The organism is uncultured Sulfitobacter sp. (assembly GCF_947497275.1).
GTDB lineage: Bacteria > Pseudomonadota > Alphaproteobacteria > Rhodobacterales > Rhodobacteraceae > Sulfitobacter.
This window is the reverse complement of sequence record NZ_CANMFS010000001.1, coordinates 1-793,168: the sequence shown is the minus strand read 5'-3', so window position 1 is coordinate 793,168 and position 793,168 is coordinate 1. Positions and strand designations below refer to the sequence as shown.

Annotated in this window: 761 protein-coding genes, 14 tRNA genes, 1 other RNA gene, 17 pseudogenes and 1 riboswitch; of the genes and pseudogenes, 358 read left to right on the top strand and 435 right to left on the bottom strand. The window is 61.0% G+C overall.

All coding sequences use genetic code 11. From position 1 onward, the window contains the following. Positions 1–289 (top strand): annotated as a pseudogene (locus Q1A06_RS03940) (transposase domain-containing protein); the annotation flags it as partial. Continuing rightward, positions 275–883: a plasmid pRiA4b ORF-3 family protein gene (locus tag Q1A06_RS03935; RefSeq protein WP_299558876.1), complete on the top strand. Its 609-nt coding sequence runs from the start codon at positions 275–277 to the stop codon at positions 881–883. The pseudogene Q1A06_RS03940 and the gene Q1A06_RS03935, both read left to right, overlap by 15 nt. 211 nt (positions 884–1,094) lie before the next feature. On the opposite strand, the gene Q1A06_RS03930 is transcribed toward Q1A06_RS03935, so the two are convergent. From Q1A06_RS03930 to acuI, 11 genes are all read right to left on the bottom strand, one after another. Beyond that, positions 1,095–1,184 (bottom strand) — tRNA-Ser (locus Q1A06_RS03930). A gap of 67 nt (positions 1,185–1,251) precedes the next feature. Beyond that, positions 1,252–1,971 (bottom strand): alanyl-tRNA editing protein, encoded by a 720-nt coding sequence (locus tag Q1A06_RS03925; protein ID WP_299558828.1) that lies wholly within the window; start codon positions 1,969–1,971, stop codon positions 1,252–1,254. Beyond that, positions 1,968–4,424 carry a DUF3772 domain-containing protein gene (locus Q1A06_RS03920; protein WP_299558826.1) on the bottom strand — a complete coding sequence of 819 codons (2,457 nt, stop codon included), beginning with the start codon at positions 4,422–4,424 and terminating at the stop codon, positions 1,968–1,970. Before Q1A06_RS03920 ends, Q1A06_RS03925 begins: the two co-directional genes overlap by 4 nt. Further along, the gene (locus Q1A06_RS03915; RefSeq protein ID WP_299558824.1) at positions 4,421–5,455 is read right to left on the bottom strand and encodes a cysteine synthase A; all 1,035 of its coding nucleotides are present in this window, start codon (positions 5,453–5,455) and stop codon (positions 4,421–4,423) included. The genes Q1A06_RS03920 and Q1A06_RS03915 overlap by 4 nt, the downstream gene beginning before the upstream one ends. Positions 5,456–5,497: 42 nt before the next feature. Next, positions 5,498–6,604 (bottom strand): NUDIX domain-containing protein, encoded by a 1,107-nt coding sequence (locus tag Q1A06_RS03910; protein ID WP_366523484.1) that lies wholly within the window; start codon positions 6,602–6,604, stop codon positions 5,498–5,500. Positions 6,605–6,607: 3 nt separating this feature from the next. Continuing rightward, a complete protein-coding gene (locus Q1A06_RS03905; RefSeq protein WP_299558822.1) occupies positions 6,608–7,048 on the bottom strand; it encodes a TrgA family protein in 441 nt (146 codons plus the stop codon). A 33-nt stretch (positions 7,049–7,081) separates the two neighbouring features. Next, positions 7,082–8,290 (bottom strand): cyclopropane-fatty-acyl-phospholipid synthase family protein, encoded by a 1,209-nt coding sequence (locus Q1A06_RS03900; protein WP_299558820.1) that lies wholly within the window; start codon positions 8,288–8,290, stop codon positions 7,082–7,084. Positions 8,291–8,351: 61 nt separating this feature from the next. Next, complete coding sequence (locus Q1A06_RS03895; protein ID WP_299558818.1) at positions 8,352–9,776, bottom strand: deoxyribodipyrimidine photo-lyase; 1,425 nt, start codon at positions 9,774–9,776, stop codon at positions 8,352–8,354. A gap of 72 nt (positions 9,777–9,848) precedes the next feature. Further along, positions 9,849–11,072, bottom strand: coding sequence for an aminotransferase class V-fold PLP-dependent enzyme (locus Q1A06_RS03890; RefSeq protein WP_299558872.1), 1,224 nt, complete (start codon positions 11,070–11,072; stop codon positions 9,849–9,851). Positions 11,073–11,170: 98 nt separating this feature from the next. Then, positions 11,171–12,817 carry a BCCT family transporter gene (locus tag Q1A06_RS03885; protein WP_299558816.1) on the bottom strand — a complete coding sequence of 549 codons (1,647 nt, stop codon included), beginning with the start codon at positions 12,815–12,817 and terminating at the stop codon, positions 11,171–11,173. Between the two features lie 105 nt (positions 12,818–12,922). Then, on the bottom strand, positions 12,923–13,909 hold the full coding sequence (gene acuI / locus Q1A06_RS03880) for an acryloyl-CoA reductase (RefSeq protein WP_299558814.1): 987 nt from the start codon (positions 13,907–13,909) through the stop codon (positions 12,923–12,925). 733 nt (positions 13,910–14,642) lie between these two features. Between acuI and Q1A06_RS03875 the strand changes: the two genes are divergently transcribed. The 9 genes from Q1A06_RS03875 (at position 14,643) to Q1A06_RS03835 (ending at position 20,247) form a co-directional block, all read left to right on the top strand. Next, positions 14,643–14,996: a DUF4345 family protein gene (locus tag Q1A06_RS03875; RefSeq protein WP_299558812.1), complete on the top strand. Its 354-nt coding sequence runs from the start codon at positions 14,643–14,645 to the stop codon at positions 14,994–14,996. A gap of 5 nt (positions 14,997–15,001) precedes the next feature. Further along, positions 15,002–15,352, top strand: a transfer-messenger RNA (tmRNA) gene (ssrA, locus tag Q1A06_RS03870). 146 nt (positions 15,353–15,498) lie between these two features. After that, entirely contained in the window at positions 15,499–16,314 is an 816-nt protein-coding gene (locus Q1A06_RS03865; protein ID WP_299558810.1) for a sulfurtransferase/chromate resistance protein, read from the top strand. Next, positions 16,311–17,564 carry a chromate efflux transporter gene (gene chrA, locus Q1A06_RS03860; protein WP_299558808.1) on the top strand — a complete coding sequence of 418 codons (1,254 nt, stop codon included), beginning with the start codon at positions 16,311–16,313 and terminating at the stop codon, positions 17,562–17,564. Before Q1A06_RS03865 ends, chrA begins: the two co-directional genes overlap by 4 nt. A 79-nt stretch (positions 17,565–17,643) precedes the next feature. Continuing rightward, positions 17,644–18,144: a ClpXP protease specificity-enhancing factor SspB gene (locus Q1A06_RS03855; RefSeq protein ID WP_299558806.1), complete on the top strand. Its 501-nt coding sequence runs from the start codon at positions 17,644–17,646 to the stop codon at positions 18,142–18,144. A gap of 71 nt (positions 18,145–18,215) precedes the next feature. Further along, complete coding sequence (gene fumC / locus Q1A06_RS03850) at positions 18,216–19,607, top strand: class II fumarate hydratase (protein WP_299558804.1); 1,392 nt, start codon at positions 18,216–18,218, stop codon at positions 19,605–19,607. After that, positions 19,604–19,780 carry a DUF4169 family protein gene (locus Q1A06_RS03845; protein WP_299558802.1) on the top strand — a complete coding sequence of 59 codons (177 nt, stop codon included), beginning with the start codon at positions 19,604–19,606 and terminating at the stop codon, positions 19,778–19,780. Before fumC ends, Q1A06_RS03845 begins: the two co-directional genes overlap by 4 nt. Beyond that, positions 19,777–20,004 carry a ribbon-helix-helix domain-containing protein gene (locus tag Q1A06_RS03840; protein WP_299558800.1) on the top strand — a complete coding sequence of 76 codons (228 nt, stop codon included), beginning with the start codon at positions 19,777–19,779 and terminating at the stop codon, positions 20,002–20,004. The genes Q1A06_RS03845 and Q1A06_RS03840 overlap by 4 nt, the downstream gene beginning before the upstream one ends. A 15-nt stretch (positions 20,005–20,019) precedes the next feature. Continuing rightward, the gene (locus tag Q1A06_RS03835; RefSeq protein WP_299558798.1) at positions 20,020–20,247 is read left to right on the top strand and encodes an N-(5'-phosphoribosyl)anthranilate isomerase; all 228 of its coding nucleotides are present in this window, start codon (positions 20,020–20,022) and stop codon (positions 20,245–20,247) included. Between the two features lie 57 nt (positions 20,248–20,304). On the opposite strand, the gene Q1A06_RS03830 is transcribed toward Q1A06_RS03835, so the two are convergent. The 4 genes from Q1A06_RS03830 to Q1A06_RS03815 all read right to left on the bottom strand — a co-directional run bounded on the left by Q1A06_RS03830 (position 20,305) and on the right by Q1A06_RS03815 (position 24,676). Next, on the bottom strand, positions 20,305–21,198 hold the full coding sequence (locus Q1A06_RS03830; RefSeq protein ID WP_299558796.1) for a fructose bisphosphate aldolase: 894 nt from the start codon (positions 21,196–21,198) through the stop codon (positions 20,305–20,307). A gap of 79 nt (positions 21,199–21,277) precedes the next feature. After that, a complete protein-coding gene (locus tag Q1A06_RS03825) occupies positions 21,278–22,636 on the bottom strand; it encodes a cytochrome P450 (protein ID WP_299558794.1) in 1,359 nt (452 codons plus the stop codon). Next, complete coding sequence (locus Q1A06_RS03820; protein ID WP_299558792.1) at positions 22,633–23,856, bottom strand: hypothetical protein; 1,224 nt, start codon at positions 23,854–23,856, stop codon at positions 22,633–22,635. Before Q1A06_RS03820 ends, Q1A06_RS03825 begins: the two co-directional genes overlap by 4 nt. 67 nt (positions 23,857–23,923) lie before the next feature. Continuing rightward, entirely contained in the window at positions 23,924–24,676 is a 753-nt protein-coding gene (locus tag Q1A06_RS03815) for a cytochrome c biogenesis protein CcdA (RefSeq protein WP_299558790.1), read from the bottom strand. A 93-nt stretch (positions 24,677–24,769) separates the two neighbouring features. On the opposite strand from Q1A06_RS03815, the gene Q1A06_RS03810 reads away from it, so the two are divergent. Beyond that, complete coding sequence (locus Q1A06_RS03810) at positions 24,770–24,988, top strand: sulfurtransferase TusA family protein (RefSeq protein WP_299558789.1); 219 nt, start codon at positions 24,770–24,772, stop codon at positions 24,986–24,988. A gap of 79 nt (positions 24,989–25,067) precedes the next feature. Here the strand turns inward: Q1A06_RS03810 and Q1A06_RS03805 are convergent, their stop codons facing one another. Continuing rightward, complete coding sequence (locus Q1A06_RS03805; RefSeq protein ID WP_299558788.1) at positions 25,068–27,821, bottom strand: ribonuclease E/G; 2,754 nt, start codon at positions 27,819–27,821, stop codon at positions 25,068–25,070. A 553-nt stretch (positions 27,822–28,374) separates the two neighbouring features. On the opposite strand from Q1A06_RS03805, the gene Q1A06_RS03800 reads away from it, so the two are divergent. Further along, complete coding sequence (locus tag Q1A06_RS03800) at positions 28,375–28,668, top strand: hypothetical protein (protein ID WP_299558786.1); 294 nt, start codon at positions 28,375–28,377, stop codon at positions 28,666–28,668. 59 nt (positions 28,669–28,727) lie between these two features. On the opposite strand, the gene Q1A06_RS03795 is transcribed toward Q1A06_RS03800, so the two are convergent. From Q1A06_RS03795 to purC, 5 genes are all read right to left on the bottom strand, one after another. After that, complete coding sequence (locus tag Q1A06_RS03795; protein ID WP_299558784.1) at positions 28,728–30,062, bottom strand: sigma-54 dependent transcriptional regulator; 1,335 nt, start codon at positions 30,060–30,062, stop codon at positions 28,728–28,730. Positions 30,063–30,065: 3 nt separating this feature from the next. Continuing rightward, the gene (locus Q1A06_RS03790) at positions 30,066–31,832 is read right to left on the bottom strand and encodes an ATP-binding protein (protein WP_299558782.1); all 1,767 of its coding nucleotides are present in this window, start codon (positions 31,830–31,832) and stop codon (positions 30,066–30,068) included. Between the two features lie 35 nt (positions 31,833–31,867). Next, positions 31,868–32,536 (bottom strand): phosphoribosylformylglycinamidine synthase subunit PurQ, encoded by a 669-nt coding sequence (purQ, locus tag Q1A06_RS03785; RefSeq protein ID WP_299558780.1) that lies wholly within the window; start codon positions 32,534–32,536, stop codon positions 31,868–31,870. Continuing rightward, positions 32,536–32,766, bottom strand: a complete 231-nt coding sequence (gene purS / locus Q1A06_RS03780) for a phosphoribosylformylglycinamidine synthase subunit PurS (RefSeq protein WP_299558778.1) — start codon at positions 32,764–32,766, stop codon at positions 32,536–32,538. The genes purQ and purS overlap by 1 nt, the downstream gene beginning before the upstream one ends. Before the next feature lie 67 nt (positions 32,767–32,833). After that, on the bottom strand, positions 32,834–33,595 hold the full coding sequence (gene purC / locus Q1A06_RS03775; protein ID WP_299558775.1) for a phosphoribosylaminoimidazolesuccinocarboxamide synthase: 762 nt from the start codon (positions 33,593–33,595) through the stop codon (positions 32,834–32,836). Positions 33,596–33,789: 194 nt separating this feature from the next. Here purC and Q1A06_RS03770 point away from each other — a divergent pair, with 194 nt between their 5' ends. The 4 genes from Q1A06_RS03770 (at position 33,790) to Q1A06_RS03755 (ending at position 37,337) form a co-directional block, all read left to right on the top strand. Continuing rightward, a complete protein-coding gene (locus Q1A06_RS03770; protein ID WP_299558773.1) occupies positions 33,790–34,107 on the top strand; it encodes a DUF1476 domain-containing protein in 318 nt (105 codons plus the stop codon). Between the two features lie 500 nt (positions 34,108–34,607). Then, positions 34,608–35,627: a betaine--homocysteine S-methyltransferase gene (gene bmt, locus Q1A06_RS03765; protein ID WP_299558771.1), complete on the top strand. Its 1,020-nt coding sequence runs from the start codon at positions 34,608–34,610 to the stop codon at positions 35,625–35,627. Between the two features lie 133 nt (positions 35,628–35,760). Continuing rightward, the gene (locus tag Q1A06_RS03760; RefSeq protein WP_299558769.1) at positions 35,761–36,459 is read left to right on the top strand and encodes a B12-binding domain-containing protein; all 699 of its coding nucleotides are present in this window, start codon (positions 35,761–35,763) and stop codon (positions 36,457–36,459) included. Between the two features lie 242 nt (positions 36,460–36,701). Next, positions 36,702–37,337, top strand: coding sequence for a DUF1638 domain-containing protein (locus Q1A06_RS03755; protein ID WP_299558870.1), 636 nt, complete (start codon positions 36,702–36,704; stop codon positions 37,335–37,337). 76 nt (positions 37,338–37,413) lie between these two features. Here Q1A06_RS03755 and Q1A06_RS03750 read toward each other — a convergent pair whose 3' ends face one another. Continuing rightward, positions 37,414–37,827 carry a SufE family protein gene (locus Q1A06_RS03750; RefSeq protein WP_299558767.1) on the bottom strand — a complete coding sequence of 138 codons (414 nt, stop codon included), beginning with the start codon at positions 37,825–37,827 and terminating at the stop codon, positions 37,414–37,416. Between the two features lie 131 nt (positions 37,828–37,958). Between Q1A06_RS03750 and Q1A06_RS03745 the strand changes: the two genes are divergently transcribed. Beyond that, positions 37,959–38,486, top strand: coding sequence for a hypothetical protein (locus tag Q1A06_RS03745; protein WP_299558765.1), 528 nt, complete (start codon positions 37,959–37,961; stop codon positions 38,484–38,486). 15 nt (positions 38,487–38,501) lie between these two features. Here the strand turns inward: Q1A06_RS03745 and rnd are convergent, their stop codons facing one another. Genes rnd through purM form a run of 3 tightly spaced genes read right to left on the bottom strand, consistent with a single transcriptional unit; the run spans position 38,502 to position 41,367 of the window. Next, positions 38,502–39,659, bottom strand: a complete 1,158-nt coding sequence (gene rnd, locus Q1A06_RS03740; protein ID WP_299558763.1) for a ribonuclease D — start codon at positions 39,657–39,659, stop codon at positions 38,502–38,504. Between the two features lie 56 nt (positions 39,660–39,715). Then, positions 39,716–40,324: a phosphoribosylglycinamide formyltransferase gene (gene purN / locus Q1A06_RS03735; protein ID WP_299558761.1), complete on the bottom strand. Its 609-nt coding sequence runs from the start codon at positions 40,322–40,324 to the stop codon at positions 39,716–39,718. Further along, entirely contained in the window at positions 40,321–41,367 is a 1,047-nt protein-coding gene (gene purM / locus Q1A06_RS03730) for a phosphoribosylformylglycinamidine cyclo-ligase (RefSeq protein ID WP_299558759.1), read from the bottom strand. Before purM ends, purN begins: the two co-directional genes overlap by 4 nt. Positions 41,368–41,477: 110 nt before the next feature. Here purM and Q1A06_RS03725 point away from each other — a divergent pair. Continuing rightward, positions 41,478–41,554 (top strand) — tRNA-Ile (locus Q1A06_RS03725). A 444-nt stretch (positions 41,555–41,998) separates the two neighbouring features. On the opposite strand, the gene Q1A06_RS03720 is transcribed toward Q1A06_RS03725, so the two are convergent. Both Q1A06_RS03720 and Q1A06_RS03715 read right to left on the bottom strand, forming a co-directional pair. Then, positions 41,999–42,337: a hypothetical protein gene (locus tag Q1A06_RS03720; RefSeq protein ID WP_299558757.1), complete on the bottom strand. Its 339-nt coding sequence runs from the start codon at positions 42,335–42,337 to the stop codon at positions 41,999–42,001. 95 nt (positions 42,338–42,432) lie between these two features. Further along, positions 42,433–42,672 (bottom strand): hypothetical protein, encoded by a 240-nt coding sequence (locus Q1A06_RS03715; RefSeq protein WP_299558755.1) that lies wholly within the window; start codon positions 42,670–42,672, stop codon positions 42,433–42,435. Between Q1A06_RS03715 and Q1A06_RS03710 the strand changes: the two genes are divergently transcribed. Continuing rightward, positions 42,671–43,360, top strand: coding sequence for a hypothetical protein (locus Q1A06_RS03710; protein WP_299558753.1), 690 nt, complete (start codon positions 42,671–42,673; stop codon positions 43,358–43,360). The genes Q1A06_RS03715 and Q1A06_RS03710 overlap by 2 nt on opposite strands. Positions 43,361–43,503: 143 nt before the next feature. Here Q1A06_RS03710 and Q1A06_RS03705 read toward each other — a convergent pair whose 3' ends face one another. From Q1A06_RS03705 to Q1A06_RS03540, 34 genes are all read right to left on the bottom strand, one after another. Beyond that, positions 43,504–43,713 carry a hypothetical protein gene (locus tag Q1A06_RS03705; protein ID WP_299558751.1) on the bottom strand — a complete coding sequence of 70 codons (210 nt, stop codon included), beginning with the start codon at positions 43,711–43,713 and terminating at the stop codon, positions 43,504–43,506. 124 nt (positions 43,714–43,837) lie between these two features. Continuing rightward, complete coding sequence (locus Q1A06_RS03700) at positions 43,838–44,152, bottom strand: peptidoglycan-binding domain-containing protein (RefSeq protein WP_299558749.1); 315 nt, start codon at positions 44,150–44,152, stop codon at positions 43,838–43,840. A 258-nt stretch (positions 44,153–44,410) separates the two neighbouring features. Continuing rightward, positions 44,411–45,910, bottom strand: coding sequence for a Mur ligase family protein (locus tag Q1A06_RS03695; protein ID WP_299558747.1), 1,500 nt, complete (start codon positions 45,908–45,910; stop codon positions 44,411–44,413). A 296-nt stretch (positions 45,911–46,206) separates the two neighbouring features. Next, complete coding sequence (locus tag Q1A06_RS03690; RefSeq protein ID WP_299558745.1) at positions 46,207–47,022, bottom strand: peptidoglycan-binding protein; 816 nt, start codon at positions 47,020–47,022, stop codon at positions 46,207–46,209. A gap of 67 nt (positions 47,023–47,089) precedes the next feature. Then, on the bottom strand, positions 47,090–47,491 hold the full coding sequence (locus Q1A06_RS03685; protein ID WP_299558743.1) for a hypothetical protein: 402 nt from the start codon (positions 47,489–47,491) through the stop codon (positions 47,090–47,092). Next, a complete protein-coding gene (locus Q1A06_RS03680; protein ID WP_299558741.1) occupies positions 47,481–47,672 on the bottom strand; it encodes a hypothetical protein in 192 nt (63 codons plus the stop codon). The genes Q1A06_RS03685 and Q1A06_RS03680 overlap by 11 nt, the downstream gene beginning before the upstream one ends. Beyond that, positions 47,669–47,914, bottom strand: a complete 246-nt coding sequence (locus Q1A06_RS03675; RefSeq protein ID WP_299558739.1) for a hypothetical protein — start codon at positions 47,912–47,914, stop codon at positions 47,669–47,671. Before Q1A06_RS03675 ends, Q1A06_RS03680 begins: the two co-directional genes overlap by 4 nt. 41 nt (positions 47,915–47,955) lie before the next feature. Next, positions 47,956–51,474, bottom strand: a complete 3,519-nt coding sequence (locus Q1A06_RS03670; RefSeq protein WP_299558737.1) for a serine hydrolase — start codon at positions 51,472–51,474, stop codon at positions 47,956–47,958. Positions 51,475–51,614: 140 nt separating this feature from the next. Beyond that, positions 51,615–54,440, bottom strand: a complete 2,826-nt coding sequence (locus Q1A06_RS03665) for a hypothetical protein (protein WP_299558735.1) — start codon at positions 54,438–54,440, stop codon at positions 51,615–51,617. Next, positions 54,427–54,879 carry a hypothetical protein gene (locus tag Q1A06_RS03660; protein ID WP_299558733.1) on the bottom strand — a complete coding sequence of 151 codons (453 nt, stop codon included), beginning with the start codon at positions 54,877–54,879 and terminating at the stop codon, positions 54,427–54,429. Before Q1A06_RS03660 ends, Q1A06_RS03665 begins: the two co-directional genes overlap by 14 nt. Then, positions 54,876–55,463: a hypothetical protein gene (locus tag Q1A06_RS03655; protein WP_299558731.1), complete on the bottom strand. Its 588-nt coding sequence runs from the start codon at positions 55,461–55,463 to the stop codon at positions 54,876–54,878. Before Q1A06_RS03655 ends, Q1A06_RS03660 begins: the two co-directional genes overlap by 4 nt. After that, on the bottom strand, positions 55,460–56,098 hold the full coding sequence (locus Q1A06_RS03650) for a hypothetical protein (protein ID WP_299558729.1): 639 nt from the start codon (positions 56,096–56,098) through the stop codon (positions 55,460–55,462). The genes Q1A06_RS03655 and Q1A06_RS03650 overlap by 4 nt, the downstream gene beginning before the upstream one ends. A gap of 32 nt (positions 56,099–56,130) precedes the next feature. After that, positions 56,131–60,042, bottom strand: a complete 3,912-nt coding sequence (locus Q1A06_RS03645) for a phage tail tape measure protein (protein WP_299558727.1) — start codon at positions 60,040–60,042, stop codon at positions 56,131–56,133. A 2-nt stretch (positions 60,043–60,044) separates the two neighbouring features. Then, complete coding sequence (locus Q1A06_RS03640; protein ID WP_299558725.1) at positions 60,045–60,263, bottom strand: hypothetical protein; 219 nt, start codon at positions 60,261–60,263, stop codon at positions 60,045–60,047. Positions 60,264–60,346: 83 nt separating this feature from the next. Continuing rightward, positions 60,347–60,808, bottom strand: a complete 462-nt coding sequence (locus Q1A06_RS03635) for a hypothetical protein (protein WP_299558723.1) — start codon at positions 60,806–60,808, stop codon at positions 60,347–60,349. After that, positions 60,808–61,785 (bottom strand): phage tail tube protein, encoded by a 978-nt coding sequence (locus Q1A06_RS03630; RefSeq protein ID WP_299558721.1) that lies wholly within the window; start codon positions 61,783–61,785, stop codon positions 60,808–60,810. Before Q1A06_RS03630 ends, Q1A06_RS03635 begins: the two co-directional genes overlap by 1 nt. Continuing rightward, positions 61,782–62,222: a hypothetical protein gene (locus Q1A06_RS03625; protein WP_299558719.1), complete on the bottom strand. Its 441-nt coding sequence runs from the start codon at positions 62,220–62,222 to the stop codon at positions 61,782–61,784. The genes Q1A06_RS03630 and Q1A06_RS03625 overlap by 4 nt, the downstream gene beginning before the upstream one ends. Then, on the bottom strand, positions 62,222–62,890 hold the full coding sequence (locus Q1A06_RS03620; protein ID WP_299558717.1) for a DUF6441 family protein: 669 nt from the start codon (positions 62,888–62,890) through the stop codon (positions 62,222–62,224). The genes Q1A06_RS03625 and Q1A06_RS03620 overlap by 1 nt, the downstream gene beginning before the upstream one ends. Continuing rightward, complete coding sequence (locus Q1A06_RS03615) at positions 62,887–63,198, bottom strand: hypothetical protein (protein ID WP_299558715.1); 312 nt, start codon at positions 63,196–63,198, stop codon at positions 62,887–62,889. The genes Q1A06_RS03620 and Q1A06_RS03615 overlap by 4 nt, the downstream gene beginning before the upstream one ends. A gap of 3 nt (positions 63,199–63,201) precedes the next feature. Continuing rightward, positions 63,202–63,534 carry a hypothetical protein gene (locus tag Q1A06_RS03610; protein ID WP_299558713.1) on the bottom strand — a complete coding sequence of 111 codons (333 nt, stop codon included), beginning with the start codon at positions 63,532–63,534 and terminating at the stop codon, positions 63,202–63,204. 98 nt (positions 63,535–63,632) lie between these two features. After that, the gene (locus Q1A06_RS03605; protein ID WP_299558711.1) at positions 63,633–64,670 is read right to left on the bottom strand and encodes a major capsid protein; all 1,038 of its coding nucleotides are present in this window, start codon (positions 64,668–64,670) and stop codon (positions 63,633–63,635) included. Between the two features lie 59 nt (positions 64,671–64,729). Continuing rightward, on the bottom strand, positions 64,730–65,101 hold the full coding sequence (locus Q1A06_RS03600) for a head decoration protein (RefSeq protein WP_299558709.1): 372 nt from the start codon (positions 65,099–65,101) through the stop codon (positions 64,730–64,732). Between the two features lie 55 nt (positions 65,102–65,156). Then, the gene (locus Q1A06_RS03595) at positions 65,157–66,524 is read right to left on the bottom strand and encodes a S49 family peptidase (RefSeq protein WP_299558707.1); all 1,368 of its coding nucleotides are present in this window, start codon (positions 66,522–66,524) and stop codon (positions 65,157–65,159) included. A 4-nt stretch (positions 66,525–66,528) separates the two neighbouring features. Continuing rightward, on the bottom strand, positions 66,529–68,145 hold the full coding sequence (locus tag Q1A06_RS03590) for a phage portal protein (protein ID WP_299558705.1): 1,617 nt from the start codon (positions 68,143–68,145) through the stop codon (positions 66,529–66,531). Next, complete coding sequence (gene gpW, locus Q1A06_RS03585; RefSeq protein WP_299558702.1) at positions 68,142–68,369, bottom strand: gpW family head-tail joining protein; 228 nt, start codon at positions 68,367–68,369, stop codon at positions 68,142–68,144. Before gpW ends, Q1A06_RS03590 begins: the two co-directional genes overlap by 4 nt. Beyond that, positions 68,359–70,353 carry a terminase gpA endonuclease subunit gene (locus Q1A06_RS03580; protein ID WP_299558700.1) on the bottom strand — a complete coding sequence of 665 codons (1,995 nt, stop codon included), beginning with the start codon at positions 70,351–70,353 and terminating at the stop codon, positions 68,359–68,361. The genes gpW and Q1A06_RS03580 overlap by 11 nt, the downstream gene beginning before the upstream one ends. Continuing rightward, positions 70,353–70,817 carry a hypothetical protein gene (locus tag Q1A06_RS03575; protein WP_299558698.1) on the bottom strand — a complete coding sequence of 155 codons (465 nt, stop codon included), beginning with the start codon at positions 70,815–70,817 and terminating at the stop codon, positions 70,353–70,355. Before Q1A06_RS03575 ends, Q1A06_RS03580 begins: the two co-directional genes overlap by 1 nt. A gap of 370 nt (positions 70,818–71,187) precedes the next feature. Further along, positions 71,188–71,862 (bottom strand): hypothetical protein, encoded by a 675-nt coding sequence (locus Q1A06_RS03570; protein WP_299558696.1) that lies wholly within the window; start codon positions 71,860–71,862, stop codon positions 71,188–71,190. Positions 71,863–72,329: 467 nt separating this feature from the next. Next, a complete protein-coding gene (locus tag Q1A06_RS03565) occupies positions 72,330–74,192 on the bottom strand; it encodes a DNA primase family protein (RefSeq protein ID WP_299558694.1) in 1,863 nt (620 codons plus the stop codon). A gap of 4 nt (positions 74,193–74,196) precedes the next feature. Next, on the bottom strand, positions 74,197–75,033 hold the full coding sequence (locus Q1A06_RS03560; protein WP_299558692.1) for a DUF6551 family protein: 837 nt from the start codon (positions 75,031–75,033) through the stop codon (positions 74,197–74,199). Continuing rightward, complete coding sequence (locus tag Q1A06_RS03555; protein WP_299558690.1) at positions 75,011–76,156, bottom strand: hypothetical protein; 1,146 nt, start codon at positions 76,154–76,156, stop codon at positions 75,011–75,013. The genes Q1A06_RS03560 and Q1A06_RS03555 overlap by 23 nt, the downstream gene beginning before the upstream one ends. Further along, the gene (locus Q1A06_RS03550) at positions 76,153–76,464 is read right to left on the bottom strand and encodes a hypothetical protein (protein ID WP_299558688.1); all 312 of its coding nucleotides are present in this window, start codon (positions 76,462–76,464) and stop codon (positions 76,153–76,155) included. Before Q1A06_RS03550 ends, Q1A06_RS03555 begins: the two co-directional genes overlap by 4 nt. Further along, positions 76,457–76,798, bottom strand: coding sequence for a hypothetical protein (locus tag Q1A06_RS03545; protein WP_299558686.1), 342 nt, complete (start codon positions 76,796–76,798; stop codon positions 76,457–76,459). Before Q1A06_RS03545 ends, Q1A06_RS03550 begins: the two co-directional genes overlap by 8 nt. Beyond that, the gene (locus tag Q1A06_RS03540; RefSeq protein WP_299558684.1) at positions 76,795–77,442 is read right to left on the bottom strand and encodes an MT-A70 family methyltransferase; all 648 of its coding nucleotides are present in this window, start codon (positions 77,440–77,442) and stop codon (positions 76,795–76,797) included. The genes Q1A06_RS03545 and Q1A06_RS03540 overlap by 4 nt, the downstream gene beginning before the upstream one ends. Positions 77,443–77,741: 299 nt before the next feature. Between Q1A06_RS03540 and Q1A06_RS03535 the strand changes: the two genes are divergently transcribed. Further along, the gene (locus tag Q1A06_RS03535; protein WP_299558682.1) at positions 77,742–78,035 is read left to right on the top strand and encodes a hypothetical protein; all 294 of its coding nucleotides are present in this window, start codon (positions 77,742–77,744) and stop codon (positions 78,033–78,035) included. A gap of 503 nt (positions 78,036–78,538) precedes the next feature. Further along, positions 78,539–78,811: a hypothetical protein gene (locus Q1A06_RS03530; protein WP_299558680.1), complete on the top strand. Its 273-nt coding sequence runs from the start codon at positions 78,539–78,541 to the stop codon at positions 78,809–78,811. Between the two features lie 11 nt (positions 78,812–78,822). Here the strand turns inward: Q1A06_RS03530 and Q1A06_RS03525 are convergent, their stop codons facing one another. After that, positions 78,823–79,149: a hypothetical protein gene (locus tag Q1A06_RS03525; RefSeq protein ID WP_299558679.1), complete on the bottom strand. Its 327-nt coding sequence runs from the start codon at positions 79,147–79,149 to the stop codon at positions 78,823–78,825. Between the two features lie 90 nt (positions 79,150–79,239). On the opposite strand from Q1A06_RS03525, the gene Q1A06_RS03520 reads away from it, so the two are divergent. After that, complete coding sequence (locus Q1A06_RS03520; RefSeq protein WP_299558677.1) at positions 79,240–79,551, top strand: hypothetical protein; 312 nt, start codon at positions 79,240–79,242, stop codon at positions 79,549–79,551. Between the two features lie 164 nt (positions 79,552–79,715). Here the strand turns inward: Q1A06_RS03520 and Q1A06_RS03515 are convergent, their stop codons facing one another. After that, on the bottom strand, positions 79,716–79,928 hold the full coding sequence (locus tag Q1A06_RS03515) for a helix-turn-helix transcriptional regulator (RefSeq protein WP_299558675.1): 213 nt from the start codon (positions 79,926–79,928) through the stop codon (positions 79,716–79,718). 111 nt (positions 79,929–80,039) lie between these two features. Between Q1A06_RS03515 and Q1A06_RS03510 the strand changes: the two genes are divergently transcribed. Then, entirely contained in the window at positions 80,040–80,630 is a 591-nt protein-coding gene (locus Q1A06_RS03510) for a helix-turn-helix transcriptional regulator (RefSeq protein WP_299558673.1), read from the top strand. 9 nt (positions 80,631–80,639) lie between these two features. Here the strand turns inward: Q1A06_RS03510 and Q1A06_RS03505 are convergent, their stop codons facing one another. Beyond that, positions 80,640–81,083, bottom strand: coding sequence for a hypothetical protein (locus tag Q1A06_RS03505; protein ID WP_299558671.1), 444 nt, complete (start codon positions 81,081–81,083; stop codon positions 80,640–80,642). 179 nt (positions 81,084–81,262) lie between these two features. Between Q1A06_RS03505 and Q1A06_RS03500 the strand changes: the two genes are divergently transcribed. Together Q1A06_RS03500 and Q1A06_RS03495 are read left to right on the top strand one after the other, a co-directional pair. After that, positions 81,263–81,553, top strand: coding sequence for a hypothetical protein (locus tag Q1A06_RS03500; protein ID WP_299558669.1), 291 nt, complete (start codon positions 81,263–81,265; stop codon positions 81,551–81,553). Further along, a complete protein-coding gene (locus Q1A06_RS03495; RefSeq protein WP_299558667.1) occupies positions 81,550–81,885 on the top strand; it encodes a hypothetical protein in 336 nt (111 codons plus the stop codon). Before Q1A06_RS03500 ends, Q1A06_RS03495 begins: the two co-directional genes overlap by 4 nt. A gap of 11 nt (positions 81,886–81,896) precedes the next feature. Here Q1A06_RS03495 and Q1A06_RS03490 read toward each other — a convergent pair whose 3' ends face one another. Continuing rightward, on the bottom strand, positions 81,897–82,361 hold the full coding sequence (locus Q1A06_RS03490) for a hypothetical protein (RefSeq protein WP_299558665.1): 465 nt from the start codon (positions 82,359–82,361) through the stop codon (positions 81,897–81,899). Between the two features lie 160 nt (positions 82,362–82,521). On the opposite strand from Q1A06_RS03490, the gene Q1A06_RS03485 reads away from it, so the two are divergent. The 12 genes from Q1A06_RS03485 (at position 82,522) to Q1A06_RS03430 (ending at position 89,081) form a co-directional block, all read left to right on the top strand. Continuing rightward, positions 82,522–82,761 carry a hypothetical protein gene (locus Q1A06_RS03485; protein ID WP_299558663.1) on the top strand — a complete coding sequence of 80 codons (240 nt, stop codon included), beginning with the start codon at positions 82,522–82,524 and terminating at the stop codon, positions 82,759–82,761. Next, positions 82,758–83,081, top strand: coding sequence for a hypothetical protein (locus Q1A06_RS03480; RefSeq protein ID WP_299558661.1), 324 nt, complete (start codon positions 82,758–82,760; stop codon positions 83,079–83,081). The genes Q1A06_RS03485 and Q1A06_RS03480 overlap by 4 nt, the downstream gene beginning before the upstream one ends. After that, positions 83,078–83,293, top strand: coding sequence for a hypothetical protein (locus tag Q1A06_RS03475; protein ID WP_299558659.1), 216 nt, complete (start codon positions 83,078–83,080; stop codon positions 83,291–83,293). The genes Q1A06_RS03480 and Q1A06_RS03475 overlap by 4 nt, the downstream gene beginning before the upstream one ends. After that, entirely contained in the window at positions 83,290–83,601 is a 312-nt protein-coding gene (locus tag Q1A06_RS03470) for a hypothetical protein (protein WP_299558657.1), read from the top strand. The genes Q1A06_RS03475 and Q1A06_RS03470 overlap by 4 nt, the downstream gene beginning before the upstream one ends. Beyond that, a complete protein-coding gene (locus tag Q1A06_RS03465) occupies positions 83,598–83,783 on the top strand; it encodes a hypothetical protein (RefSeq protein ID WP_299558655.1) in 186 nt (61 codons plus the stop codon). The genes Q1A06_RS03470 and Q1A06_RS03465 overlap by 4 nt, the downstream gene beginning before the upstream one ends. 71 nt (positions 83,784–83,854) lie before the next feature. Further along, positions 83,855–84,370, top strand: coding sequence for a DNA translocase FtsK (locus Q1A06_RS03460; RefSeq protein WP_299558653.1), 516 nt, complete (start codon positions 83,855–83,857; stop codon positions 84,368–84,370). Between the two features lie 12 nt (positions 84,371–84,382). Beyond that, on the top strand, positions 84,383–86,224 hold the full coding sequence (locus tag Q1A06_RS03455; RefSeq protein ID WP_299558651.1) for a ParB/Srx family N-terminal domain-containing protein: 1,842 nt from the start codon (positions 84,383–84,385) through the stop codon (positions 86,222–86,224). Next, positions 86,224–86,586: an ASCH domain-containing protein gene (locus tag Q1A06_RS03450; RefSeq protein ID WP_299558649.1), complete on the top strand. Its 363-nt coding sequence runs from the start codon at positions 86,224–86,226 to the stop codon at positions 86,584–86,586. Before Q1A06_RS03455 ends, Q1A06_RS03450 begins: the two co-directional genes overlap by 1 nt. Continuing rightward, on the top strand, positions 86,574–86,816 hold the full coding sequence (locus tag Q1A06_RS03445; RefSeq protein ID WP_299558647.1) for a hypothetical protein: 243 nt from the start codon (positions 86,574–86,576) through the stop codon (positions 86,814–86,816). Before Q1A06_RS03450 ends, Q1A06_RS03445 begins: the two co-directional genes overlap by 13 nt. Beyond that, entirely contained in the window at positions 86,813–87,811 is a 999-nt protein-coding gene (locus Q1A06_RS03440; protein WP_299558646.1) for a phage Gp37/Gp68 family protein, read from the top strand. The genes Q1A06_RS03445 and Q1A06_RS03440 overlap by 4 nt, the downstream gene beginning before the upstream one ends. Positions 87,812–87,814: 3 nt before the next feature. Beyond that, positions 87,815–87,985, top strand: a complete 171-nt coding sequence (locus Q1A06_RS03435; RefSeq protein WP_299558644.1) for a hypothetical protein — start codon at positions 87,815–87,817, stop codon at positions 87,983–87,985. After that, positions 87,975–89,081: a site-specific integrase gene (locus Q1A06_RS03430; RefSeq protein ID WP_299558642.1), complete on the top strand. Its 1,107-nt coding sequence runs from the start codon at positions 87,975–87,977 to the stop codon at positions 89,079–89,081. The genes Q1A06_RS03435 and Q1A06_RS03430 overlap by 11 nt, the downstream gene beginning before the upstream one ends. A 717-nt stretch (positions 89,082–89,798) precedes the next feature. On the opposite strand, the gene Q1A06_RS03425 is transcribed toward Q1A06_RS03430, so the two are convergent. Beyond that, entirely contained in the window at positions 89,799–91,118 is a 1,320-nt protein-coding gene (locus Q1A06_RS03425; protein ID WP_299558640.1) for an ATP-binding protein, read from the bottom strand. Positions 91,119–91,162: 44 nt separating this feature from the next. Here Q1A06_RS03425 and Q1A06_RS03420 point away from each other — a divergent pair, with 44 nt between their 5' ends. The 4 genes from Q1A06_RS03420 (at position 91,163) to Q1A06_RS03405 (ending at position 95,819) form a co-directional block, all read left to right on the top strand. Beyond that, positions 91,163–92,071 carry an MBL fold metallo-hydrolase gene (locus tag Q1A06_RS03420; protein ID WP_299558638.1) on the top strand — a complete coding sequence of 303 codons (909 nt, stop codon included), beginning with the start codon at positions 91,163–91,165 and terminating at the stop codon, positions 92,069–92,071. Between the two features lie 80 nt (positions 92,072–92,151). Continuing rightward, positions 92,152–92,226, top strand: a tRNA-Asn gene (locus Q1A06_RS03415). A gap of 121 nt (positions 92,227–92,347) precedes the next feature. Continuing rightward, positions 92,348–93,751, top strand: a complete 1,404-nt coding sequence (locus tag Q1A06_RS03410) for a site-specific integrase (RefSeq protein WP_299558636.1) — start codon at positions 92,348–92,350, stop codon at positions 93,749–93,751. Between the two features lie 637 nt (positions 93,752–94,388). Next, the gene (locus tag Q1A06_RS03405) at positions 94,389–95,819 is read left to right on the top strand and encodes a Mob protein (RefSeq protein ID WP_299558634.1); all 1,431 of its coding nucleotides are present in this window, start codon (positions 94,389–94,391) and stop codon (positions 95,817–95,819) included. A gap of 184 nt (positions 95,820–96,003) precedes the next feature. Here Q1A06_RS03405 and Q1A06_RS03400 read toward each other — a convergent pair whose 3' ends face one another. Then, positions 96,004–99,903, bottom strand: coding sequence for an AAA family ATPase (locus tag Q1A06_RS03400; RefSeq protein ID WP_299558632.1), 3,900 nt, complete (start codon positions 99,901–99,903; stop codon positions 96,004–96,006). Between the two features lie 649 nt (positions 99,904–100,552). Between Q1A06_RS03400 and Q1A06_RS03395 the strand changes: the two genes are divergently transcribed. Both Q1A06_RS03395 and Q1A06_RS03390 read left to right on the top strand, forming a co-directional pair. Next, complete coding sequence (locus Q1A06_RS03395) at positions 100,553–100,786, top strand: hypothetical protein (RefSeq protein ID WP_299558630.1); 234 nt, start codon at positions 100,553–100,555, stop codon at positions 100,784–100,786. A gap of 15 nt (positions 100,787–100,801) precedes the next feature. Further along, entirely contained in the window at positions 100,802–101,314 is a 513-nt protein-coding gene (locus Q1A06_RS03390; protein WP_299558628.1) for a hypothetical protein, read from the top strand. Between the two features lie 67 nt (positions 101,315–101,381). Here Q1A06_RS03390 and Q1A06_RS03385 read toward each other — a convergent pair whose 3' ends face one another. The 4 genes from Q1A06_RS03385 to Q1A06_RS03370 are packed head-to-tail and all read right to left on the bottom strand — an operon-like array spanning position 101,382 to position 102,992. After that, positions 101,382–101,876: a hypothetical protein gene (locus tag Q1A06_RS03385; protein ID WP_299558626.1), complete on the bottom strand. Its 495-nt coding sequence runs from the start codon at positions 101,874–101,876 to the stop codon at positions 101,382–101,384. Continuing rightward, positions 101,876–102,577, bottom strand: coding sequence for a hypothetical protein (locus Q1A06_RS03380; protein WP_299558624.1), 702 nt, complete (start codon positions 102,575–102,577; stop codon positions 101,876–101,878). The genes Q1A06_RS03385 and Q1A06_RS03380 overlap by 1 nt, the downstream gene beginning before the upstream one ends. A gap of 5 nt (positions 102,578–102,582) precedes the next feature. After that, positions 102,583–102,822, bottom strand: a complete 240-nt coding sequence (locus Q1A06_RS03375) for a hypothetical protein (protein ID WP_299558622.1) — start codon at positions 102,820–102,822, stop codon at positions 102,583–102,585. Further along, positions 102,822–102,992, bottom strand: a complete 171-nt coding sequence (locus Q1A06_RS03370) for a hypothetical protein (RefSeq protein ID WP_299558620.1) — start codon at positions 102,990–102,992, stop codon at positions 102,822–102,824. The genes Q1A06_RS03375 and Q1A06_RS03370 overlap by 1 nt, the downstream gene beginning before the upstream one ends. Before the next feature lie 250 nt (positions 102,993–103,242). On the opposite strand from Q1A06_RS03370, the gene Q1A06_RS03365 reads away from it, so the two are divergent. Both Q1A06_RS03365 and Q1A06_RS03360 read left to right on the top strand, forming a co-directional pair. Continuing rightward, complete coding sequence (locus Q1A06_RS03365; protein ID WP_299558618.1) at positions 103,243–103,503, top strand: hypothetical protein; 261 nt, start codon at positions 103,243–103,245, stop codon at positions 103,501–103,503. 18 nt (positions 103,504–103,521) lie between these two features. Next, positions 103,522–104,034, top strand: a pseudogene (locus tag Q1A06_RS03360) (integrase core domain-containing protein); the annotation flags it as partial. Between the two features lie 105 nt (positions 104,035–104,139). On the opposite strand, the gene Q1A06_RS03355 reads toward Q1A06_RS03360, so the two are convergent. Continuing rightward, complete coding sequence (locus Q1A06_RS03355) at positions 104,140–105,552, bottom strand: PLP-dependent aminotransferase family protein (RefSeq protein ID WP_299558616.1); 1,413 nt, start codon at positions 105,550–105,552, stop codon at positions 104,140–104,142. 99 nt (positions 105,553–105,651) lie between these two features. Between Q1A06_RS03355 and Q1A06_RS03350 the strand changes: the two genes are divergently transcribed. Then, positions 105,652–105,885, top strand: a complete 234-nt coding sequence (locus Q1A06_RS03350) for a DUF1127 domain-containing protein (RefSeq protein ID WP_299558614.1) — start codon at positions 105,652–105,654, stop codon at positions 105,883–105,885. A 77-nt stretch (positions 105,886–105,962) separates the two neighbouring features. On the opposite strand, the gene Q1A06_RS03345 is transcribed toward Q1A06_RS03350, so the two are convergent. Then, a complete protein-coding gene (locus Q1A06_RS03345; RefSeq protein ID WP_299558612.1) occupies positions 105,963–106,421 on the bottom strand; it encodes a PaaI family thioesterase in 459 nt (152 codons plus the stop codon). A 57-nt stretch (positions 106,422–106,478) separates the two neighbouring features. Between Q1A06_RS03345 and Q1A06_RS03340 the strand changes: the two genes are divergently transcribed. The 6 genes from Q1A06_RS03340 to gluQRS all read left to right on the top strand — a co-directional run bounded on the left by Q1A06_RS03340 (position 106,479) and on the right by gluQRS (position 111,870). Beyond that, positions 106,479–107,264 carry an enoyl-CoA hydratase gene (locus Q1A06_RS03340; RefSeq protein ID WP_299558610.1) on the top strand — a complete coding sequence of 262 codons (786 nt, stop codon included), beginning with the start codon at positions 106,479–106,481 and terminating at the stop codon, positions 107,262–107,264. A gap of 97 nt (positions 107,265–107,361) precedes the next feature. After that, positions 107,362–108,696: a cytochrome c peroxidase gene (locus tag Q1A06_RS03335; protein WP_299558609.1), complete on the top strand. Its 1,335-nt coding sequence runs from the start codon at positions 107,362–107,364 to the stop codon at positions 108,694–108,696. A 53-nt stretch (positions 108,697–108,749) separates the two neighbouring features. After that, positions 108,750–108,899: a hypothetical protein gene (locus tag Q1A06_RS03330; protein ID WP_299558607.1), complete on the top strand. Its 150-nt coding sequence runs from the start codon at positions 108,750–108,752 to the stop codon at positions 108,897–108,899. 116 nt (positions 108,900–109,015) lie between these two features. Then, on the top strand, positions 109,016–110,353 hold the full coding sequence (gene trmFO, locus Q1A06_RS03325; protein WP_299558605.1) for a methylenetetrahydrofolate--tRNA-(uracil(54)-C(5))-methyltransferase (FADH(2)-oxidizing) TrmFO: 1,338 nt from the start codon (positions 109,016–109,018) through the stop codon (positions 110,351–110,353). A 39-nt stretch (positions 110,354–110,392) separates the two neighbouring features. Beyond that, entirely contained in the window at positions 110,393–110,992 is a 600-nt protein-coding gene (locus Q1A06_RS03320) for a methyltransferase domain-containing protein (RefSeq protein WP_299558603.1), read from the top strand. Continuing rightward, entirely contained in the window at positions 110,989–111,870 is an 882-nt protein-coding gene (gene gluQRS, locus Q1A06_RS03315) for a tRNA glutamyl-Q(34) synthetase GluQRS (protein WP_299558601.1), read from the top strand. The genes Q1A06_RS03320 and gluQRS overlap by 4 nt, the downstream gene beginning before the upstream one ends. Here the strand turns inward: gluQRS and hisI are convergent. Next, on the bottom strand, positions 111,867–112,223 hold the full coding sequence (gene hisI, locus Q1A06_RS03310) for a phosphoribosyl-AMP cyclohydrolase (protein ID WP_299558599.1): 357 nt from the start codon (positions 112,221–112,223) through the stop codon (positions 111,867–111,869). The genes gluQRS and hisI overlap by 4 nt on opposite strands. Positions 112,224–112,303: 80 nt before the next feature. On the opposite strand from hisI, the gene Q1A06_RS03305 reads away from it, so the two are divergent. Beyond that, positions 112,304–112,759 carry an iron-sulfur cluster assembly scaffold protein gene (locus Q1A06_RS03305; protein WP_299558597.1) on the top strand — a complete coding sequence of 152 codons (456 nt, stop codon included), beginning with the start codon at positions 112,304–112,306 and terminating at the stop codon, positions 112,757–112,759. 187 nt (positions 112,760–112,946) lie between these two features. On the opposite strand, the gene Q1A06_RS03300 is transcribed toward Q1A06_RS03305, so the two are convergent. The 5 genes from Q1A06_RS03300 to Q1A06_RS03280 all read right to left on the bottom strand — a co-directional run bounded on the left by Q1A06_RS03300 (position 112,947) and on the right by Q1A06_RS03280 (position 118,579). Further along, positions 112,947–113,075, bottom strand: coding sequence for a hypothetical protein (locus Q1A06_RS03300; RefSeq protein WP_299558595.1), 129 nt, complete (start codon positions 113,073–113,075; stop codon positions 112,947–112,949). A gap of 99 nt (positions 113,076–113,174) precedes the next feature. Beyond that, positions 113,175–115,265 (bottom strand): ATP-dependent DNA helicase RecG, encoded by a 2,091-nt coding sequence (recG, locus tag Q1A06_RS03295; RefSeq protein ID WP_299558593.1) that lies wholly within the window; start codon positions 115,263–115,265, stop codon positions 113,175–113,177. Beyond that, positions 115,262–117,403 (bottom strand): NAD-dependent DNA ligase LigA, encoded by a 2,142-nt coding sequence (gene ligA, locus Q1A06_RS03290; RefSeq protein ID WP_299558591.1) that lies wholly within the window; start codon positions 117,401–117,403, stop codon positions 115,262–115,264. The genes recG and ligA overlap by 4 nt, the downstream gene beginning before the upstream one ends. Positions 117,404–117,489: 86 nt before the next feature. Beyond that, positions 117,490–118,197 carry a response regulator transcription factor CtrA gene (gene ctrA / locus Q1A06_RS03285; protein ID WP_299558589.1) on the bottom strand — a complete coding sequence of 236 codons (708 nt, stop codon included), beginning with the start codon at positions 118,195–118,197 and terminating at the stop codon, positions 117,490–117,492. Positions 118,198–118,300: 103 nt separating this feature from the next. Then, positions 118,301–118,579, bottom strand: a complete 279-nt coding sequence (locus Q1A06_RS03280) for a DUF1153 domain-containing protein (RefSeq protein WP_299558868.1) — start codon at positions 118,577–118,579, stop codon at positions 118,301–118,303. Positions 118,580–118,707: 128 nt separating this feature from the next. Between Q1A06_RS03280 and mnmA the strand changes: the two genes are divergently transcribed. After that, positions 118,708–119,850, top strand: a complete 1,143-nt coding sequence (mnmA, locus tag Q1A06_RS03275; RefSeq protein WP_299558587.1) for a tRNA 2-thiouridine(34) synthase MnmA — start codon at positions 118,708–118,710, stop codon at positions 119,848–119,850. Here the strand turns inward: mnmA and lpxB are convergent. From lpxB to pyrH, 13 genes are all read right to left on the bottom strand, one after another. Continuing rightward, positions 119,847–121,019 (bottom strand): lipid-A-disaccharide synthase, encoded by a 1,173-nt coding sequence (lpxB, locus tag Q1A06_RS03270; protein ID WP_299558585.1) that lies wholly within the window; start codon positions 121,017–121,019, stop codon positions 119,847–119,849. The genes mnmA and lpxB overlap by 4 nt on opposite strands. Next, the gene (gene lpxI / locus Q1A06_RS03265) at positions 121,016–121,807 is read right to left on the bottom strand and encodes a UDP-2,3-diacylglucosamine diphosphatase LpxI (protein WP_299558583.1); all 792 of its coding nucleotides are present in this window, start codon (positions 121,805–121,807) and stop codon (positions 121,016–121,018) included. Before lpxI ends, lpxB begins: the two co-directional genes overlap by 4 nt. Continuing rightward, positions 121,807–122,589: an acyl-ACP--UDP-N-acetylglucosamine O-acyltransferase gene (gene lpxA / locus Q1A06_RS03260; protein ID WP_299558581.1), complete on the bottom strand. Its 783-nt coding sequence runs from the start codon at positions 122,587–122,589 to the stop codon at positions 121,807–121,809. The genes lpxI and lpxA overlap by 1 nt, the downstream gene beginning before the upstream one ends. Next, positions 122,586–123,056: a 3-hydroxyacyl-ACP dehydratase FabZ gene (gene fabZ / locus Q1A06_RS03255; RefSeq protein ID WP_299558579.1), complete on the bottom strand. Its 471-nt coding sequence runs from the start codon at positions 123,054–123,056 to the stop codon at positions 122,586–122,588. Before fabZ ends, lpxA begins: the two co-directional genes overlap by 4 nt. 74 nt (positions 123,057–123,130) lie before the next feature. Further along, entirely contained in the window at positions 123,131–123,739 is a 609-nt protein-coding gene (locus Q1A06_RS03250; RefSeq protein WP_299558577.1) for an OmpH family outer membrane protein, read from the bottom strand. Further along, positions 123,740–126,004 (bottom strand): outer membrane protein assembly factor BamA, encoded by a 2,265-nt coding sequence (bamA, locus tag Q1A06_RS03245; RefSeq protein ID WP_299558575.1) that lies wholly within the window; start codon positions 126,002–126,004, stop codon positions 123,740–123,742. 237 nt (positions 126,005–126,241) lie between these two features. After that, entirely contained in the window at positions 126,242–126,367 is a 126-nt protein-coding gene (locus Q1A06_RS03240; protein ID WP_299558574.1) for a hypothetical protein, read from the bottom strand. A 137-nt stretch (positions 126,368–126,504) separates the two neighbouring features. Beyond that, the gene (gene rseP, locus Q1A06_RS03235) at positions 126,505–127,857 is read right to left on the bottom strand and encodes an RIP metalloprotease RseP (protein ID WP_299558572.1); all 1,353 of its coding nucleotides are present in this window, start codon (positions 127,855–127,857) and stop codon (positions 126,505–126,507) included. Positions 127,858–127,861: 4 nt separating this feature from the next. After that, positions 127,862–129,034 (bottom strand): 1-deoxy-D-xylulose-5-phosphate reductoisomerase, encoded by a 1,173-nt coding sequence (gene dxr, locus Q1A06_RS03230; RefSeq protein WP_299558570.1) that lies wholly within the window; start codon positions 129,032–129,034, stop codon positions 127,862–127,864. A 3-nt stretch (positions 129,035–129,037) separates the two neighbouring features. Continuing rightward, positions 129,038–129,850 (bottom strand): phosphatidate cytidylyltransferase, encoded by an 813-nt coding sequence (locus Q1A06_RS03225; RefSeq protein WP_299558568.1) that lies wholly within the window; start codon positions 129,848–129,850, stop codon positions 129,038–129,040. A 10-nt stretch (positions 129,851–129,860) separates the two neighbouring features. Continuing rightward, the gene (gene uppS, locus Q1A06_RS03220) at positions 129,861–130,613 is read right to left on the bottom strand and encodes a polyprenyl diphosphate synthase (RefSeq protein ID WP_299558566.1); all 753 of its coding nucleotides are present in this window, start codon (positions 130,611–130,613) and stop codon (positions 129,861–129,863) included. Positions 130,614–130,704: 91 nt separating this feature from the next. Then, entirely contained in the window at positions 130,705–131,268 is a 564-nt protein-coding gene (gene frr / locus Q1A06_RS03215; protein WP_299558564.1) for a ribosome recycling factor, read from the bottom strand. A gap of 115 nt (positions 131,269–131,383) precedes the next feature. Then, on the bottom strand, positions 131,384–132,109 hold the full coding sequence (pyrH, locus tag Q1A06_RS03210) for a UMP kinase (protein ID WP_299558562.1): 726 nt from the start codon (positions 132,107–132,109) through the stop codon (positions 131,384–131,386). Positions 132,110–132,212: 103 nt separating this feature from the next. Here pyrH and miaA point away from each other — a divergent pair, with 103 nt between their 5' ends. From miaA to Q1A06_RS03185, 5 genes are all read left to right on the top strand, one after another. Further along, entirely contained in the window at positions 132,213–133,094 is an 882-nt protein-coding gene (gene miaA, locus Q1A06_RS03205; RefSeq protein ID WP_299558560.1) for a tRNA (adenosine(37)-N6)-dimethylallyltransferase MiaA, read from the top strand. Positions 133,095–133,209: 115 nt separating this feature from the next. Beyond that, positions 133,210–134,055 (top strand): AraC family transcriptional regulator, encoded by an 846-nt coding sequence (locus Q1A06_RS03200; protein ID WP_299558558.1) that lies wholly within the window; start codon positions 133,210–133,212, stop codon positions 134,053–134,055. A gap of 305 nt (positions 134,056–134,360) precedes the next feature. Then, positions 134,361–135,407: an ABC transporter permease gene (locus tag Q1A06_RS03195; protein ID WP_299558556.1), complete on the top strand. Its 1,047-nt coding sequence runs from the start codon at positions 134,361–134,363 to the stop codon at positions 135,405–135,407. Between the two features lie 15 nt (positions 135,408–135,422). Then, a complete protein-coding gene (locus Q1A06_RS03190; protein ID WP_299558554.1) occupies positions 135,423–136,889 on the top strand; it encodes an ABC transporter permease in 1,467 nt (488 codons plus the stop codon). 105 nt (positions 136,890–136,994) lie between these two features. Further along, positions 136,995–139,088, top strand: a complete 2,094-nt coding sequence (locus tag Q1A06_RS03185) for an ABC transporter ATP-binding protein (RefSeq protein ID WP_299558553.1) — start codon at positions 136,995–136,997, stop codon at positions 139,086–139,088. Positions 139,089–139,158: 70 nt separating this feature from the next. Here Q1A06_RS03185 and Q1A06_RS03180 read toward each other — a convergent pair whose 3' ends face one another. Together Q1A06_RS03180 and Q1A06_RS03175 are read right to left on the bottom strand one after the other, a co-directional pair. Further along, entirely contained in the window at positions 139,159–139,575 is a 417-nt protein-coding gene (locus Q1A06_RS03180; protein WP_299558552.1) for a hypothetical protein, read from the bottom strand. 161 nt (positions 139,576–139,736) lie between these two features. Next, positions 139,737–140,333, bottom strand: a complete 597-nt coding sequence (locus Q1A06_RS03175; protein ID WP_299558551.1) for a transglycosylase SLT domain-containing protein — start codon at positions 140,331–140,333, stop codon at positions 139,737–139,739. A 219-nt stretch (positions 140,334–140,552) separates the two neighbouring features. Here Q1A06_RS03175 and ssb point away from each other — a divergent pair, with 219 nt between their 5' ends. Both ssb and Q1A06_RS03165 read left to right on the top strand, forming a co-directional pair. Next, positions 140,553–141,011, top strand: coding sequence for a single-stranded DNA-binding protein (gene ssb, locus Q1A06_RS03170; protein WP_299558550.1), 459 nt, complete (start codon positions 140,553–140,555; stop codon positions 141,009–141,011). A gap of 9 nt (positions 141,012–141,020) precedes the next feature. After that, on the top strand, positions 141,021–141,326 hold the full coding sequence (locus Q1A06_RS03165) for a hypothetical protein (RefSeq protein ID WP_299558549.1): 306 nt from the start codon (positions 141,021–141,023) through the stop codon (positions 141,324–141,326). Between the two features lie 4 nt (positions 141,327–141,330). Here Q1A06_RS03165 and aroB read toward each other — a convergent pair whose 3' ends face one another. Further along, positions 141,331–142,443 (bottom strand): 3-dehydroquinate synthase, encoded by a 1,113-nt coding sequence (gene aroB, locus Q1A06_RS03160; protein ID WP_299558548.1) that lies wholly within the window; start codon positions 142,441–142,443, stop codon positions 141,331–141,333. Then, positions 142,436–143,032, bottom strand: coding sequence for a shikimate kinase (locus Q1A06_RS03155; protein ID WP_299558547.1), 597 nt, complete (start codon positions 143,030–143,032; stop codon positions 142,436–142,438). Before Q1A06_RS03155 ends, aroB begins: the two co-directional genes overlap by 8 nt. Positions 143,033–143,109: 77 nt before the next feature. Here Q1A06_RS03155 and Q1A06_RS03150 point away from each other — a divergent pair, with 77 nt between their 5' ends. From Q1A06_RS03150 to Q1A06_RS03140, 3 genes are read left to right on the top strand one after another with little or no spacing between them, the layout of a single operon-like run. Then, entirely contained in the window at positions 143,110–143,262 is a 153-nt protein-coding gene (locus tag Q1A06_RS03150) for a hypothetical protein (RefSeq protein ID WP_299558546.1), read from the top strand. Further along, positions 143,255–144,853: a hypothetical protein gene (locus tag Q1A06_RS03145; RefSeq protein ID WP_299558544.1), complete on the top strand. Its 1,599-nt coding sequence runs from the start codon at positions 143,255–143,257 to the stop codon at positions 144,851–144,853. The genes Q1A06_RS03150 and Q1A06_RS03145 overlap by 8 nt, the downstream gene beginning before the upstream one ends. Continuing rightward, a complete protein-coding gene (locus Q1A06_RS03140; RefSeq protein WP_299558542.1) occupies positions 144,850–145,809 on the top strand; it encodes a site-specific tyrosine recombinase XerD in 960 nt (319 codons plus the stop codon). The genes Q1A06_RS03145 and Q1A06_RS03140 overlap by 4 nt, the downstream gene beginning before the upstream one ends. Here the strand turns inward: Q1A06_RS03140 and Q1A06_RS03135 are convergent. Then, positions 145,764–146,582, bottom strand: a complete 819-nt coding sequence (locus Q1A06_RS03135; protein ID WP_299558541.1) for a metallophosphoesterase family protein — start codon at positions 146,580–146,582, stop codon at positions 145,764–145,766. The two genes, Q1A06_RS03140 and Q1A06_RS03135, sit on opposite strands and share 46 nt — an antisense overlap. A gap of 72 nt (positions 146,583–146,654) precedes the next feature. Here Q1A06_RS03135 and Q1A06_RS03130 point away from each other — a divergent pair, with 72 nt between their 5' ends. Continuing rightward, positions 146,655–147,977 (top strand): HlyC/CorC family transporter, encoded by a 1,323-nt coding sequence (locus Q1A06_RS03130; protein ID WP_299558540.1) that lies wholly within the window; start codon positions 146,655–146,657, stop codon positions 147,975–147,977. A 100-nt stretch (positions 147,978–148,077) separates the two neighbouring features. Here Q1A06_RS03130 and Q1A06_RS03125 read toward each other — a convergent pair whose 3' ends face one another. Next, positions 148,078–149,373: a DUF2254 domain-containing protein gene (locus Q1A06_RS03125; protein WP_299558538.1), complete on the bottom strand. Its 1,296-nt coding sequence runs from the start codon at positions 149,371–149,373 to the stop codon at positions 148,078–148,080. Between the two features lie 407 nt (positions 149,374–149,780). Between Q1A06_RS03125 and Q1A06_RS03120 the strand changes: the two genes are divergently transcribed. Next, positions 149,781–150,413, top strand: a complete 633-nt coding sequence (locus tag Q1A06_RS03120; protein WP_299558537.1) for a glycine cleavage T C-terminal barrel domain-containing protein — start codon at positions 149,781–149,783, stop codon at positions 150,411–150,413. A 4-nt stretch (positions 150,414–150,417) separates the two neighbouring features. Beyond that, a complete protein-coding gene (locus Q1A06_RS03115) occupies positions 150,418–151,023 on the top strand; it encodes a nucleotidyltransferase family protein (RefSeq protein ID WP_366523483.1) in 606 nt (201 codons plus the stop codon). On the opposite strand, the gene Q1A06_RS03110 is transcribed toward Q1A06_RS03115, so the two are convergent. The 3 genes from Q1A06_RS03110 to Q1A06_RS03100 all read right to left on the bottom strand — a co-directional run bounded on the left by Q1A06_RS03110 (position 151,016) and on the right by Q1A06_RS03100 (position 156,533). Beyond that, the gene (locus Q1A06_RS03110; protein WP_299558534.1) at positions 151,016–152,074 is read right to left on the bottom strand and encodes a Hint domain-containing protein; all 1,059 of its coding nucleotides are present in this window, start codon (positions 152,072–152,074) and stop codon (positions 151,016–151,018) included. The genes Q1A06_RS03115 and Q1A06_RS03110 overlap by 8 nt on opposite strands. Before the next feature lie 119 nt (positions 152,075–152,193). After that, positions 152,194–152,400, bottom strand: a complete 207-nt coding sequence (locus tag Q1A06_RS03105; RefSeq protein ID WP_299558532.1) for a hypothetical protein — start codon at positions 152,398–152,400, stop codon at positions 152,194–152,196. Further along, positions 152,397–156,533: a Hint domain-containing protein gene (locus Q1A06_RS03100; protein ID WP_299558530.1), complete on the bottom strand. Its 4,137-nt coding sequence runs from the start codon at positions 156,531–156,533 to the stop codon at positions 152,397–152,399. Before Q1A06_RS03100 ends, Q1A06_RS03105 begins: the two co-directional genes overlap by 4 nt. Before the next feature lie 1,045 nt (positions 156,534–157,578). Here Q1A06_RS03100 and Q1A06_RS03095 point away from each other — a divergent pair. From Q1A06_RS03095 to Q1A06_RS03085, 3 genes are all read left to right on the top strand, one after another. Continuing rightward, positions 157,579–157,815, top strand: coding sequence for a hypothetical protein (locus Q1A06_RS03095; RefSeq protein ID WP_299558528.1), 237 nt, complete (start codon positions 157,579–157,581; stop codon positions 157,813–157,815). Positions 157,816–157,921: 106 nt separating this feature from the next. Continuing rightward, positions 157,922–158,449 carry a hypothetical protein gene (locus tag Q1A06_RS03090; protein ID WP_299558526.1) on the top strand — a complete coding sequence of 176 codons (528 nt, stop codon included), beginning with the start codon at positions 157,922–157,924 and terminating at the stop codon, positions 158,447–158,449. A gap of 32 nt (positions 158,450–158,481) precedes the next feature. Beyond that, positions 158,482–159,114 carry a hypothetical protein gene (locus Q1A06_RS03085; protein WP_299558524.1) on the top strand — a complete coding sequence of 211 codons (633 nt, stop codon included), beginning with the start codon at positions 158,482–158,484 and terminating at the stop codon, positions 159,112–159,114. A gap of 2 nt (positions 159,115–159,116) precedes the next feature. Here Q1A06_RS03085 and Q1A06_RS03080 read toward each other — a convergent pair whose 3' ends face one another. Then, positions 159,117–160,034 (bottom strand): hypothetical protein, encoded by a 918-nt coding sequence (locus Q1A06_RS03080; RefSeq protein ID WP_299558522.1) that lies wholly within the window; start codon positions 160,032–160,034, stop codon positions 159,117–159,119. 142 nt (positions 160,035–160,176) lie between these two features. On the opposite strand from Q1A06_RS03080, the gene Q1A06_RS03075 reads away from it, so the two are divergent. Together Q1A06_RS03075 and Q1A06_RS03070 are read left to right on the top strand one after the other, a co-directional pair. Beyond that, complete coding sequence (locus Q1A06_RS03075; RefSeq protein ID WP_299558520.1) at positions 160,177–160,863, top strand: hypothetical protein; 687 nt, start codon at positions 160,177–160,179, stop codon at positions 160,861–160,863. Positions 160,864–160,902: 39 nt separating this feature from the next. Next, positions 160,903–161,820: a hypothetical protein gene (locus Q1A06_RS03070; protein ID WP_299558518.1), complete on the top strand. Its 918-nt coding sequence runs from the start codon at positions 160,903–160,905 to the stop codon at positions 161,818–161,820. A 639-nt stretch (positions 161,821–162,459) separates the two neighbouring features. Here Q1A06_RS03070 and Q1A06_RS03065 read toward each other — a convergent pair. After that, entirely contained in the window at positions 162,460–162,738 is a 279-nt protein-coding gene (locus Q1A06_RS03065) for a hypothetical protein (RefSeq protein ID WP_299558516.1), read from the bottom strand. Between the two features lie 94 nt (positions 162,739–162,832). After that, positions 162,833–164,728 carry an ATP-dependent zinc metalloprotease FtsH gene (ftsH, locus tag Q1A06_RS03060; RefSeq protein WP_299558514.1) on the bottom strand — a complete coding sequence of 632 codons (1,896 nt, stop codon included), beginning with the start codon at positions 164,726–164,728 and terminating at the stop codon, positions 162,833–162,835. Between the two features lie 166 nt (positions 164,729–164,894). On the opposite strand from ftsH, the gene Q1A06_RS03055 reads away from it, so the two are divergent. After that, positions 164,895–165,296: a hypothetical protein gene (locus tag Q1A06_RS03055; RefSeq protein WP_299558512.1), complete on the top strand. Its 402-nt coding sequence runs from the start codon at positions 164,895–164,897 to the stop codon at positions 165,294–165,296. Positions 165,297–165,509: 213 nt separating this feature from the next. Here Q1A06_RS03055 and Q1A06_RS03050 read toward each other — a convergent pair whose 3' ends face one another. Beyond that, positions 165,510–167,372 carry a heavy metal translocating P-type ATPase gene (locus tag Q1A06_RS03050; RefSeq protein WP_299558510.1) on the bottom strand — a complete coding sequence of 621 codons (1,863 nt, stop codon included), beginning with the start codon at positions 167,370–167,372 and terminating at the stop codon, positions 165,510–165,512. 390 nt (positions 167,373–167,762) lie between these two features. Between Q1A06_RS03050 and Q1A06_RS03045 the strand changes: the two genes are divergently transcribed. The 7 genes from Q1A06_RS03045 (at position 167,763) to Q1A06_RS03015 (ending at position 173,962) form a co-directional block, all read left to right on the top strand. Beyond that, positions 167,763–168,626: a DMT family transporter gene (locus Q1A06_RS03045; RefSeq protein WP_299558508.1), complete on the top strand. Its 864-nt coding sequence runs from the start codon at positions 167,763–167,765 to the stop codon at positions 168,624–168,626. A gap of 53 nt (positions 168,627–168,679) precedes the next feature. Then, positions 168,680–169,600 carry a DMT family transporter gene (locus Q1A06_RS03040; protein ID WP_299558506.1) on the top strand — a complete coding sequence of 307 codons (921 nt, stop codon included), beginning with the start codon at positions 168,680–168,682 and terminating at the stop codon, positions 169,598–169,600. A gap of 29 nt (positions 169,601–169,629) precedes the next feature. Next, positions 169,630–170,493: an ATPase gene (locus Q1A06_RS03035; protein ID WP_299558504.1), complete on the top strand. Its 864-nt coding sequence runs from the start codon at positions 169,630–169,632 to the stop codon at positions 170,491–170,493. 61 nt (positions 170,494–170,554) lie between these two features. Beyond that, on the top strand, positions 170,555–171,472 hold the full coding sequence (gene metA, locus Q1A06_RS03030) for a homoserine O-succinyltransferase (RefSeq protein WP_299558503.1): 918 nt from the start codon (positions 170,555–170,557) through the stop codon (positions 171,470–171,472). A 1-nt stretch (position 171,473) separates the two neighbouring features. After that, positions 171,474–172,442, top strand: a complete 969-nt coding sequence (locus Q1A06_RS03025; RefSeq protein WP_299558501.1) for an alpha/beta hydrolase — start codon at positions 171,474–171,476, stop codon at positions 172,440–172,442. Between the two features lie 40 nt (positions 172,443–172,482). Further along, a complete protein-coding gene (gene ppk2 / locus Q1A06_RS03020; RefSeq protein WP_299558499.1) occupies positions 172,483–173,352 on the top strand; it encodes a polyphosphate kinase 2 in 870 nt (289 codons plus the stop codon). After that, positions 173,345–173,962, top strand: coding sequence for a TetR/AcrR family transcriptional regulator (locus Q1A06_RS03015; protein WP_299558497.1), 618 nt, complete (start codon positions 173,345–173,347; stop codon positions 173,960–173,962). The genes ppk2 and Q1A06_RS03015 overlap by 8 nt, the downstream gene beginning before the upstream one ends. Before the next feature lie 25 nt (positions 173,963–173,987). Here Q1A06_RS03015 and Q1A06_RS03010 read toward each other — a convergent pair whose 3' ends face one another. From Q1A06_RS03010 to rplM, 3 genes are all read right to left on the bottom strand, one after another. Next, entirely contained in the window at positions 173,988–175,013 is a 1,026-nt protein-coding gene (locus Q1A06_RS03010) for an LLM class flavin-dependent oxidoreductase (protein ID WP_299558495.1), read from the bottom strand. A 118-nt stretch (positions 175,014–175,131) separates the two neighbouring features. Then, positions 175,132–175,635, bottom strand: coding sequence for a 30S ribosomal protein S9 (rpsI, locus tag Q1A06_RS03005; RefSeq protein ID WP_299558493.1), 504 nt, complete (start codon positions 175,633–175,635; stop codon positions 175,132–175,134). Between the two features lie 2 nt (positions 175,636–175,637). Continuing rightward, on the bottom strand, positions 175,638–176,099 hold the full coding sequence (rplM, locus tag Q1A06_RS03000; RefSeq protein WP_299558491.1) for a 50S ribosomal protein L13: 462 nt from the start codon (positions 176,097–176,099) through the stop codon (positions 175,638–175,640). A 238-nt stretch (positions 176,100–176,337) separates the two neighbouring features. Between rplM and Q1A06_RS02995 the strand changes: the two are divergent. Next, positions 176,338–176,861 (top strand): annotated as a pseudogene (locus Q1A06_RS02995) (integrase core domain-containing protein). A gap of 191 nt (positions 176,862–177,052) precedes the next feature. Here Q1A06_RS02995 and Q1A06_RS02990 read toward each other — a convergent pair. Then, positions 177,053–177,142 (bottom strand) — tRNA-Ser (locus tag Q1A06_RS02990). Positions 177,143–177,367: 225 nt separating this feature from the next. On the opposite strand from Q1A06_RS02990, the gene Q1A06_RS02985 reads away from it, so the two are divergent. The 8 genes from Q1A06_RS02985 to Q1A06_RS02950 all read left to right on the top strand — a co-directional run bounded on the left by Q1A06_RS02985 (position 177,368) and on the right by Q1A06_RS02950 (position 184,140). Beyond that, entirely contained in the window at positions 177,368–178,237 is an 870-nt protein-coding gene (locus Q1A06_RS02985) for an SPOR domain-containing protein (protein WP_299558489.1), read from the top strand. 31 nt (positions 178,238–178,268) lie between these two features. Beyond that, on the top strand, positions 178,269–179,423 hold the full coding sequence (locus Q1A06_RS02980; protein ID WP_299558864.1) for a D-alanyl-D-alanine carboxypeptidase family protein: 1,155 nt from the start codon (positions 178,269–178,271) through the stop codon (positions 179,421–179,423). Further along, positions 179,420–180,043, top strand: coding sequence for a dTMP kinase (tmk, locus tag Q1A06_RS02975; protein ID WP_299558487.1), 624 nt, complete (start codon positions 179,420–179,422; stop codon positions 180,041–180,043). The genes Q1A06_RS02980 and tmk overlap by 4 nt, the downstream gene beginning before the upstream one ends. A gap of 45 nt (positions 180,044–180,088) precedes the next feature. Next, positions 180,089–181,204 (top strand): DNA polymerase III subunit delta', encoded by a 1,116-nt coding sequence (locus tag Q1A06_RS02970; protein WP_299558485.1) that lies wholly within the window; start codon positions 180,089–180,091, stop codon positions 181,202–181,204. Between the two features lie 21 nt (positions 181,205–181,225). Then, the gene (locus Q1A06_RS02965) at positions 181,226–182,032 is read left to right on the top strand and encodes a TatD family hydrolase (RefSeq protein WP_299558484.1); all 807 of its coding nucleotides are present in this window, start codon (positions 181,226–181,228) and stop codon (positions 182,030–182,032) included. Then, positions 182,029–182,832: an MBL fold metallo-hydrolase gene (locus Q1A06_RS02960; RefSeq protein WP_299558482.1), complete on the top strand. Its 804-nt coding sequence runs from the start codon at positions 182,029–182,031 to the stop codon at positions 182,830–182,832. Before Q1A06_RS02965 ends, Q1A06_RS02960 begins: the two co-directional genes overlap by 4 nt. Positions 182,833–182,901: 69 nt before the next feature. Then, positions 182,902–183,831 (top strand): AEC family transporter, encoded by a 930-nt coding sequence (locus tag Q1A06_RS02955; RefSeq protein ID WP_299558480.1) that lies wholly within the window; start codon positions 182,902–182,904, stop codon positions 183,829–183,831. A 132-nt stretch (positions 183,832–183,963) separates the two neighbouring features. Further along, positions 183,964–184,140 (top strand): hypothetical protein, encoded by a 177-nt coding sequence (locus Q1A06_RS02950; RefSeq protein ID WP_299558478.1) that lies wholly within the window; start codon positions 183,964–183,966, stop codon positions 184,138–184,140. A 121-nt stretch (positions 184,141–184,261) separates the two neighbouring features. On the opposite strand, the gene Q1A06_RS02945 is transcribed toward Q1A06_RS02950, so the two are convergent. Further along, a tRNA-Leu gene (locus tag Q1A06_RS02945) sits at positions 184,262–184,345 on the bottom strand. A 123-nt stretch (positions 184,346–184,468) separates the two neighbouring features. On the opposite strand from Q1A06_RS02945, the gene Q1A06_RS02940 reads away from it, so the two are divergent. Together Q1A06_RS02940 and Q1A06_RS02935 are read left to right on the top strand one after the other, a co-directional pair. Beyond that, positions 184,469–185,047, top strand: coding sequence for a YqaA family protein (locus tag Q1A06_RS02940; RefSeq protein ID WP_299558476.1), 579 nt, complete (start codon positions 184,469–184,471; stop codon positions 185,045–185,047). Then, a complete protein-coding gene (locus tag Q1A06_RS02935; protein WP_299558474.1) occupies positions 185,044–185,505 on the top strand; it encodes a disulfide bond formation protein B in 462 nt (153 codons plus the stop codon). Before Q1A06_RS02940 ends, Q1A06_RS02935 begins: the two co-directional genes overlap by 4 nt. Here the strand turns inward: Q1A06_RS02935 and Q1A06_RS02930 are convergent. Continuing rightward, on the bottom strand, positions 185,502–185,927 hold the full coding sequence (locus Q1A06_RS02930; RefSeq protein WP_299558472.1) for an Lrp/AsnC family transcriptional regulator: 426 nt from the start codon (positions 185,925–185,927) through the stop codon (positions 185,502–185,504). The genes Q1A06_RS02935 and Q1A06_RS02930 overlap by 4 nt on opposite strands. A 108-nt stretch (positions 185,928–186,035) precedes the next feature. On the opposite strand from Q1A06_RS02930, the gene rocF reads away from it, so the two are divergent. Continuing rightward, positions 186,036–186,956 carry an arginase gene (gene rocF / locus Q1A06_RS02925; protein ID WP_299558470.1) on the top strand — a complete coding sequence of 307 codons (921 nt, stop codon included), beginning with the start codon at positions 186,036–186,038 and terminating at the stop codon, positions 186,954–186,956. 21 nt (positions 186,957–186,977) lie between these two features. Then, positions 186,978–188,021, top strand: coding sequence for an ornithine cyclodeaminase (locus Q1A06_RS02920; protein ID WP_299558468.1), 1,044 nt, complete (start codon positions 186,978–186,980; stop codon positions 188,019–188,021). On the opposite strand, the gene Q1A06_RS02915 is transcribed toward Q1A06_RS02920, so the two are convergent. Together Q1A06_RS02915 and dksA are read right to left on the bottom strand one after the other, a co-directional pair. Further along, positions 188,018–189,193: an FAD-dependent monooxygenase gene (locus tag Q1A06_RS02915; protein ID WP_299558467.1), complete on the bottom strand. Its 1,176-nt coding sequence runs from the start codon at positions 189,191–189,193 to the stop codon at positions 188,018–188,020. The two genes, Q1A06_RS02920 and Q1A06_RS02915, sit on opposite strands and share 4 nt — an antisense overlap. A gap of 123 nt (positions 189,194–189,316) precedes the next feature. Then, entirely contained in the window at positions 189,317–189,739 is a 423-nt protein-coding gene (gene dksA, locus Q1A06_RS02910) for an RNA polymerase-binding protein DksA (RefSeq protein WP_299558465.1), read from the bottom strand. 168 nt (positions 189,740–189,907) lie between these two features. Between dksA and Q1A06_RS02905 the strand changes: the two genes are divergently transcribed. The 4 genes from Q1A06_RS02905 to Q1A06_RS02890 all read left to right on the top strand — a co-directional run bounded on the left by Q1A06_RS02905 (position 189,908) and on the right by Q1A06_RS02890 (position 193,809). Beyond that, a complete protein-coding gene (locus Q1A06_RS02905) occupies positions 189,908–190,747 on the top strand; it encodes a MoxR family ATPase (protein ID WP_299558463.1) in 840 nt (279 codons plus the stop codon). A 321-nt stretch (positions 190,748–191,068) separates the two neighbouring features. Further along, positions 191,069–192,427, top strand: coding sequence for a DUF2927 domain-containing protein (locus Q1A06_RS02900; protein ID WP_299558461.1), 1,359 nt, complete (start codon positions 191,069–191,071; stop codon positions 192,425–192,427). 27 nt (positions 192,428–192,454) lie between these two features. Then, positions 192,455–192,622 carry an apolipoprotein acyltransferase gene (locus Q1A06_RS02895; protein WP_299558459.1) on the top strand — a complete coding sequence of 56 codons (168 nt, stop codon included), beginning with the start codon at positions 192,455–192,457 and terminating at the stop codon, positions 192,620–192,622. Continuing rightward, positions 192,622–193,809, top strand: a complete 1,188-nt coding sequence (locus Q1A06_RS02890; RefSeq protein WP_299558457.1) for a VWA domain-containing protein — start codon at positions 192,622–192,624, stop codon at positions 193,807–193,809. Before Q1A06_RS02895 ends, Q1A06_RS02890 begins: the two co-directional genes overlap by 1 nt. On the opposite strand, the gene Q1A06_RS02885 is transcribed toward Q1A06_RS02890, so the two are convergent. Continuing rightward, on the bottom strand, positions 193,799–194,257 hold the full coding sequence (locus Q1A06_RS02885) for a MarR family transcriptional regulator (protein ID WP_299558455.1): 459 nt from the start codon (positions 194,255–194,257) through the stop codon (positions 193,799–193,801). The two genes, Q1A06_RS02890 and Q1A06_RS02885, sit on opposite strands and share 11 nt — an antisense overlap. Positions 194,258–194,422: 165 nt before the next feature. On the opposite strand from Q1A06_RS02885, the gene Q1A06_RS02880 reads away from it, so the two are divergent. Further along, on the top strand, positions 194,423–194,851 hold the full coding sequence (locus Q1A06_RS02880) for an OsmC family protein (RefSeq protein ID WP_299558453.1): 429 nt from the start codon (positions 194,423–194,425) through the stop codon (positions 194,849–194,851). Between the two features lie 110 nt (positions 194,852–194,961). Beyond that, on the top strand, positions 194,962–195,645 hold the full coding sequence (locus Q1A06_RS02875) for a M48 family metalloprotease (protein ID WP_299558451.1): 684 nt from the start codon (positions 194,962–194,964) through the stop codon (positions 195,643–195,645). Between the two features lie 35 nt (positions 195,646–195,680). On the opposite strand, the gene Q1A06_RS02870 is transcribed toward Q1A06_RS02875, so the two are convergent. From Q1A06_RS02870 to Q1A06_RS02850, 5 genes are all read right to left on the bottom strand, one after another. After that, positions 195,681–196,226, bottom strand: coding sequence for an RSP_2648 family PIN domain-containing protein (locus Q1A06_RS02870; RefSeq protein WP_299558449.1), 546 nt, complete (start codon positions 196,224–196,226; stop codon positions 195,681–195,683). A 1-nt stretch (position 196,227) separates the two neighbouring features. Further along, positions 196,228–197,439: an RSP_2647 family RNA methyltransferase gene (locus Q1A06_RS02865; RefSeq protein ID WP_299558447.1), complete on the bottom strand. Its 1,212-nt coding sequence runs from the start codon at positions 197,437–197,439 to the stop codon at positions 196,228–196,230. A gap of 39 nt (positions 197,440–197,478) precedes the next feature. Beyond that, complete coding sequence (locus tag Q1A06_RS02860) at positions 197,479–198,171, bottom strand: DUF6778 family protein (protein WP_299558445.1); 693 nt, start codon at positions 198,169–198,171, stop codon at positions 197,479–197,481. Positions 198,172–198,319: 148 nt separating this feature from the next. Continuing rightward, positions 198,320–198,592, bottom strand: coding sequence for a hypothetical protein (locus Q1A06_RS02855; protein WP_299558443.1), 273 nt, complete (start codon positions 198,590–198,592; stop codon positions 198,320–198,322). Continuing rightward, positions 198,589–201,402, bottom strand: a complete 2,814-nt coding sequence (locus Q1A06_RS02850) for a glutamine-synthetase adenylyltransferase (protein WP_299558441.1) — start codon at positions 201,400–201,402, stop codon at positions 198,589–198,591. Before Q1A06_RS02850 ends, Q1A06_RS02855 begins: the two co-directional genes overlap by 4 nt. 241 nt (positions 201,403–201,643) lie before the next feature. Here Q1A06_RS02850 and Q1A06_RS02845 point away from each other — a divergent pair, with 241 nt between their 5' ends. The 4 genes from Q1A06_RS02845 to Q1A06_RS02830 all read left to right on the top strand — a co-directional run bounded on the left by Q1A06_RS02845 (position 201,644) and on the right by Q1A06_RS02830 (position 204,113). Beyond that, a complete protein-coding gene (locus tag Q1A06_RS02845; protein WP_299558439.1) occupies positions 201,644–202,072 on the top strand; it encodes a DUF2852 domain-containing protein in 429 nt (142 codons plus the stop codon). A 100-nt stretch (positions 202,073–202,172) separates the two neighbouring features. Beyond that, on the top strand, positions 202,173–202,598 hold the full coding sequence (locus tag Q1A06_RS02840) for an RDD family protein (RefSeq protein WP_299558437.1): 426 nt from the start codon (positions 202,173–202,175) through the stop codon (positions 202,596–202,598). Between the two features lie 84 nt (positions 202,599–202,682). After that, complete coding sequence (locus Q1A06_RS02835; protein ID WP_299558435.1) at positions 202,683–203,495, top strand: arginyltransferase; 813 nt, start codon at positions 202,683–202,685, stop codon at positions 203,493–203,495. A gap of 201 nt (positions 203,496–203,696) precedes the next feature. Further along, the gene (locus Q1A06_RS02830) at positions 203,697–204,113 is read left to right on the top strand and encodes a VOC family protein (RefSeq protein ID WP_299558433.1); all 417 of its coding nucleotides are present in this window, start codon (positions 203,697–203,699) and stop codon (positions 204,111–204,113) included. A 100-nt stretch (positions 204,114–204,213) separates the two neighbouring features. Here the strand turns inward: Q1A06_RS02830 and Q1A06_RS02825 are convergent. Further along, positions 204,214–204,775, bottom strand: a pseudogene (locus Q1A06_RS02825) (TRAP transporter large permease subunit); the annotation flags it as partial. 807 nt (positions 204,776–205,582) lie between these two features. Here Q1A06_RS02825 and Q1A06_RS02820 point away from each other — a divergent pair. The 3 genes and pseudogenes from Q1A06_RS02820 to Q1A06_RS21000 form a co-directional block, all read left to right on the top strand. Continuing rightward, on the top strand, positions 205,583–205,840 hold the full coding sequence (locus tag Q1A06_RS02820; protein ID WP_299558431.1) for a hypothetical protein: 258 nt from the start codon (positions 205,583–205,585) through the stop codon (positions 205,838–205,840). 369 nt (positions 205,841–206,209) lie between these two features. Then, positions 206,210–209,341 carry a hypothetical protein gene (locus Q1A06_RS02815; RefSeq protein WP_299558429.1) on the top strand — a complete coding sequence of 1,044 codons (3,132 nt, stop codon included), beginning with the start codon at positions 206,210–206,212 and terminating at the stop codon, positions 209,339–209,341. A gap of 420 nt (positions 209,342–209,761) precedes the next feature. Then, positions 209,762–209,959, top strand: a pseudogene (locus tag Q1A06_RS21000) (BRO family protein); the annotation flags it as partial. Positions 209,960–210,012: 53 nt separating this feature from the next. Here the strand turns inward: Q1A06_RS21000 and Q1A06_RS02810 are convergent. Beyond that, a complete protein-coding gene (locus Q1A06_RS02810) occupies positions 210,013–211,383 on the bottom strand; it encodes a tyrosine-type recombinase/integrase (RefSeq protein ID WP_299558428.1) in 1,371 nt (456 codons plus the stop codon). Between the two features lie 92 nt (positions 211,384–211,475). Beyond that, positions 211,476–211,559: transfer RNA gene (locus Q1A06_RS02805), tRNA-Leu, on the bottom strand. A gap of 153 nt (positions 211,560–211,712) precedes the next feature. Between Q1A06_RS02805 and Q1A06_RS02800 the strand changes: the two genes are divergently transcribed. After that, complete coding sequence (locus tag Q1A06_RS02800) at positions 211,713–212,234, top strand: Hint domain-containing protein (RefSeq protein ID WP_299558426.1); 522 nt, start codon at positions 211,713–211,715, stop codon at positions 212,232–212,234. A gap of 46 nt (positions 212,235–212,280) precedes the next feature. Here the strand turns inward: Q1A06_RS02800 and Q1A06_RS02795 are convergent, their stop codons facing one another. Then, positions 212,281–213,981 (bottom strand): NAD(P)H-hydrate dehydratase, encoded by a 1,701-nt coding sequence (locus Q1A06_RS02795; protein ID WP_299558424.1) that lies wholly within the window; start codon positions 213,979–213,981, stop codon positions 212,281–212,283. 165 nt (positions 213,982–214,146) lie between these two features. On the opposite strand from Q1A06_RS02795, the gene Q1A06_RS02790 reads away from it, so the two are divergent. From Q1A06_RS02790 to Q1A06_RS02775, 4 genes are all read left to right on the top strand, one after another. After that, a complete protein-coding gene (locus tag Q1A06_RS02790) occupies positions 214,147–214,485 on the top strand; it encodes a P-II family nitrogen regulator (protein WP_299558422.1) in 339 nt (112 codons plus the stop codon). Positions 214,486–214,529: 44 nt separating this feature from the next. Then, positions 214,530–215,936 (top strand): type I glutamate--ammonia ligase, encoded by a 1,407-nt coding sequence (glnA, locus tag Q1A06_RS02785; RefSeq protein WP_299558421.1) that lies wholly within the window; start codon positions 214,530–214,532, stop codon positions 215,934–215,936. Between the two features lie 394 nt (positions 215,937–216,330). Then, the gene (locus Q1A06_RS02780) at positions 216,331–217,134 is read left to right on the top strand and encodes a lytic transglycosylase domain-containing protein (protein ID WP_299558420.1); all 804 of its coding nucleotides are present in this window, start codon (positions 216,331–216,333) and stop codon (positions 217,132–217,134) included. 221 nt (positions 217,135–217,355) lie between these two features. Next, on the top strand, positions 217,356–217,784 hold the full coding sequence (locus tag Q1A06_RS02775) for a glyoxalase superfamily protein (RefSeq protein WP_299558419.1): 429 nt from the start codon (positions 217,356–217,358) through the stop codon (positions 217,782–217,784). A gap of 39 nt (positions 217,785–217,823) precedes the next feature. On the opposite strand, the gene Q1A06_RS02770 is transcribed toward Q1A06_RS02775, so the two are convergent. From Q1A06_RS02770 to Q1A06_RS02755, 4 genes are all read right to left on the bottom strand, one after another. After that, positions 217,824–218,552, bottom strand: a complete 729-nt coding sequence (locus Q1A06_RS02770) for a DUF3445 domain-containing protein (RefSeq protein ID WP_299558418.1) — start codon at positions 218,550–218,552, stop codon at positions 217,824–217,826. Between the two features lie 67 nt (positions 218,553–218,619). Beyond that, positions 218,620–221,730 (bottom strand): efflux RND transporter permease subunit, encoded by a 3,111-nt coding sequence (locus Q1A06_RS02765; protein WP_299558416.1) that lies wholly within the window; start codon positions 221,728–221,730, stop codon positions 218,620–218,622. Then, positions 221,727–222,905 carry an efflux RND transporter periplasmic adaptor subunit gene (locus Q1A06_RS02760; RefSeq protein ID WP_366523482.1) on the bottom strand — a complete coding sequence of 393 codons (1,179 nt, stop codon included), beginning with the start codon at positions 222,903–222,905 and terminating at the stop codon, positions 221,727–221,729. Before Q1A06_RS02760 ends, Q1A06_RS02765 begins: the two co-directional genes overlap by 4 nt. A 391-nt stretch (positions 222,906–223,296) precedes the next feature. Further along, a complete protein-coding gene (locus Q1A06_RS02755; RefSeq protein ID WP_299558414.1) occupies positions 223,297–224,451 on the bottom strand; it encodes an aminotransferase class I/II-fold pyridoxal phosphate-dependent enzyme in 1,155 nt (384 codons plus the stop codon). Between the two features lie 893 nt (positions 224,452–225,344). Here Q1A06_RS02755 and Q1A06_RS02750 point away from each other — a divergent pair. After that, positions 225,345–226,184 carry a bifunctional allantoicase/(S)-ureidoglycine aminohydrolase gene (locus Q1A06_RS02750; RefSeq protein WP_299558412.1) on the top strand — a complete coding sequence of 280 codons (840 nt, stop codon included), beginning with the start codon at positions 225,345–225,347 and terminating at the stop codon, positions 226,182–226,184. Positions 226,185–226,322: 138 nt separating this feature from the next. Then, a complete protein-coding gene (locus tag Q1A06_RS02745; RefSeq protein WP_299558410.1) occupies positions 226,323–227,309 on the top strand; it encodes a glyceraldehyde 3-phosphate dehydrogenase NAD-binding domain-containing protein in 987 nt (328 codons plus the stop codon). Positions 227,310–227,369: 60 nt separating this feature from the next. On the opposite strand, the gene Q1A06_RS02740 is transcribed toward Q1A06_RS02745, so the two are convergent. The 4 genes from Q1A06_RS02740 to Q1A06_RS02725 form a co-directional block, all read right to left on the bottom strand. Then, complete coding sequence (locus Q1A06_RS02740; protein WP_299558408.1) at positions 227,370–228,803, bottom strand: nucleobase:cation symporter-2 family protein; 1,434 nt, start codon at positions 228,801–228,803, stop codon at positions 227,370–227,372. A 72-nt stretch (positions 228,804–228,875) separates the two neighbouring features. Continuing rightward, complete coding sequence (locus tag Q1A06_RS02735; protein WP_299558406.1) at positions 228,876–229,361, bottom strand: ureidoglycolate lyase; 486 nt, start codon at positions 229,359–229,361, stop codon at positions 228,876–228,878. Continuing rightward, positions 229,358–230,770, bottom strand: coding sequence for an allantoinase PuuE (gene puuE / locus Q1A06_RS02730; RefSeq protein WP_366523481.1), 1,413 nt, complete (start codon positions 230,768–230,770; stop codon positions 229,358–229,360). The genes Q1A06_RS02735 and puuE overlap by 4 nt, the downstream gene beginning before the upstream one ends. 114 nt (positions 230,771–230,884) lie before the next feature. After that, positions 230,885–231,808 (bottom strand): LysR family transcriptional regulator, encoded by a 924-nt coding sequence (locus Q1A06_RS02725; RefSeq protein WP_299558402.1) that lies wholly within the window; start codon positions 231,806–231,808, stop codon positions 230,885–230,887. Between the two features lie 99 nt (positions 231,809–231,907). On the opposite strand from Q1A06_RS02725, the gene Q1A06_RS02720 reads away from it, so the two are divergent. After that, positions 231,908–233,143 (top strand): urate hydroxylase PuuD, encoded by a 1,236-nt coding sequence (locus Q1A06_RS02720; protein WP_299558400.1) that lies wholly within the window; start codon positions 231,908–231,910, stop codon positions 233,141–233,143. A 9-nt stretch (positions 233,144–233,152) separates the two neighbouring features. On the opposite strand, the gene cls is transcribed toward Q1A06_RS02720, so the two are convergent. Both cls and Q1A06_RS02710 read right to left on the bottom strand, forming a co-directional pair. Next, complete coding sequence (cls, locus tag Q1A06_RS02715) at positions 233,153–234,583, bottom strand: cardiolipin synthase (protein WP_299558399.1); 1,431 nt, start codon at positions 234,581–234,583, stop codon at positions 233,153–233,155. Beyond that, positions 234,580–235,443, bottom strand: coding sequence for an endonuclease/exonuclease/phosphatase family protein (locus tag Q1A06_RS02710; protein WP_299558397.1), 864 nt, complete (start codon positions 235,441–235,443; stop codon positions 234,580–234,582). The genes cls and Q1A06_RS02710 overlap by 4 nt, the downstream gene beginning before the upstream one ends. 347 nt (positions 235,444–235,790) lie before the next feature. Beyond that, a riboswitch (cobalamin riboswitch) is annotated at positions 235,791–235,998 on the top strand. A gap of 124 nt (positions 235,999–236,122) precedes the next feature. On the opposite strand from Q1A06_RS02710, the gene Q1A06_RS02705 reads away from it, so the two are divergent. The 12 genes from Q1A06_RS02705 (at position 236,123) to Q1A06_RS02650 (ending at position 245,743) form a co-directional block, all read left to right on the top strand. Next, the gene (locus tag Q1A06_RS02705) at positions 236,123–237,943 is read left to right on the top strand and encodes a TonB-dependent receptor (RefSeq protein WP_299558395.1); all 1,821 of its coding nucleotides are present in this window, start codon (positions 236,123–236,125) and stop codon (positions 237,941–237,943) included. A gap of 109 nt (positions 237,944–238,052) precedes the next feature. After that, entirely contained in the window at positions 238,053–238,802 is a 750-nt protein-coding gene (locus tag Q1A06_RS02700) for an ABC transporter substrate-binding protein (RefSeq protein WP_299558393.1), read from the top strand. Beyond that, positions 238,799–239,782 carry an iron ABC transporter permease gene (locus Q1A06_RS02695; RefSeq protein WP_299558391.1) on the top strand — a complete coding sequence of 328 codons (984 nt, stop codon included), beginning with the start codon at positions 238,799–238,801 and terminating at the stop codon, positions 239,780–239,782. The genes Q1A06_RS02700 and Q1A06_RS02695 overlap by 4 nt, the downstream gene beginning before the upstream one ends. After that, the gene (locus tag Q1A06_RS02690) at positions 239,779–240,537 is read left to right on the top strand and encodes an ABC transporter ATP-binding protein (RefSeq protein WP_299558389.1); all 759 of its coding nucleotides are present in this window, start codon (positions 239,779–239,781) and stop codon (positions 240,535–240,537) included. The genes Q1A06_RS02695 and Q1A06_RS02690 overlap by 4 nt, the downstream gene beginning before the upstream one ends. After that, on the top strand, positions 240,534–241,205 hold the full coding sequence (locus Q1A06_RS02685) for an adenosylcobinamide amidohydrolase (RefSeq protein WP_299558387.1): 672 nt from the start codon (positions 240,534–240,536) through the stop codon (positions 241,203–241,205). The genes Q1A06_RS02690 and Q1A06_RS02685 overlap by 4 nt, the downstream gene beginning before the upstream one ends. A 123-nt stretch (positions 241,206–241,328) precedes the next feature. After that, positions 241,329–241,958, top strand: a complete 630-nt coding sequence (locus Q1A06_RS02680) for a MotA/TolQ/ExbB proton channel family protein (protein WP_299558386.1) — start codon at positions 241,329–241,331, stop codon at positions 241,956–241,958. Further along, complete coding sequence (locus Q1A06_RS02675) at positions 241,958–242,335, top strand: biopolymer transporter ExbD (RefSeq protein ID WP_299558384.1); 378 nt, start codon at positions 241,958–241,960, stop codon at positions 242,333–242,335. Before Q1A06_RS02680 ends, Q1A06_RS02675 begins: the two co-directional genes overlap by 1 nt. Before the next feature lie 51 nt (positions 242,336–242,386). Next, positions 242,387–242,722 (top strand): biopolymer transporter ExbD, encoded by a 336-nt coding sequence (locus Q1A06_RS02670; RefSeq protein ID WP_366523480.1) that lies wholly within the window; start codon positions 242,387–242,389, stop codon positions 242,720–242,722. Then, a complete protein-coding gene (locus tag Q1A06_RS02665) occupies positions 242,719–243,555 on the top strand; it encodes an energy transducer TonB (protein WP_299558382.1) in 837 nt (278 codons plus the stop codon). Before Q1A06_RS02670 ends, Q1A06_RS02665 begins: the two co-directional genes overlap by 4 nt. A 245-nt stretch (positions 243,556–243,800) precedes the next feature. Continuing rightward, positions 243,801–244,535, top strand: a complete 735-nt coding sequence (locus tag Q1A06_RS02660) for a phosphatidylserine decarboxylase (protein ID WP_299558858.1) — start codon at positions 243,801–243,803, stop codon at positions 244,533–244,535. Next, complete coding sequence (locus Q1A06_RS02655; RefSeq protein WP_299558380.1) at positions 244,532–245,320, top strand: phosphatidylcholine/phosphatidylserine synthase; 789 nt, start codon at positions 244,532–244,534, stop codon at positions 245,318–245,320. The genes Q1A06_RS02660 and Q1A06_RS02655 overlap by 4 nt, the downstream gene beginning before the upstream one ends. Before the next feature lie 30 nt (positions 245,321–245,350). Continuing rightward, on the top strand, positions 245,351–245,743 hold the full coding sequence (locus Q1A06_RS02650) for a DUF4112 domain-containing protein (RefSeq protein ID WP_299558378.1): 393 nt from the start codon (positions 245,351–245,353) through the stop codon (positions 245,741–245,743). 27 nt (positions 245,744–245,770) lie between these two features. Here Q1A06_RS02650 and ndk read toward each other — a convergent pair whose 3' ends face one another. Then, on the bottom strand, positions 245,771–246,193 hold the full coding sequence (gene ndk, locus Q1A06_RS02645) for a nucleoside-diphosphate kinase (RefSeq protein WP_299558376.1): 423 nt from the start codon (positions 246,191–246,193) through the stop codon (positions 245,771–245,773). A gap of 181 nt (positions 246,194–246,374) precedes the next feature. On the opposite strand from ndk, the gene Q1A06_RS02640 reads away from it, so the two are divergent. The 5 genes from Q1A06_RS02640 to Q1A06_RS02620 all read left to right on the top strand — a co-directional run bounded on the left by Q1A06_RS02640 (position 246,375) and on the right by Q1A06_RS02620 (position 250,314). Beyond that, entirely contained in the window at positions 246,375–246,557 is a 183-nt protein-coding gene (locus Q1A06_RS02640; RefSeq protein ID WP_299558374.1) for a hypothetical protein, read from the top strand. 100 nt (positions 246,558–246,657) lie between these two features. Then, the gene (locus Q1A06_RS02635; RefSeq protein WP_299558372.1) at positions 246,658–248,520 is read left to right on the top strand and encodes an ABC-F family ATP-binding cassette domain-containing protein; all 1,863 of its coding nucleotides are present in this window, start codon (positions 246,658–246,660) and stop codon (positions 248,518–248,520) included. Continuing rightward, on the top strand, positions 248,517–249,158 hold the full coding sequence (locus Q1A06_RS02630; RefSeq protein WP_299558370.1) for a MarC family protein: 642 nt from the start codon (positions 248,517–248,519) through the stop codon (positions 249,156–249,158). The genes Q1A06_RS02635 and Q1A06_RS02630 overlap by 4 nt, the downstream gene beginning before the upstream one ends. A 52-nt stretch (positions 249,159–249,210) precedes the next feature. Further along, positions 249,211–249,792, top strand: a complete 582-nt coding sequence (locus Q1A06_RS02625) for a TIGR02281 family clan AA aspartic protease (protein WP_299558368.1) — start codon at positions 249,211–249,213, stop codon at positions 249,790–249,792. Positions 249,793–249,843: 51 nt separating this feature from the next. Next, on the top strand, positions 249,844–250,314 hold the full coding sequence (locus Q1A06_RS02620; protein WP_299558366.1) for a pyridoxamine 5'-phosphate oxidase family protein: 471 nt from the start codon (positions 249,844–249,846) through the stop codon (positions 250,312–250,314). Positions 250,315–250,333: 19 nt separating this feature from the next. Here Q1A06_RS02620 and Q1A06_RS02615 read toward each other — a convergent pair whose 3' ends face one another. Both Q1A06_RS02615 and Q1A06_RS02610 read right to left on the bottom strand, forming a co-directional pair. Next, positions 250,334–250,792 (bottom strand): DNA polymerase III subunit chi, encoded by a 459-nt coding sequence (locus Q1A06_RS02615; RefSeq protein WP_299558856.1) that lies wholly within the window; start codon positions 250,790–250,792, stop codon positions 250,334–250,336. Positions 250,793–250,797: 5 nt separating this feature from the next. Further along, on the bottom strand, positions 250,798–252,273 hold the full coding sequence (locus Q1A06_RS02610; RefSeq protein ID WP_299558364.1) for a leucyl aminopeptidase: 1,476 nt from the start codon (positions 252,271–252,273) through the stop codon (positions 250,798–250,800). A gap of 139 nt (positions 252,274–252,412) precedes the next feature. On the opposite strand from Q1A06_RS02610, the gene lptF reads away from it, so the two are divergent. The 7 genes and pseudogenes from lptF to Q1A06_RS02575 form a co-directional block, all read left to right on the top strand. Further along, the gene (lptF, locus tag Q1A06_RS02605) at positions 252,413–253,543 is read left to right on the top strand and encodes an LPS export ABC transporter permease LptF (RefSeq protein WP_299558362.1); all 1,131 of its coding nucleotides are present in this window, start codon (positions 252,413–252,415) and stop codon (positions 253,541–253,543) included. Further along, positions 253,540–254,637, top strand: a complete 1,098-nt coding sequence (lptG, locus tag Q1A06_RS02600) for an LPS export ABC transporter permease LptG (RefSeq protein ID WP_299558360.1) — start codon at positions 253,540–253,542, stop codon at positions 254,635–254,637. Before lptF ends, lptG begins: the two co-directional genes overlap by 4 nt. After that, the gene (gene lptD / locus Q1A06_RS02595) at positions 254,638–256,779 is read left to right on the top strand and encodes an LPS assembly protein LptD (protein ID WP_299558358.1); all 2,142 of its coding nucleotides are present in this window, start codon (positions 254,638–254,640) and stop codon (positions 256,777–256,779) included. It abuts the gene before it with no gap. Further along, positions 256,767–258,002 carry a peptidylprolyl isomerase gene (locus Q1A06_RS02590; protein ID WP_299558356.1) on the top strand — a complete coding sequence of 412 codons (1,236 nt, stop codon included), beginning with the start codon at positions 256,767–256,769 and terminating at the stop codon, positions 258,000–258,002. The genes lptD and Q1A06_RS02590 overlap by 13 nt, the downstream gene beginning before the upstream one ends. Next, positions 257,999–258,961, top strand: a complete 963-nt coding sequence (gene pdxA, locus Q1A06_RS02585) for a 4-hydroxythreonine-4-phosphate dehydrogenase PdxA (RefSeq protein ID WP_299558354.1) — start codon at positions 257,999–258,001, stop codon at positions 258,959–258,961. Before Q1A06_RS02590 ends, pdxA begins: the two co-directional genes overlap by 4 nt. Next, positions 258,958–259,800 carry a 16S rRNA (adenine(1518)-N(6)/adenine(1519)-N(6))-dimethyltransferase RsmA gene (rsmA, locus tag Q1A06_RS02580; RefSeq protein ID WP_299558352.1) on the top strand — a complete coding sequence of 281 codons (843 nt, stop codon included), beginning with the start codon at positions 258,958–258,960 and terminating at the stop codon, positions 259,798–259,800. The genes pdxA and rsmA overlap by 4 nt, the downstream gene beginning before the upstream one ends. A 276-nt stretch (positions 259,801–260,076) precedes the next feature. Next, a pseudogene (locus Q1A06_RS02575) lies at positions 260,077–260,265 on the top strand (IS3 family transposase); the annotation flags it as partial. Between the two features lie 153 nt (positions 260,266–260,418). Here the strand turns inward: Q1A06_RS02575 and Q1A06_RS02570 are convergent. The 3 genes from Q1A06_RS02570 to prfA form a co-directional block, all read right to left on the bottom strand. Next, on the bottom strand, positions 260,419–260,997 hold the full coding sequence (locus tag Q1A06_RS02570) for a DUF4167 domain-containing protein (protein WP_299558350.1): 579 nt from the start codon (positions 260,995–260,997) through the stop codon (positions 260,419–260,421). Positions 260,998–261,211: 214 nt separating this feature from the next. Next, on the bottom strand, positions 261,212–262,048 hold the full coding sequence (gene prmC, locus Q1A06_RS02565; protein ID WP_299558348.1) for a peptide chain release factor N(5)-glutamine methyltransferase: 837 nt from the start codon (positions 262,046–262,048) through the stop codon (positions 261,212–261,214). Then, a complete protein-coding gene (prfA, locus tag Q1A06_RS02560) occupies positions 262,045–263,094 on the bottom strand; it encodes a peptide chain release factor 1 (RefSeq protein ID WP_299558346.1) in 1,050 nt (349 codons plus the stop codon). The genes prmC and prfA overlap by 4 nt, the downstream gene beginning before the upstream one ends. A 51-nt stretch (positions 263,095–263,145) precedes the next feature. Here prfA and Q1A06_RS02555 point away from each other — a divergent pair, with 51 nt between their 5' ends. Continuing rightward, on the top strand, positions 263,146–263,460 hold the full coding sequence (locus Q1A06_RS02555) for a hypothetical protein (protein ID WP_299558344.1): 315 nt from the start codon (positions 263,146–263,148) through the stop codon (positions 263,458–263,460). Here Q1A06_RS02555 and Q1A06_RS02550 read toward each other — a convergent pair. The 4 genes from Q1A06_RS02550 to Q1A06_RS02535 are packed head-to-tail and all read right to left on the bottom strand — an operon-like array spanning position 263,386 to position 266,920. Further along, the gene (locus Q1A06_RS02550) at positions 263,386–263,799 is read right to left on the bottom strand and encodes a DUF1499 domain-containing protein (RefSeq protein WP_299558342.1); all 414 of its coding nucleotides are present in this window, start codon (positions 263,797–263,799) and stop codon (positions 263,386–263,388) included. The genes Q1A06_RS02555 and Q1A06_RS02550 overlap by 75 nt on opposite strands. A gap of 35 nt (positions 263,800–263,834) precedes the next feature. Beyond that, positions 263,835–264,788 carry an agmatinase gene (speB, locus tag Q1A06_RS02545; protein ID WP_299558340.1) on the bottom strand — a complete coding sequence of 318 codons (954 nt, stop codon included), beginning with the start codon at positions 264,786–264,788 and terminating at the stop codon, positions 263,835–263,837. Next, complete coding sequence (gene speB / locus Q1A06_RS02540; RefSeq protein ID WP_299558337.1) at positions 264,785–265,750, bottom strand: agmatinase; 966 nt, start codon at positions 265,748–265,750, stop codon at positions 264,785–264,787. The genes speB (Q1A06_RS02545) and speB (Q1A06_RS02540) overlap by 4 nt, the downstream gene beginning before the upstream one ends. Further along, positions 265,751–266,920: a M20 aminoacylase family protein gene (locus Q1A06_RS02535; RefSeq protein ID WP_299558335.1), complete on the bottom strand. Its 1,170-nt coding sequence runs from the start codon at positions 266,918–266,920 to the stop codon at positions 265,751–265,753. Positions 266,921–266,976: 56 nt separating this feature from the next. Between Q1A06_RS02535 and mazG the strand changes: the two genes are divergently transcribed. Continuing rightward, positions 266,977–267,789, top strand: a complete 813-nt coding sequence (mazG, locus tag Q1A06_RS02530; RefSeq protein WP_299558333.1) for a nucleoside triphosphate pyrophosphohydrolase — start codon at positions 266,977–266,979, stop codon at positions 267,787–267,789. Here the strand turns inward: mazG and Q1A06_RS02525 are convergent. Then, positions 267,786–268,673, bottom strand: coding sequence for a hypothetical protein (locus Q1A06_RS02525; RefSeq protein WP_299558331.1), 888 nt, complete (start codon positions 268,671–268,673; stop codon positions 267,786–267,788). The two genes, mazG and Q1A06_RS02525, sit on opposite strands and share 4 nt — an antisense overlap. Positions 268,674–268,782: 109 nt before the next feature. Between Q1A06_RS02525 and Q1A06_RS02520 the strand changes: the two genes are divergently transcribed. From Q1A06_RS02520 to Q1A06_RS02510, 3 genes are all read left to right on the top strand, one after another. Then, the gene (locus Q1A06_RS02520; RefSeq protein WP_299558329.1) at positions 268,783–269,724 is read left to right on the top strand and encodes a nucleoside hydrolase; all 942 of its coding nucleotides are present in this window, start codon (positions 268,783–268,785) and stop codon (positions 269,722–269,724) included. Next, positions 269,721–270,170: a GNAT family N-acetyltransferase gene (locus Q1A06_RS02515; RefSeq protein ID WP_299558327.1), complete on the top strand. Its 450-nt coding sequence runs from the start codon at positions 269,721–269,723 to the stop codon at positions 270,168–270,170. Before Q1A06_RS02520 ends, Q1A06_RS02515 begins: the two co-directional genes overlap by 4 nt. 100 nt (positions 270,171–270,270) lie before the next feature. Continuing rightward, positions 270,271–271,683 (top strand): protein adenylyltransferase SelO, encoded by a 1,413-nt coding sequence (locus Q1A06_RS02510; protein WP_299558325.1) that lies wholly within the window; start codon positions 270,271–270,273, stop codon positions 271,681–271,683. On the opposite strand, the gene Q1A06_RS02505 is transcribed toward Q1A06_RS02510, so the two are convergent. Beyond that, positions 271,680–272,564 (bottom strand): DMT family transporter, encoded by an 885-nt coding sequence (locus Q1A06_RS02505; protein ID WP_299558323.1) that lies wholly within the window; start codon positions 272,562–272,564, stop codon positions 271,680–271,682. The two genes, Q1A06_RS02510 and Q1A06_RS02505, sit on opposite strands and share 4 nt — an antisense overlap. Positions 272,565–272,686: 122 nt before the next feature. Between Q1A06_RS02505 and Q1A06_RS02500 the strand changes: the two genes are divergently transcribed. After that, positions 272,687–273,520 (top strand): tellurite resistance TerB family protein, encoded by an 834-nt coding sequence (locus Q1A06_RS02500; RefSeq protein WP_299558321.1) that lies wholly within the window; start codon positions 272,687–272,689, stop codon positions 273,518–273,520. 64 nt (positions 273,521–273,584) lie between these two features. Here the strand turns inward: Q1A06_RS02500 and Q1A06_RS02495 are convergent, their stop codons facing one another. Continuing rightward, the gene (locus Q1A06_RS02495) at positions 273,585–274,898 is read right to left on the bottom strand and encodes a DEAD/DEAH box helicase (RefSeq protein WP_299558318.1); all 1,314 of its coding nucleotides are present in this window, start codon (positions 274,896–274,898) and stop codon (positions 273,585–273,587) included. Positions 274,899–275,200: 302 nt separating this feature from the next. Here Q1A06_RS02495 and Q1A06_RS02490 point away from each other — a divergent pair, with 302 nt between their 5' ends. Next, positions 275,201–275,911 (top strand): NYN domain-containing protein, encoded by a 711-nt coding sequence (locus Q1A06_RS02490; protein WP_299558316.1) that lies wholly within the window; start codon positions 275,201–275,203, stop codon positions 275,909–275,911. Here the strand turns inward: Q1A06_RS02490 and Q1A06_RS02485 are convergent. Continuing rightward, positions 275,901–276,941, bottom strand: coding sequence for an AbrB family transcriptional regulator (locus Q1A06_RS02485; RefSeq protein WP_299558314.1), 1,041 nt, complete (start codon positions 276,939–276,941; stop codon positions 275,901–275,903). The genes Q1A06_RS02490 and Q1A06_RS02485 overlap by 11 nt on opposite strands. An 84-nt stretch (positions 276,942–277,025) precedes the next feature. Here Q1A06_RS02485 and Q1A06_RS02480 point away from each other — a divergent pair, with 84 nt between their 5' ends. Beyond that, positions 277,026–277,916, top strand: coding sequence for a DMT family transporter (locus tag Q1A06_RS02480; protein WP_299558312.1), 891 nt, complete (start codon positions 277,026–277,028; stop codon positions 277,914–277,916). A gap of 53 nt (positions 277,917–277,969) precedes the next feature. Further along, entirely contained in the window at positions 277,970–279,244 is a 1,275-nt protein-coding gene (gene eno, locus Q1A06_RS02475; protein WP_299558310.1) for a phosphopyruvate hydratase, read from the top strand. 74 nt (positions 279,245–279,318) lie between these two features. Here eno and Q1A06_RS02470 read toward each other — a convergent pair whose 3' ends face one another. Next, positions 279,319–279,747 (bottom strand): PRC-barrel domain-containing protein, encoded by a 429-nt coding sequence (locus Q1A06_RS02470; protein WP_299558308.1) that lies wholly within the window; start codon positions 279,745–279,747, stop codon positions 279,319–279,321. Positions 279,748–279,877: 130 nt separating this feature from the next. Here Q1A06_RS02470 and Q1A06_RS02465 point away from each other — a divergent pair, with 130 nt between their 5' ends. Continuing rightward, on the top strand, positions 279,878–280,405 hold the full coding sequence (locus Q1A06_RS02465) for a GNAT family N-acetyltransferase (RefSeq protein ID WP_299558306.1): 528 nt from the start codon (positions 279,878–279,880) through the stop codon (positions 280,403–280,405). Between the two features lie 56 nt (positions 280,406–280,461). Here Q1A06_RS02465 and Q1A06_RS02460 read toward each other — a convergent pair whose 3' ends face one another. Beyond that, positions 280,462–281,574: an anhydro-N-acetylmuramic acid kinase gene (locus tag Q1A06_RS02460; protein ID WP_299558304.1), complete on the bottom strand. Its 1,113-nt coding sequence runs from the start codon at positions 281,572–281,574 to the stop codon at positions 280,462–280,464. 87 nt (positions 281,575–281,661) lie between these two features. Here Q1A06_RS02460 and tyrS point away from each other — a divergent pair, with 87 nt between their 5' ends. The 3 genes from tyrS to Q1A06_RS02445 are packed head-to-tail and all read left to right on the top strand — an operon-like array spanning position 281,662 to position 284,584. Then, positions 281,662–282,912 carry a tyrosine--tRNA ligase gene (gene tyrS, locus Q1A06_RS02455; RefSeq protein WP_299558302.1) on the top strand — a complete coding sequence of 417 codons (1,251 nt, stop codon included), beginning with the start codon at positions 281,662–281,664 and terminating at the stop codon, positions 282,910–282,912. Positions 282,913–282,961: 49 nt separating this feature from the next. Next, positions 282,962–283,792, top strand: a complete 831-nt coding sequence (locus Q1A06_RS02450; RefSeq protein ID WP_299558301.1) for a GNAT family N-acetyltransferase — start codon at positions 282,962–282,964, stop codon at positions 283,790–283,792. 36 nt (positions 283,793–283,828) lie between these two features. Continuing rightward, positions 283,829–284,584 (top strand): SDR family NAD(P)-dependent oxidoreductase, encoded by a 756-nt coding sequence (locus tag Q1A06_RS02445; RefSeq protein WP_299558296.1) that lies wholly within the window; start codon positions 283,829–283,831, stop codon positions 284,582–284,584. Between the two features lie 3 nt (positions 284,585–284,587). Here the strand turns inward: Q1A06_RS02445 and Q1A06_RS02440 are convergent, their stop codons facing one another. From Q1A06_RS02440 to bamE, 3 genes are all read right to left on the bottom strand, one after another. Then, entirely contained in the window at positions 284,588–286,396 is a 1,809-nt protein-coding gene (locus tag Q1A06_RS02440; protein ID WP_299558294.1) for an ATP-binding cassette domain-containing protein, read from the bottom strand. Between the two features lie 35 nt (positions 286,397–286,431). Then, positions 286,432–287,154 carry a GNAT family N-acyltransferase gene (locus Q1A06_RS02435; RefSeq protein ID WP_299558292.1) on the bottom strand — a complete coding sequence of 241 codons (723 nt, stop codon included), beginning with the start codon at positions 287,152–287,154 and terminating at the stop codon, positions 286,432–286,434. A gap of 65 nt (positions 287,155–287,219) precedes the next feature. Further along, complete coding sequence (bamE, locus tag Q1A06_RS02430; RefSeq protein ID WP_299558290.1) at positions 287,220–287,684, bottom strand: outer membrane protein assembly factor BamE; 465 nt, start codon at positions 287,682–287,684, stop codon at positions 287,220–287,222. An 88-nt stretch (positions 287,685–287,772) separates the two neighbouring features. On the opposite strand from bamE, the gene Q1A06_RS02425 reads away from it, so the two are divergent. The 8 genes from Q1A06_RS02425 to Q1A06_RS02390 all read left to right on the top strand — a co-directional run bounded on the left by Q1A06_RS02425 (position 287,773) and on the right by Q1A06_RS02390 (position 293,727). After that, a complete protein-coding gene (locus Q1A06_RS02425; RefSeq protein ID WP_299558288.1) occupies positions 287,773–288,327 on the top strand; it encodes a DUF177 domain-containing protein in 555 nt (184 codons plus the stop codon). A 202-nt stretch (positions 288,328–288,529) separates the two neighbouring features. Beyond that, entirely contained in the window at positions 288,530–288,736 is a 207-nt protein-coding gene (gene rpmF / locus Q1A06_RS02420) for a 50S ribosomal protein L32 (protein ID WP_299558286.1), read from the top strand. Between the two features lie 42 nt (positions 288,737–288,778). After that, positions 288,779–289,858, top strand: a complete 1,080-nt coding sequence (gene plsX / locus Q1A06_RS02415; protein ID WP_299558284.1) for a phosphate acyltransferase PlsX — start codon at positions 288,779–288,781, stop codon at positions 289,856–289,858. Then, a complete protein-coding gene (locus Q1A06_RS02410) occupies positions 289,855–290,826 on the top strand; it encodes a beta-ketoacyl-ACP synthase III (RefSeq protein ID WP_299558282.1) in 972 nt (323 codons plus the stop codon). The genes plsX and Q1A06_RS02410 overlap by 4 nt, the downstream gene beginning before the upstream one ends. 46 nt (positions 290,827–290,872) lie before the next feature. Then, positions 290,873–291,223 carry an integration host factor subunit alpha gene (gene ihfA, locus Q1A06_RS02405; RefSeq protein ID WP_299558280.1) on the top strand — a complete coding sequence of 117 codons (351 nt, stop codon included), beginning with the start codon at positions 290,873–290,875 and terminating at the stop codon, positions 291,221–291,223. Positions 291,224–291,227: 4 nt separating this feature from the next. Continuing rightward, complete coding sequence (locus tag Q1A06_RS02400) at positions 291,228–292,439, top strand: MerR family transcriptional regulator (protein ID WP_299558278.1); 1,212 nt, start codon at positions 291,228–291,230, stop codon at positions 292,437–292,439. A gap of 67 nt (positions 292,440–292,506) precedes the next feature. Further along, a tRNA-Pro gene (locus tag Q1A06_RS02395) sits at positions 292,507–292,583 on the top strand. Between the two features lie 67 nt (positions 292,584–292,650). Further along, positions 292,651–293,727 (top strand): 2'-deoxycytidine 5'-triphosphate deaminase, encoded by a 1,077-nt coding sequence (locus tag Q1A06_RS02390; protein ID WP_299558276.1) that lies wholly within the window; start codon positions 292,651–292,653, stop codon positions 293,725–293,727. Positions 293,728–293,815: 88 nt separating this feature from the next. Here Q1A06_RS02390 and Q1A06_RS02385 read toward each other — a convergent pair whose 3' ends face one another. The 8 genes from Q1A06_RS02385 to Q1A06_RS02350 all read right to left on the bottom strand — a co-directional run bounded on the left by Q1A06_RS02385 (position 293,816) and on the right by Q1A06_RS02350 (position 301,244). Next, positions 293,816–294,046 carry a hypothetical protein gene (locus tag Q1A06_RS02385; RefSeq protein WP_299558274.1) on the bottom strand — a complete coding sequence of 77 codons (231 nt, stop codon included), beginning with the start codon at positions 294,044–294,046 and terminating at the stop codon, positions 293,816–293,818. 99 nt (positions 294,047–294,145) lie between these two features. Then, positions 294,146–294,751, bottom strand: a complete 606-nt coding sequence (gene scpB / locus Q1A06_RS02380) for an SMC-Scp complex subunit ScpB (protein ID WP_299558272.1) — start codon at positions 294,749–294,751, stop codon at positions 294,146–294,148. Positions 294,752–294,806: 55 nt separating this feature from the next. Next, positions 294,807–295,589, bottom strand: coding sequence for a ScpA family protein (locus Q1A06_RS02375; RefSeq protein ID WP_299558270.1), 783 nt, complete (start codon positions 295,587–295,589; stop codon positions 294,807–294,809). Beyond that, the gene (locus Q1A06_RS02370; RefSeq protein WP_299558268.1) at positions 295,582–296,601 is read right to left on the bottom strand and encodes a glycoside hydrolase family 3 protein; all 1,020 of its coding nucleotides are present in this window, start codon (positions 296,599–296,601) and stop codon (positions 295,582–295,584) included. The genes Q1A06_RS02375 and Q1A06_RS02370 overlap by 8 nt, the downstream gene beginning before the upstream one ends. Continuing rightward, the gene (locus Q1A06_RS02365; protein ID WP_299558267.1) at positions 296,598–297,551 is read right to left on the bottom strand and encodes an SPOR domain-containing protein; all 954 of its coding nucleotides are present in this window, start codon (positions 297,549–297,551) and stop codon (positions 296,598–296,600) included. Before Q1A06_RS02365 ends, Q1A06_RS02370 begins: the two co-directional genes overlap by 4 nt. 104 nt (positions 297,552–297,655) lie before the next feature. Next, on the bottom strand, positions 297,656–299,401 hold the full coding sequence (gene argS / locus Q1A06_RS02360) for an arginine--tRNA ligase (RefSeq protein WP_299558265.1): 1,746 nt from the start codon (positions 299,399–299,401) through the stop codon (positions 297,656–297,658). A 72-nt stretch (positions 299,402–299,473) separates the two neighbouring features. Further along, complete coding sequence (locus Q1A06_RS02355; RefSeq protein WP_299558263.1) at positions 299,474–300,076, bottom strand: hypothetical protein; 603 nt, start codon at positions 300,074–300,076, stop codon at positions 299,474–299,476. Further along, positions 300,066–301,244 (bottom strand): deoxyguanosinetriphosphate triphosphohydrolase, encoded by a 1,179-nt coding sequence (locus Q1A06_RS02350; RefSeq protein ID WP_299558261.1) that lies wholly within the window; start codon positions 301,242–301,244, stop codon positions 300,066–300,068. The genes Q1A06_RS02355 and Q1A06_RS02350 overlap by 11 nt, the downstream gene beginning before the upstream one ends. Before the next feature lie 106 nt (positions 301,245–301,350). Here Q1A06_RS02350 and Q1A06_RS02345 point away from each other — a divergent pair, with 106 nt between their 5' ends. From Q1A06_RS02345 to Q1A06_RS20995, 4 genes and pseudogenes are all read left to right on the top strand, one after another. Then, positions 301,351–301,674, top strand: a complete 324-nt coding sequence (locus tag Q1A06_RS02345) for an iron-sulfur cluster assembly accessory protein (RefSeq protein ID WP_299558259.1) — start codon at positions 301,351–301,353, stop codon at positions 301,672–301,674. Positions 301,675–301,742: 68 nt separating this feature from the next. After that, on the top strand, positions 301,743–302,525 hold the full coding sequence (gene xth / locus Q1A06_RS02340; protein WP_299558257.1) for an exodeoxyribonuclease III: 783 nt from the start codon (positions 301,743–301,745) through the stop codon (positions 302,523–302,525). Between the two features lie 190 nt (positions 302,526–302,715). Next, a complete protein-coding gene (locus tag Q1A06_RS02335; protein ID WP_299558255.1) occupies positions 302,716–302,916 on the top strand; it encodes a hypothetical protein in 201 nt (66 codons plus the stop codon). After that, positions 302,823–303,053: pseudogene (locus tag Q1A06_RS20995) on the top strand (superoxide dismutase family protein); the annotation flags it as partial. The gene Q1A06_RS02335 and the pseudogene Q1A06_RS20995, both read left to right, overlap by 94 nt. Positions 303,054–303,144: 91 nt before the next feature. Here the strand turns inward: Q1A06_RS20995 and Q1A06_RS02330 are convergent. The 4 genes from Q1A06_RS02330 to Q1A06_RS02315 form a co-directional block, all read right to left on the bottom strand. Beyond that, on the bottom strand, positions 303,145–303,729 hold the full coding sequence (locus tag Q1A06_RS02330) for an HNH endonuclease (protein WP_299558253.1): 585 nt from the start codon (positions 303,727–303,729) through the stop codon (positions 303,145–303,147). Between the two features lie 139 nt (positions 303,730–303,868). Next, entirely contained in the window at positions 303,869–304,534 is a 666-nt protein-coding gene (locus Q1A06_RS02325) for an alpha/beta fold hydrolase (RefSeq protein WP_299558251.1), read from the bottom strand. After that, on the bottom strand, positions 304,531–305,154 hold the full coding sequence (locus Q1A06_RS02320) for a DNA-3-methyladenine glycosylase 2 family protein (RefSeq protein WP_299558249.1): 624 nt from the start codon (positions 305,152–305,154) through the stop codon (positions 304,531–304,533). The genes Q1A06_RS02325 and Q1A06_RS02320 overlap by 4 nt, the downstream gene beginning before the upstream one ends. After that, positions 305,151–305,885: a precorrin-6A/cobalt-precorrin-6A reductase gene (locus tag Q1A06_RS02315; protein ID WP_299558247.1), complete on the bottom strand. Its 735-nt coding sequence runs from the start codon at positions 305,883–305,885 to the stop codon at positions 305,151–305,153. The genes Q1A06_RS02320 and Q1A06_RS02315 overlap by 4 nt, the downstream gene beginning before the upstream one ends. Before the next feature lie 122 nt (positions 305,886–306,007). Here Q1A06_RS02315 and Q1A06_RS02310 point away from each other — a divergent pair, with 122 nt between their 5' ends. Further along, the gene (locus Q1A06_RS02310) at positions 306,008–307,213 is read left to right on the top strand and encodes an MFS transporter (RefSeq protein WP_299558245.1); all 1,206 of its coding nucleotides are present in this window, start codon (positions 306,008–306,010) and stop codon (positions 307,211–307,213) included. On the opposite strand, the gene Q1A06_RS02305 is transcribed toward Q1A06_RS02310, so the two are convergent. From Q1A06_RS02305 to cysS, 5 genes are all read right to left on the bottom strand, one after another. Continuing rightward, positions 307,214–307,978, bottom strand: coding sequence for a squalene/phytoene synthase family protein (locus Q1A06_RS02305; protein ID WP_299558243.1), 765 nt, complete (start codon positions 307,976–307,978; stop codon positions 307,214–307,216). Beyond that, on the bottom strand, positions 307,975–308,700 hold the full coding sequence (locus Q1A06_RS02300) for a class I SAM-dependent methyltransferase (protein WP_299558241.1): 726 nt from the start codon (positions 308,698–308,700) through the stop codon (positions 307,975–307,977). The genes Q1A06_RS02305 and Q1A06_RS02300 overlap by 4 nt, the downstream gene beginning before the upstream one ends. 39 nt (positions 308,701–308,739) lie before the next feature. Then, the gene (locus Q1A06_RS02295) at positions 308,740–309,510 is read right to left on the bottom strand and encodes a hypothetical protein (protein WP_299558239.1); all 771 of its coding nucleotides are present in this window, start codon (positions 309,508–309,510) and stop codon (positions 308,740–308,742) included. 2 nt (positions 309,511–309,512) lie between these two features. Continuing rightward, positions 309,513–311,126, bottom strand: coding sequence for a citramalate synthase (gene cimA, locus Q1A06_RS02290; protein ID WP_299558237.1), 1,614 nt, complete (start codon positions 311,124–311,126; stop codon positions 309,513–309,515). 70 nt (positions 311,127–311,196) lie between these two features. Beyond that, positions 311,197–312,561, bottom strand: coding sequence for a cysteine--tRNA ligase (gene cysS / locus Q1A06_RS02285; RefSeq protein ID WP_299558235.1), 1,365 nt, complete (start codon positions 312,559–312,561; stop codon positions 311,197–311,199). 235 nt (positions 312,562–312,796) lie between these two features. On the opposite strand from cysS, the gene Q1A06_RS02280 reads away from it, so the two are divergent. Beyond that, the gene (locus Q1A06_RS02280) at positions 312,797–313,984 is read left to right on the top strand and encodes a pyridoxal phosphate-dependent aminotransferase (RefSeq protein WP_299558233.1); all 1,188 of its coding nucleotides are present in this window, start codon (positions 312,797–312,799) and stop codon (positions 313,982–313,984) included. A gap of 61 nt (positions 313,985–314,045) precedes the next feature. Here Q1A06_RS02280 and Q1A06_RS02275 read toward each other — a convergent pair whose 3' ends face one another. Next, the gene (locus Q1A06_RS02275) at positions 314,046–314,639 is read right to left on the bottom strand and encodes a porin (RefSeq protein WP_299558231.1); all 594 of its coding nucleotides are present in this window, start codon (positions 314,637–314,639) and stop codon (positions 314,046–314,048) included. 383 nt (positions 314,640–315,022) lie between these two features. On the opposite strand from Q1A06_RS02275, the gene Q1A06_RS02270 reads away from it, so the two are divergent. Continuing rightward, positions 315,023–316,561, top strand: coding sequence for a trimethylamine methyltransferase family protein (locus tag Q1A06_RS02270; protein WP_299558229.1), 1,539 nt, complete (start codon positions 315,023–315,025; stop codon positions 316,559–316,561). A 96-nt stretch (positions 316,562–316,657) separates the two neighbouring features. On the opposite strand, the gene Q1A06_RS02265 is transcribed toward Q1A06_RS02270, so the two are convergent. Further along, the gene (locus tag Q1A06_RS02265) at positions 316,658–316,906 is read right to left on the bottom strand and encodes a hypothetical protein (protein WP_299558227.1); all 249 of its coding nucleotides are present in this window, start codon (positions 316,904–316,906) and stop codon (positions 316,658–316,660) included. 245 nt (positions 316,907–317,151) lie between these two features. On the opposite strand from Q1A06_RS02265, the gene Q1A06_RS02260 reads away from it, so the two are divergent. Further along, positions 317,152–317,649, top strand: coding sequence for an RNA polymerase sigma factor (locus Q1A06_RS02260; protein ID WP_299558225.1), 498 nt, complete (start codon positions 317,152–317,154; stop codon positions 317,647–317,649). A gap of 85 nt (positions 317,650–317,734) precedes the next feature. Here the strand turns inward: Q1A06_RS02260 and sulP are convergent, their stop codons facing one another. The 5 genes from sulP to Q1A06_RS02235 all read right to left on the bottom strand — a co-directional run bounded on the left by sulP (position 317,735) and on the right by Q1A06_RS02235 (position 322,279). After that, the gene (gene sulP, locus Q1A06_RS02255) at positions 317,735–319,456 is read right to left on the bottom strand and encodes a sulfate permease (RefSeq protein ID WP_299558224.1); all 1,722 of its coding nucleotides are present in this window, start codon (positions 319,454–319,456) and stop codon (positions 317,735–317,737) included. A gap of 58 nt (positions 319,457–319,514) precedes the next feature. Next, positions 319,515–320,204 (bottom strand): hypothetical protein, encoded by a 690-nt coding sequence (locus Q1A06_RS02250; protein ID WP_299558222.1) that lies wholly within the window; start codon positions 320,202–320,204, stop codon positions 319,515–319,517. Between the two features lie 9 nt (positions 320,205–320,213). Next, a complete protein-coding gene (locus tag Q1A06_RS02245; protein WP_299558220.1) occupies positions 320,214–320,576 on the bottom strand; it encodes a TIGR01244 family sulfur transferase in 363 nt (120 codons plus the stop codon). Beyond that, entirely contained in the window at positions 320,573–321,454 is an 882-nt protein-coding gene (locus tag Q1A06_RS02240; RefSeq protein ID WP_299558218.1) for an MBL fold metallo-hydrolase, read from the bottom strand. The genes Q1A06_RS02245 and Q1A06_RS02240 overlap by 4 nt, the downstream gene beginning before the upstream one ends. 144 nt (positions 321,455–321,598) lie before the next feature. Beyond that, positions 321,599–322,279 (bottom strand): Crp/Fnr family transcriptional regulator, encoded by a 681-nt coding sequence (locus Q1A06_RS02235; RefSeq protein ID WP_299558215.1) that lies wholly within the window; start codon positions 322,277–322,279, stop codon positions 321,599–321,601. A 160-nt stretch (positions 322,280–322,439) separates the two neighbouring features. Here Q1A06_RS02235 and Q1A06_RS02230 point away from each other — a divergent pair, with 160 nt between their 5' ends. Beyond that, positions 322,440–323,360 (top strand): MBL fold metallo-hydrolase, encoded by a 921-nt coding sequence (locus tag Q1A06_RS02230; protein WP_299558213.1) that lies wholly within the window; start codon positions 322,440–322,442, stop codon positions 323,358–323,360. Further along, entirely contained in the window at positions 323,357–324,304 is a 948-nt protein-coding gene (locus tag Q1A06_RS02225; RefSeq protein WP_299558211.1) for an MBL fold metallo-hydrolase, read from the top strand. Before Q1A06_RS02230 ends, Q1A06_RS02225 begins: the two co-directional genes overlap by 4 nt. A gap of 47 nt (positions 324,305–324,351) precedes the next feature. Here the strand turns inward: Q1A06_RS02225 and Q1A06_RS02220 are convergent, their stop codons facing one another. The 11 genes from Q1A06_RS02220 to Q1A06_RS02170 form a co-directional block, all read right to left on the bottom strand. Further along, positions 324,352–324,789, bottom strand: coding sequence for a DUF302 domain-containing protein (locus Q1A06_RS02220; RefSeq protein WP_299558209.1), 438 nt, complete (start codon positions 324,787–324,789; stop codon positions 324,352–324,354). A gap of 66 nt (positions 324,790–324,855) precedes the next feature. Beyond that, the gene (locus Q1A06_RS02215) at positions 324,856–326,307 is read right to left on the bottom strand and encodes an FCSD flavin-binding domain-containing protein (RefSeq protein ID WP_299558207.1); all 1,452 of its coding nucleotides are present in this window, start codon (positions 326,305–326,307) and stop codon (positions 324,856–324,858) included. 3 nt (positions 326,308–326,310) lie between these two features. Then, positions 326,311–327,375: a c-type cytochrome gene (locus Q1A06_RS02210; protein ID WP_299558205.1), complete on the bottom strand. Its 1,065-nt coding sequence runs from the start codon at positions 327,373–327,375 to the stop codon at positions 326,311–326,313. Beyond that, positions 327,359–328,627, bottom strand: a complete 1,269-nt coding sequence (gene soxC / locus Q1A06_RS02205) for a sulfite dehydrogenase (protein WP_299558203.1) — start codon at positions 328,625–328,627, stop codon at positions 327,359–327,361. The genes Q1A06_RS02210 and soxC overlap by 17 nt, the downstream gene beginning before the upstream one ends. Before the next feature lie 67 nt (positions 328,628–328,694). Then, entirely contained in the window at positions 328,695–330,398 is a 1,704-nt protein-coding gene (soxB, locus tag Q1A06_RS02200) for a thiosulfohydrolase SoxB (RefSeq protein WP_299558201.1), read from the bottom strand. A gap of 94 nt (positions 330,399–330,492) precedes the next feature. After that, positions 330,493–331,338, bottom strand: a complete 846-nt coding sequence (soxA, locus tag Q1A06_RS02195) for a sulfur oxidation c-type cytochrome SoxA (RefSeq protein ID WP_299558199.1) — start codon at positions 331,336–331,338, stop codon at positions 330,493–330,495. A 25-nt stretch (positions 331,339–331,363) separates the two neighbouring features. Further along, positions 331,364–331,693, bottom strand: a complete 330-nt coding sequence (gene soxZ, locus Q1A06_RS02190) for a thiosulfate oxidation carrier complex protein SoxZ (RefSeq protein ID WP_299558197.1) — start codon at positions 331,691–331,693, stop codon at positions 331,364–331,366. Positions 331,694–331,713: 20 nt separating this feature from the next. Further along, the gene (gene soxY / locus Q1A06_RS02185) at positions 331,714–332,130 is read right to left on the bottom strand and encodes a thiosulfate oxidation carrier protein SoxY (RefSeq protein WP_299558195.1); all 417 of its coding nucleotides are present in this window, start codon (positions 332,128–332,130) and stop codon (positions 331,714–331,716) included. Between the two features lie 33 nt (positions 332,131–332,163). Then, entirely contained in the window at positions 332,164–332,637 is a 474-nt protein-coding gene (gene soxX, locus Q1A06_RS02180) for a sulfur oxidation c-type cytochrome SoxX (protein ID WP_299558193.1), read from the bottom strand. 115 nt (positions 332,638–332,752) lie between these two features. Beyond that, a complete protein-coding gene (locus tag Q1A06_RS02175; RefSeq protein ID WP_299558191.1) occupies positions 332,753–333,316 on the bottom strand; it encodes a thioredoxin family protein in 564 nt (187 codons plus the stop codon). 14 nt (positions 333,317–333,330) lie between these two features. Beyond that, the gene (locus Q1A06_RS02170) at positions 333,331–334,071 is read right to left on the bottom strand and encodes a cytochrome c biogenesis protein CcdA (RefSeq protein ID WP_299558189.1); all 741 of its coding nucleotides are present in this window, start codon (positions 334,069–334,071) and stop codon (positions 333,331–333,333) included. A gap of 70 nt (positions 334,072–334,141) precedes the next feature. Between Q1A06_RS02170 and Q1A06_RS02165 the strand changes: the two genes are divergently transcribed. The 3 genes from Q1A06_RS02165 (at position 334,142) to Q1A06_RS02155 (ending at position 336,011) form a co-directional block, all read left to right on the top strand. Further along, positions 334,142–334,510 (top strand): hypothetical protein, encoded by a 369-nt coding sequence (locus Q1A06_RS02165; RefSeq protein WP_299558187.1) that lies wholly within the window; start codon positions 334,142–334,144, stop codon positions 334,508–334,510. A gap of 65 nt (positions 334,511–334,575) precedes the next feature. Continuing rightward, positions 334,576–334,911 (top strand): metalloregulator ArsR/SmtB family transcription factor, encoded by a 336-nt coding sequence (locus Q1A06_RS02160; protein ID WP_299558185.1) that lies wholly within the window; start codon positions 334,576–334,578, stop codon positions 334,909–334,911. Between the two features lie 44 nt (positions 334,912–334,955). Beyond that, a complete protein-coding gene (locus Q1A06_RS02155) occupies positions 334,956–336,011 on the top strand; it encodes a YeeE/YedE family protein (protein WP_299558183.1) in 1,056 nt (351 codons plus the stop codon). Positions 336,012–336,033: 22 nt separating this feature from the next. Here the strand turns inward: Q1A06_RS02155 and Q1A06_RS02150 are convergent, their stop codons facing one another. From Q1A06_RS02150 to pdxH, 6 genes are all read right to left on the bottom strand, one after another. Next, entirely contained in the window at positions 336,034–336,462 is a 429-nt protein-coding gene (locus tag Q1A06_RS02150; protein ID WP_299558181.1) for a YqaA family protein, read from the bottom strand. Between the two features lie 295 nt (positions 336,463–336,757). Next, complete coding sequence (locus Q1A06_RS02145; protein WP_299558180.1) at positions 336,758–340,405, bottom strand: vitamin B12-dependent ribonucleotide reductase; 3,648 nt, start codon at positions 340,403–340,405, stop codon at positions 336,758–336,760. A 761-nt stretch (positions 340,406–341,166) separates the two neighbouring features. Then, positions 341,167–341,243, bottom strand: a tRNA-Pro gene (locus Q1A06_RS02140). A gap of 72 nt (positions 341,244–341,315) precedes the next feature. Further along, positions 341,316–341,720 (bottom strand): DUF192 domain-containing protein, encoded by a 405-nt coding sequence (locus Q1A06_RS02135; protein ID WP_299558178.1) that lies wholly within the window; start codon positions 341,718–341,720, stop codon positions 341,316–341,318. Positions 341,721–341,776: 56 nt separating this feature from the next. Beyond that, positions 341,777–342,325: a cold-shock protein gene (locus tag Q1A06_RS02130; RefSeq protein ID WP_299558176.1), complete on the bottom strand. Its 549-nt coding sequence runs from the start codon at positions 342,323–342,325 to the stop codon at positions 341,777–341,779. 78 nt (positions 342,326–342,403) lie between these two features. Then, complete coding sequence (pdxH, locus tag Q1A06_RS02125) at positions 342,404–343,009, bottom strand: pyridoxamine 5'-phosphate oxidase (RefSeq protein ID WP_299558174.1); 606 nt, start codon at positions 343,007–343,009, stop codon at positions 342,404–342,406. A gap of 308 nt (positions 343,010–343,317) precedes the next feature. Here pdxH and fabI point away from each other — a divergent pair, with 308 nt between their 5' ends. Genes fabI through trpE form a run of 6 tightly spaced genes read left to right on the top strand, consistent with a single transcriptional unit; the run spans position 343,318 to position 349,917 of the window. Next, entirely contained in the window at positions 343,318–344,124 is an 807-nt protein-coding gene (gene fabI, locus Q1A06_RS02120; RefSeq protein WP_299558172.1) for an enoyl-ACP reductase FabI, read from the top strand. A gap of 14 nt (positions 344,125–344,138) precedes the next feature. Further along, complete coding sequence (locus Q1A06_RS02115) at positions 344,139–344,741, top strand: LysE family translocator (protein WP_299558170.1); 603 nt, start codon at positions 344,139–344,141, stop codon at positions 344,739–344,741. Between the two features lie 5 nt (positions 344,742–344,746). Next, positions 344,747–345,280 (top strand): xanthine phosphoribosyltransferase, encoded by a 534-nt coding sequence (gene gpt / locus Q1A06_RS02110; protein ID WP_299558168.1) that lies wholly within the window; start codon positions 344,747–344,749, stop codon positions 345,278–345,280. Positions 345,281–345,311: 31 nt separating this feature from the next. Beyond that, complete coding sequence (locus Q1A06_RS02105; protein ID WP_299558166.1) at positions 345,312–346,529, top strand: aminotransferase; 1,218 nt, start codon at positions 345,312–345,314, stop codon at positions 346,527–346,529. A 33-nt stretch (positions 346,530–346,562) separates the two neighbouring features. After that, a complete protein-coding gene (locus Q1A06_RS02100) occupies positions 346,563–348,404 on the top strand; it encodes a peptidylprolyl isomerase (RefSeq protein WP_299558164.1) in 1,842 nt (613 codons plus the stop codon). A 1-nt stretch (position 348,405) separates the two neighbouring features. Next, a complete protein-coding gene (gene trpE / locus Q1A06_RS02095; RefSeq protein ID WP_299558162.1) occupies positions 348,406–349,917 on the top strand; it encodes an anthranilate synthase component I in 1,512 nt (503 codons plus the stop codon). Positions 349,918–349,920: 3 nt separating this feature from the next. On the opposite strand, the gene Q1A06_RS02090 is transcribed toward trpE, so the two are convergent. From Q1A06_RS02090 to Q1A06_RS02080, 3 genes are all read right to left on the bottom strand, one after another. Then, positions 349,921–350,820, bottom strand: a complete 900-nt coding sequence (locus tag Q1A06_RS02090) for an MBL fold metallo-hydrolase (RefSeq protein ID WP_299558160.1) — start codon at positions 350,818–350,820, stop codon at positions 349,921–349,923. Positions 350,821–350,932: 112 nt separating this feature from the next. Next, entirely contained in the window at positions 350,933–351,262 is a 330-nt protein-coding gene (locus tag Q1A06_RS02085) for a hypothetical protein (RefSeq protein WP_299558158.1), read from the bottom strand. Beyond that, positions 351,190–352,761, bottom strand: a complete 1,572-nt coding sequence (locus Q1A06_RS02080) for a divergent polysaccharide deacteylase family protein (protein WP_299558156.1) — start codon at positions 352,759–352,761, stop codon at positions 351,190–351,192. Before Q1A06_RS02080 ends, Q1A06_RS02085 begins: the two co-directional genes overlap by 73 nt. A 180-nt stretch (positions 352,762–352,941) precedes the next feature. Here Q1A06_RS02080 and Q1A06_RS02075 point away from each other — a divergent pair, with 180 nt between their 5' ends. The 7 genes from Q1A06_RS02075 (at position 352,942) to lexA (ending at position 358,412) form a co-directional block, all read left to right on the top strand. Next, complete coding sequence (locus Q1A06_RS02075) at positions 352,942–353,523, top strand: aminodeoxychorismate/anthranilate synthase component II (protein ID WP_299558154.1); 582 nt, start codon at positions 352,942–352,944, stop codon at positions 353,521–353,523. Next, the gene (gene trpD / locus Q1A06_RS02070) at positions 353,520–354,539 is read left to right on the top strand and encodes an anthranilate phosphoribosyltransferase (RefSeq protein ID WP_299558152.1); all 1,020 of its coding nucleotides are present in this window, start codon (positions 353,520–353,522) and stop codon (positions 354,537–354,539) included. The genes Q1A06_RS02075 and trpD overlap by 4 nt, the downstream gene beginning before the upstream one ends. Further along, positions 354,539–355,204: a uracil-DNA glycosylase gene (locus Q1A06_RS02065; protein WP_299558150.1), complete on the top strand. Its 666-nt coding sequence runs from the start codon at positions 354,539–354,541 to the stop codon at positions 355,202–355,204. Before trpD ends, Q1A06_RS02065 begins: the two co-directional genes overlap by 1 nt. Next, positions 355,201–356,013, top strand: coding sequence for an indole-3-glycerol phosphate synthase TrpC (gene trpC / locus Q1A06_RS02060; RefSeq protein ID WP_299558148.1), 813 nt, complete (start codon positions 355,201–355,203; stop codon positions 356,011–356,013). Before Q1A06_RS02065 ends, trpC begins: the two co-directional genes overlap by 4 nt. After that, a complete protein-coding gene (gene moaC, locus Q1A06_RS02055; RefSeq protein WP_299558146.1) occupies positions 356,013–356,486 on the top strand; it encodes a cyclic pyranopterin monophosphate synthase MoaC in 474 nt (157 codons plus the stop codon). Before trpC ends, moaC begins: the two co-directional genes overlap by 1 nt. Beyond that, a complete protein-coding gene (gene glp / locus Q1A06_RS02050) occupies positions 356,483–357,655 on the top strand; it encodes a gephyrin-like molybdotransferase Glp (protein ID WP_299558144.1) in 1,173 nt (390 codons plus the stop codon). The genes moaC and glp overlap by 4 nt, the downstream gene beginning before the upstream one ends. Positions 357,656–357,719: 64 nt before the next feature. Beyond that, the gene (gene lexA / locus Q1A06_RS02045) at positions 357,720–358,412 is read left to right on the top strand and encodes a transcriptional repressor LexA (protein WP_299558142.1); all 693 of its coding nucleotides are present in this window, start codon (positions 357,720–357,722) and stop codon (positions 358,410–358,412) included. Here lexA and Q1A06_RS02040 read toward each other — a convergent pair. After that, positions 358,406–360,451 (bottom strand): ComEC/Rec2 family competence protein, encoded by a 2,046-nt coding sequence (locus Q1A06_RS02040; RefSeq protein WP_299558140.1) that lies wholly within the window; start codon positions 360,449–360,451, stop codon positions 358,406–358,408. The two genes, lexA and Q1A06_RS02040, sit on opposite strands and share 7 nt — an antisense overlap. A 128-nt stretch (positions 360,452–360,579) precedes the next feature. Between Q1A06_RS02040 and gltX the strand changes: the two genes are divergently transcribed. The 4 genes from gltX (at position 360,580) to Q1A06_RS02020 (ending at position 365,093) form a co-directional block, all read left to right on the top strand. Then, positions 360,580–361,980: a glutamate--tRNA ligase gene (gene gltX, locus Q1A06_RS02035; RefSeq protein WP_299558138.1), complete on the top strand. Its 1,401-nt coding sequence runs from the start codon at positions 360,580–360,582 to the stop codon at positions 361,978–361,980. A gap of 137 nt (positions 361,981–362,117) precedes the next feature. Next, positions 362,118–363,413 carry a citrate synthase gene (gene gltA, locus Q1A06_RS02030; protein WP_299558136.1) on the top strand — a complete coding sequence of 432 codons (1,296 nt, stop codon included), beginning with the start codon at positions 362,118–362,120 and terminating at the stop codon, positions 363,411–363,413. Positions 363,414–363,788: 375 nt separating this feature from the next. Then, complete coding sequence (locus tag Q1A06_RS02025; protein ID WP_299558134.1) at positions 363,789–364,712, top strand: hypothetical protein; 924 nt, start codon at positions 363,789–363,791, stop codon at positions 364,710–364,712. Between the two features lie 75 nt (positions 364,713–364,787). Beyond that, a complete protein-coding gene (locus tag Q1A06_RS02020) occupies positions 364,788–365,093 on the top strand; it encodes a hypothetical protein (protein WP_299558132.1) in 306 nt (101 codons plus the stop codon). A 31-nt stretch (positions 365,094–365,124) separates the two neighbouring features. Here Q1A06_RS02020 and Q1A06_RS02015 read toward each other — a convergent pair whose 3' ends face one another. From Q1A06_RS02015 to Q1A06_RS01970, 10 genes and pseudogenes are all read right to left on the bottom strand, one after another. Then, a complete protein-coding gene (locus tag Q1A06_RS02015; protein ID WP_299558130.1) occupies positions 365,125–365,901 on the bottom strand; it encodes an enoyl-CoA hydratase-related protein in 777 nt (258 codons plus the stop codon). A 75-nt stretch (positions 365,902–365,976) separates the two neighbouring features. Then, positions 365,977–366,429 carry a cytochrome c-type biogenesis protein gene (locus Q1A06_RS02010; RefSeq protein WP_299558128.1) on the bottom strand — a complete coding sequence of 151 codons (453 nt, stop codon included), beginning with the start codon at positions 366,427–366,429 and terminating at the stop codon, positions 365,977–365,979. Next, positions 366,426–368,393 (bottom strand): heme lyase CcmF/NrfE family subunit, encoded by a 1,968-nt coding sequence (locus Q1A06_RS02005; protein ID WP_299558126.1) that lies wholly within the window; start codon positions 368,391–368,393, stop codon positions 366,426–366,428. Before Q1A06_RS02005 ends, Q1A06_RS02010 begins: the two co-directional genes overlap by 4 nt. Positions 368,394–368,462: 69 nt before the next feature. Then, the gene (locus Q1A06_RS02000; protein ID WP_299558124.1) at positions 368,463–369,035 is read right to left on the bottom strand and encodes a holin family protein; all 573 of its coding nucleotides are present in this window, start codon (positions 369,033–369,035) and stop codon (positions 368,463–368,465) included. After that, entirely contained in the window at positions 369,026–369,637 is a 612-nt protein-coding gene (locus Q1A06_RS01995) for a holin-associated N-acetylmuramidase (RefSeq protein ID WP_299558121.1), read from the bottom strand. The genes Q1A06_RS02000 and Q1A06_RS01995 overlap by 10 nt, the downstream gene beginning before the upstream one ends. A gap of 71 nt (positions 369,638–369,708) precedes the next feature. Continuing rightward, positions 369,709–370,152 carry a cytochrome c maturation protein CcmE gene (ccmE, locus tag Q1A06_RS01990; RefSeq protein ID WP_299558119.1) on the bottom strand — a complete coding sequence of 148 codons (444 nt, stop codon included), beginning with the start codon at positions 370,150–370,152 and terminating at the stop codon, positions 369,709–369,711. A 7-nt stretch (positions 370,153–370,159) separates the two neighbouring features. After that, positions 370,160–371,188, bottom strand: a complete 1,029-nt coding sequence (argC, locus tag Q1A06_RS01985) for an N-acetyl-gamma-glutamyl-phosphate reductase (RefSeq protein ID WP_299558117.1) — start codon at positions 371,186–371,188, stop codon at positions 370,160–370,162. 42 nt (positions 371,189–371,230) lie between these two features. Then, entirely contained in the window at positions 371,231–372,040 is an 810-nt protein-coding gene (locus Q1A06_RS01980) for an aspartate/glutamate racemase family protein (RefSeq protein ID WP_299558116.1), read from the bottom strand. 5 nt (positions 372,041–372,045) lie between these two features. Continuing rightward, positions 372,046–372,818, bottom strand: a pseudogene (locus Q1A06_RS01975) (1-acyl-sn-glycerol-3-phosphate acyltransferase). Positions 372,819–372,888: 70 nt separating this feature from the next. Next, a complete protein-coding gene (locus tag Q1A06_RS01970; protein WP_299558115.1) occupies positions 372,889–376,287 on the bottom strand; it encodes an indolepyruvate ferredoxin oxidoreductase family protein in 3,399 nt (1,132 codons plus the stop codon). 193 nt (positions 376,288–376,480) lie between these two features. Here Q1A06_RS01970 and Q1A06_RS01965 point away from each other — a divergent pair, with 193 nt between their 5' ends. The 3 genes from Q1A06_RS01965 to purL all read left to right on the top strand — a co-directional run bounded on the left by Q1A06_RS01965 (position 376,481) and on the right by purL (position 380,640). Then, on the top strand, positions 376,481–377,377 hold the full coding sequence (locus tag Q1A06_RS01965; RefSeq protein ID WP_299558113.1) for a LysR family transcriptional regulator: 897 nt from the start codon (positions 376,481–376,483) through the stop codon (positions 377,375–377,377). 425 nt (positions 377,378–377,802) lie between these two features. Further along, complete coding sequence (locus Q1A06_RS01960) at positions 377,803–378,273, top strand: hypothetical protein (RefSeq protein ID WP_299558111.1); 471 nt, start codon at positions 377,803–377,805, stop codon at positions 378,271–378,273. 207 nt (positions 378,274–378,480) lie between these two features. Next, positions 378,481–380,640 carry a phosphoribosylformylglycinamidine synthase subunit PurL gene (gene purL, locus Q1A06_RS01955; protein WP_299558109.1) on the top strand — a complete coding sequence of 720 codons (2,160 nt, stop codon included), beginning with the start codon at positions 378,481–378,483 and terminating at the stop codon, positions 380,638–380,640. Here purL and Q1A06_RS01950 read toward each other — a convergent pair whose 3' ends face one another. After that, the gene (locus Q1A06_RS01950) at positions 380,641–381,906 is read right to left on the bottom strand and encodes a VWA domain-containing protein (RefSeq protein ID WP_299558107.1); all 1,266 of its coding nucleotides are present in this window, start codon (positions 381,904–381,906) and stop codon (positions 380,641–380,643) included. Between the two features lie 73 nt (positions 381,907–381,979). Continuing rightward, positions 381,980–382,885: a MoxR family ATPase gene (locus Q1A06_RS01945; RefSeq protein WP_299558854.1), complete on the bottom strand. Its 906-nt coding sequence runs from the start codon at positions 382,883–382,885 to the stop codon at positions 381,980–381,982. Between the two features lie 248 nt (positions 382,886–383,133). Between Q1A06_RS01945 and Q1A06_RS01940 the strand changes: the two genes are divergently transcribed. The 8 genes from Q1A06_RS01940 to Q1A06_RS01905 all read left to right on the top strand — a co-directional run bounded on the left by Q1A06_RS01940 (position 383,134) and on the right by Q1A06_RS01905 (position 392,700). Further along, positions 383,134–384,186, top strand: coding sequence for a glycosyltransferase family 2 protein (locus Q1A06_RS01940; protein WP_299558105.1), 1,053 nt, complete (start codon positions 383,134–383,136; stop codon positions 384,184–384,186). After that, a complete protein-coding gene (locus tag Q1A06_RS01935) occupies positions 384,183–384,812 on the top strand; it encodes a hypothetical protein (RefSeq protein ID WP_299558103.1) in 630 nt (209 codons plus the stop codon). Before Q1A06_RS01940 ends, Q1A06_RS01935 begins: the two co-directional genes overlap by 4 nt. After that, positions 384,812–387,211, top strand: coding sequence for a glycosyltransferase family 2 protein (locus Q1A06_RS01930; protein ID WP_299558101.1), 2,400 nt, complete (start codon positions 384,812–384,814; stop codon positions 387,209–387,211). The genes Q1A06_RS01935 and Q1A06_RS01930 overlap by 1 nt, the downstream gene beginning before the upstream one ends. Next, positions 387,211–388,266 carry a glycosyltransferase family 2 protein gene (locus Q1A06_RS01925; RefSeq protein ID WP_299558099.1) on the top strand — a complete coding sequence of 352 codons (1,056 nt, stop codon included), beginning with the start codon at positions 387,211–387,213 and terminating at the stop codon, positions 388,264–388,266. The genes Q1A06_RS01930 and Q1A06_RS01925 overlap by 1 nt, the downstream gene beginning before the upstream one ends. A gap of 101 nt (positions 388,267–388,367) precedes the next feature. Further along, a complete protein-coding gene (locus tag Q1A06_RS01920; protein ID WP_299558097.1) occupies positions 388,368–389,306 on the top strand; it encodes a phosphoadenosine phosphosulfate reductase in 939 nt (312 codons plus the stop codon). A gap of 33 nt (positions 389,307–389,339) precedes the next feature. Beyond that, positions 389,340–390,371: a dihydroorotase gene (pyrC, locus tag Q1A06_RS01915; protein ID WP_299558095.1), complete on the top strand. Its 1,032-nt coding sequence runs from the start codon at positions 389,340–389,342 to the stop codon at positions 390,369–390,371. A gap of 13 nt (positions 390,372–390,384) precedes the next feature. Then, positions 390,385–391,062 carry an orotate phosphoribosyltransferase gene (locus tag Q1A06_RS01910; RefSeq protein WP_299558093.1) on the top strand — a complete coding sequence of 226 codons (678 nt, stop codon included), beginning with the start codon at positions 390,385–390,387 and terminating at the stop codon, positions 391,060–391,062. A gap of 141 nt (positions 391,063–391,203) precedes the next feature. After that, positions 391,204–392,700 carry a replicative DNA helicase gene (locus Q1A06_RS01905; protein ID WP_299558091.1) on the top strand — a complete coding sequence of 499 codons (1,497 nt, stop codon included), beginning with the start codon at positions 391,204–391,206 and terminating at the stop codon, positions 392,698–392,700. 168 nt (positions 392,701–392,868) lie between these two features. On the opposite strand, the gene Q1A06_RS01900 is transcribed toward Q1A06_RS01905, so the two are convergent. Then, positions 392,869–394,194 (bottom strand): dienelactone hydrolase, encoded by a 1,326-nt coding sequence (locus Q1A06_RS01900; RefSeq protein ID WP_299558089.1) that lies wholly within the window; start codon positions 394,192–394,194, stop codon positions 392,869–392,871. A gap of 136 nt (positions 394,195–394,330) precedes the next feature. On the opposite strand from Q1A06_RS01900, the gene Q1A06_RS01895 reads away from it, so the two are divergent. The 14 genes from Q1A06_RS01895 (at position 394,331) to Q1A06_RS01830 (ending at position 406,959) form a co-directional block, all read left to right on the top strand. Next, the gene (locus Q1A06_RS01895; RefSeq protein WP_299558087.1) at positions 394,331–395,119 is read left to right on the top strand and encodes a DUF1194 domain-containing protein; all 789 of its coding nucleotides are present in this window, start codon (positions 394,331–394,333) and stop codon (positions 395,117–395,119) included. Between the two features lie 45 nt (positions 395,120–395,164). Then, positions 395,165–396,199: an alanine racemase gene (gene alr, locus Q1A06_RS01890; RefSeq protein WP_299558085.1), complete on the top strand. Its 1,035-nt coding sequence runs from the start codon at positions 395,165–395,167 to the stop codon at positions 396,197–396,199. A 5-nt stretch (positions 396,200–396,204) separates the two neighbouring features. After that, positions 396,205–396,660 carry a paraquat-inducible protein A gene (locus Q1A06_RS01885; protein WP_299558083.1) on the top strand — a complete coding sequence of 152 codons (456 nt, stop codon included), beginning with the start codon at positions 396,205–396,207 and terminating at the stop codon, positions 396,658–396,660. A gap of 133 nt (positions 396,661–396,793) precedes the next feature. Then, positions 396,794–397,594, top strand: coding sequence for a DNA repair protein (locus Q1A06_RS01880; protein WP_299558081.1), 801 nt, complete (start codon positions 396,794–396,796; stop codon positions 397,592–397,594). Positions 397,595–397,669: 75 nt separating this feature from the next. Continuing rightward, positions 397,670–399,037, top strand: a complete 1,368-nt coding sequence (gene radA, locus Q1A06_RS01875) for a DNA repair protein RadA (RefSeq protein ID WP_299558079.1) — start codon at positions 397,670–397,672, stop codon at positions 399,035–399,037. A gap of 27 nt (positions 399,038–399,064) precedes the next feature. Continuing rightward, the gene (locus Q1A06_RS01870) at positions 399,065–399,622 is read left to right on the top strand and encodes a CvpA family protein (RefSeq protein ID WP_299558077.1); all 558 of its coding nucleotides are present in this window, start codon (positions 399,065–399,067) and stop codon (positions 399,620–399,622) included. Between the two features lie 75 nt (positions 399,623–399,697). Next, entirely contained in the window at positions 399,698–400,825 is a 1,128-nt protein-coding gene (locus Q1A06_RS01865; protein WP_299558075.1) for a PAS domain-containing sensor histidine kinase, read from the top strand. Between the two features lie 109 nt (positions 400,826–400,934). Then, complete coding sequence (gene purF, locus Q1A06_RS01860) at positions 400,935–402,419, top strand: amidophosphoribosyltransferase (protein ID WP_299558853.1); 1,485 nt, start codon at positions 400,935–400,937, stop codon at positions 402,417–402,419. 287 nt (positions 402,420–402,706) lie between these two features. Next, a complete protein-coding gene (locus Q1A06_RS01855; protein WP_299558073.1) occupies positions 402,707–403,099 on the top strand; it encodes a hypothetical protein in 393 nt (130 codons plus the stop codon). A 115-nt stretch (positions 403,100–403,214) separates the two neighbouring features. Next, positions 403,215–403,481 (top strand): pilus assembly protein PilZ, encoded by a 267-nt coding sequence (locus tag Q1A06_RS01850; protein ID WP_299558071.1) that lies wholly within the window; start codon positions 403,215–403,217, stop codon positions 403,479–403,481. Between the two features lie 41 nt (positions 403,482–403,522). Next, on the top strand, positions 403,523–404,173 hold the full coding sequence (locus Q1A06_RS01845) for an SDR family NAD(P)-dependent oxidoreductase (protein ID WP_299558069.1): 651 nt from the start codon (positions 403,523–403,525) through the stop codon (positions 404,171–404,173). A 61-nt stretch (positions 404,174–404,234) separates the two neighbouring features. After that, on the top strand, positions 404,235–405,020 hold the full coding sequence (surE, locus tag Q1A06_RS01840; RefSeq protein ID WP_299558067.1) for a 5'/3'-nucleotidase SurE: 786 nt from the start codon (positions 404,235–404,237) through the stop codon (positions 405,018–405,020). Continuing rightward, the gene (locus Q1A06_RS01835) at positions 405,017–405,679 is read left to right on the top strand and encodes a protein-L-isoaspartate(D-aspartate) O-methyltransferase (RefSeq protein ID WP_299558065.1); all 663 of its coding nucleotides are present in this window, start codon (positions 405,017–405,019) and stop codon (positions 405,677–405,679) included. Before surE ends, Q1A06_RS01835 begins: the two co-directional genes overlap by 4 nt. 59 nt (positions 405,680–405,738) lie before the next feature. Continuing rightward, on the top strand, positions 405,739–406,959 hold the full coding sequence (locus Q1A06_RS01830; protein WP_299558063.1) for a LysM peptidoglycan-binding domain-containing M23 family metallopeptidase: 1,221 nt from the start codon (positions 405,739–405,741) through the stop codon (positions 406,957–406,959). Between the two features lie 556 nt (positions 406,960–407,515). Here the strand turns inward: Q1A06_RS01830 and Q1A06_RS01825 are convergent. From Q1A06_RS01825 to Q1A06_RS01810, 4 genes are read right to left on the bottom strand one after another with little or no spacing between them, the layout of a single operon-like run. Beyond that, entirely contained in the window at positions 407,516–408,358 is an 843-nt protein-coding gene (locus Q1A06_RS01825; RefSeq protein WP_299558061.1) for an ATP-binding protein, read from the bottom strand. Next, on the bottom strand, positions 408,355–409,281 hold the full coding sequence (gene tatC / locus Q1A06_RS01820) for a twin-arginine translocase subunit TatC (protein ID WP_299558060.1): 927 nt from the start codon (positions 409,279–409,281) through the stop codon (positions 408,355–408,357). Before tatC ends, Q1A06_RS01825 begins: the two co-directional genes overlap by 4 nt. After that, a complete protein-coding gene (gene tatB, locus Q1A06_RS01815; RefSeq protein ID WP_299558058.1) occupies positions 409,278–409,760 on the bottom strand; it encodes a Sec-independent protein translocase protein TatB in 483 nt (160 codons plus the stop codon). The genes tatC and tatB overlap by 4 nt, the downstream gene beginning before the upstream one ends. Positions 409,761–409,765: 5 nt before the next feature. Then, complete coding sequence (locus Q1A06_RS01810) at positions 409,766–409,999, bottom strand: twin-arginine translocase TatA/TatE family subunit (RefSeq protein WP_299558056.1); 234 nt, start codon at positions 409,997–409,999, stop codon at positions 409,766–409,768. 196 nt (positions 410,000–410,195) lie between these two features. Here Q1A06_RS01810 and Q1A06_RS01805 point away from each other — a divergent pair, with 196 nt between their 5' ends. Beyond that, positions 410,196–410,861 carry a YafY family protein gene (locus Q1A06_RS01805; RefSeq protein ID WP_299558054.1) on the top strand — a complete coding sequence of 222 codons (666 nt, stop codon included), beginning with the start codon at positions 410,196–410,198 and terminating at the stop codon, positions 410,859–410,861. Here Q1A06_RS01805 and Q1A06_RS01800 read toward each other — a convergent pair. The 5 genes from Q1A06_RS01800 to Q1A06_RS01780 form a co-directional block, all read right to left on the bottom strand. After that, complete coding sequence (locus tag Q1A06_RS01800; RefSeq protein ID WP_299558052.1) at positions 410,849–411,217, bottom strand: Lin0512 family protein; 369 nt, start codon at positions 411,215–411,217, stop codon at positions 410,849–410,851. The genes Q1A06_RS01805 and Q1A06_RS01800 overlap by 13 nt on opposite strands. Further along, positions 411,210–411,560 carry a Lin0512 family protein gene (locus tag Q1A06_RS01795; RefSeq protein WP_299558851.1) on the bottom strand — a complete coding sequence of 117 codons (351 nt, stop codon included), beginning with the start codon at positions 411,558–411,560 and terminating at the stop codon, positions 411,210–411,212. Before Q1A06_RS01795 ends, Q1A06_RS01800 begins: the two co-directional genes overlap by 8 nt. 36 nt (positions 411,561–411,596) lie before the next feature. Beyond that, on the bottom strand, positions 411,597–412,685 hold the full coding sequence (locus tag Q1A06_RS01790; RefSeq protein WP_299558050.1) for an ABC transporter ATP-binding protein: 1,089 nt from the start codon (positions 412,683–412,685) through the stop codon (positions 411,597–411,599). A 116-nt stretch (positions 412,686–412,801) separates the two neighbouring features. Then, on the bottom strand, positions 412,802–414,118 hold the full coding sequence (locus Q1A06_RS01785; RefSeq protein WP_299558049.1) for a hypothetical protein: 1,317 nt from the start codon (positions 414,116–414,118) through the stop codon (positions 412,802–412,804). A gap of 349 nt (positions 414,119–414,467) precedes the next feature. Beyond that, the gene (locus tag Q1A06_RS01780) at positions 414,468–415,247 is read right to left on the bottom strand and encodes an SDR family oxidoreductase (RefSeq protein WP_299558048.1); all 780 of its coding nucleotides are present in this window, start codon (positions 415,245–415,247) and stop codon (positions 414,468–414,470) included. 143 nt (positions 415,248–415,390) lie between these two features. Here Q1A06_RS01780 and Q1A06_RS01775 point away from each other — a divergent pair, with 143 nt between their 5' ends. From Q1A06_RS01775 to Q1A06_RS01760, 4 genes are all read left to right on the top strand, one after another. Next, positions 415,391–416,401 (top strand): Hint domain-containing protein, encoded by a 1,011-nt coding sequence (locus tag Q1A06_RS01775; protein WP_299558047.1) that lies wholly within the window; start codon positions 415,391–415,393, stop codon positions 416,399–416,401. A 103-nt stretch (positions 416,402–416,504) separates the two neighbouring features. Further along, positions 416,505–418,124, top strand: a complete 1,620-nt coding sequence (locus Q1A06_RS01770) for a peptide chain release factor 3 (RefSeq protein WP_299558046.1) — start codon at positions 416,505–416,507, stop codon at positions 418,122–418,124. A 40-nt stretch (positions 418,125–418,164) separates the two neighbouring features. Then, on the top strand, positions 418,165–419,112 hold the full coding sequence (locus tag Q1A06_RS01765; protein WP_299558044.1) for a glycosyltransferase family 2 protein: 948 nt from the start codon (positions 418,165–418,167) through the stop codon (positions 419,110–419,112). Positions 419,113–419,236: 124 nt separating this feature from the next. Continuing rightward, positions 419,237–420,778, top strand: a complete 1,542-nt coding sequence (locus tag Q1A06_RS01760; protein WP_299558042.1) for a DEAD/DEAH box helicase — start codon at positions 419,237–419,239, stop codon at positions 420,776–420,778. Positions 420,779–420,860: 82 nt separating this feature from the next. Here the strand turns inward: Q1A06_RS01760 and Q1A06_RS01755 are convergent, their stop codons facing one another. The 25 genes from Q1A06_RS01755 to Q1A06_RS01635 all read right to left on the bottom strand — a co-directional run bounded on the left by Q1A06_RS01755 (position 420,861) and on the right by Q1A06_RS01635 (position 442,570). Further along, on the bottom strand, positions 420,861–422,528 hold the full coding sequence (locus Q1A06_RS01755; RefSeq protein WP_299558040.1) for a ribonuclease J: 1,668 nt from the start codon (positions 422,526–422,528) through the stop codon (positions 420,861–420,863). Further along, positions 422,528–423,304 carry a type III pantothenate kinase gene (locus Q1A06_RS01750; protein ID WP_299558038.1) on the bottom strand — a complete coding sequence of 259 codons (777 nt, stop codon included), beginning with the start codon at positions 423,302–423,304 and terminating at the stop codon, positions 422,528–422,530. Before Q1A06_RS01750 ends, Q1A06_RS01755 begins: the two co-directional genes overlap by 1 nt. Before the next feature lie 15 nt (positions 423,305–423,319). Beyond that, positions 423,320–424,054: a biotin--[acetyl-CoA-carboxylase] ligase gene (locus tag Q1A06_RS01745; RefSeq protein ID WP_299558036.1), complete on the bottom strand. Its 735-nt coding sequence runs from the start codon at positions 424,052–424,054 to the stop codon at positions 423,320–423,322. A 23-nt stretch (positions 424,055–424,077) separates the two neighbouring features. Further along, on the bottom strand, positions 424,078–425,517 hold the full coding sequence (gene nuoN, locus Q1A06_RS01740; protein WP_299558034.1) for an NADH-quinone oxidoreductase subunit NuoN: 1,440 nt from the start codon (positions 425,515–425,517) through the stop codon (positions 424,078–424,080). A 13-nt stretch (positions 425,518–425,530) separates the two neighbouring features. After that, positions 425,531–427,093 (bottom strand): NADH-quinone oxidoreductase subunit M, encoded by a 1,563-nt coding sequence (locus Q1A06_RS01735; protein WP_299558032.1) that lies wholly within the window; start codon positions 427,091–427,093, stop codon positions 425,531–425,533. Beyond that, positions 427,093–429,189: an NADH-quinone oxidoreductase subunit L gene (gene nuoL / locus Q1A06_RS01730; RefSeq protein ID WP_299558030.1), complete on the bottom strand. Its 2,097-nt coding sequence runs from the start codon at positions 429,187–429,189 to the stop codon at positions 427,093–427,095. Before nuoL ends, Q1A06_RS01735 begins: the two co-directional genes overlap by 1 nt. Before the next feature lie 4 nt (positions 429,190–429,193). Beyond that, positions 429,194–429,499 carry an NADH-quinone oxidoreductase subunit NuoK gene (gene nuoK, locus Q1A06_RS01725; RefSeq protein ID WP_299558028.1) on the bottom strand — a complete coding sequence of 102 codons (306 nt, stop codon included), beginning with the start codon at positions 429,497–429,499 and terminating at the stop codon, positions 429,194–429,196. A gap of 279 nt (positions 429,500–429,778) precedes the next feature. Then, positions 429,779–430,381: an NADH-quinone oxidoreductase subunit J gene (locus Q1A06_RS01720; RefSeq protein WP_299558026.1), complete on the bottom strand. Its 603-nt coding sequence runs from the start codon at positions 430,379–430,381 to the stop codon at positions 429,779–429,781. Beyond that, positions 430,378–430,800: a carboxymuconolactone decarboxylase family protein gene (locus tag Q1A06_RS01715; RefSeq protein ID WP_299558024.1), complete on the bottom strand. Its 423-nt coding sequence runs from the start codon at positions 430,798–430,800 to the stop codon at positions 430,378–430,380. The genes Q1A06_RS01720 and Q1A06_RS01715 overlap by 4 nt, the downstream gene beginning before the upstream one ends. Further along, complete coding sequence (nuoI, locus tag Q1A06_RS01710) at positions 430,797–431,285, bottom strand: NADH-quinone oxidoreductase subunit NuoI (RefSeq protein ID WP_299558022.1); 489 nt, start codon at positions 431,283–431,285, stop codon at positions 430,797–430,799. Before nuoI ends, Q1A06_RS01715 begins: the two co-directional genes overlap by 4 nt. Position 431,286: 1 nt before the next feature. Continuing rightward, complete coding sequence (nuoH, locus tag Q1A06_RS01705) at positions 431,287–432,327, bottom strand: NADH-quinone oxidoreductase subunit NuoH (protein WP_299558020.1); 1,041 nt, start codon at positions 432,325–432,327, stop codon at positions 431,287–431,289. A 6-nt stretch (positions 432,328–432,333) separates the two neighbouring features. After that, on the bottom strand, positions 432,334–432,708 hold the full coding sequence (locus Q1A06_RS01700) for a hypothetical protein (protein ID WP_299558018.1): 375 nt from the start codon (positions 432,706–432,708) through the stop codon (positions 432,334–432,336). 5 nt (positions 432,709–432,713) lie between these two features. Next, a complete protein-coding gene (gene nuoG / locus Q1A06_RS01695; protein WP_299558016.1) occupies positions 432,714–434,729 on the bottom strand; it encodes an NADH-quinone oxidoreductase subunit NuoG in 2,016 nt (671 codons plus the stop codon). 4 nt (positions 434,730–434,733) lie between these two features. Beyond that, on the bottom strand, positions 434,734–435,135 hold the full coding sequence (locus Q1A06_RS01690; RefSeq protein ID WP_299558014.1) for a DUF5333 domain-containing protein: 402 nt from the start codon (positions 435,133–435,135) through the stop codon (positions 434,734–434,736). Positions 435,136–435,264: 129 nt separating this feature from the next. Further along, positions 435,265–435,597, bottom strand: a complete 333-nt coding sequence (locus Q1A06_RS01685; RefSeq protein ID WP_299558012.1) for a hypothetical protein — start codon at positions 435,595–435,597, stop codon at positions 435,265–435,267. 180 nt (positions 435,598–435,777) lie between these two features. After that, complete coding sequence (locus Q1A06_RS01680) at positions 435,778–436,185, bottom strand: MAPEG family protein (RefSeq protein WP_299558010.1); 408 nt, start codon at positions 436,183–436,185, stop codon at positions 435,778–435,780. Positions 436,186–436,190: 5 nt separating this feature from the next. Beyond that, positions 436,191–437,486, bottom strand: coding sequence for an NADH-quinone oxidoreductase subunit NuoF (gene nuoF / locus Q1A06_RS01675; protein ID WP_299558008.1), 1,296 nt, complete (start codon positions 437,484–437,486; stop codon positions 436,191–436,193). Between the two features lie 5 nt (positions 437,487–437,491). Continuing rightward, entirely contained in the window at positions 437,492–437,716 is a 225-nt protein-coding gene (locus Q1A06_RS01670) for a DUF5337 family protein (protein ID WP_299558006.1), read from the bottom strand. Beyond that, positions 437,703–438,047 carry a hypothetical protein gene (locus Q1A06_RS01665; protein WP_299558004.1) on the bottom strand — a complete coding sequence of 115 codons (345 nt, stop codon included), beginning with the start codon at positions 438,045–438,047 and terminating at the stop codon, positions 437,703–437,705. Before Q1A06_RS01665 ends, Q1A06_RS01670 begins: the two co-directional genes overlap by 14 nt. A 39-nt stretch (positions 438,048–438,086) precedes the next feature. After that, positions 438,087–439,340, bottom strand: a complete 1,254-nt coding sequence (locus Q1A06_RS01660) for an NADH-quinone oxidoreductase subunit E (RefSeq protein WP_299558002.1) — start codon at positions 439,338–439,340, stop codon at positions 438,087–438,089. Between the two features lie 8 nt (positions 439,341–439,348). Then, positions 439,349–439,657, bottom strand: a complete 309-nt coding sequence (locus Q1A06_RS01655; RefSeq protein WP_299558000.1) for a hypothetical protein — start codon at positions 439,655–439,657, stop codon at positions 439,349–439,351. Beyond that, positions 439,654–440,877, bottom strand: a complete 1,224-nt coding sequence (locus Q1A06_RS01650) for an NADH-quinone oxidoreductase subunit D (RefSeq protein WP_299557998.1) — start codon at positions 440,875–440,877, stop codon at positions 439,654–439,656. Before Q1A06_RS01650 ends, Q1A06_RS01655 begins: the two co-directional genes overlap by 4 nt. A 112-nt stretch (positions 440,878–440,989) precedes the next feature. Continuing rightward, on the bottom strand, positions 440,990–441,595 hold the full coding sequence (locus Q1A06_RS01645) for an NADH-quinone oxidoreductase subunit C (RefSeq protein ID WP_299557997.1): 606 nt from the start codon (positions 441,593–441,595) through the stop codon (positions 440,990–440,992). Positions 441,596–441,620: 25 nt separating this feature from the next. Next, positions 441,621–442,121, bottom strand: a complete 501-nt coding sequence (locus Q1A06_RS01640; RefSeq protein WP_299558849.1) for an NADH-quinone oxidoreductase subunit B — start codon at positions 442,119–442,121, stop codon at positions 441,621–441,623. An 83-nt stretch (positions 442,122–442,204) separates the two neighbouring features. Further along, positions 442,205–442,570 carry an NADH-quinone oxidoreductase subunit A gene (locus tag Q1A06_RS01635; RefSeq protein ID WP_299557995.1) on the bottom strand — a complete coding sequence of 122 codons (366 nt, stop codon included), beginning with the start codon at positions 442,568–442,570 and terminating at the stop codon, positions 442,205–442,207. Positions 442,571–442,809: 239 nt separating this feature from the next. Between Q1A06_RS01635 and Q1A06_RS01630 the strand changes: the two genes are divergently transcribed. Beyond that, positions 442,810–444,123 (top strand): hypothetical protein, encoded by a 1,314-nt coding sequence (locus Q1A06_RS01630; RefSeq protein ID WP_299557993.1) that lies wholly within the window; start codon positions 442,810–442,812, stop codon positions 444,121–444,123. A gap of 86 nt (positions 444,124–444,209) precedes the next feature. Here Q1A06_RS01630 and Q1A06_RS01625 read toward each other — a convergent pair whose 3' ends face one another. The 8 genes from Q1A06_RS01625 to Q1A06_RS01590 form a co-directional block, all read right to left on the bottom strand. Then, positions 444,210–444,488: an enoyl-CoA hydratase-related protein gene (locus tag Q1A06_RS01625; RefSeq protein WP_366523479.1), complete on the bottom strand. Its 279-nt coding sequence runs from the start codon at positions 444,486–444,488 to the stop codon at positions 444,210–444,212. A 73-nt stretch (positions 444,489–444,561) separates the two neighbouring features. Continuing rightward, the gene (locus Q1A06_RS01620) at positions 444,562–445,410 is read right to left on the bottom strand and encodes a hydroxymethylglutaryl-CoA lyase (RefSeq protein WP_299558847.1); all 849 of its coding nucleotides are present in this window, start codon (positions 445,408–445,410) and stop codon (positions 444,562–444,564) included. Positions 445,411–445,497: 87 nt separating this feature from the next. Further along, on the bottom strand, positions 445,498–446,154 hold the full coding sequence (locus Q1A06_RS01615; RefSeq protein ID WP_299557991.1) for a glutathione S-transferase family protein: 657 nt from the start codon (positions 446,152–446,154) through the stop codon (positions 445,498–445,500). Continuing rightward, complete coding sequence (locus tag Q1A06_RS01610; protein ID WP_299557989.1) at positions 446,151–448,097, bottom strand: biotin carboxylase N-terminal domain-containing protein; 1,947 nt, start codon at positions 448,095–448,097, stop codon at positions 446,151–446,153. Before Q1A06_RS01610 ends, Q1A06_RS01615 begins: the two co-directional genes overlap by 4 nt. Positions 448,098–448,169: 72 nt before the next feature. After that, positions 448,170–448,397 (bottom strand): hypothetical protein, encoded by a 228-nt coding sequence (locus Q1A06_RS01605; RefSeq protein ID WP_299557987.1) that lies wholly within the window; start codon positions 448,395–448,397, stop codon positions 448,170–448,172. A gap of 59 nt (positions 448,398–448,456) precedes the next feature. Beyond that, positions 448,457–450,061 carry a carboxyl transferase domain-containing protein gene (locus tag Q1A06_RS01600; protein ID WP_299557986.1) on the bottom strand — a complete coding sequence of 535 codons (1,605 nt, stop codon included), beginning with the start codon at positions 450,059–450,061 and terminating at the stop codon, positions 448,457–448,459. Between the two features lie 423 nt (positions 450,062–450,484). Beyond that, positions 450,485–450,910 carry a DUF1622 domain-containing protein gene (locus Q1A06_RS01595; RefSeq protein WP_299557985.1) on the bottom strand — a complete coding sequence of 142 codons (426 nt, stop codon included), beginning with the start codon at positions 450,908–450,910 and terminating at the stop codon, positions 450,485–450,487. 3 nt (positions 450,911–450,913) lie between these two features. After that, positions 450,914–452,077 carry an acyl-CoA dehydrogenase family protein gene (locus tag Q1A06_RS01590; RefSeq protein WP_299557984.1) on the bottom strand — a complete coding sequence of 388 codons (1,164 nt, stop codon included), beginning with the start codon at positions 452,075–452,077 and terminating at the stop codon, positions 450,914–450,916. Positions 452,078–452,230: 153 nt separating this feature from the next. Here Q1A06_RS01590 and Q1A06_RS01585 point away from each other — a divergent pair, with 153 nt between their 5' ends. Then, a complete protein-coding gene (locus tag Q1A06_RS01585) occupies positions 452,231–452,698 on the top strand; it encodes a pyridoxamine 5'-phosphate oxidase family protein (protein ID WP_299557983.1) in 468 nt (155 codons plus the stop codon). A gap of 73 nt (positions 452,699–452,771) precedes the next feature. Here Q1A06_RS01585 and Q1A06_RS01580 read toward each other — a convergent pair whose 3' ends face one another. Together Q1A06_RS01580 and Q1A06_RS01575 are read right to left on the bottom strand one after the other, a co-directional pair. After that, positions 452,772–453,968: an aminotransferase class I/II-fold pyridoxal phosphate-dependent enzyme gene (locus Q1A06_RS01580; RefSeq protein WP_299557982.1), complete on the bottom strand. Its 1,197-nt coding sequence runs from the start codon at positions 453,966–453,968 to the stop codon at positions 452,772–452,774. A 3-nt stretch (positions 453,969–453,971) separates the two neighbouring features. After that, on the bottom strand, positions 453,972–454,643 hold the full coding sequence (locus tag Q1A06_RS01575) for an HAD-IA family hydrolase (RefSeq protein WP_299557981.1): 672 nt from the start codon (positions 454,641–454,643) through the stop codon (positions 453,972–453,974). Positions 454,644–454,784: 141 nt separating this feature from the next. On the opposite strand from Q1A06_RS01575, the gene glmU reads away from it, so the two are divergent. Both glmU and Q1A06_RS01565 read left to right on the top strand, forming a co-directional pair. Further along, positions 454,785–456,137, top strand: coding sequence for a bifunctional UDP-N-acetylglucosamine diphosphorylase/glucosamine-1-phosphate N-acetyltransferase GlmU (gene glmU / locus Q1A06_RS01570; protein ID WP_299557980.1), 1,353 nt, complete (start codon positions 454,785–454,787; stop codon positions 456,135–456,137). A 2-nt stretch (positions 456,138–456,139) separates the two neighbouring features. Then, complete coding sequence (locus Q1A06_RS01565; RefSeq protein WP_299557979.1) at positions 456,140–456,862, top strand: DNA alkylation repair protein; 723 nt, start codon at positions 456,140–456,142, stop codon at positions 456,860–456,862. 36 nt (positions 456,863–456,898) lie between these two features. Here the strand turns inward: Q1A06_RS01565 and Q1A06_RS01560 are convergent, their stop codons facing one another. After that, a complete protein-coding gene (locus Q1A06_RS01560) occupies positions 456,899–457,426 on the bottom strand; it encodes a hypothetical protein (protein ID WP_299557978.1) in 528 nt (175 codons plus the stop codon). A gap of 88 nt (positions 457,427–457,514) precedes the next feature. On the opposite strand from Q1A06_RS01560, the gene moaA reads away from it, so the two are divergent. From moaA to Q1A06_RS01545, 3 genes are read left to right on the top strand one after another with little or no spacing between them, the layout of a single operon-like run. Then, positions 457,515–458,522 (top strand): GTP 3',8-cyclase MoaA, encoded by a 1,008-nt coding sequence (gene moaA, locus Q1A06_RS01555; protein ID WP_299557976.1) that lies wholly within the window; start codon positions 457,515–457,517, stop codon positions 458,520–458,522. Positions 458,523–458,536: 14 nt separating this feature from the next. After that, positions 458,537–459,817 carry a 3-deoxy-D-manno-octulosonic acid transferase gene (locus tag Q1A06_RS01550; RefSeq protein WP_299557974.1) on the top strand — a complete coding sequence of 427 codons (1,281 nt, stop codon included), beginning with the start codon at positions 458,537–458,539 and terminating at the stop codon, positions 459,815–459,817. Then, positions 459,814–460,875: a glycosyltransferase family 4 protein gene (locus Q1A06_RS01545; RefSeq protein ID WP_299557972.1), complete on the top strand. Its 1,062-nt coding sequence runs from the start codon at positions 459,814–459,816 to the stop codon at positions 460,873–460,875. Before Q1A06_RS01550 ends, Q1A06_RS01545 begins: the two co-directional genes overlap by 4 nt. A gap of 11 nt (positions 460,876–460,886) precedes the next feature. Here the strand turns inward: Q1A06_RS01545 and Q1A06_RS01540 are convergent, their stop codons facing one another. The 4 genes from Q1A06_RS01540 to Q1A06_RS01525 form a co-directional block, all read right to left on the bottom strand. Then, on the bottom strand, positions 460,887–462,050 hold the full coding sequence (locus Q1A06_RS01540; protein ID WP_299557970.1) for a M20 aminoacylase family protein: 1,164 nt from the start codon (positions 462,048–462,050) through the stop codon (positions 460,887–460,889). Between the two features lie 159 nt (positions 462,051–462,209). Further along, positions 462,210–463,556 carry an FAD-binding oxidoreductase gene (locus Q1A06_RS01535; protein ID WP_299557968.1) on the bottom strand — a complete coding sequence of 449 codons (1,347 nt, stop codon included), beginning with the start codon at positions 463,554–463,556 and terminating at the stop codon, positions 462,210–462,212. A gap of 21 nt (positions 463,557–463,577) precedes the next feature. Continuing rightward, on the bottom strand, positions 463,578–464,741 hold the full coding sequence (gene argE, locus Q1A06_RS01530; RefSeq protein ID WP_299557966.1) for an acetylornithine deacetylase: 1,164 nt from the start codon (positions 464,739–464,741) through the stop codon (positions 463,578–463,580). Positions 464,742–464,767: 26 nt separating this feature from the next. Then, a complete protein-coding gene (locus tag Q1A06_RS01525; protein ID WP_299557964.1) occupies positions 464,768–466,600 on the bottom strand; it encodes an ABC transporter ATP-binding protein in 1,833 nt (610 codons plus the stop codon). Positions 466,601–466,947: 347 nt separating this feature from the next. Between Q1A06_RS01525 and Q1A06_RS01520 the strand changes: the two genes are divergently transcribed. The 4 genes from Q1A06_RS01520 to Q1A06_RS01505 all read left to right on the top strand — a co-directional run bounded on the left by Q1A06_RS01520 (position 466,948) and on the right by Q1A06_RS01505 (position 472,135). Then, positions 466,948–468,669, top strand: a complete 1,722-nt coding sequence (locus Q1A06_RS01520; RefSeq protein ID WP_299557962.1) for a peptide ABC transporter substrate-binding protein — start codon at positions 466,948–466,950, stop codon at positions 468,667–468,669. 102 nt (positions 468,670–468,771) lie between these two features. Next, on the top strand, positions 468,772–469,839 hold the full coding sequence (locus tag Q1A06_RS01515; protein ID WP_299557960.1) for an ABC transporter permease: 1,068 nt from the start codon (positions 468,772–468,774) through the stop codon (positions 469,837–469,839). Further along, on the top strand, positions 469,832–470,833 hold the full coding sequence (locus Q1A06_RS01510; RefSeq protein WP_299557958.1) for an ABC transporter permease: 1,002 nt from the start codon (positions 469,832–469,834) through the stop codon (positions 470,831–470,833). Before Q1A06_RS01515 ends, Q1A06_RS01510 begins: the two co-directional genes overlap by 8 nt. Before the next feature lie 216 nt (positions 470,834–471,049). Beyond that, the gene (locus tag Q1A06_RS01505) at positions 471,050–472,135 is read left to right on the top strand and encodes a YeeE/YedE family protein (RefSeq protein WP_299557956.1); all 1,086 of its coding nucleotides are present in this window, start codon (positions 471,050–471,052) and stop codon (positions 472,133–472,135) included. Here Q1A06_RS01505 and Q1A06_RS01500 read toward each other — a convergent pair. After that, a complete protein-coding gene (locus tag Q1A06_RS01500) occupies positions 472,071–473,354 on the bottom strand; it encodes a DUF3422 domain-containing protein (RefSeq protein ID WP_299557954.1) in 1,284 nt (427 codons plus the stop codon). The genes Q1A06_RS01505 and Q1A06_RS01500 overlap by 65 nt on opposite strands. Positions 473,355–473,565: 211 nt before the next feature. On the opposite strand from Q1A06_RS01500, the gene Q1A06_RS01495 reads away from it, so the two are divergent. Further along, positions 473,566–474,984 (top strand): MATE family efflux transporter, encoded by a 1,419-nt coding sequence (locus Q1A06_RS01495; RefSeq protein WP_299557952.1) that lies wholly within the window; start codon positions 473,566–473,568, stop codon positions 474,982–474,984. 285 nt (positions 474,985–475,269) lie between these two features. On the opposite strand, the gene Q1A06_RS01490 is transcribed toward Q1A06_RS01495, so the two are convergent. Further along, positions 475,270–475,491 carry a hypothetical protein gene (locus tag Q1A06_RS01490; protein ID WP_299557950.1) on the bottom strand — a complete coding sequence of 74 codons (222 nt, stop codon included), beginning with the start codon at positions 475,489–475,491 and terminating at the stop codon, positions 475,270–475,272. A gap of 56 nt (positions 475,492–475,547) precedes the next feature. On the opposite strand from Q1A06_RS01490, the gene Q1A06_RS01485 reads away from it, so the two are divergent. Both Q1A06_RS01485 and Q1A06_RS01480 read left to right on the top strand, forming a co-directional pair. After that, positions 475,548–475,982, top strand: coding sequence for a hypothetical protein (locus tag Q1A06_RS01485; RefSeq protein ID WP_299557948.1), 435 nt, complete (start codon positions 475,548–475,550; stop codon positions 475,980–475,982). Positions 475,983–476,350: 368 nt separating this feature from the next. Continuing rightward, positions 476,351–476,896 carry a hypothetical protein gene (locus Q1A06_RS01480; RefSeq protein WP_299557946.1) on the top strand — a complete coding sequence of 182 codons (546 nt, stop codon included), beginning with the start codon at positions 476,351–476,353 and terminating at the stop codon, positions 476,894–476,896. 281 nt (positions 476,897–477,177) lie between these two features. Here Q1A06_RS01480 and Q1A06_RS01475 read toward each other — a convergent pair whose 3' ends face one another. After that, positions 477,178–478,617, bottom strand: a complete 1,440-nt coding sequence (locus tag Q1A06_RS01475; RefSeq protein ID WP_299557944.1) for an NAD(P)(+) transhydrogenase (Re/Si-specific) subunit beta — start codon at positions 478,615–478,617, stop codon at positions 477,178–477,180. A gap of 13 nt (positions 478,618–478,630) precedes the next feature. Next, positions 478,631–480,205: a Re/Si-specific NAD(P)(+) transhydrogenase subunit alpha gene (locus Q1A06_RS01470; RefSeq protein ID WP_299557942.1), complete on the bottom strand. Its 1,575-nt coding sequence runs from the start codon at positions 480,203–480,205 to the stop codon at positions 478,631–478,633. 343 nt (positions 480,206–480,548) lie between these two features. On the opposite strand from Q1A06_RS01470, the gene Q1A06_RS01465 reads away from it, so the two are divergent. Then, positions 480,549–481,301: an SDR family oxidoreductase gene (locus tag Q1A06_RS01465; protein ID WP_299557940.1), complete on the top strand. Its 753-nt coding sequence runs from the start codon at positions 480,549–480,551 to the stop codon at positions 481,299–481,301. Positions 481,302–481,356: 55 nt separating this feature from the next. On the opposite strand, the gene Q1A06_RS01460 is transcribed toward Q1A06_RS01465, so the two are convergent. The 5 genes from Q1A06_RS01460 to Q1A06_RS01440 form a co-directional block, all read right to left on the bottom strand. Then, positions 481,357–482,136: a gamma-glutamyl-gamma-aminobutyrate hydrolase family protein gene (locus Q1A06_RS01460; protein WP_299557938.1), complete on the bottom strand. Its 780-nt coding sequence runs from the start codon at positions 482,134–482,136 to the stop codon at positions 481,357–481,359. A gap of 131 nt (positions 482,137–482,267) precedes the next feature. Further along, positions 482,268–482,693 (bottom strand): heme-binding protein, encoded by a 426-nt coding sequence (locus tag Q1A06_RS01455; RefSeq protein ID WP_299557916.1) that lies wholly within the window; start codon positions 482,691–482,693, stop codon positions 482,268–482,270. 88 nt (positions 482,694–482,781) lie between these two features. Next, positions 482,782–485,007 (bottom strand): malate synthase G, encoded by a 2,226-nt coding sequence (locus tag Q1A06_RS01450; RefSeq protein ID WP_299557914.1) that lies wholly within the window; start codon positions 485,005–485,007, stop codon positions 482,782–482,784. A gap of 131 nt (positions 485,008–485,138) precedes the next feature. Further along, the gene (locus Q1A06_RS01445) at positions 485,139–485,246 is read right to left on the bottom strand and encodes a DUF2256 domain-containing protein (RefSeq protein WP_366523487.1); all 108 of its coding nucleotides are present in this window, start codon (positions 485,244–485,246) and stop codon (positions 485,139–485,141) included. A gap of 123 nt (positions 485,247–485,369) precedes the next feature. Beyond that, on the bottom strand, positions 485,370–485,630 hold the full coding sequence (locus Q1A06_RS01440; RefSeq protein ID WP_299557911.1) for a hypothetical protein: 261 nt from the start codon (positions 485,628–485,630) through the stop codon (positions 485,370–485,372). Positions 485,631–485,779: 149 nt separating this feature from the next. On the opposite strand from Q1A06_RS01440, the gene pepN reads away from it, so the two are divergent. Next, positions 485,780–488,332, top strand: a complete 2,553-nt coding sequence (gene pepN, locus Q1A06_RS01435) for an aminopeptidase N (RefSeq protein WP_299557909.1) — start codon at positions 485,780–485,782, stop codon at positions 488,330–488,332. Positions 488,333–488,534: 202 nt separating this feature from the next. Further along, positions 488,535–488,969: a hypothetical protein gene (locus Q1A06_RS01430; protein WP_299557907.1), complete on the top strand. Its 435-nt coding sequence runs from the start codon at positions 488,535–488,537 to the stop codon at positions 488,967–488,969. Between the two features lie 8 nt (positions 488,970–488,977). On the opposite strand, the gene Q1A06_RS01425 is transcribed toward Q1A06_RS01430, so the two are convergent. Continuing rightward, complete coding sequence (locus Q1A06_RS01425; protein WP_299557905.1) at positions 488,978–489,784, bottom strand: transglycosylase SLT domain-containing protein; 807 nt, start codon at positions 489,782–489,784, stop codon at positions 488,978–488,980. A 250-nt stretch (positions 489,785–490,034) separates the two neighbouring features. On the opposite strand from Q1A06_RS01425, the gene Q1A06_RS01420 reads away from it, so the two are divergent. The 4 genes from Q1A06_RS01420 to gatB all read left to right on the top strand — a co-directional run bounded on the left by Q1A06_RS01420 (position 490,035) and on the right by gatB (position 495,611). Next, positions 490,035–491,411: a hypothetical protein gene (locus Q1A06_RS01420; RefSeq protein WP_299557903.1), complete on the top strand. Its 1,377-nt coding sequence runs from the start codon at positions 490,035–490,037 to the stop codon at positions 491,409–491,411. 166 nt (positions 491,412–491,577) lie between these two features. Further along, positions 491,578–492,795 carry an aminopeptidase P family protein gene (locus Q1A06_RS01415; RefSeq protein ID WP_299557901.1) on the top strand — a complete coding sequence of 406 codons (1,218 nt, stop codon included), beginning with the start codon at positions 491,578–491,580 and terminating at the stop codon, positions 492,793–492,795. Between the two features lie 161 nt (positions 492,796–492,956). Beyond that, complete coding sequence (locus Q1A06_RS01410) at positions 492,957–493,988, top strand: Hint domain-containing protein (RefSeq protein ID WP_299557899.1); 1,032 nt, start codon at positions 492,957–492,959, stop codon at positions 493,986–493,988. A gap of 111 nt (positions 493,989–494,099) precedes the next feature. Further along, on the top strand, positions 494,100–495,611 hold the full coding sequence (gene gatB / locus Q1A06_RS01405; RefSeq protein WP_299557897.1) for an Asp-tRNA(Asn)/Glu-tRNA(Gln) amidotransferase subunit GatB: 1,512 nt from the start codon (positions 494,100–494,102) through the stop codon (positions 495,609–495,611). Between the two features lie 3 nt (positions 495,612–495,614). Here the strand turns inward: gatB and Q1A06_RS01400 are convergent, their stop codons facing one another. Then, positions 495,615–496,043: a hypothetical protein gene (locus Q1A06_RS01400; RefSeq protein WP_299557895.1), complete on the bottom strand. Its 429-nt coding sequence runs from the start codon at positions 496,041–496,043 to the stop codon at positions 495,615–495,617. Positions 496,044–496,123: 80 nt separating this feature from the next. Here Q1A06_RS01400 and Q1A06_RS01395 point away from each other — a divergent pair, with 80 nt between their 5' ends. The 3 genes from Q1A06_RS01395 to Q1A06_RS01385 all read left to right on the top strand — a co-directional run bounded on the left by Q1A06_RS01395 (position 496,124) and on the right by Q1A06_RS01385 (position 497,923). Beyond that, on the top strand, positions 496,124–496,804 hold the full coding sequence (locus tag Q1A06_RS01395; RefSeq protein WP_299557893.1) for a YafY family protein: 681 nt from the start codon (positions 496,124–496,126) through the stop codon (positions 496,802–496,804). A gap of 87 nt (positions 496,805–496,891) precedes the next feature. Next, positions 496,892–497,368: a thioesterase family protein gene (locus Q1A06_RS01390; RefSeq protein WP_299557891.1), complete on the top strand. Its 477-nt coding sequence runs from the start codon at positions 496,892–496,894 to the stop codon at positions 497,366–497,368. 87 nt (positions 497,369–497,455) lie between these two features. After that, positions 497,456–497,923, top strand: a complete 468-nt coding sequence (locus tag Q1A06_RS01385) for a hypothetical protein (RefSeq protein WP_299557889.1) — start codon at positions 497,456–497,458, stop codon at positions 497,921–497,923. 2 nt (positions 497,924–497,925) lie between these two features. Here Q1A06_RS01385 and Q1A06_RS01380 read toward each other — a convergent pair whose 3' ends face one another. Then, entirely contained in the window at positions 497,926–498,183 is a 258-nt protein-coding gene (locus Q1A06_RS01380) for a BolA family protein (RefSeq protein ID WP_299557887.1), read from the bottom strand. 94 nt (positions 498,184–498,277) lie between these two features. Here Q1A06_RS01380 and Q1A06_RS01375 point away from each other — a divergent pair, with 94 nt between their 5' ends. The 5 genes from Q1A06_RS01375 to Q1A06_RS01355 all read left to right on the top strand — a co-directional run bounded on the left by Q1A06_RS01375 (position 498,278) and on the right by Q1A06_RS01355 (position 504,272). Beyond that, on the top strand, positions 498,278–498,904 hold the full coding sequence (locus tag Q1A06_RS01375; RefSeq protein WP_299557885.1) for a J domain-containing protein: 627 nt from the start codon (positions 498,278–498,280) through the stop codon (positions 498,902–498,904). A gap of 155 nt (positions 498,905–499,059) precedes the next feature. Beyond that, on the top strand, positions 499,060–500,046 hold the full coding sequence (cobS, locus tag Q1A06_RS01370; protein ID WP_299557883.1) for a cobaltochelatase subunit CobS: 987 nt from the start codon (positions 499,060–499,062) through the stop codon (positions 500,044–500,046). A 140-nt stretch (positions 500,047–500,186) separates the two neighbouring features. Then, positions 500,187–502,061, top strand: coding sequence for a cobaltochelatase subunit CobT (cobT, locus tag Q1A06_RS01365; RefSeq protein WP_299557881.1), 1,875 nt, complete (start codon positions 500,187–500,189; stop codon positions 502,059–502,061). 42 nt (positions 502,062–502,103) lie between these two features. Continuing rightward, entirely contained in the window at positions 502,104–503,894 is a 1,791-nt protein-coding gene (locus tag Q1A06_RS01360; RefSeq protein WP_299557879.1) for an aminopeptidase P family protein, read from the top strand. Between the two features lie 33 nt (positions 503,895–503,927). Beyond that, entirely contained in the window at positions 503,928–504,272 is a 345-nt protein-coding gene (locus Q1A06_RS01355) for a DUF427 domain-containing protein (RefSeq protein ID WP_299557877.1), read from the top strand. 7 nt (positions 504,273–504,279) lie between these two features. Here the strand turns inward: Q1A06_RS01355 and Q1A06_RS01350 are convergent, their stop codons facing one another. The 16 genes from Q1A06_RS01350 to Q1A06_RS01275 all read right to left on the bottom strand — a co-directional run bounded on the left by Q1A06_RS01350 (position 504,280) and on the right by Q1A06_RS01275 (position 520,649). Continuing rightward, positions 504,280–505,968 (bottom strand): chloride channel protein, encoded by a 1,689-nt coding sequence (locus Q1A06_RS01350; RefSeq protein ID WP_299557875.1) that lies wholly within the window; start codon positions 505,966–505,968, stop codon positions 504,280–504,282. An 84-nt stretch (positions 505,969–506,052) separates the two neighbouring features. Then, the gene (recN, locus tag Q1A06_RS01345; RefSeq protein ID WP_299557873.1) at positions 506,053–507,702 is read right to left on the bottom strand and encodes a DNA repair protein RecN; all 1,650 of its coding nucleotides are present in this window, start codon (positions 507,700–507,702) and stop codon (positions 506,053–506,055) included. Between the two features lie 37 nt (positions 507,703–507,739). After that, positions 507,740–508,612, bottom strand: a complete 873-nt coding sequence (locus tag Q1A06_RS01340; RefSeq protein WP_299557871.1) for an outer membrane protein assembly factor BamD — start codon at positions 508,610–508,612, stop codon at positions 507,740–507,742. A gap of 184 nt (positions 508,613–508,796) precedes the next feature. Then, positions 508,797–509,720, bottom strand: coding sequence for a UDP-3-O-acyl-N-acetylglucosamine deacetylase (gene lpxC, locus Q1A06_RS01335; RefSeq protein WP_299557869.1), 924 nt, complete (start codon positions 509,718–509,720; stop codon positions 508,797–508,799). 205 nt (positions 509,721–509,925) lie between these two features. Continuing rightward, on the bottom strand, positions 509,926–511,608 hold the full coding sequence (gene ftsZ / locus Q1A06_RS01330; protein ID WP_299557867.1) for a cell division protein FtsZ: 1,683 nt from the start codon (positions 511,606–511,608) through the stop codon (positions 509,926–509,928). A gap of 178 nt (positions 511,609–511,786) precedes the next feature. Further along, complete coding sequence (gene ftsA, locus Q1A06_RS01325) at positions 511,787–513,121, bottom strand: cell division protein FtsA (protein WP_299557865.1); 1,335 nt, start codon at positions 513,119–513,121, stop codon at positions 511,787–511,789. Continuing rightward, complete coding sequence (locus Q1A06_RS01320) at positions 513,118–514,008, bottom strand: cell division protein FtsQ/DivIB (protein ID WP_299557863.1); 891 nt, start codon at positions 514,006–514,008, stop codon at positions 513,118–513,120. Before Q1A06_RS01320 ends, ftsA begins: the two co-directional genes overlap by 4 nt. Then, positions 513,996–514,919, bottom strand: a complete 924-nt coding sequence (locus Q1A06_RS01315) for a D-alanine--D-alanine ligase (RefSeq protein ID WP_299557861.1) — start codon at positions 514,917–514,919, stop codon at positions 513,996–513,998. Before Q1A06_RS01315 ends, Q1A06_RS01320 begins: the two co-directional genes overlap by 13 nt. Before the next feature lie 86 nt (positions 514,920–515,005). Beyond that, a complete protein-coding gene (gene murB / locus Q1A06_RS01310; protein WP_299557859.1) occupies positions 515,006–515,923 on the bottom strand; it encodes a UDP-N-acetylmuramate dehydrogenase in 918 nt (305 codons plus the stop codon). Next, the gene (locus tag Q1A06_RS01305; RefSeq protein WP_299557857.1) at positions 515,920–516,201 is read right to left on the bottom strand and encodes a hypothetical protein; all 282 of its coding nucleotides are present in this window, start codon (positions 516,199–516,201) and stop codon (positions 515,920–515,922) included. Before Q1A06_RS01305 ends, murB begins: the two co-directional genes overlap by 4 nt. Before the next feature lie 4 nt (positions 516,202–516,205). Continuing rightward, complete coding sequence (locus tag Q1A06_RS01300) at positions 516,206–516,472, bottom strand: DUF2484 family protein (protein ID WP_299557855.1); 267 nt, start codon at positions 516,470–516,472, stop codon at positions 516,206–516,208. Further along, on the bottom strand, positions 516,469–516,720 hold the full coding sequence (locus Q1A06_RS01295) for a DUF2484 family protein (protein ID WP_299557853.1): 252 nt from the start codon (positions 516,718–516,720) through the stop codon (positions 516,469–516,471). Before Q1A06_RS01295 ends, Q1A06_RS01300 begins: the two co-directional genes overlap by 4 nt. Then, complete coding sequence (locus Q1A06_RS01290) at positions 516,717–516,971, bottom strand: hypothetical protein (RefSeq protein WP_299557851.1); 255 nt, start codon at positions 516,969–516,971, stop codon at positions 516,717–516,719. The genes Q1A06_RS01295 and Q1A06_RS01290 overlap by 4 nt, the downstream gene beginning before the upstream one ends. Next, complete coding sequence (gene murC, locus Q1A06_RS01285) at positions 516,968–518,383, bottom strand: UDP-N-acetylmuramate--L-alanine ligase (RefSeq protein WP_299557849.1); 1,416 nt, start codon at positions 518,381–518,383, stop codon at positions 516,968–516,970. Before murC ends, Q1A06_RS01290 begins: the two co-directional genes overlap by 4 nt. Continuing rightward, a complete protein-coding gene (gene murG, locus Q1A06_RS01280) occupies positions 518,380–519,483 on the bottom strand; it encodes an undecaprenyldiphospho-muramoylpentapeptide beta-N-acetylglucosaminyltransferase (protein ID WP_299557848.1) in 1,104 nt (367 codons plus the stop codon). The genes murC and murG overlap by 4 nt, the downstream gene beginning before the upstream one ends. Continuing rightward, positions 519,480–520,649 carry a putative peptidoglycan glycosyltransferase FtsW gene (locus Q1A06_RS01275; RefSeq protein ID WP_299557846.1) on the bottom strand — a complete coding sequence of 390 codons (1,170 nt, stop codon included), beginning with the start codon at positions 520,647–520,649 and terminating at the stop codon, positions 519,480–519,482. The genes murG and Q1A06_RS01275 overlap by 4 nt, the downstream gene beginning before the upstream one ends. Positions 520,650–520,827: 178 nt before the next feature. On the opposite strand from Q1A06_RS01275, the gene Q1A06_RS01270 reads away from it, so the two are divergent. Next, complete coding sequence (locus tag Q1A06_RS01270; RefSeq protein WP_299557844.1) at positions 520,828–521,457, top strand: hypothetical protein; 630 nt, start codon at positions 520,828–520,830, stop codon at positions 521,455–521,457. Between the two features lie 91 nt (positions 521,458–521,548). On the opposite strand, the gene Q1A06_RS01265 is transcribed toward Q1A06_RS01270, so the two are convergent. Further along, entirely contained in the window at positions 521,549–522,073 is a 525-nt protein-coding gene (locus Q1A06_RS01265) for a redoxin domain-containing protein (RefSeq protein WP_299557842.1), read from the bottom strand. A 110-nt stretch (positions 522,074–522,183) separates the two neighbouring features. On the opposite strand from Q1A06_RS01265, the gene Q1A06_RS01260 reads away from it, so the two are divergent. Next, positions 522,184–523,356, top strand: a complete 1,173-nt coding sequence (locus Q1A06_RS01260; protein ID WP_299557840.1) for an NAD(P)/FAD-dependent oxidoreductase — start codon at positions 522,184–522,186, stop codon at positions 523,354–523,356. A 134-nt stretch (positions 523,357–523,490) separates the two neighbouring features. On the opposite strand, the gene murD is transcribed toward Q1A06_RS01260, so the two are convergent. Further along, positions 523,491–524,900 (bottom strand): UDP-N-acetylmuramoyl-L-alanine--D-glutamate ligase, encoded by a 1,410-nt coding sequence (gene murD / locus Q1A06_RS01255; protein ID WP_299557838.1) that lies wholly within the window; start codon positions 524,898–524,900, stop codon positions 523,491–523,493. A gap of 57 nt (positions 524,901–524,957) precedes the next feature. Here murD and Q1A06_RS01250 point away from each other — a divergent pair, with 57 nt between their 5' ends. Next, positions 524,958–525,872 (top strand): glutaminase, encoded by a 915-nt coding sequence (locus Q1A06_RS01250; RefSeq protein ID WP_299557836.1) that lies wholly within the window; start codon positions 524,958–524,960, stop codon positions 525,870–525,872. A gap of 9 nt (positions 525,873–525,881) precedes the next feature. Here Q1A06_RS01250 and mraY read toward each other — a convergent pair whose 3' ends face one another. From mraY to Q1A06_RS01205, 9 genes and pseudogenes are all read right to left on the bottom strand, one after another. Then, entirely contained in the window at positions 525,882–526,964 is a 1,083-nt protein-coding gene (gene mraY / locus Q1A06_RS01245) for a phospho-N-acetylmuramoyl-pentapeptide-transferase (protein ID WP_299557834.1), read from the bottom strand. 60 nt (positions 526,965–527,024) lie between these two features. After that, a complete protein-coding gene (gene murF, locus Q1A06_RS01240) occupies positions 527,025–528,452 on the bottom strand; it encodes a UDP-N-acetylmuramoyl-tripeptide--D-alanyl-D-alanine ligase (RefSeq protein ID WP_299557832.1) in 1,428 nt (475 codons plus the stop codon). Continuing rightward, positions 528,449–529,930: a UDP-N-acetylmuramoyl-L-alanyl-D-glutamate--2,6-diaminopimelate ligase gene (locus tag Q1A06_RS01235; protein WP_299557830.1), complete on the bottom strand. Its 1,482-nt coding sequence runs from the start codon at positions 529,928–529,930 to the stop codon at positions 528,449–528,451. The genes murF and Q1A06_RS01235 overlap by 4 nt, the downstream gene beginning before the upstream one ends. A gap of 15 nt (positions 529,931–529,945) precedes the next feature. Beyond that, the gene (locus Q1A06_RS01230; RefSeq protein ID WP_299557829.1) at positions 529,946–531,742 is read right to left on the bottom strand and encodes a penicillin-binding protein 2; all 1,797 of its coding nucleotides are present in this window, start codon (positions 531,740–531,742) and stop codon (positions 529,946–529,948) included. Then, entirely contained in the window at positions 531,739–532,089 is a 351-nt protein-coding gene (locus Q1A06_RS01225; RefSeq protein ID WP_299557828.1) for a cell division protein FtsL, read from the bottom strand. Before Q1A06_RS01225 ends, Q1A06_RS01230 begins: the two co-directional genes overlap by 4 nt. Continuing rightward, positions 532,086–533,072 (bottom strand): 16S rRNA (cytosine(1402)-N(4))-methyltransferase RsmH, encoded by a 987-nt coding sequence (gene rsmH, locus Q1A06_RS01220; RefSeq protein ID WP_299557827.1) that lies wholly within the window; start codon positions 533,070–533,072, stop codon positions 532,086–532,088. Before rsmH ends, Q1A06_RS01225 begins: the two co-directional genes overlap by 4 nt. Positions 533,073–533,077: 5 nt before the next feature. Next, positions 533,078–533,581: a division/cell wall cluster transcriptional repressor MraZ gene (gene mraZ / locus Q1A06_RS01215; protein WP_299557825.1), complete on the bottom strand. Its 504-nt coding sequence runs from the start codon at positions 533,579–533,581 to the stop codon at positions 533,078–533,080. Between the two features lie 1,024 nt (positions 533,582–534,605). After that, a pseudogene (locus Q1A06_RS01210) lies at positions 534,606–535,221 on the bottom strand (DDE-type integrase/transposase/recombinase); the annotation flags it as partial. A gap of 240 nt (positions 535,222–535,461) precedes the next feature. After that, the gene (locus Q1A06_RS01205; protein ID WP_299557823.1) at positions 535,462–535,641 is read right to left on the bottom strand and encodes a hypothetical protein; all 180 of its coding nucleotides are present in this window, start codon (positions 535,639–535,641) and stop codon (positions 535,462–535,464) included. A 100-nt stretch (positions 535,642–535,741) separates the two neighbouring features. Here Q1A06_RS01205 and Q1A06_RS01200 point away from each other — a divergent pair. Then, positions 535,742–536,116, top strand: a pseudogene (locus Q1A06_RS01200) (IS110 family transposase); the annotation flags it as partial. Between the two features lie 65 nt (positions 536,117–536,181). Then, positions 536,182–536,359: pseudogene (locus tag Q1A06_RS01195) on the top strand (integrase core domain-containing protein); the annotation flags it as partial. A gap of 455 nt (positions 536,360–536,814) precedes the next feature. On the opposite strand, the gene Q1A06_RS01190 reads toward Q1A06_RS01195, so the two are convergent. Further along, positions 536,815–537,000: a hypothetical protein gene (locus Q1A06_RS01190; protein WP_299557821.1), complete on the bottom strand. Its 186-nt coding sequence runs from the start codon at positions 536,998–537,000 to the stop codon at positions 536,815–536,817. 884 nt (positions 537,001–537,884) lie between these two features. Here Q1A06_RS01190 and Q1A06_RS01185 point away from each other — a divergent pair. Beyond that, entirely contained in the window at positions 537,885–538,658 is a 774-nt protein-coding gene (locus Q1A06_RS01185) for a hypothetical protein (RefSeq protein WP_299557819.1), read from the top strand. Positions 538,659–538,660: 2 nt separating this feature from the next. On the opposite strand, the gene Q1A06_RS01180 is transcribed toward Q1A06_RS01185, so the two are convergent. Continuing rightward, on the bottom strand, positions 538,661–539,734 hold the full coding sequence (locus Q1A06_RS01180) for an Mrp/NBP35 family ATP-binding protein (RefSeq protein WP_299557817.1): 1,074 nt from the start codon (positions 539,732–539,734) through the stop codon (positions 538,661–538,663). A 529-nt stretch (positions 539,735–540,263) separates the two neighbouring features. Between Q1A06_RS01180 and Q1A06_RS01175 the strand changes: the two genes are divergently transcribed. Further along, positions 540,264–540,479: a DUF1127 domain-containing protein gene (locus tag Q1A06_RS01175; protein WP_299557815.1), complete on the top strand. Its 216-nt coding sequence runs from the start codon at positions 540,264–540,266 to the stop codon at positions 540,477–540,479. Between the two features lie 735 nt (positions 540,480–541,214). Here the strand turns inward: Q1A06_RS01175 and Q1A06_RS01170 are convergent. After that, positions 541,215–543,632, bottom strand: a complete 2,418-nt coding sequence (locus Q1A06_RS01170; RefSeq protein WP_299557813.1) for a UvrD-helicase domain-containing protein — start codon at positions 543,630–543,632, stop codon at positions 541,215–541,217. A gap of 645 nt (positions 543,633–544,277) precedes the next feature. Between Q1A06_RS01170 and Q1A06_RS01165 the strand changes: the two genes are divergently transcribed. The 5 genes from Q1A06_RS01165 (at position 544,278) to Q1A06_RS01145 (ending at position 550,723) form a co-directional block, all read left to right on the top strand. Continuing rightward, positions 544,278–545,423: an alpha-hydroxy acid oxidase gene (locus tag Q1A06_RS01165; protein ID WP_299557811.1), complete on the top strand. Its 1,146-nt coding sequence runs from the start codon at positions 544,278–544,280 to the stop codon at positions 545,421–545,423. Positions 545,424–545,601: 178 nt separating this feature from the next. Further along, positions 545,602–549,042, top strand: coding sequence for a pyruvate carboxylase (locus tag Q1A06_RS01160; protein ID WP_299557809.1), 3,441 nt, complete (start codon positions 545,602–545,604; stop codon positions 549,040–549,042). Next, positions 549,042–550,067, top strand: coding sequence for a Stealth CR1 domain-containing protein (locus Q1A06_RS01155; protein ID WP_299557807.1), 1,026 nt, complete (start codon positions 549,042–549,044; stop codon positions 550,065–550,067). Before Q1A06_RS01160 ends, Q1A06_RS01155 begins: the two co-directional genes overlap by 1 nt. Before the next feature lie 106 nt (positions 550,068–550,173). Next, a tRNA-Gly gene (locus Q1A06_RS01150) sits at positions 550,174–550,248 on the top strand. A 337-nt stretch (positions 550,249–550,585) separates the two neighbouring features. Next, positions 550,586–550,723, top strand: a complete 138-nt coding sequence (locus Q1A06_RS01145) for a hypothetical protein (protein WP_299557805.1) — start codon at positions 550,586–550,588, stop codon at positions 550,721–550,723. Between the two features lie 414 nt (positions 550,724–551,137). Here the strand turns inward: Q1A06_RS01145 and Q1A06_RS01140 are convergent, their stop codons facing one another. Together Q1A06_RS01140 and Q1A06_RS01135 are read right to left on the bottom strand one after the other, a co-directional pair. Continuing rightward, positions 551,138–551,491, bottom strand: coding sequence for a hypothetical protein (locus Q1A06_RS01140; RefSeq protein ID WP_299557803.1), 354 nt, complete (start codon positions 551,489–551,491; stop codon positions 551,138–551,140). Then, positions 551,491–551,730 (bottom strand): Lrp/AsnC ligand binding domain-containing protein, encoded by a 240-nt coding sequence (locus Q1A06_RS01135; RefSeq protein ID WP_299557801.1) that lies wholly within the window; start codon positions 551,728–551,730, stop codon positions 551,491–551,493. The genes Q1A06_RS01140 and Q1A06_RS01135 overlap by 1 nt, the downstream gene beginning before the upstream one ends. Positions 551,731–551,856: 126 nt before the next feature. Between Q1A06_RS01135 and hisB the strand changes: the two genes are divergently transcribed. The 5 genes from hisB to Q1A06_RS01110 all read left to right on the top strand — a co-directional run bounded on the left by hisB (position 551,857) and on the right by Q1A06_RS01110 (position 555,260). After that, positions 551,857–552,444: an imidazoleglycerol-phosphate dehydratase HisB gene (gene hisB / locus Q1A06_RS01130; protein WP_299557799.1), complete on the top strand. Its 588-nt coding sequence runs from the start codon at positions 551,857–551,859 to the stop codon at positions 552,442–552,444. 1 nt (position 552,445) lies between these two features. After that, the gene (gene hisH / locus Q1A06_RS01125) at positions 552,446–553,084 is read left to right on the top strand and encodes an imidazole glycerol phosphate synthase subunit HisH (RefSeq protein ID WP_299557797.1); all 639 of its coding nucleotides are present in this window, start codon (positions 552,446–552,448) and stop codon (positions 553,082–553,084) included. 343 nt (positions 553,085–553,427) lie between these two features. Then, positions 553,428–554,147 (top strand): 1-(5-phosphoribosyl)-5-[(5-phosphoribosylamino)methylideneamino]imidazole-4-carboxamide isomerase, encoded by a 720-nt coding sequence (hisA, locus tag Q1A06_RS01120; RefSeq protein WP_299557795.1) that lies wholly within the window; start codon positions 553,428–553,430, stop codon positions 554,145–554,147. A 49-nt stretch (positions 554,148–554,196) separates the two neighbouring features. After that, on the top strand, positions 554,197–554,958 hold the full coding sequence (gene hisF / locus Q1A06_RS01115) for an imidazole glycerol phosphate synthase subunit HisF (protein ID WP_299557793.1): 762 nt from the start codon (positions 554,197–554,199) through the stop codon (positions 554,956–554,958). Next, complete coding sequence (locus Q1A06_RS01110; RefSeq protein WP_299557791.1) at positions 554,955–555,260, top strand: phosphoribosyl-ATP diphosphatase; 306 nt, start codon at positions 554,955–554,957, stop codon at positions 555,258–555,260. Before hisF ends, Q1A06_RS01110 begins: the two co-directional genes overlap by 4 nt. A gap of 16 nt (positions 555,261–555,276) precedes the next feature. Here the strand turns inward: Q1A06_RS01110 and Q1A06_RS01105 are convergent, their stop codons facing one another. From Q1A06_RS01105 to rlmB, 3 genes are all read right to left on the bottom strand, one after another. Beyond that, a complete protein-coding gene (locus Q1A06_RS01105; RefSeq protein ID WP_299557789.1) occupies positions 555,277–555,744 on the bottom strand; it encodes a CoA-binding protein in 468 nt (155 codons plus the stop codon). Positions 555,745–555,978: 234 nt separating this feature from the next. Beyond that, positions 555,979–556,233 carry a hypothetical protein gene (locus Q1A06_RS01100; protein WP_299557787.1) on the bottom strand — a complete coding sequence of 85 codons (255 nt, stop codon included), beginning with the start codon at positions 556,231–556,233 and terminating at the stop codon, positions 555,979–555,981. Positions 556,234–556,296: 63 nt separating this feature from the next. After that, positions 556,297–557,073: a 23S rRNA (guanosine(2251)-2'-O)-methyltransferase RlmB gene (rlmB, locus tag Q1A06_RS01095; RefSeq protein WP_299557785.1), complete on the bottom strand. Its 777-nt coding sequence runs from the start codon at positions 557,071–557,073 to the stop codon at positions 556,297–556,299. A gap of 344 nt (positions 557,074–557,417) precedes the next feature. On the opposite strand from rlmB, the gene Q1A06_RS01090 reads away from it, so the two are divergent. Further along, positions 557,418–557,501: transfer RNA gene (locus tag Q1A06_RS01090), tRNA-Tyr, on the top strand. Between the two features lie 369 nt (positions 557,502–557,870). Beyond that, complete coding sequence (locus tag Q1A06_RS01085; protein WP_299557783.1) at positions 557,871–558,875, top strand: hypothetical protein; 1,005 nt, start codon at positions 557,871–557,873, stop codon at positions 558,873–558,875. 60 nt (positions 558,876–558,935) lie between these two features. Here the strand turns inward: Q1A06_RS01085 and Q1A06_RS01080 are convergent, their stop codons facing one another. Then, entirely contained in the window at positions 558,936–559,550 is a 615-nt protein-coding gene (locus Q1A06_RS01080) for a hypothetical protein (RefSeq protein WP_299557781.1), read from the bottom strand. Between the two features lie 256 nt (positions 559,551–559,806). On the opposite strand from Q1A06_RS01080, the gene Q1A06_RS01075 reads away from it, so the two are divergent. Both Q1A06_RS01075 and Q1A06_RS01070 read left to right on the top strand, forming a co-directional pair. Further along, positions 559,807–561,099 (top strand): O-acetylhomoserine aminocarboxypropyltransferase/cysteine synthase family protein, encoded by a 1,293-nt coding sequence (locus tag Q1A06_RS01075; protein WP_299557779.1) that lies wholly within the window; start codon positions 559,807–559,809, stop codon positions 561,097–561,099. A 159-nt stretch (positions 561,100–561,258) separates the two neighbouring features. Next, entirely contained in the window at positions 561,259–563,868 is a 2,610-nt protein-coding gene (locus Q1A06_RS01070) for a hypothetical protein (protein WP_299557777.1), read from the top strand. A 96-nt stretch (positions 563,869–563,964) separates the two neighbouring features. Here Q1A06_RS01070 and hppD read toward each other — a convergent pair whose 3' ends face one another. Then, on the bottom strand, positions 563,965–565,059 hold the full coding sequence (gene hppD / locus Q1A06_RS01065) for a 4-hydroxyphenylpyruvate dioxygenase (protein ID WP_299557775.1): 1,095 nt from the start codon (positions 565,057–565,059) through the stop codon (positions 563,965–563,967). 138 nt (positions 565,060–565,197) lie between these two features. Between hppD and Q1A06_RS01060 the strand changes: the two genes are divergently transcribed. Both Q1A06_RS01060 and Q1A06_RS01055 read left to right on the top strand, forming a co-directional pair. Further along, complete coding sequence (locus Q1A06_RS01060; RefSeq protein WP_299557773.1) at positions 565,198–565,653, top strand: Lrp/AsnC family transcriptional regulator; 456 nt, start codon at positions 565,198–565,200, stop codon at positions 565,651–565,653. Between the two features lie 27 nt (positions 565,654–565,680). Continuing rightward, the gene (locus Q1A06_RS01055; RefSeq protein WP_299557771.1) at positions 565,681–567,591 is read left to right on the top strand and encodes a cation:proton antiporter; all 1,911 of its coding nucleotides are present in this window, start codon (positions 565,681–565,683) and stop codon (positions 567,589–567,591) included. 10 nt (positions 567,592–567,601) lie between these two features. Here Q1A06_RS01055 and cobT (Q1A06_RS01050) read toward each other — a convergent pair whose 3' ends face one another. After that, positions 567,602–568,612 carry a nicotinate-nucleotide--dimethylbenzimidazole phosphoribosyltransferase gene (cobT, locus tag Q1A06_RS01050; RefSeq protein ID WP_299557769.1) on the bottom strand — a complete coding sequence of 337 codons (1,011 nt, stop codon included), beginning with the start codon at positions 568,610–568,612 and terminating at the stop codon, positions 567,602–567,604. 79 nt (positions 568,613–568,691) lie between these two features. Here cobT (Q1A06_RS01050) and cobS (Q1A06_RS01045) point away from each other — a divergent pair, with 79 nt between their 5' ends. After that, a complete protein-coding gene (gene cobS / locus Q1A06_RS01045; RefSeq protein ID WP_299557767.1) occupies positions 568,692–569,456 on the top strand; it encodes an adenosylcobinamide-GDP ribazoletransferase in 765 nt (254 codons plus the stop codon). A 63-nt stretch (positions 569,457–569,519) separates the two neighbouring features. Here the strand turns inward: cobS (Q1A06_RS01045) and Q1A06_RS01040 are convergent, their stop codons facing one another. From Q1A06_RS01040 to Q1A06_RS01020, 5 genes are all read right to left on the bottom strand, one after another. Next, entirely contained in the window at positions 569,520–570,032 is a 513-nt protein-coding gene (locus tag Q1A06_RS01040; protein WP_299557765.1) for a CarD family transcriptional regulator, read from the bottom strand. A gap of 282 nt (positions 570,033–570,314) precedes the next feature. Further along, positions 570,315–570,650 (bottom strand): ferredoxin FdxA, encoded by a 336-nt coding sequence (gene fdxA, locus Q1A06_RS01035; RefSeq protein WP_299557763.1) that lies wholly within the window; start codon positions 570,648–570,650, stop codon positions 570,315–570,317. Between the two features lie 52 nt (positions 570,651–570,702). Further along, entirely contained in the window at positions 570,703–571,092 is a 390-nt protein-coding gene (locus Q1A06_RS01030) for an RNA-binding S4 domain-containing protein (RefSeq protein ID WP_299557761.1), read from the bottom strand. Between the two features lie 12 nt (positions 571,093–571,104). Then, on the bottom strand, positions 571,105–573,924 hold the full coding sequence (locus Q1A06_RS01025) for a helicase-related protein (protein WP_299558845.1): 2,820 nt from the start codon (positions 573,922–573,924) through the stop codon (positions 571,105–571,107). Positions 573,925–574,017: 93 nt separating this feature from the next. After that, on the bottom strand, positions 574,018–574,575 hold the full coding sequence (locus Q1A06_RS01020; RefSeq protein WP_299557759.1) for a tetratricopeptide repeat protein: 558 nt from the start codon (positions 574,573–574,575) through the stop codon (positions 574,018–574,020). A 76-nt stretch (positions 574,576–574,651) separates the two neighbouring features. Here Q1A06_RS01020 and Q1A06_RS01015 point away from each other — a divergent pair, with 76 nt between their 5' ends. From Q1A06_RS01015 to Q1A06_RS00995, 5 genes are all read left to right on the top strand, one after another. After that, on the top strand, positions 574,652–574,942 hold the full coding sequence (locus Q1A06_RS01015) for an SCP2 sterol-binding domain-containing protein (RefSeq protein ID WP_299557757.1): 291 nt from the start codon (positions 574,652–574,654) through the stop codon (positions 574,940–574,942). Between the two features lie 12 nt (positions 574,943–574,954). Continuing rightward, the gene (locus Q1A06_RS01010; RefSeq protein ID WP_299557755.1) at positions 574,955–575,902 is read left to right on the top strand and encodes an alpha/beta hydrolase; all 948 of its coding nucleotides are present in this window, start codon (positions 574,955–574,957) and stop codon (positions 575,900–575,902) included. A gap of 56 nt (positions 575,903–575,958) precedes the next feature. Then, entirely contained in the window at positions 575,959–576,984 is a 1,026-nt protein-coding gene (locus tag Q1A06_RS01005) for a ligase-associated DNA damage response exonuclease (protein WP_299557753.1), read from the top strand. Then, complete coding sequence (locus tag Q1A06_RS01000) at positions 576,981–578,579, top strand: ATP-dependent DNA ligase (protein ID WP_299557751.1); 1,599 nt, start codon at positions 576,981–576,983, stop codon at positions 578,577–578,579. The genes Q1A06_RS01005 and Q1A06_RS01000 overlap by 4 nt, the downstream gene beginning before the upstream one ends. Before the next feature lie 78 nt (positions 578,580–578,657). Continuing rightward, the gene (locus Q1A06_RS00995; RefSeq protein ID WP_299557749.1) at positions 578,658–580,478 is read left to right on the top strand and encodes a M3 family oligoendopeptidase; all 1,821 of its coding nucleotides are present in this window, start codon (positions 578,658–578,660) and stop codon (positions 580,476–580,478) included. A 1,287-nt stretch (positions 580,479–581,765) separates the two neighbouring features. Here the strand turns inward: Q1A06_RS00995 and Q1A06_RS00990 are convergent. The 3 genes from Q1A06_RS00990 to Q1A06_RS00980 all read right to left on the bottom strand — a co-directional run bounded on the left by Q1A06_RS00990 (position 581,766) and on the right by Q1A06_RS00980 (position 584,312). Then, entirely contained in the window at positions 581,766–582,035 is a 270-nt protein-coding gene (locus Q1A06_RS00990) for a DksA/TraR family C4-type zinc finger protein (protein ID WP_299557747.1), read from the bottom strand. 144 nt (positions 582,036–582,179) lie between these two features. Beyond that, complete coding sequence (rpoH, locus tag Q1A06_RS00985; RefSeq protein WP_299557745.1) at positions 582,180–583,082, bottom strand: RNA polymerase sigma factor RpoH; 903 nt, start codon at positions 583,080–583,082, stop codon at positions 582,180–582,182. A 195-nt stretch (positions 583,083–583,277) separates the two neighbouring features. Then, positions 583,278–584,312, bottom strand: coding sequence for an RluA family pseudouridine synthase (locus Q1A06_RS00980; RefSeq protein ID WP_299557744.1), 1,035 nt, complete (start codon positions 584,310–584,312; stop codon positions 583,278–583,280). Between Q1A06_RS00980 and Q1A06_RS00975 the strand changes: the two genes are divergently transcribed. Then, positions 584,311–584,604: a DUF6476 family protein gene (locus Q1A06_RS00975; RefSeq protein ID WP_299557742.1), complete on the top strand. Its 294-nt coding sequence runs from the start codon at positions 584,311–584,313 to the stop codon at positions 584,602–584,604. The genes Q1A06_RS00980 and Q1A06_RS00975 overlap by 2 nt on opposite strands. A gap of 29 nt (positions 584,605–584,633) precedes the next feature. Here Q1A06_RS00975 and Q1A06_RS00970 read toward each other — a convergent pair. Both Q1A06_RS00970 and Q1A06_RS00965 read right to left on the bottom strand, forming a co-directional pair. Further along, positions 584,634–584,710, bottom strand: a tRNA-His gene (locus Q1A06_RS00970). 63 nt (positions 584,711–584,773) lie between these two features. Continuing rightward, positions 584,774–585,076, bottom strand: coding sequence for a GNAT family N-acetyltransferase (locus Q1A06_RS00965; RefSeq protein WP_366523478.1), 303 nt, complete (start codon positions 585,074–585,076; stop codon positions 584,774–584,776). A gap of 29 nt (positions 585,077–585,105) precedes the next feature. Here Q1A06_RS00965 and Q1A06_RS00960 point away from each other — a divergent pair, with 29 nt between their 5' ends. Then, entirely contained in the window at positions 585,106–585,342 is a 237-nt protein-coding gene (locus tag Q1A06_RS00960) for a hypothetical protein (RefSeq protein ID WP_299558878.1), read from the top strand. Then, positions 585,339–585,539 carry a DUF6324 family protein gene (locus tag Q1A06_RS00955; RefSeq protein ID WP_299557740.1) on the top strand — a complete coding sequence of 67 codons (201 nt, stop codon included), beginning with the start codon at positions 585,339–585,341 and terminating at the stop codon, positions 585,537–585,539. Before Q1A06_RS00960 ends, Q1A06_RS00955 begins: the two co-directional genes overlap by 4 nt. On the opposite strand, the gene Q1A06_RS00950 is transcribed toward Q1A06_RS00955, so the two are convergent. After that, positions 585,536–585,994: an MmcB family DNA repair protein gene (locus Q1A06_RS00950; protein WP_299557738.1), complete on the bottom strand. Its 459-nt coding sequence runs from the start codon at positions 585,992–585,994 to the stop codon at positions 585,536–585,538. The two genes, Q1A06_RS00955 and Q1A06_RS00950, sit on opposite strands and share 4 nt — an antisense overlap. 106 nt (positions 585,995–586,100) lie before the next feature. Between Q1A06_RS00950 and Q1A06_RS00945 the strand changes: the two genes are divergently transcribed. The 3 genes from Q1A06_RS00945 to Q1A06_RS00935 all read left to right on the top strand — a co-directional run bounded on the left by Q1A06_RS00945 (position 586,101) and on the right by Q1A06_RS00935 (position 588,619). After that, a complete protein-coding gene (locus Q1A06_RS00945; RefSeq protein WP_299557736.1) occupies positions 586,101–587,375 on the top strand; it encodes a hypothetical protein in 1,275 nt (424 codons plus the stop codon). Next, complete coding sequence (locus Q1A06_RS00940) at positions 587,372–588,133, top strand: hypothetical protein (RefSeq protein ID WP_299557734.1); 762 nt, start codon at positions 587,372–587,374, stop codon at positions 588,131–588,133. Before Q1A06_RS00945 ends, Q1A06_RS00940 begins: the two co-directional genes overlap by 4 nt. Positions 588,134–588,346: 213 nt before the next feature. Then, positions 588,347–588,619: a hypothetical protein gene (locus tag Q1A06_RS00935; RefSeq protein WP_299557732.1), complete on the top strand. Its 273-nt coding sequence runs from the start codon at positions 588,347–588,349 to the stop codon at positions 588,617–588,619. 350 nt (positions 588,620–588,969) lie between these two features. On the opposite strand, the gene nusB is transcribed toward Q1A06_RS00935, so the two are convergent. The 4 genes from nusB to Q1A06_RS00915 form a co-directional block, all read right to left on the bottom strand. Further along, positions 588,970–589,452, bottom strand: coding sequence for a transcription antitermination factor NusB (gene nusB / locus Q1A06_RS00930; RefSeq protein ID WP_299557730.1), 483 nt, complete (start codon positions 589,450–589,452; stop codon positions 588,970–588,972). A gap of 2 nt (positions 589,453–589,454) precedes the next feature. Further along, positions 589,455–590,006, bottom strand: coding sequence for a 6,7-dimethyl-8-ribityllumazine synthase (locus Q1A06_RS00925; protein WP_299557728.1), 552 nt, complete (start codon positions 590,004–590,006; stop codon positions 589,455–589,457). A gap of 3 nt (positions 590,007–590,009) precedes the next feature. Next, positions 590,010–591,131, bottom strand: a complete 1,122-nt coding sequence (ribB, locus tag Q1A06_RS00920) for a 3,4-dihydroxy-2-butanone-4-phosphate synthase (RefSeq protein ID WP_299557726.1) — start codon at positions 591,129–591,131, stop codon at positions 590,010–590,012. Positions 591,132–591,206: 75 nt separating this feature from the next. Next, a complete protein-coding gene (locus Q1A06_RS00915) occupies positions 591,207–591,794 on the bottom strand; it encodes a riboflavin synthase (RefSeq protein WP_299557724.1) in 588 nt (195 codons plus the stop codon). A 112-nt stretch (positions 591,795–591,906) separates the two neighbouring features. On the opposite strand from Q1A06_RS00915, the gene Q1A06_RS00910 reads away from it, so the two are divergent. The 3 genes from Q1A06_RS00910 (at position 591,907) to Q1A06_RS00900 (ending at position 596,485) form a co-directional block, all read left to right on the top strand. After that, positions 591,907–593,199, top strand: coding sequence for a capsular biosynthesis protein (locus tag Q1A06_RS00910; protein WP_299557722.1), 1,293 nt, complete (start codon positions 591,907–591,909; stop codon positions 593,197–593,199). A 112-nt stretch (positions 593,200–593,311) separates the two neighbouring features. Next, positions 593,312–594,442: a polysaccharide biosynthesis/export family protein gene (locus tag Q1A06_RS00905; protein WP_299557720.1), complete on the top strand. Its 1,131-nt coding sequence runs from the start codon at positions 593,312–593,314 to the stop codon at positions 594,440–594,442. A gap of 6 nt (positions 594,443–594,448) precedes the next feature. Next, positions 594,449–596,485 carry a capsular polysaccharide biosynthesis protein gene (locus Q1A06_RS00900; RefSeq protein WP_299557718.1) on the top strand — a complete coding sequence of 679 codons (2,037 nt, stop codon included), beginning with the start codon at positions 594,449–594,451 and terminating at the stop codon, positions 596,483–596,485. A 6-nt stretch (positions 596,486–596,491) separates the two neighbouring features. On the opposite strand, the gene ribD is transcribed toward Q1A06_RS00900, so the two are convergent. Both ribD and nrdR read right to left on the bottom strand, forming a co-directional pair. Further along, entirely contained in the window at positions 596,492–597,568 is a 1,077-nt protein-coding gene (ribD, locus tag Q1A06_RS00895) for a bifunctional diaminohydroxyphosphoribosylaminopyrimidine deaminase/5-amino-6-(5-phosphoribosylamino)uracil reductase RibD (protein ID WP_299557716.1), read from the bottom strand. 14 nt (positions 597,569–597,582) lie between these two features. Further along, positions 597,583–598,050, bottom strand: coding sequence for a transcriptional regulator NrdR (gene nrdR / locus Q1A06_RS00890; RefSeq protein ID WP_299557714.1), 468 nt, complete (start codon positions 598,048–598,050; stop codon positions 597,583–597,585). 190 nt (positions 598,051–598,240) lie between these two features. Between nrdR and Q1A06_RS00885 the strand changes: the two genes are divergently transcribed. Beyond that, positions 598,241–598,912, top strand: coding sequence for an SDR family oxidoreductase (locus tag Q1A06_RS00885; protein ID WP_299557713.1), 672 nt, complete (start codon positions 598,241–598,243; stop codon positions 598,910–598,912). Here the strand turns inward: Q1A06_RS00885 and Q1A06_RS00880 are convergent. From Q1A06_RS00880 to Q1A06_RS00840, 9 genes and pseudogenes are all read right to left on the bottom strand, one after another. Then, positions 598,909–599,325 (bottom strand): secondary thiamine-phosphate synthase enzyme YjbQ, encoded by a 417-nt coding sequence (locus Q1A06_RS00880; protein ID WP_299557711.1) that lies wholly within the window; start codon positions 599,323–599,325, stop codon positions 598,909–598,911. The two genes, Q1A06_RS00885 and Q1A06_RS00880, sit on opposite strands and share 4 nt — an antisense overlap. 10 nt (positions 599,326–599,335) lie before the next feature. Beyond that, positions 599,336–599,749, bottom strand: a complete 414-nt coding sequence (locus Q1A06_RS00875; protein ID WP_299557709.1) for a hypothetical protein — start codon at positions 599,747–599,749, stop codon at positions 599,336–599,338. A gap of 23 nt (positions 599,750–599,772) precedes the next feature. Further along, the gene (locus Q1A06_RS00870; protein WP_299557707.1) at positions 599,773–600,183 is read right to left on the bottom strand and encodes a hypothetical protein; all 411 of its coding nucleotides are present in this window, start codon (positions 600,181–600,183) and stop codon (positions 599,773–599,775) included. A 132-nt stretch (positions 600,184–600,315) separates the two neighbouring features. Further along, entirely contained in the window at positions 600,316–602,301 is a 1,986-nt protein-coding gene (rpoD, locus tag Q1A06_RS00865; protein WP_299557705.1) for an RNA polymerase sigma factor RpoD, read from the bottom strand. A 206-nt stretch (positions 602,302–602,507) separates the two neighbouring features. Beyond that, positions 602,508–604,493 (bottom strand): DNA primase, encoded by a 1,986-nt coding sequence (gene dnaG, locus Q1A06_RS00860; RefSeq protein ID WP_299557703.1) that lies wholly within the window; start codon positions 604,491–604,493, stop codon positions 602,508–602,510. A gap of 112 nt (positions 604,494–604,605) precedes the next feature. Next, positions 604,606–604,902 carry a hypothetical protein gene (locus tag Q1A06_RS00855; protein ID WP_299557701.1) on the bottom strand — a complete coding sequence of 99 codons (297 nt, stop codon included), beginning with the start codon at positions 604,900–604,902 and terminating at the stop codon, positions 604,606–604,608. A gap of 110 nt (positions 604,903–605,012) precedes the next feature. Then, positions 605,013–605,615: pseudogene (locus Q1A06_RS00850) on the bottom strand (2Fe-2S iron-sulfur cluster-binding protein); the annotation flags it as partial. 68 nt (positions 605,616–605,683) lie between these two features. Then, positions 605,684–606,244: pseudogene (locus tag Q1A06_RS00845) on the bottom strand (FAD-dependent oxidoreductase); the annotation flags it as partial. 151 nt (positions 606,245–606,395) lie between these two features. Continuing rightward, complete coding sequence (locus Q1A06_RS00840; protein ID WP_299558843.1) at positions 606,396–607,826, bottom strand: Glu/Leu/Phe/Val dehydrogenase; 1,431 nt, start codon at positions 607,824–607,826, stop codon at positions 606,396–606,398. 523 nt (positions 607,827–608,349) lie between these two features. Between Q1A06_RS00840 and Q1A06_RS00835 the strand changes: the two genes are divergently transcribed. From Q1A06_RS00835 to Q1A06_RS00825, 3 genes are read left to right on the top strand one after another with little or no spacing between them, the layout of a single operon-like run. Then, positions 608,350–609,774: a TadE/TadG family type IV pilus assembly protein gene (locus Q1A06_RS00835; protein WP_299557699.1), complete on the top strand. Its 1,425-nt coding sequence runs from the start codon at positions 608,350–608,352 to the stop codon at positions 609,772–609,774. Further along, positions 609,771–610,310: a pilus assembly protein gene (locus tag Q1A06_RS00830; RefSeq protein WP_299557697.1), complete on the top strand. Its 540-nt coding sequence runs from the start codon at positions 609,771–609,773 to the stop codon at positions 610,308–610,310. The genes Q1A06_RS00835 and Q1A06_RS00830 overlap by 4 nt, the downstream gene beginning before the upstream one ends. After that, the gene (locus tag Q1A06_RS00825) at positions 610,310–610,867 is read left to right on the top strand and encodes a TadE/TadG family type IV pilus assembly protein (RefSeq protein WP_299557695.1); all 558 of its coding nucleotides are present in this window, start codon (positions 610,310–610,312) and stop codon (positions 610,865–610,867) included. The genes Q1A06_RS00830 and Q1A06_RS00825 overlap by 1 nt, the downstream gene beginning before the upstream one ends. Positions 610,868–610,949: 82 nt before the next feature. Here Q1A06_RS00825 and Q1A06_RS00820 read toward each other — a convergent pair whose 3' ends face one another. Both Q1A06_RS00820 and Q1A06_RS00815 read right to left on the bottom strand, forming a co-directional pair. Continuing rightward, positions 610,950–611,477 (bottom strand): hypothetical protein, encoded by a 528-nt coding sequence (locus Q1A06_RS00820; protein ID WP_299557693.1) that lies wholly within the window; start codon positions 611,475–611,477, stop codon positions 610,950–610,952. 65 nt (positions 611,478–611,542) lie between these two features. Then, complete coding sequence (locus Q1A06_RS00815) at positions 611,543–611,818, bottom strand: hypothetical protein (protein ID WP_299557691.1); 276 nt, start codon at positions 611,816–611,818, stop codon at positions 611,543–611,545. A 437-nt stretch (positions 611,819–612,255) separates the two neighbouring features. Between Q1A06_RS00815 and Q1A06_RS00810 the strand changes: the two genes are divergently transcribed. After that, entirely contained in the window at positions 612,256–613,167 is a 912-nt protein-coding gene (locus Q1A06_RS00810; RefSeq protein ID WP_299557689.1) for a pirin family protein, read from the top strand. Positions 613,168–613,201: 34 nt separating this feature from the next. Here the strand turns inward: Q1A06_RS00810 and Q1A06_RS00805 are convergent, their stop codons facing one another. Then, entirely contained in the window at positions 613,202–613,792 is a 591-nt protein-coding gene (locus Q1A06_RS00805; RefSeq protein WP_299557687.1) for a TetR/AcrR family transcriptional regulator, read from the bottom strand. On the opposite strand from Q1A06_RS00805, the gene Q1A06_RS00800 reads away from it, so the two are divergent. The 4 genes from Q1A06_RS00800 to Q1A06_RS00785 all read left to right on the top strand — a co-directional run bounded on the left by Q1A06_RS00800 (position 613,791) and on the right by Q1A06_RS00785 (position 617,456). Beyond that, complete coding sequence (locus Q1A06_RS00800) at positions 613,791–614,189, top strand: hypothetical protein (RefSeq protein ID WP_299557685.1); 399 nt, start codon at positions 613,791–613,793, stop codon at positions 614,187–614,189. The genes Q1A06_RS00805 and Q1A06_RS00800 overlap by 2 nt on opposite strands. 84 nt (positions 614,190–614,273) lie before the next feature. Further along, positions 614,274–615,560, top strand: coding sequence for a homoserine dehydrogenase (locus tag Q1A06_RS00795; protein WP_299557683.1), 1,287 nt, complete (start codon positions 614,274–614,276; stop codon positions 615,558–615,560). Continuing rightward, the gene (gene recJ / locus Q1A06_RS00790) at positions 615,560–617,305 is read left to right on the top strand and encodes a single-stranded-DNA-specific exonuclease RecJ (RefSeq protein WP_299557681.1); all 1,746 of its coding nucleotides are present in this window, start codon (positions 615,560–615,562) and stop codon (positions 617,303–617,305) included. The genes Q1A06_RS00795 and recJ overlap by 1 nt, the downstream gene beginning before the upstream one ends. A gap of 76 nt (positions 617,306–617,381) precedes the next feature. Then, a tRNA-Glu gene (locus Q1A06_RS00785) sits at positions 617,382–617,456 on the top strand. A gap of 896 nt (positions 617,457–618,352) precedes the next feature. On the opposite strand, the gene Q1A06_RS00780 is transcribed toward Q1A06_RS00785, so the two are convergent. The 8 genes and pseudogenes from Q1A06_RS00780 to Q1A06_RS00745 form a co-directional block, all read right to left on the bottom strand. Further along, positions 618,353–618,658 (bottom strand): RcnB family protein, encoded by a 306-nt coding sequence (locus Q1A06_RS00780; protein ID WP_299557680.1) that lies wholly within the window; start codon positions 618,656–618,658, stop codon positions 618,353–618,355. Between the two features lie 95 nt (positions 618,659–618,753). Then, the gene (locus tag Q1A06_RS00775) at positions 618,754–621,870 is read right to left on the bottom strand and encodes an efflux RND transporter permease subunit (RefSeq protein ID WP_299557678.1); all 3,117 of its coding nucleotides are present in this window, start codon (positions 621,868–621,870) and stop codon (positions 618,754–618,756) included. After that, positions 621,867–623,150: an efflux RND transporter periplasmic adaptor subunit gene (locus tag Q1A06_RS00770; RefSeq protein WP_299557676.1), complete on the bottom strand. Its 1,284-nt coding sequence runs from the start codon at positions 623,148–623,150 to the stop codon at positions 621,867–621,869. Before Q1A06_RS00770 ends, Q1A06_RS00775 begins: the two co-directional genes overlap by 4 nt. Positions 623,151–623,293: 143 nt before the next feature. Next, positions 623,294–623,824 carry a hypothetical protein gene (locus Q1A06_RS00765; RefSeq protein WP_299557675.1) on the bottom strand — a complete coding sequence of 177 codons (531 nt, stop codon included), beginning with the start codon at positions 623,822–623,824 and terminating at the stop codon, positions 623,294–623,296. A gap of 658 nt (positions 623,825–624,482) precedes the next feature. Then, positions 624,483–624,644 (bottom strand): annotated as a pseudogene (locus Q1A06_RS00760) (integrase core domain-containing protein); the annotation flags it as partial. Between the two features lie 103 nt (positions 624,645–624,747). Further along, the gene (locus Q1A06_RS00755; protein WP_299557673.1) at positions 624,748–625,851 is read right to left on the bottom strand and encodes an ABC transporter permease; all 1,104 of its coding nucleotides are present in this window, start codon (positions 625,849–625,851) and stop codon (positions 624,748–624,750) included. Between the two features lie 3 nt (positions 625,852–625,854). Beyond that, complete coding sequence (gene rbbA, locus Q1A06_RS00750) at positions 625,855–628,596, bottom strand: ribosome-associated ATPase/putative transporter RbbA (RefSeq protein WP_299557671.1); 2,742 nt, start codon at positions 628,594–628,596, stop codon at positions 625,855–625,857. Next, the gene (locus Q1A06_RS00745; RefSeq protein ID WP_299557669.1) at positions 628,593–629,660 is read right to left on the bottom strand and encodes an HlyD family efflux transporter periplasmic adaptor subunit; all 1,068 of its coding nucleotides are present in this window, start codon (positions 629,658–629,660) and stop codon (positions 628,593–628,595) included. The genes rbbA and Q1A06_RS00745 overlap by 4 nt, the downstream gene beginning before the upstream one ends. Before the next feature lie 1,439 nt (positions 629,661–631,099). On the opposite strand from Q1A06_RS00745, the gene Q1A06_RS00740 reads away from it, so the two are divergent. The 3 genes from Q1A06_RS00740 (at position 631,100) to Q1A06_RS00730 (ending at position 634,329) form a co-directional block, all read left to right on the top strand. Then, entirely contained in the window at positions 631,100–631,846 is a 747-nt protein-coding gene (locus Q1A06_RS00740; protein ID WP_299557668.1) for a sugar transferase, read from the top strand. Between the two features lie 53 nt (positions 631,847–631,899). Further along, positions 631,900–632,883, top strand: a complete 984-nt coding sequence (locus Q1A06_RS00735) for a CpsD/CapB family tyrosine-protein kinase (RefSeq protein WP_299557666.1) — start codon at positions 631,900–631,902, stop codon at positions 632,881–632,883. A 186-nt stretch (positions 632,884–633,069) separates the two neighbouring features. Then, a complete protein-coding gene (locus Q1A06_RS00730) occupies positions 633,070–634,329 on the top strand; it encodes a DUF874 domain-containing protein (protein WP_299557664.1) in 1,260 nt (419 codons plus the stop codon). Positions 634,330–634,331: 2 nt separating this feature from the next. Here Q1A06_RS00730 and Q1A06_RS00725 read toward each other — a convergent pair whose 3' ends face one another. Next, the gene (locus tag Q1A06_RS00725) at positions 634,332–635,675 is read right to left on the bottom strand and encodes an oligosaccharide flippase family protein (RefSeq protein ID WP_299557662.1); all 1,344 of its coding nucleotides are present in this window, start codon (positions 635,673–635,675) and stop codon (positions 634,332–634,334) included. A gap of 90 nt (positions 635,676–635,765) precedes the next feature. Between Q1A06_RS00725 and Q1A06_RS00720 the strand changes: the two genes are divergently transcribed. After that, on the top strand, positions 635,766–636,992 hold the full coding sequence (locus tag Q1A06_RS00720; protein WP_366523477.1) for a glycosyltransferase: 1,227 nt from the start codon (positions 635,766–635,768) through the stop codon (positions 636,990–636,992). Here the strand turns inward: Q1A06_RS00720 and Q1A06_RS00715 are convergent. The 8 genes from Q1A06_RS00715 to Q1A06_RS00680 all read right to left on the bottom strand — a co-directional run bounded on the left by Q1A06_RS00715 (position 636,989) and on the right by Q1A06_RS00680 (position 655,589). Continuing rightward, positions 636,989–637,825 (bottom strand): glycosyltransferase, encoded by an 837-nt coding sequence (locus Q1A06_RS00715; protein WP_299557660.1) that lies wholly within the window; start codon positions 637,823–637,825, stop codon positions 636,989–636,991. The genes Q1A06_RS00720 and Q1A06_RS00715 overlap by 4 nt on opposite strands. After that, the gene (locus Q1A06_RS00710; RefSeq protein WP_299557659.1) at positions 637,822–640,341 is read right to left on the bottom strand and encodes a hypothetical protein; all 2,520 of its coding nucleotides are present in this window, start codon (positions 640,339–640,341) and stop codon (positions 637,822–637,824) included. The genes Q1A06_RS00715 and Q1A06_RS00710 overlap by 4 nt, the downstream gene beginning before the upstream one ends. Further along, positions 640,338–641,300 (bottom strand): hypothetical protein, encoded by a 963-nt coding sequence (locus Q1A06_RS00705; RefSeq protein WP_299557657.1) that lies wholly within the window; start codon positions 641,298–641,300, stop codon positions 640,338–640,340. Before Q1A06_RS00705 ends, Q1A06_RS00710 begins: the two co-directional genes overlap by 4 nt. 4 nt (positions 641,301–641,304) lie before the next feature. Further along, positions 641,305–642,006 (bottom strand): 4'-phosphopantetheinyl transferase superfamily protein, encoded by a 702-nt coding sequence (locus Q1A06_RS00700; RefSeq protein WP_299557655.1) that lies wholly within the window; start codon positions 642,004–642,006, stop codon positions 641,305–641,307. Beyond that, complete coding sequence (locus tag Q1A06_RS00695) at positions 642,003–646,481, bottom strand: MupA/Atu3671 family FMN-dependent luciferase-like monooxygenase (RefSeq protein WP_299557653.1); 4,479 nt, start codon at positions 646,479–646,481, stop codon at positions 642,003–642,005. Before Q1A06_RS00695 ends, Q1A06_RS00700 begins: the two co-directional genes overlap by 4 nt. Beyond that, positions 646,478–647,452 carry a glycosyltransferase family 2 protein gene (locus Q1A06_RS00690; protein ID WP_299557651.1) on the bottom strand — a complete coding sequence of 325 codons (975 nt, stop codon included), beginning with the start codon at positions 647,450–647,452 and terminating at the stop codon, positions 646,478–646,480. Before Q1A06_RS00690 ends, Q1A06_RS00695 begins: the two co-directional genes overlap by 4 nt. Before the next feature lie 5 nt (positions 647,453–647,457). Then, positions 647,458–653,868, bottom strand: coding sequence for a type I polyketide synthase (locus tag Q1A06_RS00685; protein WP_299557649.1), 6,411 nt, complete (start codon positions 653,866–653,868; stop codon positions 647,458–647,460). Between the two features lie 260 nt (positions 653,869–654,128). After that, positions 654,129–655,589 carry a hypothetical protein gene (locus Q1A06_RS00680; protein ID WP_299557647.1) on the bottom strand — a complete coding sequence of 487 codons (1,461 nt, stop codon included), beginning with the start codon at positions 655,587–655,589 and terminating at the stop codon, positions 654,129–654,131. A gap of 188 nt (positions 655,590–655,777) precedes the next feature. Here Q1A06_RS00680 and Q1A06_RS00675 point away from each other — a divergent pair, with 188 nt between their 5' ends. Continuing rightward, positions 655,778–656,524, top strand: coding sequence for a WecB/TagA/CpsF family glycosyltransferase (locus Q1A06_RS00675; RefSeq protein ID WP_299557645.1), 747 nt, complete (start codon positions 655,778–655,780; stop codon positions 656,522–656,524). Here the strand turns inward: Q1A06_RS00675 and Q1A06_RS00670 are convergent, their stop codons facing one another. The 8 genes and pseudogenes from Q1A06_RS00670 to Q1A06_RS00640 form a co-directional block, all read right to left on the bottom strand. Continuing rightward, positions 656,525–657,457 (bottom strand): glycosyltransferase, encoded by a 933-nt coding sequence (locus tag Q1A06_RS00670; RefSeq protein ID WP_299557643.1) that lies wholly within the window; start codon positions 657,455–657,457, stop codon positions 656,525–656,527. Next, positions 657,454–658,494 (bottom strand): glycosyltransferase family 2 protein, encoded by a 1,041-nt coding sequence (locus tag Q1A06_RS00665; protein WP_299557641.1) that lies wholly within the window; start codon positions 658,492–658,494, stop codon positions 657,454–657,456. The genes Q1A06_RS00670 and Q1A06_RS00665 overlap by 4 nt, the downstream gene beginning before the upstream one ends. 94 nt (positions 658,495–658,588) lie before the next feature. Next, positions 658,589–659,632 (bottom strand): GGDEF domain-containing protein, encoded by a 1,044-nt coding sequence (locus Q1A06_RS00660; protein ID WP_299557639.1) that lies wholly within the window; start codon positions 659,630–659,632, stop codon positions 658,589–658,591. After that, positions 659,629–660,216: a heme NO-binding domain-containing protein gene (locus Q1A06_RS00655; protein WP_299557637.1), complete on the bottom strand. Its 588-nt coding sequence runs from the start codon at positions 660,214–660,216 to the stop codon at positions 659,629–659,631. Before Q1A06_RS00655 ends, Q1A06_RS00660 begins: the two co-directional genes overlap by 4 nt. A gap of 87 nt (positions 660,217–660,303) precedes the next feature. Continuing rightward, positions 660,304–660,714 (bottom strand): annotated as a pseudogene (locus Q1A06_RS00650) (trimethylamine methyltransferase family protein); the annotation flags it as partial. Continuing rightward, a pseudogene (locus Q1A06_RS20990) lies at positions 660,701–660,847 on the bottom strand (trimethylamine methyltransferase family protein); the annotation flags it as partial. The pseudogenes Q1A06_RS00650 and Q1A06_RS20990, both read right to left, overlap by 14 nt. A 261-nt stretch (positions 660,848–661,108) precedes the next feature. After that, on the bottom strand, positions 661,109–661,816 hold the full coding sequence (locus Q1A06_RS00645; protein ID WP_366523486.1) for an HAD family hydrolase: 708 nt from the start codon (positions 661,814–661,816) through the stop codon (positions 661,109–661,111). After that, complete coding sequence (locus tag Q1A06_RS00640; protein WP_299557633.1) at positions 661,813–662,097, bottom strand: DUF3572 domain-containing protein; 285 nt, start codon at positions 662,095–662,097, stop codon at positions 661,813–661,815. The genes Q1A06_RS00645 and Q1A06_RS00640 overlap by 4 nt, the downstream gene beginning before the upstream one ends. Before the next feature lie 99 nt (positions 662,098–662,196). Between Q1A06_RS00640 and Q1A06_RS00635 the strand changes: the two genes are divergently transcribed. The 3 genes from Q1A06_RS00635 to Q1A06_RS00625 all read left to right on the top strand — a co-directional run bounded on the left by Q1A06_RS00635 (position 662,197) and on the right by Q1A06_RS00625 (position 665,118). Continuing rightward, entirely contained in the window at positions 662,197–663,627 is a 1,431-nt protein-coding gene (locus Q1A06_RS00635) for a diguanylate cyclase (protein ID WP_299557631.1), read from the top strand. Positions 663,628–664,028: 401 nt separating this feature from the next. Further along, on the top strand, positions 664,029–664,385 hold the full coding sequence (locus Q1A06_RS00630; protein ID WP_299558839.1) for a DUF983 domain-containing protein: 357 nt from the start codon (positions 664,029–664,031) through the stop codon (positions 664,383–664,385). Positions 664,386–664,410: 25 nt separating this feature from the next. Next, positions 664,411–665,118 (top strand): NUDIX hydrolase, encoded by a 708-nt coding sequence (locus Q1A06_RS00625; RefSeq protein ID WP_299557629.1) that lies wholly within the window; start codon positions 664,411–664,413, stop codon positions 665,116–665,118. Here the strand turns inward: Q1A06_RS00625 and Q1A06_RS00620 are convergent. From Q1A06_RS00620 to Q1A06_RS00600, 5 genes are all read right to left on the bottom strand, one after another. Continuing rightward, the gene (locus Q1A06_RS00620; RefSeq protein WP_299557627.1) at positions 665,115–666,032 is read right to left on the bottom strand and encodes a DMT family transporter; all 918 of its coding nucleotides are present in this window, start codon (positions 666,030–666,032) and stop codon (positions 665,115–665,117) included. The genes Q1A06_RS00625 and Q1A06_RS00620 overlap by 4 nt on opposite strands. A gap of 311 nt (positions 666,033–666,343) precedes the next feature. Beyond that, positions 666,344–667,813 carry a carnitine 3-dehydrogenase gene (locus Q1A06_RS00615; RefSeq protein WP_299557625.1) on the bottom strand — a complete coding sequence of 490 codons (1,470 nt, stop codon included), beginning with the start codon at positions 667,811–667,813 and terminating at the stop codon, positions 666,344–666,346. Then, positions 667,810–668,340, bottom strand: coding sequence for a lipocalin family protein (locus Q1A06_RS00610; RefSeq protein ID WP_299557623.1), 531 nt, complete (start codon positions 668,338–668,340; stop codon positions 667,810–667,812). The genes Q1A06_RS00615 and Q1A06_RS00610 overlap by 4 nt, the downstream gene beginning before the upstream one ends. After that, positions 668,337–669,248 (bottom strand): 3-keto-5-aminohexanoate cleavage protein, encoded by a 912-nt coding sequence (locus Q1A06_RS00605; RefSeq protein ID WP_299557621.1) that lies wholly within the window; start codon positions 669,246–669,248, stop codon positions 668,337–668,339. The genes Q1A06_RS00610 and Q1A06_RS00605 overlap by 4 nt, the downstream gene beginning before the upstream one ends. A gap of 109 nt (positions 669,249–669,357) precedes the next feature. Further along, complete coding sequence (locus Q1A06_RS00600; RefSeq protein ID WP_299557619.1) at positions 669,358–670,398, bottom strand: aldo/keto reductase; 1,041 nt, start codon at positions 670,396–670,398, stop codon at positions 669,358–669,360. 141 nt (positions 670,399–670,539) lie between these two features. Here Q1A06_RS00600 and Q1A06_RS00595 point away from each other — a divergent pair, with 141 nt between their 5' ends. Together Q1A06_RS00595 and metG are read left to right on the top strand one after the other, a co-directional pair. Beyond that, the gene (locus Q1A06_RS00595; protein WP_299557617.1) at positions 670,540–671,802 is read left to right on the top strand and encodes an MFS transporter; all 1,263 of its coding nucleotides are present in this window, start codon (positions 670,540–670,542) and stop codon (positions 671,800–671,802) included. A 51-nt stretch (positions 671,803–671,853) separates the two neighbouring features. After that, positions 671,854–673,566, top strand: a complete 1,713-nt coding sequence (gene metG, locus Q1A06_RS00590) for a methionine--tRNA ligase (RefSeq protein WP_299557615.1) — start codon at positions 671,854–671,856, stop codon at positions 673,564–673,566. Positions 673,567–673,702: 136 nt separating this feature from the next. Here metG and Q1A06_RS00585 read toward each other — a convergent pair. The 4 genes from Q1A06_RS00585 to Q1A06_RS00570 all read right to left on the bottom strand — a co-directional run bounded on the left by Q1A06_RS00585 (position 673,703) and on the right by Q1A06_RS00570 (position 675,870). Continuing rightward, positions 673,703–673,789, bottom strand: a tRNA-Leu gene (locus tag Q1A06_RS00585). A 180-nt stretch (positions 673,790–673,969) separates the two neighbouring features. After that, positions 673,970–674,536 (bottom strand): tetratricopeptide repeat protein, encoded by a 567-nt coding sequence (locus tag Q1A06_RS00580; RefSeq protein WP_299557613.1) that lies wholly within the window; start codon positions 674,534–674,536, stop codon positions 673,970–673,972. Positions 674,537–674,584: 48 nt separating this feature from the next. Continuing rightward, the gene (locus tag Q1A06_RS00575) at positions 674,585–675,061 is read right to left on the bottom strand and encodes an Lrp/AsnC ligand binding domain-containing protein (RefSeq protein ID WP_299557612.1); all 477 of its coding nucleotides are present in this window, start codon (positions 675,059–675,061) and stop codon (positions 674,585–674,587) included. Between the two features lie 161 nt (positions 675,062–675,222). Beyond that, positions 675,223–675,870 (bottom strand): hypothetical protein, encoded by a 648-nt coding sequence (locus tag Q1A06_RS00570; RefSeq protein WP_299557611.1) that lies wholly within the window; start codon positions 675,868–675,870, stop codon positions 675,223–675,225. A 68-nt stretch (positions 675,871–675,938) separates the two neighbouring features. Here Q1A06_RS00570 and Q1A06_RS00565 point away from each other — a divergent pair, with 68 nt between their 5' ends. Continuing rightward, positions 675,939–676,685 (top strand): rhomboid family intramembrane serine protease, encoded by a 747-nt coding sequence (locus Q1A06_RS00565; protein WP_299557609.1) that lies wholly within the window; start codon positions 675,939–675,941, stop codon positions 676,683–676,685. Beyond that, a complete protein-coding gene (locus Q1A06_RS00560; RefSeq protein WP_299557607.1) occupies positions 676,682–677,062 on the top strand; it encodes a GFA family protein in 381 nt (126 codons plus the stop codon). The genes Q1A06_RS00565 and Q1A06_RS00560 overlap by 4 nt, the downstream gene beginning before the upstream one ends. Before the next feature lie 11 nt (positions 677,063–677,073). On the opposite strand, the gene Q1A06_RS00555 is transcribed toward Q1A06_RS00560, so the two are convergent. Beyond that, the gene (locus tag Q1A06_RS00555) at positions 677,074–677,859 is read right to left on the bottom strand and encodes an inositol monophosphatase family protein (RefSeq protein ID WP_299557606.1); all 786 of its coding nucleotides are present in this window, start codon (positions 677,857–677,859) and stop codon (positions 677,074–677,076) included. 153 nt (positions 677,860–678,012) lie between these two features. On the opposite strand from Q1A06_RS00555, the gene Q1A06_RS00550 reads away from it, so the two are divergent. Then, entirely contained in the window at positions 678,013–679,053 is a 1,041-nt protein-coding gene (locus Q1A06_RS00550; protein WP_299557604.1) for an NADP-dependent oxidoreductase, read from the top strand. Positions 679,054–679,096: 43 nt separating this feature from the next. On the opposite strand, the gene Q1A06_RS00545 is transcribed toward Q1A06_RS00550, so the two are convergent. Next, positions 679,097–680,002 (bottom strand): LysR family transcriptional regulator, encoded by a 906-nt coding sequence (locus Q1A06_RS00545; protein WP_299557602.1) that lies wholly within the window; start codon positions 680,000–680,002, stop codon positions 679,097–679,099. A gap of 94 nt (positions 680,003–680,096) precedes the next feature. On the opposite strand from Q1A06_RS00545, the gene metF reads away from it, so the two are divergent. Beyond that, positions 680,097–680,963, top strand: a complete 867-nt coding sequence (gene metF / locus Q1A06_RS00540) for a methylenetetrahydrofolate reductase [NAD(P)H] (protein WP_299557600.1) — start codon at positions 680,097–680,099, stop codon at positions 680,961–680,963. A gap of 63 nt (positions 680,964–681,026) precedes the next feature. Next, entirely contained in the window at positions 681,027–681,509 is a 483-nt protein-coding gene (locus tag Q1A06_RS00535) for a PaaI family thioesterase (RefSeq protein ID WP_299557598.1), read from the top strand. A gap of 33 nt (positions 681,510–681,542) precedes the next feature. Here the strand turns inward: Q1A06_RS00535 and Q1A06_RS00530 are convergent, their stop codons facing one another. Next, entirely contained in the window at positions 681,543–682,625 is a 1,083-nt protein-coding gene (locus Q1A06_RS00530) for a DUF2235 domain-containing protein (protein WP_366523475.1), read from the bottom strand. Beyond that, complete coding sequence (locus Q1A06_RS00525; protein WP_299557596.1) at positions 682,603–684,900, bottom strand: xanthine dehydrogenase family protein molybdopterin-binding subunit; 2,298 nt, start codon at positions 684,898–684,900, stop codon at positions 682,603–682,605. Before Q1A06_RS00525 ends, Q1A06_RS00530 begins: the two co-directional genes overlap by 23 nt. A 456-nt stretch (positions 684,901–685,356) precedes the next feature. Between Q1A06_RS00525 and Q1A06_RS00520 the strand changes: the two genes are divergently transcribed. Then, a complete protein-coding gene (locus tag Q1A06_RS00520) occupies positions 685,357–688,512 on the top strand; it encodes a valine--tRNA ligase (RefSeq protein ID WP_299557594.1) in 3,156 nt (1,051 codons plus the stop codon). 56 nt (positions 688,513–688,568) lie between these two features. Here the strand turns inward: Q1A06_RS00520 and Q1A06_RS00515 are convergent, their stop codons facing one another. Then, positions 688,569–689,357, bottom strand: coding sequence for a crotonase/enoyl-CoA hydratase family protein (locus tag Q1A06_RS00515; protein ID WP_299557592.1), 789 nt, complete (start codon positions 689,355–689,357; stop codon positions 688,569–688,571). A 129-nt stretch (positions 689,358–689,486) separates the two neighbouring features. Here Q1A06_RS00515 and Q1A06_RS00510 point away from each other — a divergent pair, with 129 nt between their 5' ends. Both Q1A06_RS00510 and Q1A06_RS00505 read left to right on the top strand, forming a co-directional pair. Further along, entirely contained in the window at positions 689,487–690,590 is a 1,104-nt protein-coding gene (locus Q1A06_RS00510) for a pyridoxal phosphate-dependent aminotransferase (protein ID WP_299557590.1), read from the top strand. Between the two features lie 52 nt (positions 690,591–690,642). Next, positions 690,643–690,822: a hypothetical protein gene (locus Q1A06_RS00505; RefSeq protein ID WP_299557589.1), complete on the top strand. Its 180-nt coding sequence runs from the start codon at positions 690,643–690,645 to the stop codon at positions 690,820–690,822. On the opposite strand, the gene Q1A06_RS00500 is transcribed toward Q1A06_RS00505, so the two are convergent. Further along, on the bottom strand, positions 690,819–692,027 hold the full coding sequence (locus Q1A06_RS00500; protein ID WP_299557587.1) for an aminotransferase class V-fold PLP-dependent enzyme: 1,209 nt from the start codon (positions 692,025–692,027) through the stop codon (positions 690,819–690,821). The genes Q1A06_RS00505 and Q1A06_RS00500 overlap by 4 nt on opposite strands. Before the next feature lie 157 nt (positions 692,028–692,184). Between Q1A06_RS00500 and Q1A06_RS00495 the strand changes: the two genes are divergently transcribed. Next, complete coding sequence (locus Q1A06_RS00495) at positions 692,185–694,041, top strand: ABC transporter ATP-binding protein (protein ID WP_299557585.1); 1,857 nt, start codon at positions 692,185–692,187, stop codon at positions 694,039–694,041. 65 nt (positions 694,042–694,106) lie between these two features. On the opposite strand, the gene Q1A06_RS00490 is transcribed toward Q1A06_RS00495, so the two are convergent. Beyond that, a complete protein-coding gene (locus Q1A06_RS00490; RefSeq protein WP_299557583.1) occupies positions 694,107–694,853 on the bottom strand; it encodes a TIGR04283 family arsenosugar biosynthesis glycosyltransferase in 747 nt (248 codons plus the stop codon). A gap of 77 nt (positions 694,854–694,930) precedes the next feature. Between Q1A06_RS00490 and Q1A06_RS00485 the strand changes: the two genes are divergently transcribed. Continuing rightward, positions 694,931–695,674, top strand: coding sequence for a folate-binding protein (locus tag Q1A06_RS00485; RefSeq protein WP_299557581.1), 744 nt, complete (start codon positions 694,931–694,933; stop codon positions 695,672–695,674). Between the two features lie 65 nt (positions 695,675–695,739). On the opposite strand, the gene efp is transcribed toward Q1A06_RS00485, so the two are convergent. Then, positions 695,740–696,303: an elongation factor P gene (efp, locus tag Q1A06_RS00480; protein ID WP_299557579.1), complete on the bottom strand. Its 564-nt coding sequence runs from the start codon at positions 696,301–696,303 to the stop codon at positions 695,740–695,742. A 215-nt stretch (positions 696,304–696,518) separates the two neighbouring features. Between efp and Q1A06_RS00475 the strand changes: the two genes are divergently transcribed. After that, complete coding sequence (locus Q1A06_RS00475; protein ID WP_008228933.1) at positions 696,519–696,839, top strand: DUF6280 family protein; 321 nt, start codon at positions 696,519–696,521, stop codon at positions 696,837–696,839. 82 nt (positions 696,840–696,921) lie between these two features. After that, a complete protein-coding gene (locus Q1A06_RS00470) occupies positions 696,922–698,379 on the top strand; it encodes a cobyric acid synthase (RefSeq protein WP_299557577.1) in 1,458 nt (485 codons plus the stop codon). Positions 698,380–698,382: 3 nt separating this feature from the next. Here the strand turns inward: Q1A06_RS00470 and Q1A06_RS00465 are convergent, their stop codons facing one another. The 3 genes from Q1A06_RS00465 to Q1A06_RS00455 all read right to left on the bottom strand — a co-directional run bounded on the left by Q1A06_RS00465 (position 698,383) and on the right by Q1A06_RS00455 (position 701,859). Then, entirely contained in the window at positions 698,383–699,486 is a 1,104-nt protein-coding gene (locus Q1A06_RS00465; RefSeq protein ID WP_299557575.1) for a hypothetical protein, read from the bottom strand. A 225-nt stretch (positions 699,487–699,711) separates the two neighbouring features. After that, positions 699,712–701,145 (bottom strand): TolC family outer membrane protein, encoded by a 1,434-nt coding sequence (locus Q1A06_RS00460; RefSeq protein WP_299557573.1) that lies wholly within the window; start codon positions 701,143–701,145, stop codon positions 699,712–699,714. Between the two features lie 60 nt (positions 701,146–701,205). Beyond that, entirely contained in the window at positions 701,206–701,859 is a 654-nt protein-coding gene (locus Q1A06_RS00455; RefSeq protein WP_299557571.1) for a protein-L-isoaspartate O-methyltransferase, read from the bottom strand. Between the two features lie 198 nt (positions 701,860–702,057). Here Q1A06_RS00455 and Q1A06_RS00450 point away from each other — a divergent pair. Continuing rightward, a tRNA-Cys gene (locus tag Q1A06_RS00450) sits at positions 702,058–702,131 on the top strand. 61 nt (positions 702,132–702,192) lie between these two features. Here Q1A06_RS00450 and Q1A06_RS00445 read toward each other — a convergent pair. The 4 genes from Q1A06_RS00445 to dctP all read right to left on the bottom strand — a co-directional run bounded on the left by Q1A06_RS00445 (position 702,193) and on the right by dctP (position 706,541). Continuing rightward, positions 702,193–702,822 carry a tyrosine-type recombinase/integrase gene (locus Q1A06_RS00445; RefSeq protein WP_299557569.1) on the bottom strand — a complete coding sequence of 210 codons (630 nt, stop codon included), beginning with the start codon at positions 702,820–702,822 and terminating at the stop codon, positions 702,193–702,195. A gap of 374 nt (positions 702,823–703,196) precedes the next feature. Then, the gene (locus tag Q1A06_RS00440; protein WP_299557567.1) at positions 703,197–704,591 is read right to left on the bottom strand and encodes a TRAP transporter large permease subunit; all 1,395 of its coding nucleotides are present in this window, start codon (positions 704,589–704,591) and stop codon (positions 703,197–703,199) included. Then, positions 704,581–705,384, bottom strand: a complete 804-nt coding sequence (locus Q1A06_RS00435; protein WP_299557565.1) for a TRAP transporter small permease subunit — start codon at positions 705,382–705,384, stop codon at positions 704,581–704,583. The genes Q1A06_RS00440 and Q1A06_RS00435 overlap by 11 nt, the downstream gene beginning before the upstream one ends. Before the next feature lie 110 nt (positions 705,385–705,494). Continuing rightward, entirely contained in the window at positions 705,495–706,541 is a 1,047-nt protein-coding gene (gene dctP / locus Q1A06_RS00430) for a TRAP transporter substrate-binding protein DctP (protein ID WP_299557563.1), read from the bottom strand. 143 nt (positions 706,542–706,684) lie between these two features. On the opposite strand from dctP, the gene Q1A06_RS00425 reads away from it, so the two are divergent. Then, the gene (locus Q1A06_RS00425) at positions 706,685–707,479 is read left to right on the top strand and encodes a helix-turn-helix domain-containing protein (RefSeq protein WP_299557561.1); all 795 of its coding nucleotides are present in this window, start codon (positions 706,685–706,687) and stop codon (positions 707,477–707,479) included. Here the strand turns inward: Q1A06_RS00425 and Q1A06_RS00420 are convergent. The 14 genes from Q1A06_RS00420 to Q1A06_RS00355 form a co-directional block, all read right to left on the bottom strand. Then, entirely contained in the window at positions 707,469–708,266 is a 798-nt protein-coding gene (locus Q1A06_RS00420; protein ID WP_299557559.1) for an SDR family NAD(P)-dependent oxidoreductase, read from the bottom strand. The genes Q1A06_RS00425 and Q1A06_RS00420 overlap by 11 nt on opposite strands. Next, complete coding sequence (locus Q1A06_RS00415; RefSeq protein ID WP_299557557.1) at positions 708,266–709,180, bottom strand: CoA ester lyase; 915 nt, start codon at positions 709,178–709,180, stop codon at positions 708,266–708,268. The genes Q1A06_RS00420 and Q1A06_RS00415 overlap by 1 nt, the downstream gene beginning before the upstream one ends. 16 nt (positions 709,181–709,196) lie before the next feature. Continuing rightward, the gene (locus tag Q1A06_RS00410; RefSeq protein ID WP_299557555.1) at positions 709,197–710,468 is read right to left on the bottom strand and encodes a CoA transferase; all 1,272 of its coding nucleotides are present in this window, start codon (positions 710,466–710,468) and stop codon (positions 709,197–709,199) included. Next, positions 710,465–710,974: a MaoC family dehydratase gene (locus tag Q1A06_RS00405; RefSeq protein ID WP_299557553.1), complete on the bottom strand. Its 510-nt coding sequence runs from the start codon at positions 710,972–710,974 to the stop codon at positions 710,465–710,467. The genes Q1A06_RS00410 and Q1A06_RS00405 overlap by 4 nt, the downstream gene beginning before the upstream one ends. Continuing rightward, positions 710,971–712,242, bottom strand: a complete 1,272-nt coding sequence (locus Q1A06_RS00400; RefSeq protein ID WP_299557551.1) for an acyl-CoA dehydrogenase family protein — start codon at positions 712,240–712,242, stop codon at positions 710,971–710,973. Before Q1A06_RS00400 ends, Q1A06_RS00405 begins: the two co-directional genes overlap by 4 nt. Positions 712,243–712,244: 2 nt before the next feature. Further along, positions 712,245–712,748 carry a MaoC family dehydratase gene (locus Q1A06_RS00395; protein ID WP_299557549.1) on the bottom strand — a complete coding sequence of 168 codons (504 nt, stop codon included), beginning with the start codon at positions 712,746–712,748 and terminating at the stop codon, positions 712,245–712,247. A gap of 3 nt (positions 712,749–712,751) precedes the next feature. Beyond that, positions 712,752–714,185, bottom strand: a complete 1,434-nt coding sequence (locus Q1A06_RS00390; RefSeq protein WP_299557547.1) for an MmgE/PrpD family protein — start codon at positions 714,183–714,185, stop codon at positions 712,752–712,754. A gap of 889 nt (positions 714,186–715,074) precedes the next feature. Then, positions 715,075–716,259, bottom strand: a complete 1,185-nt coding sequence (locus tag Q1A06_RS00385) for a formate dehydrogenase subunit gamma (protein ID WP_299557545.1) — start codon at positions 716,257–716,259, stop codon at positions 715,075–715,077. A 78-nt stretch (positions 716,260–716,337) separates the two neighbouring features. Next, positions 716,338–716,931: a formate dehydrogenase FDH3 subunit beta gene (gene fdh3B / locus Q1A06_RS00380; protein ID WP_299557543.1), complete on the bottom strand. Its 594-nt coding sequence runs from the start codon at positions 716,929–716,931 to the stop codon at positions 716,338–716,340. A 12-nt stretch (positions 716,932–716,943) separates the two neighbouring features. Next, complete coding sequence (locus Q1A06_RS00375; RefSeq protein WP_299557541.1) at positions 716,944–719,937, bottom strand: formate dehydrogenase subunit alpha; 2,994 nt, start codon at positions 719,935–719,937, stop codon at positions 716,944–716,946. Between the two features lie 58 nt (positions 719,938–719,995). Further along, positions 719,996–720,187 carry a twin-arginine translocation signal domain-containing protein gene (locus Q1A06_RS00370; protein WP_299557539.1) on the bottom strand — a complete coding sequence of 64 codons (192 nt, stop codon included), beginning with the start codon at positions 720,185–720,187 and terminating at the stop codon, positions 719,996–719,998. 57 nt (positions 720,188–720,244) lie between these two features. Further along, the gene (locus Q1A06_RS00365) at positions 720,245–720,853 is read right to left on the bottom strand and encodes a molecular chaperone TorD family protein (protein WP_299557536.1); all 609 of its coding nucleotides are present in this window, start codon (positions 720,851–720,853) and stop codon (positions 720,245–720,247) included. Then, a complete protein-coding gene (locus Q1A06_RS00360; RefSeq protein WP_299557534.1) occupies positions 720,850–721,455 on the bottom strand; it encodes a DUF3306 domain-containing protein in 606 nt (201 codons plus the stop codon). The genes Q1A06_RS00365 and Q1A06_RS00360 overlap by 4 nt, the downstream gene beginning before the upstream one ends. Beyond that, positions 721,452–722,159, bottom strand: coding sequence for a DUF3305 domain-containing protein (locus Q1A06_RS00355; RefSeq protein ID WP_366523474.1), 708 nt, complete (start codon positions 722,157–722,159; stop codon positions 721,452–721,454). Before Q1A06_RS00355 ends, Q1A06_RS00360 begins: the two co-directional genes overlap by 4 nt. 145 nt (positions 722,160–722,304) lie before the next feature. On the opposite strand from Q1A06_RS00355, the gene Q1A06_RS00350 reads away from it, so the two are divergent. Beyond that, a complete protein-coding gene (locus Q1A06_RS00350) occupies positions 722,305–724,254 on the top strand; it encodes a 4Fe-4S binding protein (RefSeq protein ID WP_299557532.1) in 1,950 nt (649 codons plus the stop codon). On the opposite strand, the gene Q1A06_RS00345 is transcribed toward Q1A06_RS00350, so the two are convergent. After that, on the bottom strand, positions 724,248–724,517 hold the full coding sequence (locus Q1A06_RS00345) for a hypothetical protein (RefSeq protein WP_299557530.1): 270 nt from the start codon (positions 724,515–724,517) through the stop codon (positions 724,248–724,250). The two genes, Q1A06_RS00350 and Q1A06_RS00345, sit on opposite strands and share 7 nt — an antisense overlap. Positions 724,518–724,732: 215 nt before the next feature. On the opposite strand from Q1A06_RS00345, the gene Q1A06_RS00340 reads away from it, so the two are divergent. Genes Q1A06_RS00340 through Q1A06_RS00325 form a run of 4 tightly spaced genes read left to right on the top strand, consistent with a single transcriptional unit; the run spans position 724,733 to position 727,188 of the window. Beyond that, positions 724,733–724,927: a DUF6494 family protein gene (locus tag Q1A06_RS00340; RefSeq protein WP_299557528.1), complete on the top strand. Its 195-nt coding sequence runs from the start codon at positions 724,733–724,735 to the stop codon at positions 724,925–724,927. Between the two features lies 1 nt (position 724,928). Beyond that, positions 724,929–725,996, top strand: a complete 1,068-nt coding sequence (locus Q1A06_RS00335) for an Mrp/NBP35 family ATP-binding protein (protein ID WP_299557526.1) — start codon at positions 724,929–724,931, stop codon at positions 725,994–725,996. Beyond that, a complete protein-coding gene (locus tag Q1A06_RS00330) occupies positions 725,993–726,697 on the top strand; it encodes a biotin/lipoate--protein ligase family protein (RefSeq protein WP_299557524.1) in 705 nt (234 codons plus the stop codon). Before Q1A06_RS00335 ends, Q1A06_RS00330 begins: the two co-directional genes overlap by 4 nt. Next, positions 726,694–727,188 carry a DUF6505 family protein gene (locus Q1A06_RS00325; RefSeq protein ID WP_299557522.1) on the top strand — a complete coding sequence of 165 codons (495 nt, stop codon included), beginning with the start codon at positions 726,694–726,696 and terminating at the stop codon, positions 727,186–727,188. The genes Q1A06_RS00330 and Q1A06_RS00325 overlap by 4 nt, the downstream gene beginning before the upstream one ends. Here the strand turns inward: Q1A06_RS00325 and Q1A06_RS00320 are convergent, their stop codons facing one another. The 10 genes from Q1A06_RS00320 to Q1A06_RS00275 form a co-directional block, all read right to left on the bottom strand. After that, positions 727,189–727,992 (bottom strand): substrate-binding domain-containing protein, encoded by an 804-nt coding sequence (locus Q1A06_RS00320; RefSeq protein ID WP_299557520.1) that lies wholly within the window; start codon positions 727,990–727,992, stop codon positions 727,189–727,191. Beyond that, entirely contained in the window at positions 727,989–728,693 is a 705-nt protein-coding gene (locus Q1A06_RS00315; protein ID WP_299557517.1) for an ATP-binding cassette domain-containing protein, read from the bottom strand. The genes Q1A06_RS00320 and Q1A06_RS00315 overlap by 4 nt, the downstream gene beginning before the upstream one ends. Beyond that, entirely contained in the window at positions 728,690–729,394 is a 705-nt protein-coding gene (locus tag Q1A06_RS00310) for an ABC transporter permease (RefSeq protein WP_299557515.1), read from the bottom strand. Before Q1A06_RS00310 ends, Q1A06_RS00315 begins: the two co-directional genes overlap by 4 nt. Before the next feature lie 301 nt (positions 729,395–729,695). Further along, a complete protein-coding gene (gene nhaC, locus Q1A06_RS00305; RefSeq protein WP_299557513.1) occupies positions 729,696–731,222 on the bottom strand; it encodes a Na+/H+ antiporter NhaC in 1,527 nt (508 codons plus the stop codon). 88 nt (positions 731,223–731,310) lie between these two features. Then, positions 731,311–734,979 carry a bifunctional proline dehydrogenase/L-glutamate gamma-semialdehyde dehydrogenase PutA gene (gene putA / locus Q1A06_RS00300; RefSeq protein WP_299557512.1) on the bottom strand — a complete coding sequence of 1,223 codons (3,669 nt, stop codon included), beginning with the start codon at positions 734,977–734,979 and terminating at the stop codon, positions 731,311–731,313. Between the two features lie 256 nt (positions 734,980–735,235). Further along, positions 735,236–737,476, bottom strand: coding sequence for a phosphoenolpyruvate--protein phosphotransferase (gene ptsP / locus Q1A06_RS00295; protein WP_299557510.1), 2,241 nt, complete (start codon positions 737,474–737,476; stop codon positions 735,236–735,238). 177 nt (positions 737,477–737,653) lie between these two features. Continuing rightward, complete coding sequence (locus Q1A06_RS00290) at positions 737,654–738,892, bottom strand: aspartate kinase (RefSeq protein WP_299557508.1); 1,239 nt, start codon at positions 738,890–738,892, stop codon at positions 737,654–737,656. Positions 738,893–738,971: 79 nt separating this feature from the next. Continuing rightward, positions 738,972–739,616, bottom strand: a complete 645-nt coding sequence (locus Q1A06_RS00285; protein WP_299557506.1) for an SDR family NAD(P)-dependent oxidoreductase — start codon at positions 739,614–739,616, stop codon at positions 738,972–738,974. Between the two features lie 28 nt (positions 739,617–739,644). Further along, positions 739,645–740,055, bottom strand: coding sequence for a DUF1178 family protein (locus Q1A06_RS00280; RefSeq protein WP_299557504.1), 411 nt, complete (start codon positions 740,053–740,055; stop codon positions 739,645–739,647). Positions 740,056–740,114: 59 nt separating this feature from the next. Then, on the bottom strand, positions 740,115–740,591 hold the full coding sequence (locus Q1A06_RS00275; RefSeq protein ID WP_299557501.1) for an NUDIX hydrolase: 477 nt from the start codon (positions 740,589–740,591) through the stop codon (positions 740,115–740,117). A 110-nt stretch (positions 740,592–740,701) separates the two neighbouring features. Here Q1A06_RS00275 and modA point away from each other — a divergent pair, with 110 nt between their 5' ends. Genes modA through modC form a run of 3 tightly spaced genes read left to right on the top strand, consistent with a single transcriptional unit; the run spans position 740,702 to position 743,189 of the window. Beyond that, complete coding sequence (gene modA / locus Q1A06_RS00270) at positions 740,702–741,424, top strand: molybdate ABC transporter substrate-binding protein (protein WP_299557498.1); 723 nt, start codon at positions 740,702–740,704, stop codon at positions 741,422–741,424. Next, positions 741,421–742,113, top strand: a complete 693-nt coding sequence (gene modB, locus Q1A06_RS00265) for a molybdate ABC transporter permease subunit (RefSeq protein ID WP_299557495.1) — start codon at positions 741,421–741,423, stop codon at positions 742,111–742,113. The genes modA and modB overlap by 4 nt, the downstream gene beginning before the upstream one ends. Then, positions 742,110–743,189, top strand: a complete 1,080-nt coding sequence (gene modC / locus Q1A06_RS00260; RefSeq protein ID WP_299557492.1) for a molybdenum ABC transporter ATP-binding protein — start codon at positions 742,110–742,112, stop codon at positions 743,187–743,189. The genes modB and modC overlap by 4 nt, the downstream gene beginning before the upstream one ends. On the opposite strand, the gene Q1A06_RS00255 is transcribed toward modC, so the two are convergent. Together Q1A06_RS00255 and Q1A06_RS00250 are read right to left on the bottom strand one after the other, a co-directional pair. After that, positions 743,186–743,947: an EcsC family protein gene (locus Q1A06_RS00255; protein ID WP_299557489.1), complete on the bottom strand. Its 762-nt coding sequence runs from the start codon at positions 743,945–743,947 to the stop codon at positions 743,186–743,188. The genes modC and Q1A06_RS00255 overlap by 4 nt on opposite strands. A gap of 45 nt (positions 743,948–743,992) precedes the next feature. Further along, a complete protein-coding gene (locus Q1A06_RS00250) occupies positions 743,993–744,487 on the bottom strand; it encodes an N-acetyltransferase (protein WP_299557486.1) in 495 nt (164 codons plus the stop codon). Positions 744,488–744,568: 81 nt separating this feature from the next. On the opposite strand from Q1A06_RS00250, the gene Q1A06_RS00245 reads away from it, so the two are divergent. Beyond that, positions 744,569–745,174, top strand: coding sequence for a flavin reductase family protein (locus Q1A06_RS00245; protein ID WP_299557483.1), 606 nt, complete (start codon positions 744,569–744,571; stop codon positions 745,172–745,174). Positions 745,175–745,190: 16 nt separating this feature from the next. On the opposite strand, the gene Q1A06_RS00240 is transcribed toward Q1A06_RS00245, so the two are convergent. Then, positions 745,191–746,405 (bottom strand): GAF domain-containing sensor histidine kinase, encoded by a 1,215-nt coding sequence (locus tag Q1A06_RS00240; RefSeq protein WP_299557480.1) that lies wholly within the window; start codon positions 746,403–746,405, stop codon positions 745,191–745,193. A gap of 182 nt (positions 746,406–746,587) precedes the next feature. Then, a complete protein-coding gene (locus Q1A06_RS00235) occupies positions 746,588–748,267 on the bottom strand; it encodes a SulP family inorganic anion transporter (protein ID WP_299557477.1) in 1,680 nt (559 codons plus the stop codon). A 190-nt stretch (positions 748,268–748,457) separates the two neighbouring features. Between Q1A06_RS00235 and Q1A06_RS00230 the strand changes: the two genes are divergently transcribed. From Q1A06_RS00230 to Q1A06_RS00220, 3 genes are all read left to right on the top strand, one after another. Then, positions 748,458–749,330: an S-methyl-5'-thioadenosine phosphorylase gene (locus Q1A06_RS00230; RefSeq protein ID WP_299557474.1), complete on the top strand. Its 873-nt coding sequence runs from the start codon at positions 748,458–748,460 to the stop codon at positions 749,328–749,330. A 307-nt stretch (positions 749,331–749,637) separates the two neighbouring features. After that, the gene (locus Q1A06_RS00225; RefSeq protein WP_299557471.1) at positions 749,638–750,267 is read left to right on the top strand and encodes a LysE family translocator; all 630 of its coding nucleotides are present in this window, start codon (positions 749,638–749,640) and stop codon (positions 750,265–750,267) included. Next, on the top strand, positions 750,264–750,794 hold the full coding sequence (locus Q1A06_RS00220) for an adenine phosphoribosyltransferase (protein ID WP_299557469.1): 531 nt from the start codon (positions 750,264–750,266) through the stop codon (positions 750,792–750,794). Before Q1A06_RS00225 ends, Q1A06_RS00220 begins: the two co-directional genes overlap by 4 nt. 7 nt (positions 750,795–750,801) lie before the next feature. Here the strand turns inward: Q1A06_RS00220 and Q1A06_RS00215 are convergent, their stop codons facing one another. The 11 genes from Q1A06_RS00215 to coxB all read right to left on the bottom strand — a co-directional run bounded on the left by Q1A06_RS00215 (position 750,802) and on the right by coxB (position 760,698). Further along, a complete protein-coding gene (locus Q1A06_RS00215) occupies positions 750,802–752,232 on the bottom strand; it encodes an FAD-binding oxidoreductase (RefSeq protein WP_299557467.1) in 1,431 nt (476 codons plus the stop codon). A gap of 37 nt (positions 752,233–752,269) precedes the next feature. Further along, the gene (locus Q1A06_RS00210) at positions 752,270–753,100 is read right to left on the bottom strand and encodes an MBL fold metallo-hydrolase (RefSeq protein WP_299558833.1); all 831 of its coding nucleotides are present in this window, start codon (positions 753,098–753,100) and stop codon (positions 752,270–752,272) included. A gap of 58 nt (positions 753,101–753,158) precedes the next feature. Next, the gene (locus Q1A06_RS00205; RefSeq protein WP_299557464.1) at positions 753,159–753,743 is read right to left on the bottom strand and encodes a GNAT family protein; all 585 of its coding nucleotides are present in this window, start codon (positions 753,741–753,743) and stop codon (positions 753,159–753,161) included. Beyond that, a complete protein-coding gene (locus Q1A06_RS00200) occupies positions 753,743–755,005 on the bottom strand; it encodes a pitrilysin family protein (protein WP_299557461.1) in 1,263 nt (420 codons plus the stop codon). Before Q1A06_RS00200 ends, Q1A06_RS00205 begins: the two co-directional genes overlap by 1 nt. After that, positions 755,002–756,390: a threonine synthase gene (thrC, locus tag Q1A06_RS00195; RefSeq protein WP_299557458.1), complete on the bottom strand. Its 1,389-nt coding sequence runs from the start codon at positions 756,388–756,390 to the stop codon at positions 755,002–755,004. Before thrC ends, Q1A06_RS00200 begins: the two co-directional genes overlap by 4 nt. A 4-nt stretch (positions 756,391–756,394) precedes the next feature. Beyond that, entirely contained in the window at positions 756,395–757,075 is a 681-nt protein-coding gene (locus Q1A06_RS00190; RefSeq protein ID WP_299557455.1) for an SURF1 family protein, read from the bottom strand. Between the two features lie 96 nt (positions 757,076–757,171). Further along, positions 757,172–757,978: a cytochrome c oxidase subunit 3 gene (locus tag Q1A06_RS00185; protein ID WP_299557452.1), complete on the bottom strand. Its 807-nt coding sequence runs from the start codon at positions 757,976–757,978 to the stop codon at positions 757,172–757,174. A gap of 27 nt (positions 757,979–758,005) precedes the next feature. Continuing rightward, the gene (locus tag Q1A06_RS00180; protein ID WP_299557449.1) at positions 758,006–758,581 is read right to left on the bottom strand and encodes a cytochrome c oxidase assembly protein; all 576 of its coding nucleotides are present in this window, start codon (positions 758,579–758,581) and stop codon (positions 758,006–758,008) included. Then, positions 758,581–758,769 (bottom strand): cytochrome C oxidase assembly protein, encoded by a 189-nt coding sequence (locus tag Q1A06_RS00175; protein ID WP_299557446.1) that lies wholly within the window; start codon positions 758,767–758,769, stop codon positions 758,581–758,583. Before Q1A06_RS00175 ends, Q1A06_RS00180 begins: the two co-directional genes overlap by 1 nt. 1 nt (position 758,770) lies before the next feature. Next, the gene (cyoE, locus tag Q1A06_RS00170) at positions 758,771–759,706 is read right to left on the bottom strand and encodes a heme o synthase (RefSeq protein WP_299557444.1); all 936 of its coding nucleotides are present in this window, start codon (positions 759,704–759,706) and stop codon (positions 758,771–758,773) included. Positions 759,707–759,801: 95 nt separating this feature from the next. After that, positions 759,802–760,698, bottom strand: coding sequence for a cytochrome c oxidase subunit II (coxB, locus tag Q1A06_RS00165; protein WP_299558832.1), 897 nt, complete (start codon positions 760,696–760,698; stop codon positions 759,802–759,804). A gap of 167 nt (positions 760,699–760,865) precedes the next feature. On the opposite strand from coxB, the gene tldD reads away from it, so the two are divergent. The 6 genes from tldD to Q1A06_RS00135 all read left to right on the top strand — a co-directional run bounded on the left by tldD (position 760,866) and on the right by Q1A06_RS00135 (position 768,964). After that, complete coding sequence (tldD, locus tag Q1A06_RS00160) at positions 760,866–762,287, top strand: metalloprotease TldD (protein ID WP_299557441.1); 1,422 nt, start codon at positions 760,866–760,868, stop codon at positions 762,285–762,287. Positions 762,288–762,853: 566 nt separating this feature from the next. After that, complete coding sequence (gene dprA, locus Q1A06_RS00155) at positions 762,854–764,017, top strand: DNA-processing protein DprA (protein WP_299557437.1); 1,164 nt, start codon at positions 762,854–762,856, stop codon at positions 764,015–764,017. Positions 764,018–764,199: 182 nt separating this feature from the next. Continuing rightward, complete coding sequence (topA, locus tag Q1A06_RS00150) at positions 764,200–766,860, top strand: type I DNA topoisomerase (protein ID WP_299557433.1); 2,661 nt, start codon at positions 764,200–764,202, stop codon at positions 766,858–766,860. A 109-nt stretch (positions 766,861–766,969) separates the two neighbouring features. Further along, the gene (locus Q1A06_RS00145) at positions 766,970–767,536 is read left to right on the top strand and encodes a L,D-transpeptidase (RefSeq protein ID WP_299557430.1); all 567 of its coding nucleotides are present in this window, start codon (positions 766,970–766,972) and stop codon (positions 767,534–767,536) included. A 100-nt stretch (positions 767,537–767,636) separates the two neighbouring features. Continuing rightward, on the top strand, positions 767,637–768,341 hold the full coding sequence (locus Q1A06_RS00140) for a CoA transferase subunit A (protein WP_299557427.1): 705 nt from the start codon (positions 767,637–767,639) through the stop codon (positions 768,339–768,341). 2 nt (positions 768,342–768,343) lie between these two features. Next, positions 768,344–768,964 carry a 3-oxoacid CoA-transferase subunit B gene (locus Q1A06_RS00135; RefSeq protein WP_299557424.1) on the top strand — a complete coding sequence of 207 codons (621 nt, stop codon included), beginning with the start codon at positions 768,344–768,346 and terminating at the stop codon, positions 768,962–768,964. Positions 768,965–769,028: 64 nt separating this feature from the next. On the opposite strand, the gene Q1A06_RS00130 is transcribed toward Q1A06_RS00135, so the two are convergent. Continuing rightward, positions 769,029–769,859, bottom strand: a complete 831-nt coding sequence (locus Q1A06_RS00130; protein WP_299557421.1) for a lytic transglycosylase domain-containing protein — start codon at positions 769,857–769,859, stop codon at positions 769,029–769,031. Between the two features lie 359 nt (positions 769,860–770,218). Here Q1A06_RS00130 and Q1A06_RS00125 point away from each other — a divergent pair, with 359 nt between their 5' ends. From Q1A06_RS00125 to Q1A06_RS00050, 16 genes are all read left to right on the top strand, one after another. After that, positions 770,219–770,419: a hypothetical protein gene (locus tag Q1A06_RS00125; RefSeq protein WP_299557418.1), complete on the top strand. Its 201-nt coding sequence runs from the start codon at positions 770,219–770,221 to the stop codon at positions 770,417–770,419. 107 nt (positions 770,420–770,526) lie between these two features. Beyond that, complete coding sequence (locus Q1A06_RS00120; protein ID WP_299557415.1) at positions 770,527–770,724, top strand: hypothetical protein; 198 nt, start codon at positions 770,527–770,529, stop codon at positions 770,722–770,724. 128 nt (positions 770,725–770,852) lie between these two features. After that, on the top strand, positions 770,853–771,701 hold the full coding sequence (gene cpaB / locus Q1A06_RS00115; RefSeq protein ID WP_299557412.1) for a Flp pilus assembly protein CpaB: 849 nt from the start codon (positions 770,853–770,855) through the stop codon (positions 771,699–771,701). Positions 771,702–771,919: 218 nt separating this feature from the next. Continuing rightward, on the top strand, positions 771,920–773,359 hold the full coding sequence (locus Q1A06_RS00110; RefSeq protein ID WP_299557409.1) for a type II and III secretion system protein family protein: 1,440 nt from the start codon (positions 771,920–771,922) through the stop codon (positions 773,357–773,359). Further along, positions 773,346–774,044: an OmpA family protein gene (locus Q1A06_RS00105; RefSeq protein WP_299558830.1), complete on the top strand. Its 699-nt coding sequence runs from the start codon at positions 773,346–773,348 to the stop codon at positions 774,042–774,044. Before Q1A06_RS00110 ends, Q1A06_RS00105 begins: the two co-directional genes overlap by 14 nt. 275 nt (positions 774,045–774,319) lie before the next feature. Beyond that, positions 774,320–775,561 (top strand): AAA family ATPase, encoded by a 1,242-nt coding sequence (locus tag Q1A06_RS00100; RefSeq protein WP_299557406.1) that lies wholly within the window; start codon positions 774,320–774,322, stop codon positions 775,559–775,561. A 24-nt stretch (positions 775,562–775,585) separates the two neighbouring features. Continuing rightward, entirely contained in the window at positions 775,586–777,022 is a 1,437-nt protein-coding gene (locus Q1A06_RS00095) for a CpaF family protein (RefSeq protein ID WP_299557402.1), read from the top strand. Positions 777,023–777,034: 12 nt separating this feature from the next. Next, a complete protein-coding gene (locus Q1A06_RS00090) occupies positions 777,035–777,997 on the top strand; it encodes a type II secretion system F family protein (RefSeq protein WP_299557399.1) in 963 nt (320 codons plus the stop codon). A 15-nt stretch (positions 777,998–778,012) separates the two neighbouring features. Beyond that, on the top strand, positions 778,013–779,002 hold the full coding sequence (locus tag Q1A06_RS00085) for a type II secretion system F family protein (protein ID WP_299557396.1): 990 nt from the start codon (positions 778,013–778,015) through the stop codon (positions 779,000–779,002). Then, positions 779,002–779,583, top strand: a complete 582-nt coding sequence (locus tag Q1A06_RS00080; protein ID WP_299557393.1) for a tetratricopeptide repeat protein — start codon at positions 779,002–779,004, stop codon at positions 779,581–779,583. Before Q1A06_RS00085 ends, Q1A06_RS00080 begins: the two co-directional genes overlap by 1 nt. 71 nt (positions 779,584–779,654) lie before the next feature. Continuing rightward, positions 779,655–780,503, top strand: a complete 849-nt coding sequence (locus Q1A06_RS00075) for a tetratricopeptide repeat protein (protein ID WP_299557390.1) — start codon at positions 779,655–779,657, stop codon at positions 780,501–780,503. 3 nt (positions 780,504–780,506) lie between these two features. After that, positions 780,507–781,001 (top strand): prepilin peptidase, encoded by a 495-nt coding sequence (locus Q1A06_RS00070; protein WP_299557387.1) that lies wholly within the window; start codon positions 780,507–780,509, stop codon positions 780,999–781,001. A gap of 66 nt (positions 781,002–781,067) precedes the next feature. Beyond that, entirely contained in the window at positions 781,068–782,375 is a 1,308-nt protein-coding gene (locus Q1A06_RS00065; protein WP_299557384.1) for an ATPase, read from the top strand. Between the two features lie 429 nt (positions 782,376–782,804). Next, positions 782,805–785,258: a ligase-associated DNA damage response DEXH box helicase gene (locus Q1A06_RS00060; protein ID WP_299557381.1), complete on the top strand. Its 2,454-nt coding sequence runs from the start codon at positions 782,805–782,807 to the stop codon at positions 785,256–785,258. Positions 785,259–785,305: 47 nt separating this feature from the next. Further along, a complete protein-coding gene (gene pdeM / locus Q1A06_RS00055; protein WP_299557378.1) occupies positions 785,306–785,968 on the top strand; it encodes a ligase-associated DNA damage response endonuclease PdeM in 663 nt (220 codons plus the stop codon). A 3-nt stretch (positions 785,969–785,971) separates the two neighbouring features. Continuing rightward, positions 785,972–786,391, top strand: coding sequence for a PaaI family thioesterase (locus Q1A06_RS00050; protein ID WP_299557375.1), 420 nt, complete (start codon positions 785,972–785,974; stop codon positions 786,389–786,391). A 7-nt stretch (positions 786,392–786,398) separates the two neighbouring features. Here Q1A06_RS00050 and Q1A06_RS00045 read toward each other — a convergent pair whose 3' ends face one another. Then, the gene (locus tag Q1A06_RS00045; RefSeq protein WP_299557372.1) at positions 786,399–787,124 is read right to left on the bottom strand and encodes a LytTR family DNA-binding domain-containing protein; all 726 of its coding nucleotides are present in this window, start codon (positions 787,122–787,124) and stop codon (positions 786,399–786,401) included. 113 nt (positions 787,125–787,237) lie between these two features. Here Q1A06_RS00045 and Q1A06_RS00040 point away from each other — a divergent pair, with 113 nt between their 5' ends. Beyond that, entirely contained in the window at positions 787,238–787,636 is a 399-nt protein-coding gene (locus Q1A06_RS00040; RefSeq protein WP_299557369.1) for a DUF2306 domain-containing protein, read from the top strand. Here the strand turns inward: Q1A06_RS00040 and folD are convergent. Together folD and Q1A06_RS00030 are read right to left on the bottom strand one after the other, a co-directional pair. Then, on the bottom strand, positions 787,625–788,527 hold the full coding sequence (gene folD, locus Q1A06_RS00035) for a bifunctional methylenetetrahydrofolate dehydrogenase/methenyltetrahydrofolate cyclohydrolase FolD (RefSeq protein WP_299557366.1): 903 nt from the start codon (positions 788,525–788,527) through the stop codon (positions 787,625–787,627). The two genes, Q1A06_RS00040 and folD, sit on opposite strands and share 12 nt — an antisense overlap. Before the next feature lie 94 nt (positions 788,528–788,621). Beyond that, positions 788,622–790,298, bottom strand: a complete 1,677-nt coding sequence (locus tag Q1A06_RS00030) for a formate--tetrahydrofolate ligase (RefSeq protein ID WP_299557363.1) — start codon at positions 790,296–790,298, stop codon at positions 788,622–788,624. A 446-nt stretch (positions 790,299–790,744) separates the two neighbouring features. Between Q1A06_RS00030 and Q1A06_RS00025 the strand changes: the two genes are divergently transcribed. Further along, entirely contained in the window at positions 790,745–790,870 is a 126-nt protein-coding gene (locus Q1A06_RS00025) for a hypothetical protein (RefSeq protein ID WP_299557361.1), read from the top strand. A gap of 9 nt (positions 790,871–790,879) precedes the next feature. Here the strand turns inward: Q1A06_RS00025 and Q1A06_RS00020 are convergent, their stop codons facing one another. Continuing rightward, positions 790,880–791,467: an MOSC domain-containing protein gene (locus tag Q1A06_RS00020; protein ID WP_299557358.1), complete on the bottom strand. Its 588-nt coding sequence runs from the start codon at positions 791,465–791,467 to the stop codon at positions 790,880–790,882. Between the two features lie 649 nt (positions 791,468–792,116). On the opposite strand from Q1A06_RS00020, the gene Q1A06_RS00015 reads away from it, so the two are divergent. Beyond that, a complete protein-coding gene (locus Q1A06_RS00015) occupies positions 792,117–792,245 on the top strand; it encodes a hypothetical protein (protein WP_299557355.1) in 129 nt (42 codons plus the stop codon). 23 nt (positions 792,246–792,268) lie between these two features. On the opposite strand, the gene Q1A06_RS20985 is transcribed toward Q1A06_RS00015, so the two are convergent. After that, on the bottom strand, positions 792,269–792,574 hold the full coding sequence (locus tag Q1A06_RS20985) for an ATP-binding protein (protein WP_366523485.1): 306 nt from the start codon (positions 792,572–792,574) through the stop codon (positions 792,269–792,271). Between the two features lie 72 nt (positions 792,575–792,646). Beyond that, complete coding sequence (locus Q1A06_RS20980) at positions 792,647–792,829, bottom strand: ATP-binding protein (RefSeq protein ID WP_366523473.1); 183 nt, start codon at positions 792,827–792,829, stop codon at positions 792,647–792,649. A gap of 17 nt (positions 792,830–792,846) precedes the next feature. On the opposite strand from Q1A06_RS20980, the gene Q1A06_RS20975 reads away from it, so the two are divergent. Further along, on the top strand, positions 792,847–792,990 hold the full coding sequence (locus Q1A06_RS20975) for a hypothetical protein (RefSeq protein ID WP_366523472.1): 144 nt from the start codon (positions 792,847–792,849) through the stop codon (positions 792,988–792,990). A 100-nt stretch (positions 792,991–793,090) separates the two neighbouring features. Here Q1A06_RS20975 and Q1A06_RS00005 read toward each other — a convergent pair. After that, positions 793,091–793,168 (bottom strand): annotated as a pseudogene (locus Q1A06_RS00005) (transposase); the annotation flags it as partial.

The following is a 793,168-nucleotide window of genomic DNA, read 5'->3' as shown; positions in this document are numbered from 1 at the left end:
TACATCGCAAAATACTGGGACGGGCTTTGCCTGTTTCTGGCAGATGGGCGCATCGAGATGGACAATAACGTGGTCGAGCGCACCATCCGCCCCATTGCCCTGAACCGAAAAAAATGCACTCTTCGCCGGCCACAATGCCGGAGCGACAAACTGGGGAGTCATCGCTTCCCTGATCGAGACCTGCAAGATCAACGCAGTTGATCCGCACCCCTACCTGGCAGACACGCTCACAGCCATAGTAAACGGTCATAAACAATCCGGTATCGAAGCACTGTTGCCGTGGAATTACAACGGGTCATGTTGGAAGGGGAGCATTATCGAAATCAAGGTCACGCTTGAATATATCGAACCCGCCGTCACCCGCACCCTGCAGGTGCCCTCAGATATTCGCCTCGACCGCCTGCACCAGACGCTGCAGGCCGCAATGGGCTGGACCAACTCCCATCTTTACATGATCGAGGCAAAGGGTGCGACTTGGGGCACCCCCTATCCGGACTTTGGCGGTGATGACCTGCCCGCTGACAAAACAACTCTTGTTGAGGTACTGACAGACACCGGCACACGCAGCATCCGTTACATGTACGACTTCGGCGATAGCTGGGAACACAGGCTGCAAATCGGGGACTTCACCGATCCAAACTCAGGTAATCTATATACCCGCCTGACTGACATCTCAGGCCGATGCCCACCAGAAGACGTCGGTGGTCTCCCCGGGTACGAAAAGTTCCTGGACGCGATGGCCAAACCCAAGCATCCCGAACACGAGAACCTCAAAAAATGGTATGGTGGCCCGTTCGACCCAAACACGCCACCAGCAGACGAACAACGCTTCGAAGTGCTTAAGCTGGCAAAACGGTGGAAGCCGAAAAAGACGATCAACTGATCAACGTGGGGCCAAAGCACCGCTTACCATGTACTTAAAACCTGAATACCAAAATTGCGCAGGCTTCAAGTCTGGAAAAAATTTGCCCTAAGAGATCGCTCCCGGGCTTCCTAGCGCAGCGGCCAGTGCTCAGCACTACCCGCACAACCCTCGAAAACAACGGAAAAATTCGGCCATAGCAGGATCGGGAAAACGCTTTCGCGGGGGCAAGTGGCGGACAGACAGGGATTCGAACCCTGGAGACGGTCTCCCGCCTACACACTTTCCAGGCGTGCGCCTTCGACCACTCGGCCACCTGTCCGTGACGCGTCTTTAGCAAGGGAGCGCGGAACAGCGCAACCCCGAAAAGTGGTCGGTACTGCGCTAATTCAACTATCGAGATGCACGTAGATCCGGCGATTCATTCGGCCTTTCTTTTCGATCTTGCCAAGCCGCAGATGCCCTATTTCGCCGGTGCGGGCGACATGCGTCCCGCCGCAAGGTTGCAGATCAATCCAATCCGCTTCCTCGCCGATCCCCACAAGACGGATATCGCCCGCGCCGCGAGGCGGTTTGACCGACATCGTCTTGACCAGATGCGGTGCCGCGTCGAGTTCAGACTGCGTGATCCACCCGTCACTGACCCGGGCGTCCATTTCTACATAGGCGTTCAACGCTTCTTCGATGCCATCGCGGTCCTGCGGTGCATCGGGCATGTCGAGATCGAGGCGGCCGTGCGCTGCCGTGATCGCGCCGCCCGTGACGCCGAATGGCACGGCAACCGACAACAGGTGCAATGCGGTGTGTACCCGCATATGCCGATGGCGACGGTCCCAGTCGAGGTGCTGCATCACGACCGCCCCGACTGGTGGCAGCGCGACCGGTTCCGCCGGGACCAGGACAATGGCGCCCTTGTCGCCTTTTACCGCAGTGGCGATGGTATGACGTTCGCCTTTCCAGTCCAGCCAACCGCTGTCTCCGGGCTGCCCCCCGCCTTTGGGGTAGAACACGGATGCCTCCAGCACGATGCCGCCCTCGGCGGTGTGCGCCGTCACGCGGGCCTGAGCCTCGCGCATGTAAGGGTCACGCAGGAAAAGCGGCGCGGTCACGTCTCGCTTTCCCCGATCGAAAGGTCGTTTTGCGCCAACTGCGCGTCTGGCGCGTCGTCCTCTTGCGCGTCGTCGGGTTGTTCTTCGCGTTCCGGGGCGGAGTCGTCGACAGGCTTTGACGGGGTTTGCAGAACTTCCGGATTGCGCAACCAGACATCGCGCTGGGCAAAGGGGATCTCGATCCCTTCTTCGGCGAAGCGTCTGGCGATGGCATGGTTGATGTCGCTTTTGACGGCCATCATCCAATTGATGTCCCGCAGAAACATACGGATTTCGAACTCAAGCGCATCGGCACCGAAATTCAGCATCAGTACATTGGGCGGCGGGTTGATGAGCGCCATTGGCTGGTCCTCGGCAATCTCTTTGAGGATCGTCTCTACCTTGCGGGTGTCCGTGCCGTACGCGACACCCACCGGAATGATAACCCGGCCCACGGTATTGCCACGGGTATAGTTGGTGACAGTGCCGCTGATCAGATCGGAGTTGGGTACAATGACGTCCGTATGGTCGAACGTCTCGATCCGCGTGGACCGGACGGAAATGTCACGGACATATCCGGTATGCGCACCCACGTCGATCCAGTCGCCTTCGGAAATCGGTCGTTCGATCAACAGGATGATACCCGAAACGAAGTTGGAAACGATGTTTTGCAGGCCGAAACCGATCCCGACCGACAGTGCCCCTGCCACAATCGCGAGCGAACTGAGATCGATGCCGGCACCGGTAATCGCGGCGAGGGCGGCAAGAAAGATACCGACATACCCCAGACCCGACACAATGGCGTTCTGGCCACCCTTGTCGATCTTCGTTTTCGGCAGCACATTTGTCTTGAGAGCGCCCTGTGTCAGCCGCGTAATCAGGTAACCGCCGGTAAAGATAAGCGCGAATGCCAGAAAATCTGTGGGCGAGATGCGCGAGTTTCCAATGGCGAAGCCGCGGCGGAACGCAGCCCAGATTTCGGTCAGGTCCGCAACCCGTGCACCCCAGACCAATGCGAGTACCGGCATCACCAGCAAGATCAGGACCATCCCGAACAGGATCGACATCAAGGTGTCACGCGCCGCAGACCCCTGCCCCGTGATCACGCCGTACACATCCGCTGCGAACCGCTGCAGGGCAAGCACGAGGCCAAGCAGAACCAGCGACAGCACATAGGGATGCAACACGAACTCGGATGCGTTGAAGTATCCGGTGGCTTGCAGCAAGGGTGACGCTATGGCCACCCCGACCGCACCGGATCCAAGGCTGCGTACCATGCGCCCCAGCGTGCTGGCGCGGGTTAGTTCCGACTCTTCATTCTCGATCGTTTCCTTGCCGCATTGACGCAACAGACGCCCGATCCGGTAGACGAGATAGCTGATGACCACCGTGAAGGGAAAGGTGATGACAGTCAGTGCCGCACTGCCTGCATCATCCAGTTCAAGGATGCGGATCAGCAAACGTTCCACGATGAGAAACAATGTAATTCCGCCGACAAATAACCGGGCGTCGGCACGTTCCTTCGGGCCAAGTTCCAGCAGCGCGTCTTCTTCCTCGCGCGGGAATATCTGCTCCGAGACCCAGCGGAATCCCAGCATGATGCCCCCGAGGATCGGGATCAGCAGGATCAGCTCATCGCCCCGCCGCCCCAGATAACCGGTGGTGAGCGCGGCGAAACATAGCAAGGACAGGCCAACGAACGGCAGGAAAATCCGCAAGAGTGACACCACGAACCGCCAGATGCCCAGACCCCGGGCCTCGGCACGGCGCAGGCGCTGCACGATGAGCTTGGACCAGCGACGCCCCTGCAAGATCAGGACCAGTCCCGAAATCGTGGCAAACAGGATGACCGGCAGCCGTTTGCGCAATTCGGCCGCGCGCTCGGCGCCTTCCTCCAGCGTGACTGACCCGAACAACTGATTGAACGCGACGCCCAGTTCCGTGATTGCAGGCATCCAGTGCTGAGGATTGAGCGGAGATTCGACCACCTCGAAAAGCCTTTCGGCCTGACGTGTCCGAATGATCGTGTCGATCTCGCTGACCAATCCATCCGCACGGGCGTATGCGGCATCGGCCACCTGCACCGGAGCGGACAGCGTCGCCAGCTGCTCTTCGAGTTCGGTGCGTTGTGCGGCGATCTCTGCGGCCTCGGGTGCTGCATCCGCCCCTTCCGCAGGCGCCTCGCCTAATAACGCAAGCTGGTCGCGCAGGCTGGCGATCCGCGCCGAGTTTATCTGGCGCGCCTCGTTAAATTGCTCTCGGAAGGCCGCGATCCTGCCTCGCAGGGCTTCAAGTTCGGCGTCCGGTTTGGTGCTCGGCTCGTCGACGGCGGCTTCTGCCGTGGTGGCCAGCGACTGCCATGCCCCCATATCCACGCCCGGCAGGTCCTGTGCGGACACAGCACCGCCACCGACCCACACAACGAAGGCCAGCGCGACAATCAGCTGCCGCAGTACCGATGTGGGAAAGATCATACGTCCTCGAATACCGCTGGCAATTCGACGGGATCGCGGTCCAGCCATTCCGGCACGGGAAGCCCTTTTTCATGCAGGAAAGCGGGATTGAACAGCTTCGACTGGTAGCGTGTGCCGAAATCGCACAGAATGGTCACGATGGTGTGGCCCGGGCCCATCTCGCGGGCCATGCGCATGGCACCTGCCACATTCACGCCCGACGACGCACCCAGGCAGAGCCCTTCGTGTTCCAGCATGTCGAACACCACCGGAAGCGCCTCTGCATCGGAGATGTTATAGGCGAAATCAGGCGTCAATCCTTCCAGATTTTTCGTGATCCGAACCTGGCCTATTCCTTCCGCGATGGAAGATCCTTCCGTTTCAAGTTCGCCCTTCGTGTAATAGCTGTAGAGTGCCGCGCCATCGGGATCGGCAATACCGATCTTGACCCCCTTCGGCTGCAAAGCCATCGCTGTGCCTGCCAGCGTACCGCCGGAACCCACCGCGCAGATGAAGCCGTCGACATTTCCGTCGGTCTGCTCCCAGATCTCAGGACCTGTCATTTCAACATGTGCCTGACGGTTGGCGATGTTATCGAACTGGTTCGCCCAGATCACCCCGTTCTCACGCGTTTTCGCAAGCTGCTTGGCCAGCCGTTCGGAATAGTGCACGAAATTGTTGGGGTTACGGTACGGCGCTGCAGGCACCTGAACCAGTTCCGCCCCCGCAAGCCGCAGCATGTCCTTCTTTTCTTCCGATTGGGTTTCGGGAATCACGATCACGGTCCTGAAACCCATCGACGCGCCGACCAGTGCCAGACCGATACCGGTGTTTCCGGCGGTGCCTTCGACAATCGTGCCACCGGGTTTGAGATCTCCGCGCGCGATGGCATCGCGGATGATGAACAGCGCCGCGCGATCCTTGACCGACTGACCGGGATTGGCGAATTCGGCCTTGCCAAAGATGTCACAGCCGGTTTCTTCGCTGGCCTTGCGCAGCTTGATGAGCGGCGTCTTGCCCACAGCCTGTTCCAGATCACGCGCTACATGCATATCAGCCCCCAAAAATGTCCATCCATCTCTAGCGAAGCGGCGTCAGGATCTCAACCGTTTCCGGTGGTGCGCAAGCCAGTACGCAAGCAGCACGAGCGGGGTATTGGCAAGGTTTTGCCGCTCGGCCATCTCGATGAACCGGTCATAGGAAACAAGGTGCGAACGGATGTCCTCCGCTTCGTTTTCATTGCCCGCGACGCCTGCGCTGCCGTCGGGAAGTTCAGCCAGACCAACGAAGATGTGAAAGTAATCGGTGGTGCTGCCGGGGCTGGCATAGCTGCGCGCGACGCATTCGAGCGTCGTGAGGGTCAGACGCGCTTCTTCGCGGGCCTCCCGCCGCGCCGTGTCTTCCGGGATTTCTCCCGGATCGACCCGCCCTGCGATCGGCTCCAGCTGCCAAAGCTCTGGATCGCGGCGTCCCAAGGGGCCGACCCGCACCTGCTCGACCAGCATCACACGGTCGCGCACCGGATCGTAGGGCAAAACCAGTGCCGCGTCCGTACCGACAAGATAGGACCGCTCGACAGCTGGCGACATGCCCCCGTCAAAGCGGGCGTGGCGCAGGGTGACTTCGTCAAGCGCGAAAAACCCCGCATATACGCGTGCCTCACGGTCGAGGATGACCGAACCGTCGAGCGTCCCCTGCCCGGCCCGATACCCTTGCGCGAGAGTACGCGCCCAGGCGCGGGTCCGGATTTGCGGCAGCATCCGACCTACTTCTTCCCGGTCCCGCGCACCGAAATACCCCATCACTTCGCGCGCGGATCGGCACGACATATCGGACCAGTTGCGCACCCATTCCTCGAAACGCCACGGATCTGTCGGTGTCCAGCGGTCCGGCGCGCAAACATAGACCCGCGCCTGCGACCCGTCGGCGAGTGTCACGGACGTCAGGTCGTAGTCGAATCCGCCTTCGTAAAAATTCAGCCGTTCGAGGTCTTGATCCGAGAGTCCTTCGACGATCACACCGTCTGCTTCTGAGCCGCGTGCCGGCACAAGCGCGGGAAATGGCCCTTCCGCGACCGCACATGCCTCGTGGTGGGGCAAACACGCCGGGACGACCGTTTGCGCGTCTACTGATCGGCCCAAAACGACCTCGAGCAACGGCAGATGCCTGAGCGTACCGAAGAAGAAAAGCCTATGCAGCATGGCTCAGCGCCACGTGCGGGCCGCGTATTCCGTCAGCAGGCCCGCAGTTACGGCCCCCACCACGGCGGTGCCTAAGACCGGCAGGGTCGCGATCATCAATCCGAATTCCGAAGCGATCAAAAAGATCGCCGTGAGCGCCTCCATCACACCGTCATACCGGTTCCGCATTGCCAGACGAAACATTTCATAGGCGGAATGCGCCGCAAGGCCCCAGAGGATCAAGACTGCCGTACCCGTCACACCATTATTGATCGCAGGAACAATTCCGCGTCCGGCCCGCGGCCCCATTACAACCCATCCCACGACCAGTCCGATGACCGCGTTGACGTAATCAAACGCACCGAAATCAGTGCCTTCGGGCATAAGCGGTCGGATCAGTTGCGAAAGGATCCACGCCAGCGCACATAGACAAAGTGCGCCAACAAGTCTCGCGGCGGTGGGCATACGCAGATCCTTCCTCGACCGGTCAGGCCGCTGTCAGCCCGCTTTGCGCACAGTAATCTGGGTCACGTCACAATTTCCACTGTCAAATGTCGCTGCGCAGGAGGTGAGGTAAAAGTTCCACATGCGCTTGAACCGCTCGTCAAAGCCGAGTGCCGCGATCTGGTCCCACTTTTCGTTGAACGTCTCGTGCCAGCGACGCAGTGTGATGTCGTAGCTTTTGCCGAACTCGATGCTTTTGACAACGGCAAGACCCGCCTTTTCGATCTGCTGACGCAGAACATTGGGGCTGGGCAGCATACCGCCCGGAAAGATGTACTTCTGGATGAAATCGACACCGCGCCGGTACACGTTCCACCGCCGGTCAGAGACGGTGATGATCTGGAACGTCGCGGTCTTGCCGGGTTTGAGGCGGTCGCGCACGGTCTCGAAGTACACCGGCCAGTATTTTTCTCCGACCGCCTCGAACATTTCGATGCTGGCGATGCCGTCGTACTGACCCGTTTCGTCGCGGTAGTCCTGCAACTTGAACTCGACCAAATCGGAAAGCCCTGCCTTTTCAATGCGGTCCACGGCGTACTTGAACTGTTCTTCGCTGATCGTGAGACAGGTAACGCGCAGCCCGCGCGTCTTTGCCGCGTACTCGGCGAACCCGCCCCATCCGCACCCGATTTCCAGCACATGATCGCCCGCCTTGACGCCCATCTCGTCGACCATCGACTTGTACTTCTCTTCTTGCGCCGCTTCGAGCGATTGCTGCGGATCGGAGAAGATTGCGCTGGAATAGGTCATCGTATCATCGAGCCACAGCCCGTAGAAATCGTTCCCAAGATCGTAGTGGTACGAAATATTCCGTCGCGCCTGCTTTTTGGAGTTGCGTTGGAGCCAGAACCGCAACCGTTCGAAGTTGCGCACCAAAGACATGCCCGGGAATCCATCGTAGAGATCCTCGTTGTCCGCGTGGATAAAATCCATGAAGGCCTGAAGATCCGGTGTGCTCCACCATCCGTCGAGATAGGCATCGCAGAATCCCAGGTCGCCCTCACGGATCAGCCGTGCGAACAGGTCATCGTTGTGGATATCGAGTTCCGCAACCGGGCCCGGATTGAGCCCTTCGGCGCGGAAACGGCGACCGTCCGGCAAGACAAAGTCGATGCGTCCGTTTTGCAACTTGTTCGCCATGCCGAAAACCTGTGCGAAATAGCGCGGCAGTCCCGTCTGGCCGTCTGTACCTGTCAAAATCATGCGTCCTCCCAGCTCGCACTCCACGTGCGATGTCTATCCCGCCCCGGCGGTATGCGAAACATCAAAAATCTCTGGCCTCATAGGCCTGAAGCGCGCGCTTGCGTCCCGTGCCCACATCCACGACAGGATCGGGATATGGGTCGTCGGCCGACATCGACCACCGGCGCGGGATGGCGTCGAAATAACTCAGCGCGTCTTCATGCGGGTTCGCATGCCCCTCGGCAATCCAGCGCCTCGTATAGTCGCGGTTCTTATCGAATTTGTCGAGTTGGGTCACCGGATTGAAAACACGAAAATAAGGGGTTGCGTCAGGGCCAGAGCCGGCAGACCACTGCCAGCCCATCGCATTTGATGCCGGGTCCCAGTCAATCAGGCAGTCCTCAAACCACTTTTGACCGATCCGCCAATGGCACAGCAGGTGCTTGGTGAGATAACTGGCGACGATCATGCGTCCACGGTTGTGCATGCGACCGGTCACGTACATTTCGCGCATCGCCGCATCAACGAACCTGATGCCCGTGCGCCCCTGCTTCCATGCCTTCACCTCGGACAGTCTTTCGTCTTCGTTCCAGTCGAAGTGCTGCCATTCCTCACGCCAGTTGCGGTTCAGAATATGCGGCGAATGGTGCATCAGATGATAGGCGAACTCGCGCCAGACCAGCTCTTTGAGAAATGTCTCGGCACCGGGTTTGCCTTCTTCCAAGGCCCGCTGCCCCGCATGCCAGCACTGGTGAGGGCTGATCTCGCCCAACGCCAGATTCTCGCTCAGATTGGAGGTGCCGTCGACGCCGGGAAGATCCCGCGTTCTGTCATAGTCGGCGACTTTATGCGCCAGAAAGGTACCGAGACGGGACTGGGCCGCTTTCTCGCCGAGTTGGACAAACGGACGCACCACATCCGCACCGCGCATCATCGCGGCATCCATTTTCCAGTCCTCCAAGGTGTCCGAAGCCGGCCAATCAGATGGCGGCGGGATCTGCGACGGCGTCGAAAGCGGTTCTTCCACGCCGCTGTTCTTCACCGCATTCCAGAACGGCGTGTAAACCTTGTAATACCCGCCCGCTTTGGTCTCGACCGTCCACGGTTCGAACATCAGATGCCCCCCGAATGAACGCGCGTCGATTTCGCGGTCCCTGAGGGCTTCCTTGACATTGGTATCGCGTGCTGTGGCGTCCGGATCATAGGCGCGGGTCCAAAAGACGGCGCCAGCGCCGGTCTGCGCGATGAGCTTTTGCAGCTCATCCAGTGCGCTGTCGCCGCGCCGCAGGATCAATCGGCTGCCCTTGTCTGCCAACGCATCCGCAAAGCACCCCACGCCCAGCCCGAGCCTGAATTTCGGCGCTGCCGCCAATCCCTCGCTGAGCCTGTCGTGAATGAAAACCGGAATGACCGGTCTGCCGCTCTCACAGGCCGCATGCAGCGCCGGATGATCGCTCAGCCGCAGATCACGGCGAAACCACACAAGGATCGGGGACGTATCGCTCACAAGCTCTTCAACCTTCTGTCACTGCGCCGAATTCCACATTTAGGGCAGTCACGCACCGATCAAGGCCGAGTTTCACAAAACCGCATCAAGCGCCGTCAAAAGCTGGTCCATCTCGGCCTGTGATGTGTAGTGCGTGAAGCTGAGGCGCAATACGCCCGCGTTCGGGTCGACCCCCATCGCACCGAGCGTGCGGCTCGCGTAGAAATCTCCGCCCCCCGCCATAATACCGTGTTCCGCCAGATCCTCGGCGACTTCCACACCCGGACGCGCGAGCGCAAGTGCGACGGTCGGCGCGCGCAACCAGGCATCGAAAGGGCCGATCAGGCGCACCGAATTGCGATCCTTGATGGCACCTAGCAGCTGCTGCAACAGGTTCGTCTCGTGGCCGCGCATCAGATTGTGCACCGCCGCCCCCCGCCCGACCGGCGATGCGTCGCCTCCAACGTGATGGGCGTGAAGCGTATCTAAGTAATCCGCCATTCCCGCACAGGCCGCGATCTGTGCATGGTCGGGTCCGGCGGGTGTGAATCGTTTGTACAAGGTGCCCCCGTTGAAGTGATGCCCCTGGTTGGGCAGCAATTCCGCCAAGGTGCGCCGGATCACCATAAGCCCCTGATGCGGGCCGTAGGTCTTGTAAGCCGAAAACAGATAGATATCGGGTCCAAGCGATCCGACATCGACAAAGCCGTGCGGCGCATAGGAAACCCCGTCCACGCAGACATAGGCGCCTGCCGCATGGGCAAGTGCGGTGATCTCGATCACCGGATTGATCTCGCCCACCACGTTGGAGCAATGTGGGAAACACACCAACCGCACGTTTTCGTCCAGTATATCCTCAAGGTCGTCGGGATCCAAATGACCGGTTTCGGGATCGACCCGCCATTCGCGGATTTCGATCCCGCGGTCGGCCAGCCTGCGCCACGGTCCGGTGTTGGCCTCGTGATCCTGGTTCGTCACCACGATCGCCTCGCCCGGCGCCAACATCTGACCGAAGGCCTGTGCCAGAACGTAGGTGTTCTGCGTGGTCGACGGACCAAAGCTCAGTTCGTCGGTGTCGACACCCAAGAGCGCTGCCAACCGGCTGCGCGCTTCATCCATTTCGGCGCCGCCAAGGGCGCTGGCGGCATAGGGTGCATAGGGCTGCACCTTGCGTTGGGTGTAGAACCGCATGAGCCGGTCAACCACCGCCGCGCAGGTATAGGAGCCACCCGCGTTCTCGAAAAACGCCTGTTCGTTGAGCGAAGGCTCGGCGAAAGCGGGGAATTGCGCCCGTACGAATTCTGTGTCCAGCATCATCCCCAAAGGATCGTGCAACGCCGCAGCGTCGTCAAACACAAAAAAAACACGCCCCCGGCACAGGCAGGGGGCGTTTTCAATACATGCAGTCGTGCCGCTTACTTGATTTCGGCACGCTCGCTTTGCAGACCGCGGAAGATGCAATAGCACATCAGCACAAGAACCACGGTAAACAGCAAACCGGTCGAAATCACCATCGATTGAAGCGCGGCAAGCCCGCCCCCGATCAACAGCGCGATGGCCACGGCGCCCTCGAAGATGCACCAGAACACCCGCTGCGGCACCGGCGCGTCAACCTTGCCGCCCGCCGTGATCGTGTCGATCACAAGGCTGCCCGAATCCGACGAGGTCACGAAGAACACGATCACGAGGATGATCCCGATGAACGATGTAATCTGCGCCAGCGGCAGCACATCGAGCATCTTGAACAGCTGCAGCGGCAGATCCGCCTCCTGTGCACCGGTGTAGCCATCGTTCAGCACCTGGTGGATCGCCGTACCGCCAAAGATCGACATCCACATGACGCACACCATGCTTGGGATCAGCAAAACGCAGATCACGAATTCACGCACCGTTCGGCCGCGGCTGACGCGCGCAATGAACATGCCAACGAAAGGTGACCAGCTAATCCACCAGGCCCAGTAGAACGCGGTCCAGCCCTGGCTGAAGTTCATGTCCTCACGGCCAAAGGGATCGGCCAGCGCGGGAAAGAACTCGACATAGGCGACGAGACTGTCCCAGAAGAAGGTGATGAGGAATGCGGTCGGCCCGACGATCAGCGTGAACAATGCCAGCAGGCCGGCAAGCCCCATGTTGATCTCCGACAAGATCTTCACACCCCCGTCGAGCCCGCGCAGCACCGACACCAGCGCAACCGCCGTGATAACCGTGATCAGCACCACCTCGGTCGTTTTGCCGATCGGGACGCCGAATAGTTCGTTCAGCCCCGCGTTGGCCTGCGTCGCGCCAAATCCAAGCGATGTCGCCAGACCGAACAGCGTGGCAAACACCGCGATAATGTCGATGACATGTCCAGGCCATCCCCACACGCGTTCGCCCAGAATCGGATAGAACGCCGACCGGACGGTAAGCGGCAGGCCTTTGTTGTAGGTGAAGAGGGCCAGCGCCAGCGCCACGGTCGCGTAAATTGCCCACGGGTGCAGACCCCAATGAAAGATCGTCGCCGCCATGCCGAGCCGGATAGACCCGGCCTCGTCCCCGGTCGCGGCCCCCAGAGGCGCCCAATCGGTGCGCAGGCCATTTTCGCCTGCGGTGGTTTCACCGAAAGCGGTCGAAAAATGTGTCAACGGCTCGGAGACGCCGTAAAACATCAGGCCGATGCCCATGCCAGCCGCGAACAGCATCGCAAACCAGCCGACATAGGTGTAATCGGGCGCAGCATCCTTGCCGCCCAACCGGACAGACCCGTAGGGTGTTACGATCAACAGCAGGGTGAACAGCACCACCAGATCGGCAGCGCCGATCAGGAACCAGTCGAAGTTCTTCGTGGTAAAGTCGAACATGGCCGTGAAGGCCGTGTTCGCCGTCTCGGGAAGAGCCAACGTGAAGAACACGAAAGCCACGACGGCAAGGCCGGAAATCGCAAAGACCGGATTATGGATGTCAAATCCGAAACCAAGCATGGATCCGTCGACGTTGTCCTGCCCGATCTCATAGTCCGTCGATATGACATCGGAGGCACCGTCTGGTGCCGGAATGCCTTGATTGGCGGTTTCGTCGCTCATAGCCTACCTCCATGGTGGTCTGGAAAACGTGTCAGGCCGGCAGCATCTCACATACCGGCCCTTCGGCACAAGCAATTGACACCGCGAAAGGGCGTCGGCGCTCCGTTAGCCCTTCATATCGACAACGACACGTCCCTTTACCTGACCCTCGAGGATATCCGCCGTCAGCTTCGGCAGATCCGCCATCACTGCGGGCACCACCATCTCTTCGAGTTTGTCCATCGGCAGATCCTGCGCCACGCGCTTCCACGCCCGCAAGCGGTTGTCGTAGGGCTGCATCACGCTGTCGATCCCCAATAGGTTCACGCCGCGCAATAGAAACGGGATCACCGTCGCAGGCAATCCGGCCCCCCCGGCAAGACCGACAGCCGCCACGGACGCACCGTATTTCATCTGCCCCAGGACCCGGGCCAGCATGGCACCACCGACAGCATCCACACACCCGCCCCATGTTTCGCCCTCGAGCGGACGCTTGACCGTCTCGTTGAGTTCCTCGCGCGCTACGATCTGCGTCGCGCCAAGGGATTTCAGGTAATCCGACGTCTCGGGCCGGCCTGTCACCGCAGCGACTTCATGACCTAGATGCGCCAGGATCGCGACGGCCACCGATCCCACTCCTCCCGCCGCCCCGGTCACCAGCACCGGCCCGGATTTTATTCCGTGATCTTCCAGTGCCATAACGGACAACATCGCGGTAAATCCGGCAGTACCCACCGCCATCGCCTGCCTTGGTGTCAACCCATCGGGCAACGGAACCAGCCAATCCGCCTTTACCCGCGCCTTCTGCGCATACCCGCCCCAATGTGCCTCGCCCACGCGCCAACCGGTCAACACAACCTTGTCGCCCGGCTTGTACCGGTCGTCGGAGGACTGCTCCACCGTGCCTGCGAAATCGATACCCGGCACATGCGGATAGCTGCGTACCAATCCGCCGCCCCCCGGGCTCATGCACAATCCGTCCTTGTAGTTGACGGTCGTGTAGTCGACCGAAACCGTCACCTCGCCATGAGGCAGCTGGTCTTCCGAAATCTGGGTGATTGCGGCGGACGTATTGTCGTCATCGTCCTTGGTCACCAACAGCGCGTCAAACATCTCTATCTCCTTTTTCGGGGGATACCCCCCATTTCTTTTGGCCACAAATATCCCGGGGTCCGGGGCTGGCCCCGGCGATTACTCCGATATACGCGCCCTGCCCCGGCTCACCGCCTCACGCGCCCCTATCGCGGTCCCGTGAGGCGAAGCAATGCCGGGAATTACCGTGCATCAGGCGGACCATACCGATTGCGGCATTGGTGTCAAAGTCCGGAACTCACGCAACGGAAATGATCTGACCGGCCGCTTGTCATCTCCTAACAGGTTATCCGAAGTCGGCCGGATCACGGTCACCCGGCAGATGTCTCTTTGTTTGAGCAACACACCAAACCCTTACCCCTTCGCGAATCCGGGCCTCCCGAATACCGGATCGCAGGCGCGGGCGGAAAAGCACCATCGCGCCCCGACCCGTTTTACAGCACCCGGATCATTAATTTTGCCGCCGGTCTTCCAAAATCGGCATTCAAAAGCACCGCTCCGGCGGCATCCCACGCAGATTGGGTGGGGCGGCCATCCGGATCCGCCGCGCACTGGAGAGACTAGACCTTGTACCTTCTGCGCGCGGGCTGGCTTCGCAGAAAGATCGACAGGAACGCCGACCACGTCGACCTTCTGCATTCCCAAGTCGACGCCGAAGACTAGGTTACCCAATCTGGCCCTTGCTCCAACAGGTGCCACACCGCAATCAAGGAAAACGGGTGGCGTTGGTTCAGGACATCGAAAGGAAGAATGAATGGACATCGTTTTCTATATCAACATCGCATTGGCATTGCTGAGCATCGGCTTCGGGGCGCTGGGGTGGCTCGCGCCGCGCTACACAATGGGCACCCTCGATCTCAGCGACGGCGGATCGACCATGGGTGTGTCGGAAATCCGCGCGGCATCCGGCGCGCTTTTCGTCATGGTTGGCGTCGGTGCGCTGATCCTCAACACGCCCGCGTCCTATGCGATGATCGGCTTTGTCTGGGGCGGCGGCGCGCTGGGCCGCATCACATCTTTGATCCTCGACGGTCGAACCAGGCGCAAGTGGGTCTTCCTTGCCTGCGAAGTCGCGGTCGCGGCGGTGGCGTTGGTCATCAATCTCTGACGCAGCCACTTGAAAAGAGCGGCAAAGACTTCTATCTTTGAACTGTCCTTAGGGACTATGGACATAAACGCGCTCGTAATAAGCGGTTCGGACCCGGGGGCGGTACCCGGCGGCTCCACCAATCATCCTTCATTTGGGGATCATGGGGCCGAAACAGGATCGACGAACGTCTAAAGGGGTTATGCTTTGTCTCGGCTGTCTGCCACCGTTATCGGCGAAACATGTACAATTGCAAATGACAATCGTGCTCCAATGGCGATGGCCGCGTAAGCGACCGGAACTATTGAAAACTTAAGTCCTTGCGTTTAGCGACCCAAGGCGGGGTTCGCAGGTACCTGGCAACAGAAACCTGCACTTTACCTTCTCCTGACATCGATATGATCCCGTTGTTGACGACGCATCTGGTGCTGTGGCACTGTGCGTCCAAGGGGATCTGTCCGCGAACGCCCCGTGAGGCGCCAGCCGGAGGTTCGCATGCATCCAGTCAATCAGGATACATGCCATGCCGTCTCCGAACGAAATTCTTCCTGCCCAGCTCTTGCGCAAAATCGGATTGCCCGACGCACCCGCGTTGGTCGATGTATCCACGGATGTGGATTTTAGCGCCGATCCTCTGTTGATCCCAGGCGCATTCAGGCATTCCCACGCCGATATCGACGGGCTGCGGCAGTCCTTGGGGGACCGTGACGCGATCGTGATCTGCCAGAAAGGGCGCAAGCTGAGCCAGGGCGTCGCCGCTCTGCTACGCAGTCGCGGTTTGAATGCGCAATACTTGCAAGGAGGCAACCACGGATGGCGCGCGCATCGCGATGCGCCGCGGATACCCCTCGCCGCCGTGCCGGAGTTCGTGGATGGCGCAACATTGTGGGTCACGCGGCACCGGCCAAAAATTGATCGCATCGCTTGTCCCTGGCTGATCCGGCGCTTTGTCGACGCGCAGGCGCGTTTTCTTTTCGTCGCACCTGCCGAGGTCGAAAGCGTCGCCGACCGCTTCGAGGCAACTGCGTTCGACATCGAGGGCGTGTTTTGGTCCCACCGCGAAGAGCGGTGCACCTTCGACACGATGCTGGACGCATTCGGCCTGCGCACAAACGCGCTTGACCGGCTGGCCACCGTGATCCGGGGAGCAGATACCAATTCCCACGATATTGCTCCGCAAGCGGCAGGTTTGCTGGCGTTTTCCGTCGGGCTTTCCCGACAGTACCGCAACGACAACGCGCAACTTGAGGCGGGCATGGCGTTTTACGACGCGCTCTACCGCTGGGCGCGCGATGGATATGACGAAGGCCACGACTGGCCCGCCGGACACGGGCCATGATCCGCCCCGACCTGCCCGAATTCACGCGCATTTTCGGCCGCATCGGCGTTCTGGCGTTCGGCGGACCGGCCGCACAGATCGCTCTGATGCACCGCGAGTTGGTCGAGCAGCGCGGCTGGCTCAGCGAGCAGGGTTTCCTGCGCGCATTGGGCCTGTGCATGTTGTTGCCCGGTCCCGAAGCCATGCAGCTTGCCACTTATGCCGGATGGCGGCTGCGCGGTACTTGGGGCGGGCTGCTGGCGGGGCTGCTGTTTGTGCTACCGGGCGCTGTGGTGATCGCGGTGCTGGCGCTACTCTATGCCGTTTACGGCCAACTGCCGCCTGTACAGGCCGCGTTTGTTGGCATCAAGGCGGCGGTCATTGTCGTGGTGCTGCAGGCCCTGACCAAGGTCGCGGGCAAGGCGCTTGTCGGCGCCGAGGGTGCGGTGCTGGCAACGCTTTCGTTCGTAGCGCTGTTCGTTTTTGGCCTGCCCTTCCCGCTGATTATCGTAATGGCGGGCCTATGGGGTGCCCTGCGCGCAGGTTCGGCACCTGCGATGACAGCAGACCCGGCCCAACCGATGCAGAGTTCGGGCGCCCGCCCCTTGCGGGTGATTTTCCTGTGGGGGGCGCTGTGGGCGGCGCCGCTGGTTGCCGTCTGGCTGCTCGACGCGGCCTTCCTTCTCGAAGTGGGCCTTTTCTTTTCCAAACTGGCGATGGTCACTTTCGGCGGGGCTTACGCGGTACTGGGGTACATGACGCAAACCGTCGTGACCGACCTGGGGTGGATCACGACCGAGCAGATGATCGATGCGCTTGGTCTTGCAGAAACAACGCCCGGTCCACTGATTCTGGTGACCCAGTTCGTCGCCATGCTGGCCGGGTTTGTGCAGGGCGGCCCGACGAATGCGTTCGCCGCAGGACTTGTCGCGCTTTGGGTCACGTTCTGCCCATGTTTTCTGTGGATTTTCCTCGCGGGGCCGTTTCTTGACAGGATCAGCACTCAACCAAGACTTAGCGCGGCGCTGACGGCGATCACCGCGGCTGTCGTCGGCGTGATCCTCAATTTGTCATTGTGGTTCGCTTTGCACGTGATGTTTGCGGAGGTTGGCAGGCGCGCGCCGATCGCCCTGCCCCTGCCCGTCTGGCACAGTTTCGATCCGGTCGCCACACTGCTGATCGCGGTTGCCGCCATCCTGATGCTGCGCTTCAATCTGGGCTTTGTGAAAAGCATGATAATACTCGCATTTGCGGCGCTGGCACTTGGCTGATCCTACGCAGACGGCCCCCCTTTCGCTCCTTCCAAAAACGACTATGGTGGTGCAAACGGTTACACTTCGGGGGAACGACATGAGCCGCAGCATCGACTATGGCAACCTCATGCATGATGCCATGCGCAGCCTGATCCGCAACGTCCTATTGGATGTAGCGGACAATGGTTTGCCGGGTGCGCACCATTTCTTCATAACCTTTGATACCAGCCATCCCGATGCGGAGCTGGCGGATTGGCTGTCCGACCGTTATCCTGACGAAATGACCGTGGTCATGCAGCATTGGTACGACAATCTCGAAGTGACGGAGGACGGTTTTTCGATCACGCTGAATTTTGGCGATGCGCCAGAACCGTTGTATATCCCGTACGATGCGATCCGTACCTTCGTGGATCCGTCGGTAGAGTTCGGCCTGCGGTTCGAACAACAGGAAGAGGGCGCCGAATCCCGCACGGGCGACGCTAGTAAACGCACAGACAGCGAGACGCTGCCCCAGACCGAAGAGTCGCAGCTTGAAGTAGAGGAATCCCCCGCAAAGGCCGCCGAAATCGTTTCATTGGATAGTTTTCGTAAAACATAAGTTTGCGCAGGGGGCGGTCGCCCGCTAAACAGCCCCCTGACGTCATCAGACAAGATCAGGAGCGCCCGAACATGGCCGACACCCGCACCGAAACCGACAGCTTTGGCCCGTTGGAGGTCCCTTCCGACAAATATTGGGGCGCGCAGACGCAGCGGTCGATCATGAACTTCCCGATCGGATGGGAGACGCAGCCCGTCGCCATCGTGCGGGCGCTGGGGGTGATAAAGCAGGCCTGCGCACAGGCGAACATGGCGCAGGGATCTCTGGACGAAGACAAGGGCAAAGCCATCGTGCAAGCCGCAGCGGAAGTGGTCGAGGGCAAATTCGACGACAACTTCCCGCTCGTGGTCTGGCAGACAGGCTCGGGTACGCAGTCCAACATGAATGCCAATGAAGTCATTGCAAACCGCGCGATCGAAATCATGGGCGGTGTGATCGGCTCCAAGGATCCAGTCCATCCCAACGACCACTGCAACATGAGCCAGTCGTCGAACGATACCTTCCCGACGGCGATGCATATTGCAACCGCCACCACAGCACGCGACGTTCTACTGCCCGGCTTGAGAAAGCTGCATGCGGCGCTGCAGGCGAAGGTCGAGGAGTTCGACGGCATCATCAAGATCGGCCGTACGCACACGCAGGATGCCACGCCGCTGACCCTCAGCCAGGAATTCTCGGGCTATACGCATCAGGTCGCGATGAGCATCCGCCGGGTCGAAGACGGCCTTGGTCGAATCTATGAACTCGCCCAGGGAGGCACTGCCGTTGGCACCGGGCTCAACACGCGCGAAGGCTGGGCCGAAACGGTGGCCGCGAATATGGCGCACATCACCGGACTGCCCTTCGTCACCGCCCCGAACAAATTCGAAGCGCTGGCGGCGCATGATGCGATGGTCGAGGTTTCGGGCCACCTGAAAACGGTCGCTGCAAGCCTGTTCAAGATCGCCAACGACATCCGTCTGCTGGGGTCAGGCCCGCGCTGCGGTCTCGGCGAGCTGATCCTGCCGGAGAACGAGCCTGGATCATCGATCATGCCGGGCAAGGTGAATCCGACACAGTGCGAGGCGCTTACCCAAGTCTGCGCGCATGTGTTCGGTAACGACGCTGCGGTCGGCTTTGCCGGCAGCCAGGGCCATTTCGAGCTTAACGTCTACAAACCGATGATGGCCTATAACGTACTGCAATCCATGCAGCTCCTTGGCGACGCGGCGGCGGCGTTTACAGACAATCTCGTCGTTGGACTGCAGGCGGACGCCGACCGGATTGAAAAGCTGATGCGCGAGAGCCTGATGCTGGTCACAGCACTTGCACCTGAAATCGGATACGACAATGCGACTAAGGTCGCAAAGACGGCGCATAAAAACGGCACCACACTCAAGGAAGAAGCCGTCGCCCTGGGCTTTGTCGATGAAGAAACATTCGATCGCGTTGTGCGGCCGGAAAACATGATCGGTCCGAAATGAGCATGCCAACCAATCTGAACAAGATCCGAAAAGAGCGCGAACGCGCGGCCCGGCGCACCCGCGCAGATCAGAATTCGGTTCAATTCGGCCAGAGCAAGACGCAAAAGGAAACGTTGAAGGCGCGCGTCGAGCGGATTGCGCTGACCCTGGAAGGGCACAAGCGCGGAACATGAGCGCGCGGCCCGTGAAACACTCTGTAACATTGCACGGGCACCGCACGTCCATTTCTCTTGAGGCGCCATTCTGGGCAGAACTGCGTGAGATCGCTTTCAGGAAAGACATGCCAATCAACGCGCTTGTTGCGGAAATCGACGAGGCACGGGGTGTGGAAAGCGGGCTGGCCTCGGCCATCCGCGTTTTCGTCTTGCGCGCGTTAAAGGATCGTTTACCGAAATAAGTTTAGCGTAATGGAATGACGATCCCCGCACCGCTCTCCCCGGATATCTGGCTGCTGCATCTGTTCAGCGCCAAAGCAGCACGCGAGGGCGGTGTGATACGCCGCAAATCGCGTGACGTGGACCGATACGTAGGGCGTGACGCATTCGAATACGAACTCAAACGTCGCGGCTATCATGCGGTTGAAAACGCGGGCCAGATCATAATCTTCTGCAATCAAGAGCCAATTCGCGTGCTTCTATAGTCGATTTTTTCAAAAAAAATCGGACCGGAATTTTCTGAAAAATTCCGACCCGCACTCTTAGGCGATCGAGGCTGCGTAAATCTTGTCGATGTTGCGGCCTAAAGCGTCTTCGAACTCTGCGTCCGTCATCTTCACATTCAGACCTTCGGACAGGGCTCGACTGAAACTTGCGATCATCTTGTGATTTCGGCTCAGTTTTTCGCAAGCTTCATCCGTGGAATACCCGCCGGATAGTGCAACGACGCGAAGCACACGGGGATGATCCGCCGCGGCATCATAAAGGCCGGCCTTGCTTGGGATCGTGAGTTTCAAAACAACATCTTCGTTCTCCTCAAGACCATCAAGATGCTTGATGATTTCGGATTCGAGAATTTCCTCAGCGTCTGACTTTGTTGCGGAATCTATACTCACTTCCGGTTCCACGATCGGAACCAGACCGGCGGCGCACACCGTTTGGGCCACCTCGAACTGCTGCGCAACCACATCGGCGATGCCCTTCGGGTTCGCTTCGTGGATCAACGAGCGTTCTTTTGTACCGAAAATGCCCATTTCGTTGGCCCGTGCCAACAACCCGTCGAGATCGGGCATCGGCTTGAGCAACTGTACACCGTTTTCGATCTCGGCCAATCCTTTGTCGATCTTCAGAAACGGCACCACGCCGCGGTCTTCCCACAGCAGTTGCGCTGTCGGCTTGCCATCGATGGAATTGTTCATGGTCCGCTCAAACAGGATCGCACCGATGACTTTGTCAGACGTAAAGGCATCCGCCAGAATGATGCGGGACCGCATCGCGTGGACTGCGGCGAACATTTCTTCATCGCCGGCGTAGTCCGATGGCTCCACCCCGTAGAGGCTCAGCGCCTTCGGTGTCGATCCGCCGGATTGGTCCAAGGCGGCGATAAACCCGCGCGCTTTTGTCATCTGAGTGCGTTGCGCGTCCTTGATACCCATAAGAAGCCCTCTTTGCTCGTTCCTGATCTCCACGCCTAGTAAAGGATGATCCGCACCAAGGCCAGCGTGTTAGCGCGATCTAAAGCGTACGGCGCTCGATCCTGAGCCGGATCCCGTTTGCGGCACGCACAGTGAGATGCGCGACCGGTACGGGCGGCGGGCCCTGAGCGGGAATGACCCGGTACTCCCGCAGAATGCGGGACAGGAGCAACGGGCCCTCTATCATGGCAAATCCCGCTCCCGGACAAACGCGGGCCCCCGCGCTGAACGGAATGAACGCGTCGCGCTGGCAGGATTTTCCGTTCTGCGTATGCCAGCGGGTCGGGTCGAACCCGTCAGGATTGTCCCACAAGCGCGTATGCCGGTGCAGGTGCCACGGGCTTATCACCATCTGCGACGCCCGAGCAACGGACCTGTTGCGTATCCGTTCGGGGCACCTGTTTTCACGGACCATCATCGGGACGGGTGGATAGAGCCGAAGCGTCTCGCGAAACACATCGCGGCTCAGCCGCAATTGGCCCATCAAGGCAAAATCATCTTTGTCCAGCGCGTGTGCCTCTTCGGCCAGGCGGTCCTGCCATTCGGGATAGAGCGCCATTAGATAGAGCGCCCATGCCAATGCCGACGCACTGGTTTCATGTCCTGCTAGGAAAAATATCGCGACCTGGTCGACCATCTCTTCCGTGCTGAAGGTTTCTCCCGAAACCGGATCAACGGTTGTCATGATCTTGGTCGCGAGATCGTCGGGTGCTGTGTCGGCTGCGATCTGGGCTGCACGCTCGGTCGTCAAAGCCGCAATCAGTCGCCTGATCCGTGCCGCACTGCGTTTCGTGTCGCGCCGGAACAATCGCGGCAGCCAGGATGGCATCGGTAACAGTGCGGCTAGGTTCAGGATCGGTTGGCTGCGCTGGTAGGTCTTGAATTCCTCGAACACCTCGCGCGCGACCTCATCGTGGATCGGCAAGGAGAACAACGTGCGAAAGATCACATCGGCGGCGGCGTGGCTCGCCTCTCCCTCGATCTCGATCTCGGTGCCCACGCAGGTTTCAAGGCGCGCCGCCGCTGCTTCCGAAGCGGCCCACATGGCGCTGAACGCCTCGCGCAGACGCCCTCCTTCGAATGCGGGATCTATGATGCGCCTCTGCCGCTTCCATACGGCACCGTTCGTCACGAATACCGAGTTTCCCAACAGCGGGCGCAATCCCTCGCTTACGCGCTCCGATTTTGGGAAATCGTCGGGACGATCCTTTAGCACGGTTTTGACGATCTCAGGCTGGTTAATCAGATAACTGCGGAAAAACGGGGTTCTGAACTCCGCCATCCAGGCACGGTACAGCCGCGCGGGCTGCGCCGAGAGGATGTCACTGCGAAACAGGCGCGCATAGCGCCAGAGCGATACCCTGTCCGGCCGGCTTGGAGGCTTGGGGGGCTGGATCATGGTACGGTCGAGGTGAAGCGGTTCACCGGTCGCTCGATGCGCGATTTCGACGCCGTGCGATCAGCATAGCGGTCGCCGAGCGTCAGACCACCCGCCGTGATCCGGAAATAGTCATAGTCGCCGGGACGGTCGAACGCGCAAAGATACTGAAAATGAAGCCTGAAAAACCGCCAGCGCAGCTCTTTCCAGCGTGCGGCACTGAGTGTTTGGGTAAATGCCGCTGATATCACGAGCGGCCAGCGCTTGTTCGGTGGTGCAACGCCGCTGACGGCGACAGGGTCGCACAGCGCAAAGGCGCAACCGTCGCCGGGTGCGGTGACATCGACCCATGTGATCCCGTCTTGGATGCTCAGATACGCCAGATCGGCGCGCAATCGGTGTGCCTCAGGCAGGAACGACACCATCGGTACCACCTGCCCCAACGTTAGAAAGCCAAACGCAGGTCCCTGTGCTGGTACCCGATCCGCCCGGAGAAGATCCGACAATACCGATACGCCCAGATGCGCTCCCGACGAATGGCCGACCACGAGGACTTCATCAACATCGCTGCCGAGTGCCTGCGCGATGGCATCGGCGAACTCCGCCATGCGCGTTTCGAGCGCCGGGGGATTTGCGCCGCGTGTCGCAGCGCCGAATGCATAGTCATGCATCAGATAATAGGCGAACAATTTGCCATCGCGCCGTTTGAACCACCTCAGGACCTGCCACCCAATAAAGCCTCCAATCGCCACGGCTGCCAACCGGACCGCAAGATAATCCGAGATATACGCACCGAGCGCGGCGACACAAAAGACAACCGCCAGCGCGAGTGTGAGTTGCATAAGCAACATGGCGACCGGATACAGCGCCGCGATCACCGGCCCCTTGCGCAGTTGCATCAGACGCCACAACGCACCTGTGGAATTATAGATCCATGCCGTGCGAAGAAGCTGCACGTACGTTGCAAGGATCGAAGTGTTCATACTGTCGCGCACGATATCGGACCAAACCAGAACATCCACCGAAGTGTCCACATCAGAACCGTCGATCAACCCCTTGATATTCCATCCGTATATCTTTTCTCCTTGCCGCGCGGAAAGTGAGATATCATACCCAGACACAGCGGCCTGTGCCGCGGATTCAGTCCGGTAAAGCTCCCGGTAGCGGCGCGGGTGTATCGGGTCGTAGCCCGGAATGTAGAACACTCGCCGCGTCGCGACGGATCGGGAAGATCGGGTCATGGGCGGGATCAGGCCTGTGTTGCGCAAGCCCTACGCTAGCAAAGGTTTTCGACCAAAGTAAGGCCGCTTATCCCAGCGCACCAAGGGCCGGGAAGGTTTCGAGAAGCCAGAACGATAGGACCGAGAAACCACCCGTCAGCATCAGCAGGCCAATGGTCCACAGCAACAACCCCATAATGCGCTCGATCTGCTCCATATGCCGCTTCATCCATCCCATCGCGCCGCCAAGTCGCGGCAAGAAGGCGGCGACAAGCAGGAAAGGCAACCCCAACCCGATGGCATAGATGCCAAGCAGTGTAGTACCGCGCACGACCGATGCCTCGGACGCGGCCAGCGACAGGATCGCGCCGAGCTGTGGCCCGATGCACGGTGTCCAGCCAAAGGCGAACGCAAGGCCAAGGACATAGGCACCAAAGGCGCTGCCGCCCCTGTCACCTGCGTCCATCCGTGCTTCGCGGTCCAGAAAACCGATGCGGTAGACCCCGATAAAATGCGCGCCGAAAATCATCACGACGATCCCGGCGAAAGTATTGAGCCACCCCTGATACTGCAAGAACAGGCTCCCGATGGCCGACGCCGCGAAGCCCAGGAAGATGAATACCGTCGACAGCCCAAGCACGAAGAACAACGCGGCGGTCATAACCTTGCTACGACCAGCACGCGCCTGCGAAATATCTCCGATGGACACCCCGCTCATATACGCCAGATAAGGCGGCACGATCGGCAGCACGCAGGGCGACAGAAAGCTGATGATCCCCGCAACCAGGGCAACGGTCATGGCGGGCAAAAGGCTCGCGTCGATAAGGTCGATTCCAAACATGCCACACTGCTATACGCTGCACGCGGCAACGTCACCTGCTTGGGCGGTCACAAGAGTGTGGACAGGATGTAACAAGCATCCTACGTACGGGGTATGACCCATGATCTTGATGCCACCGGGCTTTTATGTCCGCTTCCGGTTCTCAAGGCGCGCAAGCGACTGCAGGCGCTGGGCGCCGGAGAACGTCTGCGGATGCGCGCGGACGATCCTGCTGCAATTATCGACGTGCCGCACTTTTGCGCGCAAAGCGGTCACTCGCTTATCGAGACGTCGCAAGAAGGCGAAGTGCAGATATATCTGATCGAAAAATGAGCCTAGACGGTCTTTACCATTGAACAAAAAAGGCAGGCCGCGATGGCCTGCCTTTCCTTTTGTCGTGCAACGATCCGATCTAGCGGCTGCCGAGAGACCACCAGCCCTTGCGGCGTGGCTTTTCCGACTTTGCGGTGTCGAGCTCGGCCTGCGATTCTGACGTTTCCTCGGGTGCACTTGCTGCGGTCGGGACTGCAACAGGCTCCGCGAGCGAGGGCTCTTCCTGTCGCGGCGTGTCCGGCGTTTCTGCCGCCGGTGTATCGTCAGGTTTCTGCGGCGCCTCTGGCACTGGTGCCCCATCTGACGCCGCCTCTTCAGACACCTCGACGCTTTTCTCAGGAGCGACCGGCGCATCTGCCTCCGGCTGTGTCACGGGAGCATCTTGCGCCTCCATCGCGACGGGCGTCTCTTCCGGTGCCTTCTCCACCTTCGCCTTCGGCTTGCGCGGTGCCCGCTTGCGCTTTGGTTTCTCCACAGGTTCGGCTGGGGCTTCGGCAGGCTCTTCGGATGCATCTGTCGATACGACCGCGTCCTCGCTGTTGGCTTCTGCCGCTTCTTCCTTCGGCTTGCTGCCGCGCGACCGTGACCGGCTGCGCGACTTGGGCTTCGGTTTTTCTGTCTCCGCTGCAGGCTCAGCGTCTGTTTCCGCGTCTTTCACAGCGGATTGATCCGATTTCGCGTCCTCTGATGATTCGTCGGAATCGTTCTCGTTGCCAGTGTACTCTTCGCTGCCATTCGACTTGCCGCCGCGACTCCGCCGCCGCCGCCGGCGCTTGCGCTTTGGCTTGTCGTCGGTATCTTCGCGGTCGGTGTCGGACGACGCGGCCTGCGCTTCGTGCGCCTGTGCGGCTGCTTCGTCCTCGTCCGCCTGCGCCGCTTCGGCTTCGTCGATCTGATCCATCAGGGATGTGTCGACGGACACCACATGTGCGGCAACCGGGGCAACGACGCGCGTCGCTGTCTTGAATTTCTCCAGCGAGAAATCAGGGCTCACCAGATGCGGATCACCTTCCACGCGGACGCTCAGACCATAACGGATTTCGATGTTCGCGATATGCTCACGCTTCTGGTTCATCAGGAAGTTCGCGATACCCACCGGCGCCTTGATCAGCACCTCCCGCGAGCGGTTGCGCGTGCCTTCCTCTTCGATGCTGCGCAGGATCGCGAGGGCAAGATTGTCGTCCGACCGGATCAGACCGGTGCCGTGACACGCCTGACACGGCTGTGTCGTTGCTTCGATCATACCGGGACGCAAACGCTGGCGGCTCATCTCCATCAGGCCAAAGCCCGAAATGCGGCCGATCTGGATGCGCGCGCGGTCGGTCTTGAGCTTGTCTTTCATCCGCTTTTCGACGGACGCGTTGTTCTTGCGTTCGTCCATGTCGATGAAGTCGATCACGATCAGGCCCGCGAGATCGCGTAGACGGACCTGACGCGCCACCTCGTCGGCCGCTTCGAGGTTGGTCTTGAGCGCGGTCTGCTCGATGGACCCCTCTTTGGTCGCCCGGCCCGAGTTCACGTCGACAGCCACCAACGCTTCGGTGACACCGATCACGATATAGCCGCCCGACGGCAACTGCACCGTGGGGTTGAACATGCCGGACAGGTACGATTCCACCTGATAGCGCGCGAACAGCGGCATCTGGTCTTCATAGCGCTTCACGTTCTTCGCGTGCGACGGCATGATCATCTTCATGAAGTCCTTGGCGATCCGGTAGCCGCGCTCGCCCTCGACGAATACCTCGTCGATGTCGCGGTTATACAGATCGCGGATCGACCGTTTGATCAGATCGCCTTCTTCATAGATTTTTGCGGGCGCGATGGATTTCAACGTCAACTCGCGAATTTGCTCCCACAAACGTTGAAGGTATTCATAGTCGCGTTTGATTTCGGCCTTCGTCCGTTTGGCCCCGGCGGTGCGTACGATCAGACCGGCGCCGCGTGGCACCTTGATCTCGTTCGCGATCTCCTTGAGCTTCTTGCGGTCGGCGGCGTTGGTGATCTTGCGGCTGATACCTCCGCCGCGTGCGGTGTTGGGCATCAGGACGCAGTAGCGGCCTGCGAGGCTGAGATAGGTCGTCAGCGCCGCACCCTTGTTGCCGCGCTCTTCCTTGACTACCTGCACCAGCAAAATCTGGCGGACCTTGATGACTTCCTGGATCTTGTAGCGGCGCGGACGCGGTTTGCGTACGGGGCGGATGTCTTCGCTGTCGTCCTCATCGGCGACGGATTCGATGTCGTCATCCTTTTCGGATGCCTCGACCGGATCATCGACATTGTCGTCCGAGCCGTTCTCGTCGTCATCCGCGTCGGGTGTCTCTACGGGCGTCTCGCGCACGCGCTCCATCGGGGACGATGCTTCGTCCTCGCGCACGGCGACCTCTTCCTCGTCGCCCAGATCGACGGTTTCCATGCCCTCGATCTCGGTCGAGGCCTTGGCGTCACCGGTATTGGCTTCCTCGGCCTTGGGCTTGGATCTGCTGCGCGAACGCGAGCGGCGCTTTGGCTTCTGCTCGTCGTCGTCTTTGGCCGCCTGTGCTTCGGCGAATGCACGCTCTTCTTCCAGCAGTGCTTCCCGGTCCGCTACGGGGATCTGGTAATAATCGGGGTGTATCTCGGAGAACGCGAGAAAACCGTGGCGGTTGCCGCCGTAATCCACGAAAGCCGCCTGAAGCGACGGCTCGACGCGCGTTACCTTGGCGAGATAGATATTTCCGGCGAGCTGCCGTTTGTTCTCGGATTCAAAGTCGAACTCCTCAACCTTGTTTCCGTCCACCACCACGACGCGGGTTTCTTCCGCGTGGGTGGCATCGATAAGCATTTTCTTAGGCATAAATCCATTTTGCATACGCGCGACCGCGCGGCCCTCCCGGGAGGAGCGGCACGGTGCGGTGTATGTCTTGTCAGGGCGATTGAAGACGCAGCGTCAGCAGGACCCGGCGGGCCCCACGGTAAACAGCTGGTTGCGTTTGCACGCGTCATCGCGGTTCTTCTCCGATGCGCGCAGCGCCAGTGCCGTGCACAGCCTCCGCCACATCCATTAAAACTGTGTTATCTCAGGCACTTGGCCATTGATTTCCATCAGCGTCTCATAAGCCGTTGCCGGCGTGATCGGTCCGTCGCGGCACGGGGGATCCCGGTGCGACAGCGAAACTCGTATGGCGGTTGTGCCGGACTTGCGTCCGACCCTCGCCCATCCCCCTAGTTAAAAGGAGCGGGCCGGCAAACACAATGGGCAATCTTTCCCCCGGCCCGCAAAAATCATGTCGCTTCCGATGCGGCGCGTGGGAATGGCCCCGCAACAGGCCGCGACATGTTGCCGCCCGCAGAATAAGGCAATAGTGTCAGTCCGTACGGCAAACCACTGCTGCTTATGAGGAGAAAATATGCGATACATTCTGCGCCCCGCCACGTTGCTCTGCGTGGCAACTCTTGCCCTTGCTGCCTGCGACCCGGCAGAGTTCGACTCCGATCCGGCTGTGCGCCGTGACGCACGCGCCAACCGGACCTGTGTGGATGCGGTCGGCAACCAGACAGGAGCCGGCGCGCAGTTGAATACCACACTGCCCATCGTCGAGATCAACCAGTACATCATCGACGTGCCCGCGCTTCAGGAACGCTGGATGTGCCGCACCGACGACGAAGGCACCGCGACCCAGCTTTACAAGATGGGCGGCTGAGCCCTCATGCGCAGGCGGCGGACGCCTGCGCACCCGTATTCTAGCCGCGCACCCGCCTTTTAAAGGTAATCGGACCGCTGAAGCTGGTATTTCGCCATTTTCTCGTTGAGGGTCCGGCGTGGCAGGCACAGCTCGTCCATGACACTGGCTATTGAGCCCTTGTGCCGACGCATCGTGTTGTCGATCAGCATCCGTTCGAACGCTTCCACATATTCCTTGAGCGGCTTGCCTTCGGTGGTCATCACCGGCTGCATTTCCTCATGATCGGACATCAATAGCGATGCAATCGTGCCCGAACCGCGACGCGATTGCAGCACCGCGCGCTCCGCCACGTTGATCAGTTGCCGCACGTTGCCGGGCCAGGGCGCCTGTAGCAGCTGCGCCGCCTCCTGCGCGCTGACCTGCGGGGCGTCGCAGCCGTACTCGTCCGCGAACTGCTCGCTCAGTCGGGTAAACAACGTCAGGATGTCCTCGCCGCGCTGGCGCAGTGGCGGTACGGTAATCCGAAGCGCCGCAAGCCGGTAGAACAGGTCCGAGCGCAAAGCATCTTCGGACGTGCGCCCTGCCTCCTGCAGGTTCGATATCGCGACGATGCGCGTCTCGGCGGGTGTGCCCTGCTCATTGATCGCCGACAATAGCCGTGCCTGAAGCGTTTCCGACAATGCCTCGACATCCTCCAGAACCAGTGTCCCGCCGCGCGCTTCCTCGATCGCGGGCAATTGCGCATCCTCGGGCTGCATCGGGCCGAACAGACGCTTGCGCAACGCGTCTTCCTCGTGCGCAGCACAGCTCACCAGCACGAATTTTTTGCCCGCGCGGCTGCCTACGGCGTGCAGCGCATGCGCCACCAGCGTTTTGCCGGTACCGGTTTCACCATCGATCAGGACATGGCCGTCCGCCTGCCCCAGATCAAGAATATCTTCACGCAGCCGCTCCATCACCGGGCTTTGTCCGATCAGCTTTTTCATCAACTGGCCGCCATCGCTCAATTCACGCCGCAGCGCGCGGTTGTCCATTACCAGCCTGCGTGCCGAGGTCGCCTTTTTGGCAAGCTCGCTCATCCGATCCGGGTTGAACGGTTTTTCCAGAAAATCGAACGCGCCCACACGCATCGCTTCAACCGCCATCGGCACGTCGCCGTGACCGGTGATCATGATCACCGGCAGCGCGCTGTCGCTGCCCATCAGCTTTTTCAGGAACTGCATCCCGTCCATGCCCGGCATCTTGATATCGGAAATGACAATGCCGGGATAATCCGGCCCCAACACCTTGAGCGCGTCTTCCGCGCTGCCGAAGGTTTCGGTGTCATATCCCGACAGCGCCAGCCATTGGCTGATCGACTGGCGCATATCCTTTTCGTCGTCGACAATCGCAATTTTCATCGCCTGGGCCATAATCTACTCCGCTGCCTGTGTCTCTAGTTCGCCGTCAAAGATCGGCAGTTGCATTTCAAATACCGCGCCGCCGTTCTGGCCGTTGCGGGCCGTCAGGCGCCCGCCCAGATCGCTCACGATGCCCGATGAGATGGCAAGGCCGAGACCTACACCATCACCCGGTTGCTTGGTTGTATAGAACGGCTCGAAGAGCGCGTCCAAGTCCTCGATCCCCGGTCCGTTGTCACGCACCGTCAGCGTGGCCGTCTCTCCTGCTGACAGAATGATCTCCACCTTAGGGTTCCGTTCAGATTTGGTGGCGTCGAGCGCATTGCGCAAGAGGTTCACGAGAACCTGTTCGATCCGCATCCGGTCGCCCAGCACCCGCACCGGATCTTCGGGCAAGATACGCACGATCTGCACCTGCCGCTGGCGCAACTGCGGCTCCATCATCGACAGGGACGAGGCCAGAGCGTCACCCATGTTGAACGGCGACAGCGCCTCCTGCCCCTTGCGTGCATAGGATTTGAGCTGCCGCGTGATGGCTCCCATTCGTTCTATCAGATCGTCGATACGCCCGAAAGAGCTGAGCGCCTCTTCGGGCCGGCTACGCCGCAGCAAGAGACGCGCGCCGGCCAGATAGGTCTTCATCGCGGCCAGTGGCTGGTTCAGCTCGTGGCTGACAGCGGCCGACATTTCACCCAGTGCGGCAAGTTTACTGGATTGCTCAAGGGTCTGCTCGGCCACCGCGAGGGTCTGCTGGACGCGTTTGCGTTCGGCGATTTCGCGCTGCAGCGCAGCATTGAGGGCGCGAAGTTCCGCAGATTCGCGCTGGAACAACGCGGCACGGCCTGCCGTTCGACGACTAAGCGCGTAGAACGTCAAGGCCAGCAGGATAGCAAACCCCATGACTTCGAGCGCGAGTACCCCGTTCACCCGCTCCCGTACGGAGGCGTAGGTTGTATAGGATACCATGCGCCAGCCACGAAAGTTGACCCGGGTTTCGAGCCGCATCACGGCTTCGCCCTGCAGATAGGCATCGGCCGGCAACGCGGTCCAGTCGGCGGTCGCCTGAATGGCCCGTTCTATGGCACTTTGCGGTGTCTGGTTCGCCAAGGCTTCTTCTTCCGTTCTGCCACGCCAGCGCGGCTCGGTGGCCAACAGGATCTCACCGTTGCTGTCAGTGACGATAACCGCATCAGAGATACCGGCCCATGCCCGCTCGAACTTCTTGAGATCGACTTCAGCCGCAATTACGCCGATGGTCGTGCCGCCATTCTGTATGCGCCGCGAATAGAAAAAGCGAAATCCGCCACCGTCCTGCGGTATCACGCTGAAAATCGTCGCATTGGAGCGGATCGCATCGACAAAGTACGGCTCGGATCGGTGCGCTGCGCCGATGCGGCTGCGGTCCGTCGCAGCCACCGTGCGTCCATCCGTGTCCAGCAGCAGCAACGATGCGGCACCGATTTCCTCTACGAAGGAGATCAGACGTTGGGTGGAAAGTGTATAATCCGCGCTCTCCAGCGCGGAGATCAGTGTAGGGTCTCGGCCCAGAAGCTGTGGTACGATGGCATTCTGGCGCAACTCCGCCAACAGGTTGCCGCCATAGAGCGCAATCCTGAGTTCTGCACGGTTGCGCGTTGCCTCGGTAAACCGATCTGTCAGCAATTTGTTGGTGACGGAGATCACGCCGATGGCCAACACTAAAAGCAGGGCAAGTGCTACACGCACCCGCCAGCTGATCGCTGCGGGAAGTCGGGGGCGTACGGTGGAAGGCGTGTCATCCATTGCCGCATCCTATCACGCGGACGCGCCACCTCAAGTCAGGCTGTCGTCAACGCGTTCGTCAATGCGCGGAAGAGCGCCGCTCCATCCGTCCCGCCGTGGCCCGCATCCGCGGCCCGCTCGGGGTGCGGCATCATGCCCAGAACACGGCGATTGGGCGACAGGATACCTGCGATATCGGCCTGCGCCCCGTTGGGATTCTCGGTATAGGTAAAGGCGATACGATCCTCGTCCCTCAGCTGCGCGAGGGTCGAGGGATCGGCAAAATAGTTGCCGTCGTGGTGCGCGATCGGAATGTCGATCACGTCGCCAGCATTGTATCCGGCGGTGAAATCGGAGGCCGAGGTTTCAACCCTGAGACCGACCGTCTTGCAGATATATTTCAGCTCTGCATTGCGCAGCAGCGCCCCCGGAAGCAGCCCGGTTTCTGTCAGCACCTGAAAGCCGTTGCAGATCCCCATGACGTAACCACCGCGCTCTGCGTGGGCGGCAACGGACTTGCAGATCGGTGAATTGGCGGCAATCGCGCCGCAGCGCAGATAATCACCGTAGGAAAACCCGCCCGGCACACCGACGATGTCGATGCCTGTGGGCAACGCGCTGTCCTTGTGCCACACCATCGTGACGTCCGCACCTGCCCGCTCGAACGCGACAGCGAGATCGCGGTCGCAGTTGGAGCCCGGGAAAACGACGACCGCTGCACGCATCAGGACATCTCCACCGAGTAGCTCTCGATTACCGTGTTCGCCAACAGCTTTTCGCACATCCGCTCGACGTCGGCCTGTGTTGCATCATCCGCGAGGTCCAGCTCGATCACCTTGCCCTGGCGCACGCCCTGCACTCCGTCGAACCCCATCGCGCCCAACGCGTGGCGCACTGCCTCGCCCTGCGGATCAAGAACACCTTTCTTCAACATTACATGTACCCGTGCCTTCATGGCAATTCCCCTACAGACTGGTGGGCTGCCCGGCTTCGGTTGGCCCTCAATTCGTGCACCGGCGGTGTCAGTTGATCAGCGTCGGTTTCGTCATCGGCGTCGAGGTCTTGGGCATCACGCCCAACCGCTTGGCCACTTCGGTATAGGCGTCGGTCAAAGACCCCAGATCGCGCCGAAAAACGTCCTTGTCCAGCTTCTGACCGGTCTCGATGTCCCACAAACGGCAACTGTCGGGCGAGATTTCGTCGGCGACGATCAGACGCTGGAAATCGCCGTCATAGACGCGCCCGACCTCGATCTTGAAATCGACCAGCCGGATCCCGACCGCCATCATGACACCCGACAGGAAATCATTGACCCGCAGCGCGAGGCTGAGGATGTCGTCCATGTCCTGCTGGCTGGCCCAGCCGAACGCGGCGATATGCTCTTCGGTGACAAGCGGATCCCCCAGCGCGTCGTCCTTGTAGCAATATTCGACGATCGGGCGCGGCAACTGCGTACCTTCGTCGATGCCCAGACGCTTCGACATGCTGCCGGCGGCGTAGTTGCGCACGATCACTTCGAGCGGAATGATCTCGACCTGACGCACCAGTTGCTCGCGCATGTTGAGCCGTTTGATGAAATGTGTCGGCACGCCGATCTGGTTCAGCCCGGTCATGAAAAATTCCGACAGGCGGTTGTTGAGAACCCCCTTGCCGTCAATCACGTCCTTTTTCTGGGCGTTGAACGCCGTCGCATCATCTTTGAAGTATTGGACGATCGTGCCGGGCTCCGGGCCTTCATAGAGAATCTTTGCTTTGCCTTCATAGATTTTCTTACGGCGGGCCATGGGCATCCCCTGTCTGCGCGCCGCGGGGGAGGTCCCGCGCGCTCTTGCGCCTCTCATAGTCCAACCATGCCGTTGCTGCAAGCGCGCTGCCCGTCCGCTTTTCCGGTCCGATCAGGCAATCGGTCCATGGCTTGCGTAGAGCGCGCGGTTAGCCCACATATAAGATAGATCAATGACGCTCAAAGGAGACAGGGATGAGCCAGTTTAACGAACGCGAAGAGAGCTTCGAGAAGAAATTCGCCCATGATGCCGAGATGCAATTCAAGGCGGAGGCCCGCCGGAACAAGCTGCTGGGTCTGTGGGCTGCTGACCTGATGGGAAAATCCGGCGATGAAGCCATTGAATACGCAAAAGAAGTCGTGAAGGCCGATTTCGAGGAAGCCGGACACGAGGACGTTGTCCGAAAGGTATCCGGGGATCTGGGCGACAAGGCTGACGAGGCGACCATCCGTGCCAAGATGGAAGCGCTGCTGATAGAGGCCAAGGCGCAGTTGATGACCGAACTCAAGTAGTTCGCCGAAACTTAGGCGAATTACCCCAGATCGACGCGCTTTTCGTGAACCGAATGGCGCGTCGTCGCGGGTTCGGGACGCCCGTCGACAGAATGGTGCCGGACGCGAACTCACGGTTGCCGGTGGCCTACCCGATCCTCACCGTCTGCCTGACGGTGCCGCGCTTACGGTCTATCGGACACCTTGAAGCACCGGCACACCGACATTTTCGACACAACAGCGGCTCCCGCGAGGGCCAGGCCGTCCAATGCCGCAGGGATCGCCTTGGCCCAATCTCTCGGTCCCGGTGCCTTTACGGTCAGGACCCCTCATGTTGCGCCTGCACAGCATCGCCTCTGCGAGCACGCGAACGAGTCTCTCAAGGAGGTCGCACAAAAAGTGCATTCTCTCGCATCGCTACCCGATCCGAATATGCTTCATGAACAACATGAAGATTATGAACTTGTTTTAAAAAACACTTCATGAAAGGAGACTGAATTCCTGATGCACGGAGCCGACCCATGACCGATCCGATGACCAAACTGCTCGCCCAGAAAGGTGTGCTGCTCGCCGATGGCGCGACGGGTACCAATTTGTTCAACATGGGGCTGATGTCGGGCGACGCGCCGGAGATGTGGAACACCCAATACCCCGAAAAGATCATCGCGCTCTACAAGGGCGCGGTAAACGCAGGGTCGGATCTGTTCTTGACGAACAGTTTTGGCGCAAATGCCTCCCGCCTGAAACTCCACAGCGCGCAAAAGCGCGTGCATGAACTCAGCCGCGTTGCAGCGGAACTGGGCCGTGAGGTCGCGGACACCGCGGGCCGGACCGTCATCGTCGCCGGATCTGTCGGCCCAACCGGCGAGATCATGGAGCCGGTCGGCACGCTGTCGCATGCACATGCGGTGGAAATGTTCCACGAGACGGCGGACGGGCTCAAGGCGGGCGGTGCCGACATTCTCTGGCTCGAAACGATCTCGGCCCCCGAAGAATACCGCGCCGCCGCCGAAGCCTTCGCGCTCGCAGGGATGCCCTGGGCTGGCACTATGAGCTTTGACACTGCGGGCCGGACCATGATGGGCATGACATCGGCCGGAATGGTCGAGATGGTGGAAGACATCGACAACGCGCCCGCCGCCTTCGGTGCCAACTGCGGTACCGGCGCGTCCGATCTACTGCGCACGGTGCTCGGTTTCACGGCCAAGGGTGCCCAGTTACCAATCATCGCCAAGGGCAATGCGGGGATACCGAAATACCACGATGGTCATATTCACTATGACGGCACGCCCGAATTAATGGGCACCTACGCCGTGATGGCGCGCAACTGTGGTGCCACCATCATCGGTGGATGCTGCGGCACGATGCCAAGCCATCTCGAGAAAATGCGCGAGGCGCTCGACACGACCCCGAAAGGCGCCGCACCCGAGCTTGAAGAGATCGGTGCCGCGCTGGGCGCCTTCTCGTCCGAAAGCGACGGGACCGATGGCGCAGGCCCTGTCCGCAGCCCGCGCCGCGGTCGCAGACGCCCCACCGGCTGAGCGGGCAGCGCAGAATCCGCCCCGGCAAGTCGCCCCCTGCCCGAGGCGTGTCGCAAATGCTCTAGTAAATTGATCAATGTCTGACAAAAGGAAGCGGAGCACAGCCACCGGCCCGCAACGCAAAGGGAAACTCATGTCCGAAGAAGACGATATCATCCTGTCGGAACTCGACGACGACGAACTGGTCCAGCAGATGTTCGACGACCTCTACGACGGGCTCAAGGAAGAGATCCAGGAGGGCGTGACGATCCTGCTTGATCGCGGCTGGTCACCCTACGACATCCTTACAAAGTCGCTCGTTGGCGGCATGACGATCGTAGGCGCCGACTTCCGGGACGGTATCCTGTTCGTCCCCGAGGTACTTCTGGCCGCGAACGCGATGAAGGGCGGAATGGCGATCCTGAAACCGCTGCTGGTCGAAACCGGTGCGCCGCGCGTCGGCAAAATGGTGATCGGGACGGTAAAAGGCGACATTCACGACATCGGCAAGAACCTCGTGTCGATGATGATGGAGGGGGCCGGTTTCGAAGTTGTGGATCTCGGCATCAACAACGCTGTTGAAGCATATCTCGAAGCACTCGAAACAGAAGGTCCCGATATTCTCGGCATGTCCGCACTGTTGACGACGACGATGCCCTACATGAAAGTCGTGATCGACACGCTGGTTGAACAGGGTATCCGCGACGATTACATCGTTCTTGTCGGAGGCGCCCCCCTGAACGCGGAATTCGGCAAGGCGATCGGTGCCGACGCCTACTGCCGCGATGCCGCCGTCGCGGTGGAAACGGCGAAAGAATGGGTGCAGCGCAAGCACAACAGCCCAAACGCCTGACTTCGGGCCGTCAAACGGAAACGGCCCGCTTTCGGCCCAGGGCCTTTTCCAGGCAGGCAGCACTGACTATCTAAGCAGAAAGGAGATCATATGCCGGTATCGACATTTCTCATGCTTATAGGAAGCGTTATCACTGTTTCGGCCCTGACCGTCTGGTTGCTGTCCACAGTCTCACTTCTCGGTTTCGCCGTGCTGCCGCCCGCCCTACTCGGCGCCGCCCTTCTGGCGCACCGATGGATGCGATGACTCCGCTGGATCAACACAGAGCCGCGCAGCCCGACGAGGTGACCAAGACCGCAGGCAATGTGCTGCTGATTGCCTGCGGAGCACTCGCGCGTGAGATTCTGGATCTGAAGGAGGCAAACGGCTGGTCTCATCTGGACCTGACATGCCTGCCTGCCGGCTATCATCTCCATCCTGAAAAGATCACGGCGGCTGTCGAACAAACGGTCAAGGAAAACCGCGCGTCCTACGACACGATCTTCGTCGTCTATGCCGATTGCGGCACCGGCGGCCTGCTCGAAGCCGCCTGTGCAAGGCTCGGCGTCGAGATGATTGCAGGCCCGCACTGCTACAGCTTCTTCGAGGGCAACGACCGCTTCGCCAAGATTAGCGAAGATGAAATCAGAGCCTTCTATCTCACGGATTTTCTCGTCCGCCAGTTCGACGCCTTCATCATCAAACCGATGGGTCTCGACCGCCACCCCGAATTGCGCGAGATGTATTTCGGCAATTACGAAAAGCTGGTCTATCAGGCCCAGACCGACGATCCTGCCCTCACCACCAAAGCCCGCGCCTGTGCACAGCGCCTAGGACTCGCATTTGAACGTCGCTACACCGGTTACGGTGATCTGCACAACACTCTGGCCCGTCTGTAACCTCCTATTTCTTTTGGCTGAAAATATCCTGGGGGAATTGGTCCGCAGGGACCAAGGGGGCAACGCCCCCCGCGCCTCATTCCACTGCGCGTGACGCTGTCTGTCGCACCCGCTCTACCATCGCGGTCAAACCGTTGGATCGCTGCGCAGACAGGTGATCATTCAATCCCAGCCGTCCCAACTCGGCACGCGCATCCACGGCGACAACCTGCTGCGGGGTCAACCCATTGTACAGCAAACGTAATACCGCAATCAAACCCGAAACGATCATCGCATCCGACGCCCCGTCAAAATGCAGTTTGCCATTGCGCATTTCAGAGTGCAGCCATACTTGGCTGGCGCACCCATCGACCTTTGTCGCCGGCACACACAACTCCGGCGCGAGCGGCGTCATAGCCTTGCCCTGGTCGATCACATGGCGATACCGGTCCTCCCAGTCCTCGAGAAACTCGAAATCCTCGACAAGCTCTTCGAATGCAACGGTGGCCATGAAATTCTCCTTTGGATCGTCGGGTGCTTCTGAGGTAGGCGGCGCACCGTCAAACGTCCACCCCCAACCTCTTCCCAAGCCCGCGTGGATGCGGTAGGTCTTGGCAAATACGAATAGTCTCGGCAGGTCCCATGCGCATTCCCCTCTCCGTTCTTCTTGTCGCCGCTCTGACGCTCGGCGGCTGCGCCGTGGTGCGCGACAGTGCCGTCAATCCGTTCAACTGGTTCGGGCGCAGCACTTCGGTGCCGGTTGCGGCTGGGGAACCGGCCGAAGCGACAAACCCCCTGATCCCCCAGCGCACTGGAATTCTATCGCGCCGCGACACCGAAGTTGACGCTTACGTCGGACTGCCCTTCGGCGAAGTGGTGGATATGACGATAGAGAAGATTCCAGAGGGCGCGATCATCCGCGTGACAGGCCGAGCGGCGCGGCAGGGTATCTACGCTGTGCAACTGACACCCGAAGACGAGGATCTGACTCCGATTGACGGCGTGCTCTCGTTCCGCCTCGAAGGTATCGAACCGGCGCGCAACCTGCCGCAGGGCGCGCCGCAGACCCGCGAAGTTGTCGTGGCCAGAAAGGTCACCAACCAGCAGTTGCGCGGTGTGGACACCATCCGGGTCGAGGGGCTGAGCAATGCGCGCGTCGCGCGCCGCTAGCGCACGCCCCGATTGCTAGACAGAAACGACTTTCACATCCGAACCAACCGCTGTCAGCGCGATCTTGCCGTCACACAGGCGCAACGCATCATCGCCAAAGACCTCGCGACGCCATCCAGCCAAGGCTGCAACATCCCGCTGGCCAGCCGCAATCGCATCCAGATCCGCCGCCGAAGCGACGAGCTTGGCTGCGACCGCTTCTTTCTCGGTCTTGGCCTTCAGCAGAACGCGCAGGAGATCCGCCAAGGCTGGATTGACCTGCAGCTTCTCACGGCGCAGATCCGGCTGCGGCAAATCGCCGTTCGGGCAGGCCAGTCCGGCTGCCACCGCTTTGAGAATGCCATCGGCAATCTCGCCCTTGCGCGCGTCCCGCAGCAAGAGCCGCGACCGGCCCAGCTCTTCGTGGTTCTTCGGCTTGTTCGACGCAAGCTCGACGAGTGCGTCGTCCTTGTACACCCGGTTGCGCGGTATGTTCCGCCCTTGCGCGTAATCCTCGCGAAACGCCGCCAACTCCCGCACGATTGCTAGAAACCGGCCCGAGTTCGTGCGCGTCTTTACCCTCTTCCACGCATCGCGCGGCGCGGTGATGTAGGTGTCGGGCGACGTCAATGTCTCCAACTCTTCGGCGACCCATTTGGCGCGCCCCGTCTGCTCCAGCTTCTGCGCAAGATATTCATAGATCTGGCGCAGATGCGTCACATCGGCCAGGGCATAGCTTTTCTGTGCTTCGGTCAGCGGGCGCCGCGACCAATCGGTAAAACGCGACGTCTTGTCGACAGGCTCCTTCGCAATCTTGCGCACCAGCGTTTCATACCCCGCCTGTTCGCCAAAGCCGCAAACCATCGCGGCGACCTGCGTGTCGAACAGGGGTTCCGGAAAAACCTGAGCATCGATAAAGAAAATCTCCAGATCCTGCCGCGCTGCGTGAAACACCTTGACGACCGATGTGTCGCGGAACAACGCGTAGAGCGGCTCCAGCGATATTCCCTCTGCCAGCGGATCGACCAGAACCGCGCCGCTGTCGTCCTTGCCCGGCATCGCCAACTGGACGAGACATAGTTTGGAATAATACGTCCGCTCACGCAGAAACTCGGTATCGACTGTAACGAAGGGGTGTGTGGCGGCTTGGCTGCAGTAATCGTGCAATTCCGAGGTCGTGGTGATTGTGCGCATGTGTCATTTTTCCTTGGCTCACCCAAGCGGTACAGAAACCGCAGAAGTTTGACCAGTCAGGTCTTTGTATTGTCCAAAAACAGCGGTGTCCGGTCGCCGGCGGCAAACCGGCGCAGGACCGCGGGATAGAGAAGGTGTTCCTGCTCCAATACGCGCGCGGCCAGCGTTTGCGGTGTATCACCGGCAAGGACCGGGATCCGCGCCTGCCCCAGTATCGGTCCGTCATCGAGCGCGGCCGTTACTTCGTGCACCGTACATCCATGGACAGCATCCCCCGCCTCAAGCGCGCGGGCGTGGGTGTTCAACCCCTTGTATTTTGGAAGCAGCGACGGATGAATATTGATCATCCGACCCGCCCATTGATCCGTGAACCCGGCGGTCAGCTTGCGCATGAACCCGGCAAGACAGATCAGGTCCGGCGCAAAAGGGGTCAGGGCCTCCGATATAGCGGCCTCGAAGGCCGCGCGATCCGGACCGTGGGGCCGGTGATCGACCACAACGGTTGGCACGCCGCGCTCTGTTGCGCGGGCAAGACCACCCGCATCTGCGCGATTGGCCAGAACGACACACGGCATCGCCGCGTGACCCGGGACTGCCATGTCGTCAAGCAAGGCCACCATGTTTGAGCCGCCGCCGGACACGAAAACCGCAACGCGGCGCATCAAACGAGATGGCCCTCATAGCGCACTCCGGCGCCGGTCGTGACACTGCCGATGGTAAAGACCGTCTCACCTGTTTCCTGCAGGATCCGCGTTGCCTCGTCCGCCTTGTCGGCAGGTACGACGGCCACCATGCCAATCCCCGCGTTGTAGGTTTTCAACAGTTCCTCTTCGTCCATGCCGCCATGCGCCGTCAGCCAGCGAAACACCGGCGGCAGATCCCATGCCCCCAGGTTGACCGTGGCCCCCAAACCGTCGGGCAATACCCGCGGTAGGTTTTCCGTCAGACCGCCACCCGTGATATGTGCAAACGCGTTGGCGCAACCCGCGTTCGCCACGGCAAGCGCCCCCTTGACGTAAAGCCGCGTCGGCCGCAGCAACACTTCACCCAGCGTACCGCCATTCCATGGGCAGGGGTCGTCCCATGCGAGGCCGGAATGCTCCACGATCACCCGCACGAGGCTGTAACCGTTGGAATGCACCCCCTCGCTTGCCAGCCCAAGCAAGACGTCGCCGGGTTGCACGTTGCGCGGCAGCGCCGCACCACGCTCCATCGCGCCGACGGAAAAGCCCGCGAGATCGAAATCACCCTCTGCGTACATCCCCGGCATCTCGGCCGTTTCCCCGCCGATCAGCGCACAACCCGACATCTGGCACCCCCGCGCGATACCGTCCATGATGCGCGCGGCCTGCTCTACGTCAAGCTTGCCCGTCGCGAAGTAGTCGAGAAAGAACAGGGGTTCCGCGCCCTGACACACCAGATCGTTGACGCACATCGCAACCAGATCGATGCCGACGCCGTCGACATTTCCGGTGTCGATGGCGATCCGCAGTTTGGTGCCAACCCCATCCGTGGCAGCGACCAATACCGGATCGTCAAAGCCTGCAGCTTTAAGATCAAACAGCGCACCGAACCCGCCCAGCCCTGCCATCACGCCTGTACGCTCCGTGCGCTTGGCAGCAGGTTTGATCCGTTCGACAAGCGCGTTGCCCGCGTCGATGTCCACACCCGCCTCGGCATAGGTGATACCGGTAGTACGCTCGTTCATCAAAATGGCCTCTGGCTGTAAGATTCCGTTCTGCACCTAGTCCATTCCCGACAAAGTCGCAACGCAAACCCTTGACGAGAGCCCAACGCCGCAATACTGCACATCACGGCGGGCCTGTAGCTCAATTGGTTAGAGCAGAGCGCTCATAACGCTTTGGTTGCGGGTTCAAGTCCTGCCGGGCCTACCATTTTGACCGCTAAATACTTGATAATAAAAACTTTATTGTGCCCCATGTTCCGAAAAGATGCCCCACGGGTTACAATGGGTTACAATGAAGGTGCCCCACGAAAACTTAATTTTTTTGTGCGCGAAGCTGAGAGTTTGAATCAGTCAACTTACCAGTTTCGCATGATCTTCGGATACTGAGATACGTGCGGCCAACCCGTGCCGCATTGACACCTTGCCGCCCGCTCGAAGTCGTGCTGCAGAATACCTTGCGGAAATTGGTCTGGATAGAGACGTGCGGTGTGTCCACACATCCAGCAGCGCACCTCAATGTGCGTGCAGTGTGCTGGGAAAAGGGGCGGCAGCTGAATTGTGGTGCTTCCTCTTGTAGATCTTCCGCGTTATCCAAAACAGATTGAGTAACGAAATGGCTCGTTTCTTTTACTCAAGGGACGCTTAGCGCTTCCTAAGTAGATTTGTGCTTGAGCAGACTACCGCCATGTTCGATGAACTCAGCCAGTTCATTCCGGGCGGCCTGATCAATCGACTTCTCAAATTTCATACCTACCTCAAGCGCATCGGCAAACACCGGCTTCCAGCTCATCGCATCAATCCACATTAGCGCCACGTCGGAAACTAATTCCTCAACATCAGCACCAAGCGGTGAACAAGACATATCCTCTGTCCAAGCAATCAATTCTTCATCATCATTCATAATCACTTCGCACAGCGAAACGCAGGCATCGGTAATACCCTCAAATTCAGTAACTCTTACAACTGGTTGATATCGCCAGACTGTTGCCATGATCATTTTCCTGATTTAGATCGCGGCGGCAGCGATCTTAACGCCCCCACCGCCGATCAGACCCGCCTACGAGGATCGTAGGAAGGTGTCTTAGTTCAAACGCTTTGGCGCCCACCCCAAATCTCAAGCATTTCCAATGCGGCATCCAGTGACGCGACCCGCGCCAAAATATTAATTCCGCGTCGTGTGTGATCGTGTCGGGTTTCAAATAAAAAGTAACCGCCAAATCCAAGGTGTTCTGCGCCGCTATCGATTATGGACTCTCGCGAGAGCTCTGAGATATGAATCGACCGATAGTTGTCAATTTTTGCAGTTCCAAGGTGTCCATCTTCCATGCCACGCTCCCCCGATATACCGCGTATTTCCGCGAATGATCTTGCCGCCTATATGGTAGCATCCGAAACCGCCAAGCAATCCATCATTAGGCGGAACTACGAACCACAGACTTTTGTTGTCACGCGCTACCAAGATGCACGCAGCGCGATCAAGGCACACTTATCAGATCTGGCAAGATCCCAGAATCCCCTAAATGAAGCTATACGCATGTTTGAACAGCGTGCAGATGATCCATCCGAGTCAGATACACGGCAAGATGACGCGCGGCAATCCATAGAGGTTTTGAACGGCCTTCGCGGCATGGGCAACCAACTCGGAAGGCATCAGTTTCACGACGCCGTAAGCTCCCAACCTAAGTTGATACTGGCGGGAGTTGAGGTTTCGGTTCGCGCCGATTTGTGGGTTTATGGTGAAAGCCGAGGCCAAGAGCAAGTCGGAGGTGCGATTTTCCGAATGACTCAAGACGTCGGCGGGAGGCGAGCAGATATGGGTCGCTACGTTGCAACCCTGCTGCGCATGCATCTTGACCAAAACAACCCGACCAATCGCGCGCCAGCAAATCGGCTGTGTATGGCGGTGGACGTGCGGCACGGTGAAGTATTCGCCGCGCCAAACTCAAACGCGCGGCGAATGAATGACCTTGAGGCCGCTTGTCGTGTTATTCACGCTCTTTGGGGTCAGGTATAAGCTACACAAAAAAGCGCCGCGCCCAGGTCAAAGGGCGCGGCGCATCGCTTTTCGACAGGCAAACGTCACAGCGATTTCAAGTGCTGAATATGAGCCTTTCCTAGTTTAGTTAAATGCGGCTGATCCCCGCCGCCGGGATTACATCAACCGATTGCTTTGGTCGCCCGCACCCGTCCGATCACAGCCAAGAGCGAGCCGCCTGCCGTCATCATCGCGGCCACAGCCTCAACTATCTGGGCCTGATCGGCCGGCGTGACGGTGTAACCCATCACGTTGACGCCCGCACCCACCAGCGCGATGCCTGCACCCCAGATTGTTTTCGATGCAAAAATGGATTTCGTTTCGTTCAGCATGTCGTGTCCTTTCGGGTTATTTGCGCGACAGCGCGACGATCACAGCCACCACGGCAGCGATCAGGATTGCGAAGATCAGGAGGGGGATGCCGATCGGGTCACCCATTAGCGTCATGCTCGAGCATCACGCGGCGATCTGTGCGAGCACCAGGACGGCCGCGTGTTCGGGGTCTCTCGATGGCGCATCGGCAGGAACTGAAGGAGTATCGACCGCAGCCGCGGCCTCCCCGAATGCCAGATCAGGCAATGCCTCCAGCCGAACCTGAATTGCCGCACGGGTGTTGCGCCCTGCGATGCTGTCAACTGGCAGCCCCGCCACGCCTTGAAACTGACGGACATTGCCCGCGCCGTAACCCAGCACGCGCAGCCCGATCTCGGTAAAATTCTCCAGCCGGTCGGACAGACCGTTATAGCCGCCGCTGATGATCTTCGTGACCATCTCAGGATCGCCTGCATCGGCGTACAAGACAGGGATGAGCTGATTTGGTCAACGGTCAATACGCAACCAAGAATGATACCGACATCGCCTTCGCCAGAAAACGCACAAATGCGCAGAACATCATTTTTGAGTTAGTGACCGGTCTGATCTAAGGCGGGTCTGTGAAGCGATGGGAATTCTAGTACTGCGTATTAGTTTAGATTTCATCCGAATAAATTATATGCCAAATTACTACAAAGCCGACATTTTCGGCGTGGATTACAATGTATCTGCGATGTTTAAGCGCAGCTTAGCGGCCTCCTGAAACGACGCAACTATTTCACGAAAACGTAATGGCGTAGACGCTTTCACTGCCAAAATGTCGCCATTGCGAAGAATAGGAAGAATGCGCTGCACAAGTTCATCGTTTGTGCTGCAATGCGCGCCCCGTTTGTTTTCAGGCAAAGCATTATGTAAATTCAGCATGTGATCGCCACGGGTAAAAACAAGATCAATATTGTTGCTGATAATGTTGCCGGCAAGATCGGCATGAATCCGGTCTGAATCTGGCCCTACGTGCAGTATGTCTCCAAGTACGGCAATTGTTCTGGTGGCACCCGTTGTACGCGCCGTTTCAGCTATCGTGGATAGGCAGGTCACTACCGATAAGGGCGTCGCATTGAAACTATCGTCCAAAATTGAAACCTGCGCCCCTTCAATTTCTAACTTTAGCAGTTTACTGCGGCCTTTAATACCATCCCAGTTGGACATCTCTGGCAAGATTTCATCCGGCTTGAAGTGGAAAAATTTCGCAACTGACCAGGCAGCAAGCACATTTTGCGAGATCGCCTTCCCCCTCATACGTAATGGGGTTTCGACCCTCTGTTTACCGTCTAGAAATGCTACATTACCGCCGTCAGGCGTGCTTTCATAAGAAAGAATTTGGCATGATGCGTTTGTCGCTTCGCCGTATGTAATAACGTTGGGTGTATGTCGCCGAGCCATTTTTATAGCTTCGGCAGCCAATGGCATATCCGCGTTTATGATTGCGGTTCCAAAGCGATTCAGACCAGTGAATGCCTGCCCTTTCAATGCCAAAACTTGCGCTAGGACTTCCGAATTATCTAAATCCTCGCTGTGACTTATCATATCGACATGAGAGACCCCCAAATGAGTGAATACCACTACGTGAGGACGTAAGATTTGCACAGTACTTGCGATACTTACATTCTTTTGCCCAAGACCTAATTCTGCGACATAGTAATCAGTATTAGGGTCTATAGAAGACAATTGCTCAAACACATGAGGTTGAAAGTTCCAGTTGCCGATGTTCGTAGCAACGCGCCCTTTTGCTTCAAGAATACTACTGATCAGACGTCGAGTAGTTGTCTTACCAACCGAACCCACAACAGCGACAATCCGTCCCGAAAAGCGCGCGCGTGCAGCTACTGCCAAATTTGCGATTGGCAGGGACTGAGGCGGTAAAAGAAAGATGGGCACCTTGCTCCAGCTCAGATCGGTCGCGGAGGCTAAACTGGCATTTAACACCAAGGCCCCACCACCATTGCGGCCCGATAACTGCTCACGTGCTTTGTCCAGTTGACGCTGGTTAAATATAATATTGATATAATTTGGAGAATAGGGAGGGTTTCTTCGTTCAGGTAACATCGCCCGAAGTCCTAGAGGTTTCCAACTGTTGCCAGGCCGTACCAACCACACACCTTGCAAAATTCTAATTAGTTCGTCAGGTGTCCAAAGCACTGGCAAAATCTCGCTCATTCTCTCATCCTTAAAATATTGACGACTTCTGCCGTTATTTAGCCAATGATTTTGATCAGAGCTAGTAGCTTTCTTGTTTACTTAAAGTTGAAGGCGCCGACAGCACGGTTGAGAATGAACGTCAGCACCACGCCAAGCGCGGCAATCACAGCGTTCAAAAACGCCTCTTCAGTCAGAAGCTTTGTGAGAATATCCATGTTAGTTTCCTTTCGGGTTATTTGCGCGACAGCGCGACGATCACAGCCACCACGGCAGCGATCAGGATTGCGAAGATCAGGAGGGAGATGCCGATCGGGTCAGCCATTGGCGTCATACTCGAGCATCACGCGGCCGATCTTTGCGAGCGCCAGGACGGCCGCGTGCTCGGGGTCTCTTGATGGAGCATCGGCAGAAACTGAAGGAGCATCGACCGCAGCCGCGGCTTCCTCGAATGCCAGATCAGGCAATGCCTCCAGCCACACCTGAATTGCCGCACGGGTGTTGCGCCCCGCGATGCTGTCAACTGTCAGCCCCGCCACGCCTTGAAACTGACGGACATCGCCCGCGCCATAACCCAGCAGGCGCAGCCCGATCTCGGTGAAATTCTCCAGCCGGTCGGACAGGCCGTTATAGCCGCCGTTGATGATTTTCGTGACCATCTCAGGATCGCCTGCATCGGCGTAGCGGTTCAGGTTGCGGGCCTCCCAGTACCAGATAGGGCCAAGCCCCTCCCACGGGTCCGTGTTCATCAGCTTGGGATCATCCAAAAAATCCGGCACCGTGACCGCCGCGCCCAGCCTCAGGCACCACTGGTAGAACTCGGTCGTGTTGTATCGGCCGGTGATCTGCGTCGCGGTGTAGCCGCGGAACTTACTGCCGTCTCCGGGCTGCGTGTTGCCCAGATCTGCGCGGCCCTCGTACCGGCTTTGCGCTGCCGTGGGGCCCCAGATTTCACGGTCGTACCGGTAGTCCATGCTCTCGTGGCCCAGCTGCGCCAGATAGTGGACCAAGCGGTGAGGACGCGTCAGCCCGGCCCCCTCACCGCGCGCCACCAGGCCCTCATAGACAGAGCCGAGATTGCTGTTAATCTGCACGCCTGTCACGCGGGCCAGATCGTCTTTCGAGAAGTGCATCGTCTTTCTCCCATGCTTGAGCCCCCCCCCTGCAGGCGGGGCATTTCGTTAGGGTTTTTGGTTGGTGTCAGTCTCGGCGGCGCAGGACGCTGGGAAAACGGCAGGGGTACGGATACCGGATCGCCGAGATGATGTTGTGCTTGCCCCGGTCGCGTTCGGGGATGGCGTGCAGCTTTGCCGACAGGAAGAGGTAGAACCCCGCAATCAAGAACGCGTCGGATGCGACGTTGACGTTCAGACCGCCAATTGCGTCCCGAAAGGCGGGCCAATTCTCGCCCGTCAAATACCTGACGTTCGCCCAATAGTTGCTGCGCATCACCGACCCGAAGATGATAAAAGTGCCGCCCCAAACCAGTCGCATCGCGACCGGGCGTGGACGCCGCCTGAACGTCGGGATGTAAGCCACCCCGACGAGGACACCCAAAACCAGCGACAACGACGCTGACACGTTGTAGAAATCAAACGTCATCACTCTTCACCTCGGCCTGCGCTATGCTTTCAATCTCGGCGAAAAGCTCCTGTTGCAGAGCTTCGCGCTTTTTCTCAAGAATTGCCGCCTGACGCTCGGCAGACGCGATTATCTCGGCAGCGTCCCGCACCCGCTTGCGGACCGGCTCGTGATCGTGACGCTTGCTCCAGAACCACATCATTTTGAGCCTTTCGAGACAGCCAGCGCCTTCACCATCCGCTCCATCGCCTCGATGTACGCAGCCTCCTGGTCGATCCGCTTGTACACACTCTCCTGCGACTGAGAGACAAGCCGATCCGTCAGCACGTCGATGCGCGACTGCGCCGCCTCCAATTGCTTGAGAAGCCGAGAGCGGTCGTAAACCATCGCAAAAAGCATCAGCCCAGCTGCGCCAAAACGCTCGAAAAGCCATTCAAAATCCACCTAGGTTCGTCCTTGCTTTACGTCTTCCCGGCCGCTCACGATCACTTGCGCACCGGACGAACGCCCGTCCAATCGTATCCATCGCGCACGGTTGCCAGCACCACGCGTGCGTCCGCATACCGCTCGGCATCAGATGCCGAAGACATCACGATCATTATCACTTCATGACCTCCCGGCATCGAGGCGTGTACGGCGAGGTTGCTACCCGCCGCCGTTGTGGTCCCGGTCTTGCCGCCCAAGATGTACGGGTCATCAATAATATCCACGGAGTGCAGAACGGTTTCCGTGCGAGGATCAGCGCCGGTCAACACGATATCATGGCTAAAACTGTCCCACCGCGCGAGAATGTCTGGGTATTCCAAAACTGCCATGAACATCCGCGCCATGTCGCGGGCGGTTGTTACCATCGAAGCGTTGTGCAGGCCGCTTGCATTTGTGAACACCGTTTCTGTCATGCCGAGCGCAGCGGCCTTACTGTTCGCTGCGGCCATGAAGTTCTCATAGTCCGTTCCAATGCCGCCAATCATCGCGCCGACACTCCGTGCAACAACAGTCGTTGTCACGTTTGAGGATGGCAGGAACATGTTATACAGCGCGTCCGACACAGTGATGATGTCGCCTGTTTCCAAATTGTTGCCAGATCCGCCAGTGGCGTCGTCGGCAATAACCGTGAAAGTAGCGTTCATGTCGCTCAGATTATCCAACATCACCATCGCTGTAATCGCCTTGGTCAGGGACGCAGGATACAGTTCCAGATCGGGAAATTCGTCGTACAGCGACACTTCGGAAATACCAACCGGGTTGAAACGGTTGAACACCATCACCGCATCGGCGGTCGTATCCACCGCCAGCGGTTCTTCTTTCGCGGTCGAGCGCCATTCAAGCCCCATCGCGGCAGCGGCCCAACCCCCGGCCAGGCGCAATTCTACCCCCGAAAGCGCTCGGTCAATCACCATCATTCGACCAAGCGCCTGGCCGGTTTCGTCGTACCCTGCCACAGCGACATCGCTGAAAATATATCCCGTGCCGTCATAGAGAGACGCAGGTCGCGTGAACGTGTCCACAAGCAGTCCGCCCTGCCACAACTCGGACGCGCCCGTGCCTTCGCGCAGCACCAGCGCGTAAGTGCTGGCCGTGCCGGGAACCTGCACAGCCGCGCGCGGTTGCCCGTTTTCACCCATCCCGTCCGCAGCGCCGTTGAGAAAGAAGTTGAACCGGCCCAAAGTTTCCGTCGCCCCGCTGCCGTTGTAGAGCGCGTTAGCCGTAATCTGCACCCGCCCCGCTTCGTCTGTCGCATGTTGCCAAATCACTGCCTTGCGTGCTGAGTTCGTCAGATCAAGAGAGAACACCAGCGTCATGTCACCAGTTGGTGGTAGCAACGGATCAAAGTTTTCAGGCCGCAATCTGCTTCCCGTGTTTGCAACGAGCGAAAACCGCCCAGAACTACGGCCCAAGCTAGGTGCGCGATTTGCCGTTGTAGGAACAAGGCGCACAGGCTCAGCCCGCAAACCGGATGCAAGGAAAACACGTTCGCCGAAACTCAGGTTCGAGTAGGTTCCCGGTGCGGTAAAATCCCACACGTCCCCCACGCTGTCAGCATCGAACAGGCTAATCGGGTTGTTGGCGTAATCAATTTCGACCAAAACATCCTTGGCCCAAGTCACACCCAAAGCATTTGCTGCCCACGCGCCAAGACCGTCCAGTTCCGCGCCTGAAAGTGCGCTTTCGATCACTGCGACACGTCCAAATATCTGCCCGCCCGCGTCATAGCTATCAACCGACGAGTGCGAAAACAGATACCCGGCACCGTCATACAATGCCGCAGGGCGCGTGAATGTATCAATCTTGCGTCCGTTCTGCCAAATTTCGGATGCCCCCGCACCGTCCCGTAGCACAACAGCAAAAACAGACGGTACGCCCAGCGGATGCGGTGCAGAGACTGGCTGTTCCCCAAAGCCGCCACCACCAGATGCGCCATTCAGAAAGAAGTTCAGCCGCCCGTCGACGTTAGAAAGACTTGATCCGTTGTACTGGCCGTTGGATGTGATCTGAACCCTGCCGGGGGCATCGTCCGCGTGCTGCCACAGCGTTGCCTTGAAGTCGGTTTCGGTAACGCTGTGTGAAAACACCAGCGTCATGTCGCCAGTTGGTGGTAGCAGGTTTCCGTCATCGGCAATCTTCAACCGCGTTCCGACCGCCTCGGATCGCGCCACGCGCCGCCCCCGGTAAATGTCCACTACCGGGCGACGGTCGGATGCTGTCGGAATCATGCCCGCACCACCCGCCGCGTCCGCAACCGCAGTAATGTCCACGTTGATCGCAACCGGCACTGCTGCACGGTTCGTAAAGTCGATCAGCGTTCCGCCGTGCTTTGCCGCCAGCGCATAGGGCAGCGCCGCTTCATCCGTCCGCAGTCGATCAGGCAACACGCTGGCATCTGTTCCGTCCGCCAGATCACTACGCAATCCGGCATCCAGCGCCGCGCCCAGAACTTCATCCGTTACGTCTAGAAACTCAACCTGCCCAACGCGCACTGATCCATCGGTCCCGAATGTCTGAACATAGGCCACGGCGTAATTCGCCGCTGACGGAATCACGTTGTCGGCCTGCGGCATGTCGAGCGACCATGTTTCCAAGGTCGGACGCCAGCGCCCACTTGCAACGCTGCGCGTATCTTCCGCAAGCGCGTCGCTGTCCAACTCGGCGAACGCACCACCTTGCCATGATACGCCAAACCGGATCGCATGTCCTGCCGGGTCCGCCGGATCGGTCGCGCGGATCACGTCAAAGATGGGCCGGTAAATGCGACCGGGTTCAATAGCGACGGGCTGTCTGGCCGCGACAGTGACCTCCGCGCCGGAAACTTCGACTGCACGGCCCAGCGTCGCGCTGTTGACGATTGATACGGCACTTACACCGCTCAAAGGTGCCTTACTCTGCGGTGCGCCTGTCAAATCGGCAGAGAACAGATCAACAGCCTCACCGGGACGCGCCAACGACGACTGACCGACAAACTGTGATGCGGCTACAAAGTCGTCGGTACTTGGTGCCTTGGCGAACACCGCTTGCACAAATGCAGTCGACGCGATCCGGCTTGAGTTGTCGGAGGTGGCGGCTGTCGTCGTGATCGGCGACCCCGTCAACGCAGCGGATGCGAGGAAACGCGCGCGCAGGTTGCCGACCTGCGTCTTGGTCAGCGCGTTGTCGTTCTCGCTGTCGATCATCACGACGGTGTCGGCGTCAGCCGGGATCGCCTTGCCCGCCACCCCATACGCCGCCGCGCCGACGTTTTCCGCGTTCGTGGCATGGCTGATCGCCAACGCGTCTACAATAACCTGAAGATCCGCAACGCCGGAATACGCCTGAAAAACCGCAGGAAGTTCCGCTGTCTTTGTCCAGGATGTGCCATCATAGAGGTAGACCCCCTTATTCTCAATGGTATCGGAAAGAACGAAGCCAGCGACAGGCGAAACCGTTGGGGTGATAGTATTCAAACCCGCAAGATTGTTCTTGAAATAGGGCGCGTGGCCGAGCGCAATTTGCCCTTGGATTTCATCCATGAGAGCGACGATCTGTGCCGGATCTGGAAGGTGCTCGTTGGAAATGGGAGAGCCACGCCAAATCAAGCTCGGTAGTTGTGCAACCATCGGGATTACCTCTTTATTCGGTTTTAGGATTGATTGGTGATCACGCAGACGCGCTATTTTACCAATTTGAGATGAGGACCACTCAACGGCCCTGCTTTTCCTTCATTCGAAATCGGGCGCAGCCAGTAGTACCGCTGACCGATTTCGAGACTTCCAGCCGGCTTATCGATAAGCCAGACCTGCGAAAGCTTGCCGTTAAAGTTATTGGACGATTGTAACCGCAGATGATGCGCACCCGCTGGCGCTACAAATTCCCCCCAGTAAACGCCGTCGTTTGAGGGCACATCCGGATTCAGCGGATCTACATCTGTTTCGCCATCTATCCGCAGACGAACGCCAGAAGAAGATACAACCGGCTTGTCGACGATCTGCATCCCCGCCCGGTATGTGATGCCTTCGACAAGAGTGATCGCTTGCTTCAGGACGGCCACGCCCCCCACACCGGCATGTTCGGCTGCGCTGTTCTGGATCGTGAAGCCAGGATGCTCAATTGTCCATGCCGCCGCGTCATCGAACCCCGGATCAGCAATCTGGGAGACAGCATCAACAGCGCCCCACCCGATCTCAAATTCTCCATTCGGCGCAACCGCTCGTAGCGTTCCCACTACGGTTGCTGTCGCAAAATCGCTAGTTTCGCTTGAAAGCAATTCGATTCCGGCAAGATTTGGATCGTCCTGCGCACTGCCGGCCGCATCTATACGGCCATACCCGCCGGTGAGGGCGACACCGATCAGCGCCAGCGCAGGAAGCCCCGTTGAACTGGGCTCCGATAAGTCTCCTCCAACTCCAGAAGAATTGACTGGCAGCCCCCAATAACTGTGCACACCTGCCGGAACATTCGCATCGGTCCACAGATCCTCTTTGCCTGGAAGCCCATATTCCACCCGAACAATCTCAGCGTCGTCCTCCGAAATCGCGCCCGTATAATCCTCAGGATAGTCTGCCCGAAAAATCTGGGTAGCATAATAGTTAGGATCGTTCGGGGCCATTATCTCCAGATCAATGTCCGGACCTGTGCGTTTCGCGGCAAACCGTCGCAATGCTGTAGGGGCGGCGCTATTCGCAACGGCGCGCACACTTATTGGCGCTTCGGGCGACCAACTGAGAGAGACGCGCCCCGCCGACGTTTTGTTGCGCACTTGTGCCTCGTACAATGCGCCGTCCATCAAGCCCGTGGCAAGGAATGTTGTCTGCCCTTCGCCGGCCGCGTATATTTTCCATTCGGGCACTCCGGCATCGACCGACCTGATCCGGATTTCCTGTCGAAAACTCTCGTCTTGCATCGGCCACTGGAATTCGATCGACGCGGAGCCTCCGCTTGATCCGGCTATCGAACCACTGAGACTCCCCACCAACGGCACGGCGTTGTCAGACGCCAGTGTTTCGTACTGTGGACGCGACGGCGATTGCGTGGCGGCATTGAATTCATGATCTGCCTGCGTGGTGGAAATCGCCTGAAAACCGTAGGACATACGGTCCTCGCCAATTACCAGCTTGCTCAATTCGACCACCAGAGACAAGCCAAGTTCTTCATGCTCAATGCGCGCAAACCGTTGCCCCATGAGGTACTTTCCCGACAGCTTCAGCCGCCCCGCCACTCCGAACTGTGCGCGCTCCACGGCGGCTGTGCGAACTGCAATTCGAACAGCCTGATCATAGTTGTCGACCCCAAACGTTGGAATTTCGCGGGTCTTCCGCTTGCTGGTTGCGTCGGCGATGAATGCACCCGTCGGTGTTTTTCGGTAAAGGTTTCCCGGCTCAACATACTGCGCGACGTATTGCGTGTTCGCGCCGATATCCAATCCTTCAGTGACCTGAAGCGATAGGAAGTCGGCATCTCGCAGTATAACCTCAGGTTCCTGCCATCTACCAACGTAGAAACCTACTTTTCCGTCTGGACGTTCGAACATGAAGCCGTCGCAAGCGGTCAGTAAAATGGTCTTCACTTGATCCCAGTCCTGATCGTCACTGAATAGCGCGTTGATTGTCCAGCGCCGCTGCGTCCCGCCCTCCGCGTTCGTCACCAGTTGATCGGAAACGTCCGCCTCAATCGCTACATCGTCCCAGTCGACCTCGCCCCCCAGCGTGTGGACTACTTCATGTGCAATGATCAAAGCCGCGTTGTCGGTATATTTATGGGTCTCATCGCGCGGATCCCAAATCTGATCGTGACCTTCAATGACAGGCGCATACGTCCAGATGTCACCTTTGGTGTAGACGTCCGAGAATTTCTTCGCGGACGTCCGTTTGGCAAACAGCGCGGCGTAGGCGAACCCTTCCATATCGTGAGCAGCAGTCCACTCCGGCAGACCGGCTACGAGAACAGGATCGGCTGCTTGGCCTGGCCGGCCGGTGTAAGGACGGATGCTTCCGTAATCGTCAAACGGCTCGGTCGTCACATCACCGTTCTCGTTAATTTCTACGAGATCGTCGTCGAAATAATGCTCTACGAACCCATTGATACTGTGAGATGCGACAATTACCGAATAATGCCGCCGGTCATCACGGAAAGTAGTGCATCCCATGACACCGCCATTACGCACCTTGCCATACACCCGCTCGAAATAGCTGATCGGCTTGGCATAGTTGACAATTCTGTCGCCGGGGTCTGTTGACTGTGGCTGGGGCGTCAGGGCGGTCTGCACCAGCGCGAAGCCGACCGACAGTACCAGCGATCCTAGTGATGTCGTAAAGAACGCCGCCGTTGCCGCGCCCGCAGCATAGGCGGCGCCGGCGCCCGCAGCGATAGAGACACCCGGCAGCGCGGTCGTCAGAAACCCGGCAAAAAAGCCTGCCAGAGGCGCGGCGGCAACGGGGGCTGGTGTTAAAATAGTTGAGCACAGCAATGCCGCTGCGAGCGCGGCCCTACGGATCTTCATAGCGCATGTCCCAAACGGCGATGGTTTCAATGATCGCGGGCCCAGACCTGAGTGTTGCGCCACGGGGATTGCCCTTCACAAGCCAGCCGCGCCCCAGCCACATTCCTCCGCAAGCCACGACACGCTCTCCGTCAATCGTCCGGATGAGGCCGATATCGCCTTTCACCGGTGCAGTAGTTTTGCGCAACAGCCCGCCTGCATCCTCAGCAATCCGACGGGTCGCAGTAAGCGGATCGCGCAAGAAGCCGGTTTCCTTCTGGCATGTGGCGGGACTGTCATAGGTAAACCTGATGTGGGCGGCAGGGTCGAAGCCGTGCACCCGCTCGAACCAATCGGCCAGACACAGCATACAGTCGTGCTCACCCCAGATCACAGGCAATGGCAGCCACCGGTGCGCCTCGATCATCAGCGGTGAATGTGTGCGCACGTCGTTCATCATCCCCACAGCTTCTCCTTGAAGTTTACGTCGCGGGGAATGTAATCCAGCGACGGATTGATCGACCCGGTTTCGGCGGAGTGATCGGTCGAGTTGTAGATGCGTCGTCTGGCATTTTTGCGATCGGCGAATGGTCCTTCAATCGACAGCGCGATAGTACGCTGCTGCTCTCCTTCTGCCCCGATTCGGACAGACCGCATCCGGCGACGCAGTACTTCGTGCGGCGGAAAAACCGGCGCTGTCATTTCGGAGTGGTCGTTGAAATACTGTTCATAGAGGATAATTTCACGGCCAATTACATAATCGGCACCCAGCGCCCGAATATCATCAACTAGCTTTGGTGCATCGGGGTCCTGGAAGAATGATACCGACAGCTCCCCCGAGGGCGCTGTTCCATTCATCGACACCTCCAGATCACCAGATGTGATCAACTGGGACCCCCACCAGGTGCGTCCGTTCACATCGACGAAGCGGCCCTCCGTTCCGAGGATGAAGCCAAACACGCCGTCAGGGGTGTCGATTGAAATAAGATCAAGCTTCAGCACCACATCGGCGCGGGGGTCGAATCCGTCTGGAAAAGCACTCATCTGTTGATCCACTCAACGAAAGAAGCGGTTGGGTTCGCTTTCAAATCTTTGCCGTACTCAGGGTTCCCCATCGTGTCCGTGTCGGCAATGAAGATACCTTTCGCGTCGAGATCGATCATCGCTTCCGCCGGGATGTTCTCGCGCAACGGCGTTTCCACGGTGATCACCTTCGTTCCGCCATCTTGCGACACGGAGGTCACGACATAGGGCCAGTCGTTGAAGCTTATATAGACCCCCTGCCGGACCGGGCGCGGTGCGTTGTCGTCATTGATTTCCAACGATGTCGCACCAGCAACGGCGGCAGTCAGGTTTGTGGCATAGGGGGCGTACCCAAAACCCTTGCCGGTGTTGAACCGTTTGCCGGTGCTGAACGGAAGTCCGTCGGGGTTGTGTCCATGAAGGCTGGGGGCGTAACTCAGCGCGTCCATCATCGGCACGCGAAACAACCCGACACGCCCACGCGCTGCCATCATGTGCGCGCGCCACTGCAAAATCGCATCTCCGCGCAAAAGCACTTCCGGTGAACCGATCCAGCGGGGAAACCGGTTGTATACGATCTGCTCGGTACTGTCGTTGCCACTACCAGCGGATTGGCCCCGCCAATCGATCCACCAGTTCACTTTCGTCACCCTCATCAAGCTGCGGGGGATCGTAATGATCAACCGGCTCAAGACGTGCCTCGCAGGTTCAGCATGTTACTACGGTCCATCAGCGTCATGTTTTGTGTTTTGGTGGTGACCTGATCCAGCCTGCTTGCTACATCCGCCGACTCGACGCGGACGGTTTGGCGGAAGTACGGGCTGGTCTCCGTCTTCACGTGGACCTGAGCCTGCGACGGACTGCTTGGATAGGATCCGCTACGGCTGCCGCCCATCATTCCGCCTGCGGAGAACGACAGATCATCCTGCGGGCGGGGAAGCCGGCGCTGCCGGATCGCCTCCATGAAATCGGCGCCATAGTAATCGACGGACGCGGAGGGCTGCATGAATTCACCTGCGGACGCCCAGATCGGGATGTTGTCCTGACGCCGCCCGCCGGCGCCCCGTATTCTGCCGCCCGGCATGCCACCATTTGCGAACCCTTCGATCGGGCCACCATCCGCTTTCTTCTTGCCGAACAGCGCCCCTACGATCGCCGTCCAGATGCCGCCACCGCCACCGCCGGTCGATGGCTGCAAAAGGCCGCTTAGGCTTTCGCCCAGATTGTCCCAGACCGGATCAAGAGCCATGTCCCAAAGCCGGTCGGCCATGAACCCGAAGAGATCCGCGAAGAAGCCTTTGAAACCCTCGCCCCCTGCCCGGAAGTTGTCGAATGCTGATTTGACCGCGTTCGTCGATCTTTCGATTTCGCCGATCTCTTCCTGCGTGCGGATGGTGCCGATCTCCTGTTCTTCAGAGCGGCGCGCGATGGCGTCGGCCTGCGCGTTGATCACATCGATGAGCAACCGCCCATCCGCCGTCAGCTGGGTCTGCACGTCGATGCCCGCGCGTTTTGCTTCGGTCATCCGCTCGTAGATGAAAAGCAGACGTGCCTGCTCGCCAGCGGTCTTGCCAGCCATTTCGTTTTCGAGGGCGAGCTGCGCCAGATGGTCATCCCCCACCGCGACCAACTGGGCCATCGTCTCCACTTCACGCTTTCGCGCATCCGCAGCTTCTCGTGCCACCTCATCGCTTCGTCCTGCTGCGGCCTCGACACCGATTCCTGAGCGAAAGACTTCAGCCTCCGCATTTCTGCGTCGACTATTTATTCCGCCATTGTCTGCGCGAAGATCGAATATTGAAGACGCAATCTGTTCGTCCGTGCCCAGCCTAACCGCCTCGACAATTCTTTTTGGCAGAGAGCCATAGTTATAAGCTACCGAAGTCAATACGGCCTGCTGCGCCGCATTGAACTGCCCGAACCTCTCAGCACCGACTTGACCGATGATTACCCTCTGGAATTCTCCAATCCGCCGGCGCAGATCACGGTTTGAATCTTCAACACTCACTCGCATACCGCGGGTGATTTTCAATATTGTTCCGTCGCTCAATTGGGTCGTATCTGACCCGTAACCAGCGCGATACACGGCCGGCCCCACACGATTGCCATTCTTGTCACGCGGGCCGTCGTCGTATGGCGTAGAACGGTACCCTTCAAAATTCCTCAAGAGCACTGCCGACGCCGAAACACTGTCTGATGCGCTTCCAGTTTGCTTTAGAATGGCATCGACTTCAGAAGTAATTGTCCGTTCGCCCGCAATACGGGAGGATGCATATTCATGATGCGCGGCCTTCATCTTGCTTAACGCTGACGACGCTTCGTTGATCCGATCCGTCGCGGTCTGTGCATCGTCGGCAGCTTCTGAGAGGACAGTTGGCCGACCGTCTGAATCCAGCGTCTCGCCAAAGTTATCCAGTGAGGTCGTAACGTCGTCGATACCACCTTCCAGCGCACCAACCTGCGCCACGATTTCGAGCAGGCCTTGCATGGCATCACTGCGAATATACGTCCCTGCCGTTGCTGCTCTTTCCAGCGAGGTTACCAGGGCACGGACACCCTCCATTCTGGCAATATCATCTTCGGCAGATTTAATTGCGCGCAACTCATCTTCGAAACCGCCAATCGCGTCTGCGTACTTGACCAGATCTGCGGTCGCCGCGTCGATATTCTCGAAGGTCTGGAAGCGATCGATAAGTTCACTGACTTCTGGACCCACTCCTCCGAGCCTGCGAAGCTCTTTCTCCAGCTCCGCGACCGATTTGCGACCTTCACGCACTTCCTGTAAAAAATCCGCCAATTCAGGAAACGCGGAGCTTACCTGCGATGCCTTCCTCAGAATGAATTCCTGTTGCCCCAGATCCTTCAAGAGCTGAGGGCGAAGCCCTGCCAGGTTCTTTTTAAGATCAGACAACGCGATCTGGCTAGCTGCACGGCCCTGTTTCACAAGCTCTTCGGTGGCGTCAGAAACCTCGCCTTTGAATTTCTTCTGCTCTTCCTTAGCGCGGCGAGTGGCAGCCTCGTATTCAGCCAGAGCATCCGTAGCGTTATCGGAAGCGGTGCCGGCATCATCAAGCGCATCGGACGTCTTATCGATGTCCAGCCCAAGTGAGAGGATGGAAGCGGCAGTTACAGCAAGCCCAAGAGGCCCACCGAGGGTTCCGGTCAGAACCTTTATGCCGACGCCCAACTTTGAAATGGGCCCAAGCGCCCGTGTCGCAGAAGTCCCGACACCACTCACCGCGCCAGCCAACTGAATATACGTCGCCCGCATGGCCACCGCCCGCGCGATCGCGATGTTGATGCCACGCCCCACGAGATACACTGTCAGCGCCTGCGCCACCCGCTCGACTACCTCTTCTACTTCTTCGAAGTTCTCGCTGAGGTATCGCAGGGCCGCTGTCAGACGGTCAGCGGCATCCTCGGCGATCTCAAGCCCGCCGTTCTCCGCGGCGCTCAGTTGCACAGCCTCCCAAGCTGCGGCGAGCTCTTTCAGGGCACCATCAAGGCCTTCCAGCCGCACCTGCGCCTGATCCTGCGCAGAGACTTCTTTGAGAGCCGCTGCGAGATCTGAGAACCCCGCGGCGCCGGTGTTCGCCAGCAAAAGCGCGGTTCGGATTGCGTCGGTCCCGAAGATCGTCTTGAGAGCTTCGTTACGGGCTTCTTCGGACAGACCGGCGATGCCTGCCTGCAATTCCCCCGCGATCTCGCCCATCTCCTTCATGCGGCCCTGCGTATCGAAGAACTCAAGGCCAAGTTCCTGCATGGCATCCCGCGCCTTGTCGCTGTCCGGCGTGAGCCGCTGCAGGAAGGTCTTGAAGCTGGTACCGGCGTCAGATCCGGAAGCGAACGCAGGCGCAGTCGCCGCGAGGCTTGTCAGGAAGTCGTCGATATCGACCCCAAACTGTCCCGCGACGCCACCGGCCTGACCAATGGCGAGCCGCAGGTCCTCGAACCCGAATTTGGACTTCAACGCCGCACCGGCCACCCGGTCCGCGATTTCCGGCAACGCCGCCGCCTCCAGATTGAACTGGGCCATCAGATCTGTCGCCAGATCGGCGCTTTTCGCAAGATCGCCGCCGAGGGCACCCGCGACGTTCAGGGTCGCATCCAACGCACCGCCAAGGATGGTTTCCACATCAAGGCCGTTCTTGGCCAGCACCTCGATCGCATCGGCAGCCTGTATCGCCGTGAAAGCGGTCGTTGCACCCATCTCCCGCGCGGCATCCTGCAGACGTTTCATATCACCTTCGGGGGCTTGCGTTGCGGCCTCGACCCGCTTCATCGCGGCCTGAAACTGCTTGCCTACATCCAGAGATGTCTTGCCGAATGCCACAATGCCGCTGACAAGCGCTGTCGTGCCCAGAAACCGGCTGAGCCGCATAATGGCCGGCAACTCGTTTGACACGCCTCTCAGCCCACCCTTCAGGTCCTTGGCGGCACGGTTTGTTGCTTTCAGACCCGCCCCGGCCGGTGTGGTTGCCGCCTGAATTCGTTTCAGCGCGCGCTCACCGGCAACCCCTGCCGATTTCAGATCGCGCTCAAGCTCACGATTGCCGGCGGCGGACAGGCGGATGATATAGTTGCGTCTGGTCGTGCTCATGCTCAATCCTTTTCGCGCCGCTGCTCGGCGGCCGCGATTAATCCAGCCTCCCAGTACGGGATAAACAGGGCCGCGATGTTCTGTGGGATGCCTCGCGCAAATAGCAGCGCAAGGCAGGCTTCGGCGTCGAGGGCTTCAAACCCGCCCATGCCGATCCGCGCCTGACGATAGATCGTGCCGGACGCTTCGATGAATGCACGCCCCTCGATGGAGCGTGGCAAATTAGTATCTTCGGGGCATGCGCCCTCGCCGCCAAACCTTGCACAGCTGTAACCGGGCGCATCCGCGCAGCCGGCACAATGGTTCAGCCCTCCGGTGTACCGGTATTTGGCGAGAGCGCGGAGCCTTTTCCCTCGGCGGTTACCGCGAGGTAGGGCGAGAGAAGCGCCTGTTGCAGTTGCTGCGCCGCACCCGGAAACATTTCCAGAAACTGGTCGATCGCTTCGCCTTCAAAGGGTGCTGCTGCCCCCTCTTCGGTCTCGACACCCTCCCATCCGACGCCGAAACGCCGCAACATCAGGCTCAGTTGCTTGCTTGCGAACAGACCTCGCGTCGCATCCTCAACCGCGATGGGCATGTCCTCATCGTCCAGCGCCTCAACATCCAGCGCCATAGCCGGTGGCAAGGCCCCTCGCGCGAGCCGCAGTGATGACGCTTCGACCTCCTTGTATTCCGCAAAGGTGAAAGGCGCGATCAGGAACACAACACCATAGCCGACATCGATGCGCCGCGAGATGCCGATCGATCTTGAAAGCCTAAGGGCCATCAGACCGGGTTCGCGTAGTTTTCAACGGTATTGCGCAACGTTGCGGTGAACAGGGATGCACCTGCCGCCGGGCGGTTTCCGCGCAAATTGAAGCTGCTGCTGATGATCCCGCGCCCTTCGATCGGAATACCCGTGCGCTCGATCCTCACGCTTGGCGAGCGCAGCTCGAGAGAATAGTCGGCACCCACCGCCCACGTGATCGCCAGATCGATTGCCGTCCCGCTCAGGGCACGGTCATACCAGGTGCGGTCACGGAAGCGGGCGTCAAGCGATCCCGTGACGCTCCACCGGCCCCAATCGATGGCCGCTGCCGTGGCCAGCCCGTTCAGGCTTTCCTGATCCGCTTCGCTACCGGAGTTCAAGGTGAGGCTTACCCCCGTGATAGCGGCGGTTTCTTGCGTGCCGACGAGACACTTGCCGGCAAACCCGACCGGCACCGGATCCACGGCGTAGGTCAGGGGTGTTGCATCGAGAGTATCCGCAACAGGCACCTCTGCGCGGCCGATCATGTTCATCGTCGCGCGGCCCCGCTCGCTGTTCTTGCGTGCCTGCACTTCGAAGCTGGTGGCGACAAGGCTGTCCTGGACGAAATGCTGATCCACACGCTTATGCGAAACGCACTGCGTCATGTACTGGAGCGTCGGTAGCGCCGCTGCCGTGAAGACATGCTGATATTTACCGGCAGAAAGCTCGGTCGTCACCGGCACTCCGAGAATGCTGCGCAGATGCCACCCGATGGAGTTGAGCCCCATTGGCACGACCATGTTGCCGCTCAGGTTCTGGAGCCCGCCAACCGCATCCCCGGGAAACGCATCACCGTAGATCGCTTCATCCTCGTTTAGTTCCTGACTCGGCGAGGTGTTGCAGCTGTAGAACGGCAGCGCATAAAACTGCCCGTCGCCCGCGCCTTCAGCAGCGCCGAAGCCGGTTTGGATACGGGAAAGAAGCTGTGCCTCGTCACCACGTGCATTGCTCATATCTGGATCTCCATTGGATTGATTGAGGTTTCGTAGAAAAGCGTGATCGTGATGACCCCGCCGAGAAGAGTTTCCGCGCCTTCCATCGGCACATCGTTGATTTGCTGAGGCGCGCTGAGATCGATGTAATCGACAAGCCCACCCAAAACGCTGCCGACGAGCAGGACACCGACGGGCCCAACCAGCTCGTCGAAAGCCGAACTGCGCTTCTGCGCCGTCTCGCCCTGCACAACGATCTCCAGATCGATTGGCCGCTGCCATTCGCGCCGGCCAGCGCCCAGCCGAAACCCCGTTTCCACCGGATCTTGCGGAACGAGGTTCAGCAGCCCCTCATCCGGGCAGCGACGTGGCAGCTCGTCCTGACGAGATACCGGTACTGCATGCCCGCCAAGCTGTGCCATGAGAGCCAGGACGACAGCCTCGTGACGTGTCGCCATTATCTGTGGCCCCTTTGATCCGAAAAGCGGATTTCTCTTTCGATCGCATCAGCCAATTCCCGGCTCTTCCGATCGGCAATTTGTTTTACACGGAGACGTTTCTTGAGGCGCACCTGACGCACTAGGAAGAACATCGGCACCGTCACGGTCCCGTATCCGGTTTCCCGGGCTCTCTTGCTTCGTGCTTGGACGAACCCGCCGCGCTTCCCTCTACTCTGACGCAGGCCGTCGACCACCAGCAGAGATACGCCGGAGACGCGGTAGACAAAGCGCAAGGCCCCAAACCGGTGCTCTGGAAAGTTCGACGGCGTGATCGGCTTGCGTCCCTGCCCGAACTTCGGGGCAGCGTCGGTCGGGATCGCGAGCCAGAAACCGTCCGCTGATCGAATGGTGGCTCCACGCTCGAAAGCGTCAATCAACTTCGGCGCTTTCGTTGAAACCGTCGCGGCGGCTCCGAGCGAGTAGCCATACTCGGGATATCGGTTGAGCCGCCATGATCTTGAAAGCCGCCGACCCAAGCCTGCCTGCACTACATCGGCGCGCAAATCGTCCTTCAGGAACTCCGCCGCATTGTGCATCCCGTTTGTCACGGCAACTTTCAGGTCTCTCAATTCATCTGCCATGAACTTTTCGAGATCGCCCTCAAGAGCAGCATTAAGACGGCTCATGGAGCTGAAACCTCAATCGTATCGAGACGCACTTTGAGCCGTCGCCGGTCCGGAATCCTGTAAGACTGGACCTTACGCAGAACGCCCGCGACAGATAGCAGGGTGTTTTTGCCAAACCCCGAGAAGTCGGCGGCACGAATGTCGAACACACCCGTTTCTTCGAGAACCTGCATGGAGCCGACCCTTACCATTTCGTCTGGCTGACTGGGCAACAAGCGAACGGGCTTGGCGGCACCTTCGGGATCCAGAATGGCGTCGATGCCCAACTTCGTGAACTGGACATCGACTGCGCGTTGAAAGACGGACAAGTCTTAGACGTCCAGCTGCTTCGCCGGGCCGCTTCCGCTCGTTTCGGCATCGGCCTTCGCCTTCGCGTCAGCATCGGCCTTCGCCTTCGCTTCGGCTTTATCCTTGTCTCCGCGACGATCCTTCGCGCGCTCCTTCTCGGCGGCATCGGCCGCTTCCTTATCGACAATCGCGCGTGCTTCCGCCGCTGCTTCCGCGGCGTCATCGATATCACCGCAACGGTCGGCCTTGATCTTCCGCGCGATATCCGAGGGAACGGGGCCTTTCCAACCGGCAGGCAGAGTGCGCGACCGGACTTCGTCCAGCGTGTAGGTGAAATCGTTGGTGATCTTTACCAAGCGGTCTTTTTTCTGTGACATTTCACATCCTTCTCGATGCAAGAATTGAAAGCGGCGCCCGCATGGGGCGCCGCAGGTGTATCAACCAGCCGCTGGACTTAGTTGGAGGTGGAACCCTCGACGAGAACCGCCGGGCGCATGCAGATCGGCATCGTCTGCATCATCACTTCGACATCGACGAAACGGTCTTCCTGCCGGTCCGGATGGATCTTGGAATAGAATTCCTGACCCGGCATATTCGTCATGCCCATATAGTCCGGCGACCCGTTGAACTGGCGGAACGTCTGGCGCGTGCCCATGGGGAAGAACTGAGCCTTTGCAGCCGGGATGAAGCTGCGCGTGACGACTGTGCCGTCTTCCTGCGGAACGCCCGCTTCGGCAAGATATTCCTTCCACCAGATCCCCTTGAACAGAAAACCCTTGGAAGTGGGATCACGCAGCGGATCACCGCCGTTTTCGTTCTGGTAGTGTTTGTACCGTTCCTTGAAGTCCGGATGCGATTCCAGCTTATCCGCGTATTCCGGGTGCATCAGGCAGCCGATGCCACTGGACACGTCACCGCGCAGGTTGAGCTTGATGTGACGCTCGACTTCCTTTGCCTTCACACCGATATCGGTGGTCGCGGTACCGAATACAAAATCGACGGATTTGCGTGTGATACCGAATTCGTCGTGCAGATCGAGAAGCTCGCTGCCGTCCGCGTCGAGAACCATACCCTGCAGCGCCCCGGCGCGCAGATATTCACGTGTCACGTCTGTGCTGCCGCGCAACTCTTCCTGACGGTCGGCGACTTCTGTCGCAACCTGCTTCAGCTCCGTCTCCGAACCAAACGCGCGGATGCCGTCGATGTCGTCGGCCGTGATCTTGGACTTGAGCGCAAATCGGGCTGTTTCGAACTTCTTCAGCTTGCGCTTGCCGCGCTGCTGACCTGGTACCGGCGTGCCGCGCGTCGAAGACTGCACCAACTGCAAATGCCCGTTCTGAAGTTCGATCGAGAATGCAACCCCCCGGATCGGTTTGGGAACGAAGATCCCCATCTCGCCGATTTCGCCCCACATGTTGGGCACGTCGCGGACGGCTTCCGAAAGCTCGATGGCCCGGAAAGCGTCATTTCTGAAAATATCGATATGGGCCATCAAACGGCTCCTTTGTGAAGTGTGGTTTCTGTCAGGCGCCTCAATGGCGCCAATCAGGCTCAGACGGCGATGATGCCTGCAGCCTTGAGTTCAGCGACGGCACCATCGCGGTGGGTCTCTGTGGTGAAGGCGGCATCGAACGTGAGCCCCCCGCGGCGCACCTGAGCTTGCCGCGCGATAACGACTGCATCCGTGACATCCGCATCTGCGGCGAGTGCTGGCGTATAAAGAACCGCTGCAGCGACTTCGGAGCCGTCAGCGGCAGTGTGGTCGCAGGCAACGAACTTTCCGGAAGCGGTGATCTTGCCCAGGACCGTACCCGGCTCGAGATCCGCGCCTGCGGCGACAACCACCTCGTCGCGGCTGTAAAAGCTGTGCTCTTCGAACAGCATGAAATCACCGGGCGTCTTGCCCTCTGTAAGTGTCGGCATTTCGTCTCTCCTTGCAAAATTGATCAGTCAGGTGGCTGAAAGCCAGATACCCTGTTCAGCTGGCGCGGCGGGCGCGCTGCGCGTCCTTGACGGGATTTGTGGAAGCACCTGCATGCTCGTCCGGCATATCGAGATCGGCAGCACCACCATTGGCGTCCATCGAAGCGGACAGGGACTGCGTTGCCGTGGCTTTCGGGGCGGCGTCGAGGTGTTTCTTCGCCGTCTCGGCGTCCATGTCGCTGTCAAAGGCGAAGCTTTTGGCCAGGTCTTCCCGGCCCTTTGCTTCTTCGCTGTTCAGGATGGCACCGATCCGCGCGCGCTCTTCTGACGCTAAAGGTTGCGCGGGTGCTGGTGCAGCCTGAGCGACCGGCGGGGTTGTGGGGGCTTCAGGCGCGGCGATGGGAGTGCTCCCAGTCGGAGCCGCTGTTGGTGTGTCCGCCTCTTTCGGCGCTGAGGTCTTGTCGGTCATGGGATCTTCCCCTCTTTGGTTGGATGAAAAACCGGACGGGCTTTCGGCGCGTCCATTTATTTGAGCGACGAAGCGCTCGAATGCGTCACGCGGATTGGCAACTTCGTCGACCAGCCCTGCTGCCAGTGCCTGCTGCCCGATGAAGCACCGCGCTTCGGTCTCAAGCGCCGCCGCAGCGGTGAGTGACGCTCCGCGCCCCGCCCCGACCGTCTCGGCAAAAATCTGGCGGAGATATTCGCATTGCTCTTCCATATCGGACCGGACGGAATCGGGGAGCGGCGCAAAGGGGTTCTCGTCGCCCTTGTGGGCACCGGCAGAGATGACCGAGACATTGATGCCCCGCGCCTCAAGCTGGCCGCTGTAATCCTTGTGCAGGCATATAACACCGATGGACCCTGCCCCGCCGGTCCGCGAGACCACGATCCTTTCGGCCTGTGAAGCGATTGCATAGGCAGCGGAATAGGCATGGTCGCAGACAAATGCATGTACGGGCTTGTCCTGCCCCACCTCGCGGATCAGATCCGCAAGGTCGAAGCACCCGGCAACCTGACCGCCGTAGCTATCGATTTCCAGTGCTATGCCGCGCACTTGACGAGACTCGGCCGCCGCCTCGATCTGCGCAGACAGTCCCTCGTAAGATGTCTCCCCTGAATAGCTTCCAACATATGAGCCGCGATGGATCAGCGTGCCTGTGATGGGAATCACCGCCACACCGTCGATCATACGAAAGGGTTCTGCCCGACCGCTGCGGATCTGTTCGCCGACGCGGTCGTCAAGGAGCGATATCTGGGGTCCGCGCGAAGGGGCTACTTCGGCAAAGCCCTCTACTCCCTCGATCTCGACATTCTGACCGAGAATGCGCGGGCCCAGCCCTTGCACGAACGAGATCGCTTTCGATGGCGCAGCCAGAAGCGGCGTGTGAAACACACGCGATGCGATGTTCGGATATTTCATGATGTCAGTCCTCTGGTGCCATCTGCGGGCCGCCATTGTGGCCAAGCAGCTTCGCGAAACTCTCAGCCATCGGATGCAACGTTCCCTCCGGCATATCGGCGATTTCTGCTTTGATCTGTTCGATATTGTCGGACCAGTCCGAACCGGTCAGCTCTGCGGCTTCTTCTTCCAGAGTGGAAAGGCCCAGAGCGGCGCGCAGCGCGGCAGCCTGCGCTTCCTTGACAGGATCGACAAACCCCTTGCCGGGCCCGATCCATTTGGCGCGGGTGTAAGCGGGCCAGAAGGCGTAGAATTCCGGCGCACCACTTGGCAGCTTGATGTGCCCGTCCATAATCATTTCTTCGAGCCATGCCATGAAATATGGCTGGCAGAAGCCCTGTGCGAAGGCGGTCCTCTTCGCCGTCCAGCCCCGCCAGATCTCGATCATCGCCGCCCGTGCACTGGAATAATTGGTCTTGCTCCAGTCGCTGGCCAGCTGCTCGTACGACATTCCGATGCCGGACGCGATCTGCCGCAGAACGGCACCTTCGAAATCCGCGAACTGAGCCGAGGGCCGCGCCGTCGGCACCATCCCGATCTCATCGTTCGGGTACAGCATTGAAAGCCGCGCACCGCCGATCTTGATGCCGCCGTTGTCCCCGTAGAACTTTTTGCGATCCACGTTCATGTCCATGACGGCGCTACCTTCGCCCTCACCGAACATCTCGTCGATCATATCCGGCCCCATGGGTGAGCGGATGAAGGCGGCGAGCACCGCATTTATCACTGCGGCTTGCAGCTCGACCTTGGAGTACTGCTGCTCCATGCGCAGCGTCTCGACGATCGGGGCCATCCGCGAGATACCGCGCGTCTGGCCATCGCGAAGCTTGTCATAAAAGTGGATAACCTGTGGGCGCCCGTTCTGCCCTTCTCGCCCGATCCTCTTCCAGGTCATACCGTCGACGCCGGACCAATCGGAGTTCGGGTGGCCCTGTCGGAAATGATACGCCAGAGCGACACCGTCGCGGCTGAGATCGATGCCGCCGCGACGGTGCTTTTCGTCCGCTGCGTTCCTCGGGTTGCACAAGAGATCCGGGTCGATAATGCGCAGGGTCGTTTTCGTCGGCCGCGATCTGCGCCAATTCACCAACCCCAGCGCCTCTCCTTCGACCACGTAACTGCGGTACGCCGTCCCGAACATCTGTGACATGGTCTGACTGCGCGTCGTGTCACAGAACTTGCGAGGATCATCGGCGTGACTGCGCCACTTCGCTTCGACTTCTTCCTTGAACTCCTTCGCCCAGGTTGGCGACAACCCGAGCAATCGCCAGTCCGGTTTGAGGAAGGGCCGGAAATTGCCGCCGATGATGCTGTCGACTTCTTTCGCGATCGCGCCGGCCGCCCAACCGTTGTTGCGCGACAGATCCCGAGTACGGGCCGAAACCATATCGCGCCCGCGCAGGACCTCGGAATCGGCAGCGGAATTGCCCGGATTGAAGCTTTGCATCGTATCGACATGACTGTCGCCGGCAACGTAGGGCGCCGCGCCGAACAGTCCGGCTTCCCTTGCGGCAGACGCCGCTTCAGGTGATTTGAACTTGACGGACCCCGCGCGCACGCGGGGATAGGAGTGCTTGCTCAAAACGAGACCCTCCGTGAGCGTGGCCGCTTACGCACCAGCCCAAGCTTCCCCTGCAACTCGCGAATGTAGGCGCGCAGACGATCTTCCGTCGTGCGGGTGTATTCCTGCATGTCGCCGTCGTACTCGACCCGTACAACCTGTGCGCCGGTGAGCAGCTCATGAAGAGCATCTTCAGCCTGTGTCAGCCGCGCCTGCCACTTTTCGATTTCGGCTTCAGTCGGCATAAGCGTTCAGCACCTCTGACAGGCGGCGCTTTTTCGGCGCGGCTTTTGGTTTGGATTGACCCGACACTGTCTGGCCATCGAACAAATCTGCCTGACTATCGGATGCCGGCGCCCCGCGCTCGGCTTCCAGAGCGTCCCATTGATCGTCCGTCAGCGACGCCCAGCCATGACGACGCGCAGCGGCTTCGGCGTAAAGTTCACAGTCAAGCGCTTCGTTGCGCCGGCCCGGTTCTGCCAACTCCCACTTTGCCGTCGTCGTGCCGGTCCGGGAACGCACCAGTATCTTCACTTCCGACGTGATCATCCGGTAGAATTCATCGCCGAGGCCCCGCGCGAAGTGGCAAAAGCCACGCTCGCTGGGATCGGACTGGCGCAACCAAGTGTAGAAGTTTGCCTTCATCATGGAGACGTTCAGCATGAAGCCCCGTTTCTGAAAGCGCTTTGCCTTGCCGTCTTTGCGCCGCTCGAACCGCATCGGCACCATGAAGGGGCCGTTCTGGGAGGATGAGCCCTTCACGCAGAGAACGCGGGTTGATGGGTATCTTTTGGCCCAGCTCCAAACATCGTCCGTGTACGCGCCAGTGTCGATCGACAGGCAATCGATCTTGTAGGACAGGCCCAACTGGGTTCGCCAGAGCTTAGCCATGATCGCGTCGAGGGCCTCCCTGCCCTGCTCGGTCGAGATGTGGTGCGGAATGACGATATAGTCGACGGTCCAACGCTGCCGCGCGCGCCCGAAGGCTTTCACGTGCACCTCGATCCGATCATCTTGGCAGTCGACCCCGGCGGTGACGAGGACACCGAGTGATGGCAGTATACCACGGTCGAGGATGGCCAGGCCGTTTTCCAACTCTTCGGCCTTCTCGGTCCGATCCCGCAGTGCCTCCCAGTCCGGTGCATCGGACGCCGTCTCATACGGCAGGCCCAGAACATCGTTCCAGAACGTTTGCTCTGTCTCGGCTTCGGCGCTTTTCGCGCCAGCCTCAAGGTTGCCATCAATGCGGGTCCAGCCCTTGAGTCTCGCATACTCGACCGCAATAGATGCCCAGTCCCGCTGCGGCGCGTACGCGCGCCATATGTGGAATCCGGGGTGATCGCCGCGCAGATTCTGCGGGACCCATCGCCCGCGCGCAATCATCTGCTCTTTGTGGCCATGCGTAATTGCACATCCGCATGCATCGCAGGAAAAGCATGCCGCGCTCAGTCTTTCCGGGTCGATGTTTGCTTCGAAGTTTTCCCACGTCAGCGGCGCGAAGTGATCACAGTGGGGACACGGAAGATGGAAGAGTCGCTGATCGCTGCGCGCATAGGCCGCCGTGATCCGGCAGGTGCCTTTGATTAGCGACGTCGAGATCCGCAGGACCTTGGCATCCTCGAACCCCGAGGCGCGGCTTTCCGCGAGCGCTTCGGGATCCCCCTTGTCTGTCATATCGAACTTGGCGACGTCGTCCATGATGACGAGGCGGCGGCTGGTACCGGTCAAATCCGCCGGCGATCCCGCGGAGGCGACCTTGAGCGATCCATTGCGCGACAACGTTTCCTGATTGAACGTGTTGTCGCGCTGATCGCCGCCGATCCCTTCACCAAATGTTTCCTTCAGGCTCATCGCCTGCCGCCGCATCGGCTTCCACTTGTTGTTGACCCACTCCGTTGCTGCGGAAGTGGTCGGGTGGACAACGAGGCTATCGAGCGGCGTGTACGCATGCCACGCGCCCAGGGTCGGGTTAATCAACGAAACCGTCTTGCCGATCTGGGCCGACCCCCGCACCGTCACCTCCCGGCAGGGATGTTCGGGCGAAAGTGCTTCATGGATCTCGCGCAGAAATGCAAAGCGGGTTGCGTCGAACGGACCCGGCATCGGGCTGCGCTCGTCAAACTCGATGTTCTCTTCGCACCATCTCGTAATGTCAGGTGGCGGTGGCGGCGCCATTGCCGCGGCCATTGCAGACGTGATGACGGACCGTGCGGAGGTCAGATACCCCATCAGATGTCAGCCTCCTTTTCGGCGTCACTCATTTCGATTACTTCGCCCTGCTCGGTCAGCAGCTGCGCGCGCTTGCCACGATGTTCCCGCCAGGTAGCGATGAGCAGCGCGCGTACCTCTTTGAAATCAACGCCGAGATCATCGGCGACCTTTCGGGCAGCCTGACGCAACACATTCTCGAACTGGGCAATCTCTTTGGCCAGCAGCTGCTGCGTCACCAGGTTTGTTTCCGACGCAAGCACAAAGGTTCCTTCATCCATCGCGTTGCGGCGACGCAGGGCGCGGGCTTCTTCCTGAGCTTTCTGCGTGCGCGCCATGTGATAGGCGTCATCATCCCCGTCGGAGAGCTTCGTGGCGCCGCTGCTCCTAGATTTATTTACCGGGCCCGCTTCCGGCGTGGTCAGGATCGATGCTGTTTTCGCACCGTTGCCCATCATCTGACCTTGATCGAGACGCTTGCCCAAAGCCTTTCGCACCTTGTTCAGATCAAACCGTCGCTGGCGACCATCCCCCGAATAGCACCCGTCCAGCTTTCCCTCGCTCACATATTGACTGATCCGACCACGCGAGAGCTTAAGCTCCGTCGCGAGCGCCGATGCAGTCAGGGTGGACATGTTGAGGGAACTCTTTCCAAGTACTTGTTTAGATTGGGTTTAGGCTTTTCCAAAGGTTTAGCGGGCAGAAACACACGCGCTATGCCGCCCCGTATAACGCCGCCCACTCAGGAGGGACCCGCGATTTTTTGAGATCAAACGCAAAGCGCCCGCTGAGGGTGGTCCTCGGCGGGCGCGAATGTCGTGCTGGCACCTTGTCTAGGGGGTCATCATTTATTCGTCAAACCTTTTCTTGCCACGGTCGCATCGGCGGCATCCTATCGGACAGCACCCAACGCGACAGATTGTCATAGATCTTAAAGGTTTGCCGTAGCTCCAGCAGCGCCAGACACCACTGCAAATAATTGCGCCTCGCCCGGTGCAGCTGGTGCGCAAGGTTGCTGTACGTCACCGGACACCATCTCACATCGACCCGCTTGGCCTTGCGACCACTCAGGTCAGTGACCTGACACAGCAATTCCGTGACACCCCATGTCCCGTGCATGTTTCGCCGCGTTGCCACCGGCACACACCGCGCGCGCGCGCCTACCATCGCATCCGGCACACGCCGCGTTCGGGCCAGCTCTGCGATCTGCAACGCCATACCACGGCCACCACACCCTTCCGGCAACACGGCCACCGCTGCCGCCACCAGATCCGCATCGGCATCCGGCAGCGACCGTCCGCCACCGTCCACACGACACCCCAGCATCCCGCGCTGGTGCACACGGTAGGCGTTACTGGTGTAGCCATAGCCAGCCGAGAGCGTACCCGCGTCCTCGAAGTCCACCGAGGCGCACTCATCGGCGAATGCCCACTCCAGAAGCTGCTGGATGCAGATCTCTTGGCGCACCCTGCCCTTGCTGTCTCTTCCCGCAACAACCGTCCCGCTCATCGCCTTTTGCCCCATCGTCATTGCCGCTTCCCCATATTTTGTGTTTCTCCCTACCCTCACAACTATCTGTTGTTTTCGTTTGAAAAAGGGAGGGTCTGAACGGTCTGAAAGTAAGAGAGAGGGGCTTGAGAATTGCGAAGAAGCAAAACCACAAGCCCATGAAAACCGGCGCAAAAATGGCGGATCACGGCTCGAACGGCCCGAACGGCCTGAAATGCCAAGTAATGCACGGAAACAACACCAACCCCCAACCCCCCTTATATCGCGCGCGCATGCGTTACCTCGCATCTCGGGCCGTTCAGGCCGTTCGAGCCGTTTTCGCAGCACAACCCCTTGTTTTTGCCGCGCTTCCCCAGACCCCCGTTCCGCTACTTTCGGGCGCATTAGGGCGCGGTCGGACCGGTCGGACCCATATTTTCGGAGAAAAAGTGTTGAGGGGTGCGGGGTTCGGGCGGGCGTTGCGGAGGCAGTGTGCATCCGCGAGACCATCAAACCGGATCCTCTTGACTGCCCGAGCTGGCGGTACGCGCGACCGGTCGGCCCTTGGCGTTGCGTGGTGCGCCGTCGAATGTGCGCGCGAACAGATCGGTGAACCGGATGCCGCGATAGCCACTGACGTGACGCTTGCCGGGGCTGAACAGCTTGCCTGTGTCAGGGTCGCGGTGCCTGTCGGCCATGCCCTTGATGCGGTTGGACACGGTGCGCTCGCCCCACATCCCTTCCCCGCGCATGTCAATCCACAGGTTGAACCCGTCGATCAGATCGCGCGCCGTTATGAAATCGTTCGGATCGCCGCTGACCACACAGGCATCCTTGAGGAACGATCCGATCGGGTCGCTGTCCTCGCGGTATCCCCTGGTCGCGTCGAGAACGGCATCAGGCTCTTGCAATCCGCCTTCAAGATAATCGATCAACCCTTCAACCAGCCAGTTAAGAATGCCCGACCGCTCCTCCCAGAGCTTCTTGCCAAGCGATTCATCTCGCTCCGCCGAAGGGATCTGCACGTCGAAGGGCACCAACAGGATGCGGCGCCAGATGCCGTCGTCTGTGCCGCGGATATCGGGCTTGTGGTTGCCGCTGATCGTCAGCTTGAACTGCGGGTGCACCTCGACAAAATCGGAGTGCAGTGCCCGCACGAGGATCGGCTCACCGCCGGTCAACTCCTTGATCATACCTTCCTGCAGGCGCTCGCCTTCCTCCGGCTCAGACGCGCGCACCAGGCGTGCACCGACAAGGGGGATGAGGTCCGGAGTTGCATCGCCACCACCGCGCCGGTTGCGGCCGGTCAGGCTTTCGATCTTGGCGGTTGCGGCATAGTCACCCATCATACGCGCGATCAGATCGATCAGAACCGATTTGCCGTTTGCGCCGGACCCGAAAAAGAACGCGAACTTTTGCTCGCCGACCAGGGCGGTCGTCGACAGTGCAAGCCATCGCTGCAAGAACTGCCGCATTTCGATGTTGGGCATGATCCGCTCAAGGAACGCCTCGAACTTCGGTGCCTTGGCCTTGGCGTCGTATTCCACCGGCATCAGCTTGGTGATGTAATCCTTGCGCTCATGCGGGTGCATCTCGACAGACGCGGTCTTGCCAAACTCCGTGCCGGGACCGCCGGCCACCTTGAACCGCAAGACGCCGCTCTGCGTGTTCACGGCCAGCGGATCGGCGTCCATATCATCGAGCGGTCGGGCCAGATCGACAGTCGCCTCAAGCAGCATGTTCTTCAGCGTGTTTGAGTTGCCGGCCGCGCGCGCTGCCGTCAGATGGCGCTGACGGCTGGATCCCCGCCCCCACAGAACATCGGTGATCTCCTGCAGCTTTGCCTTGATGTCGGCCTTCTGCGTGGTGAACTCTTCTTCGGTCATCCCATCGGGGCGCGGATCCAGTGCAGCCAATGCCTCACGCAGATCGCGCTGCTGGACGATCAGTCGCTGTTCGCGCGGCGTGCCCTTGAGAAACGGAATTTCGTTCTCCATGTGCAGCTGCACCTTCTGCGCATGCCGGCGGGTTTCGATCTCGTCGGGATCGCGCGCCCACCTGCACCCGTCCCATGTAAACCATCCGACACGCGGCACGGGCAATACATCCTCCCGGAAATAGAGCGCAAATCGTTGGCCGTTGCCGGTGTCGTTGAGCGGGCACAACGCCCCCTTGGCCTCGGGCGGCAAATCTTCTTCCGGGGTCCGGGGTGGCCCCTTGCCACCATCATCACCATCATCGTCGCGCGGCGGCGCCACGTTCTCATCCATACCGACAGAATCATCCGGCACGGTTGCTTTTAGCCCGTCGACCGGCGTCACGTCCTCTGCGGAGGCGAACTTGCCGCGCACCTTGTCAAGCGGATCGGACATATCGTCAGGCCGCTTTGTTCATGTGGGATTTGAGTAAAACCAAAACACTGTCCGCGAACAGCGCCTTGAAGGACTTGCCCCTGTTCTCGGGCAACTCCTGCACACGCCGCACCATCCGCGCGGTCTTGTCCAGGTCGTGCGCATCGAGAAAGGACGTGACGGCCTCGGACTGCGTCACGCCTGCCGTGATGACTGCCGGCACAAGCCCGTTCAGACCAAAGCCGTTGTAATAATCGACGATACCCCCAACCTTGCTCTGCCCGACGCCGGTCAGCACCGTCGCCAGCTGCGCGGCGTGCCCCTGCTCGACCAGCCGGCGCACGATCGCAACGCAATAAACCTCGCCCGGCTTCTTTCGGTCGGAACTCGCGTTGTAGGGCATCAAACGACATCCGGCCCGCGCGACAGCCGCATCACATTGCACGGCCCATGGTTCGAACGCGGCGAGCGCCGCCTTGAATATCTGGTTCTGTGACAGCGCGGTCACCGCCCCGTTGATCCAGCTAAAGGCCGCGGCCTCCTGCTCCAGCGTCAGGTCGGACACAACGGCCGGGACTTCGCGGATACCACACAGGGCAGCGGCATGGGTGCGATGCTGCCCGTCAATGATCGCGTACCGACCATCTTCCCGTCGCGACAACATCACTGGCGAGAATTTGGCCCAGTCGAAATGCTTGGCGATCTTGGCGATGTTGCGTTGCCCGGTACGCTCGATCGTACGTTGGTACCGCTCATCAATGACCATGTCCGCGATTTTCACAAAGCCGATCTCGGGTGTGCCCGCAACCTTCGTGCCGACAGGGTCCATTCTGCTGATATCAATCTTGCGTATCGCCATCATCGGTCTCCTCATTTGAATTTAACACATCATTCAGATCGACACCGGCGCCGGCATGTACGATCTGCCCCTTCAATCTCGGCACACGCGCCATGGCACGGCGCAGGCCGCTTTCCAGCTTGGCACGGGTGGCTTTGGGGTCGCTGTCGCCATCCTGTATGAAAATCAGCCGACGCACCCAGGGCGGGGGTACGAATGCGGTGTCGTCGGTCATGTCCGGCAGACCGGAGTGGCGCGTACCCTTGATCCGCTGCATCCGGCCCGACATGTTGCCCAGATCCACCCCGGCCCAATAGGCTGCGCTCGGCACCGGTGCCGCCGCCATCGCGGTCAGCGTCGTCTCAATCCCCTCACCCACGACCATCGTGTCAGTGTCGCGCGGCGTATGCAGCCGGATCGCACCGCCCTTTTTAGACCCCCGAACCAGCTTGGCCGGCAAATCCGCTCCGTCCTGCGTGATCTGCGCTTTTCCGTGTGGGGCTGCGGCCGAAATCCACGTCTGATGAACCGCCTCCAACATCCCGCCCGGCGCTTGAATCGCGGAAATCATGCAGGGTCCGCGATGGCAGGTAACCAGCTGGCCCGCGACCTTCTTGACATAGGGGTGATCGGGCAGCAGACGCAGCGCGCGCGGCACCTCCGGCATCATCGTTTCCGTGATTCCACGCGCCTTGAGGTACGCGCGAACCAATCCGCGATCGGCACCCTCGGAGCGCTGCCAGATCCGCTTGGCATCATCGATCGCGCGGCGGCGGTAGCGGTCCTGCTCTTCTGCCTGGCGGGCGGCGTCCGCTGCGGCCCGGGCGCGACGGCGTTGCAGCTCGGCGGGATCGATGTGCGCGGGTGCATCGCCACACAACCACTTGAGCGCGTCGGGGAACGACAGGTTCAGCACCTGCATCACCAGCGCGATCTGGTCGCCGCCCTTCACGTCGTCGCACTTGCGGCACTGGAATAGGTTGCTGCGCAGATTGATCGCAAACCGGTCCTTGCCGCCGCACAGGGGACAGGGCCCCACCATCTCGGCACCCTGCGCAATCAGCCCAGCGATGCCGATACGGTGAACGACTTCAGTCATAGGAATGCCCTTGGCGTCCATCACGCGAGGATCATCGGGGAAGTTCATTCCACCACCTTTAATTCATCCCGCAGCGCCTCGACGCGTGCGCCCGCCTGAAGGGCATAGTAATCGCGGACGGCAAGGCGCAGCGCGGCGGTGGCAGACGCCCGCCCGTGTGCCGATGCATCACATACCGCCGACGCCGCAGCCCGGATGGCAAACAGGCTTTGCACGCAGTAGCCGCACCGGTCGAGAACCTTGCGCAGCTCGCCAACCCACAGGTCGAAGTCGCGGGTGGACAGGTTTTCAAGCGCGAAATACGCGCTCACCGCCACCAACGCCTGCTGCGCCGGGATGTCCACAGGATCAGCCATGGCCGCAGTCCTTTCGCGTCGCCCATCCCTGCGCGGCGGCATAGCGGTCTGCAGCATCAAGCGCCGGTGCCGCATCGGGCAAGACGGTTGAAGCGGGTACCAGGTTGCGCGCGGCGGACTGCAACAGTTCACCCGCGAACAGGGGGTAGGCATCGACCGCCTCAAGAAAATCCACGACAGCCGCCTGCGCGTCAGGCAGATCCGCACACCATACATCCGCCGACGAGATCAGCTTGTCCTTGTCCTCACGCTTCAACCGTCCGGTTTTCGCCTTGAGCGCGACGGTAGTTGCCAACAGACCGAAGGCGATGACGGGGTTGCAGTCCTGTCTCATATGCTGGATCCAATCGTGCCGGTTTCATTGCCCCAGGCTGACCAGCCGGGGCGGTCGGTGCGTGAAAACACCTCGATGCGTTGCGCGTCGGGCATCAGCCCTTCGGCGGCGGCAAAACACTCTTCCGGCTTGCGGCTGTGCTCGCGCAGCGGGCCTTCGATGGTGATCGTGCCCATCGGCCACGCGCCGCCATCTGCCAGCGATTGCAGACCCTCGTCATAGGTGGGCAAGGTCGACCTTGTGCTCCGGGTGGTTTTCGGCTTGCCGATCGCCCCGATCAGGAACGGCTCGTTAGAGGACCGCAGCACGTAGCCAGTCCCGAACGCATCGCGCCCGCGCGTCGTGCGCTTGACCCATGTGCCGGCAGTCTTGAACGTGAACCCCCACGCAGCCATCACATCAATGGCCTGCGGCAGCATCGGATTGGTGGCCCAGAGCCACAGCAGACAGTTCTCGCCCGCCAGCCAACGCACCGGCAACGTCTTGATCCAGTCGAGATCCATACACAGATAATGCGCCGCCGGGTTCTTCGCCTCGCCCTTGGCGCTGAAATTATCGAACCGCCACGGCGGGTCCGCCATGATCAGATCAAAGCCCCCCGCAGGGCGCAGCGCGCGAAATTCGCTGATGATCTGGGCGGTCATCTGTATCGACCCACAGCCGAAAAGAGATCGGGAAATCCCTTAGCAACCAAATCACTCTGGCTCGGTGGAGATGTCAGTACGTCAGCCCGGCTATAAACGGTCTCTTGAGCGATCAGCGGTATAAAACACGGTGGACTCTGACATTGGATGTTGTGGTAATCTGGGTCACCGGATCGGGCTCGTGTTTGCAGCACACCCGATCCGGCTAGAGTAACCGCACCTCTGTAATGTGCGGGACCGCCGGCCCATGGGTTCTCGCAGAACCTATGGGCCACATCGCCACAAGGAGGATCTCCCTCATGGCAATTTCTAAACACGCCCTCACCGGCGTGCCTTTGAACGAAATCACAGTAAAACGCAAACAGCTTACGAGGCAAGAGGCCGTTACTGTTCACATCATGGCACACGAAGGTCATTCGTACACTGACATCGTGCAGCAGCTGGGAACAAACGCAAATCGTGTCGGCGAAGTTCGACGCGGCGAAGTTCATCCGGACTCGGCCAAGATCGCGCTGAACTTGCTTTTGGCCAAGAGAAAAGGGTTTGGTGGAGCGCGCACGAACAAGCGCCAATCGGGACATTCCCGAACCTGACGTAAGCATTGAAATAATCCTGCGGCGCGACAATCCGCGCCGCAGGATGGCCCTGGGGGAGCCGGGGGCATATTCGCGCGACCGCGCCCCCTTACGGCATGAAAGGCCTCTCAAGCCCCGCACGAATGGATAGAAGGTGCCGCGTGGACCAGCCGAACGCGCGACACCCCCCGCGATCCGGCGGCGGTCCCCACCAGCCGCCGGATCGATGCACATCGGGCGGGCTCCGGCGGAGGGATAAGTCCCGCCGGACCGCGGGGCGCGCGGCAACTCCAGCAGAACCAGCACCCCCTCCCGATGCTGCATGAGATATCCTGGAAGACCGATTGCTGGATTAAGGTCAGTCATTCTGCTCCGCCTTCCGATCTGAAAGACGATAAATCGTGCGAATCTCATCTCCGTCAGATTTGCGTACGAACTCAATTGCAGTGATCCGCCGCCCGAATCGACGTAGTATTGCCGCTTCATTGAACCCAACCGAGGGAGCCTTTGCCGTGCTATCCGTGTCAGACATACTGAAACTCCTCGACAAGGCGCCGATCTGGAAGACGCTGACCCAGACGCCAAAGCAAATTGCCGAACTGGAAGCGCGCGTTGCAGCGCTCGAAGCTAAACCCCGTGAGGCGGAGCACCTGCACACCTGCGGACAATGCGGTCAGCCCGCGAGCGTAACGGCGGTCAGAGATCACCCGACCTTCGGCGTGTTCGGAAAGAAGATACGCACCATCACTTGTCAGGCGGGCCATGCAATCGAATACGATTGGAAGCCTGAGTAACCCGCAGCCAATCATGCCGCTGCCCTCCACGCATCGTCGTGCAGCAAATACGCCGGCGCGGTTTGCGGGTGCAGCCGCAGCGCCATCGCGACAAATGCGCCGCGCGGCCCTGCTCCGTTCCACCACCGCCGCGCTGCCCGCTCCGTCACGCCGAACGCCAGCGCCACATCGGCGATGCAAGCGAAATGCGCGTGCAGATAGTCCCGCCACAGGTCCGGAAAATCCCGTTGCACCCGAAACGGCACAAAGGGGATCACCTGTCCGGACAAAGCTTCACTGGACGCAACCGGGCGATTCGCGCCACCTTCGGGGAACACCAGAATCGTGCAGCCCTTCATGCCGCACCCCCGATCAAGACAGAGGCGGGCCGCCCCGGACCAACAGATTGGCCCGCCTCCCCCAACCAGCCCCGAAAGGACCGGAAGACCATGAAATACAAAATTGAACCCAACGGTCTGATCAGCGACGAAGACGGCAACATCACAGCGGCCCAGAGAGACGGGTTTATTGTGGGCTCTGCCCTTTGGCCAACCATGCCGTACATCATTCTTCGCCTCTATCGTCAGACCGAACATGCACAGGGCCGGGAAAGCAGTCACACGGACGAAATACCAGCAAACCTGATTGATCAATTTGTTCTAACGTCGGACAACGCGCGCAAAATTGCGCGCGAAATTCTTCGAAAAGCTGACCAGGCCGACCGTGACCTTCAGACGGTGCTGAAACGCGGACCATCGTAGCTCCGGTGAGCGGAATGAGGTCCGGGGTCATGGCGACTTCTCAGACGTTTCAGCCTCGCGCAAGGGTCGTGTCGAGTCCGGCACGCCGTATTGCAACTCTGCGAGCACAGCCGCGTTCAGCCGGCCTTCTCTCATTTCGGGTGGTTCAGTGGATACGTTGTGCGTCATGGTGTGCCCTCATCTTTGTCAGAAACCTCAATCCAGCTTGAGGCCGGCACAGCACCGCAGGTTGCGCGCTCGATCCGAAACGCAAGATCGAGCGACGGGCGTTTTTTCCCGCGCAACAAGTCTGACAGGTAGGACGCGCTCACATCGATACGCTTGGCCCATTCGGCCTGATTGCAGTCTGACTGCGAGATAAACTTTTTCAGCATCATGCGAACGTTCTCTTACAGCGAACCATGATCAGTCAAGAGCAATATTCGTTTACAGCGAATATTCTCTCCTAGCTGATTTTAATTCTGATCCAAATTGGGCAAGCAACGAACATGGCACTCGACATCAGAACAGCACTTAAGGAACGCGGCAAAACCCAGGCGTGGCTCGCTGACGAAGTCGGCGTAAGTCGCGGGTACATGAGCGAGTTATTGTCGCAAAAGAAAAGCCCCTCGCACGAGCTACTACTCAAATTGGCAAGCGCTCTAAACGTGTCACCGGCCAAGCTTTTTGATGAAGAAAGCCCCATTCCCGAACCGGGCGAAACTGGCACCATGAGGCAAGGGTTCGCGGAAGCCGGAAGCGCGTGCTTGGCCCCGCCCGGCGCAGGACGTACAAGCCTTGCCGCGATCGCCTCAACGGTCAGACATTCGCAAAACTACATTGCGACCGAGACACTGCCGGTTTTCTTAATGCAGCGCGGCGATGTAATCACCGTCGACGCGGCGGCAAAGGCAAAGCCCGGCGATATTGTCGTGATTAATCAAGTTAATATGATAACAAATGAAAGCGTTTCCCACGTCGCGCGCTGGACTGGTCACAACTTTCTTCTGGGTGACCCCACAGCAAGCATACAGACCGACCATGATGTTCTAACGGTTTCAATAATGGGCGTGGTTAGAGGGCTAAGCCGGTCGATCTGAGAGACAGGCCTAATTCTCCAGTCCGTCAATGAACTTTCGCGCCTGATCAAGACTGACAAACTTTTCTCCCATCGCTACGAATAGGCTCCCGCTTGATGTGATGCGATGCCCCTTATGGACAGTTTCGCCATGTTCGATACGCGACGAGGGCTGCGCGCGTTTCGCAGTCGATATGGGCGCATCCTGCTGACCTAAGCCTGCGTTGGCCCGCTTCATCATCTCGACCATCTCCGAAACGGATTTTGCAGTGTCAATCTGTGCGCTTCCGATCTGAGCGAAAGCAACCAAGAGCACGCATGATACAACCCCTCCGAAAGCAAGCGCGATCGGCAACAGAGTGCCCATCGCGAATGCCATAATGATCCCGGCACAAATACCCAATGCCACGCCCAGCCAACCGATCACCTTTAGAAAGCCAAGAACGCTTTCCGGCAAAGAATAGTCTTTCCTCATTTCACTCTCCTTCTACGAGAACACTGGCCACACCGTGCGAACAATCCAACCCCTAAAATCTGCAATCCTCCCGATTGGTCGGGGCCGATTCGCAACTAAGTTCTCTGGTGGCGAACATTTCTCTTGACGTCTGAGTTCTCTGTCAGCTAATCGTTAGCTAATAGAAGCTGGAGGCTAACATGTACCGTACACCAACCCCCGAAGAAACCGCCCGCGACGTCGTCACCAACCCGAACGACTTCGCCGATCAACCCGCCGTGCGCGCCACCGCCTGGGCAATCCTGATGGAAGCGCGCGGCAAGACGGTCGATCTCGACCGCATGGGGATCACCGACAGCGAACCAAGCCAGCCCTTCGACGAGGATCGGCCCCACAGCCCTGCCCGCATGGCCCGCGTCTCCCGCACCACCCGCACCATCGCCCGCGCCAAAGGCTACTTCACCCGCCCCTTCGACGGAGACGCGGCATGAAACTGCAACCAGCAAGCGCCACACACAGGCAGACAGATAATGCAATGTGGGACTTCGCACACAAGCAAATGGTAAATTGCTGCGCCGCAATCTCCGACGAATTTAACGTCGCTCCAGTTACAGCCGTCGCGCTGATGGCAAACCACGCCGCGGCGAGCCTACGAACGCTGGATCGCGACGCCGCTTTGGCGTACCTGCGCGCCGCTTGCGATCACATCGAGCATCAGGGCAACGAAACTGGACGTGCCGCGTATGTCAGATACACAGCGGCGTTCGCACGACTGGTCGATGCCTCAAAGATGCACGACATGAAAGCGGAGGGGCGCGCGTGATCACGCTCAGCTCAACTCCCGAGCCCCTGCCGCGCGATCCTGACCTCTTCGGGCATCGTGAAGAGGTAGCGCAGCAGCATCAGCGTAAAGTCACGCGCGGGCTCGACATCTCCACGGCATTGGAAGTCGGCATCATCGTGCGTGGCAAGGTTCCGGCTCTCCTTGATCAACCTGATCCAGTCGATCATCGGGTCAGGAAGCAACCCGCTTTCCTCAAGCCGACCGAGCATCGGACCCAACATCTTGGGAGGGTTGTCGCCAAGCAGAGGCTTGATCGCGCGCTCGATTGCCTTGCCGTAGAACGTCGCGGCCGGATTGAAGAGCCCTTCGGCAAAACACCGCTCGGCATCCAGCAAAGCCGCCGCGACGTCGTTTGGAAGATGCTCGGGCGTCTCGGGGCGTGGAAACTCCGGATACTGATTTGCGATGTACGCTCCGTCCCACTCCCTGAGGACCTCCCCGCTAACACTATCCATTTCATGAAGACGGCGGAATCGGGTGTCAATTTGGCTGTCGTATTCTCCGACGATCACAATCAGCGAGGCGCTCTGGCACATCTCACAGAAGGCAAAGAATGCCACCTTGATACTTTCCCAATTTTCATACTCCCGCACGCGAAACGAGAGGTGCTTTGTCATGCAGTTTGAACAATCGGATTTGATAAATAGTGGCATTCAGCAGCGCCTCCGTCAGAGCCTCAGACACTGCAAAGCCCCCTCGGAAACCTTTGACGCAGTGCGCTCAATCTACATGTCCATCAAGGAAGATCAACGGGACCTGCTGCTCTTCAGTCTAGCGATCGAACTCGACGCGCGCATCTCGGCGCCAACCCCAAACCGCTTGCCACATGCGCGGAAGCAGGTGGTGCAGGAATGAACATCACCTTCCCAAGCGAGGACATCGCAGTCAGCACCCTGCGCGCCGTCGGGTTCAGCGTCGGCTGCGCGCACCGCAACGAGCCACGCGGCTTGATCGTCGGCGCGGTCGAGATTGCGAAATGGAAAACGCTGTCGTGCAAAGAGCGCAAGGAATGCCACGGCACCTATCAGATCGACGTGCACACCGGCCGCGTGACCGTCGCCCTGCGCGATCATTGCCCCGACGCAGCGGTCAAGGCGCTGCTGCTGCACCGCCGCAAGCTTGAGAGCGAGGACGGGAACGAACGGGACACCGACCCGGACGGGGCCCCAACATGACCGCGCCTGAGGATCCAATTCACGCGCGACTGATCGCCCAGGACCGCAAGATGCGCGCCGCCGTCGCCGTACTGCGCGACATGGTCCACGCCGACATCGACACGTTGGAAGCCGCTTGCACCACTATCGAAACCCACACCCGCAACGCCGATCTGCTGCGCCGGGTCGCTACGGCACGCGAGATCATCAAGCACGAAAGGAAACAGACATGAGCACGTTCCGCACGATCTTCGGCTGGCGACAGCAGCGTCGCCCCGCGCCACACACCATGAAATTCGACGTCAAGTTGCTGCTGACCGACGGCACGATTGAAACCGTCACCGTCGACATTCCCGAATGCACCCGCGCCCGCGATCTGCTCAGCGCCTGTGCGGTCGAGGTCTACGCCCGACACAACATCACGGGCGAGCTGTCACGCATCGGCGCAATCACCCAACGCCCGCTGCGCCACGGACGCGACATCTACCTCCCCGTCGAAGGCGAGGCCCCCGCGCACCTGCTCGGCAGCGCCGCACCATGACCCGCTTCACCGACCCTGCCGACCAGTTCGGATACGAAGCCGATCGTGAAGACTGCTGGGACTGCGGCGGCACCGGCGAGATCGAAGAATGCGCGTGCCTGTCCGTCGAGGACGTTTGCATGTGTGACGAACCAGAACCCCGATTTTGCCCCACCTGCGGCGGTCAAGGACACATCGGCTAAAACGCAGTCCGTCGCACCAATGTTGAACCGAACAACGACAGCGGGGGCCACAGACACCGAAAGGAACGAACGTGAACACACCATCCAACGATGCCGCCGAGATCCACAAGGCGGCAGAATTTTTCACTCAGACTGGCAAATGCTCGACCTCCGCACTCCAGCGTCATTTTGCGATCAGCTACAACCGCGCCGCAAGGATAGTTGAGGAGCTCGAAGAAGCGGGAATTGTGTCAGCACCAAACGACGTCGGCAAACGCTATCTGGCACAAACGCATATCCCAGAAACCATCATCAAGGCCGCGCAAAATTTGGCCGCGAGCGGCGCGTCCGTAAACAAGACCGATAGCACTCACCCTCATAAAAATCCTCGCGAAACTGGGTATTACTGGGCGAAGCTGATCCACCCTCACAATGAACCGGCGGGCGAAGATTGGAGGTCATCAGATTGGGAAATTGTCCAAGTCGATGAGAACTACGGCGAAGGCGAGGATGAATTTCGCGTTTACATGCTTGGAATTGAGGTCGGGCAACTGGTGAACGGTTTCATCTGGGGACCAGCCGTCACCGACAAAACGCCAACCATATAAAGGATCACCCCCATGAACGCCCACGTTTCCCAATCCGACCTGAACACCATTGCGCCGCTGGACGTGCTGTACCAGCACGGCTTCAACCCGCGCCAGAGCCATGACGCCGAAGACATCGCGGCACTCGCCCATTCCATCGCCGTGAACGGCCTGCTGCAGAACCTGAGCGGCTTTCGCGACCCGGCGCAGCAGTCGCAGGCGGCGGTCGGGATTGTGGCCGGTGGCCGCAGGCTCGCCGCACTCAATTACCTGCGCGACCACCCCGAAGAATTCGAGGACACGATCCTGATCGACTTCGAAGCAATCCCGGTCGTTGTGACCACCGATGCTGCACTCGCGCGCAGCTGGGCGGGAACCGAAGCGGCGACGCAGCGCCCGCTGCACCCGGCCGACGAGATCAAAGCCTATGCCACGATGGCCGATGCCGGCAGCGCGCCCGAGCAGATCGCGCGCGCCTTCGGATGCACAGTGCGCCACGTCCGCAAGAGGCTCAAACTCGCCGCCCTGCCCGCGCCCGCCCTGGACGCGCTGCGCGCCAACAAGATCACGCTCGACGTCGCGGCGATCCTGACGATGGCAAACAGCGAGGAGCAGTTCGGCGAGGTCCTCACGATGGCGCTGGAGCAGGATCACCACCCCCGCTACCTGCGCGACCAGATCACGCGCGGCAGCATCCCATCAACGGACCGCCGGGCAAAGTTCGTCGGTTTGGAACTGTACCAGATGGAAGGCGGCACCGTCGAAGAGGATCTGTTCGCGGAACGCTCGATGCTCCACGACGAGGCGCTGCTGGACCGCTTGTTCAATGAAAAGCTGCAGACCGCCGCCGCGCGCGTGAAAGGCGACGGCGGCTATGCCGAGGTCAAGACAACGCACGAAGTGCACATCCCCTACAACCTGACCGAAAACATGCGCCGAGCCGAACGGGTGCCGGTCGATTTGCCGGAGGCGGATCAGGCGGACCTTGACGCATTGCTCGAAGAGGGCCAGCAGCGCGAGCTGACCGATGACGAGTTTGCCCGCCTCGACGCGCTCGAAGAGCGTCAGGAGGGCGACTTCACCGCCGAAGACATCGCTGCTGCCACCGCCTTCGTCTACGTCGACCGCATGGGCGATCTGATCACGTCCGCGCCGTACCTCCCCCGCAACACCAAAGGCCCCGCCAGCGGCGCGAACGACACTGCCAGCCGCGTCCCGGACAAGCCGCCACTGACACAGACCGGGTGCGAGGATCTGCACAAGATCGAAGCGATAGCACTCCAGACCAAGCTGCTGGGCGAGACGGAGCTGGTGCTCGACCTGCTGGCTCTGCAACTGAGCCAAGGTTGGCCCGGCTACGCCAGCCCTTTCAACATCGCCCCGCACCGCACCGCGATCACGCCGGGGTCCGACGAGGAAACCCGCATCGATGCGCGGCTGACCGACGATACGACGCCAGAGACCGAAACGCTCGAAGAATTCCGAGCCCACGGCAAGAAGCACCGCAACAAGGTGCTGATCGAGGCGCTGGTGCGCGCGATGAACCTGCCGCACCACACCCCGACTATCGCGGCCGTTATGCGCGATCTCGGCGTGTCCCCGCGCGATGTCTGGACGCCCACCGCTGCCAACCACTTCAAGGCCTGCCGCCCCGAAGTGCTCGACAGCATCTGGCGCGACCTGAGCGGCACCGCAGACAGAGACGACGACGCGGACATGAAGGCGTTCCAGAAGCTGACGAAGGGCAAGAAGGCCGACGAGTTGGAAGCCCTGTTCAACGATGCCGGCTTTCAGGAAGCCAGGGGTCTCAGCCGCGCCCAGGTCGCCGCAATCGACGCGTGGCTGCCGGCCGAGCTGGTGCGGGAGGAAAAGTGATGCCGCGTAACATGTCCTTCGCCCTGACAACACAGCAGATCCGCGACCGGTCCAAAACCGTCACGCGCCGGTTCGGGTGGTGGTTCCTCAAACCCGGCGATGTCGTGAACGCCGTGGAAAAAGCGATGGGCCTGAGTCGCGGCGAACGAATGGTGCGCCTGTGCCAGATCCGCATCACCAGCGTCCGCTCCGAGCCGCTTGACGCAATCACCCCCAGCGACTGCCACCGTGAAGGGTTCCCTGACTTTGTCCCGGCAGATTTCGTCGGGATGATTACCAGCCACTACGGATGCCCGCCCGATAAGACGGTCAACCGGATCGAGTTCGAATACATCGAGGACCCATCGCAATGCCCAGCCTGATTACCCCAGACACGATCAGCTTTCGCGCCCACGTCAGCGAAGACGAGCTGCGCGAGCGGATGGCGCAAGAGGTCCTCGAACAGATCGGCGCCTTAAACGAGGATGGCAAGCCGGCGATTGGCGTTGAGGCAAAGGTTCGGCGGGGCACGGGCCGCACGGGTGGTTACACGATTGAGGTCACCGGCCCAGCCCCGGCGCGGATCATGCTCCCGAAAGGAGACGCGAGATGACCAAAATTGAATGGACCGAACGCACATGGAACCCCATCGTCGGGTGTAGCGTCGTAAGCCCTGGCTGCACCAGCTGCTACGCCATGAAAATGGCCGCGCGGATCGAGCGGATGGGCGGAGCGCCGCAGTATGACGGGACGACGAAAGACAGCCGTGCAGGCGCTGTCTGGACCGGCAAGGTCGCGCTGGCGGAAAAGGCGTTACTGGCACCCCTTAAACGCAACACGCCGACCACGTATTTCGTTAACAGCATGGGCGATCTGTTCCACGAGGATGTGCCGGATGAGTGGATCGATCAGGTGTTTGCCATCATGGCACTTTGCCCCCAGCACACGTTTCAAGTGCTGACGAAGCGCAGCGCGCGGATGCGGGAGTATGTCGACACAAAGCCTCCAGATGGCCAGCACCTGAAGCCAGCTCACATCTTTTCAGCCGGTGCACGCGCCGGCTTCTGGAAAAGCACTGCACCCTTTCACTGGCCCCTCCCCAACGTCTGGCTTGGCGTCAGCGCAGAGGATCAACAGCGCGCGGATGAACGCATCCCGGACCTTCTTGCCACCCCCGCCGCCGTGAGGTTCATCAGCGCCGAACCGCTGCTTCGCCGAATTGACCTGCTGCAACCACAATTTGGTGAGGTGTTCTGCAATGCAAAATGCAACGAGCACTGCCAAGCCCGTGGCGACGAAGAATGCCCGAAGTTCTTTGGCAAGATCGACTGGGTCATCGTCGGCGGCGAAAGCGGCAAGAACGCCCGCCCCATGCACCCTGACTGGGCCCGCAGCCTGCGCGACCAATGCGCCGCGGCTGGCGTGTCGTTCTTCTTCAAGCAGTGGGGGGAATTCGTCAGCGTCAGCGAGGTCGAGGGTGAAGGTTCACACTTCAAATTCCCGGATGGAGCGACCGTTCGGCGGATCGGCAAGAAAGCCGCTGGCCGCACTCTCGATGGTCACACACACAGCGAGACACCGAACATACGCACTTTGAAAGAAAGCTGACCCATGCCTGCCGCTCGCGCCTCTCAAGCCGTCATCAAGAACGCGATCAACGCCGCGAAAGAGTGCGGCATTGCCATTGGCGCGGTCGAGATCGGCAAGGACGGCAGCGTCAAGATCATTGCCGAAAGCGTCGTGCAGGGCTACCAAACACAGGAACCCAAATGTGAATGGTGACATGCGCGTCAAATTTCCCGGCCTCATGCGCGAGCCGTTGCCATCGGGCAGCGTGCGCTGGCGCGTGCGGCCCAAAGGCGACAAAAGCCGCAAGATCGCCCTGCCCTGCGGACCGGATCACCCGGACTTCAAGGCTCACTATGATGCCGCGCGCGCCGGCGGAATTCTAAACCCGGAGCCGGTGACAAAGAGCGAACGCGGCACCATGGCATGGCTGCTTGGGCTATACATCTCGCATCTGGAAATTCAGGTCGAAGCGAAAGCCGCCTCGCCCCTCACCCTGAAAGAGCGCCGCAACCTCCGGGACTTTGTCCTGTCGCAAAAAAGCGAACAGCAGAATTCCAAAGGCCGAACATACGCCGAATTACCGATGATGATACCGGCGTCCGAACTTGAGGCGTTCAAGGACCGCATGGCCAGCACCCCGGGAAAGGCGCGCAACGTCTGGAAGCTGCTGATCGCGGCATATGATTTCGGCGTGAACCGCCAGCATTGCACCGTAAATCCTGCCCGAGCCGTCAAGCGCCCGGTCTACAAAAGCGCGGGCGGCGCCACGCCCTGGACGACAGACGACCTTTTCGCTTTCAAGAACGCCCACCCCAAAGGAACGGCGGCTCACCTCGCGCTGACGCTGTTCATGTTTTCCGCCTGCCGGATCGGCGATGCGATCTTGTTGGGCCGCGCCCACGAGGAAAGACGGGCCGGGCAGCTTTGGCTTTCATGGACGCCAACCAAGAAAGGCTCTAAGCGGGTCGAGATCCCCGTGCTGCCGCCGCTGCTAGCCGCCCTGAACGCCCGCACCGTCATCGGCGGCACTTACCTTTTGACCGGCCACGCCCTTCCCTACAAATCGCCTGAGGGACTGCGCAACAAGATGCAGAGGTGGTGCGCAGAGGCTGGCATTCAGGGCAAGTCTTCACACGGAATCCGCAAGGCCGCCGGCCACCTGCTCGCCCTCAACGGCGCGACCCAGTATGAGATTATGGCCGTTCATGGGCACGCGAACGCATCGACATCACAAGTATACACCGACGGCGTCGAGCGCGCCCGTTTGGGTCAGATGGCAGCGTCCAAGTTGGCAGGCATGGATTGGTAAAAGTGCCCCACGCCGTTTCCACGTGGGGCACTTTTAACCGATATGTCCATAAAAATAAGGGACATTCGCGCGCTTATGTTAGTCCTGCCGGGCCTACCAAATTTCCAGTGACCTAGCTGGAACCGCCGATTTGCCGAAAAAGCCCAGTGAATCAGGTTTCGGATTTGGAGCAAACAAGGGACCAGACTACCTGCGGATCCGTCCTGCTCTTTGCACAACTTTTTCCTACCTTCTAAGATATTTGCTCCAAACCTAATATTCTTGAGTTCAGTTCTCCTGAACTGTACTCGGCTACATGTTGTCGAGAAGCGGATGGTCAGAATTCGTTCGGTAAATTCCTGCGCCGCATTTCGCAGGGCCAGAAGAGAACTTCCACGCACAGCGCAACCTGCTTGATATGGTTGCATGAAATGACGTTATAGGTCTTCGGTAAACCCAAGGCGGTTCTGGCCAATGTCCTTTATTTCTCCGACAGTTATGGAGCGTCTGGTGCGAACAAAAATTCCGCCAGCGCAAATCGTTACGAGGATGAATTTAATCCCGCTCAGCACACCCCTACATTGACGCGCGGCGTGCCGCGCACATCGAAAAACAAGGTCTAAACCGCCTCATCCGAGCCTCGCTCAGCCATTGCAAGTTGCTCGTCAGACCCATTTTGTTCGGGGGCGACGAATCAGGTCGGCACGTTAGCTTCAACCCGATTGATGAATCCAGAGCCTAACGGGCGATGACGATATCGGCGCGAAGCCCGCCCAGTCTTTCGGATACACCCAGTCGCAGGACACCGCCATGCGCGCGGGCGATGTCGACCGCGATCGCGAGACCAAGTCCGACGCTGCCTCCCTTGTCCTGGTTCCGCGCCGTATCAAGGCGGGTAAAAGGGCGCAACGCATCTTCGCGCTGTGCCTGCGGAATGCCGGGGCCATCATCCTCCACGCGAATGCGCAGCGTCTTGTCGCTGAGCATGACCGACACCTCGACGCGCGCACCATAACGTACACCGTTCGAGATTAGGTTTTCGATGGCGCGGCGCATTGCCGCCACACGCAGGGTAACTGTGCCGGTCCCCTCCCCTTCGACCCCAAGCAGCGTGACGTCACGCCCCCCCCGCTGCGCGTTCGATACGATGTCACCGACCATTGCGACCGGATCGACCGGTTCCGGATCTCCTTCGCTAGCTCCCTTCGTGAAATTGAGGAACTCGTCGAGCATCCCTTGCATATCCGCGACATCCCCGAGCAGTGGCGCGGCCTCTTCCTCGTCCATCATCGCAAGACCAAGCCGCAGGCGCGTAAGCGGCGTGCGGAGATCGTGGCTCACCCCCGACAGCAGGAGCGTACGCTGCTCGATGTGCCGCTCGATCCGATGGCGCATGTCGACAAATGCATTCCCTGCCGCACGAAGCTCGACCGCACCTGCGGGTACATACGGAATGTGCCGCCCCCGTCCAAACGCCTCGGCCGCCCGCGCGAGGCGCTTGATGGGCCGCAGCTGGTTGCGCAGGTAGATGCTTGCGATCACTGTGAGAAGAACGCCAAAAAAGGTTGTATACACAAACAGCTGATGCGGGTTTGCTGCGGTAATGCGCCGCCTGTCGAACGCAATGCGCAGCAATCCATGACGGCTTTGCACGTATAGTTCGACCTGTGACAGATTGCGAAGATTCGCCGCCTCGAACCCAGTAAGGCGGTCGGCCATGCGTTGGATCAATACCGTACCGGAATAGTCATACCAGACCCGGCTGTTTTGCGGGTCGGTGACGGTGGCGGGCCGCACCGCAATTTCAAGCGGCGCAAGCTCTGCCGCAACGGACTGCGCGGCCGCCTGTGCCGTCGGTGCATTTTCCACGACCTCCATGACCAATGCCAGCTCGCGCAGCACCGTATCCGTCATCTGCAGTGTGACGCCCTCGAAATGGCGCTGCGCAAAGATCACCATGACCACCAGCTGCAACACCACGACCGGCAAAAGCAGGATAAGCGCGGCGCGCCCGTAGATGCCACGCGGCATATAGTGTTTGAGCCACCCGAATGTCATACGCTACACCTAGACTTCGACAGCCCCGAACGAAAGGTCTATCCATGTTACCGCCTGACGACTTCGATCCCGCCATCGGTGTGGCGCAAACACTCGAGACCGGCGTGCGCCGTCTCGTGGCCCCGAACCCCTCCCCGATGACCTATCGGGGCACCAACACCTATCTGGTCGGATCGACGGCGCTTGCCGTCATCGATCCCGGTCCGGCAGACGACGCGCACCTGGACGCCATTCTTGCAGCGGTCGGCGCCGGCGCGCACATCAGCCACATCGTCGTGACACATACGCACGTCGATCACTCCCCCCTCGCCCATCCGCTGGCGCAACGGACAGGTGCACCGGTGATCGCCTTCGGCAACGCGACGGCAGGACGCTCCGCCATCATGCACGATCTTGCGGCGACCGGTGCGGTCGGCGGTGGCGAAGGGATCGACCATGGCTTTGTACCAGACCTGACCGTGGCGGACGGCGATACCATCGAGGGTGACGGATGGGCGTTGAACGTGATCCATACACCCGGCCATATCGGGAATCACATCAGCCTCGCTTTGGGAGACGCGTGCTTCACAGCCGATCACGTCATGGGATGGGCATCCTCGCTGGTTTCTCCTCCCGATGGCGATCTGACTGATTTCATGACCTCCTGTGCACGGCTTGCCGCCCGAGAGTGGCGTGTTTTCTATCCAGGTCACGGCGCGCAGATCGACATGCCCGCAGATCGGCTCGACTGGTTGATACGCCATCGGCGCGCGCGGGAAGCGGCCATTCTCGCCTTGCTCGCAGAAGGCCCGGCAGACGCACCTACCCTCGCGGCCGCGATCTACACGGAAACCCCAGCTGCCCTGCGCAGCGCCGCCACGCGCAACGTGCTGGCCCACCTCATCGACCTCACCCGCCGCGATATGATTTCATGCAAAGGCGCCATCCACGCGGATGCGTTTTTCACAGCATGATCGACAGCTAAAAAATTTCGGAAAAGAAAGAAGAACCCTCTGGACGCGCCAAAACCCCGCAGCTATACGAAGCGCACCGTTCCGGCGTAGCTCAGCGGTAGAGCAGTTGACTGTTAATCAATTGGTCGTAGGTTCGATCCCTACCGCCGGAGCCAATTCCTTTTAAGTCTTTGAGAAGCCTTTGGAATTGGCATTTCAGCCCCGGCTGATACACATGCGTGATACACAAACGGTTATTTTTGCACGGTTTTTTGGGCGCTCTTAGAGGAGTGACCGATGGCCCTTGCCGCCCATACCGTCCGACGCAGCGCGATTTATTACTGGCGCAGGCGTTTGCCTGCAGCACTTGGCGGGAAGACCCTGCTTATAAGCTTGCAAACCCCTGATCCAAACGCCGCCCGCCGCCTTGCTGCGCTAGTGACGGCGGAAAGCGTGCGGGCCTTTGAAGACATGACCAAAGGCCGCGCCGATCATGCAAGCGCCGTAGAACGGTTGCGCCGCGTGATACAGGATGAGTCGCCCTATCCCCTGCCTGCGCGACGCCCGCCACAGCCCAGAACCACCGCAGAGCCGCGCATCGAGACCTATTCCGCATCGACCAAGGCCGTTGCGGCCCGTCTCATGGCGCAAAAGCGCAAGGCGGGCATGTCCGAGGCGATGATTGCGCAGATGACCAAGGTCTTTGACCTCTTCCGCGAGATCACCGGCGTTCAGGACATGCGCCTGCTGCGACAGCACCATCTGGCGGCCTTCGTCGATATTTTGGAGCAACTGCCGCAAAGCTATCGCAAATCACCCAAAGACCGGAGCAAGCCGATCCGTCAGATCATTGCAGACACGAAAGGCCGCGAGGTCAGGCGCTTGTCGGCCACCACGATCAACCGCAACCTCGATTACCTCGGCCAGCTATTCACCAAGGCGCGGGCTGAGGGCGTGCCATCCGTCGGCAATCTGGACCTCGGCGCGCTGCGTCAACGCAAAACCCTGCGCGAGCGTGATGAACGGCCCGCCTTTACCGCCGATGACGTGCAAATGCTCTTCGCCCATCCCCTGTGGCATGGTTGGAAGGACAAGATCCGCTGGCAGGAATCTGGAACACGGCTTGTGCAAGACGGGTTCTATTGGGTGCCGCTGATCGCCGCGCTGACTGGCGCACGGCGTGAGGAAATCGCGGCACTCAAAGCCGCCGAGATCACTGTTGCCGATGGTCTGCCCGCGCTTATCATCGCGCCAAATGCCAATCGCGGGCTCAAATCACTCACGGCCAAACGCGACCTGCCCCTGCATCCGCAGCTGGTGGAGCTTGGCCTGAATGACCACGCCGCCCGCCAGATCGATCGACACGGGCCGCAAGCGGATCTCTTCCCCGACCTGCGTCCGCGCAAAGGCGCGGGGTTTGGGGGGCAGCTGGATTACCGCTTCCGGAAGCTGGTTCAGGCCCAACTCGACGGCAATCCGGAGGGCAAGGTGTTCCACAGCTTGCGGCACTACGTGGCGACGCAGCTGGGCCGGATAGCCGACCTGCCGGAGCCCGTCCGCAAGGATATCCTTGGCCATGCCGGTGGCTCGATCACGGCGGAGCGCTACAGCGAGACAACGCCGCTGGCGGTGAAGGCAGAGGCCATAGGTCAACTGCCGTGGCTGCCGGTCGTCCATCCGGACCACAAGGCCTCGCGGTAGCTGGTAAGCCTTCCGCCTTGGCGGAAGTTATGCAAGGTTGGCATCGCCAGCCGCGCAGTTTGTTCGGAAGATCATGCCCCGCATGGTTTTACGAACAGACGGAGCGCCTCCCCGGCGTAAGGGGCAGACGAGGTAGCTTTAGCTACCTATAGTCTGTCTCTCTGCATAGCTTTTCCCGCTGCCATTTTTGCATCGGGCGCAGAGTTTATGCGGCAATCAAACATAACAAGTCCGGTCGAAGACGAATAGCCTTTGCACATGCGATCAACCTCTTTTGCCGTGCCATTGGCCCGGCTTTACGGCGTGTATCCACGCAGGTTTTATGCGCCTGAACCCGGGAAGGCGCGAAGGAATGGGGCAAGGCTTGCACGCAAGCCCTGCGGTCGGAATCTATAATGGTTTTGAGGTCGGGGTGGCGGAAAGGTGGGGGCTTAAAGGGGGAAGGTAAGGTGCGTGTTGTGAGGGAGGAAGAAAGGAGGTGTATAAATTTTAGTGCATAGTTTCAGCAGGATAAGGGAGGCGGTTATCCACGTAAAAATGCCATCCCACGTCAGAATCCCTCTCTGATTTTCGGCGTCGGGCCATAAGTGGTTGTCCATGGTTTTTATCAAAAGGACACGCCATGGCCTATCAGTTTATGCATATCGAAACCTACAGCGAGCAACTCAAGCCCGTAAAAGGCTCCAGGGATCACTTCAACAGCGCGGCACAGGTCGAAGGCGAAGCGGCCCGCGATCCGCTCTACTCCGAGCATGTGGACAGCCCGATGCCACCGCAACAGGTCGGCGGCAATCTCACAATTTCCGAATTTCGGGCAAAGCGTGCCCGTTTGCTGAGCGGCATCACAGAAACCGTCACCCAGAAAGACGGGTCCACATATACCCGTGGGCTGCGCAAAGATGCCGCAACGCTTTACACCGAGATCCACTCGCACCCTTTGACGTCAGAGGAATACATGGCAGATCGCGCTCGTCATGGCCCACCGATAAAGGCCTGGGGGCAGCGCGTGTTGGCTGATTTCAAGAAACGCATGCCCAAGGGGGTCGATTACACGGCTGTCTTGCACCTCGATGAGGGACATGTTCACATTCACATCCTTGCAATGAACACCGCCGACCCCAAGCTTGATGCAAACAAGCTGCATGCGGGGAAGGTCGCCGCAGCATTGCACCGTGAGGAAAATGCGTCAGACGTGATCCCCTCTTTGCCAAAGCCCGAATTGGCCAAGCGCCCGAAGAAACCGAAGAAGCCGCGTCCGTCAAAAAACCGCAACACCCAGAAAAAGAATGATACCCGCCATTCTGCTGCCGTGGCGGCATGGGAAGCTGAATGTGCAGAGGTCGAGGCCGGAAACAAATTGCTTACCGATGCATGGGAGGCGGAAAACAAAGCGCATTTGCAAGAGGCGCGCAAGGAACGCGGGCGACCCTCTATCCAGAAGGTCTACACCGCCGCGATGAAAAAACTGCAGGACGACTACTATGAAGCTGTCGGTAAGCCATGTGGCTTGCTACGTGTCGGCCCGCGTCAGGCGCGTAAATCCACCAAGGAATATGCGGCTGAGAAACGCGATGCCAAGCGTCTGGCGGATGATGCGAGACGGCTTGAGGCGCAGCGCAAGGAACTGGCGGCCAAGGACGCGGAGCTGATTGAACAAAAGGCGGCACATGAGGCCAAAGTAACTGCCCTTAAACAGGACCGCGCCGCCCTGCGTCGCCGAGAGCTTGCAGACAAAAAAGCCCGCGCAGACTGGGAAAAAACGCGTGTCGAAAAAGAAAATGAGCTCCTGCGCCGCGAGGGTGAACTGACGGAAGCCGTCGATGCTATGGGGGAAATATTCGAGGCGGTCGAGTCTGGTGATGCGGATAATGTAAATGGCAAACTGCACATGCCCCGCTGGCCTGAAATCGTCTCTCGCATTCAAGGAGATGAGCGCGACAGCGTTTCAACGCCTATCCGCAAGCTAATTGAGGGCTTCGCGCGCCTCGTTATGCGGGTGACGAAACGGGTGCAGGACAGCGACGGGCCGGAGGTGGAGGTAGATGAAGCGCCGAGGTTCGGTGGATAGACGGAAAAAAGTTGTGCCGCAGGCATTTCGGCGGATTGCAGGCATTCGCTGCAAGCGCACCCCGGTCCTACCGTGGAAGCGGACATTACGTGAAGCCGATCCAGTCAGGTTTGCGATGATCGACACTGAAGGCGGAAGGCAGTCAAACGCAGGGTTTGATCAATGATAGTGCGATTTGTCTCACTTAATATAGAACGCCAACCACCCTTCTGACTGATAGTGCGATAGGCACATCATGGGTTTGTTCAGAGACTTCGGTTGCAACAACAATTGACGATCCCAGACCGCCAATTGTCTCAAGTTGTAGGAGGTGGGCAGATCGCCCGGGAAGACGAGACCCGAGGCGTTTGAAAACGCAAGCCCCGTCTCCTAAAGTTACCGCGACCAGCGCGCCTTCCACACCACCCAACTGAGCCGTTGTAAGCTCTTCTCCGCCAAGAACGATTTGTCCGGGCAATGCCAGCGGAATTGCGCTGTCCTCCTTCACACGATAAGCCACCTTCACGGCACGGAGTTCGGCCACCTCGTCCAAAGGGGTCGCTTCACCTTTTCCGACCGGAGGTGGCATATCCGTGAAAATGGCCCCGACCACGCGGTGCAAGCGAATTTTGCTTTCATCATAGGTCATTGTCGGCCTGCTATTGCGAGGATCGGGCATCAGCGTCGTCAACGAAATCCCGATCGAACCAGGTGAGCGCGATAGCCGTCGGGCAAAGATCTGATTGCGATCTCGCGCAATCACAAGGTTCTGGTCCCTTCCTGGGTAAGGTTCAGCCTCCACCACAGCGACCGAGCCTGAAGGAACCGCGAACCCAAGTGTTTCCCCACGAATGTAATAAAGTGATTTTCCTTCGAACCAACCGTCATCCAGCGTCTCGCACGACGTGTCCTGTGAAGCTTCTGATCCACCAGATCTTACAAAAGCTGCGATATCTTGAAAGATAGGCACGTTAAATTTGGGTGACGCCATCGGTCGAAGCGCAATCACTGTAACATTGTCCTGATCAGCCGCTGCGAGCGGTTCTCGCCAACGATGCAGGCGAAATTGCTCATGCAGCTTGTCGACACGGGACCGAAGGCGAGAAAAAGTTTCGTCGAGGTTCTTCACATCCATGTATTTGATAGATGCTTTGTCATGATGAGACTGGTTTAGCACACGTCTCGCATCTGCACCCTCTGCAAGAGCGTTATCGTCGACGAACTGCTTGACTTGTGGGTGCTTGAAAAGCTCATCCGTGCCGGAGTTGACCAAAGCACGCAAACGATCGACAAGCGAGACCAGTGTTGGCGCCTTCGTTGGCGAAGTATATGCCGGATGGGCAACACTGTCGAACAGATCGCCCAGTCGGCCTTCTATGTACACGCGCATGTCAGAGGCATAGTCCTGCGCAAACGCGTGATTGTCCGGGTCATCCAGAAATGCTTTGCGCTTGCGGACTATCTCTTCTTGAGCGGGCGCGACAAATACAGTCGGATGAACGCTATTCACCGGATGAACAGATAAATGTTCAACTTTCTCGCGATGCTCGGCTACAAGACAACGCGCGAACTTCCGGTCATGTGACGTGACGATCAGTTGCGCATCCCCAGCGAGTTGAGATAGACCACGAGCCAGCCGTTCGCGATTGTCGTTGTCCAGTAGCTCTTGAGGATCGTCGAGAACCAAGGTCCGTACGCCCCCGCGTTGTTTCAGAACATGCTCGCGAAAAGCCAGAAAGAAGCCGAACAAAGCGCCACGCAACGCCGACGCATTGGAAATGTGCTGCGCAGGCGCATTTACACCATCTCTCCCCACCTGAAGCCCCAAAATGCCCTTTGCATCCATGACAGTGCCCGTAAGGTCAGGAGCATAGGTCGTGGCGTTTAAAAATATCGCCCGGCGCCAGAAGTCGGTCCGCGCCTCCAGCTTAGTCCGCAGATCATCAACCTGCGCCTGAGCTAGGGCTCCAAGTGGTACCAGTAGTTCAAGCGCCGTCACAGCCCTACCGCAAAGAGCTATGCGTTCTCGCTTCTTTTCGCGCTCTCCGCGACGCGCTTCCATTCGCCCGACAAGCGTCGCTGCACTGTTCAGCGGAGCAACACTCTCGACGATAGAAAGCAATCCGGAAAGACGACGCCCAATTGCCCGATCTGCGTCGGCTGCACCGTCCTCGCCGTGCCGCAGGGCGCGAATGAAGTTATGCAATTGCACCCTATTCTCGACACGCCACCTTGCGAAAGATATCGCCCGGTCGATGCGCTGCATCAACACCAGAAGCTCATGCGCGAGTTCCGCGATATTCGGAGGCATCGACCGTTCTGTTGGTTCTTGAAATTCGGGCAGTTGAGCAGCCCGTTCTTTCACCAGCGGAGTGGCATCGACCGTAATCGCTGACAAAGCGCCCTTAAAGCTCTCAGTCGCAAAGAGCTCTGTCGTCATCGCAGTGATCAGAAGATCGGCTGGCCGATCAGGAAGTTCCTGCCGAACTTCGTTCGCTATAGCATCAGGCAGCTCTTTCATAAGTCTGCCATGCCATCCCGAGGCCCACTGGGCGACGGTTTGCGCGACCAGGTCGCGGTCACGCTCCGCTTCTGCGAGATGCGTGATGACGGGCACATCGGTAATCGGATCGCACGCGTCTCGAATGTCGCCAGCACACAATGGGCAATGATCACCATGCGAACGTCCATGTTCGTGAAGCCATACCGAAACCAAAGCATACAGACGTGCTCGCGCTGCACGGTCCGGTGCCGCAGCGAGCTCCGCCAGCGTTTTGGCTTCACGCCCCACTGTCTCAAGAAGGTCATTCACTTTTTTCTGCTCTTCCGCATCAGCTGAAAGCGCCAGAAAACGCGCGAATGAAGGCAATTGTTGAATATGCTGAAGTTCGGCAATAGCTGGCTGGATATTGCCCTCAAGATCCTCCCGCGCGGACTTATTTTCAGGATTGAATCCGTCACCAAGGACAGTTCGTGCTTCGGCCAATGCCTTAGATTTAGTATCTAAAAAATGCTTCGCAATGGCAGCCAACTGTTCACGTCCATCATCTGCCTGAATACCCGGCAATTCACCATCATACGCAATGTCGCCGTGCTCGGAAATTACTGCCTCAAGATCGTCACGCGCTTCCCCGTATCGGATGGCGATCTTATCGATACCCTGTTCGATCTCCTTTACGGACCGCTTCGATATCCGTTCGGCAGCTTTCGATGCATGTTTTGCCAGATCAACTAAATCAGCCAACCCTGTCAGTCGTGCAACCGCCTGGCCCAACTGCGATGTCGAGCCAACTGAAAGAAACGGCAATAGGGCTGGCATGGAAGTGGCAATGCGCCACGCAATTGGATCGACACCTGCCGAACCTAAATTTGGTCCGCTTTCTTGCAGCTTGCCACGAGAATTCCGGGACTGGGCCCGGCGCAACGGCGGAAGATCGGTGCCATCGGCATCTGTAAAAACCAGCTCAACCCATGTATCCGCTGGAATGGGTTGCCCATCGGCTGGCAACTCGCTGTTGCCGTTCGGCATCGGCGTCACAGACGACATCATGTGAGTAGATACACTGCCATCTGAGCGCGTTATCTCGCAGGCGAATTCGGTTGTACCAGGTTCGGGCGCTCGTTGAGAACGGATTATATCTCCCGTAAGGCACCATACAATTGCGTTCAGGATTGAGGTCTTTCCCGACCCGTTCGCGCCTTCGAACAACGTTGCATCTTTGGATGGAACAAATGTGAAAGTCCCGGGTGCTTCTGTGGATGATCCATATGCGTGAATACCAGCAAATCGATGTGCGGTCAGCCTCTTCAGCCGCAAGGAACGCTTGACGTGCGTTTCTCTGGTAACGGTTCCGTCATTATTGATAGCAGGCGGCTTTTCACCGGCGGCATCTATGATTGACTCAATATCAACTCCACTGAGGTTTCCGGCCCATTTCGAAGCATTCTTGCGATACCATTCGAGAACTGAACGGCTATCATCAGTCCCCAGAGAAAAGACGGCTCCTCCTGCCACGATCACCTCGCGGCCGTCCACCAGATCCGAAAGGAGCACGTCCGTCGTTAGTAGATGGATGTCACGCGGTGCTTGCTTGTTAGCTTGCATTATTTCGCCTCCCGGTTGTCCGTCTCGTATTCCTGCCCGTAATGAGAATAACTGAGGGTAACTGGAAGTTCGAGTCCTTCCCTTGGTGCTTCAAAAATCTCACCGTTTGCTTCCACACGGAGGTCGGCTACTGCGTTCGCATCGCAAGCACTGCCATTCAGGATTTCTGCACTACAGACGAATGACAATTCTGGCGAATGCGTTAATGCAGAACTTCGCCCTCCCGGATGTCGGCTCGGGGCCGATCACGTCGTTTGATAGTAGGCGCGGAAATCCCCCTTGCGCTCAGCACGTCGGCTCCACTATGCTCCGTGGGTGATACACAAGACCAAACCAAGCCCACTTCCCGGCCAAATTTAACCGTTATATTTCAATGAGTTGCGCAAGCAATGCTCCGATCCCTACCGCCGGAGCCAATAATCCTAGTTTTCATTGGATAAATTGGCGCACTATAAATTCTACTAACAACCTACTCTTGCTTTCGCGGGGAGTTGTTCGCGCCTTTCCAGCCCGTCGAACGCTCACGAAGACGTGACCACGTGTCGCACGTTGCCAGACAAGCTGCATTCCAGCTTCGCCCGTAAAACGCCACACAAACACGTTATCCGTGTTAAAGTCGCAGCATTGAATCACTAGCGAGGATAACTGCTTGGACGGGAATTCTGTGGTTGTTTTGGTGTTGGCGCTTGCGTCAATCGTGTCGTTGGCGGGGGTGATCTACCCATTCAAGCCGTTCAAGAGCCGTTGGGTTGCATTGGCGTCCTTCGTCGGTTGCTTCGTTCTTATCGGCGTGACCGGGCCTTCACCGGAAACTGCGGAAACCGCTATACCGGAAGTAAACGAACGTCCATGGGCTGCGCCCGAAGGTGACGAACGGCTATGAGTCACTTCCGAACGGTTGAACCGTCGCACCTGCCCGTCGGAAAGCTGCGGCGTTGTAGGGCAATTGTTCTTTCGTGAAGGCGTGACCGTGCATGAAGAACGCGACGGTTGGGCGCGGATCACACAAGCCTATGACGCGTCATGCGTCGGCGGTCGAAGCGAGTATGTCGATACGGGCAACGCCGCTTGCGACCCTGCGAACGGAATTGCCGACGGGCAGTTCGCCGAATGGGTGTCGGTGGAATATCTATCGGAAACCCGCCCGCCTGATCCGGCTGCGGGTGCGTCGGGGATTGAAGAATTGTTGTCCGGGTCCGACGACTTTGCACGATACCGAACCGCGTTTGCGGAAGCGGCCCAATCGCTTATCGCACAACGCCGCTGCACCGAACGCGACTTCCGCGACATGGGCGGTTGGGTCAAGTCTACCAACCATCGCAACCAACCTATCTACTTCACCTACTGCGGTGGCGCGTCGGTAACCAACCGGCTGTATTTGAACGCAGATACGGGCGCGATTTTCAGATAAAAATGCCCCCGGCTGCGTCGGTGCACGCGAACCGGGGCTAGTTGCCCTTGGCACTAGGGTTGGGCTGTCAGGGGTGTTCGCACAGGGCCGCGACGGTTGACCGCTGATCGGCGGGGATTGCCCACAGGGGCACCGCCAAGACGGCCACGGCGGCAAGGTCAAGGTCGCCCAGCCCTTCCCCCGTCAGAACGCCCATGATGCTCACGCCGGGATCGTCCAGGGCGATTGTCAACACGTCGGGCAGGTCTAGCCCTAGCCTGTGCCCGAACAGGTGCCGCACGCGCTCTACAGGCGACGGTAGGCCGTCAACGACCCGTTCGATGCGGTCGGCGGCGAAGGGTGCCGCTAGCTGGCCCATGGGCACCAAGAACACCAAGCCCCCGTCGGCAAGTTCGGTCAGGTCAACCTGCGGCCCTGCGGGCGTGTCGGGGTCAATCGGCAACAGGGCGGCGAACGGCGCGGGGAATACCCAATCGCCGTCCATAGGGCTGCGGAACTTGCCGGGGCTACTGGCCTTCACCCATGCGACAATTGCCCCGATATCCTGCGCCGCTTGTGTCATTAGACTTGCGACGCTTCGGCTTCGGCAACGACTTCTTCGTTGAAATACGACGAATAAATATCACCGATAACTGCGTCATAGCCTTTGACGGCCTTACCGACGTTCAATCCCTCATTGAGCATATCCCAACCTTTCGGTGCCCACAGTTCAGCGGCCTTACCGGCCATGATCGTGTGAACGTCCTTGGCCATGTTCAAAAGCTGTGCGGGGCTGTGGTAGATCGCAGCGGCAATCGGCAGACTGTCACGATAGCCTTCGTTGATGCGGGCCAGTCCTTCCGGGGTGCCCTTGTTGTCGCGCACCCATTGGCGCACTTCGGAGTAAAGATAGCCGTATTCATCTTTCGGCCCAAGGGTGCCTTCGACCATCTGTCCACCTTCGGCAGTAAGTTCGTCAGCAATCTTGGCGACATGCTCTTGGGTGCGTCGAATATCTGCACCAATGACGTTGGCAAGATCGCGGGCGAAAAGGTGTTTCTGGTATTGGTTCTTGGTCTTGTCACCGGCCACGCGCGACGCTTTGTCGGTCATTTCCTTGATCCGGGCAATCTGGCCTTCCACGTCCTTTTGAATGGACGGGTATTTGGCCCCAAGTTTCAGGCCAAGATAAGTTGAAAGCCGAAGCTTTTGCATCGTTTCTTCGCGGCCCCGGACAAGCGATAGGTTGCTACCAAGATTGCTTCCGATTGTTGCTTTTCCCATGACGTTCAATGTGCCGTTCCTTCGAAATGGGCGCTTTGGATAAGCCGCGCCTGTTGGGCTTCGAGTTGTTCGGACCATTGGTCGTCGGTGCCGAAGTCGGTCACGCACATAATGCGCTTGGCCTTCGGCATGGGGCCGACAAGCTGGCCTTCGGGCGTGAACCGCGCGACCGAATTGTGAATGATGCTTGGCCGCTTCCCGCGCCGTTCCAGCTTTGCCAATCTGCCCATGAGAAAACGCGCCATTAAGTTTCGCCCGGCTCAAGGGCTTCAAGCCGCTTTTCAAAATCGCCGTCCGACACCATGCGACCGATGATTGCGAGCATGTTCACAAGGCGCGACGCGTCCTCTACTTTCAGATCGCCACAGACGGCTTTGCGGTAAATGCGTGCGGCTTCCCGGCGTGCATTGCTCACGGTATCCAGCCGAACCCGGCTGCGGCGGGGCTTGACGGGGGTTCCATCGGAAGTGTCTTGTTGCTCTAGCAAATTCACAGGTGCTGACCGACTATTTTGACCATTTCGCTACGACAAGCACCCAAAATTGCCGTCGGTCAAAGGCTATTCGGACAACGTGAATACCCAAGAAAACCAAAGAACTATTCTACGACGAAGCGACGCCGGATACGGCACTCAAACCTTAATTCGTGCGTAGAAAGTTAGTAGTATGTCTACGTTCGAAAAATATGTCTTGTTATCAGCATTGTTTGGCAGAAAAAGGTTCCACCAAGTTTCAGGCGCGGCGCTTTTCCATAAGTTCGGCGACAAGCTGGCGCACTTCGTCGTCGGTCTTCCCGGCCAAGCGTGCGTTGGGAATTGCAGTTATTTAGTGCTGCGGAAACACGACGAAACGGCGCGACAGGGCGACGGGTTTTACGAACAAGCCCCGGTTAACATGCCATATCCATTGCCCGGCACGGCCATCTGAAAGATGCTGGCGAGAGGGGACATCGCCGAGGTTCAGACGGTGGAAGGCAAGCTCTATCTCTTTGTAGGCATTGATCGGACCAGCAAGTTTGCAGCCAAGCAACTCGTGGACAAGGCGGATCGCAAAACTGCCTGGGAGTTCCTTGAGCATCTGCTCAAGGCCGTCCCTTATCGTATTCATACGATCCTGACCGACAATGGCATCCGGTTCGCCGGGCAGTCCCGCAACCGGAACACAGCATACGCGCGGCAAATGCGCTTCGACATAATCTGCGAGGCCAACGCGATCGAGCATCGACTGACCAAGCCAAACCATCCGTGGACCAATGGCCAAGTCGAACGAATGAACCGCACGATCAAGGATGCGACGGTGAAACGATACCACGACGACAGCCACGAGCAGCTGCGCACGCACCTCACCGACTTCATGGACGCATGCAACTTCGCACGCAGACCAAAAACCCTCAATGGTCTCACGCCCTACGAATACGTCTGCAAAAACTGGACCTCAGAGCCAGATCGATTCAGCTGAGATCCGAGCCACCGGATGCGCTAATGAACACCTAGGGACACCTCCTTTCAAATGAGCTTAGGTCGTTCTATTTGAAGGGTACCTTCAGTATGACAACCCCAACAGCTAGACCCCGATTTCTTCGGAGGGATTGTCCAGCAAGTCGCGCAACCGCTCCATCGCGGCCGCGAAGCTTTTCAGCGAAACGCCCGCATTTATCCCCATGCGCACGGCATGGGGCGTCTGTGCGGTGCGGGTTGCGAATTCTTCGGCCGCTCGCACGCGGACGCCCCGCGTCTCTGCGGCGCGGCAAAATGCACTGGCGCGCCAGCCTTCGGGCAATACCAGCCAGACAAAGGGCACATCCCTGCGCCAGTGCAGATCGAAGCTGCCGAGGGCGTTGACGGCAGTCTTTACGTATTCGCCGACCCCCTCGCGACAGCGCGCCATGATCGGTTCGAGGTCCGGATGCGCCAGCAGTGCGGCGGCAAGATCCGTCATCGGCGTTGCCAGCCCGAAAAAACTGTGTTCCGCGGATCGGTGAAGCGCGCCGCTTCGGTCACGCGGTCCGATCGCACATCCCAACCGGAGTGCCGGTGTCACCGTTTTCGACAGAGATGTCGCGTACCAGCCCCGCTCTGGCGCAAGTGCCCGGTATCCTTCGCTTTGTGCTTCGCCCATCCGGTAGCAATCGTCCTCGAGAATTTGCAGATCATGGGCGCGCGCCACCGCCACGATGTCCTGTCGCCGCGACAAGGGCGTGTAACCGCAGGTTGGGCTATGCACCTCCGGCGACGTACAGATGATCTGACCTTCGGGGTATCGTTCGGCGGCGGCGGCCAGCGCATCGGGGATAATTCCGTCACAGTCCATCGCTACGGGCACCACCTCGGCGCGCAGCACTTCTGCCGCACGACGGAACCCCGGATAGCACAGTTCCTCGACGAAGATCACCGGTCTGCGCCCCTTCAAAATGGTCTGGTAGGTCAGCAAGATTGCGTTCTGGCCGCCATGGGACAGCGCGATATCGCGCTCTTCCACCGCACCGATCGGCGTGCCGCGCAACCAATGGACCATCGCCTCGCGCGCGGCCTTTGCACCGCGCCGCGAAGGATAGTGCATCATACCCGACGGCGGATCTTGGGCGACTTCGGCCAACAACCGACGGATCAGGGCCGCCTGCCCCATGTTGGGCAGATGCGGTGAGAACAGGTTGACGTTGAAGCTGTCGCCACCCGTGGTGTGCGGGATTGGGTCTACCTCGATCAGATTGAGCGGCGGTTGAGGATCGGTATCGCCTGCCACAAAGGTGCCACGACCAACTTCGGCGCTCAGCAGACCCTCGTCGGTCAACAAGGTATAGGCACGCGCCACGGTGCCAGGTGTCATTCCCAGCGTCCAGCCAAGTTCGCGCACCGGTGGAAGCTTGGCCCCCTTGCCGAGCCTGCCCGCCGCTATCGCGTCACGGATCGCCGCGACGACCGCCCGGTATTTCGGCTTGATTGTCGGATCGACCTCCGGCACCCAAATTGTATCCATTACAATATTCCTGTAGCGGCTCGATATTATGTATTGTACCAATTTTGTATGGCCATCCCGCCACATTGTGTCAATACAATTATTCAAGGAGCTTTTCCCATGACACGCGCAGCCGATCTGACATCCAACGCACTTGCCGTTCTGAATACATCGCACAGCTTGCCGCTGGCGGCGGTGATCAGTGTCAAATTTGCTGCATATGTAACGACATGGGCGACCCGCCGCCGCACTCGACTGGCCCTCGAAAGCCTTGAGGCATGGCAGTTGAGCGACGTGGGACTGACACCTGCCGCTGCGCAGCGCGAAGCGCGCAAGGTGTTCTGGAAGGCGTGACATCCCCGTGACGTCCAGCCAGACCTCTTCGACTTGGGCAGGGTAATCACCCTGCCCTTTTTTGGTACACTGGCGTGTCAGGCCATCAACATGTCGCTCTTCGATCCCGCCGGCGGGATCGCATAGGTCATCGTCGCCTGCGCCACCGGCGCCGGGTGGCCGTCGGAATACAGCAGGATATGCGATACCGACAATTGCCTGCCCAGTTTCAGAATTTGTGCATGAGCGATCAGATCCGTCGCTGCGGCAGGTTTGCGCAGGAAATCCAGCGAGCAGCTCGTCGTGACCGCGAGCGCCTTGGGTCCGATCATCGCCAGCGTCACGAGATAGGCCGATACATCCGCCAGTGCGAACATCGACGGTCCAGATACCGTGCCGCCGGGGCGCAGATGCTTTTCGCCGACCTTCAGCCGCACTGTCACCTCGTTCGCCTTTACATCATCGACAGTGAAATCGTCCGCCACCTGCTTGAAGGTGGCGTGCAGAAGCGCCATCAACGCGTTTGCATCCATTACCGGCTCTCGTTTGTCGACCATACTTGTTCTCCCGTGCATTATCGGCCTAAGTTTGACGGAACACGGGAGGGGCGCAAGATGGCAATTCTGGAAGTGACGCAGCGGCAGGCGGTCGTGCATCTGACAATGAACAGCCCCGAGCGGCTCAATGCGCTTTCCGACGAGATGCTCGCAGCCCTGCACGACACGTTGAACCGGCTGGCGGAGGACACCTCTTGCCGAGTGATCACCCTTGCGGGTGCCGGCAAGGCATTCTGCGCGGGCCACGATCTGCGCCAGATGCAGGCGATGCGCCAGAGCGCGGATGGCGGTGCTGCGAAATTCGCCGACCTTTTCGCGCGCTGTACCGATGTGATGCTGCGCATCCAGTCGATGCCCCAGCCGGTGATAGCGCAAGTGCACGGCATCGCCACCGCCGCCGGCTGCCAGCTTGTCGCCACCTGCGACATGGCGGTGGCCGCGCAGGGCACGCGATTTGGTGTCAACGGGGTGAACATCGGGCTGTTCTGCTCGACGCCGATGGTTGCGCTCAGCCGCAACATCGCGCCGAAAAAAGCCTTTGAAATGCTGACCACCGGCGATTTCATTGACGCCGCCCGCGCCGAAGATCTGGGCCTGATCAACCGTGCTGTCCCTGCCGACACGCTTGAAGCGGAAACAGCCGAACTCGCCGACCGCATCGCGTCAAAGCTGGGCGCCGCCGTGCGCATCGGCAAGCGTGCATTTTACGAGCAACTGGCGATGCCGACGGCGCAGGCTTACGCTTTTACCGGCGATGTCATGGTCGAAAACCTCGCGTTGTCCGACACCCGCGAGGGCATGCAGGCCTTCATCGACAAGCGTGATCCCGACTGGTCGCAGTAACTGTTTCACGTTTGCGGACGGTGAATTTCCAACTCGTTTGTGTCAAAATTGCGGAAACCCGACTAGGTTGGCCTCTGTTATCTTGAGGATCCGCCCTATGTCGAACCGTTTTGCGATAGCCCTAGGCGCCGCGGCCTTGTGCATGGTGGCTTTCGGATCCGTCGGCACGGCCGGACCTTTGCCCGGTCCCGTTACCGATGATGATTTTTACCAGTTTCCGGAGGCGCTTGTCGGTCTCGGGCGGGATTTGTTTTTCGATCCCGTGCTGTCGGGCAACAAGAACATCGCCTGCGCCACCTGTCACCATCCCACATTGGGCACCGGCGACGCCCTGTCGCTGTCCATCGGTGAAGGAGGCGCTGGCCTGGGGGCGTTGCGCAAGGTCATGGCCGGGAACATCCCCAAAGCGCTGATCCCGCGAAATGCGCCGGCGCTGTTCAACCTTGGCGCCAAGGAATTCACGGTGATGTTCCACGACGGGCGCACCGCAAAGGACCACCGTGCGATGTTCGGCATAAGGATGCCGCCGGGACGCACGCTGGAACGGCCGGTGATATCGCCCTTGGCGGCACAGAACATCCTCCCGATCCTGTCACCTGACGAAATGGCAGGTCAGCCCGGCGAAAACGACATTGCGGATGCCGTCGCGGCGGAGCGGATCCACGGTCCGGACGGAGCCTGGGGGCTCTTGGCGAACCGTGTCCGGAAGATCCCCGAATACAACGCCCGCTTTTCCGACGTCGGCATCGAGGATATTCACATCACTGACATTGGCACGGCCCTGTCCGCCTTCATCGGGATGGAGTTCCGCGCCACAGACAGCCCGTTCGACCGCTTTCTTGCGGGCGAGGACACGATGAGCGCCGATGCTCTCGACGGGATGGACCTGTTCTATGGCAAGGCGCGTTGCAGCACCTGCCACTCTGGCCCCTTCCAGACCGACCATGAATTCTATGCCATCGGCCTTCCTCAGTTGGGTCCCGGAAAAAACGGCAATGTGACCTATGCCGACACCGGGCACGGTCTGGTGTCGAAGTATCTCGACGACATGTACCGCTTTCGCACACCGACGCTCCGCAACGTCACACGAACCGCACCTTACGGACATAACGGAGCCTACAGCGACCTGGAAGATATGGTGCGCCACCATCTTGATCCGGTCGGCAGTCTTGCTAAGTATGACAGATCGGCGGCCAAACTGCCTGCCGACATGGTCGCGGACGACTGGATGGCGATGGATGATTTCGACGAGGTGATGCGGATCGCCGAGGCGATCGAGATCCCGGATGTCTCCCTCGACGATGTCGAGATCGCCAAAATCATGGCCTTCCTGCAAAGCCTGACAGATCCGTCCGCCGGAAGCTCCGGTCTTGGCCTACCGCAGTCGGTGCCTTCGGGCCTGCCCCTCGATCTGGTGCAGCCTCCTTCCTGACCCCCCACCGTTTCGGCAAGAAAACGCCCCGTCCGCCAGCTTATCTCATCTCGATGCAACTGTTTCAAAACGTCAGCCAGATTGTTGCCAAACTACCGCTGGCAAATCTGGCGGAAATGGGGCACAAATGGGTCAAGGCAATGACCTTGCACACTTTGGGTCGCCGTGAGCGGAAGGTTCCTCCAGATCAGGCTCTCATCTGATCGATCATTCCCGCAACGGCGACCACAAATTCCCGCGCCATGGGTCGACGATGCGTCGGACAACCTAGGTAATAGAGGCTGTTGCGCAGCAGCGCGCTGTCGCTTATCTGCGCAGTATGGATAAAACTCTGCACATCATCGGCGGCGGTATGGCCGGTTCCGAAGCGGCCTGGCAGGCGGCACATCTCGGGCTTGACGTCGTGATCCACGAAATGCGTCCCAAGGTCGGCACATTCGCGCATCAGACCGGGCTTTTGGGGGAAATGGTGTGCTCGAATTCGTTCCGTTCGGACGACAGCGAGCAGAACGCAGTGGGTCTCCTGCACTGGGAAATGCGCGCGGCTAACGGACTCATCATGCAAACAGCGCAAAAACATCGACTGCCGGCCGGCGGTGCGCTTGCCGTTGACCGCGATCCCTTCGCGCAATCGGTGACGGACGCGCTTCTGGCGCTGCCCAACGTGCGTGTCGATTACGAAGAGATCACCGAGTTGCCGCGTGACGGACATTGGATCATTGCAACCGGTCCGCTCACGTCCACCGCGCTGGGGGCGTCGATCGCTGCCGAAACCGGAGCGGACGCGCTGGCTTTCTTCGATGCAATCGCCCCCATCGTCTATTTCGACAGCATCGATATGTCGAAAGCATGGATGCAGTCGCGCTATGACAAGGGCGAAACCGAAGAGGAGCGTACCGCATACCTCAACTGCCCGATGGACAAGGCGCAGTACGAGGCGTTCATCGACGCGTTGGATGCGGCTGAGAAAACCGAGTTTCACGAAGGTGAGACGGCCGGCTATTTCGACGGCTGCCTGCCCATAGAGGTGATGGCGGAGCGCGGGCGCGAGACGCTGCGGTTCGGTCCCATGAAACCGGTGGGCCTGACCAACCCGCACCAGCCGGATGTCAAACCCTACGCCGTCGTGCAGCTACGCCGCGACAACAAACTGGGTACACTTTATAATATCGTCGGCTTCCAGACCAAGATGAAGTATGGCGCGCAAACGGATGTTTTCAGACGGATTCCTGGTTTGGAAAATGCCAGCTTTGCGAGATTGGGCGGCATTCACCGCAACACATTCCTTAACTCGCCAACCTTGCTGGACGGGCAGATGCGCCTGCGCAGCCAACCTCATATCCGGTTCGCGGGCCAGATCACCGGCGTCGAAGGCTACGTCGAATCGGCGGCGATGGGTCTGCTTGCCGGACGGTTGGCGGCGGCGGAAATGACCGGCACTGCGCTGTCGACGCCACCTGCGACAACCGCGAGCGGTGCGTTGATCACGCATATCTCGGGCGGAGCGGAGGCGAAAACCTTTCAGCCGATGAACGTGAATTTCGGGCTTTTCCCAGCCGTCGAAGGGCTGAAAAGCGGTCGGCGGGGGCGCAAGGACCGTTACAAGGCCTATACAGATCGTGCTAAGGTCGATTGGCAGGACTGGCTCAAGGGTTAACACTGGACAGCAGAGCGTGCGGCTTTACTCTGTATCATCATGAGTAATTTTTTTTTCGACCGGGCCTATGCCGCCCGCACAGCCGATGAAACCCGCGCCTTCCGCGATGCATGGGCCGCGACTTTCGACACCGAAGCCGCCGCAGCCGGATATGCGACACCGGTGCGCTGCGCGGCTGCGTTGGCCCGATTCAGCCATGCGTCGACTGTTCTGGACTTCGGCTGCGGCACCGGGCTGTCCGGCGCTGCGCTCAAGCAGGCGGGGTTCGCGTGCATCGACGGGGCCGACCTGTCGCCGGATATGCTTGCACGGGCCGCAGACAAACAGATCTATCGCTCTCTGACACAGTTAGACAGCGAACCTCACATCAGCGGCGGCTACGACGCTATCGCAGCGGTTGATATCATTGGGTCCAGCGCGGCACCGATGGCGGTTTTTGACAGGCTTCTGCGTGCGCTCAACCGGGGGGGAAAACTGGTATTTTCGCTCGACGACCGCGCCCTCGCCGATCCTGTCAGTATCTCTGGCATGAACGAGTGGCTGGACTGTGGTGCCGCACGGCTACTATTCGTCGAATACGGCGACCATCTACCTGAACTCCAGGTGAAGGCCAACGTCTACGTTATTGAAAAAGCATGACTTTGATCACCCGTTTCGCCCCTTCGCCAACGGGGCCATTGCATCTTGGTCATGCGTATTCCGCCCTGCGCGCCTATGACCTCGCACAGTCGGCGGGTGGCGTCTTTCTGCTGCGCATAGAGGACATCGATCTGTCTCGCGCCCGACCTGCCTGGGAGGCGCAGATTTACGAGGACCTTTCCTGGCTCGGAGTGTCTTGGCCCGAGCCGGTCATGCGACAGTCCGACCGCCGCGCCGCCTACTCCGACACGCTCGACCATCTGTGGGCGCGGGGGTTGCTCTATCCATGCGCCTGTCGGCGCGCCGATATCGCAGCCGCCGCGTCCGCGCCGCAAGAAGGTGTATCGCTTGGCCCCGACGGCATTGTTTATCCCGGAACGTGCCGTCCTTTCACCCCCATCACCGGACCGCGCCCGCAGCACATACCCCTCAGACTGGATATGCGTCGCGCGTGTGATCACGCGGGACTGCAAGTGGCCGACGATCTTATCACGTTTACGGAGAAAGGCGCAGGTCCGCAGGGCGAGACGGGGCGGATCACTTTGACCCGGAACATGCTTGTTCACGAAGTTGGCGACGTCATCCTGTCGCGGCGCGACATGGCGACATCCTATCACCTCTCGGTGGTTGTCGATGACGCTGACCAAGGAATTACGGATGTGGTCAGGGGAGAGGATCTTTTCGAGGCGACCGGAATACATGTCATCCTCCAACGTCTTCTCGATCTGCACACACCCGTCTATCGTCACCATCCGCTTGTGCGGGATGCCACCGGCAAGCGGTTGGCAAAACGCGACGACGCGCGCGCGATCCATCTGTTTCGCACGGAGGGCGCATCACCCGCCGAAATCCGCAAGATGGTCGGGCTCGCGCCCTAGCTGTCGGCAGACAGATCCGTTTCGCCGTGTGCATCAACGCCAGTAAAAAAACAGCTGCGGCGGCCGGTGTGGCAGGCGGGACCGATCTGTGCGACCTGCATCAGAATGCAATCACGGTCACAATCCACCCGCATTTCCTTGAGGGTCTGCACGTTGCCCGACGTCGCACCCTTGGCCCAGAATTCGCCGCGCGAACGGCTCCAATAAGTGACCTGTCCGGTTTCGAGCGTGCGGGAGATGCTTTCGGCGTTCATCCACGCCATCATCAGAACCTCACCCGTCCGGTGGTCTTGTGCGATAGCGGGGATAAGCCCCGAGTCGTTGAAGGTCAGGGTGGTCGGGTCAAAAGACATGTGGGATAGCCTCGCTTCAGAAAAATTTGCATCCTGTCCGGATGCGCTTATGTAGTGAATCGGGTGCAAAAGGAAAAGTCATGTCGAACGACAGCGATCTGATCAAACTCTATTCTCAGCGTATTCTCGCACTCGCAGCGGACATTCCGCATCTGGGCAGGCTCGACGATCCCGATGCTACCGTAACCCGTCGGTCTCCGCTGTGCGGATCCAGTGTGACCGTCGATGTGAAAGTTGCAGACGGTCGGCTGATTGACCTTGCGCAGGACGTCAAGGCCTGTGCATTGGGCCAAGCCGCTGCCGCGATCACCGCCAGCGCAGCCCAGGGCGCGTCCTTGGAAACGCTCGAAACCGGTCGTGATCAACTCAAAGCCATGCTGAAAGGCAAAGGCGGCGTACCGGACGCCCCTTTTGGTGATTTCGAAGTGTTGACCCCCGCCGTCGCCTACAAGAATCGCCACGCCTCCATTTTGCTGAGCATCGAGGCACTGGCGCAGGCCGTGGCAGAAGCGCAAATCGGCGCGACCGCGTCTTGAAAAAAACGCCGCACATCCGAAAGGATGGCGGCGCAGGAAAAGCGTTTCCCATGTGGGACCCAAAGACCGGTTCAGGGCAGGCAAACCCTAGGAGACACGTCAGGACAGGCAGTTCCGATGTGCAAGATACATCCATTTGGGACAAATGTATCGAAACCGGCTCCGGCACAGGAGCGCAGGCAGTAATTCAGACAAGTCCGGGCAGATGCAGCCCAACAACCAACATGATGACCAGCGCGGCAGCCCCTGCTGCATCTTGCAACAACGTGTGCTGCGCGCGTGCAGCGATGGCTTTAACTGTTCGGTAAGTTGTCATTGGCGTCCTCCCGTTCCTGTTGCCCCTTTGTTCTCACATCGTTAACCATTAGTAAAGAACTTTAGCGGAACATTTGTGAACTTTTTGGAACGTCCGGGATCAACCCACTGTTATCAAACGGATCGCCTCGTCTTGCCGCATCAGCCAAAGCAAAAGACGCGTGGCCTTGCCGCGCTCCGATTTCAACGCCGGATCATCGGACAGCAGCTTGCGCGCGTCCGATTGCGCGATTGTCATCAGTGCGGCCTGTTTCTCCAGATCGGCCACCCGGAAACGCGGCACGCCCGATTGTGCGGTGCCAATCAGATCGCCGGTACCGCGCATTTTCAGGTCGGTTTCCGCGATGGCGAAACCGTCTTCGGTCTCCCGCAGAACCTCCAATCTCTGCCGCCCCGTGTCGGTAAGCGGCGCCTGATACATCAACAGACAACTCGACGCCGCAGACCCGCGTCCCACCCGGCCGCGCAGTTGGTGCAGTTGCGCCAGCCCAAAGCTCTCAGCGCGCTCGATCACCATGATCGACGCGTTTGGCACATCGACGCCTACCTCGATCACCGTGGTCGCGACCAATAGCTGCGTCTCGCCCCGTTGGAACGCCGCCATCGCCGCATCCTTTTCCGCGGGCGGCATCTGGCCATGCACCAGACCGACCACGCCCTCACCCAAGGTTGCGCGCAGTCTCTTGAACCGCGCTTCCGCCGCAGTGAGGTCACTGACCTCGCTTTCTTCCACCAGCGGACACACCCAGTAACACTGCCGCCCGTCCGCAATCGCCGCGCGCAAGCGGTCGACCACCTGATCATACCGCTCCGTGCTGACAAGGACCGTCTGGATCGGCTTGCGCCCGGGCGGCTTTTCATCCAGCACGCTCACATCCATATCGCCGTATTGCGCCAGTGCGAGACTGCGCGGGATCGGTGTGGCCGTCATCACGAGCACATCCGCGCGGACCCCCTTACGTCCCAACTCAAGCCGCTGCCGTACACCGAACCGGTGCTGTTCGTCGACCACGGCCAGACGCAGATCGTGAAATACCACGCTTTCCTGAAAAACCGCATGCGTACCGACCAACACCTGTATATCACCCCGCGCCAGTGCAGACAGCTTGGCCTGCCGCTCCGCGCCCTTGTCGCGACCGGTCAGGATCTCGAGGACGACACCCGCCGTTTCGGCCAGCGGTTGCAGCCCTTGCAGATGTTGCCGCGCAAGGATCTCGGTTGGTGCCATCAACACCCCCTGCCCGCCCGCTTCGACAGCCGCCAGAAGCGCCATGAAGGCGACCACGGTTTTACCCGCGCCGACATCCCCCTGAAGCAGCCTGTTCATCCGCTGATCTGCGGCCATGTCTGCCGTAACCTGCGTCACTGCGCGCCGCTGTGCCCCCGTAAGCGCGTAAGAAAGCGAGGCGCGGACCTTGTCCTGCAGAGCCCCTGTCGCGCGCGACGGCCTGCCTTTCTTGCGCCGCTCCACCTGCCGGGCCAGCGCCAGCGTCATCTGATGTGCGAACAGTTCATCATAGGCCAGCCGCGCGCGGGCGGGGGCATCGAGCGACAGATCATTCAGCGATGCGGGCGCATGGGCCTGGGACACGGCCACCGAAAACGCCGGCCAGCCCGCTTTCTTCACCTGGCCCGGATCAATCCATTCGTCCATCGCGGGCACCCGCGCCAATGCCGCTCGCGTGGCCTTGTACATCAGCTTTTGCGTGATGCCGTGGGTCAGTGGATAGACGGGTTCAAAAGGTGGGATCTCGCTTGCCTCCTCCTCCGCCACGGCAAAGTCGGGATGCACCATCTGCGCAATCCCGTCGAAAAGCTCAACACGACCCGACACGATGCGACGGCTCCCTTCGGGAAGCTGGCGCTGCCAGAAATCACCACGCGCATGGAAAAACACAAGCTGGAAGGTGGTCTCGTCATCCTCGACGTGGATCCGGTACGCGCCACCCTTGCTGCGCGGCGGGTAGTGCCTGCCTATCTTGACCGCGACGGTCAGCGTATCGGGCAACTGCGCGTCTTTCACAGATTTGCGCAAACGCCTGTCGATCCCGGAATAGGGTAAGGTAAAAAGGAGGTCGCGGGGGGCCTGGACGTGTAGCTGCGCGAAATGCTGTGCCGTTTTCGGGCCGATCCCCTCAAGCGTCTCGAGGCTCGCAAAGAGCGGAAAAAGCGATTCCGGCCTGCTGCTCATGCGTCTGCGATCAGGGCAAGCCAGCCATCTTCGTCCAGTGTCTCAACACCCAATTCGGCGGCTTTCGTGGCTTTCGAGCCTGCGCCCGGCCCCGCCACCAGAATATCGGTTTTGGCACTGACCGAGCCCGAGACCTTTGCGCCCAATCGTTCGGCGCGCGCCTTGGCTTCGGCGCGGGTCATTTTTTCCAGGGTGCCTGTGAACACAACGGTCTTGCCCGCCACAGGCGAATCGTGCGTGTCGGTCCGTACGCTGTCCTGCACATCGAGCTGTGCGACCAGCCGCATGATGGACGCCCGCTCGGCCTCCTGCGCGAAAGCGCTGACCAGTGATCCTGCCATCACGCTGCCCATGCCGTCGATCGAGATCAGATCATCCCACGCGGGGCCTTCTTGGGTGCGGGCATCCTCCATCGCTTGCAAAAGCGCCTCCCAGCTTCCGTAATGATGCGCGACCAAACTGGAAGCAGCCTCGCCGACGTGGCGAATCCCCAGCCCGAAAATCAACCGCGCCAAAGGAATGCGGCGCTTGTCCTCTATGGCGTCGAAAAGTGCCGCTGCCGATTTTTCGCCCCACCCTTCGCGGTTTTTGAGCTGTTGCAAACCGTCTGCGTAGCGTTCTTTCAGCGTGAAGATATCGGCAGGCTCCCGGATCCAGCCGTCAGCGTAGAATTGCTCGACCTGCTTGGCGCCCAATCCGTCGATGTCGAAAGCGCCGCGCGATACCAGGTGTTTCAGTTTTTCAACCGCCTGCGCGGGACAGATGAGCCCGCCGGGGCAACGCCGCACCGCATCGCCCGGTTCGCGCACCGCGTCGCTGCCGCATTCAGGGCAGGTATCGGGAAACCGGAACGGCGAGGCGTCGGGGGGCCGTTTCGACAAATCGACGTCGGCCACTTTCGGGATCACATCGCCGGCACGGTAAACCTGCACCCAATCGCCGATGCGAATATCCTTGCCGCCGCGGATTTCCGCGCCCTTGCTGTCAAAGCCGCGAATGTAATCTTCGTTATGCAGGGTTGCGTTGGAAACGACGACGCCACCGACCGTCACCGGCGCGAGCCGCGCAACCGGGCTGAGCGCACCGGTACGTCCGACCTGGATGTCGATGCCTTCAAGCGTGGTCCAGGCCAGTTCAGCCGGAAATTTGTGCGCAATCGCCCACCTTGGCGTGGTCGAGCGAAAACCAAGGCGCCGTTGCAACGCGAGATCGTCGACCTTGTAGACGACACCGTCGATATCGTAGCCCAACGTCGCGCGCTGCTCTTCGATCTGTGCGTAATGGGTGACCATCTGCGCGGGGCCGGAGCATTTTCGCATCAGCGGGTTGACGCAAAACCCAAGCTCTTCGAGCCGCGCAATCGCGCCTGATTGGGTCTCCGAGAGCGGCGCGGATACGTCGCCCCAGGCGTAGGCGAAAAAACGCAGCGGTCGCGCGCGTGTGATTTCCGCGTCCAGCTGCCGCAAGGATCCTGCAGCCGCGTTGCGCGGATTGGCGAACGGTTTCTCGCCCCGTCCCATCGGCTTTTCATTGAGCCTCTCGAAGTCGGCATGGCTCATATAGACCTCGCCCCGCACTTCGAGAACGTCTGGGGCGCCGTCGAGGGTGTGGGGAATGTCGTCAATGGTGCGGGCATTGGAGATCACGTTCTCACCAACGGAACCGTCGCCCCGCGTGGCGGCCTCAGTCAGCTCGCCTTTTTCGTAGCGGAGCGAGAGCGACAATCCGTCGATCTTAGGCTCTGCGGTATAGTCGACCATCGTTTCAGACCCCAGACCGAGGTATTTTCGCACGCTTGCATCGAATTCGAATACGTCATCATCGGTAAAGGCGTTCGCAAGAGACAACATCGGTACGCGGTGCGCGATCTTGCCAAATCCCGACGCAGGTGCGGCACCCACCTGTTCTGTCGGACTGTCTGCGCGTTTCAATTTCGGAAACCGCGCCTCGATCTCGGCATTGCGACGCTTGAGCGCATCGAAAGCCGCATCGCTCATTTCGGGCGCGTCTTTTATGTAATAGGCGGCGTTCGCTGCCGACAATCGGTCTGCCAGGACCGCGAGCGCGGTCTTCGCCTCTGCTTCGGTCAGGTGATCCACATCTATTTCAGTGTCGGTATTCGTTTTCTCAGATGACACTTCGCCGACCTGCCTATTTGGTTCCCGTCTATCCGCATCTAGATAGGCCGCGACCATAGGCAGGTCTAGCAGTCTTTCGCCGTCGCTCAGGCCCCGACGGCGATATCCATCTCGCTGGGCTGCGGGTCACGCAGGACATAGCCGCGTCCCCAAACCGTTTCGATGTAGTTCTGGCCCCCCGTGGCCGTGCTGAGCTTTTTGCGGAGTTTGCAGATAAACACGTCGATGATTTTCAACTCCGGCTCATCCATTCCGCCATACAGGTGATTGAGGAACATTTCCTTGGTCAGGGTCGTCCCCTTGCGCAGGCTCAGAAGCTCAAGCATCTGGTACTCCTTACCCGTCAGATGCACCGATTTGTTGTCGACACTGACCGTCTTGGCATCGAGGTTGACCGAGATCAGACCGGTGTCGATGACCGATTGCGAATGACCCTTCGAACGGCGGATGATCGCGTGAATGCGCGCCACCAGTTCTTCACGGTGGAACGGTTTGGTCAGATAATCATCCGCCCCGAAACCGAAACCCTTGATCTTGTTTTCCGTATCGTCGGCGCCCGAGAGGATCAGGATCGGCGTCTCGATCCGGCTCAGCCGAAGCTGGCGCAGCACCTCATGGCCGTTCATGTCCGGCAAATCGAGATCGAGCAGGATGATGTCGTAGTCGTAGAGCTTTGCCAGATCGATCCCTTCTTCACCCAGATCCGTTGCGTAAACATTCAAATTCGCATGGGTCAGCATCAATTCGATGCTTTTGGAAGTGGTAGGATCGTCTTCGACAAGCAAAACGCGCATTTCAATCATCTCCGCAGGATAAAGGGGCCTTCATTTCTCACCTGATCGTGACGAAGAAAGGTTAACCACCCGTAAACGATGGTGTTAATACTATGGCGACAACTTAAAGTTGTCTATATTTTTGCACCATCGTCGTTTTCAGCGCCGCCTCGCCATGCGTCGAGACCGCTTTCACCCATTCGATGAACTCGTCCTCGCTCAATCTGTAGCGCCGGAGCGCGTCATCCTTGCCGATCAGGCCATATACCACCCCGCGCACCACCGCTGCCTTGCGCGATGCCACCCAGCGCCGCGTATCGGGTGCGGGCAGATCCGCAACCGTCATTACCGTTCCATCCGCGAGCGTCACCGCGCGCGGACCATCCACCTTCTTAAGATACATATTCACCACCACTCTTGTTTGTTCAGGCAGATTGCCGTGGCAGACTTAAAGACAGGTGAAACCGCGCCCTTGTGAGTAGCTCACATTTTCCTATATTCCGCAGTAAACCATAGCCCGGAGCAAAACCCATGCCCCTCGATCACACACCGCCGCTCAATTCGCTTGGCTTTGCCAAGGCGCCCGCCGACACCCGCGTCGTGGTGGCGATGTCGGGCGGTGTCGACAGCTCTGTCGTCGCGGCGATGCTGGCCGAAGAAGGCTACGACGTGATCGGCGTCACACTCCAACTCTACGATCATGGCGCGGCGCTCGCGAAAAAGGGCGCGTGCTGTGCCGGGATCGACATTCACGACGCGCGCCGCGTGGCCGAGGACATGGGCTTTCCGCACTATGTTCTGGACTACGAGAATGTGTTCAAGGACGCGGTCATCGACGAATTCGCCGACAGCTATCTGGGCGGTGCGACGCCGGTGCCTTGCATCCGCTGCAACGAGCGGGTGAAGTTCAAGGATCTGTTGGAAACGGCCAGGGATCTGGATGCCGACTGCATGGCTACAGGCCATTACATCCAGCGCATGGCGGGACCGCGCGGAGCCGAGTTGCACGCGGCGGCAGACGCAAATCGCGATCAAAGTTATTTCCTGTTCTCGACCACGCCTGAACAGCTCGACTATCTGCGCTTTCCGCTTGGCCATCTGCCGTCCAAGGACGCGACCCGTGCCTTGGCCGAGAAATACGGCCTGCGCGTGGCGATGAAACCCGACAGCCAGGACATCTGCTTTGTGCCCGATGGCGATTATGCCTCGGTGATCCGCAAGCTGCGTCCCGAAGCGGATGCGCCCGGCGATATCGTCACTCACGAGGGCCGTGTGCTGGCGCAACACGACGGTGTGATCAATTTTACCATCGGACAACGCCGCGGACTTGGTATTGGCGGGCTGACGGAGCCGCTTTATGTCGTCAAACTGGATGCGGACCGGCGGCAAGTGGTCGTGGGGCCCAAGCACTTGCTGGCCACGCGCACCATTCCGGTCAAAGAAGTCAATTGGCTGGGCGACGATGCCTTTACCGATCAAAAGGAACGTCACATCGCAGTGCGTGTGCGGTCCACCCGACCACCGGCGGATGCGATCCTGCGCCCGTTGTCAGACACGACCGCAGAGGTCGAACTCTTGTCGCCCGAGGAAGGCATCAGCCCCGGTCAAGCCTGTGTTTTCTACGATCCGGACAGCAGCCGAATCTTTGGCGGCGGCTGGATTCACCGCGGCTAACGCGCGGCGATCCCGTCCAGAACGGCGCGGGCGGCACGAAGCCCGGGGGCGTCACCGCCTTGCCCCAATCGCTGCATTGTCAAGGCCATTGCTGCGTGCTGCGCGCCGGGATCCGCCAGAACATCGGCGAGTCCACCGGTGATCAGGTCCGGACGGCATCGTTTGCCGATGAATTCCGGTACAACGCGCGTCTCGGACACCAGATTGACCAGCGTAACCGTGTCGATCTCGAGCATGCGCCCGATGATCACCCGGCTGAGCCAGTTCATATCGTAGGCAATCACCATAGGCGTGTCCGCAGCAGCCAGTTCGAGCGAGACAGTGCCCGATGCGGCCAACGCCACGTTGGCAGCACGAAAAGCTGCACGCTTGTCCCGCATCGCCTTTGCGTGATCCCCCGACCTTGGGTCCAGCACGATGGGCGATCCGGGCCAGTTCTCGCACATCGCGGCCACCATATCGGCCACGGACGCTGCGGCGGGGACAACGACGCGGGTTGCGGGCCGGTCCGTCAAGACACCCGAGATAGCGGCACCGAAGGTTTCCCCAAGGCGCGCGACCTCAGAGCGGCGCGAACCGGGCAGGATCAGGAGCACCGGCGCCTCCCCCAGCCCGTGTTCCGTGCGAAACTCCTGCGCCTGCGCGGCGCTCGTCACGGGTTCCGACACCACGGGATGACCGACGAAATCACAGCGCATGCCTGCCGCCTGCATGTAGGGCGGCTCGAACGGGAAAAGCGCGAGTACTTGATCGATGTGACTCGCCATCTTCGCCGCGCGGCCAGGCCGCCACGCCCAAACCGTCGGCGCGACGTAGTGGACGGTGCGCACGGCACTGCGCGCCCTGACCAGCTTGGCCACGCGCAACGAAAAGTCTGGGCTGTCTATGGTCACGAGAACGTCCGGCTGTGCGGCGACCACGGCCTGCGCTGTCTGAGCGATGCGGCGCTTGAGATGGCGGTACTTCGGCAGGATCTCCGCCAATCCCATCACGCTCAACTCGCTCATGTCGAACCGGCTGTGCAAGCCCTCAGCCTGCATCTCGATACCGCCGATGCCTTCGAATGCGGTATCGGGACGCAGCTTTTTCAGTCCCGCCATCAGGGCGCCGCCCAGTTTGTCGCCAGACGGCTCGCCCGCAATGATAAAGACGCGCAGACCCGCGCTCATGCGTCCGTCCGCGCCCAGAAGACGATGCCATAGCGATTGGCCAATTCTATACACCGCGCTGCGTGCAGCACCAGAACATTCTCCGCATCAACGACCACACCCGCAAGCCCTGCGGCATGGCCCGCCTTGAATGTATCCGGTCCGACAGTTGGCATATCGATTTTCATGGATTGCCCTTGTTTTGGCCCTTTGAACAGGATCGCGGACGACCCTTGCGCCGCCGCTGTGACGCGGCCCAGCATGGCATCGGTCCCCTGCGCATCCTCCATCGCCAGGACATGGCCGCCCGCAACGACACAGGCCTGGCCGATATCCTGCGGTGACAGCGCCAGAATATGCGCGGCGGCAACGGCGACATCCTGGCGCATTCGCGGGTCCGGCCCGTGCGCGCCATAGACCCCACTCTTGGCCAGAAGTCCCGGCGCAATCTCATGGGCGCCGCGCGTCTTGAAACCAGTCCGCTCGAACAGCTCGGCAACCACCCGCAACGCGCCGTCGTCGCCCGCCTTCAGCGCCTCCATGAACAGTGGCACCAACGGTTTGGTCTCCGTATCCAGTCTGGCCGGATCAATCCGGGGCCTGTCGATCCCGCCCGCAAAGCAAACCTCCCTCACGCCGCGCTCTTCCAACGCCACCAGGAGAGAGCCGAGCGTTTCGATGCGAAAGGTCAGGTCCACGTCCAGACCGCTCACCTCGACGCCCGCGTACCCGCAGACAACGGGAGGTTCCGGTGCCGCTGCCGCCACCAGTGCCGGCAAATCGCCACGGCCTGCAATCAGCGCCAGCATCAGCGCGGCGTGAGGAAATGACGACCCGATTCCGCAAGCACGAAATCCGCGATCTCGCGCACGTAGGCGCTTTCCGTTTCGGCGGCGAGACGCTCCGCACGGTCGTGAAACGTACCTTCGCCCTGCGCCAGCATCTGGAACGCCGCCCTCAGCGCAGTGATATCGCCGCGCGCCACGCCACGCCGTTTGAGGCCGACAAGGTTGAGCCCATCCAATTCGCCGCGCGAGGCCTGCACCAGACCATGGGGGATCACATCGTTAGTGACCATCGTGACGGCTCCGATGATCGCGCCACGCCCGATGCGCACCCATTGGTGGATCCCCGAAAGGCCGCCGATGATCACCTCATCTTCGATCACGCAATGCCCCGCCACGGCGGCGTTGTTGACAACGATGACATTGTTGCCGACCTGCGCATCGTGGGCGATGTGACACCCGGCCATGAACAGACCGTCGTCGCCCACGCTGGTGACACCGCCGCCGCCTTCGGTGCCGCAGTTCATCGTGACATGTTCGCGGATGCGGTTGCGTTTGCCGATCTCGAGCCGACTGGCCTCGCCCTTGAATTTCAGATCCTGCGGGATTTCGCCGATCACGGCGAAGGGGAAAACAACCGTGCCCGCGCCGATGGTCGTCTGTCCGGTCACGACAACATGCGATTTCAGAACCACGTCCGGCCCCAACGTGACGTGCGGACCGACGAGGCAGAACGGCCCGACGGTAGCAGACGGGTCGACCTGTGCGCCTTCCTCGACGACGGCGCTCGGATGCACCCCCATCATGCGCTCCCTTTGGGCAGGTCCAGCATCGCCATGAATTCGGCCTCAGCCGCCATCTCGCCTTCGACAGTGGCCACCCCGCCAAATTTCCAGATCTTTCCGCCAGCCTTGCCACGCAGGGTCTTGACGTCCATCCGCAAAACGTCGCCCGGCACCACCTTGCGGCGGAATTTACAGTTGTCGATGGACATGAAGTAGATCAACATGTCGCGGTCCATCTGTTCGAGCGCCACACCGACCATCACGCCGGCGGTCTGCGCCATCGCCTCGACAATAGTGACGCCGGGCATGATGGGAGTACCCGGAAAGTGCCCCTGAAAATGCGGCTCGTTCATCGTGACGTTCTTGAATCCCACTGCCGAGGCGGTTCCGTCGATCTCTTCGACCTTGTCGACCAGCAGAAACGGATATCTGTGCGGCAAGATCCGCTGGATCATCTGAATGTCCGCGCGCAAGAGGTCTTGAGCCATGTGTTTTCCTTTGGCGTAAAGTGTTTGACGCAAACAGCTATCAAGTCAGACGCAAGCGGGCAAGGCGCGCGCGATCATTCTTGTGCGGGTGCAACCTGTTGCGAGTCCGGGGCGGCGTCGGCCGGTGGTGCCGCCTGCGACGGGACTGCCACTCCCTCGCCGAGGGTGCGGTTGAGCCGCGCAACCGCCGCCGCCGTGATGTCGCTGCTGTTGGCGCTGATGAAAACAGTCCGACGCTCAAGCACGACGGTTGCGCCGGCCTCCTCCATCAACATCTCAAGCACCGGCGCGGCGGCGTCCAGAAATGCCTCCCGTTCGCGGTCCAGACGTTCGGCCAAAGCGCGCGATTTCGCGGCTTGGGCCATCCGCGTTTCCTGTACACGGGCGTCGAACGCGTCTGCGAGCGGACGAAATTCTTCAGGCGTCATCGTTGCTCGTCTGTCCGTCAGGTTTTGCTCCTGCGCGGCCAGCTCCGCCTCGATCCGCCGGTTCTCGGCGGCAAGCTCACCGCCGCGCGCCTCGATTTCGCGAGCAACGCGCTTGCCGAAATCGCTGTTGAGGAAAAGCCGCTCGCTGTCGATTGTCAGGATCGGAGAGACGATCGTACCTTGCTGTGCTGAGAGGGGCGCCCACAAGAGCGCCCCGAGGGCAAACACGGCAAAGAATACCGCGCGGCGCACCATTTAGAATTGCGTCTCAAGCGTCACTTCGAACCTTTGTTCACGGTCGAATTCTTCCTTGCGAATTGCATCGGAGATGTTGAATTGCAATGGTCCGACCGGCGTCTCCCAGAACAGCGAGACCCCGATAACATGACGAAATGAACCGCCCTCGCCTGAGACCGATCCGGCCGCGTAGGAGACATCCGACAGATCCCACAGATTGCCTACATCATAGAAGACACCACCGCGAATGCCGTATTCCTCCGGCAATCCGACCGGAAAGACCGCTTCGAAGCGGCCAACGACATACATGTTGCCGCCCAGCGTATCGCCTTCTTCCGACGCCACATCGCGCGGACCGATACCGCCCGGCTCGAACCCGCGCATCTGCGATGTCGCCAGAACGAACCGGTCGACCGCACGGTTGGTGCCGCCGCGCCAAGCCAAGGCACCGCCTTCGAAAGACGCGCGCAGAGTAATCTCTTCGTTGAAAACCTTCTTTTCACCGATGAGCTTGGCTACGGTCCGAATGTATTCCTGATCCCCGCCGATCCCGGCAAAGTCCTGGCTGAAGCGGAACAGGACGCCCGACGTCGGGTCCAGCCCGGTGCGGCGCGTATCATAGCTGTACTCGTAACCCAGCGATGACGTCAGAAGCGCGCCCGCGTCTATGTCATTCTGGATGATCGCTCCGTTGTCGGGCGGATCCCGCTCGATCACGTCGATTTCCTGTGCGGTATATCGCACTTGCAGGCGGCCGTTTTCACTCACAGGAAAGGTCAGTGAAGGCTGGAATGCCAGCCGCTCTGTATCGTAGGTCTCGTAGGAGGAACTGGTTTCGGCAAAGTCGAGCTCGAAGCTGAAAGCCACGTCCCGACCGAGAAGCGACGGCTCGACAAAGCGCAGGCCATAGCGGCGCGCATCCGACGCGGTCGACAGATCGAGATACAGCCTCTGCCCGCGCCCGACGAAATTTTCCTCGGCAAAGCTGATGGCGACACCAAGCCCGTCCGAGGAAGAGAACGAACCACCGAAGCTGAGCGAGCCAGTCGGCTTTTCCTCAACATCGACGTCGATGATGACCTGCTCGGGGCTGGACCCTTCGCGGGCGTTGACTTCGGCAGTTTCGAAATACCCCAGCGCACGAATGCGTTCGGCGGATTGCCGGATCTCACGCGGGTTGAAAGGATCGCCTTCGACACTGTCGAATTGCCGCCGCACGACGCGATCCAGCGTGGCAGTGTTGCCCTCGATATCGATCCGCTCGACAAAAATTCTCTCGCCGCGGGACAGGACGAACTCGATGTCCAGCGTCAGATCTCGGTCGTTGCGGGTGACACGCGGTTCGACGCGCATGAAATCGACGCCGTCGCGGATCGCCTGCCGTTCGATACGGGCAATATCGGCTTCGACCACCGAAGGCGAATAGACCACGCCGGGTTTGACCTTGATGATCCGGGCGTAGGCGTCGCCATCGACATTGGGAAGCTCGGACGTAACGGAAATCTCGCCGAATTGAAATTGCTGGCCTTCCTGGATGTTGAATCCGAGGAAGTAGCCATCGCGTTCTTCTGTCAGTTGTGCGTTGACCGAATTGATCCGCATGTCCACGTAGCCGCGTGACAGATAGAAGTCGCGCAACAATTGCTTGTCGAACTCTACGCGATCCTCGACGAAGGTATCGCGGCGTACGAGACGCCTGAACAGGCCCGCCTGTTTGGTCCCCAGAACACGACGCAGACGCGCGTCGGAGTACTTGCGGTTGCCAATAAAGCTGAGCCGTTCGATTTCGACGTTGTCGCCCTCGAAGATTTCGAACACAAGATCGACGCGGTTCTGATTGCGCTTGATGACCTTGGGTTGGACACGGGCCGAAAGACGGCCTTCGTTGGTGTAGGCTTCGGCGATGGCGTTCGCATCGCGCTCTGCGAGATCGGGGTTGAAGACACGCCGTGACGTGGAGTTGATCACGGAGCTCAGCGCGTCATCCTTGATCCGCCTGTTTCCCTCGAAAGAAATCCGGTTGATGGTCGGAAGCTCGACCACCGTGATAACCAGCGTTCCGCCCTGCGGCACGATGGCAACGGTTTCGAACAGCCCCGAGTTGTTCAGGCGCTGGTAGGCATCGTTAAGCTGCCCGCCCGAAACGGTCTGACCGCGCGCGATTCCGGCCTGGCTGAGAATGGCGCTGTCGCCTATTCTCTGGTTGCCGTCGATCCGCACCGTATTGAATTGATACTGCTGCGCACTGACGTACGGCGCAGGTGCAACCCAAGCCGTTGACATCAGTACCGAAAAAGCGAGCCCTTTCAGGCCCGTAGAAATTTTCTTGCTCTGCTCGTGTCCGCGCGTGTGGCGCGGCATTGACCCCAGTCCCATGGTTTTTACCAATCTTATAGACACCGTTGGTTTCCTGAGTACCCGTCGTGCCCCGGCTTGTCAAAACCCCAACTGCCCTTTTTCCAACGCGAAAAGGCCTGCGCACGGCGCAGACCCTCGATTTGTCGGAAAACGGAAAGGGTATCAGAGGCCGCCGATGAACGCGCCGGCAGCCAGAGCCACGGCGATGGTCGCGAAATACAGGGCGCGGTCCCAATTGAGATCTACAAGAACACTCAACCCGCGATAGCCATTTGAAATCGTCTGCATTCGGTCACTCCCTAATCCGCGATTCATCCACAAACCGCATGGGTAACGGCGCAATGTGGCGAAGGCGGGTACCAAATATGGCGAAAGCAAGGCGTTTGCCCCGCTTTGCCGGGTGTGCAGCGACTGTTCCGCGACGGTTACGGGCAGAACAGATCGTTTCCGAGTGCAAAAAGCATCAAACCAAGGACAAGAGTGATCCCGATGCTCATCAGGATCCGCAGCGCAGCGTCGCTGGGTGGTTTGCCGGTCGCCGCCTCATAGGCGTAGAATGTCAGATGCCCCCCGTCCAGCGCCGGGATCGGGAACAGATTGAGCAGACCAACTGCGGTGCTGAGAACCGCGATGAAGTTAATGAAGCTCGCCGTGCCCTGACTTGCCATAGCACCCGATACCTTGGCGATGCCTACGGGGCCGGACATGTTGCAGGTGCTGATCGCACCCGTCACCATGTGCCACATGCCGGAGATGGATCCCTTGATGATCCGCCACGTCCCCGCAACGCCGCTTTGCGCGGCCTCCCACAGACCGAGCTTCTCGGTCGCCGGGGTAATCGCCATATCGCTTGAAATGCCGATCCGCAGCACGTTGCGAAAGCTGCCATCGGGCTGTGGTTCGTCCGTCGATTTCGGCACCAGCGTGAACTTCAGCGTCTCCCCCGCCCGCCAGACATCCAGCAAGAGAGCGGTTCCGCCCGAGCCTTCGACAGCATCCTTGAGCTGCTTGAACGCAAACGTGGGCGTGCCGTTGATGGCAGTGATCACATCGCCCGACTGCAAGCCGGCCTCGTAGGCGGCGGTTTCGGGGCCGACGCCCCCGACCAGCGCCGGCATCGGATACGGACCGGGCACCGTCAACGTCGTGCCATCGCGCTGCACGGTGTAATCGAGCACCGGATCAAGTGGCAGCGCGTCGAGATACTCGACATAGTCCGCACCGTTGAGCGCATCGGGCATCGGCTGCCCGGCGATCGCATCAATCACGTCACCCTGCTCAAGCCCCTCGACGAGGGTCGGCAGCGGTTTAAGCGTATCCACGGTGAGCGGTGTGCGCACTGTTCCAAAGCTGATGGCAATGGCTGCGAAAACGATGATGGAGAGGGCGAAATTGAACGCAGGCCCAGCCGCAACAGTCAGTGCGCGCGCCCAAAGCGGTGCGCCGTGCATGGTGGCGCGCAAGCGTGCGGGGTCAGATGCCGCGGCGTCCATCGCGTCGGTGTCCTTGCCCGACGCGGCATCGGCATCGCCCGCAAATTTGACGTAACCGCCGAATGGCAGCAGGGCAACCTGCCACCGTGTACCGTGCTTGTCATGCCGCGAATACAGGACCGGACCGAACCCCAGCGAAAAGACATCCGCCTTGATGCCGCACCAGCGTCCGACGATGTAGTGGCCGTATTCATGGATCGCCACGATCACCGACAAGGCGACGATGAACGCAAGCACTGTCCAGATGAAACCGCCGAACTGCGGAACCAATGTTGTGAAATCCAATGCTCTATCCTGCCCTTTTTTGAATAGCCGCTTGAGCGGCCTTGCGTGCGAGATGGTCGATATGAAGCACGTTATCAAGGGTCATGGTGGCATCAATGTGGCCCGGTTGTGCCTCAAGAGCCTCCAGCGTGTCGGCCACGATGTCGGACATTTGAGTGAATCCGATATGGCCTGCGATGAATCCGTCCAATGCGGTTTCCTTGGCGGCGTTGAATACGGCCCCCGACAGGCCGCGCCGCGCCATAACGTCGCGTGCGATGCGCAGCGCGGGCCAGCGTCGGTCATCGGGCGCGCGGAAGTCCAAACGCCCGATCGCAGCCAGATCAAGCCGCTCGACCGGCAAATCGCGGCGGTGCGGGTGGTGCAGCGCATAGCCGATTGCGTGGCGCATGTCCGCCGGGCCGACGTGTGCCATCAGCGCCCCATCATGAAACCCCACCAGCGCGTGGATCATAGACTGCGGATGGACGAGCACTTCGATCTGTTCGGGGGGCACCCCAAAAAATTCCCGCGTTTCAATGACTTCCATCGCTTTATTGAACATGGATGCGCTGTCGATCGTGATGCGCTGCCCCATGTCCCAGTTTGGATGGTTCGACGCCTGCGCCAGGGTCGCTTGCGGCAGATCCTCGATGGGCCAGTCCCGGAAGGCCCCGCCCGACGCGGTGATGATGATCCGCTCGACCGCCTCCATGCGCTCTCCCACCAATGCCTGAAACACGGCGGAATGTTCGCTGTCGACCGGCAAGATCGTCGCGTTGTGCGCCCGTCCGGTTTGCAACAGCAAGCCCCCGGCACAAACCAGCGATTCCTTGTTGGCGAGTGCGAGCGTCGTGCCTTGGGCCAGCGCCGCCATGCCAGGGGCCAGGCCAGCGGCGCCGACAATGGCCGACATGATCCAGTCGGCGGGCCGGTAGGCCGCTTCGACGATGGCATCGCTTCCCGCAGCCGCACCGATATCCGTGCCCTCTAGCGCCGCGCGCAGATCGTCCAGCAGGGTATCGTCCGCAGTGACGGCGATCTCGGCGTCCAGATCTATCGCATCGCGGGCAAGTTGCGCGATGTTGCGCGCCCCCGTCAGCGCCACGACATCGTATTCCTTCGGTGCGCGCTTGATCAGGTCAATCGTGTTCTGCCCGATCGAACCCGTTGCGCCCAGAACGCTGACCCGCCTCATGGATTAGCCAACTCCAGGCGGAAAGCCGATGAACTGTCCGATAACGAGCAAGAACAGGGCTCCGCCCAGCATACCATCGAAGCGATCCATCAAGCCGCCGTGGCCCGGGATCAGGTTCGAGCTGTCCTTGACACCCAGTCTGCGCTTCATGCCGCTTTCGGCGATATCGCCCATCTGCGACGCCATTGAGATCGCGATGGAAATGCCGATCAGTTGCAGCCCCGCGCCGGTATTTATCGAAAACAGCAGCCCGACGAGGGCCGCACCGACCCAACCTGCGGCGGTGCCTGACCATGTTTTCTTGGGGCTGACCTTGGGCCAGAATTTCGGGCCGCCGATCGCCCGCCCGGCAAAATATCCCACCACGTCCGTGACCACCACGACCAGTACGAGCCAGAGCATCCAGCCCACACCCATTTCGTCACGCACTTGTATCAAGCCGAAACCGGCGAGCAAAATCATCACCGTGAAGGACATGTACAGCGTCCTGTTCCGCTCTAGCCTGCCAAACCCTATGAGAGCGGGTGCCAGGAGAATTGGCAGCGCAAAGCCAACCGGAAGGTAGACAGACAACAGCACCGCACCACCGGTCAGACCGCCAAGCAGCGCCTGAACATTCGGCACACCCGGCCGTAGCATCCCGACGAGCTCCCACACCATCGCGCCGCAAATCAGCGCAACCAGCACATGGAACCACTGCCCCCCCATCCAGATGCCGAGCGCGCCAATGACAACCATCGCGGCACCGGACCCCATGCGGGCGGCCAGATCGGACCATTTTTCGGGCCTGCCAACCGGTTTGCTATCCGTAGACATATCAGTCTCCTCAGGTCTTGACCGCGCCGAAGCGGCGGTCGCGGCCGCCGAAAGATGCGCAGAGCCGCGCAAATTCCTCACGGGTGAAATCGGGCCAAAGCGTGTCGATGAATTCATATTCGGCGTAGGCCGATTGCCACAGCAGAAAGTTGGAAATCCGTGCTTCGCCGCTTGTTCGTATTACGAGATCCGGATCGGGCAAAACGTATGTGTCCAAATATCTTGGCAGCGTTTCTTCATCCACATCAACGGGGTCCAGCCTGCCATCCGCGACATCCTGCGCCAAACGTTTGGTGGCACGCGCCACCTCGTCACGGCCGCCGTAATTCAGTGCGATCGTCAGATGCACCCGCTCGTTGTGTTCCGTCGCCGTCTCCAGATCGTTCATCAGTTTGATCAGCTTGTCGTCCAGACGCACCCGGTCGCCGATAAAGCGTACACGCACGCCGTTTTCTCCCAGCGCGCGGGTTTCTTTGGCGATGTATCGACGGAACAGGCTCATAAGCCCTGCCACTTCGACCTGTGTCCGCTTCCAGTTTTCCGTCGAGAACGCAAAGATAGTCAGATATTCGACGCCGACGTCCGGACAGGCCTCGACCACTTCGCGCACGCGCTTGGCGCCGGCGTGATGCCCGAACAGCCGCGGACGCCCGCGCATCGTCGCCCATCGCCCGTTGCCGTCCATGATGATGGCCACGTGACGCGGCCCACCCGGCGTTTGCGAGGAAAGCGTATCGGGCTGCTGTTCGGCACGTTCGTTCATAAGGCCTGCTTTGCTGATGCTGTGATCCGGGCGCGGCGCTGCCCAAAAACAAAAACGGCCTTCCCGGTGCAGGAAGGCCAGGGCGGTCTTTTCAGACCTGCATGATTTCGGCCTGTTTCGTTTCCAACAGACTGTCGATGGCGGCGATCTGCTTGTCGGTCAGTTCCTGAACCTCGCCTTCCCAGATTTTCTGATCGTCCTCAGACATGCCGTCGGCCTTGGCCTTCTTGATCTGGTCCATGCCATCGCGACGGATGTTGCGGATGCTGACGCGGGCGTTTTCGGCATAGCTACCGGCCACTTTCGTCAATTGCGTGCGCCGCTCTTCGTTCAGCTCGGGGATCGGCAGCATGATGATAGTGCCGTTGAGCTGCGGATTGATGCCAAGACCGCTTTCGCGGATCGCCTTTTCAACCTTGCCGACCAGCCCCTTGTCCCAGACATTGATCGTGACCATGCGCGGTTCCGGCACGTTGACGGTCCCGACCTGGTTGATCGGTGTCATCTGCCCGTACGCGTCCACCATCACCGGCTCAAGCATGGAGGCCGAGGCCCGCCCGGTCCGCAAGGAAGCGAACTCCGTTCGCAAGGACGCGATCGCGCCCTTCATGCGCCGCTCCAGATCATCGGTGTCCAACATGAAATCTTCAGACATAAAACGCCCCGTGTACAGTTTTGTTAACCGCAGGGTTTAGAGCATTGGACAGCACAAGGAAAGAAGCCTTTGGGCGGTTCACGGCTCGGACAGCTTTCGACTTGCCCGGGCGACGCTAGCCCTGCACACGGGTATAGGTGCCCTCGCCCGCGAGGATGCCCTTGAACCCGCCCGGCTCATCGAGCGAAAAGACGATGATCGGCAGGTTGTTGTCGCGCGCCAGTGCGATCGCAGAGGCATCCATGACACCCAGACGTTTGGCCAGGACGTCGTCATAGCTGACGGTGTCGTAGCGTTTGGCGTCCGTGTGCTTTACCGGATCCTTGTCATAAACGCCGTCGACCTTTGTGCCTTTCAAGATGGCCTCGCAGGACATCTCGTTGGCGCGCAGGGTCGCCGCCGTATCGGTGGTGAAATAGGGGTTGCCGGTCCCGGCGGCGAAGATGCAGACGCGCTTTTTCTCAAGGTGGCGCACGGCGCGCCGGCGAATGTAGGGCTCGGCCACTTCGTTCATGGTAATCGCGGAGATCACCCGCGTGTGGATGCCCTGCGCTTCCAGCGAGGATTGCATCGCCAACGCGTTCATGACGGTGGCAAGCATGCCCATATAGTCGGCGGTCGTCCGTTCCATCCCCTGCGCCGATCCCTGCAATCCGCGAAAGATATTGCCGCCGCCGATGACCATGCAGATCTCGACACCCATGTCGTGCACGGATTTCACCTCGCGCGCGATCCGCTCGACCGTCGGCGGGTGCAACCCGTAGCCCTGATCGCCCATCAACGCCTCGCCTGAGATTTTCAACATGACACGGCGGAAAGCGGCTTTGGGCTGGTCTGACATGAGGGCACCTTTCGGGTTTATGGCTGTCGGGCTTTCGCCTGCGCGCAAAATGTCGCAAATAGCGGTCAGGTTCAATGCAGCGCGCAGGCTTGGGGAAAAAGAAATGTCGGAAACCGAACGCGCCGCCTTGATTGCGCAAATCCCCTTCGACAGGCCTGTCTTGATTGCGGGGCCGACCGCGTCCGGCAAGTCCGCACTGGCGCTTGAGATAGTGCAGCATGGTGGCGGTGTGATCGTGAATGCCGATGCCAGCCAGGTCTACGCCTGCTGGCGTGTCCTCACCGCACGGCCCGATGCGTCAGAGGAAGCCCGTGCGCCGCATCTTCTCTACGGTCATGTGGCGGAGCGCCAGGACTATTCCACCGGCCACTGGCTGCGCGAGGTCGCCGGCATTTTGCAAGATGGTGCGCGACCCATCATCGTTGGCGGAACGGGCCTGTATTTCAAGGCGTTGACCGAAGGGCTCGCGCAGGTCCCCGCTACCCCTCCCGATGTACGGTCCATGGCCGATGCGATGACGATGGATGCCCTTGTTTCACAGCTCGATGGGCAAACGGCTGCGGGAATCGATCTTGATAACCGCGCCCGCGTTCAACGCGCGTGGGAGGTGCTGCGCGCGACGGGGCGGGGTTTGTCGCAATGGCAGCGGGACACGCCGGCGCCGCTTCTGCCGCCGCAAAGCTGTACCCGCATCGCGCTCGACGTCGGGCGCGAATGGCTCAACGCGCGGATCGCGCGGCGCTTCGACGCAATGCTGGCGCAGGGTGCGTTGGACGAGGTCGCAGAAGTCCTGCCCCGCTATGACCCCGCGCTGCCTGCGCACCGGGCCATCGGTGTGCCGGAACTTGTCGCACATCTGCGTGGCGAAATCAGTTCTGACGCGGCGCGCGAAGCCGCAGTGATCGCAACGCGCCGCTACGCCAAAAGGCAACGGACGTGGCAGCGCAGCAAGATGTACGGCTGGCAAAAGCTGACCCTGCGGTGAAAACGGCACTGGACCAGATGTGTTGATTGGCCCTAGCCTTCAGCGACCTTCGCGTTAAGGTTGCGCGGACAGGGCTTGGCCCTGTCTGCCCACCCCTGACGGAGCCCTACCCTCAATGAGCGAGACGCATCTGAAAATCCTCACGCTGGCACAGGTGTCCGGCGGACAGGACTGGCGACTTGGGCTTGCGCACGACCGGCCGCATCACACGCTCGTCTGGATTACCCGCGGCCAGGGCCGGATGCTGCTGGATGGGCGCCGGCGCGGCGTCGGCACGCACAACGCGGTGTTCATTCCAAAAGGTGCCCTGTTCGCGCTCGATCTGGGACGGCAGGGCATGGGCCAGGCCGTTCTGATACCGGACGGCACCCCGTTGCGCCTGCCAGATATGGCGCGCCAGCTGCGCGTGCGCGACGTTCAGGTCCAGTACGAAATCGCCGGTCTGATCGAAACGGCGCAGCGCGAACAGAACCAGATGCGCCCGCTGCGCCAGGATGCGATGGAGGCCTACGTCGCGCTGATGTCGGTCTGGTTGCGCCGCCAGATCGCGCAGGAGGAACATGTGCCGGCCCCCAGAAGCGCCGCAGAGCGGTTGTCGCGCGACTTTGCCAAACTGGTAAGCGCGCGCTATGCTTCGGGTGCGCCGATGGCCGACTACGCGCAAACCCTCGGCTTTACACCCACCCATCTCAGCCGCGCGGTCAAGGCCGCGACGGGAAAGACCGCCGCCGATCTGCTGACTGAACGGGTGGTCCATGCGGCGCGCACCCTGCTGGAAACGACGCCGCATCCGGCACGCAACATCTCGCATCATCTCGGTTTTGGCTCCGCCGCCTATTTCACCCGCTTCATGCAACAGCACACCGGGCAGACGCCAAGCCAGTTGCGCAACCGATCCACACCACCGCACTCCGGATCCGGGCCGCGAGAGCATCGCGTGCGGCAGAGCGCCGCACCTTAGCGGCGTCGGTGGCCAACCACCCGGTTTAATGGGCAAATGACGGACGTTTATACCCACACACCGTTGACGCGAGTTGGAAACTTGTGCCTCATGGGTGAAACCAGAATTTCGGCATCCGACCGAAACGATCAACGCCGCACCGGATCCACGGTGTGCGGGAGGGACGTGCAGCGAACGGATCGGCACGCGCGCAAGCAGTATCAGGCTGTATCTTCCGGACATGAATAAAGACAGCGGGCACCAAGCCCGGAGCAACGGCGGGGGTCATTCTCTCATCGCCAAGCCGCCAACGGGGACTATCTTTTATGGGACTATTCATCCTCAGACGTCTGGGCGTGATGCTGGTCACGGCCCTGTGCCTGACGTTCATCGTGTTCTGGCTGACGAACCTTTATCCGAACCTCGAAAAGCTTGCCAAGACACAAGGCAACTTTCGCATGAGCGATGAGGCCGTATCGTCCTACCTCGGCAACCGCGGCTATCTGGAACCTTTGCCGGTCAAATTCGGTCAATGGCTGGGCGTCGTCCCGGGATGGGTCACTGAACTGGAGAACGGCACCGTTATGGGCCGCTGTTTCCCCGAAAACGCATCCGTCGAAGAGCGGCGCAGCTTCTGCGGTGTCCTGCAGGGCGATTGGGGATACTCGACCGTGTTCCGCGAGGATGTCGGTAAGATCGTCACCACGCGGCTCGCGCTTACGGGCAAGCTGATGCTGTGGGTGCTGGTGCTGATGGTACCGATGGCGCTGATCATCGGGGTGCTCGCGGGCATGCGCGAAGGGTCCAAGCTCGACCGGTCGCTGTCGACCGTTTCGATCATGTCGACGGCCACGCCGGAATATGTGTCGGGCGTCATCTTTATCGCCGTTTTCGCCTCGTCTGCCTTCGGGCTCAAATGGTTCAAGGGATCCGCCACCTCGGCGATGGAAAACGCCACCTTCGAGAATTTCTTTCTGCCGGTGCTGACGATCTCGCTTTACGGGATGGGATATATCGCGCGCATGACGCGGGCCTCGATGACCGAGGTGATGACGGCGCAATACATCCGCACAGCACGGCTCAAGGGTGTCAGCTTCGGCAACATCGTGATCAAACACGCGCTGCGCAACGCGCTGATAGCGCCGTTCACTGTTATCATGTTGCAGATCCCCTGGCTGCTCAACGGGGTGGTGATCGTCGAGACGCTGTTCAATTACAAGGGCTTTGGCTGGGTACTCGTTCAGGCAGCCAGCAACAACGACATCGAGCTTCTGCTCGCGGTGTCTGTCGTGTCGGTCTTTGTCGTGCTGCTCACGCAGCTGATATCCGACATCGGCTACGTTTTCCTAAATCCACGCATTCGCATTTCTTAAGGGAGGGAGACGGACATGGAACATCTTACCTGGACCGGGGCGCTCGCACCGCTCAATCTTTTCCTCGCACTCGCTTCGGCCGTGCTGATCATCGCGGCGCTGGCGCAGATCGTTGCGGGCATCGTTTCGTCGAGCGGCGGCCGCGCCGTCTATGCGGATGGCACGATGGATGCGAACAAAGGTGTTTCCGGCTTTCTCGGTATGATCGTCGGATACTCCTTCGCCGCGGTGGTCTGCATCGCGTTGATCTACATCGTCCTCGGCGCAGCGATGGGCACAACTGCGGGAATATTGGGCGCGATGAGTCAGCAGCTCGTCCCCGTCTGGTTGGCATTGGTGCTGACCTTTGCGCTGTCGGTCACTTTCAAACGCAAGCTGGGGCTTTACGGCAAGCTCTTCGACAGCACGGTGGGCATGATCGGTTTCGGTCTGGTGATGTTCTGGGTGTACGCAGGGCTTTTCGGCGGTGCGCTTGACTGGGTCACGACGCATGACACACTGAGCCAGTATTCGGGCATGAAGAACAAGGCGCCCGGCACCCCCCTGCGCGGCGGCGAAGACGGCGAGTACATTTGGTTCCTGCTGGGCGGCGACAATCTGGCGCGTGACGTGTTCAGCCGGCTCTTCGACGGTGCCTGGGTGGTGATCAAGATCGCGCCGTTCGCGACGCTCTTTGCCTTCATGGTGGGCATCACACTGGGCCTGCCGGCGGGGTACTACGGTGGCAAGCTCGACACTTTCCTGTCGTTTCTCGCCAATCTCATCCTCGCGTTCCCGGTGATCTTGCTGTTTTATCTGCTGGTGACGCCGGAGATCGTCCTGACAGGTATCCCGAACTACATGGCGCTCGTTCTGTTCGTCTTTCCGCTGATCTTTCTCGCCGTTCTGCTGAACTCACGCTATTACACGCAACCGAGTTTCCGAACGCCGCTGTTGATCATTGTGCTGGGCTTTGGTGCCTGGTTCTATCTGTCGCTGGTCAGCACCGATGGGGCGGTGGTCGCGACACCGACCTATTCGATTCCCGGACTGCCGGCGTTTCTCGACGGGTTCGACATCGACCCCAATCTGCTGGTGGTGTTCGTATCGGTTGTGTTCGTGAACGCGCCGACGGTCTTCCGGATCGTGCGTGGCCTCGCGATGGACATCAAGACGCGCGATTATGTCGCCGCTGCACAGACCCGGGGCGAGGGACCGTGGTATATCATGCTGTGGGAGATCCTACCCAATGCGCGGGGCCCTCTGATCGTGGATTTCTGCCTTCGCATCGGGTATACCACCATCCTGCTGGGCACTCTGGGTTTCTTCGGTCTTGGCCTTTCGTCGGAAAGCCCGGACTGGGGCACGACAATCAACGCGGGACGTCGGCTGTTGTCGATATACCCGCATGCGGCGATTGCGCCTGCGGTGTCCTTGTTGACGCTTGTTTTGGGGCTCAACCTGTTGGCGGACGGGCTGCGCGAGGAAAGCCTGCGCGATTAAGGGGCGGTGTACGGGGGCGCTGCCCCCGGACCCCCGGGATATTTTCGGCCAAAAGAAATGGACAGCGTGCCGTTTCGGAGGCCCTCCACGATAGGAGACATGACGATGCCTGAAGAAACCTACGACGGCCCGATCCTCGAAATCGACGCGCTTTCGATTTCGTTCTTCACGCGATTGCGCGAGATACCGGCGGTGATGGATTTTTCCGTCGCGGTGAAGCCAGGCGAGGCTGTGGGGCTGGTTGGCGAAAGTGGCTGCGGCAAGTCGACCGTGGCGCTGGGCGTCATGCAGGATCTGGGCAAGAATGGGCGCATCGTCGGGGGCTCGATCAAGTTCAAGGGGCGTAATCTAGCCGATATGAACGATGGCGAGTTGCGCAACATCCGGGGCTCGGAGATCGCGATGATCTATCAAGAGCCGATGGCCTCGCTCAATCCGGCGATGCGGATCGGCAAGCAATTGATGGAAGTGCCGATGATCCACGCCGGGATGTCCGAAAAGGATGCCTATGATCGCGCGCTGCAGGTCGTGGCGGATGTGAAGCTGCCGGATCCCAAGCGGATTTTGGAAGCTTATCCGCACCAGCTTTCGGGCGGGCAGCAGCAGCGGATCGTGATCGCGATGGCGCTGATGAGTGAGCCGTCCTTGTTGATCCTCGATGAGCCGACGACCGCACTGGATGTCACGGTGGAAGCGGCCGTGGTCGAGTTGGTCAGGGATCTGGGCAAGAAATACGGAACATCGATGCTGTTCATATCGCACAATCTTGGTCTGGTGCTTGAGACGTGCGACCGGATTTGCGTGATGTATTCCGGCGAGGCCGTCGAGCGCGGATCGATCGAAGACGTGTTCGACGAGATGCGTCATCCTTATACGCAGGCGCTTTTCCGGTCCATCCCATTGCCCGGTGCAGACAAGAACGCGCGCCCGCTCGTCGCAATACCGGGTAATTTTCCACTGCCGCACGAGCGCCCGAAGGGATGTAACTTTGGACCCCGGTGCGATTATTTCGAAAAGGGTCGCTGTGACCAGCGAGCCATCGCGATGGAGAGTGTGCCGGGAAACGACAGGCACGCGACACGGTGTCTGCGCCACAACGAAATAGATTGGTCCGCCACGCTGGGGCTCGCTGAAATCAAGACCAAGGGAGATGTGGGGGATGTCGTTCTCAAGATCGACAACCTAAAGAAATATTATCAGGTTGCGGCCAATGCCATGTTCGGCGGCGGCAATAAGAAGGTGGTGAAAGCCAACGAAACACTGACCTTCGAGGCGCGCGAGTCCGAGACTTTGGCTATCGTGGGCGAATCGGGCTGCGGGAAGTCGACGTTCGCCAAGGTTCTGATGGGGCTCGAGACGGCGACCGACGGGCAGATTCTGCTTGACAACCAGAGCATCGGCGACGTGCCTATCGAGGAACGTACCACCCAGAATGTCGCCGATGTTCAGATGGTTTTCCAGAACCCCTTCGATACGCTGAACCCGTCGATGACGGTAGGCCGGCAGATCATTCGCGCGCTCGAGATTTTCAGGATTGGCAGGAACGAGAAGGAACGCCGGGTCCGCATGCTTGAACTGCTGGATCTGGTAAAGCTGCCGCGCGAATTTGCCGACCGGATGCCGCGTCAGCTTTCGGGTGGGCAAAAGCAACGCGTCGGGATCGCGCGGGCGTTCGCAGGGGATGCGCGCATCGTGGTGGCGGACGAGCCGGTGTCGGCGCTGGACGTGTCGGTGCAGGCGGCGGTAACGGATCTGCTGATGGAGATCCAGCGCGAGCAGAAGACCACGCTGTTGTTTATCAGCCACGATCTGAGCATCGTGCGCTATCTCGCGGACCGCGTCATGGTGATGTACCTTGGTCACGTCGTCGAGTTGGGGACCACGCCGCAGGTGTTTTCACCGCCCTATCACCCCTACACCGAGGCCCTTCTGTCGGCCGTTCCGATTGCCGATACGCGGGTGAAGAAAAAGCACATTGTTCTTGAGGGTGAAATTCCGTCGGCGATGAATCCGCCCTCGGGCTGTCCGTTTCAGACGCGGTGCAATTGGAAATCCAAGGTGCGCGGTAATCTGTGCGAAACCGAAGTGCCGCCGATGCGGATGATGGGCGGAGATCACCAGATCAAATGCCATCTGGACCAGAAAGAGTTCGATGGAATGGAGCAGGTGATCGATCTGGGCGAGCTTGCCGCCGAATAGAGCGTACACGTAGAACGACCAAGGGCGGCTTTGTGGGAGCTGCCTTTTGTCATTTGTGAACCTGCCGGTGTCAGAACAGCGGCAGATCGACCATTGCTGTTGCGATGACGGCGGGGAAGTAGGCGGCGGCGAAGAAGAAGAATGTGGGGAACCTGTGGCGCATCACGCAACCGGCGATCACCATCGCGGGCCCGGCCATCAGCGCCAGAAGCGTCGGCAGAACGATCATTGCATTGTATTCAAACCCGGGCCCCCATGGCATTTCTGGATTTTCAAGGCCCGCGGCGATGGCACCGACGATCATGCCCAAGACCAGCCCCATGAGAAGCGGCTGGTAATTGCGCCGGGCCGACGGCGCCGTGGCATCCACCGGAGAGCTGAACCTGGATGTGGCCGTGCCCTCACCGCCCGCCATCGCTTCGCTGCCGCGACCGTTGTGATCGTTGATACGGGCGATGCGGTCCTGAAATGTGCTGTGGCTGCTCATTGTGTCACTCACTGTCTGCTCGTTACAGTTAACGGTATCGACAATGATTGGGGCGAGATTGCGGCATGCACGCGAAGTCATTGGGGCGACGTAGTGCTTGTGGTCAAACCCGGGTGTCCGAAGTCGTGCACGGCACACGCGGCGCGCCAAGGACCGTGCGCCTAGCTGCCGGCGATGATGCGCACGTAGTTTTTGGTCTCGTTGTAGGGCGGAATTCCGCCGTACTTCTTAACGGCACCGGGACCGGCATTGTAGGCGGCAAGGGCCAGCCGCCATGAACCGAATGCACGGTATTGCTGCATCAGATAGCGCGCGCCGCCTTCGAGGTTCTGCGCCGGAACGGCGGGATCGACACGCAGCCGTGCCGCCGTGCCGGGCATCAGTTGGGCAAGGCCCATCGCGCCCTTGTGCGACAGCGCCTTGTGGTTCCAGCCGCTCTCCTGCTGCACCAGACGCAGGAACAGATCTTCGGGCACGCCATGTTTGCGCGCGGCTTCGCGCGCCATGTTCAGGAACGGTCCCTTATAGCGACCGCGATATTTGCGCACGGACGTCTCGTCATCCCACTTGGTTGGCGTCACGACCTTGGGCGGCTGAAGGCGGGCGGAGCTGTGATATTGCTTCGAGGCGCGGCTGTCCAAGAGCTTCTTCTGGGCGCTGAAAAGCTTGCTTCGGCTTTTCGACGAGAAGATGTCGGCCGATGCGGGCGCGCCGGTCACGAGGCTTCCCACGATGATTGCCACCAAAGCTATGCGCATCACGCCCCCTGCCCGCTGCATCTCGATTAGGGCGCACTATACCAAAGGAGGCCTTTCGTACCAGTCCCAAATCGGGCCGGGCCGGACAGCACAAAAAGGGCGGAAAACTGCGTGTCCCTGTCAGCCGATCGCGTTATAACGACGGCTGACGACGGGCGGCCCGGATTCGGCGCGCGCCCACGACTTTACGTCGAGATTTGACAAAAGAGGGAGACCCGCATGGCCGGCTCAGTGAACAAAGTGATCCTTATCGGCAACCTGGGTCGCGACCCGGAAGTCCGCAGTTTTCAGAATGGGGGCAAGGTGTGCAACCTGCGCATCGCCACCTCGGAGAACTGGAAGGACCGCAACACCGGCGAGCGTCGCGAAAAGACCGAATGGCACACCGTTGCCATATTTAACGAAGGTCTCGTGCGCATCGCCGAGCAATATCTGCGGAAAGGGTCCAAGGTCTATATCGAGGGGCAGCTCGAAACCCGCAAATGGCAGGACCAGTCCGGCGCGGACCGTTATTCCACCGAAGTCGTCCTGCGCAATTACGGTGGCACGCTGACCATGCTCGATGGGCGTGACAGCGGCGGCGGCGGCTACGACCAGGGCGGCGGATACGGTGGCGGCCAGTCTTCGGGCGGCGGCGGCGGCGGGTCGCGCGATCTGGACGACGAAATCCCGTTCTGATCCGGCGCGGTGCAAGCGGAGCTTAAAGTCCTGATATTCGTGGCGGCGACTCTGGGCTTTGCCTATGTCGCCGTCTATCCGCGCCTTTCGCGAAAGACGATCGGCAGGATGCTTCTGATCGACGCAGGCCTCACGGTTTTCATGCTGATCTGCGTCGGCTTCGCTTACGGGGGCATTTCGTTGAGATTGCCTGGTGTGGATGTGCCGTGGTGGGTGTTCACCCTCGTTGCTGCCACGGTAATCGAAGCGCCGCTGTTCTGGTGGTTCTGCAAGCGCTGGGATATCGATCCGCGGGGGCCGCACGACGGCTCCTGAAAGTTCAGGACAGCGCGAGCGCCTCTTCCAATACCGCGACCACATCGGCCCCGTCCACCTCCGATGCTACGAACGCCTGGCCGATCCCGCGGGCAAGAATGAAGCGCAACTGCCCGTCCACGACCTTCTTGTCCTGCCCCATCAGCGCCACCAGCGCCTGCGCGTCCGGAAGCGCGCCCGCGATGTCGCGCAGATCTTTTTTCATCCCCATTTCATGCAGGTGCGCGCGTACGCGGCTCGGATCTTCCTGTGCGCACAATCCCATGCGCGCCGACAATCCAAACGCCAACGCGCAGCCGATCGCCACGCCCTCGCCGTGAAGCAGCCGGTCGGAATATCCCGTTGCGGCCTCCAGCGCGTGACAGAAAGTGTGGCCAAGGTTAAGAAGCGCCCGTTCGCCTTGCTCAGTCTCGTCGCGGGTAACGATATCGGCCTTCATCCGGACCGAGCGGCGCACCGCCTCCACCCGCGCGGGTCCGTCGCCCTGCGCCAGCGCGGGGCCGTTTTCCTCAAGCCAATCGAAAAAGGATGCATCACCCAGCAGCCCGTATTTCACGACCTCACCATAGCCCGCAAGAAAATCGCGCGGCTCTAGCGTGCCCAGAACGGCGGTATCGGCAAGGACGAGACTGGGTTGATGGAACGCGCCCACCAGATTCTTGCCGTGGCGCGTGTTGATCCCCGTCTTGCCGCCGACAGAGCTGTCGACCTGCGCCAGCAATGATGTCGGCACCTGCACAAAACGCACTCCGCGCAGCAAGATTGCTGCGGCGAACCCTGCAAGATCGCCGATTACACCACCGCCGAACGCCACGACGATATCGCCGCGTTCGACCTGCAGGTCGAGCAACCAGTCAAGGCAGGTTTGCAGCTGTTGCCAGCTCTTCGTGGCCTCGCCCGGCGGCAGTGCAAGCACCTTCATCTCGATCCCGTCGCGGGCCAATCCCGCGCGCAGGCTTTCAACGTGCAGCGCCGCCACGGTTTCATCGCTGATCACCGCGACACGCGGCCGGCGCAGCAACGGCGCGATGTGCGCACCTGCTTCCGCAAGCAGACCGGGACCGATGTGAACATCGTAGGCACGCCCCGGCAGATCAACATGAACGATTTCACGCATCCGTTTTCTCCAATACGTCCGGTCGGGTCAGCAATGTATCGATCACGCGCAGCGCCATCGCATCCACCGACAGATGCGCGCGGCACCGCACCGACAGCCCGGCGCGTTCATAAGCAGGCTTGCGCGCCTCCAGAAGCGCCGCGAGGGTCGCGCGGGGGTCGGCGGTCCGCAACAGCGGTCGCGTGTCCTTGTTCCGTACCCTGCTCCACAGCAACTCAAGGTCCGCATCCAGCCAGAGCGCCACGCCCTTGCGCGCGATATTGTCCCGGTTCGTCTCCGACAGATAGACCCCGCCACCCGTCGACAGAATACCGATCTGAGTGTTGAGCAGGCGGCTGACCACCTCCGCTTCGCGCTTGCGAAAGAACGTTTCGCCGTCGCGCTGGAATATCTCGGGCACCGACAGGTTCGCGGCGGCTTCGATCTCGGCATCGCTGTCGAGGAAAGGCACATCAAGCTTGAGCGCAACCGCCCGTCCAACGGCGGTTTTGCCTGCCCCCATCATACCCACCAGCGCCACCGTCTTTTTCAAGAGGTAGCCACCTTTCGGTCGGCGGATGTCAGCCGTGGTCTGCTCAATTTCGCTCATCTTTGCCTGAATGACGTGATCTTGCCGAAAAGGCCATATATAGTTTCCAAAAATACAGGCGAAAAAGGCAGGCATACATGTTAGGAAAACTCTTCAAGTTACTGATAATCCTATTGATCCTCGGATTTATCGGGCTTGTCGGCTTTGCCTATATCGCTCCGTTTTTCGGTGTCGACTTCGCACCGCCGAAAAACGAGATTCGGGCACCTGTAACCTTGCAGGATGAATAGACGGGTGTTCGGGTGGCGGCACCTGGGGGTTTGCGCGGCGGTGATCGGCGTATTCATGCCGCACCCCGCGCACGCGCAGAACGACACGTCCGCGCCCCTCTCCGCCATTGATTGGCTGGACAAGCCTCTGCCGTTGGCCCGGCTGCCGCGTGCGCCACAGACCGCGCCAGGCCCCGGCGCGAAGATCGACGAGCCGTCGGTGGCCTCCACCGGCAGTGCACCCCGGATCACCATCCGCCCGCTCGACGGGGCCGCGCCGCGCACGGTGGGTCTGGTCCCCGAGACGATGACCGGCATCGCACCGGATTTGTGGCGCGCGAGCGAGACCGGCGTTCTTGTCGATTTGATCACCGACCTCGACGATCTCGAACTTCCGGCGGCGAATGCGCTTTTGTTCACTGTCCTGCTGGCCAACGCCACTGTTGTGGATGATCGCGCGCAGGATGCGCTTACCCGTGCGCGGGTACACAAACTTTTGCAACTCGGCGCGGTCGATCCCGGTCTGGCGCTGGTGGAACAGGCGGGTGGCCGGGACGACCCGGCGCTTTTCGATCTCTGGGCCGACCTGAGCCTGCTCGCGGGCACCGAAGATGCCGTCTGTACGGTGCTTGCGCGCGCGCCTTATCTGAGCCGGAATATCGGATTGCGCATATTCTGTGCGGCGCGGAGCGGCGATTGGGATACTGCGGCGCTGACGCTCGGTTCGGCGAAGGCGCTGGCACTGTTGCCGAATGAGACGCTGGATGTGCTCGACCGGTTTCTGAATCCCGATCTTTTCGAGGATGCGGCCCCCCTGCCCGTGCCGCGCCGGATCGACCCGCTTACCTTTCGATTGTTCGAAACCATCGGCGAGCCACTGCCGTCGGGACCGCTGCCGCGCGCCTATGCGGTGGCTGATCTGCGCGACCTGAGAGGTTGGAAATCGCAGTTGCAGGCAGCGGAGCGTCTGACCCGCGCAGGTGCTCTGCCGGACAATCGCCTGCTCGGCCTTTACACGGAGCGTAAACCGGCGGCATCGGGTGGTATCTGGGACCGTGTCGACGCAGTCCAACGGTTCGATACGGCGCTCAACACGCGCAGCGCGGAAGCGGTCGCGAAAACCATGCCACAAGCGTGGAGGGCCATGCGGGATGCAGGGCTCGAAGTGAGCTTTGCCGCTGCATTTCACGACCGGCTGGCCAAGATACCGCTGACAGGACGGGCGCGCCGCACACAGCTTGAAATCGGGCTGCTGTCACCCGATTATGAACTGGCGGCTCTGGCCGGCGCTCAGGTGCCGCTTGGTCCGCACACGGATGTCATACTGGCCACGGCCACCGGTACCGCCGCGGACAGGGCGCCGGAGGATGCGCTGGCGCGGGCGGTTCACGATGTTTTCGCTGGGGACACAGCGAAACCGGATCTGGTGGCCATGGTCCGCGCCGGAAGGCTTGGCGAGGCATTGCTGCACACGCTGGACGCGTTGCGCGCCGGGGCGCGGGGCGACACGGGCGCGTTGCGTGGTGCGCTCGGCACATTGCGCGCGCTCGGCCTCGAAGACACTGCGCGCCGGGCCGCCCTGCAGATCCTTCTGGCGCAGGCCCCGCGATGACCCTGCGCGCGCCGTCCTCGTGGATCTCGATGTTTCTCGAAGCGCAGTCGGCAGAGCTGGGCGCCGCGACCAACACCCTGTTGGCCTATGGCCGCGATCTCAAGGATTTTGACAGCTGGCTCGCGCACCGCGGCAGTGGTTTCGAAGATGCCGGCAGGGACGATGTGGAAAATTACCTGGTTCACTGCGCGGCACAGGGATTGGCGAAATCGACCCGGGCGCGACGGTTGTCGGCGATCAAACAGCTGTACCGGTTCACATTCGAGGAAGGGCTGCGCACCGACAACCCCGCAATCCAGATCAGCGGGCCGGGCCAGGACAAACGCCTGCCCAGGATCCTGTCCGTCGAAGAAGTGGACCGTCTGCTTGGGGCCGCTCGTGAAACCGGGCGCACCGACGCAGACAGGGTGCGCAACACCTGCCTGATGGAGCTGCTCTATGCCACGGGAATGCGTGTGACCGAGCTGGTCGGCCTCCCGGTCGCTGCGACGCGCGGTGATCCGAGGTTGCTGTTGATCCTCGGCAAGGGCGGCAAGGAGCGGATGGTACCGCTGTCGCCGGACGCGCGCGCCGCTCTCGCAGCGTGGATCGGCCTGCGTGATGCGCACGAGGCGGACCGTGCGACCAAGAAGCTGCCTGCGTCGAAGTTCCTGTTTCCCTCGCGCGGCAAGCAAGGGCACCTTACCCGCCACCGCTTCTATCTGCTGATCAAGGAGATTGCAGTGGATGCCGGGGTGGATCCGGCGAAGGTGACGCCGCATACCCTGCGCCATGCTTTTGCGACACATCTGCTGGCCGGAGGTGCCGATCTGCGCGCGATCCAGACGATGTTGGGTCATGCGGATGTAGCCACGACCGAAATCTACACCCACGTCCTCGAAGCGCGGCTGTCAGAACTGGTGCTGGAGCATCATCCCTTGTCGGCCTCGGCCACCCGCAAGGATTCGGGCAAGTGATCCTGCGACGGCCAATACCCTGACTTCAACGCAGTGCGGCAGGCCTCGGGCAAGCCCGCATCCGACATGTCGCGCATTGCAGCATCGACGTCATAGGTCAGGTGTTCGATCCGCAACTGTCCACCGCTGAGAAAACCAAACCGGGTTTGCGGGGCGCCGTCATTGGGCGGTATTCCGATCACACCGGTATTGATCCACGGACCCCGCGCGGTCAGCCGCAGGAACGGCAGCCCGCCGTGCCCGGCAACAATTGAGTCGACCGGACCCGTATGTTTTTCCAGCGCCGCCCATTCGCGCACAAACAGTGCCTCCTCGTCGCTTTCCCATATGAAACGCGACACATCCGTGCTTCCGCCGTGCAGCACCGCGTAGCGTTTTGCACCGTGGTTGAAGGTAACGACGTCGTGCGCACCGCCAAGCCACGCCTTCTGGTCCGCGTTCAGCTCTGATCGGGCGTGGGTGAACCATGCGCTGCTCAGCGTGTCGCAGACCGATCCTTCGGAAAACCCGCAGCCACAGTCGGCCGCGTCTGTCGCAAGCTGGATCTCGCAGTTGCCGGCCACCAGCGTACAGCCCGATGCGCGCACTGCCTCGACGCACGCGGCGGCTGCGCCGCAATACCCCACGACGTCGCCGGTACAGATCATGCGATCGGGCGTCACGCCCGCATCGCGCGCCCATTCAAACAATGCTTCGAGCGCCTGAACATTCGAATAAGGCCCACCAAACAAGACGATATCGCCGTCCAGATCGCCCAAATCGCGATGTTTCATGTTCCGCTCCACCTTGAATGCATGTCCCGATACCACCATAACACAGCTGTATCATGCTGAAAGGTTTCCCACATGGACTTGCCGCAGGCAACGCCGGATACGGCCATCTGGTTTTCGATCGCGATCATCGTGTTCTTGCTCGTTCTGTCGGGGTTCTTTTCAGGCTCTGAAACAGCGCTTACCGCCGCGTCGCGCGGCAAGCTGCGCGCGCAGGCCGACAAGGGATCGGGCGGCGCGCAGCGTGCGCTGGCGATCACCGAGGACAATGAGCGCCTGATCGGATCGGTGCTGCTGGGCAACAACCTCGTCAACATCCTCGCGGCCTCGCTGGCGACCTCGCTGTTCACCACCCTTTTCGGGGAAAGCGGCGTGGCGCTGGCAACTTTGGTGATGACACTGCTGGTGCTTGTCTTTGCCGAAGTCCTCCCCAAGACCTACGCCATCACGAATGCGGAAACCGCTGCGGCACTTGTGTCTCGACCCATCGGGCTTGTGGTGCTGGTATTTGCGCCGGTGGTGATGGCGGTGCGGTTTTTCGTGCGCGGTATCCTGCGCCTGCTGGGTGTGACGGTCGACCCCGACAGCAACATTCTTGCCGTACGCGAGGAAATCGCGGGGGCACTGCAACTGGGTCACTCCGAAGGTGTTGTCGAAAAGGAAGACCGCGACCGCATTCTCGGCGCGCTCGACCTGCGCGAACGCGCGGTCGAGGAAATCATGCTTCACCGTTCGGGGATCGAGATGATTGACGCTTCCGACGCGCCAGAGGCGATCCTTGGGCAATGTCTGCGCTCCAATCACACGCGGCTGCCGGTGTTTCGCGACGATCCCGAAAATATCGTGGGCGTGATTCATGCCAAGGATCTGCTGCGCGCCATGTACAAGTTGATCGGAGGTCCCGAGGGCGAGGCCGCAGCGCTCAAGAATTTCGATATCTCCGATGTCGCGATGGAGCCCTATTTTGTCCCCGAGACATCGACGCTGGACGAACAGATGAGACAGTTCCTGCACCGGCGGACGCATTTCGCGCTGGTGGTTGACGAATACGGCTCGCTTCAGGGATTGATCACACTCGAAGATATTCTCGAAGAGATCGTGGGCGAAATCACAGACGAGTTCGACCCTCTTGCCGATCATCCGGTTAAGACGGCGGGTGACGGGCAGTTCATCGTCGATGGCGCCATGACCATCCGCGACCTAAACCGTGCCAACGACTGGAACCTGCCCGATGACGAGGCCAACACCGTCGCAGGGTTGGTCATCCACGAGGCGCAGATGATACCGACACGGGGACAGGTGTTTTCATTTCACGGCTTCCGCTTCGAAGTGCTCGAACGACTGGGCAATCGCGTCACTCAGCTGAAGATCCGTAAGCTTGCCGACAGCGAGGACTAACTGCGCCGGGATGCTCAGATGGTCCAATTGCGAGATCAACCGTCACATCCGGGCCTTGCACTGGTCATGATGCGCCGCACCGGCAGCGGCGGCGGCCTATTCAGTCGAGTTCGACCGAATCATCCGCCGACAACCGTAGCGCCGCGCGGTCCGGTTCAAAGCTGAGCGCCTGAAACGCGCGTTGCAGTTCGTTCTTCGCCATTTTTCTGGCCGCGATCCGCAGCCCCTCGTCGGGGTGCTGCATCAGCCCGCTCAACGTTTGTTGCAAACGTTGCTGCACCTCCAGCGATCCCGCGCCGTCCCGCGACAGCGCGCCGAAGCCGTCCCGCAGCAGATCGGCGGGATCCAGCGGCCGTACGTGAATGTGCTCAAGCTTTTCGTCCGGGGTCGTTTCCGTCTCGTCCTTGTAGTCCGACAGGATCCGACCGATGCGCGTGATCACGTCGATTGCCGTTCCGGGGTCGTTCACACCGGGCGAGAGCGCCTTTGATCCGACCTCTCCCATGACGATCAGGCCGAAACGCGGATCTTGGTCGTAGGTACGCAGATCGCCAAGTATCAAACAGCCCCGCACTTCCTCGCACAGCGCGTCCCAGTCCAGATCGGCGCCCTTTTGCACGACATGCAGAACGGGCGCATCAAGAAAAACGAAACTCCCGATGTTCTCGGTCAGATACAAATCCGTCTCGTATTCTTCGGCCAGCGCGTTGAGAGCCTCGGGATAGATGTGCTGGATATAGCCGCTTTGCCACGCCCTGAGCGGTCGGCAGTCCTCTGGAACGTCACCGGTCAGCGGTATCGCCCCGAGACAGGGCAGCGACAGCCGCTCCTTGAACTGGTCGCGGGTAACCTGTTCAATCTGCCGGGTAATATCGATCAGCTGTCCGAACCCCTGAAGGTGCAGCACCCAGCGGATCAGATAGACGACAATTACCACCAGTACCAAGACTGTCATCCAGAACAGTACGAAAGCGTGTTCATCTTTGTAGGTCCCAAGTTCGCGCAACATGATCCCGAGGAGTGCATAGACGTAGGCGCCGATGAACACCGCGAGCGTGTTCTGCGTCACGCGATCTTGCATGATCAAACGGTGAATGCGCGGGGTCCACTGTGTCGATGAAGACTGATAGACCGATACCATCACCGTGATCGAGAAGATCGTTACGGACAGCATCGCGCTGGCGATGACGTTCAACAGACGGTCCGCAGAAGATCCACCGACGCTTTGTGCCAGCTCGTCCGGAATGAGAAATTCGATCAGCTGGCTGATCCCCACGGCGACGATTGCGAGCAACCCCATCAACAGAACGCGCACCCAAAGTTTGCGGGTATACTGTCGTGCCTTGCGCAGAACGGTCGTCGGGATTGAACTGAATAGATTGTAGATAAATTCCATTCGCCGCTGATAGCATAAATTCCTGTTTCGAAAATGGAAATTTGACACCTTTTAATGAACCGCGATTTCCGTCAAACGGCCCTGCACGAAGATTGTCGTATGCCCCCTTAAAGCGAGGGCGCACATCGCGCCACGATCCGGAATGACCGGCACGCAAAAGAGACGGCGAGCCGGTCGCACATAAATCTTCGCGACATGTCCTGACCTTTTCCGGCTTGCCCTGTCGCAGGCACTTGCCGATGCCCGGTGCAAGGATCATGAGCCGCCATGAATACAACCACGCGTGCAAACTGGGGTAGCGCGACGTAATGCTATCGGAACGCCCCGATGATTTCGACAAAATTCGGCCCGGACTATAGGCTGCGGAAAGTGATCGAGAGCTATGGAAAACAAAGAATTGTCTGCCTATGCGGTGGTTTACCCGGTTCCTCAAAGACGGTGTGCGCCAGCGGATGGACGTAGGGCCGGTGAAACGTCTGATCTGTCGGCTCTGCTATACCGACGATCCGGGGTGCGGGATTTACTGTGACGCGATGGCGCAAAGACTGCTCTGGAAGTCCTCATGGAAGACCGGACTGTCCGTTGGTCTCAGCCCGTTCGGGATGGGGAGGATGATGTCACTGTGTCTCGCCAAATTCTTCGGCGCTTGGCTGCTGGACTACGCCCCCAACGATACCGCCAACGAAACGGGTCTGGACCGATTTATCTGTTCCAGCAAAACGACTGCGTTCATCGGACGCAACGCCGCAGAGCAGGAGCGCGCAAACGGTCCGGCACGCAACCTTGCAAAGTTCGGGGTCGCGGCGTTGGACGCTAGAGCACTGGGCTACGAGCCGGTCTGGCACGACGGAGTGGTCGTAGGCTTCTGCAGGTCGGGCCGATTATCGCACCACAGCGGTAAATCCACTGCGCCAGGGTACCCCCTATGTTTGGCCAACGATGGGCTGATGGTTGCAATCGAAATCCTGGGTAAAAGGCGGCCCGCAAGGCTGATCACACACCCGCCTTTTGACGCGGACGGCGCGCGCGTGCGAGGTTAGCGCTATGATGGTTCCGATCCTTATCCTTGCAGCCGGCTCAGCCCGCCGGATGCAGGGGCGCGACAAATTGTTGGAAGATGTGGACGGTACGGCCTTGTTGCGGCGCACCGTTCAGAATGCGCTGGCCGTGACCCAAGCGCCCGTCTTTGTAACCCTTCCACCCTGCCCGCATCCGCGCGCCGGGGCCATTGCCGATCTGAATGCAAGGATCGTGGAGGTCCCCGACGCCGCGAGCGGGATGAATGCGAGTATCGCGGCAGGGCTCGGCGCACTTCCTGCCACCGCGCACGCGGTGATGATCGTGCTTGCCGATATGCCAGACCTGACGCGGGCGGATTTGCGCCGCGTCCTTGACGCTGTCGACCTGAACACAGACTCGAAAATCTGGCGCGCGACCACAGCGACCGGCGAACCCGGCCATCCGATCGTCTTCAGATCGGACATCTGGCCCCATCTGCGTGCCCTGCGGGGCGACACCGGCGCGCGCGACATTGTCAGGCAACTGCGGTCGCAGACCGTCTGGGTCCCGCTGCCCGGCAATCATGCACGCACCGATCTCGACACGCCCGAAGCATGGGCCGCGTGGCGCGCGAACCGGCGTTTTACTTGAGCAGCAAGGCCGCCTCGTGCCGCTTCATGCTGCGGCGCGCGGCCGCGTAGCGCTCGACGCCTTCTTCCGTTGCAAGCTCCGGGAAAAGCTCGAATATTTCTGTCCGCTGCGCATTACCAATTCCCGCAAGGGTCTGCAGACCGGGCTGAAAGCTTTCGCTCCAGGTGCCGTCGGACAGGATAACCTCGTGTTGGTCGAACATCAGGTGGATATATGTGGTTTCCACCGTTTCGACCACATCAACGCCAGCCAAGCCTGTCAGGTGCTTTGCCGCGACGAGAACCTCGCGCTCTTCGAAATAAAGCGCGGTCTTGTCGTTGGCGACGAGCATCCGGTGGTTCGGAGATACCATCATATCACGCTCCGGCAGATCGTTGCCAAGCGCGCCTTGCCGGATGCGGACCGGGGCCAGATGCAGGTTCTGCGCAAGTTCGGCGACCGACATCGTGCGCGCACCGATCCAGCGAATCGTCTGCAGCCCGTTGTCGCGGGTGATGACCCGGTCCCCAACCTTGAGATCCTCCACGTTGACTTCGCCACGCGGCGTCGCGATCCGCGTACCGGGGGTGAAACAGGGCACAACCGGCGGCTTTTCGGGCTCGCCTCTTTCCTCGACGATCATTTCGATGTTTTTGAAGGTAACGCTGCCTTCGTCTTCACCGTCGGCACCGAAATAATCGACAGTGCCATTCTCGGGATTGTCGCTGTCGAGAACGACCTCGTACCGGCCACCCGGCGAGTTGGATTTCATGGGATTCAGACTGTCATAATCAACCGGGCCGCCTTCGCCCCCGTCGACGACGTCTCCGGGTGTGAGGTTATAGAAGATGTCCGCGCCAGCGCCACCGGACATGGTGTCGGCACCTGCCCCGCCATTGATCAGATCGTTTCCATCACCGCCGTCGATCACATCGTCGCCATCGCCGCCAAAGATATCGTCGTCACCGGCACCGGCGGAAATCGTATCGTTTCCGGCGCCAGTAGCAATTACATCATCTTCGTCAGTTCCGCGAATGTCATCGCCGTCATCAGTACCGTTCAAATTCGCCATTTTGCCAGCTCCGGGTATAAACGCAGGGTCAGTGCGTGGGTAAGAGACTCGTTAAGTTTATAGCACCATAATTCATGAGGGCCAAGAAATGTCTTAAATTAGCCTTAAAATTCATGAACTTACGGACAATCTGCAATAGATTCGTAGATTGGGTCCGTTTTTGCGACAATAGATGAAAAAGTGATGCCTTCATAGGCTTCGCTTTCCTTGTCATCCACGATCACTAGCCCCGGATGCGCCGCATATTCCGTTTGGTTGCAAAGACACTTCGTAGTCATCACGCGGCGTCCGCAGAGGCCAATTCTTGAAAGATGTGGCCCGCTCATTTCTTCACAATCAGCTTGGCCTCGTGTTTCTTCAGGGACCGGCGCGCGGCCGCGTAGGCATCAACGCCTTCGCGCGTGGCAAGCTCGGGAAACAATTCCAGGATCTCGTCACGTTGCCCATCGCCGACACCTGCCAGTGACATGTCGCCCGGCTGAAAGCTCTCGCTCCATGTGCCGTCCGACAGGATTACCTCATGCTGGTCGAACATGATGTGAATGTAGGTGGTGTGCGACACGTCAACAACGTCGATTCCCTCAACATCGGTCAGATGCTTCGCCGCGACCAGAACCTCGCGCTCTTCGAAATAGAGCGCCGTCTTGTCATTCGCCACCAGAACGCGGTGGTTCGGCGATACCATCATGTCCCGCTCCGGCAACCCGTTTCCAAGCGCGCCCGCGCGGATCAGGACCGGGCGCAAGTGCGCTTTCGCCGCCAGTTCAGTGCCGGACATTTCTCGCGCGCCGATCCAGCGGATCTGTTGCATGCCGTTGTCGCGGGTGATGATCCGGTCGCCGACCTTGAGGTTTTCGACCTTCACCTCGCCCTTGGCTGTTGCGATATGTGTGCCGGGCGTGAAGCAAGGAATGACTTTCTCGATGTTCGAGAAGATCAGCTGGCCCGCATCTGACCCGTCCGCGTTGAAATACTGGACGATCCCGTTCTCCGGGTTCGACGGTTCCGCCGGATCCGGCAGGATCTCAAGCTGTCCTCCGTCAGGCTTGGACCCTGTGAGATCAAGGCAGTCAAAGTCGTCCCCGGTCTCGGACCCGTCCACGACGTCACCCGCATTGACGCCCAAAAATAAGTCGCGGTCGGCACCGCCGATCATCTCGTCGTTGCCCGCGCCCCCGTCCAGCGTGTCGTTGCCGGTCGCGCCTTCAAGCGTATCGTTGCCGTCATCACCTGACAGGCTGTCGTTCTGGCCGCCACCGTCGAGCAGATCATCGCCGTCGCCGCCGTGCAGCGTATCGTCGTCACGGTTCCCGCGCAGCGTATCGTTGCCGATGCCCCCTTCCAGCATGTCGGTGCCAAGACCGCCTTCGAGGCTGTCATTACCCTGACCGCCGATCAGCGTGTCGGCACCCAAACCACCCAGGATAGTGTCATTGTCGATCTCGCCATCGATGAAGTCATTGCCCGACCCGCCCGTCAACAGATCGTCGTCATCGGCACCGAAGACGACATCGTCCCCCGCACCGCCGTTGACGGAATCGCGACCGTTGCCAGGACGCAGATCGGCGCCGAGCGGGTCGGAACCGTCGTTCTCGATGTCGAGGCCGTCGGGAATCTCTTCGGGATCGTTGCCCGCATAGATCGTATCGGCACCCGCACCACCAAGGATGCTGTCGTTGCCTTCGCCGCCGACGATGCGGTCGTCGCCACCGTTGCCCTGCACGTCGTCATCGTCGATACCTGCGTTAATCTCGTCATCCCCTTCGCCACCGGCGACGGTGTCGCGGTCATTGCCGGTGCGGATCGTGTCGTTGCCCGCCCCGCCATCAACGCTGTCGCGGTCGTCATCCGGGGTTGGATCGGGGTCGAACGCGCCGGGATACCCGATATCAGGCAGCACGTCGCCATTTCCGGTCTCGATCAGATCATCGCCCGCACCGCCGGTGACATCGTCGTTTCCGTCTCCTGCGACAACGGTATCATTGCCACCGCCCGCCTGAATGATATCGTCGTTCGGTGCCTCACCGGGAAGAAATGCGTCTTCGCCATCGACGACATCTCCTTCGGGATCGCCCGTATAATCCGCATCGATCAGATCGCCATCGTTCGTACCGGAAACGATCCCGTCGCGGACGGTCACGGTTACCGTGCCCGGTGTCTCGCCGCCGTTTCCGTCCGACGCGGCATAGGTGATCTCAGCAGATCCGTTGAAGTCCGCCGCCGGTGTAAAGGTGATCGTCCCATCGTCATTGAGGGCGACATCGCCGTCCGGGCTGGTCGCGGTGTGCACGGTCAGCGTGTCGCCGTCCGGATCGCTGTCGTTGGCCAGAACCTCAATCACCACCGGAGCGCCCTGGTTGGTGATCGCCGTATCGTTCGTAGTGACGGGCGGTGTGTTGCCGGATGCGGCAGGATCAACGGTCACGTTCACGACTGCATCGTCGAACCCGCCGTTGCCGTCTGTGATCGTGTAGTTGATCACCGCATCGCCGTTGAAGCCTGCGGCGGGCGTGAAGGTCACGGTGCCGTCGGCGTTGACAACCGCCTCGCCATTCGCACTGCTCGCCCCCGTCACGCTGAGCGGATCACCCTCCGGGTCGCTGTCGTTTGCCAGCACGGAAATTGTCACTTCAGTCTCTTCGTCGGTGCGGGCCGTGTCGTCTTCGGCCACTGGCGCCGCATTTTCGGGCAGGATCAGGTTTTCGATCTCGGCGAAGGTCATCGACCCTGCGCCGCCGCCGGCGCTGTCGAGGAATTCGATGGTGCCGGACGTCGAATCGCCGTCCGCATCCGTCGTCTCATTCACGACGCGCAGCGGACCGCTGCCGGAGAGGTCGAGCGTGTCGAGATCAATACCGTCCGTGCCGCCGTCCACGACGTCACCGTCCGTGCCACCGAGGATCGTGTCCGCATCCGCGCCGCCACTGATGGCGTCCGCGCCTGCGCCGCCGGTAATGGAATCGCTTCCGGTGCCGCCCGACAACAGGTCGTCGCCCACGCCGCCGGTGATCGTGTCGTTTCCGCCTTCACCATAGATGCTGTCGTCACCCGCCTCGCCGGAAAGCGCGTCATTGCCGCCCGGGAAGGCATCGTCACCGCCGGTTGTAAAGAAAACGTCCGAAATATTGATGTTCGTATTGCCGGTACCGTCCTGCGCATGCTCGATCACGACCCGCGAGACCGGTCCCGCGATGGCGACGCCAACCGCATAGAATGGGCTGTACGCATCGGCGTAGCCGCCGTCGCTGTTTGCGGTCTCAGTGCCGGCCACACTGTCGCTATCGCTCAGCGTCAGGCCGCCACCGGCAGTCAGCGATACTTCGGCAGAGTTGCCGTCTGCGTCGAAGGCGGAAACACGCACATTGCTGTCCCCGTCTACGTCACTGACGTTGAACGCGACATCGTAGACGGCGCTATCGAAAGCCAGCGCATAGCTTGCGTTTTGCCCGTCAAGGCGCGTTTCGCTCTCAAGAGAGCTTGTGCTGCTCACCGTCTCTGTGCCGCCGTCGATCCCATCTACCTTGGTCACTTCTGTGGCATAGGTCGTCGAGGCCTTGGGCGTGGCGCCCAGTGTCGAGAACGTCACATTCGTCGTACCGGTGTTCTGAATAAATCCGGTTACGGTCTCTCCGTCGGCAAAGCCTTCCTCGCTCCAGTTGAAACTTTCGCGCACGGACTCGCCGGGCGTGTCACCATCGGCCAGCGTGCGGTCGCCATAAATCAGGTCATCGCCGTTGCCGCCATGGACAAGGTCGTCGCCCGCTCCGGCGTAGACATCATCGTCCCCGTCAAGTGCGAACACGGTATCATCGCCGCCATTGGCATCCACGATGTCATCGTCGGGCGCCTCGCCCGCGATCAGCGCGTCGCCGTTGTCTATCCGGTCGCCTTCAGGATCGCCGGTATACCCCAGATCGATGAAATCGTCATCATCATCGCTCGATACGATCCCGTTACCGACGGGTGGCTCGACCGCATCATCGCGGAACACCAGATTGTCGAGTGCGGCGGAGTCCGTGGTGACGACCTTCATGCGGTCGACCCCCTCGACCGAAAGCTGAACGACGCTCTGGCCATTATTGCCGTTTGCGGGCACGAATTGCTCGTTGATGACGGATCCGTCCGCGCCGTAAAAAAACAAACGCGCAGGCTCATCAAGATCGAGGAAAGTCAGCGACTTGACCGTGACCAGCCCGGTGAAATCGAATGTAACCGTGCCGCCCGTCTCATTGCTGTCCGGGTCGCCGGCATCTGCGTCCCCGGAGATGATAAGCACGTTGTCGAGATTGCGCGTGGCGAGATCGTCATCCCCTCCAGAGGGTGCGTTGGTGTCGAACACCATCGCCGTATCTGTGCCGGCTCCGTTCGCGACGGCTGAAATGCGCACGCCTTCGGCCCGGTACTGATCGGTGACTGTCTCGCCCGTGACAAGCGCGTTGAAATCGATTGTTCTGATCATCCTGAAAGGCTCCTATGCGCCGTTGCCTGCGGCGCGTACTGCGGCCGATTTCGAAGAGATGGAAACTGGGTAATCCGGGCCGCGGTGCACGCGAAAGGGTCTTGTCACGTCGGTACAAATCGGTGTGCTGCCGTTCCTGACTGGTTTCAACTGGTCGTCTCCGTAAAAATTCGTTCATCCCCGCGCAGCGACACCCAAACAGGCACGAAGCGGCGCGCACGCAGCACGGCGAAATTCTGGAGAGAAAGAGAAAACGGCATTGGATGCCGCACTGCGAAACGCGTTTTGCGCGCCGCATTTCTATCGTATCAGTCGCAAACATGCGGCCCATACACCTCTTCCGCATCCGCCGATGCAGTCCTTGTGCGGCCGCCCCCGAGACCATTAATCGTCGCCCCCCAGTGGGCAAAACCATAGATAGCCAAGCAACTGCACCAGACAAAGGGAAAAATGGCAAAAAAGTGTCACAGCTTATGAAAGCTCCCGTTTACCGTACTAGCAGTTCGCAATTCCGAACGCCTTGGTGTGAGGCCATTGTTTCCAATACCTTTTCGGATGCATCTTCGGCGCATCCATGAATCATGGTACTCGCACTAACGGCTTCTCGGCATGGTTGAATCGCGCGCTTAAACTGTTTCTACAATTGCAACAATGTGGCCCGCGACGCGAGCGCGAGCCACGGTCCGGCCCGGCAGGAATTCTTCGGTTTCTGCCGTCACGGAGCTGAAACAATCTTGCCTGAACCACTGCACTGGAGGTGAAAACAGGTCCGGCCGTGCCACGTTGTGACGAATCGCCCCGCATACGTGGTCCTCTCTCCACCAGTTTCAGGGACCATCGGAAAACCCTTCTGAACAGGTTTTACACAAGGCCGGACCCGCGTCGTGGAGGTTCTGTTCTCTGCGAATGCCGCGTCCAAAGTCTCTCAGATCATCACAGAGAGGGCCAACTGTGCATTATGAAGCATTGTTGTCGCGTAAGTATTTTCATGTTGACCGTAGCAAACATGTCGAGACATCCTTCCTAAGCATCCAGAGGAATAATCGTGTATCGTTTTATCGCCGTTCTTGCCTGCCTCGCTTTGCCCGCTGGGGCGCGGTCTCCTAGTTTCGAAGCACAATGCGCGATCATCGTGAATACAGAAAGTGACTTCATCCAGACTGCTGATCCGATATTTATGAAAGCAAATTTACAGATTGGCGAAGGCGGCTCCGTCCCGGAACAGGCTACTGTTTACCGGCTGGCCGCGTCTTCGCCTAAAATCATAGAGACAATCAATTAATTGAGGGAAAGACCCCATGAGACCTAATTTCATCTCGGCACTTGCCGTCTTCATCTTGCCTGTCTTCGCACATGCGCAATCGCTGTCACCCGAAGACATCGCAAGGATGCTCGACGAACAGGCGGCGACGCCCAATCCCTATGCCAGCCTGTTGAACGACCCCGATCCTGCCCGCAGCGTCGGCGCAATGCGTATCATGATGGAAAGTGGAGACAGGGAGCTGATCGACATCGCGCTAGAGCATGGGCTGCTGTCCGCGAATGAGGCGGTGCGGACCGCGGCGTTTGAAGCATACCTGCGCACGTCCCCGCGCCTGCTTGTTACTTTCGATGGTTCCGACGGTCTTTCTCCCGGTATGAAGGATATCGGCAGAAGAATGGGCGGCACATTTACCGACGATGGGATGATCCATGCGCGTTGGCAGCTCGGACAGTATGACGACGCCAAGGAGTGCACCTTGATGGCCGACAAGGATGAGTGCGCGGCCACGGTGAATGCAAACGGCATCTTCCTGCACGGCGACTTCAACTATTCTTTTCGTGGCGCGGTAACCGTATCGGAAGACGGCAATTTGATCGGCAGCGTTCTTGTCAGCAACGACCGCTATCCGATCAGGATTCAGCTGCTCGACTGAGCGACTGCGATGTTGGAAAACAAAGGAATACGATGATGAAAAGATTGTTACCCGTTTTGGCCGCGCTGAGTATCGGTACGTCTGCCGTGGCGCTGACACCGAATGAGTTGAAAGCGCTCGTCGACAAGCGTGCAGCGGCGTTTGATCCCATTCAGGCCTTGTTGAACGATCCCGACCCGGTTCGGTCGATGGCGGCGATGGAGTTGATGATCGAGAGTGGCGAGCCGCATCTGATGCAGAGTGCGGTGGATTTCGGTTTGCAGTCGGCGATGCCGGAAATACGGCGTACGGCCGTTCTGGGGTTTTTGCGGTCCCGGCCCACCCTGCTGCTAAAGGTTGATGCCTCTCAAGGCGCGGACGAGAAGTTCGAGGAGTATTTCAGATATGCGACAAGTGGCACCGTGTTACCGAACGGAGCTGCGACGTATTCAGTAAATGTCGGCACGTTCGATCCAGATCAGAACTGCTTTCTTCGGACAGGTTCGGAACGGTGTGCCATTGACGTCAGCCCGACCGGCCTCTCGATCACGAAAGTCAATGAGAGCAACAAGAATTACTTCACCCGCAGCAACCTTTTTTTCTCCGAAGATGGGTCGCTGACCGGCGCAACTTCCGTCGCAAATGTGACTGGAAGCTTTCCGACAACGCTGAGGCTGAGCGACTGACCTTATTCTACAGTGAGACTGTCGAGCCCAACATCCCCTTCGCTCCAGGCGCTGCGCAGGACCAGACGCACCCATCTCGCGTTGCGCGGTGCTAGCGGCCCGGTATCGAACGCGCCGTCAGGGGTCATTTGACCCTGGGTCCAGAACCTGAACCGGTCGCCGTCTTCTCCCGCATCGAGGTACACGGCAATGGCCCGCGGTATCGCGTATCCCTCCGTGGGGGCGGTCAGCCGTACGCGGTGAACAGCATTCGGGCCTGCGCCCCCCAACCTCAGCGTGATCTCGATCATGCCCGAGGGTCGCGTGACATAGAACCCGTCACCAAGCAGGTTTTCGGGCGCAAACTGCGGCAGCGTCGGGGGCGAATTGGCGATAACCTGTCGGATCGGCAGCCCTTCGGAGGCCCGGATCGGGACATTGGCAGCAGGTTGTGCGACGCGAAAGGCATTCCCCTGATCCGAGAGGTAGCGTCCGAGGTTGATGGCGATTTCCTCGGCCCGCATGAACAGCGCGCGCGACGGGTCGTCGGAGGTGATTGCCATGCCGATTGGCCTGGCGCCGGAAAAGGCAAACGCGCCCGACGTCCCCTGCCCGATCACGTCTCCCCCATCAGCAATCTCGCCGGTAAATGAAAGATAGCCCCGTTCGAGCACGCGGACCGGCAGACGTTCTTCCTCGCCCAGGGGCGTGATGCGCAGTAGCAGCGCTTCTGCGGCACCGCGCGTCCGTCGCGTGGGCTCCAAATCGCTCAGCGATGCGGTGCACCGTTCGCTCAGCGCACCGCGATCCATGACCGCGACAGCCAGGTCGACCCCTTCCCAGAACGGTTTCTGGACAGTTGCCTGATCACTGACTACCGGAGCAGCCGTCGCGACTGTGACTTTTGGCAACGGACCGGCTACATGGGCGGGGAGGGCCACGTAACAGTTTCCGGCGTGATTGAACATCCAACCGTATCCCCACTGTCCCAAACCGTTCTGGATACGGACAGATTGCGCAGTCGCGAGACTGGAAATTCCGGAGATTGTCGATAAAGTAAGAATGCAGAAAAGGATTTTCAGAATGTTTCGTCGTTTCATCGGCACAATTCTTCTCTTGGCTGTTCTGTCCGCCGCGCCATTGAAGGCGGAAACGCTTCGGCTTGCAACTGATCCGTTTCATGAAGAAGTGCTTCCGTCGGCTCGAATTTCCGGAAGCCTGATCACCGGTGTCCAGCAACAGGGGCTTTCGGCGGATGCGATTACAATGGAAGCCCACATACCGTCAGCCTGGGCCGGAGAAACCGTCTGTGCGCGGGTCGTCGCGGTGGACGGGCTTTATGAAGCGACAAATGAGTATCAGGTCTCCGGTGATTGGCAGGGTGGGCAGGCCGAATTGCCCTATCCTACACGGTACAACGACAAACTTCGGCAGGTCCGGCAAGACGCGATCGGAGTCCGCCTGTCGCGGGGCGGTTGCGATCATCAGGCTGAAGAGGCCGCAATGGCCCGGTGGAACAGAGGAGATGGCGCATCCGCCGCCATTCTGGTCAACTCGTTCCAGGCGGACGCGGTGTTCGCCTATGTGGGGGATTCAACGATACCGGTTCGCTGCGATCCAGTGACGCTCGATGGGCGATCCGCCTACGACACCCGATGCCCGCTTGCAAACGTGCACGCCGCCGGTGCGACCGAGGTTCAATTATTGCGGATCGTCAAAGGCAAGGCTGTGCCGCCGACTTCGATCATCCTCTGGTTTCCTGGCGACTGATCGCAGATGCATGGGCAATTCGGGGACGGGATCAAGAACATGAGGTTTCTGGCGCACGGCCGCACGTATTTGTATCGCCGGTCGCTGCCGTTTTTCGTTCTGATCGTCGTCACCTTGTTCTTGTCCCTGATCATCTTTGGCTCGAGCCGGAGTTTTCTGGTCGAAGCCCGGACCGGTGGGATGCAGATTTCATTCAGTGAAGGACAGAACATATGGCGATTGCCGAATGCTCTCCTGTGCGAACCGCTGGATGCACCGTCTCTGATACCTGATGCGACCTGCGGTCAGGCGTCTTCGCCGAAAGGCTCCGCGCGCGAGTGGATCCTGAACTGGTCAGAAAATACCGTTGTCAATCTCTACAGCCGCGATGACGGAGGTCTTGAGATCGCTATTGTCGAACCCGGCGGGATGGCAAACGCGCCGAATGGTGTGCTCATCATGTCCAGGGCCGCCTGGCGCGATACCGGCGCCTTGACCTTTCGGGCATCGGTCATTGTCGGACAGGACATGCAGGTGGGTACTGCGAATTTCCTGCATGATGGCCGGTGGGAGGCACGGGAGGCCGGTGTCGTTACTTCTTTCTTTCGGTCGCTGACCGAAGTGGTGAAGTCAGGTGAGCTTTCGACCGGATCCAAAGTCGCGATCGTCGCGGACGGAACGCCCGCGAAAGTCTACGGCCATGTCATTCCCGCCGAGCAAGGTGGTTTTGCAGTTACGATGATCTCTGAGCTTGGGAATACGGCTCTGTCGGTCCGTCATTTCGGCCTGGATCAACCTGTTTTGATTGAACCCGATTGGGTCGACGTGGCGATTTCCAGCCCTTTGCTGCTGGCGATGGCAGTCATCTTTTCGGTTCTGGCCTCGATAAGCCAGATCATCCCGGGCTCCGCCGGATCTGCGGCAAAATCTCGCGGTTCGAAGACAGATGAACAGCCGACAGATGCTGAGAACCCGTAAAGATATGACGCAAGGGTTATCTCTCCGAGACCCGCGCAGATGGGGGGACGAATATCCACTTGCAGTGGTGGCCACCGTATGAAGATCGACATGATCTCAATAGTTTAGACCACCTAAGAGCTCTTTGACTGTAATCCGGCTGAAAATCTCAGTCTATGATTACCGAATTTATAGTAGATCCGTCGAGAATCGCCTTAAATCATCGTGCGGCTTTAGGCGCTGCAATCAGCATACCTCGAGCCAGAGACGACGATACCGCACCGTCTTGTAGCGGCGGCGTCCCGTGTCCTGCTCGTCGTTCAGCCTGCGCTTCAGTAAGTCACGTAATTTTTCATCGGCGCTGCTGAGCAACGCTTCGTTGAAGTCGAACGACCGTCGTTGTGCCAGTCCAACCTGACCACCCGGTCCGCCGACGGGCGGGGCGGCGTCGGAATGGAAAGATGGTTCGCACCATGCGCGGTCAACTCGAAACTCTCATCAAGAATCGGTCGGCACACTTTGGCCACGTCGAGGATAGCACCCAGTCGCGGCGCAGCGGCCGGCGGGCGTTGAGGCAGTCGACAAGCTCTATGGCGCCTCTATTGCACGACCTAGATTAACTGAATATGGACGCAGTCGGGGAGCACTACACCGGCAAAATCATTTCTCGGCACCCCCTGAATCGACGCGGTCCGGGAAGCTTTCACGCATTCGTCTGGGCAACAGAGCGGAATAGTCGATGTACGCAGGCTGAGAATCTATTGCCGTTTCCTTCTGCGGATCAAAGGAAAAAGCGTGCAAGTACAACTCCTCTTCACTTTTCGCCCCCTGGAATCCATCGCGATTGATCAGAATCTGACCGTGATCCGTCTCCAGCCGAAAACAGGAACCTGCAACGGACCGGGCAGCGCTGTGAAAACTGAGGCCGGGGTTTGGCATGATCAGCCTTTCGCAAAGGTGCTGCTACGGTTCCGGGACAGTACGCGCCATGGTCAACGGACCCCCGCCCAAACCGGCCCCACCGCGGGCTGTATCACCTGGCCGTCTCGGGATCGGCGGCTTTGCCCGGTGCCACGAAGGGCCGTACTTTCCGGTCCTCGTCCAGACATTCCCTGATCTGGACCAGATCCAGTGTTTCTTCGGCTTCCAGCCGCGCAACCAGCATTCGGATCTGGTCGCGGTGGGCGTCGATCAAAGCAGTGGCCTGTGTTTCCGCAGCCTGCAACAAGGCCATGACCGACCGGTCAACACGGCCGGCGGTCTCGTCGGCGAACCCGCGAGGCTGGGCCATCTGTTGCCCCAGAAAAGGGTGTTCGTCACTGTCGCGCAGGTCCACCGGGCCGATATCGGGATCCATCCCCCAGCGTGCCACCATCGAGCGCGCCAATGCAGTAGCCCGACGAATATCGTCATCGGCTCCGGAACTGACAGATCCCAGCAGCCGTTTTTCGGCGGCCCGCCCCGCCAACAGGGTGGTCAGCTGGCCCCGCAGATAAGCTTCGGGCAGCGTATGGCGTTCATTTTCCGGCAGCGTATGGGTGCTGCCAAGGCTACGGCCTCGCGGTATGATTGTGACCTTGTAAAGCGGATCTGCATCGGGATCATAATACGCCGCAGCGGTGTGGCCTGCCTCGTGCACGGCAAGACGGTGCTTTTCGTCGGGCTGTATCGCGAGTGTACGCAGGGTGCCCATCATCACCTTGTCGCGCGCTTCATCCAGATCGGCGGGGGCGATATCGGACCCCGACCGCCGCGCGGCTGTAATTGCCGCCTCGTTCAACAGGTTTTTCAGGTCCGCGCCGGAAAATCCGGGCGTGCCGGCCGCAACCTGATCCAGATCGACATCCGCACACATTGGCAGGTTCTTGGCGTGAACATCAAGGATGGCCCTCCGCGCCACCTTGTCGGGCAAGGACAGCGTAACGTGCCGGTCGAATCGCCCGGGCCGCAGCAGCGCCGGGTCCAGAACATCCGGACGGTTGGTCGCGGCCAGCACCACGACCGCTTCGCGGGCGGTAAAGCCGTCGAGTTCAGCGAGAATCTGATTAAGGGTCTGTTCGCGCTCGTCGTGGCCACCGCCCAGACCGGTGCCGCGGGTGCGTCCGATGCTGTCCAACTCGTCGATAAAGATGATGGCTGGGGCCTTCTTGCGCGCCTCCTCGAACATTTTGCGTACGCGGCCCGCGCCGACGCCAACGAATACCTCGATGAACTCTGATCCGGAGGTGGAAAAGAACGGCACATCCGCCTCGCCTGCCAGCGCGCGCGCGAGTAATGTCTTGCCGGTACCCGGTGGCCCCATCAGCAGCACCCCGTGCGGCACCGTCGCGCCGACACGCTGGAACCGGTCGGGATCGCGCAGGAATTCCACCAGTTCGGACACCTCGCGTTTGGCTGTGTCCTGCCCGGCAACGTCCGCAAAGGTGATCTTGCGGGTGGGTTCCGTAGGCTTTGATGCGCGCCCGTCCATGAAATCACCCAGGCCTCCCGGCAGGCCGCCGCCCATTCCGCCGCCCGTCATCCGACGGCTGAGCCAGAGATAGAAGGCAACGATCGCAATCCACGGCAGGAACGCGAGCAGCACGGACGGGGATTGCGGCTCTTCGGCGGTGATGGTGACACCCGCCTCTTCGAGAAGCGGCAACAGCTCAGGATCGGTTTGCTGCGGTGTGATGGCGCGCAGCCTGTCCTGCCCGGTATCGGTTGGATTGCGCAACTCGACGACAATCGCGTTTGTCTCTAGCGTCGCTGCGCTGACATCACCACGCTCGATGCGGGATTTGACTTCGGTGTAGGTCACCGTTCGGGGATCATTTGCGCCAATCGGGAACTGCGAGGACAGAAAAATGAAAACTGCAAGACCGATCAGCAGGGGCACCAAATACCTCTCGAACTTCTGCGGGCCCGCCGGATCGGATTGATTGCTCATGTCTGCTCTCCGTGCTCGGAACACCCGCCGCCGTTCGATAGCCACAGCGGACCGGGCATCCACACCGTGGAACCTGCACCCGATCGCATTCGAGCGCCTTGATGCAAATCAACGCGCACCGTGCCGGTTCATTGCCGAAAGGATTATCGACAAGAAGCAACATCCGATGAAACTGCGCAAGATCGGCGTCCCGATGAGCGGCCGATACGACCCTCACGATCCGGGGAACCTTGACGGACCGGTATTTGGCGTTGCGCTGAGTTACGCAGAAGCCTTCAGGGCGCTGGTGGAAGTACTCTGTGTGACAGAGCCGGCGGCACCCGGGTTGTCTGCCTGGACAGCCTTCGGAGCTATGGCGTGGAAGTTTTGTTTGCGAAGATGCAACAGCTTGGAGACAGGCATCACACACACACAGGCGACTTTCGGTCGTGTCACCAATAGATCCGCTGAAGACATCGGCCACCAATATCACCTTGCCATGGAAAAATTCCGCCGCCTCCGCGCGCGCAGTGGCGGCGGCATTGCCTCTGATGGCGCGTCCGAAGGCCGCGACCACCATCATCGCTAGCGAGAAAGACGTGACCGAACTGGGCTGTGAGACCCTTGCCGGCTATCTTTCCCTTCACGGCCCGGATGCCGATGTACGTATACTGCACGCTGACAAGCGCACTTCGGCACGGGCCATTCTAAGTGCTGCCGTTGATCAAGGGTCCGATTTGCCGGTGCTTGGTGGCGTCACTCACAGACCGGCGCATCGCTCCGCTGCCCCAGACCGACGTCGTCAACTGGGTTCCCGCGCGTCGGGATCGTCGGGGGCGATGCGCAGGGCGCGCAGGGCGTTCAGGATAACCGCCACGTCGATGATTTCCTGCGCCAGCGCGCCTTGAACCGGGGTCAGGTATCCGAAAGCCGCAGCGATCATACCGGCGACGGACAGACCGATGCCAGCCACGACGCTTTGCACGGCGATGGCCCGGGCGCGCCGCGCGATCTCGATCCCCGGACCAAGCCGGTCAACGCGGTCGACCAACAGCACAACATCCGCCGCCTCGGCGGAGGCCGCCGCACCCCGTGCGCCCATCGCCACGCCCACATCCGCCGCAGCAAGCGCCGGCGCATCGTTGACACCGTCTCCGACCATCATCACGGGTCCGTTCTTGCGCTCGCTCAACACCAAAAGCACCTTTTGATCCGGTGTCAGCCCGGAACGCAAACCGTCCAGGCCAAGACCTGCGGTGACCCGCTCGGCGACATCCGCGCGGTCGCCGGTTGCCAACAGTATTCTGGCGATCCCGCCTTTGCGCAGAGCCCCCAGCATCTCTCTCGTGCCAAGGCGCAGCGGATCGACCATGACGAGATGTCCCGCCCACTGTCCGTCGACCGCCACGGCCACCAGTACCGCGCCCGCGGTGCGGGTCGGTGGTGCGTCTGCAGCAGGTGCCACACGCGCGCGTACGAAGTCCTCGCCGCCCACGACCACATCGTGCCCGTCGACGGATCCGCAAACGCCCTCGCCCGCGAACTCGACCACCTGCGAAGGGACCGGCAGCGTCAGATCCCGCGTCTGCGCAGCGGCGACGACAGCCTGCGCGACGGGATGTTTCGATGCTTGGTCCAGGGCGGCCGCGAAGCGCAGAATATCGTCTGCTTTCCAACGCGCAGCGCAGTCGATTTCGACGATCTGCGGACGCCCGTCCGTCAGCGTGCCGGTCTTGTCGAGGATCAGGGTCTGAACCCGCGCCATCGTCTCCAGCGGTCCGGCCCCCTTGATCAGGACGCCGTAATGCGCGGCCCGCGACAACCCGGCGACCAGGGCCACGGGAACCGCCAGGATCAGCGGACAGGGCGTTGCCACCACAAGGACCGCAACGGCCCGGATCGGATCACCGGTGAACCACCATGCGGCAGTCGCGATCAACACCGTCACCGCCAGGAAACCCAGTGACCAGCGGTCCGCCAACCGCGCCATCGGTGCCTTCGATCGTTGCGCCTCTTCGACCAGACGCACTATTCCCGCATAGGTGCTCTGGGCCGCAGGGCGGGTGGCGATCAGATCGAATGGCGCGCCGGCGTTGGTGGACCCGCTCATCGCTTCGGCCCCGCGCGACAGCTGCACGGGCAACGATTCACCGGTCAATGCGGATGTGTCGAGAAACGCCTCATCGGATGCGATCGTCCCGTCCACCGGGGCGACATCGCCCTGCCGGATCAGCAGCAGGTCGCCGGGTTCTATTTCATCCAGCGGCACTTCTTCAAGGCCACCGTTCCGGTGCCGTGTCGCGGTTCGCGGCACCCGCGACAGCAGATCGTGCATTTCACGGCGTGCGCGCCCTTCGGCGAAGTTCTCCAGAAAGGTACCGCCCGAGTACATCACCGCAACGACAGCCGCCGCCAGCGTTTCCCCGAACGCGAGCGCCGCCGTCATCGACAGTGCCGCAACGATATCGAGCCCGACATCGCCCCGCTGAAGGCTGCGGATAATCTCGACCAACAGGGCGGCCAGCACGGGTATCACCCCGACAAACCACACGGTATCGGCCAGCTGGTCCCTTCCGGCCAGATAAAGACCGGACCCAGCCAGCAGGCCCAATAAGGCAATCGACAGCAGAAGTTGTTTCAACCGATCGGCGTTTGCATGTCCCATACGCTATTGATTCCCATTCGGATGGGGGTCGTCAGAAGAGCAATGACGGAATCCAAACCCCTGAACTTCTCTTCTATTGGATACCTGCCTGTGGGGTCGAGTCCGCTTTGCACATGCAGCATGGTCTGGTTTTTGCCAACGCGGTCGGACCAGATCCGCGCCATTGTTGAATGATTTGCCCGTCGCGTACGGCAAGGCGGCGTATGCCACGCCATTGCTCGCGCAGGGCTGATCTGCGAGAAACCGTATTGCCTCCCGTGGCTTCGCAACCTTACGGTGCGCGCGCGCCCAACGGACGCGACCATAAACGAAGTTTGATTTATCCGATGATCACGATACTCCCTCAAAACAGGACGATCTGCGTATGTATGTGATTGCGGAAGGACCCGCGTGAACGTCCTCGTGCGGGCGGCCCTGTGGATGACAGGCGCAATTGCATCGTTTTCGTGCATGGCTATCGCGGGCCGCGAACTCGCCAGTGCCTACGATACCTTCGAAATCATGCTTTATCGCAGTGCCGTTGGCGTCATCGTCGTGGTCGGGCTCATCGCGCTCGGCGGTCGCTGGAGCGAAATCCGGTTTGACCAGATGGGCCGTCATCTACTGCGCAATCTGCTGCATTTCACCGGTCAGAACCTGTGGTTCTACGCGGTCGCGGTTGTGCCTCTCGCACAGGTCTTCGCGCTTGAATTCACCTCGCCGCTCTGGGTCGCTGTGCTTGCACCGGTGTTGCTGGGCGAGCGCATGACACGGATACGGGCTGTGGCAGCACTGTTGGGATTCGTCGGCATCCTGGTCGTCGCACGCCCCAGTGTCGATACGTTCCAGATCGGTCTGCTCACAGCAGCGGCGGCGGCGCTGTTCTTTGCGCTGACCAACATGATGACAAAGCGGTTGACCCGCGACAACACAATCACCTCGATCCTGTTTTTTCTGACAACGCTTCAGTTGCTGTTCGGAGCGTTGGCCGCAGGATATGACGGTGACGTGGCCGGGCCAACGGTCCAAAGTCTGCCCTACCTTGTGCTTGTCGGATTGGCGGGGCTGCTGGCGCATTTTTGCCTCACCAAGGCGCTGTCCATCGCCCCCGCCACAATCGTCGTACCGCTTGATTTCGCGCGCCTGCCGGTGATCGCCATCGTCGCGATGGCGCTTTACGGCGAACCGCTGGAGGTATGGGTCTTCGTCGGTGCTATCATCATATTCATCGCCAATTATCTGAATATCTGGTCGGAAACCCGCAACCGCACCTGAGATAACCGCACGAAACGGGTCGCCTGCGTGCGCGCGCCATGCAACATGGCGCCATGACTTCCGAACGTTCCATCTCCGGCCGGGCCTGGCTTTTGCTGTTTGCGTTGGCGCTCCTGTGGGGGGCCTCATTTCTGTCGGTTCGTGTTGCGCTCGACGAAGTGCCGGTCCTGACATCGGTGGCGCACCGGGTCGGATGGGCTGCCGTTGTCCTTTGGGCTGTGGTACTTGGCACCGGTCTGCCCGTGCCACGGGGCTGGCGGGTCTGGATTGGGTTTGCGGGGATGGGGCTTTTGAACAATGCCATCCCGTTCAGCCTGATGGCCTGGGGACAACTTTACATCCCGACCGGTCTGACCTCGATTCTCAACGCATCGACGGCCATTTTCGGGGTGCTTGTCGCATCCCTTCTGCTCAGCGATGAACGGCTGAGCCCGCGCAGGGCGACAGGTGTGCTGATTGGCTTTGTCGGTGTAGCTACAGCCATCGGACTGGAGAACCTGCGCGCCTTCGACCTGGGTGCGCTGGCGCAACTGGCCGTGCTTGGAGGCACTGTTTCCTACGCGCTTGCCGGGGTCTGGGCGCGCAAGATGCTGGTTGGGCTTGCACCGCAAACCGCCGCCGCCGGTATGCTGAGCGCCTCTACGATGGTCATGGTCCCGCTTGCGTGGATGGTCGACGGTCCGATCAGCCTCGATCTCGCACCACGCACGATGATTGCGATCGCATATTACGCGCTCGCGGCGACGGCGCTGGCCTATCTGCTCTATTACCGCGTTCTGGCGCTGGCGGGCAGCGGCAATCTGATGCTGGTGACGTTGCTGGTGGCTCCGATTGCCATCGTTCTGGGCGCCATCGTCCTGGGCGAGGCGCTGCGTCCCGCGGCCTATGGCGGGTTTGCATTGCTGGCGCTCGGGCTTCTGGTGATCGACGGGCGCGCGCTGGCGCTGATTGACCCGCGCAGGCGGGCGCGCTAGCAAGAGCGAACCCTGACAGGAGCCTGCCCATGCTGTATCCCGACGCCGAAAGCTGGCGCCAAGCCCCGCGCAAATCGGTGCTGTTCTTCGGCATGTCGGGCCTAGGAAAAACCCATATTTCCAAGCTGCTGGTGCAGGAAGGCGATTGGTTTCACTATTCCATCGACTACCGCATCGGCACGGCCGGGATGTACCCGCACATCAAGGACAACCTGATTGCCCACGCAATGCGCGAACCCTTTCTGGCCGAGATGTTGCGCGCCGATCTGATCTATCTCGAACCCAATATACATGATCATGATCTGCGCGCGGTCGCTGCCTATCTGGGCAAACCGGGCAATCCGGCCAAAGGCGGCCTGGAGATGGCGGAATACACCCGCCGGCAGTTGCAGTTCAGGGCCGCCGAAGTGGCCGCGCTGAACGACACGGCCCATTTCCGCGAACGCGCCGAACGGCTCTACGGTCTGGCGCATTTCATCTGCGATACCGGCGGGTCGATCTGCGAATGGGTCGATCCCCAAGACCCGGACGATCCGTTGCTCGCAGCACTCTCGCAACAGTGCCTTTTGGTCTGGATCAAGGGCAATGAGGCGCATACGCAAGAGCTGGTACGCCGGTTCGACCTAGCCCCCAAACCGATGGCATATCAGCCCGATTTCCTCGCCCGTGTCTGGGTGGATTACCTGCGCGAAAACAACTGCAATGCAGCGGACGTCGATCCGGACGCTTTCATCCGCTGGACCTATGCACAGGCGCTGGCGCACCGGCAGCCCCGCTATAGCGCGATGGCGCGCCATGGTGTGACGCTGACACCGGACGACTGCCGCCAGATCGGCGGACCGCAAGACTTCGAAGACCTCATCGCCACCAAGCTAACCTCTGCGGCACCTTGAGAGACCTGACCATTCAGCCTATCTGTGCTGTCCCGGATGCCCAAAAGATCGAACCGAAAACATGCCCATCAAGATTCCAGCCGCCCTGCCCGCCTATGACGTCCTGACCCGCGAGGGCGTCAGTGTTATGGACGAAGATCAGGCCGCCCGTCAGGACATCCGCCCCTTGCGGATCGCGCTCCTGAATCTGATGCCGAAAAAAATTCAGACGGAAAACCAGTTTGCCCGCCTGATCGGAGCCACGCCCCTGCAGATCGAGCTGTCGCTGTTGCGGATGACAAACCATGAGACGCGCAACACGGCCGCCGACCACATGCAAAGCTTCTACCGCCCCGTGTCGGACGCGTGGAACGAGAAGTTCGACGGCCTGATCATCACCGGTGCGCCGATCGAGCATTTGGCGTTCGAAGAAGTAAACTATTGGGACGAACTGGTGCGGGTAATGGACTGGACCCAAACCAATGTGCAATCCACCATGGGCGTCTGCTGGGGTGGGATGGCGATGATCAATCATTTTCACGGAGTAAGAAAGCACCTGCTGGACGCGAAGACCTTTGGCTGCTTTCGCCATCAGAACCTCGCACCGGCCTCGCCCTATCTTAACGGATTTTCGGATGATTGCGTGATTCCCACGTCCCGCTGGACCGAAATTCGCCAGTCTGAAATAGATGCGACCAACGGATTGCGCACACTTCTGGGCAGCGACGAGGTCGGCCCTTGCCTTGTCGAGGACCCGGCCCACCGCGCGCTTTATATCTTCAGTCACTTCGAATATGACCGCGAAACCCTGAAGCAGGAATACGACCGTGATGTCGCGGCAGGGGCACCGATCAACGTGCCGCTAAATTACTATACCGACGACGACCCCGCGTTGCCGCCGCTGAACCGCTGGCGCAGTCACGCGCACCTGCTGTACGGCAACTGGATTCAGGAAATCTATCAATCGACGCCTTATGACATTTCGAAAATCGGCACTTAGCATGCTCGTCCTCGTTCTGATGGCGTTGGCCGTCATTGTCGCGGTTCAATGGCGGGCATCCGCACGCGAGGCGACAGCTGCGAAAAACTATCCTCCGCAGGGCCGTATCCTGGATATCGAAGGCACGCCGGTGCATGTGCTCACGCAAGGTGCGGGACCGGACCTGGTGTTGATCCACGGCGCCAGCGGCAACGTGCGCGACTGGACCTTCGGTTTTGCCGACCGGCTGAGCGACCGCTACCGTGTGATCATGTTCGACCGGCCCGGTCTGGGCTGGACGGGTCGGTTGCCGGGGAAAAATGGACCATGGAACAGCCGCTCGGAAACGCCGATGGAACAGGCGGCGTTGTTGCAAAAAGCCGCCGATGTCCTCGGCGTGTCCAATCCGCTTGTCTTGGGGCATTCATTCGGCGGAGCCGTCGCGATGGCATGGGCGCTGGGGCGTCCCGACCGGACCGCCGGAATCGTGATGTTGGCGGGGGTTTCAAACCCCTGGCCCGGTGATCTGGGATGGACGTACACGTTGCTGGGCTCTGCGGCAGGCGGTGCGCTCGTGGTGCCCGCGGCCTCTGCGTTCGTGCCGCAGTCCTACGTCGACAGCAGCGTAAAAAGCATCTTTTCGCCGCAGCCCGCACCGCGCGGCTATGTGGAGCATGTGGGTGACATATTGGCCCTGCGGCGCGAAAGCATGCGCGCGAATGCGCAGCAGGTGAACCACCTGCGCCCGCATATCGTCAAGATGTCCAAGCGGTACGCAGATCTGGAAATACCCCTCGAAATAGTGCACGGCGACGCAGACACTATCGTTCCGGTGGACGTCCATTCAAGGCCCCTGTCGCAGCAGGTACGCGGGGCGCGGCTGACGGTATTGCCGGGGATCGGCCATATGCCGCATCATGTCGCCGCCGACGCCACCATCGCCGCGATCGACCGCGCCGCCGCGCGTGCTGGTTTGCGTAAAGCTCCTTAACATCGCATATTGCATCAGACCTAGTGCCCGGAGACCCGAGATGGAGCTGCCCTTTGACGGTGCAATCAGCGCCTACTACGAGAACGACGCCCCGGAAGAAATACGCGCGGCTGTCGCAGGCGGCAAGAAACACACGATTCTATTCTCGACCTATCCGCACGACCGGCATCTCGGGCGCAAGTCCTACACCGCACAAATGGCGCTGTTACAGATCGAAATGGTCAAGCTTCAGGCCTGGGTCCGCGAAACCGGCACCCGCATCGCAATGGTGTTCGAAGGCCGTGACGCCGCCGGCAAAGGCGGCACGATCGAGCGGTTCCGAACCAATCTCAATCCGCGAAACGCGCGTATCGTGGCGCTGTCAAAACCCACCGAGTCGGAAGCAAGCCAATGGTATTTTCAACGGTATGTGAAACATTTGCCCGCCGCCGGTGATATGATCTTCTTTGACCGCTCATGGTATAACCGCGCCGTGGTCGAGCCGGTATTCGGCTTTTGCACGCCCGACCAGAACACGCGGTTTTTCAATCAGGTTCAGCCATTCGAGCAGATGATCGTAGAAAGCGGCGTGCACCTGTTCAAGTTCTGGCTCAACGTCGGGCGTGCGGAGCAATTGCGCCGAATGCTGTCGCGCGAGAGCGACCCGCTCAAGCAGTGGAAGCTGAGCCGTATCGACGTGCAGGGGCTGCATCTGTGGGACGCCTACACCGCCGCGATCCAGGACACGCTGGCGCGCACACATACGGCCTTTGCCCCATGGACGGTTGTGCGGTCCGACGACAAGCGGCGCGCGCGGCTCAATGCGATGCGGCGGGTACTGCACCACTTCGACTATACCCGCAAGGACGCCGAGGCGATCGGGCCGATCGATCCAGCGATCTGTGGTGGCCCCGAGATCTGGGATGCCTAAACGCGGATACCACCACGGCAACCTGCGTCAGGCATTGGTCGAAGCGGCGCTTGACCTGATCGAAAGGCAGGGCCCGACGGGATTTACCCTATCGGAAGCGGCCAAGCAGGCCGGGGTGACGCCCGCAGCCGTATACCGCCACTTCGAGGGCCGCGAGGATATGATTGCCGAAGCGGCGCTTCAGGGCTACGAGATTTTCGGAGATCTGATGGAGCATGCCTATCAAAGCGGCCAGCCATCGGCCTTGGCCGCGTTCGAGGCCACGGGTCGCGCCTACCTCGCCTTTGCCCGCCGCTATCCCGGCCATTATATCGCGATGTTCGAAAGCGGGATCTCGATCAACCGCTCGGCCGCACTTGCCAGCGTGGCAAACCGTGCCAATGCCGTTCTGGAAAAAGCCGCCGGCGATCTCAGCCAGCACATTCCAGCGGACAAGCGCCCGCCCGCGTCGATGTTCTCGGCGCACATCTGGGCGATGAGCCACGGAGTGGTCGAGTTGTTCGCACGCAATTCACCGGGGCGCGCATCGCCGTTTCCGCCCGAAGATCTGCTTGAGACAGGCATCGGCATCTATCTGCGTGGTCTGGGGCTGATCGCGCCTGACAACTAGGTTTGCGCGCAAAAACAGCGGCAAGTTATGGGCCTGAGGCCCCCGCCATCTGCCGGGTCGGCTCTCCATACAGATCCGTTAACGCGTGCGCGGCGATTTCGAACGATCGTTTCCGCGCAGCATGGTCATGGATCTGACCCGTCAGGATAAGTTCGTCAGGCTTGTATTTCGTCACCAGTTCCGCCAATTGCCTGCGCACGGTTTCCGGCGCACCCGTCGCGGAAATGCGCAGCGCCTGATCCACGCCACGCCGCAGGGGGGCGCCGATTTCTGCGTCGATATCCGTGACAGGCGCTGGGAGCTTGCCGGGCGTGCCAGTGCGCAGCCGTGCGAACGCCTGTTGCACAGAGGTGCGCAGATAGGCGGCCTCATCGTCCGTATCCGCACCGATCACATTCACGGCCAGCATGAATTTAGGCGCATCCAGTGCAGCGGACGGTTTGAAATCGCGGCGGTAGATGAATGCGGCATCGTCAAGCGCGTCAGGCGCGAAATGCGACGCAAAGGCATAGGGCAGCCCGAAATGCGCCGCCAGTTGCGCTCCGTACAGTGAGGACCCCAGGATCCAGATCGGCACATGCGTACCCTGCCCCGGATGGGCCTGCACCGGCGCATTGGGGTCTGCGTCACCGAGATAGCCCATCAACTCGGCCACCTCGGCGGGAAAGTTGTCCTCGCCCGTGCGCCCCCGGCGCAGCGCATGCCATACCGCCTGATCCCCGCCGGGTGCGCGGCCAAGCCCAAGGTCTATGCGGTCGCCGTAAAGCGTCGCCAACGTCCCGAACTGCTCTGCGATGCTCAGCGGGGCATGGTTGGGCAACATGACGCCCCCGGCGCCGACGCGGATGGACGTTGTCTTGCCCGCGATATGGCCCAGCAAAACCGATGTCGCAGCCGACGCGATGCCCGGCATGTTGTGGTGCTCCGCCATCCAGTAGCGGTGATAGCCCAACGCCTCGACATGCTGTGCAAGATCGGCGCTGTTGCGCATGGACTCCGCGGCAGTGTGGCCTTCGGGCACGGGGCATAGATCAAGTATGGAATATTTCATGAGAAACCTCTTTGATTGATCCCAACATAGGTACGCCTGACGCGGCGTGAAAGAGGGAGCGGCCAAACGAAAAAGGCCGCACCCTGCGGTGCGGCCCTTTCCAATGCTGTCGAAAGGATCAACGCTTGGAGAACTGGAAGCTCTTGCGCGCTTTGGCCTTGCCGTATTTTTTCCGCTCAACGACGCGGCTGTCGCGGGTCAGGAAGCCAGCCGCTTTCAGTGCGCCGCGCAGGGAGGGATCGTACAACTGCAGCGCCTTGGAGACGCCGTGCTTGACCGCACCGGCCTGACCGGACAGACCGCCACCCTTGACCGTCGCGTACACGTCGAACTGGCCTTCGGTGTTGGTGATGCCGAACGGCTGCGCCAGAATCATCTGAAGCACGGGGCGCGCGAAGTATTCGTTCTGCGGCTTGCCGTTGACGACAACCTTGCCGGAGCCGGGCTTGATCCAGACGCGGGCGACCGCATCCTTGCGCTTGCCGGTGGCATAGGACCGACCCAAATCGTCGCGCACTGGCTCACGCGGGGTCATGTCAACCGCCGGTGTGCCCTGTACGGCACCGATATCGTCGGTCACGGCGTCGGCCAGATCTTCGAGTGTCTTGATTTCGTCAGCCATGCTCATTCACTCCGCGTGTTTTTCTTGTTCATGGACTTCACGTCCAGAACGTCGGGGTTTTGGGCCTCGTGTGGGTGATCGCCGCCCGCATAAACGCGCAGGTTGGTCATGATCTGGCGGGTCAGACGGTTGCCGGGCAGCATCCGCTTGACGGCCAGCGTGACGATCCGCTCAGGATGTGCGCCCTCGAGGATCTGCTCCTTGGTCCGCTCCTTGATGCCGCCGGGATGGCCGGTGTGCCAGTAGAACTTCTCGTCACGCTTCTTGCCGGTCATCTGGATCTTCTCGGCGTTGATCACGATGACGTTGTCGCCGCAATCCATGTGAGGCGTGAACGACGGTTTGTGCTTGCCGCGCAAGCGGGTGGCGATGATCGATGCAAGACGGCCCAGCACGACGCCTTCGGCGTCAATGATGATCCATTTCTTGTCGATATCTGCCGGTGTTGCAGAAAAGGTTTTCATGGACGGTATTCCCGTTGTGGTGTGACGGGACACGTGCCCCGATGTGATGGGCGGGTTATAACCTAGGCGGAAACAGCGTCAAGCATCAAAGACCCGCATATATCGAGCAAAAACAGTTACTTGAAAATACGGTATTATTTTACCCCATAGTCCAGACGGTGTTATACGGAAATCCCCCCTAGAATTGGTGGTGATCAAACGTAGAGCTTTCTCGGCAAGATATCTGAGGGGGTTTACGATGAAGAACGGACGATTTAGCGATGCGCAGATCGTGGCTGTGTCGAAGCAGGCGGAAGGCGGTGTGCCGGTCTCTGAGCTTTGTCGAGAGCATGGGATGAGCAGTGCCAGCTTTTACAATTGGCGGGCGAAATTTGGCGGGATGCATTGCACGGCAGAGTATCGCGTAGCGATGTCCCGCCAACCGAGTGCGTGGTGCGGCGTCTGAACCAGATCATCGAATGGCGTGGAAAGCCCAAGGCTATTCGTATCGATACTGGACCCGAATATGTCAGTGGAAAGCTCCATGGAATGGTCCTAAAAACAATGCGTTAGGCTATATTCAGCCCGAAAAACCCCAACAGAACGCCTATATCGAACGCCACAACCGCACGGTTCGCAACGAATGGCTCAACCAGTACATCTTTGAAACCAGCGAAAAGGCACAGGATCAGGCCACGGTATGGCTCTGGACACAGCAATGAACGACCCAACATGGGCATCGGCGGCATGACACCCGCAATCAAACCGAAAACCGCCGCCTGAATTCTACGGCTGGACCACATAAAAAATGGGGGGATCCTCTTATCTCCGATCAATAGTCGGGTGCATTGAGGTGGGCGAGCCGAGCGTAATCATCAACTGTCAGATATCCGGCATAAAAACAGGCCGTAAAAAAGGCCGTAATATTTGAGGAAATTGATCCTTCTTCGGTGCCCACTTTTGTTCGGAAGTTGTGGCGGAGGCTCAGGGATTCGAACCCTGGGGACGCTTTCACGCCCGTCGGTTTTCAAGACCGGTGCAATCGACCACTCTGCCAAACCTCCACTTGGCGAACCGTTTATGGCGATTGCAGCGATTCTGCAAACGGTGTTTGAGGGCCGGAATTCAGGGGGAATATTGCCGATCCGCCTCAGCTTCTCTTGTCGTCAGCGGTTCGCGCGCGTTAGAGTGCCGCCAACGCTCCGCAAAGGGGCGATCAGGCGTGCGTTGACGTAATAACGTGGCCGCGCGGCGTGAGAATGGCCGCTAACAGGCAAGGACGAGGGACTATGAGCAGGCGCAACACGAAATCCGATCAGAACAAACCGAGACACCGGATCATGACGATCTGGGGCAGTGTGGCCGCAATCGGTTTGTTGGCCGGGTGCGACGACAGCGGCAAATTCGCTTTGCCAGGAACCGGTTCATCGCCTGCAAGCAGCGTGGCAGCACCAGCGGGACCGACTGTCGAACGCGACGTCGAGGCGCCCGAGGTGTTTTCCGTAACAGATGAGGGGCTTTGGGACGGACGTCCTAGCCTGGGTGGCGTCTGGGTTGCGCATCCGGATGTCGAGGACCCCGAGCGGGTGATCATCCGCAACCAGAGTAACGACAAATTCGTCGTCGGCGCGCTCTTTCGGCGCGAACGGGATATTCCCGGACCAAGCCTTCAGATTTCGTCAGACGCGGCTGTGGCGCTTGGCATTCTGGCGGGCGCTCCGGCGAAACTGAATGTGACGGCCTTGCGCAAGGTCGAAGAGGTATCGACCGACACCGAGGCCGCGCAGCCAGTCGCGGCCCCCGTGGACGAGGCACCAACGGTCAGCACGACATCGCTTGATCCCGCGGTCGAAACCGGGGTCGCACCGGTTGAGGTCGCGACGGCACCCGCCGCCCCTGCTCCACGTCCTGTTCAGGCCTCTGATCTGGACAAACCCTATATCCAGATCGGCATTTTCAGTGTCGAGGCCAATGCAGAGCGCGCTGCAAAGCAGATGCGCGGCGCAGGCCTTGCACCGAGTGTCCGGCAGAGCGAAATCAATGGAAAGACCTTCTGGCGTGTTGTTGTCGGTCCTGCGGCCACGTCGGCAGAACGGACCAAGATACTATCCACCATCAAGGCGGAAGGCTTTACCGATGCCTATGCCGTCTCCAGCTAGCCCCTTTCGGAGGAGACCGATACTCATGCGTATGATTCCGACCGCACTTGGCGCGCTCGCCCTGCTTGTCTCGACCGTAAGCGCACACGCCTTCGAGACCAGCGCCTCCGCCGCTTATGTCGTAGATCACACCAGCGGCACGGTTCTGATGGCCAAGAACGCGGATGCCCCCTTGCCGCCTGCGTCCATGTCCAAGTTGATGACCCTTTATATGGCGTTCGAGGCGATCGAGAACGGCATTCTTGACCTCGATCAGGAATTGCCCGTCTCTGCAGCGGCACAGGAATACGGCGGCTCTACCATGTTCCTGCAGGCGGGCGAGCGCGTGCGCGTCGAGGATCTGCTGCGCGGCATCATTGTGTTGTCGGGCAACGATGCCTGCGTGGTGATCGCCGAGGCGCTGTCGGGCACCGAAAGCAAATTCGCCCGCCAGATGACCATGCGGGCGCAGCAGTTGGGCATGACCAACTCCACCTTTACCAATTCCAACGGCTGGCCCAAGGCGGGTCATCGCATGTCGATGCGTGATCTGGGTCTGATCTCCGGCAAGCTGATCCGCGACTTCCCGCAGTACTATCCGATGTTCGCGGAAGAAGAGTTTCTGTTCGACACCAAGGAAGCGCAGAACCGGTTCAATCGCAACCCGTTGTTGGGCATGGGCATCGGCGCGGACGGTCTGAAGACCGGGCACACGACAGAGGCAGGTTATGGGCTTGTCGGCTCCGCCAAACAGGGTGAGCGGCGGATCATTTTCGTGCTCTCGGGTCTCGATACCGCGCAGGCCCGCGCGCAGGAGGCCGAAGCCGTCACGAACTGGGCATTCCGTCAGTTCGCCCAGACCGATCTCGGCACCACCGGTGAACATATCGCGGAGGCCAAGGTTTCGCTGGGGGCGCAAAAGAACGTCGGCCTTGTGCTGGGCGAGGACCTGTCGATGCTGGTCCCGACCAATCCGATCGCTCCTCTGCAGGCCGAAGTCATCTATGAGGGTCCTATCAAGGCACCGATCGCCAAGGGCGATGTTTTGGGCGAGCTTGTGATTACGCCTGAAGGGTTGCCGGAAAAGCGTGTTCCCCTGATCGCGGACAGCGCGGTTGCGCCCTACGGCTTCGTTGACCGCATGATGGCCGCCGCCGAACATCTGATCTCGCGGCTTAACGCCGGCCCGGCAGAGGAGGCTTCGTGACGGCAGGCGGGCTGTTCATCAGCTTTGAAGGCATCGACGGATCGGGAAAATCAACGCAGGTGGCACTGCTGACCGATCATCTGCGCAGCAAGGGCCGTGACGTCGTACTGACTCGCGAACCGGGCGGCAGCCCCGGTGCCGAAGAAATTCGCGCTCTGGTCTTGCAGGGGGATCCCGACCGCTGGTCCGCCGAGACCGAAATTCTGTTGTTCACCGCCGCGCGGCGCGATCATCTGGAGCGGGTGATCTGGCCTGCACTCGATGCTGGCAAGGTCGTTATATGCGACCGCTTCGCCGACAGCACCCGCATGTACCAGGGCATGAGCCGGGGCGACCTGCGTGCGACGGTGGACCGGTTGCACAGCCTGATGATCGGGATCGAACCGGACCTGACCATTCTTATCGACATGGATCCCGCACAGGGGCTCAGCCGTGCGAAGGGGCGTCAGGGCAGCGAGGAACGCTTCGAGGATTTCGGTGCCGATCTTCAGGAAAAAATGCGCAGCGGTTTTCTGGGGCTCGCGCAGGAGTTCGCGGCCCGTTTTCGTGTCATTGACGGGAACCGCGCGATTGCCGATGTCGCGACGGATATCCGCGATGCTGTCGCCCCTACGGTCTGACACGCCCCATTTCCAACGTCGCCAATCCGCGATAAGTCCCATGCCATGACCGATGACCCACAGCACCAGCCTGAACGCCTGCCCGGCGCGCCCCATCCGCGCGAGACGTGCCGCCTCATAGGGCAGGAAGCGGCGGAGGCGGACTTTGTCGACGCCTTCAACACCGGACGTCTGCATCACGCGTGGATGCTGACCGGTCCGCGCGGCGTCGGAAAGGCAACGCTGGCATGGCGCATCGCCCGGTTTCTGCTGGCCACGCCCGCGCCGGACGCGGGCGGCATGTTCGCGCCCGAACCTGCGCGGGATCTGGAAATCTCGGCCGACCATCCGGTCGCGCAGCGGATCGCGTCCGGTGGCGAAGGACGCATCCGCAACATCACCCGCAGTGTCAACGAGAAGACCGGCAAGCTGCGCAACGAAATCGTCGCCGAAGACATCCGCGCACTCAACGGTTTTTTTCAGATGTCGGCCCCCGATGGCGGCTACCGCGTGGTGATCATCGACGACGCCGATCAAATGAACGCGACAGCCGCCAACGCGCTCTTGAAGATGCTCGAAGAACCGCCCGCCCGTGCGCTCCTGCTGTTGATCAGCCACCAGCCGTCGGGCCTGTTGCCCACGATCCGTTCGCGCTGCCGTGTGCTGCCGCTCAGACCCCTGTCCGAGGATCAGGTGGCGCAGGCCATGGCGCAGGCAGAGGTGGCGGCGCAGAATACCGCTGGCCTCGCCGCTTTGTCGGGCGGATCCGTCGGCGGGGCGATGCGGCTGTCGCTCTTGGGCGGTGCACAACTCTATGCGGAGCTCGTCGCATTGATGGACACCCTGCCGCGCATGGACCGCCCGCGCGCGCTCAAGCTTGCAGAGGCCGCCGCCGCACGCGGCGCCGAGGCCAAGCGAGACCTTCTGTTCGTGCTCATCGACCTGTTGTTGAGCCGCCTTGCGCGCACCGGGGCCACCGGCACACCCCCTGCCCCCGAAGCGGTCCCCGGCGAAACGGCTATGCTGGCGCGTCTTTCACCGACCCCGCGACAGGCCCGCATCTGGGCCGACCTAGCGCCAGAGATTGGCGGCAGGGCGCGCCACGGCATCGCGGTCAACCTTGACCCTGCCGCGCTCGTTCTAGATACCCTGATGAAAATATCACAAGCCGCCCCCCGCTAGATTGCAGCAGTCCGGAGACCCATGACCGACCTCCCTTCCCTCACCGACAGCCATTGCCACCTCGATTTTCCGGACTTCGAGGGTGAAGTATCCGACTTGATCGCGCGCGCGCGCGAGGCCGGCGTGACGCGGATGGTGACGATCTGTACCAAACTGGTGAACGAGCCTGCGGTGCGCGAGATCGCGCAAGCCCATGCGCCCGTGTTTTATGCTGCCGGCACTCACCCGATGAGCGTCGCAACCGAGCCGATGGCGACGGTCGATCAGCTGACCGCCATCGCACAGCACCCCAAGATGGTTGGCATCGGCGAGACAGGGCTGGATTATCACTATACCGCCGAGAGCGCACAGGCACAGCAGACCTCACTGCGGCTGCACATCGACGCCGCACGCGAAACCGGTCTGCCGCTTATCATCCACAGCCGCGATGCCGATGACGATATGGCGCGGATCCTGCGTGATGAATACCGCAACGGCGCGTATTCATGCGTCATGCATTGCTTTTCGTCCTCGGCCAGCCTCGCGCGCACAGCGATTGATCTGGGTTTCTATCTCAGTATGTCGGGGATCACGGCCTTTCCCAAAAGCAACGATCTGCGTGACATATTCACGGACGCACCCCTTGACCGCGTGCTGGTCGAGACCGACAGCCCCTACCTCGCCCCGCCGCCGCGCCGCGGCAAGCGGAACGAGCCCGCCTATACCGCGCACACCGCCCGCCGCGCGGCAGAGACGTTCGGCATGGACTACGCCGAGTTCGCCGCACGTACACAGCAGAATTTCGACCGACTGTTCACCAAGGCAGCCCGCTACGAGGTCACACCATGACCGCCGAGATGCGCATCACGATCCTGGGCTGCGGCTCTTCGGGGGGCGTCCCGCGTCTGGGCGGCGTCTGGGGTGCCTGCGATCCGCACGAGCCGAAAAACCACCGCCGGCGCTGTTCGATCCTCGTAGAACGGATCACGGACGCGGGCACCACGACAGTGCTGATCGACACCTCTCCCGACATGCGCAGCCAGCTTCTGGACGCGGGCGTCGGACGGCTCGATGCCGTGATCTACACCCACGCGCACGCCGATCACGTCCACGGCATGGATGATCTGCGGATGATTGTCATCAACATGCGCGCGCGTCTGCCGGTCTGGGCCGACCAGCCGACTCACGATGCGCTGATCGACCGCTTCGGCTATGCCTTCATCCAGCCCGAAGGCTCGATGTATCCGCCGATCCTCGAGATGAACCTGATGGACGGTGATGTGCGGATTGACGGCCCAGGCGGGGCGCTGGCTTTTACCCCCTTCGAGGTTCCCCATGGCGGGATGAATGCCCTCGGGTTTCGCGTGAACAACGTCGCGTACTTGCCTGATGTTGCATCTATTCCAAATGATGTGTGGCATCATCTCAGGGGCTTGCGCTGCTGGATCGTCGACGCCCTGCGGCGCGACCCGCACCCGACCCATAGCCATCTTGACCAGACGCTTGGCTGGATCAGGGACGTGGCCCCGAAACAGGCCGTGCTGACCAACATGCACACCGATCTCGATTACCGAACATTGCTCGACGAGACGCCGGATCATGTACATCCTGCCTTCGACGGCATGCAGCTGCGCTTCGATCTGGACTGACGCGGCCCCTTTCGGACTGCCGCGCGGGGGTGTAGGCAAGGCGACATCCCCAGCCCCGAGTCCGCGCCCATGCAAACCCTTCTTGACGTTATCCTGCCGGTGTTTCTGGTCATCGGCTTCGGCTATGTCGCGGTTTGGCGGGGGTATTTCCCGGTCAGTGGCGTCGACGGCGTGCTGCGCTTTGCACAGAGCTTTGCCGTGCCTTGCTTGCTGTTTCAGGCCATCGCGAACCTCGATCTGGGTAGCGCCTTCGACGCGCGCCTTTTGATCAGCTTCTACGCGGGCGCGGCGATCTGCTTTGCGCTCGGCACGGTCGGGGCGCGGATCTTCTTCAAACGCGACTGGGAAGACTGCGTCGCGATAGGATTTTGCTGCCTGTTCTCCAACTCCGTCCTCCTAGGGTTGCCAATCTCGGAACGGGCCTACGGCGCCAATGCGTTGACCGGCAATTACATGATCATCGCCATGCACTCGCCGTTTTGCTACGGTTTGGGGATCACGGTCATGGAATTCGTACGCAACCGTGGGCAAAGCGGGCTCGGCCTCGCGCGGGCAGTAACGCGCGCGATGTTCCACAATCCGCTCGTCATCGGCATCGTTGCCGGGTTCGCGCTCAATCTGTCGGGGCTGACACTGCCGTCGGTTGTGGATGACGCGCTGTCCCTGATCGTGCGGGCCGCCCTGCCAGCCGCTCTTTTCGCGTTGGGCGGTGTGCTGATCCAGTACCGCCCGGAGGGCGACATGAAAGCGATCGCGATGGTCTGCTGTCTGGCGCTGGTGGTCCACCCCGCGTTGGTGTGGGTGTTCGGATCTGCTCTTGCGGTGCCGACCGATCTGTTCCGTGCCGGTGTCCTAACCGCTGCGATGGCACCCGGATTCAACGCCTATATCTTCGCCAATATGTACGGCCGTGGCCGACGTGTCGCCGCATCATCAGTGCTGATCGCCACCGGCATTTCGATCCTGACGGTCTGGCTCTGGCTTACGGTTCTCGGCTGAACCTGCAAACGTGCGTGGACGTCATCTGGCGCGCTGCCCCTCGCGGTTTCATAGCAGTTGACCTAAGCCCCAAGTTTTCTCCAGCTTTGCGCCAAATCCTTGGGGTTAAATCTCTGGCGTTAGGCCTCCATCTTGTCCATCGCATTTCGCTGCAAAAATTCCATCGGCGTCAGCCGCATGATGATGATGCAAAACTCTATCGCCTCATGGATTGCCGAAGGGGATAATGTGGAACTGGCGAGGGCTGGCTGGTCTTATGCCAAGATACAATCAACAACTGGTCAGAACTTGGAAACTGTCGCAAGTTGACGAGAAATGCGAGCCAAAAAGCTTGTCTCGCGTCGGTCAAATGCGGCGGTCCGAACCGACCTGTGGGAAGCACCTTCATGCTTCGCGCAATAAACACGCGGAAAACCTTGAAAAACCAAGGTGGTACCCAAGGCCGGACTCGAACCGGCACGCCTCGCGGCGGGGGATTTTGAATCCCCTGCGTCTACCATTCCGCCACTTGGGCACTGCGCGGGATTTAACGCGTGGGCGCGCGGGGGGCAAGTGCAAACTCGGCCTGCGGGTACCGCTATTGACGCCGCACGCCCTTCATGGTGTTGAGACATGTGCGCTAACGGGACCCCTCAAGATGATCCAACGCCTTTATGACTGGACGCTCGGCCTTGCGAACCATCACAATGCGTTGTGGGTTCTTGCGTTCGTTTCTTTCATCGAAAGCTCCTTTTTTCCGATACCGCCAGATGTGTTCATGATCCCGATGATCATCGCCCGGCCCAACCGCGCGTTTCTGATTGCAACCGTGGCCCTCGGCGCATCGGTTCTGGGGGGGCTTCTGGGTTATGCCATAGGCGCGCTTGCCTACGAGACGTTGGGCGCCCCGATCCTGACAGCTATGGGCAAGGCCGATTCGATGGCCGAATTCGCCGTGCGCTTCAACGATCTGGGATTCTGGGCGGTACTGACAGCCGGGGTGACCCCCTTTCCGTTCAAGGTTATCACGATCATGTCAGGCTGGACCGGCATGCCGCTGGGTACCTTCATCGCAACGTCGATCATCGCGCGCGGGCTGCGGTTTTTCGTCGTTGCATTCCTTCTTTGGAAGTTCGGCGCACCGGTCCGGACATTCATCGAAAGGCGTCTGCCTTTGATGTTCACGCTGTTCGTCGTCCTTCTGATCGGCGGTGTCGTTGCGTTGAGGTGGCTATGACCTATCGGTACTGGACGGTGTTGGCGATACTCGGATCGGCGGGACTGTTGCTCGCCGCGTTCGGCTTTCAGCATCTGGGCGGCATGGCGCCGTGCAAGCTGTGCCTGTGGCAACGGTGGCCGCACGCCGCCGCAATCGCCGTGGGCGCGGCGGTTCTGATCAGCGGTCGCGCGCCGCTTGCATGGCTTGGCGCGGTTGCCGCGCTGGGCACAGCCGGCATCGGCGCCTATCATGTCGGGGTCGAACAAGGCTGGTGGCAAGGCCCTACTTCGTGCACCTCCACCGGGGTATCGGGGTTGAGCGCCGATGAGCTGCTCGATCAAATCCTTGGCGCCCCGCTGGTGCGCTGCGATGACATCGCGTGGCAACTGGCGGGGATCAGCATGGCGGGCTGGAACGCGATTGCATCGCTGATACTTGCGGCCATGTGGCTTATGGCGGCGCGCAGCACCCGTTAACCTGACTTGCGCGTGCTCAGAAGCAGGCTGGTCTCGCTCGACATCACACCGTCCAGACGGCGGATCCGGTCCAGCACCCGGTCAAAATCAGCCAGCGTCGCCGTCCCGATCTCGACGATCAGATCCCAGCGTCCGTTGGTTGAATGCACCGCGCGCAACTCGACCATCTGACCCAGATTGCGCTTGATCCGTTCGGCACCACGGCCTTCGATCCCGATCATCATCAGCCCACGCACCGGATCGCGGGCGACGTCGGCACGCGTGACCACAGAAAACCCGATGATATCGCCGCGCGTCTGCAACTGGGCTATGCGCGCCCGCACGGTGCTGCGCGACAGACCCAGCCGCGCGGCAAGATCGGAATAGGACGCCCGCGCGTCATGGCGCAGGGCCGCTATCAACTGCTCATCCGTTTTGTCCAAAGGTTCAATCCAATCTGCGCAAAATGCCGCCGGATCGGGCGGTTTGTACGCTGTTCATAGACCGTATGTGCACCATATAACAGCGCAGACCAATACAAGGATCGAGACATGAGCAACCGACACTGCATTTTGCAAGGCGCACCTTTGGACAGTGGCAAGCGCCGCCGGGGATGTTTGATGGGCCCCGATGCGTATCGCACCGCCGGTCTGGCCGAGGCGCTCGAAAATCTGGGGCATCGCGTGACGGATCGCGGCAATGTCACGCCCCGCCCCTTCTCGGAGCAACCGCACGACAGGCTTCACCGCCAGTCGGAAACCATTGCCTGGACCGACGCCTTGGCCGAGAGCACAGAAATGGCCCTGCGCGACGGGATGCCCATCACGATGGGCGGCGATCATGCGCTGGCTGCGGGAACAGTGTTGGGCGCAATGCGCCATGCCGCTGCGCAGGACCGGCCGCTGTTTGTGCTCTGGCTGGATGCGCACAGCGATTTTCACACCCTTGAAAGCACCGGTAGCGGCAATCTGCACGGTACACCGGTGGGCTATTTTACCGGACGTGGCACGTTCGGCGGCTGGCCTGCCCTGCCCGCGCCTGTGCCGTTCGAGAATATCGCGATGATCGGTCTGCGCTCGGTCGATCCCGAGGAACGCACGGCACTGCAGGAGACGGCGATCACCCGTGTCGACATGCGCGAAATCGACGAGACGGGCATCGCCCGCCCGCTCAGCGCGTTTCTCGACCGGGTCGCGGCGGCGGGCGGAATGCTTCATGTGTCGCTCGACGTTGATTTCCTCGATCCCGCGGTAGCCCCTGCGGTAGGCACCACCGTTCCGGGCGGTGCAACAGTACGCGAGGGCCATCTGGTGATGGAGATGCTGCACGACAGCGCGCTGATGACCTCGCTAGATCTGGTCGAGCTCAATCCGTTTCTCGATGAGCGCGGGCGCACCGCACGACTGATGGTCGATCTGGCCGCATCATCCTTGGGGCGCAGTGTGTTCGACCGCCCCACCCGCGCCTATTGATCGCCGAACAGGAGATTTAACATGACCCAACCCTCGCAAAAGGCGCTCGTTCCTTTCGTTTCCGTCGACCAGATGATGCGGCTTATCCACCACATCGGCATCGAAGACATGCTGCGCGGCCTCGCAGACCGGATCGAAGCGGACTTTCGCCGCTGGCCTCTGTTCGACAAGACCCCGCGCGTGGCCAGCCATTCGGACGTGGGCGTCATCGAGTTGATGCCGACGTCGGACGGCGATGTGTATGGTTTCAAATACGTTAACGGCCACCCCGGCAACACCAAGGGTGGCCTGCAAACCGTGACAGCTTTCGGCCTGTTGTCGGACGTGGCGACCGGCTATCCGGTGCTGTTCTCCGAAATGACGATCCTGACCGCGCTGCGCACCGCGGCCACGTCGGCTCTGGTGGCGCGGGTGCTGGCGCCCGCGAGCAGCCGGGTGATGGCGATGATCGGCAACGGCGCACAATCGGAATTTCAAAGCCTGGCGATGAAGGCGGTTGTCGGGATCGACGAGGTCCGGTTGTTCGACACTGACCCGGCGGCGACGGAGAAATGCGCGAAGAATCTCGAAGGGCACGGCCTCAGGATCGTGCGCTGCAAGACGGCCGAAGACGCGATCATGGGCGCGCAGATCATCACGACCTGCACGGCGGACAAGCAATACGCAACGATCCTGACTGACAACATGGTCGGGGCCGGCGTACACATCAACGCCATCGGCGGCGACTGCCCCGGCAAGACCGAACTTGCGCCCGCGATCCTGTCGCGCGCAGATATTTTCGTGGAATACCCCGAACAGACCCGCATCGAGGGCGAGATTCAGCAGATGGCTGCCGATCATCCGGTGACAGAATTCTGGGAGGTGCTGACAGGTGCCGCGACCGGCCGCACCGACGCGCGCCAGATCACGCTGTTCGACAGCGTCGGCTTCGCGATCGAGGATTTCTCGGCTCTGTGCTATGTGCGCGATGCGATCAAGGGGACCGATTTTTTCACCCCGCTCGACATGCTGGCAGATCCCGACGACCCGCGCGATCTGTTCGGGATGGTGCAGCGCGCGGGCTAGGACAGCTTGACCCCGCCTGTCACGTCTTCACCGTAGAGCCAGTCAAACGCGCCGAGCATCCGGCCCGGTGCGACCCGGCTGCCAAGGCGCAGCGCGTTGTGGGCTGCGAACCGCAACGGTCCGGGGCGCAGGTGGTAGCGCCATGCGTTGCCCTCAGCCGCCTTGATCACCCGGGCCACACGCGACATTCGCGCATTCTGGTAGCGCGGCAATGCGCCGGGCCCGTCCTGCGCCACTTCGCGCGCCAGCACCCAAGCGTCTTCGAGCGCCATGTTCGCGCCCTGTGCCAGAAAGGGCAGCGTCGGATGCGCGGCGTCGCCCAGCAGCGCCACGCTCTGTTTCTGCCAAAGCGCGGCGACGGGGTGGCGGTGAAGCCCCCAAAGCGTCGGCGCCTCCACCGCTTCGATCAGTGCGCCGGCCAGACCGCCAAAACCCGCGAATGCCGCCCGCAGATGCGCCGGATCATCGGGATGATGCCAGCCTTCCTCGGCCCAGGTCTGACGCTCTTCCACAGCGACAAGGTTGACCATTTCTCCACCCCGCAACGGATAGCTGACCAGATGGCGTGCCGGGCCCATCGTGACCATCGCCACATCCGGGTGATCGACTGTATTGGGCACCGTCGCGCGCCATGCGACCTGCTGGGTGAAAAACGCAGCGTCCGCGCCATTGAGCGCGGGACGGGCGCGCGAATGAATGCCGTCGGCACCGACGATCAATTCCGCCTGTCGCGTGCTGCCATCCGCGAGCGTGATCTTCGGCACGGCACCGGGTAACACCGACGTTACCTCGACCCCCATCTCGAAACTCACATTCGCCTCGCGCGCGGCGCGGACCAGCACATCGACCAGATCGGCGCGGTGCGCGAAAAGATAGGTTTGCGTCTCGGGCAGACGCATCAGATCCAGCCGCGCCACATCCCCGGCCGCGTCGTGGGCGCGCAACACCACCGCACGCCCCCGCACAGCTCCCCGCTCCAGCAGTCGCCTGCGCAGCCCCAACGCGCGCAGTACGGCCAGCCCGTTCGGGCTGATCTGAAGGCCCGCGCCCACCTCGCGGATTGCAGGAGCCTGTTCGATCACCGTGACCGCAACACCGCGCCGTGCGAGTGCGATGGCGCAGGTCAAACCGCCGATACCGGCACCGATCACAATCGCGTTGCCCAACCCCATCTTCGCGCTCCCTAAAAACAAAAAAGCCGCAGCGGGTGCTGCGGCGGTACTGTGTCACCTACCCGCACGCGGCCCGCCGAAAAGAGACGGCGTGCAGTCGCGGATGCATCATCCGGCGATCACTCAATCGTCGCGGTGGACTTTTTCGCGCCGCTCGTGACGCTCCTGCGCCTCGAGACTCATCGTGGCGATGGGCCGCGCATCCAGCCGCTTGAGCGAAATCGGATCACCCGTCACCGAACAATAGCCGAACTCACCCTCTTCGATACGGCGCAGCGCCGCGTCGATCTTTGACACCAGCTTGCGGGCACGGTCACGGGTGCGCAGTTCAAGCGCGCGGTCGGTTTCTTCGGAGGCACGGTCGGTCACATCGGGAATGTTGCGTGTGCCGTCCTGAAGTGTCTCGATCGTGCCGCGGCTGCCCACCAGCAGCTCCGCTTTCCAGTCCAACAATTTACGGCGGAAGTATTCAACCTGCCGGTCGTTCATGAATGGCTCGTCCTCGGCGGGACGATACGCATCCGGCAAAAACGTTTCCTGCTTCATTTTTCCCATCCCATCTACATAATCAGCGACTGTCACGGTGGACGTCTCCCTAGCGACATTTCCTTGCGGCGGGGTCTATAGGACACGTCCGCGATTGTCACTATGCAATCATACGCTATGATGATTCCCCGAAGAAACAGAAACTTGGCTCGGAAGGTTAACACTGTTATGAAATTTCACGGGACGGCGGACTACGTCGCAACAGACGATCTCAAGATCGCGGTTAACGCTGCGGTACAACTGGAACGCCCACTTCTGGTGAAGGGCGAGCCGGGCACCGGCAAAACCGAACTTGCCCGCCAGGTCTCCTCCGCGCTCGGTCTGCCGATGATCGAATGGAACATCAAATCCACCACCCGCGCGCAACAAGGATTGTACGAGTATGACGCCGTCAGCCGCCTGCGCGACAGCCAGCTCGGCGATGAGAGGGTGCACGACGTGCGCAACTATATCCGCAAGGGCAAATTGTGGGAGGCGTTCGAGGCCCAAGAGAAGGTGGTGCTGCTGATCGACGAGATCGACAAGGCCGACATCGAGTTCCCCAACGACCTGTTGCAGGAACTCGACAAGATGGAGTTCTACGTCTACGAGACCGGCGAGACAATCAAGGCCAAGGTGCGCCCCATCGTCATCATCACTTCGAACAATGAGAAAGAGCTGCCGGACGCCTTCCTGCGCCGCTGTTTCTTTCACTACATCCAGTTTCCCGAAATGGACACGCTCAAGAAGATCGTCGAGGTGCACCATCCCGGAATCAAGCAGGAGCTTCTGACCACGGCGTTGACACAGTTTTACGGGATCCGTGACCAGCAGGGTCTGAAGAAGAAGCCGTCGACCTCTGAAGTCATCGATTGGCTCAAGCTGCTGCTGGCCGAAGATATGGACGCCAAGGATCTCAAGGCGGACGGTACGTCGTCGTTGCCCAAATTGCACGGCGCGCTCTTGAAGAACGAACAGGATGTGCATCTCTTCGAACGGCTGGCCTTCATGGCGCGCGGCGGCCGTTGATTACACGACGCTGCTGACGACCGGCGGTGGCGCGACCTTTTACGGGCGTGCCACCGCCCCTCTTCGACACAAGGGGACCGCTTTCCGAGTGTGTTTTTTTTGTGCCCCCCAACCACAGGTTGCCGTAATCGGGCAAATTTGTCTCGATTTTGCCCAGATTGCTCCCTACCGTGAACAGGTTGAAAGGCGAAAAGACCTTCAATCGAAGCTCAAAAGGGCAGGCAGGCAGCTTATGAACCAGTATCCCGCACATTACGTGCGCTCCGTACCATTGCGCGCTGCGCGAACCATGCAGGCGTCGCGCGTACGCGGGCGCATCGCATGAAGAAATCCCGTATCGCGCTCGTGCTGTCGATGGCCCTGAACGCTTGTACCCCGACGACCGAAGGCGACGTTGCCCGGCGCATGCCGTTCGCGGACTCGAGTCTTCCACCGATCAAGGTCTTTTCAACCGCCGTGCCGCGCGGGCCAGTGCGCGCCAATAACGATCTGGCGCTGGATTTCATCGAACTGTCGTTCAAGCTGGAAAGTGGCCGTGACCTGCCGGTTTTCACCCGTTTCGAAGGACCGATCAATGTGGCGCTGGCGGGCGATGTGCCTGCATCGCTGCAGCATGATCTGAACCGGCTGCTGGCACGATTGCGTGCGGAAGCACGGATCAACATTTCGCAAACCGCAACCGGGCCGGCGAGCATCACGATCAACGCAGTCCCCCGCAGTGAGATCCGCAAGCTGTTGCCGCAGGCCGCCTGCTTTGTTGCGCCGAACGTCAGCACCCTTGCCGAATACCGCAAGGCCCGCCGTAGCTCGAAAACCAACTGGACCTTGCTGCGCGAACGCAAGAAGCTGGCGATCTTCCTGCCCAACGACTCAAGCCCGCAGGAAATACGCGACTGCTTGCACGAAGAGCTTGCACAGGCATTGGGGCCGCTCAACGATCTGTACCGCCTGCCCGATTCCGTCTTCAACGACGACAACGTCCACACTGTGCTGACCGGGTTCGACATGCTGATGTTGCGGGCCTACTACGCCCCGGAGTTGCACAACGGCATGTCGCGGGGACAGGTCGTAGGCGCACTTCCGCAGATCCTGCGCCGGATCAATCCGCGCGGCGAGATTGCAGCAGCACAGTTTCCGACACGCACACCGAAACAGTGGAAGCGCGCCATCGAGACGGCGCTTGGCCCCGCTTCCGGTCACGCCGAACGGATCGCCGGCGCGGCTGAGGCGGTCCGCATCTCCGGTATCATGGGATGGAAAGACCAGCGCCGCGCGTTCGCCCATTACGCCATGGGCCGTGTGCTGCAAAACGATGATCCTGACACGGCACACCAGCATTTCATGATTGCAAAGACATTTTACGACGCGACCCCCGGCACTGATCTTCACCGCGCGTACGTCGCTGCACAGCTTGCCGGGTATGCCGTCCGCACAGGCAACGGTGCACAAGCCATCACCCTGTTGCCCCCCCATATCCAGACCGCACATCTCAACGAGAATGCCGCGTTGCTGTCGACGCTGTTGCTGCTGCGCGCCGAAGCTCTGGATCTTGAGCAACGCACATCAGAGGCCAAGGCCGTTCGGCTGGACAGTCTGGGATGGGCGCGGTACGGATTTGGTTCGGACTGGGCCGTGCGGGCCAAGTTGCGCGAAATTGCATCACTGAACCCGCTCAAATAACGGCCCGCAACACAAAAGGGCTGCAGAATGATCGTCATAGGAGCCGCCATCATCGGCGCAATCGTGGGCGGCATGACCGCGAAAAAGCGCAACGGCAACCGCAAGGACATCGCGCAATATGCGGCCGGCTATGGGCTGGCCTTCATGATCCTCGGGATGTTCGCGACGATCATCATTGATCGGATGGCGTCCTGATGTTCCTACCCTTTTTTGAACAGCTGCGCGCGCACAAGGTGCCGGTATCCATGCGGGAGTTCCTTGCATTTCTCGACGGTATGTCTGCTGGTTTGACGACCTATGACACCGAAGCGTTCTATTATCTTGCGCGAGTGTCGATGGTGAAGGACGAGCGCAATATCGACAAGTTCGACCAAGCCTTTGCCGCCGCTTTTTCGGGGCTCGAAAACATCACCGCGGAGGAAGTGCTCGAAGCGGTGGAGATCCCGCGCGAGTGGCTCGAGAAGATGTCGGAAAAGCACCTGACGGAGGAAGAAAAGGCCGAGATCGAAGCGGCGGGCGGTTTCGACAAGCTGATGGAAACGCTGAAAAAGCGACTGAAGGAGCAAGAAAAGCGCCACCAAGGCGGCAGCAAGTGGATCGGTACAGGCGGTACTTCTCCGTTCGGCGCCTATGGCTACAACCCCGAAGGCGTACGCATCGGCCAGGACAAGTCCCGCCATCAAAAGGCGGTAAAGGTCTGGGACAAACGCGAGTTCCGCAATCTAGATGACACGGTCGAGCTGGGCACCCGCAACATCAAGGTGGCGCTCAAACGGTTGCGCCGTTGGGCCCGCGACGGTGCCCAGGAAGAGCTTGATCTGGGCGGGACGATCCGCTCCACCGCCGAGCATGGGTATCTCGATGTGAAGACCCGCCCTGAGCGGCGCAACGCGGTCAAGGTTCTGCTGTTTCTCGATATCGGCGGGTCGATGGATCCGCATGTCAAGGTCGTCGAGGAGCTGTTTTCGGCGGCGCGCACGGAATTCAAGCACATGGAATACTTCTATTTCCATAACTGTCTCTACGAAGGTGTCTGGCGTGACAACCGGCGCCGCTGGGATGCGCAGACCCCTACCCACGAGATCCTGCGGACCTACGGTCCCGATTACCGCTGTATCTTCGTCGGAGATGCGTCGATGTCCCCCTACGAGATCGCCTATCCCGGGGGTGCCAACGAGCATTGGAACCCCGAAAGCGGCGCGACATGGCTGGGCCGTGCACGCGACCAGTGGAAAAGCAATCTTTGGATCAACCCGATCCCGGAGAAATACTGGCCCTACACCCAGTCCATCAAGATGGTGCAGGAGATCTTCGGCTCGGAGGCCATGGTGCCCATGACCCTCGAAGGGCTGTCGCGCGGAATGAAGACGCTTACCCGCTGATGTCGGTTTCTGCGGCGGCCCGCGCGACGGCCGCATGCAGATCGCCGAGCTTTGACCGCAGCGCATTTATGGCATCTGCGTCGAGACCGGTCGCGGCATGGATACAGTCGGGAATACCCTGCGCGCGCGCGCGCAGCGTTTCTCCTTGTTCCGTCAAACCGATCAGCACCCGACGTTCATCGTCCACATCGCGCTTTCTCGTCACATGACCCGCCCGTTCAAGCCGCTTGATCAGCGGCGTCAGCGTGCTTGATTCCAGCTCCAACCGCGCGCCGATCTGCCCCACCGAGAGCTGCCCGCCGTCCCAAAGCACCGTCATGACAAGATATTGCGCATAGGTCAGGCCCAACGGCGCAAGCAACGGTTTGTAGAGGGCCCCGAACGCATGCTGCAACCTGTACACGCCAAAACACAGCATAAGCTCGGGCGTAATCTGGTCATCGTTCATGCGATCTCGCCCCGTCCCATGTAAATTTAGCCTCCTCGTATAGCAATATTCCGGCACGATATATATCGTGCGCGATAAGATCGTTTGCTAATTTATTTCGAAGCGGCGGGAACGTAAACTTGTCCGCAAAGTTGAACTCGGTACAGAAGGAAAGGAATAATTATCATGGCTATTGAAAAATCCGGGTTTGCCCATTGGTCTGGAAACCTGAAGGAAGGCAAAGGAACCGTATCCACGGAAACCGGCGTTCTGAGCGCGCAGCCTTATGGCTTCAAGACGCGGTTCGAAGATGCCAAAGGCACCAACCCCGAAGAATTGATCGGTGCCGCGCACGCGTCGTGCTTCTCTATGGCGCTGTCGATGATCCTCGAAGACTATGATCTGGTCGCCGACAGCATCGACACGCATGCGACCGTGCATCTGGCCCAGAAGGATGGCGGCTTTCACGTTCCCAAGATCCACCTCGACGTGACAGCCACAATCCCGAATGCATCTTCTGAGCAGTTTGCCGAAGCGGCGAAAGCTGCCAAGGAAAACTGTCCGATCTCCAAGCTGATGACAGCGGAAATCACGATGGACGCCAAACTGTCGTGATCGGAAAAACCCCGGCGCGCGCGCCCGCGTGCCGGGGTATTTCGCGCAGCGCCTGTGCATTTCAACGCAGGCCGCTTGCCCTGATGGCTTAACTGCCCATATTGGATCCCATGATCCGTGTTCTGCCTATTCTTCTCGCCGTGCTCTACGGCTTTGCGATGTACCGCTTTTCGGTCTGGCGCACGAGCAAAGAGCTCGACACCCAATCCACCATTCTTGCCGATCCGGCGCTAAAGGAAATGAGCGCGCAGATGGCGCGGGCTTTGGATCTGCCGCGGATCAAGGTGCATATCTACGAGATCGAGCCCGTGAACGGGCTTGCCGCGCCGGACGGGCGGATCTTCATCACACGCGGGTTCTACAACAAATTTCGCGCGGGCGAGGTTACTGCAGAGGAACTGGCATCGGTGATCGCGCATGAGTTGGGTCATGTCGCGCTGGGCCATTCGCGTCGGCGGATGATAGACTTTTCGGGCCAGAACGCCATGCGCGCGGCCATGGGAATGGTGCTGAGTCGGTTTATTCCGGGCATCGGTATCTGGTTGGCCAACATGCTTACCACAATGCTGGCGGCAAAGTTGTCGCGCAGTGACGAATACGAGGCCGACGCCTATGCGGCGGCTCTGTTGACCAAAGCAGGGATCGGAATAGCGCCGCAGATCTCGCTTTTTCGCAAGCTTGACGCGCTCACAAAATCAGCCGGCGGGCGCGCACCGGCCTGGTTGATGAGCCACCCTAAAACCGAGGAACGGATCAAAGCACTCAGTACGCTCCAATCAAAATGGACCAGATAGATCAAGAACTTACCAGCGGAAGTAAATGTACCACATCAAGCCCCGCTGAGAGCTTTCCCGAGCCGCGGCAACCGCGCTTTTTTCATCAATGCCCGCAGCGTCCAGTCCACGCCGGACAAGCGGCGCGCCTCTTGCATGACACCATCTGCCACATCTGCCACCCGCTCGGGCTCCGCGTGCCAGTGACCCAGCAGGAATGCGTCGGGATCGTTGCGGCTCAGCCCTTCGTCAGCGAGGATACCCCGTGGAAAATCCTTCGCGTTCAACGTGATGATACCGTCCGCACTGCCAGCTATGGCGGCAGCGAGAACGTGGATGTCATTACTGTCGGGAAGCCACAGCCGCGCTTCCAGTCCCGGGTGCGGCGCGACCATCGCCTTGGGAAACGCGACGCCGAGCATCGCAATTTCGCCACGCGCCTGCGCTTCGGCGTCGGGGCCGATCTTGCGCACGGCCAGAGCCCATTCTTCGAAAATACGGGCGGACCAAAGCGGTTCATACCCGCCCGATCGCGCAACACCCAACAGCATTTCGCGCATGACCGTCGGATAGATCACACAGGCGTCGAGCAGCAGTTTCATGCTATAGATGGAAGAACAGCGATTTGAGATAGCCGCTTTCGGCCAGTTGCGGGAGTTGTGGATGATCCGGCCCCGCTGACCCGCTGTGGATCAGCGACGGGCGACGGCCCGCCCGTCCGATCCCGCGTATCGACGCGGTACGAAACTGCGTCATATCCGCCGCGTGCGAACAGGAACACAGCCCCAGAATACCGCCATCCGCGACCAGCGGAGCGGCCAACCGCGCAATCCGCTCATAGGCGCGCAACCCTGCTTCAACGGCCGGCTTCGCTGGCGCAAAAGCGGGCGGGTCGCATACCACAACGTCAAATTCCGCCCCTTCCGCGCGCAGCTGCGTGAGCACATCAAACGCATCGCCTTGCCGCGTCGTCATGCGGTCGCTGACCCCCATCGCATCCGCGCCTTCCGCGGCCAGGTTCAATGCGGGCGCGGAACCGTCCACGCACAGCACTGATGCCGCCCCGCCGGCGATTGCTGCCAGTCCGAAACCTCCGACATGCGAAAACACATCGAGCACCCGCGCCCCGCGTGCCAATGACGCAACGAAAGCGTGATTTGGCCGTTGATCATAGAATATCCCGGTCTTCTGGCCTCCGGTCAGGTCGGCCATGTACGTGGCCCCGTTCATCGGCACCGGCACAGGTGCATCGGGTGCGTCCCCTGCAAGAACCGCACTGACATCGTCAAGCCCTTCGAGCGCGCGGGTCCGTCCGCTCGCGTTCTTGAGCACATTCTTCGCGCCCGTCACCTCGATCAGTGCAGCGGTCAGCGGCTCGATCAGTGCCTCGGACCACGCGGCGTTGGGTTGGATCACCACCGTATCGCCGAAACGGTCAATGATCACACCGGGAAATCCATCCGCTTCGGCGTGGACCAGACGATAGTAAGGCGCATCGAAAAGCCTGTCGCGCAGCGCCAGCGCGCGGCGCAAGCGGCGGGCCATCCAGTCCTGGTCGATTACGGCTTCCGGATCGCTGTCGAGCACCCTTGCAATGATCTTGGACACCGGATTGACCGTGACAACCCCCAGCGGCTGGCGCAGGCTGTCTTCGAGCAGCGCAATGGCACCGGGGGCAAGTCCCTTGGTGCGCCGGTCGGTGACCAGTTCGTTTGCATAGACCCAAGGTGCGCCATGGCGTATGGCACGGGCGTTCGCTTTGGGCATCAGGCGGACGACGGGAAGAGGCGGGGTTGTGGAAAAGGGCGCTGTCATAGCGCCCTTCCCTAGTCTGTTCGTCGGGCGAGGGGAAGCTTAGATTTTATTGACCAACTGGAAGAACCCCAGTCGCGCGTTCTCGTACCCACCGGGCTGCAAAAGCTCCTGACGGATGACCTCGGCAAGGTGATTGCTGATGCGCACTTTCTGGGTTTGCCCCCGGGCCTCGGCAAGGATCGCCTGCTGCCCGCCAAAGGCGTCGAGGTCTGCATGAATTTTCTTCGGTTCGGTCAGCGGCGCACCGGTCTGGCTGTCGCGCAGCTGCATCGTGAAGATGATGCTGTGAGTGCCGCCGACAGTATATCGGGCCTTTTCGGTCACCGCGTGAAACCGGGCCACCTCGACATCGAGAGTAACGGGAACCGGCCCCTGGAAAGACTGCGTCCCGGACCGCAGCGCGTCTTCGACGATCCGCGCGACCTGTGCGTGGCGGTCGCCGATCGGGTCCTCGCGCCACACGATATCGGATCCGGGGTAATATCTGTTGGCTTCGGACACCGAAAGGCTGGCCGGAACTGTCACGTTGATCCGATCAACGGTGACCTTCTGCATGATTGCAGCCGGCAAAAGCTGTAGTTCCGTGCCAGCCACGTTCTGCGGCGCGATCGGTTCGGCCGCGATATTGGTACGCGATACGAACGGAGCATCACGGGTCACGACATCGCTGGCGCCACAGGCGGACACCACAGCGGCAAGACCAAGGCCAAGGGCAAGTTTCATCGCATTCATCTCATTCTCCCAAAGGCCGGATGACCTCGTCATGGTTTCTGAGATCAGTCATCGTGCCGAATTCGGGCAGGTTTGAGACAAATTCACGAAGAACCCGGTACGAATTCAGGGTATTTACCCGTTTCCTGGGCGCGCTGACAGGCTACGCTCAGTCCCGCTCACGACTGCGCCAGCCACCGCGGCGGTGCGGTGTCGCCATCACCGGCAACCCTTCGGACAAAACTTCGGTCATGGGATGGGCCGTATCGGCGCCGTATGTTTTCAACAGATTGCGCAGGCGCGACCGGGTGTCGCGCGCCTCATCAAGGCTCAACGCCCAGTCCAGAAAGATGGTCCGGCACTCCGGTTTGGTGATGCCTTCCATCCGGTACGCCTCGAAAATCAGCCCCTTGGGGTCGTCGACACTGTGCTTTGGCTTCATGATTCCTCCTCTGATACCGGACCGGCGGCCGCCAAAGCGGCGGTGATGATTTCATCCGCTTGGGCCGTAATTTCGCCCAGCTGCGCTTCGAGGTCGGCAACGGTGTCACCCTCGGGGTCGCGGGCCACGGCGCGGATCAGGAAGTCCCGCGCGGCCTCGCGCAGTGGATCAATCCGTAACGCGTGCGCCGACAGTAGCCTTGATGCTGCCTGAAGCGCCCACATCCGCCCGTAAGCGTCGTTGAGGCACTGCTCTTGTGCACCATTTATCAGCCCCGTCCGCCGCGCGGCGGCAAGGCCCGCAGGGATGTCACGTGCGGTACTCTGCCCGATCAGCGCGCCAGCCTGTGCAAAAAGCTCGATGTCCTGCAGGCGGCCCGCGCCGATCTTGGCATCCAGCACCCCTTCGGGGGATTTCGCCGCTGCGATCCGCGCGCGCATCTGTGCCGTCTGTGCCGCCACGTCCGCCGCGTCGCGCGGCTGCTTCAGGATCTCCATCCGCAAGGCTTCGACCGCGTGCGCGAGAGGTTCGGGGCCGGTGATGACCTGCGCGCGGGTCAGGGCCAGATGCTCCCACACCCAGGCTTCATCGCGCTGGTAACTTTGGAACGCGGCAAGGCTGGTTGCGACGGGTCCCTTGTTGCCGGAAGGGCGCAACCGCAAATCGACTTCGTAGATCCTGCCCTGCGACATCGGCGCGCTCATCGCCGTGATCATTGCCTGGGTCAGGCGCGCATAGTACTGGCGGGTCGGCAGGGAACGCCGGCCGTCCGATGCCTCGACATCGGCGGGATCGTAGATCACGATCATATCCAGATCCGACTGCGCGGTCAGGCGCCCTGCCCCGAGCGACCCCATACCGAGAATCGCCGCACCCTTGCCGGGCGGCGGACCGTGTCGGCGCGCAAATTCCGAGATCACCATAGGCCACAACGCGCATAATACGGCCCGTGCCAGATCGCTGTATTGTACGCCGGCGGTTTCGGCGTCGATCAGCCCCCGCAGATGATGCACACCGATGCGAAAGTGCCATTCCCGCGCCCAGGCCCGCGTCCCGTCGAGTTGCGCCTCGTAATCGCCCATGCCCGTCAGACGCGCGCTGAGGCCTTCCTGCAGCGCCGCCTGTCCCGGCCAGTCGTCAAAGAAGTCGCCGCCGATCACTGCGTCCAGCACCTGCGCGTTACGCGACAGATGCGCCGCCAGTTTGGGCGATACGGAGACGATCGTGATCAGCAGATCGGCAAGCTGCGGGTTCGCCTTGAGCAGCGAGAAAAACTGTACCCCCGCCGGAAGCCCCGCAAGGAAGCCATCGAAGGCAAGCAATGCCTCGTCCGGCCGTTCCGCCTGTGCCAGCCGTGCCAGCAGTTCCGGCCTGAGCTGCTCGAACAGGGCGGCGGCGCGGTCGGTCCGCAGTGCCGGATAGCTTGGCCAGCGGTCCAGGATCGCAGTATCGAAGTCGTGCTCGGATGCGGGTACCGGCGTGGGCGCGTGGCCATCGGCAAAGAACCCTTCGGTGATCTCATGTACCGCCGCAAGCCGTTGGTGCAGCGCGGACCCAAGCGCGCTTTGGTCCATGTCCATCATCGCCGCGATGCGCGCCATCCCACTGTCCGAGTTGGGCAAACTGTGGGTTTGGGCGTCCTGCACCATCTGCAACCGGTGCTCCACCGTGCGGTGGAAGGTGTAGTGATCGGCCAGCGTCTCGGCCACGTCGGTCGGGATCCATTCCTTGCGGGCCAGTTGCGTCAGTCCTTCCTTGGTGCCGCGCACCCGCAGATCGCGATCACGGCCACCCGCGATCAGCTGTCGCGTCTGGGTGAAAAACTCGATCTCTCGGATACCACCGCGCCCGAGCTTCATGTTGTGACCGGGCAAGGTGATCGCACCGCCCAAACCTTTATGCTCGCGGATGGCGAGGCGCATGTCGTGGGCATCCTGGATCGCCGCGAAATCGAGGTGACGGCGCCAGACAAAGGGGCGCAGCGTGTCGATGAACCCCGCCCCCACGGCCAGATCGCCCGCACAGGGCCGCGCCTTGATATAGGCCGCGCGTTCCCACGTCCGACCAAGGCTTTCGTAGTATCGCTCGGCCGCGTCGAGCCCGATGCACACCGGCGTGACCGCCGGATCGGGCCGCAGCCGCAGATCGGTGCGAAAGACATAGCCATCTGACGTGATTTCGCTCAGGCTTGCGGCCATCGCGCGGGTGGCCTTGATGAAGCCCGCGCGCGCCTCCTGAAAATCCGCAGGGTCGAAGCGGCTTTCGTCGAAGAGGCAGATCAGGTCGATATCGGAAGAATAGTTCAGTTCGCGCGCACCCATCTTGCCCATCGCCAGAATGGTCATTCCTCCGGCGGTCAACGCGTCTTCCTCCACCAGACCCGGCATTTTCCCGCGCTTGATCTGGGCAGCGACCGCGACCCTCAAAGCGGCCTGTGCTGCGGCATCGGCGAAATCTGTCAGCGCGCCCGTGACCTGTTCGAGACTCCAGGCACCGCCCAGATCTGCCAGAGCGGTCAGAAGAGCAACACGCCGTTTGCCCTGGCGCAATCCTGCTGCCAGGGTCTCTGCCTGTAACTGCTGCGAAGCGGCGACGAGCGCGGACACGGCTGTCGTCGGGGCCACTACAGCTTCCTTGAGCCACTCCGCCTCGCGATTGATCAACCCGGCCAGATAGGGCGAATGGGCGGCTGTGCCGGTCAATAGGTCGCGAAGGCCCGGATCATAATCACCGAGCGGCACATCGCAATCATGCGCGGCAAGAACGCGCGGCGCACGGGTAATGAGCTGGCTTAGCGGTTTTTCATCCATGCTTCAGATTTGCGGGATCGCTGCACCGCCGTCAATGCGAGACGTCAAAAAAGATATTTATCATAACATATTGATCTCATTAGATACTTTCCATGAATGTAAATATCCTTCACATCAGGGCTTGCAAACTTTGACCACGATCCCCAACTTAAACCATGTGAAAGACATTTACATTACTCCTTTCACCGGTGCAGCGCCCCACTTCCGGCGGCGGCACACCGCCACTTACACAAGGACTGAAATGGCCACACTGACCGATACCGCTTCCTACACCTCTCGCACTGCCGACGTCCGCAACTGGCTCGGCAAAGCCCAGGACTGGCTCGATGCGCGTGGTAAACCAGCATGGCTTGCCGCCATCGTTCTGGGATTCATCATCTTCTGGCCTGTGGGCGTTGCCCTGCTGGCCTTCGCAATCTGGAGTAAACGCATGTCTTCATCGTCTTCGCGTTCCTGCGCCCGCCGCAGCCGTCACAGCTTTGCCATGGGTCGGCCCACGGGCAACAGCGCATTCGACGCCTACAAGGCCGACACGCTGCGCCGCCTCGAAGAAGAGCAAGACAGCTTTGAGAGCTTCCTTGCACGGTTGCGCGACGCCAAGGACAAAACCGAGTTCGACGCGTTCATGAACGAGCGTGCCAAGCGCAGCGAAGGCTCCGCCGAAAGCTGATCCACGCCGCCGGGTTGACACCGGCCCAGGGCCCTCCCAGATCGGGAGGGTCTTCCTATGTCCCCCTTGCCATCCTATGCCCCCCTGCCAAAGGTCTGCCATGCTCCCCGATCCCGACATAAACCCGGAATTTTACGACGGCGTGCCCACAAAGCGTCTGCTTGCTTGGGTCACCGACGTGCTGATCATCTCCGTGCTTACGGCGCTTGCCGTGCCGTTGACGGCATTCACCGGCCTGTTTTTCCTGCCGTTTCTGTTCATCGTCATCAGCTTCGCTTACCGGATCATCACACTGACACGCGGCTCGGCGACATGGGGCATGCGCCTTTTCGCGCTTGAGTTACGGCAAGCGGACGATCGTCCCTTTGATCTGCCGACCGCCTTTTTCCACACGCTGGGCTACAGCATCTCGTGGTCGATCCCGTTGATCCAGATCGCATCCGCAGTCCTGATGTGCACCACTGATCGCCGTCAGGGCGTCAGCGATCTGGTGTTGGGAAGCGTCGCGCTCAACCGGCGCGGATAAGCGTGCAAGCGCCCTTCGAGAAATTTGCGTTTGCGCTCCAAACCTGACGCGTTATCGTACCGATTGTCTCATACGGAATACTTCATGCGCCATTCGCTTCCCATCGCTCCCCAGTTCTATGTCACGGCACCGCAGCCGTGCCCCTATCTGGAGGGGCGCGTGGAACGCAAATTGTTCACCGCGCTTCAGGGTGCAAACGCGGAAAAGCTGAACGACAGCCTGTCTGGACAGGGGTTCAGGCGCAGCCAGAACGTGCTGTACCGGCCCTCCTGTTCGGATTGCGCCGCGTGTCTCTCGGCGCGCATTGACGTTGCACGCTTTGCACCCAGCAAGAGCCAGCGGCGGACACTCAGGCGCAACAGCGGCGTATCGCGGCGCGCGACGTCCCCCTGGGCTACCGAAGATCAATACGATCTTTTCCGCCGCTATCTCGACAGCCGCCATTCGGACGGCGGTATGGCCGATATGGACGTTTTCGAATTTGCCGCCATGATCGAGGAAACCCCGATCCGCAGTCGCGTGATCGAATACAGCGATACCGAGACGGGTGAGCTGATCGGCGTGTGTCTGACGGACGTGCTCGTTGATGGCGTCAGCATGGTCTACAGTTTCTACACACCCGATCTGCCGCGCAACGGGCTTGGCACCTACATCATTCTTGATCACATCGAAATCGCCCGTCAGGCGGGTCTTCCCTACGTCTATCTCGGCTATTGGGTGCCCGGCAGCCAGAAGATGGGCTACAAGGCCAAGTTTTCGGGCCTCGAAGTCTACATCGGGGGCACATGGCAGAAGGTGCGCGATCCGGATGCTTTCGCCGCCGAAACCCATCCGCTGAGCAATGATCCCATCGCCGAGCAGGTTGCGAACATATCGCTTCCGGATCTGAGCCGATGAAATCGGTGGCTTTGCCGGGAATTTTTCCGAAATCTTTGGTGCGGCGATGCAGAACATATCGCGGCCAGAGAGCGATTTGATCCGTTTGCCTTCGGGCAACGCGGCACCGGAGTACCTATAACTGTTCCGAATTACGCGCCAGCCTACTTTGACACTAAAGATCTGCGGTATTACATTAATCTTTGAAAGACAGCTCACACCATGATCGCTTATGTCACTGTCGGTGCCGACGACATTTCCAAAGCGAAACGGTTCTATTCCGCAATCCTGCCAGCCCTTTACTACGAACTGAAGGAAGGGCCCCAAGGCCTGAGCTACGCCTTGCCCGTGGCGCGCGGTCAGGTTGCCGTACTGCCGGATTTCTACGTCAAACCGACCTACAACGGGGCACCTGCCACGGCCGGAAACGGCACGATGATCGCATTCGAGGCACGCACCCAACAGCAGGTGCGCGACCTGCATGCCGCAGCACTTGCCGCAGGAGGCTTCGACGAGGGCCAGCCGGGTTTCCGCCCGTCATACGGTCCACGTTTTTACGTCTGCTATCTTCGCGACCCTCAGGGCAACAAGATCGCACTGTTCTCCAGCAATCCCGAAGAGCCCGCCCGTAATGCATAGCCCGCGAGCACGACAACGAAGCCAGCGGAAACCACTTTCCCCATGAAAAACGGGACCGCCGTTTCCGGCAGGGCCACCTCCCCCGGCTCTTTGATATTCGGTTCGGGATCAGATCCGGTGCGATCGTCACGATGGACGTGAACAGCCACAAGATTGCAAACCCCGCGACCTGGATCAGAACGAACGGGATGATGCCACGGTAGATATGCCGTGTCGTCACACTCACCGGGGCAACCCTGCGCAAGTAGAACAGCGCAAAGCCGAGCGGCGGCGTCAGGAACGAAGTTTGCAGACCCAGCTTTCAAAGCTGACTTCGTCCTGGTTGACCCGCAGATCAAAGTTCACGCCGACGAGGATACAGATGATGATGGCCAGCGTACTCCAGATGATCACCTTGGGCGAGCGGTGGAGATCCGTGAGCTTGCGGTAGGCCGCAAGCATGATCGCGCCCCCCGCCCCGAGCGCCGCCGCCGGGGTGGGATTGGTGATACCCCCCAGAATGGAACCAAGCACCGCGACGATCAGAACCAGCGGTCGGAACACGACGCGGATCAGCTCGTTCTTGCTGCACAGTTTGGTGGCATAGACGACACCGTACATAAGCAGGCCAAAAGACATGGCCATCAGCTAGACCATCACCCTGGCGAAGCAGTCGGCCCGACAAGCGCGGCGTCGAAAAGCTGCGTTCGGTTGGGAAACCGAACCCGACCAGCAGGCGCAGAGAGTAGCTTAAAAAGCGCCAGATCCTGTCAAAGGAAGGGGGGGGGCAGGCTGCATATTGCCCCCACGTCCTCACGACCACTACTGCCGCGAGATCTACGGGTTGCGGTCCTATGAGATGCTGAACCCCGCTTTTGATCGTCTCGACAAACCAGACGTCGCTTATCCAGCAGCCTATTTTGGCCCGGACGAACCTCCCGTCTATGAGGATGGCAGTTTGAAGCGACGGCCAAGCCCGTGGCGTACGCGGCGGTCTCAAAAGTCCCTCCACCACCATAAAGGGGAAATTCACGGGTGACCTCTAAGTGGACTGCGAAGGTTCGCCCGAAAAGGTCCCTCCACCATTATTAAGGATAACCTCGGGGGGCGCCTCCTTCGTCGTCTTCACAATCAAAATCAACCTTCTTGATCAACCTCAGTTTGACCCAGCTTCGCTGAATGAACCTGAAGTCATACCTCATGTGCAAAGACCCAGCTTGGCTATCGCCAAGACGACGACGCTATTCGAGATCACCCTATCGAGCACATTACCGGTCAGCCTCCACCTTCGTTACCCAAGCCAATAGATACCCCTCACTTCAGTTTGGCCCAGCTTCGCTGCACGAACCTGAGTCAACACCTCTTCGGCTTAAGACCCCGCTTGGCTTTCGCCCAGTCGAAGACGCAATTCGGATGGCATCTCAACTCCAACCCTCTGCCTTGGTCATCGCGGCGCAAGCCCGCCAAGGCCTCCCATGAAAGGAAACAATATGACGAACATCACCGCCTACACCCGCCCGACAAACACCTCAGCGACGAAGGTGGGCGACCTGAAGCGCACCCGCCGGACCCGCAAGCTGGACGGCACGGCCTCTCTCTACCTCACGCCCGTCGAGATGCTGGCCGCGCGGGAAAGCGTAGCGATCGCAACACGCTCAAACCGTTTGCACCAGTTCCAGCGTGGACCTCCATGCGTCTCCACCGCGACCAACTGGCGGTCATCATCGCGCTTCAAGCAAGGCACCTGAGCGCCACCGGAAAGGAAATCTCACGCAACGAGGTTCTCGCGGCCCTCATGGCAGCGGGGTTGAGCATCACAACCGCTCACACCGACTTTGTTGGCCCGTCAAGTGCAACGCATTCCCCCAATATCAACGCAGGTATTGGCTTGCTCAGCAACTCCTCATCCCTAACGTCGGAACGAGCTATTTGGGGAGTTATCCGCCCGCTTCACACCAGCTTGAACAACACTGGCGCATCGCATGCAGTCGCCACTTTAACGGGCGAAAACATTCCCGCTTGCCCATTTTCAAAGTAACATGAGGATGTTACCTCTGATTCAGATATTCGATCTGAGGTTGAATTTCGCCATATATCCAAGAGTAGAGAGTTGCAGCATGATCCAAGCCCCCGGTTTCCTCCCCGTCACTGAAAACGCCACTGCCAACACCAATACAATATCCAACAAGTCCAACCCTGAGATCGCGGCACTGGCGGATGGCGGCTTTGTACTGGTCTGGGAATCGGAAGAACAGGACGGCGACGGCAAAGGTATCTTCGGCCAGCGTGTCGATGCGGCGGGGGACAAGGTCGGGGGGGAGTTTCAGGTCAACACCTTCACCTTCGATGAACAAGACGCGCCTTCCGTGACCCCACTCGCCGACGGCGGGTTTGTCGTTACATGGGCCTCGGCAGGTCAAAGCCTCGGTGAAGGAGAAATATACGGGCAACGCTTTGATACTGAAGGAGCGAAGGCCGGTACGGAATTCAAAGTCAGCGGCGGTGGACCATCGTTCAAGGGAGGCCATGACATCGTCTCCACCGCCGATGGTGGCTTCTATGTCGCTTGGGAGAGCACAGCAGAGAACGGAAACGCCTACACAATCGATGGGCAGGCTTTTGACGCTGACGGCAATGCCGAGGGGCCGCGTCATTCTATCGTTGACGATGGCAATGGAACAAGGGGCTTGCAAAACCTCTCTCTTTCACAGTTCGACGATGGCCAGCTGATAGCAGGCTGGAGTGAAAGTACGTTTGCAAAGTTCAAGGTCTTTGAAACTGATGGCTCCGCAGTCGGAGATACATTCAGCTTTAACTCGAACGACCGCTATATCAACAATTCGTTCAATGCGACTCCGATCAGCGACACTCAGTTTATTGGTGAATGGACAAACCCGATCACCAGCAGAAGTGAGGATTTCGAAAGCGGGTTTTCCACCTTCTACCGGATTTTCGATATCGAAACCGGCAGCATCTCCGAGCCCCTGACCCGCGAGGACCGCGAGCCGTTCATGTTGTTCAATGGCAGCCTCGCCGCCTCGGCTGTCGGCGAAACGCTGCCCGCCTATGGCGAGACGGTTTCGACGCGCCTGCCATCCGGACAATACGCCGTCGCGTGGAGCGATGGTCAGTATGCCCAGTTCGCTGATGACAATGAACCGGGTTCAATCACCTACCGGCTGCTGGAAAGAAACCAGCTCGCGTCAGGCTCGGCGACCATCGGGGGCGATGCCTTCGCCGGTGAAACTTTGACGGCAGTAGTCGAAGGCTTTGATGACCCCGACGGCGTCGTTTCTGTCAACTATCAGTGGTACGTGGACGATGCTCCGATCAATGGCGCGACCGACCTGTCCTATGTCGTTCAGGACGAAGACAGCGGCAAACTGCTGGAGTTCAAAGCTACCCTCATCGACGGGAACGGCACCGCAGAAACCTTAACTGCCGAAAACCCAGTCATCGTTGGGAAGAGCATTCTTGGCACCTCCGAGGGCGACAGCTTGTCCGGCACGCAAGGCCATGACCGGATTGAGGGGCAAGATGGCAACGACACGATCTCCGGTCTCGGCGGTGACGACACTCTCTCTGGCGGTGGTGGTGCCGATTTTATTGTGGGTGATTTCGGCGACGATACCCTGCAAGGCGGTGCAGGAAATGATACCATCCGAGGCGAGCTCGGAGACGACACCCTCGATGGCGGCGCGGGTGACGATATTGTGAACGGTGGCGATGGCGACGACAGCCTATCCGGTGGAGCCGGAAATGATGAGATATCTGGCGCGGATGGTCACGATACAATCAATCCCGGCATAGGTCGCGATACTATCTATTTGGCCTCAGACGTTGTGACGGGCGCTCTGGAGGAAATTGCTGGCGACCATTTCTTCGGTTTTGGCATTTCTGGCGCGATGTTCATTCAGGATGCTACTCTAAATGGCTCAGCGGAGACCTCCTTCGACGGGGAGAGCACGGTGTTTCTGCAGCCGGTTGCAGGCGAACGCGAAACAGTTTCATTCACGGTTGCGGGCGACGTGCGGACCAACGGTTTCGAGTTCAAACAAATTGGAGACACCATCGGCTTCGGAAATTTCCGGATCGATCCATCAACCGATGGCGCCGGTCGTTTCGAATTGTCGGGTAACGATCTGCCTAACAATGTTTTCGCCGGTGGCCGCACTGGACGTCTGGTTGGTGGCAATGGTGATGATGAGATCAACGGGCGCAGCATCGACTATGGAAGCGGCACTTTGAACGACCTCATCTATGGTAACGCCGGTAATGACACATTGAAGGGGTTTGCGGGCCTCGATACGGTTGTGGGTGGTGAAGGCGACGACCGCATCCTCGGAGGGCTTGGGAACGACAGGCTAATCGGCCACGAAGGCCGCGACACGCTTTTTGGCGAACAGGGCGACGATCAGATCTTCGGCGGCGATGATGCGGACATGCTGCAAGGCGGCATCGGAAACGACACCCTTTTCGGAGGCAGTGGCGACGACACGCTGAATGGATCAGCGGATAACGACGAACTTTTCGGCGAAGACGGCCATGACCGCTTGTTGGGCAGTGACGGAAATGACCGTGTAATTGGCGGCGCGGGCGATGATAGCATCGACGGCGGCAACGGCACCGATACGCTAAACGGCGGCGGCGGTGACGATACGATCATTGGCGGCACCGATATGGCCGACCTGCGGGACAATATCTTCGGTGGCGCGGGCAATGACAGCATCGACGGCGGCTATGGCAACGATCTGATCTATGGTCAGGAGGGCGATGACACGATCGAAGGCGGTTTCGGGGCCGATACTGTGCAGGGCCAAGACGGTGACGATGTCCTCACCGGGTCGGCGTTTGGCGACAACGCCTTCGGCGGCGACGGCGACGATTTCATCAATGGCGGATTTGGCAACGATCTGCTGAACGGCGGTCACGGAGCCGATGAATTCTTTCACATTGGCGGCGGCCCCCAACAGATGCGCGGCCATGGGTCAGACTGGATTCAGGATTTCGATGCAGCAGAAGGAGATGTGTTGGTTTTCGGGGGCACGGCATCTGTTGAGCAGTTTCAGGTGAACTTCACCCATACTGCAAACCTTCAGACCGGTGAACGATCGGGAGAGGACAACGTCGAAGAGGCGTTCGTCATCTACCGCCCGACAGGCCAGATCTTGTGGGCCTTGGTTGACGGTGCCGCACAGGACGAAATCAATCTGATGATTCAAGGCGACAGTTTTGACCTACTCGCCTAGAGCTGCTTGCCACTTGGAAGAACAGCCATCGTGTCGAAGGAAAATCGCTGCATGCGCCAAATGGTGTTGCGGCGATGATGAGTTCGGAAACCGCTTGACCCAACGCATCGGAGCGTACACGACGCACCCAAATGCAAATGTGCATCATCAACGAAACGCTTTAGAGAGTTTCCTCAGGCGTCGCCAGCAATATCCCCGGAGGTTGACTGACAGCGCGCGGGGGTTGGATAAAAAAGGCTTATCAGACGTTTACAGGCGTTCCTGAGCAAGACCTGAAGCTGGCAATTCGCTCGAATTAGCCCCAAGGAAACTCCAGAACAACCGCTCCGGCGGCACCAGCTGCTGCCTCCACGTTCAACTTCAAGGGCTTCGATCTGCGCACCGTCGAGATTGACGGGGAGCCGTGGTTCGTGGCGAAGGATGCGCTCCACATCATTGGCTACTCAACGGGGGAGCCGCGCGAACATTCTCAAGAAACTTCCTAAGAGTGACCTGTTTCTAAGACCAATTCAGAAAGGCGTGAGGCCTATGTCAGTCGTCAACGAGAGCGGCCTCTACAAGCTGTTGATGCGGAGCGACAAGTCCGAAGTCAAGGCGTTCCAAGATTGGGTCACCCGCGACGTCCTGCCCGCTGTCCGCTCCGCCTTCTCAATACCGAAAAGATTACCCCCTCATCGGATGAGTGCATTACGAGGCCTCCCCTCAAGCGCCCTCTCCATCGCCTCATATGCCGCTTTCAACCGCGCTTTTTCGCCACCATACACGCGGTCGCCAAGCCCACCCAGCGTATGCCCCAAGATGCGGTTCTCGTCCCGCTGAGGGACACCGGCGGCTACCAGCAAGTCTTTCATGTTGTGGCGCAAGGAATAGACGACGTGGCGGGAGTATTTCGTGATCGCCCTGCGATGCTTCATGAGCGCCTGTGAGACGGCATCAGGGCCAGCTTCACGGGCATACCTTGGGAAGAGCATGTGGTGACCAGCAGCAAGCTTCAGAGCCTCCCTAGCGGCGACCAGAGCGTCACCCACAAGGGGAACCTGACGGATGGACACAGCTGTCTTCACGCGGCGGTCTTCATGCCACCTGACCCAGATGTGAGGATAGGCATGCTCAACATGAACGTCTTCTACGCGAAGACCGACGACCTCAGCGCCGCGACACCCCGTCCCTTCGAGGATGCGCCATATCAAGCCAAGCTCAGGGGTCTTTACCTTTTCATCCAGCCGCTTACGCATCGCAGAAAGGACCGCCAAAGGCAACGGGTCGCGCCGTTCCCACTCCGTTTGCGGTGCTTTGCTCGCGGGGCCTACGGACAACCCTTCGAACGGATTAACCACCTGCCCTTGCAAATCAAATTCCGTGATTGCCAGCTTCGTCATGGCGGAAACCATATCCAGTTCCCTGCGCACCGATGCCGGTGACAACAGCTTGCCGCCCTTCCCTTTTGCGGGAGCTTGCAGCATGTGGTCCCTGAGCTCGCGCCCATGCTCTCTCTTGAGGTTGACCAATGGGAGCTTGTCCAGCGGCCCCAACGCGCCCTCCATACGCCGGCAGACACGCTCTAGACGGTTCTTCTGATTACGCCCCTCAGCACCGTCCATGCGCTCCCTACGGTACATCTCCTTGGCGTCCAGAAGAGTGGCTGGCGGTTCTTCCGATTGCGGCGCGGCGACGGCCTTGACCAGTACGGGGTCTGCCTTTTTACGATGCAGATCATCCGCAAGCACCTCACGCTTATCATCTTCCGACAGATCGCCGCTGATGGCCTCAAGCATCGCCTGAGCCTCCCTCAGGGCGTCCCGCCAATGCTCCCTGAGTGAAACCTGCCCAGCGCCGCCTTGCGCTTTGCTGACAATTTTCTCGAAGGCAGCGACAAGGCGCTCTTGTTCAGCGACCAGAGCAGCACCTTCACGAGCCTTCATTGGCACCTGAAAGAAAACCTCACCGAGCGCCTCAGCGACGGCCTTGGGGTAACGGCGGCGAAATCGTTTCCGGCCTCCAGATAGCTCGTCAACGTACTTGAGTTTCATCATCACGACCATTGCTTGTGTCCTCAAAGTGTCCCGAAATGTGTCTCAGGGAGGACGTCATCGCGTTGATATACTTGCAAAACAGATACTTGAGCAAGTCATTGTGGTGCGGGTGAAGGGACTCGAACCCCCACGCCAAAGGCGCCAGAACCTAAATCTGGTGCGTCTACCAATTCCGCCACACCCGCATCCGAAGCCTGCGACGCAGATGCGGCAGACCCATGCGCTTGACTAGCAAAACGCATTCATTAAGGCGAGGCCAAAAAAACAGGCGACATAAACATTTTCTTGTCATATTGTTGCGAGAACCTGAGGCAGGTTTGACAAGAAGAGAGACGCCCATGAAACCGAATACGGTCGGGCGCGTTGGTGGGGAAGTTCCACAGACGGGCCAATACGCGCCTTACGCAATCCGCGATACCGGGTTGCTGCAAGGCACCACGATTCTGACGCTCGACGGTGAAATGCCCGTCGAATTCGTCAACATCGGTGACAAAGTCATCACCAGAGACACCGGCATTGCGAAAGTCGCACACATCCAGCGCAGCACGCGCATGGTGCATACCATCGCCTTGGCGGCAGGATCGCTTGGACATACGCGGCCCGAACGGGACGCGTTGCTTGCGGGGGACCAGATGTGCCTGATCCGCGACTGGCGGGCACAGGCGCTCTTTGGCGCGGAGCGTGCCTTGGTGGCCGCACGCGCGCTGGTGGACGGTGAATTTATCCGCGATCTTGGCATGCAGGAGCACACGCTGATCCAGATATTCTGCGACGGACCCCACATTCTTTATGCGGACGGTCTGGAACTGACAACGGCGGATGGCGCGCGCGCACGCGGGCAGGTATTGCACGCCGCGTAGCGGCTGATACCGCCTGGTCTGGCAAACCCGCTCCTACGCGGGGCTTTCAGCCATGTCCAAGCAATTTACGCATCACCTTCGGCAGGACCTCGGGCAAGTCCTCGGCAATCAGACCGGGCCCGAACGCGCGCGCGCATTCGACATGAAGCCACGCCGCCGCTTCGGCCGCCTGCATCGGTGCCACCCCGCGCGCGAGCAATCCGGTGATGAACCCGGCCAGCACATCCCCCGATCCTGCCGTGGCCAGCCAGGGCGCGGCCCGGTCCGCGGTTGCCGCGTTGATGCTGCAGCGTCCATCCGCTGCCGCGATCACCGTCTGTGGCCCTTTGAGCAGCACCACACACCCTGCCCGTTTCGCTGCCGCGCGGGCCGCATCGACGCGCGAAAAAGCAGGTCCTTCGACGGGTACGGCGTTCAGCGCCTCTGCTATGTCGGGAAACAGGCGGGCAAATTCACCTTCGTGCGGGGTCAGAACGCAATCAGCGTGCAGCAGCGCGAACAGATCATCGGGCGCGTCAGAAAAAGCTGTCAACGCATCGGCATCCAGAACGATGGCCGGCGCGTGGTCCGTCTGTAGTGCAGCGCGCACCAGGCTTCGTGCCCGCGTGATCCCAAGCCCCGGCCCCAGACAAAGTGCTGTGATCCTGCTGTCGTCGAGCGCGGCCATCAGGCCCTCGCCCGCGCCGATCCGTTTGAGCATCACCGCCGTTGTCTGGGCGGCAACTTCGGTCCGCGCCTTGGGCGGGACACCCAGCGTCACCAGTCCCGCACCGATCCTCAGCGCGCCCCGCGCGGCCAGACGTGCCGCACCGGTCCGCCCCGATTTTCCCGATAAGACGAACGCATGACCGTGATCATACTTGTGCTTGCCCTCCTCCGCTGACTTGCGGATGATCTGCGCAGGCCAGATGTGGGCGGTTCGATCGGCTGGCGGCTCGTAATCGAGTGCCGTTACTCTTTCCCGAACGCGGTCTTGCATCAGGTGCGAGGGCTGACGATCCTCTGCTCCCAATCCGATGTCGACGACCTGCACCTTTCCGACCGCATCGCTCAAGACATGTCCGACTTTGCTCCGGTGAAACGCCAGCGTCAGATCCGCACGCAGAAGGCGAATGGATGCGTCGTCCTCCCACCAACGCCGCCTCAGTTCGAGGTTTGCAGCCTCATCCGCACCCTCCTCCGGCGGCGCTGGCAACAGGAACTTGCCGCTGTCGGTATCCAATCCGGACGGGCAGTCCACCGCCACCTTGTAAAGCGGTGCAGGCCGCTGCTGTGGGCCGCGTGCCCCGCGATGCGCCACCGCGTGAAAGGCCCGCGCCATCTCACGCGGAATCGCGCGGGTCAGACCGGTCCCGAACAAGGCATCGACCAATAACGCGGGGCGCGGTCCGGACCCTGCGTTTGTCGCACTCAGCGGTTGGATTTCGCCCATGCGCGCCCAAACGTCATGATTGGTTCTGGCACCCTCGGAAAGTTTGGCCGCATCGCCCCAGAACAGCACTTCCACCGCCCAGCCCTTGTCCCGCAACCGCCGCGCCACGACAAACCCGTCACCGCCATTGTTGCCGGGACCGCACAGCACCACCGCGTGGTGCTGTCCCTGCGCGAGCGCGGGCCAATGCGCGAATATCGCGTTCACCACGCCACGACCCGCCCGTTCCATCAGGCGCAGGCCAGTCACTTCACCCGAAGCGATTGCGCGCTGTTCGCAGTCGCGCATCTGCTCTGCAGTCAGGAGTTCTGTCATCCTCGGATCCCCACGATTCAATATCGTCTATTATTTAATCACTACGACCGAAATATAGGCGTTTATCAGATATTTCGATGCTACCCCATCATTACCGCCCTGTCGCGGCTGGATTCCCGAATGGGCCGGTGAAAACACTGCCTCGAAGTACCGGAGGAGGCCGAAATGAAAAAGATCGAGGCGATTATCAAACCTTTCAAACTCGACGAGGTGAAAGAAGCCCTGCAGGACGTGGGCGTCCAGGGCCTTTCCGTCATCGAGGTCAAGGGTTTTGGCCGGCAGAAAGGTCATACAGAGCTGTATCGCGGAGCCGAGTATGTGGTGGATTTCTTGCCAAAGGTAAAGATCGAGATCGTCCTCGATGACGATCAGGTCGACACCGCGATTGATGCGATTGTAAGCGCCGCCAAAACCGAAAAAATCGGTGATGGCAAGATCTTCGTCTCTTCCGTCGAACAAACAATTCGTATCCGCACCGGTGAAACCGGCTCGGACGCGCTTTAACCAAACCCGCACGGGACCAGAATTCAAGGACAAAGGACATCGCCATGAGCAACAAAGACCTGTTGAAACAGATCAAGGACGAGGACATCGACTATGTCGATATCCGTTTCACCGACACCCGCGGCAAGCTGCAGCACGTCACAGTGGTGAGCGATCTGGTCGACGAGGATTTCCTTGAGGAAGGGTTCATGTTCGATGGCTCGTCCATCGCCGGCTGGAAGTCCATCGAAGCCTCTGACATGAAGCTGATGCCGGATGTCGACAGCGCCTATATTGATCCGTTCTATGCGGAAAAGACAATCTGCCTGCACTGCTCGATCGTCGAACCGGACACCAACGAAAGCTACGAACGCGACCCCCGCGGCACCGCTGAGAAGGCCGAGGCCTATCTAAAGTCTTCGGGCATCGGCGACAGCGCGTTCTTCGGACCGGAGGCCGAGTTCTTTCTGTTCGACAACGTCAAATTCTCAAACTCGATCAACAAGGTTTCCTACGAAGTCGATGCATCCGACGGATCGTGGAACTCGGACACCGATTACGAAATGGGCAACATGGGCCACCGCCCCGGGCTCAAAGGCGGTTATTTCCCCGTGAACCCGACGGACGAGGCGCAAGACCTGCGCGCCGAAATGCTGTCGACGATGAAACGGTTGGGCATGAAGGTGGACAAGCACCACCACGAAGTGGCGTCTTGCCAGCACGAACTGGGCCTGATCTTTGGCAGCCTGACCAAACAGGCGGACGATATTCAGAAATACAAATACGTGATCCATAACGTGGCCCATGCCTACGGCAAATCGGCGACCTTCATGCCCAAGCCGATTTATGGCGACAACGGCTCCGGCATGCACGTGAACATGTCCATCTGGAAAGACGGCAAGCCCCTGTTCGCGGGTGACAAATACGCTGATCTAAGCCAGGAGGCCCTGTGGTTCATCGGCGGTATCCTGACGCACGCGAAATCGCTGAACGCGTTCACCAACCCGACGACAAACAGCTATAAACGCCTGATCCCCGGCTTCGAAGCCCCTGTGCTGCGCGCCTATTCCGCGCGCAACCGTTCGGGTTGCGTTCGGATCCCATGGACCGAAAGCCCCAAGGCAAAGCGTGTGGAGGCCCGTTTCCCCGATCCGGCGGCAAACCCCTACCTCGCTTTCTCGGCTCTGCTGATGGCCGGACTTGACGGCATCAACAACAAGATCGATCCGGGCGAGGCGATGGACAAGAATCTCTATGACCTGCCCGCCGAAGAACTGGCCGGGATCCCGACGGTCTGCGGCAGCCTGCGCGAAGCGCTCGAAGAGCTGGAAACCGACATGGATTACCTGCTCGCGGGCGACGTGTTCACCAAGGATCAGATCGAGGGCTACATCGGCCTGAAAATGGAGGAAGTGCACACCTACGAGCACACGCCACATCCGGTTGAATTCGGCATGTACTACAGCGTCTGATTCTGTCGACACAACGCAAGGGGGCGTTCCGGAAACGGAGCGCCCTTTTTGCCGAACATACGACCGCGCCGGGAAAAAATTCTCGTTATAATTGAATTTTTTTGGCCTGCCCCACGTGATCGCCTTATTTTCGCCTCTTGCATCCGCATTCTGAGCTTAGATGATCTTAACGAGGAGCCCCCAGTATGGCGCAGACCCCAGCCACCCCCGCCAGCGCGTTTAAGAAAGTATCCCTTTTGCGATCCGCGCCCATCACCATACCTGAACCGGCAAATCAGAACGGCCCGCCCCGAACCGGGATGTAGGCCGCAGAACACGACTGTATCAGCAGGGCTTTGCTTCCGCAGGCTGTGAGGTTAATCTGATACCTACAGTTGGTCAGAGGTATTTACGCATGCGATACATTACATCCATTTCACTCTCGGTTGCCCTTTCCGCCGCGCTGGCGCTTCCGGCGCTTGCGGCGCAATGCGGCAACAACGCTGGGGGGTTCAATGCTTGGAAAACAGCATTTGCCGCCGAGGCACAGCGCGCCGGCGTCAGGCAGCGCGGACTCGATGCCCTGGCGAATGCACAATACGCATCCGGGACGATTCAGGCCGACCGCAACCAGAAATCCTTCAAATATTCGCTCGACAAGTTCCTCCAGGTGCGCGGCGCGAACACGATCATCAGTCAGGGCCGCAAACGCAAAGCGCAGAACGCGGGCTTCTACAATGCGCTCGAGCAACGCTATGGCGTGCCCGCTGGCGTCTTGCTGGCGATTCACGGGATGGAAACAGGGTTTGGCGGCTTCATGGGCGACAGCCGCGTTGTCTCGGCCATTACCACGCTGGCCTATGATTGTCGGCGCTCCGATTTTTTCGTACCGCATGCGATCGGCGCGCTAATGCTGGTGGACCGTGGCGCGATCACCGCCAATACCAAGGGCGCCAAGCATGGCGAACTGGGGCACACGCAGTTTCTGCCGGGCAACGCCCTGCGCTACGGTGTGGACGGTAACGGAGACGGACGGGTCGATTTCTATAACCAGACGGACGCGTTGGCATCGACTGCGAATTTCCTGCGCAAAAAGGGCTGGCGTCCAGGTGCCGGATATCAGCAGGGCCAACCGAATTATGCCGTAATCAAACAGTGGAACGCGGCAACGGTGTATCAACAGGCCATCGCCCTGATGGGCGCACAGATCGACGGCTGATCCGTCTCTTGCCTCAGAGCGCCATCTGCGGCGCATCCGCAACACTCCCGCGCGCGCCCCTTGCGCGCGGGCACGGTCTTCTCCATATCTGCCGCTGGGTCAGGCCCCTGCCGTCCGCAACTTGGTAAAGTCCTGCATGAAGAATTTGGCTTACGCATCCTTCGGGACGTGGTCTCAAGGCAATGCGGGCACCTCTGACGCACGTTATCGGAGAGACTGACATGACCCATTCCATCCCTTCCCGCGATGTCCTCAAGGCACAGGCCAAACGTCTGCGCGCCGACCTGGAGGCTAGAGGCACGCCGATTTCACACTCAGCGGCGCTCGAATCGCTTGCCCACCAGTGGGGCATGCGCGACTGGAACACACTAAGCGCACGGGCCGGTCTCGACCCCTCCGGTTGGACGCTCTTGCAGAGGGTCCGGGGGCAATATTTGGGCCACGCCTTCACCGGTTGGGTAAAGGCCGCGCGCCAATCCGCGTCCGGCTTCTGGACGCTGACGATCCGCTTTGACGCGCCAGTCGACGTGGTCGCGTCGGAGCATTTCAGCAGCATGCGCTGTCAGGTCAACACGACCCTGAACGCCGATGGCGTCTCGCCGCAGAAGACATCCGATGGCAAGCCTCACATGGTCTTGCTGGCTGCCTGAGAAAACCACCGTCCGGCGGATCAAACCGACGGGCTGTGGCTACGGCCGCACCACATAGGTGTGGATCGAAAAAACCACCACATCGGTCTGCGGCAAACGCAAGATACATTGTCGCTCCGATCTGATGAAAGGCGCCGCGCGCGCGTCGGATGTGATCCGACGCGGTGCGTGCTCCGAAAGCGGCTGATGCAACTCAGGATCATCGTACCAAAGCCGGTTGAACCGCCAAAGCGGCCGCCCGACGCGGACCCCATCGAACAGCCGTTGCACCCTGCGGGCCAGATCACCATCGTATTCGGGAACCGGTGCGTGAATACCGACCAGCGGTTTGCCGATTTTCTCATCCAGCCGCCAGCTTGCCGGAAAGCATAAAACCGCATCGACAAGCACATGCTCCGGACCCTGCTTGCGCATCAGCACGATATCTTCCTGCACCAGCCGGCCCAGCGTGCCGAGTGGATCGTACTGATCCAGATCGACCGACCGCCCATCCGGGCAATGCACGCGCGTCTCGTTAACGGCAAAACCGAGGTCGGGCAACACGTCAAGTGCTTCGGTCAGCACCTCGCGCGCCGCATGCATCGCCGTCGGGTCGAGCCAGAGCACCCGTGTGCGGCGTGTATCGAGCAAGGAGATCCGGCGTTGCATCTGTGCCGCATAGGCATCGTCGACACGCAGCCAATCCCGCGCGGCAGCAGGCGCGACCCCGGGCAATGCCCTGGATTGGCGCATGTCATCGGGCAGGCAGGTTTGCAGGATGGGAGTCATACCTAAGTGATACGGCTTCGAAGCAGAAACCGAAAGCGTGTCTGCCCGAATTCTTGGCTTACCAATGTCAGGTGTGGCGTTCTTTCCTACGACCGCCGCCTTCGCCCAGCATCAACATCGCCGGTGTTACGATCAGGGTAAGCACCGTCGCCACAACCAAACCACCCGCAATCGCCGAGGACAGCTCCGTCCACCACTGTGTCGACGGCGCGCCGTACACGATCTCGCGCGTGAAGAAGTTGAGGTTCACACCGATCACCATCGGCATCAGTCCCAGGGCAGTCGTCACCGATGTCAGGATGACCGGACGCAGACGCTGCGCGCCGGTCCGCAATGCAGCCTCGCGCGGCGACTGGCCCGCGCGCTTTAGATCATTGTAGGTATCAATCAAAACAATGTTGTTGTTCACCACGATACCGGCCAGAGCGATTACGCCGATGCCGCCCATGACGACACCGAACGGTCGCCCGGTGACGATGAGCCCCAACAGTACCCCGGCGATGGAGAAAATGATCGCACTCATCACCACAAAGGCCTGATAGAAGCTGTTGAACTGCAGGACGAGGATGACGAACATCAGAAAGATGGCCGTGATAAAGGCGCCCAAGAGGAATACCGTGCTTTCCTGCTGGTCTTCGGCCTCCCCGGCAAAGCTGAAAGCCACACCATCAGGCAGATCCGCGCCGTTCAGCGCAGCGGTCAGCGCCACAACCTGATCGTTGACCAGAATACCGGGCGCCACATTCGCCTCGATGGTCGTCACGCGTTTTTCGTCCACGCGGCGGATAATGCCGGTGCGCTCGGACGGCTCGAAGGTGACAAAGTTCGAAATCGGCACCAGCCCGGCTGTGGTAGGAACCCGCAGACCGGCCAGTTCGGCCAGCGTCCGCTCTTCGCGCGGGAATCGCACGCGGATGTCGAGCGATCCGTCGACGTCACCGGGCCGGTAATCGGCCACGGTAATCCCTTGTGTGAGCAGTTGAACCGCCTGCCCCAGCAAGCTCACGTCGGCCCCGAAACGCGCGGCCTCCGCGCGGTTGACGAGGATCGACACCTCGACGCCCGGCACGGGCCGGGTATCGGTCACATCCGTAAAGCCGCCGAGGGCATCCATGATGTCCCTGATCTGCTGGACTGCCGCCCCCTGCACGTCCGGATTGCGCGCGGTGACTTCGAGACTGACGGGTTTGCCTTGCGTCGGCCCGCCGCTCTCGGTCTGGACCTGAACGTCGATGCCCGCGATATCGGCAACGCTTTGCCGGATGTCGACACCGATCTCGGCCGCGGTGCGGCGGCTGTCCCAAGGTGTCAGTTCAAGCTGAAGGGTCCCGATGGTTTCCTCGTCGCCCTGCCCCGCGCTCATGGTGGAGCGCGCATAGATGCTGGCGATTTCGTCGTATCCCAGCAGCCGCTCCTCGACGGCGCGCACCAACGCATCGCGCTCGAAAATCGAGAAGTTGTCGCGCGCACGAACTTGCACCTGCATAAAATCAGGCTCGACCGATGGGAAAAAGCTGATCCCCTTGCCGAATTGCCCGTAGAGGCCAAATCCCCCCAGCAGCAATGCGACCGCCAGAAGCAATGTCGCGCCGGGACGCAGGATCGCCCAGTGCAGCAGCCGCACATAGGCACCGGTAAAGCCGCCCATGCTGCGCGGATCGCCGACTTCCGCAGCGTGCAGCGCCCGCTTGGCCTCGGCAGTCTGCGGTTGGCGTTTGCCGATCAGGCTGCCGACGACCGGAATGAACACCAACGCCATGAACAGCGATGCGAAAAGCGTCAAGATCACGGTGATCGGCAGAAACTTCATGAACTCGCCGACCATGCCAGACCAGAACAACAGCGGAAAGAAGACGCTTAGCGTCGTCGCCGTCGAGGCAATGATGGGCCACGCCATGCGCTTTGCCGCGAAGGCATAGGCTTCTTTCGGTGCGGCTCCATCCTGAAGCTTGCGATCCGCCAGTTCGGTCGTGACGATTGCCCCGTCCACCAGCATTCCGACAACAAGGATGAGCGAAAACAGCACCACGATGTTCATCGTGTAGTCCATCGCCCAAAGCGCGATGACGCCGGCCAGAAACGCACCGGGAATAGACAGACCGACAAGGATCGCCGACCGCGAGCCCAAGGCCAGAACGATCACGATCATCACGAGGATCACGGCGGCGATGACATTCGCCTCCAGGTCACTGAGCAGGTCCTTCACCTGCTTGGACTGATCCTGCAGATAGGTGATCTTGATACTCTCGGGCCACTCGATGCGCAATTCTTCCACGCGTGCCTTCACCGCCGCGACAGTCTCGATAATGTTCGCGCCCGACCGCTTTGTAACTTCCAACGCCAGGGCGGGTTGTCCGTTGATGCGCGCGAACGAATCCGGATCCTCGAACGTGCGCCGGACCGTGGCCACATCGCCGAAAGTCACCACGGCATCGCCACGCACCTTGACGGGCATCGCCATCACATCATCCAGATCCTCGATCAGACCGGGCACTTTCAGCACGATCCGCCCCGATCCCGTCTCGATTGCGCCAGCGGCGATCAGGCGGTTGTTCCGCTGGATCTGGCCGATCAGTTCGTCGAACGACAGATTATAGGTCTGAAAGACGGTCGGGTCGATCAGCACCTCGAGAAACTCGAACCGCTGGCCGCCGATGTCGGCCTCCAGCACGCCTTCTAGCCCTTCGATCTCTTCCTGAAGCGTCTCCGCCAGCCGGTTGAGCGTGCGCTCGGGCACCGGTCCGGACAGGATGGCGGTGATGATCGGGAACAGCGCGGTGTTGATTTCCGTGATGGTGACGTCATAGGCATCGTCCGGCAGTTCGCTTTCGGCGCGGTCCACGGCCTCGCGCACCTTGTCGAGCGCCTGATCGCTGTCGAAGCCGGGGCTGAACTCAAGCTGGATGCTGGCAAACCCTTCGGCTGCCTCCGACTTGAGACTCTCAAGACCTGCGATCGACGCAAACTCCGTCTCCAGCGGCTCGACGAGCAGGCGTTCCGCATCAGACGGGCTGATGCCGTCCAGTCCGGTAGAGACGTAAAACAGCGGTAAAGGCACTTCCGGATTGGCCTCTTTAGGTATCGAGGTATAGGCATAGGCACCCACCGCCAACATCATCAGCAGCGCCATCACGACAACCCGTGCGCGCGAAAACGCCGCGTCGATCAGCGCGTTCATTGAGGCTGCTCCGCCGCTCGTGCGACCACCGTTTCGCCTTCGTTGACAAAGCCCTGCCCCACTGTGATCACTTCGACCGCATCGGGCAGACCCGTTACCCAGATTCCGTCGATCTGCGCCTTCACAATTTCAATCGGGAAGAACCGTACCGCGTTCTCATCATCCACTGTTTTCACGCCAAGGACGCCTTCGGTGTTGAGCGATACGACCGAAGGTGACAGGAAATGCGCGGTCGTCTCGCCCGTCGGGATGATCACATTCGCCGAGATCCCGGCGGGAATGACACCATCTTCGTTGGCGATCTCCACTTCGGTCAGAAAAGTACGGGTTTCGGACGCGGCAGCGGTGCCGACGAAGGTCACAGTGCCGTTGCGTTCCTCGCCTGTGATGAACCGTACGGTCGCGGACTGGCCCACGGCCAGCCGCGGCAGCGATTGCTGCGGCACCTGAATGGCCACGGTCAACGGTGTGATGTCCACCAGACGTCCCACATCGGCACCGAGGGAAACAAATTCACCGACGTCCAGATCGAGTGTCTCGATCCGTCCCGCGAATGGCGCCGTGATCGTCAGCGCCTTGGCCTGCTGTTGCACGGCGGTGACCTGCGCCTGCGCGGCAGCAAGGGTCGCGCGGGCCTGCGAAACGCGGTCGACAGTCCCCACGCCGCGGTCCAGCAGGGACTGCGCGTTGTCGAATTCGCGCTGTGCGCGGGCCAGTTCTTCGTCGGCGCGGTTGATATCGGCCAGATTGTTCGTCGGATCGATTCGCGCGATCACCTGCCCCGCAGTCACATCCTGCCCCTTGCGCACAAGCACCTCGTCGATATCGCCCGAGGTTTCCGCGCGCAGCATCGTGTCGCGGTCGGGCAACGCCTGCCCCTCCGCCTGAAAGAACTGCGTCACGGTTTCCGCTTCGGAGGGGGCCACCGCAACGGCAATCGGTTGCGGCGCTTCGCGCAGGCTGATCGGTTCGCTATCGGCAGACGAAAAGACAAGTCCGCTGCCCATCCACGCGACAATGACCACCACAAGAACCGCCGCAATCCACGTCGATCGCGATGCGCCCGGATCCGTATCGAAGCTGAGCGGTTGCGCCGCGCCGTCCACCCGCGACGGGTTCATCGTCGCGGGTGGCGTTTTGGCGGCCTGCCCATCCTCGCCTGCGTCATTGATCATTGTCGGTATCCTTGAAAAAGTTGTGCTGCCGCGCGCCTGGGTTCGACACCCGTTTTCCGGCAATCCCGATACCGGCGCGTGGACTGCTCCTGCTGACGAGTGGCGAGAACATCGAAAAGCACCACCATGCGGTGCAATACCGACATCTAAAGAACACGCGCCGCGTAAAGCGGCGGCCTCCCGGCCTGAGAAATCAGGCCAGTTTTTTCCGTGAAGGCACTGCGGACAGTGCCGAAGGGGCGCGCGTCGAACATGGAAGATCTCCTGCAGGGGTCTGCAGGAGGTAGGGACGCGTAGTGCTTTCGTCAAATTTGTTCAGTTGCGGCTGGACATGCCGTCACGTCACACCGTTGGCAGGGCGGTCATATCGGAACTTGCGCCGGAGGCCAGCCTATTGGCCCAGCGCCTGCCCCAGATCTTCGATCAGGTCTCCGGGGTCCTCGATGCCCACCGACAGCCGCAAGAGGCCTTCGGGGATGCCGGTATGGGGCTCGATGCTGTGTCGATGCTCGACAAGGCTCTCGACGCCCCCCAGAGACGTCGCGCGGTGGACCAGCTGCAACCGGCCCGCCGCGTTCAGCGCAGCCGGTGCACCGTCTTTGACGATGAAAGACAACAGCGGGCCGAAGCCTCCCTGCATCTGCCGCATGGCCAACGCATGACCGGGATGGTCGGACAGACCGGGGTAAAGCACCGCCTCCACCCGTGGATGATCCTTGAGATAGGTCGCTAGCGTTTGCGCATTTTGCGACATGCGCTCTACTCGCAGCGAAACGGTCCGCATGCCGCGCAGCAGCAGCCAGGCCTCAAACGGTCCCAGTACCGCCCCGGCCATATCGCGGTCCGCGCGGATCGCGCGCCAGATAGGTGCATCCGCATCCCGGCAGGCCAGTGCGCCCGCCAGCACGTCGGAATGGCCGTTAAGCGCCTTGGTGGCCGAGTGCATCACTATATCCGCACCGAAGGAAATCGCGCGCGTCAACACTGGCGTCGACGTTGTCATGTCCGCGACCAGCAGGCCACCGCTTGCGTGCACTGCCTGCGCACAGGCCGAAATATCTATCACCCGCAGCCAGGGGTTCGACGGTGTTTCGATCCAGGCCAGCGCGGGCTTGAGGGTTTCGCATGCGGTCGTGAATGCGCTCGTATCGGACGCCTCGACCTCGATCAACGTGATCCCGCGCCGCGTGCAGAAATCGCGGATCCACGCGGTTGTGCCCCAATAGATCTGGCTCTGAACGAGAACGGTATCGGAGGCGCGCAGCGTTCGGAAAACCGCCGCGACGGCCGCCATACCCGACGGGAATACCATCGCGTCAGCAGCGCCTTCCAGTTCGGCCAGAACCGCTTCGACCATCCGCCCGTTCGGAGAATGTGATCGCGAATAGACATTGCCATCCACCAAAGGCACATAATCTTCACCCCGCGCAAAGGTGGTCGCGGGGTGGATTGGCGGCACCACGCCACCGGAGCTGTCATCCGTCTGGCCCGCCGCCTGGGCCGCGATCGTGGAGGGGTGAAGGCCGGTGAGACGCTTGGAAGACATCGGTTTTCTTTCTGTATTGGCCATGAACAGGCGATACGCGCCCCTGCTCTATGCCCATCTGGGTGTGCTAGATTGAAAACCACTGTAACTACGGCGCTATCGCGGCAAAACTGCCCACCTGCGCGATCACCGGAATATTGTGCTTTTCACATTCCCCGCCGAAGCGGGCAATTAACATTCAACCTATCCGTCGGTAGCGTCAACACCGGCAGTCCCATAAATCTATCAACAGGAAAATTCTCCGTGATTGTACCGGCCTACAGCAGCGGTCGCGCGCCTTATGAGAACGGCCGTGGCGGTCCACGGCCAAAATCCGAACCTGGCATGGTGAGGGTCTAATTTCCGCAGTCGTAGGTGCCTTTCCACCAGTTGTCGATGGATTGCATTGATCGCAAATCGTGCCGCTGCTGCTCTGATCGGTTTCATCAGCTCGTGGCGGTCCTGCGGCGCTCAGACATCTGACCCGGAACTGCGCGCGTGCCGCATTATTACTGCCAAGGGCAGCCCACCTCCTGTTGGTACCGGCGCAATCCTGAAAACAACCGGACCGCCGATCAACGGCGCCGAGATGATGAGCCCTGTCCGCTCCTGCGCCGCGCTTCTCACGGACGGTGCCGCAGACGCGGTCGGTCAGAACCTCCCACAACGCCTACCCGGCTGAAGCAACCCGTGAACATGCCCGCCCTGCGCGCCTTCCAGCCGGTCATTCCCATCGCCGCTCTCGGCACTTCCCGACGCCTGATCGCGTCCTTTCAAGGCGTACTGTGCGGGGTCGGCAACAAGCCGACCAGCATTATCAAAAAAAGGCGAACACTCTTATTCCGCCGAATTCAGTGGTGTATTGCCGCCGTTCACCGGATAATGACGGCCTGGATCATAGGCAGGAATGCGTCATGTCAGCCAAATACTACGCCCCTCAGGGCGGCCATCCCGGGCAGGAACAACTACTGACCGACAGGGCCGTTTTCACGGACGCCTACGCCGTGATCCCGAAAGGCACGATGCGCGACATCACAACGAGTTTTCTGCCGTTCTGGGACAATACCCGCCTGTGGGTCATCGCCCGGCCTCTGAGTGGCTTTGCCGAAACCTTCTCGCAGTACATCATGGAAGTCGGTCCCGGCGGTGGTTCTGATCGGCCGGAAACCGACCCGGAAGCGGAAGGTGTGTTGTTCATCGTCGAGGGAACGGCGGTCTTGTCCTTCAACGGCCAGACCCATGATTTGGCGCCGGGCGGCTACGCCTATCTTCCACCGGCTTCCGGCTGGACGCTGCGCAACACCACCGATGGATTTGTGCGCTTTCACTGGATACGCAAAGCCTACGACGCCGTGGACGGGCTCGATGCGCCCGACGTGATCATCGCCAATGAACAGGACATCGCGCCGACGTTGATGCCCGGCACGGATGGCAAGTGGGGCACGACCCGGTTTGTCGATCCAACCGATCTGCGCCATGACATGCATGTCACCATCGTGACGTTCGAGCCGGGAGCGGTCATTCCGTTTCTGGAGACCCATGTGATGGAACACGGGCTGTACGTTCTGGAGGGCAAAGCCGCTTATCGACTGAATACTGATTGGGTGGAGGTAGAGGCAGGCGATTATATGTGGCTGCGCGCCTTTTGCCCGCAGGCCTGTTATGCCGGGGGGCCGGGGCGGTTCAGGTATCTGCTTTACAAGGACGTCAACCGCCATATGGCGCTGCGCCTTGCCGGTACGCTGGCGCGTTGAGGCCGGGACCTCCGGGTATGCAGGAAAAACACCGCGTACGGCGTTGACTTTTGGCCCCTCTTTCGGTGACTGATCGGGTCCGGCATACGCGGGGCACTCTCACCCCGGACACCCGGCCAACACATGCAAGGAGCAAGCATGCGGATCGCCATTAATGGATTCGGACGGATCGGCCGCACGATCTTGCGGCAGGTTATGACCCTCCCCGAGCATGCGGACATCGACATCGTATTGGTCAACGACATCGCACCGCTCGAGACCTGCGCCTATCTGTTCAAATACGACAGCACCTTCGGACCGCTCCCCTGTGATGTGGCCGAGGAACAGACCGGCCTGCGTGTCGGTGACAGGTTCATTCCATTCTTGTCCCGCGACCGCCTTTCCGGCTCCGAGATGTCCGGTGTGGACGTTCTTATGGAGTGCACGGGCAAGGTAGATACCCGCGATACCGCGACACGGGGCCTTGCCGCTGGTGCGGGCGCCGTGCTGATCTCCGGTCCGTCCAGTTTCGCGGACCGGACCATCGTGATCGGCGCGAACGACAACGCGCTGGGTGAGGCCCGCATCGTATCGAATTCGTCGTGCACGACCAATGCAATCGCGCCCCTGCTGCGTGCCTTGCAATCGACGGTCGGGATCGAGCGGGCGCATATTACCACCGTTCATTGCTATACCAGCAGCCAGCCTTTGGTGGACACGCCGCGCGGAAACCTGGCGCGCAGCCGTGCTGGGGCGGAATCTATGGTGCCGACCACCACCAGCGCCGCGCGCGAATTGCAAGACATCGTGCCCGACATCGCGGGATCGGTGAGCGTTGCGGCGCTACGCGTACCCAGCCTGAGCGTGTCGGCCATCGATGTTACCGTACAGCTCGCCGCACCGCTGAAAGAAAGTGGGCAAGAATTTGTGCAAACACTTGCAGAACGCACGCCGGTGATCGGGTACACACATGATCCCTGCGTGTCGCGCGACATGCGCGGGCGGGCGGAATCGCTGGTGCTGGCCTTGCCTGAAACGCAGATGATCGGCGAGAGGCAACTGCGAATATTCGGATGGTACGACAACGAATGGGGCTTTTCCGCCCGTATGATCGACATGGCACGCAAGATCACCGCACGCGGATGACGTCCCGCGTAGGGCCGCTCAGGCCTGCGCCACCTTGCGGCAGCAGCACAAATTCACTTGCTATTTACCGTTCAGTGAGCCTTTGCCTTGGCCGGACAGTCCTCCGGTCACTTCCTCCACCGCAGCATCTGAAAGCTCTTCCGGCAGAATCAGATTCAGCACGATGGCGATCAGCGCAGCAGGCAGCAGACCCGATGTCATCAGGATCCGAAGCGTGTCGGGCAGGTATTGCACCGCCTTTGGATCCAGTTGCAGACCAAGGCCGATCGACAGCGAAATCGCAAAGATGACCATGTTGCGGCGGTTCCAGTTCACATCGGACAGCATCGAAACACCGGCCGCGACAACCATGCCGAACATCACGATCACACCGCCCCCGAGCACCTCAATCGGAATGGTACGGATCACCGCGCCGACCTTGGGGATCAGGCCGCAGACGATCAGAAAAAGCGCCCCGATCGTCACCACATGGCGCGACATCACGCCAGTCATCGCGATCAGACCGACGTTCTGGCTGAACGAGGTGTTGGGAAATCCGCCGAACACTCCGGCCACTGCGCTGCCGACGCCGTCCGCGTAGGTCGCACCTGTGATCTCTGCTTCGGTGGCTTCGCGCCCCGCGCCGCCCTTGGTGATGCCCGATACATCGCCCACGGTTTCCACCGCCGAAACAATGGCCATGAGGCAAAAACCGATGATCGCGGCAAAGCTCAACTCGAACCCGTATTTGAAAGGCATCGGCAGGGCGACAGGCGCCGCGCGGTTCCAGCTGGTGATGACACCCTCAAGCGTGACCATTCCCATCGCCATCGCGTAGACGTACCCCACGGCGATGCCGATCACGACGGCCGATACCGCCAACATGCCTTTGGCGTAGAACTTGAGCGCAAGGGTGACGAAGATGACGACCAGTGCGGCGGACCAGTTCAACAGCGAGCCGTACTCCGGCTGGTCGATCGCCGGTACGCCGCCCGCCGCATACTGGATGCCGACCTTGACCAGCGCCAGACCGATCATCGTCACCACGAGGCCGGTCACCAGAGGCGGCAAGGCAAACCGGATTCTGCCGATGAACGTGGCAATGAAGGTGTGGAACAGCCCGCCGATCACGACACCGCCGAAAAGCGCCGGTAGCGCCTCGACCCCCTTGCCCGCGGCCAGCGGAATCATGATCGGGATGAAGGCGAACGACGTGCCCTGCACGATCGGCAGACGCCCGCCCACGGGACCGAAACCTATCGTCTGGAACAAGGTCGCGATGCCCGCAAACAGCATCGACATCTGGATCAGATAGGTCATGTCGGGGAACCCCTGCGCCCCCGCATCGGAACCAAAGCCAAATCCAGCGGCCCCCGCGATGATGATCGCCGGGGTCACGTTGGAGACGAACATCGCCAGAACGTGCTGGATCCCAAGCGGGATCGCCCGGTGCAGCGTCGGTGTGTAGTCCGGATCGCGAAGCTGCTCCGGCGTGCCGATCGAGGTTTCTGTCATGGCGCTGTCGTCCCTTGTGGTGTAGTGCACGCCGGCTTTATGTCTTGGTGTGCCGGTCTTCGCTGCGGCGGTTTATCCTTTGATCAGATACGGCGTGTCGAACCGGAATTCTTCCAGATTCGCACCCTCCGAGGTTCGGTCGATGACGGCAAAAAGTCCCGGTGCGTGCAACGGCGTCAGAACACCGTGCCATGTACCCCGGTGGAAATTGATCGCCTGCCCCGCCTCGGTGATGAAGGCGCGCAGATCCACCGGCACACCGTTCGCGTCGGAAGCGACGACCACCAGAAACGGATGCTGCGTCATCGGCACGAAGGCCTGACTGCCCAGGGGGTGACGTTCGACCAGCGAAACCTCCAGGGGCAAGGCAGCGACCGCGCTCTTGAAAATGCTGATGCCGGGTTCGCCATCCGCGAAATCAAGCACTGCGCGGTCGTGAAACCGGCCACATCTGCCCTCGTTGATCATCTTGTCGGGCGCGCCGATTGCGTCCATCACGTCGCCGTAGGGCGCGAACGCCGCTGGCGTGAGTGGTTCTGTCCTTATCGTGTGGGTCACGGGCTGAATATCTCGATCAAACGCAACTGCGCGATCCGTTCCACTTGTCGGCACGCCTCTGCGAATTCTGTATCGCGGTCCTGCTCCTTGCGGCGTTTGAAAGCGTCCATGATAGACGCCTTGGTATGGTCGCGTACGGCGATGATGAAGGGGAACCCGAATTTCGATGTGTAGGCATCGTTCAGATCGACGAAAGCCGCCCGTTCGTCATCCGTCAAGGCATCAAGTCCGGCAAAGGCCTGCTCGGCGGCGGATTCAGCCGTCAGCCGCTTGGCCGCCGCCAGTTTCCCGGCAAGATCGGGATGCGCTTTCAGCACTGCCAGACGCGCACCCTCGTCCGCGCCGCGAAACACGCGTGCCATCATCTGGTGTACCCCGGCGGCGGTATCATGGGTCGGGCCCAGTTCCAGATCATACGCCCGCTCGGCCACCCATGGGCTGTGCTCGAAGACACCGCCGAACGCTGCGACAAAGGCGTCGCGGTCCATCTGCGAAGGCTTGAGCTGTGACATCGCAGGATGCTCCCTGGTCCAGTGCTGCGCGATCTGAAGACGGGTGGCGAACCAGACCCCCTCGTGAGATTTGAAATAATCCATGGCGCGGCGCAAGGCCGCAGCCCGCCCGGGGCGGCCCGCAAGACGACAATGCAGCCCGATCGACAGAATTTTAGGCACTCCCGCTTGCCCTTCCTCGTAAAGGTAATCGAAACTGTCCCTGAGATAGCTCTCGAACTGGTCGCCGGTGGTAAAACCCGCCTGAATGGCAAACCGCATGTCGTTGCAATCCATCGTGTACGGCACGATCAGCTGCTGTTTGCCGCCAAACTCCATCCAATACGGAAGATCGTCCGCATAACTATCGGCAACATAGGCGAATTGCCCCGTCTCGGCCGCCAGCCGCACCGTATTGTTCGAACACCGCCCCGTGTACCATCCCTGTGGTGCCGCCCCGGTCACTTCGCGGTGCAGCGCGATGGCCTGCGTCATCTGCGCGCGCTCCTCGGCCTCAGACATGTCCTTGTGCTCGACCCATTTCAGGCCGTGGCTGGCGATTTCCCATCCCGATGCCTGCATCGCGGCCACCTGTTCGGGCGCCCGCGCAAGCGCCGTTGCCACGCCGTACACCGTCACCGGCAGATCGCCGAGCATCCGGTGGATCCGCCAGAACCCGGCCCGCGCACCGTATTCATAGATCGATTCCATGTTCCAGTGCCGCTGTCCCGGCCAAGCGGAGGCACCGGTGATCTCGGACAGAAAGGCTTCGGAGGCCGCATCGCCGTGCAGGATGTTATTTTCGCCGCCCTCTTCGTAGTTGAGCACGATCTGTACCGCGATCCTGGCACCGCCGGGCCAGTTCGCTCTTGGTGGCGTCGGGCCGTATCCGGTCATGTCACGCGGGTATCTGTGCACGTCTCACCCTCCAGTTTTGCCTTTTTTATAATTCCAAGTAATCCGTTTGTTTTTCAAATAATACTTGAAAGAGCCTTCGGGTTGCCGGGTTTCGCTGCCGCAGGGGCATCTGCATCAGCAATCCGTGATCGTGCTGTCACGCACAGCTTGGGTGATCCGCGCGATGACATATTCCATGAACAGGCGGGTTTTCGGATCCTGTCTGCGGCGATGCGTGAACAGGCACGCCATCTGGATCGCCACCGGTGGCGTCCGGCGCGCCACTTCGACAAGCCGTCCCGCGCGGACATGCGCCGCGACCTCGAACACCGGCTTCAAAGCGATGCCGGTTCCCGCCAGCGCCCAATCCGTCAGCACATCACCATCATCGGATTCGTATCGGCCCGTGACGGGAAACCGCTTCGGTCCCTCCGGGGTCTGCAGCCGCCATTGGAATTCCGTTGCACCGGGAAACCGCAGGTTCAGACATTCATGGCCCTGCGCAAGCAGATCGTCGCCGGAGGCCGGATTGCCGCGGGCCGCCACATAGGCCGGGCTTGCACACAGGATCCGCGCGACATCCGCAATCTTGCGAATGCGCAGATCGCTGTCCTCGGGCTGGCCCAGAAAGAACGCAAGGTCCAGCCCCTCAGTCGTCAGATCCACCTTTCGGTCCGTCAACCGCAGTCGCACCTTTATCTGCGGATACTCCGAGATGAATCCCGGCACCAACGGCGCGATTAACCGCCGCCCCACCCCCAACGGTGCCGCCACATAGAGCGAGCCTCTGGGATTGTCGGTGATGTTGATCACTTGCGCTTCGGCGTTCTCGACCGCTGCGAGTATTTCACTCGCCCCACCGTAGAACGCCTTGCCCTGTTCGGTCGGCGTCAGACTTCGCGTCGTGCGCTGAAACAGGCGCACACTCAAATGCTCTTCGAGTTGCGAGATACGCGAGGACGTAACAGCGGGAGAAATGCGCAGATCCCGCCCTGCGGCTGACATGCTGCCCAATTCGTAAACACGCACGAAGGTGCGAATGTTATCGAGGTATGACATTGTTTGCTTTTATTTGATGCTGTTTGCTATTTTACAAAGATACCGGAGCAATGGTCTTTCGCCTAGGCTAGCGGCAAAGACAAGATCGGGGACGATGGCATGTATGATCTCGCGGTACTATGGGACTGGATCGCGTTCGCCGTGCGCTGGCTGCACGTTATCACGGCAATGGCATGGATCGGCGCTTCGTTCTTCTTTATCGCGCTCGATCTGGGCCTGCGCAGGGCGGCCAACGCCCCCGTCGGGGTGCACGGCGAAGAATGGCAGGTGCACGGCGGCGGCTTTTATCATATTCAGAAGTATCTCGTCGCACCCGAAAACATGCCAGAGCATCTGATCTGGCACAAATGGCAAAGCTACATCACCTGGGTCTCCGGTGCCGCGTTGTTGATGGTTGTCTATTGGGTGGGTGGAGAGATCTTCCTGCTCGATCCGACCAAGGCCGACCTGTCTTTGTGGCAGGGTATCGTGATCTCCGGTGGCTCGCTCACCATCGGCTGGATCGCCTATGACTACATGTGCAAATCCAAGTTGGGAGAGCATGCGACCCTATTGATGCTGTTGCTCTTCGCGCTGCTGGTCGTCATGGCCTGGAGCTACGACCAAATCTTCACGGGCCGTGCGGCGCTGCTTCATCTGGGCGCGTTCACCGCGTCGATCATGACAGGCAACGTATTCTTCCAGATCATGCCGAACCAGCGTATCGTCGTTGCCGACCTCAAGGCCGGGCGCAAGCCGGACGCTAAATACGGCAAGATCGCCAAACTGCGGTCGACTCACAACAACTACCTGACATTGCCGGTCGTCTTTCTGATGCTGTCGAACCACTATCCGCTGGCGTTCGGGACGGAATACAGCTGGATCATTGCCAGCCTGATCTTTCTGACAGGTGTCACGATCCGCCACTATTTCAACACCATGCACGCAACCGGCACGGGGCCGCATTGGACATGGGCGGTGACGGTGCTGTTGATGATCGTGATCGCGTGGCTGTCAACCGTGCGCGGCCCCGACAGCTACGAGATCGCGCAAACCCGCGATCTGACCGCGTATGAGCAGCAGTACGCGTCCGCAGATGGATTTGAGGCAGCCTATGACGTGGTGCTGGGCAACTGCTCGATGTGTCACGCGCGCGAACCTGCGTGGGAAGGGATACACTGGCCCCCGAGAGGTGTCGTGCTTGAGACGCAGAGCGATGTTGCCCGCCACGCCGAGCAGATTTTGCTGCATGCAGGTCTCAGCAACGCGATGCCCCCGCCCAATGCCATCTCTACCATGACACCCGAAAACCGCGGCACGATCGTCGCATGGGTACACGGGGCGCGCGCCGACTGACTCAATCGGTTAAAGAACCGGACCGACCGTCGCGATGACATTGTGCCACATCAGCCGGTAATAGGGCCACTCCGAGATATCCGCGAGGGTAACGCGGGTCGATCGGGCAATGTAGGCGTCCTGACGTGCACAAATATCTGCCGTCGTGTCAGCGTCTTGCAGCAAGATGTTGTTCTCGTAGTTCAGATCGAAACTGCGCAAATCCAGATTGGAGGATCCGACCATGCTGACCTGTCCGTCGATGGTCAGCGTTTTGGCATGGAGCAATCCTTCGGTAAATTCGTAGATCACGCAGCCCGCTTCCAGCAACTCGCGGTAATAGCTGCGGCTGGCCGCCGCCACGATCCAGCTGTCGTTCTTTTCGGGAAAAATCAGGGTAACCGTGACGCCCCGATACGCTGCCGCACATAGCGCGTCGAGCACGCTGGTATTCGGTACGAAATACGGGGTCGAGATCGTCACCCGGTCGCGGGCGCAGGACAATGCGGTGGCAAAGAGTTGCGGTGTGGCGCCGTGCCGCCTGGTCGGTCCATCGCCCATCACATGCGCGGCAAAGCCACCTTTGATCGGCGCGACTGGCACAGCAAGCGGATCGAGGATTTCGCCGGTCTCGCGGATCCAGTCGGTTGCGAACAGCAGCTGGTTTTGCGCCACTACGGGACCTTCGAACCGAAGCATGATATCGACCCAGGGCGCATATTTGGCCTTTATGCGGAACTCGGGGTCGGCAGAGTTGCGGCTACCGCAGTAGGTTATTTTACCGTCGATCACGGTGATCTTGCGGTGGTTGCGCAGATCTATGCGACTGAACAACATGGTCCTGATGGGTTTGCTGTACGGCAATGCCACTGCCAGGTGCACACCCGCCCGCTCCATCCGGTTCCACAGTTCTGATCTGATCAACCTGCGCGAGCCCATTGAATCGGCCATCGCGCGGCAGGTCACACCGCGCTGTGCGGCCCGCATGAGCGCCTCCGCCACAGCTCTGCCAGTTCCGTCGTCGAGCCAGATATAATAGAGCACATGCACCTGATCGCGTGCCGCGTCGATGTCGGCGATCATCGCTGCGCGCGTGGCGTCCCCGTCCGACATCAACGTCGCGGTATTGCCAGCCACCGGATAGAACCCGTTGATAGAGCCGCAATACCGGAAAACCGGTTGATACAACGGATTTATCAGCGCGCCGACATTGTCACCATTGCCCATCATGGGGAAGGCATCCATGCGGATACGGTCAAACACCGCGACCTGCGCCGCCTTGCCGGTTCTGCCGATGTTGTCTTCGCCGAAGAGGAAATACACCACGGTGCCGGCTGCGGGCAACACCATCAGCACGACGAACCACGCAAGCCTTGCCGGCGGCGAAAGGTCGTTGCGCAGCAGAATGCGAACCGTGAACGTGATCACCACGAGCGTATGAAGGATCAGGGCATAGTTCATCTGTCAGCTTCGGGAAAATCCAGGTCTATGAGGATCGGAAGGTGATCGGATGCGCGCGACGCCAGCGCCGATTTATGGACCCGCGCCGATGTATGGCCCAGCCCACCGCGCAGCACGAACCGGTCCAGGGGTGCAAGCTCTCTGGTGGCGTGAAAGCTGTTTCCGGGCATGATCACTTCGCAATTACCGCCCAGCGCGCTTTCGATCCCGGCTTCGCGCCGCCAGGCATTGAAATCACCCGCGATCAGAACCGGGTGGCTGACGTCGTGCAGGTATCGGCCTAGGGCGTGCAACTGGGCCGACCGGTTGCGACGGGTCAGGCCCAGATGCACGCCGATCACCTCGATGCCGCGTTGTTGCAAACGCACCGATACCGCGCCACGCGGCTCCAGCGCGGGCAGATCGATGCGCCCCGTGGCATCGACCTGCACGGCCGCCTGACGGTAAAGCACGGCATTGCCATGCCAGCCATGGCTGTCGGGACGCACCGAAAGATCGGCGATCGCATAGCCAATGTCGGCCAGCGCGCCTTCCGGAAGCACGCCGCCGCGCCGCCCGATCCGCTTGTCCGCCTCTTGCAGCACCACCACATCGGCATCCATCTCTGTCAGAACATGCAGCACCCGTTGCGGATCACGACGCCAATCGAGACCCACCGCCTTGCGAATGTTATACGACGCGATCCGCATCAGCCGCTGTCCCCAAGGCAGGGTGTCAAAACCAGCACAGCACAGGCCCGAAGCCTTACGCAGGCCCCTTGGACCGATCTGGCGGATATCACAAATTTCCCCATTGCTACGATGCGCCGCCTGCGTGGCAGCAAGCGGCCCGATCCGCGCCAACGCGTGTGCATACGACAAGGCCGCAGCAGACCCGGCGCGCGTCACCACGCGCTGGCAGGGGGGATCGGATCAGCATCGCTTTGGTCATCTGGTTCATGGTCAGAGCATACGCGAATCCCGTTAGGAGTGGCAATGCCATAGCCCCCTGCCAGCCGCCCCCATGGCCCCCGGAACCCGTGTCGGCCAAACCGATCTGAGTGGAGTTGCCTGGAAAGGTCGGATCTTCCGCGTATCACTTGGACCGCCATGTGCAGGCGCATGGACGTTTCCTGATGTCCCCCTCCCGGACGGCCCGATATCTGGCAAAACCGACAGCAAATTCAGGCTTGTCGACAAAATCGTCTTTTCAATAGAGGTCCGGGTTTGTATAGTGCGCCTACTTCGGTCCGGGCGGTTCGCCGTCCGGTTAAAAGGGAACGCGGTTCGGCATTCTTTGCCTACTCCGCGACTGCCCCCGCAACTGTAGGCGGAGAGCGAAGCCGGTAAAGCCACTGTCATGCCATGCGTGATGGGAAGGTCCGGCCAAGCGATGACCCGCAAGTCAGGAGACCTGCCGAAGGTTTCACCCTGTCCGGGCGCGAGGGGCGTCAGGGCTGCGGTTTTTCCGCGCGTGGTGTTTTCACCGTCTGCGGGGGTACGACCCTCAAACGACATATACAGTCTATCGGCAATCCACGCCGTACCCGAGGGTTATTTCATGCTCCGTTCTTCCTTGTTGGCCTCCGTAGCCATCTTTCCTGGCTTCCTTGCAACCGCGCACGCGCAAGAGGTCTTCCAACTCGACGAAATCATTGTTTCGGGCAGCCTGTCGCCCGTCAGTGCGGGCCGCACCGGCGCAACCGTCGAAGTGCTCGAAGCCCGCGATATTTCGGCCCGCGACAGTTCTGTGATCCAGCGTCTGAACCGGGTGGCCGGCGTCAGCTCCACGGCAAACGGCGGGCTGGGCAACAGTGCATCGGTCCAGGTGCGCGGTCTGCCGGGGCGGTACGTCGTTGTGCGGGTCAACGGGATCGACATGAATGATCCTTCCAGCACACAAAGCCTGTTCAACTTCGGCGCGCTCACCCCTTCGGGTATCGACCGCATCGAGGTGCTCAAGGGATCGCAATCCGCGCTTTACGGCTCCGAAGCAATCGGCGGTGTCATCGACATCACGACATACCGACCGACCGAGCTGGGCTTTTCGGGGAGAATCAGTAGCGAAGGCGGCAGCTATGGCACGGCGGCAGGCACTCTGAGCCTTGGCTATCTCGGCGACCGGGGCGAAATCGCATTTACCTATGGCCGCATCGTAAACGACGGGTTTTCCGCACGCGCCAACGACACCGAGGACGACAGCTTTCGCCAGACCACTGCCACGCTGACGGCGCGCTACGACGTGACCGATACCGTCACTATCGGCACCGCAATCACAAAGCGCGACGGCAGTGTGGAAATCGACCGCTCACAATCGGACAACAGCGGCAAGAACACATTCGACGAGCTGGGCGCGCGGGTGTTTGCAGAAGTCGTGACCGGTGCCGTGACCCACACGTTCGCCTATTCCTACTTTGACATCGAGCGGCTGGACCCGAACGGTTTCACCACCCGATTTGCCGGAGATCGCGAACGCCTGTCGTATCTGGCCAATGCAGAAATCGGCGGCGGCTTCACGTTGAATTTCGGGATCGACAAGACGGATGAAACGCTCGATTCAGGGGGCGATACCGGCGCAGAGGATACAGTGTCGACTCAGGCGGAGCTGTTGTTCCAGCCCGCACGGGATGTCGATCTTTCCGCTGCGCTGCGCTATGATGACAATTCCGATTTCGGCGGCAAGACGACGGGGCGGCTTGCGGCGGTTTGGCGTCCGCGTGAGGATATCGCGTTGCGCGCGGTTCTCGGCACAGGGTTCCGCGCGCCCTCGTTGTACGAGCGGTTCAGCTTGTATGGCGATGCGAACCTGAACCCCGAGGAAAGCCGCAGCTTCGAGCTTGGCGTCGAAAAGACCTATGGCGGCACGGCCACCGTGAAAGCGACGCTGTTCTACACCGAAATCGACGATCTGATCCAGTTCGACGGCGCCTCCACGGCCTGCGCCAGCGGCTTTGGATGCTACAACCAATTGCCAGGCACGACCCGCACACGCGGAATTGAGCTGTCGGGCGACTACGCGCTCAGCGATGCGACGCGGCTGTTTGCCAACTATACCTACACGGACGCCGCGACCGGCGGAGAGCGTCTGACCCGGACGCCGCGCCATGATCTGGTTTTCGGTGCCGACACCGAGTTTACCAACCGGCTGAGCGGATCGTTCGATGTGCGCTTCGTGGGTGATGTAGTGCCAAGCGCCTTTGCGCCCGCGGACAACAAGGTGGGCGATTACACCGTGGTCGGTCTGGGCCTGTCCTATGACGTCACCGACACCGCGCAGGCCTATCTACGGGTCGAGAACCTGTTTGACGAAGATTATGAGACAGCGGGCGGTTTCAACACACCGGGCCGCTCGGCCTATGTTGGTATCCGTGCGGATTTCTAGACCCTGCCGTCACCATGTCCTGTCCGCCTTGCGGGCAGGCGTGGTAACGTTGTGCACGCTCTTGGGCGGCACCCTGCACGCGAAAGACGTCCCTGTGCGGGTCGTGTCGATGAACCTGTGCACAGATCAACTGGCGATGCTGCTGGCCGATCCGGGCCAGCTTGTCTCTGTCTCGCGCATCGCCACGGATCCGCGTTCCTCGGCAATGGTGGCGCAGGCGTCGACCTACCCCGCCAACAGCGGGCTGGCCGAAGAGGTGTTCGTGATGCGTCCCGATCTTGTCGTGGCGGGCAGCTACACCGCCCGGGCCAGCGTCGACATGCTCGAACGGCTGGGCATCCGTGTCGTGCGGTTCGCGCCGGCCAACACCCTCGAGGAAGTGGCGGATCGGTTGTTGCAAATGGGGGAAGCACTGGGCCATCCCGCGCGCGCGCAACGGATGGTGGCCCGGTATCGTGCCCGGCTCGACGCCTACCGCAGTGCGAAAGCGGAAAGGCCCCGTGCCGCACTCTACTACGCAAACGGTTATACCTCCGGCGACAAGACATTGGCCGGCGAGGTCCTCACCGCTGCCGGGTTGAACAATATCGCCACTGACAACGGGTTCAGCGGTGGCGGTGTCATGCCGCTCGAAGTTCTGGCCTTGTCGGACCCCGACGCGGTCATCACCAGCGATGCCTATCCCGGCGCATCCCGCGCTGAAGAAATACAGCGCCATCCCGTCGTCGAAATTCTGCAGCACGACAGCCTCGGCGCAGCTATGACCGACAGCGATTGGGTCTGCGGCACGCCGTTCATCCTGCGCGCGATCGACGATATGGTCGCCCTGCGCCTCACTCTGCAAAGCCGGGACCGTTGACGCGCCTCGCAGCCTTTCTGGCGGCGCTGGTTGCGGGCCTGTTCGTTGCCGCCCTGGTCGTGGGGCCCGCGGACATCGGCGCGGTCCGCAGCGTAAAGGCCCTTCTGGTGGACGACGGCGGCCCCGTCACTCTTGTGATGCGCGAAATCCGCCTGCCGCGCGCGTTGCTTGCACTGATGATCGGTGGCGGTCTGGGGTTGGCCGGTGCTGCCATGCAGGGCTATCTACGCAATCCGCTTGCGGATCCCGGGCTGATCGGGGTGTCGTCCTCCGCGGCACTGGGTGCGGTGCTGGCGCTTCAGACGGGGGTTGCCGCAGGTTTTGCCTTCGGACTGCCGCTGGCCGCACTGGCGGGCGCGTTGATCGGGGTCTTTATGGTGCTTTTACTGGCTGGTCCGCGCGGATCATCACTCACACTCATCCTTGCAGGGATCGCGATTTCGGCTCTTGCGGGGGCGCTCACGTCGCTGGTCCTCAACCTGTCGCCCAATCCTTTTGCCGCCAACGAAATCGTGTTCTGGATGATGGGATCGCTCGCCGACAGGTCCATGACGCATGTCTGGCTTGCGTTTCCATTGATCGCGGTGGGCACGCTCATGCTGGCAAGTCTCGCGCGGGGGCTGGACGCGCTGACGCTGGGCGAGGATGCGGCAGAGGCGATGGGTGTGCGCCTGAACCGCATGCGGCTGACGCTGATCGTCGGCACCGCCGCGATCGTAGGCGGAGCGACGGCAGTCGCGGGTGCCATCGGGTTTGTCGGTCTCGTGGTGCCGCATCTGTTGCGCCCCTTCGTCGGCGCGCAACCGGGGCGGTTGCTCTGGGCCTCCGCCTTTGGGGGGGCGGCGATGCTGCTGGCGGCCGATCTGGCTGTGCGCGTCATCCTGCCCGCGCGCGATCTCAAGCTTGGCGTCGTGACCGCGCTTGTCGGCGCTCCGCTGTTCCTGCACCTGATTTACCGCACGCGCAGGGATGGCTTATGAACCTGCTTGACCTCAGGGATTTCGGCGCGTCACGCGGCACATGCGCTGTCCTGCGTGCGATCACCCTAAGCGTGAAACCTGCCGAGGTTGTGGGGATCATCGGCCCCAATGGCGCGGGCAAGACCACGCTAATGCGCGCCGCGCTTGGATTGATGCCTGCGACCGGCTACAGTTCGCTGGTCGAAATGGATGCGCGCAGCCGCGCCAGGGCCGTCGCCTGGATGCCACAGGCGCGTGAAATCGCCTGGCCCGTAAGCGTCGAGCGGTTGGTGACGCTGGGCCGTATCCCGCATCTGGGCACGGGACAGCGGCTGTCGGAGGCAGACCGCGCCGCAGTGGACGGCGCCCTGCGCGAGATGGATCTAGAGAGCTTTGCCACGCGCACCGCCACACAGCTATCGGGTGGAGAGCAGGCGCGCGCATTGATCGCGCGTGCTTTGGCACAGCAGACGCCGTTACTGATGGCGGATGAACCGACGGCAGGGCTTGATCCTGCGCATCAGATTGCGACAATGCAGACTTTCGCGCGGATCGCGTCGACGGGTCGGTCGGTCATCGTATCGCTGCATGATCTGGGTCTTGCCGCGCGTCATTGCACACGTCTGATCGTGATCGACAAGGGAAGCATTGCGGCAGATGGCGCACCGCAGGATGTGTTGCGCCCGGATCTCCTGCGGCGGATATTCGGTATCGGTGCGTTCATGCAAATGACCGCAGACGGTCTCGTATTTCAGCCGATGGAAGTCGTGCCATGAACACGGTATCTCTCCTACGGCCCTGGCTGCTGTTTGACCTGGGGGCCGAGATGCAAGTGCTGAGCTGGGCCATCAACCGCCCCGGTTTCGTCCGTGCGGACCGTATCGTCTGGCGCGAGGTGCGCAATGCCGATCTGCCCGCAGGGCTGGACGTGCGCGACTGGTTCGAACGTACCTTGCGCGCACGGGACCTTGAGGACGCAGTCGCTTTCCTCACCTCGCGCGATGTTTCGCATTTCTGCGAGGCAACGGTGACGGTGGGCGCTATAACGGCGCATTGCGTCGCAACCGTGGGTCTGTCGAACGCCGAACGGATCGGTTCGCGCGCGGACCGCAGCGCGCAGGACTGGGGCACGATCAACGTCGCCGTCCGCCTCGATTGCGGACTGAACCAGACCGGCCTTATCGAAACACTCAGCATCGCCACACAGGCCCGTACCGCGGCGATCATCGACACGCAGATCCATACCCCCGGCGGGATTGCGACCGGAACCGGCACCGACTGTATCGCGGTGGCGGCACCGGAGGGCGTGCAGGAGTATGCCGGCTTGCATACCGAAATTGGCGAAGCGGTCGGCGCGGCGGTCTACCGCGCTGTGCAATCGGGTGCTCTTCGGTGGAAATCTGATATCGGGGCCGTGCACAAAGGAATGACAGGACATGGGTGATTTCAATGTGATTAACCAAGGCGCGCCTCGGCGGGCCGGTACGGACCGTAGCCGCGCAGCGATCGGTCAAAGACACAGGATGACTGGGGCCGGAACGCCAGACCAAAGCAAGGGAGCATGAAGATGGAACCGGGATTGCAAGCGGCACGCGAATTCATTGCGACCGGCGGGCCGGCTCTGGCCGCTATAGCGGTTCTGTCGGTTCTGACGCTCGCCATCATTCTCTGGAAGATCTGGCGTCTTGCGCTGTGCGGTGCGTGGTCCTCGGGGCAGGCCCGCGCCATGCTGCATGCGGGCACGGCACAGGCGCAACCCTCCCCAGACCTGCCGCGCAACCTGCGCGCACGTTTCGTGACCCAAGCACTCGGCGCGCGCGATCTGCCCGATCCGCTGGCCCGCGAAGAGATCATGCGGCTTGGCGCGCGGGCGCTCGCCACACTGCGCGGCGGCTTGCGGCCGCTGGAGTTAATCGTCACCATCGCGCCACTCATTGGTCTGCTCGGGACGGTTCTTGGCATGATCGACGCCTTTCAGGCGCTGGAATCAAGCGCCGGTCAGGCAGACCCATCGGTGCTGGCGGGTGGCATCTGGGAGGCGCTGCTGACGACGGCGGCGGGTATGGCCGTCGCCATTCCGGCGGCGGTGGCGCTAAGCTGGTTCGAAGGCATCGCCGAACGCGTGCAGGCGGATATGGAGGATATGGCCACCCGCATCTTTACGCATCCGCACACCCGGGAGGGCGCCGCAGGGTAATGTTCAGCTTCGCCCCCCCTCCCGTGCGGCGCAGGCCGAGCCTTACACCGATGATCGATGTGGTGTTTCTGTTGCTGGTGTTTTTTATGCTGGCGTCGCAGTTCGGAAAGGACAACGCGTTGCCTCTCTCGGTCGCAGGGACGGCATCCATCTACACGGGGCCGCCCCGGCTCGTCGATATCGGCGCGGCTGATCTGCGGCTCAACGGAGTGAGCGTATCACCGGCCGCGCTGGTCGACCGCCTGAGCGAGCTGACGCAAACCACCGACGATACCATCGTGCTGCGCGGTGACGCGGCAACGCCGCTCCAGCGTCTGATCGACGTGGCTGAAGCGTTGCGACAGGCAGGCTTTACCCGCCTGTCGGTGGTCGAGTAGCACCCGGTGCGGTTTCATCGCCCACCGGCCCGACGCAGGGCGGAATCGGTCGTGCCGATGATCAACGTGGTTTTTTTGCTGGTGATCTTTTTCATGATGTCCGCCCGCATCGCTCCGGCACCGCCGTTCGATGTGGAACTGCCGCGCTCCGACAGCGACAGCGCCGTGCGCGAAGAGAGCACTTTCTATCTCAGCGCCGATGGAAACGTCGCTTTTGGCGGCGTGACCGGTGACGACGCGTGGGCGGCGCTCGCGCGCGCGGACACAGCACGGTCCTTGACGATCCGGGCGGACGCGCAGCTGGCGACGCCGAAGCTCGCGGCAGTCCTGACACAACTGGCGAAGCTGGAGATCACGTCGGTCACCTTGGCGGTGCGCGCGCAATGAGAGGTCTCGCGGAATTCGTCGCATGTCTGGCGATCGCCGCCGCGTCGCATCTGGCGATGTTTCAGGTGATACCCGACGATACGGCCGCAGTGACCGGCAATACAGAGGAAGCGCGCGTGGCCCTTGCCCCAAGCTCTCCTTCGCTGTCCGCGCTTGTGGCGGAATGGGACCGGCCCGTTGAAGCCGTGCAAAGCATCGCGGGCACGGCTCCGTCACAGCCTCCCCCGGTTTCCAATCCGGCGCGTCTTGTCCCTCTGCCAGCACCGCGTGTTGCCCGCAGCCCGGTGCCGGCTATCGCGCGCCCCGTGGAAACGGATGCAGTGCCCCGTATTGATCTGACCGTGCCGGTCCCGTCGAACCGCGCCGCAAAAGCGTCTGCCAGACCCCGCACACGCCCCGATGCACCGCAAGCGGCGCCGCGCAAACCGGCCCCTGCCACCGCGCGCGCCAAACGCAAAGCGGCCGCTTCTTCAGGGCAGCCGAAAACCAGTCGCACGCAAGCGGCCGCTCCGGCGGCGAAAACCACCGCACCCGTACCAGGCCCGAAAGCAAGTCCGGCGGCGATGGCACACTGGGGAAGCAGCATCAGGTCCGCCGTGGAACGTCGCAAGCGATACCCGACCGGCACGCGCGGCAAAGGCACCGTCACACTGGCGGTGGCAGTATCGTCCGGCGGTGCGCTCGCATCGGTAAAGGTGCGCCGCTCTTCCGGTGATGCCAGACTGGACAACGCCGCCGTAACCGCAGTGAAACGGGCGCGGTTCAAACCCGCGCCGCGCGGCATTTCGGGCGGAGTTCACCGTTTCTCGCTTCCGATTTCATTCAGCCCTTAGTACGCGCAGTGAATTGCTGGTACATTCCCGATACTCAGGTTTCACCCCCCGCCCCCCCGCTTTGGAGCACTCAATTGACACCGCGCCGACAAAGCCTGTAGCAACGACTGCCATTACCTCGTATGACGCGGATCATCCCAACCTGCGCGGGGGGATGTGCAGATTGGCAAGAAAACCCATCGCACCCTTCGAACACACGAAACCAAGGCGTCGTCGGGCAAGCCGACCACCTGTTTTTTCCGGAACTGCGCGCGCCGTTCCCGTCCCGATCTGAAAGAAGACCGTCGATGAACATGATCAAGATCGTTGCCGTGCCGATGCACAAGGAGGGGCGCAAGTTCGTCGCGATATTTGCCGGCATCACTGTTTTGCTGGGCTTTCTGTGGGAGCCGCTTTTCTGGATCGGTGCCGGCGCCACGGTATGGTGCTACTATTTCTTTCGCGATCCGGTGCGCGTCATTCCGCAGCAAGAGGGCCTCGTGCTGTCCCCTGCCGATGGCATCGTCTCGCTGATCGAACGGGTGGTGCCGTCACCCGAGCTAGATCTTGGTCCGGATCCGGCCGTCCGCGTTTCGGTGTTCATGAATGTATTCAACTGCCATGTGAACCGTGCTCCGCTTGCCGGGAAAGTCATCGCCGTGAATTACCGCCACGGTAAATTCGTCAATGCGTCCCTCGACAAGGCGAGCGAACACAACGAGCGCAACAGCGTCACCATCGAAACGGCGGGCGGTGCGCGGATCGGAGTGGTTCAGATCGCGGGTCTTGTTGCACGGCGGATCGTTTGTTTTGTACGTCCGGGCGATACGCTGGAGGCGGGACACCGGTTCGGGCTGATCCGGTTCGGCAGCCGCCTTGATGTGTATCTGCCCAATGGCGTTGCGCCGCTGGTGTCCGTCGGCCAGACGGCGGTGGCCGGTGAGACGATCATCGCCGATCTGCATGACCCGGACCGCGCGCGTCGCGGCGTCGCGGAATGAGCAGCACGGGCCACATCAAGCTGCGCCACATCGTGCCAAGCGTGGTTACGGTTTTTTCCATCTGCGCCGGTCTGACATCCGTCCGGATGAGCCTTGAGGGGCACCTTGAAGTCGCGCTTTACTTTATCTTGCTTGCGGTGTTTCTGGATGCCGCCGATGGCAAGGTCGCCCGCTATCTCGACTCTGCAAGCCCGTTCGGTGCAGAGCTGGACACCTTGGCGGATTTCTTCAACTTTGGCATCGTACCGGGGCTATTGCTCTACAACACACTTTATGTCGGCACCGCGCACTCCAGTCTGGGCTGGCTCGCCTCGCTGGTGCTGGCGGTATGCTGCGCACTCAGGCTCGCCCGGTTCAACCTGTCGCTGAAAACAAGCACAGTGCCCCTCAAACAGGACGATCATTTCGTCGGCGTGCCCGCACCGGCGCTTGCGTGTCTGGCCCTGATGCCTGTCTTCATGCATTTGTACGGTTGGCAGAACACCGACCTGCCGGTGCTCCGCGCCATCTACATCATCGGCGTCGGGCTTCTTGCCGTCAGCACGATTCCGACATTCTCGATCAAACATGCAAAGATCCGACGCGCCCATCTTCCCTTCGTGATCGTCTGTGCGGTCGTTCTGGTCGTCTGTCTGATGGTCTATCCCTGGCCTACCCTCATCGCCGCCAATTGCCTGTATCTGCTGTCGTTGCCGGTCTCGTTTCTACTGTATCAAAGACGCGCCAAAGCAGTGATTGCCGCGCAGCAGTCCGGATCGGACACGGGAAACGATGCGGCACCTTGACGCGGCGCGCCGCAGCACCATTTCAGCATCATGAACACAGCAGCCGATCATCCCGACGCCGCCGCGCTTCGCGCTCTTGCCAACCGCATGGACCGCGCCTTTCGCCTGCCGGTGATCGGAACGCGCATCGGATGGGATTCCATTCTGGGTCTGGTCCCGGGCGTCGGTGACGCACTCACGCTGGCGCCTGCGATCTACATAATCAAGACGGCCCATGGCAAAGGCGTGCCCGCCGCAACGCTCGGTCGGATGGGGGTGAACGTCGGGATCGACGCGCTGATCGGGACCGTACCGGTTTTCGGTGATCTGTTCGACATCGGATGGAAGGCCAACACCCGCAACGTCGATCTGCTGGACCGTCACCTCAAGCTTACTGATCAGGACCGCTCAAACGAAAACAGGCGGCCCGAAAGCCGCCCGTGAACGTGCGATAATCGCGGACGAGACTGTTTAGCCCACCAGTTCCAGTCCCGAGAAGAAGTAAGCGATCTCTTCCTTCGCGGTTTCCGGTGCGTCCGATCCATGTACGGAGTTTTCACCCACGGATTCTGCGAATTCGGCGCGGATTGTTCCCGCTTCGGCGTCTGCGGGGTTTGTCGCCCCCATGACTTCGCGGTTTTTCGCGATGGCGCCTTCGCCTTCAAGAACCTGTGCCACGATCGGCGCGGATGCCATGAATTCGCACAGTTCGTCATAGAAGGGACGCTCGGCGTGGACCTTGTAGAACTCGCCCGCCTGCGCCTTGGTCAGGTGGATGCGTTTGGACGCGATGACGCGCAAACCGGCGTCTTCGAATTTCTTAACGATCGCGCCTGTCAAGTTGCGTTTGGTCGCGTCTGGTTTGATGATCGAAAATGTACGCTCGAGAGCCATGGGAAATCTCCTTTGGATATGTATTTGGGGCGCGTGTAGCATGGGGCTTGGAGAGGATAAAGAGGATTGTGAGGCGGGTTGCAGAGCGTCCTTATCAGGCACATTGAAGTCCTGACCATCTCAGTTAACCTTATTTCATAATACATTGAAATCTTGACATGAATCTACGTTTTGCCCCTTGATGGCCGACGGCCCCGAAGCGATTCAGCTGGACCTTGCGACCTGTGAGGCGTCGGTGCCGCATGTCGATCCCGAAAGCTTTCCAAAGCCTCTTGCCGGGACCAGCCGGATTTGCCGCGCGACGATTGCGCACGACGATATCCAAGCGTTTGTGATTTCCCCCCAGAGGGCAACAGCCCGATGATCGGTTTTGCAAGCATCGACGCCGAGACCCTGCCGTGCCTTTTGAATTAAGCCGCACGTAGACGATTGACATGGGCGGGAGGCTGCTGCACTCCCCGCCCATGCTACGTATATCAGAGATCAATTATTCCGTCGAAGGCCGTCCCCTGTTCGAGGAGGCCAGCGCCGTCATCCCGGATGGGCACAAGGTGGGTCTGGTGGGCCGCAACGGTGCGGGCAAAACCACGCTTTTCCGCATCATACGCGGCGAATTGGGGCTGGACGCGGGCGAGATCAGCCTGCCCTCGCGCGCTAAGATCGGCGGTGTGGCGCAGGAAGTGCCGTCTTCGGAGGTGTCGCTCATCGACACGGTCCTCGCCGCCGACACGGAACGCGCCAGTCTGATGGCGGAGGCCGAGACCGCCAGAGACCCCGCCCGTATCGCCGACATTCAGGCGCGGCTTGCCGACATCGACGCATGGTCCGCAGAAGGGCGTGCAGCCTCTATTCTCAAGGGGCTCGGCTTTGACGACCTTGACCAGCAACAGCCCTGTTCCGATTTCTCTGGCGGCTGGCGGATGCGGGTGGCGCTTGCGGGCGTGCTGTTTGCGCAGCCCGATCTGTTGCTGCTCGACGAGCCGACCAACTACCTCGATCTCGAAGGCGCGCTGTGGTTGGAGAACTACCTGGCGAAATACCCGCACACGGTCATTATCATCAGCCACGACCGCGGCCTGCTCAATCGCGCGGTCGGCGGAATTTTGCATCTCGAAGACAAGAAGCTGACCTATTATCAGGGCAACTATGACCAGTTCGCCAAGATGCGCGCCGAGAAGCGGGCACAACTGACAGCGCAGGCCAAGAAACAGCAGGCGCACAAGGCGCACATGCAAGCCTTTGTCGATCGCTTCAAGGCCAAGGCGTCCAAGGCCAAACAGGCGCAATCGCGGATGAAGGCCATTGAAAAGATGGTGACCATCACGCCCCCCGAAGAAGCCGCGCGCAAAGTCTTTACCTTCCCCCAGCCCGACGAGCTTTCGCCGCCGATCATCAGCATCGAGGGCGGATCGACCGGCTATACCGAGGGCCAGCCGGTGCTGTCGCGGCTTAACCTGCGCATTGATCAGGATGACCGTATTGCCCTGCTGGGGCGGAACGGTCAGGGTAAATCCACCCTGTCGAAATTGTTGAGCAACCGTCTGGTCCTGTTCGAGGGAAAGGCCGTAAACTCCAACAAATTGCGCATCGGTTTCTTCGCCCAGCATCAGGTGGACGAGCTGATCGTCGAGGAGACCCCTTTGCAGCACATGATCGCCGCGCGCCCCGGTGTGCTGCAGTCCAAGCTACGTGCCCAACTGGCCGGTTTCGGCCTTGGCCCCGATCAGGCCGATACCGCTGTCGGGCGTCTGTCAGGCGGGCAGAAAGCGCGGCTTTCGCTGTTGTTGGCAACGCTGGATGCGCCGCACCTGCTGATCCTCGACGAGCCGACCAACCACCTCGATATCGAGTCCCGCGAGGCGCTGGTCGAGGCGCTGACGCGCTATTCCGGCGCTGTTATCCTCGTCAGCCACGACATGCACTTGTTGTCGATGGTCGCGGACCGGCTCTGGCTTGTCTCCGACGGCACGGTAAAGCCGTACGAGGACGATCTCGAAGCGTATCGCAAGATGCTGTTGACCGTCGAAAAGCCGGTGAGCAAAACCGCCAGGCCCAAGGTCGAGGCCGCCAGACCCAAGCGCGCCAGCCGCGAAGATATCCTTGCCCTGCGCTCGGATGTGCGCACGTCCGAGGCACGGGTTTCCAAGATCAACGAGATGCGCGACAAGCTGGCCAAGAAACTGGCGGACCCGGCACTGTACGAAAAAGACAAGGTCGGCGAGCTTGAAGTCTGGAACAAGAAGTACGCCGAGGTGATGGGCGCGCTCGAGCGGGCCGAAGCACTGTGGATGGGCGCGCTTGAAAAGCTTGAGAAGGCAGAAGCATGATCCTCGACACCGCCTATATGATCACCGCGTTCGTGACCCTGCTCGTGGTCATCGACCCGATCGCGATCGCGCCGATCTTCTTGGCGCTGACAGGAGGAATGACCAAAGCGCAGCGCGCCCGCATCGCGGGCCGTGCGGTGATCGTTGCGGGGCTGCTTCTGGCCCTCTTCGCCTTCTTCGGGGAAGCCGTTCTTGGTTTCGTCGGCATCTCGATGCCCGCCTTCAGGGTCGCCGGTGGTGTGTTGCTGTTCCTGACCGCGCTCGACATGCTGTTCGAACGGCGCACCAAGCGCCGCGAAGACCAGACCACCGACCAGGATCCCGAACACGCCGACGATCCGTCCGTGTTCCCGCTTGCCATTCCGTTGGTCGCCGGGCCGGGAGCAATTGCTTCGGTCATCCTTTTGGTGGGCGAAAAGCCCGGCGGCGAAGGCCTGATCGCGGTGCTGGGCATCACGGCGGTGATATTGCTGATCATGTACATCATGCTGCGCATCAGCAGCTATCTGGAGCATGCCCTGGGAAAGGTCGCGATCAACGTGATCACCCGCGTTCTGGGCATGTTGCTGGCTGCGTTGTCGGTGCAATTCGTGCTCGACGGTCTGTCGGCGTTCGGTTTCGGCCCTGCGGTTGGATGATCGGCGCAGCCTCCCTATATGTTAGGCACCCAACCGACCGGAGCCGCCTTTCATGTCCTCAGACAACATCGCCACGCTGATTTATATGTCCTTGCTGGGACTGGCCATCGGCGGCTGGTTGTTTTTGCAAAGCCGCGATAGCATCGGGCGCCATCTGCAACATGCGATGATCTGGGGCTTTCTGTTTCTCGGTGTGGTGGCGGCATACGGCCTGTGGAACGATGTGCAGCGGTCAACCGTGCGCAACCAGATGGTGCAGACCGGCAGCGGGCAGATCGCCGTGCCCCGCCAGCGCGATGGGCATTACTACCTCACGCTCGATATCAACGGTGCCGCGATCCCGTTTGTCGTCGATACCGGTGCCACCGATATGGTGCTGACCCGTGCGGACGCGCGACGCGCCGGGCTTGACCCCGATACGCTCAACTACATAGGAACCGCCAATACCGCCAACGGTACCGTGCGCACCGCGCCTGTCCGCCTCGACCGCGTGCGGCTGGGCGATATCACAGACACCAATGTGGCAGCGACGGTGAACGGCGGCGAAATGCAAGGCTCGCTGCTTGGCATGGGCTATCTGCAACGCTGGGGCCGGATCGAGATCACCGGCGGCGAGCTGATCCTGACACGATAGTGTCGTGCTGTCTCGCTTGCGTCAGATTGCGCACAGGTCTATCCGGTTGGAATGGCGCAATCGTTTGATCCGATGGACGTACTCACCCAGCCCCTGATGGCCAATCTGGCGACCGTGACGCAGGACGGCGCACCGCGCAACGCGCCAATGTGGTTTCTTTGGGAAGACGATGCAATATGGCTGCTGGGTTCTGCGGACGCCAGCTCTGTAAGACGCATAGAGGCCGACCCGCGCTGCGCCGTCGAAATCGTACAGTACGACAATCCGCGCGGCATCCTCCTGCATCTGGGGCTTCGCGGCCGTGCCACTGTCCGACCAATGTCACCTCCACTGTTCCGGCGCTTGCTGCACAAGTATCTGGGACCCGAGCCGCAGTGGAACCCGTGGTTCATCGAAAACGTGGCTAAGATCGATGATCCGACCGGCCGGCTTATCCGGCTTGCCCCAACCAGCACGTTCACCAACAATGTTTCGTATTTCAAAAGCGGCCCCGATCTGGCGTGGCCGCCCGCACCCGGTTGATCCAGACACACAGCGCGTTTCAGCTTTCCGCCTTCTTCTCCCAACGTCCCGACTCCTCGGACCAGTATTGTGCCTTCACGCCGGCTTTCGTCAGGGTTTTCCATTGGGCGCGCGCATGGGCAAGCGCGGCCTCGTCGTGGCCGTCGAAGAGGATGCACACCCGCGCCATCGCCGCAACATCCGCCTCCGCCACGTCGGCAGAATGAACGACCATCAGGCATTCGGGACTGTTCGGGGCCACCGTTTGCGTCGTCAAGAGCACGGGCTGTCCTGCGTCCTGATCCCCGCCCGCCAATCCATGCGGCAAAAAACTGTCTTGCGGACCAAGCCACAATGCCCGGTCCAGCGCATCGAGCCGCGCCGGGTCCGTGCCACGCACGGCCACACGCCACCCTGCTGCCAGCGATTTCTCCAGCAGTTGGCGCAGCGTGTCCTCCAGCGGGCGCTGCGTGAGGTGATAAAACATGGCAGCGCCCACTGTGATCACTCCGCCTCGTAGCGGTCCGCGATCAGGCGGTTCAGGGCGGCGACACCCCAGCCCGTCGCGCCAACGGGCGCGAGCGTGGTTTCGGATTTCACCGATGCGACCCCCGCGATATCCAGATGGATCCAGGGACACCCCTCTTTCACGAAACGCTGCAGGAACTGCGCCGCCGTGATCGACCCGGCGGGCCTGCCGCCGACGTTCTTCATATCCGCGATACGGCTTTTAAGCTGGTCATCATAAGCCTGCCCCAGCGGCATCCGCCACGCGCCTTCGCCCTCGGTCTTTGCGGCCTTGAGGAACCCATCGCAGAAATCATCGTCGTTGGAAAAAACGCCTGCGTTTTCGTGCCCCAAGCCGATGATGATCGCGCCGGTCAGCGTTGCCAGATCGATCATCGCGGACGGCTTGTAGTGTTCCTGCGCATACCACATCACATCGCACAGGACCAAGCGGCCTTCGGCGTCGGTGTTGATCACCTCGACCGTATCGCCCTTCATCGAGGTGATGACGTCACCGGGACGTGTCGCGTTGCCTGACGGCATGTTTTCCACGAGCCCGACCAGGCCCACGACATTGGCCCGCGCGCCGCGCAGCGCCAGCGTGCGCATGACGCCCGCAACAGCGGCGGAGCCGCCCATGTCCATCGTCATGTCTTCCATACCACCTGCGGGCTTGATCGAAATGCCTCCTGTGTCGAAAACGACGCCCTTGCCGACCAGCGCCAGCGGCGCTTCGCCCTCAGGTCCGCCGTTCCAGTGCATCGCAACCACATAGGACGGGCTGTCAGACCCCTGCCCCACAGATAAAAGCGTTCGCATTCCCAACTTTGCCAGCGCATCTTCATCCAGAACCTCAACTTTGAGGCCAAGGTTTTCCATCTCCTTCAGCCGCTCTGCGTAATTCGTCGTGGTCAGCACATTGGCCGGCTCGTTCACCAGATCGCGGCACATGTGCGCGCCTTCAGCGACGGCCAGCGGTGCAACTGCCGACAGTTTCAGATCGTCTGGCTTGCCGGTCATCACGGTCACGCCGCCGGTGCGGCTGCTTTCTGCGGTCTTGTGCACCTCGAATGCGTAATCGCGCATGGCGAAACCGTACACCGTGTCTTCGGCGCGCCGCAGCGGACCCGCCAGCATCAGCACGTCGCCCTTGCCACCGCGCGCCTTCGCCAGCGCCGCACCCGCCTTGCGTGCTACATCCGCCTTGGCAGACCGTTCGATCCGCACGACATCCACGGCATCCGCCTGCAGACCCTGCGGATAGGCAAGCGTAATCAGGTCAGCCTCTTTCATCTTGTTCCAGCGTTCGCTTTCGGCCAACCGTGCGATAGCCCCCTTCATCATCTTGTTGACCCTGCGCGCGCCGGGATCCAGCTTGCCCTTCGCATCCACAAAGATCGCCACGCGGCCGGTCTGCGCCGCGATCGCGTCCAGATCGGTTTCGGAAAATGTCATTGAGGTCAGCTCGGTCATGTCACACGCCTTTTCGGTTGCTTTCGCCAAGACCTAGCGTGCGAAGACGCCCAAGGCCAGATAGGAGTTTTCCACCCCTTCGCTTTGCGGTATCGTCGCGCTCAATCACCGCCGTGGAATAGAAGTGAGGAGGATCAGAGTGGGCCATGTCGACCGCTACGTGCTGTCGCAGCTCCTGGTGCTGTTTGGCTTCTTCGCGCTGGTGCTCGTGGCAATTTTCTGGATCAACCGCGCCGTAATCCTGTTCGATACCCTTATCGGGGATGGACAGACGGCGCTTGTTTTTCTCGAATTCACCGCTCTCGGCCTGCCGCGCCTCGTGGCGACCGTCCTGCCCATCGCGACGTTCGCCGCGTCGGTTTATGTCACCAACAGGATGATCTCCGAAAGCGAGCTGGTGGTCATGCAGGCCACGGGAACGGGCCCCTGGCGGATGGCACGACCTGTTCTCGTGTTCGGGCTGTGCGTCGCCTTGGGGATGAGCATTCTGAGCCACTTTCTGGTGCCGATGGCGCAGTCCGAACTGAAACAACGCGAACAGGAAATAGCGCAGAATGTCACCGCCAGGTTGCTGACCGAGGGAACATTCCTGCATCCGACTGATAAGGTCACATTCTACACACGGCAGATCGACGCCGAGGGCGTGCTGCGCGACGTCTTTCTGTCGGATCGGCGCGACCCGGAGCGCGGGGTGATCTATATCGCTGCCGAAGCCTATCTGATCCGCAACGACGATGTGACCACGCTGATCATGGTCGACGGGCTGGCACAGCGCCTCGACCGCGAAGAGCTGCGCCTTTCAACCGCCAAATTTGCGGATTTCTCGTTCGACATCTCAGCGCTCGTGCGGTCTGACGATGTGCGCGCGCTCAGTATCGCGAACACCCCCACACCGGAACTTTTGAGCGATTGGGATGGCATCGCTGCTCAGTCCGGCAAGACGCGGGGCGACATCGCCGAAGAAATCAATGCACGCATTGCGCAACCGCTGTTCTGCGTCGTCGCGGCGATGATCGGTTTTTCAACGCTTCTGATCGGCGGCTTTTCTCGGTTCGGCGTCTGGCGCGAGATCGTGATCGCCTTCGGGCTGCTCTTGGCGCTTGACGGCATGCGCGGCACGCTGGTGCCGCAAGTCCGCGAGATGGCAAATCTCTGGCCGATCCTCTATCTGCCTGCAGCGATCGGGGCGCTTTTGTCATGTCTCATGCTGCTGCATGCGGCGCATCCGGGATGGCGGGCACGGCTGCACAGGCGCGGAGCTTCCGCATGACGTTGCATCTGTACTTCGCACGGCGCTTCACGATGAGCTTTCTCTACATCACCGCGATTCTGTCGACGCTGATCTTCATCACCGATCTGATCGATCAGGCGCAGGAGAGCTATGCCGAAAACGTGACGTTCGGCGACATTATCCGGCTCACCCTGCTGCGCGTGCCGCAAACGATCAACCTGATCCTGCCGCTCAACATGCTGCTGGCCACTGTCGCCCTGTTCGTTTCGCTCGCGCGGTCCTCGGAACTGGTGGTGACGCGGGCGGCGGGTCGGTCAGCGTTGAAAACGTTGATGTCGCCGGTTGCCGTGGCCTTTATCATCGGGCTGATGATCGTGGGTCTGTTCAATCCCATTGTCGCTGCCACGTCGAAACGGTTCGTGCAGCTCTCCGAAGGGTATCAGGCCGGCGGCCCCTCCGCTCTGTCGGTATCCGAAGAAGGGCTGTGGCTGCGGCAGGGCACTGCCGACGGCCAGTCGGTAATCCGCGCGTGGCGATCGAACAACGACGGCTCGGTGCTATATGACGTGACCTTCATCGCCTACGAGCGGGACGGTGGGCCGATCCGCAGGATCGAAGCGCAAAGTGCGGCTCTTGAAGACGACGGATGGAAACTGAGGAACGCCAAATCCTGGCCGTTGCAAGCCGGAATAAATGCCGAGGGCAATTCCAGCTTTCACGAAACGCTGACGATCCCCTCGTCGCTTACGCTCGAGCGGATCCGGGACAGTTTTGGCAACGCCGGCAGCATTTCGATTTATGATCTGCCGGACTTTATCCGACAGCTTGAATACTCCGGTTTCAGCCCCCGCCGTCATCAGGTCTGGTTGCAATCCGAGTTGGCCCGCCCGCTGTTTCTGATGGCCATGGTTCTTGTTGCGAGCGCCTTCACCATGCGCCATACCAGATCGGGAGGCACCGGTGTCGCGGTGCTGTTGGCGATACTGTTGGGGTTCGGCTTGTATTTTATCCGCAGCTTTTCGCAAATTCTGGGTGAAAACGGCCAGATACCGGTAATCCTTTCCGCATGGGCGCCGCCCGTAGCGGCCGTATTTCTGGCCTTGGGGCTGCTGCTGCACAAGGAAGACGGTTAGATGCGGCGGTTCTTGCTTGTTCTTCTGTTGGTCCTGCCCGGCCTTTTGCGCGCACAGCAAACCGGCGCACCGGCGCTTCTTGTTGCGGACCAGCTTTATATCACCCGCGACCGGATGCTTGTGGCGTCCGGTAACGTCGAGGCATTCCAGAATGGCGTGCGTCTGCAAGCGCGGGCAATCCGCTATAGCCAGGACACGGGCGGGTTGGAAATCGACGGACCAATCACCCTGACCGAAGGCGAAGGCACGGTGATCGTCGCCGATGCGGCCGCGCTGGACGGGGATCTGCGAAACGGCATCCTGCGCGGTGCGCGGCTGGTGCTCGAACAACAGCTGCAACTGGCAGCCGTTCAGCTGAACCGTGTCGATGGCCGCTACAGCCAACTGTACAAGACCGCGATCACCTCGTGCCGTATCTGCGACGACGGGCGTCCGCCCCTTTGGCAGATTCGCGCCAAGAGGGTGATTCACGATTCGGTCGAAAATCAGCTCTACTTCGACGAAGCGCAGTTTCGCATCGGCAATCTTCCGGTGTTCTGGTTGCCGCGCCTGCGTCTTCCCGACCCGACCGTGAGCCGTGCAAGCGGCTTTCTCGTGCCTTCGGTACGCAGCACGTCACAGCTCGGCATCGGCCTCAAGATCCCGTATTTCATCAAGCTGAGCGACAAACGGGATTTGACCCTGACACCCTATCTTTCGTCTTCGACGACGACCCTGCAGTTCCGCTACCGGCAGGCCTACCGCAACGGACGCGTACAGTTCGACGCCGCCATCACCGAAGACGACCTGCGCCCCGGAGACACGCGCGGCTATCTGTTCGGGCGCGGTGAATTCGCGCTGCCCGATGATTTCACCCTGCGCTTCGATATCGAAGCGGTCAGCGACGATGCTTATCTCAAGGACTACGGCTATTCCGACGCCGACCGCCTGCGATCCGAACTGCGCCTGAGCCGGGCGCGCCGCGATGCCTACATCAGTGCCAGCTTCATCAATTTCAAAACCCTGCGCGACGGCGAAGAAAACGCAACCCTGCCGACCCTGGTGCTGGACGGCGAATACGAGCGGCGCTTCTTTCCCGATGCACTGGGGGGCGAGGTGCGGGCCCGTCTTGTCGCACACAGCCACAGGCGCAGCTCCAGCGTGTCGATTGACAGCGACGACGCCGATGACATCGTCGATGGCCGCGATATTGCGCGCCTGAACGGCCAGCTTGACTGGATGCGCACCGCCATCTTCGCCAGCGGGTTGCGGGCCGACACCCAGCTCGGCGCCAGTTTCAACGCGTTCCGCATCGCGCAGGACGATACATTTCCCGACCGCGTTACCGAAATAACGCCCCATGCGGCTCTGACCCTGCGCTATCCGCTCAGCCGCCAATCCGCGAACGGCGTGCGCCACCTGCTTGAGCCAGTCGCCCAAGTCAGCGTCGTCGGCGGCACCCGTCTGGATATCCCGAATGAAGAGAGCACCCGCGTGGAGTTCGATCAGGGCAATCTCCTGAGCATCTCCCGGTTTCCGCGGCCGGACCGACGCGAGCGCGGGGCGATGGCCGCACTCGGGGTCGGTTGGTCACGGTTCGATCCTGACGGCTGGAACACGCATGTCACCCTGGGTCAGGTCTTCAGGGAAGATACGGATTCAGGGTTCTCCGCGACATCAGGCCTCGACTCGCTTTCGTCCGATTTTCTCGTCGCCGGTCAAATCGAGACCGGCAGCGCACTGTACCTGACCGGACGCAGCCTGCTTACCGAAGACTTCGACCTGACCAAGGCCGAGGTGCGTGGTGATTTCGCCATGCGCCGGGGGCGGCTCGGCGGGGGGTACGTCTGGCTGGACGCCGACGCCGGTGAGGACCGCGACAGCAGCGTTTCCGAATTCGCGCTCGACGGCAGTTTGCAGATAAACCGCTACTGGACCGCAAGCGCGGATTGGCGGTTCGACACGGCCTCGGACCGGGCAGCGACGGCAGGCTTTGGCCTGAGCTATGAAAACGAGTGTGTGACCCTCGATCTGAGCATCAAGCGCCGTTATACCACATCAACAAGTGTTGAGCCCTCGACCGATTTCGGTTTTAACATCGGTCTGCGCGGCTTTGCCGCTGACACTGGAACAGAAAGATACGTCCGCTCATGTTCAAACTGACCCTCGCACCCTTCATCATCCCCACACTCGCCGCGGTCCTGCTGACGGCACCCCTCGGGCGCCCTGCCGTCGCGCAGAACCTGTTCGCGCCGGTGGCAACTGTCGACAGCAGCGTCGTGACCGAATTCGAAGTGCAGCAGCGGGTGCGGTTCCTGCAAGTGCTCAACGCATCGGGCGGCACCCGCGAGGCCGCGATCACAAGCCTGATCGACGAACGGTTGCGCGCGCAGGCGATCCGCGACGCCGGGTTGGAATTGGGCGAGGAAGGCATCAATGCCGCGATGGAGGAATTCGCGGGCCGCGCCAACCTGAGCCGCGCAGAATTCGTAGAGGCCCTCGGACGCGCCGGTGTGGCCGAAGAAACTTACCGCGATTTCGTATTGAACGGCGTCGCCTGGCGCGATCTAATCCGCGCACGCTATGGCAACCGCGTCGATGTTACGGAGGCTGAGATTGACCGCGCGCTTTCCACACAAAGCAACGGTGCCTCGAACATCCGGGTGCTGGTGTCCGAAATTATCATTCCCGCGCCACCCCCACAGGCAGCGCGCGTTGCCGCGCTTGCAGAAGAAATCGCGCAAAGCACGTCGGTCGCCGAGTTCTCCTCCTACGCAGGCCGCTATTCCGCGACAGCAACCCGCGATGCCGGGGGCCGTCTGCCGTGGCAATCGCTAAGCAATCTGCCACCTGCCCTGCAACCTCTCATTCTTGCACTTTCGCCCGGCGAGGTGACTCAGCCGCTCAACATCCCGAACGCGGTCGCGTTGTTTCAGCTGCGCGATATTGACGAAACCGGCAAACCGCAGAAGGACTATGCCGCCATCGAATATGCCGCCTATTATCTGGCCGGCGGCCGGTCCGAAGGAACACTGCAACAGGCCGCTCGCCTCAAGACGCAAGTCGACGTCTGCGACGACCTGTACGCCTTCGCCAAGGGCCAGCCGGACGGCGTGCTGGACCGTGAAACCCGGACGCCCGCCGAATTGCCGCAGGACTTCGCCATTGAGCTGAGCAAGCTCGACCCGGGAGAAGTCTCGACTGCTCTGACGCGGTCCGACGGTCAGGCGCTCGTATTCCTGATGATGTGTGGACGCACCGCCGCACAGAACGCCGAAGTCAGCCGCGAGGAAGTAGCGGCGGCGATCCGCCAGCGGCGCCTGTCGGGCTTCGCCGACAGCCTGCTTGCGGAACTGCGCGCCGACGCACGCATCAGCCGGAAATGACCCTGCCCATCGTGCTGACCTGCGGCGAGCCGGCCGGCATCGGCCCAGAAATCGCGGCGCGCGCGTGGGCCACCCTGGCAGACAAGGTGCCGATGATGTGGCTGGGCGATCCGCGCCATCTGCCCGCTGATGTGCCTTTCGAAATCATCGACAGCGCGGCACAGGCGGGCGACGTGTCGAACCGTGCGCTGCCGGTGCTGACGCATCGGCTGGCCGGTGTGGTATCACCCGGCCTGCCCGATCCGGCCAACGCCCAAGGCGTGATCGACGTGATCGCCCGCGCAGTGGACCTGGTGATGTCCGGCGCGGCGGCCGGCGTCTGCACCGCACCGATCCACAAGAAGGCGCTCAAGGACGGCGCGGACTTCGCCTATCCCGGCCATACGGAATACCTTGCAGCTCTTGCAGGCGGCTGCGACGTTGTGATGATGCTCGCCTCCGAGCAGTTGCGGGTGGTGCCAGCGACGATCCACATCGCGCTCGAAGACGTGTCCCGCGCGCTGACCCCCGCGCTCCTGCGCCGTACGATCGAGATCACGCACGATGGTCTGCGCGATCGGTTCGGCGTGCCCGCGCCCCGGATCGCGATCAGTGGCCTCAACCCCCACGCCGGTGAAGGCGGTGCCATGGGCCGCCAAGAGATCGACTGGATCGCCCCGTTCGTCTCGCAAATGCGTTCCGAAGGTTACGAGCTGCGCGGACCGTTGCCCGCCGACACGATGTTCCACGCCGCAGCACGCGCGTCCTATGACGCGGCCATCTGCATGTATCACGATCAGGCGCTCATCCCGATCAAGACCCTCGATTTCGACCGTGGCGTAAACGTGACCCTGGGTTTGCCGTTTGTCCGAACCTCTCCCGATCACGGTACCGCCCTCGATATCGCAGGTAAAAACGCCGCCAACCCGTCAAGCATGATCGAAGCGATCCGCATGGCGCACCGGATGGCGGCGGCATGAGCGCAATCGACTCCCTGCCGCCGCTACGCCAGGTGATCGCCGACCACGGGCTGAGCGCGCGCAAATCGCTCGGCCAGAACTTTCTGCTCGATCTCAATCTGACCGCCAAGATCGCGCGGCAGGCCGGAAATCTGAGCACCTCTGACGTGCTCGAAATCGGCCCCGGACCAGGTGGCCTGACCCGCGGCTTGCTGTCCGAAGGCGCACGCCGCGTGCTGGCCATCGAAAAGGACCACCGGTGCCTGCCCGCCCTGCAGGACATCGCCAACGCCTATCCGGGTCGGTTGCAGGTCATTGAAGGCGACGCGCTCGAGATCGACCCCCTTGCGCACCTGACCCCTCCGATCCGCGTTGCGGCGAACCTGCCCTACAACATCGGTACCGAATTGCTTGTGCGTTGGTTGACACCGCCCGCGTGGCCACCCTTCTGGCAAAGCCTGACATTGATGTTTCAGCGTGAGGTAGCGGAGCGGATTGTCGCCACGCCCGGGTCCAAGGCATACGGACGCCTCGCGCTATTGGCGCAATGGCGCACCGACGCTAGAATCGTGTTGGCGCTGCCTCCCGAGGCCTTTACCCCCCCGCCGAAAGTCTCAAGCGCGGTCGTTCACCTGACAGCACTGGACAAGCCCCGCTTCGAAGCCGATGCCGCCGTCCTGAACCGTGTTGTTGCTGCGGCCTTCAATCAAAGACGCAAGATGCTGCGCGCGGCTCTCAAATCGACCGCGCCCGATATCGAAGACCGACTACGCGCAGCGGGTATCGCTCCCACGGACCGCGCAGAGCAGATCCCCCTTGAGGGGTTCTGCGCCCTCGCCCGTGAAATCGCGCGTTCCTGACGTTCCAAGATGACCGGCCGGGCAAAATGCATCAAACGCACCAGCCATTGTGAAACCAGCAGAGCTATAAAGCTGCGAAGCACGACATGCTGTTAAACGCGCGTTACCGGTCCCGCGCGAAGGGTCGGCGCGGTTTTAGCTCTGTCGGCCTCGCGCGCATAGCTCGGTGTGTTGGAAGAGCGATTTGGTCTCAAGGAAGGGAATGACCGGCATCGGCTTCGGTATTGCATCCTCAGAATGAAGCGGGAGGCATCCCAAAGTCACCCACGTTCGCGCGAGCCGACAGCCGTGAGGTTCAGAGTAATAGAAGACCACCGCTCTGCGTTTCCAACAGATCTGCTGTGTCGCGTCATAGCCGCCAACCCGCGCGGGTTGCAGGTACTCAGCAGCCGTTCGGCCCACCATCGACAGCGATCTGATCCGGTGACGTTGGCGCATATCAGGGAGCAGTTGCATCTGAGCCTTCGCAGGTGTGCCGCCCTAACCGAAGACTCCAAAGAGACAGGACAGCACAGCGGTCGCGCCCCTGTCCCGATGCGGCTCCGTCCCAACAAACGAAAAGCCCCGCACACTTGCGAGGCTCTTCTGGTCGTCACTTCGAATTCTGACCGGATGTGATTAGTCTGCCGCCTCCGGCTGATCGTTACCATCGCTTTTGGGTGTTTCGTCGCCACTGTCATCGGCCTTGGCCTTGGGTTTGCGACGGGGCGCGCGGCGTGTTTTTGGCTTGCTCTCGGGCGTTTCCACCAAATTGCTGTCGCTGTCGTCCGTGGCCTCTTGCGGGGCATCCGCAGCAGTGTCGGGCGCGGCGGAAGGCGTCTCGTCGGACTTGGCTTGCTGCGCTGCTTCGCGTTCCTGACGCTCCGCGCGTTCCCGATCCCGTTCCGCCTGCCGTTCTCGGTTCTGCCGCTCCTGCTCTTCGCGCTTGGCGTCCTGCTCTTTTTGGGCCTCCGACAGCAAACGCAAATAATGCTCCGCGTGCTGCTGAAAGCTTTCCATCGCCACACGGTCGTTGGAGAGTTGGGCATCGCGCGCCAACTGGTTGTACTTCTCGATAACCTGACTGGGCGTGCCGCGCACCTTGCCTTCAGGTCCCGAACTGTCGAACACGCGATTGAAGACATTACCGCCGCTTTGGCTGCCACCACCACGGTTACGGTTGTTCTTGTTACGCGAACGCGATCTTTGAGGTTTCATAGGGGAAGTCAGCCTTTTGGTGCTGTTGTTCATTCAGGCCGGAGGCGCAAAAGCGCGCGTCAAATAAAACCGGCACATACATATGTTGGGCTTAACGCCGCGCGGGACCGCAGAACCGGGTCATCCGCTGCAACATCTACGATTAAACATGTCAGCGGGTGCGGAGCAAGAGAGAATACGCGCCCGTACCCTCAAAATATGCGCGCAATACCGCCTAGGCGGGGTTTTCGGCACAGATAACACGGTCGCGACCGTCCAGATCGGGCAGAATCACCACCGAGGCCCAGCCCGCATTCTCGAATATCGCCCGCACGTCAGGCCCCTGGGTCGCCCCGATCTCGACCAGAACACGGCCTTGCGCGCTCAGATAGCACAGCGCCTGCTCGGCGATCAGCCGGTACACGCTCAGCCCGTCGGCACCGTCCGTCAGCGCCATCACGGGCTCGTGCAGGGCAAGTTCGGGCGCGATATCACGCATTTCTTCGCGGGCCAGATAGGGCGGATTAGACACGATCAAATCGAACCGGCCTTGTGCCGTCCCAAACCAGTCCGAAACCTGAATCTCAGCGCGCTCGGCAACCCCGTGCAAAATCGCATTCGCGCTGGCCTGCAAACACGCGGCCTCCGACAGATCAAGACCCACACCGGTCGCCTGAGGCCGCTCGGCCAGCAACGACACCAGAATACAGCCCGACCCCGTGCCAAGATCAAGAACCCGCTCGAACGGTGCGCCGAGCGCCGCCTCGATCAGGCTTTCGGTTTCAGGCCGGGGGTCCAGCACATCGCGGCTGACCTTGAAACCGCGTCCGTAAAAGGCGCGCTCCCCGACCAGATGCGATACCGGTACACGAACCGCGCGCAAGGCGATCAGATGCTCGTAGCGTTCAGAGATTTCGGGTGCGATTTCCTCGGGCGCGATCAAGGTCACGCGCGCGGCGTCCACGGAAGCCGCATGCGCCAGCAACAGGCGCGCATCGCGTGCGGGATCGGGCACGCCAGCCGCCCGCAGACGGGCGGTGGCGGTGGCCATGGCGACGGCCGCTGTGGTCATTGCCCCATCTCCGCCAGCATCTGCGCCTGATGATCGGCGGTCAGGGCATCCACGATCTCGTCCAGATCGCCCTGCATGATCGCATCGAGCCGGTATAGCGTGAGGTTGATCCGGTGATCGGTCATCCGGCCCTGCGGGAAGTTATAGGTTCGGATCCGCTCGGAGCGGTCGCCGCTGCCCACCTGTGCCGCGCGGCTGTCCGAGCGCTCCTTGTCCACGCGCTGCCGTTCGGCGTCATAGAGCCGCGCCTTGAGAACCTGCATCGCGATTTCACGGTTGCGGTGCTGCGATTTCTCCGAGCTGGTGACGACAATGCCGGTGGGAATGTGGGTGATCCGAACCGCCGAATCCGTGGTATTGACGTGTTGTCCACCCGCCCCCGAGGACCGCATCGTGTCGATGCGGATGTCGTTCGCATCTATATGAATATCCACGTCCTCCGCCTCGGGCAACACCGCGACGGTGGCGGCGGAGGTGTGGATGCGCCCGCCGCTCTCGGTCGAGGGCACCCGCTGCACCCGGTGAACGCCGCTCTCATATTTCAGCCGCGCGAACACGTTCTCGCCGGTGATATGGGCCACGACTTCCTTGATGCCGCCCAACTCGGTCGTCTGCTCTTCGATCAACGCGACCTTCCAGCCGCGCGCCTCGGCGTAGCGTTGGTACATGCGCAGCAGATCCGCCGCAAACAGCGCCGCCTCGTCGCCACCGGTGCCCGGGCGGATCTCCAGCATGGCAGGGCGCGCGTCCGCTTCGTCTTTGGGCAACAACGAGATCTGCAGGGACGCCTCGGCAGCCGGCAGCGCCGTCTCGATCCGGGCGATCTCCTCGCGCGCCAGCGGCGCCATGTCCTCGTCCAGCAGCATCTCGCGCGCGCCCTCAAGATCGTCGAGCAGTGCGCGGTAGGCCGCGATCTGTTCCACGACCGGGCGCAGATCGCTGTATTCCTTGGCCAGCTTTGAAATATCGCCGCCCGCAGTGGACATAGCCGCCTCAAGATACTCGAAACGGGCAGTAATCTGGGCAAGGCGGTCCATCGGTATCATAATGCAGCAAGTGGCCTATCGAAGTGCTTTGGTCAAGAGGTGGCGCATGGTATGCTGGCTGGCATGGTACGCACGATCCTCATCCTGATCCTTATGCCGCTGCCGATCTTCGCGGATATCGTTACGCCCCAGGGCAGGACAATCGATTGCTACTGTACCGACAGCACCGGCGACCGGGTCGAGTTGGGCGAAACGATCTGTCTCGACGTGAACGGGCGGATGTTCATGGCTCAATGCCAGATGTCGCTGAACGTACCGATGTGGCGCGAAACGCACGAAGGATGCCTCAGCTCATCCCTGTCTCCGCTTGGCGCGGACAGATTTGATCAGCCCGTCCAGCCGCGCGGCATTTACCCCCATATCTGATTTGCCGAAACGCAGGCGCGCATACAGCTTGATGTGGTCGCCGTCCCGCTCGATCGTGGTGTAGTCGGGAAACCCGATCCATTTGCTGCGGGTGATATAGGTCAACAGCCCCTCGCCCACGCTGCCTGCGAGCAGTTCCGTGCGCGGCAGCGCCAGCATCCCCTGATGCAAGTCCGACACCAGATCCGGCGCGGCTGGGATGACCCGTGCCGCCCACCCCTCGCCGGTGGCGTCTTCGGCGGGACCGACCGGTCTGTGCCAGCGGGAAACATCGGTCGGCGCAAACCGAATGAACGCCAAAAGGGCCACCACGGCGATCAGGATCAAAGTCAGTATCATCTTGTGCACCTTTATTCGTCCCTTGCACGGCGGGGTTACCGCTCCCTATACGCGCACCCGGGCAGAATGCACAGTAACTCGTAAAGCAGGTTCGCCGCTGTCAGCGCCGTGTTGCCGGATGGGTCATAGGGCGGCGACACTTCGACAAGATCGCACCCCACGACGTTGATACCCCTGAGGGCGCGGATCAGTTCGAGCGCCTGCGGGGTTGTCAGCCCGCCGATCTCCGGCGTTCCGGTGCCGGGCGCATAGGCCGGGTCCAGACTGTCGATGTCGAAAGTAACATAAGTCGGGATGTCGCCAATATCGCGCCGAATCTCTTCACCAAGCTGGCTCAGGCTGCGGTGCCACAGCTCTTCCGCCGGCCACTGCTGGAAGCCCCAGCCGGCCGCCTCGGTGAAATCATCCGCGCCATAGCCGGTGCCCCTGAGGCCGATCTGGTAGGTTTTCGAAGGGTTTATCAACTCTTCTTCATACGCGCGCCGGAATACGGTACCGTGGGTTTCGCGTTCTCCGAACATATGGTCATTCACGTCCGCATGCGCATCGACATGAACAAGTGCCACGGGACCGTACCGCTTTGCCATCGCGCGCAGGATCGGCAGGGTGATCGAATGATCGCCCCCCATCGCGACCGGCATCACGTCAAACATGAGGATCTGATCGTAACTCTCTGCGATGATTTTCAAACTGTCTGACAACGAGAAGGTGTTGATTGCCAGATCACCGACATCCGCCACCTGCAAACCGTCGAATGGCGCAGCCCCCGTCGCCAGATTATGGGGTCGCAACATGGCGCTTTCCGCGCGGATCTGCTTGGGGCCAAAGCGGGTGCCAGAGCGCCACGAGGTTCCGATATCTATCGGGATGCCAAGAATGGCCACGTCCAGCCCCTTGAGATCGTTGACGGACGGCAGCCGCATGAAGGTATTGGGCCCGGAAAACCGCGCCAGTTCGTTTCCGCCGAGCGGTTGGTTCTTGATGCTCATGTCTTGCGTATCCGCGCGCCGAGAAGACACAGGATTTCCGTCGCCACATGCGCGCCCGCAATCGCTGTGGCGCCCGTGGTATCAAACGGGGGCGAGACCTCGACCACGTCACCGCCCCGGATGTTGATGCCTGCCAGATCGCGCAGCATCGCCGCCGCCTGCCAGCTTGTCAGCCCGCCCCAGACCGGCGTGCCGGTGCCGGGCGCAAAGGCAGGATCCAACGCGTCGATGTCGAAAGTCAGATAAACGGGAGTGTCACCCAGCACCGACTTGATCTGTGCGACGGCTGCGGCGGTGCCGCCTTCGTGGACCGCGCGCGCGTCGATGGTGGTCACGCCCATCGTGTCGTCGTTATGCGTGCGTATCCCCACCTGAACGGAAGTTGCCGGATCCACCAGCCCCAGCTTGATCGCCTTGTAGAACATGGTGCCGTGGTCGATCCGGTCCATGTCATCATCGGGCCAGGTGTCCGAATGGGCATCGAAGTGCAAAAGACTTACGGGGCCGAATTTCTCGGCGTAGGCCTTGAGGATCGGAAAGCTGATGTAGTGATCACCGCCCAGGGCCAGGCTGGCCGCTCCGGCGTCCAGAATGCCCTTGATGTGCCGGGTGAGTGCTGCGGGAAATTCCGACACCTGCGCATAGTCGAACGCGAGATCGCCGTAGTCGGCGATCGCGCATTCCGACAGCACGTCGAAATCCCAGCCGTAGGGCGGATCGTAAGGTTGCAGCGTGCTCGCCTCGCGGATCGCGCGCGGACCAAGGCGCGTGCCGGTGCGGTTGGTCACCGCCTGATCGAACGGCACTCCCGTCACGGCAATGTCGACCCCTGTCAGATCCTTGGTGTAGCGCCGCCGCAAAAACGAGGTCGCACCGCCAAAGGCGTTCTCAAAGCTCGGCCCCTTCAGATCATCGCGCGTGAACGCCTGATCCACTTGGCTTTTCGCATCCTCAAGCGCCATCTACTTGCCCGCCACCGGCTGCGTCGTTTCGACAAGCCGCGCAAAGAAGGAGGCGCCGACGGGGGCGATCTCGTCGTTGAAATTGAATTTCGGGTGGTGCAGCCCTGCGCCCTCGCCCGCACCGAGGAACAGATAAGCGCCGGGGCGCTCTTCGAGCATGTAGGCGAAATCCTCGGCCCCCGCGACCTTGCCGTATGCCGTGTCGACGCGCGCGTCGCCGACGATCTCGCGCGCGACCTGCGCCGCAGATTCCGTTTGCTCCGCCGCGTTGTGGGTGCTGGGATAGCCTTCCTCGTAGTCGAGCGTGGCGCTCACGCCATACGACGCCGCCTGCCCCTGAACGATCTCGTCCATGCGTTGCCGGATCAGCGCCTGAACCTCCTTGTCGAAGGTGCGCACGGTGCCGTTTATCCACGCCGTATCCGGGATGATGTTGCTGGCGCTGCCAGTGTGGATCTGCGTGACTGAAATCACCTTTTCCTGTGCGGAATGAACATTGCGGCTTGAAATGGTCTGGATCGCCGTCACCATGCCGCAGGCGGCGACAACGGGGTCTGCGGTTTCGTGTGGCATCGCACCATGGCCACCGCGTCCCTTGATCTGGATTGTGAATGAATCGACCGCTGCCATGATCGGGCCTGCGGTGGTATGGAAGGTTCCGGGCTCCAACCCTGGCATGTTATGGATGCCATACACTTCCGTGATCGCGAAGCGGTCCATGATACCTTCGGCGCACATCACCTGCGCGCCGCCGCCTTCCTCTTCCGCAGGTTGAAAGATCAGCGCGACACGCCCCGCGAAATTGCGCGTTTCGGCCAGGTATTTCGCAGCGCCCAGCAGCATTGCCGTGTGGCCGTCGTGTCCGCATGCATGCATCTTTCCGGGATGGGTCGAGGCATAGTCGACACCCGTATCTTCCTCGATCGGCAGCGCATCGAAATCCGCGCGCAACCCGATGGTCGGCCCCGTGCCACTGCCATCGATGATCGCGACGATCCCTGTCTGCGCGATACCGGTGTGGACTTCGTCCACACCGATCTCTTCAAGCCGATCGCGGATGAAAGCCGACGTCTTGGGGCAGTCAAATCCGAGTTCGGGAATGGTGTGCAAATGTCGGCGCCATGCGATCATGTCGCTGGTATAATCCGCTATCCGGTTGATAACAGGCATGGGTGGACTCCTTTGATGTGTTGTCCTTATCTGACACCACAGCGAGGGGACCCGCAATGGCTGACGATCTGATAAACGACCAAAATGCAGGCATCGAACGCCTGCTGGAAATCATGCGGCGTCTGCGCGATCCCGAGACCGGCTGTCCGTGGGACATTGAGCAAGATTTCGACACCATTGCGCCCTACACCATCGAGGAGGCCTATGAAGTCGCGGACGCCATTGCGCGGCGCGACTGGTCCGAGCTTGAGGGAGAACTGGGCGATCTGTTGCTGCAATCGGTTTATCACACGGCGATTGCCGAAGAACGCGGCCTGTTTTCGTTTCAGTCGGTCGTGCGCAACATTTCCGACAAGATGGTTTCCCGCCACCCGCATGTCTTCGGCGAAGAAAGCCGCAACAAATCGGCCGAGCAGCAAACCGCGGATTGGGAGGCGATCAAGGCGGCAGAGCGGGCGGGCAAGGCACAGAAAGGCGCGCTCGACGGGGTCGCGGTGGGCTTGCCCGCCCTGCTGCGCGCGTACAAACTGCAAAAGCGCGCCGCGCGAGTGGGGTTCGACTGGCCCGACGCGGCGGATGTCATCGACAAGATCGCCGAAGAGGCGGCGGAACTGGTCGAGGCGCAGGGTACTCTGACCCAAACGGAAGTGGCCGAGGAATTCGGCGATCTGATGTTCGTGATGGCCAATCTGGGTCGGCATCTGGGGGTGGAGCCCGAAGCCGCCCTGCGCGCCGCGAACGACAAGTTCATCCGCCGGTTCAACGGTGTCGAGGCCAAGCTACGGGATCTGGGCAAGACCCCGGCGCAGAGCGATCTGGCGCAGATGGACGCACTGTGGGATGCCGTCAAGGCGGATGAGCGCGCCTAGCGGACCAGCACGACGCCCGGCATTTGCGCAAGGCGGTCAAGGTCCTCGGCATAGCGTCCGCGCAAGATGCGGTTCTGTCGTTTGGTGAACTCGGAAATCCCCCGTGACGCGTGGTCGTCGCGGTGCTCAAGAATGATCTGCTGCCATGCTTCCCGCTCCAGCGTGTCGCCCTTGGCATAGATCGCCTGCAACACCTCCAGCGCGGCATCCGTCGGGCTATGGTTCATCCTGTGCGCGGGCTCGATCAGCGGCATCTCACGCGTTTCGGGCAGCAGATGCCGCAGAAGATCGACGCTGCGCCCGCGGCTGGCGTATTCCACCACGATCAGCTGCTGCGCCTGAAGATGTGTCTGGATCAGCGCGACAAGCTCCGGCCATCCGCGATCCATCCGCATCATGTTGCGCCGGTCATCGTCGAACGGATCCGAATGATTGTCTTCCGCGCGCTTTCGGTAGGCGGAAACGTACAGGTCGGCATATTCACGCACCACCAGAAGCGCACGCAGAACCGGAGCGGCGGCCGCTTCGGCCAGCGTCTTGAAACGCTCCTCGGCCGCCGGATAGAACCGCCCAGATCCGAAATGGATCATCCGTCCGGGAATATTCTCCTCCGACAGGATCATCGCCGTGCTGTCCGCACTTGCCTGTTTGCGCAATTCGATCGCCGCATTGGGCACAAACCGGTCCTGCCACTGGTCCTTGTTGCGGGGTTGCGGCAGGCGCAGCGCCAGATCCCCGCCCGGAATATCGTCGCGCCCCGGATAGGCAAGATCAAACCCGGCACCGCGCAACAGATCGCCGTTCTCCGCCAGCATCATCTGAAACGAAGATGTGCCCGTGCGGTGCGCGCCCAGATGCAGATACAATGGCTTTGGTTCACTCATGGACAAGGCTTAGACAATCAGCGCCCCCTTGCGCAAGCGTGCCTGTTCGCTGGACAAGACCCGCACGCCTTGGCAGGGTGCGCGCAATCGAAGACCCAAGGATTGCCAGATGCCCCCACGCAAGATCATCATCGACACCGACCCCGGACAGGACGATGCCGTCGCCATCCTGCTTGCTCTGGCCAGCCCCGAAGAGATCGAGGTGCTGGGCATCACCTGCGTCGCGGGCAATGTTCCGCTCGCGCTGACATCGAAAAATGCGCGCGTTGTCTGCGAGTTGGCGGGCAAACCAGATGTACCGGTGTTCGCCGGCTGTGATCGCCCTCTAGGCCGCGATCTGGTCACCGCAGAGCATGTGCATGGCAAGACCGGTCTCGATGGACCGAACCTGCCAGACCCGGTGATGGCGCTGGCCGAGGGCCATGCTGTTGATTTCATCATCGAACAGCTGCGCGCCCACCCGCCGGGAACCGTCACGCTGTGCCCGCTTGGCCCGCTGACAAACATCGCGACGGCTTTGCAAAAGGCGCCCGACATCGCCGACCGGATCGAAGAGATCGTTCTGATGGGAGGGGCCTATTTCGAGGTCGGCAACGTCACGCCCACCGCAGAATTCAACATTTACGTTGACCCGGAAGCCGCTGATATTGTTTTCAAATCCGGAACGCCCATCGTGGTCATGCCACTTGACGTCACGCACAAGGCGCTTGTCACGCGCCCGCGCAACGATGCATTCCGCGCCCTGGCTACACCCGTAGGTCGTGCCGTCGCGCAGATGACGGATTTTTTCGAGCGTTTCGACAAGGAAAAATACGGCAGCGACGGTGCCCCCCTCCATGATCCGTGCGTAACCGCGTATCTGATCCGGCCTGACCTGTTCACCGGGCGCCACGTCAATGTGGGGATCGAGACGCAAGGCGCACTGACCCTGGGGATGACAGTCGCGGACTGGTGGGGTGTGACGGACCGCACGCCGAACGCGCTTTTCGTGGGCGATCTGGATGCGGACGGTTTCTTTGACCTGCTGACAGAGCGTCTGGGGCGTTTGTGAGCGCGGCGCTTACGCTCGGCGGCCCCGAACATCTGGACCGGATGCTTGCGCTGGTCGCGGCATTTCACACCGAAAGCGGAATAAGATCGACGGAGACGCGGCGGCGCGACGGTGTCGCACCCTTGCTGGATGGCGTGCCGCACGGGTGTGCCTATCTCATCGGCCCGCCCAGATCCCCGATCGGCTATATCGTGATCACGTTCGGGTGGTCGGTCGAATTCGGCGGTTTGGACGCGATCATTGACGAGCTCTACATCCGCCCCGGTGTGCGCGGACGCGGTATCGCGTCGGAGGCGCTGATCGCCCTGCCACGGGCGCTCGCAGGCGCAGGATTGCGCGCGATCCACCTCGAAGTGGATCGCAGCAACGCCGCGGCGATGAAACTCTATCAGAAGGCAGGGTTTCAGCCGCGCGACCAATACATGCTCATGTCGAAACGCCTGTAGACCCCTTCAGCGTGCGCTGACCTTTACGTTCACTCCTCGGCACAAATGTCGTCGGGCGGCAGCACTGGCGCGAACCGCACCGCCACCCTATATCTGAGGGATGGATATCAAAACTTCATTCGACAACAGCTTCGCCCGTCTGCCGGACGCCTTTTACACCCACGTCGCGCCCACGGCGGTCAGGGCGCCAAAAGTTCTTGCGTTCAATGCGGATCTCGCGCGGGATCTGGCGATTGACGTGCCGGACGAAGAGGCCATCGCGTCTGTGTTTAGCGGTAACAGGGTACCCCAAGGCGCCATGCCGCTTGCGCAGCTTTATGCCGGGCACCAGTTCGGTAACTACACGCCACAGCTTGGGGACGGACGGGCCATCCTTCTCGGTGAAGTGTTTGATAGCAAGGGGATACGACGCGACCTTCAGCTGAAAGGTGCGGGCCGCACGCCCTATTCGCGCGGCGGTGACGGGCGCGCCTGGCTGGGTCCGGTGCTGCGCGAGTATGTTATGTCGGAAGCGATGCACGCGCTTGGCATACCCACCTCGCGTGCCTTGGCCGCCGTGGCCACGGGCGAGGACATCTACCGCGAGACCGCCCTGCCGGGTGCGGTTCTCACGCGCGTCGCCGCAAGCCATCTGCGCGTCGGCACCTTTCAGGTGTTTGCGCATCGCGGACAGACCGAAGAACTGGCCCGCCTCACCCAATACGCGATTACACGTCATTATCCGGAGGCGGACGGTCCGATGAGCTTCTTGCGCGCGGTCTGTGCGCGCCAGGCGGAGCTGATCGCGGCATGGATGTCTGTCGGATTTATTCACGGCGTGATGAACACGGATAATTGCAGCATCAGCGGCGAGACGATTGATTATGGCCCCTGTGCCTTCATGGATGATTTCCACATGGGGCGGGTATTCTCATCGATCGACCAGCAGGGCCGCTATGCCTACGGCAACCAGCCTAACATGGCGATCTGGAACATGGCGCAATTCGCGACTGCCCTGCTGCAACAGATGGGGGACAAGGACGCCGCAGTGAAGGAAGCGACCGCGATTGTCCACACGATGCCCGATCAGATCGAGGCTGCCTGGCTGCGACGGTTCGGGGCCAAGATCGGGATTTCGAGTCCGAAAGAGCAGGACGCGGACCTGATCAACGATCTGCTGGATCTGATGCAAAAGGACGGCGCGGATTTCACCAATACCTTCCGCGCGCTTGGCACGCCGCAGGCCCATGACCAGTTTACCGACCGAACGGCATTCGAGACGTGGCGCGCGGCACATGAGGCGCGCATCGCGCAGGAAAATGACCCCCGCGCTGTCATGGCCACCGCAAACCCTGCCGTGATCCCGCGCAATCACCGGATGGAGCAGATGATCCAGGCAGCGGTAGCCGGAGACATGGCGCCGTTCACGCGGTTGATGAAGGCCCTTGCGTCCCCGTACACGCTCACCGATCCGGATTTGGCGAGGCCACCGACACCTGCCGAAGTAATTCCGGCAACATTCTGCGGGACCTAAAATCGTGGGCGGCGGTTGATCAGCGTGATACCGGCCGCGACCATTCCCAGCGCGATCCAGATCGAAGGTGCGATCCGTTCATCCAGCAGGATCCACCCCATTAGCACCGACGCCACTGGCGAAAGAAAGCTGAACGAGGCGACCGAATTGGTTGGATACCGCTTCATCAGCCAAAACCACCCAAGGAATCCAAATGACGCCACCGCGAGAATCTGGAACGCCATACCGGCGATGTGGATCGGTGCGACCTCACGCAGCAACGGTCCGAACAACGGCGCGAGCAGCAAAAGGATCGGTGCCGAGACGGCGACCTGCGACATCAGTTGTTGTTCGGGTGGCACATGCGCCAGCGGTGTCACCCGCACCAGCAAAGCGATGCCGCCCCAACTCAGCGCCGCCGCCAGCGCCAGGAGATCACCGGCCCAGCTGACTTGTCCGCCGCTGCGGTCTGCAAGCGCAATCACGACACCGCCCATCGCCAGCGCCAGACCGGCGGACTTGAACCAGGTCAGCCGCTCCTCCGGCAACAGCACCTGGCTGGCCAGCGCAAGCCAGAGCGGCATCGAATAGAAGATGACCGAGGATCGGCTGACCGTTGTGAGGTCAAGTGCCGTGAACAGACAGATGAATTCAAACGCGAATAAGAGCCCCGACAGGATGGCCCAGGGCCGGGCAGCGGGCATGATGCGCAGGGAGACGCCGCGCAGATACATCCACAAAAGCAAAACCGCGATGGCTCCTGCTGACCGCAGGCCAGCCGCAAAAACAGGGCTGAAACCGCCTGCCGTTACCTTGATTACCACTTGGTTGAACGCCAAGTTCAATGCAAAGGCGATCAATGCCACCGCGCCGAAGGTATCAATGTGGGATTTGCGTTCCATGGTGCCACAAGGGCGAGTGAGCGGAAGATTGTCAATGCACGCGGATCGCCGTCTTTCCCCCGGCGCGACGTCGGCAAACGTGCCATGATGGGGCAACTGATGAAACCGAAAGGAACTGATCCATGTCTTTGATGAAAACCCTCGCGAAAGTGGCGGTCGGCGTAGCCGTCGCCAAGGGTGCGAGCGCGATGATGAACCGCGGCAAACAGGGCAACGATGGCAAATTACAACAGACCGGCGGTCTGGGCGGCCTGCTCGGCGGACTCACAGGGGGCACCACCGCAAGCGGCCAAGGCGGTTTGAGCGACATGCTCGGCGGGCTGCTGGGCGGCGGAAATACGACGGGCGGCACCCGACGCGGTGGCTTGGGAGGTTTGCTTGAAAACCTCGGTGGCCAGCGCCAGGGTGGTGACGCATCGACCCAAGGCGGTCTTGGCGATATGCTTGGCGGGCTTGCCGGTGGCGCCGCCGCGGGCGGACTGCTTGGCGGACTTGGCAAGACGGTGAATAAGGCACCGCCGAAAAACAGCGAAAGCTTCGGGGCGGTGTTGAATTCGCAATTCGATCAATCGCCTGAACAGCCTATCGAACCTTCGCAAGATCAGGAGGCGGTCGCCGCCTTGATGCTTGCCGCGATGATTCAGGCGGCTAAATCCGACGGGACTTTCGACGAGTCCGAGCAACGCAAGCTACTTGGCCATCTGGGTGAGGTAGACGAGGACGAGGCCGCGTTCATCCAGCGCAGAATGCAGGCACCCGTCGATGTGGACGCGCTGGTCGCCGATACACCCGACGGAATGGGGCCGCAGGTATATACCATGTCGATACTGGCCATTGATCTCGATACGCAGGAAGAAGCGCAGTATCTTCACAAGCTTGCCAGCGGGTATAGCATGACCCCGGCGCAGGTCAACGAGATCCACGCAGAGCTTGGCGTGGCTTCTCTCTACGCCTGATCACCGCTGGTCCCGCAGTAAAAAGGGCGCCCGGAAAAGCGCCCTTTTTTCAATGTCTGTGTGCTCAAGCACTTGAGGCATTGCCGCCGCCGCTGCGCCGTCTGCGCCGCCCGCCGCCCGGCTTGGACGCGCCGCCCGGTGCGCTGCCGGAGGCCCCTTGCGGCCGACCGCCGCCGCCCTGCCCGCGCCCACGGCCCCCGCCGCCGCGTCCGCCACGGCCTTTGGGCTTGGCGGGGATCTCCATCGCTTCCCACGGACGACCCGATGCGACGGGAATGGCGATCTTCATCGTTTTCTGAATATCTTTCAATTCGCCCATCTCGTCGGGTGCGCAGAACGCGATTGCGGCACCGTCCTTGCCCGCGCGTGCGGTGCGCCCGATCCGGTGCACGTAGTTGTCCGGCACGTTGGGCAGTTCGTAGTTATAGACGTGCTTGACGTCCGGGATATCCAACCCGCGCGCCGCAACATCCGTGGCGACCAGTACGGTGATTTCGCCTGACTTGAACGCCTCGATGGCGCGATCACGCTGACCCTGGGATTTGTTACCGTGGATCGACGCGGCCTTAAATCCGGCCTTCACCAGATCTTTCATCAGCTTTTCGCAACCATGTTTCGTGCGGCCAAATACCAGCGCCCGCTCGTCGCGGTGCTTGTCCAGAAGCTCGACCAGAAGGGCCTTCTTCTCCGCCTTGGCGATAAAGTGCACCTCTTGCGTCACCTTGTCCGCTGCCTTGCCCGGAGGCGAGACTTCGATGCGGATCGGTGAATTGAGATAGCTGTTGGCGATCTCGTTCATCAGCTTGGGCATGGTGGCCGAAAACAGGAAGGTCTGGCGGCTTTTCGGGATAAGCTGCGAAATCTTGCGCAGATCGTGGATAAAGCCCATGTCGAGCATCTGATCCGCCTCGTCCAGCACCAGAAACGTCGCCTCGTCCAGCCGCACGGCCTTGCGGTCCAAGAGATCAAGCAGACGGCCGGGCGTCGCGACCAGCAGGTCGACACCGGAGTGTAGCCGCTTGATCTGGGTATTGATGTTTTGTCCGCCGACGACCATCGCCACCTTCAGCGGGGTGCTTTCGGCAAACTGGCGCAGGTTCACGCTGATCTGGGTGGCCAGTTCGCGCGTGGGTGCCAGCACCAGACCGCGCACGGCCTTGGGGCTGGGACGCCCTTCCATCTGGAGCATCTGTGCCACCAGCGGAATGCCGAACGCGGCTGTCTTACCGGTGCCGGTCTGCGCCAGCCCCATCACGTCACGGCCGTTCAGCCCATGCGGGATCGCCTGTTTCTGGATCGGTGTCGGCTCTTTCAGCCCCATCGCGCTCAGTCGTTTCACCAAGGCTGCGGGCAGCCCCATCATGTCAAAATCGCTCATCTCAAACTCACTTTTTTCGCGTCGGACAGCGTCCGCGCGTTTTCTCGGGTGCGCAAAAGCGGATCGCAGGAGCGGGCCATGTGCCGCGCACCTGTCCGGATGCGTCTGGCCCCACGCGTGATTTTGGGAACAATGGGCGGCCTCGGCTAGCAGATCACTGTGTATGTGCTGCATCTGCTCACGCGGCAGAAGGCATCGCCTGACCCCCACATGGGGGCTGGCGCGCCGAAAGTCAACGCCGCTCTGGCAATGGGTGCATCTGCGGCCTATGTGTCACCCCACGTCACAAAAAGGATCCACCGATGCCAGACCGTGCCAAACCAGACCGCGACCGCCCGCTGCTTGCCGTGCTGATCGACGCCGACAACGTGCCGGCCAAACACGCCGCCGCCGTGCTGCGCGAGGTGACAAGCATCGGCGAGCCTGCCTTGCGCCGCGTCTATGGCGACTGGTCGAGCGACCGGTTGAAATCATGGGCGGGCAAGCTGATGGATCTGGGCCTCGTCGCGGTACAGGAAACCGCAAATACCAAGGGCAAGAACGCCTCCGACATCGGGCTGGTGATCGACGCGATGGACATCCTGCACCAGGGTCGATTTGACGGCTTCGTGCTTGTCTCCTCCGACAGCGACTTTACCGCGCTGGCCAACCGCCTGCGCGAAGACGGGCTGACGGTCGTGGGCATCGGCGAGAAGAAAACGCCGGAGGCCCTGCGCAACGTGTGCAACCGCTTTATTTTCATCGAGAACCTGGACGGTGGCGACCGTGCGCAGGGCCAGATCAACGAAAAATCATCCGCCGCCCTGCCCCTTATCACCAGCGCCATGGAGAAGATCGATCAGGAGGACGATTGGTATAACCTCGGCCAGATCGGGCAGACGGTGCAGGCCGCGCACCCCGACTTCGACACCCGCAGCTATGGCCACGGCAAGCTGTCGGCACTGGTGCGCGACATCCCGGAACTGGAAACCCAAAAGGCCGGTGCGCGGCTTTTGGTGCGCCTCAAGAAATAGAGCGGCGCGCCATCAGCGGAAGCAGGACGCTGAGGACCAGGAGCCGGGTAATATGACATGCCGCGACAAACCCCGGTGCGACGCCGAGCACCACGCCCATCGCGATCATCGTTTCAAGCCCGCCGGGCGCAAAGGCCACCAGTACGTGCGAAGGCGGCATGCCCAATGCCACCGCGATCACAAAAGCGGCGATGGCGGACGCGGCAACGGCGATGCCTGTTACCGCAAGGCCGGCCCCTAGATCGCGCAGGAACTCCGCCAACTGCACGCCCGCGAAACGGGTCCCGATCAGCGCGCCGAGCGCGAGATATGCAGGCATCACCATCCAGTCGGGCATCGCACCGCTTTGCACACCTGAAAGCTGGAAAATGCCCGACACCAGCATCGCACCGATCAGAAGCGGCGCAGGCACGCGCAACCGCTCCAGCCCTTGCGCCGCGATCCACGCCGCGCCCCCCATCAACGCAATCGTCCACAGTGGCCAACCAGCGCCCGCCGGCGCAAGGGCAGCGCCCATATCAACCCCCAGCGCGACGGCAACGAACGGTACCACCAGCGTCAGCAACAACAATCGCACCGATTGCACCACTGAAATCCGCACGACATCCTGTCCGCTGCCTTCCGCCATCGCGATGACAAAGCTCAGATGCCCGGGGGAGCCTGCCAGCAAAGCCGCGTAGGGCGTAAATCCGAAACCGCGCGACAGGATCGCGCGGGCACCCACCATCGTGCCCCACGTCACGAGAAAAATGCCGGCAAAGGCCAGCGGCCAGCGGACCATCGCACCCAACGCGTCGGGATCGAACCCGCTGCCCACGGTCATCCCGAGCACCATGAAACACAAATTGCGCACCCGGGGATCGATCTCCAGCGGCATCCCGCCCAGCCCGCACAGGCTCACGGCCACAGCCGGACCGGTCAGCATGAAGACAGGCATATTCAGTGCCCGCGCCAGTGCCGCCCCGACAAGCGCGACCGCCAGTGTCAGGCCCGTCCGGGCGAGTGATGAACGCGGGAAGGTCGTATTCATGGACAGACCGCTACCATCGCGGCCCTTGCACAGCCAGCACGAAAAGCGCATCACCCCGGCGAAACAACGGGTTGGAACACTGCGATGGACAATTTACGCGGCGCGCTTTTGATGGTGCTGTCCATGCTGGGCTTTGCCGTCGAGGACAGTTTTATCAAGCTGATGGGCGATGATTTGCCGGTGGCCCAGATCCTCGTGGTGCTCGGATGTGGCGGGTCCGTGGTATTCGGCGCCATCGTGCGGATGCAGGGCCGCGCGTTGTTCGAGCGCGCGATGGTCAGCACACCGGTTTTCGTGCGCGCGGGCGGTGAGATCGTCGGGACCGTCTGTTTTGTCACCGCGATCGTGCTGACGCCGCTGTCCTCGGCATCGGCAATCTTGCAGGCCACGCCGCTGGTGGTCACGCTCGGGGCGGCCCTGTTTTTGGGAGAACGCGTCGGCTGGCGCCGCTGGGCCGCGATCGCGGTCGGATTTTTCGGCGTCATGCTTGTGATCCGGCCTGGCCTCGATGGTTTCGAACCGCTGTCGCTGTTCGCGCTCGGCGGTGTGTTCGGTCTGGCCGCGCGCGATATCGCCACGCGGAAAACTTCCAATGCCTTATCGACGATGCAGCTCAGTTTTCTGGGGTTTCTCGCCAACATTCCGTCGGGGCTGTTGCTTCTGGCCGTCACCGGCACGCCGCTGGTGGCGATGGATGCACGCAATTCCGCCCTGATGGCGGGATCCGTTGGCATCGGCGTGTTCGCCTATTACGGCATCGTCGCGGCCATGCGCGTGGGTGAGGTCAGCTTCGTTACGCCGTTCCGGTATTCAAGGATGATTTTCGCGCTGGTCATCGGCATCGCGGTGTTCGGCGAATCCCCTGACGCGGCAACGCTTGCGGGGGCCACCATCATTGTCGCCTCCGGCATCTACACTGTCTGGCGTGAGCGCAAACAGGGGCTCCAACCTACCGCCAAGCCTTCCAAAGCCTAACCCCCCTCGTTAAGACAGCCGCAACAGACGCCATTGTCACAAGGAATACTGCCATGAGCACCATCATTGATATCCACGCGCGCGAGATCCTAGACAGCCGCGGCAATCCCACGGTCGAGGTCGATGTGATCCTCGAAGATGGCACCATGGGTCGGGCCGCCGTTCCGTCGGGTGCATCCACCGGGGCGCATGAAGCCGTTGAAAAGCGCGATGGCGACAAGGGCCGCTATATGGGCAAAGGCGTTCTGGAGGCCTGCGCGTCCGTGAACGGTGAGATTGCGGAAACCCTGTTGGGCATGGACGCGACCGAACAGGTCGAGATCGACGAGGCAATGATCGAGCTGGACGGCACGCCGAACAAGGCCCGGCTGGGCGCCAATGCCATCCTCGGAGTCTCGCTCGCCGCTGCCAAGGCTGCTGCGGATTTTTGCACGCAACCCCTGTACCGCTACGTCGGTGGCACGTCGGCGCGAATGCTGCCGGTGCCGATGATGAACATCATCAACGGGGGAGAGCATGCCGATAACCCGATCGACATTCAGGAATTCATGATCATGCCGGTCGCGGCGGAAAATATCCGCGATGCGGTCCGGATGGGTGCCGAAGTCTTTCACACTTTGAAAAAGGAGCTGTCCGATGCGGGACTTGCCACAGGTGTCGGGGACGAAGGCGGGTTTGCACCCAACATCAGCTCCACCCGTGATGCGCTTGATTTTATTCTGAAATCCATTGAAAAAGCGGGATACGCCCCCGGCGAGGAAATTTGTCTCGCGCTCGACTGTGCCGCGACGGAATACTACAAGAACGGCAAGTATATCCTTGATGGAGAAGGCAGAACCTTGTCTTCGGACGAAAACGTCGCCTATCTCGGCGCGCTGGTAAATGATTACCCCATTATATCCATCGAGGACGGGATGTCCGAAGACGACTGGGAGGGCTGGCAGGCCCTGACAGCCGAAATCGGCCACAAGGTACAGCTTGTCGGGGACGACTTGTTCGTGACCAATCCAGAACGCCTCGCCGATGGGATCGCTCGAAAGGCGGCCAACTCAATGCTGGTAAAGGTCAATCAGATCGGAAGTTTAACCGAAACGCTTCAGGCCGTTGACATGGCTCACCGGGCCGGTTTCACGAATGTCATGTCCCACCGTTCCGGCGAAACAGAAGACGCGACCATCGCCGACCTTGCGGTCGCTACGAACTGCGGCCAGATCAAGACAGGCTCGCTGGCACGCTCCGATCGGCTGGCAAAGTACAACCAGCTTATCCGTATTGAAGAGGCGTTGGGCGAATCGGCGCAATACGCCGGCCGCAGTATCCTGCGCTGAGAGTCTTGTTTTGAGTATGAAAAGAAAAAAGGGAGGGCACGATGCCCTCCCTTCCCAGCTAGCTTAGGCCGGAATCAATCCCAGATATCGTCATCGATTTCTGGCAGCGCCTTGATCTCTTCCTCGGTCAGGTTGGTGACGTAGGAATAGGTATCCCCCTCACCAGTAGCAAACCGGACATTCTCGAGCGGAATCACCACATCGCGGTCGTTGATACCCAGAAATCCTCCTACTTCGATGAGAATACCAACCATTTTGCCGTTCCGGTCGAGAAGAATATCGTCAATCTCGCCCACCTCTGTCCACGAGGTATCAATGGTGCTGTAAGCCGTTCCACCAGCCCAGACTGTGTCGCCGGCTTCAACGTCCATCCGGTACACCGCCCCGTCAGAGATGTTGTCGGCGGGAATCATCGAGGACGGATCCATGTGGGCTTCGGCAAATGCGCCCGTTGCCCCAACGCTCAAGATACCGCCTGCTATCAAGGATGTAGTCAATTTCATGTGGAAACTCCTTCTTAGTTCATTCATATTATCAACGCTCGTGACACGCCTTTGATCCAAGATTGCGAATATTTTTTTCATGCCGCCCGGTTGGGTTCTTTCTTCCTGCGGCACAGACCCCGGAGACCGCATGCAGACGCCGGATACTGCCGTCATTACCATCAGGCCCGCTGACGGGCCTGGCGATCTCGCTGCCGTCAGAGCTTTGTGCTGGGACTACCGTGCCCATCTGAGAAGTATCTCCACCTCCGAAGCCGAGCTGGTCGCAACGTTCTATCCGGAGGCGAAGTACCGCGCGCTGATGGATACGCTCGAATCGGTGCATGCGCGGCCCACGGGGACCATCCTCGTCGCCGAGTTGCACGGCAATGTTGTGGGCTGCGGGATGTCCCATGCGCTTGATGAGCGTACATCGGAAATCAAGCGGCTGTTTGTAGCGCCGCATGGACGGGGTCACGGGGCGGCCAAAGGTCTGATGACGGCGCTTCTGCAACAAGCACGAACGGACGGTTTTGCCCGCGTCGTCCTGGATACCTCGCGCAGTCTGACTGCCGCGCGGGCGCTTTATACCTCCCTCGGCATGGCCGAACGCGGCCCCTACCAGGACATACCGGACAACGCTCTTGCACAGCTTCTGTTTTTCGAAGCGACACTCTGACACCCTTCGATACGCTCGCGGCGCGTCCAGCCCGGCCCGCACGGGCCCCGCTCCAACTACTCTGCTGACGGGATGCTGATCATGCCACCGCCGACCGCGGCGGCGACACCTGTGGTACGCGCGCATGACGTGGACATCCCCCGCGCCACGCGCACGGCGAGAAAAGCAAAGGCCTGCGCTTCGAGCATGTCACCGTCGAGACCAACGGCTTCGACCGGCAGCACCGGACACTCCAGCGAAACCCGCAACATTTGCATCAAGACCGGATTGTGCCGACCACCACCGGTGACAAGCAGACGCGCTGGCGGCACCGGGCAGTGCTGCATCGCCTCGGCCACACCCGCCGCGCACATCGCGGTCAGGGTCGCCGCCGCATCTGCGTCGGACAGCTCGTTCACCAAAGCGACCATTTCCGCGAAATCGTTGCGATCCAGTGACTTGGGCGGCATCCTTGCAAAATATGGCTCCGCCAGAAACAATTCAAGCGCGCCCATCTCGACCGTCCCCCGCCGCGCCACGGCACCGTCCGCATCATACGCAAGGCCAAGGCGCGCCTGCATCAGGTCGTTCACGGGCGCATTCGCCGGTCCGGTGTCGAAGGCCAAAAGCGCGCTTGCCGCATCCGGCGCGGTAACCGCCGGGTCCACCCATGTTAGATTGCCGACACCGCCAAGGTTGAGAAAAGCGACCGGCGCCGCCTCGCCGATGTAGCGGGCACAGGCGTGGTGAAAGAAGGGGGCAAGCGGTGCACCCTCGCCGCCCAGCTCGACGTCGGCCGTGCGAAAATCCCACACCACGGGAACGCTCAGCCGGTCGGCCAGAAGCGCGCCGTCACCCGCCTGCAACGTACCGTGCGTGCGCGGCGCATGGGCAAGCGTCTGACCGTGAAATCCCATCAGATCGACGTCCCTGTAGGGTTCCAGCGCTTCGAAATGCGCCGCATCGACGACGCGCGCCGCTGCTTCGACGGCGTCACCCGACCACTGGCCGAGAGCTGCCGCAATGACGGCACGCTCGGCGTCGGAATAGGCGCGGTAGGACGACGGCCCGAACCGTGTGATGGTGCAACCGTCTGTCTCCAGCACCGCCACATCCACCCCGTCGAGTGAGGTGCCCGACATGGCCCCCGCCGCACGCACCGTCCCGGTCTTTGCAATCGCCCTGCTCATTTGTCCTCTCGGCCGCCGTTTGGCGGCTTTTCCTTTGGCACCCATGCGCCTATAGATGCCCCGCAACACGATCGAAGGGCAAGCGCCATGACATACCATCCCAAATCGGAATTCATCACCGTGATGATGGAGCGTGGCTTTCTGGCCGATTGTACCGACTATCAGGGGCTCGACGAGGCCTTGGCAAAGGGCGCGCAGCCCGGATACATCGGTTTTGACGCGACCGCGAAATCCCTGCATGTCGGCAGCTTGATCCAGATCATGATGCTGCGCTGGCTGCAGAAGACCGGCAACAAGCCGATCACGCTGATGGGGGGCGGCACGACCAAGGTGGGTGATCCTTCGTTTCGCGCGGACGAGCGGCCGTTGCTGACACCTGCGCAGATCGACGCCAACATCGCGGGGATCCGCCGTGTGTTCTCGGCTTATCTTTCCTACGGAGACGGGCCGACGGATGCGATGATGATCGACAACGCCGAATGGCTTGATGATCTTAACTATCTCGATTTCCTGCGCGACATCGGGCGGCATTTCTCGATCAACCGGATGCTGTCGTTCGAAAGCGTCAAGTCCCGGCTTGACCGCGAGCAATCCCTGTCGTTTCTCGAATTCAACTACATGATCCTGCAAGCATATGATTTCATGGAACTGTACCGCCGCTATGGCTGCATCCTGCAAATGGGCGGCAGCGATCAATGGGGCAACATCGTCAACGGTATCGACCTCACCCGCCGGGTGATCGACGGCGAGGTGTACGGGCTTACATCGCCTCTGCTGACCACGAGCGATGGCAAGAAGATGGGCAAATCCCAATCCGGCGCGATCTGGCTCAATCCGGATATGCTGTCACCCTACGAGTTCTGGCAATTCTGGCGCAACACCACCGATGCGGACGTGGGCCGGTTTCTCAGGCTGTATACCGAATTGCCGGTTGACGAATGCGACAGGCTTGGTGCGCTCGAGGGATCCGAGATCAATGCGGCTAAAATCCGGCTCGCCAGCGAGGTGACAACGTTGTTGCACGGCGCAGAGGCCGCCGCCGCCGCCGAGGCGACGGCACGCGAGGTGTTCGAGAAAGGCGGGGTGGGCGATGACCTGCCGACGCTGACGCTGACGCGTGACGATGTGGGCGACGGCATCTCTATCGTTCAGCTCATCGTTAAATCGGGTCTTGCGGCCTCGGGGAAAGAGGCAAAGCGCCTGATTGCTGAGAACGGTGCGCGGATCGACGATGCGCTGCTGAATGATGCAGGGCTGATGCTTGACGCCGCCGCGCTTGCCTCGCCGGTCAAGCTGTCGGCGGGAAAGAAGCGACACGCGCTGGTGCAGATTGAATAGACGCCCGAATTAAACCCGCATTAACCACAGCGGGCGCACGCTGGCCGGCATGTTCGATGCCGCGCCAGCCCCCGCTGATCATTCCTTGATGCAAGACCCGGCCTTTGCCGCAGCGTTACGGCTGTGCGGTGAAGAACCGGTGACACTGCGTTCTGGCCTGGTGCTGCTCAGCCGGCGGATCGTCGGTATACCCGTGCTGATGCTGCCGCGCGCGGTGCCCCCGCCGGACCTGATCGCGCAGCTGCGGCAGTCGGGCCTGCACCGCCGCCCGCTGATCCTGTCGCCCGAAGCACCTGTGATCGTGCCGCGTGCCCTGCGCATCGCAGCACCCCAGCAGATATGGCAGCTTGATCTGCGTCTACCGCCACCATTATTGCGGGCGCGACTGCACCAGAAATGGCGTCATCAGCTGGTGCAGGCCGAACGTGGTCCATTGCGCGTGCTTGAACGCCCGCTTGCGCCTGACCATCCGCTGCTGGCGCTCGAAACCGCGCAGGCGCGCTCGCGCCGGTATCGCAATTGGCCGGCACCTTTGACAGCGGCATTTGCCGAAGCAGCCCCGGCGCAGACGCACCTGTTCACGGCACTGCTGCGCGGTCATGCCGTTGCACATATGCTTTTTCTAACGCACGGCAGCCGGGCGACATATCATATCGGCCATGCCACAGACGCGGCCCGCGCGGTGCAGGCGCATAATCTGCTGTTCTGGCAGGCTTTGATGCGTTTCTCGCGCAATGGAATCACCTGTTTGGATCTGGGGCGCTCTATACCCGACGCGGCCGGGCTCGACCGTTTCAAATCACGCACCGGTGCGCGCAGAGTGGAAACGGCGGGCAGCTGGTTGCGCTGGACTCCCCTTGCACAGCGGTGCGTGGCGTGATCATCTGAACACCTGTTCAATAAAGGAGCCTTCGCGATGAAAATGTCACAAACCGCCGCCGTCATCACCGGTGGCGCCTCCGGCCTCGGAGAAGCAACCGCCCGCTATTTTGCGTCACAGGGTGCCAAGGTCACGCTTCTGGACCGCGACACGGAGCGCGGTCCGAAGGTCGCCACGGAGATCGGTGGCCATTTCATCGAGACCGACGTGATCGACGAGGCTTCGGTCGAGGCCGCTATCGCGCAGGCGCGCGAGAAGATGGGCGCGCTCAACGTCGCGGTGAACTGTGCGGGGATCGCGTTGGGGATCAAGACCACCGGGCGCGAGGGGCCTCACCCCTTGTCAGCTTTCCAGAAAACGATCGACATCAATCTGGTCGGCAGCTTCAACATCGCGCGTCTCGCGGCAACCGCAATGGCCAAGGAAGACCACGACGACGACGGCGCCCGCGGTGTGATCATCAACACCGCTTCCGTGGCCGCGTTTGATGGGCAGAAAGGTCAGGTCGCCTATGCCGCATCCAAGGGCGGCATCGTGTCGATGGCGTTGCCGATGGCGCGCGATCTGGCCAAGGACGGCATCCGTGTGATGACCATCGCACCGGGGATTTTCAGCACGCCGATGCTGCGCGGACTGCCCCAGGACGTGCAGGACAGCCTTGCCGCCGAGGTTCCGAATCCGGCGCGCCTGGGCGATCCTGCCGAGTTTGGCCGCACAGCCGCCTTCATCGTCGAGATGGGCTATCTCAACGGTGAGGTGATCCGGCTCGATGGCGCTTTGCGGATGCGCTAAGGGTCAGGATGCGGCCTTCTCTTCGAGCGTCAGCCATTCCTCTTCGGCGGACGACAGGCGCTCGTGCCGCTCCAGCAGCGCATCGGTGGCTTTCTGGAATTTCACCGGATGGTCGGTGAACAGTGCGGGATCCGCCATCAGCTCTTCGAGCTTGGCGATCTCCGCTTCAAGGCGGGCGATCTCGTCCGGCAAAGCCTCCAAGCGGTGCTTTTCGGTAAAGCTCAGGCCCTTTTGCGCCTTCGCCCGCCGCTCCAGCTTCGGCTCGGATGCCTTTGACTTCACGACACTTTCAGAGAAATCATCCTGTCCGCGCTGGGACAGGTAATCGCTCCACCCACCGGCGTAGACGGTTGCGCGTCCGTTGCCTTCCATCGCGATCGTCGTGGCGGCGACACGGTCGAGAAAATCGCGGTCGTGACTGACAAGGATCACGGTGCCGTCGTAGGTGCTCAGAAGCTCCTGCATCAGGTCGAGCGTTTCGATGTCGAGATCGTTGGTCGGCTCATCAAGCACTAGCAGATTGCTCTCGCGCGCCATCAGTTTGGCCAACAGCAGCCGCGCTTTCTCCCCGCCCGACAACGACCGGACCGGCGCGCGTGCCTGCGCTTCGTCGAACAGGAATTCCTTGAGATAGCCGACCACATGTTTCGGTGTGCCGCGCACCAGAACCTGATCCGCCTTGCCGGACACCCGCATGTCCGGATCGCCGGTCAGGCTGTCCCACAGCGACATATCACCATCAAGCTGCGCGCGCGCCTGATCGAACAGCGCGATCTCAAGATTGGTGCCCAGCTTTACGGTGCCGCTGTCCGGCTCTTCGCGCCCGATCAGCATATTGAGCAGCGTCGTCTTGCCGACACCGTTCGGTCCGACAAGTGCGATACGGTCGCCCCGCTGTACAGTCAGGGTGAAATCGCGCAAGATCACTTTATCGCCGTAAGTCTTTGAAATACCGTCCGCTTCGATGACCTTTCGGCCCGATTTCGGGCCCGCTTCCAGCGCCATCGCTGCAGTGCCCTGCCGCTTGATCTGGCCTGCGCGCTCCGCACGCAGATCCTGCAACGCGCGCACGCGTCCCTGATTGCGCTTGCGCCGCGCCGAGATACCCTCGACAGCCCACCGCGCCTCGGCCTTGATCTTGCGGTTCAGCTTATGGCGCTGCATGTCCTCTTCTTCCCAGATCTGATCACGCCATGCCTCGAACTTGTCGAAACCGATCTCCTGACGGCGCACGGCACCGCGGTCCACCCACAGTGTCGCGCGCGTCAACGCGTTGAGAAACGCGCGGTCGTGGCTGATGATGACGTAGGCCTTGCGCGTCGTCTTGAGCTCGTTTTCCAGCCACGCGATGGCTTCGATATCGAGGTGGTTGGTCGGCTCGTCGAGCAGCATCAGTTCAGGCTCGGATGCCATCAGACGCGCCAGCGCCGCGCGCCGCCGCTCTCCGCCCGACGCGGTGGCAACAGGGCGGTCGGGATCGAACTTCAGCCCCTCGCCCGCCCGTTCGACCTTGTAAAGCTCGCCCGGTTCCAGACCGTGAGTCGCAAATTCGCCCAGCGTCTCGAACCCCGTCAGATCAGGGTCCTGCTCCATATACCCCACGCTGACGCCGGGGCCGTTGATTACGTCGCCCTTATCGGCCTCCATCAGCCCCGCCATCACCTTCATCAGGGTGGATTTGCCCGAGCCGTTGCGCCCGACAAGCGCCAGCCGGTCACCGGTCTGGACGACGAGGGAAAGGTCCTGGAAAACAGGATCTCCGCCAAAGGTGAGCGAAATATCGGTGAGTTGTAAAAGGGGTGCGCGTGCCATGGCAGCGGGCTACTCCGGCGCGCAGGAAAGGTCAATCAGACAAGCGCGCGCAGCAGACGTTTGCGGCTCTCAGGGATCGCCCCGATTTCGAGACCGGTGAAAACGTGCAGTGTTCCCATCTGCCGGTCGACCACCGCGTGATCGCTGACCCAGCCGCCCATCATCAGATAGGTGCGCAGCAGCGGCGGCATCTCGGCATGGGCCTTGCGCGGATCAGGTGCGCGGCGCAGCCGTGCCGCATAGCGAAACACGTCTTCCGCCTTGATCTTCGGGCGCCAGGACGGCGGCGCGAGGTGCCGCGCCTTGAGAAGCGCGAAACAGTCGAGATAGGCGTCCGGGTCGATCCCCGCGAAGGACGCGCAGCCGAACAAAAGCTGCACACGCGCGGCATCGACATAAGCGGTCAAGGCCGCCCACGCGATGCGCACAATATCGGGGTCGTGTCGGGCAGGGTCGACGCAGAAGCGGCCAAGTTCCAACATCGGCCCATCGAACCGCGCCAACGCGCTCAGATCGTAGAATTGCGCGGCATAGCTGTTGCACAGCCCTGCCCCCGATTGCGCCATCAGCCGGTAGGTGCAGACCAGTACACCGGACGTCGCCTCGTGGACGAGCACATGTATCGCTGTGGCGTCAAAGACGTCTTGCGCCCCCCCCGCCACGCCGAAACATCGGCTGCGCAGCGCCAACGCGGCATTCAGATCCGCGGTGCCGTCGGCGGCACGGGCGAGGTATTTGCCTTTGTAGAGGGGTTTCATTCGATTCTCCGCGCGCGGATGGCCTGAGCCAACCCTAGCGCGGAAAACATGGCCGTCCTGCGAAATCAGCCGGCCGCGCCGGCGGGATTGAACCGGCCGAGACTGCTTAGCAACCTGCGCAGGAAGTTGGAGTTGCTGACACCCGATGTCGTGACACGGCGCGACAGCGGCACGACCTGCCCCCGCTCCAGCCCGAACCGCTCGACGTTGGTCACGACGCCCGCGCCGTCAAAGCTGATCGCAACGACCTCACGTTCGATCACCTGCGGCGCGAACGCACCAAGGGTGCGCCGACGGCTGCGGACATAATAATAGCCACCGTCGTTGACCACCCCGGAGGTCACGGGCGCGCCGATCGATTCCTCGACGGAGGCGCGGGTATCGACGCCCACGACGATCTGCTCCAGATCTTCCTGAGGCGGAATGTATCCATGATTGACGTACTGCGGGCTGCACGCGGCCAATGTGCCGCAGACGGCGGCGGCTGCGAGAAATCGGCGCAGACAAACCGCGTAAGTCTTGTTACCCATGGTGCTGCCCCTTGCCCTTAACTTGCCTGGCTTTTATCTCGCATATACCAATAGCGCCCTGCGGTTCAAGAAACGAAAGCACTCTCTCATGTCGCCAACTCCTCCAAGCGCCACCAGCCTGCGTGTGGCCGGCCTGTCGCAGGCCACCCCCACGCCCTTTGCCCTGCGCCCCGATGCGCCCCAGATGAAGACCATTGCCAAGGCCCTGGGTCTCGACGGTCTGCGCAAGCTTTCTTTCGAGGGAGAGGTGAAGCCTGTCGGGTCGTCCGACTGGCAATTGACCGGCACCTTGGGTGCGACCGTGGTGCAGCCTTGCGTCGTGACGCTGGAGCCGGTGACAACCCGCATCGACACACAGGTCGTGCGGACCTATCTGACGACATACGAAGAGATCGATGAACCCGAAGCGGAAATGCCCGAGGACGACACCACCGAGCCGTTGGGCGCGTGGATCGATCCGGGCGCCGTGATAGTCGAGGCGCTGACACTGGCACTGCCCGAGTATCCGCGCAAGGGCGATGCGGCGTCGGAGCCGGTCCGCGTGACCGAGCCGGGAAAAGAGGCAATGACCGACGAACAGGCGCGGCCCTTTGCCGGTCTGGCGGCGCTCAAAGACGAACTTGGCAAAGACCGCGACGATTGACGCCGTCCGGTCCCCGGCTCGGCAAAAACCGGCTTGAACCTTTCTCTTTTCAGGGTATTTTGCGCCGCTCCGGTGATTTAGCGTTGGACAAGCGACAGGCCTTTGCCTAAACGCACACCACGCCCGCTTGGGAATTGATCCGAAACACGGCCCGCCGCACCCGATGTGCGCCGATACGGCCCCGAATACAAAGGCACCAGACATGGCTGTCCAGCAGAACAAAGTCTCCAAATCGCGCCGCAACAACCGCCGCGCCCACGATTCTCTCAACCCTGCGAACCCGAACGAGTGTTCGCACTGCGGCGAGATGAAACGCCCGCACCATATCTGCGCCTCCTGTGGCCACTACGACGAGAAAGAAATTGTCGCGTTGAACGACGAGATTGATCTCGAAGACGACGCAGCCTAAGCTGCGCGTAATCCCGAAGACAATCGAAGGCATTCGCAGCAGATGACGGCCCGGACCGATCACACACACGCGAACGCCCCGCAGATTCGGATTTCTGTCGATGCGATGGGAGGCGATCAGGGACCGGCGGCAGTGGTTGCCGGTTGCCTCAAATCCGCGCAGGCCAATCCCGATATCGCGTTCATTCTGCACGGCCCCAGGGCCGAGTTGGAAGCGCTGGTATCAAAACACAGCAAATTGGCCGACCGGGTGGAAATCCGTGATGCGACGGGCGTGGTCAACATGGCTGACAAGCCAAGTCAGGTCGTGCGCACCGGCAAGGACACATCCATGTGGTCTGCGGTCGAATCCGTACGCTCGGGCGAGGCGAGCGTCGCCGTGTCATGTGGAAACACCGGAGCCTTGATGGCCCTGTCGATGATCCGGCTGCGCAAGTTGCCCGGTGTGAACCGTCCCGCCATCGCTGTGCTCTATCCGTCATCGAATGCGCAGGGTTTCAACGTGATGCTTGACGTCGGCGCGGATATCCGGGCCGATGCGGATGATCTGCTGCGCTTCGCGTTGATGGGCATGTCCTATGCGCGCAATGGCATGGATCTGGACAAGCCGCGCATCGGATTGCTGAACGTCGGGGTCGAGGAACACAAGGGACGGACCGAACTGAAGGAGGCCCACGACCTGATTCGCGATCATGCCGCGGACGGTGGATTTGAATTCGTCGGATTCGTCGAAGGCGGCGATATCTCCGGCGACCGCGCCGACGTCATCGTCACCGATGGATTTACCGGTAACGTCGCCATCAAAACCGGCGAAGGTACGGCCAGCCTGATCGGCCGCCGCCTGCGCGAGGCATTCGAGTACTCCGCCCTGTCCCGCCTTGCCTCCCTGTTGGCCTACACGTCGCTCATGCGGCTGCGCAGGAAAATTGATCCGCGCAACGTCAACGGGGGTGTGTTTCTCGGGCTGAATGGTACGGTGGTCAAATCCCATGGCTCTGCCGATGCCACCGGCGTTGCGGCTGCGATCAAACTGGCGGCGCAACTCGCAGAGAACGGGTTCAACGATAAACTCGCGGCGCGCGTTGCCGCGGCCCTGCCCCCAGAGGAGGCCACGAGCGAATGACGATCCGTGCAGTTGTCAAAGGCGTCGGACACTATCTGCCGACGCGCGTTGTCGAAAACGCCGAATTCGAAGAGTCGCTCGACACCACCGACGAATGGATCCGCGCCCGGTCGGGCATCGAGCGGCGGCATTTCGCCGACGAATCCGAGACAACATCGACGATGGCCACCGCCGCCGCGCAAAAGGCGCTCGTCATGGCGGGGCTTGATCCATCCGACATTGACGCGCTGATCCTTGCGACGTCCACCGCCGATTTCACGTTCCCCTCCGCCGCGACGATGGTTCAGGCGCAGCTGGGCATGAAGAGCGGGTTTGCCTTCGATGTGCAGGCGGTTTGCGCCGGTTTCGTTTTCGCAATGGCGAATGCGAACGCGCTGATCCTGTCGGGGCAGGCACGCCGTGTTCTGGTCATCGGGGCGGAGACGTTCAGCCGTATCATGGACTGGACCGATCGCAGCACCTGCGTGCTGTTCGGGGACGGCGCAGGCGCCCTGATACTTGAGGCGCAAGAGGCTGACGGCACAGCTCAAGACCGAGGGATTCTGTCAACAGACCTCAATTCCGACGGCACCTACCGCGACCTTCTGTACGTTGATGGCGGTGTGTCGACCGGGACAACCGGGCACCTGCGCATGCAGGGCAATCAGGTCTTCCGGCACGCTGTCGAAAAGCTCGCAGCGACGGCGACCACGGCGATGGAACGAGCCGATGTGACAGAAGATCAGGTCGATTGGGTTGTCCCGCATCAGGCCAACATCCGCATCATTCAGGGCACCGCCAAAAAGCTTGGTTTGCCGATGGAGCGGGTCATCGTGACCGTTCAGGATCACGGCAATACGTCCGCTGCATCGATCCCGCTCGCGCTGTCCGTGGGCCATGAACGCGGGCAGATCAAAACCGGTGATTTGCTGGTCACAGAGGCGATCGGCGGGGGTCTTGCATGGGGTGCTGTGGTGCTGCGCTGGTAGTTGACTTATCAACAACCTCACCCCGCTTTTCTGCGATCTTATTGACTTGAAGGGCAAAGCTGGCCAAAGTCACGATAAATTTACGGGGGATGCTATGACGGGCAAGACATTGACGCGGATGGATCTCAGCGAAGCTGTATTCCGCGAAGTGGGACTGTCGCGCAATGAAAGCGCGCAATTGGTAGAAACCGTCCTTGACGAAATGTCAGACGCGCTGGTGCGCGGCGAACAGGTCAAGATTTCGTCTTTCGGGACATTTTCGATCCGGGATAAATCCGCCCGTATTGGCCGCAACCCGAAGACCGGTGAGGAAGTCCCGATCAATCCACGCCGTGTTCTGACCTTTCGCCCTTCGCACCTGATGAAGGACCGCGTGGCCGACGGCAACAAGTCCTGAGCTGATGCCCAAATCGCCGGACGCCTTCCGCACGATCTCCGAAGTCGCCGACTGGCTTGGCATACAGGCCCATGTGTTGCGGTTTTGGGAAAGTAAATTCACCCAGGTCAAGCCGATCAAGCGCGCGGGTGGACGACGCTACTACCGCCCTGCCGACATGCTGCTGCTGGGCGGTATCAAGAAGCTGTTGCATGATGACGGGATGACCATCAAGGGCGTCCAGAAAATTTTGCGCGAGGAAGGGATGAGCCATGTGTCGGCGATGTCCGCCCCACTTGACGAAGCCGATGCGCAGACGGCGCCCGCAACCGGCAACGCCGAGATGACGCAATTACCTCCGGAGCCAGAACCCAAGGCCGTCGTGCTGCCCTTCGAACCGGTCCGGGAATCGCCCGACGCCGCGCAGGCTGCACAGTCCGACACGACGCCCCCCTCCCCTGCACCTCATTCTACTGGCCCTGACCCTACTACATCCGAGGAACGCGCGGACGAGGAGGCACCCATTGAAGACGCTCTTGCAAACGCACCGGTAGAAGCTGGGGCTGAGGCTGAGGCTGAGGCTGAGGCTGAGGCTGAGGCTGAGGCTGAGGCTGAGGCTGAGGAGGTACTACGCGATGAGCAAACCGACTCAAGCAAGAAAACACAGGCGGTTGCTATTTCACATGATGACGCGGACCGCGCTTCCGACGTGCAGGATGACGCACCGCATACGCCAGATGCACCGTCGCAGCAGCCCGCCGAGCGTGCCATGTCTCCACTACCAGAGTTCCTGAAAACCGCACCGGAGGAGACATCGGACAGTGCGCTGACGGACACGGATGCAGATGCCGCATCAGCGCCCCCTGTCCTGCAAGACCGTCCCGCACACGAGCGACCTCCGGCTGCCGAAGCGCCAGCCGAGTCCGAAACCGAGGCGCTGTTGCCCGACACCGCAGCTGTCGACCCAATGGTCGCCGCCGCCCAGAATACCGATAATTCCGAACAGGAATCAGTGGATGCTGCGCCGGAGAAACCGAAAAAGGCAAGAGATATCGGGATGCCGGATGTGCAGACTGAGGCGGAGATTCACGCCTCGCCCGCCGTCCTTTCTGCATTGACACGGGCACGGTGTATCGACACGGAAACTGCGCAGAAGCTGCATCCGCTGCTTTCCCAACTGGCTGCGCTGCGCGACAGGATGAACGCGCGCGGCGGACCGGCCAAGCCAAATCATTAGGCGGTTGCAGGTTGGGTGCAATTCCCCCTTGCGCCGCGACGGATATGCGGTATGAACGCCCCCATGTCGGGCTATGGCGCAGCCTGGTAGCGCGTCCGTCTGGGGGACGGAAGGTCGCAGGTTCGAGTCCTGCTAGCCCGACCACGACATACACAAAACGCCCGCATCGCCCACGGTGCGGGCGTTTTGCGCATCAGGAGGACTGCAATAAATGGCTGGCGTGATCCCCAATCAAATGATCGAGGCGATGATTGCGAACGGCCGGATTTCCGCCTCCCAAAGCATCGACGCGGCTCAGATCCAACCCGCCAGCCTCGACCTGCGCCTGGGCGACGTGGCCTACCGCGTGCGGGCGTCGTTTCTGGCGGGGCATCAGGCGAAAGTCGCCGACCGTCTTGAGGAATTCGAGATGCACCGGATCGACCTGCGCCAAGGCGCGGTATTGGAGAAAGGGGCGGTGTATGTCGTGCCGCTGATGGAGCGGCTCGATCTACCGGAAGATGTCTCTGCGGTCGCCAACGCGAAAAGCTCGACCGGACGACTGGATCTTTTGACCCGCACGATCACCGATGGCGGGACAGAGTTTGATCGAATCACCGCCGGATATGACGGACCGCTGTATGCGGAAATCTGTCCGCGCTCATTCTCCGTGCTGGTCCGGCCCGGCATGCGCCTGAACCAGATCCGGTTCGGCAGCGGTAGTACCGTTCTCGACGACGCGGCCCTGCGCGCGCTACACGCCCGTTCGCCGCTTGTCGACGGTGACGCATTGATCGACGAGGGGCTGGGGTTCAGCGTCGATCTGCGGCTTCCTGAGACCACGCTGGTCGGCTATCGCGCCAAACCGCATACCGGCGTCGTCGATCTGGACAAGATCGGCCACTATGCCGCCGCCGACTATTGGGAGGAAGTGCACAGTGACAACGGCCAGATCATTCTGGACCCCGGTGCCTTCTACATCCTCGTCAGCCGCGAAGCGGTGACGATCCCGCCCGAATACGCCGCCGAAATGGCCCCCTACCTTGCGATGGTGGGTGAGTTCCGCGTCCACTACGCAGGTTTTTTCGATCCCGGTTTCGGGCATCACGCAACCGGTGGCACAGGATCACGCGGTGTCCTCGAGGTGCGCTGCCACGAAGCGCCTTTCGTACTGGAGCATGGTCAGATCGTCGGACGGTTGGTCTATGAGCGGATGCACGAAGCGCCGACACAGCTTTATGGCGCAGCAATCGCATCCAACTATCAGGGGCAAGGGCTCAAGCTGTCCAAGCATTTTCGCACGCCCTGAGCGACCGGCGTTGGGGGGCCAGCCCCCGCCCTTGGCCAGGGGCCAAGGTCCCCCCCGGGATATTTTAGGCCAAAGGAAACAGGCCTTTTCAGAATTTGTTGAGGCGGCGGATGGCTTTCACTGCCTGTTTTGCCTGCCGCGATTGTTGATTGCGCTTGCGACCGGCGCGCTTGTTGGCACGCAGTTCCTGTTCGGTCGTGCGGGTGTGAATGTGGTTGCCATCGTCATCCAATTGCGGCTTGTCGGCGGTCTTGCCCGAGCGCATCTGTGCGGCGCGGTCAAATCCAGCGTCGATGCCCTTGTTGAGCAGCTTGCGCATGACGAGGCGGATTACCATGTTGACGATCTGATTCATTTCGGTGCTCCCGGTGTCGGTGGCGTTGGTTTGAGTATACGGAGAAATGGGGCGATAGTTGGATCAATCCTCGAAAAGTTCGCTTTGACCTTCGCTGGCTTCGGGGTCTTCCTCGCTTTGCGGGGGGGAAGGGAACGCACCGGACAGCGGTCGGTTTTCCAGCAGGCCGGCTGCGCGCAGTTCCTTGAGCCCCGGCAGATCACGAGCGTTTTCAAGGCCGAAGTGATCGAGAAAGCTTTCGGTGACGACGAAAGTGACCGGGCGGCCCGGCGTCATCTTTCGCCTGCCGAACCGGATCCATTCCAGTTCCAGCAGCTGATCCACTGTCCCACGCGACACGGAAACGCCGCGGATCTCTTCGATCTCGGCCCGGGTCGCGGGCTGGTGGTAGGCGATGATCGCTAAGGTCTCGATCGCAGCGCGGCTGAGTTTGCGCACCTCGACCGTCTCCTTTTGCATGAGATAGCCCAGATCGGGCGCCGTGCGCAGCGCGTAGGCGTCGCCGATTCTGCTCACCTGAACGCCGCGTCCTTCATAGCGCCGACGCAGGTACACCATTGCTTCTGCCGGATCGCACCCGTGTGGCATCCGGGCTTCGAGATCCTTCAGCGTCAGCGGATCGGCGCTAGCGAACAGGATCGCCTCGATCATGCGCTCCTGTTCGGCCATGGGGGGGGGTTCGAACAGGCTTTGTTCTTTATCGGCAGTATTTTGAGACACGAAGCTAATCCTTCCTGCGCAACTGGATCGGCGCGAATATCTCAGCCTGACGGATCTCTAGCCTGCCTTCCTTGACCAGTTCCAGCGAGGCGGCGAAGGTCGCGGCCGTAGCTGAACGCCGCTTGACCGGATCACTTTCCCACCCTTCGGGCAGATAACTAGTCAGATCGCCCCAGTCGCCCGCGAAACCGATCAATCCACGCATCCGCTCAAGCGCCTGTTCCATTGTGAATACGGTCTCGCGGTCCATCACGAAGGGACGGAAATCATCGCGGGTGCGGATGCGGGCGTAGCCCTGCATCAGGTCAAGCAGCGTTGCCGTGTAGGTTACCTTGCGCACCCGTTCGACCATCTGTGTCTGACCGCGTGCGAAAAAGTCGCGGCCCAACTGGTCGCGCGCCATCAACCGGGCGGCGGCATCGCGCATCGCGGCGAGGCGTTCAAGCTGGAACGCGAGATGCGCGGCAAGTTCCTCGCCCGTTGGGCCGTCTTCGGAGGGATCCGGGGGCAAGAGAAGGCGAGATTTGAGAAAGGCGAGCCATGCCGCCATCACCAGATAATCTGCAGCCAGTTCGAGGCGCAGCGCCTTCGCGCGATCCACGAATGCCAGGTATTGCCGAGCGAGATGCAGCACCGAAATCTTGCGCAGATCGACCTTCTGCGTCCGGCTGAGGGTCAGCAGCACATCCAGCGGCCCCTCGAAGCCTTCAACGTCGATGATCAGCGCCTCAGCCGCGAGGCGGTCCGCAACGCGCGTGGTATCTTCCTGAAAGAGGTTCTCAGCCATGTCCGCCCTCGCCCAATAGCGCCCTAAGCTGCGCATCGAGGGCGGGGATGTCAATCTCGTCGGGGCGGCGGCGATAGCTGAGTGCGCGCAGGGCGCGGCGCTGACCCAGATCGCTCATTTCGCCTGCGGCATCGGCGACGCGGGCGCGTTCGGCCAGGGTGCCGTTGCAGTGCAGGATCACATCGCATCCGGCGACAAGCGCCTGTTTGCTCAGAACATCCAATCGACCATCCAGCGCCTTCATCGAGATGTCGTCGGTCATGATGAGATTGTCAAAGCCGATATCCTCGCGGATCACGCGCATCATGGTGGACGACAGCGTTGCCGGTGCATCGTCAATCGCCGCATAAACCAAATGCGCCGTCATGCCCATCGGCGTGTCGCGCAAGGCCTTGAACGGTGCGAAATCGACCGTATCGAGTTCGGTTCGTGCTGCGCGCACGCACGGGAGTTCGAAATGGCTGTCCGCAGTTGCCCTGCCGTGACCCGGAATATGCTTGATCACCGGAAGCACACCACCTTCGAGCATACCGTCATTTGCCGCCTGCCCCAATTCGGCAACCTGCGCGGCCTCGGTCCCGTAGCAGCGGTCATACAGGAAGGGATGCGTCTCGGGGCTGGCAACATCGACCATCGGGGCGCAGTTGCTGTCGATACCGAGATCGTACAACTCGTGCGCGATGAGCCGATAGCGCAGGAACATCGCCTCGACCGCACGCGCACCTGCGGCGTGAACGAAATCGAGCGGGGGCAGCCAGTCACGCCAAGTGGGCGCGCGCAGGCGCTGCACGCGACCGCCCTCCTGATCGATCATGATCGGTGCATCACGTCCCACCGCCTCGCGGAAATCTGAGCATAGGGCGCGCACCTGATCGGGTGTGTCGATATTACGCGCGAACAGGATAAAACCGAACGGGTTCACCTCGCGGAACAACGCGTACTCCTGCGCCGTCAGACGGTGGCCTTCCGCGTCAAGTATGGTCGCGCCAAAGCGCCGGTTGCGGCTGCTCAACGTGTCACCACCGGGATGCAATCGACGCTTTCGGCAAGCAACGCAGAACAGAACCGCCGGGCATCTGCGATGTCCACGAAGCCCTCTGCGCGCAGACGGTAGAACGTGCGTCCGCCTGATTTGGCCTTCTGCACGACGCGCTGCTTGTCTTCAAGATAAGGACCGAAACGGGCGTTCAGCGTGCCCCACTGCGCGCGGGCGATCTCGGGGCTGTCGAAGGCGCCAAGCTGCACGAGGCGGGTGCCTGCCGGCAAGCTCGCCGCGTCGATCTCGGTTCCTGACGATAGGGCAGTAGCTGGTGCCGATGCAGGCGCGGCCATACGCGCTGCGCGCGGACGCAGCGCGGGCCGCAAGGACGTCAACATGCCATCACCGGACAGAACCTGTGGCACGGCGTCGACCGACACAGACGCCAGTACCGGAACAGTTTCTGCGTCTATTTCTTCCAGCGGCGCAACCCCTTGGGTCAATTGCGCCACAAGGTCGTCCACCGAACCGGAATCAAGCGCCGCGGCGACATCGACGAGTGCGGTTTCGGCTTCGGACGGCGCATCGTCGCTGGCTTGGGTCAGCACGGGCATGGGCTGATCCTCTTCATCCAGGTCGATTTGCTGCGGTGCCAGCTTGAGTTGCTCGGCGGGGTCATCCGCCGCTCCTATTGCGGCGACCGTATTGACCGACAGCCCCTGGTGTTCGGCGAAATCGCCGCCCGGACTCTCCGGACGCACACGCATCTCGCCGGCCACCGCGCGCACAAGAGGAATGCCGCTTACATCCCGCACCAACAGCTTGTACCCCCATACACCGACGCCCACCACAAGCGCCAGCGATACGACCGCACCCGCAAGATTGGTCAGCCTCACCACGGACCCACCGCGCGTCGATGTCACATATTCAGGATACTCATGTGTGGAATAGCCCCCGTTCGGGGACTGCGTGTAATCTGCCATTTCTGCCTCGCTGCCCACGTCGGTACATTGCCGAGCGGGTCTGATCGTTTGGTTTGCGCATCACGCCAAAGGCGCTGTTCCTGTCAAACCTGCGCGCGTGCGGTTTACCGCATCTCCTGCGCAGGCGTCACACCGAGGATACCCAAGCCTGCCGCGATTACAATCGCAGTGGCCCGCGCAAGAGCTATTTTAGCCTGCGATGTTGCAACATCGCCCTCCTGGATGAACCGCAGCTGCGTCTCATCGTTACCACGATTCCAAAGGCCGTGAAAATCCCCTGCAAGTTCATATAGATAGAAGGCGACCCTGTGCGGCTCATTGCTGCGCGCGGCCGTCTCGACAAGGCGCGGCCACTCGGCGATTTTCCGCAGCAGGCCCAATTCGGCATCGTGATCCAGCTTGCCCAGATCGGCGCTTTTCAAGGCGGCATCTTCAACGGCGATGCCCGCATCCGCCGCCTTGCGCAGCACCGATGCAACCCGCGCGTGCGCGTATTGAACGTAAAACACCGGATTCTCGCGGCTTTGCTCCATCACCTTGTCGAAATCGAAATCCAGCGGCGCGTCGTTCTTGCGCGTGAGCATCACGAACCGTGTTACATCCGCGCCGACCTCGTCGATGAGATCGCGCAGGGTAACGAAGTTGCCCGCCCGCTTGGACATTTTGAACTCTTCGCCGTTCTTGAACAGCTTCACAAGCTGCGTCAGCTTGATGTCAAGCGGCACCCGCCCGCCGGACAGCGCATGCACGGCTGCCTTCATCCGTTTGACATAGCCGCCGTGATCGGCACCGAACACATTGATCAGCATGTCGAATCCACGCTCGACCTTGTCGTTGTGATAGGCAATGTCGGGGGCGAAATAGGTCCATGAGCCGTCGTTCTTCTTGATCGGGCGGTCTTGATCATCACCGAAATCGGTAGATTTGAAGAGCGTCTGCTCGCGCGCTTCCCAATCGTCCGGCAGCTTGCCCTTCGGTGGTTCCAGCGTGCCGGTATAGATCAAGCCCATATCGTCGAGCTTTTGCAGGCAGGCTTCGATCTTGCCGGTGTCGTAGAGAGATTTCTCGGAGAAAAACTTGTCCATCTTCACGCCAAGAAGGGCGAGATCCGCGCGGATCAGTTCCATCATCTCGTCGGTGGCGAAATTGCGGATCGGGTCAAGCCAGACCGCCTCGTCCGCATCAATGTAACGGTCGCCTACTGTCTCTTTCAGTTTCTGGCCGACCGGGATCAGGTAATCGCCCGGATAGGTGCCGTCGGGAAAGGCAACCTCCTGCCCGTGCGCTTCGAGATAGCGCAAATAGACCGAGCGCGCCAAGGCGTCGATTTGCGAGCCGCCATCGTTGATCACATATTCGCGCGTCACGTCATAACCCGCAAAGGCCAGCAACGACGCCAGCGCATCACCGAAAACAGCACCACGGGTGTGGCCCACATGCAGCGGTCCCGTCGGATTAGCGGAGACATATTCCACATCCACCCGCTTGCCCGCGCCCAGCGTACCGCGCCCGAAATCGGTGCCTTCGTTCAGGACCGCAGCCGCAACGCCCTGCCAGACGGACGGCGCAAGCCGAAGGTTCAGGAACCCCGGCCCCGCCACGTCGGCTGAGGTAATCCGGGGATCCTCACTCAATTGCGCCGCCAGCTTTTCCGCGATGTCGCGGGGCTTCATCCGGGCGGGTTTGGCCAGCACCATCGCCGCATTCGTCGCCATATCGCCGTGCGCCGCATCGCGCGGCGGCTCGACCGTCACATTGTCGGTCAGCAACCCGCGCGGCAGATCGCCTGCGGCGACCATCGTGTCGAGGGCTGTCAGAACAAGGGTGCGGATATCGGCGAAAAGGTTCATTGCTGCATGCTCTTGATTGGTAAGGTGGCCGGTGTACCAGCTATCGTGCCCGCGTCAATCATGTGCTGCCGGTCAGAGCCGCAGTTCAGCGCCGTTCAGCGGCCTGACGGCGCCCTGCAAAAGCCCCAGAATCGCCGTGCGCGCTGGCGCTACCGCCTCCGGCCCGACACTGATCAGGTTAAGGGTCAGGCCGTCGCGTCGGAGCGCATGCACAAATGCGTCCTGCGCCGAGACAAGCGCGGGTGCCATTGCCCCCTCCGCCACATCCAGCGCCTGATCGGGGCGCGCCACCACGGTGATGATCTGTCCTTCGCGCGCGGCGAGGGCGGGCATGAAGCCCTGAACGATGCCTTGCAGCAGCGCGATGTTAAGATCAATTTCGGACGGTTTGCGCAATGGCATGAGATTGAGCACCGCATCCAGCCGTGCGGTACCCCAAGCCTTTCCGATCCGCCGCAACCCGTCGACGGGCGCCCCTTTCAGCGTCAAGGGCATAGCCCCCTTCAATTGCGACAGGCCCTCTGCATCGCCGTCGACCGCAACGACCTGCGCCCCTGCGTCCCCCAGTGCGCGGACAATGCTCCGGCCAAAACCGCAGACCGCCCCCAGAACGATGATCCGCCGGCTGCCCAAGACATTGCGTAAGGAGTGCGTCAGATCCTGTTCATGTTGCATTATGTCCCCTTCCCACCGCGTCGGGCGTACCGCCAATAAGCCGTGCGTGTTCCTGCAGCGCAAACCGGTCGGTCATGCCAGAAATGTAATCACTCACCATTCTGGCCAGCATAGTACGATCCCCGCCCGCTGCAGCAATGGAATTTGCCCAATGCGCGGGCATCAGCGCAGGTTGGTCGACAAACAGCGGGAAAAGATCTTCGATCACGCCCGATACCTCGGCGCGGATCCGCATCACCGAAGGCGCGCGGTACATCCGCGTAAACAGAAATGCACGTATCTGGTTCAGGTCGCGCCAAAGATCGTCGGAGAACCGGATCACCGGCCAGCCCAACGCGCGTACCTCTTCGACGGAACCGGCGCCGGAGGTGACCAGCAGATGCCGTGATGTCTCGATCACGTCCGCCACCATCATGCCGAACACCCGGCGCAACGCTTCGTGGCGGCGGCGGTAGCTGTCAAGCGTGGGGTACAGCCGGTCGACCTGGGCGTAGGCCGGACCGATCATCGGCAGTGCGGTGATCTCTTCGTCGGTGAACAGCCCGGCGCGCAGCCCGTCGTGCAGGTCGTGGTTGTTGTAGGCGATGTCATCCGACAGCGCCGCCACCTGCGCCTCGGCGCTGGCGTGACTGTCGAGTTCCAGATCGTGCTGGGCGTTGTACTCCGCCAGCGCGTGCGGCAGATCCCCCACCACCGGGCCGTTGTGCTTGGCGATCCCCTCCAATGTCTCCCACGTCAGGTTCAGCCCGTCGAAGTCCGCATAGTGCCGTTCCAGCGACGTCACGATCTTGATCGCCTGCGCATTGTGATCGAACCCGCCGTAGGGCGCCATCAGCGCGTGCAGCGCGTCCTCTCCGGTGTGGCCGAACGGCGGATGGCCCAGGTCATGCGCCAGCGCCACCGCCTCGGTCAGCACGCCGTTGAGATGCAGTGCACCGGCGATGGTGCGCGCCACTTGCGCGACCTCGATCGAATGGGTCAGCCGGGTACGGTAGTAATCGCCTTCGTGCTCCACGAACACCTGGGTCTTGTGCTTGAGCCGCCGAAACGCGCTGGCATGGATGATGCGGTCACGATCACGTTGGAAACACGAGCGGAAGCTGCTTTCCTCTTCCGCCACACGCCTGCCGCGGGCGCGGTCGGGATCGGACGCGAAGTATGCGCGCATCGGGTGTTCTCCTCGGGCTTGGGTGGTTGTACCCGTCTTGGTGTCTCCATATATTACGGAAACGCGCCGATGGAAACAGACGCCCCCGCCGATGAGGAGCCACCCCATGAACCTGCCCCCCATAGTGACTGAACGTGCCTTTGCCCGCCTTTCCGAAATAGGTGCGGCGCAGGATGGCAAGGCTCTGCGTGTCGCCGTCGAGGGCGGTGGGTGCTCGGGCTTTCAATACGAGATCGTGCTTGACACCGCAAAGGACGATGATCTGGTCCTCGAAGGCTCAGGCGAAAAGGTGGTGGTCGACAGCGTGTCCCTGCCCTTCCTCGCCAATGCGACGATTGATTTCAGTCAGGAATTGATCGGCGCGCGCTTTGTCATCGAGAACCCGAACGCGTCGTCTTCGTGCGGCTGCGGCACCTCGTTTTCCATGTAGGCCCGCAGGCTTGCTCCGCGCGCGTGGATGGGCGATAGCCTGTGCGACAGCCTGCGAGGAGCCAGACCATGAAAATCGCGACCTTCAACATCAACGGCATCAAGGCCCGGATCAACGCCCTGCCCGACTGGCTCGACGCTGCGGAACCGGACGTCGTGATGCTCCAAGAGATCAAGTCGGTGGACGAGGCCTTTCCCCGCGAGGTGTTCGAGGAGCGCGGCTATAACGTCGAGACGCACGGGCAGAAATCCTTCAACGGCGTGGCGATCCTGTCGAAACTGCCGCTTGAGGACGTCACGCGCGGCCTGCCCGGCGATGACGCCGACGATCAGGCCCGCTATATCGAAGCGACAGTCGTTGGCGATGTAACGTCGGTTCGCTTGTGCGGGCTGTACCTGCCCAACGGCAATCCCGCGCCCGGGCCGAAATACGACTACAAGCTGGCGTGGATGGACCGCCTTCGCGCCCGCGCGCAGGAACTGCTGGCTGAAGAAACGCCGTTTCTGATGGCGGGCGATTACAACATCATCCCTCAGGACGAAGACGCCGCCAATCCCGACGCCTGGCGCGACGACGCGTTGTTCCTGCCCCAATCGCGCGAGAAGTTTCGCCTGCTGCTGAACCTGGGCCTCACAGAGGCGTTCCGGGCGCGCACCCAAGGTCCCGGGCATTACAGCTTTTGGGACTATCAGGCCGGCGCATGGAACCGTAACCATGGCATCCGCATCGATCACTTCCTTCTGTGCCCCTACACCGCCGACCGCCTGCGCGATTGCCAGATCGACCGCGAAATTCGCGGCCACGAAAAACCGTCGGACCACGTGCCTGTCTGGATCAACCTCGATCTGTGATACCATAACCCGGCGCGGCATTTGCCGCAGTTCGATACGAACCTCCAGCTGCTGCGTTGTTCTGCGTACCCACGCAGAACAAGGCGCCGTTCCATATTCCAGAACATTCGCCCATACCGTTGCTGCAGTCGCACTGAGCGCGGGCATAGCCGCCGCCGACTCTCATGTCAGTGCCAGTGTAACCGCCGACATGATCGACAAGGACGGTGACAGCATTGGCACGGCAACGCTGCACCAGGGCGCGAACGGTGTTCTCATTTACGTCCGCGTCGAAGGGCTCGCACCCGGAAACCCGGCCTGCACCCGCATAGCGTCGCGTCGTGCGATCCCGCGACAGATTTCACGTCGGCCGAAGGACATGTCGGCAAGGTCGATGGCGGCCACGGCCTGATGAATCCGGACGAGCCTGAACCCGGCGATCTGCCGAACATCTTTGTAGGTCAGGACGGCATCAGCGAGATGGAAGCGTTCACCGCGCTCGTATCCCTGAAAGAGGGTGAGAACAATCTGCTTGGTGCGGACGGGTCGGCCTTAATCATCCACGGGGCGGCAGATGATCATCTTACACAACCCACCGGCGGCGCGGGTGTCGTGCGGCCTGATCCAGGCAGGCTGAATATCAGGCCTGAAGTTCTGCATCCCAGTAGAGAAAGTCCATCCAGCTGTCGTGGAGATGGTTGGGTGGAAACTTGCGACCCATGTTGCGCAACTCTTCCGCACCGGGCTGGCGTGGTGGCTTGCGCAGGTTAAAGCCGGTCTGGTGCAGTGCCTTTGACCCCTTGCGCAAATTGCACGGGCTGCACGCGGCAACAACGTTCTGCCAACTTGTCACGCCACCGCTCGCGCGCGGCACGACGTGATCGAAGGTCAGTTCGCCCTTCGAGCCGCAGTATTGACAGCGAAATTCATCCCTCAGAAATAAATTAAAGCGCGTGAAGGCCACGCGCTTTTGGGGTTTTACGTAATCTTTGAGCACCACGACTGAGGGAATCTGCAGCGTGGTGGTGGGACTGTGGACACAGTCGTCATACTCCGCCACGATATCGACCCGGTCGAGATACTTGGCCTTTACCGCCTCCTGCCATGACCAAAGCGACAGGGGATAATAGCTGAGCGGTCGGTAATCCGCATTCAGCACGAGCGCAGGTCGATGCTTGAGCCCGCCGGGTTGTCTGGTAAATTCCGTTCTGAAGTCGCCGTCCATTCTGCCACAGCCCTCTTACGATATGGCCCGACTATATCCCGTGGCTTCGGACTGGCAAGCCTCTCTTGCCCACAAGATGTCGCAGGCACCATAGGCGGTCAATGTAACGGAAATCTGACAGCGACCGCAGCGCGAGTGCCTAAAGGCTCAGCTTGTCACGCATGAAGGCGAGTGCAACGGACAGACCGTCTGGGGCGATGCCGTGGCCTGTTCCCTTCATGATGTGTGCGTACACGTCCGTCCACCCCGCCTCCTGCAGCGCCTCCGCCGCTTCGGGCAGCGATTGGGGCGGGACGACATCATCCTGATCACCGTGCACCAAAAGGACCGGCGGACGCGATACCGCTTCGTCCTTCAGCGTGTCGGGAGAAAGCAACCGACCGGAGAAGGCGACCACACCGGCGACCGCATCCTCGCGCCGCGCCGCCACATGCAACGCCATCATCGTGCCCTGCGAGAAGCCCATCAACACAACCTGTTCGGGCAACAGATCCTCGTCGACCATCAGCGCATCCAGATATGCGTTGAGATCCGAGACTGCCTGCATCATGCCGCGCGCGCTTTCTTCTTCAGACGATCCGTCGATCCAGGGGATCGGAAACCACTGGTAGCCGTTGGGCATTCCCGCGACCATCTCGGGCGCATCGGGTGCTACGAAAAGAGTATCCGGCAGATGTTCGCCCAGCGGGTCGGCAAGGCCCAGCAGATCCGCGCCGTTGGCACCGTATCCGTGCAGGAACACCACCGCTGAACGGGTGTCTCCCGAGACCGGCGCGCGGCGTTCCGAATTGAGGACTCGTGTCATGTCATTCCTTCCCGATCCTTGGCCAGACGGTAGTACGCAAACAAAAGCCGGGCCGCAACCGCGCGCCACGGGGACCAGTCATCGGCCAGGCGCGCCAGTTCCGCGGGTTTCGGCCGCGAAGGCAGATCAAATATCAGCCGTGCGGATTCCTGCAGCGCTAAATCACCGGGCGCGAACACATCCGCCCGACCCAGCCCGAACATCAGATAGACCTGTGCGGTCCAGATGCCGACACCGGGCACGGCGGTCAGCGTGTCGATCACCTGCGCATCGGACTGCCTATGTAGCGCAGCGAAGTCGATGTCCGCGCGCGCGAGAGCTGCCGCGTACCTGATTTTCGGGCGGCTCAGTCCAACGGCCCGCAACCCTTCGTCACCCGCCTCCAGAATCGCCGCAGGCGTGATCAGGCCCGCCGCCTCGACCCGGCCCCAGATCGCGCGGGCTGCGGCGACCGAGACCTGCTGGCTCACGATCTTTTCGAGAAGTGCAGCAAAACCGTCTCCGGACAGCCGCAATGGCAATGGCCCGGTCTGATCCAACGCCACCGCAAGCCGCGCGTCGCGCTGTGCCAGCCACGCCGCACCTTCGGCCACATCCTGCGTGGTTGCGATCACCCTCATTGTGCCGCGATCCAATCTAGTGCTTGAGCTACGCTTCCCACTTTGGGCAATCCAGCCGGGTCCAACGGCCGATCGACCAGTATCACCGCGATGTCGAGCTGGAGCGCCGCGTCCAGCTTGGGCCGGCTTGCCTGCCCACCGAGATTGCGACAGATCAGCAGATCCACCCGCCGTGCGGCAAACAGCGCGCGCTCGTCGGCCACAGTAAAAGGTGGATCACCGAACACCAGTTCAACAAAATCGTAGGGTGCGGGCCGGCTGTGGGAACGGGTCTGGCGCAACATCATAGCGGCCCCGCGAAAGCCGGCGAAGACCGGCAGGCTGTCCCACCCCGTAGCGGCAAATACACGCGTACCGGGTGTGATCAAAGCTACTGCCGCCGACACATTCGCAACGCGCCGCCAAGCGGGATGATCTTCGAGATCCCAAGCGGGTCGCTCCACCCGCAGATAAGGCAGTCCCAGCGTCTCGGCCGCGGCGAATGCCTGCGCCGTCGTGCGAACGTCGAATGAATGGCTGGCATCGACGATCATGTCAAAGCCCGACACGCGGATGAAATCGGACATCGCGCGTGTGGTATCGAACTGGCGCACGAAGACGTCGCCAACCGGTACGCGCGGCGTCTCTGAAACGATCACCCGATGGCTCTGCTTCCGCTGCGCCAGCGTCTGTGCGATGCGGCGCGCCTCGGCACTGCCGCCGAGCAGAAGGGTATGTTTCTCATTCGTCATCGGCGCAAGCATGAGCCGAGTGCGCACGCGGCGCAAGGGATCGCCTCCCCCCAAGACCTCATTGGGGGGTTGCCCAGACGCGGGGGCCGGAGTAGCGATAGGCGTAAGTTGAGGACATGAAGATGATCGATGACAGTCGCGCCAAGCGCAATGTAGCCGTACTTGTCGCAGCACAGGCAATTCTCGGCGCCCAGATGCCCATGATCTTTCTTGTCGGCGGTCTTGCGGGGAAATCACTGGCCAGCAACGTCTGCCTCGCGACGCTGCCGATTTCGATGATCGTCCTCGGCTCCATGCTGTCGGCTACCCCGATATCCGCCATCATGCAAAGGTACGGGCGACGCGCTGGATTTTTCGTCGGTGCCACGGGTGGGGCCATGGGCGGCGCCGTCGCGGCCTACGGGCTGATGCTGGCGTCTTTTCCGGTATTCCTCATCGGCTCGTTCATGACGGGCATCTATATGTCCGCACAGGGGTTCTACCGGTTCGCCGCCGCCGATACGGCGTCGGATGATTTCCGGCCCCGGGCTATTTCCTACGTCATGGCGGGGGGTCTTGTTTCAGCCATTATCGGCCCGCAGCTCGCCACAGCGACATCGCTTAGCTATGTGGTGCCGTTTGTCGGCACCTATCTCGCGGTGATGTTACTTAATATCATAGGTTCGATGCTCTTCCTGCTGATCGACATTCCCAAGCCGCCGGTGCCCTCGGTCGACGCGCCCAAGGGGCGCAGCCGCTTGGAGTTGATCACGACACCCCGCATCGCCGTCGCGGTCATTTGCGGGATGGTATCCTATGCGCTGATGAACCTCGTGATGACGTCGACACCACTGGCGGTCCTGGGCTGCGGGTTCGAGCAGAAAGACGCGGGCTTCATCGTGACTGCGCATGTGCTCGCGATGTTCGCGCCCTCGTTCTTTACCGGACATCTGATCAATCGTTTCGGTGTCGAACGGATCATGGGCGCCGGAATCCTGATACTTGGGGCCGCCGGCATGGTGGCGCTGAGCGGCGTGGAACTTGAAAACTTCTACATCGCGCTAATGCTGCTGGGCCTCGGATGGAACTTTGGTTTTATCGGTGCGACATCGATGCTTGCGGGGGCGCACGCGCCACACGAACGCGGTCGTATGCAGGGGCTGAACGATCTGCTGGTGTTCGGCGGTGTCACTGTCGCCTCGCTGGCGTCGGGCGGCTTGATGAATTGCTCGGGGGGGTCCGCGGTCGAAGGCTGGGCCGCCGTCAACTATGCAATGGTGCCCTTCCTGATCCTCGCCGGCGGCGCGCTGGTCTGGCTTGCTTTGCGCGAGCGCCGCGAGACCGTGTGATCACCACCGCCCGGTCAAAGCGCGCAGGCTGAAATTCACGCCCGGTACAGGCAACCGACCGTCTGCCACATCCAAAGGATGTGCCGTTGCATGCCGCAATACCGGTTCCGCAGCCGTCGCGGGCAACAGCGCGGGATTGCACCTGCGAGAGACAGCGGCACGGGACCCCCGCGCATCCTGCAGCGCCTTTGTCCCTGCCCTTGCCAACGCCGCAATGCCCGACGGCGTCCCGTCCAGCAGCGGCACCCGGCCCGCTTCCTCCAGCGCAGGCAGCGCCTGCAGCCACGCAGCCACCCCCGCCGCGTATCCGGCATTGCGCACAACTTCTTCGTCGGCATCGCCCAACAATTCGGTTGCGGTCAACATCAGATGGCCCGCTGTGCTGTCGATGTAGCGCGCAAAATCATCTGCGTCCTCAAACGCATCGGTGTAGATATCCCACCGTCGGGCGACGATCAATTCATCGAGCCTGCGCGCCTGTGCTGCCGTGATCACGCCACTCAGCGGCGTTGCCACCTCATGACGCCGCACGTCACCACCCTGCGCGATCTCTTCAAGAACATCACGCCACCATTGCAGCCGCATTTCGGCAATCATTGGCTCTTTCGTCACCCACGGCGCGCGCGAGACCTCGACGTTGAAGGCGTAGAGCGCGAACAGCTTCTTGCGGGCCTCTAGTGGCGCCATCATCGCGGTGCGAAAGCGCAGCGGATCGCCGCGTTCCACCAGACGGGCGCAGGACGTCAGATCAGCGTCGAGGGTCATCGCGGCCTTACCACGCTGAGCAGATAGCCGAACGCATCTCGATGCGCCCGCCAGCAGGCCGCCTCCTCGGCCGCCTCATCCAGCACTTGCGTCAGAGCCGCATCCGCACCGGGACGCAGAGCGGCAATGCGCGCGTCAAGTGGCGTGAGATACGCCTCCCATGCCGCATCCGACAGGCGGCGCTGGCCGATCACGTCAAAGCCCGCGGCATCGATCTGGCGGGTCACACCGGCCACATCGGTCATCGCCGTGTGGTCCGCCCATAGGGCTTGCGCCCGCGCGGGCCGGTTCTCACCGAACCAGCACAGCTCGGAAAACGCGATGCAGCCCTGTGGCGTCAGCGACTTGCGCCAGCCGCGCAACGCCCGCTCCACCCCAAGAAAATAAACCGCTCCCGCACACCAGATCAGATCATAGCTGTTGTGGATCGCCGCCATATCCGCCTTGAGCACGGTGACACGCGGATCGTCGGCATAGATCGCACGGGCCGCCCTCACGAACTGCGCCGTCTTGTCGAGCGCCGTCACCTCGCCTTGGGGCGCCTGTGCCAAAAGGGCCGCGATGTCGGCACCGGGACCGCAACCGACGTCGGCGATCCGCGCCCGAGCGCCAATGACGGCCTGCTGCGTCGCCCAGACCACATCCGCAGGCTCGCCCGGCCCCTCGCGCGGGAGATCCCGGTGAAGCTTAAAAAAGGCGTCTTGCTGCGTATCAGAATCCATCGAGAAAGCTCTCCATCTTGGCGCGTGTGCGCGGGTCGTTCACCATATCGAGATGGTTGGTTCGCTCAGAATGTAGTAGCGGTCCCTGTCCGTCACAGCTGCCATGGTAGGGGCGTAAAGGGACGCGTCAAACACCTCGTTCCGGTCGCCCGCGATCAACAGCACCGCACGCGGCATGTCGAACTGGATCACCGGCAAATGGTTGAGTGCGTCGATGCGCAGGCTGTTCAAGATTTTCAGACCGACGATGCGGCGTACCAGTGGAGGCGTCCAACCGCCCGAATGATCGCGGGTCATCCGCGCGTCATGCCGCAGAAAGGATGCCAGCAGGATCGCGCTATCCATCATGTCGCCGTACGCACCGGCGGCGTTCTGATCAGGTTGGTGCAGGGTCGCGACAAGATCGCCCAGATTGTCCCCGAACTGAACGATATAGTCCACATCACCACGGCGACCGGGGGCGGTGCCGTGGCCGTGCAGATCCGGATCGATCAGATGCGCTTTGCCCTGCAAGGCTTTGGCGGCGCTGTCGAATTTTAGACCGTGCCAGCCTGACCCGTGCACCATCACCAGCAGCGGTGCAGTCGCGCGCATGGCTGGGTAATCGCGGTAGTGCAAGGCATAGCCGTCGCGTATACGCACCGCCAGCAAGGGCGCGGGATCGCTCACATACTGCGCAAGCTGATTGCCGAAATCCAGTGCGCCTTTCGGCTCCACCGCCTTGGGTCGCTGCGTTAGGACAAGGGTAAACGCCACCCCAACCGTGATCGTAAGAGATACAAGAGCGACCTCCAAGATACTGAAGATCATCGTTATTTTCCGCCGTCTCTGATCAGCTTCCAGCGGATCGCGTCCAGCAGCGCCTCAAAGGAGGCGTCGACTATGTTGGCGGACACTCCGACGGTCGACCACCGCCGCCCCGATCCGTCTTCGCTGTCGATGATCACGCGGGTGACGGCCTCTGTTCCGCCTTGCGTGATGCGGACCTTGAAATCCACCAGCCGCATGTCCTCCAACAGCGCGGAATACTGCCCCAGATCCTTGGCCAGCGCCTTCGACAGAGCGTTGACCGGGCCGCGGTCGCTGCCGGTTTCATCAAGGCTTTCAGACACGGACAGCCGCTTTTCCCCATCGACCTTCACGACGACGACCGCCTCCGAAAGGCTGACCATCCGGTTGTACTTGTTCTTGCGCCGCTCGACGGTTACGCGGTATCTCTTTACCTCAAACAGGTCCGGCATCTGTCCAAGTACACTGCGCGCCAAAAGCTCGAAGCTGGCCTGCGCGGTGTCATAGCTGTAGCCTTCCGCCTCGCGGGCCTTGACCACGTCGAGGATCTCGGCCAATGCCGGATCGCCCTTGGCCACCTCCAACCCTGCGCCGGACAGACGGCGGCGCAGATTGGACTGACCCGCCTGGTTCGACATGGGGATCACCCGGATGTTACCGACCAGTGCGGGATCGATATGCTCGTAAGTCGACGGATCCTTGGCGATTGCGCTGGCGTGCAGGCCTGCCTTATGCGCGAATGCCGATGATCCCACGAACGCGGCCTGTTTTTGCGGAACGCGGTTGAGGATTTCGTCGAGCATCCGGCTGACCCGCGTCAACCCTTCGAGTGCCGCCATGTCCACACCCGTCTCATAGAGACTGGCATACGGTTCCTTGAGTTTCAGGATCGGGATCAGCGTGGTGAGATTTGCGTTGCCACACCGTTCCCCCAGGCCGTTCAACGTGCCCTGGATCTGGCGCGCGCCCGCATCCACCGCCGCCAGCGTGCAGGCCACTGCGTTTTCGGTATCGTTGTGGGTGTGGATGCCCAGACGCTCCCCCGGAATACCTGCAGCGATCACTTCGCGGGTGATCCGGCCAACATCGACGGGCAAGGTGCCGCCGTTGGTATCACACAGCACGATCCACCTGGCACCCGCCTCGAACGCAGCCTGGACCGCGCGCAGCGCATAAACGGGATTGGCCTTGTAGCCATCAAAGAAATGCTCGGCGTCGAACAGCGCCTCGCGCCCCTGCGCCACGAGATGTGCGATGGAGCGGGAGATGTTTTCAAGGTTCTCGTCCAGCGTGATGCCCAGCGCGCGGGTGACGTGAAAATCATGGGTCTTGCCGACCAGACACACACTTTGCGTGCCCGCGTTCGTTACCGCCGCCAGCACGTCATCGTTTTCCGCCGACATGCCGTTGCGCTTGGTCATTCCGAACGCGGTGATCCGGGCGCGGGTCATCGGGGCCGCATCGAAAAAGGCGCTGTCGGTGGGATTTGCCCCCGGCCATCCGCCCTCGATGTAATCCACGCCCAGGGCGTCGAGTGCCTCGGCGATCGTCACCTTTTCCTCGGTCGAGAATTGCACGCCCTGCGTCTGCTGGCCATCGCGCAGGGTCGTGTCGTAGATCCACAAACGTGTCGTCATGCCGCGCACTCCGGTTGAACGGGGGGTCTCGCACTGCCGCGCGCTGCGGCCCTGCTCCGGTCGCCGACCATCACAGGACCTCCAGCTTGTCGGCGTCGAAATCTGCCGTCGGCGTGAGGATGACGCCGTCCTTGCTCATCTTCACCTGAACGCCGGCGTGAGTCAGCATCGCCTTGATGCGGTCCACATGGCTGAAATCCTTGGTCTCCATCGCCGTTACCCGCGCGTCGCTCAGGAACGCCTCGTAATCCGTCAGGTCGAACGCCGCCTGCGCCGCCCATTCTGGCATCAGATCACCCATCATCCCAAGCATCCGCAAACCGGCGCGTAAACCGGCAGCGTCGCCCGCCCCCGCCAGCTTGTGCAGATGCGTGATGGCGCCTGCGGTGTTCAGATCATCGGCCAGCAGCCCGATCAGCACATCGTCGGGCGCCCCCGCATCCTGCGTGATGGCCAGCGCGTACCATTTGCGCAATGTCTTCTCTGCCTCTTCACGCTTGCTCTGCGTCCAGTCCATCGGCTTGCGATAGTGGGTGGACAGCATGACAAAGCGGATGACCTCGCCGGGCACACCCTGATCCAGCAGATCGCGGACAGTGAAGAAATTGCCAAGGCTCTTGGACATCTTCTTGCCCTCGACCTGAAGCATCTCGTTGTGCAACCAGACATCGGCAAAGCCGCTTGCGGGATGCGCGCAACAGCTTTGTGCGATCTCGTTCTCGTGGTGCGGAAACATCAGGTCGTTTCCGCCGCCGTGAATGTCGAAATGCGGGCCCAGCAGATCAAAGGCCATCGCTGAGCATTCGATATGCCAGCCCGGACGCCCCCGGCCCCACGGGCTGTCCCACCCGGGCGTGTCCGCATCCGATGGCTTCCATAGCACGAAGTCCATCGGGTTGCGTTTGTAGGGCGCCACTTCGACACGCGCCCCCGCGATCATGTCGTCCACGCTGCGCCCTGATAGCGCGCCGTAGGCCTTGTAGCTGTCCACGGCAAAAAGAACGTGTCCCTCGGCGGCGTAAGCGTGCCCCTTGGCGATCAGATCCTCGATCATCGCGATCATCTGCGGAACGTACTGCGTAGCGCGCGGCATGTGGTCAGGCTCAAGCGCACCAACGGCGGCCATATCATCGAGAAACCACTGCGTCGTCTCGTCGGTGATCTGCCCGATGGGCCGACCGCTCTGGGCGCTGCGCGCGTTGATCTTGTCGTCGATATCCGTGAAGTTGCGCACATAGGTGACGTGATCCGCCCCGTAGACATGGCGCAGCAACCGATAGAGCACGTCGAACACGATCACCGGCCGCGCGTTGCCCAGATGCGCACGGTCGTAGACGGTCGGCCCGCAAACGTACATGCGCACATTGTTCGGGTCGATCGGCGTGAACACCTCGCGCTTGCGGGTTTTCGTGTTGTGCAACTTCAATGTCGTCATGGCGGTCGTCCTCAGATCGCGGGATGCGCGGGACATGGCACAGTTTCAGATGGAAGAAAACAACGTGATCAAAGCCCGCAAGAGATGTCTCAGCGGATAATAATATGGCAAATGGATTTGATCGTTCGCGTCATGGACCTTGCCTAGCCCGCCGCGCGCCCCCCGGTCAAGCATGATTGACAAAGGAGGCGGTCTCTGCGCCCCTGCGCGGGAAATTCAGCAGCCGGAGGCACAGATGAAAGCGTCACATCGCATCAGCACACTTTTGGGCGGCGGATCGGACGGGTGGGAGGTTTTCCTGCGCGCGCGCCAGATGATTGCGGATGGCGTGCCGGTCACCGAATTGACCATTGGAGAGCATGACATCAGGACAGCTGCGCCGATCCTGCAGGACATGCACCGGGCGGCTCTTGACGGGCATACAGGATATGCGGCTATTCCCGGCGTTGCGGCCCTGCGCGATGCTGTCGCCGCGCGCGTATCCGAGCGGACCGGCGTGCCGACCACACGCGACAACGTGATGATCACGCCGGGCGGACAGTCCGCGTTGTTCGCAGCCCACATGGCGGTGATCGATCCCGGCGATACGGCTCTCTACATCGACCCCTACTATGCAACCTATCCCGGCACCCTGCGCGGGGCCTCCGCAGTGCCCAAAGCCGTTGCCGCCCGCGCCGAAGATGCCTTCCAACCGCGCGCCGCCGACATTGCAGCCGCAGCACCCGGCGCGCGATCCCTGATGATCAACACACCCAACAACCCCACCGGCGTCGTCTACAGTCGCGCGACACTGGAGGGGATTGCAAAGGTCTGCCAAGACAACGACCTATGGCTTATCTCGGACGAGGTCTACGATACCCAGATCTGGGAGGGCGCACACCTGTCGCCGCGCGCCCTACCGGGCATGGCCGACCGAACGCTTGTCTGTGGCTCGATGTCGAAAAGCCATGCGATGACCGGATCACGCATCGGCTGGGTTATCGGTCCGGAAGAGATCGTGGCGCATCTGATCAATCTGGCGACGCATACGACCTACGGTGTCCCGGGCTTTATCCAGGACGCTGCATTGTTTGCGCTTGAACTCGGACCCGGTTTCGAGGCCGAGATCGCAGAGCCCTTTCGCCGCCGCCGTGCGCTTGCCCAAGGCATACTCGCGCAGCACAACGCAGTGACGGCCGTGCCCAGCGCCGGAGCGATGTATCTGATGCTTGATGTTTCCGCGACAGGCCTGAGCGGTGAAGGCTTCGCAAACGCGCTGCTCGACACGCATCATATCGCGGTCATGCCGGGCGAGAGTTTCGGCCATGCCGCAGCGGGTCATATCCGCGTGGCCATGACCATAGCGGATCCCGAATTCGAGGCGGCCCTGTCGACCCTTTGCGGTTTCGCGCAGGAGCTGACCACCCGCTCCGCACAACATTGAAACGCGAAAGGCGCGCCGGTTGCCACCGTGCGCGCCTTTACCATTGCTCCGAAAAGCAGCCTTAGAAGCGGAATGATCCGCGCAGGTTGAATGTCGTCGCATCCGCGTCGACGCCGGTCCCGTTGATGTCGTCGAACTGGTGCTCCAGCAACTCACCACCGATGGTGAAGGTGTCGGTCACCTTGTAAACTGCGCCGATGCCGACGAATGCACCGGTGTCATCGCCAAGGGTCGTGTCCACGCGCGCGGAACCTGCCGTCGCGTAGATCAGGGTCTTGCCCAGATCATACCCGCCGCGCAACTTGATGCGGGCGACGTCGTCGGCCGTTGCGGCGCCATTCAGATCGACATCGATCTTGTCGTATTCAAGCTCGCCACCCAGCACGAAGTTGCCGAAATCATAATCATAGCCGATGTGCACACCATAAGTGCCGTTGTCGCCATCCGCGTCGCCGGGACCGTCGACATCGGCATATCCAAGGTTCAGACCACCGTAAAAGCCGGTCCAGTCCCCTACAATCGGCGTCGCCTCGTAAACGGGCTGGGCGATCGGCGTCTCAACGACCGGATCAGCCAGATTGCCAGCAGTGGCGGCGGAGCCGAACGCCAAACCGGACAGTGCAGCAAACGTCGTGATTTTTGCAAAAGTTTTCATAATGCTCTCCTCGATACCAAGCATTTCATTCTGAACGGGTAATCCGCTCTCGTGTCACAACGTGCACGTCGCACGTCTGTTCCAAAGTGTCAGATCACAGCAGAGTGAAGAGGCTAAAGTTCGCTCAATTCCACGTCCCATTGCGCAGAAATACGCCTGTGAGCGACGAAGCAACGCGCAGGTAGCGTCGCAAACGAGACAGATCCTCGCATTTTTCCATCACACCATTTCCGAAACACAGGAGCGTGCCCATGCAAGACTGCGTCTGCACCACCCTACTGGTAATCCGCACTATCGGTGCGGAACGTGGCCGCGCCGCCCGGGGTGCACCGGACCGGCACCAGTCGCCGTCTTGCCCTTCTCTCGAATGAAAGCCCCGCACCATGAATGTTCAAGCCAGTTCTCGTTCAGGTGGGCGCGCCGCCCGCCGGGCCGCCCGCAGCACAGCCCTTCCCGAAAACCTGCGCCCCGTCCGCGCGGGTCTGTCGGGAGGGCAATTCAAGCCACTCAGCGAGGCGGATGTACTCAAGATCCACGACGCCGCCCTCGACGCGCTCGAAACGATCGGACTGGCCGATGCGCCCGTCTCCGGTATCGCGTACATGACCGGCGCCGGCGCTCTGCTAGGAGATGACGGCCGCATACGGTTCCCGCGCGCAGTGGTTCAGGATGCACTCGATAAGGCCAACAGATCCATCACGTTGATGAGCCGCGACGGCCTGCACGACCTCGATCTGAGTGGCAACCGCGTACATTACGGCACCGCAGGTGCGGCGGTGCATCTGGTGGATGTGGACGGCAGGCATTACCGCGATTGCGGTGTGCAGGATCTGCACGATGCCGCCCGGATCGTCGATACGCTAGACAACCTCCACTTCTGCCAGCGCCCGATGGTGTGCCGCGATATCGCGGACAATATGGAGATGGACATTAATTCCATCTTCGCCTGCGTCACCGGCACCACGAAACACGTCGGCACTTCTTTCTCCGATCCCGGCTTTGTTGAACCGGCGATGGAGATGCTCCACATGATTGCCGGTGGGGAAGACGCGTGGCGGGAACGGCCTTTCGTGTCCAACTCAAACTGTTTCGTCGTCCCACCAATGAAATTCGCGACCGAAAGCTGCCTGGTGATGGAGGAGTGCATCAAGCACGGGATGCCGGTGCTGTTGCTGTCTGCGGGTATGGCAGGTGCCACCGCCCCCTCGACCATCGCAGGCGCGATCGTCCAGGCGGTCGCGGAATGCCTTGCCGGTCTCGTCTATGCCACGGCAGTTAAACCCGGCCATCCGGTGATTTTCGGCACCTGGCCTTTTGGCCTTGACCTGCGCACCGGCGCAATGACCGGTGGATCCGGAGAGCAGGCCCTGCTTACCGCTGGCTGTGCGCAGATGCATGCCTTCTACGACCTGCCCGGCGGGGTCGCCGCCGGTATCGCCGACAGCAAGGTGCCGGACATGCAGGCGGGGTGGGAACAGATGTGCTCGAACGTGATGGCGGGTCTGGCGGGATGCAACATGATCTACGAAGCCGCCGGCATGCACGCCTCGCTGCTGGGTTTTTGTCACGAAAGCCTCATACTGGGCGACGACATCATCGGTCAGGCGCTGCGCTGTGTACGCGGTATCGAGGTCAACGACGACACGCTTGCCCTCGACCAGATGGCGCAGGTCTGCATGGGCGGACCGAGCCACTATCTCGGCACGGCAGCAACGCTTGGCCGGATGCAAAGCGATCATCTCTATCCCACCTGCGGCAACAGGATGTCTCCCAAGGAATGGGTCGAGATGGAAAAACCGGATCTCGTCGCAAACGCCACAGCGCGAAAATGTGCCATACTCGGGCGGCCCTCTGCGGCGGCGTTGGATCCAGCACGCGACGCTGAGATCCGGGCACGCTTCAACATTCACCTGCCCCACTGATGACCCCAAAGGGGTGGTCCGGTACTGGCAAGCGTCCGGACCACCCACATCGCGACACCCTTGCCGGCTGCCACCGACAGGGCACTGCGACGTGTCTCAGTCCGCAGGCATCACACCTGTTTCCTGTGCGGCCGTCACTTCCGCATCCTCCAGCGCACCGTCCCCGTTAAGATCGGCCGACGCGAATTGCTCCGCCGTCACGTCCGGGTAAACGGCCTGTACCTCTTCGAGGCTCAGAACCCCATCCTCATTTGCATCTGCCTGAACGGCACTTTGCCCCATCGCAAAGGCCGGCAAGCACAGCGCGGTCGCCGCGATTGCGGTGAATGATTTGAGATACGTCATAAGATGTCTCCTGTCTGGTTGTTGTCCGAGGTCACCATGATGGCGCCTCACTGGGATAGAGCCCGCCATCGCCGTTCGCGTCCCTCAGGGTTGTTGCGACCGCAATCTCCCGCTGATCGTGCGCCTGTGGCTGCGCGCCCCTCCGCCTAAAAAGACCCCTCTCAGCGGATCGGCGGAAAAGCCCGGTCTGGTCGACGACCGAAATTGCGCCATTGTGTCCTGACCGGCCTGGTGGAGGAGGTATCATGCAAATAACCCGGAAGGAGATCGACATCGCGGCACTTCTGACGCGGCTCAAACACCGCGGACGAAGGCTCGGCGCTGACGCGGCAACCGCCGAAGATCTCGCCCAGGAAGCGGCCTTGCGTTTGATCGAAACGATGGCCCAAAAGACTCTCGTGTCTCCCGAGCGTTACGCAATGATCATTCTGCACAACCTCGCCCGCGCACGATGGCGCAATGCCACCGGGTACGCGGAACTTTGCGATGACAGCGCCACGACCCTTCCCGTCGCCGATGCAAGGCTCAACATAGACGCCCTCACCCGCGCGATCGCGGCACTGCCTCACGATCAGGCTGCCGTGATACGGCTGGTACTCGGCGGCAGCGACAGCCCACACGACATCGCGGAAATACTCGGCATCCCACCGGGCACCGCCATGTCACGTCTCGCCCGCGCCCGTTCAAGCCTGCGGCTTTCCATGGGCTTGGGCAAACGCGAGAAAATCCGCGCGCTGCTCTGACCTTCATTTCTTTTAGCTAAAATATCCCGGGGGAGATTCCGGCCCCAGGCCGGGATCGGGGGCAGCGCCCCAAACAGCGACGGCTTCAAACAGCAGCCCTCCGCAGAGCCATGAACGCGTCGTATTGCGACAAAAACACCTGCCCCGTCAGATCGGACAGGAAATCCTGTCGGCGCAGGCGATCCATCACCGGGCCTTTCACTTCCGACAAATGCAGCCGCACCCCCATATCCTTAAGCCGCGTGTTGATCGCCTCCAGCGATTCCAGCGCACTCAGATCGACCTCGTTCACGGCAGAGAACATCAAAACGACATCACGCACGGGCGTTTCACCCGCCACCCGGTCGTAGATGTAATCTTCCAGAAACCGCGCATTTGCGAAATAGAGGCTTTCATCGATGCGCAGCGATATGATCGCCGGATCCGTTTCGACTTCGTGGCGCTTGATGTTGCGGAAATGCTCCGACCCGCGCACCAGCCCGACCTCGGCAATATGCGGTCTGGTCGTTTTGTAGAGATGCAGAAATACCGACAGGATTACCCCGGCACTCACCCCGACCTCTACCCCCAATCCAAGGGTCAGCAGGATTGTGGCCAGAACCGCCGTGAAGTCAGCTTTCGAATAGGACCAGCTCCGCTTGAGAATGCTGAAATCGACCAGGCTGAGGACTGCAACAATGATCGTCGCGGCCAACGTGGCCTGTGGCAGGAAATATATCAGCGGGGTCAGCGCCACTGCGGCAATGGCCAGACCCACGGCAGCAAAAGCGCCCGCCGCCGGTGTCTCGGCACCCGCGTCGAAGTTGACGACAGACCGCGAAAACCCACCGGTAACCGGAAAACCGCCCGTGAACGCGGCCCCCAGATTGGCGGCTCCCAGACCGATCAATTCCTGATCCGGGTCGATCCTCTGACGTTTCTTCGCCGCCAGAGTTTGTGCCACGGAGATCGATTCGACGAACCCGATGATCGAAATCAGCAGCGCCGGTACCACCAAAGCGCCGACCAGTTCCAGCGAGAAGTCCGGTAGAGTGAAGGGCGGCAGCGCCTGTGGCACCGCGCCGACGATCCGCACCCCCTGCTCCGACAGGCCGAACGCCCAGACCACCGCTGTGGTCACGAAAACGGCCGCCACCGGCCCCGCCTTCGTCGCGATGTCTGCCGTACGCGCCCCCAGTCCGCGTGCCAGCAAGAGCGGTTTCATACCCTTGCGCACCCAGAACAGAAACGCCGTCGCGCCCGCGCCAAGTATCAGGGTGATCCAGTTGATATCACCCAGATGCGTCCACAGCCCGTGCAGCAGCTCCGGCAGATTGTCCCCCGACGCGGTGATGCCCAGAATATGCTTGAGCTGACTGGCCGCGATGATGATGCCGGAGGCAGTGATGAACCCCGAAATCACAGGATGCGACAGAAAATTGGCGAGGAATCCCAAACGGAACAGACCCATCGCCAGCAAAATAGCCCCCGAAAGGAACGCCAGTGTCAACGCAGCCGCGGCATAGCCCATGGTGCCCTGCGCCGCGATATTGCCAAGCGTCGCTGCTGTCAGCAGGGAAATGACCGCCACCGGCCCCACCGCGAGCGCGCGGCTGGTACCCAAGAGCGCATACAGAAGGATCGGCACAATCGACGCATACAGACCCGCTTCGGCAGGCAACCCGGCAAGCAGCGCATAGGCGAGCGATTGCGGGATCAGCATGATTGTGACGATCAAGGCTGCAATCAGATCGCCGGACAGTGTCTCCCGGTTATACGTCCGCGCCCAATTCAGGATCGGAAGGTACTTGCGAATTTTGCGGTACATATGACAACGCTTTCTTAACAGCGGACGACCCAACCGGGGCGCGGCCGCTCAATGAGGTTCAGCCTTGGAAAGAGGACACAGTTTGCCCGGTCTCGCCAGCCATTCGCGCCACACCAACACGCCTTAGCAGCCGAGCGGCGGCGGCATTTTTTGCGGTGGGTGCATTCGTCACGTCGCCAAGGTTCCTGATGGTGCAGTGCGCTTCAAGACGCCGCGTCGCGTCATACACCCCCCTCCATCCGGCGGAATTGAACGGGATATGGCTGCCCTGCAGCACTCTGCGCCGCACCCGGACATCGCCCGGCAGATACTGCGCCTTTTCCGGTGTGCCCGCGCATCTGCCAGGCTTCATCGGCTGGGTGAATACCGCGCTGCCCTGCGACGTATCCTGCACCAACCCATGTGTCTCGAGCGCCGGTTCATCGTCGCGATGCAAAGTTTGCCCCGCGCAGCCACTGCACCGGCCCCCTTCACCCACGATTGCATCCGCATTAGCGCCGAGTGCATCGACATGCCTCGTACATTCCACACCTTTCGCGATCGGAGAGCCGAGCCTGCGTGCGGTTTGCTCTGGGGTGAACACGCCCGTCTCCACGGCCTGCCAACCGAGTTGACGGTAGCGCATATCGGCGGGATCGACGGTGGCGATCTCAAGGCACGGTGGGCACGCTCCGGGACTGGCGGCGGCAATCCTGCCGGTCCCCGCACCTGATGCCAGAACATCGACGGCCGTTTTGAGAATGCTCACAACGGTTTCCTACCGACGTTTCGCTGCGGTACTTGCGTCCGCCAACGCTTCGGCCCGCGCGCCGCTGCGGCAGTAGGCCAGCACCGGCCCAGGCAGATGCGCCATCGCGGCATCATAGGCCGCGATCTGCTCTGCCCCCATCTGGCCCGGTACGACGGGAATATAGACCGATTGCAGACCGACTATTGTCGCTGCCGCACCAATGTCGGCGTAGGGCGTCTGGTCTTCGCCTTCGCCATCGGGACGCAGACACATGAGCGCGCGGAAACCGCGCGCGCTGACGGCGGCGACATCTTCGGCATGAAGCTGCCCGCAAACGGACAGCTCTCCGTTCAGTTTCCGGATCTTGAGGTCCGTCCTTTTCCCGCTCACAGCGCGTTCACCGGCACTTTGAGCATTGCATTACCGTCCTTGTCGCGCGGTATCTCGCCCGCACGCATGTTGACCTGCAAGGACGGGATGATCAGGCGTGGCATGTCCAGCTGCGCATCGCGTTCGGTGCGGAACTTGATGAAATCCTCGCGGGTCTTACCGCCGCCGACATGGATGTTGTCCGCCTTCTGCTCGGCCACGGTCGTTTCCCATTCGATCGCGCGCCCGTTCGGCCCGTAATCGTGGCACATGAACAGCCGCATGTCGTCGGGCAGGCTCAGAACCTTTTGGATGCTGTCGTAAAGCTCCCCCGCGTCACCGCCGGGGAAATCGGCACGCGCCGACCCGCCATCGGGCATAAACAACGTATCGCCGGCGAAGGCGGCGTTGCCCATCACATGAACCATGCAGGCAGGCGTATGTCCGGGCGTATATATCGCAAATCCCTGCATTCCGCCCACCATGTAGGTATCGCCATCCTTGAACAGCGCGTCGAATTGCGAGCCGTCGCGCTGGAACTCGGTCCCTTCGTTGAACACTTTACCGAAGGTATCCTGAACCACCAGGATCTTGTCCCCTACGCCAATCCTGCCGCCCAGTTTCTGCTGGATGTAGGGGGCTGCACTCAGGTGGTCGGCATGCACATGCGTCTCGATGATCCAGTCGAGGGTCAGTTTGCGCCGCTCCACCTCAGCAATCAGCGCATCGGCATGATCGTAGGTGATGCGCCCGGCGGCGTAGTCGATGTCCATCACGCTGTCGATGATGGCGCAATGATTGCTCGCGGGGTCCTTCACGATATAGCTGATCGTGTTGGTCGCCTCGTCGAAATGGGCCGAAACGTCGGGCTTTACGTCCATTTGCACTGGATAGGTCATCTCATGTCTCCTCGCTGTCCGGATCGTCCGGCATGTCCGGTCGGGTTTGCGTACCCCACGGCCCGGTATCTTTCATTGACGTGGATCATCCTGGCATTGCCAGGCGTCCGTGTCGGTGACTTTGTCACCAAGGCGTACACCGGTTCAATCGCGGTGCCGCGCAAGCGCTTCCAGCGCCGTCCGGTCCTTGAGGGTTACGGCGCCCCGCCCCAGCTGAACCCAGCCACGGCGCTGAAACTCCTGTAGCTGGCGCGAGACGACCTCGCGCGCGGTGCCAAGCTCCGCCGCGAGCTTCTGGTGGGTGGTGGCGATGTGGTCGTCCGTACCGGTAAGCGTGACAAGGCTGTGCGCCAGCCGGACGTCTATCCGTTGAAACGCGACCTCGTCGATCATGCGGAACAGATCGGTGATCCGCTTGGAAAATGCGGCAAACACGAATTCACGAAATGATTGCGATTGCGCGACCAGTTCGTCGAATACATCCCTTGGAATTGCCGCGGCCGACACCGGCGTCTCGGCGATGCCTTCGGCGGCATAGTCCTCGTAGGCCAGCAAACACGCGGTGGTCAGCACACAGCTTTGCCCCGCGTGGATACGATAGAGCACGATCTCGTGTCCGCCTTCGGAGACCTGCTGCACGCGCACGGTCCCATCGAGCAGAAACAGCATGTTCTCGGGCGATTTGCCAGGCCCGAAGATCAGCGCCCCCTCCGGCATCTTCAAAACCGCACTGCGCGCGCGCAACACCGCCCTTGTCGGCGCGTCGAGGCGGGCAAGGCCGGCGAACCGCTCGACCCAATCAGGGGCGGGGACCGTGCCGGTCATCGCCGCGCCCAGCAGCGATGCGCATGGGAGTTCGCTGTCATCGGATCGCTCGCCCTTTCCCAAATCGCACGGCGAAGATCGCCACGCACCACACTGTCTTCTTGCCGACAGCAATACATTCCTTCATATTCCAATAAAGGAATTTTTCGGGAGGAACCAGATGACACTTTCACGCCGCGCCTTCATGGCCGCAACAGCGGGCATCGGGGCATCGACCGCGCTGGGGCTTGCTCCCCGCCGGGCCCACGCCCGGATAAATCTGGGCGAAATCCGTCTTGACATCGTCAGCGACGGATCACTCACCTTGCCGCCGGGCTTTATCTTCGATCCGATGCCACAAGAGGCACTGGCCCCGATCCTGCAAAAGTACGGCATCACCGGCGACACCCTTGAACCGCCCTGCAACGTGACGCTGATGCGCCAGGGCGATCGCACGGTCCTGTTCGATGTCGGCTCCGGATCGGATTTCGCGCCGAATGCCGGCGTCCTCATGGAATCGTTGGACACGCTGGGCGTCACGGCCGACGACATAACCGATATCGTCTTTACACACGGGCATCCCGACCATCTGTGGGGGGTGCTGGATGATTTCGGCGATCCGCTGTTCACCAACGCCCGCTACATGATGGGACAGGACGAATGGAACTATTGGACCGATCCTGATACGGTCGACAGCATCGACGCCTCGCGCACCGCATTTGCCGTTGGCGCGCAAAGGCGGCTTGAGATGATCGCGGATCAGATGACGTTTTTCTCGGACGGCGAAGAGATCCTGCCCGGCGTCGCCGCGCGCGCAACCTACGGGCACACGCCCGGCCACATGTCGATGGAAGTGCGCGGCGGGTCGCAAAGCGCGATGATCCTCGGCGATTGCATCGGCAACCACCATGTTGCCTTTGCCCGCCCGGAATGGAATTCCGGATCGGATCAGGATCAGGACCACGCGGCCCAGACGCGGGTATCGCTGATGGACCAGCTTGCGCACGACAAGACCCGGATCATCGGCTTTCACCTCCTGGGTGACGGGACCGGATATGTCGACCAATCCGGCGACGGTTACGTCTTTGTGGCCGCATCATGAGGGCGCTGTCGTTGATCGCGGCCCTCGCCGCCGCCGCACCTCTCTGGGCAAGCGAGGACATCGCCGACCAGTATCCCGCCTCCGTGCTTTATTCCAAGCCGGTCGAGGTGATTCCGCACGTATATGCGGCCATCGGTGCAACCGCCCCGCCGACCTATGAGAACGCAGGCCACAACAACAACCTCAGCTTCATCGTGACCGGCGATGGCGTGGTCGTCATGAACGGCGGCGGGTCTTATCAGCTAGCGCAGGCGTTGCACGCCGAGATTCGCACAGTGACCGACCAGCCGGTCAAGCTGGTCTTCGACGAAAACGGACAGGGCCATGCGATGCTGGGCAATTCCTACTGGGCGGATCAGGGTGTACCGATCGTTGCCCACGCGGACGCCGCAGAAGCGTTCGAGGAGGATGGCGCCGGATCGCTGCGCGCGGCACAGGAGCGCCTGAAAGAGCGCGCGGACGATACCCGGCTGGTTGGCCCGACCGAGACGTTCGACGACGAGTACATCGTCGAGATGGGCGACATGCGGATCGAGGCGCGCTATCTCGGGCCTGCGCACAGCCCCGGGGATATCGTCGTCTGGCTGCCAGAGCAGAGCCTTGTCATTTCGGGTGACATGGCGTTTCACGAGCGAATGTTGCCGATTTTCGGAGATACAATGACCGCTGACTGGATCGAGACATGGGAAACCGCGTTTGAACCGATTGGCGCCACCTACGTGATTCCCGGTCACGGCCATCCGACCAACATGGATCAGGTGCGCCGCTATACCCGCGACTACCTCGTCTATCTGCGGGAGAAAATCGGTGCGCATCTGGATGCGGGCGGCGATCTGGCCGATGCCTATTATGTCGATCAGTCGCCCTACACCCACCTAGACACGTTCGAGGAACTGGCAACGAAAAACGCCGGGCGCGTCTATGAACAGATGGAATTCGAATGATCCACATCTCCCCTCGCGCGCTGCGCACTGCGGGGGGAGATGCCGTCTTACTGGCCCACGGCTTCGCGGGCGATTTCGTCCAGAAGTGCTTGCACCTCCTGCATCGCGCCATCGGGATAGGTCCGATATCCTACCATCACGTCACCATCCCGCTCCGCCACAAAGACGCCGTAAGGGCAATGCGCGATGTTCATCGGATCCTCTTCGATCACTTTGCGCGACACCACTGCAGAGCAGAATAGGAACACGTCCGCCCCCTCGAATAGCTTGACGTCACTGCCGACATCCGCGCCGGTCCGGGCGAGCATCTCGCCGACGTGGCTGACGTAATCGATCACCAGCCCCTTGCCGACAATCGCGCTTTCGACGCTGAAGGTAGCGTCGTCAAAGCTGCCCTCGAACGGATAGACGACCGGCGCATCCTGCGCCATCGCCGCCCCGGCGCACAGCAGTCCGAATATTCCGCCTAGCACAAACTTTTTCATGGTCTCGTTCCTTTCCTGGATGTATGCGGCCGCGCGCAGGATGCGCGCACCCGGTTCGTCGTCCGATCAAGCGCCGAACATGTCGCTGGTGATCCCCTTGTACCAGCCTTCGGATTCCTCATAGGTCGCCCGGCGCATCTCTGTACTTTCACCGGTCTGCGAGATAAATCCATCGACTTTCGAAATTTTTTCGGCGGTGGCCTCGATCAGGGACCAGCAGGTAATGGAGAACTTCGCCGGAAAAACCTTTAAGCCTGTCAGTGCACCGCGCACGGCGTTGGCGCAGACCTTTGCCTGAGATTTGGCGGCATAACCCGATTTCGACATATCGGCTAGATCTGCGGAATCGCCCAGAACAGGGATATCCGTATTCGCCTTGCTTGACACATCGGCAGCATTGACGGGGCCCCAATTGCCATCCGTCACACCCGCCACTTCGGTGATATGCCCCGCCATCATCGCGGGGATCACGTTGCACACATCCATGGCCGTCTCTTCCCCGTCGATCGTGATCGTCATGCCGACAGGGTCGACCGATACGCTACCACCGCCGAAATCCGATTTAATCCAGTCGATCATGCCCGGATGATGCCTCAGCCAGCCTTCCTGAAACAGGCCTTGCTTGGAGAATGTATCCTTCGGGTCGGCAACGACGATCTTGGCCGTCGGGTTGTTCGCCTTGAGGTAATGGGCAACCATCGACACCCGCTCGTAGGGACCGGGAGGACACCGGTAAGGGTTTGGCGGCGTGACCATGGCGAATGTGCCGCCCTCGCGCATGTTGACCAGTTGCGACTTCAACAGTTCTGTCTGCGAGCCGCCCTTGTAGGCATGCGGCATGGCGTTTTGCGCGCTGATGTCCCAGCCTTCGACAGCACGATCGACAAAATCAATGCGGGACGCAAGGACCAGCTTGTCATACGGCAGCGTGCTGCTGCTGGCGCGCGAGACTGTTTTCGCCGCGCTGTCGACATCAACTGCCCGGTCGTGAATGACGTTGATCCCCTCCGCTGCAATAGCGCCATAGCTGTGACCCAGATCGTCGATTTCCTTGACCCCGCCCAGATAGAGGTTCGAAAAGAAGCAAGTGGAATACATGCGGGACGGCTCGACGAGGGTTACATTGATTTGGCTTGAAAAGCTGCGCAGGTAGGCAAGCAGATCTGCGCGTTCCTGCGTATCCTTGACACCGGAGAAGTTCATTCTCGTTTTCGATACCAAGGCCTTGGGGTTCTCAATGTAGGCGTCAAGCGTCGCTTGCATCCAGATCAGACCGTCGGAGGCAACGCGCGCCATACTGGCAGAATACCCGAAGTCATCGACGCTTCCCGCATCGCGGCCGAAAATGCCATTCAGATGCGGGCCGACGCGGTTTTCCGCACCTTCCCCGTTCTGGTGACATGCGGAGCACTGGCGGAATACCGGCGCCCCCTGATCGGCATTCCCCAATTCGCTGGCAAAGGAAGGCCCCGCCGCCAGAATGGCAGCGAGGACATGGGCGGTCAGAAAACCGCGCAACGCCTACTGCTCAAAGGACTTCAGATATTCGATCACGGCGGCCTGATCCTCTTCCTTCCTCAGGCCCGCAAACGACATCTTCGTCCCATTGAGATAGTCTTTGGGCTTGGCAAGAAAGGCGGCCAGCTCTTCTTCGGACCAGACAAGCCCGCCGTCGGCCGCATCCTGTAGCGCGTTGGAATACTTGAACCCGTCAACGGCTCCCGCCGGATGACCGATGATGCCGTTCAGCATGGGGCCGACCCGGTTTTTCGCGCCATCGCCAACCTGATGGCAGGCCTTGCACTTGCGAAATACCTTCTCGCCATCCGCAGCCAGCGCGGCGTCGAATTCGGCCTCGACGACCTCTTCTCTAACGGCCTCTTCCTCTTCAGCCACCTCCTCGACCGCCTCGGCCTTGGCTTCGGTCGCAGGCACGATGTCGTCCGTCTCTTCTTGCGGCGTGACGTCCAGCACCATGGCGCGCATCGTCACCTCGACCTCTTCGTCCTTGCAGTTTTCCATGCACGGCTCGCCGGAGGACCACTGGCTGTACTCCGTCTCGGCCCGGTCATCGACGAAAAATCCGTCGGCATTGGGCATCTCGACTTCCAGAAAGCTCTCGTTCGACAGCACGAAATCGTCCTCGACCAGATCGTTGGAATAGAGGATGTAGGCGACGATGGCATAAACCTCGTCGTCCGTCAGCGTGCCAGCGTTGCCGTAGGGCATAGAGCGGCGGATGTAGTCAAACGCGGTCGACAGATAGGGCCAGTAGGAGCCGACTGTCTTGAGCGGGTCCTCGCGATCAAGCGTGTCCTTGCCACCCGCGAGCTTGGGCCAGTTGCCGATGCCTTCGGCGAAATCACCGTGACACACAGCGCATTGCTGGGCAAAAATCTCTTCGCCGTCGATGGCATCGCCGGAGCCGACCGGCAGACCGGATCCATCAGGGTGGACGTCCAGGTTCCAGGCGGCGATCTCCTCGGGCAGCGCCGTGCGGCCAAGGCCAAGCTTTTCTGCCGCTGCCGGTGCGGCAGCAAGCGCCAGCGCCGCAAGCATGGCAGTTGATTTAAGATACTTCGACATTTTCAGCCTCCCCGTTGGAGCGCACCAGCCAGGTTTGGATGCAGTTGTTGTGATAGATCGAGTTCAGCCCGCGCACCTCGCGCAGTTGCGCCTTGGTTGGTTGGATATAACCGGTGTCGTCCATGGCACGCGATTGCAGCATCATTTCCGAACCGTCCCAGTCGGTATCGAGGTAGAACCGCGTGAGCGCCATCTTTTCTCCCGGCTTGGCAAGGCGCGCGGTTTCCCACGTCATGCCGCCGTCCTTGGACACCTCCACACGGGTGATCGCCCCGCGCCCCGACCAGGCAAGCCCAGAGATCACCAGCGGGCCGGAGCCATGGGTGATCGGTGCTTGCGGACTGGGGCTGGTGACGACGGATTTCGCGTCCATCGCCCATGTCCACTTTCGGCTGCTGCCGTCTTCCATCGTGTCGGTGTATTTGCTGGTTTCTTCGCGGCTTTCGACGGGCGTGTCGGTTACTTCGATCCGTCGGATCCACTTGATCCACATGTTGCCTTCCCAGCCCGGCACCACCAGTCGTACGGGGTATCCGTGCTCCTTGCGCAGCGCCTCGCCGTTCGCCTTGAACGCAATCAGACAATCGTCGAGCGCCTTTTCCATCGGGATCGAGCGCCCGTTCGAGGACGCATCCGCCCCTTCGACGAAGATCCATTTATCCTTGAGATCACCGGCGGTATTCAGCCCGGCCTCTTCGAGCAGCGTGCGCAGCGGCACGCCGGTATATTCCATGTTGTGGATCATGCCGTGGGTGAACTGCGCACCGTTCAGCTGCGCGCCTGCCCACTCCATACCGGTATTGGCGGCACATTCGCAGAAATAGACATGGTTTTCGCGCGGAAAGCGTTCGAGATCGGCGTAGGTGAAGACCAGCGGCGTGTCCACCAGCCCGTTGATCATCAAACGGTAATCTTCCTTCTTGAGTTCGATCGCACCGGAATGGTGCCGCTCGAACGCGCAGCCCTGCGGCGTGATCGTACCGTCAAGGGCGTGGATCGGCGTAAAGTTGACCGAGCTTATCGTGTCTGCCGTAAGCCATTCCACATTGCGGCGGATCACGTCATCCTCGAACCGGATCGGCAAGCCGTACGGGGTCGCGTCCACACCCTCTCCAAACCCCTGCGCCCAAGGCTGGACTTGGGTGATCAATGGATCCGGGGTGGCCGCCTGCGCGCCTCTGGCGACGGTAACAGCGGCTCCGGCGGCAAAGCTGCTTGCCAGAAAATTCCGACGTGACGTTTTATCCGTCATGACAAACTCCTTTCGTTAAAACTTACATACAGGTCCGAAGAGTCACGGACGGATGTATGTCGGCGGATCAGAGACCGGCGACCGTTACACTGTTGTTGGGATCAAGCGAAATGGTCCCCTGTTTGGCGATATGCGCTTCGACCACATCCCAGATCTGCGGCCCTTCGGTGTCTTCGTTGACCGACGCCCAGCCGGCCACCTGATAGGTTTTCGACGGGTCAATCGCTTCACCGGTTTTAAGCAGCGTCATCTCGGTGATCCGGCTGCCCTGGGGTTTGGACACATCGATGCGGTAGCCAAGGCCACCCACACGCACCATGTCGCCGCCCTGCTGGTAGTAGGGATCGGGGTTGAAGAGGTTGTCCGCCACGTCTTCGAGAACGACATGCAGGAATTCACCCGTCATTTCGGTGCGATACGCCTCGCCATAAGTCATCGAAGTGACGTTCCAGATGTCCTCGCGCGTGATATCCTGCCCCGGCAGAATGGATGGCCCCCAGCGTACGCCAGGTGACAGGGCAATATCCGCCTCACGCTCGGAAATCAGCGCGTCACAGATCAGATCGTCCCATGTGCCGTTGAAATTGCCGCGGCGGTACAGCGTCTGCTTGTCGCCGGTTTGCCCGATCACTTCGGTTAACGCGCTCTCGTAGGGGGCGCGCTGCTCGTCAATCAGCGCGGTCATCTCGGCGTCCGGCGTGATCACGTCCGAGAAGATGGGGATCAGCTTGTGGCGGAAGCCCAGCATCTTGCCGTTGCGCACGTCAAGATCGACCCGGCTGACGAATTTCCCGTTCGAGCCGGAAGCGACGATGATCGTCTCGCCCACCAGAACCGGCTCGGGCAGCGCATCATGGGTGTGCCCCGACAGGATCACATCGATCCCCTGCACGCGACCGGCCATCTGCTTGTCCACGTCAAAGCCGTTATGGCTCAGGCAGACAACCAGTTCGGCACCCTGCGCACGCACCTCGTCGACCATCTCCTGCATCCGTTCGTCGCGGATACCAAAGGAGTATTCCGGGAACATCCAGCCGGGATTGGCGATCGGCATGTAGGGGAACGCCTGCCCGATCACCGCGACCTTTACGCCGCCGGATTCGTAGAATTTGTAGGGCTTGAACAGCTCTGCCGGCTCGTCCCACTCGGCGTCGAAGATGTTCTGTCCAAGGGCCGCGAACGGCAGGCCTTCGACGATCTCGTTCACCCGCTCGGATCCCAGCGTAAATTCCCAATGGAAGGTCATCGCGTCGGGCTTGAGGGCGTTCATCACGTTGACCATATCCTGCCCCTGCGTGTGGTAGCAGGTATAGGATCCGTGCCATGTATCGCCGCCATCCAGCAACAGCGCGTCAGGACGCGCCGCGCGGATCGATTTCACGACTGTCGCGACACGGTCCAGACCGCCGACACGTCCGTAGGTTTTCGCCAGCGCCGCGAAATCATTGTAGGTCAGCGCATAGGCCGACGGGCTGCCATCGTCGATGCCGTACAGCTTGCGGAAATCGGCGCCGGTGACATGCGGCACCACGCCCTTGTTGTCCCCCACGCCGATGTTGATTTCCGGCTCGCGGAAATAGATTGGTTTGAGCTGTGCGTGGATGTCGGTGATGTGGATCAGCGACACGTTGCCGAAGGTATCGAACTCCAGCAGCTTGTCCTGCGTCAACGACTGCTGCGCAGCCAGACGCGCCCAGTTACCAAAGCCGGAGGATCCGTAAAGGGCGGCGGCGGCCATGCTGGTTTGCAAAAAGTCACGGCGTGAGATCATCGGGACGCTCCAGTTCGCGCTTACGTATGCGCATTATTGAATTTAACTCAAGAAAGAAAGGCCCCGCACCCTTTCGGGCCGGGGCCTTCACACATCAGTTACGGACGGACGGACCTTCGACGCTCAGACCGTTACCGCGCGAGCCTACATAAAGCTCCAGAGCCACAAATTCCGGGCTGCCGGGGCTGAATGTTTCAGCGCGGGTGTCGCGCACACAGCCCTTGAACCGAGAATGTACCGCATTCAGCTTGGTGTTCTTCAGGCGGTAGGTGGGAAACCCGTTGATCTGACCCTGGCTCAGGTGATCCGCACGGATCATGTTGCCATAGTTGTCCTCGTGGCAGTTCGCGCAGGACAGTTCCAGCAGACCGGTGCGGGTATAATAGAGATCTTTACCCTGCTCCCATGTGGACTGCGCCGGACCGTCGATGGCGATATCCACCGGCATGCCGCGGGAAACCGATGCCAGAAGCGCCGTCATGTTAACCATGTCGCCGCCGGTGTATTTCCATTTCTCCGCGCCCATCCGGTTCTCGCGGCAGTCGTTGACCTGCATCTCGAGCGTACGGACTTCGCCTGCTTCTTCGTTGTACTTGGGATAGACCGGACGCACACCCGCCATTTCGGTCGACGCACCGTGACAGTCGGCACAGGATTTCCCCTCGCTTCCGTCGGCGGTGTTCCACTGTTCCTCGGCCTGCTCGACAAAGATCATGCCGGGGTTGTCAAAGTCGTCCATTTCCATGGCGCGCGTTTCGGTGCCCCGAAACAACCAACCGGACATCACCTCATCCAACACGTCCGCGACATGCGCGGGCGCAGCGGTGCGTGTGACGATTTCAGTTTCATCATTGATGACCAATTCGTCATCAACCGGCCCTGCCGACACAAGTGTCGACGACAGCAAAGTCGCCAACACGGCTCCAGTCAGTTTTCTCATGCGCGTCCCTCCCAAGACTATTGGTTTACCCGATGGCGATCGATTTGGATTCTTCGTAGACAGAACCGTCGTCATCGTACCATGTGAACTTGAATTCGCCCGCTTCGGGGACTGTCGCTTCAAATTCGAAGTAGGGGTTCGTCGAAATCGCTGGCTCCATCGCCACGTCGATGACGCTTTCGCCGTTGAATTCGCATGTGAACCGGTTGATGATCGAACGCGGAATGACGTTGCCGTCGCTGTCCTTGCGCTGACCGGATTCCATTTTGTGGCTGATAAGCGTCTTGATCACGATCGAGTCGCCGGCAGCCGCCGATTTCGGGACTTTCACCCGTGGTTTTACACCTGATGCCATGATGTTGTCTCCTTGAACCCTTAGCCGCCGCAGCCGCCGATTGTTACCTTGACCGTCGAGGATGCCTGAACGAACGATCCGTCCTCAAGCTTGGCGATCGCCACGACGTCCTGCGTTCCCGCCAGACGGATACGTGTCGAGGCATATCGCGACGCCGCGAGGGGGCCGAATTTGAACGTTGCGACGCCGGGCGTGGGGTTGCCCATCGCCAGCACCATGATCTCGGCCGCTCCGTCGGAGGACACCTCGATCGGCACCGTGTTGCCGTTCTCTGCGATTTCCGGTGCCGTCAGCTTGATATCGCCTGTGCCGATTTCGGCACCGCCGGTGAAGGCAGCAATCGCCTCTTCGCCCGCAGCGGACACCCGCAGGGGCAGACCAGCGACAAAGAATGCCCCCGCGCCCATGATAATTGCATTGCGTCGTGTAAGTTCCATCGTGAACCTCCGTCTTCCCCGTCTGTGGGGCTGTTACTCTTTGAGTGTGACGAGATACGCCACCACATCTTCAATCTGCTGTGCGCTCAGAATGGGCTCGATCTCGCCTTCCGGTGCCTTGCCGGTGTAGCCATCGCCAGGGCGGATGAAGCCTTCTGTCTTGTAGAACGACGGCATCATTGTACCCTCGAACATCATCTTCGCATTGCTCACGATACCGCGCAGTTCCGCCTCGCTCCACCGCGCGCCGGTACCGTCAAGCATCGGACCGATCTCACCGTGCCACGGCACATCGGCCAGATCTGTCACCTGATGACAGGCAACGCAGTTACCGGTGCCCTTGTCACCGACGATTTCACGACCCCGGGCGGCATCACCGGACGCGCCGGTCAATGACTGCTCTACGGCGCCATCGCTATACCCGACGGCGGTCGGTGCAATCGTTTCTGCCTGTGCTGAAAAGGCCGCAAGGCCCGTCACGACGGCTGCTATTCCAAAAGTCCTCATGCGTCCTCCCAAACACTAACGTGGTATACCGTAGCGCACAGATCAAAACCGACGCAACAACAAATTCAAGTAAATGAATTATATTGTCACTTGACTCTCTGCTCTCGCGCACCTTCTATTTCTGCTGTTCCGCCAATTTACGGGCGTGATATTTCTGGAACGGCTCATCCCCTTCATACCCTTTTTCGACGACCCAGTTCAGCATGTTGAATGTCGTATGTTCACCGAAAGCGCCGGGCATCGTTGCCACGGCCGCCTTCCCCGCCGATGCGTCATCCGTGACCTCTTCGGGCATGAACAGGATCATCGGCGTGAACAGCGCCCCCCAGCGTTTCACCATGTCTTTTTCGGGCAGTGCGGTGCCGTCGAAATCCGTCACTTCGACGTCGCCGAACATGTTGATCTGCACGACGAAGTAGTTCTCCTCGATGTACTCGGCGATCGCGGGTACCGGAAAGACCTCTTCGTGCATCTTCTTGCAGTAGATGCATCCGCGCTGCTCGACGATGATCATCAAACGCTTGTCCTCGGCGTTGGCCTCGGCCAGGTCATCGCGCAGGTCCTTGAAGGTGTCGCGCATCCACGGCGCCTTGTGCAAGCCGTCGTCGCCCAGCGTCGCGGCATCGGCGCCCATCGCGCCCGCGACTGTCATGGCGGCTGCAAGTATAAAGTGTTTCATTCTGATCCTCCCGATCAACCCAGTGCACTTATGTTCGGTATGACATCGAGCATCCATTGCGCGATGTAATTCATCGAGTTGGTCGCGATCAGCAGGCCGAAAACGATCAGCATCACGCCCATGATTTTCTCTACCAGCCCAAGATGTCGTCGGAATTTCTGCATCCACCGCATGAAGGGTCCGATAAAGAACGCCGCGACGACAAACGGCGCGGTCATTCCGACACCGTAGACAAACAAGAGCAAAGCCCCCGTCGTGGCCGTGTCGGTCCCCGCAGCCGTGAACAGAATAGCAGCCAGAACAGGCCCCACGCAAGGCGTCCAGCCGAACGCAAAGGCCAGACCGATGACGTAGGCGCCTATCAGGCTGACGTTCGCGGTACTGCCGGTGTCCGCACGCATCTGACGGTACAGGATACCGATGCGGATCACGCCGAGAAAGTGCAGACCCATCGCAATGATGATCGCCGCAGCGATCCAGCGCAGGATATCGAAGTATTCACGCACAACCTGCCCGAACGCACTTGCCGCAGCACCGAGCCCCATGAAGATGGTGATCACACCCGCCGCAAAGAAGCATGCGGCCATCACCGCGCGCCTGCGCGTCGCGGCATCGACCTGCGCATCCGCAGTAATCTGATTCATACCGACGCCGGCAAGATAACTGAGATAGAACGGAACGATCGGCAGGATGCAGGGAGACAGAAATGACAAAAGGCCCGCAAACGCGGCCCCCAGAAACGTGATGTCCATCATACTATTTGCCCGCCCTTGTGAAATTCATATATTCATATTAGGTTGTTGATAAAGCAAAGGTCAATTTGCCATGTTCACGCGCCGCATCTTTTTTGCCGCCATCCTGCTTATCGCATCGGCGGGGGTTTCCGTCGCGCAGGCTACGCTTGTGATGGTGGAGGAAGTCGGATGCATGTGGTGTGCGCGTTGGAACGAGGAGATCGCGCCGATCTATCACAAGACGCCCGAAGGCAAGGCGGCACCGCTCAGACGCGTGGATATCAACGAACCCCGTCCCGACGATATCGAATTTGAAGGATCCCTCTTCTTTACGCCGACCTTCGTTCTGGTCCAGGACGGCAAGGAGGTCTCGCGCCTCGAAGGGTACCCCGGGGAGGATTTCTTTTGGGGGTTGCTGGAACGAATGCTTGAACAAGCTGAGCTACTTCCGGCAAAATAGGGTGAAATACCGGGCTGCGTGATCGACACACCGGCGCGGACAACAAGACAGGGAATGGATTGATCGTGGGCTTGCCTGTATTTGATAAAGACATCTGCGCCGAAGACATGGACCGGATGGCAAAGAACGCCATGGAGGCGTCGAATTTCCTCAAGGCGATCAGTCACGAGGGCCGGTTGATGATCCTGTGTCATCTCGCGTCCGGCGAGAAATCGGTGACGGAGCTTGAGGATCTGCTGTCGGCCCGTCAGGCGGCCGTGTCGCAACAGCTGTCGCGGCTGCGACTCGAAGGGCTGGTGGTACCGCGCCGCGAGGGCAAGACGATCTATTACAGCCTGGCGGACGAGCGTCCGCGCCAGATCATGGAAGTCGTCTACGATCTATTCTGTCGAAAGGAATAGGCGCACCATCCGCGCGCTGCGCGCTGCAACAGGGAACCGCGGCGATGTTCGACGTCTTCTCCGAATCTGCACTGGTGGCTCTGGTTGGGCTTGCGGGCGGTATTCTGCTGGGGCTTGCCGCGCGGATGGGGCGGTTCTGCACGCTGGGCGCCATCGAGGATCTCTACTATGGTGACAGCAGCCTGCGTCTGCGGATGTGGGGGATCGCTATCAGCGTCTCGGTGATCGGTACGTTTGCGCTTTCGGCCCTTGGTCTGCTCGACCTCGGCCAGACACTCTATCTCGGGCGTGCGTGGAATCCGCTGGCAAGCGTCTTTGGCGGGCTCGTTTTCGGCTATGGCATGGCGCTCGCGGGCAACTGCGGCTACGGCGCGCTGGCGCGAGTCGGCGGCGGGGATTTGCGGTCGTTCATGATCGTGGTGGTCATGGGGCTGTCCGCCTACATCACCCTCGGCGGGCCCTTGTCCGGGCTGCGCATCTGGGCTTTCGGAGACACCGCCCCGGCAATCGAGATGCCGGGCTATGCCGGTTTGCTGGCCCGCGCAACAGGAACGAGCGTCGAGAGTGCGGGCATCGCAATCGGTGCGGCGATCTTGCTGTTGACCCTTGCGCATCCGGCGCTGCGTCGTTCCGCGCCCCATGTGATCTGGGGGGCCGTTGTCGGGGTGGCAATTGTGTCCGGATGGGCCGGAACGCAGTGGATCGCCAGCCACGGCTTTGCCGCGACGCAGGTCATCAGCCACACATTCTCGGCCCCCATCGGTGAGACGATGCTTTATGCCATGACGTCTTCTGGTAATTCGCTCAGTTTCGGAACGGGGTCGGTGATCGGTGTCGTGCTGGGCGCGGTGCTCGGCAGCCTGATCAAGGGGCATTTTCGCTGGGAAGCCTGCGATGATCCACGCGAGTTGCGCCGCCAGATCCTGGGCGCGGCGCTGATGGGTATCGGCGCGGTGGTGGCGGTCGGATGCAGCGTCGGACAGGGGCTATCCGCATTTTCGGTGCTCGCCTACAGCGCGCCCTTGACGCTGGCCTGTATCGTCGCCGGTGCGGCGTTGGGTCTGCGCCACCTGATCTGGGGCTTTTCCCCATCGGTCTGACGGAATGAACCCCGTCAGATCCCTAGAACCAGCTCAGAACCGCCGCTGTTAAAACGAGATACCGCGTGCCTTTCGCAAGTGTCACCAAAACCACGAACGGCACCAGCGGTTCGCGCATCAATCCTGCGACAACCGTCAGAGGATCTCCGACCAGCGGGAGCCAGCTTCCCAGAAGCGACCACCTGCCATAGCGACGATACCAGCGCTGAGCCCGCGCGAGCTGCCGATCCGAGCTGGGAAACCACTGCCGATCCTTAAAGCGCAAAAGGAACCGCCCCAGGATCCAGTTGATGACCGCGCCCAGCACGTTGCCCACCGTAGCGACAAGAACCAGCGCCGTCACCGGATAGGCGCCGCCGATCAGAAGACCGCTCAGGACAGCTTCGGACTGCATCGGCAGGACGGTCGCGGCCACGAGTGCCGAGGCAAACAAGCCAACATACGCGATCATCGGCCTCTCCCTGCGCTAGCCCCACCAAAAAAAGGGGAGCGCGAACGCTCCCCCGTAGTGTCGCCGCATAGGCTCAATTTGTTAACCGCTCGATATTGTTATTGCCTGCGGCCTATGCGTCGTCAGGGGGCGAGCGCACCCGCCCCGTGTAAGGTTCCCTGGCGAAACGCCAAGGGAGCGTCAAACTTCCGGTGTTCTTTTTGGAACACCGAGAGCCACTCTATCTCCACTCCGGGCATCAGCCGAAAGTGATCGTCTTCAAAACGGAGCGCCCAGAGGCGACCCTGTTATCCTGTTAACTACAGCCGCTGGTGCCGCCGCAGGTGTTGCACTTCATGCAGGTGCCGTTGCGCACCAACGTGTAGTTGCCGCACTCGCCACAGGCCTCGCCCTCGTAGCCTTGCATTTTCGCCTTGGTGCGCAGATCCAGCGAGACAGTACCAGACGAGACGGACGTGCTTGTCGCCACGGCTGTCGCGACACCGCCGTTTTCAGCCGGCGCAAAAGAGGTCAGCGCTTCGAGTGCTGCGCTCTGTCCGCCCTGCAACACCCGCAGGCTTGATGGGACACGGTTGCGCAGATAGCCGGGCGATGTGATCTGCTTGAGCACTTCGAGAGATTTCGCTGCGGCGGTCTCGCTAAGCTCCGAAACATTCGCCACGCTTTCTTCTTCGCCCCGGCCCAGCGTGTCGAATGTGGCCCCTTCGGGCTGCACATGCGCGAGGTCCGTCCGGTCAAGATAGCTGACCGCCAGTTCGCGGAAGATATAATCGAGGATCGACGTCGCGGATTTGATGCTGTCGTTGCCCTGTACCATGCCCGCAGGCTCGAACTTGGTGAAGGTGAACGCATCGACGAACTCTTCGAGCGGCACACCGTATTGCAGGCCCACGGAGACAGCGATGGCGAAATTGTTCATCATCGCGCGGAAACCGGCCCCTTCCTTGTGCATGTCGATAAAGATCTCGCCAAGCGAGCCGTCCTGATACTCACCCGTGCGAAGGTACACCTTGTGGCCGCCGACATTCGCCTTTTGGGTATAGCCCTTGCGCCGCTGCGGCATCTTTTCACGGTGCGACTTGACGATTTCCTTGACGATCACCTTTTCGACGATCTTCTCGGCCAGAACGATTGCCTTTTCCTGAACGGAACCGCTCTCAAGAACCTCCGCCGCATCGTCGTCGTCTTCGACCAGCGAGGCCGCGAGAGGCTGTGACAGCTTCGATCCGTCCCGGTAAAGCGCGTTCGCCTTGATCCCCAGCGACCACGACAACTCGTAGGCTTTCTGGCAATCCTCGATGGTGGCGTCGTTGGGCATGTTGATCGTCTTGGAAATCGCGCCCGAGATGAAGGATTGCGCCGCCGCCATCATGTAAATGTGGCTGTTGACGGACAGATACCGCTTGCCCTTCTTGCCACAGGGATTGGCGCAGTCGAAAATGCTCAGATGCTCGTCCTTCAGGTGCGGTGCGCCCTCCAGCGTCATGGTACCGCACACGTGGTCGTTCGCCGCATCGACATCCTTTCTGGAGAACCCGAGCGATTTCAGCAGATCGAACGTCGGATCGTTCAGTTTCTCCGCCGGAATGCCCAGAACCTGCGTGCAGAACTCTTCGCCCAGTGTCCACTGGTTGAACACAAAGCGGATGTCAAACGCGCTTGCCAGTGCGGCATCGACCTTGGCCAGCTCGTTGGGGCCAAATCCGTGCCCCATCAGCGTGGTGTGGTTGATCCCCGGCGCGTTACCGATGGTGCCGTGACCGACGGCATAGCTCACGATCTCTTCGATCTGGGCGGAACCGTAGCCCAGCTTTTCCAAAGCCCCCGGAACCGACTGGTTGATGATCTTGAAATAACCGCCACCGGCAAGTTTCTTGAACTTCACAAGCGCGAAATCAGGTTCGATCCCTGTCGTGTCGCAATCCATGACCAGACCGATGGTCCCGGTGGGCGCGATCACGGAAGTCTGCGCGTTGCGGAACCCGTGCGCTTCACCCAGCTTCAGCGCCTCGTCCCAGCACGACATTGCAATGTCGACCAGTCCGGCCTGCGGGCAGTTGTCGTGATCCAGCGGTACCGGCTTGACGCTGAGCGCCTCATATCCGTTCGCCTCGCCGTAAGCTGCGTGGCGATGGTTGCGGATCACCCGCAGCATGTGGTCGGCGTTCTTGGTATAGCCGGGGAAGGCACCCAATTCGCCCGCCATTTCAGCAGAGGTGGCATAGGAAACGCCGGTCATGATCGCGGTCAGCGCACCGCACAGCGCCCGGCCCTCGTCGCTATCGTAAGAATACCCCATGTTCATCAGCAACCCGCCGATGTTGGCATAGCCCAGACCCAGCGTGCGGAAATCATACGACCGCTGCGCGATCTCCTTGGACGGAAACTGCGCCATCATCACCGAGATTTCCAGCGTCACGGTCCAAAGGCGCGAGGCGTGCATGTAATCCTCGACCTGGAATTCACCGTCCTTGAGGAAGGTCAGCAGGTTCATCGACGCAAGGTTGCAGGCGGTATCGTCGAGGAACATGTACTCCGAGCACGGGTTGGAGCCGCGAATTGCGCCATCTTCGGGGCATGTGTGCCAGTCGTTGACCGTGTCGTGGTACTGGATTCCGGGATCTGCACAGGCCCATGCCGCATGGCCGACCTGATCCCACAGATCGCGGGCGCGGATCGTCTTGGACACCTTGCCCGTCGTGCGGTCCTGCAATTCCCAATCGGCGTCTTTTTCGACGGCGTGCAGGAACGCGTTGGTCACGCGGATGGAGTTGTTGGAGTTCTGGCCGGAGACGGAATTATACGCTTCGGAATCCCAATCGGTGTCGTAGGTCGGGAATTCGATGCTGGTGTGGCCCTGCTTGGCGTAATCCAGCACGCGCTTCACGTATGTTTCCGGAATCGCTACCTTTTTCGCGGCGCGGATCGCGTCTTTCAGCTGCTCGTTCTTGGCGGGATCATAGGCATCCGCTTCCAGACCGTCCCAGGCCGCAATCGCCTTGAAGATCAGGTTGAGTTTTTGCTCGTGCATCTTGGAGCCGGCAACGATGGACGCAACCTTCTGCTCTTCGAGCACCTTCCAGTTGATGAAATCCTCGATATCGGGATGGTCCGCGTCGACGATCACCATCTTGGCCGCGCGCCGCGTGGTACCGCCGGATTTGATGGCCCCCGCCGCGCGGTCGCCGATTTTCAGAAACCCCATCAGGCCCGAGGACTTGCCACCGCCCGACAGCTTTTCCCCTGCTCCGCGCAGGGAGGAGAAGTTGGTGCCGGTGCCGGAGCCGTATTTGAACAGACGCGCTTCACGCACCCACAGATCCATGATGCCGCCATCGCCGACCAGATCGTCCGCGACCGACTGGATGAAACAGGCGTGCGGCTGGGGATGTTCATAAGACGAGGTGGAGCGGGTCAGTTTGCCGGTCTTGTAGTCGACGTAATAGTGGCCCTGTGCAGGACCGTCGATGCCGTAAGCCCAGTGCAGACCGGTGTTGAACCACTGCGGGCTGTTGGGGGCGGCGCGCTGCGAGGCCAGCATGTGGCGCATTTCGTCATAGTAGGTGCGCGCGTCCTCTTCGGTGGTGAAATATCCACCTTTCCAGCCCCAGTAGGCCCAGGCCCCGGCCAGGCGGTCGAACACCTGCTTGGACGACGTCTCACCGCCCATTTCGGCATCCTCGTCGGGCACCGAGCGCCACAGGAACTCGGGCACACCCTTTTCTTTCACCCGTCTGACGGCGGACGGTACACCCGCCTTGCGGAAATACTTCTGCGCGATGACATCGGACGCGACCTGGCTCCAGCTGCGCGGCACTTCGACGTTATCGAGGTGAAACACCACCGATCCATCGGGATTGCGGATTTCGGACACGGTCGTGACGAAATCCAGATCCGCGTATGCGTCCTGGCCCTGAGTGGTAAATCTACGTTCAATTTTCATCGCGCTGCCTCATGTCCAGCTAGTTAAAATCTCGGCCCACCGCGCGTTGGCGTCGGCCGGCGTGTCGTGTGCTGTGCCCCGAAACCAGACAAAAACCAGCGCTTTCTCCCGTACACCCGGGAGGCGACCATTGGTTGAACCGTCGTGTATGACCGTTTGCCTGCCTTCGCTGCGCGGCGCGCCCGTTGAGCGTTAGACCACTACATATTGTGGCGCTGCCTTCAGCCATCACAAACTGACGTATCTGGGCCTATCCGGTCAACGTAATTATTAGCACTTCGTTACCAAAAACACGGTTGACGGATGGCATTAACACCGCCCCGGTCCGACCGCCGCGATTCACGGATCCGTTAACCTTTTTCGAGCGGCGCACCGGCTTGCCTTTTCCCCACCATAAAAACCTATGGATCACGCCGGGTTACGGACAGTGGCGATTTTCAACCCCGAAAAACCGGTTGGCGGTTGCCCAACAGAACCGCGCGAAACCCGGACGAAAATTTATTTTCCGGAGCGCCGAGATTTTTGCCGCAGAGCCGGCGAGGCCCCGCCGATCCGTGCGCAAAAGACACAAACCGTAGCGTGCAAACCCGGTTTTGCACAAAAAACATACCAGATGATGTGGGTGCCCAGGAAACGCGCACGCCCGATCCGAACCCGACTGATTCCGATGTTGTCCCGGTGGCAGAAAACTCAGGCCGCAAAAATCTTGAGGCCCCTCCGTATGAACGGAGAGGCCTCACAAGATCTGGTATCTTCTAAAGTGGTCGGGGCGAGATGATTCGAACATCCGACCCCCTGTACCCAAAACAGGTGCGCTACCAGGCTGCGCCACGCCCCGACTGACGCTTCTTTAGCGAAGCCTGCCGGAATTGAAAAGCGGAAATCTGCGCCTTTGACGGATCAATTTACATCAATCGCATACCGGCGCTGCATCAGCAGGCGCAAAGGCCGGATGATGCACTGTGTCCCCTACGTCGACACCGAGTCTTCGCGCCAGACCACCGTTGATCTCCAGAACACCGGACAGCTTGAGATCACCGGGCGAGATCGGCGTTTCGTCCAACGGCTGCGCGCGGTGGTGGATATGCGAAATGACCCCGAATTCATCGAGAAACAGCATGTCGAGCTCTATCAGCGTGTTGCGCATCCAAAAGCTCAGCGGTTGCGGTGTGTCGTAAAGGAACAGCATACCCGTGCTGGCAGGCATGGATTCGACATGCATCAGACCGCGCGCGCGGCTCGCATCGTCCGCAGCCAAATCGACGTTGAACGCCGCCGTCCCGAAATCGCCTGAGATCGTCAGCCGGTCGGTCACGCAGTCTTGCGCTGCTCCCGGTCCCGCGGCCGACGCAATCGCCGCGCACAGCGTACCTAGGAGGAGCGCCCGTCTGGTGAAGTGACCTGTTCCCATGCTTTGACCTCTACCGCCATGCGGCCCCGTTTACCATCAATCACCCGCATCGCGACGGCCTCGCCCGGTTGCAGATCGGACAGGCCTGACTGGCGCAGCACATCTATGTGCACGAACACATCTTCGCTGCGTCCGAAGACGTTGGCAAATCCGAATCCCTTGCCCTTGTCGAACCATTTGACGCGTGCAGCCTCCAGAGGCGTGTCCGCCAATGCCGCCTTGTCCAGCCCTTCGAGGTCGATCAGCGAGGTCTGGACCCCTTCGGGCGGCGAAATGGACAGCACCTCGGTTGCCTGCACACCGCGCCCGGTCTTTTGCGCGATAAGCGACACCCGCGATCCGTCCGCAATGGAGCTTTGCCCGAAATTCCGTAAAACGTTCACATGCAACAGGATGTCCACCCCGCCCTCATCGGCGACGATGAAGCCAAATCCCTTGACGGGATCGAACCATTTGACCGTGCCGGCCGTTTCGGCCGGGCCGTCGTCTGGATCCGTCGTGTGTGCCATCTTGGATCTACCGCTAATTAAATCTATGTTGGAGCCGTTCCGGGCCCCACCGCAAAAAACGCGGTCATACTCATACCATCAGGGGTTCAGGCGTGTCACGGACCAATCCGCGTCTATCGCGGACCGACGCCACTGAAACCGGTCGTGCAACCGCGCGTCGCCGTCTGCCCAAAATTCGATTTCAAGCGGTACGAGCCGGAAACCGCCCCAAAATGGCGGGCGTGCCGGATCGTCCCCTTTTTCGGAAATAACATCATTCAACTTCTGTTCCAGCACCTCGCGGCTGGCAAGCGGACGCGACTGTGCCGAAGCCCACGCACCCTGTCTGCTTCTGAGCGACCGGGATTTGTAGTAGGCGTCGGCCTTCGGACCGTCCTCGCGCGTGATCAGACCGCGCGCCCGCACCTGGCGACGCAGGGATTTCCAATGAATCACAAAGGCCGCCTTGCCGGATTGCTCAAGCTCCTGCGCCTTGGCGCTCTCGTAATTAGTATAGAAAACGAACGCGCCATTCTCGACGTCCTTCAGCAGCACCACGCGCGCGTTGGGCATACCGCGGCTGTCGACGGTGGACAAAGCCATCGCGTTGGGATCGTTGAGTTCCTCGGAACTTGCCGCGTCGAGCCAGTCGCGCACCAGTGCGAAAGGGTCGTCACCTGCAAAAATACCAGAGCGATCTGACATGATATCGTTCCCTTGTCGCGGCGGCACCCTACCCTGCCGTACGGCGTCGCTACAGGATTTGAAGCGCGCAAACAACCGACGAAGGCACGCAACCGCGCTTTTCCATGCAAAACAGTGTCACGATCCCCCCACGGGTGGCAACCCGAAACGAGATGTCCCCGCCTCGGTCCGACCCGGCAAAGTAGCACTGCCATACCTGTTCGCGACCTACCTGCACGGGGCGGTCTTCCGGTGCAGCCTAGTCTTGATGCGCTGCGACCAATCGCATAGACCCTGAATGAGCGTGTAATTTGCGGAGTTGTATAGCCATGTCCAATAACCTGATGAGCGGCAAGCGGGGGCTGATCATGGGATTGGCCAATGACAAATCCATCGCCTGGGGCGTTGCAAAGCAGCTTGCCGATGCCGGTGCCGATCTCGCGTTTTCCTATCAGGGCGAGGCTTTGAAGAAACGGGTGGATCCGCTGGCGGCACAACTCGGCTCCGACACCGTGCTGCCCTGCGACGTGAGCGATGCGGCCTCGATGGATGCGCTGTTCGACGCGCTCAGAGAGAAATGGGGCTCTCTGGATTTCATCGTCCACGCGATCGGGTTTTCGGACAAGAACGAGTTGCGCGGCCGTTACGTCGACACCAGCCGCGAGAATTTCGCGATGTCGATGGATATCTCCGTCTACTCCTTTACCGCCGTCGTACAGCGGGCAGAGAAGCTAATGACCGATGGCGGCGCGTGCCTCACGCTGACCTACTACGGCGCCGAAAAGGTGATGCCGCATTACAATGTGATGGGCGTGGCCAAGGCCGCGCTGGAGGCGTCGGTCAAATACCTCGCCGAGGATCTGGGCAAGGACGGCATTCGTGTCAACGCCATCTCCGCCGGCCCGATCAAGACGCTGGCCGCCTCCGGTATCGGCGATTTTCGCTATATCATGAAATGGAACGAGTATAACTCGCCCCTGCGCCGCAACGTGACCATCGACGAGGTCGGAAAGGCAGCCCTGTTCATGCTCAGCGATCTGGGCTCCGGCACGACGGGCGAGAACCTGCATGTCGATGCGGGGTATCATGTCGTCGGCATGAAGGCCGTGGATGCGCCCGACATGGCCAAGGGCTGAAGAGGACCGGCGCCGTGACATGGGAGCACGTCCTTGCCTTCAACGCGGTGCTGATCGTCTCGATCCTCAGCCCGGGTGCTGCGTTTCTCATGGCCGTGCGCAGCGCAATCGTCAACGGCAGGCGGGCGGGGATCGCTACGGGGATCGGCCTGGGCACAATGGCAAGCCTCTGGACCCTCGCGGCCTTGCTGGGGATGGACGCGCTTTTCGCGCTGTTCCCGTGGGCTTTCGCGGTGCTCAAGACGGGCGGCGCGATTTACCTTCTTTATCTGGCCGTCAAGACGTGGCGCGGCGCGGCCACGCCGCTCGATGCGGCACCAAAAGCACAGGGACGTGCATTTTTTGACGGGTTTCTCGTCAACTTGGGCAATCCAAAATCGGTGCTGTTCGCGGCGGCAGTGCTGGTGGTGGTCTTTCCGACGAACCTCGCGGGCACCGAGATCGCCTTTATCACCCTAAATCACCTGACGCTGGAGATCCTGTTCTACACGGGCTGTGCCCTCGTCCTGACAGCTCCCGTGGCACGCGCCCGCTTCCTGCGCGCCAAGTTCTTTATCGACCGGGTCGCCGCCCTGTTGCTGGGCGGCCTCGGTCTGAAACTTCTCCTGCAAAGGTAACGAAAATGCCCGACATCAAAGACCCCAGCCGCCTGCCCCACGAAAAGGGCTTCCACATCAGCTGGGACCAGATCCACCGCGACAGCCGCGCACTTGCGTGGCGGCTCGACGGCAAAGGTCCCGATGATGGTGCGTGGCGCGCGGTGGTGGCGATCACGCGCGGCGGCATGGCACCGGCGATGATCGTCGCGCGCGAACTTGATATTCGCACGGTCGATACGATCTCGGTGGTGTCCTATCATTCGGGTGGCGGCAAAGCCGACGAACGCCGCGAGGCCCGCGTGCTCAAGTCGCCCGATCCCGAGATCATGGGCGACGGTACCGGCATCCTTGTCGTTGACGATCTGGTGGACAGCGGCAAAACGCTGGAGCTTGTCCGCACCCTGTACCCTCAGGCCCATTTCGCCACCGTCTACGCGAAACCGGAAGGCGAACCGATGGTCGATACCTTCATCACCGGTGTCAGTCAGGACACATGGATCTTCTTCCCGTGGGACATGGCGCTGCAATACGTCGAACCCTACCGCGGCAAGGACTGACGCGGACAAAACACCGAACCGGAGCGACCCTATGCCCCTTCCCCGCACCGCCACCACATTCGCGCCCCCCGTTATGGAAGCGCGCCGCTGGCTTGACGGAGTGGACTTCGCACCCGACCGGCCGCTCATCAATGTGAGCCAGGCCGCACCGGTCGAGCCGCCGCACCCCGATCTGCGTCGCGCCATTGCCGATGCGGCACTGACCGACGACAGCGCGCATTTCTACGGCCCCGTCCTGGGCCTCCTGGATCTTCGAACAGAACTGGCCGCGCGGACGCAACAGATCTACGGCGCTGAAGTCACGGCGGATCAGGTCTGTATCACGTCAGGCTGCAACCAGGCATTCGCCGCGGCCATCGCGACGCTGTGCGCCGAAGACGACGAGGTCATTGTCCCGACGCCTTGGTACTTCAACCACAAGATGTGGCTGGATATGGCGGGTGCGCGGGCAATACCGCTGAAAACCGGCGCCCACATGCTGCCCCGCGTTGCTGACGCCGCTGCGCTCATCACCCCGCGCACCCGCGCGATCGTTCTTGTCACCCCGAACAACCCGACCGGCGCGGAATATCCCGGTACGCTGCTCGATGCGTTCTTTGATCTGGCGCGCGATCACGGCATCGCGCTGATCGTGGACGAGACCTACCGCGACTTCCATGCGGGCACCGGCGCGCCGCACACCCTGTTTCGGCGCCCCGACTGGGACAAGACGCTGATCCATCTCTATTCCTTCTCCAAGGCCTACCGCCTGACGGGCCACCGCGTCGGCGGCCTCGTCTCCTCTTCGGCGCGGCTGGCCGAGGTCGAGAAATTTCTCGATACCGTGGCGATCTGTCCCGCGCAGCTGGGCCAGCACGCCGCACTCTGGGGCATGCGCCATCTCGACCAGTGGCTGGCCGGCGAACGCGACGAGATCCTGCACCGCCGCGCGGCGATCTCCGCAGGCTTTCCCGAACTGGCCGCAAACGGCTGGGAACTTCTCGGGCTTGGTGGTTACTTTGCCTATCTGCGCCATCCTTTCGCTCAGTCGAGCGCCGATCTGGCACCTGCGCTGGTGCGCGCGGCGGGGGTGCTGTGCCTGCCCGGTACGATGTTCTATCCGGCGGGCGATCCTGACGCCCCGGCAGAGTTGCGCATTGCCTTCGCCAATCTGGATGCGACCGGTATCGGCGTGCTTTTCGACAGGCTTGCCGCGCTGGATATGCCGCTGCGCCAAGCACCTCTTGCCCCTGCGACGCACAGCCCTTAGACAGTTGCAAACTTCGCAGGGGGAGCATCAACCGTGGCCAAGAAATCGAGCCTGTCCAAAACGGCAATGTGGATCATCGTGGCGCTGCTTTTCGTGGGACTGGGCGGTTTTGGTGCCGTCAATCTGAACGGCAATCTGCGCACCATCGGGACAGTGGGCGAACTGCCCATCACTGTCGACACATACGCGCGCGAAATGCAGCAAGAGCTGCGCGCCATCGGCCAGCAGACCGGCCGTGCGATGAGTTTTCAGGAGGCGCAGCAGATCGGCCTCGACCGCGCCGTGCTGCAGCGGATCCTGCGTGACCGCGCGCTGGATCACGAGGCTGCTCAGATGGGGCTGTCCATCGGCGACGAAACCCTGCGAGACCGGATCGTCAGCATCCCCACGTTTCAGGGGGTCGATGGCAATTTCGATCGTGACGGATACGCACAGGCGCTGCGTCAGGCCGGGCTGAGTGAAACCGAATTCGAGATTTCGCTGCGCGAGGAGACGGCACGCCAGCTTTTGCAGGGCGCGATCCTGAGCGGCGTCGAGATGCCTGCAAGTTATGCGCAAACATTGGTCGGATACATCGGTGAAACCCGCGATTTCACTTGGACCCTGCTGGAAGAAGAAGATCTTGAAAGCCCCGTCGGCACCCCCGATGCCGGCACGTTGCAAGCCTACTTCGAAGCCAACGCAGACAGCTTCGTACTGCCCGCCAGCAAGGCGATCACCTATGCTTGGCTGAACCCTGCAGATATCATCGACGAGATCGAATTGCCGGAGGCCGACCTGCGCGCGGAATACGAGGCGCGCAGCGCCCAGTACGACCAGCCCGAGCGCCGCCTGATCGAGCGTCTGGTATTCGCTGATCAGGAAGCAGCCGATCAGGCCACCGCGGCGCTCGAAGTGGGCGGCACCACGTTCGAGACGCTGGTGGCGGACCGTGGATTGCAGTTGTCGGACGTGGATATGGGCGACATGGGACGTGCCGAGCTGGGCGCCGCCGGCGAGGCCGTGTTCGCCGCCGATGTCGGTGACATCGTAGGTCCGGCACCCAGCCCGCTTGGGCCTGCCCTCTTTCGCGTCAACGCGATCTTGCCCGCGCAAAACATCAGTTTCGAAGAGGCCGAGCCCGAATTGCGCGACGCCCTCGCCACCGACCGTGCAATCCGGATCGTCGAGAGCCAAGCGGAGGATCTGGACGACCGGCTCGCCGGTGGTGCCACGCTGGAACAGCTTGCGGAAGAGACTAACATGACATTGGGCCAGATCGACTGGACCGAGGACAGCACCGAGGATCTGGCCGCCTATGAAGGCTTCCGCGAGGCAGCCGCTGCAGTGGTTGAGGGCGCCTTCCCTCAGATCCGGCAGCTTGGCGATGGCGGTCTGTTCGCCATGCGCCTCGACGAGGCGCTGCCGGAACGGCCCGCATTGTACGACGAGGTCGCGGGCGATGTTGCGGACCGCTGGCGCGCGGATGAAATCGTGGCCCGCCTCGGCGCCCGCGCGCAAGAAGCGGCAGAAGCCCTCGAAGGCGGCACCACCCTGCCCGAGCTTGGCCTTGATGCCCGCGTCGACACCGGCCAGACCCGCGATGCCTTCATCACCGGCACGCCTGCGGGGTTCATGAGCACGGTATTCGACATGGAGGTAGGCGACGTCGAGATCCTCGAAGGCGAAGAAACGGTGGTTCTGGTCCGGCTCGACGCGGTCAACCCTGCGGAAGAAACGGAAGAGATGAAAAATATCGTCGCGCGTCTGCGCGAGCAGCAAAACCAGGAGCTTTCGCGCAATCTGTTCGAACTCTACGCAAACGACACCCTCGCGCGGGCCGGACAGGCGATAGACCAACGCGCGATCAGCGCCGTCAACGTGAATTTTCAGTAAGATGCCACTCACACCGGATTTCAACAGCTTTTCCGCCGCCTACGACGCCGGCCGGCATCAGGTCGTCTACACCCGTCTTGCCGCCGATCTCGACACACCGGTATCGCTGATGCTCAAACTCGGCGGTGCGGCCGAGAACGCCTTCATGCTCGAATCCGTCACCGGCGGCGAGGTGCGCGGGCGCTACTCGATCATCGGAATGAAGCCGGACCTGATCTGGCGGTGTCGTGGCACCTTCTCCGAGGTGAACCGCGCCGCGCGCTACGATCCCGACGCCTACACTGCGATGACGGGCAACCCGCTCGACGCGCTGCGCGCGCTGATCGCCGAAAGCCGGATTGATCTTCCCGACGATCTGCCGCAATCGGCGGCGGGGCTGTTCGGGTATCTCGGCTACGATATGATCCGATTGGTGGAGCGTCTGCCGAACGTCAATCCAGATCCGCTTGGCCTGCCCGACGCGGTAATGCTTCGACCTTCCGTGATTGCGGTGCTCGACGGCGTCAAGGGCGAGGTCACGGTCGTCTCGCCCGCGTGGGTCAGCGCCGGGCAAAGCGCGCGCGCCGCCTACGCGCAGGCCGCAGAGCGCGTCATGGACGCCGTGCGCGATCTCGAACGCAGCCCCGCAGGCAGCAGCCGCGATCTGGGTGATGCGGCACCGGCACCCGACCCCGTAAGCAATTTCACACGCGAGGGGTACAAAGATGCGATCCTGAAGGCCAAGGAGTACATCAAAGCGGGCGATATATTTCAGGTGGTGCCGAGCCAGCGGTGGTCGCAGCAGTTCAGGCAACCGCCCTTTGCGCTCTACCGCTCCCTGCGCCGCACCAACCCTTCGCCATTCATGTTCTATTTCAACTTCGGCGGTTTTCACGTCGTGGGCGCCAGCCCCGAAATTCTGGTCCGTGTGTTCGGGAACGAGATCACCATCCGTCCGATTGCCGGCACCCGCCCCCGCGGTGCGACGCCCGAAGAGGATCGCGCGCTGGAGGCGGATCTGATGGCAGACGAGAAAGAGCTTGCCGAACACCTGATGCTGTTCGATCTGGGCCGCAACGACGTCGGCCGTGTGGCCAGGATCGGCACCGTGCGCCCCACCGAAGAGTTCATCGTCGAGCGGTATTCCCATGTCATGCACATCGTGTCGAACGTGGTGGGCGAACTGGACGCGGGCAAGGACGCGCTTGATGCGTTCTTTGCCGGGATGCCTGCCGGTACCGTGTCGGGCGCACCCAAAGTCCGCGCGATGGAGATCATCGACGAACTGGAGCCGGAAAAGCGCGGCCTTTACGGCGGCGGGGTCGGCTATTTCTCGGCGGGTGGCGACATGGACATGTGCATCGCGCTGCGTACCGCAGTAATCAAGGACGAAACCCTGTACATTCAGGCCGGTGGCGGCGTTGTCTACGACAGCGATCCGGAGGCGGAGTATATGGAGACGGTCCACAAATCCGGCGCCATACGCCGTGCGGCGGAGGACGCCGCACGGTTCAATGGAAGCGGCAACACCTGAGCGTCAGAACCGGTTAAGCGGAATTTTAAGGTAGCTGTTTCCGTCGTTCTCGGCTTCTGGCAGGCGACCCGCGCGCAGGTTCATCTGAAGGACCTCCAGCATCCTGTCGGGAAGCGAGAGTGTCTCGTCACGCGCCTCGCGCAACGCCACATAGCTTTCTTCGTCGACACCGCCGCCGATGTGCGTGTTGTGGCGACGCTGTTCCCGCACGGTCGATTCCCACTCGGGCATGTTGCGGAAATCGGTGCCGTAATCGTGGCCGATGAACAGTCGCGTATCGGCGTCCAGCGCCAGAATGGCCTGCAACGATGTATAGAGTTCGCGGGCGGATCCACCCGGAAAATCAGCCCGCGAGGTGCCGGCATCGGGTTGCATGAAGGTGTCGTGGACAAATGCGGCATCCGATCCGACGACATAGGTGATGGATCCCAGGGTATGGCCCGGTGAGAGCATCACGCGCACCGGAAGATTGCCGATGCTGAACGTGTCTCCGTCGGCGAACAGATGATCGAAATCACGCGCTGGATCGAAGGCGTCGGGTGTGTTGTAATAATCTCGCCATAACTCCGCGATCTCATTGACTTTCTGCCCTATCGCGTTCGGCTTGCCCAGACGGTCTTTGAGGTATGACGACGCCATCAGGTGATCCGCGTGCGGGTGCGTGTCGAGGATCCACTCGATCTCGACACCCTCCTGTTGGGCGTACCGCAGGATGTCGTCGACAGGCCCCGGGTCCGTTCCCGCAGTCTCCGGCGAATACGGCATCACGATGTCGATCAGGCCCGCCTTACGCGTTTGCGGATCGGTGACTAGATATTGCGCGCTGCCAGTCGCCTGGTCATAGAAGCCGGTCACTTCGGCGGAGCCGTCACCGCGCGACGGGCTGGTTCGGGAAAGTGTCATAGGTCCTCCAATTCCTTCATATGCAAACTATTGAATAATACGAAAAGTACAGACATTGCAACTCGGCAATCCGTTACTGACCTTTTCGGCAATCCGTTACTGACCCTTAAAGTCAGCGACCGTGCGCCGCACGGGCAAACATGTCGAGCGCCCAATCGCTCCGTGCCGCGATTGCAGCCTCATCGGGGGCAATGACCCGCCTGATCTGTTGATCGCCGACCAACACGCAGAGAAGCAGGTCGCGTTGCTGCTGCTCTTCTATCTCCGCCAATGCGCGCGCGACCAGCAGGGCGGTGACGTCGCGGTCCTGCGCGGACAGGGCCGCTCCAAGATTTCCGCTCGCATCTTTTGCCGCGACGCGGTTGAGCGTTACTGCCGCGCCAACAGCGTCGCCGAGATCGGGGCGAGTGCGACGGTACTGGCCCGATCCGCCAGCCCCCACACCAGCAACGCCTCAATGGTCTCTGGACGCAGACGGCCCTGCATGATCACACTGCCCTCCTGCCCCGCCTTGAAGGCGGCCTGATCCAGAAACCGTCGGATGACCCGCGCACCCTGGTCATTGCTGTCGAAATCCCGGAACACGGCGGCGGCGGGAACGCCATTCTTGACCGCGAGCTTGGGCATCGAATCCAGTCCCTTGCTTTGTGCGACAAGGCCAAGCCCCGCGCCTTTGAGGATCGCGGTAACCTGATCGGCCACTTCGCGCGATCCCTGAAGCCCTTCGCCGGTGCCGTCCAGCACGCCCACGATCTGCGGTAGATCGTCAAGTGTGGCCGCAAGGGACACTTCGGCATCGGACGGGCGCGCACCCTGCGGCAGATCCACCATAGCCATCACTTCGAACCCTTCGGCGCGGTAGCGGTCCATCCGCGCGCGGGCATCCGGCAGCGCGGCGTCAACGGCAAAGCTGAGCGGATAGGGAAAGCTGCCAAGCGCGGGAAGTCCGATGCCGCCCGCGTCGAGATCGGTGCCGTCATCGATCAGCAGGATGCTCATGAGGGGTTTGTCGTCTGGGTTATCGAAATCGGCTGCATAGCGGGTAATCGGCTGCTGCATCGCCGGATCGGTCTGCGCAACGGCCTCTTCGGGAATGTCCGGCGCGTTTTGGGTGGCCAGAGTGCTGGCCGGTGTCCCGATGCGCGGGCGACCTGATGATACGGCAGCCCCGGTGCCGGGCGCGGGCAAGATGCGCGGTCTGGCCTGCGCGGCGCTTTCCGTCTCCGCACCGGCACCGTCCGCGCTCTCCAATTCCGGAGTCGGAACTGACGGTTCAGCGGCGACCGGCAGCGTGTCGTTTCGGCCAACGGCAGACGGCGCGGCGTCCGGATTTGCCGCCGAGTCCGGCGAGAGGGTGCCGTCGGGTGCATCATCGGGGATCATCGGTGCAAGCGCCTGCGGATTGGGCAGCACGGGCGCGTCCGCCTCAAGCGTTGCGGCCACGCTTTCGGGCAACGGAAGGGGCGTCCGCAACTGGACCGCCTGCCCGGTTTCAGGTTGCGCCAGCGGTTGGGGTATCTCGGGCGGCAGATCGACGGAATCGACCGGTTCCGGCGCAGCGGGTTCAGTGGTGCGATTGTCACGCTCTGGCATCGGCGCGCTTACCGGGCCAGTCTGCGGGCTCGGGGCGATCATGCTGTCAGGCGCTTGCGAAGAAGTTTGTGGCGCCTGAGCGGCGGCGGGAGGTTCGCTGGGTACGGGCGCGTCCGAGGGTGCGCGCATCGTGATCTGCGGCTGTCGGGTGGGCACTGCCGTATCCCGTGCGCCGCTGACCCGTGCCGCAGGTTGTGGGGCGCCGTCACCGGCCACGGCAATGTCACCGGCATTGCCGATCTCGGGCGCGCGCGCGGGCTCGATCGGGACGAGCACCGAAATGGCACCCGCCACGCCAATGCTGAAAATTGCACCCAATCCGATCCCGCTCAACACACCACGCGCCATAGCCGATGCCACCTTGTCCTGTTTCTTGCCCAATATCCGATGCGCCCGGAATTTTACAGCCCGCTCCCTGCGCCCGTGCCCCTGCCCCTTGACGATTTGCCTCAAGCCTGAACATCTACGCGCACCCCCTATACCGCGTCTGGACGGCGCTTCTCTAGCCCTAATAAGAAGTTTCCCGCCATGCTCCTGCTGATAGATAACTACGACAGCTTCACCTACAATCTCGTGCATTACCTCGGCACCCTCGGCGCGCGGATGGAAATTTGCCGCAATGATACGCTGAGCGTGGCGGACGCGATGGCCAAACGGCCTTCGGGCATTGTCCTGTCACCCGGCCCCTGCGATCCCGCACAGGCGGGGATCTGCCTGGATCTGACCCGTGCGGCGGCGGATGCCGGCATACCGCTGCTGGGGGTCTGCTTGGGCCACCAGACGCTGGGTGAGGCATTCGGCGGCAAGGTCGTGCGTGCGCGCGACATCGTGCACGGTAAGATGGGCGTGATGCATCACACCAACAAAGGACTTTTCAAGGGATTGCCGAACCCGTTTTCCGCCACCCGCTATCATTCGCTGATCGTGGAGCGTGAAAGCCTGCCTGAGTGCCTTGAGATAACCGCAGAGTTGGATGACGGCACCATCATGGGGCTGCAACACCGCGATCTGCCGTTGCACGGCGTTCAGTTCCATCCCGAATCCATAAGGTCCGAGCACGGCCATGCCCTGCTTGATAACTTCCTCAAGGAGGTGAAGATTCCCGCATGAGCGAGCAACTCAAACCCCTCATCGACGCCGCCGCCGACGGCCCGTTGACCCGCGCGCAGGCCGAAGAAGCCTTTCAGATCCTGTTCGAGGGCGAGGCGACACCGAGCCAGATCGGTGGTCTGCTGATGGCGCTGCGCACGCGCGGCGAGACAGTGGACGAATACGCAGCCGCCGCCGCCGTGATGCGCGCCAAATGCCACAAGGTGACCGCTCCGGCGGGTGCGATGGACATTGTAGGAACCGGCGGCGACGGCAAGGGTACGCTCAACATCTCGACCGCAACCGCGTTCGTTGTGGCCGGTGCGGGCGTGGTCGTGGCCAAGCACGGCAACCGCAACCTCAGTTCGAAATCGGGTGCTGCGGACGCGTTGGGGCAGATGGGCCTCAAGACGATGGTCGGCCCGAAAGTGGTGGAAAAGGCGCTCAACGAGGCCGGGATCGGCTTTATGATGGCGCCGATGCACCACCCTGCCATCGCCCATGTGATGCCCACCCGGTCCGAGCTGGGCACCCGCACGATCTTTAATATCCTCGGTCCGCTGACCAATCCCGCCGCGGTCAAACGGCAGTTGACCGGCACATATCGCCGCGATCTGATCCGTCCCATGGCCGAGACGCTCAAGGCGCTGGGGTCAGAGGTGGCGTGGCTGGTGCATGGATCGGACGGTACCGACGAGCTGACCATCACGGGCGTCAGCTGGGTTGCCGCCCTGCGCGCCGATGGCACCATCGACGACGTCGAGATCCACCCGGAGGATGCGGGGCTGCCGGTCCATCCCTTCAAGGACATCATCGGCGGGACACCCGAGGAAAACGCCGTCGCGTTCAATGCGCTGCTCGACGGTGCGCCTTCGGCATACCGCGACGCGGTGTTGCTAAACTCAGCTGCGGCGCTGGTCATAGCGGGCGCGGCGGACGATCTGAGAGCCGGTGCCGAAATGGCGCGTACCAGCATCGATTCCGGGGCCGCGCGCGAAAAGATCAGGACCGTCGCCCGCATCACAAACGCGGGCTGATGCGCTTTGATCTGGCGAAACTGGACGGCTGGGTCGATCTGCCTTTCTTCATCGACACCTTGCCCGCGATCGAGGCGCGGCTGAGCGCGGAGACGCGCCCCGTCCTGCCGCCTGCGCCCCTTGTCTTTCAGGCGCTTGAACGGGTTCATCCCGACAATGTGCGTGTCGTCATCCTCGGCCAGGACCCCTACCACACGCCCGGCAAGGCGCACGGGCTGGCGTTCTCGATCACCGCGGACTTCGGCGGACGACTCGACAGTCTCGGCAACATTTTCAAAGAGTTGTACAACGATCTTGGCGTGGTGCGTACACGCACCCAGCTTGATGATTGGGCGGACCAGGGGGTGTTGTTGCTCAACACCATTCTCACCGTCCCGCAGGGTGCAGCCAAGGGCCACGCGGGGCTGGGATGGGAAGCATTGACCGCCCAGGTGCTGGACCGACTGGCGCCGCGTCCGCGCGCCTATTTGTTGTGGGGCGCACCGGCGCACAAAGCGGCGAGGCACGTCGATCCCGCCGGCAATTTCAAACTCGAAACGGCGCATCCCTCGCCGCTGTCCGCGCATCGCGGCTTCCTTGGCTCAAGGCCTTTCAGCCAGACCAATGCGTGGTTGCGCAGCCGGGGCCTTGGGTCCATAAACTGGGGCGATCCGGAGGCACCATGACCCAAACAATTCTAGAGAAAATCAAAGCGTATAAACTTGAGGAAATCACCGCAGACAAAGCCGCGAAGCCTTTGTCGGACGTGGAAGCGGCGGCATCGCACGCCGCCCCGGTCCGCCCCTTCGCCGATACGCTGTTCGATGCCTCGCGCGAAGGTTATGGACTGATCGCGGAGATCAAAAAGGCCAGCCCATCGAAAGGCTTGATCCGCGCTGATTTCGACCCGGCTACCCTGGCAAAAGCCTACGCCGACGGCGGTGCCACCTGCCTGTCGGTGCTTACCGACACCCCCAGTTTTCAGGGCGCGAACGAATACCTTACCGCCGCTCGTGAGGCTTGCGATCTGCCGATTTTGCGCAAAGATTTCATGTACGATCCCTATCAGGTCGCTCAGGCGCGCAGTCTGGGCGCGGATTGCATTCTGATCATCATGGCCTCGGTCAGCGATGCGCAGGCGTCCGAGCTTGAGGACGCGGCGACCGGATACGGTATGGACGCATTGATCGAAACGCATGATGCGGCGGAGCTTGAACGCGCCCTGCTGCTGAAATCGCGGATGATCGGGATCAACAACCGGAACCTGAATACCTTCGAGACGTCGCTCGACGTGACCCGCAAACTGTCAAAACAGGTTCCCGGGGATCGGCTGATGGTATGTGAAAGCGGCCTGAACAGCCCCGAAGATCTGGCGGAGATGGCACGCTACGGCACGCGCTGCTTCTTGATCGGCGAAAGCCTGATGCGGCAGCCGGATGTAGAGACCGCAACGCGCAGGCTTCTGGCTGACCCGCTGCGTCCCGGAGGCCGGTGATGGCGCTGACCCATTTCGATGGCGAGGGCCACGCGCATATGGTTGACGTCTCGGACAAGGCGGTGACATCGCGTATCGCCACGGCCGAAAGCTGGATCAAGATGCGGCCCGAAACACTTGAAATCATTATCGAAGGCCGCGCGAAAAAGGGTGATGTACTGGGCGTCGCACGGCTTGCCGGTATCATGGCAACGAAACGGACCGCCGATCTGATCCCGCTGTGTCATCCGCTGCCGATCACCAAAGTCGCGGTCGATCTGGTACCCGATACCGACCTGCCCGGCATCCGCATCACTGCGACCGTCAAGACGAATGGCCAGACTGGTGTCGAAATGGAGGCGCTGACGGCTGCGTCCGTCACCGCGTTGACCGTCTACGATATGACGAAGGCAGTGGATAAGAGCATGGAAATCGGCGGCACCCGCGTGATCCTGAAAGATGGCGGGAAATCAGGCCGTTACGAGGCAAAATGATCACGGTCGCGCAGGCACTCGATCAGCTGTTCACCCTGACCCGCGAGATGGACGTGGAAAACGTACCGCTGCGTGCAGCCGCAGGCCGCGTTCTTGCACGACCCGTATCGGCGGCCCGCACGCAGCCCCCTTTTGCCGCCTCTTCGATGGATGGATATGCCCTGCGCCGCGCCGAGGTCGAGCCGGACGCGATGTTCAAGGTGGTGGGCGAAGCGGCTGCGGGTCACGCCTTTGACGGCGATCTCAAAGCCGGTCAGGCCGTGCGCATCTTTACCGGCGCACCGGTGCCGACCGGCGCCGATTGTGTCGTCATACAGGAGGATGTGACCCGACGCGGCGATCTGATCACGCTGGGGCACAAGCTTGAAAGCAAGGACAATATCCGCCCTGCCGGTGCCGATTTTTCCGCAGGCGCACAGATGGCTGCACCACGGCGCCTGCGCCCTGCGGACATCGCCTTGCTCGCCGCGATGAACATCGCCGAGGTGCCGGTGTTTCGCAAACCTCTGGTCGCCATTCTGGCCACCGGGGATGAGTTGGTGCAACCCGGCGAGACGCCCGGCCCAAACCAGATCATCGCGTCGAACACCTATGGCCTTGCCGCACAGCTGGAGACGCTGGGTGCTGTGGCGCGCATGTTGCCCATCGCCCGCGACACTGCCGCATCGCTGCGGCGCAGTTTCGGAATGGCAAGGGGAGCCGACCTCATCGTGACCATCGGCGGCGCGTCCGTGGGCGATCATGACCTGGTGGCACCGGTCGCGGCTGAACTGGGCATGGAACAATCCTTCTACAAGGTCGCAATGCGCCCCGGCAAACCGCTGATGGCGGGACGCTTGAGCGGTACTCCAATGATCGGATTGCCGGGAAACCCCGTGTCCGCACTGGTATGCGGCACGGTTTTCGTCGCACCGATGGTCCGCGCCATGCTGGGTCTCGGCCAGAGCGCTGCACCGCGTCGTACGGTCCCGCTTGGGTGTGATATCGGCCCGAACGGTCCACGCGAGCATTACATGCGGGCACGTATCACCGAAGGCGCGGTATGCCCGGCAAATCGGCAAGACAGCGCGCTTCTGAGCGTGCTTGCAGACGCCGATGTGCTGCTTGTGCGGCCTAAAGATCACCCCGCACAGGCAAAGGGGACGCCAGTCGAGGTAATCGACCTGTAAGCGTTGACACAAACACGGAACATCCCTAGAACAAAACGAGATAAACAGGGACAAGGGACGTGATATGCTGACCAAAAAGCAACTCGATCTACTGGCATTCATCCACAAGCGTGTGCAGCGGGACGGTGTACCGCCAAGCTTCGATGAAATGAAAGTCGCCCTTGATCTGCGGTCAAAATCCGGAATCCACCGCTTGATCACCGCACTTGAAGAGCGGGGGTTCATACGGCGGCTTGCTCACCGTGCGCGCGCGATCGAGGTCGTCAAGCTGCCCGACAGCATGGGCGGGACCGGCTTCACACCCCAGGTCATCGACGGGGATCTGCCCGACGCGCCCCGCCCTGCCCTCGCGCAGCCAGTCACCACGATCGAGGCGACGGAACTGCCCGTGATGGGCAAAATTGCCGCCGGTGTTCCGATCGAGGCGATTAACCAACGATCCCACGGCGTTACTGTGCCCAATGCCATGCTGGCGGGTGCCGGCGCGCATTATGCGCTGGAGGTCCAAGGCGATTCGATGACGGGTGCCGGAATCAATGATGGCGATGTCGTCGTGATCCGCGAATCTGTTGTTGCAGATGACGGGGATATCGTCGTCGCCCTTGTGGACGATCAGGAAGCAACACTGAAGCGTTTCAAGCGGCGCGGTTCGTCCATCGCGCTCGAAGCGGCCAATCCGGCCTATGAGACGCGTGTCTTTCCAGCCGATCAGGTCAAGGTGCAAGGCCGCCTTGTCGGCTTGATACGATCTTATTGAATGATGCGCATCGGTCGCGCGACATCGGGTGGCCAATGCGTCCATAAACGATCCCCCGACCTTCGGCGCGCTGTTTCAAGCAAGGCGGGACCCGTCGGGCCAAAACGGTAGGAGACCGCACCGGTGTAGCGCAGGGTTTGGGGATCGTGCAGAGTACACGGCAACTGCCGTTCTAGCGGTACGGTGCTGATCACGATCTGACCTTCTGTGCAGCCGTTGAACGCAGCGGCCGCGCGCTTTCCCGACAGATGGATGATGCCGCCCACGTTGGCCCAGCGGGTGGCCGCGTGTTCCTGCGGCCCACCGTCCCCGTCATTTTCAAGCCAATTGCGTGCGATGAACCCCGCCGCGCGATCCTTGCTCAGCGCGCGCCCTTGCGGCGTCATGACGCCGACCAATGTGGCACTGTCGGCAATCAGTACATCGGGACGCTGCGTTTGCCCCCAAATCACGAAACCGGCGATGATCGCCATGATCCCTGTCCAACGCAAACGCCCTTGCCACAAGAGCACGAACAGGAATCCGATGGCGATTAACGGCAGTACGGAAGGATCCGGAGCTATGACGTAGGTACGCGCCAGAGGCCAGGAGGCAACCGTGTGCGCCACGCCGAGAATCCAGCGCACTCCGAAGCCCATCGCCCAGAGTCCGAAGGCTTCCATACCGAATGGCGCAAGGACCGCCGCCGCAACGGCGGCCGGGATCACCAGAATCCCCATCAGCGGCACCGAGAGCAGATTGGCGATCAGGCCATACTGCGCAATGGCGTTGAAATGCGCGGCGGCAATGGGCGCGGTGGCGAAACCGGCCACCGCCGAGGAGATCACGACGGCCAGCACCGGACGCAGCCAGTTCGGCCCCAGGGGTATTTCCTGTGTTCGAAAGATGCCGAAAACGGCAACAAGGGCTGTGGTGGCGGCAAAAGACATCTGGAAACCCGGCCCCATCAACGCCTCCGGACGCAGCACCAGTACGATCGTGGCTGCGATCGCCACCGCCCGCAGGCTGATGGCCCGCCTCCCGATCATCAGCGCACACAGCGCCACGGCCACCATCACGAACGCGCGTTGCGTCGCCACATTGCCCCCCGAAAGCGCCAGATATCCAGCCGCGACCACCAGCGCCCCCGCGGCCGCGACCCCGCGCGCCGGAATCCGCAGCGCCACGGGTGGCACAAGCGCAATAACGATACGCAGCGCGGCGAACACCACCCCCGACATCAGCCCCATATGCAGCCCCGAAATTGCCAGAAGATGCGCCAGATTGCTGGCGCGCAGAGCGTCCAGCGCCGCCTGTGATATGGCCGACCGGTCCCCCGTGGTGATCGCCGTAGCGAAGCCGCCCGCGTCGCCGGGCAGCACTGCCTGAATGCGCTCGGAGGCTGCCATGCGCAGCCGAAACACCGCCAGACCCGCCTGTCCATCCGACGCCTCGGCTACCCCCAGCAACGGGGTGCGCGCGTATCCGACGGCACCGAGGCGCACAAACCACGCGTGTCGCTGAAAATCGAATCCCCCCGGCTCGACCGGCCCGGACGGAGGCGACAGATGCCCGGTCAGCATCACCCGCAATCCCGGTGCCGGGATAATGTCGAATGACCTGTCTCCGTGCAGGGATATCCGGACGCGCGCGGGCGTTCTGTTGTGCGGTACGCGGTCCAGCACCACCTCATCCAGCGTCAACCGCAGCGCGTCGGACTGGCTGCGGTCGATTGCGATGATACGTCCCTCGACGGCGCCGTAATACCGGAACTCGAGCACCGGGGCCGCAACGGTATGGGCGCGGAACGCTGCCAGCAGCCCTCCGAGGCATACCAGCATCACGGCCACCATCACGGGCCGCGCGGCTTCTGGCACCGCCCGTGCAAGTGCTGCGGCAAGCAGCGCCGTCGCGAGAACCCCCGCCAGCACCACAAAGGCAGGCTCCAAACCCAGCCGGAAATAGACCCCGATCCCAACCGCAAGACAGACCGGCACCCAGCCGAACAAAGCGCCCCGCTGGGCGCGCATCATCGCGGCGAAACCGCCTGCGGCCTCCATAGCTTGCCCCCGTTCGCTCCACTGGATAAACAGACCGGAAATCTACGCTGCAACGGGTTACCAAAAGGTAAATGTGACCTGATTATTAATGCCGGCGCGGTTTACGAGCTGCCCGAAAGGAATTTGTTATGTGCTCCGAAGTCGTCACACGCTTTGCCCCGTCCCCAACCGGTTTTCTGCATATCGGCGGCGCGCGCACCGCACTGTTCAACTGGCTGTATGCACGCGGACGCGGCGGCAAATTCCTGCTGCGCATCGAAGACACGGATCGGCTTCGCCATACCCCCGAAGCGACAGAGGCGATCCTGCAGGGCCTGCGCTGGCTTGGTCTGGACCATGACGGAGAGGTCATCAGCCAACACGAAATGGCACCGCGCCATGCCGAGGTGGCGCACCGGCTTTTGGAAACAGGCGCCGCGTTCAAGTGCTTTGCGACGTCCGACGAAATCGAGGCCTTCCGCGAGGAAGCCCGCGCGGCAGGACACAGCACGCTCTACCGCTCGCCCTGGCGCGACGCGGATCCAGCAGCCCACCCCGACGCCCCTTTCGTGATCCGGATCAAAGCCCCCGACAGCGGTGAAACGGTGATCCGTGACAGCGTTCAGGGGGATGTGATCATAGACAATGCCCAGCTTGACGACATGGTCCTGCTGCGGTCGGACGGATCGCCGGTCTACATGCTTGCCGTGGTCGTCGACGATCATGACATGGGCGTGACCCACGTGATCCGCGGCGACGACCACCTCAACAACGCCGCCCGCCAGATGATGATCTACCATGGCATGGGCTGGGACGTACCTGTTTGGGCGCATATCCCGCTGATTCATGGGCCGGATGGTAAGAAGCTCAGCAAACGGCACGGCGCACTGGGGGCACAGGAATACCAGGCGATGGGATATCCGGCGGCGGGCATGCGCAACTATCTTGCGCGACTGGGGTGGAGCCATGGCGACGATGAGTTCTTCACCGACGCGCAAGCCAGGGATTGGTTCGATATCGACGGAATCCGCAGAAGCCCCGCGCAGTTCGATTTGAAAAAGCTGGAAAATATCTGCGGACAACATATTGCAGCCGCAGAGGATGCCGCGTTGCGGCAGGAAATTCAGGACTATCTGGCGGTTGCCGGTAAACCTGCGCTGTCGGACGCACAGGCGGCCGGGTTGGAGCGCGCGATGTATTGCCTCAAGGAGCGCGCAAAGACGTTTCCGGAACTCCTTGAAAAGGGTCATTTTATTCTGACATCTCGTCCGATCGAACCCGACGGGAAGGCGGCAAAATCGCTCGATCCGGTATCCCGCCGCATGCTGGAAGAATTGACGCCGCACTTGCAAGATGTTAGCTGGAAACGTGATACACTCGAAGAGGTTCTTAACGATTTCGCCGCCGCGCGTGACACCAAGTTCGGCAAACTGGCTGGACCGCTTCGTGCTGCCCTTGCCGGGCGCGCCGTCACGCCGTCGGTTTTCGATATGATGCTGGTGCTGGGCCGTGACGAAACCCTAGCCCGCCTCGCTGAGGCCGCGTCCTGAGACGACCGTAAATCTGTCATTAGGGATACGATAGATAAGAAATAACCCGCACGCCCCCGATCCGTGCTTATGACTGAGGGGAACGTGTAAAGGGGGTGGATAAAACCGCCTCGAGCCAACCTAGAAGGGAACCATGCATGGCCGATGAGACTAAAACCGCAAAGTTGACGATCGGGGACAAGACTGTTGAGCTTCCGGTTTTCACGCCGACAGCCGGACCCGACGTAATCGACATTCGCAAATTGTATGGCCAGGCAGGGGTATTCACGTACGATCCCGGCTTCACCTCCACTGCGTCATGCGACAGCACGATCACCTTCATCGACGGCGACGAGGGTGTTCTGCTGCACCGTGGCTATCCGATCGGAGAGTTGGCGGAGAAATCGCACTATCTCGAAGTCTGCTATCTGCTACTCTACGGCGAGCTGCCCTCTCCGACCGAGCTGGAGGATTTCGAGGACCGTGTAACGAACCACACCATGCTGCACGAGCAGATGATGAATTTCTTCCGCGGTTTCCGCCGCGACGCGCATCCCATGGCGGTCATGGTCGGTGTGGTCGGGGCAATGTCAGCTTTCTATCATGACAGCACCGACATTAACGACGAATGGCAGCGCGAGGTCGCGTCGATCCGTCTGATCGCCAAGATGCCGACGATTGCCGCGATGGCCTACAAATACACCATCGGTCAGCCTTTCGTATATCCGCGCAACGATCTGGACTATGCGTCGAACTTCCTGCGCATGTGCTTTGCCGTACCGGCCGAGGATTACGTCGTGGATCCGATCCTGAGCCGCGCAATGGACCGGATCTTTACGCTGCACGCCGACCACGAACAGAACGCTTCGACCTCAACGGTACGGTTGGCGTCCTCGTCCGGCGCGAACCCGTTCGCCTGCATCGCCGCCGGCATCGCCTGCCTCTGGGGTCCCGCACACGGTGGTGCAAATCAGGCATGCCTCGAAATGCTCAAGGAGATCGGAACGCCGGACCGCATTCCTGAATATATCGCGCGCGCGAAGGACAAGGACGATCCGTTCCGCCTCATGGGTTTCGGCCACCGGGTCTACAAGAACTTCGATCCGCGGGCGACCGTGATGAAGCAGTCCGCCGATGAGGTTCTTGAACTTCTGGGTGTCGAGAACAACCCCACTTTGCAGGTTGCGAAAGAGCTTGAAAAGCAGGCGTTGGAAGACCCGTATTTTTCGGACAAGAAGCTGTTTCCGAACGTGGATTTCTATTCAGGCATCATTCTCGAGGCGATGGGCTTTCCGACCTCCATGTTCACCCCGATCTTCGCCCTTGCGCGGACCGTCGGCTGGATTTCGCAGTGGAAAGAACAGCTCAACGATCCACAGCTCAAAATCGGTCGCCCGCGCCAGCTCTATCTCGGCGAAACACAGCGGTCCTACACGGATATCGAGAACCGCTGATACCACGCGACAGGTCTGCAATGACAAGCGCCCGGACACCACGTCCGGGCGTTTTGTTTTCTCCCGAAAGGGACGCCGAGGAAATGTGGCAGGGTCTGGGCACCCCTGCGCGAATTGGCCAGATGTGCCAAATCCACGCCACGGCCATCCGAATCGCGCATTTGCTCCGGTACCAGCCGTCAGTCGCCCGCACAATCGCGCAAAATACCCCCGATTGTTCGTGCAAAAGACGCCTCATTTCATGCGGGTTTCGCCCAAACACGGCGATAATAAGGCATTGTTTCGCTCTGTACGACAATCGTTAACAGACGCTTGACCGGTTGCCGAAAGGCTGACTAACTCGCTTGCAACACTGTACGCAGAGGGGATTTTGCTATGTTAATGTTACTGGGGCTTGCGCTGCCACTCGCACTTCTTGGAATTGCACTCGACGACGATGACGACGAAAGCTCGGTGACGGAAAACGGCACCGACGAAGCCGATCGCATTGAGGGCACTCAGGGAGATGACTTCCTCGACGGCGAAGCCGGCGACGATGTTCTGAACGGTCGTGCCGGTAACGATACGCTCTTTGGCCGTGACGGCGAAGACGTTCTTCAGGGTGAGGATGGCGACGACATGCTGTGCTCCGGCGACGGCGATGACATCATCACCGGCAATGTCGGCCGGGATCTGATCGAGGGCCAGGAAGGCGACGACTGGGCATCGGGCGACTACGGGATGGATACGGTCCATGGCAACGAGGGCAACGACACCCTGGTCGGTGGTCGCGGCACCGACGCCATGCTCGGTGACGAAGGCGACGACCTTGTCTTCGGTGGGATTTTGGAAGGTGCGCCCCTCAATCTCGAAGAGATGACACAAGTGCGTGACGGTGCAACGCTTGCGGATGTGAATGGCTCACTCGATATCCGTGACGACTCACACGGCAACACGCTGCGCGGCGGGTCAGGCGACGACAATCTCGTGCTCGGTTCGGGCGACATTGCGATCGGTGACGACGGTGAGGACACCTTCCACGTATTCTCCGAGCAGAACGAAGGCTACGGCGACAACGCGCCGCTGATCCGTGCATTCAATGCCGAAGAAGACGCGATTACCGTGATCGTCGACGATGTCGATGCCGATCAGGATATCACTGTCACCAACGAAAACGGCGATGCACTGGTCCGCATGGGCGACGTCATCCTGGCGCGTGTGGAGGGCGGCGCCGGACAAATCGGGACACCCGACATCTCGCTCATCTCAGAGAGCTTTGTCGAAAGCCTTTTTGATCCGAACGGCGCTGCTGCCAGCTAGGGCTGAGCAAGCCGCAGGGGGGCTTACCCTCCCCTGCGGGCACGCAACACCGCCACTGCCTGACAGGAGCCTTTCATGACATCCGCCCCTCACCAGCCCAACTACAAGTGGTCACAGGCCAAAAGTCTTATGCCCCGCACGGCACAGTACGAGAAAGGCCCGCAAGGCGCCCTGATTCCCGACACAGACGAAAGCTGCGATCATATCGCGGTCGTCTACGACGAAGGAGAAAACCCGCCGGAAATCACGATCAAGCATGTATCGGGCACCGTGCATACCGTTTTGGCTGACGGCATCGCAGTGGCAATCATCGCAAAGACATCCGGCAAGGTGCCGAACGTCTCCGATGTCGTTCTTGTCGAACGCAGGATACACGGTTAGGCCGCGCTGCCTTACTCCGAAAGAACCGGAATTAACGCCCTTCGAACGTCGCGGGTCGTTTTTCCATGAAAGCCATAACACCTTCCTTGAAATCGCGTGACTGACCGCACTTGCCCTGTTCACGAGCTTCGAGTGCAATCTGGTCTTCGTAAGTGTTGTCCCAACTTCCCCTGATCACATCCTTGACCGCTTTATAGGCCCGCGTCGGCCCGGCCGCGAGATGCGCAGCTTTCTCGCGCCAGTGTGCGTTGAATTTCCGGTCTTCGACCGCTTCCCAGATCATGCCCCAATCATCGGCTTGGCGGGCGCTAATCTTGTCCGCGAACAATGCGGCGCCCATCGCCTTGGCCATGCCCATTTGCCGGGGCAGCGCATAGGTCCCGCCCGCATCGGGGATCAGCCCGATACGCGTGAAGGCCTGAAGGAAATAGGCGCTTTCGGTCGCGAACACCACGTCGGCGGCCAGTGCAAGGTTCGCCCCCGCCCCGGCGGCGGGGCCATTGACGGCGGCAATCGTCGGTACCGGACAATTCACGATGGCGCGCAGCATCGGTGCGTATTCGTCGCGCAAGGTCCGTTCCATATCAAGATTGGCCGCGGATGCAGCATCGCCCAGATCCTGTCCGGAGCAAAAAGCCTTTCCAGCCCCGGTAATCACCACGACCCGCGCTTCGTTGCCCGCGACTGTAAATGCGTGTTCGATTTCCGCGCGCATCTGCGACGTCATCGCGTTGTATTTGTCCGCACGGTTCAACGTGACGATGGCAAGGCCGTCATTCAGTTCATAGGTGATAGTCTGATAGTCCATGGCCCGCGGCCTCCCTTTGCATTCGCTTCGGGAAAGCTTATCACAGCGGTCCGTCACCACCAGAACAACGGCGCGTTACTTCTTCAGGATCTCCCGCAGACGTGCGGCCTCTTCATCGCTGAGGCTTGCGTCCTGTGGTGCCGCCGCGCGGCTCCGTCCGCGCAGATACACCAGACCAAGCCCACCCGCGAGCACCAGCATCAGCGGCCCGGCCCCCCAAAGGATCCAGTTCGCGCCCCCTACAGTCGGGTTGAGCAGAACGTATTCTCCGTAGCGGTCGACGATAAAAGCAACAGCCTCTTCATCACTATCACCCGCGACAAGACGATCCCGCAACAGGATGCGCAGATCGCGCGCAAGCGACGCATTGCTCTCGTCGATGCTTTCATTGCGGCACACGAGGCACCGCAACCCTTTGGAGAGAACACGCGCGCGTGCTTCAAGCTGTGGATCATCGAGGATCTCATCGGGCTGGACCGCTGCGACCGGGCTTGTCAGCAGCATCAAAATCAGGGCGAGCCGTTTCATTCCGCCGGCACCGCTTGTCTCCGCGCCTTGCGCGCGCCGGCAGCGACCCGGAAACGACGGTCGGTTAGGCTTAGCACTCCGCCAAAAGCCATCATCGCGCAGCCAATCCAGATCCAGTTCGTCATCGCCTTGATGTAGGTCCTGATCGCCCATCCGCCATTGGTCTGCTCATCACCGATCACCAGATACAGATCGCGCGCGAGATTCTGGTGGATCGCCGCTTCTGTGGTCGGCATCTGCGCCACTGGATAGAACCGCTTTTCCGGTGCGAGCGTCGCAACAAAATTACCGTCTCTGAACACGTCGATCACACCCGTGGTCGCGACATAATTGGGTCCGTTGCCCTTCGTCACACTGCGCAGCGTCATCTCATAACCCGACACCTCGAAAGGCACGTCAATCCGGGCGACCTGAATATCCTCGACCGTCCATGCGGTAAGTCCTGCAATCCCCATCATGGTGACGCCCAGTCCGGCATGCGCCGTGGCCTTGCCCCAATCGGCCCGAGGCAGACGGAGCAAGCGCCCCAGCCGGTTCGATCCGCGCCCCGTGCGCTGCATCAGATCCACGACAGTGCCCATGATGATCCATGCGGCAAGAAACATGCCCACCGGTCCGATCAGGCTGCGCCCGGTCTGCATGGTCCACACAAGTCCCCCGATGGCGAGCGCCAGCACGAAAACATAGCGCAAAGGGCGCATCGCACGCGCAAGGTTGGCGCGCTTCCAGGGCAGCGCAGATCCGACAGGCAGAACGATCCCGAGGGCGACCATGAAGGGGGTGAACGCCGCATTGAAGAATGGCGGCCCGACGCTGAGCTTGCGATCAAAGAACATCTCGGCTAGCAAAGGCCACATCGTACCGACGAATACAACGAAACAAGCGACCGCCAGCAGCAAGTTGTTTAACACCAGTGCACTTTCGCGACTGGCGATGCTGAACACGCCTTTCGCCTCCAATGCGCCCGCGCGCAACGCAAACAGGATCAGCGCCCCCCCCATGAAGATCGCCATGATCATCAGAATGAACACACCGCGCTCCGGGTCATTCGCAAAGGCATGCACCGAAGTCAGCAATCCCGACCGCACGATGAACGTGCCGATAAGCGAAAACCCGAAGGCGAGGATCGCAAGCAGGATCGTCCAGCTTTTCAGGCTCTCGCGTTTTTCGACAACGATGGCGGAATGCAGCAGAGCCGCCGCCAATAGCCACGGCATGAAGCTGGCGTTTTCGACCGGATCCCAGAACCAGAAGCCGCCCCAGCCCAACTCATAGTAGGCCCACCATGAGCCGAGCGCGATGCCGATTGTCAAAAACACCCAAGCCGCCAATGTCCAGGGACGCACCCACCGCCCCCACGCCGCGTCGACTCGTCCTTCGATCAACGCGGCCACGGCAAAGCTGAACGCCATGCTCAGCCCGACGTAGCCCAGATAAAGAAACGGCGGATGAAACGCCAATCCGGGATCTTGCAACAACGGATTGAGATCCTGACCGTCGAAGGGCGGCACCGCAAGTCGGGCGAAAGGGTTCGAGGTCAGCAGGATGAAAGCAAGAAACGCGACGCCGATCGCGGCCTGAACGCTCAGCACCCGCGCCCGCAAGGACGTCGGAAGCTGGCCACCGAACCACGCGGCCATTGCGCCGAAAAGCGCCACAATCAGAACCCACAACAGCATCGAACCTTCGTGATTACCCCACGTGCCGCTGATTTTGTACAGCATCGGTTTCATCGAATGGCTGTTTGCCACTACCACCGCGAGGCTGAAATCCGAGGTGACGAAAGCCCAGGTCAACGCCCCGAAAGCCGCAGCGATCAGGACAAACTGCACCCCTGCCGCAGGTTCGGCCACGGCCATCCAACCCGGCCAACCCTTCGCGGCGCCCACCATCGGAACGATCATCTGAATGAGTGCCACGCCAAAGGCGAGCAGCAGGGCGAAATGTCCAAGCTCTGTAATCATGGGGGCAAACATACCCCTATCGACATGCCGTTCCAATCGGATTCGCGTGGTCAGAAAGCCGCAGGTCGTTCACCTTTGCGCGCGCCATGCATCAAGCGCGGCATTGGCATCGGTCCGCAATGCCTGCGCTGCGAGCCGTGCATCGAGACCGGCATCCGCAACGCCCGGCGAAGTGGCCCGCATCCGCCCGATCGTATCAATATTGTCCACGACCTGCGGCACATGCTTGACCGTCGCGACGATGCTGCGCTGAAAATCCTGGGCTTTCACCTGATGCCGCGCCCCGAAATAGAACGACACGATCACCCCCAGCAACCACCATAGTGGTTCCGGAACGAGCGCGATCCCCTGCATACGTTGTGCAAACCACAGGGGCGCCACCATTGCAGAAACGAAAAGTCCCAGAGTACCAAGCGCGAGCGCAGGACGGGGCAGACGGTTTACCCCGTCCATGAAACGGTCGAACCCACCTTTGGCAGGTGCCGCGAATTCCGCCCCGTACTGCCCCATCGCATCGCGCTGGACTTCGGCGCCGCGCGCCGCGCTCGCCTCCGCGTTCTCGCGGAAAACCTCGACGGTATCGCGAACGACGTTCCTGCCATTGCCGAAGACCGTGCCAAAAATCCTTTCGATCAATCCCATTGCGCCGTCCTTTGCTCGAACTCAGCTTTGCTGAGATGGTACTCGGGTGCGATGAATTCCTCCGCCCGCTTGATCCAGCCGCCTTTCCCCCCCGCCCGTGTCCGGGCGTATTTGCGGCTTGCCGTCCGCCTGTCGGCCAGCCGCAAATAATAGTTGCGCCGCGCGATACCGTAGGCGTTGACCATGTGATCCGGCGCCGCCTTGAACGCGGCACGCGCAGCGGCAAGGCTTTGCGGCCCCAGTGCGCCATCAACCGTTACCTCGAATCCCATGCGCCCCAAAAGCTGCTGCAGAATCCTCACGGCGTTGCTGCCCGCATTGACGTACATATCGAAAACCGTGGCTTGCAGCGCGGGTGGCAATTCGGCCACCAGCGGTCGCTGAAAATAGTGCTCCAGAAAGATATCTATCGCCTGGCTGCGGGTCAGTTTGCGAACATCGCGCACAGAGATTTCCCCGTCGCCGTCAAGATCCAGCCCGAGTCGCCGCATCGTGTGGATCGTAACACCGAAATTCGTAGCCCCGCCCGGATCGTCGGGATCGTTGACAAAGCCACCCTCGCGGACGACGATTTCTTCGGCAATTTGACGTACTGATTGCATGTGCCATACCTCCATTTTGGAGGACAGCAAGCATCAAAGAGGTTAATCCACGCCGACCAGTGCGTGCGGTGTCACCCTCCGGGGGCTTGATAGACGCCGTGTTCCTTCAACGCGTCGACGACCTCTTTGGGCATGTATGTCTCATCGTGTTTAGCAAGAATTTCAGATGCTTGGAAAACACCGTTGATGTAGTTCCCGGTCCCGACCATACCCTGGTTCTCTTCGAACAAGTCCGGCAACACCCCGGCAAAGATCACCGGCACGCTCGCGCCGCCATCGGTCACGGAAAAACTGATCTGCTCACCTTCGCCACGCCGCAGCGTACCTTCCTCGACCAAACCGCCGATGCGGAACACTTCGGACGGACCGGGAGGCTCGGCCAGCACCTGTGAAGGCGCGCGAAAGAAGTTTATGCCGTCGCGCAGCCCGTATCCGATCAACGCGGTCGCAGCGACCAACGCCACGACAGCCACGCAAATCAGTTGTATACGACGTTGCTTTTTCAGGCTTTTCATCGTGTCCTCACGGGAAAAGAGGTGCCATCATCAACCCCTCCGTCTCGTTGATATTTAACATCAGATTGGCGTTTTGCAACGCCTGCCCCGATGATCCCTTCGTGAGATTGTCGAGCGCCGCGATTACAATGGTCCGCCCCGGAATCCTGTCCGCGACCACCCCAATATGGCAAAAGTTCGATCCGCGGATGTGTCGCGTACTGGGTGCGTCGCCAAACGGCAGCACTTCGATGAACGGCTCATCAATATAGGCGTTTTTCATCGTGTCACGAATGATTTGCGCGTCACCCCTCACGTAAACCGTTGCAAGGATCCCGCGGTTCGCCGGGATCAGATGCGGAGTGAACTGAACCCGGACGGGACGCCCCGCCAGCTTCGAGAACTCCTGATCGAACTCACCGAGATGGCGGTGTTTACCTCCGACGCTATAGGCGTGATATCCCTCGGACAATTCCGCATGCAGCAGGTTTTCCTTCAGCGCCCGACCCGCGCCTGACACCGCGCATTTGAGATCCAGGATAATTTCATCAAGGTCGATCACACCGGACGCGATCAATGGACGCAGCGCAAACTGGCCGGTCGCTGCATTGCAACCTGTTCCAGCAACCAACCGCGCACCGCGTATCTCATCGCGGTAGAATTCAGTAAGCCCGTAGATCGCCTCGGACTGTTGCTCAAGCGCCGCGTGCGGGTTGCCGTACCATTTCTGATACTCCGCTGGCTCGCGCAATCTGAAGTCAGCAGACAGATCGACGATCTTGAGGTCTTTGGGCAGCCTTGCGATCACTTCTTGCGACGTCTTGTGCGGCAACGCGCAAAAGCAAAGGTCGATATCCGCAAAATCAATCTCTTCCATCTTCACGAGATCGGGCAGGTCCAGATGACGCAGATGCGGAAATACATCCGCCATCCGCTGACCGGCCTTGGAGTTGCCACCCAGCGCCTTGATATTCATGGAGGAGTGCCCGGAAATCAACCGGATCAGTTCGGCGCCCGTGTACCCGGAAGCGCCGAGAATTGCGATTTGGTAAGTCATGGTTCGGATCCGTTCGTGAAATTCAGTATCACAGTATACGGCTCAGGCCGCCTGAAAGGAAATCTCTTGTCGCAAGAACTGGTTGGCGCGTTGACTGACGCGTTTGGGATCCCCCGTCGTCAGGAACGCGGCACTGCCAGTGCCTGTCCTGCCGGGGTGGCGTACCAGGTAATCCGCAAGGCTTTCTGCGACCAGACCCGCTTGACTCAGCACCCGGACATCCGCGCCCAGCGCATCCTGAAAAGCGTCGCGCATAAGCGGATAGTGCGTGCACCCCAGTATCGCGGTTTCCGGTCTCGGCATCTTGCGTCTGAGCGCCTCGACGTGGCTACGCACCAGCTCCTGAGCCAAAACCATGTCGCCATCCTCGATGGCATCCACGACACCGCCGCACGCCTGCGCCTCGACATCCACGCCAATGGCGCGAAATGATAATTCGCGCTGGAACGCGCGCGTGGCAACCGTGGCCGGAGTGGCGAACAGGGCCACATTATTGACGGACACCTCCCGCGGCGGCGAATTGTCGCCCCAGCGCCGTTCCGTCAACGCTTCGATCAACGGCACGAAAACCCCCAACACCCGTTTGTCCGGCGGCACCCAGTTTTCCTGCATCCGGCGCAGCGCGGCCGCCGAGGCGGTATTGCACGCGAGAATTACAAGATCACAGCCCGAATCGAACAGCCGTTGCGTCGACTTTACCGTCAGATCATAGATATCATCGGCGTCGCGTACCCCGTAAGGCGCGTTCGCACTGTCGGCGAGATAGACGAAATCCTGCTCCGGCAGCCGCGCCTGCACCGCTTCCCAGATCGTCAGCCCGCCCAATCCACTGTCAAAGATGCCTACCGCCATGCGCCTTACCGGCTGCGATGCCGGTCCTCGAATTCATATCCCGCCGCGAAGGAATCGAGCGGTTCTGGAGCAAGCTCATACGTCGCTTTGCGCAGGAAATCCATCATACCTTTTGCATTGCACCTCCATGGCGCGAGATCGGCAGGATCGAACGGCGTGCCGATCACCATCCGCACGGGCATACCGAGACGGATACGAAACTCTCGTATCATCAATCCTATGCGCAGGGTCTGGTGCAGATGGCTGGCGATCTGGAAGGCCCGACTGGTGTGGCCATCAAAATAGACAGGCAGTGCGGCAGCACCCTATTTCACGATCATTCGCGCCGTGAACCCGCGCCAGACCGGATACATCGGCCGCGCGAAAGGTCGCGCACTCGTGCTGATCGTCCCGCCCGGAAATACCCCGATCGCCCCGCCCTGCCCTGCCCTGCCCTGCCGCAGGAACGCAAGCGCTTTACGGCGGGTGACGACGTTTTGCGCGACCGCATCGCGCGTTCCCTCGAAATTGACCGGCAAAACCAACTGTGCCGCACCGGGCGCACGCATGAACACTGAATTTGCAAGTATCCCGAAATCGGTTCGCGCGCGTGTATAAGATGGTCCATCATCAGCCCGTCCAGGATGCCATAGGGGTGGTTCGCGACCACAATCAGCGCACGCTTTATCAGGGCGCTCCGCCCTGTCGCAGTCTCCATCAGACGGATCACAGCCCTCCCCGCCCGCGTATCCGCGGACGGTGCGAAACTGAGATCACGCGCAGCTGGCGCCAGCCGCATCCTTGCCGTGTCGCTTCACCTTCATCAACGCAAACGAAGCATCGCAAAGGTTCATGACGTCTTCACGACATCACTCCGCCGCTTTCGCTGCCTGCGCGCCACCCGAACGGATCACACTGAGCAATTCCTCGCGCCGCTTGGCCGCTTTGGCTTCATTCGCCTGCTTCACCGGGCCGAATCCGCGGATCTGCCGGGGCAGCTCCGCCAGCGCGACGATCGCGTCGCGTGTCCGCTCGTTCAGCTTGGGCAGAACCTCAGCCATATCCGCCTCGTATTGCCGGATCAGGCCACGTTCCATCTTGCGCTCGGCGGTGTACCCGAAAATGTCCAGCGGCGTGCCGCGCAGCCCCTTGAGCCCTGCCATTATCCGAAGGGGACGTTCCAGCCAGGGTCCGAACTCGCGCTTCGTCGGTCTCCCGTCGGGACCTGTTTTCGACAGTATAGGCGGCGCAAGGTGGAACCTCATCAGGAAATCACCATCGAACTCCGCCTGCGCCTTTTCCCGGCTCGACAGCAACAGACGCGCGACCTCGTATTCGTCCTTGTACGCCAACAGCTTGTGATAGCCCAGCGCGACCGCCTCTTTCACGTCCCTGTCCGTGATCCCGTCGAGCATTTTGGCATAGCGATTTGCCAGCCGCTTGCCCTGATACTGCGTCAGATGCGCGACGCGGAACGCAATCCTGTCGTCCAGTGTCTTTGGCATCGACAGCACCTTGGGCGTCATCAGGGCCTCTGCGTCTACGGGAAACAGAACCGCCCAGCGCCCGATCTCGAAGGCGCGCAGGTTGCGTGCAACGGCCGCACCGTTCAGCTCGATCGCATGGCGGATTGCCTCGAGCGAGAGCGGGATCAATCCGCGCTGCCACGCCGCACCGAAGATCATCATGTTGGAGTAGATGGAATCGCCCAGTGCTGCCTTTGCCAGATCGGACGCATCGAACAGAGCCACCCGGTCTTTCAGACGCGCCTGAAGCGCCAGTTCAAGGCGATCATAGGGCATCTTGAATTCAGGCTCCCGCGTGAAATCGCCGGTGATGATCTGGTGTGAATTGACGACCGCACCGGTGCGGCCCGTGCTCGTCAGGCCCAGCGTCGCATTGCCGCCGGAAACGACAAGATCTCCCCCGATCAGCGCATCGCATTCGCCCGTGGCGACGCGGATCGCGCTGATGTCTTCGGGGCGCTCGGCCAGACGGCAATGGATGCTGACAGCGCCGCCCTTCTGGGCGAGGCCCGCCATCTCCATCATACCGGCCCCCTTGCCGTCAATCTGCGCCGCCTGCGCGAGGACCGCGCCGATCGTGACCACACCTGTGCCACCCACGCCCGTGATCACCACATTGAACGTGCCGTCGATCGTTGGCAAATCCGGCATCGGCAGGTCGGGCAGATCAAGTTCGGCCGTGGCCTCCTTGCGGACGGTAGCCCCTTCAAGTGTGACGAAGGACGGGCAGAACCCTTTGACGCAGGAAAAATCCTTGTTGCACGAGGACTGGTCGATGGCGCGCTTGCGGCCCAGTTCGGTCTCCGCAGGCACGATGGAGACACAGTTGGATTGCACCCCGCAATCGCCGCAGCCTTCACAGACATCGGTGTTGATGAACACCCGCTTGTCCGGGTCGGGAAACAGCCCGCGCTTGCGGCGGCGGCGCTTTTCGGCCGCACAGGTCTGGATATAGACAATGGCGCTCACGCCCTCGGTCTCAGCCATGCGCTTTTGCACATTCGGCAACTCGGCCCGCTCGAACGTGTCGACACCCTTGAAGGCTGTGAAATCCACATCCTCCTTTTCGTCGTAGACCACGGCAAGCGTCTTGACCCCCATCGCGCGCAGCTCGGCCACGATGCGCGGTGCGTCCAGATCGCCCTCGTTGTGTTGTCCGCCCGTCATGGCAACTGCATCATTATACAGGATCTTGTAGGTTATATTGGTCTTCGCGGCCAATGCGGCGCGGATCGCCTGCACGCCTGAGTGGTTATATGTCCCGTCCCCGAGGTTCTGGAACACATGCGGCGTTTTCGAGAATGGCGCTTCGCCGATCCAGTTGGCCCCCTCGCCCCCCATATGGGTAAAGCCCAGCGTCTCGCGGTCCATCCATTGCGCCATGAAGTGACACCCGATCCCGGCATAGGCCCGGCTGCCTTCGGGCACCTTGGTCGAGGTGTTGTGCGGACAGCCTGAACAAAAGTACGGCAAGCGTCCCACGATCTCTTCGGCGTTATCGGCGCGGCGCGCTTCCTCCAGCCGGGCCAACCCTGCCTTGATCGCGTCGGTGCCACGGCCCTCTTCGCACAGCACGTCGCCCAGCTTTTGAGCGATATCGACCGGGTCGAGCGCCCAGCGCGCGCTGAAGAACTCCGCGCCGTTCTTGCGCCCGCCGTACACCCGGTGGCGCATGTCGTCGTCGAACAGCGCCTCCTTGATCTGTACCTCGATCAGCTTGCGCTTTTCCTCAACCACGACGATCAGATCCAGATCCTCTGCCCAGTCGTGAAAGCCGCGCATGTTCAGCGGCCATGTCTGCCCAACCTTGTAGGTCGTGATACCAAGCCGCTCGGCCTCCGCCGAATCGATGCCTAAAAGGCTCAGTGCGTGCACCAGATCGAGCCAGTTCTTGCCCGCAGCGACAAATCCGATCTTCGCACCCTTCTTGCCCCAGACCCGCTTGTCCATCTTGTTGGCGTGCGAAAACGCCTCCGCCGCATAGCGTTTATGATCAATCAGCCGCGCCTCCTGGGCGATGCGTTCATCCACCAGCCGGATGTTCAGCCCGTCTTCGGGCATCGGATAATCGGGGGTCACGAACGACATGCGGAACGGGTCGCCATCGACGACCGACGTCACCTCGACGGTGTCCTTCATGGTCTTGAGCCCGACCCAGACGCCCGCATAGCGCGACAGGGCCCAAGCATAGAGTCCGTAGTCGAGAATCTCCTGAACGCCCGCCGGGCTGACCACCGGCATATAGGCGTCGACCATCGCGAATTCGGACTGGTGCAGCACGGTCGAGGATTCGCCCGTGTGGTCGTCCCCCATCGCCATGATGACGCCGCCGTGCTTGGAGGTGCCCGCCATGTTCGCGTGCCGCATCACATCACCGGACCGATCTACCCCCGGCCCCTTGCCGTACCACAGACCAAAGACCCCATCATGCTTGCCCTCGCCGCGGACTTCCGCCTGCTGCGCGCCCCAAAGCGCCGTCGCGGCCAGATCCTCGTTCAACCCCGGTTGAAAGGTAATGCTATGCGCCCGCAACTGTTTTTCGGCGCGGCTCATCTGCATGTCGACCGCGCCCAGCGGCGATCCACGGTATCCCGTCACCAACCCGGCGGTGTTCAGACCCGCCGCATGATCACGCGCCGCCTGCATCATCATCACCCGTACCAAAGCTTGGGTCCCATTCAGCAAAACAGGGCTTTTCTCCAGATCGAAACGGTCTGTCAGCGAGATTTTCTGCGTCGTCATGGTGTCCCTCCCAAAATACCGGTGATGCATGCGCACATTACCCGCGCGCATCGCATGGTTTAAAGGCATAATAGGTCATATATTATGACCTGTATAGTGTCAGAAGCGGCGTTCGCGAAATTTCGCCTCGCTTTTAGGTAGGTTAAACCGCGTCGATCCGGTACAAGCACGCGCAAGCAATAAGAGATGCACCATGGATTGGGACAAGCTGAGAATTTTTCACGCGGTCGCGGACGCGGGGTCACTGACCCATGCGGGTGACAAACTCAATCTGTCGCAATCCGCCGTCAGTCGTCAAGTGCGCGGCCTCGAAGAGCAGCTTAACACGAACCTGTTTCATCGCCACGCCCGCGGCCTGATTCTCACTGAACAGGGCGAATTGCTATTCGATGCCACGACTGCAATGGCCAGAAGAGTCGATGCCGCCTCCGCTCGGATCCGCGACAGCGAGGAAGAGGTATTCGGCGAGTTGCGTGTGACCACGACGACGGGCTTTGGCACATTATGGCTCGCACCGCGCTTGTCCAAACTCTATGACCGCTATCCCGATCTCAAGGTCGACCTGATGCTAGAAGAGAGGGTGCTCGATCTGCCGATGCGTGAGGCAGATGTCGCGATCAGGCTCAAGGAGCCGTCTCAGGCTGATCTTGTCCGCAAACGGCTGATGACGGTGCGAATGTGTCTGTTTGCCAGCCCTTCCTACCTCGAAGCCAACGGTATGCCCGAACGGCTCGACGATCTGGCCGCACACCGGCTGATCTGTCAGAACACCCATACCAACCAGGTGGGCGCGGGCCTTCACTTGGTGCAGCAACTGATGCTCTACGAGATCAGGTCTCTTTTGACGGTAAACAATTACTTCGGCGCGTTGCAGGGGGTCATCAACGATCTCGGCATCGGTGTATTACCGGATTACGTCGTTCGGGACTTCCCCGATCTGGTTCGGGTGCTGCCCGAAGTCGAATCGGCCGAAGTGCCAGTGTTTCTGGCGTACCCGGAGGAATTGCGTCAATCCAAACGCGTGGCCGCGTTCAAGGATTTCGTTCAGGACGAGATCATCACCTACCGCAAACAGTTGGTGCAACGGTAAATGCCTCTGCGCCCTGTGCGCACGCGCATTGCGTCCGCCAGTCACACCAAGCCATGCAAAAACTGCATGGCAGACATGCCGCTGCGATTGCAAAAACTGCCTTGATTGTAAGCAGCCTGCACCCTAACTGAACATCATAAGGTTTTTGACGCTCCCGAGCGACATACTTTATACCTCCCTGTTGGACTTGGCCGGGCCTGTGTGCCCGGTCTTTTTTTTGGCCTGGTATCAGGCAATACCGGTCAGCCTGACAGCACCATCAAAACCGTCGAAAAACTAACGTGAATATATTTCCCATGTAAATCATGGGGTTGAATTGCTAATCCAGATATATGAGCACTGCGGTCCGGAACCTTCTCGCGCCCTTCCCGTTATACTCCCGACGCCAGCATCGACTGGAAAACAACCACGAAGGAGACCTCACAATGACAAGCAAGTTCTTGATGACAACCGCAACAATCACCGCCCTGATCGCCGCTCCGATGGCCTACGCACAGACCACGACCGAAGAGATCACCCCGGCAGACATTTCACAGACACGCGCCGGTGTGGGCATTGCCGAGTATGACCCCACAGGTATGTCCGTCACGCAGGAAGAATATGACGTTCTTTCCGCATCCGTAGGCAAACCGCTGCTTACAACGGCGAACGAAGCGATCGGCACGATCACCGGCGTCGGATTCGACGGTCAAGGTAACGTCGAACTGGCGGTGGATCTGCCGGAAGACACCGATTTCGAGGCAGACTTGATGCGCCTGCGACTGCTTCCCGGCAGCGTTACTCTAGTCAACGAGCAAGTCATCCTCGACACGACTGTCGACGCGCTCAAAGTGAAAGTCATCGGCGATGACGCACAGGGTGGTTCCGACCGCGAAGTCACCATCTCGGTGATGTAAACTTTCGACATAACGAGTACCAGGCGCCTGCACTTCGATGCGGGCGCCTTTACGCGTAAGTAACCCTCGCCCATTCTCTGTCCGCGCAGATGAAAACCCGCGCATACACCGCTTACCACTGTCTCGCGATCCGCTCTTTCCCCTGTATCCGACCTGCCCTATGAGGGGGGCCAGGTTTGATCAGCTTCAGCTTCGGGGAATTGCCACATGTCGGAACCAGCCATAACGCCAGATATCATTTCCGCACATGGGCTGAGCGACAGCGAGTACCAGACCATTCTCGATCTGATCTCGCGGGAACCGACCTTTACCGAGCTGGGCATCTTCTCCGCGATGTGGAACGAGCACTGTTCTTACAAATCCTCGAAGAAATGGTTGCGCACGCTGCCGACGACCGGTCCGCAAGTCATCTGCGGCCCCGGTGAAAATGCCGGGGTTGTCGACATCGGGGACGGTCAGGCCGTCGTTTTCAAAATGGAATCGCACAACCACCCATCCTATATCGAACCCTATCAAGGGGCGGCGACAGGCGTAGGTGGAATTTTGCGCGATGTATTCACGATGGGTGCTCGTCCAATTGCGTCGATGAATTCCCTCAGCTTCGGCGCGCCTGCGCATCATAAGACCAAACAGCTTGTCCACGGTGTTGTTGCTGGTGTTGGCGGCTACGGCAACTGCTTTGGCGTTCCGTGTGTCGGCGGCGAGGTGCGGTTCGACCCCGCGTACAACGGCAATTGTCTGGTCAATGCCTTCGCGGCGGGTCTCGCGGACGTGGATAAGATTTTTTACTCTGCTGCCTCAGGTGTCGGCATGCCAGTCGTGTATCTGGGTGCCAAAACGGGCCGCGATGGCGTCGGCGGTGCGACAATGGCTTCGGCTGAGTTTGACGACACCATCGAGGAAAAGCGCCCGACCGTTCAGGTCGGCGATCCGTTTACGGAAAAGCGACTGATGGAAGCGACTTTGGAACTGATGGCGACGGGGGCCGTGATTTCGATTCAAGACATGGGTGCCGCCGGTCTTACCTGTTCGGCGGTCGAGATGGGCGACAAGGGCGACCTTGGTGTCATCCTGGACCTTGAAAAGGTACCGACCCGAGAAACCAACATGACCGCATACGAGATGATGCTCAGCGAATCACAAGAGCGGATGCTGATGGTGCTCCGTCCGGAGTTGGAGGCACAGGCAAAGGCCGTGTTCGATAAATGGGACCTCGATTTTGCCATCGTTGGCGAGACAATTGCAGAGGACCGCTTCGTGATCCGACTGAACGGCGAAGTGAAAGCGGATCTGCCGCTCAAGGCGCTGTCTGGAACGGCACCGGAGTACGACCGTCCCTGGATCGAGACGCCCGTGCCATCGGCGCTTGGCGACCAGCCGACTATCGATCCCATCAAAGGTCTGACCGCCCTGCTCTCCAGCCCGAACTATGCCGGAAAATCATGGGTATACGAACAATATGACACGATGGTGATGGCCGACAGCACCCGCACGCCCGGATGGGGTGCGGGCATTGTCCGTGTGCATGGTACCGACAAGGCGCTGGCGTTCACCTCGGATGTCACCCCCCGATACGTCAAGGCAGACCCGACGATGGGCGGTCGGCAGGCCGTGGCCGAAGCCTACCGCAATCTCACGGCCGTCGGTGCCACGCCACTTGCCACGACCGACAACCTGAATTTCGGCAATCCCGAAAAGCCGGAAATCATGGGTCAGCTGGTTTGCGCGATCAAGGGCATCGGCGAGGCGGTCGCCGCCCTCGACATGCCAATCGTGTCCGGCAACGTGTCGCTTTACAATGAAACCGACGGATCCGCGATCCTGCCGACACCCACAATCGGTGCCGTCGGACTTTTGAGATCGCAGGACGATATTATCGGCTTCGACGTGCGCGAAGGCTACGTCGCCCTGCTGCTGGGCGAGACGAAGGGGCATCTGGGCCAATCCGCACTGCTTGTCGAGGCGTTTGGCCGTGCCGAGGGCGAGGCGCCGCCCGTTGATCTGCAAGCCGAAGCCACGCATGGCGATTTCATCCGCGCCAACCGCGCGCAGATCGCCGCCTGTACCGATCTGTCGGATGGTGGTCTGGCCCTTGCAGCCTTCGAGATGGCGAACCACGCACGTCTCGGCCTGACGCTCGGCGTTGATGATACCGCCCTGCTGTTCGGCGAGGATCAGGCCCGATATCTCATCGCCGCGACGCCCGAGAATGCGGACGCCTTGCGCGCCAGTGCGCTTTCGGGTGGCCTCGTGCTGGCCGAGGTGGGGTGTTTCGGTGGCGAGAGCCTGCAACTTGGCGGCGATGGTGCGCCATTGGCAGAATTGGCCGAGATCTACCGCGCAAGCTTTGCGGCGACCGTGACCTGACTACGCACCTTCAATCATCTGCATCAGCCGCGCTTTTTCGCCCGAGTCGTCGGGCCTGGAAATTGCAGCGGCCAGCGCTTCGAGCGATGCGATCGAGTGACCGGCACGAAAACTGTCGACATGCGGCAGCATTGCGCGGATGCCTGCCGCCTTTGGCGCAAAACCATCCCAGCGCAGCAGCGGGTTAAGCCAGATCAGACGCCGCGACGACAGGTGCAGCCGCTGCATTTGCCGCGCCAGCGCGCCGGGATCGTCGCGGTCCAGCCCGTCGGTGATCAAAAGCACCACCGCCCCCTGCCCCAGCACCCGCCGTGACCAGTCGCGATTGAAGGCCTCGATGCTGCGCCCGATGCGCGTACCGCCTTCCCAATCCTGCGCCTGCGCCCCCGCCGCCCTGAGCGCGGCGTCCACGTCGCGGGTCGAAAGATGGCGGGTGATATTGGTCAGCTGCGTGCCGAAGGTAAAAGCATGTACCTGCGCCCAGCCCGCGCCCCTCTCGTTGGCCACCGCGTGCAGGAAATGCAGGATCACGCGGCTATATTGGCTCATGGAGCCGGAAATATCGCACAGCACGACCAGATTGGGCCAACGTGGTTTCGGTGTTTTGAGGGCCAACGCATCCATCTCGCCGCCCCGCTTCATCGCCGCACGCATCGAGCGGGCCACGTCCACCCGGCCCTGACCGAAACTCGCCGCGCTGCGCCGGGACGGCAACGGCTTGATGGGCAGCCGCAGCTTGGCCAACATCCGCTTCGCCTGCGCCATCTCCGCAAGGCTCATCTGCTCGAAATCGAGAGTCTTGAGCCGCTCGGAGGCGGACATGGTGAGCGAGGCGTCCACCTCGACCATCGTGTCTTCTTTCCTGTCCTTTTCGGGCTTTTCATGCTGGGGCGCTTCGGCACCGTCCAGCAAAGCCTCTGCAGCCCGCTTCTCGGCCGCCTGTGCAGGACGCTCTTCCTGCACCCCGCGAATAGCCGGTAGCATCGCGGCCATCATATGTTCAAGATAGCGCGGGTCGCGCCAATAGAGCCTGAAAAGTTGTGCGAACACCCGTCCGTGTTCCGGTCGGTTGACGAAACAGGCGTGCAGCGTCCAGTAAAAATCCCGCCTTTCGGTGAAGCCTACCGCCTGAACGGCGCGGATCGCGTCGATGACCCGACCTGGCCCGATGGGCAGCCCGGCCCGCCTCAGCGCGCGTGCGAAATGCATGATATTGGCGGCGAGGCGCGGGTTTTCCGGCAACTCGAGAGGAACATATTCGGCCATCAGCGCACAACCTGCTCGCCGCGGGTGTGTGGGCATGTCGGAATTGGATATTTATAGCCAAAAGAAATAGGCATTAGGCATCGAGGCTCGATCTGGCTTCGTCGAGGATCCGTTTGGCTTCGGACCCCTGCAGCTTCGCGATGTCGTCTTGGTATTTCAGGATCGCACCCAGAGTGTCGGCGATGGTTTCGGGACTGAGCGTGAGCACATCAAGGGCCAGGAGGCATTTCGCCCAGTCGATTGTCTCTGCAACGCCGGGTTTCTTGAACAGATCTTCCGTGCGCAGTTTCTGCACGAAGGCCACGACCTCCCGGCTAAGCGATTGGGCCGCTTCGGGCGCCCGGGCGGTCAGGATCTCCATCTCGCGGTCGAAATCGGGATAGTCCACCCAGTGGTACAGACAGCGCCGCTTGAGCGCGTCGTGAACCTCGCGGGTGCGGTTCGATGTGAGGATGACGATGGGGGGTTCGGGCGCCTTGATCGTTCCCATCTCCGGGATTGTGACCTGAAAATCACTCAGCGCCTCCAAAAGGAACGCTTCGAACGGGGCATCCGTTCTGTCAAGCTCGTCAATGAGCAGAACGGGGGCGCCGTTTTCGTCCGGACGCAGAGCCTGTAGCAACGGGCGCTCGATGAGGAAGGCGTCGCTGAACAATTCTTGGGTCAGCGCCGTGCGATCCGCGTCGCCTGCCGCTTCGGCCGTGCGGATCGCGACCATTTGTGCAGGAAAGTTCCATTCGTATACTGCCGACGCCGCATCAAGCCCTTCGTAGCATTGCAGACGGATCAGACGACGCTCCATCGCGGCGGCAATCGCCTTGGCTATTTCGGTCTTGCCAACGCCTGCCTCGCCTTCCAGAAACAGCGGGCGACCCAATCGCAGGCTGAGAAATACCACTGTGGCCAATGGCCGGCCACAGACATATCCCTGCCGCGCCAGCATGTCTTGCACTGCGTCAATGGATGTTATTTCCTTCACGGCATTCGCCCCCTTCAGCGTCGTTCGCGCCAGAAGGCCACCCCGCGGGCGCGCGGTCAAGGCCCGCCGTGCTCGATTTGTCACCCGAGGCCCGGGCCACGGTACCGTGAAGATTGACGTAATCGGAGGGAAATGGCATCGTGTTTACCAGTATAAAAGAGGTTTGGGGCAGACCTGCACCCGAACCCTTAATGAGGCGGACATGAGCAACCTTAAGACATGCGCGGCCGTGCACCGCGTACATCGCCATGGCGGATAATCCGACAATCACCGCCATAACCTGCGTCAAGAATGAAGGCCCCTTCTTGCTGGAGTGGATTGCATTCCACCGCATCCTTGGCGTGACGGATTTCCTGTTTTACTCGAACGATTGCGACGATGGGACGGATACTCTTCTGGATGCGCTGGCGGAACAGGGTCTTGTCGTGCACTTGCCGAACCCTGCCGAGGGACGCAATTATCAGATGGAGGCTTTGAAGGACGCCAAGGCGCGCGATGTCGTGCGCACCGCCGACTGGGTCTGGATCGCGGATGTCGACGAATTTCCCAATATCCATGTGGGCGATCACAGTTTTGCCGCGTTGATCGACGCGTGCGGCAATCCACAGACCATCAGTCTCAATTTTCAGTTCTTCGCCAACGGCGATATCGAAGGTTTCGAGGACAGGCCGGTGATCGAGCAATTCACCCGATGTCAGAATCCTGATCTGTGGTGCGGTGAGGCCGCAATCGAGGTGAAGTCATTGGTGCGCGATGATTTTCCCTTGCAGTACTACGGCGCCCACCGGCCATTCTTCAAACCGAAGGTGAAGAAAAACGCCCGGCCTTCGTGGACAGACGGATCAGGGCGCCCGGTGCCGCACCGGTTTCTCGTCGCGGCCAATCCGCGCCGCATCCGTCGGTTTCCGGCCGCCGGCGCACGCCGCTTCGCCACGTTGAACCATTACGCGCTGCGCAGTCTTGACAGTTATCTGGTCAAGAACGATCGCGGCGACGTGAACCGCGAAAACCGCGATTTCGACGACACCTACTGGCGCGAGCGCAACGATCCCGCTTGGGAGGACACCTCCATCCACCGCTATCTTCCTGCGTTGAAGAGGCAGGTCGAGGCATTGAAATCACTTGGTGACATAGGCGCTCTGCACGATGCCTGCGTTGCCGCCCATATCGCACGCCGCGATGCGTTGATGGAGCGTCCGGAGTACCGCGCGATGCGCGAACAGCTTCTTGCCGCGTCGAAGTTGCCACCGCAGGAAGAAGAGATGCTGCGCGATCTTGGCTTGCTGGAACCCGCACGATGAGCCGGCTCAGGATCGTCAATCTGGGTTTGCCTAAGACCGGCACGACGACGCTCGCGCGCGCGCTGAAAATCGCGGGCTTTCGCGTAGCCGATCACCGGATCCGCCCGCGCCAGACGGACAACAGTGCGCTCGCCGATGCCTACGTCGCGGATGTACTCTATCGGGGCTATTTCCTGACGGGGGATCCGGGATCGGAGTTCGACGATTTCACGGCGCTGACCGAACTGAGTTGTCTGCGCGAGGGCAAGTCGCTCTGGCCCCAAATGGATTTCGCGCTGATCGACGCGATCCGCACCCATCACCCTGATGTTCGCTTTCTTGCCTCGCGCCGCCATAGCTGGGACGTGTCGCAGTCGATGCTGGCATGGTCCGATCTCGGCACGGACCGCCTGCCCGCGTCCGATATTCCTGGGCTCCCCGAAGGTTATGGCGAGACGACCAGAGAGCGCGTTCAGTGGATCGATGGGCATTACGCACATCTGAACGCAGTGTTCGCCGGAGATCCCGCTTTCCTGGAATTCGACGTCTCGGATCCGGGCGCGCGCGACGCCGTCGCGGCGCATGTGGGTGCTGATCTGACCTGGTGGGGTCAGGCGAACGCGAACACGCAGCACCGGGCGGTCTGATGCGCATCGTCCTGCATATCGGGCTTGAGGAATTGAGTGCCGCGCGGTTGCAATCGGTACTCGCGGCCAAGCGGGACCAGTTGATCGGCAAGGGCGTGCTGTTTGCCCGCAGCCCCGGAAACAAAAACCACACACGGCTCTTCATGGCCGTAACGGACCCCGGTCATGTGGATCCGCTCCGCTTCAACCGTGGCTATATCCCCGTTGAAAAGCAGGATGTTCTGCGCGCCACGGTGGCCGAGGATCTGGCCCGCGAGGTGACGCAGCACAGGCCCGATACGCTGATCCTGTCCTGTGCCCAGCTTGGCACCAGCCTGCGCACCGCCGATGAGGTGGCACGCCTGCGCGATCTGCTTGTCCCCCTGTCCGACGATATCCGCATCGTGGCGCATGTGGATCATCCCGTGGCGATGCTTGCGCGCAGCTACGCCGAACAGATCCTCGAAGGGCGCGGCATCACATTGCAGGCTGAACTCGATCTGGTTGGCGGCGCAGGCTGGTGGCAAAGCGCGCTGGACGCCGCTCCGCCCATCGACCCGGCCGCCGGCGTTTTCGCCGAAACTCAGGCGCCGGTGCACTGGATCGACTTGCCTGCGCTGGTGGCGTTCTGGGAGGCCGGGTTTGGCAGCGGATGTGTCACGTTGCGCAGCTATGATGCCGAAGCTTTCGCGGCGGAGACGGTCACTGACGAAATCTGCGCCACGGTCGGCATCGCGCAGACTATCGGACGCGCACCTGCTGTTGTCCTTCCGTCCATGCCTGCCGCTGCCAGCCTGGCGCGAGGGCGGCAGTTGAACGCGTTGATCCTGAAAGTGCTTGCGGGCCGCAAACGCATACTGCCCCGCCAGTTGTGGCGCGCGCTGGTACAGGAGGTCGCAGTTGACGGCCCGCCGATGGACATCGCATCGCTTCACCCCATCGCAGACCATTTCGCCCCCGGCCTCGCGCGCCTGGTCAAGGCGCACCCGACGCTGGACCCCCACACGTTCACCGCCCCCCCCGCCAAGGGGCTATGGGCGGAGGCTGACCCGCTCTTTGGATTTCGCGCCTCGCAATATCTGCTGGGCTTCATGTGGCGCATCGACAAGGCGACGCAGCAGGAACAGCAGACAAAGGCGTCTGATCTGGAGAAACTCACCAATGCGGTGGATGGTGCGCTCGCACCGCCGGAGGCATCAATCGCCGGTCTATCGGACGCCGACGCACCCGATGCGCTGACACAGGCCGCGCGCGATATCATGCCCCCCCTTGCGGTGCAAAACTACGAGAAGCTGCGCAAATCCTCTTTCGCCCCGCACAACAGGATGGGATCCGTCGACGAAGAAACGCGCGCCCCGGCCTATGCCCCGGTTGCGCAGCGCACATTGCCCGCCGGCAGCAGCGGCACCGTCATTGTCGGGTGCATGAAGAACGAAGCACCCTATATCGTCGAATGGGTCGCCTATCACCGGGCGATGGGGGTGGACAATTTCCTCATCTATACAAACGGGTGCGAGGACGGCACGACAGAAATCCTCGACCGGCTTCAGGAAATGGGTATTCTGCAACACCGCAACAACGACGCGTGGAAAGGGAACTCGCCCCAGCAGTACGCGCTCAACCAGGCGCTCAGGGAACCGGTGATCAAGAACGCCGACTGGATCATCCACATCGATGTGGACGAGTTCATGAACGTGCGCTGCGGCAACGGCACGGTGCAGGATTTTCTCGACGCGGTGCCCGATGCCACCAACGTCGCAATGACGTGGCGGCTGTTCGGACACAACGGTGTGACCGATCTCGCGGATGATTTCGTGATCGACCAGTTCGATACCTGCGCGCCGAAATACTGCCCCAAGCCGCATACGGTCTGGGGCTTCAAGACGATGTTCAAGAACATCGGCGCTTACGAGAAAATCTCCTGTCATCGCCCAAACAAACTGGATGCCTCGTTTAAATCCCGCGTCAAATGGGTGAACGGATCAGGCGTCGACATGACCAACGAAGCTGCGGAAAACGGCTGGCGCTCGTCCAAGAAATCCATCGGCTACGATCTGTTGCAACTCAACCACTACGCACTGCGCTCTGCCGAGAGCTTTCTGATCAAGCGGCAGCGCGGACGTGCGCTGCATGTGGACCGCTCCATCGGGATCAACTATTGGATTCGCATGGACTGGTCGGATTTCAGCGACAACACGATTAAGCGCAACCTGCCGCGCCTGCGGCTCGAATACGACCGTTTGATGCAGGATGAAACCCTGCGTGGCTGGCATGAAAGCGGCCTGCGCTGGCACCGGGCCAAGGCGGACGAGCTGCACCAGAACCCCGAATTCGCTGATCTCTATCGTGAGGCGCTCAAGGTCAAACTGACCGAGACGGAGCGTGTCGCCTACGCGCTGGCGCTGGATATGGAAAGCTGATGCGTCATCTGGCAATCCTGTGCGTGCGCAACGAGGGCGCGTTCCTGCTTGAATGGTTGGCGCATCACCGCGCGATCGGGTTCACCGATTTCCTCGTATTTTCAAACGATTGTGATGACGGTACCGATGTGATGCTCGACCGGCTGGACGAGATGGGGATGCTCACCCACCTGCGCAACGATGGTCCCTACGACAAGGGCGGCATCCAGTTCACGGCACTCAAGATCGCGGGCAAACACAGCGTCGTTAAACAGGCCGACTGGATCCTGCCGCTCGATGTCGACGAATTCGTCAACATCCGTTGCGGCGATCATACATTGTCGGCGCTGCATGCGGCCATTCCCGACGCCACGGCGATCACGCTGACGTGGCGGCTGTTCGGTGCGGCGGGACAGGTGCGCTATGCCGATGCGCCCGTGCTTGACACGTTCCAGCGCTGCGCACCTGCGGTGATGTACTGGCCCTGGCGCGCGGCAATGTTCAAGACGCTGTACCGCAACGACGGCACCTACCGCAAACCCGGTGTCCACCGCCCGCGCGACCTCAACGAGCGCAAGATCGACCGTGCGCATTGGTTTGACGGCAATGGCACCCGCCTGCCCGACAAGTTCCGCAGCAAGCGGATATTCTCCAACTTCGGACAGGACAATTACGGGCTGGTACAACTGAACCACTATCCGCTTGGCGCTATGGAAAGCTTTGTACTCAAAGCAGATCGAGGGCGGGCCGTGCACAGCGATCAGCTTCTGGGACTCGACTACTGGATCGAGCGGAATTTCAACACCGACACCGATACCACCATCCAATCCATGTCCGGACCGCGCGCGCACGCCCTTGCCGAATTGCGCGCTGACGCGATCCTGTCACGGTTGCACGATGACGCCGTCACATGGCGCAAATCGCATTTCGAGGCATTGCTGAGGCGCGAGCCCTTTCGCGCGCTGTTCGGGCGGCTGATGATGGCGCCCCCATCCCGGCCCGTGTCCCGGGAAGCCGCGCAATTTATGGCCCATCACGCCAATCTTGCCCGAAAGACCAACGCCGAAACGCCTTAATCCTACGCAAATCCTTCCCATTTTCGCCGCATTGGCCCTGTAGTGTTTCGTCTAATCCGCATTCGATCAAAGCGGAATTCGAGCCTGTTGAGGAAAGAGCCATGAGCGAGAACCGCCTGACATTCGATACGTCGCTTGCCGGCATGAAGAAAGCCGACTGGCTGTCGGCGGTCGAGACGCTGTGTGACGAAGACGGCTATTTCGAGCGGCTGGGCAGACGTCACTATGCCGCTTTCGTGGAAAAATCCGATACGCTGCTCGTCACTTTCGAAACCCTGCAAGGGATCCCCGCGCTTTCCTCGCTGGCGCAGCCCTTGGGATGGGAGATGATGCAGGACAACGGGTGGTCGACGCTGTGCATCGCATCCGACGGCGACACCTGGTTTCGGGACAAATCCGTCTATGGCTACTTCGACCGGCTGATCGACGACGGATTCTTCGATGAGTTCGAGCGTGTGGTTTTCTACGGTGCCGGCCCCTGTGGCTACGCCGCCGCTGCCTTTTCGGTGGCGGCACCGGGCGCACGGGTGCTGGCTGTCCAGCCGCAGGCGACGCTCGATCCGCGCGTGACCGAATGGGACGACAGGTTCGTCGAGATGCGGCGGACTGATTTCACCTCTCGCTACGGCTATGCGCCCGACATGTTGGATGCCGCCGATGCGGCCTACATCGTCTACGATCCACGTGAGCGTCTCGATGCCATGCACGCGGCGCTTTTCACCCGGCCCAATGTCTGCAAATTGCGCATCCGCCACATGGGCGGCGCGATCCAGACAGACCTTCTGGAGATGGACCAGCTGCCCGCACTGCTCGGCGCGATCGCAGATGGCACCCTGGACGAGGTGGCGTTCTCAAAAATGATGCGGGCTCGCCGGATGCACCCGCCCTATTTGCGCAACGTCTTGGCCGCGCTCGACAATGACGGGCGCGATGTTCTTGCCCTTGCACTGGCGCGCAACGTCACCGCCCGGATGCACGCGCCGCGCTTCGTCCGCAGGCTGAACGAACTCGAAGCGAAAGCCGCCGCTCAAGACGACTAGTGCTTTTGCGGACGGCGTGCTAGCACCGCGCCCATGACCCAGACACATACGATCCGCCGTCCCGATGACTGGCATCTCCACCTGCGCGACGGCGACATGCTGCGCGCCGTATTGCCCTACACCTCGCGCGATTTCGCCCGCGCGATTATCATGCCCAACCTGGTTCCCCCCGTTGTCACCGCCGCCGACGCGCGGGCCTACCGTGACCGGATTATTGCCGCGATCCCGGGAGCCGATGATTTCACACCGTTGATGACGCTTTATCTGACCGAAGACACCGACCCCGCCGATGTCGCGGCTGCCCATGCCGACGGATTGATCGCGGCGGTCAAACTCTATCCCGCGGGCGCAACAACGAATTCCGCCTCCGGTGTCAGCGATTTTACCAAGGTCGCCGCGGTGTTCGACAAGATGGCCGAAATCGGTCTGCCGTTGTGCACCCACGGCGAGGTGACGGATGCGGATGTCGACATCTTCGACCGCGAGGCGGTTTTCATCGACCGGGTTCTCGAACCGATCCGCCGCGACCATCCCGGCCTGCGCGTGGTGATGGAACATATCACGACGTCCGACGCAGTTGATTACGTCAAGACCGGTGACACCAATCTGGCCGCCACGATCACCACGCATCATCTGGTGATCAACCGCAATCACATTCTCGCTGGCGGGATCAAGCCCCACTATTATTGCTTGCCGGTGGCCAAGCGCGAGACGCACCGCCTTGCCCTGCGCGCCGCCGCCACCTCCGGCGATTCCTGGTTCTTCCTTGGCACCGACTCTGCCCCGCACACCGACGCCAACAAACTGCTGCCCTGTGGCTGTGCGGGCTGCTTCACCGCGCCCAATACGATGTCGATCCTTGCGGAAGTCTTCGAACAGGACGGCGCGCTGGACAGGCTCGAAGCCTTCACATCGCTCAACGGCCCCGCGTTCTATGGCCTGCCGCCCAACGAGGCGACGCTCACGCTGATCCGCGAGATGCCGGATTACCCCGCCCACATCGACACAGCCGACGGACCGGTCACTGTTTTCGATCCCGCGATGCCGCTCAACTGGAGCGTTTGAAGGAGCTTTGCCCATGATCCCCTCATCCTATCCCGACGCGCCGGAAATGGCGCGCCTGACCGCGCGCATGCTGCTGGAAATCAAGGCGGTGAACTTCAACACCGATACGCCCTTTACGCTGGCCTCCGGCCTGCCCTCGCCCAGCTACATCGACTGTCGCAAACTGATCTCTTACCCGCGCATCCGCGCGACGCTGATGGATTTTCTGACCGTCACGGTGATGCGCAACGCAGGCTTTGAGGCGTTCGACAACATCGCCGGCGGCGAGACCGCTGGCATCCCGTTTGCAGCCCTCGTGGCCGAACGGTTGGCGCTGCCGATGACTTACATCCGCAAGAAGCCAAAGGGCTACGGCAGGAATGCGCGGATCGAGGGCGATATGAGCGAAGGTCAGCGCGTTCTGCTGGTCGAGGATCTGACCACCGACGGCGGGTCAAAACTCAGCTTTGTCGACGCGATCAGAGAAACCGGTGCGTCATGTGCGCATACCGCCGTGATCTTTTACTATGACATTTTTCCAGAAACGGAAAAGACCTTAGGCGATCATGGCGTTGCGCTGCATCACTTGTGTACCTGGTGGGACGTTCTGGCAGAGGCGAAAGCACAGGACGCCTTCCCGGGCGCCACGCTGGACGAAGTGGAAAAGTTCTTGAAATCGCCGCGCGAATGGCAGGAAGCAAACCGGCGCTAACCCCTACAGGTTGACGCAGCGACCGGTTTCACCGCAAGATGTAGAAGGCTGCCGCCGTCAGCTTGTTATCCACAGAAATATACAGTTTGCGGCAGCGCCGCCCGTTCGCTATGACGGCTGCGGGTCAAACAGGGGCGGAAAATGAACGAAATCGCATCGATGAACACCACTGGACTCGCGGTGCAGGCACCCGAAACCATGCCCCATTCCATCGAGGCCGAGCAGCAGCTTCTGGGTGCGATTCTCACCAATAACGACATCTACGATCGCGTCGCCTCGATCATCGGCCCGCGCCATTTCTACGATCCCGTGCACGCCCGCATATTCGAGATCGCCGCCGCGCGGATCGCCAAGAACAACCTCGCCTCCCCGGTGACGCTCAAGGCGTTCATGGAGGATGACGAAGGCCTCAAGGAGCTTGGCGGTCCGGCCTATCTGGCCCGTCTTGCAGGTGCTGCGATCTCCGCCTTTGCGGTGCGCGATTACGCGCAGATGATCTATGATCTGGCCGTACGCCGCGATCTGATCGCGCTGGGGCGCGACATCGCGGCCAAGGCGGCGACGGTCGATGTCGCCAGCGAGCCCCGCGAGCAGATAGTCGAGGCCGAACAGCAGCTTTACAAACTGGCGGAACAAGGTCAGGTCGAAAGCGGTTTCCAGAGCTTTCTCAAAGCGGTAACGGACGCAGTTAATGTCGCCAACGCAGCCTACCAGCGTGACGGCGGCCTGTCGGGGGTGTCCACCGGCCTGATCGACATGGACAAGAAACTCGGCGGCCTGCACCGGTCGGATCTTCTGATCCTTGCGGGTCGTCCGTCCATGGGCAAGACATCCCTCGCCACCAATATCGCCTTCAACGTGGCGAAGGCGTACAAGCGCGGACAGCTTCCCGATGGGACCGAGGGCGCGACAGATGGCGGCGTCGTCGGCTTTTACAGCCTCGAGATGAGCGCGGAACAGCTGGCCGCGCGCATCCTGTCCGAAGCCGCCGAGATCCCGTCGCAGCAGATCCGCTCGGGCGATATGACAGAGGCCGAGTTTCGCCGGTTCGTCGATGCCGCCAAGGCGCTGGAAGCCTGCCCACTCTACATCGACGACACCCCCGCCCTGCCGATTTCTCAGCTTGCCGCCCGTGCCCGCCGTCTCAAGCGGACGCACGGCCTCGATGTGCTCATCATCGACTACCTGCAGCTGGTACGTGGCACCGGCAAGAACGAGAACCGCGTCAACGAGATCTCCGAGATTACCATGGGCCTCAAGGCCATCGCCAAGGAACTGGACATACCCGTGATCGCCTTGTCGCAGCTTTCGCGCCAGGTGGAAAACCGCGAGGACAAGCGCCCGCAACTCTCCGATCTGCGCGAATCCGGCTCGATCGAGCAGGACGCGGATGTGGTGATGTTCGTGTTCCGCGAAGAATATTACAAAGAGCGTGAAAAGCCCGGCGATCACGAGCTGGACAAGATGGCAGTCTGGCAAGAAGAGATGGAGCGCCTGCACGGCCGCGCCGAGGTGGTGATCGGCAAACAACGCCACGGCCCCATCGGCACCGTCGAGCTGAGTTTCGAGGGCCGCTTCACGCGCTTCGGCAACCTTGTGAAGCCGTGGCAACAGGGCGGTGACGAGCGCGAGTTCTGAGCCCGCGCACCGCTAACGGGCTGCGGCGCGCGCAATTCCGCCTTCCGATAACGCGTACCGCGCGGCACAGACCGTTCGTGCCACGCGCCCGGACAGACACGCCACCGCCATAAATCGGACGGCGGCGTGAGAGAACATGATCCGCACACGGCTCATACGTCGAATGCCTTACTCGGGCGTCTTCGTCTCATAGACTAGCCCTTTGGCCGTACCCTCGGGAAAGCCTTTCCAGTAGGTATGATCCTCTTTCACCGTGCCGTCCTCGTTCATCGACCAGACCCCGTCGTTCGAGTTTTCTACGAGATCGAGGTAGGCACCTTTTTCCGCCTCACCCTTGAGGTGCTCGTCCATCCACGCGGTGACGAAATGCTGCGCGATGTTGTTCATGCGCGCGGTGTTCCAGACGGCATCGGTGTAATGCTCGGAAATGTTGAACCCCTTATCCTCATTGAAATAAAAGCTCTCCTCGGGGGCCGGCATCGGCGCTCCGGCGTTGTGACCCGCATTTGTATAGGTCAGCAGCGCGGTCGGAACGCCTGTCACGTTCTCCCACAGTGCCCGCACGCCGTTCTCGTACAGCGACGTGCCGTCCTGTGATCCGGCAATGAACAGCATCGGGATCTGCACACCGGCCAGCCCTTCGGCGTTCCAGAAACCGGTGTTCATGCCCCAGGGGCCAAAGGCCACGGCTGTCTTTATCCGGGGATCGGGCAACGCCTCGTGGCTGTCCGATCCGGCCTGGTGGATGGCAAGTGTGCCGTGCGGCGCGCCCCACGCATAGCCGACAGATGTTTCAGTCACACCACCGCCCGCAGTGATCACCGCGCCGTATCCGCCCATCGAATAGCCGATCAGCCCGGCATTCTCCGCGTCATAAAGCCCGGCGAATTCGCCGTCCGCGCCGGCCATCTGCGCCATCTGTTCCAGCACAAAAAGCTGGTCGAGCGAGCGGTTCACCAGCGTCGAACCAAAGGCCGCCTGCGTGCGGTAGGTGCTGTCGGTGTGGTCAATCGACGCGACCACATAGCCCTTCGAGGCAAGGTTTTCCGCCAGATGGGACAGCAAAAAACGGTTGCCGGGATAGCCATGGCTGATCAGGACCAGCGGAAAAGGGGCGTCGGGTGTCGCTGTGGCTGCGTCGCGCATGGCCTGCCCGGTCAACGTCACTTCGGTGGAGCCGTCACGCAGGAACGCGTTGAATTCCGTCGCCCCTGACGCACCGTCCGCCGCAGGGTACCACATCTCGACCGTCAAAGGCCGGTCATAGCGCGGCATTTCCGCCGGCTTCTCGGCAGCTGAATCAATCGCAAGAATGTCGATCTGGTCGGGATTGACCATCTCCAGTTTCCGCATGCCGACATTCATATCGCCGTAGGCTGCCAATTCCGGCGCGTTGGGCAATTGCGTATCGATGCGGTTCTGCGCAACCGCGGGCGCACAGGCGAGCGTCGCGGCGATCGCGACTGTACCGAGCTTTATTTGCGTTGTCGTCATGGGTGGGTCCTCCTCCAATGTTCGCAGCAGCTTAAGCGTCCCGCGCCGCAGCACAAGTGCAGGTTGCAAGACGTGGTCGCGCCACCTGTCCTGTTTGTGAATGGACAGACCCGCAGAACTCTGGCCCAATACCACGATGATCCGATTGCTGATCCTGTGCGTCGTGGCCCTGCTCCCCGCGTCCCTCGCGGCGCGCGAAGTCGATATCGAGCTGGTATTGGCCGTCGACGTATCGCGCTCGATGTCTCCCGCAGAGCTTGAAATTCAGCGGCGCGGCTACGCCGAGGCGCTCATCTCCCCCCAGGTCGTGAACGCGATAGAGGCGGGCCTTCTGGGCCGCATCGCCCTCACCTATGTGGAATGGGCCGGCAGCGGTCGCCAGCGGGTCGTCCTGCCCTGGACCGAAATCGCCACGGGCACCGATGCCGCTGCGGCTGCGCAACGGATCTCAGCACAGTACACCGACAGCCTGCGGCGCACGTCGATCTCCTCGGCGCTGCGCTTTGCCGCAGACAGCATCGCGGCGAACGACTTTGACGGGTTGCGCCGGGTGATCGACATTTCCGGCGACGGCCCGAACAACACCGGCCTGCCCGTGCGCGCCGCACGCGACGTGGTAACGGCGCAGGGCATCACCATCAACGGCCTGCCCCTGATGACCCATGACCCCCTGAGCGCGCTTTGGGGCATCGAAGATCTGGACGTCTACTATGCCCGCTGCGTGATCGGCGGTCCGGGCGCATTCGTTCTGCCGGTCTATGAATGGTCGGGCTTTGCGGATGCCGTGCGGCGCAAGCTGGTGCTCGAAATTGCAGACGCCGTGCCATCCGCGCAGATCGTCAGGGTGCAGACCCCCGCCCCCTACGATTGCATGATCGGTGAAAAGATCTGGGAGGAAAACCGCGGCTATTTCATGTCTCCGTAGTCGCGCGGTCTTGACGAGGCTGGCTACATTGTCAAAACCGTCACCATGAGTACCGCAACCCTCACTATTGATCTGGGCGCCGTCGTCGCAAACTGGCGCGCTCTGGCGCAGATCGCACAGGTCGAAACCGCCGCTGTCGTCAAGGCGGATGCCTACGGCCTTGATGCCGCCCGCGTCAGCCAACACCTCGCCGCCGCAGGTGCCCGCCGGTTTTTCGTCGCCGCCGCCGAAGAAGGCGTCGCGCTACGTCGCACGCTGGGGCCCGGCCCCCGGATCGGGGTATTTTCGGGGCATATGGCCGGAGACGCCGAGAAAATCGCCGGCGCCGATCTGGAACCGATGATCAATTCCGTCGACCAGATGCTGCGCCATGTCGAGGCGCTGCCCGGGCATCCGTTCGGTCTGCAACTTGACACCGGCATGAACCGGCTGGGGATGGAGCCTGCGGAATGGTCCGCCCTGCGCGACATCGCGCTGGCGCAGAACCCGACGCTGATCATGTCGCATCTCGCCTGCGCCGACGATCCCGATCACCCGATGAACGCGCGACAACGCCGCATGTTCGACGATTTGACCCAAGGGGTCGACGTGCCGCGTTCGCTCTCCGCGACCGGTGGCACCTTGCTGGGCTCGGCCTTTCACTACGACATGGTGCGGCCCGGTGTTGGGCTTTATGGCGGTTTGCCCTTCGTCGATGCGCAACCGGTGGTCACACTCGACATTCCCGTCATCCAGATACGCGAGGTGACGACGGGCGAGACGGTCGGCTACGCCAACAGCTGGACCGCCCCCCGCCCCGCGCGCATCGCCACGGTTTCCGCAGGCTACGCCGATGGCCTTATCCGCGCGATGGGGGACGGTGCCACGATGACCCACTCAGGCCGCAAGGTGCCTGTCGTCGGTCGGGTGTCGATGGACCTGATTACGGTCGACGTGACCGATCTGGAGGGAAACCCCGAAAGCCTGCAATTGATCGGCGCACACCAATCCGTCGATACGGTGGCCGAATTTGCAGGCACCATTGGATACGAAATCCTCACGGCACTCGGCAGCCGCTACACCCGCACCTGGAAGACCTGAGACCCGTGCAACGCACCCTGCTGCGGACCGCGAACCTCGCGCTGCTGGTGCTCTACCCGGTTGCGTGGTCGGCGCCGCTGATGCGGGCGGGGTTGCTGCCGCTCTTCGGTCTGAGCGAGATTTCCGTTCTGTCCGGCGTGCGATCACTTTGGGAAACGGACATGTTTCTTGCCGGTGTCGTCGCCGCCTTCGCGCTCGCCGCGCCGTACCTCAAGACAATCGGTCTGGCACTGCGTCAATTCGGTCTGCTCGGCCCGCGCACCGACGCCGTACTGGAGGCCACCGGCAAGCTGGCGATGGCGGATGTTTTCCTGATCGCGCTCTATATTACGGTGATCAAGGGAATCGGTGTCGGGCGCATCGAAATCGCCTGGGGGTTGTATCTTTTCACGTTCTCCATTCTCGCCTCCATCTGGATCGGTTGGAAAACGCGACAATTAGCGAATCATTGGTCAAATTAGGTGCCCAATTTGAAACAGTGCGCGTTAATACGGTCTGACCACGGTTAATTACTCCTTTGCAGACGGCGCGCCGCACCCTAAATTGGGTCCAGTCGGCGTGTTCTTGCCGACGGTAGCCCTTCAGGGAAGTTTGATGCACCACGTAAAAGCCTTTGGCTTTCTTGTTCAGTACCTCATGCAGCGTCTTGCGCTGTTGTTCTTCGCGGCTTGTGCGGCCGCATTGACCACCGCCACAATCATGGCTGCCCTTGGCTTCTGGTCGTGGATCGACCTGCCCCTGACCTATGGCGGTACGCCTGTCGAAAACGCCGGCATGTACGTACAGATCTTCGCAACGGTGCTTGCCGCCGGCATCTGTTTTTTCCTGCCCGCAAACGCACGCATTCTCAAGCTGGAGACGTCACACCGGTCCTTCCGGATGTCGATGGACGATGTCGCGCGCGCCTATGCCGCCGTGCACGCCGCGGACCGGGGTCATGTATTCCAGTTAAGCTCCGAATTTGATGCCGTGCGCGAACGCCTTGCCTACCTGCGCGACCACCCCGATCTGAGCACCCTCGAACCCGCGCTTCTCGAAGCGGCGGCACAGATGAGCCACATCAGCCGCGAATTGGCGGATGTCTATTCCGACGAGAAAATCGGCCGCGCCCGCAGTTTCCTCAAGCAGCGTCAGGAAGAGGTCAACCTGTTCAACGAACGCCTTGATCAGGCCAAGGCGATCTCGACCGAGATGAAGCACTGGTTGCATGAGGTGGAACTGGAAGAAAGTGTCGCCGCAGCGCAGCTTGCCCGGCTGAGCGAAGAGATGAATGAAATCCTGCCGCAGCTCGGTCGCGAGACGCCGCTGCGTATCGAACCTGAAGGCGACGCAGAACCGCTTGATCCCACCGCACTCGACAACGGCGTGTACGAATTGCCCAAAGCCGCCGAATAGGGTCCGCGTCCGGACCAGACGTCACTCCGCGCGATTTCCTTTGACCCCGCCGCGCGCCTTCGGCATCAACGCGCAATGGCAAAAACACCCACCACATTCACCTGCACCGCCTGCGGTGCGTCCTTTCCCAAATGGTCGGGCCGCTGCGACGCCTGCGGCGAATGGAACACCATCGTCGAAGACAAGGGCATAAGTGCCGGGCCGCCCGCGAAATCGCTCGGCGCGCGCCGCGGATCGTCAATGGCCCTTCTCGATCTCGCGACCGAAGAAGCGCCACCGCCGCGCACGCTTTCGGGGCTGGGAGAGCTGGACCGCGTTCTGGGCGGCGGGCTTGTCGCCGCCTCGGCGATCCTCGTGGGCGGCGATCCGGGCATCGGCAAATCGACGCTTCTGCTGCAAGCCGCCGCGGCTTTCGCCAACAAGGGTCTTGGCGTCGTCTACATCTCGGGCGAGGAAGCCTCCGCGCAGGTGCGTATGCGCGCACAGCGTCTGGGCCTCTCCAAAGCCGCCGTCAAGCTGGGCGCCGAGACCAACCTGCGCGACATCCTCACCACCCTGGACAAGGAGCGCCCCGCGCTGGCCATCATCGATTCGATCCAGACGATGTGGGCTGACAACGTCGAGAGCGCGCCGGGATCGGTGTCGCAGGTCCGCGCGTGCGCGCATGAACTCACAGCCTTTGCCAAACGCACCGGCACCTCCGTCATACTGGTGGGGCACGTGACCAAGGAAGGCCAGATCGCAGGCCCCCGCGTCGTCGAACACATGGTCGATACAGTCCTCTATTTCGAGGGCGAGCGCGGCCACCCCTTCCGCATCCTGCGCTCGGTCAAGAACCGCTTCGGCCCCGCCGATGAGATCGGCGTATTCGAGATGACCGGGCGGGGCCTTGCCGAAGTCACCAACCCTTCGGCGCTGTTCCTGTCCGAGCGCGGCCAGCCCGCCGCCGGATCCGTCGTCTTTGCCGGGGTCGAAGGGACGCGCCCGGTGCTGGTCGAGATACAGGCGCTCGTCGCGCCCTCCCCGCACTCACAGGCCCGCCGCACGGTCGTCGGCTGGGACGGTGGCCGCCTTGCCATGATCCTCGCGGTCCTAGAGGCGCGCTGCGGCATCCCGTTCGCGGGGCTCGACGTCTATCTCAACGTCGCGGGCGGGCTCAAGATATCCGAACCCGCCGCAGATCTGGCCGTTGCTTCGGCGCTTCTGAGCGCACGCGAGGACACCGCCCTGCCTGCGGAAACCGTTGTATTCGGGGAGCTTAGCCTGTCTGGCGCGCTTCGCCCCGCGACCCAGACCGAAAACAGGTTGAAAGAAGCGCAAAAACTTGGTTTTACCACCGCAATCGCACCCAAAGGCGGCAAGGCCGTGGGAGTCGACGGGATCACGCTGCGGCCGATGGCCGATCTGACGGGATTTGTGGGTGAAATTTTTGGTGCCGGTTGACGCGCCCTGACGAAAGGCTTGACGAGCATGGAAGGTTTTACCCTCATTGACGGCGTTGTTGCGCTGGTCATTGTGATGTCGGCTCTGCTGGCCTACGGACGCGGCTTTGTCCGCGAACTGATGGCGATTGTCGGTTGGGTCGCCGCAGCAATGCTGGCCTATCTGTTCGCCCCGCAGGTCGAACCTTTGGTCCGCGAACTGCCCGTGGTTGGCGAGTTTCTGGCCGACAGTTGCGAGCTGTCCGTGATCGGCGCGTTCACGCTGGTGCTGGCGGTGACGCTGGTCATCGTGTCCCTGTTCACGCCGCTCTTTTCCTCGCTCGTGCAACGCTCCGTTCTCGGCGGCTTCGACCAGGCGCTGGGGTTCATCTTTGGTGTCGCACGCGGCATCCTTCTGGTTGCCATCGCTTTCTTCGTCTACTCGACCGTGATGTCGGGCCAGCAGTTCACCATCGTCGACGACAGCCGCTCTGCTCTCGTCTTCGGGCGCTTTGCCGATGACATCCAAAATTCCGACCCCGATCAGGCGCTCGGATGGATCACCGGAAAATACGAGGACCTCGTGTCGACCTGCACGGCGGAATAGCGTTTCCGGGACGTCGGTTCAGACTTCGTTAAAGTCTTATTTGCTATCGTTCCCTTAAGAAGAGAGGGAGCGTCCATGGCCTTCGATGATCTGTTTGCGGTTCTGGATTGTGTGCCGACCCCCGTCTTCGTGATGGATGTGCTGGAAAGCGGCCTGCCTGTCTATGCGTTCTGCAACCGTGCGACCCTTGCGCGAATAAAGCGTCCGATGTCCGATTTCACGGGTCTCTCCACTGTTCAGGCGTATGGATCCGCGTTCGGACAACCGGCGCTGGACGAACAGCGCAAAACCATCCTTGCCAAGACACAGCGTTCGTACGAGTTCGAATTGCCGTTCGGGAACGGTCTTGGCATCGTGCGCACCACTCTCAACCCGTTGATGGACAGCAATGGCCGGGTGTACCGCCTGATCGGCAGTTCGCAAGATATATCCGCCGAGTGGATCGCGCAGCGCGCCAAGGTCAAACAGGAAATTATCGGCAGCGAGATCGAGCAATTTGTCACGATGGCGGCACATGACCTGCGGGCACCGATGCGCAATGTTTCGATGCTGGCCGAAATGCTGAGCGAAAACTTCGAGGATCAGGGCGACGGCAAGGTCGAGTTGATCAATCTGCTGGAGGAAACATCGGTCAAATCGCTCGCGCTGATCGACGACATAATGTCGCACGCTTGCGCCATCTCGGCCCCGGAAACCAGTGAACAGTTCGATCTGCACGATCTGACCGTCGATCTGATGCAGGTGCTCGATCCGCAGAACGCCCATCGGATGACCTGCGCAAGCGTGCCCCTGCTGGGGGAGAAATCGACCTTGCAGATCATTCTGCGCAATCTGATCGAAAACGCGATCAAACATGGCGCGCGGGACAGTCTGATGTTGCAGTGCTCTGCCCGGATACCCGCAAAAGGCTGGATCGAGGTGACGCTGGACGACGACGGCGCAGGCTTCGCCAATCCGGGGCACGCCTTTCTCGACACCGGCACCTTTCGCGTCGACAGCGGCTATGGCCTCTTGGGCATACGCCGACTTATTTCGGCGCGCAACGGCACCATCGCCGCATCGAACTGCAGCGCGCATGGTGGCAGCACGGTTCGCTTCACGCTGCCGATGGGCACACTCACTGAGCAGGCGAACAGCACTCCACCGCACTGCGCCCCTTCCCAGCCAGCATCGCACATCCGATTAGCACGTCGGGCGAACTAATACCGATCTCACGCAATCGCGTCGTGACTCTTTGCCGCCGCTGCCGTAATACGCCCATACCCTTGTAGGCTGCAGGAGCACTCCCTTGTCCCACGTCCCGCCCAAGACCATGCCCCCCGCCAACCCCTTCGACACATCCTATCTGACGGATGCTGGCGACGACGACAAACTGAAGGAGGAATGCGGCGTTTTCGGGGTCGTCGGGGTCGCAGATGCGGCCAATTTCGTCGCACTTGGTCTGCATGCCTTGCAACACCGAGGCCAGGAAGCAGGCGGCATCGTATCCTACGATGACGAGGCCGGCTTTCAGTCGGCGCGCCGTTTCGGCTATGTCCGCGACAATTTCACCAGCGAAAACCTGATGAAAACCCTTCCCGGCGCGCTCGCCATCGGACATGTGCGCTACTCCACCGCCGGCAGCAAGGGCCCGACCGCGATCCGCGACGTACAGCCCTTCTTTGGCGAGTTCGCAATGGGCGGTGCTGCAATCGCACATAACGGCAATATCACGAATGCCGAATCCCTACGCCGCGAATTGATCGAGCGCGGCTCGATCTTCCAGTCGTCCTCCGACAGCGAATGCATCATCCACCTGATGGCCCGATCGCTCCAGCGTAACATTCCCGAACGGATGGAAGACGCGCTGCGCCGCGTCGAGGGCGCATTTTCCGTCGTCGCGATGACTCGCACGAAACTGATCGGCACCCGCGATCCAATGGGCGTGCGCCCACTTGTGCTGGGCCGCATCGGCGAAGGCTGGGCGCTCAGCTCCGAGACCTGCGCGCTTGATATCATCGGCGCCGAATTCGTGCGCGAAATCAAGCCGGGCGAGATGGTCGTAATCACCGACAAGGGCGTCGAATCGCATTTCCCTTTCCGCCCCCAGCCGTCGAAATTCTGTATCTTCGAACATGTCTATTTCTCCCGCCCCGACAGCATTCTGGGCGGGCGTTCCGTTTATGAAACGCGCGAAGCCATTGGCCGCGAGCTTGCCAAGGAAAGCCCCGTCGAGGCGGATCTGGTCTGTCCGGTCCCCGACAGCGGCACGCCGGCGGCGATCGGATTCAGCCTGCAAAGCGGCATCCCCTACGCGATGGGCATCATCCGCAATCAATACATGGGCCGCACCTTCATCGAACCGACAGAGCAGATCCGCAACATGGGCGTGCGCCTCAAGCTCAACGTCAACCGCGCGCTGATCAGGGGCAAGCGGGTCATTCTGGTCGACGACTCGGTTGTGCGCGGCACCACCTCGCGCAAGATCAAAGAGATGATCCTCGACGCAGGCGCAGCCGAGGTACACTTTCGCATCGCCTCGCCGCCCACCGCCTGGCCCTGTTTTTATGGCGTCGATACCCCCGAGCGCGAGAAACTCCTCGCCGCGACCATGTCCGAGGATGAAATGTGCGAGCATCTGGGCGTCGACAGTCTCAGGTTCATATCGCTCGACGGGCTTTACCGTGCCGTCGGCGAAGCGGACGGGCGCAAGAAGTCCTGCCCGCAATACTGCGATGCGTGTTTTTCAGGCGAATACCCCGTGGTTCCAGCCGACCAGATCAAGAACGGCTTCGAGATGAAACCGGCAGCCGAGTAACCTCGCGCGGTGAACGCAAGATGGCTTGGCGATCTGTCTGGCGCCGATACGATACCTCGTCGTGTTCCTGTTGCGGCGCTTCGCGGTCTTCGGCCTGTTCCGGGCTTGCCGCGTACAAATTGCGCTGAGTAGCACAAGGGGCCAGATCGAAACTGGCCTATGCGCCGGTGCCCGGCGAGATCGTGGTATCCCGCCTGACACCAGATCGCGCAAGTACCGGGCCGCACACTGATTGATCGCTGACCCTCGATGCACGATCTGTCATCGCCTGTGATAGGGTTGCTGCCATGACCGACCCCTTTGCCCAGACACTGGCCGCCTGGCCGCCCGCCGCGTCGACAAAATTCGGCGTTGCCCGGGGCCTGATTCTCAGCGCCGCACACCACGCAAATGCAGGCCAGATCTGCGAAAGCCTCAAATGGGGCCAGCCGGCGTGGCGCCCCACCCGTCCGCGTCAGGCCACCACCTTGCGGGCCAACTGGTCGGATAAATCGCCGCAGACCCTGACGCTCTTCGTTGACTGCAGAACAAGGCTCGCCGCCACGATGCGCGACATCTATCCGCATGATTTTGTGTACGAATCCAGCCGTGCGCTCAATCTGTCGCTGGACGCCGACCTGCCCGCACAGGCTATCGACCATCTCGCCCGGCTTACCTTCACCTACCATCGCACCCGCTGACAGGCACCCTTCCGCGCACCCTGTGGCAGGCGTTCGCCGACCGGCCCGCCGCCCCTTTAACCCGGTCGCGGCCTCGCATAGCTGCACTGCAGCACAAAGGCCCACAGGAGACACCATGACCACCCCCACCGACGGCACCCCGACGCCCGAAAAGGTAATCGAACTTGCCACGAAAAACGCAAAACTGGAACGGACGGCCCTGATCGGCGTATTCGGTACCGAAGGCGCGTTTCAGGCCCTGATCCGCCTGCCCAAGGGCGATATCGCCAAGGTCAGCGTCGGCGACAGCGTCGCGGGTGGCAAGATCGAAGCGATTGCCGCCGACCGTGTGATCCTGTCCCGGCTGGGCGGTCAAAAGGTTCTGTCCCTGCCGCAGGGCTAAGTCCCCTTGACGCCGCGCGCGCGCCGCAGCATATCGCCCCCATGACACAAACCGCATTGATCACCGGCGCATCGCGCGGCCTGGGTGCTGCGCTCGCCGAAGCGTTGGCCCCTACCCATCACATCATCGCTGTCGGTCGCACGGTCGGCGCGCTTGAGGCGCTCGATGACCGCATCCAGGCCAAAGGCGGCAGTGCAACACTGGCCCCAATGGACGTGACCACCCCTGCGGCGATGGCCACGTTGTGTCGCGGTATCCACGATCGCTGGGGTACGCTTGATCTTTGGCTGCACACGGCGGTGCACGCGGCCCCTCTGGCCCCGGCCCCGCACATCGACGCCAAGGATTTCGAAAAATCAGTTGCCGTCAACGTCACCGCAACCGCAACGCTGATCACCTACGTCGCGCCGCTGCTGGGCGCCGCCGGACAGGCGGTGTTTTTCGACGATCCCGCCGCCGGTGCCAGGTTCTTCGGCAGCTACGGTGCGACCAAGGCGGCCCAGATCGCCCTTGCACGCAGTTGGCAGGCAGAGACCGCCCGTATCGGACCCCAGGTACACATTCTGACGCCCGCGCCGATGCCCACGGCCACCCGCGCCCGGTTCTACCCTGGTGAAGATCGCGCCGCTCTGGCCGATCCCCAGTCGCAGGCCGCGCGCCTGTGCGCCGAATTCGAGAAATCCGGTCAATAGGCGGAGCCTTGCTTGCCGCCCGTCGCCACCTCGCCTATCAAGGCAGGAAAGGAGCGGTTCCATGCGCATTCTCATCACCAATGACGACGGCATCAACGCCGCGGGTCTCGCGGTTCTGCTCGGAATCGCCGAAGAGCTCGCAAGCCCCGACGGCGAAGTCTGGACCGTGGCCCCCGCGTTCGAGCAATCGGGTGTCGGTCACTGTATCAACTACACAAAGCCGACCCTGATCACCAAGATCGCACCGCGCCGGTACATGGCCGAAGGCAGCCCAGCCGACTGTGTGCTATGCGCACTGTATGACCCGATGAAAGACGCAACGCCCGACCTGATCCTGTCTGGCGTGAACCGGGGCAACAACGCGGCTGAGAATACGCTTTATTCCGGCACCATCGGGGCTGCGATGGAGGGCGCGTTGCAAGGGTATCCCTCTATCGCTCTGTCGCAGTTCTACGGCCCTGCCAACAGTGCGCTCGACAACCCCTTCGAGGCCGCCGTGCAGCACGGTGTCGCCGTCATCCGGCGCATCCTCGCACAGCCCAAGCCTGACGCTGCCGATTACACTTTGTTCTGGAACGTGAATTTCCCACCCGTTCCCGGCGCGGAGGTCAAGGGCATCCGCCTCGCACCGCAAGGACGCAGACCCGGCGTCAATTTCTCCACCATCCCGCATGACGCGCCCAACGGGCGACGGTTCCTGTGGATCGGCGGCGGAAACCAGCAAATCGCCCCGCCCGCCGGCAGCGACGCCGCCGTCAACCTTGACGGTTATATCTCGGTCACTCCGATGCGCGCTGATCTGACCGCGCATGACGTGTTCGATCTGATGGCGGACCTCGATACATGAACCACGACCCCGATATGGTCAGCGACGCGGAGCGCAAGATGCAGTTCCTCTATGCGTTGCGCTCCAAAGGGGTCACCGACAAGACCGTGCTCGAAGCGATGGAGGCGATCGACCGCGGTCCTTTCATCCGTGGCCTGTTTGCGGGCCGCGCCTACGAAGACATGCCGCTACCGATCGCCTGCGGCCAGACGATCAGTCAACCCTCGGTCGTGGGCCTGATGACACAGGCGCTGCAAATCACGCCACGCGACAAGGTACTCGAAATCGGCACCGGATCCGGCTATCAGGCCGCGATCCTGAGCAAACTCGCCCGCAGGGTCTATACCATCGACCGGCACCGCCGTCTGGTGCAGGAGGCGCGCACCGTCTTCGAGGCGCTCGATCTCAACAACATCACCGCGATCACCGCCGACGGCAGCTTCGGCTTGCCCGAACAGGCCCCCTTCGACCGCATCATCGTGACAGCAGCGGCCGAGGACCCTCCGGGTCCTCTTCTGGCACAACTCAAGGAAGGCGGCATCATGGTTCTGCCGGTCGGCCAATCGGACGCCGTACAGCACCTGATCCGCGTACGGAAAACCGCCGATGGCCTGGAGTATGACGAAATGCGCGCTGTCCGCTTCGTTCCGCTTCTCGAAGGGTTGGGCAAGGACACATAATCTGGTATAGACGACGCAAATCCCGGGGACATGGGATGGGCAGTGACAAGGACTTTTCGATGACATTCACCACATCTGACCGCCGCGTGCGTCTTTCACTGCTTGCGGGCGTCGCCTGTGCGGCACTTGCCGGATGCAGCCAACCGCTTGATTTCGACATGCGCGGCATCGGCGGTGGATTCAGCACCGCAGACGCCGCCCAAACCTCGCTTGCCGCGCGCCCGGAACCCGACGACCGCGGCGTGATCTCCTATCCCAACTATCAGGTCGCCGTCGCCCGCCGGGGCGATACCCTCGCCGACGTCGCCCGCCGCGTCGGCATTGATCCCGCAACGCTTGCGCGCTTCAACGGGATCGCGCCGGACATCACCTTGCGGGCCGATGAAGTGATTGCTCTCCCGTCCCGCGTGGCAGAGCCGTCACCGGCGACAGGCGCAGGCGCCACCGGCCCGATCAAGCCCGTCGACATCTCCGCCGTTGCAGGCGGTGCGATCGACCGCGTTCCGGCCACCCCAGGCGTGCAAACCCAACCGCTTGCCCCCCCCGTAACACAAACCGGCAAAGAACCGATACGCCACAAGGTAGAGCGCGGCGAATCCGCCTTTACCGTCGCGCGCCTCTATTCCGTGCCGGTCGAGGCCTTGGCCGAATGGAACGGCCTCGGTGCCGATTTCGCCATACGCGAGGGGCAATTCCTGCTAATTCCGGTCGCGTCGCAAAATCCACCCAGACGCATCCCCCCCGCAACAGCCGCCGCGACGACGCTGCCCGGAACCGGCTCGGCAACACCCACGCCACCGTCAGCCGCAAAACCGCTGCCCGACGAGGATATCGCACCCGCAGCCGAAGCCGAGCCGCAAACGGCCGCAGCCAGCCCTGCCGCCCCGCCCCCCGTCGCCGACGTCGGTCCCACGACGCAACCGGTATCGGCAGGTAAATTTGTCCGCCCGGTCAGCGGCACGATCATCCGCGATTACTCCAAAGGCAAGAACGAAGGCATCAACATCAAGGCCGCCCCCGGCACATCCGTCAAGGCCGCGGATACAGGCACCGTCGCGGCCATCACCAAAAGCGCCGATGGGGTGCCGATCGTCGTGGTGCGCCACGCCGACAATCTGCTCACCGTCTACGCGAACGTAACGGATGTGACGGTGGCCAAGGGCGACAGTGTCAGCCGCGGCCAGAACATCGCCAAACTGCGCGGCGGATCGGATGCCTACGTTCATTTCGAGGTGCGCAAAGGCTTCGACAGCGTCGATCCGAACCCCTACCTGAACTAATCGCCGCCCTGCGCATTTCTTTTGGCCGTAAATATCCCGGGGGAATTGGCCCTTCGGGGCCAAGGGGGCGGCGCCCCCCCGCCCCGACACCTGTGTGGCGAATGCTCCCATAGCGCCCGATGAGGTAAACTCACAAGGCCGTTCGATGGTGCATACCGCCTCCGCTTTACGGACAGAGGTTAAAACCGATTGAGGCGCTCTGACAACGCTATTCCTCTGGGCACGCCACGACCCAGCATCGAAAGCTCCTCATAGCCGCGCGAGTCCTGCTGCGCACAGAGGTTCGCTCCCTGCTGGCGGGATGTTTCCGATCGGACCAAAAGGCGCAGGTCGCTGAACATAACGGCCGCAGTCGCATTCGCGTGCCCCCATCCAGACTGCCGCGCGCGGACTAGTACGGATTGCGATTTTCCATTTCGCTTTTTGTCACACCCATCATCCAGCCTCAAGTTACTGGCATCCAACAAACGCGAGGCGGTTCATAACCGACAGAAAAGGCAGAGGTTTGCCGGATGAAGCGTCTAGGCACCGGTTCCGATCCGAACCGTCGGCACGTTCAGTCCAAGGCGATCCCGCGCCGCCCCGCCAGATCGGTAAAGTACTGCCACGCGACCCGGCCCGACCGGCTGCCGCGCGTAGCTTGCCACTCGACAGCCTCGGCGCGCAGGGTCGCATCGTCGATCTCGACACCGTGCGCGTCGCAATAGCCGCGGATCATCGCCAGATATTGCTCCTGGTCGCAGGCGTGAAATCCCAGCCAAAGCCCAAAGCGGTCTGACAATGACACCTTTTCCTCCACCGCCTCCGCCGGATTGATCGCCGAGCCGCGCTCGTTCTCGATCATATCTCGCGGCATCAGATGACGGCGGTTCGACGTCGCATACAAAACCACGTTATCGGGCCGTCCTTCGATTCCGCCGTCCAATACCGCTTTCAGCGACTTGTAATGCGCATCATCGTGCCCAAAGCTCAGATCGTCGCAAAACAGGATAAACCGTGTTTCGGATCCCCGCAGCAGGTTAAGCAGACGGCCCACGGATGGCAGATCCTCGCGCTGTAGCTCCACCAGCTTCAGGTCTTCATGCTTTACCTGAACGGTACCGTGTACCGCTTTGACCAGGCTGGATTTTCCCATGCCACGCGCACCCCACAAAAGCGCGTTGTTCGCGGGCAATCCAGCGGCAAATTGCATGGTGTTCTCAAGCAATGTGTCGCGCGACCGCTCGACCCCCACAAGCAACCCTATGTCCACACGTGACACCCGTGCAACGGGCTCAAGCCGGTCCGGCCCCGTGTGCCAGACAAAAGCCGAGGCCGCGTTGAAATCAGGCGCGGCAAGCGGTGCCGGAGCGATGCGCTCCAGCGCCGCTGCAATACGGTCCATCGGATCGTCGATCATAGGTCTCGGTCCCTGTCGTCCGTCTCTTCGACAATCGGGTCCTCGCGGTCCATTTCCTCGGCCATCGCGTCGAAATCCGCTTCGTCATCGTAATACCCGTCCGCACGCAGCTGTGCCTCGCGCTTGGCGTCCACACGGCTCACCAGAAAGATCGAGATCTCATAAAGCCCATAGACCACGACGAAGAGGATAATCTGGGTAACAACATCGGGCGGTGTGACGAGTGCGGCAAGCAGCAAGATCCCGACAACCGCGTATTTGCGCACATTGCCCAACCCCTCCGCCGTCACCAGCCCCGCCTTGCCCATCAGGGTAAGCAGTACCGGAAGCTGAAAGCAAAGACCGAAGGCCACGATCATTTTCAACGTGATATCAAGGCTTTCGTTCACCTTACCCTGAAACACGATGTCGATCCCCGACTCGCGGGCATCGCCTTCAACAACCAGCGCCGTCAAAATCGACGCCGCGTCGGAGAAGCCGAGGAAAAACTGCATCGCCAACGGCACGACGATGTAATGCGCAAAGGATGCCCCCAGCAGAAACAGCGCCGGCGAGGCGATCAGAAACGGTAGGAAGGCGCTTTTCTCATTGCGATAGAGGCCCGGCGCCACGAAGCGCCACAGCTCATGCGCGATCATCGGGAAACTGATCGCAAGGCCACCGACCATCGAAATGCGGATCAGCGTAAAAAAGTACTCCTGCGGCGCGGTATACTGCATCACGGGGTTCGGGTTGCCGAGATCGCGCATCGTGTTCTCGATCGGCACCAGCAGGAAATCAAGGATCGAACTGCCGAAGCTGAAACAGATGATCATACCGACGATGAACGCCATGACAGAGCGGATAAGCCGCGTGCGCAGCTCCGCCAGATGCTCGATCAGCGGTGCCGCGCTGTCGTCGATGTCGTTGTCGCTCGCGCTCATGTGTCAGCTTTCTTCTCGGGTTCTTCCGCCGGTGTCGGACTCTCGCTCAGCGACGCTTCCATCGCATCTGCACGCTCTTGCGCCTCCTTGGCCTCGCGTGCCTTGCGCTCGGCGGCGGCCCGGGCCGTCGAGGCCTGGATACGCTTGACGTCCTGTGCACGCTGCGCCGCCATCTTGCCGGTCTCGCTGTCGGGGTCGAGATCGGTCAACGACTTCGCCGCATCCTTTACCCCGTCCATCGCGGTGCCGACCGGATTGGTCGCGGCCTTGAGCGATTTATTGATGCTCGTCGACATCTCCCGCACGCCGGACTGGTCCGCCGCGTCGTTCATCGCGGACGTGAACTCGCGCGCCATGCCCTTGGCCTTGCCGACGAACTGGCCGACCTTGCGAAACAGCACGGGCAGATCCTTGGGGCCGACGACGATCAACGCCACGATCCCCACAACCAGCATTTCGGTCCAGCCAAGATCGAACATCGGGTTTACACCTTGTCCTTGGTCTCGGTTTCAGTCTCGACAGACGGCTGCGGCGTCGATGCGATCTCACCGGTCTTTTCGTCCGCCAGATCGTTCTCGCCTTCGCTGATGCCCTTCTTGAAGCTGGTGATGCCCTTGCCGACCTCACCCATGAGCGACGAGATCTTGCCCCGCCCGAACAGCACCAACACGACAACTGCAATCAGCAGCAGACCCGGCAAACCAATATTGTTCAGCATCTTCATTCTCCGATAATTGGGTTTCTGCCCGCACCGCGGGCGCGGTATTCGCTCATTTCCTATCAAGCCTGCGTTGTCGCCAAAATCCCAAAATGCGTTTTGCCGCTACACCAGCTTCTTCTGGCGCATAATTTGAGAACTTGCGCAAGCCTCCTGACAGCTTTATGGCAGGATCTGCGTTACCGAAAGCCATCCCATGTCCCGCGCCGACCGTCTTTACGACATCGTGCAGATCCTGCGCGATGGCGGCACCCACACCGCACAGCAGCTTGCCACCCGTACGGGCGTGTCACTGCGCACGCTCTACCGCGACATGGACAGGCTTGCCGCATCCGGCGTTCCCGTCGAGGGGACACGCGGCGCGGGCTACCGCATTGCCGATGTGGTAAGCCTGCCGCCGCTGTCCCTGACGCCCACAGAAGTCGAGGCGCTGAACCTCGGGCTGGCGATTGCCGCGCAGTTGGCCGACCCCGAGTTGCAGGCCGCAGCGAACCGCCTGGCGGACAAGATCGACGGCGCCCTGCCCCAGTCCGTTCAGCGTGAAACAGATGCCTGGAAATTCGCCGCATCGCCCTTTGCAGATGCCGCGCGCGGCTTTGGCCACCTTGCGCCACTGCGCGCCGCGATCCGGGCGCGCCAGAAACTGCGCCTCACCTATACTGCCCCCGACGGCACCGTCACCTCGCGCACCGTCCGGCCCCTGCAGGTCGACCATATCGGCCGGGTCTGGACGCTGACGGCGTGGTGCGAGCTGCGCGCGGCCTTCCGCGTCTTTCGTCTGGATCTGATCGAATCCGCCGAGGCGCTGCCGGAACTGTTCCACGACGAACCGGGCCGGACGTTGGCGGACTACGCGCCCTGAGCGCGCTTTAACGCCCACCCTGCCTGCGCGGGGAGAAACGCCTCGACCGACGCCTGTGCGATTACGATCGTCTCGTCGCCCGACGCCACGTTAAGCCCGCCCGATACCCCCTGCACCTCGGCCCGCCCGCGCGGCAGCATCCCGCGCAGCACATCGAGGTCAAGCTTGTCCGGCTCCTGCACTGCGACCGTTACCTGCACCCGCATTGCGTCGTCCGGCAGGTCCAGCACACCAAACAACGGCAACGACGAATGGCGCAACGCATCCTCGATGGCCCGGCTGGCCGCCTTGGTATAGTCCATCCCGTGCAAATCGTTGCCCATGCCCATTTCAATTATCACGCGCTGTTCATCCATCGGCTTTCTCCATATCGAATCCCACCGACAGCGCCACATTGGCCATAATCGTCGGATGGCCGTCGCCATCGGGTCGCGGCACATCCAGCCCCCCATGAACCACATTCACCGCCACCTGCCCGTAGGGGAAAACAGCCGCCAGTGCCGCGACATCCACGCGGTCGGGCTGTTGCACTCCGACATCCAGCGTGATCCGCATGTCCGATTTATCAAACCCGAACAGTTCGGCAAGGTTGATCGAATTGTGCCACAGCGCATCGCGCACCGCCCGCGTTGCCGCCTGCGTGTAATCGCCGCGTCTGAGCGACGTTCCCATACCGAATTCGATCAACAACTTTTGCATGTCCATGTTCCTGCAATTCCCCATACCCGGGGCGTGTCATTTACCCGCGTCGAAAACAAAGCATTTGTCGCGCCGGATCGTGAGCCACATCACCGTACCGGGCTGTGGCAGGAAAACGTTCGGCACCGTCGCGCGCAGCATGGACCCATCGTGATCCATGCAAAACTCCACAAGGCTCTCGTTGCCCATGAACCGCGACCGCGCCACGACCGCGCGCGCGGGGGTGCCATCGACGGCAGTGGGGATCGGACCCTTGCCCGCCCGGTCGAAATCGATGCGGACATGCTGGGGCCGGAACACGATATCCACCCACGTCCCATCGGGCAGACCGGGGGCCAGAAACTGCCCGAACGGCGTATGCGCAAGCGCCCCGCGCACCTCGGCGCGCAGCACGTTGGCATCCGAGAAAAACGAGACTGCGGCACGGTCGATGGGCCGGGTATAGACGTTATAGGGCGCGCCCTGCTGCACGATCTTGCCGTCGCGCATCAGCGCGATTTCGTCGGCCATGCGCATCGCCTCCTCCGGCTCGTGCGTAACCAGCAGAACAGCCGTGTCCTCGTCCTTGAGAATGCTAAGTGTCTCATCGCGGATGCCGTCGCGCAACCGGTTGTCGAGACCGGAAAACGGCTCGTCCATCAGCATGATGCGCGGACGCGGCGCAAGCGCGCGCGCCAGCGCCACGCGCTGCTGCTCGCCGCCCGACAACTGGTGCGGATAGCCGTCGATAAACTGCTTGAGCGCCACCCGGTCCAAAAGCTCCTCGACCCGCGCGCGCTTGTGCGCCCGTGTGCCGATCTTCAGGCCGAAACCCACATTGTCACCGACGCTCAGATGTGGAAACAGGGCAAAGTCCTGAAACATCAGCCCGATTTCGCGCCGCTCGGGTGGTACGCGAAACACGGTATCGCAGATCAGGTTGCCATCGACGTGAATCGTGCCGCTGTCCTGCATCTCGACGCCGGCGATCATCCGCAGGGTCGTCGACTTGCCACAGCCCGACGGTCCCAGCAGGCACGTCACCTGCCCCGGCATGATCCTCAGGCTTACGTCATCCACCACGGCACGCCCGTCGAAACGGCGCATCAGGTTGCGGATCTCAAGGCGCGGTGTCTGCTGCTCCATCGACGGCTAATCCGATCATTTCTGTCGGATAGCTGCTATCAGCCCTTCGACCCTGCTGCAACGAAAAGGAGCGGCGTCTGAAACGCCGCTCCCGATGATCGCTAAGGCCGCTGACCTTACTGAGAGATCGCGGCGTTGTTCCCGGTGCCGTTCTGGCTGAACACGCCGACGTTGTTTCCGCCGTCTTGCGTCAGTGCTGCCTGATTTGACACGCCATCCTGTTTTCCGTTCGCAATATTGTCGTCACCGATCTGCGCCATTGCGAACAGGTTGTTGTTGCTGGCCGACAAACCGCCGACGTCAAGCGTTGCGATGTTGCTCAGGCCGTCTTGAACAAGCAGACCTTCGGTCAGGCCCAGCGTTGCTGCGTTGCCCGAGAACAGGTCTGGCGCCCCGTTGTCGTTGCCAATGATGGTAACGGTCACAGAGTTGTCCGACCCAGTTTGATCGGTCCCGACCACATTGCCGTTACCCGCAGTCACATCGACGCTGCCGGTGTTGCTGAAGCCGTCCTGACGCATCCCGATGTTATTGTCATCGCCCGAAACGCCCACGACCGAGATCAGGTTGCTTGTGCCAATCTGGTACGTACCGACCTGATTGCGATTGCCGCCGATCGTCAACGTTCCGATCGAGTTGTAACCGCCGACCTGCGTGACGCCGAACTCGCTGTCGTCACCGGTGATGATGATATCGGCGGCACTGCCCCAGGCGCTGGACTCGATCGGCGAGGTTCTCAGACCCTGGATCACATTCGAACTGGTCGCGCCGGACGACAGGGCAAACCCGGTCAACGCGCCATTGCCGTTGTTGTCGCCGGTCATGGTTACGGATGCTTCGTTGTCGTTTGCCGCAGTTCCGCCCTTACGGTTCAATTGCCGGACGCTGGCCAGCATGTTGTTGTTGCCGGTCTGCGAGACAGTCAACTCATTCCGCGCGCTGCTGCCTTTGATCTGCGTCACATCACCCACGGTATTGCCATCGCCATCTCCCGCAGCATCGCCTTGTGCGATCTGTGCGGTGTTGCCTTTCAGGACGCCGGTGGTCGAACCGGTCTGCGAGACCGCGCCGACGGTGTTATCGTCGCTCGTCTGGGTTACGGAGAGATCGTTGCCCACCGCACCCGCGCGTGGGTTGCTGCCGTTCATCTGCTGAATGACGCCGTCTACCGCGGCATTCGCGTTGGCGCCTTCGCCGATGCTGTTGCCATCGCCCGACTGCAGAATCGTCAATTGGTTGAGAAAGCCATTCTGTGTCACATTCTGTGTGTCCGTCCCTGCCACATTGCTGTCGCCATCCGACTGCGTGATCAGCGCACTGTGATCATTGCCCGTCTGGTCAAGATAGGCTTGGTTGCCATCGGCGGCGAAAGCGGCGGACATTGAAAGGGTCAGGGCCGTGCTGCTGGCCAAAATGAATTTACTCGCACTCATGGGTCGCTCCTCGTGGAAAAGAATGATCGGGAACCCGTGCAGATGCCGGAATTGGCATTAAGCATTTTTTCGAGGGTGCCCCGAAGCTGCGAAACGGTGCTGGTGATCTCCCAAAACGCCGTCCGTAGCTGAACCTTGTGTGGCTCGCAGGCAGAAAAAACACAACGTGAACATGATTTTTACGGATTATTAACACATTTTTTCACGTCTGACGGGAGGACCATCATCCCTCCTCCCGTTTTACTGGTGGCAAGTCTTTGAAAAAGAGGGAAACTATCCACCAAACGTAAACAATTCGCGCGAATCATCCGGCGCACAACAGCACGCCGGTTAAGCATGCGCGCTCTCTCTACATCGTGATGTTGGTCGCCCCGCCATCCAGCAGGATCGACTGCCCCACGATGAATCCCGCGTGCTGCGAGCACAGGAATGCGCAGGCGGCGCCAAATTCCTCGCGCGTGCCGTAGCGGCCCGCCGGGATCCCCGCCGCCCGCTCGGCGCGCGCTTCGTCCAGCGTGATGCCCTTGGCCTTGACCACGCCCCCATCCAGCGCATCGGCGCGGTCGGTTGCGTGGATACCGGGCAACAGATTGTTGATGTTCACGCCCTTGTCCGCCACCTGCCGAGAGGTGCCCGCGACATAGCCCGTAAGCCCGGTACGTGCCGAATTGCTCAGCCCCAGCACGCCGATCGGCGCGCGCACCGATTGCGACGTGATGTTGACGACGCGGCCCCAGCCACGCTCCATCATGCCCGGCACCAACCCTTTAATCATCGCGATCGGTGCCAGCATGTTTGCATCCAGCGCCTTGATGAAATCCTCGCGCTCCCAATCCGTCCACATGCCGGGGGGCGGTCCGCCTGCGTTGTTGACCAGGATATCGACGCCCTCGGCGGTCTTGAGAACCGCATCCTGTCCGTCCGGCGTGGCGATATCGGCCGCCACCGTCGTGACGGACACACCGTAATCATTGCGAATTCGCTCCGCCGCGGATTCCAGCGCCTCGACACCGCGCGCGTTCATCACCAGATCGACACCGGCGGCGGCCAGCGCCTCTGCACAGCCAAGGCCCAGCCCCTTCGACGATGCACACACCAGCGCGCGCTTACCCTTGATCCCCAGATCCATCGCATCTCTCCCTATTGAGCGTTTGTACGCAGCTAACACCAGCGTGCGCACAGACGCCAGCAAAAGACCGCCTCATTGACCGCACACCGCCATAATCCTACCCTAGATTTTTCGCACCGCAGTTCGCAAAGGCAATCCGTCCCATGGCCAAAGGCACCCCTTCCTCGCAAAGCGTTCCAGTCTACGTCGCCGCGCAATTCCATGCGACCGACGGCGCCAACATGGGCGATCTGCTCTCCTTTGCGAACGAACTCATCCTCGATGACGTGTACGAGCTTGCATTCGGCGCCGAACCCGCGCGCCTGTCGCTGATCGCGCGCGACGATGCGACGTTTTCGGTGGGTCACGACACCGCCATTGGAACGCCCGGTGCGACGCTGCACCTTGACTGCGCGCTTACCTTCATGTCGCCCGACGGCGCGATCTCGGACGCGCTTTTGCTTGTCGAGGTGGACGGCGACGGACAGATCGCCGAAATATATCTGCTGCCTTTCATCGCTTTGGGATCAAAGGTCGAATACCGCCTTGTGGGCATCGACCGCGACGGCGCGCGGCGCAAGTTCGCGCAGGTCGCCTGCGTCAGCTTCACCCACGGCACCCACATCACGCTGGCCTCGGGCGAACAGCGCCCGGTCGAGCGTCTGGCCGTCGGGGACCGCATCCTTACGCGCGACGACGGAGTGCAGACGCTGCGCTGGATCGGCACCACGACCACCCGCGCCCTCGGTGAATTCGCCCCCATCGTGATCGCCGCCGGAACGCTCAGCAACGCCAACGATCTGGTGGTCAGCCCCGATCACCGCCTCTTTATCTACCAGCGCACGGACGAGCTTGGCGCGGGGCGCGCCGAATTGCTGGTCAAGGCGCGCCATCTGGTCAACGGCACCACTGTGCGCGTGGCCGAAGGTGGCTTCGTGGATTACTACCAACTGCTTTTTGATAGCCACCAGATCATCTATGCCGAAGGCATCGCCGCCGAATCCATGCTGATCGACAGCCGCACCAAACCGGTGCTGCCGCAGGATCTGTCCGACGCGCTCGGCGATGTCATCGCCGGCCATTCCGATGTGCCGCACGCGGGCCTCGACGTACACGAAGCATTGCTCAGCCGCCCCGATGCCGCCGAACTTCTGCGCAAAGCCTCCGGCCGCTAGCCGCCACACTCTTGCACACCTGTGCATGTAGGATATGTGTACGGCTCGCCGCGCGCCTGTCCGACAGGCCCGGCCAAACAACGCTCAGGATACCCCAGCCGCCATGCTCGATACGCATACCAACCGCCCCCCCTTGCCGCCCGAGATCGCGCGCCGCCGGACCTTTGCGATCATCAGCCACCCGGACGCTGGCAAAACCACTCTCACCGAGAAATTCCTGCTGTTCGGCGGCGCGATCCAGATGGCCGGACAGGTCCGCGCCAAGGGCGAGGCGCGGCGCACGCGCTCGGACTTCATGGCGATGGAGAAGGACCGCGGCATTTCCGTCTCTGCCTCCGCGATGTCGTTCGACTATCAGGGCCGCGACAAGAACTACCGCTTCAATCTGGTCGACACGCCCGGCCACTCTGACTTCTCCGAAGACACCTACCGCACGCTGACCGCCGTGGACGCCGCCGTGATGGTGATCGACGGCGCGAAAGGCGTCGAAAGCCAGACCCAGAAGCTGTTCGAGGTCTGCCGGATGCGCGACCTGCCGATCCTGACGTTCTGTAACAAGATGGACCGCGAAAGCCGCGACGTGTTCGAGATCATCGACGAGATCCAGCAAAACCTCGCCATCGACGTGACGCCCGCAAGCTGGCCCATCGGCGTGGGCCGCGATTTCATCGGCTGCTACGACATCCTGCGCGACCGGCTTGAACTGATGGACCGCGCGGACCGCAACAAGGTCTCCGAGTCGATCAGGATCGAAGGTCTCGACGATCCCAAGCTGGCCGAACATGTGCCCGCCGATCTGCTGGAGAAACTGCGCGAGGATCTGGAGATGGTGCGCGAACTGATGCCGCCGCTCGACCACGCGTTGATGACCGAAGGTTCGCTGACGCCGATCTGGTTCGGCTCCGCGATCAACAGTTTCGGCGTCAAGGAGCTGATGGACGGCATCGCCATGTTCGGCCCCGAGCCGCAGATCCAGAAGGCCGAACCGCGCCAGATCCTGCCCGAAGAGAAGAACGTCTCCGGCTTCGTGTTCAAGGTGCAGGCCAACATGGACCCCAAGCACCGCGACCGCGTGGCCTTCGTGCGTCTTGCCTCCGGTCACTTTGAACGTGGCATGAAACTGACCCATGTGCGCTCCAAGAAACCGATGAGTATCACCAACCCGGTGATGTTCCTCGCCTCCGACCGCGAACTGGCCGAGGAGGCCTGGGCCGGTGACATCATCGGCATCCCCAACCACGGCCAGCTGCGCATCGGCGATACCCTGACCGAAGGCGAGGCGATCCGCGTGACCGGTATCCCGTCATTCGCGCCCGAGCTGTTGCAAGGCGTGCGCGCGGGCGATCCGCTGAAATCCAAACACCTCGAAAAGGCGTTGATGCAATTCGCCGAGGAAGGCGCCGCGAAAGTGTTCAAACCTTCCATCGGCTCCGGTTTTGTCGTCGGCGTCGTCGGCCAGTTGCAATTCGAGGTGCTCGCCAGCCGGATCGAGCTTGAATACGGCCTGCCCGTCCGCTTCGAGCCATCGCAATTCACTTCCGCCCGCTGGGTCAACGGCCCCAAGGCTGCCGTCGACAAATTCAGCGAGGCGAACAAGCAGCACATCGCGCACGATCACGACGGTGATATCGTCTACCTCACCCGTCTTCAGTGGGACATCGACCGCGTAGACCGCGATTATCCCGAAATCAAGCTGACCGCGACCAAGGAAATGATGGTCTGACCATGCAGCCCCGCACCCTTCCCAACCGTGAACCGCGCGCATGAATTGGGGCATCGTCGCCACGATCAAGTCCGACGCTCCCGCGATCCTGCGCTTTGCGGCCTATCATCTGGAACAGGGCGCACACCGTATCTACATCTACCTCGACGCGCCCTGCCCCGAAGCGCAGGAGGCGCTTGAGGCGCATCCGCGCGCGCGCGTCGTGCACTGCGACGACGGCTATTGGACGGGCCGCAACAGCGGACGCCCCGAGAAACACCAGTCGCGCCAGACCTTCAACGCCACCCGTGCCTACAGACGCGCGAGCGACGTCGATTGGCTGATACACATGGACGTGGACGAATTTCTGGTCAGCGAAACGCCGGTCGCGGCGCACCTGGGCGCGCTGTCAGCCGACGTCTATTGCGCCCGCACCCGCCCGATGGAGCTTTTGTCAGGGGGCAATCCACAGATCGGCGCGGCATTCAAGCAATTCATCCCCCCCGGACGCGCCCGCGAAGAAACCGTTGCAGCCCTCTATCCAGAGTACGGACAGCACCTCAAAGGCGGCTTTCTGAGCCATATTGCGGGCAAGCTGTTCGTGCGGACCGGGCTGGGCGCGGTCAAGTTCCGTATCCACAACGCCTTTCTCGACGGCGAAATGAACCCCGCCGAGCGCGAGCTGCCCGACCTGCATCTGGCGCACTTCCACGCGCCCGACTGGGACGCATGGCGGCGGCATTACGACTACCGCTTTACCCGCGGATCCTACCGCGCTGATCTCGGCCCCGCCCGCCCACGCGACCGAGGTGGCATGACGGTGCACGAGCTTTTTGCCCTCATCGAAGAGGAGGCCGGCGAGGCCGGTTTGCGCGACTTCTTCGACGAGGTCTGCACCGACACCCCCGCCCTGCGCGCGCGGCTCGCGGCGCATGGCCTGCTCTACGAGGCACGGTTCGATTTCGACAGCGCAATTGCATCACAGTTCCCCGATTTCGCAAAAATTTGACGCCCCCGCCGCAACTTGCTATGCGCAACCCTAACATGTCGCGGCACGGGCCGCCGATTGGGCCGTGCGGGCCGATATGAACGCTGCCGCGGGCCAGACCAGTGTCCGCAACATACGGATACACATGACAAAATTCTCAGATTTGAACCTGAACCCCAAGGTCCTCAAAGCCATCGAGGAAGCGGGATACGAAACCCCTACACCGATTCAGGCTGGCGCCATCCCCGCCGCCCTCACAGGCCGCGACGTTCTGGGCATTGCTCAGACAGGCACCGGCAAAACCGCCAGCTTCGTTCTGCCGATGATCACGGCGCTGGCCCGCGGACGCGCGCGCGCGCGGATGCCGCGCAGCCTCGTGCTGTGCCCCACCCGCGAGCTTGCCGCGCAGGTGGCCGAGAATTTCGATACCTATACCAAGCACCTCAAGCTGACCAAGGCGCTGCTGATCGGCGGCGTCTCGTTCAAGGAACAGGACAAGCTGATCGACAAGGGCGTTGACGTCCTGATCGCCACGCCCGGCCGCCTGCTCGATCACCACGAGCGCGGCAAGCTGATCCTGACGGACGTCAAGGTGATGGTCGTCGACGAAGCCGACAGAATGCTCGACATGGGCTTTATCCCCGATATCGAGCGGATCTTCGGCCTCACGCCCTTCACCCGCCAGACCTTGTTCTTCTCCGCCACGATGGCACCAGAGATCGAGCGGATCACCAATACGTTTCTCAGCAACCCCGAACGCATCGAAGTCGCCCGTCAGGCCACCACCTCCGAGACGATTGAACAGGGTGTGCTGATGTTCAAGGCGTCGCGGAAGGACCGTGAAGGCACGGAAAAGCGCAGGATCCTGCGCGCGCTGATCGACGCCGAAGGCGACAATTGCAGCAACGCGATCATTTTCTGCAACCGCAAGATGGATGTGGATACGGTCGCCAAGTCGCTCAAGAAATACGGCTATGACGCCGCCCCGATCCACGGCGATCTCGACCAGAGCCAACGCACAAAGACCCTCGATGGATTCCGTGCGGGCGATCTGCGCTTTCTCGTGGCGTCCGACGTGGCCGCCCGTGGCCTCGACGTGCCCGCAGTCAGCCACGTTTTCAACTATGATGTCCCCAGCCACGCCGAAGACTACGTGCACCGCATCGGTCGCACCGGACGCGCGGGCCGCGATGGCAAGGCGATCATGATCTGCACGCCCCGCGATGAGAAGAATTTCGAGGATGTCGAACGGCTGGTGCAAAAGACGATCCCCCGCCTCGACAACCCGCTTGGCGACAAGGCGACGTCCCGGAGCGAGAAGCCTGCCGCAGATGCCGCCGGTCAGGACACGCCGAAACCGGACGCCGCTACGAAGACCGACAAGCCCAAGCGCACAAGGTCACGCAGCCGCAAATCCGACGCGCCCAAAGAAGCGGATGCCGAAAAGCAGCCGTCGAAGGCGCGCGAGGAAACGCCGGCACCGGACGCCAGGGAGCCCGCGCAGGCCAGCGCCCCGGCCCCGCAGAAAGCCGAAAACACCACCGCGCGCACCGGATCATCGCGCGGGCGTGGCGGGTCGAACCGCCGCAGCGATAACCGCGATGATCGCGGTGGCAACAAGGTCGTCGGTCTTGGCGATCACACGCCCGCATTCATCGAACTCAGCTTTGAAGAGCGCGAGACCTGAAGCAAACCTTTCCGAAACAATAAAAAAGACCCGCAGCATCGCGCTGCGGGTCTTTTTCGTTTAACGCGCTCTACGGCTGGGATCAGCTCAGGCGGCTGACCACAACGGTGATTTCGGGCTTTTTGCCGATCTCATTGTTCGCCGATTGCCGTGCAACTTTGCGCAGCCCCTCGTCGAGCGCCTTGTCGTCGCGCAGCGTCTTAGCACCAGCGCGACCCAGCCATTGCGCCAGATCATGTTCCACGACGTCGACCAATGGCGACTTGCTCATGCCCTCTTCCGGCAGGCCCATGGTATCAACCCATGGATCGCCAAGCGGCTCGTCCTCTTCGTCCATCAGCACCGTGACAGTCATATGGCCGTTCAACGCCATGCGGATCCTGTCGCGCACGACACCGTCCAACGCGCCAACCTGTACCGATCCGTCCAGATAGGTCCGGCCCGTCTCGACATACTCGGCCACCTTCGGCGCATTGCCGGACAGGTCGATCATCATCCCGTTGACCGCCAGAACACCGGTAATGCCCTTCGCATCCGCGATCTTCACATGCTCGCGCAGGTGACGGTGTTCGCCGTGCATCGGGATCAGAACCTGCGGTTTCAGCAAATCGTGCAGCGTTTCCAGGTCGGGACGGTTTGCATGGCCCGAGACATGGTATTTGCCGTTGCTGTCGTCTACGACGTCGACACCCATTTCCGAGAACTGGTTCATGATGCGGATCACGCCGCGCTCGTTGCCCGGAATGGTCTTGGACGAAAAGAGGAACATATCGCCCTCTTTCATCTCCAGCCCCATGTATTTGCCGCGCGCCAGCTGCGCGCTCGCCGCGCGACGCTCGCCCTGCGATCCCGTAACCAGCAACATCAGATTCTCGCGCGGCACGTCCCGCGCCTGTTCCGGGCTGATTGTGGCCGGAAAGCCTTCGAGCACCTTGGTTTCCTGCGATGCATCCACCATCCGGTTCATCGCCCGACCGAGCAGCACGATGGACCGTCCTGCCCGCGCCCCCGCCTCGGCCAGTGTCTTGACTCGCGCCACGTTGGACGCGAACGTCGTCGCCACGACCATGCCCTCGGCGGACGCGACAAGTTCCTCGATGGCGGGGCCAAGCGTGGCTTCGGAACGGCCCGCTTCGGGGCTGAACACATTCGTGCTGTCACAGATCAACGCCTTGACGCCGCCTTTGGCGATTTCCTCGAACGCGGCGGGATCAAATGCCTCGCCCACGCCGGGAGTCAGGTCGACCTTGAAGTCGCCCGAATGCACGATCCGGCCCGCCGGCGTGTCGATGATCAACGCCGAGCTTTCGGGAATCGAATGCGAAATCGGCTGAAAGCCCACCTTGAACGGGCCGGCATCGACCTGATGCGGAAACACCCCCACAATGCGAACCGCGTCATCGGGATGGCCGTATTCGTCCATCTTGCGCTTGGCGATGTTGGCGGTAAAGCGGCGCGCATAGATCGGCGCCTGCAAACTGTCGTAGGTATGGGCGATGCCGCCCACGTGGTCTTCGTGCGCGTGGGTCACGAACACCGCCTCGATCTGGTCGCGGCGCTTTACCAGCCAGTCGATATCGGCGATGATCAGGTCCACGCCGGGGGACGTATCCATATCGGGAAACGCCACGCCAAGGTCGACGACGATAAGCCGCTCCTTGCCGGGTTTGCCGTAGCCATACACATAGGCATTCATGCCAATTTCACCCGCCCCACCGAGGGGCAGGTAGATCAATCTTTCGCTGCTCATTATTCAGCTGTTTCCTTATTAAACTTATGGATCACGGTCAGCCCGTGTATTGTCAGATCATCTTGATATTCATCAAAAAGCGCCTCGGCCTGCTGAAACAGCGGCGCGAGCCCACCAGTGGAGATCACGCACATGTCCCGCGCGCGCTCCGCCTTTATCCGCGCACATATCTCACGGACGAGCCCGACATAACCCCAAAAGACTCCGGATTGCATACAGGCCACAGTATTCGTCCCGACAACATGCGCCGGTTTCGAGATATCGACGTGCGGCAGGGCCGCCGCGGCATTGTGCAGCGCCTCCAGCGACAGGTTGACGCCGGGTGCGATCACACCGCCGACATATGCGCCATCGGCCGCCACCACGTCGAATGTCGTCGCCGTGCCGAAATCGACCACGATCAGATCACCACCGTAAAGATCATGCCCGGCCACCGAATTGACCAACCTGTCCGGCCCCACCGCAGTCCCCACATCCACGCGCACGTCAATCGGCAGCCTGCATTCGGGCTTGCCGACAACGATGGGCCGGGTCTGGAAATACCTGTCCGCGAGGACACGTAGGTTGAACACGACACGCGGTACGGTTGAAGACACGATGACATCCGTGATGTCCGCTTCGATCTTCTGAAGCTTCATCAGGGTACTGAGCCAGACATAGTACTGGTCCGCCGTGCGCTGCCACTCGGTCGAGGTGCGCCAGGTGGCGATGAAATCGGTGCCGTCCCAAATCGAGAACACCGTATTCGTATTCCCGCAATCAATGGCCAGAAGCATGCGCGCCTCCCCTTCTCAGAAGTAAACATCCGCCGCTGCAATCGAAACGCGGCCATTCGGCGTTGCAAGAACGAGATTTCCGGACCTGTCGACGTCCTCGAACACGCCGGTGGTCTCATCGCGCGTGGTACGCGCGGTCACCGTCTCGCCGATCCGAGCGGCACGGGCCAGCCACGCGGTGCGCACCGGCGCAAAACCATAGGTACGAAACTGCATCTCGACGCGGTCATACTGGACCGCCAATTCATCGAGAAAATCTTCGGGGCTGATCCTTGCGCCGGTCTCTCCCGCCAGCGACACAGGCTTCACCGCGCCCGGCTCCACCTGATCGGGCCGGGGCGCATGTGCGAGGTTGACACCGATGCCGATCACCAGATGCTGCCCGAGCGTCTCAAGCAGGATCCCCGCCACCTTGCCACCGTTCAAAAGCACGTCGTTCGGCCATTTGAGCGCAAAAGCGTCCGCACGCCCGGTCAGCGCCACGAATGTCTCCCACAGCGCAAGGCTGGCCACGAAGCTGCGCAGGGCCGCGTCGCCAAGGGATCCATTGCGCTTCATGATCAGTGTACTGGCGAAATTCCCGTCCGGCGTCGACCATGCGCGCCCCCGTCGCCCCCGCGCCGCCGTCTGCTCGCGCGCGAGGATCCAGGCAGATCCGGTAAGCGACGGCGCGATCCGCGCCGCCTCCGACAGCGTTGAATCGAGGCTGCGGAAGACGTGGCGCGTATAACCGTCGGGCCAGTTACTCACCTGTCAGCCCCGCCCGGTGTACATTATTCGACAAGCGCCTGAGCCGCCAGCGCCGCGGCTCCCTCGACACCGAACATGTTGACGATCCCGATCACCATGATCACCGCTGAGGCAACCAGGAATCCGCTCAGCACGCCGCTGCGGTTACGGTCCAGCGCCGCGGATTTGTCCGCGCCGAAGTACATGAGGAAAACGATCCGAAGATAGTAGAACGCCCCGATCGCCGATGCCACCGCACTGGCCACGACCAGCCAGATCATTCCGCCATCCAACGCGGCGCGCCAGACGTAGAGTTTGCCGAAAAAGCCGAGGAAGGGCGGTACGCCCGCCAGGCTGAACATCAGCACCAAAAGCGCCGCCGCTCTGCCGGGATGATGTTTTGAATACATGTTCAATGCCGAAATCTCGACCACCGGCTGCCCGTCTTTCTCCATAAGCAGAATGAAGGCGAAAACCCCGACGTTCATTGTCACGTAAATCGCCATGTAGACCAACATCGCCTGCACACCGAACGCGGTTCCTGCGGCAAGCCCCATCAGGGCGTATCCCATGTGGGCAATTGAGGAATATGCCATTAGGCGCTTGATGTTGGTCTGGCCAATCGCCGCAATCGCGCCGAGGAACATCGACAGCACTGACAACAGCGCGATGATCTGGCTCCAGTCGCTGACCGCAAAGCCGAAAGCATCGTGCAGCACCCGCGCGAACAGCGCCATTGCCGCCACCTTGGGCGCGGTGGCAAAGAACGCCGTGACGGGCGTGGGCGATCCTTCATAGACGTCAGGCGTCCACATGTGGAACGGCACCGCCGACACCTTGAACGCCAAACCGGAAATCAGGAACACGATCCCGAACAGCATCCCGAGGGACGTCTGCCCGGCCTGCGCCGTGATGATAACGCCCGAGAAAAGCGTCGTGCCCGCGTAGCCGTACACCAGCGATGCACCATAAAGCAGCATACCGGAGCTGAGCGCCCCGAGGACGAAATACTTCAACCCGGCTTCGGTGGATTTGACACTGTCCCGGCGCAACGATGCCACGACATACAGCGCCAGCGATTGCAATTCGAGACCCATGTATAGCGCCATCAGGTCGCCCGCCGAGACCATCATCATCATGCCGACAGCACTCAGCGCGACCAGTACCGGATACTCAAACCGCAACAGCCCGCGCGTCAGCATGTAGTTTTCGGACATGATCAGAACCGCCGCTGCGGACAACAGCAAAGCTACCTTGGCAAAGCGCGCGAAACCGTCATTTACGAACATGCCGTTGAACGCCTCGACCGTCATGTCCGTGCTCGTCCCGACAACACCGGCCAGCACAACCATCAGCGCGGCTGTCAGCCACAACAGCGGGCGCGCGACCGCGTCCTTACCGAAATAGGCCCCGAACAAAAGCCCGGCCAGAGCGAACCCGGCGAGGATGATCTCGGGCAGGATTTGAGAGATATCGTGGTTCATCTTTTATCTTCCCTCAATTCTGGGCTTCGGCGGTTTGCATGGCGGCATCCGTTGCCGCGACAGCCGTGTCATATTGATCCACCAGCGCCGTAACGGACGGGCCGATGATGTCGAGCACCGCAGCCGGATAGATGCCAAGCAACAGCGTCATCGCCACCAGCGGCGCGAAAATCCATTTCTCGCGCGCGGTCATATCGCTGATCATCTTCAGGCTCTCCTTGATCAGATCGCCCATCACAACCCGGCGGTACAGCCACAGCGCATAGGCCGCCGAAAAGATCACACCGGTCGTCGCCACCGCAGCCACCCAGGTGTTGACCTGAAAAACCGCCATCAGCGTCAGGAATTCACCGATGAAACCGGAAGTCCCCGGCAGACCGACGTTCGCCATGGTGAAGAACATGAACAGCATCGCATAGACGGGCATCCGGTTGACCAACCCGCCATAGGCGTCGATGTCGCGGGTGTGCATCCGGTCGTAGATCACGCCTACGCTGAGAAACAGCGCGCCCGAGATGAAACCGTGGCTGATCATCTGGAAAATCGCGCCGTCCAGCCCCTGCTGATTGGTCGAGAAGATCCCCATCGTCACGAACCCCATGTGCGCGACCGACGAATAGGCGATCAGCTTTTTCATGTCTTCCTGCACCAGCGCCACCAGCGAGGTGTAGACGATGGCGATCGCCGACAGCCACAGGATCAGCGGCCCGACCACTTCCGCCCCCATCGGGAACATCGGCAGCGAGAAGCGCAAGAAGCCGTAACCGCCCATCTTCAAAAGGATCGCGGCAAGCACGACGGACCCCGCCGTCGGCGCCTGCACGTGCGCATCCGGCAGCCAGGTGTGAACCGGCCACATCGGCATCTTGACCGCAAAGCTGGCGAAAAAGGCGATGAACATCAGCGTCTGAACACCGCCGATAATCTGGAAGCCGAACACGTCGATCGTCTCCGACCCGAAGTTATGCGTCAGCAGGCTGACGTCGCACCCACCGATACAGGTAGTGCCCGCATCCGAGAACATCGCGACCATTGCCACCAGCATCAGAACCGAGCCGAAGAAAGTGTAGAGGAAAAACTTGAAGCTCGCGTAGATGCGGTTCGCTCCGCCCCAGATGCCGATGATCAGGAACATCGGGATCAGCGAGGCTTCGAAGAAGACATAGAACAGCACCAGATCCAGTGCCATGAACACGCCCAGCATCAGCGTCTCGAGCACCAGGAACGCGATCATGTACTCCTTGACCCGTGTTTTCACATCCCAGCTTGCGGCAATGACCAAGGGCATCATGAAGGTGGTCAGCATTACGAACAGGATCGAGATTCCGTCGACACCCATCCGGTACGTCAGACCAAGCAGCCAGGCGGCCTCGTCGACCATCTGGAAATCCGTGTTGGCGGGATCGAATTCGATAAAGACGAAGATCGACACGATAAACGTCACCGTCGTAGTGATCAGCGCCAGCCATTTGGCGTTGCGCTGCGCCGCTTCATCCTCTCCGCGCAGGAAAACCGCGAGGATCAGCGCAGCGAATGCCGGCATGAAGGTCACAATGGAGAGCAGGTTATTTTCCATCAGTTCGCTCCTCCGGTCATCGTCATCCAGGTCACGAGGATCGCGATCCCGATCACCATCGCGAAGGCATAGGTAAAGATGTACCCGGACTGTGCGCGCCCCGCGAGCCGCGTGAGCCAGGGCACGATGCCCATCGCCAGACCGTTCAGGCCGCCGTCGATCACGCTGCCGTCGCCGCGCTTCCACAGGAACCGACCGATGGCCATCGCGGGACGGACGAAGATGAAATTGTATATCTCGTCAAAGTACCACTTGTTCCAGAGGAACAGATAAAGGGGCCGCTGCGATGCCGCCAGACGTCCGGGCAGCGTCGGGTTCCAGATATAGAACCACAGCGCCATCACAAACCCACCCAGCATCGCCAGGAACGGGCTGACCTTGACCCAGACCGGTACACCGTGCGCATCGTCGAGCGTGGTGTTGTCAGCTCCGAAATAAAGCGCCCCCTCGCCCGGCGCCCCGCCAAAGCCCGGACCATGGTGTTCGCCGTCATGGGCGCCCGCGTCCGCGTTGTCGTGCGCCTCTTCGGCACCCTCGACAGCGGTATCGCCACCCTCTGCCATTTCGGCGAGCGGGATACCGTAGAAGTCCGCGACATATTCAGTCGCGCCAAAGAAGCTCTTGTAAAACACCATGCCCGAGAAGATGGCACCGATCGCCAGAACGCCCAAAGGCACAAGCATCGTCATCGGGCTTTCATGCGCGTGCTCATGAGTATGCTTGTTGCCGCGCGCCTCGCCGAAGAAGGTGAGGAAGATCAGCCGCCAGCTGTAGAAGCTGGTCATTGCCGCCGCGATCACCAGCAGCCAGAACCCGTACATCGCGCCCGCGCCGAACGCGCTTTCGATGATCGCATCCTTCGACAAGAAGCCTGCGAAGCCAATATGCGTCAGTGGAATGCCGACACCGGTAATCGCCAGTGTGCCGATCATCATCGCCGCGAACGTATAGGGGATCTTTTTGCGCAGACCGCCGTAGTTCATCATATCCTGCTCGTGGTGCATCGCATGAATCACCGACCCGGCGCCAAGGAAAAGCATCGCCTTGAAGAACGCGTGCGTCAGCAGATGGAACATCGCTGCGGAATACATGCCGACACCGGCAGCGACAAACATATAGCCCAGCTGCGAGCAGGTCGAATAGGCGATGACACGCTTGATGTCCGTCTGGACCAGACCCACCGTTGCGGCAAAGAACGCCGTCGTCGCACCCAAGAAAGTGACGAACGCCATCGCTTCCGGCGCAAATTCCATGATCGGCGACATCCGGCAGACCAGAAAGACACCTGCCGTCACCATTGTCGCGGCGTGGATCAGCGCGGACACGGGCGTCGGCCCCTCCATCGCATCCGGCAACCAGGTGTGCAGAAACAACTGCGCGGACTTGCCCATCGCACCAATGAAAAGCAGGAAGGCGATCAGGTTCGCGGCATTCCAATCGGCCCAAAGAAACGTCAGCGTGGTGTCCGCCAAATCAGGTGCAGCGGCAAAGATGTCGTCCAGATTGATGCTGTCCGTCAGGAAGAACAGCGCAAAGATGCCAAGCGCAAAACCGAAATCGCCGACCCGGTTCACTACGAAGGCCTTGATTGCCGCCGCGTTCGCCGATGGTTTCTTGTAGTAGAACCCGATCAGCAGATACGAGGCAACGCCCACCCCTTCCCAGCCAAAGAACATCTGGACAAGGTTGTTGGAGGTGACAAGCATCAGCATCGCGAAGGTAAAAAACGACAGATACGCAAAAAATCGCGGCTTGTAGCTCACACCCTCGCCGAAGTTCTCGTCATGCGCCATGTAGCCGAAGGAATAGAGGTGCACGAGGCTGGAGACGGTCGTGATCACGATCAGCATGATCGCGGTCAGCCGGTCCATGCGGATCGCCCAATCCGTGCTCAGGCTGCCGCTTTCGATAAAGCGCAGGATCTGGATGGTTTCGGACGTGCCGTCGAAACCGATGAAGACGACCCAGCTGAGCAACGCCGAGAGAAACAGCAGGCTGGTGGCAATCCAGCAGGCCGCAGTCTCGCCAAAAACCTTCCAGCCGAAACCGCACAGAAGCGAGCCGACAAGCGGGGCGAAGAGAAGCGTTAGTTCCATGTTCTCAACCCTTCATCACGTTGACGTCTTCAACCGCGATCGTTCCCCGATTGCGGAAGAAACACACGAGGATCGCCAAACCGATCGCCGCCTCCGCCGCAGCGACGGTCAGGACGAAAAGGGTGTAGACCTGTCCGACCATGTCCCCGAGGTAGCTGGAAAACGCAACGAAGTTGATGTTCACCGCCAACAGCATCAGCTCGATGCTCATCAGCAGGATGATCACGTTCTTGCGGTTGAGAAAAAGGCCAAAGATGCCGATAACAAATAGCGTCGCCGCAACTGTCAGATAGTGTTCCAGTCCGATCATGTCGTCCCTCAGTTTCTCACCCCAACGAGGTGGTAGTCGGTCATTTCGCCCCTCTGGAGCGTGCATCGCGCGGCACCGCAGGCTCTACAGCGCTGCGTATTTCACAGGAAGCTGTAGCCGCCAAGTACAATGATGAGGATCACGATCAAAGCGACCAAAGTAGTGCGAGACATCCGTGTTTTCCTTCTGTGTCGGTGCTCCGGGCTCGTTTTCTTTTAAAGAAAACGCTCCGGAATTTTTCAAAAATTCCGATCCCCGTTGCGGCCGGGGCACCGGGTTTCAAAGCCCCTGCCCGGGTTTTACATCTTTCAACTCCATCGCCTTCGCGGGGTCGCGCATCATCTGTGCGACCACGTTCTGACGCTTCACATCGCCCCGATGCCGCAAGGTCAGCACAATCGCACCGATCATCGCCACAAGCAGGATCAGCCCCGCCAGCTGGAACAGCAAGAAGTAGTCATCGTAGAGGATAAGCCCCAGTGCCGCCGTGTTCGTCACCGCGACATCCGTCACCTGCGTCCGCAACCCTTCGGCGCCCACGTTGAATTCCCACACCCCGAACGCCATGACGAATTGCATCAGGATGACCAGACCAATCAGCAACGCCAGCGGCATGTATTTCGCCATCTCCGCCTTCAGCTCGGCGAAATCCACATCGAGCATCATCACCACGAACAGGAACAGAACGGCCACCGCCCCGACGTAGACGATGACCAGCAACATCGCGACAAATTCCGCGCCAAGCAGCACAAACAGACCCGCAGCGGACAGGAACGACAGGATCAGCCACAGAACCGAATGCACCGGATTGCGGCTGATGACCGTGAACAACCCGCCTGCGATCACACTGATCGCAAAAAGATAGAATGCAAAAACGCTCATGCGTCACCTTCCTTGTCCTTGGTTGTCTCGTCGGCCATTTCGTCAAGCACCGGTTGCGCCAGATCCATCGCGCGCTGCATCGCCGGAATGCCCGCGAACAACGCCATCTGGCCGATCGTCTCGATGATCTGCTGCTTGTGCGCGCCCGCCTCGATCGCGTGACGGACCGTCTGACGCACCGCTATGTCGTTTTGCGCGCCCTGCATGGTCAACCCTGCCAGGGTCAGCAGCAACCTTGTCCTGGCATCCAGCCCGTCGGGGTTGTATTTGTTGCCGAAAAACGTCTCCATCAGCTCTTTCGGCATCAGGCCCATCATCGCTTCGAAGCCTCTGGGCGAAAACGCATTCATTGCCGGAAAGGCCTTTGCCATTTCCTGCGCCTGCCGCATCATGTCTTCCCAGGGGTTCTTGTCGGTCATCTGTAAGGGGCATCCATTTCGAGGTTGCGCGCGATCTCGGCTTCCCACCGGTCCCCGTTCGCCAGAAGTTTGGCCTTGTCATAGTACAGCTCTTCACGCGTCTCGGTGGAGAACTCGAAGTTGGGGCCTTCGACGATCGCATCCACCGGACAGGCTTCCTGACAGAACCCGCAATAGATGCACTTCGTCATGTCGATGTCATAGCGCGTCGTGCGGCGGCTGCCGTCGTCGCGCGGCTCTGCATCGATGGTGATCGCCTGCGCCGGACATACGGCCTCGCACAGTTTGCATGCGATACAGCGTTCCTCGCCATTGGCATAGCGGCGCAGCGCATGCTCGCCGCGAAACCGCGGAGACAACGGCCCCTTTTCGTGCGGATAATTCAGCGTGGCCTTCGGCTTGAACATGTATTTGATGCCCAGCTTCATGCCCTGGTAGAAATCCTGCAACAGGAAGTATTTGGCGTGACGTGTATAGTCGGTCATATCAGCCCCCTAAAGTCCAGCGGGCATAGATACCCCAGAACCATTCAAATTTTGCCGCGAACGCAACGAAAACGACCCAGAACAGCGAGAACGGCAGGAAGACTTTCCAGCCCAGACGCATCAGCTGGTCATAGCGGTAGCGTGGCGTGATCGCCTTGATCAGCGAGAAGAAGAAGAACACCAGGCCCATCTTGGCGATCATCCAGAAGATGCCGTGGGGCAAACCGGGGATCGGGGACAGCCAGCCGCCGAAGAACATCAGCGAAATCAGCGCGCACATCAGCACCACGGCCACCAACTCGCCGATCATGAACAGCAGGAACGGCGTCGACGAGTATTCAACCTGATAGCCCGCCACAAGCTCCGATTCTGCCTCCGGCAGGTCGAACGGCGGACGGTTCGTCTCGGCCAGCGCCGAGATGAAGAACAAGATCAACATCGGGAAATGCGGCAACCAGTACCAGTTCAGCAAACCAAAGTCGCCGTGCTGTGCGGCCACGATGCCGCTGAAGTTCATCGACCCGGTGGAGATGATCACGCCGATGATGATCAAACCGATGGAAACCTCATAGGAAATCATCTGCGCGGCGGACCGCAGCGAGCCGAGAAACGGGTATTTCGAGTTCGACGCCCAGCCCCCCATGATGACCCCGTAGACCTCCAACGAGGAGACCGCGAAAACAAACAGGATCGCAACGTTGATATCCGACAGCACCCAACCGTCGTTGAACGGAATGACCGCCCACGCGACCAGCGCCATCACAAGGCTGATCATCGGGGCGAGAAAGAACACCGGACGGTCGGCACCGGCCGGAACGACGATCTCCTTCACGATGTATTTGCCGAAATCCGCAAAGGATTGCAGCAAACCGTACACGCCCACCACGTTCGGGCCGCGCCGCAGCTGGACCGAGGCCCAGATCTTGCGGTCGGCGTACATCAGGAACGCCAGCGCCACCAGCAACGGAATCACCACGAGGAAAATCTGGCCCACGATCAGCAGGATCGCCCCAAGGGTGGTGTTGAAAAAGAAGTCAGCCATAGGTCCTCACACCGTCGGGATGCCTTTCTCCAAGCAGTTTTGCGTCACCACTTCGGCATCAATAGTCTTCAAGCCTTTTGGCAGGCTCGGCGAGATCGTGTAAACAGCATCGGCCCGCCAAATGCCACCCTCAATCGCCACATTTGTCCTGACATGACGCGCAAAACCGTAGCCCCGGATCAGAGTGTACTGCGCTGCGGCACATTCTGCATAGGCAGCGACGTTCGCCGACGCCAGCGCCTTGGTCATCGCCACGTTGAACTGAACCAGATCACCGTCAAGCAGCACCGTCTCCACCCCCTTGTACTCGGGGATGAAGTCCTCTGCTGTCGGGGGGGGCGGGGTACAGCCGGCAAGCGCACACAGCGCGATCACGCTCATGCGTCTCACTCGGCGGCCAACGGCTCCGACCGGCGCGCCTTTGCGTTTGCTGACAATTCCGCCATCAGGCTGGACGCGCGGGCAATCGGGTTGCTCAGATAGAAATCCTTGATCGCGTAGGAAAAGGGCTGGTCCTCGATGTCGCCTTCCGCCTCCGCCTGCCATTCGTTCTCGGCAACCTGATCGACCTTGCCCAGATGCGGATGCGCCTTGACCAGCGCCTGACGCAGCGCCGCAATCGAATCGAACGGCAACGTCGCATCCATCTCGGCGCTCAGGGCGCGCAGGATAGCCCAGTTTTCCTTGGCCTGACCGGGCGCGAAACTGGCGCGCTGCGCGATCTGTGGCCGGCCTTCGGTATTGACGAACAGGCCCGGCTCTTCGGTATAGGCGGCAGCGGGCAGGATGATGTCCGCGCGGTGCGCGCCCCTGTCGCCGTGGCTGCCCTGATAGATCACGAACGGACCTGCGGGGATGTCGCCTTCGTCCGCACCGAGGTTAAAGATCACCTGCGCCGCCACCGCCTCGGAGATACCGCCATCGCAGGTGGCACCGACGTCCATCGCGCCGACGCGCGAGGCGGCGGTGTGCAGCACCATCAATTTCGATTGCGTCGCGTTCGCCAGCGCCATCGCCTGCCCCAGAACCGCCGCACCATCGGCGCGCGCCAATGCCCCCATGCCCACGACCACGACCGAGCGTTTCTCGCTGACGTCGCTGAGGTCGCGCTGCATCATCTTGGTCAGCATGTCCGGCCCGTCGCCCAGATGATCGTAAGTATAGGTCAGATCGACCTTGGGACCGATCACGCCGACAGTCGCGCCGCGGACCCACGCCTTGCGGATGCGCGCGTTCAACACCGGCGCCTCGATCGCGGGATTGGCGCCGATCAGCACGATCGTTTCCGCCGTATCCAGTTCCTCGACAAGCGCCGTCCCGACATAGCCCGAGCGGTTGCCGGCGGGCAGCTTCGCCCCATCGGTACGGCACTCGACAACTCCGCCCTGCGACTCGATCAGCTGTTTCAGCGCAAAGATCGCCTCGACGGGAACCAGATCACCGACCAGTCCCGCAACCGTCTTGCCCTGCATCGCCGCCGCCGCAGCGGCCAGCGCCTCGGGCCAGTCGGCTTTGCGCAGCTTGCCGTTCTCGCGGATATACGGCGTATCGAGCCGCTGCCTGCGCAGACCGTCCCAGACGAAACGCGTCTTGTCGGAAATCCACTCCTCATTCACACCGTCGTGGTTGCGCGGCAGAAACCGCATCACTTCGCGGCCCTTCGTGTCCACGCGAATGTTTGACCCAAGCGCATCCATGACGTCGATAGATTCGGTCTTGGTCAGCTCCCAGGGACGCGCCGTAAACGCATAGGGCTTGGACACCAGCGCGCCCACTGGGCACAGATCAATTATGTTGCCCTGCAAGTTGCTGTCGAGCGTTTCGCCCAGATAGGCGGTGATTTCCGCATCCTCGCCGCGCCCGGTCTGGCCCATCGTGGTTATTCCCGCCACTTCGGTGGTGAACCGCACGCAACGGGTGCACGAGATGCAGCGCGTCATGTGGGTTTCGATCAGCGGCCCCAGATACAGGTCCTCTGTCGCGCGCTTGGGCTCGCGGTAGCGCGAAAAATCAACGCCGTATGCCATCGCCTGATCTTGCAGATCACATTCGCCGCCCTGGTCGCAGATCGGACAGTCGAGCGGGTGATTGATCAGCAGAAATTCCATGACACCCTCGCGGGCCTTCTTGACCATCGGCGAATTCGTCTTGACCACCGGCGCCTGACCCTCGGGTCCGGGCCGCAGATCGCGCACCTGCATGGCACAGCTTGCGGCTGGCTTGGGCGGGCCGCCCACCACCTCGACAAGACACATCCGGCAGTTGCCCGCGATGCTCAGGCGCTCGTGATAGCAAAACCGCGGCACTTCGATGCCCGCCTGCTCACAGGCCTGAATGAGCGTCATCGCCCCTTCCGCTTCAACTTCCTTACCGTCGATGATGATCTTGCGAATATCGCTCATGATGTCACTTCACTCTCAGCAACGAGCCGATGCGGCTCGATTTTTCAATCTCTTTGCGCCCTAGTGCGCAATAGCTCTGCGGGTCCGATGTCACAACCCCGTTGGCCTTGAAATAGGCCGCACCCCTGGCCTTCATGCGCGCTTTCTCGGCGTCCGAATCCGCATAGGCCTCGATCTCGTCGTCGCTGTACCCCAGCTTGCGCGCCTCGGTGCGCACCGATTGATACATCGACAGCGCCCGCAACAGCCGTGCGGATATGTCGGGGCACTTCTTCCGTATCTGGTCGGCAACCGCAACGTCAAAGACCGCATCATCGATGGACTTGATGTCGCGCAGCGGCGGCTTTGCGGCCACGGCGGTGGCCGTCAGGGCCAGTATGCTCAGGGCAAGGATCGTTTTACGCATGTCATTCTCCTCAAATGCGACGGGCGTGGGCGCCCGAAGATCGCATGTGTGGTCCTGTGGTGCCGCTATGCAATAACACCGGGCCTTTCCCGTCGCCTTTTCCGTCCTCGGATCCGGTCGGCACCACGTTCAGCGTCCGCCGGGGCACCGCCCCTGAAAGAGCAGCGTATCGTTTTGGATCGGCAGTAGTGTCTGTGGCGTGTCCGGCCCAACTGTCCAGATAACGTCGGAACTGCCGTAATTGTTCACGCAATGAACAGTAGCTTCGTATTCGCCCGCTTCAACCGCACCGGCAAGCGACCGCGACACCGGGGCGACGCTGACAGTGAATACATCAATCTGCCCGTCGATCTTGCGCAGTTTAGAATTGTAATACTGACCGTCGAAATAGATCCGGTCCTCGGCTGAGGTACACCCTGCAAGAAAGGCCACGCTCATCGCCAAACCCGTCAAATACTTCATTCTCAACTCCTGCGCATCTGGACGCATGCGGTTCGTGCTTGCGGTCTTTCGCCACGTTATCGCGCAAAACGCCTGCAAGGGCCAGTGGTGATTGCGGCTGACCCGAACCGCCCACAACACGCCCGTCGCGCCATGCCCGTCGGCTGCCCGACGCGGACTTTGCCACGAACGTCCGCGGCCTCAGAACGCCGCGACGACCGCCATGATTGCCTGCGCCAGAACGCTGACCAATGCGACCATGAAAAACGCCGAGCGCGCGCCCTGCACGGTCGTTCCGATGTGAACCGCCGCCATGCCGATCCGGGCCACGATGAAAACGGAGGCGAACAGATTGACCCAGAACGGCGCCGCACCGATCAGAATGGCCGCGACGGTTGCCGCAATGAAAGGGCCCGACCCCTCCACCGCATTCATGAACGCCCGCTCTCGCCGGTAGACCGGATCGCCGTAGTCCCGCTTGGGCTTGCCGCAGTCACACCGCGCCTCTGCGGTGCGCCCGATGGTCGACAATGCGGCCAGAACGCTGACCAGAACAGCCCACAGCCCCAGCGACGCGATCGCATGGCTGTACATCGCCAAACCCTCCATGGCGCCTACTCCGCCGCGACGGGCGAAATCCTGCCCGTCCGCTTGTGCGCAATCCGGTCCTCGATTTCGTCACGGAAGTGCCGGATCAACCCCTGGATGGGCCAGGCCGCCGCATCGCCAAGCGCGCAAATCGTATGGCCTTCGACCTGCTTGGTCACGTCCAGCAACATGTCGATCTCCTCCGGCTCCGCATCGCCGCTGACCAGTCGGTCCATCACCCGCATCATCCATCCCGTCCCCTCGCGGCATGGCGTACATTGGCCACAGCTTTCGTGCTTGTAGAATTTCGACAGCCGCCAGATCGCCTTGATCACATCCGTCGACTGGTCCATCACGATCACCGCCGCCGTGCCGAGACCGGAGCGTTGCTCGCGCAGATAATCGAAATCCATGATCGCCTCGCGCATGTCCTTGCCGGGGATCATCGGAACCGAACTGCCGCCGGGAATCACTGCCTTGAGGTTGTCCCAGCCGCCACGAATGCCACCGCAATGCTTCTCGATCAGCTCTTCGAAGGTGATGCTCATCGCCTCTTCGACGACGCAAGGGTTATTGACGTGGCCCGAGATCGCAAACAGCTTGGTGCCGGTGTTGTTCGGCCGCCCGAACCCCGCAAACCACGCGCCGCCCCGGCGCAGGATCGTCGGCACGACGGCAATGGATTCCACGTTGTTCACCGTGGTGGGACAGCCATACAGTCCCGCCCCCGCCGGGAACGGCGGCTTCATCCGCGGCATCCCCTTCTTGCCTTCAAGGCTTTCGAGCAACGCCGTCTCCTCGCCGCAGATATACGCGCCCGCCCCGTGTGCGAGGTACAGATCGAAATCCCAGCCCGAACCGGCGGCGTTCTTGCCCAGCAACCCGCCCTCGTACGCTTCATCAATAGCGTTCTGAAGCGCCTCTTTCTCACGGATGTATTCGCCGCGAATGTAGATATAGCAGGCGTTGGCGTTCATCGCGAAGCTCGCTATCAGACAGCCTTCGATCAGCGTGTGCGGATCGTGGCGCATGATCTCGCGGTCCTTGCAGGTGCCCGGCTCTGATTCGTCAGCGTTCACTACCAGATAGCTGGGCCGCCCGTCGCTTTCCTTAGGCATGAAAGACCACTTCAAACCGGTCGGAAAGCCCGCTCCGCCGCGCCCGCGCAGACCCGACGCCTTCATTTCATCGACGATCCAGGCGGCACCCTTCTTGATGATGTCCGCCGTCCCGTCCCAATGGCCGCGCGCCTGCGCGCCCTTGAGGGAGCGGTCATGCATCCCGTAGATGTTGGTGAAGATCCGGTCTTTATCCTGTAGCATATCGCTCATCCATTCCTGTCGCCCTGGCGCGCGCGCCAAAGCTTGTACGCTTGTATCATCACCCACAAGAACACGGCGGCAATGCCGAGCTCTAGCAGGCCCATAAGCTGATTTGGCCACCCGAACGTAGCCCCGGCGAATTCGATCGCCAAGAAACCCAGTGCGCTGGCCACACTGACAAGGGCCAGCCGCCGACCGTCGCGCGAGAGTTTGTCGTCATTGTCCGTCACGCATCGGCACTCCTGCAAGCAGCATTTCGTCCTCGCCCGCGAGAATTCGATCCCGCCACCCGTGGCCATAATCCGCGGCCGACGCCCCTTCGGTCCGGCGTCCCAAAGATGCGGCAGATGGTCCCGGACCCACTGTCGCCATCAGCACCCCGCAGATCAAAACAAACAGCACGGCCCCCAGCGCATTACCGAAAAACCCGGCCCCAAACGACGCTTGCAGAACACCGACCCCGGCCAGCCCGTACAACACGCCCATCGCAACCACAGCGACAACCGCCGCGATCCCACCGCAGGGGGGCGCGCAGTCCGCATTGTTCTGTCTCGTCGCCATCTCTGCCATTTATCTCCCGTTGGATCTCCGGATCAGGCGCTACTCGTCACGTCGGCCCTTTTTCGCACGGGCAGAGAACTCGGTTTCTTCTCCGCGCGCCAGGCGCGTCGCCTGTTCGACCCAGTCGTCGCGCGATGCACGGCCCTTGAAACCCTCCAGATTGCGGTCAACCCATGCCAGTTCGTCTTCGCCCCATTTCGCGATTTGGTCGAAATGGAAAAATCCCATGTCGTTCAGCAGCTTTTCAAGCTTCGGGCCGACACCCTTGATCAGCTTGAGATTGTCCGCACCCGCCTTGCGGGGCTCTTTCATCGTACGCGGCTTCCTGCCCGGGCCGGTGGGCACACCGCTTTCGGCCTTCACATCGCTTTCCTTGCCCGGCGCGACGTCGCCCCGCACGGGTTTGGCCTTGGCCTCGGCGTCCTCCGCTTCGCCCGGAGCCTCCGACACCTGGTCGGACGCATCGCCGCGATCGCGCGGTGCGGGGGCCTCGCTTTCCGACCGCCCGCCCTGTTTTCCGTCGGGTCCATCAGGCGGCATCATGTCCTTGGGGGGCGGGCCCGGATGCTTGCCAGTATCGGTCGCCGTGCCCTGCCACGGCGTCAACAGCGGCACTTCGGTGCCGTCGATACGCTTTACGGTATCGCCGATGTCGGTCGCCAGTTGCACGGAAGCATTATACTGCGTCTTGCCGCTGTCATATTCGGTCAGCGACGTCAGCCCGTCCAGCGGTTCGGACGCATAGCGCCCGTTCTGCGGACCCGGCGTCGGCACCTTGCCGGCTGCCAGATCATCGAGCAGCGCGGTGAATTTCTCTGCCGTCAGATCCTCGTAGTAATCCTTGCCGATCTGCGCCATCGGCGCGTTGGAACACGCCCCCAGACATTCGACCTCTTCCCACGAGAACTTGCCGTCGGGGGACAGATCATGCGGGTTCCGCGCGATCTTGTCGCGGCAGATTCCGATCAGATCCTCGGCTCCGCAAATCATGCAGGACGTGGTGCCGCAAACCTGAATATGGGCAACGGACCCAACCGGTTGCAACTGGAACATGAAGTAAAACGTCGCCACTTCAAGCCCGCGAATATACGCCAGTCCCAACATCTCCGAGACATGTTCGATCGCCGGACGGGTCAGCCACCCCTCCTGCTCCTGCGCGCGCCACAGCAAAGGAATTATGGCGCTCGCCTGTCGGCCTTCGGGAAACTTCGTCATCTGCGCCTCGGCCCACGCTTGGTTGGCGGGCGTGAAGGCAAAACTGTCTGGCTGGTCTGTGTGTAAGCGGCGTAGCATGGTCAGTCCTATTGGGTCAAAATACAGACGACGGGAATATTCGGGACGGTCCTGTCCGGGTTCTCACCCGCAAGTTCCGCCAGAAGCACCCGCTGCCGTTCAGCCTGATCGTCACCTTGATCAGCTATGAAACAGAGATATTGCTGGGTGTCCCGCCGCATGCCATAGATGGCAGAGCCGCTTCCCGAAGTCGCGAATGGTGTGAACCCTTCTGCGCTCAGGTCAGAAGAAAAGCGGAACGCGCCCTCCCCGACCTCAAGGGCGTGCACCGCCACCGCGGAGCTTGCAAGCGCAGCGAGGGCCAGCGCAAATCTCAACGGTCCACCTCACCGAACACGATATCCATCGACCCGAGGATTGCCGCCACATCGGCCAGCTGGTGCCCCGTCGCCATGTGATCCATCGCCTGCAGGTGCAGATAGCCCGGCGCACGCAGTTTGGCGCGATACGGTTTATTGGTGCCATCGGCCACCAGATAAACGCCGAATTCACCCTTCGGCGCCTCGACAGCGGCATAGACTTCGCCCGCCGGCACGTGGAACCCTTCGGTATAAAGCTTGAAGTGGTGGATCAGGCTTTCCATCGAGGTTTTCATGTCCCTGCGCGACGGCGGCGTGATCTTGCCCCGTGCCAGGATGTCGCCCCTGCCTTCGGGCGCGCGCAGCTTCTCGACGGCCTGCAACATGATCTGCGCCGACTGCCGCATTTCCTCCATGCGGACAAGGTAGCGGTCATAGCAGTCGCCGTTTTTGCCCACCGGGATCTGGAACTCGAACTCGTCGTAGCATTCATAGGGCTGTGCGCGGCGCAAGTCCCAAGCAAGGCCGGAGCCGCGTACCATGACGCCCGAAAATCCCCAGTCCTGAATTTCCTCTTCGGTGACCACACCGATATCGACGTTGCGCTGCTTGAAAATCCGGTTCTCGGTCAACAGAGCGTCTACATCGACCATGAAGCCCTTGAGGAACTTGTGCGTCCAGGTCTCGATATCGTCAAGCAGCGCGTCGGGCAGATCCTGATGCACACCGCCGGGGCGGAAATAGGCCGCATGCAGACGCGCGCCGCAGGCCCGCTCGTAGAAAATCATCAGATCTTCGCGCTCTTCGAATCCCCACAGCGGCGGCGTCAGCGCGCCCACGTCCATCGCCTGCGTCGTGACGTTGAGCAGATGCGACAGGATGCGCCCGATTTCGGAATACAGCACCCGGATCAGCGAAGCACGGCGCGGCACCTCGACGCCGGTCAGACGCTCGATCGCCAGACACCAGGCATGTTCCTGGTTCATCGGGCTGACGTAGTCCAGCCGGTCGAAATACGGCAGGTTCTGCAAATAGGTCCGCGATTCCATCAGCTTTTCGGTGCCACGGTGCAGCAAACCGATATGCGGATCGCACCGCTCGACGATCTCGCCGTCCAGCTCCAGCACCAGACGCAAAACGCCGTGCGCCGCAGGGTGTTGCGGCCCGAAGTTGATGTTGAAATTGCGGATCTTCTGTTCGCCCGTCTGGGCGTCTTCGAAACCTTTGGTGCCGTCCATTAGATCTGCTCCAAGTCGGATTTACGTTGAGTGCGCGCGCCCCGTACCAGCCACACCGGGGCCGCAAACGGTCCAAGCACTGCCAGTTCTGTTGCGCGCAGGAAGGCTTTCATCACTTCGCCGCCTCTTTCTCATCGCCCGGAAGGATATACTCGGCCCCCTCCCACGGTGACATGAAGTCGAACTGACGGTATTCCTGAACCAGCGATACCGGCTCGTACACAACCCGCTTCTCCGCCTCGTCATAGCGGACCTCGGTATACCCCGTCGTCGGGAAATCCTTGCGCAGGGGATGGCCGCGGAAGCCATAGTCCGTCAGCAGACGCCGCAAATCGGGGTGGCCGGAGAACAGGATGCCGAACATGTCGAACACTTCGCGCTCGAACCAGTTCGCACTCGGATGCACGCTCACGACCGAGGGCACCATGTCCTGTTCGCGCACGGCCACGCGGATGCGGATGCGCTGGTTCTGGTACATGCTGAGAAACTGGTACACCACGTCGAACCGTTTCGCCCGCCCGGTGTAATCCACCGCCGTGATGTCCACCAGCGACGAGAACCGGCAGGTCGCGTCGCCCTTGAGGAATTCGACCAGACCGACGATACGCGCGGGCGTGGTATCGACGTTCAGCTCGCCGTGCGTCACGTCCCATCCCAGCACACAGTCGTTCCGCTTGCCTTCGATATAGGCGCCCAATTCGTTCAGTGCATCGCTCATCGCAAGCTCCCTTCACACGTGCGCATCACCGCACGATTGTTCCCGTCCGCCGCATCTTGCGCTGCAACTGCATGATCCCGTACAGCAGCGCCTCAGCCGTCGGCGGGCAGCCCGGCACATAGATGTCCACCGGCACGATCCGGTCACATCCGCGCACCACCGAATAGCTGTAGTGATAATAGCCGCCACCGTTGGCGCACGACCCCATCGAGATCACATAGCGCGGCTCGGGCATCTGGTCGTAGACCTTGCGCAGCGCCGGCGCCATCTTGTTGGTCAGCGTACCGGCCACGATCATCAGGTCGGACTGGCGCGGGGACGCGCGCGGCGCCGTGCCAAACCGCTCAAGATCATAGCGCGGCATCGAGGTATGCATCATTTCAACCGCACAGCACGCCAGACCGAAGGTCATCCAGTGCAGCGATCCGGTGCGCGCCCAGTTGATCAGATCCTCGGTCGAGGTCAGCAGGAAACCCTTGTCCTGCAACGACGCGTTGAGGTTCTGCGTCGCCACGTCGCGGTCCATACCAGCAGTCGCAGGAACGCCCGCGCCATGCGTCCCGACAAGACGCTCCTTGGCGGCGCCCGCGGCGGGTAGCTTGGTGTTGCTCACTGCCATTCGAGAGCCCCTTTCTTCCATTCATACGCAAAGCCTGCGGTCAGAACGCCGAGGAATATCATCATCGACCAGAACGCCGTCATCGAGATGTCGCCGAACGCCACCGCCCAAGGGAACAGGAACGCAATTTCCAGATCGAAAATGATGAACAGGATAGACACGAGGTAGAAGCGCACATCGAATTTCATCCGCGCATCGTCGAACGCGTTAAAGCCGCATTCATAGGCCGATACCTTTTCCGGATCGGGATTGCGCACCGCAACGACCACCGCCGCAAGGATCAGCGCAAGGCCCAAACCGATGGCGACGGCGAGAAAAATGAGAATCGGCAAGTATTCTCTGAGCATATCTTCCAAGGGTGGCTCCTTTCTTGGATGGCACAGGGCAGCGTACGCCCCGCTCTACGCTTCATATCGGGGTTTATCGGTGCGACGGGACGGGGTCAACGGCAGGAAGGGCGGAAAGGTGTCGCAGGCAATCATAACATAGGGCGGGCTGTCCCGATGACCAAATCGCGGTATACATCCGCCTGCGAACCCGTTTATGTGCGCCACCGGTGGCCCGTCTGTCGCGGTCCTGTCTGAAAGGTTGTCCCATGTTGCGTCTCGTCGGCCTGTTTCTTTGCCTCGCTTTGTCCGCCACACTCGCATCCGCCGACATCACGTTCGGCCCCGACCCGCGCGCGCTCGACAACGCGGCGGTGTTCGATGCGCGCGATCCGTTGCGCCGAGCAGAATGGACCGCACTGAAGAAATCCGGCGTCACCGTGATCGACCTCAACCCGACGTTCGTGATGCGGGTGGAACTGGCACGGGCCTCCGAAGGGGGCACGCTTTTGCCGCGCTATCCCGGCACCTATCTCGACGATGCCGATCTTGCCAATCTGCGCGCCCGTGTGGCCGAGGGCTTTACCCTCAACTACGACGCGGGCATCGCGCTGTCTGCGGACCGCTGCGCTATCGGCGACCCCGCGAAGCTGGGTGTCGCCGCGGCACGGGCCGAATACACCCACGTCGTGTCCCTTCTGCACCGCGCCGACATCCCTGTAGCCGAAATATCCATCGACGGGCCGTTTCTGCGACTGGTCCAGGGGTCGCAGAAAGGGTTCAGCTGCGCGTCCGGTACCCGCAACCGCGCCGGTCAGCGGCTGAGCGACGGTGCCGAAGGCAAAAGCCGCGCATTCGCCGCCGCCGCCGTGCATGCCTATATCGAAGAGCTTACAGCCCAAATCACGGCACGCCAGTCTCGCCCCCCCGCCGTGTCGCTTACCATCAATCTTCCCAACTGGCGCGAGGGCCGGTTGGCATCGGCCAACTGGCCCGACCTGCAAACCTCGATTTCCGACATGCTCGTCAGCTTTGCCGCTCACCGACAAGGTGCGGGACAACTCGTCACATGGATCCGGATCGACTATCCCGCCTGCTATCTGGCCGGGACCGCCCGCTGCGGCGGCGGCACAGCGGACACCTTCGCGGCCAAGATGGCGGCGCTGTGGCGTGCCTCGCGTGGGGTGAACGGCACCCGGCCCCCGCCTGCATTCGCGGTGATTGCCAACGACACCGGCGGGCGCGTGGCCTGCATGCCGCCGCAGGCCATCCCGCTGTTCCTGGCCTACCGCAATTACCGCGACCAAAGCATCACGCGCGACAGCCCCGCACCCGCGCCCGATGCCTATACCACGCCCGACCGCGCCTGCCAGATCGCCCAGCGCGACGGGCCGGACCGGCAGTTCATCAACCGATCCTTCGCCTACGCCCAAAGTCTGACGAAGGGTCCGCTGGCCGCGCGCCTCAGACAGGCCGATCCTTCGCTGAAAATCAGCCGCATCGCCTTTCAAAGCTGGGGCATCAGCCCGATGAGCAACCTGTGGTACATCGGTCAGATCCGACGCTACGCCGAGCAGCAGTAGACCGCGCGTCTCAGACGACCCAGGCCGCCTCGCGCTTATCAAAGGACGCCCCGATCCCCTCGGCAGCTTCCTCGGTTTCCAAGCGTTCAGCCAGCGCCGCAATCGACATCATACCCGCTTCTTCGCGCACGCCCCTCGCCGATGCGTGCGACGACATAGGGCCGGTTGATCGCGGACAGGATGCCCAGCCGCGCCTCGGTCAGCGCCATTTTGAGCGTGACAACCCCGATTGCCACGTCGCACACACTTCCCATGCCGATACCGCCGCCGAAGGCGTTGCCGCGCAGCTTGTTGATAGGGGTTCGGGCAAGCGGTTCAGCCCTCAGAGCAGCGTGCCTCCCTCGCGCGCGGGTCTGTGGACCCATCCCGATCGGCACTAAAGGTCTTGCCCGCGGCCGCCAGAATCTGCACTGACATCGCGTTGTGCTTTTGCGCCCCTCAGCCGCGCATTGCGCGCGCCATGTCGGCGGCGTCCTTGATCACGTCAAGGTCAAGGCCGGTGTCATAGCCCAGCGCCTCCAGGTGCGCCGCGACCGTCTCTGTCGCCACGTTGCCCGAGGCACCCGGCGCATAGGGGCAACCGCCCAATCCCCCCACTGCCGCATCGAACACCCGCACGCCAAGGCTCAGCGAGGCGTCGATATTGGCAATGGCCCGACCGCCGGTATCGTGGAAATGCCCCGCAAGCCGCCCCACCGGCACCACATTGCGCACCGCCAGCAGCATCCGCGCCACGCTGTCGGGTGTCCCCGCCCCGATGGTATCGCCCAGCGACACCTCGTAGCAGCCCATCGAAAACAGCTTGTCCGCAACCTCCGCAACCTGTTCCGGCGCGACCTTTCCGTCGTAGGGGCATTCAATGACGCAAGACACATAACCGCGCACCGGCAGGTCAATGTGGCGCGCCTCTTCGAGGATCGGCGCAAAACGCTCGATGCTTTCCGCAATGGAGGCATTGATGTTCTTTTGCGAAAACCCTTCCGAGGCCGAGGCGAAAATCGCGATCTCGTCCGCCTTCGCCGCCAGCGCGTCCTCGTAGCCGCGCATGTTCGGCGTCAGCGCCGCATAGCGCACGTCCGGTCCCCGCGTGATCCCCGCCAGCACCTCCGCCGACCCCGCCATCTGCGGCACCCATTTGGGCGAGACGAAACTGGCGCATTCGATCCGCGCAAAACCTGCCTGCGTCAGCTTGTCCACCAGTGCGATCTTCTCCGCCACCGGGATGTCGCGCGCCTCGTTTTGCAGACCGTCACGCGGGCCCACCTCGAATATCTCGCATTTTCCCATGGTCACCTGTCGCGCCCTCCCTTTGATGCGGCCTTGGTCAAACCTACCCTGCCCACTCTATTGTGCAATGAAATACGCACCCGGCGCCTACGCGATGTCCCACGGCGCAAAGAACGTCTCGGTAAACAGCTCTTCCTGCGGCGCGGGAACCGAGGCCACAAACGCAGACCGCGCCGTGATCCGGTCGTACCACGCCGCCGCGCGCGGAAAATCCGCCAGCGTCGCGAAATGCAGCGCCATGTAGACCGCCTGCCCCACCGACACATCCGCCGCCGAGAACCCGCCGTCCAGCAGATACTCCCGTCCCTCCAGCCGCGCCTCGATCGCGGCGTAGCATTTCGCAATCCGCGCGGCTTCCAGCTTCATCACGACCGGGCTGCGCATGTGGTCCTCGCGCAGCATCACATGCTGCTGGATCAACGCCGCGGCGTGCTGGCTGATGGTTTCGGCGAAATGAACCCAGACAAGCCATTGCCCCCGCTCCGCGCTGCCGGGCATCCGGCCAAGATCATCGGGCGAATATCGCTCGCACAACACCTGCGTGATCGCACCCGTCTCGAACAGGCTCTCCCCCCCGATCTCAAGCGCGGGAACACGGCCCGCAGGGCTGCGCGCCAGATGCTCGGGCGACCTCAGCGCCTTGTCCAAACGGTGGGTCGTCACTTCGAACGGTATGCCCAGCTCATGCAAGAGCCACAGGCTGCGCATGGACCGCGACTGCGGCACGTGGTGGAGCACGATCATGCCGCCGCCTCCTCTTCCGCTTCCAGCCGCACCAGGGCGGCCCCCGCCTCTACCTGATCGCCTTCGCGCGCCAGCACTTCCGCGACCACACCGTCGCGCGCCGCCAAAAGCGCGTGTTCCATCTTCATCGCTTCGAGCACGGCAAGCCTGTCGCCCTTGCTTACTTGCTGGCCCACCTGCGCGGCCATGCTGCGCACCAATCCGGGCATAGGCGCCTCGATCAAATTGCCGTCGCCCTGCGCACCCGCCGCACGCAGCAGCGGGTCGATCCTTTCGAAAACCATGCCGTAACCGTCGAAGACGGTGACCGTATCGCCCGTTACGACGAAGGGGGCGACGGGATGGCCGTCGATTTCCCACACACCACCGATGCGTTGGGCGGTTACGCGCGCATCACCGACCTGCCAGATCTGCCGGTCCGGGCCCTCGACCGCGACTTTCAACAGCGTCTCGTCGTCACCCTGTCGTAACAGAACCTGCCGCAAAAGCGGCGTCCAGACGGTGAATCCCGCAGCACCCCCCGCCGCGTCCAGACCAAGTGCCGCCATACCGGCCAATGCCGCGTGACGCGCGCAGATCTCGGGCGGGGTGGTCAGCGCGTCGATGTCGCGTGCGATCAAACCGGTATCGACCTCGCCCGCGCGAAAGCCGTCATGCGCAGCCAGCGCGCCCAGAAAGGCAAGGTTGGTTACGGTTCCCGCCACCTCGCACTGCGCCAGCGCGCGGCGCAACCGCGCAAGTGCCACCTCCCGCGTGGGGCCGTGCACGATCACCTTGGCGATCATCGGATCATAGAACGGGCTGATGGTGTCGCCCGCCCGCACGCCGCTGTCGGCCCGGCAGGCTGGATCGAAGGCAAGATGCGTCAATGTCCCGGTCGCGGGCAGAAAACCCTTCGGCACATCCTCGGCGTACAGCCGCGCCTCGAACGCGTGACCGCTGATCGTCAGATCCTCCTGCCGCATCGGCAGATCTTCCCCTGCCGCCACGCGCAACTGCCATTCCACCAGATCGACGCCGGTGATTGCCTCCGTCACCGGATGCTCCACTTGCAGACGGGTGTTCATCTCCATGAAAAAGAACCCGTCCGCGTGCAGCCCGTCGGATCCGTCCACGATGAATTCCACCGTGCCCGCGCCTTTGTACCCGATGGCTTCGGCCGCGCGCACTGCCGCCGCACCCATCGCGCCGCGCATCTCTTCGGTCATGCCGGGCGCCGGTGCCTCCTCGATCACCTTCTGGTGGCGCCGCTGAAGCGAGCAGTCGCGCTCGAACAGATGCACCGCACGGGTGCCGTCGCCAAAAACCTGCACTTCGATGTGGCGCGGCTGGCTCACGAATTTCTCGACCAATACGTCGGTGTTGCCAAAGGCTGTCTTTGCCTCGGACCGGGCGCTTTGCAGGGCCGCTGCGAATTCCTCCGGCGTCTCCACCTGCCGCATCCCCTTGCCGCCGCCGCCCGCGACCGCCTTGATCAACACAGGGTATCCGATCTTGTCCGCTTCCGCCGCCAGCAGATCATCGTCCTGATCGCTGCCGTGATAGCCCGGCACCACCGGCACGCCCGCCTCCACCATCAGCGCCTTGGCCGCATCCTTGAGCCCCATCGCGCGGATCGCATCCGCCGACGGTCCGATAAACACCAGGCCCGCTTTCTCGACCGCATCCACGAAACCGGGATTCTCGCTCAGAAAACCATAGCCCGGATGGATCGCCTGCGCGCCGCTGTCCAGCGCCGCCTGGATGATCACGTCACCCCGCAGATAGCTTTCGGACGGGGCCGATCCGCCGATGTGGACTGCCTGATCCGCCATCGCCACGTGTTTCGCCCCGGCATCGGCATCGGAATACACCGCGACGCAGCGCACCCCCATCGCCTGCGCGGTGTCCATCACCCGACAGGCGATTTCGCCCCGGTTTGCAATCAGAATTGTATCAAACATCGCTGCGTCCTCTCCTAATCCCTGCGTCGGTCATCCGCCGCGTCATCCTGCACGTCTCGCGCTGGTCATGGGTCATGCGCCGAAATCCTCCACCATCGCGAAGCGTTCCCGGATCAGTTCCCTGTCCTGCGCAAAAATGCTTAGCGGTCTGTGGTATCGTCTGTGCTTGGCCCGCCAGCTTTCACACGTATCGTCCGCCCCCTTGGTCAGCCCCGTCAGCCTGTCGATCAGCGTCGGGGTGTCGGCAAACGATATCGTCTGCACGCCGGGGTATTTCTTTCCCGCCTCGTTCAGCGTCATATCCCTTGGCGACTGCACGGGCGGTGTACGCCTGGTGTACACTATGTGACTCCGCCCGATCACATCCGGAACACGCCGAAACGCGTCTCTTCGATAGGCGCGTTGAGCGCGGCGGACAGGCTTAGAAACAGCACATCGCGCGTCTTGCGCGGATCGACGATCCCGTCGTCCCAAAGCCGCGCGGAGGCATAAAGCGGATGCGACTGCTCCTCGAACATGTCGATCGTGGGCTGCTTGAACGCGGCTTCTTCCGCATCGGTCCACGTCTCGCCCTGCCGCTCGATCGCGTCGCGTTTGACAGTTGCCAGAACCCCCGCCGCCTGCGCCCCGCCCATGACGGAAATGCGTGAATTCGGCCATGTCCACAGGAACCGCGGGCTATAGGCACGCCCCGCCATGCCATAATTGCCGGCGCCGAAAGAGCCGCCCACCAGCATCGTTACCTTGGGGACGTTCGTGCAGGCCACCGCTGTCACGAGTTTCGCTCCGTGGCGCGCGATGCCTTCGTTCTCGTACTTGCGCCCGACCATGAAGCCGGTAATATTTTGCAGGAATATCAACGGAATATTGCGCTGCGAACACAGCTCGACGAAATGCGCGCCCTTCTGAGCCGCCTCCGAAAACAGGACCCCGTTGTTGGCAATGATCCCGATCGGGCACCCCTTGAGATGCGCGAAACCCGTCACCAGCGTCTCGCCGAAGCGCGGCTTGAACTCGTCGAAACGGCTGCCGTCGACGATGCGCGCGATCACCTCGCGGATATCGTAGGGCGTGCGCAGATCGCCGGGCACCACGCCGAGGATCTCTTCGGGATCATAGGCCGGCTCTTCGACACTTTGCCACTGTACGGTTTCCGGTTTCGCACGATTGAGATGTCCGACAGCACGCCGCGCGAGCGCCAGCGCGTGGGCATCGTCCTCGGCCAGATAATCCGCCACGCCCGACAGCCGCGTGTGCACATCGCCCCCGCCCAGTTCCTCCGCCGTGACAACCTCACCGGTCGCCGCCTTCACAAGCGGAGGCCCGGCGAGAAAGATCGTCCCCTGCTCCTTCACAATGATCGTAACATCCGACATCGCCGGCACATACGCCCCACCCGCCGTGCACGACCCCATGACCACTGCGATCTGTGGAATCCCCTGCGCACTCATCCGTGCCTGATTGTAGAAGATACGTCCGAAATGGTCCCGGTCAGGGAAAACCTCGTCCTGATTGGGCAGGTTCGCGCCGCCGCTGTCGACGAGGTAGATACAAGGTAGATTATTCTCCTCGGCGATTTCCTGAGCGCGCAAGTGCTTCTTGACCGTCATCGGATAGTAAGTTCCACCCTTCACTGTGGCGTCATTGCACACGACCATGACCTCGTGACCCTGCACCCTGCCGATCCCCGCGATCACTCCCGCACAGGGCGCGGCACCGTCGTAGAGCCCGTGTGCTGCCACGGCGCCGATCTCAAGAAACGGCGCACCCGGATCAAGCAGATTCGCCACCCGCTCGCGCGGCAGCATCTTGCCCCGGCTCTCGTGGCGTGCGCGCGATTTCTCTCCGCCGCCCAGCGCCGCGGCTTCCGCGACGGTGCGCACCTGCTCCAGCGCTTCGAGATGGGCGGCCCGGTTTGCCTTGAACCCTTCGGAGGACGGCAACGCCTGTGATGAAAGCTTCATGATCTACTCCTCGATCTAGTCAATTCGTCGCTCGAAAGCGCAGTCGCGCTCGGTTGGGCTCTGGTCGTTGCCAGTCGCCCGGAATCGTCGACGCAGAACCGCGCTGTAGCACCACATGTCCTCCCCCGCCGCCCGTGCGGTTCGCACTGCTGTCGGGAACTGCGATTTGTAACGCGGGCATCGACCAGTCGATCGCACCGGGATGCGAAGAGAATATCGCACCACCACGTTGCGTTCGGTTTGCCCCTATATTCAATGATCGTCACGCCCACTGCTACGCGTTCCTCGTCGCGCGTCTTTCCGCCCAGGTGCCGAACCGGTAATCTCGTCCCTGGCACCCTGATCCACGGCAAATTGATCACTGGCAAATTGATCACCGGCAGATCCGAGCCAATTGCGACGGTCCGCTCGGACAGCGCCGGTTCAGTCACGCCCCAGCTCCGTTTTCAGCTGTTCCAGTTCACGGTCGAGGAAGAACGAGGTGATCGACCGGATCACCACCAGCAGCAACAGGAACAGCAGATCCGACATGCGCAGCGACAACGCGGTGTGGATCACGTCCGACACAATGAAAAGCTCCAGCCCCGCAAGGATGTAGCGCCCAAGCTCGATCCGTTCGCGGTTGGTGCGGCGCACCCGTTCGGGGCCCCGCCGCGCCACTTCGGCCACCGTGACCCCAACCATGAACCGCCCCGCGCCGATCAGCAGGACGAAGATCGCGAAAAGGTCGATCAGCGCCGCCGCCGCCTCCAGAATTACCGTCAGCCAGTGCAGCTCGTCGTGCAGCAGCCCGCCTTCCAGTTCCAGCCCGATCAACCCGTCGAGTGCGCTTTCCCGCTCGGCAGCCATTGCCTATCCCATCGCCTGCATCATTTCCCGGCCCACCAGCATCCGGCGGATCTCGGAGGTCCCTGCACCGATCTCCATCAGCTTGGCGTCGCGGAAAATGCGACCGACCGGATTGTCGCTCAGATAGCCCGCCCCACCCATTGCCTGCACCGCCTGATGCGCCTGCACCATCGCCTGCTCGGAGGCATAAAGGCAGCACGCCGCCGCATCCGCGCGGGTCACATCGCCGCGATCACAGGCCTTGGCGACCTCATAAACGTAGGCGCGCGCCGAATTCATCGCCGCATACATATCCGCCATCTTGCCCTGCATCAGCTGGAATGACCCGATCGGTTGCCCGAATTGCTTGCGCTCGGCCATGTAGGGCATGATTTCGTCGAGACAGGCGGCCATGATCCCCAAGCCTATGCCCGCCAGCACCACACGCTCGTAATCGAGACCGGACATAAGCACGCGCACGCCCTTACCCTCCTCGCCCAGCACATTCTCGAACGGAACTTCGCAATCGTCAAAGATCAGCTCCGCCGTGTTCGACCCCCGCATGCCCAACTTGTCGAAATGTGCGCTCGTGCTGAAGCCTTTCATTGATTTCTCGATCAGGAAAGCCGTGATGCCTTTCGATCCTGCGTCGGGGTCCGTCTTGGCGTAGACCACGAGCGTTTCGGCGTCGCAGCCATTGGTGATCCAGTACTTGTTGCCCGACAGCCGAAAGTGATCGTTGCGCTTTTCCGCCGACAGCTTCATCGATACCACATCGGACCCGGCGGAGGTCTCCGACATCGCCAGCGCGCCTACGTGCTCTCCTGAACACAGTTTGGGCAGAAATTTCGCCCGCTGCGCATCGGTTCCGTTCAGCCGGATCTGGTTCACGCACAGGTTCGAATGGGCACCGTAGGAGAGCGAAACGGAAGCCGATGCCCGCGCGATCTCTTCCACGGCGAGCGTATGCGCCAGATACCCCATACCGGTACCGCCCCACTCTTCCTCGACGGTCATCCCCAGAAGGCCGAGTTCCCCCATCTCCTGCCATAACGTCGGCGGAAACAGGTTCTCCTTGTCGATGTCTTGCGCCATCGGCTTCACCCGTTCCTGGGCCCAACGGTGTACCGTTTCGCGCATCGCATTGACGTCTTCGCCCAGATCAAACTGCATGGCGGCGTTAAACATGGCACTCTCCCTCGAACCTGATTTATTGAACGCTTGTTCATTACTTGCAGATCACCGCGCACCGGTCAAGCGCGCAGGCCGCACCGGGAACAATATTGCAACCCCTTGGTTGAGCTTGCAACCGTATCACGAATTGCCGAAAGGAAACCCGCCATGTCCAGTCTGAAAAACACCTTCTGGGACCGCCTCGCCGATGTACGCACAGGGATGTTGTCCGCCGATACCTCCCGTGCTGTGCCGATGAGCCATTACACGGATGCTGAGACCGGTAACATCTGGTTCATCACCGCCAACGGTACCGATGTCGCAACGTCCGCTACCGGTGGAGCGAAGGCCGAGTATATCGTAAGCAGCGACAAGGAAGGCCTTTACGCGCGGATCGACGGCACGTTGAGCGCGGTAACCGATCCTGACAAGCTTGACGAGCTGTGGAATGCAGTCGCCGCCGCTTGGTTCGAAGACGGCAAACGCGACCCCGATACCCAACTTGTTAAATTCACACCAAACCAGGCCGAAGTCTGGACAACCGACGGCGCGCTGTCTTTCCTCTACGAGATCGCCAAAGCCAATATGACAGACGAGTCACCCGATGCGGGCAATCACGGGACCATTACGTTCTGACGTCCGTTGCTGACCGCACCGACCGCCGCGCGCACGACCGTAAAAATGTCGTGCGCGCAAGCGCTCATCCGGATCACGTCTCTGTCTGGTACAAGCGCCCGACTTCTTCGCGGATGATCCGCGCGATAACGCTAAATTCGCTGGGCGTGATCGTCAGCGGAACACGCAAATCTACCAATCCGGCAAGCACCCGATCACTCGCAGGTAGCGGGTCAGGCGCGGCATAGGCCCAGCTGTCGTACCGGCTCGTGTAGCCTGATGGATCGGACGCGCCGAACCATTTCAACGCGACGCCGCGCCGTGCGCAACATTCAACCGCTTGCGATATTTTTTCGGCCGACCAGCCCGGTAGGAGAAACTGAAACGACGACCCTACAAAGTGCTCTTTTTCGGAGCGTTCGATCACCTTCAGTCCCGGCACATCGCGTAACCCGGCCTCCAGTGCCGCGTACCGCACGTTCCAACGCGCGCACTGTTTTGCAAGCGTCGCAAGTTGCGGACGCAATATTGCGGCACGCAGGTTGTCCATCCGGCCCGAGATGTTGGGAGTCTCGTAGATGAGATCATCGAATGCCTCCTTGGGCGGACCCGCAAGATGCTGCTCGTACAACATGTAAGACCCTGAATACAGGATTGCCCGTGCCGCAACCTCCGGATCATCCGTCACCAACAGCCCACCTTCCCCGGAATTCATGTGTTTGTACGTCTGGCACGAAAAGCACCCGACCTTACCCCAGCGTCCCGACGGCTTTTCATCCCATGCTGCACCCATCGTATGGGCGCAGTCCTCGATGATCGTGATCCCGTGCTTCTCGCAAATCTCGGTGAGCCGGTTCATGTCGCAGATGTGGCCGCGCATGTGGGACAGCAGCAGGACACGCGCCTGTTGAGCTTTCGCTTCGAGATCGTCGAAGTCCAGAACCAGCTCGTCGGTCACGCCGACAAACACCGGCACAGCGCCCACGGCTGCGATGGCGCCTGGAACCGGTGCCAAGGTGAATACATTCGTCAGGACCGTATCACCGCCCGTCACGCCAAGCGCGCGCAAAGCCGTGGCCAGAGCGTATCCGCCTGACGCCACCGCAAGACAGTATCGCGCCCCGACTGACTGTGCGAATTCCTGTTCCAGCAGAACCGTTTGCGCCGTCTCGCCGGGGGCGGTGTTGTACCGGTGCAACCGGCCGTGCCGCATAACGTCTATTGCCGCTGCAATGCCTGCTTCTGGGATCGGTTCCTGTTGCGTGAAACTTCCGCTGAAGACTTCCTGCATCGCCTACGCCTCTCTTAACAGGTCGTCGACCATATCGGGCAGATCGCCGTAGCGGTGCAACAACCGTTCGGGTGCCAGCGCGGCCATGTCGTCGCCCGCCGGTCCGAAGGTGACCAGGATCGACGGCACCCCCGCCGCTGTCGACGTATCCCTGTCGGTCACGCTGTCGCCGATCAGCACACAGCGTTCCGGCGCGCCTCCCGCGCGGCGCACGGTCTCGAACAGGTGCTCGGGGTCGGGTTTGCGCACAGCGAGACTGTCCGCGCCAAGCATCGCCCCAAAGTGTTCCAGAACACCAAGCCGGCCCAGCAACTCACGCGCCAGACCTTCCGGTTTGTTCGTGCAAATCGCCACCAGATAGCCACGCGACTTGAGCATCGCGACCGCGTCCATCGCGCCGTCGTAAAGGCGGGTGTGGGTACTGATCTCGCGGGCGTAATGATCCAGAAGCGGCTGGTAATAGGCGTCGATCAACGGATCGTGTGCTGCCCGCCCCAACCGTTCCATCCCCAGCCGTAGCATCGCCCGACCGCCGCGCAGCGCGGTGCCCGCGTCGGCGCGCGGATCCAACAGATCGCCCGCCCCCATATCGCGAAAACACGCGTTGGCCGCAGCGATCAGATCACCGCTGGTATCGGCTAATGTGCCATCGAGATCGAATACAACTGTTTTCATCCACGCGCTCCCCATGGTCTTTACCGGCGTAGCGCGGCGCCGGTGCCAAAACAAGTCGCCATGCGCGCAGGCCCGCGATGAGCTTGTACCATACCGCAATATCGCTCAAGAAGGCATCGAAACAGCAAGGGCGGACCTCCCATGAAAACGAGCCTCATCATTCTCGCGGCGGGCAAAGGCACGCGGATGAATTCGGACCTTCCGAAGGTGCTTCATCCCATCGCGACCGAGCCGATGCTGGTCCACGCCATGGCCGCCGGTGCAACGCTCGACCCCGAACACACCGTTGTCGTTGCCGGGCACGGGGCCGGACAGGTCGGCGCAGTGGCGCGCGGCTACGACGAAACCGCAACGGTCGTCGTACAGGAAGAACAACTTGGCACCGCACATGCCGTAGATCAGGCCCGCGCCGCACTGAAGGATTTCGACGGTACCGCGATCGTGCTGTACGGCGACACGCCTTTCGTCTCGCCCGACACGCTGGAGCGGATGATGGGCGCGGCCGAGGGCAGCGACGTCGTTGTTCTGGGCTTCGACGCGCGCGACCCCGGCCGCTACGGTCGGCTGGTGCTGGACGGAAATGAACTGGAGCGCATCGTCGAGTACAAGGACGCGACGGAGGCCGAGCGCGCGATCACCCTGTGCAACAGTGGCGTTGTGGCCTGCAAGGCGTCGCTGCTGTTCGATCTGATCGCGGGCGTCGGCAACGACAACGCGTCCCGCGAATACTACCTCACCGACATCGTCGCACTGGCCCGCAGCCGCGGGTTGAGCGCGACTGCGGTTACCTGCGCGGAGGCGGAAACGCTCGGTGTGAACTCGCGCGCGCAACTGGCCGAGGCCGAAGCCGCTTTTCAAGCCCGCGCGCGCGCGGCTCTGATCGAAAACGGCGTTGCCTTCCAGGCCCCCGATACCGTGTTTCTGGCCCGCGACACCGTGATCGGGCGCGATACGCGGATCGAGCCGAACGTCGTTTTCGGACCCGGCGTCACGGTAGAGAGCGGCGCGACCATCCGCGCGTTCAGCCATCTCGAAGGCTGCCACGTGTCTCGCGGCGCAGTGGTCGGGCCCTACGCCCGGTTGCGCCCCGGTGCCGAGCTGTCCGAGAACGCCCGCGTCGGCAACTTCGTCGAAATCAAGAATGCCGTGATCAGCGAGGGGGCCAAGGTCAATCATCTGAGCTATATCGGCGATGCCTTCGTAGGCGCGTCCGCCAACATCGGCGCGGGCACGATCACCTGCAATTACGATGGCGTAATGAAACATCACACCCATATCGGTGCGCATAGTTTCATTGGCTCGAACACCATGCTCGTCGCGCCCGTGCACATCGGCGACGGGGCGATGACGGGTTCGGGTTCGGTCATCACGTCGGATGTGGACGAGGATGCGCTGGCGCTCGCGCGCGCGCCGCAGGTCGAAAAAGCGGGCATGGCGCGCAAGCTGATGGAAATGCTTCGGGCCAAAAAAGCCAAACAGCAACGGAGCAGTTGATCGTGGAAGAACAGCCAGAGACACCTGAAAACACCGCAAACGATGCGCGCCATGCGACGTTCCTGGCACAGCTGGAAGCGCTGGCCGATCCCGAACGCGCGGCGGGCATGCGCAGCTATCACAAGACCGCGCGCGTCTATCTTGGTCTGACCAACCCCCAGCTGAACGATCTTACCCAACAGTGGCGCACCGAACTTGCGCTTCCCGAGCGGCTGGACGTTGCGGATGGCCTTTGGCAGACGGATATATTCGAGGCGCGCGTCGCCGCCGCCAAACTGTTGACGCAGGCCCGGCTGCGCCCCGACGATTCCGCCGCCTGGGCGCTGATCGCGTCTTGGGTGCCCGATTTTGACAGCTGGACCATCGCCGACCACGTCTGCATGGCGGGTCAAAAGCGGCTGGTCGCCGATCCCACACGGCTTGACGACGTAGAGGCATGGACCCGATCTGACCATCTGTGGACGAAACGCGCCGCCCTTATCGTCACCTTGCCGTGGACCAAACAGAACAACCCGAAACCCGAGGAAATTGCCGCGCGCACCCGCATTCTCGGCTGGGCCGCGGATTATGTCGATGACCATCGCTGGTTTATTCAGAAAGCCGTCGCATGGTGGCTGCGCGATTTGAGCAAACACGACGCGGATCGGGTGCGCGCGTTTCTGCAAGACCATGGACCTCGGATGAAACCTTTCGCGGTCAAGGAAGCCGCACGTCTGATGGCATAATGATCAGCTGGACCGGGCGCGTTCAATAGTCCGCGCTCAGCCTTCAAGCGTGACTTCGACTTCGGTGAGATCGGTCAGCGACGCGCCGATCAGCCGCAGCGCGGGCAGCGACAGGCGGCTGCCCCCTGATGCCGGTCCATCGATCGGGATCAGCGTCACGGCAGAAGACTTGCCCGTCGCCTTGTTCGTCACCCGGCCCTTCGTTTCGTCCTTCACCAACGGCGTCTTGAGCCAGAACCCCGGTTCAGTCGGGCTGCCGAGACTGGCGATGGTCGTTCCGAGCAGCTTCGAATCCGTCTGCTTCGCCGCCGGTGCCGCAGCCTGCGCCCGTTGTGCAGCCGACGTGGTGTCCAACGCTTCCTGCGTTCTGGCAGCCGCAGGCGGCGGCGGCGCCGAGGTGAGCGCCGAATCCGACGGCACCGCAGCGTTGTCATTTACCGAAACCTGCGCGGCAGCGCCGGGTCGTACGGTATCATCGGGCTGGCCCATGCCGAACTGTGCGCAGGCGCCAAGGCCAAGCACGGCAGGCAAAAGGGCAAACGGGAAATAATTGGTACGAGTCATGCAGATCACACTATAGTGTGGCCGGACCGCTATCAATCACCTGAAATGCCGCTTGCCCCCTTTTCGGCCAACCTTTACCACTGTGGCCATGACAACACCGCTTATTGATCCATTCGCCCGCGCGATCACCTATCTGCGCGTTTCCGTGACGGACCGCTGCGATTTCCGTTGCGTTTACTGCATGTCCGAAAACATGACCTTCCTGCCCAAGAAAGAGCTGCTGACGCTCGAAGAGCTGGACCGGATGTGTTCCACCTTCATCGGGCTTGGCGTCGAAAAGCTGCGCATCACGGGCGGCGAGCCGTTGGTCCGGCGCGGGATCATGACGTTTTTCGATGGCATGAAGCGCCATTTGGATGCCGGAACCCTCAAGGAACTGACACTCACGACCAACGGCAGCCAACTTGAGAAATACGCCAAGGATCTGTTTTCGGCGGGTGTCCGCCGGGTCAACATTTCGCTCGATACGCTCGACGAGGCGAAATTTGCCGAAGTTACCCGCTGGGGGCGCCTCGCGCAGGTTCTACGCGGGATCGATGCCGCACAGGCGGCTGGATTGCGGGTCAAGATCAACGCGGTTGCCCTAAAGGGGTTCAACGAACCGGAATTGCGCCACATCACCGAATGGTGCGCGTCGCGTGACATGGATCTCACGTGGATCGAGGTGATGCCGATGGGCGATCTGGGCAATGAGGACCGGCTGGATCAATACTGGTCCCTGCGCGATGTACGCGCCGAATACGCCAAGCACTACACCGTGACCGATCTGGCAGAGCGCACCGGCGGGCCCGCGCGCTATGTCCGGCTTGAGGAAACCGGTCAAAAGATCGGCTTCATCACCCCGCTTAGCCATAATTTCTGCGAAAGCTGCAACCGTGTGCGCATCACCTGCACCGGCGAAATCTACCTGTGTCTCGGTCAGGAGGACAGCGCAGATCTGCGCGCGCCGCTGCGCGCCCATCCGAACGACGATGCACCGCTCGAAGAGGCCATTCGCGCCGCCATCAATCTCAAGCCGAAGGGGCATGATTTCGATTATTCGCGCCAGACGGCGGGCGGACAGATGCCGCGCCACATGAGCCACACCGGCGGCTGATCCGGCCCCCGCCCGTGCGTGCCCCTCCCTCTTATCGCCTCTATGTGGCGCTGAGCGTTCTGCTGGTTCCCTTCGTCGCGCGGGCGACCACTAATAAACTGCGCCGTGCGGGTGTCTCGGTGCCGCGTTGCCACGAACGTCTGGGCCACGCGACACAAGAGCGACGCGCAGGTGCGCTGGTGTGGTTCCACGCAGCCTCTGTCGGCGAAAGCCTGTCGGTGCTGGCGTTGATCACCCGGATGGGCGTGGCGCTGCCGCAGGCGCGATTCCTCATCACCTCCGGGACCGCCACTTCCGCCACACTGGTGGCGCAGCGGATGCCGCCGCGCACGGTGCACCAGTTTGCCCCCCTCGACGCGCCCGGGCCACTCAAGCGATTTTTGCGTCACTGGAGGCCCGACGCCGCGATCTTTGTCGAAAGCGAGCTTTGGCCGCAGATGCTGCGCCGCACACACGCCAGCGGCGCGGCGATGGCGCTGGTCAACGCGCGGCTGTCGGAACGATCAGTGCGCGCATGGGAAAAGCGACCGAAGCTTGCGCGCTATCTGTTCGACGTCTTCGATCTGATCCTGACCCAGAACGACGCAATGGCGCAGACGATGCTGCGGATGCATGCCCCCGCGCCGCGCGTTGCGCGCGGTCAGAACCTCAAATCGTTCGCCGGGCCTCTGCCCACGGACGATGACACGCTTTTCGAGGCACGTGCCGCCCTGCTCAACCGCCCGGTCTGGATCGCCGCCTCCACCCATCCCGGCGAGGAAGAGATCGTGCTCTCCGCCCATGCGGCGTTGCGCAAAGAGTTTGCCGACCTGCATTTGATACTGGTGCCCCGCCACCCGGAGCGCGGCGGCGAAGTGGCCCGATTGATCGCGGACACCGGTATGCCCTTCACCCGCCGCACGCGCGGCGATGCGCCCGGCGGAGCGGTCTATCTGGCCGATACGCTGGGCGAGTTGGGCAATTGGTTCGCCCTTGGCGACATCGTTTTTCTGGGCGGCTCCCTGCGCCCCATCGGAGGCCACAATCCGTTCGAGGTGGCGCAATCGGGCGCGATGGTCCTGTCGGGCAATCATGTGTTCAACTTCGCCGAGACTTTCGCCGCAATGGAGCAAGCCGGTGCTGCCCGGTTGGTGGCCGACAGCGCCGATCTGGCGCAGCGGGTGGCGGATCTTCTGGCGGATGACGCCGCCCGAGACAGGGCGATCCGCGCCGCCCATAGCTTTGCGCGGGCCGAAACCGGCAAGCTCGATTCCATTGCCGCCCGCCTTATCAGCGCATTGAGGCTCGACCCATGACACATCTGAAGGACGTGCAAGTCATCGCGCCGAATTTCAAACGCCGCCTGTCCGGTGTGACCGCGACGGTGGTGCGTCTGGTGCCGGTGCAGGCGCGCGACATCGGCATCGTCGCGACCGGTCCCGTATTGCCACCCGAGGTGCCACAGATCCCGCTGCGTGCACTGATCACAATGCCGCGTTCGGGGCCTGACGGCGCGCGGGTCTGGCATGCGCGGCGCAATCTTGAGATGATCGCCGGACTGGCGCTGAAATACCTGCTGGGCAAGCGTCTGCGGTTGATGTTCACCTCTGCCTCGCAGCGCAAGCAGACCGGCCTCACACGGTGGTTGATCAGGCGCATGGACGCCATCGTCGCGACGTCGGACAAGACGGCCGCATACCTTGAATGCCCCGCGACCGTAATCATGCATGGAATCGACATCGAAGGCTTTGCGCCCGAGCGCGACCGTCGCGCGTTGCGCATGCGGTTGGGTATGCCGCCGGACGGCCCGCTGATCGGCTGTTACGGACGGATCCGCGCGCAAAAAGGCACTGACGCCTACGTCCACGCCCTGATCCGCGTGCTCGACCGTCATCCGGACGCCAAAGCACTGGTGATGGGCCGCGCCGTCGGCGACGCGGATACGCGGTTTCTCGAAGCCTTGCGCGACGACGTCCGCAAGGCGGGTCTGGAGGGGCGCATCCTGTTCATGCCCGAAGTCCCGACCGAGGCGATGGCAGACTGGTACGCCATCCTCGATCTTTACGTCGCGCCGCAGCGTTGGGAGGGTTTCGGCCTTACGCCCATCGAGGCGATGGCGACCGGTTGCCCGGTGGTCGCCACGCGCGTGGGCGCATTCGAGGCGCTTGTCGACGACGGTACAACCGGCACGCTGGTACCACCCGATGACATCCCTGCCCTCGCCGCCGCAATCGACGCGGCGCTCGGGGATCCCGACCGGTTGCAGCGGTGGCGAGAGACCGCGCGCCAGCGCGTAGAAGATCATTTCTCGCTCGAAACCGAAGCGCAAAGTCTGCTGGCGATCTACCGCAAATTGCTGACGCAGGGTCGCTGATCAAATCGCGTTCAGGCGGCGGGCATGCGCTGTTCCACGATGCCGGCCCACCAGCTGCACCCGGCGGGAATAACTTCGTCGTCGAAGTTGTATAGCGGATGGTGCACCCGCGCGCTGTCTCCGTTGCCTACTAGAATATAGGCGCCGGGGCGCTCTTGGAGCATGAAAGCGAAATCCTCGCCCCCCATGACGTGCGGCGCATCTTCGCACGATCCGGCGACCGATCGGGCCACCTGTGCCGCGAATTCCGTCTGGTCAGGATGGTTTACCATTACCGGGTAATTCCGGTAGTAGCTGACCCGCGCCTGCCCGCCCATTGCCGCTGCGATACCGCTGCAGATCTCGTTTACCCGCTTGTCCGCCAGATCGCGCATCCCGGGCAACATTGTGCGCACGGTTCCCTTCAGGGTCACAGTCTGGGGGATGACGTTATAGGCGTTCGACGCAGTCTGAAACGATGTGATCGACACCACGATATTGCTGACGGGATCCGCGTTGCGGCTTGCGATTGTCTGCAGCGCGGTAACGATCTGAGACGCGATGACCGTGGGATCTACCGTTTCGTTCGGTTTGGCCGCGTGTCCGCCGAGGCCCTCTATCTCGATATCCAGCAGGTCCGTGGCGGCGAAGAACGCGCCGGGGCGGATGGCGAAACTGCCCGCGGGCATACCGGGCCAGTTGTGCATCCCGTATACTTCCTGAATGCCCCAGCGTGTCATCAGATTATCGTCGCACATCACCTTCGCGCCGCCACCGCCTTCTTCGGCGGGCTGGAAGATAACGACCGCCGTTCCATCGAAGTTGCGCGTCTCCGCCAGGTATTGCGCCGCCCCCAGCAACATGGCTGTGTGCCCGTCGTGTCCGCAGGCGTGCATTGCGTCCGGCGTCTTCGACGCATAGTCCAGACCGGTCTGTTCGTGGATGGGCAAAGCGTCCATGTCCGCGCGCAGGCCGATCACCTTGCCCGACGCGGTGCTGCGTCCCTTGATCACCCCCACGACACCGGTCCGTCCGATCCCTTCGACCACCTCGTCACAGCCGAACGCACGCAGTTTCGCGGCCACTGTGGCCGAGGTGCGGTGGGTCTCGAACAGGATTTCGGGATGCTGGTGCAGATCGCGGCGCCAGGCGGTGATATCGGAATGGAGCTCGGCAAATCGGTTCTTTACGGGCATCGGTCAGGATCCTTGCGTTAGTTTGAACAGGAGCGGCCACTGCTGCGTGACCCGCCGGTGGCCGGCAGAGTGGGCACGGGCGTCAGTCTCTGATGCGCTTTTAACACCTTGAGCGCGCGCCGAAAGCCACTTGCGGCGGTTGAAATCAGCGGCCCCGTGTCAAACGTCAGGTCCGGGCACAATCGCCGATCCATCGGAAAATCGGCTGAACCGAAAGCGCCGCATGTCGTGGCCCGCCGCGCGGCCCGCCGCGAGATCGGCGAGGATGCGACCCATTGCGGGACCAATACCAAATCCGTGCCCGCTCATCCCAGTGCCGACGATCAGCCCGTTGATCGGGGTGTGATCCACCACCGGCACGACGTCGGGCATTGTGTCGATCATTCCGGCCCAGGTCCGCTTGAGTCGCACGGTGCCGAGCTTTGGAAACAGAGCCTCGAAATCCCTTGCAAGCCGCACCATACGCTTCGCATCGGGCTTGGGGTCGAGGATGCGCATCCGCTCGAAGGGGCTTAATGCATCACCGCTCCAGCGCCTCTTGGTACTCCACGCGTCGGGAAATCCTGTGGGGGCGGCGGGGAAATACCGTTGCCCGAACGGATCGATCAGCAACTGCGGCAGAAAGCTCGTGAAACTGCGAAATGCATCGGGACCGATATAAAGATGCGCCAGCCCCTTCGGTGCGAGCGTGTAGCCGCCATCGGCACGGCGGCGGAACGCGAGCTTGGCCGACGACGTCGCGATCTGGCCGATGTCGGGCAAGCGTTCGGTCGCGGCCACTTGCGCGCGCACCGACAGCTGCGGCAGCGCGACGCCGTGGTTGCGCAGGAACAGGGCCGACCACGCACCCCCCGCCAGCACGACCCGCGGAGCGGCCACACGGCCTATCTCGGTGACGACGCCCGCTACCCGTCCCGCCGCAAGATCGAGGCACCGCACCGCACACCGCTCGATGATCGTCACGCCCTCGCGCGCCGCGATCTCGGCCAGTGCGGGCACCGCCACCCATGGTTCGGCGCGCAGATCGGATGGCGTGTGCAGCGCGCCTGCGGGCCGGGCGGACATTCCCGGATACATCTGCGCCACCTCTGCCGCGCTCAACAAACGGCTGTCGAGCCCGTTGGCGCGCGCATCCACGAGCCAGCGATCGTAACCTTCGATGGCCGCACGGCTCGTCGCGAGATAGGTAACTCCGGCCTGCACCAACCCGATGTCCTCATTGGTCTCGCGGGCGAATTGCTGCCACAGGCGGTTGGCCTCGACCATGATCGGGATTTCTGCCGGATCGCGGCCCTGTTGGCGGATCCAGCCCCAGTTCCGGCTCGATTGCTCCGCCGCGACCAGCCCTTTTTCCAGCAGCACGACCCGCGCACCGCCACGCGCGGCGAAAATCGCGGTGCAAATGCCGATGATGCCGCCACCGATCACCACCAGATCGGCGGCATCCGGTAACGCGGCGCGATACTGCCGCACCTGTGCTTCGGTGATCGGAAAGCCTGCCGTCATGCCCGGACCCCGGCTCCCGGCCTACACACCCAGCCGGTCGACCAGTTTGCGCATGAAGTCGTGGCCGGCGTTGAATTGCGATACTTCGATAAATTCGTTCGGCTGATGCGCCTGCGCGATGTTACCGGGTCCGCAGATCACGGCGCTGTAACCGGCCTCCTGAAACTGTCCGGCTTCGGTGCCATAGCTGACCTTGTGACTAGCATTGTCACCGGTGATCTGGCGCACCAGTGTCTCGGCCGCGCCGTCCTTTTCGGGTTTCAGCGCAGGCACGTCAAAGCGCGGTGTCACCTCGATGCGGGTGTCCGGCCGCACCTCGCGCATCTGCGCCTCGACCTCGCGGACTTTCTTGAGGTACGCGGTTCCCCACGCGTCCTTGTCCTCGCCCGGCACCACGCGGAAATCCATCGGAAAACGGCAATCCTTGGCCGTGATGTTATGCGCCGTGCCGCCCGAAATCAGCCCGACATGGCAGGTCGTGAAAGGAGGCTCGAACATCGCGGCCAGATCGGTCGGCTTGAGCGCCATGTTTTCGCTGTTCTGCTCGTTGGCCCACTCGATCAGTTTGGCACCGACCATGATCGCGTTGACCCCCTTGTGCAACAGCGACGAATGCACCTCGAAGCCCAACACATGAGTATTGAAGCCGATGCCGCCCTTGTGCCCGGTCACGGCCTGCAGCAGCGACGGCTCGCCGACGATGACTGCGGATCCCTTCGGCACCACGCCTTGCATGGCGGCAATCATCGGAGGTGCACCGGTACACCCAACCTCTTCGTCAAAGCTGAGCGCGATCTGTAGCGGCCTTTTGATACCGGCGTACTTCGCCTCCACCAGCGCCCAGAGGGCCAGACCATCGAACCCTTTCATGTCGCAGGTGCCGCGCCCGAAGTATTTCCCGTCGCGTTCCACCACGGCGAAAGGGTCACTGCCCCAAGGCTGTCCATCGACCGGCACGACATCCGTGTGTCCCGACAGCACGATCGCGCCCTCCTCCTGTGGTCCGACATGGGCGAACAGCGCGTGCTTGGGCTGATCGGGATCGACGTAGCGATGGGACGCGATGCCGTGGCTTTCGAGGTATTCCGCGACCCAGTCTATCAGAGGGATGTTGGTATCGCGCGACACCGTTGGAAAGCTGATCAGCTTTTCCATCAGCTCGAACGGACTTAGACGGGTGGCCATGACGAAGGCTCCTTTGGCGGGCGGGATCAGTACCCGCTGTCGGTGACTAGTATCTTGTGACCGTCGCCTACCTCGCGGTAGACGCTCGGCTCGGCGGTATAGCTGACGGGGTGGATCGGCGACGGGATCGGCTTGAATTCCAGATCCTTTTCCGCCTTGCGCCTGCGCGGGTCGGCAATTGGCACCGCTTTCATCAGCGCCTGCGTATAGGGGTGCTGGGGATTCTCGAAAACCGCGCTGCGCGGTCCCATCTCGACGATCCGGCCCAGATACATGACGCCGACATGGTGGCTGACGCGCTCCACCACGGCCATGTCGTGGCTGATGAACAGGAACGACAGTTCCATCTCGGCCTGCAATTCCATCATCAGGTTCAGCACCTGCGCCTGCACCGACACATCCAGCGCCGATACCGCCTCGTCCGCGATGATCAATTTGGGATTGAGCGCGAGCGCGCGCGCGATGGCAACCCTTTGGCGTTGCCCGCCGGACAACTCATGCGGGAACCGGCGCATGAAGCTGCGCGGCAGCTCGACCCGGTCGAACAGCATTTCAACCCGCTTGGTCACATCCGCGCCCTTGAGAGTTTTGAAATTGTGGATCGGTTCGGCCACCTGATCCGCCAGCCCCATCTGCGGGTTGAGCGAGGCAAACGGATCCTGGAAAATCATCTGCATGTCCAGCCGCGCGGTGCGCAGATCCCGCGCGTTGAGCGCCATGATGTCCTTGCCGTCAAGATCGACCTCGCCGCGCATCGGCTCGACCAGTCGCAGGATCGATCGGCCCGCGGTGGATTTGCCGCAGCCAGATTCGCCGACAAGGCTCAGCGTCTGGCCCTTGTTGATGGTGAAGGACAGATCCTCGACCGCATGCACATTCGCCACCGTCCGTCGCAGCAACCCGCCCGTCACCGGAAACCGGGTGGTCAGGTTCTTGACGGTCAGCAATGTCTTGTTCGTACCCTTGATCGGCACGATTTCCTTGTCTTTGGTGCCCAGCAGCTTCATCGGCTCGGGGTATTGCTTGCCGGTCATTTCGCCCAGCTTCGGCACTGCCGCCAACAGTGCCTTGGTATAGGCGTGCTGCGGGTTCTCGAATATCTGCTCGACGGTGCCTTCCTCGACCTTGTTGCCGCGGAACATCACGACAACGCGGTCGGCCATCTGTGCCACGACCGCCATATCGTGAGTGATGAACATCACGGCGGTGCCGGTTTCGCGCTTCAAACGGTCCATCAGCGCGAGTATTTCGGCCTGGATGGTCACGTCGAGCGCCGTCGTCGGCTCGTCCGCGATCAACAGGCGCGGCTCGCAGGCGAGCGCCATGGCGATGACCACACGCTGCCGCATCCCGCCCGACAGCTCGTGCGGGTACTGCTCCAGCCGTTTTTCGGCCTCGGGAATACGCACCTGCTTCATCAGCTCCAGCGCACGCGCCTCGGCCTGTGCGCGGCTCATGCTCTTGTGCAGACGCAACCCTTCGGTGAGCTGCCTGCCCACGGTGAATACCGGGTTCAGCGCCGTCATCGGCTCCTGAAAGATCATCCCGATCTCGTTGCCGCGGATCGCGCGCATCGTATCGGCGGAGGCGGTCGCCAGATCCAGCCGGTCACCTTTCGAGCGGTCGAACAGCATCCGGCCACCCGCAATCTCGCCGCCGCCGTATTCGACCAGCCGCATCAGGGACAGCGACGACACCGATTTGCCTGACCCGGATTCGCCGACCACGCATACCGTCTCGCCCGCGTTGATCTCGAACGAGACATCCTCGACCCCGACGACGGGGCCATCTTTTGTTTGGAATTCAACGCGCAGACCCTCGATTTGCGCAATCGGGCCCTTGGCTGGCTGGTCAAGCATTCTGGTCCTCTCGGGAAAAGCTGCGAAGACGTCGACTCCGCGTCGGCTTGCACGCTAGGGCGAAGCCGGGGGGAGGTCAAACGATCAGGCCCGTGGCTACGGCGGCAAAGCTTGCGATCTTGCACGCAGAGCAGGGAGTTTTGGCGGCCGATGCGGGTGCAGAGGGTTGCAATTTCCGCCGGGTCTGTTTCAATCTCGCAATGCGGCTTTGGGGGTACGCTTGGACTGACGGTCATTCGCTTCGCTGTGAGTTCATACCTCATGTCCCTCCCCCGCCGAGGAAGCGCACGACCGCCGGTAATCCGGCCAAAACAGCACGCGCAGACGTGTTCAACATGGAGTAAACTATGACCCTGAAATCAACCCTGCTGGGCGCAGTCGCATTGACCGCCCTGGCGCCGATGGCAATTGCCGACGGTCATTCGGGAGAGCGCGGCCGCGACGGTCAGCTCAACATCATCTATTGGCAGGCGCCATCAATCATGAACCCGTACCTGTCGGGCGGCACGAAAGATCTGGAAGCCTCTTCGATCGTCATCGAACCGCTGGGCCGCTACGACGAGACCGGCGCGCTGGTGCCTTACCTCGCGGCGGAAATTCCCACTGTCGAAAACGGCGGCGTCAGCGAGGACCTCAAATCGGTCACATGGAAGCTGAAGGAAGGCCTTGTCTGGTCCGACGGCTCGCCCGTGACGTCCGCCGATGTGAAATTTACCGCTGAATACTGCATGCACCCCGAAGGCGGCTGTGCGCAGGGCGCGAAATTTGACGGTGTGGACAGCGTCGAGGCGATCGACGACCTGACCATCAAGGTCACGTTCTCCGAAGCCAAGCCAAACCCGTACGGACCGTTCATGGGTGCGCAATCGCCGATCATTCAGGCCGCTCAATTCGCCGACTGCCTCGGTGCCAAGGCGCCCGAGTGCACCGATGCGAACTTTAACCCGATCGGGACCGGCCCGTTCATGGTGACCGATTTCCGTCCCAACGACGTGATCCAGCTGGAAGCCAATCCGAATTTCCGCGACCCGAGCAAGCCCGCGTTCGCGAACGTGACTTTCAAAGGCGGTGGCGACGCGACGGCGGCAGGCCGTGCGGTCATGGAAACAGGCGAATTCGATTACGCCTGGAACATGCAGCTGGCGCCTGACGTGTTGGCGAAAATGGCCGAAGGCGGTCAGGGCAAGCCGGTCTCGGCCTTCGGCACATTGGTCGAGCGTCTGGAAATGAACCTGACGAACCCCTCGCCAGACCTGCCGCCAGAAACCCGCGCTACCGTGGCTGAGCCTCACCCTTTCCTGTCGGACTTCAAGGTGCGCAAGGCGCTCTCGATGGCCATTGACCGTGAATTGCTGGTGGAAGTCGGCTATGGCGTTGCGGGTCGTGCGACGTGCAACCTCGTGCCAGCGCCGGCGCTTTATGCGTCCGACAACACCGAATGTCTGGAACAGGACATCGAAGGCGCGAAAGCATTGCTGGAAGAAGCAGGCTGGACTGACAGCGATGGTGACGGCATCCGCGACAAGGACGGCATGAAACTGTCGATCCTCTTTCAGACGTCGACAAACGCCGTGCGGCAGGATTTCCAGGCACTGATCAAGGATTGGTGGAGCCAGATCGGCGTTGAAACCGAACTGCGCAACGTCGATTCGTCAGTGTTCTTCGGCGGTGATCCCGGATCACCCGATACCTTCCAGAAGTTTTATGCGGACGTGGAAATGTACGCCAACAACTTTGACGGCACCGATCCGCAGTCGTATCTGGCGGCCTATCGTTGCGGCAACGAGCCCAAGCCGTCGAGCCAGTGGCAGGGTGAGAACATCAACCGCTTCTGCAACGAAGAATACGATGCGCTGCTCGACGAATTGGCCCGCACCGGCGAGCTGGACAAGCGCGGCGAGATTGCCAAGCAGCTCAACAACCTGATTACCAAAGACACCATGACCATCGTGCCTCTTGTGGACCGTGGCCGTGTGTCGGCAGCCTCCAACACATTGGGTGGCGTCGTGCTCAATGTTTGGGACTCCGAGCTTTGGAATGTCGCGGATTGGTATCGCATCACGGAATAAGGGTTGCGGCGGGGGTTTCGCCGTCTTACCCCTGATGCACGCGGGCGGGGAATTCCCCGCCCGCCCTTTATATCCAGACTGCTCTTGTAAAGGCGCCGCTTGATGCTGAATTTCACCATCCGACGACTTGTCCTCTCGATCCCGACGCTTTTATTCATCAGCCTGGTGATTTTCCTGCTGCTTCAACTCGCCCCCGGCGATCCCATGGCGCAGGTGCCGCTGACGGTGCCGCCGGAAGTGAAACAGAAAATGCGCGACGCGCTTGGCCTCGGCGCGCCGATCCACATCCAGTACATCAAATGGCTGCACCAGTTCTTCGTGATCGAACCGGCGGTGTTCATCGACTGGCTGACGGCCAACAGCTTTTTCTTCGGCTGGCTGCCCGATACTCAACTCAGCCTCGTTCTGGACGAAGCGACCGGCGAAATGGTCCAGCGCCAGCGCGTCATCAGCTGGCAGACACGCTCGCCGGTCATGGACATCGTGATCCAGCGGATGCCCCAGACACTGTGGGTCGTGGGGCTCAGCTATGTCGTGGGCATCCTTATCGCGATCCCGATCGGCATCTATTCGGCCTACCGTCATTATTCGTTGTTCGATCAGGCGGGCACATTCGTCACCATGATCGGTTTTTCGATCCCGCCGTTCTTCACCGGTCCGCTGCTTATCGTGATCTTCTCGGTCAGCCTCGGCTGGCTGCCGTCGATCTATGACACGACGCTGGTGGTCAACAGCTGGGCCACATTCAAGGCGCAGTTCCTGCAGATGATCATGCCGGTGATGGTTCTGGCACTGCAAACGACAGCACAGATAAGTCGCTACATGCGCTCAGCCATGCTCGACAATCTCAACCAGGACTACGTGCGGACCGCCCGCGCCAAGGGCCTGAGCGAAAGCGTTGTCGTCATGGTCCATGTGCTGCGTAACTCGATGATCCCGGTGGTGACGATCATTGCGCTGGGGATGCCCGCCATCTTCGGCGGCGCGATCATCACCGAAAACGTCTTTAAGGTGAACGGCATCGGACAGCTTTTGCTGACCGCGCTTTTCGCCAACGATCTGCCGATGGTGATGACGCTGACGTTCATCTTTGCCATCCTGATCGTTCTCTTCAATCTGATCGCCGATATCCTCTACGGCGTGCTTGATCCGAGGATCCGCTATGACTGAGCAACCGATCCCCGCCAGCCCCGTCGAGGCGGACATCGAAACCTTCGGTGCGCTGGTCGACAAGGATCCGCAAAAGCCGCCGCGCAGCCAGTGGCGCGACGTCTGGGACCAGTTCCGCAAGCACAAGGGCGCGCTGTTCGGCGGCGGCTTCCTGATCTTCATCACGCTCGGCGTCCTTTTCGGCCCGTATCTGTGGGATCTCGCCCCGACCAAACTGGACATCCGCAACAAGAACTGGCGGCCCGTCTACACCCTGCTGTGGGACAACGAGGCCAGCGCCGGCTGGGCGCACCCGTTCGGCACAGATCAGCTGGGCCGCGATATTCTCGCACAAATGATCTACGGCGGGCGCATTTCCATGGCCGTGGGCTGGACTGCGATGATACTTGCGTTGCTCATCGGCACCGCCGTAGGCGTGCTGTCGGGCTACTTCAAGAAGCTCGATTTTGCACTCATGCGTCTGACCGATCTTGCATTGTCGCTGCCGATCCTGCCGCTGGTGCTGCTCGCGGTCACGCTGTTCCGACAGCCACTCACCAGCTTTTTCGGCAGTCCGGAGGCCGGTATGTTCGTGCTGATCGTCTCTGTCATCGGCTTTACCTCGTGGATGCAGACAGCGCGGATCGTGCGGGGCGATATTCTGGCGCTGAAAGAACGTGAGTTCATTCTCGCCGCCCGTTCCATCGGGTCAACTTCGGGCAAGATCATACGTCGCCACCTGCTGCCCAACGTGATCTCGCCGATCATGGTCTCGGCGACGCTGGGCCTTGCCACCGCGATCATCACCGAAAGCGCGCTGTCGTTTCTGGGTGTGGGCTTCCCGTCGGATTTCCCGACATGGGGTAAGCTGTTGGCGGACGCCGTGGACCGGATGCAGGAATACCCCGAGCGCGTTTTGCTGCCCGGTATCCTGATTTCGCTGACGGTGCTGAGTGTGAATTATCTGGGCGATGGGCTGCGCGACGCGCTTGATCCACGCATACGCGGCCGGTGATCGCGATCCACCAAACAAGAGCGAACTGACCGGAAATCAACTCTGGACGGGACACCTGTGCGGCGCCGGTTGCCGTTGAGGGACCAGAGCATTGATCTAGCGCCGCATCCAGAATTATTTTCTCGATCCCGTCGCGCCACGCGCCTTCGCCGTCCTTGATCTTCGCCGTTCCACGCTCCAAATGGGAAAATAATCCACCTTGTACGGGGCCGTCGCATGTTTGAAGAACTCGGATTTCAGAACCTCACCGCGCCGCAGGCGGTCGTCTATTTCGCGCTCGTGATCGGCGTCGCGTTCGGGGCGCTCGCGCAGATCACTAAATTCTGCTTTCGGCGGGCCCTTGTGGGTGCGGATCGCCGCGCCGCTGCCAGTGTCTGGTTTGCCGCACTGGCCGTCGCCGTTATCGGCACACAGGCCGCCGTCGGCGCAGGACTCATCGCTTTCGACGATCACCGCTTCATGGCGGCTGAGCTGTCCTGGCTCGCGATTTCACTTGGCGGTCTGCTGTTCGGCGCGGGCATGGTGCTGGCGCGCGGCTGCGCCTCACGTCTGACGGTTCTGGGCGCTACAGGCAACCTGCGCGCGTTGACGGTAATCCTTGTCTTTGCCGTAGCCGCACATACCACGATGAAAGGGCTTCTGGCCCCGATGCGCGTGGCACTTGGCGAGATCACCGTGCCATTGGGAGAGGTCACATCGCTTGCCGCCCTGCCCGGTGGCGGCTGGGTTTTCGCCGCGCTCATCGCTGCGGTATCGGTCGTGATCGCCGCCCGCTCGAACGCCCGCCTGTCCACGCTTGGTCTGGCTGCGATTCTTGGTGCGTTGGTGCCGCTCGCATGGGTCGGAACAGGCTTCATTCTTTATGATGACTTCGATCCGGTCGCGTTCGAGAGCCTGTCCTTTACCCGGCCCGCATCGGACACGCTGTTCTGGACCATCGCGGGCACATCGGTATCGCCGGGCTTCGGCACGGGGTTGATCGGCGGCGTTCTGGCCGGCGCTCTGGCCGCCAGCTTGCTCACCGGTACTTTCGTCTGGGAAAGTTTCGAGAACGCGCGCCAGACCGGGCGCTACTTGACAGGTGCAGTGCTGATGGGCGTCGGCGGTGTGCTGGCCGGGGGCTGCACCGTGGGCGCGGGCCTTGCAGGGGTGCCAACGCTCTCTGTCGCTGCGGTGCTGGCTATCGTGATGATGGCAGCCGGCGCACTGGCGACGGATCTGGTCCTGCGCAAGACCGCTAGCCGATCTTCCGGCGCAGGCGGCGCACGCCCCACCACACAAGCCCTACAACCGGCAGAGTGACCGCAGCCGTCAGCCCGCCTTTGCCCAGTCCGGAGTATTCCGCGACCGGGTAGAGTAGATAGCTGACCAGCGACACCGCGTAATAGCTGATCGCGACGACTGACAAGCCCTCGACCGTGTGCTGCAATCGCAGCTGCAGATCCGCACGCCGGTCGAGGCTTTCCAGAATGGCCTGATTTTGCGCGGACCGTTCTACGTCGACCCGGGTGCGCAAAAGATCGGAGGTCCGCGAGGCGCGCGCCGACATCCGCTCCAGCCGTCGTTCCATCGAGTTGACCGTGCGCATCGCAGGCTCGTAGCGGCGCATCATGAATTCGCCAAACCCCTGCAAGCCCTGAAACCGCGTCTCGCGCAGCGCCTCGACCCGCTGATACACGATCGCCTGATAGGCAGCGGTGCCCGCAAAGCGGAACGCGCTCTGCGCCACCAGGCTCTCCAATTCGACCGAGACATCCAGCAGCGCGTCCAACGTGGCTTCCGGTTCGGTCTCCTTGGCGCTCATCGCAACCATCAGATCGCTCAGTTGGCGGTCCATCCGGCCCACATCCGCGCCGACCTCACGTACGAGGGCAAACCCGAGCATCGACATCGTCTTGTAGGTTTCAATCTCGAACAGGCGCTGGATGATCCGGCCCACCCGGCGCGCGCCGGTATCAGCGCTCGCAAACACCGCGAACCGCAGGTGCCCCGCCGGATCAATCCTGAAATCCGTGGCCACGACGGCATCGCTGTCGAGCACATGCGCCACCGCAAGGCTTTCTGGCACGAACCATTCACGCAGCTGTTCAACGACCGTCGCCTCCTGCTCGGGCAGCGGCACCAACCGCAACAGCGCCGACGTCAGACGCTCGCCCGGCGCTTCCTCGAGCCAAGTCGCGGGGAACACGTCGAACTCTGCAGGATCGAAGGGACGATGGGTCAGCTCGTCGCAAAACGCGGTGTAGGTCACGAACTCGGTGTGTTGCTCCCATTTGAGGTAGTACTTTCCCATCGCGCCGTAATAATGCGTGGCGTCCTTGTCCGGCAGCGGCGCGCCGTAATGGCGGAGCAGTTTGACCAGATGCCCGATATCGCCCGACCGGTCCCGCGTCGCCGCATCGCCGGCCTGTTTGATCGCCAGCAACGCAACGGTTTGCGGCACTTTGACATCGGGAAATGGGCGAGCGTGCAGTTCTCCCGTCAGGGCATAGCGCAGCGGATGGTCTTTTATCGGGGGCATGTCGTTGTCCTTCGCAAACCGGTGCATGAGCTTTGGAGCACGATCGCCGGTATCTACAACTCAAAAAACAGCGGGTATGGCCGCGAGTTAGGCGTACCGCCGTATACTTTTCCACCTATCGGAAAGTCGCACGGACAGAATCTCGGCCGCCCCTTGGAAGCGCGCACCGAGGCGCTAGCTTTCCCGGATCACCGCGAAAGGAACGCCCGTTTTGCCCGACCAAGCCGAAAACACCGCCAACCCTTCGGCCAAGGGCGAACGGGATCTGACCGAAGGGCCCGTTTGGCGGGCTCTTACAGTGATGTCCGCACCGATGAGCTTTGGTATCCTCGCCGTGCTCAGCGTCGGGTTGGCGGACGCCTATTTTCTGGGCCAACTGGGCGAGACGGAACTTGCCGCTGTCGGCTTCATCTATCCGGTGACCGCCGCCGTGACCTCGCTTAGCATCGGGATGAGCGCGGGCGCGAATTCGGCGCTAAGCCAGGGTGTGGGGCGCGGCGACGATGGAGAGGCCACCCGCAGACTGGGCCTGCACGCCATCGGCATCGGTCTGGCCGCTGCCCTCATAATGGCCGCCTTGTTTTACCTTGCCTACCCGCGTCTTTTCGCGGCGATGGGGGCCGATGACACCGCCGCCGAGCGGATCGCCGAATATGCGCCGGTCTGGGCGCTGAGTTTTCCGTTTCTCGTGCTGATGATGATCACGAATGCGGTCTTTCGTTCGCACGGCGACAGTCTCACCTCGGCGCTGCTCATGAGCTTGCAGGCGGTAATCAACATCGGACTTGATCCGCTATTGATCTTTGGCATGTGGGGGTTTCCCGAAATGGGCATGCAGGGTGCTGCGGTGGCCACCCTGATCGGTCGCGCCGTGGGGGCGGTGCTGGCAGTTTATATCGCTTGGCGCCGGGGCCTTCTGGGCTGGTGCGGCGGCCTTTTTGACGGGTTGTGGGCATCGACTGTCAAGATCTTCCGCGTGGGCGGGCCTGCGGCCTTTTCCAACGCGATTAATCCGGCCGGCATGGCGCTGGTAACCGCCGCCGTGGCGACGGTCGGCGAAGCTGCGGTGGCGGGCTTTGGCGCGGCAACACGCGTTCAGGCTGTGGCACTGGTTCCGCTGATGGCGATGTCTGCGGGTATTGGCCCGGTCGTCGGTCAGAACTGGGGCGCGCAAGCGAAGGACCGCGCACGAGGGGCGATGGAGGCGGCGTTTCTCTTCTGTCTTGGATACGGCGCTCTGGTTGCTGCGGTGTTGATGCTGTTCGCCGAACCGATCGCGGGTCTTCTGGCAGCAGGCGAACAGGATTCCGCCTATGCGGCGACCTACCTGCGCTACGTCGGGTTGTCGATGTTCGGATACGGCATGGTCGTTACTGCCAATGCCGCGATGAACGCCCGCGACAAGGCGCTATGGTCCATGGGTCTCAGCCTGTCCCGGATTTTCGTGCTCTATCTGCCTCTGGCATGGCTGGGCGCGCTCACGCTCGGATTCCCCGGCATCGTCGCGGCGGCGGTCGCCGCCAACGTGATCGCGGGCTGGGCGGCGGTGATCGCGGCGCGCGGAACGGGGCTGAGTACACTGAATATAGGGCGCATCCCCTTCATCAAATCGCACCAGACCGCCGTTTGAGTGCTGCGGACCGGTGCCTCTTTGCCGCCCGGATCAGTATCGAAGTCGAACGGATCGCGAGGACTCTCAGCATTGGTAGGGCGTACATCAGCTGCACAGGTGCGGTGCGTTCGCGCAGCGCGGGCAGCGAGATCAGAACCAATAGAACGAATAAGTTCCAAACCCGGAACGGGGCGCTGGTGATAAGGTGTATCTTGGGGGGTTTCCTGCTTGCCGAGAAGCGATACAGACAAGCCACCATGAAACCTGCGTCCTGATTAACGCCTGTTCGTGGATGGGCGTTACCTACGTGAATGTCGCGGCCTGCCTTTCACGAAGCGCGAGCGAAAGCCACCCGGCCAAACCAAAACGCCCCACCATTTCTTTAGCCCGTTCCGGGTTTTGGGACACAATTGCAACGGTATATTTTTGCGGATCGTTTACACGAACTGCGGGACTATTGCCCCGATGCAATAGTAAGCAGAAAAATCGTTCCGAGGTTTCGTCGACAAGGAAAACTGCCAGCATCCCATTCGGTCCTGGAGGCCTTCTTGACAGATCAATACCGACAGATCGGAGATCGTATGGTCAAGAAGCTTCATCAGCTAAACCTGTCTCAAGTCTACCCTGCCGTGCTTGCAGGTTTCAGCCTCGATACTTTTGGCGATCCGGATTCCGGCAACTTCGGAGTTGCGCCGGATTTCTCGATTCCGGTGTTCAAGGGAAAGAACGCCACTCAACGCAAGCATGCGGCGGCAGCGAGCATCCCTCCTCGGAAGACCGGGCTCGGCTTCTACACCATGTCGTGCAACGATCACCATCCGCGTATTTCGGAGGTCTTCGAATACGCCGGCGTTTCGGTTGGTTGGGATGATGGTCGCTTCATGAAGTGCAGTCATCAGCGCGGCACCGGTAACTTTGGATCACCAGGCGAAGAAGAAACTGCGCGACAACGTCCGCATCTTGAGATGTATCGTCAACGGCGACAGCATCACAACCATGTCCCGTTTCTTGGCTGATCCCGACACCGGGAAGAAAATCGGTGTGAGCCGACACTCTACAACCGGATCTTCTGGTTGGAGAAGACCTTGCTTGCCTGCGAGCGCGCGAAGCTGAAGGAATGGAAGCAGCGAGTGGAGGCGTCCGACCGCTTCAGTCACATGCGGATCGCCCATGACGACGTCACGATCTCGGTCAACTGGGAAAGACGCTTCGATCGACGGCTGACGCCCCTCCAGTTTTCGGTCCCCGCCGACATTCGGAGCGGATATGTCTTTCGGATTGACGCGAATTTCCATCCGAATGTCGATCCCGCCGAGTTTGTCCAAGAGCACTACCTCGACGACACAGGCCACGCCACGAATCTCCGTCAACATTACTCCCAAAAATGGGCACCACCTTCACTGCACCCAAGATGCAATTCCAGCGCCTCAGTGGACGGCTCGATAAGGCCTTGCTTTTCGCCATCGCGGAAGGCCGCTGGTCGGTGTTTTCCGAGCGTGCGCGGAATGCCTACGACAAGACCTTGAATGCCGGCTTTGCCCTTCCTCTTGAAGCCCAAGAAACGATCGCCGAAGCCGACGACAAGAGATATCAGCTGGACCAGATCCGGCAGGGGTATTTCGGCTTCCACGACACGGACCGGGACTCTCGCGGCAACTTCAATGGGAGCGTTGTGAAACCGACATACACCAAGGCTGCCCATCCTGGCTGTCTCCGGGATAAGCTGCCCAAGGGAAAGATCACATTGGTCGGTGAGCAGGAGGCGATGATGATTCGCGTCGTGCCACACATATCCCGCGACATGATCAAGGAAGACATGTTCGAGTGGTTCGTGATCTCCTTAGACAAAGAAGTCTCCGGGCAGAAAAGCAAAGAGCGTATGGCGCGATTCACTGAGCGGCTGGAGGCTTTTAAGGGGAGTACGCAATAAACTGTCCTCGCAATGGCGCGATCAGTTTTACAGATGACCGATGAACGAATTACGAACTTCGGTCATGAACTAGACCACAGCATGCCGCGGCGATTATCAATAAATGGTCCACCGCCTGCGACTGCCGGTAGCATGATAGAGAGAAATCCGTTCTAAAGAAGCTAGCTGGGAAACAAATTGTTTCCCAGCATCTATGTCCCAAAACCCCAAACGCCCCACCATTTCTGGCGGGGCGCTTGTATTTCTTCCATCGACCGGAACGCTTACCGGTCGGGCCGGTATCACTCGATCAAAGGCAGCAGCTTGTCCAACGAGGCTTTCGCGTCTCCGTAGAACATGCGCGTGTTCTCCTTGAAGAACAGCGGATTCTCGATGCCCGAGTATCCGGTGCCCTGCCCGCGCTTCGAAACGAACACGGTCTTGGCCTTCCAGCATTCCAGCACCGGCATGCCGGCGATGGGACTGTTTGGATCGTCCTGTGCCGCAGGGTTCACGATGTCGTTCGAGCCGATCACGATAGCGACGTCAGTTGACGGGAAATCGTCGTTGATCTCGTCCATCTCCATCACGATGTCATAGGGCACCTTCGCCTCCGCCAGCAGCACGTTCATGTGGCCCGGCAGACGCCCCGCAACGGGGTGAATAGCAAAGCGCACGTTCTTGCCCTTCGCACGCAGTTTCTTGACCAGTTCCGACACCGCCTGCTGCGCCTGCGCCACCGCCATGCCGTAACCCGGAATGATGATGATGCTGTCGGCCTCGTTGAGTGCTTGTGCGACACCGTCCGCTTCGATGGCGACCTGTTCGCCCTCGACGGCCATCTGCTCGCCCGCGGGTCCGCCAAAGCCGCCCAGGATCACGCTGATGAACGACCGGTTCATCGCCTTGCACATGATGTAGGACAGGATGGCACCGGACGAGCCGACGAGCGCGCCCACCACGATCAGCAGATCGTTACCGAGCGAGAAGCCGATCGCAGCCGCCGCCCAGCCCGAGTAGCTGTTGAGCATGGAGACGACCACGGGCATGTCCGCGCCGCCGATGCCCATGATCAGGTGATAGCCGATGAACAGCGCGCACAGCAGCATGATGAACAGGGGCAGGAAGCCACCGGTGTTGAAGTACCAGATCAGTGTGAGCAACGAGATCCCCGCCGCAGCACCATTCAGGATATGTCCACCGGGCAGTTTTTCCGCCGCCGAGCTGACCCGGCCCGCAAGCTTGCCATAGGCGATGACGGAACCGGTGAAGGTCACGGCGCCGATGAAGATCCCGAGAAACAGCTCGACACGCAGAATGTTGATTTCCACCGCGTCTTTCTTGGCGATCAGTGATGCGAAGGTACCCAGATCCTTGGGGTCTCCGCCGGCGACGAGGTAGCCGCCCACCCGACCGATCTCGAAATGGGCGATCAGACCGACGAAGACCGCCGCCAGACCCACGAGGCTGTGCATCGCCGCAACAAGTTCGGGCATCTGCGTCATTTGCACCCGAGTGGCCAGCTGGTACCCGATGGCACCGCCACCCAAGATCAGGATGATTGACAGGAGCCAATAGCCCGATCCGGGCCCGATCAGCGTTGCCACCACGGCAAGCGCCATGCCCGCGATCCCGTACCATACTGCGCGTTTCGCGCTTTCCTGTCCGCTCAGACCGCCGAGCGACAGGATAAAGAGGACTGCTGCGACCACATAGGCCGCTGTTGTGAAACCAAATTCCATGATCCCCGCTCCTTTAAGATTTCTGGAACATGGCGAGCATGCGCCGTGTCACGAGGAAGCCGCCGAAGATGTTGATCCCGCACATGAAGACCGACAGGGCAGCGAGTAGGATCACCAGCCACGAGCCCGAGCCGATCTGCATCAGCGCGCCCAAGACAATGATCGAGGAGATCGCGTTGGTCACCGCCATCAACGGCGTGTGCAGGCTGTGCGCCACGCCCCAAATGACTTGGAACCCGATAAATACCGAAAGCACGAACACAATGAAGTGCTGCATGAAACTTGCGGGCGCCACCAGTCCCACCGCCAACAGCAGCACACCACCGACAGCCAACAGCGTGACCTGACTTTTAGTCTGCGCCTTGAAGGCCGCTATTTCGTTCGCTTTCTTCTCTTCCGTCGTCAGTTCCTTGGGCTTTTCCTTCTTCGGTGCAGCCGCAATCGCGGCCACCTTGGGCGGGGGCGGCGGGAAGGTGACTTCCTTGCCGTGCGCGATGGTCGCGCCCCGGATCACGTCGTCGTCCATGTCGTGATTGATCACACCGTCTTTTTCCGGTGTCAGATCCGTCAAAAGATGGCGGATGTTGGTCGCATAAAGCGTCGAGGCCTGCGTGCCCATCCGGCTGGGGAAATCCGTGTAGCCGATGATCGTGACGCCATTGTCCGTCACGATCTTTTCGTCCGGCACGGTGAGCTTGCAGTTGCCGCCCTTTTCCGCCGCCAGATCGACGATGACGGAACCCGGTTTCATGGCCTTCACCATATCTTCGGTCCAGAGTTCGGGCGCTTCGCGGTTCGGGATCAGCGCCGTGGTGATCACGATGTCGATGTCGGGCGCAAGTTCGCGGAACTTGGCCAACTGCGCCTCACGGAATTCAGGCGAGGACACAGACGCATAACCGCCGGAAGCGGAACCGTCCTGCTGCTCTTCCTCGAAATCGAGATAGACGAACTCCGCGCCCATGCTCTCGACCTGCTCGGCCACTTCGGGGCGCACGTCGAACGCATAGGTGATCGCGCCCAGTGACGTCGATGTACCGATGGCAGCCAGACCGGCCACACCGGCACCGACGACCAGCACCTTGGCCGGCGGCACCTTGCCAGCGGCGGTGATCTGACCTGTGAAGAAACGGCCAAAGTTGTTGCCCGCCTCGATCACCGCGCGGTAGCCTGCGATATTGGCCATCGACGACAGCGCGTCCATCTTTTGCGCGCGGCTGATGCGGGGGATCATTTCCATCGCAACGACGGTCGCGCCCTTCTTGGCCGCAGCCTGCATCTTTGTCTCGTCGGCGACGGGGCTGAAGAACGAGATCAGGGTCTGCTCCTCGCGCAACCGTTTCATCTCGGTGTCGTTCGGCACGCGGACTTTGGCGATCACGTCGGCTTCTTTCCAAAGCGCCGCCGCCGTTTTCACGACAGTGACACCCGCCGCCTCATAGGCCGCATCGTCAAAGCCCGAAAGCGCACCTGCGCCGGTTTCGATCAAACAATCATGTCCCAGCTTTTGCAGCTGCCCCGCACTCTCCGGCGTCATCGCCACGCGGCGTTCGCCCTCGAATACCTCTTTAGGTGTCCCGATCTTCACTCAAAATCTCCCAAACTCTTGTTGGTGCCGAAACTGGCGTGTCGCAGATATCACACTGACCTACCGCGCAGTTTCCCGACAAACAAGCATCGCTTGGCCGATAGATGCGCTTCTTGGCCGCTTTTTTGCCCCTACCCGCCAGTTTTGCGGTGCCCGCAGCGGCGCGTCCTGCCCGAAACTTTCTTTCGTCAGCGCAATCGCGGGCGCAATATTGGATCTCACACCGGAACCCGGAGAATCACCGCAGACCGTTGTCGTTGCATCATCGCGCATGATACCGAAAGCCACCGCTTTTCATTCTGCTCCCCTCGCCACATACTGCGCGAAACGAGCGGAGAGAATTATGACACTGACAGGAAAACACGCCTTTATCACCGGCGGCGGCACCGGCATCGGTCTGGCCATCGCACAGATGCTGGTCGAGAAGGGTGCACATGTGACAATCACCGGCAGACGACAGGACGTGCTTGAGGAGGTCGCAACAGATGGCATGACGCCGCTTGCCATGGACGTGCGCAACGAAGACGATGTAACGGCCAAGGTCGCGCAGGCCGTAAAGGCGAACGGCCCCGTTCAGATCTGCGTCCCCAACGCCGGTATCGCCACCGGCAAGGCAGCGCACAAGACCGATATGACGTTCTGGCGTGATATGATGGCCACCAATCTCGACGGTGCGTTCATGACCGTACGCGAAAGCCTCAAGTCGATGCGCGAGACCGACTGGGGCCGCGTGGTCGCGATCTCATCCATGGCGGGGCTGAAGGGTCTGCCGGGTGCGGCCTGTTACACTGCGTCAAAGCACGGCATGATCGGCCTCATCCGCGCGCTGAGCGAGGAATATATCGGCCAACCCTACACCTTCAATTCACTGTGCCCGGGTTACGTGGATACCCCCATCGTGAGCCGAAACACCGCCTCGATCTCCCAGCGCGCGAAAATATCCGAGGACGAAGCGCGTGAGATGATGGTCAAGGCCAATCGTCACAAGCGGCTGATCACCGTCGACGAAGTCGCCGCCGCCGCCGCGTGGCTGGTCGGCCCCGGCTCCGACAGCATCAACGGCCAGAGCATCGAGATTGCCGGCGGCCAAATGTGACCGCTGGTTCGGGCGGCTGCCGCGCAAGGACAGTCGCCCGTCGGCATCGCGCCCGTCAGCCCGCCTGCTGCAATGCTGCCGTTCGCTCCCCGGATGCCCAGGCGCGGGCCGCCGCGCCGAAAGCTTCGAACAGAGGGCGCGAAACAGGGTCTTTCGCCGCCTCGTATTCAGGATGCCACTGAACGGCAAGCGTGAACCCCGGCGCACCATCGACGTAGATCGCTTCGGGCGTGCCGTCTTCGGCGTGGCCATCCACTACGATCCGCGTGCCGGGCGTCTTGATCCCCTGCCCGTGCAAGGTATTGGTCCGGACCACCTCGGCCCCCATGACGCGGTGAAAGACCCCGCCCGGGGTAAACCGCACATCGTGGCGCAGTTCGAATTTTTCGGCGATCGTACCGTCCGGCGGCATCCGGTGGTTCATCCGCCCAGGAAGGTCGCGGATCTCCGGGTACAGGGATCCACCCATCGCAACGTTGATCTCCTGAAAGCCTCGGCATATTCCCAAAACCGGCTGTCCCGTGGCGACACAGGCCCGCACCAGATTCAGCGCCAGCGCGTCCCGCCCCCGGTCAAAAGTACCGTGGGCCTCGGTCTCGTCCTCGCCATACTCTTCGGGGTGCACATTGGGACGCCCCCCGGTGAGCAGGAAGGCGTCACAGCTTTCCATCAGATCCGTCACGGAAACAACCGTCGGATCGCTCGGCACCAAGAGCGGCACACATCCCGAAACCTCGGCGATCGCACGCGTATTCATCAGCCCGCCTCCGTGGACCTCGTACTGATCGTTGATCAGGTGGCTGTTGCTCATGATACCGACGACAGGGCGCGTCATGCTCGTTTCCTTCTGGTGCTTACCGTTTGAGGAACCCTAGCGAAGGTGATCGAAAGGCTCAAGCACGCAGAGAGGCCCGCGCCCCGTGCGATTGGCGCCGCTTAATAATGCGGCATTCACATAATCTCACCTCAGATCTCACCGATAAGGTTCGCCGCTTCAATCCCGGCCATCGCCGCTGTCGTGTCATTATCGGACGTGTCGCCCGTGACACCGACCGCGCCGATGACTTCTCCTTTGGGCGACCGCAACAAGACCCCGCCCGGCACCGGAATGACTTGTCCCCCGAAGGCACCGTTCACCGACATCATGAAATATGCCTGCGCCTCGGCCCGCGCCATCTGTGCGGTTCCGGCCATGCCCAGCATGACGGCACCGTAGGCCTTGCCATGCGCGATCGCGAAACGCCCCGGTGCCGCGCCATCCTGACGCTCGAACGCAATGACATGCCCTCCCGCATCAAGAACAACCACCGACAACGGCTTCAAGTCTATCTCGCTGCCCTTCTCCAACGCCTTGCGGATCACCGTGCGGGCTTTTCTCAATGATACATTCATTCCCAAACTTCCTGTTTCTTTTGGCCACAGATATCCCGGGATGTCTGAAGGGCAGCTCCCTTCGGTCCCGTCCTATCGCAATCAGGGCTCAGTTCGCCGCTTTCAGTTCCAGCCGTCGGGCGTGCAGCACGGGTTCTGTATAGCCCGACGGCTGCTCGGCCCCTTTCATTACCAGATCACACGCCGCTCTGAACGCGATCCCGTCGAAATCAGGTGCCATGGCACGGTAGGCCGGATCATCCTTGTTCTGCCTGTCCACGACCGCCGCCATCTTTTTCAACGCAGCCATCACCTGCGCGTCGCTGATCATTCCGTGATGCAGCCAGTTGGCCAGCGCCTGCGCCGAAATCCGGCAGGTCGCGCGATCCTCCATCAAGCCGACGTCGTTGATATCGGGCACCTTCGAACAACCGACACCTTGGTCGACCCAACGCACCACGTAGCCCAGGATGCCCTGAGCGTTGTTCTCGATTTCACGGGTGATTTCCTCCGCGCTCAGATTGCGTCCCCGCAACAGCGGGAGGGTCAACAGGTCGTCAAGGGTGCCACGCGGCCCAACTGCCGCAATCTCGTCCTGCCGCGCCAGAACGTCCACCTGATGATAGTGCATCGCGTGCAACGTCGCCGCCGTCGGCGATGGGACCCATGCACAGGTCGCTCCCGCTTCGGGGTGGGCGATCTTGACCTCCAGCATCTCTTCCATCCGGTCGGGCATCGCCCACATTCCCTTGCCGATCTGCGCCCGGCCCTTCAGCCCGCAGGCAAGGCCGATATCGACATTGCGGTCTTCATAGGCGGCTATCCACGGCGCGGACTTCATCTCACCCTTGGGCACCATCGGGCCGGCCTCCATGGAGGTATGGATTTCGTCTCCCGTCCGGTCCAGAAAGCCGGTGTTGATGAACGCCACGCGCGACTTGGCCGCGCGAATGCACTCCATCAGGTTGACAGACGTGCGTCGTTCCTCGTCCATGATGCCCAGCTTGACGGTATTTTCGGGCAGGCCCAGCACGTTTTCGACATGGGTAAAGATTGCGTCACTAAAGGTGACTTCCTCGGGTCCGTGCATCTTCGGTTTGACCACGTAGACCGAACCGGTAACCGAATTGCCGCCCTCGCGGTTGAGGTCGTGCATCGCGAGCAACGTGGTGATCATCGCGTCCATCAACCCCTCCCCGGCCTCATGGCCTTCTCTGTCGAGGATCGCGGGGTTGGTCATCAGGTGGCCGACGTTGCGCACCAGCATCAGCGCGCGTCCCTTGAGCGAGAAAGTGCTGCTACCGTGGGGGGCAGTATAGTGACGGTCCGCCGCCATTTCGCGCGTGACGGTCTCGCCATCTTTCTCGAAGCTCTCGCAAAGATCGCCCTTCATCAGGCCCAGCCAATTTCCGTAGGCCACTATCTTGTCCTCGGCGTCGACCGCCGCGACGCTGTCTTCGCAATCCATGATGGTGCTGATCGCAGATTCGATGATGACATCCGACACATGCGCCGGGTCATGCGCGCCGATGGCATGGGTGCTATCGATATGAACTTCGATGTGCAACCCGTTGTTCTTCAATAGAATAACCGAAGGCGCATCCGCATCGCCGACAAAGCCCGCGAATTGCGCGGGATCGGCAAGTCCGATCCCGTGAACCACCGGCGGCGCCTCACCCGTCGACGGCACTTCGGACTGCGTGCGTGCAGCGCCCCGCCAATCAGAGCTGTTAAGCATCAGCCCTTCCAGCGCACCGTCCACCACGCGGTATCCGACAAGCTGTTCGTGCGCGCCCGACATCAACGGCACCGCTTCGTCCAGAAACGCCTTGGCGCGCGCCACCACGCGATCCCCGCGTTCCGCGTCATATCCCCCGCTTTTCGGCAGATCCCCCAGCGCATCGGTACCGTAGAACGCGTCATACAGCGACCCCCAGCGCGCATTCGCCGCGTTCAGCGCAAAGCGGGCGTTCGTGATCGGTACAACCAATTGCGGCCCCGGCGTCTGCGCGATCTCAGGATCGACATTCTGGGTATCGATCTCGAACGGCGCGCCCTCTTCCACCAGATACCCGATCTCAACCAGAAACGTGCGGTACGCCTGCGGATCATGTTCCTGGCCCTGCCGCTCTCTGTGCCAAGTGTCGATCTTTTGCTGAAATTCCGCGCGTTTTGCCAGCAGATCACGGTTCTTGGGGCCCATCTCGTGGATCAGCTCCGAAAGCCCTTTCCAGAAGGCATCGGCGGTTACGTCCAACCCAGCCAACCCTTCGGTCTCGACAAACTCCGCCAACCGGCGATCCACCTGAAGTCCGTTACGATCCACTCTGTCCATGTTCAGCTCCCAATCCGCGGCCTGTCTAAGTTTCCGATAGGAAATTGTGTTTCCGTATCGTTAGAGCCAAGTTCGCGGTATCGCAAGACGCACTGGTAAAACCACCTTACCAATCAGCGGATTTCTGTGTTTTACCGTTGTTTCGGTCGAGTTCTTCTGCACCTCTCCGAGCAGTAACGCACGTCTTCCCAAACCGTCGCCCATTTCTTTCGCCACGTAAATGGACGCCCGCATGTCACGCACGGTCTGGAAGGCAGGACTGATTTTTCTATCCGCTTCGGCACGCTTTGGCCCTCTCCCCTTGCGTGACACAAAAAAGGCGCCCTTCCGTAGGGCGCCTAACTGGTCGATATCTGTTTGTTTCAATCGGCTGCGGGCGCGGTCGATGCCGGATCGGTTCCGGTGTCCGAACTGTTGGTCCCCGGCGCGTAAGTATCGGTCGCAACCGTGCCTGTATCGGTGTCCTGTGTAACGGTCTGGCCTGCTTCCTCAGGTTTGAATACATTATACAACACAAAGCAGATCACGATCACGAGTACGACGAGCAGCGACCCCTTCACACCGAATAGCGATGGCTTGTGCCTCTTTTCCTGGCGTTTTACGTTCGTGTCGGGTGCGGACATGTGTAACTCTCCTTTTCATTGCACGCGAATGATGCCTCCGCGCAAGGGGCTTGCCCAATCTTGCAGACAAACTGTTGTAAGCCTAACTTCCCTATGAAACGAATGGTTCCCGAAAACTGGAACTCCATACAATAATCAAGGATGTTGTGATGCGCGATGCGGTGCCCCAGACAGTTTACCTTTCCGACTACACGCCGTTCGGCTGGGTGGTTGAAAGCGTCTCGTTGGTGTTTGATCTGGACCCCCACAGAACCCGGGTGCGCAGTCGCATCGCCTTTGCCCCGAACCGTGACGCGCCGCCGCAGGATTTCTTTTTGCATGGTGAAAACCTCAAGCTGATCCGCGCCCGCATCAACGGCAAGGATGTAGCCCCCACGGTGACCACCCAAGGCCTGACTTGCGATGTTCCAGGAGAAGCGTTTCTGTGGGAGACGGAGGTCGAGATCGATCCCGCCGGCAACACTGCCCTCGAAGGTCTCTATATGTCGAACGGCATGTACTGCACGCAATGCGAGGCCGAGGGTTTTCGCAAGATCACCTATTATCCCGACCGTCCCGATGTCATGGCCGTCTTTACCGTCACGGTGGAGGGTCCACACCCGGTTCTTTTGTCCAACGGCAACCCGATCAGTGTGGCAGAAAACCGCGCCGAATGGCACGATCCCTGGCCCAAACCCGCCTATCTCTTTGCATTGGTGGCCGGCGATCTCGTCGCCCATTCCGACAGTTTCACCACCCGTTCGGGCCGCGACGTCGATCTCAACCTTTATGTCCGCCCAGGCGACGAGGGCAAATGCGCTTTCGGGATGCAGGCGCTGAAGGCGTCGATGAAGTGGGACGAAGACGTCTATGGCCGCGAATACGATCTCGACCTGTTCAACATCGTCGCGGTCGATGATTTCAACATGGGCGCGATGGAGAACAAGGGGTTGAACATTTTCAACTCCTCCGCCGTGCTCGCATCGCAGGAAACCTCGACCGACAGCAATTTCGAACGGATCGAGGCGATTATCGCGCACGAGTACTTTCACAACTGGACCGGCAACCGCATCACCTGCCGCGACTGGTTCCAACTGTGCCTCAAGGAAGGGTTGACCGTGTTCCGCGACAGCCAGTTCACCTCTGACATGCGGTCCGCACCGGTTAAACGGATCTCGGATGTGATCGACTTGCGCGCGCGCCAGTTTGCCGAGGACCAAGGCCCGCTCGCGCATCCAGTCCGCCCTGAAAGCTTTCAGGAAATCAACAACTTCTACACCGCCACCGTGTACGAAAAAGGCGCCGAGGTCATCGGCATGCTCAAGACCCTGGTGGGCGACGAGGCCTATGCCCAGGCGCTAGATCTTTATTTCGACCGGCACGACGGCGATGCCGCGACAATCGAGGATTGGTTGAAAGTCTTCGAAGATACCACAGGCCGCGACCTGTCGCAGTTCAAGCTGTGGTATTCGCAGGCCGGGACGCCGCGTCTTGCGGTGGCGGAAGACTGGCAGGACGGCACCCTGACGCTTACGTTTACCCAAAGCCTCGCGCCCAGCACCGCAACGCCGGACCCCAAGCCCCAGGTGATCCCGATCGCCGTCGGCCTGATCGGTCCGGACGGTAGCGAGGTCGCGCCGACCCGCGTGCTTGAAATGACGCAGGCGACCCAGAGTTTCACGTTTCACAGCCTCGGCAATCGGCCCACAGCCTCCATCTTGCGCGGATTCTCCGCGCCGGTGGTGCTTGAACAGGCCACGTCGAACGCCGGGCGGGCACATCTGCTCGCGCACGACACCGATCCCTTCAACCGCTGGGAGGCAGGCCGTAGCCTCGCACGCAGCGCGCTGCTCGCCATGATCCGCAGCGATGCGCACCCCGATACCGCCTATCTCGACGGGTTACATGCCGTGATCACGGACGAAAGCCTCGATCCCGCGTTTCGCGCGCTGATGCTCGGACTGCCAAGCCAGTCCGAGCTGGCAAACGCTCTCAGCGAAGCGGGCGAGACGCCGGATCCCGCAAAGCTGTACACTGCCGTCGAAACCATGCGCGACGCGCAGGCCTCGCGTTTCGGCGATGCACTCGAAACGCTCTACACCGCACATCAGGTCGCAGCGCCATATGCGCCGGATGCCGCACAATCGGGCGCGCGGGCGCTGTCTGGCGCCATGCTCTCGTTGCTGTCGCGGCGCGACGGCGGATCACAGGCGGCAAAGCAATTCGCCGCTGCAGACAACATGACCCAACAGCTCGGCGCGCTTGCCTGCGCCATCCGCGCAGGCAACGGGGCAACGCTGCTGTCTGCATTCGAAAACCAGTGGTCTCACGATCGACTCGTCATGGATAAATGGTTCGGTCTGCAAGTGATCGAAGCCAAACCGGACGCCGCCGCGTCCACCGCTGACGCGCTGGCACGCCACCCCGATTTCAACTGGAAAAATCCCAACCGGTTCCGCGCTGTGTTCGGGAGTCTTGTTATGCACCACGCAGGCTTTCACCACGCCTCGGGCGACGGCTACCGCCTGCTCGCCGATTGGCTGATAAAACTCGATCCTGTCAATCCGCAGACGACTGCGCGCATGTGCTCGGCCTTCCAGACGTGGAAACGTTACGACACGACGCGGCAGAACATGATCCAGACACAGGTCACGCGCATTCTCGCGGTACCGGACCTCAGCCGCGACACCACTGAAATGCTCAGCCGGATCGCAGCCGCATGAAGCCGCGCCTAACCCTCCTGCGTGCGGCCGAGTGCCTGGCTAGGCATATACGACAGATGACGGAAGACGCCTTGGATGCTCTATGGCCTGATCTTTGCGGGTCCAACGCGTGCCCTACTGCACTTGGCGTGGCGGGAGCTGGCGAATCGCACAAAATGCCCCCGTATGTCGGGACCGCACTGACCCGCATCTTCCACACCGCATGACACTGCCACTCTTCTTTGAAAACCGCGGAAGATGTCCCGCAACCGTATTTGTCGTTCTTCTGTCCTGGGCAACCCTTCTTGCGGCCTACATCCTGATCGATGCGGCCCTGCTCGTCCTAATGGTGCTATGGCTGTTCACACTGCCCGCGGTTTACGACCTCATCACCAATCCGGTGGCCTCATTTCATCTCGACGACAAAACACTGGTATGGCGCGCGGGCCGCCAGCGGGCGCAGATTGCCGTATCCGAAATTGATCATCTGCGTCTCGACACGCGGCTGGACATGTCTGTCCGGCTCACTGTCGTCCGTCCGTCAGGCCGCAAGATCCGGGTCCCCTATCCCGCAACGCCCTCCGCTGCCGCGATCGAAAAGGCCGCCGATCGCGCCGGTATCGCGTTTCAACGACACCACTTTTCGTTGATGGGATAACCCGAAGGCTATTTCTTTTGGCTGGAAGTATCCCCGCCGGAGGCAGCGCCGCCCTGCGGCGGCGCTTTCGTCCACGCCGCCGGCCGTACCTTGGGACGCAGGTCATTGGGCAGCTTGCAGTAATTCTGCCGTTTCAGCCAGCCGGCGATCTCGCGACGTTTGCCCGAACTGCGCATTGGCCCCCAATCTGCGGCCACGCCGCGCCACCGGCTGTCGCGCCCGTGGATGACACCGTCTCGCGGTACCGTATGCGCCATGATGCGCACCGCACAGCTCAGATTTGCCGCACCGTTCTTGAGCGCCTCGCCGTTGCCCGCCCGACATTTGTACCCCCGTGCCGTCGCAGGCAGAATTTGCAGCAAACCGAACCATTTTCCACCGCCGCCGACAGCCCAAGGCTTATAGGTGCTTTCGTGCCTTGCAAGCGCCGACATGTACCCGACCCAGAATGCCCGACGAAGCGCTTCACCGTTGCGCGCATACGCGGGACACCAGTGCTCGATATCGCGTGGCACGCTGTCGACCAGCGGTTTGCCATGATCCTTGAGTGCCGACAGCGCGGCGCGCGTCCAGAGCGCGTTCCCTGACATGTGCTGCCAACGCGTGCGCGGAAGCTGCGTGGGCCGCGCGAAGGGTCGCACCTGGCCATACGGCGGAACGGCGGTCACGCGCAGCGACGGACCCACCGCTGGATCCGACGGAACCGGTGGCGCGAGCAGGACAGCGCGCTCGGGCGGGCGATAGGCCTTTAATGCATCAGCGTTGCAGATGGCGGGAAGCAATCCGCAGATCGTCAGAATGAAATACAGTCTCATACGCCTAAGTATGAGCCGGACATACCCCGGCTGACAAGCGGCCGTGTCCGCGCGATCGGCAAGAGTGTGCACATCGGGAGGCCAATCCCGTCTTCGCGCGCGCATTGTCTCTGCATCGGACGTCTGTTGACGCAATCGCGCCACCTGCCTTGCGACGGCTTCTTATCATCTCCCCTTGCGCGCCATTATCGCGCCCCAATGCACGGCCATTCTGTCCGGCATCACCAACGCCTGTCCGGAGGACCCTTCTATGGATCTGATGTCGAGCCTGATTGCCAGGATCACACGCAAAGCGGGTCGACCTCCGCTGTGCGATCAAACACAGGTCACTTCGACACAGGCCCTTCAGCCTCTGCGCCCGCTCAAGCGCAAGCGCCGCCCCACCGCCGTGGCCAAGTCCACCCCCAAGCAAAGCGCGCAGCCGGTACTCCCTTTCGATGCAGCAGCGCAAAATCCTCTACGCACGCCTGCCGTTCTCGACCGGTTGTCGATCCCCTGCCCTGATCCGACCCTCGAAGAACGCACGCGCGATGCCCATCAGAACAGCGCGCTGCGGTTGGTGCGCCAAGAAAAATGGGACGAACTGTCGGAGATGATTTCACACGCAGACAAACGTCGATCAATGACGCCGGGCGGTATGCCGGTGGCGGAGTTGATGGCATTCGGCGCGCGCGCAGACGTCGTTCTCGCGGTGGAGCATGCATTGATCGACCGCGAACCCGACCACGACGCCCCTTTGCTGCGTGGGATCGAATCGCTTGAATACGTTCTCGCGGATCATTCGGGAAACCATGTAGTCGCCTGCATCGTCGCGCAGGCGCATATGGATCTTGCGTGGGCCTGGCGCGGCATCGGATGGGATGTCGAGATCGCGCCTCGCAACCGCGAGGCCTTCGAGGCCCATTTCGCCCGCGCCCGCGACATCATCTCGCCTTTCAAATCCCGTGCCAGCCAGTCGCCGCTGCTGGCACAGACCATCTGTAGCCTGTTGCGTGGCAACAGCAGCAGCGCGCAACGGGTGGCGGACCGCTACGAAGCTCTGATCGATCTCAATCCGCACAACACCGCCCCCTATCGCACGCTGGGCACGCATATGCTGCCGCGCTGGTACGGCTCCTATCCCGGTCTGGAACTTGAGGCTCGCCGTACTGCCGCACGCACACAGAACGTTTGGGGCGCCGGTGGCTATGCCTGGGTCATGTTCGACGCGATCTCGGTCGATGACGAAGCCTGCGCGCGTCTCGATCTTCCGTTCTTCATCGAGGGGCTGCGCGATATCGTCCGCCGCCGGCCCGAACCGCATACCGCAAATCTGCTTGCGGCCTACTGCGCCAACACGATGGGGCAGGCATTTTCCGGCAATGACGCCGCCGACTATACCCGCGCGCAAATCGCCGACTGCGCGGACTGGATTGTACGAGAGCACCTGACCGAGTTGCACCCGATGATCTGGGCTCATGCCGCACAGGGATTTGTCAACAATCTAAGGGTCTCTTCGGCAGCGCGGTTCGCCCGTGCGGGCCATGACGACGCGATGCGCATCATCGTCGGTCTGTTCCGCCATGAAATCGATCAGGGCAATCGCATCGTTTTTACCGAAAAGGGCGCTGTGACGATGGCCACTTGACCCGCGCCCAGGTCATCCGCTAACTGACTGCGATGTGCCGTGCGATGGCGTCGCGCGGAACCAGACCCACATCATCTGCGCAACCGCGCAGCATTGTCCTGAACGCCCGGATGTATCTCCGGGTTGTGCATGACGCAGACCCCGGCTTTAAAGACGAGGATGCACCATGCAAAACCCCTTTGACCGCGCGCAAACCTTCACCAGCCACAATGGCGACAAGGCGGCCTTGCCGTTTTCGCAGGCGGAATACGACGACAGGCTCGCCGCGCTGCGTGGTATTATGGCGAGGATGGACCTGGACGCAGTCCTTCTTACCTCCATGCACAATATCGCGTATTATTCGGGTTTCCTGTATTGCGCGTTCGGTCGGCCCTATGGTTGCGTCGTCACGCATGATGCCTGCACCACGGTCAGCGCGAATATCGACGGCGGGCAACCGTGGCGGCGCAGCCATTGTGATAATGTGATCTACACCGACTGGCAGCGCGACAACTACTGGCGCGCTGTTACCTCCCTGGCCAGCACGGGCCGGCGTCTCGGCGTGGAGGGGGATCACCTGACACTTTCGATGTATGAGGCGTTGCAGACGTATCTTGAGCCGGCGTCGGTGAATGATGTCGCCGCAGCTACGATGCAGGCACGCTTGATCAAATCTTCCGCCGAGATCGCCTTGATCCGCGAAGGCGCGCGCATTGCCGATCTGGGTGGCGCAGCGATCCGCGATGCCATTCACGCTGGCGTCCGCGAAATCGATGTGGCGATGGCGGGGCGCGATACGATGGAACGTGAAATCGCGCGCAGTCATCCCTTATCGGAGTTGCGCGATACTTGGGTCTGGTTCCAGTCCGGTCTCAACACGGACGGCGCGCACAACCCGGTTACCACCCGCATGTTGGAGCCCGGCGACATCCTCAGCCTCAACACCTTCCCGATGATTTCAGCCTATTATACGGCACTGGAACGCACCCTTTTTCTGGGCGATCCGGATCCCGCCAGCCTCAAGCTGTGGCAAACGAACATCGCCGCGCATGAACTGGGGCTTTCGCTGATCAAACCCGGCATCACCTGTGCGGCGATCTGCGACGAGATCAACCGTTTTCTGGCACAGCAAGGCGTGCTGCAGTATCGCTCGTTCGGCTACGGACACTCTTTCGGCATCCTGTCGCACTACTACGGTCGTGAAGCGGGGCTGGAATTGCGCGAGGACATCGACACCGTGCTGGAACCCGGCATGGTCGTGTCTATGGAACCGATGCTTTGGGTGCCACAGGGAACGCCCGGTGCAGGCGGATACCGTGAGCATGATATCGTGGTGCTGGATCAGACGGGCCCGCAAAATATCACCGGCTTTCCCTATGGCCCCGCGCATAACGTCATTGGATAATACTCCGCGCTCGGCCGCTTGACAGGTAGAGCGCCTTAGCCGGGTCCGCGTTCAGGCATTTCGCGGACCTGTTCATTAGAACTTGAACGACAACACCCACGGCCGCTTAACGCGATCTTAGCCGGCAGTTCCGATACCCCTACGGAAAAGGGGAAGATGAGATGCCGTTTACAATCGAGGGAGTGGACAATGAATTTGCAGTGTCTACGGGCGGTAACGTCGGTACAACTGCGAACTCATCGACCTTCGACGGATCGCCTAAAGACTCCGTAAACCTGCGTATCACCATGAAAGCAGGCGATGAGGACCCGCGGCTCTTTGAAATTGGGGATGTTTACGATGTTTCCTGGAGCGGACAGGGCGGCAACAAGGCGTTGACGGATGCCGTAGTTATCCGTTCTGATCCGTCACCCGACGGGAACGGCACCGGTATCATCGTGTTCGAAGGGGTCGATGAAAACGGCGCACCCGCCCAAATTATATGGACTCCGGGTTTTGACGCCGAAGAATGGTACGACAATAACTTCAACTCGTCGAAGGAGCCGCAATTCTACACCGAAGACATGGATGCCTCCTATGATCACCGGTACATCTGTTTCGCATCCGCGACGCGCCTGAAAACCCCCTTGGGACCTAGAACTGTCGATACCTTGCGGGCCGGCGATCTGGTATCCACCAAAGACAGCGGCGATCTGGCAATTCTTTGGGCAGGCCAACGCTTCTGTTCGGCAACCGGAAAGAATGCACCAGTTGTATTCGAGCGCGGCACAATCGGAAATTCCGCCCCCCTGCGCGTGTCGCAACAACACCGCATGTTGATAAAATCGCCGCTTGCGCAATATTATTTCGGTCATGACGAAGTGTTTGTGCCCGCAAAAGCATGCGTAAACGACCATGACATACGCATCGTTCCGACCTCGCGGATCAAATATGTCCACGTATTGCTCGAACAACATCACGTTGTGTGGGCCGAGGGCGCCGCGTGCGAGAGCCTGTATCTCGGAGACGAGACAGGGCATTCGCTTGGTGGCGATCCCGCTTTTCGAGCCCTGCACGGCTCGATGACGGTTGATGGCGGGACCTTTTCCACCGCGAGGCATGTTCTGAAAATGAAAGAGGCACTTTTGTTGATGCGGCACTTGAACGGCCCCTTCACCGCACCGCAGCCGCGTGCACAGTCCTGTCGTGTCTAACGCACGGCTCCGATCGGCCTACGCAGCAGAGCCTGAAGGGTTCGCCACCTCTTGCTCCCGTGATCCCCCCCCGCTAAACCGACGATAATCAACCTAGAGAAGGCGCTTCCGATGCTCGACCTCAACTATGACACTCCCAAAGTCCGCACCATTGCCGGCGCCAAGCAAGATTGGGAGCTAGTCATCGGCATGGAAGTCCATGCGCAGGTCTCTTCCAACTCGAAGCTGTTTTCGGGGGCCTCTACCAGGTTCGGCGCCGAGCCGAATTCCAACGTCGCGTTTGTCGATGCGGCGATGCCTGGCATGTTGCCGGTGATCAACGAGTTCTGTGTGGAGCAAGCCGTGCGCACCGGTCTGGGCCTCAAGGCCAAGATCAATTTGTTCTCCGCTTTCGACCGCAAGAATTACTTTTATCCCGATCTGCCGCAGGGCTATCAGATCTCTCAACTCTACCACCCCATCGTGGGCGAAGGCGAAGTATTGGTCGAGATGGGCGACGGTACCGCGCGCCTTGTTGGAGTCGAACGGATCCACATCGAACAGGACGCGGGCAAATCCATTCACGACATGGACCCCAACATGTCGTTCGTCGATCTCAACCGGACCGGTGTCGCGCTCATGGAAATTGTCTCGCGCCCTGACATTCGCGGCCCCGAAGAAGCCGCCGCCTATCTTGCAAAACTACGCCAGATCCTGCGCTATCTGGGCACCTGCAACGGCGACATGCAATCGGGTGCGATGCGCGCGGATGTGAACGTCTCGATCTGCGCGCCGGGGCAGTACGAAAAATACAAGGCGACGGGCGATTTTTCCCATCTCGGCACTCGCTGCGAGATCAAGAACATGAACTCCATGCGCTTTATCCAGCAAGCGATCGAAGTCGAAGCCAAACGTCAGATCGCGATCGTCGAGGCGGGCGGCGAGGTTACGCAGGAGACGCGGCTGTTCGATCCCGACAAACAGGAAACCCGCTCCATGCGGTCGAAGGAAGAAGCGCATGACTACCGCTACTTCCCCGATCCCGATCTGCTGCCTCTGGAGATCGAACAGGCCTGGGTGGATGAGATCGAAGCCAGCTTGCCCGAGCTCCCCGACGCCAAGAAGGCCCGGTTTATCAGTGATTTTGGTCTTTCGGATTACGACGCATCCGTACTGACAGCGGATCTGGATTCGGCCCACTATTTCGAAGCAGTGGCACAGGGACGTGACGGCAAAATCGCCGCGAACTGGGTCATCAATGAGCTTTTCGGCCGGTTGAAGAAAGACGAGAAAGACATCTCGGGATCGCCCGTCAGCCCTGCGCAACTCGGCGGCGTGATCGACCTGATCGCCTCCGACGCGATTTCAGGCAAGATCGCGAAAGATGTGTTCGAGATCACCTATACCACCGGACGGGACCCTGCCGAGATCGTCGAGACCGAGGGCCTGAGGCAAGTCACCGATACGGGCGCGATCGAAGCCGCCGTGGATGAGATCATCGCCGCCAATCCCGAACAGGTTGCGAAGGCCCGCGAAAACCCGAAACTTGCCGGCTGGTTCGTCGGTCAGGTGATGAAAGCCACCGGCGGCAAGGCCAACCCCAAGGCGGTCAACGAACTGGTGGCCAAGAAGCTGGCGGAGTAACCGCTATTCCGAAAACCCACGGTTCCACCATCTGTTAGGATTGTCGCGCTGACTCCTGTCGTCGGCGCGACAAGCAAGCACCTCCAGAACGGTAATCACCGGCTCCTCATAGGAATGGCTGTTGCGCACCGCCTCCACCGCAAGCGCCAGCGTTGCCGTATCACGCGGTACGCAAAACGTCAGCACCCGCACAGGCATTTCTACCGTGCGCCCTGCGTCCCCCATCACCGACCCTTCCATCGGTTGGAAAAATTGCATGCCGGGCCCGCTTTCGAACGAGACCCCTTTATAGTTTCCATAGCTCAGCCCAACCGCTTCGGTCACCGCCTCGCGCACTCTTGCATCATCACGCTCCGCCAGTTCCACCCACACCATCCACGCCGCTTCGAACGCGCATGTTTCCAATGTTGCATTGATCTGGTTCAAATCCACGACACTCTCCTAAATTGACACCTCCCTCCTTCTACTCCAACCCTGCTGACAACAGCTTGTTAGTAATGACGCGAGGGCCCATGCCGAAATCCGACCGCTTCTTCGAGATCATCCAGATGCTGCGTCAGTCAAAATCCCCTCTCCGCGCAGCAGAAATCGCCGTTGCACTCGAAGTCTCGCCCCGCACGATCTACCGTGACATGGCGATCTTGCAGGCACGCCAAGTCCCCGTTCAGGGCGAGGCGGGCGTCGGGTACATCATGCGCGCAGGTTACGATCTGCCGCCTCTCAACCTTGACACCTCCGAGGCGGATGCCGTGGCCCTCGGCCTTGCCATGATCGCGCGAACAGGCGATCCCGGATTGTGGAAAGCCGCCCGAAGTGCAGCGCGGAAACTACGCACAATCGCGCCGGGTACCCAACAGCTTGTGGCGTCCAGTTGGGGCACGCCCAATGATCCGACGGCCTCTCTGGTCCGCGCCGCAATACGGGCCGAACAGGCGCTTAAAATCACCTACGCTGATGGCACCGACACTGTGACCACCCGCATCATCTGGCCACTCGCCCTCGTTTTCTATGCGGACAGCACTGTGCTCGCCGCCCGGTGCACCCTGCGGCGCGCAATCCGTCATTTCCGATTGGACCGTATGCAAACTTGCGTGCGAGACACGCAGTATTTCACAGGACAAGGGGCGGCGCTGCTTGCCCAATGGGAAACCGACCATAAACCACAGGCCGTCGATGCCTTAAGCCTCTTTTAGTTCAAGTTGTTTCCCGCCGACACTGATTGTATCCCGCGCAGGATTGCCGCACCCTGCGCGCAAACAAACCGCATGCAAGAGGCCTTCATGACCGAATTCCGCTCCGCTCCTATGTCCGTGCTTCCCGAATGGATCGACTATAACGGCCACCTCAACATGGCCTACTACTCTGTGCTGATGGATAAATGCGCCGATCAGGCCTATCCGGCGCTGGGCTTCGGCCCCGATTACCGCGACGAGACCCGTTGCACGACCTACGTGGCCGAATTTCACATCTGCTATCTGCGCGAACTGCACGAAGGCGATGTCGTGACGTCGACCTTTCATCTTGTCGATTTCGACGCGAAGCGATTCCACATTTTTCAGGAACTTTGGCACGAGGATGGCTGGCTGGCCGCGACAGGCGAAGCCTTGACGCTGCATGTCGATCAATCCGGCGAGGTGCCAAAGGTGGCTCCGATGCCGCAGAACATTCTGCACAATCTGTCGGTCATGAAAGAGGCACAGAAAGACCACCCCAAGCCTGAGCGTGCGGGCCGAAAGATCGGCATTGTGCACAAATAGCACGCGAGCACGCGACCGGGGGCCGGAAGGTTCCCTTTTGCGGCTCTGCGCGCTAAAACCGCGCAACAACACCACGAAAGCCAGCCCATGCCACGCTATGAATACAAGGTTGTTCCCGCTCCGACCAAGGGCCTGAAGGGCAAAGGCATACGCGGATCCGAAGCACGGTTTTCATACGCGATTCAGGAACTGATGAACGGGCTTTCCGGGTACGGCTGGGAGTATCAACGCGCCGAGACGCTGCCCTCGATCGAGCGGTCCGGCCTGACTGGATCTACCACCGAATGGCGCAATGTCCTGGTGTTTCGCCGCCTGCGTGACGGCGATGTCGATGCATTCCAACCCGAGCTGCTTCCTGCCCCGGAGGCACCGGAAGGGACCGACCCCGAAGCCGATACGCCCAACGACCCGTTGCCCGACAACGGCGTTGAAGACGTCCAGAGCGACAGCCGCATCGGCTCGTCACTCAGCATCCTTGCGCACGCGCGCAGCCTTACCGGAAAAGCCGATCCGACTCCGGCTGAAACGGATGAAGATGACACGCCAAAGCCCTGAAATTAAGAGCTGATATCCAAAGAGAGTGCGTGGATTCGGGCGATCAGATCTGGACCGAGTGCTGAATGAACGGCGCGATGCCGTGCCAGACGGCTCATCCCTGCAAATTCGGGTGCGGTGATGGAAACGTCGAAATGTGTCTCCCCCCCTTCGCGGAAACCCGCGTGCCCCCGGTGCGCTTCGCTCACATCCGTCACTTCAAGCCGCTGCACCTGAAACCCGGCGCGCAAGGCACCCTCGATCTCGTCCCTGACCGGCATATTCCCTCCCACGGGAGCGATTTTTTCGCGCCGCCCCCTTTCCTCTGTCAGCCATAGGTTTAGAGTGATCGCCCTGAGTCGGAAAGGTGCCCCAATGCGAAAAGACGATCCCTTTGGTTTTGATATGTCTGTATCTTCTGCCAAGAAGAAGAACCCACGCGGCCGGCGGGGCATGTCCGGCGCATCGGAGACGTCGACCCGGCTGTGCGATCATGAAGGCTGTCAGGAGGCGGGCAAATACCGCGCGCCCAAGGCGCCCGACGTTTTGGATGACTATTTCTGGTTTTGTCAGCAGCATGTGCGCGAATACAACAACAGATGGAATTTCTTTGACGGAACAACCGAAGCGGAGATGAATGCAAAGTTGTCCGAAGGCAAGGTGTGGGAACGACCGACCAAACCGATGGGCGATCCCGAGCAACGCGCCTGGGCGCGGCTGGGCATCGAGGATCCGCATCAGGTGTTGGGTGCGAACGCCACTCAGAACCCCGGCAAGGGCCCGCAGGCGGGACGCCGGCTGCCGCCGACGGAACGCCGGGCACTGGAGGTTCTGGAAGCCAAAGACAACATGAGCAAACCGGAAATTCGCAAGATCTACAAATCCTTGATCAAGGTTCTTCATCCAGACATGAACGGTGGCGATCGCTCGCAGGAAGAACAGCTTCAGCTCGTCGTCTGGGCGTGGGACCAGTTGAAGGCCAGTAGGAATTTCCGCGACTAGTGCGGCGCACTGCGGTAAGGCGTCCGCTTTGCAACGGCACACGGCCGCGCCCCGACAGGCAATTTTTGGCCTTTCCCTTGAACCTGCGCGCTATATGTTGCACCTGACGAAAGACGGCCCCATCCACGGGGCAGATAAAAGTAGGATGTAGTAGTATGGCTGACGGCGCACTCGACCTCAACGCAACCCCCACCAAAGAGATCTCGGTGCGCGAGGTATTCGGCATCGATACGGACATGACCGTTCGGGGTTTTGAAAACCGCACGGACCGCGTGCCGGAATTCGACAGCACCTACAAGTTTGATCCCGACACGACCTTGGCCATCCTCGCCGGCTTTTCCCACAACCGTCGTGTCATGATCCAAGGTTACCACGGGACGGGCAAATCCACCCACATCGAACAAGTGGCGAGCCGCCTGAACTGGCCCACTGTGCGCGTGAACCTAGACAGCCACATCAGCCGGATCGACCTGATCGGCAAGGATGCGATCAAGCTTAAGGACGGCAAGCAAGTCACTGAATTTCAGGAAGGAATCCTTCCTTGGGCGTTGCGCACGCCGACCGCGATCGTATTTGACGAATACGATGCGGGCCGGGCGGACGTCATGTTCGTGATCCAGCGCGTTCTCGAAGTTGACGGCAAGCTGACGCTTCTGGACCAGAACAAGGTGATCACACCGCATCCGCATTTCCGCATTTTCGCCACCGCGAATACCGTGGGTCTGGGCGATACGACGGGTCTTTACCACGGGACCCAACAAATCAATCAGGGTCAGATGGACCGCTGGTCGCTCGTGTCCACGCTGAACTATCTCAGCATCGACGCGGAAACGCAGATCGTTCTTGCGAAGAACCCGCATTTCAACACCGCCGCCGGTCGCAAGACAATCAAACAGATGGTTACCGTTGCCGATCTGACCCGGACGGCGTTCATGAACGGCGACCTGTCGACGGTGATGTCGCCGCGGACCGTCATCGCCTGGGCGCAGAACGCCGAGATCTTCAAGAACGTGGGCTACGCATTCCGACTGAGTTTCCTCAACAAATGTGATGAGTTGGAACGTCAGACAGTGGCCGAATTCTATCAGCGCCTGTTCGACGAGGAACTCCCTGAAAGCGCGGCAAGCCTGAGCCTCGGTTGAGCCTTGTCGTCGCTTCCCTCGTCCGGAGCCCCGCAAACCGGTGGCGGGGTTCCGGGCGGTATCTCGTAAGGATAAGGCGTGTTTTGACGCAAAGCATGAAACCTGCGAAACAGACGTTACTTTTTGCTTGAGAGGGCTGCATGACCAAATCTGACAACCCTGCGGACGCGTTCAAAAAGGCTTTGGCCGAAGCCTCCAAGGTGATGGCGAACGATCCCGAGCTGACGGTCAGCTATTCCGTTGATCCGTCCGGATTGTCGGGTGATGCTATGCGCTTGCCTCAGGTCACGCGGCGCATGACGCGAGATGAGGTGTTGCTGGCCCGTGGCACGGCGGATGCGCTGGCGTTGAACAGACGCTACCACAACGGCCAGACCCACGCGCGGTATCAGCCGCAGGGAGAGATGGCGCGCGATCTGTACGAAGCAATGGAAACCGCGCGCTGCGAGGCGATGGGCGCGCGCGATATGCCCGGTACGGCGGGGAACATCGACGCCAAGATCAAATATGAGGCCCTGCGCAAGGGCTACGATCAGGTAACCCAGGCTTCGGATGTGCCTTTGGCCGTGGCGGCGGGATATCTCGTGCGCCATCTGGCGACCGGTCGCCCCATGCCGGAGGGTGCTGAAAACGTAATGGAGCTTTGGCGCGGCTATATCGAGGATCAGGCGGGGGGAACCTTGGGTGATCTCGACAAGAACCTTGCCGATCAAACCGCTTTCGCCAAATTCGCGCGGCAGATCATCACCGATCTGGGCTATGCCGATCAACTGGGTGATGATCCTGACGGGGCCGACGACGACCTAGAGGACGAGGCCGAGGAAGGCACCGAAGAGGAGCAGGACCCCGACAGCACCGGTCAGGACGAACAGGATCAGGATGATGCCGACGCGTCACCCGAGCAAAGTCAGGAAGAGCAGCAGGATGCGAGCCAGGCCCAGGTGTCGATGGACGATATGGCCGATCAGGAGCTTGGCGAAGAGGCGGAAATGCCCGATGGCGAAGCCCCGATGGAGCCGCCTGCCCCGCAACCTGTATCGGACGCGGACCCGAACTATGCTGTTTATCTGAGCGATCACGACGAGGTCGTAGGCGCCGAAGATCTCGCCGAGCCGGTCGAGCTTGAGCGCCTGCGCGCCTATCTCGATCAACAGCTGGAGCCTCTTAAAGGTGCCGTAAGTCGCCTTGCCAACAAGTTGCAGCGCCGCCTTCAGGCGCAACAGAACCGATCCTGGGAGTTCGACCTCGAGGAAGGTACGTTGGATGCAGGCCGCCTTGCGCGGGTCGTGGCCAACCCGACGACACCGCTCAGCTTCAAGGTCGAGAAAGACACCGAGTTCCGCGACACAGTCGTGACGCTGCTCTTGGACAACTCCGGCTCCATGCGCGGTCGCCCCATCTCTATCGCCGCCATCTGCGCCGATGTGCTCGCCCGAACGCTGGAGCGGTGCAACGTCAAGGTCGAGATTCTTGGTTTCACCACGCGGGCGTGGAAGGGCGGACAGGCCCGCGAGGCGTGGCTGAACGAAGGTCGGCCCACGGGACCGGGGCGTCTGAACGATCTGCGTCACATCATCTACAAATCGGCGGATGCGCCGTGGCGGCGCACCCGGCCCAATCTTGGGCTGATGATGAAGGAAGGTCTGCTGAAGGAAAACATCGACGGCGAGGCGCTGGAATGGGCGCATCGGCGGATGGTGGCGCGACATGAATCGCGCAAGATCCTGATGGTGATTTCGGATGGCGCGCCGGTCGACGACAGCACGCTTTCTGTGAACCCCGCGAACTACCTGGAAAAGCATCTGCGCGACGTGATCGCGATGGTGGAAAAGCGCAAAGCCGTCGAATTGCTGGCAATCGGCATCGGACATGATGTGACACGCTACTATGACCGCGCGGTCACGATTACGGATGTAGAACAGCTGGCCGGGGCGATGACGGAACAGCTTGCCTCTTTGTTCGACAGCGATCCGCGCGCACGGGCGCGCGTGATGGGAATCAAGCGCGCCAGCTGATCCGCCGCACGTCAACACGGCTGTCAATCAAAGGAACCAGCGATGCTTCAGACATTCAATGTCACTGCGCGGCCCGAACAGGGGCCGCCCCGGCTTGCCGCTCTGCGCGACGTATTTGAAAGCGAAGGCGTGGACGGGTTTATCGTGCCCCGCGCGGACGCACATCAGGGCGAATACGTCGCTCCGCGAGATGCCCGGCTGGCGTGGTTGACCGGTTTCACCGGGTCCGCCGGTTTCTGCATCGCATTGCAGGACAGCGCGGGGGTTTTCATTGACGGCCGCTACCGCACGCAGGTCAAGGCGCAGGTCGCACCCGAGTTCATTCCCGTTCCCTGGCCCGAGACGTCGATGTCGGCCTGGCTGCGCCAGCAGTTGCCGCAGGGCGGGCGCGTTGCCTATGACCCATGGCTGCATACCGTCGAACAGATTTCCCAAGCGGAGGCCGCGCTTGCCGGCAGCGGCATAACGCTGGTTCAAAGCGAGAATCTGGTCGATAAGATCTGGCCGGACCAGCCCGCACCGCCGAACCACCCGGCGCGCCCGCATCCTTTGAAATTCGCGGGCGAGCCTCATGAAGCGAAGCGGGCGCGGCTTGCGGCGACACTGGCGCAGGCTGGAGAGAAAGCCGCCGTCATCACCCTGCCCGACAGCATTTGCTGGCTTCTGAACATCCGCGGCACAGATATCGAGCGCAATCCAGTGGTCCACGGGTTTGCGGTGCTGCATGTGACGGGCAAGGTCGACCTTTACGCTATTCCGACGAAGTTCGACGGGATGAAAGCGCACCTGGGGCCGGACGTAACCATTCATGCGCCCGAAACATTTCTGGATGCGCTGACGGCGTTGGAAAGTCCTGTGCGGATAGATGCGGGTACTGCACCCCGGATTATTGGCGACAAGCTCGGTGCGCGCGGCGTAACCGGTGTTGAGCCTTGCGCGCTGCCCAAGGCGTGCAAGAATGCCGCCGAAATAGAAGGATCAGCGTCTGCGCATCTGCGTGACGGTGCTGCGATGGTCGAAATGCTGTACTGGCTCGACCAGCAGCCTCCCGCCAGCATCACAGAGACGCAGGTGGTCGCGCAGTTGGAGCAACTTCGGCGCCGTGACGACATGTTGCAGGACATCAGCTTTGAAACCATCGCCGGAAGCGGGCCGAACGGCGCTATCATGCATTACCGCGTGACCGAGGAAACCGACCGCACGCTGCAAAGCGGCGATCTGATCGTGATCGACAGCGGTGGTCAGTATCTGGACGGGACGACCGACATTACCCGAACCGTGGCCATCGGACCACCGCCCGAGGAAGCGCGCGCCGCCTTTACGCGTGTTTTGGCGGGCATGATCGCGATGAGCCGTTTGCGCTGGCCTGCGGGACTTGCCGGCTGTCATATCGAAGCCATCGGGCGGATGCCGCTCTGGCTTGCCGGTCAGGACTTTGATCACGGCCTGGGCCACGGTGTCGGCGCCTACCTGAGTGTCCACGAAGGCCCGCAGAGACTGAGCCGGATCAGTCAGGTGCCGCTTCAACCCGGCATGATACTGAGCAACGAGCCGGGATATTACCGCGAAGGCGGCTTTGGCATCCGTCTTGAAAACCTGCTTGTGGTGCAGGACGCACCGGCTCTGCCCGGCGGCGATGCGCACCGGGCGATGCTCGACTGGCGCACCCTCGCCTTCGCGCCGATCGACCGACGTCTGATCGTCGCCGAGATGCTGGACAGTGACGCGCGCGCATGGCTTGATGACTATCACGCGCAGGTGGCTACTAATATCGGACCACGGGTTACACCCGCTGCGAAACGGTGGTTAGATGCGGCAACGGCGCCGCTTTGAGGCGCTACAGCGATAGGTCGGGGGAGAGAACAGTTGGCCAATAACATTACCATCCGCAAGGCTGAGGGCACCTATACCGTGCGTGCAGGCGGCGCCGTCCTGGGAGAGAGCAACAATGCGCTGGAACTGGTCGAGGGTGACTACCCGCCGGTGATCTATTTCCCGCGCGAAGACATTGCCGTGGCCTTTTTCGACGCCAGCGACAAGACCACGGAATGCCCGCACAAGGGCGTGGCGAACCACTATTCCGTTGTCACCAAGAGCCGCACGCTGGAAAACGCGGTCTGGTCATATGAAGACCCCAAAGAGGCGGTGGCACGGATCAAGGATCACATGGCGTTCTACCCAATGGACGAAATAACGGTCGAACGCATCTGATCGCCCGTCAGGAATGTTCCTCGGCAGCAGTAGCGGCCAGCGCCCGGTTGTACGCCCGCAAGGCATCGACGTGAAACAGTGCGCCCAGTAGTTCGGGCGGGGCGGCATCCGCAGATAATGTGACGACGGGAATGAACGGCACACCAGCCTGCTCGAAAAGCGGCATTGCCGCTTCGAGGGTCGCGGCCCCATCGACATAGATCCCGTCACCGATCATTTCCCAGCATTGCTGCTCGTCCGCCGCTTTCGGGTGGTCGGGTCCCCGCATCGTTTTCGCGGCCGTAAATATGGCCAGCAGATAGGCCTGCGGACCCGCCGCCAAGTGGATGCCCCGCCTCTCGATTTGGGTCAGAAAGAAACTGCGGTTAACGATATTGGAGGCCAGTGCGGTCGAAATGCTGACCGCGACCATCACCGCAAGTCCGGTCTGCCAGTCTCCGGTCAGTTCGAACACGATCAGCGTCGTCGATATGGGTGCGCCCAGAACCGCCGCCGCGACCGCCCCCATGCCCGCGAGCGCATAGAGCGAGGTAGAACCCGATACATCAGGGAATATGCCGGTCGCGATCAGACCAAACGCGAGCCCGGTCAGCGCCCCCACCATCAATGACGGCGAAAACACGCCTCCCCCCATGCGGCCCCCCAGCGTGATCGCCACCGCGACAACCTTGAGCACCGCGAACACCGCCACTTCATGCAAGCTGAGCGCGCCGGTGAGGGCCAGGGACGTCGTCTCGTACCCGACGCCGATGATGTGAGGATACCACAGCGCGATCACCCCCAGCAAAACCCCCGCGACCATCGGGCGAGTCCAGCGCGGAAGTTTGCTGCGCGCCTGGATGTGATTACCCACGTCGTCCGCCCAGAAGATCGCGCGCATGAACGCGACGGCGACCAGACCGCAGGTCAGCCCCAGCAGCAGAAACGCAGGCAACTCCACGTAAAATTGCAAATCTCCGCTGGTTGGCAGCTTGAACTCCGTCACCCCGCCAAATTCGATCCGATTGATCACGGTGCCCGCGACACTGGCGATCACGATGGGCGCAAAGGCGTGGACCGCGAAATGGCGCAGCACCACCTCAAGCGCGAACAACGCCCCGGCGATTGGCGCATTGAAGCTCGCCGATACCGCCGCCGCGACGGCGCAGCCCAACAGATCGCGCCCGGTGATCCCGTCCGCATTGATCCGCACGCAAACCCAGGCAGAGATGACGGCGGCCAGATGCACCACAGGTCCCTCGCGCCCCGACGATCCGCCCGTTCCAAGCGTCACCAGTGATGCGAGGGCCGATGCGATACCCGCACGTTTTTCCACCCGCCCTTCGTGCAACGCCGCACCCAGGATCACGTCCCCCACCGCCCGCACCCGCGCGTCGTTCGTAAAGTTGTGCAATATCAATCCGGTGACCAGACCCCCGATCGTCGGGATCAGAACAATCCAGTACCACTCCAGTCCGGTGACGAAACTGTGCAGGAACTGGACATCGTCGGTGCCGTAAAGCGTTTCCTGCAACAGGTTAATGCCCTTGCGGAAAAAGAGGGCGGCAAAGCCCGCCGCAATACCGATCAACAAGGCGATAAACCAGAAGGTAACCTTGCTTGGTCCCTTATGGCGCAGGACGCGCCAGCCGATCCGGCAGCTGGTAACAGCCGACGTCATCTGTTGTGACAAAAAAGAGCGGCCTGGCTCGCTCATCTTCCCTCATCTCGCCGGTGGTCCCCGTCCGGAACGATTTGCTCAGACCACAGCGCGCCCGCGCATGCAAGACGTGCGGCCCGCTCAGGCACTTAACAGGGCGCGTGCGGCCTCGCGCGCGGCATCCGTAATGGTATCGCCCGAGACCATACGGGCCACCTCGTCCACACGTTCCTCTCGCCCGAGCGGTACTACATCGGTTGTCGTCATGCCGTCACGGACCGATTTTTCTACGCGCCAGTGGTGCGCGCCAAGGGCGGCAACCTGCGGCGAGTGGGTGACCACAAGAACCTGACCGTCCTGCGCCAAGGCCGCCAGCCGCCGTCCGACGGCATCCGCCGTGGCGCCTCCTACCCCTCGGTCGATTTCGTCAAAAATCAGCGTCAGCCCCGATTGCGCCTGTGTAAGGCACACCTTGAGCGCCAGCAGAAAGCGGCTCAATTCGCCGCCCGATGCGATCTTGTTGAGCGGGCCGGAAGGCGCGCCGGGGTTGGTAGCGACGGTGAAAGACACCGCGTCGCGGCCCTCCGGTCCGGGCGCCTCGTTCTCGATCAGGGTGGCGAAAACGGCGCGCTCCATCTTAAGTGGCGCAAGCTCGGCGCTCACGGCTCTATCAAGCCGTACGGCAGCCGCACGGCGTGCATCCCCCAAGGCATCCGCTGCCGTTTCATAAGCCGCGTCTGCCGCTTTCGCTTCGGCCTGCAAAGCGGCCTGCCGCGCATCGCTTGCATCCAGCGTCTCCAGCTTGGCGCGCAGCGTGTCCGCGAACCCGGCGAGCGTATCGGGCATCACATCGTGCTTGCGCGCGAGGGCACGGATCGCGAAAAGCCGCTCTTCGGCATCTTCCAGTTCGCGTTCGTCGAACGACATCACTTCGATGGCGCGCACCACCCCTTCCATCGCGAGGTCAAGTTCGATCATTGCGCGGTTCAGGGCCGCCATCGGTTCGTCCAGCGCGCCCTCGGCGCGGTCCGCCGCTCCGTCGAGCCAGCGAAACGCATCGGCCATCTGCGCTTCTGCCCCGTTGTTGCCCATCGCCTCATAGGCATTCACGACATCGGCGCGGATCTTCTCCGCCGCCTGCATCACCCGGCGTTTCGTATCAAGCTCGGCTTCCTCCCCTTCCTCGGGGGCCAGCTTGTCCAGTTCGGCCACCGCGTAGCGTAGAAACTCCTCCTCCGCACGGATCTCTTCCTGAACCTTTGCCGCCGCCTCTACCGCCTTGCGGGTCCTGCTGCGGTCGGTCCATGCCGCGCGGGTGCGCGCGCGCAACGTGTCGAGCTGTGCGAAATCGTCAAGGATCGCACGGTGCCCGCGCGGATTGAGCAGCCCGCGATCGTCGTGCTGGCCGTGCAGCTCGACGAGCGTTTCGCTCAACTGGCGCAGCACCTCGCCGGAACAGCGCCGGTCGTTCACCCACGCCGTCTTGCGGCCCTCTGCGGTGTTGATCCGGCGCAGGATCAACTCATCGCCCCCAGGCAATCCAGCCTCTTCCAGTACGGCATGAGCGGGATGTCCTTCGGGCAGATCAAACCAGGCGGTCACTTCCCCCTGGGCAGCCCCCTGCCGGACCAGATCGGCGCGTCCGCGCCAGCCCAACACGAACCCCAGCGAATCGAGCAGGATCGACTTGCCCGCGCCCGTCTCGCCCGTCAGGACGTTAAGCCCCGGCTGGAAATCCAGTTCCAGCCGTTCGATGATCAGCATATCGGAAATATCCAGACCGCGCAGCATTACGATGTATCCGTCGAAAGAAGGCGTGGCCGCACTATTACAGCCATTCGCCTTTCAGCGTCTGACGGTATATCGTCGATAGCCAGTTATCGCCCAGCGATTTCAGCTCAAGACCGCGACCGGTCAGCAATTTGTAACTGTCTGCGTACCATTCAGTCGATTGGTAGTTGTAGCCCAGTATGGCACCCGCCGTCTGCGCCTCTTCGACGAGGCCGAGGCTCAGGTACGACTCGACCAGCCGGTGCAGCGCTTCGGCGGTATGCGTCGTGGTCTGAAAATCCTCGACGACGACACGAAAGCGATTGATTGCTGCGGTGTAGTGATCGCGGCGCAGGTAATAGCGCCCGATCTCCATTTCCTTGCCCGCAAGATGATCGAAGGCCAGATCGAACTTGAGGATCGAGGTACGTGCATATTCGCTGTCGGGATAGCGTTCGATCACCTGACGCAGTGATTGCAGCGCCTGAAATGTGAGCCCCTGATCGCGACCAACGTCGTCGATCTGATCATAGTAGCTGAGCGCGAGCAGATAGGCGGCATAGGCGGCATCGTCATCGTCGGGATAGAAGTCGATGAACCGCTGCGACGCGGAGCGGCTGTTGGGATAGTCGCCGTCCTGATGATAGGCGAACGCCTGCATGATCAACGCCCGCTTGGCCCATTCGGAATACGGATAAAGCCGTTCAATCTCTGAAAAGTAGAACGCGCCCTCTTCCGGGCGCTTGCGGTTCAGTTCGAACTCGCCCCGTTCGAAAATTTGTTCGGGCGTGTAGGTTTCAAGCGGGATTTCCTGCGGGTTGAAGAAACTGTCGGTGACCCTGCCGGCATCGGTGCCGACACCACACGCGCCGAGTGTCGCAACAACCGCCAATGTGGCGGAAAGACCTTTCGCAGACCCCCGAAAACCCATCCTTGGCCATCCTTATTCTTCGATCACAAAACTCTCGCGGGCAGATACATGATGCCCGCGTGCCCTCGTGTTAGCACAATAACCGACGGGGCAAAACGCCGATTTACCACTTTGGAAAAAGGCCCGAAGCGGGTGCTACGGGCCTTTTAACACTCTTGGTTCAGGAACGGAAAGCGCCTTATTGTCATGCGACTGCCGGAATTTCGTTCCAGACCAGACCGAAGCCGGGAAGACGCGCGGCGATGGCGCCGTCGCATTCAACCATCCGCACCGCTCCGGGTGTCCCGAACAGCTTGCGCAGCAGTGTGTTGGTCAGTGAATGCCCCGCACGCACGCCTGTGTAGTGACCCAGCAAAGGTGCCCCGGCGAGTGCGAGATCACCCAACGCATCCAGCATTTTATGGCGCACGGGCTCATCCGCATGACGCAGACCGCCCGGGCTCACCACCGCGTCGCCATCGAAGACCACGGCATTCAGACCCGCCGCACCGCCCAACGCCAATCCGTTGGCCTGCATCGCTTCGACGTCGGCCTGCCGGCAGAAGGTGCGGCTGTCGCACAACTCACGCGCGAAAGAGCCGTTGTTCATGACCAGCGTTTTCCGCTGGTGCCCGATCGCCGCATCGGCGAAATCAATTTCGAAATCGATGCGCAGCGTGTCAGACGGCACCAGCGTTGCCATCGCATCGCCGTCTCGCACCGTCACTTCTTTCAGAACTTCGATCGCCATGACCGGAGCCGCCTGAAACCGCACGCCACGCGTCATGATGCCTCGCACGAAAGGCGCGGAAGATCCGTCGAGGATCGGCACTTCGGGTCCGTCGATCTCGACCAAAGCATTGTGGATACCACAGCCGGCCAATGCCGCCATGAGATGTTCGACGGTGGAGACCTGAAGACCGGCAGCATTTTCCAGCTTGGTGCACAAAGGAGAACGATTGACCGCATCCCAACGGGCAGCGATCATAGTATCACCCAGATGAACGTCGGTCCGCTTGAACCAGATACCGTGATGCACGCCCGCAGGACGGACCGTCACGGTCGCCGGGCGGCCAGAATGCAGTCCGTTGCCACGAAAGCTGATCGCTGTCTTAACTGTTGTCTGCACTGGGTCACCTCAAATCTTGGTCAAGTTTCCACCTGATCAACTCCTAAGTAGAAAGCCGGTTGCCACATCACAACTCAAACTTTGCAACCGTCTGAAACATACCGGAAACAAACTGGCCGGATACCGCCCGATTTGAAATAAGCCTATGTTATAAAACGCGAAAAGCCGCCGGAAGGCGGCTCCTCACATCACGCTTTTCGGTGAATTAATTAGCCTGACGGCGCAGGAATGCAGGAATTTCGATCCGTTCCTGGTCGGGATCCTGTTCCTGGCGGGGCTGTGGCGCCGCTGCGGACTGGTTGCCCTGAACAGGTGGCTGACGACGTGGCGCGGCCTGAGGTTGCACCGCGCGTGGCTGGCTTTCGCCTTCCTGCGTGCCGGTCATCCGGTTGATCAGGGAGTTGATGCCAAAGCGCGGACGCTCGCCCTGACCGGCGGCAGGTTGCTGCTGGCGCGGCTCCTGTGGCGCGGGCTTGGACGCAGCAGAACGTTCGCCTGTCGGCGCAGCGCGCTGAGCTGCGGCGCGCAGACGTGCCATCGCTTCGGGCGAAGGCGTGCCGGGCGTCGGCGCACGTGGTGCGACGAATGTTTCCGGCTCAGCTTCGATTGGATCGCGCAACGGTGTTTCCGCCACAGGCTCGGGAGTGTAGGCAGGAGGCGGCAGATCGTCGTCCGCTCCCATATTCTCCTCTGCGCGCGACGACGCGAACATATCGCGGGTATTTTCCTGACGGGCCGCTTCATGTGGGGCGTCGTCGAAGAAACTGCGCGCCTGCGGCTCCTCCTGATACTCGGCCACGGCTGCAACCGGCTCCGCCACCGATGCGGCGACGGGCTCCTCGCGCGGCTCCTCGACGCGTGTCTCCTGGTTAAGCGGCTTTGACATGGAGCGGCGCGGTACGGGCATGTCGGTGTTGACGTCGAGCGCATCGATCCCCGTGGCCACGACGCTGACACGCATCATGCCGCCCATCGTTTCATCGAGCGTGGAGCCGACGATGATGTTGGCTTCGGGATCCACTTCCTCACGAATGCGGTTGGCGGCTTCGTCCAGTTCGAACAGCGTCAGGTCGTGACCGCCGGTGATGTTAATCAGCACACCCTTGGCACCGCGCAGCGAAATTTCGTCGAGCAGCGGGTTCGCGATCGCCTTTTCGGCGGCCTGGATGGCGCGATCCTCGCCCTCGGCCTCACCGGTCCCCATCATCGCCTTGCCCATCTCGTCCATCACGGCGCGAACATCGGCAAAGTCGAGGTTGATCAGGCCCGGGCGCACCATCAGGTCAGTAACGCCTTTGACACCTTGATACAGCACATCGTCCGCCATGCTGAACGCCTCGGTAAAGGTCGTCTTTTCGTTGGCCAGACGGAACAGGTTCTGGTTGGGAATGATGATCAGCGTATCAACGACCTTTTGCAGCGATTCCACGCCGTCTTCGGCCTGGCGCATCCGCTTGGCACCTTCGAACTGGAACGGCTTGGTCACGACGCCAACTGTCAGAACACCCAGCTCGCGCGCGGCTTGTGCGATGATCGGCGCGGCGCCCGTACCGGTGCCGCCCCCCATTCCAGCGGTGATAAAGCACATGTGCGCACCGGCGAGATGATCCACAATCTGCTCAATGCTCTCTTCAGCGGCAGCAGCACCGACGGTAGCGCGCGCACCGGCACCCAGACCTTCGGTCACCTTGATGCCCAGCTGTACACGGTTTTCGGCCTTGGCCTGTTGCAACGCCTGGGCGTCGGTGTTGGCCACGACGAAATCGACCCCGTCCAATTCCTTGTCGATCATGTTGTTCACGGCGTTGCCGCCTGCCCCGCCCACACCGAATACGGTAATGCGTGGCTTGAGATCGTCCTGTCCCGGCATCGAAAGGTTCAAAGTCATCGTTTGGATCCGCCTGTTCTGCTTGCCCGCACCGCGCGGGTCATTTTTGTCCCAAATTTGCTCAATTCTAGACGTCATAACCTCTGGCGTCACGCAAAAAAGGCCAGTTTACAGCTAAATCTAGGCAATTTTTCGCCAGTTCTTACCGCATTTCGCAGGGAGCTACCCGATCTTGCGGCTACCAGTTGTCCTTGAACCATTTCACCGCCCGCTTGAGTGACCGCGCGGGGTACCTGTCGGCTGGAATATCGAAGTCCCACCATTCATCCTGAGGGTGTGCCGCGAACAACGCCAACCCAACAGAGGACGAAAATCCGGGGCCGGTCGCCGCCTGCGGCAACCCGTGTACCCGCAAGGGGCGGCCAAGGCGCACCTGCTGTCCCAGGATCTTGCTTGCCAGACCATCAAGACCGGGGATCTGGCTGCCGCCGCCGGTCAGGACAATTTGCTGGCTTGGCAGATGATCGAACCCGGCAGCGTCCAGTCGGGCGCGCGCTTCTTCCAGAATTTCCTCGACGCGGGGGCGCATGATGCCGATCAGTTCCGCGCGGCTGGCGGTGCGCCGGTCGTGCTCGTAATCGCCCGTCTCACCGCCGATTTCGATCATCTCGCGGTCGTCCATACCGGTGGCCTGCACACCGCCGTAAAATGTCTTGATCCGCTCGGCATTGGCCGTCGGCACCGACAGGCCCATTGAGATATCGGATGTCACGTGATCGCCGCCCATGCGGATGCTGTCGGCGTAGATCATGTGTTTCTTTATAAAGATCGAGACGCCGGTTGCTCCGCCGCCCAGATCGATACAGGCGGCGCCGAGTTCCTGCTCATCCTCGACCAGCGAGGAAATGCCGGACACATAGGCAGAAGACGCGATGCCCGCGAGTTCCAGATCGCAGCGTTTGATGCAGTAGGCCAGATGTTGCACGGCGGCGGCATCGACCGTCAGCATGTGCAGATCCACGCTCAGATCATTGCCAAGCTGCCCGCGCGGATCGCCCAGGCCGGTCCGGTGATCCAGCGTGAAATTTACCGGTTGCGCGTGCAGCACCTCGCGGCCCTCGCCGTATTCGGGCACATCGCACGACGCCAGCACCCGGCCGACATCATCCTCGGTGACGACCTGATCTTCCAGCCCCACCTGCGCGTCCAGTCCGTAACTGCGCGGTTCGCCGCCCGAAAAGCAGGCGATCACGTGATCGACACGGATACCGGCCATCTTTTGCGCGGCCTGAAGCGCGGTACGGATCGCGCGCTCGGTTTCCTGCATCGCGACGATCTCGCCAAAGCGGACACCGCGCGACCGCGTGGTCGCCGCCCCGATCACACGAAAGCCCGATCCGCCCGCCAGCGATCGCACCTCGCCGTCATCGTTGAGCCGCGCGGTCCCGTCGAACCGCAGGACCAGGGCCGCAATCTTGGAACTGCCTACGTCCAAGATGGCCACCACGCCGCGCTGCATGGCGAGTTTGCGCATGTGTCGCATGGTCCGCTGGCTCTGATACAGATCATTCATTTGTTTTCTGCCCTAAACGCTGCCTGTTGGGCCTGCCTCTCAACGGCGGCCTCTGTTGTCATTTGTACCGTCGGACGGCGATCGAGCCGCAGATCCACTCCCGCCACATCGCGCGACAGGACGTCCTGCGCGCCTTCCAGCGCCACCACCCGTTCGAGCGCGCGCATCGGTTCTTGCTCGGGAAGCAGGATGCGTTGGTCGCGGTCCAGCACAACATCCCAGCGCCGCGCGCCCATGCGTACCAGACCGCGCAGCCGCGCGCCAAGGGGTGCCGCTGCCTGCATGAGGCCCAGCGCCTCGTCCACATGCGCGTTCGCCGCCTCGCCCGCGATCAACGGCAGATCGGGCCGCGCGTGGCGGCTTGTCGCGGTCGCAACGTAAATGCCATTTTCGTCGATCAGGACAAGCCCGGCCGCTGACCGCCACAGGGCCACCGCCTCGCGCGGCTGAACGTCGATCTGCAAAACGCCGCCCGGGCGGATGCGCACGGAGGCAGATTTGACGGCTGAAATCTCGCTGACGGTGCGCCGCATCGCGTCCAGATCCAGATCAAAGCTCGAAATCGGGAAATTTAGCGGCAGGCTTTCGCGGATATAGCTGGCCAGCTTGTCCTCGACCCCGTCGATGGCCATCAGGTTGACCATGAATTCGGGCCGCGTCTCGATGCTGGCGCGTGCGTCGACGATTATCTGCTCGATCGCACCGCGGCGCGTATCATCCGCCAGATACCACGTACCAGCCAGCAACGTCAGGCAGAACGGCACACCCGCGCGCAGGCCGAACCGGACGCCGGGCGTGAGCATCAATCGCTGCATGCGCCACGCCCAGCGCGACGGCGCGGGATCGGGCCTGCCGGGTTTAGGCGCGCGCCGGATCAACGTCCGCATGAGGCATCCTCCACCATCCAGGCACATAATTCGGGAAGGCTCATGCCCGTCGCCTGCGCCTGTTCCGGCGTCAGCGACGTGCCGGTCATGCCGGGCTGTGTATTGGTTTCGAGCAGGATCAGACCTTCGGTGCCGCGCGCCTCGTCCCAGCGAAAATCGGTCCGGCTCAGCCCGCGACACCCCAAAGCGCGGTGCGCGCGCAGAGCATAATCGAGGCACAGATTGAAGATCTCTTCGGGAACGTCGGCGGGCACGATATGGGTCGAGCCGCCCTCCTTGTATTTTGCATCGTAATCGTACCAGCCGGTCGTGACGATATCCGTGACGGTCAGCGCGCGATCGCCCACCACGGTCGTCGTCAGCTCCCGGCCCGGCGCGAATGTCTCCACCATCACCTCATCGGGCATCTCAGGATCAAGCTGCGGTGGCCCGTTGTTTTCAACGTCCACGAGATACACGCCCACCGACGACCCTTCGTTATTGGGCTTGACTACATAGGGGGGCAGCATGACGTGCGCCGCGCGCACCGCGTCCGCCTTGACGATGATGCTGTCGACGATCGGCAGACCAGCGGCGCGGAACACGGCCTTGCTGCGTTGTTTGTCCATCGCGACGGCGGAGGCCAACACACCGGAATGCGAATAGGGGATGCCGAGCCATTCGAGCAGGCCCTGTACACACCCGTCTTCGCCCCAGCGACCGTGCAGGCAATTGAGAGCGGCATCCGGTTTGATCCGCGTCAGTACGGCACACAAGTCTGGGCCTGCGTCGACCTCGACCACATCCCGGTACCCATATTCCCGCAGTGCAGCGGCGCACGCGCGCCCCGAAGCGAGTGACACCTCGCGCTCTGCCGAGGGGCCGCCCATCAATACCGCAACTGTCGGGTTTGTCCTGCTCGACATACCCATTTGCCTTCAATGTCCCGGACCGTTTGCGGCCCTTGGTTTATTTTCTGAACCCGCTTTGCACGGTTTTTGCCAGTCTGGGGAGGGCTCTAATCTTCACCGATCCGCAGTATCTCCCACTCTAGCGTGATACCGCTGGAATCGTAAACCTTTTTTCGCACATCTTCGCCCAGTCCGATCAGGTCGGCGGCGGTGGCGGAGCCGGTGTTGATCAAAAAGTTGGCGTGCTTGGGCGACATCTGCGCGCCGCCGCGCACCGCGCCTTTCATCCCCGCATCCTCGATCAGCTTCCATGCCTTGAGATCGTGCACATCGTCGCCGCGACCCGTCGAGCTGTAGCCCGCAGGGTTGCGGAACGTGGAGCCGGCGCTGCGGTCCTTTGTAGGTTGCGTCGCGTCACGCTTGCTCAGTTGCTCGGCCATGCGGTCGTGCAGCGCCTCGGGCACACCTTTCGGCGGCGCGAACGTCGCACTCACGAGCACCGCGCCCTCTGCGAGCGTGCTGTGCCGGTAGCCGAATGCCAGATCCCGCGCACCGAGTGTGACCAGATCGCCGCCGCGCGTAACCGCCTGCGCGCTGACAAAGTGATCGGCGGTGTAGGTGCCATAGCACCCTGCGTTCATCCGCACCGCGCCACCGATGCTGCCCGGAATGGTACGCAAAAACGCAAGGTCAAGGCCCGCATCGGCGGCCTTGCGCGCCACATGCGCATCCAGCGCCGCGGCACCGGCCGTGATGGTTCCGCCGTCGATGTCGATACCATTGAATCCGCGACCGAGCCGGATCACCACCGCGCGCAACCCGCCGTCCCGCACGATGAGATTGGACCCGACGCCCATCGCGAACACCTGAATAGTGCCTGGCAGCGCGCGCAGAAACCCTTGCAGATCCTCTGCATCGGCGGGTTGGAAAAGATAATCCGCAGGCCCTCCGACGCGCAACCATGTCAGCTCTGACAAGGCACGGTGCGGGGTCAGCTTGCCGCGCACCTCGGGCATCTCTGTCATTCCGCGTCCACCCTGCTGTTACGCCAACTGCGCGCGAGACGTCCCGCCAGCCAGCCCGTCGCAAGCGCGCACAGCGCATACAGCACCGCCGCCGCATGGGCCATCAATGCGGGAGGCGAAAACGGGCGCGCGTCGAGCCCGATCATCATCCACAGCGTATTGAGCCCGATACCGAGAGCGGCAACAGCAAAAAAAAGGCCAAAGCGGCGCGTATACCCTGCGTAGCCGCAACCAAGCATCCACAGCGCGAGAATGACGACAAGGACGGGAACCAACATCCGTCTATTCCGCCGCCGCGCCGCCGCGGCGGCTTCGGTCGCGTACCCAGCGCCCCAGATAGATGACCGGCCAGCGCAGCACGGAACAGCCGCCTGCGAGGACCAGCAACCCGACCCAAGGTCCGTGCTGCGTGACGACGTAGCCAACGATGGGAATACCGACCGCGATCAGGATATAGGCGTTGCGCCAGTGGTAATCGCGGCTTGGTGTCATGGCCAGCACATTGGCGACCAGCGCCCAGACGCAGGCAAGGATGAGAGAGAGGCTCATTCAGGGATCTCCGGCCGTTCCCCCCGCAACCGCGCCGCGATATAGCGCAGCGGATTGCGGAACATTGAAATAAAGGCCGCCAACGCAAGAAGCGCGTAAATCCAGCCGTATTGATAACCGAGTACCCCGATCAGGATCGGTGCGGCGACAAGCAGTGCAACACCGGGCACATACTGCCGCCGGATGGGCAGCATCGCCACGGCCACGGAGGCGAATACCCACAAGATGCAAAGCCAGATCAATGTCATGAGACGCGCTGCCCCCACAATTTCGAAAACCACAGACCGACGAGCCATCCTGCCCCCAGGGCAGCGGGCAGGGCGATCATCCCGACGGTGGCGCTGTCACCGAACGCCCCTTTGGCGCCGGGCATCATCAGCATTGGTCCCAGTATGGCCGCGTAGATCATGAACCATGCCAGCAAGATCAGCTTTGCCAGGACCTGTCGCGACATGCCCGCCACCAGCCCCGCGAGCATCGAAAACAGCGCAACCGTCATGCCGCCTGCCCCTTGAGCGCGCGCAGCGCGTCCGGCAAGCCATTGGCCCAGCCGCTGATGGTCCCCGCGCCAAGACACACCACCATATCACCGGGCCGCGCCTGTTCGATCACCAGTCTTGCCAGATCCTCGGGGCCGTCGATGCGACGGGCGTGGCGGTGGCCATGCTGGATGAGGCCCGCTACCAGCGTGTCGCGGTCGGCGCCTGCGATCGGGTCCTCGCCCGCGCCGTACACCGGTGCGATGCCGACCACGTCACAGTCATTGAAACAGGCGCAAAATTCATCGAAATGGTGATGCAGACGTGAATATCTGTGCGGCTGATGTACCGCGATCACGCGACCGGACGTGGCCTGTCGCGCGGCCTTGAGAACGGCGGAAATTTCGACCGGGTGATGTCCGTAGTCGTCGATGATCGTCACCCCGTCGACCTCACCCACGCGGGTGAAGCGGCGGTTGACGCCGCCGAACGCCTTGAGCGCTGTGCGGATCTCATCGACCTTCATGCCCAGATGCCGCGCCACCGCGACCGCCGACAGGGCGTTCGACACGTTGTGATCGCCCGGCATCGGCAGCTCGCAATCCTTGATCACGATATCCTCGGCCTGTAGATGCACGTCGAAATGCGCGACGCCGTTCTTGTAGTGCAGCCCGACGGCCCGCACATCCGCCTGCGCGTTGAAGCCATAGGTGATGACGCGGCGGTCGGTAATCTTGCCCACCAGGTTTTGCACCTCCGGGTGGTCGATGCAGCAGACCGCGACACCGTAAAAAGGGATGTTCGAGGTGAATTCCAGAAAACCACGGCGCAGGTTCTCGATGCTGCCCCAGTGATCCATATGCTCGGGGTCGATATTGGTGACGATGGCGATGGTGGCGGGCAGCCGGTTGAAGGTGCCGTCGCTCTCGTCGGCCTCGACGACCATCCATTCGCCCTCGCCCTTGCGCGCGTTGGAGCCATAGGCGTGGATGATGCCGCCGTTCACGACCGTAGGATCGAATCCGCCGCCATCCAGCAAGGCCGCAACCATCGTCGTGGTCGTGGTCTTGCCGTGGGTACCGGCGATGGCGATGTTCGATTTCAACCGCATCAGTTCCGCCAACATCTCGGCGCGGCGCACGATGGGCAGACCATTCAGGCGCGCTGCGTCCAACTCGGGATTGCCCGGTTTGATCGCCGACGAAATCACCACCACCTGTGCGGCACCGATGTTCTCGGCACGCTGGCCGTCGAATATCTTTGCCCCCAGCTTGCGCAGACGGTCTGTGATCGGCGTCGTCTTGAGGTCGGAGCCCTGCACCTGGTAGCCGTGGTTCAACAACACCTCGGCGATGCCGGACATCCCGATACCGCCGATGCCGACGAAATGGATGGGGCCCACATCCATGGGCAATTTGGTTGCGGCGTTCATGCGGCACCTTCCTTCTTTGTAATCTCTTCCACCATATCGGCCAGCGTCTCGGCCGCCTCCGGCTTTCCCAATCCTTGGGCGCTTTGCGCCATTTGCAGGGCCGCAGCCCCGTTGCCAAGGATCATTTCGATGTACTGCGTCAGATTGTCCGGGTTCGCCACGTCCTCACGGATCATGATCGCCGCTTCCGATTCGACCAGCCCGTGCGCATTCGCGACCTGATGATCGCCTGCCGCCGCCGCGTAGGGAATGAGGATCGAGGGGCGTCCGATCACTGTCAGATCCGCAATCGTCGAAGCGCCTGCGCGGCTGATGACAAGCTGCGCCTCGGACATCCGGCGTGGCACGTCGTGGAAAAACGGTTGCACATCAGCGGTTACGCCGCTTTGCGCGTAGTATTCGGAGACGCGTTCGGCATCTTCGTCGCGGGCCTGGTGGCTGACGCGGATGTTGCGCAGCATATCCATCGGCAGGGCAGCGATGGCGGGCGGCACGACATCGCTGAGGATGCGCGCCCCCTGCGAGCCCCCCATCACCAAAAGCTCCATCGGATAGTCGCCCGGCGCGATATAGCCCGATCCCGCGCGTTCCAGAACGGCCGCGCGTACCGGATTGCCAACGTGATAGCCATCGACACCCTCGGGCAGTGTCGTGGGCCAAGTGCCGCAGGCCACAATGCCGACGCGCTTGGCGAACACCTCGTTCACGCGACCCAGAACGCCGTTCTGTTCGTGGATCATCCGCGGGACGCGTAGCACCCATGCCGCCGCCAGTGCCGGGATCGACGGGTATCCGCCAAAACCCACCACAGCATCGGGGCGTTCCTTGAGCATGCGAAAGCCCGCGCGCAGTACGCCGCTCAGTAACCGAAACGGCACCAGCAGCTTTGCCAACACACCCCCGCGCGCGAAGGTGGCGCTTGAAATCTCTTCGATCTCGACCGCATCGGGAAAGCCGCCCGTATAGCGCGCGCCGCGCGCATCCGTCGACAGTTTGACCCGCCAGCCCCGCGTCAGCATCACCTCGGCCAGCGCTTGCGCGGGGAACATGTGTCCACCGGTGCCGCCCGCCGCAATGATGAGAAGCGGTGCCTTGCTCACGACCCGCGCCCCCGCGACAGCATCGCGCTGATCTCGCCTTGTGGACGGGTGCGGGTGAACGCCAGCAACATGCCAAGCGCGATGCCTGACGCGATCACGGATGAGCCGCCGTAGCTGACGAAGGGCAACGTCATGCCCTTGGCCGGCAGCAACCGGACGGCAACGCCCATATTGATCATCGCCTGAACGCCGAACATACAGGCAAGGCCGGTGCCCGCGAGCCGGATGAAAGGATCACGTTCGCGCACCAGCCGTAACAGCGACCGCACCACGATTGATGTGTAGAGCGCGATGATGCACAGCACCAACACCAGCCCGTACTCCTCTGCCGCAACGGCGATGATGAAATCGGTATGCGCATCGGGAAGCGACCATTTCACCTCGCCCTCGCCGACTCCAACCCCAAACAGACCGCCTTCGCGGATTGCGTTCGTGGCATAGCCAAGCTGCGTGGTGGGATCGACCTCGACACTGAGAAAGCCGTCGATGCGGCGCGCGAAATGTTCCGAATTGGAATAGGCCACGGTCCCTGCAAGCACAACCATGCCCGCCATGCCGACCAACAGCACCATCGGCGCGCCGGCAACGAAATACATCACACCCCAGCCAAACAGCACCAGACAGGCTTGACCGAAATCGGGCTGGAGCGCCAGCATCAGGACGATGGTGAGACACAGACCGAACGACCACGCCTTGCCCGGCGGTCCGTTGATCTCAAGGCTCGCCGCCATCATCCACGCCGCAATCACCACGAAACCGGGTTTGAGGAACTCGGACGGTTGCACGGATGCAAAGCCAAGGCTGTACCAGCGCATCGCGCCCTTGCCGAAATCGGTGCCGAAAAACGGCAGGAATATTAGCGCGACGAACGAGACGATGAAGCCGACCACTGCAAGACGCCGCACCACCGTTGGTGTCATCATCGAAGTCAACAACATCGCGATCATCGCGAGTCCGCCGAACACCGCCTGACGCTGTACATAGTGGAACGGTTCGAATCCGTTTTTCGCGGCCAGCGGCGGTGAGGCCGCAAGGCCCAGCAGAATTCCAACACCGAATAGCATCAGAATGCAGGATAACGCCCATATATCAAGCGTTCTCCACCATTTGGGAAGAATCGGTTCGCCATCCCTGACCGGGACCGCACCATAGACCATCTCTGTCATGGGGTACGCCTTACACTGCCTGTTACGCCTCCTTTGCAGAGGTCTGTTTGCGAGTATAACTCGAATTCGCCCAAGGGGCTAGTGGGTTCGGAAGCCGAGTTGACCCGGCGGCACGAATATTGCGTTCCCGTATGAAGTGTGAAATCTTCCGCCCCGTACCCAAAGAACGAGTAATATCATGGTAATATCAGACGATTGGATTTGGCTTCATTTCCCGAAAGCAGGAGGGACGACCACGGAACAAATTCTAAAAACGACCTTCAAGGATCGCCCGGATGTTCAGTTTGATAATCTTGACGATAAGACCAATCCGATCTGGCATCAATCGCTGAGCGAACGTCGACAGCACAATCAGAAAATCGTTCGGACCAATAAATTGGTATTCGCAAATATCCGCAGGCTGCCTGCATGGCTCTTGAGCCGCATCCACTTCGAAATACAGCGGCACGGCAAGCCCTCCGAAATCGCCAGAGAACAGATCATCCAAGGGCGCTTCAAAGTAATAACTTCTGCGAAATCCGACGGCATGCAAGCGCGGATCGTATCCGCCGACACGGTGATGTCGAAATTCTCAAAAGATGTCAGCCGATGGATCCGGGTCGAACGTCTTCACAAGGATCTTCAGGACGCATTCGGCATTCAGGAAAGTGAAGCGTTGTTCCGTGGGCGCAGCAATGAAACGAAGCTTGGGTACGTCAAGAATCCTCGGTTCTGGTTTACCAAGAACGAGATCCGCCTGATCTATGCCTGCAATCCCGTCTGGGCTGGAATAGAGCGAGAAGTTTACGGCGACACTCTCGCGGACTGACCGGCCATTGCCACACTATGGGCCGGTCCGATCTGTGGGGCAGGAAGGATTGCCTCCCGCCCTGCAGCATCTTTTCGCCCGTCTCTTGCCTTCAATCCTTGTGCGTGCCGCGTACGGGATAGTCGTTGTCGCGCACGAACTTCACACCGTCGAGCAGGCTTTCCAGATCTGGCCGCGCGAACGGCGCGTTCGAGATATCGAGGATCTGCACGTTCCCCTCGCCGTTGATGACGAATACCGCAGGTTCGGCAAAGGGCCGGTCGGTTTCTTTTGGGCTGCGTGGATCGGATACATACACCCCAAGTGTGTCCATTTGCGCAAGGCTCAGGTCGTATCCGACAGCAAGGCTCAATTCCGTTTCATCGGCAAAGGCCTGCGCCTTTTCCTGTGGGTCGGCGGACACCGTCACCACATCGACGCCGATTTCGTTGAATTTCTCTTCCAGCGGCTTCAGCGCCTTGAGGTATTTCTTGCAGATCGGGCAGTGCAGACCGCGGTAGACCACGACCAGTTGCCAATCGTGCCCGTCGCGCGGCGTACCGAGAGTCAGCGTACCGCCGCCCAACAGGGCGACGTCTGTTTTCGGAAAGCTCTGTCCTGCAGTGAGGTAAGACATGTTTATCTCCTTTTCCATTCTGTTTGCATACAGCTAGGCCTGCGCGGACGGCGGCACAACAGTCCTCACAAACGCTTGACCCTGCTGCAATCATCGGGCACGCCGTGTCGATGGATTTTGACACGGCAATCATCGGTGCAGGGGCCGCCGGCATGATGTGCGCAGCGCATCTCGGGGGCCGCACGCTGATCGTGGATCATGCCAAAGCGCCGGGGGAGAAGATCCGCATTTCGGGCGGTGGTCGGTGCAATTTTACCAACATGTACTGCACGCCTGAGGCCTTCATCTGCACCAACCCGCACTTCGCCAAGTCGGCTTTGGCGCGCTATACCCAGTGGGATTTTATCGCCCTCGTCGGTGCGCATGGCATCGCGTGGCACGAGAAAACGCTCGGCCAGCTTTTTTGCGACGGCAGCGCCAGGGACATCGTGGCGATGCTGCGCGGCATGATGACGGAACGGGGCGTCGATCTGCGGCTGCAAAGCAGCATCGACGGGATCAATAAATGCGGTAGCGGCTACCGGTTTGACCTGCACACACCGGATCGCACACATGCGGTCACAGCGCGTAATCTTGTCATTGCGACCGGCGGCAAATCCATTCCCAAGATGGGCGCGACCGGGTTTGCATATGACATCGCGCGCCAATTCGGGCTGCCGGTGGTGCCCACACGCCCCGGGCTGGTGCCTTTCACCTTCGCCGAAGGCCGGTTTTCCGCGATCTCCGGAACAGCCACTCCGGCGCGGGTCTCCGCCGGTGGGACGACATTCGACGAAGCCCTGTTGTTCACCCATCGTGGCCTGTCCGGTCCGGCGATCCTGCAGGCGTCTTCCTACTGGCACGAAGGAGAGCCGATCCGGGTGGATCTGGTGCCCGACCAAATGCTGCACGCACTCCGGACACAGCGCAGCGCGGGAGGCCGGCGCAATTTCACGACCGAGCTTGCACGCCACCTGCCCGCGCGGTTGGTCGATAATCTGGCCGGGGTCTTCGATCTTTCGGGCAACCTCGCGGATTGGTCAGATCGCAGGCTCGACGCCCTCGTAGCGGATTTGCAATGCTGGGAACTGCACCCCTCCGGTACCGAAGGCTACCGCACCGCCGAGGTAACGCTGGGCGGGGTCGATACCGATGCCCTGTCATCGAAAACGATGGCGAGCAAGGAGCATTCAGATCTGTACTTCATCGGTGAGGCCGTTGATGTCACCGGATGGCTCGGAGGTTATAACTTTCAATGGGCATGGTCGTCCGCGATGGCTGCGGCAGAAGCGATAAATAACTGAGCCAAGGGGATCCCTTCATGCGCCTGAAGCGCATACGCGCATCCAGACGCTGACGCTCGGATCGCAGCATTGCACCCACACACGATTGCCGGAAAACGGAGCCGCGCGCGTCGATGCGGGGCCAGCAATCGCCATTATTGATCGTACGTATCCAGCACGCTCTTCACGCAGGCGATGAAATCGTCGCCTCGCCGCTCGAAGCTATCGTATTGGTCAAAACTGGCAGCGGCGGGCGCAAGTAGAACGACATCCCCTTCCTCGGCGTCGGCAGTCGCGCGCGCAACCGCCTGTGCCATCGTGGTGCATACCTCGGCCTCGACGTTCAGTTGCAGCGCAAAGGCAGCCGCATCCCGCCCGATCACATAGGCCTTTCGGACCGAGGCGGACGCGTCTTCAAGTCCGGACAACCCGCCTTCTTTTTCAAGCCCGCCACAAATCCACCTGATATTTCGGAACGCGGCCAGTGCCTTGGCGGCGGAATCTACATTGGTGGCCTTGCTGTCGTTCACGAACCGCACGCCGCCCGCTTCGGCAACGGTCTGGCTGCGGTGCGGCAAGCCGGTGAAACTGTGAAAAGCCTGTTCGATCACACGCGGCGCGATGCCGATTGCACGGCACGCGGCGTAGGCGCAACACGCGTTTTGGTGGTTATGTGCACCGGGCAAGCCCATAACACCGCGCAAATCAATCGAAGCGACCTGTTTACCGTTGCGCATTTCGCTTAGAAACCCCTTGCGCGCATGAACTTGCCAGCCCGGCCCGGAAAGCTTGCGCGCCACGCTCACCCGGATCACCCGATCATCGGCGCGGCCTTCAGCAAGTTGCCCAGCCAGATACGCGCCCTCGGCTTCATCAACTCCGATGACGGCCCGGTCCGGTCCGCCTTCGGCGAACAGGCGTCGTTTGGCCGCGAAATATCCCCCCATGCCCGCGTGCCGGTCCAGATGGTCGGGGCTGAGATTGGTGAACACCGCAACGTCGGGGGTGAGGTTGCGGGCCAGATCCGTTTGATAGCTCGACAGTTCCAGCACTACGACCCCACCCGAAGGCGCCGGTTCGATGTCCAGAACGCCGCGCCCGATATTGCCCGCAAGCTGAGAGTTGCGTCCCACATGTTCGAGGATGTGGTGGATCAACGCGCAGGTCGTGGATTTGCCGTTCGATCCGGTGACCGCAATGATGCGCGGGGCGACGTCGAAGGTTTGCCATTCATCGGTGGCGAAGCTCTGGAAGAACAGGCCGATGTCATTATCCACCGGCACACCCGCCTCGAGTGCTGCGGCAACGACGGGGTTGGGCGTCGGATAGAGATGCGGGATGCCGGGGCTGACGATCAGGCGCGCGATATCGTCAAAGGCTCCCTCGCGCAGGAGCGGCGCACAGTCGAACCCTTCGGCCTCCGCGGCCTCGCGCGCAGTCGGATTGTCATCCCAGCATACCGGCGTGGCACCGCCCGCCCGCAATGCGCGCGCCGCCGACAGACCCGACCGACCGAGACCTAAAACGGCGACGCGCGCGCCCGACAGTCCCTGAACTGGTATCATCGCGCATCTCCTGCTAGCGAGGGCTGAATTCAAATGACCCCTGACGTCAGAGGCCCCATGTCCGCTCCCTTGCCAGAAATTCTGCATCAACTCAACGCAGACATGCGCGAAGATCCTGACTGGGGCGCGGTTGCGGCCTATATTCCCGAACTGGGCCGGATTGACCCCGCGCAATTCGGCATCGCCGTCGCGACCGCAGACGGCGCATTGCACGCGGCGGGAGACGCCGACACGGCTTTTTCGGTGCAATCCATCACCAAGGTCTTCACTCTGGCCATTGCGCTGGGCCGGGCGGGCGATCACCTGTGGAAGCGCGTTGGACGCGAGCCCTCCGGACGCGCCTTCAACTCGATCGTGCAGCTTGAGGCCGAAGGCGGTCGTCCCCGCAATCCGTTCATCAACGCCGGTGCCATCGTGGTCACCGATCAGGTCCTCACCGGTTGTGAGCCGCGCGAAACACTGGGCGAAATCATGCAATTCGTGCGCACGGCGGCCAGCGATGACAACATCCACATCAACGAGACGGTCGCCACGTCCGAGAACGTCCACGGACACCGCAATTACGCGCTTGCGCATTTCCTCGCATCCACAGGCAATCTGAACAACTCTCCCGAAAAGACCCTTGGCACCTATTTTCACCACTGCGCGATAGAGATGTCGGTCAAGCAGCTTGCCATGGCGGGCCGCTTCCTGATTGACAGCCCGCAACTGCCCCGCATGATTCTGACGCAGCGGATTCGCCGTCTTAATGCGCTCATGATGACCTGCGGTCACTACGACGGGTCGGGCGATTTCGCCTACCGCGTCGGCATCCCCGCAAAATCGGGCGTCGGCGGCGGCATCCTGGCCGTCGTTCCGGGCGTGGCCAGCGTTGCGGTCTGGTCCCCGGGGTTGAACCGCTATGGCAACTCGCTCAAGGGCACCGAAGCGATGGCACGGCTGGCGCGCATCATGGGCTGGTCGGTGTTCTGAGCGCGGCGCCTAACGGACCTTCAGCGTCGCCAGACCAATCAGCGCAAGAATCAGCGAGATGATCCAGAATCGGATCACGATTTGCGGCTCGGCCCAGCCCTTCTTTTCGTAGTGGTGGTGGATCGGGGCCATCAGGAACACCCGCTTGCCGGTGCGTTTGAAATAGATCACCTGAACGATCACGCTCAGTGCTTCGGCCACGAACAGACCGCCCACGACCGCCAGTACCAACTCGTGCTTCGTCGCAACCGCGATGGCCCCCAACGCACCGCCCAGCGCAAGGCTGCCGGTGTCGCCCATGAACACCGCCGCCGGCGGAGCGTTGTACCACAGAAACCCTAGCCCGCCGCCAAACAATCCGGCGGTGAAGATCAGGATCTCACCGGTACCGGGCACATAATGCACGTCGAGATAGTCGGTGAAGTCGACGCGGCCTACAGCATATGCAATCACGCCCAATGTGCCGGCGGCAATCATCACCGGCATGATGGCAAGCCCGTCGAGGCCATCCGTCAGATTGACCGCATTCGCAGATCCGACAATGACAATAATAGAAAACGGTACAAACAGCACGCCAAGGTTGATCAGCGTGTCCTTGAAGACCGGCAGCGCCAACTGGTATTGAAGCGCCTCAGGGTGGTATTGCGCCGCCCAGAACCCGGCAATGCCGGAGATTGCGAACCCCAGCAGCAGCCGGACCTTGCCCGACACCCCGGTGACCGTCTGTTTGCTTACCTTCGCATAATCGTCCGCGAACCCAATGGCGGCATAGCTCATCGTAACAAAAAGCACGATCCAGACGAAGGGATTGTCGAGCCGCGCCCAAAGCAGCGTCGACGTCAGCAATGCCCCAACGATAAGAAGGCCGCCCATCGTCGGTGTGCCTGCCTTGGCAAAATGTCCCTCCGGTCCATCGTCGCGGATCGGCTGTCCCTTGCCCTGGCGACGCCGCAGCACGTCGATGAGTGGCTTGCCGAACAGAAACCCGAAGACCAGCGCCGTCAGGAACGCACCGCCTGCCCGAAAGGTGATGTAGCGAAAAAGATTAAAGAAATCACCACCATCGGAGAGCAGCGTCAGCCAGTAGAGCATAGGTCGTCCTTACCAAGTACGTGGGCAGGCCCCCCACTGCATCCCCCTTGTCAGGGAATTTTACGTCTGCGCAACCGGATGGCCCATTTTGCGGATGGCGTCAACGATCTGCCCGAGCTTCATGCTCAGAGAGCCTTTAACGAGCACGACGTCACCCGCGTCGAGCTTCTGGCCAAGGTCATCGATCATCTCTTCTGCGGTCTCATAGCACTTACCACGTTGCTGTTCGGGCAGCAGGTCGTGGAGCGATCGCATCAGCGGTCCGACGCAATGGACGACATCCAGCTTTTGCGTTGCCTCCAGATGCGCAAGCCCGGCGTGCAGGGCGACCGCATCCGGGCCCAGCTCTTTCATATCGCCGAGAATCGCGATCCGGCGGCCCTTGCCGATCCGGCCAACACCGTCGATGACCTGCGCTGCGGCCAACACCTCCAGCGATGCCGCCATCGATGTGGGATTGGCGTTATAGCTGTCGTCGATAAGATCAAGCTGTATCGACGTCTCGACTTCGTCGAGCTGTATCGTCTCGCGCACACCGCGCCCCTTGTAGGGTGCCCAGCGCCCCAAAGCGATGATCGCGCGCGCGATGTCGCCGCCGACGGCGGCAACCACCGCCAACGCGCCCAGACCGTTCATCGCAAAATGCCGCCCCGGCGTCGACAGCTTGAACAAAAGCGGCGTTTCATCGGTTTCGGCTTGTACAACCGTGGCATCGCCCTGAATGCTGACGTCCTTCAGCCTGTAGTCAAAGCCGTGCACGCCGAAGGCGATGCCATTGAGCCGCTTGTCGATTGTCTTGGCCGCGAGTATGGCCGACGTCTCGAGATCGGCGTTATACACAGCCGCACCGCCAATCGGCAGGCTGTCAAAAACGCTCGCCTTTTCGATGGCGATGCCGGTGATGTCGTCGAACGCTTCGAGATGTGCCGGCGCGACTGTAGTGATCAGCGCCGCATGTGGTCTTGTCAGCGCGCTCAGTGGCGCGATTTCACCGGGATGGTTCATGCCGATCTCGATGATCGCGAATTCGGTGTCGGCAGGCATCCGCGCGAGCGTCAGCGGCACCCCCCAGTGATTGTTGTAGCTGTCGACGGACGCATGCGTGCGCCCCTGATCCGCCAGCATCGTCAGCAGCATTTCCTTGGTCGATGTCTTGCCTACCGATCCGGTGATCGCGATCACCTTGGCCTGAGTGCGCGCGCGCGCCGCAGCGCCTAACCGCTGCAGCCCTTCAAGCACGTCCTCGACAACAAGCAGCGGCGCATCCGCAGCCACACCGTCGGGGACGTGCGAAACAAGGGCCGCGCCAGCCCCTTTTCCCAGCGCCTGCGCGACGAATTCATGCCCGTCGCGTGCGGCGTGCAAGGCCACGAACAGATCACCGGGTGCAAGGGTGCGTGTGTCGATCGACACGCCGTCGCAGGACCACTCTCCGACCGCACGGCCACCCGTGGCCGCCGCTGCCTCTGCTGCTGTCCACAAGCTCATGCCAGCCTCCCGTCCAGAGCGGCCACGGCAACGCTGGCCTGCTCCACATCATCGAACGGCAATACGTCGTCGCCGACGGTCTGCCCTGTTTCGTGCCCCTTGCCCGCGATCAGCAACGCATCGCCAGGCTCCAACACATCGACGCCGCGCAGGATCGCCTCGGCGCGGTCGCCCACCTCGGTCGCCTCCGGCGCGCCCGCCAGTACCGCGGCGCGGATCGCGGCCGGGTCTTCGCTACGCGGGTTGTCGTCGGTGACGAACACCACATCGGCCTGCGCCGCTGCCGCCGCGCCCATCATCGGGCGCTTAGCGGTGTCGCGGTCCCCGCCCGCGCCGATGATGGCGACCAGACGTCCCATCACATGCGGGCGCATCGCGGCAAGCGCCGTTGCCACCGCATCGGGAGTGTGCGCGTAATCGACGAACACCGCCGCACCATTGTCGCGTGTCGCCGCAAGCTGCATTCGGCCGCGCACCGTCGTCAGGTGTGGCAGCGTGTCGAACACCTCCGCAGGATCGCCACCACAGGCGATCACGAGACCGGCAGCCAGCAAGACATTCTCCGCCTGAAATCCACCGATGAGGTCCAGCCGCTTTTGATAGCTTTTGCCGCGCCAGACAAATCGCAGGTCCTGTCCTGTGCTGTCGAACCGCTGCGCCGTCAGATGCAGATCGCCTCCGTCGCGCCCCACGGTGATCACGTCGCAGCCACGCGCGCTGGCGATTGCGGCCATGTCCACGCCCTTGGGGTCGTCTATGTTGATCACAGCGGTCCCGTCGTCAGGCAACACCCGAGAGAACAGCCCCGCCTTCGCGTCGAAATACGCCTCGAACGTGTGGTGATAATCCAGATGGTCCTGCGAGAAGTTGGTGAAACCTGCCGCCGTCAGCGTCACACCGTCCAACCGGCGCTGGTCCAGCCCGTGCGAGGACGCCTCCATCGCGGCATGGGTGATGCCCGCCGCCGCCGCGTCCGCGAGCGTACGGTGCAAAGTGATCGGCTCGGGCGTTGTGTGTGCCAGGGGAGCGGCCCATGCGCCTTCAACGCCGGTGGTCCCGAGATTGACGGCGGCGATCCCCATTTCGATCCAGATCTGGCGCACGAAGGTCGAAACGGAGGTTTTCCCGTTGGTACCCGTCACCGCGACCATCGTTTGGGGCTGTGCGCCCGACCACAAGGCCGCCGCCCGCGCCAGCGCCTCGCGCGGCGCATCGCTGATGATCAGGGCAACATCGACCTCGGCGATGACGTCCGCCGCAATTCGTGCGCCCTCGGCATCGGTCAGCACCGCGGCCGCGCCTTGTCTGAGCGCATATTGTATGAACTCACCGCCATGCACCCGCGATCCCGGCATCGCGGCAAACAGGAACCCGTCCTTGACCGCCGTGCTGTCCACGGCGATGCCAGTCACTTGGGCGGTTTTGCCGCCCCGCGCGGTCAGGCCGAGCGAGGAAAGCGGTTTGGCCTGAACGGTCATGGAGTTGCTCTTGATCTAGTTGCTGCTGGTGAGCGTTATACCAGCGAGCGGAGCGGGTTCAATGGCCGGACGCATCCCCAAAAGCGGCGCGACACGGCGTACCATTTCCGCCGCGATCGGCACGGCGGTCCAGCCTGCCGTGCGGCGCGGTTTGTCCGAAGATGTCTCCACCGGCTCATCCAGCGTGACCACGAGCACATAGCGCGGGTCGTGCGCGGGGAACATCGAGGCGAAGGTGGTGATGGTCTTGTCCTTGTAGTAGCCGCCGCCGCGCGGGTTAGGCTTGTCCGCCGTTCCGGTCTTGCCCGCGATGAAATACCCCGGCACCTCGGCAAAGCTCGCCGTGCCGTCATCTCCGACAACGACATCCCGCAGCATCGCGCGGGCCGCCGCGGCGACGTCCTCGCGCATCACCCGCGCGCCCATCTGCGGGCCGCTTTGCTTTACCAGTGTGGGTTTTACCACACGGCCCCCGTTGGCGATCGCCGCATAGGCCGCCGCAAGATGCATGGCGGTCGTCGACAAACCGTGGCCGTAGGAGATGGTCACCGCTGACAGGTCGGTATACTTAGACGGCAGCAACGGCTTGCCACCCGACGCTTCGACAATCTCGAAAGGGGTCTTGTCGAAAAGTCCAAGACTGCGCAAAAACTCCTGCTGGCGTTCCTTGCCGATCATCAGGGCAAGCCGTCCTGTGCCACGGTTCGAGGATTTCTCGATGATCTGTGACACGCTCAGGGTACCGTAGTTCTTGTTGCGGAACTCGCCGATCCTGTGCCCACCGACCTTCATCGGACCGGCGGTATCGATCATCGTGTTCGCATTGACCAGACCCAACTCCATCGCCTGCGCCGCCGCAAAGATCTTGAAGGTCGAGCCAAGCTCGTACACCCCTTGCACCGAGCGGTTGAACAGAGGGCTGTCCGAGGGATCGCCCTGTACCGCCGGACGTGGCCGGTTGTTGGGGTTGAATGCCGGCAGCGACGTCACGCTGATTACCTCGCCGGTGTGCACGTCCATCAAGATGGACGTGGCACCCTTGGCGTTCATCAGCTTCATGCCGCCGTTCAGCACCCGCTCGGACGCCGCTTGCACCGACAGATCAAGGCTCAGCTCAAGCGGCTTGCCCGCGTTCGCGGGATCGCTGAGATAGTCGTCGAAATACTTCTCCACGCCCGCGACGCCGATCACCTCTGCCGCCCGCACGCCTTCACGGCCAAAACTCGCGCCGCCCATGATATGCGCGGCCAACTCACCGTTGGGGTACAGACGCATGTCGCGCGGTGCGAACAACAGCCCCGGATCGCCGATGTCATGCACCGCCTGCATCTGCTCGGCGCTGATTTTCTTCTTCACCCACAGGAATTTGCGCTTGCCGGTAAAATCCTTGATCAACCGCTCGGCATCCAGAGCGGGGAAAATTTCAACCAGCTTGCCCACCGCCCCTTCGGGGTCGATCAGATGCGGCGGCTGGGCATAAAGCGCGTGGGTGTCGAAATTCGTCGCCAGAATGCTGCCGTTGCGGTCCACGATGTCGGCACGGGTGTTGGAGATGATCGAGCCCGGCGCCTGTGCGCGCGGCTCCATCGGTTCAGACACTGCCAAAAGGCCCATGCGCGCACCGACCACGGCGAACGCACAGAAGAAGAACACGCCCAAAACCAACAGGCGCCCCTCGGCGCGGTTGCGGTCGCGGTCGCGCATCTGCTCGTGGCGGATGCGGCGGTTCTCGTTCTCGATGGCGTCGGGGTTCTCGCCCTTGGCGCGGGCGTCGAGGATGCGCGCCAGCGGGCGCAGCGGCGTGCGGATCATAGCGGATCCTCCGCGTTCATCGTCGAGACATCGACAGGGTTCGTGATTGGCAGCAAATCAGGTTGCGGATAGGCAATCTCATCGACCTGCCCGAACTGGTCGGGATGCAACGGCAACAGCTGCAACCGGTCGAAATTGATCTGGGCCAGATCGCGCAGGCGGTCGGGCCGGTTCTGGAACGCCCATTCCGCGCGCAGCACCGCCAAACGCGCGTGTGCCGTGCGGATTTCGCTGTGCAGCCTATCGGTCTGGCTCAGCGCGGCCTGCGTCGCGTAATTTTCGCGGTAGGCCCAGAAGGCAAGACCGATCACACCAAGCGCCGTCAGCACGTAAAGCACAGATTTCATTTCTTCTTCCCCCTCAACATCGGCATCCCGATCGCCTTGCCCTCGATGGTGCCAGCAGGCGCATCGGTGCGTACAGCGATCCGCAGTTTGGCGGAGCGCGCGCGCGGATTTTCGGCAAGCTCTTGCGCGTCGGGGCCGATGGCCTTGCGTGATTTTATTTCGAATTGCGGCGCGTCCTGTTCGATCTGCGGCGCAAAGCGGTTGGCATTGCCGCCCGCCCCTGCCCGCGCCGTCAGGAACCGTTTGACCATGCGGTCCTCAACCGAGTGAAACGTAACGACAGCCAGCTTGCCGCCGGGCCTGAGCGCGCGTTCCGCCGCCATCAGTCCCTCGAACAGTTCGCCGTACTCGTCATTCACAGCGATGCGCAGAGCCTGAAAGCTGCGTGTTGCCGGATGGCTCTGGCCGGGTTTTGATCGCGGAAGACAGCTTTCGACCAGCCCCGCCAGTTCGAGCGTGCGGGTGATGGGCGCCTCGGCACGCGCACGCACGATCGCCTTGGCGATGCGGCGGCTGGCGCGTTCTTCGCCATAGAGAAAGAGGATGTTGGCGATTTCCTCTTCCCCGGCTTCATTGACCAGATCCGCCGCCGACGGGCCGTCTTGCGACATGCGCATGTCGAGTGGCCCATCGCGCATGAACGAAAACCCCCGCTCCGCCAGATCGAGTTGCATCGAGGACACCCCCAGATCGAGCACGATGCCGTCGAGATCCGTGGCGTAGGTATCCATTTTAGAGAAAACGCCCTGCTGCATGACGATCCGGTCGCCGTAATCACCGGCCCAGGGTGCCGCCATCTGGTGCGCCATCGGGTCACGGTCCACGGCGATCACCCGTTCCGCGCCCGCCTCGAGCAAGCCGCGCGTATAGCCGCCCGCACCAAACGTGCCGTCGAGCCAGGTGCCAGCCACAGGTGCGACTGCGGCCAACAGGGGGCGCAGCAGAACCGGGATATGTGGATCGGAGGTCTCGGTGGCAGCCATGACCCTTATACCTCCGGTTGCCTGTCGAGGAATTCCAGCGGATCGAAGTCTTCGGGTAGTTGCTCCAGCCACTCTTCCTCGCGGGCCTTCTCTTCGGTCTCGTAAGTTTCCGGCTTCCAGATCTGGAAAGTGTCGCCCGCGGACATGAAGAAGGCCTCGCCTTCGAGGTCGATCTTGTTGCGCAGCTTGGCGGGCAGGACCAGACGTCCGGTTTCATCGACAGTCGTCGGGTGCGACTGGCCATGAAACAGGCGTTGCAGCATCTTGCGCTCCATCGAGCCGCGCGGCAGGGCGTCGATCTTGTCGTCGACCTCGTCGATCGCGGCCATGGTATAGCACTCAAGGTAGTTGCGGCGGTGATCGCCGTAGACGATCACGAGCTCGGGTGTGCCACCGTTCTGCCAGTTGGGGTCGTTGGCCTCCAGCACACGGCGAAAAGAGGCCGGGATAGACACCCGCCCCTTCGCATCGACCTTGTGCTGGCTTTCGCCTCTGAACCGTCGGCTCACTGTATCTGTCCCTGCCTGCGTCCTTGCGAACCTGTTCCCCGGATGTAGAAAGGGCGGATTGATCTGCTGCCACTGATCAACCCGCCACTCTCGTCCCGCCTTGCGGGTAAGTCCGACTGCGCGCGCCACCTGGGGGGATGTCTGCTCGCCCGCGCACCGGATCTCCTGGTCTGATGAAAGCGAGGTGCCTGTATGAAACCTGCTAGAGTTTATTGTTGCGTGGGGTCGTTTGGTGCCCCGTGTCTCGTCTCATCCGATGCACTAGGGATGCCATGGGAATTCATGGGCGTCTACATTTATTTTGCCAATCCACTACATGATCTTGTTCTGCACAGGAGCCGGAAACAAGATTTAGTAGCGTCAGATCGGCAAGAATTAGCTCAAATAGTAGAGTTTCCTACGATATGGACTATATGTAGTGAAGAATTTCACCGAGCATAATGTCCCACGAAATCCCAAATATATTCACACACAGAGTTATCCACAATGAGTATTCGTTGTTTGTTCCGCCACAAAACTGGAAATCCGGCAACCAAGCCGACGCCAGGGAGGGAATCGGCCGCCACATGAGGACAGATTCGGGCGCCTCCCGGTGCCTGGGCGTCCACATCATGATTTGCCATGGACGATCCCGCGCCCGGTCCCATCGTTTCCCATACAATCCTGTCACAGTTGTAGTATTGTAGCGTGACATCGAATCTTGCAGCGAATTACAGAGAGTCTTGCAGCAAATGTTTTTGCCCTTCCAATTCACCTATCTACAACAGCGTCCATCGACCTCACCCGTTCGTCCGATCCGGCATCTGGCGAGCTGCGTACATGCGGACCAACGACCGCCCGACCGCCTCGCCGTAAGCCTCTAGGTCATCTGCCATGTCGATGCGCGCCGGCCCCTGTTCTGGGCAAACGTCGCGTCCATCGCGTCAATAAAGAGCGAGACGCATCACTCTCGGATTGATCGTACACTTCGGCATTCCAGTAGTAGTGACCGCCCGTCCGGTTACGCTCGTGGAAGTCGGCACCGGACAGCCTCGTCCCGTCCGAAGGATACATCGGCGTGTGTGACGTTGCTGATGTTCTGGTGGTAGTGCTGGTGGTTGTAATGATGGACGAAGGCTTCGACCTGGGCTTCTAGATCGCGTGGCAGGAAGTAGTTTTCCAGCAGGATGCGGTTCTTCACGGCTTGATGCCAGCGTTCGATTTTTCATTCGGCCAGATCGCCAGAGATGTAGCAGGCCCCATTATCGCTCAGCAGACGCGGTTTGTGCCGAACGACCGCCTGTCTCGCATCCTGATGCAGCCACAGCCAGTTCGATGGTGTCGGTCACGCCCTCAGCACGCATGTTTGTGCAGAACTTCCAGGCAACGATGTAGCGGCTATAATCGTCCAAAATCGTGCCGAAATAACACCACCCCCAGCCGGTAATCTTGAAGTAGGTGAAGTCGGTGCCACATCTCGGTGATAGCTGTGGTTCTATCAGTGAATTCATCAGCGGCCTTGATCACAACATAATCCGGGGCCGTGATCAGATCAGCATCCTTCAGGATACGGTAAGCTGATGATTCAGAGGCAAAATACTTCATTTATCGGCGTATTTGGTGGCCAGCTCACGTGTCGACAACGCCTCGTGCTCCAAGGCGCACTGCTTTCCAACAGACAGGCCCGGCAGGTTCGGCTCAATCATCTTGCGCCTCACTTGCCGGCCCAGGGTTTGAGCTTTCTGGCCAAAAGATCGTTGACGACGGCCAGCTCCCCAGCCTTACCTCTCACACATGCAAGCATGTGGTGCCGGTCAGCTGGACGTGCAGGCCCTTGACCTGTTCCTCGTTTATCTCGGGGGGCTTTTCGGCCGCCCCGCTCGAACACACCTGGCGCATTTTCAAGCAAAGCTCATTTCCATTGATAAATCATTGTCGCCTCTCACATGCTCTGCATGTGCTGCCGGTAATAGATGCACCCCGAACCGACCGGCCTGCTCGCTGACTGTCTGCTCACCCTTCAACGCTTCCAACGCGACCCTGGCCTTGGACTCCGGATGAAGCTGTCTCTGTTTCGACATCTCTGATTCCCGTTTTATTGAAGACCAGCAGACAGCAAGCCGCAGCTTACGTCAGTGTCCAAATGTCGGGGGGTTGCTCAACTTGGGATCGTGAACAGAAGCCTACAAGTTCGCGCTCAAATTGCTGGCACTTCGTTGTCTCGAGCTGCATGATGAAGTCGCGAACCTTGCCGATATGACCGAGGCAATAGTCAAAGAGCGGGCTGCACGTAACGGCGTCGGCCTGAACAGCGCGGCCCAGTTGTTGCCTATTGCAGGCCACAATCCTGAGTCAACAGCGCGCTCCACACCATCGCGATCGGAAGGTTGCGGATTGATCCGAAGATCCGAGAGTATGTTGCACGCCCGCCGGGTAGGCCATGGTCATTCCAAACTCGAGGCAATCCGCTGCCTGAAACGATACATAGCCCGAGAAGTTTTCAACATCATTTCACGGCGCCACAAACAGATAAATCAGGCCCATGTCGCGGCTTGACACTTAGCAGGGCGTCCAAGGCAGCCAGTTTACCAGTAGTGTGTGTGGATCATCGTGCTGACGATGCAAAAATCAAAATCAGCATGGATGGTGAAGGCGCTTGGCGCGACAATGGGATGATGAGTGGATTTGGCGATCACTGAAATACAAAGCGTCTATCTGAACGCGTTTGAGACGGGTTCAGGGATGCGAGCTGGTATCAATAGATGGCTAACCTGCTACAACTCTGATCGGCCCCATTCGACGCACGGTATATTGACCCCCTGATAACCATGCCAGCAAAACAGAACCAATGAGATTAGCAGCGTGACTGAAAACCTGATTCACCTTGATAACGCTGCAAACTGGTCGAAAAAGCAGGACCACCTTTTTCAGCTTTTGTCTGTGGCTGAAATCCTTTCTGCCACGCGACCGGGAAAAAAACATGGGTGACCCTTCTCCTGCCTCTACTGCGAAACATCCACTATATCCGTCACAACTCCAATAGCTGCCCTGAGCGCGTTGAAAGTAACGCTTTTCGGCGCCTACTCTCATTTATCTCGTTACTGCAGGGTTTTGGATTAGCTTTCAGTTTTCAGGTTAAGTGCAGGTTTTTTGGAGGCGCGTTCGACCTGGCCTTCCAAACCGCTTTTTAGAGGCCGTGCTGATCCGATCGGAGAACAGGTTGGCGTTCTGGATTAAGGTGCCAGTCGGCCGGGTCAGCTGGGAGGGTCAGTGTTGAACAGTCCGACCATGCCCAACAGGTCGCGCGCGAGCCGCATCACTTCCCATTGTCGGGCGACAAAGCCGGCTTCAAACGTGTCAAGGTCGGTCGCCTCCGACGCCACAAGCGTGCGCCCGTCGAAGTTCTTGAGGCGATCTGTCGCTGAGGATCTCACCGTCATCACGGATGACCGGCGCGGTTCTGGATCAGACCCGCCGAGCGGATGACATGTCCAGCGTCGAGCCAAATCACCTTGCCGGGAACGCCACCACATACACGTCTTCGAAGGTCGTCTGGATACGACAAATGGAGTTCACGTCAGGTAATTTGAGGGCAGAATACTCGTAAAAGGCGGACATTTATGCATCTCCGACTGTGCTATAGATGATGCGAACTGGGCGAACGCATGGGCGATGGGCCCAAGGATCTCGATGTTCGCGCGCGGGACGATTCGATGCCGGTGACGCTTTCGAACAGCACGCCGCGCGCGCCGACACTGCCCGCGTAGCCTTCAAACAGGCCGTCGAGGTATTCGGTGATCCTAGTGAGACCGATGCTCTGGCTGGTCCGATGCGGGAACTCGCGGTACATCCAGCAGTGCATCTCATTTTCCGAGTACTGCCGGACCGCAGTCAGCCAGATAGTCAATGCAATCTGCGCCGCAAATTGATCGCATAAAGATATGATCCCCAAGGATCGGGTGCCAGTTCACAGCCCCGCGACCGGCTCGATCACGGCGCAAATAGGCACTTAGAAGTGACCTTCGAACGCCCTATAAGAGAGATTCGATTTCTGCGTGAAACTGAGATCACTTCTATCGCTTAAAGACCGAAATATTGCAAAAGTTGCGCTAATTCGCTTAAACTGCAACACGTCCGTTTTTCTCACCTGCCGTCCTCGTCGTCCGAAACGCTCTACATAAAGGCGATTTGCCGGTTCTTACCGGCTAATCCCGCATAATGCCGTTACTGTAAGGCTCAATTCTCACTTACATTCCACGCAATGGTCCGCTCGCGGCTTGATTTCGCACCTAGCACCCTTCAAAACTGGCTGAACCTGGATCGGATGCCCAAAGTGAACACGGCGCTTAAACTTCTCAAACACGCAATCGGCCTCCTGACGCGCCATCCGCTCGTGACCGCGCGCGTCATTGCGCCCGCAGTCGTTCTGATGGCAGGTGTCGGGGTTTTGATGGCGCTTTTCGCGCCGGAAATGCTGTTAATCAGCACAAGCAATCTGGAAATCGGCGGTTCCGCAATCCGGCTGCTGCCGGTCGCTCTGCTGACCGTCTTCATCCTTAGCTATGCGTTGATGGCGATCCTGTGGCACCGGCACACCTTGTCCGCAGGTCACGCGCCCGAACCCATGACGGCGCAGCTGTTGCTGGGGTACCTGTGGCGCGTTGCAGTGCTTGCCATGATCCAGCTCGCGGTCAGCCTGGTCCTTGTGATGCCACTGTTGATGGCCGAGCAATCCGCTAACGCAGACGCGCCGTCGATCTACTCGATCCTGCTGACGACATTCGCGACGCAGCTGGTGCTGGTCTGGCTGTCGCTACGGTTAAGCCTGATCCTGCCCGCAGCTGCCCTGGGCAGGCCGATCTCGCTCAAGCACAGCTGGGAGCAGACACTGGGCCTATCACGTCCGCTTTGGGGCGTGGCTGCGATACTGGCCGTGACCAACACGGTCCTCAGTGGCCTTGTAACCCTCTTCGGTCCGCTTGGCCCCGGCGGCGCGCTCGCGCTGGAATTGCCCCTCTACGTCATCGAGGGCCTCCTGATCTTCAGCGTGCTGACCACCCTTTATGCGCAGTTAATCCAGAAAAATACGCGCGCCTGAGCTCAGGCCATGCCGCCCTTGATCAGCCCTTGGGCGATCTTCGCATAGGCTTGGGCCATCACACCGTCACCCGCAGCAACAGGCGTGCCCGCATCCCCGGCCAGCCGCGTTTCCAGATCTATGGGCAGCGCGCCAAGCAGCGGCACGCCCATCTTCTCGGCCTCACGCCTGACCCCGCCTTCGCCGAAAATCTGATGCTGCGCCCCGCAATCGGGGCAGACGAACATCGACATGTTCTCGATCAGGCCAAGCACCGGCGTTTTCAACGTGGCGAACATGTCCAGCGCCTTGCGCGCGTCGATCAGCGCGACGTCCTGCGGTGTCGAAACGACGATCGCGCCGGTAAGCTCGGTCTTTGTACATAAGGTAAGCTGCACATCGCCGGTGCCTGGCGGCAGATCGACGATCAGCACGTCGAGTTCGCCCCACTCAACCTGGCCCAGCATCTGTTGCAGCGCGCCCATCAACATCGGCCCCCGCCAGACGACGGCTTTGCCTTCTTCCATCATGAACCCGATGGACATCAGCGTAACCCCATGCGCCTGCAGCGGGATGATCGTCTTGCCATCTGGGCTGGCCGGGCGCTTGTTGACGCCCATCATACGTGGCTGACTGGGGCCGTAGATATCGGCATCCAACAACCCTACCCTGCGCCCAGCCCGCGCAAGCGCGACCGCGAGGTTCGAGCTGATGGTGGATTTTCCGACACCGCCCTTGCCGGATCCGATCGCTAGAATGCGCTGGACGCCGCTGGGCTTTGTTGGCCCTTCCTGTGGTTTGGGGTGGCCACCCACCTTGAGGCTCGGAGGCGCAGCGGGTTTTGCCCCGGGGCCGTGCGCGGTGAGGGCGACCGTCACCTGCGTTACCTCCGGTATGTCCTTTACACACCGTTCCGCTGCGTCCCGCAGCGGGCCCATCGCACGTGCCGCTTCGGGACTGGGCGCTTCGATGACAAAGCGGACCACGCCCGCCTCTACACTGAGCGCGCGCACCAGATCGTGCTTAATGAGACTGCGTCCATCCGGCAGCATCACCCGCGACAGAGCTGCTTCGATATCGGCTTTCGTGACCGCCATTGGAATTCTCCTTTGGTCGTCTTCACACCATGAAACACAGAGCGACCGCAAGGCCGATCCCTGCGACATAGCTGTCGCGTGGAGGTGAATACCGGAACACAACCTCAGCGCTGATTTGCGTGTGCTGCCCCGGTCAATTCGACTGTTGCGTATGCTGCATGGCAGCATTGCAAATAAAAACTATTGTGCAAGCGCAGCAAATAGGGCAATGTCTAGGACATGAAAACAATCCTCCCGATGGTTTTCAAACCGACATAAGGCCTCCATCCTCCTCCCGGGGGTCTGTGTTCTCTAAGGCGGCGACATCTTCCTCCTCCCTGATGTCGTCGCCATTTTTTTCCCAATGATAAAGCTCAGAAGCCAGACCTTGGAACGGTAGCGATTTATTTCAATCGCATATCAATTACTTAACGCAACGTTCTCTATGCATCCAGCGCATAGCCGCGTTGCAGCATTACATGTTGCTCGTGCAGCATTTGCGCCTATCTATAGATCATAACGAAACACGACACTTCCGAAAGAGGCGACAATGACCTTTTATACCGACACAACCGCCCGCGCCGCAGCACCACGCCGCATTGCAGCACTTCTGGACACACTGTCTCATAAAATGCGCCAACACAAAGCCTACCGTTCGACTTACAACGAGCTGTGCGGTCTGAGCAATCGCGAGCTTGCCGATCTGGGGATGACGCGCGGCGACATCCGCCGTCTGTCGCAAGAAGCAGCAGACATGGCGGCCTAAACACGGACATCCGAATTCCCCGCACCGATTCTCCCATCGGGACGGGGAACTTCGCAACACGGCAGAGTCTCGGATCACCGATGACCCCGTGTTGCACAAAGATGCATCTCTCCACTCCTCCCTTTAGGATGGGTGCATCCCAAAAGGCGGCGGCTCCCCTCCTCCCGGGGAGCCGCTGTTTTTCAAAGATGCCCTTGCCGCCTGAGACTGCGGCCTCATCCGACCGAAACGATCCGCAGTAATAGGTGCGAACAGCGGTCCGCTGCGACGTCCAAGTATTCCGCCTCTGCGGTTTCTGCCATCCTCCCCCTGCAGTGCGTTTGATCCAAGAAACGCTGGTCGGCTTTGGCTAAGAGAGTTCATCCATCCCACGTCCTTTCCCGCGCCGCTGGGATCGGCTTTCGGGGAAGAATACTAAATTTTTCAGCGAGCTTCTGGTGCTTTCCACTCTTCCCGGTGAAAGCGTAGATGGCTGTGCGCCCGACGAAGATGTCGATCTCTGTAGAAACGCCTATTTACACGACGCGCTGAACAACAACTTTGCCGTTGTGGATGTCATTTCCACCCAAGCGACGTAAACGCGAGGCGTCGATTTGAAACTGGGCCTCGACAATTGCGCGTTCGACACTCCCGGAATGGGCGATCAGATGAACACAAGCGGCAGCGACTGTACGCGCGAGGACACGGGCATGTGGCGGGGCGGGAAATTCCCTGGCGCGACGCTGCAGGTCGATTTCAAAACGGCACGCTATCCGCGGCGGACAGAAAACGAGCGACGACCTTCTTATCCCCGGCCTTTTCGAACGCAACCTCAAGCTTGTCTCCTTCGATTCCCTTGATGGTGCCGTAACCGAACTTTTGGTGAAAGACCCGCTCTCCCATCACGAAACTGCTGGTCGCGGTCATATCAATAGTGACATTGCGCGCTTCCGACGGCTGGCTGACGCTGCGCTGTCCCGCGCGTGCCTGAAGCCGTCGCCATCCCGGAGAATTATAGACGTTTGCTTCGGCCGCCGCCTCATGCAGCGTGCTTTGCGGCATCGCCGCACCGTAGCCCCCCCCGTAAAGGCCCGGCGGGGTCAGCACTTCGACGTGCTCCTGCGGCAACTCATCAATAAAGCGCGAGGGCATTGCACTTTGCCACTGGCCGAACACCCGCCGGTTGGCGGCGAATGAGATCGTACAGAGTTCCTCGGCGCGGGTGATGCCGACATAGGCCAGCCGCCGTTCCTCTTCGAGGCCCTTCAGTCCGCTTTCGTCCATTGAGCGTTGGGAGGGAAAAAGCCCGTCTTCCCATCCGGGCAGGAACACGGCGGGGAATTCCAGTCCCTTGGCCGCGTGCAGCGTCATGATAGACACCTTCGCCCCCTCACCGTCCTGTTCGTTGTCCATGATCAAGCTGACGTGTTCCAGAAACCCTTGCAGATTTTCGAATTGCTCCAGTGCCTTGACCAGTTCCTTGAGGTTTTCCAAGCGCCCGGGCGCCTCGGGCGTTTTGTCATTCTGCCACATACCAGTATAGCCCGATTCGTCGAGAATGATCTGCGCAAGTTCGATATGGCTTACCTCCGGTGGCCCGTATTCCATGCGCAGAGGTGCCACCCCATCGTCAAGGACGGTGTCGTCCTCGCTCATCTCGATGCGCGGGCCGCGCAACATTGCGGACCACCTGTCGATGCCCTCGACCAGCAGCTTCAACTGCGCGGCGCCCTTGCCGCCGATGCCTTGGTGCGCCAGCAGGATGCGCGCGCCTTCGACCAGATTTGTACCATGTTCACGCGCTGTGCGCTGAATTTTTTGCTGTGCCACATCGCCCAAGCCTCGTTTGGGCGTGTTCACGATCCGCTCGAACGCCAGATCGTCGTCGGGCGATGTCACGACGCGGAAATAGGCCATCGCATCGCGGATCTCCAACCGTTCATAAAACCGCGGCCCCCCAATCACCCGGTACGGCAGCCCGATGGTCAGAAACCGGTCCTCGAAGGCGCGCATCTGATGCGACGCGCGCACCAGTATCGCCATGTGATCCAGCTCGATTGGCCGCAGGCCGCGCGTGCCGCGCTGCATCGATTCGATCTCTTCCCCGATCCAGCGCGCCTCCTCCTCACCGTCCCAATGACCGATGAGCCTCACTTTCTCCCCCTCGGTCGCCTCAGTCCAAAGCGTCTTTCCCAACCGCCCTTCGTTCCCCGCGATCACGCCCGACGCGGCGGCGAGAATATGCGGCGTCGAGCGGTAATTCTGCTCAAGCCGTACGACATGCGAACCCGGAAAATCCTTTTCGAACCGCAGGATGTTGCCTACCTCGGCACCGCGCCAGCCATAGATGGACTGGTCATCGTCGCCTACGCAGCAAATGTTCTTGTGACCACCCGCTAGCAGCCGCAACCACAGGTATTGCGCGACGTTTGTGTCCTGGTACTCATCCACGAGAATATATCTGAACCAACGCTGGTACTGCGCCAGCACATCTTCGTGGGTCTGAAAGATCGTGACCATGTGAAGCAGAAGATCACCGAAATCGGTGGCGTTCAGCTCTTTCAGCCGCGCCTGATACTGCGCGTAGATCTCGACACCGCGATGATTGTAGGCTCCGGCATCCGCCGCCGGAATTTTGTCGGGTGTCAGGGCGCGGTTTTTCCACGAATCGATGATCCCCGACAGCATCCGCGCGGGCCATCTTTTGTCGTCGATGCCTTCGGCAGCAACCAGTTGCTTGAGCAGGCGCAGCTGGTCGTCGGTATCGAGGATGGTGAAGTTCGATTTCAGACCCACTAGTTCGGCGTGGCGGCGCAGCAGCTTCACGCAAATCGCGTGGAAGGTGCCCAGCCAGGGCATCCCCTCGATCTGCTGGCCCAACATCGCACCGACGCGGTTTTTCATCTCGCGCGCGGCCTTGTTGGTAAAGGTCACGGCCAGGATCTCGTTCGGGCGTGCGCGTCCGGTGTTGAGCAAATGCACGATGCGCGCGGTCAGCGCCCGCGTCTTGCCCGTACCGGCCCCCGCCAGCATCAGAACCGGCCCATCCATTTGCTCAACCGCTTCGCGCTGCGCCGGGTTGAGCCCGTCGAGATAGGGCTGCGGGCGCGCGGCCATCGCGCGCGCGGACAGGGATGCGCCCTCGAAGGCGCTGTTCTCATCAAAACTGCTCATGCGGGCGAACCTACCGCGAAGCGGCGATAAAATAAAGAGACGTTCGCAGTCTGTTCTACCAGAATTTGACTGTCCATCCGCTCGGCTGCCTGTCCATCTATAACCGAAAACTTGATGGTTTGGGAATAATTCGGTTCAAACGGACCCCTATTCCCACAAAAATGATCATTTGCGCACAGCGTATTCCCATAAATTGTTCGGAAAGGGTATCGACATGTTCAAATCAGATGACACAGATCGCCTGCGCCGTCAGCTCGATTAGTTCACGATACCGATGTTTATCGCGGACCTACGTGCCAGCGATGCGGAATTCGAACTCGTCGCACCGAACAAGGCGTACGAGGCGCAACCCGGTCTGACGATGACCGACGTCATCTGGCGCCCGATCAGTGGCCAGAGGGCCGGTGATTTGGGACACCTCGCTAAGCCGGATCGAATTGCCGGACCGACGCGAAAGGGTCGTGGGCAGCGCCATCGTGCCTGATCGCGGTGACAGACGAACTGCCTTGCGGCAGCAACCTGCAATCCGCGCCTGCGCTACACGAAAATTCGACCCGTACGGTCTTTGAAAAGCTGCGCCAGACCTGAGCGGCGGCGGCCGCACGCAAGCTGGACAAGGCGGTAATCATATCGCCATAAGACGGAATGGATTTACACAATCAATACCCGTCACTTGCCGATCTGCGCCACCGCGCCCGGCGACGCATCCCCAAGTTCGTCTGGGAATATCTCGACAGCGGCACCGGCGATGAAGCAACCAAAGCGCGCAACCGTGCGGCATTGGACCGCATCGGGATGATGCCCGGCATACTGGGCGGCGAGTACACGCCCGATCTGTCCACACGGTTTCTGGGGGCCCAGTTTCCTCTGCCCTTCGGTGTAGCGCCAATTGGAATGTCCGGCCTCATGTGGCCCGACGCCGAAGGGCACCTTGCACGTGCGGCGGCGCGCGCCGGCATTCCCTATTCAATTTCGACCGTCGCCACCCAAAGCCCCGAGGACGTTGGGCCCCACCTTGGCGAACACGCCTGGTTTCAACTCTATCCGCCACGCGATCCCGAGATCCGCCGCGACATGCTGGAGCGCGCGAAAGCAGCAGGGTTCACCACGCTGATCCTCACCGTCGACGTCCCGGTCTCAAGCCGTCGCGAGCGGCAGGTCCGCTCTGGCCTGACCAATCCGCCGCGGCTCACTCCGCGGCTGCTGGCGCAGGTGGCTTTGCGGCCCGCCTGGGCGGCTGGCATGGCCCGACGCGGGATGCCGCACATGCGAGGGTTGGACAAATACGGTGATGCCGCAATCAACAGCCGCTCTCCCACTGCCCACATGGGGTACCTGCTGCGCACCGCTCCGGACTGGGATTACGTCAAATGGCTTCGCGATGAATGGCAGGGCAACTTCCTGATCAAGGGGGTGATGCGCGCCGACGATGCCGTGCGCCTTGAGGAAATGGGGGCGGACGGCATCTGGGTCTCGAACCACGCCGGTCGGCAGTTCGACGCCGCGCCCGCCGCGATCGAGGTTCTGCCGGATATCCGCGCCGCGACCGGGCTGCCGATCGTCTTTGACAGCGGCATCGAAGGCGGGCTCGATATCCTGCGCGCGCTGGCGCTTGGCGCGGATTTCGTCATGTTGGGGCGTGCGTTCCACTTCGCTCTGGGCGCGCTGGGGCCACGGGGCATCGACCACCTCATCGACATTCTGGCAAGGGACATCACCGCGAACATGGGACAGATCGGCGCGCGCAGCCTTTCCGACCTGCCCGAGGCGATCCCGCTCAGCCCGCGCTGAACACCGCATCGGGAACGATCGCGATGCGGTCGGATCCGCCCGCGATTGGCAAGAAAACAGGCATGCAGGTGCATCCGGTGCCTAAAACAATGTCCCTTCCCGGTCTACCGCATTGCAGCAGCACGGCGGTTCCGCTTACACATTGGCATTCCCGCTGATAGCGCAAAGGCACCTACCCATGACAGATTTCAACAAGATCCTCATTGCCAACCGCGGCGAAATCGCCATCCGCATCATGCGCGCTGCCAACGAGATGGGCAAGAAAACGGTCGCTGTCTTCGCGGAGGAAGACAAGCTGGGGCTGCACCGGTTCAAGGCGGACGAGGCGTACCGGATCGGCAAGGATCTGGGACCGGTTGCCGCCTATCTGAGCATTGACGAGATGATCCGCGTGGCGAAGGCATCCGGCGCTGATGCGATCCACCCCGGCTATGGTCTGCTGTCGGAGAACCCAGATTTCGTGGACGCTTGCGCGCAGAACGGCATCACCTTCATCGGACCCCGGGCCGAAACAATGCGCAAGCTGGGTGACAAGGCGTCGGCGCGACGTGTGGCGATGGAAGCCGGTGTGCCGGTGATCCCTGCGACAGAAGTGTTGGGCGACGATATGGAGGCGATCAAGAAGGAAGCCGCCGATGTCGGCTATCCCCTCATGCTCAAGGCGTCATGGGGTGGGGGCGGACGCGGGATGCGCCCGATCATGAGCGAGGACGAGCTGGCCGAGAAAGTCCGCGAGGGCCGGCGCGAGGCCGAAGCCGCGTTCGGCAATGGCGAGGGCTATCTTGAGAAGATGATCCAGAAGGCGCGGCACGTAGAGGTTCAGATCCTCGGCGATACGCACGGCGAGATCTACCACCTGTTCGAACGGGACTGTTCCGTCCAGCGGCGCAACCAGAAAGTGGTTGAGCGCGCTCCCGCCCCCTATCTCACCGACGCCCAGCGCGCCGAGGTCTGCGATTTGGGCCGCAGGATCTGCGCCCACGTCAATTACGAATGTGCGGGCACCGTTGAGTTCCTGATGGATATGGCGGACGACAAATTCTACTTTATCGAGGTTAATCCCCGCGTTCAGGTCGAACACACCGTGACCGAGGAAGTCACCGGCATCGACATTGTCAGGGCGCAGATCCTGATCGCCGAAGGCAAGACCATTCAGGAGGCCACCGGCAAGGCCTCACAGGACGATATCACCCTGAACGGTCACGCGCTGCAAACCCGCATCACCACCGAGGATCCGCAAAATAACTTTATCCCCGATTACGGTCGCATCACCGCTTACCGCTCGGCTACGGGCATGGGCATCCGGCTCGACGGCGGCACAGCCTATGCGGGCGGGGTCATCACGCGCTACTACGACAGCCTGCTGACCAAGGTGACAGCAAAGGCACCGACCCCCGAAATGGCAATCGCGCGAATGGACCGCGCCCTGCGCGAGTTCCGCATCCGCGGTGTCTCGACGAACATTTCCTTCGTCGAGAACCTGCTGAAACATCCGACGTTTCTGAACAATACCTATCATACCAAATTCATCGACGAGACACCGGAGCTGTTCACCTTCAAGGCGCGCCGTGACCGGGGCACCAAGGTGCTGACCTACATTGCCGACATCACGGTAAACGGCCATCCGGAAACGAAGGACAAGCCGCTGCCCGCCGCCGCACATCGCGCGCCGGTGCCGCCTGCTGCACGTTCAGAGCCGCAGATGGGTACGCGCAACCTGCTGGAGCAAAAAGGACCGCAGGCCGTGGCCGACTGGATGGGCCAGCAACGCCAGCTTCTGATCACCGACACCACGATGCGCGATGGCCACCAGAGCCTTCTGGCGACCCGCATGCGCAGTCACGACATGATCAAGGTGGCGCCCGCCTACGCCGCGAATCTGCCGACGCTGTTTTCGGTCGAATGCTGGGGCGGTGCGACCTTCGATGTGGCCTACCGGTTCTTGCAGGAATGTCCCTGGCAGCGCCTGCGCGACATTCGCGAGCGGATGCCGAACGTCATGACGCAGATGCTTTTGCGCGCCTCTAACGGCGTGGGCTACACCAACTATCCCGACAACGTCGTCCAACAGTTCGTGCGCACCGCCGCCACGAACGGCGTTGATGTGTTTCGCGTGTTCGACAGCCTAAACTGGGTGGAAAACATGCGCGTTGCGATGGACGCAGTGATCGAGAGCGGCAAGATCTGCGAAGGCACGATCTGCTATACCGGCGACATCTTCGATCCGGACCGGGCAAAATACGATCTGAAATACTACGTTTCGATGGGAAAGGATCTGAAAGCCGCAGGCGCGCATGTGCTGGGGCTCAAGGACATGGCCGGCCTGCTCAAGCCCGCACAGGCGCGCCAGCTTGTACGTGCACTGAAATCCGAGGTCGGCCTGCCGATCCATTTCCACACCCATGACACCGCCGGCATCGCCTGTGCCACGATCCTTGCGGCGAGCGAAGCGGGCGTCGATGCCGTCGATTGCGCAATGGACGCGTTTTCGGGGAATACCTCGCAGGCAACGCTTGGATCCGTCGTCGAGGCGCTGCGCCACACCGACCGCGACAGCGGGCTGGATATCACGGCCGTGCGGGAAATCTCGGACTATTGGGAAGAAGTACGTCATCAGTATCTCGCCTTCGAGACAGGCATGCAGGCGCCATCCTCCGAGGTGTATCTGCACGAGATGCCCGGCGGTCAGTTCACCAATCTCAAGGCGCAGGCGGCAAGCCTCGGGCTTGAAGACCGCTGGCCCGAAGTCGCGCGCACCTACCGCGACGTGAACCAGATGTTCGGTGATATCGTCAAGGTGACGCCATCGTCGAAAGTGGTCGGCGACATGGCGCTTATGATGGTATCGCAGGGTCTGACCCGCGCGCAGGTCGAGGACCCCGATACCGACGTCTCCTTCCCCGACAGCGTCATCGACATGATGCGCGGCAATCTGGGCCAGCCGCCCGACGGGTTCCCGGACGGCATCGTGCAAAAGGTCCTGAAGGGCGAGACACCCAATACCGAACGCCCCGGCAAGCATCTCGCACCGATTGATCTGGAAGCGACGCGCAAGGAATTGTCCGAACAGTTAGACGGCATGACCATTGAGGACGACGATCTGGCGGGCTATCTGATGTATCCCAAGGTTTTCCTCGACTACATGGGCCGCCACCAGATGTACGGACCGGTCCGGACCCTTCCGACGCCGGTTTTTTTCTATGGTATGGAGCCGGGCGACGAGATCTCGGCCGAAATTGATCCCGGTAAGACGCTGGAGATCCGCCTTCAGGCCATCGGCGAAACGATGGAAGACGGCGAGGTCAAGGTGTTCTTCGAACTTAACGGGCAACCTCGTGTGATCCGTGTGCCCAACCGTCTGGTCAAAGCGACCACAAACCAGCGCCCCAAGGCAGAACCCGGCAACCCGGATCACATCGGCGCACCGATGCCGGGTGTCGTTGCATCGGTCGGCGCGGTGGTCGGTGCCCGCGTGAAGCAGGGCGATCTATTGCTGACCATCGAGGCGATGAAAATGGAAACCGGGATCCATGCAGAGCGCGACGCCGTCGTCAAGGCGGTCCACATCCAGCCCGGCGGTCAGATCGACGCGAAGGATCTACTGGTGGAACTCGAATAGTGCAGAAAGGTGCACAACCGGTCGATGCCGTCATCACCTGGGTCGATGGCGGCGATCCGGTGCACCGTGCGAAACGCGAGAAATGGCACGATGGTGCCGGTAACAGCCCAGCCGCACATGCCAAAGCGACGGACGCAACCCGTTTTGACGAACAGGGCGAGATCAGATGGTGCATTGCCTCCCTGCTTCAGAACGCACCGTTCCTGCGCTGCATATGGATCGTGACCGACGCCCAGCGCCCCGCCGTGGTCGACGACATGATCCGGGCGGGCATCTGTGACGCGTCCCGGCTGCGTATCGTCGATCACCGCGACATGTTCGGCGAATATGCGGCATGCCTGCCCACCTTCGCTTCTTCGTCGATCGAAGCCATGCTGTGGAACATTGAGGGACTTGCCGAAAACTATATCTTTCTGAACGACGATTTCTACCTCAACGGTCCCTGCGACCGCCGAACATTCTTTACCGACGACGGTCTGCCCGTGGTCCGTGGTGCTATGCGCAGCCACAAGCTGCGCCACCGGTTGCTGGGCCTGCGTGCAATTCTGAGCGACCGCTTTGGATTTTTGTCTGCACCGTCGCCTGGATTTGAGCTGGCGCAATCCAAAGGAGCGAGGCTGGCCGGTGCGTCGAACACATACGTGCGCACCTATCACAGCCCACGCCCCATGCGCCGTAGCACTTTGCGGGATTTCTACGCAAAACACCCCGATGTTCTGGTGGAACAACTAGAGCATCGTTTCCGCCACCACTCACGTCACAATGCGATCACCCTAGGTAATATGATCGAAATCATGCAATACGGCGCACCTTTTGTCGGTCCGCCCGACATGGTGTATCTACACCCCAAATCATTCTTGGATGCCGCAGACGGGCTGCGACAGCTGTCCGATGACGGTCCGCTGTTCGGCTGCATTCAGTCGCTCGACCAGCTGCCTCCCGAGACGGTTGCGCAGATCAAAGGATACCTAGACGAAAAATTCGCCGGATACCTGCCGCTTGCGCTCGGAAAATCCGAATCCTGAACCGACCGCATCGGCCCCTGCCTGAGATGCGAATTTTTTTCATATTCATCGAAATAGCACTTGCGGCTTCAGGCACGGACAGCTAAATCAGCCCCACTAACGGGATGCGGGCGTAGCTCAGGGGTAGAGCATAACCTTGCCAAGGTTAGGGTCGGGCGTTCGAATCGCCTCGCCCGCTCCAAATAAACTAACGAACCCGGTTAGTTACAATGAGGCCGCCTTCGGGCGGCCTTTTTGTTTGGGATTATAGGGTGCGCTGGGATTGCAAGCGGCGCGTGTTTGCGGCGCGACATTCTGTATGCGCAGCACCGCCCAGCACAGAATCAAATTGCGTGTTTAACAGGATGACAAGTTCACCAATCCTTAGTTCGGGTAACGCAAGTTGTGCCGTCTGAGATCGCTACTTCGTGCACGCTCAGTTTATGCGCAGCTGTCTGGGTGAGCAGTGCCGCCGTATAGGCATCGTGGGCCCCCAAGGAATATGGTTCGCGGGAACGCTAGAGGACGCAGTGCTGCTCATGGCGGAAAACAGGGGCACCCCGGACGTCCACGGCGAAGGGTTCTTTATTCACCGCGTAGCGGCCCGCCACTTCCGGCAAGACCCCGAAGCCGTGTTCGACACGCCCCGCGCGATCGAGGGTGACGGTGCAGGCTAGTGGACCCGCGCGCTGATGCAGGCGACCTGCAGGCCTACGAAATTCCCATGGTTCGATACTTCGGAGAAAAAAGCGCCGAAGGCCGCGCCTACATCGCATCGGTGTGCGCGATACCTGAAGCGATGAGCGGCATCGCACATGTCCGCTTTGATCCACTGTGCGAGGATCGGTTCAAGGCGGTCGTGCACTGCAAGATCATGGCAGGAACAGCGACCCCGGCCGCCATATCCGGACGCTGGCCGACAAATTCGCAAGCCAAGACAGGCCACTCCGAGTTACCGGCAGGGCTGTCGAACTGCACGACGGTATCGTACCGGTGCCGCTGCCGGCAGCCGGGTGGATCACGATGCTGCCCAGTTCGACCCCATGTGCATTTGAGGTCGCTTAGCGCACCACCGGTAGGCACGGTCGGATTCAGTTTATCGAAAAACGCTCCAGGCATCGCGGTGCATTGCGCTGGTAGTCCTCCAACGTCTCGTCGAGGCTGCGGCGGTCACGCATCACCTCCATCGCACGTTTCTTCTCGGTCCAGTTGCCGCTGACATGCCGATCGAGAATCAGAAAACTGATACCCAGCAAAATCTCCTTTTCCGCGCGGCTCATCATACCCGCACGGTGCAGCGTAACCCCCGTCAGCGCCATCATGTTCGCGCAGCGGATCGCGGCGGCTTCCTCGCCTTCGTAGACACGCTGACCCACTGGCGTAACCGCAGCCGACGGCGCGGCGACCGACAGCAACCACATGCACGATACGATCATAAAACGCATCAAAAGACCTTGAACGTCATGGTGGTCAACGACCGTTCTATGCCCTCGATGTCCAGCAGATTGTCATTGATATAAACACCGACATCCTCGCCTTTGGGGATATAGACCTTCATCAACAGATCGAAATCGCCGGAGGTCGAATAGAGCTCTGAATGGATCTCGCGCAGGGCGATGGCCTCGGCTACACGGTAGGTCGTGCCGGGGCGGCACCTGATCTGGATAAATACGCATGTGCTCATGGGCGGCCTCCTGACGGGTTTGCAGCAAGGCTGGCACGAACCACCGAGGCGCCGCAATCCCTGATCGTGTCTTGCTGCACCTCCGCGCGCTGTTATAAAGACGCCGAACAGTTACGGAATGTCCACATGCGCACCGCCAAGATCACTCGCCAGACGGCCGAAACAGACATCAGCGTCGAGATCAACATCGACGGGTCGGGCGTTTACGATAACAAGACCGGTGTCGGCTTTTTCGATCATATGCTCGATCAGTTGTCGCGCCATGCGTTGATCGACATGACGGTGCGCTGCGAGGGCGATCTGCACATTGACGATCATCACACTGTCGAGGATGTGGGCATCGCCATCGGTCAGGCGCTGGCGCTTGCGATGGGCGACAAGCGCGGCATCGTGCGCTATGGCGCGTGCCTGCTGCCGATGGACGACGCGTTGGTGCGGGCGGCACTCGATCTGTCGGGGCGGCCTTTCCTTGTCTGGAACGTCAATCTGCCGACATCCAGGATCGGCGCGTTCGACACCGAGCTGGTGCGTGAGTTCTTTCAGGCGTTTTCTACCCATGGCGGTATCACGCTGCACATGGATCAATTGCACGGCCTCAACAGCCACCACATCGCCGAGGCGGCGTTCAAGGCTGTAGCGCGGGCGCTGCGCGGCGCGCTTGAAACCGATCCGCGCAAGGCGGATGCGATACCGTCGACCAAAGGCGCACTTTAGCGTGCTGACCGCGATTATCGACTATGAAAGCGGCAATCTGCACTCGGCGCACAAGGCGTTCGAGCGGATGGCGCGCGAGGTCGGCGCGGGTGATGTTGTCGTGACCGGGGACGCCGATGTGCTGGCCTCCGCCGACCGCGTCGTTTTGCCGGGAGACGGTGCTTTTCCTGCGTGCATGGCAGCACTGAAGGGCCATAGTGGGCTGTACGCGGCGATGGTCGAGGCCGTCGAGGTCAAGGGGCGCCCTTTTCTCGGCATCTGCGTCGGCATGCAGCTGATAGCGAGCCGGGGCCATGAGTATACGCTGACGGACGGGCTTGGCTGGATCGCGGGCGACGTGACACGCATCGTTCCTTCCGATCCGGCGCTGAAAGTACCTCACATGGGCTGGAACGATCTGGTCATCGATGTGCCGCATCCGGTTTTCGACGGGATCAAGACCGGCGATCACACCTATTTCGTGCACAGCTATCACATGGAGGTCGCCACCCCTGGCGAGAGGCTGGCCCATGTTGAGTACGCGACGGATGTGACCGCCGTGATCGGCCGTGACAATATGATCGGGATGCAATTCCACCCCGAGAAAAGCCAGACCACCGGCCTGCGCATGATCGCGAACTTTCTGCGCTGGACCCCCTAGCGCAGCTTCTGCCAAACCTCTTCACGACCGGCGTGACCGTCACACGGACGTATTTGCGGGATGTTACCCCGTTACACCACACGCGCCTCGCGCATCCCTTCGTCCGACGGTGCCCAGACCTATCATGACAGCACTGTGAAGCCTTGTTCGAGCAGGCACGACCGATCCGGTCACATCGGGCGGGCTTTGGCACAATCCGGGTGGGACTTCTGCCTGCGCCGCTCATAAACAGCACATGAGAGCCGCTATATCGGTTCTCCACTTCCGACAAGTCAGGCTCGCGTTGCACATTACCGATTTCCGTGCAAAACCTCCCCGCAACAGTCTGCAAAGGATGCCCCGCATGATCCTCTACCCCGCAATTGATCTCAAAGACGGTCAGGCCGTGCGGCTTGTGCACGGCGATATGGAGCGTTCGACCGTGTTCAACGACGATCCTGCCGCGCAGGCGCTTGAATTCGTGGCTGCGGGCTGTGATTGGCTGCATCTTGTTGATCTCAACGGCGCGTTTGCAGGTACCCCCGTCAATGCCGCACCGGTCGAGGCGATCCTGAAGGCCTGCAAAGTGCCTGCGCAGTTGGGCGGTGGCATCCGTGACATGGCCACGATCGAACGGTGGCTCGACAAGGGCCTTGCGCGGGTGATCCTGGGCACGGTGGCGGTGGAAAACCCCGATCTGGTGCGCGACGCGGCGCGCGCGTTTCCCGGTCAGGTCGCCGTAGGCATCGACGCGCGGGGCGGACGTGTCGCCACCAAGGGGTGGGCTGAAGAAACCGGGGTGATGGCAACCGATCTCGCGAAGTCCTTCGAAGATGCAGGCGTCGCCGCGATCATTTATACCGACATCCTGCGTGATGGTGCGATGGGCGGCCCGAACGTCGCTGCGACTGCCGATCTGGCGCGCGCCGTGTCGATCCCGGTGATCGCGTCCGGCGGGGTGTCCTCGCTCGATGATCTCCACGCGCTAAAGGCGACCGGCGTGATAGACGGTGCAATCTCGGGCCGCGCGCTTTACGATGGAGCAATTGATCTGCGGGCCGCGCTGGACGCGTTGCGCACCTAGCCCCCTGCCCCCGCTTGCCACGCGCGGGCCACCGGATTACACCACTGACATGCTGAAAACCCGCATCATCCCCTGTCTCGATGTCGCCGATGGCCGTGTGGTCAAAGGCGTCAATTTCGTCGGCCTGCGGGATGCGGGCGATCCGGTCGATGCCGCTATCGCCTATGATGCGGCGGGCGCGGACGAACTGTGCTTTCTCGACATCCACGCGACCCATGAAAACCGCGGTACCATGTTCGATCTGGTGCGCCGCACGGCAGAGCATTGTTATATCCCTTTGACCGTAGGCGGCGGCGTGCGGACCGCCGTAGACGTGCGCGCGCTTCTGCTCGCGGGCGCGGACAAGGTCAGCTTTAATTCCGCCGCCGTGGCCGACCCGGATGTCGTCGCCGCCGCCGCCGACCAGTTCGGCAGCCAGTGCATCGTGGCGGCCATCGACGCCAAGACGGTGGCACCCGGTCGGTGGGAGATATTCACCCACGGCGGACGCAAGCCGACCGGTATGGATGCCGTCGAATTCGCCATCACCATGATGGAAAAAGGCGCCGGTGAAATCCTGCTGACCTCGATGGACCGCGATGGCACCAAACAAGGCTTTAACCTGCCGCTCACCCGCGCCATTTCGGACGCGGTGAGCATGCCGGTGATTGCCTCTGGCGGTGTCGGAACGCTCGATCATCTCGTGGCAGGGGTAAAAAAGGGCGGCGCATCGGCAGTTCTGGCCGCGTCGATCTTTCATTTCGGCGAATTCACCATTCAACAGGCGAAACAACACATGGCCGACGCCGGTATTCCGATGAGGCTCGCATGACGCTCGACGATCTCTACGCCACCATTCTCGCGCGCAAGAGCGCCGATCCGGCTTCAAGCTGGACAGCACAGCTTTTGGCGAAAGGGCCCGAGAAATGCGCCGAGAAATTCGGCGAGGAAGCCATCGAGGCGATCATCGAAGCCGTGCGCGACGACAAGGCGGCGCTGACATCCGAGGCTGCCGACGTGCTCTATCATCTTCTGGTCATGCTGGCGGCGCGGGATGTACCGCTCGGTGATGTGTTGGCCGAGCTTGCACAGCGCCAATCGCAGTCCGGCGTCGCCGAGAAAGCGTCGCGATAACCACGGGTTGCGCGTCTTACAACTTGCTCGAAATGACACCGGTTGCAAAACCGCCCTTGCGCAATTCACCGAACAGGCGTTGGTATTCGATCTTGGGACAGCGGTTCTGAACGACGTCGATACCGCGCGCTTCGGCCCTGGCCGCCGCCTTGACATGTTCGACCCCGATCTGCATCCAGATCGTGCGCAGATCCGGCAGGACCTCCAGCGCCTCGTCCACAATTGCCGGCACAGCCTCCGAACGGCGAAAGATATCGACCATATCCACCGGGCCTTCGATATCGGCAAGCGTTGCGACGGCGCGCGCACCAAACAACGTCTCGCCCGCGAGGCCGGGATTGACCGGCACCACGTTATAGCCGCGCAACGAGAGATACCGCGCGACGAAGTAACTCGGACGAATGGGGTTCGACGATACCCCCACAACCGCGATCCGTTTGGTGCGCGACAGGATCTCTTTAAGAAAAATATCGGAATACCGCATGAGAACAGTCTACCCGCGTTGCGGCACACCCGAAAAGCCCCGACTGGGCACCGCCCCCAAAAAAAACGCCCTTCAGGTGAACCAAAGGGCGTAAAGTGCGGAACAGGGACAATTTGCGACGGTGCGTTCCGGGCACCGCCGCTCAGTACATCAGATATGCATTCAGGCACACGACAACAGAGGCACCGGTCATTTCAGCGCTGAGATGCGCAAAAATCCGCCGGATACCGGGGTTCAGTCGAAGATATCCTCAACCAGATCAAACGCTTCCTCTGCGATCTTGCGCCACATGGTTTTACCCTTTTTCCGCTTGCGAGTACTCTTGACCGGCCGCGCCTTGGGAAGTTTGCGGATCTTCGCGGGGGTCTGATGGCTGACGGCAGCGGGTGCTGCTTGCGTCTGCGGCACCGGCAATGCTTTCAGCGCGCTGAGCGGTGCGCCGCAGGACTGACAGGTCAACGTGTGATGATCCGTATCCAGTGTCAGCATGGCGCGGGTGCCGCAATGGCAGCACGTCGCGATTTTCGTTGGCCGGGCGATGGTTGCTCTCCTTCAACTATGGTTCTTGGTGGCATATAGGGCGATGGCAGCGGCATTTGAAACGTTGAGCGATCCGAACCCGCCTCCTGCGTCAATCCGCACCAATGCATCGACCGTTTCGCGAGTCTTGGCGCGCAATCCCGGTCCTTCCGCGCCCAGAACCAGGGCCACGGGCCGATCTCGCTTGCCTGCCACCGCCGCTTCGATTGTCTGCTCGGCCTCGCCGTCCAGACCCAGCACGAGATACCCCATGTCCTGAAGCGCGCGGATACCGTCCGCCAGATTGCGGATCCGCAAATAGGGCTGACGTTCCAGCGCGCCTGATGCGGTCTTGGCCAGCGCGCCTGTCTCAGGCGCGGAGTGATGGCGCGTGCCGATCACGGCAGACGCGCCCAGCACCTCAGCCGACCGCAGGATCGCGCCGACGTTGTGCGGGTCCGTGACCCGATCAAGCAGGATCACACGCGGCGCCGTATCGCCGATGCACACATCTTCCAGCCGGCCCCAGTCCAACGGCTTGACCTCCAGCACCGCGCCTTGGTGCACAGACCCTTGATCAATCGGCGGACGGAATTTGCGCGGATCGACGACCTCAGCTTCGATACCGGACGCAGCGATCGCTTCTTCCAGCTTCGCTTGTGCGTTGGGTGTCACCATCAGGTGCAGTTTCTCGCGCGCGGGATTTTCCAGCGCATCGCGCACCGCGTGCAACCCGAACAGCCACAACGTCTCACGCGCCTCGACCTTCTTGTCTTGTTCTTTCTGAACGACCCACTTGGGTTTTTTCATCGCGGCCCCCTGATCCTGCGCCGCATCGGCGCGCTTCGTGTCGTCTATCCAATCGCGCTCAGCGAGCCAAGCCTCTCTCGCCCGGAACCGTGCATCGCTCCCTTCAACAGCCCCCCCCCGCGTTACCATTAGATCAACCGCGCCCTTGCTGCGACACCTTCGAAAGGGGGGCAGACGCAGCACTGCAGGGTTCAGGTTTGAAAGATCTCTTGGCCCGGAAAAACTCAGCGATCCGGCGCTACAATCGTTGGGGCGATCCCGTTTTCGCGCCATGCGAATTTCAGTGTGGGGCGTTGGTTTTGCGGTTGACGCCTTGGGTCCTCACAGGTAATCACCGCGCCAGTGGGCGACAGGCCGCAAGGTGTGGCAGGGGACTGTAACTCCCTCGCGGAGACGCACGCCTGGTTCGATTCCAGGGTCGCCCACCACTTCTTCCGAAAGACATCGTTACCCCGCAGCGGTTTTATCGCGGACTGTAAGCGATGCATCAGGCTTGGCTGTGACCGCGCGCGCGGCACCAGGACCGTCGCGCGATCGCAAAGTTGCGTGTTTTCGCAATCAGAGAGAATGTCGGTCCTTGGATACTGCCAGCCCTGCGCCAGCATTCTTTACTGGCGGCACATGTATCTATGGTCCGCTTTCTGCCGGCGAAGCGAGGACGAGAACGGCGAAAATGAGAGCGGGGATCCACGTCTTCGGGTATTCTTCACCGGAAAAGGCATCTTTCAAAATATGCGGTGCACCCTATACTGACGCAAAAACAAGAGGCCACGCAAAACGGCCAGCGAGGACTGAGCATGGCACCCGAGGCTGCGTCTCGACAAAATTTCAATGTGGTGATCGTCGGGCAACAGGGGCGGCTAGCCTATGAGGCGCTTATCTTTGTTGCATCTCTGCGTGCGGCAAGCCCAAGTTTCCGCGGTAAAATCATTGTCGCGGAGCCGCAGGCGGGGCCGCTGTGGCCCAAGGATCCAACGATCCGCAACCCGCCCGTACGCGAGGCACTTCAAGAGATGGGCGCGCAGATCGTTCCGTTCGAGAGCCGTCATTTCGGCGCGGCCTATCCATTCGGAAACAAGATCGAGATGCTGTCCGCCCTGCCCGAAGGCGAGCCTTTCGTTTTCTTCGACACGGACACATTGATCACAGGGGATCTTGAGACGTTACCCTTTGATTTCGACCGCCCGACAGCGTCGATGCGGCGTGAAAATACCTGGCCCGATCCGCAGCTTTACGGGCCGGGCTACACTGGCCTGTGGAAATCATTGTATGACAAGTTCGGGCTGGAGTTCGAAAGCTCGCTCGATACCTCGCAACCCGATGAATACTGGCGCCGGTATCTCTATTTTAACGCGGGCTTTTTCTTTTACCGCTGTCCGCATGAATTCGGTGCCAGGTTTCTCGAATACGCGCTGGCGATACGTGACGCACCGCCAGTCGAGCTTTGCGCGCAAAGCTTTGATCCGTGGCTGGACCAAGTCGCCCTGCCCCTCGTGATCCATGCACTGGGCGGTGGGCGCGATACGCTTCCCGCAGGCTTTCTCGACGGTGCGGTCAGTTGCCACTACCGAATGTTGCCGCTGCTGTATGCGCGCGAAAGCGATCACGTGGTCGAGGTGCTCGAACGGGTGACGGCGCCCAACAAGCTCAAGAAAGTGCTCAAGTCATACGAGCCGATAAAGCGGATGATCTATCAGGGCCGTGGGCAGAAAGCGCGCGCGCTTTTTGATCGAAACCACCTGCCCCGAAAGGAGCAAGCGATCCGCAATCAATTGAAATCAAACGGATACTGGATGAGATAACCGCACTTCAGCGGCGCAGGTAACGGCCCTGTCACCCAAGGTGACTGGGCCGTCTTTGGGTTACGCCGCTTTTTCGAGCAGCGTGTAGGTTGAAATCATCGCGTCCTGGACCTGTGCCCGGGCGATCTTGCCTTTCTCGGTTCGCTTCGAGCGCGCACCAACAGCCTTCTTTATCACGCGACCGATCTGCTGGTTCATCGACGTGCGCGCACGGTCACCCGCACGGGTTCCCGCGGTTTCCGGCCCGCCCAGCGCAAGATCGTACTGTTCCACAAAACCGTCCTCTTCCTGTGCTTCATTGATGACTTTCAGGATGAAATCGTCGTCGAATTTACCGGCCGCGTCCATGTCCGTCGCCAAGGCAACAACGCGCGCGATCACATGTCGTTTTGCCGCCAGCCGCAGCGCAAGCGCATCGTCCGCAGGCGCTGTGTCGATCACATGTGTCTCAACCAACATCTGCATGTAATGCGTCATGTTCATACCCGCAGCTTTGGCTTGCGCATCCATGAACTTGCGCACCGGAAGCTCGAGCGTGAACGTCACGGTCGACGCTTTCGAGATCTTTTCCATCCGCCGCTCACGACGCTCCGCGCGCGTGGCCGCTGTCGACGAGGGTGCGCCCTTCACATTTTTCGAAGGTTTACCTGCCGAGATATTTTCTACTTTGCCCATATTCTGAGACTCCTGCTGAAACATACTTTGCATGTATGTTATCCTCAGCAACCCGTCAACATACTTTACAAGTATGCTTCCGATTGGCCGACCTGTTTCCCGAAGAACACAGGTTCCGGAACACGCGGCGGCAACGGAATGTTTTCCCGGGGCGGGGTTGCACCCCCAAAGGATTTCCTTTGGACAACCCGATCCCTTGTCTGGCGAAAGCCAATCCCGTAACCAGAAATCAGAATTTTCAACAGGAGACAATCCGATGACAGACGGCCCTACCTACGGTTTCGATACCCTGCAAATTCATGCAGGCGCCCGCCCGGATCCGGCTACTGGCGCACGACAGACACCGATCTATCAGACGACGGCGTATGTTTTTCGCGATGCCGATCACGCGGCGGCACTGTTCAATCTGCAAGAGGTCGGTTTCATCTATTCCCGCCTGACCAACCCGACCGTCGCGGTTTTGCAAGAGCGGATCGCGACGCTCGAAGGCGGTGCGGGTGCTGTATGCTGCTCGTCAGGCCATGCGGCACAGATCATGGCGCTGTTTCCACTGATGAGCCCGGGCAAGAATATCATCGCATCGACCCGGCTTTATGGCGGCACCGTCACTCAGTTCACGCACACGATCAAGAGATTTGGGTGGGAATGTAAATTCGTCGACTTCGATGATCTCGACGCCGTACGCGACGCGATCGATGAAAACACGCGCGCAGTGTTCGGTGAAGCGATCGCGAACCCCGGCGGATACATCATGGACGTGCGCGCCATCGCCGATATTACGGACGATGCGCAGATTCCGCTGATCATCGACAACACCACCGCCACACCCTATCTGGTGCGCCCGATCGAACTCGGCGCCACGCTGGTCGTCCATTCGACAACAAAATACCTGACAGGTAACGGCACAGTGACTGGCGGCTGCATCGTGGATTCGGGCACGTTCGACTGGTCCGCGACGGACAAGTTTCCGTCCCTGAGCGCGCCGGAACCTGCCTATCATGGGCTCAAGTTCCAAGAGACGTTCGGCGCGCTGGCCTACACCTTCCACGGTATCGCCATCGGCCTGCGCGATCTGGGCATGACGATGAACCCGCAAGCCGCGCATTATACGTTGATGGGCACCGAAACACTGAGCCTGCGAATGGATCGTCACGTCGAGAACGCCAAAAAGATCGCGGCGTGGCTCGAAGCGGACGACCGGATCGATTACGTGACCTATGCCGGTCTGGAATCTTCACCCTACTATGAGCGTTCCAAGAAAGTTTGCCCCAAAGGCGCGGGTGGGCTTTTCACCTTCGCCGTAAAGGGGGGCTATGAGGCTTGCGTGAAGCTGGTCAACAGTCTCGAAGTCTTCAGCCATGTGGCAAACCTCGGCGACACCCGCTCGCTGATCATCCACTCCGCATCGACCACCCACCGGCAGTTGACCCCCGAACAGCAGGAAGCCGCCGGTGCGGGGCCTAGTCTGGTGCGCGTGTCCATCGGAACCGAAAACCCCGAAGATCTGATCGCGGATCTTGATCAGGCGCTTGCCAAAGCAGTCGCGTAGCGTGACACGACGTGCTCCCATCGTGCCAGCGCGGTGCGATGGGAGCGCTCTGCGGCAGACCGCCGAAACCCGTGTCCGGTCTTTTCATGCGCTGCGTGCTGTTCTAGTCTGGCTTTCGATAAAGTTGTCGGTCAACTGCACCCGTGATAAAGGCATGGCATGAAGCCTAATTTCGCTCTTTCGCTGTCCTTCGAAGGGATCAAGCTCCTCCATCGTGCCGCCGGTGGCTGGCGCGAAGTGGGTGAAGTCGGGGTCGCTTCTCCGGACCTGGCGGGAGAGTTGGCTGTTTTGCGCCGCACCGCCGTCAGCCTTGATCCATCCGGTCTGCGGACCAAGCTGATCATTCCCGCTGAACAGATCAAATATCTGACCGTCGAAACCCCCGGATTGTCCGATGCCGCGCGGCGCAAGGCCGCCGAGACGGCTCTTTTCAACGCGACCCCCTACGAGATTGAGGAACTGGCCTACGACATCTCAATGGACGGACCGACGACTCACGTGGCCGCTGTCGCCCGCGAGACGCTGGCCGAAGCTGAGGGATTCGCGCAGGAGCACCGTTTCCACCCGGTCAGCTTTGTCGCCATACCGGGCGATGCACCTTTTCTGGGAGAGCCTTTCTTTGGCATGACGGATGCCGCGGCGGCACTTCTTGGCGAAGATGAGACCCTCGAGCCGGATGGCATCGCGGTCGTTGTCGTTGGCCAGATCGAAAAAACGCCTTCCCCCTCGGATTCCGAGCCCCCTGCCGCCGACACTTCCATTGCGAAGCCCACCGCTGAGCCGGAAACCGCGCCCGCCGGCGCAGCGCCGAATGTGACGGAACAGTCGACCGCGGCCCAAGCCCCGCCACCAAAAGCACAACCCGCACCCTCTCGCGCCAAGGACACTGCGACACTGGATGCCGCCGCAAAACCGGAGCCAACGCCCCCACGCGCCGCAGCCACCACATCTTCTGAGTCCCCGCAGCCTGACAACACACCGCCCGCTGCGGACGCATCGACTGCCGCGGACACATCGCCGGATGTTTCATCCGAGCCGAAAAAACCGGCGCTCGTGTCGGCGCGCAAGGTAAGCCAACCGAAACCTGCCGCGCCGTCCGACGACAAAGCTACACTCGGCTTCTCTACGGTTCGCGGCACACCCAATCCAGCCGCGGCACCTTCTCTGGGCGGCGCCTCGCGCGCAACTCCCGCCCCCGACAGCAGTTCGCTGACCCCCGTTGCCGCAGACGCAGCGGCGACCCATGATATCGCCAAGGCAGGCGGCTTTTTGAGCCGTCGCAAACCGCGTACCGGTGCTGCCGCGCCGGTGCCCGCGCCCGTGGCCCCGGTAGTCGCAGCTGGCAACGAACAACAACGCATGACCGTCTTCGGTGCACGCAGCTCCGACGAGATCGGTGGCAAGCCACGTTTTCTCGGTTTGATCATGACGGTGATCCTGTTGATATTGCTTGCTGGCGTCGCCGCTTGGGCGGCTGTATTCCTTGACGACGGCATCGCTGGCCTTCTGCGGGGCAACGATGATCGCGCGGTCGCATCCGCACCTGAGAACCAAGCGACGACCGAAGTCATTCGCGTTCCCGACGATGCGCGCCCGGACGACGCGGCAGCCGACGAGGCGGTCGATCTGGCAGCACTCGATCCTGTGCTGTCAGCCGAGGACAGCGCGATCCTGGACGCACTTCAAAGCCCCAGCGGCGAACCCGAACGGCCCGTAATCACCCAAAGCGAAGCCGCCGCGCGCTACGCTGTAAGCGGCATCTGGCCTCTTGCACCTGATACATCGCTTGCACAGCCCGAGATCCCGGCGGAGACCGCATATCGCAGCAGCCTCGACCCCGTCAGCGCCTCGAACGATGCCATTGCCCTGCCCGCGCCCGAAGGATTGAACACCGATGTCCAGCTGGCCGCCGTCGTGTCGCCGCCGCCCTTCGGTCAACCGGCGAATATCGATAGCCGAGGCCTGTGGGTCCCCACGCCCGAGGGAATCGTAACGCCCGAAGGTTACACCTTGGTCGCAGCAAGCCCGCCGCTCAAGCCGCCCCAAATCGTCTCACGCGACACGGTTGCGCCGCCGGCGGCCGCGCCCGTCTCGCCGCTTCTTGATGTTCGACCAAGGACACGGCCCATCGGGTTCGCTGAAAATACCGAGAGATCACAGCTGGGCGGCGTCACGCGGGTCGAATTGGCCGTGTTCCGCCCGGCGTTACGCCCCCGGTCCATACAAGACCGGGCGCGCGAAGCTCAAGAGGCCGAGCAAGCTGCACTGGAAGCGGCCCGGGAAGCGGAGCAAAACCGTGCGGCTGCTGCAGCGGCGGCGGCGGCTGCCGCAGCCCTTGCCCTGCCACCGGCAAGCGATCCTGTGATCAGCGACGCAACGAAGTTCGCCATCGCCCAATCACGGCGTCCCGACACTCGCCCGCGCAACTTTTCCCGTATCGTCAAGCGGGCAGCCCGTGCAGCCCCGGTGGAGCAACGTGTCGCCGCCTCTGTCGCGCCACGCGCCGTGGCCCCCAGCATCCCTTCGAAGGCCTCCGTCGCCCGCAGCGCAACGGTGAAGAATGCAATCAATCTGCGTAGTGTGAATCTGATCGGGGTCTATGGAAAACCTTCGAGCCGGCGCGCGCTGGTGCGCCTGTCTAACGGCAGATACCAGAAAGTACGTGTCGGTGACCGCATCGACGGCGGCCAGGTCTCTGCCATCGGAGACAACGAACTGCGCTACACCAAAAGAGGACGGAATGTCGTCCTGAAAATCCCGAGCAGCTGATGCGTCCGGCGCGCCTACGCAGCGACGGGCGATGTCCGAATAAATGTAATGCGCGGGGCCGAAGGGCCTGCGCGCAATTGGATCAGACCTCGCGCGCTATATCCCGGCCAACTCCCCGCTGTCGATTTGCTCCTGCTCAATGCTTTCGAACAATGCCTTGAAGTTGCCTTCGCCAAAGCCGTCGTCTCCCTTACGTTCGATGAACTCGAAAAAGATCGGACCAATCACAGTCTTCGAAAAGATCTGAAGCAGGATCCGCGTTTCACCGCCATCGACCACACCTTCTCCATCAATCAGGATGCCGTGTTTCTTCATCCGGTCGATCGGCTCTGCGTGCCCAACCACGCGGTCCGCGCACAAGTCGTAGTAGGTCGCCGGCGGGGCGGGCATGAATTTCAGTCCATTTTCGGCGATCGCATCTGTCGCCTCATAAATATCGCGCGCACCGACCGCGATGTGCTGGATTCCCTCCCCGTTATACTTCTTGAGATAGGCCACGATCTGTCCCGTCTCGCCACGATCCTCGTTCAGGGGGATTCGGATCCGCCCGCAAGGCGAGGTAAGCGCCCGCGAGAAAAGGCCCGTGAACTTCCCTTCGATGTCAAAGAAACGGATCTCCCGAAAATTGAATAGATCGCCGTAGAACTTGAACCACCGGTCCATGTTCCCCTTGAACACATTATGCGTCAGGTGATCGAGGTAATAGAAACCGACGCCTTCAGGCTTGGACTGTGCAATCCAGTCATATTCCCCGTTGTAGGGCGACGTGTCGTAATACTGATCCACGAAATACAGAAGGGATCCGCCGATTCCCATGATTGCCGGCACGTCCAGAACCTTGCCGTCGCCGGTGTATTCCTGCGCACCATTGGCCACTGCATGGGCCAGCGCCTTTTGCGCGTCGACGACCCGCCATCCCATCGAGGGGGCGCAAGGGCCGTGATGATCAACGAACCGGGCGGCGAAGGAATCCCGGTCATAGGTCAGCACATATGTAATGTCTCCCTGCTGCCATAGCTCGATGTCCCTGGTTCTGTGGTTGGCAACGTGGGTATAGCCCATCTTGCGAAACACCACGCGCAGTTCCTCGGGATCAGGAGAGGCGAATTCGACGAATTCAAACCCGTCGGTACCCGCAGGGTTATCTTGCGTGATCTTCGATTTCGGCGCGTCGTGGGGAAACGGACCCATTGGATACCTCCTTGAATGTGCGGTTTGTTTCAAGATACAGCACCGAAGGCACGACATTCGCGCTTTTTCACTTAAACTTATAGATGTTTGCGTGCCTTCTGCGCATATAATGACGAAACAGCGTGAAAGTCCCGCATAGTGATCGACGACACAGACACCCGGCTGCTCGAGGCGTTGCAACAGAACGCGCAGATGACAGCGCAGGAACTTGGAGACAGGCTCAATCTCTCGGCCTCACAGGCCGGACGACGTCGCCAGAAGCTGGAAGCGGACGGTGTGATCGAAAGCTATACCGCTCGCCTCGATCCCCGCCGGCTCGGTTTGCAGGTCCAAGGGTTTGTGCAGGTTCATCTTGCCATTCACGGCCCCGATCATTCGCAAAGCTTTGCGCGACTGGTCGCTGCCCGTTCCGAAATCGTGAGCGCGTGGACGATGACGGGGGATGCGGATTATCTCTTGCGGGTCTACTGTGTCGACCTACCTGCGTTGAACCGGTTGATTCACGACGTGCTGCTGCCGCATAAAGCTGTGTCACGCGTCCACAGCCAGATCGTTATGGACCAGCTCAAGCGGGATGGTCCTCTTCCCACCTGATCGTGCAGGTAACATACAAGGACCGCCATGGAAGGGTTTCTGTTTCAAGCGTCGATCTATCTTGCCGCCGCCGTCATCGCGGTGCCGATTGCTGCTCGGCTGGGGCTGGGATCGGTGCTGGGTTATCTGGCTGCAGGTATCCTGATCGGTCCCCTTCTCGGCCTCGTTGGCTCGGAAACGCAGGACGTTCAGCACTTCGCCGAATTCGGCGTGGTGATGATGCTGTTCCTCATCGGGCTTGAGCTTGAACCGCGTACCCTTTGGGACATGCGCCACCGACTCTTGGGTCTGGGCGGGTTGCAGATCACCGTCAGCACGCTCGCGCTCATGGGCATCGCCATGGCCTACGACCAAAGCTGGAGCGTCGCACTGGCGATCGGGCTTACCCTGTCGCTCAGCTCGACTGCCATCGTTCTGCAAACCTTGACGGAAAAGGGCTTGATGCAGACGGCAGGCGGACGCTCGGTCTTTTCGGTTCTGCTCACGCAGGATATCGCCGTGATCCCCATCCTCGCGTTTCTGCCGCTGCTCGCGGTGTCGCGCTCCGAAGCTCTGGTATCGCCCGACGGCTCGATCTCGCGGGTGACGGATCTGCCCACGGAGGGACATGCAGACACCCATGGCCCGGCTGCCGCCGAAGCCGCGTTCAATCTGATCGACAGCCTACCGGCCTGGGGTGTGACGCTTGTGACGGTTGGTGCCATCGCGGGAATAATACTAACCGGTGTGTTTTTCACCCGTCCGGTGTTCCGCTATATTCACTTGGCCAAACTGCGCGAGATGTACACCGCGCTTGCCCTGCTCATCATCGTCGGCATTTCGTTCATCATGATGCTTGTCGGCCTTTCGCCCGCGTTGGGCGCATTTTTGGCGGGCGTGGTGCTGGCCAGCTCTGAATTCAGACACGAGCTCGAAACCGATCTCGAGCCATTCAAAGGCCTGTTGCTCGGCCTGTTCTTCATCACCGTCGGTGCCGGTATCAACTTCACGCTTCTGGCCGAGAATGCTCTGGTAATTGTCGGCATGGCCTTGCTCGTCATCATTGTAAAAGGCCTGATCCTGTCCATCCTCGGGCGGTTATTCAGACTGCGGGGACGGGACAAGTGGCTCTTTGCCCTTGGGCTGGCCCAGGCAGGTGAATTCGGCTTCGTGCTCGTCAGTTTTTCGGTCGCGACCGGCGTGATGCCCGACGCCGTCGCAGAAACCCTGTTGCTGGTCGTTGCGCTGTCGATGCTGATCACACCGCTGCTGTTCATCCTGTACGAAGTCATTTCAAAACGCAGTGTGGATACGTCGATTGCCCCTCCCGAAGACGAAATCGACACCGCAGGGCCGATTATCATCGCGGGTGTCGGGCGCTTTGGGCAGATGGTGAACCGGATGGTCCAGGCGTCGGGCTTCGATACCGTCGTGCTTGATCACAACCCCGAAACCATAGCGGTAATGCGCCGCTTTGGGTTCAAGGCGTTTCTGGGCGACCCTACCCGCGCAGACATCCTGCGCAAGGCCGGTCTTGCCGACGCAAAGGTGCTTGTCGTGTCGCTCGATGATCAAAAATCGGCCCGCGCCCTTGTCCGCTACGCGCGCAAGGAGCGCCCGGATCTGCATATCGTCGTACGCGCGCATGACCGTACGGACGTCTACAACCTGTATCAGGCGGGCGCGAATGACATCGTACGGGAGATGTTCGACAGCTCCTTGCGTGCGGGACGCTATGTGCTCGAACGAATGGGCCTGTCAGAGTACGAGGCAGCAGAGGCACAGCGGCTGTTCTATCATCACGACCGTAAATCGGTGCGCGAACTGGCCGATGTCTGGCGTCCCGACGTCGCGCCACAAGACAACGAGGCGTATGTCGCGCGCGCCAAAGAGTTGCAAAAAGATCTTGAAACGGCGTTTCTGAACCGCGGCGAAGACGACGAGAAGAAAAGCGCGTGAGCGTGGCGGCTTAGCCGCCGCTGACACCCGCTTCGGCAAAGGTCGACATACCGCTGTGGCATTCGACTGCGGCCTTGAGGATCGAGATCGCAAGCGCGGCGCCCGAAGCCTCGCCCAGCCGCAGGCCAAGCGACAGGATCGGCGTTTTTCCAAGCTTGTGCAGCAACTCTGCGTGCCCGCTTTCATCGCTCTGATGGCCGGCGATACAGTGATCCAGCGCGCCTGTCACTGCCTGTTCGAGACAGGCCGCCGCCGCGGTACAGATGAAACCGTCGAGAATGACCGGAATCCTGTTCAAGCGCGCGCGGGCGATTGCCCCCACCATAGCAGCCATCTCGCGTCCGCCCAATCGGCGCAACGTCTCGATCCCGTCGCCCTGCCCCCCATGCAGCGCGACCGCATCCGCGACCACTTGCGTCTTCAGATCCACGCCCGCATCGTCGACGCCCGTGCCGCGTCCCGTCCATCCCGCCGCTGGTCCCCCGTACAGGGCACAGGCAATGGCCGCCGCCGATGTCGTATTGCCAATGCCCATTTCCCCCACGACCAGCACGTCGGAATCGACACGCACCGCGTCCCACCCCGCCGTCAATGCCGCCGTCAGCTCCGCGTCCGTCATTGCGGGCACTTGGGTGAAATCCTGTGTGGGGCGGTCAAGGTCAAGCGCATGCACATCAAGCCGCGCGTCCGCCGCACGGGCGAGCTGATTGATCGCAGCACCGCCATGCTCGAAATTGAGAACCATCTGCGCAGTGACCTCGGGTGGAAAAGCGGAAACACCACGCGCCGCGACCCCGTGATTGCCCGCGAAAACAATGATCTGGGGCGCTTTAATCCGCGGACGCGCATCCCCGCGCCAACCGGCATACCACTGCGCCAGCGTCTCGAGATCACCTAAAGCTCCGGGAGGTTTGGTCAACTGCGCGTTTCGATCGGCGGCGGCGGCGCGGGCGTGTGTGTCCTGCACCGGCTGCCCCGCGATCAAGGACCGAAATCCGTCGGGATTTATAAAATCGGCCATATCGTAAACCTCATTGCCACAGTGGTGCAGTCTGTTTACTCAATGCACGTCTGCTCACAAGCACGGAACGGACACGCGCATGAGAAAAATCAACGCTTTGCAAGCTGCCAAGACTGATATTTGGCTGGCGGCAGTCCTGCTGACACGGTTGCCGCTGCCGCATTTGCCGCGCACGGCCTTCGACAACAGTACGCGCGCAGTCTGGGCCTATCCGCTCGTCGGTGCAGTAGTCGGTTTGGCGAGTGCGCTAGCCGGACAAGCGGCGTTGCTGATGGGTTTGCCTGCAACTGCGGCGGCTGCCATTTCGCTGGGGTGCATGATGTTGTTGACCGGGGCGATGCACGAGGACGGTCTTGCAGATCTCTTCGACGGGTTCTGGGGGGCCACCACGCCGGAGCGCCGCCTGCAGATCATGCGCGACAGTCAAATCGGCACCTACGGAACACTCGCATTGGTCATGGTGACAGTACTGCGGTGGAGCGCATTGACAGTCCTTTTGCCGCACGGAATCACGGTGATAATCGTGGCCTCCGCCCTGTCGCGCGCGATGATGGCACCGCTGATGTCGTTCCTTCCGTACGCGCGCCGCGACGGGCTTGCCCACAGCGTTGGCCGGCCAAGCGCGTCGATGGCATTCGGGACCCTTGCTGTCGGCACAGGCATCGGGGTGCTGGCGACAGGCGGCTTCGCCATCCTTGGACTGGCGTCTGTGATCGTGGTCGCAGCCGTCATCGCAGGTATCGCAAGACGGAAGATCAAAGGGCATACCGGAGATGTCTTGGGCGCAGTGCAACAACTGACCGAAACAGCTGTGCTGCTGACCGGCACGGCGCTTATTCTGTAACGAAAAACCGTGCGCATCGCTGCGCACGGAGAATGTGGAGAATATCAGATATCCTCGGACCGGTCAGGCTGCAACGCGACTTTCCAGAACGTCACCGACCTGTTTGGCGGCGGCCAACTCGTCACCACCCGAAACAGCGGCCACTTCACGTGTCAGCCTTTCCAGTGCCGCCTCGTACAGCTGCCGCTCTGAGTAGGATTGTTCACGCTGGTCGTCCGTACGGTGCAGATCGCGCACCACTTCGGCAATCGCGATCAAATCCCCGGAATTGATCTTCTGTTCATATTCCTGTGCCCTGCGCGACCACATCGCCCGCTTGACCTTGGCCTTGCCCTTGAGCGTCTTCATGGCGTGAGTGATTACATCGGGCGAGCTGAGTGCGCGCATTCCGATTTCGGTCGCCTTGTGTGTAGGCACCCGCAATGTCATCTTGTCCTTCTCGAACGAGATAACGAACAGTTCCAGCTTGATGCCCGCGACCTCCTGCTCCTCGACAGAGACGATCTGCCCGACGCCGTGCGCGGGATAAACAACGAATTCATTCGGGCGGAATTCAAGCTTTTTGGATTTGGTCATACGTTTCAGGCTCCTAAGCGGTCCGACCTATTTCAGGAAGGCACGCAAAAACACGCAAGTTGTCAGACCAATGGTCCGAGAGACGTGCGCTATTATTGATTATTCAGATATGCCGTGGCTGTGCGGCAAGATGCTTATGGTCATTATTTGATGTCATTGCAGACAGCATACCACAAAAAACCTCTCCGTGAAAGTGGACCTAGGGTCATCACGGAGAAGTCAGAGCAATAACAACTCATTAGCAAGTTTCGACGCCGAATAATCGCGCCAATGGCTGGCGAATCAGCCGCCTTCGCCGGGGGCTTCGGAAAACAGATCGATCTTGCCATCCTTCCCGTCCATTTCATCGGCGGAAGGAAGCGGGTCTTTCTTCGTGATGATGACCGGCCAAAGCTCGGAATACTTGCGGTTGAACTCGACCCATTTCTCCATGTCCGGTTCGGTGTCGGGTCGGATCGCATCCGCCGGGCATTCGGGCTCGCAGACGCCGCAGTCAATGCATTCGTCTGGATGAATGACGAGCATGTTCTCGCCTTCATAGAAACAGTCCACCGGGCAGACTTCGACGCAGTCGGTGTATTTGCAAGCGATGCAGGCGTCATTCACGATATAGGTCATGGATATGTCTCTATAAGCTCGATTTGCGACCTTGCTAATTCAGCCGCCCGGATCATTCAAGGTGGCGCGCCTTAGAAAGATCCAGCATCCGACGATCACGCTTCGTAGGTCGCCCCTTGCCTTCAAAAGCGGGATTATGTGTGCTTTGGTCGTTCGATTTACGTACGGGCGGGGAAAGATCGCTATAGAGTGCCTGCGCTTCGGGCGCCGGACCGCGCCTGACCCCACACGCCTCTATCCGGATGACACGGACATGGTCGTCTTTCGGAAAGGTCAGCGTATCGCCAGCCTTCACTGTCGCGCTACGTTTTGCCGCAGGTGTCCCGTTGATCCGAACGGCCCCCGACGCGACGACTGTTGCCGCCAAAGACCGCGTCTTGAAGAAGCGGGCGAACCATAACCATTTATCGAGGCGCAGTTTCTGATCAGGTGTGGCCGTCACTCGTCTGAGCCGTCACTTGTCTGACTTGAGCCCCATCAGGGCCGCAGCAAACGGATTATCGGGATCAATCTGTTTCTCTTTCTTCGCTGGCCGAGAAGAGAAGTTCTGCGATTTATTCGGCTTATCGCCCGCACGCGTTGCAGGTTTCTTGCCGCGCGCGCCGGGCTTGCCCTTGCCCCTTGGCCGCTCGCTGCCCGATTGCCTGCGCGGCTGACGTGCCCAGGTAAACGTATAGAACGTCTCCATTTCTGCGCCAGCGATGTCCGCGTCAGGCGCTGTACCTTGCGGTACTTCCGTCTCCGAAACTGCATCGACACCCGGACCGACCTTTGCTTCGTCCGTCGGCTCCTCTGCGATCGGTGCTACGCCGTCATCCAAGATAGCGGCTGTATTTTCGGGAACATCAGCAGGCGGTACGCTGCTCGGATCTTCGATGATACCACCGGCCGCAGGTGCATCCGCAACGTCCATCACAGGCGTCGTGTCGGTCACGTCCTTCGCGGCTTCCGGTATCACTTCGGCTACCGTCTTTACCTTGGCCCGCTCACCCTTCTCGGCGGCATAACCCAACCCCTGCATCAGGTCGGCGAATTGCTCAAGCGTGGTGCCCGAAATAGAGAGCATATCCGCTTTGGCTTCGAACCCGCTGCGCGAATCTTCGGCACGCAGCATGTCGGCCAACCGCTCCAGCATATCGATCCGGATCGCCCGCGTCCCAGATTTGCGATAGCCCGACATCGTATCGGCCCCCGCAGGTGCGCCCGCATCAGAGGGTATGGTGACCAAACCGGGTGGTGGGGATTCAGGGAACTCACCAAGGTTCTGCTGCAACGACCACAAGACAAGCCGCAGCCGGGTCGGAGCGGGTTTTAGCAAAGCAGGCATGAAAATCGTGTATTGTCCGAAACGAATGCCGTGCTTGCGCAACGCGCCGCGCGCTTCCTGATCAAGTGCCTTGACGTCTTCGGCCACGTCCGCACGGGCGATAATCCCGAAGTTTTCGACCAGACGGAACGCAAACCCCCGTGCGAGGCCGCTCAAGGTCTCGTCCTTCTGCAAAGCGATCAACGGCTCAAAAAGGGCCGCAATCTTGCGCTCGACAAAATGTTGCAAGCGACGTTGCACCTTCTGCGCTACTTCTGGCCCGGCCACGTCATCAACGAAAACCTCAACGGTTGGCTTGAGACCGTCCGATCCCGCGACCAGCTTGCCCACGGCGGACTTGGCCCACATCAGGCCGCCCTGCTCGGTAAAGTCGATCTCGGTATCCGGTGCGTTATAGAACCGATCCGCGCGCAGATGGAACTGCGGGGCAAGTGCCTGCAACGCAGCTGTCTTGATCGTTTTACTCTCCGCCGACCCGGCCCCTTTGTCAGCGCGGAAACGGAAACCGTCCAACTTGCCTACAAATTCGCCTTCAACGGTTACTTCACCGGTCTCGTTTACTTCGGCCACCATGGCTTCCTTTTGTCCCAGCCGGCGCAAAAGCACGGATGTGCGCCGATCTACAAATCTCTGGGTCAGACGTTCGTGCAAGGCGTCCGACAATCTGTCTTCTACGATACGGGCCTGTCCGCGCCAATGGCTTTCATCACTTGTCCAGCCTTTGCGCTGGGTGACATAGGTCCACGTGCGGATAAACGCCAATCGCTTTGACAACGCATCAATGTCGCCATCGGTTCGATCGATGCGCTTAATTTGTCGCGCAAGCCAATCATCGGGAATACTACCACGTTGATGGAGATAATTGAATATCGTTTCCAGAAGGCCCGCGTGCTCGGCATGGCTGATGCCGCGAAAATCGGGAATCCGGCATACATCCCACAATAGACGCACCGAAGGCCCATCCGTACAACGCGCCGCAATCTCGGCGTCATCCGATAGTGCCTTGAGCGCACGCAGATCGTCCGCCTCGCGCGCTTTGACCAGACGCTCGTGATCGGGGGATTGTTCGAGCGTCATGATCAATCGGTCGATTGACCCGAACTGCAACGCAGGGTTGCGCCAGTTGATCTTGTTCTGTGGCGTAAAACTGTGGTCCATGATGGCGCGTGCCACCCCGTCGTCCAGCGGTCGCGCATCGCCCGTCACGCCGAAAGTACCGCTTTTGAAACCGCGTCCGGCCCGTCCGGCAATCTGTGCGAGTTCGTTGGGCGCGAGCGGGCGCATGCGACGCCCGTCAAATTTCGACAGAGCCGAGAAGGCGACATGATCAACATCCAGATTGAGACCCATCCCGATGGCGTCTGTCGCCACCAGAAAATCGACCTCGCCGTTCTGGTACATATCGACCTGCGCGTTGCGCGTACGCGGGCTCAATGCCCCCATCACAACCGCTGCACCGCCCTTCTGACGACGGATCAGCTCTGCAATGGCATATACATTTTCAACCGAAAAACCAACGATTGCGCTGCGCGGGCGCATGCGACTTATCTTTTTCTGACCTGAGTAGATCAATTCCGACATCCGCTCGCGACGAACGAATTGCGCTTCGGGCACCAGCGCGGCAATCGTCCCACGCATCGTATCGGACCCCATGAACAAGGTTTCGTGCAGGCCCCGCATCCGCATCAAACGATCCGTGAACACATGACCGCGCTCGGGATCTGCGCACAGCTGTATCTCGTCGACCGCGGCGAAATCAGCGCCCATGCCTTCGGGCATCGCCTCCACCGTACAGACCCAATACTGTGTGCGCGGCGGGACGATCCGTTCTTCTCCGGTGACCAAAGCCACAACCGATGGCCCCCGCGCCGCGACGATCCGGTCATAAACCTCGCGCGCAAGCAGTCGCAGCGGCAGACCGATCACACCGGTCCGGTGCCCCAGCATCCGCTCTATCGCATAGGTTGTTTTGCCTGTGTTGGTCGGGCCCAAAACGGCCACAACCCTTCCTTGCGTCTGCACCGCAACATCCTTCCCGGATCAGAGCGTCCGCCCGATCCCGTCGCGCCTGAGGCTTTCGAGCGCCTTGGTTGCATTTTCGTGGTGCGGGTGCAACGCCAGAACGCGACGGTACAAGTCCGCCGCACGTCGTGTTCTGCCGAACTCTTCGAACAGAGTGCCAAGACCGAAAATCGCGTTGAAATTATCGGGATTGAGCGACAGCGCGGTTTCAAGATCATCTACCGCGGGACCGTACAACTCGGCGCGGAAATATGCGGTGGCGCGGGCGTGAAAGCCTTCGGCAAAGCCGGGTGCGTGATCGGTCAACGCTGTGAAGTGGTCGATTGCCAGATCAAAATCGCCCTTCGCCATCGCGGCCCGTCCCCGACGCAACAACAGATCCATCGCGGCAGAGCCCGATTTCGACCAAGCGCGCTCCAGATCCCGTTCAGCCGCCCGGGACTGTTCAGGCGACGCTGTCCGCAGGTTTTCCAACAGGTCTGACGTGCCTTCCTGCGCGCCTGCGGGACCGCAGAGCAACAAAGCCGCACCAAGTGCCGCGACGGTATGTTTGAGGTTGACGGGGTCTATACGCATAACAAGACTGAATGTAACAGGTGGACGCCCGATTTCCAGAGAGGTCTGTCACCATTTGCCAAAAAAAGGGCTGAAGATGAGCGATATTGTAGACGAAGCTGTCGTCGTGCTGAACGAAAAGATGGCTGGCGAAAGCATTGGCGGCACTGCAAAGTTTGACATTGAAGGCGAAGGTGCCGTGATGATTGACGATGCAGGCGCGCGTGCCGCAAATGAAGAAGCCGATGTAACCCTTTCTGCCGACGCGGAAACATTTCAGGGCATCATGGATGGCAGCACCAACGCGACGGCCGCGTTCATGTCCGGCCAACTCAAGGTAGACGGCGATATGGGCCTCGCGATGAAGCTTGCCGCGGCGCTTGCCTGATACCGGACCGAAATGACCCTCGCGCCAGCTCCTTTATATAGCGACGTACATCCCGGACCGCCGAATGGGGAGGCTTTTTGGACCGACACATCGGACGCAAGACGGTTGCGGCTCGGGCTATGGAGGGTGCCGGACGCGCGGGGCACTGTTCTGCTTTTTCCCGGTCGGACCGAATACATCGAGAAATACGGGCTCGCAGCGTCGGAATTCGCCGCACGCGGGTTCGGCACTCTTGCGATCGACTGGCGTGGCCAGGGCCTGTCTGACCGTCTGTTCGATGACCCGCTGACCGGTCATGTCGACGCTTTCTCCGATTATCAAAAGGACGTGGCATCCATGATGCGCGCGGCGCGGCAACTGAACCTCCCGCGGCCCTTCTTCCTTGTTGCGCATTCGATGGGCGGATGTATCGGCCTGCGGGCAGTCATGGAAGGTCTCGCCGTGCAGGCGGCAGCGTTTACAGGGCCGATGTGGGGCATCTACATGAGTCCCCACATGCGCGTACCTGCGCAAATTCTCAGCACCCTGATGCCAAGGATTCACAAGGGGCATCTGCTACCCTTCGGCACCAAGCGCGAACCCTATGTCCTGACGGAACCCTTCGACAACAACCTGCTTACGACCGATCCCGAAATGTATGATATGATGCGCGATCAGATCATCGCCCATCCCGACCTACAACTCGGTGGTCCCAGCTATGTCTGGCTGCGCGAGGCCTTGGCCGAAACAAAGCATCTGGCAAGCCGCGCGGCGCCCAGTCTGCCCAGTATCACGTTTGTCGGCAGCAACGAGCGTATCGTCGATGTGCCGCGCATCCACAACCGGATGGAAAACTGGAAAGGTGGGCAGATCAGGGTGATCGACGGTGGCGAGCACGAGGTTCTGATGGACTTGCCTGCCATTCGTGATCCGATCTTTGACGAGATGGTCGCCTTGTTTCTCAACACGACCACAGTTTGACCGCCATAATGCCGCCCATCGCTGGCAAACAGCCGGCGCGCCCCTAAATCAGCATAATGCGCCATGAACCTGTTCTGACATTCACGCCGAAAGGCATCTATTGCGCCGCCGGAGATTTCTACATTGATCCGTGGCAACGCGTCGACCGCGCGTTGATCACGCATGGTCACGCCGACCACGCGCGCGGAGGTATGGGGCGATACCTTGCCACGCACGATGCGCTGCCCGTGATGCGCCACAGATTGGGCGAGATCAACGCGGAGGGCATCGCATACGGCGAGCGGCTTACCATTGGCGGTGCGGTCGTGTCATTTCATCCGGCGGGGCATGTGCCCGGTTCGGCGCAGATCAGGGTCGAAGTCGCTGGCCAAATCTGGGTCGCCTCGGGGGATTACAAGGTCATTGATGACGGACTGTCCGCCCCGTTCGAGCCCCTACCCTGTCATCACTTCATTACTGAAAGCACATTCGGCCTTCCGGTTTTTCGGTGGGAGCCGCAAGAGACGGTCGCGAGGCAGATCAACGACTGGTGGCGGACCTGCGCCTCCGACGGCAAAACAGCGATCCTCGGCGCCTACTCTCTAGGCAAGGCGCAGCGCCTTTTATCGATGCTTGCGCCGGAAATCGGTCCCATCCTGTGCCATACGGCCATTGAAAATACCAATGCGGTATTGCGCGATCAGGGCTTTGCCTTGCCCGACACCATCCTTGCGGACAAGGACGCAACAGCAAAGACACATCCCGGCGCGATCGTCGTGGCACCGCCATCCGCGCTCGGCTCCGCATGGTCCAAAAAGTTCGGACGACAGGAAAGCGGGTTCGCGTCGGGTTGGATGGCCATGCGCGGTGTCCGCAGGCGCCGTGCCGGAGACCGTGGATTCATAATCTCGGATCATGCGGACTGGGCCGGTCTGCTGTGGGCCATCAGAGAAACAAAGGCAGAAAATATATACGTCACGCACGGTTATACGGAAATCTTCTCGCGATACCTCAACGAAAACGGATGGAATGCACAGGTGGTCCCGACGCAGTTCGAAGGTGAAAGCCTGGAGGCGTCCGACGAGCGGGACAACGCCGCATGAAACAATTCGCCAGCCTGTTCAGCACCATCGATCAAAGCACCAAGACTACGGTCAAGGTGAACGCCCTGACCGCGTACTTCAACGCGGCCGACGATATCGACAAGTTGTGGACCATCGCATTATTCTCCGGCCGCAGGCCCAAGCGCGCCGTGACGACGACGCGTCTGCGGGAATGGGGTGCCGAGGTTGCGGGTATCCCGCTGTGGCTGTTCGAGGAATGCTATCCCATCGTCGGCGATCTTGCCGAGACGATCGCGCTGGTCCTGCCGCCGAACGAGACGCGCGATAACCGATCAATCTCGCAATGGATCAATAACTTGCGAGAGGTTTATAAGGCGGATGACGAAGCCAAGAAAGCGTTTGTACTGGATGCATGGGCGCGGCTTGGCGGGACCGAGCGGTTCATTTTCAACAAGCTGATCACTGGCGGTATGCGTGTCGGTGTAAGCCAGAAACTGATGACCCGTGCCCTTGCCCGCGCCACAGACCGGGACGAAGCGGAGATGGCGCACCGTCTGATGGGCAACTGGCACCCCGACGATACAACTTGGCACGCCTTGATCGAGGCAGAGGATGCAAGCGCGGACGCCTCGCGGCCTTATCCATTCTACCTGGCCTACGCCCTGGAGAACGGCCCCGAGCATCTGAAGGCACCGGCGGACTGGCGCGCGGAGTGGAAATGGGACGGAATCCGCGGCCAGTTGATCGTGCGGGACGGCGCGCATTTTGTCTGGTCGCGTGGCGAAGAATTGATGACGGACCGGTTTCCCGAGCTTGCCCGCGCGGTTGATTTCCTGCCTAACGGCACCGTGCTCGACGGCGAATTGCTGGTCTGGCAAGATGGTGCCGATGCGCCGGACAGTTTCAACAAGCTACAGGCGCGCATCGGGCGCAAGACTGTACCGAAAAAGCTGTTGAAGGACGCGCCGGTGCTTCTGCACGCCTATGATCTGTTGGAGTGGGAAGGCGAAGACATCCGGCAAGCGCCGTTCAAGGAACGACGCGCTTTGCTGGAAAAAGCCTGTGCAGATTTGCCACCGGATGCGCCGATACGGCTTTCTCCGCAGCTGGACTTTAACGGATGGGATGATTTGCATAGCTTTCGCGACGGCGCACGCGACGCGCAAGCGGAAGGTTTGATGCTCAAACGTGCGGACAGCCCGTATCTGGCGGGGCGCAAGAAGGGTGACTGGTGGAAATGGAAGCTGGCGCCACTGACCATCGACGCTGTCATGATCTATGCGCAGTCGGGGTCGGGACGACGGGCGAACCTGTTTACCGATTTCACCTTTGCGGTGCGTGACGGCCCTGATCTGGTTCCTTTCACAAAAGCCTATTCCGGTCTGACCGACGCTGAGTTCCGCAAGATTACGGCGTGGGTCCGCAAGAACACACTTCAGCGTTTCGGGCCGGTACGCCAAGTCAAACCGCATCACGTCTTCGAAATCGCCTTTGAGGGAATACAAGCCAGCCCGCGTCATAAATCGGGCGTCGCGCTGCGATTCCCGCGCATGCTCCGTTGGCGGCACGACAAACCCCTTGAAGAAGCCAACACGCTTGAGGATCTCAACGAGATGCTGCGGATTTACGGATAGCAGGTATCGCACCTTGCCGCGCGTGGCACACGCGCTTACCTATACCGGAACACTTGAAAAGACCCCAAAGGATAGACCATGATCAAGCTTCCCTTCGCCGTCCGCGATGCCAATGCCAGTGGCGTGGACACGCCCTTCGGCGATCTACCGGAATGGAATCTCGACGATCTTTATACGGGCGAAAACGCCGCCGAGCTGAAGCGCGATCTTGATTGGCTTGAAGAGGCCTGTGCCAGTTTCGCCGCCGATTACGAGGGCAAACTGGCGGATCTGAATGCCGCGGAGTTTTTGAATTGCGTGTTGCGCAACGAAAAAATCAACCAGGTCGCCGGACGGATCATGTCGTTCGCCGGCCTGCGCTATTACCAACTGACCACCGATGCCGGCCGCACGAAGTTCATGTCGGACATGCAGGAAAAGATTACGAATTTCACGACGCCGCTGGTATTTTTCACGCTGGAACTGAATCGCCTTGCGGATGATCATCTTGACAAGTTGCTATCCCGAAATGCCGATCTTGCACGGTATAAACCTGTGTTCGACCGCATCCGCGCGATGAAGCCGTATCAACTTAGCGACGAGATGGAGAAATTTCTTCACGATCTGGGCGTGGTCGGGGATGCGTGGGAGCGGCTGTTCGACGAAACTATTGCCGGTCTGGAATTCAATGTGGACGGCGAGGTGCTCGGCATCGAGGGGACGTTGAACCTGTTGACGGACCCCGACCGCGCCAAACGCGAAGCCGGGGCACGCGAGCTTGCGACGGTTTTCCAAAACAACGTCAAGACGTTCGCACGGGTCCACAATACACAGACCAAAGAGAAAGAAGTTCTGGACCGGTGGCGCGGCATGGAGACGGCCCAGACCGGTCGGCACCTGTCCAACGACGTCGAACCCGAAGTGGTCGAGGCGCTGCGTAATGCGGTCGTCAGAGCTTATCCCAAGCTGTCGCACCGCTACTACGCGCTCAAGCGCAAGTGGCTGGGTGTCGACAAGATGCAGGTTTGGGACCGCAACGCGCCACTGCCCATGGAAGACCCCAAAACCGTCGACTGGCCAACCGCCGAAAAGACCGTGATGGAAGCGTATACCGCGTTTGATCCGCGCATGGGTGAATTGGCCACGCCGTTCTTTCGCGACGGCTGGATCGACGCAGGTGTAAAGCCCGGCAAGGCGCCCGGCGCTTTCGCTCATCCCACGGTCACCAATGTGCATCCGTATGTGATGCTCAACTATCTTGGAAAACCCCGTGACGTCATGACCCTAGCGCATGAATTGGGGCACGGCGTCCATCAGGTGCTGGCGGCAAATCAAGGCGAAATGCTGTCTTCCACCCCGCTGACGCTGGCCGAAACCGCAAGTGTGTTCGGTGAGATGCTGACCTTTCGCAAGATGCTTGAGGGCGCAAGGACGCAAAATGAACGCAAGGTGTTGCTGGCGGGCAAGGTTGAGGACATGATCAATACCGTTGTCCGGCAGATCGCCTTTTACGATTTCGAATGCAAGCTGCATGCCGCGCGCCGCAGCGGGGAATTGACGCCGGATGACATCAACGCGCTGTGGATGTCCGTGCAGGCCGAAAGCCTTGGGCCGGAATTCGAATTTATGGAAGGGTACGAGACGTTTTGGGCGTACATCCCCCACTTCGTCCACTCCCCGTTCTACGTCTACGCCTATGCCTTCGGCGATGGTCTCGTGAACGCGCTTTACGCCGTCTATGAAGAAGGCAAGCCAGGGTTCGAGGACAAATACTTCGACATGCTCAAGGCAGGCGGATCGAAACACCACAAGGAACTGCTGGCTCCCTTTGGTCTCGATGCGTCTGATCCGGCATTCTGGGACAAGGGCCTCGCGATGATCTCCGGTTTCATCGACGAACTGGAAGCGATGGAGGACTGACGCGGTAGCTTTCGTGCCATGCCCTAAATCCACGCCGGGCCGCAGATGGTCCGGCGTCAAACGCGTTTGTGGCCGCTATCGCTGTCGCGGCGCGAAAAGCTCGAGCACAAGCGGATGGGAAATTTAGGTTAGGTGGAGACGGCATGGCCGCCAGCCGAATATCTTCGCGCGAGCAGACGGATCATAACCATATCGTCGGCTTCCGCAGTCAGCACAGACCGTACACCAAGCCGCGCGCATAGGGCATCGAAGCTTCTTCACACCGGATCTTTAAGCGCAGGCACGATAATCGGATCGTCGCCCAGCAGCTTGCAGGCATCGGACCGGCGATGACCTCACAATGATGCTGATCGGCTGTTCTGTCATGGAAGTGCACGGCAATTGGGGCAAGTTCATCTGCGACCAAATTGCGGCTGGTCGGCACTTAATTTAGGGTCAGCAGTTCGCCCCATGCAGTTGCCCGATGTATATTTCACAGCGAAACATCAGTTCGACCTGCTGCCTACCCGCCAGAAGCCGCAGGCACTTGATCTGGAAATTGCGGGGCAGCAGGACAAGCGCGCCGATACGCAGCAGCCGCGGTCCTGTTGCCGGTCCAGGCGAGCGACGTGATCCAGTACGACGGCGCATGGATCGTCAGCAGCTAGTCTCTGTACCCATGTCGGCTGTTTCATCCCGCTCGCCCCGAGGTACGATTGGCGACCTAGACGAAATACGTTACGCAGGAGAAAGCGCGCGCAATTGGCCTTAGGGGAGATCTCATTTTCGGCGAAGTCTTAAAGTTCATCGAGGCGGCCGGACCGGTCCGCTTTGCAAAGCTGGTCCGCGACGGATCTTGCCTTTCGCCCCGATTCCCGGCCTCTCCCCTCTGAACCGCGCTTCGATAGTGGTTTCGCTCTGCGGGACAAGATTGCGGTGGTAGCAAGCTTTCGCACAATATGACGGGGGCATCGGTGTTATGGACAGTAACGGCGGGATATGCGTATCAGTCTGCCCTCGCATTACTCATTACGGCACCAGCTTCATCTATGGACGGTTGCGTTTGTCAGTTTGTGCAGAGCTACGGCGCAGACTGTGCGTGAGACCCTGGATTGTCATCCGGAAATGTATGATCACTTGGACCACGGTTGACTGCATTCGCGTCTCTGCGAACAGGACGCTACTGCAGGATGGTCCGAAAGAGACCTGCCTTAAAGATCCTTCGCAGATAGCCATACCATGATGCATGACACGGTATCATCTGACCTGTCCTATCCGCTGCGCGACCGGTCGCGCGGGACGGGCCCATTACTTCAACTGACTGTCCTTAGAGCCGCGTCTGTTGATACCCCCGCGGAAAGCTTGCTTCTGGTCGCGTTCCCGAACGCAGTCGATACACAGCTTTACGCCCGGCAAGGCACGTCGACGTGCTTCGGGGATCGGCTCCTCACACTCTGCGCAATGCGTCAGGCTCTCGCCCGTGGGGGCACGCCGCGATTTGAGGCGTGCCAATTCATCGTTTATCGACGCTTCAATCTGCTCAGATACCGCGCCGTCCCTTGCCCATCCACCGGCCATGTCGACCTGCCTCCGCTAGTGATACCGTCTGGGTGCAATTCATTACCAGGCCCAAAGGTTCCCGTGTGGCGTGTCCGCCTCGTCGAAGACTGCAAAAAAGCGGCTTCCCAAGTGTGAGGTCCGCACTTTCCACAACACTCTCAATCAAGCATCCTCGGACGTCGCCATACCCTTCGCCTTGGCAAGCGACCGCATTTCGTCCTGTAGTTTTTCGAACGCGCGCACTTCGATCTGACGAATCCGCTCCCTGCTCACGCCGTATTGTGACGAAAGATCCTCAAGCGTAATGGTCTCGTCGCTGAGCCGTCTCTGGGTCAGAATGTCTTTCTCCCGGTCGTTCAGCACACCCAATGCCTCGGCGAGCATCTCACGGCGCGTTTCAAGCTCGTCACGCTCCGCATAATCACCGGCCTGATCAGCATCTTCGTCTTCAAGCCAGTCCTGCCATTGCATGGTGCCTTCGCCTTCGGATCCGACGGTAGCGTTCAGCGACGCATCCCCGCCCGACATCCGTCGGTTCATCGATATCACTTCCGCTTCGGTCACGCCCAGCTGGGTGGCGATCGTCGCTACGTTCTCCGGTCGCAAATCGCCTTCTTCCAAGGCGCCGATCTTGTTCTTGGCCTTGCGAAGATTGAAAAACAGCTTTTTCTGACCCGATGTTGTGCCAAGCTTGACCAAGGACCACGAGCGTAGGATGTACTCCTGAATAGAGGCGCGGATCCACCACATGGCATAGGTCGCAAGCCGAAACCCCTTTTCGGGATCGAACCGCTTGACCGCCTGCATGAGGCCGACATTCGCCTCAGAAATCACTTCGGCCTGCGGCAGGCCGTAGCCGCGGTAGCCCATTGCGATCTTTGCGGCGAGACGCAGGTGCGACGTCACCATCTTGTGGGCAGCCTCGGTGTCCTGTTCTTCGACCCACCGCTTCGCCAGCATATATTCCTCTTCGGGTTCCAGCAGGGGAAATTTGCGGATCTCCTGCATATACCGGTTCAGACCGCCTTCCGGCGTCGGGGCTGGCAGATTTGCATAGTTCGCCATGTTCAAGTCCCTTTCCCTGATCTAGGTGCGCATGTTACTGAGCTTAACATATGATATGGGTTCGTCGCATCACAGTTACAAGAAGCACCCGAACTGTTCTGTTTTCATTGGTACAACGCCACGCCCCGTAAAACGATCCATCGCGCAACACACCATTTCGTGCGCGATGTGACAGTGCAACCGAACATCGAAACACTAGCCCTGAACCGAAGACAGGGCCGCTAGCAGATCCGCCATATCGGAAGGAAGCGGCGATTCGAAGCGCATGGCCTCGGCGGTAACGGGATGCACGAAACCCAGAACCGCCGCATGCAGTGCCTGGCGCAGGAATGCCTTTACCGCGTCGGCGACCGCTTCCGGCAGCGCCACCTTGGCCAGTTTGCGCGTACCGCCATATGTCGGATCACCGACGAGGCCGTGCCCGGCGTGGGCCATATGCACCCGGATCTGGTGGGTCCGCCCCGTTTCCAGCCAGCATTCCATCAAAGCCAGCACCGGCGGCGTGCCGTAGCGGGCGATGGTGCGTGCCCGCGTCACTGCATGACGACCGCCCTGAAACAGAACAGCCTGCCGCTGCCGGTCGGTCTTGTGGCGGGCGAGCTGTGTCGTCAGCTTGAGAATATTGCCGGGCTCGAAACTGGTGCCCCGCACACCGCGCAAGCGAGGATCATTGGCATCCGGTACGCCGTAGACCAGTGCCTGGTAATAGCGCTCCACGGTGTGCGCCTCGAATTGCTTTGCAAGGCCGTGATGCGCCGCGTCGGATTTGGCAACGACCAGCAGGCCGGATGTCTCCTTGTCGATCCGGTGGACAATGCCGGGGCGCTTCATCCCCCCCACACCGGACAAGTCATCACCACAATGCGCCAGCAGGGCATTGACCAGCGTGCCCGATGGCGATCCGGGTGCGGGATGCACCACCATGCCCGCAGGCTTGTCGATCACGATCAGATCCGCATCCTCGTACACAACCTCCAGTGCGATATCTTCCGGCAGGATATGGCTTTGTTCCGCATCCTCCACGTCGATGTCGATCTTGGCCCCGGCGGCCACGACGGCGCGGGGGTCGCGGGTGATCTCTTCGTTTACCATGACCGCCCCGCGCTCGATCAGCTTGCCAAGCCGTGTGCGCGACAAGGACGCCTCCTCTGGCACATCGCGGGCAAGCGCCTTATCAAGGCGCGGCGGCGGCATGTCCGCCAGAATGAATGTGATACGGCGGTGCGACATGGACGATCTTCCTGAACCGGGCAGCTTACGCTTCTTGCGGCGGCTGGTGACGGTGCTGACAGCAGTTATGATTTGCGGCGTCGTACTCGTTATCGGTCTGCTTGTCACCCGCCTGAACCGCGACACGCCGGTATTGCCGTCAGAGATCGCGCTACCGGACGGCGCGCGCGCGCAGGCGTTCACCCAAGGGGGCACCTGGTATGCGGTGGTGACAGACAGGGACCAGATCCTGATTTTCGACCGGCTTACAGGCGCTTTGCGTCAAACCGTCGACGTCACGGCAGACAAATAGAAACGGGTTTCCGGCGACGGGGGTTTTGATGGTACCGCCTCCCCGGCTTGAACGGGGGACCCCTGGTTCCACAAACCAGTGCTCTAACCAACTGAGCTAAGGCGGCACACACGGAGGATTTAGCCGCCCAGTCTGGGGATTGCAACCCTTTTGACCTGACGAAAATCGTTCAGAATGAAATGGTGTATGTCTGTTCGACGTTGGGCCTGCCAAAGGCCAAGACCGGGTTTTCGGACAACAGACGCCAGCCGTTGCGACGGTAGAGCGCGCAGGCGGCCGCGTGACTTTTGTAGGTCCACAGCTGCATACCCTGATACCCGCGCCCGCGCGCGAACTCCGTGCAGGTGTCGAGCAATCTCCGGCCAAGGCCGGTGCCGCGCGCCTCGGGCACCAAAAGAAACAGCCGCAGTTTCGCCCGCGTCTCGTCCAGCCGGACGCAAAATATCGAGCCCAGCCGCCTGCCCCCTGCCATACGATCCACCCTGCTTCATCGGACGGATCATGGTCGGCAAGATAGGCATCGACGATTTGCGCCACCAGCGCACCAAAGCTCGCATCGAAGTCTTCCTCGCGGGCATAATGATCCGAATGATTGGCCACCAGCCAATCGCGGTCGTTCGCCTCAAAGGGATGCAGTTCGATCTCCGTCATGGCGAACCCTACCGCTGGATCGTCTTGCCTTTCAACCGGCGCGGCGGTAGCGATACCTACCGTAAGACCGTAAGGACCCCGCCATGAGCATCAACGACGAACGCGACATCGAAGCAAACCTTCAGATCGGCCCTACCGAATTGGGCATGGTACGTCTCTTCATCGAAGGCGCCGGCATTGAGATCCCGATGGATTTTACGCCCGAAGAGGCGACCGAAATCGCCGAAGAGATCATGGCCGCAGCGTCCCGCGCGGCCCAGATGGGCGGCAAGAAAAGGCGCTAATCCCACTCCGGGTGCATGTCCGGGTCGCGCATCAGCTGCAGTCTGCGCGCTGCGGTAGCGGCAAACTTCTGGACGACGACCTTGCGCCGAGCGGGTGCCAGCTTGGCTTGCGGTCCCATGCGCAAGATCTCTGCCTGGTAGCCGTCTGCGATGATCAACCCCTGGTCATCGGGCAACAGTTCCGTCGGGAACTCTTCGTCCACTGCGAAAAAGAAACGGTCCGCCCATTCGAGGTAGTTCTGCCATTTGCTGTCGGAGGTGAAATCCGCACGGCTTGATTTGCACTCCACGACCCAGACCTCACCCTTCGGGCCCAGCGCCATGACATCCACCCGCAATCCGCGCGCGGGCACAAGCTCTTCTACGCAGGCAAAGCCATGCGAGGCCAGATGGCGGGACACGCCACGCTGCAGAAGCTGGCCGGGTTGGTAGGTTTGGACTATCGCGTCGTTCATGGCGTCAATATGAACATTTCATGAACACGCGCAAGCCCCTGTGCCGTGTCTTGGCGATTTGCCTGCGCCACCCTATCTTGAGCAAAGACAAGCAAAAGGACCCACGATGAGCAATTCCGAGGATTCCGCCACGCACGCCCGTGGTGTGCGCTATGCGCGCGAGCTTGAAGGCCACCTGACATGGCTCGATACATTCTCGGGCACGGCTCTGGGCGTATTGGCTACTGCATCCGGCATTTATACCTATCTTGGTGTGTCCTCGCTGCTTGACGACAACGGCGCGATGTCCGCTTTTGCTGCCATTGCCTATTCAGTGGCTGTTTCGGTTGGCATATTCGTGTTCTGGTCCTACATGCTGCGCCTGTTCCCGGCCGTGCGCGAGCGTCGTGCGCGCGTCGGGCTGATGGGAGCGATGGGCCTTGGATCAATTGCGATCATCGCGATGTCGAGTTGGCTGAACGCCGCAGCACTTGCCGGATCCGCGGCGGTCGAACAGCATCTGGCCGAGACTGTACAGGACTATCAATCCTCACTGGAGCGCGCCCACGAGATCGCGCTGTCCGCACAGGGGCTGGAGCGGGACGTGGCGCGCGTGCGGCAATCTTTCGAGGATCTCAGCGAGCAGGAAGCGACCGGCAATCTGTCGGGCCTTGCCGGGCGCGGTGCGGTGTTCCGCGTGCTGCGGCAGAAATCCTCAGAGCTGGCCGGTCTGGAGGCGCAAATCGCCTCGCAGACGCCATTGGTTCAGTCGGCCTTCTCCGAAGGCAACGCCATACTAAGCCGGATGCGCGCCCTGACGGTCGAGCCTGGCCCGGTCGAGGCGCGCTCAGTCGAGTTTTCCGAACAGGCGGTTCGGCTCGCCGGGCTGATCACGCAGCTGCGACAGCTCTCTGTCGCGTCATTGGTAGAGCGCGCGGCGCAGGATCTGTCCGCCTCCGTAGTACTGCCTGAACTCGACGGCCGTTCCGCTGAGACACGCGGCGATCAGGCAGCGACCATCTCCTCGGTACTCGAAGTACTGGCCCAACGTGCAACCACCCTGGAGCGCGCGGCGCAGGCCGTTCTCGCGCTTCCCGCACCCCCCGATACAACATATACACCGATTTCATCCGCCGACGCCGTCATTCTTTATGCGCGTAATTTCATCCCGTCCTGGGCGGGTGCCATTGCTATCGATCTGCTTCCCGCAGTGCTGGTGTTTATCCTCGCCATTACTCACGGCGCGATCCGGTCGGGGCGCGAAGGCACCGCTGTCGAAGACAGCATGACGCTGGCCGAATTGCGCGCTGCACTTGCAGTCGTTAGGGATCTGGACGGCTCGGTCAAAGAAACTGCGCAGGTGCTGACCCCACTGCCCAAACCGAACCCGGCCGCCGAATGACCAAGCCCGCGCCGCAGAAAAGCTCTTCGGTCGGGCGGATGCTGATGGGCATACTGGTGTTTCAGCTGGCGCTGGCCGCCTTTCTGTTTCTCGGCGATCTGCAAATCGGGGTTCGGATGCCCGGCTTCGGCCCCAAAGCACCACAATTGACGGAACCGGTGCGTCCCGGCGACCAGACACGGCGATTTTCCCCCGACCGCGCCCCGCCGGGTGGTCAGCCGATGCCCAGCGATCCACTGCCCGAACGGCTGATCCTGACCACCGTGGCCGGCGGGGAGACGATCCTGCTCGAAGGCGCGATCGCGGACGGCGACGCGGTGCGGATCCTCAAACAGATCGACGAATTGCGGCTGCCCCCCACTCGCGTACTACTCAATTCACCGGGTGGATCGGTACGCGACGCGCTGACTTTGGGCCGTGCCCTGCGACAACGGAGTGTCGATACCGAGATGCGCGATGGCGACATCTGCTATTCTGCCTGTCCCTACCTTCTTGCGGCAGGCGTGACGCGCAGTGTTCCCGATACCGCATCGGTCGGTGTGCATCAGCATTTTTTCGGTGAAAGCACGCTGTTGCCCGCGTTTGTCGCGGTGGAGAATATCCAGCGCGGTCAGGGAGAGGTGATGCGGTATCTCGATGCGATGGGGATCGATCCGCTGGTGATGCAACATGCGCTGGTGACGCCGCCCAACGAGATCTATGTCCTGTTGCCACAAGAATTGGTTCGATACGGGTTTATTCCCGATCCTGACACGTGATCCCTTGTCGGACCATCTACGCCGTCCTATGTGTGGGGGGTGACGGGTTCTGCCCTGCTCGACTGACGTTTACATTCCAGTGGCCTTAAGCAAATCCGAGGGAGCTGGCTCTGTTCTGGCCCTGGTCAGATTATCTGGCACCCACCTGTACATACAGGTCCTCGGGAATAAAACCGACCCGGCAACGGCGGTCCCGTCACACAACTGTCTATTTTGATCGGCTATTCCTCACGCAACCCGTTTCCGAAAAGCCGCGCGATTTCCGCACGGGTGACGGTGTCACGGGTTGTTGGCGTGCGTGGTTCTGCGGCTGTTTGTTGCGGCTGCGACGCAGTCGTTTCAAACCTCGATCCGGTCTTTGAGCGCACCGGCACCGGATCCGCCTTGTGCGACAACAAGAACAACGCAACATTCACGAGCCAAACCGTCAAAATATCACTTTCCGTCGATCTGCTTTTTGCATCTCGTTTACACAAACGTCTATGACGTCCTGCTTCAGGGCAACGAAAACACACTCAATACGCGAAATCAGTTTCGCAGGCGAATAGCCCGGAGTCGTCCTGCACGGTGCTAAAAAGCCATGCGGAGCAGTGGAAGAAAACGCTATGAGCGAATAAATTCAAGTATTATCAAAAGGTTAACGGTCGTGCCGGTGCGATAATGCGATTAGATCGCCTAAACGGCCGACCAGACAGCGATGAAACGGACCGTGATGGTTCGGCAACACCGAGAACACCTCATTATCCGTGATCAACTATGAGAATTTATCAAGCTGCAACATCACGTCCGCGTCGGGTATCGGCGAACTTTGACAGGTCGTGCAGGCTCGCCAGCGGTCAGAAATCGGCTGGACGGGCTTCACGTGCCATATGATCGAGCACCGCGTTCACGAAACGCGCTTCCTTCCCGTCTGGGACAAAGGCTGCGGCGAGATCGAGGTATTCGGCTATCACGACTTTCGGCGGGGTTGCCGTGTCGCGCAACTCAGCACCGGCAGCGCGGAACAAGCTGCGCAAGGTCGGATCGATGCGCCCCAGCGGCCATTTGGCAACCAACGCGCGGTCAGTCATCTGGTCGATTGCGGCCTGATGGGCAACCGCTTCTTCAAGCACACGCGTGAAATGTGCTTCGTCGCCTTCGAGCATCTCCTGACCGTCCAACATGGCGCCAAAACGGTGATCCAGAAACTCAAGCCGCACAAGATCCAGCGTCTGGCTGGAATGTTCCATCTGGAACAACGCCTGGACGGCATAAAGACGAGATGCAGTCCGCATCTTGCGCTTCATGTTACCGGTCATGTTGTCTGTGCGCGGCGGCATGGTCATGCAATCGAGTTTCCGTCGTTGTTTCCGGCCATCAGCGTGTCGTCGCCCGCAGGCCTGAATCCGACACCTTTGCTGGTATTCGCCCACTTACGTCCCAAGGCAACCAGATGCAAGGCGGCGAGTGCCGCACCGCCGCCTTTGTTCTGACCGTCCGGATCCGCGCGAACCTCCGCCTGTTTGCGGTTTTCGACAGTCAGGATCCCGTTGCCGATGCACAGCCCCTGCAATCCGAGAAGCGTGAGCGCGCGTGAACTGTCGTTGCACACCGTCTCGTAGTGCGTCGTCTCGCCGCGAATGACACAGCCCAGCGCGACATATCCGTCGAAATTGCTGCTTCGGTCCGTTATGCCGATGGCGGTAGGTATTTCGAGCGCGCCGGGCATCTGCGCCACGTCATACGTCGCACCGGCATCCTCCAGCACCGCTTTCGCACCTGTCAAAAGCCCCTCAGCGATATCGCTGTAGTAGGGCGATACCACAATCAGGATCTTTACCGGTTTTTCAAATGTCGGGGCCGGCAAAACCGTGTGCTCTTCGTGCGCTGCCATGATCTACTCCTTCGTGATCGGGCGGGTCTCTACGATCCGCAGATCGTAGGCTTCGAGCCCCGTGTATTTTGTCTGCGGGTTGTCCGTCAGCAGGATCAACTCATGCACACCCAGTGTCGCAAGGATATGCGCACCAAGACCGGTTCGCTTGATCGTGCGCGGCCCTTCGTCTTCCTTGTCCAACTGCAGGCGCGGCTTCGGCTCGCGGAAAAGCAGGACGGCACCGCGCCCCTCTTCGGCGATGATCCGCATGGCGCGCGGCAACTCGTCGGGAACCGTGGGACCAAGGCCCAGAACGTCCTCGAGCGCGTTGAGCGCATGGGTGCGCGTCAGCACCGGCGCGCCGTCGCCGATATTGCCCTTGCTCAGGACAACGTGATCGGTGCCGGAGATCTGGTCTTCGAAGACACGCATCCGCCATTCACCGCCGTAGGCCGATTGCACCATCCGGTTCACGCGTTCCACCAGCATATTGTCATGCTTGTTGCGGTAGGCGATCAGGTCGCTGATCGTGCCGATCTTCATTCCGTGGTCCTGCGCGAATTCCACCAGATCGGGCAGCCGCGCCATCGTGCCGTCGGGCTTCATGATCTCGCAGATCACGCCCGCAGGCGACAGCCCGGCAAGGCGGCTGATGTCCACCGATGCCTCCGTATGGCCTGCACGGACCAGAACGCCCCCGTCGCGTGCGCGCAGCGGAAAGACGTGGCCGGGTGTCGCGATATCAGCGGCCCCGTTCGCCGGGTCGATCGCAACAGCCACCGTCAGCGCACGGTCGGCGGCGGATATACCGGTGCTCACACCCTCGCGCGCCTCGATGCTGACGGTGAACGCCGTCTCATGGCGCGAGGAATTGTTCGTCGCCATCATCGGCAGCTCCAGCGTATCCACCCGCTCCTGCGTCAACGGCAGACAGATCAGCCCGCGGCCGTGTGTGGCCATGAAGTTAATCGCATCGGCGTCCGCAAATTCGGCTGCGATTACCAGATCGCCCTCGTTCTCGCGGTCCTCGTGGTCAACGAGAATATACATCCGCCCCGCACGCGCCTCTTCGATGATCTCCTCGATGGGCGAGATCGCATCCGAAAGGGTCGCTTCGACGGGACCGGGTTTATCAAAGTTCATGGTTTTTCCTCATATTCTCGCCTTCTCCCGTACCGCAGTCGGCCCCTTGGGGCCAGAGCGGCCTCACCGTCGCGATCAGCGCATCTCGGCCAGCCGCGCCACGTAGCGCGCCAACGTATCGATTTCCAGATTGATGCGGTCGCTCACAGTAACATCGCCCCAGGTGGTGGCAATCTTGGTGTGCGGGATGAAGTTGATGCCGAAGTCGCACCCGTCCACTTCGTTCACCGTCAGGGATGTGCCGTTCAGCGCCACCGATCCTTTCGGCGCGATGAACTGCGCCAACGCACGCGGCGCGCGCAGTGTCACACGGGTGCTGTCGCCATCGTCGTTCATGGCGATGACCTCGGCCACGCCATCGACATGACCCGACACGATATGGCCGCCCAACTCGTCCCCCACCTTCAGCGCGCGTTCCAGATTGACCCGCCGGCCCGTTTTCCAATCGCCCAGGTTGCTTTTGTCCACGGTCTCGGCGCTGACCTGCACTTCGTACCAGTCGGGCCCCAGATCGACGACCGTGAGGCAAACGCCGTCGCTGGCAATGGAGGCCCCCATGTCAATGCGCGACGTATCGTATCCGCAACGGATACGTGCCCGCAAATCGCCTTCCTGCTTGAGGTCGGTTATGGTACCGATATCGGTGATGATCCCCGTAAACATCGCATGTCCTTTGCATTGGGCTGTTCCGGCTGGGCGAATTTTCCGCGCAGCCATAATTTGGTCAGAGTTTTGAGACTAAATAACCCGGCGCGCAACCAAAGAAAGCCCCCCCATGACCTGCACCGCCCCGGATGACCGGGTATTCCTCTTCTTGCAAGGGCCGCACGGACCCTTTTTCAACCGGTTGGGCAAGATGCTGCGCGCGGCGGGGGCACAGGTATGGCGCGTCGGCTTCAATGCGGGTGATCGCGCCTTCTGGTTTCACCCAAACACCTATATCCCCTATCGCGGCACCGCCGAGGATTGGATCGCGACATTTCGCGGATTGGTCGCTGAAAAAACTGTTACGGACATCGTTCTATACGGCGACACCCGCCCCATTCATGCGCAGGCTGTAGAATACGCGCGCGCGCGCGGGTTGACGGTTCATGTCTTCGAAGAGGGTTATATGCGGCCCTACTGGGTCACTTATGAACGTGGCGGCACAAACGGCAATTCGCGCCTTATGGACATGACGATCTCCCAGATGCAAAGGGCACTTGAGAAATCCGATATGGAAGCGCCGCTGCCGCCCGGACATTGGGGCGACATGCGCCAGCATGTGTTCTACGGGGCACTGTACCATTGGTTCATCATGTTCCGAAACGGCGACTACCGAAATTTCCGACCCCACCGGGATCTTTCCGTGACGCAGGAATTCCAGCTCTACCTCAAGCGGCTGTTGCTGATGCCGTGGCAGGGGATCGAGCGGCGCCTTGCCACTCTTCGCATCCGGTGGGGCGGTTTTCCCTATCATCTGACACTGCTGCAACTCGAACACGACAGCTCGTTCAAACAGCACTCCCCCTTCAACACGATGACCGACTTTCTGGAACTGGTGATCGACGGCTTCGCCACCGGCGCGCCGCAGCACCATCATCTGGTGGTCAAGGCGCATCCGCTCGAAGACGGGCGCGTACCGATGCGCCGTGAGATCCGCCGCCTCGCCCACGCACGCGGCGTGGGCAAGCGGGTGCATTTCGTGCGCGGCGGCAAGCTGGCTTGGCTGCTCAACGACGCCCGCAGTGCCGTGACGGTAAACTCCACCGCCGGCCAGCAGGTGCTGTGGCGCGGAATTCCGCTTAAGGTGTTCGGTCGCGCGGTCTATGCGAAACCAGAGTTCGTGTCGGATCAGCCGCTGCCGGAGTTCTTTCAGACCGCAGCCCGCCCTGACAACCGCGCGTACAAGGATTTCCGCCGGTATTTGCTTGAAACGAGCCAACTTCCAGGCGGATTTTATTCGGCGCGCGGACGCAGGCAACTGATGCGGCAGGTCGTCGATATGATGCTCAGCCCCGATGACCCCTACGACGCATTGGACCAGGGAACTGCAGCACCCCGGCAACAGTTGCGTCTTGTCCGATGACCTGAACCGCCCGCTACAGTAGATTTTTCTGAACCCTTCGGCTACGCTCTGTTTCAATACGTCGAAAAAATCGGCGATTTGAGGCAGTTGAATAGGTCGAGGAGACCGGGCAGTGAAAACCCTAAGCATCCGGTGGGCCCGCCCCATCGCATTCGCCACGGCTTGCGCCGTGCTGGCCTCCTGCGGATTGCCGCAGGTGGGGCCGAACAAAAAACAAATTTTTGCGGGCTCGGTCCAGCGTGAAGGCGATGCGTTCATTGTCTCCGTGAACGACCGTGTAACACGCGCAACAGCTGTGGTACCCGCCCTCGGCTTCTCCGAGAGCTTCAAGAACGCGGGGCAGCTCGGCTCCGACACCATCCGTCCGGGGGACGTTCTTGGCATCACCATCTACGAAAACGTGGATGATAGTCTATTGGGCGTCGAAGGCGCGCCCGCGACGCTGGAAGAAGTGCAGGTCGACGGCGCCGGCTTCATCTTTATTCCCTACGCGGGCCGCATCCGGGCGGCGGGCAATTCCCCCGAAGCGATCCGGCGTATCATCACCGCCAAGCTCGCCGACCAGACCCCCGACCCCCAGGTCGAAGTGCGCCGTGCCGCAGGTGACGGCGCGACTGTGTCACTTGTCGGGGCCATCGGCGGACAGGGTGTCTATCCGATCGAGCGGCCAACCCGCACGTTGGCCACCATGCTGGCACGTTCCGGCGGCATCACCATAGAGCCCGAAATCGCCCAGATCACCGTGATACGCGGCAACGCCAAGGGCACGATCTGGTTCGAGGATCTCTACAGCCACCCCGAACTCGACATCGCGCTGCGCGGCGGCGACAAGATCCTTGTTGAGCAGGACACACGTTCATTCACCGCGCTGGGCGCCATGGCCGGACAGGCGCGTGTTCCGTTCGAAAGTCAGAACCTGTCCGCGATCGAAGCCATCGCACAAGTTGGCGGTCTGCTGGCCAGTGCCGCCGATCCGACCGGTGTTTTCGTGATGCGCAACGAGCCCGAAGAGGTGGCTTCGCAGGTGCTGGGCCGTACTGATCTGCGCGGCGCGCAGCGTGTGGTCTATGTTCTTAATCTGACCGAACCCAACGGCATGTTCATGGCGCGCGATTTCGTGATCCGAGACGGCGATACCCTGTACGTTACCGAAGCGCCGTTCACTCAGTGGACCAAGGTGATTTCCGCGATCACCGGCACGGCCTCCTCCGCAACCAGTCTGACGACACTGACCGGCGGCTGATGCACCATGGGCCTTGGTCCTGAAATACACGACGTCTCCGCCGCCGGTTCTGAAAGGAACCGGCGGCTTTTCGTCTACAACGGCGGATTTCTGACTCAGTCCCGCGTCCGCCGGATCCTGCATCTGGCGGGGTACTCCATCCACATCGGTCTGCCGAAAGGGCCCGGTGACGCAATAGGTGTCTGGGGCAACTCGCCCACCGCGCACCGGGGTGAAGCCGTGGCTGAGGCACGTGATGCGCCAATCGTGCGGGTCGAAGACGCTTTCCTGCGCTCGCTTTTTCCCGGTCGGTCGGGCGAGCCGCCCCTGGGCTTGCTGGTGGACCGCCGCGCGGTGCATTTCGATCCTTCCGCACCGTCGGATCTGGAAGTGCTGCTGGCGACACATCCACTGGATGACACTGCATTGCTGAACCGTGCGCGTGCGGCGATCACGCGTCTGCAAGAAGCGGATCTGACAAAATACGCCGCCGTTTCAACGGACACTCCGGCGCCTGCCCCCGGCTATGTTCTGGTCATCGACCAGACTTTGGGCGATGCCTCCGTCACGGCGTCAGGTGCGGACCGCGCGCGGTTTCTTGAAATGTTATATTATGCGCAGCAGGACAACCTTGGCGCGCCGGTTCTGATCAAGACCCACCCCGAGACCGCGGCAGGCCACCGTGAGGGGTATTTCCGCGACAGCGATCTGTCCGACCGCGTTCAATTTTTCACCGATCCGATCAGTCCCTGGACATTGTTCGAAGGCGCCCGCGCCGTCTATACCGTGTCTTCCGGGCTGGGTTTCGAGGCGATCTTTGCCGGTCACAGGCCACGGGTTTTCGGGCAGCCGTTCTATGCCGGCTGGGGGCTGACGGAGGACGCCTTCGAGATCCAGCGCCGCCAACGCAGCCTCACCCGCGCACAGCTTTTTGCTGCCGCGATGATCCTGTATCCGCGTTGGTACGACCCCTATCGCGACCGCCTCTGCCAACTGGAAACGGTGATCGACACGTTGGAGGCACAGGCGCGTAGCTGGCGTGAGGACCGGCTTGGCTGGGTCGCTTCGGGGATGCGGCTCTGGAAGCGCGCTCCGTTACAGGCATTTTACGGCGCACACACGCCGATGGCGTTCGAAGACGATCCCGTACGTGCCCGTGCGGCACAACGGCCCTGGATGGTCTGGGCCGGTAAGGCAGGCGTGGGCCACGGCGATGCTGTCCGCGTAGAGGACGGCTTCCTGCGCTCGCGCGGGCTTGGCGCCGATCTGGTGCCGCCGCTCTCGCTCGTAACGGATGATCTGGGCATCTACTACGATCCGGCCCGTCCATCGCGGTTGGAGAAATGGATCGAGAAACGCAGCACGTTGCGCCCGGACCAGGAAATGCGCGCCGCGCGGCTCATCAAGTCGCTAAGAGAAAGCGGAGTCAGCAAATACAATCTCGGTGCCCCCCCGGTGTTGGAAGATTTGCCAAGGGGTCGGCGTCTGCTGGTCTGCGGTCAAGTCTCCGATGATGCCTCCATCCGCTGTGGCACGACCGGCATCGCCGGCAATCAAGCGCTGCTCGACGCCGTTCGCAGCGCCCACCCCGACGCCGTAATCCTCTATAAACCGCACCCCGATGTAGAGGCCGGGCTGCGCGACGGTGGCTTGACCGACGCGGCGCAGGCCGATCTGGTCATAACGGATACGGACCCGGCGGCCCTCCTGCGCGAAATCGACGAGGTGCACACGATGACATCCCTGCTGGGGTTCGAGGCGCTGTTGCGCGGCATACCGGTGACGACATACGGCGTGCCGTTCTATGCGGGCTGGGGTCTCACGACCGATTTCGGGGATGTACCTCCGCGCCGCCGTGCCTTGCCTTCTCTTGAAGGGTTGGTACATGCCAGCCTGATCGACTATCCACGCTACTTCGATCCAATCAGCCGGCTACCCTGCCCGGTCGAAGTCGCGGTGGAACGGCTTTCACTGGCGGACCTGCCGCGTGGCGGGAAACGGCTGCGTGTGTTGGCGAAATTGCAGGGCGTGTTTGCCAGCCGCGCGCACCTTTGGCGCCGATGAGCCGGATCATTCCGGCGCGCGCACCCAGTGGTGCAGCACATCCGGACCAACCGTCTGCGTGCGCAACAAATCGAATCGAGGCGCTGTCTTCAGACGCGAGATGCCCATCGCTCCGATTCCCGGCACCCCTTCGGCCCCGATCACCACACCGGCGGTAAATCCCACGAGATGATCCACAAGATCATTCTGCAGCAACGCGGCGGCGAGCGCAGAGCCCCCTTCGCTGAACACGCGGGTCAACCCGTGCACCCCCAGTTTGTGCATCACATCCACGATGTCGAGCTGACCACCCGATATACCACATGACAATAGCGTAGCGCCCAGTCCGCGCCACGCTTCGACCAACCCATGCGGTGCGTCCGCCCCGTGGCACAAGATTATCGGCACTTGCCGCGCAGTTTGTGCAAGCCTGCCCGTCAGCGGCAGATCGAGTCGGCGTGAAATGACGACGCGTGCCGGTTGGTGGCGGATGCCGAGACCGCGCACTGTTAACGCCGGATCATCCTTGCGCGCCGTGCCGCCGCCGACCATCACGGCATCGTGGCGTGCCCGCATGGCGTGCACCATCCGCCGCGCACCGCTATGGGTGATCCATTGGCTTTCACCGCTCGCCGTCGCAATCCGGCCATCGAAAGAACTGGCCAGTTTGAGGGTGATCATCGGACGCCCGCGTTCAATCCGCGATTTGAAGCCTGCGTGATCTATCCGGGCCTCGGCTTCCAGGACACCCATGATCACCGGAATCCCTGCTGCGCGCAGCATCGCGATGCCCCTGCCGCAGACACGCGGATCGCTGTCGCCGATCGCGACAACGACGCGTCCGACACCGGCGTCGATCAGCGCCTGCGCACAGGGGGGGGTCCTGCCATGGTGCGCACAGGGCTCGAGGGTGACGAATACATCCGCACCGCGGGCGGCCTCACCCGCTTGTGCCAGCGCCTGGGTCTCGGCGTGAGGACGGCCACCCGCGCAGGTCCACCCCCGCCCGACGATCCGCTCCCCCGCGACCACCACGCAACCGACAGCGGGATTGGGCCAGGTCACCCCTTGGCCGCGCCGCCCCAAAGACAGCGCAAGCGACATGTATCGCGCATCGCTCAAGTTTCGCCGGGGCCGTCCGGCCGAAGCTCCGCCACGAACTTGTCGAAGTCGTCCGCGGCCTGAAAGTTCTTGTAGACACTGGCAAAGCGGACGTAGGCGACTGTATCGATACGTGCCAATGCCTCCATCACGATCTCGCCGATCTGCTTGGACCCGATATCGGTCTCGCCCATGCTTTCAAGCCTGCGCACGATTCCACTGATCATCTGATCGATGCGCTCTGGCTCGATCGGACGTTTCTGCATGGAGATCCGGATGGAGCGTTCCAGCTTGTCGCGGTCGAAGTCCTCGCGCTTGCCGGACGACTTGATCACGACCAAATCGCGCAACTGAACGCGTTCATAGGTGGTGAAACGCCCGCCGCAAGCGGGGCAAAATCGGCGCCGCCGGATGGACACATGATCCTCCGCCGGTCGGCTGTCCTTGACTTGTGTGTCGATATTTCCGCAAAACGGGCAGCGCATTGGCCGGTCCCCTTATCCTTGATCCGCCTCGATTGTGGGATCATTGCCCCACTTATCCACAGGTATACGCGACCCCCAAGGTTTTGGGTAGTGCCGATTTGAGGCGCTAGATGATGCGTCGGGCCGGAATGGATCGAATTCTATCCGCGCGCGTTGGGTCGACGAAACGAAAAATTCACAGGAGAACCCAATGTCCAAGACGCTATTCATCACTGGCGCGTCCAGTGGTATCGGTGCTGCAACAGCCAAGGCGGCGGCAGAGGCAGGCTGGAACGTCGGCCTTTTTGCGCGCAGCGAAGAAAAACTAGAAAAACTGGCGGGCGAAATCGGGGAAAGGGCGATGGCGCTGCCTGGCGATGCGACAGATTTGAACGCGCAGGAACGTGCTTTGACAGAGCTCAAGGATCGTTTCGGCAGCATTGAGGCCGTGTTCGCGAACGCGGGCCGCGGTACGAAAGATGCAGGAGTCGAAAAAGGCGATCCCGAAGACTGGGGCGGGATGATCGACCTCAATATCAAGGGCGCGTTGTACAGCGCCCACGCCGCGATGCCGCATCTGAAAGAGTCGAAGGGGCAGTTTCTTGTCACCGGATCGCAAGCAGGGCGCACGCACCTTAAAGGGTCGATCTATGGCGCGACCAAATGGTTCATCCACGGTTTTGCCGGCAATCTTGCGCAGGAGATGGCGGAATGGGGTGGCCGCTGCATGGTGGTGGCGCCCGGCATGGTTGATACCGCATTCTTTGACAGTCCCAAACCTGACAAGCTGCAACCAGAGGATGTCGCGGCGGCATTGCTCTACGCCCTCGACGCGCCGCAGCGCGCGAACATCCGCGAAGTATTCCTGACGCCGACGAATTAATCCGCCCTGAAATGCGCCGCCACCTGACGGGTGCGCGGCGCATCACGGTGCTCGAACAGGTACAGCCCTTGCCACGTCCCAAGCCGCATGCGGCCGTTGCGCACAGGTATGCACAGATTGACCGGCAACAGCGATGCCTTGATGTGCGCAGGCATATCGTCAGGCCCTTCTGCGGTGTGCGTCAAATACGACATCGCAGGACTGTGGCTGTGCGGCACGAGCTTTTCAAAGAACGCCATCAGGTCACGCTGTACATCCGTGTCAGCATTCTCCTGCATCAGAAGGGAGGCAGATGTATGCCGGACCATGAGGGACAACAGCCCATCGCCTTTGTCGCGCAGCGGATGTGCGGCGGCGTCGGTGAACTCGTATAGCCCCGGACCATCTGTCGCGATTTCAATCTCGAATTGCATACTCTTACCGCTACTTGGTGGACCGCGTAAAAGCGTCTCGACAGAAACGGCGCGCTTGGGCGGACTTCATCATCTCGCCGATTTCGTCGATCGTAAGGGTTGTCCTCGCCGGGTCCGGTGCCGGCAGGCCAGATGCATCGAGTGTAAAGGTAACGGCCCGCTTTCCCGGCACCGTCAGGGACGGGGCCATCGCACGTTCAAGATAGATCGGCGTGGTTATCGGCAATCCACGTCGCACTTCGACATAGCTTGCGGCTGCGCACCAGAATTCTGCTGCGCCCATCTTCCTTTGCCGGATCACTTCAAAGCTTTGGCCGGGTGTCGGATTGATTTCAAAACGGCTTTCTTCCCACAGCGTGTTCGCGTGGCCGGCTTGCGCCAGTGCAGCACTTAACAGAAAAGTTGCAGCGGCCAAACGGATCATCGGTTTTATTCCCATCCCAAGTTTCAAAAGCCGAAATCAGGCTCCAGCTCATCGTCGTGGCAGAACTGGATGGCGTGAAGCACAGGAAGTCCCATGCCCACTTGCGACGTACTGAGCGATATCGATGTAAAGGGGGCTCTGGGCAGGGCGGCGGGATCCGTCGTGAACCCGACAGCCTTGCGGCCTGCCACGCTCTGCGCAGGACTGCGACCGACGCGCAGATAGACGCGGTCGTCCGCACCAAGCCGGTTATAAGCGTACTCCGCCGCAGCGCACCAGATGCCACGAGGCCCTTCGCCATTCGCCTCTATCACCTCGAACGTCGCACCCCCGAGCGGTACAACGAACAAATCATTAATCGCGCGAAAGGATTGGGCGTGCGCCGCCAGCGGCAACACCGCAATCGTCGCCGCCATAAATGTCTTTTTCAGCATTGGAAGGCTCCTCTTGATTATCTTCAAGGTAGAAGCCGAAACGTGAAGGTCAAAATCAAACCCGCGTGAACGTCACATCGATAACCGCCCGGACAGGCTCCGGGCGGTTTCAGCAGACCTGAGCGTCCAAAGTTACTGGTCGAGGAATGACCGCAACTTGCGCGACCGCGAAGGATGTTTGAGCTTGCGCAGTGCTTTCGCCTCGATCTGCCGGATGCGTTCGCGGGTCACGCTGAACTGTTGGCCGACTTCCTCAAGCGTATGATCGGTGTTCATGCCGATCCCGAAGCGCATCCGCAGCACCCTCTCTTCGCGCGGCGTCAGCGATGCCAACACCCGCGTGGTCGTTTCCTTGAGGTTTTCCTGTATGGCGCTGTCCAACGGCAGCACGGCATTCTTGTCCTCGATGAAATCGCCCAGCTGGCTGTCTTCCTCGTCGCCAATGGGCGTTTCCAGGCTGATCGGCTCCTTGGCGATCTTCATCACCTTGCGAACCTTCTCGAGCGGCATTTGCAGCTTCTCGGCCAGTTCCTCCGGCGTCGGTTCGCGGCCAATCTCGTGCAACATCTGACGCCCTGTGCGCACCAGCTTGTTGATCGTTTCGATCATGTGAACGGGGATACGGATGGTCCGCGCCTGATCCGCGATGGAACGCGTGATCGCCTGACGGATCCACCATGTGGCATAGGTGCTGAATTTGTAACCACGACGATATTCGAATTTATCCACCGCCTTCATCAGGCCGATGTTGCCTTCCTGAATGAGATCAAGGAATTGAAGGCCACGGTTCGTGTATTTTTTCGCAATCGAAATCACCAGACGCAGGTTCGCCTCGACCATTTCCTTCTTGGCCTGCCGGGCTTCTTTCTCGCCCTTCTGGACCTGCTGCACAATGCGGCGGAATTCGGAGATATCCAGACCGACATACTGCCCGACCTGTGCCATGTCCGCGCGCAACTCATCCACCTTGTCGCTTGAGCGTTCAATGAACATCTGCCAGCCACGCCCGGCCTTTTCGCCCATCCGCTCCATCCAGTTAGGGTCAAGCTCGTAACCACGATAGGCGTCGACGAATTCCTTGCGGTTGATGCGCGCCTGATCGGCGAGCTTCACCATGGCGCTGTCGATCTGCATGATCCGGCGGTTGATGCCGTACAGCTGGTCGATCAAGGCTTCGATACGGTTGTTGTGCAGGTGCAGATCATTGACCAGCGCGACGATCTCGGCACGCAGCTTCTGATAGGTCGCCTCGTCTGTCTTGGAGAATGTGCCGTCTTCGTTCAACGTGGCCGAAATCCGGCTGTCCTGCATCTCGCTCAGCTTGATGTAGTCATCCGCGATCAAATCCAGCGCTTCGAGGACCTGCGGCTTCAAGGCCGCTTCCATCGCGGCCAGCGACATGTTGGCCTGATCATCATCGTCCTCGTCGTCATCGTCGGTTGTGATCGGATTGCCGTCTGCGTCGAGTTCCTGCTTGTCCTCATCCTTCTTTTCGGCGGTCTCCCCTCCGACAGGCACTACGGGCGTTGTCTCTTCCTCTTCGCCCATCTGAGTGCCGAAGGTCGCCTCAAGGTCGATCACATCGCGCAGCAGGATGTCTTCGGACAGCAATTCGTCACGCCAGATAGTGATGGCCTGAAATGTCAGCGGGCTTTCGCATAGGCCCGCGATCATCGTGTTGCGTCCCGCCTCGATCCGCTTTGCAATGGCGATCTCGCCCTCGCGGCTCAGCAGTTCGACCGAACCCATCTCGCGCAGGTACATCCGCACCGGGTCGTCGGTCCGGTCCAACTTTTCGGAGGTGCCGGAACCGAGTGTGATCTCGCGGTTGCTTTCGGTCGTCGTGACTTCTGTCGAGCCCTTGTTCTCTTCTTCTTCGGCCTCTTCGTCTTCGATGATATTGATGCCCATTTCCGACAGCATCGACATCACGTCCTCGATCTGTTCAGAACTCACCTGATCCGGCGGCAGCACCGTGTTGAGCTGATCGTAGGTGATATACCCTTTTTCACGGGCCTCACTGATCATCTTTTTCACGGCAGCCTGACTCATATCAAGGGAATGCCCCCCGTCCTGATCGTCAGTCTTGATGTCTTCGTTTGTGTCCTTGGCAGCCATGAAAGCTCCTCTCACATCCCTAGCGAATCACCTCAGAGTGATTCGGGTTTTTCGAATCATGCGGGGTTTGGAGTGATTCTTAAACCCGCATCGTTATTTTTTGGCTTAATTCAAAGAAAGGGTCACCTCTGCGCCACTTTCACCCCAGGACACGCGAGACCACGCCCGTCTGCGCGTATTCCGGTCACGCATGCATCGATCTGCCGTCATCCACCTTTTCGCCCGCCTTTGCTGAAATCTATCTGATCGAACATGCTCCGGCTTTTTGCGACCTGTTCACGGTCGAGCCGCGCGCCGTTGTCGGCAATGATATATTCCGCCTTGTCTTCCTGACCAGAGCGTTGCGCCCGATCCGCCGCGCGCGCCGCCTCGGCAAGTCGCCAAGTCACCCCTTCGTCCGCCTCACCGCTCAGGTCATCGACCGCATCCGTCACCTCCTCGGCCAGCCCACGCGCCGCCTTCAGCTTTGCCAGTTCTTCGGTGATGGTCATCGTAGCAGTCTCGATATCGCCCGGTTTGCGCATACAGGGCGCAATAGCGACATGGCGCTGCGCCAGCAGGTTTTCAAGTGCTTCCGGCCCAAGCGCCGCGTCGATCTGCGCGCGCAGTGGCTCCGCCCCCTCGTCCGCGTGGCGCAGGATCAGATCACGCAGGCGCGCGTGATCGCCGTCAAGGCAGGGCATCGATTCAAGGCCGCCCTCAAAGGCCTCAACCACCTGGGGGCAAGTGATGCAGGCGGCCAGAATAACCCCCTCGCGCAGATGATCGGTGGCGCGCGCATCCGCTGCCGTGGCCAGAACCGAAGATTTCGCCCCGGCAGAGGGGCCCAACGGCGCCTTGCTGTTCCAAGCGGCGCGCGGACCACCTGGGCGCGACTGACCGCCGCCCATCCCGCGACCCTGAGCGCGCGCGCGGAACAATTGCCAGCGCAGATCCTTGATTTCCTGTCCGTAGTGACTGCGTATGCTGGGATCCCTGATCAGCGTGATCTTTTCACGCAGTGCCTTGTCGAGCGCGGCCTTGCGTTCAGGACTGTCGAAAACGCGACCTTCCGTTTCACGCTGCCACAGCAACCGCACCATCGGTACAGCGGCCTCTATCAGCGTTTGCACCGCACCGGCACCGGACGCCTTGAGCAGATCGTCAGGGTCCTGACCTTCGGGCAGCATCGCGAAACGCAGCGACCGCCCCGCTTCCAGCAAGGGCAGCGCCAGGTCGATCAGGCGCAGGGCGGCGCGCTGACCGGCCGTGTCACCGTCGAGCATGATCACGGGCTCGTCTGCAATCCGCCAGAGCATCGCAAGCTGGTTCTCCGTGATCGCCGTGCCCAGCGGCGCGACGGCCGCGCCAAATCCCGCCTCGCTCAGTGCGATGACGTCCATGTACCCTTCGGCCACCAGCAGCGGCAGCCCCTTGCCCGCCGCCACCCGCGCCTCTTTGACATTATAAAGGCTGCGGCCCTTGTCGAAGAGTTCCGTCTCCGGGGAGTTGAGATACTTCGCCTTGTCATCCGGGTCCATCGCACGCCCGCCAAAGGCGATGGCGCGCCCCCGCGCGTCGCGGATCGGATACATGATCCTGCCCCGGAACGTATCGTAGGGCTTGCCGACCTTGGACGACGGTTTCGCAAGACCCGCCCCGAGGATCAGATCGTCCGAGATGTCCTTGCCTTTGAGCGCGTCCCAAAGCCCCTGCCAACTGTCAGGGGCAAAGCCGATTTCCCACCGCTCAAGCGCACGTTCGTCCAACCCCCGCCGCGCTAGATAATCGCGCGCGGGGGCGCCCGCACCCGTGCGCAGTTGCAGCCGGAACCATCTTACGGCCAGCTCCATCACATCGACCAGTTCGGTGCGTTTCTCCGCCTTCTCCTGCGCGCGTGGATCGCGCTCGGGTATCGGCATCCCCGCCTCGCGCGCGAGGATTTCCACCGCCTCCATGAAGCTCACGTTCTCTGTCTCACGCACGAAAGAGATCGCATCGCCTTTGGCGTGACAGCCGAAGCAATAGTAGAACCCTTTCCGGTCATCGACATGAAAGCTGGCGGATTTTTCCTGGTGGAAAGGACATGGCGCCCACATGTCGCCTTTTCCCTGATTGGATTTACGCTGGTCCCACATGACCTTGCGCCCCACAACCTGAGACAGGCTGGAGCGTGTGCGCAGTTCTTCGAGAAATCCGGGTGGCAGGCTCATATAGGTATATATTGATCTGGGCGGTTCAGAGTCCAGTCGGCGGGCCAGACCATCCAAAAAGAAAAAGGCGCGCCCGCAGGCACGCCCGTTTCCTTTGGTGCGGGTACAGGGCTCACTGCTTGAGACACATCTCGTTCCACGCGGCGCCTAGATCGGCCTTTCTGATCTCGCCCATTTTCATCTCGTAGATCCACGGTGCCACAAGCGGCACCACGTTGTTGTAGGCCTCGGGCCACGTGGGTGCTGTCTTGGCGACGTAGGCGAGCACCTCACGTTCTTTCACGCGCGCCAGACGCGCTTCCTGCACGGTCTTGACCACCTCGGACTGATACCCGCAGTCCTCCGGGTTCGCCGCAAGAACGGGGGCCGCGGCCCCGATCAGAACCATCGCACATAAAACACGCTTCATAACACTCACTCCACAATTCTGTTCTGTGCAAGCTAGCGCCACGCAGCCTGCGCTTCCAGTACCCGCCGCAAATCGTGAACCAATGTCGTCGCCGGCAGAACCACGTCGGGTGGCACGAACGCCGCGATTTCGTCGCGCCAGACGGGATGTCCGTTCAAGTGGCACCTCAGATGCACCGAGAGATTCCAGCCGCCGAACATCGCCAGAAAGTCGACAGAGCCGAATGTCGCGCACGGGACCGGCCATCATGATGCCCGGACGATCGTTGTTGCGAAACGCCACCGGACGTTCCAGCACACGGGCGCACAGGATCGTGCGCTCCGCCGGGATCCGCCAGAAACACTCAGGCGGTCGACCGTCTTTCCGGTGGTGCTGGTCCACCCGTTCCAACGCGCTGAAAACTCCGCCGTCGTAGGCGCCGGGCGTGTCGGCCATTTGCAATGCCCACACGTTCCTCTTCGCACAACAATCGTCCCCCGGGCGCGCGTCGTCGTCGCACAGGATCACGCCTAGTCCGGACCTGGCCGCCGTTTTTGCCGCCATAAGTCCGGCAGATCCCGCGTCCGGCCATGACGAGGGCGTTCGGCTCCTCCGATCCGGCGGTCACCACGCCGCGCGGACGGTGATATTTGAACGACCGCGCCATGAGGCGCACGCCATTGGGCCGACAACGCCGCCGCGACCGTCTTACCGGACCGCCCTTCATAGCGGATGCCGCTGTACTGGAAATGAACAGGATCGCCGCCCGCCTACTCCCGTGATCCTTATGCCGTGCCTTGCGCAGGCGCATGCCTGCCAATTCCGCCACCTGCCCCGAGCGGCCCGCGACCACGATGCCCACCTACTTCGCGCTGGTCTGCCTGCGTGTGTTACAGACCCCGCGTACCTGTTCGTTCTCGATGTCGATGTCGGTCACTTCGCACTGCTGAATCAGATCGACACCGCGCGGCGACGCGACGGGAACATAGCCCAAGGCCACGGCATCATGGCCGCCGGCCGCTCCGGGCAAATGCATCAGGCTGTAGTTGAGGTCCTCTTCAAGCCCCTCCCAGAGCTTGAGAAAGTGAGAATAGAACTGCGTATTACCATCGAGGAAATTATTTCCGTGCACGATGGTCGTGTTCCGCCCCACTGTTCCGCCGCCGGGGTATCCTTCCAGAACCGCGATATCCGTCAGGCCACGCTTCTTGGCAAGGTAATACGCCGTAGACAAACCGTGACCGTCACCACCAATGATGACCGCGTCGTATTCCGCCCTAGACGTCGTGTCCTGCCAGTGCGGTTGCCCGCCCTTGTTGCCGATGTGTCCTTCGCGCAGCACGCGCCATCCTGAAAGACGCATCGCTGGTTCCGCGATCTCTGAAGCTGGCTTACCGGACAAATTCCCCAGTAGGGCAGCAATGCTGCATTCGCGTCGCGGGCTGTTCTGGCGCGGGCCACCCCGGACGCTGCACTCTCCCGACGTTGAGGATGTTGCGCGCTTGGCCGGCGTCCTACAACCCCTTGGCGTGGTAGCTTGCGGCGACTTTGCCGATCGCAACGAGATAGGCAGCGGTGCGCAGATCCGTGACATCCTCGCGCCCGTGCCAGATGTCGGACATTGATTGGTACGCGGTGCGCATCGTATCGTCGAGGCCGGAGCGCACCAATTCCAGCTCACCCGCGCCGCGCAGATATTTGTCCTTGAAATCGGGGCTGAGCGTCCAGTTGATCGATGTATCGCGGCTGATCCGATCAAGCTCGTCCACGACAAGCTGGTGGCGCGATTCCTCCTGCCGCCGTCCCATCCGGCCAAACCGGATGTGGCCGAGGTTCTTGACCCATTCAAAATACGACACCGTAACGCCCCCCGCGTTTGCGTACATGTCTGGGATGATCACCACCCCCATCTCGCGCAGCACATCGTCCGCGCCAGCGGTCACGGGCCCGTTTGCTGCCTCGATGATAAGCTGCGCCTTGATCTGGCGCACATTCTTTAGGTTGATCACCCCTTCCAGCGCCGCCGGGATCAGGATATCGCAGTCGTTCTCGAGAACGCTATCGCCGTCCTCGACGAAGATGCCTCCCGCGAAGCCCCTCGGCGATCCTTCTTCGATGATGTGCCGTTTAAGCGCGTGAATATCTATGCCGTCGTCGTTGCAGATCGCGCCGTTGTATTCGATCACGGCCACCACGTTACAGCCGTCTTCTTCACTGAGGAGATTGGCGGCGTGATAGCCCACGTTGCCGAGGCCCTGCACGATCACCCGCTTGCCATTGAGACCACCCTTCAAGCCCGCCTTCTTGACCCCTTCGTCGTCGCGGAAAAATGCGCGCAATGCATATTGCACGCCTCGGCCCGTCGCTTCGGTGCGGCCCTGGATACCGCCGGCATTGATCGGCTTGCCGGTCACACAGGCGGCGCCATTGATGTCGGTGGTGTGCATCCGCTTGTACTGGTCCGCAATCCAGGCCATCTCACGCTCGCCCGTGCCCATGTCTGGCGCCGGTACGTTCTGGGCCGGATTGATCAGGTCGCGCTTGATCAACTCATAGGCAAAACGGCGCGTGATCATCTCCATTTCATGCTCTTCGTATTCACGCGGGTCGACACAAAGCCCACCCTTCGACCCGCCGAATGGCGCTTCAACCAGAGCGCATTTATACGTCATCAAGGCTGCCAGCGCCTCTACCTCGTCCTGATTCACCCCCATGGAGAAGCGGATCCCCCCTTTCACCGGCTCCATATGTTCCGAATGGACCGACCGGTAACCGGTGAACGTCCTGATTTCGCCGCGCAGGCGCACGCCGAACCGCACGGTATACGTGGCGTTGCACACGCGGATTTTCTCTTCGAGACCCGGACGCAGGTCCATCAGGCTGACCGCGCGGTTAAACATCATATCGACGCTTTCTCGGAAACTCGGCTCGGGGGAGGAATGGATCATTGAAATGGCTGCCTTCTGGGTCAGGGGGCCGCGCGGGGCGGGTCCGGCGAATCCGGTAACAGGTCTTGAACGTAGAGCGGTCCCTGCAACACTGCCACTTTTTCGATCATTTTATAATCAGGACTGATAGAGCACCCCATCCGGGCCAAGACTAAATTGTCATCTGGCCGTACTCGCGCCGCCCTTTCCATCGGCGCAGGCGGAAGGGCGCCGATGGTACATTCCTGTCAATGTTTGGACACAATTGAGTCCGAGACTGATGGCACGGCGGTAGGGTGCCATCCGGCGGCCTGCGACTCGGTTAACGAATTCGGCTCGGTTTTACCGACTATTCGATTGATTGTTCTGCGTGAAGCAACACTCTCGGCGAAACGGCGGGATTGATCCATAAAACCCTGTAAAATATGACATTTTGGCGTATATCCGCCCAATTTTTGCCACCTTTTTCTGCCAAATATCTTGCACAGATAAGCGCCAAACGTGTCTTTCCGACATGCCTGCGGCCTGAGAGGTGATGATAATGTCAAAGCTATTTCCGACGACCCGCATTCCCGATTCTGCCGGTCGGATCAAAACACCGTTTCTGCGCCGATTTGCGCGTGAAGAAGATGGTATGATCACAATTATCGCGATTTGCGTCTTGCTCATGATGTTCATGGTCGGTGGTATTGCCGTCGACCTCATGCGTAACGAAATGGAGCGGGTGCGCATCCAGAACACCGCCGACCGGGCGGTGCTGGCCGCAGCCGATCTGGACCAGGAACTTGTGCCCGCCGAAGTTGTCGCAGACTATTTCACGAAGGCCGGTATCCCGGACCGTATCAACAACGTAACGGTGGACGAGGGCCTGAACTTCCGCACCGTTTCGGTGAACTCGGACTCCGTGACGCCAACGAACTTCATGCGGCTGGTCGGCGTCGACGAATTGCCGCTGCGCAGCAAGGCCACCGCCGAGGAGCGCGTGACCAACGTCGAAATCTCCATGGTGCTCGACATCTCGGGATCGATGGGATCGGGCGACAAGATGCCCAACCTTCAGCAGGCCGCGAAGGTCTTTGTCGATACTGTGCTTCGTCCAGAAACACAGGACTTGGTGTCGATCTCTCTTATCCCCTATTCCGAGCATGTCAGCGCCGGTCAAAACCTGATGAGCAAGTTCAACGTCGATTACGACCAGAGCTACAGCTATTGTCTGGAGTTTTCCGAAAGCGACTTCGACGTTGCACGGATGCGGCGCGACAAGACCTATAGGCAGGTGCCGCATTTCCAGTGGGGCTATAATGGCTATCATAACGACGTGTCGAACCCTGTCTGTCCGAACGGCACCTACGAGAGCATTACCGCCTTCAGCCAGAATGCAACCGCTTTGAAATACCAGATCAACCGGCTTCAAGCGCGCGGAAGCACGTCGATATTTGCGGGTATGAAATGGGCGACAGGCATGCTCGACCCCGATTTCAACACGATCACCCAATCGCTCGTGAACGACGACGAGGTCGACGCGATCTTTGCCAACCGCCCTGAATCCTACACGGACAGGGAAACGCTCAAGACGATCATCCTGATGACAGACGGTGAGAACCACTATTCCTACCGGATCGCGGATCAGTATTACGCCAACTACAGCCATGCGTCGCACTGGAACCGCTACAACCTCAACTGGTACCTCGCGAATTACGTGAACCGGTATTACCACGATGATTTCAAGTACATGAAATATTGGCCATCCTACGGCAACCAGCTGCTTCACAGCGTCTGCGACGCCGCCAAGGAAAAGAACATTGTAATCTGGTCCATTGGTTTTGAAGTCGAAGAAAACGGTGCCAACGTCATGAAAAACTGCGCGTCCTCGCCGAGCCACTTCTTCCGGGTCGAGGGTGTTGAAATTACCGAGGCGTTCAGAGCGATCGCACGCCAGATCAACCAGTTGAGGCTCACACAATGATTACCCGTCTGAAAAACCGCCTGCGCCTTTTTCGCAAAGAAGATGACGGCGCCATCATCGCCCTGGAATTCATGATCATGGCGCCGCTGATCTTCTCCGCCTTCTTCATGGGCGTTGAAATGGGGCTCTACTCGATCCGCCAGATGCTCCTGGACCGCGGGCTTGAGGTCACCACCCGCGAAGTGCGCCTGAACACCGACATGTACTTTGAACATGACGACCTCAAGCGCGCCATCTGCCAGAACGCGGGCAACCTGCCCGGCTGCATGGACAACCTGCGCCTCGAAATGGTGCCTACGAACCCGCGCGCCTTTACCGGCCTTCCCGCTACCGTGGATTGCGTGGACACCTCACAACCCGTTACACCGGTGCGCGGCTGGGCCTTGGGCAAGCAGCACGATCTGATGATCCTGCGCGCCTGCTACAAGTTCAAACCGATCTTCCCGACCACCGGTCTGGGCGCGTCCTTCAGCAAGGATGGCAACGGCGAAGTGGCCATGTCTACCATCAGCGCCTTCGTACAGGAGCCAAGCTAATGTCGAAACTGAAACTCAAATCCATTCTCCGCGCGGATTTCCTGCGCAAGGAAGACGGTGCCATCGCAATCGAAACGATCATCATCTTTCCGGTGTTGTTCTGGGGCTTCATGGCCATGTTCTCGACCTTTGACGCCTACCGTCAGTATTCGATGCACCAGAAGGCCGCCTATACCATCAGCGACATGATCTCCCGCGAGACGTTGCCCATAGACGGTGCCTATCTCGATGGCGCGCATACGCTATTCGATGCGCTGACCCGGACACCGCAAGACAGCAGCATCCGCGTCTCCATCCTGCAGTACGATGGTCAGAACAACCGGATGAAGCTTGACTGGTCGAAGACGCGCGGATCGTCTGCTGCGCTCGAAGAGCAGAGCATCCGCGCTTGGACGGACCGCCTGCCGAAGTTGGTGAATGGCGAACGGATCATCATCGTGGAGACCGCCGCATCCTACGATCCGCCCTTCAACACCGGGCTGGAGCAGCGCGAGATCAAGAACTTCATCTTTACCCGTCCACGTTATGCGCCCCAGATCCTCTGGACCGACGCGTAGACAATCTGATCGAAAGCCAACAAAACAAATCCCCGAAAGGCGCTGGCCCTTCGGGGATTTCGCATTTTGAACCGCGCTGGCATCAAAGCTGCGCGTCGTCATCCAGTTCGCGCTGTGCCATCATGGCGGCGATGATTTCCGACATGAATTTGGTCTGACTGCCCGGCGTCATGCCCCCGACCCCAATCCGGCGCCCCATGCGCCACCACAGCCCCGGCCGCCATTCCCGTCGCTGCGCGGTCGCGGTCCGCAGCAAAAAGCCGTTCGAGGGCTTGAAGGCGAAAAAGCCGCGGTCGATGCCATCAATGTCGGAGGTCCGGGCGATCACCGTGCCATCACTGTCGCGCAGTACCGTCTCGGTCAGCTCGATCCTGTTGGCCGTCGCCACACGCATCCGCTGGGCCATCCACAAGGAGACCGCACCGAGCAAGAGCATGAACACCCGCCACTCGATGTTGGGCGACTGTGTCAGAGCCAAATACAGCATCATCACGCCGAGAACGAGTAGCGATCCCAAGCCTAACATGCGCCGCCCGCCGGAGGCGTAAACCGTGGCGAGAACTTCTTCGTTCGGATCAGCGGCAGTCGGCTGTCGAGGTGAATGGGTCATGGGGGCAAGGCTCCTGTTGCCTGCCTCCCCTAGCCGCTGTCCGGTCCGCTCACAAGACCCAGGCCTCACGCAAGGCGGCGCGGCTTCACCTCGTAACCGCGCTCTTCCGGCTCAACGCCGATAAGCTCCTGCGGGAAACCGTCTTCCAGAACGCGCAGGCCGGTCGCTTCTTCGCGGCGTTCGATCATTCGGTCGGTTTGCGCGCACAAGCCAAAGCGGTTCTGCCCATCGGTCATCGTTGCGATCATCAACGGGGAGGTTTCCGGCGGAACGGCCACACCGTCCGCACATCTCTGGAACAGGCCAATGTTCTTCTGGATCAGATCCACCGTCAAGTTCACATCGTGCGCCCTGCGCCTTCATCACTGTCAGCGTCAGCAGGTTGTCTGTGGCGAGGTGATTTGTCATCGCCTTGGGAACACTGGCGGTTCCCAAGTCCGACATGCGTGATCCAGCGGCCCATGTAGGTGAACGCCGGCAGCACGCGCTCGAACGTCGCGCGGTTGCAACTGGAGAATACGCTGACGGTTCCGGCATCCGCCAGACACCAGACAAACCACCGCCGCACCGCACGCACCGATCACCAGTGCCGCGCATACAAATCGCGGTCGCGTCAGTCGTCGACATCTCGATCCGTATCTTGCCTTCCGTAACGTGCGGCAGCATCGTCAAACCCGCGCCTTCTGCATCTTTGCACATGCGTGGTGCGGTACCTGACATTGCAGCCCACCACTGGCGCTCTTACGTTTCCAATATCCACAAAAACAGGAGGACACCCATGTCCCTCAGACCCACACTGGAAACCCGCGCTGCCGTACCCACGCTCGAAGGTGCGGGCGTAAAGCTGCACCGTGCCTTCGGTTTTCAGGACCCAAGCGAGCTTGACCCCTTCCTGCTGTTCGACGACTTTCGCAACAACAACCCCGCCGATTTCGAGAAGGGTTTTCCGTGGCATCCGCATCGCGGCATCGAAACCATCACCTACGTTCTCGAAGGGACGGTGGCGCATAGCGACAGTCTGGGCAATACCGGCACACTGGGCGCGGGCGACGTTCAGTGGATGACAGCCGGATCCGGTATCCTGCATCAGGAAATGCCGCACGGAAACGGCGCCGGGCAGATGCACGGATTTCAGCTGTGGGGCAATCTGCCGTCGCACCAGAAGATGACCGCGCCGCGCTATCAGGATGTGACCTGCGACGCCATTCCCGAGGTCATCGACGATGACGGTACCCGCGTTCGGGTGATCACCGGTGAATTCTGGGGCAAGACAGGTCCGATCGACGGCATCGCCGCCGATCCGCAGTATCTTGACGTGACGGTGCCCGCAGGTGTGCGCAAGACGTTCCGCATCGACACCTACCGCCGTGCCTTCGCCTATATCTTTCAGGGTGCAGGTGCCTTTGTCGATGCCAGCCGCCCGTCCGGTGTCTTGCTGGAAAAAGAAATCGGAGGTGAAGAGCTCAATATCCGCGACATGTCGGGCGACCGCACCCTCGTGCGCTTTGGCAGCGGTGATGAAGTGACGGTTCAGGCGGGGCCGGAAGGCCTGCGATTTCTGCTGATCTCCGGCGCGCCCATAGACGAGCCGGTCGCGTGGCATGGTCCGATCGTGATGAACACCCGCGCCGAAATCAGCCAGGCGGTTCAGGATCTCAAAAACGGCACTTTTATCAAGCCGGCCCACTGATCCGCAGGTCTTGCCCATTTCGAGCGGCGGCCGCTCAGCCGTCCGCCGCCACCCCGTTGCGGACAAGGTCCCAATATTGCCCCGTTATCTCGTCCAGCGACAGCCGGCCACCCGCTCGAAACCAGGTGTTTACGCCTGTCAGCATGGCAATGATTGCAAGTGTCGCGATCTTGGTGTCCTGAACCCTGAAATCACCAGACGCGACACCGTCGCGCAAGATCTGCTCCAGATGGTCTTCGTAACGGCGGCGCAGCTCCTCGATGCGGGCAAAGTTTACGTCCGTGAGATTGCGCAACTCCATATAGGCAATGAACACCGCTTCGCGGCGCGCATCATGGAACCGGATGTGGAACTCGACCAGCTTGCGCAGGCGGGTGCGCGGTTCGGCATCGCGGGTGTCGGGAACGGCGGCCAACAGCTCGGTCAGATGGCTTTGCATCAGATCGAACAGCAGACTTTGCTTGTCGGGCGTGTAGTTGTAAAGCGCCCCCGCCTGAACGCCCACCTCCGCCGCGATGGCGCGCATTGATACCGCAGCGTATCCGCCCTGTGCAAAAAGCCGCAGGGCCGCTGCGCGCACACGCGGGCCGGTGATGTCGGAATGTGATCCTGCGGTTCGGGCCATGGGCGAATTATCTGAACGGGCGTTCAAAAGTAAACCCCGCACCGATCGGCACGCGGGCGCGCAAGCCGCTTGCATGGAGCGGGTACGCTGGTGCACAACCATCGCCATGACACGCGCGCTCTTGTTCTTTTGCCTCGCCACCGCCGCCCTCGCGGGATGTGCCCAGTTTCCCCAGCTGGACCGCACGATCACGCCCGCGCTCGAAGCGGCGCCCTATCCCGATCTGGTACCGCTGGGCCCGGTTCTGGCGCGCGCGCAAGCCACCGGAGTCGATCCGGTGCGCGGCAACGCCGTGTTGGATGCGCGGGTGGCGGCGCTCAGGGCGCGCGCGGCACGGTTGCGCGGATCGGTCCTGACCGGGCGCGAAAGCCAGCGGTTGGCGCAAGGCCTGCACTAAGCGCGCCTGCCCGCGTTGCACGCTGCTGCGTAAAGAGCTACATCGCGCAAGAACCAATCAGATCATCCAAGAAGGAACCGCCCCATGTCACAACCACTTCGTCTCGGGATTGCAGGTTTGGGAACGGTCGGCGCAGGTGTTGTGCAGATCATCCGTCGTCAGGCCGCCCTGCTCGAGGCGCGGACCGGTCGCGCCGTGGTCATAAGCGCGGTAAGCGCGCGCAGCCGTGACAAGGATCGCGGCGTGAACCTGTCCTCTTATGACTGGGAATCAGACCCTGTCGCGCTGGCGAAACGTGAAGATGTCGACGTGTTCGTGGAGTTGATGGGCGGTGAGGATGGCCCCGCCAAGGCGGCGACCGAAGCGGCCCTTGCGCTGGGCAAGGACGTGGTGACAGCCAACAAGGCGATGCTGGCCATGCACGGACAGGCGTTGGCCGTAGCGGCGGAAGCCAGGGGATGTGTAATCAAATACGAGGCTGCCGTCGCGGGCGGCATTCCGGTGGTCAAAGTGCTGGGTGAAGGGCTTGCCGGTAACGAAATCACCCGCGTGATGGGGGTGATGAACGGCACCTGCAATTATATCCTGACGCACATGGAGGCGACGGGACAAGGCTACAATGCACTGTTCGCGGAGGCCGAGAAACTCGGCTATCTTGAAGCCGATCCAAACCTGGACGTCGGCGGCATTGACGCGGGTCACAAGCTGGCGATCCTGTCCTCGCTCGCCTTCGGGACGCAGGTGAACTTTGAGGGTATCGAGTTGGAAGGCATTCAGCGCGTCACCCTCGAAGACATTCGGGCGGCGGCGGACATGGGCTATAAGATCAAGTTGCTGGGTGTCGCGCAGATGACAGGGCGCGGGTTGGAGCAGCGGATGCAGCCGTGCCTCGTTCCCGATACCTCACCTTTGGGACAGCTGCAGGGCGGGACGAACATGATTGTGCTGGAAGGCGACGCGGTAGGTCAGATCGTGCTGCGCGGTGCCGGTGCGGGTGCGGGCCCTACAGCCAGTGCCGTGCTCTCCGATATCTGCGATATCGCGCGGGGCCATCGCGGCCCGGTCTTTGGCCAACCCGCCGCAACGCTGGACACGCCCATAGCGGCGCTCAGCAAACGACCCGCCGCCTATTACCTGCGCATGACACTCAAGGACAAGCCGGGTGCGCTTGCCAAGGTTGCTGCCGTGCTGGGCGAAGCAGGCGTGTCGATCGACCGGATGCGCCAGTATGGCCACGAAAACGACCAGGCCCCGGTACTGATCGTGACGCACAAGACGACACGGGTAGACATCGGTCACGCGCTTTCGGCGATGAAGACGACATCCGTCGTCGCTGGTGATCCCGTTGCCTTGCGGATCGAAGAGGTTTGATGCCTGCCGCCTTTCTCGGCGTCGCGCAGTCGCTCACCGGGCGCTGTTGGGTCGGTCCCGGGGTAGAGGTGACACGGGCGTCCGAATCGCTCCACCAGCAGACCCGCCTGCCGATGGCTGTGTGTCAGGTCTTGGCACGGCGCGGCGTCGCGGCGCAGGAGGCCGAAGCGTTTCTTGCCCCGTCGCTGCGTGATCTCTTGCCAGATCCACGCAGCCTACGGGATATGGAGAAAGCGTCGACCCGCTTTCTGACCGCCGTGCGGGAAAGGCAGCGGATCGCGGTTTTTGCGGATTACGACGTCGACGGCGGCAGCTCCGCCGCGCTGCTGCTGGTCTGGCTGCGGCAGATGGGCCGCGAAGCGACGTTGTACGTTCCGGACCGTATCGACGAGGGGTACGGCCCCAACGACGAAGCGATGGCCACCCTCGCCCGAGATCACGATCTGATCATCTGCGTCGATTGCGGCACCCTGTCTCATGGACCGATCGCGGCGGCGCAGGGCGCGGATGTCATCGTACTGGATCACCACCTCGGCGGTGAAACCTTGCCCGACTGTATGGCGGTCGTGAACCCGAACCGGCAGGACGAAGACGGCGCGCTGGCGCATCTTTGTGCCGCGGGTGTGGTTTTCCTGATGTTGGTGGAAGCAGGCCGGCAATTGCGCGAGGCACAGGTAAAGGGCCCCGACCTGATGGCGCTTCTCGATCTTGTTGCCCTTGCAACGGTCGCGGATGTCGCACCGCTGATCGGCGTGAACCGCGCCTTTGTGCGCCAAGGATTGCGCGTCATGGCGCGGCGTGAGCGTCCGGGACTTGTCGCCCTGTCGGACGTCGCGCGCATGGACACCACGCCCGCTGCTTATCATCTGGGCTTCATGCTGGGTCCGCGCATCAACGCGGGCGGGCGCGTGGGCAAGGCCGATCTGGGCGCGCGGTTGCTTGCGACGGACGATCCGCACGAGGCCGCGGCGCTGGCCGAGCGGCTTGATCAGCTCAACACTGAGCGGCGCGAGGTCGAGAACGCCGTGCGCGCAGCCGCGCTTGCCCAAGCCGAAGATCGCGGTACCGACGGGCCACTGGTCTGGGCTGCGGGACAGGGATGGCATCCTGGCGTCGTCGGCATCGTTGCGGCCCGCCTGAAAGAAGCCACAGGCCGCCCCGCCGTCGTGATCGGACTGGAAGACGGCATTGGCAAAGGCTCGGGCCGCTCTGTCTCAGGCATTGATCTGGGCGCACCGATCCAGCGGCTGGCGCGCGACGGGGTGTTGATAAAGGGCGGCGGACACAAGATGGCTGCCGGCCTGACGGTGGCGCAAGACAATCTTGACGCGGCCATGCAGGCGTTGGCTGATCTGTTGGAAAAGCAGGGCGCGCATCTCATGGGGCCTTCCGATCTGCGGCTGGACGGTTTGCTGATGCCGGATGCCGCGAACGTGGAGCTGACCGAACAGGTCGAATCGGCCGGCCCCTTCGGTGCAGGGGCCCCCGCGCCTCGCTATGTCTTCGCGGATATGCGCATTTTCTCCGCCCGCCGTGTCGGCGAACAGCACCTCAAGCTCGCCTTTGGCGACGGTCTGGGCGCACGTCTCGAAGCGATTTGCTTTGGTGCTTTCGATTCAGCACTGGGCCCGGCACTTGAACGTCACAACGGCGCCCATTTCCACCTGGCCGGCCGTCTCGACATCAACACGTGGCAAGGCCGACAGTCCGTTCAACTGCGTCTCGAAGACGCAGCACCCGCCTGAGATAAAAAACTGTAAAAGCCGAAATTTCATCTTGCACCGATCCCGGCTATTGCCTAGATAGGCGCTCACAAACAGTGGCCCGTTCGTCTATCGGTTAGGACGTCAGGTTTTCAACCTGAAAAGAGGGGTTCGACTCCCCTACGGGCTGCCACTTTTTTATGTACCATGCTGGTATTACTCACTTTTTTAGTGTTGATGTCCAACCCGACGGCAAGGTTGGAATAGTTTTGTTCCGTTCTCGTGTCGCTCAAACGTAATATTCCACTAGCACCGAATATCGAACGGTTCGCCTTTAGACGTATTTCGCCCTCAACTTGATGGCATCGTGTGCAAGGTATGCTGCGATTTCACATTCAGTGGCCCCGCGGTTGGCGAGGCGCGTGGCACCAGCCTTCCTGAATCCGCCATGTGCGGTCACGCTCGCTTCCAATGCGCGGCTGTGAGTTAATTTCCGCACGTTGTTGTCTTGAAGGCCAAACCGCCAGAATGGGTGCCAACAGAAACCGGTACTTGGGCAGGTGACAGAGCCCTGCCGCCAGCCTTGGAAGGATCGGCAAACTCGTCGTTACGTCAGTCTTTCCATGCGCATACCAGATGGTCCGATCAGTGATATCTGCCCAATCTATAAGCCCCGTTCCACCCCAAGGTGACCGGGCCCTTCAAGCCCGGCACTGAGTGAGTGGTGGCGTCGCAGGCTATGGAGGCAGTCTATATATTCGAAGGCTGCCATCCCGGTCTGCCGCCGTATCTCCCATGACCGACGTCAGACCCCCTCGGCTGTGAAAATGCCATTAAAGGAGCGGCATCAAACCGTGACAGGATCAAACCCCATGCACACGCGTAAGACGCTATTAATGAAAAACCTGTTACCATCAGTTACCGGATACCTCTAGGTATCCTGATCGAGGGACTATGCGACCAAGGACACCAGAGGTGATCACGGGTAGGCTCACCGTCAAGCGGCCTCGGCTCACGCGATACCTATGGTCCGCGAGCCGGGATGATCGTCGCGACCAATTGTTCTTTCACAACGAGCCTTTTCGGTTGTCAGTTCATCACCGCCCTGACAATCAATGAAGTGACCGCGGCCAAATAGATATCGCGCCCGTCAATGACGTAAACCTCGTCGCGACCGGGACGCCGCAGGCCGTGCCTTTTCCAGTCCTTCACGATTACAACCTTGTTGCGCTCCAAGCGGTGTCCGACCCTGTGCCGATGATGCTGCTTTGCAGGGACCTTGATGACCTTGCCATGGGCGCGACCGTGATGGACCCGCGACGGCTCGGCCGCGAGAGGTGCGGCACTCGTCAGGGCGATGAGGGCGATCAATCCGCTACCGATTAGATTTTTCATATGTCTCTCGTAGGTTTGTTCCATCGGGCTGATCGGCCCGAATTTTAAGTTTCACGCGCGAACCGCGTGTTTCCGTCGAACATTTCGGTCGCAGATCAAACAGGTTCTGCCCCGGCGTGTGGCTCCATCGCCTCCGCATTTTCGCGTTCCAAACGCTTGGACGCCATGCCGGGTTGCGCACCCCAGACGGTGATCCAGCGATAGAAAACGGGCGTCAGGAACAGGGTGAACACGGTGGCAAAACCAAGGCCACCGACAATCACCCAGCCTACGGCGATACGCGCTTCTGCGCCCGCGCCGGAGGTCAGGATCAGAGGCAGGCCGCCGAACACAGTCGAGACCATCGTCATCATCACCGGTCTGATCCGCAACCGAAGAGCGTCACGAATAGCGCTGTCGATGTCCTGCCCCGCCTCGCGCAACTGATTGGCGAATTCGACGATCAGGATGCCGTTCTTGGCCATGACGCCAATCAGCATGACAAGGCCGATCTGGCTGTAATAATTCAGCGATCCACCGGTCAGCGAGATCGCCATAAGGGCCGCCGCCAGCCCGAAGGGCACGGTTAGCATGATCACGATGGCGCTGGCGATGCTTTCGAACTGCGCCGCGAGGACCAGAAACACGACGATGAAGGCCACGCCGAACACCAGATACATGCTCGCCTGGCTATCGCTCAGACTGGCCGCTTCGCCGGTGAAAGTAATGCCCATACCATCCGGAAGCGCATCGGCTGCAATGGCCGAGAGCCGGATCATGGCGGTACCAAGATCGACCCCTTCGCCAAGGTTGGCCTGCGCCGAGACGGCCAGTGATCCGCCCTGGCGCTCGATCGAAGACTGACTGACGATCGGCATCAGCGTTGCCGCTGACGACAGCGGAACATAGGCCCCGCCGGGCAACCGCAAGGAAATGGATTCAAGGTCTGAGGGATCGTTGATGGGAGGGCCGCCTGGCAAGACGTTCACGTTGATTTCGGTATCGTCCTGGAACACTGTGACCGCGATATCGCCCTGCACCATCGCGCTCACGGTCCGCGTGATCTCGGCTTCGGTCAGGCCGAACACACTGGCCATGTCGGGATCGACACGCACCTCGAACTGGGCCTGCACAGAATCGCCCGACAGTTGAGGGTTAAGGAACGTGTCGTCCTGCGCCATCAACGCCACCAGATCGTCCGCGGCATCGGTCATCGCATCGACATCCTTGCCGGTGACGGCGAATTGCAGGCCATTTCCGGCCCCGCGGATGTTCAGGCTGTTGGTCGACCGGGCGCTGACCTGAACGCCGGGAACCGAGCCGAGCCGAACGGTGATTTCCGCGATGAGTTCGGATTGCGACCAGTCGCGGTCAGCCCAGTCAGGCAGGCGCACGATGATGAACGCATTGGTGCCGCCGCGGACGCCGATGATGCTTTGCACTGCGGCGATCTGCCCGTTCTCGCGGTAGGGCTGCAGGATGTCCTCCACCTGCGCGACTTGGGTATCGAGGTAGTCCAGCGTCGTATCGGGGGCGCCACGGGCCTGGATCAGGAAAAACCCGCGATCCTCGTCCGGCGTAATGCTGGAGGACAGGGTATTGGCGGCGCCCGCCGCAATGATGGCAAAACCGCCCGCGACGGCCAGTACGAGCAGCGGCGCGCGGATGGCATGGTCCATGACCTTGTCGAAGGTCCGCACTGCCCAACCGGGTCTGTCCAGCGCATTTGTCTTCGGGTTCGGTTTGCCGGGGTCGAAAAACGCGGCCATCACCGGTGCCAGCGTCAGCGCAGTGATCGACGACAGGGTGACGGCGAAGGCCAGCACGAAACCGAACTCACTGAACACGCCCCCCGCCTGACCCGGCAGGAACGAGATCGGGATGAACACGGCCGCCAGCGTCGCGGTCGTGGATATGACGGCAAAGAACACCTCGTTCGTGCCGGCGGCAGCAGCGGCAAAGGCCCCCATCCCCTGCTGGCGCTTGCGTACGATGTTCTCGATTACGACGATGGCGTCATCGACAACCATGCCCGTCGCCAGCACCAGCGCCAGAAGGCTGATGGTGTTGACGGAAAACCCGGTCAGCCAGATCGCCGCGATGGTGCCCACCAGTGCGATGGGGATCGTGACGGCAGGAATGATGGTCGCACGAGGAGAGCGCAGGAAGGCAAAGATCACCGCGATGACGATTATGGTGGCCAGCCCGATGGATTTGACCACCTCGTCTATCGACCCTTCGATGAAGGTCCCGTCATCCGATGCGACAATCAACTGCACACCGTCCGGCAAGTTCGTGCGCAGATCTTCGACTGCGGCGCCGACCTGTTTCGAAATAGACAGCGTGTTGCCGACCGATTGACGGGTGATATCAAGTCCGACAGCCATCTGCCCGTTGACACGGGTCAGCACGGCGCTTTCCTCGGGAACGACGCGTACAAAAGCCACGTCTGATACACGCGTATTAGCGTCAATGGGAACCTGGCCCACAGTATCCACTGTTACAGCCGCATTACCTACGCGCAGCGCGAGGGTTTGCGATGCCGACTCCAGCTTGCCGAGCGGCGTATCGTCGCGCAGCGCGGACAGCGCGGTCGAGACATCGAAAATCGTCAAGCCCCGACTGAGCAGCGCAGGCATATCCAGCGTCACGCGGAATTCATTGGCCCGGTTGCCGCGCACCGACACCTCGGCGATGCCGTCGATGGTCGACAGGCGGTCATAGATCTGACCTTCGGCCAGTGCCGTCAACTCGTCCAAGCTGGCATCGCCCAGAATGGCCAGGCGAATGATCGCATCCGCATTGCTGTCGCTTTTTGATACCGTCGGGTCCTCGTCCAGATCATCGGGAAGCCGCGACAGCGTGCCGGACACGATTTCGCGTGCCTCGTTGGCGGCGACGTTCACATCGGTGCCGTCGGACAGGTCGATGGTGATGCTGCTTGAGCCGGTGGAAGAGGACGATTCAATGTAGGACAGCCCCTCAAGCGCGCTCAATGCATCCTCAAGGACTTGCGTCACCTCGCGGTCGACCGTCGAGGGCACGGCTCCCTCATAGCTGGTGCGAACCGACAAGACTGGGCGATCGACGTCGGGCATCTCCCGGACATCGACCGAAACCAACGCGGCCAGACCTGCGATGAGGATCAGCAAATTGATGACAATGCCAAGAATCGGGCGCGAGACGAACAGCCCAGCCAGGCCTGATTTTCCTTTGGGCAAGGGCGTACTCATGTCGGCTCCTCCGAGCTGGGTTGTGTGCGCTGGCCGGAACCCGTGCTCTGCACGTTTTCATCGGTTTGACGTCTGCTTGATCGGGCGGCGGGTGCTTGCTCGCCTGCAGCGGGTCGTTCCTGCTTGTCTCTTGCGCCGCCGGGTGTGGAAATCTGTGCGCCGGGGCGAAGTTTTTGTGCGCCTTCTGTCACGACCATTGTGCCTTGGGCGATCTCGGCGTCGATCCAGACCATGTCGCCTTGGCGGAACAGAATTGTGACAGGCAGCTGTTCGGCAGTGCCGTCCGCGTCGATCCAGATGGCGGACCCCGCACGCGACCACGTGATTGCGGTCGCGGGCAAGGATGGCAATGGATCGCTTTCTTGCGTCAGGCGCACGGCAAAGGTCATGCCAGGCCACAACAGCCCGTCGGAGTTGTCGATCCGGGCCTTGACGGTCACGCTACGAGTGACGCTGTCGATCCGGCTATCATAGGATACGATTTCGCCCTTAAAAACCCGCCCAGTGAAGGTGGAAGTGCTCGCAAGAACGCTTTTCGCCTTTGCCAGCAGACCAATGGCGCGCTCGGGAAGCTCGAATTCGATTATCAGCGCATCGGATTGATCAATACTCGCGATAACGCTGTTGGCGGGCAGCATATCGCCGATTTCGACATCGCTCAGGCTCAGCCGCCCTTCGATCGGCGCGCGAATGGTACGGTCATCCAACGCGACCCGCGCCAGCCCGACCGCAGCCTCGGCCAGCCGCTGGTTCACACGGGCCTCGCTGAGGGCGACATCCGTGATTGTCGAATTCCCGCCGGCCTGAAGCCGCTCGTAACGGGACATCGTCTCGTTGGCCTGATCCAACTCGGCCTGTGCGATTTCAAGGTTCAGGGTCTGGGTGCGCGCGTCAAGCCGCAGCAGAACTTCGCCTGCCACCACGTCACGGTTCGCCACTAGGTCCGCCTCTACCACTTCACCTGCCGCGTCGGACACGACTTCAACGCTGCGCAAGGCGGATGCGGTGCCGATTGCGTTCAGAACGCTTTCATACGGTTGCAGTTCCAGCGGCTCGGACACGACGGTTGTCCCTGCGGAACCACCACCCGAACCGCGACGCCCGCCCGCCCGCGGTCCGCGTTCGGGCGCGGCTCCGGCTGGCGCTTCACGCGTACTCGTCGCATCCCCGGACGTCTGATCTCCGATCACGGCGGAAACCGAGGCGGGAAGGCCATAGGTCACCGCATAGGATCCGCCGAGGATTACGGTTGCGACAATCAGCGTCAGAAATTTGCGCATCTGGAAAAGCTCCCTAAGGTATTTTCAGCAACCCTGCTCGATACGGGGTCGGTCGATCATCCGGCGTGTGTGGCGCGCCACAGACGATGGCCTGCAAGATGCCGGGTCACGGCGGAGACTGACATAGCTCCGCCATATCCACGTCAGCCGCGGCGGCCCTCGCCTTTGTTGTCACGGCGGCCCCTGTCATCATGATCCAGCTTGCCATCGTTATTGCGGTCCATACGCTCGACAACATTGCCGAACCGGGCATCCATTTCGGCCTGGGTGATGACACCGTCGCCATCCTCGTCAAGCCTCTGGAAGGCGTTCACCATCCGGTTGCGCGTCAGGTCGAGATTGATCGATTCGAATTCATCCAACGAGATGTCACCCTCGCCAGATGTATCGGCACTCTCGACAAGGGCCGCACGGAACGTATCGATTTCGGCCTGCGTCACAGCGCCGTCGCCATCGGCGTCGGCCTTTTTCATGATCTGGCCCATGATCCCGCGGCCGCCGCGATGACCTTGACCCTTGCGAGAAGCCACGTCTGTGGCATCCGCTGCCTGTGTCGCGGCCTCTCTCTGAACGGGTGTCGTTTCAGACGCAGTCTGCGCAGTCGCAACTGTCAGCCCTGAAAGAAGGGCGGCCACGGCGATGAAGCTACCCGGGAGAAGTCTGGAATTCGTCATGTTGTTTCCTTGTCAGGTTCAGGTTTTCGGCAAAGCGTGCGTTGCCTTGGTGCCCTTCATCTAGCGGGTATTCGGTCAGAAGGTTTGTCAGCACCACTGCCGCTTTGTCGCCGTTTGTCGCAGGGCCGCAGTCTGATACATCTCGCGACAATTCAGGTCGAAAACAGCCTGTCATCCGGCTGATTAGTTAAGAGAAACGGGCGCATTTCAGGAAGCTAGAGGCGCAGAATGCGCCAGACGATCCACGCAATGACAGACCCATCGCGCCGCAGATATTGGTCGTCGACGACGCGCGCTATATTCGCGCGCCCCCTCGGGCAGTATCTCCGAATGCAAGGGTTTCGCATCCGCCCCGCCTCTCGTGCCGTCCGAGGTGTGGGCCGAGGCTACCGTTCACCTTGTCATTCTCGGCGTACTGATGCCGGGGGAGGACGGGGATGGAACTGGAGGCCGTAGATTACCTCGTCAAACTGTTCAATCTGAGAGAGTTGTTGCGCCGGTGCGTGCGAACCTGCGGCGCACATCGCCGGAATCCTTAAGCCCCCTAAGAGGGCGGCGTGCCTTCGCCGGTTGGACGCAGGACCCGGACCTCATGAAACTGCACAGCAACAATGGTCAGACCGCCGAGCTGACCACCGCCGAAAATCGGCGCCTCAGCGAGGCTTGGATGTGGCCGGTAGTGATTAAGGTCGGTACGCCACGCCGCAATGATAAAGCGGGTATGACGTAGGTTTCCGAACAGGTGTTCGTTCAAACACGCTTGCCGCATCCGGTCGTCGGAAGACATCATCAGCAAGGCCTCCAGATGCGCCGGTCGGCCGCTGCCGGGTCAGGCACCGCGCTGGAATGCAGTTTTCTTCCGGCACAGAAGACTATTAGTGAGAAGGTCTCTCCACAACAGTCGAGGGGGCGGATAGACTGCGTTATCGCAGGAAGCCGCGGAACCGTCGCAAGGCGAAGGCGAACATCGCGGATCCGATCACTGCCAGCGCCAGCAGCTGCGGCCAGACCACTGCGAGTCCCGCACCGCGGAACAACACGGCCTGTGCGAGCGCGATGAAATGGGTGTTGGGCGCCGCCAGCATGACGTATTGCACCATCTCGGGCATTGATTCCCGCGGCGTCATCCCCCCGGATAGGATTTCCAGCGGAAGCAGCACCAGAAGCAGCAGCATGGCGAATTGCGGCATCGACCCCGAGATCGTTGCCAAAAGGATTCCCAGCGAGGTGGTGGCGAACAGATGCAGCGCCACGCCTATGAGGAACAGCGTCACCGACCCCGCCACCGGGACCCCCAAAACCCCCTGCACCATGAAAGTCAGCGACAACCCCGCCGCCACCAGCACCACGCCGCCCATGCTGAGCACCTTGCTAGTCATGATCTCGGCCGCGCTGACCGGCATGACCAGCAGGTGCTCGACCGTGCCGTGCTCACGCTCCCGGATAAGCGCGGCACCCGACAGGATGATCGACAGCATTGTCACGGCGCTGATCACCGCCGTCAGCGCGCCGAACCAGCCTGGGTCCAGGGCGGGGTTGAATCGCGCACGCAACGCAAGATCGACGGGCACAACGGCCTCCTGCCCTGTCCAGCCGGCAATTTCCTGATTGACGATCGCCTGAACATAGCCCGCGCCGGTGAAGGCTTGGCTGATCCGTGTCGCATCGACGTTAAGTTGCAATTCGGGCCGTGCGCCCGCCACAAGGTCACTCTGGAAATCCAGCGGAATGACCAGCGAGAACGTATCTATGCCCGCATCCATGCGCGCATCCATCTCGGCCACATCAATCTGGTCGGGCGTCACGAAATAAGGGGGCAGGAATGCGTCTGCCACGCGCCGCGACAGGGGCGAGGCATCCTCGTCAACGATACCGATCGTCGCGCGGTTCAGCGTTTCGGGCATGGCGGTGGCGTGGGAATAGATGTCCAGGGTAAAGGCATACAACACCAACGCCAGAAGCAGCGGATCGCGCATCAGCCCGCGAAGCTCCTTGACCGCAAGGGACAGCACATGGCGGGGGCGCATCGTTCAGGCCTCCTGCTTGCGCACGAAAAACGACCCGAGCGCCACAAGCACCGGCACCAACAGGAGCATCGGCAGGAAGGATCCGGCCAGATCACCGAAATCCAGTGCCTTGCCGAAAACCCCGCGCGATATGGTGACGAAATGGCTGGTCGGGAACACTTCGCCAATGATGCGACCCATGCCTTCCAGCGATGAGACCGGATCAATGATACCGCCATACTGCGTGGCCGGGATCAGTGTCGCCAACGCGGTAAAGAACAGCGCCGTGACCTGGCTGCGGGTGAAGGCCGAAATCAGCAGGCCCAGCCCTGTCGCCAGGATGACATAGATCAGCGCCCCCGCCGAAAGCGCCAAAAGACTGCCCTTGACCGGTACCCCGAAGACGAACACCGCCAGCGCCAGCAGCAACAGGAAGTTGAGAAACCCCAGCACAACATAGGGTACCTGCTTGCCGAGCAGAAATTCCAGCCGCAGGGCCGGGGTGACATAGAGGTTCACGATGGAGCCTGTTTCTTTTTCGCGCGCGACGGACAGTACGGCAAGCATCGCCGGGATCAGCATCAGCAAGAGCGGGATCACCGCAGGCACCATCGCAGACAGGCTTTCGACATCGGGGTTGTAGCGATAGCGCATTTCCAGGCTATAGCTGCCGGCGACCGCGTCGTCGCCATAGACCTGACGCAGTTGATCGGTCAGCCAGTGAAGGTGCATCCCCTGGACATAGCCGCGCACCGTGTCCGCACGCATCGGCATGGCGCCATCGAACCAGGCACCAATCTCGACGGGCCGGCCGCGTTCGACATCTGCGGCAAACCCCGGCGGAATTTCCAGCGCCAAACTGATCTCGCCCGCGCGCATTCGCTGGTCGATGTCGGCATGATCAATCAGCGGTGGCTGTTCGTCGAAGTAACGCGACCCGGCCAGATCGTTGACATAGGACTGGCTGGCAATGGTCTGGTCGAAATCGAGCACCGCAAACTTGAGATCCTCGACATCCATCGAAATGCCGTATCCCAGTACGATCATGAGGATCACACTGCCAACGCTTGCGAGCGTCAGGCGGATCGGATCGCGGCGCAACTCCAGCGACTCGCGCCACGAAAAGCTCAGGAGTCGGGCAAGGCTGAACCGTCCGCGCCGCCGCCGTGGTGCGGCTGGCACCTCGGCGTCCAGATCCAATTCATCGGTAGCCTCAGGCTTGCCGCCCTCGCCTTGCGCGCGTTCCAGATGGTGGATGAAGGCATCGTTCAGCGTCGCCGCCCCGGCGCCTTCGCGAATGGCTTCGGGCGTGTCGCTGACAAGCACGCGGCCTTCATGCATCAGCGAAATCCGGTCGCATCGCGAGGCCTCGGACATGTAGTGCGTGGAGATAAAGATCGTCACACCGTCTTTTCGGGACAGATCCACCAGCGCCTGCCAGAAGATGTCGCGCGCCACCGGATCGACGCCCGAAGTCGGCTCATCCAGGATCAGCACCTCCGGGCGGTGGATCAGCGCCACGGCCAGCGACAATCTTTGACGGATCCCAAGCGGCAACCGCAGTGGAAGGCTGTCGAGAACCGCCTCAAGATCGAACCGCTCCGCAAGCTCGGCGATCCGCGGCACGATCTCGTCGGGCTCCATGTCGAATAGCCGCGCGTGAAGATCGAGGTTTTGACGAACCGTCAACTCGGAGTACAGCGAGAAGGACTGTGTCATGTAGCCGATGCGCTTGCGCGTGGCCATGTCGCGTGCATCAACCGTTCGGCCGTCGATCCGCGTGGTTCCCTCGGCAGGTTCCACAAGCCCGGTCAGCGCCTTCATCGTCGTCGTCTTGCCGCAACCGTTTGACCCCAGAAAGCCGAATATCTCACCCTTCCCGATGCGAAAGCTCACGTTCTTGACCGCTGCGAAGTCACCGAACCGGACGGTCAGGTTTTCGGCCTCTACGACGTAGCCGTCGTGCCCTGTGGGGTCACGCGGGGGAACGGTCAGATCGTGGTGACGGTCGCGCATTTCTGCGGGAAGAAGGGCTATGAAAGCCTCGTCAAGATCGGCGGCACCGGTCCGGTTCAGGATCTCGGCGGGGCTGCCGGTGGCAAGCACCTTGCCCTCGTCCATCGCAACAAGGTGATCGAACTCGGCGGCCTCCTCCAGATAGGCACTGGAGACAATCACGCTCATGCCGGGACGCGTCAGGCGGATGCGCGCGATCAGGGCCCAGAATTCACGCCGCGACAGCGGATCGACGCCCGTTGTAGGCTCGTCCAGGATCAGCAGATCGGGGTCATGGATCAACGCGCAGCACAGGCCCAGCTTTTGCTTCATGCCGCCCGAGAGCTTGGCCGCCGGGCGATCGGCAAAGGGTGCAAGATCAGTCGCATCCAGCAGATCGGCGATCCGCCTGTCGCGCTCGCCTCGGCTCTCGCCGAAAAGCCGGCCGAAGAAGTCCACATTCTCGCGTACTGAAAGCGTCGGATAAAGATTACGCCCCAGCCCCTGCGGCATATAGGCGATCCGGGGACAAATACGGGCGCGGTGGCCTGCGCGGCTCATGTCGCCGCCAAGTACGTCAAGCCGCCCTGCCTGCATCTTTCGCGCCCCGGCAATCAGCGCCAGGAGGCTGGATTTTCCCACCCCGTCAGGCCCGATCAGACCGACGATGCAGCCCGCCGGCAGGTCGATTGAAACCGCGTCAAGTGCCCGGACCTTGCCGTAGAGAAGCGAAAGCCCCTCTGTCCGCACCACAGGTCCGGCGGCCGTCATTCCAGCACCCTGCCGTCGGTGACCTCCGGCCAGGGCAGCGCGGGATCAAGGCGCACCCAAGCGACGCCGGGCAGACCGGTCTTTATGTAATCAAGGTATTTTGCCAGCAGTTCCGGCGCGATCCGCGCGCGGACCCGGAACATCAGCTTTTGGCGTTCGACTTCGGTCTCGACCGTTTTCGGGGTGAATTGTGCCACGTCCGACACGAATGAGACCTTGGCCGGAATGATAATGTCAGGTGCCGCGTCCAGGATCAGGCGCACCTCGGTCCCCGATCCGGCCCGCCCCGCCGCGGCGGTCTGCAGAAAGAACGTCATGTACACGTCGTTGAGATCGATCATGTTGATCACGCGTCCGCCTGCGCCTATGACTTCACCTGCTTGTGCTACGATGTATTGCACCCGTCCCGGGCGGGGCGCTTTCAGCGTGCTGTCCTCGATCTGGACATCGATCGCTTCGATCGTCGCAGTTGCCGCTGCCACCGCCGCCTCGGCCCCGACCACTGCCGCTTCGGCTGCGGACACTCCGATCTGCGCCGCCGTAAATTTCGCCTCGGCAGAGGCGACAGCGGCCTCGGCACCCAGCGCGTTCGATCGGTCGATGTCGAGTTGCCGCTCGGACGCGACACTGCTTCCCGCCAGCGCCTCAGAGCGGGCAAACTGGCGCTCTGCGGCATCAAGGGCGGATTGCTGCTGTGACAGAACCGCCTCGGCTGCACGTACTTCCGCCTGACGCTGCTGGATCATCAGTCGGGCGTTCTCGACCGCGATCTCTGAACGGCGCAGTTCCGCCTCTGCCTGGTGCCGGTTGGCTTTCAGCTGACGAACGTCAAGCGCGGCCAGCGGTTGCCCAGCCTCGACAAGCTCGCCCTCCCGCACCAGGATCGTTTCAATTCGTCCGGGAAGCTTCGAGGCCAAATCGATCTCAACCGCTTCGACACGCCCGTTGCCGCGCGCGAAACCCTCGGGAACCTCGCCATTGCCGTTTCCCTTCCAGAACAGGAAACCCAATACGGCGCCGACCACGGCAACCGCGATAAAAAGAAGATTTCTGGTATTTGTCATGTATTGCTCGATTACTGTTGCGGGTCGAATTTCGTTAGATCTTCGACCGATGACGCCACCAATAAACTTTCTGCTCACGGTCTTGTAAAGAAGCGGTCCTACTATTTCCGCCGGTTCGCAACCGGTCCAGGATTAATTTGCTTCCGATCGAATCCGCTAAATTGGATCAGCTTCGTTCAGGTTTCGGCCCTCTTTCGTCCGTTTGGCATAGTCCGTCGGGGTCATGCCAAAAAGACTTGTATGCGGTTGGTGGCGGTTGAAATCGGGACGTCATGTGGCCACAAGATTGCGGATATGGGGATGGCTGTCGAACGAAAGCTCGTTCAGGAATCCATCGCGCATCTTACCAGTTAGCTTTGCGCTGATTCGTTCGGAATGGCTTGCCCGGCGCGTTGTAGTGTCAGTCGATCTTGGCTTTTCCCTGCCATTTCCAGACCGCATTCGAAGCCAGTTCTACCCCGCAACCGCGAACTAGTATGCAGGGATATCCACGCAATTCGGCGAAGCGATCCAGTTCTTGGACGGCACGCACCTGACAGCTTCCGCCTATGGGCTTGGCCCTAGAAATCCCATCGGCGTCCGGGCCCACGTTTGCGTACAGTTGTCCATTCTTCACGATAAATCCGGGTAAGACCCCCGCAATCCAAAGACCAGCCTTTGCACCGGAGCGAAAGCTGCAAGCGTCCTTTTGGGGATCATGCTTCGCGCGATCCTACCGGTCAGCGATTGTCCGAACAGCCGACATCCCGAATATTAGTCTTTCGGCTTTTTGGCATCGGACACCTCTATGCGGCTAAAAGTCGCACACCATTCATAGATGTTCACATCGCCTGAACTATTCTGGCGTCATAGTCCTCTTCGCACGAAACCCACACTGGTGCATTATTGAAATCCCGCAATTTTGTTCTTCCGTGCATCTTGATCGCTTAATCGTCTGTTTCTTCGGTTCAAGAACAGACCATCCTTAAACGCCGAACACGTCTGGCGAACCGGTCAAATCTCGCCCGTTGACAGTGCGATGGTTTGATCATAATTCAAGTATAATAGCAGCACATACTTCGTCCTCCCGTGCTGCCACCTTATTTTCCTTACCATATGGCAGTATCGCGTTTGACCATTCAGCGTTTTTGCAGGCTAACGTATTAGCGCAGAAACAGATTGTTTCGAAAATTCCCCGTAAAATGTGTCGAAAATCTGTTATCTAATAGGCAATACGCAGGCAGCATTTTGTTCGTCATGCGATCTGAACCCGATGTACCATTACACGCGGGTGTGAAGTGACATAGAGCCGGTAACGGCTCTATGCCGATGACGACCGAAAAGATGCGTCGATGCTGCCACTCGATCCGTCCGCCGAACAGACTGCACAAAAAACGGCAATATATAGTCTGCCGTGTGCCTTGCCATTTGAGAGTATGAACCCTGGGGGGGTTTGGACCATGAAGAAATTTGATGCCGACCAGCCGGGATACGGTCTAGCACGTCTCGCGGCGGCCGGCGGTGATCTGGGCGCACATCTGACACTCGTTCGGGCGGCCGAGTTGGGACACTCGCCGGTCGCATCCGATGTGCCGCGTTCCATCTACCGCAATGGCGGCAAGCGGGCCCTTGAAGTGCTGCTTATTGTAATGGGCCTTCCGTTTTTCCTGCCTATAGTGGTGGTCGCCGCGCTGGCGCTATGGATCGAGGGCGGCAACCCGTTCTATCGCCAGGCCCGGCTTGGACGCGACGGTACACGATTTTCGATTCTCAAGCTGCGCACGATGACACGCGATGCCGATGACGTTCTGGAAACCTATCTGTCTATTGATCCAGAGTTGCGCCGGGAATGGGACGAAAAGCAGAAACTGCACGACGATCCCCGCGTCACGCCCATCGGTGCAATTCTACGGTCCACATCACTGGACGAACTACCGCAACTTTGGAACGTGTTGACCGGCGAAATGAGCTTGATCGGCCCGCGCCCGATGATGCCCGAGCAGCTGGCAATGTACGGCGCACCGGCGCATTACTTTGCACTGCGTCCCGGTATTACGGGTCTTTGGCAAGTCTCGGCCCGCAACGAGAACCGTTTTTCATTCCGCAATGAAGTGGATGCAGAATACGACCTCAGCCTGTCACTCAAGTCCGATGTATCGATTATCTTCAAGACCGTGGGCGTGATGTTACGCCGTACGGGATGTTGATCTGTGCAGATCGTATACTTTGAAATAAATCTTGCATGTCTTATCTTCAGACCATGTCTGTAACCCGAAAGTCCAATCCAATGAAGGATACTTACACGCCCAAATCCGAATGCGATGCGGCCTCGGAAAATGACCGCATGGTGCCTGCGGGTGGCAGCTTTACACGTCCCCGCCGCTTCTTTGCGACACGCGAGGACGCGACACCGCAATACGTCTCACCAGAAGACGTGATACGGCCAGAGGATATTTCCATGATCGTCGATCCGCGTGGAAGGGTCGTGGACATCCCCTCTGACACGGGGACGTCGCGCATCTCTCACCACCGCGATCTCTGGGATCTGCTACATGTGCAGTCGCCGGGCACTGATCAGCACATTCTCGAAGGCAGCCAGGCGGCGGAAGATTTCCGCGCAACCGACGTATCGCGGGCCTTTGATCTCTTGCGGACGCGCCTGCGCCAGACCGTCGGGCAACACGGCTGGACCAACATCGCCGTCGCGTCACCGACCGCCGGGTGCGGCAATACATTCACCGCCGCCAACCTCGCAGCCAGTCTGGCCCGCGTCCCCTCTTCGCGCACTGTCTTGATGGATCTGAACATGCGCGCACCCGGCCTTGCCACAGCGCTGGACATCTCCGTACCGGCGTCGGGTGGTAACACGCGTGACTTTCTCGAAGGTGACATCGCCATCAGCGACTTTTTCGTGCGCATCGGCGAGACGCTGGCACTTGGCCTGAACGACGCCATGGAACACGACGCGGCAGAGATATTGCAGAATCCCGCAACCGCGCGCAGCCTTGCCGCGATGCGCGAGGCACTGCGCCCCGATATCGTGCTCTACGATATGCCTCCCCTGCTCGGTTACGACGACACCTCCGCTTTTCTGCCGCAGCTTGACGGTGTTCTGCTGGTTTCCGATGGCACCCAGACAATGGCAAAGCACCTTGCCGAATGCGAGCGGATGCTCGACGGCCAGGTTCCGCTTCTCGGCGTGATCCTGAACCGGGCCCGCGCCTCCAGCATCCCGCGGTATTGAACCAAACCCTTCCGGCATCGCTTTGCTTCCGATAGGGGCTGTCATACTATAGCCAAGATTCCCCGATAACAGCGTCCGGTACCGGTTCAACGGCATTTCGGCATGATGCCACGCCAACGGCCGGACGGCATGACAAGGGACAGGAACAGAATGGGTCCGATTTATACCTTGCAGGATTTCCTGGACATGACACGACGGCGTTTGCCGCTGATCCTGACCGTGATCATCCTTGGCTGCGTCGGCTCCTATTTCTGGGCCCTGAGCTATGTCCATGTGTACCGCTCTTCCGAAGTGATTCAGGTGGAACAGCCGATGATCAACGATGATCTCGCGCGCTCGACTGTCGAAGGTTCCTCGGCCCGGCGATTGCAGTTGATCCAACAGCAATTGATGGCCCGTGACAGCCTAGCGTCGATGATCGAGAAATTCGGCCTCTACACAAATCTCGATGCACTCACACCCAGCGAGAAAGTGGACCTGCTGCGCCGCTCGGTCAGCATCAACGGCGTCGCTGCTGCGCGCGAAGGTGTCTCGGACGACGGCACAATTTCGGTTCTGACGATCACCGCCGAAATGGAAGGCGCAAGGCTTGCCCGCGATGTGACGCATGAATTCGGCCTGCGCACCCGTGCTCTGATGGCGGCGCAACGTCAGAAACAAACCGCTCAGACACTTGCCTTTTTTCAGCAACAGGAAAATGCACTGATCGAGGAGATTGCCGGTCTTGAAGCGGAGCTGGCGACTTTTCGCAAGCAGAACGATATTACCGTAGAAGGCGGCGTCGAATTCCGTCTCGCGGAGATTGCACAGCTTAATGTGAGTATCCTGGAACTGGACCGTGGCATCATCGCAGCACAGCTCGCGCGCACGCAGATCGACCGCAGCGCCCGCGCCGCAACCGTCGCCCGGCAGGAGCAGGATCTCGACGCACAGCTTCAGACCCTGACGGAACAACGCGCCTTGCTTGACCAGCGCCGCACCGCGCTGCGTGAAACCATCCAAAGCTCACCCGAGGTCCAGCGCGCGCTGGACAATTTTGAGCGCAGGCGGGAACAGCTGCAAGCCCAGCTGGAGGTGGTCTCGACCCGCCGCAACGAGGCACAGGTCGGATTCTCGCTTGAAAGCGAGGCGCAAGGGGAGCGGCTGGCGATCCTCGAAGAGGCACGGATACCCGATTATCCCATCACGATGAGCCGCAAGAAACGTGCGATCCTGGGGGCCGCAGCCTTTGTTGCACTCGCGTTTCTTCTCGCTTGGCTATTGGAGTTGCGCCGACCGATCATACGGTCGGCCCGCCAGATGGAGCGCGAAACCGGCGTGGTTCCTGTGGTCTCGATTCCGGAGCTTTCACCGAAATATCAAAGCTCAAATTGGCGCAGGATGCGGGAAAAAAGGCGCGCCGACGGTCAGGCAGGCCGCGCTGCACGCATCGCACGTCACTCCTGAGATCACCCGGCGGCCAGCGCCACCAGCACGTCCTGGTGCAACCAAAGCGCCAGACACGCAACAAGCGCCGCGATTCCCCCCGTCAACACGTCGTGACGCAAGTCCCAGACCTCGTGCACCCGCGCCAACCAGACCACCGCAGCGTGGGTCAACAGCTGCGCGAGCCCCATTCCGACCAGCGCACCGATCAGGCCGAAACCGATCACGCCGACCACGAGAAAACTGATCTGCAGAACAGCACGCGTCGCGGTCACGATGAAGAAACGCCGCGAATCCCCGGCCGCAAGCGCCGCCTGATCGTAGGTCAGGCCGATGACCTGGGGCGCCAGAGCCAGCGCCAGCAGCGTCACCATCGCACCTGCCTGCGCATACCGCACGTCATACATTACCCCCACCAGCCAAGGCCCGGCCAGCGCCATGCCAAGCAGGAGCACGAGGATCACCCCGCTCAGGCCGTAGCGCAAGCTGGCGATCTTGCGTGTTTGATGTTTGGCATCGCGGTACACCGGGATCATCACACGCCCCGTAACACCGGCACCCAGCAGCAATGGGAAACTCGCAAGGAAAAAGCCGATGTTATAAACGCCAAGCGTTTCGAGACTGAGGTATTTGCCAAGCACCGCCTTGTCGCCCTGTGAGGCGAAGAACCAGAAAACCGTGCTGAGAAACACCCATTTGCCAAAACCGACAAGTTCGGCAAACGCCCGGCGCTCGAACCGGAACCGGTTGGACGCGCCCGGCAATCCCGTCCACGTCAGCGCCAGCTTGGCCAACGCGGCGATGACCCCGCCCACCACAAGCGCCGCTACGGACTGCCACCACCACGCCAGCGCGATCATGGCCAGGATTCCGATCAGTTGCGAAGCGAGATCCAGCAGCGTCAGCCGCCCCATCAACAGGTGCCGATGCGCCGTCTCGATCCGCGTCGGGTTGAACCCCGACACCAGCAGGGCCAAGGCGGCGATCGGCAGGTAAAGCTTTAATTCGGGGGCGCTGTAGAACCCGGACAGCGGCGCCGCGAGGCCGCTGGCAATGAGCCACAGGCAGAGCCCGCGCACCACCTGTATGCTCCAAGCGGTATTCAGGAAATCGGGATCGTCGCCCCTTTTGCTTTGTGCGATTGAGGGGGCGATGCCGACATCCGAGAATAACATCAACCCGACCGTCACAAGACTGATCAACGCCATCAGGCCAAAAGCTTCCGGGTATAATATCCGTGTCAGTATCAGGTTCGAGCCAAGCCGAAGCCCCTGCGATGCACCATATCCCAGCATGATCCACGATGTGCTGCGCAGCACCCGCGCCATCAGTCCGGTGTCGCCCAGATGCTGCAAAAGACCACCCATTCGCCGTAATATTCCCTGCTTTGCCTGCTATGCTCTTGCTATCGCGCACAGCCCTCTTGTGCCAGTGCCAAGAGCGCGCGTAGGACGACAATGAAGCCACGACAGGACACAGCCCTTTTGAACATCGTCTATATTCTCAACAGCTATCCACAGCCGTCGCACAGTTTCATTCGCCGCGAAATCCGGGCGCTTGAGGCCCAGGGTCACAACGTCACCCGGATCGCGATGCGGGCGGGCGATGCGCCGCTGGTCGACGCGCAGGATGTCGAGGAAGCAGCGGCGACGACTTACGTGCTGTGCGCCGGCGCGGGTGCTCTGGGAATGGCCGCGCTGCGCAGCTTTCTTGCAGCACCTGCCCGGTTCGCGGCCGCCATGCGGCTGGCGATCCGGTGTGGCCGAAGGTCCGAGGCAGGTGTGGCCAAACACCTGATCTATCTTGCGGAGGCGGCCCATGTCGTACAGCTTTGCCGTGCGGCGCGAGCTTCCCACGCCCACGCGCATTTCGGCACCAATGCGGCTGCCGTGGCCATGCTGTCGAACGCGCTTGGCGGTCCGGCCTACAGTTTTACCGTCCACGGTCCCGAAGAATTCGATGCTCCGCGCGCCCTGTCTCTCCGCACAAAGATCGCGCGTTCAAAATTCACCGTGGCGATCACCAGCTTTGGCCGCAGCCAGCTTGCCCGCTGGGCGGGACCGGACCAATGGGACCGGATCAGGGTGGTCCACTGCGGGGTCGACAAGGCGCGCTTTCCTGCGCCCCAACCTCTCCCTGCCGGTCCCCCGCGTTTCGTCATCATAGGCCGCTTCGTCGAGCAGAAAGGCCAGCTTCTGGCGCTCGACGCATTGGCGCAATTGTGCGAAACGCATCCGGATGCGCACCTGACGCTGATCGGCGATGGCGAAATGCGCACTCAGATCGAAGATCGGATCGACGCACTTGATCTTGCAGCGCGTGTGACGCTTACGGGGTGGGTCGATGAGGCGCGGATCCTCGAAGAACTCAATGCAGCCCATGCGCTGCTGATGCCCAGCTTTGCCGAAGGCCTGCCAATGGTCATCATGGAAGCGATGGCCGCCGGGCGTCTCGTGATCGCCACTTATATCGCGGGGATTCCCGAACTTGTGCAGGACGGTGCAAACGGCTGGCTCGTCCCGGCAGGCGACGTCGCGTCGCTTGCGGGTGCGATGCGCGCCCTAGCGGAGACACCGGACACGAAGACAGCGGAAATGGCACAAGCCGCGCGGGCGCGTGTACTCGACCGGCACGATGCCGCGCTAGAAGCAGCAAAGCTTGCCACTCTTATAGCTGCCGGCTAGCGTCCGCGCGCCCACCGGGGCTGCGCGCGGTGCGGCAATCGCACCGACACGCCGACTGCGGCAAAGGCGACGAAACCCACCGGGTCCCGGAGGGCGTAACCCACAAGGGTGCGCGCCTCTGGCGGGGTGGGATCGTGGTTCGCCCAGCGTTCCGGATAGAGCGATCTTACTTCCGCAACCCCGATATCCTGGCGTCGGCGCACCCGAACCAGTGGTCCGAACCCCTCGATCATCGGCCAGCGATAGGTCGCGGGCACTCGAAAGCGTTCCTTGGGTAGAAAGCTGAGCCGCACGAAAGTGTCGTCGGAGATGATGTTGGGAAAGGGTCCCCACCGTTTGCGACCCTGCGCGTTCACGGCGAACACGCCAAATCCGGGCACGCCGTGCGTGCAAAACGGCAGGCTCGCCCAGAACCGCGCGTAGACACGGGTGAACGCGCTTGCGTCCGTCGTCACGATCGGGCTGCCGCTGGCGTAGCGTGGTGTATCTGCATCCAACACATCTGCCAGTTGCGCTAAAAGCTCTGCGCCAACGACCACATCCGCATCCACATACACCCTTGCGCCGTGGCACGCCGCCGCATCCCCGGCGTTAAGCGCCTTCATCTTGTCACCTTCAGGCAAATCGAGCACCGTCAGCGGCCAGCCCCTGCGCTCGAAACGTGCTGCGTGCGCACGTGCGATATCGGCGGTTGCATCGCTGCACCCGTTGGCCATAACGATCACTTCGACCGCAGCACCCGACGGGTCACTGCCCAACAGCGCATCGAGGCACTGCGCAATATAGTCGCTCTCGTCATGGGCGGGGATCAGGACACTCAGATCAACGGTCATCGCGCCGCTTTCACCAACGCGTCCCAGCGCGGATTGTCATCGTCGAGGTGCCGCAAAGCGCCCCAGCTGCCCCATTTCGTCGGCACATAGACGTCCGCATAAGCGTTGAACATGCCGCCCCCCGCCGCGCGCCACTCCGCGAACAGAGCCTCGTACAGCGCGCCCATTTGCGGCGTATAGTTCAGATGGTGGAAAAACGCGGTCAATCGGTCATCATCGACCTGCGCGCCGATGCCCACCACATGCGTGCCACCTTCGTACATGATCAGATCCAGGCCCGCCCTAGCCGCCACCGCCGCGTGATACGGCCACACGCGGCTGCCCAGATCCAACACGGTATCCGCCTGCTGACCCGACACCGAGCCGTCCGTCAGTTCCTGCGCGGCGACGGCGGTGGCGTAGTCATACTTTGACGACTCGATCGCCTGTTGGCGCGCGTCGCCGGTCAGTCCCTGCGCCGTCGCTGTTTCGGTTGCCTGCGCGAGGCTTTCGTCGAGCCAGCCGTGGACCATGTCCCGGCGCGCCTCCAGCCCGAGGATACCGCCGAAATAGCCCGTCACCGCGTAGGCGTCGAACGCCTCGACGGGTGCAGGCGCGCCTTCGGCCACCACCAGCGGCGCATTCAGGATGTCCTTTTCAAGTCCGAGCCAGCCGGTCTGGCTTGAGATCACATTGACCAGCCGGTCTTCGTGATCCCCGTATTCCATCGACCACAGCCGAGCGATCTGTGACGCCCGCAGCGCATAGAACTGTGTGCCGACGTCCTTCTTTCCCCAGCGCGCCTGCGCTTGCGAATCGGCCCAGCGGGTCTGGGCAAACTGAAAATTCCAAACCTCGTTGGAATACTCGACAAAAGCCTGTGCGTCAGGATCCAACCCGTCATGCACTTGTGCGGCGAAGGCGCGGACATAGGCGTCATCGGCCAGATGGGGCATGTTGAACCATGCATTCACCCCAAGGGTGTTAGCAAGCTTCAACATCACTTCCAGCGGCACACCATGATGCGCCCAGCTTGCGTCGTTTACCCTCGGGCTCCCCTCCCACTTCTGCACGTCTGAGTTGTTGGTCTCCATCCAATCCATAAACCGAAGTGTCCCGAACGGTTCCAACCGGCGCAGCCAGTCGGGATTGAAAATTTCCCCATTCTGCCACATCGCCAGTCGGTCCTCGTGCACCACGCTGATGTGACGGACCGGATCCGACGCCGAACTACGCTGGATGCGGATTTCGACGCTGCCCGGACCCGGTGTATAGTCAAAGCGAACCTCGCCCCGCCCGTAACGGATGTTGGACGCGCGCCCCAATGGCTCCACCACCCCCGATCCCTCGAAACGCAACACATAGCGCCCCGCCAGCGATACCGCAGCTTCGGGCTGGTCCGTCAGGATCAACGTACCGACAGACCCGGCCTCGCGCGGCAATCCTGTCACCCAGCCGTCGGCGTCGATGAAACCACCACTGACAAGTGCATCGTATTCGATACCACCGAACCTTCCGGGCAAATGGCCCAGCCACGGACGCGCCGTTTTCATTACATCTAGAAACGGCTGTTGCGCGCTCCAGTCCGTTACCGGTGCCAGCCCCACCGCCATGGGAATCCCAGCACTTGTTGCCGATGGCTGTGCAGTCGTCCGTACAGCAGGGATGACCGGCGGCGCGCGGCTGCCGATGGGCGCGGGCGGCGCGGTTTCGGCGGGTGCCGCCGTGAACTGACCACCCTGGTACGCATCGACTGCATTGCGCGCGACGCGCTGCAAACCCGCCGCCATCGCCGCATTCACAACATCGATGTGGGTGCCATAACGATCGGTCAGCTCGTGCGGCAATCCTGTGGGGTCCTTCCCGGTTAACACCGCGTATTGCACCATGGAAACAAAGTAATGCCCGCGCGCGTTCAGATGGATATCGTCATCGAACACCTCCGCGATACCCGCAAGGCCCGGCACGGTCCCCTCGGCAATAGCATCATCGAGCCGCGCCAAAGCCTGTCCGGCGGGAATGAGGCCGATCTGGCTGGCGGTATCGGGATGCCCTTCGCGCAGCAGCGCTACGATGTTCTCCCATGCCGCTAAATCGTCACGAATCCGCGTGCGCCAAGCCACATCGGATTTTGCGTCATGGGCAATCGCCACGCCCGTCCCGCTATTCAGACTGTGCCAGGTTTCCTGCACGAAAACGCGCACATCGGGGTTGGCGGCAAGCGCAAGGCCCGCGAAGGCCTCAGCGTAAACGCCCGTGTCACTCCATTTCAGGTGGTTGGCCAGCGGGATCGCTTCGGTCAGGACCAGATCGGTCGTGGTGCCCTGCGGCAAGACCATACGCGCGTCGATCCCTTCAGCGTTGTCCGAATTGTCCCAATTGTATTGGAGGGGCGCACCGTTGATAATCTGCGCCTCTACGCGTGCGCCCGGACTTGTCGCCTGCAACGCATTTTGCAGCATGTCCGGACTGGTTTGCCCGAACAGGCTGTGACCTACCATGACGACCGAAAAGAGGGCGCTTGCAAGATCGCTCATGCCGCGACCCCGCTGAACGGGGTGCGCCGCACGACATTCCAGGCGATCCGTTGCATCGCGGCGCCCGCCTGCGCATCAGGCGCCTGCGCCGGCCTGCCATCCGCCCGCAGCAACCTTCGCGGCAGACCGGCAGGGTCCCGGTGGTACAGGGCCGCATAGTGGGTCAGCGCGACCAGATAGGCCCCCAGATCACCCAGATGGATCGTATCCACAGCGCCTTCAGGCGTGCGCGCAAACAGATCGGATCCGGTATCGACGTTGCCGATGCCGTCCGCCTCGTCCAGCGCCCGCACAAACGCCGCCAACACCTGCCCCGCCGGGATCAGATGGATCGGCGTTCCCAGTTCCGCGACAGCAGGCAAGGCGAGTTGCCGCAGCCAAAGCGCCTCGTAATCGGCATCTATGCGGTCAAGCCAACCGGCAGGATCATCCGTATGATGCCATGTCTCATAGAGATACAGCTTGGCATCGGGACCGCCTGCGCGGACCAGCCGCGCCCAATTTGCGAGATATTGCGCGCTGTCGTGATAGGTCAGTGCATCGCGCAGTTCGACCATTTCGGTCAGTACCACCGCGCTGAACGTCCCCGAAGTCAACGCTTCGCGCGCCGGGACGAAACGCGGATGATCGTTCTCGATGTCGAAGCCGCCGACCGGCACGTCCGGATGCCAGTGCGCCCGCAAGCTCGCGCCCCAGCCTAATTGGCTGGCATAGCTGTGCCCCGCAGGTGCAAGCTGCGCCAGCATGGCAGGCATGTCGCGCCCGACCAGAGAGTGACCCAGATGAAACACGTTCAACGCCCCCGGGGGCGGATCAAGCGGGGCGGTGTAGAGCGCGCGCGCCTGCGTCTCGCGCGCGCGACGCATCCCCGCACGCAGTGCCAATGCCACTCCCACACCTATTACGGCCCCCGCCGCGACCCGCGCCATGCCGCGTCTAGTGTATGTCTTGCCTGTCACCTGTTCAGCCCGCAAACCGCTTTGCCTCAGACTGCCCAACTGCCACGCCGGTGACAAGGATTCCCGCCGCATGGACGTATGCGCCGGCAAGACTTTCCATGCGGTGAAATGGCGGTGGTGGGTCGACGAAATGTGCATCAAACCGGGCCCGGCGGCGGTCAATTTTTACCCACAGCCTGTCGAAGCCGAACAAGGCGCCGCTCATCGGATACTGCGCCTTGTAGGCCGCTTCCTTAGCGGAAAAAATGAGCTTCGCCATCACGCCTTGCTCTGCATGGGGAAGGCTGGAAAGCCAGTCGCGCTCTGGGCAGGTGCAGATTTCCTCAACAAGATCATCAGGCAGCGACGCGTCATCTTCGATGTCCACACCGATGCCGGCCCAGTCGGTGCAAAGCCCGACGGTCGCGACACATGCCGTTGCGGTGTGTGAGATGCTCCCCAAGAGTCCTTCGGGCCAGATCGGGGCACGGTCAGCCCCGGCCAGCACCGGCGCGGGCGGCAGCCCGAGTGTCGCCATTGCCGCCCGCGCCGCTGCCCGGCCGGAATGAAACTCCGCTTGCCGCTTTGGCACCGCCCGGCCCACGAGAGCCGCTTCGGACGCGTGCACATGATCGGGCATCAGTCGGGGATCGCGCGCCGCAACGCCAAGACCCAGCGGCAGCACCGAGCGCGTAAGATCCGCGATGAGGTCGATCTGCGCCGTCACGTGCCGGCCCTGGTCCTACCTGCCCGCATCGCACGCCGCTTTGACATAGTCTCCGATTTCACCGGCGTTTCCTGCTGTGCACCGGTCGGTTCCTCCGGCGTGGGTTTCCCCGCCTGCTGAAGGTGTGCCGCCAATGCCTCCAGCGTGGGATAGCGGAAGATGTCGGTGATACTGAGCCGGTCCGTGTCGAGCGCAGCCCTGATGTCGCGGTGGGCCTGCACCGCCAGCAGCGAATGACCACCCAGCGCAAAAAAACTATCCGTCGGCTGCACCTGCGTGACACCCAGGACCGTACGCCAGACTGCGGCGATGGCCTCTTGCATGTCGTCGGCGGGTGCCAGCGGGGCGCTGGCAGTGACCGGTGATGCAGGCACGGGCAAGGCTTTGCGGTCTATTTTCTTATTCGGTGTCAACGGCATCCGGGCTATTTCAACGATGCGCGCAGGTATCATGATACCGGGAAGTCGCGTTGCAAGTACGCGGCGCAGCGCCTCCTCATCGTCCAGCTTGCCCGTTACGTAGCCGACCAATTGTGTGCCGCCCGGCGCCTCACGGGCGATCACGACCGCCTGCGTGATCCCGGCAACAGCGGTCAGCGCGTTTTCGATCTCACCCAATTCGATCCGGTGGCCACGGATCTTTACCTGATCGTCGGCGCGCCCGATGAAGCCGAGGATGCCATCTTCGCGCCATGCTGCCAGATCACCGGTGCGGTACATCTTTCCCGCACCGAACGGATTGTCGACAAACCGTTCCGCAGTCATCGCCGCGCGGTTCCAGTACCCCTGCGTTACCCCGTCGCCAGCGATATACAGCTCACCCGGAACACCCGCAGCGACCTGAGAGAGGCGCTCGTCCAGAACGTACGCCTGCGTATTGGCGATGGGCGTACCGATAGCTGCGGTACTCTCGGCCTGCGTCATTTCATGCGTTGTGGACCAGATCGTCGTTTCCGTCGGACCGTACATGTTCTGAAGCCGTGCGGATGTCGCCCGCATCAAATCCGTTGCCAACGCACCGGGCAAGGCTTCACCGCCGACCATGAGCTCTTTCAGCCCGCCAAGCGCGTGTCGTGCGGTGTCATCCATGACGATCATCTGCGCCATCGAGGGTGTGCATTGCAGATGACTGACCTTGTGGCGCACCATTTGCGCGGCCAGCGAGAAATCGTCGGCTTCAAGGGCGCTCCCTGCATTGGCGCGCGCCAGGACGTCGGCAAGTCGCTTCAACCCTTCCAGCACTGTATCCACGTCGATGCCGTAATCGATCAGACAGGCGACTTCGTCCACCCCGATGCGTTTCAGCTCTTCGGTCCGCGCAATGCCATCCTCGACCGTACCAAACAGTCCGCTGTCGTTGAAATACCGCTGGAATGCAAATTCGAGGATCGCTTCCATTTCTTCGGAATCAAGTCCGGCAAGGTCCACGTGAAACGGGTTGGTCACGCCCTTCGGCTTCTTGAATGCGGGAAAGGCCCAGGCATATTGCTTGATCAGTCCGGCCGCAGAGCGCAGATAGTCCTTCATCGGGGCGCGTGCGACTTCCTCCGCCTGCGCACGGGTATCCGCCAGATAGGCGTGCAGCATGACCGTCACCTTGAAATTCGCCGGATCATGCCCCGCCCCGCGCAGGGCGGCGTGGTAGATCTTGATCTTGTCGCCGACTTCCGCAACCGATTGGCCCAGCAGATGGGTCAGCACGTTTGCGCCGATCTCACCAGCTTCTTTCCATGTCTCGGGGTTGCCTGCGGTCGTGACCCAGATCGGCAATTCGGTCGACACCGGGCGTGGCTGGGTGACGACGGGGAACGGAGTGCCTTCTTTCGTGGCAAAGTCCACCGCATCGCCGCGCCAGAGGCTGCGTAGCTGTTTGATGGCGGAATACATTGCGGGTTTGTTGTCGGGGGGCGTGTTTTCGGGGCGCAGAACAAAGTCATCGGGCTGCCAGCCGCTGGCGATGGCGAGGCCAACGCGCCCATTGGTCAGATTGTCGATCACCGCCCATTCCTCCGCGATCCGCGCGGGGTGGTGTAGGGGTGCGACACACGATCCCGCCCGTACCGCGAGGTTCTGCGTGACGGCCGCAACGGCGGCACCGGTCACCGACGGGTTGGGATATGGGCCGCCAAATGCGTGAAAATGCCGTTCCGGCGTCCAGACCGCGTTGAATCCGTTAGCATCCGCAAACCGGGCGCCGTCGAGCAGCAGCCGGTATTTTTCGCGCCCGATACCGTCATCATTGCCCCAGTAGAAAAGGCTGAAATCGATCTTGCGATCCGAAATCCCGATTGGCCCGCGCGACAGTTCCGTGCGGCTGTCGTCGCCCGCCAGTACCAGCTTCAAACCGCGCGACAAGGTCCAGAACAGTTCAAGCACGGAGATATCGAATGACAGGCTCGTCACGGCGAGCCAGGCATCGCCTTGCACATGTTCGATCCGCGCATCCATGCCCGCAAAGAAATTGGCGACATTCCCGTGCGCCACCATTACGCCCTTGGGCGTGCCCGTCGATCCGGACGTGTAGATCAGGTAAGCAAGCGTATCCGCGCCCGCCCCCGCCGCCGGGTTGGTGTCGGCAAAACCGTCAAGAGTACCATCGTCGAGCAGCACCAGCTTCGCCTCGCCATTCGGCAGTCCCTGCGCGAGAGCCTTTTGCGTCACGATAACCGGCGCGCCGCTGTCGGTAATATAGTGCCGGATACGATCGGCGGGATACGCTGGATCAAGCGGTACATAGGCCCCGCCCGCCTTGAGGATGCCCAGCGCCCCGATCAACAGATCCGGGTTACGCCCCGTCGACAGGCCAACGGGTGTGCCCACGGTCACGCCTTGCGCGATCAACGCATGTGCCAGCCGGTTCGCGGCTACATTGAGTTGCGCGAATGTAAGGCTTTGATCCTCAAAAACCAGCGCGGTGGCGTCGGGTGTGCGCGCCACCTGCGCTTCAAAGCTCTCGTGGATCGGTACTGCGGCATAATCTGTCTGCGTGGCGTTCCAGTCGTTGGTCAGAAGCTTGCGCTCGATCTCCGGCAAGCCGGTATTCCCCTGCAAAGCGTGCGCAAGCCGCGCTGCGAGCAGATCAAGCGCCGCCACCGAAAGCACCCCCGCATCTGCGTGCAGTGTGATTTCGCCATGGCCGAGTACCACGGTCAGCGCGGCGCCGGCAACCGGCGCATCGCCGACCATGATCGACGGGCGGTTCGCTGCAAGGGCCGGATCCCGCATGGCAAGATCCGTCGCGAAGCCGCCTGTTGCGCCGATTCGAGCCATCTGCGGCTTAATCGGGGCGCCGATATCCAGCGGCACCCAATCGCCTGCAAACCCGCGCAGCACCGGTGTGACGGCATGACCGACGCTGCCCGCTCTGCCCACGCTTTGCCGCAGAAACGCCGCAACCGCCTCGCGTGCTTCCGGAGCGGTTACGCCGGTCGGAACCGGAACCGTCCGCACGATCCACTCGCCCGTCACGCGGCCCCGCGCGAGGGGCAAGTCAAGCGCATCGGCACGCGCCAGCGCCCGGCGCCAATGCGCCTCGTCCGCGACCAAAGAGGTTTGTGCGGCCGCATGACGGGGCCCCGGCGGCAGCAAAACCGCACCGACATCCGGCAACGCCACCCCTTCGCCCAGCGCCTCGACCCCCTCCAGCGATACGGCGCCGTCCGCCGTAGCGACCAGCAGCCGATCCCCGTCCGCTTCCAGCACCGTGCCGGCCACCCCGTGTCCCACCGCCGCCACAGCCCGCTTGACCAGAAAAACAACGTCGGCAAGGGCGATCTTTGAAATACCGAATGGGTTCCAGTAGCCACCAAAATCCAGCCCGCGCACCAAGGCGAGCAGATCAGCCGTCGGTTGACCAAAATCCAGCAAACCCAAAGCAGTAGGGCGTTGGTCCTTGGCGAAATAGCTGCGCTCGCGCAAATCCTGCGGCTGCCGCGCCAGCGTACTGCTTTCCAGCTGCGCCATCACCCGCACAAAGCTTTCCATACCCGCTGCATAGCATTTTGAATTGAGGCTGAAGGCGGTCTCATCATCGGCGATGTCGATGATTTGCTGCGCCAACAGATCGCCTTCGTCCACTCCGCCTTCGAGCAGATGCCAGCTGACTCCGTGGCGTACCTCGCGGTTGATCACCGCCCAAGCAGGCGTGTTCAACCCGGCATAGCGCGGCAGGGGGCCGTCGTGAAAATTCACCGCGCCTTTGACCGGGAGCGCCAGAACAGCGTCCGGCAAGATGCGCAGGTTTGCAATGCTCAGAAGCCAGTCGAATGGACCCAGGTCCGCAGCATACAGATCGTTGGCACGGTGGAAAACCGTGATGCCGTGCGCCTGCGCCCACGCCGCGACATCCGCATCATCACTCACCACCGCCCTGATCCTGTGTCCGCCAGCGTGGATGATGTCCGCGCAGGCAATCGTCAGCGACTGGTCGCCGAGGATCACACAGGAAAACGCGGATGGGTTGAACGGTGCGGTCATGGTCGGTCCTCCCGGGACAGGCGGTATCTGGTGATGGCGTGGCTCATCATGTCGCTGAGAAACCACTGCGGATCCTGCGGTTTGCGTCCCGCAAGCCCCATGCGCAAACGGTGCAGCAGCCCCCCCCCAACATGGGCGAGCAGCGCGCAAGCAGCATAAACACGCCCGTAATTCTTGATAAAATAGTGGCGGCGGGAATCGTACCAGTACTGCGGCATGCGTGATTTGGTTTTCATACCGGTCGAAACGGATCCGATGTGTACGACACGGCTTTGCGGCACGTACCAACACCACCACCCCGCCCGCGCGGCCCGCAGACACAGGTCCGTCTCCTCGAAATACAGAAAGAAAGTCTCGTCGAAGATGCCGATATCATCCAGCATCGATCGACGCAGCATCATGCTGGCGCCGGCGCTCCAATCCACCTGTTGGGTGATGCCCGGCTGCGGCAGCACAACCCGAGCATGCGACAACAACCGTGAAACCGCGCCCAGACGGGCGGCTCCTTCGAATTCGCCCGCGATAGACGGAAAGCGGAAGGCCGTCGTGTGGGTTTGCCCGTCCTCTCCACGCACATGCGAACAGGCGATGCCGGCGTCCGGCGTCGCCTCCAGATGGTCGATCAGCGCACGAATGGACCCTGCGTCCGGGAATGCATCGGAATTCAGGATGTAGACATAGTCGGGTGCCCCGCCATCGCTCAGCATGGCCCGTATGCCGATGTTGTTGCCTGCACCAAAGCCGCCATTGACTGGCGAGCCGATCACGCGGACGCGTCCACCTTCGTGCCAGCCCCGCACGTCGACCTCGCGGCGCAACATATCTTCTGATCCGTCGCCCGACGCATTGTCCACGATCACCAGCTCACCGCCCATCGCGTCAAGGTCGGCCAAAGCCGCCGTGGCCGCGCGCAGCGTCATCTCCGGCGTGCGGTAGTTCAACAGGACACAGAGGAGTGTGGGCCGCGCCATCGTGCTTACTCTGCCGCCGTCGCTTGCGGCGCGGTATCTTCTTGCACCAAGGCGTCCGCAATCGCTTCGCGCAGCTCGGCGGCCAGCACGACAACATTCGGTGACAGCACCATGCTGTCGTGATCGCCGGGCACCTCGATCACCCGCACATGGGGCGCAAAGCGGGTCCAGTCATTGTCGGCAAAGACATATTCGCGCGCGGCACTGATCCAGTTGCCATCACTGACCTTATATTGACGGTCCAATGCGGGCCGCAGCAGGATCATCTGCCCCTGCCAATCCGGCGTTTGGTAGCGGCTGACCGCACGCAGAAACGCCGCTTCGATCTTGGTATTGTTGAACTGCGCCTCGACTGGCGCTGCCGCCTTGATCGCGCGCTTGGAACGCTCCCACGCAAGGCGGTCACGACCCCATTCGAGCAGGTATCGGGGGCCTTTGCGCTGCAACTCGGCCATTTTGATCAGCGCCTTGTCACGACGGCCAAGTGCGGGTCTCACCGGCAAAGGCGTATCCAGCAGCGCCAGCACGGCCACCTCCTCGCCCGCTTCCTTCAGTTGACGCGCCATCTCGTAGGCGGTGATCCCCCCGCCTGAAAAACCGGACAGCAGGTAGGGGCCGTGCGCCTGCACCTGCCGCATTTCGGCGATACAATCGGCGGCGGCTTCCTCGATCGTTTCATGCGGCGCGGCATCGCCGATAAGGCCGCGCGCCTGAAGACCGAAAACCGCCCGCTCCTGCGCGAATTGCAATGCCAGATGGCGCAGGTTCAATACATTGCCGAACATACCCGCGACCACGAACAACGGTGCTGCGCGCGACGGCTCAACGCCGTTGAGCGGTACCAGGTGGGTAAAACTATGCTGTGTCGGCGCCGGGTCATGGGACGTGCCTGTCCCATCCGCGCCCGTCCGGTCGACGATCCGGGCCGCGCATTCGGCGATTGTCGGGGCTTCAAACAGGATAGAGATCGGGAACTCGACACCGAATTCCCGTTTTACCGCCGCGAACAAGCGCACGGCGATCAAGGAGTGTCCACCCAGATCGAAGAAACTGTCATCCACCCCCACCGGTGAAACGCCTAGCAATTTTGACCACATGCCGGCGAGCTTTTGCTCCACCGGACCGCGCGGCGCCGTGTAGCCTTCCAGATCGGTACGCTCAAAACTCTGGCCCTGCGCCTGGCTGCGCGGCGGCATGTCCGCCTGTGCGATCAACGCGTTAAGGGGCAGCGATGAGACATAGATCTGCGACGCGCCGGTGCCCAACGCGCGCGATAGCGCCTGCGGGCCCTGCGCCGCAGCGATACCCTGCGAAACAAGATAGGCCAGACGTTCTTCGGCCTCGCTCAGCGGCCGCGCCGGTGCATCGGGGTCAGCATCGAAATGTACTTCTGCCGGTGTCAGCGGTGCGGTATGTGCCGAAAAACCGTCCCTCAGCCGCGTCATTGCGAAATCACGGACTTCGACCAATACGCGGCCTTCGACGTCGCATATCGTCACATCGAACCGCGCCGCGCCATCTGCCCCCTGCGCACGGCGCATATGGCTGTATATTTCGCGCTGCAGCGGTGCATACACCTCCAGCGCGCCATACGATACCGGAACCCAGAGGTCTGTCGCATCGTAATCGGGGGCAAGACCGACGGCCCATCCTGTTGCCAGATCCAAGAGCCCCGGATGCAAGACCTGCCCCTGCTCAAGCGGTGCATCAAGGACCAGCCGCGCAAGCCCTTCGTCCACGCCGATCTGGCGGCTGCGCAATACATGCCACTGCGCGCCGAAGCGCAGATGCGCTTCTTGCGGGATCCGCAGATACGTACCCTCCGCCTCCTCGACCGAACCAAGCCGTGCAGAAATTTCTTTAAGATCGATTGAACGCAACGACGGTGTGCCGCGCTCGATGCGGGCCTCTGCATGGGTTTGCCAGCCGTCGCGTCCTTCGAAACGGCACGCGCTTGCCAGCGTTGCGGTCAAACCGTCGTCTTGCGCGACAAGACTGACCCGGATCGGACGCGCCGACGTATCGTCCATGGTCAAGGCCCGCAGGAAATACAGATCGCGCAGGTTGAACGGCCCGTGGATCCCGGCACCCCGTGCGCCTTGGGCGAATGCTTCGATGATGCCGGTGCCGGGCATGACCGGTGTGCCATCGGCCATACGATGCTGGTTCAGCACCCAATCGTTGCGCGCATCCAGCGTGCCATGAAACTGCGTCTCGTCTTCATGCATTGCGACGCAATCCAGTAGCGGCAATTTGATCGGGCGTGGCGGTAGAACGTCCACCGTTGCGGTGCCGACAGCTTCGGCGGCCATACCGACATCGGCCCAGACGCCCCAGTTGACCGCGACAACCCGCGTCTGTCCGCCCCTGCGGGCAAGCGCATAGGCATTCAAATACTCGTTGGCAGCCACATAATCGACCTGCCCCGCGCCCCGCGTTGCAGTGGAGGTCGAGGCGAAAAGCACCATTAGATCCACCCGCCCGTCCGGCAAAAGCTGATCCAGAACCCGTAGTCCCATTACCTTGGGCGCCAGAACCGCGTCCACCTGCGCCTGGGTTTTTCCCAACAGCGGCGCGTCGTCAAGCGCACCCGCCGCGTGAATGGCGCCGTTAATCCGACCCTCGGTCTCCAGCGCGTCTATGACCCTGCGCATCTGCGCGACGTTGACGACATCCGCCGTGCGCACGTCGATACGCCCTCCGGCAGCTTCCAGACGTTGGACCGCGCGGATGCGGCGGGCCACGGGATCGCTGGCCGGCACTGTCTCGAGGACACGTTTCCAGGCCGTGCGATCGGGGATGGCCGTCCGGCTCAGCAACACCACATGCGCATCGTAACGGGCCAACAGATCTGCGGCGATGGTTTGCCCGATGCCGCCGAAACCGCCGGTAATGAGATATCTACCGCCCCGCTTGAACGCGGGTTCCTCCGGCTGGGGCAGCGGCTGTGTACGAAGCCCGCGCACCAGCCGTCGTGGCCCGCGCAGGGCGGCGACGGTGTTGGCCGGGGTTGCAAGCAGGTCTTCAAGCAATCGGTCGGTCATATCCGATGGTGCGTCCGGCGCGCTGCGCCTAAACCGCCCGCGCTGCCGGGGCTGTGGCGCAAGTTCGATGTCAAGCGTGGCGCAGGTAACGCCCGGAATTTCGCGCGGCATGACGCCTGCGGGGCCACTGATCATCGCTTTCTCGGGATGGGGCAGCGGCTCTGCCGCGACGGACGCGGCACCGGTGGTGATCACCGTCAGATGCCGGTCCGCGACAGGTTCCAATTCTGCCAACACCTGACCGAGCCACAGCAAGCTGTAGAAGCCCTGCTCCATGTTACGGCTGAATTCATCGCTGCCCGCGCGAAAGCTCGCACCCCGGGTGACCAGCCAGAAATGCGCAATGCGGTCCGGCAAACAATCGGCGGACTTGAGCGCCGTCATCAACGCCTCATACCCCTCGCGCCCCTGTTCGGGCGCCAGCGTATAGCGCCCCTGCCCCAGATCGGCAAAGCTGTCACCCGCCCGTACGGTAATGACCCGTGCACCCGCGCGCTCCAGCCGCGCTATCACCTCATCGGCGACGCCAGCCTGATCCGCGAAAACAAGCCAGTTTTGCCCGCGCACCGTCGCCAGCGCGGCGTCCAGATCGGCGTCCACATCCGCGAACTGCGCCCGCCAGCTTGGCACCGCGCCCCAGTCGGACATCTCGTCCAACCGCGCGATAGCGGCGGTCGGCGCTTCGGCGGTGTGTCGACCCGGCTCGATGAAATACGGGCTACGCTGAAATTGGTAGGTCGGTAAAATCACCCGGTTGCGCCGGGCCTCGCCCCAGACCTGCTGCCAGTCCGCCTCGACTCCGCAGGCCCACAGACGCGCCATCACACCGATGAAATACAGATCATCCGGCAGCGCCTGATCGGGATGGCGCAATGAGCTGAGCACCTGCGCGGGCTTTACCGCCGCGCACAATTGCGCCAACGACGACAGGGCTTTTCCGGGCCCGACTTCGAGAAATACGCGCGGCGCGCCACTGGCCAGCGTTTCCATGCAATCGGCGAAATTCACGGTATTGCGCAGCTGCCCGACCCAGTAATCCGGATCGGTGGCCTGTTGCGCCGTGATTTCAACCCCGGTGCGGTTGGACAGGAACGGTATCTTCGGTGCCTGCAAGTCCAGCCCTGCGAGGAACGCACGGTATTCCGGCAAGATCGGGTCCAACATGCGGCTGTGCGCAGCGATGTCGATGGCGATCCGATGGCTGTCGATATCCGATGCGGCAAGCTGCGCAGCAAGCGCATCCAATGCGGCAACGGGTCCAGAGATCGCCGTCAATTCGGGGCCGTTGACGCTGGCGATGTCCAGATCGTCAGTAAGATACGGGCGGATCGCCGCCTGCGAGAGCGGTACGCTGAGCATACCGCCTGCGGGAACGGTATCGAACAGACGGCCGCGCAGAAGCACCAGGTCAATCAGGCTTTCAAAGCTCAATACGCCCGCCAGACAGGCTGCGACGTTCTCGCCCATCGAGTGGCCGACCATCGCTGCCGGTTTCACACCCCAGCCGATCCACAGCTGCGCCAGCGCATACTCCACGATGGCGATCAGCGGCAGCTGGACGGAAGGTGTCTTGAACCTTTGCGCAGCAGCCGCGCTGTCCTGCGCTTTGGGCAACCAGAGCGCGCGAATATCGTAATCAAGCTGTTGCGAGAGGTGATCAAGCCCGCGATCCATCGCCTCGGCAAAGACCGGCTCGGTCTCGTAGAGATCGCGCGCCATGTCGGGATACTGCGCGCCGCCGCCCGGAAACATGAAGACCACGCCGGGCGCGTCAGCCAATCTTTGGTGGGTGAAAACCCGGCGGGTGTCTTTCGCCTCCAGTAAATCCGCCGCCTCGGTTGTAGTTTCGGCCACGACGACGCGCCGATGTTCGAAGCCCCGCCGCCCATTCTTCAACGTGTGTGCGACATCGGCCAGATCAAGGTCCGGATGCGTGCGCAGATGCGCCGCAAGTGCCGCCGTATTCGCCTCGAGCGCGGCCTTGGACCTTGCCGAAATGCATAATGGCTGGAACGGGAAATCGCTTTCCTCGGACGCCGCGCGCAAAGGCGCCTCGGCAAGGACCACATGCGCATTCGTGCCCCCCACGCCCAGCGCGTTCACGGCGGCATGGCGCGGACGGGTGCCGCGCGGCCAAGCGGTCAGCGTGTCGTTCACCCGAAATGGGCTGCCGTCGAACCCGATGGCGGGGTTGGGTGCCTCGTATCCCAACGACGGCGGCATCGCCTCGTGATGGAGCGCGAGGCTGGCCTTGACCAGACCAGCCACGCCTGCGGCCGTATCGAGATGGCCGATGTTCGTTTTCACCGACCCGACGCGGGCGAAATCGTCTTTCGCGGTTTGAGCGCGATAGGCATCGGTCAGCGCGGCAACCTCGATCGGGTCGCCCAGATAAGTGCCGGTGCCGTGGCATTCGACAAGCTCGATCTGCTCTGCCGGGACACCTGAGGCTTCCAGCGCCTTGTCAATGGCTGCCGACTGTCCGTCGACCGATGGCGCGAGGTATCCGGCCTTGGCCGCGCCGTCGTTGTTGATTGCGGATCCTTTGATCACGGCCCAGATGTGGTCCCCGTCCGCTTGCGCATCCGACAACCGCTTGAGCGCGACACAGCCCGCGCCCGATCCAAAGACCGTGCCTTGCGCGCGATGGTCGAAGGCGTGGCATTCCCCGTCTGGCGACAGAATCTCGTTTTCCCTGAAGATATACCCCCGCCCCTGCGGCAATTCGATGGTCACACCACCGGCAAGCGCCATATCCACTTCGCCCGCGCGCAAAGCGGCAGCGGCATAGTGGATCGCAACCAATGACGTTGAACAGGCGGTTTGCAGGTTGATCGACGGGCCCTTGAGATCGAACACATGGCTTACCCGGGTCGACAAGAAATCCTTGTCGTTGCCGGTGTGACGCAGCAAAAACATGCCCACTTCGTCGACGAGGTCCGGGTTCGAGCAGATGTTGAAATAGAAATAGCTGCCCATGCCGCACCCGGCATAAACGCCAACGGGTCCGGCAACGGTTTCAGGAACGTGCCCCGCCTGTTCCATCGCTTCCCATGCGACTTCAAGAAACTTGCGGTGTTGCGGATCGAGGATCGCAGCGTCCTTTGGGGAGAATCCGAAAAATTCTGCATCGAATGTCTCGAAGCCGTCAAGAACAGCCGCGGCCCGCACATAGTTCTTGCGCGCGATGTTCTGCGGCGTTTCCCCTGCGGCCAGCAGTTCTTCTTCGCTCAGCTTGCGGATCGAGGAGATGCCGTCGCGCAGGTTTCGCCAGTATTGCGTCACTGTATCCGCCCCGGGTACGTTCACTGCCATTCCGACAATTGCGATATCTTCACGTGCCGGTCCGTCTTGGCGGCTGTGATTGGTCATCTCATTCTACCCCTCGGCCTGCCTTCGCGGTGCAAGCAGGCGCCCCCACGGCATTTTAATCGAAATCAGTCAAACTTGTCGGACAAATGCGGTTGCCCAGCCTTTGCTCTACGCGCCAATGCTGTTTATTTCGTGACAACAATTGGCCTTTTCAAGATTAAGGCCAGCGGGGAACTTTTCCGGTGGATCATCCTAACGTAACGGAATTACAGCCATCAAGTGAATAGTGATGCCGCATTACGCGGCATATCGCCCGCCGCTCAGCGCAACGCATGACGAACCGGCCGCGCCGGAGGCGTTCCCATGACCGGCGCATGGCGCAACGCGTGGCGCGGCGCTTTCTGCACACGCGGATTGAGACGCTCCGCGTACCCCAGCACGGCGCCCGCGATCAGCCAGGTCACCGGCGTCAGTGTCGCGTTGAGCAGCATGTCGACCAATGTGACCCCCAGGATCAGCGAGACCGCACCGATGTAGGGCGATATCTCTGCATCGCTGCGCCCCCACGCCCCGCGCGCCGTGAGCACCAACGGCAGCGCGAGCAACCCGAACTCCGCGAGGTAGCCAAGCCAGCCGAATGTGCCGAAAACAATGATCCAGCGCCCGTCCGGAATCGATATGATCCTGCCATCCTCGGGGTCGCGGATCAGGCTTCTGCCCCAACCGCTCCAGCCAAAAGCAGGCTTTTCCGCCGCCCGTGCAAGCAGTTGCGTCTCGTTGTCGAAACGGTACTCAAGCGATTGCGCCCGCGCGGGATTGATCTGTTCGACCTGCGTGATGATCGCGTCCGTGGGGATCGCGCCCAGATTGCGCAGCATCGGATAGGTCACTGCCAAAAGCGCAAAGGCCGTCGCAAGCATGATCTGCCAGCGACGCGGAGCGAAAAAGACGACCGGCAGCAAGGCAAAACCATAGGCAATCGACGCGGCACTTTTGCACAGCACGAGAAAACCCAGCAAATAAAGCGTCCACAGCACAGCTTTCCAACGGTGTTGCACCGGCTGGGCCCGCGCAAGGGCGGCCGCCGCCAGAACCGCTGTGCAAACGAACAAGGCAAGCCAGAGGCCGTGTGGCAGGAACATGATGGGCCGATACCCGCCCGCGCGCATCGTCTGCTCAAAGCTGTGCTGGAAAAAGCCGTAGACCCAGATGTTCATCTGCGGCGATACTTGGATTTCGACCAGCGAAGGGATCGAATAGACAATCGCGCCGACGGTCAGCGCCAGCAGGATTTCGCGCAGTCCTTCGTCGCTGCCGAGAAATTGCCGTGCAAGCAGGAAAGGCACGATCGTCAGCATTTGCGCGATGAGCACCGATCCGATATCGCGGATCGATTGACCGGGCAGCGCATCGACGATGAACATGATCGGCTCGGCTTCGCGCAACACCTGAAACAGGATCGGCTCGCGGTTCGTAAGCACCGTCGGAATCGCACAGAGCACCAGGCCCACGACCAACAACCGCACGATCCGGCTTTCGGGCCAGAGGCGCAGTTTGTATCTCGTCCCGAAAATCAGGATCGCCAGCACGCTAAGATTGGGGATCGACACCTTATCGAGGCCGGGCACCAGCGGCAGATTGAACTCCGCCAGCGGTGGCAGCACCAGATATCCACCGAGTATTGACCAGATCAGTGCCCGCTCGACCTTGAGCGTGCGGAACAACACAAGGCAGACCGCAGGCCAGATCAGCAGCATGAGATAGGCAATCGCGTTGGGCATCGGCTTCCTTCGGGAGAGGCGATATACAGAAATACACTCTAGGCAGCCTGCTGTCACCACGGTAGATTCCTGCCAATACGCATGAGAAAATTAGAACCCTGCCTCAAGATAATGAAATTCCACTGTATTCTTATTCCCCGCCACCCTGCTCCCACGCATGATCTGTGGCCAATGCGCAAGACAGAACCATGAAATTTGGCAAGGGACAGTCCGAAGTCGAGATCAATATCGCCTCGCGTGCGGCATTGTTTCAGGCGGTGAAAGACCGCTTCGCGCAAAACCGCGGATTCGCGCTGGCGACGCTGAACCTCGATCATCTGGTCAAACTGCCGGACGATCCGGCATTCACCGCCGCCTACCGTGCCCATGATCTGGTCGTGGCGGACGGGCGTCCCGTCGGCTGGCTCGCACGGCTTGCGGATCAACGGCTCGATGTCTTGCCGGGTTCGGATCTTGTGCTGCCGCTAGCGGATCTTGCCGCACAGTCGGGGGTATCGGTCGCGCTTGTCGGCAGCTCGGACGCGGCGCTGGCCGGGGCCAAGGTAGCAATGCAGGCCCGTGTGCCGAACCTCGACATCGTATTGTGCCACTCGCCCGCCTACGGCTTCGATCCGCACGGCGGCGAGGCCGCCGCAATTTGTGACAAGCTCGCCGAAAGCGGCGCCCGGCTGTGCTTTCTCGCGCTCGGTGCGCCGAAACAGGAATTGTTTGCGGCTTACGCGCGCGCGCAATGCCCCGCTGTCGGCTTCGCCTCGATCGGCGCGGGCTTGGATTTCCTGTCGGGTCATCAGGTCCGCGCGCCGAAAATCATGCGGCTTCTGGCGTTGGAATGGCTGTGGCGCGCGGCACAAAGCCCGCGCCGCATGGTCCCGCGTTATGCAAAATGTTTCGCCGTGCTGCCCCGGCTGACTGTACAGGCGCTGCGCCAGCGATGATCATTTGTACTCGATCAGCCTGATGCGCCCACCCCGCAGGCGCCGCCAGTAATAGCCCAGCGCGCCAAACGCCTCCGCGAATTTACCCAGCACGGTAAAGAACGCCCATGCGATTCCGCCGCGCCGCGCAAGGCGCGCCACCTGCACAGGATAGATCAGCCAGACCCAGACGCCGACAATCATTGAGGCCGGTATCAGCAGCGCGGGCAAGACTGCCCCCCACAGCAAGGCGCGCCGCGTCTGCGCCACCCAATGCCGCTCGGGTGCGGCCCCGTGCAGCGCGGCACCTTCGGCAAAGGCATGACCCGCGCGCATGCTGCGCCGCCACCATTGCGGAAACCGCGTGATTTGCGCGTCGTGGGCTGTCATCTCCGCGTCCAGCCGCCAGATGTGCCAGCCCGCCCGTCGCAGACGGACGCACAGCTCCGGTTCCTCCCCCGCGATCAGATCGTCGCGGTAGCCGCCGACACTGCGCACCGCATCGACGCGCATCAAAGCGTCGCCACCGCAGGCCAGCGTTTGGCCCACCGGCGTATCCCACTCCGCATCGATCAAAGCGTTGTAGACCGAGGCCTGCGGATGCATTTCGCGCCGACGTCCGCACACAACGGCAGTATCCGGATGCGCTGCCAGATGCGCGCGGGCCGCTTCCACCCAGCCCTTCTGCATCACACAATCGCCATCCAGAAACTGCACGAATTCTGCCGCGTCCGGCAAGGCGGCAAGCCCCGCGTTGCGCGCGCGCGCGGCAGTGAATGGGCGCTGCATGTCGAGGGTGACGACCCGCGCTCCGCGCGCCTGCGCCGCAGCCACCGACCCGTCCGTAGAGCCACTGTCGACATAGATCACAGGTGCTACCTCTTCGAGCGCGTCGAGACAGGCAATCAGCCGCGCGCCTTCGTTGCGCCCGATGACGATTGCCGCGACGCTCATCCGCGCGGTTCTTCCAGATCGGCGCGGTAGGCATCGGATACCTGCAAAAACCCTGCCGCATACAAAGGCCCGATCCCCGACCAGAGCTGCGCGCCGTCGCTGAAAAGGCTCACATCCGGTTGCGCGTTCATCACCGCGAGACGTGCCCGATCCTCGCCGTGGGCGAGAGCGCCGGACCCTGCGCTGGCACCATCTCGCGCAGCGGTGTTGCCGGCAAATTTATAGTGCCGTATCACCCCCTGCACATCCGATACCCGCACGCCTGACGACAGATGCGGGTGTGGTGCGGGCGTGACCGAAGGACCATTGAATATCAGAGGATGTTTGGTCAGGCAGCAGTCTTCGTTGAAAACCCTCTTTCGGACACCCCCGAACTTGAATACCGCAGCTGTGGGCGCATGATTGTCGCGCAGCAGCGCGGAAAATTCGATGGTATCGGAATGGTAGGGCAAGCTTTCGATGCTGCGCACGTCATAAAAACGGAATCTTGCAAGCGCCTCTTCGAACGTCAAATCGCGGGTTTCCCGCAAGGGTACATCGGGAAACATCTCCACCATTTGCGCCAGCATCCCCGTATCCCCGCGCTTTTCGAGATAGTGCACGAGCGCCCGCACCCCATGCGCCTTCCGTCCCTCGAAATCGAACTGTTCGTCCATATCGACGTAGAGACACCAGCGGTTCCGCCCGTAGGTTTGCGCCGGATGCGATCGCAACAGATCCTCGTATTGTGGCAGCGGCAGGCAGGCCTGATCGACGACGACACCCGGTTCGGTTTTGAGCCGGTCCAGCGTAGCGTCTTGCGATCCATTGTCGATAAACGCGAAATGCGAGATCCCCATCGCGCGATAGTATTCGAGAAAAGCGTCCAGATAATAGGCGCCGTCGCGCACCAGCACGATGGCCAGCACGGCACCCTCAGGCACCGCGAAACCTTTGTGGCCGTGCACCTGAACCAATGCCCGCGCAAAGCGCCGCCGTCGCGCACTTTCCGCCAGTCTTCGTCGGATCGCGGTAACAAGGGAAAAAGAGTGCATCATTACCGGTGCATACGCGAGCACCGACCGACGGTCTATACTCCAGCGGAGCGTGCCGCCCGGAAACCTATCTCAAACCGCCACAGATCCATGGGTATCAGACTTTGCGCCCCTCGCGCCCGGAGGGCGGCGTGCCGCTGTTGGCGCTTTCCCGCAGGTCGGGCGAATAGAAGGTTTGGCAGGCGCGCCCTTTATGTTTGGAAGCGTACAGGGCGATATCCGCGTGCTCCAGAACCAGCTCGCGGGTGATGGCCGAGCTTGCCTGCATCCAGACCGTCCCAATGCTTGCGGAGATCGTGCAATCAGTACCGTTGAAGGGGATCGGCACCTCAATCCGGTCGATGATCCTTTGCCCCACCCGTTCCAACACGTCGATGTTGCGCACGTCGGGCAGGATCACGGTGAATTCATCTCCGCCCACCCGTGCAACTGTATCGGACGCCCGGGTTTCCTCGACCATGGCGCGGGCGACCACCTGCAACACGTGGTCGCCTGCGGCGTGCCCCAGCGTATCATTGACCGTCTTGAAGTAGTCGAGGTCGATGTGCATTACTGCGAAAGCCGCTCCAGACGTGATCATTCGCTCCAGTGTCTGGTCCAGCGCACGCCTGTTGCCCAGACCTGTCAACGTATCGGTAAAGGCCTGCACCTCGGCGGCAATCTTTGCGCCCTGAAGACGCAGGTTCAACTTGCGCGAGGCTTCCATCGCCGCCGACTTCGCTTCGACCAGATACAGCATTTCGATGGCCAGATCCGTGGCCGCGAAATCGGCGTTCGTCAGAGCATAATCGCTGACGGCCTGGAGGATGGAAATGCCGAACGAAAGATTGACGATTGCCCCTCCCTGCGCGTCGGCAACCATCACCCCCTTGAGCTGTGCCGGCGGCGCGCCAACCATGCTGAGGTGCAGCTTGATGTCCCTAGCCTTCCACAGGTTGTCTATTGTGAGGATACCGCGCGGACGCGAGACGCGAAACACGTCGAGAAAGGCGCGCCCTTCTAGTGGATCGTCGGGCCGCAGCTTTTGTATGGTCGGACCCGCGCCGATGATGAGGCCGCGCGCGTCGATACGCAGGTGCATCGGGCACAGCACGTCCAGAACATCGCGGTTGGGCATCGTTCGGGCCACAACTCCCATCATGAGGCCCATGCGCCAAGATTGAAGGAGCGACCGTCGGCGTAGTCCCGTTCGATAAGTTGAATACTCACGGTTTCGCGGCCCCCTGTGTGTCCGGCGTGATCCAGCATCGCCAGCGCCCCGTAATCGTCCGCCATGACCCGCAGGACCCCCATCATCAGATACCCGAAATCCGAAAGCGGGCTGTCGCAAATGAGACTGTAGCGCCCTTCATCGTGTTCGTGCAGCTCGATCGCGGGCAAGTGCAGGTCTGACACCGCCATTCGCGCACGGTCGGGCATATCGTCCAATGAATGCAGGAAATCTTCGAAATTCATGCCACCGAACCGCAAAAGGCGCCGGACCGCTTCGGTATTGGGATGCGATACCAGATAGGTACCGATGTCCTCCATCACCTCGGACCGCGGTCGGTTCAGAACCGCGCCCATCGCGTCCAGCACTGCGGGTGCGAGCGTATCGTTATAACTGAGCATCGCCTCGAAATCGGGATGGTCCGGCACCGCCTGCGCCACCGCCTGCAGCCATGCAGTGCGACCGTAGCTGTCGGTCATGTAGTTCTGGATACTGCGGAGAATGAGCCCATGCATGTCTGCCTCTTGCGATCTGCTTGGTGCCCAGTGATGTCCCAGTCGCATTAACAGGCGGCTAATTACTTTGGATTTCTGTCGGATTGGTTAAAAATCTCTTGGCGCGCCGCCTTCGAACTTACGCCGTGCCACGAACACGGCAAGCGCCTTGCGGATCGCATCGTGCATCCGAGGCGGCTCGAAACTGGCGACGATCTTATTGGCCAAGTGGTGCGCGCGTTCCCGGGGCCAGATCCCGCAGGCCGCCTCCCAGCCTTCATAATTCATCCGATCGCTGAGGGACGGACGGCAGAATGCTGTCTTTTAACGGTCTTGGGTGTACTGGATGCCGAAGAAGTGACCATAGATGCTGACAGGTTTGACCGCGTCGAGTGCGGTTTCGTCCGGACCGGTCGCGCAGATGGGTGGATCCATATGCCCTTGAATCTGCTGCAATGTCTCACGACCCATAAGGAACTACTCCGGAAGGGCGATCTGCCCTCCCTCAAGCCAGCCTGCCGGTGATCCTGTGGTCGGCATCCCGGGGCAGCGGCGCAAACTCGGGCGGGGCGCTGGCGATGTACTCCATCACCATCTCCCGGTTCATCCGGACATTTTCGTGGTTGATCGTGCAGCCAAGCTCGCGCAGCTTTGCCGGCGTCTCATGGTTAGGACCTCAACCCCGATCTCTCGGAGAATACCCAAGGCATCATCGTGGTTCGCGGCAACCCCTTCGGGGGTTAGCGGCTCCGTTTTGAGGTCGATATTGACGGGCGGGGTCAACGGCACCTGCGCGCCCGCTCGCGGCGTTTGGAATCTGTGGTTACTGCGGGTCTCATCACCCTTGCCGCAATGTCCGAAACAGGTGCGCGCGAGCTCACTGATCGCAACGTATCTGGTCGGTTTTTTTGGCTCAGCCGATTGCTAGCGCGTCGAGCCAGGCCGGGATTTCGCCAATATCGGCGAGAACGGTGTTTGCCAACGGGCTGAGTTCCTCGGCAGTTGCCGCCCCGGTGAGGACAGCAACCGTGCGCATACCAGCCGCGCGGCCCGCGTTCAGATCGTGAGTGCTGTCGCCGACCATCACAACCTGTGAAGGTGCCGCACCGATGGCCTGTGCGAAGGCCAAAAGCTGTCCCGGCGCGGGTTTGCCCCCATAGCCGCTGTCGTACCCGGCGATGAAATCGAAAAAGCGCGTGATCCCGGCGCTGGCTAGATGCGCGCGAGTGGGGCCCGCGCTGTCGTTCGTTGCCACGCCAAGCCGCAGACCCCGGTCGCGCAGATCAGAAAGCAGCGGCACCAGCGGCACCGCCGGAACCTGCGGCGCCCTGGTCGCCTCTTCGTCGATCATATCGAGCACCTGCGCGGAAGAAAGATCCGATAGTACGGGAAACAATGCGCGCGCCACCTCTTGCGCCGTGCCCGCGATCACGATGCTGTCGCGGCTGAATCGCTGCCTTGCAAGGTCAAACCCGATGGCCGCGGCGATCTGCTCTGGTTCGGCACTATCGCCTTGCGCCACACGCGCGATGAACGTCGCGGCCCAAACCTCCCAGGTGGCGGCGAAGTCGAACAACGTGCCGTCCTTGTCGAAACACAGGCCCTTGATCTGCGCGGTCACGTCCAATTGATCTGCTCCCCGCCTGGCAGCGCGGCGCGGGCTTGTTGCATCTGATCATAGGCAATCCCCAACGCGTCACAGCAGGCGATGACCCAGGCATCATCCATCAGGATAAAGTCAAGCACACCACCCAGAAACGCCGGATCATCCGCGGCGGCCCGCAGATCTGCCTCGCTGGCCCCTGTCGCCCCCAAAAAAACCGGAAGCATCTCATCGTTGCCAACAAGCCAGCCCAACGCCTGCAGGGCGGTCGTTTCGGCGGTATTTCGGGTCAGGCTCATGGAAGCGGCCTTTCGTTTAAGAGTTCTTCAACGCTTTGTTAACCAATCACTCATAAAACTAAAGCCAGAACTAACGGCCAGTGCAGGAAAGGATCGTACGTGCAGGGAAAAATCCTCGTCATCGACGCCGTTTCGACCAACCGTATCGTGCTCAAGGTGAAACTGGGGGCTGCGTTCTACGAGGTGTTGCAAGCGGCGAGCATCGGCGATGCCGCAAAAGTTCTGGCAAGCGAACTTCCCGATCTGATAATCAGCGCGGTCTCCCTGCCGGATGGGACTGCTGCTGACCTGTGCGCCGCTTTGCGGACGCGACCGGACACCGCGAACATTCCGGTCCTCGCGATTGGCCAGGCCACCGAAGCGGCGACGCGCTTTGCGACACTGGCCGCTGGCGCGTTCGATGTCATGGATCGCCCCCTTGACGATCTGCTTTTGCTCGGACGGGTGCGCGGGATGATCCGTTCGCACAACGCTTTGGAAGAATGGCGGATGCGTGACGAGACACCCTGCCCGGAAGGGATGGCCGAGCCGGTAGCGGATTTTGCGCCGCCCGGTCGGATCACGCTTGTCGGTGACGACCCTACCCAGTTACGCGGGTGGGCCAAAAACCTCACGCCACACCTGCGCGGCAAATTCGCACTGACCCTGCTCAAAGACGCCATGGCCAACCTCCACGCGGGTTCCCCTGCCGATGTGGTCGTTCTGTCCCTGCCCACAGCCCCCAAAGAGGCGGAAGTGTTCTTGCGGCTGATATCCACGCTGCGCGCATCTGCGCAAACCCGCCAGATCGGTTTGTTGGTCATTCAGCAGACGCCCGATCCTCTATGGGCGACTCAGGCGCTTGATCTGGGTGCGGATGATTTAATGCTCGGCGGTTTCGACGCACCCGAACTGGCGTTGCGGCTCAGGGTTCTGCTGCGCCGCAAGCGCCAGATCGAACGGATGCACCAAAGCGTACGCACAGGTCTGCGAGACGCGATAAACGACCCCCTGACGGGATTGTACAACCGGCGTTATGCGATGCCACACCTCGAAAACGTCGTCGCCCGCGCTGCCACGACGCACCGGCCCTATGCGGCAATCATCGCCGACATGGACCATTTCAAGCGGATCAACGACCTGTACGGCCACGCTGCGGGCGATGCCGTTCTTGTCGAGGCGGCGCGCAGGTTGCGTGGTGCCGTGCGCAGTGTCGATATGGTTGCCCGTCTGGGTGGAGAGGAATTTCTGATCGTGATGCCCGGCACGGATCTGGAGACGGCGCAATCCAACGCTCGGACACTCTGCAAGACAATCGGCGATACACCGTTCGCCATTCCCGGTGTCGATCGCCCCGTTGGCATCACCGTCAGCATCGGTCTCGCACTGGGCGGATGCAGCGCAACCGCGTCCCGTGCAGGACCGCAACACGGGCGCACGGAAACGGTTCAGAACCTGCTTTGCCGTGCGGACAAGGCGCTGTATGCCGCGAAGACGAAAGGCCGAAACCGTTTCGATCTGAGCCAGCCTGAAAAACGACCGGCTGCCTGATACAGGCCCACGACGCCCGAACCGCACGCCGCTGATCCGGTCGCGCGGCCGGATCCCCCCGCCTTTTCCGAACCGGTCCAAGTACCGCGGCTCCGGCCCGCTTCCGCAGCGAGGCCGCTGCCAACTTCGGATCCAGCTTTCGTTGACCATACAGGCGATCGCACGTGCCAAGACCGCAACACATCAGGCATGCTTTCCGGACCGCCGGTCAATGGCTGTCCAGTGTGCCTTATAAACATCTCGACCGCGATTCGCGCCACCCCGCGAACCTTGAGACAAATCGCCACCTTTTCATCCCCGTTGAATTTCTCCATGTAGGGGCAAGACCAGCCAATCAGGAAACCATGATGCGCGATACAGCTGTCACCGCCCAGAACGAGACGTCGCAGCCCGAAGAGCGCATGCGCCTGCCAGCCATGCTGCGCGGGTGGCGTGGTCGGTGTCCCAACTGCGGCGCGGGTCCCTTGTTGTTCGGCTATCTCAAAGTGCATGATCACTGCACCGTTTGCGAACAGGAGTTGCACCACCACCGTGCCGACGATGGCCCTGCCTATCTGACGATTCTGCTGGTCGGGCATCTGATGGCACCGCTGTTGCACGTCGTCTTTGTGACATGGCGGCCGGAGCCGATTGTACTGTTCACGATTTTTGCTGTTGGCACCGTTGGTTTGTCGCTCTACCTTTTGCCAAGATTGAAAGGTGCCCTAATCGGGTTCCAATGGGCCAGGGAGATGGGCGGTTTCGCCCGTGTCGGATAGGTCCGCCATAGCGAGAGGCCCCCTCATGACCATCGATAAAAGCGCTGTCCGAAACGCGGCAACCGTCATCGTGATCCGCGACAGAATGGACGCTCCCTCCATCCTGATGGGTCAGCGCGGCGCCAAGGCTGCATTCATGCCAAACAAATTCGTCTTTCCGGGCGGCGCTGTTGACAAAGATGATGCGAACATCCCGCTTGCCTCGATGCTGACCGACGTCTGCGCTGCACGCATCGCGGAAGACACCGATCCCGCTCTCACCAGTGCGATCCCAGTCGCCGCCATTCGCGAATTGTGGGAGGAAACCGGCCTGGTCCTGGGGTTGCCCGGTCAATGGCCCGACGCGGTGCCTGATGATTGGAAGACCTTTGCGCAAACGGGGCACCTGCCCCATGCCGCCCCTTTGCAGTTCGTCTTTCGCGCTCTGACCCCGCCCGGGCGCCCACGCCGGTTCGACGCGCGTTTCTTCCTCGTCGACGTAGAGGATATTGCCAGCGACCCCGACAATTTCGACGCCGCTTGCGACGAGCTTTCTCACCTGCAATGGGTGCCGCTGAGCGAAGCCCGCAAATTCGATATGCCGTTCATTACCGAGGTCGTATTGGCCGAGGTCGAGGCCCGTGCGAAGGATTTCGAGCCGCCCGTTTCGGTACCTTTCTTTCGCAACGATGATGAAGAAAGTCGTTTTCTGCGACTGACGGGACATCACGACAAGTACGCGGAAAAAGGTTAGATCACCAGGATCAGGAGCACGATAGAGGCCACAAGGACCGCCATCCCCAGTGCCTCGCGCGCTGTAATGCGTTCGCGGAAAAACAAGGTGGCCGCGAGCACACTCAGGATGAGTTCGACCTGACCCAGCGCCTTGACGTAGGCCGCATTCTGCAGTGTGAAGGCGATGAACCAGCACAATGAGCCACCCATCGACGTCAGGCCGATCCAGAGCGCGACGCGACGCGCGGCCCAGACCCGCGCGATCTCTCCCGGCTGACGCAGCCGAAGCCAGACAACCATCAACGCCGTCTGCATTCCGACCACAGCCGCCAGTGTCACGCCCGCGCGCAACAACGGATCTTCGGTCGCAAGTGTCAGCGATGCGCCCCTGTAGCTCACTGCGGAAAACGCAAAAAGGATGCCGGACGCGATTCCCAGAACTGCCGCGGGTTTGCTGAGATCACGCAGGCTAAATCCGCGCGCGTCTTCGTCCCCCGACAAAAGCAGCAATCCAATCAACCCAAGCGCGATCGCGCCGAAACCCTGCCAGCTTACGGCTTCGCCCAAAAGCACAAAACCGACCAGAACCGTCTGAATCACCTCGGTTTTCTTGAAGGTGATCCCAACAGCAAAGTTTCGCTGCTTGAACAAAGCCACGACACAGACCGTCGCAAGAATCTGTGTGGCCGCGCCAAGCAGACCAAAGCCCCAGAACCGCACGCTCAGCGCCGGAATTGCAGCATCGGTCACACGAAGATAAAGTACGAGCAACAGCGCGATGAACGGCGCCGAATAGATAAAACGTGAAAACGTCGCGCCCGCCGCGCTCAACGTACTGGTCGCCAGCACTTTTTGCAGCATGAAGCGTACCGTTTGAAACGCGGCGGCGGCAAGCGTGACGAGAATCCAAAGATCGGGCTGAGGCGATGTCATGGGGTTTCACATGCCCGATTGTGCGCGGCACAACCAGTGTTCTTTTGAAAGCCTGCCCCTCGCACCGAGGGTTTTTGATAAGGGTTATCCGTATGGCCGTTCAAGCACGATAACCTGCCCGGATGCCAGCCGCGCGCGATTTGATCCAAGGACCAACCGCCATGTTGGCCACATCTGCGGCTTCTAGAAAGCTGCCTACCATAGTGCAGCCGGCGGATCCATCACAGATCCGGTTGCGGGTCATCCCTATGCGGCGCCCATCCCAGGCGCATCGCATGTCCGATACCCGAAGCGCCCGATGGGATCATCGCTTACCGCGCAGCGCCGATCGCGCGGCCAAGCCCTTCGGGCACCGGCAGGCCAGCATGCCCCTGCGCAAAACGCGCCAGCGCTTGCTCGATCGCGGCGCTTGGCGGTACCGGTTTCCGGGTGTCGAGGCTGACGTGCAGCAGGAAATGTTCTCCCGTAGCCAGAAGCCTGTCGCCTTCAAACATCTCGTGCCACAGATGCATTTTTTTGCCTTCCCCAAGAATGACGCGGGTGCGGATTGTGATCACAGCACCGGCATGAACCTCGTCGATGTGGCGGATGTGGGTTTCGGCCGTAAAATAGCTGCCCCCTGAGGCGATATAGGCGGCATCACAGCCGATGATCTCCATGAATCGGTCAGTCGCGTCGGCAAAGGCAAGCAGATACCGCGATTCTGTCATGTGCCCATTGTAATCCGTCCAATCGAGCGGCACCGTGCGGTGCGCTGTCATCACCGGCGCATCGGCTGGCAAGTCGGCGGCCCGTGCGCCGTGTTCGGTACCTGCCCGCATTTTTCGCTCTTGCGCATTGATCAGCGCACCCGCGCCCCAGTCCTGTGCCTTGAGACCGCGCATCATGGTAACGAGGTTGGCATCGCGGATGCGCTCAAGTTCGCGGATCGAATGAGCGCCCGACTGCGCGTCCGACTGGCCTGCAATCAGATCGACAAGCTCGTCGGTAAACTCCGGAACATCCATCAGCTTGGTCCATGGCCATTTTAGCGCCGGTCCGAACTGCGCCATGAAATGCTTCATTCCGGCCTCGCCGCCCGCCACGCGGTACGTCTCGAACAGGCCCATCTGCGCCCAGCGGATACCGAAACCGTAACGGATCGCGTTGTCGATCTCTTCGGTTGTGGCGATACCATCCTTGACCAGCCACAATGCCTCGCGCCAGACCGCTTCGAGGAACCGGTCCGCAACATGGGCGTCGATTTCCTTTTTCAGGTGCAGCGGGTGCATCCCCAGCGAAGTCAGAATATCTTTCGCGGTCTCGACCAATGCAGGCGATGCATCGGTCGTCACCAGTTCCACCAGCGGCAGCAGATAGACGGGATTGAACGGATGCGCGACCATGATCTGCTCGGGGCGGGCGGCACCTTGTTGCAACTCCGAGGGCTTGAAGCCGGACGTGGACGAACCGATGACAGCGCCCGCCTTACAGGCGTTCTGGATTTCCGCGAATGTGGCGTGTTTCACGTCAAGACGTTCCGGCACGCTTTCCTGTATCCATGCAGCATCCGCAACGGCTTCCGCGATTGTGTCGTGAAAGCTGATGCTTCCTTCGGCGGGCAAGGCCACGTCGGTCAGACCCGGAAGGGACCGGCGCGCGTTCGCCATTACTTCGCTCACCTTGCGTTTGGCTTGCGCGTCGGGATCGAAGATTTGCACGTCCCATCCATTGAGAGCAAAGCGCGCGGCCCATCCTCCACCGATTACACCGCCGCCTATGATTGCCGCTGTCTTGCTCATTCCATCACCTTCAAGTTGCGCAGGTCGTAGCCGTTAAAATCGAGAATCTCGCGCGCCGCGCGGATCCGGTCACTGCCGCCGGTTGTGGCGCGGTCGAGGATCCAGCCAAACGTACCTTCCGGGTTGCCGACCACCGCCGTGCGAAACCCCTCATCCACCCACAGCACCCAGAACTGCCGCTCTGCCCCGTCCGGCATAACGATCCTGTAGCGCCCCTTGCCAAGACGCTCGGTCGGCAGATCTTCGGCGAAATCGCCGCAATCGCCCGCCGGATCACAGACGAACGCACCGAGTCGCATTTGCAGGCCAGCGGGCGTACCCGTCAGCTTGATCGCCATGCGCCCGAGATCCGGATCAAATCCTGCGCGGACGTACCACAACCCCGCAAACCGTTCCTCGTTGAACCGCGAAGTCACGCCGATCGGCTGCGCCGCGTCGCGGTAGCTGATCGCGGGGATGGGTTTGGGGGGCGGCGGCACGCAGGCCGATACCGCGCACAGCGCAAGCGCGGCCAGTGTTCGTTTCATTTCGGCGCCCGCTTTTGCAGGCCAAGATTTTCGCGCACCTGCGCAGGCCCGATCAATCTGGCTCCCATGCTTTCGATGATCCCCCGCGCGCGTTCGACCAGTTGCCAGTTTTCGGCCAGAACCCCCTTGTCGAGCCACAGGTTGTCTTCGAGGCCGACGCGCACATGGCCCCCCGCCAGCACCGATGCCGCGACATAGGCCATCTGGTTGCGCCCCAGACCAAAGGCCGAGAACGTCCAGTCATCGGGCACGTTGTTCACCATCGCCATGAAGGTATTCAGATCGTCCGGGGCACCCCAGGGTACGCCCATGCACAACTGCACCAACGCAGGGCTGTCGAGCACGCCGTCCTTTACCAGTTGCCTAGCGTACCACAGATGGCCGGTATCGAAGGCCTCTATCTCGGGCTTCACGCCCAGATCGGTCATCATGCGTCCCATAGACACCAACATACCGGGCGTGTTGGTCATCACGTAATCGGATTCGGCAAAGTTCATCGTACCGCAATCCAGCGTGCAAATTTCCGGCCGACATTCGGCAATATGCGCCAACCGTGCACTTGCGCCGATCATATCGGTCGCTGTCTCGTTCAGTTGCATCGGGTTTTCGACGTCACCGAACACGATGTCACCGCCCATCCCCGCCGTGAGGTTCAGCACCACGTCCGTATCGCTGTCACGGATGCGCTCGGTCACTTCGCGGTAGAGTTTCAGATCACGGCTGGGCGCACCGGTTTCGGGATCGCGTACGTGACAATGGACCACCGCCGCCCCCGCCCGCGCCGCCGCAAGGGCGGAATTCGCGATCTGCTCGGGCGAGCGCGGAACGTGGTGGCTGCGGTCCTGCGTCGCACCGGAGCCGGTGACGGCGCAGGTGATGAAGACATCGCGGTTCATGGCAAGTGGCATGTGACTCTCCCTTGGATTTGCCGCGATACTGCGCGAGGGCCGCGGCGATGGCCACTCGAAAAACGGGGGCAGCGCATGCTTTGCGCCGACTCCGCTGGAAAACCGCGCGTCAGTACGGCATCGGGTGGGCACGGTGTGCGGCGTCGATGTCCGCCACGACGTCGTTTGACAGCACCAGATCAGCAGCACCCAGCGATCGCTCGAGTTGCTCCATACTGGTTGCGCCGAAGATCACGCTGGTCATAAAGGGACGGTCCCGCGCCCACGCCAGCGCCATGTGAACGGGATCGAGCGCGTGTTTTTCCGCGACATCGAGATAGGCCTGTACCGCTTCGAAGGCGCGCGGCCCCTTTCGCCCGCCCAGATCCTTATTGAGCGACAGGCGCGATCCATCGGGCACTGCACCGTTCTGATACTTGCCCGTCAACAGGCCCGCGGCGAGCGGCGAAAAGGACAGCATCCCGATATCCTCATGATGGCAGGTCTCTGCCACATCCGTATCCGCAAGCCGGCACATCAGCGAATACTCGTTCTGCACGGTTGCTATGCGTGGACCGCATGTGCGCCCGGCGGCATCGGCCCATTGCGTCAGCCCCCATGCGCTCTCGTTGCTCATGCCGAAGGCGCGGATGCGCCCCCGCTCCACCTCTTCTTGCAAGGCGTTCAAACATTCCTCCATGTTCGCGATCGTTTCCGCACGGTTCTGGTCGCTCGGATCATAGGTCCAGTTCTTGCGGAACATATAGCTTCCGCGGTTCGGCCAGTGAAACTGGTAGAGATCTATATAGTCCGTCCTGAGCCGGTCGAGCGAGCCCTGAACCGTCGCGTGGATCGTCTTGGCGCTGATCGGCGCGCCATCCCGTGCCGCCGACCCCTCGCCCGAATGCTTGGTCGCAAGCACAACATCCTTGCGTCGCCCGGACGCGGCAAACCAGTCGCCGATGATCTCTTCGGTCCGGCCAATCGTCTCGGCGCTGTTCGGGTTCACCGGATACATCTCGGCGGTGTCGATGAAATTGATCCCGGCCTCCAGTGCGCGGTCGATCTGTGCGTGGCCTTCCTCGGCGGTGTTCTGCGTACCCCAGGTCATCGAGCCGAGGCACAGCGCCGAAACCTCGATGCCGGTGCGCCCCAGTGTATTCATTCTCATTTCACGGTCCTCTTCCAGATTCGGCGCCAAATTATGGCAGACCCCGCGCACCGCAAGCGCAATCACCGAATAATGTCAAAAAACGCCATTTGCCGTCGGAACGGGCTATATTTCCGCGCCGAACCCGCGCATTTAGTAACCATGCGGATGATTATCTCCTTTGCGGCATTGTTTTTTTCGGTCGTTCTATTGCAACTGTCATCGGGGGGCGTCGGCCCGCTGGACGTTCTGTCGGGCACTGCGCTGGGCTTTTCACGCCAACAGATCGGTCTTCTGGGATCGGCGCATTTCTTCGGGTTTTTCATCGGCTGCTGGTTCGCACCGCGCCTGATGGGCAGCGTCGGCCACAGCCGCGCCTTCGCCGCCTTCACGGCGGCAGGCAGCATTGGATTGCTTGCGCATATGATGGTGATAGACCCTTACGCATGGGCGCTGATGCGGGTGGCATCGGGTCTGTGCGTGGCGGGCTGTTTCACGGTGGTCGAGGCGTGGCTTCAGGCAAAGGTCACGAACGAGACGCGCGGGCGTGCGATGGGCACCTACCGGATGATGGACATGACCGGCAGTCTGGGCGCGCAGATGCTGATCGGGTTTCTCGCTCCGGCGAGCTATGTCTCTTACAACCTGCTGGCCATCCTGTGCTGTGCGGCGCTGCTGCCGATCACCCTGTCGAAAACCACGCAGCCCGATACACCGAAGTCACCACGCCTGCGTCCGGGTCTGGCCTACGAACGCTCCCCACTTGCCGCCGCCGGCGTGATCGTCGCCGCGCTGTCCAGCGCGTCGTTCCGAATGGTCGGCCCGATCTACGGACAGGAAGTCGGCCTGACCGCGCCGCAGATCGCCTATTTTCTGGGTGCGTTCGTCGTCGGGGGTGCGCTGGCGCAAATCCCCGTCGGCTGGATCGCGGACAAGTACGACCGCCGCAAGGTGCTGATCTGGCTGTCGGTCGCCGCGATCGCAAGTTGCGGCGTCACGGTGGGTGCCGCCGGTCTGGGCGTCACAGGCATCCTGCTCGCGTCTGCGCTTTTCGGGTTGACCACCTTTCCGATCTATTCCGTCGCCGCCGCCCACGCCCATGATTTCGCAAGCTCGGAAGAGCGGGTCGAATTGTCCGCCGCGCTGATGTTCTGGTTCGCCATGGGGGCGATCGCGGCCCCCTATGTCGCATCGGTGCTGATCGATACCTATGGTCCCGAGGCGCTGTTTGCTATGCTGGCGGCAGGGCACGCGGTGCTAATCGTGTTTGGCATCGCGCGGATGCGTGCGCGTCCGACCAAGGAACGGCGCACCCCGTTCGTGTTCGTACCGCGCACCTCTTTCCTGGTCGGGCGGCTGTTCCGGCGCGACAGGGACAAGCCCCTCGAGCGCGAGAGCGGCACCGCGCCGCGCGACGCTGATTGATCCTTTGACGCACGCGGGGTATGTGGAACTCCTATCCAAGGAAAGACCGACATGGCCCGCCACCTCATCACCTCCGCGATCCCCTATATCAACGGGATCAAGCATCTCGGCAACCTCGTCGGCAGCCAGTTGCCTGCCGATCTGTATGCCCGCTACCAGCGCCAGCGCGGTGCCGAGGTGTTGTTCCTGTGTGCGACGGACGAACACGGCACCCCCGCCGAACTTGCCGCCGCCAAAGCGGGCAAGCCGGTGGCGGAATACTGCACCGAGATGCATGACGTGCAGGCGCGCATCGCGGAAGGCTTCGGGCTTTCGTTCGATCATTTCGGGCGCTCTTCCAGCATCCAAAACCAGAAGCTCACCCAGCATTTTGCCGGTGTGCTCGCGGATCGCGGATTGATCGAGGAAGTCGAACAGCGCCAGATCTATTCCGAGACGGATGGCCGTTTCCTGCCCGACCGGTATGTCGAGGGGACGTGCCCCAACTGCGGGTTCGAAGATGCACGCGGCGATCAGTGCGACAACTGCACCAAACAGCTAGACCCAGAAGACCTCATCAACCCGCGCTCGACCGTATCGGGTGCCACCGATCTGGAAATGCGCGCGACCAAGCATCTGTTTCTCAAGCAGAGCGGTCTCAAAGACAAACTGGATGCGTGGATCGACTCCAAGACCGATTGGCCCGTTCTGACCACTTCCATCGCCAAAAAATGGTTGCACGACGGCGACGGTTTGCAGGATCGGGGTATCACCCGCGATCTCAGCTGGGGCGTGCCGGTCAAACGCGGTGATGAAGACTGGCCGGGCATGGAGGGCAAGGTTTTCTATGTCTGGTTCGATGCGCCCATCGAATACATCGCCTGCGCGCAAGAATGGGTGGATGCAGGCAAAGGCGACGACTGGGAGCGTTGGTGGCGCACCGACAAGGGCGCGGACGACGTGCGCTATACCCAGTTCATGGGCAAGGACAACGTGCCGTTTCACACGCTCAGCTTCCCGGCCACGATCATGGGTTCGGGCGAGCCGTGGAAGCTGGTCGATTACATCAAGTCATTCAACTATCTGAACTACGACGGCGGCCAGTTTTCCACATCGCGCGGGCGCGGTGTGTTCATGGATCAGGCGCTCGAGATTCTACCCGCCGATTACTGGCGCTGGTGGCTGCTGAGCCACGCGCCCGAGACCTCGGACGCCGAATTCACCTGGGAGAATTTCCAATCATCGGTGAACAAGGATCTGGCGGATGTGCTCGGCAACTTCGTTAGCCGTATCACGAAATTCTGCCGCTCGAAATTCGGCGAGGCGGTGCCCGAAGCGGGGGAATACGGCGAGGCGGAACACGCCCTCATCGCCGACATCACCGCGCGGGTTGCCCGCTATGGCGAGCAGATGGATGCGATGGAAGTGCGCAAATCCGCCGCCGAGCTGCGCGCGATCTGGGCTGCGGGCAACGAATACCTCCAGGCGCAGGCACCGTGGACGACGTTCAAGACCGACCCGGACCGCGCAGCAGCGCAAGTGCGCCTGGCCCTCAATCTCATTCCGCTTTACGCGACACTTGCCGCGCCCTTCATACCGGATGCTGCGGAGAAAATGCTGGCCGGGATGAAGATCACCGATGCCAGCTGGCCCGACGACGTGGGTTCCGCGGTCGCGCAACTGCCTGCAGGGCATGTGTTCGAGGTCCCCGAAGTTCTGTTTGCCAAAATCACGGACGAGCAGCGCGAAGAGTGGGAAGGCCGGTTCGCGGGGAATCGCGACTGACGCGGTACATGTCACGCCCAGATACCTGATGGTGCTCCTACTTTGCGCATCCAGATCCGGTGTGACTCTTTTAATCTTCACCCGGTGGACGGCATAGAAGCGCGCTTCAGCAGTGCTGTAGTTGATGAGGCATCGATGGTGCGGGCGGTGGGACTCGAACCCACACGGGCACAGGGCCCAACAGATTTTAAGTCTGGTATGTCTACCATTCCATCACGCCCGCAGCAGGCGTTGCCGTCACAGGCCCGTCCCGGGATGTTGAGCCCCGAAGCAGCTTGCCTACAGCAACATCATTTGCGTATTCACTTTTTCGCACAGGCACAAGACGTTCAAACCGCCGACTTGTCCAGGGCCAAGGATCTTCAGCGTTATTCTGTGCGCGGTCTGCGCCAGGGGCGAGCGGTCAGATGTCTTCTCCGACAGGACCCAGCGGGGCACCTTTCGCAAGCAGAGCCGCTTCGGACAGCCACGGATTGTTCGCGACCGCTGCGAGCATCTGCGCGCGTGCTTCTTCGGTACGGCCCATCTGCATCAGTGTCAGCCCTCTGCCCGACTGTGCCGCCACATGATGCGGCTGAAGTGCAAGGGCGCGGTCCAGGTCTTCGAGCGCCGCTGCGTAGTTCTCCCGAAGGTAGTTAATGTATGCACGCTGGTTCCAACCTTCCGCGTAGTCGGGGCAGTATTCGGTCAGCCGTGTAAATTCCTGATACGCACCCTGAAAATCATAGCTGTCTCGCCGCGACATACCCCTGTCGAGTACCGCTTGCGCCGCTTCGTCGGGTGCGCGCAGCCAAACCTGCCACATCTCGTTCGATATCCCGCGCCCTTCCCGCAAATCCGGGGCGTCGTTCGCACGCGCGATCAGATCCTGCATCTCGGCGCTGACGTCCGCCGGCGCGGGACAGTCGGCGGCAAAAGCAGGCGTCAGGACGGGGACGATCACAAGGGCCATGGTGAACAAGATACGCATGGTATCAAGAATGGTGTGAATTGCCCCCAGGTCAAGGTACGCAGGTCGCTATGATCCTTCGGACAACATGACCTCTTTGACAGCTTCCATCGCGACGTAGGTAGATGTTGAGCTGACATGCGGCAGCGCCGATATCGTATCGCCCAGAAACGCGCGGTAGCTCGACATGTCGCGGGTGCGCACCTTGAGCAAATAATCGAAACTGCCGGCGATCATATGCGCCTGCTCGATCTGCGGCACGAGCGCCACGGCCGCATTGAACGCGCTCAGGGTCGGCGCACGCGTATCGGTCAACCGCACCTCGACGAACGCCACATGATCCAGCCCCAACCGGATGGGATTAAGCATCGCGCGGTAGCCCACGATGACACCGGAGTCTTCGAGCCTGCGCAACCGCGCCTGCGTCGGCGATTTCGACAAGCCGATGCATTTGGCCAGATCGGTTATGCTGATCCTGCCATCCTGTGCCAGCGTGGCGAGGATCGCATGATCGAACCGGTCGAGATCGGAAATGTTGTCAGCCATGATTTCCCCAGTTAATTGAATTTGCCACCCGATCACCGACAGCACCTCGCGCAACATGCCTCCAAAACATAGGTTGCACTAGCCAAATCTCCGGCACGGCATGTACGCAAAGGAACGTGTCGCGCGCGGCGTTACAACGCGATGCAGTTTGCGTCTACGTGTCAGGACGCTGGCGCGCGCGATGCAACTTCGACTGCCCGTGCAACCGCAAGTGCGGGCGCGCACAGAACCGGCACGCCTGCATCGCGCAGGAACGCAGCGGCGCCGGCCATCGACGCCTGCGCCAGAACGATGCAATCAAAGGTCCTGTCCGTGGTCGCCTGTTGCACTTGCCGTGCCACCGCCGCCGCAAAGGCACCGGTGTCGCTGGCCTCGAACAGCGGCCACGCGGCGGCACAATCGATGATCTGCGGCCTGACGGAACAATCCGCCGCCGCCGCACAGGTCACAAGCAGACCGAGCGTGGCGGCGCGCGTGCTGTCGAGACACAGGGCAACCCCGACCCGCGGGCCAAGCGCCACGGCCGCTTCCATCAACGGAATGTCGATGCGCACCACACGCGAATGCAGCGGCACGACGGGTCCGAGCGTCGAACAGGTGCAGACGACGGCATCTGCGCCCTCCTGGATGGCGGCGAGGATCAAGGACCGGGTGCGCGTCCGGACGGCGTCGGCACCGGAGCACCGAGCATCGGCCAACAGGTCGGGCGCAACAAGATGGCGCAGCACTGCGTGAGGAGCCGCCGCCTGTGCCAAAGCGTCGAATGTCGCCTCATGAACGGACGCCGTGTGTAAAAAAGTGATTTGCATCGACTTTCGCTCTTTCCGGCGCATTTGGGTGATTGACCTGCCCCCGCGCTTGGCAGAGCCTAGCCGCAATGTTTCCCATACGCGATCATAACCCGTCGGGGCGTATCCCTTTCGTGACCTACGCTCTGATCGCGTTCAACGTCGGCATATATCTCAGCACGCTGCCGATTGCGCAGAATGATGCGGCGCTTGGCCAGTTGTATTACAACTACGCTCTGGTGCCGCGCCTGTTCATGGAGGGCGACGGCTATTCTGGTCTTATCACCTCGATGTTCCTGCATGGCGGTCTGTTGCATCTGGCGGGGAACATGCTGTTTTTATGGATCTTCGGCGACAACGTCGAGGGCGAGATGGGGCATGTCGGATTTCTGGGATTTTACCTGCTGTGCGGCGTGATCGCGGGTCTGGCACAGGTGGCCAGCGGGCCTGCGTCGGCGGTGCCGATGGTCGGAGCGTCCGGTGCGATTGCCGGTGTGATGGGGGGGTACCTGTTGCTCTTCCCCAAGGCGAGAGTCGATATTCTACTGTTCTTCATCGTATTTTTCCGGGTTATTCCAATTCCGTCCTGGATCATGCTGATGCTGTGGTTTGCGTTGCAGTTCATCGGAGGTGTCGGCGCCGATCCGACAGCGGGCGGCGTGGCCTATTGGGCGCATGCCGGCGGGTTCGTTGCGGGATTGCTTCTGACCGTGCCGCTCTGGCTGCGCCGCGGCGGGCCCGCGTTCTGGCAGGCGACTGACGGACATCCGCCACATCCCCAAGCGTCCTATCCACCGCCGCTGCCAAGCTCGATCCCGAAAGTGCGCCGAAAATGAACGACCAAAGCACCACCATCACAGCGACATGCCACTGCGGTGCGGTTCGCCTGACCGCGACGGCACCCTACGGATTGTCGGATGCGGCACGTTGTTCATGCAGCTTTTGCCGCCGCAGGCAGGCCGCCGCTGTCACTGCGCGGACCGACAGCCTGAGCGTCACACACGGTGCAGACAATCTGCAACGCTACAGTTGGGGGACCCATACGGCAAAGCACTACTTCTGCAAGACCTGTGGCATCTACATGTACCACCAGCGCCGGTCGGATCCAGCAGAATGCGGTGTCAATCTGGGATGTATCGAAGGGGTGAACGTGTGGGAGCATGAGCCGGTCCGCTGGACCGACGGCATCAACCACGTGAGCGACCGGACGTAGGCAATCGCAGCCTAGCCGCGCACGACCTTCGCGAAAGTCGAAAAGATCGCTTCGTTCGCTGCCACGATTTCACCATCCGCCAGAATGTCGCCCTGGGGTTTGATCGGCTCGACTAGTCCGCCGGCTTCCTTCACGATAATGATACCCGCCGCGAGATCCCAGGCATTCAGCCGCCGCTCCCAATAGCCGTCGTAGCGGCCCGCCGCAACATAGGCGAGGTCAAGAGCCGCCGACCCCCAGCGCCGCACGCCCGCGCACACAGGCGCCAGCCGCGCAATATCCTGCAGCGTCGCGGGCAGATCAGACCGCCCGCCGAAGGGAATGCCAGTCGCAAAGATCGCTTCGATCATACGGCTGCGCCCTGATACGCGCAGACGGCTTTCGTTCATCCATGCGCCCGCGCCCTTCTCGGCAAAGAACATCTCGTCCTTGGCCACGTCGAATACGACGCCGGCCACGACCTGTCCCTTGTGTTCCAGTGCGATCGAGATCGCCCAATGTGGCAAGCCGTGGAGAAAATTCGTCGTCCCGTCGAGGGGGTCGACGATCCAGCGGCGCGTAGGGTCCTCGCCCTCCTGCCCGCCGCCCTCTTCGGCCAGCCAGCCATAGGTCGGACGCGCGGTCATCAACTCCTGCTTGAGCGTTTTTTCGACGGCGATATCGGCACGGCTCACAAAATCGCCGGCACCTTTCATGGACACCTGAAGGTTCTCCACTTCGCGGAAATCCTTGACCAAGGCACGGCCCGCCTTGCGCGCGGCCTTGATCATGATGTTGAGATTTGCACTGCCTACCATTGCTGACGGCCTTTCTGACTGGAACAGCGTTCTCTTAGGCGCTGAAGCCGCGAATGCCAAGGGGCCGAATGGCTGCCGCATCTTGACGCGGCGTGGCCCTTGTACCGCGGCACAACTGCGATACGGTAAGTGAATGTTCAAAAGGAGGACCCCATGTCAGACACGATGAAACAGATCGTACTTGCCAGCCGCCCCGACGGAGCGCCAAGCGCCGACAACTTCCGCCTCGAAGAGGCCGCCGTGCCAACGCCGGGCGATGGCGAAGTGCTGGTGCGGGTGCATTACATGTCACTCGACCCCTACATGCGCGGACGGATGGACGACGCGAAATCCTACGCCGCCCCCGTGCCGATCGACGGCAAGATGGAAGGTGCTGCGGTGGGCGAAATCATCGAATCAAAGGCCGATGGGTTCGAGGTCGGCGAATTCGTGATGGGCGGTTTCGGCTGGGCCACGCACGCTGTCGCTCCCACCGCCGGTCTGGCCAAGGTCGATCCTGACACCGCACCGATCACCTATTCGCTGGGTGTTCTAGGCATGCCTGGTTTTACCGGCTGGTTCGGTCTGACGGAATATGGCCGTCCGAAAGAAGGCGAGACGCTCGTCGTTGCGGCTGCCACCGGCCCTGTCGGGTCGATGGTCGGTCAGGTGGCGAAATCGTTGGGTCTGCGGGTCGTCGGCATCGCAGGCGGGCCAGAGAAGTGCAAACTTGCCGTCGACCACTTCGGCTTCGACGCCTGTCTTGATCACCACGCCTACGATGATGCCGGTTCCTTGCGCAAGGCACTGAAGGAAGAATGCCCGAAAGGCATCGACATCTATTTCGAGAACGTCGGTGGCAAGGTGTTGGAAGCGGTGCTTCCGATGATGAACCAGCACGGACGCATTCCGATTTGCGGCATGATCGCGTGGTACAACGAAGGCGGTCTAGGCGCGAACGCGGCAGAACAAACGCTGACCGGTCCAAAGTTGTGGCGCACGATCCTCGTCAATTTCCTCAGTGTGAATGGCTTCATCATCTCGAACCACTGGAACCGTATCGGCGAGTTCCATAAAGCCATTGCGCCCAAGATCGCGGATGGGTCCATCGCGGTGCAGGAAGACATTACCGAAGGGCTGGAAAACGCGCCCGAAGCCTTCATCAAGCTTTTGACCGGCGGCAACACCGGCAAGGCGATTGTCAAATTGATCTGATGATCACGCGAGGGGCGCCGGTGTGGTGCCCCTCGCCCTCTACCTACACCGCCTGAAGCTTGCGCGCTTCGCGACCGGCAAGCTGTAAAAGCTCCTGCATATAGGGCTTTTCGCGGTCCTCGCTTCGGATCGCAGCATAGAGGCGGCGCGTAATGCCGTCCTGCGTCAGTGGTCTGGTGATATAATCGGACGAATACTTCACCTCGCGCACCACCCAATCGGGCAGGACGGAAACGCCGCGATTTGACGCAACGAGCAGGAGGATCACGGCCGTCAGTTCCACCTGTCGAATTGACGCCGGCTCGACCTTTGCCGGGATGAGCAGTTGGCTGAACACGTCCAGCCGCGTGCGCTCTACCGGATAGGTAATCAGGGTCTGGCCGCGAAAATCCTCTGCCTCGATGAATTCCTTACGGGCCAGCGGATGCTGCTGCGCCGCGACAAAAACTGCCTGATAGTCGAACAGTTCGATGAACTCGACGCCAGCAATTGTTTCGGGATCGGACGAAATCACCAGATCAACCTCTTCGCGCAAGAGCGCAGGCAAAGCATCGAAAGCGAGGCCGGGGCGGATATCGACATCCACCTCGCCAAAGCTGCGGCGGAATTGTTCGAGAACCGGAAACAACCATTCAAAACAGGCGTGACATTCGATCGCGATGTGCATGCGCCCGGTGCTGCCCGCACGCAGTCCGGAAAACTCGTCTTGCAACGCCTGCACCTGCGGCAGCACCTGCTGCGCCAGCTTCAGCAGACGATGCCCTGCCGGCGACAACTTGAGCGGTTTTGAACGGCGCACGAACAGCTCGACGCCCGCCTGTTCCTCCAGTCCCTTCACCTGATGGCTCAGTGCCGATTGGGTGATATTCATGATCTCTGCGGCCCGCGCCAGACCGCCTGCCTCGTGGATCGCCTTTATCGTGCGCAGGTGCCGGAACTCGATGTGCATATGAGGCATTACTCATGTTGAAGATGAAAGTTATGAATTTGTCTCACAAGAGCCTTTATGCGACAAGTAGCGAAATGAACAAGGATGATCCCCGATGACCACGCCCGCCGTCTCTTTTGAAGTGTTTCCGCCCAAGACCGTCGATGCCGCGTTCAAATTGTGGGACACGGCACAGGCGCTCGCCCCTCTGGCACCGCGCTTTTTCTCTGTTACCTACGGTGCGGGCGGCTCCACCCGCGATCTGACGCATGATGCGGCCCATGTTCTGCGCCGCACGTCCAAGCTGCCGGTCTCGGCGCATCTCACCTGCGTGGGGGCGAGCGTGCAGGAAACGATGGATGTGGCGGAGCGTTTTGCCGAAGCGGGCGTGACAGATATCGTAGCACTGCGCGGCGATCCGCAGGCCGGAAGCGACCGGTTCGTAGCACATTCCGAAGGCTTCGCCAATTCGGTCGAGCTGATCGAAGCGCTCGCCCTGCTTGATAAATTCACCATCCGGGTCGGCGCCTATCCGGACAGCCACCCCGAAGCGGCGAGCCAGCACGCGAATATCCAGTATCTCAAACGCAAATTCGATGCCGGTGCAGCCGAGGCGATCACCCAGTTCTTCTTCGAGCCCGAAAGCTATCTGCGGTTCCGCGATCAATGCGCCGCGGCCGGTATCGACAAACCGATTGTACCGGGCATCCTGCCGGTGACCAACTGGACCTCGGCCCGCAAGTTCGCGGATAGCTGCGGCGCAAAGATCCCCGCGTGGGTCGACGAAGCCTACCGCGCCGCGCAGCGCGATGGCCGCACCGAGCTTCTGTCGACAGCCCTGTGTACCGAATTGTGCAGTACACTTGTCGATGAAGGTGTCGATGCGTTGCATTTCTACACCCTTAATCGCCCCGATCTCACCCGAAACGTCTGTCGGGCCTTGGGCGTCACGACCCAGAACAGCATTGCGAACGTAGCGTAAGGGCTTGCCCGCAAAACCGGAAGGGCTCTAGCCTGCGCTGAACCGCAAACTGGAGCCCTTTTCATGCCGTCTATAGCCACCTCGCCCGAAGAGCTTTTGAGCAACGAAGAAGCACTGTCGCTCTCGGGTCTCGAATTCATGCAAAAGATACTGGATGGGACCAATCCGGGGCCGCCGATCGGTGCCACGTTGGGATATCGAATTCACAGCGTCGAAGACGGCATATGCGTGTTCCGCGGCGCGCCGGAATTCAATGTGACGAACCCGTTGGGAACCGTGCACGGCGGCTGGTACGGCACCTTGCTGGATTCCGCAATGGCCTGTGCTGTGATGACGAAGGTGCCACGCGGGTCGGTCTACACGACTCTGGAATACAAGGTGAATATTCTTCGCCCGATCCCTTTGGGTATGCAGATCGAGTGTATCGGCCAAAGCGATCACGTCGGACGCTCTACCGGCGTCGCCCACGGGGAAATCCGAGGTGTCGACAACGGCAAGCTTTATGCAACGGGCTCCACGACATGCATTGTGATGAAGATCGCCTGACCCTCGTCTCACTCCACGCGGCGGAGACGGCACCTATGTCCGCGCGGCGAGCCGCGCGGCAGATTTAACCCGTCCCTGAGCGTCCTGCACGGAATCGTGGATCCGTTCCGAGCGGTCGTGCCCCATCACACGCCGGCGTCTTGTGATGAACATGCGGCCCCAGCCTGCCCAGGTACCGATAGAGGGCGCGTTAACATCCTGCGGGAACCTTTCGCGCCATCCTTCCGGCAGTGGCAACCCTACTTCTTCGGCACGGTCAAGCATCCAGACGAGCGGGATATTGGCCAGTGGCCGTGATGCATGCCGCCCGCCGAGTTGCCCGCCGATGTCGCCGTGCGTCCCACGAAACCAGACCTGCTCGACCCGCTGCGGCCCCGCGACATCGCAATCCCATAGCAACGGCCGATACACGAAACGCGTCTCGTCCAGTGCAAGCGCATGAAAACCGTGTTTCACATCGCGCGCCAGGTTATGGTTGTGGAAGGCATGGCGCGCGGTGCTGAGCCGCCACAAGAAAGGCATATTGATACCCAGTGATTTGACCGTGTCATAGGCCCCGATCATTTCGATCGGGACACTCTTGCGGCAATACCGCGCTGCGAAGGTGCGCGAGGCGGGACTGTCGGGAGCACCTTCATAATGACGGTACGCTTGCAGTATGTTGCGTTCCGTTGCGTGCCGCGCCTCAAGCAGGCCGATCCGGTCGATGATCCCGGCAAGGGATCGCGCCGCAAATGCACCCCGCGAATATCCGATCAATATGATGCGATCCCCGTCGTGATAGCGCGATGCGAGGTAGCCGTAGCTTCGCCTGATCTGGCCGTTGATGCCCTTTCCCGCGACAACCGCATGAAACCTCGCCCACTCCTGCCATTGCAGACCCGGTTCGTAAAAGATGGAAACCTGCGACCCCATTTCCTGCACCAGCCGGTAGGTAAGTCCCACATTCGTCTCCATCCCCGGCACGAGCGATGACATCGTTCCGTCAAGCAGGATGACGTGGGTTTGGGAGCCCCGGCGCGGACCGAAATCCGTGCCGGGACGGGTCCAGAGGCGACCGAATAACCGTCTCAGCAGCGACCTTACATCTCTCTTATTCTGCGGCGATGGCTTCACCCTGCAAAAGCTCCCATACCCGGTGCGGTGTAAACGGCATATCTGACTGTCGAACCCCCCGATCCCACAACGCGTCCTGAACGGCGTTCGATACCGCCGCGAGTGACCCTACGGTGCCGGCTTCGCCACATCCCTTCATGCCCATCACATTCGCGGTCGAGGGCACAGGCTCGCTGTTGAAGGCGATAAATGGAACATCCGCGGCGCGCGGCATCGCATAATCCATAAAAGAAGCGGTCAGCAGCTGCCCGTCCGCGTCATAGACCACCCGCTCCTGAACCGCCTGCCCGATGCCCTGCACTACCCCGCCGTGCACTTGACCTTCGGCCAGCAAGGGGTTGATCAGATTGCCGAAATCGTCCACGACGGTATAGCGGTCGATAGTCACGATACCCGTTTCCGGATCGATGACCACCTCGCACATGTGTGCGCCGTTGGGGAAACTGCGCGCTTCCAGCGCCGCGCGGGCCTTGTGCGTCAGCAAATCCTCACGGCCTTTGTCGCGCGCTAACTGTGCGACTTCAAGCATGGTCGGCGTGAGGTTCGATCCCTCGGCACGAAAGCGTTCGTCGTCAAATCCGATCTCCATCGCGGGCACGCCCATCTCATCCGCCAGAAACCCCGTGAACTGTTCGACCATCGCGGCCACGGTCGCCAACGTCGCGTTGTTCTGCGTGGTAACAGACCGCGACCCGCCGGTCCCGCCACCCTTCGCGATCAAATCGCTGTCCCCCTGAACCACGCGTATCGCGTCCATCGGGATGCCGCTCTGATCACTCAGGAATTTGGCATAAACCGTCTCGTGCCCCTGCCCGCCCGATTGGGTTCCGACCCGAATATCCACGGTTCCATCTTCGTTGAAGATGACCTGTGCCCCTTCACTGGGGTCGCCTAGAATGGATTCGACATAATAGCAAAGACCCTGCCCCCGCAGCAGTCCACGCTTGGCATCCGAGGCACGGCGGTCCGCGAATCCTGCGGTATCCGCTTCGCGGGCCCCCCGAGTCAGGATCCGATCGAAATCGCCCACGTCATACGTCTCGCCCGTGGCGGTTGTGTAGGGGAATTGTTCAGGCTTGATAAAATTGATCCGGCGCAGCTCGAATGGATCGACGCCCAACTCGCGTGCGGCGCGGTCCATGATCCGCTCCAGTACATAGATCGCCTCGGGCCGCCCCGCGCCACGGTAGGCGTCTACTTGCACGGTGTTGGTATAGTAGCCCTCGACCTGCAGCCATGTGGTCTGAACATCGTAGACACCCATCAGGACCCGACTGAAAAGGGTGGTTTGGATCGGCTGACCGAACTGGCTGTTGTACGCGCCAAGGTTGCATTTCGTACGCACCCGGTAGGCGGTGATCCTGTTGTTCTCGTCAAAGGCAAGCTCCGCCAGCGACGTCAGATCACGCCCGCCATTATCGCTCAGCATTGCCTCGGTCCGGTCCGACATCCAGCGCACCGATCTGCCCAATGCCCGCGCCGCATGAGAAATCAGAAAATATTCATGGTACGCCATGCCCTTCATGCCAAACGCACCGCCTGTATCCGGGTTGGTAACGCGCACGTTTTCCGGGTCCAGGCCGAAAGCACGGACCAGATTATCCTTGTGCACCCAAACGCCCTGACCGTTGTTGGCAAGATGCAGCCGCTTGCCGTCCCATTCCGCGTAGCATCCGCGCGGCTCGATCGAATTCACGATGATCCGGTTGTCGCCCACGTTCAGCGCGACTGTCCGCGCTGCTGCTCTGAACGCCGCTTCGGTGGCCGCTTCGTCCCCCATGCCCCAGTCGAATGCGCGGTTGTCCGGTGCGGCGTCGTGCAAGGTCTCCCCCCCCGGCACCAGATCGACCTTTGCAGGCAGTTCGTCAAATTCCAGGACGATCAGTTCGGCTGCGTCACGCGCCTGCTCGTAGGTTTCGGCTATGACCATGGCCACAGGCTCGCCCACATATCTCAGCTTTCCTTTTGCCAACAATGGGCGCAACGGCTTGGCCGCGTCGCTGCCATCACGGTTCTTCAGTATTGCGTTCGGAAGCGAAATATCAACGCCCGCTTTCTCCAGATCATCACAGGTTATGATCAGGTGCACCCCATCGGCCTCGGACGCATCGCCAACGTCCAGTTCGGAAATCACGGCATGGGCGACCGGAGAACGAAAGACGAACGCGTGCAAAGCATCCTTGGGTGCGATATCGTCGACATAGCGCCCTTTTCCTGTCAGAAACCGCACATCCTCGACCCGCTTGACGGGCTGGCTTTTACCGAACTTTTCCATGAGTATCCTTTCGCCGTTGCCGGCCATTTCTCACTCCGAACACTAACGGCAGAGACATTCTTGTCCAGTCCCTCACGGCAATTTGCACAAGCCCAACGAGCCGGTGCAGACCGATCACCGGGTGTACCTCTATCGGTGCAATTTACAGGGGGACGTTCCCGTTCCGTCGGCCTGCGCCTGCGGCAGGTGCTTGCACGGAGCGAGAACGCCCATTGTCGTCCCGGCGGCCCTTCGCCAGACTTTGCGCACCGCCTGTCCGTATCTGGCCAAAGCTTGCTTAACAAACCGTAAACCGAACGAAATTCGAAGACCTTTTCGATCCGGTCCTGCCGGCCTGACGGGATGGCGGGCGGGGCGTTTTGGGCCGCAGGCCCAAGAGCGGCGAACCGCCGCCCCTTCCACTCACGCCCGACCTCCGCTACATCACCTTCAAACACATATTCGGAAAGCGATCTCATGGCACTTGAAAAAACATTCGACGCACAAGACGCCGAAGCGCGCCTCTATGCCGCCTGGGAAAAGGCGGAAGCCTTCCGCGCCGGTGCGAACGCGACGCGGGATGAGACCTTTTCCATCATGATCCCGCCGCCGAACGTCACCGGTGTTCTGCACATGGGGCACGCCTTCAACAATACGCTCCAGGACATCCTCGTCCGCTGGCATCGCATGCGCGGGTTCGACACTCTCTGGCAACCGGGCCAGGACCACGCCGGGATCGCCACGCAGATGGTCGTCGAACGCAAACTCGCCGAGGCTGGGCAACCTTCCCGGCGCGAGCTAGGACGCGAGGCCTTCCTCGAAAAGGTGTGGGAGTGGAAGACCCAAAGCGGCGATACCATCATAGAGCAGCTCAAACGCCTTGGCGCATCTTGCGACTGGTCCCGCAACGCCTTCACGATGTCCGGCGCGCCTGGTGCACCCGAAGGAGAAGACGGCAACTTTCATGACGCCGTGCTCAAGGTCTTCGTGGAGATGTACAAAAAGGGCCAGATTTATCGCGGCAAACGCCTCGTCAACTGGGATCCGCACTTTGAAACGGCGATTTCGGATCTCGAGGTCGAGAACATCGAAGTCGACGGTCACATGTGGCACTTCAAATATCCGCTCGCTGGCGGTGCGACCTATACCTACGTCGAACGGGACGCGGACGGTAACACGCTGTTCGAGGAAGTGCGCGACTATATCTCCATCGCGACGACACGACCTGAAACCATGCTGGGCGATGGTGCCGTCGCCGTTCACCCATCGGATGAACGTTATGCGCCAATCATCGGAAAACTATGTGAAATACCGGTTGGCCCGAAAGAGCACCGCCGCATGATTCCGATCATAACGGACGAATACCCCGACAAGGACTTCGGCTCCGGTGCAGTCAAGATCACCGGCGCGCATGACTTCAACGACTACGGCGTCGCGACCCGCAACAACATCCCGCTTTACGCGCTGATGGATACCCGGGCCGCGATGCGGGCGGACGGCCTGCCCTATGATGAGGCTGCCGCACGCGCCAGAGCGATCGCCGAAGGTACCGCGCGCGCGCCGCAGGACGCGACCGAGATCAACCTCGTCCCCGATGCCTACCGTGGCCTCGACCGGTTCGAGGCGCGCAAATTGGTGGTTGAGGACATCACCGCAGAAGGCCTCGCCGTGATGACGCAGGCGCATGATCCACGATTGGGCAAGGCTGCGGCAAAGCCCCTTGCCCCGGAAGAGGGCGGCGAGGCGCGCGGGGACACGCTGGTGCCGCTGGTCGAGGCCAAGAAGATCATGCAGCCTTTCGGTGACCGCTCCAAGGTTGTCATTGAACCGATGCTGACCGATCAGTGGTTCGTCGACACCGCCCAGATCGTGCAGCCCGCCATCGACGCCGTGCGCAGCGGCGATACACAAATCTTGCCGGAGCAAGACAAGAAGGTTTATTTTCACTGGCTCGAAAACATCGAGCCGTGGTGCATCTCAAGGCAGCTGTGGTGGGGGCACCAGATTCCGGTCTGGTACGGACTGGACCTCAAGGGCGCGGGCTTCATCGACGATGAAGGCGATGGTGCGCTGGATCTGGTCGAAATCTCGCGCCTGCTGTTGCAGCAATCGCTTCCCGAAAGCAGCGATCACTATCACTGCGCGCCTGCGTTCGATGCCGTGCGCGAGAAGTTCGACGAAGTACTGGTCAATCTGCCTACCCCGCTCGATCACGCCCGCGTGGTCGAGGTCGACAACCGCGCCGCAGCGGTTCATGTTCTGGCAGAGGCGCTTTCGGCCTATTCGTTCAGCCAGGATCCGACCGATCTGGTTTATCCCGTCTGGCGCGATCCCGACGTGCTCGACACCTGGTTCTCCTCGGGCCTGTGGCCCATCGGCACGCTTGGCTGGCCCGAGCAGACGCAAGCACTGGAGAAATACTTCCCCACGTCCGTTCTGATTACGGGCTTCGACATCATCTTCTTCTGGGTTGCCCGCATGATGATGATGCAGTTCGCGATCACCGGGCAGAAACCTTTCAGCACCGTCTATGTTCATGCTCTCGTGCGCGACGAGAAGGGCAAGAAAATGTCGAAATCTCTCGGCAACGTGCTCGACCCGATCGAGCTGATCGACGAATACGGTGCCGACGCCGTGCGTTTCACGCTCACCGCGATGGCCGCAATGGGCCGGGATCTGAAGCTGTCGACCCAGCGCATTCAGGGATACCGCAATTTTGGCACAAAGATATGGAACGCGCACCGCTTTGCGGAAATGAACGACGTATTCACTGGATCGCCCGCGCAGATGCCTAAACCGCACGCCACGCTCAACAGATGGATCGTCGGCGAGACCGCCCGCATCCGCGAGGAAACCGACGCGGCACTTGCCGCCTACCGGTTCAACGATGCCGCCAACGGGCTGTATGCCTTTGTCTGGGGCAAGGTTTGCGACTGGTACGTCGAGTTATCAAAGCCGCTGCTGCAGGATAATGCGCCTGAAGCCGACGAAACCCGTCAGACGCTCGCCTGGGTCCTGGATCAATGCCTGATCTTGCTGCATCCTATTATGCCCTTCATCACAGAAGAGCTTTGGGGCACCACCGCGCAGCGCGGCAAACAGCTTGTGCACGCGGACTGGCCCACCTACACGACCGACGACCTGCTTGACCCCGAGGCCGATCGCGAGCTGAACTGGGTCATCGGCCTGATCGAAAGCGTCCGGTCCGCGCGGACGCAGATGCATGTGCCTGCAGGGCTCAAGGTTCCGATGATCACCACCGACATGGACGACACCGCAAAGGCTGCTTGGGACAAGAACGAAGTCATGATCAAGCGGCTTGCCCGCATCGAAACACTCGAACAGGCGGATGCCTTTCCCAAGGGAACAGTCGCCATCGGCGCGCCGGGTGCCACCTTTGGCCTGCCGCTCGAGGGGATCATCGATATAGGCGCAGAACAGGAGCGGTTGCAGAAATCGCTCGATAAGCTGGGCAAGGAGATCGGCGGCCTGAAAGGGCGGCTGAGCAATCCCAAATTTGCCGCGTCAGCGCCCGAAGATGTGGTGGCCGAAGCGCGGGCCAATCTGGATGCCCGGCAGGCGGAGGCCGATCAGCTTCAGGCCGCGTTGGACCGGCTCGCCGAGATCGGTTAGTATGTGATTGCGCCAGGCCGGTTAACCGGCCTGGAACGCGACAGGCAATTCGCCCCTTAGTCGAAGACTGCAGGCCGTTTCGCCATGGTCGCCGCGATGACTTCCATCTGATGCGGCTTGCCCATCAGCCCGACCTGCGCGCGCGATTCGGCGTCGAGCACCGTAACGGCATCCGCCGTCTCGGCAACCGCGATCAACCGCTTGGCGGCACGGATCGCTGAAGGGCTCTTGCCGGCAATCGTCTCGGCCAGCGCCTGCGCTGCGGCCAGCGGATCATCGGCCAGTTCAGTCACAAGCCCCCAACGCTCCGCCTGCGCCGCTCCGACAGGCTCTGCCGTATATGTCATCCGGCGCAGCACGTCCGAGCGCACCAACCTGGGCAGCAGCACCATGCCGCCCATGTCCGGCACAATTCCCCATTTCATTTCCATTACCGCGAACTTCGCGTCGGGCGAGGCGATGCGGATATCTGCCCCCAACGCCAACTGGATTCCCGCCCCGAAGCACGCGCCATGCACGGCGGCGATCACCGGGATATCCATGCGCGCCCAGACCATTGCGAATTCCTGCCACTGGTTGGTGGTGCCGTCTCCGTGGGTGCGCGGCATCAACAGCTCGGCCGGGTCTTTGCCGACCATGCCAGACAGGCCGCTGATGTCGATGCCAGCGCAAAAGGACGCTCCCTCGCCCGACAGGATCACGACCCGTGCGTCGGACGCGGCGACGTCGTTTCCGGCTGCGATGACTGCATCGATCATATCCTGATCGACGGCGTTCATCTTGTCGGCACGGGTCAGGCGGACGTGGGCGATATGATTGTCAAAGGTGACTGTGACGCGGGACATGGGGGCTTCCTCCGTTTAATGGCAGCAGTTCACACCATCTCTCGCGTTCTGGCCAGCGAAACGTGGCGGCAATCGTGGCACCCATCAACACGACTTGCCCCTGGCCGCGCGCATGTCATAACTGCGGGTATGACACATGCCCGCCTCACCCCTCTCGCCCGGTCGCTTCCCGCCACGGTTCCGTTCGTTGGTCCGGAAACGCAAGAGCGTGCGCGGGGCGCCGCGTTCGACGCACGGCTTGGAGCGAATGAGAGCGTGTTCGGCCCTTCACCCGATGCGATCACAGCCATGGCAGAGACAGCACACTGGATGTACGGCGATCCCGAAAGCCACGATCTGCGCGCAGCCCTTGCCGATTATCACGCGACAACGCCCGCGCATATCATGGTGGGCGAAGGCATCGACGGCCTTCTGGGATATCTCGTGCGTCTGCTCGTCGCGCGAGGCGATGCCGTTGTGACCTCCGCAGGCGCGTACCCCACCTTCAGTTACCATGTGGCGGGCTTCGGCGGTGCGCTGCATACCGTGCCCTACAGCGGCGACCACGAGGATCCGGTGGCCCTGTTCGCCAAGGCCGGTGAGGTCGACGCAAAGCTCGTTTATCTCGCCAATCCGGACAACCCGATGGGCAGCCATCACACCGGTGCCGACATCCTGCGCGCCATGGACGCCTTGCCCGATACCACGCTGCTGGTGCTCGACGAGGCATACATCGATTGCGCGCCCGAAGGCACGGCGCTGCTGTTGCCGGCAGATGATCCAAGGGTGATCCGGATGCGCACGTTCTCCAAGGCCTACGGGATGGCCGGCGCGCGTGTCGGCTACGCGATCGGGCATCCCGATCTGATCGGGTCGTTTCACAAGGTGCGCAACCATTTCGGCATGAACCGCGCGGCGCAGGCTGGTGCCCTCGCGGCATTGCACGATCAGCCCTATCTGCATTCAGTCCAGAAGCGGATTGCAGCAGCGCGAAGCCGGATCGCACTGATCGCACGAGACAACGGGCTACAGCCCCTGCCCTCCGCCACCAATTTCGTCGCCATTGATTGTGGACGCGACGGGGTGTTCGCCAAGGCCGTGCTCGACGGGCTGGTCACGCGGGGGGTATTTGTCCGGATGCCGTTCGTCGCACCGCAAAACCGGTGTATTCGCGTCAGCTGCGGCACTGATCCGATGCTCGATGCGTTCGCCGCGGCGCTGCCGCTCGCCTTGCAGGATGCAGAAAAAGGCTGACTTGGCGGAAACCTGCGTTATCTTTGTAGGCGAGACAAGGGAAACGACGCCGATGGATGACATGCGGGGCAGTGCGCCCGATTTCACAACCGCCTGCATCGTGATGTTCGGCGTGAACATCGCCTGGATCTTTTTTGCGATCTGGGCGATCTGGGGCCTCGTTGCAGTCGCGGGAACAGGCTGGTGTATCAATCGGCTGATCAGCTACGTCGAGGTGCGCAGAGCGGGCTAGGCCCCGCCGATCACCTCCGCTGCTGCATCCAGGGCACCGCGTCCGTGCGCGATGTCGAGCGCGCACAGACCCGCCTCTATCCCGCCAAGCATCCCCATGACCATCTGTCCGTTGACGTGCCCCATGTGACCCAGCCGAAAGAACGCGTCCCGCTTCGGATCCCCCGGTTCCGCCATGCCAAGCCCGATCCCCAGCGTCAGACCAAGCTGGTTTTGCACCCAATCGCGCAGACGCGTGCCGTCAGCCTGTCCCAGGCGCAAAGATGTAACGGCAGTGCTGCGATAGGCAGGATCCGAAATATTCAGCCGCATTTCACCTTGCGTGGCCCACGCATCGCAAGCCGCCCAGATCGCACGCGCAAGTACACCGTGCCGCGCCCAGACATTTTCGATCCCTTCGGCGTGAATCATATCCAGCGATGTGCGCAGCCCGTACAAATGATGCGTGGGCGCGGTGCCTGCAAAATACTGGAAGAACTGGGTTCCCTCGCTGCGCGGCACCCAGTCCCAGTACCTACTCACCCGTGGCATCGCGGCACGCGCGGCCTGCGCACGGTCGTTGAAGAAAACGAATGCACATCCGGGTGGCACCATCAGCCCCTTCTGACAGCCTGTTACCACCACATCGACGCCCCAGGCGTCCATCTCGAAACGGTCACAGCCCAACGACGCGATGCAATCGGCCATCAAAAGCGCCGGATGGCCTTCGGCGTCCAGTACCGCGCGCAGGGCCGCAACATCGTTCTTCACCGAACTTGACGTATCTACATGCACCGCCAGCACGGCCTTGATCCGGTGGTCCGTGTCCGCAGCCAATGCCTCGGCCACCCGTGTCGGATCGAAAGGCGCGGATTTGCCGAAATCGATGATCTCCACGTCGGCCCCGATCCCCGCAGCCATATCTGCCCAACCATGCCCAAAGCGTCCCGTTGCAGGAACCAGCACACGCTCGCCGGGCGCCACGACATTGCTCAGCGCCGCTTCCCACGCGGCGTGTCCGTTGCCGATATAGATCGTGGCATGATGCTCGGTGCGCGCGACACGTTTCAGATCTGCCACGATACCCGGCATCATATCGACCAGCTCGCCTTCGTAGATGTTCGGTGCGGGACGGTGCATCGCCTGAAGGACCGCCTCGGGCATCACGGACGGTCCCGGAATAGCAAGGTATCCCCGCCCGTGGGACAGGTTCGGCTTTTGTGTCATTTGCTATTTTCCTTTTCGGCCAACCGGTTGCAATTGCCGTTTGGCGCAGACCATAGCCGCTCGCGCAGCCGCGTCAATCGCGCCCTGCGCTTGCCCCTGCCCGCAAGGCCCACTAGGATCGCGCGAACTCTCCGGACCGAGCAGGAAAGCCCGAACTATGAGCGGACAAAGCTATACCTCGGGCCAGCTGATGCGCTGGCTTTGGAAGGACTACCTGCGCCGGCACATGGGCAAACTCGGGCTTGCCGTTTTCTGCATGGTGCTCGAGGGATCCACACTGGGTGCCATGGCCAAGTTGATGGAGCCGATGTTCGACCGCGTTTTTGTCGCGGGCGATTCTTCGATGTTGCTGGTCGTCGGGTTTGTGCTGCTGGGGATCTTCGTGCTGCGCGCCTTTACCAGCGTCGCCTCAAAGGTTCTGTTGACCCGTATTTCGCAACGATCGGCCGCCGATATGCGGATCGACCTGCTGGACCGGATGATGCAGCAGGACGGCGCGTTTCATCAGAACCATCCGCCCGGATTTCTGGTCCAGCGGGTACAGTCCGACGTAAACGCCGTGGGGAACGTATGGCGTGCGGTCATCACCGGTGCAGGGCGCGATTTCATCGGGCTTCTTGTATTGCTGGCCGTCGCGATTTCGATTGATCCAATTTGGGCGCTGCTGGCCTGCATCGGCATCCCCGTTATGGTACTGCCCGCCGCTTTTGCACAACGCTTCGTCCGCAGCCGCGCGCGCGAGGCGCGCGATCTGGGCGCGACCCTGTCCACCCGCCTTGACGAGGTGTTTCACGGCATCGTCCAGATCAAGCTGAACGCGCTGGAGGCCTACCAGGCGCGCCAGTACCGCGACATCACCAAGACTTTCGTGTCAACAGAGGTGCGTACCGCCTTCGGCAGTTCCGCGATCCCCGCGATGATCGACATCATCTCCGGCATCGGCTTCATGGCCGTAATCCTTTATGGCGGCTCGGAAATCATCTCCGGCGACAAGACTATCGGTGAATTCATGACTTTCTTCACCGCGATGGGGTTTACCTTCAATCCCCTGCGGCGTCTGGGTGCGATCAGCGGCCAATGGCAGACCGCCGCCGCAGCCCTGGAACGGATCAAGGAATTGATGGACGCACCCGTCCGCCTGTCCTCGCCGGCCGCACCGCAGGCCGCGCCGACCCAAAGCCCGGACATCGAGCTTGATGATGTGATCCTGTCTTTCGGCGACGCGCAGATACTTCGCGGGGTTTCCCTGACCGCCAAGGCAGGCGAGACGACTGCCCTCGTCGGCGCGTCGGGGGCCGGCAAATCGACCATCTTCAATTTGCTTACCCGCCTGCTGGACCCTGATGAAGGTACAGTGCGCATCGGCGGCGTGCCCACCACTGCGATGGCCATTCCAGATCTTCGAATGCTGTTTTCCGTGGTGTCGCAAGAGGCGTTGCTGTTCGACGAGACGCTGCGCGAGAATATCGTACTCGGTCGTACCGACGTCACCGACGCACAGCTGAAAACCGTTCTCGATGCCGCTTTCGTGTCCGACTTTTTGCCGCAACTGGAACGCGGACTGGACACCCGTGTGGGGCCACGCGGCTCCGCTCTGTCGGGCGGGCAGCGCCAGCGCGTCGTAATCGCGCGGGCCCTGCTGCGCAACACCCCGATCTTGCTTCTGGACGAAGCAACGAGCGCACTGGATGCCCAGTCCGAGCAAGTGGTGCAGGATGCGCTGGACCGCCTGTCAGTCGGCCGCACCACCCTCGTGATCGCGCACCGGCTCAGCACGATCCGCGGCGCGGACAAGATCATCGTGATGGACCGCGGCCGCGTCGTCGACCACGGTACCCACGAAGAGCTGCTGGCACGCGGCGGTATCTACGCCGACCTCTACCGGCTTCAGTTCAAGGACGGCAAGACGGTGTCGGAGCGCCTCGCCGGGCGCGAAACCGTGCGAGTGGAAGGCGATGACGATGAGAGGCAGCCGAACATTCTGCAGAGGATCGGACAGCATCTGTTCGGATAGCCCAACGGCAAATCACCGCATGGCACATCCGCAATCGCCACCGGCTTGGGACCTTCGCGAGAACCTCAGCCGCGCGCGTCATCAATCGTGTCGCGCGCACGCGCGTCCTTTGGATCCGCTGCCAACGGCAATTTGCGTCTGCGATCATAACTTTGCGCAAGCCGCATCGGAGAGGTTCCGCAGAGGTACCGCAGGAGCGTCCATAGGTTACGGCTTCCGCGCGACAGCCATCCGTGCTGTCGGTATTTGGACGCGGATGTGATCGCGACCGCGTCCACCGGCGTCAGCTGACCGCGCAAGGCCCGCGCCAATGCTACATCTTCCATCAAGGGAATATCGCGGTAGCCCCCCGTCGCACGATAGACATCCCGGTGCACGAGCAGTCCTTGATCGCCATAAGGCAGTCCCATCCGACTTCGCAAATTCGCCCAACCCGCGACCATAGAGGGGGCGAGTCCGCGCCGGTCGAACGACAGCCGGAACCACCCCGCCCTGCGCCCCTGCATATGCGCAATCACCGCACCACTCCAACCCGGTGCCAACACCGTGTCCGCGTGCAAGATCAAGAACCACTCGCCGCGCGCTGCCGCAACACCCCGGCGCAACTGCCCACCGCGCGATGGAGTGCCGTGGACAACATCGGCCCCCCACGCCTGCGCCTGCGCACCCGTCGCATCGCTCGACCCGCCGTCGCTCACGATGACTTCGCGGATCAGCCCGGCATCAAGGCCCTCCATCAGGGCGGCGAAACAGGACCCTAGTGTAGTCTCGGCATTCAGTGTCGGTACGATAACCGAGAGTTGTGCGCGCATCCCGTTCCTTTCGCGTTCACCCCTTTTGCCCGGGGCGAGGCTCGCTATATAGATACCAATGATGAAAGGATAGTCCGATGACCGCCGCTTCCCGCCGTATTCTGCGCCTCACGGGGGCCGACACACTCGAGTTTCTGCAGGGCCTGATCACCAACGATATCGAACGGTTGAAAGACGGTCTTGTCTATGCGGCGCTGCTCACCCCCCAAGGCAAGTACCTGGCGGATTTCTTCCTCAAGGCCGATGGTGACGGCGTGCTGTTGGACGCGGATGAAGCACAGGCCGATATGTTGGTGCAGCGGTTGTCGATGTATAAACTGCGTGCGGACGTCACCATCGCCCCCACCGCCCTCCACCTGCACCGGGGCATTGGCGTCTTGCCCGATGACGCCCTGCCCGATCCGCGCCATGCCGCCCTCGGCTGGCGCGCCTACCGAAGTGACCTGCAGACGGACGATACCGTGGACTGGACCGCGCTGCGCGTTGCACACATCATCCCCCGCGCCGGAGTGGAGTTGACGCCTGAGAGCTACATTCTGGAAATGGCGTTCGACCGGATCGGAGGCGTCGATTTCCGCAAAGGGTGCTACGTTGGGCAGGAAGTCACCGCCCGCATGAAGCACAAGACCGAGCTTCGCAAAGGCCTTGCAAAGGTCGCGGTCAACGGTGAGGCGCACACCGGTACCGAAATCACGGCCGACGGCAAACCCGTCGGTACCCTTTTGTCGCGGTCCGGCGATCTTGCCCTCGCCTATCTCCGCTTTGATCGCGCTAAGGGTACGATGCAGGCGGGCGATGCAGCAGTTGAGCGTGTAGAGTAGCCATTACAATGCAAAACGCGCCCCGCAATACGGGACGCGTCACAGCAGGTCGGCGAGACGCGGCGTCAGGCGCGCTCGACATACTCCATCGTTTCGGTATTCACGATGATCTCCTCGTCCTGTCCGACGAACGGCGGTACGGACACTTTGATACCATTGTCCAAAAGCGCCGGCTTGAAGGAGTTCGCGGCGGTCTGGCCCTTCACGACCGGCTCTGTCTCAACGATCTTGCAGGTCACTTTTTGCGGCAACGACGCGTTCAACGCCTCGCTTTCGTGGTATTCGACGACAATCATCATGCCGTCCTGCAGGAACGCACGGCGTTCTCCCAACAGATCTGCCGGGATCTGAACCTGGTCGTAGGTGTCTGTGTCCATCACGACCAGCATCCCATCGTCCTCGTACAGGAACTGTTGGTCCTTCTGCTCCAGCCGCACCCGCTCCACCTTGTCCGCAGACCGGAAGCGTTCGTTGAGCTTTGAGCCGTTGCGAAGATTTTTCATCTCAACCTGTGCAAATGCCCCACCTTTGCCCGGTTTCACGTGATCTACCTTCACGGCTGCCCAAAGACCGCCATTATGTTCCAATACGTTTCCTGGACGGATCTCATTTCCGTTAATTTTTGGCATCTGCAAACTCTGACAAGGTTGATGAATGATTACCGAGCCCTATATCTTGTGTCACTTACACGTGCAAGGACACCTTTATCGTGCTGCGCCTGCGAAAAGCTATGCGTTCATGTCATAGGTGCCATGTGAAAACAGGGTATCCGAATCGCTCTTTATCTGTCAGAACGACCCGACGCCGTGGATGACAAGAGCAAGAATAATGAAAGGACGACGAGATGAAAGATTTCGTTGATGGCACAGCCTTTAACAACGAGCAGGGCAACCGTGCCCGCAAACTATTCGCTGCCGTGGTACTGGCCGCGTTGGACGATGCGATTGCCGACGACAAAAAATACGGCAACGGCCCCGAGCAGATCGCCCGGTGGGCGCGGTCGCGCGATGGTCGTGAAGTATTGAGTTGCGCCGGTATCGATCCCAACGAACGCGTCGTGACCGGTCTGATGGATTTTGTCGGCAAAGGCGTCCGGACATCCGTTGCGCTATCGCGCGAAGAGTCGGAGCGCCGCAACGCCGCCCAGCAAGCCGAAGCCGCGTAAAAGCGCGCGCATCGAAGCGAAAAAGACGCGAGCCGGTGGCTTGCGTCTTTTTTTTGCGGGCGGGCGGCGCGAGGGATCCGAATTGGCCAAAGCGATCATGATCCAGGGCACCGGCAGCAACGTCGGCAAATCCATGATCGTGGCCGGCATATTGCGTGCCTTGCACTTGCGCGGGATCAAGGTCCGTCCTTTCAAACCACAGAACATGTCGAACAACGCCGCCGTGACGGCGGATGGTGGGGAAATTGGTCGCGCTCAGGCGCTGCAGGCGCGTGCCTGCGGTGTTTCTCCTCACACTGATATGAACCCTGTGCTGCTCAAACCGGAGACCGCTACCGGTGCACAGATCATCGTTCAGGGTCGCGTGGCCGGTCATCAGGACGCCCGTGCATTCGGCGCGAACAAGAAAACGCTGCTGCCGGCCGTGGTGGACAGCTTTGACAGATTGGGACAGCAATGCGATCTAATCGTCGTCGAAGGCGCTGGCAGCCCCGCTGAGACGAATTTACGCGCCGGAGATATCGCCAACATGGGCTTTGCCCGCGCGTGCGAGGTGCCGGTCATCCTGCTTGGAGACATCGACCGCGGCGGCGTGATTGCACAGATCGTCGGCACGCAGGCCGTTCTGTCGGATGCGGACAATGCCCTGATCAAGGGGTTCTGCGTCAACAAGTTTCGTGGCGACCGCACCCTTTTCGATGCCGGACGCGATGATATCGTGCAGCGGACCGGTTGGCGGAGTTTCGGCGTCATACCCTGGTTCAATGCAGCAGCGCGTCTGCCGGCGGAGGATGTGATGGACCTTCCCGCCCGTGCGAGGTCTGGCGGTACGGGCGTGGTGATTGCGGTCCCACAATTGCCGAGTATATCGAATTTCGACGATCTCGACCCACTCTGTTCGGAACCGAATGTGGATCTGCGCATGGTCACAGCGGGCAACACGATCCCCGCCGAGGCGGATCTGATCCTTCTATTGGGCAGTAAGGCAACGGTGTCCGACCTGACCGCCTTGCGCGCGACAGGATGGGACATCGATATCGCGGCGCATATCCGACGCGGTGGCCATGTCATGGGCCTGTGTGGCGGTTATCAGATGCTGGGACATTCCATCAGCGATCCCGGCGGTGTCGAGGGACCAGCCGGAACCGTCATGGGTCTGGGGCATCTCGACGTCGAAACCATCCTCGCCCCGGTCAAGAAGCTGTCGCTTCGCGTTGGCCGCCACCAGCAAAGCGCAACCTCCCTTCAAGGCTACGAGATCCACATGGGCAGCACGACCGGACGCGATTGTGAACGGCCCTGGATCGAGCTTGACGGCACGCCTGACGGCGCATCGAACCGTTCAGGAACGGTACTGGGATGCTATCTGCATGGCATATTCGCCTCGGACGCATTTCGCGCAGCCTATCTGGCGCAGGTCGGCGCGGTATCAACCGTTCTCTACGAACAGCAGGTCGAGGAAACGCTTAATGATCTGGCCGCACACCTGGAGCGGTATTTCGATCTTGATCTTTTGCTGGAAACAGTTGGTCTCGGCTGACGCCTATTCCATCTCCTGCGCCGTCAAAGCTCTGTGGATCTCCCGCCGAACCAGCTTGCGCACGTTACGTGTAATACGCTCTCCCAGAGCGCCCTGAAGTTCGGACCGTACTATTTCGCTGACGAGATCGCGCAGCGTCTCCTCGTCCATCAACCCATCATCCGAAGCCAGTCCTGCGGTGGCCTCTGAATCTGCCTCGTCCGCCGGGGTTTTTGAACGCTCGTGGTCAAGGTCCTGCTGCGGGTGATCGTTAAGAGGACTGCCCGTCGCGTCGAGGTCAATGTCATCTTCCCACGCCATCGCGGCAGCAGGCGCGCCGGCATAATCGTCGTCGCCCGCTCCATCTGGTTCCCAATCCTGACGAATCGCACCTATAGCGGTTTCCAAAGCGGCGATTTTCGCTGTGAGCGGCACGGTCTTATCTAAAGCCACGCCATCGCCCGTCAACACCGGATCCGCATGTTCGTCCGTCGGCTGCCCGACCAGCGATGAGCCGTCTTCATCGGACCATTCTGCATGCACGTCACCGAATTCTATGTTCCAATGCCGATCACGCTCTTCATCTTGCTCTTGGTGGGCGGCGTAAGCCTCGTCCGGGGAATCTCCGTGATCCGGTACGAGATCGGACCAGTCATCGGGTGCCTCATTGACAGCTTGAGTATCTGTGCTCGCGTCTTCCGCATCCGTCGATACCTTCCCTGCCAAGGTTTCCTGAACAAGGGCATCCAGATCATTCAAAGCTCTTTCCTTAGGATCCATGGCTGTATCCTGCGGTGTCTCCGCGATGTCCGCATCGTCCAGCGTGCCTTGCTGTGCAACGCTCTGCGGCTTTTCGGATGGATCGCGTCCGATCCACGTCTGACGCGCGACCAGACCAAGATCAAGCGGCCCCTCATCCTGTGCTTCCGGTGGCGCCTGCGGTACGCGCAAAGCGGGCGTAAGGACGAGCTTCTCAGCCTTTTCGTCGGCTACAGGGCTGGCCGGTTGCGCCGATGGGCCGGTCGGCGCGCTGCGCAAGCCTGCCAGCGGGCGTTTATCTTCGGACACCAAACGGCGGATCGACGACAGAACATCTTCGACCTCTTCATTCGTGACGGGTTTCGACATAAATCACCACTCTCTGCTCGGGTGAAAGGATAGCGCGGCCTTCAAATTCCCACAATGCTTCGGAAAAGTTTGGAAAAGATTAAATCACGCCTGTTGCAGCGGCGTGATGAAGCGTGCTTTTTCCCTTTGGGCCCACATGGCGCATCGACCGACAGCTTCACCTGAAACCGTTAAGCTCCCCGGTCGGTCGCGTTCCTGCATCCACCAAAAAGTGCGGACGATTGCTCAGTTTTTCTGCAACCTCTGAAGCACCTGGTCCAGCTGCGCCCCCTGCTTTGAACGCTTCGACGGTCCGTCTTTCACCAGGTTGTAGTATTCTGCAGGATCGTAAAGCTGCACGGGCAAGCCCAAGGCACGCGCGGTCAGCTGTCCAACCGACGACAGAACCGCGTAAGATGCCACATACAGCTGCGACTGCGCCGAAATCCTTGTCGCTTCGGCATCCAGCAGCGCCTGTTCTGCATCAAGCACATCCAGCGTCGTTCGCGCGCCCAGCGTCGCTTCTTCGCGCACGCCGCGGAACGCGATCCGCGCGGCGCGGACCTGACCGTCGGATGCCGCGAGCGTGGCACGCGCAGAGGCGAGACGCGCATAGGCATTGCCTACGTTTTGTTCGATATTCCGGCGCACCACATGAAGATTTCCGCGCTCCGAATCGCGTAATGCCTGCGCGCGACGAATGCTCGCCGGCTGCGCTCCACCCGCATAGATGGTGCCCCCCGCGTTGATACCTAAGGATGCGCTGGTATTGAAAGCGTTCGAATCCAATGCCTCATTTGCAGAAATCGCGCCCTGCAGGTTTACCGTGGGCTTCGTGTTGGCTTCGGCGCGCCTGATCTGCAATTCTGCCGCGGAAACACGGTGCTGCACGGCGCGGAGCGCCGGATGACGACGTACGGCAAGCGCCTTGGCCGTTTCCAGATCGGAGGCGATATCGGGCAACTGCGGCGGCGGCGTAAGACTTCCCGGCGGACGTCCGATAATGCTCCGGAACTCCTCGACAGCAATCAGGAAATTCCCTTTCGCAGTCGCGAGCCCGCTTTGCGCATTCGCGAGCTGTGCTTCGGCAAGCGCCACATCGGTGCGCGTGACTTCACCGACCTCGAAACGGTTCTGCGCGGCACGTAGTTCCTGCCCCAGAAGCCGAAGGTTGTTCTGCCGTAGATCTACGAATTCGGCTGCTTCAATCACGCCCATGTACGCCTCGACCGCGCGTAAAAGCACATCCTGCTCGATCGAAACAAGAGTCTCGCGGGTCGCGAGCACAGTTTCTTTCGCAGCTTCGGTGCCAAATGCGCTCGCTCCAAAATCGTACAGCAATTGTTCCGCGATCAGCGACCCCGATGCGTTCAACGCGTCGGTATCGCTTATCGTCGGAAAGGTCGCACTCCGTGCGCGCCCGAGGCTTTGCGTGATGGATGCAGTCCACCCTATCACCGGTTTCAGCGCCGCGGCGGCAAGCGCCACATCCTCATCCGCTGCACGCAGCAAGGCGCGGTTCTGGTCCAATAGGCCGGAGGTTTTGTACGCACTGACGAGGGCGTCCGCCAGCGTCTCGGCGCGCGCCCCGGGCGCCGTGACCGAGAAAGCCACGACACTTACCAGAATTGTCTGCGCCATCATACGGCGTATTCCGCCCTTGATCTTTACGATACCCATTTGCATCCCTTACGTTTTCGAGCCCTAGGCCCCCGGACCACAGGTCCGGAAATGTTGCGCCTACAAAACGAATTGTTTTTTCTTACCAAAACCCGGCAAAACCGCCGCGGTCGCATTGAATGCAAGCCGCCAGCTTATCTTGTCACCGCGCTTACGCCCGATGCGCGCCTCGCCCAGCGGTCCATCCATGAAAATGCAACCGATCCGGCCTCCGTCTTTCAACTGGTCGACAATTGTCGAAGGAACCGTCTGAACGCCGCCCTGAATCACGACCGCATCGTAGGGACCATGCTGGGCAGCCCCTTCGGCCAGCGGTCCGGTATGCACGACTGCGTTGTCGGCGCCCGCCTCGATAAGCGCGGACTGCGCTTCGTGCGCCATGGCCTCGTCTTCCTCGACGGCCACGACCGCTTCGGCCATGCGCGCGATCACGGCTGTCGAGTACCCCAAGGTGCAGCCTATATCAAGAACAAGCTCGTTGCCCTCAATAGCGAGGGCATCCAGCATTTTTGCAAGCGTGCGCGGCTCGACCAGGACACGCCCTTGTCCAAGATCGAGGTCTTCCCCCGCATACGCGGCTTCGCGCTTTGCCACCGGAACGAAATCTTCGCGCGCAACACCCAGCATCGCGTCGATAATCGGGAATTTCGTGACATCGGAAGGGCGCACCTGCGTGTCAACCATCATCGTACGTCGGGCGGTAAAATCGGTCATGAGGGAAGCTCGTCTCTGCAGAATCCAGTTGCGCCAAATGTTGCACAACAACAAGCCAGCAGCAACGCCGCATCCGGCACTGCGGCGGTTTAACCCGCCAGCGCGTCCTGCAGGGCACGCTTCCTCCGTCACAGAGCATGACACGCGGATGTTCACCCTTGCAGCGTCTCAAGCGCCGGTTTATAGCAAAGCGCAGGTGGCGAGTTGGCGGAGTGGTTACGCAGCGGATTGCAAATCCGTGTACAGGAGTTCGATTCTCCTACTCGCCTCCATTTACTTTCAATGACTTAGCAGATCGAGTGATCCAGCCCAGTTGAAAGTCTAAACAAACGTCTAAACATTCCGTTTTTGTTCTGTTCGCTCTTGCTGCGCTTCGATGGCGCGCATCTTCTGGCGGACCTTCTTGGTGTAGTGCAGAACCATCGCCTGGCTTTGACCTGTCACGTCAGCAATCAAATCATCGCTACATCCGGCTTCGAGCAACTCACAAGCCGCGTTGTAGCGCCAACTGTGGATATCATAGTCCACTGCCCCGATCTTCTCGCGGACGTTCCGCACCGCTTGGGACGCGCCGCGATAAGGCCAGCGGTTCGCGCCCCGCTCATTTGTCAGGACGAAAACTGAATGACGGCTTGCAGCCCCAAGGGCCGCGCTCAGTTCAGGCAGGATCGGAACCCAGAGTTCCTTGCCCGTCTTGTTCTGGCGGATCAAGAATGCACCGTCCTGAATATCAGACCAGCGCATTTCGAGAACATCGCCAATCCGCTGACCCGTGCCAACGCAAAGCTCCATAACCAGCCGTTCTCGCGTCCCAAGCGGGTAAGCAGTTCGGTAGACGTTTAACAGATCCTGCGGCCAAGGCTCCTGCGCGACCTTTCCGGTTTTCAGTTCAGGCGCACCCTTTACCGGATTGTCGTCGCGCCAACCCAGATCAACGCAATGCTCCATGAGGACACGCAGCACCCGCAAAGAGTAATTTGCGGAATATGCCTTCTCTGATCACATCTTTACGTCGCATATGGCCAGATTGATACCTGCCATGATCGACAAGAAGAAATCGAGATACTTGTCGTAGTCCAGCGCAGTGCGCGGCTTGAACCGTGTTTAGCGAGGCGAACTGAGATAGTCTTTGACGAGCGCCGCAATGTTGCGGGTATTAACGCGTGTAGGCGGCGCCTCCCCTGCCAGAATATCCGCGTATTCCTGCCAAAACTCTGGGGTCTGAAACTCAGGTGAATGGTTCTTTCGTTTCTTCATTTCGGATCACTTCTCTCGTCATGCTATCCACCTTAACGACTGGCCTGAATTTCCGCGAACACCTCTGACAGGTCTTTTCATCACGCGCCCGAGCTTGCGCCCGCGGTCAGCCACAGCCAGATCGCCTCACCGGCCTCCAGGTTCGCGGTGCGCAGATAGGACATCCAGTCGGTGTAAAGCTCCGGCAGGAACAACGTGATGGCCGGCACCCCGATGAGCAGCGCGAGTGTTACAACGTCCATGGCCAGAAACCACAGCACCCCGCGGAAAATCGTACTGATCGGCACGGATCGGCCGACCACCGAACTTATCATGAACACGTTGAATCCTAATGGTGGCGTGATCAACCCGATCTCAAGATATTTGATCATGATGATCCCGAACCAAAGCAGCGAGATGTCATAACTTTCGACCACCGGCACCACGATGGGCAGTGTGATCAGCATGATCTCGATCGGCCCGATAAAAGTTCCCAGCACGATATAGATCACTGACAGCGCGATGATCACTGGCACCGCCTGGTCGCTGTAGCTGGTTGCAATATCGGCCAGCCACTGACCCAGACCGGACAGGGCCATGAACCGGGTGAAGACATGAGCGCCAAAGATGATGGCAAAGATCGACCCGCTTTGGCGCAGGGTGTCGAGAAAAGCGCGCCCCAGCTTGGCCCGCGTCAAGCGCCCCGCAAGCAATGCAATCAGGAAGGCCCCGGAAGCCCCGATAGCCCCGGCCTCCATCGGGGTGAAAAACCCGACCATAATTCCACCCATCACCAAGATGAACAGCAGCGTGATTGCCCACGTGCCCTTGAGCGAGCGCAGTTTCTCGCGGAACGGAATTCGTTCCGCCATACCCGGCGCCAGGTCCGGGTTGGCCCGGGCGCGAATCAAGATCATTGCGATATAGATACCTGCCGACAGGATACCCGGCAGGATACCGGCAATGAACAGCAGCGCGATTGATTGCTGTGTGAACACCGCATAGAGGATCATCAGGACGCTGGGCGGGATCAGTGACCCCAATGTACCCGACGCCGCGACCACGCCTGTGGCCAGACCCTTGTCGTAGCCGCGCCTGAGCATCTCCGGCACCGCGATCTTGCCCATCGCGGCGGCGGTCGCCAGACTGGAACCGGAGACGGCGGCGAAGGCCGCGCAGCCCATGGTCGAGGCGGCGGCCAGTCCACCGGGAAGACGCCCGAACAGCACACGCGCGGCGTCATAAACCTCGCGGGTGAAACCGGCGACGTAGGCGATATACCCCATCAGCATGAAACTGGGGATCGTGGTGAGGTCGAAATTAAGCAGGCTGCCGAAGGTGTCGGCCGACAGCACCGCGTCCGCCGCCCCGGTCGAGCGCAGGATGGCCACGCCGCCCCAGCCAACCCCCAACAGCGCAAATGCCACCGGCACGCGCAGGAACAAAAGCAAGATCATCAAGATGACCCCGATACCGCCGATCAGTTCACGTTCCACGCGCGCCTCCCACCTTGGCTGACTGGTGATCGACCAGCTCCGATAGATCCAGTTCGCCCTCGCCCGTGCCGGTTTGCGACAACAGGGGCACGGGGCCGAAATCACCTAGTTGATCGCGCGCATCCAAGCGTATCAGCACCGGCAGCATCACGAACTGAATTGCGATCCGGGTCAGCCACCAGGCAAGGCCGACCATGAAGAACAGCCGCGGCGGCCAGGATGGCAATTCGTAGATTGAGCCGTAGGTGATCTCGAGAAAGCTGTCCGGCACCTCCTCGAACGACACCATGCAGAGCCGCGTAACCGCAACGACCCCGACAAGACATCCGAACACCCGCAGGTACAAGTTCCACCGATAGGACAGCGTGTCCGACAGCGCTGTGACCTCGATGTGATCCTCCCGCCCCTGCAACGTGCCCAGCATCAGCGACACCATCAGGACCAGCGCCCATTCCGCCGCCGTGATGTCATCGGGTAACGGCTTGTATGTTGCGCGCCCAATCACCGAGACGAAGGTGATCAGGACCATGACGGCCAGAACGGCCCCCGCGACCCACAGGATCATATGGTCGATGCGGCGTATCCGGTCGGCGAGCTTCTGAAGCGCGGCTCTGGCCCGCTCACCGCCGGGGCCTTCTCCGGCGGCTTGAAGGGATCGCGCCGCAACATAGAGCAGCAACAGCGCCAACACATCGAATAGCACCGCAAGGAGCCATAAAGAGAGAATATGCTGCACCGTCCAGAAACTGTCAGCCTGGGCGATCAGGTGCCGGTATATGAAGAAAGTGAACACGCGCGCGTCCTTTCAGAACCACCGCTCCGGAATCGGGGGGGGGAGACGGATCAAGTTAAGGGTCCAACCGGGAAAACGACCGGCCCCTCGACGGGAACCGATCTGTCGGATCACCAGGGATAGTCGCCCGTTTTCAACTCTTCGGCAGCGGCTTCGCGATTGGCCCGGTAGGCCTCGCCGATTTCGGGGGCCGCAGGGTTCACCTGCGCCGCCTTGGACACGTTGTTGGCATAGGACGGCGCCAGCGCCTCGGCCCAAACCGCGCGTTCCTCGTCGGTCAGCTCATAAATCTCCATCGGATAGGTTTCGTCCTTCTGAACTCGGTCGAACACAGAAGCGGCCTCGTTCACCTCGGCCTTGGCGAAGGCCTTGTTCAGATCATCCAGCGACGCCTCGATGACCTCACGCTCGCTGTCGGAGAGATCCTTCCACACATCGAGATTGATGTAGTACATGCTCGAATGCTGGCCCAGATCCGGCCGCGTGACATAGTCCGCCACCTCGTTGAGCCGGAACGGGTAGAGTTGGTTCGCATAGGTGGTGGCGCCGGAAATTGTACCTTTTTCCAGCGAGGTATAAGTCTCGGGGGAGCGGATGCGCGCTGGGTTCACGTCCCACCCTGAATTCTGCGCGGCAAAGGCATAATGGCTCGACAGACGCATGGTGGCGTTGTCGAAATCCTCGGGCGACTTGTAGATCTTGTCACCTACGAAGATCACCGGGCCGATGGATTCGATGGCCAGGAACTTGACGTTTTCATTTACCTCTTCCTCGGTGATGGCGGGAAATGCGTCGCGCGTCGCGCGCCAGGCCTTCGAGATCACCCAAGGGTCGCCCGTACCGGTCGATGTCGAGGACAAGTAGTTCAGCGGGAGTTTCTGCCGCGAATAGGCTGGCACGACCACCGCCATGTCGGCCAGCCCGCTGGCAACCGCGTCGAGGTTGTCGCCCAGCTTTGACAGCGATTGCTGCCAATAGAACTCGACTTCCAGTTCTCCATCGGTCGCCTCGGCCAAGTCCTCGGCCCATTCCTTGAGAACTTCCGAAGTTGCAGCACTGGGCGGGGACGAGCTGGAAAAGCTCAAAGTGCGCGCATGTGCGGCCGAAACAGTCAACGCCAGCGCAACGCTAAGCGGAAATACAGTCAATATCTTCATGGTTTCCCTCCCGAGTTGTCCCGGTCGACCCTACGGAACGGGTCTTGTACGGGCATTTTGTAACTTGATGATTCCAGAGGGGCGGATCATAGTCCATCTTGATGTTGATGAAATACATCCCGTATGTGATAATTGGTGTAGTTATGGACAATGAACTGAAAGGCGCGGTGAAATCCGCAATGCGGGTGGTGCAGGTGTTCGAGCTGTTCGAGGCCGAACGCCGCGCGCTGAGCGTGCAAGACATCGTCGATGCACTTGGCGTGCCGCAATCAAGCATTTCTTCATTGCTCAAGACGCTCGTTCACGAGGGATATCTGACCCGAGGCCGCGGCGACCGACGGTATCTGCCCTCGGAGCGGCTGGCCTTTGTCGGCAACTGGGCACTGGGGGCGCCGGGCGGTATGGCAGCGATCGGTCGGTTGATGAACTACCTGTCCGAACGCACCGGCGAGGCGGTTCTGCTGGGTGCGCAGAGCGGCCTTCAGGCGCGCTATGTCTCGATGCTGGAATCGCCGCATTCATTGCGCTTTTCGCTGCGGCCAAACCAGACCCGGCCAATCCACGGCTGCGGCGTGGGGATCATGTTGCTCACACGGTTCACCGATGCCGAGATCGGCGCGATGGTGCGCCGATACAATGTTGAGTTCAGCTCCAAGCCCTCGCCCCTGACCGAGGCACAGGTGCTTGAAAATGTCGAGACGGCGCGGCAACAGGGTTATTTCGAGACTTTCGGCATGGTCACCGAAGAGGTCGGCACGATTTCGACATTGATTGATCTGCCCCTGGAGGGACGATCGCTGGCGATCGGGCTGGGCGGGCCGCTGGCCCGCCTGAACCCGAAACGCGACTGGCTGCGCGACACCCTTTTGGAACAGGCCCGCATGTTCAAGCGCGCGCAGTCTGACGAAGCTGCCGGGGCTGAGACGGTCAGAACATGAATTCGCCACCGTTCAGGTGCAACGCTTGTCCGTTCATGAAACTGCCGGTGGTACACAGATAGACCGCCCCGTAGGCTAGGTCGTCCACGTGGCCCCAGCGTTTCACCGCGATCCTCTCGCGTACCGTATCAATAGCCGTGTTGGGATACTGGCTCCAGTCGCGGTCGGTGTCGATGGCGCCGGGCACCAATGTGTTGGCAGTGATGCCGTACTGGCCCAGCTCCTTGCCGATGGCCTTGGAAAATCCGTGCATCCCCGACTTGGCCGCGATGTTGTAGGCGCGGTTTATCAGATGGCCGGTGAACCCGTCATAGCCCGAGACATGGATGATCCGGCCCCACCCCTTGTCCTTCATCAGCGGCACAACGTGGTGCGCAAGGTAGAATGAAGCTGACAGGTTGATGCGGATCGAGTCGTCCCAGTCCGCGATCTCGATCTCCTCGAACGGCTTGTGCAGACGACGGCCAACATTCGACACCGAGATATCGACCGATCCGAAGGTGTCCGCGGCCTCGGCGACCATGCGTCCCACTGCGTCGGCATCCGAGACATCGCACATGATTGGGTGCGCGCGCCCTCCGGCCTCTTCGATCAGGCGCACGGTCTCGTCCACGTTGTCGCGGTTGCGCGCGCCGTTCACGATCACCGCCGCCCCGGCTTCGGCCAGACGCAGCGCGATGGCCCGGCCGATGTTCTGACCCGACCCGGTGACCAGCGCCACCTTGCCATCAAGCCGCGTGGGATGCAGGCCGGTCGGGTCTGGGATGGCCCCTGAGGGATGGCTCATCAGGCATATCCCCCGATCATGTCGGCCTTTTGCAGCGTGTTGTCGACGATGCGGATCGAGGCGATGTCGATCATTCGTCCCTCAAACTGGACCGATCCCAACCCCTGCGCCCAGGCTTCCTCGTAGGCAGCCTTCATCTTGCGGGCGCGCGCGACATCCTCGGCATCGGGCGAGAACACTTCCTGCGCGATCTCGATCTGCGAAGGGTGGATCGCCCATTTTCCGACCATTCCCAAAATCATCGACCGTCGGCATTCCTCGCGATAGGCGTCCGGGCTGCGGAAATCTGCAAACGGGCCGTCGACCGCGTCGATCCGGTTGGCGCGCGCCGCGATGGTCAGCTTTTGGCGCTGATAGTGCCAGATATCGCCGGGATAGCCACTCTCGCCGCCGATGTCCTTGATCGACACACCCTGGCTGGCCGAATAGTCGCCCATGCCAAAGATCAGCGCCTCGAGCCGGTCGGACGCGGCGGCGATCTCATCCACCTTCTGCATCGCTTCGACCTCCTCAATCAGGGTTTCCAGACCGATCCGCTTGGTCATCTTCAACTTCTTCTCCATCATCGACAGCAGCTTGTCGCAAAAGGTGATGTCGTCGGGTCCCATACTCTTGGGTAGCATGATCAAGTCGAGGTTGTCGCCAGCGCCCTCGACCACCTCGATGATGTCTTCATAGGCGTATTCAGTGGACAGGTCGTTGATCCGCACGCAGCGGGTTGTGCGGCCCCAGTCCAGCTCGTTCAACGCCCCGACAATCTTGCCGCGCGCTACGCGCTTGGCCGAGGGGGCAACCGCGTCCTCCAGATCGAGGAACACGTAATCCAGGTCGAGGCCGGAGGCTTTTTGCATCATCTTCTCGCTCGATCCGGGCACGGACAACTGGCAACGGCGAAGTCTCTTTGGCTGGGTCATCTCGGGTGATCCTCTGTTATTCTGTTTGTGGTGGGTCCGCAGGAGCGGGGCGCAATCCGGCGATCTCGTCGGGGGTGAACCCGAACTCGGTCAGGATGGCATCGGCATGTTCATCAGTCAGCGGCGCGGGCTGGCGCACGCCATGCGCCGCATGGGCCATGCGAACCGGCGTGTTGGCCACGTGCAGCGGCCGTTCGGCCCCTGAGATGGGAACCTCGGCGAGCATACCCCGGGCATGAAAATGCGGGTCGGCAAAGATATCCTCGGCCGTCATCACCGGGCCGAACGGGATCTGCCCGCCGATCACGCCGGCGATCTCGGCCCGGCTGCGGGCGCGGGTCCAGCCGGTGACGACCTCCTCCACGGCGGCGGCATTCTTTAACCGGGCGGTGTTGGTGGCAAATTCGGGGACTTTCGCCAATTCCGGCCGCCCGATCAGCTTGACGAAGCGCGCCCAGAAATCGTCCTTGGGGATGGCGATGGTTACGAAACCGTCAGCCGCCTCGAACAGCCCGAAGGGGCTTAGCAGCGGATGTCCATTACCCTCGGGTACAGGGGATGTGCCGCTTGCGGAATACTGAAAGATGATGCGCTCGCACATGGCCAGAACACTGTCGACCATGCTGATATCGACGCGCTCGCCCTGCCCGGTACGATGGGCGCGGAACGTGGCCGCCAATGCGCCGAAGGCCGCGAACATCGCCGGTGCAATGTCGCCGACGCCGGGTCCCACCTTGGTCGGTGGGCCGCCGCGTGGGCCGGTGATCCCCATCAAGCCGCCCATCGCTTGGCTGACCGGGTCATATGCGGGCCAGTCGGCATAGGGGCTGTCGCCGCCGGCACTATCTCCGAAGCCGCGGATAGAGACATGCACCAACTGCGGATTGGCAGCCCAGAGCGTCGCATCGTCCAGGCCCAGCCGTTCCATCACCCCGTGGCGATAATTTTCGATCAGAATGTCGGCGCGTGCCACCATGCGCTTGAGCGCGGCCAGACCCGTTTCTGATTTCAGGTCCAGCACCAGCGACCGTTTGTTGCGGTTAATCGATGCGAAATAGCCGCCATAACCGCCCTCGTCCTGGGTCAGGCCACCCGGCAGATGCGGCCCGATGCGCCGGGTGCCGTCGCCGCCCGGTGGCTCGACCTTGATCACGTCGGCACCCTGGTCGGCCAGCATCATCGAGGCATAGGGCCCCGCCAGCATCATCGTCAGGTCGATGACGCGCAACCCCTCGAGCGCACCTCCGGGCACGCCGGGATTGCCTATCCTATCGTCGGTGCCGCTCACGCCGCCGCCCCGCCCCAGCCGGCGCGCTTTTTCATCAGCACGACGCGCTCCGCCTCCACGCAAAGCTTGTCGTCCTGGTTAATGCCGTAGTGGCGAAACCGCACGCACCCGGCATCGTCGCGGTCGCTGGCCGTCTTTTCCACCACCTCGGTAAACGCATACAGCGTGTCGCCATGAAACACCGGATGGCGCAGCCGAACTTTGTCCATCTCCAGCTCGGCGATCACCTGCTCCCCGGTGTCCTGGGCCGCCAGACCGATGACGAAAGACAGGTTGATCCCCCCGAATACGACCCGCTGCGAGAATATGCCGCCGCCGGCCTTCTGCATCCGGTCCTCGTTGAAATGCCCCTCGGCGGTGTTCAGCACGAGGTTGGTCAGCAGAACATTGTCCATCTCGGTCACCGTCTTGCCCCGCGCATGGCGCCAGACGTCGCCTTCGGTGAAATCCTCGAAGTAATTGACCGACGAGGTCAGCGCAGACGTGTCGATTCTATCAGGTGTCATTCCGCCGCCTTTCCCTGTTTGGCGCGGTTGCCCCATTTCATTTCAAAGGCGCGATCGGCGATCATCTTGTCCACCATCGACTTGCCGAGGATCTTGTCCGAGATGATGCGCTGCTGGATCTCCGAGGTGCCCTCGAATATCTTGGTCAGCCGTGCGTCGCGCCAATGACGCTCCACCGCATGCAGCTTGGTATAGCCGGCGCCTCCAAGGATCTGCATGGCCTCCGAGGTCACGCGCTCGGCCATCTCGGATGCGAAATACTTGACCATCGACGCCTCTTTGTCGCAGCGCGCGCCGGTGTCGATACTGTTGCAAACGGAATATAGCAGTTGCCGCGCAGCCTCTATCTCGGTGGCCATGGTGGCGATCTTGAACCGGATCGCCTGGAACTCCGCGATCGGCATACCGAACTGCTCGCGCTCCTGCGCATAGGCGGTTGCATCCTCCAGCGCGCCCTGCGCCAGTCCGATCGAGCGTGCCGCGGTATGGGCGCGGGCGGTTTCAAGACCTTTGGCCATCAGCAGGAACGCCTTGTCCTTCTCTCCGATCAGGTGACTGCCCGGCACCCGAAAACCGTCGAACGACAGCTCGTAGGTCTTCCAGCCGAAATAGCCGATCTTGGGAATGGCCGAGCCGTTAATGCCGGCGGGCAGGCTGCCGCGTTCCTTTTCGATCATAAAGCACGAGATGCCCATCCAACGCTTGTCAGACGAAGGCGGCGGCGCGGTACGGGCAAAAATCGTCAGATAATCCGCTCCATCTGCGAAGGTGCACCAGTATTTCGCCCCGGTCAGCACCCAGTCGTCGCCGTCGCGCTCGGCCCGGCACGAGATCGACGCCAGATCGGACCCGGTGCCCGGCTCGGAAAGGGATGTCGCGTTGAGAAACTCACCGCGCATCACACGGGGCAGGTATTCGGCCTGCATCTCGGGCGACATCGCCTTGCGGATCCAGCCCCCCTGCCCTCGTGCCATCAATGAGGCGACCGACATCCATCCCCGCGCCAGTTGCTCGGCCACCAGACAATATTCGAAAGTGCCCAGCCCAAGCCCGCCGAATTCCTCGGGGATCATAATTCCGAAATAGCCCATATCGGCCATTTTCTGGCGCAGGTCAGCGGGGATCTCGGCGTCCGGGCCGTCCAGTTCGTTGGCGACGGGCAACACCTCGTTCATGGTGAACTGGCGCGCACTGTCGCGGATCATTGTCCGTTCTTCGGTGAAAAAGCCGCGGCCATCGCCCGAATACAGGCTGTCATTGGTGTCCATATTCAGTCTCCTTGGGATTTTAGGCGGCGCACGAGGTTCGAGCGCCGAAAGCGGATAACCTCTTGGCCATGCTGGTTCACACCGCGCGTAGCCCAGGTCACAATTCCGAAATCGGGGCGCTTGTCACTCTCGCGGGCGGCAATGACCTCGCTTTCGGCTGTCAGGGTGTCGCCGGGATAGACGGGTGCGCCATAAACGCATTTATCCACGCCCAGAAACGGGCCGCCCCCCTCGGACAGGTCTTCGACGCTGAGTCCGAAAACCGTGTTGAACACCAGCAGCGGGTTCACCGGACAGCCCCGGTCGTAGCCATTCGCTGCCGCGATCTCGGCGTTGAAATACTGCGGGTTGTAATGCAGCGTCAGCGTGGTGAAGAGCGTGCTGTCCGCTTCGGTCAGGGTCCGCCCCCAATGATGGGTAAAGGCGCGTCCAATGGAGAAATCCTCGAACGTGTTGCCCCGTGGCCAGAGCCGCGCACGCGATTTCAGATCTTCGACTGTATCCATGTGTTATCCAATTTTTGCCAGGTCGCCCCGAGCGGGGGTCGACGCGTGCAGTAGCTGCGACAGGTCGGCGGCTGCGGGCAACGCCCGGATAGCGGACAGCAGGCTGTCGGCGGCCCCGGCGCCCAACTTCGGGTCGATCAGGGTCACGGCCTTGGCGCGCAGGGTCTCCTCCTGTGCGTCCAGGTCCTCCACCGGGGTCGAGACATCCCAGGTCGCGCTGCGGACGGTGCCATCGGTCAGCGTCACATCCACCTTGGCGCCATAGCGCTCTGCGGCTTCCGCTTCGTCGGTCACCAGCCGCGTCTTGCCACTTAGCTCGGACAAGGTCGCGTCGCAGGCCGTTGCCTCGGAGTAAAGCGACAGGTCGGCGGTATCGGCCCCGGTCAGCGCCAGCGCCGCCAGATGACGGATCGAAAACTTGATGTCGAGCCCGGTGCGTGGCTCGGCCACGTCGCAGACCGAGCGGTGACTGTCAGGCACATGCAGCGCGATACCCGTCACCTCATTGGGATCGATGGCATGTTGTGCCGGCAGCCGTGCCATCGCCTCGATCGTGCTGTGCGTAAGATAGCAGGCGGCGTGATACTTGAACAGGTTGCGGGTGATTTCCCAGTCGGGCGCACCGTCGGGGGTCGCGCCAAAATCGGCTGCCGACATCTGGGCGTCATCGGACATCGCCGCGCCAAAACCCTGCGCATGTTCCAGCCCGCCTTCGCGTGCGGTGAACCCTTGTTGCGCCAACCGCACGGCCATAACCCCGTTCGCAGCAGCGTTGCCGGCGTGAAACGGCTTGGCCATGGTGCCGAACATCGCCTTGATCCCGGAGGCCTGAGTGGCGGCGAGACCCAGCGCGGCCTCGGTACGGTCCGCGTCCAGCTTCAGCAATGCGGCACAGCCTGCCGCCGCTGCGACTGCGCCGATGGTGCCGGTCGCGTGAAACCCGCGTGCGTAGTGGCTGTCGCCCATCGCGTGACCCAGCCGTCCCGCTATCTGGTAGCCCACGACAAACGCGCGCAGCACCGCAATCCCTGACAGACCCTCGCGTTCGGCCACTGCCAGCAGCGCGGGGGCGATCGGGACTGTGGGATGCCCGTGCATCCGCAGATTGACGTCGTCGAAATCCAACGCATGACCGAGCGTGCCGTTGATCAGCGCCGCACGCTGCTCTGTGGCGCGACCGCCCTGCCCCACTAGCGTACCCCCCTGGGCGACTGTTTCGCCCTCGGTTCCGATGGCGGTAATGATCGGAACAAGCTCTTCATCGGTGGCCGCGATGGTGACGGCGAACCAATCGAAAAGACATTGGCCCGCCAGCCGCAAAACCGGCTCGGGCATGTCCAGCGCAGCTGATCCGGCGATCCAGTCGGCCGCTGCCCGCGTAAATCCCGACGCATCCGTGGCTGCGGCAATCTTTGGGGGGTGTGACGTGTCGGCCATGCTGCGTTCCCATCTGTTCGTAACACCCGATTTATAGCCGCTACGTTTTCAGCAAACCAAGCCGCAATCCGTATTCTGATACAAAATATCACATATCAGATGGTGCGAGGTATGGCCGGGTTCTGAAAAATTGGCCAAGGGCAGCTTTGGTGCACAATAAAGCTCGTCAACTTGAGGATTTCGGCGACCAAGCGGTCTTCAGCAGTACACTCCGGCGCAACGGCTCAGAAGTTTCCCTACGCGGCCGGCGGGGAGATCAGATTGTCTAACACTAAGCCCGGCTCGGCGCGGCGAGGGCACTTAATCTTTTTCTGCAATCACTTCAGTTCGTTAGTTGCTCTATACCCCTTCCGCCGTATTCCACCTTCCAACGATGACAGGTCTATTCAGTCACACCGATCTGTCTGGTCACATCAATCCGGGGCATTCCATACCTAATCAGAACCTTAACATGCCGCAATTTCGTAACAGTCTCTCCGGGCTTCGGCATTGCCATTTCGCGCCCTGTGCTTTTTCGCTGCTGCCTGTGGCCGATCATGCATTTGCGGCTGACGTCACGCACGCCGTTCTTGCCTTTGGACATGCCAAATAGCGGTGCCTGTGCTTCAATCGCCGCCATCGAGGCAGACCGATCTGCGTGCGGTTAGGTACAAATGCGTTTCCGACCCGCACAATCCTGCTTTGAAGATCTGTCATAGGCACCTCACAACGCCTGTGCGGTCCCCCCGCGCAAGCGCCCTGCGTCAGGCGCGGGGCCTAGTCTGTGAGCCTGACATTCCCGGTTGACGTACCGGCAGTAGACGTTGAGAAGCCGATTTCGGTCAGTATCTGGTTTGCTCCGACCGAAATTGCCACGAGTGCCACAAGAGCGATGAGGAATGGTTTCATCTCAATTCGCTCCTGTTCTGCGCGTCTCGTCGTCGATGACCCGTTGCGCCCAGATGCTGTGGTGTTCGCGTGCCCATTGCTCTTCTACTTCGCCTTTGGCCATGGCGTCGAATGCGCCTTCCATCCCGACCGATCCCAGATAGATGTGCGCAAAGATGATTGCCGTGAGGATGATGCTGACAATCGCGTGCCAAAGCTGTGCGTACTGCATTTCCTCCTGCGGTGCGAGCGGATAGGGCAGATCTGCCAAGCCGAACCAACCCGGTGCTCCCCAGCCGTTGAGTGTTGAGAACGTATGCCCGAAGAGGTTGAACTCGAACGGGAACAGAAGCGACAGGCCGGACAGGGAAATGGACGTGCCCAATACAATGACGGCCCAGAAAATCAGCTTTTGCCCGGCGTTGAATTTCTTTGCCGGGGGATGACCCCCACCAAAAATTCCGCCCCCCTTTGCAAGCCACTGCAGGTCGGTTTTGTCCGGCAGATTGTGAACGACCCAAACCACGAAAATGATGATCAACGCGACCATGAAGGCCCAGGAAATGTTGTTGTGGATCCATTTGCTCAGGTTTGCGAGGGCAGAAAACGCTTCATGTCCAAAGGCCGGGATGAGTACCTTGCGTCCGAAGAGCGATAATAGTCCGGTTATTCCGAGCAGTATGAAAGATGACGCCAGCAGCCAGTGCCCAAAGCGCTCGAAGGCCTTGAAACGCGTTATGGTTCGGCCGGTTTTCTCGCCGTCGATGCGGATACGCCCCCGGATGAAATAGAAAAGCGTCAGCAGCAGCAGCGTACCACCCAGCAGGTAGATGGCAATTTTCAGCAACGGACCTTCCCGAAACTGCAACCACCACATGCCGCCGTCCTGAATCAAGGTCTTGGCCGCGGGACCGCGGGCCTGGGTCGTGATGTCTGCAGTTCCATACCGTATGGCACGCCAAAGATCAGGGTCGGAGGCACCGCCCAAAGTGCCGAGTTGATCAACAGTCGCTGCGGCTGCCTCGGGATCGCCGGTCAGGTCTCTGCGAAACTGATCGTCGACCGCAATGCCTTCCTGACGACGCAGAATATCCTCGAGCGTTTGCGCACCGCCCGTCGACGCGCGCGGATCAACAGGCACATCCTGTGCGATAACAGGGACCGCGAGGGTCCAAAGAAGGACAATCAAACCAAACAGACGCATCATCGGAACTTCCTTATGTCGGATGAAAGAAGGGCGGCCAAACACAGGCCGCCCCCCGGTATACTAACACCAAAGAGGCGTTCAGCCGCCTTTTTGATCGTAGGCCGTGCCCCAGCCCCATGCACCGGACCCGAACCCGCGGGCGACGACACGCTCGCGATAGATACCCGAAACCACATCGCCGTCACCGGCAAGCAAAGCCTTGGTGGAACACATCTCGGCGCAGATCGGCAACTTGCCCTCCGCGATCCGGTTGCGACCGTATTTCTGAAATTCGGTTGTCGAGTTGTTTTCTTCCGGCCCGCCGGCGCAGAACGTACATTTGTCCATCTTGCCGCGCGATCCGAAGTTGCCAGCCTGCGGATATTGCGGCGCTCCGAAGGGGCACGCGTAGAAGCAATAGCCGCACCCGATACACAGGTCCTTGGAGTGCAGTACGATCCCTTCGGACGTCTGATAGAAACAATCCGTCGGACAGACCGCCATGCACGGAGCGTCGGAACAGTGCATGCACGCTACCGAAATCGACCGCTCTCCAGGAGAGCCGTCGTTGATCGTGACGACCTTGCGCCGGTTGATGCCCCAGGGCACCTCATGCTCGTTCTTGCATGCCGTGACGCAGGCGTTGCATTCAATGCAGCGTTCGGCGTCCACGAGAAATTTTGCTCTTGCCATTCTACTTCTCCCTTACGCCGTCCAGATTTTGCAAAGAGTGGCTTTCGTCTCTTGCATCTGGGTCACGCTGTCATAGCCGTATGTCTGTGCGGTGTTTGTGCTTTCGCCCAACACATAAGGGTCGGCACCTTCGGGATACTTGTCCCGCAGATCGACGCCTTCCAGATGGCCGCCAAAGTGGAACGGCATAAACGCGACACCTTCGCCCACCCGCTCCGTCACCATCGCCATCACCTTGACCTTGCCCCCTTCCGGGCCTTCAACCCAGACCTGCGCCCCGTCGCGCACACCAAGGTTGTTGGCGTCACGGCGGTTGATCTCGATGAACATGTCCTGCTGCAATTCCGCAAGCCACGGGTTCGAGCGCGTCTCGTCCCCGCCGCCTTCGTATTCGACCAGGCGACCCGATGTCAGAATGATCGGATACTCCGTCGCAAAGTCCTTTTCCTGGATCGAGGCGTACATTGTCGGCACGCGCCAGAACTTCTTGTCCTCATAGGTCGGATAGTCGGCTACCAGATCGCGCCGACTGGTATAGAGCGGCTCACGGTGAATCGGCACCGGATCGGGGAAGGTCCAGACCACCGCCCGCGCCTTTGCATTGCCGAAGGGTGCACATCCACGCGCGATTGCCACACGTTGGATCCCGCCCGAAAGGTCGGTTTTCCAGTTCACCCCACCGGTCGCTTTCTTGAAATCGGATTCGATCTCGCCCGTCTGCGAGGTCTCCCCGACTTCTTCACCGCTTCCGCTTGCGGCGGCATCGGTCAACGGCTCGCCTTCGGGATAGCCTGCAACCGCGTTGATCGCGCGTTTCTCCTCGTCGGTCAGGTCATCTTCCCATCCCAGCGTGCGCAACATGGCCACGGTGAATTCGGGATAGCCGTCTTCGATCTCCGACCCGGGTGTGAATACCCCTTCGGCCAGCAGGTTATCGCCGTTGCGCTCTACCCCGAAACGGGCGCGGAACGTCAGACCACCTTCGGCCACCGGCATCGACATGTCGTACAGGTTCGCGGTGCCCGGGTGGTTCATTTCGGGCGTACCCCAACACGGCCACGGCATTCCGTAGGTATCGCCATCGGCCGGCCCACCGACCGCCCGCAGGGTCGTACGGTCGAAGGTATGCTGATTTGCCATGTGCTTTTTCATGCGCTCGGGGCTTTGCCCGGTATAACCGATCGTCCACATGCCGCGGTTGAATTCGCGGGTGATGTCTTCGACGTTTGGCTCCCCACCGTCGTCGATAGCGATGTTGCGAAAGAGCTTGTCGTGAAAGCCGAACTTGTCAGCAAACATCGCAATGATCGTATGATCCGGTTTGGATTCAAACAGAGGCTCGACCACCTTGTCGCGCCATTGCAGCGACCGGTTGGACGCCGTCACGGATCCGCGTGTCTCGAACTGGGTGCAGGCGGGCAACAAATATACGCCGTCCGTCCGGTCCTGAAGAACGGCGGTGACGGTCGGATAAGGATCAACCACGACCAGCATGTCGAGCTTTTCCATCGCCGTCTTCATTTCCTTCTGTCGGGTCTGGCTGTTCGGCGCGTGGCCCCACAGAACCATGGCGCGGGTGTTGTCGGGCTGGTCAAGGTTTTCCTTGGCTTCCAGAACGCCGTCGATCCAGCGGCTGACGGGAATACCCGTCAGGTTCATCATCGGCGTGTCCCCGTAGGACGATTCCGAGAAACGGCTCTTGAGCCAGTCGATATCTTCGTTCCAGACCCGCGACCAATGCGCCCACGCGCCCGCAGACAGGCCATAGTAGCCCGGCAGCGTATCCGCCAGAACGCCGAGATCGGTTGCGCCCTGCACGTTGTCGTGCCCCCGGAAAATGTTGGTGCCGCCCCCTGCGACGCCCATATTGCCCAGCGCCAGCTGCAAGATGCAGTAGGCACGCGTGTTGTTGTTGCCGTTGGTGTGCTGGGTGCCACCCATGCACCAGATCACGGTGCCGGGACGGTTGTTGACCAGCGTGCGCGCAACCCGCTCAAGCTGGCTGCCCGGTGCCCCGGTCACACGCTCCACTTCATCGGGAGTCCATTTGGCCACTTCGTCCCTGATCTGTTCCATGCCCCAAACACGCGTGCGGATGAATTCCTGGTCCTCCCACCCGTTCTCGAAGATGTGCCACAGGATACCCCAGACCAGCGCCACATCCGATCCGGGCCGAAAACGGACGAATTCGTCCGCATGAGCCGCCGTCCGCGTAAAGCGCGGGTCGCAGACGATCAGGGGCGCGTTGTTCTGCTCCTTGGCCTTGAGAATGTGCAACAGCGACACAGGGTGCGCTTCGGCCGGGTTGCCGCCAATCAGGAAGATCGCCTTGGATTTGTGGATGTCGTTGTAACTGTTGGTCATGGCGCCGTAGCCCCATGTATTCGCCACGCCGGCCACTGTGGTCGAGTGACATATACGCGCCTGGTGATCGACGTTGTTGGTGCCCCAATAGGCCGCGAACTTGCGGAACAGATAGGCTTGTTCATTGCTATGCTTGGCAGATCCCAGCCAATAGACGGAATCCGGGCCACTTTCGTCGCGGATCTTCATCATGCCGTCGCCGATCTCGTTGATCGCGGTTTCCCAGCTGATACGCTCCCATTCACCGTTCACTTTTTTCATCGGATATTTGAGACGCCGCTCGCCGTGGGCGTGTTCGCGGACCGACGCCCCCTTGGCGCAATACCCGCCCATGTTGAACGGGCTGTCGAAACCGGGCTCCTGCCCGATCCAGACACCGTTGTCGACTTCGGCAACAACGGTACAGCCGACCGAACAGTGCGTACATACGGACTTGATGGTCTCAACGGCACGGGTCGCTGCGGTTTGTGCGGTGGCCTGCGTGACCGCGCCCCCTGTAGAAGCGATCGCGGCCAGGCCCCCGATTGCAAGGCCCGATCCGCGCAGAAAACCACGCCGGTCGATCCCGGCAGCCTCTTTGCTGACAGCAACCGGGGCGCGGCCTGCGCGGCGGGCATATCCGTTGGTCTTTTTCCTCAGCATGGTCTTCCTCCCTGATCCGGTTTGGCCGGATAAATTAGTATCGTGCGCGGCCCGAGGCCTAGAAGCGTGTGCTTTCGAGATAGGCCCGCGTATGGGCCGTGTCCTGCATCGTGTCGGACGACAGATCTGCGGGCTGTGCTGCGGCCGGCGTGGCACCGCTTCCCGCGGCGACGGCAACAGCAGCCGGTGCAGCGGTGCCGGCCAGCTTCAGAAAATCGCGGCGGCTTGCGCCTTTGGGTGTGTCAGTCATGGGATGTCTCCCCTTCCTTGCTTGGCGGGCATCCCCGCCGGTGAATTTTCGAAACGGTCAGTTTGCCGTCAAACGAAATGCTTCGCGCTCGATGTCCATCAGAGCGATCCCGACAGCCCCGACGGATGCATACAAAACCGAGGATTTCGCGGCCTTGAGGTCGGTAAAATAGTGGGTGGCCCATGTCCCGATATGCGCATTGAAGAACTCTCGCTGCTCCTGAACATCCGCGACACGTCCGAAGCGTCCAACGATCATGCCCGCCATCATTTCCATCAACGACGCGATATTGTCTTCCGGCTCGAACACATCGGCGGCGCGCGTCATGCCGAAACCTGCCATCGTGGCACGCAGGTGTGCCAGTGGTTTCTCGTTCAGGAAACCCGTCAGGTAATAGCTGGCGTAAGGCAGCAACTCGCCCCGGCCCAGACCGATGAAAAGCGCGTTGAATTCGGTCCGCACGGCGCTTGGCTTCGATACCTTCGCAACACGCGCAAGGCCCTGGATAGCCTCGCCCAACGGGGTTTCATCGCCGCGCAGCGCCGCGGTCTGTTCAAGCAAGGCCTGATCGGGGGGGGACGACAACATCAAACCCAGATAATTGTAGAGATCGGCCCGCATGCGGTCCTCTTGCGTAAAATTCATGGCGGGCGCCGCAACGGTCATATGTCGTCGTCTCCGAAATGAAATGACATGCGCCGAGCCATGGGCATATCAGGCTGCTCTTGGATATAGACCGCCGGATCCGCCGCGCCAGTGATATCGGGATCCGTCACGCCGCCGTCCGCGTCGTCGACCGCGTCGTCGGCGCGCTCTTGCGTGTCCGGTGCATCGCGGTCCTCGGGCGGCGAAAGCGACAAATCATTCTGCCGTTCCATCTCAAGAAGATGCGACAGCATCCCCTTTCCAACCTTGTAGGTCGTGCTGATCGGCCCCTGCCCGAAGCTGCCGGTCAGATAATCATCGTCGTAATCGTTCAAACCGTCCACACAGGCAAGCACGGGATCGCTGCGCCACAGGGTACGCAGTGCCCGCTTGCGCAGATGATCCGGTACTGCCTTGGCGAGGAACGCCTTGAAGTCATCGCCACGAACGAGGGTGTCCGGGTCCGGCAGGCCAAGGTCTTCGAGGATGTCGGCGTCGGACTTTCCGGCGTATGCCGCATGCTGCTCCATGAGCGCCGCATCTTCTTCGGCGTGCTCTTGTGCCACAGCTTCGGCGGCGACGGCGGCACGGCGGCGTGACCAGGAATAAGACACATCGCTCATTCAGACACCGCCTTGCGCCGTGGCGCGCGGTAGACGTCGCTGGTCTGGCGAATGCGCGCGTCGCCTATCCCGTCGTCGACACGGTCAACCCGCGCCGTGTCACGACGGCGTTTAATGAACGCCTCTTCTTCATGGTATGTATCAACGAAGCGGGCAATCCAATGGTGCACCGCGTCGGGCATCGCAATTTTCTCGACCATCTCTTCCGCCGAATCGCAATAATCCTGCGCTTCGTAGGGCGACGCCGTCACCAGCGCGACGGACCAGGGCAATTCTCCGGCCCGTTCGTTCTGTCGCAATACGACATATACGGACGGAACCCGCGCCTGCAGTTCATGAGCATAGGCCTCGGCGTCTGATACATACAGCGTCAAAGGCAGCGTCGCGGCATGGTATTCCGTCACATCGCCCGCGCTGCGCATGACTTTCCAGTCCGCTGCCGGCGCACCGGGCAAAACCGACGAAACAGACCACGCATACCGGGCCCATCGGGTCACACCGGGTGCGCGCCTGACAACGATGCCAATCGGTAGGGATTGCGCATTTGGGAATGCCAGCGTCAAACAGGTTTCCTTTCCAGTGGGAGACTCCGATACTGTATCATCTTCATGCCTTTCCAAAGTGCTTTTTTTTAACATCGTATACAAAATGAAGGACTGCAAAGCCTTCGAACCAATATCTGGTGTCGCGGCAGCGCCGGCCACGGTTCCGGACAAGCACAAGGAAGTACCGGCGCAGCCGTAGACTGGCGGAAACCGGCGGGGCCGCGAAGGGCGGTTTGCGGTTTACGGCAGCGCCAAATCCTGCCTAGTTGAGCGGCGGACCTGACTACAAACTCCGGGGGAAGATATGCCGAAGACACTACTTGTATGTGATTGCCTTGGCTCCCAGGAGATCGACGCAGATCATTTGGGCAAGGCGACGGGCCTTGCCTGTTCGGGGTGCTTCACAAGCCTGTGCACCACCCAGATCGACGCTGCGGCCAAGGCCGTTTCGTCGGGCGATGCTGTTATCGCTTGCCGTCAGGAGGCGGGCAGGTTCACCGACCTCGCCGAAGAACTGGCGGCAGACGTTCCGCTATTCGTCGACATCCGCGACCGCGCCGGCTGGACCAGTGATACTGCCGCAACATCCCCCAAGATGGCGGCGTTGATCGCGGACGGATTGCTGGCGGAGCCGTCCTTCGGATTCGTCGACGTCGTGTCCGAAGGCACCTGCCTGATTTTCGGCGATCCAGATACCGTCCTCGCCGCCGCCGAGAGGCTGGCAGGAGTACTGGCGATCACGGTCCTGCTTGCGCCCGGCGCGGAGTTCGTCCCGTCACCGGATCACGATATAGTGATAGGTTTGCTGGCGCAGGCGTCCGGCACCATCGGAAAATTCGACGTCAGGATCGACGCCTTCCAACAAAGCTTGCTGGGCGGGCGCGGCATCCCTGCGCTGTCGCCGCCGCGGGACGGCGCGCTGTCCACTTGCGACATCATTCTTGATCTGACCGGTGGCACTGCACTGTTTCCGGCCCCTGAAAAACGCGATGGATATCTGCGTGCCGATCCGCGCAGCAGTCCGGCGGTGGCAGAAGCGGTATTCGCGGCAAGCCAGCTTGTCGGTACATTCGAAAAACCTCTGTACGTTCGGGTGGAACCGACGCTCTGTGCCCATTCGCGCGCTGGCAAACCCGCCTGCTCGAATTGCCTGAACGTCTGCCCGACGGGCGCGATCGTTTCGGCAGGCGAACATGTTGCCGTCGACCCGATGATCTGTGCCGGTTGCGGTGGCTGTGCCGCCGTCTGCCCCTCGGGCGCGATCAGCTATGAGATGCCGACAGCGGATCACATCTTTCGGCGGATCAACACCCTGGCTACATCTTACCGCGCGGCGGGCGGCACCGACGCACGGCTGCTGGTCCATGACGATCACGGCGCAGAGATGATCCGTCTTGCCGCGCGTTTCGGACGCGGTTTGCCCGCGCATGTGATCCCGATGGAAATCGGCGCGCTCGCGGGGTTTGGGCATGCCGAAATACTTGCGGCGCTCGCTGCGGGATTTGCCCATGTGGACATTCTGCTTGGGCCCAAAACAGAACGTGACGCGCTTGATCCGCAGCTTGAACTTGCCCTAGCGATCGCACCGCAACAGGCGTCGTTTCTTGACTTTGCCGACCCCGATGCATTGTCGGATCACCTCTTTGAAACGGAAACCCCCACGGCAATCGACGTACCGGTCCTGCCGCTGGGCACGCGCCGTCAGGTCGCGCGACTGGCGGCAAAAGCGCTGAACCCCGTATCGGAGACACTTCCCTTGCCGAATGGCGCGCCCTATGGCGCCGTTGTGGTCGATACCGACGCCTGTACGCTCTGTCTGGCCTGTGTGTCGCTGTGCCCTTCGGGTGCGCTTGGCGACAACCCCGATCTGCCACAGCTGCGCTTTCAGGAGGACGCGTGCTTGCAATGCGGGCTGTGCGCAAATGTCTGCCCGGAAAATGCGATTACCCTCGCACCGCAATTCGACCTGACCGATGCGGCCTACACCCAAAAAATCCTCAATCAGGAAGACCCCTTTGCCTGTATCGAGTGCGGCACGCTTTTCGGTGTGAAATCCACCGTCGAAAAGATCATGGAGAAATTGGCCGGTAATCATGCGATGTTCGCCAATCCGTCCGCCGCCCGCATGATACAGATGTGTGACGGCTGCCGGATCAACGCGCAGTTTCAGTCGACCGACAACCCCTTCGCGTCCAAAGAGCGCCCCCGTCCGCGCACGACAGAAGACTACCTATCAAAGCGGAGAGATCACTGAGTCTGTAGCGGCGCGCCCGGATCAGTGGGCGCGATTCCGGCGACGTAGCCCAGGATATGCCCCAACTCGGCTTGGGTGATTTCGACCGGGACGATGATACGCTTGCCGATATCCGAAAACAGCCACTCCCGGCAAAGCACAAACCCCTGCGCATTGGTCGTTGCCACATGCCAAATGCGGTCCAACCCTTTACCAACCGCGATGCCATCTGCGCCGATCGCAACGTCGCCGCCCTGATCCCCCCTGTCGATCCCCGCCCCCATGCTTGAGCGGGAAACGCGGCCGCAGATATGCCAGCAGACCCGTGTCGACGATTTCGTGTGCAGCGGGTAGGGTAAAGGTACCACTCTGCGCTTGCACGGCCCCGGAGAACAATACACACAAAAGAAGACAGAGCTTTTCATATCCAACCTACCGCAACGATGATCCAGCCCGGGGCGCGGGTCGCAAGGCGGTCAAGCCAACCGGAGACAATCCCATGAGCGAAGATTTCAACATGTCGATGCGCAAGTTCCTCAAGCAGGTCGGCGTCACCTCGCAACAGGCCATCGAAGAAGCCATGCGCACCGCAGGCGATACCAGCGGCCGCAGCTTTGAAGCAAAAATGGTTCTGACCGTCGATGGTCTGGACCTGGAACATGTAGTGACAGGCAAGATCGAAGGTCAGGCGTAAGGTGACTGCCAACAGGGAAGCCGTTCTTGGTATCTTGTCGGGCCTCGACGATCCCGTCGGCGGCACCCCGATCACCGAGGCCGGCATCGTCAAGGCCCTGACCGTAAACGACGGCTCCGTACGTTTTGTCATGGAAGTAAGCGCAAGCCACGCGGACGCCTACACCGGCATCAAGAACGCCGCCGAAGCGCAGATCGGTGCGCTCGACGGTGTGACGTCCGTTTCCATCGTGATGACCGCCCACAGCACCGCAAAGGCACCGCCTGACCTCAAGTCATCGCGGCGCGCCGAGCCCGCCGGCCCCGAAAGGATACCGGGCGTGGATCGGATCATCGCCGTGGCATCCGGCAAGGGGGGCGTGGGCAAATCGACGGTCGCCTCCAACCTCGCGTGTGCGCTGGCTGCGGAAGGCCGACGTGTCGGGCTGCTGGATGCGGATGTGTACGGGCCGTCACAGCCGCGCATGCTCGGTGTTTCGGGTCGTCCCGCATCCCCCGACGGCAAGATCATTCTGCCGATGCGCAACTTCGGCGTTACGATGATGTCACTTGGTCTGATGGCCAACGACGATCAGGCCGTTGTCTGGCGCGGTCCGATGTTGATGGGCGCGTTGCAGCAGATGCTGACCCAGGTGCAGTGGGGCGCACTGGATGTTCTGATCGTCGATCTGCCGCCCGGTACAGGGGATGTGCAGATGACGCTGGCACAGAAATCGCATCTGAACGGCGCCATTATCGTATCCACCCCGCAGGACATCGCCCTTCTGGACGCACGCAAGGGCATCGATATGTTCAACCAGCTCGGCACGCCGCTGATCGGGATGATCGAAAACATGTCGACACACATCTGCTCGGCCTGCGGGCACGAAGAGCATCTGTTCGGCCACGGCGGCGTGGCTGCGGAGGCCGCCAAACTGGGTGTTCCGCTGCTTGCCGAGATACCGCTGCATATCGATATCCGGGTTGCAGCGGATGGCGGCGCGCCGATCGTCGTATCCAAACCCGACAGCCCCCCCGCCGCAGCATTTCGCGCAATCGCGCAGAACCTGATTGCCATGGACTGCGCATGACAAACCCGCACTTGCCGCCGCTGTTCGCGGGACAGGACGCCGCAGGCGCGGATCCCTTCGCGATGGCCGTGGCCGCAGCGGACATCGGCTGTGACGCGGGCCTGGTCATTCACGACCTTGCGGCGGATCGGTTGCGTGCGGCCATCGTGTTTGCCCCGGACGTGACCTTGTCCGAGGCAGCGGTGATCTTGCCGCTTTGCGGGGTGGGGCTGCAAAACGCCATCGGCGCGCTAGGCCCGCCCGAAGTCGGCGTTCATCTGGGATGGGACGGAACGATTTACGTCAATAGCGGACGCTGTGGCAAGTTGCGCATGGCGGCATCCGGCACGACTGAAACGGAGGAACCCGATTGGGTGGTGGTGGCGCTTTCGCTCTCGCTTTGGCCAGCGAATGACGAGACGGGCCTGACACCTGATCAAACCGCGCTATACGCCGAAGGATGTGCCGAAATCGACGCCGTCGAACTATTGGAAGCCTGGGTGCGCCATACCCTTGTTGGCATCAATACCTGGTCCGACGGCGGTACGGCGCAAATTCACCGTGAATGGCAGGGGCTTGCGCACGAATTGCACGGCGAAGTCACTGTCGCCGGACGCACCGGCACCTTTATCGGCCTTGATGACAGGCTGGGGATGCTGTTGAAGATCGCGGACGAAACCGTTCTGATCCCCCTGACCGAAAATCTCACGAGGCCGTCATGAAACTTGCCCGCGCAATCCATTTCGATGAAAGCGATCAAAGGGTGTTTCACAATCCCGCGCGTACGGGCGAATGGTGCATTTCCGGCGGTTTCGAGTTTTCCAACTGGGTCGAGGCTGATCTCGTCGGCAAGGCGCGTCAGGCATTTGCAAACGGCTGGATGGGGTGCGAAACCTATGGCCGCGTCAGCTGCGTCGCCATCACACGGATCGAGCCGCAGGAGCGCGACGCGCTCGTAACACTTTTGGCTCAGCATTTCGTCGATATCTACGGTGCCCCTTCCGTCGAGGCGGCGCGCGGCACCGCGACCGAGGAAATTGACCAGATGATCGACCTGTGCGCCGATCACGCGCCCAACACTTTGCTCACCGTCAGCCGTGCGTTGACACCGGCGGGCGTCCGCGAAAGCTACCGGATCATCGAAGCACAACAGGCAGATTTAATGCAATTTGCGGTTCACGGTCACCTGGACGATGAACCGCACAGTCACTGATTATTCAGCCACCGCATTGAAAACGAACAATGCTTCGCCCTCTATAGTGTAACCGTCGATCAGCTCGGCGGCCTGCGGGCTGGTCAACCAATTCTCAAGCTGCATCGCAAGATCATTCCGGACATGGGCGTGCTTGTCCGGATTGACAGGCAGGAAAGCATATTGATTGAACAGCGCCGGATCACCGGAATAAAGCAGGCCAAGCCCGCTCTTGTTGCCGAAGTTCAACCAGCTTGCGCGATCCGACAGAACATAGGCGTTCAGCCCGGACGCGGTATTCAGCGCCGCACCCATCCCCGCACCGACCGACCGGTACCAGGTGCCCGCAGCTTCGGGATCGACGCCAGCAGCGGCCCAGAGCGCACGTTCGGCCTTGTGGGTGCCGCTGTCATCTCCGCGGCTGACGAACGGGGCCTGCGTCTGCGCGATCCGCGTCAGGGCATCGGCGGCACTCGTGGCATCGGCGATTCCTGCTCCATCGGCGACCGGCCCGACCACGACAAAATCGTTGTACATGATCTCCCGGCGATACGTGCCATGGCCAGCCGCGACGAACGCTTCCTCAGCGGCCTTTGAGTGGACCAGAATAGCCTCGACATCACCCGCCTCGCCCAAGCGAAGGGCCTGACCCGTGCCGACCACCAGCAACTGCACCTCAAGGTCGAGATCTTCCTTGATAGCAGGCAGCAGCACATCTGCCAAACCCGAGTTTTCAAACGATGTCGTCACGGCCATTCGCATGGAATCTGCTGCCGCGACCTGCCCGCACACAAGAAAGGCCAGGGTAATAAAAATCCGTTTCATGTCACAATATCTCCTCTTAGAAATGCTGCCAGTTCCGCTGTACCGGGGGCGGCAAACAGCGCATCCGCCGCGCCGCTTTCATGTATCTTGCCATCCAGCAAGAATACAAGATCCCTCGCCAGCCTGCGCGCCTGTCCCATGTCGTGGGTCGCCATGACCAGCCGCGTACCCGCGCCCGCGACCTCGTGCAGCAACGCTTCGATCTCGCGGGTGGCGTGACCGTCCAGATTGGCGCAGGGCTCATCCAGAAACAGCACATCGGGCTTGCGGATGAGCGCGCGGGCAATCGCAAGTTTCTGCCGCTCCCCCCCCGACAGTCGGGCCGCCTGGTTGTTGCGCGACCCCAGTAAACCGATCCGCGCGAGCCAATGGTCGACGGCTGCCGCAATCTGGTCTTTGGGTGTTTTCACCAGCTTGAGCGGATAGGCAAGATTATCAGCCACGGTCCGGCGTATCACGATGGGCGTCTGAAAAACGAAAGCGTGTTTGGCGGGATCGTCACGCGCCCAGCTGACCGTACCACCGCTTGTCCGCTCGATCCCGTGCATCACCCGCAGCAGCGTTGTCTTGCCCGATCCGTTCGGCCCGATGACGATCGTCGCGCCTTGGGGATCAAGCACAAGATCAACCGGGCCGAGCACGGTTTTCGATTGCCGCCGCACCAACACCCGGTCCAGCTTCAGGGGGAATACGGCTGTCACCAGCGCCCCTCGCGTTCGGTTCGGGACAGCGAATGGATGGCGATGTTCACAAGGATGGCAATCCCGATCAGTACAAAGCCAAGTCCCAGCGCCAGCGCAAAATCGCCCTTTCCCGTCTCAAGCGCGATGGCGGTCGTCAGCACGCGAGTCACATGGTCTATGTTGCCGCCGACGATCATGATCGCCCCTACTTCGCCGATCGCCCGACCAAACCCGGCCAGGGCCGCCGTCAGCAGATTGCGTCTGCCGTCGTAAATCAGGGTCAGGATCCGCTGGCGCTTCGATGTGTTGAGAGAAATCAGCAGATCATGGTATTCGGCCCATAACTCCCGCATGGATTGATGCGCGATGGACGCGATGACCGGGGTGATGATGATGACCTGCGCAATAATCATCGCCGTCGGTGTGAAGAGCAGATCGAGAACGCCGAACGGTCCCGACCGCGACAGCAGGATGTACACGACCAGCCCGACCACCACCGGCGGCAGCCCCATCAGCGCGTTGATTAGCGAGATCACGAACCGCCGAAAGCGAAATCGCTGAACCGCAAGATAGGTCCCTAACGGGATCGCGATGACACTGGCGATGACAAGTGCGCTCAGCGTGACCCGCAGGGATCGAAGGCTGATTTCCCATAGCTCTGCATCGAACCCCACAACGAGCTGGAACGCCGCTTTCAGCCCCTCCAGAATTTCGATCATAAAGCTTCCTTGACAGCGTTCCCCGGGTGCGGCGGAAAATCCTGCCTTCGGTCTTAAAAGACAACCCGTAATCCGCTGCACCGTCAAAAAGAGCACTCTGTCGCGGCTTGCATCGCTGCCGGTGTTTGATTTGCCGGGGTACGCTACGGCGGTTTACCAGACAGATGTCGATTTTCCGGGTGCGTGCATCACACGGAGGATTTGTCGCAACGTTGTGTCGGCGCATGGACCGCGCCCGATGCGGTGCATCAGCATCGCGGTTGACCTGCGCCGGATCGGGCGCAGGTCGTGTTGCCGATTGCTATTCCGCCGGCATGGTTGCGGCCTTTATCCGGTTGAACGGATCCTCATAGCCATATTCGCTCAGATCGGCGACGGCACTTTCGCTGTCTTTCCAATCTTGCAATTCCACATCGGACGCCCGTGGCGAGAAAAGTCCGGTCCAGGCGTAGGTGATGCCGATCACCGGCGTCAGCCAGCAGGCAAATGCAAGAGGGATGTACAGCAGGTTCTCGAAATTTCCGTCGACCACGCCGAGGCCCAAAGCGGATATGACAAAGGCCCCGCCCGCGTTCCAGGGGATAAGTGGTGACATCAGCGTCCCACCCTCCTCGATCGCGCGGCTAAGATTCAGCGTCGAATACCCCATCCCGCGATAGACCGGCGAGTACATCCGCCCCGGCAAAGCGATGGAAAGGTACGGATCGCCCGCTACCAGATTTGTCGCCGTCGAGGTGGCGATGGCCGCTGTCTGAACGCCCGCGAACGAATGCACCTTAGACAGGATCTTAGCGATGATCGCCTGAAGGCACCCTGTCCGCTCGAGCGCGCCGCCGAAGCCTAGCGCGATGAGGATCAAAGAGATCGTCCACATCATCGACTGGATACCGCCCCGGTTCAAAAGGCTGTCGATCTCGGCGATGCCGGTGTCGATCGAATAGCCCCCGTTGGCATAGCCGAATATCTCGTGCAGCGACGATCCCTGCGCCAGCATCGCCGTGATCGCGCCCGCCACGACGCCGGCAAAAAGCGATGGGATCGGTGGCTTTTTGGCGATGGCCAAACCGATGACCAGCAGCGCGGGTACCAGAAGCCACGGCGAAATTGCGAAGTTCTCGTCGAGGGCCGTCGTGATGCCCTCGATCCGCTCGAACGAGGTGCTCCCCCCGTCGATCAGGCTGTACCCGGCCCAGACGTAGATGCCCAAAGCGATCAGCATCGCGGGCACGGTTGTCGGCATCATGTTGCGGATGTGGTCGAACAGGTTGGTGCCCGTCACCGCAGGGGCCAGATTGGTCGTATCCGAAAGCGGCGATATCTTGTCCCCGAAAAAGGCCCCCGACACAACGGCACCCGCTGTCCAGTAGACCGGCACGTCGAACCCCGCACCGATCCCCATCAAGGCCAGACCGACCGTCCCGACCGTTCCCCAAGAGGTGCCAAGCGAGACGGACACGACCGCGCACATGATCATGGAGGCGGCCAGAAAAATCTCCGGCGATAGAATGTTCAGTCCGTAGTAGATCAATGTCGGAACCGTGCCGGATGCGATCCAGACGCCGATGATCATGCCGACAACGATCAGCACCGACACCGAAGGCAATGACACGTTGATCACGCGAAACACGCCTTCTTCCATATTACCCCAGTCGTGCCCCAGATAGACACCAACGACCGACGTGATCGCAAGACCGATGGCAAGCGGGATATGCGGGGTGAAATCACCGAAATAGAACAGCTGTATTCCGAGCACCAGAAGCGTCAGAACAACGGGCACGAGCGCAAGACCGAAGGACGGTTTGCGGGGGTTTATCTCATCGGATGACATGCATCATCTCCTCTGTTGGCTACCGTGTGTGGCGATGCGGCCAAGGATGGTCCTTGGCCGCAGGTGCCGGGTTTTGACGTCCGTTTCGTCAAGAGGTCGTCGCGAGTAGGCTGGCGTTCCCGCCCGCTGCGGTGGTGTCGATGCACAAATGACGCTCGAGAATATAGCGTTCCGGGGCAATCGTCTCTGTGACCAATGCCAGAATGGCCCCCTCGCGCTGCGCCAGAGCCATGCGCAAATCACGGGTCCAGTCGGATGCTCCAGAGGCAGCAACAACGGCAAACCCCTCAAGGTCGTGCAGCACCACGGGATCCAGAGTGCCATCCAGCGCCGCAACCGGCGCGCCGGCGGCTGTCAGAGCGCCAGCCATCGAAGACGCCGCCCCCGGAACCACGATGAGCGCGCCGCACCCTGACCCAAGGGCCTGGATGGCCTGCGCCACCGCAACCTCTGGCGTCGGGCCGAGGCACAACACCGTGCCTCTGGGAAACATGCGTAAACGATTGCTTTCACCGGTCGGTCCGGGCAGCGTTTGCGGTGTCGTGTCGAACGCCGCCGTTTCCGCCAAAGCCTTGCGCACAATACCGGTGCGGCCCGTCAGTGCCGCCCTGAGGATTGACACCCGGTCGGGTCGCGCGGCCCAGTTGCGCGCGTCGATCTTCTCTATCGCCGCTTCAACCGCCGACCGCTCAACATGTTCGCCTAAGGGAACAACCGGCGCGTCCGGTTTTCCGACACGGCGGAACCGCGTCAGATAATGCGGCCCACCGGCCTTGGGCCCGGTTCCTGACAACCCTTCGCCGCCGAACGGCTGGCTGCCGACGATCGCGCCGATCTGGTTGCGGTTCACATAGGTGTTGCCGACGTTGATCCGCTCGACGATTTGCTGGACACGGTCGTCGATGCGGGTGTGCAAACCAAAGGTCAGCCCATAGCCCCGGTTGTTGATCTCATCGACGACCTTGTCGATGTTGCGCGCCTTGAACGTGGCGACATGCAACACCGGGCCAAAGATCTCGCGCTCCATATCTCCGATGCCGTCCACCTTGACAACAGCGGGCGTGACATAGGTGCCGCCCGTCGGCGCGTCGAGTTGCTTGAGCAGCGTACCGGCTTTGTCGTGCTGGGCCACATAATCCATGATGCCATGGCGCGCGTCTTCGTCGATCACCGGCGATACGTCCACGTCGGTCGACCAGGGATCGCCGATCACCAGCGCGTCCATCGCGCCATAGAGCATTTCGGTCAACCGTTCCCGTGCCTCCTCCTGCACATACAGCATCCGCAGCGCAGAACAGCGTTGTCCGGCTGACTGGAACGACGAGATCAGAATATCGCGCACGGCCTGTTCGGTTAGCGCGGTGGAATCGACGATCATTGCATTCAGGCCACCGGTTTCCGCGATCAGTACTGCATCGGCACCGGCATTCTTGGCCAGCGCCTTGTGGATGATCTGTGCGACCTCGGTTGATCCGGTGAAACAGACGCCCGCGATGCGCGGATCACTGGTCAGCGGACCGCCCACGGTCGGGCCATCGCCCGGCAGCAGTTGCAACGCCGCCTCGGGCATTCCCGCTTGCCGCATCAGCTCTACCGCGCGCGCGGCGATGATCGGCGTTTGTTCGGCAGGCTTGGCGATTACCGCATTGCCCACGGCCAATGCCGCCGCGATTTGTCCCGAAAAGATAGCGAGAGGAAAGTTCCACGGGCTGATGCACACGAATATGCCGCGCGGCGTGCCCGGTTCTTCCTCTTCCAGCCGCTCCGCCTCGTTCGCATAGTAGCGCAGGAAATCGACCGCTTCTCGCACTTCCGCAATACCATCTAGCAGGGTTTTCCCCGCCTCGCGTGTGGTGATGGCCGTCAGTTCCGCCGTATGCTCTTCGTAAAGGTCAGCAGCCTTGCGCAGGATGTCGGCACGGTCCGCGACAGACCACGACGACCAGTCCTCGAAACCGCCCTGCGCCGCGTCGAGTGCCGTTTCCACTTCCTCGGGCGTGGCCTCGTACACCGTGCCGACAACGCGGCCGGTGTCCGCAGGCGACAGGGCGTCGCGTCCTGTGCCTTTCGGGTCTGGGCTGCCGGCAAGCATCGGGCCGCCGGTCCATTTACTGTCCGCGAATTCCTCGCGCGCGGCCAGGAGTGGCAAGATCGACGCAGGCTCATTCACACGGAACCCCTTGGAGTTGTGCCGCGCGGGTTTGAACAAATCATGCGGTTGCGCAATTGTGGGGTTCGCCACCTGCTTGCCCAGCGCCTTGACCTCCGCGACCGGATCCTTCGAAATGGCCTTCGACGGAATCGACGTATCGACGATCTGGTTCACGAAGGACGAGTTCGCGCCATTTTCCAGCAAGCGCCGGACCAGATAAGCCAGCAGGTCGCGGTGCGCGCCGACGGGTGCATAGATCCGGCAACGCGTGCCTTCGGCTTGTTTGACGATCCCGTGCAGGGATTCGCCCATACCGTGTAGCCGCTGGAATTCAAAGCTGTCCTTATCATTGCCGGCCATTTCGATGACGGCCGCGCAAGTATGCGCGTTGTGCGTAGCAAACTGCGGATAGATCCGGTCCCGCCGGTCCATGAGCATCTGCGCGCAGGCCATATAGCTCAGATCGGTGTTGATCTTGCGGGTAAAGACCGGAAACCGTTCGACACCCAGCTCCTGCGCGATCTTGATTTCGGTGTCCCAATAGGCGCCTTTGACGAGACGCACCATGATTTTGCGGTCCAGCCGCTCCGCCAGGTTATAAAGTGTGTCGATCACCGGCGCCGCGCGCCGCCCGTACGCCTGTACTACTACGCCGAAACCGTCCCAACCCTCCAGCGCGGGATCCGACAACATCGCCTCAATCACGTCCAGCGACAGATCGAGCCGATCCTGCTCTTCCGCGTCGATGTTGAAGCCGATGTTCGCTTTCGCAGCCTGCTTGGCCAGTTCCAGCGCACGCGGTACCAGTTCGCGCATCACGGTCGTCTTATGCGTGTATTCATAGCGCGGATGCAGCGCCGAAAGCTTGACCGAGATGCCCGGGCTCGAACGCACGTCGCCCTTTGCCTGCTTGGCAATCGCGGTAATGGCATCCGAATAGGCCTTCTGATAGCGTTTTGCGTCCGCATCGGTCCGCGCCGCCTCGCCCAGCATGTCGTAGGAATAGGTATATCCCTCGGCCTCCTCCTCGCGGGCGTTCTTCATGCCCTCCTGAATTGTCTGACCCAAAACGAACTGCCGCCCCAGAATTTTCATGGATTGCGCGACAGCCGTACGCACCACCGGCTCGCCCATGCGCTTGACCAGACTGCGCAGGACACGCGTCGGGCCTTTCGGATCATCGTCCAGTACGCGCCCGGTCAGCATAAGAGCCCAGGTCGACGCATTCACCAGCGACGATGAGGAATGGCCCAAATGTGCACCCCAGTTCGAGGGCGCGATCTTGTCCTCGATCAAATCGTCAATCGTTTCGGCGTCAGGCACCCGCAGCAGCGCCTCGGCCAGACACATCAGGCCCACACCCTCTTCGGTCGACAGCCCATATTCGGCCAGAAACGCTTCCATCATCGAGGGCGAGGTTTCCTTGCGCACACGGTCGACATACTGCGCGCCGGCGGCGGCCACCTTGGCACGATCGGAGTCGGACAGCCTGATATGTTCCATAAGCAAGTCGATAACTTCAGCTTCATCTGCGGTATATCTTTCTCGGACACGCGCACGATGTTCGTTTTCCAGGACGATATCGGAGTGTGCTTGGTTGTTCATGCTGGCATTTCCAATCCATTAGGGTGATGGGAGACGCTATAAGGTGATCGGCATTGGGTCAAGCAACCTCCTAAAGATCTATTTTAACTAGATATTCTCAGTAGTAAATCAAAATTCAAATCATCAAATTGGGCGCCCCGATCACCGGCTTTCAGCCGCTTCTGTCGCGCCGTGAAAATGGCGGCGCCATACGGGACCGCGCTGACGTTTGACGTGGGGCCGGAACGCGGGAAGTCAAATGGTCCGGCAGACCGCGTCAGTATTTTCCGCGAATATAATTCATCATGGCGCTGCGCACGGATTGATCACCACGGTCGCGCGCGGCCTCGATCACGTCGCGCACTTCATTCAGATCGCACCGGCGCAGCAGGCTTTTGACGGGTCCGATAGATGCGGGCCGCATCGAAAGTGTCCGAAACCCGATTGCGGCGAAACACAACGCCTCCACCGGTCGGCCGGCATCTTCGCCGCAAAACGATACCGGCGTGTCGGTTTGTATGCAGCGATTGGCGATATCCTGCAAGAACGTCAAAAAGCTTACGTTCAAGGTATCATACCGCTTGCGCACGCGCTCGTTTTCCCGATCCGCAGCAAAGAAAAACTGTTTCAGATCATTGCCCCCGATCGACAGAAAATCCACCTCTTCGAAGAATTTCTGTGGTGCGAAGGCAAGGCTCGGAGTCTCCAGCATCGCGCCGATCTTAAGAGAGGAAGGAAGCGTGTGACCAAGCCGTGCCTCGCGCGCAAGTGTCTTGTCGACCTCCGCCCGTGCGGCGCGGAACTCATCGAACTGGGCGATGAACGGGAACATGACCGTCAGGGATCGCCCGTCCGCCGCGCGGAACAGCGCCTGCAATTGCATCCGCATGATTCCCGGCTTGTCCAGCCCGACGCGGATTGCGCGCCAACCCATGGCCGGGTTCGGCTCGTCGTTCGGCTTCATGTAGGGCAGAACCTTGTCCGACCCGATATCGAGCGTTCGGAACACCACCGGCTTGCCCTTTGCCGCCCCCAGAACCCGCGCGTAAAGCGTGCTCAGCTCGGACCGCTTGGGCATCTGATTGCGCACGAGGAACTGCAATTCGGTCCGGAAAAGACCAACCCCTTCGGCACCGGAATTTGCCAGGGACGGCAAATCCGCCATCAGGCCGGCGTTCATATGCAATGCAATCGTCTGACCGCAGGTCGTCATCGCCGGTTTGTCGCGGATCGAGGAATATCTTTCCTGTGCAGCGGCTTGCATGGCGATCTTGTCACGGAAAGCGGACGCGACGGTATCGTCGGGGCGCAGATGCACGATGCCTTGCTCCCCGTCCACCATGATGTGGTCCCCGTTCAACGCTTCGGTGCTGATCCGGCTCGCGTGGACGATCAGTGGTATCGCAAGCGCGCGGGCCACGATGGCCGCATGGCTGCCTACAGATCCCTGTTCGAGCACGATACCGCGCAGCGACCGGCCATATTCCAACAACTCGCCCGGTCCGATGTTGCGCGCCACGAGGATCGGATCGCTCGGCATATCGGCGCCTGTATCCGAACCCTGCCCGGTCAGGATACGCAAAAGCCGGTTGGACAGATCGTCCAGATCGCTCAGTCTCTCGCGCAGGTAGGCATCCGCAGACTGCCCGATACGGGCACGCGCAAGCGACTGCTCCTTTTCCACCGCAGCCTCGGCAGAGAGGCCCTGCACGATGTCTTCCTGCATGCGCCGCATCCAGCTCTTGGAGTTGGCGAACATGCGGTAGGCTTCGATCACCTGCTGCTGATCCTTGTCGCCGATCGACATCGTCAGCATCTGATCGACGCTCACCCGCAAGGCATCTACCGCCTCCTGCAGGCGCTGCGCCTCGCGCTCGGGGTCATCCGCGATGGGGTTCGAGACCACGACACGCGGTTCATGCAACCAGACATGGCCCTCCGCAACCCCTTCTTGGCCCACGGTGCCGCGTACCAGAACAGCGTGCGAATGACGGGCCGACATGGCCTCGCCTTCGCCCACAAACGCGCCCAGTTCTGTCATTTCGGCCAGAACCATCGCAACCACTTCGAGGGCGTAAACCTCATCGGCGCTGAATTCGCGCGCCATCTTGGACTGCACCACCAGAACGCCCAAGGCATCGCCAAGCCGCTGAATCGGAATCCCCAGAAAGCTGGAGAAGATTTCCTCGCCGGTCTCGGGCATATATCGAAATCCCCTCGCCTGCGGTGCGTCGGGGGTGTTGATCACCTGCCGTCTTTTGGCCACACGCCCGACAAGCCCCTCGCCCACCTTCATGCGCGTCTGGTGCACAGCGTCTTCCTTGAGCCCTTCGGTCGCACAGAGTTCGAGGGTATTTTCGTCTCGAAACAAATAGATGGAGCAGACTTCACAGCCCATCGAGGTCGCGATCAGATGGGTGATCTTGTCGAGCCGGGCCTGCCCGGCGACATCCCCCGCCATCGCATCACGAAGCCGTCCAAGCAATTTGCGGCTGTCGCTTTCTGTGCGTTCTGGCATGGCGTTCCTACCCTTGCTTCGGGTTTTGTATAACTTGGGTTCGCGCTAATGGGGAGAGGGAATAACCCTTTTCCCGTCATTGGATAGCCATACACCACGCAGACTGCTGCGATCCACCGCCGATCACATCGCGGCAATCATGTTTCGGCGTGCCAAAATCGGGCCGCTGCCTGGCGATCAGGCCGCTTTGTCCAGTTCGAAGGCATCGTGCAGCGCCTGAACGGCCAGTTCCATGTATTTGCGGTCGATCAGCACCGAGATCTTGATCTCGGAGGTTGTGATGACCTTGATATTGATGCCTTCGTCCGACAGCACCTTGAACATCTTGGCGGCAACGCCGGTATGGCTGCGCATCCCGATGCCAACGACCGACACTTTCGCCACGCCTTCGTCCGCAATAACCTCTTTGAAGTTGATCACACCGTCCTGTGCCGCTTTGTTCATTGCGACCTGCGCGCGCTTCACCTGATCGACGGGACAGGACCACGTCATATCGGTCCGCCCTTCTTCGGCGATGTTCTGCACGATCATGTCGACGTTCACGCCACCCTCGCTGAGCGCGGTGAAGATGCTGGCGGCAATGCCGGGGCGGTCGGCGACCGACACCAGCGTCATCTTGGCCTCATCTCGGCTGAACGCCACGCCCGCTACCACATTGCTTTCCATGATTTCCTCCTCGTCACAGACGAGCGTTCCGGCCTCGTCGGACTGTTCCTCAAAACTTGACAGGACGCGCAGCTTTACCTTGTAGCGCATCGCCAATTCAACCGAGCGGGTCTGCAACACCTTGGCGCCCAGCGACGCTAGCTCAAGCATCTCTTCGAAGGAGATCCTGTCGAGCTTGCGGGCCTTCGATTCGACCCGTGGATCAGTCGTATAGACACCGTCGACATCGGTATAGATGTCGCACCGCTCCGCGCCGAAAGCGGCGGCAAAAGCCACAGCGGTGGTATCCGAGCCGCCTCGCCCCAGCGTGGTGATGCGTCCTTCGGGGCTGACCCCCTGAAATCCCGCGACCACCGCGACCTTCATGCCATCCTTGAACTTCGCGGTGATATTCTCCGGCGGGATGTCCTCGATGCGCGCAGCGGAATGGGCGGAGGTCGTCATCACCGGCACCTGCCAGCCTTGCCAGCTGCGCGCCGGCACATCCATTTCCTGCAACGTCAATGCCATCAAACCGGCGGTAACGTTTTCGCCCGAGGACACAACGGCATCATATTCGCGCGCGTCGTACATCGCAGAGGTCTCGTTCACCCAGCCGACAAGCTCGTTCGTCTTGCCTGACATGGCGGACACGATGACGATCACGTCATATCCTTTGGACACCTCTACGCCCACGCGCTTTGCGGCGCGGCGGATCCTGTCCAGCGTGGCAACGGACGTGCCGCCGAATTTCATAACAAGTACAGGCATCAGACCCTCGCCCTAAGTCATACCGCGCGCGGTTTACGCGAGGGCGTGTCCCTGTGCAAGGGTGCGCACCACAAACAGGTCAGTACGGGTGCGCGCGACCGTCCCATGTCTCGAAACAGCCCGTTTTCGCAAGATTAAGCGCCGCAAAACGGTCGACAAGCCCTCTGACGGCGTCGTCCACCGTGATATCTGCCGCGCCCCCGCCCATGTCGGTCTGGACCCAACCGGGATGGTAGATACCCACGGCAATTCCTTCGCGCCGCAGGTCGGTCGCCAGATTGCGCCCCAGGTTGAGCGCCGCAGCCTTGGAGGCGCGGTATATATAGCTGCCACCTGACGCGCGTTCAGACGACGCCATCTGGGACGAAATAATCGCGATGCGCGGCGTGCCCGCCCGCCGCAAATGCGGCAGCAGGGCCTGCACACTCAGAAAAACGCCGGTCACGTTGGTTGCAAACGTCTGCGCCCACAAATCGGCGCCATAGCCGCTGTCAAGGCTGTCCTTCTTATCGAGATACACCCCCGCATTGCAGACCAGCAACTCCACCGTCTTGTCCCCCAACGCTGCCGCCATTGCATTGTGGCTTGCCGGCTGTGTCACATCGAGCTGCAAATCCGCCGCGACCGAACGCCCCGTGCCAATGACCTCAAGCCCTGCATTGCGGTAGTGCGCGGCAAGTCCGGCTCCGATTCCACGCGTCGCTCCTGTGATGACGATGGTCATTTACGGCTGTCCTGGCTCATCATGGATTCTATTGCATCTTTTGCTTGGGCTTGAATGGCAACGGAAATACCGGAATTCCCTCTTCGACCAGCGCATGCGCCTCGCGCGCATTCGCCTCGCCATAGATCGACGCCGAAGGCTGCGCCCCTTCGTGCATCTCGCGGGCTGTGCGCACAAAATCTCCGCCGACATAGGTGGCATTGTCCTCTACCTCGCGGCGGATTTCGGCGATCATCTCGTCGCGCGAAGGCTTGGCCGGTACGCTCTTGGCTTTCTCCGCCGCAACGCGCGGCGCCATCAGTGACTTGGACACCGAACCGGATCCACATACGGCACAGGCCAGATGTCCACGCTCCGCCAACACATCGAACGCTGCCGCAGATTGAAACCAACTCTCGAAATTGTGACCGTCGCCGCATTTGAGCGCATAGCGGATCATGAACGTACATCCTTTCGCGGTCCGAACTGTTCCGAAGATGGGGCGCACGCGCGCGATGGTCAAGCCGGGCCACCGCATTCGGGGGGCCTGAACCCCACAATCAGCTTGGCAAGTTCCTTGTGCTGGACCAGCTTTGCCGCCTTCTTGCGCGACATCCACATACGGCGCCGCTCGCGCGCCTCGGGAAAGTTGTTCTTGAGCGATGTAACGCGTACCGGATAGAGCAGCGCCAGACAGGGCGTCGCGTCTCCGCCTTGCTCGAGCCCGATCTTGGCGTAGGAATAGACGCCGATGCACGCATCACTCGCGACCCCCTTCACCCCCGCTTCTTCCCAGGCTTCGACCAAAGCGCTGGCCGCCGGGGTCTTGCCCTCCATCGGCCAGCCTTTGGGCACGATCCAGCGTTTGCGCTTGCGTGAGGTAATCAAAAGCACCTGCACGTCGCCCTTGCGGATACGGTAGCATAGCGCCGCAAACTGCGTGCGCGCGCTACCCTTTGCGCCACCGTAAAGCGATATCGGCAGTTGTTTCGTCATACCAGATGCTCCGCTGGCGTTTTCCCCGGGTCAAGACGTACCCCGTTTGCATTCGCCTGACCAGCCACCCCTTGCCGCGCCCCGAGACTTGACGGATAGTCGCGTCTGATATGCGCGTCCTTTTCCTCATACTTGTCCTGCTCGGCGGTCCTGCCTGCGCACAGCCGATTACTGTTTTCGCCGCTGCCAGCCTGCGCGACGCGTTGACGGAAATCGCGGACGGCTTCGGTGCCGGGGTTACGCTCTCGTTCGGCGGGTCGGGAACGCTTGCACGCCAGATCGCGGCGGGTGCGCCCGTCGATGCAGTGGTGCTGGCGCACCGCGATTGGGCGACATGGCTATTGGGACGCGGGCTGATCCTCGACGGTACCCTTGCCGATGTGGCGAGCGGCACGCTGGTCCTCATCGCACCCGCAGGTGCGCCGGCGATGGATGCCCCGGACGCGTCGAAGATCGTCGCCGCACTGGCCGGCGGCCGTCTCGCGATGGGCCAACGCGATGGTGTACCCGCAGGCAGCTATGCCCGCGACTGGCTGCGCCAGATCGGCGCGTGGGACGCAATGCTGCCGCATCTGGCCGAAACGGACAATGTGCGGGCGGCGCTGGCGCTGGTGGCGAAAGGTGCTGCACCGCTCGGCGTTGTTTATGCCTCCGATGCCACTGCAGAACCGCTGGTCCAGATCGTCTATACCGTGCCTTCCGATGCACACGCGCCGATCCGCTATCCGGCCGGCGCCGTGACGCAGGCCGGCCGCGCCTTCGTGCACTATCTTGGCAGCGATCGCGCTGCGGCCGTCTTTGCCAGCCACGGGTTCGCTACGGTGGCACCGTGACCCTTGATGCCGCTGCCTGGGCCGCGCTGCGCCTGTCCTTGTGGGTTGCCCTCTGGGCCACGCTGATCGCTGTGCCGTTGGCGCTATGGATCGCATGGCTCCTCGCGCGCAAGGAGTTCTGGGGCAAGACACTGCTGAATGCGCTGGTGCATCTTCCGCTGGTCCTTCCGCCGGTTGTTACCGGCTATGTTCTGTTGACCCTGTTCAGTCCCGCCGCGCCGCTGGGTGCCGGCCTTCAGGCCATCGGGCTGACGCTCGCATTCAAATGGACCGGTGCCGTTCTGGCCGCAATTGTCATGGGATTTCCGCTGATGGTGCGTGCGATGCGTCTCGCTGTCGAAGCGGTGGATCCCAAGCTCGAAGATGCCGCGGCCACACTTGGCGCATCGCGCGCGGGCGTGTTCATCCGTGTCACTCTTCCTCTTATCACGCCGGGTATCCTTGCCGGTGCGGTCTTGGGCTTTGCCAAGGCGATGGGAGAGTTCGGCGCGACCATCACCTTTGTCGCCAACATCCCCGGCGAGACACAGACACTGCCCATCGCTATCTGGACGGCGCTGCAAATTCCCGGTGGCGAAGGATCGGCGGCGGCGATGGCGCTGTTGTCGTGTACCGTGGCACTGGGCGCCGTGCTGCTGTCCGAGATGCTGGCCCGCCGCGTCGCCGCGCGCATCGGGGACCGGTCGTGAAGCTGTGCGTGCGTCATCATTTCGACGGCTTCGACCTGAATGTCTCGATTGAATCGCCGGGCGGTGTCACAGCGCTTTTCGGTCGCTCGGGTGCGGGGAAAAGTACGGTCGTCAAGGCCGTTGCAGGTCTCTTGAGACCCGACTGCGGCTTTCTCGAGGTGGGCGGCACCGTCCTGATGGACACCTCTCGCGGCATCTTCGTTCCCGCGTCCCAACGTCGCTTCGGCACCGTCTTCCAGGATGCGCGCCTGTTTCCGCACCTCAGCGTCGCGCAGAATCTTGATTTCGGCACCCGTTACGCGCCGGATCCCGCCGCCGTACCGCGCGCCGAGGTGATCGACCTGCTCGGTCTTGTCCATCTGCTCGATCGTCGCCCAAGCGCCTTGTCAGGCGGTGAAAAACAGCGGGTAGCACTGGGACGCGCGCTGCTCAGCGGCCCCCGGATGCTGCTGATGGACGAGCCGCTGGCCAACCTCGATGGCCCGCGCAAACAGGAAATTCTGCCCTTTCTCGAACACTTGCGCGACGGGCCGCTGGGCCTGCCGATTCTCTACGTCAGCCACGCAGTCGATGAAATTGCACGGCTGGCCGATACGCTTGTGCTGTTGCACAACGGCGCGATTACCGCGCAAGGACCACTGCGCGAGGTCATGTCCGATCCCGCCGACGTGCCGCTGCTGGGCGTCCGCGAAGCCGGCGCCGTGATCGAGGCGCGTGTGGTGCATCACAACGACGACGGGTTGACGCGTCTCGCAATCAGCGCGGGCACTCTCGATCTGCCGGGCGTGGTGGCGCCGGTCGGTGCCCGGGTACGACTGCGTGTCATGGCACAGGATGTGACGCTCGCGCGTACGCGGCCAGAGGGGCTTAGTGCGCTGAACATTCTGGCGGTCACCGTTATGGATATCCGTGCCGGTGACGGTCCCGGCGCGGCGATCGCGCTTCGGGCCGGCGAGGACCGCCTGCTTGCCCGTATCACGCGGCGCGCCGTGGCACAGATGTCGCTTGAGGTGGGCCAGACCTGCTTTGCCGTTCTCAAGGCAACGACTGTCGCACCCGGCAGCATAGGGCGCTAGCCGCGCGGCACTCCGCGCATCTTTTCCATCAGACGCCGGTTCAGTTCCTCGGGCGACACATCCGCCTCGATGGCGAGCTTGCGCAGTCCGAAATGCACATGCGCCATGTCCTGATAATAGCTGGTATAGGCGTAATTGGTCGCCGCCCCTGCAAATGCACCCAGAACCGGCACCGCCTGGGCAGCCAGCTTCTGCCCCAGCACGACAGCGAGACGTGGCGCTACCTTGTGAATAATCGTCTGCACTGCCTTGCCCGACAGAGCGAGCCGAGCTGTCAGGAATGCAAGATCAGATCCGTCGTCGTCCGACAGCGGACCCGCCGCGGAAAAAACCCGCACACAGTCGAAGCGCACGTTTTCGGCCTCCGTGTCGAAGCCGTATTCCGATGCGACCCCCTCGATCACACGCAGCAAAAGCGTCGTGGTGACGGGCAGTTCGGCCAGCGCGGTCGGCAGGCCGCCTGCCCCGCCCGCAGCCCCCATCGCGGCTGCGACGGCGGTATTGAGCCACGACGCCTGATCCGGTACCCGTGCGCGGCTGTTGTGCGCGGCACTCATCGCATGATCAAGCGCCTTGACAGTCGCAGTTTCGAGCTGTCCGCGTACCTTGTCGGGCAAACGGTCGAGCAGGTTCTCGGCCCTGCCTCCAATCATATTGAGCACATTGATTCCGACACCGCCTGCCGCCCTGTAGCGGCGGGCAATGGCTTCGAGTTCGGCATCGACGTCGAGGGGAACGGGCAGCTGTGTTTCGGTCATGAGGCTTCCTCTTTGCCTTTCATGTGGGTGAGGTCGGACCCATTTTCAACGTGCAACACGCTGCACGTCGCCGTAAACACCATTCCACGCCCCGCTGACCAGCGCGCGGCCCAATACGCGGTCGGGGTTCGTCGGCGGCGGCATGATCACCCGATCAAGACGTTCAAAACCGTAGCGCCCGTAATAGGGTGCATCGCCAACCAGCATCACCCGTTGCCACCCTAGCGGCGCGGCCAGATCGAGGGCGCTCTGGATCAGCAGGGCGCCGAGCCCCTCGCCCTGCCGCGTCGGATGTACCGCCACCGGCCCCAGCAAAAGCGCATCGTGCGCCCCATCGCCGATCCGCACCGGCCAGAACCGGATCGCCCCCGCCATGATCGCCTCCAGATCTCGCGCGACAAGGCTGAGCCCCGCAACGGGCGGCACCCCCTCGCGCAGACGGTAGGACGACAGCGCGGTGCGCCCCGGCGCAAAACAGGTGTCATACAGCGCCTCGACCTCCCATTGATCGTCGGCTGTTTCGGGCGCGAGGGTGTACAAGGTGGCGATGCTCCGGTCTATGCTGGAACGGGGCGTACCATAGCGCCAGCGCAGACTTCAATCACAACGGAGATTCCATAGATGTTCTATCGTCCTGCCGACGGCCACGGCCTGCCGCACAACCCCTTCAACGCCATCGTGACACCCCGCCCCATTGGCTGGATCTCGACCCGCGACGCGCAGGGTCGTGACAACATCGCGCCCTATTCCTTCTTCAACGGAGTGGCCTATACGCCGCCGCAGGTGATGTTCGCCTCGACCGGGGTGAAGGACGACGTGGACGGCACCAAGGATAGCATGGTCAATATCCGCGAGACCGGCGTGTTCTGCGTCAACATCGTGGAATACGCCGCACGCGACGCGATGAACGCCTCGTCCGCGACGCTGCCCCACGGCACCGACGAATTCGCCGCCGCCGGGATCGCGAAAGCGCAGTGCGACCAGATCGATTGCCCCCGTGTCGCCGACGCGCCGGCATCGCTCGAATGTCGTATGACACAGATCGTGCAGATCAAGGGCGCGGCGAATTTCGTCTGCTTCGGCGAGGTCATTGGCGTTCACCTGCGCGACGATTGCATCCGCGAGGGCCGTTTCGATCTCAAGGCCTTCGAGCCGCTGAGCCGTCTGGGATACCGCGATTATACCCGCGTCACCGAAATATTCGAAATCATCCGCCCCGACGATTGAGGATCCGCGTCCCGTATCAATGTTTGACGATCGCCTCGGTCCGCCAGCGTGGCAAACGGATCAGGGCGGTTGTCGTATCCTGACCGGCGTGCACCTCGAACTCGCCACCGTGCAACTCCACCAGCTTGCGGGTAAGCGGCAGGCCCAGTCCCAGACCACCGTCGGTGCTGCGCTGTGCGAGGCTGCCGCCGACGATGAAAGGCTTGTAGAGCTCGGCAAGGTCTATGTGATCCTCCAGCCGTCCGTTGTCGCGGACCGTGATTTCCACATTGCCGTGCGCATCGTGACGCGCTGCCGTCTGGATCGCATCACCGCCGTGAGCGATTGCGTTGAGCAGAAGTGCGGTCATGCAAATCCGGATATGTTCGGCGTCCGCCAGCACCGGAACAACGACATCACATTCGGGTGGTGCGAAATCCTTTCCATGCTGAGCCACGGAATGCACGTTGTGTTCATGCAATTCGCGGACCATGGCAGCCAGATCAACGGGCGCCTCGTTCAGGAACACTTCTCCGGTGGTCACATTGCTGAAGTGCAGGATCGTGTTGATCAGCTTCGACAGGTGCTCCGTTGCGCGATGGGCGCTGCCCGCCAGCTTTTGATCCAAAGGATCCGCAAGCCGCGCCTCCAACAGACGCAGCGCACCTTGCATGACCGTCAGCGGCGTGCGCAGTTCATGCCCCACCAGCGTAAGGAAATTCGTGTGCGCAACCGTCGCCACATCGGCGGCGGGCTGTGCGGGCGCTCGCTCAAGCGCCGCCACGACGGACTGTCCCAGATCCTCGAGAATGCGTATCTCTTTTTGCGTCGGTGCTGAATGTGGCTTCACGTCAAGCACACAAAGGCTGCCGAACCGGAAGCCTGAGGAAAGCACCAGAGGCACGCCCGCATAAAACCGCGCCTGCGGTCCGCCCTCGACAACCATCGGATGGTCGCAGAACTTTGGGTGAAGGCTCAGATCGGGGATGATCATCGGTTGTTCCGACATGATCGTATGCGTGCAGAAAGAGCTGTCCTTGGGCATTTCGGGCAGATCAATCCCGACGACCGATTTGTACCATTGGCTGCTTTCCTCGACCACACTGATATGGGCTATGGGGCAATCAAAGACGGTTGCAACCGCGCGGCAGATGGCGTCGAACACCGGCTCATTTTCAGGCGTCAGACCCGGCACGGCGCGCACGGCGCCCACGCGGGCCTCTTCGTTGAAGGGGATGGGATATGTTCTCATGGATCGGGCCTTGTTCAGATCATCTGCATCGCGCATTTGATCGTTCTGACCGACCAAACGCACATTGATTGGACCACATTGCGGCACAATTCTGTCGATCAGATCCAAATTGTATCAAACACGTGCATAATTTTCCGGAACACCCACATCCGAGGCCGGCCAAGCCTCGCCAGCGGCGATACTTAGTGGCCGCCCCCCAGGACCCCCGTGCGCACCTGATAGTTCACCGCAAGCTGGTATTCCGGATCATCGTCACTATCGACCATGAGGTGCCCTGCCTTCGTCAGCAAGGCGTGGCAATCGCGGCTGAGATGGCGCAACTGCAACCGCTTGCCCGCCGCCTCGTATTTCCCAGCCATCGTTTCGATGGCTTGCAGTGCGGACTGGTCCACCACACGGCTATCGGCGAAATCCACGATGACCTCAGCGGGGTCGCCCTGTACATTGAACAGCTCCGCAAATCCCTCGGACGAACCGAAGAACAGGGGCCCCTGCACCTGATAGACTTTCGCCCCTTCAGGCGAGATGTAGGTTTTCGCATGGATACGGCGCGCATTGTTCCACGCATAGGCCAGCGCGCTGACGATTACGCCGACGACCACGGCGACAGCCAGATCTTCGTAGACCGTGACAACCGTGACCAGCAAGATCACGAAAGCGTCCATCAGGGGGACTTTGCGAAGGATCGTCAGCGAGTTCCACGCGAATGTACCGATGACAACCATGAACATCACACCCACCAATGCTGCCAGCGGAATGAGTTCGATCACCGGCGAGCCGATCAGAATGAACAGCAGCAAGAAAACCGCAGCCGCGATCCCCGCAACACGCGTGCGCCCGCCCGATTTCACGTTGATCATGGACTGACCGATCATCGCGCAGCCACCCATGCCGCCGAAAAATCCGGTGACGGTGTTGGCGACACCCTGCGCCACACATTCCTGGCTGGCACCGCCCCGCTGGTTTGTCATGTCACCGACCAGATTGAGCGTAAGAAGGCTTTCGATCAGGCCGATCGCCGCAAGGATCACGGCGTAGGGCAGAATAATGTAAAATGTCTCGAGCGTCAGCGGCGCAAGTGCTGTACCATACAGGCCTTCGCCCGTCCCGAAGGGATTGTGAAAGCTGGGGAAACCGCCCTTGATGGAGGCCAGATCACCGACGCGCGGCACCTCCATTCCCGTGAAGATGACTACCGCCGCCACGATCCCGATACCGGCAAGCGGCGCCGGCACCAGTTTGGTGATGCGCGGCGTCACCCAGATGATTGCCATCGTCGCAGCGACCAGGGCCAGCATCAACAACAGCGGCGTGCCCGAAAGCCATTCGCCCCCGCCCATCCCGTGCCCGGTATCGACCATGGTGCCCGGCACCTTGAACTGGCTCATCTGAGCCAGGAAAATCACGATCGCCAGCCCATTCACAAAGCCCAGCATCACGGGATGCGGCACCAGACGCATGAACCGGCCCCACTTCATGACCCCCGCGAAAATTTGCAGCAGTCCCATAAGAACAACAGTCGCGAACAGGTATTCGACGCCGTGCTGCGCCACCAGCGCCACCATGACCACCGCCAAAGCGCCCGTGGCCCCCGAAATCATGCCGGGACGGCCCCCGATCAGCGCCGTGATCAGCCCGACGATAAATGCCGCGTACAGACCGACAAGCGGGTGCACACCCGCAACGAAGGCGAAAGCCACCGCTTCGGGCACCAGCGCCAGCGCCACCGTCAGCCCCGACAAAAGCTCGATCCGCAAACGGCCCCCGCTGAACCCTTCGCCGCCGTGCCAGCGCAGATCGGTCATCTCGAGGTTCTTGGGCGATAGGTTCTCGGTGAAGCTGCGAAAGATGCTGCGCGCCATGATCTCTCCTGCGAGGATGTGGGGGGTAAAGTATGTCGCTGCACCTAGAGCATAGGGCGCGAAAAGGAAAGACGCCCCGACAGGTGGGGATCAGCCCAACGCACTCCCGCCGCCGCAAAGCGGGTTTAGGGGCTTTTCACTTCATACAAGCCAAGGCAGACTGGCTCCTCAAGCAGTAAGAGAGGCTTTCATGACATCCACAAAAATCGCCGTGATCGGCGGCTCCGGCATTTACGACATCGAGGGGATGCAGGAGGCGCAGTGGACCACGGTGCAGACCCCATGGGGTGCGCCCTCGGATGCGATCCTGACCGGGCGTCTCGACGGTGTGGAAATGGCGTTTCTGCCGCGCCACGGACGCGGCCATGTGCACACACCCTCGTCGGTGCCCTACCGCGCCAACATCGACGCGCTCAAGCGGATCGGCTGCACCGACGTGATCTCCGTTTCCGCCGTCGGATCGTTCCGCGAAGAAATGGCGCCGGGGGATTTCGTCATCGTCGACCAATTCATCGACCGGACCTTTGCCCGCGAGAAATCGTTCTTCGGCCCCGGCTGCGTGGCGCATGTGAGCGTCGCACATCCCACCTGCCCGCGCCTCTCGGACGCCTGCGAGACGGCGGCTAAGGCTTCCGGCATTAAAACCCACCGCGGCGGCACCTATCTGGCGATGGAGGGGCCGCAATTCTCCACGCTTGCGGAATCGAAGATGTACCGCGCGAACTGGGGCGCGGATGTGATCGGCATGACCAACATGCCCGAAGCCAAACTCGCCCGCGAGGCAGAGCTTTGCTATGCTTCCGTCGCAATGGTAACCGACTATGACAGCTGGCACCCCGATCATGGCGAGGTCGATGTGACCCGGATCATCGAGACGTTGACGCGCAACGCGGACAAGGGGCGCGATCTGGTCCGCCGTCTGCCCGGTCTTCTGGGCGCCGATCGCGCCGCCTGCCCGCATGGTTGTGACCGGGCGCTGGAATACGCGATCCTGACACAACCCGACGCCCGTGATCCGGACATGATGGCAAAGCTCGACGCCATTGCAGGTCGAATGCTGTAGCACCGCACTGGACCCGCTTGGCGCGCGGCGAGTGCCGAGCATCGCAACCGCCGCACCGTCGCAAGACCGTTTCTGCGCTGCGAACAGGGGCACGGGCCACTGCTGGCACCGTCTCGCGCAGCGCAGCCTGTCTACGTGGGAGACGAACCGCGCCGGCGATGCCGGTGATCACGGATATCCGCAGTCCATACCACGCAAGCCGCTCGTTTCTCCTGCCGGATGCCTACAACAGCTTGAAAACCCCCGGCGCGCAGGACAGGGTGGCGCTGCGGCGACAATACCCGCCGCGCTGAACGGGGACGTTTCCATGTCATTCGATCTTTGGCTTGCCTTCGCGGCCGCCTCCACTGCGCTTTTGCTCATCCCCGGTCCGACCGTCCTGTTGGTGCTCAGCTACGCGCTCTCCAAGGGGCGCAGCGTCGCCGTCGCTTCGGCCGCGGGCGTGGCGTTGGGTGATCTTATTGCGATGACGGCATCGCTGTTGGGGCTCGGCGCACTGGTGCTGGCGTCCGCCACGCTGTTCACCGCGCTTAAATGGATCGGCGCTGTGTATCTGATCTGGCTCGGGGTCAAGCTGATCCGGTCGGCTCCGACAGCCGGGCTGGACGTGCCGGACGCCGATGATGTCACTTCGGGCCGCGTGTTCAGCCACGCCGCCGCCGTGACCGCGCTGAACCCCAAATCAATCGCCTTCTTCATCGCCTTCGTGCCACAGTTTATCTCGTCCGACGCCCCCCTCGGACCGCAGTTCGCAATCCTGATCGCGACGTTCGTGGGGCTTGCGGCGCTTAACGCGCTGGCTTATGCGCTGGCAGCCGACCGTTTGCGCCGCGTCATCGCGCGGCCCTCCCTCATCGTCTGGATCACCCGTGCGGGGGGCTCCGCGCTTGTTGCCATGGGCGTTCTGACAGCAACCCTACGCAGGAGCACTTCGTGAAATCCGTTCAAGACTACATCCGCACCATCCCGGACTTCCCGCACGCCGGGATCATGTTTCGCGACGTGACCACGCTTTTCGCGGACGCGCGCGGATTTCGAATGGCGATCGACCAGATGCTGCACCCCTACGCCGGAATCAAGATCGACAAGGTGGTGGGGCTTGAAGCGCGCGGATTCATCATGGGCGGTGCCATCGCGCACCAACTCAGCATCGGCTTCGTGCCGATCCGCAAGATGGGCAAGCTGCCGGGCAAAACGATCAGTCAGAAATACCAGTTGGAATACGGCGAGGCGACGATGGAGATCCACGACGACGCCGTGACGGCGGGCGAGCGTGTTCTTGTTGTCGACGATCTGCTGGCCACCGGCGGCACCGCCGAGGCCGGAATCAAGCTGCTCGAAAAGCTGGGTGCCGAGATCGTATCCACCAGCTTTATCATCGACCTGCCGGAGCTGGGCGGCCGAAAGCGGCTTGAGGCGATGGGCATAGACGTTCAGACGCTATGCAGCTTCGAGGGAACGTAGCACCGACCTATAACCGGCGCAGCACGGCCCCCGGGTTCATGATGCCAAGCGGATCGAGGCCTGCCTTGATCGCCCGAATCGCGGAGAGTTTCGCCGGATCGGTGTAGTGTTCAAGGTCCGCCACCTTGAGCCGCCCGATGCCGTGCTCCGCCGAGATCGAGCCGCCCATTTCATCCACCAGATCGTGCACACACCGCTTTATCGCATCGCGCTGGTTCTCGTGGTCGGCGCGGGTCCGCCCCGGCTGCGGGAACACGTTGTAGTGCAGATTACCGTCGCCGACGTGTCCGAAACAGTTGATACGAAATGCGCCGATCCTGGCCAGCCGTTCTCCGGCTTGGGTGATGAAGCCGGCGATCGCGCCCAGCGGCACGGAAATATCGTGGCTCGATACCGATCCGATGCGCCGGTTGGCCTCGGGGATGCTCTCGCGGATGGACCAGAAATCCTTGGCCTGCTGCTCTGATTGCGCGATCAGGCCGTCGCTTACCAATCCCGCCTCCGCCGCGTCTGCGAAAAGCGCCTCCAGCCCGGCTTGCGGGTCGATGTTTGCGGCGAGGCCAAGCTCTATCAGGACCGACCATTCCGGCGGCGCGGCAAAGGGCTGGCGCACTTCGGGCATGGTTTCGGACAGGAAATCAAACCCCTGACGATGGATCAGTTCGAACGCGCTGATCATCTCGCCGAAACTGCCGCGCACGCGGCTCAGCAGCTTGAGCGCTGCCTGCGGGCTTTCAACGACCAACAGCGCGGTGCCGGTCTGCGCGGGACGCGCGAACAGCTTGAGCGCCGCCGCCGTGATTACACCAAGCGTCCCTTCGGCCCCGATCAGAAGATGGCGCAGATCATAGCCTGTATTGTTTTTGCGCAGGCGCGTCAGCCCGTTCCAGATCTGCCCGTCCGGCAGCACCGCCTCAAGCCCAAGGCACAGATCGCGGGCGTTGCCATAACGCAAGACGCCGGTGCCGCCCGCATTCGTGGCCAGATTGCCACCGATCCGCGCCGATCCCTGTGCCGCAAGGCTCAGCGGGAACAGCCGGTCCGCATCCGCCGCCGCCTGTTGCACGTCGGCCAGAATGGCACCCGCCTCGGCGATCATCACGTTCTCGTCCGCAAACACTTCACGGATCGCGGTCATCCGCTCCAGCGACAGGATCAGCGGCGCAGGCCCGTCGGAGGCCACCTGCCCGCCCACCAGTCCGGTGCCACCGCCGTAGGGTACGACGCCGACGCGCGCTTGCGCGGCATGTCGGATCAGGGTCGCGACCTCCTGTGTCGTGCGGGGCTTGGCCAGTATCGCCGTTTGCCCGGCATAGCGGCCGCGCGGCTCTTCGAGATAGCGCGCCGATGTGGTGTCGAGCGTGCCAGCAGGCAGCGCAGCCCGGAGAGACTGCGCAAAGGTATCGTCGGCGGGGGCAAGGGGAGGTGTCCGTGTCATGCCCCATGATTTAACGCGGCTTGTCGGGATGCAAGAGTCAATTGTCGCGCAGATACTGCGGTCGAAGCACCATGATCGTCGGCTGGGACGGAAGCGCGTCTCGGCGCACGTTCAACTGCGGTCCCTCGACCCGAACAACGGTGAAGTCATCGGACATGCCTTCGAGAAATTCTTCCAGCGCGAAGCCCGAAAACCAGTGCATCGGGATCACGATACGCGAGCGCAACCGCTTGAGCACCGCGATCATCGTCGCGTGATCGAGGGTATAGCCACCATCCACCGGTGCCATGACCACATCGAGCCGCCCGATCGCCGCGAACTGCTCGTCGTTCGGGGCATGGTGCAAATGACCCAGATGCCCGATGCACAGTCCCGCGATCTCGAACACGAAGATAGAATTGCCGTTCTCCTCGACGCCGGTGAAGTCGGACCGGATGTCGGTCGAGACATTACGCACCAGCACCTCACCCAGATCGAGACGGTGGGTCACCCCCTCGCCATGTGGCCCCCAGCCTGGCAACGCATGCGTGATCGCCGGATCGGGAAACGGCGTCCAATGTGTGTCGTGGGCGTGGTTCATCGTCACCACGTCCGGAATCATCTGCGTGTTTCCGATAAAGCCCGTGAAGTCCGTTACAATGTTCATCCCGCCGTGGCTGCGCAGCAAAAAACTGGCGTGCCCGATGTAATGCAAATCGACGGTTTCCTGCGGCACATCGCGCAGGCTTGCCCGATGCACAAAATGCAAACCCCGTGTGGCGTCCGCCAAAGCGTGGCAATGGCTGGGCGTGCGCGCTGTCGTCTGCTGCGCATGAAGGGGAGCCGTCAGAGCGGAAAGGACGGTCAGAGCTGCGATCAGGCGAGTCATCATGGTACCTATGCTAGCACCGGTCGGCAGGATTCCAAAACAACCCGTTGCCGCAGGGTCAGGCTATGTCGGTTTTTCCCCGTCTGTCGCCGCGCAATCGTGCATATAGCACATGAGTGCGCCAGCGCCCGTCGATTTGCAGGTAGCTTTGGGCGACGCCTTCGTATTTGAAACCGGTCCGCTCCAGCAGCCCGCGCGACGGTTTGTTCTCCGGCAGGCAGGCGGCTTCGATCCGGCTCAGATCCAGATGCTGGAACGCGTAGTGTACCACCGTGTCTATCGCCTCGCGCATGTATCCCTGACGCGCGAAGCTCTCACCGGTCCAATAGCCAAGCGTGCCCGCAAGCGCCGGACCGCGCCGGATGTTGTCGAGGGTAATTGCACCCAGCAGCACCTGATCGGACCGGCGGATCAAAAACAGCGGCAGCGCGGTGCCCCCACTGATCGACCGGCTGGCCCAGTAGACGCGGTTCGAGAATGCCTTGCGCGACAGATGGTCGTCAGACCATGCAGGCTCCCACGGTGTCAGGTAGGCGCGGCTGCCCGCGCGCAACGCGACCCAGGGCCGGAAATCACTGTGCACCGGCGGGCGCAGGGTCATCCGCTCGGTCTCGAGCGCGAGCTTGCGCCGCAACAGCATCATCAGGCAGCGCGACGCGCCTGAAGCGCCGACAGATCGGGCGCCCCGTCAACCGGCCCGTAAAGCGCCAGCGCCGCCGGTGCTGTCGCGGCCATACCTTCTGCGAAATCGCGCACGTCGCCCGTGGTCACGGCGTCGATCTGCGCGATGGTTTCCTCAAGAGGCGGGATACGGTCCCAGATCTGGAGCAGGCGCGCCAGCCGCTCGGCCCGGTTCGAAGGACTTTCCAGACCCATCAAGAGGCCCGCTTTCATCTGCGCGCGCGCTCGCGCCACTTCTGCGGGGCTCATGTCGCTCGCCGCCCGCTTCATTTCGTCGATGGTGATGTTCGAAAGTTCCTCGAGCTGCTCGGAAGAGGTGCCGGCGTAAACGGTCATCATGCCGGTATCGGCATAGGCACCCGCCTGAGCGAAGATGGTATAACACAGGCCGCGGTTCTCGCGGATCTCCTGGAACAGACGGCTCGACATGCCGCCGCCGAGGGCCGATGCGTAGATCTGTGCGACATAGATATCGTCGGCGCGGTAACCGGGGCTTTCGAAACCCAACGCGAAGTGCGCCTGTTCCAGCGTTTTCACCTGACGGTGCTCGCCACCTTTGAAGACCGCCGCCGGTGCCGTGATCACCGGCTTGCGGGCCATGTCGCCAAACAGGTTCTCCGCCATCGCGACCAACGCATCATGATCAACCGCCCCCGCCGCCGACAGGATCATCTGCTCAGGCCCGTAGTGCTGGTCGATGAATTTAGTCAGGTCCTTGCGGCTGAATTTGGCAACCTGATCCGCCGGGCCCAAAATCGTGCGGCCCATCGCCTGCTTGGGATAGGCCTTTTCCTGCAACCAGTCGAAAATAACATCGTCGGGGGTATCGAGGGCCTGACCGATCTCTTGCAGGATCACACCGCGCTCCACCTCGATCTCGGCCTTGTCCATCACCGGATTGCGCAGGATGTCCGCGATCACCTCCAGACCCAGCGGCACGTCGTTTTCCAGAACCCGCACATAATAGGCTGTGACTTCGCGCGAGGTGTAGGCATTGATGTAGCCACCGACATCCTCGATGGCTTCGGCGATCTGCAGCGCGCTGCGGTTCGCGGTCCCCTTGAAGGCCATGTGCTCAAGAAAGTGCGCGATGCCGTTTTGTCTCGGCGTCTCGTGCCGTCCACCTGCTCCGACCCATATCCCGATGGACGCGGAGGCGAGGCCGGGCATATGTTCGGTTACGATGCGAAAGCCGTTGGAGAGGCGGTGGGTTTGCAATGTCACGCGCGGATCAGTCCTTTGATATGTGTTTTGAGCGCCTCGACGTCGTTGGCCACGCGGGTCAACCGTTCGGGCCGGTCGAACAGATCGGCCATGCGGGCCGGCAGCGGCGGGCGGATACCGGTCGCGGCCTCGACGGCATCGGGGAACTTTGCCGGGTGCGCGGTGGCCAGTGTGATCATCGGCGTCGCAGCGTCGCGTCTTTCGTTCGCCACCTTCACGGCGACGGCGGAGTGCGGGCACAACAGCTCACCCGTGCGGGTGACGAAATCGGCGATTGTCTGTGATGTTTCTTCTTCGGAGGCGCGGCCCGAGGAATAGATTTCCGTCAGCGCCTGCATGGCGCCCTGACTCACGTCAAACCCGCCCTGAGCCAGTTCAGTCATCAGTTGCGCGACGGCGTTCCCATCCCGGTCGTAAGCGTCGAACAGCGCGCGTTCGAAGTTGGAAGACACCTGAATATCCATCGACGGGCTGATTGACGGGTGCACGGTACCCTTTCGGTACCCCTGCCCGTTCAGGCACCGGTGCAGAATATCGTTCTGGTTTGTCGCGACCACCAAATCCGCGATGGGCAGGCCCATCCGCTTGGCGATATAGCCCGCAAAGATGTCGCCGAAGTTGCCGGTCGGCACGGTAAAGCTGACCTCGCGCGCCGGGGCACCCAGCGCCACGGCGGAAGTGAAATAATACACGACCTGCGCCAGCACGCGGCCCCAGTTGATCGAGTTGACCCCGGCAAGCTGGACGCCGTCGCGGAACTCGAAATCGTTGAACATATCCTTAAGCCGCGCCTGACAGTCGTCGAAATCCCCGTCGAGTGCCAGCGCGTGCACATTGTCTTCGCCCGGTGTCGTCATCTGGCGGCGCTGCACCTCGGACACGCGCCCGTGCGGATAGAGGATGACGACATCGACATTTTCCAGACCTCGAAACGCCTCGATCGCGGCAGAGCCTGTATCGCCGGAGGTCGCGCCCACGATCGTGACGCGCGCGTTCTTGCGCCCCAGCGCAAGCTGGAACATCTGGCCGATGATCTGCATCGCGAAATCCTTGAACGCGAGCGTGGGACCGTGAAACAGCTCCAGCAGAAAATGGTTGGGCGCAAGCTCGACCAAAGGCGCGCGCGCATCGTGGCCAAAGCCTGCGTAGGCCTTCGCGATCAGATCGCGGAACTCCGAGTCGGTGAACGTATCTCCGACAAACGGGCGCATCACGGTGAACGCGACCTCCTCATAGCTTTGCCCGCTCATCCGCGCGATTTGCTCAGGGGTCAGCGTCGGGATGGTTTCGGGCACGTACAGGCCGCCATCGCGCGCGAGCCCGGTCAGCATGGCCTCTTCAAAGGACAGGGCCGGTGCGGTGCCGCGGGTAGAGATATAGCGCATGAAATCAGCTCTTGGTTTGGGGGGCACGACGGGCGCGCCAGAGAAAGGCGGTAGTCATCGCGGCCCAGATGACCGCAAGCGAAAACCAGGTAATCGCGTATTGCAGGTGGTCGTTCGGAATAGCCGCCGTGTCAACAGGCAGCGGCGTGACCGGGGCATCGTTCACCGACATCTCGCGCGCGACGACAAGCACGGGATCGGTCCCGAGCGCGTCGGCCATTGCGGTCACGTCGCGCGCAAACCAGATGTTTTCCGCAAGGTCCGGCGCGGGCGTAAAGCTGTCGGTTTCCTGTGGCCATTGCAGATTGCCGTACACCGTCACGGGCTGCTGCTGCACCGGAATATCCGTCTGCGCTACCGGGACGAAACCACGGTCTACCAGAACACGACGGTCGCCGGTATCGAGCGCCGAGATGATCCGGTATCCGGCACCGATTTCCTTCTGGCTCACCAGCACCCGCAGGTATGTATCGTTCAACGCCCCGCTTACCCGCACCGGAAGATAGGCATCGGTTTCGGGGTCGGGCGCGTCGGGCAACGCCACAGGCGCGGCTGCGATGCGTGCGTCGATGTCTTCGATCACCGCCAGCTTCCAGTCCAGACGCTGGATCTGCCAGAAACCAAGCCACAACAGCACGGCAGCCCCGCCGACGCCGATGATGATCAAAAAGAGAGAACGGCGCACGAAACACCCCATAGGCGGCGAGAAATGGAAAAACGCGCGGAGCCGGGCCCCGCGCGTCGGTATGTAAACCTATCCGTTACAGGCGCAAGCCCGCGTTCAGGACGGGATACCCCAGATGTAGACTGCGAAGAAAAGGAACAGCCAGACCACATCGACGAAGTGCCAGTACCAAGCCGCCGCCTCGAACCCGACGTGTTGTTCGGATGTGAAGTGGCCGGCCCGTGCGCGCAGCCAGCACACGAACAAAAAGATCGTCCCAATGATGACATGTGCCCCGTGAAAGCCGGTCGCCATGAAGAAATTCGAGAAGAACTTGTCGCCGCCGAATTCCCAGCCCTGATGGAGCAGGTAATTGTATTCATAGGCCTGAAGCCCCGTGAACAGGATGCCCAGCACCACCGCGATGATCAGGCCGTTCTTGAGGTCGGAACGGTTGTTGCCATGCACCAGCGCGTGGTGCGCCCATGTGACGGCGCAGCCGGACAACAGCAGGATCAGCGTGTTGATCAGCGGCAGGTGGAAGGCGTCGACCTGGTAGATCTCCGGCGGAATGTATTCCGAACCGATGTATTCGTTCATCGGATAAATCGCGTGCTTGAAAAAGCTCCAGAACCACGCGGCGAAGAACATCACTTCGGACATGATGAATAGGATGAAGCCATAGCGCAGACCGATCTGGACCACCTTGGTATGATCGCCGATCTTGCTTTCATCGACGACTTCGGACCACCAGGCGAACATGCAATACACTGTGCCGGCAAAACCGATCAGGAACACAAACGGCGTAACCGAATGCATCCACAGAACGCCACCCGTCAACATGGTGAAGGCGAAGAGCGCGCTCAGCAAAGGCCAGATGGACGGGGAGAGAATATGATAGTCGTGATTTTTTGCGTGGGCCATGGCTAGCGTCCCTATTACCTTTTATTGTTAGTTCAGGTCTGTTTTTTGATCCGTATCGAGGGCGGCATAGCCTTCGGGCAGATCGATTTCGTAGAAAGTATAAGACAACGTGATCGTATGTATATACTTTCCCTCGCGGTCCGTGACAATCTCGGGGTCGATGTAGAAACTGACCGGCATCTCAACACGCTCGCCCGGTGCGAGTACCTGCTCGGTAAAGCAAAAACATTCGATTTTTTCGAAGAATGCGCCGGCTTGATAAGGCGTGACATTGTACGATGCCTGCCCCGCAATCGGTTTGTCCGTCGGATTATAGGCCTCGTAGAAGGCCAAACCGGTCTCACCGATCCGTACCTCCATCTCACGCACGACGGGTTTGAACTCCCACGCCATGCCGTTATTGAGCGATCCGTCGAAACGCACCTTGATCGTCTCTTCGAGAACCTCGTCGGACGCCACCGCGGATACGCCGGGCACACCGCCAAAGCCGGTGACGCGGCAGAACCAGTCGTAGAACGGCACCGAAGCCCAGGCGAGACCGCCCATCAGCACGACGACACCGACAGTCTGCACGACAGTTTTCTGTGGTCCGGACATCGCCATCAGTCAGTGCCTCCGCCGCCCGTCTGCGCGCCCACGCCCTGCGAGGCGGGGATGCGGAAATCGGTCGATGTGATCTTGGTGAACGTCAGCACCATCACCAGCAGAACAAAGGCACCGAGCATCAGGCCAACACCGATGTTGAGCCCTTTGCGACGGGTATGAATTTCGTGTTCGGGTCGTAGAGCCATGTTACCAGCCTCCCAGTCCGAAGGGTTTCAGGCCCGCCTCGATCAGGATCGCACCGAAGTGGGCGAAAAGATACCAGAGCGAAAGACGGAAGAACTTGCGTTCGACAGCGAAGTTGTCAGCCTCCGACAGGTCTTCGTCCCGCTGCCAGATGTCATAGGCACCCTTGAGGAACAGCGCATTAAGCACGAGTGCCGTCGCCAGATAGACCCAGCCACCAATCGCCGTGAATGCGGTACCGACGGCGAGGATCGCCAGCAATACAGTATAACCAAGGATGTGATTGCGCGTCACGCGGCGTCCATGCGTCACGGTCAGCATTGGCACATTCGCGTCGTCGTAATCGTTGCGCATGAACAGCGCCAGCGCCCAGAAGTGTGGCGGCGTCCACATGAAGATAAGCGCGAACATCAGCCACGGCTCAAGCGCGAAGCTGCCTGTCGCGATGGTCCAGCCGATCACAGGCGGAAACGCCCCTGCGGCACCGCCGATGACGATGTTTTGCGGGGTCGAGCGTTTGAGCCACATGGAATAGGGAACCACGTAGAAAAAGATCGTGAAGGCCAGCATAAAGCCCGCCAGCAGATTAGCGGAAAGCGCCAGCATCATCACCGACAGGCCCGACAGCGCCACACCAAAGCTCAGCGCCGCCTGCGGTGTCACCTTTCCCGCTGGGATCGGCCGCTTCGCCGTCCGCTTCATCACCGCGTCGATGTCGGCATCCCACCACATGTTGAGCGCGCCGGATGCACCGGCGCCGATGGCAAGAAACAGGATCGACGCGAAGCCGATCACCGGATTGACCGCCACGGGTGCTGCAAGCATGCCGACGAGCGCGGTAAACACCACAAGCTGCATCACGCGCGGTTTGAGAAGCGCGTAGTAGTCGCCCAACTGCGCTTCGTTCTCGAAACTATGCGTGTCTGTCATATCGGTCATGGATCATCCGTGGTCCGTCGTGTTGGAAAAACCGCCGCGCAGGGTCATACGCGGCGGAACCTTCAGGCAGGCGGCACCGAAGCGCCACCCGTAACTCAATCGGCGGACGCAACATTTACCGGCTGCGGTATACCTGCGTATTCCTCGCGCGCAGCACCCAGCCATTCCTGGTACGCCTCTTCCGAGACGACCTTGACCGTGATGGGCATATACGCATGCGCCTGTCCGCACAGCTCGGAGCATTGGCCGAAATAGACGCCTTCCTGCTCGGCCGTGAACCACAACTCCGCCAGACGACCGGGCACTGCGTCCTGCTTGACGCCGAAGGCCGGCACTGTCCAGGAGTGGATCACGTCAGAACCGGTCACCTGAATAACGACTGTCTTGTTCACCGGAATGACGACAGCGGTATCGGTTGCCAACAGCCATTCATCCTCGGAATATCCCGCCTCTTGAAGCTGCTCGATAACTTCGGGCGTCTTCATGTTCTCGCCACCCAGCGCCGGTGCGCCGATCATGTAGCTGTCGAACCCGAAATCGTCGTCGACGTATTCATAGGACCAGTACCACTGGTTGCCGATGGCCTTGATCGTCAGGTCCGCTGTCGGGATCTCCTGCTGCCGGAACAGGATCGGCAGCGACCAGGCACCGATGCCCACCAGGATCAGGATCGGCACCACGGTCCACGCAATCTCGACCGGGGTATGGTGTGTAAAGGACGCAGGCGTCGGGTTCCGCTTGCTGTTGTAGCGGATCATCACCCAGATCAGCAGGGCGACGACGAGTACGGTGATCGCCGTGATGATCACCAGAATCATGCCGTCCAGCCATTGAAGATCCGCTGCCAGCTCTGTCACGGCGGGCTGGAAGCCCATGCTGCCGTTATCGGGCTTGCCGATGATCTCAAGACCTTGAGGATCAACGCTTTGCGCCCAAGCAGGCAGGCTGGTAAAGCCAGCCAAGAGGCCAGCAAGTGTAAGGTGCTTTGTCATCATGTTCGTCCCGATATTCTTGACCCTGGGTGGCTGAAACGCACGGGCTGCTATGCTCCGGCGTTGTAATCTGCCGCCTTACAATCATATTCTAGGGACGAAAGAAAGAGTTATGCTTGCGTCAGATGGACGCGAAGCGCGCATGTCCCCCCGAAAGGAACCGACCGATGGCCGACGCCCCATTTTCCCCGTTCGAGCAAAGCCTCGACCGCGAGACCGCCCTTGCCGTGCTGCGCGATGCGGTGGCCGGCGCCGACGACGGCGAGCTGTTTTTTGAGCGCCGACGCTCGGAATCACTGATATTCGATGACGGACGGCTCAAGACCGCGAGTTTCGACGCCGCCGAAGGATTCGGTCTGCGTGCGGTTCGTGGCGAGGTCGCGGGCTATGCCCATTCCACCGAAATATCCGAGGCTGCACTGCGCCGCGCCTCCGAGACCGCGCGGCTTGCCGTGGGCAGCGGGGGCGGCACCTGGGCCGATGCGCCCGAAGGCACGAACCAGCGTCTTTATACCGACGCAGACCCGATCGCGGGTGCCGCCTTCCCGGTCAAGGTCGAAACCCTACGCGAGATCGACGCCTACTGCCGCGCGCTCGATCCACGCGTGGTTCAGGTAAGCGCATCCATCTCCGCCTCGATACAAGAGGTCGAGATCCTGCGGCCCGAGGGCACGTCCGTGCGCGACGTGCGCCCGATGACGCGCGTGAACGTGTCGATCATCGTCGAACAGGACGGACGCCGCGAAACCGGCACTGCGGGCGGTGGCGGACGCATTGCGCTCGACGGTATGCTGGCCGCTGCCGACTGGCAGGCCAAAGCGCGCGAGGCGTTGCGCATCGCGGTGGTCAACCTTGATGCCGTCCCCGCCCCTGCCGGCGTTATGGACGTGGTGCTTGGCCCCGGCTGGCCCGGCATCTTGCTGCACGAGGCGATCGGGCACGGGCTGGAAGGGGATTTTAACCGCAAGGGCACCTCCGCCTTCGCCGGCCTGATGGGACAACAGATCGCGGCCAGCGGCGTGACAGTGCTGGACGATGGCACGATCCCGGATCGTCGCGGCTCCATCTCCGTCGACGACGAAGGTACGCCCAGCGCCAGGAACGTTCTGATCGAGGACGGCAGGCTCGTCGGCTTCATGCAGGACCGTCAGAACGCGCGGCTCATGGGGGTGCAGAGCACCGGTAACGGGCGGCGACAGAGCTTTGCCCATATTCCGATGCCGCGGATGACCAACACCTATATGCTGGGCGGCGATGTGAGCCCCGGTGATATCGTCGCTGACCTGAATGATGGCATCTATGCCGTCGGATTTGGCGGCGGACAGGTCGACATCACCAACGGAAAATTCGTATTCTCCTGCACAGAAGCCTACCGCGTGCAGAACGGTGTCGTCGGCGCGCCGGTCAAGGGGGCGACGCTGATCGGCGACGGGGCCACCGCCCTTAAGCAGATCCGCGCCATAGGCAACGATCCCGCGCTCGATCCCGGCATGGGCAACTGCGGTAAACAGGGACAGTGGGTGCCTGTCGGGGTCGGTCAACCGACGCTGATGATCGGTGGACTGACAGTCGGCGGCTCGGCCGCTTGAGCAAAGGAAGCACCTGGCCAATCTGGCGGACTGACGGCATCACGGCAAAGGGCTCATGGGGTAAAAAGTTCTGCTGGCTGTGTTTGGCCTGGCGCTGTTCACTGCCTTCGTCGGCTTCCTGTTGCACGTGGTCGGGTTTGTCGATTTGACCTATGGAGGGAGCCAATCGGATTTCTTTAGCGCCTACGGGGGCCTTTTGATGGTCAGTCCCCTGCTTACTTGGATTGGCACGATACCCGCATCGCCCCTGATTCTTTTGTCTGACGGCCCGGATTTGGCGGATCTGGCAGTACAGTGTTGATCGGCGCCGCTTGCTCCGCGATCCTTTTTGATGCAGTTTGGGGAATTTTTCCGCATGGGGATCAACCGCTTTTCCATTGCTCATGGCACCTGGTGCTGTTGCAGCTGCTTTGTTCTGGCTAACTCTACGCTACAGATGCGCGAAGCACATCGTAGCACCAGGACCGAGGCGATCGGCCCCGTTTACTTGAATTGCTCTGAATCGATTCACCCCCTGTTAACCAGTTCAACCTATATCTGATTCCAGCAACAGACGGAGATACGGGATGACTGACAGGGACTTCAATCCTTCTTCCACTCACCCCCCACTCCCACCCACCCCGGAAGACGAACAGTTTGCCCGCCTTCGTCTGTTGCGCTCGCGCCGGGTCGGCATCATGACGTATAAACGACTGCTGGCTGAACATGGCACTGCGCAGAACGCGCTAGCCGCGCTGCCCGAGGTGGCGCGGGCCGCGGGCGTCCCGACATACGAAGTCTGCCCCGAAGGGGTGATCCACGCAGAGTTGAAAGCGGCCAAAGCGGCTGGCGCGCGGCTGTTGGAAACTGGTAGCCGTCACTACCCTTCCGCACTGGCCGAACTTGACGATGCGCCGCCATTTTTGTGGTTGCTTGGCGATTTCTCGCTGCTGTCGCGTCCGATGATCGCAATGGTTGGCGCGCGCAATGCCTCCTCGCTGGGCACCCGCATGGCGCGGACACTCGCACATGACCTGGGCGAAGCCGGATATGTCGTCGTCTCCGGTCTGGCGCGGGGTATTGATACCGCGGCACATCTGGCTGCCGTACCATTCGGTACTGTCGCCGTGCAGGCCGGTGGCGTCGATGTAATGTATCCGGCAGAGAATATCGATCTGGCCCAAACCATCGCCGCACAGGGTCTGCGGTTGAGCGAACAGCCGATGGGTCTGCAACCGATGGCGCGGCATTTCCCCAGTCGCAACCGCATCATCTCGGGCCTGTCGCGCGCGACGATCGTCGTAGAGGCGGCAGCGAAATCGGGCAGCTTGATTACCGCGCGCGATGCGCTCGATCAGGGGCGCGACGTGCTGGCGGTGCCGGGGCACCCCTTCGATGCACGCGCCGCCGGAGCCAACATGCTGATCCGCGACGGCGCAACATTGGTGCGCAGCGCGGCGGACATCATCGAGGCCCTCGGCCCGCTGAGCGAGGACGCGCCGCAACTGCCGCTGAGACCGCGGCCTGCGCAGCTGACGCAAAAGCCCGCCCGCCCGAAACGATCCCTGCGCGAGGCTGCGGCGCTTCATTTGACGATCCTGTCGCGTCTCGGCCCGTCACCCGTTGCCGAGGATCAGTTGATCCGCGACTTGCAGGCAGCTCCTGCTACAGTGGCGCCCGCACTTCTCGAGCTTGAAATGGATGGGCAGATCAGGCGCAGTCCGGGCGGCCTGCTGTCGCGTCCGGGCTGAACCGAGCCGGACCAGTGCGCCGCCAGACGGCGCCGCAGCCTGAGCGCAGAGGGCCAAAGAAGCCGCATGGGCGCTCTGCCGCCGCATGCCGAAACCCGACCCTCATTGACAAAGGCCCCTTGCATCCCACATGTCAAAGGCCGTAGACGCCGCCAAACCTCCCGTCGAAGGACTTAAGTCGCATGCCAGTAGTCGTTGTCGAATCTCCCGCCAAGGCCAAGACGATCAACAAGTATCTCGGCGACGACTACACTGTTCTTGCGTCTTACGGCCACGTCCGCGATCTGCCACCCAAGGATGGATCCGTCGATACGGAAAACGACTTCGATATGCTGTGGGAAGTGGCCAGCGACAGCAAGAAGCACGTCAAGGCAATCTCCGACGCGCTCAAAAACGACAACGAACTGATTCTCGCGACCGACCCCGACCGCGAAGGCGAGGCGATCAGCTGGCACCTCCACGAGACATTGCTCAAACGCAAATCCATCAAGAAGGATACGCCGGTCAGCCGCGTCGTCTTCAACGCGATCACCAAATCCGCCGTTTCGGAAGCGATGAAAAACCCACGCCAGGTCGATATGCCGCTGGTGGAGGCATATCTCGCCCGGCGTGCGCTGGATTATCTGGTGGGATTCAACCTTTCTCCGGTGTTGTGGCGCAAACTGCCGGGGGCGAAATCCGCTGGTCGCGTACAATCCGTCACCCTGCGCCTCATCGTCGAACGCGAGATGGAAATCGAGGCGTTCCGCAACCGCGAATACTGGACCGTGAAGGCCCTGCTTGCCACACCGACAGGGCAGGAATTCGAGGCGCGCCTGACGACTTTGGCAGGCAAGAAGCTGGATAAATTCGATCTGGCGAACGACACGCAGGCGGAAATGGCCGTGCAGGCGATCAACAGCCGCGATCTGAGCGTCGCCAGCGTCGAGGCGAAACCGGCCTCGCGCAATCCGTCCGCACCGTTCATGACATCGACCTTGCAACAGGAGGCAAGCCGCAAGTTCGGCATGGGCGCACGGCAGACGATGTCGACTGCACAACGTCTATACGAGGCAGGCCACATCACCTACATGCGGACCGATGGCATCGACATGGCGCCCGAAGCCGTGACTATGGCGCGTGACGCGATCAAGGATCGGTACGGCGATAAATACGTGCCCGGCACACCGCGCGTCTACAAGAACAAGGCCAAGAACGCGCAGGAAGCGCACGAATGTATCCGTCCCACGGAAATGTCCAAAGATGCGGACGCGCTCAAGCTGATGGATGGCGACCAACGCAAGCTGTACGATCTGATCTGGAAGCGCACGCTGGCCTGCCAGATGGAAAGCGCGCGGATGGAGCGCACCACCGTCGAGATCGCCTCGGCGGACGGTCAGGTCGGTCTGCGCGCTTCCGGCCAGGTGGTGTTGTTCGACGGCTTTCTGAAGGTTTACGAAGAGGGGCGCGACGACGTGGTCGACGACGACGACAAGCGTCTGCCCCAGATCAACCAGTCCGACAAGATGGCCAAGCGCGCCGTCACGCCCGAGCAGCACTTCACCCAACCGCCGCCGCGCTATACCGAGGCGACGTTGGTCAAACGGATGGAAGAACTGGGCATTGGACGCCCTTCGACCTATGCGAGTATCGTTACCACCATCCAGGACCGTGGCTATGTGCGCCGCGAAGGTCAGCGGCTGATCCCCGAAGACAAGGGCCGTTTGGTGACGGCTTTTCTCGAGAACTACTTCAAACGCTATATCGGCTATGATTTCACCGCGGATCTCGAAGATCAGCTCGACAAGGTGTCCGCCGGCGACGCCGAGTACAAGAAGGTCCTCGAACGCTTCTGGCGCGATTTTTCCGCCGCGATAGCGGAGACGTCGGATCTGCGCATCACCGAGGTGTTGGAGAAGATCAACGAGGTTCTCGAGCCGCATCTGTTTCCGCCGAACGAGGATGGCACCGACCCGCGCTTGTGCCCCAACTGCGGCGCCGGCCGCCTGTCGATGCGCACCGCCCGTTCTGGTGGAGCGTTCATCGGTTGCTCGAACTATCCCGAATGTCGGTACACCCGCCCCTTCGGCCCGCCGGATCCGGAGGCCGAGGCATCCGCCATCCCGCCCGAAGGAAAGCTGTTGGGCGAGGATCAGGGCGATGAAATCAGGGTATTCAAGGGTCGGTTCGGCCCCTACGTGCAGCGCGGGGCGGTGACTGAAGAAAACAAGAAACCGCCGCGTCAGTCGATCCCGAAGGACTGGCCGCCCGAAGAGCTGGAGCTCGAGCGCGCGGTGATGCTGCTGTCGCTGCCGCGCGAGATCGGGCCGCACCCTGAAGACGGGGTAATGGTCTGGGCCAATATCGGGCGGTACGGTCCTTACATCAAACACGCGCCCAGCACATCGGACCGCGGCGGCACCAACGCCAACCTCGAAGGCATCGACGAGGTGTTTACCGTCGGCATGAACCGCGCCGTCCAGTTATTGGCAGAAAAAGTCGCGTCGCGCGGCGCGCGCGGAAAGGCCGCGGCCCCTCTGCGCGAACTGGGCGAACATCCCGAGGCGGGTGGCCCCGTCAACGTGATGAACGGGAAATACGGCCCCTATGTGAAGTGGGAGAAGCTGAACGCGACAATTCCCGACACGGTCGAGCCGGATGAGATAACACTCGGACAAGCCGTTGTTTTGCTGGACGAGCGGGCGGAGAAGGCGGGCAAGAAGAAACCCGCAGCCAAAAAGAAGGCCCCTGCGAAGAAAAAGGCCGCGCCGAAGAAGACGGCAACCAAAAAGGCGACACCAAAAAAGGCGGCGACCAAGAAGCCTGCCGCCAAGACAGCAAAGGCCGGCAGTGGCGACGCGTGACGCCGGGGTCGCAGTGACGCAAGAAACGCCGCAAGCGCCGCAGCCCGCGCTTCCCTGACAGCCGGTAGACCGTCATCCTGTTCCAGATCGAGCACCGGAAAACGATAGGATGTCCATCGCACAACTCTCTCGCCGACAGCCTCTGAATGTTGCGGGGGCCGCGATTGCGGCCCCCTCCCTCTTGCGCGCCGAAGGCACCCGCTCTCGGAGGGTCATCCGGCGCAAGGTGATGAGCTTCACCTCTCAGGATTGGCGCGATCATTTCGATACGTTGGGTAGGGCGGTCATTATCGCGGATATCACGTCCCGCACGCGCCATTTTTTGGAGTGGCGATGCCACACCCATCGGATCTTTCCGACATCGGTGCCCCGCACCGACGCGCTTGCCAAATACGGATACACGCAGGTGTTCCGCAAGAAGGTCGACCCGGACTGGCCCCCGACCGCGTCTATGGTCGCGCGCAGTCCGGATCTGAAATACCGGCCGCCCGGTCCCGCCAATCCGCTCGGCACTCATGTGATGTATCTTGGCTGGGCCAATTATCTGATCCACGGCGCCCACGACGCCCGCAAGATCGTGCGACCGTCCTCCGATAGATGCATAGGCTTGTCCAACTCTGCGGTCGCCGAGCTTTTTTCGCTTGTTCCCGTGGGAACGCAGTTCCGTATTCTGTAGGCTTGGCCGCACCCGCCGCGTTGCGGCATTGCATTGACATGGCTGTGACGCCCCGTCACAAACTCTCCCGAAGGTTCACAGACAAGGGGAGCACCATCTGATGAAGAAAGTGTATGGAAGCGCCGCCGAGGCTCTCGACGGAGTTCTGACGGATGGCATGTTGATCGCATCGGGGGGGTTTGGCCTGTGTGGTATTCCCGAATTGCTGTTGGCCGCAATCCGCGATTCCGGTGTGAAGGATCTGACCTTTGCCTCGAACAACGCAGGCGTCGATGACTTCGGGATCGGGATCCTGTTGCAGACCAAGCAAGTGAAGAAAATGATCTCGTCCTATGTCGGCGAGAACAAGGAATTCATGCGCCAGTATCTGTCGGGCGAGCTTGAGCTGGAATTCGCGCCGCAAGGGACTTTGGCGGAACGGATGCGCGCGGGAGGATGCGGCATCCCGGGTTTCTACACCAAGACCGGCGTCGGTACGCAGATCGCGGAAGGTAAGGAAGTGAAGGCTTTCGGTGGCGAGGACTATATCCTCGAAGAGGGCATCTTTGCCGATCTGGCCATCGTCAAGGCGTGGAAGGCCGACGACACCGGCAACCTGATCTTTCGCAAGACCGCGCGCAACTTCAACCCGCCCGCCGCGATGTGCGGCAAGGTCTGTATCGTCGAGGTCGAGGAAATCGTCCCGCGCGGCGCGCTGGACGGTGACGCGATTCACCTGCCTGGCATCTACGTGCACCGCATCATCCAGGGCGATCACGAGAAACGTATCGAACAACGCACCGTTCGTCAGAAAGAAGGCGCATAACCATGTGGGATCGCAATCAAATGGCGGCACGCGCCGCGCAAGAGCTTGAAGACGGCATGTACGTCAACCTCGGCATCGGGATTCCGACGCTGGTGGCGAACTATGTGGGCGACAAGGACATCACTCTGCAATCCGAGAACGGCATGCTGGGCATGGGCCCCTTTCCGTTCGAGGGCGACGAGGATGCCGACCTGATCAACGCGGGAAAGCAGACCATCACCGAACTGAACCGCACCGCCTATTTCGACAGTGCCATGTCCTTTGGTATGATCCGGGGCGGCAAGATCGCGGCGGCCATTCTGGGCGCAATGGAAGTTGCGGAAAACGGCGATCTGGCAAACTGGATGATCCCCGGCAAGCTGGTCAAGGGCATGGGCGGTGCGATGGATCTAGTCGCGGGCGTGGGCCGTGTGATTGTGGTGATGGACCACGCCAACAAGCACGGCGAAAGCAAGGTCCTCAAGGAATGTACCCTGCCGCTGACCGGCAAGGGTGTCGTCGACCGGATCATCACCAATCTCGGCGTGCTCGACGTGGTCGAGGGCGGGTTGCGGATTGTCGAATGTGCCGAGGGCGTCACCGAAGACGAACTGCGCGCGGCGACCGACGCTACGCTGGTCTGACCCCCGCACGAAAAGACGTGCCCAAAGCTGTCGCGGACACTTTGGGCACGACACCCGCGCTAATCTAGTTCAGCGCAGCGAACACGCAGCCGTCCGAGATCAACTGCGGCGGCGTCTGGCACAGGCCGCGTGCGACCTGAAACGCGGCAAGCACCTTGGGAACGTAGTCGCGGGTTTCCGCAAAGGGCGGCACGCCCGCATGCTTGCGCACAGAGCCCTCTCCGGCGTTGTATCCTGCCAGTACAAGGATCGGGTCGCTTTCGAACTCCCCCATCAACCAGTCGAGATACTTGATCCCGCCGGCGATGTTCTGATCGGCCTTCAGGCTGTCGTCCACGCCGAAACGGCTTGCTGTATCGGGCATCAGCTGCATCAGGCCCTGCGCCCCTGCCCCGCTGACCGCATCCGGTTTGCCTGACGACTCAACTGAAATCACCGCGAGCGCGAGCGCCGGTGACACCCGTGTGCCGATGGTCGAGCGCAGAATGTCTATACCGTGTGCCTTGGCGATGTCCTGCATCTGTTGCATACGCGGTGCCGGGATCCGCGACGTGGCACTGGCCAGCGTAGTCATCGCCTTCTCCAGCCGCCCCGGCCCCGATTGCGCGGCCTCGGGCGATACTTCCGTCCAGAACCAGTCATACTGTCCAGCTTTGGGGCGCGCTATACTGCCCGACGGCGCGATTGCCACCGGCTGAGCCGCGACTGCCGGCGGATCGTATTTCGGACGGTTGATCCTGACTTTGCTTCCCGAACGAGCGCCCGCCTTGGGCACCTTGACGAATTTCGCGGAAAAATCGGGAAACGGCGGCGGAAGGTCGGCGCGTATCTGACCCGCAGGCCAGCCAAGTGCAACAACCACCCCGAGGATCAAGGGTGCAAATGGATTTTTCATGCGAACTGCTCTCGCTCATTTTGTATTTTTCCGAGCAACATCTCTCAAATTCGTTCAAAAAGCCACAAAATGCGGCATCCAAAAATGGCGATTTTGCCATAATCGAGGTGTTTCTGCCCCAGACCTTAACCAATTCGGAAACGTGAATTTTAAAATATCGTTTACTTCCAGATACTTGGTAAAATTCTGTTCCAGAAAATAGTTGACGGTGCAAAAGTCTTATTCGCCGCCAAATTCATGCCCCATTCATCCGGCTATATAGCGTCATACCAAGTGACGCAGACCTGAATGAGAGCGGGTCACGAAGCGGAGCAAGGTTGGAACTAGAAATCAATTTGATCCTTTGGAGGGACACTACCATGATGAAATTTCTGAAAAACTTCCGCAATGACGAATCCGGCGCCGTGACAGTTGACTGGGTTGTTTTGACAGCCGCAGTTGTTGGTCTGGCGATTGCCGCATACGGCTCCATCCAGACCGGCGCGGAAAACATGACGTCGAACACATCGAGCTTCTTGGGCACACAGACCGTTGGTTCAATCGGTGCACCAACAGAATAAGGTCTTGTAAGAACCTTATCCTCGGGGGGCTGCGTTCTGCATGGAATGCAGCCTCCTTTTTCATTTCCGGTCTTACCGACGCAGATCCATAGGAGAGCGAAATTATCATGATAACGCGGTTCAAGAGAGTTTTGAAAGACGAAGACGGCGCGGTAACGGTCGATTGGGTTGTCCTGACGGCAGCAGTCTGCGGTCTGGCTATCGCCTCGTTCGCTGCTATTCATCAGGGTAGCAAAAGTGTGAGCGGGAACGTCAGCGACTACCTGAACAGCACGACCGTAAAAGAATTGGCCGGCATCGAATAATCAGCCGAAAATTCGCGCTCGGCACCAGCTTTTCGTCGTTCCGTCAAACAATAACCACAGTCCCACGGCATGATTGTCATTGAAGTATCCGGCCAGTGCCGGACCATGAACTAAAGAGGAACACGAACATGCGTATGATATTCGGACTCGTGCTATTGGTCGGCATCGCCCTTGCGGGCGGCGCGGTGTATCTCGCCAAGGACCAGATCGGCCAGTACAAATCCGCCATCGCCAACGCTGAGGCGGCAAAACAGAAAATCGTTCCCACCCAGACGGTCTACGTCGCGGCGCGCGCGCTGAAATACGGTGAGAAACTGGAAAAAGACGACGTGCGCGCGGTGGATTTTCCCGTTACGGCGATCCCCGAAGGCAGCTTTGAGAACGAAGTCTCGATTTTTCCTGAAAATACTGATGAATTGCGCGTTGTTTTGCGTCCGATCGAAAAGGATGAGGCATTGCTTGCGGTCAAACTTACCCTTCCCGGCGAGGATGCGGGACTGACGTCCCAGCTTGAACGCGGTATGCGTGCCTTCGCGATAAAGGTCGACGTGTCGTCCGGCGTGTCAGGCTTTTTGCGCCCCGGTGACCGTGTCGATGTCTATTGGACCGGCCGTGTCGGCGGTGGGCAAAACAGCACTGACGTGACCAAGCTTATCGACACAGGCATTCAGTTGATCGCCGTCGACCAACGCTCGGGTGATTTGGACGGCGCAATGATTGCGCGGACCGTTACCGTCGCCGTCAGCCCCAACCAGGTTGCCGCTCTCGCGCAAGCCCAGACCACGGGGCGGCTTGCACTGTCGCTCGTCGGCGTCGGCGACGACACCGTCGCCGGTACAATCGAAGTGAACCAGAAAGACCTGCTGGGCATCGTCGATGAGGCAAAAGCACCTGCAGCGCCGGAAGAAAAGGTCTGTACCATTCGCACCCGTAGGGGCGCCGAGGTGGTCAACCTGCCTATTCCCTGCACCAACTAAAGCAGCAAGACCCCGGTACTCGCAATGACAGACAGGTTCCACGTCGCCGCGCCCGCAAAGGGTGCGGTGTTTGCCGTTGTGCCTCTGTTGCCATTAGTCCACACGAACTTTGACCGCGACACCATTGTTTATTGCAAAAAAAATCAATTTCCCTCAGGGTGATACAAACGACGGGCAGCAAGACCCTATTTTGAGGCGTGATCAAAAAGGCAGGTCACATGAAAATTGATAGATTTCTAAAAGCAGCCCTTCTGGGGTTTGCCCTGAGTGCATCCGCAATTTGCGTGACTCTTCCGTCCAGTGTGCAGGCTGACCAACTTCGCGTGGTGAAAAGCGGAACCAGTACGAAACTCAACGTGCCGTTGAACCGTGCGGTGGTCGTGGAAAGTGACACGCCCTTTGCCGAGCTGAGCATCGCCAATCCGGGCATCGCCGATCTTTCGTCGCTGTCGGACCGAACGATCTATGTTCTGGGCAAATCGCCGGGTACGACAACCCTTACACTGTTCGACGCGGCGGGCCGCCTGATCACCAATGTCGAGGTTCAGGTTACCCCCGATCTGTCAGAGTTCAAGGAGCGTCTGCGCCAGATCCTGCCCGGTGAACGCATCGAAGTCCGGTCGGCAAACGACGGGATCGTCCTGTCGGGCGTGGTCTCATCCACGCAAAAGCTACAGCGTGCGCTGGATCTCGCGCAGCGCTATGCCCCCGAACGGGTATCAAATCTGATGAGCGTCGGTGGCATCCAGCAGGTCATGCTGAAGGTGCGCTTTGCCGAAATGCAACGCTCTGTTTCGAAATCACTCAGCTCGTCCCTGGCATTGGGTGGCGCGCTCGGGAGCGATGTCGGCGTGCGCGGCGGCAGCGGCACCCTGACGACAGGTGGTCAGCGCACAAACGCGATTTCCGGCGCCCTGCCGGCCACAAACACGAATAACGGCGCCATCCTGTTCGGTTTCAATGCGGGCTCGACGCAAGTCGGCATCCTGCTCGAAGCACTTGAGCAAAAAGGCGTGGTCCGCTTTCTCGCGGAGCCGAACCTTGTCGCGCTGTCGGGACAAGAAGCGAAATTCTTGGCCGGGGGCGAATATCCGATCCCCGTCGCGCAGGACGACGGGCGAACATCCATCGAATTCAAGCCGTTCGGGGTCGAACTGGCCTTTATTCCGCGGGTCGTGGACAAGGATCTCGTCAATCTGGAGCTGAAGGCTGCGGTTTCCGCTATCGATCCGGCGAACGGCATCACGCTTGACGGCGGTTTCAGCGTGGCCGCCTTCTCGCGCCGCGAAACCTCGACCACGGTCGAGATGCGCGACGGAGAAAGTTTTGCCATTGCGGGTCTGTTGCAAGACGATTTCACCGACAATTCATCGCAGTTGCCCTGGATCGGCGATGTGCCGGTGCTTGGCGCGCTGTTCCGCAGCGCCGATTATCAGCGCAGCCAGACCGAACTGGTGATCATCATCACATCACATCTGGTCACGCCCACACGCGGCGAAGCACTTGCACTGCCGACTGACCGCATCAAGCCGCCGACAGAAAAAGATCTGTTCCTGCATGGCCGGACTGCTGCGGGCACCCACACACCGCGCCAAGGGGCCGCGGGAGAGGTTGCCAAGCAGGATTTCACCGGGTCATATGGCTATGTACTGGATTGATACGATGCAAAGCGCAAAGACCAGAAAACTTGGTGTAATCGGTATGTCGGTCGCTGCGCTGGCACTGGCCGGCTGCGCCTCCAGTACGGACCAAGTGTACACCCAGTTTCATTCAGAAGCAGGCGCACTGGTCGATACCGGCAGCTTCGGCAATGCCACCATGAACAACAGAATGGTAATGACGGGCGAACGGCAATACACGTTCGATCTGGCCAACCGCTTTGCGGCCGAAGTCGAGAGCACCGTCAACTTCGCGTTCAACTCCGCACAGCTCGACGGCGCCGCCCAAGCGGTTCTGCGTCGGCAGGCCGGATGGATCCGCCAGTTCCCCGAAGTCCGCTTTCGCGTGTACGGGCACACGGACGCCGTGGGATCGAACCGTTTCAATAAAGTCCTGGGCCAGCAGCGCGCCAATGCCGTTGTCGCCTATCTTACCGGTCTCGGCATCAGCCGGGCCCGCCTGGAAGCGGTTGTTTCGTTCGGCGAAACGCAACCGCTTGTCGTGACCCAGGGTCAGGAACGGCGCAACCGGCGTACGGTGACCGAAGTCACCGGTTTCGTCGAACGCCACCCCACCGTACTGGACGGCAAGTATGCCCAAATCATCTACCGCGACTATGTGGCGAGTGCTGTCCCCGAAAGCCAGCTGACCTCCAGCGACGTTACCGGGCTCGACAGCAACTAAAGCGCACGCGAAATCCAATGCCATTCCGGCACGGATTTCGCGACGTGTTTGCCAGACGCCGCTTTGACCAATCCTTCCGATTGTCGGCTATCGTTTCATCATACCCAACAATCGAAGCAATTCGGCCCCAATCTCGCCCCAAACCAATGCCATGTATTTTGCAACGAGATAACTCCGTCCGGTCATAGCACCGGAAGAGGGGTTTCGGAGCAAAACCGCGCCTGCCGATACGGCGGGCACCAGCTCTGATCCCTTTTACAGAAGGATACGAGCCGATGAGCAGCCCGATGCCACAACCCGATCAAGCCGCGATCCTCGCTTGTACCGTGAGCCGCGACGTGCAGAATTTCGACCTTTTGATCGAGGATATGGAAACAGTACTCGGGGAAAGCTGGGGGGATCTGGGGTTCACAGAGGCATTGACCTTCTTCAGCCAGCCAGAAGCGGACGGGATGGAATTTATCGCGCTCGCGCTGGATGCTGCGGACGAAGACAATCTGCCGCTGATGGCCGAGATCATCACCCAGGCCAAAAGCCGAGATATCAAGGTGATCCTGATCGCCGAAGATGTCACACCCGGCGCGTTGCATTCCCTGTTGCGCCAGGGCGCGGATGAATTTGTCCCCTACCCGCTGCCTGAAGGCGAACTTGCCGAAGCGATCGAGCGCGTTCGCGCCCCGAAAATCCCGCAGACCACAGCCACAGGAACCGGGGCCGATCACATCAAGGCCGGCGCAAAGAAAGACGGTGCCGTTATCGTCGTGCACGGTCTGGCCGGTGGCACGGGTGCGACGACGCTCGCCGTCAATCTCGCATGGGAACTGGCAACACAGGGCAAGACCGGCGGCCCGTCCGTCTGTCTGCTCGATCTCGATCTGCAATACGGCTCCGTCTCGACTTTCCTTGATCTGCCACGGCGCGAAGTCGTCTATGACATGCTCTCGGACACTGCGGGAATGGACGAAGAGATCTTTGGCCAGGCGTTGATGACATACGACGAAAAGTTGCATGTACTGACCGCACCCGGTGATATGCTACCCCTCGATCTGGTAAGCTCTGAAGACATCGCGCGTGTGCTTCAGATGGCCCGCGACCAATTCGACTATGTCGTGATCGACATGCCTTCGACGCTGGTGCAATGGTCCGAGACGGTTTTGACCTCCGCACATCTGTACTTTGCGACGCTTGAGCTGGACATGCGCTCTGCCCAGAACGCCCTGCGTTTCAAACGCGCGCTGCAATCCGAGGAATTACCGATCGAGAAGATCCGGTATGTCCTGAACCGCGCACCCAAGTTTACCGATCTGAGCGCAAAAAGCCGGGTTAAGCGGCTGGCCGAAAGCCTGTCGATCTCTCTCGATATCCAGTTGCCCGACGGCGGCAAGCCGATCACGCAGGCCAATGATCACGGTCTGCCGCTTGCCTCTTCAGCCCCCAAAAGCCCGTTGCGCCGGGAAATCGCCAAGCTGGCGGCCTCCATCCACACCCTCAAGGACGATGAGGCCGCTGCGGCGTAAACCGCTTACAGGAAGAAGTGTACCATGTTCTCGAAGTACAAGAAGACTGATGCGGCTGCCGCGAATTCGGCGGCCAGCGCCATTGTCACCCCCCTTGCGCCGGTAACGGATTCGGAACCCAAACCGGCGTCGATGCGACGTGCGGCAAAGCCTGCCGCAGCCTCGCCGATAGACAAGGAAGTCAAACGCAAGCAGCGAATGAGCGAGATCAAGCTCGAGCTGCACCGCTCCCTGCTCGACAACCTCAATCTTGCGGCTCTGGAACATGCGACCGAACAGGATTTGCGTCAGGAGATCAACAGCATCGCCGCCGAAGTGCTTGCGGAGAAATCCATTGTGCTCAGCCGCGAGGACCGCATGACGCTCAACTCCGAGCTGTATGACGAAGTGACAGGCCTGGGACCGTTGGAGACGTTGCTCAAGGACGAGAGTGTCAACGATATTCTCGTAAACGGCCCGCAGCAGATCTTTGTCGAACGCGCGGGCAAGCTGGAGCTGACGGACATTACGTTCAAGGATGAACGCCACCTTTTGCGGATCATCGACAAGATCGTCAGCGCGGTTGGACGCCGTGTCGATGAAAGCAACCCTTACGTCGACGCCCGCCTAAAAGACGGATCACGTTTCAACGCAATGGTCCCGCCGGTGGCGGTCGACGGCAGCCTCGTCTCTATCCGGAAGTTCAAAAAGGACAAGCTGGGCATCGACGATCTGGTGAACTTTGGTGCCTTTACCGAAGAAATGGCTGCCTATCTCCAGGCGGCTGTTGCGACGCGGCTCAACATCATCGTGTCGGGTGGTACCGGGTCGGGCAAAACAACCACGCTCAACGCGCTGTCATCCTTCATCGACAACGCCGAACGCATCCTGACCATCGAAGACACGGCGGAACTTCAGCTGCAACAGACCCACGTAGGCCGGATGGAAAGCCGCCCGCCCAACGTCGAGGGCAAGGGCGAGGTTTCCCCGCGCGACTGTCTCAAGAACGCCCTGCGGATGCGCCCCGACCGTATCATTGTGGGCGAAACGCGTGGCGAGGAGGTCATCGACATGCTTCAGGCCATGAACACCGGCCACGACGGCTCAATGACGACGATCCACGCGAACTCGGCCCGCGACGGTGTGTCCCGTCTTGAAAACATGATTGCCATGGCCGGTATCGAAATGCCGCTCAAAGCCGTGCGCAGTCAGATCTCATCGGCTGTGAACCTCATCGTACAGGCCTCGCGCCTTCAGGACGGCTCGCGCCGGATGACGTCGATTACCGAGATTACGGGCATGGAGGGCGACGTGATCTCCATGCAGGAGATCTTCCGCTATCAGCGCGTGGGCCTCACGCCAGAGAACAAGATCATCGGCCATTTCACCGCCACCGGGGTGCGCAGCCACTATGCCGAACGCTTCCGCATGTGGGGCTATGATCTGCCGTCGTCCATCTACGAGCCCATCGCGGCGCAATAAGGAATTCTTGCCATGAGCGCAGAACCAATCATCTACGGTCTCATCTTCGTCGGCGTTCTGGTGCTGGTCGAGGGCCTGTATCTGGTGGCCTTCGGCAAATCCATCTCGCTCAACAGTCGCGTGAACCGCCGCCTCGAAATGCTCGAAAAAGGTCAGCGCCGCGAGGAAGTGCTGGACAAGCTGCGCAAGGAAATGCAGCAGCACATGAACGCGCGGACGATCCCGCTTTACTCGCTGCTGTCCGAAAAGGCACAGAAGGCGGCGATCGCTTTTACCCCCAAGCAATTGATCCTGGTGATGGCGGGTTTGTCGGTGGTGATCTTCATGGGTCTCACGGTCGGCACCGCGACAGAGCCGCCGGTGCGCATCGTCATGTCCATCGGCATGGGTGTGGGTGCCGTATTCATGTGGATTTCGATGAAGGCGAACAAGCGGATGTCGATGATCGAGGAACAGCTGCCCGACGCCGTCGAACTGATGGTGCGCTCCCTGCGGGTGGGCCATCCGTTTTCCAACGCGATTTCCATCGTCTCGAAAGAGATCCAGGACCCGCTGGCCTCCGAATTCGGCATCATCGCGGATGAAGCGGCTTACGGCCGTGACGTGGGCGAGGCGCTCAAGGATATGGCCGAAAGACTGGACATGCAGGATCTGCGCTTTCTCGCGGTTGCCGTCACGATCCAGCAGCAATCGGGCGGCAACCTGGCCGAAATCCTCGCCGGTCTGGCCAAGGTGATCCGCGCCCGCTTCCGCCTGTTCCGCCGAGTAAAGGCGATCACGGCCGAGGCGAAATGGTCCGGCAAGTTCCTGTCTGGATTTCCCGTCATGGCGCTTATCGTGATCAACATCGCCGATCCGAACTACTACGACGATGTGAAGGAAACGCCCTATTTCATTCCCGCCTGCTTCTTCGTCGGGATCTTTCTGGCGGTAAATCTCGTCGTCATGCGTGTTCTCACAAACATCAAAGTATAAAGGGCACAGACAGCTATGCTAAATTCGATCAACACACAGGTTTCCGGTGTTCTGGGCCCTTTCGGCCTGATCATCGTTTTGGGCGTGCTGGGTGTCGTCCTTGTGCTGGCGACGGTCGCCATGATGTTGAACCAGCCCGAAGATCCGCTCGACAAGTTCAAGCGCAGTGCCAATGCGCCGCGCAAGGGCGATCTGGAAACCCCAGCCGCCCTGCGCCAGAAGGAAGGCAACGCCCAGTTGCAAAAATTCGCGACGTTCCTCGAACCCAAGGACGTGGCCGAGTTGAGCCAGAAGCAGCTGGAATTGCGACAGGCAGGCTATCAATCGCGCGATGCGGTGCGCATGTTCTATTTCGCGCAGATGGCCTTGGGCCTTCTGGGTCTGACGATCGGCGTTGTCTATATCAACTTTCTCGGCGGTGGCGAAGGCATGAGCACCCAGAAGACCATGATGTGGACACTCGGCCCCGGCGCGGTCGGATACTGGCTGCCGAAATACTGGATCACGCGACGCGTCGCCGAGCGCAAGGAGCAGATCGAGCAAGGTTTCCCGGATGCGCTCGACATGATGCTGGTCTGCGTCGAAGCCGGTCAATCGCTGGATCAATGTATCGTCCGTGTGGCCGCGGAGTTGCGCGCATCCTATGTGGCACTCGCTGACGAATTCGAAGTCGTGGCCTATGAGATGAAGGCCGGTAAGGACAAGGTAACCGTGCTTAATGACATGGGCACCCGTTGCGGGGTACAGGATGTGTCGTCCTTTGTGACTGTGTTGGTGCAATCTGCCGCCTTCGGCACATCCATCGCAGACGCCCTGAGGGTCTATGCCGCCGAGATGCGCGACAAACGCGTGATGCGCGCCGAAGAAGCCGCAAACAAGTTGCCAACCAAGATGACACTCGCCACTATGATGCTTACGGTTCCGCCCCTTCTGGTCATTCTGGTCGGGCCATCCGCAATGGGCATCGCCAAGCTGGGCGAAATGAGCGGCCCCGGAGGCAATTGATGACGTCACGGGCTCTGCCCTACCTGTTTGTGTGTTGTGCTTTGGCCGCCTGTTCTACGGGCGGCCTTGGCACATCCGTCTTCGGCCCCCGAATGCCGGAACGGCTGGACGCGCCCGGTGTCGATTTGCGCGCAGCCGGCGCCGACAACCTGGAAACCGGACACCGCCTGGTGGCGTCGGGCGAATACGAACTGGCGATCCGTTCGTTCAACCGCGCGGCCATCGACCGGGGCACCGTCGATGCAGAGATCCTGTCGGGGATCGGCACCGCCAATCTGGGTCTGGGCCGGTTGGGACAAGCCGAAACCCAATTGCGCCGCGCGGTGCAGCGGGACGCGACACAGCCGGAAATTTGGAACAATCTCGGGGTCGTGTTGATGGAACGTGGCAAAAATGTCGAGGCAACACAGATATTTCGCAAGGCATTCGCGCTCGACAATGGCGAAAGTGTCTCAATCCGTGACAATCTGCGATTAGCGCTCGAAAAATCCGAAAATTCTGGTACTGCTTCTGGGAATGACCAAGATTATAAATTGGTGCGCCGTGGTTCTGCGGATTTCGTGATCCGACAGGCATTGTGACCTAAACATAGGCACCTTGCCCTTTCAGGCCCAAAGCACCGCCGAGGCAGTAGCAGGAAAAGGACGCAAAAATGCGCCACCCCCATGTTTTGAGCACCCTCCTCGCAGGGGCCGTGTTTCTGAGTGGCTGTGCGGAAAAATCCGCCGACGAAACGGTCGAACGTGCGTTTCAGGACGTCAACGTCATCGACGACGCGAACCTCAACGACGTTATGCTGACTGTCGCGGACCCGAACGAGGCGGTGATCTACTTCCAGCGGGTGCTGAAAGAAGAGCCCGGCAAGATCGAGCATAATCGTGGTCTCGCGCTCTCGTTAATGCGCGCAAAACGCTACGATGAAGGCGCAGCCGCGTGGGAGCGTACCGTTGCCCTGCCCGCCCGCACCGACGCAGACCGCGTAGAGCTTGCCGATGCGCTGATCCGGTCGGGCAACTGGGCCAAGGCGGAGCAGACGCTTACCTCGATCCCACCAACTCACGAGACATTCGCCCGCTACCGGCTCGAAGCGATCATTGCCGACAGCAAACAGCAGTGGGAAAAGGCAGACAGTTTCTACGAAACCGCCGTTGGCCTGACCACCGAACCTGCCCCGGTACTGAACAACTGGGGCTATTCCAAGCTGACACGCGGTGCCTACAAGGATGCAGAACGCTTGTTCACCAGTGCAATCACGCAGGATGCGGGGCTGTTCACCGCCAAGAACAACCTCGTTTTGGCGCGCGGCGCTCAGCGCAACTACACCCTGCCCGTGATCCCGATGGACCAGGCCGAACGCGCGCAATTATTGCACACCTTGGCCCTGTCGGCGATCAAACAGGGCGACGTCGAAACGGGCAAGGGATTGTTGCGCGAAGCGATCGACACCCATCCCCAGCACTTCGAGGCCGCATCGCGTTCTCTCGCAGCACTGGAAGGCTGAGCGGTGACGATTACGGTCTACTCGGCTGCGTGGTTCCTGCCCTTCGTGCTGCCGATCTGTCTCTATGTCGCCTACACCGATATGGCGCGGATGAAGATCACGAACGGCGCCAATATCTTGCTGGCCTGCGTTTTCGTCATCGTCGGGCTGATCGCTCTGCCGTTCGAGGACTACCTTTGGCGGCTGGTCAGTCTTATCGTCGTGCTCGTTGTCGGATTCGTACTCAATGCGGCAGGCGCGATGGGTGCGGGCGACAGTAAATTCATCGCCGCAGCCGCGCCCTTTATCGCACTCGGCGATCTGAGGTTGCTGATGTTTCTGTTCATGGCGGCACTACTGGCCGCCGTTGCTACCCACAAGACCATCAAACACACCCCCCTGCGCAGGCTCGCCCCGCACTGGACAAGCTGGGACCAGGGCAAGAAATTTCCGATGGGTCTCGCGCTGGGTGCCACACTTGCGCTCTATTTGACGCTTGGTTTGATGTACGGTGCCTGATTAAGGCCATTTTCATCCGCTAGGGATCGGGAAACACCACCCGTTTCAGAGCAGAGGGATAGAATAATGAACGCCCCAACCAATGCCGTCCTTGCCCCGCCACCGCCAAAGACGCTGGAAGACATGCGTTTGCCGCTGGTCATGATGCGCGATATTCTTCTCAAGACCATCTTCCGCAAGAACGTGGACATGGTAAGCGAACTGAGCCGCGCGATCTGCCTGCCAGTCCCCGTCACACAGGAACTTGTAGACATGTGCCGCACGCAGCGGTTACTCGAGGCCACAGGCACGCTCAATGCGCAGAACGGCAACGAGATGGGTTATCAGCTGACGGATGCGGGCAAGGCGCGCGCGCTGGACGCCCTGGCGCAATCCGAGTATTTCGGGCCGATGCCTGTGCCGCTGTCGGTCTACAAGGAACAGGTCAAGCGCCAGTCCGTCCGCAACATGCAGATCACCCGCGCCCAGTTGACCGGTGCGATGGGGCACCTCATCTTGCCCGACAGCTTGCTTGATCACCTCGGCCCCGCCGTCTCCGCAGGCCGCTCGATCCTCATGTACGGCCCCCCAGGCAACGGCAAATCCTCAATTTCGAACGGCATCCGCGACGCGCTGGGAGATCAGGTGTATGTCCCGCGCGCCATTGAATACGCCAGCCAGGTGATCACTGTATTCGATCCGATCGTCCACAACGAAATCGCCGCCGCCGAACAGGACCCGACGTCCCTGCGCCGCGTGACCCGTTTCGACGCTCGGTACGTATGCTGCGAGCGGCCTTCCGTCATCACCGGCGGCGAGTTGTCGCTCGACATGCTCGATCTGGTCTACAACCCCTCTGCCAAAACCTATCAGGCCCCATTGCAGCTGAAATCCACCGGCGGGATCTTCATCGTCGATGACCTTGGCCGGCAAAAAGAGCCACCACAGAGCATCGTCAACCGCTGGATCGTCCCGTTGGAAGAATCGAAGGACATTCTCGCCCTACAATCCGGCGAGAAGTTCGAGGTCCCGTTCGACACGCTTGTCATCTTTTCCACGAACTTCCACCCGAACGAGATCTTCGACACCGCCGCCCTGCGCCGCATCTTTTTCAAGATCAAGATCGACGGCCCCGACCAGGCTAATTTCCTCAAGATTTTCGCGATGGTTGCAAAGAAGCGGAAGATGCCGCTCGACGAGGCCACCCTGATCCATCTGTTGAAAAACAAATATCCCACGATCGACAATATCTATGCCAATTATCAGCCGATCTTTCTTATAGATCAGATCATCGCGATCTGCGAATTCGAGGGCATCCCCTATCAAATGTCCCCCGAATTGATGGACCGTGCCTGGGCCAACATGTTCGTCAAGGACGAACACATCGTAAAATAGCGCGGACCGACCCGGCTACCGACGCCCCGCCGTCAATACAAATGGGATCGCCTTCGCGATGAGGTCCCAGCACATGTTTTCCAGAATTTCGATCTTGCAAGGTACACAATGACGGTCTCGAGAAATCAGCGTGCTATCAGGCCCGGAGCCACGGATCCTACACGTTTGCGTTCACCCGTCCGGTCCAAAGACCGCAAAGGCGCTTCTCACCCATCGGACCACTGCAAACGCCTGCTCCGCCAGCCGGATCAGCAGAACGCCTACCACAAACACATACGATCCGCGCCACGAGCACATTTACCGCGACATCGTGGCTCTTTTCCACTCGCGGCTTCACATATTTCTGTTGGCAAGAAATATCCCGGGGGAGGCTTCGCTTTGCGAAGACGGGGGCTGGCCCCCATCGGCGCCAATGCTATCTAGTCCCCCATGGCCGATCTTCCCGATACTTTCAGAACCTGGTTCGCCGCCAAAGGCTGGTCGATCCACCCGCATCAGCAAGCGATGTTGGAGCGTGCGGATGCGCCGGCACTATTGCTCATCGCACCGACAGGCGGCGGCAAAACGCTTTCGGGATTTCTGCCGACCTTGATCGATCTGGCCGATGGCGATCACGAGGGCATGCACACACTCTATATTTCACCGCTCAAGGCGCTTGCCGCCGATATCAAACGCAACCTGACAACCCCGGTTGCGGAAATGGGCTTGCCCGTGCGCATAGAGGAACGCACCGGGGACACCACGGCAACCCGCCGCAAGCGCCAGCGCGCCGATCCGCCGCATATCTTTCTGACAACGCCCGAAAGCCTCGCCCTGCTCGTCTCCTACGATGATGCCCCGCGCATGTTCAAAGGCCTCAAGCGGGTCGTGATCGACGAAATTCACGCCCTCGCTGAATCCAAGCGAGGCGACCAGATGATGCTGGCTCTCGCGCGATTGCAAACGATTTGCCCCGATCTAAAACGTGTCGGTCTTTCCGCCACCGTTGAAGATCCGACCGCCATTGCGCATCTGATGGCGCGTCACCCCGATCCCTGCGAGATCCTGCAGGCCGATCCCGGCCCAGCCCCCGACATTTCGATGCTACGCACAGACGAGGCACCGCCCTGGTCCGGCGGGGGCGCGGCCTATGCCATCCCGGCGGTTCTGGAACAGGTCAAACAGCACAAGACGACGCTGATCTTTCACAATACCCGCGCGCAGGCCGAGATCTTTTTTCATAATCTGTGGCTTGCCAATGACGACGCTCTGCCTATTGGAATCCACCACGGATCGCTTGACCGTCAGCAGCGCGAACGGGTGGAGGGGGCGATGGTGCGCGGTGAATTGCGGGCCATCGTCTGCACCGGGAGTCTCGATCTGGGAATCGACTGGGGCGACGTGGATCTGGTGATCCAGATCGGTGCGCCAAAGAACGTCAAGCGTCTGGTCCAGCGCATTGGCCGCGCCAATCACCGCTACAACGCGCCTTCCAAGGCGTTGCTGGTCCCTGCCAACCGCTTCGAGGTGGTCGAATGTGTCGCGGCTTTGGAAGCCGTTCTGGACGGCGAGCTGGACGGCGACCCACGCGGGCCGGGGCCGCGTGACGTGCTGTGCCAGCACATACTGATCACCGCATGTGCAGGGCCCTTCGAGGAAACCGTGCTGTATTCCGAAATCAAGACCTGCGGGGCCTACAGCACGCTGAGCCGGGCCGCTTTCGATGCCTGTCTCGATTTCTGTGCGACGGGTGGCTACGCCCTGCGCGCCTATGACCGCTGGCAACGGCTGATCAAACGGCCTGACGGTTTGTGGCAGCTGCGCGATCCGCGCGCGGCGCAGCGCATACGCATGAACATCGGCACCATTCAGGACACCGACACGCTCAAGGTCCGGATGAAGCGCAACCGGGGTGGCAAACCGCTGGGAGAGATCGAGGAAGGTTTTGCCGCGACGCTCACCCCCGGTGACACCTTCCTCATTGGCGGGCAGATCGTCAAATACGAAGGTCTGCGCGAAATGACGGTCGAGGTGTCGCGCGACGCCGCGAAAAAACCGAGGATCGCGACCTTCATGGGCACCAAATTCGCGACATCAACTCAGCTTTCGGCGCGGGTGCAGCGGATGTTCACCCAAGATGCATGGCCCGAATTGCCCGACCACACCGCCAAATGGCTTGCCCTGCAACGCGAGGTAAGCCAGTTGCCACAACCGGGCCGGCTTTTGATCGAGAGCTTTCCGCACGACCGGCGCGCGCAGACGGTCGTCTACGGCTTTGCCGGTCGCAACGGGCAACAAACACTGGGTCTGTTGCTCACTAAACGGATGGAGGCGCTTGGTCTGCACCCCCTGGGATTTGTGGCAACCGATTACGCGACCCTGATCTGGGGCCTTGATCCCGTCACGGACCCGGAAACGCTGCTCGATCCGCACGCATTGCAGGACGGGTTGGAGACGTGGCTGGCGGGAAATGCGGTAATGAAACGGACGTTTCGTGCATCGGCGACAATCGCCGGGCTGATCGAACGCAACACCCCTTCGGCCCGCAAATCGGGGCGACAGGCGACGTTCAGCTCGGACATCCTGTACGACACGCTCACGAAATACGACCCCGAGCATCTGATGCTCGACATCACCCGCGAGGAGGCACTGCGCGGTCTGGTTGATTTCGGACGGATCGAAGAAATGCTGGAGCGGACCAGGGGGCGGATCGACCATCTGACGCTGCCACGTGTAACGCCGCTTTCGGCACCTTTGTTTCTCGAGATGGGTCGGGTTCCGGTCAAGGGCGAGGCCGAGGAACGTCTGCTGGCGGAAGAGGCAGCCCGGCTGATGCAAAGCTCCGGTCTCGCCCAGATCACACCGGCGGATGCCTCCAAACCGCGCTGGCGGGTTGGTTTCTAGGCGCGAAAACCCTTGCGGCTGTTCACGGGATGTTCCATGTCTGCCGCATGAACGGATATGATTTCACGATTGCGGGCGCCGCGCTCAAGGCGCTGTCCTCCGGCGCGCTGTGGTGGCCGCAGGAATCGTTGCTGGTGGTCAGCGACCTGCACCTCGGGAAATCCGAGCGGATCGCGCGGCGCGGCGGCGCGTCCCTGCCGCCCTATGACACGCGCGATACGCTTACCCGCCTCGCTGCCGATCTGGCGCTAAGCCATGCGCGCACGGTGGTCTGTCTGGGCGACAGCTTTGATGATCTTATGTCCGCAGATGCGCTGCCCGAAGACGAGCGCCAGTGGATCCTGCGCCTTCAGGCCGGTCGCCGCTGGGTCTGGATTGAAGGCAATCACGATCCCGGCCCGGTCGACGTTGGCGGCACCCATCTTGCCGAGCTGCCGCTGGCGCCGCTCACGTTTCGCCATATCGCCCAAGGGCCTGCGAGCGGCGAGATTTCGGGCCATTACCATCCCAAGGCCAGCATAAATGCCCGTGGTCGGATCATCACCCGCGCCGCCTTTCTGATTGACAGCGACCGCGTAATCATGCCCGCCTACGGGACCTATACTGGTGGTCTGCGCGCGCAGACGCCGGTGCTTGGGGCCCTGATGCGCGACGAGGCGATAGCCGTGCTCACCGGTCCCGTTCCCGTCGCCGTTCCAATGCCGAGGTAGCCTATGACACCCGCCGAAACAGACCGCATCCGATCGAGCTTTGCCGCACAAAGCATGATGGAAACATTTGGCGCGGACGTGATCGAGATCGAGAAAGGGCTGGTGCGGATCGCGTGCCCAATCCTGCCCGGTACCCGGCAACAGCAGGGGTTCGGCCATGCGGGGCTGACCTTTTCGATAGGAGACAGCGCGGCAGGCTATGCCGCTTTGACGCATCTGCCGCTCGACCAGGAGGTCGTTACGGCAGAGATCAAGATCAATCTGATTGCCCCCGCACGGGGCCAGCGCCTGATCGCGACGGGCAAAGTCGTCAAACCGGGCAAGCGGTTGTTCGTCGTCACGTCGGAAGTCCATGCTGAGATGGACGGTACCACAACATTGATCGCGGTGCTTCAGGGCACGATGGTGCCGGTGCCCGCCTGATGCCCGCTTAAAACAGCCCCGCCGCCTTCGATGCCGCGCGGTAACTGCGGCTGATCGGCACCTGCGTACCGTCGCGCATCGCAAGAAAATCGCGTCCTTTGATCCGCTGATGTGCGTCGATCGCTTCCAACGCCACCCAATGTGAGCGGTGCACTTGCATGCCGTTCTCGCGTGGAAGTTCATCAATCGCATCGCCAAGGCGCATCAGAACAAGGGCACTGCCCCTTTGCGTCACGACATTGAGGTAGTGGTCCTGCGCCTCGATCCGCACCAACGGACCGCGCACCTCCAACGGCAACCGGCGCTGGAACGTGGCATCGCCGGGGGGGTGCACGTCTGCAGAAACCGTTCGCGGACCTGCCACGCAGATCACCAGATGCACCAGCGCGGTCACAAGGCCGACGATACCCGCCAGATAAGCCCAATCCGCCAGGCCGCCCCAAGCCAGGAACACCCGGTCATTCAGCGCGTGAACGAACGTCGCGCAGAGGATCACGAAACCACCCCAGACCGCCAGTCCCACGAGGGCGCTCCGGCCCCGCGCAACCGTCAGGGCGAGATAGCTAAGCCCGATGGAAACGCCAACGATGCCAGACCAGTAGAGACCGCGCACCGGCGCACTGAGCAGATCCAGCGTGCCGAACGGCCCCGCCACGGTGGCTGCCGCGATCAGCAGGCACCAGATCGACAGCGGCATCACCCAACGGTGTCGTTCACGAAGCGTAGACTGCATCCGGCGAAGTATCCCTGTCGTTCACGCATGGTGCGGGCAACCCGCGCAAAGCGAATGGCGCGACCGCAACGAGATTGCCATGAAAAAGCGGTCAAACACAACGGAGCCCCGCAATGTCCCTTGATCCCCTGTTACAGGCCCCCGCCGTCATCCAGATCCACACCGCGCTTGCCCTGTGCGCCGTGGCGCTGACACTCGCGATCCTCACCCTATGCAAGGGCAGTCCGATGCACCGCGCGATGGGCCGTGCATGGGTGGTCGCAATGGCGATCGTCGCGGTCAGCAGCTTCTGGATACATGAATTGCGCGTGGTGGGGTTGTTCAGCCCGATCCATCTGTTGTCTCTGGTCACGCTGTGGACACTGCTAACCGCTGTGGGCCATGCCCGCGCGGGGCGGATCGCGGCACACCGGCGCCAGATGCGGTTCCTGATCTTCGGCGCGCTGGTGGTGGCTGGGGCGTTCACCTTCGCTCCCGGACGTGTCATGCACACCATCGTTTCAGGCGGTTAGGCCCTCGGGCTCAGGCAATCCGTTGGCGCGACAGCAGGCGGTAACGGTGTTGGCTAGAAGACATGCGATGGTCATCGGGCCGACACCTCCCGGCACCGGTGTGATCGCCCCCGCCACGGCGGCGCAGCTGTCGAAATCTACGTCGCCGACCAGCCTGGTCTTGCCTTCGCCCTTCTCCGGCGCGTCGAGACGGTTTATGCCGACGTCGATGACCGTAGCACCCGGCTTGATCCAGTCGCCCGGCACCATTTGCGGGCGCCCCACGGCCGCCACCACGATATCGGCACGGCGCACTACATCGGCCAGCTCCTTAGTGCGGCTGTGCGCGATTGTCACGGTGGCGCTGTCGTTCAGCAAAAGCTGCGCCATCGGCTTGCCCACGATGTTCGAACGCCCGATTACCACCGCATCCAACCCCGAGATCGACCCGTGGTGTTCGCGCAGCATCATCAGACAGCCCAGCGGCGTACAGGGCACCATGCTTTTCTGTCCCGTTCCCAACAGTCCGACGTTCGAGATGTGGAATCCGTCCACATCCTTGGCCGGGTCGATGGCATTGATGACCAGATCTTCGTTCAGGTGTTTTGGCAGTGGCAGCTGAACGAGAATGCCGTGTATCTCCGGATCGGTGTTGAGCGTGTCGATCAGCGCCAGAAGATCCGCCTCGGCGGTCTCGGCGTCCAGTCTGTGCTCGACCGATTTCATCCCCACTTCCGTGGTCATCTTGCGTTTGGAGCGAACATAGACCTGACTGGCCGGATCTTCGCCCACCAGAACGACGGCCAGACCGGGTGTGATCGCATGATCGGTCTTCAGCCGGGTGACGTGCTCTGCCACCTGGGCCCGTACCTTCGCCGCGAAAGCCTTGCCATCAATCAATGTTGCCGTCATCTGGGGTGTTCCCTTTCTTCGAAATACATTCGCGCCAAAAACCGCGTGCGGGGCCAAGCGTATGCCCTGCCCCGCTTGTGCGATGCGGTTCCGCTCAGAACAAGCCCTCGACGTCGCCGTCCGCGTTCAGTTTGATATTCTCCGCTGACGGCTTGCGGGGCAGACCCGGCATCGTCATGATCTCGCCGCAGATCGCGACGACGAAACCTGCACCGGCTGACAGGCGCACTTCGCGGACCGGTACGGTGAATCCCGTTGGCGCGCCGCGCCGCTCGGGGTCGGTGGTAAAGCTGTACTGCGTCTTTGCCATGCAGACCGGCAACTGCCCGTAGCCCTGCTCTTCCCAATCTTTCAACTGGTTGAGGATCTTCTGGTCGATCTGCGCACCGTCCGCGCGGTAGATCTTCGTTGCGATCGTGTTGATCTTGTCGGCAAGCGACATATCGTCGGGATAGATCGGCGCGAAATTCGCCTCGCCCTTCTCGATGGTCTCGACAACCTTCGTTGCAAGATCCGCGGACCCTTCCGAGCCAAGTTCCCAGTGGCGGGACAGTACCGCTTCGGATCCTTGCGAGGCTACAAAATCCTTGATCGCCTGCACTTCGGCATCGGTGTCGGTGACGAAATGATTGATCGCCACGACCACCGGCACACCGAAGGATTTGACGTTCTCGATATGACGCCCGAGGTTCGCACAGCCGTGCTTGACCGCATCGACATTCTCGGCGGCCAGATCGGCCTTGGCCACGCCGCCATTCATTTTCATCGCGCGCACGGTCGCCACGATCACCACGGCGGAGGGCGCGATCCCTGCCTTGCGGCATTTGATGTTCAGGAACTTCTCAGCCCCCAGATCGGCCCCGAAACCGGCTTCGGTCACAACGTAATCCGCCAGCTTCAGCGCCGTCGTCGTCGCAATCACGGAATTGCACCCGTGGGCAATGTTGGCGAAGGGACCGCCGTGCACAAACGCAGGGTTATTTTCCAGCGTCTGCACAAGGTTGGGCTGCATCGCATCTTTCAGCAAAACGGTCATCGCGCCGTCCGCCTTGATGTCGCGGCAGTAGACCGGAGAGCGGTCACGCCGGTGTGCGACGATCATCGCACCCAAACGCTCTTGCAAATCATCGAGGTTTTTCGCAAGGCACAGGATCGCCATCACCTCGGAAGCAACGGTGATGTCAAAGCCCGCCTCGCGCGGGAAGCCGTTGGACACACCGCCCAGCGACGCGGTGATCTGGCGCAGCGCGCGATCGTTCATATCGACAACCCGGCGCCAGACGACGCGACGAGTGTCGATCTCCAACTCGTTGCCCCAGTAGACGTGGTTGTCGATCATAGCACTCAGCAGATTATGCGCGCTGGTGATCGCGTGGAAATCGCCGGTAAAGTGCAGGTTCATCTCTTCCATCGGCACGACCTGCGCATAGCCACCGCCCGCGGCACCGCCCTTCATGCCGAAGTTGGGGCCAAGCGAGGCCTCGCGGATGCAGACGCAGGCGTTCTTGCCAATGCGGTTGAGACCGTCGCCCAGACCCACCGTCGTGGTGGTCTTGCCCTCTCCCGCCGGGGTCGGATTAATCGCAGTTACAAGGATCAGCTTGCCGTCGGTACGGTCCTGAACGGAGTTGATGAAGCCTTGGCTGATCTTCGCCTTGTCGTGCCCGTAGGGAAGCAGATCGTCCGAGGAGATCCCAAGCCTGGCACCGATCTCCTGGATCGGTTTCTTGGACGCTTCACGCGCAATTTGAATGTCAGTCTTGAAAGCCATGATGATCCCCGTTTGATGCCGGTACGGCACGTTCTAGCGGATGCATACAAGTCCCGACCAGATGCGCAGGTCTGGATTACGACATTTTCAGAGCGCGTTGCGGCGTGACAGGCGCCGCCGGTTTCGTTTAAGAAACGGCTGCCCGTGTACAGACCCGTCCGTACGCACTGATCGGCGACTCCGATCCTGCGTGCAATTGGCCCGAAAGCGTTGATCTGCGGCACCGTGTGACCCATTTTGGAACGCATCAACAGTCCCGAAAATCTTCCATTTTCCGCAGAACCACACTGGTCGCCGCCAAGGTCGCCACCGCCCAAGATGACGCTGAATTCGCCGCGGTTCGGTCGATCTGACCCTGCTCAGCCAGCACAACGGCGGCATGTTCCCCTATGTTAGACGTTAAGGCGCGGCGCGACGGATGAAAGGGACGCCACCAATTTGACGGGATGCCGAAATTCGGCCCCCAATTTGGCGGAACGATGGTCGACAACGTGTCGACGTCCGGAGATATCATTCCGACGCCGAAAGCCCTCATTGATCTGGCGCGCTATTGCGAGAGCATTCAGCAGTAACGTTCCCACTCAAAGCATCTGCGGGGTCCAGCCCCGTTGCTCGGGAACATGGAGCCGCAAACGCTCATCCACGGCGACCATGCCCTCGCGTTCGACCCACGCGGTAACGCCGCGACGGCCCTTGGCCGCCGACTTGAACGCCTTGCCATAGCCGGGCATGTCCAGCTCAATCTCACGCGCGGGCAGGACGCAGGGGTGGTTTTCCATGTCGACCACGATGGTCGCGCCGGACGGTCCCTGAAGCCGCGAAGAAGGCGGCAGGTGGGTGAAATCACTGATTCCGCGAAGCACCATCGTCGCACCGAGACGGGAAGGATCGAGGGCGTCCACCCCCATCTCGGCAGCAATGGCCGCAATCTCCTCGGCGCTCATCACGCAAAGCTGACGGGTATTGCGAATGGGCGTGCCACGCGGATGCTGCGACAGGACGCGGCTGCACGAGGGACGCGTCAGACCACCGTGGTCTTCCCCCTCCGGCCCGGCGAACCGCAGATCAAGGGTGTCTTGGGCACGGGCAGACAGACCGGCTGCGCGGTCGGGAACGACACCCAGCCACGTCACTGTCGCGTAGTAATCTGTCGGGACAAGGGCTGGCATGGCAGTCTCCAATTCGTTTCGACAGCTTGCGCGCGGGAGCCGAAAAAGAAAAGACCCCGCGCATATAGCTGGCTCATTCCGGGTTTTGAGATACAACTGCGGCGCCTACCAAGTAATATCTTGGTAGAAATTTGGTTTAAAGAGCATGTTTTTCGGGGCTGTTTACACAGGTTGCGCAAGCTTGTCTCGCCGCAACAGCAAGCAGAAAAATCGTTCCGGGACTTCGTCGATAAGAAAAACTGCCAACATCCCATTCGGTCCTAGCGGCTATCTTGACCGATCAACACCGAAAGATCGGAGATTGTATGGTCAAAAAGCTTCATTTCGATGTATTTTGGAGGTCTTCGAATACGCCAGCGACCCAGTCAGTTGGGATAATGACCGTTCTATGAGTGTGGTCACTAGCGCGGCGAAGAAGCCTGCGACGCGCGGTGTCTCGAGAACTCCGACGAGTTCATCTTTAATGGCACGCACGGAAAGCTGGCAGCAGATAGCAACTGCATAAAGGCGAAGCCGTCAGGACTTCGGATCATACACCGCCCCTGCAAAGACAAGCCCGACGCTCGGATCTCGGTACCAAGCGAAAAAAGGGTTAAGCGACAACGTCAGCATCCTGAGGTGTATCCTTAACGGCGACAGCATCGCGAAGATGAGCCGTGCTCTAACTGACATCGACACCGCGAACCAAATCGGCGTGAGCTACATCTACAGTGGGATCTTCGTGCTGAACAAGGCCTTTCCCTGTAGAATGTCACAGAAAACTGATCTGGGATTGTGACCGGGAATTGACCCGCTTTGTCGTTATGATGTGGACGATGGTGGTTTCTCCTTTCGTTTCTGTTTCGCAATCTCGGACCTGGCTTTGAAGCGATAACTGTCATTGTCTGTTTCGGGAATGTGGTAGCGGTAGGGAAGCCGGTCGAGCCGTGCAGTGGTTATTTTGGCACCCCGAACACCCTCGCACATTCGCTGAAGGCGAGATTGGGTGTGAGGATCACACTGATGCGCTCGTAGGGCTTGCTCGAAAGCTGGAACAGCAGCGCGCCGCTTGGATGTGCTGAACGGCGGGTAACCCAACTCATCCAGTATCACGAGGTCCGTTTTGATCGGTGCCTCAGCGATCTTTCCAGCCTTGCCCAGGTTTTTTTGCAGTGCCAGGCACGCCGATCAAGACCGAATTCACTGCGGCCTCCATGACCTCACATCGGTGTAGTCGGCGCACGAGGCTTCGTTGATCTTGCTGGCAGCGAAGTCAAAGCCAGACAGATCCTTGTCAGCCGGAAAGCGGGCGGCCTTCATTTGGCAGGCAATGGAACGCACCTCCCGTTCGGCCATTTCCGCCTCGAGCAATTGTGAGAGCATGGAGACGGCTGCATCGAATGCAGGTGCCCCTGTCCGATGAGATCGCCGACGGCCTGCGCCATGCCCCGCATCCTCAAGCTGCGCAGCATGATGACAATGGCGGCATCGCGCCAAAGGCGCGCAGGATCATGACGCCTTGCCGCAGCCTGGGAGGCACCTAACACACGGAAAGCAGTAAGCGGTGCTTTGGCCCCACGTTGATCAGTTGATCGTCTTTTTCGGCTTCCACCGTTTTGACAGCCTAAACACTTCGAAGCGTAGTTCGACCACGTTATTGTCCATCTCGATGCGCCCATCTGCCAGAAACAGGCAAAGCCCGTCCCAGTATTTTGCGATGTA

Coding starts and splice junctions, on each gene's coding strand:
- Q1A06_RS03920 (WP_299558826.1), bottom strand. CDS start 4,424: ATGATCTTTCCCACATCGGTACTGCGGCAGCTGATTGTCGCGCTGGCC.
- Q1A06_RS03915 (WP_299558824.1), bottom strand. CDS start 5,455: ATGCATGTAGCGCGTGATCTGGAACAGGCTGTGGGCAAGACGCCGCTC.
- Q1A06_RS03910 (WP_366523484.1), bottom strand. CDS start 6,604: ATGCTGCATAGGCTTTTCTTCTTCGGTACGCTCAGGCATCTGCCGTTG.
- Q1A06_RS03905 (WP_299558822.1), bottom strand. CDS start 7,048: ATGCCCACCGCCGCGAGACTTGTTGGCGCACTTTGTCTATGTGCGCTG.
- Q1A06_RS03900 (WP_299558820.1), bottom strand. CDS start 8,290: ATGATTTTGACAGGTACAGACGGCCAGACGGGACTGCCGCGCTATTTC.
- Q1A06_RS03890 (WP_299558872.1), bottom strand. CDS start 11,072: ATGATGCTGGACACAGAATTCGTACGGGCGCAATTCCCCGCTTTCGCC.
- Q1A06_RS03885 (WP_299558816.1), bottom strand. CDS start 12,817: ATGAGCGACGAAACCGCCAATCAAGGCATTCCGGCACCAGACGGTGCC.
- acuI (WP_299558814.1), bottom strand. CDS start 13,909: ATGTTTGACGCGCTGTTGGTGACCAAGGACGATGACGACAATACGTCC.
- Q1A06_RS03875 (WP_299558812.1), top strand. CDS start 14,643: ATGGACATCGTTTTCTATATCAACATCGCATTGGCATTGCTGAGCATC.
- Q1A06_RS03865 (WP_299558810.1), top strand. CDS start 15,499: ATGCCGTCTCCGAACGAAATTCTTCCTGCCCAGCTCTTGCGCAAAATC.
- chrA (WP_299558808.1), top strand. CDS start 16,311: ATGATCCGCCCCGACCTGCCCGAATTCACGCGCATTTTCGGCCGCATC.
- Q1A06_RS03855 (WP_299558806.1), top strand. CDS start 17,644: ATGAGCCGCAGCATCGACTATGGCAACCTCATGCATGATGCCATGCGC.
- fumC (WP_299558804.1), top strand. CDS start 18,216: ATGGCCGACACCCGCACCGAAACCGACAGCTTTGGCCCGTTGGAGGTC.
- Q1A06_RS03845 (WP_299558802.1), top strand. CDS start 19,604: ATGAGCATGCCAACCAATCTGAACAAGATCCGAAAAGAGCGCGAACGC.
- Q1A06_RS03840 (WP_299558800.1), top strand. CDS start 19,777: ATGAGCGCGCGGCCCGTGAAACACTCTGTAACATTGCACGGGCACCGC.
- Q1A06_RS03835 (WP_299558798.1), top strand. CDS start 20,020: ATGACGATCCCCGCACCGCTCTCCCCGGATATCTGGCTGCTGCATCTG.
- Q1A06_RS03830 (WP_299558796.1), bottom strand. CDS start 21,198: ATGGGTATCAAGGACGCGCAACGCACTCAGATGACAAAAGCGCGCGGG.
- Q1A06_RS03825 (WP_299558794.1), bottom strand. CDS start 22,636: ATGATCCAGCCCCCCAAGCCTCCAAGCCGGCCGGACAGGGTATCGCTC.
- Q1A06_RS03820 (WP_299558792.1), bottom strand. CDS start 23,856: ATGACCCGATCTTCCCGATCCGTCGCGACGCGGCGAGTGTTCTACATT.
- Q1A06_RS03815 (WP_299558790.1), bottom strand. CDS start 24,676: ATGTTTGGAATCGACCTTATCGACGCGAGCCTTTTGCCCGCCATGACC.
- Q1A06_RS03810 (WP_299558789.1), top strand. CDS start 24,770: ATGACCCATGATCTTGATGCCACCGGGCTTTTATGTCCGCTTCCGGTT.
- Q1A06_RS03805 (WP_299558788.1), bottom strand. CDS start 27,821: ATGCCTAAGAAAATGCTTATCGATGCCACCCACGCGGAAGAAACCCGC.
- Q1A06_RS03800 (WP_299558786.1), top strand. CDS start 28,375: ATGCGATACATTCTGCGCCCCGCCACGTTGCTCTGCGTGGCAACTCTT.
- Q1A06_RS03795 (WP_299558784.1), bottom strand. CDS start 30,062: ATGGCCCAGGCGATGAAAATTGCGATTGTCGACGACGAAAAGGATATG.
- Q1A06_RS03790 (WP_299558782.1), bottom strand. CDS start 31,832: ATGGATGACACGCCTTCCACCGTACGCCCCCGACTTCCCGCAGCGATC.
- purQ (WP_299558780.1), bottom strand. CDS start 32,536: ATGCGTGCAGCGGTCGTCGTTTTCCCGGGCTCCAACTGCGACCGCGAT.
- purS (WP_299558778.1), bottom strand. CDS start 32,766: ATGAAGGCACGGGTACATGTAATGTTGAAGAAAGGTGTTCTTGATCCG.
- purC (WP_299558775.1), bottom strand. CDS start 33,595: ATGGCCCGCCGTAAGAAAATCTATGAAGGCAAAGCAAAGATTCTCTAT.
- Q1A06_RS03770 (WP_299558773.1), top strand. CDS start 33,790: ATGAGCCAGTTTAACGAACGCGAAGAGAGCTTCGAGAAGAAATTCGCC.
- bmt (WP_299558771.1), top strand. CDS start 34,608: ATGACCGATCCGATGACCAAACTGCTCGCCCAGAAAGGTGTGCTGCTC.
- Q1A06_RS03760 (WP_299558769.1), top strand. CDS start 35,761: ATGTCCGAAGAAGACGATATCATCCTGTCGGAACTCGACGACGACGAA.
- Q1A06_RS03755 (WP_299558870.1), top strand. CDS start 36,702: ATGACTCCGCTGGATCAACACAGAGCCGCGCAGCCCGACGAGGTGACC.
- Q1A06_RS03750 (WP_299558767.1), bottom strand. CDS start 37,827: ATGGCCACCGTTGCATTCGAAGAGCTTGTCGAGGATTTCGAGTTTCTC.
- Q1A06_RS03745 (WP_299558765.1), top strand. CDS start 37,959: ATGCGCATTCCCCTCTCCGTTCTTCTTGTCGCCGCTCTGACGCTCGGC.
- rnd (WP_299558763.1), bottom strand. CDS start 39,659: ATGCGCACAATCACCACGACCTCGGAATTGCACGATTACTGCAGCCAA.
- purM (WP_299558759.1), bottom strand. CDS start 41,367: ATGAACGAGCGTACTACCGGTATCACCTATGCCGAGGCGGGTGTGGAC.
- Q1A06_RS03720 (WP_299558757.1), bottom strand. CDS start 42,337: ATGGCAACAGTCTGGCGATATCAACCAGTTGTAAGAGTTACTGAATTT.
- Q1A06_RS03710 (WP_299558753.1), top strand. CDS start 42,671: ATGCCACGCTCCCCCGATATACCGCGTATTTCCGCGAATGATCTTGCC.
- Q1A06_RS03715 (WP_299558755.1), bottom strand. CDS start 42,672: ATGGAAGATGGACACCTTGGAACTGCAAAAATTGACAACTATCGGTCG.
- Q1A06_RS03705 (WP_299558751.1), bottom strand. CDS start 43,713: ATGCTGAACGAAACGAAATCCATTTTTGCATCGAAAACAATCTGGGGT.
- Q1A06_RS03700 (WP_299558749.1), bottom strand. CDS start 44,152: ATGGTCACGAAGATCATCAGCGGCGGCTATAACGGTCTGTCCGACCGG.
- Q1A06_RS03695 (WP_299558747.1), bottom strand. CDS start 45,910: ATGAGCGAGATTTTGCCAGTGCTTTGGACACCTGACGAACTAATTAGA.
- Q1A06_RS03690 (WP_299558745.1), bottom strand. CDS start 47,022: ATGCACTTCTCGAAAGACGATCTGGCCCGCGTGACAGGCGTGCAGATT.
- Q1A06_RS03685 (WP_299558743.1), bottom strand. CDS start 47,491: ATGACGTTTGATTTCTACAACGTGTCAGCGTCGTTGTCGCTGGTTTTG.
- Q1A06_RS03680 (WP_299558741.1), bottom strand. CDS start 47,672: ATGATGTGGTTCTGGAGCAAGCGTCACGATCACGAGCCGGTCCGCAAG.
- Q1A06_RS03670 (WP_299558737.1), bottom strand. CDS start 51,474: ATGGATGAAATCCAAGGGCAAATTGCGCTCGGCCACGCGCCCTATTTC.
- Q1A06_RS03665 (WP_299558735.1), bottom strand. CDS start 54,440: ATGAAGATCCGTAGGGCCGCGCTCGCAGCGGCATTGCTGTGCTCAACT.
- Q1A06_RS03660 (WP_299558733.1), bottom strand. CDS start 54,879: ATGATGAACGACGTGCGCACACATTCACCGCTGATGATCGAGGCGCAC.
- Q1A06_RS03655 (WP_299558731.1), bottom strand. CDS start 55,463: ATGAGTGCTTTTCCAGACGGATTCGACCCCCGCGCCGATGTGGTGCTG.
- Q1A06_RS03650 (WP_299558729.1), bottom strand. CDS start 56,098: ATGAGGGTGACGAAAGTGAACTGGTGGATCGATTGGCGGGGCCAATCC.
- Q1A06_RS03645 (WP_299558727.1), bottom strand. CDS start 60,042: ATGAGCACGACCAGACGCAACTATATCATCCGCCTGTCCGCCGCCGGC.
- Q1A06_RS03635 (WP_299558723.1), bottom strand. CDS start 60,808: ATGGCCCTTAGGCTTTCAAGATCGATCGGCATCTCGCGGCGCATCGAT.
- Q1A06_RS03630 (WP_299558721.1), bottom strand. CDS start 61,785: ATGAGCAATGCACGTGGTGACGAGGCACAGCTTCTTTCCCGTATCCAA.
- Q1A06_RS03625 (WP_299558719.1), bottom strand. CDS start 62,222: ATGGCGACACGTCACGAGGCTGTCGTCCTGGCTCTCATGGCACAGCTT.
- Q1A06_RS03620 (WP_299558717.1), bottom strand. CDS start 62,890: ATGAGCCGTCTTAATGCTGCTCTTGAGGGCGATCTCGAAAAGTTCATG.
- Q1A06_RS03605 (WP_299558711.1), bottom strand. CDS start 64,670: ATGGCCCATATCGATATTTTCAGAAATGACGCTTTCCGGGCCATCGAG.
- Q1A06_RS03600 (WP_299558709.1), bottom strand. CDS start 65,101: ATGCCGACACTTACAGAGGGCAAGACGCCCGGTGATTTCATGCTGTTC.
- Q1A06_RS03595 (WP_299558707.1), bottom strand. CDS start 66,524: ATGAAATATCCGAACATCGCATCGCGTGTGTTTCACACGCCGCTTCTG.
- gpW (WP_299558702.1), bottom strand. CDS start 68,369: ATGCCGACTGAAGCCGAAATCGAAAAGTGGCAGGCGCGGCTGACACAG.
- Q1A06_RS03580 (WP_299558700.1), bottom strand. CDS start 70,353: ATGGGGTATCTGACCTCCGCACGGTCCGTCATCACGTCTGCAATGGCC.
- Q1A06_RS03570 (WP_299558696.1), bottom strand. CDS start 71,862: ATGACGATGGGGCAAAAGGCGATGAGCGGGACGGTTGTTGCGGGAAGA.
- Q1A06_RS03565 (WP_299558694.1), bottom strand. CDS start 74,192: ATGTCCGATCCGCTTGACAAGGTGCGCGGCAAGTTCGCCTCCGCAGAG.
- Q1A06_RS03560 (WP_299558692.1), bottom strand. CDS start 75,033: ATGATGGCGATACGCAAGATTGATATCAGCAGAATGGACCCTGTCGGC.
- Q1A06_RS03555 (WP_299558690.1), bottom strand. CDS start 76,156: ATGAACTTCCCCGATGATCCTCGCGTGATGGACGCCAAGGGCATTCCT.
- Q1A06_RS03550 (WP_299558688.1), bottom strand. CDS start 76,464: ATGGCTGATCCTGTGGACATCCCGGCGCAGCAGGCGTTGGTGGCGGTG.
- Q1A06_RS03545 (WP_299558686.1), bottom strand. CDS start 76,798: ATGAGACAGGACTGCAACCCCGTCATCGCCTTCGGTCTGTTGGCAACT.
- Q1A06_RS03540 (WP_299558684.1), bottom strand. CDS start 77,442: ATGACCGCCCAGATCATCAGCGAATTTCGCGCGCTGCGCCCTGCGGGG.
- Q1A06_RS03535 (WP_299558682.1), top strand. CDS start 77,742: ATGGCAATTTCTAAACACGCCCTCACCGGCGTGCCTTTGAACGAAATC.
- Q1A06_RS03525 (WP_299558679.1), bottom strand. CDS start 79,149: ATGAAGGGCTGCACGATTCTGGTGTTCCCCGAAGGTGGCGCGAATCGC.
- Q1A06_RS03520 (WP_299558677.1), top strand. CDS start 79,240: ATGAAATACAAAATTGAACCCAACGGTCTGATCAGCGACGAAGACGGC.
- Q1A06_RS03515 (WP_299558675.1), bottom strand. CDS start 79,928: ATGATGCTGAAAAAGTTTATCTCGCAGTCAGACTGCAATCAGGCCGAA.
- Q1A06_RS03510 (WP_299558673.1), top strand. CDS start 80,040: ATGGCACTCGACATCAGAACAGCACTTAAGGAACGCGGCAAAACCCAG.
- Q1A06_RS03505 (WP_299558671.1), bottom strand. CDS start 81,083: ATGAGGAAAGACTATTCTTTGCCGGAAAGCGTTCTTGGCTTTCTAAAG.
- Q1A06_RS03500 (WP_299558669.1), top strand. CDS start 81,263: ATGTACCGTACACCAACCCCCGAAGAAACCGCCCGCGACGTCGTCACC.
- Q1A06_RS03495 (WP_299558667.1), top strand. CDS start 81,550: ATGAAACTGCAACCAGCAAGCGCCACACACAGGCAGACAGATAATGCA.
- Q1A06_RS03490 (WP_299558665.1), bottom strand. CDS start 82,361: ATGGATAGTGTTAGCGGGGAGGTCCTCAGGGAGTGGGACGGAGCGTAC.
- Q1A06_RS03485 (WP_299558663.1), top strand. CDS start 82,522: ATGCAGTTTGAACAATCGGATTTGATAAATAGTGGCATTCAGCAGCGC.
- Q1A06_RS03480 (WP_299558661.1), top strand. CDS start 82,758: ATGAACATCACCTTCCCAAGCGAGGACATCGCAGTCAGCACCCTGCGC.
- Q1A06_RS03475 (WP_299558659.1), top strand. CDS start 83,078: ATGACCGCGCCTGAGGATCCAATTCACGCGCGACTGATCGCCCAGGAC.
- Q1A06_RS03470 (WP_299558657.1), top strand. CDS start 83,290: ATGAGCACGTTCCGCACGATCTTCGGCTGGCGACAGCAGCGTCGCCCC.
- Q1A06_RS03465 (WP_299558655.1), top strand. CDS start 83,598: ATGACCCGCTTCACCGACCCTGCCGACCAGTTCGGATACGAAGCCGAT.
- Q1A06_RS03455 (WP_299558651.1), top strand. CDS start 84,383: ATGAACGCCCACGTTTCCCAATCCGACCTGAACACCATTGCGCCGCTG.
- Q1A06_RS03450 (WP_299558649.1), top strand. CDS start 86,224: ATGCCGCGTAACATGTCCTTCGCCCTGACAACACAGCAGATCCGCGAC.
- Q1A06_RS03445 (WP_299558647.1), top strand. CDS start 86,574: ATGCCCAGCCTGATTACCCCAGACACGATCAGCTTTCGCGCCCACGTC.
- Q1A06_RS03440 (WP_299558646.1), top strand. CDS start 86,813: ATGACCAAAATTGAATGGACCGAACGCACATGGAACCCCATCGTCGGG.
- Q1A06_RS03435 (WP_299558644.1), top strand. CDS start 87,815: ATGCCTGCCGCTCGCGCCTCTCAAGCCGTCATCAAGAACGCGATCAAC.
- Q1A06_RS03425 (WP_299558640.1), bottom strand. CDS start 91,118: ATGACATTCGGGTGGCTCAAACACTATATGCCGCGTGGCATCTACGGG.
- Q1A06_RS03420 (WP_299558638.1), top strand. CDS start 91,163: ATGTTACCGCCTGACGACTTCGATCCCGCCATCGGTGTGGCGCAAACA.
- Q1A06_RS03410 (WP_299558636.1), top strand. CDS start 92,348: ATGGCCCTTGCCGCCCATACCGTCCGACGCAGCGCGATTTATTACTGG.
- Q1A06_RS03405 (WP_299558634.1), top strand. CDS start 94,389: ATGCATATCGAAACCTACAGCGAGCAACTCAAGCCCGTAAAAGGCTCC.
- Q1A06_RS03400 (WP_299558632.1), bottom strand. CDS start 99,903: ATGCAAGCTAACAAGCAAGCACCGCGTGACATCCATCTACTAACGACG.
- Q1A06_RS03385 (WP_299558626.1), bottom strand. CDS start 101,876: ATGACACAAGCGGCGCAGGATATCGGGGCAATTGTCGCATGGGTGAAG.
- Q1A06_RS03380 (WP_299558624.1), bottom strand. CDS start 102,577: ATGGGAAAAGCAACAATCGGAAGCAATCTTGGTAGCAACCTATCGCTT.
- Q1A06_RS03375 (WP_299558622.1), bottom strand. CDS start 102,822: ATGGCGCGTTTTCTCATGGGCAGATTGGCAAAGCTGGAACGGCGCGGG.
- Q1A06_RS03365 (WP_299558618.1), top strand. CDS start 103,243: ATGTCTACGTTCGAAAAATATGTCTTGTTATCAGCATTGTTTGGCAGA.
- Q1A06_RS03355 (WP_299558616.1), bottom strand. CDS start 105,552: ATGGATACAATTTGGGTGCCGGAGGTCGATCCGACAATCAAGCCGAAA.
- Q1A06_RS03350 (WP_299558614.1), top strand. CDS start 105,652: ATGACACGCGCAGCCGATCTGACATCCAACGCACTTGCCGTTCTGAAT.
- Q1A06_RS03345 (WP_299558612.1), bottom strand. CDS start 106,421: ATGGTCGACAAACGAGAGCCGGTAATGGATGCAAACGCGTTGATGGCG.
- Q1A06_RS03340 (WP_299558610.1), top strand. CDS start 106,479: ATGGCAATTCTGGAAGTGACGCAGCGGCAGGCGGTCGTGCATCTGACA.
- Q1A06_RS03335 (WP_299558609.1), top strand. CDS start 107,362: ATGTCGAACCGTTTTGCGATAGCCCTAGGCGCCGCGGCCTTGTGCATG.
- Q1A06_RS03330 (WP_299558607.1), top strand. CDS start 108,750: ATGCAACTGTTTCAAAACGTCAGCCAGATTGTTGCCAAACTACCGCTG.
- trmFO (WP_299558605.1), top strand. CDS start 109,016: ATGGATAAAACTCTGCACATCATCGGCGGCGGTATGGCCGGTTCCGAA.
- Q1A06_RS03320 (WP_299558603.1), top strand. CDS start 110,393: ATGAGTAATTTTTTTTTCGACCGGGCCTATGCCGCCCGCACAGCCGAT.
- gluQRS (WP_299558601.1), top strand. CDS start 110,989: ATGACTTTGATCACCCGTTTCGCCCCTTCGCCAACGGGGCCATTGCAT.
- hisI (WP_299558599.1), bottom strand. CDS start 112,223: ATGTCTTTTGACCCGACCACCCTGACCTTCAACGACTCGGGGCTTATC.
- Q1A06_RS03305 (WP_299558597.1), top strand. CDS start 112,304: ATGTCGAACGACAGCGATCTGATCAAACTCTATTCTCAGCGTATTCTC.
- Q1A06_RS03300 (WP_299558595.1), bottom strand. CDS start 113,075: ATGACAACTTACCGAACAGTTAAAGCCATCGCTGCACGCGCGCAGCAC.
- recG (WP_299558593.1), bottom strand. CDS start 115,265: ATGAGCAGCAGGCCGGAATCGCTTTTTCCGCTCTTTGCGAGCCTCGAG.
- ctrA (WP_299558589.1), bottom strand. CDS start 118,197: ATGCGCGTTTTGCTTGTCGAAGACGATCCTACCACTTCCAAAAGCATC.
- Q1A06_RS03280 (WP_299558868.1), bottom strand. CDS start 118,579: ATGTATCTTAAGAAGGTGGATGGTCCGCGCGCGGTGACGCTCGCGGAT.
- mnmA (WP_299558587.1), top strand. CDS start 118,708: ATGCCCCTCGATCACACACCGCCGCTCAATTCGCTTGGCTTTGCCAAG.
- lpxB (WP_299558585.1), bottom strand. CDS start 121,019: ATGAGCGCGGGTCTGCGCGTCTTTATCATTGCGGGCGAGCCGTCTGGC.
- lpxI (WP_299558583.1), bottom strand. CDS start 121,807: ATGCTGGCGCTGATTGCAGGCCGTGGCGATTTGCCGGCACTGGTGGCG.
- lpxA (WP_299558581.1), bottom strand. CDS start 122,589: ATGATGGGGGTGCATCCGAGCGCCGTCGTCGAGGAAGGCGCACAGGTC.
- fabZ (WP_299558579.1), bottom strand. CDS start 123,056: ATGGCTCAAGACCTCTTGCGCGCGGACATTCAGATGATCCAGCGGATC.
- Q1A06_RS03250 (WP_299558577.1), bottom strand. CDS start 123,739: ATGGTGCGCCGCGCGGTATTCTTTGCCGTGTTTGCCCTCGGGGCGCTC.
- bamA (WP_299558575.1), bottom strand. CDS start 126,004: ATGTCAACGGCTTGGGTTGCACCTGCGCCGTACGTCAGTGCGCAGCAG.
- Q1A06_RS03240 (WP_299558574.1), bottom strand. CDS start 126,367: ATGCAGACGATTTCAAATGGCTATCGCGGGTTGAGTGTTCTTGTAGAT.
- dxr (WP_299558570.1), bottom strand. CDS start 129,034: ATGAGGCGGGTCAGCGTTCTGGGCGCAACGGGTTCGATCGGGCAGAAC.
- Q1A06_RS03225 (WP_299558568.1), bottom strand. CDS start 129,850: ATGTCTACGGATAGCAAACCGGTTGGCAGGCCCGAAAAATGGTCCGAT.
- uppS (WP_299558566.1), bottom strand. CDS start 130,613: ATGAACGAACGTGCCGAACAGCAGCCCGATACGCTTTCCTCGCAAACG.
- frr (WP_299558564.1), bottom strand. CDS start 131,268: ATGTCTGAAGATTTCATGTTGGACACCGATGATCTGGAGCGGCGCATG.
- pyrH (WP_299558562.1), bottom strand. CDS start 132,109: ATGTCAGACCAGCCCAAAGCCGCTTTCCGCCGTGTCATGTTGAAAATC.
- miaA (WP_299558560.1), top strand. CDS start 132,213: ATGTCGGAAACCGAACGCGCCGCCTTGATTGCGCAAATCCCCTTCGAC.
- Q1A06_RS03200 (WP_299558558.1), top strand. CDS start 133,210: ATGAGCGAGACGCATCTGAAAATCCTCACGCTGGCACAGGTGTCCGGC.
- Q1A06_RS03195 (WP_299558556.1), top strand. CDS start 134,361: ATGGGACTATTCATCCTCAGACGTCTGGGCGTGATGCTGGTCACGGCC.
- Q1A06_RS03190 (WP_299558554.1), top strand. CDS start 135,423: ATGGAACATCTTACCTGGACCGGGGCGCTCGCACCGCTCAATCTTTTC.
- Q1A06_RS03185 (WP_299558553.1), top strand. CDS start 136,995: ATGCCTGAAGAAACCTACGACGGCCCGATCCTCGAAATCGACGCGCTT.
- Q1A06_RS03180 (WP_299558552.1), bottom strand. CDS start 139,575: ATGAGCAGCCACAGCACATTTCAGGACCGCATCGCCCGTATCAACGAT.
- Q1A06_RS03175 (WP_299558551.1), bottom strand. CDS start 140,333: ATGCGCATAGCTTTGGTGGCAATCATCGTGGGAAGCCTCGTGACCGGC.
- ssb (WP_299558550.1), top strand. CDS start 140,553: ATGGCCGGCTCAGTGAACAAAGTGATCCTTATCGGCAACCTGGGTCGC.
- aroB (WP_299558548.1), bottom strand. CDS start 142,443: ATGCGTGAAATCGTTCATGTTGATCTGCCGGGGCGTGCCTACGATGTT.
- Q1A06_RS03155 (WP_299558547.1), bottom strand. CDS start 143,032: ATGAGCGAAATTGAGCAGACCACGGCTGACATCCGCCGACCGAAAGGT.
- Q1A06_RS03150 (WP_299558546.1), top strand. CDS start 143,110: ATGTTAGGAAAACTCTTCAAGTTACTGATAATCCTATTGATCCTCGGA.
- Q1A06_RS03145 (WP_299558544.1), top strand. CDS start 143,255: ATGAATAGACGGGTGTTCGGGTGGCGGCACCTGGGGGTTTGCGCGGCG.
- Q1A06_RS03140 (WP_299558542.1), top strand. CDS start 144,850: ATGACCCTGCGCGCGCCGTCCTCGTGGATCTCGATGTTTCTCGAAGCG.
- Q1A06_RS03135 (WP_299558541.1), bottom strand. CDS start 146,582: ATGAAACATCGCGATTTGGGCGATCTGGACGGCGATATCGTCTTGTTT.
- Q1A06_RS03130 (WP_299558540.1), top strand. CDS start 146,655: ATGGACTTGCCGCAGGCAACGCCGGATACGGCCATCTGGTTTTCGATC.
- Q1A06_RS03125 (WP_299558538.1), bottom strand. CDS start 149,373: ATGGAATTTATCTACAATCTATTCAGTTCAATCCCGACGACCGTTCTG.
- Q1A06_RS03120 (WP_299558537.1), top strand. CDS start 149,781: ATGCGGTGGTTTACCCGGTTCCTCAAAGACGGTGTGCGCCAGCGGATG.
- Q1A06_RS03115 (WP_366523483.1), top strand. CDS start 150,418: ATGATGGTTCCGATCCTTATCCTTGCAGCCGGCTCAGCCCGCCGGATG.
- Q1A06_RS03110 (WP_299558534.1), bottom strand. CDS start 152,074: ATGGCGAATTTGAACGGTACTGATGACGGCGATGACATTCGCGGAACT.
- Q1A06_RS03105 (WP_299558532.1), bottom strand. CDS start 152,400: ATGAGCGGGCCACATCTTTCAAGAATTGGCCTCTGCGGACGCCGCGTG.
- Q1A06_RS03100 (WP_299558530.1), bottom strand. CDS start 156,533: ATGATCAGAACAATCGATTTCAACGCGCTTGTCACGGGCGAGACAGTC.
- Q1A06_RS03090 (WP_299558526.1), top strand. CDS start 157,922: ATGCTCGACGAACAGGCGGCGACGCCCAATCCCTATGCCAGCCTGTTG.
- Q1A06_RS03085 (WP_299558524.1), top strand. CDS start 158,482: ATGATGAAAAGATTGTTACCCGTTTTGGCCGCGCTGAGTATCGGTACG.
- Q1A06_RS03075 (WP_299558520.1), top strand. CDS start 160,177: ATGTTTCGTCGTTTCATCGGCACAATTCTTCTCTTGGCTGTTCTGTCC.
- Q1A06_RS03070 (WP_299558518.1), top strand. CDS start 160,903: ATGAGGTTTCTGGCGCACGGCCGCACGTATTTGTATCGCCGGTCGCTG.
- Q1A06_RS03065 (WP_299558516.1), bottom strand. CDS start 162,738: ATGCCAAACCCCGGCCTCAGTTTTCACAGCGCTGCCCGGTCCGTTGCA.
- ftsH (WP_299558514.1), bottom strand. CDS start 164,728: ATGAGCAATCAATCCGATCCGGCGGGCCCGCAGAAGTTCGAGAGGTAT.
- Q1A06_RS03055 (WP_299558512.1), top strand. CDS start 164,895: ATGAAACTGCGCAAGATCGGCGTCCCGATGAGCGGCCGATACGACCCT.
- Q1A06_RS03050 (WP_299558510.1), bottom strand. CDS start 167,372: ATGGGACATGCAAACGCCGATCGGTTGAAACAACTTCTGCTGTCGATT.
- Q1A06_RS03040 (WP_299558506.1), top strand. CDS start 168,680: ATGACTTCCGAACGTTCCATCTCCGGCCGGGCCTGGCTTTTGCTGTTT.
- Q1A06_RS03035 (WP_299558504.1), top strand. CDS start 169,630: ATGCTGTATCCCGACGCCGAAAGCTGGCGCCAAGCCCCGCGCAAATCG.
- metA (WP_299558503.1), top strand. CDS start 170,555: ATGCCCATCAAGATTCCAGCCGCCCTGCCCGCCTATGACGTCCTGACC.
- Q1A06_RS03025 (WP_299558501.1), top strand. CDS start 171,474: ATGCTCGTCCTCGTTCTGATGGCGTTGGCCGTCATTGTCGCGGTTCAA.
- ppk2 (WP_299558499.1), top strand. CDS start 172,483: ATGGAGCTGCCCTTTGACGGTGCAATCAGCGCCTACTACGAGAACGAC.
- Q1A06_RS03015 (WP_299558497.1), top strand. CDS start 173,345: ATGCCTAAACGCGGATACCACCACGGCAACCTGCGTCAGGCATTGGTC.
- Q1A06_RS03010 (WP_299558495.1), bottom strand. CDS start 175,013: ATGAAATATTCCATACTTGATCTATGCCCCGTGCCCGAAGGCCACACT.
- rpsI (WP_299558493.1), bottom strand. CDS start 175,635: ATGGCTGACGAAATCAAGACACTCGAAGATCTGGCCGACGCCGTGACC.
- rplM (WP_299558491.1), bottom strand. CDS start 176,099: ATGAAAACCTTTTCTGCAACACCGGCAGATATCGACAAGAAATGGATC.
- Q1A06_RS02985 (WP_299558489.1), top strand. CDS start 177,368: ATGAGCAGGCGCAACACGAAATCCGATCAGAACAAACCGAGACACCGG.
- Q1A06_RS02980 (WP_299558864.1), top strand. CDS start 178,269: ATGATTCCGACCGCACTTGGCGCGCTCGCCCTGCTTGTCTCGACCGTA.
- Q1A06_RS02970 (WP_299558485.1), top strand. CDS start 180,089: ATGACCGATGACCCACAGCACCAGCCTGAACGCCTGCCCGGCGCGCCC.
- Q1A06_RS02965 (WP_299558484.1), top strand. CDS start 181,226: ATGACCGACCTCCCTTCCCTCACCGACAGCCATTGCCACCTCGATTTT.
- Q1A06_RS02960 (WP_299558482.1), top strand. CDS start 182,029: ATGACCGCCGAGATGCGCATCACGATCCTGGGCTGCGGCTCTTCGGGG.
- Q1A06_RS02955 (WP_299558480.1), top strand. CDS start 182,902: ATGCAAACCCTTCTTGACGTTATCCTGCCGGTGTTTCTGGTCATCGGC.
- Q1A06_RS02940 (WP_299558476.1), top strand. CDS start 184,469: ATGATCCAACGCCTTTATGACTGGACGCTCGGCCTTGCGAACCATCAC.
- Q1A06_RS02935 (WP_299558474.1), top strand. CDS start 185,044: ATGACCTATCGGTACTGGACGGTGTTGGCGATACTCGGATCGGCGGGA.
- rocF (WP_299558470.1), top strand. CDS start 186,036: ATGAGCAACCGACACTGCATTTTGCAAGGCGCACCTTTGGACAGTGGC.
- Q1A06_RS02920 (WP_299558468.1), top strand. CDS start 186,978: ATGACCCAACCCTCGCAAAAGGCGCTCGTTCCTTTCGTTTCCGTCGAC.
- Q1A06_RS02915 (WP_299558467.1), bottom strand. CDS start 189,193: ATGGGGTTGGGCAACGCGATTGTGATCGGTGCCGGTATCGGCGGTTTG.
- dksA (WP_299558465.1), bottom strand. CDS start 189,739: ATGAAGCAGGAAACGTTTTTGCCGGATGCGTATCGTCCCGCCGAGGAC.
- Q1A06_RS02905 (WP_299558463.1), top strand. CDS start 189,908: ATGAAATTTCACGGGACGGCGGACTACGTCGCAACAGACGATCTCAAG.
- Q1A06_RS02900 (WP_299558461.1), top strand. CDS start 191,069: ATGAAGAAATCCCGTATCGCGCTCGTGCTGTCGATGGCCCTGAACGCT.
- Q1A06_RS02895 (WP_299558459.1), top strand. CDS start 192,455: ATGATCGTCATAGGAGCCGCCATCATCGGCGCAATCGTGGGCGGCATG.
- Q1A06_RS02890 (WP_299558457.1), top strand. CDS start 192,622: ATGTTCCTACCCTTTTTTGAACAGCTGCGCGCGCACAAGGTGCCGGTA.
- Q1A06_RS02885 (WP_299558455.1), bottom strand. CDS start 194,257: ATGAACGATGACCAGATTACGCCCGAGCTTATGCTGTGTTTTGGCGTG.
- Q1A06_RS02880 (WP_299558453.1), top strand. CDS start 194,423: ATGGCTATTGAAAAATCCGGGTTTGCCCATTGGTCTGGAAACCTGAAG.
- Q1A06_RS02875 (WP_299558451.1), top strand. CDS start 194,962: ATGATCCGTGTTCTGCCTATTCTTCTCGCCGTGCTCTACGGCTTTGCG.
- Q1A06_RS02870 (WP_299558449.1), bottom strand. CDS start 196,226: ATGAAACTGCTGCTCGACGCCTGTGTGATCTATCCGACGGTCATGCGC.
- Q1A06_RS02865 (WP_299558447.1), bottom strand. CDS start 197,439: ATGACAGCGCCCTTTTCCACAACCCCGCCTCTTCCCGTCGTCCGCCTG.
- Q1A06_RS02860 (WP_299558445.1), bottom strand. CDS start 198,171: ATGAATGCGATGAAACTTGCCCTTGGCCTTGGTCTTGCCGCTGTGGTG.
- Q1A06_RS02855 (WP_299558443.1), bottom strand. CDS start 198,592: ATGAAGCCAAAGCACAGTGTCGACGACCCCAAGGGGCTGATTTTCGAG.
- Q1A06_RS02850 (WP_299558441.1), bottom strand. CDS start 201,402: ATGGATGAAAAACCGCTAAGCCAGCTCATTACCCGTGCGCCGCGCGTT.
- Q1A06_RS02845 (WP_299558439.1), top strand. CDS start 201,644: ATGGCCACACTGACCGATACCGCTTCCTACACCTCTCGCACTGCCGAC.
- Q1A06_RS02840 (WP_299558437.1), top strand. CDS start 202,173: ATGCTCCCCGATCCCGACATAAACCCGGAATTTTACGACGGCGTGCCC.
- Q1A06_RS02835 (WP_299558435.1), top strand. CDS start 202,683: ATGCGCCATTCGCTTCCCATCGCTCCCCAGTTCTATGTCACGGCACCG.
- Q1A06_RS02830 (WP_299558433.1), top strand. CDS start 203,697: ATGATCGCTTATGTCACTGTCGGTGCCGACGACATTTCCAAAGCGAAA.
- Q1A06_RS02820 (WP_299558431.1), top strand. CDS start 205,583: ATGACGAACATCACCGCCTACACCCGCCCGACAAACACCTCAGCGACG.
- Q1A06_RS02815 (WP_299558429.1), top strand. CDS start 206,210: ATGATCCAAGCCCCCGGTTTCCTCCCCGTCACTGAAAACGCCACTGCC.
- Q1A06_RS02810 (WP_299558428.1), bottom strand. CDS start 211,383: ATGGTCGTGATGATGAAACTCAAGTACGTTGACGAGCTATCTGGAGGC.
- Q1A06_RS02800 (WP_299558426.1), top strand. CDS start 211,713: ATGAAACCGAATACGGTCGGGCGCGTTGGTGGGGAAGTTCCACAGACG.
- Q1A06_RS02795 (WP_299558424.1), bottom strand. CDS start 213,981: ATGACAGAACTCCTGACTGCAGAGCAGATGCGCGACTGCGAACAGCGC.
- Q1A06_RS02790 (WP_299558422.1), top strand. CDS start 214,147: ATGAAAAAGATCGAGGCGATTATCAAACCTTTCAAACTCGACGAGGTG.
- glnA (WP_299558421.1), top strand. CDS start 214,530: ATGAGCAACAAAGACCTGTTGAAACAGATCAAGGACGAGGACATCGAC.
- Q1A06_RS02780 (WP_299558420.1), top strand. CDS start 216,331: ATGCGATACATTACATCCATTTCACTCTCGGTTGCCCTTTCCGCCGCG.
- Q1A06_RS02775 (WP_299558419.1), top strand. CDS start 217,356: ATGACCCATTCCATCCCTTCCCGCGATGTCCTCAAGGCACAGGCCAAA.
- Q1A06_RS02770 (WP_299558418.1), bottom strand. CDS start 218,552: ATGACTCCCATCCTGCAAACCTGCCTGCCCGATGACATGCGCCAATCC.
- Q1A06_RS02765 (WP_299558416.1), bottom strand. CDS start 221,730: ATGAACGCGCTGATCGACGCGGCGTTTTCGCGCGCACGGGTTGTCGTG.
- Q1A06_RS02760 (WP_366523482.1), bottom strand. CDS start 222,905: ATGATCAATGACGCAGGCGAGGATGGGCAGGCCGCCAAAACGCCACCC.
- Q1A06_RS02755 (WP_299558414.1), bottom strand. CDS start 224,451: ATGTCTTCCAAGCGTCTCACCGGCCTTCACCCCTCCACGATCGCGGCC.
- Q1A06_RS02750 (WP_299558412.1), top strand. CDS start 225,345: ATGTCAGCCAAATACTACGCCCCTCAGGGCGGCCATCCCGGGCAGGAA.
- Q1A06_RS02745 (WP_299558410.1), top strand. CDS start 226,323: ATGCGGATCGCCATTAATGGATTCGGACGGATCGGCCGCACGATCTTG.
- Q1A06_RS02740 (WP_299558408.1), bottom strand. CDS start 228,803: ATGACAGAAACCTCGATCGGCACGCCGGAGCAGCTTCGCGATCCGGAC.
- Q1A06_RS02725 (WP_299558402.1), bottom strand. CDS start 231,808: ATGTCATACCTCGATAACATTCGCACCTTCGTGCGTGTTTACGAATTG.
- Q1A06_RS02720 (WP_299558400.1), top strand. CDS start 231,908: ATGTATGATCTCGCGGTACTATGGGACTGGATCGCGTTCGCCGTGCGC.
- cls (WP_299558399.1), bottom strand. CDS start 234,583: ATGAACTATGCCCTGATCCTTCATACGCTCGTGGTGATCACGTTCACG.
- Q1A06_RS02705 (WP_299558395.1), top strand. CDS start 236,123: ATGCTCCGTTCTTCCTTGTTGGCCTCCGTAGCCATCTTTCCTGGCTTC.
- Q1A06_RS02700 (WP_299558393.1), top strand. CDS start 238,053: ATGAACCTGTGCACAGATCAACTGGCGATGCTGCTGGCCGATCCGGGC.
- Q1A06_RS02690 (WP_299558389.1), top strand. CDS start 239,779: ATGAACCTGCTTGACCTCAGGGATTTCGGCGCGTCACGCGGCACATGC.
- Q1A06_RS02685 (WP_299558387.1), top strand. CDS start 240,534: ATGAACACGGTATCTCTCCTACGGCCCTGGCTGCTGTTTGACCTGGGG.
- Q1A06_RS02680 (WP_299558386.1), top strand. CDS start 241,329: ATGGAACCGGGATTGCAAGCGGCACGCGAATTCATTGCGACCGGCGGG.
- Q1A06_RS02675 (WP_299558384.1), top strand. CDS start 241,958: ATGTTCAGCTTCGCCCCCCCTCCCGTGCGGCGCAGGCCGAGCCTTACA.
- Q1A06_RS02665 (WP_299558382.1), top strand. CDS start 242,719: ATGAGAGGTCTCGCGGAATTCGTCGCATGTCTGGCGATCGCCGCCGCG.
- Q1A06_RS02655 (WP_299558380.1), top strand. CDS start 244,532: ATGAGCAGCACGGGCCACATCAAGCTGCGCCACATCGTGCCAAGCGTG.
- Q1A06_RS02650 (WP_299558378.1), top strand. CDS start 245,351: ATGAACACAGCAGCCGATCATCCCGACGCCGCCGCGCTTCGCGCTCTT.
- ndk (WP_299558376.1), bottom strand. CDS start 246,193: ATGGCTCTCGAGCGTACATTTTCGATCATCAAACCAGACGCGACCAAA.
- Q1A06_RS02640 (WP_299558374.1), top strand. CDS start 246,375: ATGGCCGACGGCCCCGAAGCGATTCAGCTGGACCTTGCGACCTGTGAG.
- Q1A06_RS02635 (WP_299558372.1), top strand. CDS start 246,658: ATGCTACGTATATCAGAGATCAATTATTCCGTCGAAGGCCGTCCCCTG.
- Q1A06_RS02630 (WP_299558370.1), top strand. CDS start 248,517: ATGATCCTCGACACCGCCTATATGATCACCGCGTTCGTGACCCTGCTC.
- Q1A06_RS02625 (WP_299558368.1), top strand. CDS start 249,211: ATGTCCTCAGACAACATCGCCACGCTGATTTATATGTCCTTGCTGGGA.
- Q1A06_RS02620 (WP_299558366.1), top strand. CDS start 249,844: ATGGCGCAATCGTTTGATCCGATGGACGTACTCACCCAGCCCCTGATG.
- Q1A06_RS02610 (WP_299558364.1), bottom strand. CDS start 252,273: ATGACCGAGCTGACCTCAATGACATTTTCCGAAACCGATCTGGACGCG.
- lptG (WP_299558360.1), top strand. CDS start 253,540: ATGACGTTGCATCTGTACTTCGCACGGCGCTTCACGATGAGCTTTCTC.
- lptD (WP_299558358.1), top strand. CDS start 254,638: ATGCGGCGGTTCTTGCTTGTTCTTCTGTTGGTCCTGCCCGGCCTTTTG.
- Q1A06_RS02590 (WP_299558356.1), top strand. CDS start 256,767: ATGTTCAAACTGACCCTCGCACCCTTCATCATCCCCACACTCGCCGCG.
- pdxA (WP_299558354.1), top strand. CDS start 257,999: ATGACCCTGCCCATCGTGCTGACCTGCGGCGAGCCGGCCGGCATCGGC.
- rsmA (WP_299558352.1), top strand. CDS start 258,958: ATGAGCGCAATCGACTCCCTGCCGCCGCTACGCCAGGTGATCGCCGAC.
- Q1A06_RS02570 (WP_299558350.1), bottom strand. CDS start 260,997: ATGAAACCTCAAAGATCGCGTTCGCGTAACAAGAACAACCGTAACCGT.
- prmC (WP_299558348.1), bottom strand. CDS start 262,048: ATGACCACAGCGGCCGTCGCCATGGCCACCGCCACCGCCCGTCTGCGG.
- prfA (WP_299558346.1), bottom strand. CDS start 263,094: ATGATACCGATGGACCGCCTTGCCCAGATTACTGCCCGTTTCGAGTAT.
- Q1A06_RS02555 (WP_299558344.1), top strand. CDS start 263,146: ATGCTGGCTGGCATGGTACGCACGATCCTCATCCTGATCCTTATGCCG.
- Q1A06_RS02550 (WP_299558342.1), bottom strand. CDS start 263,799: ATGATACTGACTTTGATCCTGATCGCCGTGGTGGCCCTTTTGGCGTTC.
- speB (WP_299558340.1), bottom strand. CDS start 264,788: ATGAGCATCAAGAACCAACCGCTCGGCGGAAACGAACTGGCGCGGTTT.
- speB (WP_299558337.1), bottom strand. CDS start 265,750: ATGGCGCTTGAGGATGCGAAAAGCCAAGTGGATCAGGCGTTCACGCGC.
- Q1A06_RS02535 (WP_299558335.1), bottom strand. CDS start 266,920: ATGCCTGTTATCAACCGGATAGCGGATTATACCAGCGACATGATCGCA.
- mazG (WP_299558333.1), top strand. CDS start 266,977: ATGGCTGACGATCTGATAAACGACCAAAATGCAGGCATCGAACGCCTG.
- Q1A06_RS02525 (WP_299558331.1), bottom strand. CDS start 268,673: ATGAGTGAACCAAAGCCATTGTATCTGCATCTGGGCGCGCACCGCACG.
- Q1A06_RS02520 (WP_299558329.1), top strand. CDS start 268,783: ATGCCCCCACGCAAGATCATCATCGACACCGACCCCGGACAGGACGAT.
- Q1A06_RS02510 (WP_299558325.1), top strand. CDS start 270,271: ATGGATATCAAAACTTCATTCGACAACAGCTTCGCCCGTCTGCCGGAC.
- Q1A06_RS02505 (WP_299558323.1), bottom strand. CDS start 272,564: ATGGAACGCAAATCCCACATTGATACCTTCGGCGCGGTGGCATTGATC.
- Q1A06_RS02500 (WP_299558321.1), top strand. CDS start 272,687: ATGTCTTTGATGAAAACCCTCGCGAAAGTGGCGGTCGGCGTAGCCGTC.
- Q1A06_RS02495 (WP_299558318.1), bottom strand. CDS start 274,898: ATGAGCGATTTTGACATGATGGGGCTGCCCGCAGCCTTGGTGAAACGA.
- Q1A06_RS02490 (WP_299558316.1), top strand. CDS start 275,201: ATGCCAGACCGTGCCAAACCAGACCGCGACCGCCCGCTGCTTGCCGTG.
- Q1A06_RS02485 (WP_299558314.1), bottom strand. CDS start 276,941: ATGAATACGACCTTCCCGCGTTCATCACTCGCCCGGACGGGCCTGACA.
- Q1A06_RS02480 (WP_299558312.1), top strand. CDS start 277,026: ATGGACAATTTACGCGGCGCGCTTTTGATGGTGCTGTCCATGCTGGGC.
- eno (WP_299558310.1), top strand. CDS start 277,970: ATGAGCACCATCATTGATATCCACGCGCGCGAGATCCTAGACAGCCGC.
- Q1A06_RS02470 (WP_299558308.1), bottom strand. CDS start 279,747: ATGAAATTGACTACATCCTTGATAGCAGGCGGTATCTTGAGCGTTGGG.
- Q1A06_RS02465 (WP_299558306.1), top strand. CDS start 279,878: ATGCAGACGCCGGATACTGCCGTCATTACCATCAGGCCCGCTGACGGG.
- Q1A06_RS02460 (WP_299558304.1), bottom strand. CDS start 281,574: ATGAGCAGGGCGATTGCAAAGACCGGGACGGTGCGTGCGGCGGGGGCC.
- tyrS (WP_299558302.1), top strand. CDS start 281,662: ATGACATACCATCCCAAATCGGAATTCATCACCGTGATGATGGAGCGT.
- Q1A06_RS02450 (WP_299558301.1), top strand. CDS start 282,962: ATGTTCGATGCCGCGCCAGCCCCCGCTGATCATTCCTTGATGCAAGAC.
- Q1A06_RS02445 (WP_299558296.1), top strand. CDS start 283,829: ATGAAAATGTCACAAACCGCCGCCGTCATCACCGGTGGCGCCTCCGGC.
- Q1A06_RS02440 (WP_299558294.1), bottom strand. CDS start 286,396: ATGGCACGCGCACCCCTTTTACAACTCACCGATATTTCGCTCACCTTT.
- Q1A06_RS02435 (WP_299558292.1), bottom strand. CDS start 287,154: ATGAAACCCCTCTACAAAGGCAAATACCTCGCCCGTGCCGCCGACGGC.
- bamE (WP_299558290.1), bottom strand. CDS start 287,684: ATGGGTAACAAGACTTACGCGGTTTGTCTGCGCCGATTTCTCGCAGCC.
- Q1A06_RS02425 (WP_299558288.1), top strand. CDS start 287,773: ATGTCGCCAACTCCTCCAAGCGCCACCAGCCTGCGTGTGGCCGGCCTG.
- rpmF (WP_299558286.1), top strand. CDS start 288,530: ATGGCTGTCCAGCAGAACAAAGTCTCCAAATCGCGCCGCAACAACCGC.
- plsX (WP_299558284.1), top strand. CDS start 288,779: ATGACGGCCCGGACCGATCACACACACGCGAACGCCCCGCAGATTCGG.
- Q1A06_RS02410 (WP_299558282.1), top strand. CDS start 289,855: ATGACGATCCGTGCAGTTGTCAAAGGCGTCGGACACTATCTGCCGACG.
- Q1A06_RS02400 (WP_299558278.1), top strand. CDS start 291,228: ATGCCCAAATCGCCGGACGCCTTCCGCACGATCTCCGAAGTCGCCGAC.
- Q1A06_RS02390 (WP_299558276.1), top strand. CDS start 292,651: ATGGCTGGCGTGATCCCCAATCAAATGATCGAGGCGATGATTGCGAAC.
- Q1A06_RS02385 (WP_299558274.1), bottom strand. CDS start 294,046: ATGCGCAAGCTGCTCAACAAGGGCATCGACGCTGGATTTGACCGCGCC.
- scpB (WP_299558272.1), bottom strand. CDS start 294,751: ATGGCCGAACAGGAGCGCATGATCGAGGCGATCCTGTTCGCTAGCGCC.
- Q1A06_RS02375 (WP_299558270.1), bottom strand. CDS start 295,589: ATGGCTGAGAACCTCTTTCAGGAAGATACCACGCGCGTTGCGGACCGC.
- Q1A06_RS02365 (WP_299558267.1), bottom strand. CDS start 297,551: ATGGCAGATTACACGCAGTCCCCGAACGGGGGCTATTCCACACATGAG.
- argS (WP_299558265.1), bottom strand. CDS start 299,401: ATGAACCTTTTCGCCGATATCCGCACCCTTGTTCTGACAGCCCTCGAC.
- Q1A06_RS02355 (WP_299558263.1), bottom strand. CDS start 300,076: ATGCAACATGAACAGGATCTGACGCACTCCTTACGCAATGTCTTGGGC.
- Q1A06_RS02350 (WP_299558261.1), bottom strand. CDS start 301,244: ATGCGCGCATACTTCGCGTCCGATCCCGACCGCGCCCGCGGCAGGCGT.
- Q1A06_RS02345 (WP_299558259.1), top strand. CDS start 301,351: ATGAACCTGCCCCCCATAGTGACTGAACGTGCCTTTGCCCGCCTTTCC.
- xth (WP_299558257.1), top strand. CDS start 301,743: ATGAAAATCGCGACCTTCAACATCAACGGCATCAAGGCCCGGATCAAC.
- Q1A06_RS02335 (WP_299558255.1), top strand. CDS start 302,716: ATGATCGACAAGGACGGTGACAGCATTGGCACGGCAACGCTGCACCAG.
- Q1A06_RS02330 (WP_299558253.1), bottom strand. CDS start 303,729: ATGGACGGCGACTTCAGAACGGAATTTACCAGACAACCCGGCGGGCTC.
- Q1A06_RS02325 (WP_299558251.1), bottom strand. CDS start 304,534: ATGACACGAGTCCTCAATTCGGAACGCCGCGCGCCGGTCTCGGGAGAC.
- Q1A06_RS02320 (WP_299558249.1), bottom strand. CDS start 305,154: ATGAGGGTGATCGCAACCACGCAGGATGTGGCCGAAGGTGCGGCGTGG.
- Q1A06_RS02315 (WP_299558247.1), bottom strand. CDS start 305,885: ATGACGAATGAGAAACATACCCTTCTGCTCGGCGGCAGTGCCGAGGCG.
- Q1A06_RS02310 (WP_299558245.1), top strand. CDS start 306,008: ATGATCGATGACAGTCGCGCCAAGCGCAATGTAGCCGTACTTGTCGCA.
- Q1A06_RS02305 (WP_299558243.1), bottom strand. CDS start 307,978: ATGACCCTCGACGCTGATCTGACGTCCTGCGCCCGTCTGGTGGAACGC.
- Q1A06_RS02300 (WP_299558241.1), bottom strand. CDS start 308,700: ATGGATTCTGATACGCAGCAAGACGCCTTTTTTAAGCTTCACCGGGAT.
- Q1A06_RS02295 (WP_299558239.1), bottom strand. CDS start 309,510: ATGATCTTCAGTATCTTGGAGGTCGCTCTTGTATCTCTTACGATCACG.
- cimA (WP_299558237.1), bottom strand. CDS start 311,126: ATGACGACACGTTTGTGGATCTACGACACGACCCTGCGCGATGGCCAG.
- cysS (WP_299558235.1), bottom strand. CDS start 312,561: ATGACGACATTGAAGTTGCACAACACGAAAACCCGCAAGCGCGAGGTG.
- Q1A06_RS02280 (WP_299558233.1), top strand. CDS start 312,797: ATGAAAGCGTCACATCGCATCAGCACACTTTTGGGCGGCGGATCGGAC.
- Q1A06_RS02275 (WP_299558231.1), bottom strand. CDS start 314,639: ATGAAAACTTTTGCAAAAATCACGACGTTTGCTGCACTGTCCGGTTTG.
- Q1A06_RS02270 (WP_299558229.1), top strand. CDS start 315,023: ATGAATGTTCAAGCCAGTTCTCGTTCAGGTGGGCGCGCCGCCCGCCGG.
- Q1A06_RS02265 (WP_299558227.1), bottom strand. CDS start 316,906: ATGACGTATCTCAAATCATTCACCGCAATCGCGGCGACCGCGCTGTGC.
- Q1A06_RS02260 (WP_299558225.1), top strand. CDS start 317,152: ATGCAAATAACCCGGAAGGAGATCGACATCGCGGCACTTCTGACGCGG.
- sulP (WP_299558224.1), bottom strand. CDS start 319,456: ATGTACCGCAAAATTCGCAAGTACCTTCCGATCCTGAATTGGGCGCGG.
- Q1A06_RS02240 (WP_299558218.1), bottom strand. CDS start 321,454: ATGACCTATCCAGTGCAAATGGACGTAAAGCCCGACGTTTCGGCCCAT.
- Q1A06_RS02235 (WP_299558215.1), bottom strand. CDS start 322,279: ATGACCGGCACGGTCCCCGCCCCTGATTGGGTCGAGCGGTTCGCCGGC.
- Q1A06_RS02230 (WP_299558213.1), top strand. CDS start 322,440: ATGACACTTTCACGCCGCGCCTTCATGGCCGCAACAGCGGGCATCGGG.
- Q1A06_RS02225 (WP_299558211.1), top strand. CDS start 323,357: ATGAGGGCGCTGTCGTTGATCGCGGCCCTCGCCGCCGCCGCACCTCTC.
- Q1A06_RS02220 (WP_299558209.1), bottom strand. CDS start 324,789: ATGAAAAAGTTTGTGCTAGGCGGAATATTCGGACTGCTGTGCGCCGGG.
- Q1A06_RS02210 (WP_299558205.1), bottom strand. CDS start 327,375: ATGTCGAAGTATCTTAAATCAACTGCCATGCTTGCGGCGCTGGCGCTT.
- soxC (WP_299558203.1), bottom strand. CDS start 328,627: ATGACGGATAAAACGTCACGTCGGAATTTTCTGGCAAGCAGCTTTGCC.
- soxB (WP_299558201.1), bottom strand. CDS start 330,398: ATGATCTCACGCCGTGACTTTTTGCAAACCAGCATGGCCGCCGCCGCC.
- soxA (WP_299558199.1), bottom strand. CDS start 331,338: ATGAGAAAACTGACTGGAGCCGTGTTGGCGACTTTGCTGTCGTCGACA.
- soxZ (WP_299558197.1), bottom strand. CDS start 331,693: ATGGCATCAGGTGTAAAACCACGGGTGAAAGTCCCGAAATCGGCGGCT.
- soxY (WP_299558195.1), bottom strand. CDS start 332,130: ATGGAACTTACACGACGCAATGCAATTATCATGGGCGCGGGGGCATTC.
- soxX (WP_299558193.1), bottom strand. CDS start 332,637: ATGAGGACTTTTGGAATAGCAGCCGTCGTGACGGGCCTTGCGGCCTTT.
- Q1A06_RS02175 (WP_299558191.1), bottom strand. CDS start 333,316: ATGAAACACTTTATACTTGCAGCCGCCATGACAGTCGCGGGCGCGATG.
- Q1A06_RS02170 (WP_299558189.1), bottom strand. CDS start 334,071: ATGATGGACATCACGTTTCTGGGGGCCGCGTTTGCGGGCCTTTTGTCA.
- Q1A06_RS02165 (WP_299558187.1), top strand. CDS start 334,142: ATGTTCACGCGCCGCATCTTTTTTGCCGCCATCCTGCTTATCGCATCG.
- Q1A06_RS02155 (WP_299558183.1), top strand. CDS start 334,956: ATGTTCGACGTCTTCTCCGAATCTGCACTGGTGGCTCTGGTTGGGCTT.
- Q1A06_RS02150 (WP_299558181.1), bottom strand. CDS start 336,462: ATGATCGCGTATGTTGGCTTGTTTGCCTCGGCACTCGTGGCCGCGACC.
- Q1A06_RS02145 (WP_299558180.1), bottom strand. CDS start 340,405: ATGAAAATTGAACGTAGATTTACCACTCAGGGCCAGGACGCATACGCG.
- Q1A06_RS02130 (WP_299558176.1), bottom strand. CDS start 342,325: ATGGCACACACGACGGATCCAGACGACGGCCCGGCCGAAACGGCCGGC.
- pdxH (WP_299558174.1), bottom strand. CDS start 343,009: ATGTCAGATCGCTCTGGTATTTTTGCAGGTGACGACCCTTTCGCACTG.
- fabI (WP_299558172.1), top strand. CDS start 343,318: ATGTCCAATAACCTGATGAGCGGCAAGCGGGGGCTGATCATGGGATTG.
- gpt (WP_299558168.1), top strand. CDS start 344,747: ATGCCCGACATCAAAGACCCCAGCCGCCTGCCCCACGAAAAGGGCTTC.
- Q1A06_RS02105 (WP_299558166.1), top strand. CDS start 345,312: ATGCCCCTTCCCCGCACCGCCACCACATTCGCGCCCCCCGTTATGGAA.
- trpE (WP_299558162.1), top strand. CDS start 348,406: ATGCCACTCACACCGGATTTCAACAGCTTTTCCGCCGCCTACGACGCC.
- Q1A06_RS02090 (WP_299558160.1), bottom strand. CDS start 350,820: ATGACACTTTCCCGAACCAGCCCGTCGCGCGGTGACGGCTCCGCCGAA.
- Q1A06_RS02080 (WP_299558156.1), bottom strand. CDS start 352,761: ATGGCGCGTGGTGTGTTGAGCGGGATCGGATTGGGTGCAATTTTCAGC.
- Q1A06_RS02075 (WP_299558154.1), top strand. CDS start 352,942: ATGCTCCTGCTGATAGATAACTACGACAGCTTCACCTACAATCTCGTG.
- trpD (WP_299558152.1), top strand. CDS start 353,520: ATGAGCGAGCAACTCAAACCCCTCATCGACGCCGCCGCCGACGGCCCG.
- Q1A06_RS02065 (WP_299558150.1), top strand. CDS start 354,539: ATGCGCTTTGATCTGGCGAAACTGGACGGCTGGGTCGATCTGCCTTTC.
- trpC (WP_299558148.1), top strand. CDS start 355,201: ATGACCCAAACAATTCTAGAGAAAATCAAAGCGTATAAACTTGAGGAA.
- moaC (WP_299558146.1), top strand. CDS start 356,013: ATGGCGCTGACCCATTTCGATGGCGAGGGCCACGCGCATATGGTTGAC.
- glp (WP_299558144.1), top strand. CDS start 356,483: ATGATCACGGTCGCGCAGGCACTCGATCAGCTGTTCACCCTGACCCGC.
- lexA (WP_299558142.1), top strand. CDS start 357,720: ATGCTGACCAAAAAGCAACTCGATCTACTGGCATTCATCCACAAGCGT.
- Q1A06_RS02040 (WP_299558140.1), bottom strand. CDS start 360,451: ATGGAGGCCGCAGGCGGTTTCGCCGCGATGATGCGCGCCCAGCGGGGC.
- gltX (WP_299558138.1), top strand. CDS start 360,580: ATGTGCTCCGAAGTCGTCACACGCTTTGCCCCGTCCCCAACCGGTTTT.
- gltA (WP_299558136.1), top strand. CDS start 362,118: ATGGCCGATGAGACTAAAACCGCAAAGTTGACGATCGGGGACAAGACT.
- Q1A06_RS02025 (WP_299558134.1), top strand. CDS start 363,789: ATGTTAATGTTACTGGGGCTTGCGCTGCCACTCGCACTTCTTGGAATT.
- Q1A06_RS02020 (WP_299558132.1), top strand. CDS start 364,788: ATGACATCCGCCCCTCACCAGCCCAACTACAAGTGGTCACAGGCCAAA.
- Q1A06_RS02015 (WP_299558130.1), bottom strand. CDS start 365,901: ATGGACTATCAGACTATCACCTATGAACTGAATGACGGCCTTGCCATC.
- Q1A06_RS02010 (WP_299558128.1), bottom strand. CDS start 366,429: ATGAAACGGCTCGCCCTGATTTTGATGCTGCTGACAAGCCCGGTCGCA.
- Q1A06_RS02005 (WP_299558126.1), bottom strand. CDS start 368,393: ATGATTACAGAGCTTGGACATTTCGCCCTGCTGCTCGCCTTTGGCGTG.
- Q1A06_RS02000 (WP_299558124.1), bottom strand. CDS start 369,035: ATGGGATTGATCGAAAGGATTTTTGGCACGGTCTTCGGCAATGGCAGG.
- Q1A06_RS01995 (WP_299558121.1), bottom strand. CDS start 369,637: ATGCAATCAGTACGTCAAATTGCCGAAGAAATCGTCGTCCGCGAGGGT.
- ccmE (WP_299558119.1), bottom strand. CDS start 370,152: ATGAAAAGCCTGAAAAAGCAACGTCGTATACAACTGATTTGCGTGGCT.
- argC (WP_299558117.1), bottom strand. CDS start 371,188: ATGACTTACCAAATCGCAATTCTCGGCGCTTCCGGGTACACGGGCGCC.
- Q1A06_RS01980 (WP_299558116.1), bottom strand. CDS start 372,040: ATGGCGGTAGGCATCTTTGACAGTGGATTGGGCGGGCTGACGATCTGG.
- Q1A06_RS01970 (WP_299558115.1), bottom strand. CDS start 376,287: ATGACGACGCAGAAAATCTCGCTGACAGACCGTTTCGATCTGGAGAAA.
- Q1A06_RS01965 (WP_299558113.1), top strand. CDS start 376,481: ATGGATTGGGACAAGCTGAGAATTTTTCACGCGGTCGCGGACGCGGGG.
- Q1A06_RS01960 (WP_299558111.1), top strand. CDS start 377,803: ATGACAAGCAAGTTCTTGATGACAACCGCAACAATCACCGCCCTGATC.
- purL (WP_299558109.1), top strand. CDS start 378,481: ATGTCGGAACCAGCCATAACGCCAGATATCATTTCCGCACATGGGCTG.
- Q1A06_RS01950 (WP_299558107.1), bottom strand. CDS start 381,906: ATGGCCGAATATGTTCCTCTCGAGTTGCCGGAAAACCCGCGCCTCGCC.
- Q1A06_RS01940 (WP_299558105.1), top strand. CDS start 383,134: ATGGCGGATAATCCGACAATCACCGCCATAACCTGCGTCAAGAATGAA.
- Q1A06_RS01935 (WP_299558103.1), top strand. CDS start 384,183: ATGAGCCGGCTCAGGATCGTCAATCTGGGTTTGCCTAAGACCGGCACG.
- Q1A06_RS01930 (WP_299558101.1), top strand. CDS start 384,812: ATGCGCATCGTCCTGCATATCGGGCTTGAGGAATTGAGTGCCGCGCGG.
- Q1A06_RS01925 (WP_299558099.1), top strand. CDS start 387,211: ATGCGTCATCTGGCAATCCTGTGCGTGCGCAACGAGGGCGCGTTCCTG.
- Q1A06_RS01920 (WP_299558097.1), top strand. CDS start 388,368: ATGAGCGAGAACCGCCTGACATTCGATACGTCGCTTGCCGGCATGAAG.
- pyrC (WP_299558095.1), top strand. CDS start 389,340: ATGACCCAGACACATACGATCCGCCGTCCCGATGACTGGCATCTCCAC.
- Q1A06_RS01910 (WP_299558093.1), top strand. CDS start 390,385: ATGATCCCCTCATCCTATCCCGACGCGCCGGAAATGGCGCGCCTGACC.
- Q1A06_RS01905 (WP_299558091.1), top strand. CDS start 391,204: ATGAACGAAATCGCATCGATGAACACCACTGGACTCGCGGTGCAGGCA.
- Q1A06_RS01900 (WP_299558089.1), bottom strand. CDS start 394,194: ATGACGACAACGCAAATAAAGCTCGGTACAGTCGCGATCGCCGCGACG.
- Q1A06_RS01895 (WP_299558087.1), top strand. CDS start 394,331: ATGATCCGATTGCTGATCCTGTGCGTCGTGGCCCTGCTCCCCGCGTCC.
- alr (WP_299558085.1), top strand. CDS start 395,165: ATGAGTACCGCAACCCTCACTATTGATCTGGGCGCCGTCGTCGCAAAC.
- Q1A06_RS01880 (WP_299558081.1), top strand. CDS start 396,794: ATGCACCACGTAAAAGCCTTTGGCTTTCTTGTTCAGTACCTCATGCAG.
- radA (WP_299558079.1), top strand. CDS start 397,670: ATGGCAAAAACACCCACCACATTCACCTGCACCGCCTGCGGTGCGTCC.
- Q1A06_RS01870 (WP_299558077.1), top strand. CDS start 399,065: ATGGAAGGTTTTACCCTCATTGACGGCGTTGTTGCGCTGGTCATTGTG.
- Q1A06_RS01865 (WP_299558075.1), top strand. CDS start 399,698: ATGGCCTTCGATGATCTGTTTGCGGTTCTGGATTGTGTGCCGACCCCC.
- purF (WP_299558853.1), top strand. CDS start 400,935: ATGCCCCCCGCCAACCCCTTCGACACATCCTATCTGACGGATGCTGGC.
- Q1A06_RS01855 (WP_299558073.1), top strand. CDS start 402,707: ATGACCGACCCCTTTGCCCAGACACTGGCCGCCTGGCCGCCCGCCGCG.
- Q1A06_RS01850 (WP_299558071.1), top strand. CDS start 403,215: ATGACCACCCCCACCGACGGCACCCCGACGCCCGAAAAGGTAATCGAA.
- Q1A06_RS01845 (WP_299558069.1), top strand. CDS start 403,523: ATGACACAAACCGCATTGATCACCGGCGCATCGCGCGGCCTGGGTGCT.
- surE (WP_299558067.1), top strand. CDS start 404,235: ATGCGCATTCTCATCACCAATGACGACGGCATCAACGCCGCGGGTCTC.
- Q1A06_RS01835 (WP_299558065.1), top strand. CDS start 405,017: ATGAACCACGACCCCGATATGGTCAGCGACGCGGAGCGCAAGATGCAG.
- Q1A06_RS01830 (WP_299558063.1), top strand. CDS start 405,739: ATGACATTCACCACATCTGACCGCCGCGTGCGTCTTTCACTGCTTGCG.
- Q1A06_RS01825 (WP_299558061.1), bottom strand. CDS start 408,358: ATGATCGACGATCCGATGGACCGTATTGCAGCGGCGCTGGAGCGCATC.
- tatC (WP_299558060.1), bottom strand. CDS start 409,281: ATGAGCGCGAGCGACAACGACATCGACGACAGCGCGGCACCGCTGATC.
- tatB (WP_299558058.1), bottom strand. CDS start 409,760: ATGTTCGATCTTGGCTGGACCGAAATGCTGGTTGTGGGGATCGTGGCG.
- Q1A06_RS01810 (WP_299558056.1), bottom strand. CDS start 409,999: ATGCTGAACAATATTGGTTTGCCGGGTCTGCTGCTGATTGCAGTTGTC.
- Q1A06_RS01805 (WP_299558054.1), top strand. CDS start 410,196: ATGTCCCGCGCCGACCGTCTTTACGACATCGTGCAGATCCTGCGCGAT.
- Q1A06_RS01800 (WP_299558052.1), bottom strand. CDS start 411,217: ATGGATGAACAGCGCGTGATAATTGAAATGGGCATGGGCAACGATTTG.
- Q1A06_RS01795 (WP_299558851.1), bottom strand. CDS start 411,560: ATGCAAAAGTTGTTGATCGAATTCGGTATGGGAACGTCGCTCAGACGC.
- Q1A06_RS01790 (WP_299558050.1), bottom strand. CDS start 412,685: ATGGAGCAGCAGACACCGCGCCTTGAGATCCGCAACCTGATGCGCCGT.
- Q1A06_RS01785 (WP_299558049.1), bottom strand. CDS start 414,118: ATGAGTGCGAGTAAATTCATTTTGGCCAGCAGCACGGCCCTGACCCTT.
- Q1A06_RS01780 (WP_299558048.1), bottom strand. CDS start 415,247: ATGGATCTGGGGATCAAGGGTAAGCGCGCGCTGGTGTGTGCATCGTCG.
- Q1A06_RS01775 (WP_299558047.1), top strand. CDS start 415,391: ATGGCCAAAGGCACCCCTTCCTCGCAAAGCGTTCCAGTCTACGTCGCC.
- Q1A06_RS01770 (WP_299558046.1), top strand. CDS start 416,505: ATGCTCGATACGCATACCAACCGCCCCCCCTTGCCGCCCGAGATCGCG.
- Q1A06_RS01765 (WP_299558044.1), top strand. CDS start 418,165: ATGAATTGGGGCATCGTCGCCACGATCAAGTCCGACGCTCCCGCGATC.
- Q1A06_RS01760 (WP_299558042.1), top strand. CDS start 419,237: ATGACAAAATTCTCAGATTTGAACCTGAACCCCAAGGTCCTCAAAGCC.
- Q1A06_RS01755 (WP_299558040.1), bottom strand. CDS start 422,528: ATGAGCAGCGAAAGATTGATCTACCTGCCCCTCGGTGGGGCGGGTGAA.
- Q1A06_RS01750 (WP_299558038.1), bottom strand. CDS start 423,304: ATGCTTCTGGCCATTGATTGCGGGAATACGAATACGGTGTTCTCGATT.
- nuoN (WP_299558034.1), bottom strand. CDS start 425,517: ATGAACCACGATATCTCTCAAATCCTGCCCGAGATCATCCTCGCCGGG.
- Q1A06_RS01735 (WP_299558032.1), bottom strand. CDS start 427,093: ATGGAAAATAACCTGCTCTCCATTGTGACCTTCATGCCGGCATTCGCT.
- nuoL (WP_299558030.1), bottom strand. CDS start 429,189: ATGGAACTAACGCTTCTCTTCGCCCCGCTTGTCGGCTCGCTTCTGTGC.
- nuoK (WP_299558028.1), bottom strand. CDS start 429,499: ATGATCGGACTGGAACACTATCTGACAGTTGCGGCGACGCTATTTGTT.
- Q1A06_RS01720 (WP_299558026.1), bottom strand. CDS start 430,381: ATGAGCGTTTTTGCATTCTATCTTTTTGCGATCAGTGTGATCGCAGGC.
- Q1A06_RS01715 (WP_299558024.1), bottom strand. CDS start 430,800: ATGACCGACAAGAACCCCTGGGAAGACATGATGCGGCAGGCGCAGGAA.
- nuoI (WP_299558022.1), bottom strand. CDS start 431,285: ATGACCGACTATACACGTCACGCCAAATACTTCCTGTTGCAGGATTTC.
- nuoH (WP_299558020.1), bottom strand. CDS start 432,327: ATGGCTGACTTCTTTTTCAACACCACCCTTGGGGCGATCCTGCTGATC.
- Q1A06_RS01700 (WP_299558018.1), bottom strand. CDS start 432,708: ATGAGCGTGATCGCGCTGTGTGCGCTTGCCGGCTGTACCCCGCCCCCC.
- nuoG (WP_299558016.1), bottom strand. CDS start 434,729: ATGAGCGATATTCGCAAGATCATCATCGACGGTAAGGAAGTTGAAGCG.
- Q1A06_RS01690 (WP_299558014.1), bottom strand. CDS start 435,135: ATGCGTAAAACGATCCTTGCCCTGAGCATACTGGCCCTGACGGCCACC.
- Q1A06_RS01685 (WP_299558012.1), bottom strand. CDS start 435,597: ATGAAGTATTTGACGGGTTTGGCGATGAGCGTGGCCTTTCTTGCAGGG.
- Q1A06_RS01680 (WP_299558010.1), bottom strand. CDS start 436,185: ATGGAGGGTTTGGCGATGTACAGCCATGCGATCGCGTCGCTGGGGCTG.
- nuoF (WP_299558008.1), bottom strand. CDS start 437,486: ATGCTACAGGATAAAGACCGGATCTTCACCAACATCTACGGGATGCAT.
- Q1A06_RS01665 (WP_299558004.1), bottom strand. CDS start 438,047: ATGGCGACGAGACAGAACAATGCGGACTGCGCGCCCCCCTGCGGTGGG.
- Q1A06_RS01660 (WP_299558002.1), bottom strand. CDS start 439,340: ATGCTACGCCGCTTACACACAGACCAGCCAGACAGTTTTGCCTTCACG.
- Q1A06_RS01650 (WP_299557998.1), bottom strand. CDS start 440,877: ATGGACGGCACCAAAGGTTTCGAAGACGCCCAGACGGGCGAACAGAAG.
- Q1A06_RS01645 (WP_299557997.1), bottom strand. CDS start 441,595: ATGAGCGATGCACTGAACGAATTGGGCGCCTATATCGAAGGCAAGCGG.
- Q1A06_RS01640 (WP_299558849.1), bottom strand. CDS start 442,121: ATGGACCGCGACGTGGCGACGCAGAACCTCAACGCGTCGTTGCAGGAC.
- Q1A06_RS01630 (WP_299557993.1), top strand. CDS start 442,810: ATGTTGCGTCTCGTCGGCCTGTTTCTTTGCCTCGCTTTGTCCGCCACA.
- Q1A06_RS01625 (WP_366523479.1), bottom strand. CDS start 444,488: ATGGGTCCACAGACCCGCGCGCGAGGGAGGCACGCTGCTCTGAGGGCT.
- Q1A06_RS01620 (WP_299558847.1), bottom strand. CDS start 445,410: ATGGGAAAATGCGAGATATTCGAGGTGGGCCCGCGTGACGGTCTGCAA.
- Q1A06_RS01615 (WP_299557991.1), bottom strand. CDS start 446,154: ATGATCGTGCTCCACCACGTGCCGCAGTCGCGGTCCATGCGCAGCCTG.
- Q1A06_RS01610 (WP_299557989.1), bottom strand. CDS start 448,097: ATGTTTGATACAATTCTGATTGCAAACCGGGGCGAAATCGCCTGTCGG.
- Q1A06_RS01605 (WP_299557987.1), bottom strand. CDS start 448,397: ATGACGCTGAACGAGGCGGGAAAGAAATACCCCGGCGTGCAGACGATA.
- Q1A06_RS01600 (WP_299557986.1), bottom strand. CDS start 450,061: ATGAAGCTTTCATCACAGGCGTTGCCGTCCTCCGAAGGGTTCAAGGCA.
- Q1A06_RS01595 (WP_299557985.1), bottom strand. CDS start 450,910: ATGGCTGCCGAGCGGGAAAGCGCACTCGACGGGTTGATCGGGCTGGAA.
- Q1A06_RS01590 (WP_299557984.1), bottom strand. CDS start 452,077: ATGTTTAACGCCGCCATGCAGTTTGATCTGGGCGAAGACGTCAATGCG.
- Q1A06_RS01585 (WP_299557983.1), top strand. CDS start 452,231: ATGTCCAGTCTGAAAAACACCTTCTGGGACCGCCTCGCCGATGTACGC.
- Q1A06_RS01580 (WP_299557982.1), bottom strand. CDS start 453,968: ATGCAGGAAGTCTTCAGCGGAAGTTTCACGCAACAGGAACCGATCCCA.
- Q1A06_RS01575 (WP_299557981.1), bottom strand. CDS start 454,643: ATGAAAACAGTTGTATTCGATCTCGATGGCACATTAGCCGATACCAGC.
- glmU (WP_299557980.1), top strand. CDS start 454,785: ATGAAAACGAGCCTCATCATTCTCGCGGCGGGCAAAGGCACGCGGATG.
- Q1A06_RS01560 (WP_299557978.1), bottom strand. CDS start 457,426: ATGACTCGTACCAATTATTTCCCGTTTGCCCTTTTGCCTGCCGTGCTT.
- moaA (WP_299557976.1), top strand. CDS start 457,515: ATGACAACACCGCTTATTGATCCATTCGCCCGCGCGATCACCTATCTG.
- Q1A06_RS01545 (WP_299557972.1), top strand. CDS start 459,814: ATGACACATCTGAAGGACGTGCAAGTCATCGCGCCGAATTTCAAACGC.
- Q1A06_RS01540 (WP_299557970.1), bottom strand. CDS start 462,050: ATGCCCGTAAAGAACCGATTTGCCGAGCTCCATTCCGATATCACCGCC.
- Q1A06_RS01535 (WP_299557968.1), bottom strand. CDS start 463,556: ATGACGGCAGGCTTTCCGATCACCGAAGCACAGGTGCGGCAGTATCGC.
- argE (WP_299557966.1), bottom strand. CDS start 464,741: ATGGCCACCCGTCTAAGTCCGTTCGAGCTGATGGAAAAGCTGATCAGC.
- Q1A06_RS01525 (WP_299557964.1), bottom strand. CDS start 466,600: ATGCTTGACCAGCCAGCCAAGGGCCCGATTGCGCAAATCGAGGGTCTG.
- Q1A06_RS01520 (WP_299557962.1), top strand. CDS start 466,948: ATGACCCTGAAATCAACCCTGCTGGGCGCAGTCGCATTGACCGCCCTG.
- Q1A06_RS01515 (WP_299557960.1), top strand. CDS start 468,772: ATGCTGAATTTCACCATCCGACGACTTGTCCTCTCGATCCCGACGCTT.
- Q1A06_RS01510 (WP_299557958.1), top strand. CDS start 469,832: ATGACTGAGCAACCGATCCCCGCCAGCCCCGTCGAGGCGGACATCGAA.
- Q1A06_RS01505 (WP_299557956.1), top strand. CDS start 471,050: ATGTTTGAAGAACTCGGATTTCAGAACCTCACCGCGCCGCAGGCGGTC.
- Q1A06_RS01500 (WP_299557954.1), bottom strand. CDS start 473,354: ATGCCCCCGATAAAAGACCATCCGCTGCGCTATGCCCTGACGGGAGAA.
- Q1A06_RS01490 (WP_299557950.1), bottom strand. CDS start 475,491: ATGCTGGCAGTTTTCCTTGTCGACGAAACCTCGGAACGATTTTTCTGC.
- Q1A06_RS01485 (WP_299557948.1), top strand. CDS start 475,548: ATGGTCAAGAAGCTTCATCAGCTAAACCTGTCTCAAGTCTACCCTGCC.
- Q1A06_RS01480 (WP_299557946.1), top strand. CDS start 476,351: ATGGGCACCACCTTCACTGCACCCAAGATGCAATTCCAGCGCCTCAGT.
- Q1A06_RS01475 (WP_299557944.1), bottom strand. CDS start 478,617: ATGGAATTTGGTTTCACAACAGCGGCCTATGTGGTCGCAGCAGTCCTC.
- Q1A06_RS01465 (WP_299557940.1), top strand. CDS start 480,549: ATGACACTGACAGGAAAACACGCCTTTATCACCGGCGGCGGCACCGGC.
- Q1A06_RS01460 (WP_299557938.1), bottom strand. CDS start 482,136: ATGACGCGCCCTGTCGTCGGTATCATGAGCAACAGCCACCTGATCAAC.
- Q1A06_RS01455 (WP_299557916.1), bottom strand. CDS start 482,693: ATGAATGTATCATTGAGAAAAGCCCGCACGGTGATCCGCAAGGCGTTG.
- Q1A06_RS01450 (WP_299557914.1), bottom strand. CDS start 485,007: ATGGACAGAGTGGATCGTAACGGACTTCAGGTGGATCGCCGGTTGGCG.
- Q1A06_RS01440 (WP_299557911.1), bottom strand. CDS start 485,630: ATGTCCGCACCCGACACGAACGTAAAACGCCAGGAAAAGAGGCACAAG.
- pepN (WP_299557909.1), top strand. CDS start 485,780: ATGCGCGATGCGGTGCCCCAGACAGTTTACCTTTCCGACTACACGCCG.
- Q1A06_RS01430 (WP_299557907.1), top strand. CDS start 488,535: ATGACACTGCCACTCTTCTTTGAAAACCGCGGAAGATGTCCCGCAACC.
- Q1A06_RS01425 (WP_299557905.1), bottom strand. CDS start 489,784: ATGAGACTGTATTTCATTCTGACGATCTGCGGATTGCTTCCCGCCATC.
- Q1A06_RS01420 (WP_299557903.1), top strand. CDS start 490,035: ATGGATCTGATGTCGAGCCTGATTGCCAGGATCACACGCAAAGCGGGT.
- Q1A06_RS01415 (WP_299557901.1), top strand. CDS start 491,578: ATGCAAAACCCCTTTGACCGCGCGCAAACCTTCACCAGCCACAATGGC.
- Q1A06_RS01410 (WP_299557899.1), top strand. CDS start 492,957: ATGCCGTTTACAATCGAGGGAGTGGACAATGAATTTGCAGTGTCTACG.
- gatB (WP_299557897.1), top strand. CDS start 494,100: ATGCTCGACCTCAACTATGACACTCCCAAAGTCCGCACCATTGCCGGC.
- Q1A06_RS01395 (WP_299557893.1), top strand. CDS start 496,124: ATGCCGAAATCCGACCGCTTCTTCGAGATCATCCAGATGCTGCGTCAG.
- Q1A06_RS01390 (WP_299557891.1), top strand. CDS start 496,892: ATGACCGAATTCCGCTCCGCTCCTATGTCCGTGCTTCCCGAATGGATC.
- Q1A06_RS01385 (WP_299557889.1), top strand. CDS start 497,456: ATGCCACGCTATGAATACAAGGTTGTTCCCGCTCCGACCAAGGGCCTG.
- Q1A06_RS01380 (WP_299557887.1), bottom strand. CDS start 498,183: ATGCCGGTCAGGGACGAGATCGAGGGTGCCTTGCGCGCCGGGTTTCAG.
- Q1A06_RS01375 (WP_299557885.1), top strand. CDS start 498,278: ATGCGAAAAGACGATCCCTTTGGTTTTGATATGTCTGTATCTTCTGCC.
- cobS (WP_299557883.1), top strand. CDS start 499,060: ATGGCTGACGGCGCACTCGACCTCAACGCAACCCCCACCAAAGAGATC.
- cobT (WP_299557881.1), top strand. CDS start 500,187: ATGACCAAATCTGACAACCCTGCGGACGCGTTCAAAAAGGCTTTGGCC.
- Q1A06_RS01360 (WP_299557879.1), top strand. CDS start 502,104: ATGCTTCAGACATTCAATGTCACTGCGCGGCCCGAACAGGGGCCGCCC.
- Q1A06_RS01350 (WP_299557875.1), bottom strand. CDS start 505,968: ATGAGCGAGCCAGGCCGCTCTTTTTTGTCACAACAGATGACGTCGGCT.
- recN (WP_299557873.1), bottom strand. CDS start 507,702: ATGCTGCGCGGTCTGGATATTTCCGATATGCTGATCATCGAACGGCTG.
- Q1A06_RS01340 (WP_299557871.1), bottom strand. CDS start 508,612: ATGGGTTTTCGGGGGTCTGCGAAAGGTCTTTCCGCCACATTGGCGGTT.
- ftsZ (WP_299557867.1), bottom strand. CDS start 511,608: ATGACTTTGAACCTTTCGATGCCGGGACAGGACGATCTCAAGCCACGC.
- ftsA (WP_299557865.1), bottom strand. CDS start 513,121: ATGAATGATCTGTATCAGAGCCAGCGGACCATGCGACACATGCGCAAA.
- Q1A06_RS01320 (WP_299557863.1), bottom strand. CDS start 514,008: ATGCGGACGTTGATCCGGCGCGCGCCTAAACCCGGCAGGCCCGATCCC.
- Q1A06_RS01315 (WP_299557861.1), bottom strand. CDS start 514,919: ATGGGTATGTCGAGCAGGACAAACCCGACAGTTGCGGTATTGATGGGC.
- murB (WP_299557859.1), bottom strand. CDS start 515,923: ATGACAGAGATGCCCGAGGTGCGCGGCAAGCTGACCCCGCACCGTGCC.
- Q1A06_RS01305 (WP_299557857.1), bottom strand. CDS start 516,201: ATGTTGGTTCCCGTCCTTGTCGTCATTCTCGCGCTGTGGATGCTTGGT.
- Q1A06_RS01300 (WP_299557855.1), bottom strand. CDS start 516,472: ATGAGCCTCTCTCTCATCCTTGCCTGCGTCTGGGCGCTGGTCGCCAAT.
- Q1A06_RS01295 (WP_299557853.1), bottom strand. CDS start 516,720: ATGACATTGATCTGGCTTTGCATCTTGTGGGTATTCGCCTCCGTGGCC.
- Q1A06_RS01290 (WP_299557851.1), bottom strand. CDS start 516,971: ATGACGGTTGCGCTGTTTTCGATGCTCGCGGGGCTGGTGGCGGGCATG.
- murC (WP_299557849.1), bottom strand. CDS start 518,383: ATGAACGCCGCAACCAAATTGCCCATGGATGTGGGCCCCATCCATTTC.
- Q1A06_RS01275 (WP_299557846.1), bottom strand. CDS start 520,649: ATGACAGAGATGGTCTATGGTGCGGTCCCGGTCAGGGATGGCGAACCG.
- Q1A06_RS01270 (WP_299557844.1), top strand. CDS start 520,828: ATGGTAATATCAGACGATTGGATTTGGCTTCATTTCCCGAAAGCAGGA.
- Q1A06_RS01265 (WP_299557842.1), bottom strand. CDS start 522,073: ATGTCTTACCTCACTGCAGGACAGAGCTTTCCGAAAACAGACGTCGCC.
- Q1A06_RS01260 (WP_299557840.1), top strand. CDS start 522,184: ATGGATTTTGACACGGCAATCATCGGTGCAGGGGCCGCCGGCATGATG.
- murD (WP_299557838.1), bottom strand. CDS start 524,900: ATGATACCAGTTCAGGGACTGTCGGGCGCGCGCGTCGCCGTTTTAGGT.
- Q1A06_RS01250 (WP_299557836.1), top strand. CDS start 524,958: ATGTCCGCTCCCTTGCCAGAAATTCTGCATCAACTCAACGCAGACATG.
- mraY (WP_299557834.1), bottom strand. CDS start 526,964: ATGCTCTACTGGCTGACGCTGCTCTCCGATGGTGGTGATTTCTTTAAT.
- murF (WP_299557832.1), bottom strand. CDS start 528,452: ATGAGCTTGTGGACAGCAGCAGAGGCAGCGGCGGCCACGGGTGGCCGT.
- Q1A06_RS01235 (WP_299557830.1), bottom strand. CDS start 529,930: ATGACCGTTCAGGCCAAACCGCTTTCCTCGCTCGGCCTGACCGCGCGG.
- Q1A06_RS01230 (WP_299557829.1), bottom strand. CDS start 531,742: ATGATCCGCACGCCGCTGCGCCCGCTGGCGCGCATCCTCGACGCCCGC.
- Q1A06_RS01225 (WP_299557828.1), bottom strand. CDS start 532,089: ATGAAATCTGTGCTTTACGTGCTGACGGCGCTTGGTGTGATCGGTCTT.
- rsmH (WP_299557827.1), bottom strand. CDS start 533,072: ATGGCTGCCACCGAGACCTCCGATCCACATATCCCGGTTCTGCTGCGC.
- Q1A06_RS01205 (WP_299557823.1), bottom strand. CDS start 535,641: ATGTCGAAACAGAGACAGCTTCATCCGGAGTCCAAGGCCAGGGTCGCG.
- Q1A06_RS01190 (WP_299557821.1), bottom strand. CDS start 537,000: ATGACGGTGAGATCCTCAGCGACAGATCGCCTCAAGAACTTCGACGGG.
- Q1A06_RS01185 (WP_299557819.1), top strand. CDS start 537,885: ATGCCCAAAGTGAACACGGCGCTTAAACTTCTCAAACACGCAATCGGC.
- Q1A06_RS01180 (WP_299557817.1), bottom strand. CDS start 539,734: ATGGCGGTCACGAAAGCCGATATCGAAGCAGCTCTGTCGCGGGTGATG.
- Q1A06_RS01175 (WP_299557815.1), top strand. CDS start 540,264: ATGACCTTTTATACCGACACAACCGCCCGCGCCGCAGCACCACGCCGC.
- Q1A06_RS01170 (WP_299557813.1), bottom strand. CDS start 543,632: ATGAGCAGTTTTGATGAGAACAGCGCCTTCGAGGGCGCATCCCTGTCC.
- Q1A06_RS01165 (WP_299557811.1), top strand. CDS start 544,278: ATGGATTTACACAATCAATACCCGTCACTTGCCGATCTGCGCCACCGC.
- Q1A06_RS01160 (WP_299557809.1), top strand. CDS start 545,602: ATGACAGATTTCAACAAGATCCTCATTGCCAACCGCGGCGAAATCGCC.
- Q1A06_RS01145 (WP_299557805.1), top strand. CDS start 550,586: ATGGCGGAAAACAGGGGCACCCCGGACGTCCACGGCGAAGGGTTCTTT.
- Q1A06_RS01140 (WP_299557803.1), bottom strand. CDS start 551,491: ATGCGTTTTATGATCGTATCGTGCATGTGGTTGCTGTCGGTCGCCGCG.
- Q1A06_RS01135 (WP_299557801.1), bottom strand. CDS start 551,730: ATGAGCACATGCGTATTTATCCAGATCAGGTGCCGCCCCGGCACGACC.
- hisB (WP_299557799.1), top strand. CDS start 551,857: ATGCGCACCGCCAAGATCACTCGCCAGACGGCCGAAACAGACATCAGC.
- hisA (WP_299557795.1), top strand. CDS start 553,428: ATGATCCTCTACCCCGCAATTGATCTCAAAGACGGTCAGGCCGTGCGG.
- hisF (WP_299557793.1), top strand. CDS start 554,197: ATGCTGAAAACCCGCATCATCCCCTGTCTCGATGTCGCCGATGGCCGT.
- Q1A06_RS01110 (WP_299557791.1), top strand. CDS start 554,955: ATGACGCTCGACGATCTCTACGCCACCATTCTCGCGCGCAAGAGCGCC.
- Q1A06_RS01105 (WP_299557789.1), bottom strand. CDS start 555,744: ATGCGGTATTCCGATATTTTTCTTAAAGAGATCCTGTCGCGCACCAAA.
- Q1A06_RS01100 (WP_299557787.1), bottom strand. CDS start 556,233: ATGCTGACACTGGATACGGATCATCACACGTTGACCTGTCAGTCCTGC.
- rlmB (WP_299557785.1), bottom strand. CDS start 557,073: ATGAAAAAACCCAAGTGGGTCGTTCAGAAAGAACAAGACAAGAAGGTC.
- Q1A06_RS01085 (WP_299557783.1), top strand. CDS start 557,871: ATGGCACCCGAGGCTGCGTCTCGACAAAATTTCAATGTGGTGATCGTC.
- Q1A06_RS01080 (WP_299557781.1), bottom strand. CDS start 559,550: ATGGGCAAAGTAGAAAATATCTCGGCAGGTAAACCTTCGAAAAATGTG.
- Q1A06_RS01075 (WP_299557779.1), top strand. CDS start 559,807: ATGACAGACGGCCCTACCTACGGTTTCGATACCCTGCAAATTCATGCA.
- Q1A06_RS01070 (WP_299557777.1), top strand. CDS start 561,259: ATGAAGCCTAATTTCGCTCTTTCGCTGTCCTTCGAAGGGATCAAGCTC.
- hppD (WP_299557775.1), bottom strand. CDS start 565,059: ATGGGTCCGTTTCCCCACGACGCGCCGAAATCGAAGATCACGCAAGAT.
- Q1A06_RS01055 (WP_299557771.1), top strand. CDS start 565,681: ATGGAAGGGTTTCTGTTTCAAGCGTCGATCTATCTTGCCGCCGCCGTC.
- cobT (WP_299557769.1), bottom strand. CDS start 568,612: ATGGCCGATTTTATAAATCCCGACGGATTTCGGTCCTTGATCGCGGGG.
- cobS (WP_299557767.1), top strand. CDS start 568,692: ATGAGAAAAATCAACGCTTTGCAAGCTGCCAAGACTGATATTTGGCTG.
- Q1A06_RS01040 (WP_299557765.1), bottom strand. CDS start 570,032: ATGACCAAATCCAAAAAGCTTGAATTCCGCCCGAATGAATTCGTTGTT.
- fdxA (WP_299557763.1), bottom strand. CDS start 570,650: ATGACCTATATCGTGAATGACGCCTGCATCGCTTGCAAATACACCGAC.
- Q1A06_RS01025 (WP_299558845.1), bottom strand. CDS start 573,924: ATGCTGGGGCACCGGACCGGTGTGATCGGTCTGCCGCTGCGACTGCTT.
- Q1A06_RS01020 (WP_299557759.1), bottom strand. CDS start 574,575: ATGCGTATAGACCCCGTCAACCTCAAACATACCGTCGCGGCACTTGGT.
- Q1A06_RS01015 (WP_299557757.1), top strand. CDS start 574,652: ATGAGCGATATTGTAGACGAAGCTGTCGTCGTGCTGAACGAAAAGATG.
- Q1A06_RS01010 (WP_299557755.1), top strand. CDS start 574,955: ATGACCCTCGCGCCAGCTCCTTTATATAGCGACGTACATCCCGGACCG.
- Q1A06_RS01005 (WP_299557753.1), top strand. CDS start 575,959: ATGCGCCATGAACCTGTTCTGACATTCACGCCGAAAGGCATCTATTGC.
- Q1A06_RS01000 (WP_299557751.1), top strand. CDS start 576,981: ATGAAACAATTCGCCAGCCTGTTCAGCACCATCGATCAAAGCACCAAG.
- Q1A06_RS00995 (WP_299557749.1), top strand. CDS start 578,658: ATGATCAAGCTTCCCTTCGCCGTCCGCGATGCCAATGCCAGTGGCGTG.
- Q1A06_RS00990 (WP_299557747.1), bottom strand. CDS start 582,035: ATGGCCGGTGGATGGGCAAGGGACGGCGCGGTATCTGAGCAGATTGAA.
- rpoH (WP_299557745.1), bottom strand. CDS start 583,082: ATGGCGAACTATGCAAATCTGCCAGCCCCGACGCCGGAAGGCGGTCTG.
- Q1A06_RS00975 (WP_299557742.1), top strand. CDS start 584,311: ATGGACGATCTTCCTGAACCGGGCAGCTTACGCTTCTTGCGGCGGCTG.
- Q1A06_RS00980 (WP_299557744.1), bottom strand. CDS start 584,312: ATGTCGCACCGCCGTATCACATTCATTCTGGCGGACATGCCGCCGCCG.
- Q1A06_RS00965 (WP_366523478.1), bottom strand. CDS start 585,076: ATGGCAGGGGGCAGGCGGCTGGGCTCGATATTTTGCGTCCGGCTGGAC.
- Q1A06_RS00960 (WP_299558878.1), top strand. CDS start 585,106: ATGGTCGGCAAGATAGGCATCGACGATTTGCGCCACCAGCGCACCAAA.
- Q1A06_RS00955 (WP_299557740.1), top strand. CDS start 585,339: ATGAGCATCAACGACGAACGCGACATCGAAGCAAACCTTCAGATCGGC.
- Q1A06_RS00950 (WP_299557738.1), bottom strand. CDS start 585,994: ATGAACGACGCGATAGTCCAAACCTACCAACCCGGCCAGCTTCTGCAG.
- Q1A06_RS00945 (WP_299557736.1), top strand. CDS start 586,101: ATGAGCAATTCCGAGGATTCCGCCACGCACGCCCGTGGTGTGCGCTAT.
- Q1A06_RS00940 (WP_299557734.1), top strand. CDS start 587,372: ATGACCAAGCCCGCGCCGCAGAAAAGCTCTTCGGTCGGGCGGATGCTG.
- nusB (WP_299557730.1), bottom strand. CDS start 589,452: ATGCCGCCGCGCACAGACAACATGACCGGTAACATGAAGCGCAAGATG.
- Q1A06_RS00925 (WP_299557728.1), bottom strand. CDS start 590,006: ATGGCAGCGCACGAAGAGCACACGGTTTTGCCGGCCCCGACATTTGAA.
- ribB (WP_299557726.1), bottom strand. CDS start 591,131: ATGAACTTTGATAAACCCGGTCCCGTCGAAGCGACCCTTTCGGATGCG.
- Q1A06_RS00915 (WP_299557724.1), bottom strand. CDS start 591,794: ATGTTTACGGGGATCATCACCGATATCGGTACCATAACCGACCTCAAG.
- Q1A06_RS00910 (WP_299557722.1), top strand. CDS start 591,907: ATGACCTGCACCGCCCCGGATGACCGGGTATTCCTCTTCTTGCAAGGG.
- Q1A06_RS00900 (WP_299557718.1), top strand. CDS start 594,449: ATGGGCCTTGGTCCTGAAATACACGACGTCTCCGCCGCCGGTTCTGAA.
- ribD (WP_299557716.1), bottom strand. CDS start 597,568: ATGTCGCTTGCGCTGTCTTTGGGGCGGCGCGGCCAAGGGGTGACCTGG.
- nrdR (WP_299557714.1), bottom strand. CDS start 598,050: ATGCGCTGCCCGTTTTGCGGAAATATCGACACACAAGTCAAGGACAGC.
- Q1A06_RS00885 (WP_299557713.1), top strand. CDS start 598,241: ATGTCCAAGACGCTATTCATCACTGGCGCGTCCAGTGGTATCGGTGCT.
- Q1A06_RS00880 (WP_299557711.1), bottom strand. CDS start 599,325: ATGCAATTCGAGATTGAAATCGCGACAGATGGTCCGGGGCTATACGAG.
- Q1A06_RS00875 (WP_299557709.1), bottom strand. CDS start 599,749: ATGATCCGTTTGGCCGCTGCAACTTTTCTGTTAAGTGCTGCACTGGCG.
- Q1A06_RS00870 (WP_299557707.1), bottom strand. CDS start 600,183: ATGCTGAAAAAGACATTTATGGCGGCGACGATTGCGGTGTTGCCGCTG.
- rpoD (WP_299557705.1), bottom strand. CDS start 602,301: ATGGCTGCCAAGGACACAAACGAAGACATCAAGACTGACGATCAGGAC.
- dnaG (WP_299557703.1), bottom strand. CDS start 604,493: ATGAGCCTGCCACCCGGATTTCTCGAAGAACTGCGCACACGCTCCAGC.
- Q1A06_RS00855 (WP_299557701.1), bottom strand. CDS start 604,902: ATGAAGCGTGTTTTATGTGCGATGGTTCTGATCGGGGCCGCGGCCCCC.
- Q1A06_RS00835 (WP_299557699.1), top strand. CDS start 608,350: ATGTCAAAGCTATTTCCGACGACCCGCATTCCCGATTCTGCCGGTCGG.
- Q1A06_RS00830 (WP_299557697.1), top strand. CDS start 609,771: ATGATTACCCGTCTGAAAAACCGCCTGCGCCTTTTTCGCAAAGAAGAT.
- Q1A06_RS00825 (WP_299557695.1), top strand. CDS start 610,310: ATGTCGAAACTGAAACTCAAATCCATTCTCCGCGCGGATTTCCTGCGC.
- Q1A06_RS00820 (WP_299557693.1), bottom strand. CDS start 611,477: ATGACCCATTCACCTCGACAGCCGACTGCCGCTGATCCGAACGAAGAA.
- Q1A06_RS00810 (WP_299557689.1), top strand. CDS start 612,256: ATGTCCCTCAGACCCACACTGGAAACCCGCGCTGCCGTACCCACGCTC.
- Q1A06_RS00800 (WP_299557685.1), top strand. CDS start 613,791: ATGGGCGAATTATCTGAACGGGCGTTCAAAAGTAAACCCCGCACCGAT.
- Q1A06_RS00805 (WP_299557687.1), bottom strand. CDS start 613,792: ATGGCCCGAACCGCAGGATCACATTCCGACATCACCGGCCCGCGTGTG.
- Q1A06_RS00795 (WP_299557683.1), top strand. CDS start 614,274: ATGTCACAACCACTTCGTCTCGGGATTGCAGGTTTGGGAACGGTCGGC.
- recJ (WP_299557681.1), top strand. CDS start 615,560: ATGCCTGCCGCCTTTCTCGGCGTCGCGCAGTCGCTCACCGGGCGCTGT.
- Q1A06_RS00780 (WP_299557680.1), bottom strand. CDS start 618,658: ATGAAAAATCTAATCGGTAGCGGATTGATCGCCCTCATCGCCCTGACG.
- Q1A06_RS00775 (WP_299557678.1), bottom strand. CDS start 621,870: ATGAGTACGCCCTTGCCCAAAGGAAAATCAGGCCTGGCTGGGCTGTTC.
- Q1A06_RS00770 (WP_299557676.1), bottom strand. CDS start 623,150: ATGCGCAAATTTCTGACGCTGATTGTCGCAACCGTAATCCTCGGCGGA.
- Q1A06_RS00765 (WP_299557675.1), bottom strand. CDS start 623,824: ATGACGAATTCCAGACTTCTCCCGGGTAGCTTCATCGCCGTGGCCGCC.
- Q1A06_RS00755 (WP_299557673.1), bottom strand. CDS start 625,851: ATGCGCCCCCGCCATGTGCTGTCCCTTGCGGTCAAGGAGCTTCGCGGG.
- rbbA (WP_299557671.1), bottom strand. CDS start 628,596: ATGACGGCCGCCGGACCTGTGGTGCGGACAGAGGGGCTTTCGCTTCTC.
- Q1A06_RS00745 (WP_299557669.1), bottom strand. CDS start 629,660: ATGACAAATACCAGAAATCTTCTTTTTATCGCGGTTGCCGTGGTCGGC.
- Q1A06_RS00740 (WP_299557668.1), top strand. CDS start 631,100: ATGAAGAAATTTGATGCCGACCAGCCGGGATACGGTCTAGCACGTCTC.
- Q1A06_RS00735 (WP_299557666.1), top strand. CDS start 631,900: ATGTCTGTAACCCGAAAGTCCAATCCAATGAAGGATACTTACACGCCC.
- Q1A06_RS00730 (WP_299557664.1), top strand. CDS start 633,070: ATGACACGACGGCGTTTGCCGCTGATCCTGACCGTGATCATCCTTGGC.
- Q1A06_RS00725 (WP_299557662.1), bottom strand. CDS start 635,675: ATGGGTGGTCTTTTGCAGCATCTGGGCGACACCGGACTGATGGCGCGG.
- Q1A06_RS00720 (WP_366523477.1), top strand. CDS start 635,766: ATGAAGCCACGACAGGACACAGCCCTTTTGAACATCGTCTATATTCTC.
- Q1A06_RS00715 (WP_299557660.1), bottom strand. CDS start 637,825: ATGACCGTTGATCTGAGTGTCCTGATCCCCGCCCATGACGAGAGCGAC.
- Q1A06_RS00710 (WP_299557659.1), bottom strand. CDS start 640,341: ATGAGCGATCTTGCAAGCGCCCTCTTTTCGGTCGTCATGGTAGGTCAC.
- Q1A06_RS00695 (WP_299557653.1), bottom strand. CDS start 646,481: ATGACCGCACCGTTCAACCCATCCGCGTTTTCCTGTGTGATCCTCGGC.
- Q1A06_RS00690 (WP_299557651.1), bottom strand. CDS start 647,452: ATGGCGCGGCCCACACTCCTCTGTGTCCTGTTGAACTACCGCACGCCG.
- Q1A06_RS00685 (WP_299557649.1), bottom strand. CDS start 653,868: ATGACCAATCACAGCCGCCAAGACGGACCGGCACGTGAAGATATCGCA.
- Q1A06_RS00680 (WP_299557647.1), bottom strand. CDS start 655,589: ATGCCCAACGCGATTGCCTATCTCATGCTGCTGATCTGGCCTGCGGTC.
- Q1A06_RS00675 (WP_299557645.1), top strand. CDS start 655,778: ATGAAATTTGGCAAGGGACAGTCCGAAGTCGAGATCAATATCGCCTCG.
- Q1A06_RS00670 (WP_299557643.1), bottom strand. CDS start 657,457: ATGAGCGTCGCGGCAATCGTCATCGGGCGCAACGAAGGCGCGCGGCTG.
- Q1A06_RS00665 (WP_299557641.1), bottom strand. CDS start 658,494: ATGATGCACTCTTTTTCCCTTGTTACCGCGATCCGACGAAGACTGGCG.
- Q1A06_RS00660 (WP_299557639.1), bottom strand. CDS start 659,632: ATGATGGGAGTTGTGGCCCGAACGATGCCCAACCGCGATGTTCTGGAC.
- Q1A06_RS00655 (WP_299557637.1), bottom strand. CDS start 660,216: ATGCATGGGCTCATTCTCCGCAGTATCCAGAACTACATGACCGACAGC.
- Q1A06_RS00640 (WP_299557633.1), bottom strand. CDS start 662,097: ATGAGCCTGACCCGAAATACCGCCGAAACGACCGCCCTGCAGGCGTTG.
- Q1A06_RS00630 (WP_299558839.1), top strand. CDS start 664,029: ATGCGCCTGCCAGCCATGCTGCGCGGGTGGCGTGGTCGGTGTCCCAAC.
- Q1A06_RS00625 (WP_299557629.1), top strand. CDS start 664,411: ATGACCATCGATAAAAGCGCTGTCCGAAACGCGGCAACCGTCATCGTG.
- Q1A06_RS00620 (WP_299557627.1), bottom strand. CDS start 666,032: ATGACATCGCCTCAGCCCGATCTTTGGATTCTCGTCACGCTTGCCGCC.
- Q1A06_RS00615 (WP_299557625.1), bottom strand. CDS start 667,813: ATGAGCAAGACAGCGGCAATCATAGGCGGCGGTGTAATCGGTGGAGGA.
- Q1A06_RS00610 (WP_299557623.1), bottom strand. CDS start 668,340: ATGAAACGAACACTGGCCGCGCTTGCGCTGTGCGCGGTATCGGCCTGC.
- Q1A06_RS00605 (WP_299557621.1), bottom strand. CDS start 669,248: ATGCCACTTGCCATGAACCGCGATGTCTTCATCACCTGCGCCGTCACC.
- Q1A06_RS00600 (WP_299557619.1), bottom strand. CDS start 670,398: ATGAGAATGAATACACTGGGGCGCACCGGCATCGAGGTTTCGGCGCTG.
- Q1A06_RS00595 (WP_299557617.1), top strand. CDS start 670,540: ATGCGGATGATTATCTCCTTTGCGGCATTGTTTTTTTCGGTCGTTCTA.
- metG (WP_299557615.1), top strand. CDS start 671,854: ATGGCCCGCCACCTCATCACCTCCGCGATCCCCTATATCAACGGGATC.
- Q1A06_RS00580 (WP_299557613.1), bottom strand. CDS start 674,536: ATGCGTATCTTGTTCACCATGGCCCTTGTGATCGTCCCCGTCCTGACG.
- Q1A06_RS00575 (WP_299557612.1), bottom strand. CDS start 675,061: ATGGCTGACAACATTTCCGATCTCGACCGGTTCGATCATGCGATCCTC.
- Q1A06_RS00570 (WP_299557611.1), bottom strand. CDS start 675,870: ATGCAAATCACTTTTTTACACACGGCGTCCGTTCATGAGGCGACATTC.
- Q1A06_RS00565 (WP_299557609.1), top strand. CDS start 675,939: ATGTTTCCCATACGCGATCATAACCCGTCGGGGCGTATCCCTTTCGTG.
- Q1A06_RS00560 (WP_299557607.1), top strand. CDS start 676,682: ATGAACGACCAAAGCACCACCATCACAGCGACATGCCACTGCGGTGCG.
- Q1A06_RS00555 (WP_299557606.1), bottom strand. CDS start 677,859: ATGGTAGGCAGTGCAAATCTCAACATCATGATCAAGGCCGCGCGCAAG.
- Q1A06_RS00550 (WP_299557604.1), top strand. CDS start 678,013: ATGTCAGACACGATGAAACAGATCGTACTTGCCAGCCGCCCCGACGGA.
- Q1A06_RS00545 (WP_299557602.1), bottom strand. CDS start 680,002: ATGCACATCGAGTTCCGGCACCTGCGCACGATAAAGGCGATCCACGAG.
- metF (WP_299557600.1), top strand. CDS start 680,097: ATGACCACGCCCGCCGTCTCTTTTGAAGTGTTTCCGCCCAAGACCGTC.
- Q1A06_RS00535 (WP_299557598.1), top strand. CDS start 681,027: ATGCCGTCTATAGCCACCTCGCCCGAAGAGCTTTTGAGCAACGAAGAA.
- Q1A06_RS00525 (WP_299557596.1), bottom strand. CDS start 684,900: ATGGAAAAGTTCGGTAAAAGCCAGCCCGTCAAGCGGGTCGAGGATGTG.
- Q1A06_RS00520 (WP_299557594.1), top strand. CDS start 685,357: ATGGCACTTGAAAAAACATTCGACGCACAAGACGCCGAAGCGCGCCTC.
- Q1A06_RS00515 (WP_299557592.1), bottom strand. CDS start 689,357: ATGTCCCGCGTCACAGTCACCTTTGACAATCATATCGCCCACGTCCGC.
- Q1A06_RS00510 (WP_299557590.1), top strand. CDS start 689,487: ATGACACATGCCCGCCTCACCCCTCTCGCCCGGTCGCTTCCCGCCACG.
- Q1A06_RS00505 (WP_299557589.1), top strand. CDS start 690,643: ATGGATGACATGCGGGGCAGTGCGCCCGATTTCACAACCGCCTGCATC.
- Q1A06_RS00500 (WP_299557587.1), bottom strand. CDS start 692,027: ATGACACAAAAGCCGAACCTGTCCCACGGGCGGGGATACCTTGCTATT.
- Q1A06_RS00495 (WP_299557585.1), top strand. CDS start 692,185: ATGAGCGGACAAAGCTATACCTCGGGCCAGCTGATGCGCTGGCTTTGG.
- Q1A06_RS00490 (WP_299557583.1), bottom strand. CDS start 694,853: ATGCGCGCACAACTCTCGGTTATCGTACCGACACTGAATGCCGAGACT.
- Q1A06_RS00485 (WP_299557581.1), top strand. CDS start 694,931: ATGACCGCCGCTTCCCGCCGTATTCTGCGCCTCACGGGGGCCGACACA.
- efp (WP_299557579.1), bottom strand. CDS start 696,303: ATGCCAAAAATTAACGGAAATGAGATCCGTCCAGGAAACGTATTGGAA.
- Q1A06_RS00475 (WP_008228933.1), top strand. CDS start 696,519: ATGAAAGATTTCGTTGATGGCACAGCCTTTAACAACGAGCAGGGCAAC.
- Q1A06_RS00465 (WP_299557575.1), bottom strand. CDS start 699,486: ATGTCGAAACCCGTCACGAATGAAGAGGTCGAAGATGTTCTGTCGTCG.
- Q1A06_RS00460 (WP_299557573.1), bottom strand. CDS start 701,145: ATGGGTATCGTAAAGATCAAGGGCGGAATACGCCGTATGATGGCGCAG.
- Q1A06_RS00455 (WP_299557571.1), bottom strand. CDS start 701,859: ATGACCGATTTTACCGCCCGACGTACGATGATGGTTGACACGCAGGTG.
- dctP (WP_299557563.1), bottom strand. CDS start 706,541: ATGAAGATATTGACTGTATTTCCGCTTAGCGTTGCGCTGGCGTTGACT.
- Q1A06_RS00425 (WP_299557561.1), top strand. CDS start 706,685: ATGGACAATGAACTGAAAGGCGCGGTGAAATCCGCAATGCGGGTGGTG.
- Q1A06_RS00420 (WP_299557559.1), bottom strand. CDS start 708,266: ATGAGCCATCCCTCAGGGGCCATCCCAGACCCGACCGGCCTGCATCCC.
- Q1A06_RS00415 (WP_299557557.1), bottom strand. CDS start 709,180: ATGACCCAGCCAAAGAGACTTCGCCGTTGCCAGTTGTCCGTGCCCGGA.
- Q1A06_RS00405 (WP_299557553.1), bottom strand. CDS start 710,974: ATGACACCTGATAGAATCGACACGTCTGCGCTGACCTCGTCGGTCAAT.
- Q1A06_RS00400 (WP_299557551.1), bottom strand. CDS start 712,242: ATGGACACCAATGACAGCCTGTATTCGGGCGATGGCCGCGGCTTTTTC.
- Q1A06_RS00395 (WP_299557549.1), bottom strand. CDS start 712,748: ATGGATACAGTCGAAGATCTGAAATCGCGTGCGCGGCTCTGGCCACGG.
- Q1A06_RS00390 (WP_299557547.1), bottom strand. CDS start 714,185: ATGGCCGACACGTCACACCCCCCAAAGATTGCCGCAGCCACGGATGCG.
- Q1A06_RS00385 (WP_299557545.1), bottom strand. CDS start 716,259: ATGATGCGTCTGTTTGGTTTGATTGTCCTTCTTTGGACCCTCGCGGTC.
- fdh3B (WP_299557543.1), bottom strand. CDS start 716,931: ATGGCAAGAGCAAAATTTCTCGTGGACGCCGAACGCTGCATTGAATGC.
- Q1A06_RS00375 (WP_299557541.1), bottom strand. CDS start 719,937: ATGCTGAGGAAAAAGACCAACGGATATGCCCGCCGCGCAGGCCGCGCC.
- Q1A06_RS00370 (WP_299557539.1), bottom strand. CDS start 720,187: ATGACTGACACACCCAAAGGCGCAAGCCGCCGCGATTTTCTGAAGCTG.
- Q1A06_RS00365 (WP_299557536.1), bottom strand. CDS start 720,853: ATGACCGTTGCGGCGCCCGCCATGAATTTTACGCAAGAGGACCGCATG.
- Q1A06_RS00360 (WP_299557534.1), bottom strand. CDS start 721,455: ATGAGCGATGTGTCTTATTCCTGGTCACGCCGCCGTGCCGCCGTCGCC.
- Q1A06_RS00350 (WP_299557532.1), top strand. CDS start 722,305: ATGCCGAAGACACTACTTGTATGTGATTGCCTTGGCTCCCAGGAGATC.
- Q1A06_RS00345 (WP_299557530.1), bottom strand. CDS start 724,517: ATGGGGGCGGGGATCGACAGGGGGGATCAGGGCGGCGACGTTGCGATC.
- Q1A06_RS00340 (WP_299557528.1), top strand. CDS start 724,733: ATGAGCGAAGATTTCAACATGTCGATGCGCAAGTTCCTCAAGCAGGTC.
- Q1A06_RS00330 (WP_299557524.1), top strand. CDS start 725,993: ATGACAAACCCGCACTTGCCGCCGCTGTTCGCGGGACAGGACGCCGCA.
- Q1A06_RS00325 (WP_299557522.1), top strand. CDS start 726,694: ATGAAACTTGCCCGCGCAATCCATTTCGATGAAAGCGATCAAAGGGTG.
- Q1A06_RS00320 (WP_299557520.1), bottom strand. CDS start 727,992: ATGAAACGGATTTTTATTACCCTGGCCTTTCTTGTGTGCGGGCAGGTC.
- Q1A06_RS00310 (WP_299557515.1), bottom strand. CDS start 729,394: ATGATCGAAATTCTGGAGGGGCTGAAAGCGGCGTTCCAGCTCGTTGTG.
- nhaC (WP_299557513.1), bottom strand. CDS start 731,222: ATGTCATCCGATGAGATAAACCCCCGCAAACCGTCCTTCGGTCTTGCG.
- putA (WP_299557512.1), bottom strand. CDS start 734,979: ATGAACAACCAAGCACACTCCGATATCGTCCTGGAAAACGAACATCGT.
- ptsP (WP_299557510.1), bottom strand. CDS start 737,476: ATGCCAGAACGCACAGAAAGCGACAGCCGCAAATTGCTTGGACGGCTT.
- Q1A06_RS00290 (WP_299557508.1), bottom strand. CDS start 738,892: ATGCCTGTACTTGTTATGAAATTCGGCGGCACGTCCGTTGCCACGCTG.
- Q1A06_RS00285 (WP_299557506.1), bottom strand. CDS start 739,616: ATGACCATCGTCATCACAGGAGCGACGCGTGGAATCGGAGCCGGACTT.
- Q1A06_RS00280 (WP_299557504.1), bottom strand. CDS start 740,055: ATGATCCGCTATGCGCTCAAATGCGGCGACGGTCACAATTTCGAGAGT.
- Q1A06_RS00275 (WP_299557501.1), bottom strand. CDS start 740,591: ATGACGAAACAACTGCCGATATCGCTTTACGGTGGCGCAAAGGGTAGC.
- modA (WP_299557498.1), top strand. CDS start 740,702: ATGCGCGTCCTTTTCCTCATACTTGTCCTGCTCGGCGGTCCTGCCTGC.
- Q1A06_RS00255 (WP_299557489.1), bottom strand. CDS start 743,947: ATGACCGAAACACAGCTGCCCGTTCCCCTCGACGTCGATGCCGAACTC.
- Q1A06_RS00245 (WP_299557483.1), top strand. CDS start 744,569: ATGTTCTATCGTCCTGCCGACGGCCACGGCCTGCCGCACAACCCCTTC.
- Q1A06_RS00240 (WP_299557480.1), bottom strand. CDS start 746,405: ATGAGAACATATCCCATCCCCTTCAACGAAGAGGCCCGCGTGGGCGCC.
- Q1A06_RS00235 (WP_299557477.1), bottom strand. CDS start 748,267: ATGGCGCGCAGCATCTTTCGCAGCTTCACCGAGAACCTATCGCCCAAG.
- Q1A06_RS00230 (WP_299557474.1), top strand. CDS start 748,458: ATGACATCCACAAAAATCGCCGTGATCGGCGGCTCCGGCATTTACGAC.
- Q1A06_RS00225 (WP_299557471.1), top strand. CDS start 749,638: ATGTCATTCGATCTTTGGCTTGCCTTCGCGGCCGCCTCCACTGCGCTT.
- Q1A06_RS00215 (WP_299557467.1), bottom strand. CDS start 752,232: ATGACACGGACACCTCCCCTTGCCCCCGCCGACGATACCTTTGCGCAG.
- Q1A06_RS00210 (WP_299558833.1), bottom strand. CDS start 753,100: ATGACTCGCCTGATCGCAGCTCTGACCGTCCTTTCCGCTCTGACGGCT.
- Q1A06_RS00205 (WP_299557464.1), bottom strand. CDS start 753,743: ATGATGCTGTTGCGGCGCAAGCTCGCGCTCGAGACCGAGCGGATGACC.
- thrC (WP_299557458.1), bottom strand. CDS start 756,390: ATGCGCTATATCTCTACCCGCGGCACCGCACCGGCCCTGTCCTTTGAA.
- Q1A06_RS00185 (WP_299557452.1), bottom strand. CDS start 757,978: ATGGCCCACGCAAAAAATCACGACTATCATATTCTCTCCCCGTCCATC.
- Q1A06_RS00180 (WP_299557449.1), bottom strand. CDS start 758,581: ATGGCGATGTCCGGACCACAGAAAACTGTCGTGCAGACTGTCGGTGTC.
- Q1A06_RS00175 (WP_299557446.1), bottom strand. CDS start 758,769: ATGGCTCTACGACCCGAACACGAAATTCATACCCGTCGCAAAGGGCTC.
- cyoE (WP_299557444.1), bottom strand. CDS start 759,706: ATGACCGATATGACAGACACGCATAGTTTCGAGAACGAAGCGCAGTTG.
- coxB (WP_299558832.1), bottom strand. CDS start 760,698: ATGACAAAGCACCTTACACTTGCTGGCCTCTTGGCTGGCTTTACCAGC.
- tldD (WP_299557441.1), top strand. CDS start 760,866: ATGGCCGACGCCCCATTTTCCCCGTTCGAGCAAAGCCTCGACCGCGAG.
- dprA (WP_299557437.1), top strand. CDS start 762,854: ATGACTGACAGGGACTTCAATCCTTCTTCCACTCACCCCCCACTCCCA.
- topA (WP_299557433.1), top strand. CDS start 764,200: ATGCCAGTAGTCGTTGTCGAATCTCCCGCCAAGGCCAAGACGATCAAC.
- Q1A06_RS00145 (WP_299557430.1), top strand. CDS start 766,970: ATGTCCATCGCACAACTCTCTCGCCGACAGCCTCTGAATGTTGCGGGG.
- Q1A06_RS00140 (WP_299557427.1), top strand. CDS start 767,637: ATGAAGAAAGTGTATGGAAGCGCCGCCGAGGCTCTCGACGGAGTTCTG.
- Q1A06_RS00135 (WP_299557424.1), top strand. CDS start 768,344: ATGTGGGATCGCAATCAAATGGCGGCACGCGCCGCGCAAGAGCTTGAA.
- Q1A06_RS00130 (WP_299557421.1), bottom strand. CDS start 769,859: ATGAAAAATCCATTTGCACCCTTGATCCTCGGGGTGGTTGTTGCACTT.
- Q1A06_RS00125 (WP_299557418.1), top strand. CDS start 770,219: ATGATGAAATTTCTGAAAAACTTCCGCAATGACGAATCCGGCGCCGTG.
- Q1A06_RS00120 (WP_299557415.1), top strand. CDS start 770,527: ATGATAACGCGGTTCAAGAGAGTTTTGAAAGACGAAGACGGCGCGGTA.
- cpaB (WP_299557412.1), top strand. CDS start 770,853: ATGCGTATGATATTCGGACTCGTGCTATTGGTCGGCATCGCCCTTGCG.
- Q1A06_RS00110 (WP_299557409.1), top strand. CDS start 771,920: ATGAAAATTGATAGATTTCTAAAAGCAGCCCTTCTGGGGTTTGCCCTG.
- Q1A06_RS00105 (WP_299558830.1), top strand. CDS start 773,346: ATGTACTGGATTGATACGATGCAAAGCGCAAAGACCAGAAAACTTGGT.
- Q1A06_RS00100 (WP_299557406.1), top strand. CDS start 774,320: ATGAGCAGCCCGATGCCACAACCCGATCAAGCCGCGATCCTCGCTTGT.
- Q1A06_RS00095 (WP_299557402.1), top strand. CDS start 775,586: ATGTTCTCGAAGTACAAGAAGACTGATGCGGCTGCCGCGAATTCGGCG.
- Q1A06_RS00090 (WP_299557399.1), top strand. CDS start 777,035: ATGAGCGCAGAACCAATCATCTACGGTCTCATCTTCGTCGGCGTTCTG.
- Q1A06_RS00085 (WP_299557396.1), top strand. CDS start 778,013: ATGCTAAATTCGATCAACACACAGGTTTCCGGTGTTCTGGGCCCTTTC.
- Q1A06_RS00080 (WP_299557393.1), top strand. CDS start 779,002: ATGACGTCACGGGCTCTGCCCTACCTGTTTGTGTGTTGTGCTTTGGCC.
- Q1A06_RS00075 (WP_299557390.1), top strand. CDS start 779,655: ATGCGCCACCCCCATGTTTTGAGCACCCTCCTCGCAGGGGCCGTGTTT.
- Q1A06_RS00065 (WP_299557384.1), top strand. CDS start 781,068: ATGAACGCCCCAACCAATGCCGTCCTTGCCCCGCCACCGCCAAAGACG.
- Q1A06_RS00060 (WP_299557381.1), top strand. CDS start 782,805: ATGGCCGATCTTCCCGATACTTTCAGAACCTGGTTCGCCGCCAAAGGC.
- pdeM (WP_299557378.1), top strand. CDS start 785,306: ATGAACGGATATGATTTCACGATTGCGGGCGCCGCGCTCAAGGCGCTG.
- Q1A06_RS00050 (WP_299557375.1), top strand. CDS start 785,972: ATGACACCCGCCGAAACAGACCGCATCCGATCGAGCTTTGCCGCACAA.
- Q1A06_RS00045 (WP_299557372.1), bottom strand. CDS start 787,124: ATGCAGTCTACGCTTCGTGAACGACACCGTTGGGTGATGCCGCTGTCG.
- Q1A06_RS00040 (WP_299557369.1), top strand. CDS start 787,238: ATGTCCCTTGATCCCCTGTTACAGGCCCCCGCCGTCATCCAGATCCAC.
- folD (WP_299557366.1), bottom strand. CDS start 788,527: ATGACGGCAACATTGATTGATGGCAAGGCTTTCGCGGCGAAGGTACGG.
- Q1A06_RS00030 (WP_299557363.1), bottom strand. CDS start 790,298: ATGGCTTTCAAGACTGACATTCAAATTGCGCGTGAAGCGTCCAAGAAA.
- Q1A06_RS00025 (WP_299557361.1), top strand. CDS start 790,745: ATGCCGAAATTCGGCCCCCAATTTGGCGGAACGATGGTCGACAACGTG.
- Q1A06_RS00020 (WP_299557358.1), bottom strand. CDS start 791,467: ATGCCAGCCCTTGTCCCGACAGATTACTACGCGACAGTGACGTGGCTG.
- Q1A06_RS00015 (WP_299557355.1), top strand. CDS start 792,117: ATGAGCCGTGCTCTAACTGACATCGACACCGCGAACCAAATCGGCGTG.
- Q1A06_RS20980 (WP_366523473.1), bottom strand. CDS start 792,829: ATGCTCTCACAATTGCTCGAGGCGGAAATGGCCGAACGGGAGGTGCGT.
- Q1A06_RS20975 (WP_366523472.1), top strand. CDS start 792,847: ATGCAGGTGCCCCTGTCCGATGAGATCGCCGACGGCCTGCGCCATGCC.